General features: G+C 60.4%; 834 protein-coding genes, 8 tRNA genes, 1 other RNA gene, 16 pseudogenes and 1 riboswitch (2 of these 860 running past the window's edge). Of the genes and pseudogenes, 392 read left to right on the top strand and 467 right to left on the bottom strand.

All coding sequences use genetic code 11. The annotated features are described in order from the left end of the window. On the bottom strand, positions 1-1523 hold the 5' portion of the coding sequence (mqo, locus tag AB4N92_RS20030; RefSeq protein ID WP_010212011.1) for a malate dehydrogenase (quinone). The gene continues 124 nt to the left of window position 1, outside the view; 1523 of the gene's 1647 nt are visible here — the first part of the coding sequence; the start codon lies at positions 1521-1523; its stop codon lies off the left edge, out of view. Positions 1524-2006: 483 nt separating this feature from the next. On the opposite strand from mqo (AB4N92_RS20030), the gene AB4N92_RS20025 reads away from it, so the two are divergent. After that, the gene (locus AB4N92_RS20025) at positions 2007-3194 is read left to right on the top strand and encodes an MFS transporter (protein ID WP_021490974.1); all 1188 of its coding nucleotides are present in this window, start codon (positions 2007-2009) and stop codon (positions 3192-3194) included. Positions 3195-3298: 104 nt separating this feature from the next. Here the strand turns inward: AB4N92_RS20025 and AB4N92_RS20020 are convergent, their stop codons facing one another. After that, positions 3299-3520, bottom strand: coding sequence for a hypothetical protein (locus AB4N92_RS20020; protein WP_047541536.1), 222 nt, complete (start codon positions 3518-3520; stop codon positions 3299-3301). A gap of 112 nt (positions 3521-3632) precedes the next feature. Between AB4N92_RS20020 and AB4N92_RS20015 the strand changes: the two genes are divergently transcribed. The 8 genes from AB4N92_RS20015 to AB4N92_RS19980 all read left to right on the top strand — a co-directional run bounded on the left by AB4N92_RS20015 (position 3633) and on the right by AB4N92_RS19980 (position 10490). Next, positions 3633-3845 carry a hypothetical protein gene (locus tag AB4N92_RS20015; protein WP_021490976.1) on the top strand — a complete coding sequence of 71 codons (213 nt, stop codon included), beginning with the start codon at positions 3633-3635 and terminating at the stop codon, positions 3843-3845. Between the two features lie 418 nt (positions 3846-4263). Beyond that, positions 4264-5223, top strand: coding sequence for a DUF2971 domain-containing protein (locus AB4N92_RS20010; protein ID WP_460128020.1), 960 nt, complete (start codon positions 4264-4266; stop codon positions 5221-5223). Between the two features lie 23 nt (positions 5224-5246). Then, positions 5247-5870: a hypothetical protein gene (locus AB4N92_RS20005; RefSeq protein WP_460128017.1), complete on the top strand. Its 624-nt coding sequence runs from the start codon at positions 5247-5249 to the stop codon at positions 5868-5870. A gap of 26 nt (positions 5871-5896) precedes the next feature. Further along, positions 5897-6961 carry a hypothetical protein gene (locus AB4N92_RS20000; protein ID WP_460128014.1) on the top strand — a complete coding sequence of 355 codons (1065 nt, stop codon included), beginning with the start codon at positions 5897-5899 and terminating at the stop codon, positions 6959-6961. A 956-nt stretch (positions 6962-7917) separates the two neighbouring features. Continuing rightward, positions 7918-8760, top strand: coding sequence for a phage antirepressor N-terminal domain-containing protein (locus AB4N92_RS19995; protein ID WP_460128011.1), 843 nt, complete (start codon positions 7918-7920; stop codon positions 8758-8760). Positions 8761-9065: 305 nt separating this feature from the next. Beyond that, positions 9066-9344, top strand: coding sequence for a hypothetical protein (locus AB4N92_RS19990; protein ID WP_460128008.1), 279 nt, complete (start codon positions 9066-9068; stop codon positions 9342-9344). Continuing rightward, the gene (locus AB4N92_RS19985) at positions 9341-9829 is read left to right on the top strand and encodes a PIN domain-containing protein (protein WP_460128005.1); all 489 of its coding nucleotides are present in this window, start codon (positions 9341-9343) and stop codon (positions 9827-9829) included. The genes AB4N92_RS19990 and AB4N92_RS19985 overlap by 4 nt, the downstream gene beginning before the upstream one ends. 88 nt (positions 9830-9917) lie before the next feature. Then, complete coding sequence (locus AB4N92_RS19980; protein WP_460128003.1) at positions 9918-10490, top strand: hypothetical protein; 573 nt, start codon at positions 9918-9920, stop codon at positions 10488-10490. Positions 10491-10502: 12 nt separating this feature from the next. On the opposite strand, the gene AB4N92_RS19975 is transcribed toward AB4N92_RS19980, so the two are convergent. After that, complete coding sequence (locus tag AB4N92_RS19975; protein WP_460128000.1) at positions 10503-11552, bottom strand: phage portal protein; 1050 nt, start codon at positions 11550-11552, stop codon at positions 10503-10505. Next, positions 11552-13309, bottom strand: coding sequence for a terminase ATPase subunit family protein (locus tag AB4N92_RS19970; protein ID WP_460127997.1), 1758 nt, complete (start codon positions 13307-13309; stop codon positions 11552-11554). The genes AB4N92_RS19975 and AB4N92_RS19970 overlap by 1 nt, the downstream gene beginning before the upstream one ends. Before the next feature lie 195 nt (positions 13310-13504). Between AB4N92_RS19970 and AB4N92_RS19965 the strand changes: the two genes are divergently transcribed. Both AB4N92_RS19965 and AB4N92_RS19960 read left to right on the top strand, forming a co-directional pair. Beyond that, on the top strand, positions 13505-13951 hold the full coding sequence (locus AB4N92_RS19965; protein ID WP_460127995.1) for a DNA cytosine methyltransferase: 447 nt from the start codon (positions 13505-13507) through the stop codon (positions 13949-13951). Continuing rightward, positions 13948-14217: a pyocin activator PrtN family protein gene (locus AB4N92_RS19960; RefSeq protein WP_460127993.1), complete on the top strand. Its 270-nt coding sequence runs from the start codon at positions 13948-13950 to the stop codon at positions 14215-14217. Before AB4N92_RS19965 ends, AB4N92_RS19960 begins: the two co-directional genes overlap by 4 nt. A gap of 29 nt (positions 14218-14246) precedes the next feature. Here AB4N92_RS19960 and AB4N92_RS19955 read toward each other — a convergent pair whose 3' ends face one another. Both AB4N92_RS19955 and AB4N92_RS19950 read right to left on the bottom strand, forming a co-directional pair. Then, positions 14247-15641, bottom strand: a complete 1395-nt coding sequence (locus AB4N92_RS19955; RefSeq protein ID WP_460127990.1) for a hypothetical protein — start codon at positions 15639-15641, stop codon at positions 14247-14249. Then, a complete protein-coding gene (locus AB4N92_RS19950) occupies positions 15620-16708 on the bottom strand; it encodes a site-specific integrase (RefSeq protein ID WP_460127987.1) in 1089 nt (362 codons plus the stop codon). The genes AB4N92_RS19955 and AB4N92_RS19950 overlap by 22 nt, the downstream gene beginning before the upstream one ends. Positions 16709-16810: 102 nt before the next feature. Between AB4N92_RS19950 and dusA the strand changes: the two genes are divergently transcribed. Both dusA and tal read left to right on the top strand, forming a co-directional pair. Next, positions 16811-17830 (top strand): tRNA dihydrouridine(20/20a) synthase DusA, encoded by a 1020-nt coding sequence (dusA, locus tag AB4N92_RS19945; RefSeq protein WP_460127985.1) that lies wholly within the window; start codon positions 16811-16813, stop codon positions 17828-17830. A gap of 332 nt (positions 17831-18162) precedes the next feature. After that, entirely contained in the window at positions 18163-19089 is a 927-nt protein-coding gene (gene tal / locus AB4N92_RS19940) for a transaldolase (RefSeq protein WP_010212023.1), read from the top strand. A 212-nt stretch (positions 19090-19301) separates the two neighbouring features. On the opposite strand, the gene rssC is transcribed toward tal, so the two are convergent. Then, positions 19302-19784: an anti-sigma factor antagonist RssC gene (rssC, locus tag AB4N92_RS19935; RefSeq protein WP_010212025.1), complete on the bottom strand. Its 483-nt coding sequence runs from the start codon at positions 19782-19784 to the stop codon at positions 19302-19304. Further along, positions 19784-20965 (bottom strand): two-component system response regulator RssB, encoded by a 1182-nt coding sequence (gene rssB / locus AB4N92_RS19930; protein ID WP_010212027.1) that lies wholly within the window; start codon positions 20963-20965, stop codon positions 19784-19786. The genes rssC and rssB overlap by 1 nt, the downstream gene beginning before the upstream one ends. A 276-nt stretch (positions 20966-21241) precedes the next feature. On the opposite strand from rssB, the gene AB4N92_RS19925 reads away from it, so the two are divergent. After that, positions 21242-21538, top strand: coding sequence for a PilZ domain-containing protein (locus AB4N92_RS19925; protein WP_010212028.1), 297 nt, complete (start codon positions 21242-21244; stop codon positions 21536-21538). Between the two features lie 60 nt (positions 21539-21598). Here the strand turns inward: AB4N92_RS19925 and AB4N92_RS19920 are convergent, their stop codons facing one another. Continuing rightward, positions 21599-22288 (bottom strand): MlaA family lipoprotein, encoded by a 690-nt coding sequence (locus AB4N92_RS19920; RefSeq protein ID WP_010212030.1) that lies wholly within the window; start codon positions 22286-22288, stop codon positions 21599-21601. A 195-nt stretch (positions 22289-22483) separates the two neighbouring features. Between AB4N92_RS19920 and AB4N92_RS19915 the strand changes: the two are divergent. Together AB4N92_RS19915 and AB4N92_RS19910 are read left to right on the top strand one after the other, a co-directional pair. After that, positions 22484-23091 (top strand): annotated as a pseudogene (locus AB4N92_RS19915) (HAD family phosphatase). A gap of 110 nt (positions 23092-23201) precedes the next feature. Beyond that, on the top strand, positions 23202-23468 hold the full coding sequence (locus AB4N92_RS19910) for a DUF4404 family protein (protein WP_010212034.1): 267 nt from the start codon (positions 23202-23204) through the stop codon (positions 23466-23468). A gap of 136 nt (positions 23469-23604) precedes the next feature. Here AB4N92_RS19910 and queF read toward each other — a convergent pair whose 3' ends face one another. Together queF and copI are read right to left on the bottom strand one after the other, a co-directional pair. Continuing rightward, complete coding sequence (gene queF, locus AB4N92_RS19905; RefSeq protein WP_021490981.1) at positions 23605-24435, bottom strand: NADPH-dependent 7-cyano-7-deazaguanine reductase QueF; 831 nt, start codon at positions 24433-24435, stop codon at positions 23605-23607. A gap of 69 nt (positions 24436-24504) precedes the next feature. Then, entirely contained in the window at positions 24505-25017 is a 513-nt protein-coding gene (copI, locus tag AB4N92_RS19900; protein WP_042570743.1) for a copper-resistant cuproprotein CopI, read from the bottom strand. A 155-nt stretch (positions 25018-25172) separates the two neighbouring features. Here copI and AB4N92_RS19895 point away from each other — a divergent pair, with 155 nt between their 5' ends. Next, complete coding sequence (locus AB4N92_RS19895) at positions 25173-25853, top strand: heavy metal response regulator transcription factor (RefSeq protein WP_010212042.1); 681 nt, start codon at positions 25173-25175, stop codon at positions 25851-25853. Continuing rightward, on the top strand, positions 25850-27196 hold the full coding sequence (locus tag AB4N92_RS19890) for a heavy metal sensor histidine kinase (RefSeq protein WP_021490983.1): 1347 nt from the start codon (positions 25850-25852) through the stop codon (positions 27194-27196). The genes AB4N92_RS19895 and AB4N92_RS19890 overlap by 4 nt, the downstream gene beginning before the upstream one ends. Before the next feature lie 106 nt (positions 27197-27302). Here AB4N92_RS19890 and AB4N92_RS19885 read toward each other — a convergent pair whose 3' ends face one another. The 3 genes from AB4N92_RS19885 to AB4N92_RS19875 form a co-directional block, all read right to left on the bottom strand. Further along, the gene (locus AB4N92_RS19885; RefSeq protein ID WP_010212046.1) at positions 27303-28547 is read right to left on the bottom strand and encodes a lipoprotein-releasing ABC transporter permease subunit; all 1245 of its coding nucleotides are present in this window, start codon (positions 28545-28547) and stop codon (positions 27303-27305) included. 61 nt (positions 28548-28608) lie between these two features. After that, on the bottom strand, positions 28609-29292 hold the full coding sequence (gene lolD / locus AB4N92_RS19880) for a lipoprotein-releasing ABC transporter ATP-binding protein LolD (RefSeq protein WP_017477213.1): 684 nt from the start codon (positions 29290-29292) through the stop codon (positions 28609-28611). 7 nt (positions 29293-29299) lie between these two features. Continuing rightward, complete coding sequence (locus AB4N92_RS19875) at positions 29300-30550, bottom strand: lipoprotein-releasing ABC transporter permease subunit (RefSeq protein WP_010212047.1); 1251 nt, start codon at positions 30548-30550, stop codon at positions 29300-29302. 94 nt (positions 30551-30644) lie between these two features. Here AB4N92_RS19875 and AB4N92_RS19870 point away from each other — a divergent pair. Then, positions 30645-31228: pseudogene (locus tag AB4N92_RS19870) on the top strand (PilZ domain-containing protein). 46 nt (positions 31229-31274) lie between these two features. Next, positions 31275-31997, top strand: coding sequence for a glycerophosphodiester phosphodiesterase (locus tag AB4N92_RS19865; RefSeq protein ID WP_010212050.1), 723 nt, complete (start codon positions 31275-31277; stop codon positions 31995-31997). A 42-nt stretch (positions 31998-32039) separates the two neighbouring features. Here AB4N92_RS19865 and sthA read toward each other — a convergent pair whose 3' ends face one another. Next, complete coding sequence (gene sthA, locus AB4N92_RS19860; protein WP_010212052.1) at positions 32040-33434, bottom strand: Si-specific NAD(P)(+) transhydrogenase; 1395 nt, start codon at positions 33432-33434, stop codon at positions 32040-32042. Positions 33435-33668: 234 nt separating this feature from the next. Between sthA and AB4N92_RS19855 the strand changes: the two genes are divergently transcribed. Then, positions 33669-34202 (top strand): chalcone isomerase family protein, encoded by a 534-nt coding sequence (locus AB4N92_RS19855; RefSeq protein ID WP_045791185.1) that lies wholly within the window; start codon positions 33669-33671, stop codon positions 34200-34202. Positions 34203-34363: 161 nt separating this feature from the next. Here the strand turns inward: AB4N92_RS19855 and AB4N92_RS19850 are convergent, their stop codons facing one another. Further along, positions 34364-35827 carry a glyceraldehyde-3-phosphate dehydrogenase gene (locus AB4N92_RS19850; protein WP_021490985.1) on the bottom strand — a complete coding sequence of 488 codons (1464 nt, stop codon included), beginning with the start codon at positions 35825-35827 and terminating at the stop codon, positions 34364-34366. Positions 35828-36167: 340 nt separating this feature from the next. On the opposite strand from AB4N92_RS19850, the gene mfd reads away from it, so the two are divergent. The 3 genes from mfd to AB4N92_RS19835 are packed head-to-tail and all read left to right on the top strand — an operon-like array spanning position 36168 to position 42898. Next, positions 36168-39617 carry a transcription-repair coupling factor gene (gene mfd / locus AB4N92_RS19845; protein WP_021490986.1) on the top strand — a complete coding sequence of 1150 codons (3450 nt, stop codon included), beginning with the start codon at positions 36168-36170 and terminating at the stop codon, positions 39615-39617. Between the two features lie 11 nt (positions 39618-39628). Then, positions 39629-40195 (top strand): CsiV family protein, encoded by a 567-nt coding sequence (locus tag AB4N92_RS19840; RefSeq protein WP_010212058.1) that lies wholly within the window; start codon positions 39629-39631, stop codon positions 40193-40195. A 9-nt stretch (positions 40196-40204) separates the two neighbouring features. Next, positions 40205-42898, top strand: coding sequence for a DEAD/DEAH box helicase (locus AB4N92_RS19835; protein WP_137206446.1), 2694 nt, complete (start codon positions 40205-40207; stop codon positions 42896-42898). A 49-nt stretch (positions 42899-42947) separates the two neighbouring features. Here the strand turns inward: AB4N92_RS19835 and nagZ are convergent, their stop codons facing one another. Beyond that, positions 42948-43958: a beta-N-acetylhexosaminidase gene (gene nagZ, locus AB4N92_RS19830; protein ID WP_021490988.1), complete on the bottom strand. Its 1011-nt coding sequence runs from the start codon at positions 43956-43958 to the stop codon at positions 42948-42950. A 136-nt stretch (positions 43959-44094) separates the two neighbouring features. Then, on the bottom strand, positions 44095-44802 hold the full coding sequence (locus AB4N92_RS19825; protein ID WP_010212061.1) for a TetR/AcrR family transcriptional regulator: 708 nt from the start codon (positions 44800-44802) through the stop codon (positions 44095-44097). A 263-nt stretch (positions 44803-45065) separates the two neighbouring features. Between AB4N92_RS19825 and lexA the strand changes: the two genes are divergently transcribed. Both lexA and sulA read left to right on the top strand, forming a co-directional pair. Further along, positions 45066-45674, top strand: a complete 609-nt coding sequence (lexA, locus tag AB4N92_RS19820; protein WP_003172575.1) for a transcriptional repressor LexA — start codon at positions 45066-45068, stop codon at positions 45672-45674. 10 nt (positions 45675-45684) lie between these two features. After that, entirely contained in the window at positions 45685-46158 is a 474-nt protein-coding gene (sulA, locus tag AB4N92_RS19815; RefSeq protein ID WP_010212066.1) for an SOS-induced cell division inhibitor SulA, read from the top strand. Between the two features lie 119 nt (positions 46159-46277). On the opposite strand, the gene AB4N92_RS19810 is transcribed toward sulA, so the two are convergent. The 7 genes from AB4N92_RS19810 to AB4N92_RS19780 form a co-directional block, all read right to left on the bottom strand. Next, positions 46278-46511, bottom strand: coding sequence for a hypothetical protein (locus AB4N92_RS19810; RefSeq protein WP_010212068.1), 234 nt, complete (start codon positions 46509-46511; stop codon positions 46278-46280). 167 nt (positions 46512-46678) lie between these two features. Continuing rightward, positions 46679-47200 carry a DUF6586 family protein gene (locus tag AB4N92_RS19805; RefSeq protein WP_010212070.1) on the bottom strand — a complete coding sequence of 174 codons (522 nt, stop codon included), beginning with the start codon at positions 47198-47200 and terminating at the stop codon, positions 46679-46681. 249 nt (positions 47201-47449) lie between these two features. After that, entirely contained in the window at positions 47450-50071 is a 2622-nt protein-coding gene (topA, locus tag AB4N92_RS19800) for a type I DNA topoisomerase (RefSeq protein WP_010212072.1), read from the bottom strand. A 114-nt stretch (positions 50072-50185) separates the two neighbouring features. Further along, a complete protein-coding gene (locus AB4N92_RS19795; RefSeq protein ID WP_010212074.1) occupies positions 50186-50422 on the bottom strand; it encodes a DUF1653 domain-containing protein in 237 nt (78 codons plus the stop codon). 96 nt (positions 50423-50518) lie between these two features. Next, positions 50519-51694, bottom strand: coding sequence for an acetyl-CoA C-acyltransferase FadA (gene fadA, locus AB4N92_RS19790; RefSeq protein WP_460127967.1), 1176 nt, complete (start codon positions 51692-51694; stop codon positions 50519-50521). A 29-nt stretch (positions 51695-51723) separates the two neighbouring features. Further along, entirely contained in the window at positions 51724-53871 is a 2148-nt protein-coding gene (fadB, locus tag AB4N92_RS19785) for a fatty acid oxidation complex subunit alpha FadB (RefSeq protein ID WP_005786151.1), read from the bottom strand. 481 nt (positions 53872-54352) lie between these two features. Further along, complete coding sequence (locus AB4N92_RS19780; RefSeq protein ID WP_010212076.1) at positions 54353-54790, bottom strand: hypothetical protein; 438 nt, start codon at positions 54788-54790, stop codon at positions 54353-54355. A 105-nt stretch (positions 54791-54895) separates the two neighbouring features. Between AB4N92_RS19780 and AB4N92_RS19775 the strand changes: the two genes are divergently transcribed. After that, a complete protein-coding gene (locus AB4N92_RS19775; RefSeq protein WP_010212077.1) occupies positions 54896-55336 on the top strand; it encodes a universal stress protein in 441 nt (146 codons plus the stop codon). Positions 55337-55417: 81 nt separating this feature from the next. Here the strand turns inward: AB4N92_RS19775 and AB4N92_RS19770 are convergent, their stop codons facing one another. Beyond that, a complete protein-coding gene (locus AB4N92_RS19770) occupies positions 55418-57337 on the bottom strand; it encodes an ATP-binding cassette domain-containing protein (RefSeq protein WP_010212078.1) in 1920 nt (639 codons plus the stop codon). Between the two features lie 213 nt (positions 57338-57550). Between AB4N92_RS19770 and AB4N92_RS19765 the strand changes: the two genes are divergently transcribed. Beyond that, positions 57551-59479, top strand: a complete 1929-nt coding sequence (locus AB4N92_RS19765; RefSeq protein ID WP_236267007.1) for a transglycosylase SLT domain-containing protein — start codon at positions 57551-57553, stop codon at positions 59477-59479. Between the two features lie 91 nt (positions 59480-59570). Here the strand turns inward: AB4N92_RS19765 and AB4N92_RS19760 are convergent, their stop codons facing one another. Then, positions 59571-61355, bottom strand: a complete 1785-nt coding sequence (locus tag AB4N92_RS19760; RefSeq protein ID WP_183701395.1) for an ABC transporter transmembrane domain-containing protein — start codon at positions 61353-61355, stop codon at positions 59571-59573. A 258-nt stretch (positions 61356-61613) separates the two neighbouring features. Here AB4N92_RS19760 and AB4N92_RS19755 point away from each other — a divergent pair, with 258 nt between their 5' ends. After that, positions 61614-61787, top strand: coding sequence for a PA1571 family protein (locus AB4N92_RS19755; protein ID WP_010212086.1), 174 nt, complete (start codon positions 61614-61616; stop codon positions 61785-61787). A 53-nt stretch (positions 61788-61840) separates the two neighbouring features. On the opposite strand, the gene pdxB is transcribed toward AB4N92_RS19755, so the two are convergent. Further along, positions 61841-62983, bottom strand: a complete 1143-nt coding sequence (pdxB, locus tag AB4N92_RS19750) for a 4-phosphoerythronate dehydrogenase PdxB (protein ID WP_021490995.1) — start codon at positions 62981-62983, stop codon at positions 61841-61843. Between the two features lie 140 nt (positions 62984-63123). Between pdxB and AB4N92_RS19745 the strand changes: the two genes are divergently transcribed. Continuing rightward, entirely contained in the window at positions 63124-64518 is a 1395-nt protein-coding gene (locus AB4N92_RS19745) for an MATE family efflux transporter (RefSeq protein WP_021490996.1), read from the top strand. 13 nt (positions 64519-64531) lie between these two features. On the opposite strand, the gene tusA is transcribed toward AB4N92_RS19745, so the two are convergent. Continuing rightward, entirely contained in the window at positions 64532-64783 is a 252-nt protein-coding gene (tusA, locus tag AB4N92_RS19740; protein WP_010212093.1) for a sulfurtransferase TusA, read from the bottom strand. A 134-nt stretch (positions 64784-64917) separates the two neighbouring features. Beyond that, a complete protein-coding gene (rlmM, locus tag AB4N92_RS19735; RefSeq protein ID WP_021490997.1) occupies positions 64918-65994 on the bottom strand; it encodes a 23S rRNA (cytidine(2498)-2'-O)-methyltransferase RlmM in 1077 nt (358 codons plus the stop codon). A gap of 191 nt (positions 65995-66185) precedes the next feature. Here rlmM and acnA point away from each other — a divergent pair, with 191 nt between their 5' ends. After that, entirely contained in the window at positions 66186-68927 is a 2742-nt protein-coding gene (gene acnA / locus AB4N92_RS19730) for an aconitate hydratase AcnA (RefSeq protein ID WP_010212095.1), read from the top strand. Positions 68928-69051: 124 nt separating this feature from the next. Here acnA and AB4N92_RS19725 read toward each other — a convergent pair whose 3' ends face one another. After that, positions 69052-69987, bottom strand: coding sequence for an aspartyl/asparaginyl beta-hydroxylase domain-containing protein (locus AB4N92_RS19725; protein ID WP_021490998.1), 936 nt, complete (start codon positions 69985-69987; stop codon positions 69052-69054). A 109-nt stretch (positions 69988-70096) separates the two neighbouring features. Beyond that, on the bottom strand, positions 70097-71071 hold the full coding sequence (gene cysK / locus AB4N92_RS19720; protein ID WP_010212098.1) for a cysteine synthase A: 975 nt from the start codon (positions 71069-71071) through the stop codon (positions 70097-70099). Positions 71072-71197: 126 nt separating this feature from the next. Here cysK and AB4N92_RS19715 point away from each other — a divergent pair, with 126 nt between their 5' ends. The 3 genes from AB4N92_RS19715 (at position 71198) to AB4N92_RS19705 (ending at position 74397) form a co-directional block, all read left to right on the top strand. Then, positions 71198-72274, top strand: a complete 1077-nt coding sequence (locus AB4N92_RS19715; protein ID WP_010212099.1) for a DUF748 domain-containing protein — start codon at positions 71198-71200, stop codon at positions 72272-72274. 99 nt (positions 72275-72373) lie between these two features. Continuing rightward, positions 72374-73219, top strand: coding sequence for an AAA family ATPase (locus AB4N92_RS19710; RefSeq protein WP_003210690.1), 846 nt, complete (start codon positions 72374-72376; stop codon positions 73217-73219). Next, positions 73219-74397: a vWA domain-containing protein gene (locus AB4N92_RS19705; protein ID WP_010212101.1), complete on the top strand. Its 1179-nt coding sequence runs from the start codon at positions 73219-73221 to the stop codon at positions 74395-74397. The genes AB4N92_RS19710 and AB4N92_RS19705 overlap by 1 nt, the downstream gene beginning before the upstream one ends. A 41-nt stretch (positions 74398-74438) precedes the next feature. Here the strand turns inward: AB4N92_RS19705 and AB4N92_RS19700 are convergent, their stop codons facing one another. From AB4N92_RS19700 to AB4N92_RS19685, 4 genes are all read right to left on the bottom strand, one after another. Then, positions 74439-74978: a hypothetical protein gene (locus AB4N92_RS19700; RefSeq protein ID WP_236267006.1), complete on the bottom strand. Its 540-nt coding sequence runs from the start codon at positions 74976-74978 to the stop codon at positions 74439-74441. A gap of 117 nt (positions 74979-75095) precedes the next feature. Then, a complete protein-coding gene (locus AB4N92_RS19695; protein WP_010212104.1) occupies positions 75096-76004 on the bottom strand; it encodes a 5-oxoprolinase subunit C family protein in 909 nt (302 codons plus the stop codon). After that, the gene (pxpB, locus tag AB4N92_RS19690) at positions 76001-76705 is read right to left on the bottom strand and encodes a 5-oxoprolinase subunit PxpB (protein WP_010212105.1); all 705 of its coding nucleotides are present in this window, start codon (positions 76703-76705) and stop codon (positions 76001-76003) included. The genes AB4N92_RS19695 and pxpB overlap by 4 nt, the downstream gene beginning before the upstream one ends. Next, positions 76702-77442 (bottom strand): 5-oxoprolinase subunit PxpA, encoded by a 741-nt coding sequence (locus tag AB4N92_RS19685; RefSeq protein ID WP_010212107.1) that lies wholly within the window; start codon positions 77440-77442, stop codon positions 76702-76704. Before AB4N92_RS19685 ends, pxpB begins: the two co-directional genes overlap by 4 nt. A 176-nt stretch (positions 77443-77618) precedes the next feature. Here AB4N92_RS19685 and AB4N92_RS19680 point away from each other — a divergent pair, with 176 nt between their 5' ends. Then, positions 77619-78557, top strand: a complete 939-nt coding sequence (locus tag AB4N92_RS19680) for a LysR family transcriptional regulator (RefSeq protein ID WP_010212109.1) — start codon at positions 77619-77621, stop codon at positions 78555-78557. A gap of 110 nt (positions 78558-78667) precedes the next feature. Here the strand turns inward: AB4N92_RS19680 and AB4N92_RS19675 are convergent, their stop codons facing one another. The 3 genes from AB4N92_RS19675 to AB4N92_RS19665 are packed head-to-tail and all read right to left on the bottom strand — an operon-like array spanning position 78668 to position 80565. After that, on the bottom strand, positions 78668-79210 hold the full coding sequence (locus AB4N92_RS19675) for a DUF2937 family protein (RefSeq protein ID WP_010212110.1): 543 nt from the start codon (positions 79208-79210) through the stop codon (positions 78668-78670). An 11-nt stretch (positions 79211-79221) separates the two neighbouring features. Next, entirely contained in the window at positions 79222-79998 is a 777-nt protein-coding gene (locus tag AB4N92_RS19670; RefSeq protein ID WP_010212112.1) for a class II glutamine amidotransferase, read from the bottom strand. Positions 79999-80028: 30 nt separating this feature from the next. Next, complete coding sequence (locus tag AB4N92_RS19665) at positions 80029-80565, bottom strand: hypothetical protein (protein ID WP_010212114.1); 537 nt, start codon at positions 80563-80565, stop codon at positions 80029-80031. A gap of 25 nt (positions 80566-80590) precedes the next feature. Here AB4N92_RS19665 and AB4N92_RS19660 point away from each other — a divergent pair, with 25 nt between their 5' ends. Beyond that, positions 80591-82633, top strand: a complete 2043-nt coding sequence (locus tag AB4N92_RS19660) for a S9 family peptidase (protein ID WP_021491002.1) — start codon at positions 80591-80593, stop codon at positions 82631-82633. A 68-nt stretch (positions 82634-82701) separates the two neighbouring features. Further along, positions 82702-83187, top strand: coding sequence for a cyclic nucleotide-binding domain-containing protein (locus AB4N92_RS19655; RefSeq protein ID WP_021491003.1), 486 nt, complete (start codon positions 82702-82704; stop codon positions 83185-83187). On the opposite strand, the gene AB4N92_RS19650 is transcribed toward AB4N92_RS19655, so the two are convergent. After that, positions 83184-83459, bottom strand: a complete 276-nt coding sequence (locus AB4N92_RS19650) for a hypothetical protein (RefSeq protein WP_010212119.1) — start codon at positions 83457-83459, stop codon at positions 83184-83186. The two genes, AB4N92_RS19655 and AB4N92_RS19650, sit on opposite strands and share 4 nt — an antisense overlap. 78 nt (positions 83460-83537) lie before the next feature. Here AB4N92_RS19650 and AB4N92_RS19645 point away from each other — a divergent pair, with 78 nt between their 5' ends. Next, on the top strand, positions 83538-84224 hold the full coding sequence (locus AB4N92_RS19645; protein WP_010212120.1) for a spermine/spermidine synthase domain-containing protein: 687 nt from the start codon (positions 83538-83540) through the stop codon (positions 84222-84224). A gap of 119 nt (positions 84225-84343) precedes the next feature. On the opposite strand, the gene AB4N92_RS19640 is transcribed toward AB4N92_RS19645, so the two are convergent. Beyond that, positions 84344-85264 carry a ParB/Srx family N-terminal domain-containing protein gene (locus tag AB4N92_RS19640; RefSeq protein ID WP_042570732.1) on the bottom strand — a complete coding sequence of 307 codons (921 nt, stop codon included), beginning with the start codon at positions 85262-85264 and terminating at the stop codon, positions 84344-84346. Positions 85265-85362: 98 nt separating this feature from the next. On the opposite strand from AB4N92_RS19640, the gene AB4N92_RS19635 reads away from it, so the two are divergent. The 3 genes from AB4N92_RS19635 to AB4N92_RS19625 all read left to right on the top strand — a co-directional run bounded on the left by AB4N92_RS19635 (position 85363) and on the right by AB4N92_RS19625 (position 86793). After that, positions 85363-85737: a YajD family HNH nuclease gene (locus tag AB4N92_RS19635; protein WP_010212122.1), complete on the top strand. Its 375-nt coding sequence runs from the start codon at positions 85363-85365 to the stop codon at positions 85735-85737. Positions 85738-85906: 169 nt separating this feature from the next. Further along, a complete protein-coding gene (locus tag AB4N92_RS19630; RefSeq protein ID WP_010212123.1) occupies positions 85907-86374 on the top strand; it encodes an RNA methyltransferase in 468 nt (155 codons plus the stop codon). Between the two features lie 68 nt (positions 86375-86442). Then, positions 86443-86793 carry a YgaP family membrane protein gene (locus AB4N92_RS19625; protein ID WP_021491006.1) on the top strand — a complete coding sequence of 117 codons (351 nt, stop codon included), beginning with the start codon at positions 86443-86445 and terminating at the stop codon, positions 86791-86793. A gap of 43 nt (positions 86794-86836) precedes the next feature. On the opposite strand, the gene AB4N92_RS19620 is transcribed toward AB4N92_RS19625, so the two are convergent. Together AB4N92_RS19620 and AB4N92_RS19615 are read right to left on the bottom strand one after the other, a co-directional pair. Continuing rightward, positions 86837-88057 (bottom strand): hypothetical protein, encoded by a 1221-nt coding sequence (locus tag AB4N92_RS19620; RefSeq protein WP_236267004.1) that lies wholly within the window; start codon positions 88055-88057, stop codon positions 86837-86839. A gap of 12 nt (positions 88058-88069) precedes the next feature. Next, complete coding sequence (locus AB4N92_RS19615; protein WP_003172524.1) at positions 88070-88519, bottom strand: YcgN family cysteine cluster protein; 450 nt, start codon at positions 88517-88519, stop codon at positions 88070-88072. A 154-nt stretch (positions 88520-88673) separates the two neighbouring features. On the opposite strand from AB4N92_RS19615, the gene AB4N92_RS19610 reads away from it, so the two are divergent. Then, positions 88674-89258: a nitroreductase family protein gene (locus AB4N92_RS19610; protein ID WP_010212129.1), complete on the top strand. Its 585-nt coding sequence runs from the start codon at positions 88674-88676 to the stop codon at positions 89256-89258. Positions 89259-89326: 68 nt separating this feature from the next. Here the strand turns inward: AB4N92_RS19610 and AB4N92_RS19605 are convergent, their stop codons facing one another. The 6 genes from AB4N92_RS19605 to AB4N92_RS19580 form a co-directional block, all read right to left on the bottom strand. Then, on the bottom strand, positions 89327-92836 hold the full coding sequence (locus AB4N92_RS19605; RefSeq protein ID WP_236267003.1) for an OspG family effector kinase: 3510 nt from the start codon (positions 92834-92836) through the stop codon (positions 89327-89329). Positions 92837-93000: 164 nt separating this feature from the next. Next, positions 93001-93933, bottom strand: a complete 933-nt coding sequence (locus AB4N92_RS19600) for a D-2-hydroxyacid dehydrogenase (RefSeq protein ID WP_010212132.1) — start codon at positions 93931-93933, stop codon at positions 93001-93003. A gap of 107 nt (positions 93934-94040) precedes the next feature. Beyond that, a complete protein-coding gene (locus AB4N92_RS19595; RefSeq protein WP_010212133.1) occupies positions 94041-94334 on the bottom strand; it encodes a YcgL domain-containing protein in 294 nt (97 codons plus the stop codon). Next, the gene (gene rnd / locus AB4N92_RS19590) at positions 94331-95464 is read right to left on the bottom strand and encodes a ribonuclease D (RefSeq protein ID WP_010212135.1); all 1134 of its coding nucleotides are present in this window, start codon (positions 95462-95464) and stop codon (positions 94331-94333) included. The genes AB4N92_RS19595 and rnd overlap by 4 nt, the downstream gene beginning before the upstream one ends. Before the next feature lie 122 nt (positions 95465-95586). Then, the gene (locus AB4N92_RS19585) at positions 95587-96186 is read right to left on the bottom strand and encodes a class I SAM-dependent methyltransferase (protein WP_010212136.1); all 600 of its coding nucleotides are present in this window, start codon (positions 96184-96186) and stop codon (positions 95587-95589) included. A 100-nt stretch (positions 96187-96286) separates the two neighbouring features. Next, positions 96287-97657, bottom strand: coding sequence for a glutamine synthetase family protein (locus tag AB4N92_RS19580; protein WP_236267002.1), 1371 nt, complete (start codon positions 97655-97657; stop codon positions 96287-96289). 343 nt (positions 97658-98000) lie between these two features. Between AB4N92_RS19580 and AB4N92_RS19575 the strand changes: the two genes are divergently transcribed. Beyond that, positions 98001-98774 carry a transporter substrate-binding domain-containing protein gene (locus AB4N92_RS19575; protein WP_010212140.1) on the top strand — a complete coding sequence of 258 codons (774 nt, stop codon included), beginning with the start codon at positions 98001-98003 and terminating at the stop codon, positions 98772-98774. Here the strand turns inward: AB4N92_RS19575 and cynR are convergent. After that, positions 98749-99615 carry a transcriptional regulator CynR gene (cynR, locus tag AB4N92_RS19570; protein WP_044286824.1) on the bottom strand — a complete coding sequence of 289 codons (867 nt, stop codon included), beginning with the start codon at positions 99613-99615 and terminating at the stop codon, positions 98749-98751. The two genes, AB4N92_RS19575 and cynR, sit on opposite strands and share 26 nt — an antisense overlap. A 112-nt stretch (positions 99616-99727) precedes the next feature. On the opposite strand from cynR, the gene AB4N92_RS19565 reads away from it, so the two are divergent. The 3 genes from AB4N92_RS19565 to AB4N92_RS19555 are packed head-to-tail and all read left to right on the top strand — an operon-like array spanning position 99728 to position 101755. Further along, positions 99728-100360, top strand: coding sequence for a carbonic anhydrase (locus AB4N92_RS19565; RefSeq protein ID WP_010212144.1), 633 nt, complete (start codon positions 99728-99730; stop codon positions 100358-100360). A 30-nt stretch (positions 100361-100390) separates the two neighbouring features. Continuing rightward, entirely contained in the window at positions 100391-100861 is a 471-nt protein-coding gene (gene cynS / locus AB4N92_RS19560; RefSeq protein WP_010212145.1) for a cyanase, read from the top strand. 54 nt (positions 100862-100915) lie between these two features. Further along, on the top strand, positions 100916-101755 hold the full coding sequence (locus AB4N92_RS19555) for a cache domain-containing protein (RefSeq protein WP_042570724.1): 840 nt from the start codon (positions 100916-100918) through the stop codon (positions 101753-101755). 133 nt (positions 101756-101888) lie between these two features. On the opposite strand, the gene AB4N92_RS19550 is transcribed toward AB4N92_RS19555, so the two are convergent. Together AB4N92_RS19550 and pobA are read right to left on the bottom strand one after the other, a co-directional pair. Further along, on the bottom strand, positions 101889-103406 hold the full coding sequence (locus AB4N92_RS19550) for an MDR family MFS transporter (protein WP_031290457.1): 1518 nt from the start codon (positions 103404-103406) through the stop codon (positions 101889-101891). A gap of 66 nt (positions 103407-103472) precedes the next feature. Continuing rightward, the gene (pobA, locus tag AB4N92_RS19545) at positions 103473-104657 is read right to left on the bottom strand and encodes a 4-hydroxybenzoate 3-monooxygenase (RefSeq protein ID WP_175439680.1); all 1185 of its coding nucleotides are present in this window, start codon (positions 104655-104657) and stop codon (positions 103473-103475) included. A gap of 189 nt (positions 104658-104846) precedes the next feature. Between pobA and AB4N92_RS19540 the strand changes: the two genes are divergently transcribed. Continuing rightward, positions 104847-105725, top strand: coding sequence for a helix-turn-helix domain-containing protein (locus tag AB4N92_RS19540; RefSeq protein ID WP_010212151.1), 879 nt, complete (start codon positions 104847-104849; stop codon positions 105723-105725). A gap of 43 nt (positions 105726-105768) precedes the next feature. On the opposite strand, the gene AB4N92_RS19535 is transcribed toward AB4N92_RS19540, so the two are convergent. Next, positions 105769-105945, bottom strand: coding sequence for a hypothetical protein (locus tag AB4N92_RS19535; protein WP_021491014.1), 177 nt, complete (start codon positions 105943-105945; stop codon positions 105769-105771). Positions 105946-106043: 98 nt separating this feature from the next. Beyond that, positions 106044-106949, bottom strand: a complete 906-nt coding sequence (locus AB4N92_RS19530) for a LysR family transcriptional regulator (RefSeq protein WP_236267001.1) — start codon at positions 106947-106949, stop codon at positions 106044-106046. 104 nt (positions 106950-107053) lie between these two features. Between AB4N92_RS19530 and AB4N92_RS19525 the strand changes: the two genes are divergently transcribed. Continuing rightward, positions 107054-107920 carry an MBL fold metallo-hydrolase gene (locus AB4N92_RS19525; protein ID WP_198730058.1) on the top strand — a complete coding sequence of 289 codons (867 nt, stop codon included), beginning with the start codon at positions 107054-107056 and terminating at the stop codon, positions 107918-107920. 34 nt (positions 107921-107954) lie between these two features. Next, positions 107955-108569 carry an NAD(P)-dependent oxidoreductase gene (locus AB4N92_RS19520; RefSeq protein ID WP_198832138.1) on the top strand — a complete coding sequence of 205 codons (615 nt, stop codon included), beginning with the start codon at positions 107955-107957 and terminating at the stop codon, positions 108567-108569. Between the two features lie 55 nt (positions 108570-108624). Here AB4N92_RS19520 and AB4N92_RS19515 read toward each other — a convergent pair whose 3' ends face one another. Next, a complete protein-coding gene (locus AB4N92_RS19515) occupies positions 108625-109503 on the bottom strand; it encodes a LysR substrate-binding domain-containing protein (protein WP_021491017.1) in 879 nt (292 codons plus the stop codon). A 111-nt stretch (positions 109504-109614) separates the two neighbouring features. On the opposite strand from AB4N92_RS19515, the gene AB4N92_RS19510 reads away from it, so the two are divergent. The 4 genes from AB4N92_RS19510 to AB4N92_RS19495 all read left to right on the top strand — a co-directional run bounded on the left by AB4N92_RS19510 (position 109615) and on the right by AB4N92_RS19495 (position 115153). Next, positions 109615-111240 (top strand): 5-guanidino-2-oxopentanoate decarboxylase, encoded by a 1626-nt coding sequence (locus AB4N92_RS19510; RefSeq protein ID WP_021491018.1) that lies wholly within the window; start codon positions 109615-109617, stop codon positions 111238-111240. Beyond that, positions 111237-112679, top strand: coding sequence for an aldehyde dehydrogenase family protein (locus AB4N92_RS19505; RefSeq protein ID WP_045791205.1), 1443 nt, complete (start codon positions 111237-111239; stop codon positions 112677-112679). Before AB4N92_RS19510 ends, AB4N92_RS19505 begins: the two co-directional genes overlap by 4 nt. Positions 112680-112892: 213 nt before the next feature. Continuing rightward, entirely contained in the window at positions 112893-114080 is a 1188-nt protein-coding gene (locus tag AB4N92_RS19500; protein ID WP_044286821.1) for a cyanate transporter, read from the top strand. A 137-nt stretch (positions 114081-114217) separates the two neighbouring features. Then, positions 114218-115153: a LysR family transcriptional regulator gene (locus AB4N92_RS19495; protein ID WP_021491021.1), complete on the top strand. Its 936-nt coding sequence runs from the start codon at positions 114218-114220 to the stop codon at positions 115151-115153. A 13-nt stretch (positions 115154-115166) separates the two neighbouring features. Here AB4N92_RS19495 and AB4N92_RS19490 read toward each other — a convergent pair whose 3' ends face one another. The 9 genes from AB4N92_RS19490 to AB4N92_RS19450 all read right to left on the bottom strand — a co-directional run bounded on the left by AB4N92_RS19490 (position 115167) and on the right by AB4N92_RS19450 (position 123131). Continuing rightward, positions 115167-115529 carry a 5-carboxymethyl-2-hydroxymuconate Delta-isomerase gene (locus tag AB4N92_RS19490; RefSeq protein ID WP_010212167.1) on the bottom strand — a complete coding sequence of 121 codons (363 nt, stop codon included), beginning with the start codon at positions 115527-115529 and terminating at the stop codon, positions 115167-115169. A 48-nt stretch (positions 115530-115577) separates the two neighbouring features. Further along, on the bottom strand, positions 115578-116501 hold the full coding sequence (locus AB4N92_RS19485; protein WP_010212169.1) for a LysR substrate-binding domain-containing protein: 924 nt from the start codon (positions 116499-116501) through the stop codon (positions 115578-115580). 57 nt (positions 116502-116558) lie between these two features. Next, a complete protein-coding gene (locus tag AB4N92_RS19480) occupies positions 116559-117875 on the bottom strand; it encodes an MFS transporter (RefSeq protein ID WP_010212170.1) in 1317 nt (438 codons plus the stop codon). A 55-nt stretch (positions 117876-117930) separates the two neighbouring features. Further along, positions 117931-119253 carry an MFS transporter gene (locus tag AB4N92_RS19475; RefSeq protein WP_021491022.1) on the bottom strand — a complete coding sequence of 441 codons (1323 nt, stop codon included), beginning with the start codon at positions 119251-119253 and terminating at the stop codon, positions 117931-117933. Between the two features lie 73 nt (positions 119254-119326). After that, a complete protein-coding gene (locus AB4N92_RS19470; RefSeq protein WP_042570717.1) occupies positions 119327-120205 on the bottom strand; it encodes an SMP-30/gluconolactonase/LRE family protein in 879 nt (292 codons plus the stop codon). 65 nt (positions 120206-120270) lie between these two features. Then, positions 120271-121203 carry a beta-keto acid cleavage family enzyme gene (locus AB4N92_RS19465; RefSeq protein ID WP_010212174.1) on the bottom strand — a complete coding sequence of 311 codons (933 nt, stop codon included), beginning with the start codon at positions 121201-121203 and terminating at the stop codon, positions 120271-120273. A gap of 67 nt (positions 121204-121270) precedes the next feature. Further along, positions 121271-122059, bottom strand: a complete 789-nt coding sequence (locus AB4N92_RS19460) for an SDR family oxidoreductase (RefSeq protein ID WP_010212176.1) — start codon at positions 122057-122059, stop codon at positions 121271-121273. Further along, the gene (locus AB4N92_RS19455; protein WP_010212177.1) at positions 122056-122778 is read right to left on the bottom strand and encodes a GntR family transcriptional regulator; all 723 of its coding nucleotides are present in this window, start codon (positions 122776-122778) and stop codon (positions 122056-122058) included. The genes AB4N92_RS19460 and AB4N92_RS19455 overlap by 4 nt, the downstream gene beginning before the upstream one ends. 209 nt (positions 122779-122987) lie before the next feature. Beyond that, a complete protein-coding gene (locus AB4N92_RS19450) occupies positions 122988-123131 on the bottom strand; it encodes a hypothetical protein (protein ID WP_010212178.1) in 144 nt (47 codons plus the stop codon). 197 nt (positions 123132-123328) lie between these two features. On the opposite strand from AB4N92_RS19450, the gene tcuC reads away from it, so the two are divergent. Both tcuC and AB4N92_RS19440 read left to right on the top strand, forming a co-directional pair. Continuing rightward, the gene (tcuC, locus tag AB4N92_RS19445) at positions 123329-124636 is read left to right on the top strand and encodes an MFS transporter (protein WP_038452843.1); all 1308 of its coding nucleotides are present in this window, start codon (positions 123329-123331) and stop codon (positions 124634-124636) included. Then, complete coding sequence (locus AB4N92_RS19440; protein WP_042570716.1) at positions 124633-125391, top strand: substrate-binding domain-containing protein; 759 nt, start codon at positions 124633-124635, stop codon at positions 125389-125391. The genes tcuC and AB4N92_RS19440 overlap by 4 nt, the downstream gene beginning before the upstream one ends. Here the strand turns inward: AB4N92_RS19440 and AB4N92_RS19435 are convergent. The 4 genes from AB4N92_RS19435 to AB4N92_RS19420 all read right to left on the bottom strand — a co-directional run bounded on the left by AB4N92_RS19435 (position 125383) and on the right by AB4N92_RS19420 (position 130043). After that, positions 125383-126285: a LysR family transcriptional regulator gene (locus AB4N92_RS19435; RefSeq protein ID WP_010212183.1), complete on the bottom strand. Its 903-nt coding sequence runs from the start codon at positions 126283-126285 to the stop codon at positions 125383-125385. The genes AB4N92_RS19440 and AB4N92_RS19435 overlap by 9 nt on opposite strands. A gap of 155 nt (positions 126286-126440) precedes the next feature. Next, positions 126441-127469 (bottom strand): histone deacetylase family protein, encoded by a 1029-nt coding sequence (locus AB4N92_RS19430; RefSeq protein WP_042570715.1) that lies wholly within the window; start codon positions 127467-127469, stop codon positions 126441-126443. Positions 127470-127480: 11 nt separating this feature from the next. Further along, entirely contained in the window at positions 127481-128710 is a 1230-nt protein-coding gene (locus AB4N92_RS19425; RefSeq protein ID WP_137206435.1) for a Zn-dependent hydrolase, read from the bottom strand. A 13-nt stretch (positions 128711-128723) separates the two neighbouring features. Further along, entirely contained in the window at positions 128724-130043 is a 1320-nt protein-coding gene (locus AB4N92_RS19420; protein WP_010212187.1) for an MFS transporter, read from the bottom strand. A 158-nt stretch (positions 130044-130201) separates the two neighbouring features. On the opposite strand from AB4N92_RS19420, the gene AB4N92_RS19415 reads away from it, so the two are divergent. After that, a complete protein-coding gene (locus AB4N92_RS19415) occupies positions 130202-131167 on the top strand; it encodes a LysR family transcriptional regulator (protein ID WP_010212188.1) in 966 nt (321 codons plus the stop codon). Between the two features lie 50 nt (positions 131168-131217). Here AB4N92_RS19415 and AB4N92_RS19410 read toward each other — a convergent pair whose 3' ends face one another. Further along, a complete protein-coding gene (locus AB4N92_RS19410) occupies positions 131218-131472 on the bottom strand; it encodes a hypothetical protein (protein ID WP_021491030.1) in 255 nt (84 codons plus the stop codon). 282 nt (positions 131473-131754) lie between these two features. On the opposite strand from AB4N92_RS19410, the gene AB4N92_RS19405 reads away from it, so the two are divergent. Further along, the gene (locus AB4N92_RS19405) at positions 131755-132981 is read left to right on the top strand and encodes an MFS transporter (protein WP_045791208.1); all 1227 of its coding nucleotides are present in this window, start codon (positions 131755-131757) and stop codon (positions 132979-132981) included. A gap of 352 nt (positions 132982-133333) precedes the next feature. On the opposite strand, the gene AB4N92_RS19400 is transcribed toward AB4N92_RS19405, so the two are convergent. The 5 genes from AB4N92_RS19400 to dapA form a co-directional block, all read right to left on the bottom strand. Further along, a tRNA-Ser gene (locus AB4N92_RS19400) sits at positions 133334-133423 on the bottom strand. 83 nt (positions 133424-133506) lie between these two features. Next, positions 133507-134220 (bottom strand): phosphoribosylaminoimidazolesuccinocarboxamide synthase, encoded by a 714-nt coding sequence (purC, locus tag AB4N92_RS19395; RefSeq protein WP_236298291.1) that lies wholly within the window; start codon positions 134218-134220, stop codon positions 133507-133509. A gap of 27 nt (positions 134221-134247) precedes the next feature. Continuing rightward, the gene (locus AB4N92_RS19390; protein ID WP_010212193.1) at positions 134248-135006 is read right to left on the bottom strand and encodes an MBL fold metallo-hydrolase; all 759 of its coding nucleotides are present in this window, start codon (positions 135004-135006) and stop codon (positions 134248-134250) included. A 4-nt stretch (positions 135007-135010) separates the two neighbouring features. After that, complete coding sequence (bamC, locus tag AB4N92_RS19385; RefSeq protein WP_010212194.1) at positions 135011-136126, bottom strand: outer membrane protein assembly factor BamC; 1116 nt, start codon at positions 136124-136126, stop codon at positions 135011-135013. Between the two features lie 17 nt (positions 136127-136143). Beyond that, the gene (dapA, locus tag AB4N92_RS19380) at positions 136144-137022 is read right to left on the bottom strand and encodes a 4-hydroxy-tetrahydrodipicolinate synthase (protein ID WP_010212195.1); all 879 of its coding nucleotides are present in this window, start codon (positions 137020-137022) and stop codon (positions 136144-136146) included. Positions 137023-137295: 273 nt separating this feature from the next. Between dapA and AB4N92_RS19375 the strand changes: the two genes are divergently transcribed. Both AB4N92_RS19375 and AB4N92_RS19370 read left to right on the top strand, forming a co-directional pair. Then, positions 137296-137856: a glycine cleavage system transcriptional repressor gene (locus AB4N92_RS19375; RefSeq protein ID WP_003172487.1), complete on the top strand. Its 561-nt coding sequence runs from the start codon at positions 137296-137298 to the stop codon at positions 137854-137856. 10 nt (positions 137857-137866) lie between these two features. After that, the gene (locus AB4N92_RS19370; protein WP_010212196.1) at positions 137867-138340 is read left to right on the top strand and encodes a peroxiredoxin; all 474 of its coding nucleotides are present in this window, start codon (positions 137867-137869) and stop codon (positions 138338-138340) included. Between the two features lie 51 nt (positions 138341-138391). On the opposite strand, the gene AB4N92_RS19365 is transcribed toward AB4N92_RS19370, so the two are convergent. After that, positions 138392-139462: an AI-2E family transporter gene (locus tag AB4N92_RS19365; protein WP_010212197.1), complete on the bottom strand. Its 1071-nt coding sequence runs from the start codon at positions 139460-139462 to the stop codon at positions 138392-138394. Between the two features lie 30 nt (positions 139463-139492). Then, positions 139493-139732 carry a sulfurtransferase TusA family protein gene (locus tag AB4N92_RS19360; RefSeq protein ID WP_042570712.1) on the bottom strand — a complete coding sequence of 80 codons (240 nt, stop codon included), beginning with the start codon at positions 139730-139732 and terminating at the stop codon, positions 139493-139495. 94 nt (positions 139733-139826) lie between these two features. Here AB4N92_RS19360 and AB4N92_RS19355 point away from each other — a divergent pair, with 94 nt between their 5' ends. Next, on the top strand, positions 139827-141260 hold the full coding sequence (locus AB4N92_RS19355; protein WP_010212199.1) for a M48 family metalloprotease: 1434 nt from the start codon (positions 139827-139829) through the stop codon (positions 141258-141260). Between the two features lie 65 nt (positions 141261-141325). Here the strand turns inward: AB4N92_RS19355 and AB4N92_RS19350 are convergent, their stop codons facing one another. The 4 genes from AB4N92_RS19350 to rpoE form a co-directional block, all read right to left on the bottom strand. After that, positions 141326-142765 (bottom strand): DegQ family serine endoprotease, encoded by a 1440-nt coding sequence (locus AB4N92_RS19350; RefSeq protein WP_010212202.1) that lies wholly within the window; start codon positions 142763-142765, stop codon positions 141326-141328. Between the two features lie 234 nt (positions 142766-142999). Next, positions 143000-143962, bottom strand: a complete 963-nt coding sequence (locus AB4N92_RS19345) for a MucB/RseB C-terminal domain-containing protein (protein ID WP_236267565.1) — start codon at positions 143960-143962, stop codon at positions 143000-143002. Positions 143963-143977: 15 nt separating this feature from the next. Continuing rightward, complete coding sequence (locus AB4N92_RS19340; RefSeq protein ID WP_003172479.1) at positions 143978-144565, bottom strand: sigma-E factor negative regulatory protein; 588 nt, start codon at positions 144563-144565, stop codon at positions 143978-143980. A gap of 32 nt (positions 144566-144597) precedes the next feature. Further along, a complete protein-coding gene (gene rpoE, locus AB4N92_RS19335; protein WP_003172477.1) occupies positions 144598-145179 on the bottom strand; it encodes an RNA polymerase sigma factor RpoE in 582 nt (193 codons plus the stop codon). A gap of 462 nt (positions 145180-145641) precedes the next feature. Here rpoE and nadB point away from each other — a divergent pair, with 462 nt between their 5' ends. Further along, entirely contained in the window at positions 145642-147258 is a 1617-nt protein-coding gene (gene nadB, locus AB4N92_RS19330; protein ID WP_010212213.1) for an L-aspartate oxidase, read from the top strand. On the opposite strand, the gene AB4N92_RS19325 is transcribed toward nadB, so the two are convergent. Together AB4N92_RS19325 and AB4N92_RS19320 are read right to left on the bottom strand one after the other, a co-directional pair. Then, positions 147227-147673: a protein YgfX gene (locus AB4N92_RS19325; RefSeq protein ID WP_010212214.1), complete on the bottom strand. Its 447-nt coding sequence runs from the start codon at positions 147671-147673 to the stop codon at positions 147227-147229. The two genes, nadB and AB4N92_RS19325, sit on opposite strands and share 32 nt — an antisense overlap. After that, complete coding sequence (locus tag AB4N92_RS19320) at positions 147657-147911, bottom strand: FAD assembly factor SdhE (RefSeq protein ID WP_010212215.1); 255 nt, start codon at positions 147909-147911, stop codon at positions 147657-147659. Before AB4N92_RS19320 ends, AB4N92_RS19325 begins: the two co-directional genes overlap by 17 nt. A 140-nt stretch (positions 147912-148051) precedes the next feature. On the opposite strand from AB4N92_RS19320, the gene ygfZ reads away from it, so the two are divergent. Both ygfZ and AB4N92_RS19310 read left to right on the top strand, forming a co-directional pair. Then, a complete protein-coding gene (ygfZ, locus tag AB4N92_RS19315; RefSeq protein WP_236267564.1) occupies positions 148052-148993 on the top strand; it encodes a CAF17-like 4Fe-4S cluster assembly/insertion protein YgfZ in 942 nt (313 codons plus the stop codon). A 36-nt stretch (positions 148994-149029) separates the two neighbouring features. After that, a complete protein-coding gene (locus tag AB4N92_RS19310) occupies positions 149030-149851 on the top strand; it encodes an HDOD domain-containing protein (protein ID WP_021491036.1) in 822 nt (273 codons plus the stop codon). Here the strand turns inward: AB4N92_RS19310 and AB4N92_RS19305 are convergent, their stop codons facing one another. After that, the gene (locus AB4N92_RS19305) at positions 149852-151237 is read right to left on the bottom strand and encodes a sensor histidine kinase (RefSeq protein WP_010212218.1); all 1386 of its coding nucleotides are present in this window, start codon (positions 151235-151237) and stop codon (positions 149852-149854) included. It lies immediately after the preceding gene. Beyond that, positions 151230-151901 carry a response regulator gene (locus AB4N92_RS19300; RefSeq protein ID WP_010212220.1) on the bottom strand — a complete coding sequence of 224 codons (672 nt, stop codon included), beginning with the start codon at positions 151899-151901 and terminating at the stop codon, positions 151230-151232. The genes AB4N92_RS19305 and AB4N92_RS19300 overlap by 8 nt, the downstream gene beginning before the upstream one ends. Before the next feature lie 234 nt (positions 151902-152135). On the opposite strand from AB4N92_RS19300, the gene AB4N92_RS19295 reads away from it, so the two are divergent. From AB4N92_RS19295 to AB4N92_RS19270, 6 genes are all read left to right on the top strand, one after another. Next, a complete protein-coding gene (locus AB4N92_RS19295; RefSeq protein ID WP_045791212.1) occupies positions 152136-153428 on the top strand; it encodes an OprD family porin in 1293 nt (430 codons plus the stop codon). Positions 153429-153461: 33 nt separating this feature from the next. Further along, positions 153462-154445 (top strand): Bug family tripartite tricarboxylate transporter substrate binding protein, encoded by a 984-nt coding sequence (locus AB4N92_RS19290; protein WP_010212225.1) that lies wholly within the window; start codon positions 153462-153464, stop codon positions 154443-154445. 164 nt (positions 154446-154609) lie between these two features. After that, positions 154610-155068, top strand: a complete 459-nt coding sequence (locus AB4N92_RS19285; RefSeq protein WP_010212226.1) for a tripartite tricarboxylate transporter TctB family protein — start codon at positions 154610-154612, stop codon at positions 155066-155068. Between the two features lies 1 nt (position 155069). Beyond that, positions 155070-156584 carry a tripartite tricarboxylate transporter permease gene (locus tag AB4N92_RS19280; protein ID WP_010212228.1) on the top strand — a complete coding sequence of 505 codons (1515 nt, stop codon included), beginning with the start codon at positions 155070-155072 and terminating at the stop codon, positions 156582-156584. Continuing rightward, a complete protein-coding gene (locus AB4N92_RS19275; protein ID WP_010212230.1) occupies positions 156577-157605 on the top strand; it encodes an AbrB family transcriptional regulator in 1029 nt (342 codons plus the stop codon). The genes AB4N92_RS19280 and AB4N92_RS19275 overlap by 8 nt, the downstream gene beginning before the upstream one ends. 169 nt (positions 157606-157774) lie before the next feature. Further along, positions 157775-160936: a hypothetical protein gene (locus AB4N92_RS19270; protein WP_236298292.1), complete on the top strand. Its 3162-nt coding sequence runs from the start codon at positions 157775-157777 to the stop codon at positions 160934-160936. Positions 160937-161461: 525 nt separating this feature from the next. Here AB4N92_RS19270 and AB4N92_RS19265 read toward each other — a convergent pair. The 4 genes from AB4N92_RS19265 to ung form a co-directional block, all read right to left on the bottom strand. After that, positions 161462-163753, bottom strand: a complete 2292-nt coding sequence (locus AB4N92_RS19265) for an autotransporter outer membrane beta-barrel domain-containing protein (RefSeq protein WP_031290462.1) — start codon at positions 163751-163753, stop codon at positions 161462-161464. Positions 163754-163951: 198 nt separating this feature from the next. Next, the gene (locus AB4N92_RS19260) at positions 163952-165913 is read right to left on the bottom strand and encodes a hypothetical protein (RefSeq protein ID WP_010212238.1); all 1962 of its coding nucleotides are present in this window, start codon (positions 165911-165913) and stop codon (positions 163952-163954) included. Positions 165914-166106: 193 nt separating this feature from the next. Beyond that, positions 166107-168128 (bottom strand): hypothetical protein, encoded by a 2022-nt coding sequence (locus AB4N92_RS19255; protein WP_021491040.1) that lies wholly within the window; start codon positions 168126-168128, stop codon positions 166107-166109. A 212-nt stretch (positions 168129-168340) separates the two neighbouring features. After that, positions 168341-169033 (bottom strand): uracil-DNA glycosylase, encoded by a 693-nt coding sequence (ung, locus tag AB4N92_RS19250; RefSeq protein ID WP_047541439.1) that lies wholly within the window; start codon positions 169031-169033, stop codon positions 168341-168343. Positions 169034-169169: 136 nt separating this feature from the next. Between ung and AB4N92_RS19245 the strand changes: the two genes are divergently transcribed. Next, positions 169170-170282, top strand: coding sequence for an enoyl-CoA hydratase/isomerase family protein (locus AB4N92_RS19245; protein WP_236267673.1), 1113 nt, complete (start codon positions 169170-169172; stop codon positions 170280-170282). A 52-nt stretch (positions 170283-170334) separates the two neighbouring features. Here the strand turns inward: AB4N92_RS19245 and AB4N92_RS19240 are convergent, their stop codons facing one another. Continuing rightward, entirely contained in the window at positions 170335-170700 is a 366-nt protein-coding gene (locus AB4N92_RS19240; RefSeq protein WP_010212242.1) for a hypothetical protein, read from the bottom strand. A 262-nt stretch (positions 170701-170962) separates the two neighbouring features. Here AB4N92_RS19240 and AB4N92_RS19235 point away from each other — a divergent pair, with 262 nt between their 5' ends. The 7 genes from AB4N92_RS19235 (at position 170963) to AB4N92_RS19205 (ending at position 176088) form a co-directional block, all read left to right on the top strand. Next, positions 170963-172585: a methyl-accepting chemotaxis protein gene (locus AB4N92_RS19235; RefSeq protein WP_010212243.1), complete on the top strand. Its 1623-nt coding sequence runs from the start codon at positions 170963-170965 to the stop codon at positions 172583-172585. An 84-nt stretch (positions 172586-172669) separates the two neighbouring features. Further along, positions 172670-172882, top strand: a complete 213-nt coding sequence (locus AB4N92_RS19230) for a cysteine-rich CWC family protein (RefSeq protein ID WP_010212244.1) — start codon at positions 172670-172672, stop codon at positions 172880-172882. Next, entirely contained in the window at positions 172882-173574 is a 693-nt protein-coding gene (locus AB4N92_RS19225; protein ID WP_010212245.1) for a pseudouridine synthase, read from the top strand. The genes AB4N92_RS19230 and AB4N92_RS19225 overlap by 1 nt, the downstream gene beginning before the upstream one ends. Before the next feature lie 304 nt (positions 173575-173878). Further along, a complete protein-coding gene (locus tag AB4N92_RS19220) occupies positions 173879-174763 on the top strand; it encodes an alpha/beta fold hydrolase (protein ID WP_021491042.1) in 885 nt (294 codons plus the stop codon). Between the two features lie 209 nt (positions 174764-174972). After that, positions 174973-175046, top strand: a tRNA-Gly gene (locus AB4N92_RS19215). Between the two features lie 188 nt (positions 175047-175234). Further along, a complete protein-coding gene (locus tag AB4N92_RS19210) occupies positions 175235-175759 on the top strand; it encodes a DUF3833 domain-containing protein (protein WP_042570705.1) in 525 nt (174 codons plus the stop codon). Positions 175760-175782: 23 nt separating this feature from the next. Beyond that, positions 175783-176088, top strand: coding sequence for a DUF6482 family protein (locus tag AB4N92_RS19205; RefSeq protein ID WP_010212252.1), 306 nt, complete (start codon positions 175783-175785; stop codon positions 176086-176088). An 85-nt stretch (positions 176089-176173) separates the two neighbouring features. Here the strand turns inward: AB4N92_RS19205 and AB4N92_RS19200 are convergent, their stop codons facing one another. Then, positions 176174-177349 (bottom strand): MFS transporter, encoded by a 1176-nt coding sequence (locus AB4N92_RS19200; RefSeq protein WP_460127902.1) that lies wholly within the window; start codon positions 177347-177349, stop codon positions 176174-176176. Then, positions 177346-178509: an MFS transporter gene (locus AB4N92_RS19195; RefSeq protein WP_236267570.1), complete on the bottom strand. Its 1164-nt coding sequence runs from the start codon at positions 178507-178509 to the stop codon at positions 177346-177348. Before AB4N92_RS19195 ends, AB4N92_RS19200 begins: the two co-directional genes overlap by 4 nt. A 95-nt stretch (positions 178510-178604) precedes the next feature. Between AB4N92_RS19195 and AB4N92_RS19190 the strand changes: the two genes are divergently transcribed. The 3 genes from AB4N92_RS19190 to AB4N92_RS19180 all read left to right on the top strand — a co-directional run bounded on the left by AB4N92_RS19190 (position 178605) and on the right by AB4N92_RS19180 (position 180716). Next, positions 178605-179498 (top strand): LysR family transcriptional regulator, encoded by an 894-nt coding sequence (locus AB4N92_RS19190; RefSeq protein WP_236267569.1) that lies wholly within the window; start codon positions 178605-178607, stop codon positions 179496-179498. A 207-nt stretch (positions 179499-179705) separates the two neighbouring features. Next, positions 179706-180206: a methylated-DNA--[protein]-cysteine S-methyltransferase gene (locus AB4N92_RS19185; RefSeq protein ID WP_183701316.1), complete on the top strand. Its 501-nt coding sequence runs from the start codon at positions 179706-179708 to the stop codon at positions 180204-180206. A gap of 84 nt (positions 180207-180290) precedes the next feature. Beyond that, positions 180291-180716, top strand: a complete 426-nt coding sequence (locus AB4N92_RS19180; protein WP_010212258.1) for a low affinity iron permease family protein — start codon at positions 180291-180293, stop codon at positions 180714-180716. Between the two features lie 56 nt (positions 180717-180772). Here AB4N92_RS19180 and AB4N92_RS19175 read toward each other — a convergent pair whose 3' ends face one another. Beyond that, positions 180773-181300: a DUF4142 domain-containing protein gene (locus AB4N92_RS19175; RefSeq protein WP_005785958.1), complete on the bottom strand. Its 528-nt coding sequence runs from the start codon at positions 181298-181300 to the stop codon at positions 180773-180775. Positions 181301-181504: 204 nt separating this feature from the next. Further along, a pseudogene (locus AB4N92_RS19170) lies at positions 181505-182420 on the bottom strand (LysR family transcriptional regulator). A gap of 77 nt (positions 182421-182497) precedes the next feature. On the opposite strand from AB4N92_RS19170, the gene AB4N92_RS19165 reads away from it, so the two are divergent. Further along, a complete protein-coding gene (locus AB4N92_RS19165; protein ID WP_010212261.1) occupies positions 182498-182986 on the top strand; it encodes a DMT family transporter in 489 nt (162 codons plus the stop codon). Here AB4N92_RS19165 and AB4N92_RS19160 read toward each other — a convergent pair whose 3' ends face one another. The 6 genes from AB4N92_RS19160 to yiaY all read right to left on the bottom strand — a co-directional run bounded on the left by AB4N92_RS19160 (position 182987) and on the right by yiaY (position 189421). Then, positions 182987-184318 carry an MFS transporter gene (locus AB4N92_RS19160; protein ID WP_236267568.1) on the bottom strand — a complete coding sequence of 444 codons (1332 nt, stop codon included), beginning with the start codon at positions 184316-184318 and terminating at the stop codon, positions 182987-182989. A gap of 59 nt (positions 184319-184377) precedes the next feature. After that, positions 184378-185319, bottom strand: coding sequence for a hydroxymethylglutaryl-CoA lyase (locus AB4N92_RS19155; protein WP_236267567.1), 942 nt, complete (start codon positions 185317-185319; stop codon positions 184378-184380). After that, positions 185316-186509: a CaiB/BaiF CoA transferase family protein gene (locus tag AB4N92_RS19150; RefSeq protein ID WP_047541425.1), complete on the bottom strand. Its 1194-nt coding sequence runs from the start codon at positions 186507-186509 to the stop codon at positions 185316-185318. The genes AB4N92_RS19155 and AB4N92_RS19150 overlap by 4 nt, the downstream gene beginning before the upstream one ends. Before the next feature lie 89 nt (positions 186510-186598). Further along, positions 186599-187507, bottom strand: a complete 909-nt coding sequence (locus AB4N92_RS19145; RefSeq protein WP_010212267.1) for a LysR family transcriptional regulator — start codon at positions 187505-187507, stop codon at positions 186599-186601. Beyond that, a complete protein-coding gene (locus tag AB4N92_RS19140) occupies positions 187507-188181 on the bottom strand; it encodes an NAD(P)H-binding protein (protein WP_047541424.1) in 675 nt (224 codons plus the stop codon). The genes AB4N92_RS19145 and AB4N92_RS19140 overlap by 1 nt, the downstream gene beginning before the upstream one ends. A gap of 91 nt (positions 188182-188272) precedes the next feature. Beyond that, positions 188273-189421 carry an L-threonine dehydrogenase gene (yiaY, locus tag AB4N92_RS19135; RefSeq protein WP_010212271.1) on the bottom strand — a complete coding sequence of 383 codons (1149 nt, stop codon included), beginning with the start codon at positions 189419-189421 and terminating at the stop codon, positions 188273-188275. Positions 189422-189544: 123 nt separating this feature from the next. Between yiaY and AB4N92_RS19130 the strand changes: the two genes are divergently transcribed. Then, positions 189545-190561 carry a DUF4917 family protein gene (locus tag AB4N92_RS19130; RefSeq protein ID WP_010212273.1) on the top strand — a complete coding sequence of 339 codons (1017 nt, stop codon included), beginning with the start codon at positions 189545-189547 and terminating at the stop codon, positions 190559-190561. A 139-nt stretch (positions 190562-190700) separates the two neighbouring features. Here AB4N92_RS19130 and AB4N92_RS19125 read toward each other — a convergent pair whose 3' ends face one another. Further along, the gene (locus AB4N92_RS19125; protein WP_010212274.1) at positions 190701-191228 is read right to left on the bottom strand and encodes a helix-turn-helix domain-containing protein; all 528 of its coding nucleotides are present in this window, start codon (positions 191226-191228) and stop codon (positions 190701-190703) included. A gap of 105 nt (positions 191229-191333) precedes the next feature. Here AB4N92_RS19125 and AB4N92_RS19120 point away from each other — a divergent pair, with 105 nt between their 5' ends. The 6 genes and pseudogenes from AB4N92_RS19120 to AB4N92_RS19095 all read left to right on the top strand — a co-directional run bounded on the left by AB4N92_RS19120 (position 191334) and on the right by AB4N92_RS19095 (position 198531). Further along, the gene (locus tag AB4N92_RS19120; RefSeq protein ID WP_010212275.1) at positions 191334-192116 is read left to right on the top strand and encodes an aldolase; all 783 of its coding nucleotides are present in this window, start codon (positions 191334-191336) and stop codon (positions 192114-192116) included. 28 nt (positions 192117-192144) lie between these two features. Then, positions 192145-193016 (top strand): annotated as a pseudogene (locus tag AB4N92_RS19115) (dihydrodipicolinate synthase family protein). A 200-nt stretch (positions 193017-193216) separates the two neighbouring features. After that, the gene (locus AB4N92_RS19110) at positions 193217-193756 is read left to right on the top strand and encodes an RNA polymerase sigma factor (protein WP_021492365.1); all 540 of its coding nucleotides are present in this window, start codon (positions 193217-193219) and stop codon (positions 193754-193756) included. After that, complete coding sequence (locus AB4N92_RS19105; protein WP_042570698.1) at positions 193753-194724, top strand: FecR family protein; 972 nt, start codon at positions 193753-193755, stop codon at positions 194722-194724. The genes AB4N92_RS19110 and AB4N92_RS19105 overlap by 4 nt, the downstream gene beginning before the upstream one ends. Positions 194725-194852: 128 nt before the next feature. Beyond that, entirely contained in the window at positions 194853-197411 is a 2559-nt protein-coding gene (locus AB4N92_RS19100) for a TonB-dependent receptor (protein ID WP_460127893.1), read from the top strand. Positions 197412-197631: 220 nt separating this feature from the next. Continuing rightward, positions 197632-198531 (top strand): DMT family transporter, encoded by a 900-nt coding sequence (locus AB4N92_RS19095; protein ID WP_042570696.1) that lies wholly within the window; start codon positions 197632-197634, stop codon positions 198529-198531. A gap of 13 nt (positions 198532-198544) precedes the next feature. On the opposite strand, the gene AB4N92_RS19090 is transcribed toward AB4N92_RS19095, so the two are convergent. The 4 genes from AB4N92_RS19090 to AB4N92_RS19075 all read right to left on the bottom strand — a co-directional run bounded on the left by AB4N92_RS19090 (position 198545) and on the right by AB4N92_RS19075 (position 201897). Further along, the gene (locus AB4N92_RS19090) at positions 198545-199762 is read right to left on the bottom strand and encodes a class I SAM-dependent methyltransferase (RefSeq protein ID WP_010212281.1); all 1218 of its coding nucleotides are present in this window, start codon (positions 199760-199762) and stop codon (positions 198545-198547) included. Between the two features lie 130 nt (positions 199763-199892). Further along, complete coding sequence (locus AB4N92_RS19085) at positions 199893-200510, bottom strand: TPM domain-containing protein (protein ID WP_010212282.1); 618 nt, start codon at positions 200508-200510, stop codon at positions 199893-199895. A 28-nt stretch (positions 200511-200538) separates the two neighbouring features. Further along, on the bottom strand, positions 200539-201267 hold the full coding sequence (locus AB4N92_RS19080; protein ID WP_010212285.1) for a TPM domain-containing protein: 729 nt from the start codon (positions 201265-201267) through the stop codon (positions 200539-200541). A gap of 18 nt (positions 201268-201285) precedes the next feature. Next, entirely contained in the window at positions 201286-201897 is a 612-nt protein-coding gene (locus AB4N92_RS19075) for a LemA family protein (protein WP_010212287.1), read from the bottom strand. 238 nt (positions 201898-202135) lie between these two features. Between AB4N92_RS19075 and bglX the strand changes: the two genes are divergently transcribed. Further along, the gene (gene bglX, locus AB4N92_RS19070) at positions 202136-204427 is read left to right on the top strand and encodes a beta-glucosidase BglX (protein WP_010212288.1); all 2292 of its coding nucleotides are present in this window, start codon (positions 202136-202138) and stop codon (positions 204425-204427) included. 130 nt (positions 204428-204557) lie between these two features. Here bglX and AB4N92_RS19065 read toward each other — a convergent pair whose 3' ends face one another. Together AB4N92_RS19065 and AB4N92_RS19060 are read right to left on the bottom strand one after the other, a co-directional pair. Continuing rightward, positions 204558-205715, bottom strand: a complete 1158-nt coding sequence (locus tag AB4N92_RS19065) for a phospholipase D-like domain-containing protein (RefSeq protein WP_021492369.1) — start codon at positions 205713-205715, stop codon at positions 204558-204560. A 1-nt stretch (position 205716) separates the two neighbouring features. Then, positions 205717-206307 (bottom strand): YceI family protein, encoded by a 591-nt coding sequence (locus tag AB4N92_RS19060; RefSeq protein ID WP_010212292.1) that lies wholly within the window; start codon positions 206305-206307, stop codon positions 205717-205719. 290 nt (positions 206308-206597) lie between these two features. On the opposite strand from AB4N92_RS19060, the gene AB4N92_RS19055 reads away from it, so the two are divergent. Beyond that, positions 206598-206888 carry a DUF3077 domain-containing protein gene (locus AB4N92_RS19055; RefSeq protein WP_010212293.1) on the top strand — a complete coding sequence of 97 codons (291 nt, stop codon included), beginning with the start codon at positions 206598-206600 and terminating at the stop codon, positions 206886-206888. Between the two features lie 183 nt (positions 206889-207071). Here the strand turns inward: AB4N92_RS19055 and AB4N92_RS19050 are convergent, their stop codons facing one another. After that, positions 207072-207386 (bottom strand): hypothetical protein, encoded by a 315-nt coding sequence (locus tag AB4N92_RS19050; RefSeq protein ID WP_010212295.1) that lies wholly within the window; start codon positions 207384-207386, stop codon positions 207072-207074. Continuing rightward, positions 207383-208456 (bottom strand): serine hydrolase domain-containing protein, encoded by a 1074-nt coding sequence (locus AB4N92_RS19045; protein ID WP_047541419.1) that lies wholly within the window; start codon positions 208454-208456, stop codon positions 207383-207385. Before AB4N92_RS19045 ends, AB4N92_RS19050 begins: the two co-directional genes overlap by 4 nt. A 186-nt stretch (positions 208457-208642) precedes the next feature. Between AB4N92_RS19045 and olsB the strand changes: the two genes are divergently transcribed. Both olsB and AB4N92_RS19035 read left to right on the top strand, forming a co-directional pair. After that, the gene (gene olsB / locus AB4N92_RS19040) at positions 208643-209398 is read left to right on the top strand and encodes an L-ornithine N(alpha)-acyltransferase (protein WP_003172415.1); all 756 of its coding nucleotides are present in this window, start codon (positions 208643-208645) and stop codon (positions 209396-209398) included. Further along, on the top strand, positions 209398-210189 hold the full coding sequence (locus AB4N92_RS19035) for a lysophospholipid acyltransferase family protein (protein ID WP_010212301.1): 792 nt from the start codon (positions 209398-209400) through the stop codon (positions 210187-210189). Before olsB ends, AB4N92_RS19035 begins: the two co-directional genes overlap by 1 nt. A 106-nt stretch (positions 210190-210295) precedes the next feature. Here the strand turns inward: AB4N92_RS19035 and AB4N92_RS19030 are convergent, their stop codons facing one another. Then, positions 210296-210880: an acyl carrier protein phosphodiesterase gene (locus AB4N92_RS19030; protein WP_044286747.1), complete on the bottom strand. Its 585-nt coding sequence runs from the start codon at positions 210878-210880 to the stop codon at positions 210296-210298. A gap of 154 nt (positions 210881-211034) precedes the next feature. On the opposite strand from AB4N92_RS19030, the gene AB4N92_RS19025 reads away from it, so the two are divergent. From AB4N92_RS19025 to AB4N92_RS19015, 3 genes are read left to right on the top strand one after another with little or no spacing between them, the layout of a single operon-like run. Further along, on the top strand, positions 211035-211361 hold the full coding sequence (locus AB4N92_RS19025; protein ID WP_010212305.1) for an ArsR/SmtB family transcription factor: 327 nt from the start codon (positions 211035-211037) through the stop codon (positions 211359-211361). A gap of 13 nt (positions 211362-211374) precedes the next feature. Beyond that, entirely contained in the window at positions 211375-212541 is a 1167-nt protein-coding gene (locus AB4N92_RS19020) for an MFS transporter (RefSeq protein ID WP_010212307.1), read from the top strand. A gap of 29 nt (positions 212542-212570) precedes the next feature. Further along, positions 212571-213626 carry an alkene reductase gene (locus tag AB4N92_RS19015; protein ID WP_010212309.1) on the top strand — a complete coding sequence of 352 codons (1056 nt, stop codon included), beginning with the start codon at positions 212571-212573 and terminating at the stop codon, positions 213624-213626. 257 nt (positions 213627-213883) lie between these two features. Here AB4N92_RS19015 and AB4N92_RS19010 read toward each other — a convergent pair whose 3' ends face one another. Further along, entirely contained in the window at positions 213884-214516 is a 633-nt protein-coding gene (locus tag AB4N92_RS19010; RefSeq protein ID WP_010212311.1) for a TetR family transcriptional regulator, read from the bottom strand. 286 nt (positions 214517-214802) lie between these two features. Between AB4N92_RS19010 and AB4N92_RS19005 the strand changes: the two genes are divergently transcribed. From AB4N92_RS19005 to AB4N92_RS18980, 6 genes and pseudogenes are all read left to right on the top strand, one after another. Then, positions 214803-215957: an efflux RND transporter periplasmic adaptor subunit gene (locus AB4N92_RS19005; protein WP_010212312.1), complete on the top strand. Its 1155-nt coding sequence runs from the start codon at positions 214803-214805 to the stop codon at positions 215955-215957. A gap of 3 nt (positions 215958-215960) precedes the next feature. After that, on the top strand, positions 215961-219122 hold the full coding sequence (locus tag AB4N92_RS19000) for an efflux RND transporter permease subunit (protein ID WP_010212313.1): 3162 nt from the start codon (positions 215961-215963) through the stop codon (positions 219120-219122). After that, complete coding sequence (gene adeC / locus AB4N92_RS18995) at positions 219119-220576, top strand: AdeC/AdeK/OprM family multidrug efflux complex outer membrane factor (protein ID WP_010212314.1); 1458 nt, start codon at positions 219119-219121, stop codon at positions 220574-220576. The genes AB4N92_RS19000 and adeC overlap by 4 nt, the downstream gene beginning before the upstream one ends. Before the next feature lie 199 nt (positions 220577-220775). Further along, a pseudogene (locus AB4N92_RS18990) lies at positions 220776-222025 on the top strand (OprD family porin). 90 nt (positions 222026-222115) lie between these two features. Further along, positions 222116-223618: a M91 family zinc metallopeptidase gene (locus tag AB4N92_RS18985; protein ID WP_236267432.1), complete on the top strand. Its 1503-nt coding sequence runs from the start codon at positions 222116-222118 to the stop codon at positions 223616-223618. A 118-nt stretch (positions 223619-223736) separates the two neighbouring features. Then, a complete protein-coding gene (locus AB4N92_RS18980) occupies positions 223737-224636 on the top strand; it encodes a polysaccharide deacetylase family protein (protein ID WP_021492377.1) in 900 nt (299 codons plus the stop codon). Between the two features lie 133 nt (positions 224637-224769). Here AB4N92_RS18980 and pcaC read toward each other — a convergent pair whose 3' ends face one another. The 11 genes from pcaC to pcaR all read right to left on the bottom strand — a co-directional run bounded on the left by pcaC (position 224770) and on the right by pcaR (position 235464). Further along, a complete protein-coding gene (gene pcaC, locus AB4N92_RS18975; RefSeq protein ID WP_010212318.1) occupies positions 224770-225168 on the bottom strand; it encodes a 4-carboxymuconolactone decarboxylase in 399 nt (132 codons plus the stop codon). A gap of 10 nt (positions 225169-225178) precedes the next feature. After that, positions 225179-225970 carry a 3-oxoadipate enol-lactonase gene (gene pcaD, locus AB4N92_RS18970; protein ID WP_021492378.1) on the bottom strand — a complete coding sequence of 264 codons (792 nt, stop codon included), beginning with the start codon at positions 225968-225970 and terminating at the stop codon, positions 225179-225181. Positions 225971-225980: 10 nt separating this feature from the next. Next, complete coding sequence (locus AB4N92_RS18965) at positions 225981-227336, bottom strand: 3-carboxy-cis,cis-muconate cycloisomerase (protein ID WP_236267431.1); 1356 nt, start codon at positions 227334-227336, stop codon at positions 225981-225983. A gap of 10 nt (positions 227337-227346) precedes the next feature. Beyond that, complete coding sequence (locus tag AB4N92_RS18960) at positions 227347-228642, bottom strand: MFS family transporter (protein ID WP_010212323.1); 1296 nt, start codon at positions 228640-228642, stop codon at positions 227347-227349. 137 nt (positions 228643-228779) lie between these two features. Beyond that, entirely contained in the window at positions 228780-229346 is a 567-nt protein-coding gene (gene pcaG, locus AB4N92_RS18955) for a protocatechuate 3,4-dioxygenase subunit alpha (protein WP_021492379.1), read from the bottom strand. A gap of 1 nt (position 229347) precedes the next feature. Continuing rightward, positions 229348-230052, bottom strand: a complete 705-nt coding sequence (gene pcaH / locus AB4N92_RS18950; RefSeq protein ID WP_010212326.1) for a protocatechuate 3,4-dioxygenase subunit beta — start codon at positions 230050-230052, stop codon at positions 229348-229350. Between the two features lie 17 nt (positions 230053-230069). Then, positions 230070-231275 carry a 3-oxoadipyl-CoA thiolase gene (pcaF, locus tag AB4N92_RS18945; protein ID WP_175439626.1) on the bottom strand — a complete coding sequence of 402 codons (1206 nt, stop codon included), beginning with the start codon at positions 231273-231275 and terminating at the stop codon, positions 230070-230072. Further along, the gene (locus tag AB4N92_RS18940) at positions 231272-232051 is read right to left on the bottom strand and encodes a CoA-transferase subunit beta (protein WP_010212329.1); all 780 of its coding nucleotides are present in this window, start codon (positions 232049-232051) and stop codon (positions 231272-231274) included. Before AB4N92_RS18940 ends, pcaF begins: the two co-directional genes overlap by 4 nt. After that, on the bottom strand, positions 232051-232908 hold the full coding sequence (locus AB4N92_RS18935) for a CoA transferase subunit A (RefSeq protein ID WP_010212331.1): 858 nt from the start codon (positions 232906-232908) through the stop codon (positions 232051-232053). Before AB4N92_RS18935 ends, AB4N92_RS18940 begins: the two co-directional genes overlap by 1 nt. Before the next feature lie 227 nt (positions 232909-233135). Then, the gene (locus AB4N92_RS18930) at positions 233136-234476 is read right to left on the bottom strand and encodes a 4-hydroxybenzoate transporter PcaK (RefSeq protein WP_010212334.1); all 1341 of its coding nucleotides are present in this window, start codon (positions 234474-234476) and stop codon (positions 233136-233138) included. A 145-nt stretch (positions 234477-234621) separates the two neighbouring features. After that, a complete protein-coding gene (gene pcaR / locus AB4N92_RS18925) occupies positions 234622-235464 on the bottom strand; it encodes a pca regulon transcriptional regulator PcaR (protein ID WP_010212335.1) in 843 nt (280 codons plus the stop codon). A 547-nt stretch (positions 235465-236011) separates the two neighbouring features. Between pcaR and AB4N92_RS18920 the strand changes: the two genes are divergently transcribed. Together AB4N92_RS18920 and AB4N92_RS18915 are read left to right on the top strand one after the other, a co-directional pair. Beyond that, a complete protein-coding gene (locus AB4N92_RS18920) occupies positions 236012-236212 on the top strand; it encodes a hypothetical protein (protein ID WP_003189295.1) in 201 nt (66 codons plus the stop codon). Positions 236213-236525: 313 nt separating this feature from the next. Further along, positions 236526-238001: an inorganic phosphate transporter gene (locus AB4N92_RS18915; RefSeq protein ID WP_010212339.1), complete on the top strand. Its 1476-nt coding sequence runs from the start codon at positions 236526-236528 to the stop codon at positions 237999-238001. Between the two features lie 169 nt (positions 238002-238170). On the opposite strand, the gene ccoM is transcribed toward AB4N92_RS18915, so the two are convergent. Then, complete coding sequence (gene ccoM / locus AB4N92_RS18910) at positions 238171-238287, bottom strand: cytochrome c oxidase subunit CcoM (RefSeq protein WP_010212341.1); 117 nt, start codon at positions 238285-238287, stop codon at positions 238171-238173. 143 nt (positions 238288-238430) lie between these two features. Continuing rightward, positions 238431-238592, bottom strand: a complete 162-nt coding sequence (locus AB4N92_RS18905; RefSeq protein WP_010212343.1) for a hypothetical protein — start codon at positions 238590-238592, stop codon at positions 238431-238433. Between the two features lie 131 nt (positions 238593-238723). Here AB4N92_RS18905 and AB4N92_RS18900 point away from each other — a divergent pair, with 131 nt between their 5' ends. The 3 genes from AB4N92_RS18900 to AB4N92_RS18890 all read left to right on the top strand — a co-directional run bounded on the left by AB4N92_RS18900 (position 238724) and on the right by AB4N92_RS18890 (position 241329). After that, positions 238724-239590 carry a LysR substrate-binding domain-containing protein gene (locus tag AB4N92_RS18900; RefSeq protein ID WP_236267628.1) on the top strand — a complete coding sequence of 289 codons (867 nt, stop codon included), beginning with the start codon at positions 238724-238726 and terminating at the stop codon, positions 239588-239590. A gap of 90 nt (positions 239591-239680) precedes the next feature. Beyond that, on the top strand, positions 239681-240151 hold the full coding sequence (locus tag AB4N92_RS18895) for a RidA family protein (protein WP_010212347.1): 471 nt from the start codon (positions 239681-239683) through the stop codon (positions 240149-240151). After that, positions 240148-241329, top strand: coding sequence for an aminotransferase class V-fold PLP-dependent enzyme (locus AB4N92_RS18890; RefSeq protein ID WP_236267627.1), 1182 nt, complete (start codon positions 240148-240150; stop codon positions 241327-241329). The genes AB4N92_RS18895 and AB4N92_RS18890 overlap by 4 nt, the downstream gene beginning before the upstream one ends. Here the strand turns inward: AB4N92_RS18890 and AB4N92_RS18885 are convergent. Beyond that, positions 241326-241667: an aspartate-semialdehyde dehydrogenase gene (locus AB4N92_RS18885; RefSeq protein WP_236267626.1), complete on the bottom strand. Its 342-nt coding sequence runs from the start codon at positions 241665-241667 to the stop codon at positions 241326-241328. The genes AB4N92_RS18890 and AB4N92_RS18885 overlap by 4 nt on opposite strands. Before the next feature lie 219 nt (positions 241668-241886). On the opposite strand from AB4N92_RS18885, the gene rapA reads away from it, so the two are divergent. After that, positions 241887-244733 (top strand): RNA polymerase-associated protein RapA, encoded by a 2847-nt coding sequence (rapA, locus tag AB4N92_RS18880; protein WP_010212351.1) that lies wholly within the window; start codon positions 241887-241889, stop codon positions 244731-244733. Positions 244734-244912: 179 nt separating this feature from the next. Here the strand turns inward: rapA and AB4N92_RS18875 are convergent, their stop codons facing one another. Further along, positions 244913-246259 carry a spinster family MFS transporter gene (locus AB4N92_RS18875; RefSeq protein ID WP_010212352.1) on the bottom strand — a complete coding sequence of 449 codons (1347 nt, stop codon included), beginning with the start codon at positions 246257-246259 and terminating at the stop codon, positions 244913-244915. A 251-nt stretch (positions 246260-246510) separates the two neighbouring features. On the opposite strand from AB4N92_RS18875, the gene AB4N92_RS18870 reads away from it, so the two are divergent. The 3 genes from AB4N92_RS18870 to AB4N92_RS18860 all read left to right on the top strand — a co-directional run bounded on the left by AB4N92_RS18870 (position 246511) and on the right by AB4N92_RS18860 (position 251663). Further along, positions 246511-246876, top strand: a complete 366-nt coding sequence (locus AB4N92_RS18870; protein ID WP_460127869.1) for a YkgJ family cysteine cluster protein — start codon at positions 246511-246513, stop codon at positions 246874-246876. Positions 246877-247016: 140 nt separating this feature from the next. After that, positions 247017-249281 carry a putative bifunctional diguanylate cyclase/phosphodiesterase gene (locus tag AB4N92_RS18865; protein ID WP_069672330.1) on the top strand — a complete coding sequence of 755 codons (2265 nt, stop codon included), beginning with the start codon at positions 247017-247019 and terminating at the stop codon, positions 249279-249281. Between the two features lie 204 nt (positions 249282-249485). After that, on the top strand, positions 249486-251663 hold the full coding sequence (locus tag AB4N92_RS18860) for a hypothetical protein (RefSeq protein ID WP_021492386.1): 2178 nt from the start codon (positions 249486-249488) through the stop codon (positions 251661-251663). Between the two features lie 309 nt (positions 251664-251972). Here the strand turns inward: AB4N92_RS18860 and AB4N92_RS18855 are convergent, their stop codons facing one another. Beyond that, a complete protein-coding gene (locus AB4N92_RS18855) occupies positions 251973-252275 on the bottom strand; it encodes a DUF2288 domain-containing protein (RefSeq protein WP_010212359.1) in 303 nt (100 codons plus the stop codon). A gap of 341 nt (positions 252276-252616) precedes the next feature. Between AB4N92_RS18855 and AB4N92_RS18850 the strand changes: the two genes are divergently transcribed. From AB4N92_RS18850 to AB4N92_RS18810, 9 genes are all read left to right on the top strand, one after another. After that, a complete protein-coding gene (locus AB4N92_RS18850; RefSeq protein ID WP_010212361.1) occupies positions 252617-253744 on the top strand; it encodes a branched-chain amino acid ABC transporter substrate-binding protein in 1128 nt (375 codons plus the stop codon). Positions 253745-253973: 229 nt separating this feature from the next. Further along, positions 253974-254897, top strand: a complete 924-nt coding sequence (gene livH / locus AB4N92_RS18845; protein ID WP_003172375.1) for a high-affinity branched-chain amino acid ABC transporter permease LivH — start codon at positions 253974-253976, stop codon at positions 254895-254897. Further along, positions 254894-256147 carry a high-affinity branched-chain amino acid ABC transporter permease LivM gene (locus tag AB4N92_RS18840; RefSeq protein ID WP_010212364.1) on the top strand — a complete coding sequence of 418 codons (1254 nt, stop codon included), beginning with the start codon at positions 254894-254896 and terminating at the stop codon, positions 256145-256147. Before livH ends, AB4N92_RS18840 begins: the two co-directional genes overlap by 4 nt. Beyond that, positions 256144-256911 carry a high-affinity branched-chain amino acid ABC transporter ATP-binding protein LivG gene (gene livG / locus AB4N92_RS18835; RefSeq protein WP_010212365.1) on the top strand — a complete coding sequence of 256 codons (768 nt, stop codon included), beginning with the start codon at positions 256144-256146 and terminating at the stop codon, positions 256909-256911. The genes AB4N92_RS18840 and livG overlap by 4 nt, the downstream gene beginning before the upstream one ends. Position 256912: 1 nt before the next feature. Continuing rightward, on the top strand, positions 256913-257614 hold the full coding sequence (locus tag AB4N92_RS18830; RefSeq protein WP_010212366.1) for an ABC transporter ATP-binding protein: 702 nt from the start codon (positions 256913-256915) through the stop codon (positions 257612-257614). Between the two features lie 260 nt (positions 257615-257874). Next, positions 257875-258171, top strand: a complete 297-nt coding sequence (locus tag AB4N92_RS18825) for a BufA1 family periplasmic bufferin-type metallophore (RefSeq protein WP_236266967.1) — start codon at positions 257875-257877, stop codon at positions 258169-258171. 23 nt (positions 258172-258194) lie between these two features. Further along, positions 258195-259073 carry an MNIO family bufferin maturase gene (bufB, locus tag AB4N92_RS18820; protein ID WP_021492388.1) on the top strand — a complete coding sequence of 293 codons (879 nt, stop codon included), beginning with the start codon at positions 258195-258197 and terminating at the stop codon, positions 259071-259073. Beyond that, positions 259070-259846: an HvfC/BufC N-terminal domain-containing protein gene (locus AB4N92_RS18815; RefSeq protein WP_042570683.1), complete on the top strand. Its 777-nt coding sequence runs from the start codon at positions 259070-259072 to the stop codon at positions 259844-259846. The genes bufB and AB4N92_RS18815 overlap by 4 nt, the downstream gene beginning before the upstream one ends. Continuing rightward, the gene (locus AB4N92_RS18810; protein ID WP_010212370.1) at positions 259843-260328 is read left to right on the top strand and encodes a DoxX family protein; all 486 of its coding nucleotides are present in this window, start codon (positions 259843-259845) and stop codon (positions 260326-260328) included. The genes AB4N92_RS18815 and AB4N92_RS18810 overlap by 4 nt, the downstream gene beginning before the upstream one ends. Here the strand turns inward: AB4N92_RS18810 and AB4N92_RS18805 are convergent. Further along, a complete protein-coding gene (locus AB4N92_RS18805; protein ID WP_021492390.1) occupies positions 260325-261233 on the bottom strand; it encodes a LysR family transcriptional regulator in 909 nt (302 codons plus the stop codon). The two genes, AB4N92_RS18810 and AB4N92_RS18805, sit on opposite strands and share 4 nt — an antisense overlap. A gap of 105 nt (positions 261234-261338) precedes the next feature. Here AB4N92_RS18805 and AB4N92_RS18800 point away from each other — a divergent pair, with 105 nt between their 5' ends. The 3 genes from AB4N92_RS18800 (at position 261339) to AB4N92_RS18790 (ending at position 264426) form a co-directional block, all read left to right on the top strand. Continuing rightward, entirely contained in the window at positions 261339-261938 is a 600-nt protein-coding gene (locus AB4N92_RS18800; protein WP_010212372.1) for a short chain dehydrogenase, read from the top strand. A 96-nt stretch (positions 261939-262034) separates the two neighbouring features. Next, positions 262035-262706: a COG3650 family protein gene (locus AB4N92_RS18795; RefSeq protein WP_021492391.1), complete on the top strand. Its 672-nt coding sequence runs from the start codon at positions 262035-262037 to the stop codon at positions 262704-262706. A 106-nt stretch (positions 262707-262812) separates the two neighbouring features. After that, entirely contained in the window at positions 262813-264426 is a 1614-nt protein-coding gene (locus AB4N92_RS18790) for an NAD(P)/FAD-dependent oxidoreductase (protein WP_010212374.1), read from the top strand. A gap of 43 nt (positions 264427-264469) precedes the next feature. Here AB4N92_RS18790 and AB4N92_RS18785 read toward each other — a convergent pair whose 3' ends face one another. Continuing rightward, complete coding sequence (locus AB4N92_RS18785; RefSeq protein ID WP_010212375.1) at positions 264470-265564, bottom strand: PLP-dependent cysteine synthase family protein; 1095 nt, start codon at positions 265562-265564, stop codon at positions 264470-264472. A gap of 217 nt (positions 265565-265781) precedes the next feature. Between AB4N92_RS18785 and nhaA the strand changes: the two genes are divergently transcribed. Continuing rightward, positions 265782-266975 (top strand): Na+/H+ antiporter NhaA, encoded by a 1194-nt coding sequence (gene nhaA / locus AB4N92_RS18780; protein ID WP_010212376.1) that lies wholly within the window; start codon positions 265782-265784, stop codon positions 266973-266975. Between the two features lie 726 nt (positions 266976-267701). Here nhaA and AB4N92_RS18775 read toward each other — a convergent pair. The 6 genes from AB4N92_RS18775 to dinG all read right to left on the bottom strand — a co-directional run bounded on the left by AB4N92_RS18775 (position 267702) and on the right by dinG (position 276166). Then, positions 267702-268166, bottom strand: a complete 465-nt coding sequence (locus AB4N92_RS18775; protein WP_003189251.1) for an outer membrane lipoprotein — start codon at positions 268164-268166, stop codon at positions 267702-267704. Between the two features lie 269 nt (positions 268167-268435). Beyond that, a complete protein-coding gene (pdxH, locus tag AB4N92_RS18770) occupies positions 268436-269083 on the bottom strand; it encodes a pyridoxamine 5'-phosphate oxidase (RefSeq protein WP_045791231.1) in 648 nt (215 codons plus the stop codon). Positions 269084-269110: 27 nt separating this feature from the next. Further along, the gene (locus AB4N92_RS18765; RefSeq protein WP_460127852.1) at positions 269111-270265 is read right to left on the bottom strand and encodes an OmpA family protein; all 1155 of its coding nucleotides are present in this window, start codon (positions 270263-270265) and stop codon (positions 269111-269113) included. A 143-nt stretch (positions 270266-270408) separates the two neighbouring features. Then, complete coding sequence (locus tag AB4N92_RS18760) at positions 270409-271554, bottom strand: EstA family serine hydrolase (protein WP_010212380.1); 1146 nt, start codon at positions 271552-271554, stop codon at positions 270409-270411. An 80-nt stretch (positions 271555-271634) separates the two neighbouring features. Further along, positions 271635-273932 (bottom strand): beta-galactosidase, encoded by a 2298-nt coding sequence (locus AB4N92_RS18755; protein WP_236266966.1) that lies wholly within the window; start codon positions 273930-273932, stop codon positions 271635-271637. An 89-nt stretch (positions 273933-274021) separates the two neighbouring features. Continuing rightward, a complete protein-coding gene (gene dinG, locus AB4N92_RS18750) occupies positions 274022-276166 on the bottom strand; it encodes an ATP-dependent DNA helicase DinG (protein WP_236266965.1) in 2145 nt (714 codons plus the stop codon). A 99-nt stretch (positions 276167-276265) separates the two neighbouring features. On the opposite strand from dinG, the gene AB4N92_RS18745 reads away from it, so the two are divergent. Next, entirely contained in the window at positions 276266-276730 is a 465-nt protein-coding gene (locus AB4N92_RS18745; RefSeq protein WP_042570682.1) for a CopD family protein, read from the top strand. A 119-nt stretch (positions 276731-276849) separates the two neighbouring features. Here the strand turns inward: AB4N92_RS18745 and AB4N92_RS18740 are convergent, their stop codons facing one another. Both AB4N92_RS18740 and AB4N92_RS18735 read right to left on the bottom strand, forming a co-directional pair. Next, positions 276850-277608: a hypothetical protein gene (locus AB4N92_RS18740; RefSeq protein WP_010212385.1), complete on the bottom strand. Its 759-nt coding sequence runs from the start codon at positions 277606-277608 to the stop codon at positions 276850-276852. A gap of 160 nt (positions 277609-277768) precedes the next feature. Then, positions 277769-278464, bottom strand: a complete 696-nt coding sequence (locus tag AB4N92_RS18735) for an OmpA family protein (RefSeq protein ID WP_010212386.1) — start codon at positions 278462-278464, stop codon at positions 277769-277771. 190 nt (positions 278465-278654) lie between these two features. On the opposite strand from AB4N92_RS18735, the gene AB4N92_RS18730 reads away from it, so the two are divergent. The 4 genes and pseudogenes from AB4N92_RS18730 to AB4N92_RS18715 all read left to right on the top strand — a co-directional run bounded on the left by AB4N92_RS18730 (position 278655) and on the right by AB4N92_RS18715 (position 280326). Next, complete coding sequence (locus AB4N92_RS18730) at positions 278655-279152, top strand: DUF6231 family protein (protein ID WP_010212387.1); 498 nt, start codon at positions 278655-278657, stop codon at positions 279150-279152. A 4-nt stretch (positions 279153-279156) separates the two neighbouring features. Further along, on the top strand, positions 279157-279627 hold the full coding sequence (locus AB4N92_RS18725) for a YchJ family protein (RefSeq protein WP_010212389.1): 471 nt from the start codon (positions 279157-279159) through the stop codon (positions 279625-279627). Positions 279628-279647: 20 nt separating this feature from the next. Further along, positions 279648-280129: pseudogene (locus AB4N92_RS18720) on the top strand (LEA/WHy family protein). Continuing rightward, positions 280126-280326, top strand: coding sequence for an SEC-C metal-binding domain-containing protein (locus AB4N92_RS18715; RefSeq protein ID WP_003189235.1), 201 nt, complete (start codon positions 280126-280128; stop codon positions 280324-280326). Before AB4N92_RS18720 ends, AB4N92_RS18715 begins: the two are co-directional and overlap by 4 nt. Before the next feature lie 131 nt (positions 280327-280457). Here the strand turns inward: AB4N92_RS18715 and AB4N92_RS18710 are convergent, their stop codons facing one another. Both AB4N92_RS18710 and AB4N92_RS18705 read right to left on the bottom strand, forming a co-directional pair. Next, positions 280458-281843, bottom strand: coding sequence for an ATP-binding protein (locus AB4N92_RS18710; RefSeq protein WP_042570679.1), 1386 nt, complete (start codon positions 281841-281843; stop codon positions 280458-280460). Next, on the bottom strand, positions 281840-282550 hold the full coding sequence (locus AB4N92_RS18705) for a response regulator (RefSeq protein ID WP_010212395.1): 711 nt from the start codon (positions 282548-282550) through the stop codon (positions 281840-281842). Before AB4N92_RS18705 ends, AB4N92_RS18710 begins: the two co-directional genes overlap by 4 nt. 198 nt (positions 282551-282748) lie before the next feature. Here AB4N92_RS18705 and AB4N92_RS18700 point away from each other — a divergent pair, with 198 nt between their 5' ends. The 16 genes from AB4N92_RS18700 (at position 282749) to pdeM (ending at position 302569) form a co-directional block, all read left to right on the top strand. Next, positions 282749-285130: a TonB-dependent receptor gene (locus AB4N92_RS18700; protein ID WP_010212396.1), complete on the top strand. Its 2382-nt coding sequence runs from the start codon at positions 282749-282751 to the stop codon at positions 285128-285130. 3 nt (positions 285131-285133) lie between these two features. Next, entirely contained in the window at positions 285134-285814 is a 681-nt protein-coding gene (locus AB4N92_RS18695) for a Fe2+-dependent dioxygenase (protein WP_010212398.1), read from the top strand. Positions 285815-285842: 28 nt separating this feature from the next. After that, complete coding sequence (locus tag AB4N92_RS18690) at positions 285843-286958, top strand: ABC transporter substrate-binding protein (protein WP_010212399.1); 1116 nt, start codon at positions 285843-285845, stop codon at positions 286956-286958. 94 nt (positions 286959-287052) lie between these two features. Then, positions 287053-288111: a FecCD family ABC transporter permease gene (locus AB4N92_RS18685; RefSeq protein ID WP_021492412.1), complete on the top strand. Its 1059-nt coding sequence runs from the start codon at positions 287053-287055 to the stop codon at positions 288109-288111. Then, positions 288108-288893, top strand: coding sequence for an ABC transporter ATP-binding protein (locus AB4N92_RS18680; RefSeq protein ID WP_198581459.1), 786 nt, complete (start codon positions 288108-288110; stop codon positions 288891-288893). The genes AB4N92_RS18685 and AB4N92_RS18680 overlap by 4 nt, the downstream gene beginning before the upstream one ends. Before the next feature lie 105 nt (positions 288894-288998). Continuing rightward, positions 288999-289643 carry a glutathione binding-like protein gene (locus tag AB4N92_RS18675; protein ID WP_010212403.1) on the top strand — a complete coding sequence of 215 codons (645 nt, stop codon included), beginning with the start codon at positions 288999-289001 and terminating at the stop codon, positions 289641-289643. A gap of 102 nt (positions 289644-289745) precedes the next feature. Continuing rightward, a complete protein-coding gene (locus tag AB4N92_RS18670) occupies positions 289746-292187 on the top strand; it encodes a penicillin acylase family protein (protein ID WP_198581458.1) in 2442 nt (813 codons plus the stop codon). A 122-nt stretch (positions 292188-292309) separates the two neighbouring features. After that, complete coding sequence (locus tag AB4N92_RS18665; protein ID WP_010212407.1) at positions 292310-293314, top strand: ligase-associated DNA damage response exonuclease; 1005 nt, start codon at positions 292310-292312, stop codon at positions 293312-293314. After that, entirely contained in the window at positions 293311-294945 is a 1635-nt protein-coding gene (locus tag AB4N92_RS18660) for an ATP-dependent DNA ligase (protein WP_154973217.1), read from the top strand. Before AB4N92_RS18665 ends, AB4N92_RS18660 begins: the two co-directional genes overlap by 4 nt. Before the next feature lie 240 nt (positions 294946-295185). Continuing rightward, the gene (locus AB4N92_RS18655) at positions 295186-295965 is read left to right on the top strand and encodes a transporter substrate-binding domain-containing protein (RefSeq protein WP_154973219.1); all 780 of its coding nucleotides are present in this window, start codon (positions 295186-295188) and stop codon (positions 295963-295965) included. A gap of 57 nt (positions 295966-296022) precedes the next feature. Beyond that, positions 296023-296751: an ABC transporter permease gene (locus AB4N92_RS18650; RefSeq protein ID WP_010212412.1), complete on the top strand. Its 729-nt coding sequence runs from the start codon at positions 296023-296025 to the stop codon at positions 296749-296751. Further along, positions 296748-297458: an ABC transporter permease gene (locus AB4N92_RS18645; RefSeq protein WP_010212413.1), complete on the top strand. Its 711-nt coding sequence runs from the start codon at positions 296748-296750 to the stop codon at positions 297456-297458. The genes AB4N92_RS18650 and AB4N92_RS18645 overlap by 4 nt, the downstream gene beginning before the upstream one ends. 26 nt (positions 297459-297484) lie before the next feature. Continuing rightward, positions 297485-298603, top strand: coding sequence for a succinylglutamate desuccinylase/aspartoacylase family protein (locus tag AB4N92_RS18640; RefSeq protein ID WP_021492417.1), 1119 nt, complete (start codon positions 297485-297487; stop codon positions 298601-298603). Between the two features lie 13 nt (positions 298604-298616). After that, on the top strand, positions 298617-299381 hold the full coding sequence (locus tag AB4N92_RS18635) for an ABC transporter ATP-binding protein (RefSeq protein WP_010212416.1): 765 nt from the start codon (positions 298617-298619) through the stop codon (positions 299379-299381). Positions 299382-299438: 57 nt separating this feature from the next. Beyond that, the gene (locus AB4N92_RS18630; RefSeq protein WP_236266964.1) at positions 299439-301919 is read left to right on the top strand and encodes a ligase-associated DNA damage response DEXH box helicase; all 2481 of its coding nucleotides are present in this window, start codon (positions 299439-299441) and stop codon (positions 301917-301919) included. Beyond that, the gene (gene pdeM / locus AB4N92_RS18625; protein WP_042570671.1) at positions 301919-302569 is read left to right on the top strand and encodes a ligase-associated DNA damage response endonuclease PdeM; all 651 of its coding nucleotides are present in this window, start codon (positions 301919-301921) and stop codon (positions 302567-302569) included. The genes AB4N92_RS18630 and pdeM overlap by 1 nt, the downstream gene beginning before the upstream one ends. A 3-nt stretch (positions 302570-302572) precedes the next feature. On the opposite strand, the gene AB4N92_RS18620 is transcribed toward pdeM, so the two are convergent. Together AB4N92_RS18620 and dcd are read right to left on the bottom strand one after the other, a co-directional pair. Then, positions 302573-302770 carry a hypothetical protein gene (locus AB4N92_RS18620; protein ID WP_010212420.1) on the bottom strand — a complete coding sequence of 66 codons (198 nt, stop codon included), beginning with the start codon at positions 302768-302770 and terminating at the stop codon, positions 302573-302575. Positions 302771-302878: 108 nt separating this feature from the next. Then, positions 302879-303445: a dCTP deaminase gene (gene dcd / locus AB4N92_RS18615; protein WP_010212421.1), complete on the bottom strand. Its 567-nt coding sequence runs from the start codon at positions 303443-303445 to the stop codon at positions 302879-302881. A gap of 388 nt (positions 303446-303833) precedes the next feature. Between dcd and AB4N92_RS18610 the strand changes: the two genes are divergently transcribed. Beyond that, positions 303834-304043, top strand: coding sequence for a cold-shock protein (locus AB4N92_RS18610; protein WP_002554837.1), 210 nt, complete (start codon positions 303834-303836; stop codon positions 304041-304043). A gap of 206 nt (positions 304044-304249) precedes the next feature. On the opposite strand, the gene rpoS is transcribed toward AB4N92_RS18610, so the two are convergent. The 8 genes from rpoS to AB4N92_RS18570 all read right to left on the bottom strand — a co-directional run bounded on the left by rpoS (position 304250) and on the right by AB4N92_RS18570 (position 311370). Further along, positions 304250-305254 carry an RNA polymerase sigma factor RpoS gene (gene rpoS, locus AB4N92_RS18605; RefSeq protein ID WP_042570670.1) on the bottom strand — a complete coding sequence of 335 codons (1005 nt, stop codon included), beginning with the start codon at positions 305252-305254 and terminating at the stop codon, positions 304250-304252. A 106-nt stretch (positions 305255-305360) separates the two neighbouring features. Then, the gene (locus AB4N92_RS18600; RefSeq protein ID WP_021492420.1) at positions 305361-306197 is read right to left on the bottom strand and encodes a peptidoglycan DD-metalloendopeptidase family protein; all 837 of its coding nucleotides are present in this window, start codon (positions 306195-306197) and stop codon (positions 305361-305363) included. A gap of 209 nt (positions 306198-306406) precedes the next feature. Then, positions 306407-307042 carry a protein-L-isoaspartate(D-aspartate) O-methyltransferase gene (locus tag AB4N92_RS18595; protein WP_010212427.1) on the bottom strand — a complete coding sequence of 212 codons (636 nt, stop codon included), beginning with the start codon at positions 307040-307042 and terminating at the stop codon, positions 306407-306409. A 41-nt stretch (positions 307043-307083) separates the two neighbouring features. Beyond that, positions 307084-307833: a 5'/3'-nucleotidase SurE gene (gene surE, locus AB4N92_RS18590; RefSeq protein WP_010212428.1), complete on the bottom strand. Its 750-nt coding sequence runs from the start codon at positions 307831-307833 to the stop codon at positions 307084-307086. Continuing rightward, a complete protein-coding gene (truD, locus tag AB4N92_RS18585) occupies positions 307821-308879 on the bottom strand; it encodes a tRNA pseudouridine(13) synthase TruD (RefSeq protein ID WP_021492422.1) in 1059 nt (352 codons plus the stop codon). Before truD ends, surE begins: the two co-directional genes overlap by 13 nt. Beyond that, positions 308876-309349, bottom strand: coding sequence for a 2-C-methyl-D-erythritol 2,4-cyclodiphosphate synthase (gene ispF, locus AB4N92_RS18580; RefSeq protein WP_010212431.1), 474 nt, complete (start codon positions 309347-309349; stop codon positions 308876-308878). The genes truD and ispF overlap by 4 nt, the downstream gene beginning before the upstream one ends. Positions 309350-309403: 54 nt before the next feature. Further along, entirely contained in the window at positions 309404-310249 is an 846-nt protein-coding gene (fghA, locus tag AB4N92_RS18575) for an S-formylglutathione hydrolase (protein ID WP_010212433.1), read from the bottom strand. Between the two features lie 8 nt (positions 310250-310257). Continuing rightward, on the bottom strand, positions 310258-311370 hold the full coding sequence (locus tag AB4N92_RS18570) for an S-(hydroxymethyl)glutathione dehydrogenase/class III alcohol dehydrogenase (RefSeq protein ID WP_010212435.1): 1113 nt from the start codon (positions 311368-311370) through the stop codon (positions 310258-310260). 109 nt (positions 311371-311479) lie between these two features. On the opposite strand from AB4N92_RS18570, the gene AB4N92_RS18565 reads away from it, so the two are divergent. Next, entirely contained in the window at positions 311480-312376 is an 897-nt protein-coding gene (locus AB4N92_RS18565) for a LysR substrate-binding domain-containing protein (protein ID WP_069672342.1), read from the top strand. 129 nt (positions 312377-312505) lie between these two features. Here AB4N92_RS18565 and ispD read toward each other — a convergent pair whose 3' ends face one another. The 23 genes and pseudogenes from ispD to rpsB all read right to left on the bottom strand — a co-directional run bounded on the left by ispD (position 312506) and on the right by rpsB (position 338701). Beyond that, a complete protein-coding gene (ispD, locus tag AB4N92_RS18560) occupies positions 312506-313213 on the bottom strand; it encodes a 2-C-methyl-D-erythritol 4-phosphate cytidylyltransferase (RefSeq protein WP_137206100.1) in 708 nt (235 codons plus the stop codon). After that, positions 313210-313488, bottom strand: a complete 279-nt coding sequence (ftsB, locus tag AB4N92_RS18555) for a cell division protein FtsB (RefSeq protein ID WP_003231201.1) — start codon at positions 313486-313488, stop codon at positions 313210-313212. Before ftsB ends, ispD begins: the two co-directional genes overlap by 4 nt. A 184-nt stretch (positions 313489-313672) precedes the next feature. Next, positions 313673-314962 carry a phosphopyruvate hydratase gene (eno, locus tag AB4N92_RS18550; RefSeq protein WP_003189193.1) on the bottom strand — a complete coding sequence of 430 codons (1290 nt, stop codon included), beginning with the start codon at positions 314960-314962 and terminating at the stop codon, positions 313673-313675. Between the two features lie 157 nt (positions 314963-315119). Further along, positions 315120-315965, bottom strand: coding sequence for a 3-deoxy-8-phosphooctulonate synthase (gene kdsA, locus AB4N92_RS18545; RefSeq protein WP_010212442.1), 846 nt, complete (start codon positions 315963-315965; stop codon positions 315120-315122). Between the two features lie 5 nt (positions 315966-315970). Beyond that, positions 315971-317602: a CTP synthase gene (locus tag AB4N92_RS18540; protein WP_010212443.1), complete on the bottom strand. Its 1632-nt coding sequence runs from the start codon at positions 317600-317602 to the stop codon at positions 315971-315973. Positions 317603-317875: 273 nt separating this feature from the next. Next, positions 317876-319195, bottom strand: a complete 1320-nt coding sequence (gene tilS, locus AB4N92_RS18535) for a tRNA lysidine(34) synthetase TilS (protein WP_236266963.1) — start codon at positions 319193-319195, stop codon at positions 317876-317878. Positions 319196-319369: 174 nt separating this feature from the next. Beyond that, positions 319370-320317 carry an acetyl-CoA carboxylase carboxyltransferase subunit alpha gene (locus tag AB4N92_RS18530; RefSeq protein ID WP_010212445.1) on the bottom strand — a complete coding sequence of 316 codons (948 nt, stop codon included), beginning with the start codon at positions 320315-320317 and terminating at the stop codon, positions 319370-319372. 137 nt (positions 320318-320454) lie between these two features. Continuing rightward, positions 320455-323975, bottom strand: a pseudogene (dnaE, locus tag AB4N92_RS18525) (DNA polymerase III subunit alpha). 73 nt (positions 323976-324048) lie between these two features. Next, positions 324049-324675 (bottom strand): ribonuclease HII, encoded by a 627-nt coding sequence (gene rnhB / locus AB4N92_RS18520; RefSeq protein WP_010212448.1) that lies wholly within the window; start codon positions 324673-324675, stop codon positions 324049-324051. Positions 324676-324677: 2 nt separating this feature from the next. Beyond that, entirely contained in the window at positions 324678-325817 is a 1140-nt protein-coding gene (gene lpxB, locus AB4N92_RS18515; protein ID WP_021492425.1) for a lipid-A-disaccharide synthase, read from the bottom strand. A 2-nt stretch (positions 325818-325819) separates the two neighbouring features. Beyond that, on the bottom strand, positions 325820-326596 hold the full coding sequence (lpxA, locus tag AB4N92_RS18510) for an acyl-ACP--UDP-N-acetylglucosamine O-acyltransferase (RefSeq protein WP_010212450.1): 777 nt from the start codon (positions 326594-326596) through the stop codon (positions 325820-325822). Then, on the bottom strand, positions 326593-327033 hold the full coding sequence (gene fabZ / locus AB4N92_RS18505) for a 3-hydroxyacyl-ACP dehydratase FabZ (RefSeq protein ID WP_003172281.1): 441 nt from the start codon (positions 327031-327033) through the stop codon (positions 326593-326595). Before fabZ ends, lpxA begins: the two co-directional genes overlap by 4 nt. Before the next feature lie 111 nt (positions 327034-327144). After that, entirely contained in the window at positions 327145-328200 is a 1056-nt protein-coding gene (gene lpxD, locus AB4N92_RS18500) for a UDP-3-O-(3-hydroxymyristoyl)glucosamine N-acyltransferase (RefSeq protein ID WP_010212451.1), read from the bottom strand. A gap of 3 nt (positions 328201-328203) precedes the next feature. After that, a complete protein-coding gene (locus AB4N92_RS18495) occupies positions 328204-328707 on the bottom strand; it encodes an OmpH/Skp family outer membrane protein (protein WP_003219314.1) in 504 nt (167 codons plus the stop codon). A 45-nt stretch (positions 328708-328752) separates the two neighbouring features. Continuing rightward, on the bottom strand, positions 328753-331140 hold the full coding sequence (gene bamA / locus AB4N92_RS18490) for an outer membrane protein assembly factor BamA (RefSeq protein ID WP_021492426.1): 2388 nt from the start codon (positions 331138-331140) through the stop codon (positions 328753-328755). A 74-nt stretch (positions 331141-331214) separates the two neighbouring features. Beyond that, a complete protein-coding gene (gene rseP, locus AB4N92_RS18485) occupies positions 331215-332567 on the bottom strand; it encodes a sigma E protease regulator RseP (protein WP_010212455.1) in 1353 nt (450 codons plus the stop codon). 53 nt (positions 332568-332620) lie between these two features. Next, the gene (gene ispC, locus AB4N92_RS18480; RefSeq protein WP_021492428.1) at positions 332621-333811 is read right to left on the bottom strand and encodes a 1-deoxy-D-xylulose-5-phosphate reductoisomerase; all 1191 of its coding nucleotides are present in this window, start codon (positions 333809-333811) and stop codon (positions 332621-332623) included. Further along, positions 333808-334614 (bottom strand): phosphatidate cytidylyltransferase, encoded by an 807-nt coding sequence (locus AB4N92_RS18475; protein ID WP_021492429.1) that lies wholly within the window; start codon positions 334612-334614, stop codon positions 333808-333810. Before AB4N92_RS18475 ends, ispC begins: the two co-directional genes overlap by 4 nt. Then, positions 334615-335370: a polyprenyl diphosphate synthase gene (gene uppS, locus AB4N92_RS18470; protein ID WP_010212460.1), complete on the bottom strand. Its 756-nt coding sequence runs from the start codon at positions 335368-335370 to the stop codon at positions 334615-334617. A gap of 17 nt (positions 335371-335387) precedes the next feature. After that, a complete protein-coding gene (frr, locus tag AB4N92_RS18465; protein ID WP_010212461.1) occupies positions 335388-335945 on the bottom strand; it encodes a ribosome recycling factor in 558 nt (185 codons plus the stop codon). Next, entirely contained in the window at positions 335942-336685 is a 744-nt protein-coding gene (gene pyrH / locus AB4N92_RS18460) for a UMP kinase (protein WP_003172271.1), read from the bottom strand. Before pyrH ends, frr begins: the two co-directional genes overlap by 4 nt. Before the next feature lie 211 nt (positions 336686-336896). Then, on the bottom strand, positions 336897-337760 hold the full coding sequence (tsf, locus tag AB4N92_RS18455) for a translation elongation factor Ts (protein WP_010212467.1): 864 nt from the start codon (positions 337758-337760) through the stop codon (positions 336897-336899). A gap of 203 nt (positions 337761-337963) precedes the next feature. Continuing rightward, positions 337964-338701: a 30S ribosomal protein S2 gene (rpsB, locus tag AB4N92_RS18450; RefSeq protein WP_003189158.1), complete on the bottom strand. Its 738-nt coding sequence runs from the start codon at positions 338699-338701 to the stop codon at positions 337964-337966. Positions 338702-339088: 387 nt separating this feature from the next. Here rpsB and map point away from each other — a divergent pair, with 387 nt between their 5' ends. The 3 genes from map to dapC all read left to right on the top strand — a co-directional run bounded on the left by map (position 339089) and on the right by dapC (position 344001). Next, a complete protein-coding gene (gene map / locus AB4N92_RS18445; RefSeq protein WP_010212469.1) occupies positions 339089-339877 on the top strand; it encodes a type I methionyl aminopeptidase in 789 nt (262 codons plus the stop codon). A gap of 73 nt (positions 339878-339950) precedes the next feature. After that, positions 339951-342653, top strand: coding sequence for a [protein-PII] uridylyltransferase (locus AB4N92_RS18440; RefSeq protein ID WP_021492430.1), 2703 nt, complete (start codon positions 339951-339953; stop codon positions 342651-342653). 148 nt (positions 342654-342801) lie between these two features. After that, complete coding sequence (gene dapC / locus AB4N92_RS18435) at positions 342802-344001, top strand: succinyldiaminopimelate transaminase (protein ID WP_010212472.1); 1200 nt, start codon at positions 342802-342804, stop codon at positions 343999-344001. A 13-nt stretch (positions 344002-344014) separates the two neighbouring features. On the opposite strand, the gene AB4N92_RS18430 is transcribed toward dapC, so the two are convergent. After that, positions 344015-345658 carry a Na+/H+ antiporter gene (locus tag AB4N92_RS18430; RefSeq protein WP_021492431.1) on the bottom strand — a complete coding sequence of 548 codons (1644 nt, stop codon included), beginning with the start codon at positions 345656-345658 and terminating at the stop codon, positions 344015-344017. Between the two features lie 267 nt (positions 345659-345925). On the opposite strand from AB4N92_RS18430, the gene AB4N92_RS18425 reads away from it, so the two are divergent. The 4 genes from AB4N92_RS18425 (at position 345926) to AB4N92_RS18410 (ending at position 348982) form a co-directional block, all read left to right on the top strand. After that, positions 345926-346234 (top strand): arsenate reductase, encoded by a 309-nt coding sequence (locus tag AB4N92_RS18425; RefSeq protein ID WP_231501198.1) that lies wholly within the window; start codon positions 345926-345928, stop codon positions 346232-346234. Between the two features lie 33 nt (positions 346235-346267). Next, positions 346268-347302 (top strand): 2,3,4,5-tetrahydropyridine-2,6-dicarboxylate N-succinyltransferase, encoded by a 1035-nt coding sequence (gene dapD, locus AB4N92_RS18420; protein WP_010212585.1) that lies wholly within the window; start codon positions 346268-346270, stop codon positions 347300-347302. A gap of 64 nt (positions 347303-347366) precedes the next feature. After that, positions 347367-348572: an aminotransferase class V-fold PLP-dependent enzyme gene (locus AB4N92_RS18415; protein ID WP_047541353.1), complete on the top strand. Its 1206-nt coding sequence runs from the start codon at positions 347367-347369 to the stop codon at positions 348570-348572. Further along, positions 348569-348982, top strand: a complete 414-nt coding sequence (locus AB4N92_RS18410) for a SufE family protein (RefSeq protein WP_047541351.1) — start codon at positions 348569-348571, stop codon at positions 348980-348982. The genes AB4N92_RS18415 and AB4N92_RS18410 overlap by 4 nt, the downstream gene beginning before the upstream one ends. Positions 348983-349094: 112 nt before the next feature. On the opposite strand, the gene tcdA is transcribed toward AB4N92_RS18410, so the two are convergent. After that, positions 349095-349904, bottom strand: a complete 810-nt coding sequence (gene tcdA / locus AB4N92_RS18405; protein ID WP_010212589.1) for a tRNA cyclic N6-threonylcarbamoyladenosine(37) synthase TcdA — start codon at positions 349902-349904, stop codon at positions 349095-349097. A gap of 217 nt (positions 349905-350121) precedes the next feature. Between tcdA and AB4N92_RS18400 the strand changes: the two genes are divergently transcribed. From AB4N92_RS18400 to AB4N92_RS18385, 4 genes are all read left to right on the top strand, one after another. Continuing rightward, positions 350122-352713, top strand: coding sequence for a glycosyltransferase (locus tag AB4N92_RS18400; protein ID WP_010212591.1), 2592 nt, complete (start codon positions 350122-350124; stop codon positions 352711-352713). A gap of 255 nt (positions 352714-352968) precedes the next feature. Further along, complete coding sequence (dapE, locus tag AB4N92_RS18395) at positions 352969-354120, top strand: succinyl-diaminopimelate desuccinylase (RefSeq protein ID WP_021492435.1); 1152 nt, start codon at positions 352969-352971, stop codon at positions 354118-354120. After that, positions 354120-354929, top strand: coding sequence for a putative RNA methyltransferase (locus tag AB4N92_RS18390; protein WP_010212595.1), 810 nt, complete (start codon positions 354120-354122; stop codon positions 354927-354929). The genes dapE and AB4N92_RS18390 overlap by 1 nt, the downstream gene beginning before the upstream one ends. A 54-nt stretch (positions 354930-354983) precedes the next feature. Next, a complete protein-coding gene (locus tag AB4N92_RS18385; RefSeq protein ID WP_010212596.1) occupies positions 354984-355361 on the top strand; it encodes a hypothetical protein in 378 nt (125 codons plus the stop codon). A gap of 140 nt (positions 355362-355501) precedes the next feature. Here AB4N92_RS18385 and AB4N92_RS18380 read toward each other — a convergent pair whose 3' ends face one another. Beyond that, a complete protein-coding gene (locus AB4N92_RS18380; RefSeq protein WP_003219353.1) occupies positions 355502-355711 on the bottom strand; it encodes a cold-shock protein in 210 nt (69 codons plus the stop codon). 182 nt (positions 355712-355893) lie between these two features. Here AB4N92_RS18380 and plsB point away from each other — a divergent pair, with 182 nt between their 5' ends. The 3 genes from plsB to AB4N92_RS18365 are packed head-to-tail and all read left to right on the top strand — an operon-like array spanning position 355894 to position 359596. Next, positions 355894-358413: a glycerol-3-phosphate 1-O-acyltransferase PlsB gene (plsB, locus tag AB4N92_RS18375; RefSeq protein ID WP_021492436.1), complete on the top strand. Its 2520-nt coding sequence runs from the start codon at positions 355894-355896 to the stop codon at positions 358411-358413. A gap of 51 nt (positions 358414-358464) precedes the next feature. Beyond that, a complete protein-coding gene (locus AB4N92_RS18370; RefSeq protein WP_010212599.1) occupies positions 358465-358866 on the top strand; it encodes a YbaY family lipoprotein in 402 nt (133 codons plus the stop codon). 40 nt (positions 358867-358906) lie between these two features. Beyond that, positions 358907-359596: a DUF4197 domain-containing protein gene (locus tag AB4N92_RS18365; RefSeq protein ID WP_021492437.1), complete on the top strand. Its 690-nt coding sequence runs from the start codon at positions 358907-358909 to the stop codon at positions 359594-359596. Between the two features lie 437 nt (positions 359597-360033). On the opposite strand, the gene AB4N92_RS18360 is transcribed toward AB4N92_RS18365, so the two are convergent. Both AB4N92_RS18360 and AB4N92_RS18355 read right to left on the bottom strand, forming a co-directional pair. Next, positions 360034-363099 (bottom strand): efflux RND transporter permease subunit, encoded by a 3066-nt coding sequence (locus tag AB4N92_RS18360; RefSeq protein ID WP_010212605.1) that lies wholly within the window; start codon positions 363097-363099, stop codon positions 360034-360036. Positions 363100-363105: 6 nt separating this feature from the next. Then, positions 363106-364206: an efflux RND transporter periplasmic adaptor subunit gene (locus tag AB4N92_RS18355; RefSeq protein WP_021492439.1), complete on the bottom strand. Its 1101-nt coding sequence runs from the start codon at positions 364204-364206 to the stop codon at positions 363106-363108. Positions 364207-364299: 93 nt separating this feature from the next. Between AB4N92_RS18355 and AB4N92_RS18350 the strand changes: the two genes are divergently transcribed. Next, entirely contained in the window at positions 364300-364935 is a 636-nt protein-coding gene (locus AB4N92_RS18350; protein WP_010212608.1) for a TetR/AcrR family transcriptional regulator, read from the top strand. A 190-nt stretch (positions 364936-365125) separates the two neighbouring features. On the opposite strand, the gene AB4N92_RS18345 is transcribed toward AB4N92_RS18350, so the two are convergent. Continuing rightward, a complete protein-coding gene (locus tag AB4N92_RS18345) occupies positions 365126-365908 on the bottom strand; it encodes a class I SAM-dependent methyltransferase (protein ID WP_021492440.1) in 783 nt (260 codons plus the stop codon). 96 nt (positions 365909-366004) lie between these two features. On the opposite strand from AB4N92_RS18345, the gene AB4N92_RS18340 reads away from it, so the two are divergent. Then, positions 366005-366625, top strand: coding sequence for a hypothetical protein (locus AB4N92_RS18340; RefSeq protein ID WP_010212611.1), 621 nt, complete (start codon positions 366005-366007; stop codon positions 366623-366625). 3 nt (positions 366626-366628) lie between these two features. On the opposite strand, the gene AB4N92_RS18335 is transcribed toward AB4N92_RS18340, so the two are convergent. The 7 genes and pseudogenes from AB4N92_RS18335 to ppc form a co-directional block, all read right to left on the bottom strand. Further along, a complete protein-coding gene (locus tag AB4N92_RS18335) occupies positions 366629-367327 on the bottom strand; it encodes an extensin-like domain-containing protein (RefSeq protein WP_042571742.1) in 699 nt (232 codons plus the stop codon). Positions 367328-367330: 3 nt separating this feature from the next. Further along, positions 367331-368158 carry an isocitrate lyase/PEP mutase family protein gene (locus tag AB4N92_RS18330; protein ID WP_236266962.1) on the bottom strand — a complete coding sequence of 276 codons (828 nt, stop codon included), beginning with the start codon at positions 368156-368158 and terminating at the stop codon, positions 367331-367333. 27 nt (positions 368159-368185) lie between these two features. After that, positions 368186-369045: pseudogene (locus AB4N92_RS18325) on the bottom strand (DUF72 domain-containing protein). Beyond that, positions 369045-369335: a hypothetical protein gene (locus AB4N92_RS18320; RefSeq protein WP_016979856.1), complete on the bottom strand. Its 291-nt coding sequence runs from the start codon at positions 369333-369335 to the stop codon at positions 369045-369047. Before AB4N92_RS18320 ends, AB4N92_RS18325 begins: the two are co-directional and overlap by 1 nt. Before the next feature lie 160 nt (positions 369336-369495). Beyond that, positions 369496-370182 (bottom strand): tRNA (adenosine(37)-N6)-threonylcarbamoyltransferase complex dimerization subunit type 1 TsaB, encoded by a 687-nt coding sequence (gene tsaB, locus AB4N92_RS18315; RefSeq protein WP_183701265.1) that lies wholly within the window; start codon positions 370180-370182, stop codon positions 369496-369498. Positions 370183-370272: 90 nt separating this feature from the next. Continuing rightward, positions 370273-370920, bottom strand: a complete 648-nt coding sequence (adk, locus tag AB4N92_RS18310; RefSeq protein ID WP_010212617.1) for an adenylate kinase — start codon at positions 370918-370920, stop codon at positions 370273-370275. 297 nt (positions 370921-371217) lie between these two features. Next, entirely contained in the window at positions 371218-373845 is a 2628-nt protein-coding gene (gene ppc / locus AB4N92_RS18305) for a phosphoenolpyruvate carboxylase (protein WP_021492445.1), read from the bottom strand. 185 nt (positions 373846-374030) lie between these two features. On the opposite strand from ppc, the gene AB4N92_RS18300 reads away from it, so the two are divergent. Continuing rightward, entirely contained in the window at positions 374031-374339 is a 309-nt protein-coding gene (locus AB4N92_RS18300; protein WP_329605862.1) for a hypothetical protein, read from the top strand. Positions 374340-374428: 89 nt separating this feature from the next. After that, positions 374429-374758: a hypothetical protein gene (locus tag AB4N92_RS18295; protein ID WP_177082023.1), complete on the top strand. Its 330-nt coding sequence runs from the start codon at positions 374429-374431 to the stop codon at positions 374756-374758. 3 nt (positions 374759-374761) lie between these two features. Here AB4N92_RS18295 and AB4N92_RS18290 read toward each other — a convergent pair whose 3' ends face one another. Genes AB4N92_RS18290 through AB4N92_RS18280 form a run of 3 tightly spaced genes read right to left on the bottom strand, consistent with a single transcriptional unit; the run spans position 374762 to position 379200 of the window. Then, complete coding sequence (locus AB4N92_RS18290) at positions 374762-376558, bottom strand: hypothetical protein (RefSeq protein WP_236298205.1); 1797 nt, start codon at positions 376556-376558, stop codon at positions 374762-374764. Continuing rightward, positions 376545-377552, bottom strand: coding sequence for a hypothetical protein (locus tag AB4N92_RS18285; RefSeq protein ID WP_236039967.1), 1008 nt, complete (start codon positions 377550-377552; stop codon positions 376545-376547). Before AB4N92_RS18285 ends, AB4N92_RS18290 begins: the two co-directional genes overlap by 14 nt. Next, positions 377545-379200 carry a hypothetical protein gene (locus AB4N92_RS18280; protein WP_236323570.1) on the bottom strand — a complete coding sequence of 552 codons (1656 nt, stop codon included), beginning with the start codon at positions 379198-379200 and terminating at the stop codon, positions 377545-377547. Before AB4N92_RS18280 ends, AB4N92_RS18285 begins: the two co-directional genes overlap by 8 nt. A 179-nt stretch (positions 379201-379379) precedes the next feature. Here AB4N92_RS18280 and AB4N92_RS18275 point away from each other — a divergent pair. From AB4N92_RS18275 to AB4N92_RS18265, 3 genes and pseudogenes are all read left to right on the top strand, one after another. Then, positions 379380-379478: pseudogene (locus AB4N92_RS18275) on the top strand (pilin assembly protein); the annotation flags it as partial. Between the two features lie 270 nt (positions 379479-379748). Beyond that, entirely contained in the window at positions 379749-380174 is a 426-nt protein-coding gene (locus AB4N92_RS18270; RefSeq protein WP_010212621.1) for a DUF4398 domain-containing protein, read from the top strand. A gap of 55 nt (positions 380175-380229) precedes the next feature. Continuing rightward, a complete protein-coding gene (locus AB4N92_RS18265) occupies positions 380230-381015 on the top strand; it encodes an OmpA family protein (RefSeq protein WP_236267190.1) in 786 nt (261 codons plus the stop codon). Positions 381016-381044: 29 nt separating this feature from the next. Here AB4N92_RS18265 and AB4N92_RS18260 read toward each other — a convergent pair whose 3' ends face one another. The 17 genes from AB4N92_RS18260 to AB4N92_RS18180 all read right to left on the bottom strand — a co-directional run bounded on the left by AB4N92_RS18260 (position 381045) and on the right by AB4N92_RS18180 (position 398327). Further along, the gene (locus AB4N92_RS18260; protein ID WP_021492447.1) at positions 381045-381239 is read right to left on the bottom strand and encodes a hypothetical protein; all 195 of its coding nucleotides are present in this window, start codon (positions 381237-381239) and stop codon (positions 381045-381047) included. A 185-nt stretch (positions 381240-381424) separates the two neighbouring features. Beyond that, positions 381425-381769 (bottom strand): hypothetical protein, encoded by a 345-nt coding sequence (locus AB4N92_RS18255; protein ID WP_010212624.1) that lies wholly within the window; start codon positions 381767-381769, stop codon positions 381425-381427. A gap of 168 nt (positions 381770-381937) precedes the next feature. Continuing rightward, entirely contained in the window at positions 381938-382264 is a 327-nt protein-coding gene (locus AB4N92_RS18250; protein WP_010212625.1) for a hypothetical protein, read from the bottom strand. Further along, the gene (locus AB4N92_RS18245; RefSeq protein WP_198581405.1) at positions 382261-383166 is read right to left on the bottom strand and encodes an alpha/beta hydrolase; all 906 of its coding nucleotides are present in this window, start codon (positions 383164-383166) and stop codon (positions 382261-382263) included. The genes AB4N92_RS18250 and AB4N92_RS18245 overlap by 4 nt, the downstream gene beginning before the upstream one ends. Before the next feature lie 156 nt (positions 383167-383322). Beyond that, positions 383323-384600 (bottom strand): flavohemoglobin expression-modulating QEGLA motif protein, encoded by a 1278-nt coding sequence (locus AB4N92_RS18240; RefSeq protein WP_010212629.1) that lies wholly within the window; start codon positions 384598-384600, stop codon positions 383323-383325. A gap of 21 nt (positions 384601-384621) precedes the next feature. Further along, a complete protein-coding gene (locus AB4N92_RS18235) occupies positions 384622-385170 on the bottom strand; it encodes a hypothetical protein (protein WP_021492448.1) in 549 nt (182 codons plus the stop codon). Positions 385171-385318: 148 nt separating this feature from the next. After that, positions 385319-386035, bottom strand: coding sequence for a TetR/AcrR family transcriptional regulator (locus AB4N92_RS18230; RefSeq protein WP_016979842.1), 717 nt, complete (start codon positions 386033-386035; stop codon positions 385319-385321). A 106-nt stretch (positions 386036-386141) separates the two neighbouring features. Beyond that, a complete protein-coding gene (lysS, locus tag AB4N92_RS18225; RefSeq protein WP_010212634.1) occupies positions 386142-387641 on the bottom strand; it encodes a lysine--tRNA ligase in 1500 nt (499 codons plus the stop codon). 83 nt (positions 387642-387724) lie between these two features. Continuing rightward, positions 387725-388820 (bottom strand): peptide chain release factor 2 gene (gene prfB, locus AB4N92_RS18220; RefSeq protein ID WP_100215725.1). Its coding sequence is split into 2 segments (ribosomal slippage): positions 387725-388747 and positions 388749-388820, totalling 1095 coding nucleotides; the frame shifts between segments, so codons are not numbered across the junction. A gap of 239 nt (positions 388821-389059) precedes the next feature. Next, a complete protein-coding gene (locus tag AB4N92_RS18215) occupies positions 389060-390061 on the bottom strand; it encodes a response regulator (RefSeq protein WP_010212639.1) in 1002 nt (333 codons plus the stop codon). Positions 390062-390112: 51 nt separating this feature from the next. Next, positions 390113-391123 (bottom strand): chemotaxis response regulator protein-glutamate methylesterase, encoded by a 1011-nt coding sequence (gene cheB, locus AB4N92_RS18210; RefSeq protein ID WP_010212641.1) that lies wholly within the window; start codon positions 391121-391123, stop codon positions 390113-390115. Further along, positions 391120-393384: a hybrid sensor histidine kinase/response regulator gene (locus AB4N92_RS18205; protein WP_010212643.1), complete on the bottom strand. Its 2265-nt coding sequence runs from the start codon at positions 393382-393384 to the stop codon at positions 391120-391122. Before AB4N92_RS18205 ends, cheB begins: the two co-directional genes overlap by 4 nt. Further along, the gene (locus tag AB4N92_RS18200) at positions 393381-394082 is read right to left on the bottom strand and encodes a chemotaxis protein CheW (RefSeq protein ID WP_010212644.1); all 702 of its coding nucleotides are present in this window, start codon (positions 394080-394082) and stop codon (positions 393381-393383) included. The genes AB4N92_RS18205 and AB4N92_RS18200 overlap by 4 nt, the downstream gene beginning before the upstream one ends. Further along, positions 394079-395338 (bottom strand): CheR family methyltransferase, encoded by a 1260-nt coding sequence (locus tag AB4N92_RS18195; RefSeq protein WP_021492449.1) that lies wholly within the window; start codon positions 395336-395338, stop codon positions 394079-394081. The genes AB4N92_RS18200 and AB4N92_RS18195 overlap by 4 nt, the downstream gene beginning before the upstream one ends. After that, the gene (locus tag AB4N92_RS18190; RefSeq protein ID WP_010212647.1) at positions 395335-395847 is read right to left on the bottom strand and encodes a chemotaxis protein CheW; all 513 of its coding nucleotides are present in this window, start codon (positions 395845-395847) and stop codon (positions 395335-395337) included. The genes AB4N92_RS18195 and AB4N92_RS18190 overlap by 4 nt, the downstream gene beginning before the upstream one ends. Then, entirely contained in the window at positions 395847-397469 is a 1623-nt protein-coding gene (locus tag AB4N92_RS18185) for a methyl-accepting chemotaxis protein (protein ID WP_010212648.1), read from the bottom strand. The genes AB4N92_RS18190 and AB4N92_RS18185 overlap by 1 nt, the downstream gene beginning before the upstream one ends. Positions 397470-397616: 147 nt before the next feature. After that, the gene (locus tag AB4N92_RS18180; RefSeq protein WP_010212650.1) at positions 397617-398327 is read right to left on the bottom strand and encodes a tellurite resistance TerB family protein; all 711 of its coding nucleotides are present in this window, start codon (positions 398325-398327) and stop codon (positions 397617-397619) included. A gap of 168 nt (positions 398328-398495) precedes the next feature. Between AB4N92_RS18180 and AB4N92_RS18175 the strand changes: the two genes are divergently transcribed. The 9 genes from AB4N92_RS18175 (at position 398496) to AB4N92_RS18135 (ending at position 410686) form a co-directional block, all read left to right on the top strand. Continuing rightward, positions 398496-399407 carry a LysR family transcriptional regulator gene (locus tag AB4N92_RS18175; protein ID WP_010212651.1) on the top strand — a complete coding sequence of 304 codons (912 nt, stop codon included), beginning with the start codon at positions 398496-398498 and terminating at the stop codon, positions 399405-399407. Positions 399408-399540: 133 nt separating this feature from the next. Further along, positions 399541-400998 carry a gamma-aminobutyraldehyde dehydrogenase gene (locus AB4N92_RS18170; RefSeq protein WP_010212652.1) on the top strand — a complete coding sequence of 486 codons (1458 nt, stop codon included), beginning with the start codon at positions 399541-399543 and terminating at the stop codon, positions 400996-400998. Between the two features lie 71 nt (positions 400999-401069). Next, positions 401070-402221: a putative ABC transporter substrate-binding protein YdcS gene (ydcS, locus tag AB4N92_RS18165; protein ID WP_047541333.1), complete on the top strand. Its 1152-nt coding sequence runs from the start codon at positions 401070-401072 to the stop codon at positions 402219-402221. A gap of 201 nt (positions 402222-402422) precedes the next feature. Further along, entirely contained in the window at positions 402423-403457 is a 1035-nt protein-coding gene (locus AB4N92_RS18160) for an ABC transporter ATP-binding protein (protein ID WP_021492450.1), read from the top strand. Position 403458: 1 nt separating this feature from the next. After that, positions 403459-404388: an ABC transporter permease gene (locus tag AB4N92_RS18155; RefSeq protein ID WP_010212656.1), complete on the top strand. Its 930-nt coding sequence runs from the start codon at positions 403459-403461 to the stop codon at positions 404386-404388. After that, the gene (locus AB4N92_RS18150) at positions 404378-405187 is read left to right on the top strand and encodes an ABC transporter permease (RefSeq protein WP_021492451.1); all 810 of its coding nucleotides are present in this window, start codon (positions 404378-404380) and stop codon (positions 405185-405187) included. The genes AB4N92_RS18155 and AB4N92_RS18150 overlap by 11 nt, the downstream gene beginning before the upstream one ends. Before the next feature lie 177 nt (positions 405188-405364). Beyond that, positions 405365-406789, top strand: a complete 1425-nt coding sequence (locus AB4N92_RS18145; RefSeq protein ID WP_236267188.1) for a gamma-aminobutyraldehyde dehydrogenase — start codon at positions 405365-405367, stop codon at positions 406787-406789. 63 nt (positions 406790-406852) lie between these two features. Next, positions 406853-408715 carry a flavin monoamine oxidase family protein gene (locus AB4N92_RS18140; RefSeq protein ID WP_236267187.1) on the top strand — a complete coding sequence of 621 codons (1863 nt, stop codon included), beginning with the start codon at positions 406853-406855 and terminating at the stop codon, positions 408713-408715. 345 nt (positions 408716-409060) lie between these two features. Next, the gene (locus AB4N92_RS18135) at positions 409061-410686 is read left to right on the top strand and encodes a glucan biosynthesis protein D (protein ID WP_010212664.1); all 1626 of its coding nucleotides are present in this window, start codon (positions 409061-409063) and stop codon (positions 410684-410686) included. Positions 410687-410786: 100 nt separating this feature from the next. On the opposite strand, the gene AB4N92_RS18130 is transcribed toward AB4N92_RS18135, so the two are convergent. Next, positions 410787-410972, bottom strand: coding sequence for a hypothetical protein (locus AB4N92_RS18130; protein ID WP_010212665.1), 186 nt, complete (start codon positions 410970-410972; stop codon positions 410787-410789). Between the two features lie 255 nt (positions 410973-411227). Between AB4N92_RS18130 and AB4N92_RS18125 the strand changes: the two genes are divergently transcribed. Then, positions 411228-411824 carry a TetR/AcrR family transcriptional regulator gene (locus AB4N92_RS18125; RefSeq protein ID WP_021492454.1) on the top strand — a complete coding sequence of 199 codons (597 nt, stop codon included), beginning with the start codon at positions 411228-411230 and terminating at the stop codon, positions 411822-411824. Between the two features lie 2 nt (positions 411825-411826). Beyond that, complete coding sequence (locus AB4N92_RS18120) at positions 411827-412996, top strand: DUF418 domain-containing protein (RefSeq protein WP_047541328.1); 1170 nt, start codon at positions 411827-411829, stop codon at positions 412994-412996. 47 nt (positions 412997-413043) lie between these two features. Here the strand turns inward: AB4N92_RS18120 and AB4N92_RS18115 are convergent, their stop codons facing one another. Both AB4N92_RS18115 and AB4N92_RS18110 read right to left on the bottom strand, forming a co-directional pair. After that, the gene (locus tag AB4N92_RS18115; RefSeq protein WP_236267186.1) at positions 413044-414150 is read right to left on the bottom strand and encodes an NADH:flavin oxidoreductase/NADH oxidase; all 1107 of its coding nucleotides are present in this window, start codon (positions 414148-414150) and stop codon (positions 413044-413046) included. A 127-nt stretch (positions 414151-414277) separates the two neighbouring features. Further along, the gene (locus AB4N92_RS18110) at positions 414278-416179 is read right to left on the bottom strand and encodes a potassium transporter Kup (RefSeq protein WP_010212670.1); all 1902 of its coding nucleotides are present in this window, start codon (positions 416177-416179) and stop codon (positions 414278-414280) included. A gap of 288 nt (positions 416180-416467) precedes the next feature. Between AB4N92_RS18110 and rimO the strand changes: the two genes are divergently transcribed. The 5 genes from rimO (at position 416468) to tsaA (ending at position 420438) form a co-directional block, all read left to right on the top strand. Then, complete coding sequence (gene rimO, locus AB4N92_RS18105) at positions 416468-417808, top strand: 30S ribosomal protein S12 methylthiotransferase RimO (protein ID WP_268934428.1); 1341 nt, start codon at positions 416468-416470, stop codon at positions 417806-417808. Between the two features lie 97 nt (positions 417809-417905). Then, complete coding sequence (locus tag AB4N92_RS18100) at positions 417906-418376, top strand: GNAT family N-acetyltransferase (RefSeq protein ID WP_236267185.1); 471 nt, start codon at positions 417906-417908, stop codon at positions 418374-418376. A 125-nt stretch (positions 418377-418501) separates the two neighbouring features. Continuing rightward, a complete protein-coding gene (locus AB4N92_RS18095) occupies positions 418502-419212 on the top strand; it encodes an rRNA pseudouridine synthase (RefSeq protein WP_042571732.1) in 711 nt (236 codons plus the stop codon). A 65-nt stretch (positions 419213-419277) separates the two neighbouring features. Then, on the top strand, positions 419278-419739 hold the full coding sequence (locus tag AB4N92_RS18090; protein ID WP_010212675.1) for a YehS family protein: 462 nt from the start codon (positions 419278-419280) through the stop codon (positions 419737-419739). A 3-nt stretch (positions 419740-419742) separates the two neighbouring features. Beyond that, positions 419743-420438, top strand: a complete 696-nt coding sequence (gene tsaA / locus AB4N92_RS18085; RefSeq protein WP_010212676.1) for a tRNA (N6-threonylcarbamoyladenosine(37)-N6)-methyltransferase TrmO — start codon at positions 419743-419745, stop codon at positions 420436-420438. Between the two features lie 64 nt (positions 420439-420502). Here the strand turns inward: tsaA and fpr are convergent, their stop codons facing one another. After that, a complete protein-coding gene (fpr, locus tag AB4N92_RS18080) occupies positions 420503-421282 on the bottom strand; it encodes a ferredoxin-NADP reductase (protein ID WP_003189055.1) in 780 nt (259 codons plus the stop codon). A 123-nt stretch (positions 421283-421405) separates the two neighbouring features. On the opposite strand from fpr, the gene AB4N92_RS18075 reads away from it, so the two are divergent. Beyond that, entirely contained in the window at positions 421406-422332 is a 927-nt protein-coding gene (locus tag AB4N92_RS18075; RefSeq protein ID WP_010212678.1) for a LysR family transcriptional regulator, read from the top strand. A gap of 3 nt (positions 422333-422335) precedes the next feature. Here AB4N92_RS18075 and AB4N92_RS18070 read toward each other — a convergent pair. The 3 genes and pseudogenes from AB4N92_RS18070 to AB4N92_RS18060 form a co-directional block, all read right to left on the bottom strand. Further along, positions 422336-422697, bottom strand: a pseudogene (locus tag AB4N92_RS18070) (diacylglycerol kinase). 75 nt (positions 422698-422772) lie between these two features. After that, a complete protein-coding gene (erdR, locus tag AB4N92_RS18065) occupies positions 422773-423423 on the bottom strand; it encodes a response regulator transcription factor ErdR (RefSeq protein ID WP_021492458.1) in 651 nt (216 codons plus the stop codon). Positions 423424-423561: 138 nt separating this feature from the next. Then, positions 423562-424281, bottom strand: a complete 720-nt coding sequence (locus AB4N92_RS18060; RefSeq protein ID WP_042571731.1) for a tRNA-uridine aminocarboxypropyltransferase — start codon at positions 424279-424281, stop codon at positions 423562-423564. A 179-nt stretch (positions 424282-424460) separates the two neighbouring features. On the opposite strand from AB4N92_RS18060, the gene AB4N92_RS18055 reads away from it, so the two are divergent. Together AB4N92_RS18055 and AB4N92_RS18050 are read left to right on the top strand one after the other, a co-directional pair. Beyond that, complete coding sequence (locus AB4N92_RS18055; protein ID WP_010212685.1) at positions 424461-424901, top strand: PA3611 family quorum-sensing-regulated virulence factor; 441 nt, start codon at positions 424461-424463, stop codon at positions 424899-424901. A gap of 276 nt (positions 424902-425177) precedes the next feature. Then, on the top strand, positions 425178-426290 hold the full coding sequence (locus AB4N92_RS18050) for an LOG family protein (protein WP_010212688.1): 1113 nt from the start codon (positions 425178-425180) through the stop codon (positions 426288-426290). Positions 426291-426352: 62 nt separating this feature from the next. Here the strand turns inward: AB4N92_RS18050 and recX are convergent, their stop codons facing one another. From recX to AB4N92_RS17925, 25 genes are all read right to left on the bottom strand, one after another. Further along, positions 426353-426820 (bottom strand): recombination regulator RecX, encoded by a 468-nt coding sequence (recX, locus tag AB4N92_RS18045; protein WP_021492459.1) that lies wholly within the window; start codon positions 426818-426820, stop codon positions 426353-426355. Between the two features lie 8 nt (positions 426821-426828). Continuing rightward, positions 426829-427887 (bottom strand): recombinase RecA, encoded by a 1059-nt coding sequence (gene recA / locus AB4N92_RS18040; RefSeq protein ID WP_003189042.1) that lies wholly within the window; start codon positions 427885-427887, stop codon positions 426829-426831. Positions 427888-427971: 84 nt separating this feature from the next. Beyond that, a complete protein-coding gene (locus AB4N92_RS18035; protein WP_010212691.1) occupies positions 427972-428472 on the bottom strand; it encodes a CinA family protein in 501 nt (166 codons plus the stop codon). An 81-nt stretch (positions 428473-428553) separates the two neighbouring features. Continuing rightward, positions 428554-429048, bottom strand: coding sequence for a lysis system i-spanin subunit Rz (locus AB4N92_RS18030; RefSeq protein ID WP_010212694.1), 495 nt, complete (start codon positions 429046-429048; stop codon positions 428554-428556). Beyond that, positions 429012-429569, bottom strand: a complete 558-nt coding sequence (locus tag AB4N92_RS18025; protein WP_010212696.1) for a glycoside hydrolase family 19 protein — start codon at positions 429567-429569, stop codon at positions 429012-429014. Before AB4N92_RS18025 ends, AB4N92_RS18030 begins: the two co-directional genes overlap by 37 nt. A 6-nt stretch (positions 429570-429575) precedes the next feature. Continuing rightward, positions 429576-430583 (bottom strand): contractile injection system protein, VgrG/Pvc8 family, encoded by a 1008-nt coding sequence (locus tag AB4N92_RS18020; RefSeq protein ID WP_010212698.1) that lies wholly within the window; start codon positions 430581-430583, stop codon positions 429576-429578. Between the two features lie 9 nt (positions 430584-430592). Further along, positions 430593-430805 (bottom strand): tail protein X, encoded by a 213-nt coding sequence (locus AB4N92_RS18015; RefSeq protein ID WP_021492460.1) that lies wholly within the window; start codon positions 430803-430805, stop codon positions 430593-430595. Beyond that, complete coding sequence (locus tag AB4N92_RS18010) at positions 430798-431181, bottom strand: phage tail protein (protein ID WP_010212701.1); 384 nt, start codon at positions 431179-431181, stop codon at positions 430798-430800. The genes AB4N92_RS18015 and AB4N92_RS18010 overlap by 8 nt, the downstream gene beginning before the upstream one ends. Beyond that, positions 431181-432641 (bottom strand): hypothetical protein, encoded by a 1461-nt coding sequence (locus tag AB4N92_RS18005; RefSeq protein WP_010212703.1) that lies wholly within the window; start codon positions 432639-432641, stop codon positions 431181-431183. The genes AB4N92_RS18010 and AB4N92_RS18005 overlap by 1 nt, the downstream gene beginning before the upstream one ends. Positions 432642-432646: 5 nt before the next feature. Further along, complete coding sequence (locus tag AB4N92_RS18000) at positions 432647-432772, bottom strand: hypothetical protein (RefSeq protein ID WP_010212704.1); 126 nt, start codon at positions 432770-432772, stop codon at positions 432647-432649. Then, positions 432769-433341, bottom strand: a complete 573-nt coding sequence (locus AB4N92_RS17995) for a phage tail assembly protein (RefSeq protein ID WP_010212706.1) — start codon at positions 433339-433341, stop codon at positions 432769-432771. Before AB4N92_RS17995 ends, AB4N92_RS18000 begins: the two co-directional genes overlap by 4 nt. 53 nt (positions 433342-433394) lie before the next feature. Then, entirely contained in the window at positions 433395-433901 is a 507-nt protein-coding gene (locus AB4N92_RS17990) for a phage major tail tube protein (protein WP_010212707.1), read from the bottom strand. Beyond that, entirely contained in the window at positions 433901-435067 is a 1167-nt protein-coding gene (locus AB4N92_RS17985; protein WP_042571729.1) for a phage tail sheath protein, read from the bottom strand. Before AB4N92_RS17985 ends, AB4N92_RS17990 begins: the two co-directional genes overlap by 1 nt. A gap of 2 nt (positions 435068-435069) precedes the next feature. Further along, positions 435070-435243, bottom strand: a complete 174-nt coding sequence (locus AB4N92_RS17980; protein ID WP_021492464.1) for a hypothetical protein — start codon at positions 435241-435243, stop codon at positions 435070-435072. An 88-nt stretch (positions 435244-435331) separates the two neighbouring features. Continuing rightward, a complete protein-coding gene (locus AB4N92_RS17975) occupies positions 435332-435634 on the bottom strand; it encodes a hypothetical protein (RefSeq protein ID WP_010212711.1) in 303 nt (100 codons plus the stop codon). Between the two features lies 1 nt (position 435635). Then, a complete protein-coding gene (locus AB4N92_RS17970; RefSeq protein WP_010212713.1) occupies positions 435636-436418 on the bottom strand; it encodes a hypothetical protein in 783 nt (260 codons plus the stop codon). A gap of 48 nt (positions 436419-436466) precedes the next feature. Beyond that, entirely contained in the window at positions 436467-436997 is a 531-nt protein-coding gene (locus tag AB4N92_RS17965; protein ID WP_106118926.1) for a hypothetical protein, read from the bottom strand. After that, the gene (locus AB4N92_RS17960; RefSeq protein ID WP_021492468.1) at positions 436994-437632 is read right to left on the bottom strand and encodes a phage tail protein I; all 639 of its coding nucleotides are present in this window, start codon (positions 437630-437632) and stop codon (positions 436994-436996) included. The genes AB4N92_RS17965 and AB4N92_RS17960 overlap by 4 nt, the downstream gene beginning before the upstream one ends. Continuing rightward, a complete protein-coding gene (locus tag AB4N92_RS17955) occupies positions 437629-438624 on the bottom strand; it encodes a baseplate J/gp47 family protein (protein ID WP_021492469.1) in 996 nt (331 codons plus the stop codon). Before AB4N92_RS17955 ends, AB4N92_RS17960 begins: the two co-directional genes overlap by 4 nt. After that, positions 438621-438953: a phage baseplate protein gene (locus tag AB4N92_RS17950; RefSeq protein ID WP_021492470.1), complete on the bottom strand. Its 333-nt coding sequence runs from the start codon at positions 438951-438953 to the stop codon at positions 438621-438623. Before AB4N92_RS17950 ends, AB4N92_RS17955 begins: the two co-directional genes overlap by 4 nt. Positions 438954-438962: 9 nt before the next feature. Further along, positions 438963-439574: a phage baseplate assembly protein V gene (locus AB4N92_RS17945; protein ID WP_010212718.1), complete on the bottom strand. Its 612-nt coding sequence runs from the start codon at positions 439572-439574 to the stop codon at positions 438963-438965. A 3-nt stretch (positions 439575-439577) separates the two neighbouring features. Next, positions 439578-440093 (bottom strand): hypothetical protein, encoded by a 516-nt coding sequence (locus AB4N92_RS17940; RefSeq protein WP_021492471.1) that lies wholly within the window; start codon positions 440091-440093, stop codon positions 439578-439580. A 21-nt stretch (positions 440094-440114) separates the two neighbouring features. Further along, a complete protein-coding gene (locus AB4N92_RS17935) occupies positions 440115-440459 on the bottom strand; it encodes a phage holin family protein (protein ID WP_021492472.1) in 345 nt (114 codons plus the stop codon). 250 nt (positions 440460-440709) lie between these two features. After that, entirely contained in the window at positions 440710-440907 is a 198-nt protein-coding gene (locus AB4N92_RS17930) for a hypothetical protein (protein ID WP_021492473.1), read from the bottom strand. Positions 440908-441056: 149 nt separating this feature from the next. Next, entirely contained in the window at positions 441057-441791 is a 735-nt protein-coding gene (locus tag AB4N92_RS17925; RefSeq protein WP_010212723.1) for a LexA family transcriptional regulator, read from the bottom strand. 267 nt (positions 441792-442058) lie between these two features. Here AB4N92_RS17925 and AB4N92_RS17920 point away from each other — a divergent pair, with 267 nt between their 5' ends. From AB4N92_RS17920 to fdxA, 4 genes are all read left to right on the top strand, one after another. Then, positions 442059-442547 (top strand): Panacea domain-containing protein, encoded by a 489-nt coding sequence (locus tag AB4N92_RS17920; protein ID WP_010212724.1) that lies wholly within the window; start codon positions 442059-442061, stop codon positions 442545-442547. Then, positions 442540-442911 carry a hypothetical protein gene (locus tag AB4N92_RS17915; protein ID WP_010212726.1) on the top strand — a complete coding sequence of 124 codons (372 nt, stop codon included), beginning with the start codon at positions 442540-442542 and terminating at the stop codon, positions 442909-442911. The genes AB4N92_RS17920 and AB4N92_RS17915 overlap by 8 nt, the downstream gene beginning before the upstream one ends. Positions 442912-443080: 169 nt before the next feature. Then, complete coding sequence (gene mutS / locus AB4N92_RS17910) at positions 443081-445672, top strand: DNA mismatch repair protein MutS (protein ID WP_042571726.1); 2592 nt, start codon at positions 443081-443083, stop codon at positions 445670-445672. Between the two features lie 142 nt (positions 445673-445814). Further along, positions 445815-446138, top strand: coding sequence for a ferredoxin FdxA (gene fdxA / locus AB4N92_RS17905; RefSeq protein ID WP_003208688.1), 324 nt, complete (start codon positions 445815-445817; stop codon positions 446136-446138). 490 nt (positions 446139-446628) lie between these two features. On the opposite strand, the gene apbC is transcribed toward fdxA, so the two are convergent. After that, positions 446629-447723: an iron-sulfur cluster carrier protein ApbC gene (gene apbC / locus AB4N92_RS17900; RefSeq protein WP_236267184.1), complete on the bottom strand. Its 1095-nt coding sequence runs from the start codon at positions 447721-447723 to the stop codon at positions 446629-446631. Between the two features lie 171 nt (positions 447724-447894). Between apbC and metG the strand changes: the two genes are divergently transcribed. From metG to AB4N92_RS17880, 4 genes are all read left to right on the top strand, one after another. After that, complete coding sequence (metG, locus tag AB4N92_RS17895; RefSeq protein WP_021492527.1) at positions 447895-449946, top strand: methionine--tRNA ligase; 2052 nt, start codon at positions 447895-447897, stop codon at positions 449944-449946. Positions 449947-450160: 214 nt separating this feature from the next. Beyond that, entirely contained in the window at positions 450161-451114 is a 954-nt protein-coding gene (gene rsxB / locus AB4N92_RS17890; RefSeq protein ID WP_045791262.1) for an electron transport complex subunit RsxB, read from the top strand. 65 nt (positions 451115-451179) lie between these two features. Continuing rightward, complete coding sequence (gene nth, locus AB4N92_RS17885; protein ID WP_010212734.1) at positions 451180-451818, top strand: endonuclease III; 639 nt, start codon at positions 451180-451182, stop codon at positions 451816-451818. Between the two features lie 107 nt (positions 451819-451925). Then, complete coding sequence (locus AB4N92_RS17880; protein ID WP_010212735.1) at positions 451926-452108, top strand: PA3496 family putative envelope integrity protein; 183 nt, start codon at positions 451926-451928, stop codon at positions 452106-452108. Between the two features lie 84 nt (positions 452109-452192). On the opposite strand, the gene AB4N92_RS17875 is transcribed toward AB4N92_RS17880, so the two are convergent. The 3 genes from AB4N92_RS17875 to AB4N92_RS17865 form a co-directional block, all read right to left on the bottom strand. Next, the gene (locus AB4N92_RS17875) at positions 452193-452825 is read right to left on the bottom strand and encodes a response regulator transcription factor (RefSeq protein WP_010212736.1); all 633 of its coding nucleotides are present in this window, start codon (positions 452823-452825) and stop codon (positions 452193-452195) included. A 623-nt stretch (positions 452826-453448) separates the two neighbouring features. Then, positions 453449-454666, bottom strand: coding sequence for an argininosuccinate synthase (locus tag AB4N92_RS17870; protein ID WP_010212738.1), 1218 nt, complete (start codon positions 454664-454666; stop codon positions 453449-453451). A gap of 129 nt (positions 454667-454795) precedes the next feature. Further along, the gene (locus AB4N92_RS17865) at positions 454796-455704 is read right to left on the bottom strand and encodes a flagellar protein MotY (RefSeq protein WP_044286705.1); all 909 of its coding nucleotides are present in this window, start codon (positions 455702-455704) and stop codon (positions 454796-454798) included. Positions 455705-455860: 156 nt separating this feature from the next. Here AB4N92_RS17865 and pyrC point away from each other — a divergent pair, with 156 nt between their 5' ends. Both pyrC and rnt read left to right on the top strand, forming a co-directional pair. Next, positions 455861-456907 carry a dihydroorotase gene (gene pyrC / locus AB4N92_RS17860; RefSeq protein ID WP_010212741.1) on the top strand — a complete coding sequence of 349 codons (1047 nt, stop codon included), beginning with the start codon at positions 455861-455863 and terminating at the stop codon, positions 456905-456907. Then, positions 456904-457575 (top strand): ribonuclease T, encoded by a 672-nt coding sequence (rnt, locus tag AB4N92_RS17855; protein ID WP_010212742.1) that lies wholly within the window; start codon positions 456904-456906, stop codon positions 457573-457575. Before pyrC ends, rnt begins: the two co-directional genes overlap by 4 nt. A gap of 106 nt (positions 457576-457681) precedes the next feature. On the opposite strand, the gene AB4N92_RS17850 is transcribed toward rnt, so the two are convergent. Next, entirely contained in the window at positions 457682-458284 is a 603-nt protein-coding gene (locus AB4N92_RS17850; protein ID WP_003172097.1) for a peroxiredoxin, read from the bottom strand. A 244-nt stretch (positions 458285-458528) separates the two neighbouring features. Here AB4N92_RS17850 and AB4N92_RS17845 point away from each other — a divergent pair, with 244 nt between their 5' ends. Beyond that, entirely contained in the window at positions 458529-458747 is a 219-nt protein-coding gene (locus AB4N92_RS17845; RefSeq protein ID WP_003208706.1) for a bacterioferritin-associated ferredoxin, read from the top strand. A gap of 201 nt (positions 458748-458948) precedes the next feature. After that, a complete protein-coding gene (gene bfr, locus AB4N92_RS17840) occupies positions 458949-459419 on the top strand; it encodes a bacterioferritin (protein WP_010212744.1) in 471 nt (156 codons plus the stop codon). A gap of 69 nt (positions 459420-459488) precedes the next feature. On the opposite strand, the gene grxD is transcribed toward bfr, so the two are convergent. Further along, on the bottom strand, positions 459489-459827 hold the full coding sequence (gene grxD / locus AB4N92_RS17835) for a Grx4 family monothiol glutaredoxin (protein WP_010212745.1): 339 nt from the start codon (positions 459825-459827) through the stop codon (positions 459489-459491). A gap of 77 nt (positions 459828-459904) precedes the next feature. Then, positions 459905-462013 carry a molybdopterin oxidoreductase family protein gene (locus tag AB4N92_RS17830; protein ID WP_042571725.1) on the bottom strand — a complete coding sequence of 703 codons (2109 nt, stop codon included), beginning with the start codon at positions 462011-462013 and terminating at the stop codon, positions 459905-459907. A 435-nt stretch (positions 462014-462448) separates the two neighbouring features. Between AB4N92_RS17830 and argF the strand changes: the two genes are divergently transcribed. Both argF and AB4N92_RS17820 read left to right on the top strand, forming a co-directional pair. Further along, positions 462449-463369, top strand: a complete 921-nt coding sequence (gene argF, locus AB4N92_RS17825) for an ornithine carbamoyltransferase (protein WP_010212747.1) — start codon at positions 462449-462451, stop codon at positions 463367-463369. Next, complete coding sequence (locus AB4N92_RS17820; protein WP_010212748.1) at positions 463366-464475, top strand: ABC transporter ATP-binding protein; 1110 nt, start codon at positions 463366-463368, stop codon at positions 464473-464475. Before argF ends, AB4N92_RS17820 begins: the two co-directional genes overlap by 4 nt. Before the next feature lie 142 nt (positions 464476-464617). On the opposite strand, the gene ybaK is transcribed toward AB4N92_RS17820, so the two are convergent. Next, positions 464618-465088: a Cys-tRNA(Pro) deacylase gene (ybaK, locus tag AB4N92_RS17815; RefSeq protein WP_010212749.1), complete on the bottom strand. Its 471-nt coding sequence runs from the start codon at positions 465086-465088 to the stop codon at positions 464618-464620. Positions 465089-465415: 327 nt separating this feature from the next. On the opposite strand from ybaK, the gene AB4N92_RS17810 reads away from it, so the two are divergent. From AB4N92_RS17810 to AB4N92_RS17760, 11 genes are all read left to right on the top strand, one after another. Further along, a complete protein-coding gene (locus AB4N92_RS17810) occupies positions 465416-466273 on the top strand; it encodes an MIP/aquaporin family protein (RefSeq protein WP_010212751.1) in 858 nt (285 codons plus the stop codon). 78 nt (positions 466274-466351) lie between these two features. Continuing rightward, positions 466352-467857 carry a glycerol kinase GlpK gene (gene glpK / locus AB4N92_RS17805; protein WP_010212752.1) on the top strand — a complete coding sequence of 502 codons (1506 nt, stop codon included), beginning with the start codon at positions 466352-466354 and terminating at the stop codon, positions 467855-467857. 83 nt (positions 467858-467940) lie between these two features. Next, positions 467941-468696, top strand: a complete 756-nt coding sequence (locus tag AB4N92_RS17800; RefSeq protein ID WP_010212755.1) for a DeoR/GlpR family transcriptional regulator — start codon at positions 467941-467943, stop codon at positions 468694-468696. A 300-nt stretch (positions 468697-468996) separates the two neighbouring features. Beyond that, positions 468997-470535: a glycerol-3-phosphate dehydrogenase gene (gene glpD / locus AB4N92_RS17795; RefSeq protein WP_010212758.1), complete on the top strand. Its 1539-nt coding sequence runs from the start codon at positions 468997-468999 to the stop codon at positions 470533-470535. 305 nt (positions 470536-470840) lie between these two features. Beyond that, positions 470841-471767 carry a glutamate/aspartate ABC transporter substrate-binding protein gene (locus AB4N92_RS17790; RefSeq protein ID WP_010212760.1) on the top strand — a complete coding sequence of 309 codons (927 nt, stop codon included), beginning with the start codon at positions 470841-470843 and terminating at the stop codon, positions 471765-471767. A 193-nt stretch (positions 471768-471960) separates the two neighbouring features. Beyond that, complete coding sequence (locus AB4N92_RS17785; RefSeq protein ID WP_010212762.1) at positions 471961-472707, top strand: amino acid ABC transporter permease; 747 nt, start codon at positions 471961-471963, stop codon at positions 472705-472707. Continuing rightward, positions 472707-473378 carry an amino acid ABC transporter permease gene (locus AB4N92_RS17780; protein ID WP_010212763.1) on the top strand — a complete coding sequence of 224 codons (672 nt, stop codon included), beginning with the start codon at positions 472707-472709 and terminating at the stop codon, positions 473376-473378. Before AB4N92_RS17785 ends, AB4N92_RS17780 begins: the two co-directional genes overlap by 1 nt. Beyond that, positions 473375-474109 carry an amino acid ABC transporter ATP-binding protein gene (locus tag AB4N92_RS17775; RefSeq protein ID WP_010212765.1) on the top strand — a complete coding sequence of 245 codons (735 nt, stop codon included), beginning with the start codon at positions 473375-473377 and terminating at the stop codon, positions 474107-474109. Before AB4N92_RS17780 ends, AB4N92_RS17775 begins: the two co-directional genes overlap by 4 nt. 158 nt (positions 474110-474267) lie before the next feature. Continuing rightward, complete coding sequence (gene aauS / locus AB4N92_RS17770) at positions 474268-476169, top strand: two-component sensor histidine kinase AauS (protein ID WP_044286703.1); 1902 nt, start codon at positions 474268-474270, stop codon at positions 476167-476169. Positions 476170-476234: 65 nt separating this feature from the next. Then, on the top strand, positions 476235-477515 hold the full coding sequence (gene aauR, locus AB4N92_RS17765; RefSeq protein WP_231501111.1) for a two-component response regulator AauR: 1281 nt from the start codon (positions 476235-476237) through the stop codon (positions 477513-477515). An 8-nt stretch (positions 477516-477523) separates the two neighbouring features. Continuing rightward, positions 477524-477853, top strand: coding sequence for a GlpM family protein (locus AB4N92_RS17760; RefSeq protein ID WP_198581720.1), 330 nt, complete (start codon positions 477524-477526; stop codon positions 477851-477853). A gap of 34 nt (positions 477854-477887) precedes the next feature. On the opposite strand, the gene AB4N92_RS17755 is transcribed toward AB4N92_RS17760, so the two are convergent. Genes AB4N92_RS17755 through AB4N92_RS17730 form a run of 6 tightly spaced genes read right to left on the bottom strand, consistent with a single transcriptional unit; the run spans position 477888 to position 485235 of the window. Beyond that, entirely contained in the window at positions 477888-479285 is a 1398-nt protein-coding gene (locus AB4N92_RS17755) for a sigma-54-dependent transcriptional regulator (RefSeq protein WP_010212772.1), read from the bottom strand. Further along, positions 479275-481044, bottom strand: coding sequence for a sensor histidine kinase (locus AB4N92_RS17750; protein ID WP_010212774.1), 1770 nt, complete (start codon positions 481042-481044; stop codon positions 479275-479277). Before AB4N92_RS17750 ends, AB4N92_RS17755 begins: the two co-directional genes overlap by 11 nt. Continuing rightward, on the bottom strand, positions 481044-482168 hold the full coding sequence (locus AB4N92_RS17745) for a GNAT family N-acetyltransferase (RefSeq protein ID WP_010212776.1): 1125 nt from the start codon (positions 482166-482168) through the stop codon (positions 481044-481046). Before AB4N92_RS17745 ends, AB4N92_RS17750 begins: the two co-directional genes overlap by 1 nt. Before the next feature lie 31 nt (positions 482169-482199). Further along, a complete protein-coding gene (locus tag AB4N92_RS17740; protein ID WP_236266912.1) occupies positions 482200-483150 on the bottom strand; it encodes an alpha/beta hydrolase in 951 nt (316 codons plus the stop codon). Continuing rightward, positions 483147-484541 (bottom strand): aspartate aminotransferase family protein, encoded by a 1395-nt coding sequence (locus tag AB4N92_RS17735; RefSeq protein WP_021492534.1) that lies wholly within the window; start codon positions 484539-484541, stop codon positions 483147-483149. Before AB4N92_RS17735 ends, AB4N92_RS17740 begins: the two co-directional genes overlap by 4 nt. After that, positions 484534-485235 carry an MtnX-like HAD-IB family phosphatase gene (locus AB4N92_RS17730; protein ID WP_010212783.1) on the bottom strand — a complete coding sequence of 234 codons (702 nt, stop codon included), beginning with the start codon at positions 485233-485235 and terminating at the stop codon, positions 484534-484536. The genes AB4N92_RS17735 and AB4N92_RS17730 overlap by 8 nt, the downstream gene beginning before the upstream one ends. Positions 485236-485463: 228 nt before the next feature. On the opposite strand from AB4N92_RS17730, the gene AB4N92_RS17725 reads away from it, so the two are divergent. Both AB4N92_RS17725 and AB4N92_RS17720 read left to right on the top strand, forming a co-directional pair. Then, a complete protein-coding gene (locus tag AB4N92_RS17725) occupies positions 485464-486234 on the top strand; it encodes a MipA/OmpV family protein (RefSeq protein WP_010212785.1) in 771 nt (256 codons plus the stop codon). A gap of 55 nt (positions 486235-486289) precedes the next feature. After that, positions 486290-487162, top strand: coding sequence for a fatty acid desaturase (locus tag AB4N92_RS17720; RefSeq protein WP_010212787.1), 873 nt, complete (start codon positions 486290-486292; stop codon positions 487160-487162). A gap of 80 nt (positions 487163-487242) precedes the next feature. Here the strand turns inward: AB4N92_RS17720 and AB4N92_RS17715 are convergent, their stop codons facing one another. The 5 genes from AB4N92_RS17715 to AB4N92_RS17695 all read right to left on the bottom strand — a co-directional run bounded on the left by AB4N92_RS17715 (position 487243) and on the right by AB4N92_RS17695 (position 490752). Then, a complete protein-coding gene (locus tag AB4N92_RS17715; RefSeq protein ID WP_198831895.1) occupies positions 487243-487647 on the bottom strand; it encodes a DMT family transporter in 405 nt (134 codons plus the stop codon). Continuing rightward, positions 487644-488024 carry a DMT family transporter gene (locus AB4N92_RS17710; protein ID WP_010212789.1) on the bottom strand — a complete coding sequence of 127 codons (381 nt, stop codon included), beginning with the start codon at positions 488022-488024 and terminating at the stop codon, positions 487644-487646. Before AB4N92_RS17710 ends, AB4N92_RS17715 begins: the two co-directional genes overlap by 4 nt. Then, positions 488021-488941 carry an arginase family protein gene (locus tag AB4N92_RS17705; protein WP_010212790.1) on the bottom strand — a complete coding sequence of 307 codons (921 nt, stop codon included), beginning with the start codon at positions 488939-488941 and terminating at the stop codon, positions 488021-488023. The genes AB4N92_RS17710 and AB4N92_RS17705 overlap by 4 nt, the downstream gene beginning before the upstream one ends. An 82-nt stretch (positions 488942-489023) precedes the next feature. Further along, positions 489024-489677, bottom strand: a complete 654-nt coding sequence (locus AB4N92_RS17700) for a DsbA family oxidoreductase (protein ID WP_010212791.1) — start codon at positions 489675-489677, stop codon at positions 489024-489026. A gap of 55 nt (positions 489678-489732) precedes the next feature. Next, positions 489733-490752 carry an alpha/beta fold hydrolase gene (locus AB4N92_RS17695; protein WP_010212792.1) on the bottom strand — a complete coding sequence of 340 codons (1020 nt, stop codon included), beginning with the start codon at positions 490750-490752 and terminating at the stop codon, positions 489733-489735. Between the two features lie 206 nt (positions 490753-490958). Here AB4N92_RS17695 and AB4N92_RS17690 point away from each other — a divergent pair, with 206 nt between their 5' ends. Beyond that, positions 490959-496610 carry a dermonecrotic toxin domain-containing protein gene (locus AB4N92_RS17690; RefSeq protein ID WP_236266911.1) on the top strand — a complete coding sequence of 1884 codons (5652 nt, stop codon included), beginning with the start codon at positions 490959-490961 and terminating at the stop codon, positions 496608-496610. A gap of 209 nt (positions 496611-496819) precedes the next feature. Further along, the gene (gene metR / locus AB4N92_RS17685; protein ID WP_021492540.1) at positions 496820-497737 is read left to right on the top strand and encodes a transcriptional regulator MetR; all 918 of its coding nucleotides are present in this window, start codon (positions 496820-496822) and stop codon (positions 497735-497737) included. Here the strand turns inward: metR and AB4N92_RS17680 are convergent. From AB4N92_RS17680 to AB4N92_RS17670, 3 genes are read right to left on the bottom strand one after another with little or no spacing between them, the layout of a single operon-like run. Next, positions 497734-498246: a GNAT family N-acetyltransferase gene (locus AB4N92_RS17680; RefSeq protein ID WP_236266910.1), complete on the bottom strand. Its 513-nt coding sequence runs from the start codon at positions 498244-498246 to the stop codon at positions 497734-497736. The genes metR and AB4N92_RS17680 overlap by 4 nt on opposite strands. Beyond that, entirely contained in the window at positions 498243-498650 is a 408-nt protein-coding gene (locus AB4N92_RS17675) for an NUDIX hydrolase (protein WP_010212801.1), read from the bottom strand. The genes AB4N92_RS17680 and AB4N92_RS17675 overlap by 4 nt, the downstream gene beginning before the upstream one ends. Positions 498651-498695: 45 nt before the next feature. Then, positions 498696-499997, bottom strand: coding sequence for a response regulator c-di-GMP phosphodiesterase, NosR family (locus tag AB4N92_RS17670; protein ID WP_010212802.1), 1302 nt, complete (start codon positions 499995-499997; stop codon positions 498696-498698). Positions 499998-500212: 215 nt separating this feature from the next. Here AB4N92_RS17670 and AB4N92_RS17665 point away from each other — a divergent pair, with 215 nt between their 5' ends. From AB4N92_RS17665 to AB4N92_RS17635, 7 genes and pseudogenes are all read left to right on the top strand, one after another. Beyond that, complete coding sequence (locus tag AB4N92_RS17665) at positions 500213-502087, top strand: putative bifunctional diguanylate cyclase/phosphodiesterase (RefSeq protein ID WP_042571717.1); 1875 nt, start codon at positions 500213-500215, stop codon at positions 502085-502087. Between the two features lie 58 nt (positions 502088-502145). Continuing rightward, positions 502146-503081: a cytochrome-c peroxidase gene (locus AB4N92_RS17660; protein ID WP_231621430.1), complete on the top strand. Its 936-nt coding sequence runs from the start codon at positions 502146-502148 to the stop codon at positions 503079-503081. Next, positions 503078-504895: a DAHL domain-containing protein gene (locus AB4N92_RS17655; protein ID WP_010212806.1), complete on the top strand. Its 1818-nt coding sequence runs from the start codon at positions 503078-503080 to the stop codon at positions 504893-504895. The genes AB4N92_RS17660 and AB4N92_RS17655 overlap by 4 nt, the downstream gene beginning before the upstream one ends. Continuing rightward, the gene (locus AB4N92_RS17650; RefSeq protein ID WP_010212808.1) at positions 504892-506292 is read left to right on the top strand and encodes an ATP-binding protein; all 1401 of its coding nucleotides are present in this window, start codon (positions 504892-504894) and stop codon (positions 506290-506292) included. Before AB4N92_RS17655 ends, AB4N92_RS17650 begins: the two co-directional genes overlap by 4 nt. A 104-nt stretch (positions 506293-506396) precedes the next feature. Further along, the gene (locus tag AB4N92_RS17645; RefSeq protein ID WP_010212809.1) at positions 506397-508016 is read left to right on the top strand and encodes an FMN-binding glutamate synthase family protein; all 1620 of its coding nucleotides are present in this window, start codon (positions 506397-506399) and stop codon (positions 508014-508016) included. Between the two features lie 93 nt (positions 508017-508109). Then, positions 508110-508208 (top strand): annotated as a pseudogene (locus tag AB4N92_RS17640) (cupin domain-containing protein); the annotation flags it as partial. A 132-nt stretch (positions 508209-508340) separates the two neighbouring features. Continuing rightward, the gene (locus tag AB4N92_RS17635; RefSeq protein ID WP_187517271.1) at positions 508341-509489 is read left to right on the top strand and encodes an OpgC family protein; all 1149 of its coding nucleotides are present in this window, start codon (positions 508341-508343) and stop codon (positions 509487-509489) included. A gap of 96 nt (positions 509490-509585) precedes the next feature. Here the strand turns inward: AB4N92_RS17635 and AB4N92_RS17630 are convergent, their stop codons facing one another. Together AB4N92_RS17630 and AB4N92_RS17625 are read right to left on the bottom strand one after the other, a co-directional pair. Then, a complete protein-coding gene (locus AB4N92_RS17630) occupies positions 509586-511004 on the bottom strand; it encodes an amino acid permease (protein WP_010212811.1) in 1419 nt (472 codons plus the stop codon). A 625-nt stretch (positions 511005-511629) separates the two neighbouring features. Then, positions 511630-511809 carry a hypothetical protein gene (locus AB4N92_RS17625; RefSeq protein WP_460127727.1) on the bottom strand — a complete coding sequence of 60 codons (180 nt, stop codon included), beginning with the start codon at positions 511807-511809 and terminating at the stop codon, positions 511630-511632. Between the two features lie 417 nt (positions 511810-512226). Here AB4N92_RS17625 and AB4N92_RS17620 point away from each other — a divergent pair, with 417 nt between their 5' ends. Then, positions 512227-515328 carry a transglycosylase domain-containing protein gene (locus AB4N92_RS17620; RefSeq protein ID WP_010212813.1) on the top strand — a complete coding sequence of 1034 codons (3102 nt, stop codon included), beginning with the start codon at positions 512227-512229 and terminating at the stop codon, positions 515326-515328. Positions 515329-515411: 83 nt separating this feature from the next. Further along, complete coding sequence (locus AB4N92_RS17615) at positions 515412-520508, top strand: dermonecrotic toxin domain-containing protein (protein ID WP_236266908.1); 5097 nt, start codon at positions 515412-515414, stop codon at positions 520506-520508. A gap of 42 nt (positions 520509-520550) precedes the next feature. Here AB4N92_RS17615 and AB4N92_RS17610 read toward each other — a convergent pair whose 3' ends face one another. Then, positions 520551-524636 (bottom strand): hypothetical protein, encoded by a 4086-nt coding sequence (locus tag AB4N92_RS17610; RefSeq protein ID WP_044286691.1) that lies wholly within the window; start codon positions 524634-524636, stop codon positions 520551-520553. Between the two features lie 431 nt (positions 524637-525067). Next, on the bottom strand, positions 525068-530770 hold the full coding sequence (locus AB4N92_RS17605) for a membrane-targeted effector domain-containing toxin (RefSeq protein WP_236266907.1): 5703 nt from the start codon (positions 530768-530770) through the stop codon (positions 525068-525070). A 158-nt stretch (positions 530771-530928) separates the two neighbouring features. On the opposite strand from AB4N92_RS17605, the gene AB4N92_RS17600 reads away from it, so the two are divergent. Both AB4N92_RS17600 and AB4N92_RS17595 read left to right on the top strand, forming a co-directional pair. Beyond that, a complete protein-coding gene (locus tag AB4N92_RS17600; RefSeq protein WP_047541295.1) occupies positions 530929-531498 on the top strand; it encodes a PadR family transcriptional regulator in 570 nt (189 codons plus the stop codon). Beyond that, entirely contained in the window at positions 531495-532262 is a 768-nt protein-coding gene (locus tag AB4N92_RS17595; protein ID WP_236266906.1) for a siderophore-interacting protein, read from the top strand. The genes AB4N92_RS17600 and AB4N92_RS17595 overlap by 4 nt, the downstream gene beginning before the upstream one ends. Positions 532263-532276: 14 nt before the next feature. Here the strand turns inward: AB4N92_RS17595 and AB4N92_RS17590 are convergent, their stop codons facing one another. From AB4N92_RS17590 to AB4N92_RS17535, 12 genes and pseudogenes are all read right to left on the bottom strand, one after another. Then, positions 532277-533248, bottom strand: a complete 972-nt coding sequence (locus tag AB4N92_RS17590) for a fimbrial protein (RefSeq protein WP_047541288.1) — start codon at positions 533246-533248, stop codon at positions 532277-532279. Positions 533249-533442: 194 nt separating this feature from the next. Then, positions 533443-534408 carry a fimbrial protein gene (locus AB4N92_RS17585; RefSeq protein WP_010212825.1) on the bottom strand — a complete coding sequence of 322 codons (966 nt, stop codon included), beginning with the start codon at positions 534406-534408 and terminating at the stop codon, positions 533443-533445. 98 nt (positions 534409-534506) lie between these two features. Then, positions 534507-535055: a fimbrial protein gene (locus AB4N92_RS17580; protein WP_042571708.1), complete on the bottom strand. Its 549-nt coding sequence runs from the start codon at positions 535053-535055 to the stop codon at positions 534507-534509. An 11-nt stretch (positions 535056-535066) separates the two neighbouring features. Further along, entirely contained in the window at positions 535067-535546 is a 480-nt protein-coding gene (locus tag AB4N92_RS17575) for a fimbrial protein (protein ID WP_010212829.1), read from the bottom strand. Positions 535547-535559: 13 nt separating this feature from the next. Beyond that, positions 535560-536055, bottom strand: a pseudogene (locus AB4N92_RS17570) (fimbrial protein). Positions 536056-536065: 10 nt separating this feature from the next. After that, complete coding sequence (locus AB4N92_RS17565; protein WP_010212831.1) at positions 536066-536638, bottom strand: fimbrial protein; 573 nt, start codon at positions 536636-536638, stop codon at positions 536066-536068. Between the two features lie 21 nt (positions 536639-536659). After that, positions 536660-537421, bottom strand: coding sequence for a fimbria/pilus periplasmic chaperone (locus AB4N92_RS17560; RefSeq protein ID WP_010212832.1), 762 nt, complete (start codon positions 537419-537421; stop codon positions 536660-536662). Next, positions 537418-540021, bottom strand: coding sequence for an outer membrane usher protein (locus AB4N92_RS17555; protein WP_021491809.1), 2604 nt, complete (start codon positions 540019-540021; stop codon positions 537418-537420). Before AB4N92_RS17555 ends, AB4N92_RS17560 begins: the two co-directional genes overlap by 4 nt. 19 nt (positions 540022-540040) lie before the next feature. Further along, positions 540041-540601: a fimbrial protein gene (locus tag AB4N92_RS17550; protein ID WP_010212835.1), complete on the bottom strand. Its 561-nt coding sequence runs from the start codon at positions 540599-540601 to the stop codon at positions 540041-540043. 49 nt (positions 540602-540650) lie between these two features. After that, positions 540651-541160, bottom strand: a complete 510-nt coding sequence (locus tag AB4N92_RS17545; RefSeq protein ID WP_032883091.1) for a fimbrial protein — start codon at positions 541158-541160, stop codon at positions 540651-540653. Positions 541161-541862: 702 nt separating this feature from the next. Then, positions 541863-542486, bottom strand: a complete 624-nt coding sequence (locus AB4N92_RS17540) for a Pr6Pr family membrane protein (protein ID WP_010212837.1) — start codon at positions 542484-542486, stop codon at positions 541863-541865. 4 nt (positions 542487-542490) lie between these two features. Then, complete coding sequence (locus AB4N92_RS17535) at positions 542491-542724, bottom strand: VF530 family protein (protein WP_010212838.1); 234 nt, start codon at positions 542722-542724, stop codon at positions 542491-542493. 140 nt (positions 542725-542864) lie between these two features. Here AB4N92_RS17535 and AB4N92_RS17530 point away from each other — a divergent pair, with 140 nt between their 5' ends. Then, entirely contained in the window at positions 542865-544883 is a 2019-nt protein-coding gene (locus AB4N92_RS17530) for a TonB-dependent receptor (RefSeq protein ID WP_045791276.1), read from the top strand. Positions 544884-545263: 380 nt separating this feature from the next. After that, positions 545264-547681, top strand: a complete 2418-nt coding sequence (locus AB4N92_RS17525) for a glucose/quinate/shikimate family membrane-bound PQQ-dependent dehydrogenase (protein ID WP_044286685.1) — start codon at positions 545264-545266, stop codon at positions 547679-547681. Positions 547682-547742: 61 nt separating this feature from the next. Here the strand turns inward: AB4N92_RS17525 and AB4N92_RS17520 are convergent, their stop codons facing one another. The 9 genes from AB4N92_RS17520 to AB4N92_RS17480 all read right to left on the bottom strand — a co-directional run bounded on the left by AB4N92_RS17520 (position 547743) and on the right by AB4N92_RS17480 (position 558802). Continuing rightward, positions 547743-550079: a putative bifunctional diguanylate cyclase/phosphodiesterase gene (locus AB4N92_RS17520; RefSeq protein WP_187517265.1), complete on the bottom strand. Its 2337-nt coding sequence runs from the start codon at positions 550077-550079 to the stop codon at positions 547743-547745. A 924-nt stretch (positions 550080-551003) separates the two neighbouring features. Then, a complete protein-coding gene (locus AB4N92_RS17515; protein WP_236266905.1) occupies positions 551004-552179 on the bottom strand; it encodes an ABC transporter substrate-binding protein in 1176 nt (391 codons plus the stop codon). Continuing rightward, positions 552176-553150 carry a CobW family GTP-binding protein gene (locus AB4N92_RS17510; protein WP_069672370.1) on the bottom strand — a complete coding sequence of 325 codons (975 nt, stop codon included), beginning with the start codon at positions 553148-553150 and terminating at the stop codon, positions 552176-552178. Before AB4N92_RS17510 ends, AB4N92_RS17515 begins: the two co-directional genes overlap by 4 nt. 87 nt (positions 553151-553237) lie before the next feature. Then, a complete protein-coding gene (locus AB4N92_RS17505; RefSeq protein ID WP_205517942.1) occupies positions 553238-553531 on the bottom strand; it encodes a hypothetical protein in 294 nt (97 codons plus the stop codon). A 13-nt stretch (positions 553532-553544) separates the two neighbouring features. Beyond that, positions 553545-554294, bottom strand: coding sequence for an SDR family NAD(P)-dependent oxidoreductase (locus AB4N92_RS17500; protein ID WP_010212852.1), 750 nt, complete (start codon positions 554292-554294; stop codon positions 553545-553547). A 42-nt stretch (positions 554295-554336) separates the two neighbouring features. Next, on the bottom strand, positions 554337-555098 hold the full coding sequence (locus tag AB4N92_RS17495) for an SDR family NAD(P)-dependent oxidoreductase (RefSeq protein WP_042571706.1): 762 nt from the start codon (positions 555096-555098) through the stop codon (positions 554337-554339). 10 nt (positions 555099-555108) lie between these two features. Continuing rightward, positions 555109-556449: an MFS transporter gene (locus tag AB4N92_RS17490; protein ID WP_010212856.1), complete on the bottom strand. Its 1341-nt coding sequence runs from the start codon at positions 556447-556449 to the stop codon at positions 555109-555111. 140 nt (positions 556450-556589) lie between these two features. Next, positions 556590-557468 carry a polysaccharide deacetylase family protein gene (locus tag AB4N92_RS17485; RefSeq protein ID WP_021491817.1) on the bottom strand — a complete coding sequence of 293 codons (879 nt, stop codon included), beginning with the start codon at positions 557466-557468 and terminating at the stop codon, positions 556590-556592. 11 nt (positions 557469-557479) lie between these two features. Then, on the bottom strand, positions 557480-558802 hold the full coding sequence (locus AB4N92_RS17480) for an amidase (RefSeq protein ID WP_044286684.1): 1323 nt from the start codon (positions 558800-558802) through the stop codon (positions 557480-557482). Between the two features lie 337 nt (positions 558803-559139). Here AB4N92_RS17480 and AB4N92_RS17475 point away from each other — a divergent pair, with 337 nt between their 5' ends. The 6 genes from AB4N92_RS17475 to cmoB all read left to right on the top strand — a co-directional run bounded on the left by AB4N92_RS17475 (position 559140) and on the right by cmoB (position 565615). Then, positions 559140-560129, top strand: coding sequence for a GntR family transcriptional regulator (locus tag AB4N92_RS17475; RefSeq protein WP_042571704.1), 990 nt, complete (start codon positions 559140-559142; stop codon positions 560127-560129). A 92-nt stretch (positions 560130-560221) separates the two neighbouring features. Further along, the gene (lon, locus tag AB4N92_RS17470; RefSeq protein WP_154847632.1) at positions 560222-562642 is read left to right on the top strand and encodes an endopeptidase La; all 2421 of its coding nucleotides are present in this window, start codon (positions 560222-560224) and stop codon (positions 562640-562642) included. 192 nt (positions 562643-562834) lie between these two features. Continuing rightward, a complete protein-coding gene (locus tag AB4N92_RS17465) occupies positions 562835-563224 on the top strand; it encodes a protease inhibitor I42 family protein (protein WP_010212864.1) in 390 nt (129 codons plus the stop codon). 1 nt (position 563225) lies between these two features. Further along, positions 563226-563882, top strand: a complete 657-nt coding sequence (locus tag AB4N92_RS17460; RefSeq protein ID WP_042571702.1) for a lysoplasmalogenase — start codon at positions 563226-563228, stop codon at positions 563880-563882. A 36-nt stretch (positions 563883-563918) separates the two neighbouring features. After that, the gene (cmoA, locus tag AB4N92_RS17455; RefSeq protein ID WP_460127708.1) at positions 563919-564662 is read left to right on the top strand and encodes a carboxy-S-adenosyl-L-methionine synthase CmoA; all 744 of its coding nucleotides are present in this window, start codon (positions 563919-563921) and stop codon (positions 564660-564662) included. Then, positions 564659-565615: a tRNA 5-methoxyuridine(34)/uridine 5-oxyacetic acid(34) synthase CmoB gene (cmoB, locus tag AB4N92_RS17450; protein WP_042571701.1), complete on the top strand. Its 957-nt coding sequence runs from the start codon at positions 564659-564661 to the stop codon at positions 565613-565615. Before cmoA ends, cmoB begins: the two co-directional genes overlap by 4 nt. Positions 565616-565694: 79 nt before the next feature. On the opposite strand, the gene tadA is transcribed toward cmoB, so the two are convergent. The 10 genes from tadA to lptF form a co-directional block, all read right to left on the bottom strand. Then, positions 565695-566192, bottom strand: a complete 498-nt coding sequence (gene tadA / locus AB4N92_RS17445) for a tRNA adenosine(34) deaminase TadA (RefSeq protein WP_010212871.1) — start codon at positions 566190-566192, stop codon at positions 565695-565697. Then, the gene (locus tag AB4N92_RS17440) at positions 566192-567568 is read right to left on the bottom strand and encodes a multicopper oxidase family protein (RefSeq protein WP_029529236.1); all 1377 of its coding nucleotides are present in this window, start codon (positions 567566-567568) and stop codon (positions 566192-566194) included. The genes tadA and AB4N92_RS17440 overlap by 1 nt, the downstream gene beginning before the upstream one ends. Positions 567569-567845: 277 nt before the next feature. Beyond that, the gene (gene pdxJ, locus AB4N92_RS17435; protein ID WP_021491822.1) at positions 567846-568589 is read right to left on the bottom strand and encodes a pyridoxine 5'-phosphate synthase; all 744 of its coding nucleotides are present in this window, start codon (positions 568587-568589) and stop codon (positions 567846-567848) included. Between the two features lie 51 nt (positions 568590-568640). Continuing rightward, complete coding sequence (gene recO / locus AB4N92_RS17430) at positions 568641-569330, bottom strand: DNA repair protein RecO (protein WP_106118904.1); 690 nt, start codon at positions 569328-569330, stop codon at positions 568641-568643. A 154-nt stretch (positions 569331-569484) separates the two neighbouring features. Continuing rightward, positions 569485-570387, bottom strand: a complete 903-nt coding sequence (era, locus tag AB4N92_RS17425) for a GTPase Era (RefSeq protein ID WP_010212878.1) — start codon at positions 570385-570387, stop codon at positions 569485-569487. Continuing rightward, the gene (rnc, locus tag AB4N92_RS17420) at positions 570380-571069 is read right to left on the bottom strand and encodes a ribonuclease III (protein ID WP_010212880.1); all 690 of its coding nucleotides are present in this window, start codon (positions 571067-571069) and stop codon (positions 570380-570382) included. Before rnc ends, era begins: the two co-directional genes overlap by 8 nt. 150 nt (positions 571070-571219) lie before the next feature. After that, complete coding sequence (lepB, locus tag AB4N92_RS17415) at positions 571220-572074, bottom strand: signal peptidase I (protein ID WP_010212881.1); 855 nt, start codon at positions 572072-572074, stop codon at positions 571220-571222. 5 nt (positions 572075-572079) lie between these two features. Next, entirely contained in the window at positions 572080-573879 is a 1800-nt protein-coding gene (lepA, locus tag AB4N92_RS17410; RefSeq protein WP_003188853.1) for a translation elongation factor 4, read from the bottom strand. 151 nt (positions 573880-574030) lie between these two features. After that, on the bottom strand, positions 574031-575110 hold the full coding sequence (lptG, locus tag AB4N92_RS17405) for an LPS export ABC transporter permease LptG (protein ID WP_010212884.1): 1080 nt from the start codon (positions 575108-575110) through the stop codon (positions 574031-574033). Then, positions 575103-576221 carry an LPS export ABC transporter permease LptF gene (gene lptF, locus AB4N92_RS17400; RefSeq protein WP_042571699.1) on the bottom strand — a complete coding sequence of 373 codons (1119 nt, stop codon included), beginning with the start codon at positions 576219-576221 and terminating at the stop codon, positions 575103-575105. Before lptF ends, lptG begins: the two co-directional genes overlap by 8 nt. A 283-nt stretch (positions 576222-576504) precedes the next feature. Between lptF and AB4N92_RS17395 the strand changes: the two genes are divergently transcribed. The 5 genes from AB4N92_RS17395 to rlmF all read left to right on the top strand — a co-directional run bounded on the left by AB4N92_RS17395 (position 576505) and on the right by rlmF (position 583196). Then, positions 576505-577995 (top strand): leucyl aminopeptidase, encoded by a 1491-nt coding sequence (locus tag AB4N92_RS17395; RefSeq protein WP_010212886.1) that lies wholly within the window; start codon positions 576505-576507, stop codon positions 577993-577995. A 67-nt stretch (positions 577996-578062) separates the two neighbouring features. Beyond that, entirely contained in the window at positions 578063-578491 is a 429-nt protein-coding gene (locus AB4N92_RS17390) for a DNA polymerase III subunit chi (protein WP_069672374.1), read from the top strand. A 7-nt stretch (positions 578492-578498) separates the two neighbouring features. Beyond that, positions 578499-578882 carry a hypothetical protein gene (locus AB4N92_RS17385; RefSeq protein WP_010212888.1) on the top strand — a complete coding sequence of 128 codons (384 nt, stop codon included), beginning with the start codon at positions 578499-578501 and terminating at the stop codon, positions 578880-578882. Between the two features lie 212 nt (positions 578883-579094). Next, complete coding sequence (locus tag AB4N92_RS17380) at positions 579095-581941, top strand: valine--tRNA ligase (RefSeq protein ID WP_010212889.1); 2847 nt, start codon at positions 579095-579097, stop codon at positions 581939-581941. 238 nt (positions 581942-582179) lie between these two features. Then, the gene (gene rlmF, locus AB4N92_RS17375) at positions 582180-583196 is read left to right on the top strand and encodes a 23S rRNA (adenine(1618)-N(6))-methyltransferase RlmF (protein WP_010212891.1); all 1017 of its coding nucleotides are present in this window, start codon (positions 582180-582182) and stop codon (positions 583194-583196) included. A gap of 66 nt (positions 583197-583262) precedes the next feature. Here the strand turns inward: rlmF and AB4N92_RS17370 are convergent, their stop codons facing one another. Continuing rightward, a complete protein-coding gene (locus AB4N92_RS17370) occupies positions 583263-583544 on the bottom strand; it encodes an HU family DNA-binding protein (protein ID WP_005785131.1) in 282 nt (93 codons plus the stop codon). Between the two features lie 396 nt (positions 583545-583940). Between AB4N92_RS17370 and yejK the strand changes: the two genes are divergently transcribed. Together yejK and AB4N92_RS17360 are read left to right on the top strand one after the other, a co-directional pair. After that, positions 583941-584945 (top strand): nucleoid-associated protein YejK, encoded by a 1005-nt coding sequence (gene yejK, locus AB4N92_RS17365; protein WP_010212893.1) that lies wholly within the window; start codon positions 583941-583943, stop codon positions 584943-584945. Continuing rightward, positions 584945-585295, top strand: a complete 351-nt coding sequence (locus AB4N92_RS17360; RefSeq protein WP_010212895.1) for a glutaredoxin family protein — start codon at positions 584945-584947, stop codon at positions 585293-585295. The genes yejK and AB4N92_RS17360 overlap by 1 nt, the downstream gene beginning before the upstream one ends. Here the strand turns inward: AB4N92_RS17360 and AB4N92_RS17355 are convergent, their stop codons facing one another. The 5 genes from AB4N92_RS17355 to AB4N92_RS17335 are packed head-to-tail and all read right to left on the bottom strand — an operon-like array spanning position 585296 to position 589057. Then, entirely contained in the window at positions 585296-586273 is a 978-nt protein-coding gene (locus AB4N92_RS17355) for a FecR family protein (RefSeq protein ID WP_044286681.1), read from the bottom strand. Beyond that, the gene (locus tag AB4N92_RS17350; RefSeq protein ID WP_010212898.1) at positions 586270-586848 is read right to left on the bottom strand and encodes an RNA polymerase sigma factor; all 579 of its coding nucleotides are present in this window, start codon (positions 586846-586848) and stop codon (positions 586270-586272) included. Before AB4N92_RS17350 ends, AB4N92_RS17355 begins: the two co-directional genes overlap by 4 nt. An 8-nt stretch (positions 586849-586856) precedes the next feature. Then, positions 586857-587183, bottom strand: coding sequence for a DUF3325 domain-containing protein (locus AB4N92_RS17345; protein ID WP_021491827.1), 327 nt, complete (start codon positions 587181-587183; stop codon positions 586857-586859). After that, the gene (locus AB4N92_RS17340) at positions 587184-588758 is read right to left on the bottom strand and encodes a PepSY-associated TM helix domain-containing protein (protein WP_044286680.1); all 1575 of its coding nucleotides are present in this window, start codon (positions 588756-588758) and stop codon (positions 587184-587186) included. Further along, entirely contained in the window at positions 588755-589057 is a 303-nt protein-coding gene (locus AB4N92_RS17335; RefSeq protein WP_010212901.1) for a DUF3649 domain-containing protein, read from the bottom strand. Before AB4N92_RS17335 ends, AB4N92_RS17340 begins: the two co-directional genes overlap by 4 nt. 170 nt (positions 589058-589227) lie before the next feature. Here AB4N92_RS17335 and AB4N92_RS17330 point away from each other — a divergent pair, with 170 nt between their 5' ends. The 3 genes from AB4N92_RS17330 (at position 589228) to fecA (ending at position 593082) form a co-directional block, all read left to right on the top strand. After that, positions 589228-589716 carry a sigma-70 family RNA polymerase sigma factor gene (locus AB4N92_RS17330; protein WP_010212902.1) on the top strand — a complete coding sequence of 163 codons (489 nt, stop codon included), beginning with the start codon at positions 589228-589230 and terminating at the stop codon, positions 589714-589716. Beyond that, the gene (locus AB4N92_RS17325) at positions 589713-590654 is read left to right on the top strand and encodes a FecR domain-containing protein (protein ID WP_042571695.1); all 942 of its coding nucleotides are present in this window, start codon (positions 589713-589715) and stop codon (positions 590652-590654) included. Before AB4N92_RS17330 ends, AB4N92_RS17325 begins: the two co-directional genes overlap by 4 nt. Positions 590655-590745: 91 nt before the next feature. After that, positions 590746-593082, top strand: coding sequence for a TonB-dependent Fe(3+) dicitrate receptor FecA (fecA, locus tag AB4N92_RS17320; RefSeq protein WP_029529237.1), 2337 nt, complete (start codon positions 590746-590748; stop codon positions 593080-593082). 64 nt (positions 593083-593146) lie between these two features. Here the strand turns inward: fecA and AB4N92_RS17315 are convergent, their stop codons facing one another. Beyond that, positions 593147-593557, bottom strand: coding sequence for an HPF/RaiA family ribosome-associated protein (locus AB4N92_RS17315; protein WP_010212906.1), 411 nt, complete (start codon positions 593555-593557; stop codon positions 593147-593149). A 212-nt stretch (positions 593558-593769) separates the two neighbouring features. Further along, positions 593770-594717, bottom strand: a complete 948-nt coding sequence (locus AB4N92_RS17310; RefSeq protein WP_010212907.1) for a LysR substrate-binding domain-containing protein — start codon at positions 594715-594717, stop codon at positions 593770-593772. Between the two features lie 137 nt (positions 594718-594854). On the opposite strand from AB4N92_RS17310, the gene AB4N92_RS17305 reads away from it, so the two are divergent. From AB4N92_RS17305 to AB4N92_RS17295, 3 genes are all read left to right on the top strand, one after another. Continuing rightward, entirely contained in the window at positions 594855-596231 is a 1377-nt protein-coding gene (locus AB4N92_RS17305) for an L-serine ammonia-lyase (protein ID WP_236266903.1), read from the top strand. 61 nt (positions 596232-596292) lie between these two features. Next, positions 596293-597579 carry a serine/threonine transporter gene (locus AB4N92_RS17300; protein WP_010212910.1) on the top strand — a complete coding sequence of 429 codons (1287 nt, stop codon included), beginning with the start codon at positions 596293-596295 and terminating at the stop codon, positions 597577-597579. A 277-nt stretch (positions 597580-597856) separates the two neighbouring features. After that, entirely contained in the window at positions 597857-598171 is a 315-nt protein-coding gene (locus AB4N92_RS17295; protein WP_010212911.1) for a DUF3509 domain-containing protein, read from the top strand. Here AB4N92_RS17295 and AB4N92_RS17290 read toward each other — a convergent pair. Then, complete coding sequence (locus AB4N92_RS17290; protein WP_010212913.1) at positions 598168-598656, bottom strand: phosphate-starvation-inducible protein PsiE; 489 nt, start codon at positions 598654-598656, stop codon at positions 598168-598170. The two genes, AB4N92_RS17295 and AB4N92_RS17290, sit on opposite strands and share 4 nt — an antisense overlap. A 274-nt stretch (positions 598657-598930) precedes the next feature. On the opposite strand from AB4N92_RS17290, the gene AB4N92_RS17285 reads away from it, so the two are divergent. After that, positions 598931-599191: a YebG family protein gene (locus AB4N92_RS17285; protein ID WP_010212914.1), complete on the top strand. Its 261-nt coding sequence runs from the start codon at positions 598931-598933 to the stop codon at positions 599189-599191. Positions 599192-599280: 89 nt separating this feature from the next. Here the strand turns inward: AB4N92_RS17285 and AB4N92_RS17280 are convergent, their stop codons facing one another. Next, the gene (locus tag AB4N92_RS17280) at positions 599281-599994 is read right to left on the bottom strand and encodes a dienelactone hydrolase family protein (RefSeq protein WP_236266902.1); all 714 of its coding nucleotides are present in this window, start codon (positions 599992-599994) and stop codon (positions 599281-599283) included. Positions 599995-600241: 247 nt separating this feature from the next. On the opposite strand from AB4N92_RS17280, the gene AB4N92_RS17275 reads away from it, so the two are divergent. Then, complete coding sequence (locus AB4N92_RS17275; protein ID WP_236266901.1) at positions 600242-601549, top strand: acetamidase/formamidase family protein; 1308 nt, start codon at positions 600242-600244, stop codon at positions 601547-601549. Between the two features lie 8 nt (positions 601550-601557). Here AB4N92_RS17275 and AB4N92_RS17270 read toward each other — a convergent pair whose 3' ends face one another. Next, a complete protein-coding gene (locus tag AB4N92_RS17270) occupies positions 601558-602577 on the bottom strand; it encodes a Leu/Phe/Val dehydrogenase (protein ID WP_045791286.1) in 1020 nt (339 codons plus the stop codon). A gap of 187 nt (positions 602578-602764) precedes the next feature. Here AB4N92_RS17270 and AB4N92_RS17265 point away from each other — a divergent pair, with 187 nt between their 5' ends. Further along, entirely contained in the window at positions 602765-603568 is an 804-nt protein-coding gene (locus AB4N92_RS17265) for a SirB1 family protein (protein WP_010212919.1), read from the top strand. On the opposite strand, the gene AB4N92_RS17260 is transcribed toward AB4N92_RS17265, so the two are convergent. The 4 genes from AB4N92_RS17260 to hmgA are packed head-to-tail and all read right to left on the bottom strand — an operon-like array spanning position 603565 to position 608199. Next, positions 603565-604932 (bottom strand): MFS transporter, encoded by a 1368-nt coding sequence (locus tag AB4N92_RS17260; protein WP_021491836.1) that lies wholly within the window; start codon positions 604930-604932, stop codon positions 603565-603567. The two genes, AB4N92_RS17265 and AB4N92_RS17260, sit on opposite strands and share 4 nt — an antisense overlap. A 39-nt stretch (positions 604933-604971) precedes the next feature. Next, positions 604972-605613, bottom strand: a complete 642-nt coding sequence (gene maiA, locus AB4N92_RS17255; RefSeq protein ID WP_010212921.1) for a maleylacetoacetate isomerase — start codon at positions 605611-605613, stop codon at positions 604972-604974. 12 nt (positions 605614-605625) lie between these two features. Continuing rightward, positions 605626-606912 carry a fumarylacetoacetase gene (gene fahA, locus AB4N92_RS17250; protein WP_236266900.1) on the bottom strand — a complete coding sequence of 429 codons (1287 nt, stop codon included), beginning with the start codon at positions 606910-606912 and terminating at the stop codon, positions 605626-605628. 3 nt (positions 606913-606915) lie between these two features. After that, positions 606916-608199, bottom strand: coding sequence for a homogentisate 1,2-dioxygenase (gene hmgA, locus AB4N92_RS17245; RefSeq protein WP_044286672.1), 1284 nt, complete (start codon positions 608197-608199; stop codon positions 606916-606918). Positions 608200-608319: 120 nt separating this feature from the next. Between hmgA and AB4N92_RS17240 the strand changes: the two genes are divergently transcribed. Beyond that, on the top strand, positions 608320-609099 hold the full coding sequence (locus tag AB4N92_RS17240; RefSeq protein ID WP_010212925.1) for an IclR family transcriptional regulator: 780 nt from the start codon (positions 608320-608322) through the stop codon (positions 609097-609099). Between the two features lies 1 nt (position 609100). Here the strand turns inward: AB4N92_RS17240 and dacB are convergent, their stop codons facing one another. From dacB to AB4N92_RS17205, 7 genes are all read right to left on the bottom strand, one after another. Beyond that, the gene (gene dacB / locus AB4N92_RS17235; RefSeq protein WP_154847643.1) at positions 609101-610546 is read right to left on the bottom strand and encodes a D-alanyl-D-alanine carboxypeptidase/D-alanyl-D-alanine endopeptidase; all 1446 of its coding nucleotides are present in this window, start codon (positions 610544-610546) and stop codon (positions 609101-609103) included. Positions 610547-610597: 51 nt separating this feature from the next. Then, entirely contained in the window at positions 610598-613024 is a 2427-nt protein-coding gene (locus AB4N92_RS17230; protein ID WP_236266899.1) for a TonB-dependent siderophore receptor, read from the bottom strand. Positions 613025-613132: 108 nt separating this feature from the next. After that, positions 613133-614068 carry a glutathione S-transferase family protein gene (locus AB4N92_RS17225; RefSeq protein WP_021491838.1) on the bottom strand — a complete coding sequence of 312 codons (936 nt, stop codon included), beginning with the start codon at positions 614066-614068 and terminating at the stop codon, positions 613133-613135. A 75-nt stretch (positions 614069-614143) separates the two neighbouring features. Continuing rightward, positions 614144-614419 (bottom strand): GIY-YIG nuclease family protein, encoded by a 276-nt coding sequence (locus AB4N92_RS17220; protein WP_010212929.1) that lies wholly within the window; start codon positions 614417-614419, stop codon positions 614144-614146. Between the two features lie 36 nt (positions 614420-614455). Then, positions 614456-614926, bottom strand: coding sequence for a nuclear transport factor 2 family protein (locus AB4N92_RS17215; protein ID WP_010212931.1), 471 nt, complete (start codon positions 614924-614926; stop codon positions 614456-614458). A 104-nt stretch (positions 614927-615030) separates the two neighbouring features. After that, entirely contained in the window at positions 615031-615666 is a 636-nt protein-coding gene (locus AB4N92_RS17210; RefSeq protein ID WP_236266898.1) for a response regulator, read from the bottom strand. A gap of 181 nt (positions 615667-615847) precedes the next feature. After that, positions 615848-616675 (bottom strand): response regulator, encoded by an 828-nt coding sequence (locus AB4N92_RS17205; protein ID WP_021491839.1) that lies wholly within the window; start codon positions 616673-616675, stop codon positions 615848-615850. Between the two features lie 417 nt (positions 616676-617092). On the opposite strand from AB4N92_RS17205, the gene AB4N92_RS17200 reads away from it, so the two are divergent. The 9 genes from AB4N92_RS17200 (at position 617093) to AB4N92_RS17160 (ending at position 625601) form a co-directional block, all read left to right on the top strand. Beyond that, on the top strand, positions 617093-617722 hold the full coding sequence (locus tag AB4N92_RS17200; RefSeq protein WP_010212935.1) for a DUF1120 domain-containing protein: 630 nt from the start codon (positions 617093-617095) through the stop codon (positions 617720-617722). A gap of 41 nt (positions 617723-617763) precedes the next feature. Beyond that, entirely contained in the window at positions 617764-618384 is a 621-nt protein-coding gene (locus tag AB4N92_RS17195; RefSeq protein WP_460127676.1) for a DUF1120 domain-containing protein, read from the top strand. A 46-nt stretch (positions 618385-618430) separates the two neighbouring features. Next, a complete protein-coding gene (locus AB4N92_RS17190; RefSeq protein ID WP_042571687.1) occupies positions 618431-619057 on the top strand; it encodes a DUF1120 domain-containing protein in 627 nt (208 codons plus the stop codon). Between the two features lie 82 nt (positions 619058-619139). Beyond that, complete coding sequence (locus AB4N92_RS17185) at positions 619140-619763, top strand: DUF1120 domain-containing protein (protein ID WP_010212938.1); 624 nt, start codon at positions 619140-619142, stop codon at positions 619761-619763. 52 nt (positions 619764-619815) lie between these two features. Further along, the gene (locus AB4N92_RS17180) at positions 619816-620442 is read left to right on the top strand and encodes a DUF1120 domain-containing protein (RefSeq protein ID WP_010212939.1); all 627 of its coding nucleotides are present in this window, start codon (positions 619816-619818) and stop codon (positions 620440-620442) included. A gap of 79 nt (positions 620443-620521) precedes the next feature. Further along, positions 620522-621244 carry a fimbria/pilus chaperone family protein gene (locus AB4N92_RS17175; RefSeq protein WP_021491841.1) on the top strand — a complete coding sequence of 241 codons (723 nt, stop codon included), beginning with the start codon at positions 620522-620524 and terminating at the stop codon, positions 621242-621244. Between the two features lie 124 nt (positions 621245-621368). Continuing rightward, positions 621369-623810: a fimbria/pilus outer membrane usher protein gene (locus tag AB4N92_RS17170; RefSeq protein WP_010212944.1), complete on the top strand. Its 2442-nt coding sequence runs from the start codon at positions 621369-621371 to the stop codon at positions 623808-623810. A gap of 10 nt (positions 623811-623820) precedes the next feature. After that, positions 623821-624945 (top strand): DUF1120 domain-containing protein, encoded by a 1125-nt coding sequence (locus tag AB4N92_RS17165; RefSeq protein WP_045791292.1) that lies wholly within the window; start codon positions 623821-623823, stop codon positions 624943-624945. Positions 624946-624962: 17 nt separating this feature from the next. After that, on the top strand, positions 624963-625601 hold the full coding sequence (locus tag AB4N92_RS17160) for a DUF1120 domain-containing protein (RefSeq protein ID WP_021491842.1): 639 nt from the start codon (positions 624963-624965) through the stop codon (positions 625599-625601). Here the strand turns inward: AB4N92_RS17160 and AB4N92_RS17155 are convergent. The 6 genes from AB4N92_RS17155 to AB4N92_RS17130 form a co-directional block, all read right to left on the bottom strand. Continuing rightward, positions 625598-626863 (bottom strand): CynX/NimT family MFS transporter, encoded by a 1266-nt coding sequence (locus AB4N92_RS17155; RefSeq protein ID WP_010212947.1) that lies wholly within the window; start codon positions 626861-626863, stop codon positions 625598-625600. The two genes, AB4N92_RS17160 and AB4N92_RS17155, sit on opposite strands and share 4 nt — an antisense overlap. Further along, the gene (locus tag AB4N92_RS17150) at positions 626853-627512 is read right to left on the bottom strand and encodes a FadR/GntR family transcriptional regulator (RefSeq protein WP_010212949.1); all 660 of its coding nucleotides are present in this window, start codon (positions 627510-627512) and stop codon (positions 626853-626855) included. The genes AB4N92_RS17155 and AB4N92_RS17150 overlap by 11 nt, the downstream gene beginning before the upstream one ends. Before the next feature lie 212 nt (positions 627513-627724). Continuing rightward, positions 627725-628489: an amino acid ABC transporter ATP-binding protein gene (locus AB4N92_RS17145; protein ID WP_003171943.1), complete on the bottom strand. Its 765-nt coding sequence runs from the start codon at positions 628487-628489 to the stop codon at positions 627725-627727. Between the two features lie 11 nt (positions 628490-628500). After that, the gene (locus AB4N92_RS17140; protein ID WP_010212952.1) at positions 628501-629598 is read right to left on the bottom strand and encodes an amino acid ABC transporter permease; all 1098 of its coding nucleotides are present in this window, start codon (positions 629596-629598) and stop codon (positions 628501-628503) included. A 10-nt stretch (positions 629599-629608) separates the two neighbouring features. After that, on the bottom strand, positions 629609-630790 hold the full coding sequence (locus tag AB4N92_RS17135) for an amino acid ABC transporter permease (RefSeq protein ID WP_010212953.1): 1182 nt from the start codon (positions 630788-630790) through the stop codon (positions 629609-629611). A gap of 72 nt (positions 630791-630862) precedes the next feature. Then, positions 630863-631894 (bottom strand): amino acid ABC transporter substrate-binding protein, encoded by a 1032-nt coding sequence (locus tag AB4N92_RS17130; RefSeq protein ID WP_010212954.1) that lies wholly within the window; start codon positions 631892-631894, stop codon positions 630863-630865. Between the two features lie 346 nt (positions 631895-632240). Here AB4N92_RS17130 and AB4N92_RS17125 point away from each other — a divergent pair, with 346 nt between their 5' ends. Both AB4N92_RS17125 and rhlB read left to right on the top strand, forming a co-directional pair. Further along, on the top strand, positions 632241-632897 hold the full coding sequence (locus AB4N92_RS17125; protein WP_010212955.1) for an alpha/beta hydrolase: 657 nt from the start codon (positions 632241-632243) through the stop codon (positions 632895-632897). Between the two features lie 102 nt (positions 632898-632999). Beyond that, positions 633000-634463, top strand: coding sequence for an ATP-dependent RNA helicase RhlB (rhlB, locus tag AB4N92_RS17120; protein ID WP_010212956.1), 1464 nt, complete (start codon positions 633000-633002; stop codon positions 634461-634463). 115 nt (positions 634464-634578) lie between these two features. Here rhlB and AB4N92_RS17115 read toward each other — a convergent pair whose 3' ends face one another. The 8 genes from AB4N92_RS17115 to AB4N92_RS17080 form a co-directional block, all read right to left on the bottom strand. Then, positions 634579-638403, bottom strand: a complete 3825-nt coding sequence (locus AB4N92_RS17115) for an RHS repeat domain-containing protein (protein ID WP_460127664.1) — start codon at positions 638401-638403, stop codon at positions 634579-634581. Then, positions 638394-639347, bottom strand: coding sequence for a hypothetical protein (locus tag AB4N92_RS17110; protein WP_240351995.1), 954 nt, complete (start codon positions 639345-639347; stop codon positions 638394-638396). Before AB4N92_RS17110 ends, AB4N92_RS17115 begins: the two co-directional genes overlap by 10 nt. A 53-nt stretch (positions 639348-639400) precedes the next feature. Next, complete coding sequence (locus tag AB4N92_RS17105; RefSeq protein WP_236298243.1) at positions 639401-640372, bottom strand: hypothetical protein; 972 nt, start codon at positions 640370-640372, stop codon at positions 639401-639403. A 246-nt stretch (positions 640373-640618) separates the two neighbouring features. After that, positions 640619-641068 carry a molybdopterin synthase catalytic subunit MoaE gene (gene moaE, locus AB4N92_RS17100; RefSeq protein WP_069672387.1) on the bottom strand — a complete coding sequence of 150 codons (450 nt, stop codon included), beginning with the start codon at positions 641066-641068 and terminating at the stop codon, positions 640619-640621. A gap of 13 nt (positions 641069-641081) precedes the next feature. Further along, positions 641082-641312, bottom strand: coding sequence for a MoaD/ThiS family protein (locus AB4N92_RS17095; RefSeq protein ID WP_198581370.1), 231 nt, complete (start codon positions 641310-641312; stop codon positions 641082-641084). Next, positions 641309-641782 (bottom strand): cyclic pyranopterin monophosphate synthase MoaC, encoded by a 474-nt coding sequence (gene moaC / locus AB4N92_RS17090; protein ID WP_021491848.1) that lies wholly within the window; start codon positions 641780-641782, stop codon positions 641309-641311. The genes AB4N92_RS17095 and moaC overlap by 4 nt, the downstream gene beginning before the upstream one ends. A 105-nt stretch (positions 641783-641887) precedes the next feature. After that, positions 641888-643282 (bottom strand): PhoH family protein, encoded by a 1395-nt coding sequence (locus tag AB4N92_RS17085; RefSeq protein WP_005785025.1) that lies wholly within the window; start codon positions 643280-643282, stop codon positions 641888-641890. A 339-nt stretch (positions 643283-643621) separates the two neighbouring features. Continuing rightward, positions 643622-644746 carry a polysaccharide deacetylase family protein gene (locus AB4N92_RS17080; RefSeq protein ID WP_044286665.1) on the bottom strand — a complete coding sequence of 375 codons (1125 nt, stop codon included), beginning with the start codon at positions 644744-644746 and terminating at the stop codon, positions 643622-643624. Positions 644747-644915: 169 nt separating this feature from the next. Here AB4N92_RS17080 and yaaA point away from each other — a divergent pair, with 169 nt between their 5' ends. The 13 genes and pseudogenes from yaaA (at position 644916) to AB4N92_RS17015 (ending at position 663027) form a co-directional block, all read left to right on the top strand. Next, the gene (yaaA, locus tag AB4N92_RS17075) at positions 644916-645695 is read left to right on the top strand and encodes a peroxide stress protein YaaA (RefSeq protein ID WP_010212966.1); all 780 of its coding nucleotides are present in this window, start codon (positions 644916-644918) and stop codon (positions 645693-645695) included. An 835-nt stretch (positions 645696-646530) separates the two neighbouring features. Then, complete coding sequence (locus AB4N92_RS17070) at positions 646531-647847, top strand: nucleotide sugar dehydrogenase (RefSeq protein ID WP_010212967.1); 1317 nt, start codon at positions 646531-646533, stop codon at positions 647845-647847. Between the two features lie 83 nt (positions 647848-647930). Then, complete coding sequence (gene alg8 / locus AB4N92_RS17065; RefSeq protein ID WP_032882964.1) at positions 647931-649412, top strand: mannuronan synthase; 1482 nt, start codon at positions 647931-647933, stop codon at positions 649410-649412. Between the two features lie 38 nt (positions 649413-649450). After that, on the top strand, positions 649451-650617 hold the full coding sequence (locus tag AB4N92_RS17060) for an alginate biosynthesis protein Alg44 (protein ID WP_010212971.1): 1167 nt from the start codon (positions 649451-649453) through the stop codon (positions 650615-650617). An 89-nt stretch (positions 650618-650706) separates the two neighbouring features. Further along, positions 650707-652131 (top strand): alginate biosynthesis TPR repeat lipoprotein AlgK, encoded by a 1425-nt coding sequence (gene algK, locus AB4N92_RS17055; protein WP_460127656.1) that lies wholly within the window; start codon positions 650707-650709, stop codon positions 652129-652131. Further along, entirely contained in the window at positions 652128-653615 is a 1488-nt protein-coding gene (locus tag AB4N92_RS17050) for an alginate export family protein (protein ID WP_010212974.1), read from the top strand. The genes algK and AB4N92_RS17050 overlap by 4 nt, the downstream gene beginning before the upstream one ends. Then, positions 653615-655203 (top strand): annotated as a pseudogene (gene algG, locus AB4N92_RS17045) (mannuronan 5-epimerase AlgG). The gene AB4N92_RS17050 and the pseudogene algG overlap by 1 nt, the downstream one beginning before the upstream one ends. A gap of 11 nt (positions 655204-655214) precedes the next feature. After that, positions 655215-656663 (top strand): alginate O-acetyltransferase, encoded by a 1449-nt coding sequence (locus AB4N92_RS17040; RefSeq protein ID WP_010212978.1) that lies wholly within the window; start codon positions 655215-655217, stop codon positions 656661-656663. Between the two features lie 8 nt (positions 656664-656671). Continuing rightward, positions 656672-657781: a mannuronate-specific alginate lyase gene (locus AB4N92_RS17035; RefSeq protein ID WP_010212979.1), complete on the top strand. Its 1110-nt coding sequence runs from the start codon at positions 656672-656674 to the stop codon at positions 657779-657781. Positions 657782-658000: 219 nt separating this feature from the next. Beyond that, entirely contained in the window at positions 658001-659533 is a 1533-nt protein-coding gene (locus AB4N92_RS17030; protein WP_010212981.1) for an MBOAT family O-acyltransferase, read from the top strand. Positions 659534-659544: 11 nt separating this feature from the next. After that, the gene (locus AB4N92_RS17025; protein WP_236266861.1) at positions 659545-660729 is read left to right on the top strand and encodes an alginate O-acetyltransferase; all 1185 of its coding nucleotides are present in this window, start codon (positions 659545-659547) and stop codon (positions 660727-660729) included. 16 nt (positions 660730-660745) lie between these two features. Continuing rightward, the gene (locus AB4N92_RS17020) at positions 660746-661402 is read left to right on the top strand and encodes an alginate O-acetyltransferase AlgF (RefSeq protein ID WP_021491856.1); all 657 of its coding nucleotides are present in this window, start codon (positions 660746-660748) and stop codon (positions 661400-661402) included. Positions 661403-661575: 173 nt separating this feature from the next. Continuing rightward, positions 661576-663027, top strand: a complete 1452-nt coding sequence (locus AB4N92_RS17015; protein ID WP_010212986.1) for a mannose-1-phosphate guanylyltransferase/mannose-6-phosphate isomerase — start codon at positions 661576-661578, stop codon at positions 663025-663027. 90 nt (positions 663028-663117) lie between these two features. Here the strand turns inward: AB4N92_RS17015 and AB4N92_RS17010 are convergent, their stop codons facing one another. Continuing rightward, positions 663118-663447 carry a hypothetical protein gene (locus AB4N92_RS17010; RefSeq protein WP_010212989.1) on the bottom strand — a complete coding sequence of 110 codons (330 nt, stop codon included), beginning with the start codon at positions 663445-663447 and terminating at the stop codon, positions 663118-663120. 329 nt (positions 663448-663776) lie between these two features. On the opposite strand from AB4N92_RS17010, the gene AB4N92_RS17005 reads away from it, so the two are divergent. Then, positions 663777-664241: a hypothetical protein gene (locus AB4N92_RS17005; RefSeq protein ID WP_010212990.1), complete on the top strand. Its 465-nt coding sequence runs from the start codon at positions 663777-663779 to the stop codon at positions 664239-664241. A 14-nt stretch (positions 664242-664255) separates the two neighbouring features. Further along, a complete protein-coding gene (locus AB4N92_RS17000; RefSeq protein WP_010212993.1) occupies positions 664256-665068 on the top strand; it encodes an SDR family oxidoreductase in 813 nt (270 codons plus the stop codon). On the opposite strand, the gene AB4N92_RS16995 is transcribed toward AB4N92_RS17000, so the two are convergent. After that, on the bottom strand, positions 665065-665922 hold the full coding sequence (locus AB4N92_RS16995) for a LysR family transcriptional regulator (RefSeq protein WP_010212994.1): 858 nt from the start codon (positions 665920-665922) through the stop codon (positions 665065-665067). The two genes, AB4N92_RS17000 and AB4N92_RS16995, sit on opposite strands and share 4 nt — an antisense overlap. 111 nt (positions 665923-666033) lie before the next feature. Between AB4N92_RS16995 and AB4N92_RS16990 the strand changes: the two genes are divergently transcribed. Both AB4N92_RS16990 and AB4N92_RS16985 read left to right on the top strand, forming a co-directional pair. Next, complete coding sequence (locus AB4N92_RS16990) at positions 666034-667218, top strand: MFS transporter (RefSeq protein ID WP_021491859.1); 1185 nt, start codon at positions 666034-666036, stop codon at positions 667216-667218. Continuing rightward, positions 667215-667616: a hypothetical protein gene (locus AB4N92_RS16985; protein ID WP_010212999.1), complete on the top strand. Its 402-nt coding sequence runs from the start codon at positions 667215-667217 to the stop codon at positions 667614-667616. Before AB4N92_RS16990 ends, AB4N92_RS16985 begins: the two co-directional genes overlap by 4 nt. A gap of 7 nt (positions 667617-667623) precedes the next feature. Here AB4N92_RS16985 and AB4N92_RS16980 read toward each other — a convergent pair whose 3' ends face one another. From AB4N92_RS16980 to AB4N92_RS16965, 4 genes are read right to left on the bottom strand one after another with little or no spacing between them, the layout of a single operon-like run. Then, positions 667624-668484 (bottom strand): efflux RND transporter periplasmic adaptor subunit, encoded by an 861-nt coding sequence (locus AB4N92_RS16980; RefSeq protein ID WP_021491861.1) that lies wholly within the window; start codon positions 668482-668484, stop codon positions 667624-667626. Positions 668485-668494: 10 nt separating this feature from the next. Beyond that, a complete protein-coding gene (locus AB4N92_RS16975) occupies positions 668495-668695 on the bottom strand; it encodes a DUF1656 domain-containing protein (RefSeq protein WP_010213002.1) in 201 nt (66 codons plus the stop codon). Then, positions 668685-670871 carry an FUSC family protein gene (locus tag AB4N92_RS16970; RefSeq protein WP_106118891.1) on the bottom strand — a complete coding sequence of 729 codons (2187 nt, stop codon included), beginning with the start codon at positions 670869-670871 and terminating at the stop codon, positions 668685-668687. The genes AB4N92_RS16975 and AB4N92_RS16970 overlap by 11 nt, the downstream gene beginning before the upstream one ends. Positions 670872-670881: 10 nt before the next feature. Beyond that, positions 670882-672393, bottom strand: coding sequence for an efflux transporter outer membrane subunit (locus AB4N92_RS16965; RefSeq protein ID WP_010213007.1), 1512 nt, complete (start codon positions 672391-672393; stop codon positions 670882-670884). Between the two features lie 180 nt (positions 672394-672573). Here AB4N92_RS16965 and AB4N92_RS16960 point away from each other — a divergent pair, with 180 nt between their 5' ends. The 5 genes from AB4N92_RS16960 (at position 672574) to AB4N92_RS16940 (ending at position 676997) form a co-directional block, all read left to right on the top strand. Next, entirely contained in the window at positions 672574-673542 is a 969-nt protein-coding gene (locus AB4N92_RS16960) for a LysR family transcriptional regulator (protein ID WP_010213008.1), read from the top strand. 124 nt (positions 673543-673666) lie between these two features. Then, positions 673667-674641, top strand: a complete 975-nt coding sequence (locus AB4N92_RS16955; RefSeq protein ID WP_236266862.1) for a 2-hydroxyacid dehydrogenase — start codon at positions 673667-673669, stop codon at positions 674639-674641. A gap of 123 nt (positions 674642-674764) precedes the next feature. Continuing rightward, the gene (locus AB4N92_RS16950; RefSeq protein WP_016974976.1) at positions 674765-675667 is read left to right on the top strand and encodes a chemotaxis protein CheV; all 903 of its coding nucleotides are present in this window, start codon (positions 674765-674767) and stop codon (positions 675665-675667) included. Then, the gene (locus AB4N92_RS16945) at positions 675664-676146 is read left to right on the top strand and encodes a GNAT family N-acetyltransferase (RefSeq protein ID WP_010213013.1); all 483 of its coding nucleotides are present in this window, start codon (positions 675664-675666) and stop codon (positions 676144-676146) included. Before AB4N92_RS16950 ends, AB4N92_RS16945 begins: the two co-directional genes overlap by 4 nt. A 107-nt stretch (positions 676147-676253) precedes the next feature. Continuing rightward, positions 676254-676997: a YkgJ family cysteine cluster protein gene (locus AB4N92_RS16940; RefSeq protein WP_021491864.1), complete on the top strand. Its 744-nt coding sequence runs from the start codon at positions 676254-676256 to the stop codon at positions 676995-676997. Positions 676998-677040: 43 nt separating this feature from the next. On the opposite strand, the gene AB4N92_RS16935 is transcribed toward AB4N92_RS16940, so the two are convergent. Together AB4N92_RS16935 and AB4N92_RS16930 are read right to left on the bottom strand one after the other, a co-directional pair. After that, positions 677041-677811 carry a transporter substrate-binding domain-containing protein gene (locus tag AB4N92_RS16935; protein WP_042571675.1) on the bottom strand — a complete coding sequence of 257 codons (771 nt, stop codon included), beginning with the start codon at positions 677809-677811 and terminating at the stop codon, positions 677041-677043. Positions 677812-677974: 163 nt separating this feature from the next. After that, entirely contained in the window at positions 677975-678208 is a 234-nt protein-coding gene (locus tag AB4N92_RS16930; protein WP_010213018.1) for a hypothetical protein, read from the bottom strand. Positions 678209-678422: 214 nt separating this feature from the next. Between AB4N92_RS16930 and AB4N92_RS16925 the strand changes: the two genes are divergently transcribed. The 6 genes from AB4N92_RS16925 to AB4N92_RS16900 all read left to right on the top strand — a co-directional run bounded on the left by AB4N92_RS16925 (position 678423) and on the right by AB4N92_RS16900 (position 687909). Next, positions 678423-679589, top strand: a complete 1167-nt coding sequence (locus tag AB4N92_RS16925) for an efflux RND transporter periplasmic adaptor subunit (protein ID WP_106118888.1) — start codon at positions 678423-678425, stop codon at positions 679587-679589. Then, complete coding sequence (locus AB4N92_RS16920) at positions 679586-682675, top strand: multidrug efflux RND transporter permease subunit (RefSeq protein WP_010213022.1); 3090 nt, start codon at positions 679586-679588, stop codon at positions 682673-682675. Before AB4N92_RS16925 ends, AB4N92_RS16920 begins: the two co-directional genes overlap by 4 nt. 31 nt (positions 682676-682706) lie before the next feature. After that, positions 682707-683384, top strand: a complete 678-nt coding sequence (locus AB4N92_RS16915; RefSeq protein WP_010213025.1) for a heavy metal response regulator transcription factor — start codon at positions 682707-682709, stop codon at positions 683382-683384. Then, positions 683374-684738, top strand: coding sequence for a heavy metal sensor histidine kinase (locus tag AB4N92_RS16910; RefSeq protein ID WP_236266863.1), 1365 nt, complete (start codon positions 683374-683376; stop codon positions 684736-684738). Before AB4N92_RS16915 ends, AB4N92_RS16910 begins: the two co-directional genes overlap by 11 nt. 263 nt (positions 684739-685001) lie before the next feature. Next, complete coding sequence (locus tag AB4N92_RS16905; protein ID WP_010213027.1) at positions 685002-686324, top strand: OprD family porin; 1323 nt, start codon at positions 685002-685004, stop codon at positions 686322-686324. A gap of 85 nt (positions 686325-686409) precedes the next feature. Further along, complete coding sequence (locus tag AB4N92_RS16900; RefSeq protein ID WP_010213028.1) at positions 686410-687909, top strand: sensor domain-containing diguanylate cyclase; 1500 nt, start codon at positions 686410-686412, stop codon at positions 687907-687909. Between the two features lie 77 nt (positions 687910-687986). Here the strand turns inward: AB4N92_RS16900 and lpxC are convergent, their stop codons facing one another. The 18 genes from lpxC to rsmI form a co-directional block, all read right to left on the bottom strand. Further along, positions 687987-688898 (bottom strand): UDP-3-O-acyl-N-acetylglucosamine deacetylase, encoded by a 912-nt coding sequence (gene lpxC / locus AB4N92_RS16895; protein WP_003171886.1) that lies wholly within the window; start codon positions 688896-688898, stop codon positions 687987-687989. 112 nt (positions 688899-689010) lie between these two features. After that, positions 689011-690207: a cell division protein FtsZ gene (ftsZ, locus tag AB4N92_RS16890; protein WP_010213029.1), complete on the bottom strand. Its 1197-nt coding sequence runs from the start codon at positions 690205-690207 to the stop codon at positions 689011-689013. Between the two features lie 74 nt (positions 690208-690281). Continuing rightward, positions 690282-691544 carry a cell division protein FtsA gene (gene ftsA / locus AB4N92_RS16885; RefSeq protein WP_010213031.1) on the bottom strand — a complete coding sequence of 421 codons (1263 nt, stop codon included), beginning with the start codon at positions 691542-691544 and terminating at the stop codon, positions 690282-690284. 15 nt (positions 691545-691559) lie between these two features. Further along, positions 691560-692429 (bottom strand): cell division protein FtsQ/DivIB, encoded by an 870-nt coding sequence (locus AB4N92_RS16880; RefSeq protein ID WP_010213032.1) that lies wholly within the window; start codon positions 692427-692429, stop codon positions 691560-691562. Positions 692430-692433: 4 nt separating this feature from the next. Further along, positions 692434-693390: a D-alanine--D-alanine ligase gene (locus AB4N92_RS16875; protein ID WP_236266864.1), complete on the bottom strand. Its 957-nt coding sequence runs from the start codon at positions 693388-693390 to the stop codon at positions 692434-692436. Next, entirely contained in the window at positions 693387-694832 is a 1446-nt protein-coding gene (gene murC, locus AB4N92_RS16870) for a UDP-N-acetylmuramate--L-alanine ligase (protein ID WP_010213034.1), read from the bottom strand. Before murC ends, AB4N92_RS16875 begins: the two co-directional genes overlap by 4 nt. Then, positions 694825-695895, bottom strand: coding sequence for an undecaprenyldiphospho-muramoylpentapeptide beta-N-acetylglucosaminyltransferase (gene murG, locus AB4N92_RS16865; RefSeq protein WP_010213036.1), 1071 nt, complete (start codon positions 695893-695895; stop codon positions 694825-694827). The genes murC and murG overlap by 8 nt, the downstream gene beginning before the upstream one ends. Next, positions 695885-697108 (bottom strand): putative lipid II flippase FtsW, encoded by a 1224-nt coding sequence (gene ftsW, locus AB4N92_RS16860; protein WP_010213037.1) that lies wholly within the window; start codon positions 697106-697108, stop codon positions 695885-695887. Before ftsW ends, murG begins: the two co-directional genes overlap by 11 nt. Beyond that, a complete protein-coding gene (gene murD, locus AB4N92_RS16855) occupies positions 697105-698451 on the bottom strand; it encodes a UDP-N-acetylmuramoyl-L-alanine--D-glutamate ligase (RefSeq protein WP_010213038.1) in 1347 nt (448 codons plus the stop codon). Before murD ends, ftsW begins: the two co-directional genes overlap by 4 nt. Before the next feature lie 6 nt (positions 698452-698457). After that, a complete protein-coding gene (gene mraY / locus AB4N92_RS16850) occupies positions 698458-699540 on the bottom strand; it encodes a phospho-N-acetylmuramoyl-pentapeptide-transferase (protein ID WP_010213039.1) in 1083 nt (360 codons plus the stop codon). After that, positions 699540-700910 (bottom strand): UDP-N-acetylmuramoyl-tripeptide--D-alanyl-D-alanine ligase, encoded by a 1371-nt coding sequence (locus tag AB4N92_RS16845; protein ID WP_038452722.1) that lies wholly within the window; start codon positions 700908-700910, stop codon positions 699540-699542. Before AB4N92_RS16845 ends, mraY begins: the two co-directional genes overlap by 1 nt. Further along, positions 700903-702366 carry a UDP-N-acetylmuramoyl-L-alanyl-D-glutamate--2,6-diaminopimelate ligase gene (locus AB4N92_RS16840; protein WP_010213043.1) on the bottom strand — a complete coding sequence of 488 codons (1464 nt, stop codon included), beginning with the start codon at positions 702364-702366 and terminating at the stop codon, positions 700903-700905. Before AB4N92_RS16840 ends, AB4N92_RS16845 begins: the two co-directional genes overlap by 8 nt. Further along, positions 702366-704108 carry a peptidoglycan D,D-transpeptidase FtsI family protein gene (locus AB4N92_RS16835; RefSeq protein WP_165447909.1) on the bottom strand — a complete coding sequence of 581 codons (1743 nt, stop codon included), beginning with the start codon at positions 704106-704108 and terminating at the stop codon, positions 702366-702368. The genes AB4N92_RS16840 and AB4N92_RS16835 overlap by 1 nt, the downstream gene beginning before the upstream one ends. After that, a complete protein-coding gene (gene ftsL / locus AB4N92_RS16830; RefSeq protein WP_010213047.1) occupies positions 704108-704401 on the bottom strand; it encodes a cell division protein FtsL in 294 nt (97 codons plus the stop codon). The genes AB4N92_RS16835 and ftsL overlap by 1 nt, the downstream gene beginning before the upstream one ends. Next, positions 704398-705345, bottom strand: coding sequence for a 16S rRNA (cytosine(1402)-N(4))-methyltransferase RsmH (gene rsmH / locus AB4N92_RS16825; RefSeq protein ID WP_010213048.1), 948 nt, complete (start codon positions 705343-705345; stop codon positions 704398-704400). Before rsmH ends, ftsL begins: the two co-directional genes overlap by 4 nt. After that, positions 705342-705797 carry a division/cell wall cluster transcriptional repressor MraZ gene (gene mraZ / locus AB4N92_RS16820; RefSeq protein WP_003171868.1) on the bottom strand — a complete coding sequence of 152 codons (456 nt, stop codon included), beginning with the start codon at positions 705795-705797 and terminating at the stop codon, positions 705342-705344. Before mraZ ends, rsmH begins: the two co-directional genes overlap by 4 nt. 354 nt (positions 705798-706151) lie before the next feature. Beyond that, an RNA gene (gene rnpB / locus AB4N92_RS16815) (RNase P RNA component class A) lies at positions 706152-706503 on the bottom strand. Positions 706504-706599: 96 nt separating this feature from the next. Next, entirely contained in the window at positions 706600-707505 is a 906-nt protein-coding gene (gene rsmI, locus AB4N92_RS16810; protein ID WP_181195555.1) for a 16S rRNA (cytidine(1402)-2'-O)-methyltransferase, read from the bottom strand. Positions 707506-707681: 176 nt separating this feature from the next. Here rsmI and AB4N92_RS16805 point away from each other — a divergent pair, with 176 nt between their 5' ends. From AB4N92_RS16805 to AB4N92_RS16790, 4 genes are all read left to right on the top strand, one after another. Beyond that, positions 707682-709493 (top strand): penicillin-binding protein activator, encoded by a 1812-nt coding sequence (locus tag AB4N92_RS16805; RefSeq protein ID WP_010213053.1) that lies wholly within the window; start codon positions 707682-707684, stop codon positions 709491-709493. Further along, positions 709493-709864 (top strand): YraN family protein, encoded by a 372-nt coding sequence (locus AB4N92_RS16800; RefSeq protein ID WP_010213054.1) that lies wholly within the window; start codon positions 709493-709495, stop codon positions 709862-709864. Before AB4N92_RS16805 ends, AB4N92_RS16800 begins: the two co-directional genes overlap by 1 nt. 92 nt (positions 709865-709956) lie before the next feature. Continuing rightward, on the top strand, positions 709957-710550 hold the full coding sequence (locus AB4N92_RS16795) for a phosphoheptose isomerase (protein WP_021491872.1): 594 nt from the start codon (positions 709957-709959) through the stop codon (positions 710548-710550). Further along, the gene (locus tag AB4N92_RS16790) at positions 710547-711128 is read left to right on the top strand and encodes a BON domain-containing protein (RefSeq protein ID WP_010213057.1); all 582 of its coding nucleotides are present in this window, start codon (positions 710547-710549) and stop codon (positions 711126-711128) included. The genes AB4N92_RS16795 and AB4N92_RS16790 overlap by 4 nt, the downstream gene beginning before the upstream one ends. Positions 711129-711189: 61 nt before the next feature. On the opposite strand, the gene AB4N92_RS16785 is transcribed toward AB4N92_RS16790, so the two are convergent. The 7 genes from AB4N92_RS16785 to AB4N92_RS16755 all read right to left on the bottom strand — a co-directional run bounded on the left by AB4N92_RS16785 (position 711190) and on the right by AB4N92_RS16755 (position 722001). Then, complete coding sequence (locus AB4N92_RS16785) at positions 711190-711963, bottom strand: OmpA family protein (RefSeq protein ID WP_236266865.1); 774 nt, start codon at positions 711961-711963, stop codon at positions 711190-711192. Between the two features lie 192 nt (positions 711964-712155). Then, the gene (locus AB4N92_RS16780) at positions 712156-712800 is read right to left on the bottom strand and encodes an MBL fold metallo-hydrolase (RefSeq protein ID WP_010213059.1); all 645 of its coding nucleotides are present in this window, start codon (positions 712798-712800) and stop codon (positions 712156-712158) included. 85 nt (positions 712801-712885) lie between these two features. Beyond that, positions 712886-715615, bottom strand: a complete 2730-nt coding sequence (locus AB4N92_RS16775) for a LuxR C-terminal-related transcriptional regulator (protein WP_042571671.1) — start codon at positions 715613-715615, stop codon at positions 712886-712888. A 225-nt stretch (positions 715616-715840) separates the two neighbouring features. Next, entirely contained in the window at positions 715841-717205 is a 1365-nt protein-coding gene (locus tag AB4N92_RS16770) for a DUF1329 domain-containing protein (RefSeq protein WP_010213061.1), read from the bottom strand. A 27-nt stretch (positions 717206-717232) separates the two neighbouring features. Then, on the bottom strand, positions 717233-719095 hold the full coding sequence (locus tag AB4N92_RS16765) for a DUF1302 domain-containing protein (protein WP_010213063.1): 1863 nt from the start codon (positions 719093-719095) through the stop codon (positions 717233-717235). Positions 719096-719427: 332 nt separating this feature from the next. Beyond that, entirely contained in the window at positions 719428-721110 is a 1683-nt protein-coding gene (locus tag AB4N92_RS16760) for a fatty acid--CoA ligase (protein ID WP_236266866.1), read from the bottom strand. A 258-nt stretch (positions 721111-721368) separates the two neighbouring features. Beyond that, positions 721369-722001 (bottom strand): LysE family translocator, encoded by a 633-nt coding sequence (locus tag AB4N92_RS16755; RefSeq protein ID WP_010213066.1) that lies wholly within the window; start codon positions 721999-722001, stop codon positions 721369-721371. Between the two features lie 85 nt (positions 722002-722086). On the opposite strand from AB4N92_RS16755, the gene AB4N92_RS16750 reads away from it, so the two are divergent. The 3 genes from AB4N92_RS16750 (at position 722087) to AB4N92_RS16740 (ending at position 724926) form a co-directional block, all read left to right on the top strand. Further along, complete coding sequence (locus AB4N92_RS16750; RefSeq protein ID WP_021491875.1) at positions 722087-723052, top strand: 2-hydroxyacid dehydrogenase; 966 nt, start codon at positions 722087-722089, stop codon at positions 723050-723052. Positions 723053-723082: 30 nt separating this feature from the next. After that, positions 723083-724081, top strand: a complete 999-nt coding sequence (locus AB4N92_RS16745) for a class I SAM-dependent methyltransferase (RefSeq protein WP_106118884.1) — start codon at positions 723083-723085, stop codon at positions 724079-724081. Positions 724082-724131: 50 nt separating this feature from the next. Beyond that, positions 724132-724253, top strand: a riboswitch (yybP-ykoY riboswitch). Positions 724254-724341: 88 nt separating this feature from the next. Further along, positions 724342-724926, top strand: a complete 585-nt coding sequence (locus AB4N92_RS16740) for a TMEM165/GDT1 family protein (protein ID WP_004372026.1) — start codon at positions 724342-724344, stop codon at positions 724924-724926. A 134-nt stretch (positions 724927-725060) separates the two neighbouring features. Here the strand turns inward: AB4N92_RS16740 and AB4N92_RS16735 are convergent, their stop codons facing one another. Continuing rightward, positions 725061-725879 carry a M48 family metallopeptidase gene (locus tag AB4N92_RS16735; RefSeq protein WP_010213075.1) on the bottom strand — a complete coding sequence of 273 codons (819 nt, stop codon included), beginning with the start codon at positions 725877-725879 and terminating at the stop codon, positions 725061-725063. Positions 725880-726058: 179 nt separating this feature from the next. Here AB4N92_RS16735 and AB4N92_RS16730 point away from each other — a divergent pair. Beyond that, positions 726059-727354 (top strand): annotated as a pseudogene (locus AB4N92_RS16730) (cache domain-containing protein); the annotation flags it as partial. A gap of 63 nt (positions 727355-727417) precedes the next feature. Further along, positions 727418-728260 (top strand): methyl-accepting chemotaxis protein, encoded by an 843-nt coding sequence (locus tag AB4N92_RS16725; RefSeq protein WP_392397717.1) that lies wholly within the window; start codon positions 727418-727420, stop codon positions 728258-728260. A 131-nt stretch (positions 728261-728391) separates the two neighbouring features. Here AB4N92_RS16725 and AB4N92_RS16720 read toward each other — a convergent pair whose 3' ends face one another. The 3 genes from AB4N92_RS16720 to AB4N92_RS16710 are packed head-to-tail and all read right to left on the bottom strand — an operon-like array spanning position 728392 to position 729503. Beyond that, positions 728392-729012 carry an SOS response-associated peptidase gene (locus AB4N92_RS16720; protein ID WP_010213077.1) on the bottom strand — a complete coding sequence of 207 codons (621 nt, stop codon included), beginning with the start codon at positions 729010-729012 and terminating at the stop codon, positions 728392-728394. A 36-nt stretch (positions 729013-729048) separates the two neighbouring features. Then, positions 729049-729309 carry a putative signal transducing protein gene (locus AB4N92_RS16715; protein ID WP_010213078.1) on the bottom strand — a complete coding sequence of 87 codons (261 nt, stop codon included), beginning with the start codon at positions 729307-729309 and terminating at the stop codon, positions 729049-729051. A gap of 11 nt (positions 729310-729320) precedes the next feature. Beyond that, the gene (locus AB4N92_RS16710) at positions 729321-729503 is read right to left on the bottom strand and encodes a CPXCG motif-containing cysteine-rich protein (RefSeq protein ID WP_010213079.1); all 183 of its coding nucleotides are present in this window, start codon (positions 729501-729503) and stop codon (positions 729321-729323) included. A 133-nt stretch (positions 729504-729636) separates the two neighbouring features. Between AB4N92_RS16710 and AB4N92_RS16705 the strand changes: the two genes are divergently transcribed. Next, positions 729637-730800 (top strand): 1-acyl-sn-glycerol-3-phosphate acyltransferase, encoded by a 1164-nt coding sequence (locus AB4N92_RS16705; protein WP_236266867.1) that lies wholly within the window; start codon positions 729637-729639, stop codon positions 730798-730800. Positions 730801-730950: 150 nt separating this feature from the next. Here the strand turns inward: AB4N92_RS16705 and AB4N92_RS16700 are convergent, their stop codons facing one another. Beyond that, positions 730951-731208 (bottom strand): hypothetical protein, encoded by a 258-nt coding sequence (locus tag AB4N92_RS16700; RefSeq protein ID WP_010213081.1) that lies wholly within the window; start codon positions 731206-731208, stop codon positions 730951-730953. Positions 731209-731390: 182 nt separating this feature from the next. Between AB4N92_RS16700 and AB4N92_RS16695 the strand changes: the two genes are divergently transcribed. Beyond that, positions 731391-731600 (top strand): hypothetical protein, encoded by a 210-nt coding sequence (locus tag AB4N92_RS16695; protein ID WP_021491876.1) that lies wholly within the window; start codon positions 731391-731393, stop codon positions 731598-731600. 57 nt (positions 731601-731657) lie between these two features. Here AB4N92_RS16695 and AB4N92_RS16690 read toward each other — a convergent pair whose 3' ends face one another. Continuing rightward, complete coding sequence (locus AB4N92_RS16690; protein WP_010213084.1) at positions 731658-732245, bottom strand: YajG family lipoprotein; 588 nt, start codon at positions 732243-732245, stop codon at positions 731658-731660. Positions 732246-732439: 194 nt separating this feature from the next. On the opposite strand from AB4N92_RS16690, the gene AB4N92_RS16685 reads away from it, so the two are divergent. Both AB4N92_RS16685 and mqo (AB4N92_RS16680) read left to right on the top strand, forming a co-directional pair. Further along, positions 732440-732673: a hypothetical protein gene (locus AB4N92_RS16685; protein WP_010213085.1), complete on the top strand. Its 234-nt coding sequence runs from the start codon at positions 732440-732442 to the stop codon at positions 732671-732673. Positions 732674-733391: 718 nt separating this feature from the next. Then, positions 733392-734900 (top strand): malate dehydrogenase (quinone), encoded by a 1509-nt coding sequence (gene mqo / locus AB4N92_RS16680; protein WP_236266868.1) that lies wholly within the window; start codon positions 733392-733394, stop codon positions 734898-734900. 69 nt (positions 734901-734969) lie between these two features. Here the strand turns inward: mqo (AB4N92_RS16680) and AB4N92_RS16675 are convergent, their stop codons facing one another. The 4 genes from AB4N92_RS16675 to AB4N92_RS16660 form a co-directional block, all read right to left on the bottom strand. Next, positions 734970-735257, bottom strand: a complete 288-nt coding sequence (locus tag AB4N92_RS16675; RefSeq protein WP_003188614.1) for a PA4642 family protein — start codon at positions 735255-735257, stop codon at positions 734970-734972. A 191-nt stretch (positions 735258-735448) separates the two neighbouring features. Beyond that, positions 735449-735934 carry a hypothetical protein gene (locus tag AB4N92_RS16670; RefSeq protein ID WP_010213090.1) on the bottom strand — a complete coding sequence of 162 codons (486 nt, stop codon included), beginning with the start codon at positions 735932-735934 and terminating at the stop codon, positions 735449-735451. 35 nt (positions 735935-735969) lie between these two features. Then, complete coding sequence (locus tag AB4N92_RS16665; protein ID WP_021491878.1) at positions 735970-736437, bottom strand: WbuC family cupin fold metalloprotein; 468 nt, start codon at positions 736435-736437, stop codon at positions 735970-735972. A 3-nt stretch (positions 736438-736440) separates the two neighbouring features. Further along, the gene (locus AB4N92_RS16660) at positions 736441-736998 is read right to left on the bottom strand and encodes a hypoxanthine-guanine phosphoribosyltransferase (RefSeq protein WP_028618868.1); all 558 of its coding nucleotides are present in this window, start codon (positions 736996-736998) and stop codon (positions 736441-736443) included. A 164-nt stretch (positions 736999-737162) separates the two neighbouring features. On the opposite strand from AB4N92_RS16660, the gene upp reads away from it, so the two are divergent. After that, positions 737163-737801, top strand: coding sequence for a uracil phosphoribosyltransferase (gene upp / locus AB4N92_RS16655; protein ID WP_010213094.1), 639 nt, complete (start codon positions 737163-737165; stop codon positions 737799-737801). Positions 737802-737803: 2 nt separating this feature from the next. Next, positions 737804-739078: a uracil-xanthine permease family protein gene (locus tag AB4N92_RS16650; RefSeq protein WP_010213095.1), complete on the top strand. Its 1275-nt coding sequence runs from the start codon at positions 737804-737806 to the stop codon at positions 739076-739078. A 124-nt stretch (positions 739079-739202) separates the two neighbouring features. On the opposite strand, the gene hisC is transcribed toward AB4N92_RS16650, so the two are convergent. The 10 genes from hisC to AB4N92_RS16600 all read right to left on the bottom strand — a co-directional run bounded on the left by hisC (position 739203) and on the right by AB4N92_RS16600 (position 747239). Next, positions 739203-740255: a histidinol-phosphate transaminase gene (hisC, locus tag AB4N92_RS16645; protein WP_010213097.1), complete on the bottom strand. Its 1053-nt coding sequence runs from the start codon at positions 740253-740255 to the stop codon at positions 739203-739205. A 3-nt stretch (positions 740256-740258) separates the two neighbouring features. Then, a complete protein-coding gene (gene hisD / locus AB4N92_RS16640) occupies positions 740259-741581 on the bottom strand; it encodes a histidinol dehydrogenase (protein ID WP_010213100.1) in 1323 nt (440 codons plus the stop codon). A 128-nt stretch (positions 741582-741709) separates the two neighbouring features. Continuing rightward, positions 741710-742345 carry an ATP phosphoribosyltransferase gene (gene hisG / locus AB4N92_RS16635; RefSeq protein ID WP_010213102.1) on the bottom strand — a complete coding sequence of 212 codons (636 nt, stop codon included), beginning with the start codon at positions 742343-742345 and terminating at the stop codon, positions 741710-741712. A gap of 213 nt (positions 742346-742558) precedes the next feature. Beyond that, entirely contained in the window at positions 742559-743824 is a 1266-nt protein-coding gene (gene murA / locus AB4N92_RS16630) for a UDP-N-acetylglucosamine 1-carboxyvinyltransferase (protein ID WP_010213103.1), read from the bottom strand. Between the two features lie 23 nt (positions 743825-743847). After that, positions 743848-744087 (bottom strand): BolA family protein, encoded by a 240-nt coding sequence (locus AB4N92_RS16625; protein WP_003188597.1) that lies wholly within the window; start codon positions 744085-744087, stop codon positions 743848-743850. Positions 744088-744201: 114 nt separating this feature from the next. Next, the gene (locus AB4N92_RS16620; protein ID WP_010213104.1) at positions 744202-744507 is read right to left on the bottom strand and encodes an STAS domain-containing protein; all 306 of its coding nucleotides are present in this window, start codon (positions 744505-744507) and stop codon (positions 744202-744204) included. Continuing rightward, positions 744504-745154 carry an MlaC/ttg2D family ABC transporter substrate-binding protein gene (locus tag AB4N92_RS16615; RefSeq protein WP_010213105.1) on the bottom strand — a complete coding sequence of 217 codons (651 nt, stop codon included), beginning with the start codon at positions 745152-745154 and terminating at the stop codon, positions 744504-744506. Before AB4N92_RS16615 ends, AB4N92_RS16620 begins: the two co-directional genes overlap by 4 nt. Before the next feature lie 11 nt (positions 745155-745165). Beyond that, the gene (mlaD, locus tag AB4N92_RS16610; protein WP_010213106.1) at positions 745166-745633 is read right to left on the bottom strand and encodes an outer membrane lipid asymmetry maintenance protein MlaD; all 468 of its coding nucleotides are present in this window, start codon (positions 745631-745633) and stop codon (positions 745166-745168) included. Further along, on the bottom strand, positions 745633-746430 hold the full coding sequence (mlaE, locus tag AB4N92_RS16605; RefSeq protein WP_460127604.1) for a lipid asymmetry maintenance ABC transporter permease subunit MlaE: 798 nt from the start codon (positions 746428-746430) through the stop codon (positions 745633-745635). The genes mlaD and mlaE overlap by 1 nt, the downstream gene beginning before the upstream one ends. Beyond that, the gene (locus AB4N92_RS16600; RefSeq protein ID WP_003171811.1) at positions 746430-747239 is read right to left on the bottom strand and encodes an ATP-binding cassette domain-containing protein; all 810 of its coding nucleotides are present in this window, start codon (positions 747237-747239) and stop codon (positions 746430-746432) included. The genes mlaE and AB4N92_RS16600 overlap by 1 nt, the downstream gene beginning before the upstream one ends. Before the next feature lie 298 nt (positions 747240-747537). Between AB4N92_RS16600 and AB4N92_RS16595 the strand changes: the two genes are divergently transcribed. From AB4N92_RS16595 to AB4N92_RS16550, 10 genes are all read left to right on the top strand, one after another. Further along, entirely contained in the window at positions 747538-748512 is a 975-nt protein-coding gene (locus AB4N92_RS16595; protein WP_010213108.1) for a KpsF/GutQ family sugar-phosphate isomerase, read from the top strand. Continuing rightward, positions 748513-749037, top strand: a complete 525-nt coding sequence (locus AB4N92_RS16590; protein WP_010213109.1) for a KdsC family phosphatase — start codon at positions 748513-748515, stop codon at positions 749035-749037. Positions 749038-749045: 8 nt separating this feature from the next. Then, positions 749046-749618, top strand: a complete 573-nt coding sequence (gene lptC / locus AB4N92_RS16585) for an LPS export ABC transporter periplasmic protein LptC (protein WP_010213110.1) — start codon at positions 749046-749048, stop codon at positions 749616-749618. Continuing rightward, positions 749605-750138, top strand: a complete 534-nt coding sequence (gene lptA, locus AB4N92_RS16580; RefSeq protein WP_021491882.1) for a lipopolysaccharide transport periplasmic protein LptA — start codon at positions 749605-749607, stop codon at positions 750136-750138. The genes lptC and lptA overlap by 14 nt, the downstream gene beginning before the upstream one ends. Continuing rightward, positions 750138-750863 (top strand): LPS export ABC transporter ATP-binding protein, encoded by a 726-nt coding sequence (lptB, locus tag AB4N92_RS16575; RefSeq protein ID WP_010213114.1) that lies wholly within the window; start codon positions 750138-750140, stop codon positions 750861-750863. The genes lptA and lptB overlap by 1 nt, the downstream gene beginning before the upstream one ends. A 185-nt stretch (positions 750864-751048) precedes the next feature. Beyond that, positions 751049-752542, top strand: coding sequence for an RNA polymerase factor sigma-54 (locus AB4N92_RS16570; RefSeq protein ID WP_045791312.1), 1494 nt, complete (start codon positions 751049-751051; stop codon positions 752540-752542). A 75-nt stretch (positions 752543-752617) separates the two neighbouring features. Continuing rightward, positions 752618-752923: a ribosome hibernation-promoting factor, HPF/YfiA family gene (gene hpf / locus AB4N92_RS16565; RefSeq protein ID WP_010213116.1), complete on the top strand. Its 306-nt coding sequence runs from the start codon at positions 752618-752620 to the stop codon at positions 752921-752923. 10 nt (positions 752924-752933) lie between these two features. Further along, on the top strand, positions 752934-753398 hold the full coding sequence (gene ptsN / locus AB4N92_RS16560) for a PTS IIA-like nitrogen regulatory protein PtsN (protein WP_010213118.1): 465 nt from the start codon (positions 752934-752936) through the stop codon (positions 753396-753398). A gap of 2 nt (positions 753399-753400) precedes the next feature. Next, the gene (gene rapZ, locus AB4N92_RS16555; protein ID WP_010213119.1) at positions 753401-754258 is read left to right on the top strand and encodes an RNase adapter RapZ; all 858 of its coding nucleotides are present in this window, start codon (positions 753401-753403) and stop codon (positions 754256-754258) included. Positions 754259-754274: 16 nt separating this feature from the next. Beyond that, entirely contained in the window at positions 754275-754547 is a 273-nt protein-coding gene (locus AB4N92_RS16550; protein WP_010213120.1) for an HPr family phosphocarrier protein, read from the top strand. 88 nt (positions 754548-754635) lie between these two features. On the opposite strand, the gene AB4N92_RS16545 is transcribed toward AB4N92_RS16550, so the two are convergent. From AB4N92_RS16545 to pmbA, 6 genes are all read right to left on the bottom strand, one after another. Continuing rightward, positions 754636-755529 carry a ZIP family metal transporter gene (locus AB4N92_RS16545; RefSeq protein WP_010213121.1) on the bottom strand — a complete coding sequence of 298 codons (894 nt, stop codon included), beginning with the start codon at positions 755527-755529 and terminating at the stop codon, positions 754636-754638. A 33-nt stretch (positions 755530-755562) separates the two neighbouring features. Continuing rightward, positions 755563-756174, bottom strand: coding sequence for a superoxide dismutase (locus AB4N92_RS16540; protein ID WP_010213122.1), 612 nt, complete (start codon positions 756172-756174; stop codon positions 755563-755565). Between the two features lies 1 nt (position 756175). Then, entirely contained in the window at positions 756176-756604 is a 429-nt protein-coding gene (locus tag AB4N92_RS16535; RefSeq protein ID WP_021491884.1) for a hypothetical protein, read from the bottom strand. A gap of 27 nt (positions 756605-756631) precedes the next feature. Continuing rightward, positions 756632-758008 (bottom strand): class II fumarate hydratase, encoded by a 1377-nt coding sequence (locus tag AB4N92_RS16530; protein WP_010213124.1) that lies wholly within the window; start codon positions 758006-758008, stop codon positions 756632-756634. Further along, a complete protein-coding gene (locus AB4N92_RS16525) occupies positions 758001-758396 on the bottom strand; it encodes a hypothetical protein (protein ID WP_021491886.1) in 396 nt (131 codons plus the stop codon). The genes AB4N92_RS16530 and AB4N92_RS16525 overlap by 8 nt, the downstream gene beginning before the upstream one ends. A gap of 150 nt (positions 758397-758546) precedes the next feature. Beyond that, entirely contained in the window at positions 758547-759893 is a 1347-nt protein-coding gene (gene pmbA, locus AB4N92_RS16520; protein ID WP_010213126.1) for a metalloprotease PmbA, read from the bottom strand. A 108-nt stretch (positions 759894-760001) separates the two neighbouring features. Here pmbA and yjgA point away from each other — a divergent pair, with 108 nt between their 5' ends. Beyond that, positions 760002-760523, top strand: a complete 522-nt coding sequence (yjgA, locus tag AB4N92_RS16515) for a ribosome biogenesis factor YjgA (RefSeq protein ID WP_010213128.1) — start codon at positions 760002-760004, stop codon at positions 760521-760523. A gap of 45 nt (positions 760524-760568) precedes the next feature. Here yjgA and tldD read toward each other — a convergent pair whose 3' ends face one another. The 8 genes from tldD to mreB form a co-directional block, all read right to left on the bottom strand. Next, positions 760569-762011 carry a metalloprotease TldD gene (gene tldD, locus AB4N92_RS16510; RefSeq protein WP_010213129.1) on the bottom strand — a complete coding sequence of 481 codons (1443 nt, stop codon included), beginning with the start codon at positions 762009-762011 and terminating at the stop codon, positions 760569-760571. Between the two features lie 16 nt (positions 762012-762027). Beyond that, positions 762028-762876, bottom strand: a complete 849-nt coding sequence (locus AB4N92_RS16505) for a carbon-nitrogen hydrolase family protein (protein ID WP_010213131.1) — start codon at positions 762874-762876, stop codon at positions 762028-762030. 48 nt (positions 762877-762924) lie between these two features. After that, a complete protein-coding gene (locus AB4N92_RS16500; protein WP_198831953.1) occupies positions 762925-766740 on the bottom strand; it encodes a YhdP family protein in 3816 nt (1271 codons plus the stop codon). A gap of 76 nt (positions 766741-766816) precedes the next feature. After that, positions 766817-768274, bottom strand: a complete 1458-nt coding sequence (gene rng, locus AB4N92_RS16495; RefSeq protein ID WP_010213134.1) for a ribonuclease G — start codon at positions 768272-768274, stop codon at positions 766817-766819. A 70-nt stretch (positions 768275-768344) separates the two neighbouring features. Then, entirely contained in the window at positions 768345-768941 is a 597-nt protein-coding gene (locus tag AB4N92_RS16490) for a Maf family protein (RefSeq protein ID WP_010213136.1), read from the bottom strand. 51 nt (positions 768942-768992) lie between these two features. Beyond that, complete coding sequence (mreD, locus tag AB4N92_RS16485) at positions 768993-769481, bottom strand: rod shape-determining protein MreD (RefSeq protein ID WP_010213138.1); 489 nt, start codon at positions 769479-769481, stop codon at positions 768993-768995. After that, positions 769481-770533 (bottom strand): rod shape-determining protein MreC, encoded by a 1053-nt coding sequence (gene mreC / locus AB4N92_RS16480; protein ID WP_370737436.1) that lies wholly within the window; start codon positions 770531-770533, stop codon positions 769481-769483. Before mreC ends, mreD begins: the two co-directional genes overlap by 1 nt. Positions 770534-770721: 188 nt before the next feature. Continuing rightward, positions 770722-771759: a rod shape-determining protein MreB gene (gene mreB / locus AB4N92_RS16475; protein WP_002555108.1), complete on the bottom strand. Its 1038-nt coding sequence runs from the start codon at positions 771757-771759 to the stop codon at positions 770722-770724. Between the two features lie 210 nt (positions 771760-771969). Here mreB and gatC point away from each other — a divergent pair, with 210 nt between their 5' ends. The 6 genes from gatC (at position 771970) to AB4N92_RS16445 (ending at position 777192) form a co-directional block, all read left to right on the top strand. Further along, positions 771970-772257, top strand: coding sequence for an Asp-tRNA(Asn)/Glu-tRNA(Gln) amidotransferase subunit GatC (gene gatC, locus AB4N92_RS16470; protein ID WP_010213142.1), 288 nt, complete (start codon positions 771970-771972; stop codon positions 772255-772257). A 16-nt stretch (positions 772258-772273) separates the two neighbouring features. Beyond that, on the top strand, positions 772274-773725 hold the full coding sequence (gatA, locus tag AB4N92_RS16465) for an Asp-tRNA(Asn)/Glu-tRNA(Gln) amidotransferase subunit GatA (RefSeq protein ID WP_042571663.1): 1452 nt from the start codon (positions 772274-772276) through the stop codon (positions 773723-773725). 10 nt (positions 773726-773735) lie between these two features. Continuing rightward, positions 773736-775181, top strand: a complete 1446-nt coding sequence (gene gatB / locus AB4N92_RS16460) for an Asp-tRNA(Asn)/Glu-tRNA(Gln) amidotransferase subunit GatB (RefSeq protein ID WP_010213144.1) — start codon at positions 773736-773738, stop codon at positions 775179-775181. A gap of 157 nt (positions 775182-775338) precedes the next feature. Further along, positions 775339-775710 carry a septal ring lytic transglycosylase RlpA family protein gene (locus AB4N92_RS16455; protein ID WP_010213146.1) on the top strand — a complete coding sequence of 124 codons (372 nt, stop codon included), beginning with the start codon at positions 775339-775341 and terminating at the stop codon, positions 775708-775710. 58 nt (positions 775711-775768) lie between these two features. Next, positions 775769-776815 (top strand): calcium/sodium antiporter, encoded by a 1047-nt coding sequence (locus AB4N92_RS16450; protein ID WP_021491889.1) that lies wholly within the window; start codon positions 775769-775771, stop codon positions 776813-776815. Continuing rightward, positions 776812-777192 carry a carboxymuconolactone decarboxylase family protein gene (locus AB4N92_RS16445; protein WP_010213149.1) on the top strand — a complete coding sequence of 127 codons (381 nt, stop codon included), beginning with the start codon at positions 776812-776814 and terminating at the stop codon, positions 777190-777192. The genes AB4N92_RS16450 and AB4N92_RS16445 overlap by 4 nt, the downstream gene beginning before the upstream one ends. On the opposite strand, the gene AB4N92_RS16440 is transcribed toward AB4N92_RS16445, so the two are convergent. The 5 genes from AB4N92_RS16440 to kdgD all read right to left on the bottom strand — a co-directional run bounded on the left by AB4N92_RS16440 (position 777189) and on the right by kdgD (position 783760). Then, complete coding sequence (locus tag AB4N92_RS16440) at positions 777189-778130, bottom strand: AEC family transporter (protein WP_021491890.1); 942 nt, start codon at positions 778128-778130, stop codon at positions 777189-777191. The two genes, AB4N92_RS16445 and AB4N92_RS16440, sit on opposite strands and share 4 nt — an antisense overlap. Positions 778131-778319: 189 nt before the next feature. Then, positions 778320-779873, bottom strand: a complete 1554-nt coding sequence (gene garD, locus AB4N92_RS16435) for a galactarate dehydratase (RefSeq protein ID WP_010213151.1) — start codon at positions 779871-779873, stop codon at positions 778320-778322. A gap of 11 nt (positions 779874-779884) precedes the next feature. After that, positions 779885-781249: an MFS transporter gene (locus tag AB4N92_RS16430; protein ID WP_010213152.1), complete on the bottom strand. Its 1365-nt coding sequence runs from the start codon at positions 781247-781249 to the stop codon at positions 779885-779887. 99 nt (positions 781250-781348) lie between these two features. Next, positions 781349-782794: an aldehyde dehydrogenase family protein gene (locus tag AB4N92_RS16425; RefSeq protein ID WP_010213153.1), complete on the bottom strand. Its 1446-nt coding sequence runs from the start codon at positions 782792-782794 to the stop codon at positions 781349-781351. Positions 782795-782848: 54 nt separating this feature from the next. Further along, a complete protein-coding gene (gene kdgD / locus AB4N92_RS16420; protein ID WP_010213155.1) occupies positions 782849-783760 on the bottom strand; it encodes a 5-dehydro-4-deoxyglucarate dehydratase in 912 nt (303 codons plus the stop codon). A 234-nt stretch (positions 783761-783994) separates the two neighbouring features. Between kdgD and AB4N92_RS16415 the strand changes: the two genes are divergently transcribed. Together AB4N92_RS16415 and AB4N92_RS16410 are read left to right on the top strand one after the other, a co-directional pair. Then, a complete protein-coding gene (locus AB4N92_RS16415; protein WP_010213157.1) occupies positions 783995-785152 on the top strand; it encodes a phosphatidylcholine-hydrolyzing phospholipase C in 1158 nt (385 codons plus the stop codon). 152 nt (positions 785153-785304) lie between these two features. Then, on the top strand, positions 785305-785490 hold the full coding sequence (locus AB4N92_RS16410; RefSeq protein WP_010213158.1) for a hypothetical protein: 186 nt from the start codon (positions 785305-785307) through the stop codon (positions 785488-785490). Between the two features lie 10 nt (positions 785491-785500). Here AB4N92_RS16410 and AB4N92_RS16405 read toward each other — a convergent pair whose 3' ends face one another. The 8 genes from AB4N92_RS16405 to rplM all read right to left on the bottom strand — a co-directional run bounded on the left by AB4N92_RS16405 (position 785501) and on the right by rplM (position 791294). Next, positions 785501-786250 (bottom strand): FadR/GntR family transcriptional regulator, encoded by a 750-nt coding sequence (locus AB4N92_RS16405; protein WP_010213160.1) that lies wholly within the window; start codon positions 786248-786250, stop codon positions 785501-785503. Between the two features lie 158 nt (positions 786251-786408). Further along, positions 786409-786828, bottom strand: a complete 420-nt coding sequence (locus AB4N92_RS16400; protein WP_021491891.1) for a ClpXP protease specificity-enhancing factor — start codon at positions 786826-786828, stop codon at positions 786409-786411. Positions 786829-786845: 17 nt separating this feature from the next. Continuing rightward, positions 786846-787463: a glutathione S-transferase N-terminal domain-containing protein gene (locus AB4N92_RS16395; RefSeq protein ID WP_010213164.1), complete on the bottom strand. Its 618-nt coding sequence runs from the start codon at positions 787461-787463 to the stop codon at positions 786846-786848. A 145-nt stretch (positions 787464-787608) separates the two neighbouring features. Beyond that, on the bottom strand, positions 787609-788388 hold the full coding sequence (locus AB4N92_RS16390) for a cytochrome c1 (protein WP_010213166.1): 780 nt from the start codon (positions 788386-788388) through the stop codon (positions 787609-787611). Further along, positions 788388-789599 (bottom strand): cytochrome b, encoded by a 1212-nt coding sequence (locus AB4N92_RS16385; RefSeq protein ID WP_003171746.1) that lies wholly within the window; start codon positions 789597-789599, stop codon positions 788388-788390. The genes AB4N92_RS16390 and AB4N92_RS16385 overlap by 1 nt, the downstream gene beginning before the upstream one ends. Then, a complete protein-coding gene (gene petA / locus AB4N92_RS16380; protein WP_010213167.1) occupies positions 789599-790192 on the bottom strand; it encodes a ubiquinol-cytochrome c reductase iron-sulfur subunit in 594 nt (197 codons plus the stop codon). The genes AB4N92_RS16385 and petA overlap by 1 nt, the downstream gene beginning before the upstream one ends. A gap of 266 nt (positions 790193-790458) precedes the next feature. Further along, a complete protein-coding gene (gene rpsI, locus AB4N92_RS16375; protein ID WP_002555064.1) occupies positions 790459-790851 on the bottom strand; it encodes a 30S ribosomal protein S9 in 393 nt (130 codons plus the stop codon). A gap of 14 nt (positions 790852-790865) precedes the next feature. Then, positions 790866-791294 carry a 50S ribosomal protein L13 gene (rplM, locus tag AB4N92_RS16370; RefSeq protein ID WP_003188508.1) on the bottom strand — a complete coding sequence of 143 codons (429 nt, stop codon included), beginning with the start codon at positions 791292-791294 and terminating at the stop codon, positions 790866-790868. Positions 791295-791542: 248 nt separating this feature from the next. Between rplM and AB4N92_RS16365 the strand changes: the two genes are divergently transcribed. Further along, positions 791543-792583: an NADP(H)-dependent aldo-keto reductase gene (locus tag AB4N92_RS16365; protein WP_021491892.1), complete on the top strand. Its 1041-nt coding sequence runs from the start codon at positions 791543-791545 to the stop codon at positions 792581-792583. A 112-nt stretch (positions 792584-792695) separates the two neighbouring features. Here the strand turns inward: AB4N92_RS16365 and AB4N92_RS16360 are convergent, their stop codons facing one another. Further along, on the bottom strand, positions 792696-793832 hold the full coding sequence (locus tag AB4N92_RS16360) for an acyl-CoA dehydrogenase family protein (RefSeq protein ID WP_236266869.1): 1137 nt from the start codon (positions 793830-793832) through the stop codon (positions 792696-792698). 220 nt (positions 793833-794052) lie between these two features. Here AB4N92_RS16360 and AB4N92_RS16355 point away from each other — a divergent pair, with 220 nt between their 5' ends. Continuing rightward, complete coding sequence (locus AB4N92_RS16355) at positions 794053-794973, top strand: GlxA family transcriptional regulator (RefSeq protein WP_175439681.1); 921 nt, start codon at positions 794053-794055, stop codon at positions 794971-794973. Positions 794974-795121: 148 nt separating this feature from the next. Here AB4N92_RS16355 and zapE read toward each other — a convergent pair whose 3' ends face one another. From zapE to AB4N92_RS16340, 3 genes are all read right to left on the bottom strand, one after another. Further along, a complete protein-coding gene (zapE, locus tag AB4N92_RS16350; RefSeq protein WP_010213172.1) occupies positions 795122-796216 on the bottom strand; it encodes a cell division protein ZapE in 1095 nt (364 codons plus the stop codon). A gap of 79 nt (positions 796217-796295) precedes the next feature. Next, positions 796296-797651: a tryptophan--tRNA ligase gene (locus AB4N92_RS16345; protein ID WP_010213173.1), complete on the bottom strand. Its 1356-nt coding sequence runs from the start codon at positions 797649-797651 to the stop codon at positions 796296-796298. A gap of 24 nt (positions 797652-797675) precedes the next feature. Then, a complete protein-coding gene (locus tag AB4N92_RS16340) occupies positions 797676-798305 on the bottom strand; it encodes an alpha/beta hydrolase (protein WP_021491894.1) in 630 nt (209 codons plus the stop codon). 147 nt (positions 798306-798452) lie between these two features. Here AB4N92_RS16340 and AB4N92_RS16335 point away from each other — a divergent pair, with 147 nt between their 5' ends. Next, complete coding sequence (locus AB4N92_RS16335) at positions 798453-798890, top strand: Z-ring associated ZapG family protein (RefSeq protein ID WP_003171734.1); 438 nt, start codon at positions 798453-798455, stop codon at positions 798888-798890. Positions 798891-799078: 188 nt separating this feature from the next. Here the strand turns inward: AB4N92_RS16335 and AB4N92_RS16330 are convergent, their stop codons facing one another. From AB4N92_RS16330 to AB4N92_RS16320, 3 genes are all read right to left on the bottom strand, one after another. Next, positions 799079-800803 (bottom strand): ABC transporter ATP-binding protein/permease, encoded by a 1725-nt coding sequence (locus AB4N92_RS16330; RefSeq protein ID WP_021491895.1) that lies wholly within the window; start codon positions 800801-800803, stop codon positions 799079-799081. Positions 800804-800914: 111 nt separating this feature from the next. Beyond that, complete coding sequence (locus tag AB4N92_RS16325) at positions 800915-801475, bottom strand: response regulator transcription factor (protein ID WP_010213178.1); 561 nt, start codon at positions 801473-801475, stop codon at positions 800915-800917. Beyond that, positions 801468-802730 carry an ATP-binding protein gene (locus AB4N92_RS16320; protein WP_021491896.1) on the bottom strand — a complete coding sequence of 421 codons (1263 nt, stop codon included), beginning with the start codon at positions 802728-802730 and terminating at the stop codon, positions 801468-801470. Before AB4N92_RS16320 ends, AB4N92_RS16325 begins: the two co-directional genes overlap by 8 nt. A 205-nt stretch (positions 802731-802935) precedes the next feature. On the opposite strand from AB4N92_RS16320, the gene AB4N92_RS16315 reads away from it, so the two are divergent. The 10 genes from AB4N92_RS16315 to AB4N92_RS16270 all read left to right on the top strand — a co-directional run bounded on the left by AB4N92_RS16315 (position 802936) and on the right by AB4N92_RS16270 (position 816361). Then, positions 802936-803649, top strand: coding sequence for an SIMPL domain-containing protein (locus AB4N92_RS16315; protein WP_010213182.1), 714 nt, complete (start codon positions 802936-802938; stop codon positions 803647-803649). Positions 803650-803739: 90 nt separating this feature from the next. Continuing rightward, entirely contained in the window at positions 803740-805341 is a 1602-nt protein-coding gene (locus AB4N92_RS16310; protein WP_010213185.1) for an ABC transporter substrate-binding protein, read from the top strand. A 258-nt stretch (positions 805342-805599) separates the two neighbouring features. Further along, positions 805600-807228 (top strand): ABC transporter substrate-binding protein, encoded by a 1629-nt coding sequence (locus tag AB4N92_RS16305; protein WP_010213186.1) that lies wholly within the window; start codon positions 805600-805602, stop codon positions 807226-807228. 331 nt (positions 807229-807559) lie between these two features. After that, positions 807560-809137, top strand: a complete 1578-nt coding sequence (locus AB4N92_RS16300; RefSeq protein WP_370737437.1) for an ABC transporter substrate-binding protein — start codon at positions 807560-807562, stop codon at positions 809135-809137. A gap of 170 nt (positions 809138-809307) precedes the next feature. Continuing rightward, positions 809308-810723 (top strand): OprD family outer membrane porin, encoded by a 1416-nt coding sequence (locus tag AB4N92_RS16295; protein WP_010213189.1) that lies wholly within the window; start codon positions 809308-809310, stop codon positions 810721-810723. Positions 810724-810803: 80 nt separating this feature from the next. Further along, positions 810804-812402: an ABC transporter substrate-binding protein gene (locus AB4N92_RS16290; RefSeq protein ID WP_236266870.1), complete on the top strand. Its 1599-nt coding sequence runs from the start codon at positions 810804-810806 to the stop codon at positions 812400-812402. 76 nt (positions 812403-812478) lie between these two features. Continuing rightward, on the top strand, positions 812479-813489 hold the full coding sequence (locus tag AB4N92_RS16285; protein WP_003171721.1) for an ABC transporter permease subunit: 1011 nt from the start codon (positions 812479-812481) through the stop codon (positions 813487-813489). A 10-nt stretch (positions 813490-813499) separates the two neighbouring features. After that, positions 813500-814411 carry an ABC transporter permease subunit gene (locus tag AB4N92_RS16280; RefSeq protein WP_010213191.1) on the top strand — a complete coding sequence of 304 codons (912 nt, stop codon included), beginning with the start codon at positions 813500-813502 and terminating at the stop codon, positions 814409-814411. A gap of 10 nt (positions 814412-814421) precedes the next feature. After that, a complete protein-coding gene (locus AB4N92_RS16275) occupies positions 814422-815390 on the top strand; it encodes an ABC transporter ATP-binding protein (protein ID WP_010213192.1) in 969 nt (322 codons plus the stop codon). Continuing rightward, the gene (locus tag AB4N92_RS16270; RefSeq protein ID WP_010213193.1) at positions 815390-816361 is read left to right on the top strand and encodes a peptide ABC transporter ATP-binding protein; all 972 of its coding nucleotides are present in this window, start codon (positions 815390-815392) and stop codon (positions 816359-816361) included. Before AB4N92_RS16275 ends, AB4N92_RS16270 begins: the two co-directional genes overlap by 1 nt. Before the next feature lie 113 nt (positions 816362-816474). Here AB4N92_RS16270 and AB4N92_RS16265 read toward each other — a convergent pair whose 3' ends face one another. The 3 genes from AB4N92_RS16265 to AB4N92_RS16255 form a co-directional block, all read right to left on the bottom strand. Beyond that, the gene (locus tag AB4N92_RS16265; protein WP_106118868.1) at positions 816475-816729 is read right to left on the bottom strand and encodes a hypothetical protein; all 255 of its coding nucleotides are present in this window, start codon (positions 816727-816729) and stop codon (positions 816475-816477) included. A gap of 96 nt (positions 816730-816825) precedes the next feature. Continuing rightward, positions 816826-817155, bottom strand: coding sequence for a hypothetical protein (locus tag AB4N92_RS16260; RefSeq protein WP_021491899.1), 330 nt, complete (start codon positions 817153-817155; stop codon positions 816826-816828). Between the two features lie 83 nt (positions 817156-817238). Next, positions 817239-818822 carry a peptide chain release factor 3 gene (locus tag AB4N92_RS16255; RefSeq protein ID WP_010213196.1) on the bottom strand — a complete coding sequence of 528 codons (1584 nt, stop codon included), beginning with the start codon at positions 818820-818822 and terminating at the stop codon, positions 817239-817241. Positions 818823-819152: 330 nt separating this feature from the next. On the opposite strand from AB4N92_RS16255, the gene AB4N92_RS16250 reads away from it, so the two are divergent. From AB4N92_RS16250 to AB4N92_RS16230, 5 genes are all read left to right on the top strand, one after another. Further along, the gene (locus AB4N92_RS16250; protein ID WP_003215977.1) at positions 819153-819869 is read left to right on the top strand and encodes an ABC transporter permease; all 717 of its coding nucleotides are present in this window, start codon (positions 819153-819155) and stop codon (positions 819867-819869) included. A gap of 20 nt (positions 819870-819889) precedes the next feature. Further along, the gene (locus AB4N92_RS16245) at positions 819890-820786 is read left to right on the top strand and encodes a glycine betaine ABC transporter substrate-binding protein (RefSeq protein WP_010213199.1); all 897 of its coding nucleotides are present in this window, start codon (positions 819890-819892) and stop codon (positions 820784-820786) included. An 11-nt stretch (positions 820787-820797) separates the two neighbouring features. Beyond that, positions 820798-821451: an ABC transporter permease gene (locus AB4N92_RS16240; RefSeq protein WP_010213201.1), complete on the top strand. Its 654-nt coding sequence runs from the start codon at positions 820798-820800 to the stop codon at positions 821449-821451. Next, positions 821448-822605 (top strand): osmoprotectant ABC transporter ATP-binding protein OsmV, encoded by a 1158-nt coding sequence (locus AB4N92_RS16235; protein ID WP_010213202.1) that lies wholly within the window; start codon positions 821448-821450, stop codon positions 822603-822605. The genes AB4N92_RS16240 and AB4N92_RS16235 overlap by 4 nt, the downstream gene beginning before the upstream one ends. A 479-nt stretch (positions 822606-823084) precedes the next feature. Continuing rightward, a complete protein-coding gene (locus AB4N92_RS16230) occupies positions 823085-824248 on the top strand; it encodes a type III PLP-dependent enzyme (RefSeq protein WP_010213203.1) in 1164 nt (387 codons plus the stop codon). Positions 824249-824297: 49 nt separating this feature from the next. Here AB4N92_RS16230 and AB4N92_RS16225 read toward each other — a convergent pair whose 3' ends face one another. Next, on the bottom strand, positions 824298-825050 hold the full coding sequence (locus tag AB4N92_RS16225) for a tetratricopeptide repeat protein (RefSeq protein ID WP_236266871.1): 753 nt from the start codon (positions 825048-825050) through the stop codon (positions 824298-824300). Positions 825051-825052: 2 nt separating this feature from the next. Then, positions 825053-825733 (bottom strand): Fe2+-dependent dioxygenase, encoded by a 681-nt coding sequence (locus AB4N92_RS16220; protein WP_010213205.1) that lies wholly within the window; start codon positions 825731-825733, stop codon positions 825053-825055. Positions 825734-825937: 204 nt separating this feature from the next. Here AB4N92_RS16220 and AB4N92_RS16215 point away from each other — a divergent pair, with 204 nt between their 5' ends. Next, entirely contained in the window at positions 825938-828223 is a 2286-nt protein-coding gene (locus AB4N92_RS16215) for a TonB-dependent receptor (protein WP_038452691.1), read from the top strand. A gap of 136 nt (positions 828224-828359) precedes the next feature. Then, complete coding sequence (locus AB4N92_RS16210; RefSeq protein ID WP_021491902.1) at positions 828360-830885, top strand: PepSY domain-containing protein; 2526 nt, start codon at positions 828360-828362, stop codon at positions 830883-830885. Positions 830886-830984: 99 nt separating this feature from the next. Here the strand turns inward: AB4N92_RS16210 and AB4N92_RS16205 are convergent, their stop codons facing one another. From AB4N92_RS16205 to ptsP, 4 genes are read right to left on the bottom strand one after another with little or no spacing between them, the layout of a single operon-like run. Beyond that, positions 830985-832526, bottom strand: coding sequence for an alkaline phosphatase D family protein (locus AB4N92_RS16205; protein WP_236266872.1), 1542 nt, complete (start codon positions 832524-832526; stop codon positions 830985-830987). A 44-nt stretch (positions 832527-832570) separates the two neighbouring features. After that, entirely contained in the window at positions 832571-834280 is a 1710-nt protein-coding gene (locus AB4N92_RS16200) for a PTS fructose-like transporter subunit IIB (RefSeq protein WP_010213212.1), read from the bottom strand. A gap of 11 nt (positions 834281-834291) precedes the next feature. Further along, positions 834292-835212 carry a 1-phosphofructokinase gene (gene pfkB / locus AB4N92_RS16195; RefSeq protein WP_010213213.1) on the bottom strand — a complete coding sequence of 307 codons (921 nt, stop codon included), beginning with the start codon at positions 835210-835212 and terminating at the stop codon, positions 834292-834294. Then, positions 835213-838071 (bottom strand): phosphoenolpyruvate--protein phosphotransferase, encoded by a 2859-nt coding sequence (ptsP, locus tag AB4N92_RS16190; RefSeq protein ID WP_021491905.1) that lies wholly within the window; start codon positions 838069-838071, stop codon positions 835213-835215. Positions 838072-838364: 293 nt separating this feature from the next. Between ptsP and cra the strand changes: the two genes are divergently transcribed. Continuing rightward, a complete protein-coding gene (gene cra, locus AB4N92_RS16185; RefSeq protein ID WP_021491906.1) occupies positions 838365-839360 on the top strand; it encodes a catabolite repressor/activator in 996 nt (331 codons plus the stop codon). Positions 839361-839362: 2 nt separating this feature from the next. Continuing rightward, positions 839363-840139 carry a TatD family hydrolase gene (locus AB4N92_RS16180; RefSeq protein WP_236266873.1) on the top strand — a complete coding sequence of 259 codons (777 nt, stop codon included), beginning with the start codon at positions 839363-839365 and terminating at the stop codon, positions 840137-840139. Here the strand turns inward: AB4N92_RS16180 and AB4N92_RS16175 are convergent. The 5 genes from AB4N92_RS16175 to AB4N92_RS16155 all read right to left on the bottom strand — a co-directional run bounded on the left by AB4N92_RS16175 (position 840086) and on the right by AB4N92_RS16155 (position 846369). After that, positions 840086-840517, bottom strand: coding sequence for a hypothetical protein (locus AB4N92_RS16175; protein WP_021491908.1), 432 nt, complete (start codon positions 840515-840517; stop codon positions 840086-840088). The two genes, AB4N92_RS16180 and AB4N92_RS16175, sit on opposite strands and share 54 nt — an antisense overlap. A 126-nt stretch (positions 840518-840643) precedes the next feature. After that, positions 840644-841348 (bottom strand): methyl-accepting chemotaxis protein, encoded by a 705-nt coding sequence (locus tag AB4N92_RS16170; RefSeq protein WP_392397730.1) that lies wholly within the window; start codon positions 841346-841348, stop codon positions 840644-840646. 1439 nt (positions 841349-842787) lie between these two features. Further along, positions 842788-843624 (bottom strand): regulatory signaling modulator protein AmpE, encoded by an 837-nt coding sequence (ampE, locus tag AB4N92_RS16165; protein ID WP_236266875.1) that lies wholly within the window; start codon positions 843622-843624, stop codon positions 842788-842790. Continuing rightward, complete coding sequence (gene ampD, locus AB4N92_RS16160) at positions 843621-844184, bottom strand: 1,6-anhydro-N-acetylmuramyl-L-alanine amidase AmpD (protein WP_010213226.1); 564 nt, start codon at positions 844182-844184, stop codon at positions 843621-843623. Before ampD ends, ampE begins: the two co-directional genes overlap by 4 nt. Before the next feature lie 61 nt (positions 844185-844245). Then, on the bottom strand, positions 844246-846369 hold the full coding sequence (locus AB4N92_RS16155) for a DUF1631 domain-containing protein (RefSeq protein WP_010213227.1): 2124 nt from the start codon (positions 846367-846369) through the stop codon (positions 844246-844248). A gap of 191 nt (positions 846370-846560) precedes the next feature. Between AB4N92_RS16155 and nadC the strand changes: the two genes are divergently transcribed. Continuing rightward, entirely contained in the window at positions 846561-847409 is an 849-nt protein-coding gene (gene nadC, locus AB4N92_RS16150) for a carboxylating nicotinate-nucleotide diphosphorylase (protein WP_010213228.1), read from the top strand. Positions 847410-847456: 47 nt separating this feature from the next. On the opposite strand, the gene AB4N92_RS16145 is transcribed toward nadC, so the two are convergent. The 4 genes and pseudogenes from AB4N92_RS16145 to AB4N92_RS16130 all read right to left on the bottom strand — a co-directional run bounded on the left by AB4N92_RS16145 (position 847457) and on the right by AB4N92_RS16130 (position 849888). Further along, positions 847457-847762 carry a DUF6388 family protein gene (locus tag AB4N92_RS16145; protein WP_010213230.1) on the bottom strand — a complete coding sequence of 102 codons (306 nt, stop codon included), beginning with the start codon at positions 847760-847762 and terminating at the stop codon, positions 847457-847459. 145 nt (positions 847763-847907) lie between these two features. Then, positions 847908-847980 (bottom strand) — tRNA-Thr (locus AB4N92_RS16140). Between the two features lie 48 nt (positions 847981-848028). Continuing rightward, a pseudogene (locus tag AB4N92_RS16135) lies at positions 848029-849430 on the bottom strand (O-antigen ligase family protein). Between the two features lie 35 nt (positions 849431-849465). Beyond that, on the bottom strand, positions 849466-849888 hold the full coding sequence (locus AB4N92_RS16130) for a pilin (RefSeq protein ID WP_021491914.1): 423 nt from the start codon (positions 849886-849888) through the stop codon (positions 849466-849468). 193 nt (positions 849889-850081) lie between these two features. Here AB4N92_RS16130 and AB4N92_RS16125 point away from each other — a divergent pair, with 193 nt between their 5' ends. From AB4N92_RS16125 to yacG, 4 genes are read left to right on the top strand one after another with little or no spacing between them, the layout of a single operon-like run. Further along, positions 850082-851290, top strand: a complete 1209-nt coding sequence (locus tag AB4N92_RS16125; protein WP_236266878.1) for a type II secretion system F family protein — start codon at positions 850082-850084, stop codon at positions 851288-851290. Continuing rightward, positions 851287-852153, top strand: a complete 867-nt coding sequence (locus tag AB4N92_RS16120) for a prepilin peptidase (RefSeq protein ID WP_236266879.1) — start codon at positions 851287-851289, stop codon at positions 852151-852153. The genes AB4N92_RS16125 and AB4N92_RS16120 overlap by 4 nt, the downstream gene beginning before the upstream one ends. Beyond that, on the top strand, positions 852150-852773 hold the full coding sequence (gene coaE / locus AB4N92_RS16115) for a dephospho-CoA kinase (protein WP_010213235.1): 624 nt from the start codon (positions 852150-852152) through the stop codon (positions 852771-852773). Before AB4N92_RS16120 ends, coaE begins: the two co-directional genes overlap by 4 nt. Next, positions 852770-852970, top strand: coding sequence for a DNA gyrase inhibitor YacG (gene yacG, locus AB4N92_RS16110; RefSeq protein ID WP_003188437.1), 201 nt, complete (start codon positions 852770-852772; stop codon positions 852968-852970). Before coaE ends, yacG begins: the two co-directional genes overlap by 4 nt. Here the strand turns inward: yacG and AB4N92_RS16105 are convergent. The 3 genes from AB4N92_RS16105 to AB4N92_RS16095 all read right to left on the bottom strand — a co-directional run bounded on the left by AB4N92_RS16105 (position 852967) and on the right by AB4N92_RS16095 (position 854411). Next, the gene (locus tag AB4N92_RS16105; RefSeq protein ID WP_003171680.1) at positions 852967-853182 is read right to left on the bottom strand and encodes a hypothetical protein; all 216 of its coding nucleotides are present in this window, start codon (positions 853180-853182) and stop codon (positions 852967-852969) included. The genes yacG and AB4N92_RS16105 overlap by 4 nt on opposite strands. A gap of 75 nt (positions 853183-853257) precedes the next feature. Next, on the bottom strand, positions 853258-853947 hold the full coding sequence (locus AB4N92_RS16100; RefSeq protein ID WP_236266880.1) for an energy-coupling factor ABC transporter permease: 690 nt from the start codon (positions 853945-853947) through the stop codon (positions 853258-853260). Continuing rightward, positions 853944-854411 carry a hypothetical protein gene (locus tag AB4N92_RS16095; RefSeq protein WP_010213240.1) on the bottom strand — a complete coding sequence of 156 codons (468 nt, stop codon included), beginning with the start codon at positions 854409-854411 and terminating at the stop codon, positions 853944-853946. Before AB4N92_RS16095 ends, AB4N92_RS16100 begins: the two co-directional genes overlap by 4 nt. A 103-nt stretch (positions 854412-854514) precedes the next feature. On the opposite strand from AB4N92_RS16095, the gene AB4N92_RS16090 reads away from it, so the two are divergent. From AB4N92_RS16090 to AB4N92_RS16080, 3 genes are read left to right on the top strand one after another with little or no spacing between them, the layout of a single operon-like run. Further along, positions 854515-855144, top strand: a complete 630-nt coding sequence (locus AB4N92_RS16090) for a DUF1780 domain-containing protein (RefSeq protein WP_010213242.1) — start codon at positions 854515-854517, stop codon at positions 855142-855144. Positions 855145-855198: 54 nt separating this feature from the next. Continuing rightward, entirely contained in the window at positions 855199-855372 is a 174-nt protein-coding gene (locus AB4N92_RS16085; RefSeq protein ID WP_010213243.1) for a DUF3094 family protein, read from the top strand. A gap of 60 nt (positions 855373-855432) precedes the next feature. Beyond that, positions 855433-856731 (top strand): NAD(P)/FAD-dependent oxidoreductase, encoded by a 1299-nt coding sequence (locus tag AB4N92_RS16080; protein ID WP_042571057.1) that lies wholly within the window; start codon positions 855433-855435, stop codon positions 856729-856731. 192 nt (positions 856732-856923) lie between these two features. Here the strand turns inward: AB4N92_RS16080 and AB4N92_RS16075 are convergent. The 7 genes from AB4N92_RS16075 to rluD form a co-directional block, all read right to left on the bottom strand. Continuing rightward, positions 856924-857000 (bottom strand) — tRNA-Pro (locus AB4N92_RS16075). A 94-nt stretch (positions 857001-857094) separates the two neighbouring features. After that, positions 857095-857170, bottom strand: a tRNA-Lys gene (locus tag AB4N92_RS16070). 5 nt (positions 857171-857175) lie between these two features. Next, positions 857176-857252: transfer RNA gene (locus AB4N92_RS16065), tRNA-Pro, on the bottom strand. 10 nt (positions 857253-857262) lie between these two features. Continuing rightward, a tRNA-Asn gene (locus tag AB4N92_RS16060) sits at positions 857263-857338 on the bottom strand. 300 nt (positions 857339-857638) lie between these two features. After that, a complete protein-coding gene (gene clpB / locus AB4N92_RS16055) occupies positions 857639-860203 on the bottom strand; it encodes an ATP-dependent chaperone ClpB (protein WP_010213245.1) in 2565 nt (854 codons plus the stop codon). A 130-nt stretch (positions 860204-860333) separates the two neighbouring features. Next, positions 860334-861059: a peptidoglycan editing factor PgeF gene (pgeF, locus tag AB4N92_RS16050; protein ID WP_021491919.1), complete on the bottom strand. Its 726-nt coding sequence runs from the start codon at positions 861057-861059 to the stop codon at positions 860334-860336. Then, complete coding sequence (gene rluD / locus AB4N92_RS16045) at positions 861056-862018, bottom strand: 23S rRNA pseudouridine(1911/1915/1917) synthase RluD (protein WP_010213248.1); 963 nt, start codon at positions 862016-862018, stop codon at positions 861056-861058. The genes pgeF and rluD overlap by 4 nt, the downstream gene beginning before the upstream one ends. Positions 862019-862167: 149 nt before the next feature. Here rluD and AB4N92_RS16040 point away from each other — a divergent pair, with 149 nt between their 5' ends. Both AB4N92_RS16040 and AB4N92_RS16035 read left to right on the top strand, forming a co-directional pair. Further along, positions 862168-863193: an outer membrane protein assembly factor BamD gene (locus AB4N92_RS16040; protein WP_010213249.1), complete on the top strand. Its 1026-nt coding sequence runs from the start codon at positions 862168-862170 to the stop codon at positions 863191-863193. Positions 863194-863317: 124 nt separating this feature from the next. Beyond that, complete coding sequence (locus AB4N92_RS16035) at positions 863318-863551, top strand: PP0621 family protein (protein ID WP_010213250.1); 234 nt, start codon at positions 863318-863320, stop codon at positions 863549-863551. On the opposite strand, the gene thiO is transcribed toward AB4N92_RS16035, so the two are convergent. From thiO to pilV, 5 genes are all read right to left on the bottom strand, one after another. Beyond that, entirely contained in the window at positions 863538-864647 is a 1110-nt protein-coding gene (gene thiO / locus AB4N92_RS16030) for a glycine oxidase ThiO (protein ID WP_010213251.1), read from the bottom strand. The two genes, AB4N92_RS16035 and thiO, sit on opposite strands and share 14 nt — an antisense overlap. Positions 864648-864709: 62 nt before the next feature. Then, complete coding sequence (locus AB4N92_RS16025) at positions 864710-865111, bottom strand: type IV pilin protein (RefSeq protein WP_010213253.1); 402 nt, start codon at positions 865109-865111, stop codon at positions 864710-864712. A gap of 11 nt (positions 865112-865122) precedes the next feature. Next, positions 865123-865653 carry a pilus assembly PilX family protein gene (locus tag AB4N92_RS16020; RefSeq protein ID WP_010213254.1) on the bottom strand — a complete coding sequence of 177 codons (531 nt, stop codon included), beginning with the start codon at positions 865651-865653 and terminating at the stop codon, positions 865123-865125. A 7-nt stretch (positions 865654-865660) separates the two neighbouring features. Continuing rightward, positions 865661-866368 (bottom strand): PilW family protein, encoded by a 708-nt coding sequence (locus AB4N92_RS16015; RefSeq protein ID WP_045791323.1) that lies wholly within the window; start codon positions 866366-866368, stop codon positions 865661-865663. Then, entirely contained in the window at positions 866365-866850 is a 486-nt protein-coding gene (gene pilV, locus AB4N92_RS16010) for a type IV pilus modification protein PilV (protein WP_010213257.1), read from the bottom strand. The genes AB4N92_RS16015 and pilV overlap by 4 nt, the downstream gene beginning before the upstream one ends. Before the next feature lie 192 nt (positions 866851-867042). Here pilV and AB4N92_RS16005 point away from each other — a divergent pair, with 192 nt between their 5' ends. Continuing rightward, entirely contained in the window at positions 867043-867624 is a 582-nt protein-coding gene (locus tag AB4N92_RS16005; protein ID WP_236267276.1) for a GspH/FimT family pseudopilin, read from the top strand. Here AB4N92_RS16005 and ispH read toward each other — a convergent pair. From ispH to murJ, 6 genes are all read right to left on the bottom strand, one after another. Beyond that, positions 867578-868525 (bottom strand): 4-hydroxy-3-methylbut-2-enyl diphosphate reductase, encoded by a 948-nt coding sequence (ispH, locus tag AB4N92_RS16000; RefSeq protein WP_010213261.1) that lies wholly within the window; start codon positions 868523-868525, stop codon positions 867578-867580. The genes AB4N92_RS16005 and ispH overlap by 47 nt on opposite strands. 168 nt (positions 868526-868693) lie before the next feature. Further along, on the bottom strand, positions 868694-869131 hold the full coding sequence (gene fkpB, locus AB4N92_RS15995) for an FKBP-type peptidyl-prolyl cis-trans isomerase (RefSeq protein WP_010213263.1): 438 nt from the start codon (positions 869129-869131) through the stop codon (positions 868694-868696). A 7-nt stretch (positions 869132-869138) separates the two neighbouring features. After that, positions 869139-869651: a signal peptidase II gene (gene lspA / locus AB4N92_RS15990; RefSeq protein ID WP_010213265.1), complete on the bottom strand. Its 513-nt coding sequence runs from the start codon at positions 869649-869651 to the stop codon at positions 869139-869141. Next, positions 869644-872475, bottom strand: coding sequence for an isoleucine--tRNA ligase (gene ileS, locus AB4N92_RS15985; protein WP_010213267.1), 2832 nt, complete (start codon positions 872473-872475; stop codon positions 869644-869646). The genes lspA and ileS overlap by 8 nt, the downstream gene beginning before the upstream one ends. Before the next feature lie 14 nt (positions 872476-872489). Next, positions 872490-873428, bottom strand: coding sequence for a bifunctional riboflavin kinase/FAD synthetase (ribF, locus tag AB4N92_RS15980; protein WP_010213269.1), 939 nt, complete (start codon positions 873426-873428; stop codon positions 872490-872492). Between the two features lie 119 nt (positions 873429-873547). Next, entirely contained in the window at positions 873548-875086 is a 1539-nt protein-coding gene (gene murJ / locus AB4N92_RS15975) for a murein biosynthesis integral membrane protein MurJ (protein WP_042571053.1), read from the bottom strand. Positions 875087-875339: 253 nt separating this feature from the next. Between murJ and rpsT the strand changes: the two genes are divergently transcribed. After that, positions 875340-875618: a 30S ribosomal protein S20 gene (gene rpsT / locus AB4N92_RS15970; protein ID WP_003188401.1), complete on the top strand. Its 279-nt coding sequence runs from the start codon at positions 875340-875342 to the stop codon at positions 875616-875618. A gap of 260 nt (positions 875619-875878) precedes the next feature. Here rpsT and AB4N92_RS15965 read toward each other — a convergent pair whose 3' ends face one another. Beyond that, positions 875879-876364 (bottom strand): FKBP-type peptidyl-prolyl cis-trans isomerase, encoded by a 486-nt coding sequence (locus AB4N92_RS15965; RefSeq protein ID WP_010213275.1) that lies wholly within the window; start codon positions 876362-876364, stop codon positions 875879-875881. Between AB4N92_RS15965 and AB4N92_RS15960 the strand changes: the two genes are divergently transcribed. From AB4N92_RS15960 to AB4N92_RS15950, 3 genes are all read left to right on the top strand, one after another. After that, entirely contained in the window at positions 876363-876653 is a 291-nt protein-coding gene (locus tag AB4N92_RS15960) for a DUF3565 domain-containing protein (protein WP_137205951.1), read from the top strand. The two genes, AB4N92_RS15965 and AB4N92_RS15960, sit on opposite strands and share 2 nt — an antisense overlap. A 79-nt stretch (positions 876654-876732) precedes the next feature. Then, positions 876733-878832 carry a phosphate acetyltransferase gene (gene pta, locus AB4N92_RS15955; protein ID WP_025856577.1) on the top strand — a complete coding sequence of 700 codons (2100 nt, stop codon included), beginning with the start codon at positions 876733-876735 and terminating at the stop codon, positions 878830-878832. Beyond that, positions 878833-879732, top strand: a complete 900-nt coding sequence (locus AB4N92_RS15950) for an acyltransferase (RefSeq protein ID WP_010213280.1) — start codon at positions 878833-878835, stop codon at positions 879730-879732. Between the two features lie 177 nt (positions 879733-879909). Here AB4N92_RS15950 and cysN read toward each other — a convergent pair whose 3' ends face one another. From cysN to AB4N92_RS15935, 3 genes are all read right to left on the bottom strand, one after another. Beyond that, a complete protein-coding gene (gene cysN / locus AB4N92_RS15945; protein ID WP_010213281.1) occupies positions 879910-881808 on the bottom strand; it encodes a sulfate adenylyltransferase subunit CysN in 1899 nt (632 codons plus the stop codon). A gap of 9 nt (positions 881809-881817) precedes the next feature. After that, positions 881818-882735, bottom strand: coding sequence for a sulfate adenylyltransferase subunit CysD (gene cysD / locus AB4N92_RS15940; protein WP_010213282.1), 918 nt, complete (start codon positions 882733-882735; stop codon positions 881818-881820). A gap of 150 nt (positions 882736-882885) precedes the next feature. Continuing rightward, the gene (locus AB4N92_RS15935) at positions 882886-883644 is read right to left on the bottom strand and encodes a Nif3-like dinuclear metal center hexameric protein (protein WP_042571051.1); all 759 of its coding nucleotides are present in this window, start codon (positions 883642-883644) and stop codon (positions 882886-882888) included. A gap of 101 nt (positions 883645-883745) precedes the next feature. On the opposite strand from AB4N92_RS15935, the gene algW reads away from it, so the two are divergent. Both algW and AB4N92_RS15925 read left to right on the top strand, forming a co-directional pair. After that, positions 883746-884900 carry a Do family serine endopeptidase AlgW gene (algW, locus tag AB4N92_RS15930; RefSeq protein ID WP_010213284.1) on the top strand — a complete coding sequence of 385 codons (1155 nt, stop codon included), beginning with the start codon at positions 883746-883748 and terminating at the stop codon, positions 884898-884900. Positions 884901-885010: 110 nt separating this feature from the next. Further along, on the top strand, positions 885011-887107 hold the full coding sequence (locus tag AB4N92_RS15925; RefSeq protein WP_044286620.1) for a TonB-dependent siderophore receptor: 2097 nt from the start codon (positions 885011-885013) through the stop codon (positions 887105-887107). A gap of 125 nt (positions 887108-887232) precedes the next feature. Here the strand turns inward: AB4N92_RS15925 and hemH are convergent, their stop codons facing one another. Beyond that, a complete protein-coding gene (gene hemH / locus AB4N92_RS15920) occupies positions 887233-888258 on the bottom strand; it encodes a ferrochelatase (RefSeq protein WP_021491928.1) in 1026 nt (341 codons plus the stop codon). A 14-nt stretch (positions 888259-888272) separates the two neighbouring features. Then, positions 888273-889172, bottom strand: a complete 900-nt coding sequence (locus AB4N92_RS15915; RefSeq protein ID WP_010213288.1) for a TIGR01777 family oxidoreductase — start codon at positions 889170-889172, stop codon at positions 888273-888275. A 209-nt stretch (positions 889173-889381) separates the two neighbouring features. On the opposite strand from AB4N92_RS15915, the gene AB4N92_RS15910 reads away from it, so the two are divergent. The 12 genes and pseudogenes from AB4N92_RS15910 to AB4N92_RS15855 all read left to right on the top strand — a co-directional run bounded on the left by AB4N92_RS15910 (position 889382) and on the right by AB4N92_RS15855 (position 899363). Continuing rightward, positions 889382-890368 carry an NAD(P)/FAD-dependent oxidoreductase gene (locus AB4N92_RS15910; RefSeq protein ID WP_010213289.1) on the top strand — a complete coding sequence of 329 codons (987 nt, stop codon included), beginning with the start codon at positions 889382-889384 and terminating at the stop codon, positions 890366-890368. Then, positions 890365-890580: pseudogene (locus AB4N92_RS15905) on the top strand (TIGR02450 family Trp-rich protein). The gene AB4N92_RS15910 and the pseudogene AB4N92_RS15905 overlap by 4 nt, the downstream one beginning before the upstream one ends. A gap of 111 nt (positions 890581-890691) precedes the next feature. Next, the gene (locus AB4N92_RS15900) at positions 890692-891651 is read left to right on the top strand and encodes a YbgA family protein (RefSeq protein WP_010213292.1); all 960 of its coding nucleotides are present in this window, start codon (positions 890692-890694) and stop codon (positions 891649-891651) included. Positions 891652-891654: 3 nt separating this feature from the next. Next, a complete protein-coding gene (locus AB4N92_RS15895; RefSeq protein WP_044286616.1) occupies positions 891655-892584 on the top strand; it encodes a MerR family transcriptional regulator in 930 nt (309 codons plus the stop codon). After that, positions 892585-894030 carry a deoxyribodipyrimidine photo-lyase gene (gene phrB / locus AB4N92_RS15890; protein WP_021491930.1) on the top strand — a complete coding sequence of 482 codons (1446 nt, stop codon included), beginning with the start codon at positions 892585-892587 and terminating at the stop codon, positions 894028-894030. Beyond that, the gene (locus AB4N92_RS15885) at positions 894023-894445 is read left to right on the top strand and encodes a nuclear transport factor 2 family protein (protein WP_010213297.1); all 423 of its coding nucleotides are present in this window, start codon (positions 894023-894025) and stop codon (positions 894443-894445) included. Before phrB ends, AB4N92_RS15885 begins: the two co-directional genes overlap by 8 nt. After that, on the top strand, positions 894442-895224 hold the full coding sequence (locus AB4N92_RS15880; RefSeq protein WP_010213299.1) for an SDR family NAD(P)-dependent oxidoreductase: 783 nt from the start codon (positions 894442-894444) through the stop codon (positions 895222-895224). The genes AB4N92_RS15885 and AB4N92_RS15880 overlap by 4 nt, the downstream gene beginning before the upstream one ends. Continuing rightward, the gene (locus AB4N92_RS15875) at positions 895221-896468 is read left to right on the top strand and encodes an NAD(P)/FAD-dependent oxidoreductase (RefSeq protein WP_042571047.1); all 1248 of its coding nucleotides are present in this window, start codon (positions 895221-895223) and stop codon (positions 896466-896468) included. Before AB4N92_RS15880 ends, AB4N92_RS15875 begins: the two co-directional genes overlap by 4 nt. Continuing rightward, complete coding sequence (locus tag AB4N92_RS15870; protein ID WP_010213302.1) at positions 896465-897274, top strand: DUF1365 domain-containing protein; 810 nt, start codon at positions 896465-896467, stop codon at positions 897272-897274. The genes AB4N92_RS15875 and AB4N92_RS15870 overlap by 4 nt, the downstream gene beginning before the upstream one ends. Beyond that, positions 897261-898532: an SAM-dependent methyltransferase gene (locus AB4N92_RS15865; RefSeq protein WP_010213303.1), complete on the top strand. Its 1272-nt coding sequence runs from the start codon at positions 897261-897263 to the stop codon at positions 898530-898532. The genes AB4N92_RS15870 and AB4N92_RS15865 overlap by 14 nt, the downstream gene beginning before the upstream one ends. Further along, positions 898525-899004, top strand: a complete 480-nt coding sequence (locus tag AB4N92_RS15860) for a DUF2878 domain-containing protein (RefSeq protein ID WP_042571046.1) — start codon at positions 898525-898527, stop codon at positions 899002-899004. The genes AB4N92_RS15865 and AB4N92_RS15860 overlap by 8 nt, the downstream gene beginning before the upstream one ends. Positions 899005-899057: 53 nt before the next feature. After that, positions 899058-899363: a YkgJ family cysteine cluster protein gene (locus tag AB4N92_RS15855; protein WP_016977069.1), complete on the top strand. Its 306-nt coding sequence runs from the start codon at positions 899058-899060 to the stop codon at positions 899361-899363. Positions 899364-899499: 136 nt separating this feature from the next. Here the strand turns inward: AB4N92_RS15855 and AB4N92_RS15850 are convergent, their stop codons facing one another. The 6 genes from AB4N92_RS15850 to hemA all read right to left on the bottom strand — a co-directional run bounded on the left by AB4N92_RS15850 (position 899500) and on the right by hemA (position 904866). Next, complete coding sequence (locus tag AB4N92_RS15850; RefSeq protein WP_010213306.1) at positions 899500-900018, bottom strand: acyloxyacyl hydrolase; 519 nt, start codon at positions 900016-900018, stop codon at positions 899500-899502. Between the two features lie 112 nt (positions 900019-900130). Further along, entirely contained in the window at positions 900131-900925 is a 795-nt protein-coding gene (murI, locus tag AB4N92_RS15845) for a glutamate racemase (protein ID WP_010213307.1), read from the bottom strand. Then, positions 900918-901673: a molybdopterin-synthase adenylyltransferase MoeB gene (locus AB4N92_RS15840; RefSeq protein ID WP_010213308.1), complete on the bottom strand. Its 756-nt coding sequence runs from the start codon at positions 901671-901673 to the stop codon at positions 900918-900920. The genes murI and AB4N92_RS15840 overlap by 8 nt, the downstream gene beginning before the upstream one ends. Beyond that, positions 901667-902497, bottom strand: coding sequence for a peptide chain release factor N(5)-glutamine methyltransferase (gene prmC / locus AB4N92_RS15835; RefSeq protein WP_010213309.1), 831 nt, complete (start codon positions 902495-902497; stop codon positions 901667-901669). The genes AB4N92_RS15840 and prmC overlap by 7 nt, the downstream gene beginning before the upstream one ends. Next, entirely contained in the window at positions 902498-903580 is a 1083-nt protein-coding gene (gene prfA, locus AB4N92_RS15830) for a peptide chain release factor 1 (protein WP_010213310.1), read from the bottom strand. Beyond that, positions 903577-904866, bottom strand: coding sequence for a glutamyl-tRNA reductase (gene hemA / locus AB4N92_RS15825; RefSeq protein ID WP_010213311.1), 1290 nt, complete (start codon positions 904864-904866; stop codon positions 903577-903579). Before hemA ends, prfA begins: the two co-directional genes overlap by 4 nt. Before the next feature lie 183 nt (positions 904867-905049). Between hemA and AB4N92_RS15820 the strand changes: the two genes are divergently transcribed. From AB4N92_RS15820 to sctC, 17 genes are all read left to right on the top strand, one after another. Then, the gene (locus AB4N92_RS15820) at positions 905050-906774 is read left to right on the top strand and encodes a tetratricopeptide repeat protein (protein WP_010213313.1); all 1725 of its coding nucleotides are present in this window, start codon (positions 905050-905052) and stop codon (positions 906772-906774) included. Between the two features lie 4 nt (positions 906775-906778). Beyond that, the gene (lolB, locus tag AB4N92_RS15815) at positions 906779-907396 is read left to right on the top strand and encodes a lipoprotein insertase outer membrane protein LolB (RefSeq protein ID WP_236267278.1); all 618 of its coding nucleotides are present in this window, start codon (positions 906779-906781) and stop codon (positions 907394-907396) included. Between the two features lie 49 nt (positions 907397-907445). Continuing rightward, on the top strand, positions 907446-908249 hold the full coding sequence (gene ispE, locus AB4N92_RS15810) for a 4-(cytidine 5'-diphospho)-2-C-methyl-D-erythritol kinase (RefSeq protein ID WP_197999077.1): 804 nt from the start codon (positions 907446-907448) through the stop codon (positions 908247-908249). Between the two features lie 36 nt (positions 908250-908285). Next, a tRNA-Gln gene (locus tag AB4N92_RS15805) sits at positions 908286-908360 on the top strand. 44 nt (positions 908361-908404) lie between these two features. Next, positions 908405-909346, top strand: coding sequence for a ribose-phosphate pyrophosphokinase (locus tag AB4N92_RS15800; RefSeq protein WP_003171603.1), 942 nt, complete (start codon positions 908405-908407; stop codon positions 909344-909346). A 137-nt stretch (positions 909347-909483) separates the two neighbouring features. Then, positions 909484-910080, top strand: a complete 597-nt coding sequence (locus tag AB4N92_RS15795; RefSeq protein ID WP_010213317.1) for a 50S ribosomal protein L25/general stress protein Ctc — start codon at positions 909484-909486, stop codon at positions 910078-910080. A 167-nt stretch (positions 910081-910247) separates the two neighbouring features. Beyond that, positions 910248-910832 (top strand): aminoacyl-tRNA hydrolase, encoded by a 585-nt coding sequence (pth, locus tag AB4N92_RS15790; RefSeq protein WP_010213318.1) that lies wholly within the window; start codon positions 910248-910250, stop codon positions 910830-910832. Positions 910833-910853: 21 nt separating this feature from the next. Next, positions 910854-911954 carry a redox-regulated ATPase YchF gene (gene ychF / locus AB4N92_RS15785; protein WP_010213320.1) on the top strand — a complete coding sequence of 367 codons (1101 nt, stop codon included), beginning with the start codon at positions 910854-910856 and terminating at the stop codon, positions 911952-911954. Between the two features lie 392 nt (positions 911955-912346). Then, positions 912347-913273: a sigma 54-interacting transcriptional regulator gene (locus tag AB4N92_RS15780; RefSeq protein ID WP_137205935.1), complete on the top strand. Its 927-nt coding sequence runs from the start codon at positions 912347-912349 to the stop codon at positions 913271-913273. A gap of 164 nt (positions 913274-913437) precedes the next feature. Then, positions 913438-913638, top strand: a complete 201-nt coding sequence (locus AB4N92_RS15775; protein ID WP_137205936.1) for a hypothetical protein — start codon at positions 913438-913440, stop codon at positions 913636-913638. Positions 913639-913746: 108 nt separating this feature from the next. Further along, entirely contained in the window at positions 913747-914109 is a 363-nt protein-coding gene (locus AB4N92_RS15770; protein WP_021491935.1) for a hypothetical protein, read from the top strand. A 6-nt stretch (positions 914110-914115) separates the two neighbouring features. After that, on the top strand, positions 914116-914937 hold the full coding sequence (gene sctJ, locus AB4N92_RS15765; RefSeq protein WP_010213325.1) for a type III secretion system inner membrane ring lipoprotein SctJ: 822 nt from the start codon (positions 914116-914118) through the stop codon (positions 914935-914937). Continuing rightward, positions 914930-915487, top strand: coding sequence for a hypothetical protein (locus AB4N92_RS15760; RefSeq protein WP_047543658.1), 558 nt, complete (start codon positions 914930-914932; stop codon positions 915485-915487). The genes sctJ and AB4N92_RS15760 overlap by 8 nt, the downstream gene beginning before the upstream one ends. A gap of 2 nt (positions 915488-915489) precedes the next feature. Continuing rightward, positions 915490-916080 carry a type III secretion system stator protein SctL gene (sctL, locus tag AB4N92_RS15755; RefSeq protein ID WP_236267221.1) on the top strand — a complete coding sequence of 197 codons (591 nt, stop codon included), beginning with the start codon at positions 915490-915492 and terminating at the stop codon, positions 916078-916080. 96 nt (positions 916081-916176) lie between these two features. Further along, positions 916177-916395, top strand: coding sequence for a hypothetical protein (locus tag AB4N92_RS15750; protein WP_236267222.1), 219 nt, complete (start codon positions 916177-916179; stop codon positions 916393-916395). A gap of 1 nt (position 916396) precedes the next feature. Next, on the top strand, positions 916397-916789 hold the full coding sequence (locus tag AB4N92_RS15745) for a type III secretion system chaperone family protein (RefSeq protein ID WP_031290788.1): 393 nt from the start codon (positions 916397-916399) through the stop codon (positions 916787-916789). 14 nt (positions 916790-916803) lie between these two features. Further along, positions 916804-917285 carry the start of a type III secretion system outer membrane ring subunit SctC gene (gene sctC / locus AB4N92_RS15740; protein WP_010213330.1) on the top strand. It continues 1660 nt past the right edge of the window, so the window shows 482 of its 2142 coding nt (coding positions 1-482); its start codon is at positions 916804-916806; its stop codon lies off the right edge, out of view.

Genomic DNA, 917285 nt, shown 5'->3' with positions numbered 1-917285 from the left:
TAGGCCCATTCCTTGGCAACCGCTTCAGGGCTGTCGTTCAGCTTGGTGCCGTAGCTCGGTACGATCTGGTGCAGCTTGGTCTGCCACTCAGGGGTCGCCACCTTGTCCTTGAACACTTTCTGCAGCACGGTCAGCATGATCGGAGCCGCGGTGGACGCGCCTGGCGATGCGCCCAACAGGCCGGCAATGGTGTTGTCGGCGGAGCTGACAACTTCGGTGCCGAGTTTCAGCACGCCGCCCTGCTCTTCGTCACGCTTGATGATCTGCACGCGCTGACCGGCTTGCCACAGGCGCCAGTCGGATTGCTTGGCGTTCGGGAAGTACTCTTGCAGCGCCTTGAAGCGGTCGTCGTCCGACAGCATCAGTTGGCCGGCGAGGTACTCGACCAGTGGGTATTCGCGAATACCGACTTTGGTCATTGGCCAGATGTTGTGGGTGGTGGTGCTGGTCAGCAGGTCCAGGTACGAGCCTTCTTTCAGGAACTTGGTCGAGAAGGTGGCGAATGGGCCAAACAGGATCACGCGCTTGCCGTCCAGGACACGGGTGTCCAGGTGCGGAACCGACATCGGCGGTGCGCCAACCGAAGCTTTACCGTAGGCCTTGGCCAGGTGCTGCTCGGCCACGGTTGGGTTATCGGTCACCAGGAACGAGCCGCCTACCGGGAAGCCAGCGTATTCCTTGGCTTCAGGAATGCCCGACTTTTGCAGCAAGTGCAGTGCACCGCCGCCCGCGCCGATGAACACAAACTTGGCGTCGGTCTCGGTCTTGGTGCCATCTTTCAGGTTTTTGTAGCTCACACGCCACGAACCGTCGGCGTTCTTGGTGATGTCCTGCACTTCGCTCGACAGTTTCAGGTCGAACTTAGGGGTGGTTTGCAGGTGAGCGACGAACTGGCGGGTGATCTCGCCGAAGTTCATGTCGGTACCCAGCGGGCTCCAGGTGGCCGCGATTTTCTGGTTCGGGTCACGCCCTTCCATCATCAGCGGAACCCACTTGGCGATCTGCGCCGGGTCTTCGGAGTACTGCATGCCGGCGAACAGCGGGCTGGCTTTCAGGGCTTCGTAGCGTTTTTTCAGGAACTTGATGTTGTCATCGCCCCACACAAAACTCATGTGCGGTGTGGTGTTGATGAACGAACGCGGGTCCTTCAGCACGCCCTGACGGACCTGCCAGGCCCAGAACTGACGGGAGATCTGGAACGCTTCGTTGATCTCGACCGCTTTCGGGATCTCAACGTTGCCGTTCTTGTCTTCAGGGGTGTAGTTCAGCTCAGCCAGGGCCGAGTGACCGGTACCGGCGTTGTTCCAGCCGTTGGAGCTTTCTTCGGCGACGCCGTCGAGGCGCTCGACCATTTCCATCGACCAACCCGGCTCCAGCTCATTGAGCCATACACCCAGGGTCGCACTCATAATGCCGCCGCCGATCAGCAGCACATCGACTTTCTTTGCCTCTTCCGCGTGAACGGAGCTGATCCCCAGCGACAAAGCCAGCCCCAGCAGGGCAGTGTTTACTTTTTTAAACATCAGTAGCACCTATGATAAAACGCCATCCGCCCTACCGCCCCTGATCATGGGCAACCCTCTATCACGCTGCGCCAGGCAACGCACCGCGGGGTTTGCACATTCACGAGAGAGCCGCAGGGTGGGCACACAAGGCCGACGTATCGACCTCACTGTTTATGTCCCTTCTGCGCTGACTTCTTATCATTATTGGCTTCAGCTACCTGGGCGAGAGCCAATCGCTGGGACGTATACGGATGTACGCACCAGAGAAAGACTAGACCAAGACGGCGCGCAGAATATCACGGCAAAAGGCCGTTATGCGCTGTTTGGCCAATTGACAGCTCTAAATCGCGGGTTTTAACCCGTCGATGTCAAGCGTGGCAGGCGCGACCTGAGGTCACAGGCCCGGAACTCTCACGCAAAAGGCTGTTCTAGACACCTTTGCCGCTGCTTGCGTAGCATCGGCGGCTCTCCTTCGTGCAATCCATCCCAATAGAGTTACCCATGACTATCCAGCAAACACCCGGGCACGTGCTGCCCGCGCGCAGCGCCGCCAAAATGGAAGCGGCCATGGCCGTGGGCGCCTTCGCGATCGGTACTGGCGAATTTGCCATCATGGGGTTGATGCCCGACATCGCCCAAAACCTGGGTTTGAGCGAACCCCAGGTCGGCCACGCCATCAGCGCCTACGCCCTGGGCGTCATGGTTGGTGCCCCGCTGCTAGCGATCCTCGGCGCCAAGCTGCTGCGTAAACACATGCTGCTGTTGCTGATGGGCCTGTACGCCCTCGGCAACCTGGCCACTGCGTTCACCCCGACCTTCGGTTCGCTGGTGGCCTTTCGCTTCATCAGCGGCCTGCCCCACGGCGCCTACTTCGGCATCGCTGCCGTCGTCGCGTCCAGCATGGTACCCAACGACAAACGCGCCGGCGCCGTGGCCCGCGTGATGATGGGCTTGACCCTGGCCATGCTGCTCGGCAACCCCATCGCCACCTTCCTTGGCCAGCACCTTGGCTGGCGCTCGGCATTTGCGCTGGTCAGCGTGATTGCCCTGTGCACCATCGCGCTCGTCTGGCAGTACGTGCCCCATCGCCACGACGAACAACGCAGCGACCCGCGCAAGGAGATGCGCGCTTTCACCAAGCCTCAAGTGTGGATGGCCTTGTCGATTGGTGCGATTGGGTTTGCCGGGATGTTCTGCGTGTTCAGCTACCTGGCGCCGACGATGCTGGAAGTGACCAAAGTGTCGCCGCAGTGGATTCCCTTCGGCCTGGCGGCGTTTGGCGTGGGCGGCATCATCGGCAACATTGCCGGTGGCAAACTGTTCGATCGCATGCAGTTCCGTGCAGTGGGCTTGATCCTGGTGTGGTCGATGGCCGTGCTGCTGTTCTTCCCCTTCGCGGCATCGTCGCTGTGGGGCGTGCTGCTGAGCATGGGTCTGGTCGGCACCATGGTGGCCCTGGCCGCACCGCTGCAAATCCGCCTGATGGATATTGCCCACGAAGCCCCGAGCCTGGCGGCAGCGTCCAACCACGCGGCGTTCAACCTGGCGAACGCGCTGGGGCCATGGTTCGGCGGCATGGCGATTACGGCCGGATACGGCTGGACCAGCACCGGCTACATCGGCGCCGCGACAGCGCTGGTTGGCCTGGGCATCTACCTGATAGCCCGTCGCATGAAAGGCGGGCAGTGACACTTCCCAGACCACCACAGCCCTAATGTGGGCACTCTGATGTGGAAGCGGGCTTGCCCGCGATAGCGGTGGGCCAGTCAATAAATAATGACTGCCCGCCCCCATCAATCATCATGCAACAACCCCGCCCCATACTCCCCATAACTACTCCCCAGCCCGCTGCCGCCAAAATTCATCTTGGCGGCCTTGCTGGGGCTGTGGTCCCCAAACGCCTGGCATCCGCCTGAAAAGCACGGATCGCTGTTCAAGCCTGATGAGCCCGACGAACAAGCGGCCAACAGCAACGTGCCAGCAATCATCGCGACTTTGACGAGGTTGGAAATCATGTTTTCAGTTCCCTGTGGACGGGAGGCGCGGAGGTCCTCTCTTAAGCAGGAGCGTAGTCCTCAACGACGCAGGGAATTATGAAACTTTGCAGGGGGACGGCGTGGGTTCAGGTTGCCGCCTTGGGGTCTTGCCGACCTGGTCAAAACCAACGGCCAGACTCTGAGTGACCTGGCGATGGAGGTTCTGCACGACGACATCGAGCACGAAAAAACGCCGACAGCTCAGATCGAGTTGGCAGTGAAAGAAGCCGAGCTAGGCAAATTCGCCACCGATGACCATATGGCAACTAGGCGCGTTCAGAGCTGGCGTCGGCATGCGAGTTGAGTGGCTTGAAAGCGCACTCAAGCATCTGGAAGACGAAGCAAACTATATCGGACTCGAAAATCCACAGGCGGCTACCGTTCCCGTTCGAAGTGTTGAATGCGCGAAACAGTGCTCTCGGACAGCCAAGATGCATCCCTGATAAACTGCGCGATATTCGCCTCGTTGACTCAGACCCCAAATGCCCCTACAAACCGCCACCCTCTCCCGCCGCTTCTCCGTAGCTCCCATGATGGATTGGACATAGTTTCCCTACAGCCCTCTATATTCAACGGCTACACGATATTAAAAAATACCGCGTACCATTTTTATACCACCCAAACCTCATAAGCATCCGATTCCCCCTTCCAGTCAGGCGCTAAAAGATGGCATTCTGCCCATCAACAAAACACGTCACTTGCCTTAGCCGAGATTAAAGATCATGGAAGTCAATAAAAATCTATACAAGTACATGGGCCCTGACATAGCTGATAAATTTTTATTACCCGATGAAAGTTGTAGTCTAAAACTTTCTTACCTGAAAGATTACAACGACCCGTTCGAGTTCTTCTTAACCATTAGCTACGACCAAACCCCAGAAATACTTGCATATTACAACGAAATGATTTCAATGGTAATTCAATACCCTGTCACCTGTTTCTCTAAGTCTCCAGTAATCACTCCAATGTGGGCCCATTACGCATCAAACTCGCAAGGTTTTGTCGCCGAGCTAGATGAGGCAGCATTAAGCAACTGGCTACAATCTAAAAAATTAGATCCTAGCTTTGGTGATATCAATTACCGAGATACTCCGCACGAGGGTATGCAGGGTACGCTCGATCGGGCATACGTCGTATCTAAACCGAGACATATAGGTTGGCTCCAACAAGCAATCTATAGTACAGCCTATTTTACCAAACAAACTTGCTGGAATTACGAACAGGAAAGACGACTAATTGTAGAAGAAAGCGGCATCATAAAAATCAACGATGCATTGCTCCTTCTTTATTTCCCTGCAAACCTCGTAAAATCCTTAATAGTAGGCGCCAAAGCCTCACAGCCCCTGAAAGATAAAATAAAAAAGATTTCACAAGCAATAGGATGTAACTATTACGAAAAGCACATCGGCAAAAGCTCCACAAACCCATTCTTTCTAGACGATAAAAACAACACATATGTTTTCAACTCCAGTGAACTTATTTTACGCAGTGAGAGATGCGACACCTGCAAGGAGCCAATGATCAATCCCGATTCAAGACAGTGCTCATGGTGCATGATTACCGAGGGCCATGTAGAAAATGCAGCACAAAGAAACTCATTTAGAATGCTAGATCACTATGGAATACTTGAAAAATATGTAGCTGCGTTTAACGAGATCGGAAAAAATAGACACACATCGTGAACGGACTATGAAGGCAGCATACTATGTTAGGTGAAACTTGTTTTGCAGCGGTATGCTTTATTCCCCTAGACCCTAACGGATCTAAGCTCTTCGGTTTTTCGGAGTTTTTAGCTGGCCTCGCCCTCATGGTCCTTGCTTGGACAATCGGCGACGTACGTTATCGCTTCAGAGTACAAACTGCCCCAATCCCCCTACAGGGCTTAACCTTCTTCGTCGTTGCCAGTGTAGGCGTACTCACCCTGCTGACCGACTTGTGGCGTGCCCAAGGATGGCTCGTCCCCAAAGGCCATGTACTTACGCCAGCTTCATGGCAGACGATCCTCGCAGGTTTGTTTCTCGCTACCTTCCTTACCTGGGCATGGTTCGCATTCATCCGGCGACCGACTTTCGGAAAGAGAAATGCCAAGAGGTACGCGCGAACACTATATCGACTAATTCTGAAAGGTGATCCGACAGAGTTGGCCGTGGTCGCTGATGAGCTTGCTTACTCTGCCAGAGCGTTAGTACATTATGCACCTGACCGCAACGAACCAAAATCTCACCTTCAAGAGAAAAATAAAAAAATTCGCAGATTGCTACATCTAAAGTTGTACGTTACGCAAATGACTTACTTCTCCTTGTTGCGGATAAGCGCTTCTGCCGCGTGATAGTTGAATCGTCGCCGGGTACCGCCTTGGCAATTTTTCAAGAGATGGGCGAGACAAAAAAGTATGGTATTTCGGTCCAGATTTTTGCCAGAAACATCATCAGAGAAGCTCTCCGTAACACTAACTCGTTTCTGTATCACGAAACAGAGGGGTATGAATCCGGACTAATGGGGTACCACAAGCCATTAAGTCAGGCAATGTTCGGAAATTTGATGATGGTTGATACGGTAGGAACACTGCTCGACCCTGATTTAGTGGGCAATTCCAAATGGGGTCCAGCACAGTGGGAGGCCTACTGCCGTTTAGTACTGATCACCCTAAACGACTCTACGAATATTTGGCGGTGGGATCACTCTATCGCTCTCCAAAATGCCAAAAGCTATATTGAAAGTGCCGCATCAGGTTTATACAAATTGAATACAGTAACCAACTCATGGGACCGCGACGAAGTCCAGAGCCTTCAGATAGTAATGAGATTCATCGGCGACACAATTAAAATACTCAATGACCGAGGTTTACCTAAATATCTTAGGCTTCGTGTGCGAGAGCAACATGGTCACCCGCACGAATCGTTCTACGACCATATTGCCAGTCTGATTTTCGAAGTTATTTTTCACGCATCTGCTGTTCATTCACCGCAGTGGGAATGCTGGACAATACAGCACAACTCCATTTGGAGCCCGATGCGTCATCATCTAAATGGACCCGCTGGAAAAGTGATCCACTTCAAATTACGCCGGCTTCTCTACAACGAGATCATAGCTATGAACGACTTTCCGAACTTTAAAGGAGCAAGAATTCTAAGCTTTTGCCTGAACGTGATGGGATTGAAAATTTGTAATAATAACTTTGACAAAAAGAATCGGCCGTTGCACAAAGCAATTCTCGCGTGGACGAAAAAACGTTACTGCTGGTTGCAAAACAGCTCCCCGGCCGCGGCGGAAGCCTGTCTTGTCGACGGCATAACCTTCGACGCTGAAGGTCTCCAGCTTGTATCAACCTCGGCTGCGAATGGGCTTAGGCGCGAGCCGCATTACGTCCGCCTTGTGCTCGATCCCGCACCTGCTGACGCCCCCGGCCAGCGAGAGTAGAGAGCTATTTCTTCTTCCCCTCCAAGATAATCCCCCCGACAGCAGCTTCCCAAGGTGATAACGAGGGTTCGATTCCCTTGACCCGCTCCACCATTTTCAAGGCGTCCAGCGGTACCTATATGACGTTGTGCGGTGCTGGTGACAGTTACTGATCCTGGAAGTGTTTGTGCAGCAGCGTGTGTGCACAACCTTTGATGGACCTTGGCCAGCACCCTCCCCTTTAGCACTGTCGGCTTTTCATGTTGACCCACGGGAAATAGGTTAGGAAGGTTAGTTTTTTGCTGACCTCGCTGAAAGCCTTGTCTGATACGTGTTTGCAGGAAGCTGGCAAGGTTAGTTCTGTGGTTATGTTTGGTTAACTCTTAACCTTTATTGATGTTAAATACTAAATTAATTATATTCTTTAAAAACAGATACTTACAAAATACTAACCTTCGACCTAACCCCAACTAACCCCTCAAAGTAAGCGCTCAAGCCCAGCAAACACGGGCCTTCCAGTTCAGCGCATCGCCTTCAAAAAAAACCTAACCCTTTTCCCGAGCCGACTCCCAAATCTGCCTGCCTATTCGTTCGCATGGACCTCATTGAAAAGCACACACCTTCGCAGGGTTCCGCAGGTATTTCCGAATTCGGAAATCGGAATCCGGCACCCAGCTTGCGTAGTTCTGACCAGGATGCAGAAGTGCAGAAAAAACGACCCATTTAGCCCGCAGGCGAGGTGGGGGGACGACGGCGCGCGCCAAGGCTGAACTAACCTGGCCGAGGCCGAATAGCACCAAAATAGTGCAATTCTGGAACCAAGAGCTAATCAGCGTGGATCGTGGGCATCCCTGGCGATGACAGCCGTAGCTATAGCTGGGCAGGGAGATACGAGTTGGTGGGCAGAGAGAAGTTGTGAGTCGCCAATGGACGCCGCTACTATCGGGTATCCTCGATATTTGCAGGGAGCCTCCACCATGCAAACAGCACAGCAACTGATACCTGTCCCGTTCTACGAGGACACCGTTGTCCTGGTCGGCAAAGACAATGAGCCGCTCGTGGCGATGAAGCCAATCGTCATCAACATCGGACTGGACTGGAAAAGCCAGCACTCCAAAGTTACGGAAAGGTTTAGTTCAGTTATGGTGGAAATCACCACAACTGGAGGTGATGGCAAACAATACGCGATGACCTGCCTACCCCTTCGTAAGCTCCCGGCTTGGCTGTACTCAATTAGCCCAAATAAGGTGAGGCCTGAGCTGCGAGACAAGATCATCCGCTACCAAGAGGAATGCGACGATGCCTTGTGGGACTACTGGAGCAAGACGAGTAACACTCATCACACTGCATCGCCCAACACTAATCAGCAGATAGCCCTCTCCCGGCATCGCATCGCGCTCCTCAAAGAACTCCAGCGCACCCGCAATCGCGTGATACGCGCCACCGTTCAGGAAGAGATCACCCTGCTTTCAGCAAAACTTGGCCTCAGCGTCCCAAACTTGAACAGCATAGGCATCGCGGAGCCATTGGAGGCAGATCTTCTTGCGGACTTCTGGGCCGCACTGAGGGATTTGGATGGCAAGGGAGTGCGGTACAACCACGCAATAAAATCAACATTGCTAGCGTTTCGCCTTGAAGAGCTTGCGAAGCATTTCGAAACACATGGCATCAACGTCAACCTGGATGCTGCCCTGACCAAGGCGATGAAGAGCAGTTCAGCTCCGCGTTATATTAACCATAATCACGCCGTCCACAGCGCCATCGAGCGCAACACAGTAAAATGCTGGGTGTTTGAAGCTCTTCCCGATATCGAAAGCTAATTCGAGCAGTCTGGGCATGGACCAAATTCAGGGACTGAGCTTCGTTGAGTCTCTTGCAGGAATGCAGACAAAACGACCTATTTAGACCACAGGCGAGGTGGGGGGACGACGGCGCGCGCGGGGTGAGACAGTAGCTCACTGGTATACATGCAGCATGTCATTTCTCCGAAATTGTGATCTCCTAATTCGGATTCGGTGTCCCGTTTCACCTGTATTGACCAGCGACAGGGGCATGACGACGCACCAACGCGAGATGCTATACTTCGGAAGGTGTAAGCCAGATCAAACTATGCTCAGGAGTCGAAATGATAGAAGTAAAAGAAGCTGTTCAAGTTGCTAAATCAGCGGCGAATGATTTTCTCGGGCAAGAGACGGCCTTAAAAGATTTAATGCTGGAGGAAGTCGAGCTAGACACAAACAATAGAACATGGGTAATAACACTAGGCTTTAATGTCCCAGCCCCTAATAAATTCGAACGCATAGGCGCAGCTCTCGCTGGGCAAACGTATGCCAGAAAATATAAAACATTCATCATTGACTCGGAGACCGGCGAATTCCGCTCCATGAAGATCCGCGAAATATGATAGACACCTATATTAAGCAGTACCAAAAAAAGGGAATACTTGTCGACACCAACTTGTTGCTATTGGTAGTTACAGGAGGCACACCTAGTATAGCTAATTTCAAAAGAACAAGTAGCTACACCACTGAAGACTATGAGCTTTTGCTTATAGTAATTGATCAGTTTGAAAAGCTAATTTCAACTCCACATATTCTCGCGGAGGTTAGCAATCTTACAAATGGGCTTTACGGAAAAAAATTACACGACTTCTATGCAACATTAAAGAACACACTATCCACAATAGTCGAAATCCACAGCCCTGCTTTGGATATAAGTCACGAATATGAACTGGCACCCTACGGCCTTACTGACGTTGGCATTATCGCCGCAGCAAAAAACAATTTCCTGGTTTTAACTGATGATCTGAGAGTGGCTGGTTTTGCTCATCAACACTGTGTAGATGTTGTAAACTTCAATCACATTCGCGAAGCGAGCTGGGAGATATAAAATGCTACACTTTTTGGGCAAGCAGCGTTAGCACTGCATATCTATAAATACCTCATCGCTATACATTTAAACCAACAAGGATGTCAGGATGAACGATAGCAAACTTGCGACAGAGTTAAAACAAATAATTGAGAAGATTCAAAATAATGGAAAAACCCACATTGAATGCTCAAAGCTCATAGAATACTTACAACAGGCTACTGAAACCTCGTCTCAAGACTTACCTCCTGACCACATCGAAAGACTAAAAGCGCAATTGCAAATATTGGTAGAAGCCCACAAAGGCGATCACGCTTCAAGTCTCGAAATGTTCAAGTCCGTCATTCAATCAGGTCAGAACGCAGTTAAAACAGCATTCCTCATGAATGGTGGGGCATCTGTCGCCATATTAGCCTTTATTGGAAAGCTGACCGAATCTAATAAGCAAAGCATTCCCGAGTTTGCGTGGACACTTACTTTGTTTGTTACAGGCGTATTTCTGATAAGCGTTACAGCAGGATTAACATACCTCAGTCAGTGGTTGTACGCGGATGAGTCAGCTCGCAAGCAAAAAGCCGGTTTTGTATTGAATATAGGCGCAATTATAATTGGATTAGGCTCTTATGGGATGTTCATCTGGGGAATGAAGGCGGCGTACCGCGCGTTCATTTCACTGGCATGACGAGCTTAAATTTCACAGTCCGCCTCCAAGTTCATAGGGTTTGAACCGCACGACCTCCTCCCCGAGCCAGTCATTCACCTGCGCCATACGCGCCTGAATCGGCTCCAGTTCATTGGCCGCATAGATCTGCGCCGCCTCCCTGATCGACCCAAACCCGCCCGCGTTCTGCGGCACGATGCCCATCAGTTGCGGCGGAATGCGCAAGCTGGCCAGCACGTCGTCGCGGGTCTGGTTTTTGATCGAGTTGAATTCGTCCTTGGCCGTCACTTCGCTGACCGGGATGATCTGCAACCCGTCCTTTTTGCCGTTCGGCGAGTACACGAACAGGTTGCGGAAGTTGCCAGGCCCCTTGGAATCCTTCAGCGCCTTGCGCAGTGAATCGACGTCCGCTTCGTTCTGCGCAGCGTCGGTCATGTAGAGAATGAAACCGGCATGACTCCCGTTCTCGTAGTACTTGCGGCGGAACAGCGTGGCCGACTCATTCAGCAACGCCGACTGCAAGGCGCTGATCCACTCGGGCAGTCCGTACACTTCCTGGTGCAGATCCGCCTCCCGCAAATGGAAAACGGTACCGGGTTCAAACTCGTGCTCCTCCTTCCAGCCCTGGACCATGAACTGCCGACCATCCTTGCCCGAGCGCATGTACTTCGCCAGCGGCGGCACCAGCTCGCGCACTGGGCCGAGCATCGAGCGCCGCCCTTCCAGATAGCCGTTGCCCAGGCACAAAAAGTCCAGAGCGAACTGTTCAAACGCCGCGCGCGACAAAAGTCGGTGCGGGATGAACGTCTTGCTCAACAGGTTGCGTTTGAACATCAGCCCCGAATGCAGATGCACGCTGGAACCCACCGAGCGTGCCAGGCCATCCAGGGACAACGGCGGTTCGTACCAGCGCCCGTTAAACCAGCACTCCAGATAATCGAACACCTCCCGGCCGCTAAGTACCGGTGACGGATCGCCAAAACTGAACGCCTCCATCTTGGTGTCATTGCGCGGGATAAATTCCTGCGTTGCCACGACGGGCGTCTGGGCCAACTGCTTGGTATTTCTGCGGCGGTTCGACATCAAAAAATCTCCATCCGCCCGGTATTGGCAGTGGTCTGCCCCTCCAGCGGTTCGTTGTGCAATGCGTGAAAGAGCGCCCACGCCAGGTCGGCGTGGCCGGTGTTGTCGTTGCGGCCGGCGGTGTAGGTGAATTGGCGACCGCCTGCGGTGATGGTCTTGCGGATCGCCATCAACGACTGCGCCATGTCGGTCCAGCCGGCGTCGAACTCCAGCCGGCCTCGGTGAATCACGTCATAGGCCTTCAGCACCAGGCGGGTCTTGACCTCGGGTGAATAGCTGAACGTGGTGACATTGGGGAAAAATTGGCGCACCAGCTGCGCCACGCCACTGCCCAGACCGGTGACATCAATCCCGATGTACGTCACCCAGTAGCGGTCGCAGACGGCCTTGATCACGCTGGCCTGGGCCGCGAAATCCATGCCACGGAACTGGTGACGCTCCAGTACCCGGAACTTGCCCCCTGGTACCAGAGGCGGCGCGACCACCACCAGGCCCGAGCAATCGCCGGTTTCCGCCGGGTCATACCCCACCCACACCTGGCGGTCGCCGAACGGCCGCATGGCAAACGGTTTGTAGTCCTCGGCCCACTCGACCCAACTGTCGACCATGCAGGGCTGCAACACCGTCAGAGGAAAGATGCTCGCGCCGTCGTCGACGAACTCACACATCAGCAGGTTGGCGAACGCATCGGGGCTGTACTCGCGGCGCAGTTCTTCAATGTCGAACAGGTCGCAACCGCCCTGCTCCGCGTCGAGGATGGTGACGATCTGGCGCCACAACCGGTCCTCGCAGAACCTCCCTTGCTGGAGCGCTCCATGGGAAACGTCGACCTTGGTGTGTTGCGCCGCCGGTTTACCCTTGTTGAAGCGCTCACCCGTCCAAAATGTGTAGGCTTCGTGAGCCATGGTCGAGGGCGTGGAGAAGTAGGTTTTTCGCCACTTCTTGTGCATCGCCATGCCCGACGCAACCTTGTTCAGTTCCTCAAACTTGAACGTCCAGAAGAATTCGTCGAAGTAGAAATTGCCGTGGTAGCCCTGGGCCGTGCGCGCGTTGGTACCGAGAAAAAACAGTTCGGCGCCGTTCGGCAGCACGATGGGATCACCGGTCAGCTCGACGCCGATGACCTCGCGGGCAAACGCTTGGATGTACCCACGGAACAGGTAGGCCTGATTCTTCGACGCCGACAAGAAAATCTGATTGCGCCCGGTTTCCAGCGCATCAATAAACGCCTCACGGGCGAAGTAGTAAGTGGCGCCGATCTGCCTGCTTTTGAGGATGACGCGGGTGCGCTGATTGCCCGCCCGGTACCAGTCTTTCTGGTAGTCGAAACACCCATCGATAAACGCTTCGCGCAGCAGCTCGATCTGGTCTTCGCTAATGTCGTTTTTCGGGGTCTTTTTCTTCGGGCCTTCGTTGCGTTTTGCGAGGTTGGGGTTGAGTTCGGTTTCAGTACCGCCACCCTGGAAGCGCTGGATGCGAGCCTGTCGCTCCAACTGCCGGTGCAGCAGGTCGATCTCTTTGAAGTCCCCGCCGCTCTTGCCTTCCTTGAGGATCAGCTGCACCAGCCGCGCTTCCAGCGCCCCGCCGATGCGCTCGACGTTATCCGCCCGGTCCCACTCGTCGCGGGCCTTCCAGCTGTGTAGCGTTTTTTCCTTTTCGCCCGTAGCCTCGGCAATCTCACAGATACGCCAACCCATCCAATACAAAAACTTGGATTGGCGCCGGGGATCGATTGGGAGCAGTTCAGTCGTAGTCATGGCCGCGATGCTGCCGCTCTGGCCTGTGAGTCAGTAGCTCCGCCCCTTGTAGCCTCGCCCTATACAACCCCGCCCCGTTGCCGCAACTCGCGCGCGTCACGACCATGCCCCTCAGCCATCACAACCACAGGGAGTCAGCAGCAGGTCTTTACCGCGCACCTATCAACACTTCGCAGAAACTGTGTTGGCCGGGCCATGGACGAACTGGTACCGACCATCACGGCCGGCGCCGAACATCACGCGCTGGTTGAGTACAAGCTCGCTCCCGAGGTCGAGGCTGGCGCTATGCGTGTTGCTGCCTTCCTGATGGGCTATTACGGCAGCGATAACACCTACGACCTGCACAACCCGGCCGCGACCATCACCACGCGGGATCGCCTGGCGCTTGTGACGGTGACGATCAAGGGCACGTCGTATGTGATCGTGGACATCGGCATGCGCATGCTCACCCCGCGTGAGCTGTACCGTGCGCAGGGATTCCCCGACAACTACGTGATCGACCGTGGGCACGACGGTCGGAAGTTCAGCAACAAGACCCAGGTGCTGATGGTGGGTAACTCAGTGTCACCGTGGCCGATGATGGCACTTATCAGCGCCAATAGAAACACAGAACACAGCGAGCTTATGGGAGAAGCAGCATGAATACTCTGTTTCTATTAATGGCTCAATATGAAGGCCGCGCAGTGATCCCTCTCGATATAGTCTGCGCTGACTATATGAACTTGACCGTCGAAAAATTCAAACGAAAATGTTTAGACGGAGAAATTGATATCCCTATCGTTCGCCTCGGGGCTGAGAGCCAGAAAGCCGCATTAGGGATACACCTGAGAGACCTTGCGAATTACATTGATAGGCAGCGTGAAAAGGCCACAATCGAGCAAAAGAAACTGATGGGGAAAGTAGCTTAGTCGAGACGGTCCGACCCTTCTGGTCGGACTCAACTAACTTCACTAAAATAGGTCTCATCATTATAAACACTCATAGACCTTGAGTACCCTCCGGAGGTGCTGTGAATATATAAATCTTTACTGAAGCGTACACCGCGCCCTTCCACAACGAGATCATTATCAAGCGCATTCAACAACGGGAAAATCAAACTGTCAGGAACACCGCCAAATATCACCCTAAGCAAACTCTCAGCAACCTCTTTAAAGTAGTCTTCACCAACAACAGCCTCCTCCACGGAATTTACATTCAGCACAACCTTGAGGTGCCTCACCACACCATCCTCACCCCTGATGTAATAAGCGACATTAGTAGAATGATACTCCGCATTTGCTTTTACGTACTTTGAACTTCCTGACCAAATCTCGTACCCATATGCAGGATTATAGGATTCAACCGTCAATCCAAAACCATATAAAAACCTTCGCGCATCCTGGGGCGGCCATCCGTTAACACTCGCTACGGGCAAAGGATTTTTTTCTCTATATCTTCGACATTTCATGGAAATTATTGAGGCTTTTATTTCTGCAGGGTTTGATGCAGACCAAACATACACCTCCCGAACCCATTGTTGCATTAATTCGACGTCGGTTCTAAAAAGTCTAAATGCTGTCCACTTTGAATATGATGCAATTTTTTTATTTTCAAACCGCAATCCAACCTGAGCAAAAGCGCGATTATATGCCCCATACAACCCGAAGATATAGAGAAACGGAAAAAACATAAACGTCAAAACTATCGGACTAATAAAGTCCTTAAAATTTGTAGCACTGGCAAACCCCTTGAAATTACTGAACACCTCATACATTGCGTTCATAAAATACATGACACCTATTAAACCAACCAAATACTCCAGCATCTTGGTAAGGAGCGCGTTTTTTTCTTCACGTGCGGAAACCACACCAAGCAAGCTTAGAAACACAACCAATGGAATTAGAATCAACTCAACCCATAAAGAAAACGAATATAGATTAGTGATAAATATAACAATAGCTGTCAGCTTAACGGCCCCACTGACCAAGCCTTCAAAAAAATTCTTTTCAGACCTGATTTTCTCTAACCCAAACATGGAACTGAAAGCGAACGTCACGCCCCATACGATGGTGGTTTTGAGGTTTGTATACTCCCAAAGTTCGACTCGAAATAGTCCGTAAACACAGACAGCCATCCATAAGAACGCAAATAAAAAAAAGACCATGAAATGGCGATTAAAAAAGGCTTTTACTAGCTCAAAAACACTGTTCCTAATACCTGCTTTAACGCACATCGCGAGAAGGGCAATAGCAGCCCAAATCAATATCGAGACCTCACGATTATTTAACTCCATGCTACCCCCAGCACACTCTAATCCAGCACCTAAAATTACTACTTCAGCATTGCCAGCCAATGCCAGTTCTCATAATTATTACCACGTCCTTTCAAATGCGTATAACGCCTTAGTGAATTCCAGTCCCGGTGGCCTGAAACACTCGACACTCTCGGAATATCCCAGTCCATCTCAAACAACCTACTGACCCCTTCATGGCGTAAATCATGAAAGTGGAGGTCTTCAATCCCCAGCATCGGACATGCCCGCGTGAATGAAGCTGATACCGATTTGGCATTGTAGGGAAAGATCTCTCGCTCAACCTTTGGCATGGTGCAAAGGATCGCCCAAGCCTCATCAGGCAGATGACACCACACATCGTTACCAATCTTCTGCCCTGGGTTTTTCATGTCCCGCACCAACACAGCCTGCCGAGCGCAGTCGAGATCCTCCCATCGAATCCGAGTGATCTCCTCCTGCCGACGCGTCGAGAAAAGCGCAAAGGCAATCATCTTGGGCATGTGAATAGAGTCTGGCCGGCGATTCTGCATTTCGAAAAAATGCTCCATGAGCTTGTCCAGCTCATCGAGTGTGGGCCGGCGATTACGCTCCTTGCTCTTGCTGACCATGCCAAGCTTACGCAAGACCTTTCGAGCGTCAGGCATTGCATGAGGATCGACCTCATAGCCCCATGCCGGCCGTGCCACAGACAACACAGCGCCCAGGTGCGACAGATCATTACCAACCGTCTGCGCCTGCACCCCGCCGCCTTCTTCGCTCATCCGCCACTGCGCGTACTCCACCAGTTTCTGGCTGTTCAGCGCCGCATCATCCAACTCACCCAACCAGGTTTCCTTGATCGCGCTCAACGTCGCGCTCTTGGTCTTCCCCAGCGGCCGTATCTTCTCGTACTCATCCAGGTACTGCTCGATCATCTTCTTGATCGTCACCCCTTTCCGATTCGCCCGCTCAATAGCACCTGGCTGGGCCAGCTCGGTCTCCCGTCGCTTGATCCAGGCCTGGGCGACCTGCTTACGGTCGAACGTTTGGCTTTCCTGATAAACTGTCTTGCAATCCCGATTGATCCGTATCTGCGCCGTGTAGGCTGTCGAGTTGTCCTTGCGCTTACGTGCTGTGATCGTGCCCATTTCCAGTTGCTACATTGCCGAATTCGATCGCTACAATGTAGCAACCGACTCTAGAAAACAAGGGAAAACGGGTAAAAACCGCTGTATAAAAGATCAGTATTAATGAATTCCGAAAAAGCCGTATCTCCAATAAACACTGGCCCTTCCCGCTCAGAGCCGTCACGCCGGTTCAGCGTGGCCCCGATGATGGACTGGACCGACCGCCACTGCCGGTTCTTCCTGCGCCTGCTCTCCAAGCACGCCCTGCTCTACACCGAGATGGTCACTACCGGCGCGATCCTCCATGGCGACCATGACCGTTTCCTGCGCCACAACGAAGCCGAGCACCCGCTTGCACTGCAACTGGGCGGCAGTGTCCCCGCCGATTTGGCCGCTTGCGCGCGCATGGCCGAGGCCGCTGGCTACGATGAAGTGAACCTGAACGTCGGCTGTCCCAGCGATCGGGTGCAGAACAACATGATCGGCGCGATCCTGATGGCGCATCCGGCGTTGGTGGCGGAGTGTGTGAAGGCGATGCGCGATGCGGTGTCGATTCCGGTGACGGTGAAACATCGCATCGGGATCAATGGGCGGGACAGTTATGCGCAGTTGTGTGATTTCGTCGGGACGGTGAAGGACGCAGGCTGCACCAGTTTCACCGTGCATGCGCGGATTGCGATTCTGGAGGGGTTGTCGCCGAAGGAGAACCGCGACATTCCGCCGTTGCGGTATGACGTGGCGGCTCAGTTGAAGCGGGACTTTCCAGAGCTGGAGATTGTGCTCAACGGTGGGATCAAGACATTGGAGCAGTGTCACGAGCATTTGCAAATGTTTGATGGGGTAATGCTGGGGCGGGAGGCTTATCACAATCCCTATTTGCTGGCAGAAGTGGATCAGCAGTTGTTTGGCAGTGAGGCGCCGGTGATCAGTCGCGCAGAGGCGTTGGTGCAGTTGCGGCCTTATATTGCGGAGCATTTGGCTTCGGGTGGGTCGATGCACCATATCACTCGGCATATCCTGGGGCTGGGCACCGGTTTCCCGGGGGCGCGCAAGTTCAGGCAGTTATTGTCGGTGGATATTCATAAGGCAAGTGATCCGTTGGCGTTGCTGGATCAGGCCGGGGCGTTGTTGGAGGGGCGGTGATGGCCTGGGTGTCAGTTGGCTTAATGGGGGGCTGACAGGCCGCATTCGCGAGCAAGCCCGCTCCCACATGTGGACGGGTGTCCATCAGGAAGACCGGGGTGGCTGTGGGCCGTTATCGCAGGCAAGCCTGCTTCCACAGGTCGACCGAGTGGATCGGGTGGAAGTTAGGTTGAACCCGATGGTGATTTTGGCCTCCTATCTAGCACCACGGCCGGTGATTCAAACGGCTGTTTTCAGGTTGTTGCCCTCGCAAACGATCGAACGCATTTGCGCCCTTGAGCGCCTGCCGGCGCTCGGGTAATGTCATCAGACCCACAGGACAGAGCACGCCCATGACTTCCAAGCTGGAACAACTCAAGCAATTCACCACCGTCGTAGCCGATACCGGCGATTTTTCTACCCTCGCCAAGCTCAAGCCGCAAGATGCCACCACTAACCCTTCCCTGCTGCTCAAGGCCGCTTCGATCCCAGGCTATGCCAAGCTGCTGGATGAGTGCGTAAAGGACTGCAACGGTGATGTGGGCCTGGCCAGCGACCGCTTTGCGGTGGCGGTAGGTCAAGAGATCCTCAAAGTGGTGCCGGGCCGTATTTCCACTGAAGTGGATGCCCGCCTGTCGTTCGACACTGACGCCGTACTCAAGCGCGCGCACCGTCTGATCGACCTGTACGACAAAGCCGGCGTTGGCCGCGACCGCGTACTGATCAAGATCGCCTCCACCTGGGAAGGCATCCGCGCCGCCGAGCAGCTGGAAAAAGAAGGCATCCAGACCAACCTGACGCTGTTGTTCTCCTTCGCCCAGGCCGTGGCCTGTGCAGAGGCTGGCGTGTTCCTGATCTCGCCGTTCGTGGGTCGAATCTACGATTGGTACAAAAAGGCCAACGGCAACGACTACACCGGTGCTGAAGACCCGGGCGTGCAGTCGGTGACGCGCATCTACAACTACTACAAGGCCAACGGCTACAAGACCGTGGTCATGGGCGCGAGCTTCCGCAACCTGAGCCAGATCGAAGAGCTGGCTGGGTGTGATCGCCTGACCATCAGCCCGGACTTGCTGGAGAAGCTGGCGGCGGATGAAGGCAAGCTGGAGCGCAAGTTGTCGCCAGGCCATGCCGGTGAAGCCCGCGTGCATCTGACTGAAGCGCAGTTCCGTTGGGAGTCCAACGAGGACGCGATGGCGACTGAGAAGCTGGCGGAAGGTATTCGTCAGTTTGCTCGGGACCAGGAGAAGCTGGAGGCGCTGCTGTCGGCCAAGCTGTAAGGGCAGATAGCAGCAAAAAGGGCGGCACCTTGGCGGGTGTCGCCCTTTTTTGTGCTGCCAATTTCAAGCCAGTCACAAATCCAATGTGGGAGGGGCGGTGCGACGATTCGACTTGCTCCCGATGGCGGTGGGTCAGTCAGCATATTTATGACTGACATACCGCAATCGGGGGCAAGCCCCCTCCCCCATTTTGATCACATTTCAATTGAGGATCAGTGGCGCTCGAGGGCGTTGACGAGGTCGTGGAAGGCTTCGCGGTTGGACTCGTTGAGGCCCATGAGGATCTTGTGCGCTTCCAGCACCTTGACCCGTACGATCTCTTCGGACTGGTCTTGCGACGGCAGGTCGGTGAGGCATTCCGGGCAGGGAATTGGGCGGTCAACGATGTTGAACACCTGGTCAAAGCCCATCGACTGCAATAGACGGGTGATGTCTTCGTGGGTGGTGACCACAGTCGGCAACAGGCCGACCTTCTGCCGAGACAGAATGGACAACTTGGCCAGCAGGCCAAGAGTGGTGCTATCGATGCTGCGGGTTTCGGTCAGATCGATCACGATCGCCGAGAAGTTCAGCGCTGTGAAGATCCGCTCAATCGTCGCATCCAGCGCCGAACACAAGGTCAGGCGCACTTCGCCGACAAACTTCAGGACAAACGTCCCGTCTTGCTCGGCGAATTGGATTCTTCCGGTACTCATCAAAGATTCCTGCTCAACACCAATAGGGCGATATCATCCGGCATCTCCCCTAGCGTGGCCAATCCAAAAACCTGCCGCAGGCCATCCAGGCTGCCGCCCGCCGACTTGACCTTTTGGGGCAAGGCGGCTTCTTTCTCTTTGAGTGTAGGCTCTGGAAGAAGGTCCAGGATGCCGTCTGACATCAGCGTGAGGCTGAACGTCGGCGGCAATTCCAGGATGTGGTCTTCGTAGGTGGCTTCGTTGAACAAGCCTACCGGCAGACCACGCCCTTCCAGGTAACGCACACTGTCTGGAGTGTATAAAACCGGCATCGGCAGGTGACCGCCAATGCTGTAGGTCAAAAGACCGGTTTCTTCATCAATCACGCCGCCGACCATCGTCACGTGCTTGCCCAGCTTGCAGCTGATCAGGCCCCGGTTGATGTGGCCCAGTACCTCGGAGGGCGTGAACTCCGGCAAGGTGCCATTGCGCTTGGATTCGAACAACAACCGCGTGGTCATGAACTTCAACAACACGGTGACAAAAGCAGAGGAAGCGCCATGGCCGGAGACATCGGCCAGGTAGAACGCCACACGTCGCTCATCCACACGGAAGTAATCGACAAAATCACCCGACAAGTACAGTGACGGGATGATCTGGTGGGCAAACTGGAAGTCGTCGATGGTCCAGGGGCTGACCGGCAGCATGTTCATTTGCACCTGGCGACCGGCATTCTGGTCTTCCTGGAGCAGGTTGAGGCTGGCTTCGAGTTCGCGGTTGGCGGTTTCGAGCTTTTCGCGGTAGCGCTGGTTTTCCACCAACAGGCGCGCACGATCCAGGGCACGGCGCACCGAGTGCTCCAGCACCGCCAGGTCTTCCAGGGGTTTGATCAGATAATCGGCGGCACCCAGGCGCAAGGCTTCGACAGCATCGTTCATCACCCCGGCGCCCGACACGACAATCACCGGCGTCTGCGGGGCGAGCTCAGTCACCTGGCGAATCAGCTCCAGGCCGCCCATCTGGGGCATGCGCAGGTCGCAGATCACAAGGTCGGGCTGGTCGCGCTCGAATACCTGGAGACCCTGTTGGCCATTACCGGCCTGCAGGACGCTGAAGCCACTGTCTTCCAAATAGGCCGCGAGGCTCGCACGCACTACTTCGTCGTCATCGATTATCAGCAGCGTGGCACTGGTTTTTTGCATGTGGGCAAACGGCGCCAGAATTAGGTTGGCGTAGGTGGCGCGACAAGGGTCGGGCGCACGTACTGGATTCGCTTTCTAGCCTCTCTGTCCTACAAAGCATTGGGATTTTCCCCATGCACAACGGTAAAGCAGAGGTGCCCTTCTAAGGCGCAGACGGTACTCCCATCCGTCAGGGGTTTCAAGCTCATGCCGATGGTCGCCGAGCGTCTTTACACCGCAAATCACCGGGAGTTATAAGAACAGGCACGACCACAACACAAAGTAAGGATGAAGCCCATGAGCGAACACGAGCGCGACTACGCCGAAAAACGCGATTTCATCCGCATGCGCGTGGATGCCGATGTGTCGCTGATCCACGCAGGACAAGAGATCGCCGGGGTGTGCGTGGACCTGTCCAGCTCCGGCATGCAGGTGCAGGCGCCACGCCAGTTCAATGTAGGCGACCTGTTGACCGTGCGCATCGATTCGGAGCACGCGGCACTGAAAGGCCTGGAGGCCGATACCCAGGTGGTGTGGACCAGGGCCACAGGCGAAGACCAGCACCTGGGCCTCAAGATCCTGAAAATGCGCTGAAACCGCGCACAAAAAAGGCGACCCAAGTGGGTCGCCTTTTTCATTTCAAAACGTCACAGCTTAAAAGTCGTCAACGACCTTGCCGTCCTTGACCTTGAACTCACGGTTCTGCAGGTAAGCGTTACGAATGAAGGTGTACTTGTCACCAGTGATCAGCTTCTCGCTGTCGAGCAGGCTGGCACGGGTGTCGACGATGTTCAGGCCAAAGGTGCTGTTGCGCCAGCCGATATCGTTCATGTAGCGGTACGGTTGGGTGTAGCTGTCCACGTACTTGGACGGCGCGTCACGCAAGGTGCTTGGGCCCAACAGTGGCAGCATCACGTACGGACCGCTGCCGACACCCCAGTAGCCGAGGGTCTGGCCGAAGTCTTCGTCGCTGCGTTGCAGCCCCATTTTGGTGCCGACATCGATGAAGCCCAGCACGCCGAAGGTGGTGTTGACCAGCAAACGGGCGGTGTCGACACCGGCATTATGCGGCTTGAGTTGCAGCACGTTGTTGGCCAGGTTGCCCACATCGCCAATGTTGCGGAAGAAGTTGTGAATGCCATCCTGCACGAACTGCGGAGTCACGAACTGATAGCCCTGGGCCAATGGCTTGAGCGCATAGGTATCAACGGTGTCGTTAAAGGTAAAGATCGGGCGGTTGACGCTTTCCCATGGATCGTCTTCCGATGCAGCCTGTGCGGCGAAAGGCGCCAGTAAGACAGTGGCACACACCGACAACTGAGCGAAATAGTGGCTCCAGCGCATAGCTTTTGCTCCTTGAATGGTCTGTCATGGGCGCTATGCCCTGAATAAGGCCGTCAGTATATGACGGAAGTCGCCAATTAGGCAGCAACTAGGAATCGTCAGACCTAAAATGGACAAAATTCCTACAATTAACAATCCTGTCATCGACTTGTCATCCCGGCTCGATAGCGTTGGCGCTATTTCAGGGATGTCGACATGCCTCACGCCGAGATAGCCATCGCCAGCGCTCCCACTTTGACTGCCGTCCTGTTTGGCCTGAGTGGCTGCCTGGTGGACTTCGGTTCCCGGGCGCGCACCGACTCGCCCTCCCCGGACCCCCAAGCCACACCGGGCGCGCTGAAAATCCTGCGAGCCCTCAAGGAGCAAGGCGTACCCTGCGCCTGGCTGGATGAACTCCCCCCTCCATCACTACCCCACTCGCCGCCGGACTGCCCGACTGGCTCAAGGCGACGTCGCCCTCCTCCATTCGCTGGCCCGCGCCCCACGCCTGCTGGCAAGCCTTGATGGAACTGAACATCGAACGCCTGGAAGGCTGCGTATTGGTCAGTGGCGAACCGCGCCTGTTGCAATCAGGGCTCAATGCCGGGCTGTGGACCATCGGCCTGGCCTCCTGCGGCTCATTGTGCGGCATGGCGCCCGAACAATGGCAGGCGCTGAGCGAACAGGAACGCGAACATAAGCGCGGCAAGGCCACCGTTGCCCTTTACGGGCTGGGCGTGCACTCGGTAATCGATCACTTGGGCGAACTCGGCACATGCCTCGCCGATATCAGCCTGCGCCAGCTCAAAGGCGAAAAGCCCTGACACGGATCATGCACAGTCGACGCCAGTGGATTAATCTAAAGGTCAGCCCGTAGACCTTTCTCGGCGTGCCGCGGTCTATGCCAGTGCCTATCGATAAAAGGAAACACGTCATGCCTGATCGCAAAAAACTGGAAGAACAGGTCGAGATCCTGCGCGGGCAGTTGGAACAGGAACCGCCGCTGTCGGAAGAGAAACGTGATGCATTGGAAGCCTTGATTGCCAAGTTCGAATTACAACTCGAATTGGAACCGGCTACGCAAACCCCCAGTATTTCCGACGATGTGAATCAAGCGGCCATCGAGTTCGATGCTGAGCACCCGGTGATTTCCGGGACCTTGCGCAATATCATGATCACCTTGGGCAATATCGGGATCTAAACCAATCCCCAAGGCAATCACAGAAACCAATGTGGGAGCTGGCATGCCCGCGATAGCGATCATTCAGTCATCCATCAGGTGACTGATACACCGCCCTCGCAGGCAAGCCCGCTCCCACATTTGATTTGCGTGATAGCTACTGACGAGCCAGGCGCACGTTCTGGAACGCCACATCCTCAGTGCTGCGATACGGGTTGATATCCAGCCCGCCGCGCCGCACATAGCGCGCATACACCGTCAACTTCTCCGGCTTCAGCAAACGCTGCAAGTCCAAAAAGATGCGTTCCACACACTGTTCGTGGAAGTCCGAGTGCTGGCGAAAGCTCACGATGTATTCCAGCAGGCTGGCGTGATCCAGCGCCGAACCGCGATATTCCACCACGACACTGCCCCAGTCCGGTTGGCTGGTCACGGGGCAGTTGGATTTAAGCAGGTGGCTGTGCACGCTCTCCTCGACAACACGTGAGTCATCGCAACGCAGCAGTTCCGGGCGCGGATGCTCATAGTTGCTGACACTGATATCCAACTCATCGATGCACACACCTGGCAAGGCCATCACACCTTCGGCCTCGATCTCGGCCAGGCTGCGGATACGCACGCTCACCGGCTTGCCGGCGGCAGCACTGAGGTCAGTGCGCAAAGCGGCTTCCAGGCTGGTCGTATCGGCAAACGCAGTCTGGTTCAACGAGTTGAGGTACAACTTGAACGACTTGGACTCGATGATGTTCGGCGAGTCGGCCGGGATGCTGAACTCACCGATGGCCACCACCGGCTTGCCCGACGGGAGCAGCCAGGACAGTTCGAAGCAGTTCCAGAAATCCACACCCTTGTAAGGCAGGGTCTCGGCGCTCAGGCCAAGCTCGGCCCATTTGGCGGCACGCGGGATCGGGAACAGCAACGAAGGGGTGTAGGTGGAGATGTATTCACTGGACTTGCCCAGCGGCGAATGTTCGGCTGCGGGATGCATGGCGGAAACCTGGCTAAATTAACCGCGCCAGTCTACCAGCCTTTGCCCCCGCGCCTAAGCGCCAGCGGATCAATTGACGTTGAGCTTGCCGACCATGCCTGCCTGGTAGTGCCCCGGAAGGTTGCAGGCAAACTCCAGGCCCGTGGCCTGGGTGAACGTCCAGGTCAGCTCGGCAGTTTTACCGGGCTCGACCAATACGCTATTGGGATCATCGTGTTTCATCGCACCATGCCCCATTGCTGCATGGTCCATCTTGCCCATGCCCGTGTCGGTCAGCATGCCGCTGGCCTGCATCTGCAGCATTTCCTTCTGGTGTTCGGCATGCATGGCCGCGTCGCCCAGGTTGAATTCGTGAAGCAACTGGCCCTTGTTGACCAGCACGAAGCGCACCGTCTCACCGGCTTTCACGTCCAGGGACTTGGGCGAAAAGGAAATGTCCTGCAACGTCACTTCTACCGTACGCGTGGCTTTGCTCGCCGGCGCCGCTTCACCGAAAGCATAGGTGTGGGCGGCATCGGCCATTGCTTCAACACTCAACGCCAGCAGGCAACTTGCCAATAACAGGGGTGTGCGCAACGCCATCTGTCTTCTCCTGAAATATATGAACAGCTTGGGCAGCACTCTAAGATTGCGCCGCTGCCAGCCAGCTGACTGCTAGATTACAACTTTGTCAGGTTGGTCCCCTGCCCTGGCACTCAAGGTATAAAGCCGTCGTCCACCGTTGCCAAGAGCCGCCCATGAAACTGCTGATCGTCGAAGACCAACCCAAAACCGGCCATTACCTGCGCCAGGGCCTGGCCGAGGCGGGTTTTACCACCGAACTGGTGGCCGACGGCACCAGCGGCCAGCACCTGGCGCTGACCGGTGACTACGATCTGTTGATCCTCGACGTGATGCTGCCGGGCCGTGACGGCTGGCAGATTCTCCAGGCTGTGCGCAGCGCCGGGCTGGATATCCCAGTGCTATTCCTCACCGCCCGCGACGCCGTGGAAGACCGCGTGCATGGCCTGGAGCTGGGCGCCGACGATTACCTGGTCAAGCCCTTCGCCTTTTCCGAACTGCTGGCGCGGGTGCGCAGCCTGTTGCGCCGAGGCAGCAGCACGCCCCAGGAAACCGCGCTGCAACTGGCCGACCTGCGCCTGGACCTGATCCGCCGCCGCGTTGAACGGGACGGCCAGCGCATCGACCTGACAGCCAAGGAATTTTCCCTGCTGGAACTGCTGCTTCGGCGCCAGGGCGAGGTGCTACCCAAATCGCTGATCGCCTCCCAGGTGTGGGACATGAACTTCGACAGCGACACCAATATCATCGAAGTGGCGATCCGCCGCTTGCGCCTGAAAGTCGACGATAACTTCCCCAATAAACTGATCCACACCGTACGTGGCATGGGTTATGTGCTGGAGGAGCGGTTCAATTGATCAAGCGTCTGTCCCTCGCCAGCCGCCTGGCGCTGCTGTTTGCTGCCTGCACCGCGGTGGTGTCGCTGATCGCCGGGGTGCTGTTCAACCACGCCAGCGAGGCGCACTTCATTGAGTTGGACCAGCAACAACTCGACAGCCAACTGGTGGCGCTGCGCGGTACGTTGCAGGGTGTCGACTCGCCGGGCACCTTCGCCAGACGTGAAGCGCAACTGCGCGCCGAACTCAATCACCAGCCCGAGCTGCGGGTGCGTATCACCGCCGCCGGCCAGCGTTGGCTGGACGATGCGCCAGGCGTGAACTTGCCCGACGCGCCCGGCCTGCACAGCCTGCAAAATGCCGGCACCGACTATCGGGTGTACAACGCGCCACTCACGCCAGGCCAACCCGACTCCCCCCTGCTGACGCTGATGCTCGACATCACCCACCACCAGCATTTCCTGCAGCGCATGCAGCACCTGATCTGGCTCACCGTCGGCCTGTCAGCCCTGGCGACCGCCCTGCTCGGCGCCTGGGCCGCGCGCAGTGGGTTGCAGCCGTTGCGACGCATGGGTGAAGTGGCCGCCAGTGTGTCGGCTCACTCCCTGACCCAGCGTTTGCCCCAGCAACACATGCCCGTAGAACTGGCCGAACTGGCCCAAGCCTTCAACGCCATGCTGGGTCGACTGGACGATGGGTTCCAGCGCCTCTCGGCGTTCTCCGCCGACATCGCCCATGAACTGCGCACGCCGCTGTCGAACCTGCTCACCCAGACCCAAGTCATCCTGACCCAGCCGCGCCCGCTGGAGGATTACCGCGAGGCGCTGCACAGCAACCTGGAAGAGCTGCAATGGATGGCGCAATTGGTCAATGACATGCTGTACCTGGCCAAGGCAGACCATGGCTTGCTCATGCCTAAACGCGTGCCTTTGGCGCTGGCAGATGAGGTGGACGCTTTGCTTGAGTTTTTCGCGTTACTGGCGGAAGACGCTCAAGTCAGCCTGATTCGCGAAGGTACTGCCCATACCCTGGGTGATCGCGGCATGCTGCGCCGGGCCCTGTCGAACTTGCTGGATAACGCGCTGCGGTTCACGCCAGCGGGCGGCGAAGTGCGGGTGCGGATGACGGAAGGTGTGACGTTGACGGTTGAGAACACGGGGGAAGGCATTCCACCGGAGCTGTTACCGAAGTTGTTTGACCGCTTTTATCGGGCGGATCCGGCACGGCGTGAAGGTAGCAGCGAGCATGCGGGACTGGGGTTGGCGATTACCCAGTCGATTGTGCGGGCGCACGGGGGGAGGATTTTTTGTGAGTCTGAGGTGGGGTTGACGCGGTTTGTGATCGAGTTGCCCAAGGGGGATTGATGCAAGCTGGGCCGGCCCTTTCGCAGGCAAGCCAGCTCCCACATTTTGAATGTATTCACAAATCAAAGTGTGGGAGCTGGCTTGCCTGCGATAGCGATCTAAAGCTTCAGGAATACCTCAGCGCATGCGCCGGCTCTATCTTCGCCGCCCGATACGCCGGATACAGCGTCGCCAGGAAGCTCAACACAAACCCCGCCGTGCAAATCAGCACCACATCCCCACCTTGCAGTTCAGAAGGCAGGTTGCTGACAAAATACACATCCGAACTGAAAATATGCTGCCCGGTGACCCGCTCGACCCAGCCCACCAGCTCGCTCACGTTCAGCGCCGCAATCACGCCCAGTACGCCGCCAATCAAGGTACCGACGATACCGATCACTGTGCCCTGCACCATGAAGATCGCCATGATCTGCCGTGGCGTGGCGCCGATGGTGCGCAAAATCGCAATGTCCGCGCCCTTGTCGTTCACCACCATGATCAAGGTAGCAATGATGTTGAACGCCGCCACGGCGACGATCATCAGCAACAGCAGGCCGATCATGGTCTTTTCCATCTTCATCGCGCTGAACAGGCTGCCCTGGGTGTGGGTCCAGTCGTCAGGTTTGTAGGCGGCGCCCAGGCTGGCGGCGATGTCCGACGAGACCTTGGGGGCTGCGTAAAGGTCTTTCACCGCCAGGCGCACGCTTTGTACCTGGTTCGGTTGCCAATGCTGGATCTCTGCGGCGTCGGCCATGTGGATCATGGCCATGGACCCATCCAGCTCGGCGCCCACCTTGAAAATGCCCACGACATTCAAACGCTGCATACGTGGCGTGATGCCACCCGGTGCGGTGCTGATTTCCGGCACGATCAAGGTGAGCTTGTCGCCCACATTCAGGCGGAAACGCCGGGCAGTGATTTCGCCGACCACCACGCCAAACTCGCCAGGTTTCAGGTCATCCAGTTTGCCCCGCACGATGTGCTGGGCCACGATCGACACCTTGCCCTCCTGCGCCGGGTCAATGCCGCTGATCTCGATCGGTTGCATCGCGCCCTTGTAGGAGAACATGCCGTCCATCTGCGTGAAGGGGACTGCGGCAGTCACTTGCGGATTCTTCATCGCGGCGGCGGCCACGGGCTGCCAATCGTCGATCGGGTTCACGCCGACGATGGTCGCATGGGGCACCATGCCGAGGATGCGCGAGCTCATTTCGCGCTGGAAGCCGTTCATCACCGACAACACCACGATCATCGCCAAGACGCCCAGGGCGAGGCCGATCATCGAGGTCATCGAGATAAACGAGACAAAACGGTTGCGGCGCTTGGCGCGGGTATAGCGCGTGCCGATAAAAATCGATAACGGTCTGAACATTCGCGGTCACCGTTGAAAAAATGAAAAAGCCCGACGCTTGAAGCGCCGGGCTTGAAACGGGTCAGATGGCGACCAGATGACCTTCCTGCAGGTGCAACACGCGGTCCATCTGGCGGGCCATGCTCATGTCATGGGTCACCACCAGGAACGCGGTGCGCATCTGGGTGCTCAGTTCCAGCATCAAGTCCTTAATGCCCTGGGCGGTATGGGAGTCGAGGTTGCCGGTCGGCTCATCGAGCATCACCAGCCCTGGGTTGTTCACCAAGGCGCGGGCGATGGCCACACGCTGGCGCTCGCCGCCGGACAATTCAGCCGGTTTGTGCTCAAGGCGATGACCGAGGCCGACGCGCTCCAGCAGGGCCTTGGCGCGCTGGCGGGCTTCCGGGATTGCGGTCTTGCCGATCAACAATGGCATACACACGTTTTCCAGCGCGGTGAATTCCGGCAACAGGTGGTGGAACTGGTACACAAAGCCCAGCGAACGGTTGCGCAACTGGCCGCGGGCCTTTTCACCCAGGGCCGACAGCTCTTCGCCGGCCAGCCATACACTGCCCTGGGACGGCGTATCAAGGCCGCCCAGCAGGTTCAGCAAGGTACTTTTGCCGGAACCGGAACTGCCGACGATCGCCACGCGTTCGCCCGGATGCAGTTCGAGTTGCAGGTTGGACAGCACCACCACCGATTCCGGGCCTTCCTCGTAGGATTTGCCCAGGTTGCGGCAGCTCAGGATTGCTTTTTCACTCATGCCCGATTCACTCATAACGTAAGGCCTGTGCTGGCTGGGTACGTGCCGCGCGCCAGGCTGGATACAGGGTGGCAAGGAAACTCAGGACCAACGCGGCGCCGCCCACCATCAACACGTCCTGGGCCTGAACCTGGGACGGCAAGTAGTCGATGAAGTAAACGTCGGCGTTGAGAAACTTGTGGCCGATCAGGGTTTCGAGGCCAGCGATGGCCGCACTGACGTTCAGCGCGGCCAGAATGCCGACGGCCGTGCCGATCAAGGTGCCGACCACGCCGATCACGGTGCCCTGCACCATGAAGATCGCCATGATCTGCCCCGGCGTGGCGCCGAGGGTACGCAGGATGGCGATATCGCCCTTCTTGTCGTTCACCACCATCACCAGCGTGGAGATGATGTTGAAGGCCGCCACGGCGACAATCAGCAGCAACAACAGGCCGATCATGGCTTTTTCCATGCGAATGGCCTGGTACAGGTTGCCGTGGGTACGGGTCCAGTCGCGGGCGTAGTACTGGGACTCGCCCAGGTGCTGGGCAATTTCCCAGGCGCCGCGCGGCGCATCGAACAGGTCGGCGAACTTCAGGCGCAGGCCCTGCACCTGGTCCGGCTGCCAGCGATGCAGGCGCGCCAGGTCCGTGAGGTTGGTCAGGCCGAGGTAGCCGTCGATCTCGCCGGCGCCGACGTGGAAGGTGCCGACAACGGTGAAGCGCTTCATGCGCGGGAACATGCCGGCCGGGGTCACAGTGACTTCCGGCGCGACGAAGGTCAGCTTGTCGCCAAGACCCACGCCGAGCTTGGCCGCGGCCTTGTCGCCGATGACAATGCCGAAGCTGCCGGGCGCCAGGTCATCGAGTTTGCCCGACAACATGAACTTGTCGATGATCGAGACGTTGCGTTCCTGGGCCGGGTCGATGCCATTGAGCAGGATCTTCTGCACCTTGCCATCGTTGGTCAGCAACCCCTGCATCTGGGTGAACGGCGCTACGGCCAGCACCTTGGGGTTCTGCTTGACCTTGTCGGCCAGGCTCTGCCAGTCGCTGATGGGCGCATCGCCCTCGATGGTCGCGTGGGGCACCATGCCCAGCACGCGGGTACGCATCTCATGATCGAAGCCATTCATCACCGACAGCACCACGATCATCACGACCACGCCCAAGGCGAGCCCGATCATCGACGTCAGGGAAATGAACGACACAAAATGATTGCGACGCTTTGCACGGGTATAACGCGTGCCGATAAATACGAAGAGAGGTCTGAACATGTCGGGGCTTGTTCGGAGGAAAAGAAGACGTCCCGGTGGCGGGGTCTGGTAAGCAGCTTTACACTCTGACCATTACCGCTAGCTGGGGTTCGCCATGTCGACATTAGATGAAGAAGAACGCCGCGAATACTACCGTATCGACGACATGATCGCACTTCAAATCAAAAGCCTGTCTGCCCCCGAGGCGGCGAGCAAGGAAGTGTTGCTGGATGATTCTCCACTGTTCAATTTACTCAGTGAATTGCACCTGAGTGAATTCGAAGCCCAGCACCTGCTGCGCCAGCTCAGCGAGAAGGATCGCACCCTCGCGGCCTTCCTCCGCGTGCAGAACAAACGCCTGGATCTGCTCAGCCAGATCATGGCGCGCGGCCTGCTGGATGAGGTCGGCGCACCGCAACCGGTGATCATTTCCGAAGGTGGCATCGATTTCCAGCACCCCACCCCCTGCCGGCCGGCGCACACCTGGCGGTCAAGCTGGTGCTAATGCCCCAGGCGCTCGGCCTGCTGCTGCGCGCGCGAGTCACGCATTGCGAACCCAAAGGCGCAGGCTTCGACGTCGGCACGGAATTCGAAGCCATGACCGACGCCCAACGCCAACTGCTGGCGCGCTACATCCTGCAGAAACAGGCCCAGGAACGGCGCCTGGCGCGGGAACAGAGCGACGCCCAAGACATTTGAATTCTCGCACTCACCCCGCCAGACGATCTGGCGTAAAGGAGCAACTGTGACCCTGATCTACGGCCACCGCGGTGCCAAAGGCGAAGCACCGGAAAACACCCTGACCAGCTTCCAGGAGTGCCTCAAGCACGGTGTACGCCGCTGCGAACTGGATTTGCACCTGTCCATGGACGGCGAGCTGATGGTCATCCACGACCCGACCCTCAAGCGCACCGCCGACCGGCGCGGCAAAGTCGTCGAGTACTCGGCGGCGGACCTGGTGAAAATGGACGCGCGCAAGGGTGGACCGGGCTGGGTCAACCCTTGCCCGATCCCGCGCCTGGAAGAGCTGTTCGAAAAGTGCGATTTCGATCACTGGCAACTGGAGGTCAAAAGCGCTTCACGCACCCGCGCCGCCACCACCGTGCTGGCGATTCGCGAAATGGCCGTGCGCTTTGGCTTGATGGACAAAGTCACCGTCACCTCAAGTTCGCGGGAAGTGTTGAAAGCAGCCGTTGAACTCACCCCCGACCTATCACGCGGCCTGGTCGCAGAATACGCCTGGCTCGACCCGCTAAAGGTCGCGCAGAACTACGGCTGTGAGATTCTGGCGCTGAACTGGACGTTGTGCACCCCTGAACGTCTGGAAAAAGCCCAGCGCCAGGGCTTGCACGTGTCCGTGTGGACAGTCAACGAACCTGCGCTGATGCGCAGGCTCGCCGACTTCGGCGTAGATAGCCTGATTACAGACTTTCCCGGTTTGGCCACTGCCACCCTCGGGAATTACTGAAATCGGTCTCCCCGGCCGGCTCAGGCCACCGGCCGGAGCCGCTCAAAAAAGCCGGTTGAGGCCGTCGTAGGCCGCTACCCGATAGGCTTCCGCCATGGTCGGGTAATTGAACGTGGTGTTGACGAAGTACTTGAGGGTATTGAGTTCGCCCGGCTGGTTCATGATCGCCTGGCCGATATGCACGATCTCCGAGGCCTGGTAGCCGAAGCAATGCACGCCGAGGACTTCCAGGGTTTCACGGTGGAACAGGATCTTCAGCATGCCTTGCGGCTCACCGGCGATCTGCGCACGCGCCATGCTCTTGAAGAACGCCTTGCCCACTTCGTAAGGCACCTTGGCCTTGGTCAGTTCGTGCTCGTTCTTACCGATCGAGCTGATCTCCGGAATGGTGTAGATCCCGGTCGGTACGTCGTTCACATAGCGCCAGCTGCCATTGTCGACAATGCTGCCAGCGGCTGAACGGCCCTGGTCATGGGCGGCACTGGCCAGGCTCGGCCAGCCAATCACATCACCGGCGCCGTAAATGTTGGTCACGCAGGTGCGGTAGTTCTCATCGACTTCGATCTGGCCACGGCTGTTGACCTTGACTCCGATGTTTTCCATGCCCAGCTTGTCGGTGTTACCAGTGCGGCCGTTGCACCACAGCAAGGCGTCGGCCTTGATCTTCTTGCCGGACTTGAGGTGCAGGATCACGCCGTTATCCAGGCCTTCGACCCGCTCGTACTCTTCGTTGTGGCGCACAGTGATGTTGTTGTTGCTGAAGTGGTAGCTCAACGCCTGGGAAATTTCCGAGTCGAGGAAGCTCAGCAACTGGTCGCGGTTGTCCACCAGTTCGACCAGTACACCCAGGCCGCTGAAGATCGAGGCGTATTCACAGCCGATCACCCCGGCGCCGTAGATGATCAGTTTGCGCGGGGTGTGGCCCAGGCTCAGGATGGTGTCGCTATCGTAGATACGCGGGTGGTGGAAATCGATGTCTGCCGGACGATACGGACGCGAACCCGTGGCGATGATGATGTGTTTGGCCACCAGCTTCTCGACCACGCCGTTGGGGCAGACCACTTCGATGGTTTGCTCGTCGGCGAAGCTGCCAGTGCCAAAGAACAAGTCGACGCGGTTACGGGCGTAGTAGCCGGTACGCGAGGCGACTTGCTTGGAGATGACTTTCTCGGCGCTTTTGAGCACGTCCGGGAACGAGAACCAGCGCGGCTCACCAATGGCCCGGAACATCGGGTTGGTATTGAACTGCATGATCTGGCGCACCGAGTGACGCAAGGCCTTGGACGGGATGGTGCCCAGGTGGGTGCAGTTACCGCCGACCTGGCGACGGCTATCGACCATCGCCACCTTGCGCCCCGCTTTGGCGGCGTTCATCGCCGCACCTTCTCCAGCCGGGCCGGAACCCAGTACCACCACGTCGTAGTTGTAGACAGCCATGCGTACTCCTCAGAACAGGCCAGGCGTACGGTTGGACGCCGGGCTAAATCATGCCGCGGCCAGCGGTCATGAAGGACAATTTGGCTCAAGTGTGTGAACCGGGGCACAGTCTATATAAGGCTCAACGCCGCGAACATTAACCCTTGGTCGCGTCGTAGGCCAGTCTTGCCTTTACTACAACATCAGGAATTTGCAATTACACTGCCGACAAGCACCCTTACAGGACGGGCAATTATGCGACACGTCGTTTTCTGTTTATTACTGATGCTGTCCATCACGGTGCAGGCCAATGAGGCGGATCGTCTGAAGCAGGCCGATTTTCCGGCGCAGTCCCAGCAACTGACGTTGAAAAACCAGGCGGTGCTCACCTACCTCTGGGCGGATGTTTACGCGGCTGCGCTGTATGCCCCGTCCGACCTGAGCGCCAAGCAGGCTTGGGCGCAACAAAAAGCGCTGCGCCTGACGCTGTATTACTTTCGCGACATCGACCGCAATGACGTGATCAAGGCGGCCAATACAACGCTGGAACGCCAGCAAGCCAACGCGAGCTTGAAGCCGGAACTGGAAAAACTGCATGCTCGCTTTCGTAATATTCAAGCCGGTGATCGATACGCCCTGGATTATCGACCAGGGCGTGGCTTGCACCTGGAGATCAATGGGCAAGTGGTGTTCAGCAGCCGCGATGACGCGCTGGCGCGGGCCTACCTCGGGATTTGGTTGGCGCCCGAGGGGTTGTCCGCCAGCCTGCGCAACAAGCTTTTGGACTGAAGGCCCCATCGCAGGCAAGCCAGCTCCCACATTTGAATGTATGCACCTATCAGAATGTGGGAGCTGGCTTGCCTGCGAAGAGGCCCCACCAAACAACACAAAACCCCCAGCCATAAAAAAAGCCCCGAACCAGTCGGGGCTTTTTCATTCAACGCTAATGCTTAGCGCGGGAACGCAGGCGGGTTGACCCCGGCCATGTCTTCCATCACGCGAACCACCTGGCAGCTGTAGCCGAACTCGTTGTCGTACCACACGTACAGTACAACGCGGTTGTCCTGGGTAATGGTCGCTTCGGCGTCCACCACACCGGCGTGGCGCGAGCCCACGAAGTCGGTGGAGACCACTTCCTGCGAGTTGACGAAGTCGATTTGCTTATGCAGATCGGAGTGCAGCGCCATGTAGCGCAGGTACTCGTTCATCTCTTCACGGGTAGCGGCTTTCTCAAGGTTCAGGTTGAGAATGGCCATCGACACGTTTGGCGTCGGAACGCGGATCGCATTACCGGTCAGTTTGCCGGCCAGCTCAGGCAAGGCCTTGGCAGCAGCGGTGGCAGCACCGGTCTCGGTGATCACCATGTTCAACGCAGCGCTGCGGCCACGGCGATCGCCTTTGTGGAAGTTGTCGATCAGGTTCTGGTCGTTGGTGTACGAGTGAACGGTTTCAACGTGGCCGTTGACGATGCCGAACTTGTCATTCACAGCCTTCAGCACCGGCACGATGGCGTTGGTGGTGCAGGAAGCGGCGGAAACGATCTTGTCGTCAGCGGTGATTTCAGCGTGGTTGATGCCGTGAACGATGTTCTTCAGCTTGCCTTTGCCAGGCGCGGTCAGGACAACGCGGTCAACACCCGGGCAGGCCAAGTGCTGGCCCAGACCTTCGGCGTCACGCCATACACCGGTGTTGTCCACCAGCAGGGCGTCCTTGATGCCGTACTGGGTGTAATCCACCTCGGACGGGTTCTTCGCGTAGATCACCTGGATCAGGTTACCGTTGGCGGTGATGGTGTTGTTTTCTTCGTCGATGACGATGGTGCCGTTGAACGGGCCGTGTACCGAATCGCGGCGCAGCAGGCTGGCACGCTTGGTCAGGTCGTTCTCGGCGCCTTTACGCACCACGATGGCACGCAGGCGCAGGCCGTCGCCGCCACCGGTTTTTTCGATCAGGATGCGTGCCAGCAGGCGGCCGATACGACCGAAGCCGTACAGCACAACGTCGGTGCCTTTGCGGGCAGCGGCGTTTTGCTGGCCAACCACATCGGCCATTTCTTCACGCACGAACTGCTCGGCGGTACGGCCGGCGCCTTCCTTGCGGAATTTGTAGGCCAGCTTGCCCAGGTCTACCGATGCCGCGCCGAGCTTGAGCTCGCTCATGGCCTTAAGCAGTGGGAATGTTTCGTGGACGGAGAGTTCGCTGTCGTCGGCGGAACGGTGACGCGCAAAGCGGTGGGCTTTGAGAATCGCGATGACGGACTGGTTGATCAGGCTGCGGCCATAGATCGAGCTCACCACATTGTTATTGCGGTACAGCTGACCGATAAGCGGGATCATCGCTTCTGCGAGTGCTTCACGGTCGATCCATTCACCAAGACACTGGTCGGGCTTCTGAGTCACGGGAACCTTCCACATGTAGGGGCTGAAAAAAGGGGCTACATTATGCCGCCCGACCGCCCCCGGAGCAATGCGCCTTCAGCAACAAAAAGCCCTTGCGGAAAATTGACACCCCGCTACAGCCCAGTAAATACGCGGGTTCCAGAAGGCCACTAATGGCACGCGCAAGACAACTTGTCCGTAACCCTCCGAAAAACGCGTACATTTTGGCACTACATACTGAGTCAAAACCCGCCATTGTTTGTCTTAGCCACTACATTTCCCATAAACCGTAATAGGCTCAGTCAGAAACTGACAGGCGGCACCTTGGGCCGTTACAATTACCGACTTTGTCGCAACGCTTGGAGCTCAACCTTCCGTGCCCGTTCTGCGTCTACCGCTTCTCCCTGCCGCGGCAGGTAAACAGCACTGGGGCAACCTGCCCGGTGCCGCCCTGAGCCTGGCCATCGCCGAGGCTGCCAGCGCAGCCAAGCGCTTTACCCTGCTGCTCACCGCCGACAGCCAAAGCGCCGAACGGTTGGAGCAGGAGCTGAGCTTCTTCGCCCCCGATTTGCCGGTGCTGCACTTCCCCGACTGGGAAACCCTGCCCTACGACCTGTTCTCGCCGCACCAGGACATCATCTCCCAGCGTATCGCCAGCCTGTACCGCCTGCCGGAACTGGCCCATGGCGTGCTGGTGGTGCCTATTACCACGGCGCTGCATCGTCTGGCGCCGACCAAGTTCCTGCTGGGCAGCAGCCTGGTGCTGGATATCGGTCAGAAGCTCGACGTGGAACAGATGCGCACGCGCCTGGAAGCCAGCGGCTACCGCTGCGTGGACACGGTGTACGAGCACGGCGAATTCGCCGTGCGCGGGGCGCTGATCGACCTGTTCCCGATGGGCAGCAAGTTGCCGTACCGCATCGACCTGTTCGATGACGAAATCGAGACCCTGCGTACCTTCGATCCGGAAAACCAGCGCTCCATTGATAAAGTCGACTCGGTCAAGCTGCTCCCCGCGCGGGAATTCCCGCTGCAAAAAGACGCGGTCACCCGCTTCAAGGCGCGCTTCCGTGAACGCTTCGACGTGGACTTCCGCCGCTGCCCGATCTTCCAGGACCTCAGCAGCGGGATTACCCCGGCCGGTATCGAGTACTACCTGCCGTTGTTCTTTGACGAAACCTCCACCCTTTTCGATTACCTGCCCCAGGACACCCAGGTGTTCTCGCTGCCGGGTATCGAACAGGCCGCAGAAAACTTCTGGAACGACGTGCGTAACCGCTATGAAGAGCGCCGCGTCGATCCGTCCCGTCCTTTATTGCCGCCTGCAGAACTGTTCCTGCCAGTGGAAGACTGCTTCGCGCGCCTGAAAAGCTGGCCGCGTGTGGTCGCCAGCCAGCAGGATGTGGAAACCGGCGCTGGCCGTGAACGCTTCCCGGCGGCAACACTGCCGGACCTGGCGATCCAGGCCAAAGCCACGCAACCGCTGGAAGCGCTGTCCAACTTCCTCGGCGACTTCCCTGGCCGCGTGCTGTTTACCGCCGAGTCCGCAGGCCGTCGCGAAGTGCTGCTGGAACTGCTCGAACGCCTGAAGCTGCGACCGAAAACCGTCGACAGCTGGCCCGATTTTGTCAAAAGCAAAGAGCGCCTGGCGATCACCATCGCGCCGCTGGACGAAGGCCTGTTGCTGGATGATCCGGCTCTAGCGCTGATTGCCGAAAGCCCGCTATTCGGCCAGCGCGTGATGCAGCGCCGCCGCCGTGAAAAACGCGCCGATGCCAACAACGATGCCGTGATCAAGAACCTCACCGAGCTGCGCGAAGGCGCGCCGGTGGTGCATATCGACCACGGGGTCGGCCGCTACCTGGGCTTGCAGACCCTGGAGATCGACAACCAGGCCGCCGAATTCCTCACCATGGAATACGCCGAGGGCGCCAAGCTCTATGTACCGGTGGCCAACCTGCATCTGATCGCCCGCTACACCGGCAGCGACGACGCCCTGGCGCCGCTGCACCGCCTGGGTTCGGAGACCTGGCAGAAAGCCAAGCGCAAGGCCGCCGAACAAGTGCGCGACGTCGCCGCCGAACTGCTCGACATCTATGCACGCCGCGCGGCGCGCGAAGGCTACGCGTTTGCCGACCCGAAAGCCGACTACGCCACCTTCAGCGCCGGCTTCGCTTTCGAGGAAACCCCGGACCAGCAAACCACCATCGAAGCCGTGCGCGCCGACATGCTCGCGCCCAAGCCCATGGACCGCCTGGTCTGCGGCGACGTGGGCTTCGGCAAGACCGAAGTGGCCATGCGCGCCGCTTTTATTGCCGTGCATGGCGGCAAGCAAGTAGCGATTCTGGTCCCCACCACCTTGCTCGCCCAGCAGCACTACAACAGCTTCCGCGACCGCTTTGCCGACTGGCCAGTGACCGTGGAAGTCATGAGCCGCTTCAAATCGGCCAAGGAAGTGAATGCGGCCATCGCCGATTTGGCCGAAGGCAAGATCGACATCGTGATCGGCACGCACAAGCTGCTGTCGGACGATGTGAAGATCAAGAACCTGGGCCTGGTGATCATCGACGAAGAACACCGCTTTGGTGTGCGTCAGAAAGAACAGCTCAAGGCCCTGCGCAGCGAAGTCGACATCCTCACCCTCACCGCCACACCGATTCCGCGCACGCTGAACATGGCGGTGTCGGGCATGCGCGATCTGTCGATCATCGCCACGCCGCCGGCACGTCGCCTGTCGGTGCGCACCTTCGTGATGGAGCAGAACAAGAGCACGGTCAAGGAAGCGCTGTTGCGCGAACTGCTGCGCGGCGGGCAGGTTTACTACCTGCACAACGACGTAAAAACCATCGAGAAATGCGCCGCCGACCTCGCCGAGCTGGTGCCGGAGGCGCGTATCGCCATCGGCCACGGCCAAATGCGCGAGCGCGAACTCGAACAGGTGATGAGCGACTTCTACCACAAGCGCTTCAACGTGCTGATCGCCTCGACCATCATCGAGACCGGTATCGACGTGCCAAGCGCGAACACCATCATCATCGAACGGGCGGACAAGTTCGGCCTGGCCCAACTGCACCAACTGCGCGGCCGGGTGGGGCGTAGTCACCACCAGGCGTATGCCTACCTGCTGACGCCGCCGCGCCAACAGATCACCTCCGACGCCGAAAAGCGCCTGGAAGCCATCGCCAACACCCAGGACCTGGGCGCCGGTTTTGTACTGGCCACCAACGACCTGGAAATCCGTGGTGCCGGTGAACTGCTGGGCGACGGCCAGAGCGGGCAGATCCAGGCGGTCGGTTTCACCCTGTATATGGAGATGCTTGAGCGCGCGGTGAAAGCCATCCGCAAAGGCGAGCAACCGAACCTCGATCAACCGCTGGGCGGCGGTCCGGAGATCAACCTGCGCTTGCCGGCGTTGATTCCCGAAGACTACCTGCCGGATGTGCATGCGCGGCTGATCCTGTACAAACGCATCGCCTCGGCCACCGACGAAGAAGGTCTCAAGGACCTGCAAGTGGAGATGATCGACCGCTTCGGCCTGTTGCCGGAACCGACCAAGAACCTGGTGCGCCTGACCCTGCTGAAATTGCAGGCCGAGCAGCTTGGCATCAAGAAAGTCGACGCCGGGCCGCAGGGTGGGCGCATCGAGTTCGAGGCGCAGACACCGGTGGATCCACTGGTGCTGATCAAGCTGATCCAGGGCCAGCCCAACCGCTACAAGTTCGAAGGGGCTACGCTGTTCAAGTTCATGGTGCCGATGGAACGTGCCGAAGAACGCTTTAATACATTGGAGGCGTTGTTCGAGCGCCTCATCCCGAAATCTGCTTGAAGGACGCCCCGATGCGCCTGTTCCGCATTTTGAGCCTGTTGTTGGTGGTAGCGGCACCTGCGGCGTTCGCCGACAGCCCCTACCAGGTGGAAATGATCCTGGTGCGCCAGAACGCGGAGCCGGTGATCAACAGCCGCGCCGCGCCGGAAAACTGGGATGCCGGCGCCGTGCGCCTGGGTGATAAGTTGAGCCCGCCGCGCCTGAGTAATATCGTCGACAAGCTGCGTGCCGACTCAAGCTACACGGTGCTGGCGCACAAGGCCTGGGAGCAGAACCTCGGCGATCAGCCGGTCAAAGTCGCCATCACCGACGGCCAGGAGCAGTTCGGCCAGTTTCCCATCGAGGGCGTGTTGAGCCTGCAATTGGGGCGTTTTACCGATATCGATGCGAACTTCTGGATCAACCAGTTCGACGCCAACGGCAGCGTGATCGCCAGCGAACACTTGAGCCAGACCGATGTGCGCACCAAGAACAACCAGCTCAACTACCTGGACGGCGGCCACCTGGCGTTGCTGATCAAGATCACCTCGCTGACCGCCAAGCCCCCCAGCGCGCCACCGCCCGACATCCAGGACTGATCCAGCGCCATGCCCCTGACAGCGTCGCTGACCAAACCCCTGGCCCCTTCGTGGGCCAATCGCTTTAAAGAGCAAAGCCTGGAGCGCGGGCGACGTTATGCCCTGGAGAACCGGGTGCGCATTGTCGAGTGCGGTGACAGCACCATTGTCGCCAGTTGCGAAGGCTCGGGCGGCAACGTCTACCGGCAGACCATTTCGCTGCGCGAATCGGCCAAAGGCACGCTGATCCTGGTGGACAGCCGCTGCACTTGCCCGGTGCACACCAACTGCAAACATATCGCGGCGGTGCTGCTCAAGGTCCAGGAAACCCTGGCCTACCCGGCCGCTGCACAAGATGCCGAGCTGCTGGAAAAACTCCAGGCCGTGCTGGAAAACCGGGTGGCGTTGCCGCAGGTGGTGATGGAGGATGTCGTGCCCGTGCCGCGCTTGTGGCTCGCCAGTGTCGAGTTCAGTGCCTTTGAACCGCGCAACGGCAAGATGCAGCGCTATATCCAGCATCGCGCGGCGCTGTCGTTCAACTACTTGGGCAACTATGTCAGCGGGCAGAAAAACGCCGACATCATCGTGCGCCAGGAAACCCAAAGCCTGCGCATCAAGCGGCATCCGGAGCTTGAGCAGCCGTACCGTGAACAACTGCGCCTACTGGGTTTCAAGATCGCCACGCGCCAGAGCAAGGCGCTGCCGGAAAGCGCCGGCGAGTTGTTCGAGATGGTCAATGACAGCGCCTGGCTGAACTTCACCCTCAATGCATCACCGACCTTGCGCGCCGAGGGTTGGGAGTTGCAGATCGATGAGGATTTCGGCTTCGACCTGAGCGCCGTCGATGACTGGTACGCCACCGTCGATGAAGGCCCGGAGCGCGATTGGTTCGACCTGGAGCTGGGAATTATCGTCAACGGTGAGCGGCTGAGCCTGCTGCCGATCCTGCTGAACCTGATGCGCTCCCACACCGAGATCCTCAACCCGGAAAAACTCGCACGCCGCCGCGATGATGAACTGATCCTGGTGAACATCCCCGGCCTGCCCAATGGCGGGCATGGTCCGCTGCAAGTCGCCCTGCCCTACGGCCGTCTGAAACCGGTGCTCGCTACCCTCGGCGAGTTCTACCTGCAGGACACCGGTACCACCACACTGCGCCTGGCGAAGGCCGACGCGATTCGGTTGAACCCGCTGGAAGATCTACCGCTGCAATGGGAAGGTGGCGAGAAGATCCGCAACTTTGCCCAGCGCCTCCGAGACATCAAGGACTTCACCTGCGTGGCCCCAGAAGGGCTGAACGCGACCTTGCGTCCGTACCAGCTGGAAGGCTTGAGCTGGATGCAGTCACTGCGCCAGCTGGAGGTTGGCGGGATACTGGCGGATGACATGGGACTGGGCAAAACCCTGCAGACCCTGGCGCATATTCTCACGGAGAAAATCGCCGGGCGCCTGGATCGACCGTGCATGGTGGTAATGCCCACCAGCCTGATTCCCAACTGGCTGGATGAGGCAGCGCACTTCACACCGCAACTCAACGTGTTGGCACTGTATGGCGCCGCACGTAAGAAACATTTCGCGACCCTGCAGGACTATGACCTGCTGCTGACCACCTACGCCCTACTGCCCAAGGACATCGAACAGCTCGCAGCCCTGCCCCTGCATGTGCTGATCCTCGATGAGGCCCAGTACATCAAGAACCCGTCCAGCAAGGCGGCCCAGGCCGCACGTGAGTTGAATGCACGACAGCGCCTGTGCCTGAGCGGCACGCCGCTGGAAAACCATTTGGGCGAGCTCTGGTCGTTGTTCCACTTCCTGCTCCCAGGCTGGCTGGGCGACGTAAAAAGCTTCAACCGCGACTACCGCACGCCCATCGAAAAGCGCGCCAGCGATGTGCGATTGCAACACCTGAACGGTCGGATAAAACCCTTCCTGCTGCGCCGCACCAAGGAGCAGGTGGCAACAGAGCTGCCACCCAAGACCGAGATCATCCACTGGGTCGACCTCAATGAGGCCCAGCGCGACGTGTACGAAACCATGCGCCTGGCCATGGACAAAAAGGTGCGCGACGAGATCACTCGCAAGGGCGTGGCACGCAGCCAGATCATCATTCTTGAGGCACTGCTGAAGCTGCGCCAGGTGTGCTGCGACCTGCGCCTGGTCAACGATGCAACCCTGCCCGCCCGTGGCAGCAGCTCGGGCAAGCTTGATAGCTTGATGGAAATGCTTGCGGAGCTGTTTGAGGAAGGCCGGCGGATCCTGCTGTTTTCCCAGTTCACATCGATGTTGAGCCTGATCGAAGTCGAGCTGAAAAAACGTGGCGTGGCCTACGCACTGCTCACCGGCCAGACAAGGGATCGACGCACACCGGTGAAGGATTTCCAGAGCGGCAAGCTACAGATTTTTCTGATCAGCTTGAAGGCCGGGGGCGTCGGCCTGAACTTGACCGAAGCCGATACGGTGATCCACTACGATCCTTGGTGGAACCCGGCCACGGAAAACCAGGCCACCGACCGCGCCTATCGCATCGGTCAGGAGAAGCCGGTGTTCGTCTACAAGATGATTGCCCGAGGCACGGTGGAGGAGAAAATCCAGCACCTGCAGAAGGAAAAATCCGACCTGGCAGCGGGCGTGCTGGACGGGCGCACCACCGGGGACTGGCAACTGGGCAATGAGGACATTGAAGCGTTGTTTGCGCCGTTGCCGCACAAGCAAGAGAAGCGTTGACGGTTAGACCGCTATCGCAGGCAAGCCTGCGATAGCCGCGACGCGGTGTTCAGCCGATCAACTGAGCATCCCGCAACGCGGTAAGCGCCGCCAACCAGCGCGGGTCCTGCTTGTAGTCCGTCGACGCAATCGCCTGGCCGCGCATGCGTGCGATTCGAGCTGATGGCTTGACCTTCATGCGCTGGGCGGCGGTCAGCGCCAGCTCAGCAGCCGCGCGATCATTGCATACCAACCCCATGTCGCAACCTGCCGTCAGCGCCGCTTCGATGCGACTGGCGGCATCGCCCACCACATGGGCACCGGCCATGGACAGGTCATCGCTGAAAATCACCCCATCGAACTGCAACTCGCCGCGCAGGATGTCCTGCAACCAGCGGCGTGAGAACCCGGCTGGCTGGGCATCGACTTGCGGGTAGATGACGTGGGCCGGCATCACCGCCGCCAATTGCTTGCTCAAGCGCGCGAAAGGCACCAGATCATGCGCACGAATCTGCTCAAGACTGCGTTCATCATTGGGAATGGCAACGTGGGAATCGGCCTCGGCCCAACCGTGACCAGGAAAATGCTTGCCGGTGGCCGCCATGCCGGCGCTGTTCATGCCACGGATAAAGGCACCGGCCAGCACGGCGGCGCGCACGGGATCGCCTTCGAACGAGCGGGTGCCAACCACCGCGCTGCGTTGGTAGTCCAGGTCCAGCACCGGGGCGAAGCTCAGGTCCAAGCCAACGGCCAACACTTCAGTCGCCATAATCCAGCCGCATTGTTCGGCCAGGTATTCGGCGTTGGGGTTATCCGCCAAGGCACGCATGGCCGGCAAGCGCACAAACCCCTGACGCAGACGCTGTACGCGGCCACCTTCCTGATCGACGGCCAACAGCAGGTCCGGACGCACGGCACGAATCGCCGCACTCAACGCCCGCACCTGACGCGGATGCTCGATGTTGCGCGCAAAGATAATCAGGCCACCCACTTCAGGCTGGCGCAGCAGGTGGCGGTCCTCGGCCGTGAGCCAGGTGCCGGCAACGTCGACCATCAAAGAACCTTGCAGGGCAGCAGTCATAAACCTTCCTTAAATAACGCACACAACCCGTTGCCCTCACCAGGCACGGTGAGCACAACGGGTTGCGAGTAAATAGCTGAATTCGGCATGGGCCGCTAGCTTAGCGGATGCAAGCGGCCGCGCCCACCCGGCGCGGTCAAACCTTGGCGGGCGTTGGCACGGACTTGCTGCGTGGACGCAATTGGGCGGCGGCCATGGCGGCGTCGGTCACACCGGTTTCGGCGCGCATGCCGGCGGCCAGGAACGGCACCATCAGGCGCATGACCTGTTCAATGGAGGTGTTGACGCCGAAATCAGTCTCGGCAATCGCCCGCAACGCCTTGATCCCGGACATGCTGAACGCGGCGGCACCGAGCATGAAGTGCACGCGCCAGAACAGTTCAATCGGTGGAATACGCGGAGCGGCTTCGTTGACCAGCAACATGTAGCGACGAAATACCTTGCCGTACATGTCTTCCAGATAACGCCGCAGGTGCCCCTGGCTCTGGCTGAACGCCAGGCCCAGCAGGCGCATGAAGATCGACAAATCGTTGCCGCTCCTGGGCTGAACCACCAGGGCCTGCTCAACGAGGATTTCCAGCAATTCTTCCAGGGTCGGCTTGTGGTCAGCCTTGGCCTGGCGACGCTCAAGCTCACGGTCAAGGCTGGTGCAGAACGGCCCCAGGAAGCGCGAAAACACCGCCTGGATCAGGGCCTTTTTCGAACCGAAATGGTAGTTCACAGCAGCGAGGTTAACCCCAGCCTTGCTGGTGATCAGCCGCAACGACGTTTCAGCAAATCCTTTTTCCGCAAACAATTGCTCGGCAGCATCGAGAATGCGTTCAACGGTTTCCGACTGGGCCATGGCTACTCCGCCTGACAAACACTTGTTTGAAACATACGTTTCAGGTTGTGTCTTGTCAAGCCTGCGGGTTCGCTTTCCGGCCGGGCAGTCATGTATTTCATCGCTATTTAATCACATCCTTACGCCTCTGTAGGCAGCGCTATCTCTGGCGTGTGGGAAGCCTGCACGATGACCGTCCAGCGGCGCGCGCGAAAAGGAGGATTGCCAAGCGCAGTCCACTGTATATAATCCCAGTCACTGTATAAAAAGACAGAGCGATCAACATGCTAAAACTGACGCCACGCCAAGCTGAGATTCTGGCTTTTATCAAGCGCTGCCTCGATGACAACGGCTACCCGCCGACGCGAGCGGAAATTGCGCTGGAACTGGGGTTCAAGTCCCCCAATGCCGCCGAAGAACACCTCAAGGCCCTCGCTCGCAAAGGCGCGATCGAGATGACCCCCGGTGCCTCGCGCGGTATCCGCATCCCTGGCTTCGAAGCCAAGGCCGACGAATCGACCCTGCCGATCATCGGTCGCGTCGCTGCCGGTGCGCCGATCCTGGCGCAGCAGCACGTCGAGGAATCCTGCAACATCAACCCGACCTTCTTCCATCCGCGCGCCGACTACCTCTTGCGGGTCCATGGCATGAGCATGAAGGACGTGGGCATCTTCGATGGCGACCTGCTGGCCGTCCACACCACCCGCGAAGCCCGTAATGGCCAGATCGTCGTCGCCCGTATCGGCGATGAAGTCACCGTCAAACGCTTCAAGCGCGAAGGCAGCAAGGTCTGGCTCCTGGCCGAGAACCCTGAGTTCGCCCCGATTGAAGTGAACCTGAAAGATCAGGACCTGGTGATCGAAGGCTTGAGCGTCGGCGTCATTCGCCGCTAAAGGAGGCATCATGCAGCTCGTCCACACCCCACAACACACACAACTGTCGCTGTTCGAGGCCTTCATGGCCCAACCCCTTGCGCCCATTCTCAAGGAAACGGTCGAAGCGCCCTGGAGCGCCGAGCCTGAGGCGTTCAGTGAATTGTCGTTGCGCGGTGCAGCGGGGAGCTGCCTGAGCCTGCTGGCGCCGATCCTACGCGAATTGAGCGAAGAGCAGGACGCGCGCTGGCTGACGCTGATCGCCCCACCCGCCAGCCTGACCCAAGCCTGGCTAAGGGACGCCGGCCTCAACCGCGAGCGCATCCTGCTGCTGCAACCGCGCGGCGCGCAAAGTGCGCAGCAATTGACCTGCGAAGCCCTGCGCCTGGGCCGTAGCCATACGGTGGTGAGCTGGTTGAATCCACTGAGTGTCAGTGCCAAGCAACAACTGATCAGTGCCGCGCGCACGGGCGATGCTCAGAGCTTGAATATTCGATTGGGATAAGTACTGAGCGGCCAAAGCCCCGTGGGCAGTCCCGCACTCCACGAACGTCCGTGGTGAGCGGGATTCTGCAGTGAGCCAGCTTGCCCGCTCACCACAGCACCTCCTCTTCTCACTGGAACTCAGTGAAGAACGCGCGGCCCGTCTTCTTTCTCCGGCTCGCCTTCTGCCAGGCGACCTGCCATCTGCACGCCCACGCTCAACATGGCTTTAGCCACTTCCACGTGCTGGCCCTGCAAGAACACTTTGGCGTCCTCGGAAAAATCCAGAATGACCAGAGAACCCTCGTCCTCAGCCCGACGCAGCTCGATTCGGCCGTCAGGCAACTCAACAATTTCCAGAAAGGACGTCGGCATAAAAGTCTGTTCTCCACGAAAGGCCGGGATTATATCAGTCATCCGCTGCGTTTCGCTGAGGATCTGGCCAGGTTTCGTTGCGGCTTGATGAATGGTGCCAGGATGACCCGGTTCACATGTGGGAGCGAGCTCCCACAGATTGATCGGTGTAAATCAGTGACGCCGCCTCAGCACTCGTTGAGGCCTTCGCGAAAGCGCAGCGCCATCTTTTTCAGTGCCTGGCGCCAGCTTTCCAGCTCTTCCCGGCTCAACGGCTTGGGCTCATCCTCTTCAACCGCAACCGCCACGATCAACGGTTGAGTCACATCGCCCTTGGGCACATGGGGAATACGCGGCGGTTGGAACATATCGGCATGCGCCTTGAGCAGGCGTGCGACCCAGCTGTCGGGGCTTTGGGCCATTTCAACCAGCTCAGCCAGCTCAGGAATCGCCATCGAGTCCAGCACTTCGCGGTTCATGATCATCTCTGCACGAGGCGAACCCGCCTGGGGCAAACGGTAGAACCCGGCGATTTCATGGCACAGGCCCAGCAAGGCACCGTACAGGTGGAACAATGCCGCTTCACGCCCCGCCTGGACCAGCGCGATGGCATTCATCTCTTTCCCCTCCTCGGCGCGACCAAGGGCTTCCAGGGATAAACCCGCGAAGTAAATTTTCTGGTTGGTACGGGTATAGAGTTCGTTGGCCATAACGGCAATCTCCACAACGAATAAGCGTGATGCTGGCTGAACAGTGTCACGGATCAGCCGAGCCTACTGCAAGTGCAATAAACCGCTGCTTATGGGGGTCAAAACTCGACGTTCAGATCCAGACTGATCCGAATGTGGGAGGGGGCTTGCCCCCCCGATTGCGGAGCATCAGTCATACACATGTCGACTGATATACCGCTATCGGGGGCAAGCCCCCTCCCACATTGGATCTTCAGCGCATCCGACGGGTCAAGCGCCCTGGCGCTTGTCCTCGACCTTCCACTTGCCGCCGTCGTAGAACGCTTTCCAGCCGGTAGGCTTGCCGTCCACTTCGGTCTGCACGTACTGCTCCTTGGTCTTGCGGCTGTAACGGATCACGGCTGGGCGACCATCCGGATCCTTCTTCGGCGCTTCACACAGGAAGTGGTACTTCGGATCGATCTCGTCCTTGTGCGGCACGATCTCCAGCACCAGCGGTGCACGGGTCTCGCGGTTTTTCGGGAACTGGCTGGCAGCCAGGAACAGCCCCGAAGCGCCGTCACGCAGGATGTAGGTGTCGTTGACCTTCTCACACTTGAGTTCAGGCATCTTCACCGGGTCCATCTTCGGCGGCGCCGCGTCACCGCTTTTCAGCAGTTTGCGGGTGTTCTTGCACGTCGGGTTGGTGCAGCCGAAGAACTTGCCGAAACGGCCAGTCTTGAGCTGCATCTCGCTGCCACACTTGTCGCATTCCAGGCTCGGACCTTCGTAGCCTTTGATGCGATAGGTGCCCTCTTCAATCTCGTAGCCGTTGCAATCCGGGTTGTTACCGCAGATGTGCAGCTTGTGCTTTTCATCCAGCAGGTAGGCGTCCATCGCCGTGCTGCAGATTGGGCAACGGTGCTTGCCACGCAGTACCAGCGACTCGGATTCCCCCTCGTCATCGGCAGCGATTTCGTCACCCGGCACCAGGTTGACGGTGGCCTTGCAGCGCTCTTTCGGCGGCAGGCTGTAGCCCGAGCAACCGAGGAACACGCCGGTGGACGCCGTACGAATCTGCATCGGGCGGCCGCAGGTCTGGCACGGGATGTCAGTCATCACCGGCTGATTGGCGCGCATACCGCTTTCAGGGCTTTCAGCTACTTCGAGTTTTTTCTTGAAGTCGCCGTAGAACTCGTCCAGCACGTTTTTCCAGTCGCGTTCGCCCTGGGCCACGTCATCGAGGTTCTCTTCCATGCCGGCGGTGAAGCCGTAGTCCATCAGGTTGGAGAAGCTTTCCGACAGGCGTTCGGTGACGATGTCGCCCATCTTTTCCGAATAGAAACGACGGTTGTGCAGCGCAACGTAGCCACGGTCTTGAATGGTGGAGATGATCGCCGCGTAGGTCGAAGGACGACCGATACCGCGTTTTTCCATCTCTTTCACCAGGCTGGCTTCCGAATAACGCGCCGGCGGCTTGGTGAAGTGCTGGGACGGGTCGAGCGTGATCAGCTTCAGCGTATCGCCCTGGGCCATGTCCGGCAGCACATCGTCATCGCCAGGCTTGGCGATTTGCGGCATCACACGGGTATAGCCGTCGAACTTGAGGATACGGCCCTTGGCACGCAGCTCGAAGTCAGAAGCCGCCACCGTGACGGTGGTGGACAGGTATTGCGCCGGCAGCATCTGGCAGGCCAGGAACTGGCGCCAGATCAGCTCGTAGAGGCGCTCAGCGTCGCGCTCCATGCCGCTCAGCTTGGCAGGCGTGGTATTGGCGTCGGAAGGACGGATCGCTTCGTGAGCCTCTTGTGCGCCTTCCTTGCTGCTGTAGACGTTCGGTTTCTCGGGCAGGTACTTCTTGCCGAACTCTTCTTCAATATAAGTACGCGCCATCGCGACCGCGTCCACCGACAGGTTGGTGGAGTCGGTACGCATGTAAGTGATGTAGCCGGCTTCGTACAAGCGCTGGGCCATCATCATGGTTTTCTTCACCCCAAAGCCCAGGCGGTTGCTCGCGGCCTGTTGCAGGGTGGAGGTGATGAACGGTGCCGATGGCTTGCTGCTGGTCGGCTTGTCCTCACGCTTGACGATGCTGTAACTGGAAGACTTGAGCTTTTCCAGCGCCGCCATGGCCTGGGCTTCGTTCAGCGGCTTGAAGGCCTCGCCTTTCTCGCGGGCCACTTCAAAGCGCACGTTGGCGCCCTTGGCAGTGCCCAGATCGGCGTGGACTTCCCAGTACTCTTCGGGGATGAACGCACGGATTTCGCGCTCACGCTCCACCACCAGCTTCACCGCAACCGATTGCACACGGCCGGCGGACAGCCCACGGGCGATCTTGGCCCACAGCAGTGGCGAGACCATGTAACCCACGACGCGGTCGAGGAAACGACGGGCCTGTTGGGCGTTGACGCGGTCGATGTCCAGTTCGCCGGGTTTGGAGAAGGCCTCTTGGATGGCCTTCTTGGTGATTTCGTTGAACACCACACGCTTGTAGCGGCTGTCGTCGCCGCCGATGGCTTCCCGCAGGTGCCAGGCAATGGCTTCCCCTTCGCGGTCCAAGTCCGTTGCGAGATAGATGGTGTCGGCATCCTTGGCGAGCCGGCGCAGCTCTTCGATGACCTTTTCCTTGCCTGGAAGGATTTCGTACTTGGCCTTCCAGCCATGATCCGGGTCCACACCCATGCGCGAGACCAGCTGCTTGCGCGCTTTCTCTTTAGGGGTGAGCACCGGACCTTCGCCCGCAGCCGCCTTGCCGCGCTTGGCGGCTGGCTCCTTACTGGCGCTAGCCGAACCGCTGGTGGGCAGGTCTCGGATATGGCCGATACTCGACTTCACCACGTACTCGTTGCCCAAGTACTTGTTGATGGTCTTGGCCTTAGCCGGGGATTCCACAATGACCAGCGATTTGCCCATGGATCGGAAAATTCCTGAATTCGAGAAGTGAAAGGCAGTTGGCGCCTGTCGCGGCAACGCTATATATAGTGGCAACAAGGTGAGGTCAAGCGCAGCATTCTGCGCGACCCGCCGTTATTGCCCTGAAAAAAGACTGGGTTCGGCCTGGACCAAAGCAAAGCGCGGGACCTGCTCGCCGTCAACTTCGACGGTCTCCAGGAACATGCTCAAAGGACGCACCCAAAAGCCGTAATCGCCATACAGTGCTTGGTAGAACACCACTTCTTCTTCGGTCTCGGAGTGGCGCGCCACACTGAAAACACGGTACTGCGGACCTTTATAATGCTGGTAGAGCCCTGGTTCGACTTTCATGCTCTGGCCCTCTTACAAAATTTGTTAAAAAAAAATACAAAACCACCCAAAAACAAAAACCGGGGCACTGGGCCCCGGCTTCCGTCAACCCAACGCTTAGACGCGTTCGAAGACGGTGGAAATGCCTTGGCCGAGACCAATGCACATGGTGGCTACCCCGAGGTTGCCGCCATTTTGCTTCATCACGTTAAGCAAAGTGCCGGAGATACGTGCACCGGAGCAACCAAATGGGTGGCCCAGGGCAATCGCGCCGCCGTGCAGGTTAACCTTCTCATTCATCTTGTCGAGTACTTTCAAATCTTTCAGCACCGGCAGGGCCTGTGCGGCGAAAGCTTCGTTGAGCTCGAAGAAGTCGATGTCGTTGATGGTCAGGCCCGCGCGCTTCAAGGCTTTTTGTGTGGCCGGTACTGGACCATAGCCCATGATTGCCGGGTCCACACCCGCCACGGCCATCGAACGGATCACGGCCAGCGGTTGGATACCCAAGTCCTGGGCACGCTGCGCCGACATCAAGATCATGCACGAAGCACCGTCGGTGATTTGCGACGAAGTACCGGCTGTCACGGTGCCGCCCTTTGGATTGAACGCTGGCTTGAGAGCCGCCAGGCTTTCCAGGGTGGTATCCGGACGAATGGTTTCGTCGTAGTCGAACAGTTTCAGGAAACCGTTCTCGTCATAACCGTTCATCGGGATGATTTCATCCTTGAACTTGCCTTCCAGGGTCGCCTTGTGGGCGAGCTGGTGGGAACGCAAGCCGAACGCGTCCTGGGCTTCGCGGGTAATGCCGTGCATTTTGCCAAGCATTTCTGCGGTCAGGCCCATCATGCCCGAGGCTTTCGCCGCGTACAGCGACATGTGCGGGTTAGGATCGACGCCGTGCATCATGCTGACATGGCCCATGTGCTCCACACCACCGACCACGAACACATCACCGTTGCCGGTCATGATCGCCTGGGCGGCGGTGTGCAGCGCGCTCATCGACGAACCGCACAGACGGCTCACGGTCTGGCCCGCGGCAGTGTGCGGGATCTGGGTCATCAGCGACGCCATGCGCGCGATGTTCCAGCCCTGCTCCAGGGTCTGGTTGACGCAGCCCCAGATCACGTCCTCGACTTCGTTCGGGTCGACCTTGGTGTTGCGCTCCAGCACTTTGCTGATCAAGTGTGCCGACATGTCTTCGGCACGGGTGTTGCGGTGCATGCCGCCCTTGGAGCGGCCCATCGGTGTGCGACCGAAGTCGACAATCACCACGTCTCTTGGATTCAAGCTCATAAATATTCTCGCTCTAGTCGTCTGGGCGCTTAACCGAAGAAGCTCTGGCCGTTCTTGGCCATTTCACGCAGCTTCGCGGTCGGGTGGTACAGCGGGCCCAAATCAGCGTATTTGTCAGCCAGGGCAACGAACTCAGCCACACCGATCGAGTCGATGTAACGCAGTGCACCACCACGGAATGGAGGGAAACCAATACCGTACACCAGGCCCATATCGGCTTCGGCGGCGGTCTCGACGATGCCGTCTTCCAGGCAACGCACGGTTTCCAGGCACAGGGCGATCATCATCCAGTTGATGATGTCCTCGTCGGACACCTCACGCTGTTCGTAGATGACCGGAGCGAGCACTTCGTGCACCGACGGATCGGCCACTTTCTTCTGCTTGCCCTTCTTGTCAGCCTCGTAGGCGTAGAAGCCCTTGCCGTTCTTCTGGCCCAGGCGCTTGGCCTCGTACAGCGCGTCGATCGCCGAGCGGCGGTCGTCTTTCATGCGATCCGGGAAGCCTTCAGCCATGACGTCGCGACCGTGGTGGCCGGTGTCGATGCCGACCACGTCCATCAGGTATGCCGGGCCCATTGGCCAGCCGAATTTTTCCATGACTTTGTCGATGCGCACGAAGTCCACACCAGCGCTGACCAGCTTGGCGAAACCGCCGAAGTACGGGAACAGCACGCGATTGACCAGGAAGCCCGGGCAGTCATTGACCACGATCGGGTTCTTGCCCATTTTCTTGGCGTAGGCAACGGTGGTGGCAACGGCCAGCTCGCTGGACTTCTCGCCACGGATCACTTCTACCAGCGGCATCATGTGCACCGGGTTGAAGAAGTGCATGCCGACGAAGTTTTCCGGACGCTTGAGGGCCTTGGCCAGCAGCGAGATGGAAATGGTCGAGGTGTTGGAGGCCAGGATGGTGTCGTCTTTGACCTGGGCTTCCACTTCAGCCAGTACGGCTTGCTTGACCTTAGGGTTCTCGACAACCGCTTCGACCACCAGGTCGACATGACCGAAATCGCCGTAGGACAGCGTAGGACGAATGCCGTTGAGCACTTCAGCCATTTTCGCGGCGGTCATGCGACCTTTGTCCACGCGACCGACCAGCAGCTTGGCGGCTTCCGCCAGGCCTTGCTCGATCCCGTGTTCGTTGATGTCTTTCATCAGGATCGGCGTGCCTTTGGACGCCGACTGGTAAGCGATACCGCCGCCCATGATACCGGCGCCGAGTACGGCAGCCTGTTTCACGTCCTTGGCGATTTCGTCGTAGGCCTTGGCCTTTTTCTTCAGTTCCTGATCGTTCAGGAACAGGCCGATCAGGCTCTGGGCTGCGGAGGTTTTCGCCAGTTTGACGAAGCCAGCCGCTTCCACTTCCAGGGCTTTGTCGCGACCGAAGTTCGCGGCTTTCTGGATGGTCTTGATCGCTTCAACCGGCGCCGGGTAGTTCGGGCCGGCCTGTCCAGCCACGAAACCTTTGGCGGTTTCGAACGACATCATTTGTTCGATGGCGTTGAGCTTGAGTTTTTCCAGCTTCGGCTGACGCTTGGCCTTGTAGTCAAATTCGCCGCTGATGGCGCCCTTGATCAGGTTCAGTGCGGCTTCGGCCAGTTTATCCGGGGCAACTACAGCGTCGACAGCACCGACTTTCAGGGCGTCTTCAGCCTTGTTTTCCTTACCGGCGGCGATCCATTCGATAGCGTTGTCGGCACCGATCAGACGCGGCAGGCGTACGGTGCCGCCGAAACCTGGGTAGATGCCCAGTTTGACTTCAGGCAGGCCGATCTTGGCAGTGGCCGACATGACGCGGAAGTCCGCCGCCAGGCACATTTCCAGGCCACCGCCCAACGCGATGCCGTTGATCGCGGCGACGGTCGGTACGTTGAGGTCTTCAAAATCGCTGAAGATCTTGTTGGCTTCGAGGTTGCCAGCCACCAGCTCGGCATCGGGCAGCTTGAAGTTGTCGACGAATTCGGTGATGTCAGCGCCGACGATGAACACGTCCTTGCCGCTGGAGACGATCACGCCCTTGACCGAAGCATCAGCTTTGATGGTGTCTACGGCCTGACGCAATTCATTCAGGGTTAGACGGTTGAACTTGTTGACGGACTCACCCTTGAGGTCGAATTTCAGTTCGACGATGCCACTTTCAAGAGCCTTAACCGTGATGGCTTTACCTTCGTAAATCATCAACTGATCTCCACGATATGGAAGCTGAACAGTACACATTGGACGCTGGCCTCTGGCTGGACATTGATGAATTCGCCAATGTTCACGCCAATCCGCCAGGCACACCCGCCAATGCGATAGTCGGGATTCTGTATGAGTCGTCTGACAGACAAACGCTCAATTCATACGCCCGTTTGATTTGGGTACGCCACCTTCATCCAATTCCGGGCAATTGTCAATCGCTCGAAAGGCTAGGAAAAACGCGACTTTCCAGTCATTTCAGAACCCCGACCATAAGCCCGTGATTCGTCAATATTCAACTATTCACGAAATCAATAATAGAAAAGATCTGGGAAAAGGCTGTACAGAACGGGATATACCGCTAGGCTAGCGACAACCCTGACGCGCCTGGATGAACATCCGACGCGGGAAACACAGATTTACCGGCCTGCCTGGCCAACTCCAGCCCGATGATGATGTCGGGCTTTTTATTGCCTGGCTTTTAGGCAAGCGCCTTGAGCAACACATCGATATCTTTCAACACACTCGCCTCGCCCTTCTCGCCCCAATACAACGCAATCATCTGCTTGTCGGCCTCGACCTTGTAGACGTTGGTCGGCAGCTTTGCAAAATGCGGCAACAACTTCTCATCGACACACACTTCACGCCACTGATTGACCCACACACCCGGCTCCAACTGCCAGTAACTCCAGATGGCCGGCGTGCTCCCGCGCCGTGGCCGGCAGTACTGCGCACAGGGGCTCGGCGGCTCCTGCTTGAGCCAATGGGGCCACTCCTGGGGCGCCAACTGCATGGCCAGGCCGATACGGCGTGCTTCCATGCGCAGGGCCATGCGCCCGCTCTGATGGCGCGACGGCCGCAGCCATGCCAGAGGGCTCAGAACCACCACAAGGATTGACACCACTATCCAGACCGTCATATGTGTACTCCCGAATTTCTAGATGAGCGGATTTGATCTGACGCAACCCCATCCGCTTGAAAGCAGCCATACTGAACTTATTGCAGTCCCCTGGAGGAACGCCCCATGTCCTACGAACATATTCTGGTCGCTGTCGACCTGACCGAAGAGTGCGATCCAGTCATCAAGCGCGCCCGCGCCTTCGCGATCGCCAGCGGTGCCAAACTGTCGCTGGTGCATATCGTCGAACCAATGGCCATGGCCTTTGGGGGTGACGTGCCCATGGACCTTTCCCAGTTGCAGCAACAACAGTTCGATCAGGCCAAAGAGCGCCTGGACCGGTTGATTCTCAAATACCCCGAAGTGACCAAGGAAAACTCCCACCTCACTTACGGCCAACCGCGCCAGGAAATCCACCATCTGGCCAAGGAACAAAACTGCGACCTGATCGTGGTGGGCAGCCATGGCCGGCATGGTCTGGCGTTGTTGCTGGGCTCCACTGCCAATGATGTATTGCATGGCGCGCCGTGTGATGTGCTGGCCGTGAAGCTGGTGAAATCCTCTTAAGCACATTTTCAACTGTATTTCATATAAAAAACCCGGTGCTCATGAAAATGAACACCGGGTTTTTTATTACGTGCAGATCACTCAGGCATCCAGCTCGGCCCAACGCTCAACCAGCACTTCCAACTCCTGATTCAGTTTCTCCAGGGAAGCAATCACCTTGGCAGTTTCCGCCGCCGGACGCAGGTAGAAACCCGCGTCAGCCATCTCCGCTTCTACCGCGGCAATCTGCTGTTCCTTGGCGTCGATATCACCCGGCAAGGCTTCCAGCTCACGCTGCAGCTTGTAGCTGAGCTTCTTCTTGCCAACCGGCGCCGACTCCACAACCGGCGTAGCAGCCGCCACCGGCGCCACCACCGCCGAATTCAGGTCAGCTTTGCCGGACTTGCTCTCGGTCACGCCCAGCAGACGCGGCGAGCCGCCCTGACGCAGCCAGTCCTGGTAACCACCGACGTATTCACGCACCTTGCCTTCGCCTTCGAAGACCAGGGTGCTGGTGACCACGTTGTCGAGGAATGCCCGGTCGTGGCTGACCATCAGCACAGTGCCGTTGAAGGTCAGCAGCACTTCTTCCAACAGCTCGAGGGTTTCCACGTCGAGGTCGTTGGTCGGTTCGTCGAGGACCAGCAGGTTGGCCGGCTTACTGAACAGCTTGGCCAGCAGCAGGCGCGCACGCTCTCCCCCGGACAAGGCTTTCACCGGTGTACGGGCACGCTGCGGGCTGAACAGGAAGTCACCCAAGTAGCTTAGGACGTGGCGGCTCTGGCCGTCGATATCGATAAAGTCGCGACCTTCGGCGACGTTATCGATCACGGTTTTTTCCAGGTCCAACTGGTGGCGCAACTGGTCGAAGTAAGCCACGTCGATGCGCGTACCCTCTTCCACGGTGCCGCTGGTCGGCTGCAGACCGCTGAGCATCAGCTTGAGCAACGTGGTCTTGCCGGTGCCGTTGGCGCCCAGCAGGCCGATACGGTCGCCGCGCTGCAGGACCATGGAGAAGTCCTTGATCAGGAACGGGCCGTCCGGGTGATGGAAGCTGACGTTCTCCAGCACCATCACCTGCTTACCCGACTTGTCGGCGGTGTCCAGCTGGATATTGGCCTTGCCGGTGCGCTCGCGACGCTCGCTGCGCTCGACCCGCAGGGCTTTCAGGGCACGTACGCGACCTTCGTTACGGGTGCGGCGGGCCTTGATGCCTTGACGGATCCAGACTTCTTCCTGGGCCAGCTTCTTGTCGAACAGCGCGTTGGCGGTTTCTTCGGCGGCCAGCGCGGCTTCCTTGTGTACCAGGAAGCTGGCGTAGTCGCCGTTCCAGTCGATCAGACCACCACGGTCCAACTCAAGGATGCGGGTCGCCAGGTTCTGCAGGAAGGAACGGTCGTGCGTGATGAACAGCACAGCGCCCTGGAACTCCTTGAGGGCTTCCTCCAGCCAGGCAATCGCGCCGATGTCCAGGTGGTTGGTCGGTTCATCGAGCAGCAACAGGTCCGGCTCGGACACCAGGGCCTGGGCCAGCAGCACACGACGACGCCAGCCACCGGACAACTCGGCGAGGGTCTTGTCGGCCGGCAGTTGCAGGCGGCTCAAGGTGCTGTCGACCAGTTGCTGCAAGCGCCAGCCATCACGGGCTTCGAGGTCCTGCTGGACGTGCATCAGCTTGTTCAGGTCGTCTTCGGTGACACAGTTCTGTGCCAGGTGATGGTATTCGGCGAGCAGCGCGCCGACGCCGTCGAGGCCTTCGGCAACCACGTCGAACACTGTCCGTCCGTCGGCCACCGGCAATTCTTGCGGCAATTCGCCGATCTTGAGGCCCGGCGCGCGCCATACGGAGCCGTCATCGGGCTTCTGGTCGCCTTTGACCAGCTTCATCATGCTGGATTTGCCGGTGCCGTTGCGGCCGATGATGCACACCCGCTCACCACGGGCGATCTGCCAGGACACCTTGTCCAACAACGGCATAGCGCCGAAAGCAAGGGACACATCGCTGAATTTGAGCAGGGTCATACGCTTCTCCAAAAACTGGGCGCGCATTCTACCTGAGTTAGGGGTGGGATGCGGCTGGCATTTTCGCTACCGACACGTTCTGTAGGACATTTCCAACGAACTTGAACGAACCGCCCGGCAAAGCTTTCGTCTGCGTTGGGCAAAAGGCTAAGCTAGGGGCAATCAGTGTCGGCGGTGCCGATGCTAGTCGTGATTTCTCTGCACGGACGTCTCATGCGCAGCCGCCTTTTCAACTTTTTATCTTGTCTGCTTCTTTCCGCCACCGCCGTTCAATCCGCACAGGCCGTGGACCTCACCACCCAACGTCAATATTACGATGAAGCCAAACACGCCTTGGCCAAGGGCGATACCGGGCCTTACATGCAATACAGCCAAGCCCTGGCCGACTACCCGCTGACACCGTACCTGGCCTATGACGAACTGACGGCACGCCTGAAAACCGCGAGCAACCAGGAAATCGAGCAGTTCCTCGCCAAAAACGGCGACCTGCCCCAGGCCAATTGGATGAAGCTGCGCTGGTTGCGCTGGTTGGCCGAGCGTGGCGACTGGCAGACCTTTGAAAAGTACTACGACGCCAAGCTCAATTTCGTCGAACTCGACTGCCTGCATGGCCAGTTCCAGCTCACCCACAACCTGAAAGCGGAAGGCTACAAGACCGCCGAAAAACTGTGGATGACCGGCAAGTCCCAACCGGCGGCCTGCGATGTCACCTTCGGGCAGTGGGCGGCTGACGGCCAACTCACTGAACAGAAGATCTGGGATCGCGCCAAACTCGCCGCCGAAGCGCGCAACTACGCGCTGGCCAACAGCCTGGTGAAAACCCTGCCCACCCTCGGCGCCCAAGGCCGCTTGATGGTGGACGTGGCGCAGAAGCCCGACATGCTCAGCGACCCTTCACGCTTCCTGCCGGCCACTGAGGCCATGTCTGACGCCGTGGGCCTGGGCCTGCGCCGCCTGGCACGCCAGGATCCCGACAAGGCCATGGCCCTGCTCGACGGCTACGCCAGCAGCATGCACTTCTCCCGTGACGAAAAAGTGTCGATCGCCCGCGAAATCGGTCTCACCCTGGCCAAGCGCTATGACCCGCGCGCCCTTGAGGTGATGACCAAGTACGATCCCGAACTGCGCGACAACACCGTCTCCGAGTGGCGCCTGCGCCTGCTGCTGCGCCTGGCGCGCTGGGAAGACGCCTACCAGTTGACCCGCAAGCTTCCCCAGGACCTGGCCACCACCAACCGCTGGCGCTACTGGCAGGCCCGCAGTCTGGAATTGGCCGAGCCGAAGAACCCGCAAGCGCTGGTCCTGTACAAACACTTGGCGCAAGAACGCGATTTCTACGGGTTCCTGGCGGCGGATCGCTCCAAGGCTCCGTACCAGCTGAAGAACAAACCGCTGCTAATGAGCCAGGCACTGGTCAGCAAGGTGCGTAACACCCCGGGCGTACGTCGTGCCCTGGAGTTCTACGCACGTGGCCAGGTGGTGGATGGCCGCCGTGAGTGGTACCACGTGAGCCGTCACTTCAACCGCGACGAGATGGTTGCCCAGGCCAAGCTGGCCTACGACATGAAATGGTACTTCCCGGCGATCCGCACCATCAGCCAGGCGCAGTACTGGGATGACCTGGACATCCGCTTCCCGATGGCGCACCGCGACACTCTGGTGCGCGAAGCCAAGGTGCGCGGCCTGCACTCCAGCTGGGTGTTCGCGATTACCCGTCAGGAAAGCGCCTTCATGGATGACGCCCGCTCTGGCGTCGGCGCCAGCGGCCTGATGCAACTGATGCCCGGTACCGCCAAGGAAACCGCACGCAAGTTCAGCATCCCCCTGGCCTCCCCCGCCCAAGTGCTGGACCCGGACAAAAACATCCAGCTCGGCGCCGCCTACCTGAGCCAGGTGCACAGCCAGTTCAACGGTAACCGTGTGCTCGCCTCCGCCGCCTACAACGCCGGCCCCGGCCGCGTGCGCCAATGGCTGCGCGGCGCGGATCACCTGAGTTTTGACGTGTGGGTGGAAAGCATCCCGTTCGACGAAACCCGCCAGTATGTGCAGAACGTGCTGTCTTATTCGGTGATCTACGGCCAGAAGCTCAACTCACCACAGCCGCTGGTGGATTGGCATGAGCGGTATTTTGACGATCAGTAATAAAGGCAGCTTTAAACAGCAAGTTTGAAGCTGCACGCCATATAAAAATGCCCGCATTTCTCAATGCGGGCATTTTTTTTGGGGGTGAGATTTAGTGCGAGGCGCTTTCCTCCACCCCATCACTGAACTGCAACGCTGCCAACCGCGCATACAGCGGATTGCTCGCAATCAACTGCTGATGCGTGCCTACCGCCACCAGCTTGCCCTGGTCCATCACCGCAATGCGGTCGGCGTTCTTCACCGTGGCCAGTCGATGGGCGATCACCAGCGTGGTACGCCCTTGCATCAATTGCGGCAAGGCCTGCTGGATCAGGTGTTCGCTCTGGGCATCGAGGGCGCTGGTGGCCTCGTCCAGCAGCAGAATCGGCGCGTCCACCAGCAGCGCCCGAGCGATGGCCAAGCGTTGGCGTTGGCCGCCGGAGAGGCCCATGCCGCCATCGCCCAGGTGGGTCTGGTAGCCGTCGGGCATTTGCAGGATGAAGTCATGGGCGTGGGCAATGCGCGCGGCGGCCTCGACCTGCTCGGCGGTGGCCGTCGGGTTGCCGTAGCGGATGTTCTCTTCGACGCTGCCGAAAAACAACGCCGGGCTCTGGGACACCAGGGCGAAATGACGGCGCAGGTCCATGGGGTCGAGTTCGGTCAGCGGGTGGCCCTCCAGCAGGATGCGGCCTTGCTGGGGGTCGTAGAAGCGCAGCAACAGATCAAAAATCGTCGATTTGCCCGCGCCGGACGGGCCGACCAAGGCCAGGGTTTCACCGGGGTTGATGGTCAGGTTCAGGCCATCGATGGCATAGCTGTCGGGACGTGAGGGATAGGAAAACCGCAGGTCTTGCAACGCCATGCGCCCGCTGACCCGCTCCGGCAATTGGACGGTGCCGGTGGCGGGCGCCTGGATTTCGTTGCTCGACTGCAACAACTCGCCAATGCGCTCGGCGGCACCAGCGGCGCGCTGCAACTCGCCGAGCACTTCGCTCAGGGTGCCGACCGCGCTGCCGACGATCAGGCTATAGAACACAAACGCCGCCAGCTCACCGCCGGAAATGCGCCCGTTGATCACATCCATGCCACCGACCCACAGCATCACCCCGACGGCGCCGAGCACCAGCATGATCACCAGGGTAATCAACCAGGCGCGCTGGGCGATGCGTTTGCGCGCGGTGGTGAAGGCCTCTTCCACGGTCACGGCGAAACGCTGTTCGTCCTGCACCTGGTGGTTGTAGGCCTGCACGGTTTTGATCTGGCCGAGGGTCTCGGACACATAGCTGCCCACGTCGGCGATGCGGTCCTGGCTTTGGCGCGACAGGCTGCGTACACGTCGGCCGAAGATCAGGATCGGCGCCAGCACCAGTGGCAGTGCCACCACCACGATGCTGGTGAGCTTGGGGTTGGTGACAAACAGCAACACGATGCCACCGATGACCATCAAGGCATTACGCAGGAACAACGATAAAGACGAGCCGATTACCGATTGCAGCAACGTGGTGTCAGTGGTCAGCCGCGACTGGATCTCCGAACTGCGATTGTTCTCGTAAAAGCCCGGATGCAGATAAATCAGGTGGTTGAACACTTGCCGACGGATGTCCGCCACCACCCGCTCGCCGATCCACGAGACCAGGTAAAACCGCGCAAACGTACCCACTGCCAACCCCAGCACCAGCATCATGAACAGGCCGATGGACTGGTTGAGCAGGTGCGGCGACTGGGTCATGAAACCCTGGTCCACGAGCAATCGGATGCCCTGCCCCATCGACAAGGTAATACCGGCGGTGACGATAAGCGCCAACAGCGCGCCGAGCGCGTGCCAGCGGTAGGGCGCAATGAAGCGGCTGGCCAGGCGAATCGCACGGCGTTGACGGACTGAGAACATGGAGGGCATCACCTGCGCAGGGGAGATAAGTGTCTACCTCACAACATTGGGGGAACTTGGGTAAATAACAATGAGTCAGGTTAATTATGCCCGCCGATGCTGATCCCTAGAGGCTATCGGTCTAACCCCCAGCTGGAAATTTGTAGCGGTTTCTGGTGGACTGGGTGTTCGAACCGCTGACCCGACAGGGAGTTGTAACAGCCTGGTCACGCGGGCGGCTTAGAGTAATAAGCAGAGTAGGTACACAACCTGATGAGGAGACAGGCTATGACCTTGCAAAATAGCAGCGATGCCAAGATTGAAGTGATCCGCCAGCCGCAGCAATTGCCTTGCTCGTATATCGACGCCCAAGGCCGCGAAGTGCAGATTACCGAAGAGATGATCCAGCAAGCGTGCAGCGAACTGGAACAGCGACTGGTTAAGCCTGCCCGGCAAGGCTGAAGCGCCGACGCTCTTTCAAACCCGGCCCAGGTGGCCGGGTTTTTTATCGGGGTCTAAACGCCCGCGGCGCCCAATGCGCTGACGATGTTCGACAACGCGGCCGACTCACCGTTGATGCTCACCCTCAAGCCATCAATCTCACGGCGCTCAGGGTAGTTTTTGCGCAGCAGGTCAAACGCCTTGCGCTGTTCTTCCACCGTTCCTACCAGGCTACGCCGGAAATCCGCATCATCGCGACGCGGGTCGTACACGCTGCGGCACAGGGTCGCCAGCGCCCAGGCCGGGTCAGTGGACGCATTCAACTGCACCTCGGCCAACCAAGGCTGCGGCAGCAAATCACTCAACTGGATGCCGGGCTCCTGACCCAGGTGCGTGCAGAACGCTTGATAAATCTGCGCAGTGCCGCGTTGCTTGCCGTCCAGGCTGTAGCCAGCGATGTGCGGCGTGGCCAGCACGCAGAGGTCCGCCAGGTCCACGTCCACTTCAGGCTCGCCCTCCCACACATCCAGCACCGCTTGCAGGTCTTCGCGCGCCAGCAACACCTCGCGCAGGGCGGCGTTGTCCACCACCGGGCCACGGCTGGCATTGATCAGCCAAGTGCCGGGCTTGAGCTGGTTGAGCCGCTGACGATCGAACAAATGCCAAGTGGAACCGTTGCCGGATTTGGTCAGCGGGGTGTGCAGGCTGATCACATCGCATTGCTCGATGATCTGGTCCAGGCTGACGTAATCGCCGTCCTCGGCGATCTGCCGTGGCGGGTCGCAGACCAGCACGTTCCAACCCAGCCCTTTGAGCACCTTGACCAGCCGTCCGCCGACTTCACCGGCGCCAACCACGCCATAGGTGCGGTGATTGAGGTCGGCGCCTTCGATTTCAGCCAGGGTCATCAGGCTGCCCAGCACATAGTCCACCACGCCACGGGCGTTGCAGCCGGGGGCACTGGACCACTGGATGCCAGCCTGCTTGAAGTAATCGAGGTCCAAGTGGTCGGTGCCGATGGTGCAGGTGCCGACGAAGCGCACCTTCGTCCCCTCCAGCAGGGCGCGGTTGACGTTGGTCACCGAGCGCACCAGCAGCACGTCGGCCTGCTCGACCGTGGCGCGGTCGATGGAACGGCCGGGGACGCGGCGAATCTCGCCAAATCCCTGGAAGAATGCATCGAGCAGCGGAATATTTTCGTCGGCAACAATCAGCATGGCAGGCTCCTTTGGCGGACCCGCAGTGTACAGGGATCGCAGCCCTCGCTTACAAATCGCTAACACAGGTTTTTTCCTGACCGATGCGTCAATGCGTAGAATCCGCCGTCCTTGCGCTTCCTTCTATTGGACACCTGTACGTGAACACTGCTACCGCCACCCTCACCCGTCCCGCCCGCATCAGCCGGGAAGTGCGCGGCCTGTTGACGCTCGCCTTGCCGATCATGATCGGCCAACTGGCGACGACCGCGATGAGCTTTGTCGATGCGGTGATGGCCGGGCGCGTCAGCCCTCAGGACCTGGCGGCCGTGGGCCTGGGCAACTCGATCTGGATCCCGGTGTACCTGCTGATGACCGGCACGCTACTGGCCACCACGCCCAAAGTCGCGCAGCGCTACGGGGCCGGCCAGTTCAGTGAGATCGGGCCGCTGGTGCGTCAATCCTTGTGGCTGGCAGTGGTGGTCGGCATCACTGCATCGCTGTTGCTGCTGTGCGCCGAACCGATCCTGCATGTGATGAACGTGGAGCCGGACCTGATCGAGCCCTCAATGGGCTACTTGCACGGCATCGCCGCTGGCATGCCGGCCATTGCGCTGTATTACGTGCTGCGCTGTTTCAGTGACGGCCTGGGCCGCACGCGGCCGAGCATGGTGATGGGCCTGTGTGGCCTGGCATTGAATATCCCGCTGAACTACATCTTCATCTACGGCCACCTGGGTGTGCCGGCCATGGGCGGCGTCGGTTGCGGCTGGGCCACGGCCATTGCGATGTGGGTGATGATGCTCGGCCTGGCCGTCTGGACCCGCTGGGGCCCGGCTTACCAGAGCAGCGAACTGTTCAAGCGTTTCGACTGGCCGCAATGGGCGGTGATCAAGCGTGTATTGAGCATCGGCCTGCCCATCGGCATCGCGATCTTTGCCGAATCGAGCATCTTCGCGGTGATTGCCCTGCTGATTGGCAGCCTGGGCGCCACCGTGGTCTCAGGCCATCAGATCGCGCTGAACGTCAGCTCGCTGGTGTTCATGATCCCCTACTCCCTGAGCATGGCCGTCACCGTGCGGGTCGGCCAGGCCCTCGGGCGTGGCGAACCGCGTGAAGCGCGCTTCGCGGCTGGCGTCGGCATGGGCACGGCGCTGGCCTACGCCTGCCTCTCTTGCAGCCTGATGCTGCTGTTTCGCGAGCAGATTGCGGCGATCTACACACCAGACCCGGTCGTCATTCACTTGGCTTCGATGCTGATCGTGTTCTCGGCACTGTTCCAGTTCAGCGACTCGATCCAAGTCACGGCGGCCGGTGCACTGCGCGGCTACCAGGACACACGCGTGACCATGGTACTGACCTTGTTCGCCTATTGGGGCGTAGGCCTGCCGGTGGGTTATGCCCTGGGGCTGACAAACTGGCTGGGCGAGCCAAGCGGCCCAAGCGGCTTATGGCAAGGGCTGATCGTGGGCCTGAGCTGTGCGGCAGGAATGTTGCTGGTGCGCCTGGCGCGCAGCGCACGCCGGCGCATTCGCGCCGATAAAGCACGGGGCTGAATCGATCGTGTGATCAGTCGGCTTTTTTGCGGATCCAGTACAGGTATGTACCGGCCTGCTCCTGTTGATCCACCAGCTCGTGGTCAAGGAACACGCAGAACTTGGGGATATCGCGGCGCGTGGACGGGTCGGTCGCGATCACCTTGAGCAAACCGCCTGGTGGCAGGTCGCGGATGTGCTGGTGCAGCATCATCACCGGCTCCGGGCAGTTGAGGCCGGTGGCGTCCAAGGTGCCGTCGACGGGCAGTTCTTCTGCATGACTCATACTTCACTCCTGAAACTAACCCGATCTCGTGTGGGAGCGCGAAGACGCGGGCACATTCACCATAAATTTCGACAGTTATACCGCTTTCGCGAGCAAGCTCGCTCCCCCATGGACCCTGTGATCACCTCAAGGGCTCAGCGGGCCTTGGTTTTCTTCACATCCACCAACCGACGCAAATGGCAGGTCACTTCCTCACGGTCGTGGTACAGCTGCTTGCAGCCGATCTCCACGCGGATGCCGCGTGCCTTGAAGCCGTCTTCGATACGCTCCAGCAGGCGCTTCACCTCGGCGTAGCGCTGCTTCATCGGCAGCTTCAGGTTCACCACCGCCTCGCGGCAATACCCCTCGCCGATCCAGGTTTCGAGCAACGCCGCGTTACGCGCCGGCTTTTCGACGATATCGCAGACCATCCAGTCCACCGGCTGCTTGGGGACGAAGGTAAAACCGTCGGCCATCAAATGCTGCACCAGACCAGTGTCCATCAGGCTTTCAGCCATCGGCCCGTTGTCGATGGCCGTCACCAGCATGCCGCGGTTGACCAGTTGCCAGGTCCAGCCGCCGGGCGCTGCGCCGAGGTCGACACCGGTCATGTCGCCGTGCAGACGCTCGTCCCACTGGTCGCGGGGGATGAAGTGGTGCCAGGCCTCTTCCAGCTTGAGGGTGGAACGGCTCGGCGCTTCACGGGGGAACTTGAGGCGCGGGATGCCCATCGGCCACATCGCCGAGTTGTTCGATTCGGCCAGGCCCATGAACACTTCGCGGCCGCTCTTGAAGGTCAGCAGCAGGCGCGGTTTGCTCGGGTCGTCCACCAGTTTGCCGGCGTTCAACAGGGCTTTGCGCAGGTGCACTTCGAATTTTTTGCAGAAGTTCGACAGTTCCTTGCCGTCGTTGGTGTCGACCATCTCCAGCCACAGGCTGCCACACACCGGGAATTCGCGCAGGTGGGCGAGGATCACGCTGATCCGGTCGGTTTCCGGCAGGTCGATAAACACTCCGCGCGCCCACTGCCGTGGAAAGATCAGCTCGGCAAAACGCTGGCCGTGCATCAGGCGCTGGGCGCCGTCTTCTTCGGTGCAGACAAATTCGGCGCAGGCGCTGCCGGTCTTGGCCTTGGCGTAGCCGGAAACGTTCAGGCGCGCGGCGTGCTCCGCGATCTCGGAACAGACTTCGCCTTCAAAACCCGGGCGGCAGTGCATAAAAAGGGTGTTCATTGAATCTCCTGGCAACTGGACTTGCTGTAGCGCAAGTCCTGTCATGAAAACGCGCGCATGATAGCCGAGTTCGGAACCTTGGACTTAACGATAGAGTCCAGTTATTAGCCTGCTAATGAAAACAGGGCTAAGTTGATAGCTCTGTTCGTCCCGTCAGGTCCGTAGCCGTGCGGACCATAAGGAGTCGTGTCATGTCATCGCTTGATAGCCTGAGAACCCTTAAGACCCTTGAAATAGACAGTAAAACCTACCACTACTTCAGCCTGCCCGAAGCCGCCAAGAGCCTGGGTGACCTGGACAAGCTGCCGATGTCACTCAAGGTGCTGCTGGAAAACCTGCTGCGCTGGGAAGACAACAAGACTGTCACCGGCGCCGACCTCAAGGCCATTGCCGCCTGGCTCAAGGAACGCCAGTCCGACCGTGAGATCCAGTACCGCCCCGCCCGCGTATTGATGCAAGACTTTACCGGCGTACCCGCCGTGGTCGACCTGGCCGCCATGCGCGCCGCCGTGGCCAAGGCCGGGGGCGACCCGCAGCGCATCAACCCGCTGTCCCCCGTAGACCTGGTGATTGACCACTCGGTGATGGTCGACAAGTTTGGCACCACCGGCGCTTTCGAGCAGAACGTCGACATCGAAATGCAGCGCAACGGCGAACGCTACGCCTTCCTGCGCTGGGGCCAGAGCGCCTTTGACAACTTCAGCGTGGTGCCACCGGGCACGGGCATTTGCCACCAGGTCAACCTCGAATACCTCGGCCGCACGGTCTGGACCAAAGACGAGGACGGTCGCACCTACGCCTTCCCAGACACCCTGGTCGGCACCGATTCCCACACCACCATGATCAACGGCCTCGGCGTACTCGGCTGGGGCGTGGGCGGGATCGAGGCAGAAGCGGCGATGCTTGGCCAACCGGTGTCGATGCTGATCCCGGAAGTGATCGGCTTCAAGCTCACGGGCAAATTGAAGGAAGGCATCACCGCCACTGACTTGGTGCTGACCGTGACCCAGATGCTGCGCAAAAAAGGCGTCGTGGGTAAATTCGTCGAATTCTATGGCGACGGCCTGGCCGACCTGCCCTTGGCCGACCGCGCCACCATCGCCAACATGGCCCCGGAATATGGCGCCACCTGCGGCTTTTTCCCGGTGGACGAGGTGACGCTGGACTACTTGCGCCTTTCCGGCCGTCCAACCGAAACCGTCAAGCTGGTCGAGGCTTACACCAAGGCCCAAGGCCTGTGGCGCAACGCCGGCCAGGAGCCGGTGTTCACCGACAGCCTGGCCCTGGACATGGGCAGCGTCGAAGCCAGCCTGGCCGGACCAAAACGCCCACAGGACCGTGTCGCCCTGCCGAATGTCGGGCAGGCCTTCAGCGACTTCCTCGACCTGCAATTCAAACCCACCAACAAGGAAGAGGGCCGCCTGGAAAGCGAAGGCGGCGGCGGGGTTGCCGTGGGCAATGCCGACCTGGTGGGCGAAACCGACTATGAATACGACGGCCAGACCTATCGCCTGAAAAACGGCGCGGTGGTGATCGCTGCAATCACCTCCTGCACCAACACCTCCAACCCCAGCGTGATGATGGCGGCCGGGCTGCTGGCGAAAAAGGCCGTGGAAAAGGGCCTGACGCGCAAACCTTGGGTTAAAACCTCCCTGGCCCCAGGCTCCAAAGTGGTCACCGACTACTACAAGGCAGCGGGCCTTACCCAGTACCTGGACAAGCTGGGCTTCGACCTGGTGGGTTACGGCTGCACCACCTGCATCGGTAACTCGGGTCCGCTGCCCGAGCCGATCGAGAAAGCCATCCAGAAGGCCGATCTTGCCGTGGCTTCGGTGCTGTCGGGTAACCGCAACTTTGAAGGCCGCGTGCACCCGCTGGTGAAAACCAACTGGCTGGCGTCGCCGCCGCTGGTGGTGGCCTACGCCTTGGCGGGCACCGTGCGCATCGATATCAGCAGCGAACCGTTGGGCAACGATCAGCACGGTCATCCGGTGTACCTCAAGGACATCTGGCCCACCAGCCAGGAAATCGCCGACGCCGTTGCTCAAGTCACGACAGGCATGTTCCACAAGGAATACGCTGAAGTGTTTGCCGGTGACGAGCAGTGGCAAGCGATTGAAGTGCCACAAGCTGCGACCTACGTGTGGCAGAAAGACTCCACCTACATCCAGCACCCGCCGTTCTTCGACGACATTGCCGGGCCTCTGCCGGTGATCAAGGACGTCAAGGGCGCGAATGTGCTGGCGTTGCTGGGAGACTCGGTCACCACCGACCACATCTCCCCGGCCGGCAACATCAAGACCGACAGCCCCGCCGGCCGCTACCTGCGCGAACAAGGCGTGGAACCGCGCGACTTCAACTCCTACGGTTCACGCCGCGGCAACCATGAAGTGATGATGCGCGGCACTTTTGCCAACATCCGTATCCGCAATGAGATGCTCGGCGGTGAGGAAGGCGGCAATACGCTGTACATCCCCACCGGCGAGAAAATGCCAATCTACGACGCCTCGATGAAATACCAGGCCTCAGGCACGCCGCTGGTGGTGGTGGCCGGCCAGGAATATGGCACCGGCTCAAGCCGTGACTGGGCGGCCAAGGGTACCAACCTGCTGGGCGTCAAGGCGGTGATCGCCGAGAGTTTCGAGCGGATTCACCGCTCCAACCTAGTGGGCATGGGGGTGCTGCCGTTGCAGTTCAAGCTGGATCAGAACCGCAAGTCGCTCAAGCTGACGGGTAAGGAGAAGATCGACATTCTTGGGCTGACCGACGTGGAGATCGTGCCACGGATGAACCTGACGCTGGTAATTACGCGGGAGGATGGCAGTAGCGAGAAGGTCGAAGTGCTGTGCCGGATCGATACGCTCAATGAAGTGGAGTACTTCAAGTCAGGGGGCATCCTGCACTACGTGCTGCGCCAACTGATCGCGTCCTGAGCAACACTGCAAACCAATGTGGGAGCGGGCTTGCTCGCGAATGCGGTATGTCAGTCAAAGATGTTTCGACTGATCCACCGCATTCGCGAGCAAGCCCGCTCCCACATGTTTGACTGCGCTCCGATCAGAACAGCCACTTCCACAGCAGCACCAGCACCACTACGGCCAGCACTGGCCGCGCAATGCGGTAAGCCTTCGGATGCTTGCGCTTCCACTGCTTGACCACACCGCTGAACTTGTCGCTGAACGTCTTGCTCCAGGCATACGCCTGGTTGATCCCGCCCACACGCTCGTCATCCAGGTTCTGCGGCGCAGTCGCGCGCCCCAACTGCTTGCTGACCCAACGGTTGATACGGGTCATCACGCGGTTGCTCAGCGGACGCTCGATGTCACAGAACAGAATCACACGGGTCTGCTCGGTCTCGTTCTTGACCCAGTGCACGTAGGTTTCGTCGAACATCACGTCGTCACCGTCGCGCCAGGCGTACTCCTCGCCATCGACAAAGATACGACAGGCGTCGGAGTTCGGCGTGGACAGGCCCAAGTGATAACGCAGGGAACCGGCAAACGGGTCGCGGTGCGGGTTGAGGTGGCTGCCGCCCGGCAACAGCGCGAACATCGCGCCTTTCACGTTAGGAATGCTGCTCACCAACGCCACGGTTTTCGGACACAGCGCCTGCGCCGATGGCAGGGGTTTGTCGTACCACTTGAGGTAGAAACGCTTCCAGCCCTTCTTGAAGAACGAGCCGAAACCGGCGTCGTTGTTCTTTTCGGCCGCGCGGATGTAACCCTCGTCGAACAGGTGCATGGCCTCTTCGCGGATCACTTCCCAGTTGTCCTTGAGCACATCCAGTTCCGGGAATTTGCTGCGGTCCAGGTACGGCTTGGACGGCACCGCCGAAAACAGGTACATCAGGGCGTTATAGGGGGCGAACAGCGCCGAATGGTTAACGAACTGGCGCAACATCGGCAAACGCGCCTTGCCGCGCAGGTGCACATACAACGTGCTGCCGATAAACAACGCCAGCACCGACAGCTTGGCGGCCAAAGAAAAGGTCATGCAGCAACTCCTGGAAATAAGCGCCTGGCCAACAGCAGACGTAGCAGCCGGCCATGATAAACAGTTGGGCCATTATGCAGAAGGCCCGGGTGTTCGGCGCTGACTCAAATCAAGCCTGGTTTTCTTGCTCGGTAAACAAATCGCTGAACAGCATGCTCGACAGGTAGCGCTCACCGGAGTCGGGCAGAATCACCACGATGGTCTTGCCCTGCATCTCCGGTTTCTCGGCCAGGCGCACTGCCACAGCCATCGCGGCGCCACAGGAGATACCGCACAGAATCCCTTCTTCCTGCATCAGGCGCAGAGCCATGGCCTTGGATTCGTCGTCGGTCACCAGCTCCACGCGGTCGACCATCGACAGATCGAGGTTCTTCGGTACGAAACCGGCGCCAATACCCTGGATCTTGTGCGGGCTGGGCTTGATCTCTTCACCGGCCAGCGCCTGGGTGATCACTGGCGATACGATCGGCTCGACGGCCACCGACAGGATCGGCTTGCCCGCGATGTTCTTGATATAGCGTGAAACACCGGTGATGGTGCCGCCAGTGCCCACGCCCGCTACCAGCACATCCACGGCGCCGTCGGTGTCGTTCCAGATTTCCGGACCAGTGGTTTTCTCATGGATGGCCGGGTTGGCCGGGTTTTCGAACTGAGCCGGCATGAAGTAAGTGGCCGGGTCGCTGGCGACGATTTCGCCGGCTTTTTCGATCGCGCCCTTCATGCCCTTGGCCGGCTCGGTCAGCACCAATTCGGCGCCGAGGGCCTTGAGCACCTTGCGCCGCTCGATGCTCATGGAGGCCGGCATGGTCAGCAGCAACTTATAGCCACGGGCCGCAGCGACAAACGCCAGGCCAATACCGGTGTTGCCGGAGGTGGGTTCGACAATGGTCATGCCCGGTTTGAGTTTGCCGGTGCTTTCAGCGTCCCAGATCATGTTTGCGCCAATGCGGCATTTCACCGAGTAGCCTGGGTTACGCCCTTCGATCTTGGCCAGGATGGTCACGCCACGCGGTGCGATCCGGTTGATCTGAACCAGGGGCGTGTTACCGATGGAGTGCGCGTTGTCTGCAAAGATGCGGCTCATGACGGGTCCTATTGGGCAGTCTTCAGGAAGGCAACAAGGGTATGCCTCGTGCCGCGAAGCGTCCAGTCGGAGGAACGTTGCGCCCCTCGCAACAGTCCACCTCCTATACGGACAGAGGACCTCCCCATGAAACGTCGCTACAGCTGGCCACTATGGACCGTTGCCGGAATACTGGTGCTACTGGTCGCCTTGAGCATCGCCCTGCCCTATCTGGTGCGTAACTACTTGAATGACAAGCTCGCCAACATGGGCGACTACCGTGGCCAGGTGACCGACGTGGACCTGGCCCTGTGGCGCGGTGCCTACCGGATCAACGGCCTGGAGATCATCAAGGTCGACGGTAAAGTGCCCGTACCGTTCGTCAAGGCGCCGTTGGTCGACCTGGCGGTGAGCTGGCATTCACTGTGGTACGACCATGCGGTGGTGGCCAAGGTGCTGTTTATCCAGCCTGAAGTGAACTTCGTCGACGGCGGCGCCAACCAGCAGGCGTCCCAGACCGGTAAAGGCACCGACTGGCGCGAGCAGTTGAGCAAGCTGGCGCCCATCACACTCGACGAAGTGCGCATCGAAGACGGCAAGATCGCCTTTCACAACTTCAACTCCAAACCACCGGTCAACATCAACGCCACGGACGTCAACGCGAGCTTCTACAACCTGACCAACGTGGTCGACGTCAAAGGCAAGCGAGACGCCCGCTTTGAGGGCAAGGCGCTGCTTCAGGGCCAGGCACCGCTGGAAGCGACCGCCACGTTCGACCCGCTGAGTGATTTCGAGAATTTCGAATTCCGTTTCCGCGCCAAAGACTTGCAGCTCAAGCGCATGAATGACTTCGCGTCGGCCTACGGCAAATTCGACTTCAAGGCCGGCACCGGCGACGTGGTGATCGAAGCCCAGGCGGAAAAAGGTCAGTTGACCGGCTACATCAAACCGCTGATGCGCGATGTAGAAGTGTTCGATTGGCAACAGGATGTGGAAAACAAAGACAAAAACATCTTCCGCTCGATCTGGGAGGCCGTGGTCGGCGCCAGCGAAACCGTGTTGAAAAATCAGGCGAAAAACCAGTTTGCCACCCGCGTTGAACTCAGTGGCAGCGTGCACCAGCAAAATGTCAGCGCGTTTTCCGCATTTTTGGCGATTTTGCGCAACGGGTTCATCCAGGCGTTCAATGCCCGCTATGAACAACCCAAGCCCTCGGCGGACTGAAGGTGACTGGTCATTCAGAGACTGAATAAGCCGCCTGCGTTCACAGTCGCCGGGGCTGCGCGGTATAGTCCGGGCATTGATGAATGCGAGGAGACACCGATGAAGTTCGAAGGCACCCAGGCCTATGTGGCTACCGATGACCTGAAACTGGCCGTCAACGCCGCCATTACCCTGGAGCGGCCGTTGCTGGTCAAGGGCGAGCCTGGCACCGGCAAGACGATGCTCGCCGAGCAATTGGCAGAGTCCTTCGGCGCCAAGCTGATCACCTGGCACATCAAGTCCACCACCAAGGCCCACCAGGGCCTGTACGAGTACGACGCGGTCAGCCGCCTGCGCGACTCGCAGCTGGGCGTGGACAAGGTGCATGACGTGCGCAATTACCTGAAGAAGGGCAAGCTCTGGGAAGCGTTCGAATCCGAAGAGCGGGTGATCCTGTTGATCGATGAAATCGACAAGGCCGACATCGAGTTCCCCAACGACCTGCTGCAGGAACTCGACAAGATGGAGTTCTACGTCTACGAAATCGACGAGACCATCAAGGCCAAGAAACGCCCGATCATCATCATTACCTCCAATAACGAAAAAGAGCTGCCGGACGCGTTCCTGCGCCGCTGTTTCTTTCACTACATCGCCTTCCCCGACCGCACCACCCTGCAAAAAATCGTCGATGTGCATTACCCCGACATCAAGAAAGACCTCGTCAGCGAAGCGCTGGACGTGTTCTTCGACGTACGCAAAGTGCCGGGCCTGAAGAAAAAGCCCTCCACCTCGGAGTTGGTCGACTGGCTCAAGCTGCTGATGGCCGACAACATCGGCGAAGCCGTGCTGCGCGAACGCGACCCGACCAAAGCCATCCCGCCGCTGGCCGGTGCGCTGGTCAAGAACGAGCAGGACGTACAGTTGCTGGAGCGTCTGGCGTTCATGAGCCGTCGCGGTAATCGCTGATGTTGCTCAACCTGTTCAACGAGATGCGCGCCGCCAAGGTGCCGGTGTCGGTGCGCGAGCTGCTCGACCTGATCAACGCGCTGAAACAGCGCGTGACCTTCGCCGACATGGACGAGTTTTACTACTTGGCCCGGGCGATATTGGTCAAGGACGAGCGGCATTTCGACAAGTTCGACCGGGCGTTCGGTGCGTATTTCAACGGCCTGGAAAAACTCGACGACCACCTGCAGGCACTGATCCCCGAAGACTGGCTGCGCAAGGAGTTCGAACGCTCGCTGAGCGATGAAGAACGCGCGCAGATCCAGTCCCTTGGCGGCCTCGACAAGCTGATCGAAGCCTTCAAGAAACGCCTGGAAGAACAGAAAGAACGCCATGCCGGCGGCAACAAGTGGATCGGCACCGGCGGCACCAGCCCGTTCGGTTCCGGCGGCTACAACCCGGAAGGCATCCGTGTCGGTGATGCCGGCAAGCGTCAGGGCAAGGCCGTGAAGGTGTGGGACCAGCGCGAGTACAAGAACCTCGACGATCAGGTGGAACTGGGCACGCGCAACATCAAGGTCGCCCTGCGTCGCCTGCGCAAATTCGCACGCCAGGGTGCGGCCGAAGAGCTGGACATCGACGGCACCATCGACCACACCGCCCGCGATGCCGGGTTGCTGAATATTCAGATGCGCCCCGAGCGGCGCAACACCATCAAGCTGCTGTTGCTGTTCGACATCGGCGGCTCGATGGATGCCCACGTGAAGATCTGCGAAGAGCTATTCTCGGCGTGCAAGACCGAGTTCAAGCACCTGGAGTACTTCTACTTTCACAATTTCGTGTACGAATCAGTGTGGAAGAACAACCAGCGCCGCACTTCGGAACGCACCTCCACCCAGGACGTGCTGCACAAGTACGGTGCGGACTACAAAGTGATTTTTATCGGCGATGCGTCGATGGCGCCGTATGAAATCACCCAGGCCGGCGGCAGCGTCGAGCACTGGAATGAAGAGCCGGGGTATGTGTGGATGCAGCGCTTCATGGCCAAGTACAAGAAGCTGATCTGGATTAACCCGTATCCGAAGGACACTTGGGGGTATACAGCGTCGACCGGGATTGTGCGGGAGTTGGTGGAGGATCAGATGTATCCGCTGACCCTGCGCGGGTTGGAAGAAGGGATGCGTTTCTTGTCGAAGTAGCCTGCTCCCTGTAGCCGCACGCTGCGGCTACAGGTCTGCCATCAAGCGGTCCCGGCGTCGATCCAGCCGCACTTCAGGAACAGCGCGGAAAACTGTTTGACCAGCTCGGCGTCCTTTCTGTCGACCTTACGGTCATTGTTGACGTCCTGGTTGATCGAAACCCCGGCAAGGCCATTTCCATCAGCATAAATCGCCGCGGTGTAGGCAATACTCTCATCGGTCGGTGCGCCCTCGCCTTGATGAAAATGCAGCCGCACGGTGTCAGGCACGCCATTACCATCAAAATTTCGGGCAAATACTTTCAAATATTTATCGAAAGGTTCGTCGAGACTGAACCAATTGAACTCAAGAAACAGTTGGGCCAGCTCAATCGCTTGTGCACGGTCGACAGCATCGACGACGCCGTCCTGATTCACATCATCGGCGATCACCCAGTCCAACTGCCCGTCATCAGTGATATCGAACGTCGTGGCTTGATGAACAAGCGTCGGCGTGCAGGTGTCGTCGTGAAACTCAAGTGTGACCACATCGGGTACATCGTTATCGAGCACGTCGTGTGCGTAGATCTTCATGTAGCGCATGTTGAATCCTGATAGTGAATGCACCCTCAAGACTTCCATGCGCCACCTTGCAAACCAATACGGCAAAGGACTCAGGTAGTGTGGGATATCTCTGCGAGTGTCCCACTGCCTCAGCGGTCAAATGAACTGGCGTAGACATTCAAGTTGCTGACGATGCGCCGTCTCCTGCACCACTGGCGTCAAGCGTACTTTCTCTCCTGGCAGGCATTGCGCCAGCCGCGCCAGCGACAGAGGCGTCAGTGCCCCCAGACGCGGGTAGCCACCGATGGTCTGCCGATCATTGAGCAACACAATCGGCTGCCCATCCGGCGGCACTTGGATCGCTCCCAACGGAATGCCTTCGGAGATCAACGACGGCCCCTGATACTGCAACGGCGTGCCCAACAAACGCATGCCCATGCGATCGGCGCGGCTGTCGAGGGCCCACTCTGTGTTGAATGCGTCGAACAGGCTTTGCCCACTGAACTGGCCGATTTGTGCGCCGACAATCACGTCCAACGGTGCTTTGGTTGGCAGGGTTAAATCGCTGAGAACCTTCATTGCGCCGCCCGTGCCGGAATACGCCAAGCACCCGCCTTCGGCCAATGCCTTGCCAAAGCCGTCCACCCCGCCCAGTTCCTCGCGCACAACGGTGGCGCAACTGCCCAGCACATCCGGCGCATCAAAGCCGCCCGGTGCGGCCAGATAGGCCCGCGCCCCCTTGAATGGCTGGGTGAAACGCAGGCGCTGGCCCTTTTGCAGGATGAAACTGCGGCCGGGGCTGATGGGGCGTTCGTCGATGTACGCGCCCAAGTCCGCTCCGGCCAGGGCCAGCAGGCAATAATCGTCGGCTTGCACGGTAAAACCGCCCAGGGTGATTTCCACCACCGGCGCGTCCAGCGCATTGCCCAGCAGCCAGTTGGCCCAGGACATCGACACCCAGTCCAGCGCTCCGCCCTGGGTCACGCCAAGGTGACGCACGCCAAAACGGCCGCCGTCCTGCAACAGGCACAGCGGCGTGCTGGCCTCAATGATCAAGCGGCTCATGCCTGCGCCTCCAACGGCGTGTCATCGCCACCTAATGTGATGAATTGAGCGTGATCGACGGGCTCGAAGCGCACCGTGTCACCAGGCTGCATCAGGCTGTAGCCCTCGCGCTCGCGGTCAAAGAGTCGGGCCGGGGTGCGGCCTATCAGGTTCCAGCCGCCCGGCGAGACCACCGGGTAAGCGGCGGTTTGCCGTTCGGCGATGCCGACACTGCCGGCCGCCACGCGTTTGCGTGGGGTGTTCAGACGTGGCGCGGCGAGTCTTTCATCCACCAGGCCCATAAAGGCAAAGCCAGGGGCGAAGCCGAGGGCAAACACCTGGTATTCGTGGGCACTGTGGCGGCGGATCACTTCATCCACCGACAGGCCACTGCGCTGGCTAAGCAGGGTCAGTTCGGGGCCGACGCTCAGGTCGTACCACACCGGCAGCACATGGCACTGGCCACTGCCCTGGGCCTGTGGCTGCAGATCGGTGAGGGCCAGGTCGATCAACTCCCGCGCCTGGGCCGGGCTCAATGCCGTCAGGTCGTAATGCACCATCAACGTGGTGTAGGACGGCACCAGGTCCACCAAGGCCGCACCAAAATCGCTGCGCAAGCGCTGGGTGGCGGCAAGCATCCACGGCATATTGGCTTCGGCGATGGCATCAAATAGGCGCACCATCAGGCAGTCGATGGCCACCACTTCAATCCGAGGCTTCATGCTGGCTTCAATGCCTCGCAGATGCGTTGCACGGCGGCGACCGAGCTGGCGTTGTCGCCGTGTACGCACAAGGTATTGGCCTGCAGGACCAACGGGCTGCCGTCGCTGGCGGTGAGCGGTTCACCCCGGGAAATGGTCAGGGCTTGCTGCAGGATGGTGTCGGAATCGTGGTGCACCGCGCCGGGCAACTGGCGCGAGACCAGGTGGCCCTTGTTATCGTAGGCCCGGTCGGCGAAGGCTTCGAACCACAGGGTTACACCGTATTCGTCGCCCAAGGCCTGGGCCGCGCTGTTGTCGCGCGTGGCGAGCAGCATCAGTGGCAGGTCGCCGTAGGCGGCCACGGCCTGCATCACCGCACGCAACTGTGCGGGGTTGGCCATCATGTCGTTGTACATCGCTCCGTGAGGCTTCACGTAGCTGACACGCCCGCCTTGTGCCCGGCAGATGCCGTCGAGGGCACCGATCTGATAGTGCAACAGATCCTGGATTTCCTGAGGGGTGTAGGCCATCGAGCGACGGCCAAAGCCTTGCAGGTCCTGATACGCCGGGTGCGCACCGACTTGCACACCCTGTTTGAACGCCAGGCTGACCGTCTTGCGCATGATGCTCGGGTCGCCGGCATGGAAACCGCACGCCACGTTGGCGCAATCAATGAACGGCATGACCTCGGCGTCCAGACCCATGGTCCAGTTGCCAAAGCTTTCGCCAATATCGCAATTGAGTAAAAGACGGCTCACGGACTGTCGCTCCTGTAGGCTTTATTTTTTTGTAGTGTGGGATTATTTACGCAGAACTCGCAACTTGTCCTGACACCCCAACGGCGCTTATCGTGGAATGGCTCGATTTTTGGCGCTGGCCCGGTACGGCGTCCAACTAATAAAAACCGATCCATGCATAAGAAAAAGTTGATCCCATGAATTTGAAGTTCCTCGAAACCTTCGTCTGGGTAGCCAAGCTCAAGAGTTTCCGCCTGACCGCCGAGAAGTTGTTCACCACCCAGGCGTCGATCTCCAGCCGTATTGCGGTGCTGGAAAGCGAACTGGGGGTGAAGTTGTTTCTACGCGACTCACGCGGCGTGAGCCTGACCCCTGAGGGTTTGAAAGTGCTCGATTATGCCGAGCAGATGATGGTGACCATGCAGGGCCTGAAACAGTCCCTGGAGACCACCAGCAGCAAGGTCGGGCGCATTCGGATAGGCGCGATGGACACGGTTATCCACACCTGGCTCAGCCCGCTGGTGGCGGAACTGATGGACCACTTCCCCCTGGTAGAAATCGAATTGGTCGCCGATACCGCGCTGAACCTCAGCGATCAGCTGCAAAAAGGCTTCCTCGACCTGATCCTGCAAACCGACCTGGTGCGCCTCGAAACCGTACGCAGCCTGGAATTGGCCAGCCACCCCATGGCCTGGATCGTCGCCAGCCAGTCGATCTACAACCGTGACTACGCCTCCCTCGCAGAACTGGCCCAGGAACGCATCATCACCTACTCGAAAAACTCCCACCCGCACCAGGACGTCATCAGCCTGATGCAAGCCAACGGCGTGGCCGCGCCACGGATGAACTGCGTGAATTCAGTATCGGCCATCACCCGCTTGCTGCGCGATGGTTTCGGTATAGGCGCGCTGCCGCCGGTGCTGGTCAGCGAAGAACTGGCGCGTGGGGAATTGGTGATGTTGCCGATGGCGCAGAAACTGCCGAACTTGCAGGTGGTGGTGTCGTGGCGCGTAGGGGTGGAGTTGGTGGAGGAGATTGTGGGGTTGTGCCAGAAGGTGGTGGCGCGGTATGCCGAAGAAGTCGGTGAAGAGCGGATGGTACTGAGCACACCAACCTTACTGAGGAAACCGGATTAAACATGTGGGAGCGGGCTTGCTCGCGAATGCGGCGTGTCAGTCAAAGATGTTGTGACTGATCTACCGCATTCGCGAGCAAGCCCGCTCCAACAGTTGGATCTGCGTAGGGTTTACAAACCTTTCAGGTCGCGCTCTTCGATCGGCCGGCTTTGGCGCAGGCGCTTGCCGCCCAGCACGACCCAGTCGATCAGGCGGAACAGGCATTCGATGCCAAACGACAACAGCATCGCCCCGCCCAACCCCCAGCCCATGGCCTCAGGCGTGAGCAGGATCTGGTAGCTGTAGCCGTTCCAGGTTTCCTGGCGGATATCCGGGTCCGCCGCCACCGCCACTTGCAGGGCGCGGATGTACCACGGGCCTTGCATGGCCTGGAATTGCTTGTCCAACGCCACCTGGCGATCCAGCATGGCGCCCAGGCTGTTGGCGTCACTCTGGAACACCGGGTCATCGCTGGCGCGGTAGTGCGCGACCAACGCCTTCAAGTCACCGTTGAAGAACTGCCGGGCAGTGGTCTCAAACCCACTGAGACCGGTCTGGGCCTCGATCAAATGAGCTTCGACGCGCTTGGCGTAGTCGTTGATGAAGCCCGGCACTTGCACGCCGACCAACAGGCCAATCGCAAACAGCACCAACCGCAGATAACTGAGCAACATGGTCAATATCCTTACTCGGTGATGCCCTGGCTGACGCATTCACCGCGTCGCCACAGGCTCCATTGGCCCGGTTCGTAGCGGGTCCAGTTTTCGTTATCGGTCAAAGGTTCGGTGGCAATCACGGTCACCACGTCATTAGGCGTGGTTTCGGCCTGAAAATCGACGATCACGTCGACATCTTTCAAGCGTGCCGGACCAAACGGGGCGCGACGGGTGATCTGGGCCAATTTGGTCGAGCAATAGCAAAACAGCCAGTCGCCGTCGCTGAGCAGGCAGTTGAACACACCTTTGCTGCGGTATTCGGCACAGGCGGCGATCAGGTCCGGCAGGACGTCTTCAATGTCCACCGGCTCAGGGAAGGCTTCGCGCACACGGTTGAGCAAATCGCAGAAGGCCGCTTCGCTGTCGGTATCGCCCACCGGGCGGTAGAAAGTGGCGCGTGGGGTGAAGTCGGCCAGTTGGCCGTTGTGGGCAAAGCACCAGTTACGGCCCCACAGTTCGCGAACGAACGGGTGAGTGTTGGCCAAACTGACCTTGCCGACGTTGGCCTGGCGGATATGACCAATCACCACTTCACTTTTGATCGGGTAACGCTGCACCAGCAGCGCGACTTCCGATTCACTGCTGGCGGCCGGGTCCTGGAACAGGCGCAGGCCACGGCCTTCGTAGAAGGCGATGCCCCAACCGTCACGGTGCGGACCGGTGCGCCCACCGCGCTGCATCAGCCCGGTGAAGCTGAACACGATATCGGTGGGGACGTTGGCACTCATGCCCAATAATTCACACATGCCAGGGCTCTCGCAGCAGGGCGGACAACGTTAAAGGCGCGGTTCGACGCGCATACCGCTCACCGGCGCAGGACGCCGCATAGGCACGTCATCGTCATCTTGATCCGGCTCGGCGGCCAGGGCGGCATCAGCAGCGGCCTTGCGCTCACGGCGGGCGTTGGCGGCCCGTTCGATGGGCCAGCGGATCAGCGCAAACACCAGGTACACGCCAAAGGCGATCATGGTGTACATGAACAGATCGGAAATGGCCCGCCAGGCGTTGTTGCCGACCTTGAGCACCAGGTCCAGGGCCGTGATCGCCACGGCCGGCGCGAACTGGGTCTTGACCGGGTCGACAATGGTCGGGCTGAAGAGCAGCACCGCCATCAGCAATAGCAGCGGCTCGCGCAGCCAGCGCCAGATCCAGCGGGTCATGCGCCACCACACCAACAGGCAGCCCAAAGCGGCGAAGGCGTAAAGGCCCCAAGCGATCAGATAGTCGTTCTCGGTCATGGTGTCCATGGCAAGGTTGGCAAACAGGCGGCTATGATAACGGCTTTTGCGTGTCGCGGCTGCAATGCCTGCCACCGTCCGCCCGATAGAGAATAATCCCATGCCCGTATCGACCGCTCCGATTGCCCGCAAGGCCCAAGGCCCAGACCCGTACGCCTGGCTGCAAGTGCGCGACAGTGCTGAGGTGCTCGATTACCTCAAGGCTGAAAACGCCTGGCAGGAAGCCCAGCTCGCCGACCAGGCAGCGCTGCGCGAAACCCTGTTCGAGGAGATCAAGGGCCGCATTCTCGAAACCGATCTGTCGTTGCCTTCGCCGTGGGGCCCGTATTTGTATTACACCCGCACCACCGCCGGTGACGAATACGCCCGCCACTACCGCTGCCGTCGCCCGGCCGACGACAGCAACCAGGTGGATGACAGCAGCGAAGAATTGCTGCTGGACCCGAACGAGCTAGCCAATGGTGGCTTCTTCTCCCTTGGCGCGTTCAGCATCAGCCCCGACCACCAGCGCCTGGCCTACAGCCTCGATACCAGCGGTGAAGAGATCTACACCCTCTACGTGAAGGAATTGGCCACCGGTAAAGTCAGCGAACTGGAGTTTGAACACTGCGACGGCAGCATGACCTGGGCCAACGACAGCCTGACCCTGTTCTTCGGCGAGCTGGACGACACCCACCGCCCGCACAAACTGTATCGCTATCGCCTGGACGGCACGGCAGCGCAGGAAGTGTTCCATGAGCCGGACGGACGCTTCTTCCTGCATTGCTACCGTTCCAGCTCCGAGCGCCAGCTGCTGCTGTCACTGGGCAGCAAGACCACCAGCGAAGTCTGGGCCCTGGACGCCGATCAGCCGCAGCTGGACTTTACGTGCCTGGCGCCACGGGTCGAGGACCACGAATACGATGTCGATCACGGCCAGCTGAATGGCGCGTGGACCTGGTTTATCCGCAGCAACCGCGATGGCATCAACTACGCCCTGTTCGTGGCGACCGACATTGGCGATGTGCCGACCGAAGCTGAGTGGCAGAACCTGATCCCCCACAGCGACGAGGTGATGCTCGACGGCGTGAGCCTCAACACCCACGCCATGACCCTGAGCCTGCGCATCGGTGGCCTGCCGGTGATCGAAGTGCATCCACAGGGCTTGCCGGCCTATCGCGTGGAATTACCTGACGCCGCCTACAGCCTCTACGTACAGAACAGCCTGGAGTTTGTCAGCGACAAGATCCGCCTGCGCTATGAAGCCCTGAACCGCCCGGCCCAGGTTCGTCAGTTGGAACTGGCCAGCGGCGCGCAACAGGTGCTCAAGGAAACCCCGGTACTCGGCGTGTTCAACGCCGACGATTACGTGAGCCAACGGCTATGGGCCACCTCGGCAGATGGCACCCAGGTACCGATCAGCCTGGTGGTCAAGCGCGACCAGTTGGGTAAAGCCACGCCACTGTATCTGTACGGCTATGGCGCCTACGGTTCGAGCCTGGACCCGTGGTTCTCCCACGCACGCCTGAGCCTGCTGGAGCGTGGCGTGGCGTTTGCCATCGCCCACGTGCGTGGCGGCGGGGAGTTGGGCGAAGCCTGGTACCGCAATGGCAAGCAGGCGCACAAACAGAACACGTTCAGTGACTTTATCGCCTGTGCCGAACACCTGATCGCCGAGGGTCTGACCACCTCCAAGCAACTGGCCATCAGCGGCGGCAGTGCCGGTGGCCTGTTGATCGGCGCGGTGCTCAATCAGCGCCCTGAGCTGTTCCAGGCGGCGATTGCCGAAGTGCCCTTCGTCGACGTGCTCAACACCATGCTCGACCCGGAACTGCCGTTGACCATCACCGAGTACGACGAGTGGGGCAACCCTGAAGAACCGGACGTCTACGCACGCATCAAGGCCTATGCGCCCTACGAAAACGTTCGCGCCCAGGGCTACCCGCACCTGCTGGTGATCGCCGGCTACAACGACAGCCGCGTGCAATATTGGGAAGCCGCCAAGTGGGTGGCCAAGTTGCGCGACACCAAGACCGACGACAACCTTCTGTTGCTCAAGACCGAACTGGGCGCCGGCCACGGTGGCATGAGCGGTCGTTACCAGGGATTACGTGACGTAGCACTCGAATATGGCTTTGTGTTCAAGGCGCTGGGGCTGGTTTAAGGAACTTAGCGGGGCGGTTCTGTCTGAACACAGGACTGCCTACTGATTGATGGATCAAGATTGCTGCCATGGCATTACCGACACTCATGAGTTCTTCTTTACAAACCGAAATCCGCGACATGCTTATGGATTGCGGCCTGTTCGACCCACTGTTGCCGGAAGACTTTCATGTCGCCGCCGGCTATTTCAATATCAGCAGCATTGCCCGCGATGAAGTGATTTTCCTTGAGGGCGATGCCGGCACCTTCATGTGCATCCTCCACAGCGGCCAGGTGGCGGTGCAGAAAACCAACCACGAAGGTCAGCGCCTGACCATCGCGACCCTGCGCAGCGGCCGGGCCTTTGGCGAGATGGCCGTACTCGACGGCGAGCGGCGTTCCGCCAGTTGCGTAGCGGCCAGTGACTGCGTGCTGCTGAACCTGGGCAAGGACTCCCTGGAAAAGATGCTCAACGAGGCGCCCAGGGTCGCCGCCAAGATCATCCGCGCGATAGCTATCGCCCTGTCCAAGCGCCTGCGCATGGCCGACGGGCAATTACTCTCGCAACAGATCTAACCGCCAGGCGTCTTCGGCTTGCTGTCATTTTGCAGGCCCGGCACCGTCTGGTCCTTGGGTGGCGTTGGCAGCACGATAGGCACCAAGGGTGGCGAGCCATTGGTCTTGGGCACGGCGGGCGGGGTGACTTGCGGGTATAACGTCGGCGTCGGAGTGCCCGGCGCGCCTGGGGTTGGGGCGGGCGCGACCGGTACGGTTTGCAACTCCTGAGCCTGCGCCGCACCTGAGGCGAGCGCGCTCAACACAATGACCGTTAGAATGCTGCACTTCATCGATGGCTCCATGGCCTGACCGGAATATCGTAAGGCTACTCCCAACCGCGCAAGAATGCCCTTCCCAATGAGATTCCCATGAAACGTTTCGTTCTGCTGGACACCACCCCGATCCCCGATAACGGCGGTGCCTTATGCCTGTTCGAATACGGTGAAGATTTCGTCATCAAGATCCAGGGCGGCGACGGTGGCCAGTTGATGAACACGCGCATGCACGGCTCTGAAGATGCGCTGGCGGAAATCCCCTGCCGCAAAGTCGCTGGGCGCCCCGGCTCACGGGTATTGATTGGTGGCTTGGGCATGGGCTTTACCCTGGCGTCAGCCCTCAAGCACTTGGGCAAGAGCGCTGAAGTGGTCGTCGCAGAACTGGTGCCGGGCGTCGTGGAATGGAACCGGGGGCCGCTGGGCGAAAAATCCGGCCGACCGTTGCTGGACCCGCGCACGGTGATCCGCATGGAAGACGTGGCCAAGGTGCTGCAAGCCGAGCCCCAGGGCTTTGACGCAATCATGCTGGACGTGGACAACGGCCCCGAAGGCCTCACGCAAAAGGCCAACAGTTGGCTCTACTCGGCCGCTGGCCTGGCCGCCTGCGCCAAGGCCCTGCGCCCCAAAGGCGTGCTGGCCGTGTGGTCAGCCAGCGCCGACAAGCTGTTCAGCGACAAACTGCGCAAGGCCGGTTTCAAGGCCGAGGAAGTGCAGGTGTTTGCCCACGGCAACAAGGGCACACGGCACACCATCTGGATTGCGGAGAAGCTCAAGGGCTGATCACACTGCAGGTCTAATGTGGGAGCGGGCTTGCTCGCGAATGCGGTGTGTCATTCAGCACATCAGTGACTGAAACACCGCATTCGCCAGCAAGCCCGCTCCCACATTGTTGATCTGCGCTATTGTTGGGAATTACGGTAATCGATCACGTACGGCACTTTTTTGTCGAACGTTTTCTCCAATTCATCGCGGTCCAGCGTCGTCATGCCGCCCAGTTGATGGGCGGTGAAACCGCTGTCGCCGACCGGTGAGCCCGGGGCCAGGCTGACCATGCGCTTGGCGACGGCTTCTATCGCGTCCTTGTAGCCAGCCTTCTTGTTCAGGTTGTACTTGCCCAGATCAATTTGCGTGCGCAGCCAGTTGCCCCAATAGAACTCCAGGAACTCCGGCGCGATCTCGCCAGCATCAGGTTTGCCATACGCGGCCTTGCGGGTGAAATACACCAGGCTGCGGAAGGTGTCGTCCTGCAGGTTCTTGAAGCCCAGGTGCGCCGGCAACTGCTCGGGCGGCAGGGTCTGGCCCTGATTGTCCTTGAGCCAGACCTTGCGCGCGGCCTCCATGCGCTGCCAGAAGTTGGCCATGGTCGGGCTGTTGCTGAAGTCGTCGGTGACCCTGACCCACATGTTCAGGCGAGGTCCGCCGCCGGGCGCTTCCCACAAGGTGGTGAAGCTGTGGTGACCGTCGGTCAGGTACAACTGGCCGCCGGGGCCGACTACCACGGTTTTCATGTCGTCAGGATGAGTGCCCACCGGATCCTTGCAGGTGAAGCTCGCCGGCTTTTGCAGGTCCGCGCCCTTGGGCACGTTGTCGGCCTCGCCCTGGCCGTTGGTTTCGCAGTATTCATCGAAGACCTTGTTGGGTTTATCGACGAACAGGCCAAGGCTGTAGTAGATCTGATCGAAACCCACCACGGCCTGGGTCGGGTGCAATTGCTCCAGGGTCACCTCGATCACCTGACCGGGCTGAGGGGTAGAGAACGCTTGGGCTTGGGCCGTGAGCCCACACAGCAACAGTGCAACAGTCCATGAATGCAGACGCATGAGTTTCAGATCCTTATCGATAAAGTGAAGCGGTTATTTGCAACGCGAGCGGCTAGAATCAACCCTATCCGTGAACCATCAAATAGCCAGGAGCCATGATGAGCTCGACCAACCCGCCCTCCCACACCGCCAAGCTGGATCGCATCCTTGCCGATGCCCAGCGCGACCGGGAAATGGGCTACCGCGACAAAGCCTTGAAGATGTACCCCCACGTGTGCGGCCGCTGCGCCCGTGAGTTCTCCGGCAAACGCCTGAGTGAGCTGACCGTACACCACCGCAACCACAATCATGATGACAATCCCCAGGACGGTTCCAACTGGGAGTTGCTGTGCCTGTATTGCCACGACAACGAACACTCGCGCTATACCGACCAGCAATACTTCGGCGACGGCTCCACCAGCAGCCCGACGATTGCCAAGGCCACGCATAATCCGTTTGCGGCGTTGGCCGGTCTGATGAAGAAGGACGACTGAAGGCCTTCGTCGGCTGTAACGGCCTCATCGCAGGCAAGCCAGCTCCCACACTTCTGATCTGTGAACACATTCAAATGTGAGAGCGGGCTTGCTCGCGAAGGCGATCGGCCAACCACGGCATCACTCCAAGGCCGTATAATCGCCGTTTTCCTCCAAGGCACCCTTCCCCGTGGGCAATAAACGCTACAGCTGCATCGGTCTGTATAACCCCAAATCCCCCGAAAACGTCGGTTCGGTCATGCGTGCCGCCGGCTGCTACGGCGTGGCCTCGGTGTTTTACACTGGCGTGCGTTACGAGCGCGCGCGGGACTTCATCACCGACACCAAGAAGGTCCACCACGACATTCCGCTGATCGGCATCGATGACCTGAAAAAGATCCTGCCCCTGGGCTGCATCCCCGTCGCCGTGGAGCTGGTGGAAGGCGCTCGCCCCCTGCCCGAATACACCCACCCTGACCGCGCGCTGTACATCTTCGGCCCGGAAGACGGCTCCCTCGACAAAGAGATCCGCGACTGGTGCGAAGACGTGATCTACATCCCGACCACCGGCTGCATGAACCTCGCCGCCACCGTCAACGTGGTGCTCTATGACCGCCTGGCCAAGGGCAACAACACCCGTTCGGGCCCCAAATACTGATATTTTCGGAACATCCGGCACCTGCGGGCAGTCAGCTATTTATCACTAGCCCTCGTTGGAGACAGATCATGAGCGACAGCAAAACCTTGCGACCTATCATCGAGCACACCCCGTTTGAAACGCAGCCGCAGCAAAACGTGCACGGCTGGGAGCGCATCGGCTCGGTGGCCGGTGGCGTGATGATGGTGGGCAAAGGCCTGCGCCGTGGCGGGATTTTCGGCTTGATTCAGGTGGCGATCGGCGGTGTGGCGCTGGTGCGGGGTGTTACCGGGCACAGTTCGCTCAAGGACAAGCTGGCACAAGGTCGTCAGGAGATGAACACCGTGCGGACGAAGATCGAACGTGCCGGGGCAGAGTTACAGAACTTGAAGACCAAGGCAGAAGTGGCGGCTGAGAAGGCGGTTAAAACCTCAGTCTGATCTTCCATGTGATGGAGATCAAACTGTGGGAGCGGGCTTAGGATCAGCGCAGCAGTTTGGAATCCAGCACCACTGAGGGCTCGCCGATAATGCTCTCGGCCAGCTGCACGAACTCCGCGGTGGTGATGCGGTTGGCCCGCATCACCGCTTGCGCGAGGTCATCCAGCGACCGTTTGTTGTGAGTCTTCACTCGGATCTCGCGGTCCAGTTCCTGCAACACCACCACCGCCCGTGACACCGTCGCGCCACTGACGTGCTCACCGCGCAGGCTGGTCACGCCCTTACCTTCCTTTGCCAATCGCGCCCGTATTGCCTGATAGCGCTCGTCGGTGATGCCACCGGCCCGACGCACCAGTTCAATGGCGTAATACTCGGCCAGTCCTTCGCTGATCCAGTCACTGGTGTCGTGGTCATTGAAGCGCCCGATCGCCTGTACCACTTCGCGTAACAACGGGCTGCTGCCGTTTTCGCTGACCAGCGGCGTGCGGCTGTTGAGGTAGATCGAGTCCCGCGCCGAGAACGCGCCACGGCGCATCGGGTCGCTGGCGCCCACCACCAGCAGCTTGGCCGGATGGCGCGGGAAGGCCGCTTCCACTTGGGGCCAAACGAATGTCAGCAACGTCAACACATCCATCCGGCGCATGGCCTGGCCCTTGGGCGAAGCCACGGTCACTTCCGTCTCGCCCAAACGCACACGGCGGCTACCGAGGTTGCCGGCGAGCATCCAGCCGGTGGGCCGGTCGAACAGGCGGGAGACGTTGTCGATACGGAATGTGTTCTTGCCGATGCGCGGCCAGGCGGTTTCGATGCTTTTCCAGCCGGCCGGCAGTTCGAAGACCAGGCGTGAGACCAATTCAACGCCGTCCTGCTGATCGAGGCGCGCGGTCGGCACCAGGTCTTCACCGCGAAACAGCGCCCAGCTCGGCGTCATCCGCGCTTCATAGATACCGGCCTTGCGCGCATGGGTGAGGCGTACGCGGTAGGTCAGGCTGGCTTTGTCGGCGCTGGGTTGCCATAGGCCGCGATGTTCGGTGATGCTCCACTGGCCGTCAGCCTTGAAATCGCTGTAGTCACCGTCGGAGCCAAGGTCGAAGTTCAAACTGCGCACCGCCGAACCCTTGGACAGGCTCACCCGCACTTCGGCCTGATCACTCAGGGGTAAGAGTTTGACGTGATAATCCAGGTCGACTTTCTTTGCGCACCATGCAGACGTGCTCAGCGTCAGCAACACCATAGATGCTGCCAACTTGATTGCCCCCCTCATACACACTCCTTCTCAGCCCGCGCGGAAAATCAGGTAGTCCTCCCAGTCATCCTCCGGCACGCTGCCTTCGCTGAGCATGCGCCCGGACTGGGAAATGCGTTCGTGGTGCACGGCATCGCGGTCGCCGCAGACCAGGTGGTGCCACAGTGGCAGGTCCTTGCGTTCGCTGACCAGGCGATAACCACAGGTGGGCGGCAACCATTTGAACTGGTCGGCCTGACCCGGCGTGAGCTGGATGCAGTCAGGCACCGATGCACGACGGTTGGGGTAGTCGGTGCATTGGCAGGTTTTCAGGTCGAGCAGTTTGCAGGCGATCCGCGTGTAATAGACGCTGTTGTCGTCTTCGTCCTCGAGCTTTTGCAGGCAGCACAGGCCACAGCCGTCGCACAACGATTCCCACTCCTCCTGGTCGAGGTGCTCAAGGGTTTTGCGTATCCAGAAAGGTTCGACTTTGGCGGCCATGGCTCTGCATCGGTATCGGTGGGTGAAAAGGCCGCCAGTCTAGTGCCCAAGGCCTCTGGGGCCAAGCGCTTACGACTGGCGGTGTCACGACACTTGTCAGTCTAGTGGCCGCGCAGTAGCTTTGAGCGCCGAATTGACGATCAGGAACTGCTCCATGACACGTGTTGCCGACTATCCGATCCACACCCAATTCACCGACCGCTGGTCGCCCCGTGCCTTCACCGGCGAGAGCATCTCCCAGGAAACCCTGCTGAGTTTCTTCGAAGCCGCGCGCTGGGCGCCGTCCGCCTACAACTCGCAGCCATGGCGCTTTCTCTACGCCCGCCGCGACACGCCGGATTGGGAGCGTTTCCTGGGTTTGCTGAATGAATTCAACCGTGGCTGGGCGCAACACGCGTCGGCCCTGGTGATCATCGCCTCGAAAACCGACTTCACTGCCCCCGGCGCCAGCGAAGAAACCCCGGCCCTGTGGCACACCTTCGACACGGGCTCGGCCTGGGGCCACCTGGCGCTGCAGGCCAGTCTCAGCGGCTGGCACACCCACGGCATGGCCGGTTTCGATCAGGAACTGACCCGCAAAGAGCTGAAAATCCCGCAAGGTTATGCGCTGCATGCCGCCGTGGCCGTGGGCAAGCTGGGCGATAAGTCGACCCTGCCTGAATACCTGCAAGGTCGCGAAACACCCAGCCCGCGCAAGCCGTTGAGCGAGCTGGTTTGCGAGGGCGATTTCAGCCTCTGAGGCAGATGGAGCTGACAGTGAGTTGCCAGGCGATGGCAACTCACTGAGGGGTTATTGGATCCAATGGCTCACGGCGCTTTAGCGACAAGTGCCGCATATTGCTTGAGTAACCTCTGCTTCTTCCTTTCATAGTCCTGCATCAAGAACGAGACCATGAACTCAGAGGACAACGCGTCCATATCCACCGGGTAAATTTTATTGTCGTTCGCGCTGTACATGAAGTTTTTCAACTGTAAATCGTTGTGGTAAATATCCTTCGCCTCCATCTCTGCGAACGTATCCGCCAGCAGTGAGCGGGCCTCCGGCGGTAAACTGTTCTTGTTGATGTGCGCAAGGTCCACCCCTTCGATCCTGCCCATGACCAGATACCTGCGACCGTCCTCGACGATTGTGCGTGCAAACCCATCGCCATAGTATTTATTCAAATATTGAACGTCGGATAATTCGATGTTATCCGAGGGCGTGTATCGCGTCGGTCCTAAATCCTTATAGGCGCGCTTCCCATCAAGACTGGCGTAGACGACGCCCTCGCCCCCTCTGCCAATCACCGGCCCGCAGTCTGCCTTGATCGACGTTGGAGCACCGCCCTGGAGTCCCAGGCGTCGCCATTGATCACCCTGGACATGCTCGACCAGCAACCCGGTTTGTCGGTTGTTGTGATAGACCCGGGCCTGTACTTTTCCGTCGGCTGTACGCGCCACTTGCCGTACTTCGTAAAGGGCGGTTCGGCCACTGCCGTCGGTATGGCGGATATGCGACAGGTGGCCGTCAGCAGCGACATATACGCCCTGACTGTTGCGTGAGAGCCCGGTAATTCTTGACCGAGGCACGCTGAATTGACGAAACATCCCATTGCTCAGTTCGCCCTCGGGTACGGTCGGCAAGTGGGTAATCTTGCCATCCACCGCGCGGACCCCGGGAGCGAAGTCGTGAATAGGTCGGTCGTAGGGGCGCATGGTTTGCGTATCCAGGGCGTACCATTTGCGCCTGTGCTGCACGGCAACGCCCTCAACATTTTCGCCCGCCACCTTGAAGACCCCGATGGCCGCGTCCCCATGCTGCTTGCTAGCGGCCTTGAGCAGGTCATAACCGCCGGCCGTGCCCCTGAGCACATTGAACTGGCGGACCAGATAACGGCCACCGCCAACCGCCAACCTGCCGCCCCCCACCAGCAGCTCGCCGATGCCACTCAAGGGGTTGAATGCCTCAACGACCTTTGCGCCGATAAACCTCGCAGCCTTGGCCGCCTGACTCGCCGTTGAAAGCCCTTTGCCCAGCACCTTGCCTGCCTGCGCAGCCTTGCCCGCGCCTAAGGTGACCAAGCCCACGACGTCTAGGGCCAGGTCGAAGAGGCCCTGGCCGACATTGCCATGTTTAAAGTTGACGATGGCCGAACGCAATGGGATCAGGCTGCGAAAAAACTCAGCAATCGCCTCATTCCGGGCACTGTCCTGGTCAAACGAGGTCATGCCCCTGGCCTCGTTCAACAGGTCATCGTTCTTCAGGTCGAGGGACTTCACGAATACGTCGGCGATAGCATGACTGCGCTCGGAGTTGAAGCTGTCAGGCGGCTGCGTACCTTCAGGCTGGGCCAGGAACCGCCGGGCGGGCTTATCATTGCCAGGTTCAAACAGCGCGGTACGAGAGAGGATGTTAGCGTCGCGCTCTTCCATTTTGTCGGCGGTATAGGGTTCAGTGCGGCGACGTTTCAGGAAGTTCTGTTTTTCAATAGAGCCTTGGCGCGTATCGATCAGATAAATATCCACCTGACCATTAGTTTGCGTCGCTTTCACCTCCAGCGTATGCCCTCGGACGTGCAGAGCAGGCGGGGTCAATAAATCACCGGCAATTTTGTATTGGTGGGTGTGGAAGAACTCCAGCTTGCCGAACTCCAGGTTCTTGCGGTCTTCCAAGGGCAATGTCGAAATCAGGTGCCTGACCAGGCCTTGCTGGCCCTCGCCTTGCGCTTGTATAGCGCTGTCGTAGGCTGTCTTGAACGGGGTGGCAACCCCTAGTTTGCCGGCCCGATACAGATTACAGAACTTATCGACGGGGAGGCGTTTGTCATTGGATACCCAATGATCTTCAGGCCCCAGCGCTCCCCCTTCCATGACGATATCCAGCATCGAACGCATGCCGGGATAAACGCCGGGCCGCCCTTCCTTTAACCTTGCCTTCTGAATATTCTTCACTTCGAACAAGCGGGGGTCCAGCTCGGGGAATGCCGCTTGAAGTTGCGCAATGCCCATCGCTGAACGACTGGGGATTGCGGTTTGCAGCGCGTCGCTGGTGGTCTTCAGTGAACTCAGGTGACTGTTGAATGCAGTCCTCACACGCTCCATGGCACTCGCCGAGGGTGCCTCTTCGGTATCGATGAGCAGTCCATTGACGGTGCCCCAGTCCTTGAGTGCCTGATAGTCGATCTGTTGGCAGAGCTCTTCGTCGACAGGGAGCGTCTCGGCGCCCAGCAAAATCTCGGCGTACCCCATGCCCAGTGTTCGGCCCGGGGTTTGCGCTTCGATCCTGGCCACTGCCATCGCCAGTTGAGCCCAGAGCACGCTGCCATAGGTCACACTCGCCGGAATGTCTTTGACCAGATACTCAGGTGCCGTCCTGGCCAACAACAGATAGGCCGCCAGAGGGGCGGTTTGTGCGTTGGCCCGGCCTTTTTCAACCAGGTGTTTACCCAACCCCTCAATGACCACCGTGGCCGGCTGCCCCCAATGCTGGCTGCGCGCCAGATCATACCCGGCGACGCTGTTGCGAGCCGGATCAGCCTGACTTTCGGGGTCAAGACCCAGATGGATGGCGGTCAACACATAGTCGTTGTTGGCCACACCCGTCGGGATACCCTCCAGCCTCGACTGGATCGCCTGCCCCAGGGCCTGGGCCTTGGGTGAACCGAGCAGTTTTTCCATCGCGACGATAGGCGTTTTCAAGTCGGCCTCGGACACCGCGCTGCCGCTCATCAAATACCCCAGGGCGCCCTTCTCACGCTCCGCCAACGGCAGACCGGGCAAACCGCTGGCGTTGCTTTGAAGCAGGGCGAGCACAGCCTCCTGGTCGTTGCTGGCCATGGGCTGCGGCCAGGACAGCGCGCCACTGAGGTTGCCCAGGGGATGGACCTGCGCCTGCAGGACGCTCGAATCTTTCAGCGTTACCAGCGCTTCGAGGGTTTTCGGTACCTGCAGGCCGCAGCCAAGCAGGTAGTCCTCAAGGCTGACCATGCGGTTCTCAGGCAGAGTCGGGCCTGGCCACGAGGAGTCTTCGCACACAAACAGTGTTGTACTTTTAAGATGCGACGCCAGCGCCGTTTCCATCCGCTTCCGGGCCTTGGATGCCGACTCATCGGGAACGAGCTGCTGAGTGAGGTCTTGAATCAGACGCTGGAGTGATTGCGCCAGGGCAAGCTGGTTACAGCGGTCTCCCAACGCTTTCTGCAATGCCGATGAAGGCTTGGGTACAGGGGCGTCGGTTGCCGCTGTCCCCCCTTGGCGCTGCAAGGCAACGGGCGGGGCGGCGCTATTGGGAAGCACCAATGGCTGGGTATAAACAACGGGCGAATTCAGAGTGGTCATGTTGTTAGCTGTCCTTAGTCAAGAAGATGTCCTACAAAGTGCGCGCGTCAGCGTTCTTTGCCATCTCTGCGTGGAGCCCCTTGAAAAAAGGTTCCATCTTGACTGTCAGACGGTATGTACATGACCCAAGGTAAACGAGTGCGCCCGGCGGGCGGGCGCTGCCGTCAGTAACCGCGCTCGAAATCCACTTCCCCGCGCAGCGCTTGCTTGGCCTGATACGCCCGCAGGTTTTGCACAAACAGCTCGACCATCAACTCCGGCGACGTCGGCGCCGAGCTGTGGCCGGTCAGCAACAGGCCCCAGGCGGTCCAGAACGGATGGCGCTGCGGCAACGGCTCCTGACGGCAGACGTCGATCACCGCGCCCGCCAAATGGCCCTCTTTCAACGCCTCGACCAGGTCGGCATCCACCACCGCCACCCCGCGCCCGACGTTGATGAACAAGCCGGTCGGCTTGAATTGCTTGAACAGCGCCGCGTCGTACAGATCATGGGTACTTGGCGTGTTGGGCAGCAGGTTGATCACGTAGTCCACCTCCCCCACCATCCGGCCCAACTGGTCGAGCCCGGCCACTTCGATAAACGGCGCCTGCTCGCGTGCGGTGCTGGCGATGCCGTACAGCTTCACGCCGAACGGCACCAGGAACTCGGCCACACGTTGGCCGATATCGCCGGTACCGACGATCAGCGCCTTGCGCCCCGCCAGGCTCTGGCCCATGCGGTTGTCCCATTTGCGCTCGACCTGGCTGACCAGCCGCGCCAAGACCTCGCGCTCATGGCCGAGCATGTAGGTGAGGACAAACTCGGCCATGACCTGGCCAAAGATGCCGACTGCACGGGTCAGGCGATAGTCACGGGGCAAGCCTTCAGCCAGCAACGGCGTGATGCCGGCCCAGGTCGATTGCAGCCATTGCGGGCGATGGCCTTGGCGCAGCAGCGTCGCCAACAGGTCCGGCTGGCCCAGCCAGACCGGGCAATCGGCGGCCAGGCGCGACAGTTCGGCCGAGTCGCCGCTGGTCAGCACTTCAAGGTCCGGTGCCGCTTCGCCGAGCAATTGGGCGTAGAGCGGGTGATCCTGTTCAGCAATCAGAACACGCATGCATAAAACCTTTCAAAAACAGTACGGACGGCCGCCCGCATCCTTACGGCCACCGCCCACTTATACGATTCCATTGAAGCAAGTGCCCCGGACGGAGCACCGGTCGATCACATCGGGTCGTTGCGGCGCAGCAGCTCTTCGGGCAAGTGTTCGATGTACTCGTCCTCGGGGGGCGGCATTTGCAGGTGGTAACCCTGCTTGTCGAGGTTTTCCAGCACCTGCACGATGTCTTCCTGTTGCAGCTTGCGCTCAGGCGTAAGCACCAGGTTGAACGCGTGTACCGGCTTGCCGAATACGCTGAGCAGGCCTTCAGGCACACGCTCAAGGGCGTCGCTTTTCAGGACATAAAGGTACATGCCGGCGCGTTTAGGGCTGCGGTAGATGGAGCAGATACGTTTCAAGGCTGTTCTCCGGCGGAGGCCAGGCTGTCGAGCAGCGCCTGGCCCATCAACTCGCGGCGCCAGCCACGCAACGAGTCTGGCAATTGATAAGGACCATCGGGGTAGCCACTTTTGACCAGGGCTTCGAGGGTTTTCTTGCGTAGCATCAGTTCCGGCGCCATCTCCAGGCGTTCGGCTTCAGCCTGGCCAATCGCGCGCAGTTGCTTGATCAGTGCAGCGGCATCCACCGGCAACGGTTCGGCAACGGCGGGCGGCCATTGGTCCATCGGTACGCTGCCGGCACGCTTGATCAGGTCGAGCAGGAACTGGCCGTCCTGACGCACGGTACGCGGGTGCATGTCTTCGATCTTGCCCAGGGCGGCGAGGTTATCCGGCTGGGATTTGGCCAGGGGCCATAACGAGTGCTCACGAATAATGCGGTTGCGCGGCAGGTCACGGGCGCGGGCCTGCTGCTCGCGCCAGGCGCACAGTTCACGCAGCACGGCAAGCTGGGCGCGCGACAGTTTCCACGCCAGCTTGGCGTCGCGGTACACCTCGTACGGGTCGACTTCGCGGCGCAGGTTGGCGACCAACTCCGCACCGTCTTCCAACACCCAGGCGTACTTGTCGTCCGACAGCTGCGGGCGCAAACGCGTGTAGACCTCGGCCAAGTGCACCGCGTCTTCGGCGGCATAGCTGACTTGCGTCTCCGACAATGGCCGCTGCAGCCAGTCCGAACGGGTCTCGCCCTTGGGCAGCTCGATATCCAGCACGGCTTGCACCAGGCGCGAGTAGCCCATGGAGAAACCGAGGTTCAGATAGGCGGCGGCCAATTGAGTGTCGAACAACGGCACTGGCAGGCTGCCGGTCAAGCGCAGCAACACTTCCAGGTCTTCACTGCAGGCATGCACCACCTTGATCACCGCCGGGTTCTCCAGCAAGGCGGCCAAGGGTTGCCAGTTGTCGATGGTCAGGGGATCGATCAGGTAAGCGCTTACGCCATCACCAATCTGGATCAGCCCGGCAATGGGATAAAAGGTATCGACCCGCATGAATTCGGTGTCGAGGGCGACGAATGGCAACTGCTGCCATTCGGCGCAATGCTGGCCGAGGCTATCGTTGTCGCAGATCCAGTGAATATCGATGGCCACACGGCTCTCCCTTGAAGAATGGCGCGCAGTATATATCGCGAAAGGGGCTAGCGAGCATCCGCAGTGCACAGGCGACCATGAAAACTCAGACAAGAGATGAAGAATAGTCCGACAGGCGGGAGTTATCCTCTCTTACGCAACACGTAAACCCGCCACAGGCTTGAGCCCGGCATGAATTCCTGGTGATGCAGGACCTTGAAACCCGCCTGGCGGAACTCGTCCTCTACGGCGGTACGGGAATTGACCGAGACAATCACCGTGTCACGGCTGACCCGGTGGAACTCGCGCAGCAGGGCCAATCGCCCTTCGCTGCTGGGCACATGGCGAAACAATTCCAGGCAGAAAATGCAATCCACCGCATTTGCCGACAACCCGATGGTAAACGCCGAGCCGTGGAAGGTCTTGACCCGCTTGAGCAGGGACGCCGGGTGGTGGGTGCGGGCGTGGTCGAGCATGCTCTGGGAGTTGTCGGACGCCAGGATCACCCGGTTGATGTGTTCGGCCAGCACCGGCCAGAAGCGTCCCGAGCCACAGGCCAGGTCCAGCACCAACCCAGGCTCACCGGCGACTTTCAGCGCGTGGCGCACCAGCCACTCGTCGCGCCACGATGCCAGTCGCTGCCGCAGCCTTGGCGGGCGTGTATCGCCGCAGACCCTGGCGTGCTCGCGGTCACAGCGTTCGGCGTATTCAATCTCGATGGAGGATGGTGGTTGTGGCGACATCGCAGGCTCATGTGGCTGAAACGGTAGTGAACGACCTTGATTCGCAGCTTAACCACTGCGATGTCAAAAAAAGGTCGAAGCGTTCACCACCGCAGCCCGATCACGCCTGATGCAGATACCAACGCCAGTCCTGCTCTCCCACCTCGCCCATGAACAGGCGGTATTCAGCGCGCTTGACCGCCAGATACACGTCCAGGAATTCAGTGCCAAATGCTTCTCGCGCCCAGCTCGAACCTTCCATGGCGCGTAACGTGGTGAGCCAGTCGGTAGGCAGCAACGCTGTGGCCTGGGCGTAGCCGTTGCCTTCTACTGGAGCGCCGGGATCGCGCTGTTCGCGGATGCCGCGATGGATACCGGCCAGAATCGCAGCGGCGGCCAGATAGGGGTTGGCGTCGGCGCCGCAGATACGGTGTTCGATATGCCGGGAGTTCGCCGGCCCGCCCGGCACGCGCAGGCTGACGGTGCGGTTGTCGACGCCCCAGGTGGCGGCCAGCGGCGCATAGCTGTTGGTCTGGAAGCGGCGGTAGGAGTTGGCGTTGGGGCAAAACATCAGCAGTGAATCGAGCAAGGTGCTGAGCATGCCGCCCACCGCCTGGCGCAACAGCGGCGTGCCATCGGTGGCTTCGCTGGCGAACAGGTTATTGCCCTGGGCATCCGCCAGGCTCACGTGCATGTGCATACCGGTGCCGGCCAGGTCGTCGAACGGCTTGGCCATGAAGCAGGCGGTCATCCCGTGTTGATGCGCCACGCCTTTGACCAGGCGCTTGTAGCGCACTGCTTCGTCCATGGCTTGCAGCGCGTCGGAGCGGTGCTCAAGGGTAATTTCCACCTGGCCCGGCGCGTACTCGGAAATCGCCGTGCGCGCCGGGATGCCCTGCAGTTTGCAGGCGCTGTAGAGGTCGGCGAGGAAGGGTTCGATCTGCTCCAATTCGCGCAGGCCGTAAACCTGGGTCGAACGTGGGCGGCCGCCGTCCACATCCCGCGCCGGTTGCGGGCGGCCATTGCTGTCGGGCTTCTGGTCGAGCAGATAGAACTCCAGCTCCGCCGCCATCACCGGGTAATAACCGTCGGCCTTGAGCGCGTCGATCACCTTGGCCAGCAAATGCCGGGGATCGGCGACGGTGGCGGGCAGGCCTTCAGTCGGGTGCATGCTGACTTGCACGGCCGCCGTCGGAATCAGGCGCCACGGCATGCGCTGCAAACTGCCGCTGATCGGGTAGGCGCGGCAGTCGATATCGCCCACCTCCCACACCAGACCGGAGTTTTCCACGTCGTCGCCATTGATGGTCAGGCCAAGGATGGTGCTGGGCAAAGGCCGGCCACTTTCGTACACCGCCAGCAACTCATCGCGGTGCAGCAACTTGCCGCGCGGCACGCCATTGTTGTCGAGGATAAACAGCTCGAACATCTCGATGTCCGGGTTTTGTTCAAGGAAGGATTGGGCTTCGTGCAGGCAGGCAAAAACACTCATGGGCATTCTCATACGTAGGGGGCCGGCAGGCGCGCAGGTGCGCGCCATCGAGGGGATGGATCAACGTAGGAATGCGGTATCTGGTGGGCGTGCGTGTCGGCAGTGGAACAAGGCCCAGAACGCGAGATCGGACGGCAGTGTCGCGGTGTGTGTGTCGGAGGAGCCGTCCATGCGGGAATCACAGTGCTAGAGATAACCGCCAGCGTCACACGCCTGCACAGGTGATTAAATTCAGGGTTGACGGAGTTTGGTTGCAACTTGGCTAAACATTCGCCACACCTTGCCACGTCGCCCAACGCTGGAAATAATGAGCCCCCCGCCCAAGCCCCAAGGACTCGACCGCATGAAAGCGCCTTTCGCCCTCTGTGTACTGGCAAGTTTGGCAACCAGCGCCCTGGCGGACACCACGCCTTCGCACCTTGACCAGGTGTTGCAGCGCGGCACGCTGACCGTGTGTACCACCGGCGACTACAAGCCCTACACCTCGCTGCGCGCCGATGGCAGCTATGAAGGCATCGACATCACCATGGCCGAGTCCCTGGCCAAGAGCCTCAACGCAAAAATCCAATGGGTGCCCACCACCTGGAAAACCCTGATGCCGGACTTTCTGGCCCAGCGCTGTGACATTGCCGTGGGCGGGATTTCGGTGTCGCTGGAGCGCCAGAAAAAAGCCTTCTTCAGCCAATCCCTGGGCGTCGACGGCAAGATCCCGTTGGTCCGCTGTGCCGACGTGCAGCGTTACCAGACCGTCGACCAGATCAACCAGCCCCAGGTACGCGTGATCGAACCGGCCGGCGGCACCAATGAAGTGTTCGCCCGCGCCCACTTGGGCCAGGCGCAGATCCGCCTGCATGACAACGTGACCATCTTCGACGAACTGCTGGCGGGCAAGGCCGATGTGATGATCACCGACGCCAGCGAGGCGCGTTACCAGCAAAAGCTCAAGCCAGGGCTGTGTGCGGTCAACCCCGAGCGGCAGATGCAGTACAGCGAAAAAGCCTTCTTGTTGCCGCGTGATGATGTGGCCTGGAAAAACTACGTCGACCAATGGCTGCACCTGAGCCAGGCCACGGGAGCCTATGACGCTATCGTCAGCCAGTGGCTGGCCACGCCTTGATCAATGCCACAAACGCACGGCACGCGGCACTGCGATAGGCGCCCTTGCGGCTCAGCAGTGCCACGGTGCGTTGGGGCAACGCCGGGCTGATTGCCACCGCGTTTAACCCTGGCTGGGCCTGGGCGATTGCGCTGGGCAGGAGGGTCGCCAGCGCCGTGCTGCGCACGATTTCGATGATCGCGCTGATGGAGTTGGCCTCCATTGCAATCACAGGGTTTATCCCTTGGGTACGACAGTAGTCATCGATGTAGCGCCGGGTCGCAAAGCCCTGGTTCAACAACACCAGTGGTTGCGTCAGCCACTGCCGGCTGTCCAACCCCGGATGGTTTGCGCCGACCACCCCACTCAGCGTTTCCACAAACAGCCCTTCGCACTCGATGTCCGGCAGATGCTCGCCGGTAAAACCAATGCCGATATCCAGCGCGTCTTCCGCCAGGGCGGTTTCCATGCGGTCCTGGGTCAACTCCTCGATGCTGACCGTAATCCCCGGATGCCGCTGGTTGAACTGGGCCAGCAACGGCCCGACCAGGTAGGCGGTAAACGTCGGCGTCATTGCCAGGCGCAGGTTGCCCCGGCTCAAGTCCTGCACGTCATGCATGGCACGGGTGCCGGCCTGCAGGTCCTGCAAGGCCAGTCGCGCAAAACGGACATAGGCCTCGCCGGCATCGGTCAGGCGGACACTGCGCCCGGAGCGGTCCAGCAGCGGTGCACCCAGGGTGTCTTCCAACTGCTTGATCTGCTGCGACAAGGTCGGCTGTGACACATGCAGCGCCTCGGCGGCGCGGGTGAAGTTGCGGTGTTCGGCCACCGCCAGCAGGTAACGGATATGGCGCAGCAGCATCGAAGCCCCCAACTATAGGCATGACCAATAGCAACCATCATAAACCGGTCTTGGACGCTATAACTTAAAACTTCCATCCTTGCCCCCATCAGCGACGCAAGGAGAACCTCCCATGCAACATCTCATCGACGGCTTCCGTAAATTCCAGGCCGAAGCCTTTGGCCAACGCAGCGACTTGTTCAAGCACCTGGCCACCACCCAAACCCCCGGCACGCTGTTTGTGTCCTGCTCTGACAGCCGCGTCGTCCCCGAGCTGCTGACCCAGCAGGAACCGGGCGACCTGTTCGTGATCCGCAATGCGGGCAATATCGTGCCGTCCTACGGCCCGGAGCCAGGCGGCGTATCGGCCACCGTCGAATACGCGGTGGCGGTACTGGGGGTCAGTGACATTGTGATCTGCGGCCATTCCGACTGCGGCGCGATGACTGCCATCTCCACCTGCAAATGCCTGGACCACCTGCCCGCCGTGGCCAATTGGCTGCGCCATGCTGAGTCGGCCAAGGTGATCAACGCCGCCCGCCAGCACGCATCGGACGCCGCCCGCCTGGATTCACTGGTGCGTGAAAACGTGATCGCCCAATTGGCCAATCTCAAAACCCACCCTTGCGTCGCCCTGGGCCTGGAACAAGGCCGGCTGAGGTTGCACGGCTGGGTGTACGACATCGAAACCGGCGCCATCGACGCCCTGGACAGCCGCAGCGGGCACTTCGTTTCGCTGCTCGGCCAGCCCACTCACGCTGCCTGATCCCCCTTTTCCAACCCAGAGGACCTCACCATGTTGCAATCCAACTTCTCACAAACCCCACGCCTGGCCCTGGCCGATACCGTTATCGACCTCAAGGCACGCAAGAACCTGTCCTGGCAGGACCTCACCGACGGCACCGGGCTGAGCCTGGCGTTCGTCACCGCCGCCCTGCTCGGCCAGCACCCGCTGCCCAAGGAGGCTGCAGACGTGGTCTGCGACAAGCTCGGCCTGGACCAGGATGCCAGCCGACTGCTGCAAAGCGTGCCCCTGCGCGGCAGCTTTCCCGGCGGCGTGCCAACGGACCCGACGATGTACCGCTTCTACGAAATGCTCCAGGTCTACGGCTCCACCCTCAAGGCACTGGTGCATGAGCAATTTGGCGACGGCATCATCAGTGCAATCAACTTCAAGCTGGACATCAAGAAGGTCGAGGACCCGGACGGCGGCTCCCGCGCGGTAATCACCCTGGACGGCAAGTACCTGCCGACCAAACCCTTCTGAGTCGCCCGCGACCGTCTACGCTCTTGTCACATCAACAAGAACGAGGGACGGGTAATGAAGGTATTGTTCCGACTCACCTGGCTGCTGCTGTTGTGTTTCAGCCAGGTGCACGCCACAACGACTCAGGATGAAGACGCCAAGGCGGCCAAGGCGCTGCTGGAAAAAGCCTTGGCCTACTACCACAGCAATGGCGACAAAGCGTTTGCCGCCTTCAGCCGACAGGGCGAATTCATCGACCACGACCGCTATGTGTTCGTGGTCGACACCCAAGGCGTGCTGCTGGCCAGCGGTGGCCCCTCCTCCGCCTTGATCGGCCGTGATGTGTCCGAAGTGCTGGGGCCGGATTTGCGCCACTCCTTCAAGGATGCGCTCAAGGTGTCGGAAGATCAGGGCATCCAGCAGGCCGACTATCGCTGGCAGAATTGGAACGATGGCAAGGTTGAACACAAGCATGTGTTCTATCAGCGCGTGGGCGAACGCATCCTCGCGGTAGGTTATTACCTGCCAAGGGCCACGCCGGAACAGGCCCGGGCCCTGCGCGACAAGGCCGCGACGGCCTTGCTCAAGGATGAAACCGGCACGCTCAAGGCGATCAACTCACTGCAGGGCGGTTTCCTGCAGGATGACCTCTATGTGTTCGTGGTGGACCTCGATACCCAGCGCTATGTGGCCCATGGCACCAACCTGCGCCTGGTCAACACCGACTTCAGCAAGATCAAGGACCCGGACGGCAAGCCGGTGGGCGAGCCGATCCTCAAGTTGATGGCCGAGCAGCACCAGGGCGAATACACATACCGCTGGAAAAATCCGGTCACCGACAAGGTCGAGAACAAGCATGCGTATATGCGCAAGGCCGGGCATTTCATGGTGGCGGTCGGGTATTACAGTCCGTAATAAGGATTAGCAATGCTATCCATTGTGGGAGCTGGCTTGCCTGCGATGGCGGTTCATCAGTTACAGAGGTACTAACTGCCCCACCACCATCGCAGGCAAACCGGCGCCCGCCTTTGAATCTTCAGGGTGTCCGTTATTTTGCCTTGTCGTCACGGCCACGCAGCACCCGATTCGGCATCGCAATCGCCGCCGCCAACCCCAACAGGGATACCGCCGCACTCACCATCAACAAATGCCGGAACGTCACCGCCAACTCCCCGCGCAAGGCATCCTGCGCCGGGCCAGGGGCGGCATTGAGGCCGTCGAGCAGCACGTTGCCGGAACTGCCCTCGGCCACCCGCGCGCCGCTGGCCAGGTGAGCAAAACTGGAATCCTGCAACAGCGCCAGCAACAGTGCCGACATGCACGCCACCCCGACTGCCCCGCCCAGGGAACGGAACAAGTTGGTGGTGCTGGTGGCGACGCCGATGTCGCGCTGTTCCACCGAGTTTTGCGTGCCGACCAGCGAAGTCGGAAACTGCATGCCGGCCGCGATCCCACACAGCAGCATGAACACGGCCGTCAGCCCCACCGCCTGGGGCGCGCTCAGGGCCATGCCGAGGATCGCAAACGGGCTCAGCAATGCACCGCTGAGGATCATCGGTTTATAGCGCCCGGTCACCGAGGTCATGCGCCCGGCAAAATAGGCACCCATTGGCAGGCCCATGGCCAATGGCAGCAAGTGCAGGGCCGCGCTGTCCGCGCCGGAGCCGGTCACCGTCTGATAACGCAGCGGCATCAACACCGTCAGGGAAATCGCCTGGAAGCTGGTGAAAAAGATCGTACACCAGCACAACACCGCACTGCGGTTGGCGAACAAATGCATCGGCAACAACGGCTCCCGCGCCCGGCGCTCGTGCCAGACAAACACCGTCAACGCCACCAGAGCACTTATCAACAGCCCCAGCACTTCGTCGTCACGCCAATGATGACCCTGACCGATTTCGGTGATACCCAACAGCAAGGCGGTCAAGCCGATGATCATCAGAACAGTGCCGAGGTAATCGATGATCGGCTTGCGCTGCGGCACCGGCAGCCCCACCAGCGTGCGATGGGCCACGTACCAGGCGCCGGCGCCCAAGGGCAGGTTGATCAGGAACACCCAGCGCCACGACAGGTACTCGGTCATGTAGCCGCCGAGCACCGGCCCGGCCACGCTGGCGACCGCGTACATGCTGCTGAAATAGCCCTGGTAGCGGCCACGCTCACGGGGCGCGATGATGTCGCCGATGATCGCCTGGCTCACCGAGATCATGCCGCCGGCGCCGATGCCCTGGAGGATCCGCGCCAGCACCAGTTGCTCCATGCTTTGCGCCATGCCGCAGAACAGCGAGGCCAGGGTGAACAGGCCCATGCCGATCAGCATCATCGGCCGCCGCCCGTACAGGTCGCCGAGCTTGCCGTAGATCGGCACCGCCACGGTCATCGCCACCATGTAGCCCGAGATGACCCAGGCCAGCAGGTTGACGTCGTGGAACTGCGCGGAAATAGCAGGCATGGACACGGCGACAATGGTCTGGTCCAAAGCCCCCAGGAAGATCGCCATCATCAGTGAGGCGAGGATGCTGCGCACAGCGGGCAGTGGCGGAGCAGGCTGATTGAGGTGCGTCACGGCAAGACCTTCGAGCAGGGCCCGCGGGAAAAGGCGGCCCACGGGAATGCTCGATACGATAGCAGGCTATTCGATAGCTTCGTAAGGAAGTCCGACGTAATTTTCTGCGATGGTTTTGCGACCTGCCTCGGAGTGGATGAAGTACTCAAGCTCACTCTCGGCGATGCGCTGGGTGAAACCGTCGGCCTCGGGAAACTGATGCAACATCGAGGTCATCCACCAGGAAAACCGTTCGGCCTTCCACACCCGCCGCAGGCAGATGGCGGAATAACGCTCCAGCAGATCCACGCGCCCTTCGCCGTAGACCTTGAGCAGAATCCGGTACAGCGTACTCACATCACTGGCCGCCAGGTTCAAACCCTTGGCCCCGGTGGGCGGCACGATATGCGCCGCGTCGCCGAGCAGGAACAGGCGTCCGTACTGCATCGGCTCCACAACAAAACTGCGCAGCGGCGCGATGCTTTTTTCGATCGACGGGCCCGTCACCAACTGTTCGGCGAGATGGCTGGGCAGGCGGGTTTTCAGTTCGTCCCAGAAGCGGGCGTCGGACCATTCGTCAATCGGTTCCTCCACCGGCACTTGCAGGTAATAGCGACTGCGCGTCGGCGAACGCATGCTGCACAGCGCAAAACCGCGCGAGTGCTTGGCGTACACCAATTCAGCGTGTACCGGTGGGGTGTCGGCGAGGATGCCCAGCCAACCGAAGGGATAGACCCGTTCGAAGACCTTGAGCGATTCAGCCGGGATCGACTGGCGCGCAACGCCGTGGTAACCGTCGCAACCGGCGATGTAGTCACACTCCAGGCGAAAGGCTTCGCCCTGATGTTCGAAGGTCAGCCAGGGTCGATCACTTTTGAGGCCGTGGGGCTGCACGTTGCGCGCTTCATACAGGGTGGTGGCGCCTGCGGCGGTACGGGCGGCCATCAGGTCGCGGGTGACTTCGGTCTGGCCGTAGATCATCACCGACTGGCCGCCGGTCAAGCCCTTGAGGTCGATGTGCGTCAGTTGGTCGTTCAGTGCCAACTCAAAACCGTCATGCACCAGGCCTTCGCTGTCCATGCGCCGGCTGACGCCCGCCTGCCGCAGCAGGTCGACCATGCCTTGTTCCAGCACCCCGGCACGGATGCGGCCTTGCACGTAATCGGCGCTCTGGCGCTCTAGGATAAGGGTTTCGATCCCCGCTTCATGGAGCAGTTGACCGAGCAGCAATCCGGAAGGACCGGCGCCGATAATGGCGACTTGGGTTTTCAGCGTTTTCATTATTTTTATGGCCCGCAATTTCCACCCGAACGGATCGGGTGAAAGAGTTGTCATTGGTCTTGTTGCTGACATTTTTCACTTGAGTGAGCGGCATAAGAAGGTGAAAACTGAGCCAAAGCCTGCGCTTTTTGCCAATCGGGGCGATTACCGCACCACTCTGCCGAGTATCGGGTTGAAACCATGACCAAAACCGCAATTCCGGTCTTCAAGCTTTACGGGGAACACCAGCAATGGCCCACCCCCGATTTGTTGCACTGCGAAACCATTTCCCGGCGCAGTCGGGAATACCAGTGGGAAATCCAACCCCACCGGCACGCGGATCTTTGCCAATTGCTGTACGTGCACAAAGGCCAGGCACAGTTGGAAATCGAAGGTCAGCGCACCACGCTGAATGAGGCGACCTTGCAGGTATTGCCGCCACTGTGTGTACACGGCTTCCGCTTTCCCGAAGACGTTGAAGGCTACGTAGTGACACTGTCGGCGCCGTTGGTCAGCCACCTGCAAGCACAGCTGGGCACAACGGTGGATGGTTTGCAGACACTCGGCAGCTACCCGGCAGGCAAAGACAGTGATTACCTCAATAGCCTGTTCGCCCGCTTGCAGGACGAATACGCCGATGAACAACCGGCACGGGACATGATGATGCACGCGTTGGTCAGCGTGTTGCTGGTGTGGATCAGCCGCCAGGCCATCCAGCGTCGTCACCCGCGGGCGCCGAGGGGGCGTGAATACTTCCGGCGTTTTACCCAGTTGGTCGAGCAGCATTACCGCGAACACCCGAAGATCGAAGACCTGGCCCACAAACTGGGGATCTCGGTCTCACACTTGAACGGGACGTGCCGGGAGTTGGGTGGGCAACCTGCGCTGCAGATCATGCATGACCGCCAATTGCTGGAAGCCAAGCGCCTGCTGACTTACACCAGCATGACCATCAATGAAATGTCAGAGGTGCTGGGCTTTTCCGATCCGACCAACTTCTCTCGGCTGTTTCGCCGACGGGTCGGGTTCTCGCCCAAGGCGTTTCGCGAACAGCTGAAGGCCGAAGCGCCACACAGCTAAGGTTGGAAACCGATATCTGTGGAAACTCTACATAGCCTCACTGCTAGCGCAAGGCACTGAAACTGCCGGTACGCGGAACGCATTGATCCTGATGGCAGCTGATCGCAAAGGTCGGCTGCATACGGGTCTGCTCCACGCGGTAGGCGGCGGCTCCGTAGAGTGCGCTGGCAAGGGCGCACAGGCTGAAAATCATCAGGTACTTCCTGGTTTTAATGCTCATGGCACAGACCTCTGCGGATCTACAGGGTGCTGTCTAAAGCATAGGTCAACCCCGCCGAGTTGCCATTATCGGGCGACATTCAACAGGGTTATGTCGAGCTAAAGAGCCACATCCCACGCCGGTTCCTCCGGGAACCGCAGCACCAGGAAATCCAACAGGCTGCGCAACGCCGAGGGCATGTGCTTGCGCGAGGCGTACACCGCGTAGATGTTCATCTGCCGCGGCTCGGCCTCGGGCAACAAGCGCACCAGTTCGCCACGACGGATGTAATCGCCCGCCTGGTAAGTGGGCAACATCGATACCCCAGCCCCGGCCAACGTCACACGCAACAGCGTGCTGGCCTCGTTGGAGGTGATATTGCCGTTGATCGGCACCGAGACATGCTCGCCCCGCTCTTCGAAATGCCACAGGCTTTTGCCGAAATAGGAATGGGTGAGGCAATTGTGCGCGGCCAGGTCTTCGACTTTCTGCGGGGCCGGATGCGAAAGCAGGTAGGCCGGCGAAGCACACACCACTGAGCGGCACACCGTCAGGCACCGGGCAATCAAGTTGGGATCCAGGTCATTGCTGGTACGGATGGCCAGGTCGATGCGCTCATCCACCAGGTTCACCGTACGATCGAGCATCTGCAGGTCGACTGTCACCAGCGGGTAGCGCTTGACGTACTCGGCAATGGCCTCAGCCAATTGCGCCTGGCCGAAAGACGTACTCACACTCAGACGCAGCAGCCCACGGGGGGCGTCGTCGGGCTCGCTGACGGCGGCCTGCATATCGCCGCACAGTTCCAGCAATTGCCGACAGCGTGGCAGGGTTTCACTGCCGGCCGCCGTGAGGCTGAGCTTGCGCGTGGTACGGTGCAGCAAACGTGCACCGACCCAGTCTTCCAACTCGGCCAGGTAACGCGACACTACCGGCCGCGACAGGTCCAGATGATCGGCTGCAGCGGACTGGCTGCCCAGGTCCACCACAGTGACAAACACACGCATTGCTTGAAGACGATCCATGATCTGCCCGATTTCAGAAACAAACTATGTCCCAGCATCGCATTTTTAGTCTGGTTTTGTGCAACTAAGCTCTGTGCATCCTTTAACGATGCTGGAGCTGCCCGATGTTCTCAACCTTCAAGCGCTTGACCCTGGCCACCGCCGCCCTGGCCTTCGCCGCCCATGCGGCAGCGGCCGACCTGAGCCTGGACGTGTACAACCCAGGCGAAGCCGCGATCTTCCCGGTCAGCTCGGTGCTGGTCAGCGGTGCCAAAGACGCGATCCTGGTGGACGCCCAATTCGGCAAAGGCCAGGCCGAGCAATTGGTGCAGAAGATCCGCGCCAGCGGCAAACACCTGACCACTATCTACATCAGCCATGGCGACCCGGACTACTACTTCGGCCTCGACACACTCACCGCTGCCTTCCCTGACGCCAAGGTGCTGGCCCCGCAACCGGTGATCGACCACATCAAAGCCACCGTGGCCGGCAAGCTTGAGTTCTGGGGCCCGAAAATGGGCGCCGACAAGCCCGCCAAAACCATCGTGCCGCAGGCACTCGAAGGCTCCAGCCTGAGCCTGGAAGGCCAACAGCTTGAGGTGATCGGCCTGGAGGGCCCGCAGCCAGACCGCAGCTTTGTCTGGATCCCGTCGATCAAGGCCGTGGTCGGTGGTGTGGTTGTCGCCGAAAACATTCACCTGTGGATGGCCGACACCCAGAGCGCGCAGTCCCACAAAGATTGGCTCACCACCCTGCAACGCATCGAACAGCTGAAGCCGCGCACGGTGGTGCCAGGCCACTATCTGGGCACGCCGACACTCGCCTCCGTGGCCTTTACCGCCGACTACATCAAAGCCTTCGACACCGAGACCGCCAAGGCCAAGGATTCTGCCGCCCTGATCGCGGCCATGAAAAAGCGTTACCCCACCCTCGCCGACGAAAGCTCGCTGGAACTGAGCGCCAAAGTCGCCAAGGGCGAAATGAAGTGGTGAAGGGTGTTTAAACCCTAACGTACTGGAGAACGTCATGAGCAAGATTGCAATCATTGGTGCCACCGGCCGTGCCGGTAGCCAACTGCTGGAAGAAGCCTTGCGCCGCGGGCATAGCGTTGTGGCGATCGCACGTCACACCGACACGCTGGCGGCGCGCCCTGGCGTGATCGCCCAGCAAGTGGATGCGCTGGATGCACACGCCCTGCAGCAGGCCGTGAGCGGCAGCGATGTGGTGATCAGTGCAGCGCACTTCGCCACCCTGCCCGCCAGCGCCGTGATCGGGCCGGTGAAGAAAGCCGGGGTGAAACGCCTGCTGGTGGTGGGCGGTGCCGGTTCACTGCTGCTGCCGGGTGGCGGTCGGGTGATCGACAGCGAAGGTTTCCCGGCTGAGTACAAAGCCGAAGCCAGTGCGGGGGCTGCGTTTCTCGATGCGCTGCGTCAGGAGAAGGAACTGGATTGGACCTTCCTGTCGCCGTCGGCGGAGTTCGTTGAGACCGAACGCACCGGCACATTCCGTCTGGGCCAGGATGAACTGTTGGTGAGCAGTGAAGGCCGCAGTTGGATCAGCTTTGCCGACTATGCCATCGCCTTGATCGACGAAGTGGAATCGCCAAAGCACTCCCGCCAGCGTTTCACCGTGGGCTACTGACCCAACGCGGTTTAAAACGGTGGGAGCTGGTTTGCCTGCTCCCACCGTTTGATCTTCAGTGTTGCGAGAGTTGCGCTTGGCTGACCAACCAATCCATCAGGGCTTCAAGCCCGGCGGAAGGCTTCGTCCCCGGCGGATACACCAGGTAATACCCCATCCCCGTCGGCACCCGCAGTTCAAACGGCATCACCAACCGCCCCGCCTTCACATCCTCGCCAATCAACGCACTGTCGCCAATCGCCACACCGGAACCCTGGGACGCCACCGTCATCGCCAGGTCCAGCGTTTCAAAATGATGCCCCTGGCTCAGATTGCCCAGCCGTGTATTCGCCGCCTTCAGCCACAACGCCCAGTCGCGTTCATCCCGCGTGGGGTGCAGCAAGACCTGTTGCTGCAAATCTGCCGGTGTGCACACGCCATTGAGCAGTGCCGGGGCGCACACCGGCGTGAGCTGTTCATCGAACAGATGCCGCGCCTCGGCCGATTGCTCGGCGATGGGCGCATAGATCACCGCCGCATCGAATTGCTCGCGGCGAAAGTCCACCGTGTAGGCCACGGTAGTGGTGAGTTCCACCGGCACGTCCGGGCGTTCCTTTTGCCATTGCATAAGGCGTGGCAGTAGCCAGCGCATCACACACGTGGAAGCCTTGAGTTGCAGGGTCTGGCGGCGACTGCCGATCTGCTCCACCGCCTCGCCGAGCAGGCCAAACACCTGCTGTGCGCGCAGTGACCACTCGCGCCCCTCTTCGGTCAGCCTCAAGCCCCGCGCCTGGCGTTGGAACAGTGCGTAGCCCAGATGGCCTTCCAGCCCCGCGATCTGCCGGCTCACTGCGCCTTGGGTGATGTGCAGCTGCTCGGCGGCGCGGGTGAAGTTGCAGCACTGGGCCGTGACCCAGAAGGTGTGCAGCGCGGGCAGTGGCGGGAGGCGTTTCATAGGAACGGAGCCATGACGTGAGGACATGGCTAGTATGACTTTTTATCGATTGTTGCCGCTACGGCCCAGCCGGTCCAATAACGCCTTACCTCAACAATAAGAGCGACATGTATGGCGACCTGCGGCGAAGTATTGGTCAAGCTCCTGGAAGGCTACGGCGTGGACCAGGTGTTTGGCATCCCCGGCGTGCACACCGTGGAGCTGTACCGCGGCCTGGCCCGCTCCAGCATCCGTCACGTCACCCCGCGCCACGAACAGGGCGCCGGCTTCATGGCCGACGGTTATGCACGCACCCGCGGCAAACCCGGCGTGTGCTTCATCATCACCGGCCCCGGCATGACCAATATCACCACCGCCATGGGCCAGGCCTACGCCGACTCGATCCCAATGCTGGTGATTTCCAGCGTGCAGTCGCGCAGCCAATTGGGTGGCGGACGCGGCAAGTTGCATGAGTTGCCGAACCAGAGCGCGATGATGGCCGGCGTGGCGGCGTTCTCCCATACCCTGATGTCAGCGGCGCAATTGCCGGGCGTGTTGGCGCGGGCGTTTGCGTTGTTCCAGGCCGGACGGCCGCGCCCGGTGCACATCGAAATCCCGCTGGATGTGCTGGTAGAAAATGCCGACGCACTGCTGGGCAGTGAACCGGTCAGCGTGGCCCGAGCCGGTGCGGCGCCTTCAGCGGTCAAGCACATGAGCCAGCTGCTCGCGGCGGCCAAGAAACCCTTGATCCTGGCCGGTGGTGGCGCCATCGACGCCGCCCCGGAACTGACCCGACTGGCCGAGGTACTCGGCGCGCCGGTGGCCCTGACCATCAACGCCAAAGGCCTGCTGCCCTCCAGCCATCCGCTGCTGATCGGCTCGACCCAGACCCTGGTGGCCACCCGCGCGTTGGTGGCCGAAGCGGACGTGGTATTGGCCATCGGTACCGAGCTGGCGGAAACCGACTACGACGTGACCTTCGCCGGTGGTTTCGAGATCCCCGGCGCCCTGTTGCGCGTCGACATCGACCCCGACCAGACCGTGCGCAACTACCCGCCGCAAGTAGCACTGGTGGCCGATGCGCAAATCGCCGCGCAAGCGCTGTTGACCGAGTTGGGCAGCGAACCCTTGCCTGCGCGTAACAGCGCGTGGGGCGCTCAACGTGTCGCCCACTTGTGGGCTGAACTGACACCCACCTGGGACACCGCCACCCGCGCGCAAACCCTGTTCCTCAACACCGTCCTGGAAACGCTGCCCAATGCCGTACTGGTCGGCGACTCCACCCAGCCGGTGTACAGCGGCAACCTGACCCTGAACCTCGATCACCCGCGCCGGTGGTTCAACGCGTCCACCGGCTACGGCACCTTGGGCTACGCCCTGCCCGCCGCCATCGGCGCCTGGCTGGGGCGTGGCGATGGGCAGCCAGTGGTGTGCCTGATCGGCGACGGCGGCCTGCAATTCACCCTGCCGGAACTGGCCAGTGCCGTGGAGGCGCGCACGCCGGTGATCGTGTTGCTGTGGAATAACCACGGCTATGAAGAGATCAAGAAATACATGGTCAACCGCGCCATCGAGCCGGTCGGCGTGGACATCTACACGCCGGACTTTATCGGTGCGGCCAAGGCACTGGGTTGCGCCGCCGAAAGCATTCAAGGTGTTGAGTCGCTACGCGTGGCATTACGCGCCGCAGCTGATCGCCAAGGGCCGACGTTGATTGAAATCAACCAGGGGCTGTGGATGAAGGCGGTGACGGTATGAACGCGGTATTGAACGGTGTGTATATCAATGGGGCATGGCGTGCCGGGCATGCCTCGCTTGAGGTGATCAACCCCGCGACTGAGGCCGTCCTGGCCCATGTCAGTATTGGCGACGCGAACGCGGTGTCTGAGGCGGTCGAGGCCGCCAGCGCCGCCTTCAGCGCCTGGTCGAAAAGCACCGGCCGCGATCGCGCCGCGCTGTTACGCACGATCGCCCAAGGCGTGGGCGAGCAGCGCGAACACCTGATGCACCTGCAGTCGAGCAATAACGGCAAACCGCTGTTTGAAGCCGCGATTGATGTGGACGATGTGATCGCCACCTTCGACTACTACGCCAGCGTGGCCGAGGCGATGGATGCCAGCCAGGATCGCCCGGTGGAGCTGCCCAGCACTGACTTCAGCGCCCGCCTGCGCCGTGAGCCATGCGGCGTGGTGGGGCTGATCGTGCCGTGGAATTTCCCGATGGTGACCACTGCCTGGAAACTCGCCCCGGCGCTGGCGGCCGGCTGCTGCGTGGTGCTCAAGCCTTCGGAAGTCACGCCGTTGGCGGAGTTGCAACTGGCGCGGATCATTGCCGAGGCCGGCTTGCCGACCGGGGTATTCAACCTGGTGTGCGGCACGGGCCTGGACGTCGGCGCGCCGCTGGCGGCGGATCGCCGCGTGGCGAAGATTTCCTTCACGGGCAGCAACGCCGTCGGCGTGCAGGTGATGCAGCGCGCCGCCGAAACCATCAAGGGTGTGAGCCTGGAACTGGGCGGCAAATCCTCCCTGCTGGTGTTGGCCGATGCCGACCTCGACCTGGCGGTGGAGCTGGCCTGCGGCGGTGGCTTCTTCAACGCAGGGCAGATGTGTTCGGCCACCAGTCGTGTGTTGGTAGCCGACAGCCTGGCGGATGAGTTCCTTCGACGTCTGCAGGCGCGGGCCGAAGGCATTCGCGTGGCTGACCCCTTTGCCGATGACGTGGAAATGGGCGCGCTGATCAATCGCGTGCACTATCAGCGTGTGCGGGGGCATATCCAGCGCGGCGTTGAAGCTGGCGCACGCCTGCTGTGCGGCGGCGACCGCCCGGTGGATCTGCCGAAAGGTTTTTTCATTCGCCCGACCGTGTTCACCGACGTACCGCTGGACAGCGCGTTGTGGAACGAAGAGATCTTTGGCCCGGTGCTCTGCGTACGACGTTTTACCTGCGAAGCCGAGGCCATCGCCTTGGCCAACGACAGCGATTTCGGCCTGGTGGCGAGTGTGGTCAGCGCCAGCACGGAAACCGCCGAGCGTGTGGCGAATGCCTTGCAGGCCGGGCTGGTGTGGATCAATGCGCCGCAAGTCATCTTCCCGCACACCGCGTGGGGCGGCTACAAGCAGAGCAGCATTGGTCGCGAGTTGGGGCCGTGGGGCCTGGCAGCGTTTCAAGAGATCAAGCACGTGATCAGGTCCAACTAGCACCGAAGATCCCCTGTGGGAGCGGGCTTGTTCGCGAAGCGGTGCGTCAGTCGATGAATGCATTGGCTGAATCACCGCTTTCGAGAGCAAGCCCGCTTTTTGATCAGCGGTGAATCAGTCACCTGCAATTTTTCAATAGCCTCTGCGACTTTCTCATTTGCCCCCTCCTCCCACCCATGGCCTGATTCCCCCTTGTTCTTTCAAGGCCGTCCCATGGAAACCGTTCAAACAAAACCCATTACCGCCGCCTGGCTGATGATCAGCGTCGTACTGGTCGCCCTTAACCTACGCCCGTCGATGGCCGCTGTCGGCCCCCTGTTGTCCTCGATTCGCGGCGACGTGCCATTAAGTTTCAGCAGCGCAGCCCTACTCACCATGTTGCCGGTGATGGCCATGGGCTTGGCGATGTTCTTTGGCATGGGCCTGGCCAAGCGCTTTGGCGAGCACCGCAGCATCGGGGTGTCGCTGGTGGTAATTGGCGTGGCGACGTTGTCGCGGCTGTTCCTGGATTCGGCGCTGGAGTTGATTGTCAGCGCCGTCGCCGCCGGCGTGGGGATCGCGATGATCCAGGCGCTGATGCCGGCGCTGATCAAGTCGCGGTTCAGTGACAACGTCTCGCTGTTCATGGGCCTTTACGTCACCGCAATCATGGGGGGCGCAGCGCTGGCGGCATCGTTTGCACCGTTCGTGCAGGTGCAGACCGGCAGCTGGCGCATCGGCCTGGCGATTTGGGCCGTGCTGGCACTGTTGGCCTTGGTGTTTTGGTACGCCCAGCGCTCAGCGTTGCCGCCACTGCCCCAAGCCGGCGCCGGACCTCAAGCATCATTTTTTGGTAACGGGCGCGCGTGGTTGCTGGCGGTGTTTTTCGGCCTCGGCACCGCGTCCTACACCTGCGTTCTCGCCTGGCTGGCGCCCTACTACGTGGAGCAAGGGTGGAGCGAGCAAAACGCCGGCTTGCTGCTGGGTTTCCTGACGGCCATGGAAGTCGTGTCCGGTCTGGTCACCCCCGCCATCGCCAACCGTCGCCAGGATAAACGCGGCGTGGTGGCGGTGCTGCTGGTGCTGATCATCCTCGGTTTCTGCGGCCTGATTCTGAGCCCGCAACACCTGAGCCTGCTGTGGCCTTGCCTGCTCGGCCTGGGCATCGGCGGCTTGTTCCCGATGAGCCTGATCCTGTCCCTCGACCATCTGGACAACCCGCGCCGCGCCGGTGGCCTCACCGCGTTTGTGCAGGGCATCGGCTACTTGATTGCCGGGGTGTCGCCACTGATCGCCGGGATCATCCGTGACCAACTGGGCAGCTTCGAATGGGCCTGGTGGTCGCTGACGGCGGTAATCGGGCTGATGCTGTTGATCGTCACGCGTTTCAACCCAAGGCATTACGCGCGACATATCCGTTGAGGTCGTGTTGCAAACAATATTTGTCTCACCCCAAACATAGAAACGTCCTACAGAGCATTCTATTGGCACGCTCGTTCCGTTAAGCTTTTATGCTGTCTTGTACTGAGTTCGGTACAACGGGTTTACGGACGAAACCGATGCTAAACAGTAACTTGCTCAGAAAGCTCGATATGCAGGACTTGATGGTGTTTATCGCCGTCTATGACCAGAGCAGCGTTACCGAGGTGTCTGAAACGCTGTTTGTCAGCCAGTCCACCGTGAGCTACAGCCTGAAGAAGCTGCGCACCAGTTTTGAAGACGAGCTGTTTATCAACACGCGGGCCGGCATGCGGCCGACGTACAAGGCCACCACCATGTACGGCCATGTGCAGAAAATCCTCGAAAGCATCAACCTGTGCCACGCCGGTGGCCAGGCCTTCGATCCGACGCAGAAGGCCGTGACCTTTAACGTGTGCGCACCGGAATATTTCGAGCAATTGATCCTGCCGCGCCTGCTGAAGAACTTCGATCACGCCGACCTGCCGGTGATCGTCAATGTGCAGAAGCTGGAAACCGACATCCCCGCCGACGCCTTGCGTGAAGGTCGCCTCGACCTGGTGATCTGCTTCGGCCCCAACTTCCACCGTGCCCACAAAGACTTCCGCACCCAGATGCTGCTGGAAGACGACCTGGTGTGCGTATTCGACAAACGCTCGGCACCGCGGGAGCCGGCCTTCAGCCTGCATTCCTTCGTTGAACGACGCCACGTGTTTCCCACGCCGTGGACCTCCGATACCAACATGATCGACGGCTGGCTCGCGCGTCAGGCCCACAAGCGCCAAGTGATCGCCCGCGCCAACAGCTACAGCGCGGCGCTGAAAATGATCACGGGCACCGACTTCATCGTCACACTGCCCCGTCGCGTGCAAAAACTGTTGGCACCGGCCACAGTGTTCGGCCATTGCGAAGCGCCGAACGGCTTGCCGGGGTTCACGCTGGAAATGCAGTGGAACGAAACCAGTGAACAGGACAGTGCCAATACCTGGTTCAGGGAACAGGTGGTCAAAGTCTGCGCGGATCAGGGTTTACTTTGAAGCGTGCGGTGGGTCAGCCGATGGCGACTTTACTGTAGGAATCGCGATCCATGTCTACCAACTGGACACTCAGTTGAACCTGCACACCTTCCGGCCAATCGCCCAGATCCTGCAGTGCCGCCAGCAGGCTTTGCGACAGCTGCTGCTTGACCTGCGGCGACCGCCCGCTGAGCAGCGATAGCTTCACCGCGATAAAACCGCGTGGGTCGAGGGACGTGCCCACTTGGAACGTCTCGACCTTGACTGCACGGCTTTTGATATCGAACTCGGAACCGAACTGGCCGGACCCCATCAGCACATTGTTGAGCCGCAACAGGGTTTTCTCGACGGCAAGGCCGGTCAGGTTGGCGGTGTATTCCAGGTGCAGGTGTGGCATGGAGGGCTCCGAGTTTTTTGTAGGAAGATACCTAGATATACCACGGAGTCAGGCCTTGGTCGCCAAACCTCGATCACTCATGAACGCTTCCAGTCGCGAGCGTACCCAACGCTCGGCAGGGTCGGTGTCCACATGGCTGAGCCAGACCATGGACAAATCCAGGGTCGGCGTCTCGAACGGGAACGGCTCACAGAACAGGTGGCCCGACACGGCCATGGCCTCGGCGGTGTAGTCAGGCAAGCTGGCGATCAGGTCGGTACCGGCGAGCAAAGCCGGCAATGCGCTGTATTGCGGCACCGACAACACCACCTGACGCTTGCGGCCGATTTCCGCCAGCCACTCATCGGCGAACCCCGCCACGTTGGCGGTGTGGGACACCAGCACATGGGGGCGTGAGCAATATTCATCGAGGGTCAGCGGTGTTTCCGAGGCATCGGCACGCAAGATGCGCGGGCGGATATGGCGCAGCAGCTTGCGCTTGGCGTTCGCCGGAAGGCCACGGGTCTGGGTGATGCCCACGGTGATATCACCGGAGGCCAGCAGGTCGGGAATGCGCCAGTAGTCCACATGTTGCACCACGAACACGACTTGCGGCGCTTCCTGGCGCAGCGAGCGCAGCAGCGGCGGTAACAGGCCGAACTCGACGTCATCGGACAGGCCGATGCGAAAGGTCATGGTGCTGATGGACGGGTCGAAGTCGTGGGTCAGGCTCAGGGCCGAGGACAACGAATCCAGCGCCGGCGACAGATGCTGGATGATTTCCTCGGCCCGCGCCGTGGGCTCCATGCGGTGGCCGACGCGAATGAACAGCGGGTCGTTGAACAACGTGCGCAAACGATTGAGGGCCGAACTGATGGTCGGCTGGCCGAGAAACAGCTTCTCCGCCACACGCGTCACGTTGCGCTCCAGCATCAGCGCTTCGAACACCACCATCAGGTTGATGTCGGCCTTGCGTAATTCATTGCGATTCATCGGCGCCTGCCCATTTCCCAAGACAAGCCGCAGTGTAGAAAGCCCCGTAGCCGGCGTCTACGTGTAGGACGCTTCGCTGGCCTGTGCGCCACGCTCAGGCTCATGTCCCATGCGCAAACGCAATGCCGCCAGCGCTGCGACCACCAACACCAGCGCAATCACTTTCAAGCCATTCATCGCATTGCCGGTGCTTTGCTCGATCACCCCCATCACCGAGGGCCCGACAAACCCACCGAGCAGTCCGCACGCGTTGACGAAACCCAGTCCGCCCGCCAGCGCAACGCCTTTGAGGCGTGAAGCCGGGTACAGAAAAATGATCGACTGCACCACGAAGAACATCACCGCCGACAGGCAAAACCCGAGCAGGCTGAACACCGGCCCCGACACCGACGCAATGCCCAGGCCCAACGCCATGGTCAATAACCCCGTGACCAACAACCGCCGGCAACGTCCGGGCGTGGTGGCAAAACGCGGAATCAGCAAGGCACCGAGTGCCGCCGCGATCCACGGCAACGAGGTCAGCAGGCCGACGCTCATGGTGCTCAGTTCGCCGTATTTGCTGATAATGCTCGGCAGGAAAAAGATCACGGTATAGATAGTGATCTGGTGACAGAAGTACACAAAGATCGCCAGCAGGATTTGCGGGGTCAGCCAGTTTTTCAACGAGTGACCGCCCTCGCCCGCGCCCTCCTCGGTTTCCTGGGCGATGCGCTGTTCGATCCCGCGTGCTTCCTCGGCCGACAGCCACGGCGCCTTGCTCGGGCGGTCCGGCAGTTTGCGCCAGACCACCCAGGCAAACGCCACCGCCGGCAAGCCTTCCAGCATGAACATCCACTGCCAGCCGTGCCAGCCAAGCATCCCGTCCATGCGCATCAAGGCCGCGCCCACCGGGCCGCCGATGATGTTGGCGAAGCACACGCCGAGCAGGAAATAACCGGTGGCGCGCGCCCGTTGTTCACGGTTGAACCAGTAGGTCAGGTAGAGCATGACACCCGGAAACAAGCCGGCCTCGGCAATGCCCAGCAACAGGCGCAGCACGTAGAACGAGGTCTCGCCTTGTACAAAGGCCATGGCCGCTGAAATCAGGCCCCAGGTCACCATGATCCGCGCGATCCAGAACCGTGCGCCCACCTTGTGCATGATCAGGTTGCTGGGGATTTCCGACAGCGCATAGGTCAGGAAAAACAGCCCCGCGCCCAAGCCATACGCTGCGGCGGAAATGCCCAGGTCGACGTCCAGGTGATGCTTGGCCAGGGCGATGTTGGTGCGGTCCAGAAAGCTGAGGATGTAAGCGATGATCAGCAAGGGCATCAGCTTGACGAACATCAGTTTGTTCAACGCCTGCGGTGTACGGGCGGAGGGGGTGGTAGTCATCGGCAATTCCTCTTGGCGCCCCGCCAGCCGGGCTGGGGGACGCATCGATGTTGTTCTAGGAGTCGAGTTGCACAACCAAGGCCTGGGGGCGATGGGAAAACAGTTGCAGCAGCGCGCCGCCCAGGGCGCAGCCGGCCATCACAAAGAAACACACGGTGTAGCCGTGCAGCGTGGTCCAGCCGCCGCCCATGGCGATCAGGCTGCCCATCAGCACGGGCGCCAGGCCGCCCCCGATGAACATTGCGGTGGTGATGATGCCGTTGGCGGTCGACGTTGCCGACGGTTCGGCGGAGTCACAGGCCACTGCGTAGTAGATCGGCCACACCGCATTGGCCACCAGGCCGAACAGCAGTTGCACGACCACGATCAATGTCAGGGTGTTGGCGAAATAGAACGCGCCCACACTCGCCGCCATCCATAGCCCGCAGATGATCAGGGTGGTGCGTCGGCCGATGATGTCCGACAGCGACGGCCACACCAGTTGCCCGAGAATGCCGGTGAGGGTGAACACCACACTCATCCCCGCCGACTCGGCCAGGGACAGCCCGGCGATGTTGTACAGGTAGGCCGGCAGCACGATGTTGACGCCCATGTACACCACTTGGGTAAGCATCGTATTACCGGCCGTGAGGGCGATATTGCGGTTGCGCAAGGTGGCGACGAAGGTCCGCCAGGCTTCACCCTTTACCGAACTGGCCGGGGCGTTGTCCGGTGGGGTCATGCCTTTGGCGGCGATGTCGACGTACAACGCGGTGATGCGTTCAGCGGTGGAATAACGCGCCCAGAAGATCATCAGCGGCAACGCCACCACGAAGGCGAAGAAGAACACATAGCGCCAGTTCTCCTCACCAAACACGGTGATGACGAAACTCGCAACAATCCCGCTGAGCATCGCGCCGATCGGATAACCGGTGTGGTGCGCACCCAAGGCAAACCCGCGACGCTCCACCGGCCACCATTCGGCGGTATTGCTCACCCCTACCGGTTCGCCCCAGCCGGCGCCGAGGTTGACGCCGACGCGCAGGGCAATGAAGGTGGCGAGGTTGCCGCTCAAGGCCTTGAAGCCGGACAAAAACGAAATGGCGGTGTAGCCCAGCACCAACGGCACCTGAAAGCGCGCACGTTTCCAGCCGCCACCGTATCGGTCGCTCCACATCGAACCGGGGATATCCAGCAGCGCCAGGGCCAGCATGACCACCGTGGCCACGGTACCCCACTGATCGGCGGATAAATCGAAATGCTTGGAGATGGTCGGCCCCAGGCGCAACACGATCTCACGGTCGTAGGCGTTAAGGATCCAGATCATCCAGCAGACCAGCAGCGATACCCAGGAATGCCGGTGAATGCTGCGCAGCGACGCTTTTTTTATAGTTGCCATGGGCCTCTCCAGGCGCGCGAGGGCGCGCACTGACACAAGGTTGCGAAGGAATATGCCTTGTCACACACACGCGCTAGCTGGCGAACCGTCGCTCGGCTATTCCTTGCACGCCCAACCCGGTAATGGCGAACAGCGCTCCGCGCTGCTGGCCGTCTGCCGGAAAACGCGGCAACGGCGGCTTGGCCATGGAGGTCACAAACAGGGTGTCCAGGTTCGGCCCGCCAAAAGTCAGGCTGGTGACCTTTTTCACCGGCATCTGGATGATGCGGTCGACAAAACCTTCTGGGGTATAGCGCACCAGCTTCCCGGCATAGACCAACGCCTGCCATAGGCAGCCTTCGGCATCCACGGTGCAACCATCGGCGGCGCCCCCGCCGCGGGTATCGACCTTGGCGAAGGTGCGGCGGTTGCTCACGTTGCCGGTGGCGAGGTCGTAGTCATAGGCCCAGATCTCGCCGGACCAGGTGTCGCAGAAGTAGAAGGTGTCACCCGACGGGCTCCAGCACGGGCCGTTGGACACGATGATGCCTTCGTCCAGGGTGTGCAGGCTCAGGTCGGCGTCCAGGCGGTAAAGCTTGGCGCTGGCGTTGTCTTCCTGGGTGTCCATGGAGCCGAAGATAAAGCGGCCCTGGCGGTCGACCTTGCCGTCGTTGAGGCGGTTGTCTGGCAGATGCGGTTCCGGATCAGCGATCAGGTTGAGTTCACCGCTCTTGAGGTCGAGTGTGTGCACGCCGTTTTGCAGGGCGACAATGGCCGACTCACCGTCCTGGCGCAGGGCCATGGAGCCGATTTTCTGGCCCACCTCCCAGGCGCGCAGTTCGCGGCCGTCGTCGGTGCAGCGCAGGATGCGGCCGTCGGCGCTGTCGATCCAATACAAGCGTTGTTGCTCGACGTCCCACACCGGGCCTTCGCCCAGGGTGGTCTTGACGTCGACAAGCACTTCGATACGCATGGTGTGATCCCCTTATTGTTGTTGTGCGGGATGCAGGCCGCGCCTTGACGCGGCGGTTAGTCGGGTTAGAAATTGACCTGGTCGCGCCCTTTGAGCCCGAGGATTTCCCGCGCTTCATCCGGCGTGGCGACGCGGTGCCCCAGCGCTTCGATCACCGTACGAATGCGCCGGACCTGATCGGCATTCGACGCCGCCAGTTTGCCCGGGCCATCCCACAGCGAATCCTCAAGCCCCACTCGCGCGTTGCTGCCCATGGACAGGCCCATGGTCGCCAGCGGAATCTGCCCACGCCCGGCGCCGAGGATCGACCACACGTAGTCGCTGCCAAACAGACGGTCGGCGGTACGGCGCATGTGCGCCAGGTCTTCCGGGTGCCCGCCGATACCGCCGCGCAGGCCGAACACCGACTGGATGAACAGCGGTGGCTTGAGCAGGCCGCGCTCCAGAAAATGCGCGGCGGTGTAGAGGTGGCCGATGTCGTAGCACTCAATCTCAAAACGGGTGCGGTTTTCGGCGCAGGCATTGAGGATGTGGGTGATGTCGCGGAAGGTGTTGCGGAAGATTCGGTCGTCACTCTCTTCCAGGTACGGCCGCTCCCAATCGTGCTTGAAGTCGGTGAAGCGGTTGAGCATTTCGTACAGGCCGAAGTTCATCGAGCCCATGTTCAGCGAGGCCAATTCCGGCTTGAACTGCATCACCGGCTGCAGGCGCTCTTCCACCCCCATGGTCGGCGCACCGCCGGTGGTGATGTTGATTACCACGTCGCTGGCGGCCTTGATCTGCGGCAGGAATTCGGCGAACAGTGCCGGGTCCTGGCTGGGGCGACCGTCGTTGGGATCACGGGCATGCAGGTGCACAATCGCGGCGCCGGCTTCAGCGGCACCGATGGCGGCGTCGGCAATTTCCTGGGCGGTGATCGGCAGATGCGGCGACATCGACGGCGTATGAATCGCACCGGTAACGGCGCAGGTAATGATGACAGGACGATTTTTGGACATGACGAATCTCCGACTTTTATTCTTATGAAAAAAATCCTGGGTATTGCGCGATGTGGTCTTGCGTGGCTTACAGGTACTCGACGTTACCGTCGACGCTGATCGCCTGGCCGGTCACGTTGCGTGCGGCGGGCGAACAGAGGAACAAGGCCATGGCTGCCACGTCTTCGGCGGTGACCATGCGCTTGAGGGAAATCTTGTTGAGGTATTCCTGGCGCATCTCGGCTTCGGGCACGCCGACCTGTTCGGCACGCGCACGGATCACGCCGTCCATACGCGGGCCTTCGACGATGCCGGGCAGCAAGGCGTTGACGCGGATATCGCTCTCGCCCAGCTCCGAAGCCAGGGATTTCATCAAGCCGACGATCGCCCATTTGGTTGCCGCATAGGGCGTGCGCCACGCGTAACCCAAGCGCCCCGCCACCGAGGCGATATGCAGCAGATGGCCGTGGGACGATTCCTTGAGCATCGGCACTGCGTGGTGGGCAAACCGGTATTGCGCGGTGAGATTGATGTTGATAGTGGCTTGCCACTCGGCGTCGCTGATCGCATCGATCCCGCCGGTGGGCCCGGCGATCCCGGCGTTGTTGACCAACACATCGAGGCCACCGAAATGCTCGCGCTGCACCTTGAACACCGCCTCGATCTGCGCGGCGTCGCTGACATCGGCGCGGGTGGCGACGGTGCCTGGGTATTTGTCGCGAAACACCGCCAGGGCCGACTCGCTCACATCACACACATGCACCTGGGCACCGGCTTCCAGATACGCCGCCGCCAGCACTTCACCAATGCCGGCAGCCCCGCCGGAAATCAACACACGTAACCCAGGATAGGGCTGCAGCCGTTGTAGGACACTCATGCACGTTTACCTCCTGAAACAGACGACCGCGAACGGTCGTTCTTGACGAGCAGGCGCGCGAGGGAGTCGGCGGCCTGCATGATGTCATCGGTCACCGCTGCGCGCGCGCCCCCGCCATCGCGGGCAGCCAGGGCTTCGACGATGCGCGTGTGCGCCTCCATCGAGCGTTGCAGGTGAGCTTTATCCGGGGCGACCAGCGCAAAGCACGGGCCCATGTGCAGCCAGAAGTTTTCCACGGCGGCCATGGTCAACTCGGCCTGGGCCACCGCGTAGATGCGCCGGTGAAAGGCAAAGTTGGTCCACAGGTAGCGGGACACGTCGACTTCGTCGGCGGCGTGCTGCATTTGCTGGCACAGGTCAGTGATTTCATCGAGGTCGGCCTTTTGCAGGAGCAGCACGGCTTTTTCCGCCAGCAGCCCTTCGAGGGCGACCCGGGCATCGCGAATTTCCCGCAGGCGTTCGACCGTCATCAAGCGGACGCGCAGACGGGAGGTCTCGGTGACTTCAAAAGCGTTTTCGGCGCTGAGGCGCTGCAGGGCTTCACGCACCGGCATGGGACTGGAACCGAGGGCTTCGGCAAGGCCGCGGATGGTGAGCTTCTGGCCGGGTTGGAAACGGCCACTCATCAAGGCTTCGCGGATCTGGCGGTAGACCTGGTCTTGCAAGGTATCGCGGGACACCTGGCGCAGGGTGGGCAGGAGAAGCGGACCATCTGTCATGAGGCAAAACCTGTGTTGTCGTTCTTATGGCCTCAATATGTGATCACAAATCAAATATGTCAAATATTTTCCCACCCCGATAGCGCACATCACAACTGTGGGAGCGGGCTTGCTCGCGAAAGCGGTGGGCCCGCCAACACATTGGTTGACTGACGCACAGCGTTCGCCAGCAAGCCCGCTCCCACAGTTTGACCCTATCTAACCTGGGACTACGGCTTGAGTGGACGCTCCTGATCCCGCTCGGAAAGCTCTGTCCCATCATCGGGATGTTTCCAGGTCTGCGGTTTTTCTTCCTCCCGCTGCCGGGTCTGCTCACGCTCCCGCTCATCCCGTTGCTTCTGTTGGTCAGTCATCGCCACCTCCCGTCCGTAAGACTTGGTCAAACCTTCAGCATAGAACAGCGAATGCTGTTGTTGATTTATTACCGATTGATAGCAATGGCACATCAATGCATCCAAATTTGTCACTTATCATTTCTAAATGTGTCAGCCACTATTCTCGGTCTTAGGCGAAACAAGCACTTTAAAAAGAACGCTGGAGACACAAAACCATGACTAGCCCTACCCGACCCGACTCTGCCCGCTCGAAAGTGGGTGCGGTATTCCGCGTTACTTCGGGCAACTTCCTCGAACAATTCGACTTCTTCCTGTTCGGTTTTTACGCCACCTACATCGCTGCCGCATTCTTCCCTGCCGCTAATGAGTTTGCGTCATTAATGATGACCTTCGCCGTGTTCGGTGCAGGCTTCCTGATGCGTCCTTTGGGCGCGATCATCCTGGGGGCCTACATCGATGACGTCGGTCGCCGCAAAGGGTTGATCGTGACGCTGTCGATCATGGCCAGCGGCACGCTGCTGATCGTGCTGGTCCCCAGCTATCACACCATCGGCCTGTGGGCGCCGTTGCTGGTGCTGCTCGGTCGCCTGTTGCAAGGCTTCTCGGCCGGCGCTGAACTGGGCGGTGTGTCGGTGTACCTGTCCGAAATGGCCACGCCCGGCCGCAAAGGCTTCTACACCAGCTGGCAATCGGGCAGCCAACAGATCTCCATCGTGGTCGCCGCCGCGCTGGGTTATGGCCTGAACGTGTGGATGGAACCCGCCGTGGTAGCGGATTGGGGCTGGCGCATTCCGTTCGCCATCGGCTGCGTGATCATTCCGTTCATCTTCATCCTGCGTCGCAGCCTGCAGGAAACCGAAGAGTTCGCCAACCGCAAGCATCGCCCGACCATGCGCGAAGTGCTGGCGACCCTGGTGAAGAACTGGACCGTGGTGATTGGCGGCATGCTGATGGTGGCCATGACCACTACCGCGTTCTACCTGATCACTGTGTATGCGCCGACCTTCGGCAAGACCGTGCTGCAATTGAGCACGTCCGACGCTCTGTTAGTGACCCTGCTGGTGGCAGTGTCGAACTTTATCTGGCTGCCGATCGGTGGCACCCTCAGCGACCGTTTCGGCCGCAAGCCGGTGCTGATCGCCATGACCGTGCTGACGGTTCTGACCGCTTATCCAGCGCTGTCCTACGTGGTAAATGCACCGAGCTTTGCCCATATGCTGGAAACCCTGCTGTGGTTCTCCTTCCTCTACGGCCTGTACAACGGCGCAATGATCCCGGCGCTTACCGAAATCATGCCGGTGGAAGTGCGCGTGGCGGGTTTCTCCCTGGCCTACAGCCTGGCCACCGCGATTTTCGGTGGTTTTACCCCGGCGATCTCTACCTGGTTCATCCACATCACCGAAGACAAAGCCTCGCCGGCCTACTGGATGATGTTCGCCGCAGCGTGTGCGCTGTGCTCGACGCTGGCGCTGTATCGTCGCGCCAATGCTCGCGGACAAGTCATGCAGGGGGCGGCGCAATGAAGACGTTGTATAAAACCCTATCGGCGCTGGCCCTTGGCGTCCTGTCGCTGTCGGTCCAGGCCGAACAGCTCAAGGTGATGACCTCCGGTGGCTTCACCGCCGCGTATAAAGTGCTCGGCCCGCAGTACGCCAAGCAAAGCGGCGACAGCCTCGAAACCATTTTGGGTCCGTCCATGGGCAAGGCGCCGGAAGCGATTCCCAACCGCCTGGCCCGTGGCGAACACGCCGACGTGGTGATCATGGTCGGTTACGCCCTGGATGAGCTGATCAAACAAGGCAAGGTCGACCCGGCCTCCCGTGTGGAACTGGCGGACTCGCGTATCGGCCTGGTGGTGAAGGCCGGCGCGGTCAAACCTGCGATCGGTACTGACGCCGAGCTGAAAGCCGTGCTGAGCAAGGCCAAATCCGTGGCTTACTCGGACAGCGCCAGCGGTGTGTATGTCGAGAAGGAGCTGTTCAAGAAGCTCGGCATGCCGGCCAAAGGCACCATGATCGAACGCCTGCCGGTGGCCGAGCAGGTGGCCAAGGGCGACTACGAGGTGGGCTTGCAGCAGGTCGCGGAACTGTTGCCGGTGCCGGGTGTGACCTACGTCGGCAAGATTCCGGAAGACGTGCAATCGGTGACGCGCTTCGCGGCGGGCATTCCGCTCAACGCCGAACACCCGGAGCAGGCCAAGGCGTTGTTGCAGTATCTGGCGTCGCCCCAGGCGCAACCGGTGGTACAAGCCACCGGCCTGGACTCGGTGTCACCCTGACCGAAACGGCATCTCCCGCACCAACCGCTCCAACTCCAGCGCCGCTGGCGGCAAGGTCCGCCCGCGGCGTTTGATCAACCCCACATTGCGCATCACCTGAGGCTCCACCAGCGGCACACTCACCAGAATCGGGTGCTCGACCGCCGGCATCGCAATCGACGGCACCATCGCCACCCCCAGCCCCGCCTCCACCAGCCCGATCATGGTGGTCACGTGGTGCGTCTCGCAGATACTCGGCTTTTTCACCCGTACGCCGCGCAAGGCCTGATCGAGCAGGAAGCGGTTGCCGGAGGTCTTGTCCACGGTGATGTAGTCGTGTTCATAGGCCTCGGACCAGGGCACGCTGTCGCGCTGTGCCAGTGGGTGATCGCGGCGACAGGCCAGCACGTAGCGCTCCTGCAGCAGCAGTTCGAACTCCACGTCATCGGCCAGGCTGCCGCTGAAACTCACGCCGAAATCTGCCTCGCCACTTTCCACGGCATTGCACACTTCACCGGCACTGGCATCCAGCACCCGCAGGCGAATCTTTGGATACAGCTTGTGGAATTCGGAGATCACGTGGGGCATGAAGTAGTACGCCGTCGACGGCACGCAGGCGATGGTGACATTGCCCATGCGTGTGGACGCGACATTGCTGATGCCCATGAGCGCGAGATCGAGATCGTCGAGCATGCGCTCGACCTTAGGCAGGAACGCACGGCCGACCATGGTCAGGCTGACGCGCCGCGTGGTGCGTTCGAACAGCTTCACATCCAGGGCGGTCTCAAGCTTTTCGATACGCCGGCTGAGGGCCGGCTGCGAAATCCGGATGGCTTCGGCGGCACCGCGAAAACTGCCCTTGTCTACCACGGCGCGAAAGGCTTGGAGGTCGTTGAGGTCAAAGTTGATGATCACGTGAGGGCCAATGTGGTCGAGGTAGTGGGCATTATCGTACGGGAGCCGATGGGGCGCCATGCATGCCGGGATCAGCTTGTCGTAATACCCCTGCTACCCGCCTCCCCGTGAACCCTTACCGTAAATCACCCCGGCGTCGAGTCGGTGCAAACAGGTTAAAGCCGCTGCCAAACCTGCGGCCCATTAAAAAACGCCTGCGCATTGCTATCCAGCGTCTCCAGGTGATACCCACCCTCCTGCACGATCACACAGGGCAATCCCAACCCGCGAATGCACTCACCCAACCGCGCGAACCCCTCGCGCGTTACTGCGACTTTGCTCTGCGGGTCCAGCTCGTAGATATCGAAACCCAGTGACAGCACCAGCACCTCTGCCGAGAAGTTCTTCACCGCCGCCAAAGCCAGTTCCAGTTTTTCGAAGAACACGGCCTCACTGGCACCGTGGGGCATCGGCAGGTTGAGGTTGAAGCCTTGGCCTGCTGCGTTACCGCGCTCTTCGACGAAGCCGGCAACGCCAGGGTAGAAATTGGTGGGGTCACCGTGAATCGAGACGTAAAGCACGTCGTCACGGTCGTAGAAAATCTCTTGGATGCCTTGGCCGTGGTGCATGTCGGTGTCGAGCACGGCGACGCGCTGGAAACCTTGGCGCAATGCCTGCGCTGCTACCGCTGCGTTGTTGATGTAACAGAATCCCCCCGCTGCATCGTAACGAGCATGATGTCCCGGTGGACGACAGAGCGCGTAGGCCGCCGGGGCGCCCTCAAGAATGTCCTTGGCGGCAGCAACGGCGCTCTGGGCCGACCAGTAGGCCGAGCGCCACGTCAGTTCGCCGATCGGGCAACTGCCATCCGCCAGGTAGCGCGCAGCCTGGGCAAGGATGCCGCGCAGGGCGTTGGGCTCGCGCACGAAGATATTGGACATGACTTCGTCGCCCCAGTCTTCGGGGATTTCCTGCCAACGTTGGTGGGCCTCCTGCAGAAATGCCAGGTAAGGCGCACCGTGTACCGCCAGCAGTGGATCGAGGCCGTAGTCCTGCGGCTGCTGGATATCAAAACCCAAGGTGTGTGCCGCCAACAGCAGATGACGGGCACGCTCGGGGACCTCCTGCGGCGTACGCATCTGGCCACGGGAGTAGTAGCTGCGCGGATGATGCAGAAGTTGTTCGGGATGAAAAAACGTACGCATGAAAAATCTCCTTACTGAACCTGGCCGGCGCGCTTCAACACGGCATTGAGCAATACGTCGGTGCCCTGGCGCACGTCCTCGGGCAACACGTCTTCGGCTTCGTTGTGACTGAGGCCGCCGACGCAAGGGATGAAGATCATCGCCGTCGGGCAATAGCGCGCCAGGTGGATGGCGTCGTGACCGGCACCGCTGACGATGCGTTGCTGGCTGTAACCCAGGCCATCCACGGCGGCTTGTACGCAGGTGACGCAGTCGGCGTCGAAGGGCGTGGCCGGGCTGATCCAGTGTGGGCTGACGGTCACGGACAGTCCGCGTTGCTCGGCGATGGCCTGCAACTGTCGGCGCACCTGTTGTTCCATGGCGTCGATATCGTCGTCGCGGTGATGACGCAAATCGACGGTGAAATTCAGCAGACCAGGGATGGTGTTGCGCGACGATTTGGCGATGCTTAATTCACCTACAGTGGTCAGGCCTTCCGGGGCAAAATCCGCCGCCAGTTTCTCCAGCGCCTGGATCATTTGTGCGGCGCCATACAACGCGTCTTTACGCAGCGGCATCGGCGTAGTGCCGGCGTGGGCAGCCATACCCTCGACGCGCACATCCAGCCAGCGAATTGCCTGTCCACCGGTGACCACACCGATGCTCTTGGCATTGTCTTCAAGGATCGGGCCTTGTTCGATATGCGCTTCGAAATACGCATCCACCGCGCCACCCAGTGGGCGTGAACCGTTGTAGCCAGTTGCACGCAAGGCCTCGGCCACGCTGATGCCATCGACGTCGGCAGTGGCCAGGGCCTTGTCCAGCGCCAGGGTGCCGGTGAATACCGCCGAACCGAGCATGGCGGGTGTAAAACGGGCGCCCTCCTCGTTGGTCCATACCGCAATTTCCAGTGGTTTGCGTGTCTGGATCCCGTGATCGTCCAGGCTGCGAATCACCTCCAGACCCGCCAATACACCGTAGACACCGTCGAAGCGGCCGCCCTCGGGTTGTGTGTCGAGGTGACTGCCCATCATCACCGGTGCCGCGTCCTTGTCCGTACCGGCACGGCGGGCGAACAGATTGCCGATGGCATCCACGCTCAGGCTCAACCCGGCGGCCGTGCACCAGTGGCTGAACAGTTCGCGACCGGCTTGGTCTTCGCCGCTCAAGGCCAGGCGGCAACTGCCACCGCGCGCCGTGGCGCCAATCTCGGCCATGGCCATCAGGCTGGCCCACAGGCGCTCGCCGTTGATCTTCAACATTACAATCACTCCCTCAAACGCTATGGGCCATTTCAAGACGGTGCGCGGAGGCATGGCGGCGCGACAACGCCAGCACACACACCAGCGAGACCGCCGCGATCAAGCTGTAAAACACTGCCATTGGCCACCATTGGCCTTGGTATTCGTGGGCCAGCCAGGTTCCGATCAATGGCGTAAGGCCACCCGCCAGGGCGCCGCACACCTGGTACGCCAGGGAAATCGCGGTGTAACGCACGCGGGTTTCAAACAGGCCGCTGACGAAGCCGGCGATCACGGCATAAAACGACGCCATGCACACCACTGCCAGGGCGATGCCGAGGATGATCAAAGGCGCCTGGCCGCTGCTGACCAGGACGAACATGGGGTAAGGCGAAGCCATGGCCAATACGGTCATCGCGCACAGGAAACGCGTGGCACCGACCTTCTCCGCCACCCAGGCAGCCAGCGGCTGGACGCAGAACTGGATGATGGCGACAAAGAACAGGCACTCCAGAATCAACGAGCGCGGCAGGCCCAGTTGCTGAGTGCTGTAGGCAATCATGAAGGTGTTGGTGAAATACACGCCAGCGATGCCCAGGGTGTTGGCACCGATGCACAGCAGCAGCGGACGCCAGGCGGTTCGCAGCACTTCAATGACGGGCGCCTGGTCTTTCTTGATCGCCCGCGCTTTTTCCGCCAGCGCTTTGTCTTCAAGAAACTCCGGCGACTCGTTCACGCCCAGGCGAATCGCCAAGCCGACCACCAACAGCAACGCACTGGCCAGGAACGGTACGCGCCAGCCCCAGCTTAATAACTCGTCTTCCGGCAGGCGGGTTACCGCACTGAACGCCAACAGTGACAGGATCAACCCAGCCGGGCTGCCCAATTGCGCGAAGGAAGCAAAGAAGTTGCGCCGGCCTTTGGGCGCATGCTCGCCCGCCATCAGCACCGCGCCGCCCCACTCACCGCCGACGGCAATACCCTGCACCACGCGGAGCAGGACCAGCAGTACTGGCGCAGCGGCACCGATCTGTGCGTAGGTCGGCAGCAGACCGATACACACGGTGACCACGCCCATCATCACCAGGGTAATCACCAGGGATTTTTTGCGGCCAATCCGGTCACCGATGTGCCCGAACACAATGCCGCCCAATGGCCGCGCAAAGAAACCCACGGCAAAGGTGCCGAACGCAGCCATGGTGCTAAAGAGCTTGTCGTCAGAAGGGAAAAACAGTTGGCCAAACACCAGCGCCGCGGCGGTGGCGTAGATGTAAAAGTCGTACCACTCGATCATGGTGCCGATAAAAGCGGCGGCCGCAGCACGGCGAGGCTGGGGCGAAGCGGAAGGCTTCATGGGGCTGGCTCCTTTGGTTATTTTTTTGGCAGGAGAAAGGTCGAACGCATGCGCTCTGATGGCGCTTGTTGAGGGTGATTTATCGTCTTGGGGCTATGATTAGTCAATTTTCTATTTATTATTCCAATTATAAATCCTGCTTATTATCGAGCTTCACCATGCCCGACGCCCGCCGCGACATTCACCCTTTGCTCAACGACCGCCTGGACTGGAACCTGCTGCGCACGTTCCGCGTGATCGGCCAGGAGCTGAGCATCAGCCGCGCCGCCGCCCGTCTGCACTTGACCCAACCGGCGATCAGCCAGGCACTCAAGCGGCTGGAAGAACAACTCGATTGCCAACTCATCGTTCGCCGGGGTCCACGCTTTGTGCTGACGGAGGCCGGTGAGCAGATCTTCGCCATCGCCGGCGAGATGTATGGCCAGGTGTCGCAGATGAGTAACGCCCTGCAAAAACCCGGTGATGAAGTGATCGGCAAAGTGCGATTGCTGATGATCAGCCGGATCAACTCGGACACCTTCGATGAATACCTGGCGGACTTTCATCGTGAACACCCTCGGGTAGACCTGGAAGTCGAGGTGATGCGCAGTTCGGACATCGTCGCCGCGCTCCTGGAAAAAACCGCGACGCTGGGCCTGAGCCTTAACCGTCGGCCACAGCCACGTCTGGAACAACACCTGTTCCTGCGCCAGCGTTATGCGTTTTTTTGTGGGCGACACCATCCGCTGTTCGGGCGCATCGGTTTGGCGGAGGGGGACCTGCAATCGGAGAACTTCGTCAGTTTTACCAGCGACCAGATTGGCGGGATGCTCTCACCGTTGACGATTTTCCGCGACCAGCAAGGGTTCAGTGGGCGGATTGTGGCGTCGTCTTCAAGCCTGGAAGAAGTGCGGCGATTGGTGATCGCCGGCTTCGGCCTGGGCTGCCTGCCGATCCATGTGGTCGCGGATGATGTGAAAAACGGGCTGCTCTGGCGGTTACCGCCGGATGAGGGAATAACGGACGTGGACATTCACCTACTGTGGAATCGAGAGCAGAAGATGAGCCGCGCGGAAACCGTGTTTATTCAGAGCCTGACAGCGCGCCTGGCTGACCACGGCGCGCACGCTTCTAAAAGTGGATGAACGCCTCTCTGAAGGGAGTGGTCAAGCCAGAACAACAGGGAACCTTTTACTCAGCGTCCCCGTTCTTTATTGGCTTGGGAGAGAACCGAGGCCGCAAGGGATTTTGCAGCCTCACTGTACTGGTCGCTTTGAAGCACTTTCCCCGCCTTCTCCTCCAGCACAGCGCTTGTCTGCTTCTCGGTACTGCGCTGAGCCAACGCTGAAGCGGCAAGGCTTTTGGCAATGACCGAAGCGTCTGGATTATTGAGGGTGTCGGCCGCCAGGGTAGCTATCTTGCCGGAGGTTTTTTTCGTGTTCTTGCTCATGATGCAATTCCTTTGCAGTGGTTAGCGCCTGATCGAGTGCGCTATCACAACGTAATAAACTGCAGGAGCCACTGCAATGCGCTGCCTGTAGGCAACGTTTTGCAAGTCCGTGCGAAAGGTGCATCGGTCATGCAGTGCGTGCTAGAGCGTCGCATCGATAGCACTGATGATTACTATCGAAACGAGCGCCTGCTCGATTTTCAGCACTGATTCCTATAATCGCTTCCTAATTCCCTCCCCCTCGCCTGGCTTCGGGCGACGTTCACCCTGGAACCCAACACTATGCCAAGTGCCAGCCAGGCCCCTCGCGGCCTTCCCGAACATAATCAACAGAGCGTCAAACAGCAGTGGCTGGCGATTCTCTCAGTCGCCGTGGGCGCCTTTGCCTTGGTGACCAGCGAGTTTCTGCCAGTGGGCGTACTCAACGATGTCGCTGCGGACCTGGGCATCAGTGCCGGTCACGCCGGCCTGATGGTCACCCTGCCCGGCATCATGGCCGCGCTCGCCGCGCCCCTGCTGTCGGTGATCATTGGCGCCATGGACCGCCGTTATCTGCTGATCGGCCTGACGCTGATCATGATCATCGCCAACATGGTGGTGGCCTTCGCCAGTGATTTCAGCCTTCTGCTATTCGGTCGCGTATTGCTGGGTATCAGCATCGGCGGTTTCTGGGCCACAGCCATCGCCCTCAGCGGCCGCCTGGCGCCCAAAGGCGTGGATGTCGCGAAGGCCACCTCGATCATCATGATGGGCGTGACACTGGCCACCGTACTCGGCGTGCCCGTGGGCACATGGCTAAGTGGCTTGATGGGCTGGCGCATGACTTTCCTGGTCACCGCGTTGCTGGGCTTACCGGTGCTGTTGGCACAGGTCCTCCTGCTCCCCATCCTCAAGCCGGAAAAACCCATTCTTGTCAGCGACCTGCCGGCGTTGTTCATCAACCCACGGGCTCGGGTCGGTTTGATCGCGGTATTGCTGATCGGTCTTGCACACTTTGCCGCGTACACCTACGTCGCGCCTTTCTTCAAGAACAGCTCCGGCTTCGATGGTCCGACCATCGGCTCGCTGCTGCTGATGTTTGGCGTGGCCGGTGTAGCAGGTAACATCTTTGCCGGTTTCGCTGCCAACCGCAGCGTGCGCTACACCCTGCTGCTAGTCGCGCTGATGATCGGCACCAGCACCGCCCTGTTCCCCTACTTCGCCACCGGCCTGACCGGCGCCGCCATGCTGATCGCACTCTGGGGCTTCGCCTTCGGCGCCTTTCCGGCCTGCGCCAGTATCTGGATGTTTGTCGTAGCGCCCAAGGATGTGGAGCGTGGCATGCCGCTGTTCGTTGCGTTGTTCCAGGTGATTATTGCGCTGGGCTCGTTCTTCGGCGGACGGATCGTCGACCAGATGGGCAGCGCCGTGCTGTTGAGCCTCGCGACCGCATTGGTAGGCGTGGGTTTTGTGACGGTGCTGGTGCTGGGGCGGAATGTGAGCAATAGCTTGGCAGCGCAGCCTGCCTGACCGGGAACGTAGTGACTGAAAAGCCTGCTGGGTGTTGAGCTCAGCGGGCTTTTTCGTTTGATGGGGGTAAGCGATGACCGCTATTCCCGGAGATCAGCACCGGGGATCTGCATCAAGGCGTTCGGTGCCATTAACCGACGGCAAGGGAAGCGTCGATAACTCAATCCCTGACAGCCGGAAACCTTCTCGCCTCTATCCTTTGCGACGGATTTGGGCTCTCCAGGCGTCACCGCGTTTCTCGTAATTGGCGATTTACGGATATTGGCGGGTGCTTGGGGGGCGCGAAAGAGAAGGCATTCCCCCAAACACAAAAAAGCCCCGAGGCGGTTAAGCGCTCGGGGCTTTTTAAATATGGCGGAGAGATAGGGATTCGAACCCTAGGTACCGGTGAAGGTACAACGGATTTCGAATCCGTCCCATTCGGCCACTCTGGCATCTCTCCAACGGCGCGCATCATAACAGCGTGGATCAGGAAAGCAAAGCGCCGAAGCGATTTTTTTCCGTGCTATCAGATGCTTGCGTCGATTAAAGCGGTACGCCCAGACGGTTGGCGACTTCTTCGTAGGCTTCGATGACGTCACCGAGGCCCTGGCGGAAGCGGTCCTTGTCCATCTTCTTCTTGGTGTCTTTGTCCCACAGGCGGCAGCCATCAGGACTGAATTCGTCGCCCAGGACGATGGAGCCGTCGTGGAAGACCCCGAATTCGAGCTTGAAGTCCACCAGCAGCAGGCCAGCGTCGTCGAACAGCTTGCTCAGCACGTCGTTGACCTTGAGGGACAACTCCTTCATGCGCGCCAGTTGCTCAGCGTTGCCCCAGCCGAATGCCACGACGTGGGATTCGTTGATGAACGGGTCGCCCTTGGCGTCGTCCTTCAGGAACAGTTCAAAGGTGTAAGGGTTGAGCTTGAGGCCCTCTTCCACGCCCAAACGCTTGACCAGGCTGCCGGCCGCGTAGTTACGCACGACGCATTCAACCGGGATCATGTCGAGCTTCTTGACGAGGCACTCGTTGTCGCCCAGCAGTTTGTCGAATTGGGTCGGAATGCCGGCCGCTTCGAGCTTCTGCATGATGAAGGCGTTGAACTTGTTGTTCACCATGCCTTTGCGATCAAGTTGTTCGATGCGCTTGCCGTCGAACGCCGAGGTGTCGTTGCGAAACAGCAGGATCAGGCGGTTGGCGTCGTCGGTCTTGTACACCGACTTGGCTTTGCCGCGGTAGAGTTCTTCACGTTTTTCCATGATGGGCTCCGCTTGCTAAATGGTGGGCTAGGCGATGTGTCGCCAATCGAGCCCTGAATCTTGATCGGCCAGTTGCAGCCAGTCCGGGTCGCACCCGAGGGTGTCGACAAAACATTGCCGGGCCAGCTGCGGCAGGTTGTTCTTGCTGCTCAGGTGGGCCAGGACCAGGTGTTGCAAGTCTTGCCAGCCCAACTCATACACCAGGTACGCCGCCTGGTGGTTGTTCAAATGCCCCAGCTCGCCGCCCACCCGTTGCTTGAGAAAGTACGGGTAATGACCACGCGCCAGCAGGTCTCGGCAGTGGTTGGACTCGATCATCAATGCATCCAGGTCACGGTAACCGTCCAGCACCTTTGAGCAGTAGGACCCCAGGTCGGTGAGCACGCCGAAACGCCGCTCACCGTCACTGAATACGTACTGCGTCGGCTCCTGGGCGTCGTGCGCTACGGCAATCACATTGATGCTCAACGCACCAATCTGCAGTGTCTCGCCACCAGCCAGGAAACCTGCAGGTTCGATGGGTTTGCGCATCCCGCGCAAGGTACCGCGACTGAGGTACACCGGGAGATTGTAGCGCCGAGACAGCAAACCCACGCCATGCACGTGGTCGGCATGTTCGTGGGTCACCAGAATCGCGCTCAGCTGCGCGGGGTGAACCCCCTGTCGCAGCAGGCGCCGCTCGGTTTCCCGTAACGAGAAACCACAATCCACCAGCACGTACGTGTCGTCGTGGGCGACCAGCGTACCGTTCCCTTGGCTACCGCTGCCGAGAACGGCAAAACGCACCGGATCAGCCCAGGTTGTCTTGAATCACGCCCAACACTTTGCGCGCTGTTTCAGCGGGCGCAACGGTGTTGATGTTCTTCTCGACGGTGACCTGCACGCTTTCGCCTACCTTGCTCAAACGAACCTGATAACGCTCGGCGCGGGTCTCGATCTCTTCCTTGGTCGGTTTGCTGCCGAACAGCTTGCCGAAGAAACCTGGCTCGTCGTCTTTGCGCTCGGCTTTTTCAGCCACGTTGATGTAGTACAGGCCCAGACTGCGGTTGATGTCTTCTACACGCCAAGGGCCCTGTTCCAATGCACGGCCAACGCTGGCCCAGGCACGGTCGAGGTCTTCACCCAGGTTCAACACCACGTTGCCGCTGCCATCTTCGGTGAGGCTGACGCGGCTTGGGGTGTCGTAATCACGTGCGGCGAGCAGGGAAACCGAACCGCCCTTCTCGGAGATACGGCTCATGCTGGCCAGCATCTCGTCGACCAGTGCCGAGTCGACACCGGTGTTGACCGAACGGTTGGTGAAATCAACGTTGGCGGTGCTGCCGGCCGGACGCTCGGCGCTGACCACATAGACTTCACTGGTATTACGCTGCACGCCTGGCTCGATGCGCACGCGCACACGGGCCTCGCTGTCGGCGGCTACACCACCGGCCTGCAGGCGCTTGGCCATGGTGGCGGACAGTTCGCTGCCCTGCTGCCATGCGGTGGTGAATTCACCGGTCTGCGGGCGCTGCTCGTCGATGCGGAAGCCGTTGTCCTGGAAGAACTGCACGGCCACGGGCCAGACTTCGGCAGGTGGGCGCTGAGCCACGATCCAGCGGGAGTCACCGCTCTTCTGCAGGCTGTAGTCGCTGGCATCCGCCACGGCCGAGATCGGCTGTGGACGCGGCACCACGTACTCACCCTTGGCGGTGTCGTCGGCGACATTGCGCGGAATCGGCAGCAACGGGTCAAGTCGCTTGGCGACGTTGACGCCCGGCGGCAGCTCCATAGGTTTGGTAGGTTGTGCTTCCAGGTAATCGCTACCGCGGTCACGGAAGTAGCCTTCCGGGCCCCAGATCCAACCGCAGCCACTGGTGCTGGAGATAATCAAGGCAAGTGCGGAAAGTCCGGCCAATCGCTTCATGCGTAGTGCTTCCTCAATTAAACCAGGACGCCGGACTGGCGCAGGGCCTGTCGCAGCGGTTCGTGACAGGCTTCGCTGAGACGGGTGAGCGGCAGACGGATACCGTCCGGCATCATGCCCATTTCAGTCAGCGCCCATTTCACGGGAATAGGGTTGGATTCGATAAACAGTGTCTTGTTGAGCGGCATCAGCTTCTCGTGGATCGCACGGGCGGTCACGGCGTCGCCGGCAATGGCGGCGGCGCACATTTCGCTCATGGCCCGCGGGGCCACGTTGGCGGTCACGGAGATGTTGCCCTTGCCGCCCAGCAGGATCAGCTCGACAGCGGTGGCGTCGTCACCGGAATACACCAGGAAATCGCTGCTCACGCCGGCCAGGATGTCCTTGGCGCGTTGCAGGTCGCCAGTGGCTTCCTTGATACCGATGATGTTCGGCACGGTGGACAGGCGGATCACGGTCGCGGCCTGCATGTCGCACGCGGTGCGACCCGGCACGTTATAGAGGATCTGCGGAATATCGACCGCTTCGGCAATCGCGCGAAAGTGCTGGTACAAGCCTTCCTGGGTCGGCTTGTTGTAGTACGGGGTCACCAGCAGGCAGGCATCGGCGCCGGCTTTCTTGGCGTTTTTGGTCAGCTCGATCGCTTCACGCGTCGAGTTGGCGCCCGTACCGGCGATCACGGCGATACGGCCCGCGACACGCTTGACCACGAATTCGATCACCTGGATGTGTTCTTCCACATCGAGGGTGGCCGATTCACCGGTGGTGCCGACCGCCACGATGGCGTTGGTGCCTTCTTGCAGGTGGAAGTCCACCAGTTTGCCCAGGCTGTCCCAGTCGAGATGACCTTGTGCATCCATGGGTGTGACCAGTGCCACCATACTGCCCGCAATCATGCAACCGCTCCTGCCGGAAAAAGAGAGCCGTAATGGTACTGGCGCCAAGATGCTTGCACAAGCGAAGTACCGCCTGAGGATGCGTTCTGGCGCAACTAAACGACGGGCAATGCCATCATTGGGCCAAAGCCTGCCCAGAAGCACGATGAAATCGAGCCGATCACGCAATGAAAACGCCACCTCCTATCCCTTGGCGACGGTTTTCGCTACCCTTCATCCTTTGATCGATACAGCCCGCACAGTATCGACCGCTCATCGTTTTAGGAAGGCTGCATGTCCACCCCCACAGTTCGCGAACAATTCCTTGTTATCAGTGCCCTCGGCGCCAACCCCATGGAGCTGACCAACGTCCTGTGCCGCGCCAGCCATGAAAACCGCTGCGCCGTCGTGACCTCCCGCCTCACCCGCCATGGCGAGTGCAGCGCGTTGGTCCTGCAGATCTCCGGCACCTGGGATGCCCTGGCGCGCCTGGAGACCGGCCTGCCGGGCCTGGCTAAAAAGCACGACTTCACCGTCAATGTGGTGCGCAGCGCCGCCCTGGAGAATCGTCCCCAAGCCCTGCCTTATGTAGCGTATGTCAGTTCCGCCTACCGTTCGGACATCGTCAACGAACTGTGCCAGTTCTTCATCGACCACAACGTCGAGCTGGAGAACCTGACCTGCGACACCTACCAGGCCCCGCAAACCGGCGGCACCATGCTGAACGCAACGTTCACCGTGACGTTGCCGGCTGGCGTGCAGATCAGCTGGCTGCGCGACCAGTTCCTGGATTTCGCCGATGCCCTGAACCTCGACGCCTTGATCGAGCCATGGCGCCCACAGAACCCAATGTAAGGAAGTTTTCATGGCGGTAGTCATCGACAAACCCGTAGCCGATTTCGAAGCCCAGGCCACCAGCGGCCAGACCTTCAGCCTCGCTGCCCTCAAGGGCAAGCAAGTGGTGATCTACTTCTACCCGAAGGACAGCACGCCAGGCTGCACCACCGAAGGCCAGGGCTTTCGCGACCAATACGCAGCATTCAAAGCGGCTAACACCGAAGTGTTTGGCGTGTCGCGGGACAGCGTGAAGTCTCACGAGAACTTCAAGGGCAAGCAGGCATTCCCCTTCGAGCTGATCAGCGACAAGGACGAGGCGGTCTGCCAACTGTTCGACGTGATCAAGTTGAAGAAGCTGTACGGCAAGGAATACCTGGGCGTGGATCGCAGCACCTTCCTGATCGACAAGGAGGGTGTGTTGCGTCAGGAATGGCGTGGCGTAAAGGTGCCGGGGCATGTGGATGCCGTCCTGGCGGCAGCGCAGGCGCTGAGCAAAGGCTGAACACAGCGAGCTCTTGTGGTGAGCGGGTTTGCCCCGCTCAACCACAAAAAATCACAGCAACGGCGCCACCACTGGCTCCTGCCGTGGCCACGCATCCAGCACCGCCTTGAACAGCGTCGCCAGCGGGATCGCAAAAAACACCCCCCAGAACCCCCACAGCCCACCGAACAACAACACCGCGCAGATAATCGCCACCGGGTGCAGGTTGACGGCCTCCGAGAACAGCAGCGGCACCAGCACGTTGCCATCCAGCGTCTGGATGATCCCGTACACCGCCATCAAATAGATGAACTGGTCACTCCAGCCCCACTGGAACAGCGCAATCAGCGCCACCGGCACAGTCACCACCACCGCGCCGACATACGGCACCACCACCGAAATACCTACCAGCAACGCCAGCAAGGCCGCGTAGTTCAGGTCCAGGGCAATAAAGGCGATGTAGGTCACGCCGCCGCAGATAATGATCTCGATGACCTTGCCGCGAATGTAGTTGGCGATCTGCCGATTCATTTCCTCGGCCACCCGGGTAATCAGTGCACGCTCGCGTGGCAGATAGCCACGTACCCAGCGGCCGATCATGACGCGGTCCTTGAGGAAGAAGAACACCAGGATCGGCACCAGCACCAGGTAGATCATGATATTGACCAGCAGCGGCAGGCTGGACAGGGAAAAGGTCAGCGCCCATTGCCCAAATTTTCCGATCTCGCCGCGCGCCGCTTCGATGGCCTGCAACACCTGTTCGTCCGACACCAGGTGCGGGTAGCGCTCCGGCAACAGCAGCAACAGCGATTGCCACTTGGCGAGCATGCCCGGCAGCTCGTTGAACAGCGTGATCAACTGATGCCACAACAGCGGTAATACCACCACGATAAACAGCACCAGCAGCCCCATGAACAAGGCGAATACCAGCCCCACGGCGGCTCCACCCGGCAGGCGCAAACGCTCCAGCGTGGTGACCAAACCTTGCATCAGATACGCCAGTACCATCCCAGCCAATACCGGCGCCAGCATGCCGCCCAAGGTGAGCACGGCCGTGAAGGCCAGAAACAGCAGGACCGCCAGTACCACGGCCTCCTCGTCGGAGAAGTAGCGCTGGATCCAGTCTCGTAACACTTTGAACATCAATCAACCTCGGGTGGTGGAGCGAACGGTTCAGGCCTTGCGCAACCAGTAACGGTACACACCGGCGGCGTCTTCTTCATGCAACAGCGTGTGGCCGGCCAGCTTGGCAAAGGTGCGGAAGTCACGCTGGGAGCCCGCGTCCGTGGCGATCACCTTGAGCACTGCGCCACTGGCCAGACGATTGAGTTCCAGCTTGGCCTTGAGCAAGGGTAACGGGCAATTGAGGCCGGTGGCATCGAGTTCGGCATCAAAGGCGACAGCGTCGGTCATGGTTTACTCCGGGCAAGCATTGGGGATGCTTAGAATATCTGGTCCGAAGCTCAGTGTCCGGCTACAGTAAGCTCTTTGTCGAAAGGCTCTGTGCATGACTTTTTTGCGCCCCACCCTGCTGACGCTGGCTTGCCTGCTGGCCTCCCCAGGCTTCGCTGACGACCTGCCGTCACTCGGCGACGCCAGTTCTGCCATTGTCTCGCCACAACAGGAATACCAGTTGGGTCGCGCCTGGCTGGCGTACCTGCGGGGCCAGGTCTCGCAACTCAACGACCCGCAGCTCAAGGATTACGTCGAAACCAGCGTCTACAAGTTGGTGGAGACCAGCCAGGTCAACGACCGGCGCCTGGAGTTCATCCTGATCAACAGCCCGCAACTGAACGCTTTCGCCGCGCCCGGCGGGATTGTCGGGGTCAACGGCGGCCTGTTCCTCAATGCCCAGACCGAAGGGGAATATGCCTCGGTACTGGCGCACGAATTGGCGCACTTGTCCCAACGCCACTTCGCCCGTGGCGTGGAAGCCCAACAGCGCATGCAACTCCCGATGATGGCCGCGCTGCTGGGCGGCATCATTGCCGCAGCAGCTGGCGCGGGTGACGCTGGTATTGCCGCTATTGCCGGCACCCAGGCGGCTGCGATCCAGGAACAGCGCCGGTTCTCGCGTCAGAACGAGCAAGAGGCTGACCGCATCGGCATCCTCAACCTCGAAAAAGCCGGTTACGATCCGCGCTCCATGCCGACCATGTTCGAACGCCTGATGCGTCAATACCGCTTCGACGCCAAGCCGCCGGAATTCCTGCTGACGCACCCGGTGACCGAATCGCGAATCGCCGACACCCGCAACCGCGCCGAGCAAGCCAAAACCGGCGGCAAGGAAGACAGCCTGCGCTATCAACTGATCCGCGCACGGGTGCAGCTGCAGTACGAAGACACCTCCGGCCTCGCCGCCAAACGCTTCCAGGCGCAGTTGGACGAAAACCCGAAGAACGATGTGGCGCGCTATGGCCTGGCCATTGCCCAGATCAAGGGCTCCCAGTTCAAACAGGCACGGGAAAACCTGGCGCCCCTGCTTGCGAAGACACCCAACGACATCACTTACAACCTGGCGCAGATCCAGCTGGACATTGACAACGGCCGCTTGCCTGACGCCCAGCAACGTACGGACAAGATGCTGACTCAGTATCCGGGCAACTACCCGCTGAATCAGATACGCGTGGATCTTCTGCTCAAGCAGAACCGTACCGCCGATGCGGAAAAGGCGTTGGACAGCTTGCTCAAATCTCGTCCGGACGACCCTGACGTGTGGTACCAGGTCGCAGAGACACGCGGCTTGTCCGGCAACATTATCGGCCTGCACCAAGCCCGCGCCGAGTACTTTGCGCTGGTGGGGGATTTCCAGCAGGCCATCCAGCAGTTGGATTTCGCCAAGCGTCGCGCCGGCAACAACTTCCCATTGTCTTCGCGTATCGACGCCCGTCAACGCGAGCTGATCGAACAGGAACGCCTGGTCAAAGGGATGATGAGCTAACTCCATCGCCCACAAAAAAGCCCCGCCTTCATTCAACGAAGGCGGGGCTTTTTGTTTCTACCGACTTACTCGGCGAGCTTGAACGTAATGAAGCTTGCACGCCCCTGACGCAGCACTCGCATCGACACCGAACGATTCTTCGGCAACGCCTTGGCGATGTCGGTGAATTGCTTGGTGCTGTCGATGGCCTGGTTATTCAGGTGGGTAATCACGTCACCCGGCTGCAGGCCGATCAGAGAGGCAGGGCCGTCCTGCACTTCCTTGATCACCACGCCACTCTTGAGGTCGAAGGTCTTCTTCTGCTCAGCGGTCAACTCAGCCACGGCAATGCCCAGGCGGTTGCTGCTACGCTCGGCACCTGGCTTGGTGTTGCCCAGGGCATCCAGGGTTGCGCCCTCCTCAGGGATGGCACCGACCGTCAGTTCAACGGTCTGGCGCTTGCCTTCACGGATCACTTCCAGCTTGGCCTTGCTGCCGGCCTTGAGTGCGCCCACCAGGTGTGGCAGGTCGGCCGACATGACGATCGGCTGGCCGTTCATGCTCAGGATCACGTCGCCGACATGCAGGCCGCCCTTGGCAGCAGGGCCGTCGTCCTGGATCTGCGCGACCAGGGCACCGGCCGGCTTGTCGAGACCGAAGGATTCCGCCAGGTCTTTGTTCACTTCCTGGATCACCACACCCAACCAGCCACGGCTAACCTTGCCGCCGCTTTTCAGCTGGTTGGAAACGTCCATCGCCACGTCGATCGGGATAGCGAACGACACGCCCATGAATCCGCCGGAACGGGTGTAGATCTGCGAGTTGATCCCCACCACTTCACCCGCCAGGTTGAACAGCGGACCACCCGAGTTACCCGGGTTGATCGGCACGTCGGTCTGGATGAACGGCACGTAGTTCTCGTTCGGCAGACTGCGGCCGATGGCGCTGACGATACCTTGGGTCACAGTGTGGTCAAAACCAAACGGCGAACCGATGGCAACGACCCACTGCCCAGCCTTCAGGTCCTGGGATTTACCCAGCTTCAGCACCGGCAGGTCTTTGCCTTCGATTTTCAGCAGCGCCACGTCGGAACGTGGATCGGTGCCCACCAGCTTGGCTTTCAACTCACTACGGTCAGCCAGGCGCACGAGAATTTCGTCGGCGTCTGCAATCACGTGGTTGTTGGTAAGGATGTAGCCATCCGACGAGATGATGAAGCCCGAGCCCAGGGACTGAGCCTCACGCTGGCCACCGCCACCGCCACGGGGGGCGCGCGGTTGCGGCATGCCGCGCTCGAAGAACTCGCGCAGCATCGGCGGCAGGCCTTCCAGGTCCGGCATCTGCTGGTTGGAGACTTTGCGCTCCGGCAGTTTTTGCGTGGTACTGATGTTCACCACGGCCGGCGAGGCTTGCTCAACCAATTGGGTGAAGTCAGGCAGCTCGACCGCTTGCGCGGGCAAGGCCTGACCTAGCACCAATACCGTGGCGACTATGGATAGGTAAGACTTCAAACGTGGTATCGACATACAGCTCCCGTTACGACGAGCAGGGTTGAGCGACAGGGTTCAAGAAACGCCGAAAACTGCGACCGACATCTTTGTTCCGCGAACAAAACAAGGCCAGAGCCGACAAGCCCTGACCTATAAAAAACAAAAGAGATTTTTGCAAGTGAAAATGCTGATCCAGACATTTCATGCTCTCGGCAGCCAACCTGGCATGCAAATACAGTGAAACGTCAGGATGAACATAGGATTAACGACTCACGGCTGCACGGCTGGCTTTTTTTCACCACGCACCGACAACGCGATACGTTCTGCAGTGCCGATCGGGATTTCGCCCACCACCGTCACCATCATCTCGCCATCCACTGTATTGAGGCGACGGGATACAGCGACCGTAGGGCCCAGTTGCGTGCGCGTTTCGGTGACACTCGCATCGCTGATTGGCTCAAGGAACACTGAGAAACGCGCCAGCCCATCCTCATACATCAGGCTGTCGACTGTCGACTTGGTCTGGGTATCTTTACGCGAGCTGGTGTTGGTCAGCTGAAAGCCCGGCGGCAACCATTCCAGATGCCACGCCTCAGTAGGCTGCAGGACGGGGGCTTTTTCATTGGCAACGGAGAGAGGTGCGCACTCGCTGCTGGGCTGCAGATCGCGATCATCCGGCACGACCGAAGTGTTCAATCGCGTGAACTGGAAGCGCTCAAGCAACTGCCCCTGATCATTCAGCAAAAGGGATTTGAGCGGCAGCGCGGTTTCGCGATCCAGGTGCAGTTCAAAACCGTAGCGATACTGGTCACGCGGCGTGATCGACACGATCACCGCATTACGCCCGGCCACGCGGGATTTGCCAATGACGGCCAGTTCGTAGAATTGCTTGAGTTTTTGCGGATCCAGCGCACGGGATGGCGCATCGCGCGAGTTGCCCAGGCCTGCGACGAGAGTGCCGCTGACACATTGGGTCCGGCCATCCAGCCGCACGACTTCCTGGGCAGAACCATCGAGCTGCAAGAGCCGCTCACGGACCTGACCCTCCTGGACACGATGCCAGATGTCATGGGTAGAAAAACTGCCGTTACGTTCATAGACGAACGTACCTTGAAAGCTTTGCTGCTGCTCTGCACGCCCAAGTCGAGTCAGCCAGTCTTGGGCTTCGTCGGCGTGGGCGGGGAGTGCAAAACAACCACTGAGCAAAAGCGTAAGGAGCGGTATGGCTCGCATAGAGCTCCTTACGGATTAGCGGTTTTCCAAACTGGCTGCACGCGCATAAGGCAGAGCGCTTTCAGTGCCCTTCAGAGCCGATTCCTGTGCATGTTGGCGCAGGTAGCCTGGAAGACGCTGGTCCTGCCAGCCGGATTGCCCTTGCAATACACCGTTGGCCATCGGGCCTGTGGTGTCAGAGCTTTCCTTGTAGCCGGCCAGTACCGCTGGGCCTTTGACCTGAGGGCCTGCCATCACCGGCTGTTGAGTCTGCTGGGCCAGTTCGGCACCGGCGATCTCGTCCTGGTTGTACAGGCGAACACCGGCCAACACCGCAACAGTCACCGAAGCAGCAACTGCCAGGCGACCCAGGCTACGCCATGGTCCACGAGCAGCTTTTGCCGGAACGGCTTCATCAGCCAGCGCGGCAGAAACGGCCGCAGCAATATCCAGACGAGGGATTAGAAGATCCTTGTGCATCACCGCCCGAGCGACTTGGTAACGAGACCAGGTATCACGGGTTTCGGCGTCATCAAATGCGTTGAGCACTCGACGAAGTTCCAGTTCATCCGCTTCGTTATCCATCACTGCGGACAGCGATTCCTGCAGGGCATCACGACTCATGGCGGTTCCTCTCTTGGCTGTCGCCGCTGTCTTTAGTTCTCTTGCAACAACGGTTGCAAGGCTTTATCGATGGCTTCCCGGGCCCGGAAAATCCGTGACCTTACAGTCCCCACCGGACACTGCATGACGCTCGCAATGTCTTCGTAACTCAGACCATCGAATTCACGTAAAGTTAACGCCGTACGCAAATCTTCTGGCAGTTGCTGAATTGTGCGATGAACGGTGCCTTCGATCTCGTCGCGCAGCAATGCACGCTCCGGCGACTCGAGATCCTTGAGGCCGTGATCACCATCGTAAAATTCTGCATCTTCTGAACTTACATCGCTATCCGGTGGGCGGCGTCCGCGAGACACCAGATAGTTCTTCGCCGTGTTGATGGCGATCCGGTATAGCCACGTGTAAAACGCGCTATCACCGCGAAAGTTACCAAGTGCACGGTAAGCCTTGATAAAGGCTTCCTGTGCAACGTCCTGCGCTTCATGGGTGTCGTGCACAAACCGCACGATCAACCCGAGAATTTTGTGCTGGTATTTCAGCACTAGCAGATCAAAAGCTCGCTTGTCGCCGCGTTGGACGCGCTCGACCAGCTGCTGATCCTCTTCCTGGGTTAGCATGAACACTCCTCGTTGTACTTTAAGGAGGCTTGCATAACTAAACGATCAGGCTTGCAAACATAGACTCGGTCTTTTCGCAAAAGTTCTCCCCCTTCAAGCAAGTTTCCGGCACGCACTGATTTGGCACACACGAAAAACGCAGTACGGGCATAGCCGACTGCGCGAATAATCTTGTCGCCGGTTTTCTGACGCGTCCAATGCTCCCGACGGGCCAATAAACTCAACGTTTTCCCAGCTTTCGGGCAACCTGCTATTGAGTCGGGGCTCATGCAAAAAGTTCCCGTTTCAATAACCTGCCGATTTTACCCAAGCCGCGCACCGTAATCTCACATTGCCACGAATGCCCGGCTATTGTGCCGCTCCACCCCTCTATATACTAGTAGCCCGTGTGACCCTTTGATTCGCCGACCCAGGCGTCCTGTTTGCGCCACCTCTTCGGATCGCTTTTGCGGAATCCCTCAAATGAGCCAACAGTTTCAACACGATGTCCTGGTGATCGGCAGCGGCGCGGCCGGCCTGAGCCTTGCGCTGACCCTTCCCAGCCACCTGCGCATTGCGGTACTGAGCAAGGGCGACCTGGCCAACGGCTCGACATTCTGGGCCCAGGGCGGTGTCGCCGCGGTGCTGGACGACACCGACACCGTGCAATCCCACGTCGAAGACACCCTCAATGCCGGGGGTGGCCTATGCAATGAAGAGGCCGTGCGTTTCACCGTCGAGCACAGCCGCGAGGCCATCCAATGGCTGATCGATCAAGGCGTCCCTTTTACCCGTGATGAACACGCGGGGAGCGACGACGGCGGCTTCGAGTTCCACCTGACCCGCGAGGGTGGCCACAGCCACCGCCGCATCATCCATGCTGCCGACGCCACCGGCGCCGCCATCTTCAAGACGCTTCTCGAACAAGCCCGCCAACGCCCCAACATCGAATTGCTGGAACAACGCGTCGCCGTCGACCTGATCACCGAAAAACGCCTAGGCCTGGACGGCGAGCGCTGCCTCGGCGCCTATGTGCTCAACCGCGCCAGCGGCGAAGTCGACACCTACGGCGCGCGCTTCACCCTCCTCGCTTCGGGGGGTGCAGCCAAGGTCTACCTCTATACCAGCAACCCCGACGGAGCCTGTGGCGATGGCATTGCCATGGCCTGGCGCTCGGGCTGCCGGGTGGCCAACCTGGAATTCAACCAGTTCCACCCTACTTGCCTGTATCACCCTCAGGCGAAGAGTTTCCTGATCACCGAAGCCCTGCGCGGCGAAGGTGCCCATTTGAAACTGCCCAACGGCGAACGCTTCATGCAGCGCTTCGACCCACGCGCCGAACTGGCCCCGCGCGACATCGTCGCCCGCGCCATCGACCATGAAATGAAGCGCTTGGGCATCGACTGCGTCTACCTGGACATCAGCCACAAACCCGAAGCTTTTATCAAGGCGCACTTCCCTACCGTGTACGAGCGCTGCCTGACGTTCAACATCGACATCACCAAAGGCCCGATCCCCGTGGTGCCCGCCGCGCACTACACCTGCGGCGGCGTGATGGTCGACCAGCACGGGCGCACCGACGTACCGGGCTTGTATGCCATTGGCGAAACCAGCTTCACCGGCCTGCATGGCGCCAACCGCATGGCCAGCAACTCGCTGCTCGAATGTTTCGTCTATGCGCGCTCAGCGGCGGCGGACATTCTCAAACAACTGCCACGCGTTCCGGTGCCGGCAGCCCTGCCCCGCTGGGACGCCAGCCAGGTTACCGATTCGGACGAAGACGTGATCATCGCCCATAACTGGGACGAGCTGCGCCGCTTCATGTGGGACTACGTGGGGATCGTACGCACCAACAAGCGCCTGCAGCGCGCGCAGCACCGAGTGCGATTGCTGTTGGATGAAATCGACGAGTTCTACAGTAACTACAAGGTCAGCCGCGACTTGATCGAACTGCGCAACCTGGCCCAGGTGGCGGAGCTGATGATCCGCTCGGCCATGGAACGCAAGGAAAGCCGCGGCCTGCATTACACCCTCGACTACCCGCAGATGCTGCCCGAGGCCCGCGACACTATCCTGGTGCCAACCACCTACGGCGGCTGAACTTCAGGCGTACCCGCAGGCGCCGATGCACATCGGCGTCCTGCGAATCCCTGGGTACACACACCGAACGGACCCGCCATTCGCCCTGCACCCGGTAACGCAGAACGACGATCAATGGCAAGGCGAGGCTGTCCGGACGCAACTGCACGCTGTGCCAGCCCCGCTCCGCACTGAGCAACTGCCAGCCATCAGCGTCACGGCGCAGGCCACGAATCGACGAACGGTGGGTCAGCAGAATAAAGCGCGGCAAAACCCAAGCGGCGTGCAACAGACACACCAGCAGGCCAAGGCTTGAATAGGACAGATCAAGAAACAAAAACGCACCCAGCGCGAACAGCTGGGCGAGGAGATACGCCGCCAGCAACAGCCGTGAGGCCTGCCAGCGGCATTCAAAGGTATTACTTGGGCTGGACACGGTCCAGGATCATCCTGACCATGCGCTGCAACTCTGGGTCTTCGGATTCGGCGCGCTCCATGAACCAGCCGAACATGTCCTGGTCTTCACAAGTCAGCAGCCTGACGTAGAGGTCGCGATCCACCTTATTGAGCGTTGCGTAGACCTCTTTGGTGAAAGGCACCAGCAACACATCAAGCTCAAGCATGCCACGACGGCTGTGCCAGTAGAGACGATTGATTTCTACATCTTCGACCATGGAGCGCTCCTCAAATAGGCGGCAAGTATACAGGGCCGACGGCACCGGAACAGTCGGCTTTGGTCGCCCCATACGGAAACTATCCATTTGCCGGGCGCCCCTCTATGATGCACCCATGACTTTTTGACCTGCGATGACCCATGGCCGACTCTGCTTTCTTCTGCCCCCTGTCCCACGAAGGCGTTCTCGCCGTCCGCGGTGCCGACGCCGCCAAATTCCTTCAGGGCCAACTGACCTGCAACCTCAATTACTTGAGCGATACCCAGGCCAGCCTCGGCGCGCGCTGCACGCAAAAAGGGCGCATGCAGTCGAGCTTCCGCATCCTGCTGCAAGGTGACGGCGTGGTGCTGGCCATGGCCACCGAGCTGCTGGAACCCCAGCTGGCCGACCTGAAGAAGTACGCCGTGTTCTCCAAATCCAAACTGACCGACGAAAGCGCCGCCTGGGTGCGCTTCGGCCTGATGCATGCGGAGCCGGCCCTGGCCAGCGTTGGCCTTGAACTGCCCGCCGAGACCGACAGCGTCGTTCGCAACGATACCTTGATCGCCATCCGCGTCTCCCCTGACCGCGCTGAACTTTGGGTGCCTGCCGAGCAAGGCGACGCCGTACGCAATCAATTGGCTGCAACCCTTGAACAAACCGATCTGAATGAATGGCTGCTGGGGCAGATCCGCGCCGGCATCGGCCAGGTCATGCCGCAAACCCGCGAACTGTTCATCCCGCAGATGCTCAACCTGCAGGCCGTGGGCGGCGTGAGTTTCAAGAAAGGCTGCTACACCGGCCAGGAAATCGTCGCGCGCATGCAGTACCTGGGCAAACTCAAACGTCGCCTGTACCGCTTGAGCTTCAATGCTCCTGAAATGCCCGAGCCAGGCACTCCGCTGTTTTCGCCCAGCCACACCAGCGCGATCGGCGAAGTGGTCATTGCGGCAAAAACTGACCAAACCGTTGAACTTCTGGCCGTGTTGCAAGCCGAAGCTGCCGATAGTGGCGATGTGCATGTAGGTACGCCGGAAGGCCCCCGTTTGCACCTGCTCGACCTGCCTTACACGCTCGACCGTGATCGAGAGATCCAGCGCTGATCGCCGTACCTTTTTGCAACACCCTAGAGAGCATGAATGAACACGCTGGCGGAAAAAGTCCAACAGGCTTTAGTGAGGGCCATCGACAACGATGAGCTGGTTCTGCCGACATTGCCGGAAGTGGCCCTGAATATTCGCCAGGCCGCCGAGGACCCGGAGATCAGCATCAGCCACTTGAGCAAAGTGATCGGTCGCGACACCGCGCTGTCGGCGCGCCTGATCAAAGTGGTCAACAGCCCGTTGTTGCGCGCCACCCAGGAAGTCACCGACCTGCACACCGCCATCACCCGGCTGGGCACCAACTACAGCAGCAACCTGGCAATCGGCCTGGTGATGGAGCAAATTTTCCACGCCCGCTCCGACGTGGTCGAACAAAAGATGCGTGATGTATGGCGCCGCAGCCTGGAAGTGGCGGGCGTCAGTTACGCCCTGTGCCGCAGCCACAGCCAGCTCAAGCCAGACCAGGCGGCACTCGGCGGCCTGGTGCATCAGATCGGCGTATTGCCGATCCTGACGTACGCCGAGGACCACTACGAGTTGCTCGCAGACCCGGTCAGCCTCAACCATGTCATCGAGAGCATCCACCCGTTACTGGGCGACAAACTGTTGGGAGTCTGGGACTTCCCGGAAATGCTGGCGAAACTGCCCGGCCAATACCTGGACCTGGAACGCGACTCGCCCAAGCTCGACTACATCGACCTGGTGCAGATCGCCGTGTTGTATTGCCATCGCGGCACCGATCATCCCTTGGCCAGCGTACCGGTCTCGACCTTGCCGGCGCTCAAGAAACTGCGGGTCGACCCCTACAGCGATGCGTTGCGCGCCGAGCTGGATGAAGCCCGCTCGATGTTCTACTGATCAACCCGCGATAAAACTCACCCGCACCTTCAAGCCGGCCTGCTCGCCATCGTGCAGGCTGATCTGGGCCAAGTGCGCCCGACAAATCTCACCGACAATCGCCAACCCCAGGCCAGACCCCATCCCCTGCTGGCTGCGACGGTAGAAGCGCTCGAAAACGCGGTCCCGCTCATCCAGCGGGATCCCAGGGCCATCGTCCTCCACTTCCAACACGGCGGGCGCCGTCACCCGCAGGATCACATTGCCCCCCGGAGACGTGTGAGCCAGTGCGTTATCCACCAGGTTGCTCAGCAACTCATTCAATAAGGTTGGCTCACCGCGCAGCCACACGGGCTCGTCGGCCTCCAACGCCAGCGCCACGCCGCGCGCGTGGGCCAACGGGGCCATGGCCATACCCAGCTCCCGCGCCAACTGGCTGAGGTCCAGCAATTGCGCGCCGCCTTCGGCAATCGCGCGGGCACCGTTTTCAATGCGTGCCAGCGACAACAACTGATTGGCCAGATGCGTCAGGCGGTCAGTGCCCTGGGCTGCGGTTTCCAGGGTGCTGCGCCAAGTAGCGGGATCCTCGGCGCGCAACCCCAGCTCCAGCCGGGCCTTGAGGGCCGCCAGCGGGGTACGCAGTTCATGGGCTGCATCGGCGATGAACTGCGCTTGACGTTCGAATTGGCCGCGCAGGCGCTCGGTGAAATGGTTGAGGGAGCGCACCAGCGGCCCAAACTCATGCTGCACTTCCACCAAGGGCAATGGCCGCAAGTCGTCTGGCTGACGTTCTTCTACCGCCGTGCGCAGGCGCTCCAGCGGGCGCAACGCGGCACTGACGGCAAACCACACCAACAACAATGCGCCGACCGCAAGCATCCCCAGGCGCAGCAACGTGTCCGCCATCAGACTGCGGGCCATGCTCACCCGCGCTTCATCGGTTTCAGCGACACGGATCTCCGCCATGCCGTTCATATTCGGTTCGGAGACCGCCTTGAGCAGGCTCACCACCCGCACCTGCTGGCCCTGGTACATGGCGTCATAGAAGCGTGCCAGCGCCGGATAGTCATCGGTACGCGGCGTGCCAGGCGGCGGGCCGGGGAGGTTTTCGTAGCCGGAGATCAGCTTCTGATGGATGTCATTGACCTGGTAATAAATGCGCCCGGCGCTGTCGTAGGCGAACGTATCCAGGGCCACATACGGAACGTTCGCACTCAAGGTGCCATCCACCTGGGTCAAGCCGGCGGCAATGGTGCGCGCCGAGGCCAGCAGCGTGCGGTCGTACGCGGTGTCGGCGGCCTCGCGGCCGTTCCAGTAGGCGCTCATGCCGCTGGCGAGCATCAACAGCACCAGCAACAGCGCCAGGTTCCACAGCAGGCGCCAACGCAGGCTGCTGGGCTTATGCATCGCGGGCTTCCAGCAAGTAGCCGAGGCCGCGGAAGGTCACGATGGCGATGGGCTGGCCATCGAGTTTCTTGCGCAGGCGGTGCACGTAGATTTCGATGGCATCGGGGCTGGCTTCTTCGTCCAGGCCGAACACTTGGGAAGCCAGCTGCTCCTTGCTCATCACCCGGCCCGGTCGTGCAATCAGCGCCTCAAGCACTGCTTGCTCACGGGAGGTCAGCGTCATCAGCTCGCCGCCCACGGTGAAACGCCGGGTGTCGAGGTCATAGACCAACACGCCGCAGGCCTGCTGGCGCTCGCCGCCCAACACACTGCGCCGCAACAGTGCCTTGACCCGCGCCTCCAACTCCGTGAGTTCGAAAGGTTTGGCGAGGTAATCGTCGGCGCCAAGATTGAGGCCGTGCACACGGTCCTTCACATCACTGCGCGCGGTCAGCATCAACACCGGAAGATTTTTTCCACGGGCGCGCAAACGTGCGAGCACCTCGAAACCGTCCATGCGTGGCAACCCCACATCGAGGATCGCCGCCGCGTACTCCTCGCTGCTCAGGGCCAGGTCCGCCGCCACTCCATCGTGCAGCACGTCAACGGTCAAACCCGTGCTCTTGAGCGCTTGCGCGACGCTTTCGGCAAGTTGCAGATGGTCTTCAACCAGCAAGACACGCATGGATTTCTACCTCGTTCAGGGGTGGTCGGCGCCACGCTTTGGCGGGCAGTTTACAGGCGCCGCCTGCCCTGTGAAGCCCGAAAACATTGAAAGGCCGTTGAAAGGTTAGTGAAAGCTTCGCCCTTTAGCATCCAGCTACGGTGGTCTATGCCCGCCGAGCGACCTCAACGTCGCGCCCGAAAAACGCCTCGAAGCGTTTTCGCCAAAATAAGAACAATAACGGAGTACACAACGATGCTGTCGACACAGCCCCAGGCCTCCTCGCCTGTTCGTTTTTCTCGTCTGACCCAGACCGCCCTCGCCAGTGCTGCTACGCTTGCCGGCTTTTCGCCGCTTAGCCAGGCTGCCTTCTTCGAAGACAGTAGCGCGACCCTGGAAACCCGCAACATGTATTTCAACCGCGATTTCCGCGACGGCACCAGTGCGCAGCAATCCAAGCGCGACGAATGGGCCCAGGGCTTCATGCTCAATCTGCAATCGGGCTACACCGACGGCACCGTCGGCTTTGGTGTGGACGCGCTGGGCATGCTCGGGGTCAAGCTCGACTCCAGCCCCGACCGCACCGGCACCGGCCTATTGCCCACCCATGACGACGGCCGTGCCGCCGACGAGTACTCCAAGCTGGGCCTGACCGGCAAAGTGAAGATCTCGGCCACCGAGCTGAAAATCGGCTCGCTGATTCCCGAATTGCCGATCCTCAAGCCCAACGACGGGCGCATCCTGCCGCAGACCTTCAACGGCGGCCTGATCACCTCGAAAGAATTCAAGAACCTGGTATTCACCGGTGGCCGTCTGGACAAAGCCAAGGACCGTGACGACACCAATTACGAAGACATCGCCCTCAACAACAAGAACAGCCGCTTCGTCAGCGGCGCCACCGGCAAGCACTTCAACTTCGGCGGCGCGGACTACAAGTTCGCTGACAAGATCACCGGCAGCTACCACTTCGCCCAGCTGGATGACGTGTACCGCCAGCACTTCCTCGGCCTGGTGGCCTCGCGCCCGATGGGGCCTGGCACCTTCGGCACCGACCTGCGCCTGGCCATCAGCGATGATACCGGCGCAGCACGCGGCGGCAAGATCGACAACACCTCCCTCAACGGTCTGTTCAGCTATGCCCTCAATGGCCATAAGCTCAGTGCCGGTTACCAGCACATGTCCGGCGACAGCGCCTTCCCGTATGTGGATGGCAGCGACCCGTACCTGGTCAACTTCGTACAGATCAACGACTTTGCCGGCGCCGAAGAGCGTTCCTGGCAGGCGCGCTACGACTTCGACTTCGCCAAGCTGGGCATCCCCGGCCTGAGCTTCATGAGCCGTTACCTCTCGGGTGACAACATCAAGCTCAAGAACGGCGAGACTGGCAAGGAGTGGGAACGCAACAGCGAGATCAAGTACGTGGTGCAAACCGGCACGTTCAAGGATGTGGCGGTGCGCCTGCGCAACGCCACCTACCGTTCCAACTACTCCGCCCGTGATGCGGATGAAATGCGCTTGCTGGTCAGCTATAGCGTTGCGCTCTGGTAGTAACCCCTCATAACAACAAAGACGGAGATAACCATGACCCCTTCACTGCGTAAATTAGCCCTCGCCGCCGGCTGCATGCTGTTCGCCGGCCAACTGTTGGCCGCCGATGAACCCAAGCGCCCGGAATGCATCGCCCCCGCCTCGCCTGGCGGTGGTTTTGACCTGACCTGCAAACTGGCGCAAAGCGCGCTGGTCAACGAGAAACTGCTGAGCAAGCCAATGCGCGTGACCTACATGCCAGGTGGCGTGGGCGCAGTGGCCTACAACGCCGTAGTCGCCCAGCGCCCTGCCGATGCCGGTACGCTGGTGGCCTGGTCCAGCGGTTCGCTGTTGAACCTGGCCCAGGGCAAGTTCGGTCGCTTCGATGAAAGTGCCGTGCGCTGGTTGGCGGCGGTGGGCACCAGCTACGGGGCTATCGCCGTGAAAGCCGACTCGCCCTACAAGACCCTCGACGATCTGGTCAAAGCCTTGAAGAAAGATCCGGGCAGCGTCGTAATCGGTTCCGGCGGCACCGTCGGCAGCCAGGACTGGATGCAAACCGCGCTGATCGCCAAGGCGGCCGGGATCAACCCGCGTGAACTGCGTTACGTGGCACTCGAAGGCGGCGGCGAAATTGCCACGGCCCTGCTCGGTGGCCATATCCAGGTGGGCAGTACCGACATCTCCGACTCCATGCCGCACATCCTGAGCGGCGACATGCGCCTGCTGGCGGTGTTCTCCGAACAGCGCCTGGACGAGCCGGAAATGAAAGACATTCCGACTGCCAAGGAACAAGGCTACGACATCGTCTGGCCAGTGGTGCGCGGTTTCTACCTCGGGCCAAAAGTCAGCGATGCCGACTACGCCTGGTGGAAAGACGCGTTCGACAAGCTGCTGGCCTCCGACGAGTTCGCCAAGCTGCGTGACCAGCGCGAGCTGTTCCCGTTCGCCATGACCGGCCCGGAGCTGGACACCTACGTGAAGAAACAGGTGGCTGACTACAAAGTGCTGGCCAAAGAGTTCGGCCTGATCCAGTAATTGCCCCTCTGTAGGAGCGAGCTTGCTCGCGAAAAACGCAACGACACCGCGCTTATCCAGGCAGCACGCAGCCTCGTTGACGTTCTTCGTAAGCAAGCTCGCTCCTATAGCGTCGCCATATTCCGTAGCCGCGCCCCGTTCGGGGCGCGATCCAGGAGTTCCCTATGCTCTTACAACGCATTTTCGCCGCCGTGTTGCTGCTGGCTTGTGCCGGCCTCGCGCTGATGGCCTGGCCGTATCAAGCGTCGTTTTCCTACGAGCCGGTAGGACCTCGCGCCTACCCGCTGCTGATGCTCGGGCTGATGAGCCTGGCACTGATCTACATGCTGTTCCGCCCCCAGCCGACCAAGCACACGGAAGAAGAACCCGCGCTGGACCGCGAAACCCTGATCAAGATCGGCGTGTGCGTCGCGCTGTTGATCGTGTTTGCCGGCACCTTCGAACCCCTGGGTTTCATCCTCAGCAGCATGCTGATCGGCATCCCGATGGCGCGCCTGTATGGCGGCCGCTGGTTGCCCAGTGCAGTGATCGTCGGCCTGATGGCGATTGGTCTTTACCTGCTGTTCGATAAAGCCATGGATGTGCCGCTGCCCCTCGGCCTGCTCGACGTTCTGGAGAATTGATATGGATACTTTCGGCTACTTGGGCCAGGGCTTCGGCGTTGCACTGTCCCCTTACAACCTGGTGACCGCGCTGTGCGGCACCCTGATCGGCACCGTGGTCGGCCTATTGCCAGGCCTGGGCCCGATCAACGGCGTGGCGCTGTTGATCCCCATCGCCTTCGCCCTGGGCCTGCCACCCGAATCGGCGCTGATCCTACTGGCAGCCGTGTACCTGGGCTGTGAATACGGCGGCCGTATCAGCTCGATCCTGCTGAACATCCCGGGCGAAGCGTCCACCGTGATGACCACCCTTGACGGCTACCCAATGGCCCGCAAAGGCTTGGCTGGCGTGGCGCTGTCGTTGTCGGCGTGGAGTTCGTTCATCGGCGCGTTTATCGCCACCTGCGGCATGGTGCTGTTTGCGCCGTTGCTGGCCCAATGGGCGATTGCCTTCGGTCCGGCGGAATATTTCGTACTGATGGTGTTTGCGATTGTCTGTCTCGGCGGCATGGCCGGTGACAAACCCTTGAAGACGTTCGTGGCGGCGCTGATCGGCCTGTTCCTGTCGGCGGTCGGCATCGACGCCAACAGCGGCGTGTATCGCTTTACCGGGGATAACATCCACCTGACTGACGGCATCCAATTTGTGGTGCTGGTGCTGGGCCTGTTCTCCATCAGCGAGATCCTGTTGCTGCTGGAAAAAACCCACCGTGGCCAGGAAGCGGTCAAAGCCACCGGGCGCATGATGTTTAACTTGAAGGAAGCTGGCGCGGTGTTCGTCGTCAACATCCGCTGTGGGTTGCTTGGTTTCATCATGGGCGTATTGCCAGGTGCCGGTGCGACGCTGGCGTCAGCCGTTGCCTACATGACCGAAAAACGCCTGGCCGGTGCCAGCGGTAAATTCGGTCAGGGCGACATGCGCGGCCTCGCCGCTCCGGAAACCGCCATCGGCGCGTCCGCCTGCGGTGCCCTGGTGCCAATGCTGACCCTCGGCGTACCAGGTTCGGGCACCACGGCCGTGATGATCGGCGCACTGTCGCTGTACAACATCACCCCTGGCCCGCTGCTGTTCCAACAGCAACCGGACATCGTCTGGGGCCTGATCGCCTCGTTGTTCGTCGCCAACATCATGCTGGTGATCCTCAACATCCCGATGATCCGCATCTTCACCCGCATCCTTGCCGTGCCGAACTGGGCGCTGGTACCGGTGATCGCCATCATCACGGCGATTGGCGTGTACGCGGTTCACGCCACCACCTTCGACCTGTTCCTGATGGTCGGTATCGGCATCTTCGGCTACATCCTGCGCAAGCTCGATTTCCCGCTGTCGCCGGTGCTGCTGGGCTTTATCCTCGGTGGCTTGATGGAGCAGAACCTGCGTCGTGCGCTGTCGATTTCCAACGGTGACCTGCAGATCCTCTGGTCGAGCCCGATCACCTTTGGTGTATGGGTACTGACCGCGCTGATGCTGGCCTTCCCGCTGATCCGCATCTACCGCAAACGTGCCTTGCAGCGTCGTGCCGTGGCTGATGTCTGAGGTCACCTTTAAACATTGGTGGGGAACACCGCTGGTCGGCCTGGCCGGCGGTTACCTGGCCAGCCTCGTCGGCTGGCCTTTGCCGTACATGGTCGGCTCATTGCTGGCGATCATCCTGGTGCGCTGCCTTACGCCGTGGCAGTTGGCGGAGATTCCCGGCGGGCGCAAATGCGGCCAATGGGTGGTGGGCATCGGCATCGGCCTGCACTTCACGCCGGTGGTGATCGAACAGGTGATGAGCCACTTCGGGCTGATCTTTTTCGGCGCACTGGTCACCAGTATGTCGAGCGTGGTTGGCGTGTGGTTGATGCGCCGCAGCGGTGAAGACCGCGCCACGGCGTTTTTCTCCAGCATGCCGGGCGGTTCCGGTGAGATGGTCAACCTCGGCGCACGCAATGGCGCCGTGCTCAGCCGTGTCGCGGCGGGGCAGAGTCTGCGCGTATTGGTGGTGGTGCTGTGTGTACCGGCGATCTTCAAGTATCTGCTGGAAGGCGGTACACCGCAGTTTCATCCGGCGCCCGTGAGCTGGCCGTGGCTGTTAGCGCTGTTTCCGATGGGCGCACTGGTCGCCTGGGGTTGGCAGCGTTTGCGTCAGCCGAACCCGTGGTTGTTCGGCCCCTTGCTGGTGAGCGCCACTGCCAGTGTGATCTGGGACCTGCATATCGGCCTGCCCGACGGCGGCAGCCAAATCGGCCAATGGTTGATCGGCAGCGGTCTGGGTTGCCACTTCAACCGGCAGTTCTTCCGTCGGGCACCGTCATTCATGGGTCGCACCCTGATCGGCACAGCCCTGACCATGGCGCTGGCGACATTGGCAGCGGTGGGCTTGAGTGCCTTGACCCACCTGGACCTGCGCTCGCTGACGTTGGGCATGATGCCGGGGGGGATTGCCGAGATGAGCCTGACCGCCGAGACGCTGCAGTTGTCCGTTCCCCTGGTGACGGCCATGCAGGTGATGCGTTTGTTGTTCGTCCTGTTCCTCGCCGAACCTCTGTTCCGGCACTGGAACCGTCAACCCTGACCCTCGGTAACGTGAGCGGCTCGCGTGCGGGCCGCTGCCGTTTGTCGGCACTGTCAATTCTCACAGCTGGTTGCTCCCCAGCTTCCGCGTTACACCTCTTCGCAACTACTCCCACTCAGTAAATGGGCCGTAGACATTGAGTTCCTCAATAACTGCAGAGGCTTCCACCATGGGTAACGACGAAGAGCTTTCCAAAAATCCAGACCAGCGTTTGATCAAGCTCTCAGAGGGGCGCTCACTGCTTACGCCTTACTCAAGCACGCGCCCCCTCAAAAAGACGCCATCGGTACAGCGTACGTTCATCGACCGTCGTTACTTGGTGCCGCCCCCGTCCGACCTGTCGCTCAACTCGACGCAAGCCTTCAAAAAGGTTCACCTCGAAGATTTGGTACTGTACATCCCTGCAAGTACCCGGCCGGTGCAAGGCTACGATGCAGGTATCAACCTCGTCGCAATCACCACGCATGAGGAGGGACTACTGATCGGCTTGCTGCCATTTCTGGAGGCGGCAGCCCTGGATTTCGTGGAGCTGTTCTGGGGCTCTCTGACCGACCCCGTCGCCTCCACCACCATCCAACAGCATGAAGTGGATAACGCTGAGGTGATTCCCCTGTTCGTACCGTCAAGTTCGATCACCGACGGTAATACCTATCCAGTGTTCTTCAGGGTGACACGCCTCGGCCAGGCGGTAGGAGAAACAAGAAAATTCGCACTGAAGGTCGATAAGGTGAAACCCGGCGGGGACAATCCGGACGGGGACAGATTTGTAAACACGAACCTGCTCAAGCCGATCATTCCCCAAGAATTTCTCGACTTTGGCGTTACAGAAGACGACGCCCAAAACTGCATAGAGATTCGCGTCCCCTACTACCCTGCCGATACCTCACTGTCACCCCGCACCTACCGGGCGGTGCGGGATGTTGTTCGCCTGAAAATCGGCGATGCATTATTCGAACACTCAGTGTCGCAGGAGGAACAGGGTAACCATGACGACATTGTTTTCAAGCTGTGCGTTGAACATTGGCGCCAGATCGGCAGCGGCCATCACGTCGCTGAGTGGAACGTGATTGATGAATGCGGAAACTATTCCGACGGCTGGTCGGTCGCCGAATTCCTCCTGGTCTACCTGAACGATGGTTCAGAGCCATTGTTGCCCCATTGTTTCTTCAGTGAGGCTCCGGAAGACATCCTCGATCTCGACCACGTCGTTGGCGATTTCGTGAACATCGTCGTTCTAATCGCGAATAACGGCTACCAATTGGGCGACGTGATCAAGGTGACCCTCATCGGCAAGACGTTGCGTGGGCAAACGGTGAGGAAAACCTACAGCTCTGATCCACTGACATCCACCACGACGCGCCAGCTCAAAATTCCATGCCCGGTAAGCGACCTGATACCGTTGATCAAAGGTGAGGCTCGACTTAGCTATGAGCGAATTCGCTTTGGCGCGCAGAATAGAGGCTCACACCTCACGCCGGTCACTATTATCGGCACCGCCATTCCCGGCGGACTTCGCGCCCCGATTTTTCGCGAGGCTGTCGATGGAATACTGCCTGCCGATACCACCATCATCAACATCGACATCCTTAAATATGACGACCAGGACTACTTTGACCGCATCACGCTGAAGCTGTTGGGTCGCTACCCTAACGGCAAGTTTTACTACCACGAAGAATCCAAAAATGCAGGCGTAGGCAATGTGGTGTTCTCGATTATCAATGGCCCCGAGGGTGACATTGCCAAATTGGCAGGTGGCAGCCTGACTGCCTCTTATACCCGTCAGAATAGCGAGGGACCACTACCATCCCCGGACACAACAGTTAGTATCAGTGCCTCTACGGCTGTACTGCCAGAACCGCGAGTGCATGAGGCGCCACCGCCTGATTACGTGTTTGATTCGAACCAGTCCACCGGTGATGCCACCATTGAGGTCGACCCCCACAGCGATATCATCGAGGGGGATACGGTCATCCTGCATGCTGAAGGCTATGTGCCAGGTGGCAGCGCGCCGCCCCAACCCTTCTTTGTCTCAGACACTTGGAAAGACCGGCCACTGCCTTTCACGCTTAAGCGCCAGTACATCCTGCTCAATCAAAATATGAATATTTTCTACGAGCGCTCGCGTCCAGGCGTTGCACCACGCATCTCGAACACCGTGCACATGAGAGTCCTCGCTGCGCGCCATTTGCCCGCGCCTTTCGTTTATAACAGCACACCCGTGGACGACGAAAACGCGACTATCAACCCGGTCATTGCTGATAACACTGCGCAGGTGACGGTTCGCGTGCAATTTGCACCGATGTCTTCGAACGATCTCATCAAACTCGAACTGCAGGGCAACCCCGGTGCGACGCTACCGTCCATAGCACCTCAATACGGCAACCCAACTGCGGGTTTTGTCGATTTCAAATTCTCTAACAGCGTGATCGGCGACCACATTGGGAGCGTCCTGCGTCTTCAGTATCACGTCACAACCAATGGCATCACCGATGACTCAAGGGTACTGAACCTGCGCGTACTGGACTTCGATGAAGTACCCGGCGGCAATCCACTGCCGCAGCCAAGGCTCAATGGCCTGCCACCCGGCTCAAAAATAGACTTGAATGCGTTCAACACCGATTGCTGGGTGAGCCTGGCGCCCTGGACGTTAAGCCGCAAGGACCAACGGATCTGGCTCAAGCTCCATAGTGTTGGCGCAACCCCCTTGACACTGTTGAACGGCCATCTGATCGACCAGACCCAAGCCGACAACGGGATAGTGAATGAAAAGGCAATGCGCAGCTGGTTTACCGCACTGACGGATGAAAGCAAGGTGACGGTAAGTGCAGCCGTCACTTTCAATGGCGATACTAATGAACTGAACGCCAAACCCTTTCCGTCGAGCAACTACTTCATCCAAGCGCTTCGGTTCTATGATTTGACGGACTTTGAGTTATTAAGCTGGAATCAGTGGGTCAACATCGTCAGCAGTCTGGGCCTGATCAGAAACGTCAACAACAACAATTTCTGGTTTGTAAAACTCAACAATGGCAGCCCTATCACTCCCGGCGTCATTAAATCCTTTTTTATCAAAAGCGGTAAAACCTACGACTTGAGTTTCAAAATGAAGGTGGATTTGAACCCCTATCAACCCTTTGTTTACATGGAGTTCGGCACTCAGTCAGAACATTTCCTGCATAACAATCCCGGAGTATGGACCTCACACTCCCGGACCTTTGCATTGCCTGCCGGGGTTCCGTCTCAGTTCTTGCCTATACGCATCTATTTCAAGAGTGGTTTCTCAGGGGCCGAGTTTTCACTGGATGATATTTTGGTTGTGGAGCGGCCATAGACTCATTGTTCAAGACCGGTGCCGGGTGGTGACATTGCTACCCGACACCACCACTTTTGATGCAATAAAAAAGCCTCTCTACCGTCAGGAAGAGAGGCTCGCTGATTTGTTATTTTCTGGGTACACACTTTTTCAGAGTGTCATCAAAATCTTGTCCAGCCGGGCACTGCATCGGGTATTTTATCCATCGATTGATATTGACGTGGTATATACACCGATAATACCAACCGGGCGATACGCTTTTGAAATAGCCGGCGCTAGTGCAAGCTGGATCACCCCCCGGGTACTCACTCGAAATCGTCTCGGTAGGGCCGCTGGAACAAGCGGCGAGCAGTACAGCAACACCTGCCGCCAGTAATACCTTGGGGACGGTACGCATAACTTTTTTACTTGTAAGACGCTGCATGGGAATCTCCTGATAAGGAATGCCCATCCAGTTAGCCCCCAAAAAAACAAACCGCCTACTGTCAGATTTGACAGGTTGGCGGTTTGCCCGACGAACGGAGAGTCCTGCACCGGCAACGTTTAGAACGCGTAGCGCAGCCCCACATTCACCCCCAGGGGTTGCTTGATGTTCTTGCCCACGCTCCGCTCCAGGTCCGCATGCATGCTCAGGTTCTGCGACACCGACATCGCTACACCCGCTCCCAGCTTCAAGCGTGAGCCCGACAGGTCGTTGTTGAACGAGTTATCGTTGACGAACACTTTGTTGCTCTGGTCGAACTCATGGGCGACCGCAGCTTTCAAGTAGGGCTGCAGCACGCCGCCGCTGTCGAGTTGGATGTTATTGCCGGCAGTGACGCCCAACTCACCGATCACCGAACTCGAACGGTCCCCCTTGGCTTCCAGGCCGTTATCCAGTGTGTAACTCTGGGCCTGGGTGATCACCGCCGCCAATTGGCCGTAGGGCTCGACGAAATAGCCATCATCCAGCGTGATGTGACGACCGAATTCGGCCGAAGCGCCCATGGCATTTTGCGTGTAGTTGCCCTTGCTCTTCTTGCCGTCGCTCATGGCCACGTTGGACTCATTGTGGAGGCGGTTGAACTTGAGCACGCCGTCGAAGTAAAAGCCGCTTTCGCTGTCCAGCCACGTTGCATAGCCGCCCACATAGTAACTGTTGATGGTGGCCTTGCTGCCCAGGTTCAGGTCCAGGTCCGATTGGCTGTGGCCGGCCATTGCACCGATCAGCCACTGCCCATCGCCGGCCTCCAGCGGTGCATCCGCTCCCAGGGTGAAACCGCGCTGACTCTGGTTGTAACCCAGACCAGTCTTGTCGTTGGACACTTCATACTTGTTGCCATAGGCACGAGTCCACAAACCCGCGGTCTGGCCGCCGTTGAAACGCAGTTCGCCCATGCGCGTCCGCAGGTTGGTCATTTCCCCCAACAGCACACTCGGCGCCGCATTGAACAACGCCAACACTGAGTTGGTGCTCGGGCTGATGACCTTGCTATCCGGGTCCAGGTACCAATCGTGATTCTGGTTATCCGCCGTCAGGTCGTAAGAATAGGTACCGCGGTCGACCCGACCACCCACCAGGCTGAAATTCGCCACACCGTCGGCGGTGTGCACCATGTGCAGGCGCTCGTTCAACGGGTCGGCCCCCGTGGCCGCGAGCAGCAACTGATGGTGACCGGCAGACGTGCCCGTTACATTCAGGAAGTCGCCGGTCAGCGAGCCGAAATCCGCCTTCATGATGAACGTACCGCCGGTGCCGGACAGGTTGGCCACGTCCAGCTTATAGAAGGCTCCGGACTCGCCGAACTTGACGTTACCGCCATTCATCGACAATGCGTTGAGGGCCTGTTGGCCATCCACCATCACCCAGGTGGCGTCGCTGTTGACCGACAGTTTGTCGACATTGTCCAGGCGCCCGGTCAGTACCGAGCCATTGTTCAGACCCACGTTGGCGCTGCCGCCGCTGTTGACGATGTCGCCGTTCATGAAGGCGACATCCAGGTTCAGGTCCAGAGCGCTGTCTTTGCCCACCTGGATATTGCCGTCGAGCGCACTGTTATTCACGCGCATGTTGGCCGAGCCACCACCGCTCAGTTCCAGCATATTGCCGTTCTTGCCGCTCAAGGATGAACCATTGGTTACATCAATTTCGGCCATGATCGGGCTCAACACTGAGATTGCCGGGCCGCCAAGCCCCTCGACGCGTGAACCGTCCAGGGTCAAGTGAGGAGACTCAATGGCCGTCGAACTCTCACGTGCCATGACGACACCGGTTGTCGCCCCCGTGATTTCACTGTTCCTGGCAATGGCTGCGCCCCCCAACAGCCTCAGACCCTGCTGGCTGCTGCCGGTCACCTTGGAGTCATTCAACTCCAACAGACTATGGGAAGTAACGTTGGCGCCGTAAGTCGCACCGGTAATTTCACTCCTGCTGACTTGAGCGTGAGAGCCGATGGTGGTGCCTGGTTGGTGAGCAACGTTCAAGCCGCCACTGGTGTAGCTGGTCACACTCGCGTCGGTGATCGTGGCGTTCGATTCACTCAGTGCGACAGCTGCCTGGAATCTGTGAGTCGAGGTCACCGTAGCCGACTTAATGGTCAGTGTAGAGCCGTTGGTCGCCTGTATTTCTTGAACGATGGCATTGTCGTGGATGTTGAGGGCCGCATTATTCTGCGCGATATAGGCCAGCGCACCTGACCCGGGATAGACGTCAAGTTGGCCGGTGCCAACATTGCCGTCCACGGTGACAGCCGATAGCGCATGTTCACTCAAAAGATACAGTGGCCCGACAGCCATGAGTTTTATAGTTGTGAATAAACGCGAATAACGAAAATGATGGGGATTAATAGATTTCATGCTTTGTAGCCTCAGAAGTAAATACCAGTTCGAACCCGGAACCCGTATCGAATAGGTCTCCGTTTTCCACGGCGCTGAGACTAAAGAGCTGAATCCCCCGAACACGTAGGACTTTTCTTAATATCCCCTGCTTAACGGCTATAGGTTGTTGCAGTAAAAGGCCCCACCGCCTCACAAAGGCGAGTGGGGCCAAGGCAATCAGAGTGTCCCGCTACGGCGTGTTGCGCCTGGCACACAGGTAGGAGGTGTGCCAGAAGCAACCAGGTCCCAAAGCGCCCTGACCTCCATGGAATTCCCACGATCCCCTGTGGACGGCCGGAAGAGTGTCCAACGCACACCGACATAGCCCCGACCTGAGGTACCCGTATAGTCCCTGAACCAGGCGCTCAAATCCAAAGGCACGATCAAGCCCAGGTTTACATGGCTACTGTCGATATCGAAATCAGCACTTATCACCGGGGACCCGATAGGTGCGCCGAGAGGCGTTCCAGCGGGGACATAGGCGTATCGGTAGGCCTCGATCTTGACCTTATCCCCCACTTGGAGTATCGCCGGGTCCAGGACTTTGATTGGAACACCCAGCCATGGACTCCGTGAACAATTGATGAAGTAACCGGCATGTGGGTGAGATGGCAAGACTGCTGCGTTGTTGAAACTAGGATCGGCCAACCCCGCCAGATTGAAAATTTCAACCACCACATTTTGAGTCGGGGTGTGTTTGTAGTTGATCGCATCGCGGATCTTGCAATAAATCGGGAGGGCAGAGCTATTGCCAAACGATTCGATGAGCGTCCAGTCAACGGTAAAAGGCACCTGAAAACCCGCTGGCTCCGAGCCTGTGGCGGCATAGGTGGACGCGACATCTCCGTTGGGGCCATAGATCAGGTCGATGAAGTCGCCCGTTGTCAATCCCGCAGGCAACGCTAGAGTAGCCGTTGCATCAAAGCCACGATCCTTTTCAGAGATACGGTTGTCTGGACGCGGCAGAGGCCCGCCGCCCAACAGTACGGGCATGGCGAGCGTCGGATCCACAGGACCTGGGCCGGGGTTTTGGCTGTCACCTGGCTCACGCAGGTCGACATCCACTTGAACGACGACTGACGGGAAGGTGGGGCTGTCAGCGCGATCCACAAAAAGCTGAATATCAGCAGTGTAAAAACTACCACCCGTCGCAATGGCAGCATAACGGGCGGGAATATCAATCGGCCCACTGATCGAGCCGATGGATTGGTTGTAGATCTCTACCGTTCCCCACGTCACTCTCAGGAAATCCGTGGGCAAGTGGCCTGTAATGCTTTCCAGCCGTACTGTTGCACCATTGCGGGCTTCTTCTTTGTCGACCAGCGGCGCCTCCAAAACTCTGATAGCGCCGAACACCGGCGGATTGTTGAGCCTTACGCGCACATAGGCCGGATCAGAGAGGTTCGTCTGGTTTCCTGAACGATCAATTAGCCGGTAGGTATTCTCGATTGTACCGGCTCTTTCCAGGATCACTGCAGTGGGGATGATCGCCGTAATGGCGCCAGTCAAGGGGACGTCACCTTCAATGTGCGTCGTGGAGGTGCCCACATGAATACTGTACTTGTCCCCGCCCCGCCGCTCTGCAGGCTCGGGAATGGTGCATTCCAGACCCAGCTTACCCTCTAGGTATGTGGGGGTGAGTTCCGCGCCATAGTTTTCAAATTCAAGCGGGGCAGGCTGTTTATTACCATTAGGATCCCGTGCATCCACATACACTCGCCTGACGTTGTAGTTGATGACGTTTTCGCTTGCGTTAACCACAACGACTCTGATGTCCTTGAGCCCATTTTCTTTAAGCGCATCTCGAGGCCCCAAGTTGATAACCACAGGATCAGGTAGATTGACGCTGGTTTCAAAGCTCGTGATGAATTCAGGCCGGTCATTAACCAATACGGTGAGCGGCTCGAACGCATTGAAAAGCCCGCGCTCCCAAGGCCGTATTTGCAGCACCAAACCCGTCTGTTGCAGCGCCCGCGGCACTACATCACGGTGCGTATCACCCACGATAGCCTGTAACAGACCCTCGATAATTGGCGGCGGCGAAAAAGAAGGGTTCTCGATGGGGTCCTCCCAGTCCTCCAAAGGCCCTAGCTCTTGAACGCTGCTTTTGTTGATGGGTTTCTGTGTATTACTGGACATAACTCTAACTCCTGATAAGGATAGGTATCTGTCCGGGTATACAAGGCATGCTTGACCACACACCCGGCTGTCATTACTCAAGGAAACAACTGACGTTCAACTGGTATGGCTTCACAAACCTGATGATGTCTCGTTCATTGAATAGACTTTGAGAAGGTTGCATAACTGTCAAATCTGACAGTTATGCAACGTTTTAATCATCCGAAAGACAAGGCGGCTGGCCAGCCAGGCGAGTCAACTTGATGTACACCAACTTGCGACCGGAATAGCCCATGCCTGCGCCAAAGGGCCTGATGACCTGGTAGCGTGCGACAGCCGAGCCATGGCGAGGCTCAGTCTGGCCCGGCGCAGGCTCTACCAGACCGGGTGCCTTGATGTACGGAACGAACGGCACCTGAAAGGTATATCCGTCACGGTGTTCATTCCCGGTCAGCGTATGCTTAAAGGTCTGGATGGTTTCAGGGATGACCGCACCGGAAAAGCCGGCGGGATGCGCATAACTGGCCCAGTGTAATTTCAGCTCATCGCCTGGGGCCAACCGGCTCTCATCCCCAGGAATCTTGACGCCCACGCCGTTAACCCACGGCCGCAAAGAGCAACTGATAAACCCGGAATCCGGGCCTGTGTCGTAGGTCACCCCGACATACTCGAGGTCTTTCAACCCCACAATCGGGATGATGTTGATTAATACCGGCGTATCCCGTGCTCGCTGCCTGTTAACGCCGTTGAAGGTCCAATAAAAGAACGGAACCAGCCCGCCCGCCAGAATCTCGATGAAGGCCCAGTCGACAAACCATTCGACTTCCTTCCCGGCCGTGTCCCCCAGTTTCACTTCATACGTCGCAATCGGTCCTGGATGGGTGCCCGCCATCAACTCCAGCAATTCACCTGGTTTCGGATTGTTGTATAGAGGGGCCACCACACGTACGCGCAGCCCTTCATCATTCACGCTCAACTGGTTGTCACCATCTTTACCTTTGACGGTCACCACCGGCAGCAAGTGGTTGGTCGGTTTCGGATTGTCAGGGCTCACATCCCCTGCCACGGTCAGGTTAACCGGAACAAACCGGGTGGCCGAAGGCCTCGCGGGCGCAGTCCCCCGCTGCCAGTTGTATTCTGCTCGGATCACCCCTGGTGTGTACTCATAACCGCCACTGGCCAACACTGAATACGGAATGCGGACGGTGATAGGCCACGCCTGAATCTCGGTAATCTGGATAGAAGCCAGGGGTATACGGTCCCAGAAAGGATGCAAAAAATCCCCCGGCGCGGCGCCGTATACTTCGAGGATTTGCATGTACACGCCATCCGGTTTTTGGCGGGCGTCATCGAGGTTTATCAGGCCGTCCGCCAATTGAGGTATCTGAACAGGACGCAGCTCGACGGGCGTCGGCGTCAAACTGATCAATAGAGGGGAAGTAAGGGAAGGGCCAGACTCGCGGCCCGAGCGGTCGCGCAGATAATAGAGGCCGTTGTACTCGGCATTTTTCAACCCGCGCAGATAGTCGCCGGGAAAATGTAATTCAACAGGTCGAGTCCCGTTTTTGTGCTCTTGTGTGATCTCTGTCGTGGCAACAATGTCCAGACGGCGGCTACGTTTGCGCGCAGGTTTGTGGAAGGGCAATAGGGTCAGATAACCCTCGACAACGTCACCTAAACGGGCGTCCAACCACAGAGGAGCGATAGTGCCGACCACCTGATTTCCATTGGCTGGATCATCCAGGTATGCGTCGGTGACGCCTTCGGCATCGATCTGCGCAGAAAACCGCAACCGCGGTCCGCGCTGCCCCTGATTCGGGCCGACCCTGTCGCTGTCCAACAGGGTTATGAATGAGGCAACGCCAGGGTTGCCGCTGCTTTCTCTCAAGACCACTTCGTATTTCAGACGATGCAGCCCGCCGACATCCATAAGATACGAAGGCACCACGGCATCGACATCAGGCAGGTCGGATTCGTCATAGGGCGCCTCCAGCTTTTTGGTCTCAAACAGAGCGTCATCCCAATACCACTTGAATACCGTTATATCGCCCGGATCGAGACTATCACTGCCGGGCGGAAGTTCAGGCACCTCAACGCGCAGTCCCGTGCTTTGAAACGACACAGGTATTTTCCGGCCGTCATCGTCAGGCATCAAATCCAGTGAGTCAGGCGCCAACGGTGCGTGCAACTCCAGAATGCCGGCGTTTGTCACTCCAATGGGTTCAGGTTTTGGCATGTCTACTCTCCTCGGCAAGCCTCAGTGAGGGTTATTGGCCATCGGTTACAGAGACCAGAGAGAGGAGTTAATGCGATTGAAGCCGAAACGGATACTGTCAGAACTAACAGGTACGGCCGGGCCGAAAGTGCTTGGTTTGCGTGAAACGCACGACCAAAGCACCGTCAAACAATGACTTGCGGGAGCGGGGGAAACTTGCCCCCGCACAACCATCAGACAGGCGGCAACCGCCACTCGATCGGCGTCTCGCCATTCTGCTCAAGAAACTTGTTGGTGCGACTGAAATGCCCGCAACCCAAAAACCCGCGATACGCCGACAGTGGCGACGGGTGCACCGAGGTCAGCACCAGGTGCTTGGTGGCATCGATCAGCTTCTGCTTGCCTTGGGCATGAGCGCCCCAGAGCAAAAACACCAGATGCGGCTGATGTTCGCTGACCACCTCGATAATCCGATCGGTAAAGAACTGCCAGCCCTTGCCCGCATGGGCGTTGGCGTTGGCGCGCTCGACGGTCATGGTGGTGTTGAGCATCAGCACGCCCTGGTCGGCCCAGCTTTGCAGGTAGCCGTGATTGGGGATGTCGATGTTCAGGTCGCGCTTGAGCTCTTTATAGATATTGACCAGTGACGGCGGCGCCGGCACACCCGGTTGCACCGAGAAGCACAGGCCGTGGGCCTGGCCGGGGCCGTGGTACGGGTCCTGGCCGAGGATCACGACTTTGACCTTATGCAACGGCGTGGAATTGAGCGCGTTGAAAATCAGCGGGCCGGGCGGGTAGATCTCTTTGCCGGCGGCATGTTCCTGGCGCAGGAACTCGCGCAGCTGGGCCATGTACGGCTGCTCGAACTGATCCCGCAGGGCGTGTTTCCAGCTGGGTTCGAGTTTGATACGGTCGTCTTCGGTCATGGTTGAATGGTCTTGTCAAAAAGAATGAGGCGAACCCTAGGAAAGCCGACCCCGCTTGTCAATTGATCTGACACACCACCGACACTTTCCTACGAAGCGATCATACTCATCCTTCAACGTATCGATTGAGGTCACGATGAACCTGCACTTCGAAGAACTGACCGGCAGCGACGGTGCCCGCATCGGTATCGCCAGCCTCGATGCTGAAACGTCCCTCAATGCGCTCTCCTTGCCGATGATCCTCGCCCTGGGCGAACGCCTGGACACTTGGGCCAAGGATCCGAACATTGTCTGCGTGCTGCTGCGCGGCAACGGCCCCAAGGCATTTTGCGCCGGTGGTGAAGTGCGCAGCCTGGTTCAGGCTTGGAGGGAACAGCCAGGCGCTGTCCCGCCCCTGGCTGCGCAGTTCTTTGCGGCGGAATACCGCCTTGATTATCGCCTGCACACCTACCCGAAACCGCTGATTTGCTGGGGCCACGGCTACGTACTGGGGGGTGGGATGGGCCTGCTGCAAAGTGCGGCGGTGCGCATCGTCACGCCGAGCAGTCGGTTGGCCATGCCAGAGATCAGCATCGGGCTGTACCCGGACGTCGGCGCCAGTTGGTTCCTGTCGCGGCTGCCAGGCAAGCTCGGGTTGTTCCTGGGCCTCACGGGCGCCCATATCAACGGCCGCGACGCTTTGGACCTGGGACTGGCCGACCGCTTCTTGCGCGACGACCAGCAAGACGAACTGCTCGACGGCCTGCTACAACTGAACTGGCAGGAGCAAACCTCAATGCAGCTCAACAGCCTCCTCAAGGCGTTGGCCCAGGAAGCTGTCGAGCAACAACCGCAGGCACAATGGCTGCCACGCCGGGCACAGATCGACGAATGGCTGGACGTAGGCGATGTGCGCTGTGCCTGGCGGGCCTTGAGCCAACTGCGCGAACACGCTGACCCGCTGTTCAGCCGGGCCGGCAAGACGCTCAGCGAAGGCTGCCCGTTGACCGCGCACCTGGTGTGGGAACAGATCCAGCGCGGCCGGCATTTGTCCCTGGCCCAAGTGTTCCAGATGGAATACACCATAAGCCTCAATTGCTGCCGTCACCCGGAATTCAGCGAAGGCGTGCGTGCGCGGTTGATCGACAAGGACCAGACGCCCCATTGGCACTGGCCGGATATCAACGCGATTCCGGATGCGGTGGTGCAGGCGCATTTCAATAAGGCCTGGGAAGGTCGCCACCCCCTGGCCGACCTGTCCGATTACTAGCAGTTGCCCATAAAAAAGCGGCGCTTCGTGCGCCGCTTGCAATGCAGACGTGTCAACGGTGACCGCCGCGACCACCTCCATGGTCGGAACCGCGGCCGTGCCCGCCATTCCCCCAACGGTTACCGCCGCCCCAGCCTTGGTTCGGGTAAGGCCGGTAACCGGCGCGCGGTCCGTAATAACGCGGGGCCGGCTGGTAATAACGCGGCGCTGAGTAGTAGCGCGGTTGTGGCGCGTAATAGCGCGGTGCAGGGTAGTAGTCACGCCGATACGGGTACGCCGTACCACCACCGTAGTAATACACCGGCGCCGGTGATGTGTAGACCTCGGACCGATAGTAGCTCTGGCCTCCATCGTAATAAGGCACACAAGCGGAAAGGGTCAGACCGAGTAAAGCGCTGAGCAGCAGTCGTCGATACATGGCGGCCTCCTGGACCGCGGAAGAGCGCCTCCAGCGACGCGGGAGGGCGGCATTCAGCTTTCACTGAATGACGAGACATCTGACATCAAAAACGGAATCTGGTGCGTTTTCGCAACAGCTTGATACATCTGCGCCAGCTTTATCGGTTCAGTAAATTTGTCTGGCTCGCAACTTTCTCAATTGCGATGATGTCACTATGACATCGCACAAAGCCAGGGAGGCTCTAGCGTGCGCCCTTCGCTACCCTGTTCGGACCTGACCCATGAAGATTTCAACCAAACTGCTGCTCTCGTTTCTACTGTGTGCGCTGGTCACCCTAGCGGTAGGCCTGCTGGGAATCAAAGGGGTGGTTCGCCTCTCCACGGCATTGGAACTGACGTTTTCCAACAACCTGGTTTCGGTGAGCAACACGGCCGCCACCCTCAACGGCCTGGTGGCCCACAACCGCGGCCTGTACCGCTTGATGGATGCCAGCAAGGGTGACGTCTCCCCGCAGGATCGCGACCGCGTGCGCCAGGATATAGCCCAGGAACTCAAGCGCAGTCAGGCGTCCTACGCCACCTACCGCGCAACCCCGCTGGAAGATGACGAACGGGCGGCGGGCGACAAACTCGACCAGATCTGGCCCACCTACATCAGCAGTTCCGAACGCATCATGGCACTGCTCGATGGCGGCCAAGTCGACCAGGCCCGTGCCCAGCTCAACACCAGCAACAATGAACTGTTCCGCCAGGCGCGTGAGCTGATCCGCGTGATGATCGAGTCCAATAACCGCCAGATCAAGGAAGGCGCGGTCGCCGCCGATGAGCTGCGCAACAGCGCGTTGACGTGGATGATCAGCGGCATTGTGCTGGCCTTCCTCATTGCGATCATCATCGGTGTGTTGATCACCCGCCTGATCACCCGTCCCATCGCTCAAGCCGTGCAGAGCGCACAACGCATTGCCCAGGGCGACCTGACCCAGGCCATCATCACCGAGCGCACCGACGAAGCCGGGCAACTGCTGATGGCGCTGTCGGACATGCAAGGCGGCCTGAAAAGCACCCTCGTGGAAATCGCCAACGCGTCCGACCAACTTGCATCGGCGGCTGAGGAACTGAGTGCGGTCACTGATGAAAGCAGCCGCGGCCTGACCCGCCAGAACGATGAAATCCAACAAGCAGCCACCGCCGTCAACCAGATGACCGCCGCCGTGGACGAAGTGGCCAGCAACGCCGTCTCCACCTCCGAAGCCTCGCGCCAGGCCACCACCGAGGCCGAAGATGGCCGCCAGCAAGTGGAGCAGGCAGTGTCCGGCATGAGTTCGATGGTGGTCGAGATCAACGACTCCACACAATCGGTTGCAGACCTCGCCGGCCAAGTGCGAGAAATCGGCAAGGTCATCGATGTGATCCGCGGCATCGCCGACCAGACCAACCTGCTGGCCCTCAACGCGGCCATTGAAGCCGCCCGCGCGGGTGAGCAAGGACGTGGTTTCGCGGTGGTCGCCGATGAAGTGCGGGCGCTGGCCCACCGCACCCAGATATCCACGGTCGATATCGAAAAGATGATTGGTGATGTGCAGACCGGCGCCGACGATGCAGTCGCGGCAATGAACAAGAGCCTGACGTGGGCCAACAACACCCAGACCCTCGCGCAGAACGCCGGCGAAGCGCTGCAACGAATCACCGCCAGTGTGGCGAAGATCAATGAGCGTAACCTGGTGATCGCCTCGGCCTCGGAGGAGCAGGCCCAGGTGGCCCGCGAAGTGGACCGCAACTTGCTGAACATCCAGGACTTGTCCACTCAGACCGCGGCCGGTGCCCATCAGACCAACGCGTCCAGCCAGGACCTGTCGCGCCTGGCCACTTCGTTCAACGTACTGGTCAGCAAGTTCCAGCTCTAAGTAGCCTGGGCAGGGGCGGCCCTGTATCGTACAAGGCATACCGGGATTCTCCGGAACCTTGCCCGATCCAACCTGAACCTGCCCATGACCACGCCAACCCTTTGCCCCGCCTGCGGCGCCCGCAACGACTGCTCCCTGGCTGACCCACGTACGGTCGACCAGGCGTGCTGGTGCTACAGCGTCACCATCGACCCGGCAGTCCTCCAGGCCTTGCCCGACGAATTGCGCAACAAGGCTTGCCTGTGCCCGCGTTGCGCCCAGGTCGATGAACAACTGCGTGGCGTTGAGCCGACGTAATGCGGGTCGATCGTTTCCTCAGTAACCTGCCGCGTTTCAATCGCAAGCAAGTGCGCCTGTTGCTGGTTGAGCAGCGGGTGTCGGTCGATGGCGTGGCGGTCAGCGATCCCCATCATGAGGTGCGCGCATTCAGCCGCGTATGCGTTGACGATGAGGTGCTGCAGGCGGGCAAACCGGCACGCTATTTCATGCTGCACAAGCCCCAGGGTTGCGTGAGCGCCACGGCGGATCCGCAACACCCGACGGTGCTGGATTTACTCGATGAGCCGGACAAAGATGAATTGCACATTGCCGGTCGCCTGGACTTCAACACCACCGGTCTGATGCTGATCACCAACGACGGCCAATGGTCGCGTCGCCTGACGCAGCCGCAGACCAAACTGCCCAAGGTCTACCTTGTGGAGACCGAGCAGGACATCGGGTCGGACTACGCCGCAACGTTTGCCCGCGGCCTGTATTTCGCCTTCGAAGATTTGACTACCCAACCCGCCGAACTGGTGTTGCTGGGACCGAGAACTGCGCGGCTGAGCATCATCGAAGGGCGCTATCACCAGGTGAAGCGCATGTTCGGGCACTTTGATAACAAGGTCGTCGGCCTGCATCGCGAGCGCATGGGGCCCTTGGTGCTGGATGCCGCCCTTGCACCGGGTGAGTATCGAGCACTTACCGACGACGAAATCCGAATGGTCTGATGACCGTTCAGCCGGTGATGGCAAAAAACCGCTTCACCGCCTTGCGAGGTGCCCGCTCTGCTGCTTGAATCAGGATCACCAGTTCAAATATGACTGGCGAGTCGCCTATAACCTCCAAGAAACACCTTGCCCCGCCCGCGCTTGATCCACGGGCCTTCCCGGCAAACAGCCCGCCCTAACAACACCCGTCGGCCAGCCGTCATTGGATCGACATGGGCCTCCTTTTCCAGGCGTATGCCTACCTGTCACAAAGCTCGTGCAGAGTGATCTGCGCGCCCTACCCGCTTGCCAGGAGTCTTACGACATGAGGCCAGAAATCGCTGTGTTGGATATACAGGGTCAGTATCGGGTTTACACGGAGTTCTATCGCGCGGACGCTGCTGAAAAGACCATCATCCTGGTCAACGGCTCCATGGCCACCACGGCATCCTTCGCCCAAACCGTGAAAAGCCTGTACCCGCAATTCAATGTGGTTTTGTACGACCAGCCCTATGCTGGCCGCTCCAAAATCCACAACCGTCATGAGCAGATGCTGACCAAGGAAATCGAAGGCCAGATCTTGCTTGAGCTCATCGACCACTTCGCCGCCGAACACGTACTGTCCTTTTCCTGGGGCGGTGCCGCTGCCCTGGTCGCCCTTGCCCACCGCCCTCGTCGCGTGGAAAAGGCGGTGATCAGCTCATTCTCGCCGGTGATCAACGCACCGATGCGCGACTACCTGGAACGCGGCGTCGACTACCTCGGCAACCTCGACCGCGACCGCGTCGGCCATTTGGTCAACAGCACCATCGGCAAACACCTGCCGTCATTGTTCAAGCGTTTCAACTACCGGCACGTGAGCAGTCTGGCCGAACATGAATATGGGCAGATGCACTTTCACATCAGCCATGTGCTGAACAGTGATCGCCTGTGCTACCTCAAGGCGGCCAGGCAGATCGACATTCCGGTGTTGTTTCTGAATGGTGAATGGGACGAATACACCAGCGCCCAGGACGCCAAGCTGTTTGGCCAGCACGTGGCGAACAGCAGCTTCAGCACCATTCAGGCGACGGGGCATTTCCTGGATATGGAGCACAAGGCGGCGTGCCGAGATAGTCGGGACGCAGTCGTGGGCTTCTTGAAACCGGAGCGGCAGGTCAGCCGGTTGCGCTATCAACAGGGCCAGACACAGCATGCCTTCGCACTCTGAAATACGCTCCCTTGCAGGAGCAAACTTGCTCGCGAAGAACGTCAAGGATAACGCTCGCTTCCTGGAGGAACGCGGCGCGCTTGAGTCTTTCGCGAGCAAGCTCGCTCCTACACTGGGTCAGTCCGCCTGTGTGACACCTGTAACCCACACATTTTTGAAGAAAAACTTCAAATCCCGGCGAACATCTGGTACAAAGTCAGCCGCTCTGAGCGGGTATAGTTTAATGGTAGAACAGTAGCTTCCCAAGCTTCCGACGAGGGTTCGATTCCCTCTACCCGCTCCACTCAAATTCGCGTTCCACGTCAGGTTGTTTTTGACGGGGGATGCCTAAAGAAACCGGTCCTTTGAGACCGGTTTTTTTGTGGCTGCGATTTACGGTAGCAGTCATGCCTGTCGGACATACCTGTACAAATTAATATTTTTGTACAACTATCACTGCAACGCGCCGAGGCACGATCAAGGAGCCAAGCAATGACACGTCTATTGGTTTCATTGTTGCTGATGTTGAGCTTGAGCAGTTGCGCCAACGTAGGCGTCGAGCACTACGCTGACCAGCAACCGCAATTGGACCTGGAGCGGTTCTTCAGCAAACCCGTCAAGGCCTGGGGGATTTTCCAGAAGCGCTCGGGCGAGGTGGCCAAGCGTTTTGAAGTAGATATAGCCAGCCGGCGCGAAGGTAACGCCTTGATTCTCGACGAACGCTTCCTGTACAGCGACGGCACGCGTCAGCGGCGGGTGTGGACGCTGACACCCGACGGTCCGGGGCGTTGGCGCGGTCGGGCGGGTGATGTGGTCGGCGAGGCCATCGGCGAGGTCGCGGGGAACGCGCTGCGTTGGCGCTACCGACTCAACCTGCCGGTAGACGGTTCTGTCTACGAGGTGAGCTTTGATGACTGGATGTACCTGATGGACGAAGACACCCTGATCAATCGCTCCAGCATGACCAAGTTCGGCGTCGAATGGGGCCAGGTCACGTTGTTCTTTCGTCGCCAGTGAATGACCTGCAACGGAGGTGAATCATGCATCTGCAGAAACTGACTGAATGGGCGGTAAACGGAGAAGTTCGCGAGCTGCAGTTGCAGTCGCTGGAGGGTGGCTTCTATATCGCGCGTGTCAGGCTGGATGATGTCGAAATGACGTTGCTGGGCGATGATAACCAGCCGCTGCGCATCCGCTCCACCACGCACTTGCGCGACTTGTTGCAACGGGTTCCGCCGTTTCCCTGTGTGCTGGTGCAACAGTGCGTGCACGATGAAATGTGCGGAGTTCGGGAAGGCCCCATTGGCGCATTGCGGATTCCGTTTACGCTGGATGCGTCCTTTTAAGGCGGTGCAGGTATTGAGGTCGTTCCTATCCTCCAGGTTCGAATGGATCGATTTCGCACTGTGTAATCGCGAGCGTCAATCCGGCTCAGCCATCCCCCGCTGCCCCCCCCCACGCCAACGGCAACGTCACCAACAACACCCCCGCCAGCACCATCACCGCCACCGGCACGCCCAACGCATCGCCCACGCCACCAAACACCACGGGCGCCAACGCTCCGCCACCAATCGTGCCGGTGTAGAACACGGCAAATGCCTGCTCGCGCTTCTCGGCTCCCGCCAGGTCCGGCACAGCCCCGTAAAGCACTGAAGACGTGCCATTGAGCACCAGCCCCAACAGCGGCAACATCACCATCAGCCCAGTCAGCGGCAAATACACCGCAGCGACGATCAGCAAGGCCGTGCTGCTCTCCGTCAGCCATACGGTCCTCATCATGCCGATGCGCGCCCCCAGGTAGCCGCAGAATAATTTGCCGAACGCGCCGCCGATAAACAGCAGGGTCAAGGCCAGGCCAATACCAGCAGTGCCGGCGCCCTTGGCGGCCAGCAGAAACGGCAGGAAGGTGAGAAAACCCATGCGCACGGCGCTGTCGAGGGTGCCGGTGAGGATCAGCGCGCGCAGGCCCCTGGTGGAGCCGGTTCCGATGGGCGACTTGGTTTTTTGGGGCGCGACCGAGGTGCGCGACTGGCTGGGAATCAACCACCACAACAGGCCCGCCGCAGCCAACCCCAGCAATCCCAGGAACGTGGCACTGGCGCGCCAACTGATGACCGTGAGCAACAGACCGACCAGCCCGGGAACCAGGGTTTTGCCGATATCGCCGGAAAAGTTGTACTGGGACAGTGCCTGCTTGATTCCACCGCCGTCCTCGTAGGCATCGCTGATCATCGAAGAAGCCAACGGGTGTTGAGTGCTGGCGCCCAAGCCACCTAACATCAGTGCCATTAACAACATCGTCAGCCCGGTCGCTTGGCCTGCCAACACGTACGCCGCACCGGCGAGCGCGGTGCCGCCCACCAGCATCGGCACACGTCCCCAGCGTTTCGCAGCACGGCTGGCCATGAGCTGGAACACCGCCATCATCCCGGAATAGGCACCGCGTAAAAGCCCGATCTGAGCGTAGGACAGCGCAAACTGCGCCTGCCAGATCGGCAGTAGCACGTAGATGACATCGGTAAGACCATCATGCACGGCATGGGCGCTGCACCCGGCGATCAGCGTGCGGCGGCGTGTGGAAACAGGCATGGCGACGGCGTGATTCATGGTGTCGGGATCAGTTCAGGTTTAACGGGCTTCCAGCCGGTCAGGGCGATCAGCAAGGTCAGTATCTGGAAGGTGATAATCAGCGTCACGCACCCGGCCCAGCCCCAACGCTCCCAGATCAACGCCGGGACAATCGCACCACAACTGCCGCCCAGGTAGTAACACGTGAGGTACATGCCCACGGCGCCGGCTTTGTTGTCGCCGGCGGTAGCGGCGGTGAAGGCGTTGGCCGCCGCCTGGGCGAGAAACACCCCGGTAGAACTGAGGGCCAGGCCCACCACGATGCACCACAACGAGGGCACCAGCGTCAGCGCTGAACCGCTGATGCCCAGCCCGGCAGCGACGCTGAGCAGTTCAGCGTGAGGCCGGGACTTGCTGAGGCGGCCGGCGATGGGGATCACGATCAGTGCCAGCAGAAACACCGTATACAGCGTCCCCAACGCTGCAGGCCCCAGGCCGAAGGGCGGTAATCCGAGGTACAAACCTGCGTAGGTAAACGCCGCCACTTGGGAAAACAACACGCAAAAACCTACTGCGTAGGCCGCCAACATCGGCTTACGAAAAACCGTCGAGAAAGCGGCTTCCCCCCTCAACGATCGCCCACGGCTGGCAGGCAACAGGAACTGGATAAACCCGCCCACCATCAGACTCAGCACCGCCAGCAATTCAAACGCTTCGCGCCAGCCTGCGTATTCGGTCATCACCCCCGTGACAAAGCGTCCGGCAAACCCACCCAACACGGTGCCCGCCACGTACAGGCTGGTGACTTCGGTGACCGTGCCACCTCTCCAGCGGTCGCCGATATACGCCACGCTGGTGGCAAACACCACCGGGATCAGCATCCCTTCGACAAACCGCCACACCAGCACCTCGGCAAAGCTGTCGGCATAGGCTGTCATCAGCGCCGGCACCGCCAGCAGCAAGGCCGCCACGCTGATCACCGTGCGCTGCTCGAAGCGTCCGGTCAGCCGGCTGACAAACGGCGCGGTGATCGCCACGGCCAGCGTCGTCACGGTGATGCTCCACCCCGCCATCTTGGCGCTGATGTGAAACTGCGTGGCAAAGGTCTGCAGAATGCTCTGGGTGGCATACAGGTTGAGAAACGCCGCGCAGCCACACAGGAACAGGGCTAGGCGGGCACAATGCAGGCGCGGTTTCATGAAACCTCTCGTTTTATTTTGTGAGGTCTTTATAGAATGGCCGGCAGGTCTGAAACCAATACCGATTTCGGACCGATCAATACCCAAGGATCAGGATGCTCGACCTACGCAAGCTGCGTTACTTTCTGACGGTCGCCGAAGAGTTGCACTTCGGCCGCGCCGCCATTCGCCTGCACCTGGCGCAGCCGCCGCTGACACGGCAGATATCGGCGCTGGAGACCGAGTTGGGCTTCAAGCTATTCGATCGCACCAGCCGCACGGTCAGCCTTACCGCGCAAGGCCGGTCGTTCCTGCCCTACGCCCGCGGCGTGCTGGAGCAGGTGGAATTGGCGCAAGTGATCGCGGGCAAACTGGCGGCGGGCACCGCAGGGCAGCTAACGTTGGGTTATGTGAGTTCGATTGCCCTGTCGGACCTGTTCAGCCAGGCGATCCAGGCGTTTGCCCAGCGCTTTCCCGATGTGCAGTTGACGCTGGTGGAATGCGCCTCCGGCAGCCTGGGCGCGCAAGTGGCGGATGGGCGGCTGGATCTCGGTTTGAGTCGCTTGTTGCCGCAAGACGACGCGGTGCAAGCGCTGTCGCTGGGCGAAGAACGGCTGGTGGCCGCCGTGTCCAGTGAAAGCCCGTTGGCGCTCCAGCCAAGCGTCAACCTGGCGCAGCTCAGTGCCTACCCGTTGATTCTGTTTCCTGCAGATTATGGATCGGGGCTCAACCAGTCCATCGAACAGCTTTATCGGCATCACGGCCAGCCTTTACGCCTTGGACCGACCGGGCGGCAGATCACGTCGATCATTGCGCTGGTGGCTGCCGGACAAGGTGTGGCGTTGGTGCCGGAATGTACCCAGAGCCTGATGAATAAGGGCGTGACGTACAGGCCGTTGGTGGAAGTGGACGCCTGTGCCCAGTTGTTGGTGTTGACCCGGACTGCAACAAAAAGTGTGCTGGTTGATGCGTTCCTCGCCGTCATTGCGCAGCCCCTGCACATGCGGTAACTCGATCGCAACACCTCTCCCGGACGCCATTCCTATGCGCTCACACATGCCAACTACCGCCGCCCCAAAAAGACCGGTCATCGACCCTTATCCAGCGTTCTCGGAATGGCTCGACTGGCGGCGCTGAATTTGACCGCAAGAAACGTAGTTTGCCCATAGGGCCGCCGGTCTAGACTCCCCCTACACCCACCTTCAGGAGCCCTGATCATGGCCTACGAATACAAGCTCATGCCCTCCCCTGTCGGCCAGCTCACCCTGGTGGCGCGCAACGATAAACTCGGCGCCATCCTGTGGGCTACCGAGCGCGCCAACCGTGTGCGTCTGGGCGACTTGTACGAAGCGCCTGAAAGCCCGGTGCTGTTGGAAACCGAATGCCAGTTGCAGGAATACTTCGCGGGTACCCGCACACATTTCGAGCTGGAACTGGACTTCGCCGGCACCGACTTCCAGAAACAGGTCTGGCAGGCGTTGCTGACCATTCCCTTCGGCGAAACCCGCAGCTACAGCCAGATCGCCCAGCAGATCGGCAACCCCAAAGCCGTACGCGCTGTGGGGGCGGCCAATGGGCGTAACCCCATCTCGATCATTGCGCCGTGCCATCGGGTCATTGGCGCATCGGGCGGGTTGACCGGCTTTGCGGGCGGGTTGGAAGCCAAGCAGTATTTATTGGCGCTGGAAGGGACAGGCCAGGCCGAACTGGTGTTCTAAAAACGCGGATCAAATGTAAAAAGAAATTTCAAAGCCACCGTGCGGTCCATTATTTCATCACCCCCTTACAAAGGAAAAACGGTCATGAAATTCTCCGCAGTCTCTCAATCCCTGTCCCGTTGGGCCGGCAGCCCGCGCACGTTTTACGCGGCAGTGGCGTTGATCCTGGCATGGAGTCTGAGCGGGCCGTATTTCCACTACAACGACACGTGGCAACTGATCATCAATACCTCAACCACCATCATCACGTTCCTGATGGTGTTCCTGATCCAGAACACGCAGAACCGCGACAACGACATCCTGCATATCAAGATCGATGAACTGCTACGTGTGTCCAAGGATGCGCAGAACGCCGTACTCAGCCTGGATGGACTGGATCGCAAGGAACTGGAAAAACTGCGCCAGGAATACCGCAGCATCGGCAACGCGGGCACGGTGAGTCTGAACAGCAGTTGCGGTCATGCTGCCGACGATGCGGCACCGATCAAAACCGATTTGAACCAGGCATGAAAAAACGGCGGTTGGAACAGGTCCAACCGCCGTTTTTTTTACTTCAGGTCATGGCTTCAACCGTCGCCTTGATGACCTTTACCGTAAGTCGATGCCAAGGCGCGAGCCTTTTGCAGACGCTCTTCCAACTTGGGCAGCGTCTCATCCACCAGGGCTTTTATTTCCGGTACATCCGACGCTGCACCTTCCTTCTTGAACAGGGCGATGGCGTCTTCGTTTTCCTTGACCTGTTGCGCGGTATAGGCCGCATCAAAGGAGTCGCCGTCCTTGAGTTCGGGCATCAGGGTTTCGGCTTTGTCGACGATCTTTTCCCGAGGCGCCACCGGCAGGTCAAGCTTCTTCGCGATAGCCGCCAGGTGCTGGTTGGCCAGGGTGCGTTCGTTGATCACCTCGATGGTGTAATCCTTGATCTCCTGGGACGAGGTCTTGGCGTGAGCCATGCGACTGGTTTCGATATCGGCCATCCCTTTGGCCGAAGCCTGCTCGATGAATTCAGCAGGCGACTGGGCGAAGGCATTGCTGGCGCCGAGGCCCAGCAGCATCGCGAAACTGGCGGTGCGTAACCGGATAGCCATGCGGCTCATGATGGGTTCCTCCAGGCTAAAAATAAGGGCGGGGGAACACACCCCGCCCTCAATTCGAATTTTCAGGGCGGCAAAGGTTTAGAAAAAACTCGCCAGTGCGACGAACGGTCATCGTCAAATCCAGCGGGCTTGTTGCCAAAAGAGCCCCGGCAGTGGGAGGTAGGCGAGGTGGGTGAAGCCGCAGCGCAGGGTGTTGTTGTCCTGTCAGCAGTGGCCTTCGGACAATACACCCTGCACCTGCCCAATCAACCACTGCAACCCCGAATCCCCACCCCGCCGTGCATGCCACGCCAGCTCAAATGCAAACGAAGGGATATGAAACGGCGCGGGCACCGCCAGCAAGTGCTGGTGATCAATATTCAGCAGGCCACGGGACGATACGGTAAGGATCAGGTCGGTGCCTTGAATCAGTTGCGGCGCTACACCCCAGTGCGGCAGGCTGATCGCCACATGCCGACGTTCCCGAATCGTTGTCAGTGCCCGCTCGATTTCCGGGGTGCCACTGCCGCGCATTTCCAGCAATACATGGGGGCGTGACAGGTAGGTCGGCAGATCCAGTGTGCCGCTTGCCGGCAGGCTATCGCGGTCCACAAGGCACGTAGTGCTCTTCAAACAACGGCGTAGTCCGCAGTTCGGCAGGCATATCGGGAAAAACACCCGCCGCCAAGTCGAGGTCGCCATTGAGCACCCCGTCCACCATGCCCTCACGACTGGCCTGGATGATTTGCAGATCGATACCCGGCGCTTCGCGGCGCAGCGTTCGCACCAGGTCGGGTAGGAAAATCGCCGCACTGTAATCGGACATCGCCACCCGAAACCTGCGCTTGGCCGACGCCGGGTCAAAGCGGTTCGGCGCCAGCAACGCCTGTACCTGGCCGAGCGCTTCTGTCAGCGGCGGGGCCAACTCCAGCGCGCGAGCAGTCGGCACCAGACTGCCACCTTGGCGTACCAGCAGCGGGTCACCCAGCAGGTCACGCAAGCGTGCCAACGCGTGACTGACCGCCGGTTGGCTCAGGTGCAAGCGCTCAGCCGCACGGGTGACGTGTTGCTCGCTGAGCAAGGCGTCGAGGATCACCAGCAGGTTGAGGTCAATGCGGCGCAGATCATTCATCAGCTGCATGCTCTGCATAAGAAATTGGAATTTAAATTTGCGCGACGAATAGCCTAGAGTCCAGCAAAACCTCTGGGAGATTCGACATGACAACGTTGCATTGGGTGGGTTTATTCGCGCTGGCGGTCATCGCGGGGGCGGTGGTGCCGTTTCAGAGTGCGATAAACGCCAACCTCGGGCGCGGGCTTGGTCACCCGCTGTGGGCCACGCTGGCGTCGTTGCTGGTGAGCATCATCGTGTTGCTGCCGGTGATTCTGGCGCTGCGCCTCCCGCTGCCGAGCCTGGCGTTTATCAGCAAGGCACCGCTGTGGATGTGGGCCGGTGGCGCGTTTGGCGTGTGTTTTATTTCCCTGGCGTTGATGCTGTTGCCCAAGCTTGGCGCCTCGGGGTTTATCGCACTGGCCATGGCCGGGCAGATTCTGGCGTCGCTGGTGCTGGATCACTTCGGTCTGTTCGGCCTGGTGGAACGCCAACTGACAACGCCCCGCGTACTGGGGGCGTTGTTGTTGATCGGCGGCGTGGTGTTGATTCAGTTCAGTGCCACACCTGCCCGGGCGTTGGCAACCGCAGGCTGATCAACCCTTATCGAGGGTGCGCAGTTTCTGCGGCAGGCCCCACAGCAGCAATGCTGCCGCCAACAGCGCACACACGCCAATCACGTACAGAGCGGGTGTGGTACTGCCGGTGAGGTCCTTGATGCGCCCCACCATCACCGGGCTGACAATGCCACCGAATTGCCCGAGGGTGTTGATCACCGCAATACCGCCCGCCGCGCCTGCACCGGCACCGGCCAGCAACTTGGGCGGCAGCGTCCAGAAGGTCGGGATCGAGGCGATGATGCCCGCGCCCAGCATGCCCAGGGCAATGATCAGGAAGGTGGTGTGGTCGGCAAAAATGCCAGCACTGAAGAAGCCCACTGCCCCGAGCACCACCAGGCCGCAGACGAACTTGCGGCGCTCACCCGTAGCATCCGACAGCCGCCCGATCACTACCATGCTGATGGCGCCACACACATAAGGAATCGCCGTGAGCAGGCCGATCATCACCGGGCTCTGGGTGCCCGCGCTGCGGATCAACTGCGGCGCCCAGAAGTTGAGGCCGTAGGATGCCACCTGGATCAGGAAGTAGATGAAGCCGAGCATCAGGAACCCTGGAATACGGATTGCCGACAACAGCGAGCCACCGTGCTGGTTCGGCTCATGCTTGGCGATGCGGCTCGACAGCAGGGTCTTCTCCGCCGCCGTCAACCAGTGGGCGTCTTCGATGCGATCCTTGAGCAGCGTCAGCACCAGAAACCCCAGGCCGATGCATGGCAAGCCGCCGAGCAGGAACAACCAGTGCCAGCCGCGCATCTGCAACACACCGTCGAGGTGTTCCAGCACCAGGCCGGAGAACGGTGCGCCCACCAGGCCCGCAAACGCCGACGCCAGGAACAGCATCGAGGTGATGCGTCCTCGGAAATGCTGCGGGAACCACAGGGTCAGGTAATACAGCACACCCGGCGCGAACCCCGCCTCCATCGCGCCGATCAGAAAGCGCAGCGCATAGAACTGCCACTCAGCCGTGACAAACACCATGGCCGCCGTCGCCAGGCCCCACGACATCATGATCCGTGCAATCCAGCGCCGGGCGCCGACCTTGTACAGCATCATGTTGCTCGGCACTTCAAAGATCACATACCCCACCACGAACAGCCCGGCCCCCAGGCCATAGGCGGTGTCGCTCAGGCTCAGGTCCGCCTGCAGTTGGAACTTGGCAAAGCTGATGTTGATCCGGTCAAAAAACGCGAACAGGTAGCACACCATGATCAGCGGCATCAGGCGCCAGGCGACCTTGCTGACCAGGGCTTTTTCGGCATCGATTTCAGCGGCCGGGCGCGCGCCGACCTCCAACGTATTAGTGCTCATGGTTTCTCTCCAGCGGGCTGCTCACAGGCGCCCGATTGTTTTTGTTGTCTGGTGCGGCGTTACAGCGTGGCGATGTACGCCGGGGGTGGATGCAGGTCGCAATTGCGTCCGGCCTTGGCTAACTGGCCGGGCAACTCGTGTCCAAGCAAAGCGGGTAGACGGCGGGACATATTCAGCAGGTGCGGCAGGTCGATACCGGTGTGAATCCCGACTTCATCACACAGGTTCACCAGGTCTTCGGTGCAGATATTGCCCGACGCCCCCGGCGCAAACGGGCAGCCACCCAAGCCACCCAGCGCCGCGTCAAAACGACGGGCGCCGGCCTCATAGGCGGCCAGCACATTGCACAGGCCCAGGCCGCGGGTGTTGTGGAAATGCAGGGTCAGATCACTGGCGGACACGCGCTCCAGCACGCGTTTGACCAAGCGTTCCACTTGGCGCGGGTTGGCCATGCCAGTCGTGTCCGCGAGGCTGATGCCCCGGATACCCAGTGCTTGATACGCCTCGACAATCTGCAACACGCGGTCTTCATCGATCTTGCCTTCGAACGGGCAACCGAAGGTGGTAGCGATGCTGGCGTTGAGCCTCACCGGGAAGTCGCCGGCAAAACTGACGATGTCACCAAACGCCGCCAACGACGCCTCGCAGCGCATGCGCATATTGGCCAGGTTGTGGGTCTGGCTGGCGGACATCACCAGGTTCAGTTCATCGGCGCAAGACTCAATGGCACGCTGCGCGCCCTTGAGGTTGGGGATCAGCGCCACGTAGATCACACCGGCCTTGCGCTCAATGCCCTGAAACACTTGCTCACCATCGCGCAACGCCGGAATGGCCTTGGGCGAGACGAACGAACCCGCCTCGATCCGCGAAAAACCGGCGAGGGATAGCTGGTCGATGAGGGCGATCTTGTCGGCCGTCTCGACCCAGGTCGGCTCGATCTGCAGGCCGTCGCGCGGCGACACTTCCTGCACGATCAGCGCGTCGCAGTAGTCGGAAATCATTGCACCACTCCCGCGGTTTTCAGGCGTTGGATATCGGCGCCGGTGAGGCCCAGGCTACCGAGAATATCGTCGGTGTGCTGGCCCAACGTCGGGCCCTGCCAATTCACGCCGCCAGGGGTTTCCGAGAGCTTGGGGACGATGCCGGGCATCTTCACCGACACACCGCCGGGCAGTTCGGCATTGAGCAACATGTCACGCGCCTGGTAGTGCGGGTCGCTGACGATATCGGCTACGGAGTAGATACGCCCGGCCGGTACTTCAGCGGCCTCCAGAGCGCTGAGCACTTGCTCGATGGGCAGGCTGCTGGTCCAGTGCGTGATCGCGGCGTCGAGTAACCCACTCTTGGCGGCCCGACCATCGTTGTGGGCGAATTCAGGCGCTTCGGCCAGATCGGCACGGCCAATGGTGGTCATCAACCGCTTGTAGATCGGATCACTGTTGCCGGCGATCACCACGTAGGCACCGTCGGCCGTCAGGTAGGTGTTGGACGGTGCAATGCCCGGCAAGGCGCCGCCGCTGCGTTCGCGCACATGGCCGAGCATGTCGTATTCCGGCACCAGGCTTTCCATCAGGTTGAACACACTTTCGGCCAGCGACACATCGACAATCTGCCCGTCGCCCTGCCCCGTCTTGACCCGCAGCAACGACATCAGTGCGCCAATCACACCGTGCAACGAAGCCAGCGAATCCCCCAGGCTCACGCCCACTCGCGCTGGCGGCGAATCCGGATTGCCGGTGGTGTAGCGAATCCCGCCCATGGCCTCGCCAATCGCACCAAAGCCCGGACGGTCACGATAAGGGCCGGTCTGGCCGTAGCCGGAGATGCGCACCAGGGTCAACTTGGGGTTGAGGGCATGCAACACGTCCCAGCCGAGGCCGAGTTTCTCCAGGCCGCCGGGGCGCAGGTTTTCGATGAGGACGTCGGCGTCGCCGAGCAATTGCTTGATCAGGTCCAAGCCTTCCGGCGACTTGAGGTCCAGCGCCAGCGACTTCTTGTTGCGCGATTGCAGGTACCACCACAGCGAGGTGCCTTCGTGCAGCTTTCGCCATTTGCGAAGCGGATCGCCTTGGCCCATGGCTTCGATCTTGATCACCTCGGCACCAAACTCGGCCATCATCCGGGCGGCGAACGGCGCGGCAATCAAGGTGCCGATCTCGACCACCTTGATACCGCTCAGGGGAGCCGTCATGGGGTGTACCTCTTATTCTTGGAATGTGACGCCAAGACTAGAGGCCAGAGGCCGGAGAAATCCAACCGTCAGTTGGCAAGGAGCGTTCGCTAAACGCGAACACTCAGATAATCGAACAGCAGCCGGCTGACCGGCGACAACTGCGCCTCATCGCGCACTACCAGGATCAGGCTGCGATCCGACCAGTCGTCCGTCAGCGGCACGGCATGCAAACCCAAGGCACGCCCAAACAGTTCGTACGCTTTCTGCGGCAGGATGCCGATGCCCATATTCGCCTGGACCATCCGGCACATCGCATCGAACCCCGGCACATGTATGCGCAGGCGCAGCATCTTGCCCGCCTCGCGTGCGGCGGCGTGGGTGCGCATATTGATCGAGCTGGCAGCGTGCAGGCCCACGTAATCACTGTCCAGGGTGTCGGCAAATGCCAGGTTTTTGCGCGCCGCCAATGGGTGATCCGCCGGCATCAGCACCACCAGTTTGTCGTGGCGATAGGTCACGCTGGGCAGGCCTTTGGTATCGGTGTCACTGGAGCAGATGCCCAGGTCCGCCACGCCATCCAGCACGCCTTGCACCACGCCATTGCTGGGGCGTTCCTCCAGGTCGGTTTTCACTTCGGGATGCCGTTCGGAAAAATCCCGCAGGTCTTCCGGAAGAAACTGAATGATTGCCGACAGGTTGGCCAGCATCCGCACATAACCGCGCACGCCATGGCTGTGCTCGCCCAGCTCCAGGCCCATCTTCTCGACGTTGAACAGCATCTGCCGCGCATGGTGCAACAGCGTTTCGCCGGCCGCCGTCAGGTCCATGCCCTTGGCCCGTCGCACGAACAGACTGACGCCCAGCACCTGCTCAAGCTCCATCAGCCGCTTGCTGGCGGCCGACACGGCAATGGCTTCACGGTTGGCGGCGCGGGTCAGCGTACCTTCCTCAAACACCGCAACGAACAGCTGCAGCGTGATCAAGTCCAGCCGACGCACCAGGCTCTTGTGCAACATCAGCGACGCTCGCTGGCCAGCCGATTGATCTCGGCCTGCTCCACCACCGGCTGCGGCGCACCTTGGCTTGCCACCTGCAACATCGCCCGGCCCACCGTCTCGGTGCTCACGACCCAACCCGGCTTCAGCCGCCGCACCAACGACAACAACGGCCCAAGCACTGAGTAGAAGGTCTGGTACAACGGCGTCTTCGAACGCACGCCATGCAACGGCTGGATCACTCCCGGCCGAAACAGATACACGGCCTTGAACGGCAGGCGCAGCAACGCGTTCTCGGTCTTGCCCTTGATCCGCGCCCACATCGACTTGCCCGCCTCGGAGCTATCCGTACCGGCGCCGGACACATAGATAAATGTCATCTGCGGATTGAGCCGCGCCAGCGTACTGGCGGCGACCAGGGTGAGGTCATAGGTGAGTTGGGTGTACTGGGTTTCATTCATCCCCGCCGACGAAACGCCGAGGCAGAAGAAACACGCATCAAAGCCTTGCAGCAGATTTTCCAGGGGCTGGAAATCCAGCATGTCGCTGTGCAACACCTGATGCAGCTTACCGTGCTCCTGGGTCAAGGGCGTGCGGACGACGGCGACGACTTCCTGCACGTCGGCGGCCAACAGGCACTCGCGTAGCACGCCCTGGCCGACCATGCCGGTGGCACCGAATAACAGAACTCTCATAAAGGGACCTCAGCGGCAAGCCGCAAGCATCAAGCTCAAGTTGAATGCATTCGGCTTGTAGCTTAACGCCTGCAGCTTAAGGCTGCCCCTATCAAAACGCGCTGCGGAAGATCTCCTCAATCTGACGTTGATCCGCCCGCCGAGGGTTGGTCAGCCCGCAGGCATCCTTCAGTGCGTTGGTCGCCAGCAATGGAATGTCCTGCAACTTGGCACCCAGCTCGCGCAATCCGGCGGGAATCTCAACGTCATGGGCCAGGCTACGAATCGCGGCGATGGCGGCCTGGGCGCCCTCTTCGTCGCTGAAACCCTTGACGTCGGCGCCCAAAGCCCGGCCTACGTCGCTCAGGCGTTTGGCGCTGACGCTGGCGTTGAAGCTTTGCACGTGGGGCAGCAACACCGCGTTGCACACGCCGTGCGGCAGGTCGTAGAAACCGCCCAACTGGTGCGCCATGGCGTGCACAAAACCCAGGGACGCGTTGTTGAAGGCCATGCCGGCGAGGAATTGCGCATAGGCCATATTTTCCCGCGCGGCTTTGTCGCTGCCATCGCGTACCGCCAGGCGCAGGTTGGCGCTGATCAGTTCGATGGCCTTGATCGCGCAAGCGTCGGTGATCGGATTGGCGGCGGTGGACACGTAGGCTTCGATGGCATGAGTCAGCGCGTCCATGCCGGTGGCGGCGGTGAGGCCCTTGGGCATGCCGACCATCAGGCTCGGGTCGTTGACCGACAGCAGCGGCGTGACGTTGCGGTCGACGATGGCCATTTTCACATGGCGGGTTTCGTCGGTAATGATGCAGAAACGGGTCATCTCGCTGGCGGTGCCGGCGGTGGTGTTGATGGCCACCAGGGGCAGTTGCGGTTTGCTGGACTGGTCGACGCCTTCGTAGTCGCCGATATGCCCGCCGTTGGTCGCGCACAGGGCGATACCCTTGGCACAGTCATGGGGTGAGCCGCCGCCCAGGGACACCACGAAATCACAGGCGCTTTCCTGCAACAGGGTCAGGCCTTTTTCGACGTTTTCAACGTTGGGGTTGGGCTTGGCGCCATCGTAGATCACCGAGTCGATGTCCTGCATCGCCAGTTTCTCGGCGATCATGCTCGCAACGCCCGCCTTGGCCAGGCCGGCGTCAGTGACGATCAGCGCCTTGCGAAAACCATAGTTGCGGATGGCGATCATGGCTTCGTCGAGGCAGTCGGTGCCCATGATGTTGACGGCGGGGATGAAGAAGGTGCTGCTCATGGCGAATCCTCAGAGGCTTTATACCTACAGCATCAACCTGCGCCCTCTGCGGCATCTTGATCAGGATCAACGTCGACCCGTGATAAAGTCACCGCTCAGCCGATTTCGAGTAGACCCGCCGCAATGAAGGATTTCCAGGATATTGACGCCCACCTTGAAGACTGGAGCGCAGTGCGCAGCAGCACCGACTTCAGCGGGATTCTGATCGGCAATGGCGCGAGCCGTACGATTTGGGAAGACTTTGCCTACGACTCGCTGTTCGAAAACGCCCGTACAGTCGAAGAAAAACCCCTCAGCCAATCCGAACTCAGCGTGTTCGACGCCCTGCAAACCCGCAGCTTCGAGCAAGCCCTGGGCGCGTTGAAGACCACCAGCCGGGTCAACAAAGCCCTGGCCGTCAGCTCAGCGGCGCCGCGCAATCGTTATTACGCGATCAAGGAAGCCTTGATCAATACCATCCACGCGGTGCATATCCCGTGGCGCCTGGTGCAGCCGTCGACGCTGGCGACGATCAACGATGAACTGAAGCATTACGCCACCGTGTTCACCAGCAACTACGACTTGCTCAACTATTGGGCGATCCTGCACACACCAGGCATCGACGACCTGTTCCGCAGCGCCGACGCCAGCTTCGACCTGCGCAATACCCGCACCGATACCACGCGTATCCTCTACCTGCACGGCGGCCTGCACCTGGTGCGCAACCTCGATGGCACCGCACGCAAATTGCCGACCACCGACAGCACCTTGCTCAGCAGTTTTGCGATCAACAACACGATCAAGACCCTTGATGATGTGCCGCTGTTCGTCAGTGAGGGCAAGGTGGAAGAGAAGCTCAAGACCATCCGCAGTTCGGATTATTTGTCGTTCTGCTATGAGCAGTTGCTGAGCCACGAAGGGGCGCTGTGCATCTTCGGGCATGAGTTGGGCCCACAGGATAAACACCTGGTGGATGCGATTCGCCAGGCCAACGTGACGACGCTGGCGATCTCGGTGTCGGGGCGCAGTGATGGGTTCATCCGCCAGCAGAAGCGGCGGTATTCGGAATTGTTCGATGGGACTGGCGTGGCACTGAAGTTCTTTGCGGCGCGGACGCATCCATTGGGTCATCCTGCGCTGTCAGTGCCTGTCGAACGCTGATTTTTTGTGCGACTTCGATCCATTGTGGGAGCTGGCTTGCCTGCGATACAGGCACCTCCGTCTGTCAGCTGAATCGAGGTGATGCTATCGCAGGCAAGCCCACTCCCACATTGACCGCGTTCACAAGGCCAGCGCGACGTCAGTCTTCCGCGCTGTGCACCACCACCAGCAATTGCGCCTGCACATCCCCCACCGAACGCAGCCGATGGGGCTTCTGCGCATTGAAGTGCAGCGCATCGCCACGCTCCAGGATCACCCGTTCGTTCATGAAATCCACCTCCACCTGGCCTTCGTGCACAAACAGAAACTCTTCCCCCAGATGCTCCTTGAAGGTCTTGTCGGTGAACTCCGCCGGCGGATAGATGATGAACGGCAGCAGGCTGCGTTCACTGACCTGATGGGCCAGCACCGCATAACCGGGTGACGTGTCAGGCCGTTCATGGCTGCGCACCAGGCTGTAGCTGTCGAGGCTGACGCTGTCTTCGCTGAACAGCTCTTCGACCTTCACGTTCAGCGCCTTGGCCAGCTTCAGCGCGGCGGCAATCGAAGGCGTGTTGAGCCCGCGCTCCACCTTGGACAGGTAACTCTTGGTCATCCCGGACTTTTCAGCCAGGGCTTCCAAAGTAACACCAAGTTTTTTTCTCAATAATTTCAAACGGATAGACATGCGCTGCGATTTATCCATGCAGTAAGCGATGAGCTGTGCTTGCTAATGACACAAAGTGTCATATAGCATCATTAGTGTCATTAGCAGCCACCCAGGACACCCGATATGGCCAAGACATTAGCACTCCCAAAAGACCAACTGGTCAAGCAAGCACTCGTCCAGATGCAAAACACCCTGGCAGATAATACGTGGACTGACCGGCAAAAGCTGGCGCTCACTTGCCGCATCCTGTTCGAGAACGGCCACGACTCTGGCCTCGCCGGGCAGATCACCGCGCGCGGGCCGGAACAGGGCACCTATTACACTCAGCAATTGGGCCTGGGTTTTGATGAGATCACCGCCAGCAACCTGTTGCTGGTAAACGAGGATCTTGAAGTACTGGAAGGCCACGGCATCCCCAACCCCGCCAACCGTTTTCACAGCTGGGTCTACCGTGGGCGGCCGGACGTAAACTGCATCATCCACACCCACCCCACCCATATCGCCGCGCTGTCGATGCTGGAAGTGCCGCTGCAGGTGTCCCATATGGACCTTTGCCCGCTGTACGAAGACTGCGCCTTCCTGGAGGCTTGGCCGGGCGTACCGGTGGGCAATGAAGAAGGCGAAATCATTACCACGGCACTGGGTGACAAACGCGCGATCCTGCTTTCGCACCACGGTCAGTTGTCCACCGGGGCGAGCATCGAGGAGGCCTGCGTGATCGCGCAGTTGATCGAGCGCGCGGCCAAATTGCAGTTGCTGGCGATGTCGGCCGGCACCATCAAGCCGATCCTGCCGGAGCTGGGACGCGAGGCCCACGACTGGATCTCCCGACCCAAGCGCCATGGCGCCGCGTTCAACTACTACGCCCGGCAGAACCTGCGTCAACACGCCGATTGCCTGAACTGAATTGCCCTTTTCCGACCGGAGATTTTCCATGTCCAGCCCTAACATTCACGGCATCATCGGCTACACCATCACCCCGTTCAGCACCGACGGCCAACGCATTGACCTCAACACACTGGGTCGCTCCATCGACCGCCTGATCGAGGGGGTGTGCACGCCATTGCGCCACTGGGCAGCACCGGTGAAGGTGCGTACTTGAGCGACGCCGAGTGGGACGAAGTCAGCGCCTACAGCCTGGCAAAAATCGCCCGTCGCGTGCCGACCATCGTCAGCGTATCCGACCTCACCACCGCCAAAGCCGTACGCCGCGCCCGCTACGCCGAAGCCAATGGCGCCGATGTGGTGATGGTGCTGCCGACGTCTTACTGGAAACTCAGCGAAGCGGAAATCCTCGCCCACTACGCCGCGATCGGCGACAGCATCGGCGTACCGATCATGCTCTACAACAACCCGGCCACCAGTGGCACGGACATGTCGGTGGACCTGATCCTGCGCATCATCAAGCAGGTCCCCAACGTGACCATGGTCAAGGAGAGCACCGGGGATATCCAGCGCATGCACCACCTGCATCGCCAGAGCGACGTGCCGTTCTACAACGGCTGCAACCCCTTGGCGCTGGAAGCCTTCGCGGCGGGCGCCAAGGGTTGGTGCACGGCGGCGCCGAACCTGATCCCAGAGCTCAATCTGGCGTTATATGAGGCGGTATTGGCGAATGACCTGACCCAGGCGCGGGAAGTGTTTTACCGCCAGTTGCCGTTGCTGGACTTCATCCTCAAAGGTGGATTGCCAGCCACAATCAAAGCCGGGCTGCGGTTGACCGGATTGGAAGCCGGTGATCCTCGGTTGCCGGTGTTCCCGCTGGGTGAAGTGGGGATCGAACAACTGAAAACATTACTGCGCTAACCACGACTCCCTGTGGGAGCGGGCTTGCTCGCGAATGCAGTGCGCCAGTCAATGGATAAATCGACTGACACACCGCTTTCGCGAGCAAGCCCGCTCCCACATTTTTTACTGGGTACATCCGTAAAATAGAGACAAATGACAATGGTTCTCGATACCATTCGCGACTTTCTCCAAGTCGTGCTTCGTCAAGAAGGATATCCATGTCTCGTCCCAAGCCCGACCCGCTGTCGGCCGATGCCTTTCGCGGGTTCTATACAGATATTCTGTATTTCCTGCGCAAGCGCACAGACAACGCCAGCGACGCCGCGGACATGACCCAGGATGTCTTCACTCAGTGGCTGGACTACCGCGACCGCGCCAAGGTCGAGCAGCCACGGGCGTTTCTGTTCCAGATGGCGCGCAACCTGCTGCGTGATCACTGGCGCAAACAGAAGGTACGGCACACCGTCCACTCTGATCAGGCCGACATGGACGCCGAGCCTGCCACCGACGAGCAAAACGATCCCATGGCCGCCGTGCAACGCCTGCAACGCCTGGAACAGTTGAAAGAAGTCCTCGCCGAACTCTCGCCCCGCCGGCGAGAAGCCCTTATGCTGCACCGCTTCGAAGGCTTGAGCCAGGCGCAGATCGCCGAGCGCATGGGCATATCGACCAGCATGGTGGAAAAGCACATCGCTTTTGCCCTGCTGCATTGCAAGCGACGCCTTCAACACGAACCCGGCACGGAGCAGCCAGAATGAACCGCCTGAGCGACACCGACTTGCTGGACATCAAGGACAGTGACTCCATCGATGCCCAAGCCGCCAGCTGGTTTGCCCGCAACCGCAATAATGACGTGGGGCGTGCCGACCGCAAGGCCTTTGCCGCCTGGCAAGCCGAGCCCGCCCATGCCCGCGCCTATGCCGAATTCGAGCAACTGTGGTCAGACCTGGCCCAGCTGCAGCAACTGAACAAGCCCACGGCACTGCCCAAACGCAAACCGTCGGTGTGGCGCCCAGCCCTGGCCGTGGCGGCCGCGTTGTTGTGCGCGGTAATGGCCCCCCACCTCGGCGCGCCCCGTGAGCTGTATCACACCCAGGTCGCAGCCCACGCCAAAGGCATGCGCACGCTCAACCTGCCCGATGGCAGCAGCGTGTATGTAAATGCCAACACCCGCGTGCGCGTGGATTTCACCGCGCACCAGCGCATCGTGCACCTGGACAAGGGCCAGCTGTACCTCGAAGTGGCCGCCGACAAAGAACGGCCGCTGTTCGTGCAAGCGGGCGAGGCCAATATCCGCGTGGTCGGCACCGGCTTCGATGTGCGGCGCAGCCAACAGCAACTGGTGGTCAGCGTCGCCCATGGCCAGGTCGCGTTCGAGCCTGATGCAAAAATCCCGGTCACCCTGCTGGGCGCCCAGCAACGCGCGATCTTCAGTTACGCCAAGGGCACGGTACAGCAGCAAACGCTCACCGCCGGAGAGGTTGCCGACTGGCGCAGCGGTCACCTGTCGTTTCGCAACCGCGACCTCGCCAGCCTGATCGATGAGCTGAGCCTGTACCGCCCCCAGGCAACGTTGCAGGTCAGCAACGCCGTGGCGCACCTGAAGGTCTCGGGCAATCTGGATGTGAATGATCCCGACGCCCTGCTCAACGCCCTGCCTGCGCTGTTGCCGGTCAAAACCGTGACGTCGGCAGATGGCATCGTACGCATCGAACCGAGCAAATAACCCGACAGAATTCTTATTTGAGAATATTTTGCATTCGCGGGTGTGGATTTTTCCGCCAGCCCCGTCTTCCTCCGGTCTGAGTTCGATACGTACACCTTTTCGGCCATTTGGCCACACCGGGGGATTTCATGTTTCGCGCGCCTTGCCACGCTTCGCACCTGTTCTTTCGACCGACGCTCATCGCTAGCTGCCTGGTATTCAGCCTCAATGCACAGGCCGAGTCGCTCACGCTGCAACTGCCGGCGCAGCCGCTGGCGACATCCTTGAGCCAGGTGGCGCAGCAGGCGAAAATCCAGCTGTTGTTCGATGAAGAACTGCTCAAGAACGTGCAGGCGCCGGCACTCAACGGCAACTTCACGCCGGAAGTGGCAATTCGCACCCTGCTGAAAAACGGTGAGCTCACCTTCATCAAGGTCGGCAGCACCTACGTCGTGCGCCCCGATGAAGGCACCACCCCCCACAGCGGCGTGATCCAACTGGACGCTCTGAGCGTGATCGGCACAGGTACCGAGGTCAATTCCAGCACCGTCGGCCGCTCCACCCTGAGCCAGGAAGACATCGACCGTTACCAGTCCAATAACATCCCCAGCCTGCTGCAGACCCTGCCGGGCGTTAGCCAGGGCGGCTCGCTGAAACCTGGCGGCCAGACCATCAATATCCGCGGGTTCGGTGATGCCGAAGACGTACCGCTGACCGTCGATGGGGCCACCAAGAGCGGCTTTGAGCGCTATCAGCAAGGCACAGTCTTCATCGAGCCCGAGCTGATCAAAAGCATTGAGGTGGAGAAAGGCCCCAACTCCCCCTTCACCGGCAACGGCGGGTTTGGCGGTACGGTCAACATGACCACCAAGGATGCCCCCGACCTGCTCAAGGACGGTCGCAACAGTGGCGCGATGCTCAAATACGGTTACTCCAGCAACGACCATGAGCAGGTCTACAGCAGCGCCGTGTTCGGACGTACCGACGATGGTCGTTTCGACGCACTGGCCTACCTGACCCAACGCGACGGCGACGACATGAAGGTCGCCGCCAAACTGCCCAACGAAAACAATCAGTACCCAATCAACCCTCAGCGCCTGCCGAACTCCGCCCAGAATGTCGACGGCAAGCTGTTCAAGGTCAACGCCCACTTCACCGAAGAGCACGCCGTTGGCTTGTCCTACTCGCGGTCACACAGCAACCGCTGGACGCCGTTCTCAGCGGCCAGCTACCCGACGCCGCCCACCCAGGCCAACATTGACCGCTATGGCTACGAAGCAGCGCTGAAGCGTTTTCTGGCCCATCGCGACACGGTCGACACCACTTGGTCGGGCAAATACGAATACACACCCGTGGATAACCCGCTGGTGGACCTGACCGTCAAATACTCCCAGTCCAACACCGACCAGACCGACGAACGCGACGCCACGGCATTTTTTCAACTGGCCACCGGCGGGCGCAAAATGGACACCGCCTACACCGACAAAAACCTCGACGTGCGCAACGTCAGCTTGTTTGACACTGGCCCGTTGCAACATGCCGTCACCGTGGGCGGGCAGATCCGCAAGCACATCCGCGAGACCGAGATGTGGATGCCGGGTACCACCTACAACACCCCGCGCTACAACTACGGGCATTTCCAGCCGGGCTTCATGCCCCACGGCAAAGTCGATACCAACAGTTTCTTCGTGCAGGATGCGGTGACCCTGGGCGACGTCACCATCACGCCATCGATGCGCTACGACCACGTCCGCAACCGCGGCGAAGCCAACGATGCGCCGTACTACAGCAACCCCGATCCGTCCATTGGCCACGACTACAGCGACCGCACCTACACCGGCTGGTCGCCGCGCCTGGCAGTGTTCTGGACCGTCAACCCGAACCTCGGGCTGTTCGCCAACTGGAGCAAGACCTGGCGCGCGCCAGTGATCGACGAACAGTACGAAGTCCAAGGCCTGGGCAGCCGCACCGCCACCAGTGTCGACCTCGACCCGGAACGCATCACCTCGATCAGCGTGGGCAGCGTCAGCAGCTTCGACAACCTGATCGCCCACGACGACAACCTGCAACTGCGCACCACCTTCTTCCACAACAAAGTCGAAGACGAAATCTTCAAGGCTACAGGCGTCGGCTGCCAGAACCAGGCCATTAACGGCGGCAGCATCTCCACGGCTTGCCCGCCGGGCGCCCTGTCCAACTATCGCAACATCGGTGGCCTGACCATCAAGGGCTTCGAGCTCGAATCTTTCTACAATTCCACCTACCTGTTCGGCTCGGTGTCGTTCGCCTATGCCAAGGGTGATCATGAAGGCGCCTACACCAACCCCTGGGGTCCGGATGTGGCGGCACGGGATATCCCGCCGACCAAATGGGTGCTGGTGCTTGGCACCCATATTCCCGCCTGGGATGCCCAGGTCGGCTGGACCGGCCAGTTCATCGGCGCGACCTCCCGTTTGCCCAGCGACAACTATTCCGGCGGCCCGGGCAGCGGCGTGGGCGACCTGTTCTACGACCAGTACGGCAACAAGCGCTACAACACTCAGGGCCTGTTCGCCAAATGGAAACCACAACAGGCCTACCTGAAAGGCACTGAGGTGAACTTCACCGTGGACAACGTGTTCAACAACAACTTCCGCCCGGCCCTGAGTGGCGACCGCGCCTACACCAAAGGCCGCGACGCGAAGATCAGCGTCACGCGCTTCTTCTAAAACGGGCACGGCCGTTGTGGGAGCCGGGCGTGCCCGCGAGGGAGGCGACGCGTTTTTTGCGTAAAACTGCGGTGCGCCCATCGCAGCCTCGCGAACGCTCGACAGCTCCCACCCGACAGCAACTGTACGGATAAATCCGCACGCAGCTGTAGACCCTTGATCGGTGAGGGATGTGGCTAGATGGGCTTCCCTTGAAGCCCTCTAGATTCGGTTCTTCTCCATGAGCTCGCGCGAAAACACCGGCATGGCCCTCGGCCTGCTGGGCGTCATCATCTTCAGCCTGACCCTGCCCTTCACCCGCATCGTGGTGCAGGAAATCCATCCGTTACTCAACGGCCTGGGCCGTGCGTTGTTCGCGGCGATCCCGGCGGCGGCGCTGTTGCTGTGGCGTCGCGAACGCTGGCCGACCTGGCGTCAGGTGCGTGGGCTGTGCCTGGTGATCGCGGGCGTGATCCTGGGTTTCCCGGTGCTGTCAGCCTGGGCCATGCAGACCTTGCCGGCATCCCATGGCGCACTGGTCAACGGCCTGCAACCGCTGTGCGTGGCGCTGTACGCGGCGTGGCTGTCCCATGAACGACCGTCGAAAGCCTTTTGGGCCTGTGCGGCACTGGGCAGTGGGTTGGTATTGAGTTATGCGTTGATCACCGGCGCCGGCAGTATCCAGGCGGGTGATTTGCTGATGCTGGGCGCGATTGCCGTGGGTGGCCTGGGTTACGCAGAAGGCGGCCGACTGGCCAAGGAAATGGGCGGCTGGCAGGTGATCTGCTGGGCGCTGGTGCTGTCGACGCCCGTGCTGATCGGGCCGGTGTGGTACCTGGCGGCGCAGCATCAAGGCGCGATTTCCATGCGCGCCTGGTGGGCATTCGGCTACGTGTCGCTGTTTTCGCAATTCCTCGGGTTCTTCGCCTGGTACGCCGGGTTGGCCATGGGCGGGATTGCGCGAGTCAGCCAGATCCAGCTGTTGCAGATCTTCTTCACCATCGCGTTTTCGGCGCTGTTCTTTGGTGAACACATCGAGCCGATTACCTGGCTGTTTGCGTGTGGGGTGATCGTGACGGTGATGCTGGGGCGCAAGACGGCGGTGCAGCCTGCGCCAGCCCCCAAGGCTGCCACTCTTTAAATCGCATCGTGCTTCAGGCCAGGTAGCCATCCGCGCGCAGCAGGGTTTCCAGGCAGTGTTCGGTGATGTGGTAGAAGGCCTTCAGCTCCTGGATCTTCTCCAGCAACTGCGCGTTGTCCACAGGCTCGGCGCGTTTGACCGCAAGAATCATCTTGTTCTTGTTGGTGTGCTCCAGTGAGATGAACTCGAACACCTTGGTCTCATAACCACAGGCTTCGAGGAACAACGCACGCAAGCTGTCGGTGACCATTTCCGCCTGCTGGCCCAGATGCAGGCCGTATTGCAGCATCGGCTTGAGCAGCGCCGGGCTCTGGATCTGCAGGCGGATCTGCTTGTGGCAGCACGGCGAGCACATGATGATCGACGCGCCGGAACGGATGCCGGTGTGGATCGCGTAGTCCGTGGCAATGTCGCAGGCATGCAGGGCGATCATCACGTCCAGCTCGCTGGGCGCCACGCTGCGCACATCACCGCATTTGAACACCAGCCCCGGATGCTCCAGGCGGGCGGCGGCGGTGTTGCAGAGGGTCACCATGTCTTCGCGCAGCTCGACGCCGGTCACTTCGCCTTCGGCCTTGAGGGTGTTGCGCAGGTAGTCGTGAATGGCAAAGGTCAGGTAGCCCTTGCCCGAGCCGAAGTCGGCGACGCGCACCGGCTGGTCCAGCTTCAAGGGTGACGAGGTGAGCGCATGGCTGAACACTTCGATGAACTTGTTGATCTGCTTCCACTTGCGCGACATCGACGGGATCAGCGCCTGCTTGGCGTCGGTCACGCCCAGGTCGGCGAGAAAGGGTCGGCTCAGATCGAGGAATCGATTCTTCTCACGGTTATGTTCAGCCGACGGCGCTTCACGCAGTTGCTGCGGCTTGCTTTTGAACAGTGAGCTTTTGTTCTTTTTGCTGTATTCCAACTGGGCTTCGTCAGTCAGCGACAGCAGGTGCGCATTCTTGAACGAGGTTGGCAGCAACTCGGCAATCGCCGCCACACCTTCCGCCAGCAGGAAGTTCTTGGTGATGTCGCGGGTCTTGTAGCGGTAGACGAAGGACAGGCACGCCTGTTCCTTGACCGTGACCGGCTTGATGATCAGCCGCTGCAACTCGGCTTCCTCACCGACGTACTTGGCCAGCACCAGCTTGATAAAGGCGTTCTGCGCGAGGCTTGCGCTGAGCAGTTCGACGAACTGGGCATGATGATCCGGCGCAGGACGGGCAGGTTGAGCGGTGACAGACATGAACTAAAACGCCTCGGGCAGGGAATGCCGGGCATTTTAGGGGGGATAGCGGTTCAGGGCACGGGGTTATTTGACTAACGGTCAGTGTATTGCCGACACAAAACCCACATTTAGAACTGCACTGTCTGGATTACTCGAGTACGACCAATCGATTCGGCAGTTCGTTACGCGTCTGCGTCACCGGCACATGCACCTTCAACAACTCGCCACAGGCCTCGATGCAACTGATAAACCCAGCCAGTGTCTGCCCCTGTTTCACCTGCTGGGTAAACGCCTTGACGATCACATCCCAGCTGCTGTCATCCAGGCGTTTGGAAATGCCGTCATCCACCAGGATCTCCACGTACCGCTCTGCCTCGCTGACAAAGATCAGCACGCCGGTGCTGCCCAGCGTGTGGTGCAGGTTCTGCTCCAGGAACTGCCGCCGCGCCAGGTTGGACGCACGCCAGTGGCGCACCGAACGGGGGATCAACCGCGTGGTGACCTTGGGCAGGCGGAACACCAGGCACAACACGATGAATGTCGCCCATTGCGCCAGCAACAAGGTGTACATGGTCAGGTAACCCGACAGGTAATGCACCACACCGGGCACCACCAACGCGATCAGGCTGGCCCACAACAGTGGGATGTAGGCGTAGTCGTCGGCGCGGGCGGCCAACACGGTCACCAGTTCCGCGTCGGTGGTTTTCTCGACGCGGGCGATCGCTTCCGCGACTTGGCGCTGCTCGTGTTCAGTCAGTAATGCCATGGTTGTCGTTGCTCTCTCATTATTATCATCACCAGCCGCCTGAAGCCCCGCCGCCGCCAAAGCCGCCACCGCCGCCCCGGAAACCACCACCGCCGCCCCCGCCACCACCGCCACGGCCGCTGCTGCTGAGAATCGCCAGCAAGATAGCGCCCACCGGCAGCCCCATGCGATTGCACAGCCACAAAACGCCGATCAGCAGGATAAACAGGCCAATGGAAAACCCGGGATTATCCTTGGCAAAGTTGGCATCCGCCACATGCGCCGGCACGGCCAGCGGCTCGCCGCCCACCACCTGCACCATCGCCGAAACGCCGTCGCTGATGCCCTGGCTGTAATTACCGGCCTTGAACTTAGGCGCGATCACTTGGTTGATGATCACCCAGGACTGCGCATCGGTCAGCGTGCCTTCGAGGCCATAGCCGACTTCGATGCGCAATTTGCGCTCATCCCGGGCGACGATCAACAGCGCGCCGTTGTCCTTGCCCTTCTGGCCGATGCCCCATTGGCGGCCGAGTTGATAACCGTAATCCTCAATGGGTACGCCCTGCAGGTCTGGCACCGTGACCACCACGATCTGGTCGCCACGGGTTTGCTCCAGTGCCTGCAACTGCTGGGTAATCTGCTCGCGCACCGCCGGGTCGATCATCTGGGCGGTGTCCACCACCCGCCCGCTCAACGCCGGGAAGCTCAGCGCCGCCTGGGCCACGCCCACGCAGGCCAACAACCACAGCGCCAGGCCTATCCGTAATAAACGCATCGACACCTCAGTGCAGCCTTATTTGAACTTCACTTGCGGCGCTTTATCGGCATCGGCGCTGGTGGCTTCAAACGTGGCGCGGATCGGCAAGTCGCTGTACATCACGCTGTGCCACAGGCGGCCCGGGAAGGTGCGGATCTCGGTGTTGTAGGCCTGCACTGCCTGGATAAAGTCGCGGCGGGCCACGGCGATACGGTTTTCAGTGCCTTCAAGCTGGGATTGCAGGGCCAGGAAGTTCTGGTTGGCCTTCAGGTCCGGGTACCGCTCGGACACCACCATCAAGCGGCTGAGTGCACCGCTCAAGCCGTCCTGGGCCTGTTGGAACTGCTTGAGTTTTTCCGGATTGTCGAGGGTGCTCGCATCCACTTGGATCGAGGTGGCCTTGGCCCGTGCTTCAATCACGGCGGTGAGGGTGTCCTGCTCATGGGCAGCGTAGCCCTTGACCACTTCCACCAGGTTGGGGATCAGGTCGGCGCGGCGTTGGTATTGGTTTTGCACCTGACCCCAGGCGGCTTTGGCCTGTTCGTCCAGGGTCGGGATGTTATTGATGCCACAACCGCTCAGCACTGTGCTGATCAATAGCAGCGCCGCGGCTTTCAAGCCCCAGCGGTAACCTTGTGCTGCTTGCATGGTGTTTCTCCTGCCCAATCTTGATGGAATGTTACGACTAACCCTATACACCGCGCGCTTGGGGCATAATCCGCCACCACTGGAATGCATCGAACCAATCAGCTACAAAGATGCCCAGCGCGAAAAAGAGTTCAGAGTGTGCTGCATTTATCTGAACAACACCCGAACAACAATAGACGCTCCCCACATTTTGGCCGATCAGCGTAATTGCTGTGCAGTGAGCCGAAAAAGGATATTCATGAAGAAGCTGTGTTTGCTCGGCCTTGTTGCCACTCTGGCCACCCATCCCGTCTGGGCAGAAACAAAGCCTGCTGCGCTTAAGGACAAGGACGCCTTCGTCAGCGACCTGCTCAAGCAGATGACCCTGGATGAAAAGATCGGCCAATTGCGCCTGATCAGCATCGGCCCCGAGATGCCCCGTGAGCTGATCCGCAAGGAAATCGCCGCCGGTCGCATCGGCGGCACGTTCAACTCCATCACCCGCCCGGAAAACCGTCCGATGCAGGACGCGGCCATGCGCAGCCGCTTGAAGATCCCGATGTTCTTCGCCTACGACGTGATCCACGGCCACCGCACGATTTTCCCGATCAGCCTGGCGCTTGCCTCCAGCTGGGACATGGACGCCATCGGCCGCTCCGGGCGCATCGCCGCCCAGGAAGCCGCCGCCGACAGCCTCGACATCACCTTCGCGCCGATGGTCGACATCTCCCGCGACCCACGCTGGGGTCGTACGTCCGAGGGCTTCGGTGAAGACACCTACCTGGTCTCGCGCATTGCCGAAGTGATGGTCAAGGCGTTCCAGGGCGTGAGCCCCGCGAATGCCGACAGCATCATGGCCAGCGTCAAGCACTTCGCCCTGTACGGCGCGGTGGAAGGCGGCCGCGATTACAACGTGGTCGACATGAGCCCGGTCAAGATGTACCAGGACTACCTGCCGCCGTACCACGCGGCGATCAAGGCCGGTTCCGGCGGCGTGATGGTGGCGCTGAACTCGATCAACGGCGTACCCGCCACCGCCAACACCTGGCTGATGAACGACCTGCTGCGCAAGGACTGGGGCTTCAAGGGCCTGGCCGTGAGCGACCATGGCGCGATCTTCGAACTGATCAAGCACGGCGTGGCCAAGGATGGGCGCGAAGCCGCCAAGCTGGCAATCAAGGCCGGCATCGACATGAGCATGAACGACTCGCTGTACGGCAAGGAATTGCCGGGGCTGCTCAAGTCCGGCGAGATCGAACAGAGCGACATTGATAACGCCGTTCGCGAAGTGCTCGGCGCCAAGTACGACATGGGCCTGTTCAAGGACCCCTACCTGCGTATCGGCAAAGCCGAGGACGACCCGGCCGACACCTACGCCGAAAGCCGCCTGCACCGCGCAGAAGCCCGCGACATCGCGCGCCGCAGCCTGGTGCTGCTGAAAAACCAGAACAACACCCTGCCACTGAAAAAATCCGCGACCATCGCCCTGGTCGGCCCGCTGGCCAAGGCGCCGATCGACATGATGGGCAGTTGGGCCGCTGCCGGCAAACCGGAACAATCGGTCACCCTGCTCGACGGCCTCAACGCGGTGATTGGCGAAAAAGGCAAGATCATCTATGCCCGTGGCGCCAACATCACCCAGGATAAGGCCGTGGTCGACTACCTGAACTTCCTCAACTTCGATGCCCCTGAAGTGGTGGATGACACCCGCCCTGCCCAGGTGATGATCGACGAAGCGGTCAAGGCCGCCAAGGAGGCCGATGTGGTGGTCGCCGCCGTGGGTGAGTCCCGTGGCATGTCCCACGAATCCTCGAGCCGCACCGACCTGAACATCCCGCAGAGCCAGCGCGACCTGATCAAGGCCCTGAAGGCTACCGGCAAGCCGCTGGTGTTGGTGCTGATGAACGGCCGTCCACTGTCGATCCTCGAAGAGAACCAACAGGCCGACGCGATCCTGGAAACCTGGTTCGCCGGCACCGAAGGCGGCAACGCGATTGCCGACGTGCTGTTTGGTGACTACAACCCGTCAGGCAAGCTGCCGATCACCTTCCCACGCTCGGTGGGGCAGATTCCCACCTACTACAACCACCTGACCATCGGCCGGCCGTTCACCCCAGGCAAGCCGGGCAACTACACCTCGCAGTACTTCGATGACACCACCGGGCCGCTGTTCCCATTCGGATATGGCTTGAGCTACACCACGTTCAGCCTGTCGGACATGGCGCTGTCGTCCACCACGCTGAACAAGACCGGCAAGCTCGATGCCAGTGTCACCGTGAAAAACACCGGCAAGGTGGATGGGGAAACCGTCGTCCAGCTGTACATCCAAGACGTGGCCGGCTCGATGATCCGCCCGATCAAGGAGCTGAAGAACTTCCAGAAGGTCATGCTCAAGGCGGGTGAAGAGCGCACGCTGCACTTCACCATCACCGAGGAGGACTTGAAGTTCTACAATACCCAGCTCAAGTTCGCGGCAGAGCCGGGTGAGTTCAATGTGCAGATCGGGTTGGATTCCCAGGATGTGCAGCAGCAGACCTTCGAACTGCTCTAACGCCTGATGCGGTCAGAACATGTGGGAGCGGGCGTGCTCGCGAATGCGGTGGATCAGTCACTGTTTTTAGTAACTGACACGCAGCCTTCGCGAGCACGCCTGCTCCCACATTTCGATCGAGGTGACCTGATTAGCCGCGTCGGTCAAGCAAGTTGACCACCAACCGATCAATCCAGCCCCACACCCGCTGCTTCACCCGTCGCCACAACGGCCGCGACTTCCACGCCTCCAGGCTGACCGCCTGGCTCTGGGTAAAATCCCGTTCGAAACTGCCCGCCACGGCCTCGGTCAATGCCGGGTCCAGCGCTTCCAGGTTGGCTTCCAGGTTGAAGCGCAAATTCCAGTGATCAAAATTGCACGAGCCGATGCTTACCCAATCGTCCACCAGCACCATTTTCAAGTGCAGGAAGCACGGCTGGTATTCAAAGATCTGCACGCCCGAACGCAGCAAGCGCGGGTAATAACGGTGGCCCGCGTAACGCACGGACGGGTGATCGGTGCGCGGGCCGGTGAGCAACAAACGCACGTCGACGCCGCGCCCGGCGGCACGGCGCAAGGCACGGCGCACGCTCCAGGTCGGCAGGAAGTACGGTGTGGCCAGCCAGATACGCTGCTGGCTGCTGTTCAAGGCGCGGATCAGCGATTGCAGGATATCGCGGTGCTGGCGGGCATCGGCATAGGCCACCCGACCCAGGCCGGGGCCCGTCGCCGGCACCTTGGGCAACCGCGGCAAACCGAAATGGGTGGCGGGTTTCCACTCCCGACGAGCTGCATTGGCATGCCATTGGCGATCGAACAGCGCCTGCCAGTCCAAAACCAGCGGCCCGCTGATCTGCACCATGACTTCATGCCAGTCGGCGCTGTCGTTGCCTGGCGTCCAGAATTCATCGGTCACCCCGGTGCCGCCGACAAAGGCCATGTCCTGGTCGATCAACAGCAGTTTGCGATGATCGCGGTACAGGTTGCGCATCCAGCGGCGCCAATTCAGGCGGTTGTAGAAACGCAGCTCCACACCCGCGTCCGTCAAGCGTTTGCGCAACCCGAGGGTAAACGCCAGGCTGCCGTAATCATCGAACAGGCAGCGCACCCGCACGCCGCGTTCAGCGGCGAGGACCAGTGCCTGCACCATCGCTTCGGCGCAGGCACCGGCTTCCACCAGGTACAACTCCAGCTCGACCTGCCGCTCGGCGCGGGCAATGCCCACCAGCATCTGCGGAAAAAAATTCGGCCCATCGATCAGCAATTCGAAACGGTTGGCGCTGCGCCATGGGAACACCGCGCCGCTCATGTCAGCGCGCCGTGAAAATCAGCACCGCACCCACCGGCACCGACAGACTGATCGACTTGAGCCCCGCCGCCTTGCGCAACGCTGCCACGCCCGGCGCCAGGTCGAAGTCCTCGGCATGCACCACCAGCGGTTCCAGGGTCACCACCTGGAAACGCCGGTCATCCAGGCGCGTCGCCAGCAGCTCGGCGCTGTAGGTCTGGGTCTTGCCGTGCAGGGTCACGGACAACGGCAGGCGCAATTCCAATTGCGCACCAGGGGCCAAATCGTTGATCGGTTGCAGGTTGATCTGCGCGTTGATCAGCGCGTCTGGAAACGTCTTGATCTCGAACAACTGATTGCGCATGCGCTCGTCGCGCAGCGGAACGCCGCTGTTGACCGACTCCAGTTCCACCTCCAGTTGCGCGGCGCCCTTGCTGTCGACTTTGCCGTGCAACACCAGGAAGCGCTGCACTTCGGCGATTTCGGTGTTCTTGGTGGTGACGAACGACAGGCGCGAGGACTCGTTATCCAGATACCAGTCGGCATGGGCAGGCACAGCGGCGGCGGCCAAGAGGGCGAAGGCCAGGGGTTTGATCACAGAAGCGTTGAACATTGAAAACTCGCGGGGCGAAAAACCTGAACGAACCTTAACCGTCCATTGGAGCGGAAGCAAAGTCTGTGATGAGCGGGCGTGGAATCCCGGGAAAGAACACGCTACAGCGCCGTCAAACAATTAGTCGGCGCTTTTTTGTGCCTGCTGTTTGTGCTTTATGGCGACTGTACGTGGGAGGCCTTGTGCCTGCCGAGTTGCTTCTTCTCGGATTCCAACCTGCGTACAGCTGCCCCCCCCACGCTTGGAATCGTGACTGGCAGCTCTTTTTGGTTGTACCAAAGGAGCAAGCTATGCCGTACGAAATACCCTCAGCCGAAACTATCGGCGCCGCGACCTTTGCAGATTGCGGAGAAAACAAAAGCCATTTGAAAGTGTTCCGTGTCAACGCAGGGGTTCCGCTGCTGGAAGCCCTTGAACACGCCTCGCACGTGCTTTATTACGCAAAAATGCTCTCGCTTGAGGCCGCCATGGACCCCAAGGCGGAGAAGTTCGCTTTCGCCTCGCACTATTTGGGTGAAATGGGCAAAGCGATCATTGATGATCTGCTGTTGGCTATGCAACCTGGCAGCCCAGCCACGTAGTAAGTCGTTCGCGCCCGATGCAGTGCATCGGGCGCCTACCAGTGCTTCTCTCATTTCCAATGATTAGTGCAAATCCCCTGTGGGAGCTGGCTTGCCTGCGATAGCGGCAGGTCAGTCAACATCACTATCGCCTGTGCCGCCATCATCGCAGGCAAGCCAGCTCCCACATGGGGTCGCGGTGTGTCAGGGGTTCAAGCGGCAGCCCTGCCGATCCCCCAACCACCGTGCACTGTGCGTACGCCCCAAACCGCTGGCCGTGACTTCACTGCGCTCGGGGTTATCGGTAAAGGCACTGGTGGGCACGTACTGCTTCACATACCCCCGGCAATACTCCGCCGGGTTGTTCGCCACATACCGACACGAGCAATACTCCTTGGCCGTATACGCCGCGATGATGTCGGGGAAAGCTTGCAGGTTGACGCGCTCGTGCCAGATCCACCCCAGCAGGGCGAGCAACAGCAGCAGAAACAGGCTGGTAAACGGACGACGACGGATCATGGCTGCACCGCCGCAAGCACGCGTTTAAGCAGTTCGTTGTGGCGATAGCTGCCGTCGCGGTCATCGCCGTAGCGTACGATCACTAGATGTTCTTCAGGCATCACAAACAGCGCCTGACCCCAATGGCCGAGGGCCGCAAAGGTGTCGGCGGGCGCGTCTGGCCAGGGCCGTGGCGCACCTTGGTTAAGCCACCAGTGACCGCCGGGAACGGCTTCGTCCTGGCCGGCTTTGTAGTTATCGAACGGCTGACGGTTGAAGGCAACCCAGTCTCTGGGCAGCAACTGGTGTTCCCCCCAACGGCCGTCCCGTGCCATCAACAGGCCGACACGCGCCAGGTCGCGAGCCGTGAGGTAGGCGTAAGAGGAAGCGACGAAGGTTTCATCGGCGTCGGTTTCCCAGGTGGCATTGCGGATCCCCAATGGCTTGAACAACGCATCCCACGGGTAACTCATATACGCCTTATGCCCGAGCATGCCTTTGAGGGTGGCGGACAGGATGTTGGTGTCACCGCTGGAGTACCGGAACACCTGGCCCGGTGCAGTGGCGGCCTCGGTATCGGCGGCAAAGTCAGCCATGTCGCCGCGGCCACGGGTGTAAAGCATCGCCACCACCGAAGATTTCAGTGGCGCGTATTCATAGTCTTCCTGCCAGTCGAGGCCCGAGGCCCAGTGCAGCAAGTCGGCCATGGTCACAGTCGGGTGCTGCTTCATCGACGGGTAAAAACGCGCGGCGGGGTCGGTCAATTTGAAGCGGTTTTCGCCGTAGGCCACGCCCAGCACGGTCGCCATCAGGCTTTTGCTGACGGACCAGGTGAGGTGCGGAGTGCTGGCGGTGGTGGGCGTGGCGTAGCGTTCGTAGATGACCTGGCCGTCGCGGATCACCAACAATGCGTCAGTGCGGATGCCTTGGCGGGTGGCGTCGTCTCGCGCCGGAAAAGCGTAAGCATCCAGAGCATCAACTGCGGGACCCGAGAGCGGTGTACCCTTGGCCCATTCCTTATCGGGCCAGGTTTCGGCGTAAGCGGCAACGGTGACGAACAACAGGGCAACGCACAACAGGCCTCTGACCATGGACGCAAACTCAAGGGGGCATTCAAGCCCGCGAGCCTAGCCGAGGGTGATGACAGATTTGCGACATGGAGGGCTGTCATCCAAGCGTCACCATAACTTCATGGAGATGACACCGGGCCTCCATAGCCTGACTTTGGACAACAAAGTCGACCGGCCGAAATCGTGGCCGGCACTCGGAGACTCGCCATGACTCAGATCGCCCGCATCAGCGACACCGGCAATGAACGCCGCCTGCAAGCCGAACGCCTGGTTGGCGCGCAGGCGTTGCAGGAAGCCCAGGCCCTGCGGTTCAACGTGTTCAGCGGCGAATTCAACGCCAAGCTGAAAGGCGCGGAACTGGGCCTGGACATGGATGACTATGATGTTCACTGCAGCCACATCGGCGTGCGGGACTTGAACAGCGGTCGACTGGTGGCCACCACTCGCTTGCTGGACCACCAGGCTGCCAGCACCTTGGGTCGGTTCTACAGCGAAGAAGAATTCAGCCTGCATGGCTTGCTCCACCTGCAAGGCCCGATCCTGGAAATCGGCCGCACTTGCGTCGATCCGGCCTACCGCAACGGTGGCACCATTGCCGTGTTGTGGGGCGAGTTGGCCGAAGTGCTCAACCAGGGTGGCTACAGCTACTTGATGGGCTGCGCGAGCATCCCGATGCACGACGGCGGCATCCAGGCTCACGCGATCATGCAGCGCCTGCGCGAACGCTACCTGTGCAATGAACACCTGCGCGCCGAACCGAAAAAACCCCTGCCGGCGCTGGACCTGCCGTCCAACGTGATCGCCGAAATGCCGCCACTGCTCAAGGCTTACATGCGCCTGGGGGCGAAGATCTGCGGCGAGCCGTGCTGGGATGAAGATTTCCAGGTGGCCGACGTGTTTATCCTGCTCAAGCGCGATGAGCTATGCCCGCGCTATGCACGCCACTTCAAGGCGGCCATGTGATGAGCCGCCTGCGCGTGTACGGGCGCATTGCCCGCGTACTGCTAGTGGTGGCACTGGGCTTGAGCATGGCCAGTGTATTCGGCGTGTTCGAACGGTTGGGCGTGGCCAACTCGATGGTGCGCCGCCAGCGCTGGTCGCGGTTCTTCATGGCGCGGCTGACCAACGCCCTGCCCTTTCGCGTGACGGTGCACGGTGAGTTGCCGCAAACGCCGATGCTGTGGGTGAGCAATCACGTGTCCTGGACCGACATTCCCCTGCTGGGCATGGTGACGCCGATGTCGTTCCTGTCCAAGGCCGAAGTGCGTACCTGGCCGGTGGCAGGCTGGCTGGCGGCCAAAGCCGGCAGCTTGTTTATCCGCCGGGGTTCGGGCGATAGCCAGTTGATCCGCAAGCAGATGACCCGTCACCTGGAGCAACAACACCCGCTGCTGATGTTCCCCGAAGGCACCACCACCGACGGGCGCAGCCTGCGCACTTTCCACGGGCGTTTGCTGGCCAGTGCGATCGATGCGGATGTATGCCTGCAACCGGTGGCGATCCGTTATCTGCGTGAGGGGCAAGTGGACCCGCTGGCGCCTTTTATTGGCGATGATGATTTGTTGTCGCACCTGATGCGCTTATTTGCCAACGACCAGGGCGATGTGGAAATCCATGTGCTCAAGCCAATTGCCTGTGCCGGGCAGGAACGCGCGGCGCTGGCGTATCAGGCGCAGCAGGCGGTGCAAAAGGCGTTGTTTGGGCCCTTGCCCGAGGCAGAACAGATCGCGGCTCGACCGGCATTCGCGGCATAAAGCGGGCATGGTCAACGTGTGGGAGCTGACTTGCCTGCGATAGCGGTGGGTCAGCAACACATGTATCAACTGGCAGACTGCAATCGCAGGCAAGCCAGCTCCCACCTTAAATCGATGGCGTCAGTCGGGAGTGTGCAAAGGCCTGCAGCTCGGGATAGAGCAACCGGAAGTCTTCACTCAGCGGCTCATACAACTCGCGCAATTCCTGCATGGCATGCCCCAGTTCCTCGGGCTGTGTCAGGCGCCGGGCGATCCCGCGCAACACCTGCTCCATCACCGCAAACTCGCGGTAGGAGCCCAGCCAGTCATCCGCCGCCATATACGGTGCAATCTGCGCCAGCCGCCCCGGCAACTGCGGCTCGGCCGCCAGCACGCGGTAAACCTGCGACGTGAAATGCTCAAGGGGCTGGTCGGCATACAAGGTCCAGTCCCGCGCCAGGCAGTGATCGAAAAACACATCGAGGACGATCCCGGCATAGCGCCTACGGGTAAGGCTGAAGCGCGACAGCGCCTCCCCCACCAGCGGGTGGCTGTCGGTGAAGCGGTCGATGGAACGATGCAGCTGGATCGCCGATTCAATTTGCGGGCTGAACTGGCCCTGCAGGCGGCCTTTGACGAAGTCGCCATACAGGCTGCCCAGCAGTTGCGCAGGAAGTTGGCCGCCCAGGTGCAGATGTGCGAGATAATTCATGGCGCGCAGTCTATCACTGCCCTCAACGTATCGTTATAACCCGATATACCGATTAAGCCTAGGCTCAGACCAAAATCATATTGGTCTATCGGGATAGACCGATATAAAGTTCGCCTCATCGCGATATAACGCTGTACAAAACCGAGCATCTGCCATGTCCATCGACCTCGACGAAATAATAAAAGCCCTGGCACACCCAGTACGACGAGACATCCTCACCTGGCTGAAAGACCCCAAAGTGCAGTTCCCCGAACAATTGCACAACCACGAATACGGCATCTGCGCCGGGCAGATCGACCAACGCTGCGGCTTGTCCCAGTCGACCGTGTCAGCCCACCTGGCCACCCTCCAACGCGCCGGGTTGATCAGCAGCCAGAAGGCCGGCCAGTGGCACTTTTTCAAACGCAACGAGGACACCATCCAGGCGTTCCTCGCGGCGCTCACCACCGAACTCAGCGCGGACGACAACGCCGCGTTGTAACAAGGAAACGATAATGCCCCTCTCGCTACTCATACTGGCCCTCAGTGCCTTCGCCATCGGCACCACCGAGTTCGTCATCATGGGCTTGCTGCCCGATGTGGCAGCGGACCTGGGTGTGTCAATTCCCGGCGCCGGCTGGCTGGTGACCGGCTACGCCCTGGGCGTGGCCATCGGCGCGCCCTTCATGGCGCTGGCCACCGCCAAGCTGCCTCGCAAGGCGGCCCTGGTAGCGTTGATGGGTATCTTCATTATCGGCAACCTGCTCTGCGCCCTGGCCAGTGACTACAACGTGCTGATGTTTGCCCGTGTCGTCACCGCGCTGTGCCACGGTGCGTTCTTTGGTATTGGTTCGGTGGTCGCCGCCAACCTGGTGCCCGCCAACAAGCGAGCTTCGGCCGTGGCCCTGATGTTCACCGGCCTGACCCTGGCCAACGTGCTCGGCGTACCGCTGGGTACCGCACTCGGCCAGGAAGCCGGCTGGCGCTCGACCTTCTGGGCAGTGACGGTGATTGGTGTGGTGGCGTTGATCGGCCTGATCCGCTTCCTGCCCGCCAAGCGTGATGAAGAGAAACTCGACATGCGCGCCGAACTGGCCGCCCTCAAGGGCGCCGGCATCTGGCTGTCGCTGAGCATGACCGCGCTGTTTGCCGCGTCCATGTTCACCCTCTTCACCTACGTAGCGCCGCTGCTCGGCGATGTCACCGGCGTGTCGCCCAAGGGCGTGACCTGGACCCTGCTGCTGATCGGCCTGGGTCTCACCGTGGGCAACATCATCGGCGGCAAATTGGCGGACAAACGCCTGGCGGCCACCTTGATCGGCGTGTTCATCAGCATGGCGGTGGTCTCCACGGCTCTGACCTGGACCAGCGTCGCCGTGATCCCGACCGAAATCACCCTGTTCCTGTGGGCCACCGCGTCGTTCGCCGCCGTGCCGGCGTTGCAGATCAACGTGGTGACCTTCGGCAAGGCCGCACCGAACCTGGTGTCCACCTTGAACATCGGCGCTTTCAACATCGGCAATGCCCTCGGCGCCTGGGTGGGCGGCAGTGTGATTGCCCACGGTTTCGGCCTGACCCGCGTGCCCTTGGCCGCAGCGGTCCTGGCGATCCTCGCGCTGTTGGTGACCCTGATTACTTTCCGCCAGACCGGCGATGCCGACCTGGCCCCTGCGACCCACTGATCCACTTCAAAGACAAAGGTGCTTTCCCCATGACGACTATTTTCGATCCGATCAAACTGGGCGACCTGGAACTGTCGAACCGCATCATCATGGCGCCGCTGACCCGCTGCCGTGCCGACGCCGGTCGTGTGCCCAACGCGCTGATGGCCGAGTACTACGTGCAACGCGCCTCCGCCGGGCTGATCCTCAGCGAAGCCACGTCCGTGACGCCGTTGGGCGTAGGCTACCCGGACACACCGGGCATCTGGTCCAACGATCAGGTGCGCGGCTGGGCCAACGTCACCAAGGCGGTTCATGGCGCGGGCGGCAAGATCTTCCTGCAACTGTGGCACGTGGGCCGTATTTCCCATGAGTCGTACCTGAACGGCGAAACCCCGGTGGCCCCGAGCGCAATCCAGCCTAAAGGCCACGTCAGCCTGGTGCGCCCATTGGCCGACTACCCGACCCCCCGCGCCTTGGAAACCGCTGAAATCGCCGACATCGTCGACGCCTACCGCACCGGTGCCGAGAACGCCAAGGCCGCCGGTTTCGACGGCGTGGAAATCCACGGCGCCAACGGATACCTGCTCGACCAGTTCCTGCAGAGCAGCACCAATAAGCGCACTGACCAGTACGGCGGCTCCCTGGAAAACCGCGCTCGCCTGTTGCTGGAAGTCACCGATGCAGCCATCGAAGTCTGGGGCGCTGGCCGTGTGGGTGTGCACCTGGCACCGCGGGCCGACGCCCACGACATGGGCGACGACAACCTGGCGGAAACCTTCACCTACGTCGCCAGCGAACTGGGCAAGCGTGGCATTGCGTTCATCTGCTCCCGTGAGAAAGAAGCCGGCGACAGCCTCGGCCCACAACTCAAGAAAGCCTTCGGCGGCGTGTACATCGCCAACGAACGCTTCACCAAGGACAGCGCCAACACCTGGCTGGCTTCGGGCAAAGCGGATGCGGTGGCCTTCGGTGTGCCGTTTATTGCCAACCCGGACTTGCCAGCACGCTTGAAGGCAGATGCGCCGCTGAACGAAGCGCATCCGGAAACCTTCTATGGCAAAGGCCCAGTCGGCTACATCGACTACCCGACCCTGGCGCTGTGAGGTAAAAAGCTGAAATGAAAAAAGCCCCGGTTCGCAGGAACCGGGGCTTTTTTACGCCTATCTTGTCGAGTACGCGGGACCTGAGAGCAATACTCCTTCACAACCGTGCAACAAAATCGCTACAAAATACTTAGGCGGCTACCTATCAACCGCTGGACAGCCCGTATATAAAGTCACCCCACTAATCAGGCGGAAGGACGATTGACTGTCCTTGGGCTTTACTGTTGACACAACCTGATGCAATTACGCATTTTGTCTTAATTGCGCAGACTGGGGCTCCAACGCAGCATGTCCAGCCCCGCATCCACCCAGCGTTCGGCTTCCTGATGTAACTGGAAGCTGTCGGGAACCAGCAGCCACTGGCCGATCAGCCCGTTGATGTAGGCATGGATGCACACCGCGCCACGGGTGGTATCAAGATTTTCCGGAAGTTGCCCGCGGTGGACCGCGTTACGCAAGGTCAGGCCGATGCGCAGGTTGCATTCGAGGCTATGGGTCTGACGTTGGCGACGCATGTCGCACATTTCATCGGTGAATTCGCACTTATGAAACAAGATCTCGTTGATGCGCCGGGTTTTCGGGTCCAGGGCCACTTGATGAAACAAATGAATCAACAGTTTGCGCATGCAGCCCAGCGGGTCGAGTTCGTCCTCGCTTTCACTGGCCCTGGCCAACTCGTCCAGCGGCTCATGCAGCGTGTCGAGCAGCGCCTGCAGCAAATCGGATTTATTACTGAAATGCCAGTAGATGGCACCCCGCGTCACGCCGGCCAGCGCGGCGATGTCCGCCAGCGTGGTCCGCGCGACGCCGCGTTCATAGAACGCTTGCTCGGCGGCTTGAAGAATCTGGCTGCGCGTTTCCTGAGCTTCCTCTTTGGTGCGACGAACCATGGCAGTACAACCTCAATCAGGACACTTGGGACTATCGTTAACGCAGAATTAACCGCCAGTACCGATAATCCGAATATTTGTGGGACGACACCGTCATGGGTGCCGAACGTAATGGAATCGAGGCTTTGGGCGTTGCTTTGTCAACACTCCGCGCAGCCTGTCAAGAGTTTACAAACAACCATGAACGTAAGTATATTGCGTAGCAAGCTACTTATCTACTCAGTGTTTGTTTTTTACCCTTCCACCCTTCTTGTGCGCATCCTGCGCGCCTGACCCGAGGATCTTCATGCAACTTAAGCCAGCTGTTACCGCTCTGGTCACTGCCGTCGCCCTGGCATCGCTGCTCAGCGGATGTAAAAAGGAAGAAGCGGCTCCGCCCGCTCAAATCCCTCAGGTCGGCGTGGTCACTATCCAACCGCAAGCCTTTACGCTCACCTCCGAATTGCCGGGTCGCACCACCGCGTACCGCATTGCGGAAGTGCGACCGCAGGTCAACGGCATCATTCTCAAGCGCCTGTTCAAGGAAGGCGGCGACGTGAAGGAAGGGCAACAGCTCTACCAGATCGACCCTTCGGTGTATGAAGCCACCCTGAAAAGCGCACAAGCGAGCCTGACCCAGAGCAAGTCGATCAGCGACCGCTACAAGCAGTTGGTCGATGAACAAGCCGTCAGCCGTCAGGAGTACGACACTGCCGTCGCCAACCGCATGACGTCGGAAGCCAACGTGCAAACCGCCCAGATCAACGTGCGTTACACCAAAGTGTTCGCGCCGATCTCCGGGCGTATTGGTCGTTCTTCGGTGACCGAAGGCGCACTGGTCAGCAACGGCCAGGCCGATGCCATGGCCGTGATCCAGCAACTGGACCCGATCTACGTCGACGTCACACAGTCTTCGGCAGAAATGCTGAAACTGCGCCGCGACCTGGCCAGCGGCCAACTGGAAAAAGCCGGCGACAACGCCGCCAAAGTCAAGCTGACCCTGGAAGACGGCAGCGCCTATGGCGTGGATGGCAAGCTGGAGTTCTCCGAAGTGTCGGTCGACCAGACCACCGGTTCCGTGACCCTGCGCGCCGTGTTCCCGAACCCTGACCACACCTTGCTGCCGGGCATGTTCGTTCACGCCCAGTTGCAAGCCGGTGTGAACAGCAAGGCAATCCTGGCCCCGCAGCAAGGCGTAACCCGTGACCTCAAGGGCACTCCAACAGCGCTGGTCGTCAACGCCGACAACAAGGTCGAGCAGCGCGAACTGGTGGCCAACCGTACTTACGGCGCCTACTGGCTGGTGGAAAAGGGCTTGAACGCCGGCGACCGTGTGATCACAGAAGGCTTGCAGTACGTCAAGCCGGGCGCCGAGGTCAAGGTCAAGGCGGCCGACAACGCCAAACCTGCTGACGCCGGCAGTGCTGCTGCTCCTGCTGCCGCTGCTGGCAAAGGGGAGTAATCCATGTCGAAATTTTTTATCGACCGCCCCATTTTCGCCTGGGTTATTGCCCTGGTGATCATGCTGGTCGGGGCACTGTCGATCCTGAAGTTGCCCATCAACCAATACCCGGCCATCGCGCCGACCGCCATCGACATCCAGGTGACCTACCCAGGCGCGTCCGCACAAACCGTGCAGGACACCGTGGTGCAGGTCATCGAGCAACAGCTCAACGGTATCGACAACCTGCGTTATGTTTCCTCGGACAGTAACTCCGACGGCAGCATGACCATCACCGTAACGTTCAACCAGGGTACCAACCCGGACATCGCCCAGGTTCAGGTGCAGAACAAACTGAACCTGGCGACTCCACTGCTGCCGCAAGAAGTGCAGCAGCAGGGTATCCGCGTGACCAAGTCGGTGAAGAACTTCCTGATGGTGATCGGTCTGGTGTCGGAAGACGGCAGCATGACCAAGGACGACCTGTCCAACTACATCGTGTCGAACATCCAGGACCCGATTTCCCGGACCGCAGGTGTCGGTGACTTCCAGGTGTTTGGTTCGCAGTACGCCATGCGCATCTGGCTTGACCCAAGCAAGCTGAACAATTACCAGCTCACGCCAGTGGATGTCAGCACCGCGATCTCCGCACAGAACGTGCAGGTGGCTACCGGCCAACTGGGTGGCCTGCCTGCCCTGCCCGGCACTCAGTTGAACGCGACCATCATTGGCAAGACGCGCCTGCAGACGGCGGAGCAGTTCGGCAACATCCTGATGAAAGTCAATACAGACGGCTCCCAGGTACGCCTGAAGGATGTCGCGCGTATTGAGCTGGGTGGCCAGAACTACAGCATCGCTGCACAGTTCAACGGCAAGCCGGCTTCCGGTATGGCGATCAAGCTGGCTTCGGGCGCCAACGCCCTGGACACCGGCAAAGCAATCCGTGCCACCGTAGCGCAGCTCGAACCCTTCTTCCCGCCAGGCATGAAGGCGGTGGTGCCGTATGACACCACCCCGGTCGTGACCGAATCGATCTCCGGTGTAGTCCATACCCTGGTTGAAGCGATCGTGTTGGTGTTCCTGGTGATGTTCCTGTTCCTGCAGAACTTCCGTGCCACCATCATCACCACCATGACCGTACCGGTGGTGCTGTTGGGTACCTTCGGGATCCTGGCGGCGTTCGGTTTCACCATCAACACCTTGACCATGTTCGGCATGATCCTGGCCATCGGCTTGCTGGTGGATGACGCCATCGTCGTGGTGGAAAACGTCGAGCGGGTGATGGCCGAGGAACACCTGTCGCCCAAAGAAGCGACGGTCAAGTCCATGGGCCAGATCCAGGGTGCCCTGGTGGGTATTGCCCTGGTACTGTCGGCGGTACTGTTGCCGATGGCATTCTTCGGTGGTTCCACCGGTGTGATCTACAAACAGTTCTCCATCACCATCGTTTCGGCCATGGCGTTGTCGGTACTGGTTGCGCTGATCTTCACCCCGGCCTTGTGCGCCACCATGCTCAAGCCGATTGACCCGGAAAAACACGGCCAACCCAAGCGTGGTTTCTTCGGCTGGTTCAACCGCACCTTCGACCGTGGCGTACTGAGCTACGAGCGCGGCGTGGGTAACATGATCAAGCACAAGATCCCGGCGTTCCTGGTGTACGCACTGGTTATCGCCGGCATGATCTGGCTGTTCATGCGCATCCCTGCGGCGTTCCTGCCCGATGAAGACCAGGGCGTGATCTTTGCCCAGGTACAGACGCCGGTCGGTTCTACGGCTGAACGGACGCAAAAAGTCATCGACGATATGCGCATCTTCCTGCTCAACGACAAGGAAGGCGAGCCGGGCGAAGGCAAAGGCGTGAAATCGGTATTTACCGTAAACGGCTTCAACTTCGCCGGTCGTGGCCAAAGCTCGGGCCTGGCCTTTGTGATGCTCAAGCCGTGGGACGAACGTGACGCCTCCACCTCGGTGTTCGAGATCGCCAAGCGCGCCCAGGGCTACTTCATGCAGACCTTCAAGGACGCCATGGTATTTGCCATCGTGCCGCCGTCTGTACTGGAACTGGGTAACGCCACGGGCTTCGACGTGTTCCTGCAAGACCAGGGCGGGGTCGGCCACGATAAATTGATGGCGGCGCGTAACCAGTTCCTCGGTATGGCAGCACAAAGCAAGATTCTGGCAGGTGTGCGCCCCAACGGCGTGAACGATGAGCCGCAGTACGAGCTCACCGTCGACGACGAGAAGGCCAGTGCCCAAGGCATCACCCTGTCGAGCATCAACCAGACCCTGGCGATTGCCCTGGGTGGCAGCTACGTCAACGACTTCATCGACCGCGGTCGGGTGAAGAAGGTGTACGTGCAAGGTGAAGCCGCCAGCCGCATGTCGCCTGAAGACCTGAACAAATGGTACGTGCGCAGCGACTCCGGGAAGATGGTGCCGTTGTCCGCCATCGCGTCGGGCAAGTGGATCTTCGGTTCGCCGAAACTCTCGCGCTACAACGGTGTAGCGGCGATGGAAATCCTCGGTACTCCGGCACCGGGTTACAGTACCGGTGACGCCATGGCCGAAGTCGAGCGTATTGCCAAGCAACTGCCGGCAGGTATTGGCTATGCGTGGACCGGTCTGTCGTACGAAGAACGTCTGTCCGGCTCCCAGGCACCTGCGCTGTACGCCCTGTCGCTGCTGGTAGTGTTCCTCTGCCTCGCGGCACTGTACGAAAGCTGGTCGATCCCGATCGCGGTGATCCTGGTAGTGCCCCTGGGGGTTGTGGGTGCGTTGATAGCGACCAGCATGCGCGGGTTGTCCAACGACGTGTTCTTCCAGGTGGGCCTGTTGGTGACGGTGGGCTTGGCGGCGAAAAACGCCATCCTGATCGTGGAGTTTGCCAAAGAGCTCCACGAACAAGGCAAAGGCATCGTCGAGGCGGCCATCGAGGCGTCACGCATGCGTCTGCGGCCGATCATCATGACCTCCATGGCGTTCATCCTCGGCGTATTGCCGCTGGCGATCTCCTCGGGCGCAGGTTCGGGTAGCCAGCACGCCATCGGTACCGGTGTCATCGGCGGTATGATCACGGCCACTGTATTGGCGATCTTCTGGGTGCCGTTGTTCTTCGCAACCGTATCCGCTGCTGGCGAGCGTAAAAAGACTGACACAACTGAAACCCCTAAAGAGGCTGGCCAATGAGCAAGTCGCTACTTTCCCTAGCCGTCACGGCATTCGTGCTCAGTGGCTGCTCGCTGATACCTGACTATCAGCGCCCCGAAGCGCCGGTGGCCGCACAGTTCCCGCAGGGGCCGGCGTATTCGTCGGCCCAGGCGCCGAGCCAGGCCGCTGCCGAGCAGGGCTGGAAGCAGTTTTTCCATGACCCTGCCCTGCAACAGCTGATCCAGACCGCGCTGGTGAACAACCGTGACCTGCGTGTCGCGGCCCTGAACATCGACGCGTATGCCGCGCAATACCAGATCCAGCGCGCTGACCTGTTCCCGGCCGTTTCGGCCACGGGCAGCGGCAGCCGTTCGCGCACTCCGGCCCGCCTGTCGCAGACTGGCGAGTCGACCATCAGCAGCCAATACTCGGCCGGTCTCGGGATCAGTTCTTATGAGCTGGACCTGTTCGGTCGCGTGCGCAGCCTGAGTGAAGAAGCCCTGCAAAAGTACTTCGCCACTGAAGAGGCACGGCGCAGCACCCAGATCAGCCTGGTGGCCAGCGTGGCCAATGCCTACCTGACCTGGCAGGCCGACAAGGAACTGCTCAAGCTCACCCAGGACACCCTGGATGCCTACGAGCAGAGCTTCAAGCTCACCTCGCGCAGCAACGAAGTCGGCGTGGCCTCGGCCCTCGACCTGAGCCAGTCGCGGACCTCGGTGGAAAACGCCCGGGTTGCCCTGGCACGCTATACCCGCCAGGTGGCCCAGGACGAAAACAGCCTGACCCTGCTGCTGGGCACCGGCCTGCCGGCGAATATCACCAGCAAGCCGCTGTCGGATGACCTGCTCAGCGAAGTGCCGGCTGGCTTGCCATCGGACCTGCTGCAACGTCGTCCCGACATTGTGCAAGCCGAGTACAACCTCAAGGCGGCCAATGCCAACATCGGCGCGGCGCGTGCCGCGTTCTTCCCGAGCATCACCCTGACCGCCAGCGCCGGCACCGCAAGCCCGAACCTGGGCGGTTTGTTCAAGGGTGGTTCGGGCACCTGGTCGTTCGCCCCGCAGATCAACATCCCGATCTTCAACGCCGGCAGCCTGCGCGCCAGCCTGGACTATTCGAAGATCCAGAAAGAGATCAATGTGGCGAACTACGAGAAGGCGATCCAGACCGGCTTCCAGGAAGTGTCCGACGGCCTCGCCGCACGTGAAACCTACAAGCAGCAACTGGATGCCCAACGCGGCTTCGTCGCAGCCAACCAGGATTACTACCGCCTGGCCGAGCGTCGCTACCGCATTGGTGTCGACAGCAACCTGACGTTCCTCGATGCCCAACGCCAACTGTTCAGTGCCCAGCAATCGCTGATCACCGACCGCCTGGCGCAGCTGACCAGCGAGGTCAACCTGTACAAGGCCCTCGGCGGCGGCTGGAACGAGCAGACCGCGAAGAACGAGCCGTTGAAAGAAGAAGCACCGGCGCTGAAGTTGTTCTGATGGTGTTGTAAAAAGTCGCACCGCTGCAAAAAAAACCGCTTCCCTCACCGGAAGCGGTTTTTTTATGCCTCACTTTTGCCCTGATAACTTGCGTTCGATCATCGCCCACAACCCGCCCTTCCCCACTTTCCTCGCCCCCGCACCGCCCCGCACCATGGCCGCCACCTGCATAAACCCAATAACAACAGGTCCTTTCGCCATGAGCACTTTCCACCCGCGCCGGCTGCTGCTGGCAACCGCTGTCGCCAGTCTCGCCCTGCCCGTCGTCGCCGAAGAACACGGTTTTCTCGAAGACGCCAGCGCCAACCTCAACCTGCGCAATTTCTTCTTCAACCGCAATTACACCAACCCCACCAAGGCCCAGGGGGTGCGCAGGAGTGGACCCAGAGCTTCATCCTCGACGCCAAGTCCGGCTTTACCCAGGGCACTGTAGGTTTCGGCGTGGATGTGCTGGGGTTGTATTCGTTGAAGCTCGATGGCGGACGCGGCACCGGGGGCACCCAACTGCTGCCGTTGGATCATGATGGCCGCCCTGCGGATGAATTCGGGCGCCTGGGCGTGGCGTTCAAGGCGCGCATTTCCAAGACGGAAGTGAAGGTCGGCGAGTGGATGCCGGTGCTGCCGATCCTGCGCTCAGACGACGGCCGCTCCCTGCCGCAAACCCTGCGCGGCGGCCAGATCACCTCCAAAGAAATCGATGGCCTGACCCTCTACGGCGGCCAGTTTCGTGCCAACAGCCCGCGGGACGACAGCAGCATGAACGACCTGTCGATGTTCGGTAAAACCGCGTTCACCTCCGACCGCTTCAACTTCCAGGGCGCCGAGTACGCGTTCAACGACAAGCGCACCCAGATCGGCCTGTGGAATGCCCAACTCAAAGACATCTACAGCCAGCAGTTCATCAACCTGATCCACAGCCAACCGCTGGGCAACTGGACCCTGGGCGCCAACCTCGGTTTTTTCTACGGCAAGGACGACGGCAGCGCCCGCGCCGGCGAGCTGGACAACAAGACCTGGTCGGGCCTGTTCTCCGCCAAGTACGGCGGCAACACCTTCTACCTCGGCCTGCAGAAACTCACCGGCAACAGCGCCTGGATGCGCGTTAACGGAACCAGCGGCGGCACCCTGGCCAACGACAGCTACAACGCCAGCTACGACAACGCCCAGGAGAAATCCTGGCAAGTACGCCACGACTACAACTTCGCCGCCCTCGGTGTGCCGGGCCTGACCCTGATGAACCGCTACATCAGCGGCAGCAACGTGCACACCGGCACCGTCACCGACGGCAAGGAATGGGGCCGCGAAAGCGAACTGGGCTACACCGTGCAAAGTGGCAGCCTGAAAAACCTGACGGTGCGCCTGCGTAATTCCAGCATGCGCCGTGACTACAGCAACAATGAGTTCGATGAAAACCGGTTGATCGTCAGTTACCCGATCAGCCTGCTGTAAGACCGAATTACATTTCTGGAGGAACCATCTGAAGCGTCAGGACAATTCCAGGAGACAGGGTCAATACCAGGCCCCCTATAGGGATTACACATGGACGTTTCAAACCGTATTGCACACGTTCAACCCAACCTGCCTGCCGGGGCGCACAGTTCGACGACTGCGCGCCCTACAGCCTTCAACAATAGCCACTATGGCCTTGTATTACGCCCCCGCCCGGTACTCACGCCCGACAACCCGGTCCAAGCTCACCGACACCCCTTTCTGGATGACGGCAATTTAAAAGCCAGCGGCCAGTCGGTGTGGGAGCAAGACAACTCCTTCAGCCTGAACAACAGTCTGATCCTTGAAACCGGCGACAAGGCCGACCAGGTCCATATCAGCCAGACGTACTCCGGCCAACTGGATGTTCGGGTCAACGGCCAGTTATATCGTTTTGACAGTCAGGATAAAGACGGTAAAGCACTCACCTTTCATCTCAAGACCCACGGCGGTAACGACAACATCCGCATCGACGCCAACGTGACGCAGCCCGTCATCGTGGAGGCTGGCGACGGCAATGACCGTGTGCAGGCCGGCGCGGGCTACACCCGCCTGTTCGGTGGTAAAGGCGACGATGTGCTGCGCCTGGGTAGCGGCCTTGGCTATGCCGAAGGTAACGACGGTGACGACACACTCATCGGCGGTACGGGCGACAACGTGATGTACGGCAACAACGGCAATGACCGCCTCTACGCCGGTGCGGGTGCAAAAAGCAAAACCAGCTACCTGGATGGCGGTAACGGTAAGGATTTACTGTACGCGGGCAACGGTCATACCGTGTTGCATGGAGGGCCCGGTGACGATCGCTTGATCGGCCACGATCGCAGCACGTTCTACACCGGCAGTGGCTGCGACAAGGTGATTGCCAATCGCCCTGGCGACCGGATCTACGCTCAAGCGGGCGATACGATCAAGCGCCTCAACGGCTCGGTGTTGACCACCGTCACAACCGACCAGTCGTCGCTTGTAGGTTTTCGCATCAAGGGCTCTGCCGATTTTATTCAAAGGGTCGAAGACGATCTGGCCTTGCTGCGCAGCTCCCCCCAGGGCAAACAGATGCTGGCCGAGATGAATGCGATCGCCCTACGTAATGGCGCACCGGTGATGCTTGTGGAGGATCGGGTCGACGTGGGTAGCGGCTACGTTTATGGCAGTCAGGAACTTAAGGCATTGCTGCAATACGAACGCCCCCCCGTGGTGGGGGACGACCCCAAGTGGGGGTTTATGGTCGACGGTGTGCCGGGGTCTCGGGCTGACCGGGCTGAAATCATCTACAACCGTTCCGCCCTGAACGTACTGGGTGCCAGCACGTACTCACCGATCACGACGCTCTATCACGAAATGGTTCATGCCTATAACGCTGGTAACGGCACGGCTTTATCGGGCTCGACCACTGAAACATTCGAGGGCGAGCAACACGATGTCCCCAACAGCGAACGTCAGGCCGTAGGGCTGCCCACCACGCCCGCGACCACCCCCAACCCCAAACCCTTCACTGAAAACGCCTTGCTTGAAGAGATGGGCAAGCCACTGCGCACACAATACGTGGGCTGACCCCTAGCGATGCTCGTTTGTCAGCCTGTAACCTCCCACCGCCCATCTTGCTGTATGGTGCGCGCCTGCCGCTGCTGATCCACCCCGCAGCGGCCTTCCATTCGAGCCCGCGCACACCATGAAATCCTTCGCCATCGCATCCGCCATGCTGACCCTGGCCTTGAGCCTCAGCGGTTGCATTGGCTCGCCCATCGCCCTGACGCCAGAGACCGAACAGCGCCTGCAAACCCAGGCGCCGATCCGCTTCCTGCTGACCTTCGATGACGGCCCGAGTGCGTCGGGCTACAACAACCCGAGCCGGTCGGTGATAGCCGACCTGGCGCAGAACCCGGTGCTGCCGCAGATCAAGGCGGTGTTCTTCCTGCAGACCGAAGCGGCTCGCTCCGGCGGCAGCTCACGGGGTCGCAAGACCATGGAGCGCGAGTATGCGGCCGGTCACATCCTGGCCTTCCACACCGCCACGGGGTTTCACACCAACCACCGCTGGCTGAACGACGCGGAACTGGAAAGCACCCTCACCCGAGGCGCGGCCGATATCGCCGCGATCACCGGCAGCCTGCCGGTGCTGGTGCGCCCGCCGTTCTGGAATTACGACCGCCGCACCTTCGCCGCCTATCAGCGCCATGGCATGCACGTGCTGCTCACGGATTTAAGTGCCAATGACGGCAAGATCTGGGGCTTCAACGGCAGCCCGCGCAGGCGCGCCAATCTGTATCGACAGTTGTCGGTAGTGCGCGAGCGCATTGCGTTGGGTGAGTTGCCGACGGTGGACGGTGTGATACCGGTGGTGGTGACCTTCCACGACATCAACCGCTACACCGCGCGGCATATGCAGGAGTACCTGCAGATCCTGCTGGACAGCGCCCGGATCAACGGCCTGAAGACGTCCGCGGAGCCCTTCTACACCGACACGGCCCAGCTTCAGCGCGCGGCGCTGGCGCGTACGGTCAAGGATGTGAGTGAAGAGGTGCATCTGCCTGGCGTGTGGAATTGGGTGTGGGACGCCGACTCCCACTGATGTTTAAAACCCGGTAAAGACTAGCGGTGGGAGCAGGCTTGCTCGCGAATGCGATGTGTCAGTCAGCACAGGTATTAACTGAACCACCGCTTTCGCGAGCAAGCCCGCTCCCACGTTTTGACCGTATTTCAACTCAGTCAGCCTGGCGCGACTCGACGCCCAGCTCATCCCACACCGATTCCGCCAGGTGAAACGTCGCGTTCGCTGCCGGGATCCCGCAGTAGATCGCGCTCTGCATCAGCACTTCCTTGATCTCGGCGCGGGTGACGCCATTGCTCGCGGCGGCGCGCAGGTGCAGCTTGAGTTCTTCACTGCGGTTCATGCCGATCAGCATCGCGATGGTGATCAGGCTACGGGTGTGCCGGGGCAGACCGGGACGGGTCCAGATGTCACCCCAGGCATGGCGGGTGATCATTTCCTGGAACTCGCTGTTGAATTCGGTCAGGGCATTGAGGCTGCGGTCGACATGGGCGTCGCCCAGCACTTCGCGGCGCACCTGCAGGCCCTCGGCATAACGTTGTTTCTCGTCCACGAAAAGCTCCTCAGTAGCCCAACAAGAATTCAATGACGCAGTCGCTGAACGCCGCACCGGCCTGCACATTGGACAAGTGCGCCGCATAGAACTCGGCGTACTCGGCGCCCTGTACATGGTTCTGGATAAAGTGGCTGCCCGCAGGCGGTGTGACGGCATCTTCAGTGCCGGCAATGACCAGGGTCGGTACTGTGATCGAAGCCAGTTGCTCGCGGAAATCCGCGTCACGTACCGCTGCACAATTGGCGGCATAACCTTCGGGCGATGTGGCCGCCAGCATGTCGGTAATCTGCTTGGCCTGGTACGGGTTGGCGGCCGCAAAGTCCGCGGTGAACCAGCGTGCAATGGATGCATCGCGCAGCGCTACCATCGCCGCTGCGCCATCACGCAGCACCATTTCAATGCGCGGGTTCCACACCTCGGGCGTGCCGATCTTGGCGGCGGTGTTGCATACCACCAGGCGCTGCAAACGCTGCCCGGCATTGATACCAAGCCATTGGCCAATCAGGCCGCCCATGGACAGCCCGCAAAAATGCGCGCGTTGGATATCCAGTGCATCCAGCAGCGCGATCACATCCTGACCGAGTTGCTCAATGCTGTAGGGGCCTGGGGTAACCAGGGATTTGCCATGGCCACGGGTATCGAAACGCAGCACGCGAAAATGCTGGGTGAAGGCCGGGATCTGGAGGTCCCACATGTGCAGGTCGGTGCCCAGCGAGTTGGAGAGCACCAGTACTGGCGCACCCTCAGGCCCGTCCAATTGGTAATGCAGTTCGCCCTCGGCGAGTTGTACAAATGCCACGGTGGTCTCCTTAAGCAAAGTGTTCGGCTACGGCGCGGGTAACCCAGGTGTGGGCCTGGCCCAGGTAGTGGGCAGGATCAAGCAAACGGTCCAGCTCAATCGCGGACAGTTCGGCGGTGACTTGCGGCTCATCCGCCAGGACCGCACGCAGGTGCCGCCCCTCTGCGACGGCACGCTTGCAGCACTGCTCCAGCAGATGGTGGGCGGTTTCGCGACCGAGGCGCTGGGCAAGCACGATGCTGACGGCCTCGGCCAGTACCAGGCCGTGGGTCAGGTCGAGGTTTTGCGCCATGCGCTGCGGATCGACTTCCAGGCCTTCGCTCACCAGCAACGCCTGATGTAAAGCGCCGGACACCAAACGGCAGATCTCCGGCAGGGTTTCCCATTCCGCATGCCACAGGCCCAGGCTGCGTTCGTGCTCTTGGGGCATGGCGCTGAACATCGTCGAGACCAGGCCCGGCACTCGGGTAGCGGCGCTGATCAGCACGGCCGCACCCACCGGGTTGCACTTGTGCGGCATGGTGGACGAGCCGCCCTTGCCCGGAGCCGACGGCTCGAACACCTCGGCAGCTTCGGTCTGCATCAACAAACTGATATCACGGCCCAATTTGCCCAGGCTGCCGGCGATCAGGCCGAGCACGCTGGCGAACTCTACCAAGCGATCCCGTTGGGTGTGCCAGGGTTGCTCGGGCAAGCTCAGTTGCAACTCAGCCGCCAGCGCTTCGGCCACCGGCATGGCCTGCTCACCAAGCGCTGCCAGGGTTCCGGATGCGCCGCCGAATTGCAGCACCAGCAAGCGCGGTTTCAGCGCCGTCAGGCGCTGGCGGTTGCGGGTAACCGCGCCCAGCCAACCGGCGATTTTCATCCCCAGGGTGACCGGCGTTGCATGCTGCAACCAGGTACGCCCGGCCAAAGGCACGTCGGCATATCGCTGGGCCTGGGCGGCAAGCCTATCCCCCAGGCGCACCAAATCCGCCTCGATCAACTCCACCGCCCGCCGCAGTTGCAGCACCAGGCCGGTGTCCATCACATCCTGGCTGGTCGCCCCCAGATGCACGTAGCGCTCAGCCCCGGCATCTTCACTGGCAATCAACTTACCCAGCGCCTTCACCAGCGGAATCGCCGAATTACCCGCCGTGGCAATCGCCGCGCCGAGGGCATCCACGTCATACAACGAGGCCAGGCACGCCTGGGCGATCGGTGCGACGGCGGCCTGGGGAATCACCCCGACCTGGGCCTGGGCCCGGGCCAAGCCCGCTTCAACATCCAGCATGCCCTGCAAGCGTCCCTGGTCGCAGAACACCTCGGCCATGCTGCCCGCCGTGAAGTAAGCGTCGAACAATTGATTGCTCGTGCGCAAAGTCATAACGCGTCCCTTATAGATCGTGGTGCAAGTACTCCGCCTGTTTCGGCAGACGCAAGCTGAACAGGAAGGCCACCGCCATCATGCCGGTGACGTACCAGTAGAAGGTGTTTTCCATGCCCATGGATTTGAGGCCCAGGGCCACGTATTCCGCCGAACCACCGAAGATCGCGTTGGCCACCGCGTAGGCCAGGCCTACCCCCAGGGCACGCACGTGAGGCGGGAACATTTCCGCTTTCACCAAGCCGCTGATGGAGGTGTAGAAACTCACAATGGCCAGGGCCAGGGAGATCAACACAAAGGCCAGGAATGGGTTGGTGACGGTTTTCAAGGTCAGCAGAATCGGCACCGTGCACAGGGTGCCGAGGGCGCCGAACCAGAGCATCGAGTTACGACGGCCGATCTTGTCCGAGAGCATGCCGAACAGCGGCTGCATGCACATGTACACAAAGAGCGCGCCGGTCATGATGTAGCTGGCGGTCTTGGCGTGCATGCCGGCCGTGTTCACCAGGTATTTCTGCATGTACGTGGTAAAGGTGTAGAAAATCAGCGAGCCGCCGGCGGTGTAGCCGAGCACGGTGATAAACGCCGCCTTGTGGTTGCGGAACAACGCAGCCACGCTGCCGGCGTCCTTGTCCTGGCGGGTTTCCTTGCTGGTGGTTTCCTTGAGGGTGCGACGCAGCAGCAGGGAGATCACCGCCGCAATGGCGCCGATCACGAACGGAATCCGCCAGCCCCAGGCGCGCAATTCTTCTTCGGTAAGGATCTGTTGCAAGATCACCACCACCAAAACCGCCAGCAGTTGCCCGCCGATCAGGGTCACGTACTGGAACGAGGCGAAGAAGCCGCGCTGGCCCTTGAGTGCGACTTCACTCATGTAGGTCGCGGTGGTGCCGTATTCGCCACCCACCGACAAGCCCTGGAACAGCCGCGCCACCAACAGCAACGCCGGGGCCCAGGCGCCGATGTCTTTGTAGGTGGGCAGGAAGGCGATCACCAGGGAACCGGCGCACATCATCAGCACCGAGATCATCATCGAGTTCTTGCGCCCGTGCTTGTCGGCCACCCGGCCAAACAGCCAGCCGCCGATCGGGCGCATCAGGAAGCCGGCGGCGAACACGCCGGCGGTGTTGAGCAGTTGGACCGTGGGGTCGTCCGACGGGAAGAACGCCGGCGCAAAATAAATGGCGCAGAAGGCATAGACGTAGAAGTCGAACCATTCGACGAGGTTGCCGGAGGATGCCCCTACGATCGCAAAAATCCGTTTGCTGCGTTCTTCTCCGGTGTAGTGGCTCGTTGTTGTTGTCATGTTTTTTCACTCAGTGGGAACGGTTATAGCCTAGACATACTTTGCAACAACCATGTCATGCAAGCGGACTTTTGGATATGTGTTGCCTGGTAGAGCCCTATCGGTGGGCTTTCCTCCGATAGGGCCCTAAGGTCAACTCAATAATCGAAGAACACCGTTTCCTTCTCTGTCCCCTGCAAAATCACATTCCACTGATACACCCCCGCCGCATCCTGCTGGGCAATCAAGGTACTGCGACGCTCGGCTGGCACACATGCCAGCAACGGGTCATCACCGTTCAGCGCCTCGCCCTCGAAATAAATCCGCGTCAGCAGGTGTTTCACCAAACCCCGGGCAAACACCAGCACTACTAGGTGCGGCGCCTGGGTAGTGCCCTTCAAGCCCGGCACGGCACCCGGCTTGATGGTGGTAAAGCGAAACCGCCCTTCGGCGTCCACCGGCACCCGGCCGAAACCTTCGAAGTTCGGATCGACGGCTTTGTCCTGCTCGTCTTCCGGATGGTCATATTTGCCGGCGGCATTGGCCTGCCAGACTTCGAGCATGGCGTCATTGACGACATCGCCGTTGCCATCCACCACTTGCCCGCTGATCGCCACGCGTTCGCCGAGGGTGGCGCTCACGGTCAGGTCTTCGCGGTTCAGCCAGGTCAGGCCGATGTGGTAATACGGCCCGACGGTGTGGGACGTGGTCGCGTTGAGTGTCATCTCATTTCTCCATCGGCGTGGCGTCGCGGCCGCGCAGGACGATGTCCCAGCGGTAGCCGAGGGCATAGGAAGGAATGGTTTTTTCCAGGTCGAAACGGGCGATCAAGCGTTCCTTGGCCGAGGTGTCCGGAACGCAGTTGTAGATCGGGTCGTATTCCAGCAGCGGGTCGCCGGGGAAGTACATCTGTGTGACCAGTCGCGTCAGCACACTCGGGCCGAACAGCGAAAAGTGGATATGCGCCGGGCGCCACGCGTTGTGGTGGTTTCCCCACGGGTAGGCGCCGGGCTTGATGGTCTGGAACTGGTACCAGCCATCGGCGTCGGTGACGGTGCGACCGGTGCCGGTGAAGTTCGGGTCCAGCGGCGCGTCGTGCAGGTCGCGCTTGTGGTTGTAGCGGCCGGCAGCGTTTGCCTGCCAGATTTCCACCAGAATGCCCGGCACCGGCAAACCGTTTTCGTCCAGTACGCGGCCATGAATGATGATGCGTTCGCCTTGAGGCTCGCCGTCATGCTGGGCAGTGAGGTCGTTGTCCTTGGCGTTGACACGCTCGGCGCCGATGGTAGGGCCGGTGATTTCCGACAAGGAATGGGGCAGGAACACCAACGGCTGGGACGGCGAACGCAGGTTCGTCGACTGGTAGGCCGGGTGCAGGTAATCAGGTTGAGTGCCCGCTTGCGGGCGCCGGTATCCAGGCTTGTCACTCATGGTGCAGTCCTCTCTTATTAGATGCGTTCAATCGCCAGGGCCAAGCCTTGGCCGACGCCCACGCACATGGTCGCCAGGCCTTTGCTGCCGCCGGTTTTTTCGAGTTGGTGCAGGGCTGTCAGCACCAGACGCGCGCCGCTCATGCCCAGCGGGTGGCCGAGGGCGATGGCGCCGCCGTTCGGGTTGACCTGGGGTGCGTCGTCAGCGATGCCCAGTTCACGCAGCACGGCCAGGCCTTGGCTGGCGAAGGCTTCGTTGAGTTCGATGACGTCAAAATCGGTGACCGCCAGGCCGAGGCGCTCGACCAGCTTGCGCACGGCCGGCACCGGGCCGATGCCCATCACTCGCGGTGCGACACCGGCGCTGGCCATGCCCAATACACGGGCGCGGGCGGTCAGGCCGTGTTTCTTGACGGCTTCGGCGGAGGCCAGGATCAGCGCCGCCGCACCGTCGTTCACGCCCGAGGCATTGCCGGCGGTGACGGTCTTGTCGGGGCCATTGACCGGTTTGAGCTTGGTCAGGGCTTCCAGGGTGGTGTCCGCGCGCGGGTGTTCATCCTGTTCGACGACGGTTTCGCCTTTTTTATGGGCGACCCGTACCGGCACAATTTCTTCGGCGAAAAAGCCAGCGGCCTGGGCCGCTGCGGTGCGTTGCTGGCTGCGCAGGGCAAAGGCGTCCTGGTCGGCGCGGGACACGTGGTAATCGTCGGCGACATTATCGGCGGTCTGCGGCATGGCATCCACGCCGTACTGCGCCTTCATCAACGGGTTGATAAAACGCCAGCCGATGGTGGTGTCCTCCAGCTTCATAGTGCGCGAAAACGCTGCGTCGGCCTTGCCCATCACGAACGGCGCGCGGGACATCGACTCGACGCCACCGGCAATCGCCAGCTCCATTTCGCCGCTGGCGATGGCGCGGAAGGCGGTACCGATCGCGTCCATGCCCGAGGCGCACAAGCGGTTGAGGGTCACGCCGGGAATGCTTTCCGGCAGGCCCGCCAGCAACAGCGCCATGCGCGCCACGTTGCGGTTGTCTTCACCGGCCTGGTTGGCGCAGCCGAGGAAAACCTCGTCGACTGCCGTCCAATCCACCGAAGGATTGCGCTCAATCAGCGCCTTGATCGGCAACGCTGCCAGGTCATCGGCACGCACGGTGGACAGGCCACCGCCGAAACGACCGATGGGAGTGCGGATGGCATCACAGATAAATACATCGCGCATCAGGCTTCTCCCGGCGCTTGGCCATGGGCGGCCGCGGTGCGTGCTTCAAGGTCACGCAGGGCGGTCAGCTCTACGTCTGTCGGTTCAGCGGTGGTGTCGACCTGGTCGGCAAAACGAATCGCCCAACCGGTGGCGGCCACCACTTGCTCACGGGTCACGCCAGGGTGCAACGCGGTGACCACAAATTCATGGGTGCCCGCTTCCGGCTCCATGATGCACAGGTCGGTAATGATCCCTACAGGCCCCGCCCCCGGCAGACCCAGGCGTTTGCGCGAATCGCCGCCTTCGCCATGGCCGACCGAGGTGATGAAGTCGAGCTTGTCGACAAACGAACGCGCCGACTGCTTGAGGATGATCAGCACGCTCTTGGCCGAACCGGCGATTTCCGGCGCGCCACCGGCACCCGGCAGGCGTACTTTAGGCTGATGATAGTCACCGACCACGGTAGTGTTGATGTTGCCGAAACGATCGACCTGGGCCGCGCCGAGAAAGCCCACGTCGATGCGCCCGCCTTGCAGCCAATAGCGAAAGATCTCACCGGTCGGTACGACGGTGTCGGCGGTTTCCGCCAGCTCGCCATCACCGATGGACAGTGGCAGTACCGACGGCTTGGCGCCAATCGGGCCAGACTCGTAGATCAACACCACGTCTGGCGACGAGGTCAGGCGCGCCAAGTTGGCCGCCTTGGACGGCAGGCCGATGCCGACAAAGCACACGGAACCGTTCTTGAGGCGGCGCGCAGCAGCGACGGTCATCATTTCATTGGTCGAGTAAGCCATTACTTGGCCTCCTGCGCGGTGGCCAGCTTGGCCTGGAATTCAGTGAAGTCGGCAGTGCCATGGATGTATTCGTTGATCCAGGCGGTGAAAGTCCCACGGTCGCGGGCGATCGGGTCCCACGCCTGGTAGAAGCGGTTATCACGCTCGTTGTAGCCATGGGCGTAGGACGGATGCGCGCCACCCGGCACATGGCACACCGCGGTCAGCGCCCAGGTCGGCAGCACGCAGCTGTTCATCGGCGCATTCAGGTCATCGACAATTTCTTCAACGGTGACGATGCAGCGCTTGGCGGCCAGGGCCGCTTCTTTCTGCACACCGAGAATGCCCCACAGCAACACATTGCCCTTGCGGTCGGCCTTTTGTGCGTGGATTACGGTGACATCCGGACGCACCGACGGCACCGCCGCCAGCACTTCGCCCGTGAACGGGCAGGTCACGGTCTTGATCAGCGGGTTGACCTTGGGCAAGTCGGAACCGGCGTAGGCGCGCAGTACCGCGAACGGCAGGCCCGAGGCACCGGCGACGTAGGCATTGGCCAGGTCGGCATGGCTGTGTTCTTCGATTTCCAGCGGTTGCGGCCATTGCTTCTCGACCGCGTCCCGCAGGCGATGCAGGGAGCCCACGCCAGGGTTTCCGCCCCAGGAGAAAATCAGCTTGCGGGCGCAGCCGGCACCGATCAACTGGTCGTAGATCAGGTCAGGCGTCATACGCACCAGCGTCAGGTCTTTCTTGCCCTGACGAATGATTTCATGACCCGCTGCCGTAGGGATCAGATGGGTGAAGCCTTCCAGTGCGACGGTGTCGCCGTCGTTCACAAATTGCTTCACCGCGTCACGCAGCGCGAGGATTTCAGCCATGGGGTTCGGGCTCCCGGTATGGATCGAAAAAGGCGCTGAGGTGGCGCCGAAGTGCTTGAAGATTAAGCCGGGGAAATGGGCCAAACAATCCGATAATCGACTCAGCGTTCGATTATCGAACGGATTGTTGCCTGGCTAATCATCTGGAGGAACGCGGTAAATGTGGGAGCTAGCTTGCCTGCAACAGCATCGCCGGCCAGCCAGCTCCCACAGGGGCAGCGGTATCCTCAGGTAGCGTCGGCGTGGCTGACCATGCCTTTGATGACGACAGCGGCGGTTGCCAACGCAGCGGGGATCACCAACGCCGTTAGCACTTGTTCGAAGTTCCAGCCCAGGCCCAGTAAGGTCGCCCCCATCCAGGCGCCGAGAATCGCGCCGAAGCGACCGATGCCAAGCATCCACGACACGCCCGTGGCGCGGCCCTGGGTCGGATAGAAACGTGCAGCCAATGAAGGCATTGCCGACTGGGCACCGTTGACGCACATCCCGGCAATCAGCACCAGGGTTGCCAGTAGGGTGATATTGCCCAGGCTCTGGCCTACCGCGTAGGCAAACACCCCGGCCAGCAGGTAGAAGCTGCCGATGACCTTGTGCGGATTGAACCTGTCCATCGCCCAGCCCACGCCCACCGCACTCAGCACGCCACCAAACTGGAACAAGGCGCCGATGAATGCGGCCTGTTCCAGGCTGGCCCCGCTGTCACGCATCAGGGTCGGCAACCAACTGGTGAGCAGATAGACGATCACCAAGCCCATGAAGTAGGTGAGCCACAGCAGCAACGTACCGGCGCTGTAGGTGCCGGAGAAGATCACCGCAAACACGTTGCGTGCCTTGACGGTTTTTTGCTCGGGTACGCTGAAGCTGGTGGCTTGGCCGACGATAACGGGATCAATGGGAGACAGGGTTTTGCGCACCTTGTCGGTGCCGCGATTGCGCACCACCAGGTAGCGTGCCGACTCCGGTAGCCACAGCATCAGCACCACCACCAGGATCAATGGCAGGATGCCGCCGATCAGCAACAAGGCATGCCAGCCAAACGCCGGGATCAACTTGGCCGAGATAAACCCGCCACCGGCCATGCCCAGGTTGAAGCCGCAGAACATACTGGTCACCAACAGCGACTTGTGGCGTTCCGGCGTGTATTCGGACAGCAGCGTCGTGGCATTCGGCATGCCGGCGCCCAGCCCCAGTCCAGTGAGAAAACGCAGCACCAACAACTGATCGACGTTGCTGCTGTAGGCGGACGCCAAGCTGAACGCGCCAAACACCAGTACCGCGCCCACCAGCACCACTTTACGGCCGAAGCGGTCGGCCAATGGTCCGGAACCCAGGGCACCAAACACCATGCCGATCAACGCGGCACTCATCACCGGGCCGAGGCTGGCGCGGTCGATGCCCCAGTCCTGAGACAGCGCCGGCGCGATAAAGCCCATGGCGGCGGTGTCGAGGCCATCGAGGAACACAATCAGGAAACACAGGATCACCACGCGCCACTGATAACGTGACAGTGGCTGAGCGTTGATGAAGGACTGAACGTCCAACGGGGTACCGACAGAAGGCTGATTCATTGTTTTTATTTCCACACCGATGGCGGGCTGACGACCTGGGGTCGTCATTATTATTGGTGCGCTTGAACAGCGCTGCCGCACATTAATAAGCCGGGGGAAACACCGTCAATTGAGCAAACCGGGATCTGTGCGGTGACCGAACAGCTTAGGCGAACAGTTGCGCGCTCAACTCACGGCTGGCGCTGAGCATGTTCGGCAGGAAGCGCTGTTCCAGCTCACTGCGGCTGACGCGTCCGGCATGGGTGCTGACGTTCAGCGCGGCCAGCACCTGACCCGATGCGTCATACACCGGCACCGCGATGGATCGCAGGCCTTGCTCCAACTCCTGGTCGACGATGCACCAGCCCTGCTGACGCACTTGTTGCAGGCATTCGAACAGCGCCGCGGGTGTGGTCAGGGTGCGGCTGGTCTTGGTTTGCAGGTCGGCATGGTCGAGGTAATCCTGCAGCGAGGCGTCGTCCAGCGCGGCAAGCAGGATGCGTCCCATGGACGTGCAATAGGCCGGCAGGCGCCCACCCACCGACAGGTCTACGGAAATCAGGCGCTGGGTAGTGGCCGAACGGGCAATGTACAGAATGTCGTCGCCTTCGAGGGTGGCCATGTTGCAGGCTTCGTGGAGCTGCTCGCTCATGCGGTCCAGATAGGGCTGGGCCGACACGGCCAACGGCGTGGAAGACAAATAGGCATGGCCGAGGGTCAGGACTTTGGGCAGCAGCGAATAGGTCCGCCCGTCGGTAGTGGCGTAGCCGAGCTTGATCAGGGTATGCAGGCAACGTCGCACGGCGGCGCGGGGGATTTCCGTGCGGTGGCTGATCTGGGCGATGGTGAGGTGGCGCTTGCGTTCCTGGAATGCCTGCACCACGGCCAGGCCGCGGGCCAGGGACGTCATGAAGTCCGGATCACCGGTAAATGCCTGGATACGCTTGGCCGGAGAGGCAACGATCGGCGGCGCTACTGACGCGAAAGAGTTGCGCAATTGATCGTTCATGTCGGGATCCTTTCTCTTATTGTCGACCGCAAGGGAGGTTCGGCTGCTATTACAAGCCGCGTCAGCCGGGATGCACAAGGCAGCGCTGACAACATTGTGCGATTATCGGACGATCATTCGATTATCGCAATTTTCCGGTTCGCGCCGTAGGCCAGCCCGCAGGATTGGGTAAAAGCAAACGGTGCATATTAACCTGTTAAGTTGGGTAGAATTTATGACGCCAGAATTCACGCAATTACCCGCGCGACGGTGTAACAAAACGCTCACACAAAGTTGACGGTTTTTAACTTTAAGCTGATAGTGTTATTCGAACGCGCCGCTATAATGTGCGCTATGCGCAGGTTCACCTGGTTTGTTTATCAGGTCGGGGCCACGCCAGATGATGCACCCGCTGTGCATGGTCGAAACTACATGCCTTGAATGCCCCCACTAAACAAGTGGCCGCGTGTGCTTATTCCAAACTTGAACGTTTCAACTTGGAACACGCGAGGACGCATTCCGGCATAAAGCTGCAACGTATTAACACTCAACTCAATTAGGTAGCAATGTGACGAAAGATGAACTGCGCGCGGAACTTGAGCGCCAGGAGCAACGTTACAAGGACGTTTACGGCGGGGAAGTCACCACCTACGCCGCCCAGCCTGAGCCTGAACGCAAACCCTGGCGCAAGCGAGCCAGCCTGCTCGACCAGGCATTTGCCCAGGAAATCCAAAAGATTGAACAAGAGCTGAAAACCGAAGAGCCATAAGCGATCCGGTCTGAGCCACAAGGTTCTGCCTCGGCTGCCGGCACATAGCCAGCAGCCGGCAACCTTGAATCCCACCACCACCGGTAAAATTTCATACAAATGTTTCAGGCGTGACGTTTTTGTGACAAAACCCCGCCCTGAGGCCTCTGCGCTTTATAAATCAAAGACTTGCCAAAGCCCCGAAAACCCTGGGATGCACGCCTTTCACGGTGTTTTTTTCGGTGAAGATTGTTACCGATGAGCAGCTAGTGCATCGATTACTGAGGTTTTCTGGCATAATCGCGCCCCCTTACGACCGGGTCAGAAAACCTTCATGATCGATTTATTCAGCGGACTGGATGCTTGGGTTCTCGTGAGCCTGTTGCTCGCCCTGGCCTTTGTCCTCGCCTTCGAGTTCATCAATGGCTTTCATGACACCGCTAACGCGGTGGCCACAGTCATCTATACCAAAGCCATGCCGCCGCACTTGGCCGTGTTCTTCTCCGGGGTGTTCAACTTCCTCGGCGTGTTGCTCGGTGGTGTCGGCGTCGCCTACGCCATCGTGCACTTGCTGCCGGTGGAGTTGCTGATCAATGTGAACACCGGCCATGGCTTGGCGATGGTCTTCTCTTTATTGGCGGCGGCGATCACCTGGAACCTGGGCACCTGGTACTTCGGTATCCCGGCTTCCAGCTCCCACACCCTGATCGGTTCGATCCTCGGTGTCGGCCTGGCCAATGCCCTGATCAACGATATTCCCCTGGCTGACGGTGTGAACTGGCAGAAAGCCGTGGATATTGGCGCCTCGCTGGTGTTCTCGCCAATGGCCGGCTTCCTGGTCGCAGCCCTGGTGCTGATCGGCCTGAAGTGGTGGCGTCCGCTGTCGAAGATGCACAAGACCCCGGACCAGCGCCGCAAGCTCGACGACAAGAAACACCCGCCGTTCTGGAACCGCTTGGTACTGGTGATTTCCGCCATGGCCGTGAGTTTCGTACACGGTTCCAACGACGGCCAGAAAGGCATCGGCCTGATCATGCTGGTGCTGATCGGTATCGTACCGGCGCAGTTCGTCCTCGACCTGGGCAGCACCACATACCAGATCGAACGTACCCGCGATGCGACCGTGCATCTGAGCCAGTTCTACCAGCGCAATAACGCCACGCTCGGTGAGTTCCTGGCCCTGGGCAAAAGCGTGAAAAATGATCTGCCGGGCAAGTTCCAGTGCAACCCGCAACAGACCGAGCCCACCATCAACGCGCTGGTCGACACCTTGAAAGGCGTGTCCGACTATCATTCGCTGACCTCTGACCAGCGTATTGAAGTGCGTCGCTATTTGCTCTGCCTGGATGACACCGCGAAAAAAGTCGGCAAGCTGCCAGGCTTGGATGCACGTGAAAAGTCCGACCTCGACAAGCTGCGCAAAGACTTGACCGCCACCACCGAGTACGCCCCGTTCTGGGTCATCCTCGCCGTTGCACTGGCCCTGGGCCTGGGCACCATGGTGGGCTGGAAGCGCGTCGTACTGACCATCGGTGAGAAGATCGGCAAGCAAGGCATGACCTATGCCCAGGGCATGTCGGCGCAGATCACCACCGCGACCATGATTGGCTTCGCCAACATCTTTGCGCTGCCGGTCTCCACCACCCACGTGCTGTCTTCCGGCGTGGCCGGCACCATGGTCGCGAATAAAAGCGGTCTGCAAGGTGGCACGGTGAAGACCATCCTGATGGCCTGGGTCCTGACCCTTCCGGCCACCGTGGCCTTGTCGGCCGGGTTGTTCTGGTTGGCATCCAAAGCGCTGGGTAGTTGATAACCTGCCTGTCATAAAAAAGGTGCGATCCGCGAGGATCGCACCTTTTTTTATGTTCGTATTTCTGTAGAAGCCGGTTCCTACAGGAAATGGCGTTAATTCGAACGCAAAAAAAAGGGCGACCGAAGTCGCCCAAAATGCCTTGCGTGCTCATGTAATCTGGAAAGACCTATGGTTTTTTACGCTTGTTCGCGTCTTTCCAGATAAAAATTCCAAATCCTACAAAAAACATCACCATGAGGCTTACGGTCAGCACTCCGGCAAACACCACATTATCGATAAACATGACCGGCCTCCTGTGCTTGCCCTGTTGCGATAGGGCTAAGTTAATGGAGAACGCGGATTGGAAAATTGACGGGGATCAATGTTGCCCGCGACGGGGCATAAAGAAGGGCAATAACTGACCTGCATCAGCAGATGCAGGCTGTTTCAACGCTTTTTTGGTTTGTTCTTCGGTTTTTTCTTCACTTTGCTGAGCGGCATTGCCTGTTCGAATGCCTGGCGCACTTCATTCAGGCGCTTGTCATTGAGGTCATGCACGCGCTTGGCACGTTCGGCATTCAGGTCGATCAGCTTGTCGTCTTCACTCATGGCTTGGCTTACGTCGTGGAGGGAATGGCCCAATAATGCGGGCTCAAGCGGCCAACGGCAAATCAGCGGGCGACAAAAGGCAAGGCATCGCACAAAATCGAGGCCTTTCCCAAACCCGGAGACGCCCTCAGGTGGCACTGCACAAGGACCTTCCGCCGTTGCTGGCACTGCGTGCCTTTGAAGCCGTGGCGCGGCATCTGAGTTTTATCAAGGCCGCCAGCGAGTTGTCGGTGACCCAGAGCGCCCTCAGCCACCAGGTGCAAAAACTTGAGCAGCACCTGGGCAAACCACTGTTTATCCGACGCACCCGCGCGATCGATCTGACCGCCGACGGCCAACAGTACTACGACGAAATCCGCCCTGCCCTCGATTCCATCGCTGCCGCCACTCGCACCCAACGGGTTGCCCCCCGCGCCACTGTCTTGCGCATCGGCTTGTTGGCCTCCTTTGCCACGCTGTGGCTGGCGCCGCGTCTGGCCGGGTTTCTAACCCGTTACCCGCATATCCAGGTTGAGTTGTTGCCGTCTATTCAACTGGCCAACGTCGCTGCGGCCGAGGTCGACCTCGCCATCCGATACGGCAAGGGAGATTGGCCTGATGTCCAGGCCACGCGACTGATGCAGGAAGTCATCTCCCCGGTGTGCAGCCCTACATTCAAAGCCATGCAGGACAGCCCACTATTAATGGCCACTTCGCACCGGCCGTTCGAGTGGACCGACTGGTCCGCGCACTACCAGGTCGACCTCGCCCACCACCCCCGCGTGATGCTGCACGACTACAACATCGTGGTCGAAGCCGCCGTGGCTGGCCAAGGTATCGCGATGGGCCGGCATCGCCTGATCGAACGCCGGCTGCAGGACGGCAGCCTGGTGGAGGCCTTCGACTGGCCGCCCTATCACAGCGACATCGGCTATTGGCTCATCGCTCCCCAGGGCAGCACCAACGAAGCCGCCGCGTGCTTCAGCCGGTGGCTGAAGGAAGTCTGCGCCGACGGGTGAGTTATTTCGATACGTTGCGTGAGATCTATCCGTTTGTCGCTCACCCAGGCAACGCACATGCTGAAACCTCCTGAACAGAGAGGATTGATCATGAGCGACTCCATCCGCCAACGCGTGCAAGCCTTGGGCCTCACGCTGCCCACCCCCAGCCAGCCGATTGCCAACTACGTCAATCATGTCATCAGCCAGAACCAGCTGTTCGTCTCCGGGCAGATTCCGCTGGTAGATGGCAAACCAGCCTACGTCGGCCGCTTGGGCGAGTCCGTCAGCGATGAAGAAGGCGCACACGCGGCGGAACTGGCAGCCCTGGGCCTGCTGGGCCAATTGAGCGATGCCTTGGGTGATGACTTGTCACGCCTGGTACGCACCGTGCGCCTGGGTGTGTTTATCGCCAGCAGCGCTGATTTCAAACAACAAAGCGTGGTCGCCAACGGCGCGTCCAATCTACTGGTCAACGCACTGGGCGAAAAAGGCCGACATGTGCGCACCGCCGTGGGTGTTTCAAGCCTGCCGGCCGGCGTGGCGGTGGAGGTTGATGCCATTTTCGAGCTGCGTCCGTGAGCCCGCTCGAAGTCCAGCGCCTGCGAGATGACACGCCGGGTTGCCAATCCGGCATCGTGCACTTTAACCCTGCCGGCGCCTCCCTGCCCAGCCAGGCAACCCTCGATGCGATCATCGAACACCTGCAACGCGAAGCCCGGGACGGCCCAATGGAAGCCGGTGAACATGGCGCCGTGCTGGTGGAAAAAGCCCGTCGCGCCGCCGCGCAATTGCTCAACGCCCCCGCTTCATCAATCGCGTTTGCCAGCAGTGGCTCGACCGCCTGGAGCCTGGCGTTTCAGGCCTTGGGGCCTTGGCAGGCGGGCGATCGTATTCTGGTGGGCCGCCATGAATGGGGTGGCAATCTGGCCAGCATGGAGCTGGCTGTACAAGCCGGTGCCCGAGTGGAAACCATCCCCTGCGATGACAGCGGCGCGGTCTGCCCGCTGGCGCTGGAATCGATGATCGATACACACGTCAAGCTGATCGACCTCACTTGGCTCCCGGCCAATGGCGGCCTGATCAACCCCGCCCAGGCCATCGGTGAAGTGGCGAGACGTCATGCCATCCCCTACTTCATCGACGCCGGCCAAGCCGTCGGCCAGGTGCCCGTGGATGTGCAGGCGTTGCAGTGCGACGTGCTCAAGTCCGCCGGACGCAAACACCTGCGCGGCCCACGGGGCACCGCACTGCTGTATGTGCGGCCGGATTTTCTTGAACAGTTGAACCCGGCCCAGCGTGACGTATTTTCAGCGCCATGGACGGCCCGGGGTTTTGACCTGCGCAATGACGCCCGTCGCTTCGAAACCAGCGAGACCTCCTTCGCCTTACTGGCTGGCCTGGGCAACGCATTGCAAGAGATGAATCGTCTGGGCATCGAGCGCGTCTGGGAAAGGGTGTCGCAAACCGCCGAGCAAATCCGCGACGCATTGCGTGGGATTGCGGGTATTACCCTGCATGACCTGGGCACCCATCAATCAGGCTTGATTGCCTTCAACCTGGCGGGCTGGGATGCCCTCGAACTGAAACGGCGAATGGGCTTGAAGCGCATCAATATCGGTGCCAACGGCATGGCCTACACGCCACTGGATATGCAGGCGCGGGGCCTGGAAAGCGTGGCGCGGATCTCGGTCAGCCCGCTCAACACCGAGCACGATATCGAGTTGTTGATCGCGGCCCTGCGCGAGTTGTGCGACTAAACCTCGACGTCCACCCACAAGCCCTGGCGCGGGGCATCTTCGATCAGCGGCACCACCGGCACGGTGTTGTCGGCATTGAGCACATCCCCCGGAATGGCCAGGTGCTGCACCGGGTCTTCATCGGCCTCACGCCGGCGTTTCTGTTGTTCCTGCTGGCGGCGTTGTTCTTCGCGCAGCAAAAAGGTCGACGTCTCGGCGTCGCCTTTTTTCAGGTCGATGGTGCTCTCGTTGGAGCCGGGTTGAACTGGCACCACGGGCGGGATATCCGGCTTCTGTCGCACCGGATCGAGTTGTGACGTGACCGGCACAACGCTGACGGGCAGCATGGGTGGCAGCATAGTGATTATTCTCCTGATCAACAGGCTGTCGGCGGGTTGCCGGGCGACTTGAGCGCAGGCTCGCCAACCTGTGACCCAGTCGACACTGTCAAGTGCCCGCCACCCGTCGATTCGACTTCCGATACGCCGCGCCAACGGAGTAGTTTTTCTCAGAGTCCTTGGGCGTGGGGGCTTGTTCCGTTAAGATAGTCGGCTTTTTCACGGCGGGAGTCAGGCAGCATGGCGCAGCAGTATCAACCGGGGCAACGCTGGATTAGTGACAGCGAAGCAGAGCTGGGGTTAGGCACCGTTCTGGCACAGGACGGCCGCTTATTGACCGTGCTCTATCCGGCCACTGGCGACACTCGCCAGTATGCGCTACGGAATGCGCCCCTCACTCGCGTGAGGTTTTCGCCGGGTGACAGCATCACCCACTTCGAAGGCTGGAAAATGACCGTTCAGGAAGTCGACGATGTCGACGGCTTGCTGGTGTACCACGGCCTCAATGGGCAGAACGAGCAGGTCACCCTGCCGGAAACCCAACTCTCGAACTTCATCCAGTTCCGCCTGGCCAGCGACCGCCTGTTCGCCGGGCAGATCGACCCGCTGGCCTGGTTCTCGCTGCGCTACCACACCCTGGAACACACCAGCCGCCAATTGCAGTCCTCGTTGTGGGGCTTGGGTGGCGTGCGTGCACAACCGATCGCGCACCAGTTGCACATCGCCCGTGAGGTCGCTGACCGTATCGCGCCACGGGTATTGCTGGCTGACGAAGTGGGCTTGGGCAAGACCATCGAAGCCGGCCTGGTAATCCATCGCCAACTGCTGTCGGGCCGCGCCAACCGCGTGCTGATCCTGGTCCCGGAAAACCTGCAGCACCAATGGCTGGTGGAAATGCGCCGCCGCTTCAACCTGCAGGTTGCGCTGTTCGACGAAGAACGCTTTATCGAAAGCGATGCCACCAACCCGTTCGAAGACACCCAACTGGCTCTGGTTGCGCTGGAATGGCTGGTGGACGACGAAAAGGCCCAGGACGCGCTGTTCGCCGCCGGTTGGGACCTGTTGGTGGTCGATGAAGCTCACCACCTGGTGTGGCATGAAGACAAAGTCAGCCCGGAATACGCGCTGGTCGAGCAACTGGCCGAAGTGATCCCTGGCGTATTGCTGCTCACCGCCACCCCGGAGCAATTGGGCCAGGACAGCCACTTCGCGCGTCTGCGCCTGCTCGACCCGAACCGCTTCCACGACCTGCAAGCCTTCCGCGCAGAGAGCGAGAACTATCGCCCGGTCGCCGAAGCCGTGCAGGAGCTGCTGGACAAAGGTCGTCTCTCCCCTGCCGCGCACAAGACCATCCAGGGTTTCCTCGGCAACGAAGGTGAAGCGCTGCTGACCGCCGTCAACGATGGCGACACCGAAGCCAGCGCACGCCTGGTACGCGAGCTGCTCGACCGCCACGGCACGGGCCGCGTGCTGTTTCGCAACACCCGTGCCGCTGTGCAAGGTTTCCCAGAGCGCAAACTGCACGCCTACCCGCTGCCGAACCCGGACGAATACCTCGAGTTGCCGCTGGGCGAACACGCCGAACTGTACCCGGAAGTCAGCTTCCAGTCGCAGCCGGACATCGAAGAAGAAAACCGCTGGTGGCGCTTCGACCCGCGCGTCGAATGGCTGATCGACCAGCTGAAAATGCTCAAGCGCACCAAGGTCCTGGTGATCTGCGCCCACGCCGAAACCGCCATGGACCTGGAAGACGCCCTGCGCGTGCGCTCCGGCATTCCGGCCACGGTGTTCCACGAGGGCATGAACATCCTCGAGCGTGACCGCGCCGCCGCTTACTTCGCCGATGAAGAGTTTGGCGCCCAAGTGCTGATCTGTTCGGAAATCGGCAGTGAAGGCCGTAACTTCCAGTTCTCCCACCACCTGGTGCTGTTCGACCTGCCGTCCCACCCCGATTTGCTGGAACAGCGCATCGGCCGACTGGACCGGATCGGCCAGAAACACGTGATCGAACTGCACGTGCCGTACCTGGAAACCAGCCCGCAAGAGCGCCTGTTCCAGTGGTACCACGAAGCGCTCAACGCCTTCCTCAACACCTGTCCGACCGGCAACGCCTTGCAGCATCAGTTCGGCCCACGCCTGCTGCCGCTGCTGGAAAACGCCGATGACGGCGAGTGGCAAGCCTTGATCGACGAGGCCCGCGCCGAGCGTGAGCGCCTGGAAGAAGAACTGCACACCGGTCGCGACCGCCTGCTGGAACTCAACTCCGGCGGCGCGGGTGAAGGCGATGCACTGGTGGAAGACATCCTTGAGCAAGACGACCAGTTCGCCCTGCCGATCTACATGGAAACCCTGTTCGACGCCTTCGGCATCGACAGCGAAGACCATTCGGAAAACGCGCTGATCCTCAAGCCCAGCGAAAAGATGCTCGACGCCAGTTTCCCCCTGGGTGACGACGAAGGTGTGACCATCACCTACGACCGTAACCAGGCGCTGTCCCGCGAAGACATGCAGTTCATCACCTGGGAACACCCGATGGTGCAGGGCGGCATGGACCTGGTGTTGTCCGGTTCCATGGGCAACACCGCCGTGGCGCTGATCAAGAACAAGGCGCTGAAGCCAGGCACCGTGTTGCTGGAACTGCTCTACGTCAGCGAAGTGGTTGCCCCGCGCTCGCTGCAACTGGGCCGTTACCTGCCGCCGGCAGCCCTGCGCTGCCTGCTGGATGCCAATGGCAACGACCTGTCGAGCCGTGTGTCTTTCGTGACCCTCAACGACCAATTGGAAAGCGTGCCACGGGCCAGCGCCAACAAGTTCATCCAGGCCCAGCGCGACCAGCTGACGCCACGGATCAACGCGGGCGAAGAGAAGATCACCCCGCAACATGCCGAGCGCGTGGCCGAGGCCAAGCGTCGCCTGGCGGCGGACACCGACGAAGAACTGGCACGCCTGACCGCCTTGCAAGCGGTCAACCCGACTGTGCGCGACAGCGAGCTGGTGGCCCTGCGCACCCAACGCGAGCAAGGCCTGGCCATGCTGGATAAGGCGGCGCTGCGACTGGAAGCGATTCGGGTTCTGGTAGCAGGTTAATCGTGGTTTGAAGCACAAAAAAGGCCCGCGCAATGCGGGCCTTTTTCGTTTGTCGCGGCCCCGGTGTTGTGGGTGCCGGCCTCTTCGCAAGCAAGCCAGCTCCCACATTTGACCGAGTTGCCATGTCGATAACCGTTCAATGTGGGAGCTGGCTCGCCTGCGAAGGGGTCAACCCGATCTCAGGCGGGAACCCCGGCAGCCGGCACCTGCACGTCCCCCAATCCTTCCTTCATCTTCTTGGCATCGCGCACAAAGCTGCGCGACGCCTGGAACAGAAACAGCATGGTCAAGAACAGCGCCACCGGGATCAGGTACATGGCGTCATGCAACCCCACCGCTTTATACGCTTCGGTCATCTGCTCCGCCCCCGCTGCGTACATCGCCGAATGGGCAAAATGATCGGAGAGCCCGCCCACCACGATCGGCCCCATTCCACCCCCCAACAAGTACAACCCGGCAAAAAACAGCGCCATCGCCGTGGCGCGCAGGCGCGGTTCGACCACGTCCTGAATCGCCGTGTACACGCAGGTGTAGAAGTTATAGGCAAACAACCAGCCCACGCTGAACAGCGCCACGAACACACCAATCTCAATGCGCCCGGCGTGCAACGCCCAGGCGGTGGTCACGGTGGAGATAATCAGGCTGAACGCGGCGAACAACAGCCGACCATTGGCAACCCGCTGATGGATCTTGTCGGCGACCCAGCCCCCCAACGTCAGGCCCACCAGGCCGGTCAAACCGACGATCACGCCAGTGGCGACGGCGGCTTCCTGCAACGGCATCAGGAAATAACGCTGCAGCATCGGCACCAGGAACGAGTTGCAGGCATAGGTCGCAAAGTTGAAGCACAACCCGGCCAGCACCAGCCACAGAAAGGTCGGCACCGCCAACACACGGCGGATCGGGCGGTCGACGCGTTCTTGGGACACCTGCACGGTTTCGGCGGCGCCGCGCTTGGGCTCCTTGATATAGAACATGAACACCGCCAGGATCATGCCCGGTACCGCCGCAATAAAGAACGGTGCGCGCCAGCTGTCGAACGCCTTGACCATCCAGCCGATGGTAAAGAATGCCAGCAACAGCCCCAACGGCAGGCCCAGCATGAAAATGCCCATGGCCCGCGCGCGACGGTGCGCCGGAAACAGGTCGCCAATCAGCGAGTTGGCCGCCGGTGCATAGCTGGCTTCGCCAATGCCGATGCCCATGCGCACCAACAGAAACGTCCAGAAACTGCCGACCATGCCATTGACCGCCGTCAGCCCGCTCCAGGCGAACAAGCCCCAGCCCATCAGTTTGCTGCGCGAGCCGGTATCGGCCAGGCGCCCGAGGGGCAAGCCGGCAATGGCGTAGACGATGGTGAAGGCGGTGCCGATGATGCCGAGCTGGAAGTCGCTCAGGTGCCATTCCATGCGGATTGGCTCGATGATGATCGCCGGAATCGTGCGATCGAAGAAATTGAACAGGTTGGCGAGGAACAGCAGGAGCAGAATGCGCCAGGCATTCGCCGCTTGGGTCGAGTTCTGCATGGGTCCGTCTCTTTTATTGTTATGAGAGCTGCGATGCCCGATGCATCCTGCCCGGTACCTGCAACATAGTCAGACAGCACCCGGTTGTCTGTAATGATTCGTAAAGCTGATAGGGCATGATTTCGCCCGGCAGCACGGGACTTCGCCCACAAAAATATAAGTGCCTGCCCCCCTTCCCAACGGCCATGGCCCGGATAGAATGGCGAGCCTTCCGTAACACCCCAACCCTACTTTTCTTATCGATGACGCCCATGTCCGAAGCCAGTCCGTGTCTGAATTGCGGTGCCTGCTGTTCACACTTTCGTGTGTCTTTCTTTTGGGGAGAGTGCGCCTCGTCGGGGGGCACGGTGCCCGATGACCTGGTGGTGCAGATCAACCCCACCCGCGTGGCGATGATCGGCACCGACCAGAAGCCGGCGCGCTGTTGCAGCCTTGAAGGAGAAGTGGGCCAAGGCACCCGCTGCACGATTTACGAACAACGCTCCAGTGTGTGCCGCGAATTCGAGGCCTCCTGGTATGGGGGCGAACACAACCCCGATTGCGATGCAGCCCGCGCCGCGTTTGGCCTGGCGCCTCTGGAAGCACCGTTCGAACTGGACCTGCCCATCAGCGCTTAGCATCAAACGCTATGGGTGGCATGCCAAAATCGTAGAGAATCAAAGTGCCATTACTCCTTGGCGAATTCTCCTAGCCGTCTACACTCGTCCTCATTGGTCATCGCCGTAGGCAGTGACGTGACGCTATGACGGGACATGCTATGGAATGGCTGGGTCTGCATTTTTTTACCGAACTTCCAGCGAGCGGGCACTTATTACTCAATTGCAGTCATAACCCCTTCCTGGTGTTGCTCGCCTACCTGGTTGCGTGTGCGGCGGGCTTTGGCACACTGGACATGGCCGAACGCGTCGGCCATGTCGAAGACCCTACCGCGCGGCGCCATTGGCGCTGGCTCGGTGCCGGTTGCCTGGCAGGCGGGATATGGTCCACCCATTTCATCAGCATGCTGGCCTTCCAGGCCCCGATTGTGATCCATTACGAACTGTTCATGACGTTCGCATCCTTGCTGATCGCACTGATCGCGTCGTTGATCGCCATGCAAACCCTCAGTCACTCCAACCTGCGCTTTCACCAGTATTTGCTGGCGTCCATCTGGATGGGCATCGGCATCGCCTTGATGCATTACGTTGGCATGTCGGCCATGCGCTCCCAGGCCCAGATGTATTTCGATTCGGGACTGTTCCTGGCCTCGGTTGGCATTGCCATGGGTGCCAGCCTCGCGGCGTTGTTGCTGTCGAGTTACCTGCGCACGGGCACGGGCGTGTTCCATCAACTGCTCAAGTACGCCGCCAGCCTGGTCTTGGGCGCGGGGATCCTGAGCATGCATTTTACGGGCATGGCCGCTCTGCAATTAATCGTCCCCACCGGCGCTGACCTCTCACTGGCAGTGGATAACAACCCCATTCAACTGGGCCTGTCGGTGGCCGTCATCACCCTGCTGGTGATCGGCAGCAGCATCAGCGCCGCTCTGGCCGACAAGAAACTGCAGCACAAGGAACGTGACCTGCGCCGGGTCAATGCACTGCTCAGCGAACTGGACCAGGCTCGCGCCTCGCTGCAACAAGTAGCCCATTACGACGCCCTGACCAGCCTGCTCAATCGCCGAGGGTTCAACCAGATTTTTGCGGAGAAGCTCGCCGAAAAAACCGCCTCCAACGGCATGATGGCCGTGATATTCCTCGATATTGATCACTTCAAGCGCATCAATGACAGCCTCGGGCATGACGCCGGCGACCAGTTACTCAGCGTGCTGGCCGGGCATATCAAGGGCTCGGTGCGCAGCCACGCGGATGTGGTCGCACGGTTTGGCGGCGATGAGTTTTGCATCCTGATCAGCATTCACCACCGCGACGAAGCCCGGCACCTGGCCCAGCGCATCATGCAACAGATGAAAGAGCCCATCGAATTGGCCGGCCGACGCATGGTGATGACCACTAGCATTGGTATCAGCCTGTTCCCCGACGACGGCCTGACTTGCGAAGAACTGCTGAAAACCGCCGATCTGGCGCTGTACCAGTCCAAGGATGCCGGGCGCAACAATCTCAACTTTTTCAGTTCCAACCTGAAAACTCGCGCCTTCCTCGAACTGCAACTGGAAGAGGAATTACGCGGAGCGCTGCGCACCCATAACCAACTGGTGTTGTTCTATCAACCGATCTTCGACATGAAATTGGGCAAGGTCACGCGGCTCGAAGCCCTAGTGCGCTGGCAACATCCACAGCACGGCTTGCTGGCCCCGGACCGCTTTATCGGCATCGCCGAAAGCAACGGCCTGATTGCCGAACTGGACCACTGGGTGTTGCGCCAAGCCTGTCATGACCTGAGCCTGCTGGCTGACCGCGGCTACACCGACTTGACCATGTCAGTGAACTGCTCGGCCCTTAACCTGGCGCGCGATGAGCTGGCGGATGAAATCGAAGACGCGTTGCGCTTCAGCGGGATCGGCGCCAACCGCCTGGAGCTGGAAGTCACCGAAAACGCACTGATGGGCAACATCAGCAGCACCTTGGCGTTGCTGCGGCAGATCCGCGCGCTGGGGGTGTCGCTGGCCATCGACGACTTCGGCACGGGCTACTCGTCCCTCGCTTATCTCAAACGCTTGCCACTCAACACCCTGAAGATAGACCGCTCGTTTATCCAGGACATTCCCAAGTCCACCGCCGATATCGAGATCGTCCAGGCGGTGATCGGCATGGCTCACACCCTGCACTTGCAGGTGGTGACCGAAGGCGTGGAAACCCAGGCCCAATTCGAGGTGCTACTCAAGCATGGCTGCGATTTCGTGCAGGGTTACCTGCTAAGTCCGGCGGTGCCGGCCGGTGAGATCATCGGCGTGATGCAGGGCATCAACCAGCGCAACCCTCTCCCTGCGCACAGAGGGGTGGGCAGCAAGGACAGCAGTTCGACGAAAGACCCCTCCCCAAACCGTGGCAGCTCCACGTCGATCGTCAGGCCAATTCGTTGACGTCGAATCCTTGGCATTTAGCCATCATTTGCCTAAAGAACCCCGACAAACGGCCGATTCATCAGAGTCCGGCCAGGTTTTCCCTGAAAACACTCGGGTTTAGCCCACTCGCCCAGGACAAGGACGCGCAGTAAAGTCGCGAACTCCCACTCCGTGATGGCTACTTGATACTCTTTAGCCGTCCGCCCAGGCACATGGCGCACAATGACCTCTAAAAATAACTCTGCCACCCTGGTATCCGACGTGTTGCCCCCAGCGCCTGCGGACAAACCCTCAGGTTCAACGTCATTGAGCACCACCCGCCCGTCGGCCACCCAGCAATACCTGTACTTCACCGAAACCAATACCGACCGCATTCTCGACAACCTCGACGGCCTGCGCGACATGGTGTTCCCGCGCCCGCCCCACTTGGAAGGCGACACCGACCCGCGCAACGAGCAGGAATTTCCCTCGGTATGCCTGATCGGCCTGGGCCGCTGCGGTTCGAACATCGCACTGGACGTGGCGGAGTTGGTGTACAACGCGCGCAAGTTCTACCTGAACGAATTCAGTAACGAAGACAAATCGCAGGACAAGGGCTACAGCCCGGCCCAGTGGATCCGCAACAATCTGCGCCTGGGCGGCGGCAAGGCCAGCAAACCCGTGTTCCTGGTGGAGCCGCTGGTCATGCTCGGCGACCTGGACAAGGACATCGCCGGGCGCATCCGTTTCTCGCGCAAGGGCGAAAAAAGCGGCTTCCTGCGCGACTACAGCAAAATGAAGATCATGGACTTGTCGGAGGTCCATGCCGGTGGTGCCGGTAACGCGCCGATCCTCGGCCAGTACCTGGCCAAGATCATCCTCAACAAAGACACCCAGCGCTTTTCCAGCCCCGATTGGAAGATGATCCACTCGTACCTGATCGACTCTTGCGGCATCAAAGCCAACCAGTCGCGCCTGTACTTCTCGATCTTCAGCGCCGGCGGCGGCACCGGTTCGGGCATGGCCTCCGAATTCGGCCTGGCCCAGCAGCACTCGTACATGAACAAAACGTTCGACACCAAGCCCGCCGACGAGCACGACAGCAAAAGCGGCCATGCCTTTGTGTTCGAGCCGATCTTCACCAGCGGCATCTGCGTGCTGCCGAATATTTCCGACCACCGCAGTGAAATGTCCGAGGCGCTGCACATCAACGCCGGGCGACTGCTGTGCAAATACCTGTCGGAAGAATGGGATTTCTCGTACAACTTTGCCAACGAAGACAGCAGCGAAGCCAGCGTGAAGGGGCGTATCCGGCCGTGGAACGCGATGATGCTGATCTCCAACGACATCATGCGTTATGCCGAAGAAAGCGATGACGGCAATATCCAGAACATTGACGTCAATGCGATGGAAAAACACGCCAACCAGTACATTTCCCAGCAGATCTTCAACATCCTCACGGCCCAGGCCGTGACCACCGACTACGACCAGAACTACTTCCGTCGTGCCGGTATCGACATCGGCGAAACCATTCGCCTGGATGCCAACGACCTGTTCATGAGCCTGGCCGGCCCGGTGGCGATTGCCTATGCCGAATCCGTCGTCCCGGAAACCCCGGCGCCGTCGAGCGACAAGTTCAAGGTATTCGACAAAGAGCCGCAGCGCCTGAACATCGACGACCTGTTCTTCCGCTCCATCGACCTGCCGCACTTCAACAAGGTCACCCAAGCCATCGAAGGCATCAGCCTGCTGCCGATCGAGTCCAAGCGCTACAAGGCGTCGCTGGAGCAGTACAAGAATTCGGGCTACGACGCGGCCGCGTTGCACGACCTGCACTTCTTCAAAAACTGTTCGTCGGTGGTGTCGATCGTTTCATTGCCCAAGGACTACAAGCTGTCCTACATGGACCTGAACCGGCTCAAGACCCACCTCAACAGCCTGTTCCCCAATACCACCCTCAAGCGCTATGCCCTGGTGATCGGCGCTTCGGCCAACTTGTCGCTGACCACCCTGATCGCCAAGAGCCCGTGCCTGTCGGACGACTTTCTTACGCTGATCGTGGCATTCATCAAACGTTGCTTTGCGCGCAACCCGTACCGCTTCGATGACACGCTGGACAATTCGATCCTGGACTTCATCATCCACGAGGACTTCGACGAAGACCGTATCGACGAGCTGCTCAACGAGTTCGAAAACCCGGCGAAGATCCTCGATACCAACTGGTACGCGATCAAACCGATGTATGAGAAGAAGTACCGCGAGTTGATCAACGACAAAGAGAAGTTTGTGTCGATCAATGACATCCGCCTGTCACGGGATTGCGTGAAGAAGGCGATCAAGTACCTGCGCGAGATTTACCGTCACCGGATTGGGAAGACCAAGGTTATTTCGTTGAATAACCATACCGGGAAAACCGCCTAGGCCGCGTTGCCCTCTTCGCGAGCAAGCCCGCTCCCACAGTTGACCGTGTGCATCCTGCACAAATGCGGTCGCATGTGGGAGCGGGCTTGCTCGCGAATGCGGCAGTCCAGACAACAGATACCTTCAGTCCTGGCACACCTGGAAACAATTGCGCAGCGATTCGGCCAGCGCCCTAACTGTTCCCATGACGTGCACGTCACCCTCACCTGTGACCTTTCTCTACGGCAACGTGCCATCACGGCGTCAGCAGTTACTCCGCTACACACTTAAGACAGCAAAAACCACGCACCTTTTTCGGGCAATCTTTTCTTACACTGCCCTTTCCTGGATCAGAATCCACGGCGATACCACCACCGCCCACAGGCTCGGATCACGCTCAACCAGGTCCAATGCCCGCGTCGCAGACACTTCGCCAAGGCTCCCGGCGGCCAGCCAGGCAGCGACTTTGTCGCGATTATCTTCGGCCATGCCTTCGGCGGCCTCGATCAAATCCAGGCCGGCGTCGACCCACAATAGGGCACCCTTGGCAAAGAACGGCTCAAGCTCCTTCCAGGATATTTCGGCGGTTTCACCGAGCAGCTTGGCATAGAGGGTGCTAGGTTCTTGCGTCATGGGAGTTCACCTTGGGAAAAAATCGGCGCAATCATAGCGTCACACCTCAAGCAGAAAAACCCAGTTGCAAATGAGTCACCGATAGAAAGTGTCAGGAAAGCCAAGGATTGCCTGAAACTCCGGCATAACCCCGCCGCAATTCTGTCTTTTTCTTTCATTTAAGCGACATACCCGGGTTTTGCCCCCAGCAGCCAGCTTTTCAAGCGATCAACCGGCGCTCTACACTGTACCGGTACAGTTGCCAGGGCACTGCCGGGGGGATATCCGAGATATCTGATCCGGTTCTGCAGCTCACAAGGCCGCTAGAACTATAAAAAATACAACAGTAAGAGTGGAGCACTATGAATAAGGCTACTAAGCAGATTTCCAAACTGTTTGCCGCTATGGTCCTGGCTGGGGTTGCCGGCCATTCGTTCGCAGCCGACACCATCAAGATCGGTATCGCAGGTCCTAAGACCGGTCCAGTGACGCAATACGGCGACATGCAATTCATGGGTGCCAAGCAAGCCATCGCCGACATCAACGCCAAAGGCGGCGTCGACGGAAAAATGCTTGAAGCCAAGGAATACGACGACGCTTGCGATCCTAAACAAGCCGTTGCCGTCGCCAACAAAGTGGTCAACGACGGCGTCAAGTTCGTGGTCGGTCACCTCTGCTCCAGCTCCACTCAACCTGCCTCCGACATCTATGAAGATGAAGGCGTGATCATGATTACCCCGGCTGCCACCAGCCCGGAAATCACCGCGCGTGGCTACAAGCTGATCTTCCGCACCATCGGCCTGGACAGCGCTCAAGGCCCAGCCGCCGGCAACTACATCGCCGACCACGTGAAGCCGAAGATCGTGGCCGTACTGCACGACAAGCAGCAATACGGTGAAGGCATCGCCACCGCCGTCAAACAGACCCTCGAGAAGAAAGGCACCAAGGTTGCCGTCTTCGAAGGCCTGAACGCCGGCGACAAAGACTTCTCCTCGATCATCCAGAAACTCAAGCAAGCCAACGTCGACTTCGTCTACTACGGCGGCTACCACCCAGAGCTGGGCCTGATCCTGCGCCAAGCCAAGGAAAAAGGCCTGAACGCCAAGTTCATGGGGCCAGAAGGCGTCGGCAACGACTCCATCTCGCAAATCGCCCAGGGCGCTTCCGAAGGCCTGCTGGTGACCCTGCCTAAATCCTTCGACACCGACCCGGCCAACAAAGCCATCGTTGAAGAGTTCGCCAAGAACAAGCAGGACCCAACCGGTCCATTCGTGTTCCCAGCCTACTCGGCCATTGAAGTGATCGCCGGCGGTATCAAGGCTGCGAAGAGCGAAGACACCGCCAAGGTGGCCGAAGCCATCCACGCGGGCACCTTCAAGACCCCTACCGGCGACCTGAGCTTCGACGCCAAGGGCGACCTGAAGGACTTCAAGTTCGTGGTCTACGAATGGCACTTCGGTAAACCAAAAACCGAAGTTTCCCCTCAGTAAGCCAGGCATTACTGGTCCAACAAGCCCACTGTGAGAGCAGTGGGCTTTGTTTTACGAGGTTTATGGGCCTGACACCCGCGATCCGGGCGCTGGCTCACCTGAAAATCTTAAAACCGTCACCAGCGGTTCGCTGGCAAACGCTTTGTGCAAATGTGCTCACAGAACACAGCACGGGGCCGGAACATGACTCCACCAGTGAAATGCGTATCGGGTTTTTAGGAGCGCTGTAATGCCTGAGATCTATCATTTTTTCCAACAGCTGGTTAATGGCCTGACCATTGGCAGCACCTATGCCTTGATAGCCATTGGCTACACAATGGTTTACGGCATCATTGGAATGATTAACTTCGCCCATGGCGAGGTCTACATGATTGGTTCCTACGTGGCCTTTATCGCCCTTGCCGGGTTGGCCATGATGGGTATCCACTCCCTGCCGCTGTTGATGACCGCTGCGTTCCTTGCGTCGATCGTCGTAACCAGTGCCTATGGCTACAGTATCGAGCGCGTTGCCTATCGCCCCTTGCGTGGCAGCAACCGTTTGATCCCGCTGATTTCCGCCATTGGCATGTCGATTTTCCTACAGAACACCGTATTGCTGTCCCAGGATTCCAAGGACAAGTCCATTCCCAACCTGATCCCGGGGAGCTTCTCCTTCGGTCCGGGTGGTGCGGAAGAAGTCCTGATTTCCTACATGCAGATCCTGGTTTTCGTCGTCACTCTGGTGGCGATGCTGGGCCTGACCCTGTTCATCTCCCGCTCCCGTCTGGGGCGCGCCTGTCGGGCCTGCGCCGAAGACATCAAGATGGCCAACCTGCTGGGCATCAACACCAACAACATCATCGCCCTGACCTTCGTGATCGGCGCCGCGCTGGCCGCCGTTGCGGCGGTGCTGCTGAGCATGCAGTACGGCGTGATCAACCCCAACGCCGGTTTCCTGGTAGGCCTCAAGGCCTTTACCGCGGCGGTATTGGGCGGCATCGGCAGTATTCCGGGCGCGATGCTCGGTGGCCTGGTGCTGGGTGTGGCCGAAGCCTTTGGCGCCGATATCTTCGGCGACCAGTACAAGGACGTCGTGGCGTTCGGCCTGTTGGTTCTGGTGCTGTTGTTCCGTCCGACCGGCATCCTGGGCCGTCCGGAGGTTGAGAAAGTATGAGCAGATATCTTAAATCGGCGTTCTTCAGCGCCTTGCTGGTATGGGCCGTGGCCTTTCCGGTACTCGGTCTCAAGCTGAGCATTGTCGGCATCAATCTGGAAGTGCATGGCACCGGTCCCGTGACCCTGACCATCATTGCCCTCTGCTCGGTGCTGATGTTCCTGCGCGTGCTGTTCACCCAGCAGGTCGGTGCCCTGTTCAAGAGCAACCGTGGTCCGTTGGTGTCGCCCAAGGTCAGCCAATTCCTGACCCTGCCACGCACGCAGCGCTACATCATCATTGCCCTGATCATCGCCGCACTCATTTGGCCGTTCTTCGGCTCGCGCGGCGCGGTCGATATCGCCACCCTGATCCTGATCTACGTGTTGCTGGGCCTTGGCCTGAACATCGTGGTCGGCCTGGCCGGCCTGCTCGATCTGGGTTACGTGGGCTTCTATGCCGTGGGTGCCTACACCTACGCACTGCTCTCGCATTACCTAGGCTGGAGTTTCTGGATCTGCCTGCCATTGGCGGGCATGGCGGCGGCCACGTTCGGCTTCCTGCTGGGCTTCCCGGTACTGCGCCTGCGCGGTGACTACCTGGCGATCGTGACCCTGGGCTTCGGTGAAATCATCCGTCTGTTCCTGCGTAACCTCACCGACATCACCGGCGGCCCCAACGGTATCAGCAGCATCCCCAAGCCGACGTTCTTCGGGCTGTCGTTCGACCGTACCGCCGCTGAAGGCATGCAGACCTTCCACGAATACTTCGGGATCGACTACAACCCCGTGAGCAAAGTGGTGTTCCTGTACCTGGTGGCGCTGTTACTGGCATTGGCCGCCTTGTTCGTGATCAACCGCCTGCTGCGCATGCCGATCGGCCGCGCGTGGGAAGCGTTGCGCGAAGATGAGATCGCCTGCCGCGCACTGGGCCTGAACCCGACCATCATCAAACTCTCCGCGTTCACCCTGGGGGCTGCGTTCGCCGGTTTCGCCGGCAGCTTCTTCGCCGCTCGCCAAGGCCTGGTGACCCCGGAGTCGTTCACCTTCATCGAGTCGGCGATCATCCTCGCCATCGTGGTATTGGGTGGCATGGGCTCGCAACTGGGCGTGATCCTGGCGGCGATCGTGATGATCCTGCTGCCGGAAATGATGCGTGAGTTCAGCGAATACCGCATGTTGATGTTCGGCGCCATGATGGTGCTGATGATGATCTGGCGTCCTCAAGGCCTGCTGCCCATGCAACGTCCACACATGGAGCTGCGCAAATGAGCCGCGAGATCCTGAAAGTCGAAAATCTGAGCATGCGCTTCGGCGGTTTGCTAGCGGTCAACGGCGTAGCCCTGACCGTCAAAGAAAAACAAGTCGTCGCGCTGATCGGCCCCAACGGCGCCGGCAAGACCACGGTGTTCAACTGCCTCACCGGTTTCTACAAGCCGAGCGGTGGCAGCATCCTGCTGGACGGCCAACCGATCCAGGGCCTGGCCGGTCACGAGATCGCCCGCAAAGGCGTAGTGCGGACCTTCCAGAACGTGCGGTTGTTCAAGGACATGACGGCGGTCGAAAACCTGCTGATCGCCCAGCACCGCCACCTGAACACCAATTTCTTCGCAGGCTTGTTCAAGACCCCGGCGTTCCGCAAGAGCGAGCGCGAGGCCATGGAATATGCGGAGTACTGGCTGGACAAGGTCAACCTCACCGAGTTCGCCAACCGCCCCGCCGGCACCCTGGCCTATGGGCAGCAACGTCGCCTGGAAATCGCCCGTTGCATGATGACCCGTCCGCGGATCCTCATGCTCGACGAACCCGCGGCCGGCCTGAACCCCAAGGAAACCGAAGACCTCAAGGCCCTGATCAGCGTGTTGCGTGAGGAAAACAACGCCACCGTGCTGTTGATCGAACACGACATGAAACTGGTCATGAGCATTTCCGACCACATCGTGGTGATCAACCAGGGCACACCTTTGGCCAACGGCACGCCGGAGCAGATCCGCGACAATCCTGAAGTGATCAAAGCCTATTTGGGGGAAGCGTAAAATGCTGCAATTCGAAAACGTTTCCACTTTCTACGGCAAGATCCAGGCCCTGCACAGCGTCAACGTGGAAGTGCGCCAAGGCGAGATCGTCACGCTGATCGGCGCCAACGGTGCCGGCAAATCGACCTTGCTGATGACCCTGTGCGGTTCGCCGCAAGCCCACAGCGGCAGCATCCGCTACATGGGCGAAGAACTGGTGGGCCAGCAGTCGTCGCAGATCATGCGAAAGAGCATTGCGGTGGTGCCGGAAGGCCGTCGCGTGTTCTCGCGCCTGACCGTGGAAGAGAACCTGGCCATGGGCGGGTTCTTCACCGACAAGGGCGACTACCAGGAGCAGATGGACAAGGTGTTGCACCTGTTCCCGAGGCTCAAGGAACGCTTCAGTCAACGCGGCGGCACCATGTCCGGCGGTGAGCAGCAAATGCTCGCCATCGGCCGTGCGCTGATGAGCAAGCCCAAGCTGTTGCTGCTGGACGAACCTTCACTGGGCCTGGCGCCGATCATCATCCAGCAGATCTTCGACATCATCGAACAACTGCGCAAGGACGGTGTGACGGTGTTCCTGGTGGAACAGAATGCCAACCAGGCCTTGAAGATCGCTGACCGCGCCTATGTGCTGGAAAACGGCCGGGTGGTGATGCAAGGGACTGGCGAGCAGTTGCTGACCGATCCCAAGGTGCGCGAGGCGTACCTGGGCGGTTAAGAGACGGTTGCTGTAGGAACCCGATCAAAAATGTGGGAGCGGGCTTGCTCGCGAATAAAGTGGATCAGTCAGCACATTCAGTGACTGAAACACCGCATTCGCGAGCAAGCCCGCTCCCACATTTTGCTTTGTGTGATCCCTGAAACTTTCATTGTTTGAAATTATTTTCAAGCGATGTGTAACGAATCTCACCTTCCCGCCTCTAGTGGTGCAAGCAGGCACTCAAGCCCGCCAATTCAACCCACTGCTGGAGATTCACCATGACTACCAAACTGTCCGCCGCCGCCCTCGTCCTGGCCCTCGGTTCCGCCCTGAGCCTGTCCACCCTGGCCACCACCGCCCACGCCGCCGACGACATGCAGAAATGCTTTGGCGTCGCCGAAGCCGGCAAGAACGATTGCGCCGCGGGTGCTGGCACTTCCTGCGCCGGCACCTCGAAAACCAAAGACCAGGCCAACGCCTGGAAACTGGTCCCGGCCGGCACCTGCCTCAAGACCCCAAGCTCCACCTCGCCGACCGGTTTCGGCCAGGAAGCGGCCTTCACTGCCAAGTCCTGATCCCTCGCAAAACCTGAGTACTGATGATGACTCTTTCATCCCTGCACGCCATCTCCCAGGCTCAGGCGCCCGGCCTCCCCCGCCGGGCCGGGCTGGGGCTCAAGCATGAGCATTTCCTTGAAGTGCTGGAGACCTCACCCGACATCGGTTTTTTTGAAGTGCACGCCGAAAACTACATGGTGGCCGGCGGCCCGTTTCATCATTACCTGGGGTTGATCCGCGAACAGTACCCGTTGTCCTTGCACGGTGTGGGCCTGTCCATTGGCGGCGAACACCCGCTGGACCGTGAGCACCTGGCACGGTTGGCCACGCTGATCGATCGCTATCAACCCCAGTCTTTTTCCGAACACCTGGCCTGGTCGAGCCATGGCCCGGTGTTCCTCAATGACCTGCTGCCCCTGGCCTACGACAGCGCGACCCTGCAACGGGTGTGCGAACACATTGACCAGGTACAGAGCACCTTGAAGCGCCCAATGCTGCTGGAAAACCCGTCGACTTATCTGCAATTCCAGCGCTCGACCCTGGACGAGACCGACTTCATCAGCGAAATCATCCGCCGCACCGGCTGTGGTTTGCTGCTGGACGTCAACAACGTCTATGTGTCGTGCATCAACCATCAGCGCGATCCACTCGCCTACATCGATGCCCTGCCGCTGCAGGCCGTCGGCGAAATTCATCTGGCCGGTTTTGCCGAAGACACTGACAGCCTCGGTGATCGCTTGCTGATCGATGATCACGGCGCGCCAATCGATAACGCCGTGTGGCAGCTGTACGAAAAAGTACTGGCACACGTTGGCTCGGTTGCGACCCTGATCGAGCGGGATAACCAGGTGCCAGCATTCGGCGCACTGCTGGCCGAGGCTCAACAGGCCGAATGGCATCTGTCGCAGGTGACCCCATGAGCCTGCATGACGAGTTCGCCGAGGCCTTGTTGGCGCCGGATCTGGCCTGCCCCGATGGCCTGTTCAGCAGCAATGGCGCCGACCCTGCCAGCCGCTTTGTGGTGTATCGCAACAACGTGCACAGCGCGTTGATCAACGCACTGGCAACGGCTTACCCGGTGACATTACAACTGGTGGGCGAGGAATTTTTCCGCGCAATGGCCGGCCTGTTTGTGCAGGCTTGCCCACCCACCAGCCCGTTGATCAGCGAGTACGGCAGTGCGTTCGCGGCGTTTATCCAGGACTTCGAGCCTGCCGCCAGCGTGCCCTACCTGGCCGATGTCGCACGCCTGGAACGCTTGCGCGTGCGTGCCTACCACGCAGCAGATACCCAGCCGCTGGAACAGCAGGCGGTTCTCCAAGCACTGCAAGGCCAGTCAGCCCTGGGGAAATTGCGCCTGCAACTGCACCCCTCCCTTGCCACATTGAATTCAACTTATGCGGTGGTAGCCATCTGGGCCGCACACCAGCTCGAAGGTGGCCTGGCCACCCTGAATCCCTGGCACGCCCAGGGTGCGCTGGTCATGCGTCAGGGCCTGAAGGTCCAGGTCTTTGCTATCGACCACGGTTCAGCCACGTTTATCGACAGCCTGGCCCATGGCACGCCCTTGGAAATAGCCGTGGAGCAGGCGCTTGAAGTGTCAGTCGAGTTCGACCTGCACCAATGCCTGACGCTGCTGATCAGCCACAACGCCATCACTCATTTGTATCCAGAACAAAAGGTATCGCCATGAATACTCGTCCGTCGTACCTGATCAATCGGGTCATCGCGCTTTTCGAGCAGATCCCCTACAGCCTGATCGCCTTTCTCGCACGTTTTTCCATTGCCGCGGTGTTCTGGAAATCCGGGCAAACCAAAGTCGAAGGCTTCGCGATTGATTTGATCAGCGGCACCTTCCAACTGGGTGAACCCAAACTGGCAGCCTCAACGTTGCCGTTGTTTCGCAGCGAATACCACGTGCCCCTGTTATCGCCCGAAGTCGCAGCGCCTATGGCCGCATTTGCCGAGCACTTTTTCCCGGTATTGATCCTGGTGGGCTTTGCCACACGCTTCTCGGCCTTGGCCCTGATCGGCATGACCCTGGTGATTCAGCTGTTCGTCTACCCGGACGCCTACCCGACCCACGGGACCTGGATCGCGCTGCTATTGTTGCTGGTGGCCAAAGGGCCGGGACGTCTGTCCATCGATCACCTGATCGCCCGTCGCTATGCTTAAAGCCGATCCAGGGCCTCGCCGCTGCGCTTGAACCAACCCACCAGATAATCGGCTAACACCTGGGTGCGGCGCGGCAAACCGCCCTGATAGGGATGCACCAGGTACATCGGCATGCTCCGCGTCTGATAATCGCGCAGGAGCCAGCGCAAACGGCCGTCCGCTAATTCCGCGGGGAGAACGTAGGACGGCAGCCGCGCAATACCGGCGCCCACCAATGCGGCCTTTTTCAACAGGTTGTAGTGGTTGGAGGCGAATGTGCCGCTGACCCGCACCCGCAGCAATTCGTGCTGCTGGTGATACAGCCACTCTTCACGCCCGCTGTAATGGCTGTTGAGCAGGCAGGTGTGCGCGGCCAGGTCGGACGGGGTCTGCGGCTCGCCATGCTCCTCAAGGTAGGCTGGGCTGGCGCAGGTCATCTCATGCCAGGCCAACAACGGCTTGGCCACCAGGCGCTCATTCTCGATCGCGCCTAAGCGTACCCCCAGGTCAAAGCCATCCCGCGCCAGGTCGCGGTAGCTGTTGTTGAGCTCCAGCTCGATCTGTACCTGCGGGTACTGCTTGGAAAACTCCAGCAACAATCCGTCGAAGAAGGTCTCGCCCAGCGACACCGGCACCGTCATGCGTACCGGCCCAGCCAGATCATCCTTGAGCCGGGCCAACGCCTGTCGGGCACGATCCACCTGCACCACCAATGCCTGGGCCTGGGGCAGCAACGCTGCGCCGGCCGCGGTCAGGCTAAGCTTGCGGGTGGTGCGGTGCAGCAATACCACGGAAAACCGCGCTTCCAACTGGCTGATCCGCTTGGACAACTGCCCTTTGCTGCAGCCCAATTGCTCGGCGGCCACGGTAAAACTACCGGCTTCGATCAGTACCGCAAACGCGGCCAGGTCATCCATGTCACTCACGGATTGTTTCCATTTGAAAACCAAAGGTTGCCTATTAGCACGTTTATTCGCAAAAAAAGCCACTCTAGACTGAACCCTCACTTAACTCCCTGGAGGAACAGCACCATGAAAATCCTATTGATTGGCGCCAGCGGCACTGTCGGTTCAGCGATCAAGGCGGAACTGGCCCAGCGTCACGACGTGATCAGCATCGGCCGCAACAGCGGTGACTTCCAGGTGGATATCAGCGACAGCGCGTCGATCCGCAAACTGTTCGAACAGACCGGCAAGTTCGATGCCCTGGTCTGTGCGGCAGGCAGCGTGAAGTTCGTGGCGCTAGGCGAGATGAGCGAAGGCGATTTCGAACTGGGCCTGCGTGACAAACTGATGGGCCAGGTCAACCTGCTGCTGATCGGCCGCGAATACGCCAACGATGGCGCCTCATTCACCTTCACCAGTGGCATTCTGAACCGCGACCCGATTCGCACCGGGGCTTCAGCTGCGCTGGTCAATGGTGCGCTGGATGCTTTCGTCAAAGCAGCGGCAATCGAGCTGCCACGTGGCCTGCGTGTCAACTCGGTGAGCCCGACGGTGTTACTGGAAGCCATGGACAGCTACGCACCGTACTTCCGTGGCTACAAACCGGCGCCGGGCGCCGACGTGGCATTGGCCTACGCAAAAAGTGTGGAAGGCTTGCAGACCGGCCAGACGTTTATCGTGGGGTGATCAGGCTGCCTGTCAGAATTACCTGAAGCTAACGGGCGGGGTTGTGATGCAGCGCAGGCCTGCGTAACGTGGCGGCACTTGTCTGGAGACCCGATAATGCGTGCCGCCCATACCCTTGCCCTACTTGCCTTGTTTCCCCTGTTTGGCGCCTGCCAGATGTTCGATAACGATCCGGCCAAGCCTTCTACGGCCGGGCTGACCCGAATGCAGGGCGAACTCACCGCAGTCGGCGGCAAACTGCTGTTCCAGCCGTGCAATGACAAACGCAACTACGTGGTCAACGACACCGGCGGCACCAGCATCCTGCAGGAAGCGGCCTCCCTCGCCGGCGAGCAAGGCGCGTTGTTTGCCGACCTGCGTGGCAAGTTCTCCGGGGTCGCCAGCGGCACCCAGGGCAGCGTCGACCTGCAACAACTCTACCGCGTCGAGCGCTCGACGTCGGCCTGCGACGACCCGGACTTCAAACGCATGATCCTGCGCGCCAACGGCCACAAACCGACCTGGGTGATGAACGTCACCGCCAAGGGCCTGGTGCTGGAGCGCGAAGGCCAGCCGCCACTGGCGGTGCCCTATGTGGAAGAACAAATCGGTGACGGCCGCTTCAACCTGATGACCGAAGCCAACAACCAGCACGTGGAATTGTGGGTAGCCCCGCAGCGTTGCGTCGACCCGGTCAGCGGCAGCCTGCAACACATGACCGCCGAGTTGCGCGTCAACGGCCAGGTGCAGCGCGGTTGCGCGTCGTTCGGCGGCTCGCGCGACGACTGACGCGACCCCACGCTGTTTTAACATGACGGGAAACCGCCATTGAGGCTTATAATCGCCGGTTTGCAAAACAGCCGGCCTCCGAGCCCGCCGCCTACCGGATCCTGTCATGTTACGAATCACCGAACTCAAGCTGCCCATCGACCATCCCGAAGAAGACCTGCGGCCCGCCATCGTGCAGCGCCTGGGCATCGCCAGTGATGACCTGCTCGATTTCACCCTGTTCAAGCGTAGCTACGACGCCCGCAAGAAATCGTCGGAGCTGTGCTTCATCTACACCGTCGACTTGAATGTTAAGGGCGAAGCCGCCCTGCTGCTCAAGTTCGCCGATGATCGCAACGTCAACCCCGCGCCAGATGTCAGCTACAAAGTCGTGGGCCAGGCGCCGGAAGGCCTGGTTGAACGGCCGATCGTAGTGGGTTTCGGCCCATGCGGGATCTTTGCCGGGCTGTTGTTGGCACAAATGGGCTTCAAGCCGATCATCCTTGAGCGCGGCAAGGAAGTACGCCAGCGCACCAAGGACACTTGGGGCCTGTGGCGCAAAAGCGTGCTCAACCCAGAGTCCAACGTGCAGTTCGGGGAAGGTGGCGCCGGGACCTTTTCCGACGGCAAGCTGTACAGCCAGATCAAAGACCCGAAATTCCACGGCCGCAAAGTCCTGCACGAGTTCGTCAAGGCCGGTGCACCGGAAGAAATCCTCTACGTCAGCAAACCGCATATCGGTACGTTCCGCCTGACCGGTGTGGTAGAGAACATGCGCGAGCAGATCATCGCCCTCGGCGGTGAAGTGCGTTTCGAGCAGCGGGTTACCGACGTGCTGATCGAGGACGGCCAGTTGAACGGCGTGGTCGTCGATGGTGGCGAGCAAATCCTGTCCAAGCACGTGATCCTGGCCCTGGGTCACAGCGCCCGCGACACCTTCCGCATGCTCCACGGCCGTGGTGTGTACATGGAAGCCAAGCCGTTTTCGGTGGGTTTCCGCATCGAGCACCCGCAATCACTGATCGACGCCGCGCGCCTGGGCAAATACGCCGGGCATCCGAAACTTGGCGCCGCCGACTACAAGCTGGTGCACCACGCCAAGAACGGCCGCTCGGTCTACAGCTTTTGCATGTGCCCAGGCGGCACCGTGGTCGCGGCGACTTCCGAGCCGAACCGCGTGGTCACCAACGGCATGAGCCAATATTCGCGCAACGAGCGCAATGCCAACTCCGGCATCGTGGTCGGCATCACTCCGGAGGTGGATTACCCGGGCGGTCCGCTGGCAGGTATCGAGCTGCAGGAGCGCCTGGAGTCCCACGCTTATGTCCTCGGTGGCAGCAACTACGAGGCGCCGGCGCAGTTGGTGGGTGACTTCATCGCCGGCAAGCCGTCCACAGCGATCGGCAGCGTGGAACCGTCCTACAAACCAGGTGTTTCCCTGGGAGACTTGGCGCTGGCCTTGCCGGACTTCGCCATCGAAGCGATCCGCGAAGCCCTGCCGGCGTTCGAGAAGCAGATCAAAGGCTACTCGCTGCACGATGCCGTGTTGACCGGCATTGAAACGCGCACTTCGTCGCCGCTGCGGATTACCCGTAACGAATCGATGCAGAGCTTGAACGTGAAAGGTCTGTTCCCGGCGGGGGAAGGCGCCGGTTATGCCGGAGGGATTCTGTCGGCAGGTGTGGATGGGATTCGCATTGCCGAGGCGTTGGCGCGGGACATGTTGGGCCTGCAAGCCTGACACATTCCCTTGTAGAAGCCCGGCTCGCCGGGCTTCTACAACGTTAAATGTTGGCGCGCAGAATACTGTCCGGCAACGGCTCGCCGCGCTCGACACTGGCCGCAACCGCCGCAATCAACCCGTCCAGCGCATACCCCTGCCCCGCCAGCCAGGCCTGATCGTAGTAAGTTGTGGCGTAGCGCTCACCGCCATCACACAAGATCGCCACAATCGAGCCCGACTCTCCCGCCGCTCTCATCTGCTGCGCCGCCACCAAAGCGCCAACCAGGTTAGTCCCGCTCGAACCGCCGACCCGCCGCCCCAACCGCTCGGCCAGGTAGTGCATGGCCGCCAGCGACAGTGCATCCGGCACCTTGACCATCGCATCGATCACCTTGGGCAAAAACGATGCCTCGACCCGTGGCCGACCAATGCCCTCAATCCGCGAACCGCAGTCCAGGCGCAAACTGGCATCACCACTCTGGTAGAAATCAAAGAACACCGAGCGTTCGGCATCGGCACACAACACGCGGGTGCAATGCTGGCGATAACGTACATAACGACCGAGGGTCGCGGTGGTGCCGCCCGTACCGGGGCTGGAGATCAACCAGCTCGGTTCTGGATGTTGCTCGAAACGCATCTGCTGGAAGATCGACTCAGCGATGTTGTTGTTTGCCCGCCAGTCGGTGGCGCGCTCAGCGTAGGTGAACTGGTCCATGAAGTGACCGCCACTTTCCCGCGCCAGACGTTCGGATTCGGCATAGATCTGCGTGGGATCCTGTACCAGGTGGCTCTTGCCGCCGTAGAAGGCAATCTGCGCGATTTTCTCCTGGGACGTGGTGGCCGGCATCACCGCAATAAACGGCAGACCGAGCAGGCGCGCGAAGTAGGCTTCAGAAATCGCCGTCGAACCGCTGGATGCTTCGATCACCGGCGCGCCCGGCTTGAGCCAGCCATTGCACAGCGCGTAGAGAAACAGCGAACGCGCCAGCCGATGCTTCAGGCTACCGGTGGGGTGGCTGGACTCGTCCTTGAAGTAAAGCTCGATGCCCGGCAACCCCGGCAGCGGCAAAGGGATCAAGTGCGTGTCCGCGCTGCGCTGGAAGTCAGCTTCAATGATGCGAATGGCTTCGCGAGCCCAGGGACGATGGTCACTCATGGAGAGTTTCTCTAAAGGGTGTAAGCCCTGATTTTAGGGGGTTTCCTACGTGTCACACAGATACAGTACCGATTCAATCGGGCGCACAATTGCTAGGTTCAATCGCAACGTCATTCCAAACCGTCGCTTATAACAAATAAGAATATAACTTTTGTTTTAACAACTAACGGTACGGGTTAGGGTACCCACCTATTGAATCTGGATTGGAGAGCATCCCTTGCCTCTGCGTAGCACTTTTACCCGTTTCTTCCAGCTGGAAGCCGCCAGCGGTCTGTTATTGATCGCGGCTGCGGCACTGGCGTTGATCATCAACAACTCCCCTTTGTCGCACCTGTACGCTGCGTTTCTTGATGTACCGGTGGTGGCGCAGATCGGCGCGTTGAAAATCGCCAAACCGGCCTTGCTGTGGATCAACGATGGCCTGATGGCCCTGTTCTTCCTGTTGATAGGTCTGGAGGTCAAACGTGAGTTGCTCGACGGCCACCTGTCAAAGCCCTCGCAAGTGGTACTGCCCGGCGCAGCGGCTATCGGCGGCATGGTCGTGCCGGCGTTGATCTACTGGGCGATCAACAAGGATTACCCCGCCGCACTCTCCGGCTGGGCGATTCCCATGGCGACCGACATCGCCTTCGCCCTCGGCGTGCTGGCCTTGCTGGGCAAGCGCGTGCCGGTGTCGCTGAAGCTGTTCCTGATGACCTTGGCGATCATTGACGACCTTGGCGCGATCATCGTGATTGCCGTGTTCTATTCCGCCGACCTGTCCGGCGCCGCCCTGGCGGGCGCAGCTGCCTGTCTGGTTGCCTTGATTGCGATGAACCGCCTGGGCGTCATCAAGCTCGGACCATACCTGATCATTGGGCTGATCCTGTGGGTGTGCGTACTCAAGAGCGGTGTTCACGCGACGCTTGCGGGTGTGACATTGGCATTCTGCATCCCGATGCGCACCAAGAACGCCGAGCCCTCACCGCTGCTCACGCTGGAACACGCGCTTCACCCGTGGGTGGCCTACGGTATTTTGCCGCTGTTTGCCTTCGCCAACGCCGGCGTATCCCTGACCGGCGTCAGCCTGGAAAGCTTCACTCACCATGTGCCGATGGGCATTGCCGCCGGTTTGTTGATCGGCAAGACCGTGGGTGTGTTTGGCCTCACCTGGCTGGCCATCAAGACCGGCCTCGCTGCCTTGCCCAACGGCGCCAACTGGGGCCAGGTGTTTGGTGTGGCGATCCTCTGCGGCATCGGCTTTACCATGAGCCTGTTTGTCGGTTCGCTGGCGTTTGTGCCGGGTGCCAGTGAGTTTGCTGGGGAGGACCGGATGGGGATTCTGACGGGGTCGATATTGGCCGCGTGTATTGGTTATGCGGTGACGGCGATGGCGAGTCGCAAGAAGGCCGAAACTTCAGGTTTGAACTGACAGCGCCGAAAACCAAAAAGCCGCCTCGGCTTAAACCGAGGCGGCTCCACTTTTCAGACCTTACCGGTCATCGAAGCTGTCCCGCAGAAATACCCACACGTGGTAGACACGCAGGCTATTCACTACGAGGTTCCACGTACGTCGTGCAAACTTCGACATACTCGGCCCTCCTAACGTTAGGCCTTACCTCCAGCGCACTTACCGGAACACGTGAGCCTTTGGATGCAGGTCAATGCATCTTTGAGGCGGCCGGGTTGATGGGCTTCCCGCATGAATCCGGCACGGCTTACTAGCCCGTGGCGATCAGTCCAAAAATTCGCGCGCGTACCCGGCTCGCCTATTAGCGAAAAACGTAGAACAAGGGGGGAGCCTAACGAATCTCCCGAATGAAGGTGTGACGAAAAGTGGTTAAATATCCAGTACTGCTTATGAGATCTATTGCAATTTTTTGCAGTAAAAATTGAAAACAGAAAAGCGTCAAGAATGGCCTTCGTCGACTTCTCTCAACCTTGCATGACGGTGTGACCGGAGGTAATATCCCGGCCGCAGGTCAATGCATCTTTGAAGTCGCAGCCCCGTCAACAATGGGGTTCGCAATAAAAAACCGCCCTACTAAGGCGGTTTTTTAATGCCTGCATTTTTTGCAGTTCAACCCGGCCACACCCCATAAAACCAAAAACCCCAACCGGTCACCCGGCTGGGGTTTTGTAGTTCTACAACCAGCGCTTAACGCGTAACGCGGCTAGTACCATCAACAGTCATGATGCGCACACGGTCACCAATGCGGAAGATTTCATTCTCCTGCACAGCCTGCACGTAGGCACGCATGCTGCCGTCGTCTTCGCGAACGGTGATTTCTACACCTTGAGTGCGAGTCAGGCCTTCTTCGGTGGCCGAACCCAGCAGGCCGCCAGCGACGGCGCCGATCACTGCGGTCACGATGCTGCCACGGCCGCCGCCGATGGCGCTGCCGCCAACGCCGCCGATGACTGCGCCGGCTGCACCGCCGATTGGGGTCTTGGTACCTTCGATTTTTACCGGACGCAGGGATTCGATGGTCCCCATGCGCACGGTCTGTACACGACGCGCTTCGTCACGGGAATACGAGTCGCCGGTCAGACTCGAGGCGCAGCCACCCAGCAGCAACGACAGGGTGGTAAAGCAGGCAACCAGTAAAACTGACTTACGCATAGCATCAACTCCAAAGGACAGGTGGTCATTAAACGCTGCAGCTTGACGCCTGTCACGGCAAGCACCGCAAAAAATTGCTTTCATTCAGCCTTAGTACAGACTGCCCACACCAGAAAACTCGACGAACGGTAGTTCTACCTTCAAGGTTTACATTGATTGTAGTCGCAACTGTCGCCGAGAACTCGGCGCGGCAGTACACGTCCGACGTCTCTGGAATAGAGACGTCGGAGTGACGGGATGCATTCAACGGAAATGACGAAAGGTGCAGCTCAGGGCGCCAGGCGTTCGCGGGTCCAGTCGGCCCCTTGCAGGCGATAGTTCAGACGGTCATGCAAACGGCTGGCACGACCCTGCCAGAACTCGATGCGCTCCGGCAGCAAGCGATAGCCACCCCAATGCTCAGGGCAGTCGGGCTGGGTTTCGCTGAAACGCTGTTCGGTGGCCTTCAGCAGGTCCTGCAGTTCCTCTCGATCACGAATGACCTGGCTCTGCGGCGACGCCCAGGCGCCCAGTCGACTCCCCAGCGGGCGGACCTGATAATAAGCGTCCGACTCTTCAGCCGTGACTTTCACCACCCGCCCCTCGATCCGCACTTGGCGCTCCAGGGTCGGCCAGAAGAAGGTCATGGCCGCAAAGGGCCGCGCCGCGAGCTGCTGGCCCTTGGCACTCTGATAGTTCGTAAAGAAGGTAAAACCCTGCGCGTCCAGGCCCTTGAGCAGCAGGATGCGGCAGTGCGGGCGACCGTCCTGGTCAACCGTGGCCAGGGTCATGGCATTGGCCTCCACCGGTGGCTGCTCGGTTTTCACCGCGTCAGCAAACCACTGATGGAACAAGGCAAATGGCTCGCTCGGGGCCTGGGCCTCGCTCAAACCATCCCGTGTGTAGTCACGGCGCATATCGGCCAGTGCCTGGGTCATGCGGCTTTATCCTTCTGGTTCAGCGGATCAGTTTTTGGCCTGGTCGTTAGCCGGTGCCGCAGCCTTGGCTTTGGCCGGCGCAGGCTTTTTGGCAGCAGGCTTGGCCGGGGCTTTCTTGGCGGCTGGCTTGGCGGCGGCTTTCTTGGCTGGCGCCTTTTTAGCCGTAGCTTTGGCAGCTGGAGCCGGAGTCGGAGCGGGAACATTCTGCACGGCAACCATCTCGGCGACAGGCGGGGTCTTGCCCGACTGGTACTTGCTCAGCAGCGCCAGCATGGTGGTGCGCTGGGTCAACATGATTTCCATGCGACGGTTCAGGGCACGGCCCTGATTGCTGTCGTTGGCGGCACGGGGCATCAGGTCGCCCATGCCACGCAACATCAGGCGATCCTGCTTCAGGCCGCTGAGGCTGAAGATCGAAGCGATGGATTGTGCACGCTCTTTGGTCAGCGCTTGGCTGGCCGGGGCGGTGCCGGTGGCATCCACATGGCCGAGTACCAGCACGGCGGTCTTGGGATCGGCTTCAACAGCCTTGGCAACGCGCGTGAACGGACCGAGGGTGACCGGCAGCAGCATGGTCGGGCGTTTCGGGTTGTAGGAACCGTCTACCGGCGCAATCACGACGAGCACGTTGTCGCGCCGCTCCAGTTGCAGGTTGCTGTCCTTGATGGCGGCGCGCAGGCGCGGCTCATAGTCGTCCAACCAGGCCTGGGTGATTTTCGGGTCAGGCATTGGCACGTTGGTCACGTCGACCTTGGCCAATGGCTTGGGTTTGCTTTCGAACGGCCACCACCAGCGGGTTTCGCTGTCTGTCTTGGCGACGGCCGGAGCAGTTGCAGGCTCGGCGGCCTTGAGATCGGCTTTCAGGTCAGCCTTGGCATCGGCGGCCTTTTCGTCGGCGCTCTTGGAAGAGAACGGCCACCAGCTGGAGCCGGTGTCAGCCTTGGCGGCTGGCGCCGGCGCGGCGGTGGCGGCTACCGGCGCTACAGGCTTGGCACCCGCAGCCGGCTTGGCGTCTGGCTTGGCGTCTGGCTTGGCGTCGGTTTGGGTCACTGCGTCCTTGGTCGCGGCCTTGTCAGATCCAAATGACCACCAATGCCCGCCCTCGGCATCATTTTGTGGAGTTTGTGCGCAGCCGGTAATAGTGAGGCATAGCGCCAGTGCCAAGGACTTGTTCGATAACATGAGATATCCACAAAATGAGAAAAGAAACGGGGGTCTGGATGACCCGTTAAACAGACGCTTACAGAACATCAAAGTTAGATCATTTCGTTCAGCGTCTTCTTATACTTGCCTTTGTAACAAAAAATCGTGAAACAGCAAGAGGTTTACAGACAACCGGCCAATATTCCGACCAACTTCTGCGCCCGGGGGTCCATAAGTACATAAGGTCCCAATGTATTAGTCACGAAACCAAACGCTACATCATGCTCTGGGTCGGCAAAGCCTACCGAGCCGCCTGCGCCGGGATGCCCGAATGCACGCGGGCCAAGGCCGAAGGTGGCATTGGGCAGCTGCGGTTGGTCCAACATGCAGCCCAGGCCAAAACGGGTTTGTGTCAATAATGTTTTATCCGGCCCGATACTGTGTTCGCGGGTCAATTGTTCAAGCATATCGGCTTCAAGCAAACTACCGTCCAATAAACCGCTATAAAAGCCTGCCAGGCTGCGTGCATTACCGTGACCATTTGCCGCCGGCTGCTGCATGCGGCGCCATTCAGGTTTATTAGTACTGGTCAGAATAGACGGCGGATTGGCAAATGCACGTGTGGTCATGGCCGAAGGTTCACGCATCATTACTTGCAGTAAACGTTGTGCGGCTTCATCGCCCATATTGCCTTTGCTGCGCGCTATATGTGCCACGCGATAAAACTCTGCATCCGCCAGGCCCACATGGAAATCCAGCCCAAGTGGCCGTGCAACCCGCGCCACGATTGACTCTCCCGGCCCGCGCCCATCGGCGCGACGCAGCAATTCACCCACCAGCCAGCCGTAGGTGATCGCCTCGTAGCCGTGGCCTTGGCCGGGCGTCCACCACGGGGCTTCTGCCGCCAGGGTGTCGACCATCAGTTGCCAGTCGTACAGGGCCTCGGTGGGGAGCATTTCGCGGATCGCCGGTAAACCAGCCTGGTGGCAGAGCAAGTGGCGCAGGGTAATGGTTTCTTTCCCGGCCGCAGCAAATTCCGGCCAATAGTTGGCCACGGGTGCATCCAGTTGCAACTTGCCTTCGGCCACCAGCTGCAGGGCCGTCACGGCTGTGAAGGTCTTGGTGCAGGAGAACAGGTTGACGATAGTGTCGCTGTGCCAGGCTTCGGCACCGTCCTTGTCGGCGGTACCGGCCCACAGGTCGACAACGGTTTCACCGCCGATCTGGATGCAGAGCCCGGCACCACGCTCCTGAGGGTCATCGAACAAGGCGGCGAAGGCTTCACGTACCGCTTCGAACTGGAGTTCGTAATGACCCTGAATCTGCACCTGAGCGCCCTCGAAAACATCAAAAAAGTGGCCGACATTGTTCCAGCCCTTGTGGGTTTTGTGAACCCGTCAGCACTCAATCAATGACCATTTCCAGAGTGCCCGCCCGCATGTCCGGCGCCCTGCCCCGGGCCTTTGCCCTCGTGTCCGGCCCTGCCGCCTTCGCTTTCACGCACAGCCCCCGCTGCCTTGGCCTTTTCCGCTTCCTTGCCCAGTTGATCGACGGCCGCCAGGTTGCTTTTGCGTACGCTGTCGACAAAGCCCTGGAACGGCACGTCGGTGATGCCTACCAGGCCAAAATGGCCGTTTTCACCGTCCAGCAAACGCCCGGTGGCCGGCTGATCCAGGTACTGGAACCAATGCACGCCAACGATCGACGGCTCGGCCATGGCCTGCTTCAAGAAGTTGCCATAGGCCGCGCCACGGTCTTCCTCACGGGCCAGCTGCGTCACGCCCCCCCAGAAAGGCCCACGGTCGGCCGAGCCGAAGTTGAATTCGGTGATCAACACCGGCTTGTCCAGCGCACGCAGGGCGGCGAAGTCGTAACCGTCCTGCGGCTTGAGGGTGTACATGTTGAAGCTCAGCACATCGCAATACTGTGCACAGGACGCCACGGCTTCCGGTGTGCTGACCGCAAAACGACCGCCTAATAGCAGTTGATTCGGCGCATGCCACTTCAGCGAATCGGAAATGGTCTTGAAATAGGCATCGGCGAAGGTCTTCTGGAAGTACTTGAAGTCCGCTTCGATTTCCGGGTGCTCAGGGTTGGGCACCGGCGGTTCGAAGCCCGGGTCTTCCATCAGTTCCCACCCCTTCAATTCGATGCCCCAGGCTTTCGACAGGCCTTCCTCATTACGGTATTTGTCGCGCAGTTGCTTGAGAAACGCACGCTTGGCCGGGACGTCGGTGGTCATGCGCAAGGTGCCATAGGCCAAGGCATAGCGGGACTTCGGATCATCACCTGGGCCGGCCCAAGCCAACTCGTTGTCGGCAAAGAAACCGATCAGCCACGGATCATCGCGATGATCGCGAGCAGCGATGGCCACGGCGCGCTCAGTGGCCATGGCAAAGCGCGGGTCGAACGGGTCGGGCATGCCGCCCCACCAGTCAGTGCCAGTACTGATGCTGGTGTAGTCGCCGACGATCGACAGCGGCAAGGTATAGGGTACGCGGTCGGCGCTGGCCAGGTCGCCATCGCTCCAGTTGCCCACGGTATTGAAACCCCAGGCTTGCAGGCGGTCGAGGGTGTGAGTGGTCCAGCGTTTCTGGTCAAAACCTTCACCGCCATAGGTGCGCTGCAGGTTGGCGCCGTAGAAATCGTACCAGCGCCCGGCGCCAAAGCTGCGGCCCTCACCTGCGCCATTGCCCGTGCGGTTGTCACCACTGCCGTAATACTTGTCGAACGGTTCGCCGGCCTTGGGCAGCGCCGCAAACATCCATTCACGACCGGACACGTAGGTCTGGTTGTTGTCCGGGGCCACGGTATTGACGCCCAGGGAGTAGAACGGATGCCCCTCCGGCGTCACCAGGTACCAGCGCCCGTCGCGCTTCTCGGTGCGGAAAAAACCGCTGGCGTCGAACGCGGGGCCCTTGTTCCAGCCGCCGTACTGATCCAGGGCGGACTTATCCCGCGTGGCCAGCCAGCCCTGGAGCTGCTGTTGCTCCTTGGCGGAGGCAGCCTTGAGCTGCTCGTCGCTGCTGACTTTTTCCGGCCAGCGCGCACGGGTGGATTGACCATAGGCATCCACCAATTCGCTGTAGGCAGCCTTCAATACGGGCTCGCTGTTCTGCACGCCAAAGCGCTCCAGCAAGATACTCTGGGCGGCGTTGGGCTTGATCATCGACAAAGTCACCGAAACCACCTGGCTGCGGTCGATTTCACCCGCGCTGCTGGCCAGCAATACCCGCTGGCCGTCCACAGTGATCGGCATCGGCGGACCGGCCTTCATGCCCTGGCTCAATGGTGAATTGGCTTGCAATGGGACCAGCAGGGTCTGCGCCGGACCCGCCGGCAGGTCGATGCGGCTGACCAGGGTACGGCCGTCGTTGCTCTGCACCTTGACGTAGAGCGTCAATGCCCAATCCATCGCACTCTGGATGCGCAGGCTCATGGCCCCCGACTGGGACCAGTCCCAGGCGCCGGTCTGTGGGCTTAGGACCAGGCTCGGTTCGGCAGCCGGGTTGAACGTGATACGGCGCAGCACTTCGCCTTCAGGCGTCTGTTCGGCGTTGTATTGCGGCAGGCTGGCGTCCTGGGTCGCCACCTTGACCACATCGGCAGGCCGGACGAAATTGAACAGGGTCTGTTGCCCTGCAGGCGCGGCCATCAAGGGCGCGGCGAACAGCAGGGCAAAAAGGGCGGGCAGCGTGCGAATCATACGAGCAAGGTTCTCCCAGGCGGCCGATGAATGGCCTGATGAATGACAGTCAGATAGACCACGAAGTGGGCGAATCCGCCCACTGTGGCTTAAGAAATTTCGCGCCTGAACGGCGGCAAGGCATTAAGGATAGCCTTGCCATAGCGCTGGGTGACCAAACGGCGGTCAAGCAAGGTGATGGTGCCTCGGTCTTCCTCGGTACGCAGCAAGCGACCGCAGGCCTGGACCAGCTTCAGGGAAGCATCCGGCACAGAGATTTCCATGAACGGGTTGCCGCCCCGTGCTTCGATCCATTCGGCCAAGGCCGCCTCGACCGGATCGTCCGGCACCGAGAACGGAATCTTGGCGATCACCACGTGCTCGCAGTAGGCACCCGGCAAGTCCACACCTTCAGCAAAACTCGCCAGGCCGAACAGTACGCTGGAGTCCCCGCCATCAACGCGCGCCTTGTGCTTGTTCAGGGTTTCCTGCTTGGACAGGTTGCCTTGGATAAACACCTGCTTGCGCCAGTCACGGTCGAGGCCGTCGAACACGTCCTGCATCTGTTTGCGCGACGAGAACAGCACCAGCGTACCGCGTGAACCCTCTACCAGCTCTGGCAGGTCACGGATGATCGCAGCGGTGTGGGCCGCCGCATCCCGTGGATCAGCCTTGAGGTCCGGCACCCGTAACACACCGGCGTCGGCGTGATGGAACGGGCTGGGCACCACCGCGGTGACGGCCTTTTTCGGCAGGCCGGCGCGCATGCGGAAGCGGTCGAAAGTGCCCAGGGCCGTCAGCGTGGCCGAGGTGACCAGGCAGCCGTAGGCCACGTTCCACAGGTTGCGGCGCAACATCTCGGCGGCCAGGATCGGGCTCGCGTTGACCTCGATGTCGAACAGCGCACCGCTTTCCGACAGGGTCAACCAACGCGCCATGGGCGGGTTGTCTTCCGGGTCTTCAACAGTAAAGGCCGTCCACAACTCCCAGTTGCCCTGGGAACGGGACAACAGGCTGCCGAACAACGGATACCATTCCTCGGCCTGGTTGCTGGCGATGCCGATATTGACCTCGCCGTCCATGCCCTCTTTGAGCAGGTCGGTGAGACGGGTGAACAGGTCGGTCAGGCGTGAAAAACCCTTCTTCAGCTCGATGCCCATTTCGCGCATGTGCTCGGGAATCAACCCGCCGACAAAACGGTGACGCGGCCGCTCACGGCCCTCGACGTCTTCGCCGGGTTTGAAATCAGCCACCTGCTCGCAGGCGCTGAACATGAATTGCTGCTGGGTCTTGATCTCCCGCGCCAGCTCCGGCACCTGTTCGATCAGCTTGCCCAGGTCACCGGGCAGCGGGTGCTGGGCCAGCAACTTGGTGAGATTCTTCGCGGTGGTTTCCAGCCAGTCGGCAGTGGAGCGCAGGCGCGTGTAGTGGGCGAAGTGGCCGATGGCCTTGTCGGGCAGGTGGTGCCCTTCGTCGAAGACATAGAGGGTGTCACGCGGGTCCGGCAATACTGCGCCGCCGCCCAGGGCCAGGTCAGCCAGGACCATGTCGTGGTTGGTGACGATCACATCGACCTTGCCCATGCCTTCGCGGGCCTTGTAGAAGGCGCACTGACCGAAGTTGGGGCAATGGCGGTTGGTGCATTGGCTGTGGTCGGTGGTCAAGCGTGCCCAGTCGGCGTCTTCCAGGGCGGTGGGCCAACTGTCGCGGTCGCCGTCCCATTTATTGCCGGCCAGTTTCTCGATCATGCTGGTGAACAGCTTCTGGCTGACCTCATCGACTTCGATCTTGAAGCCTTCTTCTTCGAACAGCTGGGCAGTGGCGGTCTGCGCATGGCCTTCCTGCAACAGTACGTCGAGCTTGGACAGGCACATGTAGCGGCCACGGCCCTTGGCCAGGGCGAAGGTGAAGTTCAGGCCGCTGTTGCGCATCAGGTCGGGCAGGTCTTTGTAGACAATCTGCTCTTGCAGGGCGACGGTGGCGGTGGCGATCACTAGGCGCTTGCCGGCGGCCTTGGCGGTGGGGATCGCGGCCAGGCTGTAGGCCACGGTCTTGCCGGTGCCGGTGCCAGCCTCGACCGCCACGACCGCGGGCTCACCCTCGCGGCGACCTTCGTCGTCGGTGTCGATATCCCCGAGGACCTTGGCCACTTCGGCGATCATCAGGCGTTGGCCGTAGCGCGGTTTCAAGCTCTTGGCTTCGAGAAAACGCGAGTAGGCGCCCTGGATCGTGGTTTTGAGTTCAGTGCTGATCATGGATAGTCGGGCGCAAAAAACGCTGGATAAATTTTCAGTGGTTCGGATCGGCGGCTATCATACCCCGCTAATGAATCCCGCGCAGAACGGAGTACCACAATGACCGCGTTTAGCCTCGTTTACACCCTGCATGTATTGGCCGCCCTGGTATGGGTCGGCGGTATGTTTTTCGCCTGGATGATCCTGCGCCCCGCCGCTGTCGCGGCACTTGAGGGCCCGGCCCGCCTCAGGTTATGGGCGAATGTGTTTCAACGTTTTTTCGTATGGGTGTGGGTCGCGGTGGCGATTTTGCCGATCAGCGGCATTGGCTTGCTGCAATTGCGCTTCAACGGGTTTGAGACGGCACCGCGGTATGTGCAGGTGATGATGGGGTTGTATCTGGTGATGACGGCGTTGTTTATCCGTATCCAGGCGTTGAAATTCCCGGAATTGCGCACGGCGGTGGCGGCTGAGGATTGGCCGGCAGGGGCTGCGGTGCTGGGCCAGATCCGCCGGTTGGTGGGGATCAATTTGATCGTGGGGTTGGTGGTGGTGGCGATTGCTTCGGCTCGGCCGATGTTATAAGGGTGTTCTTCAGGGCCTCTTCGCGGGCAAGCCCGCTCCCACAGTTGACCGAGTTCCAACATGAGAATGCGGTCGAATGTGGGAGCGGGCTTGCTCGCGAAGACGTCAGCCCAAACGACTCACAGCCGCTGAATTGTCACAGTGCCTGCAGGCCCAGCCGGCCCTGGCTGCCCTTCCAACCCTGGGCGGCCTTTCTCGCCGCCATCAGCGCGGTACACCAGGCAGCCTTTGGACTGGCCACCCTTGCCGGGCTTGCCCGCTGTGCCAGCCAAACCTCCGGCACCGCCATCCACCCACACCTTGATCTGCTGCGCCGGGAAGTCCTGCGGCAGTTCGACCCGCACCTGCGCACCCGCCGCGCCTGGCAAACCGTCACCGCCGTTATCGCCATTGGCGCCACGACCGGCCGAGCCCCAGGTGCAGCCCGGGTCTTCGCCATTGGCGCCATCCAGCCCGGCATAACCTTGGGCACCGGCGCCGCCACGGGCGTCCACCGACAGTTCTTCGGCTACCAGAGAATTGATGCGCAACGTCAGGTCACGCCCGGCCTTGGCCGGCTTTTCGTGGGTGCCGGGAGCGCCGCGTGAGGTGATCTGGCTGCCGTGATCCAACTGCGCATGGCGCACTTGCAATTGCAGCGCAGTGTTACCGGGCACGATGGCGATACGGGCGTCGCGGCCCAGGTGCAGTTCATCCACGGTGACTTGGCTGATGGTGGCCGGAATCAACAACGTGCCGTAGTCCGCCACGTCCAAGCGCTCCAGTTGCAACACACTGGTGCTGCTGGGCAGGCGCATCAACGAGTTGGTTTCAACACTGACGCTCTGGGCCAGGGCAACGGGGCTGACCAACAGGGCCAGCAATAGAACCTTACGCATCGTGGAGCTCCCCTGAAAATTTTCAAAAAATATTTCTAGTTTTTCTTTGGACGCACAGTAACGACTTCCACAGGCGCTTTGCCAGTGAAGGATCAAAAAAGATGATAAAGGGGGAGGATTGGCAGCAATGCCCCTGTGGATCCCACAGGGGCAAGGGCCGTCAGCGGTTGATCTGGATTTCGGTGCGGCGGTTCAAGGCGCGGCCTTCAGCGGTTTTGTTATCCGCTACAGGATGGCTTTCACCTGCGCCGGTCACCGATACGAAATTGCTGCGCGGCACACCGGCACCGATCAGGTAGTCCGTCACCGAATGGGCGCGTTTGTCCGAAAGCTTCTGGTTGTAGGCGTCGTTGCCGACGCTGTCGGTGTGCCCACTGACCCGCAACTGGGCGGTCGGGGCTTCCTGTTTCAAGCGCGTGGCGATGGTGTCGAGATTGGTTTTGTCCGCCGCCGTCAGCTTGGCCGAGTCGAACTGGAAGTGCACATCGCGGATCACGATGGTTTCTTCCTTGACCACCAGCACTTCCTCAACCACGGCCGGTGGCGGTGTCGGTGGGCAACCATTGGCATCCACCTGCACACCTTTTGGCGTGCCTGGGCACTTGTCGCGGCTATCCGGCACACCATCACCGTCTTCATCACCATCGCCGTGCACCCAGCAATAGGCACCGGCCATGCCGCCGATCAGCAGCGCACCAGCGCCCGCATAGGCCGAGCTTTCAGTGGCACCGATCGCCGCACCGGTCACACCGCCAATGGCGGCGCAGGTGGGCCAATCGGTTTTTTGCAAACCTGCGCAACCTGTCAATACTCCGGTTAGCAGAACCAAGGGTAGAGCTGTCCGCATGATGCTCATCTGATTTCTCCTGAGGGGATCGGCGGGGGCCGATGGGTGGAGTAAAGACGGCTCTTTTCATCTGCGCCACTACGCCGCGCCCCTGTATTCATTGAGGATCGCCGCATTCGTAGGACTTTTCGCCGCCACCCGCTCTAGGCCCGCACGCTCAGCCGCGCTAGTCTCTATGGTCCCGATGTGAGGATCTCTGATGACCGCTGGTATTTCTGCCCGTACACCTCAGCAAGCCTTGGCCGCCTTGCTCGATCTGCACCAGCCCAAACGCCTGCTGCTGTTGGGCGCCAGCCAGTTCCCGGCGCTGGAGGCTTTTCAAAAAGCCCACCCGGATACCCAGGTGTCCGTCGCGGCACCGGGCGCGTTGCCCACAGAGCTTGCCGCACAGCGGTTTGACCTGGCGCTGGTGGTGGACTGCCTGGAGCACCTGTCAAAACCGCAAGGCCTGACGCTGCTCGGCGGCATCCGTAACCTGAATGCCAGCCGCATTGCGGTGCTGGTGGACCTGGGCGCCTGCGACTGGAAGGACACGGACTTTTTCTCCCTGGCCCTGCAGGCCGGTGAGCGATTCCAGCGCGACGAGCAGGTTCTCACGCTGTTTACCTATGATCTGCTTGACTATAAACAGGTGCCGGACTGGCTCAACGCCCGCTTCTGGGCCAACCCGGAAAACTTCGGAAAGTATTGGTGGTAACCTGATGAGTACATCCATTTGCCCCTGCGGCAGTGGCAACCTGCTGGATGCCTGCTGCGGCCATTATCACGCCGGCCACCCGGCACCCTGCGCCACCGCGTTGATGCGTTCGCGTTATAGCGCCTACGTCTTGGGCCTGGTGGATTACCTGATCGCCACCACCCTGCCCGCGCAACAAGCCGGGCTGGACCGAAATGCCATCGCCGCCTGGAGTGCCCAGAGCACCTGGCTCGGCCTTGAGGTGGAAAGCTCCGAGGTGTTCGGCGGCCAGCCGGAACACGCGTTCGTGACCTTCACCGCGCGCTGGCACGACAGCAACGGCGAACATAGCCACCGCGAGCAGTCTTCTTTCGTACAGAATGACGGGCGCTGGTACTTCATCGACCCGACCGTGGAAGTGAAGGCCGGACGCAACGATGCCTGCCTGTGCGGCAGTGGGCAGAAATTCAAGAAGTGCTGTTCCAGCTACCTCTAAAAACGCTAAGGATTAACGCCATGCTTCGGATGTACAGCTTGATGCTGGCGTTAGCCCTCGGTTTGAGCGGTTGCGCGTCGTGGTTTGAAGACGACTCCCCCCGCCCCACGTGTCGCTGGTGAAAGTCGAAGTGGTGCGCGCCAAGTTGCTGGAGCAGAAATTCAAGCTGTACTTTCGCGTGGATAACCGCGACGACGCCGACCTGACTGTGCGCGGTTTGATTTACAAGGTCACCCTGGGCGACTTCGTGCTGACTGAGGGCGAGTCCAATGAATGGCTCACCGTGCCGCCGCGCAGTCATAAGTTTTTCCGGGTGTCGGTGCGCACCAACCTCTGGCCGCAGATCCGTGATGTGGTGCAGATGCTGAAAAATCCCGACCGGCCTGTGCCGTATCGCTTGGATGGCGAGCTGAAAACCGGATTATTCATCGGTTATGACGTGCAGGTGAACCACAATGGCGAGATAATCCCCGGCGATTTTATTCCGGAGCGACATCGATGACTCAGCAACCCCATGTCCATGGTCCTGACTGCAACCACGATCACGATCACCATGATCACGACCACGGCCATGTCCACGGCCCGAACTGCGGCCATGCTCACCAGGAGCCCGTGCGCAACGCCTTGAAGGACGTGGGTCGCAATGATCCTTGCCCGTGCGGCAGCGAGAAGAAATTCAAGAAGTGCCACGGGGCGTAAGGCCCAAATGTGAGCGGGCTTGTGTGGGAGCGGGCTTGCTCGCGAATTCGGTGTGTCAGTCACCTGATGCATCGACTGAAAGTCCGCTTTCGCGAGCAAGCCCGCTCCCACATTTAGATTGCACTTCACATTCAGGATTTGCTTTGGAATCGCAGCTCCGCCTCAAGGCCCCCACCTTCCCGATTACGCAAGCTCAACCGCCCGTCATGCGCCTTGGCGATGGTGTGAGCGATGCTCAAACCCAGCCCATACCCGCCGGTCTCGGCATTGCGTGAGCCTTCTACCCGATAAAACGGCTCCATCACCTGCTCCAGCTGTGCCTGGGGAATCCCCGGCCCTCGGTCGCTGATAATGATCGTCAAGCTATCCGCCTGGTCCTCGACCCGCACCGTCACATCGCGGCCATAACGCACCGCGTTCTCCAGCAGGTTCTGCACACACCGCTTGAGGCTGCGGGCGTACCCCGGCAGTGGGTGTTTTGCGCGGCCTTCGATCACCACGTTCTCGCCCACATCCTGCAGATCCGCCTGCAAGCTTTGCAGCAAGGCATTGATGTCGATGTTCTGCCGTGCCTCGTTGATTTCACCGCTGCTGACAAAATCCAGCGTACTGGCCACCATCTGTTCCATTTCCTCCAAGTCACTGCGAAAACGTTCCTTGGTGCGGTTGTCCTCAAGCATCTCGGTGCGCAGGCGCAGGCGTGTGATCGGTGAACGCAGGTCGTGGGAAATAGCCGCAAGAAACCGCGTGCGCTCGGCGATGTTGGCGATCAGCCGCTGCTGCATGGCATTGAAGGCCTGGGCGGCACGGCGCACTTCGGTAGGGCCATCCACCGACAACGGCGGACGCTGGATATCCCTGCCCAGGGCTTCGGCCGCCTTGGCCAACGCGTTGAGCGGGCGGATCGCCAGGCGCACCGCCACCAGAGCGATCAGCACCAATACCAGTACCCGCAGCAAATAAATGCGCATAACGTAATCGAACAACAGGTCCAGCGGTGAGGTGCTGGTCCAGCCCTGTTCTTCGCTGGCATCCACCTGCAACCAGCGGCCGTCGGGCAGGCGCAGGTCGATCAGAAACTGCCCCACCACCGGTTTTGAACCCAGCAGGGTCGACAGCCCGGCGGTTTGCCCTTCGGCATCCACCAGCGACAGGCGCAACAGGATCAGCGTCTGGGCGTAACCGGTTTTTTCCGACAATACCTTCTTGATCAACCGTTCGGTGGGCCGGTCGCTGTCGTGAAGCGTGCTAGGCGTATTACTGGCCTGGTCGCTGAGGGTCAGGCGGAAGGTCGGCGTGTCGAGCATCTTGATCAGCAGGTCCGCCTGTTGCGGGTCGCCGTGCACCAGCCGCACCACGTCCGCCAGGCGCGTGGCGATCAAGCGCGCCGGGATTTCCAGCACCTGCCCGTGGCGCCGGTCGTACCAGATGCTGCTGGTCAGCGCCTGTGCCGCGAGCATGCCGCTGACCAAAATCAGCACCAACCGCCCGAACAGCGAACGCGGCAGCAGTCTCACGATTCCAGCACAACGTCGTCGGCGGTGAGCATGTAGCCTTCGTTGCGCACAGTCTTGATCACATTGGCCGGCAGTTGCGAGCGCAGACGGCTGACGCACACATCGATGGAACGGTCGAACGGCGTGCTGTCCTTGTCGAACACGTGATTGAGCAGGAAGTCGCGGCTCAACGGGCGATTGGGGTGCTGCAACAGCAGGCGCAACACGCGGTAATCGGAGTTGCCCAGGCTGACCACCACCCCCTCCGGCGACAGTAACTGCCGCGCCCGCGTGTCGAGCTGCCAGCCTGCGAAACGGATGCTCGGCGCTTCATCCAGGCGCGCACGGTCGGGAAAGCTCTGCACCCGGCGCAACACCACCTTGATCCGCACCAGCAGTTCGCGCGGGTCGAACGGTTTGGGCAGGTAATCGTCGGCGCCGATTTCCAGGCCGACGATGCGGTCGATCAACGAGCCTTTTGCCGTGAGCATCACCACCGGCGTGTTTGAGTTCACCCGCAGTTCGCGGCACAGGCTCAGGCCGTCTTCACCGGGCAGCATCAGGTCGAGAACGATCAGGTCGATGACATTCAGCGCCAGGCGGCGGCGCATTTCCTTGCCGTCGGCCGCAGTGGAGACCTGGAAGCCGGCGTCGCTCAGGTAGTCGCAGAGCAACTGGCGGATTTGCGGATCGTCATCAACGATCAGCAGGTGGTCTTGCTTGGCCATGGGCAGTCAATCCAAAAAACAATGAAACGCAGCAAATAGCCGAAAGTTCAGCCAGCCGTGCAGGCAAATGTAATGGAATGTTGTAGGAAACCATAATCACGCATCAGCGATACAAACCCGGGGCATGGCAGGGGAAAACGCTCTTTAGACTACCGAACCTAAATGAGAGTAATTGTAATTTAGACTCGGAAGTTGCCCATGTCATCGCCCACCTCTCGCAGCCACACGCTGCACACCACCCTGGCACCGATGTTCGGCCTACTGGCTGCCGGCGGCGTCGTCCCGATCGCCTTGGCTGGCGCGCCAGCGGCCAAGTCCAACGATTCGGTGCTGAGCCTGCCGGAAATCAAGGTCGATGGTGAAGCCACTTCCACTTTCAAAGTAGACCGGGTGACCTCGGCAAAAATCAGCCAACCGCTGCTGGACGCCCCGCAAAGCGTGACCATCGTGCCGCAGCAGGTGCTCAAGGAGCAGAATGCGCAGACCTTGCAGGAAGTGTTGCGCAACGTGCCGGGGATTACCTTCATGTCCGGCGAAGGCAACCTGGGGTGGGGCGACCTGTTTTCGATTCGCGGGTTTTCTTCCGAACAAAGCCTGACCGTCGATGGCGTGCGCGATGCGGGCATGTCCACGCGCACCGACACCTTCAACCTGCAACAGGCGGAAGTGTTCAAGGGCACTGGCTCCATCGAATCCGGCGTGTCCGCCGTGGGGGGCAGCGTCAACCTGGTGAGTAAAGAAGCGCACCTGGGCGATGCCAACCGCGTCTCGGCCGGTATCGGCACCGATGCCTACCGCCGCCTCACCGCTGACCTGAATAAACAGATCAACGACACCACTGCCCTACGTATCAACCTGATGAAGCACTACAACCAAGTGGCCGAACGTGACGACGTGGACTACGACCGCTGGGGCATTGCCACCTCGTTCGGCTTCGGCCTGGGCACCGACACGCGCTTTTTCGTCGACACCTTCTACCAGAAAGACACCAATACGCCGGACGGCGGCGTGCCGATCCAGCGTGGGACGAATGGCGATCGCATGCCCGGCGTGAAGCGCTCCAACGGGTACGGCGACTCGAGCCTCTACACCCAAGAGAACAAAACCACTTCGCTCACGGCGCGCTTCGAGCATGACTTCGACTGGAATGACGCCAACCTGCGCAACCAGACGCGTTGGGAACGCAGCGACAATTTTGCCGTGCTCTCCCCGGCGCGCTTCTTCGCCGCCAACGCCAACGGCCAGAAGACCTGCACCGGCACCCGTTGTGCGACCTTGGGCTACACCGGTGTAGGACCGATCAGCCAAGTGCCGGGCAGCACGGTGAACGCCTACTCCGACTACTTGAACAACAGCAATACCGCCTACGGCATCCTGCGCGGCAGCGATTTCGGCTTGTCCAAGCGCTACACCATCCTCGACAACCAGACCGACTTCAATTTCAACCTCACCACCGGCAGCCTGCAACACGCCGTGGTCAGCGGCTTGGAGTTCTATCACGAGACTTACGGCGGCCTGAAACGCAGCGCCAAAGTGCCGGCCGGCGACATGTTGTTCGACATGAACGCCCCCAACCACAGCTTCGCCAGCACCTACGTGACCAAAGGCGAAGGCGACCCGCGCTCAGTGATCGACAACGCCGGGATCTACCTGGGCGACACCATCACCCTCAACGATCAGTGGCAAGTGCTCGGGTCGCTGCGCTACGACAACTGGCGTGCCCAGACCAGCCAACGCGGTCAAGCCAGCATCAGCAGCACCGACGGTGCCGTCAGCGGTCGGGTTGGCGCGGTGTTCAAGCCGTTGCCCAACGGCAGCCTCTATGTGTCCTACAGCGAAGCGGCGCAGCCGTCCGCGTTGGGTGCGTCGACCAATAACCAGATCTACGGCACGGCGAGCACCAGCAACTACAGCCCGGCCAAGTCCAAGACCTATGAAATGGGCACCAAGTGGGACATTACCCACGATATGCTCAACGTCACAGCAGCGATCTTCCGCACCGAACTGGACAACGCCTGGGAATACCAGGACGGCGAATCCGCCCCGGTACGCGCCCTGCCCGCCAAACGGGTCGACGGCATCGAACTGGGCCTGCAAGGCAATATCACTCCGCGCTGGACCGCCTACAGTGGTTTCTCGGCCCTCAAAAGCACGCAGACCAAAGGCATCAACAAGGGCGCCGAAGCCAAGAACGTGCCCGACCTGACCGCCAATCTGTGGACCACCTACGCCGTCACCGATGCCCTGAGCCTCAGCTACGGCGAGCAATACGTGGGCCGCCGCCGTTACACCGACAACAAATACGTCGGCGGCTTGAACAACAACAGCAGTTACGCCAACGGCCCGTCCGGCGTGTACGCGATCTACACCCGCGACCACGAAAAAGCCCCCGGCTACTGGCTGAGCAACCTGGCCGCGCAATACAAAGTGAACAAGGACACCACGGTCAACCTCAACCTCAACAACGTGTTCAACAAGTTCTACTACAGCCAGGTCGGCGCCTCCCTCGACGGCTTCCAGCTCTACGGCATCCCAGGTGCCGGGCGCACCCTCACCGCCAGCGTCGACTATGAGTTCTGAACCGTGCTGATCGAAATCCCGGCGCTGTTCAGTGCCAGCGAAGTCGACGCCACCGTGGCCACCTTGCTCGATCAGCCCTGGGTTGACGGCAAGGTGACCGCCGGACCGCGCTCGGCCATGGCGAAAAATAACCGGCAGTTGTCGGAGGATTCGCCAGTGGCCCATCGCATCGGTGAGCAGATTCTGGCGCGGCTGTCGGACAACGCGCTGTTTATGTCCGCCGCCTTGCCCAAGCGCATCTACCCGCCGCTGTTCAACCGCTACAGCGGTGGTGAAGGGTTCGACTGGCATATCGACAACGCCATTCGCGGCATCAAGGGCGTGCGCGAGCGGGTGCGCACCGACATCTCCGCCACGCTGTTCCTGGCCGACCCGGCCAGCTACGACGGCGGTGAATTGGTGATCCGCGACACCTTCGGCGAACACGCTGTGAAGCTGCCCGCCGGCCATTTGCTGATCTACCCCGGCAGCAGCCTGCACAAGATCAACCCAGTGACGCGCGGTGAGCGCATCGCCAGTTTTTTCTGGATCGAAAGCCTGGTGCGCGAAGACAGCCAGCGCCAGTTGCTATTGGACATGGACGTGGCGATCCAGACCCTCACCGCCCAAGACGCCGATCACCACGCGCTGCTGCAACTGAGCGGCGCTTACCACAACCTGTTGCGGCGCTGGAGCGATGGCTGATGCGCCGCCTTCACCTGGAGTCCCTGCCATGTTGAAACCCCGTAATGTGCTCACGCTCGGCGTGCTGTTTGCCGCGCTGGTCCTGGGCCATGCTGAAACCGCTGCCGCCCATGAAGTCACCGATGTGCTGGGCCGCAAGGTCGAAGTGGCTGACACCGTAAAGCGCGTTGTCCTGGGTGAAGGCCGGCTGATTTCGGCGTTTGCGTTGCTGGACAAGGACGCGCCCTTCCAGCGCATCGTCGGCTGGCAGAACGATTTGCGCTTGCTCGACCAACACACCTACAACGCCTACGTGGCGAAATTTCCGGCAGTGAAAGACATCCCGCTGATCGGGCAAGCGTCGGAACAAAGTGTCAGCGCCGAGGAAATCCTCTCGCTGAAACCTGACCTGGCAGTGTTCAGCATTTCCGGTCACGGCCCCACCGAACACAGTCCGGTCGCCGATGTGCTGGCCCAGGCGGGCATTCCGGTGGTGTTCGTCGACTTCCGCATCAACCCGGTGCAGGGTACTCACACCAGCATGACCGCGCTGGGCCAGGCATTGGGGCGTGAAGCCCAGGCCAAGGCGTTCCTGGGTTTCTATGACCAGCACATCAAGGTGATCACCGATGCGGTCGCCACCTTGCCGGCGGGGCCGCGCCCGAGTGTGTTCCTCGAACTGCTGGCCGGCGTTTGGCAAGCGCCGGGGCATACCACCGGCAAGAGTGGCATGGGCGAACTGATCGCACTGGTTGGCGGGCGCAATATCGCCGCTGGCGTGGTGCCGGGTGCGCTGGGCGATATCAGCGTCGAGTACGCGCTCAAGGCCGACCCGGATGTGTATATAGCCACCGGCAACCGCAAGCCCGGCTTGATCTTGGGCGCGGGTGTCGGCGCAGATGAAGCCCACGAGGCGCTGGACCGGGTATTGGCGCGTCCCGAATTCGCCAATCTTCGTGCAATCCGTGAGGGCAATGCCCACGGCCTGTGGCATGACTTCTACAACTCGCCGTACAACCTGCTGGCGATTGAATCGTTGGCCAAATGGGTGCACCCGGAGCTGTTCGCCCAGCTGGATCCGCAGACGACCATGGACCAGATCAACGCGCAATTCCTGGGGATGCCGTTGCAGGGTGCCTATTGGATCGACAGCAAGCCCAAGTAACGTTGATCGCCCTATTGGAATGCAGTCAGTGTGGGAGCAGGCTTGCCAGCTCCCACATTTGGATCCTCTTCGCTTTCAAGATTGTGTGAGTTCAATGACCACTCAAACCCTCGACCTCGCCAGCGCCACCCATGGCTATCGCCGTCTGCTGGCGCGGCGCGCCTGGCTGCTTGGCCTGCTCGGTACGGCGCTGGTGTGCGCCATCCTCGTGGACCTTGCCAGCGGCCCCTCGGGCATGGGCCTGCTGGCCTTGCTGGACGGAATCCTGCACCCGTCCCACCTCAGCGCCACCGACCAGGTGATCATCTGGAACGTGCGCCTGCCCTATGCACTCATGGCAGTGCTGGTGGGCTGCGCGCTGTCGCTGGCCGGGGCCGAAATGCAGGCGATCCTGAACAACCCGCTGGCCAGCCCGTTCACCTTGGGCGTGTCGTCGGCGGCGGCCTTGGGCGCGTCCCTGGTGATTGTGTTTCCGGTGACGACACTGTGGGTCTCGGCCAATACGGCGATTTCCATCTCGGCATTTATCTTCGCGGCGGCGTCGGTATTTTTGCTGCAAGCCATGTCGCGTTTGCGCGGCGCGGGGGTGGAAAGCCTGGTGCTGTTCGGCATCGCCCTGGTGTTTAGTTGCAACGCAGTGGTGGCGCTGCTGCAACTGGTGGCCACCGAAGATGTGTTGCAACAGCTGGTGTTCTGGACATTGGGCAGTGTGACCCGGGCCAACTGGGACAAGCTCGGCATCCTGGCGCTGGTGGTCGCGGTAGTGCTGCCGTTTTCCTTTGCCGCCGCACCGCGCCTGACCCTGTTGCGCATGGGCGAGGACCGTGCGCAAAGCTTTGGCGTGGACGTGAAGCGCCTGCGGTTTTTCTCACTGCTGCGCATCAGTCTGCTGTCGGCCACCGCCGTGGCCTTTGTGGGCACCATCGGTTTTATCGGCCTGGTGGGTCCGCATATCGCGCGGATTCTGGTGGGCGAAGATCAACGCTTCCTGCTGCCGGCCAGCGCCTTGACCGGCGCGTTGCTGCTGGCGCTGTCGTCGATTGCCAGCAAGCTGATCATGCCCGGCGTGATCGTGCCGGTGGGCATCGTCACCGCGTTGGTGGGCGTGCCGATTTTCGTGGTGTTGGTGTTCAAGCGGGGGAGGCAGTTATGAGCGAAGGGTTGAGCGTACACAATGCCCAGGTAAGTTACGGGCGCCGCCAGATCGTGCACGACCTGAGCCTGCCCACCCTGCCCCACGGCAGCCTCACCGCTCTGATCGGCCCCAACGGCGCGGGTAAATCCACCCTGCTACGTGCGGTGGCCGGGCTGGAAAAGATGCAAGGCGTTGTGCGATTGGGTGACCTCGACCTGTCGGCCATGTCCGTCGCCGAGCGCGCGCGGCGTGTGACCTACATGCCGCAAAACTTGCCACCGGGACTGAGCCTCAGCGTGATGGAAAGTGTGATCGCCGCCCTGCGCGTGGCGAATGTCGAGGGCATCCCGTTGTCCAGCGACGCCTGCCTGCGTGAAGCCTTCGACGCCTTGCAGCGCATTGGCATCGCGCATTTGGCCGATCAGTTGCTGAGCACCCTATCCGGCGGCCAACGCCAACTGGTCAGCCTCGCCCAACTCATCGCCCGTCGCCCTCAGGTGATGCTGCTGGACGAACCCACCAGCGCCCTCGACCTCAATTACCAACTGAAAGTCATGGATTGCGTGCGCGATTTGGTGCGCGAACACAACCTGATTGCCGTGGTGGTGCTGCACGACATCAACCTCGCCGCGCGCTTCGCCGACCATATTGCCGTGCTGCGCCAGGGACGTTTGTATGCCAGCGGTGCAGCGGACGACGTGCTCAACCCACTGCTGTTTGCCGAGGTGTATCGCGTGCGGGCACGCATCGAGCGCTGTTCGCAGCAGACGGTGCAGGTGTTGGTGGACGGCGCCTTTTAATTTGCTTCTATGGGTATGCGCAAATGTTTCATTGAAACTTCGCACACCCAACATTACCTATACCTACAGGCATTCGCTCAAGCATCACCACTTTTGGAGAGCTTCATGATCGACCTGTATTACTGGACTACCCCTAACGGTCACAAAGTATCGCTGTTCCTGGAAGAAGCCGGCCTGCCCTACAAGGTGCACCCGATCAACATCGGCCAGGGCGACCAGTTCAAGCCTGACTTCCTCAAGATCGCCCCCAACAACCGCATTCCGGCCATCGTCGATCAGAACCCGACCGACGGTGGCGCGCCGATTTCACTGTTTGAATCCGGCGCGATCCTGCTGTACCTCGCGGAAAAAACCGGCCAGTTCATTCCAAAAGACCTACGCGGTCGCCAGGAAACACTGCAGTGGTTGTTCTGGCAAATGGGCGGCCTGGGGCCGATGGCCGGTCAGAATCATCACTTCAGCCAGTTCGCACCGGAAAAAATTCCGTATGCGATCAAGCGTTATGTGGACGAGACCGCTCGCCTTTACGGTGTGCTGGATCGGCGTCTGGCAGACCGCGCGTTCGTGGCGGGTGAGGCCTACAGCATTGCTGACATGGCGATCTACCCGTGGATTGTTTCCCACAAGTGGCAGAGCCAACGCCTGGAAGATTTCCCACACCTGCACCGCTGGTTCAACAGGATCAAGGAGCGGCCGGCGACGGTCCGCGCGTATGAGCTGGTGCAGAAAGTGAACCCGCCCAAGTCTTGATACGCATTTCCTGAAAATAAGGCATAGCTCCTGCTTGCGTCGTTTCGCCGCGCTCACTAACGTAGCGCCTTTACTGACGCTACCCCCCGCAGGAGCTTTGCCATGGCCTCGCCAGCCCTCTCACATTTTCTTCCCCGGTTCGGCGTTGCCGCGGCAGTGGCCAGTGCGTTAAGCCTGGCCGGTTGCCAGCTCCAGAGCACCCAGGACACCCTGCCCCCGGTCGCCGGCGTGCAGCCGCTCAAAGGCCTGGCACAGAATGTTTCCGTGCGCCGCAATGCTCAAGGCATGCCGCTGATCGAAAGCAACACGTTCCATGACGCACTGTTCAGCCTCGGTTATGTGCACGCCAGTGATCGCATCACACAGATGGTCACCCTGCGCCTGTTGGCTCAGGGCCGCCTGGCGGAAATGTCCGGGCCCGAGGTGCTGGATGTCGATCGATTCATGCGCGCGGTCAACCTGAAGAAAAGCGCGGGCGAGCTGTATAACGCATCGAGCCCGCGCCTCAAGCGCTTCTTCGAAGTGTATGCCCGTGGCGTCAATGCCTACCTGTTCCGCTACCGCGACAAGCTACCGCCAGACCTGGCCCAGACCGGGTACAAGCCCGAGTACTGGAAGCCGGAAGATTCGGCGCTGCTGTTCTGCCTGCTGAATTTCAGCGAATCGGTCAACCTGCAGGAGGAAATCGCATCCTTGGTGCTGGCACAGAAGGTCGGCGTCGACAAACTCGCCTGGCTCACCCCAAGTGCGCCGGATGAAGCGATCCCGTTGGCCGAGGCCGAGAAACTCAAGGGCGTGAATTTCAGCCAGATTACCGGCCTCGCCGGCCTGGACGCGGTCGGCCAGCAACTGAGCAGCCTCAACTCGCTGGCAGTGACCACATCGAGCAACTGGGCCATTGGCCCGCAACGCAGCCGCAGCGGTAAAAGCCTGTTGGCAGGCGACCTCGCCGCCCAGCCGCAAGCACCGTCTCCGTGGAGCTACGTGCAGATCCGCGCGCCGAAGTACCAGGCCGTGGGCGCCTCGATTGCCGGCCTGCCGACACTGCTGTCCGGCTTCAACGGCAAAGTCGCGTGGAGCATGAGCACGGTCAAGGGCGACACTCAGGACCTGTTCCTGGAAAAGGTCAAACGCCAGGGCAGCGCGTTGTATTACGAGAACAACGGAAAATGGCTACCCGCTGGTGTGCGTAACGAAACCTTCTTCGTCAAAGGCCAACGCTCGATTCGTGAAGTGGTGTACGAAACCCGCCACGGCGCCCTGCTCAACAGCAGCCAGGCGCTGACCACCGGTTTGGGTCTGGCGCTGCAAACCGCCGAACTCAAGGATGACAAGAGCCTGGACGCGTTCTTCGACCTGTCCCGTGCACAAAACGCCGGCAAGGCCTCGGACGCGACGCGCGAGATTCGCGCCATTGCCCTGAACATGATCTTCGCCGACGCCAGCAACATTGGTTGGCAAGTCACCGGGCGCTTCCCCAACCGTCGCGAAGGCGAAGGCCTGCTGCCGTCGCCCGGCTGGGACACGCGGTTTGACTGGGATGGCTACGCCGACGCGATGCTGCACCCCTATGACCAGGACCCGGCCCAAGGCTGGATCGGCACCGCCAACCAACGCACCGCACCGCGCGGTTATGGTATGCAGTTGTCCAACTCCTGGGATGCACCGGAGCGCAGTGAGCGCCTGGCGCAACTGGCCAATGCCGGCAAGCATGACAGCCGCAGCATGATCACCATGCAGTACGACCAGACCACCACCTTCGCCGCCAAGCTCAAGACAATGTTCCAGGCGCCAGGCATGGCCCAGCCGCTGAAACAGGCGATCGACGCGCTGCCGGCGCCCGAACAGACCAAGGCAAGGGAAGCGCTGGGGCGTCTGATGGCCTTTGACGGTCGCCTGGCGTCCACCTCCGCCGACGCGGCGATTTATGAACTGTTCCTGCAAGAAAGCGCCAAGCAGATCTTCCTTGACGAACTCGGCCCGGAAAACAGCGCCAGCTGGAAGGCGTTTGTCAGCAATGCCAGCCTGTCCTACGCCGCCCAGGCCGACCACTTGCTGGGCCGCGAAGACAGCCCGTTCTGGGATGACGTGCGTACGCCGCAAAAAGAAGACAAACCGGCGATCCTCGCCCGCAGCCTGGCCGCCGCGATCAGCGCGGGGGATAGCCAGTTGGGCGCCGATCACAAGGCCTGGCAGTGGGGCAAACTGCACACCACCACCTGGAAAAACACCAACGGCCAGGCGATCCGCGGCCCGCTGGCCTCCGGTGGCGACCACAACACCCTGAACCCTGCGCCTTACAGCTGGGGCCAGGACTTCACCACCACCCAAGTGTCGGCCCTGCGCATGATCGTCGACTTCGGCCAAGTGGAACCGATGATGGGCCAGGGTGGCATCGGCCAGTCCGGCAACCCGGCCAGCCCGAACTATGCCAATGGCATCGACCCGTCGCTCAAGGCCCAATACCTGAGCTTCCCGATGCAGCCGCAGAACTTCGAGAAGGTGTATGGGAAAGCCAGGTTGACCCTGACGCCCGGTAAATAACCGGATCTACATGTGGGAGTGGCTTGCTGTGGTGAGCAAGCCCGATCACTGCAAATAGTTAATCGAACTTCTCCTCTGCCAACCGCCTCCTACCTGATAAGCCCATCGCCCCCGGCACGCCCATGGACCTTGTCATCGCCCGCCCCGAAGGCCTCTACTGCCCCGCCGGAGATTTCTACATTGACCCCTGGCGCCCGGTGGAACGCTCGGTCATCACCCACGCCCATGGCGACCATGCCCGCACCGGGAACCAGCACTACCTGGCCGCCGCCCCTGGCGAAGGCATCCTGCGTTCGCGGCTCGGACAGGACATCAACCTGCAGACCCTGGCCTACGGCGAACAATTGCTCCACCACGGCGTCACCCTGAGTTTTCACCCCGCCGGGCATGTATTGGGTTCGGCCCAGGTGCGCCTGGAATACAGGGGTGAAGTCTGGGTCGCGTCCGGCGACTACAAGGTCGAACCCGACGGCACCTGCGCGCCCTTCGAGCCGGTGCGCTGCCACACCTTTATCACCGAATCCACCTTTGGCCTGCCGATCTATCGCTGGCAGCCCCAGGCGCAGATTTTTGCCGGGATCAACGCCTGGTGGCAGGCGAATATCGCAGCCGGCAAAGCCAGCGTGTTGTTCTGTTACTCCTTCGGCAAGGCTCAGCGCATCCTGCATGGCATCGACGCCAGCATCGGCCCGATCCTCAGCCATGGCGCGGTCGAACCATTGAATCGGGTGTACCGCGAGGCCGGCATCTATATCCCTGAAACCCTATACGCCGGTGACTTCAAGAAAACCGACCCGCTGCTGCGCCAGGCCTTGATCATCGCGCCGCCTTCCGCCGGCGGCAGCAGTTGGATCAAGCGCTTCGGCGACTACAGCGACGCTTTCGCCAGCGGCTGGATGCGCCTGCGCGGCACCCGACGCAGGCGCGGCGTGGACCGGGGGTTTGTGCTATCGGACCACGCCGACTGGCCTGGCCTGCTGTGGGCCATCGAGCAAACCGGCGCCGAGCGGGTGATGGTCACTCACGGGTCTGTCGGCGTTCTGGTGCGCCATCTGCGGGAAAAAGGCCTGGATGCCCAGGGCTTCACGACTGAATACGGTGATGACGAAGAAGAGGCCAGCGCATGAAGGCCTTTGCCGAGTTGTACGCCAACCTAGACGCCACGACCTCCAGCAACGCCAAGCTTGCCGCGCTGCAAGCCTACTTCCAGGATGCCGCACCGGAGGATGCCGCCTGGGCGGTGTATTTCCTGTCCGGCGGGCGACCTCGGCAACTGGTGCCGACGCGCCTGTTGCGCGATATGGCCACCGAAGCGTCCGGCATCGAGCCGTGGTTGTTCGAAGAAAGCTACCAGTCGGTGGGCGACCTGGCGGAGACCATTTCCCTGCTGCTGCCGGAATCTACCTACACCTCGGAGGACGGCTTGGCAGTGTGGCTGGAGGAAAAACTCCTGCCCCTGCGTGGTCTGCCGCCATTGGAATTGGCCGAACGTCTACCGGCGTTATGGTCACAACTGGATCAGCCCAGCCTGATGGTGTGCATCAAGTTGATCACCGGCAGCTTTCGCGTTGGCGTGTCCAAACTGCTGGTCACCCGCGCACTCGCCGCGATGGCCGATCTGGACAGTAAGCGCGTGGCGCAACGGTTGGTGGGCTACACCGACTTATCCAACCGTCCTACGGCCCAAGGCTACCTCAAGTTGATCGCCGCCGAATCGCCCGACGAACATGCACAACGGGGCGGACAGCCTTATCCGTTTTTTCTCGCCCATGGTTTGTCACAACCGGTGGAGCAATTCCACGATTTGCTGGGCTCCCCCGCCGATTGGCAAGTGGAATGGAAGTGGGATGGCATCCGCGCGCAGCTGGTGAAACGCGAGGGCCGCCTGTGGATCTGGTCCCGTGGCGAAGAATTGGTAACCGAGCGTTTCCCAGAACTGCACAGCTTGGTGAGCGGCTTGCCCGATGGCACGGTGATCGACGGTGAAATCGTGGTATGGAAAGACACGGTGCAACCCTTCGCGCTGCTGCAACAGCGAATTGGCCGCAAGACCCTGAGCAAAAAAGTGCTGGAAGATGCTCCGGTTGCGGTACTGGCCTACGACCTGCTGGAACACCAGGGCGACGATTGGCGCAACCACACCCAGGCTGAGCGTCGCACGCAGCTTGAGCGGGTGATTGCCCAGTGCAATCAGCCCGTACTAGTGGCGTCTGCGCTGTTGACCGGCGCGACCTGGGAAGCGCTGGCCAAACAACGCGAAGCCTCCCGCAGCCTCGGCGTGGAAGGCATGATGCTCAAGGCGCGGGATGGCCTCTACGGCGTCGGCCGCACCAAGGACATGGGCGTGTGGTGGAAGTGGAAGGTCGACCCGTTCAGCGTCGACGCGGTGTTGATCTATGCCCAGCGCGGTCATGGTCGGCGCGCCAGCCTCTACAGCGACTACACCTTCGCCGTGTGGGACGGACCGCCCGGCAGCCAACGCACCCTGGTGCCGTTTGCCAAGGCCTACTCCGGCCTGACCGACGAAGAAATGCGCAAGGTCGACGCCATTGTGCGCAAGACCACGGTGGAAAAATTCGGCCCGGTCAGCAGCGTGACCCCGAGCATGGTGTTTGAACTGGGGTTCGAGGGCATTGCCCTGTCCAAGCGACACAAAAGTGGGATTGCGGTGCGGTTTCCGCGGATGTTGCGCTGGCGGCAGGACAAATCCGTGGAAGAGGCTGACAACCTTGCCACCCTGCAAGACCTTCTGACCTGATTGTTTGGCAACAAATACCAGCTCCCACATTCTTGAGGTGTGCCAGACCCAACTTGGTGCAGTGTTTTTTGTGCGCCCATTTTCGGGCATCTCCTACACTCACTTCTTCCTTGTCTCACCTTTTAAAACGCTCATTCGGAACTATGGTGCAGAAATTGCTACTTGTGATCCGTCTGACACCGTTTAGTAACAGTCCTAAACGCGCCACAAGCGCTTATCTTGGTTTCCAGGGATTACATAATGAAAAAAGCATTGCTGACCCTTTCTGCACTGGCCCTGTGCATGGCCGCCGGTTCCGCGCTGGCCAAGGAATACAAGGAATTGCGTTTTGGTGTCGATCCGTCCTACGCACCGTTCGAGTCCAAGGCCGCCGACGGCAGCCTGGTAGGCTTCGATATCGACCTGGGCAATGCGATCTGCGCCGAGCTGAAAGTGAAGTGCAAGTGGGTAGAAAGTGACTTCGACGGCATGATTCCAGGCCTGAAAGCCAACAAATTCGATGGCGTGATTTCGTCCATGACCGTGACCCCAGTGCGCGAGAAGGCCATCGACTTCTCCAGCGAACTGTTCTCCGGCCCTACTTCGTTGGTGTTCAAGAAAGGCGCAGGCTACTCGACGCCTGAGTCCCTCAAGGGCAAGTCTGTGGGCTACGAGCAAGGCACCATCCAGGAAGCCTATGCCAAGGCCGTACTGGATAAAGCCGGCGTGACCACCAAGGCCTACGCCAACCAGGACCAGGTGTATGCCGACCTGACCTCCGGCCGTCTCGACGCTTCTGTGCAGGACATGCTGCAAGCCGAGCTGGGCTTCCTGAAGTCGCCGGCCGGTGCCGGTTATGAAGTCAGCGCGGCGATTGACGACCCGCTGCTGCCGTCGAAAACCGCGATCGGTATCAAAAAAGGTAACACTGAACTGAAGACGCTTTTGGATAAAGGTATCAAAGCGTTACACGATGATGGCACCTACGCCACCATTCAGAAGAAACACTTTGGCGATCTGAACCTGTACAGCGGCAAGTAATGCCTGGAGCGCCCCTCCCCCGGAGGGGCGCTTTTTTATCGCCATAGGTCCCGATTTATGTTCGAAGAACTGTTGCAAACCCTCGGCCTGAGCGCGCTCAGCCTGAAGGGTTTCGGCCCGCTGTTGCTGCAAGGCACCTGGATGACTATCAAGTTGTCGGTGCTGTCCCTGGCGGTCAGCGTGTTGCTGGGCCTGCTCGGCGCCAGCGCCAAACTGTCCAGCCTGCCCTTCCTGCGCATTCCCGCCCAGCTCTACACCACGCTGATCCGCGGTGTGCCCGACCTGGTGCTGATGCTGCTGATTTTCTACAGCCTGCAAACTTGGCTGACCGGCCTCACCGACTTCATGGAATGGGAATACATCGAGATCGACCCCTTCAGCGCCGGGGTGATCACGCTCGGGTTTATCTACGGTGCGTACTTCACCGAGACTTTTCGCGGCGCGATCCTCGCGGTGCCGCGTGGTCAGCTGGAAGCCGCCACGGCCTATGGGCTCAAGCGCGGCCAGCGGTTTCGCTACGTGACCTTCCCGCAGATGATGCGCTTTGCCCTGCCGGGTATCGGCAATAACTGGATGGTGATGCTCAAGGCCACGGCCCTGGTGTCGATCATCGGCCTGGCCGACCTGGTCAAGGCCGCCCAGGATGCCGGCAAGAGCACCTATCAGCTGTTTTACTTTTTGGTACTCGCGGCATTGATCTACCTGTTGATCACCAGCGCGTCCAACTTCGTCTTGCGCCGCCTTGAACGTCGCTACTCCGCTGGCGCCCGGGAGGCCGTGCGATGATCGAACTCTTGCAGGAATACTGGCGCCCCTTCCTTTATAGCGACGGCCAGCACATCACCGGCCTCGCCATGACCATGTGGTTGCTCACCACCGCCTTGGTCATTGGCTTCCTGGTGTCGATCCCGTTGTCCATCGCCCGCGTGTCGCGCAAGCGCCTGGTACGTTGGCCAGTGCAGTTCTACACCTACCTGTTCCGGGGCACGCCGCTCTACATCCAGCTGCTGATCTGCTACACCGGCATCTACAGCCTCGCCGCCGTGCGCGAACAGCCGTTGCTGGATGCGTTCTTCCGCGACGCGATGAACTGCACCATCCTGGCCTTCGCCCTCAACACCTGCGCCTACACCACGGAGATTTTCGCCGGGGCGATCCGCAGCATGGCCCATGGCGAGGTCGAAGCGGCCAAGGCCTACGGCTTGAGCGGGTGGAAGCTCTACGCCTACGTGATCATGCCGTCGGCGTTGCGTCGCTCGCTGCCGTACTACAGTAATGAAGTGATCCTGATGCTGCACTCGACCACGGTGGCCTTCACCGCGACGATTCCAGACATCCTCAAAGTGGCGCGGGATGCCAACTCGGCCACCTTTATGACCTTTCAATCCTTCGGTATCGCTGCGCTGATCTACCTGACCGTGACCTTTGCCCTGGTCGGTCTGTTCCGGTTGGCGGAGCGTCGCTGGCTGGCCTTCCTCGGGCCGAGCCATTAAGCCGTTTTTTATGTTCAGGAGCTTTCATGCGACATCAAGTCCATGAACTGATCGCGCCGGTGCCAGGAACGGCGCGGCAGATTCACAGTTTTCACTTCGGCCCGGATCAGGCCGCGGGCAAAATCTACATTCAGTCGTCACTGCATGCCGACGAGCTGCCGGGCATGCTGGTGGCTTGGCACCTCAAGGTGCGACTGGCTGAACTGGCGGCGGCTGGTCGCCTGCGCAGCGAGATTGTGCTGGTGCCCATTGCCAACCCCGCGGGCCTGGAACAGGTGCTGATGGATATTCCCCTGGGCCGCTACGAGCTGGAAAGCGGGCAGAACTTCAATCGTCTGTTTGTCGACCTCAGTGAAGCGGTGGGTAATCAAGTCGAGGACCTGCTTGGGGACGATCCCCAGCACAACGTCGAGTTGATCCGCGCGGCACTGTCTACCGCCCTCGCCGCGCAAAGCGCTGAGACCCAATTGCACTCCCAGCGCCTGGTCTTGCAACGCCTGGCGTGCAATGCCGATATGGTGCTGGACCTGCATTGCGACTTCGAAGCCGTGGCGCACTTGTACACCACGCCCGAGGCCTGGCCGCAGGTGGAGCCGTTGGCGCGTTACATCGGTTCGCAGGCCAATCTACTGGCGACCGACTCCGGCGGGCAGTCCTTCGATGAGTGTTTCACCCTGGTGTGGTGGCAGTTGCAGCAACGCTTCGGTGAGCGCTTCCCGATCCCCATGGGCAGTTTTTCGGTCACCGTCGAACTGCGTGGCCAAGGTGACGTCAACCACGGCCTGGCCGCCCTCGACTGCCAGGCGATCATCGATTACCTGATCCACTTCGGCGCCATCGCCGGTGACGTTGCACCGCTGCCCGACCTGCCTTACCCGGCCACACCGCTGGCGGGTGTTGAACCCGTGGCAACGCCTGTGGGCGGCCTGCTGGTATTTTGCGCCCTGCCGGGTGAATACCTGGAAGCCGGACAACTGATCGCTGAAATCATCGACCCCCTTTCCGACCGCGTAACGCCCGTGCATTGTCGCAATGCCGGCCTGCTCTACGCCCGTTCGCTGCGCCGCATGGCCACTGCCGGGATGGTCATCGCCCATGTCGCAGGCACCGAGGCCTACCGCAGCGGCTATCTACTTTCGCCTTGAGGATGCACGCCCCATGTACAAATTGACCGTTGAAGGCCTGCATAAAAGCTATGGCGACAATGAGGTGCTCAAAGGTGTTTCGCTTAAGGCCAAGACCGGTGACGTGATCAGCCTGATCGGCGCCAGCGGCTCGGGCAAGAGCACCTTTTTGCGCTGCATCAACTTCCTGGAAACCCCCAACGACGGCGCCATGACCCTCGACGGCCAGCCGATCCGCATGGTCAGCGACAGACACGGCATGCGCGTGGCTGATGACGCCGAATTACAGCGCCTGCGTACGCGCCTGGCCATGGTCTTCCAGCACTTCAACCTGTGGAGCCATATGAGCGTGCTGGAGAACATCACCATGGCCCCGCGCCGGGTGCTGGGGTGCAGCAAGAAGGACGCCGAAGACCGCGCCCGTCGTTACTTGGACAAGGTGGGCCTGCCCGCACGCGTGGCCGATCAATACCCGGCGTTCCTCTCCGGCGGCCAGCAACAGCGCGTCGCCATCGCCCGCGCCTTGGCCATGGAACCGGAAGTGATGCTGTTCGACGAGCCCACCTCTGCCCTCGACCCGGAGCTGGTGGGCGAAGTGTTGAAGGTGATCCAGGGGTTGGCCGAGGAAGGCCGCACCATGATCATGGTCACCCACGAAATGAGCTTTGCACGCAAAGTGTCCAGCCAGGTGTTGTTCCTGCACCAGGGGCTGGTGGAAGAGCAAGGTCCGCCGGAAGAGGTGCTGGGCAATCCGAAGAGCGAGCGCTTGCAGCAGTTCTTGAGTGGCAATTTGAAGTAAACCTTTGGTCGCTCTGGAGGGTCTGTGGAATAGGCCTTCCAGAGTGTCAGCCGCCCCATGGCAAAAGCCACCGATTTCGCCAAACGCTGGTTTGCCGCCAAAGGCTGGAAGCCGTTTGCCTTTCAGAAAGAGGTATGGGCGGCGGTCAAGAGCGGTCAATCGGGGTTGCTGCACGCCAGCACCGGTGCGGGTAAAACCTATGCGCTGTGGTTCGCCGCCCTCAATCGCTTCGCCATCGCTCGCCCGCCTGTTACCGCTAAACGCAAACCGCCCGCTGAGCCGCTGACGGTGTTGTGGATCACGCCCATGCGTGCGCTGGCCGCCGACACCGCCCGCGCCCTTGAAGCCCCGCTTGAGACGTTACAGATTCCCTGGAGTGTCGGCCTGCGCACTGGCGACACCAGCAGCAGCGAGCGCGCACGCCAGACCCGGCGCCAGCCCACCGTACTGGTCACCACCCCGGAAAGCCTCACGCTGATGCTCGCCCGCGCCGACAGCGAAGTGAGTCTTGCGCACCTGCGCATGGTGGTGGTGGATGAATGGCATGAGCTGATTGGCAATAAACGCGGTGTGCAACTGCAATTGGCACTGGCGCGACTGCGGCGCTGGCACCCTGATTTGATGGTATGGGGGATTTCGGCGACCTTGGGTAATCAAGCTCACGCGCTGGAAGTCTTGGTCCCACAAGGTGACGGGATCAATGTGCAGGGGCAAACGGCTAAACAGTTGATCATCGATACGTTGTTGCCACCTGTGACTGAACGCTTTCCGTGGGCCGGGCATATCGGTTTGAAGATGTTGCCCCAGGTAGTGGCTGAAGTGGACGCCAGCAGCAGTTGCCTGGTGTTTACCAATACACGGGCGCAGTCGGAGATCTGGTTTCAGGCGTTGCTGGACGCACGCCCCGATTGGGCCGGGGTGATTGCGCTGCACCATGGCTCGCTGTCCCGAGAGACCCGTGACTGGGTGGAGCGGGCCTTGAAAGACGGCCAGCTCAAGGCAGTGGTGTGCACCTCGAGCCTGGACCTGGGGGTGGACTTCCTGCCGGTGGAACGCGTGCTGCAGATCGGCTCGGCCAAAGGCGTGGCGCGTTTGATGCAACGCGCCGGTCGCTCGGGGCATGCACCAGGACGGCCGTCGCGGGTGACGCTGGTGCCGACCCACAGCCTGGAGCTGGTGGAAGCTGCCGCCGCTCAAGATGCGATTGCGCAACGGCGTATCGAAGCACGGGAATCGCCTTACAAGCCTTTGGATGTGCTCGTACAGCACTTGGTCAGCATGGCATTGGGCGGCGGCTACAAGCCCGACGACTTACTGGTGGAAGTGCGGGGTGCCTGGGCCTACCACGACCTGACGGATGAAGACTGGGCGTGGGCCCTGGGTTTTGTGCGTCATGGTGGGCTGTCGTTGACCGCCTATCCGGATTACCGCCGCGTGGAACCGGACGAGCACGGCATCTGGCGTGTCCCGGATGCCCGGCTGGCACGGCGTCACCGAATGAGCGTAGGCACGATCGTCAGTGATGCGAGCATCCATCTGAAATTCTGGAGCAAAGGCGGAGGTGGCGAGAACCTGGGCAGTGTTGAGGAAGGGTTTATTGCGCGGCTGAAGCCGGGAGATGGCTTCCTGTTCGCCGGCCGCCTGCTTGAGCTGGTGAGGGTAGAAAACATGACGGCCTATGTGCGCCGCAGCAACGCTAAAAAAGCTGCCGTGCCACGCTGGAATGGCGGGCGCATGCCGCTTTCCAACGAGCTGGCGCAAGCGGTTGTAGAGCGCTTTGATGCAGCGGCTCAGGGGCACTTCGAGGGGCCGGAGATGCAGGCGGTACGCCCTTTGTTGCAGACGCAGGTGCGCTGGTCCGGCTTGCCGACGCGCGAACACCTGCTGGCGGAAGCGCTGAAATCACGGGAAGGCTGGCACCTGTTTCTCTATCCCTTTGCCGGACGCCAGGTGCATTTGGGGCTGGCGAGCCTGTTGGCGTGGCGTGTGAGCCAGGGGCAGGCCGTCACCTTCTCGATTGCAGTCAATGATTATGGACTGGAGCTGTTGAGTGCCACTGAAGTGAATTGGCCGGCATTGCTGAATGAAGCACTACTGAGCCCTGAACATTTGCTGGAAGACGTGGTAGCCAGCCTGAATGCCGGGGAACTGGCCCTGCGTCGTTTTCGCGAGATCGCACGGATCGCCGGGCTGGTGTTTGCCGGGTATCCGGGCGCCCCCAAAAGTACCCGGCAGGTGCAGGCGTCCAGTGGGTTGTTCTTTGAGGTGTTCAAGCAATATGACCCGCAGAACCTGTTGCTGACCCAGGCCGGCGAAGAAGTCCTGCGCGATGAGCTGGACATTCGTCGACTGGAGCAAACCTTACGTCATCTTTGCGCGCTGAAACTGGAGTTGCATCGGATCCAGCGGCCCACGCCCCTGGCCTTCCCATTGCTGGTTGAACGGATGCGCGAAAGCATGAGTTCGGAAAAACTCTCGGAGCGCATCGCACGGATGGTCAAGGACCTGGAAAAAGTCGCGGACAACGGGAAACGCTGATGCTGTGCACGGTGGAGCTAGAGGGTGAGGAGCTGTGGCTGCTGGCGGACAAGGCTGTCTACTGGCCAGCGCGCCAATGCCTGATGATCGCCGATGCACATTTCGGTAAGGCCTCGGCGTATCGCAGCCTGGGACAACCGGTGCCGCAAGGGACCACCACGGAAAACCTGCAGCGCCTGGATCGGTTGCTCTCGGCGCTGCCCTGCACGCAGGTGATCTTTCTTGGCGACTTCCTGCACGGCCCGGGCTCGCACGCCAGCGGCACGCTGGGCGCATTGAGAAGCTGGCGAGCCCTCAATCCTGACCTGCCCATGACCTTGATTCGCGGCAATCACGATAAACGCGCAGGCGACCCGCCCGAGGACCTGAACATAAACGTGGTCACAGAGCCGCTGCTGATGGGCCCTTTTGCCCTGCAGCACGAACCTGACGCCCATCCCAGCCACCACGTGCTGGCGGGGCATGTGCATCCGGTGTATCGATTACGCGGCAAGGGTCGGCAGAGCTTACGTTTGCCGTGTTTTGTGATCGGCGTCCGAGTCAGCCTGCTGCCGGCGTTCGGCGCATTTACCGGCGGGCATGGGGTGGAACAGGACAATGACCGCCAAATCTATGTGATTGGCGATCATGACGTCTGGCCAGTGGGCTAGGGATCAGGCAACCGGTGCGGGTGGTGGCTCGTCCGGCAATGTCGGCTCACCAGGTTCGGTAGGTTGTGGGTAATCCGGCTCGGGTTGGCCGGGGATGCCGCCCGCATAAGCAGGATCGGCCATCAGGGACCAGGCCAGAACGCCAATCTGATTGGGTTCAAGCCGGGCAAGTTCTGCGCTGATTCGCGGGTCGATCTTCATAAGGTACTCCTCAAGCGTGGCTCGGCGCGTTTTACACGTGCCGAGGCAGTACACCTAGATAGAGTCACTTTATGCAGACTAATTCCCTTTGCGCGTAGGAGCTTTCGATCAAGCGCGTGGGAGGGTGACGCCGCGCTGGCCCTGATACTTGCCCGCACGGTCTTTGTAGGACACTTCACAGGCTTCATCGGACTGCAGGAACAGCATCTGTGCCACGCCTTCGTTGGCGTAGATTTTCGCCGGCAGCGTGGTGGTGTTGGAGAATTCCAGGGTCACGTGGCCCTCCCACTCGGGTTCAAGCGGAGTCACGTTGACGATGATGCCGCAACGCGCATAAGTGCTTTTACCCAGGCAGATGGTCAGCACGTCGCGGGGAATACGGAAGAATTCCACGGTGCGCGCCAGGGCGAAGGAGTTCGGCGGAATGATGCACACGTCGCTCTTGACGTCCACGAAGCTCTTTTCGTCGAAGTTCTTTGGATCGACGATCGCTGAATTGATGTTGGTGAACACCTTGAACTCATCGGCGCAGCGCACATCGTAGCCGTAGCTGGAAACGCCGTAGGAAATCACCGGTGCATCGCCTTGGCCGCGGATCTGGCGCTCGACGAACGGTTCGATCATGCCGTGTTCCTGCGCCATGCGGCGAATCCACTTGTCCGATTTGATGCTCATGGCGTGTGTCCTGAATAGCGAGGTGGAAAAATTCTGTGGGGCATCTTACCGGGGCCGGCGTTGGGGTTCAAAGGCCGCGGGCCTTTTCTTGACGAATGCGCCGCCTGCCATAAGCCGCAGCTAGCGGGGCCGGGATATGTATGGGCATGCCAGTGAGCAGAAATACCACCGCCAGTCACGAATTTGGAGAAACCTTCGGAAATATCATTGGCACGTCCCGGAAAAAGGGTTAAGGTGGCGCCACTGTGCTGCTTGTGTCACTGAGAATCTCTACACGATATGTTGAATTTCGATCCAACCATCTCCAAGAATTTTTCCTGCTCTTTGCACTCAGTCTCGGCCAGGGCTTTTCCTGAGTCGCAGTTAACTTTGTCCAAGGAGATACACCATGTCTAATCGCCAAACTGGTACCGTTAAGTGGTTCAACGATGAAAAAGGCTTCGGCTTCATCACTCCACAATCCGGTGACGACCTGTTCGTTCACTTCAAAGCTATCCAATCCGACGGCTTCAAAAGCCTGAAAGAAGGCCAACAGGTTTCTTTCATCGCTACCCGCGGTCAGAAAGGCATGCAAGCTGAAGAAGTTCAAGTTATCTAACTTGTACTGACTTAGTCGAAAAGACCCCGCCCTTAAAAGCGGGGTTTTTTTATGCCTGTCATTCGGTGCTGCTTGCGATGTAATGGCCGAGCACAAAAAAATGTGGGAGCGGGCTTGCTCGCGAAGGCGGTGCGTCAGTTACAGATGTACTGACTGATCCATCGCCTTCGCGAGCAAGCCCGCTCCCACATTGGGTCCTGCGTCGTCTATTGAAACAACGACTCACTCGACAAGCCATTCTTCTCGAGGATCTCACGCAGACGCTTGAGCCCCTCCACCTGGATCTGCCGCACCCGCTCACGGGTCAGGCCGATCTCCAGGCCTACGTCTTCCAGGGTGCTGCTCTCATGGCCGCGCAGGCCGAAGCGGCGAATCACCACCTCACGCTGCTTGTCCGTGAGTTCCGACAGCCACTGGTCAATGCTTTGGGAAAGATCATCGTCCTGCAACAGCTCGCAAGGATCGGTAGGACGATCATCCGTCAGGGTGTCCAGCAGGGTTTTATCCGAATCCGGACCCAGCGAGACATCGACCGAAGACACCCGCTCATTGAGACCCAGCATGCGCTTGACCTCCCCTACCGGTTTTTCCAGCAGGTTGGCGATTTCTTCGGGCGAAGGTTCATGATCGAGTTTTTGGGTAAGCTCACGTGCCGCCCGCAGGTAGACGTTGAGCTCCTTGACCACATGGATCGGCAACCGGATCGTGCGGGTCTGATTCATGATCGCCCGTTCGATGGTCTGGCGAATCCACCAGGTGGCATAGGTTGAAAAGCGGAAGCCCCGCTCAGGGTCGAACTTCTCCACCGCCCGGATCAAGCCCAGGTTGCCTTCCTCGATCAAGTCCAACAGGGACAGCCCACGATTGACATAGCGTCGGGCGATTTTCACCACCAGGCGCAGGTTGCTTTCAATCATGCGCTTGCGCCCAGCCGGATCGCCCTTTTGCGACAAGCGCGCAAAATGGACTTCTTCTTCGGGGGTAAGCAGAGGGGAAAAACCGATTTCATTGAGGTACAGCTGGGTCGCATCGAGCGCCCGCGTGTAGTCAATGTACTTGTGTTGCTTTAATGCGGTGGCGTTCTTGGATTTGGTGCGAACTGAAGGTACAGCTGGTCCCTCATTCGACATCGATTCCGTATCGATACCGGCCTCCATAAGGAGAACCTCATCGTCGATGTCAAACTCCGGCGCTTCTTTACTGAGAGCCATTGTTATAGTCCTTTGGTGAGTTCGACCTCAAGCTCAAGCGGCGCCTTTATCCTTGGCAACGCTGGAGCCTGTTCCTTCTACGTGAGGGAACAGGCTGTGCAACACATCAACGACGGGGTAGGAATTGCAGAGGATCTACAGGCTTCCCTTGGCGGCGAATCTCAAAGTGCAGTTTCACCCGGTCTGTACCAGTTGACCCCATTTCAGCAATTGTCTGTCCGACCTTGACCTGCTGCCCCTCCCGAACCAACAGCCTACGGTTGTGGCCGTAAGCACTGACGTAGGTATCACTGTGTTTGATGATGACCAGCTCGCCGTAGCCCCGTAAACCACTCCCGGCGTACACCACTGTCCCATCAGACGCAGCTAAAACAGGCTGTCCCAAATCCCCGGCGATATCAATGCCTTTATTCAAACTACCGTTTGAAGAGAATTTTCCAATCAACACGCCGTTCGAGGGCCATCCCCAACCGGTCGGCGCAGGCCCGGCAGGCGGCAACGGCGCGGGTGCCGGCTTGGCCGCAGACGCCGGTTTGGCGGTACCTGCAGGCCTAGTGATAATGGTGGTTTTGCTCGAAGACGACGGCGAAGATCCGGTGTTTGTCACAACTGTCGTAGGGGTCGAACCGGTGCGGCCGTCGAAACGAATCGTCTGACCCGGATGTATCGTGTAGGGCACGGGAATATTGTTACGAGCTGCAAGCGCCTTGTAATCCCAGCCATAACGGAAGGCGATCGAGAACATCGTATCGCCCTTGCGCACCACGTATTGCCCGGTGGTCACCGTCGGCTTTTGCGGTACCGCATTGTTACGGTCAACCACCCGTGCGCCGCTGCTTGGCGAGCTGGAGCACCCGACCAACACGGAACTGAAGACGAGGCCAAGCACCAGTCGATGAAAGCTTGTTTTACTCATACGCTGCGCAAGACCTGTGAGACTCACCCGCCGCTCCCTTTGTGGTGGCTGAATATGAACGCCTGTATCAGGCTTGAAATATGACGCAAGTATAACTGGGCATTGGCTTTTTACCGGCATACGACTGAAACGAAACATTCATCGTGTTTAATGCCGGCGCCCGATCATGTTGACTCGATAGACCCCGCCGTAAGACACATCCGCGCCAACAGAATTCACTGCCTGCGAACAAATGATCAGGCCAGCGGGCCATTGAGCAGCGGCACGAAGCGCACGGCGCCCAGTACGTGCCGGGAAAAGCCTTCTTCCTCACGGATAATGAGCATCAATTGTTGCACTTCACCGGAGCCCACCGGGATGACCAGACGCCCACCCGGAGCGAGTTGATCGAGCAACGCCTGGGGCACATCGGTGGCCACGGCGGTCACGATGATGCCGTTGTACGGCGCCAGCGCCGGCCAGCCTTCCCAGCCATCACCCCAGCGGAACACCACGTTGCGCAGGTTCAACTCCACCAGACGCTCCTTGGCACGGTCTTGCAGCACCTTGATGCGCTCGACCGAGAACACCCGCTCCACCAGTTGTGCCAGCACGGCGGTCTGATAGCCGGAGCCGGTGCCGATTTCCAGCACCTTGTCCAATGGACCCGCCGCCAGCAATAGCTCGCTCATGCGCGCCACCATGTAAGGCTGGGAGATGGTCTGGTTGTGGCCGATGGGCAGCGCCGTGTCTTCGTAGGCACGATGAGCCAGGGCTTCATCGACAAACAGGTGCCGAGGCGTGCGCCGGATCACTTCCAGCACCTGGGCGTTGGACAAGCCCTCTTCGTAAAGGCGCTGGATCAAGCGTTCGCGGGTACGCTGGGAGGTCATCCCGATACCCCGACGCAGCAAGTCGTCTTGTTCACGGCCCATCAGCGCAGCCCCTCCAGCCAGCCATCGAGACCACTGAAGGCATCGCTGAAGGTGCGATCGAACTGCAACGGAGTAATCGACACATAGCCTTGCATCACGGCATGAAAGTCCGTGCCTTCCCCGCCATCTTCGGCATCTCCCGCTGCAGCAATCCAATAACCTTCCTTGCCACGCGGGTCGACCACCTTCAACGGCGCCGCCGCACGGGCACGATGGCCCAGGCGTGTCAGCTGGATGCCGCGGATATGGTCGAGGGGCAAGTTGGGGATATTGACGTTGAGCACGGTGCGCGGAGGCAGGTTCAAGGAGCCATGGGCTTGCACCAGCTTGCGCGCAAAATACGCAGCAGTCGGCAAGTTATCCAGTTGGCGCGAAGCAAACGAAAAGGCGAACGCCGTACGCCCCAGGAAACGGCCTTCGAGAGCCGCCGCCACGGTGCCGGAATACAGCACGTCATCGCCCAGGTTGGCACCGAGGTTGATACCCGACACCACCAAGTCCGGCTCATGATCCAGCAGGCTGTTGATCGCCAGGTGGACGCAGTCGGTGGGGGTGCCGTTCACGCTGATAAAGCCATTGGCCAGGACGTGCGGGTGCAACGGACGGTCGAGCGTCAGCGAACTGCTGGCGCCGCTCTTGTCCTGGTCGGGGGCAACCACCACGCACTCGGCGTAATCTTCCAGCGCAGCATAGAGCGCGGCAAGACCGGGTGCGGTGGCACCGTCATCGTTTGATATCAGAATACGCATGGGTTGTCCGTCTGCCCCACCGGCACCAGATCCACAAGCTCGCGCACCAAGACAGTGGCGAAGCATCCGGCCGGCAGGACGAATTCCAATTGCAGAATGTCCAGCGAGGGATAATGCCACGTCAAACCGCCAATGGGCAGTCGCAGAATGCGACGTTCCTGGCTCATACCGGCATTCACCAGCCAATCGCGCAGGTCGGCTTCACCGGCGGCAACGGCCTGTTCAAGCTCAAAGGTTGCACCACTGGCCGGCGAATCGCCCTCACCCCACTGTGGCCCGGTCGGGTGCAGGTCCAGGATCGCCAGGCGTGGGTCGCTGCATTCGGCCTCCCCCGCCGGGAAAAAACTGCGGCTGTCGGTAAAGGCGAGCAAATCGCCGACCTGGGCACGCTGCCAAGATCCATCGGCCACACGCGACGCCAACACTTTGTTGAACAGGAAGCTGCGCGCCGTGGAGAGCAAACGCGAACGCACGTTGCGCTGCTCCGGCAACGCCCTGCGCGCGGCCCACTCACGGGCGTCCACCACGTTGCCGCCGTTGTGGCCAAAACGCTGGGCGCCGAAATAGTTGGGAATGCCGTGCTGTGCAATCAGTTGCAACCGCGCGTCGATGGCTGCGGTATCACCGGCCAACTGGGTCAGGCGCAAGGTGAAACCATTGGCTGAGTGTGCACCGCGCTGCAGCTTGCGCTTGTGGCGGGCGGTCTTGAGGATCTTGAGCGTGTCATTCTCCGCCGCGCTCATGTCCGGATCGGCCTTGCCGGGCAGCTGCACGCTGAACCATTGGCGGGTCAACGCCTGGCGGTCCTTGAGCCCGGCATAGCTGACGGTGCGCAACGGCACGCCAGCCGCTTTGGCAATCCGCCGCGCAGCTTCCTCGGTGTTGAGCCCGCGCTTCTCCACCCACAACCACAGGTGTTCACCCTCGCCGGTCAGCGGGATATCCAGCACCTCGTCGACCTGGAAGTCTTCGGCCGTTGCCTTCAGCACCGCACGGCCCAAGGCCTCGCCATAGGCCCGTGGACCCAATAGTTGCAAGTCATTCATGCGCGCAGCAACAAGGCGACAGAGTGCACGGCAATGCCCTCTTCACGACCGGTGAAGCCGAGCTTTTCGGTAGTGGTGGCTTTCACGTTCACTTGGTCCAGTTCAATGTGCAGGTCGGCGGCAATCAGCGCGCGCATCGACTCGATATGGGGGGCCATCTTCGGCGCCTGGGCCACGATGGTGTTGTCGACGTTGCCGACCTTCCAGCCTTTGGCGTGGATCAGGCCGACCACATGACGCAGCAGTACGCGGCTATCCGCGCCCTTGAAGGTCGGGTCGGTGTCCGGAAAGTGCTTGCCGATATCGCCCAACGCCGCGGCACCGAGCAAGGCATCGCTCAAGGCGTGCAACACAACGTCGCCGTCGGAATGAGCCAGCAAACCCTGGTGATGTGCAATGCGCACACCGCCCAGGGTGATGAAATCGCCTTCAGCGAAACGGTGCACATCGTAGCCGTGGCCAATACGCATAAAAAAACGCCCCGATTTAATTCAGGGCGTGATTCTACCTACTTTTGCCTCACATTAACCGAGCAAAGCGCGGCCATGGTGTCGCAAATGGTCTTCGATGAAGCTGGCGATAAAGAAGTAGCTGTGGTCATAGCCAGGTTGCAGGCGCAGCTCCAGCGGATGGTTGGCCGCCTTGGCCGCTTGCTGCAGGGCTTCAGGCTTGAGTTGCACGGCGAGAAAATCGTCGCGATCGCCCTGGTCCACCAGCAGCGGCAGCTTTTCCGAGGCTTCGCTGATCAGCACGCAGGCGTCCCACTCACGCCACTTCGAACGCTCTTCGCCCAAATAACGCGAGAAGGCTTTCTGACCCCACGGGCAATCCATCGGGTTGTTGATCGGCGAAAAGGCCGACACCGACAGGTAACGTCCTGGGTTGCGCAATGCGCACACCAGCGCCCCGTGGCCGCCCATGGAGTGGCCACTGATGCCGCGTTTGTCCGAAGCCGGAAAATGCGCTTCAACCAATGCAGGCAATTCCTGCACCACGTAGTCATGCATCCGATAGTGCTTGGCCCACGGCTCCTGTGTGGCATTCAGATAGAAGCCGGCACCGAGGCCGAAATCCCAAGCATTATCCGGATCGCCCGGCACACCCGGCCCACGCGGGCTGGTGTCCGGCGCAACGATGATCAACCCCAGTTCGGCAGCCATGCGCTGGGCGCCGGCCTTCTGCATGAAGTTCTCATCGGTGCAGGTGAGACCGGACAGCCAGTACAGCACCGGCAACTTGCTGCCCTGCTCCGCTTGCGGCGGCAGGTAGACGGCGAACGTCATGTCGCAACCGAGCACATCGGAATGATGCTTGTAGCGTTTGTGCCAGCCGCCGAAGCTTTTCTGGCACGACAGGTTTTCCAGACTCATGGCCGACCTCAGAAGTGGATGACGGTACGAATGCTCTTGCCTTCATGCATCAGGTCAAACGCTTTGTTGATGTCTTCCAGGCCCATGGTGTGGGTGATGAAGGTGTCCAGCGGGATCTCGCCGGTCTGGGCCATTTCCACGTAGCTCGGCAGTTCGCTGCGGCCGCGCACGCCGCCGAATGCCGAACCGCGCCAGACGCGACCGGTCACCAGCTGGAAGGGACGGGTGGCGATTTCCTGGCCTGCACCGGCCACGCCAATGATCACCGACTCGCCCCAGCCTTTATGGCAGCACTCAAGGGCGGCGCGCATCAGTTGCACGTTGCCGATGCATTCGAAGGAGAAGTCCACGCCGCCGTCGGTGAGGTCGACGATCACGTCCTGGATTGGGCGATCGTAGTCTTTCGGGTTGATGCAGTCGGTGGCGCCCAGTTGCTTGGCGATTTCGAACTTGGCTGGGTTGATGTCGATAGCAATGATGCGGCCAGCCTTGGCCTTGACCGCGCCGATCACCGCCGACAGGCCGATGCCGCCAAGGCCGAAGATCGCCACGGTGTCGCCCGGCTTGACCTTGGCGGTGTTGATCACCGCGCCGATACCGGTGGTGACGCCGCAGCCGAGCAGGCAGACTTTTTCCAGCGGCGCTTCTTTAGGAATCTTGGCCACGGAAATTTCCGGCAGCACGGTGTACTCGGAGAAGGTCGAGGTGCCCATGTAGTGGAAAATTGGCTGGCCTTTGTAGGAAAAACGCGTGGTGCCGTCCGGCATCAGGCCTTTGCCCTGCGTGGAGCGAATGGCCTGGCACAGGTTGGTCTTGCCCGACAGGCAGAATTTGCACTTGCCACATTCCGGGGTGTACAGCGGGATCACGTGATCGCCCACGGCCACCGACGTTACGCCCTCGCCAATCGCTTCAACCACCGCACCGCCTTCATGGCCGAGGATCGATGGGAAGATGCCTTCCGGGTCGGCGCCCGACAGGGTATACGCGTCGGTATGGCACACGCCGGAAGCGACCACGCGCAACAGCACTTCGCCAGCCTTGGGCATGGCGACATCCACTTCGACGATCTCAAGGGGCTTTTTGGCTTCGAAAGCTACGGCGGCGCGGGACTTGATCATCCGGGTTTCTCCAGGGAGTTGAAAACTGAGAAGGTGAGTGTAAAACATGGCTGACTGATGAATAATCCAGACAAAAGCAAAACTTTATTGCTGTACAGGGACAATCGACGTGCTTGAGAACCGCTGGGAAGGTATCGATGAGTTTGTCGCCGTGGCCGAATGCAGCCAATTCACGGCCGCGGCAGAGCGACTGGGAGTGTCGTCGTCTCACATCAGCCGGCAGGTGGCGCGCCTGGAAGAACGCCTGCAAACACGTTTGCTGTACCGCAGTACGCGCAAGGTGACCCTGACTGAAGCGGGCCAGACCTTCCTGCAACATTGCCAGCGCCTGCAGGACGGTCGCGAAGAAGCCTTGCGCGCGGTCGGCGACCTCACCAGCGAACCCAAGGGCATGTTGCGCATGACCTGCGCCGTGGCTTACGGCGAGCGCTTTATCGTGCCGCTGGTCACGCGGTTCATGGGGCTCTATCCGCAGTTGCGGGTGGATATCGAGCTGAGCAACCGCCAGCTGGACCTGGTACACGAGGGCCTCGACCTGGCGATCCGCCTGGGGCGTCTACAGGATTCGCGCATGGTCGCCAGCCGCCTCGCACCTCGGCGCATGTACTTGTGTGCATCACCGTCCTACCTCGCTCGGTACGGTCGGCCGCATAGCTTGTCGGAATTGAGCCGGCATAACTGCCTGATCGGCAGCTCGGATATCTGGCAACTGGCCCAGGACGGGCGGGAATTTTCCCAGCGCGTGCAGGGAAACTGGCGCTGCAACAGTGGGCAGGCTGTGTTGGATGCGGCGTTGCAGGGCGTGGGATTGTGCCAACTGCCGGACTATTACGTGCTGGAGCATCTGCACAGTGGCGCGTTGGTGTCGTTGCTGGAGGCGCATCAGCCGCCGAATACGGCGGTATGGGCGTTGTATCCGCAGCAGCGGCATTTGTCGCCGAAAGTTCGCAAGCTGGTGGATTTTTTGAAGGTAGGGTTGGCTGAAAAGCCGGAGTACAGCAGTTGATTACTCAGTGTTTGCACTGGCCTCTTCGCGAGCAAGCCCGCTCCCACACTTGGCCGCGTTTCCCCAGTGGTAACACGGTCAGAGGTGGGAGCGGGCTTGCTCGCGAAGGGGTCGACTCGATGTCACTGACTACCGCCGGTTCGCCCACCGCAACCGTAACCACTCCAAATCCTCCGGCCGGGTCACCTTGATATTGTCCGAGCGCCCTTCAATCAGGCGCGGAGCCTGGCCGGACCATTCCATGGCCGAAGCTTCATCGGTAATCACGGCATCGGCCACTAGGCTGTCAGCCAAAGCACGATGCAAAGCACCCAGGCGGAACATCTGCGGTGTATAAGCCTGCCAGATCAGGCTGCGATCGACGGTCTCGACCACACGACCGTGCTTGTCGACGCGCTTGAGCGTGTCGCGGGCCGGCACGGCCAGCAAGCCGCCCACCGGGTCATCCGCCAGATCAAACAGAAGTTTGTCGAGGTCTTCACGACTCAAATTGGGGCGCGCAGCATCGTGCACCAACACCCAATCGTCATCGCTGGCACCTAGGGCATTGAGCTGCAGCAACGCATTGAGCACCGACCCCGAACGCTCGTCGCCTCCGTCCGCACGCACAATGCGTGGGTCGTTGGCGCAAGGCAGGTTTGGCCAATAAGGATCATCTACAGCAAGACTGACCACCAACCCTTTAAGGTCTGGATGATCAAGAAAACAGCCAAGGCTGTGTTCGAGAATAGTGCGCCCGCCCAACTGCAAATATTGCTTGGGACGGTCCGCGGCCATACGGGCACCGACGCCCGCGGCAGGAATCACGGCCCAGAAGGCCGGCAAACTGTGATTCATTGGGCCAACTGGTAGAGGGTTTCGCCCTCCTTGACCATGCCCAGTTCATGACGGGCCCGCTCTTCAACGGTCTCCGTACCTTTTTTCAGCTCAAGCACTTCGGCATCGAGGACGCGGTTGCGCTCCAGCAAGATCTCGTTTTCGGCGTGCTGTGCAGCAATTTGCTCGGTCAGGTCTTTTACCTGCGCAAAGCTGCCATTACCCACCCATAGGCGGTACTGCAGGCCAGCCAGCAACAAGAGCAAGACGAGGAACAACCAATTGGGACTGCGCATCGAATATCGGGTATCCAGTGAAAAAAGACAGCCATTCAAAACTTTTGAAACAACTGATAGCACGAAGCCTGGAAGAACCAGGCTTGTGCTTGATAGCCATCAGATTAGCGTCGAAATACACACTGTCGTGAGTTTTCCGACGCAATCCGCCGACTTTTTAGCATGTTTTACCATCAAGTAGCGATCAGCCGCGAAACTCGCCGCGACCGTTGTACTTGGCCTTGCCTGCCAGTTGCTCTTCGATACGCAGCAATTGGTTGTACTTGGAAACACGGTCGGAACGGCACAGGGAACCGGTCTTGATCTGGCCCGCCGAGGTGCCCACGGCCAGGTCGGCAATGGTCGAATCTTCGGTTTCGCCGGAGCGGTGGGAGATCACGGCGGTGTAGCCCGCAGCCTTGGCCATCTGGATCGCTTCCAGGGTTTCGGTCAGGGTGCCGATCTGGTTGAACTTGATCAGGATCGAGTTGGCGATCTTTTTATCGATGCCTTCTTTCAGGATCTTGGTGTTGGTCACGAACAGGTCGTCGCCCACCAGTTGGATTTTCTCGCCGATCTTGTCGGTGAGGATTTTCCAGCCGTCCCAGTCGGACTCGTCCAGGCCGTCCTCGATCGAGATGATCGGGTAGCGCTGGGTCAGGCCCTTCAGGTATTCCGCAAAACCTTCGGAGTTGAACACCTGGCCTTCGCCGGACAGGTTGTATTTACCGTCCTCGTAGAATTCGCTGGCCGCGCAGTCCAGGGCCAGGGTCACGTCGGTGCCCAGCTTGTAGCCAGCGTTGGCCACGGCTTCGGAGATCACTTTCAGTGCATCTTCGTTGGACGCCAGGTTCGGTGCGAAACCACCTTCGTCACCCACGGCAGTGCTCAGGCCACGGGCCTTCAGTACGGCTTTGAGGTGATGGAAAATCTCGGTGCCCATGCGCAGGCCTTCGGAGAAGGACTTGGCACCCACCGGCTGCACCATGAATTCCTGGATGTCGACGTTGTTATCGGCGTGCTCGCCACCGTTGATGATGTTCATCATCGGCACCGGCATCGAGTACACACCCGGAGTACCGTTCAGGTTGGCAATGTGCGCGTACAGCGGCAGGTCCTGGTCCTGGGCAGCGGCCTTGGCAGCGGCCAGGGACACAGCGAGGATAGCGTTGGCGCCCAGGCTGCCTTTGTTTTCGGTGCCGTCGAGCTTGATCATCGCGTGGTCCAGGGCTTTCTGGTCCAGCGGGTCCTTGCCCAGCAGCAGGTCACGGATCGGGCCATTGATGTTGGCTACCGCCTTGAGTACACCCTTGCCCAGGTAACGGCTCTTGTCGCCATCACGCAGTTCCAGCGCTTCGCGCGAACCGGTAGAAGCACCGGACGGCGCGCAGGCGCTGCCGATGATGCCGTTATCGAGAAGCACGTCGGCTTCGACGGTGGGGTTGCCACGGGAGTCGAGAACTTCACGACCTTTGATGTCGACGATTTTTGCCATTGTTGTAAACACTCCAAAGTTGACGAAAACGACGCAGCTGAAGGGAATCTTTTGACCGACCGCAAGGGTGGAACAACGGGGCAGGCTTGCAGGCGACAAGGCTCAGGCCCGCAGGCCTGAGCGTAAAGCGTGGGAAAGTCTACCGGAGAAACGACGCTTACGCGGTCTCTACCGTCGGAAAACTCTTGACCAGTTCGTCCAACTGCTTGAGCTGGGCCAGGAATGGCTCCAGCTTGTCCAGGCGCAGGGCGCATGGGCCGTCGCATTTGGCGTTGTCCGGATCCGGGTGGGCTTCCAGGAACAGGCCTGCCAGAGACTGGCTGATGCCCGCCTTGGCCAGGTCCAGTACCTGGGCGCGACGCCCGCCAGCGGAGTCGGCGCGACCACCGGGCATCTGCAATGCGTGGGTCACGTCGAAGAACACCGGGTATTCGAACTGTTTCATGATGCCGAAACCGAGCATGTCCACCACGAGGTTGTTGTAGCCGAAGCTCGAACCCCGCTCGCAGAGGATCAACTGGTCGTTACCCGCTTCCACGCACTTGTTCAGGATGTGTTTCATCTCCTGGGGCGCGAGGAACTGGGCTTTCTTGATATTGATCACAGCGCCGGTCTTGGCCATCGCAACGACCAGATCGGTCTGGCGCGACAGGAAGGCCGGCAACTGGATGATGTCGCACACCTCGGCGACCACGGCAGCCTGTTCAGGCTCGTGGACGTCGGTGATGATTGGCACGCCGAAGGCTTGCTTGATGTCCTGGAAGATCCGCATGCCTTCTTCAAGGCCCGGGCCGCGATAGGAGGTCACGGACGAACGGTTGGCCTTATCGAAGCTGGCCTTGAATACGTAAGGGATACCGAGTTTCTCGGTGACCTTTACGTACTCTTCACAGACCTGCATCGCCATGTCGCGGCTTTCCAGCACGTTCATGCCGCCAAACAGCACCATGGGCTTGTCGTTGGCAATCTCGATGTCGCCTACGCGAATGATCTTCTGGGCCATCAGGGTTACGCCTTCTTCTGATGTTGCGTCAGTGCTGCTTTGACGAAACCGCTGAACAACGGGTGACCGTCGCGCGGCGTCGAGGTGAACTCAGGGTGGAACTGGCACGCCACGAACCACGGATGATCCGGCGCCTCAACCACTTCAACCAACGCGCCATCACCGGAGCGACCGGAGATTTTCAGGCCAGCCTCTTTGATCTGCGGCAACAGGTTGTTGTTCACTTCGTAGCGGTGACGGTGACGCTCGACGATCACGTCCTTGCCGTAGCAGTCGTGAACCAGCGAGCCCGGCTCCAGCAGGCAGTCTTGCGCGCCGAGGCGCATGGTGCCGCCCAGGTCGGAGGCTTCGGTACGGGTTTCGACCGCGCCGGTGGCATCTTCCCACTCGGTGATCAGGCCCACGACCGGGTGGCCGCTCTTGCTGTCGAACTCGGTGGAGTTGGCGTCTTTCCAACCCAGCACGTTTCGGGCGAACTCGATGACGGCCACTTGCATGCCCAGGCAGATACCCAGGTACGGCACCTTGTTCTCGCGAGCATATTGAACAGCCGTGATCTTGCCTTCCACGCCACGCAGGCCGAAACCGCCTGGCACGAGGATAGCGTCCACACCTTCGAGCAGCGCAGTGCCCTGGTTCTCGATGTCTTCAGAGTCGATATAGCGCAGGTTGACCTTGGTACGGTTGCTGATACCGGCGTGGCTCATCGCTTCGATCAGCGACTTGTAAGCGTCCAGCAGCTCCATGTACTTGCCGACCATGGCGATGGTGACTTCATGCTCAGGGTTGAGCTTGGCGTCGACCACGGCTTCCCACTCGGACAGGTCCGCGCCATTGCATTGCAGGCCGAAACGCTCGACCACAAAATCGTCCAGGCCTTGGGAGTGCAGGATGCCCGGGATTTTGTAGATGGTGTCGGCGTCTTCCAGCGCGATCACCGCACGTTCTTCAACGTTGGTGAATTGCGCGATCTTGCGACGCGAGGAAATGTCGATCGGGTGATCGGAGCGGCATACCAGCACGTCCGGCTGCAGGCCGATGGAACGCAGTTCCTTGACCGAGTGCTGGGTAGGCTTGGTTTTGGTTTCGCCGGCCGTGGCGATGTACGGCACCAACGTCAGGTGCATCAGCATCGCGCGCTTGGCGCCGACTTCGAAACGCAGCTGGCGGATGGCTTCGAGGAACGGTTGGGATTCGATGTCACCCACGGTGCCACCGATCTCGACCATCGCCACGTCGGCATCGCCTGCACCCTTGATGATGCGGCGCTTGATTTCGTCGGTAATGTGCGGGATCACCTGGATGGTTGCACCCAGGTAGTCACCACGGCGCTCCTTGCGCAGCACGTGCTCGTAGACACGGCCGGTGGTGAAGTTGTTGTTCTGGGTCATGGTCGTGCGGATGAACCGCTCGTAGTGGCCCAGGTCCAGGTCGGTCTCGGCGCCGTCGTGGGTGACGAACACTTCACCGTGCTGGAACGGGCTCATGGTGCCCGGGTCAACGTTGATGTACGGGTCCAGCTTGAGCATGGTGACCTTAAGTCCCCGCGCCTCCAGGATGGCCGCCAATGAAGCGGAGGCAATGCCTTTCCCCAATGAAGAAACAACACCGCCCGTGACGAATATGTAGCGCGTCATGAAAAACCCTAGAAGTCTGCGTTAAAGCGGTCCGAGCCGCCGGGGAAAGCGAAGGAAGGCCGAAGCCCCCGATCACCTGCATTAATCACAGTGCACCTTTCAAAAAAACCGCCGCGTTGTGACAGACCAGCAATGGAACACCGGTACGTTGATCGCTACACATTTTTTGGAATCGCCCAGCAAAGACTGCTTGGTAATCGGCAACTGCTGCGATTCAGTTGAATCCACAGAAGTTGTATCAAGAAGGGAGCGTAGTCTACCGGAAAGGCTCTATCAGCTCAAACCTTGATCGCAGGTCTGTGGCATCCAATGTAATTGCCGGTCATCCGTTGAGCTGGCCCATGCCCCCGCGACGGTTGGGACAGCCAGCAATTGCTCGCCCCGATAGACCAGCGGCAATCTGCCACGGACGAAGCCCGGCAAACCACTTTCATTCAGCAGGCGCTTCAGGTCGCGCCGGCCTCGACCTGGCACTTCGACGATTTCGCCCCCCTGGCGATAGCGGATCACCAATGGGCATTCGGGGACGTTGCCGATAAATCTCAGCTGACCGTTGCCCGGTAACTCTAGTGGGTTTTGCGGATCGGGCCAGCGCACCGATGCGTCAGAAAACGCCGACCACGCTGAAGGTAACCACCAGATGCGCTCACCACAACGATGCAGTTGTCCGTCGGCCAGGTGCCACACGGGTTGTGCATCGCCTTTGGCATCACGCAGGGCATACCAACTGGCCCAGTGGTCGGTGTCAGGCATTCGAGTCAGCGGAGCCAACCAATGCCGCAAGGCATTGCACTGGCGGGCATCGGAAAGTTCTCGTAATGGCGCAAGCGCCAATGAAGGCAAAGGCAACCAGGCAAACGCTGAAGGCTGATCGGCAGCCCGCAGATCCATCTGCGCCAACTCGTCAAGCAGACCCTGTGCCTCGGCCAAGTGTTCGGCCGTGCGCGCCAGGCTGGAGACTGCCTGGGGCCAGCGTTGCGTCAGGGTCGGGAATACATGATGGCGCAGGTAATTGCGGGAAAAACGTGGATCGGCGTTGGAGGGATCTTCGATCCACTTCAATTGATGCTGGTGGGCGTAGGCCTCCAATTCACCACGGGAGGCATTCAACAATGGCCGTACCACATGCCCGCCCGACAATGGGCGATACCCAGGCATGGCCGCCAACCCTCGCACCCCTGCCCCGCGCAAGAGACGAAAGATCAGGGTTTCGGCCTGATCGTCGCGATGCTGGCCAGTCAACAATACGTGCCCTGCCCCGGTCACCTCGGCAAACGCCTGATAGCGTGCATCGCGGGCTGCCTGCTCAAGACTGGCGCCGGGTTGCACCTTCACGCGCATGACCCGCAAGGGCACGCCCAGGCTGTCGCAGACCGATTGGCAATGCGCGGGCCACGCATCGGCAGCAGCTTGCAGGCCATGGTGGATATGGACGGCACTGAGAACAGGCAGATTTTCAAGTTTGGCCAGCGAGGCCAGAAGGTGCAACAGGACGGTGGAGTCGAGACCGCCGGAGAATGCGATATGCCAGGCCGGCGCGTTACGCCAGGGGGCCAGGGTACGCAGGAGTGTGGCCGGCAGGGTTGGTTTCATCACACGTCACCGCTGCAAAGCTGGAATACGTTCGTCAGCATACACAAAACAAATGTGGGAGCCGGGCTTGCCCGCGATGCAGGCACCTCGGTCTATCAGTGATACCAAGGTGATGCTATCGCAGGCAAGCCAGCTCCCACACAAGCCGACTCCCACATTGGGTACAGCGTCGGCTTAGAGACCGTAGCTCATCAGACGCTCGTAACGACGAGCCAGCAGCGCTTCGTTATCCAGCTTCTTGAGCATCGCCAACTGCGAACCCAGTTCAGCGCGGATAGTCGCGGCAGCCGCAGCCGGGTCACGATGGGCACCGCCCAAAGGCTCGGCGATCACTTTGTCCACGATACCCAGGCCTTTGAGGCGATCGGCGGTGATGCCCATGGCTTCGGCAGCGTCCGGCGCTTTTTCGGCGGTTTTCCACAGGATCGAGGCGCAACCTTCCGGCGAAATCACCGCGTAGGTCGAGTATTGCAGCATGTTCAGCTGGTCGCAGACGCCGATGGCCAGAGCGCCGCCGGATCCCCCTTCACCAATCACGGTGGCGATGATCGGGGTTTTCAGGCGAGCCATGACGCGCAGGTTCCAGGCGATAGCCTCGCTCTGGTTGCGCTCTTCAGCGTCAATACCTGGGTAGGCACCCGGGGTGTCGATGAAGGTCAGGATCGGCATCTTGAAGCGCTCGGCCATTTCCATCAGGCGGCACGCCTTGCGGTAGCCTTCAGGACGCGGCATGCCGAAGTTGCGGCGGACCTTCTCGCGCACTTCACGGCCTTTCTGGTGACCGATCACCATCACCGGCTGATCGTCCAGGCGAGCGATACCGCCCACGATGGCCGCGTCGTCGGAGAAGTGGCGGTCGCCGTGCAACTCGTCGAACTCGGTGAATATGTGCTGAATATAGTCCAGCGTGTACGGACGGCGCGGGTGGCGGGCCAGGCGCGCGATCTGCCAACTGGTCAGCTTGCCGAAGATGTCTTCGGTGAGCGAGCTGCTCTTGTCTTGCAGGCGAGCGATCTCATCGCCGATATTCAGCGAATTGTCATTGCCGACCAGGCGCAGCTCTTCGATCTTGGCTTGCAGGTCAGCGATCGGCTGTTCGAAATCAAGAAAATTCGGGTTCATAAGCGTCCGTCTTGGGTCGACGGCCAGGGAGTGCCTGGCCAGCCGGTTGTCTGTTCGCGCCCTACCTTAAGGGAGAGGCGCGTCCAGGTCGAGATTAAATGTTTCGTCGAGAACAGGCGAATTGCGGTGCCTGGCCGTCAACGGTATTGGAGGAAGACGTTGTCACGGCCGAACTGGTCACGCAATGCTTGAATCAAGCCATCAGCCGGATCGATTCGCCAGGTCTCCCCAAACTGCAACATGGCCTTGGCGTCACTGCCGGTGTACTCCATGGTCACCGGGCACGCGCCACGGTGGCGTTTGAGCAACTCACCCAACCAGCGTAGCTGATCGCCCTTGAGCGCCTCGGTTTTCACCTTCAAGCGCAGGCTTTCGGCCAGATTGGTGCGCGCGTCTTCCATGCTCATCACCCGCTTGATCCGCAGGCGCAGGCCGCCGGAGAAGTCATCGTTGCTGACCTCCCCTTCCACTACCACCATGGCGTCGGTCTGCAACAGCGACTGCGCGGAGTGGAAGGCGTCGGCGAACAGCGAGGCTTCGATGCGCCCCGAACGGTCGTCGAGGGTGATGAACCCCATCTTGTCGCCCTTTTTATTCTTCATCACCCGCAGGGCGATGATCATGCCGGCGACGGTCTGGGTATCCCGCGCAGGTTTCAGGTCGATGATTCGCTGACGGGCGAAACGGCGGATTTCACCTTCGTATTCGTCAATCGGGTGGCCGGTGAGGTACAGGCCCAGGGTGTCTTTCTCACCCTTGAGGCGCTCCTTGAGCGTCAGCTCCTTGGCCTTGCGATGGTTGCCATATACATCGGCATCCTCTTCGACGAACAAACCGCCAAACAGATCGGCGTGGCCGCTGTCGTGGGTACGGGCGGTTTGTTCGGCGGCCTTGATCGCTTCTTCCATGGCGGTGAGCAATACCGCACGGTTCCGGTCGATATTCGCCTGGTAAGCCTTGGGCTCGTCGTAAAAATACGGGCCGAGACGGTCGAGCGCACCGCTACGGATCAGACCATCGAGGGTCCGTTTGTTGATGCGCTTGAGGTCAACCCGCGCGCAGAAGTCGAACAGATCCTTGAAGGGTCCGTCCTGGCGCGCTTCGGTGATGGCTTCCACCGGGCCTTCACCCACCCCTTGATCGCGCCCAACCCATAAATAATGCGGCCTTCGTCGTTTACCGTGAACTTGAACTCCGAGGCGTTCACGTCCGGTGCGTCGAGACGCAGCTTCATGGTGCGCACTTCCTCGATCAAGGTCACGACCTTGTCGGTGTTGTGCATATCCGCCGAGAGTACCGCCGCCATGAACGGCGCCGGGTAGTGCGCTTTCAGCCAGGCTGTCTGGTACGACACCAGGCCGTACGCGGCGGAGTGGGATTTGTTGAAGCCATAACCGGCGAATTTTTCCACCAGGTCGAAAATGTTACCGGCCAGGTCCGCGTCGATATTGTTGGTCGCGCAACCCTCGATGAAACCGCCGCGCTGCTTGGCCATCTCTTCGGGTTTTTTCTTACCCATGGCTCGACGCAGCATGTCCGCGCCGCCGAGGGTATAGCCGGCCATCACCTGGGCGATCTGCATCACCTGTTCCTGATACAGGATGATGCCGTAGGTCGGCGCCAGTACTGGCTTGAGGCCTTCGTACTGGTAGTCGGAGTGCGGATACGCCAGCTCGGCGCGACCGTGCTTACGGTTGATGAAGTCGTCCACCATGCCGGATTGCAGCGGACCCGGACGGAACAGGGCCACCAGTGCGATCAAGTCTTCCAGGCAGTCGGGCTTGAGCTTTTTGATCAGCTCTTTCATGCCCCGCGACTCAAGCTGGAACACCGCCGTGGTTTCGGCTTTTTGCAGCAAGGTGTAAGTCGGTTTGTCGTCCAGCGGGATAAACGCGATATCCAGCGGCTCTTCATTGACCTTGGCGCGGTCGCGGTTGATGGTCTTGAGCGCCCAGTCGATGATCGTCAGGGTTCGCAGGCCAAGGAAGTCGAACTTCACCAGGCCGGCCGCCTCCACGTCGTCCTTGTCGAACTGGGTGACCAGGCCGCCGCCTTCTTCATCGCAATAAATCGGCGAAAAGTCGGTGAGTTTTGTAGGCGCGATCACCACACCGCCGGCGTGTTTACCGACGTTACGTACCACGCCTTCAAGCTTGCGGGCCATGTCCCAGATTTCGGCGGCCTCTTCATCGATCTTGATGAAGTCGCGCAGGATTTCTTCCTGCTCGTAGGCTTTTTCCAGGGTCATGCCGACTTCGAACGGGATCATCTTCGACAGACGATCCGCCAGGCCGTAGGACTTGCCCTGAACGCGCGCCACGTCGCGAATTACAGCCTTCGCCGCCATGGAACCGAAGGTGATGATCTGGCTTACCGCGTTGCGGCCGTATTTCTCGGCCACGTATTCGATCACGCGGTCACGGCCGTCCATGCAGAAGTCGACGTCGAAGTCGGGCATGGAAACCCGTTCCGGGTTCAGGAACCGCTCGAACAGCAGGTCATATTCCAGCGGATCCAGGTCGGTAATCTTCTGCACGTAGGCCACCAGCGAGCCGGCACCCGACCCCCGGCCCGGCCCTACCGGTACGCCGTTGTTTTTGGCCCACTGGATAAAGTCCATTACGATCAGGAAGTAACCGGGGAAGCCCATCTGGATGATGATATCCAGCTCGAAATTCAGCCGATCGACATAAACCTGGCGCTTGGCCTCGTAATCTTCGGTGGTGTCCTTGGGCAGCAGGACGGAAAGACGCTCCTCCAGACCATCAAACGACACCTTGCGGAAGTACTCATCGATGGTCATGCCATCGGGAATCGGGAAGTTGGGCAAAAAGTGTTTGCCCAGCTTCACTTCGATATTGCAGCGTTTGGCGATTTCGACGGAGTTTTCCAGGGCCTCGGGCAGGTCGCTGAACAGCTCGGCCATCTCCTCCGCGCTCTTGAGGTACTGCTCTTCGCTGTAGTTCTTGGAGCGGCGCGGGTCATCCAGGGCCCGGCCTTCACCGATGCACACGCGGGTTTCGTGGGCCTCGAAATCTTCCTTCTTGATAAAGCGCACGTCGTTGGTGGCGACCAGTGGCGCCCCCAGCTTGTCGGCCAGGGCCACGGCGGCGTGCAGGTGCTCTTCATCGTTGGGGCGATTGGTGCGCTGGACTTCCAGGTAAAAGCGATCGGGGAAGACCTGCATCCACTCTTTGGCCAGTACTTCAGCTTCCTGGGGGTTGCCACCCAACAGCGCGATGCCGATCTCGCCCTCTTTGGCGGCCGATAGCATGATCAGGCCTTCGCTGGCCTCGGCAACCCATTCGCGCTCGATGATGATCGAACCATTGCGCTGGCCATCGATGAAACCGCGGGAAATCAGTTCGGTAAGGTTGCGATAACCCACGCCGTTCATCGCCAACAGGCTGATACGGCTCAGGGGGTTATCCGGGTCTTTGTTGGACAGCCACAGGTCAGCGCCGCAGATCGGCTTGATACCGGCGCCCATGGCGTTCTTGTAGAACTTGACCAGGGAACACATGTTGTTCTGATCGGTCACCGCGACCGCAGGCATGTTCATACCCACCAGGGTTTTGACCAGCGGTTTGATCCGTACCAGGCCGTCGACCAGGGAGTATTCAGTGTGCAGGCGTAGGTGAACGAATGAAGCCGGCATAGTGATCTCTTATACGTGGAAAACAACAAGGCCCGGATTGTACCGGGCCTTGAGCAAAACATCAGCCTTGCGACTACACCTCGTTGAGGCTCTCGCGCAACTCGTAGGCCTGGCGAACCGGGGCGAACGAGCGGCGGTGAATCGGCGTCGGACCCAGGCGAGCCAGGGCTTCCAGATGAACGGGCGTCGGATAGCCTTTATGGCCGCCAATGCCGTAGCCTGGATAGATCAGTTCGAACGCGGCCATTTCACGATCACGGCTGACTTTGGCCAGGATCGAGGCGGCCGCGATAGCAGGCACTTTGCCATCCCCCTTCACCACCGCCTCAGAAGGCATGGCCAGCTTGGGGCAACGGTTACCATCGATCATCGCCATTTTTGGCGTGATATGCAGGCCTTCAACCGCACGCTGCATCGCGAGCATGGTGGCGTGGAGAATGTTCAGTTCGTCGATTTCTTCGACTTCAGCCCGGGCGATATGCCAGCTCAGGGCTTTCTCAATGATCTCGTCGTAAAGCTTTTCACGGCGCGCTTCGGTGAGTTTCTTCGAGTCGTTGAGGCCGAGGATCGGGCGGTTCGGATCGAGGATCACCGCCGCCGTGACCACCGCGCCGCACAAAGGCCCACGCCCGACTTCGTCAACGCCGGCCACCAGCTCATGGGCTTGTGCGACCAGGCTGAAATCCAGGCCCATTTGCATCGTCATAGGCTTTCCTGTTTATGGCCGATCAGGGTCAGCACGGCGTCGGCCGCCTGGTTCGAGGCATCACGGCGCAGTATGCGGTGAATGTCGTCGAAACCACGGGTCTGTTCTTCGCCACCGTCGATCAAGGGTAATAGCGTTTGTGCGAGCGCCTCGGGCGTTGCATCGTCCTGCAACAACTCCGGCACCAACAGGCGCTGGGCCAGCAGATTGGGCAGGGAGATGTAAGGACTTTTGACCATGCGCTTGAGAATCCAGAACGTCAGCGGCGCCAGGCGGTAGGCCACTACCATTGGGCGCTTGTACAGCAAGGCCTCCAGGGTAGCGGTGCCCGAAGCGATCAGCACCGCATCACAGGCCGCCAGGGCCAGGTGTGACTGGCCGTCGAGCAAGGTCAACGGCAGGTTGCGGCCTTCCAGCAGTGTTTCGATCTGCGCACGCCGTTGCGGGCTAGCGCAAGGCAGCACGAAACGTACACCCGGCTTCAAGGCCAGCAGGCGTTCGGCAGCGTCAAAAAACACCGAGGCCAGACGGCCGACTTCGCCACCACGGCTGCCAGGCATCAGCGCGACCAGCGGGCCATCGGGCAAGCCCAACTCGGCACGCGCAGCGGCGCGATCAGCCTGCAGCGGAATCGCGTCGGCCAGGGTATGCCCCACAAACCGTACCGGCACACCCTTCTCTTCATAGAACCGGGCCTCGAACGGCAGCAGAGTCAGCATCAGATCACAGCCTTCGCGGATCTTCAGCACGCGTTTCTGCCGCCACGCCCACACGGACGGGCTGACGTAGTGCACGGTCTTGATCCCGGCCTGACGTAACTTGAGTTCGATATTGAGGGTGAAGTCCGGCGCGTCGATGCCGATGAACACGTCGGGTTTTTCTTCGATCAGCGTCTGGATCAGCAGCTTGCGACGGGCCAGCAGCTCGCGCAGGCGACCCAGCACCTCGACCAGCCCCATGACCGACAAACGTTCCATGGGAAAGTAGGACGTAAGCCCTTCAGCCTGCATCAGCGGACCACCGACGCCAATGAACTCCACCGCCGGGTGCTGGGCCTTGAGGGCCCGCATGAGACCTGCGCCCAGAATGTCGCCGGAAGCTTCCCCGGCCACCAGTGCGATACGCAGATTGGCCATGATTAGCGGGTGATGCCGCGAGTCGACGCCTGGATTGAGTCACGGAACACCGCGACTTCCGGGAACAGCGCTGCCGGCTCGGCCAGTTGGGTCAATGCCTGCTCAACGGTGAGCCCTTGGCGGTAAACCACCTTGTAGGCACGTCGCAGGGCATGGATGGCGTCTTCACTGAACCCGCGACGGCGCATGCCTTCGAAGTTCATGCTGCGTGCTTCCGCCGGGTTACCGAATACCGTGACGAATGCCGGAACATCTTTGCCAATGGCCGTGCCCATGCCGGAAAAGCTATGAGCGCCGATATGGCAGTACTGATGCACCAGGGTGAACCCGGACAGGATCGCCCAATCGTCAACGTGCACATGCCCGGCCAACGCGGTGTTGTTGACCAGGATGCAGTGGTTGCCGATGACGCTGTCGTGACCGATGTGCGCGTAAGCCATGACCAGGTTGTGATCACCCAGGGTGGTTTCGGCCCGATCCTGAACGGTGCCACGGTGAATGGTCACGCCTTCACGGATGATGTTGTGATCACCGATGACCAGGCGAGTCTCTTCGCCCTTGTACTTCATGTCCGGGGTGTCTTCGCCTACCGAGGAGAACTGGTAGATGCGATTGTGTTTGCCAATGCGGGTCGGACCTTTGAGGATCACGTGCGGCCCGATGACAGTCCCCTCGCCGATTTCCACACCTGCGCCGATGATCGACCAGGGGCCGACCTCAACGTCGGCGGCCAGAACGGCCGACGGATCGATGATTGCGCGAGGGTCAATCAAACTCATAGTTTGCGTTCCGCACAGATGATCTCAGCGGAGCACACCGGCTTGCCGTCCACCGAGGCCTGGCATTCGAACTTCCAGATCTGGCGCTTGCAGCTGATGAACTTGGCTTCCAGGATCAACTGGTCGCCAGGGGTCACCGGATTGCGGAAACGCAACTTGTCGGAGCCCACGAAATAGTAAAGCGTGCCGTCGGCAGGCTTGAGGTCGAGCATTTTGAAACCAAGGATACCGGCAGCCTGGGCCATCGCTTCGATGATCAACACACCCGGCATGATGGGATGCGCGGGAAAGTGACCGTTGAAGAACGGTTCGTTGATGCTGACATTCTTGTAGGCACGAATGCGCTTTTCCTCGACGTTGAGGTCCACTACGCGATCCACCAGCAGGAACGGGTAACGGTGAGGCAGGTATTCGCGAATCTCGTTGATGTCCATCATTTCGGGGGGAAGCCTGTAATAAAGATTGGGGGCGGGCGAACTAAAAGCACGCCCCGCTAGCAAATCAAGGAGGCAGTCTAGCGGCTGTGCACACTTGATATGGAAATGGTATCAGCCTTCTGATGAAGCATTACCGCCAGGGGTCACGTCCCCAACACGCTTTTCCAGCTGTTTGAGACGTCGAGCCATGTCGTCAAGCTGCCTCAACCGAGCTGCACTCTTGCGCCATTCAGCCGCGGGCTGCATGGCGGTACCGGAAGAGTAGGCCCCAGGCTCGGTAATCGAGTGAGTGACCATGGTCATGCCGGTGATGAAGACGTTGTCGCAAATATCGATATGCCCGACCAACCCGACGCCACCGGCGAGCATGCAATGCTTGCCGATCTTGGTACTGCCGGAGATACCCACGCAGGCCGCCATGGCGGTGTGATCGCCAATCTGCACGTTGTGGGCGATCTGGATCTGGTTGTCGAGCTTCACGCCGTTGCCGATCACGGTATCGGCCAGGGCCCCGCGATCGACAGCCGTGTTCACGCCAATCTCCACGTCGTCGCCGATCAATACGCCACCGACCTGGGCGATCTTGTTCCAGATACCCTTGGCGTTGGCAAAGCCGAAGCCTTCACCGCCAATTACGGCACCCGACTGAATGACCACGCGCTCACCGATACGCACATCGTGGTACAGGGTCACGCGGGGAGCCAGCCAACCGCCGGCGCCGATTTCGCAGCGCGCACCGATAAAGCAATGGGCACCGACCGTGACACCGGCCGCGATGCGTGCACCGCTCTCAATCACCGCAAAGGCACCGATGCTGGCCGCAGGATCAACCTGGGCATCGTCGGCAACCACCGCAGACGGATGAATACCGGCGGCAGCCTTGGGTTTGGGATCGAACAGATGCGAAACCCGCGCATACGCGAGGTACGGATCGGGCACCACCAGTGCATCCCCGGCAAACCCTTCGGCGTCAGCGGCTTTCAGCAACACGGCTGCAGCTTGGCTGTCGACCAGGTATTTACGGTATTGGGGGTTTGCGAGGAAGCTCAACTGAGCTGGGCCAGCCTCCTGCAAGGTGGCTAGCCCAGTGATTTCCTTCTCCGGGGAGCCACGCAAGGTGGCCCCCAGGAACTCGGCCAACTCGCCGAGCTTGATAGTCGCGGTCATGGCTTACTTCAGCTGGTTCATGCGCTCGATCACCTGACGGGTGATGTCGTATTGAGGCTTGACGTCGATCACAGCGCCACGCTCGAACACCAGGTCAAAGGCACCTTTCTTGATGACTTCTTCCACAGCGCTATCGAGCTTCGGCTTCAGTTGTTTCAGCATTTCACGGTCAGCAACAGCCTTGGCTTCGTTCAGTTCCTTGGATTGGAACTGGTAGTCACGGGCCTTTTGCTTGAACTCAAGCTCCAGACGCTCGCGTTCGCCTTGCTGCATCTTGTCGCCACCGGCCACCAGACGATCCTGGATGCCCTTGGCGCTGCTTTCCAGGGTCTTGAGCTTGGTCAGTTGCGGGCCGAATTTCTTCTCGGCATCCACGGCGTATTTCTTGGCCGCATCGGATTCCAAGAGGGCCATCTGATAGTTCAGGACGGCGATTTTCATTTCGGCGAAGGCCGGGGTCGCTACCAACACAGTTGCCAGCAGCACCAATTGAGTCAACTTACGCACGATGTACTCCTACAGAATCCGTTGTCGTTATCTTGGGTCAGACGCTTAGAACGTCTGGCCGAGGGAGAATTGGAAAATCTGGGTTTCAGCGTTATCCGGTTTCTTGATCGGCATGGCCAGAGCAAAGCTCAATGGGCCAAGCGCAGTCACCCAGGTCACACCCACACCCACGGAGCTTGCCAGGTTGCTCAGGCTCACATCGTTGCACTGGGTGTTGGACTTCACACCACTCGGGTTTTTGATCTGCTCGCACTTGGAATCGAACACGTTACCCACATCCCAGAAGACCGAAGTCCGTAGGGAACGCTGATCCTTCACGAACGGCAGCGGGAACAGGATTTCCGCACCGCCCTGGATCAAGACGTTACCACCGAATGGCAGCGGGTCATTGTCCGAGTCAGCCACAGTGCCCTGGTTACCGGTTACGCCAACACCACGACTTGGAGTACCACGTGGGCCCAAGGTGCTGTCTTTGAAACCACGTACGGAGTTGAAGCCACCCGCATAGTAGTTCTCGTAGAACGGTAGACCATTGGTGGAGCCATAACCATCGCCATAACCCAGCTCAGTGTGCAGGCGCATGGTGTAGTTGTCGCTCAACGGCGTGAACAACTGGCCACGGTAGTCGAGCTTGAAGAACGACAGGTCGCTGCCCGGCGTGGTGGTTTCCAGGGTCAGGCTCTGGGAATGGCCACGGGTCGCCAGTACGCCCTTGTTCAGGGTCGACTCGGACCAGCCGGCAGACGCCTTGAAGTTCAGGAACTTGTCACCTTCACGACGGGTGAAGTCAAAGATTTCGTCCACGGTGTACACACCGGTCTTGATCTCATCCTGCTGTGCAGTGAGGCCGAAGGTCAGGCGCGACGTTTCGCTGATCGGGTAACCCACGTTGACACCGGCACCGAGGCTGTCGATCGCATAGCTTGCAACGTCAACGTCGAGGTCTTTGTAGTCGGTGGTGCGGTAGAAGGCGTTGTAGCCCAGGCTCACACCATCAGCAGTCCAGTAGGGGTCGGTATAGCCGAAGTTGTATCGGCTCTGGTATTCGCTTCGGGTCAGGCCGATGGAGACGCGGTTACCGGTACCCAGGAAGTTGTTCTGGGTGATCGAACCACCGAGGATCAGACCGGCGCTCTGTGCGAAGCCGACGCTGGCGGTGATCGAACCCGATGCCTGCTCTTCCACGGCGTAGTTCACGTCAACCTGGTCATCCACACCCGGTACGGCCGGGGTTTCGACGTTGACTTCCTTGAAGAAGCCCAGGCGCTCAAGACGGGTCTTGGACTGGTCGATCAAGTAAGTCGACGCCCAGCCGCCCTCCATCTGACGCATTTCACGACGCAGCACTTCGTCCGCAGACTTGGTGTTGCCGCGGAAGTTGATACGGTTCACATAAGCACGCTTGCCGGGGTCGACCACGAAAGTGATGTCCACGGTGTGGTCATCATCATGAGGTGTCGGCACGCCATTGACGTTGGCGAAGGTGTAGCCTTCGTTGCCCAGGCGGCGGGTAATCAGTTCAGAGGTGGTCGTCATCAGCTTGCGCGAGAACACCTGGTCCTTCTGCACCAGCAGCAGCGCCTTGACCTGGTCTTCAGGTACTTTAAGGTCACCGCTCAGTTTTACGTCACGAACCTTGTACTTCTCGCCTTCGTTGACGTTGACCGTGATGTAGACGTGCTTCTTGTCCGGGGTGATGGACACCTGGGTCGAAGCGATATCCATGTTGATATAGCCACGGTCCAGGTAGTAGGAACGCAGGCGCTCCAGGTCACCGGACAGCTTTTCACGGGCGTACTTGTCATCGTTCTTGAAGAACGACAACCAGTTGGTGGTCTTGAGCTCGAACAGGTCGATCAGGTCTTCATCAGCGAACTTGGTGTTACCCACCACGTTGATGTGCTGAATCGCCGCCACGGTGCCTTCGTTGATGTTGACCTTGAGGCCGACACGGTTACGCGGTTGCGGGACCACTTCCGTTTCCACGGTTGCGGAGTAGCGACCCTGGGCAACGTACTGGCGTTGCAGTTCGTTACGCACACCTTCGAGGGTGGCGCGCTGGAAGATCTCGCCTTCGGCCAGGCCAGACTGTTTCAGGCCTTTCATCAGGTCTTCAGTAGAGATCGCCTTGTTACCTTCGATCTCGATACTGGCGACGGAAGGTCGCTCGACCACGGTGATGACCAGGACGTTGCCTTCGCGACCCAGTTGGATGTCTTGAAAGAAACCGGTTTTGAACAGCGCACGAGTGGATTCCACCAGGCGACGGTCATCAGCCTGTTCACCGACGTTCAACGGTAATGCACCAAAGACGCTACCCGCGGAAACCCGCTGGAGGCCATTGACGCGAATATCGGAGATGGTGAAGGACTCGGCGTGAACTTCGGCGATCATCAATACGGTGAGAACCGCAGTTAGCAGCAGACGTTTCATGAAGTCCTTTCTTATTCCAACTGGCAATAAACAAACTGCCGCAAAATGCGGCAGATTCGCAATTCAGCGAAGCGTTACAGTCGACCCAGATCGTTGACCAAGGCTAATAACATCACCCCGACCACCAAACTGATACCGATCTGTATCCCCCAACCCTGCACCCGATCCGACAAGGGGCGACCACGCACCCACTCGACCAGATAAAACAACAGATGCCCCCCATCCAGTACAGGAATGGGCAACAAATTCAGAACACCCAGGCTAATACTCAGATAAGCCAAGAAATTCAGGAAATCCGCGACACCCGACTGGGCAGAAGCGCCCGCCACTTTAGCAATGGTTATCGGTCCACTCAAGTTTTTTACCGAGAGCTCGCCGAACAACATTTTCTTGAGGGATTCGAGGGTCAGCACACTCATGGTCCAAGTGCGTTTTGCACCTTCGCCAATTGCAGCCAACGGCCCGTAACTCACCTCACGCACCATCGATGGCGGCCAATCGACACCTTTGACCCCGGCACCCAGGTAACCCCCGGCCGCCTTGGCCTCCCCACGAACCGACAAGGTCACGGGGACGTCGATTTGAGCACCGTCGCGCTCAACTTTCAGCATAATTTTAGTATCAGGACGTACACGGACCAGGTCGACCACCTGCTGCCAGTCGCCCAGCGGCTGACCATCGAGGGCCAACAGGCGATCACCGGTTTTCAGGCCGGCAGCCTGGGCCGGACCTTTCGGGTCCAGCTCCGCGAGGACCGGTGGCAAGGCCGGACGCCATGGACGTATGCCCAGAGACTTGATCGGATCAGGCTCATCAGCGCCCTTGAGCCAATGGTCGAGGGCCAGCTCACGCGGGGTTTCGCGGGTGGAATCCTGCTCGCGCACCACCACCTTGACGATGCCGCTTTCACCCAGGCGACGCACCAACTGCAAATTGACCGCACCCCAGCCCGTGGTGGGTTCGCCATCAATAGATACAATTTCCTGCCCGGCAACCAACCCTGCCTTGGCGGCAATACTGTCCGACTCGACCGCACCGATGACCGGACGCACCTGCTGGCTGCCCAGCATGGCCAAGACCCAGAAAAACACCATCGCCAACAGAAAGTTGGCGATCGGGCCGGCGGCGACGATGGCAATGCGCTGACGAACGGTCTTGCGATTGAACGATTGGTCTAACTGATCTGCCGGCACTTCGCCTTCGCGCTCGTCGAGCATCTTGACGTAGCCGCCCAAAGGAATGGCCGCAATCACGAACTCGGTGCCGTGACGGTCGTGCCAGCGCACCAGCGGCATGCCGAAACCGACGGAAAAGCGCAGTACCTTGACGCCGCAACGACGCGCCACCCAGAAGTGGCCGAATTCGTGGAAGGTAACCAGCACACCCAGAGCAACCAGGGTGCCGACAATCATGTAAAGCGCACTCATCTAATTTCTCCGCATTCCAATCCAGTGCCTGAAGGCTCAAACCTGCCCACAGACTAACGCGCGTTGCGGTTCAACCATTGTTCTGCCAAGGCTCGGGCCTTGGTGTCAGCCTCGAATACCGCCGCCAGTTCATTGACCGCCACAACAGGCTCAAGCGCCAGGACGTCTTCGATGATACTCGCGATCTGCGGAAAGCGGATGCGCCGTTCGAGAAACGCTGCCACAGCCACTTCATTGGCCGCGTTCAACATCGCCGGTGCGCTGTTACCCGCTTCAGCCGCTTGCCGCGCCAGGCGCAGGCAAGGAAAGCGCTGTTCATCCGGGGCCTCAAAGTCCAGCCGGGCCACCGCAAACAGATCCAATGGCGCTACGCCCGAGTCGATCCGCTCCGGCCAGGCCAGGGCATTGGCAATCGGCGTGCGCATATCGGGGTTACCCAACTGCGCCAGGACCGACCCGTCCACGTAGTCGACCAGGGAATGAATCACACTTTGCGGGTGAATCACCACCTCGACCTGATCCGGGCGCGCATCGAACAACCAGCACGCCTCGATCAGCTCCAGCCCCTTGTTCATCATGCTTGCCGAATCCACGGAGATTTTACGCCCCATGGACCAGTTCGGATGAGCGCACGCCTGGTCGGGCGATACATGCTCCAGCTCGGCCAGTGGAGTCTGCCGGAATGGGCCACCGGAGGCGGTCAGCAGGATCCGACGCACCCCCACCTGGCTCAGGCCACGCGCAAAATCGCCGGGCATGCATTGGAAAATTGCATTGTGCTCGCTGTCCAGTGGCAGCAGCACCGCACCGCTCTTGCGCACCGCCTGCATGAAGAGCGCACCGGACATGACCAGCGCTTCTTTATTGGCCAACAGGATCTTCTTGCCAGCATCCACGGCAGCCAAGGTTGGGCGCAGGCCCGCAGCGCCGACAATAGCGGCGACCACGGTATCCACCTCGGCGTCGGCCGAGACCTGGCACAACCCCTGCTCCCCTACCAGCACTTGAGTGGCAAGCCCGGCAGCCCGCAGATCATCCTGCAGGCCACGGGCCGCTGCGCCCTCAGGCACCACGGCGAAGCGCGGCGCGTGACGCACACATAAGGCCAGCAACTCACTCAGACGGGTAAACCCGGTCAGGGCGAAGACTTGATAGCGATCAGGGTGACGAGCAATCACGTCCAGGGTGCTCAACCCCACCGAGCCGGTTGCACCCAGCACGGTGACTTGCTGCAGGCGGCTCACGAAGCGGTCATCCACAACAGTACGGCGAAGATCGGAATGGCAGCGGTCAGGCTGTCGATACGGTCCAGCACGCCGCCGTGACCCGGCAGCAGGTTGCTGCTGTCCTTGATCCCGGCCTGACGCTTGAACATGCTCTCGGTGAGGTCACCCACCACCGAAATAAATACCACAATGGCAGTGGCCAGCAGCGCCAGGAAGATGTCCTTCACCGACCAGCCACGCCCCACACCGACCACCAGCGCGATCACCAGCGTCAACGCCAACCCGCCATAGACGCCTTCCCAGCTCTTGCCCGGACTGACCGCCGGCGCCAGCTTGCGCTTGCCGAAGGCCCGGCCGGAGAAGTAGGCACCGATATCAGCACCCCATACCAGCACCATGACCGCCAGGATCAACCAGTTACCCATTGGATAACGCTTGATCTCCACCAACCCTTGCCACGCCGGCAACAAGATCAGCAAACCAATCACCAGCTTGCAGGCCACACTGGACCACTTCCCACTGGTGCCTGGATAGGTCAACACCAGGAATGTCGCCAGCGCCCACCACAGCACCGCCGCCCCCAACACCCACGGCGCAATGTCCGGCAGGATGTACAGGAGGAATGCCAAGGCAGCCACCACAGCGGCATACACAACGCGCGGCAATTGCGTGTTGAAACCCGCCAGGCGCGCCCACTCCCAGGCCCCCAGGGTGACCACCAGGCCGATAAACAGCGCAAAGGCAGAACCGTCGAGCAGAAAAAACCCACACAAGGCGATCGGCAACAGGATCAGTGCTGTGATGATTCGTTGTTTAAGCATTTAAACCCGGGCTCCAGCTTCGATCTGCTCGCTCGTTTTACCAAAGCGACGCTGACGGGAAGCGAAATCGGCCAGTGCTTTACGCATGGCATCGTGTTTGAAGTCCGGCCAGAACAGGTCGGAGAAGTACAATTCGGTATAGGCTAGCTGCCACAACAGGAAATTGCTGATGCGGTGCTCACCCCCGGTACGGATGCACAAGTCAGGCAGCGGCAGGTCGCCAGTCACCAGGCAGGTTTGCAACAGTTCGGGCGTAATGTCGTCCGGCCGTAGATGACCGGCCTGCACTTCGCGCGCCAGACGCTGTGCAGCCTGGGCGATATCCCACTGGCCACCGTAGTTGGCGGCGATCTGCAGCACGAATCGGTTGGCACCCGCTGTAATCGCCTCGGCTTCGCGCATGGCGGTTTGCAGTTCGGGGTGGAAGCGGGAGCGATCGCCGATGATGCGCAGGCTGATGTTATTGTCGTTGAGCCGCTTGGCTTCACGACGCAAGGCCTTGAAGAACAGGTCCATCAAGGCACTGACTTCTTCGGCGGGCCGCTGCCAGTTCTCACTGGAGAAGGCGAACAAGGTCAACACTTCGACCTTGGCCTCGGCGCATACCTCGATCACAGCCCGAACCGCATCGACACCCGCTTTATGCCCGGCAACACCCGGCATAAAGCGTTTCTTCGCCCAGCGATTATTCCCATCCATGATGATCGCGACGTGGCGCGGCACCACAGAGGGCACAGTCTGCTTGGTCTTTTCCATGAAGGCGTCCTGACCCCTTATACGGCCATCAGGTCCTTTTCTTTTTCTTCCGTGGCCTTGGTGATCTGGGCCTCGGCATCTTTGGTCAGCTTGTCGATATCAGCGACGGCACGACGCTCTTCGTCTTCGCTGATTTCCTTGTCCTTGACCAGCTTCTTCAGGTCACCCAGGGCATCGCGACGGATGTTGCGCACGGCAACACGCGCGTCCTCGGCTGCGCTGCGCGCCTGCTTGGTGAAGCCCTTACGGGTTTCTTCGGTCAGGGCCGGCATGGAGATCAGTAGCAGCTCACCCAGGTTGGTCGGGTTGAGGTTCAAACCGGCGCTCTGGATGGCCTTGTCGACAGCACCCAGCATGTTGCGCTCGAACGCTACGACTTGCAGGGTGCGCGAGTCTTTAACGGTAATGTTGGCAACGCTGCTGATAGGGGTATCGGAACCGTAGTAAGGCACCATCACGCTGCCCAGGATGCTTGGGTGCGCCTTGCCGGTACGGATCTGGCCGAATGCATGGCTCAGGGATTCCAGGGATTTGTGCATACGCGCCTGGGCGTCTTTCTTGATTTCGTTGATCATTGTTGGCCTTCCTCGATCAGAGTCCCTTCTGCGCCGCCGTGTACGATGTTCAGCAGGGCGCCGGGCTTGTTCATGTTAAATACGCGCAGCGGCATCTTGTGGTCGCGGCACAGGCAAATAGCCGTCAGGTCCATCACGCCCAGCTTGCGATCCAGTACTTCATCGTAGGTCAGATGATCGAACTTCTCGGCATGCGGATCTTTGAATGGGTCTGCGGTGTACACGCCATCGACCTTGGTCGCCTTGAGCACCACGTCAGCATCGATCTCAATGGCGCGCAGGCACGCTGCCGAGTCGGTGGTGAAGAACGGGTTACCCGTGCCAGCGGCGAAGATCACCACTTCCTTGGCGTTCAGGTGGCGCATGGCTTTGCGGCGGTCATAGTGATCGGTCACGCCGACCATGGAAATAGCCGACATCACGATAGCCGAGATATTGGCGCGTTCCAGGGCGTCGCGCATGGCCAGGGCGTTCATCACAGTGGCCAGCATGCCCATGTGGTCGCCAGTGACCCGATCCATGCCAGCAGCGCTCAGTGCCGCACCACGGAACAGGTTGCCGCCGCCGATCACCAGGCCGACCTGTACGCCGATACCGACCAGTTGGCCGACTTCCAGCGCCATGCGGTCGAGGACTTTGGGATCGATCCCGAACTCTTCCGAGCCCATCAGGGCCTCGCCGCTAAGCTTGAGTAGAATGCGTTTATAGCGAGCCTGATAACCACTGCCCTGCTGAGCCATTGCGAATCTCTCCTGCGGCGTATTTTTCAAAAATTCTTGGCGAGCCGTTTACGGCTTGCGTTCACTCTAGCTGGACGCTGCTACAGCGCCATCGGAACACGGCTTTGTAAGCCAGTTCCGAAGGGAAGCCAATTAAAATCGGCCTTCCCATTTGAAAAGAGGCTGCGCGCGTGAGCGGGCAGCCTCTCTTGGGCGACAGTTTAAAACTGTCTTATTGCTTGGCGGCAGCCAGCTGGGCAGCAACTTCTTCAGCAAAGTTGTCGACCGGCTTCTCGATGCCTTCGCCTACTTTGTAGTAAGTGAAGGAAACGATTTCAGCACCGGCTTTCTTGGCCAGTTCGCCAACCTTGACTTCAGGGTTCTTGACGAACGCCTGCTCAACCAGGCTCGCTTCAGCCAGGAACTTGCTGATACGGCCTTTGATCATGTTTTCAACGATGTTTTCTGGCTTGCCGGCGATCTTGTCGGCGTTCAGGCTCAGGAACACAGCTTTTTCGCGCTCGATTGCTTCCTCGGAAACTTCCGAAGGCAGCAGGAACTCAGGGTTGCTTGCAGCAACGTGCATAGCGATGTCTTTGGCCAGCTCAACGTTGCCGCCTTTCAGAACAACAGCTACACCGATCTTGTTGCCGTGCAGGTAACCGCCAACAACATCACCTTCAACGCGAGTCAGGCGACGGATATTGACGTTTTCGCCAACCTTGCCGACCAGTACCAGGCGATCAGCTTCTTGAGCTTCGATCAGAGGCTCGACAGTGGTCAGCTTCTCGTCGAATGCTTTCTTGACGCTGGAAGCAACGAATGCCTTGAAGTCGTCTTGCAGGGCAAGGAAGTCGGTCTGCGAGTTCACTTCCAGCAGAACGGCGGCTTTACCGTCTTCTACCAGGGCGATAGCGCCTTCAGCAGCGACGTTGCCGGCTTTCTTGGCGGCCTTGATGGCGCCCGAGGCACGCATGTCGTCGATGGCTTTTTCGATGTCGCCGCCGGCCTTGGTCAAGGCCTTTTTGCAATCCATCATGCCTTCGCCGGTACGCTCACGCAGTTCTTTAACCAACGCTGCAGTAATCTCTGCCATTTCAAAATCCTCTTGGATAGGTTTTCAACCATTCCACCCGATCAAACGGGCGATCAATTCTTCCCGAATCTCCGTTGTAGGCTGCTGCACGTTACAGTCGCTAGGTTGCGCCATCATACGTGAGCGCCGACAAACGGTTTTCGAGGTGGCAAAAAGGGGGCCAAGCCCCCTTTTTGCTTACTGAGTCAACGCCAGGGCGTCAATTACTCAGCGGCAGCTACCGGAGCTTCTTCAACGAACTGCTCGGTACCACCAGCAACGTGGTTACGACCACGGATTACAGCGTCAGCCATCGAACCCATGTACAGCTGGATAGCGCGGATTGCGTCATCGTTGCCTGGGATGATGTAGTCAACGCCTTCCGGGCTGCTGTTGGTATCGACTACGCCGATAACAGGGATGCCCAGCTTGTTGGCTTCGGTGATCGCGATGCGCTCGTGATCAACGTCGATAACGAACAGTGCGTCAGGCAGACCGCCCATGTCCTTGATACCACCCAGGGAACGATCGAGCTTTTCCAGGTCACGGGAGCGCATCAGCGCTTCTTTCTTGGTCAGCTTGGCGAAAGTACCGTCTTCGGCTTGTACTTCAAGGTCACGCAGACGCTTGATGGAAGCACGGATGGTTTTGAAGTTGGTCAGCATGCCGCCCAACCAGCGGTGATCGACGTACGGCGAACCGCAACGTGCTGCTTCTTCAGCAACGATCTTGCCAGCGGAACGCTTGGTGCCGACGAACAGAATCTTGTTTTTGCCCTGGGCCAGGCGCTCTACGAAAGTCAGAGCTTCGTTGAACATTGGCAGGGTTTTTTCAAGGTTGATAATGTGGATCTTGTTACGCGCGCCGAAAATGTATTTACCCATTTTCGGGTTCCAGTAACGGGTCTGGTGACCGAAGTGCACACCGGCCTTCAGCATATCGCGCATGTTGACTTGGGACATGATAGTTCCTTAATAAGTCGGGTTTGGCCTCCACGTATCCCAATGACCAACCAGCGGCTTCAAAGCCTCCGGCACCCAGGTCATCGTGTCGACACGTGTGTGGATTTAAGCCTTTCGGGGTATCCCCGGAAAGCGGCGCATTTTATACCACAGCATCGGCAAAAACGGAACACGCAATCACATTTGCCGCCGTCCGCGGTCGTGTAACCCCTTGAATAGAGCCAACATAGCCCTACCTTATAGAGAGAAGCGATCATCAGAGGCTCATGATTTGACGCCATCGTCTGTTAGAATCGCGTTTTCTGTGGCTTGTGCGAACTCTGCAACCTTTTGTCGCACGCCCGTAAACCGTATTGATTTCAGCGCGTCGCGCTAGAGAGAGCCTGTATGACCGTTAGTTTGAAAACCGCCGAAGACATCGCTGGCATGCGCATCGCCGGCAAACTGGCTGCCGACGTGCTGGAGATGATCGCCGAACACGTCAAGCCCGGCGTGACCACCGAAACCCTGAACCAGATCTGCCACGACTATATAGTCAACGTACAGGGCGCCATCCCTGCGCCGCTGAACTACAAGGGCTTTCCCAAGTCGATCTGCACCTCGGTCAACCACGTGGTCTGCCACGGGATTCCAGGTGACAAGCCATTGAAGGACGGCGACACGCTGAACATCGACGTCACCGTGATCAAGGACCGCTACTTCGGCGACACCAGCCGCATGTTCCACGTCGGCAACGTGCCGGTCTGGGCCGAGCGCCTGTCCCAGGTGACCCAGGAATGCATGTACAAGGCCATCGAGATCGTGAAACCCGGCTGCCGCCTGGGCGACATCGGTGAAGTGATCCAGAAGCATGCTGAAAAGAATGGTTTCTCGGTGGTGCGCGAATTCTGCGGCCACGGTATCGGCACCGTGTTCCACGAAGAGCCGCAGATCCTGCACTACGGCCGCGCCGGCACCGGCATGGAGCTGAAAGCAGGCATGACCTTTACCATCGAGCCGATGATCAACCAGGGCAAGGCCGACACCAAGGTACTGGGCGACGGCTGGACCGCCATCACCAAGGACCGCAAGCTCTCGGCCCAGTGGGAACACACCCTGCTGGTCACCGAAACCGGTTACGAAATCTTCACCCTGCGCGCCGACGATACGATCCCACGCGTCTCGGGTGCCGCTTAGGTGTAGGCAACGTTGCTTTGGTTTTCCCACGCCGTGTTGTGACTGACTGATAGATAGAAAGGAAAGCCGATCAATGCCCCAGGTGGATCCCGAACTCTTCGACCGTGGCCAGTTCCAGGCCGAACTGGCCCTGAAGGCGAGCCCTATCGCCGCGTTCAAGAAGGCCATCCGCCAGGCCCGCGAGGTGCTTGATCAGCGTTTTCGCAGTGGCCGGGATATCCGCCGACTGATCGAGGACCGCGCCTGGTTCGTCGATAACATTCTGCAAAAGGCCTGGGAACAGTTCAGTTGGAGCGAAGACGCCGACATCGCCCTGGTGGCGGTCGGCGGCTACGGGCGTGGCGAGCTGCACCCCTATTCCGACATCGACCTGTTGATCCTGCTGGACAGCGCCGACCATGAGATCTTTCGCGATTCCATAGAGCGTTTTCTGACACTGTTGTGGGACATTGGCCTGGAAGTCGGCCAAAGCGTGCGCTCGGTCGACGAGTGCGCCGAAGAGGCCCGTGCCGACCTCACCGTCATCACCAACCTCATGGAAAGCCGCACCATCGCCGGCCCCGAGCGCCTGCGCCAGCGCATGCTCGAAGTCACCAGCACCGCGCACATGTGGCCGAGCAAGGACTTCTTCCTGGCCAAGCGTGCCGAGCAGAAAGCCCGGCACCACAAGTACAACGACACCGAATACAACCTGGAACCCAACGTCAAAGGCTCGCCCGGCGGCCTGCGGGATATTCAGACGATTTTGTGGGTGGCCCGTCGCCAATACGGCACCCTTAACCTGCGCGCTCTGGCTGGCGAAGGTTTTCTGGTAGAGAGCGAAAACGCCCTGCTGGCCTCGTCCCAGGAATTCCTGTGGAAGGTGCGCTACGCCTTGCACATGCTCGCCGGGCGTTCCGAAGACCGGCTGCTGTTCGACCACCAGCGCTCCATCGCCACCCTGCTGGGCTTTGAAGGCGAGGACGCGAAGACCAGCATCGAAAGCTTCATGCAGCAGTATTACCGGGTGGTCATGAGCATTGCCCAGCTCAGCGACCTGATCATCCAGCACTTCGAAGAGGTGATCCTGGCCCCCGAAGACGAAGCGCCGCCGCAGCCGATCAACGCACGCTTCCAACTGCATGACGGCTATATCGAGGCACGCAACGACAACGTGTTCCGCCGCACGCCGTTCGCCATGCTGGAAATCTTCGTACTGATGGCCCAGCAGCCGGAAATCAAAGGCGTGCGCGCCGACACCATTCGCCTGCTGCGGGAGAACCGTCACCTGATCGACGACGATTTCCGCAACGATATCCGCAACACCAGCCTGTTTATCGAGCTGTTCAAATGCAAGATCGGTATCCACCGCAACCTGCGGCGCATGAACCGTTACGGCATCCTCGGGCGCTACCTCCCAGAGTTCGGCTTTATCGTCGGGCAGATGCAGCACGACCTGTTCCATATCTATACCGTGGACGCCCACACCCTGAACCTGATCAAGCACCTGCGTAAGCTGCAGTACACCCAGGTGTCAGAGAAATTCCCGCTGGCCAGCAAACTCATGGCCAAACTGCCCAAGCCCGAGCTGATCTACCTGGCCGGCCTCTACCACGATATCGGCAAGGGCCGGCATGGCGACCACTCAGAGGTGGGTGCAGTTGACGCCGAGGCTTTCTGCCAACGCCACCAGTTGCCCGTGTGGGACAGCCGCCTGATCGTCTGGCTGGTGCAGAACCACCTGGTCATGTCGACCACAGCCCAGCGCAAGGACTTGTCCGATCCGCAGGTGATCCACGACTTTGCGCAGACCGTCGGCGATGAAACCCGTCTCGACTACCTGTACGTGCTGACCGTCTCGGATATCAATGCCACCAATCCCACGCTGTGGAACTCCTGGCGCGCCAGCCTGTTGCGCCAGCTGTACACCGAGACCAAGCGTGCCCTGCGCCGAGGCCTGGAAAACCCGGTGGACCGCGAAGAGCAGATCCGCCGCACCCAGAGCGCGGCCCTGGACATATTGGTACGCGGCGGCAACGATCCGGACGACGTCGAGCAGTTGTGGTCGCAGTTGGGGGATGACTACTTCCTGCGCCACACCGCGGGCGATGTCGCCTGGCACACTGACGCAATCCTGCAACAGCCCGCCGATGGCGGCCCGCTGGTACTGATCAAGGAAACCACCCAACGCGAATTCGAAGGCGGTACGCAGATCTTCATCTATGCGCCCGACCAGCACGACTTCTTCGCCGTGACCGTGGCAGCCATGGACCAGCTCAACCTGAACATCCATGACGCCCGTGTCATCACCTCCAGCAGCCAGTTCACCCTCGACACCTATATCGTGCTCGACACCGATGGCGACTCGATTGGTGACAATCCGGCACGGGTGAAAAAGATCCGCGAAGGCCTGACCGAGGCCCTGCGCAACCCTGACGAATACCCGACCATCATCCAGCGTCGGGTGCCGCGCCAACTCAAGCACTTTGCGTTTGCGCCCCAGGTGACCATTTCCAACGACGCCCAACGACCGGTGACGGTGCTGGAGCTCAGCGCCCCGGATCGCCCAGGCCTGCTGGCCCGCATCGGCGGGATTTTCCTGGAGTTCGACCTGTCGTTGCAGAACGCCAAGATCGCGACCCTCGGCGAGCGTGTGGAAGACGTGTTCTTCATCACCGATGCCGACAACCAGCCGTTGTCCGACCCGGAACTGTGCCTGCGCTTGCAGGAAGCCATCGTCCAGCAGCTGAGCGTTACCCAGGAACCCGGCGTCGAGCTGACCAGACTGACCATTTGAATTAATTTAACGTCCCAGTGGGCACGGTCCCTGTGGGAGCTGGCTTGCCTGCGATGGCATCGACTCGGTATGGCTGATACTCCGAGTGTACGCATCGCAGGCAAGCCAGCTCCCACAAAAAGCCGTCCTCCTCCTGATCGAGGCCCTCATGAACAACGCCCTGAACCAGCTACAGCCCTACCCGTTCGAGAAACTGCGCGCCCTGCTGGGCAGCGTCACGCCCAACCCGGACAAGCGCCCTATCGCGCTCTCCATCGGCGAACCGAAACATAAATCGCCAACCTTCGTGGCCGAAGCGCTGAGCAACAACCTCGACCAGATGGCCGTGTACCCGACCACCCTGGGCATCCCGGCCCTGCGAGAAGCCATCGGTGCCTGGTGTGAGCGTCGCTTCAACGTGCCCAAGGGCTGGCTCGACCCGGCGCGCAATATCCTGCCGGTCAATGGCACCCGTGAAGCACTGTTCGCCTTCACCCAGACCGTGGTCAACCGTGGCGACGACGCGTTGGTGGTGAGCCCGAACCCGTTCTACCAGATCTACGAAGGCGCCGCGTTCCTGGCCGGGGCCAAACCGCACTACCTGCCGTGCCTGGACGCCAACGGCTTCAACCCGGACTTCGAGGCCGTAACACCGGACATCTGGAAACGCTGCCAGATTCTGTTCCTGTGCTCGCCCGGCAACCCGACCGGCGCGCTGATCCCGGTCGACACCCTGAAAAAACTCATCGCCCTGGCCGACGAATACGACTTCGTCATCGCCGCCGACGAGTGCTACAGCGAGTTGTACTTCGACGAACAAAGCCCGCCGCCGGGCCTGTTGAGTGCCTGCGTCGAACTGGGCCGCCAGGACTTCAAACGCTGCGTGGTGTTTCACAGCCTGTCCAAGCGCTCCAACCTGCCGGGCCTGCGCTCCGGTTTCGTGGCCGGCGACGCAGACATCCTCAAGGCTTTCCTGCTGTACCGCACCTACCACGGCTGTGCGATGCCAGTGCAAACGCAACTGGCCAGTATTGCTGCCTGGCAGGACGAAGCCCACGTGCTCGCCAATCGTGACCTGTACCGCGAGAAGTTCGATGCGGTGCTGGCGATTCTCAAACCGGTGCTGGACGTCGAGAGCCCGGATGGCGGCTTCTACTTGTGGCCGAATGTGAATGGCGACGACGCCGGGTTCTGCCGTGACCTGTTTGTGGAAGAACACGTGACCGTAGTGCCGGGTTCGTACCTGTCGCGGGAAGTGGACGGCTTCAACCCTGGCGCCGGCCGTGTGCGCCTGGCGCTGGTCGCGCCGTTGGCGGAGTGTGTGGAAGCGGCGGAGCGGATTCGGGATTTCATCCAGCGTCGCCGCTAAGACCTGACCGGGTTCACTTCACCTGGCCCAGATTCGCCTCACTCATATCCAGCTCCGCCAACACCTCCCTCAGCACGTCATCACCAATCTGGTGATGACGGCTCAGGCTGTACAACTCCAACCGCTGCGCCCGCAGGGCCTTGAGGCGCAGCTTTCGCTCCAGCAAGTCCATCTGCTGCGCCAGCGCCTGGGCTTCGGCGGAGTCGTTGAACACTTCTAACTGATGGCGATATTCCGACATCAGCCGTGCCTTGAGCTCAGTGGCGAGCGCGGCCTGGGCGGCGTCCTGGGTTTCGACTTCTGCGGGTTCCTCCGCTTCAAGCGCGTGAATTGCCGCGACGGCAGTTTTCTTCCAGGCTTCACGCACCTCCTTGTGGCGCTTCTCGTCCGGGCTCTTTTCAATGCCCCGCAGCAACAATGGCAAGGTGATACAGGCGGCGATCAGCGATAACAGAATCACCCCGGCGGCGATAAAGATCAGCAAGTCACGCTCCGGAAAATCCTGTCCAGGCGCCAGCAACAATGGCACCGACATCACACCCGCCAACGTCACCGCACCGCGTACCCCACCGACCGTCAACAACCAGCAGGAACGGGCCGTCGGCACCAGCGTCAATTCACTTTTCCCACGCAGCCTGCGCAGCAAGCCCGACAGCCGCCAGATGCTCTGCACCCAGATAAAGCGCAACACCACCAGCACCAGGAAGATCGCGACCACATCCAGGCAGCGATAAAACAAGGTCGGCCACAGCGTCGGCTCATGGCTGACAACCGCCTTGATGATGTCCGGCAGTTGCAGGCCCAGCAGCAGGAAAATCAAACCATTGAAAGCAAACTCCAGCAGTGACCACACGCTGCGATTGAGCAAGCGCGTACTGGTCTGGCGTGGCAGCAGGTCAAGCCAGCTTTGCATCATGCCCGCCGCCACCGCCGACAAAATGCCCGATGCCCCCAGGCGCTCGGCCAGCACATAGGCCGCAAACGGCAACAACAACATGAACACCACGTGGGTCGCCGGGTCGTCCCAGCCGCGGGCGATCATCCATGCGCGCAGGCGGCCGACCAGCCAGCTCAGGGCCACGCCTACCGCCAGGCCACCCACCGCCACCAAGACAAACGTGAGGCTGGCATCCGCCAGGGAAAACACACCTGTCAGCGCTGCCGCCAGGGCGAACTTGAAGGTCACCAGGCCCGATGCATCATTCATCAAGGCCTCGCCCTGGAGCATGTGCATCAGCGGCGTGGGCAAACGATTCTGGGAAATGGCCGACACTGCCACGGCATCCGTCGGCGACAACACGGCCGCCAGGGCGAAGGCCACCGGCAGCGGGATCGTAGGCAAGAGCCAATGGATGAAGTAACCGGCGCCGACCACCGTAAACAGCACCAGGCCCACCGCCAACGTCAGGATCGGCCCGCGCAGCCGCCACAATTCCCGCTTGGGCATGCGCCAGCCATCGGAGAACAGCAACGGCGGCAGAAACAGAAACAGGAACAACTCGGGGTCCAGCGCTACGTGCAGGCCAAGCGTAGGCCAGGCGAGCAAGGCACCGGCGGCAATCTGGACCAGAGGCAACGGCAGAGGAATGACACGCCCGACAAGACGCGAAACGCTGACCAGCATCAGCAGGATAAGAACGGTGTAGGCGGTTTGCATAAAGCGGGTTTCCCGGACAATCGACTTGCAACGACACACATCAGGCAACAACTCGCCTTTGAAGTGCCATATTACCCAGCTATGTTACCGCCCATGCTGCCGGCCGGCATTTGCACATACGTCGCACACCAGCATGACGAGGGGCACCAGCCCGCTGGTCATGGCATAATCCGTGACCTTTCGTTTCCACTTGGTCCAAAGGGGGGCAATTCCTTGACCGCTTCAAGCAAAACGTTGCACCTTTTCGGCATCAAAGCCTGCGACACCATGAAAAAAGCGCGCACCTGGCTCGATGAGCACGGCGTCAACTATGAGTTCCACGATTACAAAACGGCCGGTATCGACCGCGAACACTTGACCCAATGGTGCAACGAGCACGGTTGGCAGGTGGTTTTGAACCGTGCGGGCACCACCTTTCGCAAACTCGAAGACGAACGCAAAGCCGATCTCGATCAGTCGAAAGCCATTGAATTGATGCTCGCACAACCCTCGATGATCAAGCGCCCGGTGCTTGATCTCGGTGACAGAACCCTGATTGGCTTCAAGCCAGATAGTTATTCGGCGGCCCTCAAGTAGGCCAGCCCTTACCATTTTTGTAGAGGTAACAGCATGTCCCATTCCCTGTTCAGCCTGGGCTTCGGCGTTGGCACTCAGAACCGCCAAGGTGCTTGGCTGGAAGTGTTTTACGCACAACCGCTGCTCAACCCGTCGGCAGAAATCGTCGCCGCCGTTGCGCCGATCCTCGGCTACACCGAAGGCAACCAGGCCATCACTTTCACCATCAGCCAAGCGCTGCAACTGGCTGATGCACTGAAGAATGTCGACGCTACCCAAGCCGCGTTGCTCAATCGCCTGGCCGAAAGCCACACGCCGCTGGTCGCCACCCTGCTGGCCGAAGACGCCGCACTGACCTCCACGCCTGAGGCTTACCTCAAGCTGCACCTGCTGTCCCACCGCCTGGTCAAGCCCCATGGCCTGAGCCTGGCCGGTGTATTCCCGCAGTTGCCGAACGTAGCCTGGACCAGCCAGGGCGCGATCGACATCGCCGAACTGGCCGAACGCCAGCTGGAAGCGCGCCTGCGTGGCGAACTGCTGGAAGTGTTCTCGGTGGACAAGTTCCCGAAAATGACCGACTACGTGGTGCCGAGCGGTGTGCGTATCGCTGATGCCGCGCGTATCCGCCTGGGTGCCTACGTGGGCGAAGGCACTACCGTGATGCACGAAGGCTTCGTCAACTTCAACGCCGGCACCGAAGGCCCGGGCATGATCGAAGGCCGTGTATCGGCAGGCGTGTTCGTCGGCAAGGGTTCGGACCTGGGTGGCGGTTGCTCCACCATGGGCACGCTGTCGGGCGGCGGCAATATCGTGATCAAGGTCGGTGAAGGCTGCCTGATCGGCGCCAACGCCGGTATCGGTATCCCGTTGGGCGACCGTAACACCGTGGAGTCGGGCCTTTACGTCACCGCCGGCACCAAGGTTGCGCTGCTGGACGAGCAGAACCAACTGGTCAAAGTGGTCAAGGCTCGCGAGCTGGCCGGCCAGTCGGACCTGCTGTTCCGTCGCAACTCCGAGACCGGTGCCGTGGAGTGCAAAACCCACAAATCGGCCATCGAACTGAACGAAGCGCTGCACGCTCACAACTAAGCAGCCACTCGATGCCACTAGCGGGCCCCGACCCTGGGGCTCGCTTATACGAGTCTTGAACACCATGCTAGTGCCCTCCCCCTGGCGCGCCGACTTCCCGGCCATCGCCACCCTGCAGCGGCAAGACCAGACTTACCTGGACAACGCCGCCACCACGCAAAAGCCCCAGGCCTTGTTGGATGCCATCAGCCATTACTACGCCAACGGCGCAGCCAATGTGCACCGTGCCCAGCATTTGCCAGGTGCCCATGCGACCCAGGCGTTCGAAGACAGCCGCAGCAAGGTCGCGCAGTGGTTGAATGCAGGCGACAGCGGGCAGATTGTGTTTACCCACGGCGCGACGTCTGCGCTGAACCTCTTGGCCTATGGCCTTGAGCACTTATTCAATGCGGGCGATGAAATTGTCATCAGCGCCCTGGAACACCACGCCAACCTGTTGCCCTGGCAGCAACTGGCCAAGCGACGCGCACTGACGCTGTTGGTGTTGCCACTGGGTGATGACGGCGTCATCGACCTGCACGCCGCCGCCGAGTTGATCGGCCCGCGCACGCGCCTGCTGGCAGTGAGCCAGCTGTCCAACGTGCTCGGCGCCTGGCAGCCGCTGGAAGCCCTGCTGGCATTGGCCCAGCCACACGGTGCCCTGACCGTGATCGACGGCGCCCAAGGCATCGTTCATGGCCGCCATGACGTACACGCCCTGGGTTGCGACTTCTATGTGTTTTCCAGCCACAAGCTGTATGGCCCGGACGGCGTCGGCGTGCTGTTTGGGCGCAATGAAGCCCTGCACCACCTGCGCCACTGGCAGTTCGGCGGCGAGATGGTGCAGCAGGCCGATTACCACAGCGCCAGCTTCCGCCCCGCGCCGCTGGGTTTTGAGGCCGGCACACCGCCGATTGCCAGCGTGATTGGCCTGGGCGCCAGCCTGGATTACCTGAGTTCGCTGGATCAGCAGGCAGTGATCGCCCATGAAGCGGCGTTGCATGACTACCTGTTGCGCGGGCTGAAAGCCCGCAATGGCGTACACGTGCTGGGTTCGCCCCAAGTGGCGTTGGTCAGTTTTGTCGTCGAAGGTGTGCATAACGCCGACCTCGCGCACCTGCTCACCGAGCAAGGCATTGCCGTGCGCGCCGGTCATCACTGCGCCATGCCGCTGCTCAAAGCGATGCACTTGTCGGGGGCGATCCGTGTGTCCCTGGCGCTGTATAACGATTCCGACGATCTGGAGCGTTTCTTTGAGGCGCTGGACCAAGCCTTGGATATGTTGCGATGAGCCTGCCGGTTGATGCAGTGGCTGCACTGGAAGCTTTTCAGGCCGTCGGCAGTTGGGAGCAACGCGCGCGGATGCTGATGCAATGGGGCGAGCGTCTGCCTGCCATGGCCGATGAGGATAAAGTCGAGGCTAATCTCGTGCAGGGCTGCGAGAGCCTGGTGTGGCTGGTCGGCCGCTTGCACGATGGCCACTGGCAGTTCGCCGCCAGCAGCGACGCACGCATGATCCGCGGGTTGGTGGCGTTGCTGTTGGCGCGGGTCAATGGGTTGTCCGCCACAGAATTGCAGGCGGTGGATCTGCCTGACTGGTTCAACCAGTTGGGCCTGTCCCGCCAACTCTCACCGTCGCGCAGCAATGGCCTGAATGCCGTGCTGCAGCGCATGCGAGCACTAAGCCATACACCAAACTAAGTGGGAGCTGGCTTGCCTGCGATGCAGGCAACTCGGTCTGTCAGTCAGACCGCAGTGATGCTATCGCAGGCAAGCCAGCCCCCACATTTCAAGCGGTGCACGGCATTAAGATTTAAGTGGGCTTGACCCGCTCGGATGGCCTGCGCACACCGGCCACGATCTTATCGACCGCCTTGGTGGCCGCGACCATGCCGAAGGTCGCCGTCACCATCATCACCGCACCAAACCCACCCGCGCAGTCCAGTTTCACGCCGTCCCCGACAAAACTCTTCTGCAAACAAATGCTGCCGTCCGGCTTGGGATAACGCAGCTGTTCGGTTGAAAACACGCACGGCACGCTGTAGTGGCGGGTCACGGTACGTGAGAACCCATAGTCGCGACGCAAGGTGGAACGCACTTTCGAGGCCAGCGGATCATTGAACGTACGGTTCAAGTCGCAGACCTGGATCAGTGTCGGGTCGATCTGCCCGCCGGCGCCGCCGGTGGTGATGATCTGGATCTTGCGGCGCTTGCACCAGGCGATCAACGCAGCCTTGGCGTTGACCGCGTCGATGCAGTCGATCACGCAATCAATAGTGGGCGTGATGTATTCAGCCATGGTGTCGCGGGTCACGAAGTCCGCCACCGCATGCACCGTGCAATCCGGATTGATGCCGCGCAGGCGTTCTGCCATCACCTCGACCTTGGGCTTGCCCACGGTACTGTCCAGCGCGTGCAACTGGCGGTTGCTGTTGCTGACGCAGACATCATCCAAATCAAACAGCGAGATCTCACCCACCCCACAACGGGCGATGGCTTCCGCCGCCCACGAGCCCACGCCGCCGACGCCGACGATCGCCACATGAGCTGCTTTCAAGCGCTCCAGGCCTTCAATGCCATACAAGCGGGCGACGCCTGCAAACCGTGGATCTTCTGTACTCATGACCATTACCCCAAAAACCGGCGCGCATTATGGACTACAGAGCGACAAGTTCGAAGCGACAAGCTACAAGTAAAGAACTTAGATGGCCTTTCGCTGACTAATGTCCGGTTTTTCTCTGCTTGCTGTACGGTCAGGGAGGGGCCGGTGTAGGATGCGCGCCGTTCGGCGCAGGCCGACACCTCTTTTCGTTCCACACCCTTTGGAACCCGAAATAGCCATGGCATCGCGTAAATTTGGACTCAACCTGGTGATCGTGCTGGCAATTGCCGCGCTGTTCACCGGTTTCTGGGCGCTGATCAACCGCCCCGTCACCACCCCCAACTGGCCTGAACAGATCTCCGGTTTTTCCTACTCGCCGTTCCAGCAAGGCCAGTACCCCCAGAAAAATCAATTCCCGACCGACGATCAGATGCGTCGTGACCTTGAGATCATGAGCAAGCTGACGGACAACATCCGTACTTATTCGGTCGACGGCACCCTGGGGGATATCCCCAAGTTGGCGGAAGAATTCGGCCTGCGCGTGACCCTCGGGATCTGGATCAGCCCGGACCTTGAGCGCAACGAGCGGGAAATCCAGCGAGCCATCGAAATCGCCAACACCTCGCGCAGCGTAGTGCGGGTGGTGGTCGGTAACGAGGCGGTGTTCCGTAAGGACATCACGCCAGAAGCGCTGATCGTGCTGCTGGATCGAGTGCGCGCCGCTGTAAAAGTGCCGGTGACAACCTCCGAGCAATGGGACATCTGGGAGAAGAACCCACAACTGGCCAAGCACGTCGACCTGATCGCCGCGCACATCCTGCCGTTCTGGGAATACATCCCGATGGACAAGGCCGGCCAGTACGTACTCGACCGCGCCCGGGACCTGAAGAAACTGTTCCCGAAAAAGCCGCTGCTGCTCTCGGAAGTAGGCTGGCCGAGCAACGGCCGCATGCGCGGAGGCAATGAAACCTCCCCGGCCGACCAGGCGATCTACCTGCGTACGCTGGTGAACAAACTGAACCGCCAGGGCTTCAACTACTTCGTGATCGAGGCCTTCGATCAGCCGTGGAAAGTCAGCGACGAAGGCTCGGCGGGTGCTTACTGGGGCGTGTACAACGCTGCACGCCAGCAGAAATTCAACTTTGAAGGGCCCGTGGTCGCGATTCCGCAATGGCGTGTGCTGGCCATCGGTTCGGTGGTACTCGCGCTGCTGTCCCTGACCCTGTTGATGATCGACGGCTCGGCCTTGCGCCAGCGTGGTCGCACCTTCCTGACCTTTATCGCGTTCCTCTGCGGTTCGGTGCTGGTGTGGATCGGCTACGACTACAGCCAGCAATACAGCACCTGGTTCAGTGTCACCGTGGGCATCCTTCTCGCGCTCGGCGCCCTGGGTGTGTTTATCGTGTTGCTGACCGAAGCCCACGAACTGGCGGAAGCGGTGTGGACCCACAAGCGTCGGCGTGAATTCCTGCCGGTTGAAGGGGATTCGGACTACCGCCCGAAAGTGTCGATCCATGTGCCGTGCTACAACGAGCCGCCGGAAATGGTCAAACAGACCCTCGACGCCCTGGCCGCCCTCGATTACCCGGACTACGAAGTTCTGATCATCGACAACAACACCAAGGACCCGGCGGTATGGGAACCGGTGCGCGACTACTGCGAAACCCTGGGCCCGCGCTTCAAGTTCTTCCACGTCGCGCCTTTGGCTGGCTTCAAGGGTGGCGCGCTGAACTACCTGATCCCGCACACCGCCAAGGATGCCGAAGTGATCGCAGTGATCGACTCCGACTACTGCGTGTCGCCAAACTGGCTCAAGCACATGGTGCCGCACTTCGCCGATCCGAAAATCGCCGTGGTGCAATCGCCGCAGGACTACCGCGACCAGAACGAAAGCACCTTCAAGAAGCTCTGCTACGCGGAATACAAGGGCTTCTTCCATATCGGCATGGTCACCCGCAACGACCGTGACGCGATCATCCAGCACGGCACCATGACCATGACCCGTCGCTCGGTGCTTGAGGAATTGGGATGGGCTGACTGGTGCATCTGCGAAGATGCCGAACTGGGCCTACGCGTATTCGAGAAGGGTCTGTCGGCGGCGTATTACCACGACAGCTACGGCAAAGGCTTGATGCCGGATACCTTTATCGACTTCAAAAAACAGCGTTTCCGCTGGGCCTACGGCGCGATCCAGATCATCAAGCGCCACACCGCCAGCCTGCTGCGCGGCAAGGACACCGAGCTGACCCGTGGCCAGCGCTACCACTTCCTCGCGGGCTGGTTGCCGTGGGTGGCGGATGGCATGAATATCTTCTTCACCGTTGGCGCGTTGTTATGGTCGGCGGCAATGATCATTGTGCCGACGCGGGTTGATCCGCCGCTGCTGATTTTCGCAATCCCGCCGTTGGCGTTGTTTGTGTTCAAGGTGGGCAAGATCATCTTCCTCTACCGTCGAGCGGTAGGCGTGAACTTGAAGGATGCGTTCTGTGCGGCCCTGGCCGGTCTGGCGTTGTCGCACACCATCGCCAAAGCGGTGCTGTACGGTTTCTTCACCACCAGCATTCCGTTCTTCCGCACACCGAAAAACGCGGATAACCACGGCTTCTGGGTAGCCATCTCCGAAGCCCGCGAAGAGATGTTCATCATGCTGCTGTTGTGGGGCGCGGCACTGGGGATCTACCTGGTGCAGGGCCTGCCAAGCAATGACATCCGCTTCTGGGTGGTGATGCTGCTGGTGCAGTCGCTGCCGTACGTGGCGGCGCTGATCATGGCGTTCCTGTCGTCGCTGCCGAAACCTTCGGCGAAGGCTGAGCCCGTCACAGCCGCGTAAAAACTTGCGCAATGCACTAAACGGCGGCCTCTGGCCGCCGTTTTGCTATAAGATAACGGCCGTTTTGCAAGACTTGGCCTGGACCACTGCTTTCACGTGGGAGCGGGCTTGCCCGCGATAGCATCACCGCGTTCTGACTGATAGACCGAGGTGTCTGCATCGCAGGCAAGCCAGCTCCCACCTGGCTCTGCGCCACTTCACAGGTTGTATTCCACATTCGTCCTGCGCCCATTACACGCTTTCCGGAGTTTCCCCATGACGGCCCATGCCGACCTTTCGCCGACCCTTCAACTTGCCATCGACCTGATCCGTCGCCCCTCCGTGACGCCGATCGACGCCGATTGCCAGAAGCTGATGATGCAGCGCCTGGGCGACGCCGGTTTTGCGCTGGAACCGATGCGCATCGAGGACGTGGACAACTTCTGGGCCACCCATGGCAAACACGATGGCCCGGTGCTGTGTTTTGCCGGCCACACCGACGTGGTACCGACCGGCCCGGTGCAGGCGTGGCAGAACGATCCGTTCGACGCGCTGATCGATGAAAACGGCATGCTCTGCGGGCGTGGCGCGGCGGACATGAAAGGCAGCCTGGCGGCCATGTTGGTGGCGGCTGAACGTTTCGTCACCGATTACCCGGACCACAAGGGCTCGGTGGCTTTCCTGATCACCAGCGATGAAGAAGGTCCGGCGCACCACGGCACCAAGGCCGTGATCGAACGCCTGGCCGCACGCAAGGAGCGCCTGGACTGGTGCATCGTTGGCGAACCGTCGAGCACCACGCTGGTGGGCGATGTGGTCAAGAACGGTCGTCGCGGTTCCCTCGGTGCCACGCTGACGGTACGCGGTGTCCAAGGCCACGTGGCCTACCCGCACCTGGCGAAGAACCCGATCCACTTGGCGGCGCCGGCCCTGGCCGAATTGGCCGCCGAGCACTGGGATGACGGCAACGCCTTCTTCCCACCCACCAGCTTCCAGATCTCCAACCTCAATTCCGGCACCGGCGCGACCAACGTGATCCCCGGTGACCTGAAGGCGGTGTTCAACTTCCGCTTCTCCACCGAATCCACCGTCGAAGGCCTGCAGCAGCGGGTTGCCGAGATTCTCGACAAACACGGCCTGGACTGGCACGTGGAGTGGGCGCTGTCGGGTCTGCCGTTCCTCACCGAACCGGGTGCGCTACTGGATGCCGTGTCGGCCAGCATCAAGGCGATCACCGGTCGCGAAACCCAGGCGTCCACCAGCGGCGGTACCTCCGATGGGCGATTCATCGCCACATTGGGCACCCAAGTGGTCGAGCTGGGCCCGGTCAACGCGACGATCCACCAGGTCAATGAACGCATCCTCGCCAGCGACCTCGATGTGCTGACCGAAATCTACTACCAGACCCTGATCAAGTTGCTCGCCTGATGCTGGCCTGCCCCATTTGCAGCGCACCGCTGAACGCGGTGGACAATGGTGTGGCGTGCCCGGCAGGGCATCGTTTCGACCGCGCACGCCAGGGTTACCTGAACCTGTTGCCGGTGCAGCACAAGAACAGCCGCGACCCCGGCGATAACCTGGCGATGGTGGAAGCGCGCCGCGACTTCCTCAACGCCGGGCACTACGCGCCAGTGGCCCAGCGCCTGGCCGAGCTGGCCGCTGAACGTGCGCCGGCGCGCTGGGTCGACATCGGCTGTGGCGAGGGTTACTACACCGCGCAGATCGCCGACGCCTTGCCCCACGCCGACGGCTATGCACTGGATATCTCCAAGGAAGCGGTCAAGCGTGCCTGCAAGCGCAACCCGGCGCTGACCTGGTTGATCGCCAGCATGGCCCGTGTGCCGTTGGCGTCAGGCAGTTGCCAGTTCCTCGCCAGCGTGTTCAGCCCACTGGACTGGGAAGAGGCCAAGCGCCTGCTCAGCCCCGGCGGCGGCTTGATGAAAGTCGGCCCGACCAGCGGCCACCTGATGGAGCTGCGCGAGCGTCTGTACGACGAAGTGCGTGAGTACACCGACGACAAACACTTGGCCCTGGTGCCGGACGGTATGAGCCTGGCGCACAGCGAGACGTTGGCGTTCACCCTGAGCCTGGCCGAGCCCCAGGACCGCGCCAACCTGCTGGCCATGACCCCGCACGGCTGGCGTGCCAGCGCCGAGCGCCGCGCACAGGTGATCGAGGCGGCCGAGCCGTTGGTGGTCACTGTGTCGATGCGCTACGACTATTTCGTGCTTCAATAAATAACTTTCCAGCATCCGCGAATGGATTTTCGAATCCCGCAACGAGGAACATCCATGCGCCAACCCGATATCGAGATTTACCTGAAGGACGCCGACGTCGACCACAAGGCCATCGCCGCCTGGCTGGGCGCCGCCCTGGGTCCGTGCTCCGACTGGGTCCAGAAAGGCCAGACGTACAAATGCAAGGCCGGCAACGTGCCTGTCACCTGGCTGCCGAAAGCCGTCGGCAAATGGAACAGCCTGTACCTGGAAAGCGACCAGACCCCATGGGACGACGACATCGCCTGCGCCCGCGCTGCATTTGTTGCGCTGAACGTGGAAGTGCGTTGTGCACCGGGGACCTGGGTTGAGGAAGAAGGTGAGGAAAGCGCTGACACCTGGATTCGGATCAGCGAAGACGGTGAAGAACAGATCACCTGGAAAACTGCCTGATCCTGAATGGTGAACCCAATCAAACTGTGGGAGCTGGCTTGCCTGCGATGGCATCACTACGGTCTTACTGAATAGACCGAGGTGTCTGCATCGCAGGCAAGCCAGCTCCCACAGTTGGTTGGGTTACCCAGCCAGGGGCTTTATAGACCGACCACATCCTCCGCCTGCAACCCCTTCTCGCCGGTCACCACGGCGTATTCCACCTGCTGGCCCTCGGCCAGGGAGCGGTGGCCTTCGCCGCGAATGGCGCGATAGTGCACAAACACGTCCTTACCGTCTTCGCGCTGGATAAACCCATAGCCCTTTGCATCGTTGAACCACTTCACATTGCCGGTTTCACGCGTTGCCATCTGTCTTACTCCCACATGCATTTTTATTGTTGAGTCGCTCGCATTGAACTGCCGAGTATAAGACAGGCTCAAAAACGATCAACTCAAGTTTACATCGCTGCTTTTTTGCCGATTTTCGGCGAATACGGCACACTACTCTCCCGAGCGCCTGCTCGGTTTTTTCCACTTGAAGCAGCACGCCTATGACCCGTTCCCCGTTTCGCCGTCTAGTGTTCGGCACCTTGCGCCGACTGTTGTACCTCTGGGTCCGCTCGGAGACGATCAACCAGTCGTCCCTGACCCTTAACCTGGACCGCAGCCGGCCGGTGTTCTATGTCCTGCAATCGCCCTCCCTCACCGAATTGGCCGTGGTCGATGCCGAGTGCACCAAGGCCGGCCTGCCGCGCCCGGTGCTGCCGGTCTCGGTCGGCCCGTTGATGGAACCCGCGGCGTTCTTCTACCTGACGCCGGAGCCGGACTGGCTCGGCCGCCAGGACAAGCGCGGCGCGCCGCCCACACTGACCCGTTTGGTCGGCACCCTCACCGAGCACGCCGAAGAGAATGCACAAATCATTCCGGTCAGCGTGTTCTGGGGCCAATCCCCCGAGAGCGAGTCCAGCCCGTGGAAGCTGTTGTTTGCCGACAGCTGGGCGGTCACCGGGCGTCTACGCCGCTTGTTGAGCATCCTGATCCTGGGTCGCAAGACTCGGGTGCAATTCTCCGCGCCTATCAACCTGCGTGAATTGATCGAGCACAATAAAGGCCACGAACGTACCGTGCGCATGGCCCAACGCATCCTGCGCGTGCACTTTCGTAACCTGAAGACGGCGGTGATCGGTCCCGATTTGTCACACCGCCGCAACCTGGTGAAGGGCTTGGTCAACATGCCGCTGGTGCGCCAGGCCATTGCCGATGAGGCCGAACGGGAGAAGATCAGCCCGGAAAAAGCCAAGGCCCAGGCCCTGCGCTACGGCAACGAAATCGCCTCGGACTACACCTACACCGCGATCCGCTTCCTCGAAGTGGTGCTGAGCTGGTTCTGGAACAAGATCTACGACGGCATCAAGGTCAACAACATCGAGGGTGTGCAAAAGGTTGCCCAGGGTTATGAGGTGATCTACGTACCGTGCCACCGCAGCCACATCGACTACCTGTTGCTGTCCTACCTGCTGTTCAAGAATGGCCTGACCCCACCGCACATCGCCGCCGGCATCAACCTGAACATGCCGGTGATCGGCAGCCTGCTGCGCCGTGGCGGTGCGTTTTTCATGCGCCGCACCTTCAAGGGCAACCCGCTGTACACCTCAGTGTTCAACGAATACCTGCACACCTTGTTCACCAAGGGCTTCCCGGTGGAGTACTTCGTCGAAGGCGGCCGTTCGCGCACCGGGCGCATGCTGCAACCAAAGACCGGAATGCTGGCGATCACCCTGCGCAGCTTCTTGCGTTCTTCGCGCATGCCCATCGTATTTGTGCCGGTTTACATCGGTTATGAGCGCGTACTGGAAGGCCGCACCTACCTGGGCGAGCTACGCGGTGCGAGCAAGAAGAAAGAGTCGATCTTCGACATCTTCAAGGTAGTAGGCGCGCTCAAGCAGCGTTTTGGTCAGGTTGCGGTCAACTTCGGCGAACCGATCAAGCTGGCCGAATTCCTCGACAGCGAACAACCGGGCTGGCGCGCCCAGGACCTGGCCCCGAACTACAAACCGGCCTGGCTAAACGAAACCACCAACCGCCTCGGCGAACAAGTGGCACGCCACTTGAACGAAGCCGCGGCGGTAAACCCGGTCAACCTGGTGGCCCTGGCATTGCTGTCCACCACCCGCCTGGCCCTGGACGAACAAGCCATGGCGCGCCAACTGGACCTGTACCTGGCGCTGCTGCGCCGCGTGCCCTACTCGCCCCACACCACCCTGCCCGACGGCGATGGCCTGGCGCTGATCAAGCACGTCAAGGACATGGACCTGCTGTCGGAACAGAGCGACGCCCTGGGCAAGATTCTGTACCTGGACGAGCAGAATGCCGTCCTGATGACCTATTACCGCAACAACGTGCTGCACATCTTTGCCCTGCCGGCGCTGCTGGCGAGCTTCTTCCAGAGCAGCTCGCGGATGAGCCGCGAGCAGATCCTGCGTTACACCCACGCGCTGTACCCGTACCTGCAATCGGAACTGTTCATTCGCTGGTCGCTGGAAGAGCTGGACACGGTGATCGACCAATGGCTGGAGGCCTTTGTCGAGCAAGGGCTGCTGCGCTTCGAGAACAACGTGTACCTGCGCCCGGCGCCGAGTTCGCGGCATTTTGTACTGTTGACCCTGCTGTCCAAAACCATCGCGCAAACCCTGCAACGCTTCTACATGGCGATTTCGCTGCTGCTCAACAGCGGCCAGAACAGCATCAGCGCCGAAGAACTGGAAGACCTGTGCACGATCATGGCCCAGCGCCTGTCGATCCTGCATGGCCTCAACGCCCCGGAATTCTTCGACAAGAGCCTTTTCCGACATTTCATCCAGACCTTGCTGGAGCAAGATGTGCTGCGCCGCGACGAGGCCGGCAAACTGAGTTATCACGACCTGCTCGGCGAACTGGCCGAAGGCGCGGCCAAACGCGTGCTGCCGGCGGAGATTCGCCTGTCGATCCGCCAAGTGGCATTGCATCGCGTGGACGGCGCCGCCGAGGCCCCCGTCGACCCCGAAGCCACTGCACCTGAAGAAACCCGCTAGATTTAAACAGGCGCCGGATGGATTCCGGCGCCGTTGAAAAGGAGCAACACCATGAAAAAAATCATCCTCCTGGGCCTGACTGCCCTGCTCGGAGCCTGCCAATCCATGAACCCCGCCCCCAAAGCCAGCCTCGACGGCGAAGTGTTCTATCTGCAACGCATCGCCCTGCCGCCCACCGCGACCTTGAGCGTCAGCCTGCAGGACGTGTCGCTGATGGATGCGCCGGCCGTGACCCTGGCTGAGCAGAAAGGCCCGGTCAAAGGCCAGGTGCCGCTGCCGTTTCACCTGAGCTATGACCCGGCGCAAGTCAAACCTGGCCACACTTATTCGGTGAGCGCTCGCATCGAAGTGGATGGCAAGCTACTGTTTATCACCACCGAACGGCACGCTGTGCAGCTCAATGGCCAAGACGCGCAACCCCTGCGCCTGCGGGTTGATGCTGTCGCCCACTGATAGTCTCCAGAACTTAAGCCAGATTAAAAAGGAAGCGCCCATGCTCCGTAACTCCCTTCGTTTCACTACCCTGTGTGCCGGCCTGCTGCTCGGTGCCAACGCCATGGCCCTGGACTTGAGCAGCCTGTCCCAGGGCGACGCCAGTGGCGGCCTCAAGGACGCCCTGACCCAAGGCGCGCAGATCGCCGTGAAGCAACTGGGCGTACCGGGTGGTTTCAGCAACAACCCGGAAGTGAAGATCGGTCTGCCTGGCAAGCTGGGCAAAGTCGCCGACAAACTGAAAATGTTCGGCATGGGTGACCAGGTGACCCAGTTGGAAACCAGCATGAACAAGGCCGCCGAAACCGCCGTGACCCAGGCCCAGCCGATCCTGGTCAACGCCGTGAAGAACATGAGCGTGACTGACGCCAAGGGCATCCTCAGTGGTGGCCAGGACTCGGCCACCCAGTACCTGAACAAAAGCAGCCGCGAACAGATCCGCGCCAAGTTCTTGCCGATCGTCAAGGCCGCGACCGACAAGGTCGGCGTCGCCCAGCAATACAATGCCCTGGCCGGCAAAGCCGCTGCCTTTGGCGCAGTGGACGCCAAGAGCGCCAACGTCGAAAACTACGTGACCGAACAGGCGCTGGATGGGTTGTTCAAGATGATTGCAAAGCAGGAAGAAACCATTCGCGAGAACCCTGCGGCCGCCGCGACCAGCCTGGCGAAGAAAGTCTTCGGCGCACTGTAAAACCGGGAATGAATCCAGGCAGGTGTGGGGGGCTCACCTGCCCGGTTCCAAGCAGTTCTTCTACGATCAGAAGAACTTTCCTAAACCAAAACCACCGAATGCGATCATGCCTAGGGGCATCACACCGAAGCCTATGGTCATACTCTTGTTGGGCTTGCAAGCGTCCTTGCAAGGATCCTTGCAAGGGTTGGTAGGCTTGGCAGGTTCAGGCTTGCTAGGCCCGCAAGGATTACAACCCCAGCTCGACTTAGACGCGCTGATATTGATATTAAGCATTCCCATAAGCACTCCTTGAATCATTGAATTGAAGCGTCCACCAACAGGCGTGAACCCTGATTGGCGAAAGACCTGACAATCAGGTAATCAATGAGTGGCCCCACACCTTGGAAGCGTTCCCGCCTCCGCATCCCCTTTGTGAAAAACCCTACGACAACTCTTTACCCAGCCTGTGGTTTGACCCGGAACCATGCTGCGTACAAGGCCGGCAAAAACAACAGCGTCAGCGCCGTCGCCACAATCAGACCGCCCATGATGGCCACGGCCATTGGCCCGAAGAACACACTGCGTGACAGTGGGATCATGGCCAGCACTGCTGCGAGGGCTGTCAGCACAATCGGGCGGAAGCGTCGGACCGTGGCTTCGATAATCGCCTGCCAGGGCGCCAGGCCCGCCTTGATGTCCTGTTCAATCTGGTCGACCAGAATCACCGAGTTGCGCATGATCATCCCGGACAGCGCGATGGTGCCCAGCATGGCCACGAAGCCGAACGGCTGGCGGAATACCAGCAGGAACAGCGTCACGCCAATCAGGCCCAGCGGCGCTGTCAGGAACACCATCGCAGTGCGTGAGAAACTGCGCAGTTGCAGCATCAACAGGGTCAGCACCACCACGATAAACAATGGCACGCCGGCTTTGACCGAGTTCTGGCCACGGGCGGAATCTTCCACCGTACCGCCGACATCCAGCAGGTAACCATCCGGCAGTTCAGCACGCACGCCTTCAAGGGTCGGCAGGATCTGCTGGACCAGCGTCGCCGGCTGCTCCTTGCCATAGATGTCCGCGCGAATGGTCACCGTGGGCAGACGGTTGCGGTGCCAGATGATGCCTTCTTCAAAACCGTATTCGAGGGTGGCGATCTGCGACAGTGCTACGCTTTTGCCATTGTCGGTCGGCACCGCCAGGCTGGGCAGCAGCGACAGTTCGGTGCGTTCATGCACGGTGCCGCGCAGGAGGATTTCGATCAACTCGTTGTCCTCGCGGTACTGGCTGACGCTGGAACCGGTCAACGAGCTCTGCAGGAATTTCGACAGGTTGGCCGTGCTCACGCCGAGGGCGCGGGCGCGGTCCTGATCGATATTGAGGTAGACGATCTTGCTCGGCTCTTCCCAGTCGAGGTGCACGTTGGCCACGTGGGGATTTTCGCGAACCTTCACCGCGACTTTCCGAGCCAGGGCGCGGACTTCCTCGATATGTTCGCCAGTCACGCGGAACTGCACCGGATAGCCCACAGGCGGGCCGTTCTCCAGGCGTGTGACCCGTGAGCGCAGGTCAGGGAACTGTTCGTTCAGGGTTTGGATCAGCCAGGTGCGCAGGCTTTCGCGCTCCTCGATGGTTTTGGCCAGCACGACAAACTGGGCAAAGCTGGCGGCCGGCAGTTGTTGGTCCAGCGGCAAGTAGAAACGCGGCGAACCGGTGCCGACGTAGGCCACGTAGTTGTCGATGCCCGCGTGTTCCTTGAGCAAGGCTTCCAGGCGCTTGACCTGGTCGGCGGTGTTGCTCAGGGAGGCGCCTTCCGCCAGCTTCAGATCCACCATCAGCTCCAGACGGCCAGATGCCGGGAAGAACTGCTGCGGCACAAAACGGAACAGCGCCACCGAGCCGATAAACAGCAGCAGGGTGAGGACGATCACGGTTTTGCGCCGGCGCACGCACCACTCCACCATGCGTCTTACGCGCTGATAGAAGGGTGTGCCGTAGGGATCCGGCCCATCGGTGCCGTGCTTGGCCGCATGAATCTTCGCCAGGTCCGGCAGGAGCTTTTCCCCCAGGTAGGGCACGAACACCACCGCAGCCACCCAGGAGGCGAGCAACGCAATGGTCACTACCTGAAAGATCGAACGGGTGTATTCGCCAGTGCTCGATTGCGCGGTGGCAATCGGCAGGAAGCCCGCTGCGGTGATCAGCGTACCGGTGAGCATCGGGAACGCGGTGCTGGTCCAGGCGAAACTCGCGGCCTTGAGCCGGTCGTAACCTTGCTCCATTTTGATCGCCATCATTTCCACGGCGATGATCGCGTCGTCCACCAACAAACCCAACGCCAGCACCAGAGCGCCGAGGGAAATCTTGTGCAAGCCGATGCCGAGGTAGTACATGGTGGCAAACGTCATCGCCAGCACCAGCGGAATCGCCAGGGCCACTACCATGCCGGTACGCACACCGAGGGAGAAGAAGCTCACCAGCAACACGATGGCCAGTGCTTCGGCCAGCACTTGCACGAATTCGCCGACGCTGGTTTTCACCGCTGCCGGTTGGTCTGACACCTTGCGCAGCTCCATGCCGGCCGGAAGGTTCTTCTGCAGGCGTGCGAATTCACCTTCCAGGGCTTTACCCAACACCAGAATGTCGCCGCCATCACGCATGGCCACGGCCAGACCGATCGCGTCTGCCCCCATGTAGCGCATGCGCGGTGCCGGTGGGTCGTTGAAGCCGCGGTGGATGTCGGCTACGTCGCCGATGCGGAAGGTACGGTCGCCCACGCGAATCGGGAAGTTGCGGATTTCTTCCACCGTCTTGAAGTTACCCGACACGCGCAGTTGCACACGTTCGCTCGGGGTTTCAAAGAAACCGGCCGTGGAAACAGCATTCTGCTCCTGCAACGCCTGCTGGACTGCCGCCAGCGGTAAACCGAGGGTCGCCAGCTTGAGGTTGGACAGTTCGATCCAGATTTTTTCGTCCTGTAGGCCTAGCAGCTCGACCTTGCCCACATCCGCCACGCGCTGCAGCTGAATCTGGATACGGTCGGCGTAGTCCTTGAGTACGGCGTAGTCAAAGCCGTCGCCGGTCAGGGCATAGATATTGCCGAAGGTGGTGCCGAACTCATCATTGAAAAACGGCCCCTGGATATCCGGCGGCAAGGTCTGGCGGATATCGCTGATCTTCTTGCGCACCTGGTACCACAGCTCAGGAATCTGCGCTGAATGCATGGAGTCACGGGCGATAAAGGTGACCTGGGATTCGCCGGGGCGCGAGAACGAGACGATGCGCTCGTACTCACCGGTTTCCATGAGTTTTTTCTCGATGCGCTCGGTGACTTGCCGCGACACTTCCTGGGCCGTGGCGCCAGGCCAATTGGTCTTGATCACCATGGCCTTGAAGGTGAACGGCGGGTCTTCGCTTTGTCCCAGCTTGGAGTAGGACAAGGTGCCAACCACTGCCAGCAGGATCATCAGGAAAAGAACGATCTGGCGATTACGCAACGCCCATTCGGAAAGATTGAAACCCATCGGGGACTACTCCTTGGCCGCCAGATTCACCACACGGTTGGAGCGATCCACCGGGCGCACCTGCTGGCCCTCGTGGAGCACATGCACACCCGCAGCAATGACCCAATCCGTAGGGCTTAACCCTTCCAGTACCGGTACGGTTTTTTCACCGAAAGCACCGATGCGTACCGGTGTGCGCTTAAGGGTATTGTCGGGCTGCACACGCCAGACGTAGGACGCACCGTTCTCCGCACTGAGAGCCGACAGTGGGACCGAGAGAGGAATATCGCCGTCGACCTGTATGAATACACGTGCGCTCTGGCCCAGTTCCGCCGGGACTTTGCCGCCGGTGAATGCCACGCGGGCAGCAAACGTACGCGACTTTGGATCGGCGGCCGGTGACAGTTCACGAATGCGGCCGGTGAAGCGCTGGTCAGGCTGGCTCCACAGCTCGACCGACACCGGCTGGCCGATCTTGAAACGGCCAAAACCCTGCTCCGGCAGGCTGATCAGCACTTCGCGCTCGCCATCGGTCGCCAAGGTAAACACGGTCTGGCCGGCGGACACCACCTGGCCAACTTCTACCGCACGCTTGGCCACCACCCCATCCTGTGGCGCACGCAGCACCGCATAGCCGGCCTGGTTGCTGGCCACGTCGAACTCGGCCTTGATCTGCTTGAGACGAGCAACACCGGCTCGGTAGAGATTTTCGGAATTGTCGTACTGGGAGCGGCTGACCATCTGACGGTCCATCAGGGTCTTGTAGCGGTCACGCTCGGCGCGCACCAGGCTCAGGTTGGCCTCGGCGGCGGCGACTTGGGCACGGGTGGCTTCCAGTTGCAGGCGCACATCTTGCGGGTCGAGTTCGGCCAGCGCCTGGTTGGCCTTGACCCGCTCGCCCTCTTCCACTAACCGCTTGCTGACTTTGCCACCGATGCGAAAGGCCAGGTCCGGTTCATAACGGGCGCGCACTTCACCGGGGTAGCTGTCCATCGACTGTGAAGAAGGTTGTGGCTGCACCACCATGGCCGGACGGATGGTGGTCTGGGCCGCTTCTTCATGGCCGCATCCGGCCAACAGGAAGACCAGACTGACAGGCAACGCAAAGGGCAGGAAAGTACTGCGCATGCTGTAGGACCTTTCGCAAATGGAGCTAAGAATAATTATACTGGCGGGTATGTTATTAATACCAAACTCACCAGTCCAGTATTAAAGGTGAAAATGTCCGACAATCCTGTGAACACCAATAGCCCCGGGCGTCCCAAGGACATGGCAAAACGCCAGGCAATCCTCGAAGCGGCGAAAATCCTGTTTTTGAGCAATGGCTACGCCAGTACCAGCATGGATGCCGTGGCCCTTGAGGCCGGCGTGTCGAAACTGACCGTGTACAGCCACTTCAACGATAAAGAGACCTTGTTCACCGCCGCGGTGGTGGCCAAGTGCGAAGAACAACTGCCGGTGATGTACTTCGAGCTGCCTGCGGGCATGCCCGTGGAGACTGTGTTGCTGAATATCGCGCGGGGGTTCCACCGCCTGATCAACAGCGAGGAGTCGGTCAACCTGCATCGCCTGATGATGACTACTGGCAATCAGGACGTGAAACTCTCGCAGATCTTCTTCGAGGCGGGCCCGATGCGCATGTTGCAAGGCATGGAGCGCCTGCTTGGCAAAATCGACCAGAGCGGCGCCCTGAGCATCGACAAACCGTTCACGGCAGCCGAGCACTTCTTCTGCCTGCTCAAGGGCACGGCGAACTTTTGCTTGCTGTATGGCTGCGGCGGGCAACTGAGCGAAGAAGCTGCCGAAGCCCATGTGCAGGACGTGGTGGGGTTGTTTATGCGGGCTTATCGGCCCTGAATCTTCATTGACCTTAAGGGCCTCATCGCAGGCAAGCCAGCCCCCACATTTTCGACCGATTTACACCTGACAGGGCTCGGGCGACTATCAGGCCGTCATGGGAGCAAGCTCCCTCGCCACGGGCCCAGCGCCACACCGACAAGTGTGTAGACATCTATGCGGCGATGAGGGCCTCAAACCTAAAGCAGCTTCAGGGTTTGAGGGCTTTCTTGGGGTAGATGTCATACCGGCTGGACTTGCCATCCAGCGCATGGCTCGGCTTGGGCCCGTCAATGCACGGTGCCTTGCGCGGGCGCTTCACCACCACGCGGTGGCTGGCCAGGGCCAGGGCCGCAGCCAACAGCGCCGGCGCGTCCGGATCATCGCCCACCAGCGGTCGGAACAGGCGCATTTCCTTCTTCACCAGGGCGGTTTTCTCACGGTGCGGGAACATCGGGTCGAGGTAGATCACCTGGGGCGGCTCGCCTTCCCAGTTGAGCATCACGTCGATGGAGTTGCCCTTGAGCAACTTCATGCGCGCCACAATCGGTGCCACCTCAAAATCATCCGCGCCACGTGCCAAACCATCTTCGAGCAAGGCGCCGATCAACGGTTGGCGCTCGATCAGGCTCATCTCGCAGCCCAAGCTGGCCAGCACAAAAGCGTCCTTGCCCAGGCCGGCTGTGGCGTCCAGCACCCTGGGGCGCACGCCTTGGGCGATGCCCACGGCCTTGGCGATCATCTGCCCGCTGCCACCACCGTACAGGCGCCGGTGCGCTGCCCCGCCTTCGACAAAGTCCACCCGCACCGGTCCAGGCGCGTCGGGCCCGAGCTGTTGCAGCTGTAGGCCGTGTTCCCCCACTTGCAAGGAAAAGTCCGCATCCGCCACGTGCATCGGCAAACCCAGCAGTGACGCCCACTGTTCGGCACGGCCCTGGAAACCTTCGCCCAAGGCCTCGACCTGGATGCGGCTAGCCGCTGGTTGTTCGCTCATCAATCACTACGCTCAAAAATATTAAGGATCGGCAAACAGCGGCCGATAAAAACAACAGTCAGGTATTTTGCCAGAGCTGAGCGTCGACCGAGAAAAATGTCAGACATTCTTCCCCTAACCATCGGTGTACTGCCGACCCATAACCACTACGGCCTGCGCAATACTCAAGCGCTGGCCGGGGTGAGTCATGTGTGGCAGGACTTCTTCGCCCGTGCATTGGCCGAGCAGCTCGGCGATACGCCGGACGCGCTGGCTGTGCAGGCGCCGGTACCGGCGGATCCAGCGGTAGAGCCCAGCGAAGGCGCCGATCTGTTGGCGCAGATCCTCACCCAGCGCGAATGCGATGTGAGAGACACCGAGATTGCCCCACCGGAACCGCTGTTCCTGCCAATCGCCGAGCTCGAGACCGACTTGCTGCCACCCGCCGCCCCGCCGTTCCCTGAAGAAGAAATCGTCGCCCAGCAGCGCCAGCAGAACTTCGAAAGCGGTTGGGTGCGCCCGATCGTGCTGACCGCCGGCCAACCATTACCGGAGCCTGGCCCGGCGCCGGAGCCACGCCCACTGCACCTGCCTATCGCCGAGTTCGAACTCGACCTGCTGCCGCCCGCTGCCACGCCGTACCCGACCGAAGAACTGGTTGCGCAACAAAAGGCGCTGGACTTCGACTACTACTGGGCTCGCCCGCTGGTCACCCAAAACCTGCGTCTGGCCGCCTGACACTCAGCGACACACCCACCAACGCCCCATATCCAGATGAAAATGGTTGCGGTGCGCGGCGTTGTAGTCCGGGCTCAGTACCACGTTGAAATCATCGCAGGCGCTATCGCGGACCTCTCGCAAGAACCGCGCCTTCTCCCCCTCCCCCGGCCAATCCCTGAGCACGCTGACAGTGCGACCGTCCGCCAGGCGGAAACCGGCAATGTCCAGGGCATTGGCCGACGCATGCTGGCTGAGTCGCCCTTCGGCGCGGTTATACATATTGCGGCAGGCAAAGCTGCCTAGATGATCGACCCGCGTCACCGCCTGGCCGAACACCGCCTGGGCCGCCGGTTGCAGGCTGTGGCGCTCGAACAGCGCGAATGCCACCGCCAGCGGGCAACTGGCGAGAAAACTGCTGCTGAGTCCAACTGCCGCCCCCTGAACGCGCAAAGTATTGCGCAGCGGACACGCGGCATCGGCGGGCGTATCGGCTTGATGGCTGACGCGCAGGCCCGAGGTTACCAGCACCTGGTCGCACAACGCCGGGTCATCCTGCAGACGCCCCAGCTTGTAGCGCGTCAACAGATTCGGGCTAGCGCGCACATCCAACGGTGCCCACGGGTTCCAATCGGCCGGCAGCGGCACCCAGCCACGCCAAACGCCAACGGCACAGGCGCCGGCCAGGATCAGCAACACGCCTGTCACTTTGAAAAAACTCACCCCTTAGCCCTTGAAGAAATGATTGGCCTGCCTGAACGGCATCTTGCGCTCGGTAAAGGTGAACGTGCCCAGTTCGTACACTTCCTGGGCTGCGCGATAGAACTCACCATAGGCAGCCAACGCCAGGGCCGAGCCGACGCTGATGCGCCGCACACCCATCGCGCTGAGCTGCGCGACGCTGAGGTTCAAGCCGCCGGACATCAATACGTTCACCGGTTTGGGCGCCACCGCCTTGACCACCGCCAGCACTTCCTCGGCACTGCGCAGGGCCGGCGCATACAGCACGTCGGCACCGGCTTCGGCGTAGGCTTGCAGGCGGCGGATGGTGTCGGGTAAATCCAGGCGACCATGCAGGAGATTTTCCGCGCGGGCGGTCAGGGTAAAGGGAAATGGCAAGCTACGCGCGGCGGCCACCGCAGCTTCGACGCGCTCCACGGACAGGTCGAAAGGATAGATCGGGTCAGCGGCAATGCCCGTCGCGTCTTCGATGGAACCGCCGACGATACCGGTGGCAGCGGCACGCAGGATGGTCTGGGCGCAGCCTTTCGGGGTGTCGCTGAAGCCGTTCTCCAGATCCGCCGATACCGGCAACGCCGTGGCCTTGGCAATCATGCTGGCATTGATCAGGGTGTCTTCCAGGGACAACGCCCCTTCCGCATCCGGGCGCGCCAGGCTGAACGCGTAGCCCGCACTGGTGGTGGCGAGGGCTTCGAACCCCAGGCTGGCCAGCATCACGGCAGAGCCTGCATCCCACGGGTTGGGCATCACGAACGCACGGTCACGCTCATGCAGGGCCTTGAAGGTTTCGGCGCGAAGGGTTTGGGCATCCATGTCTGGCTCCTGGCGGGGAAAGGAGCCCTAGAGTAACCCCAGTTGCTCCACGGCGGGGGCACGATCCAGCACAGGTAAGGCTGGCAGACCGGGCAGACGCGCCATCAACTGGTCATGAAAACGCAGGGCCAGTTGGGCGGCGAGGCGGTTATCCGAGGTGTGCAGGAATACGTAGGGGGTGCGGCCTTCTTCGATCCAACCTGCGACTTTTTCCACCCAAGGCACCAGAAACGGATCGTTGGCTTCCAGTTCGGGATGACCGATAAAACGCACCTGAGGAAACTGCGTCAGTGCCGCCGGCCGGGGGGCACCTTGGGTTTTTTCGACTGGGCGTGCAGTACGGCAGCCGATGTAGAGGTGCAACTGAACAACGCGCGCGGGTCCAGGCAGATACGCTCCACGCCCCGATCCCGTAACAAGCGGTTAAGCATGCGCTCCGCGTCGCCTTTGGCGAAGAACGCCTGATGGCGTACTTCCACCGCCAGGGGCCGCTCCAAACCATCAATGAAACCTGCCAACTCCCCCAGACGCTGCGGTGTGAACGTCGCGGGCAGCTGCAACCACAGCGGCGATACGCGCTCACCCAATGGGCTCATCAAGCCGACAAAGCTTTCCGCAGCCGGTAGCTGTTCAATCAGGTTGCCGCTGTGGCTGATATCACCGGGAAACTTGGCCGTGAAACGGAAATCGTCGGGCATGATCTCAGCCCAGCGTTGCACCGTGGCGGTCGATGGACGGGCATAGAACGTGGTGTTGCCTTCAACGGCGTTGAAGACCTGGGCGTAAAGCGCAAGGTAGTCGCTGGAACGGGCATCGGCGGGGTACAGGTACTCGCGCCAGGCGTTTTCACTCCAGGACGGGCAACCGAGGTAGTAAGGCAGACGCATCAGATGTGGATGTCGAGGCCCAGCACTTCCATATCCCATTCGACAAAACCGGCGGTGGTCAGGTAGCTGGCCAGGGCGGTGGCGACGCTTTTGCTCATGGAGCGCGGGAAGACCATGTCTTGCTGACGGGCGGGAAGACCACTGATGCGTGCTTGAGCGTTGGCCTGCGCGTCGGACTGGACCTCGATGAAGTCCGGCGAATCCTCGACGGACTCGTCTACCGTGACGTTTGCCTTACGCGGCTTGCGCTTGATCGGGTAGGACTGTGAGGAAAAGCCATCAATACGCATGGGCGCGAACTCGCTATCAGTAATGGCATTTTGGCAGCATCATCCATGGTGCGCAAATGCTCTGGTGATAACTAGAACACATAATTTGAAAAAGGTTTTAAATCGGGGGCAAATTCTGACGATTGGTGAAGTTAGCCCCAAACTGCCATCATTTTTGGCGTCAAGTAATCCCGCGTTCGGCCTTGGTCTGCGCCACTTTATCGCGCAGGTACACAGGTGCAGCCTGGTCTGCAGGAATCGCCTCGCCGCGTTCGAACGCGAAGCGCGCGAGGGTCAACAAGTCTTCAGCGTGGGGCAACATCGCCGCATCCTGGCCCACCAACGGCACAGCGATGCGCTCGCCATAACCCCAGCCGGTGCCAGCACCGAACCAGTCGCCGCTGGCATCGACAGGCAATACCGATGACTCCGGTGCCTGCACGGCTTCCACACCGACCAGGCGCATTTCACCCGCTGTTTCGCGGTAGCAGCCCCAATAGACTTCATCCATACGCGCATCGATGGCCGCTGCCACCTGCTGGGCGCCGTGTTCACGCAAGGCGCGCTGTGCCAGCATGGCAAGGTTGGACACCGGCAGCACCGGGCGCTCCAGGGCGAACGCCAGGCCCTGCACCACGCCGATGGCGATACGCACACCGGTAAACGCACCCGGGCCACGGCCGAAGGCGATGGCATCTACCGCTGCCAGCGTAGTGCCGGCGTCTTCCAGCAGTTGCTTGATCATCGGCAACAGCTTCTGCGCATGCAGGCGCGGGATCACCTCGTAGTGGCTCGTTACCTTGCCATCGTGCAGCAAGGCAACGGAGCAAGCTTCAGTCGCGGTGTCCAGGGCCAGCAGGGTGCTCATCGGTGTAGGTGTCCAAGTCGAAAAAAAGTGCGCCAGTATAAACAACAACGGCCCGCAAGCGGGCCGTTATCCATGTAGCCGGCAGAGCGATCAGCTGAGTGCTTGCAGCACTTTGGCGGTGATCGCTTCAACCGAGCCGACGCCAGGAATGTGGCTGTACTTCGGCTTGCCCTGGGCGGCGGACAGCTTCTGGTAGAAATCCACCAGCGGCTTGGTCTGGGAATGGTAGACCGACAGGCGATGACGCACGGTTTCTTCGGTGTCGTCCTTGCGCTGCACCAGGTCTTCGCCGGTCACATCGTCCTTGCCTTCCACCTTTGGCGGGTTGTAGACGGTGTGATACACGCGGCCAGAGGCTTCGTGAACGCGACGACCGGCAATACGCTGGACGATCTCTTCATCTTCCACCGCGATTTCAACCACGGCATCCAGCTCAACGCCGGCCTTCACCAGGGCTTCAGCCTGGGGAATGGTGCGTGGGAAGCCGTCGAACAGGAAACCGTTCTTGCAGTCTTCCTGGCTGATGCGTTCCTTGACCAGGTTGATGATCAAGTCATCGGAAACCAGGCCACCGCTGTCCATCACGCTCTTGGCGATCAGGCCCAGCTCGGTACCAGCCTTGACGGCCGCACGCAGCATGTCGCCGGTGGAGATTTGTGGAATGCCGAATTTTTCAGTGATGAACTTTGCCTGAGTACCTTTACCGGCCCCGGGAGCTCCCAGCAGAATGACGCGCATCGATGTGCTCCTCAATTTTTTATATAGAGATGACGCTCGGATTCGCCGCGTGGGGGCAAATCTCGTAGAAGTGTGGCTCGTAAAAATAGAATTCGGGCCGCCCAAACGGCCAAAGGCTGATCAAGATACACAGCAGGCCTTAACCACACAAGCCGCCAAAAGTCGCAGGAACCCGCGCAGCGCTTACGTCATAGGTAGGGTGTGCCTGGGTGCAACCCGGCCCCATAAACGCCGGCCGCCCGTTTCAGGGCGGCCGCCGTGGTTTATCTGCAAGCTATTGAGAACACGCAAAAAACCCTAGCCAGTGTTACGCAAACCAGCGGCGATACCGGCCACGGAGACCAGCAGCGCCTGTTCCAGAGGGCTGTCCTGTGCCGCTTCCTGCTGGCGTGAGCGCGCCAGCAACTCGGCCTGCAGCAAGTGCAAGGGGTCAAGGTAGGTGTTGCGCAATCGGATGAACTCCAGGGTGTCCGGGCTATGGGCCAACAGTTGCGACTGGCCGGTCAGGCCAAGCACCACGCTGCACGCCTGCGACAATAGGTCGCGCAGATGTGCACCCAATGGCAGCAGGTCCGGCTGCACCAGGCGCTCGTCATACAGGCGGGCGATATCGGCATCGGCTTTGGCCAGCACCATTTCCAACATGTCGATGCGGGTACGGAAGAACGGCCACTGCTCGCGCATCTGCCCCAGCAGCTCGCCTTCTCCGCGTTCCAGCGCCTTGCTCAGCGCCGCCTCCCACCCGAGCCAGGCCGGCAGCATCAGGCGAGTCTGGGTCCAGCCGAAGATCCAGGGAATCGCACGCAAGCTTTCAATTCCACCCGCACGGCGTTTGGCCGGGCGACTGCCCAGAGGCAAACGACCCAGCTCCTGTTCCGGCGTGGATTGGCGGAAATACTCGACGAACTGCGGATTTTCCCGCACCACGGCGCGGTAAGCGCTGACACCGTCTGCCGCCAATTCATCCATCAAATGGCGCCAGGCCGGCTCTGGCGGCGGTGGTGGCAGCAGGGTCGCTTCCAATACCGCAGCCAGATAGAGATTGAGGTTCTGCTCGGCGATATCCGGCAGGCCGAACTTGAAGCGGATCATCTCGCCCTGTTCGGTGGTGCGGAACCGCCCCGCCACCGAACCCGGTGGCTGCGACAGGATCGCAGCGTGGGCCGGGCCGCCGCCACGGCCAACGGTGCCGCCCCGACCGTGGAACAACAGCAGCTCCACCTGCTGCTCACGGCAGATATCCACCAGCCGTTCCTGCGCGCGGTACTGTGCCCAGGCTGCCGCGGTAGTGCCGGCGTCCTTGGCCGAGTCCGAGTAGCCGATCATCACTTCCTGCGGCCCTTGCAAACGCGTGCGATAGCCCGGCAACAGCAACAGTTGCTCGATCACCGGGCCGGCGTTATCCAGGTCGGCCAGGGTTTCGAACAGCGGCACCACACGCATCGGCCGTTGCACGCCCGACTCTTTAAGCAACAGTTGCACCGCAAGCACGTCCGAGGCAGCGCCGGCCATGGAGATGACATAAGAGCCCAACGATGCAGCCGGTGCGGCGGCGATTTCCTTACAGGTGTTGAGCACCTCGGCAGTGTCCGCCGACGGCTTGAAATAGCCCGGCAGCAGGGGTCTACGGTTAGCCAGTTCCTTCATCAGGAAACTGATACGGGCCTCTTCGTCCCAGTCCTCGTACCGACCCAGGCCGAGGTAATCGGTGATTTCCGTCATGGCAGCCGAATGGCGACTGGAATCCTGACGCACATCCAGACGCACCAGGAACAGCCCGAACGTCACCGCCCGACGCAGGCAGTCGAGCAACGGGCCGTCGGCAATCACCCCCATGCCGCACGCGTGTAGCGAGTGATAGCACAGCTCCAGCGGCTCCAGCAGGTCACGGTTGTTCTGCAATACGTCGGCCGGCGCCGGGGTACTGCTGCTCAACGCGGTATGCGCCCATTGGCGCGTCGCCCGCAGGCGCTCGCGCAGTTGCTTGAGCAAGGCGCGATAAGGTTCGACGCTATCACCGACCTTGGCCTGCAACGCCGGGCTGGCTTGCTGCATCGACAGCTCGGAGGCCAAGTGGTCGATATCGCGCAGGTAGAGGTCGGCAGCCATCCAACGCGCCAACAGTAAGACTTCACGGGTGACCGGCGCCGTGACATTCGGGTTGCCGTCACGGTCGCCGCCCATCCACGAGGCAAAGCGGATCGGCGCGGCTTCCAGGGGCAAGCGCAAACCGGTGGCGGCATGCAGCGCCTGATCGGCCTTGCGCAGATAATTGGGAATCGCGTGCCACAGCGAATGCTCGATCACCGCAAAGCCCCACTTGGCTTCGTCCACCGGCGTAGGCCGGGTGCGGCGGATTTCTTCGGTGTGCCAGGCCTCGGCGATCAAGCGTTGCAGGCGCTGGCGGATCTGCTCGCGCTCTGCGGTGGTGAGGTCGCGGTGATCCTGCGCCGCCAGTTGGGCGGCGATGGCATCGTATTTCTGGATCAGGGTGCGACGCGCCACTTCGGTAGGGTGGGCGGTGAGCACCAGTTCGATCTCCAGGCGCCCCAACTGGCGGGCCAGGGATTCGTTGCTGTGGCCTTCGCTTTGCAGGCGCGCCAGCAACTCGGGCAATACGCGGGACTCGAACGGTGCCGGCTGGGACTCATCACGCCGGTGGATCAGTTGGTACTGCTCGGCGATGTTGGCCAGGTTGAGAAACTGGTTGAACGCCCGTGCTACCGGCAACAGTTCATTTTCCTGCAACTGGTTGAGGCGGGTGCTCAGCTCATCCCCGGCCCCCCGACGGTCCGCCTTGGCACCTTTGCGGATCTGCTCGATCTTGTCGAGGAAATCGTCGCCGTACTGCTCTCGAATGGTGTTGCCCAACAGCTCACCCAGCAGGTGAACATCCTCACGCAAGCGTGCATCGATATCACTCATCAGCCAATCTCCAGCCAGAAATCCGGGACGCGCAGGTTTGCCAGAGTGCCGCCAGCATCAATTTATGACAAGACTTTAAACCTTGTGAGTTGCGGCTAGTCTCAAGGTTAAGTCGTCGCGTTTATCCACGCAGGCGACTGGACACTCATCACCGCCTGCTAAACGCGGGCTTCATTGAGGTTGCCATGAAAATTCGAGAACTGGCCCAGCACTGGGAAGAGAACGCCAAGGGTCGCCTGACCAAGACCGAATACGCCATCCATCTGGATATGGAGTCCGCCGCGCGGCTGGCGGCCATTACCGAGATGTACCCCAAACGCCACCCTGAAGAATTGCTCGGTGAGTTGATCGGTGCCGCCCTTGAAGAGCTGGAAGCCAGCTTCCCTTACATCAAGGGCCAGCAGGTGATTGCCACCGATGAAGAAGGCGATCCGCTGTACGAAGAAAGCGAGCACGCAATAGGAAAAACTCAAGATCTCTTGAAAGCCGCGTAGAACGTGGGTTAGCGATCATTTCAGCGAACCTTGAGTGGTAAAGATAGTCACAGATTTACGAACACATCTAGCCAAGCCGGAGATACCCCATGGACACCTTCAAGACCATGCTCAGCAACTGGGAAAACAAGGCTCACGAAACCTCGAAGCTTGTTGAAATCACACTGACCATTCGCCAACAAGACCTAGTGAAAATCAAGGCGTTTGCGGAAGCCTATGGCCTAGATCAAAGCATCATCACGGAAGGTCTGATTCACTCTGCTATAAAAGAAGCGGAAACAGCCATGCCCTACGTCAAAGGGTCTGAGGTGATCCGAGTTGAGGAAGGTGAAGAGGTTTATGCAGATGTCGGCAAGACACCTGCATTTGTCGAAGCGGAGATTAAGATTTTCAAATCTATGAACACTCAGCAGGAATAGCTATCAATCTGGATTTTGGGCGGCTTCGGCTTCGGCTTCGGCAGCTTCCTTCTTTTCCTTCTGAATTTTTTTCAATTCTCTTAGATACAATGGTTCATAAGACATGAATTTACTCATTCGTAGCTTATTCAGGGCAGTCGTTTCCGAAAGCTCTTTCAAAGCCTCAAATGTTTTAATGAAAATATCTCTGTATATCAAAGCATCATCTTGATTAGAGAAAGAAGTATTACCGAGTTTGAGTAACAATCGAGCATGAAAACTAAAAGCGTGATCATTCAAGGATGAAAAATAATTATAGAAGTCATTACCATCTTTGCTAGCAAGCCCCTTGATAATCTCATAGCTATTATTAGGGTTTTCAAATGCAGCCTGCATAAACTCAGAAAAGCTACCTTTGAACACCAAGCCATCAAAGAAATCTTCTAAAGACTGTCTGACATAGGAATTAGAAGGCCATTGAATGATATCGTCTATATCAGTAACACCATGCCTTGGATAAACCTCAGAAAAGAATTTATCAATCACTGGCTGTATTTCAGCATCCCGACCAAGGCCATAATATAGAAAAGCAACCGAATCAAGGTCTTCTAAGGAGAACTTGTCAAGACCTACCTTAATGGCGTTTTCAAATGCTATGAGAACCTCAGACTCGTTATCCTGAAATGATGAATTATAAATCTTCCAAGCATCACGAAGCAGAGCCACGTCCTTATTGTGTCGAATTTCCTGCTCAATTTCCTCTACAACCTTCTTTATCAAATCTTCGTCAGCGTAGCCTTTTTTCACAAGATTTATGATAGCCAAATCAAATTCACTGCATCTTATGAAACCATACTCTTGAAGAAACGTAGTTTTTTCGGCTTCTATTCTTATAGCCTCATCATCTTCATTTGTAGAATCAGAATCGGGTAAAGAAGTACGCCGGAACTGACCATGAGCAATGATAAAGTCTAGATCGACCTTTGAAGCGTCACCACCATATTTAGCTAAAATAGCCAATGGCAGAACAAGCAATGCCTTCTCAATTATGTGCTCGTTGCACCCCTGCAATGTTTTCTCAATCAACCCTACGAAAAAGTCAATTTTTTTCAGCAACCTTATATTGTTGATTTCGAGCTTCGTAACATTTTCAGCCAGAGTGCTGTGAAAGAAACTTCCAGAACCAAAAACAAGTTTAACCGACTCATCTATTGAAGGATTGAAGGTCACTTCATAGTCAAATACTTTCTCATGATAAGAGAAGAAATCATCACCGGATTTTAAGGTGCCGTCATTGAGCAGCATCACGACGCGGCAGTTTTTGCTTTCCACCAGAAGCGAGATTAAACCAAGCACCTCCCTATCATGCAGCCCTGACCCTTTCCGCTCAAAATCGTCTAGACAGATAAGCGTGTCAGTCACACGAATAAATTGAAGGCTTTCAACCATAGGCCCAATACCTTTAACGCCCAATGCTGATACATCATTGAACAACGATGAGCCTTTACGCATCCATCCTGCAAATCGACCTGAAATATCTTTAAGGTTTTCTTCAAACGAGCTTTCATCAGAAGCGATATGGGCACGTTCCCGGTAAACTTTGTTTTCGTAGATTGATTTCTTCAAGTCCTTCAGGCTGTTCAGACCAAAAAGAGAAACGTAAGAATAATTACGTTTATGAAACGAGTCACGGCTTTGAAGCACAACCTGTTTCCAGAGATGTGTCTTGCCGGTCCCCCAATCTCCTTTGAGAACGATAGCTCTATCTTTTTCGCCTTTAACGAAATCGACCAGAGCCGCCTTAACTTTACTTACTGACATCAGTTACCCCGGTCTTGTCATCATCCTTAATGAATAAAGGATATTTTTGTGGCTGTTGAATAATAATGTATTTAACAAGTTTCTGACTAAGAGCTTCGTCCAACGCATTTTGAAAATTAGAAATGGAATGAAGGGGCGATTCATCAACGAGCAAAGATCGCCAATGTATATTATTTTCGGCATCAGACTTTTTTAGCTTCAACAAAGTTTCTATTGCTCTATGTGCGACATTCCCAACCTCGGAACGCACAGTAAAACTTTGCATAATAGTTTCATCGTCAACCTCAGTATTCTCATCTAGCTCACAGGTATTTAATATTGAAAGAGTCCTAGGTGAGAACGTGTAATTTTTGTCACCATTGTAGTCCTGCAAATAAATATCTTCTATCCTAGTTTTCCAAGTTTCTGTATCGCCATCGCTTTCATGAATTTCATCTTTCCTGAATTTCAGGTGCAGCCCCACACCGTCACCTAGTTGGTAATGCATGTCACCCGCTAGCAAACTCATCAAGCTATTCGACAAAGCTGAAAAGAAGTTGACTCGATAGTTTTTATTAAATCTCTCAAATAGAGAAATATCGAAAAGCGTCCAAATGCTGTGATGCTTCCACGCAAACAATATTGGTATATCCAGTAACTCACCGTACTTTATTAGTTTTTCCCTATCTCTCGCTCTGAGAGTTAGGTTTTTGTCCTGCTTAGTTTTTACTTCAATCAAAACTTTGTATTGATTATTATCCGTGTTGAAAACGGCCAGCAAATCGGGAACCTGATAGGTTTCTCGGGAAGATTTTGGAATTTGCTGTTGATCCAATTTATGGACAAGCGAACACTTCCCAAGCCAGCTACAGATAACGGCGAATTCATCCTCAGCCGGTAGCCCTAGGTCGAGACGCTTCACACGCTGAATGACTTCTTCGGGATTCTCCCACCCGCTCTGTTCAAGTGCTTCATGAAGAACCCGACTCCGATCCATCAGCATAAGCTCATCCATGTATAACGTCCTCATCACTGCAAAGCAGCGGAATTTCATCGGGAGCAATGGAAATTACCGAATCACTAGAATGATTTGCTCTTCCAATACACCACAGAGATTGGCGGTCGTCTTCTCTAATACTTGAGAAGAAAACCAAATCGAAACTTGATACTTTTTTCGACATCCTAGGCAATCTAATGGTATTTCCAAAGAAATCTATTATAGGAGATTTAGCAATCGTAACTTCAGTCTGTTCTTCCGAACAGAAAATTTTGATTGCCCTGCTTTCTGTATCATCAATACGGGCTGTGAATATACTCTCCCCGTAGTCGAGCTTGCGAATTACATCACCTTTGAAAAGCTGGGCGTAGAGTTCGATATATCGTTCATCCTGCAGCGTCAAGTCTAAGTTTTTCAATCTGAGCTGTTCAGGGATTTTCGAGGCAATAATTCTAGAGCACTCAGCAACCTCTACTATTTTTTTCAATCGAGCAAAAATCTCAGTGTAGTCACCATACGTCCCATCCCAAAGACGCATTGGTTCACCGTCAAGGACTATTTCAACTGAAATCCTAGACTTTGGATATTTTACAACGAAGTCATAGGCTCGTTTGATACGGTGATAATGCCTTAAACTATTGAACGGCTGCCCTAACCAACCAGCAACGTCGAACGTATAGGTTGCGTCTACCTTGTAGCGGTCATGAATGAAATACCGATAAGTCAAGAATCCGTCTAAAGCAGCACCTTCAATATCAAATTGTTTTGAACCCTTCCCCATGAATGATTCAGTAGCAGCAAGCTCGAATTCCGCATCATCACTGACAAAATAGATACACGTTTCTAGTCGTCGTTTACTGGGAGTGAGCGTCAGCGTTCCCCCAACAATCACTTCATTAAGGTGTTCAAATAGTTTAGATCCTACGAATTTGAAATCCTTTGTAGGTATGTGAATAGGCTCCCCCACTTCAGTCATGACTTGCCATGCCTGATCAGCAGAAGCATTGGCCTCATCATCATTAAAAACTATCTGAATTGCTGGTGCAGGGTCAGCGACCGGAACCAACTGATGCACGACAGAACCGCTTGTGGCAGTGACGACAACCTTAAAGTTTGGATCGATACTATTTATTGATTCTTCATAGCCTTCTACGACTGCCGAGACATCGAAATTTGCTGGACTACCTGCCTTCGTAATCAGGAAGTGGGTTGCTTCAAGAATCCCCGCACGAATTTCAGCTTTGGCTTCAAATGGTGCCATAGGCACTACACCGACCAGCCTAGACACGTAGACCTGATGACGGGCCTTCATTTCTTTCAAATGAGCGACTGTGTGAAACGTCTCTTCGTTGTCGATGAGCTTGGAGCACGAGTAGCACATCCAGATACCATTATCGAAATGTCTTCTCTGAGCTTTCGTTTGGTTTGGGTCATATCGCTTGGCACCCGGCCCACTCGCAGCCGCACAAATGTGTGCAGCGACACCAATGCTATTTTTCCTGTCACCAGCATCTGTGGAGCCAATCGTGAAGACATGGCAACGCGAACAGAGGTTCGCCGCTCTCACAAGCAGCTCAATCTTAGTCACATCAGAAAAGTCGTCGCGGGTGCTTACGCTGATTCCTTCTTCAACAACCTTTGGTGCTCTGTTCTTCCGTGGTGCCATCGTTCATAACTCGCTATCGTATGAGCGGAATCCTGTACAGGCGTTTTAACATCGAACGCTCAAGCACACCAAGTAATGGTGCTGGGATTGCCGCCCGGATACGACCACCACCCTCGACCGATTTGGACTGAGCTGGATTGTGAGGGACAACCTCGGCCACGAAATTTTCCTTTGTATAACCTATATCCGAGGACGTCGGCCCTACCCCACGCTTTCTGACGCTGTCTCGCCGCTATCTGCATGATTTGTCGGCGAGCACTGACGAACAGAAACACTGACACCCTTACCAACCCCCTGTATTCCGGGCTCCTGACGGGCCCGGCGTACCACTGCGCAACGCAGAAGTTCCAATTTTTTATGCTGACCAATCAGTCAGATATTTTTTTAGGCAAATCGCCATCTTCTCTGAACTTTTGAAAAAAGCCTCCGGTCACAGCCAGTAAGCCATCACTTGGAACGGTCGTTTTAAAGGGCAATTTGTGCACCAGTGCCAGCCCCGCCGCCGCAGACCAGTGACATGGATTTTAATGTTTTTCAGGAGTTATCCAATGGAGTTGAAGACGATGAAGACCAGCACTGCCAAATCCTCGTTTAACCACCTGCGCGGGCTTAAATTGGCCGCGCTGGCAATCGGCACCAGCTTCGTCCTGGCGGGCTGCGCCGGCAACCCTCCGACCGAGCAGTACGCGGTCACCCAGTCCGCCGTGAACAGCGCCGTCAGCGCTGGCGGCACTGAGTACGCGGCTGTGGAAATGAAGTCGGCCCAGGACAAGCTCAAAGAAGCCGAAATTGCCATGCACGACAAGAACTACGACAAAGCTCGCCAGTTGGCTGAACAAGCCGAGTGGGACGCTCGCGTCGCAGAACGCAAGGCTCAAGCCGCCAAGGCTGAACAGGCTGTGAAGGATTCCCAGAAGGCTGTTGATGAGTTGCGTAAGGAAGGCATGCGTCCGGCTGCTATCCAGCAGAAGTAAGACGCTTCCTGTGACCAAATCGCACCTGATATCGAATTGAAAGGACGACACGACTATGCGTAAACAATTGATGATCCCTGCCCTGCTGGCGATGAGCGTTGCACTGGCGGCCTGCTCCACCCCGCCAAACGCGAACCTGGAAAATGCACGGACCAACTTCTCGTCCCTGCAGACCAACCCGCAAGCCACTAAGCTCGCGGCCCTGGAAACCAAGGACGCCAGCGAATGGCTGGACAAGGCTGACAAGGCCTACCGCGACAAGGAAGACGAGAAGAAAGTCGACCAACTGGCTTACCTGACCAACCAGCGCGTTGAAGTGGCCAAAAACACCATCGTGCTGCGTGAATCCGAAGCCAAGCTGAAAAACGCTGGCGACGAGCGTGCCCGCGCCTTGCTGGATGCCCGCGATGCGCAGATCAAGCAACTGCAGGACAGCCTGAACGCCAAGCAGACCGATCGCGGTACGCTGGTGACCTTCGGTGACGTGCTGTTCGCCACCAACAAATCTGACCTGAAATCCAGCGGCCTGGTGAACATCACCAAACTGGCTCAGTTCCTGCGCGACAACCCGGATCGCAAAGTGATCGTCGAAGGCTACACCGACAGCACCGGTTCCGATTCGTACAACCAGAGCCTGTCCGAGCGTCGTGCGGCTTCGGTACAACGCGCACTGGCTCAACAAGGCGTGGATATCTCGCGCATCGTGACCCAGGGCTACGGCAAGGAATACCCGGTTGCCGACAACGGCAGCGTGTCGGGCCGAGCCATGAACCGTCGCGTTGAAGTGACTATCTCCAACGACAACCAGCCGGTCAAGCCACGGTCTTCCGTTGCTAACTGATTGATTGGCATTGGTTAAAAAAACCCACCTCACGGTGGGTTTTTTTTTGGCTCATCAAACTGAATAGTGCGATTCGTGTCCTCGGCTGGCATTTCAATCTTCGCGCCCGCCTGCTCATCCACCCGTTGATCGCGCTTGTACTTGCGAGCGGCTTCCTGTTCCAGCGCTACATGCTGCCTTGCCATGGCCAACATGTTTTCCAACACAGGAATGTGTATTTTCATCCTCGACCCAATCTAGGTAGGTTTCAGCATTTTATGTGGCATTTAAGTCGAAGCGGTTCCAGACATTTCCATTTCAGTTGCATGACATGCGGCAGCCTGCATTACGCCCCCCACGTCGCTACAGGCTGAATAGCTGATCAGCACGAAAAAACCGCCCCGAAAGGGCGGTTTTTGAGAGGTGCCGTTCAACCACCGACCTTACCGGTGCCCTGGGTCTCCGGCATTTGGATCTGGCCCTGTCCCTGGCCGCTACCTTGACCATCTTGGGCGCCTTGATCACCTTGCGCGCCCTGTGCGCCTTGATCATTTTTTTGCTTAAGCAGCTTTTCCAGTAGTTTCATCAGTTCGTCGAGCTCACCTCCGCCCTGGCTACCCTGACCACCTTTAGCACCTTGTGACTGCATATCTTTGATTTTACTTTGGACGTCCTGGATCTGCTGATCGAGGCCTTGGCCTGATGAGGCACCCCCGCCGACATTCCCACCATTGCCCATGTTTCCTACACCCGATACTCCGTTTATACCCGCCATATAGGCTCACTCCAGACTAATGAAAAAATGGACCGATCAGCAAAGCCAATCAGTCCATGATCTGTGGTGAGCGCACCCGGCCGGTTCCGGTCGGCCGAGCGCCTGGCATGCGTTAAATCATTAATCGGTACTCAAAACGGAGCTTTCCCACAGCGGGAAAAACAGCGTTCACTCCTGTAATTGCGGGGTTTCCTGCCCCATGCAACGCACGGCCTGCTTCTTGTTGTTCACCAGCACACCGCTGAGGCCTTTCTGCTCGGTGTCGAACATCACCAGCACGCCATCCACGCACTGCGCCACTTGCGCGGCCGGGGTCAGGGAGATCTTATAGTCCTCGCCTGGCACCGTTTTGAGCATGGTGAAATCGCTGAGCAGCAGGGCGTCTTCCGGCTTGGCGAAGTGCAGGTAACCGTAGAACCACAGGCAACCGACGGTGCCGATGATGGTGCCGATGCCGGTGAGGATCAGCGGGATCATGTTGCGTTCTTCGCTCATTGCGGGCTCTCTGATGAATCAACTTTAGGAATGGGGTAGTTCGGAATTTCGCCCAGGCGGCGCAGGCCGTTGAAGTGTTGCGGGTCATCCAGGTAGCGCAGCATCACGGTTTGCCAGGTCTTGTCGGCGAAGGTCTGCACATGCCCGCCCCGAGTCAACTGCAACACCCGTGGCGGCGGTGCGGCCTGGTACAGGCGGATGCCATTTGCCACCGGCACGATCGGGTCATCCAGGCTATGAAACAACAGCTTGGGCACGCCGGTGAGCCGGGGCATGGTATGGATTGCACTGTCGGCATCCGGCACCAGCCAGGACAGGGGCACCTGCAATGGCCATGTTAACCAGGACGTGCTCAGGGCGAATTGTCCTACGTCACGATAACTGGCAGGCACGCCGTCCAGCACCAGGGCTTTGAGCTGGGATTGGCGCTCCGGGTGAGCGGCCAAGTAGTGCACCGCCAGCGCCCCGCCCAGGCTTTGACCGAGGACGATCAGCGGCTGGCCCTGGGTTTCAGGCGCCTTGTCGATCCAGCTGAAGGCCGCATCCACATCCTGGTAGATCGCTGGCAGCGAGGGTTTGCCTTCCGACAAGCCGTAGCCTCGATAGTCCAGTAGCAGCACTTGGTAACCCTGCTCTGGCAGCCACCAACTGCCGCCCAGATGCCAGGCCAGGTTGCCGCCGTTACCATGCAAATGCAGCACCGTGCCCTTGAGCGGCACACCGGGCTTGGCCGGCAACCACCAGGCGTGGAGCTTCACGCCGTCGGCGCTGGTCAAGGTGACATCACGGTACTGCAGGTGTGCTTTTTCCGGCGTGAACGGCAGGCCGGGTTCGGGGTAGAACAGCAATGAGCTGCAGCCGTTCAATGTGAGTAGCAGGCACAAAATGCCGAGGATTCTCATCCGTTGAAGCCTCGCTATTATTCGAAATTTTAAATCTTTCAGCGATTCAAAGGTGGGAGCGGGCTTGCTCGCGAAAGCCGTGTGTCAGTCAACTTATGTATATCTGATGTTCCGCTTTCGCGAGCAAGCCCGCTCCCACCAGTCGATCCGGTTTCGTCAAAGGATATTCGAGTAATCCGCCTCGATCCGATCCAGGCTCAAATGGTTGAGGAAGTTGGAGAAGCACATCCACGCCGCCAGTGCGTTCATGTCGCGGAACTGCTCTGGCAGGTACTTGGGCGGCACCACCAGGCCTTCGTCCACCAGTTGGCGCAGGGTACGCATGTCTTCCAGGGTGGTCTTGCCGCAGAACAGCAGCGGCACTTGTTCCAGCTTGCCTTTGCGCACGGCGAGCTGGATGTAGTTGTAGACCATGATGAAGCCCTTGAGGTAGGACAGGTCCTTGGTAAACGGCAGACCAGTCGGCACTGAACCTCGGAAAACCCGACTGGCGTTGCCGTAACTTTCGGCCATCTCAAAGCCTTGCTCGCGGAAGAACTCGAACACCTGCAGGAAGTCGGCCCCCTCTTCCACCATGTGGATAGCGCGGGTGCGGTTGGTCAGCTTGCGCAGACGGCTCGGGTAGGAGGCGAAGGTGATGATTTCCATCAGGATCGCCAGGCCCTCCTGGGTCACGGTAGACGACGGCGGGCCTTTGGACAGGAACGTGCAGATCGGCTGGTTCTGGCCATTCAACGTGGTGCCCACGTGCACCAGGCCTTCATGCACTTCCAGGGCGCGTACGTCGCGGTCGTTGAACATCGCATCGGCGCGGATCTTGATGTAGTCCGCACCCGCCGCCGCGTCGGCGACGATACCGTCGGACTCAAACACGCGAATAGTCTCTTCGGCCTCGCCGAACACCTTGTTCAGGCGGGTTTGCAGCAGGGCCACGGCGTCCTTGGCGGTGAGGGTCTTGGCCTCATCCTTCAAGTCCCCACGGCCATCGATGTTGTTCAGATAGTCCGAAAGCATCAGGCCCAGATCGGCCAGGGTCGGGTCACCCGCGTGGAACGCATCGGAAGCAGCGCCATAAAGCTCTTGTGAAATCAGGCCGAAATCCTCGGTGCCGCGTGCTTCGAGCATGCGCACCACCATGCGGTATTCCTTGCACATGCGGCGCATGATCTGCCCCACCGGACTGAACTGGCCGAGACGACGGGTGATGTCGCGCTCGATGTTCTGGAACTCCAGCTTCACCGCGCTGGAATCGAACGACAGCGGCCGGTTGAGGTAGTAGTCGCGGCTGACCGCCGGCATTTCCTTGCCCTTGGCCTTGAGGAACCCCTGGCGAATGTTCTCGTCCCACTTCACGGCGTCGAGGACGCGAATCGGTGTTTGCGCCAGCACAATGCGATCAGACAAGGTGCGTATCGTCTGCTGGTAATCGTCCACCCGGTGCTTCCTCTTTAAACGTTATTTGCCCGCACGCTGGTAGCGCACGGCTTCCACGAATACATCGGCGTTGGCCGGGTCATCCAGGTAGGCAAACACCTGGTCCAGCGGGCCGTCGACCAGCACCCCGGGCCCTTCGACGGTTTCCACCGTGCTGCCCTGTAACGCCTTTTGGCCTATGGCTTGATGGATCTGCTCCAGGTCGAGGTTGTAGACCACCAATTCATGCTTTTCGTTGATTTCGAAGCCCGCAAGGATGAAATGCCCGCCGAGCTTGGCCGGCAGCGGCGCCGACAAGTACCAGCGGTTGCCATGCCGGGACACAGTAAACAAGTACTCATCACGCTGGTTCGGCTTGGCTGTAGGGTAGCTCACGGCTTTATAACGGTGTTCACCGACGCGCGTGATTCGCAGGTTGAGCGGCTCGCCCCAGGCGTTTTTGCTCGACCATTTCCCCAGCAAGCCCGCGGGTGCGGCTTCACGGGCCGGCATCGGGTCCTTGAAGGTCACCAGGCAGCCGCTGAGCAGCAGGAATGACAAGGCAATTACCGCGATTCGCCAGGCTTTCATCGAGTACTCCACGGGGGTATGGGGGAACCGTTTTGTGTGGGAGCGGGCTTGCTCGCGAAAAAAGCGGTGGCTCAGCCAAATGTGTATCGACTGACACTGCGCATTCGCGAGCAAACCCGCTCCCACATAAAGCACGTCCCGTAAATGACTACACCGAGGCCAAGACCAAATGCATGTAACGCTTGAGGATCTCGAGCATTTCTTCACCGGTCAGAGGCTCTGCGCCGCCCAGCAGGCCCTGATATTCCATCCGACTGATTATCGCCGTCAACACTTTGGCATCCTGTTGTGGCTCGCGGGAGCCCAACACCTGGAAAAACTGCCCGGTGCCTTGCAACAGAATCTGCTGGTGGGAACGCACCAACTCGGCCAGGCGCGGGTTGAGCAAGGCTTCCTGACGGAACGCCTGCTCGGCCATCAGGTGTTCACGACGGTTGGTCAGTTGCCGCAAGACGTAATCGGCGGTCAGCCGCGCAATGTCATCGGCCAGTTGCGAGCGTGACTGCGGGCTGCCATCGCCATAGGCGACCATCTCGCGCAAAAGGCCTTCGTTACGCACCCACAGTTTGCCCATGAACGCTGCACTGCGCTCGACGTATTGGGCGAAGGTGTCGGTGAGCAGATCGTCGATGTCCTTGAAATAGTAGGTGGTGGCCGACAAGGGCACCCCCGCCTCCGCCGCCACCGCGCGATGGCGCACGGCGCGCACGCCATCGCGCACTACGATGCGCATGGCTGCATCGAGAATGTCTTGCCTGCGTTGCTCGCTACCCCGACGGCTGGCCTTGCGGCCCTGGTACTGGACGCTTTCAGCCACGGCAGCGGCAATGCCGGCGGCGCCTTCTTGAGCGGTTACGCGGTTCACGACTCACATCCTTGAATAGATCAAAACCTGGCGCTGTTTGCTTGACGCTTATTGACGCCACATAAAAAAGCCGCCTTATAAAAGGCGGCTTCGGATTTCGCTTCGGTTACGCTTGCGGCCGCATGTGCGGGAACAAAATCACGTCGCGGATCGACGGCGAGTTGGTCAACAGCATCACCAGACGGTCGATGCCGATACCTTCACCGGCCGTTGGCGGCATGCCGTATTCCAGGGCGCGGACGAAGTCAGCGTCGTAGTGCATGGCTTCGTCGTCGCCGGCGTCCTTGTCGGCCACCTGGGCCATGAAACGCTCGGCCTGGTCTTCCGCGTCGTTAAGCTCGGAGTAGGCGTTGGCGATCTCGCGACCACCGATGAACAGTTCGAAACGATCGGTGACGTTCGGGTTGTCGTCGTTGCGACGGGCCAGCGGCGACACTTCGAACGGGTACTGGGTAATGAAGTGCGGCTGCTCCAGCTTGTGCTCCACCAGCTCTTCGAAAATCATCACCTGCAGTTTGCCCAGGCCCTCGAAGCCCAGCACCTTGGCACCGGCTTTCTTGGCGATCGCACGGGCCTTGTCGATGTCGTTCAGGTCGTCGGCGGTCAGCTCAGGGTTGTACTTGAGGATCGAGTCGAATACCGACAGGCGCACGAACGGCTCGCCAAAATGGAACACCTTGTCGCCATACGGTACGTCGGTGCTGCCCAGGACCAGTTGCGCCAGCTCGCGGAACAGTTCTTCGGTCAGGTCCATGTTGTCTTCGTAGTCGGCGTAGGCCTGGTAGAACTCCAACATGGTGAATTCTGGGTTGTGACGCGTCGAAACGCCTTCGTTACGGAAGTTGCGGTTGATCTCGAACACTTTTTCGAAGCCGCCAACAACGAGGCGCTTGAGGTACAGCTCCGGCGCGATACGCAGGAACATTTCCATGTCCAGTGCGTTGTGGTGAGTTTCGAACGGCTTGGCTGCGGCACCACCGGGGATGGTTTGCAGCATCGGGGTTTCCACTTCCAGGAAGTCGCGCTGCATCAGGAAGGTACGGATGTGCGCGATCACTTGCGAACGCACACGGAACGTGTGGCGCACTTCTTCGTTGACGATCAGGTCAACGTAGCGCTGGCGGTAGCGCTGCTCGGTGTCGGTCAGGCCGTGATGCTTGTCCGGCAGCGGGCGCAGCGACTTGGTCAGCAGGCGCACGTGGGTCATCTCGACGTACAGGTCGCCCTTGCCGGAACGGGCCAGGGTGCCTTCGGCGGCGATGATGTCGCCCATGTCCCAGGTTTTCACCGAGGCCAGGGTTTCTTCAGGCAAGGTCTTGCGGTTGACGTAGACCTGGATGCGACCGGTCATGTCCTGGATCACCATGAACGAGCCACGGTTGAGCATGATGCGACCTGCCACCTTGACCGGGATCGCAGCCTCTGCCAGCTCTTCCTTGGTCTTGTCCGCGTACTGTTTCTGCAAGGCATCGCAGTAGTTTTCGCGACGGAAGTCGTTGGGGAAGGCATTGCCCTTGGCGCGCTCGGCAGCAAGCTTTTCCTTGCGCAGGGCGATCAGGGAGTTTTCTTCCTGTTGCAGGGCCTGGTCGAGTTGTTGGTCGCTCATGTCTTTAAATTTTCCATCACAGGTTCGTTGCCCCCAGGCCTGCGGCCTGGGGATCGCGGGCAAGCCCGCTCCCACATAGGGTGTTACAGGCCGGATTTCAGGCTGGCTTCCAGGTATTCGTCGATATCACCGTCGAGCACCTTGTCACAGTCACTGCGTTCGATGTTAGTGCGCAGATCCTTGATCCGCGACGCATCGAGCACATAAGAGCGGATCTGGTGACCCCAGCCGATATCCGACTTGGTGTCTTCGAGCGCTTGGGACGCGGCATTGCGTTTCTGCATTTCCTGCTCGTACAACTTGGCCCGCAGCATTTTCATGGCGGTGTCCTTGTTGGCATGCTGGGAACGTTCGTTCTGGCAGCTGACCACGGTGTTGGTCGGTACGTGGGTAATACGTACGGCCGAGTCGGTGGTGTTTACGTGCTGACCACCGGCACCGGAGGAACGGTAGGTGTCGATGCGCAGGTCGGCCGGGTTGATTTCGATCTCGACCTTGTCGTCGATCTCTGGGGAGACGAACACCGCAGAGAACGAAGTGTGACGACGGTTGCCGGAGTCGAACGGACTCTTGCGCACCAGGCGGTGCACGCCAATCTCGGTGCGCAACCAGCCAAAGGCGTATTCACCCTTGATGTGCACGGTCGCGCCCTTGATACCGGCGACTTCACCGGCGGACAGTTCCATGATGGTCGCTTCGAAACCGCGTTTGTCCGCCCAGCGCAGGTACATGCGCAACAGGATGTTGGCCCAGTCCTGGGCCTCGGTGCCGCCGGAACCGGCCTGGATGTCGAGGTAGGCGTTGTTCGGGTCCATCTCGTGGCTGAACATGCGGCGGAATTCGAGTTTGGCGAGGTTTTCCTCGAGACGGGCCAGCTCGGCGACGACATCGCCCACTGCGCCTTCGTCGTTTTCTTCGACGGCCATGTCCAGCAGGTCACGGCAATCGGCCAGGCCGGTGTTCAGTTCGTCGAGGGTGTCGACGATCTGCGCCAGCGCAGCGCGCTCGCGACCCAGTTCCTGGGCGTATTCAGGTTTGTTCCAGACAGCAGGATCTTCAAGCTCGCGATTGACTTCGGTCAGACGCTCATGCTTTTGATCGTAGTCAAAGATACCCCCGAATAGTTTCGGAGCGCTCGGACAGGTCCTTGATGGTGTTAAGGATCGGGTTGATTTCCATGGCGGGCAGCACTCGTTGGCGAACTTTTGAAAGCCGGCGAGTATAACGGCAAATGGGGGGGAACGGCAGTCCGCTTGGCGAAAAGGCGTGGGGTTTGTACACGATCCGTAGAACGATACGGATCAAATGTGGGAGCCGGCTTGCTTGCGAATGCGGCGGGTCAGTCACGGATATATCAACCGACCCAGCGCATTCGCGAGCAAGCCCGCTCCCACATTTAGATGTCCAGTGCCTTCAGGTCACTCGATCCCCACCTGATTGCGCCCATTATGCTTGGCCGTATACAACCCCTTATCCGCCGCCATGATCAATTGACGACAGTCCGTGCCCTGCACCGGCGTCAGGGTCGAGAGCCCAATGCTGATGGTCAGACTTGAGCCCTCGGTCGGTGCGTTATGCGGGATTTTCAGCGCGGCAACCGCCATGCGCAGCTTTTCGGCTACCAACCGAGCACCGCCCGGCGAGGTATTCGGCAGCACCAGAGCAAACTCTTCACCGCCGTAGCGCGCCGGCAGATCCGAGGGGCGGCTGCTGGCTTCGCGGATGGCGGCGGCAACCTTGCGCAAAGCCTCGTCACCTTCGACATGCCCAAAGCTGTCGTTGTAGGTCTTGAAGAAGTCCACGTCGATCATCAGCAGCGACAGTTGAGTCTGGTCACGCATGGCACGGCGCCATTCCAGTTCCAGGTATTCATCGAAATGACGCCGGTTGGACAGCCCGGTAAGACCATCGGAGTTCATCAACCGCTGCAGCACCAGGTTAGTGTCCAGCAACTGTTGCTGGCTGACCCGCAGCGCGCGATAGGCTGCATCCCGTTGCAACAAGGTCATGTACGAGCGCGAGTGATAGCGGATCCGCGCCACCAGTTCGATATTGTCCGGCAGCTTGACCAGGTAGTCGTTGGCACCCGCCGAGAACGCCGCGCTCTTGATCAGCGGGTCCTCCTTGGTGGAAAGCACGATGATCGGGATGTTCTGCGTGGCCGGGTGATTGCGGTATTCACGCACCAGGGTCAGGCCGTCGAGGCCGGGCATCACCAGATCCTGCAGGATAACGGTCGGTTTGATGCGGATCGCCTGGGCAATCGCCTGGTGCGGGTCGGCGCAGAAGTGAAAGTCGATGTTTTCTTCATGAGCCAGGCCACGCCGCACGGCTTCGCCGATCATGGCCTGGTCGTCGACCAGCAACACCATGGCAGCATTTTCGTCGGTCTTGATGTCGTCGATCTGTAAATCATTCATGTGCAGTCACCTGAATTACTGCCGGCAAGCCGGTGCTGCGGGAGGTCGTGTTCATTTGGCGAATACCTCCAGCAGTCGGGGCGCAATTCTATCCAGTGGGCGAATTTCAACAGCAGCATCAATCGCCGCCGCCGCTTTGGGCATGCCATACACCGCCGAGCTTTGCTGATCCTGGGCGATGGTCAAATAACCTTGTTCACGCAGTAACTTGAGGCCCTGGGCCCCGTCGCGCCCCATGCCGGTCAACAGTACGCCGACGGCATCGCCATTCCAGTGGCTGGCCACGCTTTCGAAAAACACGTCGATCGAAGGCCGGTAAATCTCGTTCACCGGCTCTGCGGTATAGGCTAGCGTGCCGTTCTTCAATAAACGAATGTGGTGGTTGGTGCCGGCCAGCAGCACCACGCCGCTTTGCGGTGGCTCACCTTCGCGGGCCAGGCGCACTGGCAAGCCGGAGGCGCTGCTCAGCCACTCGGCCATGCCGGCAGCGAACACCTGGTCGACATGCTGCACCAGCACGATGGCCGCGGGAAAGTCACGGGGCAAGCCCTTGAGCAGGATTTCCAGGGCGGCCGGGCCGCCCGCAGAGGACCCGATGGCCACCAGGCTCTGGCGTTTGCCGGTGATGCGCGGGGCCAGAGCTTCCGCACGCACGCGGCTGCCGCGCTGACCGATCAGCCAGCCGATGTTGAGGATCTTGCGCAACAGCGGCGCCGCCGCATCCTTGGGGTTGCCCACGCCCAAGGTCGGGGTGTCCACTACGTCGAGGGCGCCGTGGCCCATGGCTTCGAACACTCGGCTCACGTTGGCCTGGCGGTCGACGGTGACGATAAGGATGGCGCACGGGGTCTGGGCCATGATCTGGCGGGTGGCTTCCACGCCGTCCATCACCGGCATGATCAGGTCCATCAGGATCAGGTCCGGCGTCAGTTCAGCGCAGCGCTGCACCGCTTCCAGGCCATTGGCGGCCACCCAGACAACTTGATGCGCGGGCTCGAAGCTCAAGGCGCGGCGCAAGGCCTCCACCGCCAGGGGCATGTCATTGACGATCGCAATCCTCATGCCCGCGCGCCTCCGATCAGTTCCATCACGGCGTCCAACAGGGCGTCATCATGAAAACTGGCTTTGGCTAAATAATAGTCGGCGCCGGCGTCCAGTCCACGGCGTCGGTCTTCTTCGCGATCCTTGTAGGACACCACCATCACCGGCAACGATTGCAGGCGACTGTCACGGCGCAAGAGTGTGACCAATTCAATACCGTCCATACGAGGCATATCAATATCAGTGATCAACAGGTCAAAGTCTTCGGAGCGCAAGGCGTTCCAGCCGTCCATGCCATCGACCGCCACGGCCACTTCATAACCACGATTAAGTAACAATTTGCGTTGCAGCTCGCGCACGGTCAGTGAGTCATCCACCACCAACACCCGTTTACGCGGAGCCTCGGTGCTTTGTTGGCTGCGCCGGGCAATCCGTTCCAATCGGCCGGTGTTCAGCAGCTTATCCACCGAACGCAGCATGTCTTCAACGTCGACGATCAACACCACCGAGCCGTCATCCAGCAACGCGCCGGCGGAAATATCCTGGACCTTGCCCAGGCGATCATCCAGCGGCAAGACCACCAGGGTACGCTCGCCGATAAAGCGCTCCACGGCAATCCCATACACAGCATCGCGCTCGCGGATCACCACGACTTTCAAAGTGTCCGACGGGTTCTGCCCCGTCGGGCGCTGCAACAACTGGCTGGCGGCAACCAGGCCAACATGCCGGCCCTCGTGCCAGAAATGCTGGCGACCTTCCAGTTGCACGATGTCGTCCGGCGCCAGGTCGCACATGCGCTCGATGTGAGCCAGTGGGAACGCGTAGGCTTCTTCGCCGACTTCCACCACCAGACTGCGCACCACCGACAGGGTCAAGGGTACTTCCAGGTGGAAACGACTGCCCTGCCCTGCCGTCTGCTCCAACACCACCGCACCGCGCAGCTGGCGGACCATATGCTGCACCGCATCCAGGCCGACGCCGCGCCCGGACACCTCGGTGACCTTGTCGCGCAGGCTGAACCCCGGCAAGAACAGGAACGTCAGCAACTCTTCTTCGCTCAGGCGCTGGGCCGTTTCCAGCGGCGACAGATGCCGGTCGACGATGGTGCCGCGCAGGCGTTCCAGGTCGACGCCATTACCGTCATCGCTCAATTCCAGCACCAGCAGACCGGCCTGATGGGACGCGCGCAGGCGGATCAGGCCTTCAGCCGGCTTGCCTGCGAGCAGGCGTTGTTCGGGCATTTCGATGCCGTGGTCGACGGCATTGCGCAATAAATGCGTGAGCGGCGCTTCAAGTTTTTCCAGCACGTCACGGTCGACCTGGGTCTTGTCACCCTCGATCTCCAGGCGTACCTGCTTGCCGAGGCTGCGGCCCAGGTCACGCACCATGCGCACCTGACCGGCCAGCACATCGGCAAACGGACGCATGCGGCAGGCCAGCGCGGTGTCATACAACACCTGGGCGCGCTGCCCGGCCTGCCAGCCGAATTCATCCAGTTCGGCGGTCTTTTCCGCCAACAAGGCCTGGGCTTCGCTGAGCAGGCGACGCGTATCGGCCAGGGCCTCTTGAGCTTCGAGGTTCAAATTCTCAGTCTTGAGTTGCCCGTCCAGCGTGTCCAGGGCCCTTACGCTCTGGCTTTGAATGCGTTTGAGGCGCTGCAGGCTAGCCAGGTACGGTTTGAGCCGCTGGGTTTCCACCAGGGATTTGCTCGACAGATCCAGCAGACTGTTCAAGCGCTCGGCCGTCACACGCAGCACGCGCTCGCCGCCTTCGGTCATGCGTTTGTTGTGACGCGGCGGCTCGGCGACCACCGGCGGCGCGGGCTCAGGCTCCGGCGGCAGTGCTTCAACGACAGGCACAGGCTCCGGCGGCGGCGCCTTGACCGGCGCCTGGGACGGGTCCAACAGGCGCTCCATCAACGCCACATAGGCTTCGATATCGGCCGGCCCCACATTATTGCCGGGCGTGGCGATGCGCATCAGCAGGTCGGTGCCTTGCAACAACGCGTCAATATGTTCAGGTTGCAGGTACAGGCGGCTTTCCTGGGCACTGACCAGGCAATCTTCCATGACATGGGAGACGCTGACCCCGGCGTCTACCCCGACGATACGCGCCGCGCCCTTGAGCGAGTGGGCGGCGCGCATGCAGGCTTCGAGCTGGTCGGCCTGGGTGGGGTTGCGCTCCAGGGCCAGCAGGCCCGCGCTCAGTACCTGGGTCTGCGCGTCGGCTTCCAGGCTGAACAGTTCCAGCAGCGAGGCATCGCGCATCTGGTCGGGGGTCATGTGAGGCTCCGGGTCACGGCGGACAACAATTGCGCCTCGTCCAGCCAACGCAGGCTGCGGCCTTTCCACTGCAACACGCCTTGGGTGTAGCGTGCGCTGGCCTGAGGGCCGGAGGCCGAAGCCGCCTTCAAGGTGCGCTCATCGATGGCGTGGATACCGTCGACTTCATCCACTGGCACCACCACCGGGCCATCCTCTGCCGCAATGATCAACATGCGCGGCATGATGCGCCCACCGCTGGCGCCGTTGCTGGTCACGTCCAGGCCCAACAGTTCCACCAACGACAGGCACGCCACCAGCGCGCCGCGCACGTTGGCCACGCCAAGCAAGGCGCGCGAGCGTTGGTGCGGCAGGGAATGGATCGGTTGCAGCGGCGCCACTTCCACCAGGCAACGCGTGGCGATGCCCAGCCATTCTTCGCCGAGACGGAATATCAGCAACGAACGGGTGACCACGTCTTCACCCAACTCGACAGCGGCATGCGGGCGATGCGCGTCCTGCTGCAAGGCGTAGCGATCCAGCAAACGCGTGGCCGCCGCCGAGTACACCGAGCAGTTGCGGCAATGGATATGGTCCGCCAGCAGCGGGCAGGATTTGTCGCCATGGATGCCGATGCGGTTCCAGCAGTCATCGATGGCTTGGGTGTCGGCCAGGGTCAGGTCCAGGCCCCCGGTGTCGAGCGCGTCGGTGTTACTCATCGTTTGGACTCACTGTCAGCTCGCTCGCTACGGGCGGCCCGCGCCTGCAAGCGGCGCGCTCCCGCACTGTCGCCCTGGGATTCGAGCAATGCCGCCAAGTGCATCAAGGCCTGCGGGTGCTGGGGTTCCAGGTACAAGGCTTTTCGATAATAGCCCTGGGCTTCCAGGGCGCTGCCGGCCACGTCGCTGAGCAACCCGAGCCAGTAGAACACCTGGGCGGCCGGCGGGTGATTGCTCAAATACTGTTCGCACGCGGCACGGGCTTCGGCACTCTTGCCTTCATTGGCCAGGGTGGCGATGCGACCGAGCAGGTCGCCCGCGTCGGTGTGCGGCGCCTTGATCGGCACCACCTGGGCCCTGGCCGTGCTGAACGGCCGAGGCTTGGTCGGAATCGGAGCCGCACTGCGTGGCGGGATGGGCGCGGCGATCGGCACAAACACGGGTTCCGGCTTGACCGGCTCGGCATGCCGACTGAACGCAAAGGACTGCGGCACCCCAATCGAACGCATGCCATGACGCCCCAGCAGGCTGCCCTCGGCCGGGCCGATGAACAGCACGCCGTCCACGTGCGTCAGGCCCTTGAGCACATCGAACACTTGCTTCTGGGTCGGTTGGTCGAAGTAGATCAGCAGGTTGCGACAGAACACGAAGTCATAGCTCGCCTCATTCGCCAGCAGGCCAGGATCGAGCAGATTGCCCACTTGCAGGCGCACCTGCTCGCGCACGCGCTCGGCAATGTGGTAACCGTCGTCATACTCGGTGAAATGGCGGTCGCGAAAGGCAATATCGCCACCACGGAAAGAATTTCTGCCATACACCCCGCGCCGCGCGCGCTCTACCGACAGCGGGCTGACATCCAGGCCCAGCACCTTGAACTGGTGCGGCGCCAGGCCAGCATCCAGCAAGGCCATGGCAATCGAATACGGTTCTTCACCGGTAGAGCATGGCAGGCTGAGGATGCGCAGGGCGCGCATCTGCTTGATCTCGGCAAGTCGCGCCTTGGCCAGACGGGCCAGGGTCGCGAACGATTCGGGATAACGGAAAAACCAGGTTTCCGGAACGATCACCGCTTCGATCAGCGCCTGTTGCTCATCCTCGGAGCTTTGCAGGTGCTGCCAGTACTCACCGGTCGTTTGCGCATTAACGGCCTGGCTGCGTTGGCGCACCGCACGCTGGATGATGGCTTCGCCGACCGACGCGACATCCAGGCCGATGCGCTCTTTGAGGAAGGCAAAGAAACGCGGATCGCTGCTCATAGGCTCAGCTCGGCAGAAAACAGCAAGGCGCGCACGTCATCAGTGAGCAGTTCGTTGACGCCAATCCATTGCATCAAGCCCAAGGCATCTTCACGCACCAGCCCCAGGTACGGCGCCTCGCGGTTGTCCAGGCCGTAGGGCTTGAACTCCCCCAGGTCGCAACGCAGGGTGTCGGTGGCTTGCTCCAGGATCAGTCCCAACCTGCGGGGTTCAACCCAAGGCTGCGGCTGGTAATTGACCAGCACCAGGCGCGTACTGGTGCGGGCCTGGGCCGGCTTGCCGAACGTCAGGGCGCTGAGGTCAATGACCGGTACCAGCGTGCCGCGGTGGGCAAAGATGCCCGCCACCCATACCGGTGCATGGGCAATGGGTTTGAGCGGCAGGCGCGGCAGCACCTCGGCCACTTCCGTGGCCTTGAGGGCGTAACGTTCGTCGCCGATGTGGAACACCAGAAACAACGCTTTCTTCGCTGCCGGGACGGCGCCGCTTTTAGCCGCGAGGTCGCTCATCAGACTTTGAAACGCGACACGCCGCTGCGCAGACCGACCGCGACCTGGCTCAGCTCATCAATGGCAAAGCTGGCTTGACGCAGGGACTCGACAGTCTGGCTGCTGGCATCGCCCAGTTGCACCAGGGCGTGGTTGATCTGCTCGGCGCCCGTAGCCTGGGCCTGCATACCTTCATTGACCATCAACACCCGCGGCGCCAGGGCCTGCACCTGATGGATGATCTGCGACAACTGCTCGCCCACTTGCTGCACTTCGAACATGCCGCGACGCACTTCCTCGGAGAACTTGTCCATGCCCATCACGCCAGCGGACACCGCCGACTGGATCTCGCGCACCATTTGTTCGATGTCGTAGGTGGCGACAGCCGTCTGGTCGGCCAAGCGACGCACTTCGGTGGCCACCACGGCGAAGCCACGCCCATATTCACCGGCTTTCTCGGCCTCGATCGCGGCATTGAGCGACAGCAGGTTGGTCTGGTCGGCGACCTTGACGATAGTCACCACCACCTGGTTGATGTTGCCGGCCTTCTCATTGAGGATCGCCAGCTTGGCGTTGACCAGGTCGGCGGCGCCCATGACCGAGTGCATGGTTTCTTCCATGCGCGCCAGGCCTTGCTGGCCGGAACCGGCGGCAACCGACGCCTGGTCGGCGGCAGTGGACACTTCGGTCATGGTGCGTACCAGGTCCTTGGACGTGGCCGCGATCTCGCGGGAGGTGGCGCCGATTTCGGTGGTGGTGGCCGCGGTTTCAGTGGCGGTGGCCTGTTGCTGCTTGGAGGTGGCGGCAATCTCGGTCACCGAGGTGGTGACCTGCACCGACGAACGCTGAGCCTGGGAGACCAGGGCGGTCAGCTCGGTCATCATGTCATTGAAGCCGGTTTCCACTGCGCCAAACTCGTCTTTGCGCTCCAGGCTCAAGCGTTTGCTCAGGTCGCCGTCGCGCATGGTTTCGAGGATGTCGACGATGCGCTGCATCGGCGCCATGATCGCGCGCATCAGCAGCAGGCCGCACAGGCCGGCGGCGAGGACGGCGATGACCAACGACACGGCCATGCTGACCTTGGCCGACAGCACCGACTCGTCGATTGCCGCGGTGGCGCGGTCGGAGACGTTCTTGTTTTCGGTAATGATGTCGTTGAGCTTCATGCGCCCTTCGACCCAGATCGGCGTCAATTGCTCTTCCAGCAACGTACGCGCACCCGGCAGGTCACCGGCATCGACACGCTCCAGCAGTTGCGCGAGCACTTTGTTGTAGGTGATATGCGCTGCCTTGAAGTTATCGAACTCCATTCGGTCGGCCTGACCATGAATGGTTTTTTCATAGGTGGCCATCTGCTGCGCAATACGCGCCTCGAAGGACTTGTAGTCCGACTTATCCGAATTGGTAAGGTCTTTTTCGTCGCGCAGGCCGATGATATCGATGGTCTCCAAATAGCTGTCGACCCAGGCGCTGCGGATCATCGAACTGAGGTAGACCCCCGGCACCGCATCGTCCCGGACTGCTTCCTGGCTGGCTTCGATCTTCAGCAACCGCGAGTAGGACACCACGACCATCAGCAGCATGATCGCGATAATGACCGCAAAGCTCGCCAAGATCCGTTGGCGCAAGGTCCAGTTCTTCACAGTAATTCCTCGAAGGGCCATTCAAATGGGGGAGTATAGCTGAGCGCAAGCCCTCATTTATCAACGGGTTTTGATGTAGCGCTCACAGAATGCAAAAACACCCCGGGCCATGCTGGCAACCGGGGTGTTGGTGGTCAGGCGGCAGCCTCAGAGGGTGGCTTGGCGTACCTGTTTTTCCAGCTCCAGCTTCAAGCCTGGCTCCAGTTTCAGTTGGCGTGCCAGCTCGTCGAGGTAGGCCTTCTCCATGAAGTTTTCCTCGTCCACCAGCATCACGCTGGCGATGTACATCTCGGCCGCCATTTCCGGCGTGCCGGCGGCCCGCGCCACGTCGGCGGGGTCCAGGGGCTTGTTCAGTTCGGCATGCAGCCAGCTGTGCAACTCGCGGTCGTTATCCAGCTTGGTGAATTCGCCCTCGATCAGTTCGCGCTCGCGCTCATCCACATGGCCGTCGGCCTTGGCGGCGGCGACCAGCGCCTTGAGGATGCCCTGGCTGTGTTGCTCGACCTGCGCCGGTGGCAAGCGGTCGATGGTCTGCGGTTCGCCTTGGGGCGCATTGGCCTGGCTGGCCTGCCAGTTGCCGTAGGCTTTGTAGGCGATAACGCCCAATGCCGCCAAGCCGCCGTAGGTCAGGGCCTTGCCGCCGAACTTGCGGGCTTTCTTGTTGCCCAGCAGCAGACCCATCGCGCCGGCCGCCAGGGCGCCGCCGCCCGCACCACCGAGCAGGCTGCCCAGGCCACCACCGCCAAGCAAACCGCCCAACGCACCTTTGTCGTCCTGTTTACGCTGGCCGCCAGCCTTGTTTTGCAACATGTCCTGGCCGGACTTGAGCAACTGATCGAGCAATCCACGGGTATTCATTCGTAGCCTCCAGACACTAGGGTTCATAAGACCAATAGGCTCCCAGCGTAAAACTAAGTGCCAAAAAGCCCCGATCTAGAGTGCTTCCAGATGTAACGCAGCCGCCCTTCGCTTAAATCGATATACACTCGAACACATCTATAAAAATAGCTCACTGGTAATTCCAGCATGATGACCTTGCGTCAAATCCGGCACTTTATTGCAGTGGCCGAGACCGGCTCGATCTCTGCCGCCGCGCAGACCGCGTTTATTTCCCAGTCCACCCTGACCCTGGCGATCCAGCAATTGGAGCAGGAAATCGGCGTCAACCTGTTCAACCGTCACGCCAAGGGCATGACCCTGACCCACCAGGGCCATCAATTCCTGCGCCAGGCACACCTCATTCTGGCCACCGTCGACAACGCCAAGCGCAGCCTGCAACAGAGCACCGATCAAGTCGCCGGACAGTTGACCATCGGCGTGACCAGCCTGGTGGCGGGCTATTACCTCGCGGACCTGCTGACCCGCTTCCAGCGCGCCTATCCTAATGTGGAAATCCGCGTGATGGAGGATGAACGCCCGTATATCGAGCATTTGCTGGTCAGCGGCGAAATCGACGTGGGCGTGCTGATTCTCTCCAACCTGGAAGACCGCCACGCCCTGCAGACCGAAGTCCTTACCCATTCGCCCCACCGTTTGTGGCTACCGGCGCAACATCCATTGCTGGAACACGACAGTATCAACCTGGCCGATGTGGCGCGTGAGCCGCTGATTCAGCTGAACGTCGACGAAATGGGCCACAACGCCCAGCGCATGTGGACGAGTGCGGGCCTGCAACCCCGCGTGACCTTGCGCACCGCCTCTACCGAGGCCGTTCGCAGCCTGGTGGCCGCCGGACTGGGCGTATCGATCCAGCCGGACATGACCTACCGGCCCTGGTCGCTTGAGGGCGACATTATTGAAGCGCGGCCGATTGCCGACCTCAGCCAGACCCTTGATGTCGGCCTGGCGTGGCGCCGTGGCACCGCGCGTCCGACGCTGGTGGACCCGTTCCTGACCGTCGCCCGCGAACAGCCGCACCCACGCAAGCCATCTATTTAATCGAATGCTGCATTCAGTATTTAGTATTTGTTGACCTCGCGCCTGACCTCTAGTCTCTGTTCATCCCATAAGAGAAGGTCAGGCGCCTTGTAAGAGAACGCCCATGGCCACACAAGAAAAGAGATCGCGAAAAATGCCCGGCGCGCCCACCCCGCTACTCACTGCGTTGCTGATCGACGGCGAACTGGTTCATGGCCAGGGTTTTGCCGAGCCGATTCTCAACCCGGCCACCGGTGAAGTGCTTACCCAAATCGCCGAAGCCAGCGCCGAGCAGGTGGAAACCGCGATCCTCGCCGCCCACCGCGCCTTTGCCGGTTGGTCGCGTACCACGCCGCAGCAACGCTCGAACATCCTGCTCGGCATTGCCGACGCCATCGAAAAACAAGCCGACTACCTGGCCCGCCTGGAGTCCCTGAACTGCGGCAAGCCGTTGCACCTGGCCCGCCAGGATGACTTGAGCGCCACCGTCGACGTGTTCCGTTTCTTCGCCGGCGCCGTGCGCTGCCAGACCGGACAACTGAGCGGTGAATACCTGCCGGGCTACACCAGCATGGTGCGTCGCGACCCGATTGGCGTGGTGGCATCCATTGCGCCGTGGAACTACCCGCTGATGATGGCTGCGTGGAAAATCGCCCCAGCCTTGGCCGCCGGTAATACGTTGGTGTTCAAACCATCGGAACACACGCCGCTGTCGATCCTGGCCCTGGCTCCGGTCCTGAAAGAACTGTTGCCACGCGGCGTGATCAACATTCTGTGTGGCGGCGGCGAAGGCGTCGGCAGTCACTTGGTCAGCCATCCCAAAGTGCGCATGGTTTCGTTGACCGGCGATATCGTCACCGGGCAGAAGATTCTGCAAGCCGCCTCAAAAACCCTAAAACGCACGCACCTGGAACTGGGCGGCAAGGCCCCGGTGATCGTATGCAACGACGCCGACCTGCACGCCGTGGTCGACGGGGTACGCGCCTACGGCTATTACAACGCCGGTCAGGACTGCACTGCCGCGTGCCGCATCTACGCCCAGGCCGGTATCCACGACAAACTGGTAGCCGAGCTGGGCGCAGCGGTCAGCAGCCTGCGTTTTGCCGGTAAACGTGATGCCGACAATGAACTCGGCCCGCTGATCAGCACGCGCCAGCGCGACCGGGTCGCCAGTTTTGTCGAGCGTGCCCTCGGCCAACCGCATATCGAACGCATCACCGGTGCCGCCGTGCATTCCGGCGCGGGCTTCTATTACCAGCCCACCCTGCTCGCCGGCTGTAAACAGAACGACGAAATCGTGCAGCGCGAAGTGTTCGGCCCGGTGGTCACGGTGACGCGCTTCGATGAGCTGGAACAGGCGGTGGACTGGGCCAACGATTCCGAATACGGCCTGGCGTCCTCGGTATGGACCCAGAACCTTGATAAGGCCATGCAGGTGGCGGCGCGCCTGCAATACGGCTGCACCTGGATCAACAGCCATTTCATGCTGGTCAGCGAAATGCCCCACGGCGGCTTGAAGCGCTCGGGGTATGGGAAAGATCTGTCCAGCGATTCGCTGCAGGACTACAGCGTGGTGCGCCACATCATGGCGCGCCACGGCCAGCATCTTTAAAACAACAATTAAGCTTTGCGTTACCGGCTTCAAACACTGCCCCGACCATAATTAAAGAAGAGGGAACCCCCATGTCTGCGCACAAGACTGCACTGCTCAGTGCCCTGACCACCGCGCTGCTGGCCAGCGCCAGCCTCCAGGCCGCCGAACCGCTCAAAGCGGTGGGCGCCGGTGAAGGCCAGCTGGATATCGTCGCCTGGCCCGGCTATATCGAACGTGGCGAAAGTGACAAGGCCTACGACTGGGTCACCGGTTTCGAGAAGGAAACCGGCTGCAAGGTCAATGTGAAAACCGCCGCCACCTCTGACGAAATGGTCAGCCTGATGGCCAAGGGCGGGTATGACCTGGTGACCGCGTCGGGCGATGCGTCACTGCGGTTGATCGTCGGCAAGCGCGTGCAGCCGATCAACACCGCGCTGATTCCCAATTGGAAGAACATCGACCCACGCCTGAAAGATGCGCCGTGGTACGTGGTCGGCCAACAAACCTATGGCACCCCGTACCAGTGGGGCCCGAACGTGTTGATGTACAACACCAACGTGTTCAAGACCGCGCCCACCAGCTGGAATGTCATTTTCGACGCGCAGAACCTGCCGGACGGCAAGCCGAACAAAGGCCGCGTGCAAGCGTATGACGGCCCGATCTACATCGCCGATGCGGCGCTGTACCTCAAGTCGACCAAGCCGGAACTGGGCATCCAGAACCCCTACGAACTGACCGAAACCCAGTACAAGGCCGTGCTCGAACTGCTGCGCGCCCAGCAACCGCTGATCCACCGCTACTGGCACGACACCACCGTGCAAATGAGTGACTTCAAGAACGAAGGTGTGGTGGCCTCCAGCGCCTGGCCGTATCAGGTCAACGGCCTGCAGAACGAGAAGCAGCCGATTGCCTCGACCATTCCTAAGGAAGGCGCCACTGGCTGGGCCGACACCACCATGTTGCACACCGAGGCCAAGCACCCGAACTGCGCCTACAAGTGGATGGACTGGTCGCTGCAGCCAAAAGTCCAGGGCGACGTTGCCGCCTGGTTCGGTTCGCTGCCGGCGGTGCCCGCGGCGTGCAAGGAAAGCGAGTTGCTCGGCGCCGAGGGTTGCAAGACCAACGGTTTCGACCAGTTCGAAAAGATCGCCTTCTGGAAAACCCCGCAGGCTGAAGGCGGCAAGTTCGTGCCGTACAGCCGCTGGACCCAGGATTACATCGCGATCATGGGTGGCCGCTAAGCCTTCCTGACAACGCAGGACAAAAGGTGGGAGCGGGCTTGCTCGCGAAAGCGGTGGGTCAGTTACAGATGTGTTGGCTGAAACACCACATTCGCGAGCAAGCCCGCTCCCACATTTTGACCGCGTACACCGCTATCCCGTTTTTTCAGAAGTCCAGGCCGGGCCGCTGCGACGACCCGCGCCTTTTTGGAGCACCGCACCATGACGCTTGCAGTCCAATTCACTCACGTTTCCCGTCAGTTCGGCGAAGTGAAAGCCGTTGACCGGGTTTCCATCGATATCCAGGACGGCGAGTTCTTTTCCATGCTCGGCCCTTCCGGCTCGGGCAAGACCACCTGCCTGCGCCTGATAGCCGGGTTCGAGCAGCCGAGCGCGGGCTCGATCCGCATCCATGGCGAGGAAGCCGCGGGGTTGCCGCCGTATCAGCGTGACGTCAACACTGTATTCCAGGATTACGCGCTGTTCCCCCATATGAATGTGCGCGACAACGTGGCCTACGGCCTCAAGGTCAAGGGCGTGGGCAAGACCGAGCGTATGAACCGTGCCGAAGAAGCCCTGGGAATGGTCGCCCTCGGCGGCTATGGCGACCGCAAGCCGGTACAGCTCTCCGGCGGCCAACGCCAACGTGTCGCCCTGGCTCGCGCTCTGGTCAACCGCCCACGGGTGTTGCTGCTCGATGAACCCCTGGGTGCCCTCGACCTCAAGCTGCGCGAGCAGATGCAAAGTGAGTTGAAGAAGCTGCAACGCCAACTGGGCATCACCTTTATCTTCGTGACCCACGACCAGACCGAAGCGTTGTCGATGTCCGACCGCGTAGCGGTGTTCAACAAAGGCCGCATCGAACAGGTCGACACGCCGCGCAACCTCTATATGAAACCGGCCACGTCGTTCGTCGCCGAGTTCGTCGGCACCTCCAACGTGATTCGTGGCGAGCTGGCCCAGCGCCTCGGCGGCACCGCGCAACCCTTCTCGATCCGCCCGGAACATGTGCGGTTTGCCGAAGGCCCGCTGGGCGCCGGCGAAGTGGAAATCAGCGGTTTGCTCCACGATATCCAGTACCAGGGCAGCGCCACCCGCTATGAATTGAAGCTGGAAAACGGCCAGGCCCTGAATATCAGCCGCGCCAACAACCAGTGGCTGGACACCACTGCCGGCCACCAGGTCGGCCAGACCCTCACCGCGCGCTGGGCCCGTGAAGCCATGGTGCCGCTGACCGATATCGCAGGCGAGGTGTGACATGAGCCTGGCCCTTTCCCAACCGCCGATGCGCAGGTTTTCCAACCTGCTGTACCGCAAGCCCAACCTCTACCTGGCGATGCTGCTGGTGCCGCCGCTGATCTGGTTCGGCGCGATCTACCTGGGTTCGCTGCTGACCCTGCTGTGGCAAGGCTTCTATACGTTTGACGACTTCACCATGGCGGTCACGCCGGACCTGACCCTGGCCAACTTCGCCGCGCTGTTCCAGCCGTCGAACTTCGACATCATTGTGCGCACCCTGAGCATGGCGATCGCGGTGTCGATCGCCAGCGCCATCGTTGCTTTCCCGATTGCCTACTACATGGCGCGCTACACCACGGGCAAGACCAAGGCGTTTTTCTACATCGCGGTGATGATGCCGATGTGGGCCAGCTACATCGTCAAGGCCTATGCCTGGACCTTGCTGCTGGCCAAGGGCGGCGTGGCGCAGTGGTTCGTGCAGCACCTGGGCCTGGAGCCGGTGTTGCAGTTCGTGCTGGGCATTCCCGGCGTGGGCGGCAGCACCTTGAGCACCTCGCACCTGGGGCGCTTCATGGTGTTCGTTTACATCTGGCTGCCGTTCATGATCCTGCCGATCCAGGCGTCCCTGGAACGACTGCCGCCGTCGTTGCTGCAAGCCTCGGCGGATCTTGGCGCCAAGCCGCGTCAGACCTTCATGCAGGTGATCCTGCCACTGTCGATTCCGGGGATTGCCGCCGGCTCCATCTTTACCTTCTCGCTGACGCTGGGCGACTTCATCGTGCCGCAACTGGTGGGCCCGCCCGGCTACTTCGTCGGCGGCATGGTCTACGCCCAGCAAGGCGCCATCGGCAACATGCCCATGGCGGCGGCGTTCACTCTGGTACCGATCGTGCTGATCGCGGTTTACCTGTCCATCGTCAAACGCCTGGGGGCCTTCGATGCACTCTGAAAAATCAAGTATGAGTCTGAAGATTGCAGCCTGGGGCGGGTTGGTGTTTCTGCACTTCCCGATCCTGATCATCTTTCTCTACGCCTTCAACACCGAAGAAGCCGCGTTCAGCTTTCCGCCCCAGGGCTTCACCCTGAAGTGGTTCAGCGTGGCGTTCGCCCGGCCGGACGTGCTGGAAGCCATCAAGCTGTCGTTGCAGATTGCGGCCATCGCTACCCTGATTGCCATGGTGCTCGGCACCCTGGCCTCGGCTGCGCTGTATCGCCGCGAGTTCTTCGGCAAGCAAGGTGTGTCGCTGATGTTGATCCTGCCGATTGCGCTGCCGGGGATCATCACCGGTATCGCGTTGCTGGCGACTTTCAAGACGCTGGGCATCGAGCCGGGGATGTTCACCATCATCGTCGGCCACGCGACCTTCTGCGTAGTGATCGTCTACAACAACGTCATCGCACGCTTGCGCCGCACCTCCCACAGCCTGATCGAAGCGTCGATGGACCTGGGTGCCGACGGCTGGCAGACCTTCCGCTACATCATCATGCCCAACCTGGGCTCGGCACTGCTGGCCGGCGGCATGCTCGCCTTTGCGCTGTCGTTCGACGAAATCATCGTCACCACCTTCACCGCCGGCCACGAACGCACCTTGCCCTTGTGGCTGCTCAACCAGCTCAGCCGCCCACGGGATGTGCCGGTGACCAACGTGGTCGCCATGCTGGTGATGCTGGTGACGATGTTCCCGATTCTCGGTGCCTATTACCTGACCCGCGGCGGTGAAAGCGTGGCGGGGAGTGGCGGTAAATAACTGACAAGACCCTGCCACTGAAGAAACACGGTTCAGTGTGGGAGCTGGCTTGCCTGCGATCGCAGGCTGTCAGTTGATGAATCGGCTGGCTGATCCACCGCTATCGCGGGCAAGCCAGCGCCCACATTTGAACCGCATTTGCTCAGGGGTAAACACTCGTTTTAGGAGAGCTGAACCATGCAAACCAAACTGCTGATCAACGGCCAACTGGTAGAAGGCGAAGGCCCGGCCCAGGCTGTATTCAACCCGGCGCTCGGCCGCGTGCTGGTGGAAATCAACGAAGCCAGCGAAGCCCAGGTCGACGCCGCCGTGCGCGCAGCCGATGCGGCGTTCGAAAGCTGGTCGCAAACCGCACCCAAAGACCGCTCGCTGTTGCTGCTGAAACTGGCGGACGTGATCGAAGCCCACGGCGAAGAGCTGGCCCAGCTGGAATCGGACAACTGCGGCAAGCCCTACAGCGCCGCCTTGAATGATGAGATCCCGGCGATTGCCGATGTATTCCGTTTCTTTGCCGGCGCCAGCCGTTGCATGAGCGGTTCGGCAGGCGGTGAATACCTGCCCGGCCACACCTCGATGATCCGCCGCGACCCGGTGGGCGTGATTGCGTCCATCGCACCGTGGAACTACCCACTGATGATGGTTGCCTGGAAAATCGCCCCGGCCCTCGCCGCCGGCAATACCGTGGTGCTCAAGCCGTCGGAACAAACCCCGCTGACGGCCCTGCGCATGGTCGAACTGGCCGCTGACCTCTTCCCGGCCGGTGTGCTCAACCTGGTGTTCGGCCGCGGGCCAACCGTCGGCAGCCCGCTGGTGAACCACCCGAAAGTGCGCATGGTGTCGCTGACCGGCTCCATCGCCACCGGCGCAAACATCATCTCCAGCACCGCCGACAGCGTGAAGCGCATGCACATGGAGCTGGGTGGCAAGGCGCCAGTGATCATCTTCAGCGACGCGGACATCGACGCCGCCGTGGAAGGCATCCGCACCTTCGGCTTCTATAACGCCGGTCAGGATTGCACCGCAGCCTGTCGGATTTACGCGCAAGCGGAGATCTACGAGCAGTTTGTCGAGAAACTCGGCGCGGCGGTCGCCAGCATCAAGTACGGCTTGCAGGATGACCCGGCCACCGAGCTGGGCCCATTGATTACCGCGCAGCATCGCGACCGTGTCGCAGGTTTCGTCGAACGCGCCGTGGCGCAGTCGCACATTCGCCTGATCACCGGCGGCAAGGCGGTGGAAGGCAATGGCTTCTTCTTTGAGCCGACCGTACTGGCCGACGCGCAGCAGGACGATGAGATCGTGCGCCGCGAAGTGTTCGGGCCGGTGGTATCGGTGACCCGGTTCACTGATGAAGCGCAGGTGCTCGGTTGGGCCAACGATTCGGACTACGGCCTGGCGTCGTCCGTGTGGACCGCCGATGTAGGACGCGCCCACCGCTTGGCCGCACGCCTGCAGTACGGCTGCACGTGGGTGAATACCCACTTCATGCTCGTCAGCGAAATGCCCCACGGCGGTCAGAAACTGTCCGGGTATGGCAAGGACATGTCCATGTATGGGTTGGAGGACTACACCAGCGTGCGCCATGTGATGTTCAAGCACTGACGATTTAACCCGGCATCCGTTCTGGATGCCGGGAACCTATAACAATAATTTTCAGGATCTCCCATGGATATCACCCGCCGCGACTTCCTCAACGGCGTCGCCATCACGATTGCCGCTGGCATGACCCCGCTGCAAATCCTGCAAGCCGCCCCCGATGGCCGTTACTACCCACCTGCCCTCACCGGCCTGCGCGGCAGCCATGCCGGCTCGTTCGAAGTGGCGCACCAGATGGGCTGGGAAAAGAAGGTGTTCGACACCGACAAACTGCCGATCACCGAGGATTACGACCTGGTGGTGGTCGGTAGTGGCTTGAGTGGTTTGTCGGCGGCGTGGTTCTACCGCGAAAAACACCCCAAGGCGAAGATCCTGATCCTGGAAAACCACGACGACTTCGGCGGCCACGCCAAGCGCAACGAATTCCAGGCCGGTGGCCGCATGATCATCGGCTACGGCGGGAGCGAGGCTTTCCAGTCGCCCAACCACCTGTACAGCAAGGAAGTGAACGGGCTGTTGAAAACGCTCGGGGTGAATATAAAGCGCTTTGAAACCGCCTTCGATCGCCAGTTCTACCCAGGCCTGGGGCTCTCGCGCGGGGTGTTCTTCGACAAGGAAAACTTCGGCGAAGACAAACTGGTGACCGGCGACCCGACCCCGATGGTGGCTGACGATGTTGCACCAGGCCAGCTGAATGCCCGCGCCATCCGCGATTTCATCAATGACTTCCCATTGCCAGCGGCAGACCGCCAGGCCCTGATCGAGCTGCACATGGCGCCCAAGGATTACCTGCCGGGCAAGACTGCCGAAGAAAAGGCCGACTACTTGGCAGCAACCAGCTACCGCGATTTTCTGCTCAAGAACGTAGGATTATCGGAAGGCGCGGTGAAGTATTTCCAGAGCCGCACCAATGACTTCATGGCGTTGAGCATTGATGCCGTCGCTTCGGCTGACGCCTACAGCGTGGGTTTCCCAGGCTTTGCCGGGATGAACCTGGCGCCCATCAGCGAAGAAGCGGCAGCGGAAATGGAAGAGCCCTACATCTACCACTTCCCCGATGGAAATGCCTCGGTGGCGCGCTTGCTGGTGCGCAGCCTGATCCCGGGCGTGGCGCCAGGGCATACCATGGACGATATCGTGCTGGCGACGTTCGACTACGCCAAGCTCGACCAGCCCAAGGCAGCCGTGCGATTGCGCTTGAACAGCACGGCGGTCAGCGTGCGTAACGTCGACAACGGCGTGCATATCGGCTACAGCCGTGGCGGACAACTCGCACAGGTGCGCGGCAAACGCTGCATCCTGGCCTGCTACAACATGATGATCCCGTACCTGTTGAAGGATCTGCCGGCGCCGCAGGCCCATGCCCTGAGCCAGAACGTAAAATACCCGCTGGTGTACACCAAGGTGGTGATCCGTAATTGGCAGTCGTTCCAGACACTGGGCGTGCATGAGATCTACGCGGCGACCCAGCCTTACAGCCGCATCAAGTTGGACTACCCGGTGAGCATGGGAGGCTACGACCACCCGCGCGACCCGACACAGCCGATCGGCTTGCACATGGTCTACGTGCCCACCAGCCCCAACAGCGGCATGAACGCCCGCGACCAGGCCCGTGCCGGGCGGGGCAAACTGTATGGGCAGACGTTCGAGCAGTTGGAAGCGCAGTTGCGTGATCAGTTGCAACGTATGCTCGGGCCGGGTGGGTTCAACCATGAGACCGACATCCTGGCGATCACTGTCAACCGCTGGTCACACGGTTATGCGACCTTCTCCAACAGCTTGTTCGATGATGCCGATGAAAGCGAAGCGTTGATGAAGCTGGCGAAAAAGCCGGTGGGGCATGTGAGTATCGCTAACTCGGATGCGGCGTGGAGTGCGTATGCCCATGCGGCGATTGATGAGGCGTACAGGGCAGCGGGCGAAGTGGCCTGAACGTGACCTGACGCCTGAACCTAATGGGGGAGCGGGCTTGCCTGCGATGCGGTCGACTCGGCCTCCAGTCTGACCGAGCTGATGCCATCGCAGGCAAGCCCGCTCCTACATGGGGTCGTCTTCTTTCCTGAGGAGTGTGTTCGCTCGCCCCCCCTGCAACACCTTGTTTCACTTGCAACGCCATCACCCCGCCATCAATCAATTTTCCTACGTCATCGAACCGCTTAAGCTATCCAGCGTCTGTTTAATGTCCGTTGCGTTTGGTCGAAGGCATGTCCGAACCGTAATTTCTGATCCAGCACGTGCCAGGAACGGCGCGGGATTTGCTCACGACAGGTTGTCTCTATGCACCGCAGGAATTTGCTCAAAGCGTCCATGGCCATTGCGGCTTACACCGGTTTGTCGGCCAGCGGCCTGCTCGCCGCCCAAGCCTGGGCGGGGAACCGTGCTGCCGATGGCAAGGCCGTGGCGTTCGACTTCGAATCGCTCAAGGCCCAGGCCAAACAACTCGCCGGGACCGCTTACAAGGACACCAAACAGGTACTGCCGCCGACACTGGCGACCATGACGCCCCAGAATTTCAACGCCATCGGCTACGACGGTAACCATTCGCTGTGGAAGGAATTGAACGGCCAATTGGACGTGCAGTTCTTCCACGTCGGCATGGGCTTCAAGACCCCGGTGCGCATGCACAGTGTTGACCCCAAGACCCGCGAAGCGCGAGAGGTACATTTCCGGCCGTCGCTGTTCAACTATGAAAAGACCACCGTCGACACCCAGCAACTGACTGGCGACCTGGGCTTTTCCGGCTTCAAGCTGTTCAAGGCGCCGGAGCTGGACCGTCATGACGTGCTGTCGTTTCTCGGCGCCAGCTACTTCCGCGCGGTGGACAGTACCGGGCAGTACGGCCTTTCGGCCCGTGGCCTGGCCATCGACACCTACGCAAAAAAACGCGAGGAGTTTCCCGACTTCACGCAGTTCTGGTTTGAAACCCCGGACAAGAACGCCACACGCTTCGTGGTCTATGCCCTGCTCGATTCGCCGAGCGCTACCGGCGCCTACCGCTTCGATATCGACTGCCAGGCCAACCAGGTGGTGATGGCGATCGACGCGCACATCAATGCGCGTACCACCATTGAACAACTGGGTATCGCACCAATGACCAGCATGTTCAGCTGCGGCACTCACGAACGCCGTATGTGCGACACCATCCACCCGCAGATCCACGATTCGGACCGCCTGGCGATGTGGCGCGGCAACGGCGAGTGGATCTGCCGCCCGCTGAACAACCCGGCCAAGTTGCAATTCAACGCGTTCGCCGACAAAGACCCGAAAGGCTTCGGCCTGGTGCAGACCGACCATGAGTTCGCCAGCTACCAGGACACTGTGGACTGGTACAGCAAGCGCCCAAGCCTGTGGGTCGAACCGACCACTGCCTGGGGCGAAGGCTCCATCGACCTGTTGGAAATTCCTACAACCGGCGAAACCCTCGACAACATCGTGGCCTTCTGGACCCCGAAAAAACCCGTGGCGGCCGGCGACTCGCTCAACTACGGCTACAAGCTGTACTGGAGCGCGCTGCCACCGGTAAGTACACCGTTGGCGCAAGTCGACGCTACTCGTTCGGGGATGGGAGGCTTTACCGAAGGTTGGGCACCAGGTGAACACTACCCACCGGTGTGGGCGCGCCGTTTTGCCGTGGACTTCAAGGGCGGCGGCCTGGATCGCCTGCCACCGGGCACCGGGATCGAGCCGGTGGTGACGTGCTCCCACGGTCAGGTCAAGGATTTCAGCGTGCTGGTGCTGGATAACATCAAGGGCTACCGCATTCTGTTTGACTGGTACCCGACCAGCGACAGCGTGGAGCCGGTGGAACTGCGCTTGTTTATCCGCACCCAGGACCGCACCTTGAGTGAAACCTGGTTGTATCAGTACTTCCCGCCGGCACCGGACCAGCGTAAGTACACCTGATCGTCCCTTGTAGACGTTGGCTTGCCGGCGCTGGCATCACTGCGGTGCGACTGACGCATCGCGGTGCCTGCATCGCTGGCAAGCCAGCGCCTACAGGTGCTCAAAACCGCGACACACTCTTCATCGCCCCCATCAAATAGCGCATCGCCACCTGATCGCTCTCGGTCAGGGCGCGATACTGCGTCAGCAGTTCCACCTCATCCGAACTCAGCCTTCGGCCCCGTAAAGACACACTGCGGGCCAGAAACGACGCCACCACCCCCGCTACACCATAGGACTTGGCCATGGACTGCTTCTCCTGATATCCATCAAATACTCCCTTTGCCCATAACCGCCGCCCATGAAGCGCAATGCCTCAATGAACAAACCGACTGACTTCCTGGGCCAGAAATCAGACTTACTCTAAGCGTAGAAACGATCTTGCCAAGCGTGGGATTTTTTAGAGTAAAAACTTAAATAATGGGTTTTGAGCAAAAAGCTTGCAGTATTTTCCTACGCACCATTTAATTGAGTGACCACTCAATTAATTAATGAACCCACTATGCGCACCGTCGATCCGCAACAACGCGAAACCAAGCGCATGGCGCTGCTTGATGCCGCATCCCGGTGTTTCGCCGAAGCCGGGTTTGTCGCTACCCGCACAGCCGACATCTGCACCGCCGCCGGAATGAGCGCCGGTAACCTGTTCCATTACTTCGCCAGCAAGCATGAAGTGCTGCTGGCGTTGGTGGCGCGCGAAGGTGAGCAGATTCGGCAGGGCATGGCACCTCTGGCCGACGCCGAAGACCCGATGGCGACTTTGCTGGCGTTTGTCGACCACACCTGCCATTTGGCCTGCGACCGCCACTACGCCGGCCTGGCCTTGGAGATTTCCGCTTTGGGCCACCGCGATGAAGCGGTGGCACACCTGATGAAGGCCAACGACCGCTATTTGCGCGAAGGCCTGGAAGCGCTGATCAAAGCCGCCGACCGCGCCGGGCAACTTCACACATCACTCTCTGCGCCTGAAGCCGCCAGTTGGCTGGCCACCCTGATCGATGGCATGTTCGCCCGCGTCGCAGCCGATGCGGACTTCCACCCGGACCAACAGACGCAAGTGCTGCGCGGCCTGGTGGTGCACCTGCTGCAAGGGCGCTGAAGATGACCCCGACACGCTTGGTGCACGTCGATGCGTTACGCGGCTTTGCCCTGTTTGGCATTCTGGCCGTGAATATCTGCGCGTTCGCCGACCCTTATTACGCATCAACCCTCACCAACCCCGACTATGCCGGCACCGTCGACCACGTGGTCCGGTTTGTCATTTCGCTGCTGTTCGAAACCAAGTTCTACCTGCTGTTTTCCTTTCTGTTCGGCTACAGCTTTACCTTACAGATGGCCGCCGCCGAACGTGCCAATGCTGCTTTCGCACCGCGAATGGTGCGCCGGCAATTGGCCCTGCTGGCCCTGGGGCTGGCCCACGGCGCTGCACTGTATTACGGGGAGATTCTTTCCACCTATGCCTTGCTCGGCCTGGTGCTATTGGCGGCTCGCAACCTGTCTCCGGCCAAGGCGTACCGTTGGGGCATTTGCCTGGTGGTGACCGCCTGTTCGGCGTGGATGCTGCTGGGTGTGCTGCAAGCATTGGAAGGCAACCTGACCGGGGTCTCAAGCCCCGACGCCGCAGACAAACTCGTGGCGTTTACTGGCAGTGCAGTGGATACCCTGCGTTTTCACAGTGGCCATCTGTGGAGCACCGTGCAGGCGTTATGGTTGTTGCAAGGGCCTAGCGCCCTGGCGATGTTCTTCTTCGGTTATGCCGCCGGACGACGCCAGCTGTTGGTAGCCCCGTACGCCTGGCAGCCGCGCCTGAGCCGCTTGCTGCTCATCACACTGCCCGCAGGCCTGTTGGGCGCAATGATCTATGCCTTGAGCGCCGCCTATGCCCCCGGTGGCGGCCTGGAAACCTTTGCCTTTGGCGTGGGGCAACTCACGGCACCGTTATTGAGCGCCGCCTATGCCCTGCTGATGCTCGCACTGTTCAGCTCTGCCGCCGGGCCTTGGCTGTGCCACTGGCTGGCCCCGGTGGGCAAGATGGCCCTGAGCAACTACCTGCTGCAATCGGTACTGCTGGGGTTGCTGTTCAGCGGCTATGGCGCAGGCCTGATCAACACGCTCGCCCCGCTGCTGATGTTGCCCGTGGCACTTGGGATCTTTGCCCTGCAACTGTGGCTGAGTGCACGCTGGCTGCGTACCCACCCTTATGGGCCGATGGAGTGGCTGCTACGCGCGGCGACGCTGTGGGCCTGGCCGAACTGGCGGCGCACGGCCTAGAAAAAACCCACCGTGGTCAGCGGTGGGTTATGGCAGAGCCCAGAAGGTCAATCGCGCAGGTCCGACTCATGAGTCGGCTGATCCCGGTGCGTCGCTCGCTGATATTGCGCCGGCCAGATGGCCTTGCGCCCGCCCAGGTCATCATCGGCATGCAACGGCCAGTACGGGTCACGCAACAGCTCGCGGGCCAGGAAGATGATATCCGCCTGACAGGTGCGCAGGATGTGCTCGGCCTGGGCTGGCTCGGTGATCATGCCAACGGTGCCGGTGGCCATGCCCGACTCTTTGCGCACGCGCTCGGCGAAGCGGGTCTGGTAGCCGGGGCCGGTGGGAATCTCGGCATTGGCGGCGGTGCCACCGGACGAGACGTCGATCAGGTCCACCCCCAAGTCCTTCAGGCGACGCGCCAGCTCCACGGTTTCATCGGGGTTCCAGCCGTCTTCCACCCAGTCGGTCGCCGAGACCCGCACAAACAGCGGCAGCTCCTGGGGCCAGACATCACGCACAGCCTGGGTCACTTGCAGCACCAGGCGGATGCGGTTTTCGAACGAGCCGCCGTACTGGTCCTGGCGCTGGTTGCTGATGGGTGAGAGAAATTGATGCAGCAGATAACCATGGGCCGCGTGGATTTCCACCACTTCGAAGCCGGCGGTCAACGCGCGCTTGGCGGCGGCGACGAAGTCGGCGATCACTTGCTGGATCTGGCCTTCGTCCAACTGCTTGGGTGGGGTGTGCTGGGGGTCGAAGGCAATGGGTGATGGCCCCACCGGTGTCCAGCCGCCCTCTTCCACTTTGACGCTGCCATGCTTGCCGATCCAAGGCCGATGAGTGCTGGCCTTGCGCCCGGCGTGGGCCAGTTGAATACCGGCCACCGCGCCTTGGGCAGCGATGAAACGCGTGATGCGTTGCAGCGGTTCGATCTGTGCGTCATTCCACAACCCAAGGTCCTGGGCGGTAATGCGGCCATCGGCAGTTACGGCGGTGGCTTCGGTGAAAATCAGCCCGGCACCACCGACGGCACGGCTGCCAAGGTGCACCAGGTGCCAATCATTGGCCAGGCCATCTTGCGCCGAGTATTGGCACATCGGCGAGACCGCGATGCGGTTTAGCAGGGTCAATTGACGGAGCGTGTAGGGTTCGAGCAGCTGACTCATGGCGCACCTCTTCTGGGTTCTGTGGGCACTATTCAAACGGTGCTTAGAGCCTAGTCGACAACGCTGGATTGCACAGGGTTCAGAAAGGAAAGCGGGAGCCGATTGCCGGCCCCCGTGCAGCAACAGCTTACATTTCGACCTGGGTACCCAGTTCGATCACCCGGTTTACCGGGAGTTTGAAGAAGCGCAGGTTGCCGTTGGCGTTCTTCAACATGAAGGCGAACAACCCCTCACGCCAGCGGGCCATGCCCTTGATCCGCGAGGCGATCACCGTTTCGCGGCTGAGGAAGTAGGTGGTGCGCATCGGGCTGAAGTCCAGGTCATCGAGGTGACACAACTTCAGCGCTTCGGGCACGTCCGGCTCGTCGGTAAAACCAAAGTGCAGGATCACGCGGAAAAAGCCTTCGCCGTAGGCGTCCACCTCGAACCGCCGTGCGGCCGGCACGCGGGGAATATCCTCGTAGACCACCGTCAGCAGCACCACTTGCTCATGCAGCACCTGATTGTGCAGCAGGTTGTGCAACAGCGCGTGGGGCACGGCGTCCGGGCGCGCGGTGAGGAACACGGCGGTGCCCTGCACGCGATGGGGCGGCTGCACGCGGATACTGCCGATAAAGATCGGCAACGGCAGGCCGCCCTCGTCGAGGCGGTCCACCAGCAATTGCTTGCCGCGTTTCCAGGTTGTCATCAGCACAAACAGCACGATCCCCGCCAGCACCGGAAAGGCGCCGCCCTGGATGATCTTCGGCACGTTGGCAGCGAAGTACAGGCCGTCCACCAACAGGCAGCAGACCAGGACCGGCACGGCCAGAATCGGAGGCCACTTCCACAGCAGCAGCATCACTGCCGACACCAGAATGGTGGTCATCAGCATGGTGCCGGTCACCGCCACGCCGTAGGCCGATGCCAATGCGTTGGACGATTCGAAGCCCAGTACCAGCAGGATCACACCGACCATCAGCGACCAGTTCACCGCGCCGATGTAGATCTGGCCCTGTTCGGCGCTGGAAGTGTGCTGGATATGCATGCGCGGGATGTAGCCCAGCTGGATCGCCTGGCGCGTCAACGAGAACGCACCGGAAATCACCGCCTGGGACGCAATCACCGTGGCCAGGGTGGACAACACCACCAGCGGGATCAGCGCCCAGCTAGGCGCCAGCAAGTAGAACGGGTTGCGCGCGGCTTCCGGATCACCGAGCAGCATGGCGCCCTGGCCGAAATAATTGAGCACCAACGCCGGCAACACCAGCATGAACCAGGCGCGAGCGATGGGTTTGCGGCCAAAGTGGCCCATGTCGGCGTAGAGGGCTTCGGCGCCGGTCAGTGCCAGCACCACCGCGCCGAGGATGGCCACGCCAATCCCAGGATGAGCCTCGAAGAAGCGCACCGCCCAGATCGGGTTCATGGCACTGAGCACTTCAGGGTGCAGGGTGATGCCATACACACCCAAACCACCCAGCACCAGGAACCAGGTCACCATCACCGGACCGAACAGCTTGCCGATATGGTCGGTGCCATGTTTCTGGATCAGGAACAGCGCGACCAGAACCACCAGAGCGATCGGCACTACCCATTTTTCCAGGCCGTCGAAGGCCAGCTCCAAGCCCTCAACAGCGGACAAGACGGAAATCGCCGGGGTGATCATGCTGTCGCCGTAGAACAGCGCCGCGCCGCACAGGCCACACACCACCAGGAAACTGCGCAACTTCTTGCGCTCCCCCGCCGCCCGTCGTGCCAGTGCGGTGAGCGCCATGATGCCGCCCTCGCCCTGGTTATCGGCGCGCAGCACGAACAGCATGTATTTGATCGACACCACCCAGATCAGCGACCAGAAGATCAGCGCCAGGATCCCCAGCACGCCGTCATGATTGACCTGAACCCCATAACCGCCGTTGAACACCTCTTTAAGGGTGTAGAGCGGGCTGGTCCCGATATCGCCATAAACCACCCCAACCGCTGCCACCAGCATACCAATCGGCTTGGCGTTTGAATGCTCGGCACCTGCTGCCTGATTACTCGCGTGACCCATCAACAACTCCTGCCCTTTGACCTGCGGTCTTTTATTACAACGCGTCTAAGCTGACCCTAGCATGCGCTGTTTTACTTCTCGTAACAGACGTTTTGTTGACCTTAGGACTTTACCTACGCGCAACGGCGCGAAGCATAGCGCAGCACTCGTCGCATTTCCCTGCATAAAGCTGGTCAAGTGCGTTGCCCGTCGCTAGAATTGCGCACTTTTTGATCAGAGGCGCACCAAGCGCCCGTCCGCAGCCCTGTCGTGCCCGACTGGCGGCGTCATTCAATACCGAGGTTAGACATGTCCACCACCATCGCAAAGGCCAACCCCAAGGTTGGCTTTGTTTCCCTGGGTTGCCCGAAGGCTCTGGTCGACTCCGAGCGCATCCTCACGCAACTGCGTATGGAAGGCTATGACGTTGTGTCCACTTACCAGGACGCCGACGTGGTGGTGGTCAACACCTGCGGCTTTATCGATTCGGCCAAGGCGGAATCCCTGGAAGTGATCGGCGAAGCGATCAAGGAAAACGGCAAGGTCATCGTGACCGGCTGCATGGGCGTGGAAGAAGGCAATATCCGCAACGTGCACCCGAGCGTGCTGGCGGTGACCGGCCCGCAGCAGTACGAGCAGGTAGTCAACGCGGTGCACGACGTGGTGCCACCGCGCCAGGACCACAACCCGCTGATCGACCTGGTGCCGCCGCAGGGCATCAAGCTGACACCACGCCATTACGCATACCTGAAGATTTCCGAAGGCTGCAACCACAGCTGCAGCTTCTGCATCATTCCATCGATGCGCGGCAAGCTGGTCAGCCGCCCGGTCGGCGACGTACTGGACGAGGCCCAGCGCCTAGTCAAATCCGGCGTCAAAGAGCTGTTGGTGATCTCCCAGGACACCAGCGCCTACGGCGTCGACGTGAAATACCGCACCGGTTTCTGGAACGGCGCGCCGGTAAAAACCCGCATGACCGAACTGTGCGAAGCCCTCAGCAGCCTGGGTGTGTGGGTGCGCCTGCACTATGTCTACCCGTACCCGCATGTGGACGAGCTGATCCCGCTGATGGCCGCCGGCAAGATCCTGCCATACCTGGACATCCCGTTCCAGCACGCCAGCCCGAAAGTGCTCAAGGCCATGAAACGCCCGGCTTTCGAAGACAAGACCCTGGCGCGCATCAAGAACTGGCGCGAGATCTGCCCGGAACTGGTCATCCGCTCGACGTTCATCGTCGGCTTCCCCGGCGAAACCGAGGAAGACTTCCAGTACCTGCTGGACTGGCTGACCGAGGCCCAACTGGACCGCGTCGGCTGCTTCCAGTATTCGCCGGTTGAAGGTGCCCCGGCCAACCTGCTGGACCTGGCCGTGGTGCCGGACGACGTCAAGCAGGACCGTTGGGAGCGTTTCATGGCGCACCAGCAGGCCATCAGCTCGGCGCGCCTGCAACTGCGCATCGGCAAGGAAATCGAAGTCCTGATCGACGAAGTCGATGAACAAGGCGCGGTTGGTCGTTGCTTCTTCGATGCACCGGAAATCGACGGTAACGTGTTTATCGACGACGCCAGCGGCCTGAAGCCGGGAGACAAGGTCTGGTGCACCGTGACCGACGCCGACGAATACGACCTGTGGGCTGAAAAGCGCGACTGATCGGTAACACTGTAAAAAGCCCTGCATCTGATCAAGATGTGGGGCTTTTTTAGGTCTATCGTTTGCCCATCGCCAATCATCGGCAGGGGCAGCGAGCATGCGTCGGCATTCGGTTATCCACACACCTAAATCCAGCGATTATCAAAAACTGACTGAAATCTGGGAGTCCTCGGTGCGGGCTACCCATGATTTCCTGCCGGACAGCTACATCGAGCTACTGAGGAACCTCGTGCTGACTCACTACCTGGACACGGTGATGCTGATTTGCACCAAAGACTCGCACCAACGCATCACCGGGTTTGCCGGTGTCGCCGCAGGCAAGGTCGAGATGCTGTTTATCGACCCGCAGCACCGTGGCCAGGGCCTTGGCCGGCAATTGCTGCGCTATGCGATCGAGCATATGAATGCCGACGAGCTGGAAGTGAACGAGCAGAATCCCCAGGCCTTGGGCTTCTACCTCAAACAGGGGTTCGAGGTGATCGGGCGCACGGAGCATGACGGCCTGGGCCAGCCCTATCCGTTGCTGCATATACGTTTGCGCCAGCAGCAACACCTGCGCAGTGGCTGACGAACCGAGGCGATGCCATCGCAGGCAAGCCAGCGCCCACAAAAAGCGACGGCACTGAAATGGGGCCGGGATTAACCGGCGCCAGGCAGGTACAATAGCTGCCCCCTTTTGCTACGGCCCATGTCATGACTGACCCCATACGCCTCTCCAAACGCCTTATCGAACTGGTCGGTTGCTCCCGTCGGGAGGCTGAGCTGTTCATCGAAGGCGGCTGGGTCTCGGTGGACGGTGAAGTGATCGACGAACCACAGTTCAAGGTCACCACCCAGAAGGTCGCACTCGACCCGGACGCCAAGGCCACCGTGCCCGAGCCGGTGACCATCTTGCTGCACGCCCCGGCCGGCATAGATGCCGAGACGGCCATGGCATCGATCAGCGCCGAGACGCTCTCGGAGGAACACCGCTTCGGCAAGCGCCCGCTCAAGGGCCACTTCCTGCGTCTCACCGCCAGTGCCGACCTGCAAGCCAAGGCCAGCGGCCTGCTGGTGTTTACCCAGGACTGGAAGATTCTGCGCAAGTTGACCGCCGATGCCGCCAAGATCGAGCAGGAGTATGTGGTGGAAGTCGAAGGCGACATGGTTGCCCACGGCCTCAATCGCCTGAACCACGGCCTGACCTACAAAGGCAAGGAACTGCCGGCGGTCAAAGCCAGCTGGCAGAACGAAAACCGCCTGCGCTTCGCGATGAAAAACCCGCAGCCAGGCGTGATCGCGCTGTTCTGTGAAGCGGTTGGCCTCAAAGTCATCGCCATTCGTCGTATCCGCATCGGCGGCGTGTCCATCGGCAAGGTGCCGGTCGGCCAATGGCGTTACCTGTCCGGCAAAGAGAAGTTCTAAGCCGCCCTTTTTCCCGGCGCCGCCTGATGGGCGGCGCCCTCAGTTGAATACCAGGATTGCCCACCATGATTCACAACGACGTACTGCGCAGCGTGCGCTACATGCTCGACATCAGCGACAACAAGATGGTCGAGATCATCAAGCTCGGCGGCATGGACGTGACCAAGGACGACCTGCTGACCTACCTCAAGAAAGATGAGGAGGAAGGCTTCGTGTTCTGCCCGGATGAAGTCATGGCGCACTTCCTCGATGGCCTGGTGATCTTCAAGCGCGGCAAGGACGAAAGCCGTCCGCCACAGCCGATCGAAACCCCGGTGACCAATAACATCATCCTCAAGAAGCTGCGCGTGGCCTTCGAGCTGAAGGAAGACGACATGCACGCCATCCTCAAAGCCGCCGAGTTCCCGGTGTCCAAGCCTGAGCTGAGCGCGCTGTTCCGCAAGTTCGGCCACACCAACTATCGCCCATGCGGCGACCAGTTGCTGCGCAACTTCCTCAAGGGCCTGACCCTGCGGGTTCGCGCGTAAGCCATGAGTTACAACGTCTCGCCCGTCGGCTTCGTGCGCTCCTGCTTCAAGGAGAAGTTCGCCATCCCACGCCAACCGCAACTGGCACCGGCCGCCCGTGGCGTGCTGGAGCTGGTGGCGCCGTTCGACGGTGGCGAGGCAGTACAGGGCCTGGAGCAGGTCAGCCATGTGTGGTTGCTGTTCCTGTTCCACCAAGCCCTGGAAGACAAGCCCCGCCTGAAAGTGCGCCCGCCTCGCCTGGGTGGCAATACGTCCATGGGCGTGTTCGCCACCCGCGCCACGCACCGCCCGAATGGCATCGGCCAGTCAGTGGTGAAGCTGGACAAGGTGGAGCCGGGGCGGCTGTGGATCTCCGGGATTGATCTGCTCGATGGCACACCGGTGCTGGATATCAAGCCGTATGTGCCGTATGCCGACATCGTCGACACGGCCACCAACGACATCGCCAGCGGCGCGCCGCAGCTGATCCCCGTGCAGTGGCTGAAGACTGCCCTGCAACAGGCACAAGGCCATGCCCAGCGCCTTGGCGAGCCACTGGTGGAACTGATCGATCAGTGCCTGGCACAGGATCCACGGCCGGCGTACCAGACGCCAGGGCCAGAACGGGAATATGGCGCACAGTTCTGGGACGTGGATGTGCGTTGGCACTATCCCGAGGCTGGGGTGATTTGTGTGCTGGAAGTGCTTCCAGCGGGATAAACCCCGAAAACCAGTGTGGGAGCTGCTCCCACACAAGCTGGCTCCCACATTTTTGGATCAGTGTTTATTTCTCGACGAACGCCCGCTCGATCAAGTAATCACCCGGCTCACGCATCCGTGGCGAAACTTTCAGGCCGAAGCTGTTCAACACTTCGCTGGTTTCGTCCAGCATGCTTGGGCTGCCGCACAGCATCGCGCGGTCGTCCTCGGGGTTGATCGGCGGCAGCCCGATGTCGCTGAACAGCTTGCCGCTGCGCATCAGGTCGGTCAGGCGCCCTTCGTTTTCGAACGGCTCGCGGGTCACGGTCGGGTAATAGATCAACTTGTCGCGCAGGGCTTCGCCGAAGAACTCGTTTTGCGGCAGGTGCTCTGTGATGAATTCGCGATACGCGACTTCGTTGACGTAACGCACGCCGTGGCACAGGATCACTTTTTCAAAGCGCTCGTAGGTTTCCGGGTCCTGGATCACGCTCATGAAGGGAGCCAGGCCAGTGCCCGTGCTGAGCAGGTACAGGTGTTTGCCCGGCTTCAAATCGTCAAGCACCAGGGTGCCTGTCGGTTTTTTGCTGATGATGATCTCGTCGCCTTCCTTCAAGTGCTGCAATTGGGAAGTCAGCGGGCCATCCGGCACCTTGATGCTGAAGAACTCCAGATGCTCTTCCCAGTTCGGGCTGGCAATGGAGTAAGCGCGCATGAGCGGGCGGCCGTTGGGTTGTTGCAGGCCGATCATCACGAACTGACCGTTCTCGAAGCGCAGGCCCGGATCGCGGGTGCACTTGAAGCTGAACAGAGTGTCGTTCCAGTGATGAACACTGAGGACACGCTCGTGGTTCATGTTGCTCATGTACGGGGGACTCCTGGAAATGGGTCTGCGCCAAATGTAGTTGCGCAATTGCACAGCATTCTAATGGCGGCGACAATATCTGTTAACTGGATTATTAAGATAAGGGTTATCGGTTATATCGATATGCGATTTACTCTCCGTCAACTGCAAGTCTTCGTCGCCGTCGCCCAGCAGGAAAGCGTCTCGCGCGCTGCTGGCCTTCTGGCCTTATCTCAATCCGCCGCCAGCACCTCGATCACTGAGCTGGAGCGCCAATCCAGCTGCCAATTATTCGACCGCGCGGGTAAGCGCCTGAGCCTCAACGCGCTCGGTCATCAGCTTTTGCCCCAGGCGGTGGCGCTGCTGGACCAGGCCAAGGAGATCGAGGACTTGCTCAACGGCAAATCCGGCTTCGGTTCCTTGGCGGTCGGCGCCACCCTCACCATCGGCAATTACCTGGCGACCCTGTTGATTGGCAGCTTCATGCAGCAACATCCCGAGAGCCAGGTGAAGCTGCATGTGCAGAACACTGCCCATATCGTGCACCAGGTAGCGCACTACGAAATTGACCTGGGTCTAATAGAAGGCGACTGCAGCCACCCGGACATCGAGGTGCAAACCTGGGTGGAAGATGAACTGGTGGTGTTTTGCGCGCCGCAGCATCACCTGGCCAAGCGTGGCGTGGCGAGCATGGACGAGTTGACCCATGAGGCGTGGATCCTGCGGGAACAAGGCTCAGGCACACGCCTGACCTTTGACCAAGCCATGCGCCATCACCGTAGCGCGCTGAATATCCGTCTGGAGCTGGAGCATACCGAGGCGATCAAACGAGCGGTGGAGTCAGGGCTGGGGATTGGCTGCATTTCACGGCTGGCGCTGCGTGACGCGTTTCGCCGTGGCAGCCTGGTGCCGGTGGAAACCCCGGATCTCGACCTGGCCCGGCAGTTCTACTTCATTTGGCACAAACAGAAGTACCAGACCTCGGCGATGCGAGAATTCCTGGAGCTGTGCCGCGCCTTCACCGCTGGGGTGCAGCGCAGCGACGAGATCGTGCTGCCGAGCATTGCCTGAGGGTTAGATCAGGATCACGCCCCAGACCAGGGTGATCATGGTCAGCGCGACGAATTGGGCGGCGCTGCCCATGTCCTTGGCGTTTTTCGACAGCGGGTGTCGATCCAGGGAGATGCGGTCGATCGCCGCCTCCACCGCCGAATTGAGCAACTCGACGATCAACGCCAGCAGGCACACCGCGATGAGCAAGGCACGCTCGACCCGGCTGACATTCAGGAAAAAACTCAGCGGGATCAGGATGACGTTGAGCAACACCAACTGGCGGAACGCCGCCTCGCCAGTGAATGCTGCGCGCAGGCCATCGAGGGAATACCCCCTGCATTGAAGATACGTTTGATACCGGTTTGACCCTTGAAAGGCGACATAGACGTAGGCAACTGAACCAAAGGAGTGGGGAAACTAGATCACGCAAAGTCAAAAAAGCGTGAATCGGGAGCAGCTTAGTGCTGCGAAATTGACTCAAGTTGTTGCAAGAGCAGCGCCGCCTGGGTACGCGTTCGCACGCCCAACTTGCGGAAAATCGCCGTGACATGGGCCTTGATCGTCGCTTCCGACACGCTCAGCTCATAGGCAATCTGCTTGTTCAACAAGCCTTCGCAGACCATGGTCAGCACGCGGAACTGCTGCGGTGTCAGGCTGGCAAGACCATCACGGGCAGCCTTGGCTTCGTCGGACACGTTGATTTCTTCAAACGCCCGCGGCGGCCAGGACACATCGCCATCGAGCACGGTGCGCACGGCTTTCTGGATATCTTCCATCGCACTGGACTTGGGAATGAAACCACTGGCGCCAAACTCCTTGGAACGCACCACCACGTCGGCCTCTTCCTGGGCCGAGACCATCACCACGGGGATCTGAGGATATTGACCGCGTAACAGCACCAATCCCGAGAAACCGTAGGCGCCGGGCATGTTCAGGTCGAGCAGCACCAGGTCCCAGTCGGATTTTTCGGTGAGGCGGGCTTCCAGCTCGGCAATGCTGGCCACTTCGACCAGGCGTACGTCCGAACCAAGGCCCAAGGTCACGGCCTGGTGCAGTGCACTGCGAAACAGCGGGTGGTCATCGGCTATCAGGATTTCGTATGTGGCCATTGATTAAATGATCCTGTTTTCAGGGGTGCCCTGATCGGCGCCCAGCATGCCCAGCGTAGCCTGGAGGGTCAAGCGCTACGCCCGTGGGGATTTTAGCGGGTTGCGGGTTCGTGGTGCCATCATGCAAACGTCGACTGGTTATACCGTCGGAATATAGGGAGCAAGGCGCGCATGAACAGAGTCCGCCGGATCCAGCGGCATCTGGAACTTGGCGGCCAGGTAATGGGTGCTGAATACATCCAGGTAGGCGTCCAGGACTTCACTGGCTACCCGATCATCCGCCAATTCAAGACACAGAGCGGCGACTTCGGCGGTGCAGAAGTGGTCGTCGCGCTTGGAACGCCGCAACTTGTAGCGCGACAGCTGTTCCGGCGCCAGGCTGAGCACCGGCAAATGCTCCAGGTAGGGGCTTTTGCGGAACATTTTGCGCGCCTCACTCCAGGTGCCGTCCAGCAGGATGAACAGCGGGCGCTTGCTCTGTCCCACCTTCACTTCACTGACCACACGCTCCGGCGCGACGAATTCGCCGGGGAATACGATATAGGGCTGCCACTGCGGGTCAGCCAGCAAGGTCAGCAGGTCAGGATCGACCTCGGTGCGCGACCAGGCGAACGCCGTGGTGTCGTCGATCACATCGGCGATCAGCCAACCGGTATTGCTGGGTTTCATGGGTTCCACGTCATGCATCAGCAGGCACATCGCTGAGGTTGCGGCGATTTTGGGTCGCCAGGCACACAGGCAATACTCAGGAATGACCCGGCAGCCGGGGCAGCGCTCGGCACGCGAACCACGATTGAGGAACGGACGGACGGCACGGGCCAGGCGCTGGGTGCGCAGTCGGGAAACGGCGTGGCTCATTGGATGCGCCGGTGGAACGGGTAAATCGACACGGAGAAAACTCGTGGACGGCTGAAGTGGCGGCAGTTTACCAGCGATACGCCTGGCTGTAGTGGCCAGGGCTCACCTATAATTGCGCGCCACTGAACGCACAGCGCAGTGGCTGGTCTATGCACCAGTAACCGAATCAGGAGAGTTTCATGCTGCGTTCCATGCTGCGTCTTGTCGCCCCATCCGTCGCCCTCGCGCTGGTATTGCCCGTGTGCGCCCAGGCGGCCTCGCTGCTGGAGGCCCAAATGAACCGGAAGCTGCAAAGCGTTGCGGCTGAGAGCAACAAAGACCTGCCCCGGGAAATCGACGAAAAAACCCTGGAAGTGGCCTACACCGTTGAAGGCATGCAACTGATCGATCACCTGAGCGTCTTGCCTGATCGCGCCGAACAGATGCGCGCCAACCCCAAGGCTGTGTATTTCCAGCTCGGCCAGAGCGTATGCCTGAACAAGGGCTACCGCGAGCTGATGGCCAAGGGTGCGGTGATGCGTTACGAAATCACTGAGAACAAGACCAACCGTCCTGTGGCTTCAGTAAAGTTCGTGGAAGCGGATTGCCCGGCACCGGCTGCGGCAAAAAAGAAAAAGTAACGGCTTGACCTTCGCGCGCTACCGTCCGGTGGCGCGCACTCCCCCCGCTTCAAGTCCTACCAGGCAGCTAGACTCCCTACTGGGCGGCCAATAAGTGGTTGCCAGCCAAGGGTTTTCCGGCCCATGATCAAGTCATCCCGACCTTTCATTCACAGCGCTTTTCATGCTGTTCTGTAACATTTTCAGGGCAAAAGAAGGTTGCCTCCCTGCGGCAAACAGCGACACAAGCAGTGTCGTAGCCTCCGGCGAAGGTGCCCTGCAAGAAGGAGAAGTTGAATGCCTTACGAACCGAATGACCGCCTGCTCCGACATTTTGAACAACACGGTACCGACCTCACGCAGCAGGTCGACGCACAACTCCAGCTGATCGCCCCCAACAGCCCGAACATCCCCTTGTATCGCGACATGATCCTCACCGTGCTGCGCATGGCCCAGGACGACCGCAATCGCTGGAACGCCAAGATCACCTTGCAAGCCATCCGCGAACTGGACAATGCCTTCCGCGTACTCGAACAGTTCAAGGGTCGCCGCAAGGTGACGGTATTCGGCTCGGCTCGCACCCCGGTGGAAAGCCCGTTGTATGCACTGGCCCGGGAAGTCGGCGCGGCACTGGCGCGCTCGGACCTGATGGTGATCACCGGCGGTGGGGGCGGCATCATGGCCGCCGCCCACGAAGGCGCGGGCCTGGAACACAGCCTGGGATTCAACATTACCCTGCCGTTTGAACAACATGCCAACCCAACGATTGATGGCACTGAGAACCTGCTGTCCTTCCACTTCTTCTTTACCCGCAAGCTGTTCTTCGTCAAGGAAGCCGATGCCCTGGTGCTGTGCCCAGGCGGCTTCGGCACCCTGGATGAAGCACTGGAAGTGCTGACCCTGATTCAAACCGGCAAGAGCCCTCTGGTCCCGGTGGTGCTGCTGGACGCACCCGGTGGCGGGTTCTGGCAAGGCGCCCTGGACTTTATCCGCAGCCAGCTGGAAGCCAATCGCTACATCCTTCCCACTGACCTCAAGCTGATACGCCTGGTGTACAGCGCCGAAGAGGCGGTGGACGAGATCAACCAGTTTTATGCCAACTTCCACTCCACCCGCTGGCTGAAACGCGAGTTTGTGGTGCGCATGAACCACCCACTCAGTGAACGAGCATTGGCCCATTTACAGAGCGAGTTTGCCAGCCTGCGGCTGAGTGGAGAGTTCCAACAGCTGGCGTATACCGGCGAGGAACATGATGAACCGAGGTTCAGCCATTTGACGCGGCTGGTGTTCAACTTCAACGGGCGCGATCAGGGCCGGCTACGGGAGCTGGTGGACTACATCAACCTGCCGGAGAACTGGGCTCAGGCTCAGGGCAAGGCACAGCAACGGGTGGCGCCGGAGCCGGCGTGATTTTCTGAGGCAAAAAAAAAGACCCACTATTTTCATAGTGGGTCTTTTGCTTGTTCAAGAGATCAGTCGTCCAAATCCCTGCCGCTCAATAATCGGCTGATCATCTCCATCGAAAACCCCCGATAGCTCAGGAATCGCCCCTGCTTCGCCCGTTCCTTGGCATCAATCGGTAGATGGCCAGAGAACTTGCGCCGCCAGGTGTCTTCCAACTGCGCCTGCCAGCTGATCCCGCACTCTCGCAGGGCAAGGTCGATATCGGCGCGTTGCAGGCCACGCTGGCTCAGCTCCTCGCGAATCCGCGCCGGGCCGTAGCCGGAGCGGGCTCGGTAGGAGACAAAGCTTTCGAGGTATCTGGATTCGGAAAGCAGTCCCTCTTCCGTCAGGCGGTCGAGGGCGGTTTCAATCATTTCGGGCTCCGCGCCGCGCTGACGCAGTTTACGCGTCAGCTCGACTCGACCATGCTCGCGGCGAGCGAGCAGGTCCATCGCAGTGCGCCGAACGGCGACGAGTGTATCCAGTACAACTGTCATCGCGTGCTTCAGATGTCAGTATCAGCTTCTTCCACTTCTTCAACCGGCTCGCGGTTGGCGGCAGCTTTCACGTCTGGAGCGGCGGTCAGCAGCTTGTCGCGAATCTGCTTTTCAAGTGTGGCAGCAATGTCCGGGTTGTCCGCCAGGAACTTGGCCGAGTTGGCCTTGCCTTGGCCGATCTTGCTGCCGTTGTAGGCATACCAGGCACCCGATTTCTCGACGAAACCGTGCAACACGCCCAGGTCGATCATCTCGCCGTTCAGGTAGATACCCTTGCCGTAGAGAATCTGGAACTCGGCCTGACGGAAAGGCGGAGCCACTTTGTTCTTCACGACTTTGACGCGGGTTTCACTACCCACAACCTCGTCACCTTCTTTCACCGCGCCAGTACGGCGGATATCCAGACGGACCGAAGCGTAGAACTTCAGCGCGTTACCACCGGTGGTGGTTTCCGGGCTGCCGAACATCACGCCGATCTTCATACGGATTTGGTTGATGAAGATCACCAGGCAGTTGGCGTTCTTGATGTTACCGGTGATTTTACGCAGCGCCTGGGACATCAGACGGGCTTGCAGGCCCACGTGCATATCACCCATTTCGCCTTCGATTTCAGCCTTGGGCACCAGGGCAGCCACGGAGTCGACCACGATCACGTCGATGGCGTTGGAGCGCACCAGCATGTCGGTGATTTCCAGGGCTTGCTCACCGGTGTCTGGCTGGGAAACCAGCAGGTCGTCAACGTTGACGCCCAGTTTGCCGGCGTATTCAGGGTCCAGGGCGTGCTCGGCGTCGACGAACGCACAGGTGGCGCCCATTTTCTGCGCCTGGGCAATGACCGACAGGGTCAGGGTGGTTTTACCGGAAGATTCAGGACCGTAGATTTCAACGATACGGCCTTTTGGCAGGCCGCCAATGCCGAGCGCGATGTCCAGACCCAGAGAGCCAGTGGAAATAGCCGGGATCGCCTGACGGTCGTGATCGCCCATACGCATTACGGCACCCTTGCCGAATTGACGTTCGATCTGACCCAGGGCCGCAGCCAAGGCTTTCTTCTTGTTGTCGTCCATTAAAGTCCTCACGTAATCAATAAGGCCGGGGCGGCCAACACCTGTATAAGTAGACAGTATTGTTCCATAAAGATCGGAGATCGCCTACCCCTGATTTTCTATTTCTGCTGCAGCTCGTCGCAACAAGCCCTCTAGCGCGGCCTTTACCGTTTGTCGGCGGACCTCGTCGCGGTTGCCGGTGAAGTGTTCAACTTCGGCCGTGACGTCCTCGCCCACGCCGAAAGCCAGCCATACAGTGCCCACCGGTTTGTCCGGCGAACCGCCATCCGGCCCCGCCACACCGCTGACGGCGACAGCAAAACGCGCCAGGCTTTTTTCCTGTGCGCCGCGGACCATCGCTTCCACCACTTCCCGGCTGACAGCGCCGACTTTTGAAAACAGCATTTCCGGCACATTCAGCTGCCGGGTCTTCTGACGGTTGGAATAGGTGACATACCCCGCCTCGAACCAGGCCGAACTCCCCGGAATCCGCGTGATGGCTTCCGCGATTCCACCGCCGGTGCAGGACTCGGCAGTGGTGACATGGGCATTGAGCACCTGCAAGCGGCGCCCCAATTCAGCAGCCAGTTGAGTGATTTCCTTCACGGTCGTCTCCAGACGTGGGCGGGGGTTCGCCTACCCTACAGGAGCCGCTCGCACGCGCAAGTGACGGACTGTCTCAAGACGCTAACGGGCGACGGCACGCACGTAAGCCTGGCACGCGCGCAAGGCGATCAAGGCGCTGTCACCGTCGTCGGTGATGCCGATAATTCGCTGAGCATGCGCCGGGTCAAGTCGGGCTCGCGGGGCTGCATGAACCACGCTGCCGGGGGCGGTGGAGGCTGGCACCGGACAGCCACTGGAAGCGTCGAGAAGGACTGACAACCGCACATCAGCAGTGGCCAGGCGGTCGCGCAAAATAGCTTGGTTACGTTGGGCATCGCTCAACTCCCGGGCATGTCGTTGATCATCGGCACTGAGCTGTTGCTCAAGGGCCAGCCGCTTATCCTGCTCGACCTGCTTCTGGTACAGGGCTGCCTGCGTCTGCGCTGCCGACAAATGTGCGATCTGCGCCGCGTACCGCCAGGCCTGTACCTGCCACACAACCGCCATCAGCAGGCATACACCGATCAAGCGGCACGCGCCTAAGAAACGCACAACACCGCCTTCGCCCGCGCCCATAACCGCAAGCGATCCTCCAGCCCATTGAGCCCGCCATTGATACGTCGCGTGATCGCAGTGAATTGATCCTTGTCGGCCAGTTCGTTCAGGCCGTTGCGTTGCCAGAACCAAGCCGCCGACTCGGCCGCCCATTGCGGCTGCTCCAGCAATGTCGGTTCCCGCAACAAACGATCATCGCCGAACAGTGCCTGGCTGCAAGACAGGTAATTGCGGCGTCCGGTAATCTGGATCAGCCCCCTGCCCCGGTATTTCTGGCCGTCGCCGTCGGCTTCGGGTGTGTTGCCCAGGCGTGCGGCCAATGCGCCAGTATCGTACTTGCTCAAATATTCATCACTGCCCAGTTCACGCACGTAACGCAATTCGCCGGACTCATGACCGACCTGGGCGAGAAACGCAGCAATGCGCTTGGGTTGACCGATCTCAAACCTGGACATTGCCATGTTCAGTGCGGGCAAAAAAGAGCCCGCTCCAAGGCGGGCTCCCGGCAGGATTTGAAGCAGTTGGGGCAGTGTTATCAGCATGGTTCCTCACTCGGCCGGGGACAAACCACTGGCCTTGATCGCACATCGGTAGCTCTCTTTGCGCTTGCCGCTGGCAGTCACACTGTCGATCGACCAACGACCCCGCATAAAGCCAGGCCAGGACTCGTCCAACAGCAACAGCCCTTCGGCGCCAAATGAGGGGTTTCCAGGGCAGATCACACTGACCTGCAAGCCCTCACGGCCCACTCGACGCATCTCGCCCTCAGCGGCAGTTCTGGCTTCAGCCTCGCTCTGGTAACGCTGCGTCATGACCTTGAACGGCGCGCCCCCCACCTCCACCACGTGTTGTTTACCGGCGGCTGCATCCCACCAGCGCGCTTGGGCGCCGGAGTAGGTCGCGCGGCTGGTTTCAGTAAAGCTGGCGGAAACAAACGCACGATCTCCCGGACGGTTATCACGGGTGATCGACAACTGCACATCCGGCAAAACCTTGCCAGACAGCGACTTGATCTGCCCTTTGCGGCCCAGCACATACAGCTCGTCGACGGGTTTGGCCACCGCATCGAACCGCTTGGCCAACCGCGTCAAAAACGCCATGTCGCTTTCATTGGTCTGGTCGATATGCTGGATCTGTTCGCCTTCCAAGTCATGTGCCACACGCGGTGAGAAGCCATGGCGAGTGGTCAACTGGCGAAACAGCGCCCCCAGGCTGATCGGCCCGTGACTGGCGGTTCGTCGCTTCTTGAACTCGGGTTCATCAAAAGGCGCTGCCGTCGCCACCAGCACCACGCGCAGCGGAAACAGCGACGGCGTACGCTGAGTGATCTTGAAACGCCCTTTATCCACCAGGCCGGATTCCCGGTAGCCAACGCGCAGGCCGATATGCCCGCCCAAGCCAGGCAACCCTTCAAGGCCTTCGATGTCGAGAGTCAACTTCAACTGATCGGACACGAAACCCGCCAAATCAGTGTGTTCCCACTCCAGTAGCCGCTCATTGAGCAGCGCGGCGTTGTCGCCGTAAATTTCCACCACCGGTGTAAATCCAAGTGTCATGGTGACTCCTTAATCCCAGGCCGAAACCGGCTGATTGGCGGTCGGTTGTGTCTCCAGTTCAGGCACAATCACGTTGACGCCCGCAGGCAATACCGCGCCCTGTTCGGCCAATTCAGGATTCAAGCGCCACAACACTTCCTCAGCCGCATCATCACAGCGCCTTAGCTCGCGGTAGAGCAGCAGGTTCACCGAATCACCCGCAATACTTCGTACCCTACGCATTGACGAACTCCTCCAGTACCACCGACCAATTGATCACCATCGCCGTACCGTCATCGATGACGCTGGACTGTTTTTCGTCCACCGACTTGATGGTCCACAGCCCCCAGCTGAGGCCTACGCCGTCGACCAAAGGCAACGGCACACGAAGGGCTTGCAGCGCACGCAACTCATCCAGCCGCGCCATACCCTGTGCCCGTGCAGCCTTGCCACCAAAGGCGAGCGTTTCGAGCGCCTGGCCGACCTGGCTGGACTTGGGTTTACCGGCCACGATCTCCAGGCTGACCCAACCACCACTGCTTGCACGGTCCAGGGTGTCGTAGGCAAACCCACGGGACAGCCCAAAAATAAAGGTGCCCAATGCCATCTGTTGTCGCATCACGCTACTCCTGTATCAGTCAGGGCCGAGTCACGTCGCGTCGCCAGCAAGCTGTCCATCGGCAACGGCGTGAATTGAGCCTCAATCTGTTGCACCACCAGCGCAGCCAGTTGCTGATAGCTGGCCTGTTCAGGTGCGTTGATCGTGATGTGCGGGGAGAAGGTGAGTTGGCGGTTGTCAGCCTGGGCGTTGCTCAGGTGCTTGCCGACATCTGCAGGCGCCGGCAGACGGTCCCTAGGCCCGAACAGCTTGTCACCGAGCCAAGCGCCCGCCTCACTGCCGAGCAAGCCTCCGATTGCTCCGCCGACAGCAGTCCCCACACCGGGGAAAACCAGCGTGCCGATGGCTGCACCCGCAGAGGCTCCAGCCCAGGCGCCACCGGCCGTGCTGAGGCCGGCGCCGATGGCCTTGACGTCGCCATTGCGTACGCCTTGGGCCACATCCATGGCCGTGTCGACATACCTCAACGGGCCAAGACGGCGGACGGCGGATGACTCCAACTTCGCCAGGGTGCCCGACAACCCGGCCGCCAGGCCTTTGCCCGCACCGCGCATCAGGGGACGGGATGTCGGAAGTGCTGCGGAGGAGGCAAACGACCGACCGGGAAGACCGGTCGCGGCCTGACTCGCACGCGTGCCCTCGAATGGAAGCTGCCGCTGGACCACGACATTGAGTGGAGGCGACACCTTGGCCGCAGACACAGCACGTGGCGACTTGAGATCCATGGCCCTTCTGACCACGCTGGTCTTGACCTCGCGCGAGCTGGATTGACGGGTCTTGCTACGCGGGCCACGCGGTTTTTTCCGTGTGTCTTTAGGGCGCGCTTTTTCTTGCGCCCTGGCGGTCTTGCCCACACCCTCAGGCACCTGTGACTGCACCGGTTCCAATGACCCGCGAATATCCGGAGGAAGGGCTCCCGTGCAGCAGCACTCCTTACCTTTGTTACCGTCCTTGTCCTCTTTGAGCCACTTGGCGGCCGTGGGATACCTGTCCGCCACGGCATCAAGCGCTTTGCCTGAAAGCCTGTCTTTGGCCTTATCCCACAAACCGCTGACCACCTCCTTGCCGACGAACTTAACGGCATCGGTTCCCATCTCGAGACCCTGCTCGCGCCAGGAACGGGTAGCAGGCTCGGGCTTTTTTGGCTCACTTGCGCCAGGTGCAGCAGTGACATCAGCTGTCTTGGTTGCCAGCGTTTGTTCGCGGGCGGACAGCGTGCTGTTGAGGGTCTCCAGCGTCTCGCGCAACCGGACTTGCTCTTGCGTCAAGGCATTGAGGCCGGTACTGACAGTCATCAGCGCCGAAGTGAGCGGTGGCTGCGGCTGCGGCGCAGCCTCCAGGCTCACCGGTGCGGCAAGGCCTGCGGTAAACGGTGTGAGCACACTGCCGAGGTCCGCATCGCCGATCATCCAGCGTAAATCCTCCTGGACGAGCCGGACCCCATATTTAGTCTCTTGCATCCCGCTTACTCCTGTTTAACGCCAAGGCGAGTGATCGCGATGTCGTAGCGGCGCAATGCTTTTGCGGCATCCCAATCCAGGATCTCCGCCTCATTGACCGAGTAAACCAGCGGCACCACATCGAGGATCACGTCGATGTCGCGTTGCGAAAGAAAGCCGCCGGTTGATTTAAAAAATCGTCGATGCGCTCCTGCAATTCGGTCCAGTCGGGCACAGTCAGGTTGGCGAGATCGGGGATCATCAGGCCGCTGCAATGAGCGGTGATGAACTCGGCGCGTTCTTTGTTGGTGGCGAGTTTTTTCATTACCTTGGTGGCGCGCAGGGCGGGCATTTCCAGGGACAGCTCGGTGAAGGTACGGCCAGCAGCATCGAGGGGCTGCAACAGTTGGATGGGCTGGTCGTGGGTCGATTCCGCCTGCCCGTCGAGGAAGAACGATGCAGGACGTGTCGACATCTCATGTACGTATTGGGCGATGGTCACGTAGTCCGGGCGCTTGAGTTGGTCGAGCTCTTTTTCCGACAGGCCGGTGGCGAGTTTCGCCAGTTCGAAGAACTGGTCGTCCTCGTCATCACCGGCCCGGGCCAGCGCCTCTTTTTGCGCGGCGTAGTACAGCGGCTTGAGTTGCACCTGCTCGATCGTCGCGCCGGTGTCGGCGGTGATCGGCGAGAGCAGGGGGTGCAGCGGTGGCATCCAGGCCATGGGGTAGCTCCTTGGTGAAGTATGGGGGGCGAGCGAACCCGCCCCCGGAGGCATTACGGCATCAGCACGGCGCGGCGCGCATCGCCGAGGATGTCGACGCCGTTGAGCACGAATTTCTGGGTGCGTACGTCGATGTCGATCACCGGAATGCCGTTTTCCAGACGGTTGTAGGTGCGGCAGGAGAGTTCCAGGGTGGTGGTGGCCTTCTCACCCATTTTCAGCTTCGCTTCCTCGAGGGATTTGAGCTTGCCGCCCACGGTGTGATAGGTGAAGTAGGTCTTGCCATCCTGGTCCTGACCGGCCTCGCGAACGTTCAGCAGGATGTCATCACCCAGGCGCACGCCCAACGCCAGCATGATTTCCGGGCCCGCACCTTGGAGGATCAACTTGGCGCCCAGCACCTTGCCGCTCTTGGCCATTTCCTCGGCAATGAAGCGCCCGCCGGACATGGGCTCCATGTCGAACTCAATCTTCGGAGGGGTAAATTCTTCCACCGTCGCGGACAACGGCAGGCCTTGAAGGGTGGCCGCAATGGCCTGTCTGACTCGGTTGGTAAACATTAGAGAACGTCCTCCAGGAACTGCTCGATGATTTCATCGCGGGCATTGAGTTGATAAATCATGTGTTCGTTCGGCGCGTACCGCCCGTAGTCGATGACGATGAACCAGGTGCCGTTCTTGTATTTCTCGACACTGTTCAATTCCGGGTGCAAGTACACGCTGCCGCCGGGGATGGTTTCGTCGGCGACCAGGGTTTGTAGCCAATCGTTGATGCGCTTGACCTCCTGGTCCATGAAGGACTTGGTGAGGTTCTTGGCCATGGCTTTCTGGCCGGCCTTGACCAGCTTGCGGCTGATCGCGTCCTCCAGGCCGACGTAGCTGATGAACTTGCCGGTGATGGAACGGTTACCCAGCAGCGAGAAGCCGCCAAGGATCGTGCGAGCGTAATAGCTCACGCCGTAGCGATTGAGCAGGTCGCCTTCGGTGGACGTGTCGAGGATGTTGTACTCGACGACGCGGGAAACATCCTCTGCGAACGTCACCTGATTGCCTGGGCTTTCCCACTGCTTGACCTTGGCCAGCGCAGCGATCGCCAGGGACGACGGCGCAAGGAACACGTTTTTCTTCGCCGCCTTGGAGTACACCGACGGCATGTTGTGCACCAGCAGGCAACGGTCGAAACCTAGGTCGGCACCGCCCAGCTCGCCGCTGTAGGTCACTTGGTCGGCGACGCTTGCGTCTTTGCCGTCCAACACCACACGCGCTTTGATGCGCTTGCCGAAGGAGGCAAACTCACCGGCTACAGCTTTAGTGCCGGTGAAGCCTGGGGCACCGATGATGGTCAGGTCTTCCGGCACGCTGGCCAGCGCGGCCAGGCCGAGCTTGCGACCGGTGACCGGCTCATCGCCGCCGATCACATTGTTGATCGTGTCAGCCGGGGTGGCGCCCTCCTCCACGATCACGACGTAGACCGGCACCTTCACGACCTTGAGGATCTGATACACGGCATGAAACAACGTGCCCGACTCAGTACCCGTGGGGTCCAGCAGCGCCTGGGTGGTGAAACTGTTGATGCGGAACGGCGCGTTTTTAGGGATCGACGCGTGCGCCTTCGGCGCAGTGCCGACCAGGCCGATGACATTATCGCCGAGGCCACCCATGGCCTCGGGGGATTCGGTGGCATTCACGGTGATGCCGTTGTGCTCGAAGTTAAGAACCTCAGCCATGGTTAGTCAGCCTTCTTGGGGGTGGAGTTGAGGACGCTGGTCAGTTCCAGACGGCCGGCGGTGCGCAGGGCGGATGCTTCGACGTCCAGCAGTTGCAGTTCCTCGCCGGCGGTGGACCAATGGCCGTTACCGATGGGGAATGGGATGAGGACGGTGTAGGTTTTGCGGTCAGACATGAGTGGAATTCTCCGTGTGTAAAACACCAAAGCCCCTGCGAGGAGGGGCTTTGGGGAGGCGAAAAAAAACCGCTTTCGCGGCGAGGCTTCAGGTACGGTCAGGCAGTGGGTAGAGCGCCTTGATTTCGGCAACTTTGTCACGCCAGGCTTTTTCTTTTTCGGGGGTTTCGTCGTATTGCCACTCGAGAAACAAAGGATCGGCTGCAGTCATATAGAGCGTGCGACGCGCAGAGATAACACGTTCCAGCTCGGCGCTATCTTCAGCTTCATTGACGAGTTGATCTACAAGGACTTCGTCAAACCCAAGCGCTTTCAAAATGAGACGGTCCGCAGGAACATTGATGAGCGTCTCACCCGATGCCAACAGTAATTTTTTGATAGACCCAACCATATCAAACTCCTTTCACTGCATAGCGCAGATCGTTATCCAATGTGTAAGCCAATCTGCTTTCCGGGTAGGTCTCTCCAAGTTCGGGGGCGGTCATCGCAAACGGCTTCACCTTCCAAGAGATTTCATATTCAGGTGTCACGGCTTGACTCAGCTCAACCTCGGCATCGGAGCGGCTGAACTTCACAGGTTCTTCAAAACTCTTGGTGACGATATATGTAAGTCCGCCACGCAAGTAGCAACCCGATTCCTGTGGGGACGAGACCAAAGTGCCGGGGGTCTGGTTAAGCCAGATGGGTTTAAGGCCGGTGACCGGACGGACATAAGACAACATACCAAATTGTGCGCGCCGGACGGTCTCTCGATACGTTTGGGAGATTCGTTTAATGGTCAGAAAGTTTGCGTCCCCATTCCACGGGATCCCACAGCCCTCCATTTGCAGGTTCAGACCCGCAACATGCGCTTCAAAATTGTTATTGAACGGATTGAGGCCTGCGTCCAATGCGTAGTTCCTGGAAATAACAATCTCCGACATACCTTTTTCGTTACCCGGCATCCGCCACCAGACGGGGTAGAAAATGTTGGTAGATAGTCCCGTAAGATCGATCGTCTGTGTGTAGGAAGCACGACCGTTGATATCCTTAGCTTGTACGCTGTTACGCCACGCAGTGAACTGGGCCGACGCCGTCTCCACGCGAGCATCTATTTTTCCAATTTGGTTGGTTACTGTTTCGGTAAGCTTATTACATGCATCTACAACTTTTGTGATAGTCGCTTCAATTCCCATCATCAACTCCCTGTCGATTCTGTATTCTCATTACACGTGTGACATCTACTACTGTGCTTCCAGATGCATAACTCTAAACATCAAGTCTATGTGGCGAGACATATTTGCCACCGAAGCCGCCGCCATAACTGCGATTTCTTCAGCCAGCAACAAATTGAGATTTTCACTCCCCACCACAATCGTCACGCTGTCCGCCGGCAACGGCGAAACATCCAGCGTGAACTTTTGCAGCACCCGAGCCGCTGCCGCTTTATACGTCAGCAACTTCCCTGCCACGGAGTACACCGCCAGCAAAGTCCCGCTGGCGAGATAAAACCCGAACTCGCCAATTTCATACTCACCCTCGCCATCAAACAGCGCGGCCATCCTGAGTTGTCGGTCGCCCAGGTCCTCGTAATCCACGATGGCGACCCGTTGGCGCTCATCACGCAGCGCCACTTCCGTGCCGTCCGGGTTGTAGCGACCGGTGCCGGCGCCGATGTGGGTGATTTCGCCTTTCAGGCCCTGGTTCTTTGCCTGCAGCACTTCATCCAAACCTTTGGAGGTGAAGCGCACCAGGCGCGTAATGTCATCTGTCATGGCTGCGCCCTGAGGTCGTAGTCGTTAATGGTGTAGTGCTGGGCAGCCCCAGCACTGTTCAGTCGGGCAACCAACGCCAACTCCGGCAACGCGCCGTGCAGGCACAGCTCGCCATCGCTCAAAAGGGCGTGGAGGACCTGAGTGAGCGCAATTCGACCTTCGGTTTCATGCACGATGGTGATCGTCGCCTGGTCCCGCTCGCTCTTGGCTGCGTTGATACGACGGATCAGTCGATTGTGATCGCCACGGGACCAACTGCGCCCGATGATGGCCTGCACGTCGAAGGTGTAAGGCTTCTCCATCGGACGCTGCTGATACCACGCGCTGATGTTGGGCGTGAACCCCAGCGATTCCACCGCATAACTCAACGCTTTCGGCGTGCCGGCTTGGCGCTGGATCTGCCAGGACAAGGCCACAGTGATGCGCTTTTCGGTGGCGCTGGCATCCGCATCCCACTCACTCACCCCTCGATCGGCGGCAAGGTAAGGAAGAAACTCGGCAGGCGTTTGCAGTGGATCCATCAACGCCGGAAACGGCGGCATTACGCGGTCGAGCAGCTTGCCAAACCCCAGGTCCAACGCCTTTTCCAACGGAGAGCTATTGGCCGGCAACAAGCTCGCTTTAGGCTCACTCATAGCGTACGCACCTCCACTTCGACACCCGTGCAATACGGCGCCTGGAACGCGCTGCCAATAACCGGCACCAGAGGCTCAAGAATCTGCAGCTGCGCAGCCCCTGCACTGTGAATCGCATAGTCAATCCAACTCGGATCCACCCGCCCTTCCAGCCGATGACAAGACTCTGCGTAGTCCTGCAGCAGTTTCTGCGCAGCGACTTGAGTGAGTCCCGAATCCGGGCCGGCGTTGATCTTGGCGACCACACGGATTTTGTACGGCAGGATTTGCGCACTTTGCACGCTGACCAAGTCAGTCTCCGGTCGCACATCCGGCCGTGCGAAATGGCGACGAACGCCGTCAAGCAAATCGGCAGATGGCGTACCGTCGCCCTCACGAGAAAGCACGGTGACCATGACTTCGCCGGGCGCTGTTCGACACCCATTGCCATCTTTGACCTGGGCCGCATAACCGTCCGGATCAAAGGTGTAGCTGACCGTCACCACGCCCGGCGTTGCGCTTTGCACTTTTACCGACGGCCGCTCGCCGAGGGTGAACACCTCGCGCCGATACTGCATCCGCGAGCCCGCCGCCGGAGCATGGGGCGCCAGGTAGTAACGCAGGCGAGCGTCGTCATCGCTTTCCAACGTCGGCGGCACAGGCGGGAAAGCGGCCGGGTCGCCGGGGTCGAGCACTTGGCGTTCCAGGCCCATGTCGGCCAGTCGAGCATCCAGGTTACTGCCAGTGGCCCACCACGCCAGCATCTGCTTGATGCGGGCGTTGTACTTGCGTTCGTGGGTTTGCAGGCGCACGCAAAACGCTTCCAGGGCCAGGGTCAGCAGTTCGCTTTCATTGTCGAGGCTGACCTTGAGTTTGGCCGCGCTTTGCGGCGCACGGGTGGCGACGTAGTCGACGACGAAGGCCTTGAACTCGGCCAACAACGGTTCGAACTCATCCACGGCGATGATGGCCGGTTCCGCCAGTTGGTTCTGGCCAGGGATCAACATGCTCATGTCGCGACCTCGAAGGTTTGTTGGCGGTTTTTCCAGGTACCGGCAAAACGCAGCAACAGTCCGGCGCCCTGACGGGTGGCGACGATGATCTGGGGTTGAAAGTCGCCGATGCCGTTCTGGGTGTTGTAGAACGCCTGCGCGGCGTGGCTTTGGGCGAGGATCAGCAGGTCATCCCCCAGGTTCTGGCCAAGCAGTTGCGGGATCAGCGAGCCGTACAGCGGGCGTTTCTGGCGAGTGCCCACGGGGGTGGTCAGCGCTCGGGTGGCGCGCTGTACGAATTGCAGCCAGTCGTCGACGACTGCCCCGGTGTTCCTATCGATTCCGATCATGGCAACTCCTTATGCGCGACTGATCACGCGGCCCTGGTGATCCACCACCGGACCGCTCAAATGCACACCGGCGGCATCCAGCAACACGCCGGTGACGCCGAGTTGCAGGGTGATGCTCTGGGCATTCAGGGTCAGGCTGGCGGCGCCAACCTTGACGTCGACCTGCTCGCGAGAGCCACTGAACGTAGTCGGGCCGTTGACCCAGTTGAAAATGTGACTGGCGTCGTCGTAGTCACTTTGGGTGCCGTCCTGATGGCGACGCCGCGTCAGCGAGGCAACGTCGGACACGGGTGGAAAGAGACTACTGTTGAGGCCGAACAAGGCGACGGACTGCGCGCCTCCTTCCCCGCCGCCGTAATTGAGCAGCAGGCATTGTTCGCCCACAGAGGGGATGCGGGTTTCGGTTTGCGCCCCCGCACTCGGGTTGAAAAACTGGATCGCCGGGCTGAGCAAATCACCGTGGCTGACCTTGCAGGTATTAGTCGCGGCGTCGACCTCCTGGCACACGCCAATCCGGCAGAAGCTATCTGCACGTCGATACAGGTCTTCCAACTGGGCTTCCATTTCTGCCAGGCGCTCGACAATCGGCCCGAGTTGCATGCGTAGCAATGCATCAAACATGGATTACTCCTGCAGTGGGCGATATTGATCCGGATCGTTGATGTCAGAGACTTCCCAGGTGCGGGCAAATAACGGCTTGCCTGTAGGATCCTCGAGCAGCAACGGACCGAGATAGAGGTTTTGGGTAAAGGAAACCGTCCAGGTGTCATAGTCCGTTTCCGCACCGGAGCGCGCGGAAGGGGCAGCGACAATTGCGGTAGGCAGGTCGCACTGATCAGGCGGCAGGCCCCAGCGGTTATCCAGGGCCAGGTCCATCAGTTGGCTGGCCAGATCGCAAGCATCAAAAGGTGCCGACCCACCGGCAACCATGACCCTGAGTGAAACCGACAAGGCGTGCGCCTTGCGCCCTGCAAGCGAGCGAATGCCAGGGCCGTTGCGCTCCACGCTGATCAAAATGCCAGTTTTATCGCCCGTTCCAGGAAAGTCATGGTGATTGCCTACGCGCAGTTGTGGGAAAGCGCTCTTCAGCGCATCCCCAATCGCCACGGGCAGTTGGGAAGGTTTTTCGAGAAGTGTCATCTGCTTGCATCCTTGCAGCGGTTACTGCTGATCCGGGCGAGAAGTTGGGGTCTCGTCGACCCCGATGCGCTTGGCGGCCCAGCGTTCATAAAGGCCGATGGCCACGTCGGCGCCGGCCATAGCGGTCAGGCAGCCAATGGCGCCGGCGGTCCAGATCGACATGCCGGCGGCGTAGCACAGCATCAACGCTGAAACGCCGCAGACCATGCATGCTCCGGACCGCAAGGCCAGGCGCCGTACCAGTGACCAACCGCGGGCTCCCTCCTTGTCGGCGCGCCACATTTCGCCGGATACACCACCGATCAGGGCCAGTACGATCACCAGCCAGATAGGCATTTCCGCTAACGCTTGCTGCTCGTTTGTCATGTCACGCCTCCTGGCTGAGCACTCCCGGCACAGGGCCGGCTCTTGGGTAAATCCATTTATAGGTAGGCATTCCAAAAAGCCCGGTCGCCCGGGCTTTTCAGTAATGCGGTCCATATTCGAACGTTCGGCGCTACTGGCGCGGTACGGTTCTTTCCTGAGATGTTTTTCCGACCACGATCCTTGTCTGCCGGATAACTGCTTCTGGTGCTTTACGCTGCACACCCGGGTCAGTTGCCAACCCTCTGAACCGTTAAGGCCGGTTCATCGCTGCCTGTTCTTTTAAAGCGGTGAAACTAAAGAGCGTCGGCATCCTTGCCGGTGTTGCTGGCTTCCTTGCCATCGCTCGGATGGCGTCCTTGCCGGTGTTGCGTGCCTTCCTTGTCTTCCTTGGCAGCATCCTTGCCGCCTCCACCACCTTGTTGGCTGGCTTGAGACGAAGAATATGCATGTATGCATATACAGTCAATGCACAAATGCATTTATTTTTACCGCACAAATGCACGAATGCATTTTCGACCTTATGGGCAGCGGGTTTGGTGGTTTTTCACAGACGAAAAAAAGCCCGCTCGTTGGCGGGCTTCGTCTTACAGAAGAAGGTTAACGCGCGTACATGCCCCACCAGAACACATGGCCGAGGATGCTGATCTGCTCATCCTGGATATCCTGGAAGCTATAGTCCTCATCCGGGTGCTCATCGCGATTGAAACTGCGCAGGCGAATCCCGGAAGGCAGGCGATAGAGCTGTTTCACCCGTAACTGGCCGTTGTGGTTGATGGCATACAAGTCGCCATCAACGATATCGCCAATGCCACTCTTGCCCGCATTCACCCCGACCGTCGCGCCATCACGCAGCACCGGCAACATGCTGTTGCCACGCACCGTCACACACTTGGCCTGGTCGAACTGCACGCCGTTATGACGCAGGCTGCGCTTGCCGAACCGCAAGCTGGCCTTCTCGCTTTCCTCGATGACGAATCTTCCTGATCCAGCAGCCAATTCAACCTCGCGCAGAAAGGGGATCGATACCTCGTCGTCATTAACGGGCGTGTCGTCATCCCACAGGCTTATGTCCTTGAGTTCCGAATGCATCGGGTCGCGACCGTCCTCCCGCGAAACGCCAACTGCCGCGCGCCCGCGCAGCTGGTCAGTGCTGACGCGGAAGTACTCTGCGATGCGGGAAATATGCTTGTCCGACGGATCAACGATCTTGCCGCTGAGGATCCGGGACAGCGTGGATTGAGGCACGCCGGTACGCCGGTGAAGCTCCGTGGGGGAGATCCGGTCGCGGTCCAGCAGTTCGCGTAAGACGATAGAAACGTTGCGTTTTTGCATAACGTGGATAGTGCCGGGGGTTTTTAGCATTGGCAAATGCTAATTTGCATAATTTATGCATTCATCCCTATTGCGCTGGAATTTGACACAAAATACTGGCTATGCAAACAGTGGTCTACTCACTACTATCCACCACACTGGATACAGCTTTTCAAACCAGGCCGGGAAACAACACGACATCAGTCAGCCGACGTCATTGCATGTCGACAAGCCCGAGCCTATATATGAAACTCTGTAACAACGTAGCCAGCCATTCCGGAGGTGCTCATGGCCTATTCAGCTCTAGCTGTTGCTAACGCCTTCATTGAACGCGCCAAAGAAGGCAAGCTTGCAGGCTTGACTCCAATGAAGCTTCAAAAGCTGCTGTTTTACACCCAGTCCTGGCATCTGCGTGAAAGGGAGCTCCCCCTTATGGATGACCACTTTGCCCGCTGGCAATACGGCCCGGTCATTCCATCGCTCTATCATGAGCTGAAATCCTACGGCAGCCGCCCGGTGACGTCGCTGCTCAGCAACCTTAAGCCCGACGTCGAAGACATCGTCTTCGTAACCCCGAGAATTCCTGAAAGCGACACCTACGCCCATCGTTTGATTGACCGCATTATCAATAAATACGGCAAGTGGTCGGGCACCCAACTGTCCAACCTCTCCCACGAGGAAGGTACCGCCTGGGCACTCAGGGGCGCGGACGGTTCCGCCATTGACTGGAAGGAAATGGCGCAGCTCATTCACCCAAAGAGCCGCAACCGTGAATGAGGAACTCGACACCCTGGAACTGACCCTGCCCCCCGCATCAGGGCCCGACCAGGACTCCCAACCCGGAGGCGAGCAGGCAGTAGGCGCTGACGACGAAAGAAACCAAAACCTGAAAGATCAGAAGGCTGAACGGCTGCTGCGCAAGAAATATGCGGGGCGTGCTTTCTGGTTTGCTGCGTGCGGCGTGATCTTTTGGGCGGTGTTACTTGTGTGGAATGGTTGGTCAACGTACTACTCCGGCAAAGCCCCCTTTTCCGATAACGTGTTGATTGCTATTACTACCGCAACCTCAATCAACTTGTTTGCCGCTTTTCTCGGCGTTATCCGAGGCTTGTTCCCCGCCAGTGGCCGCAGGGCAAAATAACGGCTCTTACAGCCTGCTCTCCGCCCCTGACTTTCGTCCTGCACTTTACTAACCGTACGCGACCTGCGAAGCCCCGACCTCGCGTGTTAACCTTGCGCCCATCGCAAAATCGCAGGGCGGAATGCCCCACATTTGCCCCACTCCTTTCAACGAATTTGCCTACGACCCAATGAGTAAAACCACTTCAGACCTGTCCTCCCACACCCCCATGATGCAGCAGTACTGGCGCCTCAAGAACCAGCACCCTGATCAGCTGATGTTCTACCGCATGGGCGACTTCTACGAGATCTTCTACGAAGACGCGAAGAAGGCCGCCAAGTTGCTGGATATCACCCTGACAGCGCGCGGGCAGTCGGCAGGGCAGTCGATTCCGATGTGTGGGATTCCCTACCATTCGTTGGAAGGCTATCTGGTCAAACTGGTGAAATTGGGCGAGTCCGTGGTGATCTGTGAGCAGATCGGCGATCCGGCCACCAGCAAGGGGCCGGTGGAACGTCAGGTGGTGCGCATTATTACGCCGGGGACGGTGAGTGATGAGGCGCTGCTGGATGAGCGCCGCGACAACCTGATTGCAGCGGTGTTGGGCGACGAGCGCCTGTTCGGCCTGTCGGTGCTGGACATCACCAGTGGCAACTTCAGCGTGCTGGAGATCAAAGGCTGGGAGAACCTGCTGGCGGAGCTGGAGCGTATCAACCCCGTGGAGTTGTTGATCCCGGATGATTGGCCGAAGGATCTGCCGGCGGAAAAACGCCGTGGGGCCAAGCGCCGTGCGCCGTGGGACTTCGAACGTGATTCGGCGCTGAAAAGTCTGTGCCAGCAGTTCTCGGTGCAGGACCTTAAAGGCTTCGGTTGTGAAACCTTGACCCTGGCCATCGGTGCAGCAGGTTGCTTGCTGGGCTATGCCAAGGAAACCCAGCGCACGGCCCTGCCGCATTTGCGCAGCCTGCGTCATGAGCGTCTGGACGATACCGTGGTGCTCGATGGCGCAAGCCGTCGCAACCTGGAGCTGGACACCAACCTGGCCGGCGGGCGTGACAACACCCTGCAATCGGTGGTCGACCGTTGCCAGACGGCCATGGGTAGCCGCTTGCTGACCCGCTGGCTGAACCGTCCGCTGCGCGACTTGAGCGTGCTGCAGGCGCGTCAGACGTCTATTACTTGCCTGCTGGACGGCTATCGCTTTGAAAAGCTGCAGCCACAGCTGAAGGAAATCGGCGATATCGAGCGCATCCTGGCGCGTATCGGTCTGCGTAATGCGCGCCCGCGCGACTTGGCGCGCCTGCGTGATGCCCTCGCAGCCTTGCCACAGTTGCAAGCGGCGATGACCGAACTGGATACGCCGCACCTGCAACAGCTCGCAGTCACGGCCGGTACTTACCCGGAACTGGCGGCGTTGCTGGGAAAAGCCATCATCGACAACCCGCCGGCAATCATCCGCGACGGCGGCGTATTGAAGACCGGTTACGACAGCGAGCTGGACGAGCTCCAAGCCCTGAGCGAGAACGCCGGGCAATTCTTGATTGACCTGGAAGCCCGCGAGAAAGCCCGTACCGGCCTGGCCAACCTGAAAGTCGGCTACAACCGCGTGCACGGTTATTTCATCGAGTTACCGAGCAAGCAGGCCGAGTCGGCGCCGATCGACTATCAACGTCGCCAGACACTGAAAGGTGCCGAACGGTTTATCACTCCCGAACTGAAAGAATTCGAAGACAAGGCGCTGTCGGCGAAGAGCCGCGCCCTGGCTCGGGAGAAGATGCTCTATGAAAACCTGCTTGAAGACCTGATCAGCCAGTTGGCGCCGCTGCAGGACACCGCCAGCGCCCTGGCCGAACTGGATGTTCTGAGCAACCTGGCCGAACGTGCACTGAACCTTGACCTGAACTGCCCGCGTTTTGTCAGCGAGCCGTGCATGCGCATCGTGCAAGGTCGCCACCCGGTCGTAGAGCAGGTGCTGACCACGCCGTTCGTCGCCAACGATCTGTCGCTGGACGACGATACCCGCATGCTGGTGATCACCGGTCCGAACATGGGCGGTAAATCCACCTACATGCGCCAGACCGCTTTGATCGTGCTCCTGGCGCATATCGGCAGCTTTGTGCCGGCGGCCAGTTGCGAGCTGTCCCTGGTGGATCGCATTTTCACCCGGATCGGTTCCAGCGACGACCTGGCCGGTGGCCGTTCGACGTTTATGGTGGAAATGAGCGAGACCGCCAACATCTTGCACAACGCCACCGAACGCAGCCTGGTGTTGATGGACGAAGTGGGCCGCGGCACCAGCACCTTCGACGGCCTGTCCCTGGCCTGGGCGGCGGCCGAGCGCCTGGCGCACTTGCGTGCCTACACCCTGTTTGCCACCCACTACTTCGAGCTGACTGTTTTGCCGGAGAGCGAACCGCTAGTGGCCAACGTGCATCTGAACGCCACCGAGCACAACGAGCGTATCGTGTTCCTGCATCACGTGCTGCCGGGGCCGGCCAGCCAGAGTTACGGCCTGGCCGTGGCCCAACTGGCGGGTGTGCCGAATGACGTGATCACCCGCGCCCGCGAACACCTCAGCCGCCTGGAAACCACGGCCCTGCCCCATGAAACGGCGGTAGCCAGCCCCGCCAAAGCCTCCAGCAAACCGGCCGCACCGCATCAAAGCGACATGTTCGCCAGCCTGCCCCATCCGGTGCTGGATGAGCTGGCAAAGCTTGACCTGGATGACTTGACGCCGCGAAAAGCGCTCGAAATGTTATATGCACTGAAGACTCGGATATAACGCTAAGGCTTGCAAGCTGGTAGACTCTCGCGCGGTTTGGGATGCTGCGGGCTTTTAGCCTGGCCTGCAGACTATCGCTCCCGAACCTCGCGAGCCCTGCCACAAAGGGTTTCGCTGCCGCCGCCTGAGGAGAAAATTAGAAATGACCTTCGTCGTTACCGACAACTGCATCAAGTGCAAGTACACCGACTGCGTCGAAGTGTGTCCGGTGGACTGCTTCTACGAAGGCCCGAATTTCCTGGTTATCCACCCGGATGAGTGCATCGACTGCGCCCTGTGTGAGCCTGAATGCCCGGCCGTCGCTATTTTCTCCGAGGATGAAGTCCCGGCAGAGATGCAGGAATTCATTCAGTTGAACGTCGAGCTGGCGGAAATCTGGCCGAATATCACTGAACGCAAAGACCCGATGCCGGATGCAGCGGAGTGGGATGGCAAAAAAGGTAAGATTGCAGACCTCGAACGCTGATAGCGTCGCCTCCCAAAAGGCCCCTTGCGGGCCTTTTTGCGTTTCTGGAAGGTGGGTTTCACTTTCCTGCAGGCAAAAAAAAGGGGCGGTATGACCCGCCCACATTTTTTCCCTAGTCCCTGTATTCCTTTTCATCATCCTGATGAATCGCATCCTGCGACGTTCCTTCAACCATCGGTCCTTGATGGCTGTGCCAATCCGTGGACACAGGACTGATGTTAGAGAGTTCCAAAGGAAGTTCAACGGGTTCCATTCCTATGGCAGGCAGACTTTCGCGCTCAACACCCGTTAATTAATTGTTATCTTTCAATAAGATAGAAAAACCTTTCGACTAAATGGGACGTACTTGGCGGGTAAAAAAACCAAACGCTTACGAAAAAGTAAGCAAATGCTTACACGACCAATTGCGTAAATGAGAAATCTCTCCCTTTGCTGCCGTCCAGACATGAAAAAGCCCCGACGCTGTCGAGGCTCTTTCCCTTCCAGATTCTCAGTCGTCGCTGACCGTGATCGTCGGCATCGCAGGCGCTGCGGCTTCCTGCAGCACAATACGTGCGCCCACATGACGGGCAAGCTCTTGATACACCATAGCGATCTGGCCATCAGGCTCCGCCGCAACAGTCGGCTTGCCGCCGTCAGCCTGCTCACGAATCCCCCTCGACAATGGCAGTGAAGCCAGCAACTCCACGCCGTACTGGGTGGCCAGCCTCTCGCCACCACCTTCGCCGAACAAGTGCTCGGCGTGGCCGCAGTTGGAGCAGATGTGCACCGCCATGTTCTCCACCACGCCCAGCACCGGGATATTGACCTTGCGGAACATCTCCACGCCTTTCCTTGCGTCGAGCAACGCCAGGTCCTGGGGCGTGGTGACGATCACCGAACCGGCGACCGGGACTTTCTGTGCCAGGGTCAGCTGGATATCACCCGTGCCTGGCGGCATGTCGATCACCAGGTAATCAAGGTCGCCCCAGGCGGTCTGGGTGACCAATTGCAGCAAGGCGCCGGAGACCATCGGTCCACGCCAGACCATCGGCGTGTTGTCATCGGTGAGGAAGGCCATGGACATCACTTCCACGCCCAGGGACTCGATCGGCACGAACCACTTCTGGTCCTTGACCTTCGGTCGGGTGCCCTCGGCGATGCCGAACATCACGCCTTGGCTCGGGCCGTAGATATCCGCGTCGAGAATGCCCACGCGTGCGCCTTCACGGGCCAGGGCCAGGGCCAGGTTGGCGGCCGTGGTGGATTTGCCCACGCCGCCCTTGCCGGAGGCCACAGCCACCACGTTCTTGACGTTGGCCAGGCCCGGGATCTGCGCCTGGGCCTTGTGCGCGGCGATTACGCATTGGATATCGACCTTGGCCGAACGCACGCCGTCCAAGCCTTCGATGGCCATCTGCAACATCTGCGCCCAGCCGCTCTTGAACAGGCCGGCGGCGTAGCCCAGTTCCAGCTGGACCGACACCTGGTCGCCCTGGACGTCGATGGAACGCACACAGCCGGCACTGACCGGGTCCTGGTTCAAATAGGGGTCGGTGTATTGGCGAAGCACGGCTTCCACCGCTGCGCGATTGACGGCGCTCATGGGCTACTCCCGAAAAAGACTGACTGAAACAGGCGGCTATCCTAACCGTTCCAGCGGCGTAACGGCATGCTTTCGCAGGTCAGGAAGATTCTGAAACAGCGTCACGGGGTGAAATATATTTCCCGGCGCTTTATAGTGGCCGACCTCCGTTTCATCAAGTAGCCGAGCCCCATGTCCGAGCCACGCAAGATCCTCGTCACCAGCGCCCTGCCCTATGCCAATGGTTCCATCCATCTTGGCCATATGCTTGAGTACATCCAGACCGATATGTGGGTGCGCTTCCAGAAGCATCGCGGCAATCAATGCATTTACGTCTGCGCGGACGACGCCCACGGTTCGGCCATCATGTTGCGCGCCGAAAAGGAAGGCATCACCCCGGAACAACTGATCGCCAACGTGCAGGCTGAACACAGCGCCGACTTTGCCGAGTTCCTGGTGGATTTCGACAACTTCCATTCGACCCACTCCGAAGAAAACCGCGAGCTGTCGAGCCAGATCTACCTGCGCTTGAAAGAAGCCGGGCATATCGACCAGCGTTCGGTGACCCAGTATTTCGACCCGGAAAAGAAAATGTTCCTGGCCGACCGCTTCATCAAGGGCACCTGCCCGAAATGCGGCACTGAAGACCAGTACGGCGACAACTGCGAGAAGTGTGGTGCGACGTACGCGCCCACCGAACTGAAGAACCCCAAGTCGGCGATCTCTGGCGCCACCCCGGTGCTCAAGGACTCCCAGCACTTCTTCTTCAAGCTTCCGGATTTCCAGCAGATGCTGCAAACCTGGACCCGCAGCGGCACCTTGCAGGACGCCGTCGCCAACAAGATCGCCGAATGGCTGGACGCCGGGCTGCAGCAGTGGGACATCTCCCGCGATGCGCCGTACTTCGGCTTCGAGATCCCGGGCGAGCCGGGCAAGTACTTCTACGTGTGGCTGGACGCGCCGATCGGCTACATGGCCAGTTTCAAGAACCTCTGCGACCGCACGCCGGAGCTGGACTTCGACGCGTTCTGGAACAAGGACTCCACGGCCGAGCTGTACCACTTCATCGGCAAGGACATCGTCAACTTCCACGCACTGTTCTGGCCGGCGATGCTTGAAGGTTCGGGCTACCGCAAACCGACGGGCATTGCGGTGCACGGCTACCTGACGGTCAACGGCCAGAAGATGTCCAAGTCTCGTGGCACCTTCATCAAGGCGCGCACCTACCTGGACCACTTGTCGCCGGAATACCTGCGCTATTACTACGCTTCCAAGCTGGGCCGTGGCGTCGATGACCTCGACCTGAACCTGGAAGACTTCGTGCAGAAGGTCAACTCGGACCTGGTCGGCAAGGTCGTCAACATTGCCAGCCGTTGTGCCGGATTTATCCACAAGGGCAACGCAGGCCTGCTGGTGGCCGAGAACGCTGCGCCGGAACTGACCGACGCTTTCCTGGCCGCCGCACCCAGCATTGCCGATGCTTATGAAGCCCGCGACTTTGCCCGCGCCATGCGCGAGATCATGGGCCTGGCCGACCGCGCCAACGCCTGGATCGCCGACAAGGCGCCGTGGTCGCTGAACAAGCAGGAAGGCAAGCAGGCGGAAGTCCAGGCGATCTGCGCCACGGGTGTCAACCTGTTCCGCCAACTGGTGATCTTCCTCAAGCCGGTGCTGCCGCTGCTGGCTGCCGACGCCGAGGCGTTCCTCAATGTGGCGCCACTGACCTGGAACGATCACGCTACCTTGCTCAGCAACCATCAGTTGAACGAGTTCAAGCCACTGATGACCCGCATCGACCCGGTCAAAGTCCAGGCCATGACCGACGCTTCGAAAGAAGATCTGGTCGCCAGCCAGACCGATACCGGTTCGGCTGCACCCGTTGGCAATGGCGAGTTGGCCAAAGACCCGATCTCTGCGGAAATCGACTTTGACGCTTTCGCCGCGGTGGACTTGCGTGTCGCGCTGATCGTGAAAGCTGAAGCCGTGGAAGGTGCCGACAAGCTGCTGCGCCTGACCCTGGACCTCGGTGGCGAGCAACGCAACGTGTTCTCCGGGATCAAGAGCGCTTATCCGGACCCGTCCAAGCTCGATGGTCGCCTGACCATGATGATCGCCAACCTCAAGCCTCGAAAAATGAAATTCGGCGTGTCCGAAGGCATGGTGATGGCGGCCGGCCCTGGTGGGGAAGAGATCTACCTGCTCAGCCCTGACAGCGGCGCCAAGCCGGGTCAGCGCATCAAGTAATCCTGCAAGGTCTGTAGGTGTGGTTGTGGTGAGCGGGCTTGCCCGCGCTGGGTCGCGAAGCGGCCCTACACCACGCACCCGGTTCTATCTGTAAAACCGCGCTGGCAATGATAGGCTGCTCTGCAGCCCATCGCGGGGCAAGCCCGCTCGCCACAAGAACGCTCAACCACGCACTAGGCCCAGTTTGCTTAACCGGCATGCCCATGATCACAGCATGAACCTCATTCAACGTATCGACGCGCTGCTGCCTCAGACCCAATGCGGAAAATGCGGGCACCCAGGCTGCAAGCCTTACGCCGAGGGTATTGCTCAAGGCGAAGCGATCAACAAGTGCCCGCCTGGTGGCCAGGAGACCCTCGCAGGCCTTGCGCAATTGCTGCGCGTGCCGGTGCTGGAACTCGATACCAGTCGAGGAGAAGCCCCGGCACAGATCGCCTATATCCGCGAAGCCGAGTGCATCGGCTGCACCAAGTGCATTCAGGCCTGCCCGGTGGACGCCATTGTCGGCGCCGCCAAGTTGATGCACACGGTCATCGTCGATGAGTGCACCGGTTGCGACCTGTGCGTCGCGCCCTGCCCCGTTGACTGCATTGAAATGCGCCCGACAACCACCGTACTGATCGTGGGAGACCTGACCATCACAGATCAGCAACGCCATGAGCGCAGCCTCAAACGCGACCGGGCAAGGCGGCGTTATGAGCAACGTAATGCGCGGCTGCAACGGGAAGAAGCGCAAAAGCTTGCTGAACGCGTGGCTCGGGCCAAACGCTCAGTGCCGGTTTTACCTGTGCAGGCGGCTACAGCACAGGATGCTGCGATCAAAAAAGCCAAAATTGCGGTCGCTATGAGTCGCGCCCAACTGCATAAATCCTTGAAGGCCTTCGGTCACCCTCCCACCTTTGAACAGCAGTCACAGTTGATCGTCTTGCAGCAGCAGTTCGAAGCAGCAGAACACGCGCTGACGGCGCTGGAGCTGGGCACCACAACGAAGGCAGCGGGTACAGCGGTGAGTACTGGCGACCTGAAACGCGCCAAAATCCAACTGGCGATGCGCCGCGCGGAATTGAAGAAGGCCAAGGACTTGAATGCCAGCCCGCAGCAACTGGCCGAGGCGCAACACCACTTAGACGAGGCGCAGCGCCAAGTGGATGCCCACGGCAACACCTGACCTGCATAACCTGCTGTGTGTCTTGTTACAATCCCGCCGATAGACTGCCAGGAAAACCCCACCCCATGAACGCCGCAAAACGCCTGGAAATTTTCCGCAGGCTCCACGAAGACAATCCAGAACCCAAAACCGAACTGGCCTACACCACGCCGTTCGAGTTGCTGATTGCGGTGATACTGTCGGCTCAATCCACGGACGTCGGCGTGAACAAGGCCACGGCAAAGCTCTATCCCGTGGCGAATACCCCCGAAGCGATCTATGCCTTGGGGGTGGACGGGCTGTCGGAGTACATCAAGACCATCGGCCTGTACAACAGCAAAGCCAAGAACGTCATCGAAACCTGCCGCTTGTTGGTGGAGCTGCACGGCAGCGAAGTACCGCAAACCCGTGAAGCCTTGGAAGCCCTGCCTGGCGTCGGCCGCAAAACCGCCAATGTGGTACTCAACACCGCGTTCCGGCAACTGACCATGGCCGTGGACACCCATATTTTCCGGGTCAGCAACCGCACCGGCATCGCCCGTGGCAAGAACGTGGTGGAGGTGGAAAAGCAGCTGATGAAGTTCGTGCCCAAGCCGTATCTGCTGGACTCCCACCACTGGCTGATCCTTCACGGACGCTATGTTTGCCAGGCGCGCAAGCCACGCTGCGGCAGCTGTCGCATCGAAGACCTGTGCGAATACAAGGACAAGACGTCCGACGATTGACGGATCATTGGTTTTCCCAATCAGTCGATTGAAAAAATCTTTTTTACCGGATCATGGATTATCGTTATAAGGAGCGCCAACGGCAGTCTTAGCCCGGAGTGAACCTTATGAGCACTGGCAAAGAGCAACTGGAAGTGGAAGACGACCTCGTTGAGTCGGACGACGATGTAGCAGAGGCACCTGAGGCAGAGGTCGCTAAGACCAATTTGAGCAAACGCCGTACTATCGATAATCTACTGGAAGAACGACGCTTGCAAAAACAGCTGGCCGATTACGACTTCGATTTCTGATCGAGCGATCGACAGCCGGAAGCCTCCTTCACGGAGGCTTTTTTCTGCCGGTTACCCGGGCAATGCGCTGTACGATGTCCTCCTCTATACCAAGCCGTTACGCTGGGCCAGTTCGATCAGGTCCACCAGCGAACGCGCATTGAGCTTGAGCAGCAAACGCGTCTTGTAGGTGCTCACGGTCTTATTGCTGAGGAACATGCCGTCGGCAATCTCCTTGTTGGTCCTGCCCCGCGCCAACTGCTGCAATACCATCATTTCCCGCCCGGAAAGGCGCTCGACCATATCGGCCTCGCTGGCATTGCCCATGGTGGAGCGTACCGAGTTGAGCGCCTGGTTCGGGAAGTAGCTGTAGCCCGACAAGACCGCCTTGATGGCACTCAGCAACTCGGTGAGGTCCTGTTGCTTGCACACGTAGCCCGCAGCCCCCGCCTGCATGCAGCGCATGGAAAAATGTCCAGGTGCCTGGGACGTCAACACCAGCACCTTGAACGGTGCAGGCTGCTTGGTAGAAGACAGTCGACAAATAACTTCCAGCCCATCAAGTTTTGGAATCCCGATATCCAGTATCACAATATCCGGCATATGCTCCCGTGCAAGTTGCAACGCATCGACACCGTTATCGGTCTCGGCAACGACCTCATAACCATGACGCTCCATTAGCATACGCACAGCAAGACGAATGACGGGATGATCATCCACGATCAGCACTTTATTCATGAGAAAGTCCAATTTCGCTGTTCGAATTATTTAGAGCAAGCACAATAGCCTAGTCGTTTCCTAGTTGGCATAGCGTTCCCCCCCAAGCAACAGCAAGCAGAGACCCACCCCACAGCGATAAAAGAATTGCCCTACAAAAAAACGCCATCTCGGAGGCATCCGGTTTTATGGAGCCTTTCAGACCTTTCCGGGGACTTACATACTTTGAGTGAAATATCCTTGGCTTATAGGGGGTTGGGTAAACGTGCCGCACATGACTCTCAGGAAATGCCCCTTGCCTCTCGCTTGCAGCGGGGAAAAACGGCCAGAACGATCCGTCTGCTTTAGTTCCATTCAACATATTTTCTTACATCCTTGATTCCTACAGACTATTCAGTGTTTTGCATCTTCGCCGCACTTGTATGAGTGAATTATCTGTAAGACCAGTTCCTACAAAGATGTAAAAAATTCATTCCCCCTACAAACTTTCAACAACAATTCATTCAAACCCACCGTTGATAAAGATTTCGAGAAAAAATATCCACACCTGTTTAAACGTCATAAACATCAAAAGACGATACAAAACCACAGGCAAAAAAAATGGCCCCTTGAACAAGGGGCCATTTTTCATAACACGCTGAGACTTAGAACAGCGAGCGACCTTTGTTGGCTGCAATGCGCATGCGCAATGCGTTCAACTTGATGAAGCCTGCTGCGTCTGCCTGGTTGTAAGCACCGCCGTCTTCTTCGAAGGTGGCGATGTTGGCGTCGAACAGCGACTCGTCAGACTTGCGACCGGTCACGATCACGTTGCCCTTGTACAGCTTCAGGCGCACGACGCCGTTCACGTGGACCTGGGAGGCGTCGATCATCTGCTGCAGCATCAGACGCTCAGGGCTCCACCAGTAGCCGGTGTAGATCAGGCTGGCGTACTTGGGCATCAGCTCATCTTTGAGGTGAGCCACTTCGCGGTCCAGGGTGATGGACTCGATGGCGCGGTGGGCGCGCAGCATGATGGTGCCGCCTGGGGTTTCGTAGCAGCCGCGGGACTTCATGCCCACATAACGGTTCTCGACGATGTCGAGACGGCCGATACCGTGTTCACCACCAATACGGTTCAGGGTCGCCAGCACGGTGGCCGGGGTCATCTCGACGCCGTCCAGCGCGACGATGTCGCCGTTGCGGTAGGTCAGCTCCAGGTATTGCGGCTTGTCGGGCGCGTTCTCCGGGGAGACGGTCCACTTCCACATGTCTTCTTCGTGCTCGGTCCAGGTGTCTTCCAGCACGCCGCCTTCATAGGAGATGTGCAGCAGGTTGGCGTCCATCGAGTACGGGGACTTCTTCTTGCCGTGACGTTCGATCGGGATTGCATGCTTTTCAGCGTAATCCATCAGCTTTTCACGGGACAGCAGGTCCCATTCACGCCAAGGGGCAATCACTTTCACGCCTGGCTTGAGTGCATAGGCACCCAGTTCGAAACGTACCTGGTCGTTGCCCTTGCCGGTAGCGCCATGGGAAATGGCGTCGGCGCCGGTTTCGTTGGCAATTTCGATCAGACGCTTGGCGATCAGCGGACGTGCGATGGAGGTACCCAGCAGGTACTCGCCTTCGTAGACGGTGTTGGCGCGAAACATCGGGAAAACGAAATCGCGGACGAACTCTTCGCGCAGGTCGTCAATGTAGATCTCTTTCACGCCCATGGCTTGCGCCTTGGCACGTGCAGGTTCGACCTCTTCGCCCTGACCCAGGTCAGCGGTGAAGGTCACCACTTCACAGTTATAAGTATCCTGCAGCCACTTGAGGATCACCGAAGTGTCCAGGCCGCCGGAATACGCGAGAACGACCTTGTTTACGTCGGCCATGCCATCACTCCACGGGGTTGTACGGAAAGGCGTCGATTCTACCGACCAAAACCGTGGATTTACAGGGGCGCGACAGCAAATGAAGATAAAGCGACAGATTATGTCGAGCGGGCGACCGATGGTCGCACCTTATGACGTGTGCGCGGCGTTACTGGGACCGGTGGCCTGAGGCGCCGGTTTCTCGGGGGCTGCCACGCGTTCAAGCTGGATATTCACGCGCCGGTTGCGTGCCCGGTTGGCCGCATTGGTGTTGGGCGCCAGTGGGTAGCTTTCGCCGTGGAACCGCAGAGTGATCTGCGATTCCTGGATTCCATTGGCCTTGAAGTAGTCCATGACCGCCAGGCCGCGACGGCGCGAGACGTCGCGATTGGTGAGGCGGTTGCCACTGTTGTCCGAATGGCCGTTCAACTCGATATGGTTGACGGTCGGGTCGGCTTTCATGAACGCGAGGATCACGTCGAGTTTCTTCTTGGCGGCCGCGTCCAGCTCGATCCCGCCACCGGGGAAGCCGACTTCGGTCTGTTTCACCTGGTCATAATTCATCGGCAACAGCTTGGCGGTACACAGTTGGTAATCGTTGTAGGCCTTGTTGAACTTGACCGGCAGCAGGCGGATTTCCGAATAGCCACCTTCACGCCCATAGTGCCGCACGGTCGGGCTGCGCCCTTCCAGCAAGCCGTTGAAAAGACGCCCGGCCTGGGCCTGGGAACTGTTGAACAATACGTCGCCACTGCCGGCACGTACGGCGCCGAGGTTGATATCACCCCGCCCCGGCTGCCACGGCGCAGCGGCCGCCAGCAACGTGGCCGAACCGGCACCCAGCGAGCCGTTGTAGGCTTTCAGACGAAACGTCGCCTGCTCGCCGGCCCGGCGCACGAACTCACCCGAACCGAAATCGGTGATCGGCTGGGTCAGTCGGCACTCAAACTGATCGCCTTCCACCTTCCACTCAATATTCTCCAGACGCGTCTGGAACGTGAGGGCCATTGCAGGGAGGCTGGCGAACACACTGAGCAGGGCTAGATATTGCTGGCGCACGGGAGGCTCCATTGGTTTCTACAACACTTCAAAGCGTCATACATCGATAAGGCATACCCCAGGCTATCGGTTGCATCCTGCAAAACTTGATAGCGAGTGCCTGATAGAGTCTTTTCCGGTAGCATTCCCACCAGATTGACCCGCCTGGAATCCCCAATGTCCGACCGCCTGACCCTGCTGCGTCCCGACGACTGGCATATTCATCTTCGCGATGGTGCTGCGTTACCCCACACCGTGGCCGATGTAGCGCGCACGTTTGGCCGCGCCATCATCATGCCTAACCTGGTACCTCCGGTGCGTAATGCCGAGCAAGCCGATGCCTATCGCCAGCGTATCCTCGCTGCACGACCGGCCGGCAGCCGCTTCGAACCGTTGATGGTGCTCTACCTCACCGACCGCACCCAGCCCGAAGAGATTCGTGAGGCCAAGGCCAGCGGTTTCGTGCACGCCGCCAAACTCTACCCGGCCGGCGCGACCACCAACTCCGACTCCGGCGTGACCAGTATCGACAAGATCCTGCCGGCGATCGAAGCCATGGCCGAAGTCGGCATGCCGCTGCTGATCCACGGTGAAGTCACCCGTGGCGACGTGGACGTGTTCGACCGCGAGAAGATCTTCATCGACGAGCATATGCGCCGCGTGGTCGAGTTGTTCCCGACCCTCAAGGTGGTGTTCGAGCACATCACCACTGCCGATGCCGTGCAGTTCGTCAGCGAGGCCTCGGCCAACGTCGGCGCGACCATCACCGCGCATCACCTGCTGTACAACCGCAACCACATGCTGGTGGGCGGGATTCGGCCGCACTTCTATTGCTTGCCGATCCTCAAGCGCAACACCCACCAGGTGGCCTTGCTGGATGCGGCGACGAGCGGCAATCCGAAGTTCTTCCTCGGCACCGACTCCGCCCCTCACGCCGTGCACGCCAAAGAAGCGGCGTGTGGTTGTGCCGGCTGCTACACCGCCTATGCAGCGATAGAGTTGTACGCCGAAGCGTTCGAACAACGTAACGCCCTGGACAAGCTTGAAGGCTTCGCCAGCCTCAACGGCCCGCGTTTCTACGGTCTGCCGGCGAACACCGACCGCATCACCCTGGTCCGTGAAGACTGGACCGCCCCTGCCAGCCTGCCGTTTGGCGAGCTGACTGTCATCCCGCTGCGCGCCGGTGAAACACTGCGCTGGCGCCTGCTGGAGGAAAGCAAGTGAGTGAAGACCATTACGACGACGAACACGAGCACAGCGGTGGCGGTTCCCGTCACCCGATGGCCGAGCGGTTTCGTGGCTATCTGCCGGTTGTCATCGACGTAGAAACCGGTGGTTTCAACTGCGCTACCGACGCACTGCTGGAAATCGCCGCGACCACCATCGGCATGGATGAACAGGGTTTCGTGTTCCCGGAACACACCCACTTCTTCCGCGTCGAGCCGTTCGAAGGCGCGAATATCGAAGCCGCCGCTTTGGAATTTACGGGCATCAAGCTCGATCACCCACTGCGCATGGCAGTGAGTGAAGAAGCGGCACTGACCGACATCTTCCGTGGCGTGCGCAAGGCGTTGAAAGCCAATGGCTGCAAACGCGCGATCCTGGTCGGCCACAACAGCAGCTTCGATCTGGGCTTCCTGAACGCCGCCGTGGCGCGGCTGGACATGAAGCGCAACCCGTTCCACCCCTTCTCCAGCTTCGACACGGCCACCCTCGCCGGCCTGGCGTATGGCCAGACCGTGCTGGCGAAAGCCTGTCAGGCAGCCGGTATCGACTTTGACGGCCGTGAGGCCCACTCGGCTCGCTACGACACCGAGAAGACCGCCGAGCTGTTCTGCGGCATCGTCAACCGCTGGAAAGACATGGGCGGCTGGGAAGACTTCAACGACTGAGCAAAGCTCGTGTGGTGAGCGAGCTTGCCCCGCTCACCACGGGTCATACCCCGCACATAAAAAAACCGGCCTTCTCAGGCCGGTTTTTTTGTACCTCGAACCAGGCTTACAGCTTGCCAGCGTTCTCGGTCAGGTAAGCGGCAACGCCTTCTGGCGAAGCGTTCATGCCTTTGTCGCCTTTTTTCCAGTTGGCTGGGCAGACTTCGCCGTGCTCTTCGTGGAATTGCAGGGCGTCAACCAGGCGGATCAGCTCTTCCATGTTACGGCCCAGTGGCAGGTCGTTGATGATCTGGGAGCGGACAACGCCCTTGTCGTCGATCAGGAACGCGCCACGGAAAGCTACGCCGCCTTCGGACTCAACGTCGTAAGCCTTGGCGATGTCGTGCTTCATGTCGGCAGCCATGGTGTATTTGACTTTGCCGATGCCACCATCATTGATGGCGGTGTTGCGCCAGGCGTTGTGGGTGAAATGGGAGTCGATGGAAACCGCTACCACTTCAACGTTGCGTGCCTTGAAATCGTCCATGCGGTGGTCCAGAGCGATCAGCTCCGAAGGGCAGACGAAGGTGAAGTCCAGCGGGTAGAAGAACACCAGGCCGTATTTGCCTTTGATGGCTTCAGACAGTTTGAAGCTGTCTACGATTTCGCCATTGCCGAGGACGGCTGGGACGTCGAAATCCGGGGCTTGTTTGCCGACGAGTACGCTCATTGGATATCTCCTGATGTAGGGGTGACGATTGAAGTAAAAGGACCGGCCCCGAGTCTGCCGTGAATAAGCGACAGCCCTGTGACGCAGTCATGCTTCGTGAAGATCGACCATCATACACTGAAAAAACCGTTCGTCAGTGAGGGCGCGATGCCAGCAAATACCCTGCGAATCAACTTTGACAATCATTCTCGTTAACATTAAGATCCATCGCACTTAAGCCTTAAACCCGCGACGGTTCTCCCTTATGTATGTGTGCCTCTGTACTGGCGTCACCGACGGACAAATCCGCGAAGCAATCTATGAAGGTTGCTGCAGCTACAAGGAAGTGCGTGAAACCACCGGCGTTGCCAGCCAGTGCGGCAAATGTGCCTGCCTCGCCAAGCAAGTGGTACGGGAAACCCTGACGCAGCTGCAGACAGCCCAGGCCGCGATCCCCTATTCAGCAGAATTTACACACGCCTGATTTGGCGTGTTTTAAAGAACCGGACTTAGTGTCCGGTTTTTTTATGCCCGCAATTCAATTAGTTAGCGTCAAGACGCGGAACACAAACATTCTTATTCCGATTAATTTTCATTTATTATTCAATAACTTAGGTTTGACACTAGGGGTTTCGCCACTCAAACTCCGCCCTATACACAGCTATTACAGGGCAGGACCCCAGTCATGAAAGGCGACATCTCAGTCATCCAGCAACTCAACAAAATCCTTGCCAATGAACTGGTCGCGATCAATCAGTACTTTCTGCATGCGCGCATGTATGACGATTGGGGCCTGGAAAAGCTGGGCAAGCGTGAATACAAAGAATCCATTAAGGCCATGAAAGACGCGGACGCGCTGATCAAGCGCATCCTGTTTCTGGAAGGCCTGCCGAACGTGCAGGACCTGGGCAAGCTGAACATTGGCGAGCACACCCAGGAAATGCTCGGCAGTGACCTGGGTTTCGAGCGCAAGAGCCACAGCGACCTCAAGGCCGCCATCGCTCACTGCGAGACTAAGGGCGACTTCGGTAGCCGTGAGCTGCTGGAAGACATCCTGGAAGACCAGGAAGAACACATCGACTGGCTGGAAACCCAACTGGGCCTGATCGACAAAGTCAGCCTGGAAAACTACCTGCAATCGCAGATGGGTGAATAACCCCGTCGCTCACAGGTACAAAAAAGCCCCGCTCTCTCACGAGAAGCGGGGCTTTTTATTGCCGGCGAATCAAGCGTCGGTCTTGGCTGCCGCGTTTGCCGCTGCATCTTTGATCAACGCCTGCAACGAACCATCAGCGGCCATTTCAGTGATGATATCGCTACCGCCGACCAGCTCACCGGCTACCCACAGTTGTGGGAAAGTAGGCCAATTGGCGTACTTCGGCAGGTTGGCGCGGATTTCCGGGTTTTGCAGGATATCCACGTAAGCGAATTTTTCGCCACACGCCATGATGGCCTGGGACGCCTTCGCGGAGAAACCGCACTGAGGAGCGTTTGGTGCGCCCTTCATGTAAAGCAGAATGGTGTTGTTGGCAATCTGCTCTTTGATCGTTTCGATGATATCCATGGAACACCTCGGCTGGAACTTTGCGACTCACAGGTCGGCACGGTGGCGCATTGTAACGCAAAATTCCAGCGTGGTGCTCAGGCGGCTGCTACCTGCACGGGCACGCCATTCAAGGCGGCATTGCCCGACAGCTCGTCCAACTGCCGTTCGTCGGTCAAATCGTTGGCACTCGCCCCCGGCTGCCCGCTGGCGATCGTCATTTGCACGCCTGGGCGCCCATGACCCCAACCGTGGGGCAGGCTGACCACACCGGGCATCATGTCCAGGCTGGCCACCACTTCCACTTCGATCATGCCGATGCGCGAACTGACACGTACCCGCTGGCCATCGCTCAACTGCCGACTGGCCAGGTCATCCGGATGCATCAGCAATTGATGGCGCGGCTTGCCCTTCACCAGCCGGTGATAGTTATGCATCCAGGAATTATTACTGCGCACATGCCGGCGGCCGATCAGCAGCAGTTCGTCGACCACAGGCACCGGTTGCGCGGCAAAGCGCGCCAGGTCGGCGAGGATCACCGCGGGTGCCGCTTGCACCTTGCCGTCAGCGGTTTTCAAACGCGCGGAAAGGTTGGGTTGCAGCGGCCCAAGGTCCACGCCGTGCGGGTGATCCGCCAGCATGGCCACGGACAACTTGTGGCTGGATGCATCACCGTACACCCCGGCGCGCAGGCCGAAATCGATCATGTGCGAAGGCGGCATCGTTGGCTTGAGCGTCGCGCCAGTCTGCGCGGCAAACGCCTGGGCAAGGCCGACAAAGATCTCCCAGTCATGCAGCGCGCCCACCGGTTTGGGCAGAATCGCCCGGTTGAAACGGGTGACATTACGCACCGCAAACATATTGAAGGTGGTGTCGTAATGGTCGTTTTCCAGCGCCGACGTGGAGGGCAGGATCAGGTCGGCGTAGCGCGTGGTCTCGTTGATATAGAGGTCGATGCTGACCATGAACTCCAGACCATCAAGGGCCTGTTCCAGTTGCCGGCCATTTGGCGTCGACAACACCGGATTACCCGCCACCGTCACCAATGCACGGATTTGTCCATCACCTTCGGTAAGCATTTCTTCAGCCAAAGCCGACACAGGTAACTCGCCACCGTACTCCGGACGCCCGGAAACCCGGCTTTGCCAGCGATTGAAATGACCGCCACCGGTCGATGCCACCAGGTCCACCGCCGGCGTGGTGCACAGTGCGCCGCCGACACGGTCAAGGTTACCCGTCACCAGATTGATCAATTGCACCAGCCAATGACACAGCGTGCCGAATACCTGGGTCGACACGCCCATGCGCCCGTAGCACACAGCCTTGTCCGCTGCAGCAAAGTCCCGTGCCAACTGGCGGATCTGTTCGGCAGGCACCGCACATTGGCGGCTCATGGCCTCGGCGGTAAACCCGGCGATGGCAAGACGCACCTCCTCAAGGCCTTCAATGGCTAGATGGCTGTCGCGGGTCAGGTGCTCGCTAAACAAGGTGTTAAGCACCCCAAACAACAAGGCCGCATCCCCCCCAGGACGCACGAACAGATGCTGGTCGGCCATCGCCGCCGTCTCACTGCGCCGTGGGTCGACCACCACCACTTTGCCGCCCCGTGCCTGGATCGCCTTGAGGCGTTTCTCCACGTCGGGCACGGTCATAATGCTGCCGTTTGACGCGAGCGGATTGCCTCCCAAAATCAGCATGAAGTCGGTGTGATCGATGTCCGGGATCGGCAGCAACAGGCCGTGGCCGTACATGAGGTAGCTGGTGAGGTGATGGGGCAACTGGTCCACCGACGTCGCAGAAAACCGATTGCGCGTCTTCAACTGGCCCAGGAAGTAGTTGCTGTGGGTCATCAGCCCATAGTTGTGCACGCTGGGGTTGCCCTGGTACACCGCCACCGCATTCTGTCCGTGCCGCGCCTGAATGCCTGACAGCCGCTCGGCTACAAGCGCAAAGGCGTCTTCCCACGCAATCGGCTGCCATTCGCTGCCGACTCGCAACAGGGGTTGGTGCAGCCGATCGGGATCGTTCTGGATATCCTGCAACGCGACGGCCTTGGGGCAGATGTGCCCACGACTGAAGCTGTCCTGGGCGTCACCCTTGATCGAGGTAATCGCCAAACTGCCATCATCCGCTTGGGTGGTTTCCAGGGTCAGGCCACAAATGGCTTCACACAGATGGCAGGCACGGTGGTGGAGAGTCTTGGTCATGGCCAGTCTCTTTATAGGGGCTTTGATCCCACTATGGGTCGAGACCGACGTGGGCGCCACCAACGTTCGTCCCGTGAATCGACCAGCATCAGGCCTGACCATGGCCAAGCGTGAGCAAATGTTTCAAAACCCGGCATACCGCCCTCTGAAACCGACGCTGCCTGGCTTGCGCCCGCCCCTGCACGTTGCAAAAGGTCTCGGCGCCAGTGTACAAATGGCTCGCTGCTGTCTGGAAATTGTCTTCAAAAGCGCTCTGGCGCCCTTCTTGAACACCCTTAAAAACCGTAGCCCTATTGGTAAGACGCGACATTTAATTATAAGATCGCGCCTTCCCCTATTTCGTCGCCCCGTGCGGCTTTCGCCGCAGGTCTCGCCCGTTGTCACAATAAACAAGGCTTTGAGTATCTGCGGTCTGTTGCAAAAAGGTAGTTAATGATGAGCGCAAGGCACTTTCTCTCCCTGATGGATTGCACGCCCGAAGAGCTGGTCAGCGTGATCCGTCGAGGCATTGAGCTTAAAGACCTGCGTAACCGCGGCGTACTGTTCGAGCCTTTGAAAAACCGCGTGCTCGGCATGATCTTCGAGAAGTCGTCGACCCGCACCCGCGTGTCGTTCGAAGCCGGCATGATCCAACTGGGTGGCCAAGCCATCTTCTTGTCTTCGCGCGACACCCAACTGGGTCGTGGCGAGCCGATCGCCGACAGCGCAAAGGTGATGTCGAGCATGCTCGACGCCGTGATGATCCGCACCTTTGCCCATAGCACTGTGACCGAGTTTTCCGCCAACTCCCGCGTACCGGTGATCAACGGTCTGTCCGACGACCTGCACCCGTGCCAATTGCTGGCTGACATGCAGACCTTCCTTGAGCACCGAGGCTCGATCCAGGGCAAGACCGTGGCCTGGATCGGCGACGGCAACAACATGTGCAATAGCTATATAGAAGCGGCGATCCAGTTCGATTTCCAACTGCGCGTTGCCTGCCCGGAAGGCTACGAGCCTGACGCGCGCTTCCTGGCACAGGCCGGCGACCGCGTGACCTTGGTCCGCGACCCGCGTGACGCCGTGATCGGCGCGCACCTGGTGAGCACCGACGTCTGGACCTCCATGGGCCAGGAAGACGAAACCGCCAAGCGCCTGGCCCTGTTCGCCCCGTACCAGGTGACCCGCGCCCTGCTCGACCTGGCCGCGCCAGACGTGCTGTTCATGCACTGCCTGCCGGCCCACCGTGGCGAAGAGATCAGCACCGACCTGCTCGACGACCCACGCTCGGTCGCTTGGGACCAGGCTGAAAACCGCCTGCATGCGCAAAAAGCGCTGCTCGAATTCCTCGTTCCGCCGTCGTACCACCACGCATGAGCCATTCATTACTGCTGAACCTGCGCAATCTGGCATGCGGCTATCAAGATCAACGGGTGGTGCAGAATCTCAACCTGCACCTCAATGCCGGTGACATTGGCTGCCTGTTGGGCTCTTCGGGTTGCGGCAAGACCACCACATTACGCGCGATTGCCGGGTTTGAGCCGGTACACGATGGCGAGATCAGCCTCGCGGGCGAAGTGATTTCCAGTGCCGGTTTCACCCTGGCACCGGAAAAACGCCGTATTGGCATGGTGTTCCAGGACTACGCGCTGTTTCCTCACCTGAGCGTGGCCGACAACATCGCCTTTGGTATTCGCAAACACCCGCAGAAAGACCGCGTGGTGGCCGAGTTGCTGGAGCTGGTCAACCTGAAGAACCTGGGCAAGCGTTTCCCCCATGAGCTTTCCGGCGGCCAGCAACAACGCGTCGCCCTCGCCCGCGCCCTGGCGCCGGAACCGGCCCTGTTGCTGCTGGATGAGCCGTTTTCCAACCTGGACGGCGAACTGCGCCGCAAGCTCAGTCATGAGGTGCGCGACATCCTCAAGGCACGCGGCACCAGTGCGATCCTGGTGACCCACGACCAGGAGGAGGCCTTTGCCGTCAGCGACCAGGTCGGGGTTTTCAAGGAGGGCCGTCTTGAGCAGTGGGACACGCCCTACAACCTCTATCACGAACCGCAGACGCCTTACGTTGCCAGCTTTATCGGCCAGGGTTACTTCATCCGTGGCCAATTGAGTTCGCCGGAATCGGTCAGCACCGAACTGGGCGAGTTGCGCGGCAACCGCGCCTACACCTGGCCTATCGGCGGCGCAGTGGATGTGCTGCTGCGCCCGGACGATATCGTCTACGCGCCTGACAGCGCGTTGAAAGCGCGGATCATCGGCAAGACCTTTCTTGGCGCGTCGACCTTGTACCGCCTGCAACTGCCGACCGGCGCGCTATTGGAGTCGATTTTCCCCAGCCATGCCGATCATCAGGTCGGCGCGGATGTGGGGATCCGTGTGGCGGCCGAACACTTGGTGCTGTTCCAGGCCTCAGGCAGCACCGCCGCGCAGATTCCTCAGAGCGAGTCCGGCGTGCGGCGCCACAGCCCCGCCCACTGAATAGCTGACGAAACCGGCTTAACCATGTGGGAGCGGGCTTGCTCGCGAATGCGGAGATTCAGTCAGCACATCTTTGACTGATACACCGCATTCGCGAGCAAGCCCGCTCCCACATTTTGATTTCATGCGTTTCAAACGAGATTCAGGCCCGGCCAATCGGCGCGAATTTGGCCTGGGTATGTTCAGCCAACACCGCCGCCGGCAACTCCACTTCCAACCCTCGCCTCCCCGCACTGACAAAAATCGTCGCAAACGGCTCAGCCGTCACATCGATAAACGTGCGCAATCGCTTCTTCTGCCCCAACGGACTGATGCCGCCCAACAGGTAACCGGTTGAACGCTGCGCCGCCGCCGGGTCGGCCATTTCGACTTTCTTGACGCCCGCAGCGTGAGCCAGGGCCTTCAGATCCAGACTTCCGACGACCGGCACCACCGCCACCAACAATTCACCCTTCTCGCTGCTCGCCAACAAGGTCTTGAACACCTGCGCCGGGTCGAGCCCCAACTTTTCCGCGGCCTCCAGCCCATAGGAAGCCGCCTTCGGGTCGTGTTCATAACTGTGGATACGATGTTCGGCGCGAACTTTTTTCAACAGGTCCAATGCGGGGGTCATGACGTCTCCGGGCGTGGCAAACAGATGGCCAATTCTAGGCCAAGCCCACGCAAAACGCTCTAGTCCGCCCACTCTTAAGGTACAGGCACCTTGTGGCAAGCGTGATCATTCACCAGACCAATAGTTTGAAAGTGACTGGCAGTTCACTTTCGACCTTTGACAGCCGTCATTCTTGTCTATATTTTTTCGTTTCCGAATACTGTAGGAATACACCTGCAGCACCGAAGCAGTAAGCCGTGACCGGGATGGGGATCCTTGCCACGGTGAAAATCGCGCAACAATCCGTTGAGGTTGTGCGCCAGACAAGAACAACAACTGAGGTTTTCCATGACAACTGCTCTTCAACAACCTTCACTTTCGAGCCAATGCATGGCCGAATTTCTGGGGACTGCGCTTCTGATCTTCTTCGGTACAGGATGTGTCGCTGCGCTCAAGGTCGCGGGTGCCAGCTTTGGCTTGTGGGAGATCAGTATCATCTGGGGGGTCGGCGTCAGCATGGCGATCTACCTGAGCGCCGGGATTTCCGGGGCCCACCTTAACCCCGCCGTCAGTATTGCCCTGTGTATTTTCGCTGACTTCGACAAGCGCAAACTGCCCTTCTATATCCTTGCCCAGATTGCCGGCGCCTTCTGCTCGGCGGCCTTGGTGTACACGCTCTACAGCAACCTGTTTTTCGATTACGAACAAACCCACCACATGGTCCGCGGCTCCCAGGCCAGCCTAGAGTTGGCGTCGGTGTTCTCTACTTACCCCCATGCACTGCTGAGCACCGCCCAGGCGTTCCTGGTGGAAATGGTCATCACTGCCATCCTGATGGGCGTGATCATGGCCCTGACCGACGACAACAACGGCCTGCCCCGCGGCCCGCTGGCCCCGCTGCTGATCGGCCTGCTGATCGCGGTGATCGGCAGCGCCATGGGCCCGTTGACAGGCTTTGCGATGAACCCCGCGCGGGATTTCGGGCCCAAGCTGATGACCTTTTTCGCGGGCTGGGGTGAAATGGCCTTTACCGGTGGCCGCGATATTCCTTACTTCCTGGTGCCGATTTTCGCGCCGATCGTTGGCGCATGCCTCGGTGCTGCAGCCTATCGCGGGCTGATTGCCCGTCATCTGCCGAGCGCCGCACCTGCTATAGATGAAGAAACACCTGACACGGCTGTCAACGGCAAGACCCGTATTTCCTGATAGCGCCAGCCTGGACGCACCTGCCCTTTTTGCGGCCCAGGCTGATTACCGATTTTCTTATTTTCCAAGGCATTCGACATGACCGATATTCAGAATAAGAACTACATCATCGCCCTTGACCAAGGCACCACCAGTTCCCGGGCGATCATCTTTGATCGTGACGCCAACGTGGTCTGCACTGCCCAGCGTGAATTCGCCCAGCATTACCCACAAGCAGGCTGGGTCGAACATGACCCGATGGAAATCTTCGCCACCCAGAGCGCCGTGATGGTCGAAGCCCTGGCCCAGGCCGGCCTGCACCATGATCAGGTCGCGGCCATCGGCATCACCAACCAGCGTGAAACCACCGTGGTGTGGGATAAGGTCACCGGTCGCCCGATCTACAACGCGATCGTCTGGCAGTGCCGCCGCAGCACCGAGATCTGCCAGCAGCTCAAGCGCGATGGCCACGAGCAGTACATCAGCGACACCACCGGTCTGGTTACCGACCCTTACTTCTCCGGCACCAAGCTCAAGTGGATCCTCGACAACGTCGAAGGCAGCCGCGAGCGTGCGCGCAACGGCGAACTGCTGTTCGGCACCGTCGACAGCTGGCTGATCTGGAAATTTACCGGCGGCAAGACCCACGTCACCGACTACACCAACGCCTCGCGCACCATGCTCTTCAACATCCACACCCTGGAGTGGGATGCGAAGATGCTGGAAATCCTCGACATCCCGCGCGAGATGTTGCCGGAAGTGAAGTCTTCCTCCGAAATCTACGGCCGCACCAAAAGCGGCATTGCCATCGGCGGTATCGCCGGTGACCAGCAGGCCGCGCTGTTCGGCCAGATGTGCGTCGAAGCCGGCCAAGCCAAGAACACCTACGGCACCGGCTGCTTCCTGTTGATGAACACCGGCGACAAAGCGGTTAAATCCAAGCACGGCATGCTCACTACCATTGCTTGCGGCCCGCGTGGCGAAGTGGCCTACGCTCTGGAAGGCGCCGTGTTCAATGGTGGTTCCACCGTGCAGTGGCTGCGTGATGAGTTGAAAATCATCAACGACGCCCACGACACCGAATATTTCGCGGGCAAGGTCAAGGACAGCAACGGCGTGTACCTGGTGCCCGCCTTCACCGGCCTGGGCGCCCCGTACTGGGACCCCTACGCCCGTGGCGCACTGTTCGGTCTGACCCGCGGCGTACGCGTGGACCACATTATTCGTGCAGCCCTGGAGTCGATTGCCTACCAGACCCGCGATGTACTCGACGCCATGCAACAGGACTCGGGCGAACGCCTCAAAGCCCTGCGCGTGGACGGCGGCGCAGTGGCCAACAACTTCCTGATGCAATTCCAGGCCGACATCCTCGGCACCCAGGTCGAGCGCCCGCAAATGCGCGAGACCACCGCACTGGGCGCGGCCTACCTGGCAGGCCTGGCGTGCGGCTTCTGGGGCAGCCTGGAAGAGTTGCGCGGCAAGGCCGTTATCGAGCGCGAATTCGAACCGCAGTTGGACGAAGCGGCCAAAGAAAAGCTCTATGCCGGCTGGCAAAAAGCAGTCAGCCGCACCCGTGACTGGGAGCCCCACGAAGGGGCTGAATAAGCCAACATCCGGTTGTAACTGGCAGGGAGCGGATTCCTGCGTCATCATGGGCCACTTTTGTATGGCAGCCCAAAGGACGCCCCATGAATCTGCCTCCCCGCCAACAACAAATCCTCGAGTTGGTCCGCGAACGCGGCTACGTCAGCATCGAGGAAATGGCGCAGCTGTTCGTTGTCACCCCGCAAACCATCCGCCGCGATATCAACCAGCTGGCGGATGCCAATCTGCTGCGCCGCTACCACGGTGGCGCGGCCTATGACTCCAGTGTCGAGAACACTGCGTACGCCATGCGTGCTGACCAGATGCGCGACGAGAAACAGCGTATTGGCGAAGCGATTGCCGCGCAGATCCCCGATCACGCCTCGCTGTTCATCAATATCGGTACCACCACCGAATCCATCGCCCGTGCGTTGCTCAACCACAATCACCTGAAAATCATCACCAACAACCTCAACGTCGCCACCATGCTCAGCGCCAAGGACGACTTCGACGTGCTGCTGACCGGCGGTAACGTGCGCCGTGACGGCGGCGTGGTGGGCCAGGCGAGTGTCGACTTCATCAACCAGTTCAAGGTCGACTTTGCTCTGGTGGGCATCAGTGGTATCGATGAAGACGGCAGCCTGCTGGATTTCGACTACCAGGAAGTGCGGGTTTCCCAGGCGATCATCGCCAATGCGCGTCAGGTGATCCTGGCGGCAGACTCCAGCAAATTCGGGCGCAATGCCATGATTCGACTGGGCCCAATCAGCCTGGTGGATTGCCTGGTGACCGATCAACAGCCGGTGCCGGCGTTGGTGCAGTTATTGAATCAGCACAAGGTTCGGTTGGAAGTGGTTTAAACACTGGATATCTCTGGCGCCTGTACCGCCGCCTTCGCGAGCAAGCCCGCTCCCACATTTGACCGGATTCTCATGCTGGAACCCGGTCAATGTGGGAGCGGGCTTGCTCGCGAAGGCTATCTATCCCCCCATTTCCTCAAGCCTGCCCCCCGGCTCATGTTCACAAATTTTCCTTTTTCCGCCCTTCGATGAGTTTTTTCAATCGAAGTCGGCTGGCTGCGCGCGCGTTTATCAGCTACCATTTTCGCAAATGAACATTAATGTTCGAATTCCAAGACGAAAAAATCGCGAGGCCAGCCGATGAACCCTTCCACCTTGCCTGCTCCACCGCTTGCCGAAGTCTATGACGTTGCCGTTATCGGCGGCGGGATCAATGGCGTCGGCATTGCAGCGGACGCAGCCGGTCGCGGTTTGTCGGTATTCCTTTGCGAAAAGGACGACCTGGCCAGCCACACCTCATCCGCCAGCAGCAAGCTGATCCACGGCGGCCTGCGCTACCTCGAACATTATGAATTCCGCCTGGTGCGCGAAGCGCTGGCCGAACGTGAAGTGCTGCTGGCCAAGGCCCCGCACATCGTCAAGCAGATGCGCTTCGTGTTGCCGCATCGCCCACACCTGCGTCCGGCATGGATGATCCGCGCCGGCCTGTTCCTCTACGACAACCTCGGCAAGCGCGAAAAACTTGAGGGTTCCAAAAGCCTGAAGTTCGGCCCCGACAGCCCGCTGAAAAGCGAAATCACCAAGGGCTTCGAATACTCCGACTGCTGGGTCGATGACGCCCGCCTCGTCGTGCTGAACGCCATGGCCGCCCGTGAAAAAGGGGCGCACATCCACACCCAGACCCGCTGCATCAGCGCACACCGCAGCAACGGCATGTGGGAAATGAACATGGAACGCGCCGATGGCAGCCTGTTCTCAATCCGTGCCCGCGCACTGGTGAACGCCGCCGGCCCATGGGTCGCCAAGTTCATCAAGGACGATCTGAAGCTGGATTCGCCTTACGGCATCCGCCTGATCCAGGGCAGCCACCTGATCGTACCGAAACTGTACGAAGGCGCCCACGCGCACATCCTGCAGAACGAAGACCAACGCATCGTCTTCACCATTCCGTACCTGAACCACTTGACCATCATCGGCACCACCGACCGCGAATACACCGGTGACCCAGCAAAAGTGGCGATCACCGAAGGTGAAACGGACTATATGCTCAAGGTGGTCAACGCGCACTTCAAGAAACAACTGAGCCGCGACGACATTGTCCACACTTACTCCGGCGTGCGCCCCCTGTGCAACGACGAATCGGACAACCCGTCGGCCATTACCCGCGACTACACCCTGGCACTGTCCGGCGGCACAGGCGAAGCGCCGATCCTGTCGGTGTTTGGCGGCAAGTTGACCACGTATCGCAAGCTTGCCGAATCGGCGATGGCGCAGTTGGCACCGTATTTCACTCAGATGCGCCCAAGCTGGACCGCCAAGGCCAGCCTGCCTGGCGGCGAAGACATGACCACGCCAGAGGCCCTGGCCGAGGCCATTCGCAGCAAATTCGACTGGGTGCCAAGTGAGATCGCGCGCCGCTGGTCCACCACCTACGGCAGCCGCACCTGGCGCTTGCTGGAAGGCGTGCAGTCGTTGGCGGACCTGGGCGAACACCTGGGCGGTGGCCTCTATACCCGTGAGGTTGATTACCTGTGCGCTGAGGAATGGGCGACCCAGCCTCAGGACGTGCTGTGGCGCCGCACCAAGCTGGGTCTGTTCACCACGCCGGCAGAACAGGCCAACGTGCAGCGCTACTTGTCGACCGTTGAGCAGAATCGCAGCAAGATCGAAGCCGCCTGACGGATCGCTACTATAAAAAGCCCCTGCGCTGAAAGGCTCAGGGGCTTTTTTTCGCATTCGGTTTTCCGAACGTCACAGTGCCATCTATTCGGTTTGCCGGACCTCAGTCCTGAAAAAACATCGTCACACAAACTTAATCACCCTATAAATCATAGAGTTAACCTTTTATCTCGGGCCTGGCACGACTCATGCTCTACACTCTTGGACGATTGCCTGGAACGCTTCAGGAGCCGTCACGGGCATTCGCTGTACAAGAGAGCCGTTTAGCCGGCTTCATAAAAAAAACAAATGTCGAGGAAGTATTGATGCGCATCGTTCCCCATATTCTGGGCGCAGCTATCGCTGCTGCTCTGATCAGCACTCCAGTTTTCGCCGCCGAACTCACCGGCACGCTGAAAAAGATCAACGACTCCGGCACCATCACTCTCGCTCACCGCGACAGCTCCATTCCGTTTTCCTACATCGCGGATGGTTCGGGCAAACCCGTGGGCTACTCCCACGACATTCAGTTGGCCGTCGTCGAGCAACTGAAAAAAGACCTGAACAAACCCGACTTGAAAGCCAAGTACAACCTGGTCACTTCGCAAACCCGTATTCCGCTGATCCAGAACGGCACCGCGGACCTCGAGTGCGGCTCCACCACCAACAACGCCGAACGCGCCCAGCAAGTTGATTTCACCGTCAACATCTTCGAAATCGGCACCCGTCTGCTGGTCAAGAAAGACAAGGATGGCAAGCCGTCCTACGCTGACTTTGCCGACCTGAAAGGCAAGAACGTCGTGACCACCGCCGGCACCACGTCCGAGCGCATCATCAAAGCGATGAACGCCGACAAGCAAATGGGCATGAACGTCATCTCCGCCAAAGACCATGGCGAATCCTTCCAGATGCTGGAAAGCGGCCGCGCCGTTGCCTTCATGATGGACGACGCCCTGCTGGCCGGTGAAGAAGCCAAGGCCAAGAAGCCGGACGACTGGGTCATCACCGGTACTCCGCAGTCCTTCGAAGCCTACGCATGCATGGTGCGTAAAGACGACCCGGCCTTCAAGAAAGCGGTCGATGACGCCATCGTTGCCCTGTACAAATCCGGCGAAATCAACAAGATCTACAGCAAGTGGTTCGAGAGCCCGATCCCACCAAAAGGCCTGAACCTGAACTTCCCGATGAGCGACAAGGTGAAGGAGCTGATCGCCAACCCAAGCGACAAGCCAGCGCCTGACGTAAAAATCTGATACCTGACTAAGCTTATCTCCTGAGGGAGCCAACCCTCCCTCAGGCGTCTGTTACTACCTGCTGGCTTTAATTGGAACACTCGACCTGGCGGTTTTCGAGCCGATCGTGTGTGCCTGGCGTTCACCGTCAGGCGGGAAAGGATCTTCCCCAAGCGGGTGCTTGTACATCGATCGATTTCGAGGGGAGACCCTAATGAATTACAACTGGGACTGGGGCGTGTTCTTCAAGTCCACTGGCGTGGGCAGCGAGACTTATCTCGACTGGTACATCGCCGGCTTGGGCTGGACCATCGCCATCGCTGTCGTGGCATGGATTATCGCCTTGCTGCTGGGGTCCATTCTGGGCGTCATGCGCACCGTGCCAAACCGCATCGTATCGGGCATCGCGACCTGCTACGTGGAACTGTTTCGTAACGTGCCGTTGCTGGTGCAGCTGTTCATCTGGTACTTCCTGGTACCCGACATGCTGCCGCAGAACCTGCAGGACTGGTACAAACAAGACCTCAACCCGACCACCTCGGCCTACCTGAGCGTTGTCGTGTGCCTGGGCCTGTTCACCGCCGCCCGTGTGTGTGAGCAGGTGCGTACCGGTATCCAGGCGCTGCCACGCGGCCAGGAATCCGCCGCGCGCGCCATGGGCTTCAAGCTGCCGCAGATCTATTGGAACGTGCTGCTGCCGCAGGCCTACCGAATCATCATTCCACCGCTCACCTCGGAATTCCTCAACGTCTTCAAGAACTCCTCCGTGGCGTCCTTGATCGGCCTGATGGAACTGCTGGCGCAAACCAAACAGACCGCCGAGTTCTCGGCCAACCTGTTTGAAGCCTTCACCCTGGCCACGCTGATCTATTTCACCCTGAACATGAGCCTGATGCTGCTCATGCGCCTGGTCGAGAAGAAAGTCGCAGTGCCCGGCCTGATCTCCGTGGGGGGTAAATAATGGACTTCGATTTCAGCGGCATCATCCCCGCTATCCCAGGCCTGTGGAACGGCATGGTCATGACCTTGCAGTTGATGGTCATGGGCGTAGTCGGCGGCATTGCGCTGGGTACGGTCCTGGCGCTGATGCGCCTGTCGTCCAGCAAACTGCTGTCCCGCGTGGCCGGCGCTTATGTGAACTACTTCCGCTCGATCCCGCTGCTGCTGGTGATCACCTGGTTTTACCTGGCGGTGCCGTTCGTATTGCGCTGGATCACCGGCGAAGACACCCCGATCGGTGCGTTCACCTCCTGCGTCGTGGCCTTCATGATGTTCGAAGCCGCGTACTTCTGCGAGATCGTACGGGCCGGCGTGCAGTCGATCCCCAAAGGCCAGATGGCAGCAGCACAGGCCATGGGCATGACCTACGGCCAGACCATGCGCCTGATCATCCTGCCCCAGGCGTTCCGCAAGATGACCCCGTTGCTGCTGCAACAGTCGATCATCCTGTTCCAGGACACCTCGCTGGTCTACACCGTGGGCCTGGTGGACTTCCTCAACTCCGCCCGCTCCAACGGCGACATCATCGGCCGCTCCAATGAGTTCTTGATCTTCGCCGGTGTCGTCTACTTCATCATCAGCTTTTCCGCCTCGCTGCTGGTCAAGCGTCTGCAAAAAAGGTTTGCCGTATGATCTCTATCAAGAATATCAACAAGTGGTATGGCGACTTCCAGGTGCTGACCGATTGCAGCACCGATGTCAAAAAAGGCGAAGTGATCGTGGTGTGCGGGCCGTCGGGCTCGGGTAAGTCCACCCTGATCAAGTGCGTCAACGCGCTTGAACCGTTCCAGAAGGGCGACATCGTGGTCGACGGCACCTCCATCGCCGACCCGAAGACCAACCTGCCGCAGCTGCGTTCGCGCGTGGGCATGGTGTTCCAGCACTTCGAGCTGTTCCCGCACCTGACCATCACCGAGAACCTGACCATCGCGCAGATCAAGGTACTCGGTCGCAGCAAGGAAGAAGCGACCAAGAAAGGCCTGCAACTGCTTGAGCGTGTGGGCCTGTCGGCACACGCCCACAAGCACCCGGGCCAGCTTTCCGGCGGCCAGCAACAACGTGTGGCAATTGCCCGCGCCCTGGCCATGGACCCGATCGTCATGCTGTTCGACGAACCGACCTCGGCCCTCGATCCGGAAATGGTCAACGAAGTACTCGACGTAATGGTGCAGCTGGCCCAAGAAGGCATGACCATGATGTGCGTGACCCACGAAATGGGCTTCGCCCGCAAAGTGGCCGACCGCGTGATCTTCATGGACGCCGGCAAGATCATCGAAGACTGCCCGAAAGAAGAGTTTTTCGGCGACATCAGCGCCCGCTCCGAACGCGCGCAGCACTTCCTTGAGAAAATCCTGCAGCACTAAAAAAGCCACAGCTTGCTCCTCCTGTAGGAGCGAGCTTGCTCGCGAAAAAGGCAACGATGACGCGCACATCCTGGATGAACGCGATGCCCTTGGTTTTTTCGCGAGCAAGCTCGCTCCTACAGGAAGGGGTGAGCGGTAGCTGACCCAAGGCATCTGTGATGAAATGCGACCCCAACCAATTTCGCGCCGCACCGCCATCACTTGCCGTGAAACCACGCCTGATCCGCCAACTGTTCCTGCCGCCGTTGATCATCGCCCTGATGATCGGCCTGGGTTATATCGGCTTCTGGGTCAGCGAGTACTACGGCATCCGCACCCTCAGCGACACTGGCGAACGCCAGCTGGAGCTGCATGCCCGCACCGTCGAAAGCGAACTGAGCAAATACACCTACTTGCCCAGCCTGTTGGAACTGGAGTCCAGCGTCTCCGCGCTGCTGGCCGACCCCAATCAGGAAACCCGCAAGACCGTCAACGATTACCTCGAAGGCCTGAACCGACGCAGTCGCAGCCGGGCCATCTACGTGATGGACACCACCGGCCGCGTGCTGGCCACCAGTAACTGGCGCGATGCCGACAGTTACCAGGGTGAAGACCTGTCCTTCCGCGCCTATTTCCAGAACGCCGTGCGTGGCCAGCCTGGCCGTTTCTACGGCATCGGCAGCACCAACGGCGAACCCGGCTACTACTTGGCCCACGGTCTGGAAGAGCATGGCAAGATCATCGGCGTCGCCGTGGTCAAGGTGCGCCTCGAAGCCCTGGAGGAACGCTGGCAACGCGCGCGCCTCGAAGCCTTTGTGAGCGACGAGAACGGCATCATCATCCTCTCCAGCGACCCGGCCCGCCGCCTCAAGGCTGTGCGTCCGCTGAGCGATGACGTCAAGGAACGCCTGGCCCACAGCCTGCAATACTACTGGGCGACGTTGAACGAGCTGGAACCCCTGGCCCGCGAGCGCCTCAACGAAGGTACCGAGAAACTGACCTTCCCGGCCAACAGCGAAGTGGTGAACGACGAGCACGAAGTCAGCTACCTGGCGCAAACCCGCCCGCTGAATGACACACCGTGGAGTTTCACCCTGCTCACCCCGCTCAACGACCTGCGCCGTGCGGCGATCAACCAAGGCATTTTGGTGGCCGTCGCGTTTGGCCTGGTGGCGTTTTTGCTGATTGCCTGGAACGAGCGACGCAAAGTCATCGCCACCCGCCTCGCCGCGCGGGAAGCCCTGCAGGAAGCCAACAGCCAGCTGGAACGACGGATTGCCGAACGCACCGCCGACCTGCGCGCCAGCAACGAACGGCTCAAGGGCCAGATCCGCGAACGGCGCCAGGCCGAGGAGACGCTGCGCCGCGCCCAGGATGAACTGGTGCAGGCCGGCAAGCTGGCGGCCATCGGCCAGATGTCGACCAGCATCGCCCACGAATTGAACCAGCCCCTGGCAGCCCTGCGCACCCTGTCCGGCAACACCGTACGCTTCCTGGAGCGCGGCGCCCTGGACACCGCCAGTGCCAACCTCAAAACCATCAACGAACTGATCGACCGCATGGGTCGCATCACCGCCAGCCTGCGCTCCTTCGCCCGGCGCGGCGATGACCAGGGCGAAGCCAGCCTGGCCAAAGCGGTAGACGCGGCTTTCCAAGTACTCGGCGCACGCATGGACAGCCTACCGCTGACCCTGCACCGCGACTTTTCCCACGCGCAATTGCAAATCGACCAGACGCGCCTGGAGCAGATCCTGGTCAACCTGATCGGCAATGCCCTCGACGCTATGCAGGCTCAGCCGGCTCCCGAGCTGTGGCTGGAAGGCAGCAGCGCCGACGGTAAATACCGCCTGCACGTGCGCGACAATGGCCACGGTATCGACCCGGAGGCGCGCAAGCATTTGTTTGAACCGTTCTTCACCACCAAGCCCGGCGAGCAAGGCCTGGGCCTGGGCCTGACCCTCTCCGCCAGCCTGGCGGCGGCCACCGGCGGCAACCTTGCCGTGGAACACCCGGCCAGTGGTGGAACGGCCTTTGTCTTGTGCCTGCCGTTGGCGGGCGCTCAAAAAGCTGAGTCGACATGAATACAGACGCTAAAGCCATTAAAGACGAGCTCACGGTGCTGATCGTCGAAGACGACCCCCATGTACTGCTCGGCTGCCAGCAGGCCCTGGCCCTGGAAGACATTCCCAGTGTCGGCGTAGGCAGCGCTGAAGAGGCGTTGAAGCGCATCGGCGAGAACTTCGCCGGCATTGTGATCAGCGACATCCGCTTGCCCGGCATTGACGGCCTGGAGCTGCTCACCCGTCTCAAGGCTTTGGATAAAAGCTTGCCGGTGGTGCTGATCACCGGGCACGGCGACATCTCCATGGCCGTCGGCGCCATGCGCAACGGCGCCTATGACTTCATGGAAAAACCCTTCTCCCCCGAACGCTTGGTGGACGTGGCCCGCCGCGCCCTTGAACAGCGCGGACTGGCGAGGGAAGTCTGGTCGCTGCGCCGCCAATTGGCCGAGCGCGATTCGCTGGAAGGCCGCATCATCGGCCGCTCACCGGCCATGCAGAACCTGCGCGAGCTGATCGCCAACGTGGCCGACACCTCGGCCAACGTGCTGATCGAAGGCGAGACTGGCACCGGCAAGGAACTGGTTGCGCGCTGCCTGCATGATTTCAGCCGGCGTCATGCTCACCAGTTCGTCGCGCTGAACTGCGGCGGCCTACCGGAGAACCTGTTCGAAAGCGAGATTTTCGGTCACGAAGCCAATGCCTTCACCGGCGCCGGCAAACGTCGTATCGGTAAGATCGAACACGCCCACGAAGGCACGCTGTTCCTCGATGAAGTGGAAAGCATGCCGATCAACCTGCAGATCAAGCTACTGCGAGTTTTGCAGGAGCGTACCCTGGAACGCCTGGGGTCGAACCAGAGCGTGGCGGTGGATTGCCGGGTGATCGCCGCCACCAAGTCTGACCTCGATGAACTGAGCCGTGCCAATCAGTTCCGCAGCGACCTGTACTATCGCCTCAACGTGGTGACCCTGGAGCTGCCGCCGTTGCGCGAGCGCCGCGAAGACATCCTGCAGCTGTTCGAACATTTCCTTCAGCAGTCGTCGCTGCGTTTTGACCGCAGTGTGCCGGAGCTGGACAACCAGACCCTGTCGAGCCTGATGAGCCACGACTGGCCGGGCAACGTGCGTGAACTGCGCAACGTCGCCGAACGCTTCGCCCTCGGCCTGCCGGCCTTCAAGAAAAGCGGCACCAGCAGCGGCAGCCAAGGCCTGGCTTTCACCGAGGCAGTGGAAGCGTTCGAACGCAACCTGCTCAACGACGCCTTGCAACGCAGCGGCGGCAACCTGACCCAGGCCAGTCAGGAACTGGGGATGGCCAAGACCACGCTGTTCGATAAAGTCAAAAAATACGGGTTGAGCCACTGATGGATCTGGTGTTGAAGGCCGCTCTTGGCGCAGCGGTGGTGTTGATTCTGGCCGCGCTGGCCAAGACCAAAAACTACTACATCGCTGGTTTGGTGCCGCTGTTTCCGACCTTTGCGTTGATCGCCCATTACATCGTCGGCAAGGGCCGCTCGGTGGCGGATTTGAAGACCACGATCCTGTTCGGGATGTGGTCGATCATTCCGTATTTTGTGTATTTGGCGACGTTGTATGTGGTGGTGGATCGGATGCGGTTGGAGGCGTCGCTGGCCGTGGCGGCTGTCGCCTGGTTGATGGCGGCAACCGTGTTAGTGAGCATCTGGGTACGCGTCCATACCTGACACACCACATTTGAATTGAGGTGTGCCGGAAAGATCAGCGGACTATTTTGTCGACCTGAATGCCCAGCTTCTTGAGGCGGTACCAGAAGCTGCGCTCCGAAATCCCGATCTTCGCCGCCGCCGCCGCTTGCACGCCATTGCTCTCCTGCAACGCCGCAAGTATGTAGGCCTTTTCCACTTCCGCCAGTGCCGCATCCAGGTCTTGGGGAATGCCCGGCCCGTCGCTGAGGATCGCCGTCACGTCGCCCTGGTTCGGTTTGGACGCAAACAGGTAGCCCGGCAAGTCGATGTCTTCGATCACCGGCGACGCCGCCACAATGGTCGCGCGCTCTACGCAGTTCTGCAGTTCACGGATATTGCCTGGCCAGTGGTAGGCCGCCATGGCCTGCAACGCTTCAGCACTGAAACCGGTGATGCGTTTACCGGCAGTGGCGCTGAGGGTCTGGGCGAAGTGACGGGCCAGGGGCGCGATGTCTTCCACCCGTTCGCGCAATGACGGCAAGGGAATCGGGAACACGTTGAGGCGGTAGTACAGGTCTTCGCGAAATTCCTTGTTGGCCACCGCGTCCAGCAGGTTCTTGTTGGTCGCGGCGATCACTCGCACATCCACCTTGCGCTCGCGGGGATCGCCCACCGGTTCGATCACCCGCTCCTGCAACGCGCGCAGGATCTTGGCCTGCAACGCCAGGGGCATGTCGCCCACTTCATCGAGAAACAGCGTGCCTTTGTCGGCCTGTTGGAAGCGCCCTACCCGGTCAGCCACGGCACCGGTGAACGCGCCTTTGCGGTGGCCGAACATTTCGCTTTCCAGCAGCCCTTCCGGGATGGCCGCGCAATTGACCGCCACGAAGGGTTTGTCGGCACGGCTGCCATGTTTGTGAATGGCGCGGGCGACCATTTCCTTGCCGGTGCCGCTTTCGCCGGTCAGCAGGATGGTGGCGCTGCTGTCGCGCACCGAGTCCACGGCTTGCAGCACTTTGCGAAACGCCGGGCTGTCGCCTACCAGGCTGTCGAATTGCGCGTGCTCGTCCAGCTCGGCACGCAGGCGTGCGTTGTCGCGCATGATGTCGCGAAACTGCAGGGCCTTGGCCACGGTGATGTCCAGCTCGTCGATGTCGAACGGCTTGGCGATGTAGTCGTAGGCGCCGTTGCGCATCGACTGCACAGCGTTCTTCACCGTGCTGTAGGCGGTCATCACGATCACCGGCACATGGGGGTAGCGCACCTTGATCTCGGCCAGCAGCGCCGGACCGTCCATGCCCGGCATGCGCCAGTCGCTGATCACCAGGTCGATGTCTTCCTGTTCCAGCACCTTGAGCGCATGCAGGCCGTTGCCGGCGATGAACACCTGCACATCGTTCTGCCCCAGGGCCGATGCCAGCAAGTCGCAGAGCTTGGGTTCGTCGTCGACTACCAGAATGTTATGCGTCATGACTGTCCTCGTCGTCTTCGCCACTCGCCGGAATGTACAGGCTGAAGGTGGCGCCGGCATCTTTTTCACTAGCACATTCGATGCTGCCGTCGTGACTTTCCATGATCGAATAGACTTTAGCCAGGCCCAGGCCGGTGCCGGAGGCCTTGGTGGTAACGAAAGGCGTGAAGATGCGCTCGATCATGTCCGCCGGAATACCCTGGCCGGTGTCGGCGATGCTGATCACCGTGTTCTCGCCGTCCGCGCGAATCCCCAGGGTCAGGCGCCCGCCTTCGGGCATCGCGTCGATGGCGTTGAGAATCAGGTTGAGGCACGCCTGCTTGAGCTGTTTGGCATCCGCGTAGATCGTCGCTCCCGGCGCCTGGTCGTCGATCTGCGCATCGATAGTATGCGTGGCCAGCTCCGGGGCGCAGAAGCCGAGGATTTCCTCCACCAACGGGCGCGCCGGCAGCAATACGCGCAACGGCGGGTTGGGCTTGGCAAAGTCGAGGAATTCGGTGATCAGGTCGTTGATACGGCTGACTTCACTGATCACGTATTCCAGGTGGCGCTTGTCGGTGTCCGCCAGATCGGCGCGGCGGTGCAGCAACTGCGTTGCCGTCTTGATGATGCCCAGCGGGTTGCGGATCTCGTGGGCCAGGCCCATGGCGACTTCACCCAGGGCATGCAGGCGATCACGTCGACGCAGCTGCGCTTCAAGGTGATGCAACTCACCCAGGCGCTCGGTCATATGGTTGAAGGTACTGCTCAACTGCGCCAGTTCATCACCACCGCTGACCACCACGCGGTGCGCATAGTCGCCGGAAATCACCGCACTCACGCCCTGGGACAGGTCCCGCAGCGGCTTGGTCAAACGTCGCGACACCAATACCCCGGCAGCCAGCGACAAGGCCGAGCTGAGCAGGAAGATCAACACAAACAGATTGCTCTGGTTTACCAGCCCCACCAGGCTGGTGTGGCGCAGCAAGCCACTGAAGATCACACCTTGCAGGTCACCGGCATCGTTGAAGATCGGCCAGTACAACCCGCTGTAGTTGTTGGTGAACTGCTCGCTGGGCTGCCTGGTGGCGCGCATCGCGGTTTCGACGCTCTTGGGGATGCGCGAAGGGTGATCCTCAAAACGTTGGGTCGAGAAAATCTCAGAGAAACCTTCCGGGTTCGCCAGGTACAGGCGCAGGTCGAGGGAATGCACGTCGGCCACGCTGGTGAGGAAACTGCTGTCCAGGTAAGTCCCGACCAGCAGCTCGTAATCGACGCCGTCCTGGGAGGTCTCGAAAGTCGAGACCACGATGCCGGTGGACGCGCCCCCTACCTGCACAGTCTGCAACACCGTATTTTTGGCCAGGCTGATCTGCTTGACGATGTCGGATGCCGCGGTGCTGAACACGATTTTTTGGTCACTGGTGCGAATCAACGCCACCACATCAATATCGGTGGCATCGGCAATGTCGGCGGTCAGCCGGTCGTGTTTGGCCGCTTGCTTGCTCGCAGGCGGGCTGGTGTAGCGCAAAAACAATTTAGCCATGCGTGCGTTGTCATGAAGGATATCGCCGATCTCGTCCTTGACGATCTTGGTCGACTCCTGCAGCCAGATGCGCACGTTGCTGTCGAAGATCTGCGACAGCGTGGTGGCCGCCAGTTCGGCGGCGATCATGGTGGGAATCACACTGACCAACCAGAACGCCAGCACCAGCTTGCGCTGGACGCTCCAACGCGAAATGGCAAAGGGGCGGGCTTTCTGGCGGGTCTTGGTGATCATCAGGTTTCGCTTATCGCAGCAGCCATGGCAGGGTCGGAACGATCCGGTCGAATAAACAGTTTTACAAGCTTGAGCAGGCCGTTGACCAGCCGGTTGCGGTGGCGGAAAAACACGCTGTTGCCTTGGAACTCGCAGCCCAGGCGTAGCTTACTGGCATACCCGGCCTGGCCGCACTCATACACCGCAATATTGTGTTGAATACAGTAGTCGACATTGGTCAGCCAGCTACGGAAGTACAGGTTGTAGTCGCGAGTGAACTCAACGTCATGCCCGAAAAACTTGTCCACCAGTCGATGTTCGTCCACCAGGATCAGGTTGAACGCCACCAGTTGCTCGTCCACCCAGTAAAGAACACAGACCGCGCGCTCATCAAGGCGTTCGAGCACACCGGTGAAGTAGCCGGCGGGCAGCCGCTCGAACTGCAATTCGGCACGCGTCAGCGTAGCCTCGTACAGGCGCATGACCTGCGGCAGCACGTCGTCGATATTGCGCCGCCATTCCACCCGTGGCCCCGGTGCGCGCAGTTTGCGGCGCAGGTCCTTGCGCGTGGATTTTCCCAAGGAGCCCAAGTAAGCGTCCACCGAGCCGTACGGCAGCGGCAATACCCCCGTGGGCAAGCTCGGCATGCTCTGGAAGCCAGCAGCCCGGCAACTTTCGACCCAATCCGGGTCTTTGCTCGGCGCATCCTTGACCGCCACCAGGCCGATACCAAAGTCATCGGCATCCTGGCGCGCGGCTGCCAGCAGGTGTTTGAGCAACAGCGGTCGGCGCCCATCCGCCACGCCACTGGCAAAACCGACGTCGCAACGCTCAGCCACCGGGGAACCGAGGGCATACAGCCCCAATTGCAATAGCCCCGGCCACAAGCGCTCGACACGCTCGGTCACGCGCTTGCCGGCGCCCGACACCGTCGTGTCGAGGCGATAATGGGTGATGAACGCCGCCGCCACAGCCGCCAGCGTTCCATCTTCGTAAACCGCCAGGTAACGCCACTGGAAATCTTCGATGGCGGCGTTCTCCACGGCGACGTAATAGTCCCAATCCTCCAGGGCACCCGCAAAACAGTCGTTCCAGGCACTGCGCTGGATGGCCCGAATAGTCGGGAAGGCTTGGGTGGTGATCACAGGTTTCCCTTATTTCTGGGGTGAGCGCCGATCAAACGTGGGAGCTGTCGAGCCCCGGCGAGGCTGCGATGGCATCACCTCGGTGCATTTGAAAGACCGAGGCGCCTGCATCGCTGCCTCGCTGAAGTCCCACCTCGACCTGCATGGGTTTGAGGCCCGTGTGCTGCTCGACGAAGTCGGCACTCAACTCGATCACGCGGCGGTATTGCAGGTCGACGGTGATCATGTGGTAGCAGTTGTCCAACAGGATCTTGGTCACGGGCCCGCCCAGATGGCGCTCCACATAGTCCGCGTTCCAACGGCTGGTGATGTCGTCCTCGATGGAGTGCAACACCAGCGCCGGCACGTTGATCTGCGGCATGCGCTTCTTGACCACAGCGTTCATCCGGTGCAATTCGCGCACGGTGATGCCCTCCATGGTCAACAACCCCGCCTCGCTACTCTCGCCTTCCTTCATCTGCCGCTCGACGATGCCGCGCAGGCGTTCGTTCTTGATGCCGTACGGCGGCTTCTCTTCGAAGCGGCAGAGATGCACGCCGAAGGGGATTTTCATCAACAACGGCGTAAGGAATGCCAGCTTGTTGATGCTCCAACCGTCGTACTTCAAGGTGGTGGAATACATCAGCAGCCCGGCGACTTGCCCAGGGTGCTCGGCGGCCACATACATCGACATCACCGCGCCCATGGACAAGCCACCGACAAACACCTGTTCATGGCGCTGCTTCACGCCCGCGAAGGTCTTGCGCACGCCTTCGTACCAGTCTCGCCAGCCGGTGGCTTGCAGGTCGCTGTTGTCACCGCAATGCCCGGCCAGGGTGGGCACGTACACCGTGCAGTTGCCCACCTTGACCAGGCCCTTGGCGACCTGGCGCAACTCCGTCGGGGTGCCGGTCAGGCCGTGGATCAACAGGATCCCGACCGGACCATCACCGAGAACGAAACCGGCATCACCCTCACCGAGGTCGATCTCTACTGTGTTCACCGGTTGGTCGCCCGCACCAGCAGTTGCTCAAGCAGCTTCAGGCCCAGTTCGATTTCCGGGTAGCTGATTTCCAGGGACGGTGCCAGGGTGATCACGTTTTTGTAGTAACCGCCCACGTCGAGGATCAGACCCAGCTTCTGACCGTCCACCACCATGTCGCCCTTCATGCCTTCCTCGACCATGTAGTCCAGGGTCGCCTTGTCCGGTGTGAAGCCATCCGGGCCGCAGATTTCGCAGCGCAGGGCCAGGCCCAGGCCGTCGACGTCGCCGATGATCGGGAAGCGTTTCTGCAGGTCTTGCAGGCCTTCGAGGAAGAACTTGCCCTTGGCCATGACCATCGCGCCGTAGTCGACTTCGTTGGTCATCTTGAACATTTCCAAGCCTACCGCCGTGCCCAACGGGTTGGAGGCGAAGGTGGAGTGGGTCGAACCTGGCGGGAAGATCTTCGGGTTGATCAACTCTTCACGGGCCCAGATGCCGCCCAGTGGGTTGAGGCCGTTGGTCAGCGCCTTACCGAACACGATCACGTCCGGTTGCACGTCGAAGTGCTCGATCGACCACAGTTTGCCGGTGCGGTAGAAGCCCATCTGGATTTCGTCGGAGACCATCAGGATGCCGTGCTGATCCAGCACGTGCTTCAACTCACGGTAGAAGTTCATCGGCGGGATCACATAACCACCGGTGCCCTGGATCGGCTCGACGTAGAACGCAGCGTACTCACTCTGGCCGACTTTCGGGTCCCACACGCCGTTGTATTCGGTCTCGAACAGACGGGCGAATTGCTGCACGCAGTGGCTGCCGTATTCTTCCTTGGTCATGCCTTTAGGGCCACGGAAGTGGTACGGGAATGGGATGAACTGCGCGCGCTCGCCGAAGTGGCCATAGCGACGACGGTAGCGGTAACTGGACGTAATCGACGACGCGCCGAGGGTACGCCCGTGGTAGCCGCCCTCGAAGGCGAACATCAGGCTCTTGCCGTTGGTGGCGTTACGCACCACCTTCAGGGAGTCTTCGATGGACTGCGAACCGCCGACGTTGAAGTGCACGCGACCGTCGAGGCCGAACTTCTTCTTGGCGTCGACCGCGATCATTTCCGACAGCTCGATCTTGCCCTTGTGCAAGTACTGGCTGGCGATCTGCGGCAGGGTGTCGATCTGCTGCTTCAGCGCATTGTTCAGGCGTGGGTTGGCGTAGCCGAAGTTAACCGCCGAGTACCACATTTGCAGGTCGAGGTAGGCCTGGTCTTCGGTGTCCCACACGTAGGAGCCTTCGCAACGGCTGAAAATACGCGGCGGTTCGATGTAGTGGACGGTGTCGCCGTAGGAGCAATATTTGGCTTCTTTATCCAGAAGGATCTGGTCTTCGGCGGTAGCGATACGGATATCAGACATGGTGGAAGAGTTCCTGATTGTCAGCAGCAGTAAAGGTGGTGGCGTTGGCGGCGAGGCTTTGTGGCAGTTGAGCCAGCAGCGCCGTCACTTCGGCAAAGGTGTCGAAGCGCGCATGAGGAATGTGGTTGGCGGCGCAGTAGTCGGCGAGGCTGCCCTTGGCGAACACGAAGTCGGCAGTGGAGGCCACGCACATGTCGGACTTGCCGTCGCCGATCACCAGCACGCGCTTGTGGCGCGGGGTGGACTTGCACTTGCAGTTGCCGGAGGCGGCACGGCAGGCATCGCTGGAATACGGGAAGTCGATGCGCCAGCTGTTCTGATCGACCTGGCGCAGGCGGTTGGCGAGGATCGGCAGCAAGGTCACGTAGTTGCGCGACAGGATTCGCGCGATGCCCTGCTCGATGCCATCACTGACCACTTCGATGGACGCGCCCAGGCCGATCACGTGGTCGACGAAGTCCGGGAAGTCCGGGTCGATCTCGACGCTGTCGAAATACGCCAGCAGTTCGGAGGGGGTCGCCTTGATCAGCGCCAGTTGGCGGCTCAGGCATTCGCGTGAACCGATATGCCCATCCAGCCATTCCTGTTCGATGGTTTCCCACTCGGGGCCGGCGAAGCGTTGGAGGACGTTGTCGATGACATCGGTGGGGGTGATGGTCCCGTCGAAGTCACACACGATATGCCATTGGATCATCGTTGTTTACCTTGGAAGAGCGCGCTGTGTGCGCTTGCAACAAGGGGTAGAGCAGGGAGTGTGCCAACTGGCGCAGGCCCAGCGGGGCTGGGGCTTTGCTCGGCATGGAGGGCGATTTGTGTCGTGGAAGCTACAATTTTTGTAGCTTGCTACAAACAAGATGAGTGCTTGCGCGAGGTCGACGCTTTGCGCGTTCATGCGCACGTAATCAATCAAGGAACAGTGACCATGTTGAGGATCACTTGCGCTGCACTGGCCGGTTTATTGGGCCTCTGGAGCGTTTCGAACGCGGCTCAGGCCGAGGGTATCACCGGCGAAGTCGGCGCAGGCGTCAGCTACCAGCCCCATGACCCTACCGGCAGCCGCTACGAAACGCGCCCCGTTCCCTATTTCGACTTGGACTGGGGCGATGTCAGCCTGAGTACCGACGACGGCTTGACCTGGAGCGCGTTGAACAGCAATGGCTTTACCGCCGGCCCGTATATCAACTATCTGCAGGGGCGCACTTCGAACGGCTCGCTGCAGGGGTTGCGTAATGTGTCGGACATGGCCGAGGTGGGCGGTTTTGTCCAATACGCACCGGCTGATTTCTGGCGGGTGTATGCACAGCTGGGCCAGGCCGTCGGCGGCGGCCACGCGCAGAGCGGCACGCTGGGCAAGGTCGGCGGCGAACTGGGCTACCCGCTGGGCAACGGGATCATCGGCAGCAGCGGGCTGGTGGCGCACTTCGCCGATGCCCGCCAAACCCAGACCTTTTTCGGCGTGGATGACAACGAGGCAGCCGCGTCGGGCTTTCGGCCGTACAACGCCAGCGGCGGCTTCCAGAACGTGACGCTGACCCAGAGTTTCGAGTTTCCCCTGGCTGCCAAATGGTCGTTACTGACCAGCGCGAGCTGGGTGCATCTGGTGGGTTCGGCGGCGGACAGCAGCATCGTCCGGCAGACTGGCGACGTTAACCAGGGCCAGGTGCAGACGGCCATCAGCTATAAGTTCGATTAGGTTGGTCTGGGGTTTGCAATGAGGTCCTGGAATCCATTTTTCCAGGACACTCTTCATGGCTCGCCCTGCTTACCGTTTGCTGCATCACTCGCTCTGGGACCTGGTGCCCATCGCCCTGGGCCTGGGGCATTTTGCCTTTGTCGTCTGGCTGGTTGCCGCCTTCCATAGCCTGAGCTGGTGGGCCCTGGTGCCCCTGGCACTGGTCTACGCGATCAGCATGTCGTGGAGCATCAACAGCATCTCCCACAACCAGATCCACAATGCCTACTTCAGCCATCGCGCAATGAACCGCGCCTTCGACCTGCTGCTGTCGGTGACCATCGGTTTTTCCCAGACGCTCTACCGCGATATCCACAACCGCCATCACCGTGGCAACGCCGACCTGCCGGGCCCAGATGGCAAAACCATCGACCCGCTGTCGATCTACCAGCGCGGGAAGCAGGGTCAGCCGGAAAACCCGTGGGCCTATACCTTCCTGAGTTTTTTTCGCGACGATCCCAAGCCGTTCTATGACGAGATGAAGCGCAAGCGCCCGGCGGATGCGCGCTGGGTCAAGGTTGAGATCGCAGTGACTGTGGCGTTCTATATCGCCCTGGCGCTCTACAACTGGCAGGCGGTGCTGTGGCTGTTGCCGTTCTGGTACCTGGGCCAGTGCCTGTCATCACTCAATGGCTACTACGAGCACTTCGGCGGCAACCCGGACCTGCCGATCGCCTGGGGCGTGAGTTCCTATAGCGTGCTGTACAACCTGATCTGGATGAACAACGGCTACCACGCCGAGCACCACTACCGGCCGAAGATGCACTGGACCAAGGTGAAGGCGTTTCATCGGGAGATTGCCGAGCAGCAGCGTGAGGCGGGGGTGAAGCAGATTTCGGTATCACACGGTCTGGGCTTCCTGGTGGCGCACCGCAAACGCCAGGGCTGAACCCCAGCTCTTGCGGTGAGCGGGCTTGCCCCGCGCGAGATAAGCTCGCTCACCACAACGATCAGCCCAGGCCAGCGTGATCAGTTTTCTTCGCCTTCGGCCAACAGGGCAATACCCCCGATAATCACCGCGACGCCCACCCAGTGCAGCGGGCTGATATGTTCCCCCAGCCCCAGCCACGAACCCAGCAGCACCACCACAAACACCAGCGAACTCAGCGGAAACGCCAGGGACAGACTGCTGCGCCGCAGGATCAGCATCCACACGAAAAACGCGCCGATGTAGCTAGCAATAGCCGCCACGATCCCGGGGTTGTGCGCCACGTCAGCCAGCCATTGCCAGCTTAGATCCATTTGCCCCAGTTGGTCCCCGGCCACTTTGGTAAACAACTGGCCGGCGCTCTCGGTGCAAATCAGCAAGGCCCACAGCACCACCGTGCCGAAACGCCCGTGTAGCCACCCGTTGTTCATCGTCTGCGTACTCATGCCTGACTCCCTGCAATCGCTACCAACATCACACCCAGGGTGATCACCAGCGTGCCCAACCAACGACGGCGACTGACGGTTTCCCCCAGCACCACCTTGCCCGCCAACACCACCCCGCAATAGGCCAGCGCCGCCGCCGGGAACAACAGGCTCAACGGCGCACGGGACAAGGCTTCAAGCCACACGAAGAACTCGATGGCATACGCGCCGATCCCGGCCCACAGCAGCGGCGCATTGAACACCTGGCCCCAGAAGGCATTCAGGCGGAAACCGCCGTCCAACTCGGGCAAACGGTCCAGGCCGATCTTGAAACACAGCTGGCCGATCACATCGAGCACGATGGAAAACGCCACCAGCAACACCACGGTCAACGTCACGGGAACAACTCCTCAAACAGGTCGATCAGGGCTTCATTGGTGGCGGCGTTGCGCTGCAGATCTTCGGCGCTCCAACGCTCGGGCGGCGGCTGGTCGGACTTGGCTTCCCAGCGCTTGAACGCATTGCTGAAGGCGGGCGTGGCGAACTCACCACATACGTCAATGCCGATGATGCGTTTGCGCGCCGCCAACGCCCGCAAAGCTTGCAGCAAGTGGGTCAGGCGCATGCCGCCCTGGTCCCAGTTGGTGGCCGCGTCTTCACTGGCGAGTACGTCTTTGTCGATGGTGATCCAGATGGCTTCGGTGGGCAGGCTGGTGATCATCTGATCGAGGAACGCCGCCCAATCCAGCTCGGCCAGGTTGCGCCAATACAGGTGATTTTCCTGCTGCTGGTGACCGGCACCGTCCCCTACCCTGCCCCAGACTTTCGACGGCGGATGCTGCCAGGGAAACAGCTGCAAGTGCCCGCGCTTGAGGGCTGCAAGGTTGCCACCGCGCAGTTGCGGGTTATGCAGGTCGTCGCTGCACGGGCCGAGGGTGACGATGCGCTTGATCGCCGGCATCTTCAGCGCGCGGTTGACCCACGATCCGCAATGACGCTTGGGCGCAAAGCGCACCCAGTCGGGGTGATTGTCGAAGTGGATCAGGCTGATGGGCTCTTTCAAATCGGCGAGGAACGCCGGCGTGAGGTGGTGATAGTCGCCAGAGCCGACAAACAGGATTTCCGGTCGCGCATCGGTGGGCCGAGGCCGTTGGGCCAGGCGTTCGGCGAAGCGTCTCCAGGTTTTCTCGGTGGACCATAGGCGCAGCTTCGGGCCCAGGTCCAGCAGGTCGATACGGGTGGCACGGCCACTGGCCAGACGCCGGGCAATCGGTGCCTGGCCGGTGAGGCTGTGGTCAAGGTCAAGAATATTCAAGGTAATGTTTCACCCCTAATGGCAGCGCCCATCCGGATACCGGACGGGCTTTAGGGGGTCAATGCAAGGGACGGGCCAGCGCTTAGCCTTTGGCCTCTTGGATGATCTGGCGGATCGCTCCCACAAAAGCTTCCGCCGGCTGCCCACCGCTGACGGCGTACTGGTCGTTGAACACGATGGTCGGCACCGAGCTCACGCCACGGGAGATCCACAGCTGCTCTTGTTCACGGACTTCAGCGGCGTATTCATCGGAGGCGAGAATCTCGGCCGCACGCTGGATATCCAAGCCGACGCTTTCGGCGATGATCGCCAGGGTGGCGTGGTCGGACGGGTTCTGGCCGTCAGTGAAGTACGCCTTGAACAGCGCTTCCTTGAGGTTGTACTGCAAGCCTTCCAACCCGGCCCAATGCAACAGGCGATGTGCATCAAAGGTGTTGTAGATACGGCTTTGGCCATCGGTACGAAAGGCAAAACCCAACCCGGCGCCCATGTCGCGGATACGTTCGCGGTTGGCCTGGGATTGCTCGGCGGTGGAGCCGTATTTTTCGGTGATGTGCTCGACGATGTTCTGCCCCTCGGCGGGCATGTTCGGGTTCAGTTCGAACGGCTGGAAATGAATCTCGGCCTGCACCTCGGCGCCAAGCTGGTCGAGGGCTTCGGTCAGGCCGCGCAGGCCGATGATGCACCAGGGGCAGGACACGTCGCTGACGAAATCGATTTTCAGGGGGGTACTCATGACAGGCAACCTCGCTGGCTTGAATGGGCCACAAAGGTTGCACGATACACCAATGTCACAACACCTTCGAAGGCTCGCCCCGGTCAATCTGCGCCCAGTGCGCCGCGTCCTCGCGATGGGCTTGCAGGTAAGGCAGCACCGCCGTCAGCAGCGGCGCCTTGAACGCCTCCTGGAAACGATGGGCCATGCCGGGAATCAATTTCAACTGGCTGCCCTGGATATGCGCCGCCAGGTGCACGCCGTGCATCACCGGCAACAGCGGGTCGGCGGTGCCGTGCACCACCAGGGTCGGCACACGCAGCTGATTGAGCAACGGCACGCGGCTCGGTTCGGCGAGGATTGCCATGATCTGGCGCTTCACGCCGTCCGGGTTGAAGGCACGGTCGTAGGACAGCGCCGCCTGGTGCAACAGCGCCTGGCGATCATCCGTCACGTTCGGGCTGCCCAGCGCCGCCAGCAGATCGGCCTGCTGCTCCAGAGCCACTTCACGATTCGGTGCGCTGCGCCGCGACAGCAGTTGCACCAACGCCGCATTCGGCGCAGGCAAGCCTTCGGCGCCGGAGCTGGTCATGATCAGCGTGAGGCTCTCGACCCGTTGCGGTGCCATGGCCGCCAGGTGCTGGGCGATCATGCCGCCCATGCTTGCGCCCAGTACGTGGAATTGCTGGATCTGCAAGGCATCCATCAAGCCGATGGCGTCATCGGCCATGTCAGTCAGCGTGTAAGGCGCCGCCACCGGCAGGCCGAGCTTGTAGCGCAGCACTTCAAAGGTCAGGTTGGCATTGGCCGGCGCCTGGCGCCAAGTGGACAGGCCTACATCACGGTTGTCGTAGCGGATCACTCGGAACCCCTGTTCGCACAGCGCGACCACCACTTCATCCGGCCAGTGGATTAGCTGCCCGCCCAAGCCCATCACCAGCAGCAAGGCAGGGTCGGACGCACGGCCGATACTCTGGTAGGCGATGCTCACCTGAGCCAGGTCGACCGTTTGGGTCGGGACATTGACGTCACATCGAGAAGCCGCAAAGGACGGCAGGCCGAACAACAGAGCGGCCAGTAAATACAACACGCGCATGAAAAACACCGAAACGCAGAACCCCAGTAGAGCGCGAGTCTGATGAAGTTTGTTCAAGCGCGCTGCCACAGTTGCGTGACAGTTTGATGAATGTCGCTCAACGGTCGGCCCACTAACTATCTATCCCTGCGCGCCGCGTTCCCCACCTTTAAATAGGGCACCGACCGGTAAAGCACCGTCCTGCCCCTTTTTTTGAGTGCCGTCACATGACCGATACACCCAACCCGCTCTCCCCCCTGGCCGTGCGCGATTTCCTGCCGCTCTCCCCCGCGCCGTTTCGCCCGTTGAATGAAAGCCTGCTGCTGGAAGCCACGGCCCGCTGGCACGCCAGCCGGGAACACATGCTCACGCTCACCGCCGCCGCCCCCAGCATTCGCGCCGCCCTCACGGCGTTCATCCAAGAGCAACTGGGCCTGGACGGCGACAGCGTGCAGCTGCATTTCGCGGCAACTGTCGACCAGCCACAGCGTCACGTCACGCTGACCCAGGCCTGCGCCTTTGTTCATCAAATCCCGGTCCCCAGCTCGCTCGCGCAACGTTGTCGGGTCATCGGCCTGCCGGTGGGCAAAACCCAGTACGCGGCGCAACCGTTCGAGCTGCTAAAACCCTTTACCCAGCTCAATGTGCAACAGGCCCTGCGAACCGCCTGGGTGCGCTACTGGTGGTTCACGCGCGCGCCCGGCACGTCGGTTTCACGCCGTGATCACGCGGTCGCGCAGTACAGCAGCCACCTCCAGGCGGCCGCTCAGTTGGCCTGTGCCTGCGGGGTGATCACCGCCGATCAATTGAAACCGTTGCTGACGGTCCTCGACCCGCCGAGCGGCGCGCTGCAGCTTGACGGTCAGAAGATCTACACCGAGCAACTGCTGCTCAAGCGCACGGGCTTGGCCGATGCCGAGATACCCGGTGCGCTGGTCATCACCCTGGATGCCGAGATCGTCCTCCAGCTGTTGTACCTGCCCTCTGAGGAACCGGCGCTGAACCTGTTCAACAGCCGCGTCAGCATGGAGCAATGGTTGCTCGATCACCCCACGCTGTTCCCCGGTGTGACGGCAATCACCCGAGACAACCAGATCGACTACCGCGAGGTCAACGACCCCTTGCAAGCCGGCGTGACGCATCTGCTGGAACATCGCCTCAGAGAAAAACAGGCGAGCTTGGCCTACCCCCACGGCAGAGACCTCGCCGAGCATGGTCACAGAGCGCTGGATGCGGCCGATCAGGTTGACCGGCACCAGCACAGCCAGGGTTTTTTCGCCTTGCCGCGCGCTGCCGAACTGACTGCCGTTGAGAGCGATGTCGCCCGCGACACTCCCCCCATGCTCTTCGCCGGACTGACCGCCGACCTGCCCCTGGCCCAGCGCCGCCACGCACTGTCACGGCAACAGCAGCCGCTCTTCGGTGCCGAGCACGCGTCCGCCCTGCTGCCGCCGCCGAACGATGAGCAACTGGCCACATTACGCAGCCAACTCAACCGCTTGCACGAGGCGCAACAGCAGGCCCATGAAGCCGCCACCGCGCTGTGGGGTCAATCCCAGCACCAACTGCTGGAGCTGTCCCAGCAAGCGAACCCCGATTACCACACCTTGCTCCAGGCACGCCTGAACGGGCTGCTTGCCGAGGCCGGCCTGCAGCGTCAACTCAACCAGATCAGCCAGGCCGGGCACGACATGCTTCTGGCCGCGCTTGACCCGCTCAACGCGCCAGACCCCGAACTCAAGGTGTCGGTGGCAACCTTGACCCTGTCGATCAGCGAGCGCAGCAACGGCGCGGTCAACATCCAGCGCAAAGAGCTGGACGGCGTGCTGCTGATCACCCTGGAAGCGGCGCTGCTCGATGCTTCAACACCTCAGGACCTGTTGCTGTACTGGCCGGGCAGCCAGGGCGGGCTGCAGCATTTCGCCTCGCTGCAGGCGCTTGAACAGTGGCTTGGCGTAACGCCGTCGGACGCTGCGTCGCTGGAACTGGCCCTGCTCAATCAGACCCCGCTCGAATACAGCCTCACCGTGCAACTCGATGGGTGGGTCACCCAGATCGAAGCGATGCTTCAGCGTGCCCCGGACGACACCGAGCGCCAAGCCCGGGAACTGGAACCCCTGCGCGTGCAAGCGATCGAGGAACTGGGCGTATCGACCCACAGCGTGCGCGAACTGGCCTATGCGCAGCTTCTGGAACAGAACCAGAGCGGCGCCCTGGCCGCACAACTGCCGGCCTGGCTCGGCCAGGTGTCGGCTGCCGACAGGGTCGAACTCAAGGCCCTGCTGGAACGCTACATCCTCGCGTTCGAGCGCGCCGACGAGGCCTTGAACCTGAAGCTGCCGCTGATCAGTAGCTTTTGCAAAAAACGCCTGCACGCACGGCTGTCCCGGGACTTCTCGCTCAAACAACCGTTCCACGTTCAACTCGACGTCCCGGAATCGGTCACGTATTCACAGCATTTCGTCGAAGCCCCCGGCGCGCCCGGCACCCCGACCAAGACCGTACCGGTGCCCAGCGCCACGCGGGTCAAAATGAGCCTGGATGAGCTGGCGCTGAGCAACATCGATACGCCGACCTCCGAACGCTTGACGTTCATGAAGGTCGAGGTCAGCACCCAGGACGCCACCGAAGGCCAGGCCCTCACCGCCGGGCTCAGCGCCAACTACCTGCGCCGGCTGGTGCCGGAACTGGACCTGGCCCAAGCGTATGAAGACCTGATCGTCGAGGCTTACCAAGGCTCGGATCGCGAAGCGGACTTCAGCCGTGAGTATCGCCTCGAATGCCTGCTCGAACCTCATCGCCTGCTGCTCACCCTTCAGGGGCGCCTGGCGTTCCTGCAAAAGCACATCACCGCCACCGAACTGAACACCTTCAACATCGCCGTGAATGCCAGCACCGCTCAAGCCTGGCGCGCCGATGGCAATGACATTGAGCTGCTTCCCGCTCACCTCAGCGTCGGCGGCCCAGACACCCAGGACGGCTCAAGCACCTTGTCCGGGGTCACCTTCATCCGTCAGAAAAATTCCGGGAGCACCCTGCTCTATCTGCCCGAGAGCCCGGACGGCCAGGCCCTGCGCAGTTACAACAGCCTTGAGGCGGCGCGACTGGCGCTGTTCCGCCTGTGCCTGAACACCGCGATGGTCAACTACCTGGCTGGCCGCGCCTTGCTCGGTAACATGGCCAACCACGTCAGCCGGATCAATCAAGCGGTACTCCGGCATTTCGACGCGCTGATCGGCGTCGGCACCGCCTGGCCCGTCACCACGTCGCTGGCCAGCCATCTGCTCAACGCGCAAATGGGCCGCGTCAAGGAGGCCCACCGCGCCAGTGCCCGTTCCAACAGCGATCTGTACCTGGAACGCTATGCCATCAAAGGCGTGCAGGCCTTCAGCTATATCAAGATGGCACTCGGCGTGGTCCCCGTGGTGGGCAGCGTGATCGGCCTTTACGATGGCTGGGTCAGCGCCAATGACGCGGTGGCTGCGTTTCGCCGCGGTGATCATGTGCAAGGCATGCACGCCATCACCCAAGTCCTGCAATCATTGATCGACGCCGGCATCGATGTGGCCGGCGGGGTGCTGATCACACCCAATGCAGCGCGCACGCGCACGTTTGGGCGCCAGTTGCGCAATGCCTTCAAGGGTGGCCGTTACCTGCAACCGCCCATGAGCCGCAAGGCGCGCCGCATCGCCGAGCGCTTCAGCGGGTATGAATATGGCAAGGAGATCGCCCTGGCCCATCTGACCCCGGCGAGCCACGGTGTTTATCGCAACGTCTACCGCCATACCGACGGCGACTTCATTGTGCGGCAGGGCAGCGTCTATCAGGTCGAACTGCAGAGCGGGCATTGGCGCTTGAGTGGCAACACGCTGAAGACCTACAAACAGCCGATTGCCCTGGATGAAGCCGGCCAATGGGACACCCACTTCGGCGTCTACGGCACCGCGCAACCGGTCGGCCTGGCGGGCGGCGGCGGCGTGCTCGGGCACCTGGCGGACACCCTCGAACCGCTCTGGCCGATGGCGATTCGACAACGGCTGCCGATCTGGTGGACCGATCATGTGCTGCGCCGCCAACTGGCGCTCAACGATGCGATCAATACGCTGAGCAGTCGGCTCGATGCTCAACTGGCCGCGACCAGCAACCTGCAACACCTGTCCAACCAAAGCGACATCGCCACCCGCAAAACCTTGCAACCGACCCTGGATGAGGCCTACGCCAAAGACATCGAGCTGGCGATTGAGCAGGCCAACGCCGTTCAGGACGTGATCGCCTTCACCCCCAACAGAGAGCACCTGGCCCTCAAAGGCATGCAGAGCCGCGCCGCCCTGATTGTCACCAGCAGAGCCGTGGAGCGCTTGAAAGTCGCCGCGGCCGCGCTGCAGGGGTTGACCGGGCAATTCGGCGACCTCCAAGTGCCGCCGACGCGCCCGGCCGCCATTTTGCAGTTTCTGCAAACCCGCAAAGGTCTCAGCCAGAACATCGTGCAGGCACTCGACCGGATCGACCGCCTCTTCCTGGTCATGAACGAATGGAGCGCCAATATCAACCTAATGGCGCAGGAAGCCGATATACGCCTGCACGGCAGAAGTACGCGCAGGACCGCGCAACAGATCGACGCGGATCTTCACAACACGCGCACGATGGTGGGCGAGGCTCGCGACGACGCGGCGCGCTGGAACGAACTGTACGATGAAGGCTTTCGCACGCACCTGCGCACCGTCCACAGCATCGACACGTTCAACCGCTACGATCACGTCACCGATCCTTCCTGGTTGTACTTGCAAAGTGAGGTCAATCGCGTCTATCTCGACGCCCACCTGGCCCTGAACACGCATTTTGCACTGACAAATACGCCCACCACGGTCAGCCAGCGCACGCGAATACTCAATGAATGTATCGATGCCTACGCGCGCTTCAGCCTCAGCGTTAAAACCTTGAGCGCAGGCTACCCGCAACATTTTGACCTGGATAACCTGAGCGCCTTGCTGAACAACCTCGAGCGCATGACTCAACTGGCCCGTCAGCGCATCGGCACGCCCGCTCGCCTGCATCGCCCGCGGCCCGACGAACCACGAGGAACAGTGTTTGAAACCGATGACAACCGGATGCTGATCGGCATAAAAAGCACCGACCCACGCACCAACACCACGCGCTACACCATCGACAACCTCAGCGGCCACACCGAGACCTGGGAGCAACGCCCAAACGGTCGGGCTCAACGCCAATCGGCACCACCGGTGGCGCTCCCACCCGAGGCGAACGTGAAGTCGGTGATGGTGAACGAAGCCCAGAGCCGCCTGCGCGCCGTGCCGGTGTACCAGGCTAAAGTCGAAGCCTACGCCCGCCAAGGCATGTTGCCGGTGGACCTTGAACACATGCTGGTCAGCGAAGCCGCCGAACTCACCCTGCGCTCGAACCGCATCGCACGCCTTGACCCCGAGGAGCCGAGCATCCAGCCATTGCGCACGACCGCCACCGAGCTGACCGCCGCGGGCCGCACCCTGCGCACCCGCCAATCATTGGCCAGCCGCCAACCCACCGACGGCATGCTTGATGATCTGGCCAGGCATCACGTGGTCGAGGTGCGTCGAACCGCGTCGATGACCGAGCTGGCGAGGCGTGCGAACGGGCACCGCGACTTCATGCAGGAATATGAAGTCTGGGACCTGACCGCCACCCCACCGCGTCCCTTGTGGTACGCGCACTTTCATTACAACCGCCGCACGGCTACCTTCGATGAGTTCGAAAAGGCCCACTTGAAACTGCCGGAGCATCGCTACTTGACCCATGCCGACGACCCGTCACTGCCATTCTCGGACATCGGCAAGCAGTCCGCCGCGTTGTCGCATATCCGGCCGCTGTGGGTTGCCCTCTAGCCGCGCAGGCCCGCGGCTGTCTCGGCCACCAGGACTTTCGGGGTCTTGGTGCGCTGCGGCGGGATCTTCAGTTCGCTGCCGTGTAGAGATTGCGCGGCGAACCTTTGGCCGGGTACATCCCGCCCAGGCCTGCATGTCGACAACGCACACAACATGAGACAAACTCACTCCATTCGTATTAATCATCAATATTTCTCATGGAGGCCACGGTGCTGGAAATCCGTCACCTGAAAACCCTGCACGCCCTGCGCGAGGCCGACAGCCTGGTCGAAGCCGCCGAACGCCTGCATTTGACGCAGTCCGCCCTGTCCCACCAGTTCAAAGAGCTGGAAGAGCGCCTGGGGGTGCCGCTGTTCGTGCGCAAGACCAAGCCGCTGCGTTTCACCAGCGCCGGCCTGCGCCTGCTGCAACTGGCCGACGCAACGCTGCCGCTGCTGCGCGGCGCAGAGCGTGATATTGCGCGCCTGGTCGGTGGGACCGCCGGGCGTTTGCACATGGCCATCGAATGCCACAGTTGCTTCCAGTGGCTGATGCCGACCATCGATCAGTTCCGCGACGCCTGGCCGGAAGTCGAACTGGACCTGGCCTCCGGCTTCGCTTTTGCCCCGCTGCCAGCTCTGGCCCGAGGCGACCTGGACCTGGTGGTGACCTCCGACCCGCTGGAGTTGCCGGGCATCACCTATGTGCCGCTGTTCACCTACGAAGCCATGCTCGCGGTCGCCAACCAGCATGCGCTGGCGAATAAGGCGTACATCGTGCCGGAAGACTTGTTGACCGAAACACTGATCACCTACCCGGTGGAACGCGACCGCCTGGACATCTTCACCCGCTTCCTCGAGCCTGCCGATGTGGAACCGGCCCAGGTGCGTACATCGGAGCTGTCGGTGATGATGATGCAACTGGTGGCCAGCGGCCGTGGTGTGTGCGGCATGCCCCATTGGGCGCTGCATGAGTACAGCGCGCGCGGCTATGTGAAGGCCAAGCGGTTGGGCGAGAAAGGGTTGTTTGCGACGCTATATGCGGGGATTCGTGCAGACATGCTGGATGCACCGTACATGCGCGATTTCTTGCTGACGGCCAAGGACACGTCGTTTTCCACCCTGGATGGGGTCAGCGCGGTGCGCTAATTGCAGGAGCCCGGCAATTCGCGCCACATGTGGATCTTGTCGAAATAATCGACCCCGACCCGCACTGCCAGCGGCTCCAGGCCGTATTGGACGAAGCCGCAGCGTTGATACAGGGCAAAGGCCGCGTCATTGCCGGCGGTGACCGTAAGCTGGATCACTTTGAGGCGCGGCTGTTTGCGTGCTTCGTCCAGTGCGGCCTCGACCAACTGACGACCCAGGCCCTGTTGCTGATGGGCCTCGTTCACGTACATGCCGAACAGCGTCACCTTGTGCCGCGCTTTCTCTCGCGGCTCATACGCCAGGCCGACAATGCCGGCCAGTTCGTCACCGACAAAAACGCCGAGCAAGCAATCCAAGGGGCTACTCAAGCGTTTTTCCCACCAGCTCAGCGGCATCGCCGCACGCTCCGCCACGCTGGAGGTGAATGCCTGGGGATAGGCGCCATAGGCCTCAAGCATCAACGCCCGATAAGCCTCGGCGTCGCTGGCCCCCAGCGTGCGAATGATCATGCCGTCAGCGAGGCGCGGTAAAACGGCAGGATCAGATCGCGCGTCAGCGGGGCCAATTGCAGGCCACCGTCACCGGCCGGGTCGATCCAGCGCACTTCCTCGATCTCGGCGGCGGGGGTCACCGCCACGTCGATAGTGACCTGGAACAATTCGGCCTCCACCGTAAAGCCGGGCTCGTTGGCCGCCGGGGCCGAGAAGTGGCCCAGGTAAGCGGCATCGCTGGGGTTGATGCGCAGGTTCAGTTCCTCGAACAACTCTCGGGCCAATGCCTCGGCGGGTTGCTCGCCTGCGTCGATTTTGCCGCCGGGCTGCATGAAGGCCTGGGTGCCGCGCTTGCGCACCAGCAGGGTGTGGCCGTCGCCACCGATCAGGAGGGCGGCGGCGATGCGGATAGTCGTGGACATGCAGTAAAAGCCTTGAATTGAGTCAGTGAAAATAACCGGCAAGGCTTACGCCTCGTCCGGCGCCTTGATAAATACGTTGTACTTCGCCCCTTCCATCGCCTCAAACGCAATCAGCTTGTCCACCAGCGGCAGGTTCAGCACCTTGCCGGCATTGAGCAGTAACATGCCGTTGTCGGCGTTGAGGTTGCGAGCCAGCACCATGCCGTCGGCCAGTTCGCGCGTGGTCAGGACCTTGACGGTGGGATCGCCCAGCGTCACATCACTGAGGAATGTGGCGCAGGCCAGAACGAAATCCTCGACCAGCTCGGGATCATAGAGGCGCCCGGCATATTTGCGGATATAGAGCAGCGCTTCGTCACTGTTCATCTGCCGCTCAAGAATCAGCCCCTTCTGCAACTCGATGAAGTCCACCGCCAGTTTCAAAAGGCGCGAACCGAACGGAATCGCATCGCCCTTGAGGTGGTCGGGAAAACCGCTGCCATCCCAGCGCTCCTGATGGTGACGAATGATGCGCGCCGCATCTTTCATCGGCTCCAAGGTCATCAACAACGATTCGCTCTGGGTCGGATAGCTGCGGTAGCGCTCGCGATCCGTGCTGTGCAGCTTATCGGCCGGTTCGATCAGCATGCTGTCGCTCCAGCTCAGTTTGCCAATGTTGTACAACGCAGCGGCCATCGTCAGGTCACGCGAACTGGCGTCGTCGATAGACTGGGCGGCGCAATAGACCCGCACCAATTCGATCAGCGAGCGGTTGGTCTGCTTGTTCTTGGGCAAGCGCAGGTTGGCCAACAGCGAAAACACTTCGGTACCGGTCACGTAGCTGTGCTTGAGTTCGTCGTAGGCCAGGTCGAGCATGTCGGCGGTCTGCTGCAGCTCACTGGTACGCGCCGCTACGCGTTTTTCCAGGGTGGCGTTCAGTTGCTTGAGCTGATCGTTCTGCACCTGGGTCAGGCGCTCCAGGCGCTGGTGCTCCAGGGTCTGGCGCAAGACCAGCTGCAGCTCCTCGTCATTCCAGGGCTTGCTGATGTAGCGGTGGATCTGCCCTTCGTTGATGGCCTTGACGATCGTCGGCAGGTCGGCGTAACCGGTGAGCAGAATGCGACTGGTGGCCGGATACAGCCGATGCACCTCGGCCAGCAGCTGCGCACCGTCCATACCGGGCATACGAGCGTCGCTCATCACCAGGTCGATGGGTTGGGCGGCCATGATCTCCAGGGCCTGGGCACCGCTGCCGGCCAGGACTACATCGAAGGGCTGCCCGCGCAATAAGCGGCGCAGGCTGTTGAGGATCGATTCTTCATCGTCGACCAGTAATATCGTGGGTTTCGTCGCAAGTTGTTCGTCCATGCCTGCTGCGCCTTCACATTGAACTGAATGGAACCACATTTGACCATCGTGCCAAGCCATCTTCCCTCGACCGCGGCGCGGGGTCGATTTGACGCCAACTGGCCTTCGATTTCAAGGCACTCGACTATGCTGTCACAGTAGACAATTTCGCTCAGCCGCAGAATCAGGGAAGGAATCATTATGCCGTCGAGCCTTTTGCAATCGCGGAGTGCGTCATGACCCCGGACTCAGCGCGGGCCAACCGGCGTATTCTGATCGTCGATGACAGCGCGTCGATCCATGATGACTTTCGCAAGATCCTGTGTGCCAACGCCCAGGGCGAGAAATCCCTGGACAGTCTTGAGGAAACCCTGTTCGGCACCACCGCCACCCCGCGCCACGCATTCGTGCTGGATTCGGCCTACCAGGGCCAGGAAGCGCTGGAACTGGTGGCCCGGTCCCTGGCCGCCAACGCTCCGTATGCCATGGTGTTCATCGATATGCGCATGCCGCCCGGCTGGGACGGCCTGCAAACCATCGAACAGCTGTGGAACGTCGACCCCAATCTGCAGATCGCCCTGTGCACCGCGTATTCCGACTATTCGTTCGAAGCGATCGAGGCGCGATTGAAATACAACGATCAGTTGCTGATTCTGAAGAAACCCTTCGACCATCTGGAGATCCGCCAGATGGCCAGTGCCCTGACGTGGAAATGGCAGCTGGCCCAGGATGTCGCCCTGAAAGTGGTGGCACTGGAGCGCACCATCGAAGAACGTGTGCAGGAACTGCTGAAGGTCTCGCATCTGTTGCAATACGATGCGCTGACAGAACTGCCCAACAGCACGCTGCTCGGCGACCGCCTTAGCCAGGCCATAGCCCTTGGTCGGCGGCATGACACGCAACTGGCGGTGATATTTATCGGGCTCGATCGTTTCAAACGCATCAACAATGCCCTGGGTTACCCGGTGGGCGACGAGGTGCTCCAACATGTCAGCCACAGCCTGGTAGCAACAGTGCGCAGCTCCGACTCGGTGTTTCGCTACGGCTCCGATGAGTTCGTGATCCTGCTCCACGACGTGCAGCACCCGCAGCAGACCCAGCACATCGCGCACAAAGTGCTCAAGGCCATCAGTGCCACACGCCATGTGGCCGGGCATGACTTGAGCATCACGGCGAGCCTGGGCATCAGCATCTACCCCAATGACAGCTACAACACGGTGGAGTTGATCAAGCACGCCGAAACCGCCATGCATACCAGCAAGGAACGCGGCCCCAACGATTTCAGTTTCTACACCGAAGACATGAACCTGCGCGCCCGGCGCCAGCAAAATCTGGAGAGCGCGATCCGCCTGGCCTTGGAGCTGGATGAATTCGTACTGCACTACCAACCCAAGCTGGACCTCAACTCCGGGCGAATCGTCGGCGCGGAGGCGCTGATACGCTGGTTTCAGCCGCGCTCGGGGTGGGTCAGCCCGAGCGATTTCATTCCGGTGGCCGAAGACAGCGGGCTGATCGTGCCCTTGACGCAGTGGGTGCTGCACCAGGCCTGCGAACAGGCGCAGGCCTGGCGCGGCATGGGCCTGCCACCGCTGTACATGGCGGTGAATGTATCGGCCATCGACTTTCGCCAGCATGACTTCGTCGACAACCTGGCCGCGATCCTCAAGCAGACCGGCCTGCCGCCCGCCTGGCTGGAGCTGGAAATCACCGAAAACGTACTGATGCAGAATGTCGACGACACGGTGCAGATCCTGCAAACAATCAAGGCCATGGGCGTGCGCCTGGCGCTGGATGACTTCGGCACGGGCTACTCGAGCCTGAGTTACCTGCGACGCTTTCCCATCGATGTGTTGAAAATCGACCAGTCGTTCGTGCGTGGGCTGAACGAGAATAACCAGGATGCCCAGCTGATAAGCGCTATCATCGGCATGGGCAAGAGCCTGGAGTTGAACATCATCGCCGAGGGGGTGGAGACCGTCGAACAGCTGAATTTCCTGAAAAGCCAGCAGTGTGAAGAGGGTCAGGGCTTTTTGTTCAGCAAGGCGGTGCCGCCGAAGGATTTCGCCCGGTTGCTGCAAGTGGGCAGCGCCACACTGATGCCTGCCCAATAGCCGCGTGCCTGCAAGGAGTGCTCGCTTGAGCAAAGTCTCACGTTACCGTTTCGGCGTTCTGCTGGTGGTGTGGTCGGGGCTGGCCCAGCCGTTGCTGGCCGCGCCGTTGAACGAAGCGCTCAAACCACTGCCACCGGTGCCCGTATTGGACCCGGCCAGAGTCGAGTTGGGTCGCCAGCTGTTCAATGAGCCGCGCCTGTCGGTCAATAACACACTGTCCTGTGCCAGCTGCCATCGGCTGGAGTCCGGAGGTGCAGACAACCAGCCGTTTTCCCTGGGTTTCAACGGCAAGCCGGTGCCAATCAACACCCCTTCCGTGTTCAACGCCAGCCTGAACTTCAAGCAGTTCTGGAATGGCCGGTCGGACACCCTGCAAGCACAGGTCGAACAGGTAGTGATCAGCCCCCTGGAAATGGGCAGCGATTGGAATACGGTAGTGCAGAACCTGTCCGCCCTGCCCACCTACCAGACCGCCTTCAAACAGGCCTACCCCGATGGCATCACCGCCGCCAACGTGCAGGACGCCTTGGCCACCTATGAGCAAACACTGCTGAGCCCCAACTCGCGGTTCGACCAGTACCTGCTAGGTAACACCGAGATCCTGACAATCCAGGAAAAATATGGCTACCAGCGCTTCAAGGACTACGGCTGTATCGCCTGCCATCAGGGCATCAATATCGGCGGTAATATGTTCCAGAAATTCGGTGTGATGGGCGACTACTTCAAGGCCCGAGGCAACCCGGTCGAAGCCGACCTGGGCCGCTATCTGGTGACCCAGGACGAAGAGGACCGCCATGTGTTCAAGGTGCCCAGCCTGCGCAACGTGGCGGTGACCGCGCCGTACTTTCACGATGCGTCGGCCAAGACCCTCGAAGAAGCCGTCGATGTGATGTTCAAGTACCAGTTGGGGCGCAATCCGAATAAGGAAGACAGGGACTTGATCGTGCAGTTTCTCAAAACCCTGACCGGCGAATGGGCAGGCAAGCCGCTATGACCTCTCACTCCCGTCGCCGCTTTACCCAGGTTGTACTTGGCCTGGTGACCCTGCTGCTGGCCTCGACCCTGGTGTTTTTGTACCTCAAGGCTTCCCGCGATCAGACCGCCAGCTACACCCAGTCGCGGGATCTGATCCGCCAACTGCAGCAGCTCAATGCGCAGTGGGACAGCGAGGTCCTCAAGGCCCGGATCGCGATCACCCACAACTACGACCCGCTGGTCACGCCACTCACGCAGATGACCCGAATATGGGCCGAACTGAACAGCCGCGACACCTACCACAACCCGTCCAACCTGAGCGGCTGGCAGGCCACGCAAACGGCTTACCAGACGGCGATCCAGGAAAAAGCCCGCCTGGTCGACCAATTCAAATCCCACAACGCGCTGCTGCGTAATTCACTGGCGTTCCTGCCGACCGCCGAAGACGACATCCAGGCGCAGTTCAATCGCCTTGACGCGGAAGGCCGCCTGCAATTGCAAGACGTGGCCACCGACACCTATGACCTGTTGCTCAGCAGCCTGGAGTTCGCCCAAGTCACCAGCGACGATCGCGCCGCCGATATCCTGGTGGGGCTGGGCAAACTGGCGATCAATAAGGAGCAACTGCCCAGCGAGTTCCAAGGGCCGGTGGACATACTCAGCAATCACATTTCGCTGATCCTGCGCGAACAGCCCGTGGTCAACGACCTGCTCGAGCGCATTGCCACGGTGCCCGTCGCCGAACACCTGGACGCACTGACCACCCACCTCGACCAGGACCAGCAAGCGGCAGACCTGATCGACCACCAATACCATCGCTACCTGCTGATCTTCTCGACCTTGCTGGTGGGATTGCTGCTCTATCTGGCGGTGCGCCTGTTGCGCAGCTTTGCCGAAATCAACCGGGTCAATCGCGCGTTGCACGCCGCCAACGAAACCCTGGAGCAGCGCGTGGAGCGACGCACCCGCCAGCTCAAGGATGCGCAGAGCGAATTACTCGACAGCGCACGCCAGGCCGGCATGGCCGAAATCGCGACCAATGTGCTGCACAACGTGGGCAACGTACTCAACAGCGTGAACATCTCCGCCGAACTGGTCACGCGCAAGCTGCGCAGCAGCAAGGCCCTGGGGTTGGGCAAAGCCATGCAGTTGATCAATGAGCACAAGGCCGACCTGGGCACCTTCCTTACCGAAGATGAGAAAGGCAAGCTGCTGCCCGGCTATCTCAACCAACTGGTGGACGCCATCGCCGTTGAGCAGCAGGGCATGACCGACGAGTTGGCGCAGTTGAGTAAAAGCGTGGACCACATCAAGGACATCGTCTCCACCCAGCAATCCTATGCCGGCGCCGCCACACTGCTGGAGCCGGTGCACATCAGCGGCCTGATGGAAGATGCATTGCGCATGAACGCCGGAGCCCTGAGTCGTCACCACGTCACGGTGGTCAAGGAATATGCGCAGGTGCCGGAAATCCTCGCCGACAAACACCGCTTGCTATTGATCATGGTCAACCTGATCAGCAACGCCAAGTACGCCATGTCCAACCTCAGTGACCGACCCCGGCAGATGACCCTGAAGGTCCAGCCCCTGGAGGACAATACCTTGCAGATCAGCGTCAAGGACGATGGCGAGGGCATTCCCGCGGAAAACATGACGCGGATCTTCACCCACGGTTTTACCACTCGCAAGGAAGGCCACGGCTTCGGCCTGCACAGCTGCGCGCTGGCCGCCGTAGAAATGAATGGTCAGCTCAGTGCCCACAGCGACGGGCCTGGCCTGGGCGCGGTGTTTACCTTGACGATCCCTATGACCCCTGCCGGAAGTCCCGCATGAATCAGCCTCCCAATCGGCGCATCCTGTTGATCGACGACACGCCGTCGATTCACGACGATTTTCGCAAAATCCTGATGCCGACCGTCGAGACCAACCAGGCCCTCGACGATATGGAGTCAGCGCTGTTCGGCGACACCAGCAAGCCCGAGGTGCGTACCTTCGAGCTGCATTCGGCGTATGGCGGCGAAGAAGGCCTGCAATTGCTCACCACCGCCATGGCGGAAAAACGCCCCTACGCCCTGGCATTCGTCGACATGCGCATGCCGCAAGGTTGGGACGGCGCAAAGACCATCGAAGAGCTATGGACCGTCGACCCCGGCCTGCAAGTGGTGGTGTGCACCGCGTATACGGATTACTCCTGGGATGAATTGCTGTATCGCCTCAACGGCCATGACCGGTTGCTGATCCTGAAAAAGCCCTTCGATAACATCGAGGTGCAACAGATGGCCAACATGCTTGCCAACAAATGGGACATGGCCCGCCGCGCCTCGCTGCAAACCATACACCTGGAGCAACTGGTGGCGCAGCGCACCCAGGCGCTGACCCAGGCCAGCGAGGCGTTGCAACTGGAAATCGACGAGCGCAAGCAACTGGAAAGCCAACTGGTGCAATCGGAAAAACTCGCGTCGCTGGGGCAACTGGCAGCTGGCGTCGCTCATGAGATCAACAACCCCGTAGGCTTCATCTCCTCCAACCTGAGTACCCTCGACAGCTACTTCAACCAACTGCAGCGGATGCTGGACGCCTACCGGCAGCTCGAAGAAAGCCCCGCCGCGGCCGAGCAGTGCGCCGCGCTCAAGGCCTTGCGTGCTGAACTGGAGCTGGATTTCCTCAGGGAAGACATCCCCATCCTGATCAGGGAATCCAAGGAAGGCATCGGCCGGGTGGTGCAGATAGTCAAGGACCTGAAGAACTTCTCGCGGGTCGACAACGACCAGACCTGGCAATTCGCCAACCTGCAACAGGGCATCGACTCAACGCTGAACATCGTCGCCAGCGAACTCAAGTACAAGGCCGACGTCGTGAAAAATTACACACCGCTGCCAGAAATCGAATGCCTGGCCTCACAGCTCAACCAGGTGGTGATGAACCTGGTTATCAACGCCGCCCAGGCCATGGGCCCGGAGCGCGGCACCATCACCATCAGCAATGGCGTGCAAGGCGATAACATCTGGCTGGAAGTCGCGGACAACGGCTGTGGCATTCCCCCGGAGACCGTGCAGAAAATCTTCGACCCGTTCTTCACCACCAAGCCGGTGGGTGAAGGCACGGGGCTGGGATTGTCGTTGTCCTACGGCATTATCAAGAAGCACCACGGCGATATTTGCGTGAGCAGCGAACCGGGCAAAGGCACGACCTTTCGCGTGGTGTTGCCGATTCGGCAGACGGCCGCCTAGGGCGCAGGAGCGGACCGTATCCGCCCGGCAAAGGTTGTCTGGGGTTTGCCGACAGGCGCAGAATGCGGCACCGACCTGTAAGAGTCCGATTTCAAGGAAACCGTATGAGCCTGTCTTTGCTAAGCCGTTACGCCTTCTTTGCCGTGTGCGTCATCTTCACCCTCGCCAGCCTCCCCTTTATCGAACACGAATGGCTGTGGCCGATCACCCTGGTCACGGGCGTGTTGAGCCTGATCGGTATGTTCGACCTGCTGCAAAGCCCCCACGCCGTACGCCGCAACTATCCAATCCTGGGCAATATCCGTTACCTGGTCGAAGCCATCCGCCCGGAAATCCGCCAGTACCTGCTGGAATCCGACAGCGACGCCCTGCCCTTCTCCCGGGCCCAGCGTTCACTGGTCTATTCCCGCGCCAAAAATGAAACTGCCGACAAACCCTTCGGCACCCTGATCGACGTGTACCAATCGGGCTTCGAATTTATCGGCCACTCCATGCGCCCGGCGCCGCTCAGCGACCCCAGCGCGTTTCGTGTGATGGTCGGCGGCCCGCAATGCACGCAGCCGTATTCGGCATCGGTATTCAATATCTCGGCGATGAGCTTTGGCTCGTTAAGCGCCAACGCCATTCGTGCGTTGAACCAAGGCGCCAAACTGGGCAATTTTGCCCATGACACCGGCGAAGGCAGCATCAGCCCCTACCACCGCGAGAACGGCGGCGACCTGACCTGGGAATTGGGCAGCGGCTACTTCGGCTGTCGCACCAGCGACGGCCGCTTCGACCCGGAACGCTTCGCCGTGCAGGCGCAGAACCCGCAAGTGCGCATGATCGAAATCAAGATGAGCCAGGGCGCCAAACCCGGCCATGGTGGGATCCTGCCCAAGCACAAGGTCACCCAGGAAATCGCCGACACCCGCGGCATCCTGATGGGTGAAGACTGTATCTCGCCGTCGCGCCACAGCGCATTTTCCACCCCGATCGAACTGATGCACTTCATCGCCCAACTGCGTGAGCTGTCTGGTGGCAAACCCGTGGGTTTCAAGTTCTGCCTCGGCCACCCCTGGGAATTCATGGGCATCGCCAAGGCCATGCTGGAGACCGGCATCCTCCCCGACTTTATCGTGGTGGACGGCAAGGAAGGCGGCACCGGCGCCGCGCCAGTGGAGTTCACCGACCATATCGGTGTGCCGCTGCGTGAAGGCCTGCTGTTTGTGCACAACACCCTGGTGGGCTTGAACCTGCGCGACAAGATCAAGCTCGGTGCCAGCGGCAAGATCGTCAGCGCATTCGATATCGCCAGCGTCCTGGCCATCGGCGCCGACTGGGCCAACTCGGCGCGTGGCTTCATGTTTGCCATTGGCTGCATTCAGTCCCAAAGCTGCCACACCAACAAATGCCCGACCGGCGTCGCGACCCAAGATCCGCTGCGCCAACGCGCCCTGGTGGTGCCGGACAAAGCCCAGCGCGTGTTCAACTTCCACCGCAATACCCTCAAGGCCTTGGCCGAAATGCTCGCCGCCGCCGGCCTGGATCATCCATCGCAACTGTCGGCCAAGCATCTGGTGCGGCGCATGTCGGCGACCGAGATCAAGCTGTTTTCGCAATTGCATGTGTTCCTCAAACCTGGCGAGTTGCTCACCGGTGAGGTGAATGGCGAGTTCTATTCGCGCATGTGGCAGATGGCACGGGCCGACAGCTTTGAACCCCATGAAGCGGCTGCCGCCTGATCAATAAACACTCCCTGTTTGCTGAACCGGACCACCGACGGCATCGTTGAAACGAGGTGATTCACGCGCCAGGGCCAGGTTGGTCCGGCGCGGATCAGGGTCGGCGCGGGTCAGATGTATCTGGTGGAAGCTGGCACCGCCCATGCCGTGCATGCAGGCAGCCAAGGCACTCTGGTTACCCTGGATGTCTAGAGACATCCAGTAATACCCAACCTTTGCAATTACTTACGAATAACGCCAACCTGCCCCCGCCCGACGTGCGGCGTACGACTTCACCCGCGTTCGCCTGTCATTACTAAACCTTTCGTACAAGAGCCCGCTGCCATGCTGAACGGACGCGACCCACGCATCGATTTTTTTCGGGGCCTGGCGTTGATCTTCATTTTCTGGGATCACGTCCCCCACAACCCCCTCGGCCAGATCACTTTGCGCAACATCGGTTTCAGCGATGCCGCGGAGGTGTTTGTGTTCCTCGCCGGCTACGCCGCCGTACTGGCCTACGGCAAGATCCTGCAGCGCGACGGCTACTGGATTGCCTCGCTGAAGATCCTGCGGCGCGCCTGGGTGCTGTACGTGGTGCATATCTTCCTGCTGGCGATGCTGATGGGCATCGTGTTCTTCGCCAACAGTCATGTGGAAACCCGCGACCTTGTCGAGGAGATGGGACTGACGCACTTCGTCACCCACCCGCAACAGGCGCTCACCGATGAGTTGCTGCTGCGCTTCAAGCCCAACCTGATGGACCCGCTGCCGCTGTACATCGTGCTGTTGAGCGGTTTGCCGTTGGTGCTGCCGCTGCTGCTGCGCAAGACCTGGGCGGTGGTGGGCGTTTCGTTGACGGTGTACCTGCTGGCACCGTGGATGGGCTGGAACCTGCGGGCTATTGCCGATGGCGTGTGGTATTTCAATCCCGTCACCTGGCAATTGCTGTTCGTGCTCGGCGGCGCGGCGGCGATTCATGCGCGCCAGCCACGTCCTGTCGAGACGCGTGGGCTGCTGCGCCAGCCGTTGTTCGTCGCAGCGGCGGCCTACTCGGTCATGGCCGGGATCATCACGATTTCCTGGCGCTGGCCCGAGGTGCATGACGCGTGGATGCCATCGCCGCTCAGCGACCTGTTGTATCCCATCAGCAAGACGGACCTGTCACCCGTGCGCCTGTTGCACTTCCTGGCCCTGGCCTATGTCACCGCCAAGCTTTTGCCTGGCATGGGCTGGACCCGCCACTGGCTGGCGCAACAAAGTTGCCGCATGGGCCGCTATTCCCTGGAGGTATTCTGCCTCGGTGTGCTGCTGGCGCCGTTGGCGGACATGCTCAATGCCCTGGCGGGCGATGCGCTGGCCATGCAGTTGTTCAGTGCAACAGTGGGCGTGGTGCTGATGGGGCTGCTGGCAGCCTGGCTGGAGTTCAACAAGCGGCTGGATAAGTCACTGCAAGACCGCCGCGTCTTAGCCATGCCGTCATCCACTGGTTAACCCAGGCAGCCGCGTTGGTGGTGCGGCGCTTTCCCGAATCGGGCACTTGCAAAAGGAGGCGAGGGAGCTTGCCCCCTCGCCACACAGTGTTTGCCATTAGACCGGGCGGGCTTCGCCCTGAGCAACCTGGGTCGGTTGCAACTTGAACACGTAGAACAGCACCGTCAGCAGCACCAGGAATACCGGGCCGACATACAGCGCGATGCGGGTGTCCGGGAAGTACGCCATCAGGCCCACGACCAGCAACAGGAACGCCAGCGCCAGGTAGGAACTGACCGGGTACAGCCACATGCGGTACTTGAGTCCCGCCTGTTCCGCCGGGCTCAGGCTCTTACGGAACTTGAGCTGCGCCAGCAGGATCATCAGCCAGGTCCAGATCGCGCCGAAGGTGGCGATGGACGTCACCCAGACGAAGACTTTCTCCGGCACCAGGTAGTTGAGCAACACCCCCAGCAACAACGCGAAGATCGACAACAGCAGCGCTTTGCGCGGCACGCCATTACTGGAGGTCTTGGCGAACGTCGCCGGTGCCTGGCCGTTCTGCGCCAGGCTGTAAAGCATGCGTCCGGTGCTGAAAATGCCGCCGTTGCAAGACGACAGCGCGGCGGTGATCACGACAAAGTTGATGATGCCGGCGGCGGTCTTGATGCCGAGCCGTTCGAACGTCATCACAAACGGGCTGCCCTGGGTGCCGATTTCATTCCACGGGTAGATCGACAGGATCACGAACAACGCCCCCACGTAGAACAGCAGGATGCGCCAGAACACCGAGCCGATGGCACTCGGAATAGTCTTCTGCGGGTTCTTCGCTTCACCGGCGGTAAGGCCGATCATCTCCACACCCAGGTAGGCGAACATCACCATTTGCAGGGACATCAACACGCCTTGCACGCCGTTGGGCATAAAGCCGCCGTGGGCCCACAGGTTGGAGATACCCAGCGCCACGCCGTCATTGCCGAAGCCGAACGCGATGATGCCGACGCCGCCGATCACCATCGCAATGATGGTGACGATCTTGATCAAGGCAAACCAGAACTCGAACTCACCAAAGGCCTTGACCGCGATCAGGTTGATGCTGCCCATGCTGATCAAGGCCGCCAGGGCCCAGATCCAGCGCGGCGTGTCGGGAAACCAGACGCCCATGTACACGGCCACGGCGGTGATTTCTGCCACGCAGGTCACCAGCCACAGGAACCAGTAGTTCCAGCCGGTGAGAAAGCCCGCCAACGGGCCGAGATAGTCTTGGGCGTAACGGCTGAAGGAGCCGGCGACGGGGTTGTGCACCGCCATCTCGCCGAGGGCGCGCATGATCACCAGGATCGCCAGGCCGCCAATGATGTAGGACAGCATGATCGCCGGGCCGGCCATTTCAATGGCCTTGGCCGAGCCCAGGAACAGGCCGACACCGATGCAGGCGCCGAGGGCCATCAGGCGAATATGCCGCTCACCCAGTTCACGTTTCAGCGGGCCGCCCTGAGCGGTCTCGCCATGGGGCAGGTGGTTGCCAACTGGCATAGGGGTACAACCTCGTCTTGTTATTGGATTGATCACCGAGTGCTCGGCGCCACGGCGGGTCTGCCACGACGCCCTTACACCGTGCCGGCCTCATGGGCCAACACGTCTGGCAGGGCCAGATCAGCGGGGGTGCAGTATAAAAAGCCCACCCCAGGGTTTTTCACTTAATAAACGCCAAGATTCAGCGAGAAGTCGCGGTAAAAGCCGCTTTTATGGAGGGGCATTACCTGGATAGCGGAGGGTTTTTCTCCGTTTGACGCGCGCCGAGTATTGCACAGCTTTGGTGCAGCGTCATGCCCCTACCTAGGCCGTATATACCCAGCGGAAGGCTCTGCTTCAATGCTTTCAGACCAACAGGCAGACAATGCGGAAGCCGGCCACGGTCGGACGAGAAGCATCGCCCTATCAGCGGCCGGGACGTCCATTCACCATGGGACGCTCCGACTGCCAGGACGGCAATCCCAGCGAAAGGATCTCCCCATGCCAACCCCCCTTCGACGTACTCCAGCAAGGTCGAACGCAACGCCTGGCCGCCGATGGCCAATTGATCAGCGACACTTGCAGGCCTGGACCATGCGCCAGCTGGTGGAGCTGGCGGGCTTGGGCGTGCCACTCGGGCGCTCGATCAATGGTCAAGGCCACCGGCATCGGCCCGTCCAACGTCGCGGGGGTGGGGGTCGACGAGTTGGAACGGCTGTCCATCGCCGAATCGCAGGTGATGTGGCGGTGCAGCCGGGCCGGGCAGCCCAGCTACACCGAAGTGATCCTCAAGACCGGCGCGGGCAATTGCGACCAGATGGCCCATGTGGCGAACGAATTGATCCGTTTCAACGGCGGTGCCTCGCGTGTTTGGGGCACCAGCCCACCGGCTCACGCGTTTGTGGTGGTGGGTATAACGCCCCCGACATTGGGTTCGACGTTGGACTTCAGCGAAGCGGGCTGGAGGGGCCTGTGGATATGTGACCCTGGGCGGCCATCGTCTGCCCGGCAAGCGAATACCTTCGCGAGCTCAACATCAAACTATTCGCCTGGCACCTGGCGGACATTTCGGTGTTATTCAACGACCACGGCACCTAGCGTTGGGGCCGCGCCAACGACCGCAACTGGCTGACCCTGCTACGCAGCGCAGTGAAACGCCCACCGCCGTGAACCGACACATTTCGCAACTAACGACTAAGCTTCACCCAAGTCCGATCAATCTACGTCAATGGATCAATCGACTATGGGCGCTTTATGGCAAACCGATTCGAAGCAGGCTGCGCTGCCACCTGACAGCCCGGATCAACCGCCATTGCCACACAGCGCCCGCACGCGAACAGCGTGGTGGCGACTGGTGTGGTTGGTGCTGTTGCTCGCCCTATGCGCGCTGGGCTGGGCCGCCAGCGTGGAAATGCGCACCTCGCGCCTGCAGGCCCGCTACCTGAGCCCGTTGGCCGCATCGCTCAGTTATCGCCTGGAACCCGGCGCCAGCGATGCCATCGTGTATCCCGGCGACGGCCCGTTCGACCGGCGCCTGGGCTACAGCGCGCTGAACGAATTCCTGCCGCGCCTGCTCAAGCGCAATTACTTGATCCAGGCACAAACGCGCTTCTCACCGGCGTTGATGGACTATGCCGAGCGCGGGCTGTTCGTGCCCTACGCAGAAAAAGTCCAGGCGGGCCTGAGCATCACCGATTGCCGCGCCGCGCCGCTGTACACCTTCACCTACCCGCAACAGCTCTACACCCGCTTTGCCGCAATCCCGCCGCTGGTGGTGCAAAGCCTGTTGTTCATTGAAGACCGCGACCTGCTCGACCCCACGCAACCGCTGGCCAACCCGTCGGTGGACTGGCCGCGCTTTGCCAAGGCCGCCTGGTCGCAAGTGGCCAAGCTCGTGCAATTGCCGGGGCAGACCGCCGGCGGCAGCACCCTGGCCACGCAGCTGGAAAAATATCGCCATTCGCCCGACGGCTTGACCGTGTCCGGCGGCGAGAAAATCCGCCAGATGCTGTCCGCCAGCGTCCGGGCCTACCAGGCCGGGCCGGACACCCTGGTCAGTCGGCAGAATATCGTGCGCGACTATCTCAACAGCGTGCCGTTGTCCGCCGTGCCGGGCCACGGCGAAGTGCATGGCTTGGCCGAAGGCCTGCGGGTCTGGTACGGCGCCGACTTCAACCAGGTCAATCAGGCCTTGAGCGACAGCGCGCAAGACCCGGCGAGCCTGGCCAGACGTGGCCTGGCCCTGCGCCAGGTGCTGTCGCTGATGATTGCCCAACGCCGGCCCTCGCACTACCTGACCAAAGGCCGCGAAGAACTGGCGCAATTGACCGACAGCCATCTGCGCCTGCTCGCGCAGAACCAGGTGATCCCCGCCACGTTGTCCGCCGCCGCCCTCGCCAGCTCGGTGACCTACCGCGACTGGCAGCAGCAGCCGACCGTCCAGCCAGTGGAAACCAACAAGGCCATCAACGTCGCCCGCAGCCGTCTCGCCAGCCTGCTCGACCGCTCGCTGTATGACCTCGACCGCCTCGACCTGTCGGCCACCAGCACCTTGCACTACGCGCTGCAAACCCAGGCCACCGACTACCTCAAGCACCTGGCCGACCCGACGTTCGCCGCGCAAATGGGCCTGCTCGGCCCGCGCCTGCTGACGCCACAAAGCACGCCGCAGGTGCGCTACAGCTTCACCCTCTACGAACTGACACCCGATGGCGCACGCGTGCGGGTGCAGACCGACAACACCGACCAGCCGTTCGACATCAACGAAGGCAGCAAGCTGGAACTGGGCTCCACCGCCAAACTGCGGGTGCTGACCACCTACCTGCAAATCATCACCGAGCTGCATGAACGCTATCAGGCACGCACGCCCGCCGAGCTGAAAAACGTCGAACTGCCCGAGCAGGATGTGCTCTCGCGCTGGGCGCTGAATTACCTGACCCAGCACAGCGACCGCGACCTGGCGAAGATGCTCGACGCCGCCCTCGACCGCACCTACTCGGCCAACCCCGGCGAGGCGTTTTTCACCGGCGGCGGCCTGCATCGCTTCCATAACTTTCGAAACGAAGACAACGGCCGCAACCCGACCTTGCGCGATGCCCTGCGCGAGTCGATCAACCTGCCGTTCATTCGCCTGATGCGCGACCTGGTGCGCTACACCACTTACTCTGGCGAAAACAACAGTGCGCGCCTGCTCAAGGACGACAACGACCCGCGCCGCCAGGAATACCTGGCCAAATTCGCCGACCATGAAGGCACCGCGTTCCTGCTCAAGTTCTGGAAAAAATACCGCCACAAAGACACCCAGGCCCGGCTCGACACTTTCATGGACAGCCTGCACCCCACCGCGATCCGCCTGGCCGCCGTCCACCGCTACCTGCTGCCCCAGGCCAGCCAGGAAAGTTTCAACGGCTTCGTGCGCTCGCACCTGAAAAACCTGAAAACCACCGATAAGCTCACCGACGAGCGCCTCGAACGGCTCTACCAGAGCTACGGCCCCGGCGCCTACGACCTGCCGGACCAGGGCTATATCGCCAAGGTGCATCCGCTGGACCTGTGGTTGCTGGGCTACCTGCTCAACCACCCCGAAGCGACCTTCGACGAGATCGTCAAAGCCAGTGAATTCGAGCGCCAAGAGGTCTACAGCTGGTTGTTCAAGAGCCGTCACCAGAGTGCGCGCGACAGCCGGATCCGCACCATGCTGGAGATCGAAGCGTTCCTCGATATCCACCAGCGCTGGCAGGCCGTGGGCTACCCGTTCGACCACCTGGTGCCGTCGCTGGCCACCGCCATCGGTAGCTCCGGCGACCGCCCCGCCGCTCTCGCGGAACTGATGGGGATCATCCTCAACGACGGCGTGCGCCTGCCCGTGTTGCGTATCGACAGCCTGCAATTCGCCCGCGGCACGCCCTACGAAACCCACGTCGCCAACGACCCGAACCGTGGCAAACGGGTGCTGCGCAGTGAAGTTGCCACGGCGTTGCGCGGCGCGCTGTCGCAAGTGGTCGACGCCGGCACCGCCAAGCGCGTGGCCGGCAGCTTCAAACTGGCCGACGGCACTGCGCTGGCGATGGGCGGCAAAACCGGTACCGGCGATAACCGCATCGAAGCCATGGGGGCCGGCGGGCGCATGCTCAGTTCCAAATCGATCAACCGCACCGCGACCTTCGTGTTCTACATCGGCGCCCATCACTTCGGCACCCTCACCGCGTTTGTGCCGGGGGCGTCGGCGCAGCACTTCACCTTCACCTCGGCCTTGCCGGTGCAGGTGCTCAAGGGCATGGCGCCGCTGCTCAACCCGCTGCTGCAACCGGGCGACCCGGCGTTGTGCCTGGCGGGCAAACACTGACGCGCGGCTGCACTACCTATCTGCCACCCCAGCGCGGCAGCGTTGAACACACTCCTGGATCACCCTTTGACAGGACCTGATCCGTGCCCGAATTACCCCAACCCAACAGCGCCTTCCACGGCGCCCACTACACACACATCCGCGACGCCCTGCCAGACTGGCTCACCCAGGCCACGCCGGGACGCCTCGGCGCACTGAAAGCCGCAGGCGTCAAACACCTGACCGCGCCAGCCCCGCTCAAGGCCGCCATTGCCGAGCATTGGCAACAACAAAACCGCCTGGACCAACGCCTCGCCGGCTTGAACGACGTGTACGCCTTCGCCGAACCCTTGCTCAAACACGCCCTGCGCGACTACGGCAACCTGGATGTACGCAACACCTACCTGCGCCTCTACGTCGACGCCAAGACAAGTGGGTGGAAGCTCAATGTGACCGGCGCCCAGGTGAGCAAGACCTTTTCGTTGCTCGATGCGGCGCTGTACAACTTCGCCGCCGACCAGACCTTTCTCGACTTCGCCTTCCTCGGTCCGACCGATGCGCGCGGGCAACGCGACGTGCTCTCGATCACCCACCGCCGCAGCGGCACGCGGCTCACCGCGCAACAGTTCAAAGACATTTGCCGCCAGCTGGATATCGGCGCGCAGTATCAACTCAAGCTCAGCCAGGCCCTCGGTTTCAAGAACCCGGCACTCGCCCGCACCCTGCACGGCGAAGTCACGGCACTCCACAAGGCCGCGCTGAAAAGCGCCGCGCACCTGGCCCTGGCCAAGGCCGACCTGAAGCCCGATGCCCATGCCGCGATGCTCAATCTGGTGGACGACCAGCCGACCCCGCGGCTCGACGGCGCCGCGCTCCAGGCCTACACCCTCAGCGTGATGAACATCGCCCTGGTGGGCATCGTGCTGTTTATCGCCGCGCCCAGCCCGCGGGTGATCGCCTACGTCGCCGAAGACCCCGCGCACCCGCTCAAGGAATACCCGTCGCCCCAGGCGTTCATGCAGGAACTGACCCGCCAATTGCGGGATAAGGCGCGCTACCAAGTGTTCTTCAGCCAGTTCGTGCCCCATGCCAAACGCGCGGCCTTTTTCGCCGGGATCAATGCGCGCCTGAGCCACATCCAATGGCATCAGAAACAGCCCACCGACAGCGGGCCGAGCTGGCAAGACACGCCGATCAGCGATCCCAACCTGCACTTCAGCCTGCACGCCTGGCAGGACGACTATCGCCAACGCCCGCCTTCGCCGGCCGCCGATACGCTGTGGGACTACCTGTTTCGCACCCAACTGAACAAAATCGTCAACGACGCACGCAACATCGCGCTGTCCACCGTCGACGTCGACCGCCGTGCCCGCTGGGCCTGGTGGGACAACCTGGAGCAGATGCTCGCCGACATCCTCAACGCGGCGTTGCTGGTGGTCACGCCCTTCGTGCCGGTACTCGGCGAATTGATGCTGGTCTACAGCGCGTACCAGGTCATGGACGAGGTGTTCGAAGGCATCGTCGATTGGAGCGAAGGCCTGCGCACCGAAGCCTGGGAACATGTGGTGGGGGTGGCCGACAGCGTGATCCAGTTCGCCCTGTTCGCGGCGGGCGCCAGCATCGGTCAGTTGGCGCGGCTCAAGCTCTCGCCGTTTGTCGAGGGCCTGGTGCCGGTGCAACGGGCCGACGGCTCACGGCGCTTGTGGAACCCGGATATCAGCGCGTTCGCCCAGCAAGACCTGATCCCCGAAGGCTCGACTCCCGCGCCCTCGGGCTTGCACACACACCAAGGCAAAACCCTGCTGGCGCTGGACGGCCATCACCTGGAGGTGCATTACGACCCGCTCAGCGACGTGCACCGCGTGGTCCACCCCGAACGCGCGGACGCCTACCGGCCGCGCCTGCAATTGAATGGCGACGGCGCCGTGACCCACGAGGGCGAACGCCCGCGCACCTGGGAGCGCCCGCGGCTGCTGCGGCGTCTCGGGCATCGGGTGCAACCGTTCAGTGACACGCAACTGGAACAGCTCAGGGTCGCCAGCGCCACCGAAGACGGCGCGTTGCGTCGTGTGTACGAGCACAACGAAGCGCTGCCGCCGCTCCTCGATGCCGGCCTCAAACGCCTCGAAGCGGCCGAATCGATCCAGGTCGCCAGTGACAGAATCCGTGCGGGGCAAGCCTTGAGCGCCGACCCCAGCTCGGATTGGTTCGAGCAAATGGTCACCGAACTCGATGGCTGGCCCCAGGACAAAGCGCTGCAAGTGTTCCTCAAGCCCGACCTGAGCGGCAGCTCGCACCGCTACGGCGCCGCGCAAGCCGGCCCCGCCGACACCTTGCGCATCAGCCTCGGCGACGTGCTGTCCGGGCACTTGCCGGAGCGGGTGCTGGGCTTTCTCGATGAAGCGGCGATCACCCTCCTGCTCGGCGCCGAAGTGCCGGAATCGCAGCGGGTACAAGCATTGCGCGATCTGCTGGCCAACTACGTACTGAGCCAGAGCCGCGATATCGCCCCGGCGGTCTACCGCGCCCGCGAACAGAGCGACGCCCCCGGCATCATCGGCCTGCGCCGGGACCATCCCGACCTCGACCTGAGCCTGGCCCGCCGCCTGCTGGAGCGCGCCCGTCCCCACGAACGCGAGGCCTTGGCGAACGACCGGCATGCGCCCCTGCGCCTGCGCAATCAAGCCAGCGAATTGCAGCTGGCGGCTGACTCGGTGCATGCCTACGAAGGCTTTTATCCACCGGCCATGCCCAACCCGGCGACTGAACACCTGCTGCTCAAGAGCCTGCTGTTCAATACCGATGCGCTCACCGATCTGCACCTTGAAATCCGCGAAGCCACGGTCACGGGCTCCCTGCGCAGCCAGGCCGGTTCGGACACGGCTGCCACACGCCGGGTGCTGGTTCACACCCGCCTGGGCTATTCGGTCTACGACAATGCCGGCCAACCGTTACACCGCCCGGCCAGCCTGTATGAAGCCGTGTTGCTCGCACTGCCCAGCGAGCCACGCACCGCCCTGGGCTACCAACCCGGCGAGGGCGAAGACTTCAAGCACTGGCTGATGACCCACCTTGAACCCCTGGCCGAGCGACGCAAGGTGCTCGCCGGGCCCGACACCCACCGCGTCATGGAGCGGGAAACCGCGCAATTGCTCGGCGGCCCGCTGCTCAGCCGCTGCCGTCCCGCCCCGGCCGAGAACCACACGGCGTTTGCCAGGGACGTCCTGCAACGCTTGTTTCCGAGCCTCAGCGAACAACGCCTGAACCGCTTTATCGAGGACATCCCCGCCGACCAATTGAGCAGCACCCTGAACGAACTGACCTTGCAGAAACACACCCTGAACACCCAGCTGCACACCTGGAAGCAATCGCCCACCCATCACCCCAAAGGGAGCGCCCAGGAACGGCAACAACTGGCCGCCCGCAGACGCCTGGCCCTCCAGCTGGAACAGTGCTGGGGCGAACGCTACGCCGATTACACCGACGATTGGGGCAGGACCCAATCCGGCGCGCGGGTCGATCTGGACGGCATGCCGTTACCCGAGTCGCTGCCCGCGCTGACCGTCAATTTTGAACATGTGACGTTCCTGAATCTGAGCCAGAGCAGCGTCGGGCAATCCCATTGCGGTTTGCTCAAACACTTCCCGGCGCTGCGCTCCCTGGACCTGAGCCACAACCACCTGACGAGCTTGCCGGTCGAACTGACGGCGCTGCGGCAGTTGCGCAACCTGAACCTGTCGAACAACCGCATGGTGCTGTTCCCAGAAGACGTGACGCGCCTGCGCAATCTGCGGCGCCTGCACATTGCGATTCTGGACCACAACCCCCTCACCGCCGCACCGGATATCACGCGCATGCCCAACCTGCGCCGCCTCGACTTGAACCACACGCAAATCCACCAATGGCCCATCGGCCTGTTCGCGCACGCCAGGAACGAGCTGTTCGACCTGAACCTGAGCGGCAACCCGATCACCACCCTGCCCGCACTGACCGCCGAGCCGACGGCCGCGCGCACCGTGGCGCGCACGCGGCTGGACCGCCACACGCTGAACGACGATCAGCGCGCCCTGTACGAACGCTACCGCACCGAGGCCGGGCTGGACCCGTATCGCACCTATGAACCGCAGGGCAACAGCGACCCGTGGCTGGTAGACGCCGATGCGGGCACCCGCGTGGTGCGCGAGCACCTGTGGGACGCCGTCGAAGACGAGCACGGCTCCCAAGGCTTTTTTGAGGTTATCAAGTACCTGGAGCCCCCCGAGTTCTTTGAAAACCCCCAAGACCGGCAGCGCCACGCCGCCAACCAGGCCGGGTTGACCCAGCGGGTCTGGCGCTTGATCAACGCCGCCCACGCCGACAGCGCCCTGCGCGAGCGCCTGTTCAAGCTGTCGAGCTTCCCCGGCTTGTGTGGCGATGGCGGCGCGCAAATTTTCAATGAAATGGGGATCGAGGTCATGGCCAGCGAAGCGCGGCGTTTTTCAACGACCTTGCCTGAACTCGAAGGCCGCCTGGTGACCCTGGCCAAGGGCGCGGCGCGGCTCAAGCAGCTCAATCAGGTGGCCCAGGAAGAAGTCGCCCGGCGTCTGCGACCCAAAGCGGCCGGCGGCGAAGGCCAGCGCCTGCGCTCAGAAGTGCTGAACGGCGAAGCGGGCGAGGTGGACGAAGTGGACATCCATTTGGCCTACCAGACCTCGTTGGCCAACGAGCTGGACCTGCCCTGGCTGTCGGACCATATGCTCTACCGCGACACCGCCGACGTCAGCGCGAGCCGTATCCAACAGGCGCGCATCAGCGTCATGGAGTTGGGCCGGGGCGATGGCCTGGTCAACCAGATGTTACTGGAGCCGTACTGGGAGACCTTCCTGCAGGAAACCTACGACAGCCTTTATCAACAGAATCTCACCGAATACACCGAGAAGTTCTACCGCCTGGACGACCTTCAAACCCTGCAGTCGCAATGGCATGCCGAACAGGAGCCGCAGCAGAAAGCCCGGCTCAGGGAACAGCTCAAGGCCCTGGCCGACGAACTGCACACGCAGGAAAGCGTGGTGTTCGCCGACACGCCGATCAGCGACGCGCTGTACAACCGCCTGCTCAATGACCTGGGCTACAACGAGAAGGAATGGATGCGCGGCCTGACACGCGAGGCGCTGAAAAAGGCGCACCTGCGCCGTAACCGCGAGCCTCTGCCCACACAGTGAGGCCAGTGCAGGCGCGAGCATGTTCGCGCCTGCCCTCGTTGCTCAGCGGGTATCGGCATCGGCCATCCAGCGACAGGTCTGGGACCGGCTGACCTGACGCCGATGGTCGGCCAGTATTGTCGCCGCCGTCGGGGTCATCCAGCGCGAAAATGACAGCGGCAGCTCGGTTTGCCGGGTCGCGTGGTGCTGCTCGGGGGTCTTCAGATACGCAGCGGTAAACAAGTCGTCCCGACCGACAGCCTGCTGATAGTACAGGTGGATATACCCCTCTGGCTGTCGGGTATGAACGTCCACGACCTGGCAGAACTGCACATAATCATCCGCAGCGTCGTCCACCCGATACCGCCCCGGCCGGTTGACCAACTGCACCTCATGGCCCGCCAGGAGCGCGTCGACCCCGGCCTGGACCGGTGCGCGTGCCTTGATCACCGCGATCCTGGCATGCACCCCCTGTTCATACAAACGGGCCGCCGCCGCGCGCCAATCCGCTTCAATGCGTTGCGCCGTGCTGCGGTGCTTCACCGGCCAGCGGGCAGCGCTCGCTTGCGCCAACTTGCGACGCATCGCTTCGGCGCACTCAAGCAAGAAAAACGCCGGCACCGCGAGCACGTCTTGCAGCGAATGAGCCCTTTTGGCCGTGGGGACCATCCTCAACACCTGGGCGATCATGCGCTCGACACCGGCCACCGTTTGCTTGCCGTGCTCGATCATCTCAACCAAGGTGCCGGCCCTTGCACAGCCGAGCGTGGCGGGTGCTCGCTCCAGCGGGTCCCACAAACCATCGGCCGCCTGTTTGAAGGAGGCAATCAACTCATCCGCGCGGTCATGCACTTGAGCGATGCGCGCGGGCTGTGCGTGAGTCGGCTCAACGATACGCCCCCGATAAACGTCGCCGCCGCGGGTACGAATCAGGCTGTTGCGCGGCGCGCCGACAGCTGCAGCCGGGGCGTTGTCCATCAGCGCCTCCAGCAGATTTTTTTCGGCGGTGGCGTGCAGCTCGTCGATCAAGGTTTGAAGCTCATGCAGGTAGTCCAGATCAAACGCTTGCGGCGTAATGGCCCTGCAAAACGCCAACCGGTCGGCGGTATCGCCATACACCTGCAGCACGCTGTCGAACAACTCGATCCGCTCGGCTTGCGTCAGCGCCATGAATCCTGCATGGGACTGACTCGCGCACGCGACGCGCTGAAGGGTCTGTGCCAGCATCCCGGCAAACATCGCGTCGCTTCCCGAATCCTCGGCGCGCCAGGCCGCCTGCCACAAACGCCGGACCTGCTGCGCCTGCAGTGCCAGCACCGAGGCTGGCGCAACGGCCAGCGTGAGGGCCTGGCCCTTATCGGCGCCACAGCCGATGACCGCCGTCAACTCATCGAGGTGACGGTTTTCCAGTTCACGCCAGTGAATCGCCCCATTGTAGGCGGCCAAGCGGTTGCGCCGGTTCTCGCTCACTTGCTCTTGCGACATCGACGCCAGCGAGGTGTCGAGTGACGCGATGTAGCGTGCTTCCAGACTACCGAGGGTGCGTGCCGTGCCCACCAGAGACTCAAGCAGCGCACAGACTTGCACCTCATAGCCCAGGCGCGGTGCCAGGGCGCGCAGCTGCCGGAGCGCGTGTAATTGCTGGGACAGCGCCTTCAACTTGACCTGCAAAATCTGGTGATATTGCTCACGCACCTGGTCGGCCGCAGCATCTGCAAGGTTGTCGACAATGCTGTCCACCAGACTCGACAGCACGCTCACTCGGCTCTCAGCCTCAGCACGTGTGCTGTCGGCGCCATCGTAGAGCGCTTGCCACTCTTCAAGACGCAGATCCGTCTGTAGCCGAGCCTGCTGAATGAGCGCCTTCACACGGAGAACGGAGCCCCATTTATCCGGCTGCTTGAACTGCTTGGGCGCTGGGATACGGGTCAACTCCAACGGATTTTGCACCCTCTGCGGCGTCGCAAACATCAGCGCTGACAGGTCCAGTTGCAACTGCACGTTGGCCGGCGAAACCCGCTGCGCGAGCACCCACGCCAGGTTGCCCAGCACGTCGACACCCCTGGTAGCCCCGACATCCTGGCGCACAGTGTCCATCAACTGCCCCAGCCACCCGGTCAGCGTGTCCACGCCCTGCACCAGTGGCATCAGCCCATCGGTCAGCGACCAGCCTGCCTCTTTGAAGCAGGCCCAATGCCGTGCATCACCACCCGATACGGGCCATTCACTCAAGGTTTCCAGCGCGAGATAGAACGCCTCGCGCAGGGAATGCACCGACTCGAGGTCCTCGCTCACCTCCACCGCCAGCGCCGCGTTGTCATCGACCGGCAGGGCGCTGAGCAGCGGCTCGAACACCGCTCGGTGACTCGTCGGCAGCCATGCCAGGACACTGTCGCGCAAGGCACCAGGCGCCTTGATCGCTGCGTGCAGATCCTCCAGCGAGGCAAATTCCTGTACGACCGGATTCAACAGCGGTCGATACAACAGGCACGCGCCCGGTGGCGCCTGCCGGGGCATCAACAGGTGCATGTGCTGCACAACGGCCGTCTGCCCTTGAGGCATGGCCTTGAGCGTCAGCGGCAACAGACGGGAGGATGCCCGCAGCCCCGCGGCACGCTCGCTAATGAGGCGATAGCCCTGCTGGGTCAGCCCGTGCAGCCCCTGGATTTTGTATGCCATTGCCAGCATCTTCAGCTGTGACAGCACCTGATCGCCGGCCAGGTCCCGGTCCCAGTCTTTGGCGGCGTTGCCCTTGGCCAACCGTTGCCTCAGAACCGCGCCGTAAGTCTTGGCGATATCGGCTTTGACCAGCCAGTCTCTGAGCAAGGGCTCGGTCAGCCAGGCGGGTGCGGGGGCGCCTTTGAGCGTGACAGTGGTGGGGCTCGGCGTGAACCCGCCCAGGGTTTCCAGCGCCCATTCGGTCAGGGTCAACTCAAGGGGCGCAGCGCTCGGCGGGCCGAACACCCCATGGATATCCAGGACCTTGAGCTCGACCGCGCGTGGCTCGTTGTCCAGACAGTCTTGCAACGCTGTTTCGGCAAACGCCACCAGAGACGGGACTTCGGGGAAAAACCGCTTGCCCGCGCCCTGGTTCAAGTGGCGCACCTGCTCGACCAGCAGACGCCCATATTGAAGTCGATCAGTTTGCGCGGCGTTGAACAGCCACGCCGGGATGGCCTCGTGAACGCCTTGTCCGAACGCTGTCAGGGGGGACACAAACCAGCGACGCGTGTCGGTGATGGCATTGAGCAGCGCCTGATACTGTTGCGCGGTTCTACGCACCGTGGGGTCGATGGCGGCAATTTCACTCAACTGGCGTGCCAAGTAACCGCTTGCCAGCGATTCAGGGGCCAGGCCTGCGTGCTCGACGACAAACCACTCACCTGCCGGTTCATCCAACAACGGGCTCAGGTGATCGGCCAGCAACGGCCCGATATCGTCCAACTGGTCGATCAACTGCACGCCCATCGCCGGGCTGTAGAGTGCCATGTCCGTGGAATGCGTTGCCTGGAGCAACCACAGGGGCAGGATTTCGCCCGAATCGTCGTCTCCCGCATCCTCGCGGCGCAGGTGAACCGTAGAGACGCGCAACGGACCGGCCGGAGCGGCCAGCTCCCCGCCGGGGTTAGTGAAAGACAGCGAAAAGAACGTATCAAGATGGCGCTGGCTCATGCCAGGCTGCCTGGGCGTATCGCTGACGACGCCCATCAACGCCTCGACCAGCGGCCACCAGCGCGTTTTCCACCAGGCCTGCAACTGCTCCCGGTAAGACGCCAACAACAGCGCGCCGCGCTCATTGACCAGCACTTCACACTCGAAGAGGTCCAGTGTGCTCGGCTCATAGTCATCCCCCACCCGCTGGACACTCTCATGGTGGCCCGGCACGTAGAGCACCGGTTCACCATTGACCAGCCGCGCCACCAGTGCGTCCGCCAACGCGGTGTAGTCATACGTCGCGGTCTGGCTCGCCAGCGGCGTGCGCAGGTAAAGCTGCTCGACGGCCAGTGTACGCGCCGCGAAGTGCTCGTCCAGATGGGCCTGGGCACTGGCCTGGGCCACCGCCCGCAGGGACGGTGGATCGGCGAACAGGGCGTGGATCGTATCGATGTGAGTCTGACGCAGCAGCGCCGTGGGATTGGCTTGTGTCACAAAACTAGCTCCTTGCCTGGTGAGTCGACGACTCACCCAAGCCTGGGAAACTAGTTCCGCAGCCATGGGCAACGGCGGTAGACAGTTAGTCCCGGATCACCGTGACGTGTGGTTTATGCGCACCGGCTTCACTCGTCCTCGATACGGCGCGCCGCTCATGGGTACCACGCGCAAGGCGTCAAGCCCCAGTTTCGGTGGGTTGCAGGTGACTTTGAGCGCAATGTTGTCGCGGCCGTTGAACAACACCGGCGGCGAGGTAAGCGTCCACCGCGCTCAGGGTTTCAGTCACCGGGTTTGAACGCATGGTTTGCTCGCGCCGGCAACACAGGCCTTGCAGCCAATCCGGGATAAACGGTGTGGGCAAGATTCGCTCTGAGCCGAACGGCAATTCGCGCTTTCCCCCTGCCGCATGCCGACAGGGGGCGCCAGGCCTACTGGACGTGCGTGAGCTTGAGCACCTGATCAAGGGCGCTGAGCAGTCGTTCGAACACGGTAAAGCGCTCGTCCTTCAGTTCTGCCCAGCGCTCGATGAAGAAGCGGCCTTGATCGTCGATCTGGATCGGCGTGGAGAGGATCTCGCCACTGCGCGAGTGATGCACCAGGTTCACTTCGTGGGGTGAACGCTGCTCGACCATGAACTGCCCCGGTCGCGTCAAGCGTGAACGATCGGCGGGCACATAGGCGGGAGGAGGACGCTTGCCAGGAATGCCGACACTCAAGGTGAAGTCGCTGCGGATCGCCGTCAGCCGGTTGGGGTACAACGACGAGCCGTAGGCCACTGTCCACTCCAGCCCTGAACGCAACTCGGTGGTCGTGCCCGTCGGTACATCGAATGTCCGCAGGCTGATCGCGCCTTGCGTTTGGGCCACCCCGGCAATCCCTTCGACCGGAAACACATGGCCGTTCCCCATGTGCGCCACCCACTTGTGCGCGCCCTGGGCGACCTGGTCTTGACGGATGACCTCGCTGGCGAAGAAGTTGAACATCGACGTCCGCGACGTGCTCGGTTCGCTCATGCCCTTGGTGTAGTAGCTCGATACGCAATCCAATGCGCGGATGCGCAGGCCGTGTTTGCCCGCCACTTCCACCACGCTGGTGTAGGTGTGCGGCCCCTGGTACTCGATCATGTGGCCACGGTCTAAGGTCCACAGGTGGTCTTTGAGCGGTTTGGCCAACACCCCGGTTTGATGGAAGGCATCCAGGTGCGCCTGGTGCAGGTCGGTGAACAGGTGCTCCATGTACAGGGTTTTGACCCCCTGCGCCTTGAGTACGCTCATCTGATCGATCAGCAGGGCTTTGCTCGATTGCTCGGCGTGGCTCTCGCAGATGATCAGCCCTGGGGCGTGTTGGTAACTGCGCTCGATAAAGTCGGCGGGCGTGGTGCTCGCCGGCAGGTCCGGCAAGGTGGGCCGGGGTGGCAGTTCATGGGTTTTGAAGAACTCCTGCGCGCGCTTATTCAGACGGTCGCGGGTTTTCCGAAAGGCGTTTTCGGCGGCGGCGATTTTCGGGTTGAGCGAGCCGTAACGGGTGTCGAACGGATGTGGGTCCTTGCCCATTTGGTGCAGTTCGTGGGTGAACCGTGGGTCGATATCGAAGTCGCTGAAGGTGTTAGCCGCGCGGGGTGCGCTGATGAACGCAGGGGGCGCGCTGTAGGAGGTTTGCAGAGTCAGCTTGAAATCGGCTTTGGCCAACGGGTCGTCGGCGATAGAGCCGGGCACGTCGTTCCAGATGCCTACCGGCTGGCCGGCAGCGACGTCTTCGACGCGCACACTCAGGGTCTTTTGCAGGTCCGCCAACCCTGGGGTCTGTGTGTGCGTGTTGAGGCGGCGACTGTCGACCAGCGCGACCCAACCTTCGCTGATTTTTTCGGCGAGGTCGGTCTCGATCAGTTTGTGGGAATAGAAATTGCGCTGGGCGTTGGGTCGCGGGCTGACCATCGCCCCGTTTCTCAGGTTGAAGGCTTTGTCCACCTCGTAGCCGGTGGACGCATCCAGCGCACAGACGGCGATTTTTTCGCGGCGTGCCGCCAGGATCAGGGCGCGATAGGAGTGCGGCGAGTCCTTGGCAATCCCCAGGGCTGTCTCGATTTTTTTCAGATAGTCGCCGATGTGCCTGTAGCTGCCGCCGGCGTTGAACTTGTCCAGTTTGGCCCGGAACAAGTCGCCCGGCAGGTATTCGATATACAGGCGTCGCACGCCCTGCTCGTAGAGGGTGGGCATGTTGTCGATCAGCAGCTGTTTGGCGGCGAGCGAGCCAGGCACCGCGCCCAGCACCAAGCCTTGGTTTTCCTTGAAGGCGCTTTCCAGGATATGCCGATGGCTCGCGTTCACTTCCAAGGCCAGCACATCGGCCCTCGGGACGATGGGTTTGAGCTGGGCGAAGAAGGTGTCGGCGTCGCTGCGCAACTGCAGGTATGCCTTTAAATACGGAGCCCGTAGCGGGCTCATTTCATAGGTCAGCAGGCTGTCACGGGTGCCCTCGCCTAACAACTGATCGACACTGGAGTGTTGCCCAAACTCCAATGTCATCAGGGTTTCGTAGTCCTTGGCCTGTTCGATCGGCACTTCATAGCGCTGCAACGCATGGGGTGTAGGCAGCGCACGTTTCGGCGCGCCGCCGGTGAGGCCCGAGCGCACCCAGCGCCCCTCGACCGTCTGGTTGACCAGGCGCGCAGTCGACAACAGTTTGCCGCTTACCGGGTCTTGGCGAAACAGCAGATAGCGGCCCAAGGCATCGGGTTGCTTGGGCGCCCATAACGGCCGGCCTTCGAATAGTACGGCCTGCATAGCGGCGGGCGCGGGGGGCGGTGGCTGCAGTTGTTTGATCAGCGCCATGGCCTCGCGCGGCGCGGCTGGGCGCATGAGGTGGCGCATCGGCCGCACCAGCGGGCCGATGGACTTGAGTGCCGGGCGCAGGTCGGTGAACACCGCGCCAAGGCTGTTGCTCAGGTAGCCGACGAAGTGTTGCAGCGCGGCGTCGGTGTCGCCCTGGTTGTAGGCGTGCAGGGCGAGCATGCCGTCCTTGAGCGCCAGCAGCAGGCCCAGGCTCAGGCTCAACACCGGGAACGGCGCGGTCGCAATCGCGATCAGCGGTTCGAGGCAACGCCAGACCAGGCCCATGATCATGTCGGTGCGATTGACCGTGGTGGCGGCGACGTCGTCGATCTTGCGTTGCAGCTTCATGTCGTGCAGCAGGTGACGCAGGTCGAGCACGGGCGGCACGCGCTCGATCGTGTCGTAGCGCGCCAGGCTCAGGTCGGTGCTGTTGAGGTCCGCGGGCAGGCCGGCCTGGGCGGTTTGCAGAAAGTGCCGCACGCGCACCTGAGACTGCACCGCGACGCGGGTGCAGAAGTAGTCGAGCATGCCGTCGACTTTTTTCAGCAGGTAGTTGAACTGCCTGGCTTCACGGAAGAACACGCCGTCCGGGGCCTGCGGTGTATAGAGCAACACCGGGTTCGCGGCGTGGCTGAACAGCAGGGTGTCGATCACCCAGTCGCCATCGATCATCAGGCGATGCACGCGGTAGGTGCTGCGCGTCTCGACCGAGGTGTCGTCCAGGCTCTGGACGGCGCGCTCGAACCAATCCAGATCGGCCTGGACGATATGGCCTTTGAGGCGCGACTCCAGCGCCGCGTTGCGCAACTGCAACTGGTTGATGGCCAGCGTTGCATCGCGGCGCAGGGCGTAACCGGGGCTGGTGGGGTTTTGCAGTTTGGCCTGGACTTCATTGGCGTAGCGCTGGCCGATCCACACGCCGCGCACTGACAGCCCGACATTGCGCGGCGTGAGCTTGCTCAGGTCGACCCCGGCCGGGCCCATGAAGGTGGCGACGGTTTCGAACTTCGCGTCGAGAAACCCCAGCGACTCCTCATAACCATCGCGATACAGCCGGGTATAAGTCACGGACGCGGGGCGCGTTAACGCCGGGAAGTTTTTGGGGTAATGCATCCACACCGTATCGGGGTCGACATCGTTTTGCCGCTGGCGGCCAAGCAGAGTATTGAGCTGTACCTTGGCCTGGGCATGCAGGAACCGCTCGAAGGTGATGAAGCTGGCGTCGGACAACGGGTGCTGCGCGTAGGTGTTGGCGGCGCCTTCGGCCTGCTCGGCCAACAGCGTCAATTGTCGGCGCTGGGCCTCGCTGGCCGCGCGGTACCATGTTGGGGTGCCCCAGTGGTAATCGTCGGTCTGCACCGCCAGCAGCTGGCCGCGCAAGGTCTTGAGGCAGTCGGCGTGGCTGCTCGCCTCGCTGAAGGTGACGTGACGGTATTCCTGGTGTGCCGGGATAAAGCCCAGGCCGGTCATGAAGGTGTTCAGGCCCGCACGGGACTTGAGGGGGACTTGCTCCAGCAGATACGCGCGCATGGCGTCGTCTGCACACCACGCGAGGAGGTGGGCCTGGCACAGCACTTCTGAGTCGAAACCATGAAACTGCTGGGCCTGGGGCGCTTCGGGGGTACACAGCAGCAAGCGCGTGAGGCCGCCCTGCTCGTCGCTTTCGCGCAGCAGCCAGAGGTCTTTGAGCACGTAGCCATTGAGCGCAACGCTGCTCGCGCGCAGTTGCGCGTCGGTGCCGCGACGCAGGCGGGTGAAGCGTTGATAGTCGGCCGCGGTGATGTGGCGTTGCAGCTTAGCGGTGTAGGCCAGGGCGTTGAGGCGGCGGTCGAGCAACTGTTCGATGGCGGCATGGATCTCGGGTTTGGCGTAGTACTCGCGGCGCACGGTTTCAAACGCCACACGCGGCTTGAGGGTGTCGAGCAGGCCGACCAGATAGTCGGCGGTCAAGTCTTGATAAGCCTCGGGCAGCGGCGCGTCGGCATAGGTGAAGGAGGTATTGAGCAAAAACGTCGACCCGGCCAGTTCGTCGCCGCTGTGCAGGCCGCGCAGCGCCAGCTCGGTCAGGCTGTGTTTTTGTTCGTAGGTGCCGACCCTGGCCACGCTGCGACGCGTGCGCACGTGCAGGCGGTCGGGGTCAAGGTCGTTGATTTCCAGGTCAGTGGCCAGTTGTTCGAGCAACTGATAGCGCGCCAGGGTCTGCGGCGAGGCGGCATGGCCGAACAGGTTCAGCAGGGTTTGCCGGGCCTCGTCGTACTCGGCCAGGTGCCGCGCCAGAGCCTCGCGTTGGTGGCTGGGGGCGTTGCGGTACCAGGCCGGGGCGCTGTGTTCCAGGCAGCGGTCCAGCAGGCGTTGGGCGCGCAATTCCAGGCGCTGACTGAAGTCGGGCAACGCGGTGCGTATTGCAGCGTCCAGCTCGGCAAGCAGGTGTTGGGCGCTGGGGCCGGGGTTGCTCAGGGCCCAGTCGATATCCAGCGCGCGCTTGGCCAGCCGGGCGTCGTAGGTGTGTTCGCACAGCGGTTCGCCATCGATGGACGCCAACAGCAGAGGCCAGACGCCCATGGCGGACAGCCCCTGGTATTGGCGCGGCAGCAGGCTCATGAACTCCTGGCGCCAACTGCCGACCGCCATTGCTTCGCGCAGTTGGCTGTTCATCTCGGCCAGCGAGCCGAACGACTCAAAGCCACGGGCCGGGGTAAACAGCACCACGTAGCCGACGTCATCCGCAGCGGTCAACTGCGTGACCACGGGGGTGTTTTTTTCGGTCAGCACAAAGGCCCCGGCGAATTCGATCGTCTGCGTTTGGTAGGTGAAGGTCAGCGCATAGATGCCCGGTCGAAAACTCGGCCCCAGTCCCAGGTTCTGCACCAGCCGGGCTTCTTCACGATGCAGCAGATAGTCCTGAATGTTGAGCTTGGCTTCCAGTTCCAACGCAACCAGGCCCGCGTCGTTGGCCATGAACGTGCGCAGGCTTTTGCTGCCCAGCACACCGACTTCGTCCAGCTTCTGCAACTGCGGCGTGAGGTCGCGTTTGAGCGTCGCCAGCCGTCGCTTGCCCTCGTCACTCTGCAGGTCGACCTGGGCCACATCGGCGTACAGCGCACGATTTTCTTCAACATGCGCTTGCGTGTATGCCTTGAGCGTCTGGTTGAGTTTTTCCAACTGCTGCAACTCGATGGGGAGCGGCCGTTTGGACAGCAAAGGGGTGTCGGTTTCGAGCAACTGGTGACCGATCTGATGCAGATAGCCCCGTATTTCCAAGGAGGTCGGCGAGTAAGGGGGAGAAATCAATGTGCTCATCGCACTGGCTCCATGCACATGGGAAGGGCTATCAGCATGCTGGGCGCATCACGCGAGGCGGTGGTAGTTAAGTAGGGCCGCGACCATTGGTCGACTGATCTTGAACAGCCTTAAGATATATCTTAAGTTATATCTTAACCAGAACGGAGAGGCCCAAAATGAGAGAGCATCATCCCCACCACCACGGCGACGGCCGCGACGGCTTCGAAAAACGCCCCGGCCGCGAACGCGGCGGCCGCGGCCCACGCGTGTTCGCCCCCGGCGACCTGAAGTTGCTGTTGCTGGCGTTGATCGCCGAACAGGCGTGCCACGGCTACGACTTAATTCGCCAGATCGAAGGCCTGTTCGACGGTGCCTACAGTCCCAGCCCCGGCGTGATCTACCCCACCCTGACCTTTCTTGAAGAAAGCGAATTGATCAGCGGCGACGCCGAAGGTGGAAAAAAACGCTACACCCTCACCGACGCCGGTCGTCTTTCTTTAGGTGAGCAGGCGATTGCACTGGAAGGCGTGCGCATGCGCATCGATGTCAGCAAACGCTCGCTGCGCGGCCATGATCGCCCGCCGGAAATCCACGAGGCGGTGCATAACCTGCGCCATGCCCTGCAACTGCACCATGGGCGCTGGAGCGCCGAAGAAATCACGCGCGTCGCCGCGTTGCTCAACAGCACCGCCCGGGCCATCGTCGACGGCCCGGCCGTTCAACCTGTCCAGGGGGAAACCCAATGAATACGCCCGTCATCCATCGCGTCACCCACGAAATCAAACGCCGTCGCCTCAACGTGCTACGGGTGGTCGATATCACCCCGCGCATGCGCCGCATCACCCTCGGCGGGCCTGAGCTGGCGGGGTTTGTCAGCCTGGGCAGTGACGATCACATCAAGCTGATGTTCCCGCAAAACGCCGCCGAGCAGGCCGCTCTGCAAAGCCCGACGTTCAGCATCAAGGGCGATGGCCCGCAGCCGGCGATGCGCGACTACACGCCACGGCGTTTCGACCTCAGCCTTGGCGAATTGGATATCGACTTCGTGCTGCACGGCGATGGCCCCGCCTCCACCTGGGCCGAACAGGCCCAAGTCGGCCAGCACCTGTACATCGGCGGCCCACGGGGCTCGATGATCGTGCCGGATATCTTCGACAGTTACCTGCTGATCGGCGACGAAACCGCCCTGCCCGCCATCGCCCGCCGCCTCGAAGAACTGCCGGCCGGGCGCAAGGTGCTGGCGGTGATTGAAATCGCCGATGCGGCCGAGCAACAGGCGCTGCAAAGCGCGGCCGAGGTGGAAGTGATCTGGGTGCTACGCGGCCAGGTTGACCTGCTCGACACCGTGCGCACACTGACGTTGCCGAGCGGCGCGCTGTACACCTTCGTCGCGATGGAAACCAAGCTGTCGCGTCAGGTGCGTCGGGTGTTGCTGGACACGCACAAGGTCGATGAAGCGTTCCTCAAGGCCGTCGGTTATTGGCGTGCCGAGGGCAGTGAGGAAGAATGAGCCTGGTGCGGGTGTTACGGCACCCCCATCACCAATACCCCGCTGCCGCTGGTGGCGCCAGCGGCAGGTAGCGACCCCGCGCGCCGAACCAGAGAAAACGTCACATCGTCGCCCCCCACGCTGTTGGTAATGTGGGTCAGGAACGAACCGTTGACTGGAACCGCAGATCCCGCACGAATAAGGGCCGTGCCCACGTCCGGGTTGGACATCATCAGCAGGCGTGTGTCGAACGACGACGGGCTGCCTTTGTAGGAAATAGTTATCGGCGTGGTAATCCCGCCGTCCGGGCATGAGTAGGTAAGCCTGCGGTCGCTACGGATCGTCGTGGTCAACGGATCGGCGCCGATGGCCCGCTGGTGAACGTTGCCGAAATTGATCTCGATCGGGTTGTTATTGTTGATCGTGCAGGTTGATGGGGAGATGGAGAAGTTGTTGGCAGCGATATACGTCAGGGCAAGTGCTGAACTGCCGGAATTATAGTTATTGGTCTGGTCGAGGTTTAACCTTCCGAGGACATCGCCTACTCGAACATCGATTGGGTTAGTCGGATTGTTGCGTATCAAAATATACGGCGTTACATCGACCGGAACCCCTACGCCGTTATTGGGCATGGTCGTCATTCGAATCCCATTCGGAACAGGGGTGTTGTAGTAGCTTCCATTTATGCGAAGACCGGTACCTTCGCGGGTGAATTTGGGACCGGGCACCCAGGCGGGACCGACTCTTGCCGACGTTGCCCAGTAGTCCGTATACCAAGGCTGGCTACCACCAAAACCGGAGAATCGGCACTCCAACCTCACCCCTTCGAGCATGATCCGGGTTCTGTCCGCCCCCAGCTGGACGGTGACAGGGACTTGCAGGTTGAGCGTCCCGCCGGCGCCTACAAAATTCCACGGCCCGCCATTTACACGACAATCCGTTGCTCTCGCGATCGTACTGAAACCCATCAGGACGAGCAGCGCCATCGCACTATAGAGTTGTTTCATTTTGATCCTTCTTGCACCTCTACCCAGGCATTGCCCAGCGAACATTCAGCCGGCGCTTTAAAGCCGCCTGGGGTAAGGTGAGGTTTATCTAAAGCGGTTTCCGGACTACGAGTGGCGGGTCACCGCGACGGTTATTCCAGCGTAAAAGTAGGCCGCTGGTCGTCTCGACTAAAACGAGTAAACGAGTGGGAATGTCACGGTACCCCCATCACGAGTACCCCGCTCCCGCTGGTGGCGCCAGCGGCAGGTAGCGACCCCGCGCGCCGAACCAGAGAAAACGTCACATCGTCGCCCCCCACGCTGTTGGTAATGCGGGTCAGGAACGAACCGTTGACTGGAACCGCAGATCCCGCGCGAATAAGGGCCGTGCCCACGTCCGGGTTGGACATCATCAGCAGGCGTGTGTCGAACGATGACGGGCTGCCTTTGTAGGTAATAGTTATCGGCGTGGTAATCCCGCCGTCCGGGCATGAGTAGGTAAGCCTGCGGTCGCTACGGATCGTCGTGGTCAACGGATCGGCGCCGATGGCCCGCTGGTGAACGTTGCCGAAATTGATCTCGATCGGGTTGTTATTGTTGATCGTGCAGGTTGACGGTGTGATGGTGAAGTTGTTGGCGGCGGTGTAGGTAACCGAGATCCTTGCCGTATTGGCGTTGTAGTTGTTCGTGGCGGTGAGACGCAGGATTCCCAGCGTATCTCCTACTCGAATATCGATCGGATTGGACGGATTGTTGCGCAGCAGAATATAGGGCGTGACATCGATCGGATAACCTCTCAGGTCGTCAGGCAGTGTGGCGAACCTTATTCCGTTCGGGATAGGGTTATTTCGGTACGTTCCATTGATTCGTAAACCAGCCCCTTCCTGGCTGAATTTGATACCCGGTACCCAGGGGGTCCCCGCCGAGCTACCCGTTGCCCAGTAGTCCCGCCGGGAAGACGGGCTCTGCGAGCCTCTGGAGAACCCACATTCAAGCCGTGCGCCTTCCATCATTATCCGTGTACGATCTGCGGCCAAGGTCACCGTAACAGGGACCCGTAGGGGGAGTTCCCCGACTATCTCTGTCCACTGTCCGCCATTCACACGGCATGTAGCGGCGCTTGCGATCGTACTGAAACCCATCAGGACGAACAGCGCCATCGCACTATAGAGTTGTTTCATTTTGATCTCTCTTGCTGCTCTACCCATGCATTGCCCCGCGAACATTCAGCCCACGCTTTAACGCCGCCCAGGGGAGAGTTGAGGCTTGTCTGAGGCGGTTACGGGTAGTCCAGCGTAAACGTCGAGGTCACTGTGAACAGGCCATGCCCGATGGTTTGATCCCTGATCGCATCCGGCTCACCCTGCACATAGGCCTTGAGTTCAATGACATTGTTGCCATTACTCAGCACCTGTTCATCGCTGACGGTATTGAGCGGCAATGGCTTGTTGCTCGGCGTCTCTAAACCGACGCCAATACCTGATGCACCGCTTCCACCGTCCAGCGCGAACAATCCAGGGAGCGCCATGTTTTCCCTACCGCCGAACGTGATGGTGACCGTGTTGCCAATCGTGGTGTCGCAATCCTCCAGGTGCAGTTTGAAACCCTTCCCCTGTGAGCGCGTGTTGATATAGAGGTGCTTGCTGGTAACGTCCCAGAGTTCCAAGGTGATGGCCTCGTCGCCAGGGCGGATCGTACAAGCCTCTTCAACCAGATTGCCCTTGAAACTCAGGTTGTCCGCCGCCTGCCCCGCCGGGATCAGGCCGAAGATCAACAGGCATGCCAGCCCGGCACATGCCCAGCCTTTATGACGCATTTCATGTCGCATGGGCTCAACTCCTACTCGTATTCGGCCAATAGCGTGGCCACCGCCGTAAACCTTGCCGGGGCCAGAATGGCGCCCAGTGGTTTGACCGGTACGACTTCCAACACCGGCGGCGACGACAGGGTTATCTCCAGTGGCGTATTGAGTGGAAACGGCAGGTTATTCTGAAAAATCCGAATGCCCAGTTCAGGCACATTGGTCTGCACCGCCGAGCCGTCGAACACCGTGGGCGTGCCGTTCACACTCAACTTCAGCTCCCACGGGAGCGTGGCAGGGCTGCAACTGATGGTGTAACCGAGCCCCCTGCGATATTTCACGCCATCGACTCGCTTGACGCCGACGTCCCCAAAGTCGACTTCGATGGTGTTGCCGCCATCGATCGTGCAAGGAGGAGGCTCGTTCAGCGTTCCGCTAAAGGTCAGGTTGGCCGAAGCACCACTGCAAAGGCCGATGGACCACCAGACGAGCAACGCTCGCGGTTGCCAAAATGTCATTGATCGTTCCTCTTCATTGGTAATCGACCACAAGGGTGGCGGTCGCATCAAATGCGCCTCCCGTCAGCGTGCTGCCCGCCCGTTTGACCGGCACCGCCTGCACCACCGGAAAGTTCGGATAGGTAAAATTCACCGCCGTATTCAGCGGCCAGTCAGCCCCGTTCACGAACAGCTTGACCCCAAGATCCGGTTTGCGGGTCACCAGCACACGATTGTCGAACGCAGCCCCCGAGCCCTTGAGTTCGAGGGTCAACGCGTTGCTGAAGGGGGGAGTCGCACCTGACGGTGTAAGGCACGTCTCGACGATAATTGACCCCGTCCACCCGCGACGTCAGCAGGTCGTTCCCAAACGGCACATCGAGCGTACTGCCGTTGTTAATGACACAGGGCGGCGGCGCGATGATGACCGCGCGGATGGTCAGGCTGGTTTCAGCCTGCACGCCTTGGCCGACAGCCCACAGCAGGCTGCCAGCGATAAGAATGGCCCACGGGCCGGTTGAGGTTGCCATCACTCTGCCCCTACTCATAATTGAGCCTGAAATCCACCACGGCCCGAAACGCCCCACTGGTCAACGCCGCGGAAGTGCGCGTGGGTTGAACGTTCCAGGTCTGGACATTGCCGCCCAGGGGTAAAAACAACGGTTCGCCCCTGGCGCCCAACTGCACATCCCGCCCCAGTGCATCGGTCAATTGCAGGCCCATCCCGGTGACGCCTTGCACTTTGACCAACCGCGGATCATCAGCATCGGCGGGTGCGGAAAACGCCACCGACAGCACGGGTTGAAAGGCACTCCAGGTCAGGTTCCCGGTACGTTCACTGCGGATGCTGCCTGCGGTGCGGTGGCAATCGGTAAACCGCAGCTGAAACGCCACCGGTTTTGCCTGATCGCCGGGACGCTGCAACTGGCTGGTCGACACGGCGCCCAGGTCAACCGTTTGATGGAGTGAGGCCATCTCCAGGCTGCAGGGGGTTTCATGCATGGCCCCGGAAATGTTCAGCAGCCCATTCATGCCCTCGACATCCTCGGCCTGTGCGCCCCCCGCAAAGACCAGCAACAGGCCGCCCAAGACCTTCACATTGCGCGACTTCATGACGTTCTCCAGCAGCAGGCACTATTCATTAGGCGTCGATACTTGCGAGTTGACCTTGCAAGTATTGCCACCGCAGGTGAATGCCAGTACCGGACGCCCGCCGTAATCATTCACATAGGCCAAATAAGGCGTTGTGCCGAGTACGGTGGCCGTTGGCCCCAAGGTCAGCGTGCCTTTGGGCGGAACCATCAGGGGTTCGAAGCCCGGCACGGTTTTACCGTCCTTGGTGCTGCGTGCATCCACCAGGGTCACGTAGTAAGGCGTAGGGTTATTCACCTGGTAACGCTCGCCTTCGCGGGTAAGGGTCAGTTTTTCCTGCCACGGGTTGGATAAGTCTTGCTGGCTTGGCGCAATGGCTTGCGGCCGATAGAACAATTTAATCCGAGTCTGCAGCGCAATTTGCAGGGTGTTGGCCTTATCGCTGCGCGGCGGAATTTCCCGCAGGTTGAAGTAGTAGACCGTCTCTCGATCCTGCGGTAACGATTTGGCCGCCGGCAACGCCTGAACTTTCACCTGGCTTTGCTTCCCTGGCTCCAGGCGTTGAACCGGCGGGAGTACGATCAACGGCGAGGTGATTTTTTTGCCCGCCTCGTCCTCGATCCAGCCCTGAGCCAAATAGGGCAACTGGGTGTTGTTGTTGGTGATGTTCACGCTGGTGGCCTCTTTGCCACCATCAAAAATCACTCGGGTACGATCCAGGCCAACCGCCGCGTTGGCGCTCTGGCTCAAGCCCAGGGCCAGCAGCGTAAAGGCTTGGAGTGTGAGGCGCGTTTTGAGCATCATGAGGATGTGTTCTCCATATCGGTAGGCTTCCCGGTCAGCTTGGCTGGCTCGGGCAAGGATTGATCAGTGGCTACCCTGCGGCAGCCCAGTTGCAGGGCATGGGTCAAGCCATCGGCCGGCAAAACACCTGGCAGCGTGAGGACACATCGCTCGGCCCCACCCCAACTGACGATCATCTCTTCGCCGGGCTGAATACCGCTGAGGTAGACATTGCCGCCGTCATTCACAATCCCGGTGTCCTGCTGTTTGACGTTCTTCACCGTCGCGCCGAAGGGCGGGGAACTGCCATCCGGCAGGCGCAGAACGGCCATGGCCTTCTGGCCGGAAATCACGTCCAGGAATCGATATCCGATCGCCCCTTCGGTGAGCGTCAGTTGCGTGACGGATTGAGTGGCTTCGACATTGCTCGGCAAACTCTCCAGATCGACACTGGCCGCCGTGCGCTGATAGCTGCCGATATCGGAAATGACCGCTTTGCCGAAGGCGTTGCTGCGCGTCGGCGCGCCATAACCCCGCACAGGCACATCGGGCACACCGGCGGTATCGACCATCAGGCGCGTACCGCCCGTGCTGTTGGTACGATGCAATGCCGCACCGTGAGCGGTGAGTGTGCCGCCGCCACGCGCCGAGACACTGAGGCTGGTGTAATCGCCTTGTTGCTTACTGGCAGCGAGATCGATGTCTGCCTGGTCACCGATATGACTCAGATAACCACTGGCAGCGTTATCGCTGGCACTGAGCTGGTAGCTATTACGCTCATCGAGGCGATCACTGTAGCGCGTCGAAAAACTGTTCTTGCCTGCTGCCCTATTGGCATCCAGCGACAGCGTGCCGCTGCGCCCCAACGGCAGACTGACCGTCAGCGCCATGCCGTTATCCTTATAGTTGTACTCCTGAGTGCGATACATGTTCAGCGAAACGCTCAAGTTCTTGACGCTACCCACATTGAAGTAGCGTGACATCGACACGTTCCAACGCTGAGTGGCCGGGCGCTCCCAATATGTTTGTTTGTTGTAACTCAGGTAAACCGTGGCCCCCAGATCCCGAAACTGCTTATTCAGCGTGGCCGTATAAAGTGCCTTGCTGCCCCCAATCGGTTTCCAACTGCCGCTGTACTCACTTTCTTTGTCGAGCCCGGCGAGTTCGCCGTTTCTCCCGTAATGTCGAGCATCGAGGTATTCACTCATGCTCAAGTAGTTCTTCTCGGAAAAGCGATAACCGGCAAAGGTGACTTGGCTGTCGTATTCTTCAAACTTCTTGGAGTATTGAAGGCGGTAGGATTTCCCCGAGAGCGTCTCATTCCACACACTCGCGTGCGACTGAGTTGCATCCAGTGACACAGCACCGAACGCCAACAGGTCACGACCGGCACCGACCGACAGCGCACGGTAGTTGTTATCGGTTATACCGCCGCCATACAACGACCAGCCGTTACTGATGCCCCACGAAAACTCGCCACTGCCGAAGAAGTCACCATCACCGCCGTACTGAAGATTCGACGGTCGCCCGCTCGCCAGTTTGTAACGCACTTGTCCAGGCCGCGTCAGGTAGGGCACGCCTGCCGTATCGATCTGGAACGTGTGGACCGAACCATCCTGCTCTTCGACCCGCACATCGAGCCTGCCGCTCACGGCGTCATTCAGGTCCTGAATACGAAAAGGTCCGGCCGCGACCAGCGTTTCATACAGCACACGCCCCTGCTGGCTGATGATGACCCTTGCATTGGTCTTGGCGACCCCGACCACTTCAGGTGCGTAACCGCGCAAGTTGGGTGGCAGCTGACTTTCATCCGAGTTGAGTGCAGCACCGGTAAAACGGAAGCTGTCGAACAGCTCCGAATACAGGTAGTCCTCACCCAGTACCAGGCGCGCTTTGAGCGCAGGAATGGCGCGATAGGCATAGTAGCGGCTCCACTCCAGTGTCGGATGCCTGGCCGCCTGATCGCGGTCTCTGTCGACACGCCCCTGCCAGTCCGCCCGCAGGCGCCAGGCCCCGGCATTGGCGCCCACGGTGCCGTTGCCACTGAAGTTATGGCGGACACTGTCATTCTTTTGGTGACTGGCTTGCGCCGTCACGTTGTAGTCAACCAGCAACCCCGGCACCCCCTCGTCCCAGCGGGAGGGTGGGTCCCAGTTGATGGCGCTGTATTCAAGGTAGGCCTGGGGGAGGTTGATGCTCAGGGTGGAGGTGGCCAGATCGCCAGCGACTTCCATACCCGGCAAGCCTTGAATATCCAGACACTCCCCGCCTTTCCACCAAGTAAGCCCGGCAGCGCCGGAGGCCTTGAGGCCCAACTCCTCCACAAGCGCGCGCGACACACAGGCCTGACTGCCTTTGGGATCATCATCGGGGGGATAGAACGCCACCGATTGCTCAGAAATAGGCTGGCTATTGATCTGCACAACCATCGAGTAAGTGCCCGGCAGAATAAACCCACTGCGAGCAAACTGAGACAAGTCAATATTGGTGCGGTCAACGAGATCAAGAACATCGGTATTAAACTCGATATCCCCTGCACCCAATGCCGTTCCCACCGCTGACATCAACCCGCCAAACAGGCTTGGGCGGAGCGTTTTTTTGATCTTCGACGCATTCAACATGAAAACAACCCATCACTGTTCAAAAGTATTCCAACTTGAACCGCACCGCAGCAAGGTGAGCGCCAGGCACCAGCGGCAGTCCGTTTCCAATCAGGCGAAGCGTGTAGTGAAGTGTCATGTCACCTTCAGCCAACGGCAGCAGAGGCATCGGCTCACCCGGAACACTCTCTTGACCAGCCGCATCCCAGATATGAAGGGCAATCCCCTCTGAATCGCCGAAGGCAGCAAAGGAGCGACCGTTTCTATCGCGAGCCCCGTCAAAGGTCACTTGCAGATGCTGCCAATCCGGCAAACTGACGCCTGGCCGCGACGGGTCGGGGCGACTCAATGAGCAATTGACCAGACGCAATTGGAAGGGGTGTGGTTCGCCCATCGTATTTCGCAAGAGCCGACCTATGGGTTCGGGCGCCATCTCGATGGATTGATCGGCACTGACCAATTCCAGCCCGCAAGCTGAATCAATGATCTCCCCCCCCAACGTGACGACCCCGGCGCCTTGCGCAGGCTCCTGCGCGAACACGCTAGGGTTGATGAAAATCGTCAATGAAGAGGTGATAGCAAGGCGTATGAATGTATTCACCGTTTTCTCCCGCCAGCGTCCCCCGCCACCTTAAGTGGCGGGGGAAAACTCACTGATAAGCCAAGGTGAAATTGGTTACCGCGCTGAAACTGCCAGGGACGATCGGGTCCGCAGCGGCGCCTTGTACATAGGCACCGAACTCCAGGGTGTTATCACCGACGACAATGGCCTGCGGAGCCGTAGGGACACCCAGCTCAACGAGTTTGTTGCCATGCGTCATCATGATGCCGATACCACCCGCACCGCCGACCGTGCCGATCGCGCCAGGCACAGCGCCCGAGGGTGCCCCGGTGAAGGTGGTCGTCACGGTGTTATCAGTGAGGCCAGTCAAATCGCAGCCTTCAAGTTCAATAAGCACACGTCGGGCCTCAGACTTGCCTCCGCTCTGCAACTGATGCTTTGCGATCGCCCCCAGGTGAACAGTCTGATCGACGGAGTCAGGCTTAATAGAGCAAGCACCCGAGTGGACCGACCCGATAAACGTAACCGTTCCATCCGCCGCATGAACCATGGACGCCGAACCCAGCAACAGCCCGACAGACAACAGTGCAGTTTTCATTTTGCTTTTCATTTTCCAGTACTCACACATTAATAATTTTCATTAAGACCCCCTGCAACAACAGTGCTACAGGACTTACTAAGCGAGCGACGAACAGGGTGTAGCGCCTGATTTATCTCGGTAAAAGTTTGGATCACGCGATTGTGCGTAAAACGGCTTTTCCAACTATTTGCATTGCTTAATCAGGATGTTGTTCGAAGCAGCGCAAGTTTCCCCCGTCGCCATTAAGAAGTAAGCCGTCCGATTCGCAAACGTGCGTAGCTTTGTTACACGCAGACACATAGGAAAATAATGGCAACTTGCCAAAACTTTAAAACCATCCGTAAGAAACAGACTACATGCAAGTTAATGAGCATCCATAAACTACAAACGGGTATGTAAGAACGGGATTACAAGCGTAGAAAAATAACAGCCTCTACCGGGTCAAACCGACTAACTAATTAAGACACGAGCGTGTAGAGGCAGCCGATTGTGCCTCGGCGAGTTAGTTATCGGTTTCGTGCGACCAGACGCTGATTCAGCGTCCATCCGTTGCCGCGCGGTGCGCTGTATACCTTCGTCACGATGGAAACCAAGCCAGGGGCGAGCGACGCGCATAGAGCTGTCAGCGGCGGCGCATACGGCGGGTGGAGACTTAGGGGTGCAGAGGTTTGAGAGGGAAGGTGTTCGGGCAGGCGTGATCGCGGGCAAGCCCGCGCTTTTTTACTGTGCCCGCGTGAGCCATTTGTCCAAGCCCACCACCGCCAACGCGATCAGCACAAACCCCGTCAAAATCCCCCCGGCATTCACAAACACCTGTGGATAACCAAGGGTACCGACGTCGATGAACGGGTACTGGTACTGCCCGAGCAAATCCCCGCGCAGCAACACATAGGCGAAGTACGCCAGCGGGTACAACACCCACAGGCCAATGTGCTTGAACCGCAAGGCGCCCTTGGGCACGCAGCGCCACCAGTAGACGACAAACAGCAGCGGCATCACGTCGTGAAGCAATTCGTCGGCGATGAACTGGAACCCCTCGGGCTGCCACAAATGCCGTAGCAACACGTTATAGGCCAGGCTCACCAGCACAATGTTGACGGCAATCGCGCTGCTGACCCCGGGCGCCAGAAAATACCGCTTCACCGCTGAATCACGATGAACCACGGCATAACTCAGCACCACCGCCACCAGGGTGTTGGTCAGCACCGTAAAGAAGCTGAAGAAGTTGACCAGCCCGCCCAACAGACTGGCGCCTGTCGACCAGCGCGAATGGAAAATCAGGTACTGCTGAATCGCCAGCCCCACCCAACCGGCCAAGGCGGCCGCCGCTACACAGCGCTTCATAGGTTCAGTCCAGCGGACGTTTGGTGCGCATCAGTTTTACGTAGAGGCCTTCGACTTTCTCCCGCGCCCAAGGGGTCTTGCGCAGGAACGTGAGGCTCGACTTGATGCTGGGGTCGCTCTTGAAACAGCGCACATCAATGCGTTCGGCCAGACCGCTCCATTCGTAATGTTCCACCAGGGTGGTGAGGACGTGTTGCAGGGTCACGCCGTGGAGTGGGTCGTTGCTTGTCGCGGTCATGCCGGGCCTTTTGCAGTAAGTAGAAATACAGCCGGTCACTTTAGCACGAACAAAAAAGTTCCCGTTCTCAGCTAAAAAGGAATGTTATATTGTAACCATGAATTTCAGATCTTTAGTCGTTTTGCCAAGGAATGTGTTTGATGCCCTTCTCTTCTGTATGGCGCTTGACCCCACTTGCCGCCGCCCTGTTGATCTGCTCCGAAACCCACGCGCTGGAGCTGCAACCCCAAGTCATCACTGGCAACCCATTGGGTAGCGAACAACTCGCCTCGCCGACCACGGTACTGGAGGGCGATGACCTGACCCTGCAACAAAAAGGCAGCCTTGGTGAAACCCTGAATAAGCAGCCGGGTGTTTCATCGTCGTACTTTGGCCCCGGTGCCAGCCGTCCCATCATCCGCGGCCAGGATGGCGACCGCATTCGCATCCTGCGCAACGGCGTGGGCGCGCTGGATGCCTCGTCGCTGTCCTACGATCACGCAGTGCCGCTGGACCCGGTCAACGTCGACCGTATCGAAATCGTGCGTGGCCCGGCCGCACTGTTGTATGGCGGCAGCGCCATCGGCGGCGTGGTCAATACCTTCGACAACCGCATCCCTACCGAGGCCATCGAAGGCATCCACGGTGCCGGTGAACTGCGCTACGGCGGCGCCGACACCACCCGCAGCAGCGCGGGCAAATTGGAAGCCGGCAACGGTACGTTCGCCTTGCACCTGGATGCCAATGCACGGGCCTTCAACGACCTGAAAATCCCCGGCCAGGCACGCAGTCGTCACGCCCCGGAAACCGAAGACGCCCCCGGCAAAAACGGTCGCCTGGGCAACAGCGACGGACGCCAGGATGGCGGTGCCGTGGGCGGTTCCTACACCTGGGACGACGGCTATGCTGGTTTGTCCTACAGCAATTACGACGCGAACTATGGCTCCCCGGCCGAGCAGGACGTACGCATCCGCATGAAGCAGGATCATTACGCCTTCGCGTCGGAAATCCGCAACCTGCAAGGCCCATTTACCTCGGTAAAACTCGACGCCGGCTACACCGACTACGAACACCGCGAAATCGAAGGCGGCGAAACCGGTACGATATTCAAGAACAAAGGCTATGAAGCACGCGTCGAAGCACGCCACCAACCCATTGGTCCGTTCGACGGTGTGGTAGGCGCGCAAGTGACCCGCAACGAGTTCTCGGCCCTGGGTGAAGAAGCCTTTGTTCCGCAGACCAACACCAATGCCGGCGCGCTGTTCATCCTTGAAGAAATGCAGGCCACTGAACGCCTGAAACTCAGCCTCGGCGGACGCCTGGAACACACCAACGTCGACCCGGATGCCAAGGGCAACGCACGTTTTGCCGGTGCCGATAAATCCAACGATTTCACCGCCGGCAGCCTGTCTTCCGGTGCGGTCTACACCCTCACGCCGGTTTGGTCCCTGGCCGCAACCCTGGGCTACACCGAACGCGCACCGACGTTCTACGAGCTGTATGCCAATGGCGCCCACGTCGCCACCGGCACCTACGAGTTGGGCGATGCCAACCTCAAGAAAGAAAAAGCCGTGTCCAGCGACCTGGCGCTGCGCTTTGACAATGGCACTCACAAGGGCAGCTTCGGCATGTTCTACAGCCGCTTCTCCAACTACATCGGCCTGCTGGGCAGCGGTCGCACGCTGAACGATGAAGGCGAAGAAGACGCTGGCGGCATCCCCGAGTACACATACTCCGGCGTGCGCGCCCGTTTCGCTGGCTTCGAAGCCCAGGATCACTGGAAACTTGGCGAAAGCGCCTACGGCAAGTTCGCACTGGAACTGTCGGGCGACTACACCCGCGCCACCAACCTGGACACCGGCGAAGCCCTGCCGCGTATTGCACCGCTGCGCTTGAACAGCGGTTTGCTGTGGGAACTGGACCGCTGGCAGGCGCGCATCGACGTGGAACATGCCGCAGGCCAGGGCCGTGTGCCGGATAACGAGAGCGGCACCGATGGCTACACCACGTTGGGGGCAAGCGCGGGTTATCGCTTCAATGTCGGTGGCAGCCAGTGGCTGGCGTTTGTGAACGGTGAAAACTTGACCAATCAAACTGTGCGCTATGCCAGTTCGATCCTGCGCGATATTGCGCCGGCACCGGGTCGAAGCGTGCAGTTCGGCATTCGCACCACGTTCTAACTCACACCCTATGCCCCCTGTGGGAGCGGGCGTGCTCGCTCCCACATTGGTTTTGCAGCGACACTTGGTCACTGTTACCAATTCAGAAATGATGCATATCGCGATTCGTCCTTTCTCTCCAAGAAAACTCCCTTTATCCTTGCCCGCAATAATCTGAAACGTTTCACCTCCCGGTCGACCCCATCTTGCTGCTTCAAACCGCCTATCAAGACAGCGCTGTCTTACCCAGACCTGCGCCTGAGGATAAATCGCCCGCCTGTGGATAACCCTAATTATCCCCAGAAAATCCGAATTAACGCTGAACCAAGCCCGTGTCGAATCGTCATCTACAGTGAAGAAACACGGGGATACATAATTCCAACGTCACGGAGAAACACACTATGAGCACTGATGGTGCTTCAAGCCCAAGCCGCCTGCTGCCCAGGTTGCTAGGCGTCTTGCTGCTGATCATGGGCCTGGCCTTGCTGGCCGGGGGTATCAAGCTGACGATGCTTGGCGGGTCGCTGTACTACCTGCTGGCGGGTATCGGCATCACCCTGACCGGCGTCCTGCTGCTGGCCACCCGCCGCGCTGCACTGGGCCTGTATGCACTGGTGCTGTTCGCCAGCACCGTATGGGCCTTGTGGGAAGTCGGCCTGGATTGGTGGCAGTTGGTGCCGCGCCTGGCGCTGCTGTTCGCCCTGGGCATCGTCATGCTGCTTCCGTGGTTTCGCCGTCCGTTGCTGCGTGGCCAACCTGCCCCGCTGGGCACTGGCGCACTGAGTGTGGCCGTGGTGCTGGCGGGTGCTACCGCCCTGGCCAGCCAATTCACCAACCCAGGTGAAATGGTCAAGACCGGCCAACTGGACCGCGACGCAGTACCTGGCATGGCCAGTGCTGCGCCGTCCCAGGCTGAGGGTGACTGGAACTCCTACGGCCGTTCGGCCTACGGCGATCGCTACTCGCCACTGGCGCAGATCACCCCGGAAAACGCCCACAAGCTGGTGCCGGCGTGGACGTATCGCACCGGTGACATCCCTGGCCCGAACGATCCAGGCGAAACCACCGCGGAAAACACCCCGCTGAAAGTCAACGGCATGCTCTACGTGTGCACGCCACACAGCCAAGTGATTGCCCTGGACCCGGACACCGGCAAGGAAATCTGGCGCTTCGATCCGAAGATCAGCAGCATGGGTGCCGAGAACTTCAAGGGTTGGGCGCACATGACTTGCCGTGGCGTGTCGTACCACGATGACGCCGCCTACGCTTCCGAGCAGAGCCCAACCGGTAGCGCCAGCCCGGCTGCCGCACCGAATGCCTGCCCGAAACGCATCTTTGTACCGACTGCCGACACCCGCTTGATCGCCCTCAACGCCGACACCGGCAAGATGTGCGAAGACTTCGGTGACAAAGGCCAAGTCGACCTGCGCGCGAACATCGGGGGCTTCGCCCCAGGCGGTTACTACTCCACCTCGCCACCGGCCGTGACCAAGAACCTGGTCGTGATCGGCGGTCACGTGACCGATAACGTCTCCACCGACGAGCCGAGCGGCGTGATCCGTGCGTTCGACGTGCACACCGGCAAATTGGTGTGGAACTGGGACAGCGGCAACCCGGACGACACCACCCCGTTGGCCGAAGGCAAGACCTACACCCGCAACTCGCCGAACATGTGGTCCATGTTCGCCGTGGATGAAAAACTCGGCATGCTCTACCTGCCGATGGGCAACCAGATGCCCGACCAATACGGCGGCGACCGTACCGACGATTCCGAGAAATACGCTGCCGGCCTCACCGCCCTGGACATCGACACTGGCCACGTGAAGTGGACCTTCCAGTTCACTCACCACGACCTGTGGGACATGGACGTGGGCGGCCAGCCTTCGCTGATCGACATCAAGACCGAAGCCGGCGTGAAGCAGGCAGTGATGGCGTCGACCAAACAAGGCAGCATCTACGTGCTGGACCGCGCCACCGGCCAACCGGTCGTGCCGATCCACGAAGTGGCGGTACCGCAAGGCGCAGTGGCGGGCGACCGCACCTCCCCGACCCAACCGAAGTCCGACCTGAACTTCATGCCACCGCCGCTCAAAGAGCGTGACATGTGGGGCGTGACACCGTTCGACCAACTGCTGTGCCGGATTGATTTCAAATCCATGCGTTACGACGGTGCTTTCACGCCGCCCTCGCTGCAAGGTTCGATCGTTTACCCAGGCAACTTCGGCGTGTTCGACTGGGGTGGCATTTCCGTCGACCCGGTGCGCCAGATCGCCTTCGTGAACCCAAGCTACATGGCGTTCAAATCCAAGCTGATCCCGGCCGCCGACATCGCCAAGCAAGGCCCACGCGTCAGCGAAACCGAAGGCGTGCAGCCAAACAAAGGCGCGCCATACGGTGTGATCCTCGAAGCCATGTTGTCGCCAATGGGCCTGCCGTGCCAGGCGCCGGCATGGGGTTATGTAGCGGCGGTCGACCTGACCACCCACAAGACCATCTGGATGCACAAGAACGGCACCGTGCGTGACAGCGCGCCGGTTCCAATTCCGTTGACCATGGGCGTACCTAGCCTGGGCGGCACCTTCACCACCGCCGGTGGTGTTGCGTTCCTCAGCGGTACCCTCGACCAGTACCTGCGTGCCTATGACGTGAAAAACGGCAAGCAACTGTGGGAAGGCCGCCTGCCAGCAGGCGCGCAAACCACGCCGATGACCTACACCGGTAAAGACGGCAAGCAGTACGTGCTGGTCATGGCCGGCGGTCACGGCTCCCTGGGCACCAAACAGGGTGACTACGTGATGGCGTTCAAACTGCCGGAATAAGCGTCACCGGCGGTAAAACAAAGGCGGCTACCTGTGAAGGTAGCCGCCTTTTTTATGCCGGTTAAAGCGGCACCCGCTCCCGGCGCATCCACATCTCGAACGCCATCGCATTCAACGGCCGACTGATCAGATAACCCTGGGCGGTGTCGCAATTCCATTGTTTGAGCAGTTTCAGGCTGGGGGCGAATTCCACGCCTTCGGCCACCACCTTGAGCCCAAGGTTATGGCTCATCTCGATGGTGGAGCGCACGATCACCCCGTCACCACTGGTGCTGTCGAGGTTGCGCACGAAGGACTGGTCGATCTTCAACTCCTGCACCGGCAGGCGCTGCAATTGCGCCAGGGACGAATAGCCGGTGCCAAAGTCATCCACCGAGAGGCTGATACCGCAGCCGCGCAGTTGCTCCAGGACGCTGAGCGCCTGTTGCGGGTTGTGCATGATCGCGCTCTCGGTGATCTCGAAAATCAGTTGCTCGGCCTCCACCTGGTACGTCATCAAGAGCGCGGTGACACGAATCGCCAGGTCATCATCAGCCAGATCGTCCACTGAAATATTCACCGACAGCTGGATCAGCATGCCGCGCTGCGCCCACTCGGCGATCTGGCGGATGGCTTCTTCGATCACCCACAGCGTCAGGCTGCGCATGCTGCCGGTACGTTCGGCCAGGGGGATGAATTCGACGGGAGAGACTTGGCCCAGGGTCGGATGCTGCCAGCGCAACAAGGCTTCGGCCTGGCATACATGGCCATGCTTGAGGTCGAGCTTGGGCTGGTAACACAGGAACAATTCGCCCTCGATGGCGGCACGCCGCAGGTCGCGGATCAAGGTGATCTGGCGTTGATGGGCCAGGTCGCGGTCCTGCTGGTAGATCTGCAAATGCCCCGGCAGGCTGGCCGCGTCATGCCGGGCGATGGCGGCGCGGCTGATCAACTCTTCCACTTGCTGGCCGTCTGCCGGGTAGGCGGCAATCCCCATGCTCACCTCGTGGCGCAGTTCGTCATTGCCGATGCGCTGGGGCTCGGTGAGCAGCGCGTAGAGGCGGTCGGCACGGGCCACAGCGCGGTCAACCTCGGTGTTTTCCAACAACAGCAGGAATTCGCTGCCGGCGATACGCGCCGCCGTATCACTGGCCAACAGGCTGATGGACAGGCAACGGCTGGCTTCGCGCAGCATCTCTTCCACGCCCTGGGGGCCGAAACCTTCGTTGATCACTCGGTAGTTCTCGATCCCCAGGTACAGCAACACCACCGGCCGGCGTGCACTGATCGCGCTGCCCAGGCGCTCCATGGCCAGGGCCCGATTGGGCAGGCCGGTGAGCGGGTCGTGCAGCGCGTTGTGCGCCAATTGCCGCTCGCGCACGGCGATACCGCTTTGCATGGCGTTGAAAGCGCGGGCCAACAGACCGAATTCATCGTGGCTGCGCACGCGCACCGGCGTGCGGTAATCACCGGCGCCGATACGTTCGGCCGCCTGCACCAGGGCGTTGAGCGGGCGCGACACCCGTCGCGCCAGAAACAACGCGGCGGCCAACGACACCAGCAGCACGGCCAGGGCAATCCCGAGGAACTGCCGGTCCAGCGGTGCAAAGGATTCCAGGGCATGGTCCAGCGGGCTTTGCAGCAGCACACGCACTTCATCGCCATTGCCGGTATTGGCCAGCGGCAATACCCGGCTGAGCACACGCTGACCGTAGAACATATGGATTTTCGGTTCGGGGTCGACATGCCCTTCGCGCAACAGGCTAAGCGTACCGGCCTGGTAAGCCTGCGGCTGGGTACTGAACAGCGGGCCGGGCGTGTCATTTTGCACGCTGAGGAACGACACCTCCAGGTTGCTCATGGAGCGCAGCTCACTGGCGAACAGCTTATCCATGGGAAAGCCCATGACGACGCGCGCAATGGGTAGATCGTCGATCACTTCGCGCTGCACCAACAGATAGGGCCGCCCATCCAGGGCCACGATCAGCATCTGCAGGCCCGTACGCCGGGCGTGGCGCAAGGCGTCGTCATAGGGAAAAGACTGACCGCGCACGAAGATTGGCAAGGTGCTGACCATGACCTTGCCATCCAGGCCCAGTACAAACACTTCGCTGGAACGGATGCCCGTGCCGTGGCGACGCAATGCAGCGAGAACCGGCCCGGTCTTGCCTTCGGCCACGGCATGTTTGAATGGGAGATCGGCGGTCAGCCAGTCCAGGCCGTACTGCAGGCGACGCCCGCGCAGGTCGAGCAGGCGCTCGAACACCTGGCTGCCGGTTTGCAGTTGGACTCGCGCCTGGTTTTCCACGGCGCGGGTGGTGGCGGTCTTGACGGCGAAATATGTGGCGGCGACGACCACCAGCAGCAACAGAGCCAGCACCCCGGCAATGCGGGTTTGGAACGTATGGCGCCACCTCATTGCAGTGCCCTCTGGCAGCGTTCGCCTCTCTCTGCCACTACGTCCCTTTGTCATGTGCATTCCCTGCGACCGCTGACCTGGCGTCAAAAAAACATCTATTTTGAGTGGATATTAGGTTTTAGGAGATTAGCTGGGAGTAGGGTTAAGTGCACCCAATAAAAACGGGGAGTTTTGTGGCGGTTTTTTGGCGACAATGGGTTAACTGAAGGGCTCGGCGGCTCGGGGGGGGGACGCGGGGTTGAGTACATATCCTTTATTTAGGTTATGGCGACTATGGGTTCCGCTCTTACAGCGGGTCACTTTGGAAAAGCCCCAAAGTAACCAAAAGGCTCTTGCCCCAACACTCGGCACCTCGCTCACGCTCGGTGTGCCCGTAATCCGACAGTGATTTGGGGGGCCGCCGCCACGCGCCATCCATGGCGCGGGGCGGCTAAGCCGGCATCCCTGCCGGTTTACCCCCCAAATCCCTGCCGAATTCCGGCCAGCGTGTTTGACGGGGCGCCTGAGATCAAAAGCAAAGCAAAAGCAAAAACAAAAGCACGGCGCCCTGACAGCCAGCCCGAGTGGTTGGATCAAAGGCTGTTACCTGTAGGAGCTGGCTTGCCGGCGATGCGAACGACTCGGTACCGCAGGCACACCCCGGTGATGCCATCGCAGGCAAGCCAGCTCCCACATTTGACCGCGTACGCCTCCCCAAACCGGTCGGCTCTAAGGCCGCCGCGCTTTTGCTTTTGATCTGGGGCGCCCCGTCAAACAAGCCGGAGTGAGGGCATGCCGAGCCTAGGTGAGGCACCGAGTGTTGGGGCGAAGCGTTTTTGGTTACTTTTTGCGCTCTTCAAAAAGTGACCCGCTGTAAGAGCGGAACCCATAGTCGCCGTTACCAAAGAAACGGATATGTACTCAATCAATCAATCAATCAATCAATCAAAGACAGCGAGCCCGCATAAAATCCCCCCACCGCCGCACCAAATAATTATGCTCATCCATCACCGAATTCCACACCGCAATATGCCCCATACGCTGCTCATAAGACCCCCCATCCCGCACTTCCCCGACATCAATCAACGGCAACCCGTCACTCCCCAGCAACTCCTCCCGCGCCGGCTCCCCCGCGTACCAATAATCCCACTCCGCACTGCTCAAGTGATCCCGCGTACGCGCCGGGTTCCCAATGTAGTAACCCTGGCGCGCCATCACCGCCCCAGGCCACCCCGACAACCACCAATTCAAATACGCATACGCCGCATCCAACACCGCGCCCTTGGCATGCCGCGACAACGACAACCCACCAAACCACGCGCGATACCCTTCACGCGGCACCGCCAAGCGGTATTTCACCCCCGCGCGATGCAGCCGCATCAAGGTCGGCGACCACAGGCTCTGGATATCGATACTCGGGCTGAGCATCAATTGCGCGGCCTCTTCATCATCGGACCAGAACGCCGCAAAGTGCCCCTCCTTCTGCTTGCGCACCAGGATGTCAGCAAGCACGTCGATCTCTTCAATGCTCATGTTGCCGATGTCCCTGAAGCTCGCCAGCCCCGCGCCCTGCACCGCCAACGCCGCATCCAACGCACCGATGGCGGCGTCACTCTGCAAGGCCGTGCGCGCACGCCAAGCGGGGTCCAAAAGCCAGCCCCAGCTTTCGTTACCGTGGCAAAAGCCTTCGGGCAACCGTTCGGGGCGGTAGGCGAAACTGTCGGCGTTGTGGGTCAGGGGCAACATGCTGATGCGGTCGGTGACCGTGCTGCCGAGGCTGCCATCGTGCTGCACGAACAACCGTTCACTGGGCACACTGCCGCTGCCGAGGCGGTCATCGGGTGACAGGCGACCGCGCTTGGGCAGATCATTGATTTCGTGCCACAGCGCGATGCGTCGGGTGTCGATGGGCTGGATCGCCCGGGCCGGCCACACGAAGTCAACGTTGTGGAACCACTGGTCGTACAGGTCGTAGCTGTCGGGTTGCATCACCGCGATACGCTGGGCCTGTTCGACGTCGTGCACCTGATAGACCAGGCGAATGCCCAGCTCCTGCTCAGCGCGCACGCGCAAGCATTCAAGCAGGGTGACCGAAGTACCGAGGACTCTTAACGTGATCATGCCGCAAACCGTCGTGAAAACACGTTGAAGGAACGTCGCAACAGTTCGGGGTCGAGGCCGCGCAGGATAAACACCAGGCGCGATTGCCGATCACTGCCCGGCCACGCAGGCAGGTGCACCGGCGCATGCAGGCAATGCTGCACACCATGAATGACGATGGGGGCGTTACTGGCGTTCACGTTGAGCAGCCCTTTGACACGGAGGATCCGTTCGCCGTGGCATCTTAACAGCATCGACAACCACACCCCGAACCCCACCCAGTCCAGGGGCTGGTCGAAGGTCAGGCTGCACACTTGTGCGGCGCCGTGGGTGGCGGTGGCGGTGCGATGCAGTTGCCAGCGACTGACCTCCACGGCGGGTTCGAGGCTGCGCAGGCCTTCGCCGAGCAGCAGTTGATCGCCGCTGTGGATTTCGTGGGTATCGAGAATCGGCGTGCCGGCATTCAGCGCCTGCAAATGGGCGCGCAACGCCGTGCAATCGCCGGCCAGATCGGTCTTGCTCAGCAGCAGGCGATCCGCCGCCGCCACTTGCGCCAGCCATTCCGGGTGCAGGCGTTCTTGCACAGAGGCGTGGCTGGCATCGACGAGGGTAATCACCAGGCCAACATGGAAACGCCCGCGCAGTTGCACGTCGTTGTTCAAGGTGGCAAGAATCGGTGCCGGGTCGGCCAGGCCGGTGGTCTCCAGGATCACCCGCTTGAAGGCCGGAATTTCACCCCGTTCGCGACGCTGCAGCAGGCCGAGCAGTGCGTCTTTCAACTCGCCACGGATCGAACAGCACACGCATCCGCTGGGCAACAATACGGTGTCCGGTGCCACCTCTTCCACCAATAGGTGGTCAATGCCGACATCGCCGAATTCGTTGATCAGCAGCGCGGTGTCGCCCAGGCTTTCGCCTTGCAGCAGGCGCTTGAGCAAGGTGGTCTTGCCGCTGCCAAGGAAGCCGGTGATCACATTCAGAGCCATGCTCATTGTTTAATACCTCAATGATGCCCCTGTAGGAGCCCGGCTTGCCGGCGATGGCGTCCTTCAGAATGCCATCGCCGGCAAGCCGGGCGCCTACAAGTCCAGGTGATCCAGCAAGTGGGGGTCGAGGGGGTCCAGCGGGCGGCCGAGCATGCTCTCGGCCGCCTGCCAGAGTTGATCCAGGCCGCTGGCCAGCGCCTGTTTGCCGGTGGCGCCCAACAGCAAATACGACGCGCCCTGGAAATCTTCGACCTTGAGCCGGAACACTGCCAGCACCTGGTTTATCGCAGTAATCCGGCGCAGGCGTTCGCGGCGCCGGGGCAGTTCATCGCCCAGGGGATCGCTCCAGTGCAGGTCTTCGCCAAGCAGTCCGCAGAGTCCGCACATGGCTACACCCCACTCATGGCATGACATCGCCGGAGTTCGGGCCCAGGGTCTGGCCGACGAACAGGTTGCCACCGGGCTCGCTGGCGAGCAGCACCGCCGTTGGCGCAACTTCATCAGCCAGACCGAAGCGACCCAGGGGCAGTTCCTTGGCCTTGGCGCGCTTCCAGTCGTCGCTGATACCGCCTACCAGCGGCGTCTCGATCGGGCCTGGCGCGATGGCGTTGACCAGCACATTGTCCTTGGCCACTTCCAGGGCCAGGGACTTGGTGAAACCGATCACCCCGGCCTTGGCTGCGGCGTAATGGGTCAGCTCGGCGCCGCCCTTGATACCTAGTTGCGACGCGACGTTGATGATCCGCCCCCAACGTTGCGCGAGCATGTGCGGCAAGGCGCGCTGGCTGGCGACGAACACACTGGTGAGGTCGACACGCAGCATGTCGTTCCACATCTCAATGGACAGGTCGACGCAGCGTGCCTGGGTGAGCATGCCCGCGTTGTTGACCAGGATATCGATTCCGCCGAAGTGTTCGATGCAGCAATCGACACTGGCCTGGGCGCCTTCGACGGTGCCGACGTCAGCCAGGCACTCGAACACCTCGGCACCGAGGTTGCGGCAGGTGATCGCCGTTTCCGCGAGGCTGGCGGCGTTGCGGTCGGCCAGTACCAGGCGCGCGCCTTCAGTGGCGTAGGCATGGGCGATGGCGGCACCGATGCCGCTGCCGGCGCCGGTGATGACGGCGCGGCGGTGGATGAGTTGGGGCATGTAAATTCTCCCGAGACAAACACAGTTCTGATGTGGGTACAGTCAATCGGGCCAGCGTACGGTCAGGCCACCGTCGATGACGATGCTTTGCCCGGTCAGATAGCTCGATGCGTCACTGGTCAAAAACTGCACCAGAGACGCCACTTCATCCGCCCGCCCTACCCGGCCCAACGGAATCGCGCGCGCCGCTTTCGCCAAGCCTTCCGGCCCCAACGAGTTCTTCGCATCCAGCGATTGCGGCGTCTCGATCAACCCTGGGATCACCGCATTGCAACGGATGCCCTTGGCCGCCAACTCCACCGCCAGCGACCGGCACAACCCCGGCACGCCGGCCTTGGCCGCCGCGTAATGGCTGTGTTCCTGCCAGCCATACACACCGCCGGCAATCGACGAAATCGCCACCAGCGCACCGCCTTCCTGCATGTGCCGGGTCGCCGCGCGGAAGGTGCGCATCACCCCCGTCAGGTCGACGTTGAGCATTTCGTCCCACAGCGCGTCGGTCATCTCCAGCAACGGTGCGCGACGCAGCAGGCCGGCGTTGGCCACGGCGTAATCCAGTCGACCGAAATGCTGGATGGCTTGCGCGGCCAGGGCATCGACTGAAGCGGTGTCACCCACGTCCAACGGCAGCATCAGGCACTCGCCACCGGCCTCTTCTACCAGGCTGACGGTGGTCTGCGGGTCATGGGGATCGGCCGGGTAATACCCGCCGACCACCGCCACGCCGTTACGGGCATAGGCCACGGCGAGGGCTTGGCCGATGCCGCTGGCGGCACCGGTAATCAAGGCGACTTTACGGCTCATCACACACTCCTTACTGAACGGTTTCCGGGCGCACATGGCGTGCGGCAAACATCAAGGCGCCGGACAGGAAACACGGCAGCGCACCGAACCACAGCGCGGCGGTCTGCCAGTCGCTGCCGGCAGACAACACCTGGGTTGCGCCAAAGCCTGCAACCACCGCACCGATCGGCCCCATGGCGTGGATGATTGCGCCTCCAGTGGCGCGGATGCTGGTGGGGAAACTCTCGCTGATAAAGAACAACGCCGCCGAATATGGACCGATCAGGAAGAACAGGCCCAGGCTGTACAGCCCGACTACCATCGGCATATTGCTCGGGCCAAACAGCATCCCGGCGAACGACAGGCCGCCGAGCATCCAGCCCAGGCCAATCACGTTGCGACGGCCGATCTTGTCACCCATCCAGCCGTGGCTGAGGTAACCGCAGTAACCCACCAGGTTCGACAGCACCAGGATGATCAACGAATTCTCGAACGAGATATGGTGCACGCTGACGATCACCGACGTACCGAGCACGCTGAACACCTGGATCGCCGCCCAGTTGAGCAACAGTGCCGCGCCGATCACTAACGTGGCGCGCCGCGCCGGGCCCCGGAACGCGGCCTTGAGGCCGGCCTTGCTGTGTTCGTCATAGTCCACGCCGTAGGTCACGGCAACGTTTTGCGCTTCCTTCACTGCGCCGCTTTTACGCAGTTCGCTGATGCGCTGGTGGATCTGGAACTGCGGGCTCTCCTTGAGCTTGCGCGCCATGATCGCGATGACAATCGCCGGGATCGCGGCGAAGATGAAGCAGCCCTGCCAGCCAATGATCGGCAGCAACAGCGCGGTCAACCCGGCGGCAATCAAAGCCCCCACCGGCCAGCCGCCTTGCACCAGGCTATAGATAAAACCACGGCGTTTGGTCAGTCGCGGATCTTCCGAGGCGCCATACAACTCACTCAAGTACGTCGCGTTGACGGTTTCTTCGGCATACCCCAAGCCACCCAACGAACGGATCAGAATCAGCGGCGACTTGCCCCACGCACCGCCGATCGCGGTGAGTGCCGAGCACAGCGCGGAGCCGGCCACCGTGAAGATAATGCCGGTGCGCCGCCCCAATTTGTCCACGACCGGGCCGATGGCAAACGCAACCACCGCCGTGCCGACCGCCACCCACGTCGCGATTTCAGCTTGCTCCACTTCACCCCAGCCAAAATGCCGGCCGATCTCCGGCAGCAAGGTGCCGAACAGGATGAAGTCATACACCGCAAACACCCAGGCGAAAAACGCGATCCAGGTGGCGAATCGCACCTCCTTGGACGTCAGTTGCCGGGGCTTCCAGCCAGTCAGGTCAAGCTTGTTGTAGATGGACATGGGTCGCGCCTCAAGGGTTAGTGGCCCACCGTAGGAGCGAACGTGCTCGCGAAGAACGCCTCGACACCGCGTTCATCCAGGATGCCCGCGTCATCGTTGACGGTTTCCGCGGGCAAGCCCGCTGCTACAGGTGGGGTGTGTCAGGTACGGGGTTGGCGGCGGATGAAGTCGTCGGCGATTTCGTCGAAGGTCACGAAGCGCACACCGGCATGGCTCTGAATGTGTTCGATCAGGCGCTCAAGCATCAGCAGCACTTGCGGACGGCCGGAGACGTCGGGGTGGATGGTCATGGTGAACACGGCGTGTTCGTGTTCGCGATACACCCAGTCGAACTGGTCGCGCCACATTTCTTCGAGGTGACGCGGGTTGACGAAGCCGTGGCTGTTGGGGGCTTTCTTGATGAACATCATTGGCGGCAGGTCGTCCAGGTACCAGTTGGCCGGGATCTCCACCAGGTCGGTTTCTTCGCCGCGCACCAGGGGTTTCATCCAGGTGTCGGGGTGCTGGCTGTAGTCGATCTTGGTCCAGCTGTCGCCCTTGCGCACGTAGTAGGGATGGAAGTCGTTGTGCATCAGGCTGTGGTCGTACTTGATGCCTTTTTTCAGCAGCAGTTCGTTGGTGACCTTGCTGAATTCCCACCACGGCGCCACGTAACCCGTCGGGCGCTTGCCGGTGACTTGGGTGATCAGCTCGATGGATTTATCCAGGACAATTTCTTCCTGCTCGGCCGTCATGGCGATGGGGTTTTCGTGGCTGTAGCCGTGCACACCGATTTCGTGACCGGCGTCGGCCACGGCCTTCATCTGCTCGGGGAAGGTTTCCATCGAGTGGCCAGGGATGAACCAGGTGGTACGCAGGCCATAGCGTTCGAACAGCCTGAGCAGGCGCGGCGCGCCGACTTCGCCGGCGAACAGGCCACGGGAGATGTCGTCCGGCGAGTCTTCGCCGCCGTAGGAACCGAGCCAACCGGCGACGGCGTCAACGTCGACGCCGAATGCACAGAGAATGTCTTTAGCCATGATGTGTCTCCTTAAACGTTGAGTACGGATTCGACGGATAGCGCCGCGCGCAACAGGCGAGCGTCTTCCCCCGTCGGGGCGCTGAGCAGCAGCCCGGTGGGCAGGCCCTGGGCATCACGGCCACTGGGCAGGGTCACGCCCGGCATGTCGAGCAAACTGCCGGGCATGGTCAGGCGCAGGGTGGCGAGGTTGGTTTTGACGAACAGCTCGTCATCGGCTTCCAGCGGTGCCAACGCCGGAGCGACATGGGCGATGGTGGGGGTGATCAGGAGGGCGCCGTCGAGGTCGGCCATCAATTGCTGTTGCAGGCGGCGACGGGCGTCGAACAAGTGGAGCAGTTGGCTGGCCGGCAGCGCGCGCGCGGCTTCGAGGCGGCGGCGTACACGGGGGTCGAGTTGTTCGGCGTCGGGGCTGTCGAGCAAGGCTTCGTGCAAGGCGAAGGCTTCGAAGGAACCCAGCCAGCCATGGTGCTTGATCAGGTCCAAGGTGGCCTGGAAGGTCGGGCACTCGCGTTCTTCGATCAACGCGCCGTGGGCCTTGAGTTGCTCCACTGCGCGCAGCAGGTTGTTGCGTACAGCGGGTTCGACATCTTGCTGCGCCAACACAAAACGCTGGCCCTTGAGGCTGCGGGCGATGTGCGTTTGGCGACGGCCATGCAGCAGATCGTCGATGGCCAGGGCATCACGCACGCTGCGCGTCAGCGGACCCAGGCTGTCGAGGGTGTGGGCCAGGGGGAACACGCCGTCGCGGCTATAGCGTCGGCTGCTGCTGCGGTAACCCACCAGGCCGTTGAACGCCGAGGGGATGCGGATGGAACCGGCGGTGTCGGTCCCCATGGCGATGGGCACAATTGCGGCAGCGACGGCCACGGCTGAACCGGACGACGAGCCGCCGGGAATGCGTGGCTGGTCAGTGCCATGGGGATTGTGTGGCGTGCCGAAATGCGGGTTCAGGCCCAGGCCGGAATACGCCAATTCGCTGAGGTTGGTCTTGCCCACGCTGACCATCCCGGCGCGGCACAGCAAGCCGACCGTCGGTGCGTCGAGCAATGCGGCAGGCGCGTTGCGGCGGTAGGCGGCGCCAGCAGTGGTAATGCTGCCGGCCACGTCGAACAGATCCTTCCAGGCCAAGGGTACGCCGTCGAATACACTCAAAGGCTGGCCGGCGCGCCAACGGGCGGCAGCGGCTTCAGCTTCCCGGCGCGCGCGCTCGGCAGTCAGGCTGATGAACACAGCCGGGACCTGGCTCGCCTTCTCGAGTGCCTGTTCAAGGACTTGCACCGGGTCGCTGCGACCGCTGGCGAAATCCTCGGCCATTGAAGTGGCGTCTGACATCAGGTTGCCCCTTATAAAACGTACATATTAATAAAATATACATTTTACAAAGGCAGCTTTCGTGCCAGTCTCTGTTTGACGGGCTCTACGCAAACCGTAGATTTTGCCCAGAGCTACGGGATAGAAGGTTTTAAACAGCGCAAAAAAAGGACGGGAGCACGCCGGAAAGCGTGCCGAATGAAATAATGTATCTTTTATTAATAAGTACATTTTGGTGCAGAAAAGTAACATCACCACATTTCAAGCCCCAAAAAAGTGCCGCCGCTGTGGCGCAGGGTGACAGGCGCAACTTATGAGAGAATCCCCGGCCACCGTCCTACAAGCCCCAGAGAAAGCGATGAAAGCAGTGTCCGCCTCGGCCTCCCGTTACGCGATGATTCACCAGGTATTGCGTGATGCGATCGTCAACGGCACCGCACGCCACGGCCTGGTCTTGCTGGAAGCGCCGCTGGCCGAATTGTTCGGCACCAGTCGCGTGCCGGTTCGCCGAGCCCTCGACCTGCTGCATGAGGAAGGGCTGATCTGTCGCTTCAACGGCCGGGGTTACCTGATCAACCCCGAAGGCCTGGCGCTGGAACCGCTGCGCCTACCCTTGAGCCATGCGCACTTGGGCCTCAACGGGGAAGATGAGTTGGTGGACACGCGGCCCCTGGGCGAGCGCATCGTCGAGGAAATCGGCGCTGCGCTGTCCACCTGCATTGCCTTCGGTCACTACCGCCTGGACGAGCAAGCCGCCGCCGACCACTACGGCGTCAGCCGCGCAGTGGTGCGCGAAGCGCTGATGCGCCTGCGCGACCGAGGCCTGGTGGAAAAAGAGCCCTACTCTCAATGGCTGGCAGGACCGCTGACCGCCCGCGAAGTCACCGAAGACTACGAGCTGCGCGCCTGCCTGGAACCCGAAGCCCTGCGCCAGAGCGCGCCCCACCTCGACCGCGAATTGCTGGAGGCCATGTTGCAACGCGTGCTCGATGCCCAGGACAGCCCCCACTGCAGCCTGGAGGCCATCGAACAGATCGAGGAGGACCTGCACCAGCGCTGCCTCGCCGGCCTGCAGAATCGCAAGATCGCGGCACTGATCCGCCAAGGACAGAGCCCGATGATCATCAGCCGGATTTTCTACCGTTTGCTGGGGATCGGCGCCGATCCAGCCATGCTGGCCGAACATCGGCTGATTCTAGAGTTGTTGTTGCACGGCGCATTTGACGCGGCGGCGCTGAACCTGCGCGAGCATTTGCAACGCGCACGGCAGCGTATGTTGCAGCGGTTGAAAGTGTTGTCAGTGCTGCCGGAGCAGCCATTGCCGAGCTACCTGCACAAAATCAGCTGAATTCATGCAATTTGTTGCTAACTTCACCCGACCATTGAAACCACCGCTACCCCGCCCCATCTAACTTGCATACTTCCTTATGCAGGTGCCCCATGAGCGACCAGCAAGAATTCCCTGATTACGACCTCAACGACTACGCCGACCCCGAAAACGCTGAATCCACCTCGTCCAATACCGGCTTGGCCCTGCCTGGGCAAAACCTGCCGGACAAGGTCTACATCATTCCGATCCACAACCGGCCCTTCTTCCCTGCGCAAGTGCTGCCGGTGATCGTCAACGAAGAGCCGTGGGCCGAGACCCTGGAGTTGGTGAGCAAATCCGACCACCACTCCCTGGCCCTGTTCTTCATGGACACGCCGCCGGAAGACCCACGCCACTTCGACACCTCAGCCCTGCCGCTGTACGGCACCCTGGTGAAGGTGCACCACGCCAGCCGCGAGAACGGCAAGCTGCAATTCGTGGCCCAGGGCCTGACCCGTGTGCGCATCAAAACCTGGCTCAAGCACCACCGCCCGCCCTATCTGGTGGAAGTCGAATACCCGCACCAGCCGAGCGAGCCGACCGACGAGGTCAAGGCCTACGGCATGGCGCTGATCAATGCGATTAAGGAACTGCTGCCACTCAATCCGCTGTACAGCGAAGAGTTGAAGAACTACCTCAACCGCTTCAGCCCCAACGACCCATCGCCACTGACAGACTTCGCCGCTGCGCTGACCTCGGCCACCGGTAATGAGTTGCAGGAAGTGCTGGACTGCGTGCCCATGCTCAAGCGCATGGAAAAAGTGCTGCCGATGCTGCGCAAAGAAGTCGAAGTCGCGCGCCTGCAAAAAGAACTGTCCGCCGAGGTGAACCGCAAGATCGGTGAACACCAGCGCGAGTTCTTCCTCAAGGAACAGCTCAAGGTCATCCAGCAAGAACTGGGGCTGACCAAGGACGATCGCAGTGCGGACGTCGAACAGTTCGAGCAACGCCTGGAAGGCAAAGCACTGCCGGCCCAGGCGAAAAAACGCATCGATGAAGAACTGAACAAATTGTCGATCCTCGAAACCGGCTCGCCGGAATACGCGGTGACACGCAACTACCTGGACTGGGCCACGTCGGTGCCATGGGGCGTGTATGGCGAGGATAAGCTCGACCTGAAACATGCGCGAAAAGTGTTGGATAAACACCACGCGGGCCTGGATGACATCAAGAGCCGCATCCTCGAATTCCTGGCGGTGGGTGCCTACAAGGGCGAAGTCGCCGGCTCCATCGTGCTGCTGGTCGGCCCGCCGGGCGTGGGCAAGACCAGCGTGGGTAAATCCATCGCCGAGTCCCTGGGGCGGCCGTTCTATCGCTTCAGCGTCGGCGGTATGCGCGACGAGGCCGAGATCAAGGGCCATCGCCGCACCTACATCGGCGCCATGCCCGGCAAGCTGGTGCAGGCGCTTAAAGATGTGGAAGTGATGAACCCGGTGATCATGCTCGACGAGATCGACAAGATGGGCCAGAGCTTCCAGGGCGACCCGGCGTCGGCGCTGCTGGAAACCCTCGACCCGGAACAGAACGTCGAATTCCTCGACCACTACCTGGACCTGCGCCTGGACCTGTCCAAAGTGCTGTTCGTGTGCACCGCCAACACCCTGGATTCCATCCCCGGCCCGTTGCTGGACCGTATGGAAGTGATCCGCCTGTCGGGCTATATCACCGAAGAGAAAGTCGCCATCGCCAAGCGCCACCTGTGGCCGAAACAGCTGGAAAAAGCCGGCGTGTCAAAAAACACCCTGACCATCAGCGATGGCGCGCTGCGTGCGTTGATCGACGGCTATGCGCGAGAGGCCGGCGTGCGTCAGCTGGAGAAACAGCTGGGCAAACTGGTGCGCAAGGCGGTGGTCAAGTTGCTGGATGAGCCGGACTCGGTGATCAAGATCGGCAACAAGGACCTGGAAAGCTCCCTGGGCGTGCCGGTGTTCCGCAATGAGCAAGTGCTGTCCGGCACCGGCGTCATCACCGGCCTGGCCTGGACCAGCATGGGCGGCGCGACCCTGCCGATCGAGGCGACGCGTATCCATACCCTCAATCGCGGCTTCAAGCTCACCGGGCAATTGGGTGAGGTGATGAAGGAGTCTGCGGAGATTGCCTACAGCTACATCAGCTCGAACCTGAAGTCGTTTGGCGGTGATCCGAAGTTCTTCGACGAAGCCTTCGTGCACTTGCACGTGCCGGAAGGCGCCACGCCGAAAGACGGCCCAAGCGCCGGGGTAACCATGGCCAGTGCGCTGCTGTCCCTGGCACGCAACCAGCCGCCGAAAAAAGGCGTGGCGATGACCGGCGAGCTGACACTGACCGGGCATGTGCTGCCGATTGGCGGGGTGCGCGAGAAGGTGATTGCGGCGCGGCGCCAGAAGATCCATGAGCTGATCTTGCCGGAGCCGAATCGCGGGAGTTTTGAAGAGTTGCCGGAGTACCTGAAAGAAGGCATGACGGTGCACTTTGCCAAGCGGTTTGCGGATGTGGCCAAAGTGCTGTTCTGATCGTTATGTAGCGCCTGGAGCGGCCTCTTCGCGAGCAAGCCCGCTCCTCCATGTTGACCGCGTACGCGGTCGACAGGTGGGAGCGGGCTTGCTCGCGAAAGGGCCGGCCCGGTCACCACAAGTTCCCATCCAGTCACACCTTGTCTCATCTTCGGTTATGCTCGCCCTTCGTCGTGAATCAACGGAGCCCCCATGACCGCTGCCCGCCTGCTTCTCCCCTTGAGCCTTGCCCTGCTGGCCGCGTGCGCCAGTGCACCGAAGCAAAACGTCACCGTGGACAATCAGAGCGCCTGCCCGCTGCAGCTTAAAAGCGGACAAAACCTGATCCTGACCCTGCCGAGCAACCCCACCACTGGCTACCGCTGGGCGATCCAGGACTCCGCCGGCGGCGTGTTGCGTGCGTTGAGCCCGGAGGTCTACAGCAGCTCGGAATCCGGCGTGATCGGTGGCGGCGGCCAGTCGACCTGGCGCTTCCAGGCGTTCGCCACCGGGCAGGGCCGTTTGCGCCTGACCTCCCAACAACCCTGGGAGCCGGAAGCCGAACCCGTCGAGACCTTTGACTGCGCTATCACGGTGAACTGATATGCCATGGCTGATTCTTGCGTTGATGGGCGCCGGCACCTTTATCTACGGCCTGACCACCCATGCCACGTTGCTGTGCCTGCTGGTCAAGCCGCTGCCAGTACTGGCGCTGCTGGGCTGGCTGCATGATGCGCCACCCACCGACTATCGACGCTGGATCAGCCTGGGGCTGATTTTTTCCCTGGTGGGCGATGTGCTGCTTGCCTGGCCGGGTGACCTGTTCATCTTTGGCTTGGGTGCATTTCTGTTGGCGCACCTGGCCTACCTCAAAGCCTATTTCAGTGACTGTCGCCGCTTGGCGCTGCTGCCGCTGGTATTGGCGCTGGCCGTGGGCGCGATCCTGCTGAGCATCCTGATTTCCCATGGGCTGGGCGACCTGCTGATTCCAGTGGTGGTGTATGCCCTGGTAATCAGCGCCATGCTCTGGCGCGCATTGGCCCGGCTAGGCAGCGATGTGCCAAAGCGTTCGGCAGGGTTGGCGGCTGCGGGCGCGGCGTCGTTCGTGTTTTCCGACACGCTGATCGGCATCAACCGGTTTGTGGTGGCGTTCGATGCAGCGCCGTATTTGCTGATCACGACGTATTGGCTCGGCCAATGGGGCATCACGGCCTCGGCTTTCCATCAGACAACCCGCGCACATGAGGGCCAAGTTGGCTAAAATGCCGGCCTTTCCCCCTTCGTCGCCGGAACAACCGTGAGCAAAGAACCCGATCGCCTATTCGCCCAGCCCCTGCCCCAGGTGCCGGACTTCGCCTTTAACGAGAACGTGGTGCGGGTGTTCCCGGACATGATCAAGCGCTCGGTACCGGGTTACCCGACCATCGTCGAGAACCTTGGCGTACTCGCCGCGCAGTTCGCCCAACCCAACAGCGTGCTGTATGACCTGGGGTCATCCCTCGGCGCAGTGACCCAGGCCTTGCGCCGTCATGTGCGCACCGACGGTTGCCGAGTGATCGCGGTGGATAACTCGGCGGCGATGGTCGAGCGTTGCCGTGAATACCTCAATGGCCAGGACTCGATGTTCCAGGAGCTGCTGCCGGTCGAGGTCATCGAAGGCGATATCCTCGCGCTGCAATTTCAGCCGGCGTCAGTGGTCGCGCTGAATTTCACCCTGCAATTCATCGCACCCGATGAGCGCCTGGCGCTGCTCTCGCGCATCCGCCAATCGCTGTTGCCGGGCGGTGCGCTGATCCTTTCGGAGAAGCTGCGTTTCAACGATGCGCAAGAACATGCGCTGCTCACCGACCTGCATATCGCGTTCAAACGCGCCAATGGCTACAGCGAACTGGAAATCGCCCAGAAGCGCAGCGCCATCGAAAACGTCATGAAGCCCGACAGCCTCGAAGAACATCGCGAACGCCTGTTGGCGGCCGGGTTCTCGACAGTCGTGCCATGGTTCCAGTGTCTTAACTTTGCCTCGTTGATTGCCTTGCCATGATTGATCTGTCTCCCCTCGCCCGCCACCTGGTCGGCACTCCCCTGGCCGTGTGGGCCCAGGGCCTGCAAGCGCAACTCGATAGCAAGATGGAAAAGGGTCATGGCGACCTGGAGCGCTGGCAGAGTGCGCTGGATGCGTTGCCAAAGATCCAACCCAGCGAAGTGGATTTGCTCAACGGCCTGACACTCGATACCCACTGCGACGATGACACCCGCGCGCTGATGCATACCGCGCTGATGGGCCTGAGCCCTTGGCGCAAAGGACCATTCAACCTATTCGGCGTGCATGTGGATACTGAGTGGCGCTCGGACTGGAAGTGGTCCCGCGTTGCACCGCACTTGAACCTGAAGGGCAAGCGCATCCTCGACGTGGGCTGCGGCAACGGTTACTACATGTGGCGCATGCTCGGCGCCGGCGCCGATAGCGTGATTGGCGTTGATCCCAACTGGCTGTTCTTCTGCCAGTTCCAGGCGGTGCAGCGTTACCTGTCCGAGCCCAAGGCCTGGCACCTGCCGTTTCCGTTCGAAGACCTGCCGTCGAACCTGGAAGGCTTTGATACGGTGTTTTCCATGGGCGTGTTCTACCACCGTCGTTCGCCCATCGAGCATCTGCTTGCACTGAAAGATACACTGGTCAAAGGCGGCGAACTGGTCCTGGAAACCCTGGTGGTGGAAGGCGATCAGCAACAGGTGCTGGTGCCGGAAGATCGCTACGCGCAGATGCGTAACGTATGGTTCCTGCCCTCGGTGCCGGCCTTGATGCTGTGGCTGCGGCGTGCAGGTTTCAGCGACGTACGGTGCGTGGATGTGAGTGTGACCACGGTTGAGGAACAGCGTGGGACGCAGTGGATGAAGTACCAGTCCCTCAGCGATTTCCTGGACCCGGAAGATCACAGCAAGACCATCGAAGGGCTGCCGGCGCCAATGCGGGCGGTGATCATCGCCAAGAAATAGTCCCGATCGCCCTGAAGAAACACAGGGCCAAATGTGGCAGGGGGTAAGCCCCCTCCCACATTTTTGTCCTCAGTGTTCTTTAGCGTGGTGGTTTGGCCCGGCGAGCCTTGAAGAACTCACTCAACACCGTGCCGCACTCCTCGGCCAGCACCCCGCCTTCAAACAGCACCTTATGATTGAGAAAGCCCTGGGTAAAAAACTGCCCCTGGCTTTGCACGATCCCCGCCTTGGGCTCCAGCGCGCCGTACACCACCCGCGCAATCCGTGAGTGCACGATCAAGCCCGCGCACATGCTGCAGGGTTCCAGGGTCACATACAGCGTGCTGCCCACCAGGCGGTAGTTGCTGATGGCTTGCGCGGCGGCGCGGATGGCGACCATTTCGGCGTGGGCACTGGGGTCGTTGCCGCTGATGGGGCAGTTGAAGCCACGGCCGATGATTTCACCGTCCTGCACCAGCACTGCACCGACGGGCACTTCACCCAATGCAGCACCTTGGGCAGCAAGGGCCAGGGCTTCGCGCATGAAGTCCTGGTCGCGGCTGCGGTCGATGATCGCGGGGGGGCGAAACTGGCGCATCACGCCACCTCGATGGCGGCCATCAGGCCGGTTTCCATATGGTCGATCACGTGGCAATGGAACATCCACACCCCTGGGTTATCCGCCACCAACGCCACGCGGGCGCGTTCGTTCTTGCCCAACAGGTAGGTGTCGGTGAAGTACGGGATCACCTTGTGGCGGTTCGACGCGATCACCTTGAAGCTCATGCCGTGCAGGTGGATCGGGTGCTGGTACTGGGTCATGTTCTTCAATTCGAAAATATAGCTCTTGCCCTTCTCAAGCTTGGCAATCGGGCGGTCGGCGCAGGTCTTGTCAGTGATGTCCCAGGCCTTGCCGTTGATCTGCCACAGGCTGGGTGGCTTGCCGTCATCGACTGAAACGGTGCCAACCCATTCGAAATTGAAGTTGAGTTTCTCCGCATTGGCCAGGTCCGGTTCGCTGATCGGATTGGCGGGCAATGCAGGCGGCCACGCAGTCGGTGCATCGGAGTTGGCCACCGAACGAAACGTACCGAGGCGCACCGGGCCGTTGCGAATCGACAGTTCCTCACCGGCAGGCGGTGCCTTGATCGCCAGGCAGATGCGCATGCCGGGGCCCAGCCAGTATTCCTTGCCCAGCGGGCGCGGCTCGATGGGGTTGCCGTCCAGCGCGTAGATCTGCGCTTCGACATCCGGGATGTTGATGCGATAGGTCAGGGTGTTGTCGAGGTTGAGCAGGCGCACGCGGGTGATCTGCCCGGCGGGCAGATCGATGACGGCCTGGGACACGCCATTGATCGTCGACAACCGCCCGGCGGTGCCGCCACGCGCCGCTTCACGGGGAATGCTGAAGGCCACGAAAGCGCCCTCTTCGTCCACGTGCCAGCTTTTTAGGCTCAGGGTGCGTTCATATTTGAAACCGGTGGGCTCGCGCTCTTCGATGATCAGCGGACCAACCAGGCCGCGGCCGAGTTCTTCGCTGCTGTTCACATGGGGGTGATACCAGTAGCTGCCCGCGTCGGGCACGCGAAACTTGTAGTCGAAGTATTCGCCGGGCAGCACCGGCAATTGCGAGACGTAAGGCACGCCGTCCATTTCCAGCGGGAGGCGGATGCCATGCCAGTGGATGGTGGTGGCGACCGGCAAGTGGTTGATGAAGCGCACTCGCAGCCATTCGCCCTGGCGCACGCGCAGCTCGGTGCCAGGCGCAGACGGGCCGAATGCCCAGGCTTCGGTCTTGTGACCCGGCACCAGTTCCACGTCCAGCGGCGCGGCAATCAATTGGTAATCGCTTCCTGCGTTGGCATCGGCAACCTTGCCCAGCCAGTAGCGGTAGGCGCCACCGGCACCCACACCGACTACTGCCAGGCCGGCAAGGCCACCGAGAATCTGTCGACGGGAAAACGATTGGGACACAACAACCTCACGTATCTGCAGCAGGCACAGGGCCTGCAAAGGGCAGATACGATACACCCGCGGGCGCTAAACAGTAAGGGTTCGCATTGCCGCACAGCTGAATTCAAAGGGTTTAGCTGGGTGGTCAGGACTCTGGATACACTGAAGATCCAATGTGGGAGCGGGCTTGCTCGCGAAGGCGACAGGTCAGTGAATACATCTCTGACTGATCCACTGCATTCGCGAGCAAGCCCGCTCCCACATTGTTGATCTTCAGCGTTCTTTAGACTGTGTTCGCTTAAGTTCTGGCGGCTGCCAGGATCAGGGCCTTCATCTCGGCAACCGCACCTTTGAAACCGACGAACAGCGCATGCGCCACCAGCGCATGGCCGATGTTCAGCTCGTTGATGCCCTTGATCGCCGCCACCGCCTCGACGTTGTGGTAATGCAGGCCATGGCCGGCGTTGACGATCAGGCCTTCCTTGAGACCGCAGCTCACACCGTCGATGATGCGTTGCAGCTCATCAGCCACTTCGGTCGGCGTGGTGGCATCGGCGTAACGGCCAGTGTGCAGTTCGATGGCCGGTGCGCCGACACGACGCGAGGCTTCGATCTGGCGCTCGTCGGCGTCGATGAACAGCGACACTTCGCTGCCGATCTTCGACAGGCGCTCCACGGCGGCCTTGATCCGCGCTTCCTGGCCGGCCACGTCGAGGCCGCCTTCGGTGGTGAGTTCCTGACGGGTTTCCGGCACCAGGCAGATGTGCGCGGGGCGGATGCGCTCGGCGAACTGCATCATTTCTTCGGTGACGCCCATTTCGAAGTTCATGCGGGTTTGCAGCACGTCCTTGAGCACCAGCACATCGCGCTCCTGGATATGACGGCGGTCTTCGCGCAGGTGCACGGTGATGCCGTCGGCGCCCGCTTCTTCGGCGTCCAGCGCGGCCTTGACCGGGTCCGGGTAACGGGTGCCCCGGGCCTGGCGCAGGGTAGCGACGTGGTCGATGTTGACGCCAAGAAGAATGCGATTGCTGGTGGTCACGGAAGCGCTCCTGAATAGGGAAAGAAACGCTGCACAGCATACACGGGGTTGTCAGGGCTTTCGAAACAACTCGCGACTGACCAGCGGCCGTCCGCCCAAGTGCACGGCCAGGGCCTGGCGCATCAGGCGCTTGGCGGCAGAAAGCGCACCGGGTGCGGTCCAGTCCGCCTCGCTCATGGCCAACAGTTCGGTGCCCTGGAACAGGCCCGGCTGCAACAAGTACACGCGCTCCAGGCCGGCGTCGACTTGCAGGCGATACATGCCATCGGCGGCGACAGGATCGCCGTGCAGGTCGTTGGCCAGTTCGAAGCCGTAACCCAGGTCGTCGAGCAGACGCCATTCGAAGGCGCGCAGCAGCGGTTCCAGGGGACGCCCTTCGGCCAGGGCGAGCAAGGTGGCGGCGTAATGATCGAAGACCGCCGGGTGTGGGTCTTCGGCGGGCAGCAGGCGGATCAGCAATTCGTTGAGGTAGAGGCCGCTGAACAGCGCCTCACCATTAAGCCAGGCAGAAGTGCCGACACTTTCCATGCGCCCGACGTTTTTCAGCTCGCCTTTGCCGCGAAACTCCACGTCCAAGGCCACAAAGGGTCGCGCCAACGTGCCCGCCTTGCCCCGCGCACTGCGCAATACTGCGCGCAGGCGGCCCTGGGGCGTGAGGAAGTCCACCAGGGCGCTGGTCTCGCGGTAGGCGCGGCTGTGCAGGACGTACGCGGGCTGGCTGGGGGGCGTGGTTGAGGACATGGGTTCTCGTTGCTGGAATGCACTAGTGAAAACGACACAAACCTAATGTGGGAGGGGGCTTGCCCCCGATGGCAGTGTGTCAGTCACTTATTTGCTAACTGACCCACCGCTATCGGGGGCAAGCCCCCTCCCACATTTTTTTCCTGCGGCGTCCTTACAGGTCGCCGTAGCCCAGAGAGCGCAATGCACGCTCATCATCGGACCAGCCACCCTTCACCTTCACCCACAGGTTGAGCATGATCTTGGAGTCGAACAGCAACTCCATGTCCTTGCGCGCCTCGGTGCCGATACGCTTGATGCGCTCGCCCTTGTCGCCAATGATGATTTTCTTCTGGCCGTCACGTTCGACGAGGATCAGCGCATGGATGTGCAGGGTCTTGCCTTGCTGCTTGAACTCTTCGATCTCGACGGTGATCTGGTACGGCAGCTCGGCGCCCATCTGGCGCATGATTTTCTCGCGCACCAGTTCGGCGGCGAGGAAGCGGCTGCTGCGATCGGTGATCTGGTCTTCCGGGAAGAAGTGCTCGTTCTCCGGCAGGTGCTCGGCGATCACACGTTCCAGGGCGTCCAGGTTGTGGCCGTGCTGGGCGGAGATCGGGATGATCTGGGCGTTCGGCAGCTGTTCCTGCAACCAGCTCAGGTGCGGCATCAGCTCGGCTTTGTCTTCGATGCGATCAGTCTTGTTCAGCGCGACGATCAGCGGGCCGGTGACGTACTGCACACGCTCCAGGACCATCTGGTCTTCGTCGGTCCACTTGGTGCGGTCGACCACGAAGATCACCACGTCGACGTCTTTCAACGCCGCCGAAGCGGTCTTGTTCATGTAGCGGTTCAGGGCTTTTTCGCCACCTTTGTGCATGCCCGGGGTATCGACGTAGACCGCTTGCACGTTGCCTTCGGTCTTGATGCCCAGCATGTTATGGCGGGTGGTCTGCGGCTTGCGCGAGGTGATCGCGAGCTTCTGGCCAAGGATGTGGTTCAGCAGCGTGGACTTGCCCACGTTCGGGCGGCCGACGATGGCAACATAGCCACAGCGTGTTGCGTTTGAATCAGTCATGGCCATTCTCCACGCCCAGGGCAATCAGTGCTGCAGCGGCCGCTACCTGTTCGGCAATACGACGGCTCACACCCTGACCTCGGCTTTTTTCGTTCAGTAAGGTGATTTCACATTCCACGAAGAACACGCGGCAATGCGGCTCACCCTGGATATCCACCACTTCATAGCGTGGCAGGTCGCAACCGCGCGATTGCAGGAATTCCTGCAAGCGGGTCTTGGGGTCTTTGTTGGTGTCGACCAGCGTGAGGCTTTCGATCTCGGAGGTCAGCCACGCGGTGACACGTTCCTTGGCTGCTTCCATACCTGCATCGAGGTAGATGGCACCGATCAGCGCTTCGAGGGCGTCGGCCAGGATCGATTCACGGCGGAAACCGCCGCTCTTCAGCTCACCGGAACCCAGGCGCAGGTACTCGCCCAGGCCGAAGCCACGGGCCAGCACGGCCAGGGTCTCGCCCTTCACCAGGCGTGCGCGCAAGCGCGACAGCTGGCCTTCACGGGCTTGGGGGAAGCGCTCGAAAAGAGCTTCACCGGCGACGAAATTGAGGATGGCATCACCGAGAAATTCCAGGCGCTCGTTATTGCGCCCTGCAAAGCTGCGGTGTGTAAGGGCAAGGACCATCAATTCCTGGTCCTTGAAGGTGTAGCCGAGCTGGCGCTCGAGACGACTTAGAGAAACGCTCACGGTTTACCCATATCTGTTTGGTGGCACCGGCGGCCATCGACGATTGACGCAGTGTTCAAATTCAAATCCTGGTTGGTGCAGCATGAGGCAGGACCGATTTGTCCCCACCCCAGAAAAGCATTCGGCGCTGTGTTCACAGCGCCGCCTGTATTACTTGATCAGCCCGACCCGCGAGAAGTTCGGCAGGTGGCTGAGTTTGGGTTCCGGCCAGCTCATCCAGACCGCGAAGGCCTTGCCGACGATATTCTGGTCGGGAACCATGCCCAGCAGGTCCTTGGGAATGTTGGGGTCATCCCAGTACCGGCTGTCATTGGAGTTGTCGCGGTTGTCGCCCATCATGAAGTAGTGCCCGGCCGGCACTTTCCACTGGCCGTCTGGCTGGGCACGGTAGCGGCTCATTTCCTTACGGATTTCATGCTCCACCGCACCGAGTTTTTCCTGGTACAGCTCGGCGCTGCCCAGGCTGTTCGGCTCGGAGCCGACCAGTTTCTCGGCCACCGACTCACCGTTGATGAACAGACGCTTGTCGCTGGTGTAACGGATCACGTCGCCCGGCAGGCCAACCACACGCTTGATGTAGTTGACGTTCGGGTCGCTCGGGTAGCGGAACACCATCACATCGCCACGCTGTGGGTCACCGATTTCGATGACCTTCTTGTCGATCACCGGCAGGCGGATCCCGTAGGAAAACTTGTTCACCAGGATGAAGTCGCCCACGTCCAGGGTGGGTTTCATCGACCCCGAAGGAATCTGAAACGGTTCCACCAGGAACGAACGCAGCACCAGCACGATGAACAACACCGGGAAGAACGACTTGCCGTATTCAACCAGCAAGGGCTCTTTGTTCAGCTTCTCGATCACCACGCCATCGGGTTGGCTGACGCTGCCCTGATAGGACGCGATAGCCGCCCGCCGACGCGGGGCGAAGAACACCAGATCGAGCAACGCCAGGAGGCCGCAAACGGCAACGGCGATGACCAGCAACAGCGGGAAATTTAGCGACATAGGACCTAACTATCCAACCTGAGCACCGCAAGGAAGGCTTCTTGTGGAACTTCCACGTTACCTACTTGCTTCATGCGTTTTTTACCGGCCTTTTGCTTCTCAAGCAGCTTGCGCTTACGGCTTACGTCACCGCCGTAGCATTTGGCCAGTACGTTCTTTCTGAGTGCCTTGACGGAGGTCCGCGCAATGATCTGCCCGCCAATGGCGGCCTGGATCGCGACGTCGAACATCTGGCGCGGAATCAGCTCTTTCATCTTCTCGGTCAACTGGCGACCTTTGTAGTGCGCGTTGTCCTTGTGCACGATCAGTGCCAGGGCATCGACCTTGTCGCCGTTGATCAATACATCCAGTTTCACCAGATTAGCCGATTGGTAACGGTCAAAATGGTAATCCAGCGAAGCATAGCCGCGACTGGTGGATTTGAGGCGGTCGAAGAAGTCCAATACCACTTCGTTCATCGGCATGTCGTAGGTCACTTGGACCTGGGTGCCGAGGAACAGCATGTCGCGCTGGACGCCACGCTTTTCGATACACAGCGTAATGACGTTGCCCAGGTGCTCCTGCGGCACCAGGATATTGGCCCGCACGATAGGCTCGCGCATGTCTTCGATCGCCGAGAGATCCGGGAGCTTGGACGGGTTGTCGACGTAAATCGTTTCACCGGTTTTCAGCAACAACTCGAAAATAACGGTCGGCGCGGTGGTGATCAGGTCCAGGTCGTATTCGCGCTCAAGGCGCTCCTGGATGATTTCCATGTGCAGCATGCCCAGGAAGCCGCAGCGGAAGCCGAAGCCCAGTGCGTCGGAGCTTTCCGGGGTGTACTGCAACGACGAGTCGTTGAGGGTCAACTTCTGCAGGGCTTCGCGGAAATCTTCGAAGTCATCGGAGCTGACCGGGAACAGACCGGCGTAGACCTGCGGCTGGATGCGCTTGAAGCCTGGCAGCACGTCGACGTCCGGCGTGGAGCTCAGGGTCAGGGTGTCACCCACCGGTGCACCGTGAATGTCCTTGATGCCGGCGATGATGAAGCCTACTTCACCGGCTTTCAGATCAACGGTCGCGGTGTGCTTGGGGTTGAATACACCGACGCTGTCCACCAGGTGGATCTTGCCGGTGGACTTGACCAGGATCTTGTCGCCCTTCTTCACGCGGCCGTGACGAACGCGAACCAGGGACACAACGCCCAGGTAGTTGTCGAACCAGGAGTCGATGATCAACGCTTGCAGCGGATCTTCGTAGTTGCCGGTCGGGGCTGGAATGGTGTGCACCAGGCGTTCGAGCACTTCGTCGACACCCAGGCCGGTCTTGGCGCTGCAGGTAACGGCGTCGGTGGCGTCGATGCCGATGATCTTCTCGATCTCTTCCTTGACGCGCTCAGGCTCGGCCTGGGGCAGGTCGATCTTGTTCAGCACGGGCATGACTTCCAGGCCCTGCTCGATCGCGGTGTAGCAGTTGGCAACCGACTGCGCTTCAACGCCCTGGCCGGCGTCGACCACCAGCAAGGCACCTTCACAGGCCGCCAGGGAACGGCTGACTTCGTAGGTGAAGTCAACGTGGCCCGGGGTGTCAATGAAGTTCAGCTGGTAGGTGATGCCGTCTTTGGCTTTGTAATACAGCGTAACGCTGTGGGCCTTGATGGTGATCCCGCGCTCGCGCTCGAGGTCCATGGAGTCCAGGACCTGGGCTTCCATTTCACGCTCGGCAAGGCCGCCGCACATCTGGATGAATCGATCGGCCAGCGTCGACTTGCCATGGTCAATGTGGGCGATGATGGAGAAATTGCGGATATGACTCAAATCACTCACGGATCAACACTCAAAAAGGCTGCAGGCAGATTGCCCGCTGAAAAATAGCCGGGAATTGTACCTGATGCTCAGGCCAGACGTCATCTTTGCTGACCAGAACAAAAATGCCCCGATCTACCGACCGGGGCATTTTTTGTTCATAAGCGCGGAATCAACCGGCCCGGCGCAGTAGCCAGAAGCCGGCCAGGGCGCAAATCGCCGTGGGCACCAGCACCGCAAACAGCGGCGAGAAGCCGAACACCAGGCTCGATGGGCCCAGCAGGTCCTGGGCGATGCGGAACGTGAAGCCCACCAGTACACCCGTGAATACGCGCTGCCCCAGCGTTACGGAACGCAGCGGACCAAAGATGAAGGAAATCGCCATCAGCACCAACGCGGCAGTCACCACGGGTTGCAACACCTTGACCCAAAATGCCAGCCAATAACGGCCGTTGTTCAAGCCTTGGTCCTTCAGGTAGTGGATATAACCCCACAGCCCGGAGATCGGCAGACTTTCAGGGATCATCACCACGGTATTCAACAATTCCGGCTTGAGGGCAATGTCCCACTCCTGGCTCGGCACATTGATCACTTCGGTGCTGGCCTTGGTGCCTTGGCCGACATTACGGAAGTAGGTGGTGGTAACGTCGCTGAGTTGCCATTTTTCGCCGCTGTACTGCGCACGTTTGGCGAAGCTGGACTCCAGCAAATGACGTTCTTTGTCGAACGTGTAGCGGGTCACACCAATCAACAGGCCGCCCGGCTGCACGGCGTTGATATGGATGAATTCATCACCCTGGCGGTGCCACAGGCCGTGCTTGGCGCTTTGCGCATCGCCCGAACCCTGGGCCAGGGCGCGATTGGCCTGGGCCGTGGTTTCCGCCGGTGGGGCCACGTATTCGCCGATCAGTACGCTGCACGCCATCAGCAGCAGCATGGGCTTCATGACCGCCCATACGATACGACCGATGGAAACGCCGGCGGCGCGCATGATGGTCAGTTCGCTGTTGCTGGCCAGGCTGCCCAGGCCGATCAGGCAGCCGATCAGCGCGGCCATCGGCATCATGTCGTACAGACGGCGCGGCGCGGTGAGGCCCACATAGCTCAGCACGTCCCACACGGTGTAGGTGTCGGTGACGTTGCCGACTTCATCGATGAAGGCGAACAACGATGCCAGCCCGAGGATGATGCCCAGTACCGCCAGGATGGCGATCAGTACGCTGCTACCAATGTAGCGATCGAGCTTAGCCACGAGCCAACTCCTTCTGGCCACGACGGCTCTTCATTTTCAAACGGATCGGTTCCCAATACAGCAGGCCCAGGCCAATCACCAGGAAGATCCCGTGCACCCACCACAGCCCCAGGGTCGGCGACAGCTTGCCTTTCTCCAGGGAGCCACGGGCGGAAATCAGAATGGTGAGGTACGCCATGTACAGCAGGATCGCCGGTAACAGCTTGAGGAAGCGACCCTGACGTGGGTTGACGCGGGACAGCGGCACCGCCATCAAGGTCACGATGAACACCAGCAACGGCAAGGAAATCCGCCATTGCAACTCGGCGATCGAGCGCAGTTCCTTGCTACCGAACAGCTCGGTGGTCGGGATGGCGTCGCGGTCGGTGACTTCGTCGCTGATATCCGGACGAGCCAGCATCACCCCATAGGTGTCGTACTTGATCGCACGGTAATCAGCCATGCCCGGACTGCCATCGTAGCGATAGCCATTTTCCAGGATCAGGTAGCGACTGCCGTCAGGACGCACTTCCTGGCGACCTGAATCGGCCACCAGCACGGAAATACCACGATCTTTCTTGTCCTGACCCAGACGCTTCTCGGAGATGAACACACCGCCCAGGTTGGCGCGGTCGTCGGTCATGGTTTCGGTGTAGGTCACACGCGAACCGTCATTGAGCGCCTGGAAGCGGCCCGGTTCGAGGGTGTCGAACTCGGTCATCGCGTCCTGTTTGTTCAGGACCAGCTGGAACTGCATGGCGCCCTGGGGGGCCAGGCTCAGGCTCAGCCAGGCCACGATCAGCGCGACGCCGGCGGCCGGGATCATGGTCATGCCCAGCAGGCGCTGCTGGCTCATGCCGGTGGCCGAAAGCACGGTCATTTCGCTTTCGAGGTACAGGCGGCCGTAAGCCAGCAGGATCCCGAGGAACAGGCCGAGCGGCAGGATCAGCTGCAGGAAGCCCGGCAGGCGAAAGCCCATGATCAGGAACAGCGAGCCCGGATCCAGGGCGCCCGAGGCGGCTTGAGCCAGGTATTTGACGAAACGACCACTCATGATGATGACCAGCAACACCGCACTCACGGCACTCAGGGTCAACAGGACTTCGCGGGACAGATAACGGAAGACGATCAAACCAGACACTCCAGGGTTGTCAGGCTAAGGCGGCCAAACAAGCAAGCATACCGAGCCAGCCCATTTGCAGGGGCCGACTAAAAAGATGGCGCATTATCCTGTGATTGACCGCGCCTGTCACTGCGCAACCTCATGCGCATGCACAAAGCGGGTGACAAGGGTTGTCAGGCTCCGCCGGCGAGGTTCAAACTGCGGCCTTTGTTGCCGGCGGCTTACACAGCTGCCTGGTATTAAAGCCGGAGTACAGACTCCTGGCTAACCGACCTGTATAAGGGACCCGAAAATGGAATTGGTTGTAAAAAGCGTTAGCCCCGAAACGTTGAAAACCGCCACCCTCGTGGTCGCCATCGGCGAAGGCCGCAAGCTCGGCGTTGCCGCCAAGCAACTCGACGAACTCAGCGGCGGCGCCATCAGCGCAGTGCTCAAGCGCGGCGACCTGGCCGGCAAAGTCGGCCAGAGCCTGCTGCTGCAGAGCCTGCCTAACCTCAAGGCCGACCGCGTATTGCTGGTGGGCGTGGGCAAGGACGCTGAACTGGGCGACCGTCCATTCCGCAAAATCATCAGCGGCATCCTCACCACCCTCAAGGGCCTGGGCGGCACTGACGCCGCGCTGGCGCTCGACGAAGTCGTGGTCAAAGGCCGTGACAGCTATGGCAAGACTCGCCTGCTGGCCGAGAGCCTGGTGGATGGCGGTTATGTCTTCGACCAGTTCAAGAGCACCAAAGCCGAACCCCGCGCGCTGAAAAAAATCACCCTGCTGACCATCAAGGCCGCCCAGGCTGAAGTCGAGCGCGCCGTGACCCACGCACAAGCGATCGCCAACGGCATGTCGTTCACCCGCGACCTGGGCAACTTGCCGCCGAACATTTGCCACCCGACCTTCCTCGGCGAACAAGCCAAGGCGCTGGGCAAAGAGTTCAAGGGCCTGAAAGTCGAAGTGCTGGACGAGAAGAAGATCAAGGAACTGGGCATGGGCTCGTTCTATGCCGTGGGCCAGGGCAGCGACCAGCCGCCACGCCTGATCGTCATGCAATACAACGGCGGCAAGAAGTCCGAGAAGCCTTACGCACTGGTCGGTAAAGGCATCACCTTCGACACCGGCGGCATCAGCCTCAAGCCGGGCCTGGGCATGGACGAGATGAAGTACGACATGGGCGGCGCCGCCAGCGTGTTCGGCACCCTGCGTGCTGTGCTGGAACTCAAGCTGCCGATCAACCTGGTGTGCATCCTGGCCTGCGCCGAGAACATGCCGAGCGGCGGCGCGACCCGTCCGGGCGACATCGTCACCACCCTGAGCGGCCAGACCGTCGAAATCCTCAACACCGACGCCGAAGGCCGCCTGGTGCTGTGCGACGCGCTGACCTACGCCGAGCGCTTCAAGCCACAGGCCGTGATCGACATCGCGACCCTGACCGGTGCCTGCATCGTCGCCCTGGGTTCCCACACTTCGGGCCTGTTGGGCAACAGCGACGAACTGATCGAGCAACTGCTCAGCGCCGGTAAAGCCGCTGACGACCGTGCCTGGCAATTGCCGCTGTTCGATGAGTACCAGGAACAACTGGACAGCCCGTTCGCCGACATCGCCAACATCGGCGGCCCGAAAGCCGGCACCATCACTGCTGCTTGCTTCCTGTCGCGCTTTGCCAAGAACTTCAACTGGGCCCACCTGGACATCGCGGGCACGGCCTGGACCAGCGGCGGCAAGGACAAGGGCGCCACCGGCCGTCCGGTTCCCCTGCTGACCCAGTACCTGCTGGACCGCGCCAAGGCCTAAACGCAATCCCCCTGCAGGAGCCGGCTTGCCCGGTCCTGCGGGGGGATGCGCAAGCCCAGGAAATGCAATGACCCAAGTCGACTTCTATATATTGCCCAGCGCCGACCCGCTCGCGCGCCTGGACTTTGCCTGCAAACTCACCGAAAAAGCCTGGCGCATGGGCCACCGCATCTACCTGCATTGCAGCGATGCCGCCCAACGCGATGAGCTGGATGCCCGCCTCTGGCGTTTCAAGGGCGAAAGCTTCGTGCCCCACGGCCCCGCCGAATCTGAACCTGAAGGCCTGGTTGTCCTGGGTTTGGGAGACAGTTGCGGCGACCACCTGGACCTGCTGGTCAACCTGGACCTGAAAGTACCGCCGTTCGCCAAGGCATTCGCCCGTGTGGCGGAAGTGGTGGTTGAGGATCCGGCTATTCGTCAGGCCGCGCGGGAGAGTTTCCGTTTCTACCGCGAACAGGGCTATCCTCTGCAGGATCACCGGCTACAACGACTTTGAGCACACGATGGACACTCCAAACCCTCTAAAAAAAGATGACCACCTGCTGGACGACCTCGAGTCGATCCGTCAGTTGCTGGGTGATGATGACTTGCAACCGCCGCTGTTGACCGAACCGGTCGAGGGCGAGGTACAGATTCCGCTGTTGTTCGACATGGTCGGCGGCAAACCCGTCGCGCCGGAGCCCGTCGCCGTGGCCCCCGCCGTCGAACCTGCGCCTGCTGAAAAAGGCCCAGATGCCCTGCTGCTGCACCTGGACAACGAACTGCGCGCTGCCGCGCAACTGATCATGCAAGACGTGATCGACGACTTTGCCCCGCATATCGAAACCGAGATCAAGCGCCGGCTGGATGCGCGCATGGAGCGGTTGCTCAGCCAATACCAGTCTTAAGCCATACACGTCACCCTGCGGGAGCGGGCTTGCTGGCGAAAGCGCTGGATCAGTCAACGCCTGAGCTGACTGCCACACCGCTTTCGCCAGCAAGCCCGCTGCCACATTTGCTCAGCGTACATCTCAAGCCTGTCTTCACCTCGCCCTGCGCCCTATCCCCCGTTATACTTGTCGGCTTTCCTGAATTAATGCCAACTAGGGTCCCGCCGCGCATGGATAAGACCTACCAGCCGCACGCTATTGAAACTTCCTGGTACCAGACCTGGGAGTCCGAGAATTATTTCGCCCCGCAAGGCGCGGGCGATTCCTACACCATCATGATTCCGCCACCGAACGTCACTGGCAGCCTGCACATGGGCCATGGCTTCAACAATGCGATCATGGATGCGTTGATCCGTTTCCGCCGTATGCAGGGCCGCAACACCCTGTGGCAACCGGGCACCGACCACGCCGGTATCGCCACCCAGATGCTGGTGGAACGCCAACTCGAAGCCACCGGCCAGAGTCGCCACGACTTGGGGCGCGAGAAATTCCTGGAAAAGATCTGGGAGTGGAAGGACCAATCCGGCGGCAATATCAGCCGTCAGATTCGTCGCCTGGGCTCGTCCGTGGACTGGAGCCGCGAGCGTTTCACCATGGACGACGGCCTGTCGGAAGCCGTGAAAGAAGCCTTCGTGCGTCTGCATGAAGACGGACTGATCTACCGCGGCAAGCGCCTGGTCAACTGGGACACCAAGCTGCACACAGCGATTTCCGACCTCGAAGTGGAAAACCACGATGAGAAAGGCTTCCTGTGGAACCTCAAGTACCCGCTGGCCGACGGCGCCAAGACCGCTGAAGGCAACGACTACCTGATCGTCGCCACCACCCGTCCGGAAACCATGCTCGGCGATGCCGCCGTTGCAGTTAACCCGACTGACGAGCGCTACCAGGCGCTGATCGGCAAGTTCGTCGAGCTGCCATTGGTCGGCCGGCGCATCCCGATCATCGCAGACGACTACTGCGACCCTGAATTCGGCACCGGCTGCGTGAAAATCACCCCGGCCCACGATTTCAACGACTACGAAGTCGGCAAGCGCCACAACCTGCCGCTGCTGAATATCTTCGACAAAAACGCCGCCGTACTGCCGGCTTGCCAGGTGTTCAACCTGGACGGCACGCTGAACGAAAGCATCGACGGTAAGATTCCGGCCGAATATGCAGGCCTCGACCGTTTCGAAGCACGCAAGCAGATCGTCGCCGCCTTCGACGCTGCCGGTTTGCTGGTCAGCGTTGACGACCACGCCCTGAAAGTGCCGAAGGGCGACCGCTCCGGCACCGTGATCGAGCCGTGGCTGACCGACCAGTGGTACGTCTCCACCAAGCCGTTGGCAGAACCTGCCATCGCCGCCGTGGAAGATGGCCGCATCCAGTTCGTGCCGAAACAGTACGAGAACATGTACTTCTCGTGGATGCGTGACATCCAGGATTGGTGCATCAGCCGTCAACTGTGGTGGGGCCACCGCATTCCGGCCTGGTACGACGAGTCGGGCAAGGTCTACGTAGGCCGTGACGAAGCTGAAGTGCGCGCCAAGCACAACCTCGGTGCCGACATTGCGCTGCAACAGGACAACGACGTACTGGACACATGGTTCAGCTCGGGCCTGTGGACCTTCTCCACCCTGGGCTGGCCGCAGCAGACCGAATTCCTCAAGAAATTCCACTCCACCGACGTGCTGGTCACCGGTTTCGACATCATTTTCTTCTGGGTTGCCCGGATGATCATGCTGACCATGCACCTGGTGAAAAACGAGGATGGCACGCCGCAAGTGCCGTTCAAGACCGTGTACGTGCACGGCCTGGTGCGTGATGGCCAGGGCCAGAAGATGTCCAAGTCCAAGGGCAATGTGCTGGACCCGCTGGACATCATCGACGGTATCGACCTGGAAACCCTGGTGCAGAAACGCACCTCGGGCCTGATGCAGCCGAAACTGGCGAAGAAGATCGAGAAGCAAACCCGCGACGAATTTGCCGACGGCATCGCCAGCTACGGCACCGACGCCCTGCGCTTCACGTTCTGCTCACTGGCGTCCACCGGTCGCGACATCAAGTTCGACATGGGCCGCGTCGAAGGCTATCGCAACTTCTGCAACAAGATCTGGAACGCGGCGCGCTACGTATTGGACAAAGGCGAAGACTGCGGCCAGAACGGCGAAGCCTATGAGTTGAGCCTGGCCGACCGCTGGATCATCTCGCAGCTGCAGCGCACCGAAGCCGAAGTGACCCGCCAACTCGACCAGTTCCGTTTCGACCTGGCCGCACAGGCCTTGTACGAGTTCATCTGGAACCAGTATTGCGACTGGTACCTGGAACTGTCCAAGCCGGTACTGTGGGACGAAAACGCGCCGGTCGAGCGCCAGCGCGGCACCCGTCGCACCCTGGTGCGCGTGCTGGAAGTGGCGCTGCGCCTGGCCCACCCGTTCATGCCATTCATCACCGAAGAAATCTGGCAGCGCCTGGCGCCGCTGGCCGGTATCGAAGGCAAGACCATCATGCTGCAACCTTGGCCAGTGGCCAACGAAGCACGCATCGATGAAGCGGCCGAAAGCGATATCGAATGGCTCAAGACCCTGATGATGGGCACGCGTAACATCCGCGCCGAAATGAACATCGGGCCGGGCAAGCCATTGGCCGTGTTTGTGAAGAACGCCAGTGCGGAAGATCAGCGTCGCCTCACCGAAAATGATCCACTGCTCAAGAAGCTGGCGAAGCTGGAATCGATCACCGTCTTGGCGGCCGACGCCGAAGCACCGCTGTCCGCCACCGCGCTGGTTGGCGAGATGGAAGTGTTGGTGCCGATGGCGGGCCTGATCGACAAGGGCGCCGAACTGGCACGTCTCGACAAGGAAATCGGCCGTCTGCAAGGCGAAGTGCAACGAGTGGGCGGCAAGCTGTCCAACGCGGCCTTCGTCGACAAGGCCCCGGCTGAAGTGATCGAGAAAGAACGCGCCAAGCTGGCCGAGGCTGAACAGGCCCTGGGCAAGCTGGCGGAGCAACATGCGCGGATCTCCAGCCTGTAAGGTGTGAGCCGTGTGAAAAAAGAGACCTTCGGGTCTCTTTTTTTTGCCTGGACATTTCCGATCTCCTGCTGGCAACGCGGTCAATGTGGGAGCGGGCTTGCTCGCGAAAGCGCTGGGTCAGTCACTGAATGTGTATCCGATATACCGCCTTCGCGAGCAAGCCCGCGCCCACATTTGACCGAGTTGCGCTCAAGATGTGTGACAATGCCCACCACTTTGAGCCAACACCAGAATCATCATGACCGCCCCCAGCACGCCAAAACCTCCGCGCAAGAAGCCTAAAACCGCAGCCACGACCAAGCCCGTTGTGCCGCGCAAGGAGGCCACCCTGCATCCGCGCAACCGCCACACAGGCCGTTACGACTTCCCGGCGCTGATCAAGACCACGCCGGAACTGGCGCAATTCGTGATCATCAACCCATACGGCAAGGAAAGTATCGACTTTGCCAGCCCGGATGCAGTGCGTGTGTTCAACCGAGCGCTGCTGAAAGCGTTCTATGGCATCCAGCACTGGGACATCCCGGCCGACTACCTGTGCCCGCCGGTACCGGGGCGTGCAGACTACGTGCACTTCCTCGCCGACCTGCTGGCCAGTACCAACGACGGCAAGATCCCGCGCGGCTCTATCGTCAAGGTGCTGGACATCGGCATGGGCGCCAACTGCGTCTACCCGCTGATTGGCTACATGGAATACCGTTGGAATTTCCTCGGTTCGGAAGTCGACCCTATCGCCGTCGCCGCAGCCAGGGCCATCGTGCAGTCCAACGACCTGAGCAAGGTCATTCAATTGCGCCAGCAAACCAATCCCAAACAGATCCTGCTGGGCTTGCTGGAGCCGGGCGAGCGCTTTGACCTGACCATGTGCAACCCGCCCTTCCACGCGTCGATGGATGAAGCGACCAAGGGCAGCGAACGCAAGTGGCGCGCCTTGGGCAAGGCGGATCCCAAGCGCAAGTTGCCGGTGCTGAACTTTGGTGGCCAATCGGCCGAGCTGTGGTGTGAAGGCGGTGAAGCGCGCTTTGTGACCCAACTCATTGCCGAGAGCGCACACTTTGCTCATAAAGTGCTGTGGTTCAGCACCCTTGTGTCAAAAGCGTCGAACTTGCCCGCGATCGAGACAGCCCTGAAAAAAGCCGGTGTTCTGGAAAGCCAGGTAGTGGAAATGTCCCAGGGCCAGAAGCAGAGCCGTTTCGTGGCATGGACCTTCCAGACCAAGAACGAACAGCAGATCTGGCGTCAGCGCTGGGTGCGTTAAGCACAAATCGCAGGCAACAAAAAACCGTGCCCGGATCACTCCGGTGCACGGTTTTTTTACCGCATCTTACTTGTTAACAGCGTCGGTCAGGCCTTTGGCCACAACCAGCTTGATAACTTTCTTGGCAGCGATTTCGATGGCAGCGCCAGTCGAAGGGTTACGGCCAGTACGGGCAGGACGCTCGGTCACTTTCAGCTTGCCGATACCTGGCAGAGTGATTTCGCCGCCGTTTTCCAGCTGATCGGCAACGATCTGGCCCAGTTGGTCCAGAGCTGCGCGCGCGGTGGTTTTCGGCGCGTCGATAGCTTCAGCGATATCAGCGATCAGTTGGTCTTTAGTCAAAGCCATTGTGGTGTTCCTTCCCTATCAAATTCATATGGATTGCAGAGTGCAGTGTCAGCCGTCGAGCCTGACCGTCATGGCCTGGCACCCCCGGCTATAACCACGGAGATCGGGGTTATAGATGCTTGAAACGGGGATTGGTTCGACCTGACAGATGCTGAATGCACGCTTATCGCCGAGACTTGGCGTAAGACGGGGCAAAACTAGCACAGAGACGGGGAAATATCCGCTTCTACCTACCCATTTGGTCAGCTTTATCGCTCTAAACCGTGAAAAAAAGGCATATAGACCGTCGGAGGGTGCCCAAAACCGCCTTCGAAGCGTGTCTTGGCCAATGGGTGCGGTACACTGGGCGACTTTTCGGGGAGGCCAACCGCTCCCCTTCAACCAGCCGAGAAGCCTATGCCGATCCGTCATTGCATCGTCCACCTGATCGACAAAAAACCCGACGGCACACCCGCAGTTCTCCACGCCCGCGACTCCGAGCTTGCCGAGTCGGCCGCCATCGAGAACATGCTTGCCGACCTCAACGAGAGCTACAACGCCAAACAAGGCAAGGCCTGGGGTTTCTTCCACGCCGAGTCCGGCGCGCACCCGTTCAGCGGCTGGTTGAAGGAGTATTTCGACGGTGGCCAGGATTTCACCACCTTCAGTCGCACGGCGGTCGAGCACCTGCAAAAACTGATGGAAGAGTCCAACCTCTCCACTGGCGGCCATGTGTTGTTTGCCCACTACCAGCAAGGCATGACCGACTACCTGGCCATCGCCCTGCTGCACCACAGCGAAGGCGTGGCGGTGACCGACGAGCTGGACGTGACCCCGTCGCGCCACCTGGACCTCGGCCAGCTGCACCTGGCGGCACGCATCAACGTGTCCGAGTGGCAGAACAACAAGCAGTCCAAGCAGTACATTTCCTTTATCAAGGGCAAGAACGGCAAGAAGGTCTCGGAGTATTTCCGCGACTTCATCGGCTGCCAGGAAGGCGTCGACGGTCCGGGCGAGACCCGTACCCTGCTCAAGGCGTTCAGCGACTTCGTCGAAAGCGAAGATTTGCCGGACGAGTCCGCTCGCGAGAAAACCAAGACCTTGGTGGACTACGCCAGCAGCCAGGCCAAGCTCGGCGAGCCGATGGGCCTGGAGGAACTGTCGGGGTTGATCGATGAAGATCGGCCTAAGGCGTTCTATGACCATATCCGCAACAAGGACTACGGCCTGTCGCCGGAGATCCCGGCGGATAAGCGCACGCTCAACCAGTTCCGCCGTTTCACCGGCCGCGCCGAGGGTTTGTCCATCAGCTTTGAAGCCCATCTGCTGGGCGACAAGATCGAATACGACGAAGCCGCCGGCACCTTGATCATCAAGGGCCTGCCGACTCAACTGACTGATCAGCTCAAGCGCCGTAACTGATGCTTGGCGGGGTTTTCAAGAAAGTCCTGCTGGTGTTGCTGGTGGTGGTAGTGATCCAGAACTGGGGCAAGATCGAGCGGGTGTTCAACCCGTCGCAGGTGGCGCCGGAGCACGTGCGCACTTCGGCGCGTGTGGTGCTCTATTCCACCGAGTGGTGCGGGTACTGCAAGCAGATCCGCCGCTTTCTGGACCAGAAGGGCATTCCCTACCAGGCGTTCGATATCGAGAAAGATGCCCAGGCGCGCAAGGCGTATGAGGCGTTGGGCGGGGGCGGAATTCCGTTCGTGGACGTGAACGGCACGCTGATTCGCGATTACGCACCGGAAAAAATCATGGCGGCGCTGAAATAATCAGCGCACCACGATCATCCGTCCCAATAATGTGTGCTGTTCGAAGCCAAGCACGGCTTGCAACGCATTCAACACGGCCTGCGGGTCCTTGCTCGGGAAACTGCCGCTGACGCGCTTGGCACCCATCTCTTTGTTGAGCAACAGAATGCGACCTGGGTAATAACGCTCCAGGTCCTTGACCACGTCCGCCAACGGCGCTTTGTAATAGTTGAGCCAACCGTCGCGCCAGGCCAGGCGTGATTCGCTGTCGACCGCGTGCAGGGCGTCGGCGACGCCCTCGGCGTAGGCCACCTGCTGCCCTGCCGTAAGAATTTGCTGTTGACCCTGCTTGGACGGCGTCACGCCAACCCGCCCGGACAACACCGTCACCTCAGCGCCTGCCGGCTGCAGGCGCACTTCAAATTGTGTACCCAGCACCCGCGCTTCACCACTGCCCGCCTCCACCACAAAAGATTGCCCGGTGTGGGTCACGCTGAAAAAGCCGGCCCCGCGGCGCAACTGGATATGCCGTTCGCCCTGGGTGAAGTCCACGGCGATGGCGCTGTCGGCATCAAGGGTCACTTGGGATTGGTCGGCCAGCGTGACGGTTTTGACTTCGCCCGGCGCCGTCACGTAGTCGGCGCCGAAATCATCAACCCAGCGTGACGGCTGCCATCCGACGCCCATGGACACCATCAACAGCAGACAGGCGGCCATCGCCAACGCGCCAGACCAACGCGCCACCCGCGAGCGCTTCGAAGGGTTCATCGCGTTGAGATAACCCTGCAACACCAACGCCTCTTCGTCCGCGAGCTTGCGCGCTGGCACTTCGCTCAACTCCCACAGCACCTGGGCCTGGGCATAGGCCTCGACGTGCGCCGGGTCAGCCCGCAGCCACTGGCTGAACGTGGCCTGGTCACCACCGCTGGGCTGGTCATGCAGCAGACTCAGCCAGGCCAGTGCTGCTTGTTCCTGGGCGGGCGTAGGGGTGACGTTCACGGTGCTTTCCCTGGCGTGCGTGGGGATGAGGGTTCGCGAAGGCTGGCTTTGCAGGCTTCGAGGGCACGCATCATATGTTTTTCCACGGCGCTTTGGGACAGGCCCATCGCCTTGGCGATTTGCGCGTACTTGCGGCCATGGATGCGGTTGAGCAGGAAAATCTGCCGCGTGCGCTCGGGCAGGCTGCGCAAGGCCGCTTCGACGTGACGCAGATCATTGCCGGCTTCCAGTGCCGCCTGGGGTTCTGAACCTTGGTTGTCTTGCTGTTCGGGCAACCAGCCTTCACTGCTGCGCGCCCGCGCGCCTTCGCTGCGCAGGTGATCGATGGCGATGTTGCCGGCGCAGCGCAGCAGGTAAGTGCTGAGTTCCTCGACCTGTACCAAAGGCCGGCGCCAGAAACGCAGGAACAGATCCTGCACCAGGTCGGCCGCCGTGGCGCGGCAGCCGACGCGGCGACTCACCAAGGCCTCCATCTGCGAACGCTGGGACAAAAACACCTGCAGAAAATGCGCACGCCCGCCTGCCGCGTCAGCGTGCTGGCTGTCCTGGGATTCGGGTGGCGTGCTGATCATCATGGGCGGGCTCAGAGGGTGGCGAAGGCTGCAACAGGGCTGGCGAGCAGGCCGACGCCCGCCAGGATCAAGGCCAGCCGTGGCCGATACGGCAACAACAGCACCAGCAGCAATGCGCTGAGCATCAGCACGGCGCACCACTCCACCAGGCCCTGGCCCCATCCGGCGACGTCCACCGCCGGCCAGATCGACACCACCAGCAGCATCCAACCGATCACACGCAAGCCCAGGCGTCGACGGGGCGAGGGTTTGCGGCGCAGTAACTCGCCGTGGTGACGGTCGGTGGACAGGCAGAGTGCGGTGAATCCGGCATAGCACATCAGCAGTGCGAGGAGCATTCAGTTGGCCTCCTGCTTCAGCGTCAATGGGCGTGCGCGCGCAGCCTTGGTCGCAGGCGCGGTGCGATGCTGCATCTTCCAGGCGGCCCACGCGAGGAACACACCGCTGGCCAGACACGTCAGGTCGAAACCCGCCATGGCCCAGTCGCCGGTTCTCAACGAAACACCGAGGTGGTGCGACGTCGTCAAGGCGTTGAGCAATGGAATGGCGCTAAACAGCAGCGCGCCAACGCTCAGTTGCTCGACCCAGCCCGGACGGCCTCGGCGCAGGACCGCATGCAACAGGCTCAGGCCCCAGGCGATGAAGAAGGTCTGCACTTCCCAGTCGGAACGCTCGGCGAAACTGACCGGCAACAACCGGTTAGCCCAGAAAAACGCCGCGATGGCGATCATCAACCCGGACATGCTGGCGATGTTCAGGACTTCCACCAAGCGTAATTCAAAAGGCATTGCCGCCGCTTTGGCATGTTTGAGCTGGCGCTTGCCGAGCCAGATCACCAGACCGGTGCCGATCATCGCCGTGCCCGCCAGGCCGCAGATAAAGTACAACCAGCGCAGCACCGGCCCGGCGAAATGCCCCATGTGCAGGCCATAGAACGTGCCGCCGATGGCAGCAGGAAGCGACTGCCCGCCACTGACCCGCAACAGCTCGCCGGTGGTGCCGTTGAAGGAGACGGTGCTGCCGAAGTCATGCACCACGCTGTCGGAACCCGCGCGGAACACATTGACCGAGGCGTTCACATCACTGGGGTTGTTCACAGCGACGCGCCCCACGTGGCCACCGTCCCATTGCGCCCGTGCTTGCTCGTACATCGGCGTCAGCGGCAGCAATGTGCCTGGCTGGCCCAGGGCTGGCGCGTTGTTGGTATTCGGAAACACTTCGCTGAAAAAGGCCCGGCTGTCATTGCCATAGGAAGCAATGATCGGGGCCGGCATCACCATGCTCATGAAGATCACCAGACTGCTGTAGGTAATCATCAGGTGGAAGGGCAATACCAGCACCCCCACCGCGTTATGCCCGTCGAGCCAGGAACGCTGGCCCTTGCGGGGGCGGAAGGTGAAGAAGTCCTTGAAGATTTTCTTGTGCGTGATGATGCCGGTGATCAAGGCGACGAACATCACCATCGCGGCGATGGTCGAGAGCCAGCGGCCCCAGGGATGGGGCATTTGCAGCTGGAAGTGGAACCGATAGAAGAATTCGCCGCCCATGCTTTCACGGGCTTCCACGGCCTGGCCCGTGACAGGGTCGAGGGTTTTCTGGATGAAGTTGCCGCGTTTGCCAGGGTCGACCTTGTCTTGCCACATCACCGACAGACCGGGGTCGCGGCTGTCCGGCAGGGTGATGAACCAACGCGCAGCGGTCGGCGCGACCTGCTGCAAATAGGTCTGGGCGGCCGTCAGACTGCGTGCATCGTCCAGGGCACGGGCCTGCACTTCAGGCTGCATCCAATGGCTGATCTCATCCTTGAAATACGCCAAGGTGCCTGTCAGGAAAATCGCAAACAGCAGCCAGCCAAAGATCAGGCCCGCCCAAGTGTGCAACCAGGCCATGGCCTGGCGGAAACCCTCTTTCATGTGCGCGCCATCCAGAAGCCCACACCCGCCAGGGTGGCAAATGCCGCGCTCGGTAACATCACGCCAAACCAGGCGCGCGCGGCGCTGCGGCAGGCGAAACACCAGAGCACGGCGAGCAGGTAGAACACGAACGAACTCATCATCCCGGTGATCACGGCATCAGCGCGGGAAGTGGGTATCCACAGCGCCAGGCAGATACTGGCCAGGGAGGCCATCAGATAACCGCCCACCACGGCAGCCAGCACGCGCGAGGTGACGGCGAGACGATAGGAGACGGGCAGCGAGGTTTTGCTTTTCATGCGGGAGGCGCCAGGTTCATCAGGTCGCAATATTAATGATAAATATTCTCACAAGCAAAACAGAACGGATGAAAGACCTGTCCCGACGGATTGCCGAAGCCAGTCTCCGCCCCTACAATGCGAACAATTCTTGTTCTCTAAAGCATGGCGATGCTTGTGGAGTGTCCGCGTTGAGCCCGCCCAATACCGTCGAAGTGTTGTACAACGACCATCACCACTGGCTCACCGGCTGGTTGCGACGCAAGCTCGGCTGCCCGGAAAGCGCCGCCGACCTGGCCCAGGACACCTTCATGCGCGTGCTCACTGCGCGGGAAGCACCCACGCTGATCGAGCCCCGTGCGTTCCTCACCACGGTCGCCAAGCGCGTACTGTTCAACTTCTACCGCCGCCAGGACCTTGAGCGCGCCTACCTCGACGCCTTGGCGCAGATGCCCGAGCACGTGGCACCGTCGGAAGAAGAACGCGCAATCATCCTGCAAACCCTGGTCGAACTGGACCAACTGCTCGATGGCCTGCCCGTCCAGGTCAAGCGTGCGTTCCTGCTGGCCCAATGCGATGGCCTGACCTACGCGCAAATCGGCGCTGAACTGGGTATTTCCATTGCCACCGTCAAACGCCACCTGAGCAAAGCGGCCATGCGCTGCTACTTCGCCCTATGAACTTCTCCACTCAAGTCGCCGAACAAGCCGTGCATTGGCTGGTGGAAATGCAGCACGGCGCGCTGAACCCACGCCAGCAAGCCGCCTGGCAGCAATGGTTGAACGCCCACAGCGAACACCAGCGCGCCTGGGACCACATGCAACGCGTCAACCAGCGCCTGCGCGGCATGCCCTCGCCACTGGCCCATGCGGCGTTGAATGCACCAACCTCCACCAGCCGTCGCCAGGCGTTGAAACTGCTGTTGATACTCGGCGCCGGTTCCGCTGCCGCCTGGAGCCTTCGCCAGCAACATATCCTGCCGCCACTGACCGCCGACTACCGCAGCCCCGTTGGCCAGCGACGCAAGGTGCAATTGGCCGACGGCAGCCAGTTGCAGCTCAATACCGGCAGCGCGGTGGATGTGCATTTCGATGGCCGACAACGGCTGATCCGCCTGCTTGAAGGCGAGATACTGCTCACCGGCCACGCAGCCGGTACGCCGCTGCAGGTGCTGACCGGCCAGGGGTTGCTCACCAGCCAGGCGGCACACATGAACGTGCGCCAGTTCAACGACCATACCCAACTGGCGGTCTTGGACGGTCGCGTCGAGGTGATGCCCACTACGTACAGCGGCCTGCCGCTGGCGGTCGACGCCACGCGCCAAGTCAATTTTACGCGCAAAGGCTGGGACACTCCGCGCCCCACCGACGCCAACAGCGGCGCCTGGGCGGACGGCATGCTGGTCGCCGCGCACATGCGCCTGGAAGATTTCCTTGGCGAACTGGGCCGTTATCGTCGTGGCCAGGTCAATTGCGATCCGCAGGTGGCCAACTTGTTGATCTCCGGCAGCTACCCTCTGGACGACAGCGAACGCATTCTCGACCTGCTGGAAGTCAGCCTGCCCGTGAAAGTGCGGCGCTTTACGCGGTATTGGGTGACGGTGCAGGCACGCGCCTGAAATTTATTTCAAAAACACTGAGCCGTTTTCCACCCCTCGCGTGACAGAGAAGGAAAGCCACCTTGATCCTTCCTTCTCAGGACCGCTCTTCATGCCCCAGCAACCGACGCTTCTTGCCCGCACTCTGCGCCAACTCCTACTCGGCGCCAGCTTGAGTCTTACGGCACTTCCCCCTGTGATGGCGGCCGATGCCAAGCCGTATCACATCGCCCCGACGTCGCTGGAAGCTGCGCTGAACCAGTTTGGGCGCGAAGCGGGCGTGCTGATTTCGTTCGGTTCAGAAGTCACGGCGGGCATGCAGAGCCGCGGTTTGTCCGGTAATTACGGCGCCGCGGACGGCCTGCAAAAGCTGCTGGAAGGCACCGGCCTGCAAGCCCGCGCCGAAGGCGACAATGCCTACAGCCTGCAACCGGCCACGGCACCGGCCAGTATCGAATTGGGCACGTCCAGCGTCGTCGGCGACTGGCTGGGTGACGCGGCGCAAACCCATGTGTTCGAACACCCCGGCGCCCGCGATGTGATCCGCCGTGAAGAGTTTGAACGCCAGGGCGCGACCCAAGCCAAGGACGTGCTCAACCGCATTCCCGGCGTAAATGCCCCGGACAACAACGGCACCGGCAGCCACGACATGGCATTGAACTTCGGCATTCGTGGCCTCAACCCGCGCCTGGCATCGCGCTCCACGGTGCTGATGGATGGCATTCCGGTGCCGTTCGCGCCCTACGGCCAGCCGCAGCTTTCCTTTGCGCCGATCAGCATGGGCAATATGGACGCGGTCGACGTGGTGCGCGGCGGCGGTGCGGTGCGCTACGGCCCGCAGAACGTCGGTGGTGTGGTCAACTTCGTGACCCGTGCGATCCCGGATGCCCCCACGGTCAAAGGCGGCTTGCAGACCGAAACCAGCCCGTCCTCCAGCCACGACGGCTTCAAGACCACCGGCAACCTGCTGGCCGGCGGCACCGCCGACAATGGCTTGGGTGGCGCGATTCTGTACTCCGGAACCCGTGGTGGTGACTGGCGCGAGAACAGCAACACGCGCATCGACGACCTGATCCTCAAGGGCAAATACCAACTGGATGACGCCAACAGCTTTAACGCCATGGCGCAGTACTACGAAGGCCAGGCCGATATGCCGGGTGGCTTGAACGTCGCGGACTACAAGGCGGATCCCTACCAGTCCACCCGCCCCTACGACAAATTCTGGGGCCGCCGTACGATGTTCAACGTCGGCTATCGTTATGAGCAGGACCGCCGCGAATTCACTGTGAACAGTTTCTTCACCAAGACCTTGCGCAGCGGTTACCTGGACCAGGGCACATTCCTTTCGCTGTCCCCGCGTGAATACTGGGTGCGTGGCATCGAGACCCGCTTCGCCCAAGGCTTTGACCTGGGCCCGACCAGCCACGAAGTGGGCGTCGGCTACCGATACATCAACGAGGCCGGCCACGAGCTGCGTTACCGCACGCCGATTGCCGCCAACCAGCAGATCCCCACTACCAACAGCCGCAACGACCGCGACACCCGTGGCGGCACCGAGGCCAATGCCTTCTTCGTCGATGACCGGATCGATATCGGCAAGTGGACCATCACCCCGGGCATTCGCTACGAGATTATCGAGTCGCAGCAGACGAACAACCTGACCAACGTCAAATACAAGGGCGACTACAACACCGCGCTGCCGGCGCTGAATGTGCTCTACCACCTCACCGACAACTGGAACCTCTACGCCAACACCGAAGGTTCGTTCGGCAGCGTGCAGTACAGCCAGATGCCGAACCGCGTGACCAGCGGCGAAGTGAAACCGGAAAAAGCCCGTACCTGGGAATTGGGTACCCGCTACGACGACGGCACCTTGCGTGCGGAAATCGGCGCGTTCCTGATCAACTTCGACAACCAATACGAAAGCAACCAGACCAATGACTCGGTAATTGCCCGTGGCGAAACCCGTCACCAGGGGATCGAGACCAGCATCAATTACGCGCTTGATGGTTTGAGCCCGGCGCTGGCGGGGTTCGATGTGTATGCCACCTACGCCTACGTCGACGCCACCATTCGCGAAGACGGCCCGAACAAAGGCAACCGCGTGCCCTTCTCCTCCAAGCACAAAGGCACCCTCGGCGTGGGCTACACCGAAGGCCGCTGGAAGCTCAACCTGGACAGCAGCTACCAGAGCAGCCAGTTCGCCGACAACGCCAACACCGAGAAGGAAACCGCCAACGGCGCCAACGGACGCATCCCTGGCTACATGCTGTTCAGCAGCCGTGCGGCCTATGACTTCGGCCCGCAGCTGTCGGACCTGAATGTGGCAGTGGGTGTGAAAAACATCTTCAACACCCAGTACTTCACCCGCTCGTTCGACGATAACAACAAGGGCAAATACGTAGGCGAACCACGCACGGTCTACGTGCAGACCTCTATCGCGTTCTAACGCCGCCCAAACGAAAACGGGCCTGCATATGCAGGCCCGTTTTTAGTGGAGCGTGATAAATCTATCAGCCGTTGAACACAGCGCGTTCTTTTTCGAGAAACTCCTGCTCAAGCTCGTCTTCATTGACTTTGGTGGTCGGCTGGTTTTTCCCGGCAGCGCGTGGCTTGCCTTGCAGTTTACCAAACAGATGTTCCAACGCATGTTCCAGCTTGGTGGCCGCACCGTCGATCGCCTGTTCCAGGGTATCGGCTTTGTGCAGCACGGACAGCGGTTGATGGCCTTTTGGCCGCGCTTCCAGGCGGCAACTTAAATCGTGGGGACCGGGCTTATCGCCGTTCTCATCCCGCAGGTAGACCTCCACTCGGGTCAGGTCTTCTTCGTAACGTTCGAGCGTGCTCTCAATGGTAGTACGTACCCACTCCTCCAGTCGGATGCTGCTTTCAATATGGTTATCGCTATTGACTTGGATTTGCATAGTTCTTCCCTTATTTCAGCTAGCTCGCGAGAGGTCACAACTGCAACACCGGGTCGGTGAAACCATGACCTCTTAACTACACAATTGAGCAGTCAGCAGAACAATTCAACCCCTTTGCAAAGATAAATCCCACATTACAAATTAAGTCTGACTACGAGCAAAAACACTGTTAGGGTGGGGAGTTAGTTACATCTTCTTACGCCCTGCGAACCTCATAATTGCCCCTCTCCCAACGGGTGCAATCCCCGGAAAATCCCCGCTTCTTCAACCAGCCAATCATGCACCGCGCGTACGCCCGGATGGCTCAGTGCGCCTGGCGCATACAGCAACACGTAACGCTTGTAGTTAGGCACGGCAAGCCCGAAGGGTACGATCAAGGTGCCACGCTCCAGCTCATCGTTGAGCAAGGTGCGTCGCGCAATGGCCACGCCCATACCGGCGATGGCGGCTTCGATGGTCAGGTGGTTGCGGTTGAAGGTGTGACCGCGTCGCACGTCGGCGTGGTGATAGCCGATAGCATTCAGGTAAAACTCCCATTCGGCGTACTCATAACTCCCACGCCAGGCGGTGATGTCGTGCAGCAACGGAAAATGCACCAGGTCGGCGGGACCATGCAGCGGCGGTCTGCCGCGCAGCAGGCTCGGGGCACAGACGGGGAAAATCTGCTCGTCCAACAGGGCTGTGGATAACAAGCCAGGGTAGCTGCCGTCGTTCAAGTCGATGGCCAGGTCGAAGTCGCCCTCATGCAGGGCGATGCTGCTGTCTTCAGCGACCATGCGCAGCTGGATATCCGGAAAGCGCTGCTGCAAACGCGGCAGGCGCGGGGTCAGCCACTTACCGAGAAACGACGGGATCGAGCGCAGGCGCAAGGTGCCGCTGATCATCCCTGCATCCAGGCGCTGCAACTCCGCGTCGATGCTGCCGTAGGCCTCGCCCACCGTGGCCGCCAACCGCTGCCCCTCGGCACTCAGCTCCACCCCACGCGCGCGCCGATGAAACAAGCGGAAACCCAATCGCTCCTCCAACTGGCGAATCTGCTGGCTCACCGCACCCGGTGTGATGTGCAGTTCCTCGGCACAGCGGGTGAACGACAAATGCCGCGCAGCACAGGAAAAAACGTGCAACCAGACATAAGTCTGGCCATGGAGGGGCCGGGTCATAGCGTTTAGTCCTGCTAAAGAGTGTCTTAGGATAATTCGTTGGTCAGTGCCGTTCCAGAGGCTCAGTATCACGCCAATTCCGCTCGCTCTACAAAACATGGCAGCGATTCCTACTCCATTGCTTGTAAGGCTTTAGCATGGCTATCAGTGTTTTCGATCTATTCAAAGTGGGCATCGGCCCTTCCAGCTCCCACACTGTCGGCCCGATGCGGGCGGCGGCAACCTTTGCCCAGGCCCTGATCGATCAACAATTACTGAGCCAGACTCGTCGTGTGGAAGTGCGCCTGTATGGCTCACTGTCCGCTACCGGTGTCGGCCATGCCACCGACCGTGCCTGCGTGATGGGCCTGATGGGCGAATGGCCGGACCGGGTCGACCCCACCTCGATCAATGCACGCATCCAGCAATTGCGCGAATCCGGCCGACTCTTACTCGCTGGCCTGCAGGACATTGCCTTCAACTGGCAACAGGATCTCCGACTACTGGACGAAAGCCTGCCCTACCACCCCAACGCCATGTCCCTGCACGCCTACGGCGAAAACGGCCTGCTGAGCGAGCAAACCTATTACTCGGTGGGCGGCGGTTTCATCATCGAAGCGGCGGAAGCGGCCTCGGGCATTGCGCCGACCAGCGATGTGCAATTGCCCTACGACTTTTCCAGCGCCGTGGAACTGCTGGCGTTGTGCAACAAGCACAGCTTGCGGGTTTCCGAGCTGATGATGGCCAACGAACGCGCCTGGCGCAGCGACGCCGACATTCGCAGTGGCTTGCTGCATATCTGGTCGGTAATGCGTGAATGCGTGGAACAGGGCCTGCGCGATGAAGGCATCTTGCCGGGAGGCCTGGACGTGCCCCGTCGCGCGGCGAAACTGCACCGCAGCCTGCTGGAAATCGGCAAGCCGAATGTCATCACCTCGACCTTGTCGGCCATGGAGTGGGTCAACCTGTTCGCCCTCGCCGTCAACGAAGAAAACGCCGCCGGTGGGCGCATGGTCACCGCACCGACCAATGGTGCTGCGGGCATCATCCCCGCTGTGCTGCATTACTACATGAAGTTCAACGCCGAGGCGTCCGACGACGACGTGGTGAATTTCTTCCTGGCTGCCGCTGCTGTCGGCATCCTCTGCAAGAAAAACGCCTCGATCTCCGGCGCCGAAGTCGGCTGCCAGGGCGAGGTGGGCTCTGCCTGCGCCATGGCCGCGGCCGGCTTGGCCGATGTCCTCGGCGCCACCCCCGAGCAACTGGAAAACGCCGCCGAAATCGGCCTGGAGCACAACCTCGGCCTCACCTGCGACCCGGTCGGCGGCCTGGTGCAAGTGCCCTGCATCGAGCGCAATGCCATCGCGGCGGTCAAGGCAATCAACGCCACGCAAATGGCCCTGCGCGGTGACGGCAAACACTTCATTTCTCTCGACCGGGTGATCCGCACCATGCGTGATACCGGCGCCGATATGCATGACAAATACAAAGAAACTTCACGGGGCGGCCTGGCGGTCAGCTGGGTGGAGTGCTGATCGGAGCACCTCTACCCGCCCCAACGTGAGCCCGCGCAAAAATAATAACGAGGCAATACCGATGACCGATGTACGTACACCTGCTGCTGAAAATCCCGCTGCCACAACAACCGTGACCACCGGCTGGACCCAATACGACACCACCTGGATGCTGGGCCTCTACGGCACCGCCATCGGTGCCGGTACCCTGTTCCTGCCGATCAACGCCGGCGTCGGCGGCTTCTGGCCGCTGATCGTGCTGGCACTGCTGGCCTTCCCGATGACCTTCTTCGCCCACCGTGGGCTGACGCGCTTTGTGTTGTCGGGCAAATCCGGCGACATCACCGAAGTGGTCGAAGAGCACTTTGGCGTCGGTGCGGGCAAGCTGATCACCCTGCTGTATTTCTTCGCCATTTTCCCGATCCTGCTGGTGTACAGCGTGGCGCTGACCAACACCCTGGGCAGCTTCATGGAACACCAACTGCACATGACCCCACCGCCTCGGGCGATTCTGTCGCTGGTGCTGATTCTTGGCCTGATGGCCATCGTGCGCTGCGGCCAGGGCGTGATCGTCAAGGCCATGAGCGTGTTGGTGTACCCGTTCGTCGCGTCCCTGCTGTTGCTTGCGTTCAGCCTGATTCCCAACTGGAACGGCGCATTCTTCGCCTCCGCCGGTGATGGCATGCCCATGCCGCTGTTCTTCAAGACCCTGTGGCTGGCAATTCCGGTGATGGTATTTTCCTTCAACCACTCGCCGATCATCTCCGCGTTCGCCGTCGACCAGAAACGCGTGTACGGCGCGCAGGCCGAGCGCAAAAGCAGCGGCATCCTGGCCACGGCCCACGGCATGATGGTGCTGACCGTGATGTTCTTCTGCTTCAGCTGCGTACTGGCACTGTCGCCGGCCGACCTGGCAGCCGCCAAGGCCCAGAACATCTCGATCCTGTCTTACCTCGCCAACCACTTCCAGACGCCAGTGATCGCCTACGCCGCACCGCTGATCGCGCTGGTGGCCATTACTAAATCCTTTCTCGGCCACTACATAGGCGCCAGCGAAGGTTTCCAGGGCTTGATCGTCAAATCCCTACGGGGGCGCAATCGCTCGATGTCGGCCAAATGGCTGGAGCGTTGCACCGCGCTGTTCATGGTGCTGACCTGCTGGGCCGTCGCCACCTTCAACCCGAGCATCCTGCGCATGATTGAAACCATGGGCGGGCCGATCATCGCGTGCCTGTTGTTCCTGATGCCGATGTACGCGATTCGCCGCGTGCCATCTCTGCGCAAGTACTCGGGCCAGGTCTCCAACGTATTTGTGGTGGTGATTGGATTGATTGCGCTGTCTGCGATCGTTTTTTCCGTCCTGCCCTGAAACAGATCACTGACCGAAACGACAATACCGAACAAATGTGGGAGCGGGCTTGCTCGCGAACGCGGTGTATCAGCTAATGAATACTCGGCTGAAGGACCGCATTCGCGAGCAAGCCCGCTCCCACATTGGCCCCTTACCGCCTGAAAGATCTCTATACGGCACGGCCCTTGCTGTACAGCTTATGAGGGAAACGGAATTTGGCCGATGGTCAGGAGACGCGAACTAATCCCGACACCGGTCGTCAATGACTGCATGTTCTTATTAGGCGGTACGCACCATGGACAATCCTTTTCAGATCATCACCGACACATTCACTCCCGAATATCGCGTCAACCTGAGCATCCAACGCTTGGACGGCAGCATCATGCTGACCCTCTCCAACGAACAAGGCGTGGTGGCCAAGCGCATGATCAGCGCCGAACAGCGCAATGACCCAAAGCGGCTAAAACGCCTGGTGCAAAGCATCCAGTTCGGCATCGCCATCGAACAGGGCCACAGCGCCATGGAGATCCTGGCGATGATGACGGATGGCGATCACAAGGTCCTACAGCGACCGCCGACCCGCGCCCTGCCGTTCAGCGTCGGGCTTTAAAGCTCGCCCTTCTCGGTCTCCTGGCTCGCCTCGCCCTTGCGACGCGGGCCTTCGACCTTCACCGATGGGAAGGCTGACGACGCGTAACGCACGACCAGAATCGCAAACGCCAACAGCAGAATCCCACCGCACAAATAGATGATTCCCACATCAGGTGGGTTGTGGTGCGACACGTTGGAGATCAGCAGACGCGTCAGCGCGGTGATCGCCACGTAGATCAGGAAGCGCACCGGCATATGGTTGGTCTTGAAATAAATCCCGACCATAGCGCCCAGTTCCAGGTAGATGAACAGCAACAAGATGTCATCGATCTTGATGTGCCCGTTCTCCAGCATCCCCAAAAATTCCATCACCGCCGCCCAGGCCGTCACCGCACCAATGGCGAACAGCGCCAGGTAGTGAAACGACTCGACAAACAGATTGCCCAGTGACTCGGCCAGCCCGTGTACTTGCTGGCGCAGCCTTTCGGCCCAATTGATCTTCACGATGATGCTTCCTTAGGTCGACTCGACCGGATAATGCGGGTTAGACGTGACGGTTGTTCTGCATGCAGAAAAAAGGCCAGGGGCAGGTATAAGATGATGGCGGGGTGACATGAGGCACTCCAAACCTGTATTTACGGGCTACATTAAAAAACTGCTACCCAAACCCGAGGGTTTGGCTTACTCTTTTTACTGTATATAAATACAGCACTCTAGCGACACCCGAACACAAGGGCTACTCCCCTTCACTACTGCACCCTGATGACGAGGCCAAAAAATGGCTGTTGAAACCCTGTATCGCAGTACCCGCGACTTGGAGACTACATTCGTGGACCGCAAACTTGCCGACGCACACGACCAGATGCTCGAACTGGCAGAGTCCCTGATGGAAGTCCTGTTGAAAAACGTGGAAGGCTTGACTGAAAAGCAGGCAGAAGACGCCGGTATTTTCATGGCCAAGAACCGCGCCGCCTTTGCAGCAGCGTTCAAGAACAACGCCAGCGCCCTGGCCGAGATCGGGCAGCCAGAGGCAGAGTAAGGAGGCCGGCCCGCCTCCGTTGATTCAGGGTGAACCAACAGGTTCAGGCAGACCGGCAACTCATCGTTTTACCGAAGGCTATTTGCGCCTTACGCCTGCCACAGGGTTTTACCGAAGAAGGTCAACGTGCGGTCCCACGCCAGTTGCGACCATGCGGCGTCGTATTGCGTGTCGGGGATACGGCCGTTGCCGATCGCTGTTTCGTTGGCAAAGGCATGGCGCGCCAGGTAACGGTAGAAGGTCGCGTCCACACCTGCCGCGTGCAGCGTTGACTCCAGCTCCGCGACGGTTTCGATGTTGAAAAAAGCATCCTGTGTGCCCCAATGGCCAATCAGCGGTGCTTTGATTTTTGCCGCATCCAGATATTCAAGCGGTGGGAAGCCATACCAGACCACACCCGCAGCCAGCTCCGGAATTGCATTGAGCGCCAACAGCGTCAACGCCCCGCCCATGCAGTAGCCGGTCACGCCCACTTTTTGCGAGTCGGCCTGCAGGTAGCGCACCGCACCCTTGATGTCCTGGGATACCGCATCGCCAAAATCCAGGCTGTCCATCAGGTGATGGGCTTCTTCCTCTTCCACGGTCGAGGCGCCGCGATAAAGGTCCGGCACCAGCACCCGGTAACCGCACTCGGCCAGGCGGATGGCCACGCCCTTGATCTGCTCGTTCAGCCCCCACCACTCTTGAATCAATACGATGGCCGGCGCCCCTTCCAGCACAGCCGGGCTGGCCAGATAGCCATTGACCCCGGCGCCGTCCGGACGCTTGAACGTTACGGAATGGGCTGTTGCTTGATTGGACATGAATATTCTCCGCAGCAAGTAGGAAAACGATAGCTGAGCAAGCACCTCAAAGCGCCAGCCCACAGAACCCTATCAGGATTTTTGCAGTTACAAACCCTCCTCTCCCATCGTTATGTACCACTGTGTATTAGCGCACCCGCGCGACATATTCGGGATACAAAACACCGGTCTACTGGGCCTGCCTGAACCTTCCCTGATCAATAAGCCGTGACCGAAGGTTCAATCACATAGGACCCGGAGAATAAAAATGCACCACTCAGCACCGGTTGATCGCCTGATCGTCAACACCTACACCAATGGCCTCATCGGCCCCAGCCAGAAGATGCTCGGCCCGCTCGCCGATGGCGGCACGCTTATCACCGGTACTCCGCCGGGGTGTTGGGGCCCAATGATCACGCCCGCATTTGAGGGTGGTCATGAGGTGACTCAACCCGTATTCATCGCCGGCGCAGAGGTTGGTGACGCCGTGGCCCTGAAGATCAAACGCATGCGCGTGACGTCTCTGGCCACTTCGTCAGGTGTCATGCGTTTTGTTGAGGGGCGTTATCATGGCGATCCCTTTGTCGCCAAGTTCTGTTCCAACTGTGGGCAGGAGCATCCCGCCAGCCATGTCGACGGCATCGGCGCCGACGCCATTCGTTGCAACACCTGCGGGGCGGAGGTCAGCGCATTTCGTTTCAGCCATGGCTACGTCATCGTGTTCGATGCCGAGCATCAGCTGAGCCTGACAGTGAACCAGTTGGTAGCCGACCGCCTCGCCGGCCAGGCACCGGATATGGCGGCGTTGCCGGAGATGTCCGCCCAGCATTCGATTCTGTCCCTGGCCCGCGCCGATATCCCCGGCCTTGCCGCGCACATGCGGCCGTTCCTGGGCAATATTGGCACCACGCCTTCACGGGATCTGCCGGATTCCCACAACTGTGCCGACTTCGGCCAGTACCTGGTCGGCGCGCCCCATCGCTACGGCATGACCCATGACCAACTGCATGCCGCGAAAACCGACGGGCACATGGACACCAACTCGGTACGTGAAGGTTGCGTGCTGATTTGCCCGGTGAGAGTCCCCGGCGCCGGGGTTTACATGGGCGATATGCACGCCCAGCAAGGCAACGGCGAAATTGCCGGGCATGCCACCGATGTATCGGGTGAAACCGAACTGACCGCCCATGTGATCAAGGGGTTGGCACTCGACGGCCCGATCCTGCTGCAGAACCTTGATGACCTGCCGCCCATGGCTCGTCCGATGACTGCCGAGCAACGGTTGCATGTCAAGGCATTGGGCGAGCGCTGGGGGCAGTTCGAGATAGAAGACAACGGACCCATTACGTTTATCGGCAGTGGCGCCGACCTCAACTTAGCGACGGAAAACGGCCTGGAGCGCGCAGCGGCCGTCACGGGCCTGTCGATGGATGAGGTGCGCAACCGCGCAACGCTTAACGGCTCGATTGAAATCAGTCGGCTACCGGGGACCGTCCGCGTCACGCTCCTGTGTCCGATGCACATTCTGGATCGCATGGGGGTCGGCTCACTGGTGCGTGAGAAGTATCAACTCTGACCGGTGTATCAGCGGTACAGCAAACGCTCGGCCAGCTCATCTGCCACCCGTGCGGGTGAGCGTTTTTCCGCCTGGGCGTGAGCGAAGATCTCGGTGAGGCGCGTGCCGATATTGGACAGGTGCGCGGTAATCGTTGGCAGTTCCGCTCCGCTGTGCTTGAGCGCGACGTAGATCAGGCCGCCGGAGTTGATCACGTAGTCGGGGGCGTAGAGGATGCCGCGGCCTTCCAGTTGGTCGGCCACTTGCAGGTTGGTCAGTTGCGCACTGGCGGAACCGGCCACGGCGGCGCAGCGCAACTGGCCAACGCTCTGACGGTTGAGCACGGCGCCCAGGCCGCAGGGCGCGAGGATATCGCACGGCGTGCTCAGCAACGCGTCGTTGGCGATGGGGTGCGCGCCCAACTGCTCCATGGCCAGTTGCACCTTGCCATGATCGATGTCGCTCACCAGCAGTTCCGCGCCGGCGGCGTGCAGCTGTTCAGCCAGGGCGTAACCGACATTGCCCAGCCCCTGAACCGCCACGCGCAGGCCTTCGAGGTTGTCGCTGCCAAGGCGCGCCATGGCGGTGGTGCGGATGCCGGCGAACACGCCCATTGCCGCATAGGGCGAAGGATCGCCTGCTGCAGTGGTGCTGGTGACGTAGCGGGTTTGTTGGGCGATGCAATCCATGTCGGCCACCGAGGTGCCGCTGTCGGTGGCGGTGATGTAGCGGCCGTCGAGTTGCTCGATGCAACGGCCGAAGGCTTCAAACAGGGCCGCGCGATTTTCCACGTGGCCAGGGCGCAGGATCACGGCGGTGCCACCGCCTACCGGCAAACCGGCCAGGGCCGCCTTGTAGCTCATGCCTTGGGCCAGGCGCGCGGCATCGGCCACGGCACTTTCGTCGTCGGGGTAGGAAAGATAGCGACAGCCACCCAGGGCCGGGCCCAGGCGACTGCTATGGATGGCGATGACCGCCTTCAGCCCGGTGACCGGGTCGACGCTCAAGTGCAGCGATTCAAGGCGGGTGCTGTGCATGAGAGCAAACATCGTCAAGCTCCCGAATCACTTCTGGTAGTGGGCCAAGTATAGGCTTGCGGCAGAAAACTGCCGGACCACGCTGGAATAAGACGCCCGTTTTCGCAGGACTTGCGACATAAGCGAGCAGGATATTCTTTAAGCCACTGGACGAAAATTCCCAGCAAGGCTAAAACGGGGGCATACGCCGGAGAATGCAATGAATCCCCGCAAAGCCTTTTTCGCCTGCCTGGAACGCTCCCCACCTGCGCTGTTTGAAGCGGCGTTGTGGATTGCTGCCGAGCATGACCCGACCGTACAACCCTCGCAGACCCTGCAGGAACTGACCTTGCTGCAACAACAGGTGAGCCAGGGCATGCCCCTGTTGCCGGCGGATGAACTCGGCCAGCCGCTGTTGCGACGCCTGAATGACCTGGGATTTGCCCAGGATGAATTCACCCCTTTGCGCCCCGCCGCCGCCCTGCTGGACAAGGTCTTGCAGCGCAAACGCGGGCAACCCCTGGCTATGGGCCTGATCGCCCTTGAGCTGGCGCGCCGCCTGGAAATCCCCATGGTCGGCGTGAATTTCCCCGGCCATTTCCTGCTGCGGGTACCCGGCGCCGATCACCTGCTGGATCCCTGCGGCGGTCGGCGGTTGTACCCCAACGATTGCCGCGACCTGTTGCAGCGCCAATACGGCCCCAACCTCAAGCTGCAGGCCGATCACCTGCACACCGCCGATCCACGTTCGATCCTGCAACGGTTGTCACGCAACCTGCGACAACTGCACCTTTCCAACGACATTCCACTCCAGGCCCTGATCGACGCCGAACGCGTGCTGGAACTGGGCAATGCCAGCGCCGCCGATTACCTGGCACGGGCGAGCCTGTATCAGCGCCTCGACTGCCCCAACGCCGAACGCTTCGACCTGGAACATGCGCTGATGCTCAGCGAAGACCCGATCCAGCGCCTGCGCCTGACCGAGCGCCTGGGGCACCTGCCGCCCAATTCAGTGGTGCATTAGGCCTGTGGCGCCTTGAGGGTATCCCCAGCCAACGGGCTCTTCGAACCTTCAGCTTCGGGCGAACGCACCTGAATGATCAACAGAGCCGCGATCACCGCCGGGATCGCGCAGAAAAAGAAAATCTGCTGCACCGGGATATGCATTGCCAGCAACAGGCTGCCAAACAACGGCCCCAGGATTGAACCAAAACGCCCCACTCCCAGCGCCCACCCCGTACCGGTGGCACGTACATGAGCGGGGTAGAAGTTACTGGCGAAGGCATTGAGGGTCAGTTGACCACCGATGATGCAAAAACCGGCCGCAACGACACAGGCCACCAAGTAGCGCGGGTTGTCATGGTTCAGGCCGAGCAGAAGCGTGCACACCGCTGCGGCGGCCAGTACGCCGGACAACAGCCGCACTTTGCGTTTCAAGCGGTCGGCGAACCAGGCCATGGCGATGGCACCCAAAGTACCGGCGAACAGGAACATCGAGGTCACCAGGTTGGCCTCTTTCAACGCCAACCCACTCTCCAGCAGTAACGACGGAAGCCAACTGATCATGAAATACAGCAGGATCAGGCTGACAAAAAACGTCGACCAGATCAGCAGCGTCGGACGTGCGTAGCCATTGCGGAACAGTTCCACCACCGTCAGTTTGCTGCCCTGCTCCTGTTGGTTTTCGGCCTCGGTCGCCAGCGGCGGTTGCCAGCCCGGCAGCATGCGTGACGTCACGTTCTGCAACCGTGCATAGGGTGGTGCATCACGCAGCAAACGCGGCAATGATTCCGGCAGCAGCCATACCAGAAACGGGAACAACAGCAATGGCGTCACGCCACCCGCCAGAAACACCGCCTGCCACCCAAAGCCTTCGATAAACCCCGCCGCCACAAACCCGCCCGCCGCACCGCCGAACGAGAAGCCACACGCCGCCAGGGTCACCATCAAGGTACGCAGGCGCGGCGGCGAGTATTCCGACATCAACGCCATCGCACTCGGCATCGCGCCCCCCATACCGATGCCGCAGATAAACCGGGCGGCCATCAGTGTGGTCAGCGAGTTGGCGAACACCATCAACACGGTGAGGCTGGCGTAGATCAGCACACAGCCGAGCAGGATGCGCCGCACGCCGAACCGATCCGCCAGCGGCGTCACCAGCAACGACCCCAAGGTAAGCCCCAGCAGGTTGGCGCTGAAGACCGGGCCAAATGCAGCCTTTTCCAGCCCCCAGTCCTGGGCCAGCGCCGGCACCACGTAACCCAGCACTTGGGCGTCATAGCCGTCGGTCACCAGCAGCAGCGCCAGCAACAGGAGAATCAACCACTGATAGCGCGACACCGGACGGGCGTCGAGTGCCGCGCGAAAGCTGGCAAGCTGATTGTGCATCGCAAGTACCTGTTTTTTATTTTTATGGAACAGCAGGAATCAGGCAGCGGGTGTATCCGGCTGATTGGCGGGGTGTGCCCGCACAAATGCCGGGTGCTGGGCCGCCAACGCCGCCACCCGTCCAATGCGCGGGTAACTGGCCAACGGCACCTTGAAGCGCTCGGCCGCATACAGTTGCGGGATCAGGAACGTATCGGCCAACCCCGGCTGCTCGCCGAAGCAAAACCCTTGGTCGCCGATCAACTGTTCCACCGCGCCCAAGCCCTGGCTGATCCAATGCCCGATCCACTCCAACAGTTGCGCCTCGTCATGCCCCCATTGGCGCAGCAGATTCTGGGTGCTGGAGTTATGCAGCGGATGGATATCGCAGCCGATGATCGAGGCCACCGCACGCTCATGAGCGCGGGTCGCCAGGTCCCTGGAGAGCAGCGGCGCCTGTGGATAACGTTCGTCGAGGTACTCGATGATCGCCGGCGACTGAATCAACAGTTCGCCCTCCTCGGTACGCAAGGCCGGGACACGACCTTGCGGGTTGATCGCCAGGTACTCGGGCTGGCGATGGGCACCGCCCGCCGGCACCAGCAGGTTGACCGGCACGGCGGTGAAGTCCAGGCCCTTGAGCGCCAGGGCGATGCGCACCCGATACGACGAGGTGGAACGGTAGTAGGTGTAGAGTTCCATCGCCCTGCCCTCCTAGCGTGCCGCGATCACGGTGCCGCGGCATTCGCCGAAGCCGATGGAGGCGAAGCCTTCACGGTTGCAGCGCGCACGCAGGATGATTTCATCACCGTCTTCGAGGAACTTGCGCACCTCACCGGACGGTAATTCGACCGGCTTTTTACCGCCTTCGGTCATTTCCAGCAGGCTGCCGAACTGGCCGGCTTGCGGGCCGGACAAGGTGCCCGAACCAAACAGATCGCCCGCCTGCAATTGGCAACCGTTGACGCTGTGGTGCGCCACCAATTGCGCGACAGTCCAGTACATGTGCAGGCTGTTGCTCAGGGCCAGGCGATGGGCCGGCAGGTTCTGCTCGCGCATGGCGGCGGTGGTGAGCAGTACTTCCAGCTCGATATCCAGCGCACCTGCGGCCTGGTCACGTTTATCCAGCAGATACGACAGCGGCTGCGGGTCGCCTTCAGGGCGCGCCGGCTGCGCTTTGCGGAACGGTTCCAGGGCTTCGGCCGTCACCACCCAAGGCGAGATAGTGGTGATAAAGCTTTTCGACAGGAACGGCCCCAACGGCTGGTATTCCCAGGCCTGGATATCCCGTGCCGACCAGTCATTGAGCAAACAGAAACCGGCGATGTGATCGGCCGCATCGCCAATGGCAATCGAATCACCCATCTCATTGCCCTGGCCGATCCAGATGCCCAGCTCCAATTCGTAATCAAGGCGTGCGCACGGGCCGAAGGTCGGCTCGCTCTGGCCGGCCGGCAGGGTTTGGCCTTTGGGGCGGCGTACATCGGTGCCCGAGGTGCGAATAGTCGAAGCACGGCCGTGGTATCCAATCGGCACGTACTTGTAGTTGGGCAGCAGAGGATTGTCGGGGCGGAAGAGTTTGCCGACGTTTTGCGCGTGCTCGATGCCGACGTAGAAGTCGGTGTAGTCATTGATCCGCGCCGGAACGTGCATCTGGCAATCGGCAGCGCGATGCAGCACCTGCGCTTCACGGGTGTGCAACGTGCTGCCTTCGGCCAGCAACTCCAACAGACGCTCGCGCAAGGCCACGCGCGGGCCGCGGCCCAGTGCAAAAAACGCGTTCAGTTGGCCACCCGCGGTCGCTTCGACCGCACGGCGGGCTTCACCGTCAAACTCATCGATGGCGGCTTGCAGATCCAGGATCGAGTCGCCGATCGCCACGCCAGCACGCGGGGTCGAACCGTTGACGCTGAACACGCCCAACGGCAGGTTTTGCAGGGAAAAATCGGTGTGACCATTGGCGGAGGCCACCCAGCTGCGGGTAAGTGTAGGCTGAGTCATGGGTTATCTCCGGTTCGGGTTGAAGGTGGCGGGCAGCGAGGCCCAGCACGCGTCGTAAGTGTTTTGCAGTTGCGGGCAGTCCAGGGCGAACTGGGTGGGACGCAGCACTTGGCTGGTCTCAAACATGAAGGCCATGGTGTTATCGATCTTGTGCGGCGCCAGGTCCACGTTGATGGCCTTGGTGCAGGTCTCGCCGTCCGGGCCGTGGGCGCTCATACAGCTGTGCAGCGACGCGCCACCGGGCAGGAAGCCTTCGGCCTTGGCGTCGTAGGCCCCCTGGATCAGGCCCATGTATTCGTTCATCAGGTTGCGGTGGAACCACGGCGGACGGAAGGTGTTCTCAGCCACCATCCAACGTGGCGGGAAGATCACGAAGTCGAGGTTGGCCAGGCCGTGGGTGCTGGTAGGTGAGGTCAACACAGTGAAGATGGACGGATCCGGGTGGTCAAAGCTCACGGTGCCAAGGGTGTTGAAGCGGCGCAGATCGTATTTGTACGGCACGTTGTTGCCGTGCCAGGCGACCACGTTGAGTGGCGAATGGTCCAGCTCACAGGCCCAGAGTTCGCCGAGGAATTTCTGCACCAGCGTTGTTGGTTTTTTCACATCTTCGTAGTGGGCAACCGGCGTCAGGAAGTCGCGTGGATTGGCCAGGCCATTGCTGCCGATAGGGCCCAGGTCCGGCAGACGCAGCGGCGCACCATGGTTCTCGGCGACGTAACCGCGCGCTTGCGTATCCAGCAACTCGACGCGGAATTTCAGGCCACGAGGCAACACGACGATTTCCAGCGGCTCCACCTCCAGCACGCCAAGCTCGGTAGCAATACGCAGGCGACCCAGCTCCGGCACAATCAACAACTCGCCATCAGCGTTGAAGAACACACGCTCCATGGAACGGTTGGCGCGGTAGGTGTAGATGCTGATGCCTGAGGGCTTTTCTGCCCCTGAATTGGCGACCATTCCTACAAGCCCATCGATGAAGTCCGTCGGTTCGCTCGGCATATCCAACGGGTTCCAGCGCAAGCGATTAGGCGTTACCGCCCCCAACGGCCCCCCGGCCAGTTGCCGCTCAAGTTTGATGAATGCCGGGTGATTGGCCGACGGCTGAATGCGGTACAGCCAGGTCCGCCGGGCTTCACTGCGCACCATGGTGAACGCAGTGCCAGAGAACAGTTCGGTGTACAGCCCGTAGGGCGCTTTTTGCGGGGAGTTCTGGCCGATCGGCAGCGCGCCGGGCAAGGCTTCGCTGGCGAATTCATTGCCGAAGCCCGACAGGTATTCGAGGTTCATGGATCGTCCTCTACACGGAAGTTGTTTTTATCGTAATCCAGTTACGCATAACGTAATTTGATCACCATCGACCGTCAAGCTATAAAGACGCCCATTCATCTCTCGGATTCTCGCCCTTCCATGGAAAAGCCCCGCGACACCGGTAAACAGAAAGTCCGCTCGGCCGAAGTCGGCACCGATATCCTCAAGGCTCTGGCCGAACTGTCGCCGGCCACTTCGCTGTCACGCCTGGCCGAGCACGTGCAGATGCCGGCGAGCAAGGTGCACCGCTATTTACAGGCGCTGATCGCCTCGGGTTTTGCCGAACAGAACACCGCCACCAACCACTACGGCCTGGGCCGTGAAGCGTTGCGCGTGGGCTTGGCGGCGCTGGGCAGCATGGATGTGTTGAAAGTCGGCGCGATGCCCCTGGCGGAGCTGCGCGATGAACTGAATGAAACCTGCTTTTTAGCCGTGTGGGGCAACCAGGGCGCCACCGTCGTGCAGATTGAGCCGGCGGTGCGCGCGGTAACAGTGGTCACGCAATTGGGCTCGGTGCTGCCGCTGCTCAGCTCGTCCACCGGGCTGGTGTTCAGCGCTTACCTGCCGTCGCGGGAAACCGTGGAGCTGCGTGAGCGGGAAATCCAGGCCGGCATCGCTCATGCCCTGGCGGATGACCAGGCCTACGCCACCACCTGCGAGCAGATCCGCAGCCGTGGTCTGCACTTCGTGCACGGGTTGTTGATGCCCGGCGTCGATGCCCTGTCGGCGCCGGTCTTCAATGCCATCGGCCAAGTGGCGGCGGTGATGACCGTCGTTGGCCCCACCTCGTTGTTCCATGCCGACGAAGATGGCCCGGCGGCGCAGCACTTGCTGGCGGCGACCCGGGCCGTGAGTTGGCGCATGGGCTATCAGCCCTGAACTAGTCGTGCCACTGGACCAGGGCCAGCGCCACGCGGTTTTCCAGGGCGCGGATCGGTGCGGCGGTACTCAGGTAGTTGTTGCTGATAATAGAAAACACCAGGCGCCGGCCCTGGGCGTCGGTGATGTAGCCGCTCAACGATGACACGCCGGCCATGGAGCCGGTCTTGGCATGCAGGTTATTTTCGGCCGGCGTCCCGCGCAGTCGATAACGCAGGCTGCCGCCGCTTATGCGATCGGTGTTACCGGCGATCGGCAAGGCGTTGTACCAGGCCTCGAACCAGGGTTGTTTGGCCGTCGCCAGCAGCAGATCGGTGAGGTTTTGCGACGACACCAGATTGCGCCGCGACAAGCCCGAACCATCGACCTGGCTCAGCGTCATCGGGTCCAAACCTTGGCGTCGGATAAAGTCTGCCACTGCCGCGACACCGGCCTGCGCCGTCCCTGCATTGGACGCCTTGCGGCCCATGGCCTTGAGGAAGGCTTCGGACATGTTGTTATTCGACAGTTTGAGCAGCGGTGTGAGCAGTGCCTGCAGCGGCGCCGATTGATGCTCGGCCAGCACCCTGGCCGTGACCGGACTTGCGCCACCGATCACACGCCGCCCCAGCACCTGAATGCCCTGCTGCGCCAACGCCTGCTCAAACAGATTGGCCACCAGTTGCGTCGGCTCCCACACACTCACCCACTGTCGACTTTGCTTGCCCGGCGCCAGCGTGCCGGTGAGCTGCAACAGATTGGTGCCATGCTGGCGGGTGATGCCGTAGTTGTTGCCGGGGCCGCTGACAGCACGGTTGCTCAGTTGCACGTAGTCGGTAGACGGGCTCACCACCACGCTGACCGGTTGGCCAACCCCGCTAGGGGCCTTCGCCGTGACCAGCAACGTCCCCGCATCAAAATCCGTGTTCGGCGATACGGTCAACGCTGAAATCTGCGCACCGTAATAGGTACTTTCATCGTCGTGAGCCCAGTCCACACCCAGGCGCTCGGCGTCGAAAAAGGTATCGTCGAAAACCAGGTCGCCCTGGACCTGACGCACGCCTTGGGCTGCAAGCTGTGCCGCCAATGCCTGGTAATCAGCGAACTGCGTGGTCGGATCACCCAGGCCCTTGAGGTACAGGTTACCGGTGAGGCGCTCGCCTTGCAGCGTGCCATTACTCAGCAATTGGGTAGAAAAACGGTACTGCGGCCCCAGCACATCCATCGCCGCTGCGGTGGTGAGCAATTTGAGATTGGACGCGGGGATCAACCGTGTACGCGAGTTGTGTTGATAGAGCGTGCTACCGCTACGGGCATCACGCACCATCAGGGAAACAGTGGCGCCGTTGAGGGCCGGGTCAGCCAGGAGTTGCTCCAGGGTTGCCGGGGTGGAAGTCGGTGAAACACTCGCGCAACCACCCAGCAAAAAACTCAAGCACAGCAGATGTAGCCATCGTCCAAAATGCATCAGTATCGTTTCCGCCAAGACATCAATGGCGGCAACGCTACCACAACCCCCTTAGAACTCCAGGGTGCTGGACACCGACACCTGCCGTGCATCGCCCATGGACACAAACAAGCGGCTCGCCGCCGAGGTGTAGTAGACGCGGTCGAACATGTTCTTCACGTTGAGCTGGAACTTGACCTTCTGCCCATCGATCTTGGTGTCGTAGGTGGCGAACGCATCCGCCACGGTATACCCCGGCAAGGTGAAATCGTTGGCCGCATCGCCTGCGCGTTCACCGACGTAACGTGCACCGGTCCCCACCCGCAACTGGTCGCCACCAAAGATGTTGCCGAAGTCATAGGCGACAGCCAACGAGCCGGTGTGCTTGGCGACGTTTTGCAGACGGTTGCCTTCCAGGGTCGGGTCCTTGTCCTTGACGTCCAGCGCATCGGTGTAAGCGTAGCTGCCGATCAGGCTCACCTTGTCGGTCAACTGCCCGGTAGCGTCGAGTTCCAGGCCACGGGAACGCACCTGGCCGGCAATGCTGTAGACGGTGTTGGCGCCTGAGCCAACAGAGACGAGCACGTTGCGCTTGTCGATATTGAACAACGCCGCGCTGGCGGTGATGCGTCCCGGAATGTCGAGCTTGGCCCCCAGTTCCCAGGACTTGGACTCCTCGGGCGTGAGGTCGCCGGTCAAGGTGCTGCCATCGGCCAAGGCGGCGATGGTGGAATTGGGTTTGAACGACTCGGTGTAGCTGCCGTAGAACGACAACTCATCGGTGTAGCGATACACCAGGCCCGCGCGCGGCACCCAGGCCTGGCCGTTGCCGTTGGTGTTGGCCTTGAACGGTACGCCTTTGCCGGCGTATTGGTCATACATCTGGTAGCGCGCGCCGGCGACAAAAATCCACTGTTCGTTCAGGTGGATGGCGTCCTGGAAGAACAACGAATCGCTGCGCAGCAGGTCGGTCTGGGCACTGTCGGCGGGGCTGACGGTCGTGCCCGCCACTTCGTTGCCGTACACCGGATTGTTGTAGTTGAAGCTGGTGGCGCGCGAACTCTGGCGGATCAGGTCGGCGCGGTAGATCTTGCGGTACTCGTCATCCAGGCCGAACACCACATCGTTTTGCAGGCCGAACACATTGACTTTGCCTTCCAGACTCGCCGTGGCGAAGCGGTCCGTGGTGATCGCGCCCTGGGTGCCGTCCATCTTGCGGGTCAGCGTGCCGTTGGCGTTCACCGCACTCACACGCACTTGACTGGCGTCGTAGGTCTCGCGGTTCCAGCTGTAGCCGAAATGGGCTTTCCAATCATCGTTCAGGTCATGATCGGCTTCGAAGCGGTACAGGTCGGAACGGCCTTCCATGTTGTTGAAAGGTTCATCCAGACGGCGTGTGGCTGGGATGTCCAGCGGGTGATTGGTCTTGGGATCGATGGCGGTGCCACGGTCGAACGGCGTGAGAAATTCGCGGTGTTCGTAGGCAAACAGCAATTGGGTGCTGTCACCGTACCAGGCCAGGGACGGCGCGATCAGGCTCTCACGGTGAGTGCCGAAGTTGCGCCAGTAATCTTCGTCTTCATGGTCGACGATCAGCCGGTAGGCCAAGCCGCTGTCGCCAATCGGGCCGGTGGTGTCGAGGCTGCCGCCGCTGCCGTTCTTGCCGTCACCAAAGGTGGAGCCGCGCACGGTCAGAGCAGTGGAGCGCATCAGCTCCGGCTTTTTGCTGACGATGTTCACCACGCCGCCCGGGTCCTGAATGCCGTACAGCAGCGACGACGGGCCCTTGAGCACTTCGACGCGCTCGGCCGTAGCATTCAGCGCGCGCCCCTGCACGATGGGCATGCCGTCGCGCATGATCGAACCGTTACGGTTGTCGCCGAAGCCCCGCAGCATCACGGCGTCCTGGGTGCTGGCCAAGGTATTGGCCTGGGTGATGCCGCTGATGTTGGCGAGGGCGTCATCCAGATTACGCGGGGTCTGGTCACGCAGTACTTGGGCAGGCACCACATTGACGGTTTGCGGGGTTTCCAGCAGCAGCGCGTGGGAGCGCATCACCGAACTGGTGGGCGGCGGCTGGTAGCTGGTGCTGTCCTCGGCTTGCTGGCCGACACCGCTGATGGTGGTGGCGCCGAGGTTGACCGCGCCCTCCGTCGGCACCGGCTCAAGCGCCAGGGTGCGGGCATCGATCTGACGGAAGGTGAAGCCGGTGTTGCTCAGCAGGCGTTGCAGGGCCTGGGTCGCGCTCATTTGCCCGCTGACCGCCGGGGCACTGAGGCCGTAGGGCGCTTCATCGGTGTAGATCACGCTGATGCCGGTGACGCGGCTGAAATCGCTCAAGGCCTGGGGCAGCGGCTTGGCCGTCAGGGCGAAGTTGAACCGGGCGCTTTGCTGCTCCTGCGCCTGCGCCACACTCAAGGGCAGCAGCGCCAGCCCCGATACCGCCAATACCGAGGCTCCCAGCCACTGTTTAACCCAACCGCCCGCCGTCGACTTCATGCTGTGAGAACCCGTGTAGAAAACGCTGTTAATGCGAATAGATCGCAGTTTCAAGCACTACACGGATGGGCCGTGGATTTACCTCACTTTTATTTGCAACTTTTTTGTTTATTGCGCCTGGATGCAAAACCCCATGCGCGGGAAATGCACATGCACGGTGCCGCCACGTTCGTCGGTACGGCGCAGGATCAGCTCTTCGCGCCCGGCGAACAGCAGTTCCCCAGCGACCGGGTCGGTGCCGTAGTCGGTGGCGGAAATGGTCACCTGCTGGCCGGCCTTGAAGCCGTTCAAGTCCTCGAACACTTCTTCAGGCAAAACAGCCGGTGCAGCGTTACGCGATACCTCCAAGGCTTGCTCGGCGCTCATCTGGATAGAGGTGCCATGGCCGAACCCCAGCACACGGTCCAGCCAGGCAGCGACGGTCGGATAGGCGTCCACCAACGGCGACGTCACTGAAGAGCCTTTGAGGAACCACAGTGGGTGGGCCAGGGCAAAGTCGGCAATCGACGGCTCGCCGAACAGGAAATCCCCCGCCGGGTGCTGCAACTGCTGATGGATGCGATGAATGATCGTCGGCCACTGGTGCTTGGCCTGGTCCAATTGCACACGGGTTGCGGTGCCGCCGCTGAACAGCTTGCTGCGATCCGCCACCAACACCTGGATCATTTCCGGCGGCACCTTGGCAAATTTCACCGCCAGGGATTCCGGCTGGAACACCAGCGCCACAGCATGGGAAAACACCACCGAGTCCGCCCAGGCCGCGAAGCCTTGAGTGACCAGTTCCAGGCCGTGGGGGAACAGTGCCGGCGCAGACTTTTCCTGCTCCAGGCGACGGGCAATCAAGGCGGTGTCACAGTAGATATCTGCGCCGACCTGCAACACCGGGGTCTTGCGATAACCGCCGGTGAGGGCTGTCAGGTCAGGCTTGGGCATGACGGGCGAGATATGCACCGAGTGCCAGGACAATCCCTTGAAACCCAGAAGCAGGCGGGCTTTTTCAGCAAAGGGGGACTGCGGGTAATGGTGGAGGATTAACTCAGACATGCCAGGCTCCGCGCTAGAAATGAACCGCTAGCTTAGCCTGCAACCACAGGAAACGGGGCGATGGGAACCCATCAGTCAAATCAATGAGCCACTGGCCGCCAGGCACTCCTTGGCGCTCTTCTTCAACTTCTTGATCAGGCGTTCCTGGCGCAGCGCTTCGCCCTTGGACGCGCATTGCTCGGTGTACACCAACGCCACGGCAGGGCTCGACAAAAAGAACCGGGCGCCCTTGCCGCTCTGGTGCGAGGCAAAGCGGCGCACCGGGTCATTGCTGATGCCGCAATACAGGGAACCATTGGCGGCGCGCACCAGGTAGACGAACCAGGGTTTGGGTGCGGAAGGATCAGTCACGGGCGATGTCTGCAAACCAGAGGAACGCTAATCTTATCAACGACCGGCCTGGAATGCCTTCAACCCTTTGAGCGCCTGGGCGCGCACGGCGTTTTTCAGCGCAGGCGACCAGCCCAGCAGCAGGCCTTTCAAGCCCAGGGCCTGGCGCGACCAACGCCACAGATCGAAGTGGTCGTGGTGCTCGCAGATTTTGCCATCGCGAAACACGAACCGCGCACCGATGTCGTTGACCACCGTATTGCCGGTGGCGCTGAACAGGTACGTCGCGACCCAATGCGCACTGCCGGTGCTGTCATCGCTGCGCACATGGTCGAAGGTCAGGGAGAAGTCCTTGGCGCGGGTGGTGAGCATGCGCCACATATCCCCGGCATCGCGGCCACGCAGCTCGCCAAAGGCCGGGTCGCTGAACACCACGTCGTCGGTGTAGCAGGCGGCCATGGCTTCAGCGTCCAGGCGCTGGAAGGCGCTGTAGAACTCGGTGATCAGGGCGTTATGGGCATCACTCATGGGCAGGGTCCGCTGGCGTCGAAAAGATAGCCGCACGATAAGCCGCCGGCAGCGCCAAGGCTAGCAACATTCGCCGCGCAAATGGGCGGCTTGCCGCGCCGGGCTCAGGGCACCATGCCGCTGCTGCGGGCGTAGGCGAACAGATCCACATCGGTAGAAATGCACAGCCGGTTCATCGCCGTGCTTTTCTGCTTGCTGATGGTCGAAATGCTGCGGTTGACCCGCGCCGCGATCTGGCTGACGGTCATGCCGCTGGCGAGCATGCGCACCACTTCGCGCTCCTTGCAGGACAACTGCGGCACGGCTTGCTGATTGCCCGTCCCGGCCTCCGCCAGTTGCGCACGCAAACATTCGCTGACGAAGGTGCGCCCTTCACTGACGGCGGCAATCGCCAGCGGCAGTTCACGGGCCGACGCGCTTTTGGCCAGGACCGCCCGGGCCCCCTGGGCAAACGATTCGCGCAAGGTGGCGACACTGGCAAACATGGTCACCAGAATCACCGGCAAGTCCGGATGCCGGCGCCGCATCAGGCCCAGCAAGCTATAACCGTCAGCTTGCTGGTTACCCGGCATGGCAAAATCCGTGACCAGGATGTCGCACGGCGTGCTGTCCACCAGCGCCAGCAACTGATCCGGACCGTCGGCCTCGGCAACGACTTTGCATCGGCCATTGGCTTCTATCACCACTTTCTGCCCGATACGCACAATGGGATGATCGTCAGCAATAATTACGCGAAGCATGAGCACCACCATGATGGCAACTTGAATCCGCGCAAAATACTCCCGGATCGGATCAGCAACAACCGCCCCTGAAAGCAGTAATGGCAGATAGCCCAGCAATCCCTGGAAACAGGATTTTGCCCTACAGAAAAAAAGGAAATACCCCACTCCGAAGACCTACAACACGCATCAGCATGAGCTGTCATCCATTTCCTAACGCCGACAAATAGTTCAAATACCCGATCAAGTCACTGCGCAATGCGAGCAAGCGCGGAAGGTGCATGGCCACGCCGTCGCGGTTGATCGCTTCGATCAACAGTTGACCACGCCTTTCCAGCGGTGTGGCACCGAAGAATGCCACGCTACCGATCAAGCGGTGCAAGTGCTCGACCGTTGCCTGCGCGTGCAGGCCGTCGGCGGCCTGGGCCAGCGCATGCAGATCGATCTCGGCTTCGTACACCAGGCTCGCCAGGATGCCGGGCAACGCCTCCGGGCATCCGAACAGTTGACCCAGCCGTGCGCGACTCGGCCAGCGCCCTTCGACCGCCACCATCGGCTGCACCGCCTCGCTGATACGTGGGCCGGGCAGCCAGTCGCCGAGCACCTGGCGCAGTTGTTGGAAAGTCACCGGTTTGTCCAACCAGGCATCCATGCCGGCGGCCTGGCACTGCTGGATTTCATGCGCGCCCAGCTTGCCGGTGAACGCGATGACCGGCACGCCCTGCGTTCCGGCGCGCTGTTCGCGGCGGCGCAGTTCGCGCGTCATGGCAAAGCCGTCCATCACCGGCATTTGGCAGTCGCTGAAAATCAGGTCGACACAGGTAACGTCCAGAAACGCCAGCGCGGCCTGGCCATGTGCGCACACTTCAAAAGCCAGCCCCAGCCGCTCGAACATGGCGCCCATCAGCAGGCAGTATGCGGGGTGATCGTCCACCAACAACACTTTGAGCTCACGCCAATGCACGGTCGACGGGGGCTGCGCGACCCGGTCATCCCCTGCTTGGTCGCCTGGGATAGGGTCTGAAGACATGACTACCTCAACTTCAAAAAGCGCGCGGCGCCGGAATCGGCAACCTCAACGGCTGGCACACCATCCACCGACGGAGGGGCCGCGGTTCAAGCGCTGACGCTCAGACCTGTTCGAATGTGCTGTGGAAAAACTATCGGCCGGAACGCTAGTTGAATGAGCGCGCTGAAGCGATACAACAACTACGAAATCCTTAAATTTCCTACACACACTAAAACGAGTTCCGACAAGTCGATTGGGCGTGTGCGACACCCGTTCATTGTCGTATTTGTTGTATTTGCCAGACGCCTTCCCCCCGATAAATTGCCCGGCATCCCCTAAGCGGGACGCGACCGGCCACTCCAGGCGTTCGCCACCTCGTTGCCGACGCGTCCTCCCTTGACCCCTCGGCAATCAGCTTTGCACTGGAAGCTCGATCACATGAAAAAGCCCTTAGCCGCCCTCACCGCCGCCGTCGCCCTTGTCTGCAGCGGCATGACGTTTGCCGCCAGCACCGTGGAACTGGCGGTCGTTGGCGTGATTACCCCGAGTGCCTGCACACCGACGTTGTCCGGCAATGGCCTGGTGGATCACGGCAAGCTCTCGGCCAAAGACCTGAACCTCACCACGGCGACCAACCTGCCCACCGCCCGGCTGCAATTCAACGTCGACTGCGAAGCCCAGACCCTGTTTGCGCTGCGCACCACCGACAACCGCGCCGGGTCGTCGACCAGCAGCTACGGTTACGGCCTGGGCTTGATCAACAACCTGCAAAAAATCGGCACGTTCTGGATTTCCCTCAGGAGCCCGGTGGCCGACAACGTCGCCGCCGAGCCCATCGAGTCATTGGACGGCGTGAGCTGGCGCCCCATTGACGATGTGATGTGGCAGAGCCAGTACCTGGCGGCGTTCGGCGACGGTTCGACGGGGCAAAACCGTAAGCCGATCCCGCTCAAAAACGTGATCGTCGACCTGTTGGTCGACACCCAGATCGCCGCCGCCAACAGCCTGGACCTGAGCAATGAAGTGCTGATCGACGGCTCCACCACGATCGAAGTCAAGTACCTGTGACCCATCCACTCAGGACATTACCCAGAGAGGTTGTTCGTTCCATGGATAAATATGTCCCAGCGCTGCTGGCGAGCCTGTTACTGGCCACTGTGCCCAGCGCCTTGGCTGGCAGCCAAACCGACCTGCGCGTGACCGGCGCGATCACGCCCAAAGCCTGTATCACGGGCTTGTCGAACGACGGCGTGATCGACCACGGCAAAGTCACCGTGCGCGACCTCAACCCGGACCGACACACGCTGTTGCCCCCCAATTCCCTGCACCTGAGCGTGCAATGCGAGGGCTCGACGCTCTTTGCCTTGACCACCATCGACAACCGTCAAGGCACCGCGGTGATTCCCAACCATCACGGCCTGAGCACGACGTCCCAAGGCGAGAACCTGGGCAGCGTGTCCCTGGCTTTGAGCAACCCGGTGGCGGATGAGGCGGCCGCGCGCACCATCGTGTCACTGGATGGCGGCACCAGTTGGGCCGCCGGAACCCAGCTGAGCCACCTCAACCTGCTCGCGGCTGCTTCGGCCGACAACACCACCCGGCCCATGGCGGTGACGCGTTTCGACGCGGACGTTGCGCTCTACACCCGGATCGCCCGCGCCGACGGCCTGACCCTGACCGATGAAGCCCCCCTCGACGGGCACGTGACCGTCGAGGTGCGTTACCTGTAACCCCTGCACCCCCTGTATGCCTATCCTTCCCTGGAGCTTTACCCGCATGAAAAAGTTACTCCACACCAGCGTTGCCGGTCTGTTGATCGCCAGCGCATTACCGGCACTCGCCGCGTCCACCGTGGACCTGACCGTCAAGGGCCTGATTGTGCCCTCGGCGTGTACGCCAAGCCTGTCGGCCAACACCGTCGACATGGGCCGGGTGTCGGTCAAGGACCTTAATCAGGAAAGCCGCACCCTGCTGAACCCGAGCACCTTGTCGCTGAGCGTCGACTGCGAGGCCGCGACGCTGTTCGCCATGAAGGCCACCGACAACCGCACTGATTCCAGTGCCAACGCCGGCGAGTTTGGTATCGGCAAGACCGCCGCCGGCGAACCGATCGGCGGCTACGGTCTGTTTCTCGACAACGCCGTGGCCGACGCGGTCGCCGTCCAAACCATTGTTTCTTACAACGGCGGCACCACCTGGTTCACTCATTATGAAGACGACCTTTGGCAATCCACGAGTCTGATCTCAATCAAGGCAATCGGTACGGCGTCAACACCCATCCCGGCCAAGAACACGCTGATGGCGCTTTCCGTCAACCCGTTCATCCACCCGGCAAAGAACGTGACCATCAGCGAAGACACCGCGATCGATGGTTTGGCCACCATCGAAGTCAAGTACCTGTAACGCCACTGCCCTTCCCGAAGCCCGTATCGCCGTTCACCTGTATGGGCTGGGCATGCCCCCTTTCCCTGGAGCTTTACCCGTGATGAAAAAACTACTCAGCACCAGCGTTGCCGGCCTGTTGATCGCCAGCGCATTCCCGACATTCGCCGCATCCACCGTCGACCTGAGCGTCAAGGGCCTGATCGTACCCTCGGCGTGTACGCCAAGCCTGTCGGCCACCACCGTCGACGTCGGCCGGATTTCGGTCAAAGACCTGAACCCGGAGGCGTCAACCTGGCTGACCCCGACCACCCTGCAATTGGGCATCGACTGCGAGGCACCGACACTGTTTGCCATGCAGACCACTGACAACCGGGCAGACTCCGGTGACATCGGCCGATATGGCATCGGCAAGACGCTCGCGGGTGAGCGTATCGGTGGTTACATCATGCTCCTCGACAAAGGGGTCGCCGACGGGGCTGCCGTCACACATATCTTCTCGATGGACAACGGCGCCAGTTGGGGCACCCATGATCCGGACACTAACTGGTCAAAAAACCTCATTATTTCAATCCGCGACCCCAACGCAGGGCGCATCCCTGTCGCGGCCAAGAACACCGCGATGGAGCTCGCGGTAAGGCCGTTCATCCTGGCGGCAAAGAACCTGACGCTCACAGACGATACCCCGATTGATGGCTCGGTCACGATCCAAGTCAAGTACCTGTAACGCCGCCTGAGCCGATGCCCGTACCACCGTTCAACACCAGGTAACTCACGCCATGACCCTGCTTATTCGCTTGCCGGCCCTCGCCTCGCTGTTGCTGACGACGCCCTTGGCCTTCGCCCTCTCGACTGTGGAGTTGGACGTCAACGGGCGAATAACCCCCAGCGCCTGCACCGTATCGTTGTCGGACAACGGCCTTGTCGACCACGGCAGGATCCTCGCGACGACACTGCACCCCAGTGAGTACACCGTGCTGCCGAATCAGCAAATGGGCTTGAGTATCAGTTGCGAAGGACCGGTGTTGTTCGCTCTGGTGGGCATCGACAACAAGCGCGAGTCATCGCTGGCGCCGGACTACTTCTATGGGCTGGGCATGAACCCTCACGCCCCCGACGAACGCCTCGGCTCGGTCAGCCTGTCATTGCGCGGGCCGGTTGGCGATTCGCAGTTGATGCAGACCCTGACCTCATCCGACCAGGGCGCCACCTGGAAACCCGAGCCTTACGTGTACCCCGGCCTGTTCATGGGCTTCGCCCACGCTGGCGATGCGTTGCCCGCGCCGATCCGGCTGCTGGTGGCCTCTCTGCGGGTCGACACCTCGATCAGCCCGGCCAACACCTTGACGCTCCACGAAGAGGTGCCCCTCGATGGCTCGATCACGCTGAACCTGCGTTACCTCTGACCCTGCGTCGTCAGCGCCCCGGTCACGTGCCGAGCACATGGCGGCCCCCTTGAAGCACCTTGTATTGAAGAGCCCTGTTATGAACCTGTTTCTTTCCGTTTGGCGTGCGATGCCGCGCCTCTGCTGCGTGGCACTGGCCGTCTTCGGCGCAACCGTCGCGCGTGCCGACGGCATGGTCCCGGACACCTCGGTGGTGATCGTCAACGAGGCCGACGGCGAGGCTACGGTCTCGGTCACCAACACCGACAACAAAATGGCCCTGCTGCACGTCACCCTCGAAAACATTCCCGAGGACAGCGACACCTTGCTGTTCGTGACCCCACCCCTGACCCGCGTCGAAGCGTCCAAGAGCCAGCTGGTGCGCTTCATCCTGCAAACCCAGGCGCCGCTGCAAACCCAGCGCCTCAAGCGCGCGATATTCGAAGGCATGCCCGCCCAACGCGACCCGGCCCAGGCCGGGCGCGCGCAAGTGGGCGTGACCGTACGCCAGAACCTGCCGGTGATCATTCATCCCAAGGGGCTGGCACCGAATCGCACACCGTGGCTGGGCCTGAGCTGGACCTTGAAGGCCGACCAACTCAGCGTCCACAACCCTACCCCGTATGTAGTGCGCCTGGCCCAGGAGCTGCAACTGCTGCCCGGCAATGCCTCGGCGATGCTGCCGCGCACCTACGTGCTGCCCGGCGAAACACTGACCATGACCGCCAGCGGCACCGGCACCGGCACCACCCGCGTGCGCCTGCAACCGGCCACCGTGTATGGCTTTGCCGTCGAGCCCCACGACGCGCCCATAACCCTGTGATGCAACGGCGCCCAGGGATGCAACGGCGCCACGATAACGAAGTGGCCACCCACTGAAGGCCACCGGGAAGACCTGACGCGATAGGGAATCACGCCGGGTACTTCCATCATCCGAGTGCATTTGTGTGAACACAGTCATTCATTACCGTGACGGCAAAGCCGTGCCCGGCGTTTCACCGCACCTCGCCTTGCTTGTGCTGACACTCAGCCTGGGGTTGCCGACAAACCTGGCCTGGGCACAGACGCCGTCGTCGAGCGATTCCTTTGACCCACAGACCCTGCTCCAGCGCGGCATCGACCCTGAACTCGCGAGCCTGCTGATGCAGGCCCCGCGGTTTACCCAAGGCCGCCACGCGCTCAACCTGACGGTCAACGGCCAGCGGCGCGGGCGCGTCGATGTGAGCATCGATCAGCACGGCGCAACCTGCTTCGACCCGCCGCTGCTGAACGCCGCGCAGTTGGTGACGCCGTCTTCGGGCCCGGCCGAGGAAAGCCGTTGCTACGACTTTCTCCAGCAATACCCGCAAACCGTGATTGAGCATGACCCGGCCAACCTGAACCTGAACCTGGTGGTACCGACCCAGGCGCTGCGCCCGGTCACCCAGGACATTTCCGGCTATCAGACCGGCGGGTTTGCCGCGCTGCTCAACTACGACGTGACCGGCCTGTACAACCACTACGGCGACGACGCCAGCCGCTTCGGCTCGGCCAATACCGAGGTCGGCTTCAATGCCGGCGACTGGATCGTGCGCAGCCGCCAGGTGCAGACCTGGCAAGACAGCACCTCAAGCACCACCCACCTGGACGCCTACGCCCAGCGCACCTTCGCCAGCCACCAGGCGGTGTTGCAGGCCGGGCAGATCAACCTCTACAACCCGGTGCTCGCCGGGGCACAAATCACCGGCGTGCAAGTGCTCACCGAACAGGCCCTGCAAGATCAGAACCAGGGCGCGACCATCGATGGCATCGCCAATGGCCCGGCCCAGGTGGAAGTGCGCCAGAACGGCACGTTGATTCACTCCACGGTGGTGCCCGCCGGTCCGTTCAGCCTGAGCAGTGTGCCGCGCCTGAATGGGCGCTCCGACGTCGAAGTCACGGTCAAGGAAAGCACCGGCGAGGAACGCCGGTTCACCGTGCCCGCCGCCATGCTCGGCCTGGGCCTGCCCGCGCCTGGTTACTCGGTGGCGGCCGGGCGGGTGCGCAATATCGGCGACGGCCCAGGCGCTGAACCCTGGGTGGTGAGTGCGGGCTGGAGCGCCTCGCCGCATCCGCAGGTCAGCTTCGGCAGCGGGCTGTTGGCGGCCGAGGCCTATCGCTCGGCGGGCCTGAGCCTGGGGCTGTTGCCTTGGCAGGATAGCCAGGTGCAAGTCGCCGTGGTCGCCTCCGAAGCCTCGCGGCGCACCCAGGAGCGCGGTGTGCAGACCGACCTGTCGTGGTCGCAGAAACTGAGCGAGCGCTGGGCCTTCACGGCGGCCAATTCCTGGCGCACCTTGGGCTACCGCGACCTCAGCGAGTCGACCTACGTCGTCGACACCCGCGAGCAGCAACGCACGCGCTACCGCGACCAGCAGAGCGCCACCACCTCGTGGTCGCATCCGTGGCTGGGCGCCTTCAGCGCGGGGTTTTCGCGTTCGTCCTCGTTCCAGGGCGACAGCAGCAGCCGTGCCCTGGCGTCCTGGGGCACGCAAATCGCCGGCATGTCGGTGTCCGCCACCGCCGAATGGCACATGGGCGGGCGTCGCTATAACGACGACAGCCTGTACCTGACGGTCAGTCTGCCCCTGGGCGAAAGCCGCCGAGGCCGCGCGTGGGTGCGCAATTCCGGTGGCGAGCACCGCACCGGGCTTGGGCTCAACGAACAGATCAACGACCATTTGGCGTATCGGGTCGGCGTCGAACATGACACCCGCGACCGCGAGGTCGAGTCGTCCCTGGGCGTTTCGGCCCTGCCGTTCTACAGCCAGCTGGACTTCAACTACACCCGCTCCGACGCCGAACGCTCCAGCTACCAGGGCGGCGCACGCGGCGCGGTGGTACTGCACAGCGACGGGTTGACGTTCTCGCCCTACCCGGTGCGCGACACCTTTGCCGTGCTGTCGGTGGGCGACATGGCCGGGATCAAGGTCAATACCCCCAGCGGCCCGGTGTGGACCGACTGGCAGGGTCAGGCCGTCGCGCCCCAGCTCAGCGCCTATGGGCGCAGCCCGCTGGAAGTGCAAACCCGCTCGCTGCCGCGCAATGCGGACATCCACAACGGGCTCGCGGTGGTCTCGGCAGGGCGCGGCGCGGTGGACCGCATCGAGTTCGGCGTGTCGCTCACCCGCCGCGCGCTGCTGACCCTGGACACCCCGATGCCACGCGGCTCGACCGTGACCACCGAGGACGGCGAGTTCATCACGCTGGTCCAGGAAGGCAACCAAGTGTTCTTGTCCGACGTGCTCGACACCCGTTCGCTTTGGATCAAGGCCGCCGATCAGCCGCGCTGCCACTTGCGCTTTGAACTGCCGGCCAAGGCCGACCCCCACGTGTATTTCGAAACCGCCCCGGCCCGCTGCCAGCGGCCTTGAGGAACGCCCCATGAAACGTCACCACTGCCTGGCAGCCCTGCTGCTGTGTACCGGCACCGCCCTGGCCCAGGACGACTGCCGCCTGGACCTGAGCGAATCGCGCCTGGATTTTGGCCTGATGAACCGCGCCATTGCGTCAACGCCGACCGCCGAGCGACTGCTCGGTGAACGACGCCTGTCCTTGACCCTCAACTGCCCGGAAACCGCCGACATGAGCCTGTTCTACCGCGCCCTGGCCGCCGGCACCGAGCGTTTGCGCTTCACCGACGGTGGCAGTTACCGCGTGCAAGTGCATGACGCCGTGCTCGATGGCCGCGCGGTGCAACTGGGCCTGCTCGCCGGCCCCGGCCAGGCGCCCGCCCAGGTGGCGGCGAGCCTGACTTGGCGCGCCGACCATGGCATCGTCCCGCTGCACGACGGCCAGCCCGTCGCCGGGCGCAGTTTTTCTGCACAACTGCAGGTCAATGCCTGGGCCCGGGAAGAGGCGTTTCGGGTGCGCGATGCCGAGACCTGGGACGCCTCGGCGCTGGTCGATGCCCCCGCGTCCGGACGCTCGCGCGAGCTGCATCTGCAAGCGCGCTTCGCGCCAGCGGCCTGCACGCCCACCCTGGCCAACAACGGCACGGTGGACTTTGGCAAGTTGTCGGTCAGCGATTTGCGTCGCGACAAAGACACCGCCCTGCCCGCCCGCGCGTTGGGTCTCACGGTCAGCTGTGACGGCCCGACCCCGTTTGCCCTGGTCATGCACGACAACCGCGCCGGCTCAGCCACCGGCGGCATCGATGAAACCGCCTACGGCCTGGGCCTGGATGCACGCGGGCAGAAAATCGGCCGCTATTACCTGTTGGTCGACCCCGCCCAGGCCAGCGCCGACAACCTGCCACAGCTGTATCGCACCGACTCCACCACCGGCGGCGCCGCCTGGAGCAACGCCAGCGCCAGCACAATTCCCCTGGGCGCACGCAGCCTCCTGGGGTTTACCGCCACAACCGGCAGCACAGAAGGCCCGACGGCCCTGCAAAACCTCAGCGCGCTACTCAGCCTGAAAGCCTTTGTCGCGCCGCTCGACAGCCTGGACCTGAGCAGTGAAGTGCGGCTCGACGGTTCGGCGACCCTGGAAATCACCTACTTCTAAGCACCTCGGAGGCTCCCATGATTACTCGCTACCTGATCCTCGTACCCCTGCTGTTCAGCCAACCGGCGCAGGCCGCCGCTGTCGACCTGAACGTCAACGCCACAATCACCCCGGCGTCCTGTGTGCCGAGCCTGTCGGACAACGGGCAGGTGGACTTCGGCAAGATCGCCCAGCAAGACCTCAACCTCACGACGGGCACGCGGCTGCCGCTCAAGTCCCTGGGCCTGACGGTGACCTGCAACGGCCCGGTGCGTTACGCATTGCGCATGCGCGACAACCGCGACGGCACCGCCTACGTCAACAGCGAGATTTATTACGGATTGGGCCTGGACAACAGCGCGAACAAGATCGGCGTGTACTCAGTGACGTTCGATCCAACGCTGACCGTGGTGGACGCCGTGGCCGAGGTCTACGGCACCGAATCCACCACCGGCGGCCTGGCCTGGCGCACGGCCAACCGCAACCCGATCGACGTGGGCGCCAAAAGCCTGCTGGGCTTCACCGATACTGCGGGCAGCACCGCCGGCCCCATGGCGATCCAGAACCTGACCAGCACGCTGACCCTGGAGACGGTGATCAACGCCAAACAGAATCTGGACCTGAGTACCGACATCCTCATGGACGGTTCGGCGACCCTGGAGGTGGTGTACCTCTAGACTTTTTCGCTGCACACGCCGACGTACTTCGCCCGCCCCGCACCGAGACCGGCGACGATGGCGCCCAGGCCGATCACCGCGAAAACCCAGCCGGTGGCGGCCCAGCCACCGGTCCAATCGTGAATCAGGCCCACCGCGAGCGGGCCAAGGGACGCCAGGGTGTAACCGATACCTTGGGCCATGCCCGACAGGTTGGCGGCGACGTGGGCATCCCGCGAGCGCAGCACGATCAAGGTCAGCGCAAGGCTGAACGTGCCGCCCTGCCCCAGGCCCAGCAGGATCGCCCAGCCCCACAGCCCGTCGAGCGGCGCATACAGGCAGCCCATCAGCCCGCCGAGGGTCAGCAGCATCACCACCACGATGGCCAGGCGCTGGTCCTTGCCGCGCGTGGCCAGCCACGGCGCGGTGAGGGCGCTGAGCAGTTGCACGATGATCGAACCGGACAGCGCCAGCCCGGCGTCGGTGGCGCTCAGGCCGCGGTCGATGAGGATCGACGGCACCCAGCCGAACACGATGTAGGCCAGGGACGATTGCAGGCCCATGTACAAGGTCACTTGCCAGGCCAGCGGATCACGCAGCAAGCCCTTCACCCGGTAGGCAACGCGATGCGCGCCGTGCTTGTGCCCGATTTGCGGCAACCAGCACAGCGCGGCCAGCAACGCCGGCAGCATCCAGAAGCCCAACCCGATGCTCCAACGGTGGCCGAAGTAGTCGCTCAAGGGCACCGAGGCCCCCGCCGCCAACGCCGCGCCCAGGCACAGCGCCATGGTGTAGACCCCGGTCATGGTGCCCGCCTGTTTGGCGAAGTCGCGCTTGACGATACCGGGCAACAACACGCCGATGATGCCGATGCTGGCGCCGGCGATCAGGCTGCCAACAAACAAGCCGACTTCTCCGAACGCACTGCGCAGCACAATACCGCCGGCCAGCATCAGCAAAATCCCCAGCACCACCCGCTCGGCGCCGAAACGCCGGGCGAGGATCGGCGCCAGCGGCGCGAACAGGCCCAGGCACAGCACCGGCAAGGTGGTCAGCAAACCGGCCCTGGCCGCCGACAACCCCAGGCTGCTGGAAACCTCACTGAGCAGCGGCGACAGGCTCGACAGCGCCGGGCGCAGGTTCAGCGCCACCAGCACCAGGCCCAGCAGCAATAGCCACGGCCGGCTCACTGGCGGGGGGCTGTGCTGGACCTCATCGTCATCGGCCTCGGCGTCAATCAGCAGTTGTTCCAACTCAGGCGTGCGTGGGGCATCAAGGTTCATTGATCAACTGCCGGCAAAGGGATTTGGCGCGCTCCGCATCTTGCTGTGCGACGGCATCAAGCAGGGCGGTGTGCAGGTCGAACACCGCTTGGCGGCGCGGCGAGAGGTTCAGGGTCTGGCGCAGTTGCGCGCCGATGATGCTGGAAAAGTATTGGTACAACTCGCTCAACGCCGGGTTGTGCGCCGCGTCCACCAACTGTTGGTGGAATACCAGATCGGCGCTGATGTAGGCCTCCAGTTCCCCGTGGTACAGCGCGGCGCTGGTGTCGAGCGCCGCGCGCAACCGATGCAGGTCTTGCTCGGTACGACGCAGGGCGGCCAGGCCGATGGCCTCCACTTCCAGGATCTGCCGCGTCTCCTGCGCCTGCTCCAGAGTGCAATGGGACAACGCGCGCATGGCGCCCAGCGGGTCGGTCATCGAGCGCAGGTAACTGCCGTCGCCCTGACGGATCTCGATCAAGCCGGAAAACGCCAATACGCGCATGGCTTCGCGCACGGTATTGCGGCTGATGCCCAACTCTGCGGAAAGCTCGGGCTCGGTGGGCAGGCGCTCGCCGATGGCCCATATGCCCTGGCTGATGCGCTGGCGCAGTTGCTCCAGGGCCTGGTCGACCAGAGAGCGTTTGATCAGGGGGGCGATGTCTGTCATAGGATTTTGCTCTTTCGTCCCATCATAGGATGAATTTTCCTACAGCCTATTCGGACTGACCTACAAAGGCAACGCACTAGGGGTTCTTAGGTAGGAAAAAGGAGCGGTATTTTCGATTGACGTACAACAACTCGCCCTACAAGCCTCCTGAAAATTTTCAGCAGGCAAAAATAAACCCGGCACTTGGCCGGGTTTATTTTTTCAGACATCGATCAATGCAAAATCTGGCTCAAGAACAACTTGGTCCGGTCATTCTGCGGGTTGTCGAAGAAGTCATTTGGCGCCGCCTGTTCCACGATCTCGCCCTTGTCCATGAAGATCACACGGTTGGCCACGGTGCGCGCAAAGCCCATTTCGTGGGTCACGCACAACATGGTCATGCCGTCTTCAGCCAGGCCGATCATGGTGTCCAGAACTTCCTTCACCATTTCCGGATCGAGTGCCGAAGTCGGCTCATCGAACAGCATGATTTTCGGCTTCATGCACAGTGCACGGGCAATCGCCACACGCTGTTGCTGGCCGCCAGAGAGCTGGCCCGGAAACTTGTGCGCCTGCTCCGGGATGCGCACGCGCTCCAGGTAGTGCATGGCGATTTCCTCGGCCTTGCGCTTAGGCATCTTGCGCACCCACATCGGCGCCAGCGTGCAGTTCTGCAGGATGGTCAGGTGTGGGAACAGGTTGAAGTGCTGGAACACCATACCCACTTCACGGCGGATCGCTTCGATCTGCTTGAGGTCGTTGGTCAGCTCCACGCCATCGACCACGATGCGGCCCTGCTGGTGCTCTTCCAGACGGTTGAGGCAGCGGATGGTGGTGGACTTGCCCGAACCCGACGGGCCGCACAGCACGATACGCTCGCCTTGCTTGACGTTGAGGTTGATGTCTTTCAACACGTGGAACTGGCCGTACCACTTGTTGACGCCCTGCATCTGGATAATGCCTTCAGGGCTCACAGGCTGTTTGATCGCTTCGCTCATAACATCAACTCCTAACGCTTGTGGCCAGTGTCGAGCTTGTGTTCCAAATGAATGGAATAGCGCGACATACCAAAACAGAAAATCCAGAACACCAGGGCCGCGAACACGTAGCCTTCAGTGGCCATGCCCAACCATTTCGGGTCGGCGGCGGCTTGCTTGACGCTGTTGAGCAGGTCGAACAGGCCGATGATGATCACCAGGCTGGTGTCCTTGAACAACGCGATAAAGGTGTTAACGATGCCGGGGATCACCATCTTCAGGGCTTGCGGCAGAATCACCAGGCCCATCGAACGCCAGTAGCCGAGGCCCATCGCAGCGGCCGCTTCGTACTGACCTTTGGGAATCGCCTGCAAGCCACCGCGCACCACTTCAGCCACGTAGGCCGACTGGAACAGGATCACGCCGATCAGCGCCCGCAGCAGTTTGTCGATGCCCATGCCTTCCGGCAGGAACAACGGCAGCATCACCGAGGACATGAACAGCACGGTGATCAACGGCACACCGCGCCAGAACTCGATGAAGGTCACGCAGACCACTCGAATCGCCGGCATGTTCGAGCGCCGCCCCAACGCGAGCATGATGCCCAGCGGCAAGGCGCCGGCGATGCCGACAGTGGCGATTACCAGGGTCAGCATCAGGCCGCCCCATTGGCTGGTCGCCACATTGGTCAGGCCGAAAATCCCGCCGTGCAGCAGGAAGAACGCGATGATCGGGTACAGCACCAGGAAACCCAGGCCGTAGACCGCCTTGCGCTGGAAACGCGAGATAAACAACGGCGCCACACCGACGATGGCCAGCCACACGGTCAGGTCCACGCGCCAGCGCAGGTCGCCGGGGTAGTAGCCGTACATGAACTGCCCGAAGCGCTGTTGGATAAACACCCAGCAGGCGCCCTCTTTGGTGCAATCGGCACGCGTGGTGCCAACCCAGTTGGCGTCGATGATCGCCCAGCTCAGGATTGGCGGCACCACCAGGTAGATCAGGTAGAACGCCAGCAGCGTCAGCAGGGTGTTGAGCCAGCTGGAAAACAGGTTGGCGCGCATCCATGCCATCGGCCCGAACACTTTGTTCGGCGGCGGCATATCCGGTTTGAAAGTATGTGAACTCATGGGCGTTTCCTCACCGCTCGATCAGCGCAATGCGCTTGTTGTACCAGTTCATCAGCAGGGAAATGCTGATGCTGATCGCCAGGTACACGCTCATGGTGATGGCAATGACTTCGATGGCCTGGCCGGTCTGGTTGAGCACCGTGCCGGCAAACAACGAAACCATTTCCGGGTAACCGATACCGGCTGCCAGCGACGAGTTTTTCGCCAGGTTCAGGTATTGGCTGGTCAGCGGGGGAATGATCACCCGCAGGGCCTGCGGAATGATGACCTTGCGCAGCGTCGGCCCAGGGCGCAGGCCCAGTGAGCGCGCGGCTTCGGTCTGGCCGTGGCTGACGGACTTGATACCCGAACGCACGATCTCGGCGATAAACGCTGCCGTGTACACGGTAAGCGCCAGGGTCAATGCCAGCAGTTCAGGGATCAGTACCCAGCCGCCGACAAAGTTGAAACCTTGCAGCTTGGGCATTTCCCAGTGCAGCGGTGCACCGAAGATCAAGGCGCACAACGCCGGGATCACGATGAACAACGCCAGGCCCGCCCAGAACTTATGGAACGGTACGCCGGTGGCTTCAAAGCGCTTGTTGGCCCAACGCGCCATCAGCACGATTGCCACGATGGCAACCACGATGCTGACCACAAATGGCCAGAAACCGTCAGCGGCAATCGCTGCCGGCATGTTCAGGCCACGGCTGCTGACAAAGAAGGTGTCGCCGAAGTTATGGCTGTTGCGTGGCCCCGGCATGGTCAGGAACACCGCGAAGTACCAGAACAGGATTTGCAGCAGCGGCGGGATGTTGCGGAACACTTCCACATACACGGTCGCCAGCTTGTTGATCATCCAGTTCGGCGACAACCGCGCTACGCCGATGACGAACCCGAGCAGCGTCGCCAGGATCACGCCGATAAAAGTCACCAGCAAGGTGTTGAGCAAACCGATCACAAACACCCGGGCATAACTGTCCGATTCGGTGTAGTCGATCAAATGCTGCGCGATGCCGAAGCCGGCACTGCGTTCAAGAAAGTCGAAACCCGAGGTAATGCCTCGGTGCTGAAGGTTGGTCTGGGTGTTGTTGAAGAGGTACCAGCCCAGCGAGACCACCGCCACAATCGTGATGATCTGGAAGAGCCACGCACGCAATTTGGGATCGCTGAAGCTGAGCTTCTGCTTGGGTGCGCCGATTTGTTTTTGCATGAAATGCCCCGAAAATAATGGAACAGAACATCACCCGGCGGTTGGCCCACCGGGTGACAGAACCATCAGCGATCAGCGCACAGGGGGTGCGTATTGAATGCCGCCGTTGTTCCACAGCGCGTTCAGGCCACGGTCGATTTCCAGCGGGGTGCTCTTGCCCAGGTTGCGCTCAAACACTTCACCGTAGTTACCGACTTGCTTGACGATCTGTACGACCCAGTCTTTCTTCACTTTCAGGTCTTTGCCGTATTCGCCGTCAGCACCGAGCAGACGTGCAACGTCCGGGTTCTTGGTGGACTTGGCTTCAGCTTCAACGTTTTTCGAAGTGATGCCGGCTTCTTCAGCGTTGAGCATGGCGTAGCCAACCCAGCGCACGATGGCCAGCCACTCGTCGTCGCCGTTACGCACGACGGGGCCCAATGGCTCTTTGGAAATGGTTTCCGGCAGTACCACGTAGTCTTTCGGTGCGGCCAGCTTGCTGCGCTGGGCGAACAGTTGGGACTTGTCGGAGGTCAGCACGTCGCAACGCCCGGACTCCAGCGACTTGGCGCTTTCGTCGGAGGTATCGAAGGTGATCGGGGTGTATTTCAGGTTGTTGCCGCGGAAGTAGTCGGAAACGTTCAGCTCAGTGGTGGTACCGGCCTGGATGCAGATGGTTGCACCGTCCAGCTCTTTGGCACTTTTCACGCCCAGCTTGTTGTTTACCAGGAAGCCGATGCCATCGTAATAAGTGATGAAGCCTGGGAATTTCAAGCCCATGCCGGCGTCGCGGGAGCTGGTCATGGTCGTGTTACGGGACAGAATGTCGACTTCGCCGGACTGAAGCGCGGTGAAACGCTCCTTGGCATTCAACTGGCTGAATTTGACCTTGGTAGCGTCGCCGAAAACGGCAGCGGCCACGGCGCGGCACACATCAGCGTCGATCCCGAGGATCTTGCCGCTGGCATCCGGCACCGAGAAACCCGGCAGGCCGTCACTCACGCCACATTGCACAAAGCCTTTCTTCTGCACGGCATCCAGAGTGGCGCCGGCTTGGGCGAAACCGCTGACACCCAGAACGGCCGCCGCGGAAACGATGGCCAGGGTGGATTTCAATACCTTCATTCAAACCTCCAGTTTGCTCTTGTTGTGTCGGAGCTCGAACCTCAGCGCACCCTTATGAGGCGATATCGACCCGTGTTGGCTTTTTTTAGGGTCAAGCGGCATGAAGTTGTCGCAGTAATTCCAGCTTGTTTCCTACAAGCGGCATGCACTGATAGTGTTACCGCTTGAGGAAAGTTCTGACATCGACCTACACGTAGCAAGGCGCGTACCAGAGTGCTGGCTGAGCCGTTTCAGCCCATGATCAAGTGCAAAAGATTCAACCTTGCGACATTCTCTTAACAGATCGACAAGCCACGCACCGTTCCGTCGCACTTAATCGGAGCGCACGCACATTAATGGAGCAGACATGACCGACCCCTTGATTCTTCAGCCCGCCAAGCCCGCAGATGCCTGCGTAATCTGGTTGCATGGCCTGGGTGCCGATCGCTACGACTTCCTGCCGGTGGCCGAGGCGCTACAAGAAAGCTTGCTGACCACTCGCTTCGTTTTGCCTCAGGCACCGACCCGTCCGGTGACGATCAACGGGGGCTATGAAATGCCCAGTTGGTACGACATCAAGGCCATGAGCCCGGCCCGTTCGATCAGCCTGGAAGAACTGGAAGCATCATCAAAAATGGTCACGGACCTGATCGAAGCGCAGAAGAGAACCGGAATAGACGCTTCGCGAATTTTCCTCGCCGGTTTTTCCCAGGGCGGCGCCGTGGTTTTCCACACCGCATTCCTGAACTGGGAAGGTCCCTTGGGTGGCGTGATCGCCCTCTCCACCTATGCCCCTACGTTCAGCGACGAGCTGGAATTATCAGCCAGCCAACAGCGCATTCCCGCCCTGTGCCTGCACGGCCAGTACGACGATGTGGTACAGAACGCCATGGGCCGCAGCGCTTACGAGCATTTGAAAACCCGTGGTGTCACCGTGACATGGCAGGAATACCCAATGGGCCACGAAGTGTTACCCGAGGAGATACGCGATATCGGTGCCTGGTTGACCGTTCGCCTGGGCTGAAAACCACAGTTTATGTAGCTGTATGACAGACGCACTACGCCGCGCCCGATTCTTGCATTACACTGGCCGGCGTACATTCCTTAACCAATTAATGAGATCACCGTGCTCAAAGCACTCAAGAAGATGTTCGGCAAAAGCGAGGCTGAGCCGCTCGCGCCTGATTCCAGTGCTCCTGCTCCGACAGCCGGTAGCCGCAATGACGGCAAACAGCCCGCACGGCACGCACCGGCTGCCCAGCCAAAGAAGCCAACGGTGACACCGCCTGAACAGGCAAAGCCGGTTGAACCCGCTGCCGCGCCAGTGGCACCGAAGCCACGTCGCGAACGTGCGCCAACGCCGCCGGTGATCCCATGGAAACTCGAAGACTTCGTCGTCGAGCCGCAGGAAGGCAAGACGCGCTTCCACGATTTCAAATTGGCGCCTGAACTGATGCACGCCATCCAGGACCTGGGATTCCCGTACTGCACACCGATCCAAGCGCAGGTGCTGGGCTTCACCCTGGCCGGCAAAGACGCCATCGGTCGCGCACAGACCGGCACCGGCAAGACCGCCGCGTTCCTGATCTCGATCATTACCCAGTTGCTGCAGACGCCGCCGCCGAAAGAACGCTACATGGGTGAGCCGCGCGCGCTGATCATCGCCCCGACCCGGGAGCTGGTGGTACAGATTGCCAAGGACGCCGCAGACCTGACCAAGTACACCGGCCTTAACGTAATGACGTTCGTCGGCGGCATGGACTTCGATAAACAGCTCAAGCACCTCGAAGCCCGTCACTGCGACATTCTGGTAGCCACGCCGGGCCGACTGCTGGACTTCAACCAGCGCGGCGACGTGCACCTGGACATGGTAGAAGTGATGGTACTGGACGAAGCCGACCGCATGCTCGACATGGGTTTCATCCCACAAGTGCGTCAGATCATTCGCCAGACCCCGCCGAAATCCGAGCGTCAGACCCTGCTGTTCTCCGCGACCTTCACCGAGGACGTGATGAACCTCGCCAAGCAGTGGACCACCGACCCGTCCATCGTCGAGATCGAAGCGGAAAACGTCGCCAGCGAGAACGTCGAGCAACACATCTATGCCGTGGCCGGTGCCGACAAGTACAAGCTGCTCTACAACCTGGTCAACGACAACGGTTGGGAGCGCGTGATGGTGTTTGCCAACCGCAAGGACGAAGTGCGCCGCATCGAAGAACGCCTGGTGCGTGACGGCGTCAACGCTGCGCAACTGTCGGGCGATGTGCCACAGCACAAGCGCATCAAGACCCTCGAAGGCTTCCGCGAAGGCAAGATCCGCGTGCTGGTGGCCACCGACGTGGCCGGTCGCGGGATTCACATCGATGGCATCAGCCATGTGATCAACTTCACCCTGCCGGAAGTGCCGGACGATTACGTACACCGTATCGGCCGTACCGGTCGTGCCGGGGCGGCGGGTGTATCGATCAGCTTTGCCGGGGAAGATGACTCGTATCAGTTGCCGTCGATCGAGACGCTGCTGGGGCGCAAGATCAGCTGTGAAACGCCGCCGACGCACCTGTTGCGCCCTGTCGAGCGCAAACGCCCGTAAGCCTGAACCAAGGACGAAGAAGCAGGGCTTTATGTACCTGCTTTTTTGTCCACTATTTCCTGCGGAGCGACATCGCCGCAACGCTTTCCACGTTGCTGATGTGTTTGAATCACCCTTACCGTTGTGGTGCCGCCTGGTAAAGCTCACTCAGGATCGGCTGACGAATACGTAAAGCCTCCTCCCTGAACGCCTGATAAAACCGGTTTGCGGTGTCTGGCATGTCGGCGATGTGCGCCAGCTCCGAACGTGATTGCGACTGCGCCTCACGTCTTTCCCCCTTAGTCGCGTCGTCCACTTCGGAAGGGGAGTCGAGAGCGTCGTAACGCGCCACCAACGAGCGCATCAAATTAGCCGTTCTGACAAATGCTCGTGTGGAACCGAACGCCTTACTGCTAGTGGTCACCGCTTTACCGAATTTAAAGGTTCGACCCAAGATTAATTTGCTCCCACTCCTCAGCGCCTCACGCAGTGGGACGTCGACAACAAAACCAGCTGTGTTCTTCCCTACATCCACCCCCGTCTTCGCCGCGCCATACGCTTTACTCGCAGCCCCCCAGGCGTTGTATCCACTGGCTGACCAACTGGCGATGGAAAAGGAGAAAGACGCCCACCCCAGATTTTTAATGTGATGGGAGCGATCCCATCCGTTTGCGTTATCAACCGCTTCTATACTCAGTGCGGTCACCCCTAAGATGTTGCCAATGACACCCATCGTCGCTCCGACGACGGCTACTATCTGGGCCGAGGTAACGGCGGCTAAACCAGCAGCAGCAATGCCTGCCAAACCTGCCCCCAGTGTCACAACGCCAAACGCCAACGCAGCCCCCGTGAAAGCCCACTTCAACCAGGTCGGCCACAACCCGCTGGGGTCCATCATGTTGGTCGGATTACACGCAGCGTACCCATAACCATTGACCCCACCTTCATCGAAAGGGCTCAGCGGATCAGCCTGCAGAAATATCATCAGGCGCGGGTCATAGGCGCGCACGCCGCTGCCGAGGACGTAGAGGTTGGTCGCTACGTCCAGTCGCTGGCCATTGATTCCAGGTAGTTGCAGGTCGGCCATGCTGCGGGCCTTACCATCGTCCAGCGATATCGTCGTATCGCCATAGGGCGTGTAGTGTCGCCGCACATGAGCCTCGCTTGGGGCGGTTATGCCGCGCACGCTGCCAGAGGCATCGTTGGCATACAACTGCACCCCATCCACCCCACCGCTGAGTGCCATCACTTGATCATCGCCGTTGGCGTAACGGATGGTTTTGTTCCCCTCAACCAGTAGTTCAAGGCGTTCGCCGCTATAGGCCAACCTCACTGGCGGCTCATCGCCCCGGGATGCAACGACCTGTCGGGAGTCGGCATCGTACTGGTAGCTGTACTGGTCGGAACCGGCGTGCACACCTGTCAGTTGCTCAAAGGCATTGTACGTATAGACCTGCCCAGACGGTCCTGCCTGCAGGTTGCCCGCCGCATCGTACGTCAGGGTCACATCTTGTGGTGGTGCCGTATGGGTCAGGCGAGTCAATTGTGTCGGATCGGCGCCGGTGAAGAATCGCTCGCAGATGTCCTGCGTGCCATCGACAAAGGTGGTCACTACGCCGGTGATATTGTTGAGGCCATCTAAGCTGAAGTCCTGCCCGACAATGCCTCTCCCCAAATGATCCTGAGGCTGTTCGAGGCCTTCGCAACGGTAGGTTTTCAACCGTAAGAAAGCGTCGTAGGTGAACGTTTCACCAATCACCACCCGCGAACTCGCGTCTCGAAGAAAGCGGGTCGCCAACAGACTGTTGGCGTGATACGTATTGGTCATCACCTGCAGCAGTACACCGTTCTCCTCGAAGCGGCGTTCGGCTTCCCGTCCCCATGCATCATAAGACACCTTGGTCACCAGCGTCATGTCCTCATAGACCGTGGTCAGGTCCTGAGGCCGGCCAAGGGTATCGTAGCCTTGCTCGATCACCAGGGGCCCGGTGGTGATCCGGGAAAAACGCCCGTAAATATCGTACTCAAGCGTGCTGAGCTGACCATCGGCAGCCGTTTGATGCAACAGGCGCCCACCAGGAGAATGGCTATACAGCGCAGTGAGTGACGCACCGTTGGCGGTTTGAATATCCTTTTCTGGATGGCCATTCGCGTCCTGAAAATACTCGTGAATCAGGCCATCGGTTTCCGAGCGGGTCAACATGCTGGTAGTTGCATCATGTCGGTAGGCGCTCACCGGAAGCCCTGTCATCTCTCTACGGATCGGTACACCCAACTCTTTATCGTAAGTCAGCGTCTGACGATGACCCCGTGGGGAAGTTATGGCGACAGGCTCAGTCCATCCAGGCTCATACTCCCAGGTTGTGGCCTGCCCCGTCCCGCGCGTCTGACTGGTCAAGCGGCCCAAGCTGTCATAAGTACGGGCCCCCAGACACTTGCCATCGACCGCCAACGCACTGATCATTGCGTCGCTGGTGCCGGGGGCATACTCCGTTTTTTGCAGCCTTTGCGGCGTGCCATCAAGCGGTATTTCAAGGGTCGTCATTAACCGGTCGAAGGCATCATAGGTAAACTCGGTGCGCTTGTTGCCCATATTATCCAGTACCGACAGGCAGCGCCCCAAGCCATCGTAGGTGCGCGACTCCACTTCGACAGTCGCGCCGCCTGCGTCGAGACGTTCCACTTTTACCGGCTGATTGTGCTCATTGAAGTAACGCCTCAAGCGCTCGCCGCCTTCAACTCCTTCGACCCTGAGGTTGAGCAGTGGATCGTACTCATCGATCTGCACACTGCCATCGGCGCGGGTCACACGACTGGAGTTGCCCCAATGGTTATAGGAGTAGGTGCTTTTCAATGAGCGCTGCCCATCGGTCAGGTAATCGTGCTTGACCACTTCCGATAGTTGCTCCAACGCGTCGTAACGCCAGGTTCTGGTGACACGCTCCTGGTCACGGTTGGCACCGATCAATTGAGCTTCGGACACTTGGCGCCCGACACCATCAAAGTAGGTAATGACCTGGTTATTTTGCGCATCAGTGGTGATCAAATGAGCACGTTTTTCCGGCGTCGCAAAATGATAGGCGTAACGCCGCCCGGCTTGCTGGGGTTTGCCGAGAGAAACTGTTTCCGCTGTCAAACGGCCACTGACATCGAACGCCAGATCCAGTGAGCAACCACCGTCTCGAGTCATCGACAGCAACCGCCGATTGACCAGCGAGAGCGTGCGTGCCGACTCAAGCCATTGCCCCTCACGCCCCATCATGCGCCGGGTCTCAACAAGGTTGCCCGCCGCAACGGTGTAGGTGAAGTGACTGGTCAACGCAAGCTTGTCGATTGTATTGGACGTGCTTTTCAATCGACCAACCAACAAGACGGGTGTGTCGTAGTAGGTATGCCGCGTGCTGAACAGGTCAGGTTGAGTCACCGACTCCTGCACCACAAAGTAGCTGTTACCCGTCTGTGGCACACGGGTATGTGTGTACTCGGTGAGTCGTGCGGCTGGCGTATCGCCTGCGGCAACAAGGCGCTCTTGCTTCACGAAGCGCTGGAACAAACCATGGGGGTCGGCCGGACACTTTCCCGCCTCGCCCGCGACCGGGTAATAGCTGCGTTCGACACAAACGCCAGAGGCTTCGGTACGACTTAGCTCGTTGCCATAGTCATCGGTCTCCATGGTTTGCACTTCTTCACGAGCGTTGCCGCCAGCAACCAATTCGAAGCGTCTGACCACCTGCCGAGGCAATTGCAGGTTGGGCGGCTGATCAGGGAACAATTTTCCAGGGAGGATGTTATAGGCAAGACTTGTGGTGGTTCGGGTCCCTTCGCGGGTCACGCGCTCCTCGGTCAACAGGTGGAACTTGTTATAGGTCATGCGGGTGGCATACAACGGGGCATCATTGTTGCTCACATCAATGACCGTCTCTTCGCCCCAATAGGCATAGTCACCGGCAATCAGGTACATGTTTTCTTCACCCGGAGTGAAGCCACCCGAGTAGGGATAACCTGTGAAGTTAGTCCCCGCACTGTAACTGTACTTACGACCGATCGGTGGCTGATTACCCCCGGGGTTTGCCGCCACCCCACCACGCGCGGGATGTACTGATTGTTTGCGTATTGATGGCCATTCTCTTCGTAGCTGATGAGTGTGTTACCCCCCATCGGTGAGTTGACTTCGCTGATCGCGATGAGGCCGTTGCGAAACGGTCTGTGGTAGACAAATGTATAGGCCGCAGTTTCCGGAGCCTGTGTACGATCGTAAGGGACAGTGACGCGCACTAGTTGGTTGTTAACATTCCCATAGGCAATTCGAGTACGGGCATACCGGCCACCGTCAATCAAAACGTCGGCCTCCACAAGTAAGGCGCCCATGTAGGTCAACACCAACAAGTCTTGCCCTTGATCGTTCTGAATGCGCTCCAACGGCCCCCCCTGGAGATAAGAAAAGCGCAAGCGCTCACCGTTTTCAAACTGAATGGCTGTGATCTTGTAAGGCCCAGAGCTACTCGGGCGCCCTAGGATTTCAAGGGTGCCGTCCTTATAAATCACATGAAGCGTGGACTCGCCGACACGCTGGACCACCAGGTCCTTGAGCTTTCGGTCCTTGATCACCAATGTGCGCCCCACAGACGGCAGCCCATGGGTTTGGTATTGCTCACCTGTCAACAACGTCAGCTTTGAAGTCGCCAGATCAAACTCCGTGTTGTCAAGGCGCCACCCGGCGCCATAGTTACCTGAGACATCTGAGTTCAACAGGGAGAAGGAGAGTGCAATTTCACGACTTATTTCCAACGGCCCCTGCGGGTAGAGTGTGGCCAGTGCAATACGGCAAACGTACTGACCAGTGCGCGTGTCGACAACGCCATTGAGGCGGCTATTGAAGTTAAAAGCATTGGAGTAAACGTTCATAAAAGTGAAAGCCCCTATTCAAAATAGATGCGCGTCACAACCCCAATCAACAACTAAGTTCTTAACACCAGCACATTTCCTTTGTCGGTGAAGCCAATATAAAAAACGTGCTCACACCCATAGTTATCCCACAGACGCCATCCACTTTGCCGGTTGTCATCGGGAGTATTGATCCACCCTCTATATCGCGCAGCACGCATAATGGTAGACATCTTATTATAAAGAACCTCCCCCGAACCATTGTCCTTCTGAATTTTATCCACTGTTAACCTACCGCTCTCAACCATTACAACACCACCTTTAAACCGGATCCCATCGTTCGTATGCTGAACATACGAGGTATGAAAATGTGACCCTTCTCCCTCGACAACCACGGGCGAATCCAAACCCCGATTTTCAACAAAACGAATACCTTTAACGGTTGGCGTCATATAATAGATATCTATATCGACTTTATTGTGGTTGTGGGAGTACGCATCAAGGTCGACATAGGTACTCAGCTCGTTAATCTCTAACCGGTAGGGTCTAGTGAGTTGGATATCCACGTAACTCTGAAAGGGTACCCCCCCCACCGATCCATTGGTGGTATACGTTTTTCCCCCTACGTAAATTTTTGCCATTAACCTTTCGGTCCCTATGGACGCGCTCGTACCGGCTCTCATATACAACTTTATCAATTCAAAACTGCTGTCAACAGGGTCGAATTCTGCCCTAGGCTCTTCCGCGGAGTCTTCCGTGCCTAGCGGCCGCAGGCCTACGTCGAATTGGTTTTTAGTTTTATCGCACGACCACCCCCGAGGAAGTACGGATTCAGGGAAACCATAAGCCGTAACTGTTGCGCTATTGCGCTCAGTTGTAGTTAACGGAGTTTCAATATAGCTGCCATTGGCATCTTCGACTTCTTTCTTTATCAATATATTTAACTGGCATTGATGCCGACCGTTGGCATAAAGCTCATTAGTCCAGTTCTGCCCGTTAGGCAGCTTCACCTCAAAGGCTCTTATAACAATGTCGCCCGCGGCCATAACGCTCTCCTTCACGCATGCCTCATGCTGTCGCACTGGCGGCGTGACCATCAAAGTAAATTTAACTACCTAGACTTATTTAATATTCAGCGCGGCACCGCGCCTACTGTCAGAACTGACAGGCAAGCGGTGTTTTTCAGATTAGTTTTGAATTAAAAGACTGTCGCTCAGAGCGTTTCAACTGAGCCATGCGCTCAAACCTCGTTATCACCTTGAGCATGTATTAACGAGGTTTTTAACCTTGCATTACTTCCAGCGCAGCGCCGCATCATGGTCGCTACTGCGACCTTCTACCCAGCGGGGGCCCTGAGGCGTATTTTCCTTCTTCCAGAACGGCGCCCGCGTCTTCAAGTAATCCATCACAAACGCACAGGCATCAAACGCTGCCTGACGATGGGCACTGGCTGCCGCGACAAACACAATCGGCTCGCCCGGCTCCAGCGCGCCGATGCGGTGAAGCACTTCCAGCTTGAGCAACGGCCAGCGCTGCTCGGCTTCGACGGTGATCTTGGCCAGGGCTTTTTCGGTCATGCCGGGGTAGTGTTCAAGGAACATTCCCGCCACATCCAGGCCGTCGTTGAAGTCGCGCACATAGCCGACAAAGCTCACCACCGCCCCCACGCCGACATTGGCCGCGTGCATGGCATTCACCTCGACGCCCGGATCAAACGCCTGGGCTTGCACACGAACGGCCATGGTCAGCCTCCCGTCACGGGGGGAAGAACGCCACGTCGTCACCTGCCTGCACCGGTTCCTCGAGGTCGCACAACTCTTCGTTGCGCGCGCACATCAGGCTGGTCTCGTTGAGTACCGCGAACGCAGGGTCGCTGGCCAACGCGAGGCGCACAGCATCGACGGTGGCGAAATCGCCCTCCATCTCCAGCGAATCAAAGCCCACAGCCTCTGCGTAACGCGCAAAAAACAATACGTTGATGCTCATGCCTGATCCGCCTTGAAATGCCCGCTTTTACCGCCGAGCTTTTCCAGCAGGCGGATGTTTTCGATGGTCATGCCGCGGTCCACGGCCTTGCACATGTCGTAGAGGGTCAATGCGGCGACACTGGCGGCCGTCAGCGCTTCCATCTCCACGCCGGTCTGCCCCGTGAGTTTGCAGCGCGCCACAATGTGTACGGAGTCTGCGCCCTCGGCGCTCAATTCGACCTTGACGCCGGTCAGCATCAGCGGATGGCACAGCGGGATAAGGTCACTGGTTTTTTTCGCGGCCTGGATCCCGGCAATGCGGGCCACGGCAAACACGTCGCCCTTGGGATGGGCGCCGTCGACAATCATTTGCAGGGTCTCGGGCAACATGCGCACGCGCGCTTCGGCCACCGCCTCGCGGAACGTCACGGACTTGTCGGTGACGTCGACCATATGGGCGCGACCTTGGGAATCGAGATGAGTCAGCACGGGGATACTCCTGATCAGGAGCGTCGATTGTAAACCTAACACCGATCAAAATGTGGCAGCAGCCTTATGTGGGAGCGGACTTGCCCGCTCCCACAGTGATTGCGTTTACAAATGCGATTCGGCGTATTCAGCCAGAATCGAACGAGGTACCCCTTGCAGCGCAATATGCACGCCGTTCGGGAAGTCCTTGAAGCGTTCCGTCAGGTAGGTCAGCCCGGAGCTGGTCGCGGACAGGTAAGGGGTGTCGATCTGTGCCAGGTTACCCAGGCACACCACTTTGGAACCGGCGCCGGCACGGGTAATGATGGTTTTCATCTGGTGCGGGGTGAGGTTCTGGCATTCATCGATCAAAATCAGGCTCTGCTGGAAGCTGCGACCTCGGATGTAGTTGAGGGATTTGAACTGCAACGGCACTTTGCTGAGGATGTAGTCGACGCTGCCATGGGTGTTTTCGTCATCCATGTGCAAGGCTTCGAGGTTGTCGGTAATCGCCCCCAGCCACGGTTCCATTTTTTCCGCTTCGGTGCCGGGCAGGAAGCCGATTTCCTGGTCCAGGCCCTGCACACTGCGGGTGGCGATGATGCGGCGATAGCGCTTGGTCACCATGGTCTGCTCGATGGCGGCAGCCAGGGCAAGAATGGTTTTACCGGAACCGGCAGCACCGGTCAGGTTGACCAGGTGGATGTCCGGGTCGAGCAGCGCATACAGCGCCAGGCTCTGGTAGATGTCACGCGGTTTCAGGCCCCAGGCTTCCTGGTGCAACAGGGGTTCCTGATGCAGGTCGAGGATCAGCAGCTTGTCGACCTGGATCTCTTTGATCCAGCCCACGAAGCCTTGTTCGTCGACGATGAATTCATTGATGTGCACGGCCGGCAGGTTGTCGATCAACTGCACCTGGTGCCAAGTGCGGCCATGGTCCTGGCGGGTTTCGACCTTGCTGACGCGGTCCCAGAATGAGCCAGTCATCATGTGATAACCACGGGACAGCATCGACACGTCGTCGACCAGTTGGTCGGTACTGTAGTCCTCGGCCGCGATCCCACACGCTCGGGCCTTGAGACGCATATTGATGTCTTTGGTCACCAGCACCACGCGCAGGTCCTTGTCGCGGGCGTGCAGGTCGATCAATTGGTTGATGATTTTGTTGTCGTTCAGATTCTCCGGCAGCAGGCTGTTGGGCTCGCTGCGCTTGCTCATCAGAATCGACAGCAAGCCCTTGGGCCCGCTTTTGCCGCGCTGGATCGGTACGCCGACTTCGACGTCCTCCGGCGACGCTTCGCCCAATGTCTTGTCGATCAGGCGGATGGCCTGGCGGCATTCGGCGGCAACGCTGTGGTGCCCACTTTTGAGTTTGTCGAGCTCCTCAAGCACGATCATCGGGATGGCGACGTGGTGTTCTTCGAAGTTGAGCAGTGCGTTTGGATCGTGAATCAGTACGTTGGTATCAAGCACATAAAGGATTGGCTGGTCGGAAGAAGGGTTACGTCCATGATCATCCATACTCGGTCACCTTTGTGGGAGCCAGTCGACGCAATACCTGGGCGGTGCTGCGCCTCGATTCGACCACCGACTGCACCTGAGTTACGTCAAGCGCAGTGCCCACCTGAGGAGTCTTGGAAGACGCCACCTGTGCTGCAGGTTTCGGCGATCTGACTTCGTAATACCGCAAAACGTGTGACAGAAAAAAGCACTTTGACGTTTTTTTGAAGTTTATTTTTCAGGATGACGAATAGCACTAGCCGCGTGCCACGTACCCCGCTAAAGTCGGAAGTCCGCCTGCATCGAAATCTCGCACAAAATCACCCCGAAATCGCCTCACACTCAACAGGGCCGGGCACTTCAGCGAAATGCCTCCCGGCAGTCCTGCCAACCCAGACCACTCTGCGCCGTCGCCTGCAACAGCATGGGTAATGCTACCCGCGCCTTGTCCTGGGTGTCGTGAAACACAATCACGCCTTTGCGCCACAGCAGCATCAACGTCAGCACCCGCTGCGCCGACTCATCGGCCTTGAGCTTGCCCGGCTCGTCCTGGGAATCGATGTCCCACAATGCCACTTGCAAGCCTTGGGCTTGAAAGAAACCCTGGCTGTCTGCGCGACGTTGACCATAGGGAGGACGGAACAGCGGCACGTAGTTTTCCGGCATCAGGTTTTGCGCCAGTGTCGCGCTGCGGGTGATGGAACTCTGCCAGTCCACCCAATGGCTGTGGGAGCGGTACTGCCAACCCTGGGTGCCCACGCACTGACCCTGGTACAGCGCCTGCACATCGGCAACCGAACTGCGTTCGACACGGGTTTGCAGGCTGCTGCCGAGGGCGAAGAACGTGGCGTTCATCTTCTGCTTGCGCAGGTAGTCGGTGAGCCAGTCGGTATTGCCGCCGACCGGGGCCGGGCCGCCGTCAAAGGTGAGCAGGAACAGGCGATCGTTGAATTCATCGCCATTGCGCTCATGGTCGCCAAAGCGCGCGACTTCACTGCTGATCTGCGGAAACAGCGCGGCCTTGCGCAGCAGCTCGTCCAGATAGCGCTCATGAAAGTGCCGGCTGGGGTCGGCCCAGCCTATATAGAAGGAATCTGCACTGACCTCGAACTTGCCCGCCTGCTCGCGCAGGTCGTCCATGCTCTCTACCAGGTAGCAGAATGAGGCATCTACCTCGCAGCTCTGCTGGGCAAAAGTGTAGTTCTCCAACAATCGCTGCCAGAGCTGGCGACGCAGGTCGTCAATGGCGGAGAGGTTAATGATCTTCAGGCCCAGGCGCTGCTTGAGCGCGGCTTCGTCCTGATTCTCGCTGGCCAGCAGGCTGTGGGCGAACATCAGGATTTCGGCGCGTGAGGCCACGTCGAACAACGCCGGGCTGCCGAGTTTTTCGGGCCAGGTGCCACGGTCCAGGCTGGCCACATCCACGGGCGCCGCCCGGGCATTCAGGCACAACATACAAGCCAACAACAAAAGCGCTATTCGCACACGGGGTCTCCCTCTCCAGAGTCACCGGCCATCATAGCGGACTAACTGCCGATTATCGTCGGCGCGCGCTTGCTCGCGCCTACAGAAATCGGGGTATCTATGGGCTTCATAGGTGGAGTCAAAACGCCCCAGCCCCTAGAATCCCTTCACGATTACAGGAGACGACTTCATGCTGATGGTGATTTCACCCGCCAAGACCCTCGATTTCGAGACCGCGCCTGCGACCCAGCGCTTTACACAGCCGCAGTACCTGGACCACTCTCAGGAGCTCATCGAGCAACTGCGCGAGTTCAGCCCGGCGCAAATCAGCGAATTGATGCACGTATCCGACAAGATCGGCGGCCTCAACGCCGCCCGTTTCGGCAGCTGGACCCCGGCGTTCACCCCCGCCAATGCCAAGCAAGCGCTGCTGGCGTTCAAAGGCGACGTATACACCGGGCTGAATGCCGACACTTTCAGCGATGCCGACTTCTCCTACGCCCAGGACCACCTGCGCATGCTCTCGGGCCTGTACGGTCTGCTGCGCCCCCTGGACTTGATGATGCCGTACCGCCTGGAGATGGGCACCAAGCTGCCCAATGCCCGTGGCAAGGACCTGTACGCGTTCTGGGGCACACGTATCAGCGAATGGCTGAACGAAGCGTTGGCTGAACAAGGCGATGACGTTCTGTTGAACCTGGCCTCCAACGAGTACTTCTCGGCGGTCAAGCGTACAGCCCTGAACGCGCGGATCATCAACACCGAGTTCAAGGACCTGAAGAACGGCCAGTACAAGATCATCAGCTTCTATGCCAAGAAAGCACGGGGCATGATGAGCCGCTTTGTGATCGAAGAACGCATCAATGACCCGGCCAAGCTCAAGGCGTTTGATGTGCAGGGCTATCGCTTCAATGCCGAGCAGTCGAAGCCGGACAACCTGGTGTTTTTGCGCGATCACGCACCGGAATAAGGCGGCTCCGCCCGTCACCGCACGGAATATCAACTGTGGGAGCAGGTAAGCCAGCTCCCACTTTTTTATTCAGCTCACTCAGAAAATAGTCATTATTTTGACGTCAAAAAATATTCCGAAACCTCTCTAACAATTCTTTCACTCGACATTCGTCGTTTTTTTTCGTAGTGGCACCACTTTTTTTAAAGTGTAGTGGCACAAAACTATCTCCCTGTACCAACTCCCCACAACTACTGGCCCAAGTAGCAAGTGCTATCAATATAGTACCAGTGCCATCTTTCCTAATATTTCAAGAAATTTCCGGAAACAGGATGAGCGGCCTGGAACTTCGTCTAAACGCACGGCTCATACCACCGGTAACGAAATTCTCTGTTTCTGTAGGAGATGACTTACACCATGACCCAAGGAAGTAGCAAAGTTGCCCCATCAACTTTGACTCATGGGTCATAACATCAACTGATATGAGTTGAGGGCGGCGATAAGGATGAATTGCTATCCCCTATAGGCCAAGGGAGCGCTTACCCAAATGTGTCAGTGATGACACCCAAGGTGTTGATAGTTAAAGGCTTAAAGCTTCTATCTGCACCCTGAGGCACTGGCGTCGGCACCTTCCACCAGGAAGGCCGGCTGCATTTCAGGGCAAGCCCCAATAACAAGGCCAAGTTGCGCACAACTTGAGTGCAATAGTTAGTCACTCACTAATTAACATGCCTGTACGCGGTAAGTCGGCGTCTATTCGCCCAACTTCCGTGGCATCAGTGACGCTTGCAAACATGAACTCCGGCCATTAATTGGCATGATTAATACAGTCTTCAATGACAAAGAGGTAAATGCGATGCGCATCAGCATATTTGGTCTCGGTTACGTTGGCGCAGTCTGTGCCGGTTGCCTGTCTGCCCGTGGCCACGAAGTGGTTGGCGTAGACATCTCCAAGGACAAGATTGACCTGATCAATGCCGGCAAATCGCCAATCGTTGAACCGGGTCTGGGCGAGTTGTTGAGCCAGGGTATCGAAACCGGCCGACTACGCGGCACGACCAACTTCGCCGAAGCCATCCGTGATACCGACCTGTCGATGATTTGCGTCGGTACGCCGAGCAAGAAAAACGGCGATCTGGAACTGGACTACATCGAAGCGGTATGCCGCGAAATCGGCCTGGTCCTGCGTGACAAAGCCACCCGCCACACCGTGGTCGTGCGCAGCACCGTACTGCCGGGCACCGTGGCCAACGTGGTAATCCCGATTCTCGAAGACTGCTCCGGCAAAAAAGCCGGCGTCGACTTCGGTGTCGCGGTCAACCCGGAATTCCTGCGTGAATCCACCGCCATCGCCGACTACGACCTGCCACCGATGACGGTCATTGGCGAATTCGACAAAGCCTCCGGCGATGTCCTGCAGTCGCTGTACGAAGAACTCGACGCACCGATCATCCGCAAGGACATCGCCGTTGCCGAAATGATCAAGTACACCTGCAACGTGTGGCACGCCACCAAAGTGACCTTCGCCAACGAGATCGGCAACATTGCCAAGGCCGTCGGCGTCGACGGTCGCGAAGTGATGGAAGTGGTTTGCCAGGACAAGACCCTCAACCTGTCCCAGTACTACATGCGCCCTGGCTTCGCCTTCGGTGGTTCGTGCCTGCCTAAAGACGTGCGTGCCCTCACCTACCGCGCCAGTTCCCTGGATGTGGAAGCACCGCTGCTCAACTCGCTGATGCGCAGCAACGAATCTCAGGTACAGAACGCCTTCGACATCGTTTCCAGCCACGATAAACGCAAAGTCGCGCTGCTGGGCCTGAGCTTCAAGGCCGGCACCGATGACCTGCGCGAAAGCCCATTGGTGGAGCTGGCCGAAATGCTGATCGGCAAAGGCTTCGATCTGAGCATCTACGACAGCAACGTCGAGTACGCCCGTGTCCACGGCGCGAACAAAGACTACATCGAAGGCAAGATCCCGCACGTGTCGTCCCTGCTCAACTCGGACTTCGACGACGTGATCAACAACTCCGACGTGATCATCCTGGGCAACCGCGATGAGAAGTTCCGTGCCCTGGCGCATAACGCACCGCACGGCAAGCAAGTGATCGACCTGGTGGGCTTCATGGCCAATGCCACCAGCGCCGGTAGCCGCACCGAAGGTATTTGCTGGTAAGAGCAACGGCAAGTTCCGGGCTGCAAGCGTACCCATCCCCAGCGCTTGCAGCCTGGAGCCTTCTTCACCTTCGGATGACGCTTATGTCCAAGTTAAAACACGTACTGCTCCAATCCGCCGGCTGGCTGTTCTTTCTGAGCCTGCTGATGGGACTCGCCCTGCTTTTGCCGGCGAGTACGTTCGACTCCGAGTCGAAGAATTTTATTTTCCTGATTGGCGCCGTCGGCATCTGGCGCTACTCGATGGGTGCTACGCATTTCTTTCGCGGCATGCTGTTTCTCTACGTGGTCTACCCACACCTGCGCCGTAAAGTGCGCAAGCTGGGCAAAGCTGCCGACCCATCCCATGTGTTCCTGATGGTCACCAGTTTCCGTATCGATGCGCTGACCACCGCGCAGGTCTACAGCTCGGTGATCCGTGAAGCCATCGAATGTGGCTTTCCCACCACCGTGGTCTGCTCGCTGGTGGAAATGTCCGATGAGCTGCTGGTGAAAAGCCTGTGGGAACGCATGAACCCGCCGGAACACGTGAAGCTCGATTTTGTGCGTATCGCCGGTACCGGCAAGCGCGACGGCCTGGCCTTCGGTTTCCGCGCCATCTCCCGCCACCTGCCGGATGACCGCGCAGTGGTTGCGGTGATCGATGGCGACACCGTGCTCGCCGAAGGCGTGGTACGCAAAACCGTGCCGTGGTTCCAGCTGTTCGACAATGTCGGCGGCCTGACCACCAACGAGTTCTGCGAAGTGCGCGGCGGCTACATCATGAGCGAGTGGCACAAGCTGCGCTTCGCCCAGCGCCACATCAACATGTGCTCCATGGCCCTGTCCAAGCGCGTACTGACCATGACCGGTCGTATGTCAGTGTTCCGCGCCAGTGTAGTGACCGACCCGGGCTTTATCGCCGACGTGGAAAGCGACTCGCTGCAACACTGGCGCCTGGGCCGCTTCAAGTTCCTGACCGGTGATGACAAGTCCAGCTGGTTCAGCCTGATGCGCCTGGGCTACGACACGTTCTACGTGCCGGACGCGGCGATCCACACCGTGGAACACCCGCCGGAAAAGAGCTTCATCAAGGCCAGCCGCAAACTGATGTTCCGCTGGTACGGCAACAACCTGCGCCAGAACTCCCGTGCCCTGGGCCTGGGTATGCGTCGGTTGGGCCTGTTCACCAGCATCGTGTTGTTCGACCAGCGCGTCTCGATGTGGACCTCCCTGCTCGGCCTGACCGTGGCAATTATCGCCACCTTCAAGTACGGCGGCGCGTTCATCCTCGCGTACCTGCTGTGGATCGGCATCACCCGTCTGATTCTGACCCTGCTGCTGTCGTGCTCCGGCCACAAGATCGGCCCGGCGTACCCGGTGATTCTCTATTACAACCAGATCATGGGCGCGCTGGTGAAGATCTACGTGTTCTTCCGCCTTGATCAACAGTCCTGGACCCGCCAGGACACCAAACTGACCCGCGATTTGGCCAGCTTTCAACGTTGGTTCAACACCTGGTCGTCTCGGACCATGACCTTCTCCGCCGGCAGCATTTTCGTCGCCGTGTTGCTGATGATGGTCTGACCCTGCCAAGCCTGAATTAACCAAGGAATTACACCGTCATGAACAGCCAAGTAAACGCCAACGTTGTCCACGAATCCGAAGCCCAGCGCCAACATGCCCGGGTAAAAATCCCGGCCAAGCTGCGCTTCTTCAACACCGACCGCACCCAGACCGAAGCACGGGTCATCGACCTGTCGGCTGGCGGCCTGGCGTTCACCGCCACGCAGCCGCTGACCGTGGGGGAAGTGCACAAGGGTCGTCTGCAATTCGTCATCGACAACCTCGGCCTGGCCATGGATGTGGAGTTGCAGATCCGCTCCTACGATCGCCAGAGCGGCCGTACCGGTTGCCAGTTCCAGAACCTCGACGCTCAGGACATTTCCACCCTGCGCCACCTGATCACCTCGCACCTGTCCGGTGACATCGTGACCATGGGCGACGTGCTGGCGACCCTGCAACGCGACAACTTCACCAAGGCGCGCAAGGTCAAGGACGGCGGCAGCAACATGAGCGCCTTCGGCCGCCTGCGCGCCGTGACGTTCAGCCTGGCGATCTTCCTGGTCGGCCTCGCCGCGTTCGGTTTTGTCTTCAAGTCGATCTACGGCATGTACTTCGTCAGCCACGCCCAGGCAGGCCTGGTCAACGTACCCGGCATGAACGTGACCATGCCGCGCGACGGCACTGTGCAAAGCCTGCTCAAGGGTGACGGGATCGCTGCCAAAGGCGCGCCACTGGCGACCTTCAGCACCAGCATGCTGGACGTGCTCAAGGGTCACCTGGACGAAGACCAACTGCAACCGGCCAAGGTTGAAGAGCTGTTCGGCAAGCAAATGACCGGCACCCTGACGTCGCCCTGCGATTGCGTGGTGGCCCAGCAAATGGTCGCGGACGGTCAGTACGCCAACAAAGGTGATGTGATCTTCCAACTGGTGCCGCGCGGCAGCCTCGCCAATGTTGAAGCGCGCTTCACCTATCGCCAGTTCGCCGACGTTCGCCCAGGTACACCGGTGAGCTTCCAGGTGGCCGACGAAGAACAGATCCGTACCGGCACCATCGTCAGCAGCACCAGCCTGAACAGCGCCGACCTGTCCTCCGACATTCGCGTGCAGATCAAGCCTGACGCACCGCTGGACAGCACCTACGCCGGTCGCCCGGTGGAAGTGACCAGCGACCGTGGCCCGTCCCTGAACTGGCTGATCGATAAAGCCATGGCCCACGGTCTGTAAGCGAGGACATGCCTGTGACGACTTTCTCAAAAACACCGCAATCCCTGTGGGAGCGGGCTTGCTCGCGAAAGCAGTGTGTCAGCCAGCACATGCATCAACTGACAGGGCCCCTTCGCGAACAAGCCCGCTCCCACATGGGTACTGCGGCGTTGCTAGCTGTTGCAGTCAGCCTCGCCGGTTGCGCCGGCCTGCCCGACCAACGCCTGGCTAACGAAGCGTTGAAACGTGGCGACACCGTCACCGCCCAGCAGAATTACCAGCAACTGGCAGATCTGGGTTACAGCGAGGCCCAGGTGGGCCTGGCTGACATCCAGGTCGGCACCCGCGATCCGGCGCAAATCAAACAGGCTGAAGCCACCTACCGCGCCGCGGCGGACACTTCGCCCCGCGCCCAGGCCCGTCTCGGTCGCCTGCTGGTGGCCAAGCCTGGCAGCACCGAAGCCGAACACCATGAAGCCGAAGGCCTGCTGAAAAAAGCCTTTGCCAATGGCGAAGGCAACACCCTGATTCCACTGGCGATGCTGTACCTGCAATACCCGCACAGCTTCCCGAATGTGAATGCCCAGCAGCAGATCAGCCAATGGCAGGCCGCCGGTTACCCGGAAGCCGGCCTCGCCCAAGTGCTGCTGTATCGCACTCAGGACACTTACGACCAGCATCTGGATGACGTGGAGCGCATCTGCAAGGCCGCGCTGATTACCACCGATATCTGCTACGTCGAGTTGGCCACGGTTTACCAGAAAAAAGCCGAGCCGGAAAAGCAGGCCGAGCTGCTCAAGCAGATGGAAGCCGGCTACAGCCGTGGCACCGTCACTGCACAACGCGTCGACAGCGTAGCCCGTGTATTGGGTGATGCATCGCTTGGCAAGACCGACGAAAAAACCGCCCAGGCGCTGCTGGAAAAAATCGCCCCCGGCTACCCGGCTTCGTGGGTCAGCCTGGCACAACTGCTCTACGACTTCCCCGAACTGGGCGATGTCGACCAGATGATGAAGTACCTGGACAACGGCCGCGCCGCCGACCAACCGCGCGCCGAGCTGTTGCTGGGCAAGCTCTACTACGAAGGCAAGTGGGTGCCCGCCGACGCCAAGGCCGCCGAAGCACACTTCGAAAAAGCCGTGGGCAAGGAAGTGGCCGCCGATTACTACCTCGGCCAGATCTATCGCCGTGGCTACCTGGGCAAGGTTTACCCGCAAAAAGCCCTGGACCACTTGCTGACCGCTGCGCGCAATGGCCAGAACAGCGCCGATTTCGCGATTGCCCAATTGTTTTCCCAAGGCAAGGGCACCAAGCCCGACCCATTGAATGCCTATGTCTTCAGCCAGTTGGCTAAAGCCCAAGACACGCCAGAGGCCAATGACTTGGCCACGCAGCTGGAAACCCCACTGACTCCGGAGCAACGTGCCCAAGGCCAACGCCTGGTGCAACAGGAACTGGCCGCGCGCGGCACCCTGGCTCAGGGCACGCTGCAACTGCACGCCCTGGAAGAAGAAGACGGCGAGGAATCCCTATGAAGCTCAACCCATTCGTCAAGGCCGGCATCGGCCTGACCTTCGCCCTGCTGTGGTCGTGCCCTACCCTGGCCGCGCTGACCGAAGCCAAAAACTTCGGCCTGGAAGTCAAAGCCACCGCCCAGTCCGAAGATGACCGCGACCTCGGCACGCAGAAAGGCGGCGACGTCAACGGTATCGGCCTCGACCTGCGCCCGTGGATCTACGGTGAAAGCGGCGCGTGGAGCGCCTACGCCATGGGCCAGGCGGTAGTATCGAGCGACATCATCGAGACCGACACGCTGCAGCAGTCGGCGGATGACGAAAACCAGCAGACCACCAACAACGACCGCAAAACCAAGAAAAACTACTTGGCCATGCGTGAGTTCTGGGTCGGCTACAGCGGCTTCACGCCTTACCCTGGCGAGATCCTCAAGTTGGGCCGCCAACGCCTGCGCAATGACGACGGCCAATGGCGCGACACCAACATCGAAGCGCTGAACTGGACCTTCGACACCACCTTGCTCAAGGCCAACGTCGGCGTCGCTGAACGCTTCAGCGAATACCGCACCGACCTCAAGGAACTGTCGCCCAAGGATAAGGACCGTCAGCACCTCTACGCCGACGCCGCCTACCAGTGGACGCCAGGCCAGTGGATCGGCCTGCGCGCTCACCACACCCATGACGACGGCAAGCTGGACTACCCGGAACCGGGCGTCGCCACTGACTCGCTGGACAAGCGCGAGAACGGCGACCTGACCTGGCTCGGCATCGAAGCCAACAGCGACGCCTACAACTGGCGCAACACCAACACCGTCAACTATTGGGCGAGCATCACCGGTATGCAGGGCGACCGCGACACGGTCAACGCCTTGAACGCCGACGGCACCCGTCCGACCACGGCCAAGCGCAGCGATGACGTGAATGGCTGGGCCACCGACCTGGGTATCCGCCTGCGCCTGGACCCACAGTGGCAAGTCGGTGCGGCCTACTCCCGCGCCAGCGCCGAATACGAGCAGAACGGCCTGCAAAGCAACCGTTCGAACTGGACCGGCACCCAGTCCCGCGTGCACCGCTTCGGCGAAGCCTTCCGTGGCGAGATGAACAACATGCAGTCCATGAGCCTGTTCGGCTCCTGGCAGCTGCGCGAGGACTACGACGCCAGCCTGGTGTACCACAAGTTCTGGCGCGTCGACGGTAACAAGCCGGTGGGCAGCAACGGCATCGATGCCGTACAGAACAACACCGATGACGTGACCGGCGCGATCCTGTCCAGCACTTCCCTGCCGCTTGAAGACGGCAAGAAAGACCTGGGCCAAGAGATGGACCTGGTGGTCACCAAGTACTTCAAGACCGGCCTGTTGCCGGCTGCGCTCAGCCAGTCGATCGACGAGCCATCGGCCCTGGTGCGTTTCCGTGCAGGTGTGTTCAAGCCGGGCGACGCCTATGGCAGCCAGGTTGACTCGTACATGCATCGCGCCTTTGTCGACGTGATCTGGAAGTTCTGATGGGAGCCTGCGCAATGAACCCTCAAGCCCTCAAAGGCTCGGCCATGTTGGCGGCAGCGATGCTGCTGGCCAGCGCTGCTGCCATGGCCGATGTCGCGCCGCAGGCTAAAGCGCCGACCATCGCCAAAGAGCTGCAACAGGCCAAGACCTACACCATCTCCAGCCCGCCGACCGCGCCGCTGGAAATGGCCAAGCCGGCCCTGCCGGACCTGTCGGGCTATACCGACGCGGCGATGGAAAAAAGATCGTGCGCGCCAAGCCAGGCAAGATCAGCATCCGCCGCATGATGCAGGAAGATGCCCTCAAGGACTTCATCGGCGGTGACAACAAGATGGCCGAATGGGTGGTGCGCCAGCACGGCATTCCCCAGGCGATCTTTGTCGACGACGGCTACATGAACCTCAAGGACTTGCTGGGCAAGGTGCCCAAACAGTACCTGAGCGAGACATCGCCGGGTGTATTCCTGGCCAAGTTGCCAATCGTGGTCGGTCGCAAGGGCATCCTGGAAATCGATAAAAAAACCCAGGAGTTGCGCCTGTCCCAGGAAAGCGGTTCGTTCCTGATCAACGACGGCCAGCTGTTTGTGCGTGACACCAAAGTCACCGGCTGGAGCGAAAAAGCCAACGGCCCGGCGCTGTTCAAGTCGCCGAAGGAATTCCGTCCGTTTCTACTGGCGTGGGGCGGCACCGAGACTTACATCTCCAACACCAAGATGGCCAGCTTCGGCTACGCCAACAGTAAGTCGTACGGGGTGAGTATTTCCCAGTACACGCCGAACATGGCCAAGGTGCTCAAGCGTCCAGAGCCGACCGGCTGGATCATCAACTCCGAGTTCTCGGACATGTGGTACGGCTTCTACTGCTACGAGACCACGAACTTCGTGATCAAGGGCAATACCTACAAAGACAACATCGTCTACGGCATTGACCCCCACGACCGTTCCCACGGTCTGATCATCGCGGACAACACCGTCTACGGCACCAAGAAGAAGCACGGCATCATCATTTCCCGGGAAGTGAACGACAGCTTCATCTTCAACAACCGCAGCTACGACAACAAGCTCTCGGGCCTGGTACTCGACCGTAACAGCGTCAACAACATCGTGGCCGACAACGAGTTCTACCGTAACCACACCGACGGCATCACCCTCTATGAGAGCGGCGACAACCTGCTGTGGGGCAACAAAGTGATTGCCAACCGTCGCCACGGTATTCGCGTGCGTAACAGCGTGAACATCAAGCTGTACGAAAACACCTCGATGGCCAACGGCCTGACCGGGCTTTACGGCCACATCAAGGACTTGACCGACACCGACCGCGACATCGCCCTCGACCCGTTCGACGCCAAGGTCTCGCTGATCGTGGTCGGTGGTGAACTGGCGGGTAACGGCAGCGGGCCGCTGTCCATCGACTCGCCGTTGAGCGTGGAGCTGTACCGCGTGTCGATGCTGGCGCCGACCAAATCCAGCGGCATCAGCTTCAACGGCGTGCTGGGCGATCGCCAGGAAGAGATTCTCGACCTGCTGGTACGCCAGCAGAAAGCCGTGCTGATCGACCCTGTCGAACGCCAGACCGAATTGCAGGACTGAGGATGACCCTTATGCACCCACACATGATCAAACTGTTGAGCCTCTCGGGTCTGACCCTCGGCCTGCTCGCGGCCAGCCAGGGCGTGCGCGCCGACGAAGTCAAGGCACCGACCTTCACCGCCGAGCCGTGCTGCAGCCTGTGTCCGGCCGCCCACGATGCGCGCAACTACACCACGCGCTACCAGCAGAACTTCACCACCCTGGTGCAAGCCCAGGGCGACTGGTTGTTCCGGACCCAGGAAGACCTGCGCACCGAATTCGATACCACCCCGTCCGGCTACAAGCGCATGCAACAGCTGCACGATGCGTTCAAGGCCAAGGGCGTGGAACTGGTGGTGGTCTACCAGCCGACCCGTGGCCTGGTGAACCGCAACAAGCTCAACCCGGAAGAAAAAGCCAAGTTCGATTTCGACAAGGCACTGGCCAACTACAAGACCATGCTCGGCCGTTTCGCCAAGATGGGCTACGTGGTGCCGGACCTGTCGCCGTTGACCAACGAGCAACTGCCGGATGAGCTGCCAGCCCACGATTTCTACTTCCGTGGCGACCAGCACTGGACCCCGTATGGTGCCCAGCGCACGGCGAAAATCGTCGGCGCCAAAGTGCGTGCAATGCCTGAATTTGCCGATATTCCCAAGCGTGAATTCGAGACCAAAGTGTCCGGACGCATGGGCAAGACCGGCACCCTGCACAACATGGCCGGGCAACTGTGTGGCACCAGCTACGCGATCCAGTACATGGATCAGTTCTCCACCGAGCCCAAGGGCGAAGCGGGCGACGGCGACCTGTTCAGCGATTCGGGCAACCCGCAGATCACGCTGGTGGGCACCAGTCACAGTGGCAAGAACTACAACTTCGCCGGCTTCCTGGAACAGGAAATCGGTGCTGACATCCTCAACGTCGCCTTCCCCGGCGGTGGCCTGGAAGGCTCGATGATCCAATACCTGGGCAGCGAAGAATTCCAGAAGACCCCGCCAAAGATTCTGATCTGGGAATTCTCGCCGCTGTATCGCCTGGACCAGGAGACCATCTACCGCCAGATGATGGCGCTGCTGGACAACGGCTGCGAAGGCAAGACCGCGCAGATGACCGCCAGCACGACATTGAAGCCCGGCAAGAACGAATTGCTGGTTAACAGTTCGAACAAAGACCTGCGCAACGCCAACCACCAGGTTGATATCCGCTTCGCCGACCCGTCGGTGAAAACCCTGCAAGCCACCCTCTGGTACATGAACGGGCGCCACGAGGACATCAAGATCGAAAAACCCGAAACATCCGATACAGACGGGCGTTTCGCCTTTGAACTGCGCACCGATGAAGACTGGGCCTCGCAGAACTTGCTGGCCGTGGAAGTGCAGGGTCCCGAAGCGGGCGCTGCCGCGCAGAAAGTCGAAGCGAAAATTTGCACACGCAACGTATTCCCAGCCGGTGGTCAACAGACCGCCTCAACTGGGCAATGAGGTTACTTATGCAGAAGTTATTGATTCCCACGTTACTCGGCCTGGCGATGTTCGCCGGCTCAGTCAACGCCGCCGCCCCACTGCGTCCACCCCAGGGTTATTTCGCACCGATTGAAGCGTTCAAGACCGGCGACTTCAAGAATGACTGCGACGCCATGCCCGCGCCGTACACCGGCTCGCTGCAATTTCGCAGCAAGTACGAAGGCTCGGACAAGGCCCGTTCCACGCTGAATGTGCAATCCGAAAAAGCCTTTCGTGACAGCACCGCCGACATCACCAAGCTGGAAAAAGACACCAGCAAGCGGGTGATGCAGTTCATGCGCGATGGCCGGCCCGAACAACTGGAATGCACGCTCAACTGGCTGGCTACATGGGCTCGGGCAGATGCGTTGATGTCCAAAGACTTCAACCACACCGGCAAGTCCATGCGCAAATGGGCACTGGGCAGCATGGCGTCGGCCTATGTGCGCTTGAAGTTCTCCGAGTCGCACCCGCTGGCCAACCACCAGCAGGAATCGCAGCTGATCGAAGCCTGGTTCAACAAACTGGCCGACCAGGTGGTGAGCGACTGGGACAACCTGCCGCTGGAAAAAACCAACAACCACTCTTACTGGGCCGCCTGGTCGGTGATGGCAACGTCCGTCGCCACCAACCGTCGCGACCTGTTCGACTGGGCCGTGAAGGAATACAAGGTCGGCGCGAATCAGGTCGACGACCAAGGCTTCCTGCCGAACGAATTGAAGCGCCAGCAACGCGCCCTGTCGTACCACAACTACGCCCTGCCGCCGCTGTCGATGATCGCCAGCTTTGCCTTGGTCAACGGTGTGGACCTGCGCCAGGAAAACAACAGCGCGCTCAAGCGCCTGGGCGAAAAAGTGCTGGCCGGGGTCAAGGATCCGGAGATCTTCGAACAGAAGAACGGCAAAGAGCAGGATATGAAAGACCTCAAGGAAGACATGAAATATGCCTGGCTTGAGCCGTTCTGCACCCTCTACACCTGTGCGCCGGATGTGATCGAGCGCAAGCACGGGATGCAGCCTTTCAAGACGTTCCGCCTCGGGGGTGACCTGACCAAGGTCTACGACCCGGCGCATGAAAAAGGCAACAAAGGTTCCTGAGCGAACTCGGTAAAAAATGTGGGAGGGGGCTTGCCCCCGATAGCAGGGTGTCATTCAACACAGATGGCGACTGTTACACCGCCATCGGGGGCAAGCCCCCTCCCACATTTTTGAGCCGGTTTCGACAGTGAGAATGCAATACAGCCCTCCCCCGAAATCGTGGGGGGGGTTTGGGGGGGCTCTGGCCCTTGACTGTTGGTTAAACATGGAGAGATCGGGATGGTTTTCTCGTCCAATGTGTTCCTGTTTCTGTTCTTGCCGATCTTTCTCGGCTTGTACTACTTGAGCGGGCAACGCTATCGCAACCTGCTGCTGCTACTGGCCAGCTACGTGTTCTACGCCTGGTGGCGAGTGGACTTCCTGGCGCTGTTCGCCGCCGTGACGCTGTGGAATTACTGGATCGGCCTCAAGGTCGGTGCGGCAGGCGTGCGCACCAAGCCGGCCCAGCGCTGGCTGCTGCTGGGCGTGGTGGTCGACCTGTGCATCCTCGGCTACTTCAAGTACGCCAACTTTGGCGTCGACAGCATCAACGTGATGATGAAGTCGGCCGGCCTGGAGCCGTTCATTCTCACCCACGTGCTGCTGCCGATCGGGATCTCGTTCTACATCTTCGAGTCCATCAGCTACATCATCGACGTGTATCGCGGTGATACCCCTGCAACCCGCAACCTGATCGACTTTGCGGCGTTCGTGGCGATCTTCCCGCACCTGATTGCCGGCCCGGTGTTGCGTTTCCGCGACCTGGCCGATCAGTTCAACAACCGCACCCACACCCTCGACAAGTTCTCCGAGGGCTGCACGCGGTTCATGCAGGGTTTCATCAAGAAGGTCTTCATCGCCGACACCCTGGCGGTGGTGGCCGACCATTGCTTCGCCCTGCAAAACCCGACGACGGGCGATGCCTGGCTCGGCGCGCTGGCCTATACCGCGCAGTTGTACTTCGACTTCTCCGGCTACAGCGACATGGCCATCGGCCTGGGCTTGATGATGGGCTTCCGTTTCATGGAGAACTTCAAGCAGCCGTACATCAGCCAGTCGATCACCGAGTTCTGGCGGCGCTGGCACATCAGCTTGTCCACCTGGCTGCGTGACTACCTGTACATCACCCTGGGCGGCAACCGTAAAGGCACGCTGACCACCTACCGCAACCTGTTCCTGACCATGCTGCTCGGCGGCCTGTGGCACGGTGCGAACATCACCTACATCGTGTGGGGTGCGTGGCACGGCATGTGGCTGGCGATTGAAAAAGCCATCGGCCTCAACACGTCGCCGCGCAGCTTCAACCCGGTGCGTTGGGCCTTCACCTTCCTGCTGGTGGTGATGGGTTGGGTGATCTTCCGCGCCGAGAACCTGCACGTCGCCGGCCGTATGTACGGTGCGATGTTCAGCTTTGGCGAGTGGTCGCTGTCGGAACTCAACCGCGCCAACCTCACCGGCCTGCAAGTGGCAACCCTGGTGGTGGCGTATGCAACCCTGGCGTTCTTCGGCCTGCGCGACTTCTACACCAATCGTCCTGCCGAGAAGACCAAACCGGCCGACCCTAGCCTGATCAAGGCTGTGCCGGGCGACAACCCAGGCAGCATCCACGAACCCGGTTTCACCGTGGGCAAAGATGCCGCCGTGCAACCGGCCTACTGGACCGCTGACTGGCCACGCTACGCGATGCGCGCTGCGGTGCTGCTGCTGTTCGTGGCGTCGATTCTCAAACTGTCGGCGCAGAGTTTCTCGCCGTTCCTTTACTTCCAATTTTGAGGGAGCCGACCATGACCCGTTCATTACGCGTCCTCTATATCGGCCTGTTCCTGGTGCTGCTGCTGGCCCTGGGCGCCTGGTCGCTGCGCAGTTTCTTCGGCTTCAGCACCAATGCCGACGCCACCGTGCTCAACGGTCGCTGGACCAAAGCCGTCGAGACCCACTACGACGACGAGTTCCCGATCAAGCGCATGGGCACCAACCTGTGGGCGGCGCTGGACTACAAGCTGTTCAATGAAGGCCGTCCCGGTGTGGTGCTGGGCCGCGATCACTGGCTGTACAGCGACGAGGAATTCAACCCCGCCGTCAACGAAGACCAGAACCTTGAAGGCAACTACGCGCTGGTCGAAGGCGTGCGCCAGAAACTCAAGGCCCAGGGCATTCAACTGGTGATGGCGATCGTGCCAGCCAAGGTGCGCCTTTACCCGGAACATTTGGGTGAAGTGAAACCGGCCAGCATCCACGCCAACCTGTACCAGGACTTCCACGCCCGTGTCGCGGCCGACAAGATCATCGCCCCGGACCTGCTCGGCCCATTGCAACAGGCCAAGCTCGGCGGCAAGCAAGTGTTCCTGCGCACCGACACCCACTGGACACCGGACGGTGCCGAAATCGCTGCCAAGCAGTTGGCCAAGACCATCGCCGACAAGACCCCGCTCCACGGCGAGCCGCAGCGTTTTATCACCGAAGCCGAGAAGACCGAGCCGCATAAAGGCGACCTGCGTCTGTTCCTGCCCCTGGACCCGCTGTTCGAAAACCTGATGCCGCCGAAAGAACCGCTGGAAAAACGCGTCACGCACCTGGCCGAAACCCAAGGTGACGATGCCCTGTTCAGCGACAGCGAAACCCCGGTGGCATTGGTGGGCACCAGCTACAGCGCCAACCCCAACTGGAACTTCGTCGGCGCCCTCAAGCAAGCCCTGGGCAGCGACGTGGTCAGCTACGCCGAAGACGGCCACGGCCCGATCCTGCCGATGCTCAGCTACCTCAAAAGCGATGACTTCAAGAACAGCCCGCCCCAGGTGCTGATCTGGGAGTTTCCTGAACGTTATCTGCCCGTGAACAACGAAATCGGTGATGCCGACCCGTCCTGGGTTGCGCAGCTTAAACAAGCCGGTTCGCGCCAACAGAACATGGCACTGAACACCCCAGTTAAAAACCAAAAATCCGAGACGCCCGACCGGGCGCAAAACTGAAAGAGAGGTAACTCACATGACTTTCACTACAACTCCTCGTCGTCTCGCTAAAACCCTGGCTATCGCAGCCGGCCTGAGCTTCGTATCGATGTCCGCCTTCGCCGGTGGCGACGCCGCCCTCTACGGCCCTACCGCGCCAAAAGGTTCGAGCTTCGTGCGGATCTACAACGCCAGCAATCAGGAAGTCAGCGCCACTGTCGGCGCCACCAACCTGAGCGATGTCGCACCACTGGCCAGCAGTGATTTCAGCTTCATGCCCGGCGGTGACTACAGCGCCAAGGTCGGCAGCCAGACCGTGCCAGTCAAACTCGCCGCCGACCACTATTACACCCTGGTCAACAGCGGCAGCGGCCAGCCACAGCTGATCGAGGAGCCACCGTTCAAGAACAAGCAGAAGTCCCTGGTGCGCGTGCAGAACCTCAGCGACAAGGCCCTGACCTTGAAGACCGCTGACGGCAAGACCGACGTGGTCAAGGCAGTCGCTGCCAAAGGCCGTGGCGAGCGCGAAATCAACCCGGTGAAGGTCAGCCTGGCGCTGTATGACGGCGACAAAAAAGTCGGCGACGTGAAGCCGGTGGCCCTGGAACGCGGTGAAGCGGCGGTGCTGTACGTCACCGGTTCCGGTTCGAGCCTGTCGCCAGTGTGGGTGAAACGCCCGGTGTCGACCCGCTAATTATTTCCCTGAGGGAGCCGGGCTTGCCCGCGATGCAGACGACTCGGTTTGTCAGATGCACCGAGCTGATGCCTTCGCGAGCAAGCCCGCTCCCACAGAGACCGAGACAAAAACAAGAGTGAAACGACAAACCTTCGTAGCTCTGACCCAAATCGATTCAAGGAGAAACACCCATGATTCCAGTCATCCTTTCCGGTGGTAGCGGCTCACGTCTTTGGCCGCTTTCGCGTAAACAGTTCCCTAAACAATTCCTGGCCCTGACCGGCGAGCACACGCTGTTCCAGCAAACCCTGGAGCGCCTGGTGTTTGAAGGCATGGACTCCCCAATCGTGGTCTGCAACAAGGACCACCGCTTCATCGTCAACGAGCAACTGGCCGCGCGTAAGCTCGAAAGCCAGCGCATCCTGATGGAACCGTTCGGCCGCAACACCGCGCCGGCCGTGGCCCTCACCGCGATGATGCTGGTCAATGAAGGCCGCGACGAGCTGATGCTGGTGTTGCCCGCCGACCACGTGATCGACGACCAGAAAGCCCTGCAGCGTGCGCTGGCCCTGGCCACCGTGGCCGCCGAGCGTGGCGAGATGGTGCTGTTCGGCGTGCCGGCCACCCGTCCGGAAACCGGTTATGGCTACATCAAGTCCACCAACGATTCGCTGCTGCCCGAAGGCGTGAGCCGCGTCGAGCAGTTCGTGGAAAAACCCAATGAAAAACGCGCCATGGAGTTCGTCAAGAGCGGCGGTTACTTCTGGAACAGCGGTATGTTCCTGTTCCGCGCCAGCCGCTTCCTCGAAGAGCTGAAAAAGCACGACCCGGACATCTACGACACCTGCCTGCTGACCCTTGAACGCAGCGAACAGACCGCCGACACGGTGTCCTTCGACGAAGCCACCTTCGCCTGCTGCCCGGACAACTCCATCGACTACGCCGTGATGGAAAAAACCCAGCGCGCCTGCGTGGTGCCGCTGAGCGCCGGTTGGAGCGACGTGGGTTGCTGGGCCTCGCTGTGGGCCGTCAACGACAAAGACGTCCACGGCAACGTCAGCAAAGGCGACGTGGTGATCCAGGACAGCCGCAACTGCATGATCCACGGCAACGGCAAACTGGTGTCGGTGATCGGCCTGGACAACATCGTGGTGGTGGAAACCAAGGACGCGATGATGATTGCCCACAAGGACAAGGTCCAGGGCGTCAAACAGATGGTCTCGACCCTCAACGACCAGGGCCGCAGCGAAACCCAGAACCACTGCGAAGTCTATCGCCCGTGGGGCTCCTACGACTCGGTGGACATGGGTGGGCGTTTCCAGGTCAAGCACATCTCGGTCAAGCCGGGCGCGTGCCTGTCGCTGCAGATGCACCACCACCGCGCCGAACACTGGATCGTGGTCAGCGGCACCGCTGAAGTCACCTGTGACGAGAACGTTTTCCTGCTCACCGAGAACCAGTCCACCTACATCCCGATCGCCTCGGTGCATCGCCTGCGCAACCCGGGCAAGATCCCGTTGGAGATCATCGAAGTGCAATCGGGCAGCTATTTGGGCGAAGACGACATCGAGCGCTTTGAAGATATCTACGGTCGCTCGACGCCGGTTGAACGTGGCGTGTCGGTGAAAACTATCGCGCAGTAAAACAGTCGTAAAAGAAGCCCCCGTCCAGTCGACTGCGTCCCCTATCCGCAGCCGGTTGGGCGGGGGCTTTTTTATTGCACCGCCAGCCCGTTACGACGCCGGCCTGCTCCCCCAATTCGACGGGGAGTAGGCGTTGTAGTTACCCGTGTTGTTCGTGGTGCTGTCCGCGCTGTCGTATCGGCTCTTGCCAAATTCCTGAGCAGCCCTGCCGCCATATACCAAACCGGCGCCAACGGCTTTGCTCAACAGACCACCACTCATGCCAAACCTTTTCCCAAGACCTTCTGCGGCAGCCCCACCCACCATCAGTCCAGCGCCCTTCGCCTTTTCTTCGGGGCCGCCACGTAACGCTGTGGGGAAAAGCGTCGCAGCCCCTTGCAGCAGCGTTTGCCCCAGGTTGGTCAATTGTTGACTTTGCATGCGGGGCTGCGCTTGAGTGTCATGCTTTACGTTCGCTTGATTCGATGTTGCAGCGCTGCTCGGCGCTGGCGCAGATTGAGGCGTGAGAAGAGAGGAAGCCACTGACGACAGTGCGGACGTGGCAGCAGGTATAAGCACGGCTGAAGCAATCATAGTTCGTCTCACTTGATCAGACTGGGGTTGATACCCTCCTGGGCAATCTGCATGTCCCTATGCTGGATTTGTGGAGAAAAGGCATTGTGCGGTTCCCTCATGAAAACAGAGACTCGCCATAGGCATCCAGGCCATCGCGCAGGTAGGATGGTTCATCCGCATACGAGACTGTCCTCATGTTCTTCGGCGTCCTACTGATCATCACCTGGTTGATCCTGCTGCTGCGCTACCCGGCCAAAGCCTTGCCGGTATCGTTGGCCGCCGCCGTTGGCCTGGGTTTCGTGGCCATCTGGGTCGTCTGGCTGGATAACCGCGAAGCCTCCCAACTGGCACGCCTGGAACTGCGCATCAGCTATGCTCCCCAGGAATGCCCTGCGGACCGTCCGCTGAAACTGACCCTCAACAATGGCAACGATGTGCCCCTCACTGAGCTGCGTTGGCGCGTCGCCGCCTATGCACCGGGCGACTCGGTCAACCTGGCCGACAACGTCTATGCCGCCCCACGCTATCGCGGCCCTGGCGAACTGCAAGCCGGCGGCACCTGGGACGATTGCTTGCCAACCCCACCTTTACGCCCCGGCTACCGCCCGCAAACCCTGGAGTTCCGTGCCGAGCACCTGCAAGGCAGTTTCTCGGACTGATGAAGGATCGATCCATGCCCAACGTACTGATCACCGGTTGCTCCAGCGGCATCGGCCGTGCCCTGGCTGACGCTTTCAAGGCCACAGGCTACCGCGTGTGGGCCAGCGCCCGCCGTGCAGAAGACGTCGCCGGTTTGTCGGCCGCAGGCTTTAACGCGGTGCAATTGGACGTCAACGACAGCGCCGCCCTGCAACGGCTGGCCGAACAACTGGGCGAACTGGATGTGCTGGTCAACAACGCTGGATACGGCGCCATGGGCCCATTGCTCGACGGCGGCACCGAGGCGATGCAACGCCAATTCGAGACCAATGTGTTTTCCATCGTCGGCGTCACCCAGGCGCTGTTTCCGGCCCTGCGGCGCAGCAAGGGAGTGGTGGTGAACATCGGCAGTGTTTCCGGTGTGCTGGTGACCCCGTTTGCCGGCGCCTACTGCGCGTCCAAAGCGGCCGTGCATGCCTTGAGCGACGCACTGCGCATGGAACTGGCACCGTTTGGCGTGCGGGTCATGGAAGTGCAACCCGGCGCGATCAACACGAGCTTTGCGAAAAACGCCGGCGCCCAGGCCGAACTGTTGATCAATGAACAGTCGCCGTGGTGGCCGCTGCGCGATGGCATCCGGGCGCGCAGCCAGGCGTCCCAGGACAAGCCGACGCCGGCCAACGTGTTCGCGGCGGATGTATTGAAAGCCGTGCAACAACCACAACCGCCCCGCCTGCTGCGTTCGGGCAATGGCAGTCGCGCGTTACCGTTGATGGCAGCGTTGTTGCCCAAGGGGTTGCTGGAGAAGGTGTTGAAGAAGCGCTTCGGGCTGGCCGGTTCGCTCTAACCCTTCATGAAATCAATAAACGCCCGCACCTTCAGGGGCAAATGCCGAGTGTCCGGATACATCGCGTAGACCCCTTGCGGGGCAAAACGATGGTCCGGCAACAAGCGCACCAGCCTCCCGGCCTCCAGATCGTCCTTCACCAGCCATTGCGGCAACACTGCCACGCCATGTCCGCGCACGGCGAAGGCCTGGAGCACGGCTGCGCTGTCGGCGACCAGTGACGCGTGGCCGGGGCGATAGAGATGTTCGCCGCCTTGGGGATCGGTCACGCGCAACTCCGTCAATCGGCCATGTCCCAGCTTGGGCAACTGTTCCAATTCATCCAGTGTACTCACCCCGCCCAACGATGGCGCCGCCACGGCAAACACGTCGAACGACGACAACTGCACCGCACGGTGATTGGAATCCAGCAGGCGTCCCAGCCGAATCGCCACGTCAAAACGCTCGGAGATCAGGTCTGCATGGGTCGAGGAGGTGGATAAGTGGATGTTCAGGTCTGGATGCAGGCGGCGGAAGGCTTCGACAGCCGGGGCAACCACGGCCAATGCGTATTCCACAGTGGTGGTAATGCGCAGCGTGCCTTTGAGTTGGGCATGCTCCGAACGCGCCTCTTCCACCGCCAACCGTGCTTCTTCGAGCATGCGTGTGCAGCGCACGTAGAAACGCTCGCCGGCATCGGTGAGCGCCAGTTGCCGGGTGTTACGGGTCAGCAGGGTGACGCCCAGCTCCGCTTCCAGGCGCTTGAGGTTGAAGCTGACCACGGCGCGGGTCTGGCCCAACAAGTCGGCGGCAGCGGTAAGCGAGCCGGCCTCGACCACGGCCTTGAAAGTGTCGAATCGGTCCAGGCTGACCATCGGCGGCGCCCTCCTTTGTCAAAATATTTTTGACAAACTAACAGGCAAACCGACGTTTCCCAAACAGCATGCGCGGCCTACCCTGCCCGCTTCATTCGCAGGATCGCGCTCATGACCTACCGCTCGAAAGTCGCCTGGATCTTTTTGCTGGGCTTTGCCCTGGACCTGGTGAACATGTTTGTCGCCACAGTCGCCTACCCGGATATTGCCCGCGAACTGCAGGCTTCGGTCACTCAACTGGCATGGATCAGCAACGCCTACCTGCTCGGCCTGACGGTGATCATTCCACTGAGTGTGTGGCTGGCGGCGCTGATGGGCGAAAGAGCCTTGATCGCCGCCAGCCTGCTGTTGTTCGCCGGCGCTTCGGTGATGGTGGGCCAGGCGAGTTCGATTGAAACGCTGATCGGCTGGCGCGCCCTGCAGGGGCTGGGCGGCGGCTTGCTGATTCCGGTGGGACAGGCCATGGCTTACCGGCATTTCCCTGCGGCTGAGCGCAGCCAATTGACGGCGCGCGTGATGTCGGTAGCACTGCTGGTGCCGGCGCTGTCCCCGGCGTTGGGCGGGTTGATTGTCGACAGCCTGTCGTGGCGCTGGATCTTCTACGCCAACTTGCCCCTGGCGTTGATTACCTTGCTGCTAACCCTGCTGTGGATAACGCCCGATGTGACGGCCAAGCTTCGTCCGAAGCTGGACGTGGGCAGTATTTTCCAACAAGTGCGCAGCCCGATGTTGCGCACCGCCATGCTGATCTACCTGTGCATCCCCGGCGTATTCATCGGCACCAGCCTTATCGCCATCCTCTACTTGCGCGGACTCGGCTATGACGCGACACAAACCGGTGCGCTGATGTTGCCCTGGGCCCTGGCGTCGGCGCTGGCGATTTTCCTCAGCAAACAACTGTTCAACCGCTGTGGCCCTAAGCCGTTGTTGCTGGCGGGCATGGCGCTGCAATGCGTCGGCATATTGTTGCTCAACGCGCCAGCCCTGATCATCCCTGCCTACCTCTTGATGGGGTTGGGTGGCAGCCTGTGCAGCAGCACCGCGCAGACCCTGGCCTTTGTGGATATCCCCGCCGAACGCATGGGCCACGCCAGCGCCCTGTGGAACATCAATCGCCAAGTGAGCTTCTGCCTGGGCGCGGCAGCGCTGAGTGCATTGTTGTCGGCCTTGGATTCTTTCGCCATAACCTTCACGATGGCGGCAGCCTTGACCCTGCTGCCTCTTTTTGCAGTGCTGCGCCTGGATGCATCCAGAGTACGCTCACTGCTTCACCCTGCCAGCGAGCCTCACCGATGATTGATTACAGCGACTTTTTCGAAGAAGTGATCCAGACCCACGTGGAGATCGAGCAATGGTTTGCCGGGGTTGCGCCTGAGGGCACCTTGCAGACCTTGCTCGCTCGCTTCTCACCGGAATTCAGCATGGTTGCCCCGGCGACCGGCACACGGGTCAATGCCGCCGGGGTCAACGCCCTGTTCACGCGTTTGGGCGGCATGCGTCCAGGGTTGAAGATCACCTTGAGCGAAATGACCGGCATCGATCGGCATGCACGTGGCGCCACGGTGACCTATCGCGAACATCAGCTCGACGACAGCGGCACCCGCACGGATCGCCGCGCCACGGTAGTGTTCGAAAAGCAGGCCAGTGGTGCGCTGCTGTGGCGCCATTTGCATGAAACGTTTATTAAGGCTTAGCGCCGGTTCAGTTTTGTGTCTGGTCCACAATCACGGTACAGGTGATCCCCGCCGCCAACAACACCCCTTCCGGCACCTCATCGATGTGAATCCGCACCGGCACCCGCTGGGCCAGCCGCACCCAGTTGAAGGTCGGGTTCACGTCGGCGATCAGCTCGCGGCTTTCGGGGTTGTCGCGGTCGTAGATACCACGTGAGATGCTTTCCACGTGGCCCTTCAGGGTCTCGCCGCTCATCAACTGCATGTCGGCTTTGTCACCGACCTTGACGTGGGGCAGCTTGGTTTCTTCAAAGAAGCCGTAGACCCAGAACGAGTTCATATCCACCACGGCCATCTTGGCTTCGCCGATACGCGCATAGTCACCGCGATGCACATTCAGGTTGGTGACATAACCATCAACAGCCGCCACCACTTGCGTGCGCTTCAAATTGAGTTCGGCCGCTTCCAGTTGCGCCAGCGCGTGTTGGTAATCGGCCAGCGCTGAGTCGGCGATGTTGCTGGCGTCGTCGCGGTTTTCCTTGGAGATCACCAGGGCGTCCAAATCGGCGCGCCGATGAGCGTTGACCTTGCGCATTTCCCAAGTGGCTTTGCGCGAAGCCACCAGCGATTGCGCCTGCTTGACGGCAATGCGGTAGTGCTCGGGATCGATCTGCATCAGCAAGTCGCCCTTCTTCACCAACTGGTTGTCACGCACCGGCACGTCGACCACCTCACCGGTGACGTCGGCCGCGACGTTGATGATATCGGCGCGCACACGGCCGTCTCGGGTCCATGGGGTTTCCATGTAGTGCACCCACAGCGTACGGCCAATCCAGATCGCCAAAGCCAATACCAGCAAGGTCGCGAGCAGGCTGAAAAACTTTTTCATCGGGGGATTCTCAACGGTAGACGGTCAGCGCCAGGGCGCCGAACAGGCAAACAAACAGGCTCAGGCGCAGCAACGCCGGGTGCCAGAAAAAACGGTACAGGTCAAACCCGGCCAAACAGCGATCAAGCGCCCAGGCCAGCACAGCTGCGATCAGGAACATCAGGGTCATGGTCGGCATATACACGCCGTGGAAGGCGATTTCACGAGGCATGCGTGGCTCCTTGCGTGGCACCTTTAAGAGCGGCCAACGGCGATTGCGGGTCCAAAAGCGAGGTGCGGATAAAATGCAGGTAGCTTTTCACCCGGCGCAGGGCCGAGGTGTCGAAGTGCGGGGCGAAGGGTTCGTCGGTGGCCTGCACACGACTGATCGCATGGTCGACGGCGATCAGGCCACGCTCCAGGTTGCTCGCGCTGGGTTGCAGGAACAGCCGCACCAGCGAGCGGCCCATCACGCGGATGGCTTGGCGCCACGGCTGGGATTCGGCGTACGCCGGGTGCACCGGCAGCATCGCCTGTTCCTTGCGCAGTTCGATAATCGCGTGGCCAACCTCCAGCACCACGAACATCCAGCGCAGCAGGTCGCGCTGCACTTGCGGCTGGCCAACAGCAAGACCATAGGCCTGGTGCAGCAAATCACGGGTGCGGCTTTCAAAGCTCGACGCCAGCCCCTTGAGTTTGCCGCTGATCGCGTACACCACCTGCTCGCGCAGGTCCTGTTCGAGGCGGCGCCACAACCAGCGGCTGTTGGGCGGCAGAATGATCGCGCCCGCCGCCGCGCACACCAGCATGCCGAGGATCATGGCGATGTAGTCGTTGATAAAGGTGTAAGGGTTGTAGACCGTCAGGTTGTCCGGCACCGAGCCGGTGCTGAAAAAGATCAGCAGCCCTACGCCAACACCCGCGTATTGCGGGCGCGAAGCGAGGAACGCGCCAAAGATGATCACCGGGGCAAGCATCACGCACAGCAGCGGGAAGCCGTCGATCCAGGGGAACACGAAAAACATTTCGACAAAGCCCACCAGGGCCCCTATCAACGTTCCGCAAGCCATCTGGAACGCCATGCGTTTCGGGTTCGGCGTGGCGGCGGACAAGCCCACGGTGGCGGCGGCGATCAGGGTCATGGTCGCGCCGCTGGGCCAGGCGGTGGCCACCCAATAACTGCCCAGTACCATCAGGATGAATGACGCGCGAATCCCCGAGGCAGCGCAGGCCAGCCAGTTGGTCTTGGGGATAAAGGTTTCGTCCCATTGCTCGCGCTCATGGCTATGTTCCGCCAGGGAAGCGTGGGTTTGCGCGTAGTTGTGCAGGTCATCGACAAACCGGTAAAGCAGCTCGTAGGCGGTGTGGAAATCCAGCTGCTCGGCTTCACTTGGGTGCTCTTCCTGAAAAGCCGCGCGCAGGCTGCGGACCTTGGCGGGCAGGCCGTCCTTATAGGCGCTGAGTTGGTTGACCAGGCGCGCTGCATCGGGGCTGGTCAGCGCACGTCCGGAGAAACCATCGAGCAGTTCGGCAAGGTCTTGCACGCCGGGTCTGGCGGCGACAACAGGGGCCGCTTCATCCGCGCGCAACCGCTCCAGCAACTGATGCAAAGCATTGAAGCGCGTGGTGATGCTCATGAATTCGCTGTTGAGGCGACTGAGCCGGCCGTTGCGCCGACGCATGTGCGGGTCTTCAAACACCGTGACGCTGCGCAGTCCTTCAAGGCCCACCGCTTCAGCGATAAAACGCACGTTGCTGGCCTCGAAACCTTCACGTCGGCTGCGTCCGCGCAGGCCATCGGTGACGAACAGCGCGAATACGCCGAAGCGCTGGTACAAGGCGTTGCGCATGGCGGCGCTGCTGGTTTGCGGCAGAATCGCGGCGCTGACCAGCGTGGAGCACAGAATCCCCAGGGAAATTTCCAGCACCCGCCACACCGCCGCCATGAACGCGCCGTCCGGATGGGCCAGGGCCGGCAGGCCAACCATCGCCGCCGTATAACCGGCAAGCACAAACCCATAGGCGCGGAAGTTACGGTTGCGCGTCGCGCCGGCGGTGCAAATGCCCACCCAAATCGCCAGCGCGCCGAGGAATAACTCGGTGTTCTGCGCAAACAGGGCAATCAACAACACCATCACCGCCGACCCCGCCAGGGTGCCGAGGAAGCGATAAAAGCTCTTGGCGAACACCTGGCCGCTTTGGGGTTGCATCACGATAAACACGGTGATCATCGCCGTGCGCGGTTGCGGCAGTTCCAGGCGCATGGCCAGCCACAGCGTCAGGAACGCGGCGAGCAACACCTTGAAGATATACACCCAGGTCACGCCATCGCTGCGTGCCCAGTCGAAAAAGCCACGGCGCCATTCAAGGGAATGCAGCCAGCGCAGCGGTGCAGGCAAGGGAGTCATCGAATCCTACTCAGTGATCAAACACGGCCAGCGCCGCCGGGGTCTTGCTCGGGAGGGTCTTGGCATCTTGCGGTGCGTCGTCGCCGGCGCCGAGGCCGCCGCCCAGGGCCGTCACCAGTTCGGCGTGGGCGCTCAGGCGAGCGGCCTGCACCTGTTGCTCGATCTGTTGCTGATGAAACAGCAAGGTCTGCGCATTCAGCACATTCAGGTAATCGGTGAGGCCACGTTGATAGGCGATCATCGCGATGTCGTAGGTCTTCTGCGCCGAGGCCACCGACTGCGCGGCGAAGGCGGCTTGCTTATCCATGGATTCGCGGCGGATCAATTGGTCGCTGATACCCTTGAGGGCATTGACCAGGGTCTGGTTGTACTGGGCGACAGCGATGTCATAGCCCGCGCTGGCTTCGCCCAGTTCCGCACGCAGGCGGCCGCCGTCGAAGATCGGCAAGGTGATCGCAGGTCCCACGTTGTAGTTGAATTTCTTGCCCGCCAGGAATTCCAGCATGCCGCCACCGGTGGCCATGTATCCGAGGCTGCCGACCAGGTCGACATTGGGGTAGAAACCGGCATGGGCCACATCGATGCCACGGGCCTGGGCCGCAACTTGCCAGCGGCGGGCAACCACGTCCGGGCGCTGGCCGAGCAATTGCGCGGGCAGGCTCGACGGCAATTTCAACGGCGCGGCCAGGGACAGGCTCGGGCGCTGCAACTGCGCGCCCTCCCCGGGTCCTTTGCCCGCCAGGGCTGCCAACTGGTTACGGCTCAGGGCGATCTCTTCGTCCAACGCATCCAGTTGGCGATGGGTTTCCGGCAACGGGGTTTCGGCCTGGCTGACATCGAAGTGGGTGCCGATCCCGGCGTTCAGGCGTGTGTTGGCCAGGTCGAGAATCTGTTGCTGTTGTGCCAGGGTCGCCGCGACGATATCGCGGTTGGCGTAATGCAACGACAACTGGATATAGGCGCGCACCACGTTGTTCTGCAATTCGAGCTGGGCCTGGCGCGCTTCGGCAGCGCTCATGTGCGCCAGGTCGACGGCACGCTCGGTGGCATTGCTTTCGCGGCCCCACAGGTCGAGGGCGTAACTCAGGCCCAGGCTGGCATTGTTGTCCCAGGTGTTGGCACCGCTCAGCTCGCCGGGACCATAGAACTGATCCTTGGGCCAATTGTGGCGCTTGAGGGTGGTGTCGCTATTGATCTGCAGCGATTCGGCCGACTCGGCGACCCCGGCCATGGCCCGCGCCTCGCGCACTCGCGCGGCAGCCATGGCCATGCTTGGGCTGTGCTGAGTGGCCAGGTCGACCCAACGGTTCAATTGCGGGTCGCCGTAGGCCTGCCACCATTGCCCGGTGGGCCAGTGGGCGTCTTGTGCAGCGTTTTGGATGGCGTCGTCGGTGGCCAGGGTATTGGCGTTGAGGGACTGGCCTTGTGGGGCAATTCCTCCGGTTCCGATGCAGCCGCTGATTGCTAACGATAAGGCCCAAACACTGAGAGTCTTCAGCTCTCTGCTGATGCGACGCGGCACGGCAAGCGACTTCCTGAGGTGATGCGGGGGTAGGTGGCGCAATTCTAGGGGGCGATAGGGAGGACGATAAGCTGGCATTCCTGTGAATCTTTGTTACCGTTCAGGCGATAATCCGTTGGTAGGGATCACTGGACGGCGCAACTTTCTGTCACAATTTGTTATCTCCCCTGAGAACACTCCATGGACACTTTGCAAAATATGCGCGCCTTCAGTTGCGTGGCCGAAGCCGGCAGCTTCACCGCCGCCGCCGTGCAACTGGATACCACCACCGCCAACGTGTCGCGCGCGGTCTCCAACCTTGAGGCCCATCTGCAAACCCGCTTGCTCAACCGTACCACCCGACGCATCGCGCTGACCGAGGCCGGTAAACGCTATCTGCTGCGCTGCGAGCAGATCCTGGCCTACGTCGAGGAAGCCGAGGCCGAAGCCAGCGACGCCCACGCGCGCCCGGCCGGGCAGCTGAAAGTGCACACCATGACCGGTATCGGCCAGCATTTCGTCATCGATGCAATTGCCCGTTACCGCCGCACCCACCCGGACGTCACCTTCGACCTGACCCTGGCCAACCGCGTGCCGGACTTGCTCGATGAGGGCTACGACGTGTCCATCGTGCTGGCCAGCGAGCTGCCGGACTCGGGCTTCGTGTCCCAGCGTCTGGGCATCACCTACAGCATCGCGTGCGCCTCGCCGGATTACGTCAAGGCCAAAGGTTGCGCGCAGCGCCCACAGGACTTGCTCAACCACGCCTGCCTGCGCCTGGTCAGCCCGGTGATCCAACTGGACAAGTGGACTTTCAACGGCCCCGAAGGCCAGGAAAGCGTGGCGATCAATACGTCGCCGTTCCTGGTGAACTCGGCCGACGCGATGAAAACCGCGATCACCAGCGGCATGGGCGTCGGCCTGTTGCCGGTGTACGCGGCCATCGAAGGCCTGCGCAACGGCACCCTGGTGCGGGTAATGCCCAACTACCGTTCCCAGGAGTTGAACCTGTACGCCATCTACCCATCGCGCCAATACCTGGATGCGAAGATCAAAACCTGGGTGGAATACCTGCGTGGCTCGCTGCCGGAGATTCTGGCGGCGCATCAGGCGGAGTTGGTGGCGTATGAATTGAGCGGCAGCCTCAGCGGCGCTCGGTTGGCGAACTGAGGGCTATCAAACAACAGCTCCCGCGTTTTGGACTGTGCCCACTTTGGTTCAGGGTGCCCTGACAATTGTCGGCAGGAATGTTAGCGTGCTTGGCATTCTTCCGTAGTCGATGAGCCCGCCTGCAATGAAAAAGACTGTCCTCGCCTTCAGCCGCGTCACCCCGGAAATGATCGAACGCCTGCAACAGGATTTCGAAGTGATCGCGCCCAACCCCAAGCTGGGCGACATCAGCGCTCAATTCAATGAAGCCCTGCCCCACGCACACGGCCTGATCGGCGTAGGCCGCAAGCTGGGGCGCGAGCAGTTACAGGGCGCGAGCAAGCTGGAAGTGGTGTCCAGTGTGTCGGTGGGCTACGACAACTACGATGTGGCGTACTTCAACGAACGCGGGATCATGCTCACCAACACCCCCGATGTGCTCACCGAAAGCACCGCCGACCTGGCCTTTGCCCTGCTCATGAGCAGCGCCCGCCGGGTGGCCGAACTGGACGCCTGGACCAAGGCCGGCCAGTGGAAAGCCAGCGTCGGCGCGCCGTTGTTCGGTTGCGACGTGCATGGCAAGACCCTGGGCATCGTCGGCATGGGCAACATCGGCGCAGCCGTGGCCCGGCGTGGGCGCCTGGGGTTCAACATGCCGATCCTGTACAGCGGCAACAGCCGCAAGCCGGCACTGGAGCAGGAACTGGGCGCGCAGTTTCGCAGCCTGGATGAGCTGCTGGCCGAAGCGGATTTCGTGTGCCTGGTGGTGCCGTTGAGCGACAAGACCCGTCATCTGATCAGCACCCGCGAACTGGGTTTGATGAAATCCAGCGCGATCCTGATCAACATCTCCCGCGGCCAGGTGGTAGACGAGCCGGCGCTGATCGAAGCCCTGCAAAACCAGACCATCCGCGGTGCCGGGCTGGATGTGTACGAGCAGGAGCCGCTGGCCGAGTCGCCGCTGTTCCAACTGAGCAATGCCGTGACTCTGCCGCACATCGGCTCGGCCACCCACGAAACCCGTGAAGCCATGGCCAACCGTGCTCTGGACAACCTGCGCAGTGCTCTGCTGGGCCAACGCCCGCAGGACCTGGTCAATCCGCAAGTGTGGAAGGGCTGAAATAGGCCGTGTGTGGGAGCCCGCTCCCACACACCCGTCCCGATACAAAATCCGGTTAAAGCCTGGCCTCCCCAAGTCGATAACCCTCTATAGATCGTCATCCCTGATCCACAGAAGGTTTTTATGTCTACCACCAAAGCCCGCGCAGACTCACTTTCGCTTCTGCTCTTTACCTTGCGCAGCGGCAAGCTGATGGCGATCAACCTGCTGAAAGTCAGTGAAATCATTCCTTGCCCGCCGCTGACCAAGCTGCCGGAGTCCCACCCTCACGTCAAAGGCATCGCCACCCTGCGTGGCAACTCGCTGGCGGTGATCGACCTGAGCCGCGCTCTGGGCGAAATGCCCTTGGCAGACCCGGACGGCGGCTGCCTGATCGTCACCGACGTGAGCCGCTCCAAGCAGGGCCTGCATGTACAGGCGGTGAGCAAGATCGTGCATTGCCTGACCACCGACATCCGCCCGCCGCCCTATGGCTCCGGCGGTAACCGTGCGTTCATTACCGGGGTGACTCAAGTGGAAGGCGGTCTGGTGCAGGTACTGGATATCGAGAAAGTCATCCACGGTATCGCGCCGGCACCGATCGAAGCAGCGCCAACCGACCTGACCATGGAAGAAGCTGAAGTACTGGGCAACGCACGCATCCTGGTGGTGGACGACAGTCAGGTCGCCCTGCAGCAATCGGTGCACACCCTGCGCAACCTTGGCCTCACCTGCCACACCGCACGCAGCGCCAAGGAAGCCATCGATGTGCTGCTGGAGCTGCAAGGCACGGTCGAGCAGATCAATGTGGTGGTGTCGGATATCGAGATGTCGGAAATGGACGGCTACGCCTTGACTCGCACCCTGCGCGAAACCCCGGACTTCCAGCACCTCTACGTGCTGCTGCACACGTCCCTGGACAGCGCGATGAACAGCGAAAAAGCCCGGCTGGCCGGCGCCGACGCGGTGCTCACCAAATTCTCCTCGCCGGAACTGACCAAGTGCCTGGTAGTGGCCGCTCAAACGGTGGCACAAAAAGGCCTGTGAGCGACTATTTCCAACTGCTGCGTCGTGACCTCACCGGCAGCCTGCCCGCCCCTCAGTGGCCGCCGGGTACGCGACTGGATCACTACCGCAACGACTTGGCTCCAGCGATTCATGCCGTGCTGTGCCTGACCCAGGATCAGGGCGGCGGTCGCGTTCCCAACCTGGACACCTGGCGGCATCAGTTCACCACTGACGCCGAGTTCGATCCCACCCTGTGCCTGGTGGTCAGCAACGATGAAGGCATTCTCGGCGTGGCCCAGTGCTGGACCAGCGCCTTTATCAAGAACCTCTCTATTCACCCCTGCGCCCAAGGCCAAGGGCTGGGGCGAGCCTTGTTGCTGCACAGCTTCCAGACGTTCAAGCAACGCGGCGAACCCTACGTGGACCTCAAGGTGCTGGAGAGCAATGTGCGTGCCCGCCAGCTGTATGAAAGCGCGGGCATGAAATTTGTCCTACGCGACGTAGTACCTCAGGACTAACACACACTGGCGTGTAACTTGCTTCCAGAGAGCGAATTGGTGAACAGAGGTAAAAACCCGTCACCGTTCTTGCGTGCCCTCTGACCTAACCTGGTGACAGATCCGCCATGAATACTCAATTTTCCTGCGTCGGCTGCGGCAAATGCTGCTCCGACCATCACGTGCCCCTGACCCTGGAAGAGGCCCGGATGTGGGCGGCGGACGGCGGTAACGTCATTGTTCTGGTGGAAGGTTTCCTGGGCAATGGACTGGGCCTGCCCCAGCTGCAACGCGAACATGCCGAGCGCCGTTCGGTGGTGGTGCCCAGCGGCAACACCGAGGCGTTTGTGGCAATCACCTTTGCGGCCTACAACGCGGGGCGCTGCCGGAATCTTGACGAAGACAACCTGTGCCGCATCTATGCGCGCCGCCCGTTGGTGTGTCGCATCTATCCGATGGAAATCAACCCGCATATCCCGCTGAACCCCGCTGCCAAGGAATGTCCGCCGGAATCCTGGGAACAGGGGCCGGCGCTGATCGTCGGCGGTGAGCTGATGGACCAGGCGCTGGCTGAACTGATCCGTCGTTCGCGCCAGGCCGACCGCGACGATGTGCAGACCAAAGAGGCGGTGTGCGCATTACTGGGCATTCGCACCACGGCGCTCAAGGGCGATGGATTTACCGCTTACCTGCCGGACATGGGGGCATTTGCCCAGGCGATCGAGTTGGCGATAAGTCAGCCGTCGGTGGCCAATGAGTGGGTGTTCCATGTGTCCGGACTGGACATCGCCGAGCAGGTGCTGGATGCCGGGGCGCAGATTGCGACCGAGGTGCCGGCCAACTACGCGTTTATCCCGTTACGCGCGGCTTAGTGCAAAACGCTCTCGCCCACTGACGCTACAACTGACTAAGCCATCACGGTGCGTCCAGGCGATAAGGTGCAAGGATTCGCTGATATTCGCCGTTGTGCATAAGCTGTTCGAGGGCACGGTTAAGCTCAGTGCGCAGCCCCGTATCGGTGCTACGCAGCGCGATCGCCACACCGTCGCCCAGCAGTTCAGTAGACACGGCGGGGCCCAGAAAGTCGTAGTCCTGGCCGGCGGCAGTGTCGAGCAGCGCGTTGCGAATTTCCACGGTGCCCTGCAGGGTCGCGTCTATTTCACCCGCCAGCAGGCTGCGAACCAGTTCGTCGTTGAGCCAGAAGCTCCTGATGATCACGCCTTTTGGCCCCCATTGGGACCGGGCAAACGCTTCGCGGTTACTCCCCAGCAATACCCCGACCCGCTTGCCCTTGAGCGACGTTGGCGTTGGCAAAAGGCCTGAGGTTCGCAGCGCCACCAACCGTGTGGTGAAGGGGTAGAGGTTGTCGGTGAAACTCACCCGGCGCCGGCGCTGGGGGGTGGAGGCAATACCCATGATTGCATCGAATTGCCGGGCTTCAAGGCCTTCGAAGTTTTCGACCAGCACCTGGTCGACCCAGGTACAGCGCACATTCAATTGCTGGCAGAGCGCGTTACCCAACTCGATATTCAGACCGATCAACTGTCCTTGCGGGTTGCGACTCTGGAAAGGGGAAAACTGTGCGACGACAGCAAAGCGGATTTCGCGCCGTGGTTGATCAATGCCTGCAACGGCATCCACCGCGAGCGACAGGGCAAGCATTACACACAGGTGTATCAGGGCCACAGGAAACGTCCTTTTCCGGAAAGAGCACGCTGCGCTCCACCCCACTAAAAACCCAGGGAAGCGCAAAGGCTGTGCAGCTTTCAAGAAACAGTCGCCGGCCTACAATCAGAAACATCAGCGGAGGCTGTAGGCAACATCCGCCAAACATTACAACCGATTAATCTTAACGTTTACCCATGGAGCGGCGCGTACCCGGCGGGGCCATGCCCGGGGTCTTGGTGTGGCCGTTCTTGGCGCCGTTCTTGTACCAGGGCTGGGCGGCATTCTTGGCCCCCGCCAGTTCACCCGGTTTGAAGGGAAACTTGAACGCCGGGATCTCGGCTTTTTCAACGCCTTCGGCGCTGGCCGGATCGACGAGGTCGGCCGCTTCAACAGGGGGTTGTGTCGGGGAAGTCATGGAGGCTCCGGAGCGTGCAAAAAATGACGCGGGGCCAGCTTGCGGGCCACGCTGGCGCGCAGTATACCTGCCCGCCTCGGATCTTTAACCACCACCTGTACGAATGGTCGGTCTTTACTGACAGCGCTGTCAGTTAGCAGTCACCTTGCTGACCGGATTGGCGGGCTATAAAGGCCTCATCCACTTCCAATCCTTCGCCTTGGCACCTCACCCCATGCAAATTCAACGAAAAACCGCCCTGATCGCAGGTGTCCTCGTGGTGTTAGCCGTTGCGGCCTGGGCACTGACCCGCCCGGCCAAGTCCAAACTGGCGGCGCCCACTGCGATTCCGGTGAGGGTGGTGAGCGTGGCGCAGCAGGATATTCCACGCTTTGTCAGCGGGATCGGCTCAGTGCTGTCGTTGCACAGTGTGGTGATTCGCCCGCAAGTGGATGGCATCCTGACTAAATTGCTGGTCAAGGAAGGGCAACTGGTCAAGGCCGGTGACCTGCTGGCGACCATCGATGACCGCTCGATCCGCGCCAGCCTTGACCAGGCCAAGGCACAACTGGGCGAAAGCCAGGCACAGTTGCAGGTGGCGCTGGTCAACCTCAAGCGCTACAAGGCATTGAGCGTCGACGACGGCGTGTCCAAACAGACCTATGACCAGCAACAAGCGCTGGTCAACCAGCTAAAGGCCACGGCCCAAGGCAACCAGGCCGCGATCGATTCAGCCCAGGTACAACTTTCCTACACCCAAATTCGCTCACCGGTCAGTGGCCGCGTGGGTATTCGCACCGTGGATGAAGGCAACTTCCTGCGCACCAGCGATACCCAGGGCCTGTTTTCCGTGACCCAGATCGACCCGATTGCCGTCGAGTTCTCCCTGCCACAGCAGATGTTGCCCACCTTGCAGGGCTTGATCGCAGCACCTACCCAGGCCAGCGTCGATGCCTACCTCGGCGCCGACACCGATGGCCAGACTGGCGACCTGCTCGGCGAAGGCCACTTGAGTCTGATCGACAACCAGATCAGCTCCACCACCGGCACTCTGCGCGCCAAGGCCGAGTTCAACAACGCCTCGCAACGCTTGTGGCCAGGACAACTGGTGACCATCAAGATCCAGACCGCCCTCGACAAAAACGCCTTGGTGGTGCCACCGACCGTGGTGCAGCGTGGCCTGGATTCGCACTTCGTATACCGGGTCAACGGTGACAAGGTCGACGTGGTACCGGTGCAAGTCACCTACCAGGACAGCGACGTGAACATCATCAAGGGCGTACAAGCCGGGGATGTGCTGGTCAGTGACGGCCAATCGCGACTCAAGGCAGGCGCCCAGGTGGAAGTCCTCAAGGAGCCGCCGCAGGTGATCCAGACCGTTGATGCCAAGGTGCAGCCATGAGCCGTTCGCCCTCAGCCTGGTGCGTCGACCACCCGGTTGCCACCCTTCTGCTGACCTTCGCCCTGGTGCTGCTCGGGCTGATTGCCTTCCCGCGCCTGGCCATCGCCCCACTGCCGGAAGCAGAATTTCCGACGATCCAGGTCACCGCCACCCTGCCCGGCGCCAGCCCGGACACCATGGCGTCATCCGTGGCAACGCCGCTGGAGGTGCAATTCAGCGCCATCCCCGGCATGACCCAAATGACGTCCAGCAGCGCACTGGGCTCCAGCCTGCTGACCCTGCAATTTACATTGACCAAGAGCATCGACACCGCTGCGCAAGAAGTGCAGGCGGCGATCAACACCGCGTCCGGCAAGCTGCCCAGCGATATGCCGAGCCTGCCGACCTGGAAGAAGGTCAACCCGGCGGACAGCCCGGTGCTGATCCTCAGCGTCAGCTCCAACAGCATGCCCAGCACCGAGCTGAGTGACTACGTGGAAACCCTGCTGGCCAGGCAGATCAGCCAGATCGACGGCGTTGGCCAGATCAACATCACCGGCCAGCAGCGCCCGGCGATTCGGGTGCAGGCATCCCCGGACAAACTCGCCGCCATCGGCCTGACCCTGGCCGATATTCGTTTGGCCATCCAGCAATCGAGCCTCAACCTGGCCAAGGGCGCGATCTACGGTGAGAACAGCGTGTCGACCCTGTCGACCAACGACCAGTTGTTCCACCCGGAGGACTACGCGCAGTTGATCGTGTCTTATAAGGACGGGGCACCGGTTCAGTTGCGGGATATCGCCAAAGTCATCAATGGTTCGGAAAACGCCTACGTACAGGCGTGGGCCGGCGACACGCCCGGGGTCAACCTGGTGATCTCGCGCCAGCCCGGGGCGAATATCGTCGAGACCGTGGACCGCATTCAAGCCGAATTGCCGCGCCTGCAAGCCATGCTCCCGGCGTCGGTGCAGGTCAGCGTATTGACCGACCGCACCAAGACCATCCGCGCGTCCCTGCATGAAGTGGAAGTGACGCTGCTGATCGCCATTCTGCTGGTGGTGGCGGTGATGGCGTTGTTCCTACGCCAGTTGTCGGCAACGATGATCGTGTCCAGCGTGCTGGGGGTGTCGTTGGTTGCCAGCTTTGCGCTGATGTACCTGATGGGTTTCAGTTTGAACAACCTCACGCTGGTGGCGATCGTGATTGCCGTGGGGTTTGTCGTGGACGATGCCATCGTGGTGGTAGAGAACATTCACCGCCACTTGGAAGCCGGGCTCGACAAACGCGAAGCGGCGATCAAGGGCGCCGGTGAAATCGGCTTTACCGTGGTGTCCATCAGCTTCTCGCTGGTGGCCGCGTTTATTCCGCTGCTGTTCATGGGCGGCGTGGTCGGGCGGCTGTTCAAGGAGTTCGCCCTGACGGCCACCTCGACCATCCTGATTTCGGTGGTGGTCTCGCTGACGTTGGCGCCGACACTGGCCGCGCTGTTCATGCGCGCCCCCACCCATCATGCCCACGACAAACCCGGTTTCAGCGAGCGACTGCTGGCCGGCTATGCACGCAACCTGCGCCGTGCCCTGGCCCATCAACGCACCATGGCGGCAATCTTTGTAGTGACCCTGGCCTTGGCCGTGGTCGGCTATGTGTTTATCCCCAAGGGTTTCTTCCCCGTGCAGGACACCGGTTTTGTTCTGGGCACCAGCGAGGCGGCGGCCGATGTGTCCTACCCGGACATGGTCGCCAAACACAAAGCCCTCGCCGAGATCGTCAAGGCCGACCCAGCGGTGGCAGCATTTTCGCACTCGGTCGGCGTGACGGGCAGCAACCAGACCATCGCCAACGGCCGTTTCTGGATCGCCTTGAAAGACCGTGGCGACCGCGATGTGTCAGCCAGCCAGTTCATCGACCGTATCCGCCCTAAACTGGCGAAGGTGCCAGGCATTGTGCTGTACCTGCGCGCCGGTCAGGACATCAACTTGAGTTCCGGCCCCAGCCGCGCCCAGTATCAGTATGTGCTCAAGAGCAACGACGGGCCGACGCTCAACACCTGGACCCAGCGCCTCACCGAAAAACTGCGGGCCAACCCGGCGTTTCGCGACCTGTCCAATGACCTGCAACTGGGCGGCAGCATCACCCACATCAGCATCGACCGTCAGGCCGCCGCGCGCTTCGGCCTCACCGCCACCGATGTCGACCAGGCGCTGTACGACGCGTTCGGCCAACGCCAGATCAATGAGTTCCAGACCGAGATCAACCAGTACCAAGTGGTGCTGGAACTGGACACCCAGCAACGCGGCAAGGCCGAGAGCCTCAACTACTTTTATCTGCGCTCGCCGCTGACCAACGAGATGGTGCCGCTGTCGGCACTGGCCAAAGTCGATCCGCCCACCGTGGGCCCACTGTCGATCAGTCATGACGGCATGTTCCCGGCCGCCAACCTGTCATTCAACCTGGCGCCTGGGGTGGCACTGGGCGACGCGGTGATCATGCTCAACCAGGCCAAGAATGAAATCGGCATGCCGACCACCCTCATCGGCAACTTCCAGGGCGCGGCACAGGCCTTTCAGAGTTCGCTGGCCAGCCAGCCATGGCTGATCCTGGCGGCACTGGTGGCGGTCTACATTATCCTCGGCGTGCTGTACGAGAGTTTCGTGCACCCGTTGACGATCATCTCCACCTTGCCTTCGGCGGGGTTGGGTGCGCTGATCATGCTGTCGCTGATGGGCCAGGACTTTTCGATCATGGCGCTGATCGGCCTGGTGCTGTTGATCGGCATCGTGAAGAAGAACGGCATCCTGATGATCGACTTTGCCCTGGAGGCTCAGCGCGTCAGGGGCCTGTCGCCGGAGGATGCGATCTACGAAGCCTGCGTCACGCGGTTCCGACCGATCATCATGACCACCCTCGCCGCCCTGCTCGGCGCGGTGCCGCTGATGCTCGGTACCGGCCCCGGTGCGGAAATGCGCCAACCGCTGGGTATCGCAGTGGTCGGCGGGCTGCTGGTGAGCCAGGCACTGACGCTGTTCACCACGCCGGTCATATACTTGTACCTTGAGAAGTTTTTCCACAAGCCCAAACCAACGCCTGCATTGGCGACCACACATTGAGGCTGAGGCCCCGCCCTGGAGCAAAAGGCTGATGCGCGTCCTGATTATTGAAGATGAAGAAAAAACCGCGGATTACCTGCACCGCGGTCTGACGGAGCAAGGCTACACCGTCGATGTGGCGCGCGAAGGCGTCGAGGGGTTGCACCTGGCACTGGAAAACGACTACGCCGTGATCGTACTCGACGTGATGCTGCCCGGCCTCGACGGCTTTGGCGTGCTGCGCGCCTTGCGTGCGCGCAAGCAGACGCCGGTAATCATGCTCACCGCCCGCGAACGCGTGGAAGACCGCATCCGTGGCCTGCGCGAAGGCGCCGACGATTACCTGGGCAAGCCTTTCTCCTTCCTGGAACTGGTGGCCCGCCTGCAAGCCCTGACCCGCCGCAGCGGCGGCCACGAACCGGTGCAGGTGACAGTTGCCGACCTGTGGATCGACCTGATCAGCCGCAAGGCCAGCCGCAACGGCGTGCGCCTGGATCTGACCGCCAAGGAATTCTCACTGCTCAGCGTATTGGCGCGGCGCCAGGGCGAGATCCTGTCCAAGACCGCGATTGCGGAAATGGTCTGGGACATCAATTTCGACAGCGACGCCAACGTGGTGGAAGTCGCGATCAAGCGCCTGCGCGCCAAACTCGACGGGCCGTTCGACACCAAGCTGCTGCACACCATCCGTGGCATGGGCTATGTGCTGGAGAGCCGAAGTGTCAGCTAACTCCATTGCCCTGCGCCTGAGCAGCATGTTCACCCTGGTGGCGCTGCTGATCTTCCTATTGATCGGCGGCGCGTTGTACCAGCAGGTGGACCGCAGCCTCGGCTTGTTGCCGGGCGCCGAGCTGGATGCGCGCTACAGCGTGCTGGAGTCCTCAGTGAACCGCTTCGGTACACCGGACCATTGGGTGAAGATTCAGGCCAAGCTCAAGTTGTTGGGTGAGGAAGACAAGCGCATCCGCTTCTGGGTCGTGAGCAGTGATCCGAACTATGAGTACGGCAACCCCGATGCGCAGATCCGTGCCTTCGCCGAAGGCCCCACGGGCAAGCGCGACCTGCGCCTGCCGGGGCGCGAATACCCGCTCAAGGTGCTGGTGAGCCAGTTCCCGGCCAAGGATCAGCGTCCGCCCTTGCGTTTCATGATCGCCATCGACACCGAGAATTTCCGTGCCACCCAGCACCACTTGCTGGTCGCGCTGGTCGCCCTCTCGTTGGTGGGCGTGGTGCTGGCGTCGTTGCTGGGCTTCTGGGTCGCGCGCATCGGCCTCAAACCCCTGGGGAAACTCTCGGATGAGGCACAGAAACTCGCCCCACCCAAGCTCTCCGGACGCCTGCAACTGTCACCGTTGCCGCCGGAGTTGAGCCAGTTCGTCAACTCGTTCAATTCCACCCTCGACCGCGTGGAGCAGGCTTACTCACGCCTTGAGTCGTTCAATGCCGACGTGGCCCACGAACTGCGCTCGCCACTGACCAACCTGATCGGCCAGACCCAGGTTGCGCTGACTCGCGGGCGCTCTGCCGAGCATTATTTCGAGGTGCTTCAATCCAACCTCGAAGAGCTGGAGCGCCTGCGCTCGATCATCAACGACATGCTGTTCCTGGCCAGCGCCGACCAAGGCAGCAAGGCCACCAAGCTGACCGAAAGCTCCCTGGCCGATGAAGTGGCAACCACCCTCGACTACCTGGACTTCATCCTCGAAGACGCCCAGGTCAAGGTGCAGGTACGCGGCGATGCCAGGGTGCAGATCGAAAAAGCCCACCTGCGCCGCGCACTGATCAATCTGCTGAGCAACGCGGTGCAACACACAGCACCCGATCAGGTGATCGTGGTGAGCATCGAGCGACAGGACCATCAGGTAGCAATCGGCGTGACCAACCCCGGTGACGCGATTGCCAGCGAACACTTGCCGCGCCTGTTCGAACGCTTCTATCGAGTGGATGCATCGCGCAGCAACAGTGGGGCCAATCACGGCCTGGGCCTGGCCATCGTCAAGGCGATTGCCCTGATGCACAGCGGCGATGTGTTCGTACGCAGCGACGGCGGTGGGAATACGTTTGGCATTACCCTGCCGGTCTAACGCCTGACTGTTGCGATTTGGGCAACAGTCATTATCTTGTTACACTCTGTATCGCACCGCTCGCCTGCGTTAATTTGACGCATCGATGAGCGCGACGGCAAAGGCAGTCTCCGCTTACCCGAATTTCCCTCGACTTTTTTCCAGGGCTCTACACTGGGAATCTGTCTTAAAGCCGCTGACTTCAGCGGCTTTTTTTTGCCGTAAAAAAGGCCAGGCACCCCAACGACACTGGCCGTTTTCGATTGACCAAAGGAGCTCCACCGGTGAAGAACTCGCTGACGTTCACCCCGTTATTCCTCGCGATTGCAGCAACGATTGTCCCCCTTGCCCACGCGGCAGACTCCACCCCCGCCGACGGTTTCGTCGAAGGTGCCCACCTCAATATCAACACCCGCAACTACTACATGAACCGCGACCGTCGCGATATTCACACCGATGACAGCAAGGAATGGGGCCAGGGGTTTCTCGGCATCTTCGAGTCCGGCTACACCCAGGGCACGGTCGGTTTCGGCCTGGACGCCCACGCCATGCTCGGCCTCAAACTGGACGGCGGTGGCGGCACCGATGGCTCCAGCATCCTTCCGTACGGCAGCGGCAACGGCAAGGCGCCCGGCTCGTTCTCGACGGCCGGTGGCACCTTGAAAATGCGCGCATTCGATACCGAGCTGAAAGCCGGCGACCTGTTCCTCAATAACCCGGTGATTGCCGGCGGCGCGACCCGCATGTTGCCGCAGACTTTCCGTGGCGTGAGCCTGACCAACCACAGCCTCGACGGTTGGATGTTCGAAGGTGGCCAGGCCAGCTTCACCAAGCTCTATAACCAGAGCGGCCACCGTCGCATCGGCACCAGCTACGGCGCGCTGCCCGAGCACACGGACAGCCAGCACATGAACTGGGCCGGCGTGTCGTTCAGCGGTATCGACGGGCTGACCAGCAACCTCTACGCCGCCGAACTCAAGGACGTGTGGAATCAGTACTACTACGACCTGGACTACACCTATGTGGTGAACGAGATGATCAGTCTCAACCCCGGTCTGCATTACTACCACACCCAGGACACCGGGCAGTCGCTGCTGGGGGATATCGACAACAACACCTACAGCCTGCACTTCACCGTGGACGTCGGCCATCACAGCGTCACTGCCGCGTACCAGAGGGTCAACGGCAACACGCCGTTCGACTACATCGCCCAGGGCGACAGCGTGTACCTGGACAACTCACAGCAATACTCCGACTTCAACGGCCCCAACGAGCGTTCCTGGAAACTCAAGTACGCCTATAACTTCGGTGGACTGGGCCTGCCCGGCTTGACCTCGGCGGTGTCCTACATCAGCGGCAAGACCGACCTGACCAAGGTCGACCCGCAAAGCCGGGGCTATAGCGCCTGGTACAGCGCTGACGGCAAAGACGCCAAACACTGGGAACGGGATATCGACCTCAAGTACGTGGTACAGGGTGGCAAAGCCAAAGACCTGGCCGTGCGCCTGCAGTGGGCGACCAATCGCGGCAGCAACGGCTACTCGGCGGTGGATCGAGACGTGGATGAATACCGAGTGATCGTCGATTACCCGATCAACGTGTTCTGACACCCAGATCTTTCTTTTTTATCGGGTATTTAATTTTCATCGGGTAGATCTAAACTGCCAGTATTGTCCCGCTGAAGTCTGCCCGATGAGTCCTCCCCGCGTTCGAAGCTTACCGGCACGCCCAGAGCTATTTCTGATTCTGGGCAGTGGCCTTACTGTCGTCCTGATCGTGGTCATCGTCGCGGTGTTGCTGATCCGCGAACACGCGAGCACCCTGCAGGCCGCGACGCGCTCAACCACCAATATTGCGCAGTTGATCAATGCCGACGTGCTGCGTAACGTCGAACTCTACGACCTGGCCCTCAAAGGGTTGATTGCTGCCAGGCAACGTGAGGACCTGGCCCAGGTTTCCGCAAATATCCAACACTTGGTGCAGTTTGACCTGTCCACCGCTGCGCCTTTCAAAGGTGAAGTGCTGTTGTTGGATGCCAATGGCACAGTGATCGCCGATTCTTCCACCCTGCAGCCCACCCCACGCAATTTTGCCAACCGCGATTACTTCCAGGTGCATACCAAGGACGCCCAGGCCGGCTTGTATATCAGCCGGCCGTTCAAGATTCATTGCGACTGCGACCAGGTCTGGCGCATGGCATTCAGCCGTCGAGTGTCGGGGCCCAACGGTGAGTTTGCTGGCGTTGCGGTCGCGACCATGCGCCTGGCGTATTTCGACCAGCTCTTCAACACCGTGACCATCGGCAACGGCAGCAGCGTCAACCTGCTTAATAACCAAGGTTTTTTATTGGCCCAGCAGCCGCTGCTCGAAAGCGACATGATCGACAAGGACCTGAGCGAGCGACCGAATTTCAAGCGAATACTGCGTGAAGGCAGTGGCACCTTCCAGGCGATCTCTGCCATCAGCGGCACGGAACGCCTGTACACCTTCACCAATGTGGGTGAGCTACCGCTGATCGTTGTGGTTGCACTGTCCAGCCAAGATGTATTCGCCCGCTGGCAACGCGCCGCGCTGTTGACCAGTGGCGCCACTGGCATCCTGTGTATCGGTTTGTTATGGCTGACCTGGATGCTGCGCCGCGAACTGCGACGCCGTTATCGCGCAGAGCGCGTGCTGTCAGAACTGGCAGCCGTCGACGCCCTGACCGGCTTGGCCAACCGTCGCATTCTGGACGAACGCCTGCGCCTTGAATGGGACCGCGCGCAACGCTCGCTCGAACCACTGACCGTGCTGATGATCGACGTCGACCACTTCAAAGCCTTTAACGACCGCCATGGCCATCACGGTGGAGACGCGGCATTGCGCACCGTGGCGCAAGTGATAGGCGCCAATATCCGCCGCCCGGCTGATCTCGCGGCGCGTTATGGCGGTGAGGAATTCGCGGTGGTGCTGCCCCACACGGACGCGAAGGGTGCCTGGGTCATCGCCGAGCATATCCGCAGCAGCATCGAGCATTTGCCAAGGGTGGCGGGGGATGCGCAACCGATTACGGCGAGCATCGGCATGAGCACCTGGGACAAGCGTAGCCGGCTGTCGCTGGAAGCGTTGTTACTGAGTGCGGATCAGGCGTTGTATGAAGCCAAGCACAGCGGCCGAAACCGCATTGTCGAGGCTCAAACCCCCTCACTCTAGGATCAACGTCGTAGCCGACACATAAAAAAAGGCCACCCGAAGGCGGCCTTTCAAAACGAAAGAAAGAGAGTTGTTACTTACACCGCCGCAACGGGACGCATGTAAGAGATCGGTGCGGTGCTGGCATCTTCGAAGGTCACAACTTCCCAAGCGTCTGTCTGCTCAATCAACTTGCGCAGCAGCTGGTTGTTAAGGGCGTGGCCCGACTTGAAGCCTTTGAACTCGCCTATCAGGCTATTGCCCAGCAGGTAGAGGTCACCGATTGCATCGAGGATCTTGTGCTTCACGAATTCGTCTTCGTAGCGAAGGCCGTCTTCGTTCAGTACACCATCCGCGTCGACCACAATGGCGTTTTCAACGCTGCCGCCGAGTGCGAGGTTGTGCTTGCGCAGGTACTCGATGTCACTCATGAAACCAAAGGTACGGGCGCGGCTGACTTCTTTTACGAACGAAGTGCTGGAAAAATCCACGCTTGCACTTTGGGTGCGGTCACGGAATACCGGGTGATCGAAATCGATCTCAAAGCTCACTTTGAAGCCTTCGAACGGGACGAAGGTGGCGCGCTTGTCGCCGTCTTCTACTGTCACTTCCCGCAGAATGCGAATGAACTTCTTGGCTGCGTCCTGTTCTTCCAGGCCGGCAGATTGAATCAAGAATACGAAGGGTCCAGCGCTGCCATCCATGATCGGGACTTCGGACGCGGAGAGCTCGACGTAGGCGTTATCGATGCCCAGGCCAGCCATGGCCGAGAGCAAGTGCTCCACCGTGTCCACTTTGACGTCACCGTTGACCAATGTGGTCGACATGGTGGTTTCGCCAACGTTTTCCGCGCGAGCAGGAATCTGCACCACAGGGTCCAGGTCGGCACGCACAAACACGATGCCGGTGTCGACAGGTGCAGGCTTGAGGGTCAGGTATACCTTCTCCCCGGAGTGCAGACCTACACCTGTGGCACGAATAATATTCTTCAGGGTGCGTTGTTTAATCATGGCTTGGACCGCTTCAGCGCAAATTGCGAACTGGTATCAACAAAGGCTGGCGATAATAGCAGACCAGACCTTTGCTGAACACCAATCACCTTCATAGCCCTGATACATTCCATTAATCGGCCTGACGACGCAGGAATGCCGGGATGTCCAGGTAGTCCAGATCATCTTGCGGATTCGGGCTACGGGACGCTGCAGCACCGGCCTGGGCCTGGTTGCGCATCACGGTCGGACGGTCCAGGTCACGGTAGTTCACAGACGGCAGTTCCTGGCGCGCAGGCGCTGGAGCGGCAGCTTGCTGGCTGGCATGGTTGGTATGGACGGTATTGTCGATGACCTTCACAGGCTTCTCGATTTTTGCGCCCAGGCCGGTCGCAACCACGGTTACATGCAGCTCGTCGCGCATGTCCGGATCGATCACGGTACCGACTTTGACCATGGCGTGCTCGGAAGCGAAGGCTTCGATGATGCTACCCACGTCGGAGTACTCACCCAGGGACAGGTCAGGACCGGCGGTGATATTCACCAGGATACCGCGTGCACCTTGCAGGTTCACGTCTTCCAGCAACGGGTTGCGGATGGCCGCTTCAGTGGCTTCACGCGCACGATTCGGACCGCTGGCGCAGCCAGTGCCCATCATCGCCATGCCCATTTCGCTCATCACGGTACGGACGTCGGCAAAGTCGACGTTGATCATGCCTGGGCGCTTGATGATGTCGGAGATACCGCGAACGGCACCGGCCAGTACATCGTCAGCCTTGGCGAAGGCGGACAGCAAGCTTGCGTCCTTGCCCAGGATGGTCAGCAACTTCTCGTTGGGGATGGTGATCAACGAGTCGACGCTTTCAGACAGCAGACGGATGCCTTCGTCGGCGATCTGCATGCGCTTGCGACCTTCGAACGGGAACGGACGGGTTACGACAGCCACCGTCAGAATGCCCATTTCCTTGGCCACTTCGGCAATGATCGGCGCAGCACCGGTACCGGTACCGCCGCCCATGCCGGTGGTGATGAACACCATGTTGGTGCCTTGCAGCACTTCGGCAATACGCTCGCGGTCTTCCAGCGCGGCTTGACGGCCGACTTCCGGGTTGGCGCCAGCGCCGAGGCCTTTGGTCACGGCTGTGCCCAATTGCAGGATGGTCCGCGCGCCGATACTTTTCAGCGCCTGGGCATCAGTGTTGGCGCAGATGAACTCAACGCCTTCAATGTTGCTCTTGACCATGTGGTTGACAGCGTTGCCGCCGCCACCGCCGACACCGATCACTTTGATGACCGGGCTTGCGGGGATGTTGTCTACGAGTTCGAACATGTTCCCTCTCCTTTCGTTTTCTCTAGTTTTTTCGCCTACTGCTTATTGCGGTGCTGCGGTGTCGCGGTAAATCTTTAGAAGTTGCCCTTGACCCATGCCTGCAACCGCTCGAACAACGGCGCTTTGGCCTCGTCGTCGCTGCGGTAGCTGTCACGGTTGCTTGGGCCCGACAGGGAAATGCCGTCGGTCTGCTTTTGCAGCCCGTACAACAGCAAGCCCACACCGGTGGAATAAATCGGGTTGCGTACCACATCGCCCAGGCCTTTGACGCCATGGGGCACGCCCAGGCGAACCGGCATGTGGAAGATTTCCTCGGCCAACTCGACCGCGCCTTCCATCTTCGAGGTACCACCGGTCAGCACGATGCCTGCCGGGATCAGGTCTTCGTAGCCGCTGCGGCGCAGTTCAGCCTGGATCAGGGTGAACAGTTCGTCGTAGCGCGGCTCGACCACTTCGGCCAGGGCCTGGCGCGACAGTTCGCGCGGTGGACGGTCACCCACGCTCGGCACCTTGATGGTCTCGCCGGCACCGGCCAACTTGGCCAGGGCGCAGGCGTAGCGGATCTTGATTTCTTCGGCGTACTGGGTCGGTGTACGCAGCGCCATGGCGATGTCGTTGGTCACCTGGTCACCGGCAATCGGGATCACGGCGGTGTGACGGATCGCACCCTCGGTGAAGATCGCGATGTCGGTGGTGCCACCGCCGATGTCGACCAGGCAGACGCCCAGTTCTTTTTCGTCGTCGGTCAGTACCGAGTAGGCCGAGGCCAACTGCTCGAGAATGATGTCGTCGATTTCCAGACCGCAGCGGCGCACGCATTTTTCAATGTTCTGTGCGGCGTTGACGGCGCAAGTCACGACGTGAACCTTGGCCTCCAGACGTACCCCCGACATGCCCAGAGGCTCGCGAACGCCTTCCTGGTTGTCGATCACGTAGTCCTGCGGCAGGGTGTGCAGCACGCGCTGGTCCGCCGGGATCGCCACGGCCTGGGCGGCGTCGAGGACGCGCTCAAGGTCGGCGGAGCTGACTTCGCGGTCGCGGATCGCCACGATGCCGTGGGAGTTCAGGCTGCGGATATGGTTGCCCGCCACGCCGACGAACGCCGAGTGGATCCGGCAACCGGCCATCAGCTGCGCTTCTTCGATGGCGCGCTGGATCGATTGCACGGTGGACTCGATGTTCACCACCACGCCCTTCTTCAGGCCCCGGGACGGATGCGTGCCAATACCGACGATTTCGATGACGCCGTCTTCCCCGACCTCGCCCACCAGCGCCACCACTTTGGAGGTGCCGATATCGAGACCGACGATCATTTTTCCGCTTTGCACGTTTGCCATGGGTCCTGCCTCTTCTTAATTCTTCGCGACAGCGGGTTGCGCTGCCGTGGGCGCAGCCGGTTCACGCCAGCCGACGGCAAGGCCGTTGGCGTAACGCAGGTCGACGCTCGCAATGTTCGTAATCTGTTCTTTCAAGGTCTTGTCATAGATGGCAATGAAGCGGCGCATCTTTTCCACCAAGCGGTCGCGTCCCAGCAACAACTGGATGCCCGGGCCGGAACTGCCTGCCCCGGTCGTCAAAAACCAACTGCCCCGTTCACGCAATTCCAGGCGTGCGATGGAGAAGCCCATTGGCCGCAGCATCTGGCTCAAGGCCTGGTACTGCTGCATCACTTGTTGCTGTGCCCGCTGCGGCCCGAACAGCTGCGGCAGGTGTTCATAGTTCGCCAGTTCACGCGGGGTGAACGCCTGGCCCTGGTTGTTCAACAGCGCTTCGTCACCCCAACGGGCCACCGGCAGCTGTTCTTCCAGGCGGATCGTCACCTGGTCCGGCCATACGCGGCGGACTTCGGCGTGGGCGATCCACGGCATCTGTTCCAGCTCCGAGCGCATGCCGGCCAGGTCGATGGTAAAGAAGCTCGCCGCCAGGTACGGGCCGATGCGCTGCTGTACCGCTTGCTGGCTGATGTAGCTCAAGTCGCCCTGCACGCTGATCTTGGTGATCGGCCGGTCGGCATACGGCAACAGACGTTGCGCGCCTTCATAGGTTCCGAAGCCCAGCACCACCAGCAAAACCGGCCAGTACAGCGCCTTTAGGAAACCGAAGTTGGCTTTCGGCAGGCGCGCCGACATCGGCTCTTTAGCCACCATTCGACTGGCACCCCGCGGCACCGGCTTGCGGCTCGGTGCTTGTGGGGGCTGATGACGAAGCGATGCGCCTTTCATGTCCTTAGCCTCTTGGCTCAATGCTGTCGGCCAGGATCGCCAGCACTAACTGCTGGAAGTCCAAACCGGCCGCACGGGCTGCCATAGGTACCAAGCTGTGATCCGTCATGCCCGGTGCGGTGTTGACTTCCAGGAACCAGAAATTCCCTTGGTCATCCTGCATCACGTCTGCTCGCGCCCAACCGGCGATACCCAGCGCCTCACAGGCTTTCGCCGTGAGGTCCATCAATTCCTGTTCTTTGCTTGCGTCAAGGCCGCAGGGGACCCGGTACTGGGTATCGGAAGCCAGGTACTTGGCGTCGTAGTCGTAAAAGGTGTGGGGCGTGCCCAATGCGATAGGCGGCAATACCTGGCCACGCAGGGTGGCGATGGTGTACTCGGGACCCTGGATCCACTGTTCCACCAACACTTGCGAATCGTAGGTACTTGCCGCTTTCCATGCGTCGATCAATTCGGCGGCCGAGTTCACTTTGGCCATGCCGATACTGGAGCCTTCATGGGCTGGTTTGACGATCAAAGGCAGGCCCAGTTCCTTGGCGGCAGAAATACAATCGTCTTCGCTGCACAGAACACTGTGACGCGGGGTCGGAATACCCAGGCTGTGCCACACCTGTTTGGTGCGCAACTTGTCCATCGCCAGCGCGGAAGCCAGGATGCCACTGCCGGTGTAGGGGATGCCGGCGCACTCCAGCAGGCCTTGCATGCTGCCGTCTTCACCGCCACGGCCGTGGAGGATGATGAAGGCGCGGTCGATCTTCTCGGCCTGCAGGCGGGCGATGAAGTCATCGCCCACGTCGATGCCGAAGGCGTTCACGCCTGCGGTTTGCAGGGCGTCGAGCACGGCGTTGCCGGACTTGAGCGAGACTTCGCGTTCAGCGCTTTTGCCACCGAACAACACCGCTACGCGACCGAAGTCGGCAGGTGCGATTGTCGAGAGCAGGGAGCCGTAGTCGTTGATCATTTCGACTTCCCCTTGGCCGCCGCAAACAGCGGGCTCGCCAGCAACTTAGGCGCAAGACCACCGATATCACCGGCCCCCTGGCACAGCAAAATGTCACCGGCCCGCAGCAGCGGCTTGACGATGGGCGCCAGGTCCACACCACGTTCGATGTAGATCGGGTCCAACTGGCCACGCTGACGGATGCTGTTGCACAGCTTGCGGCTGTCGGCGCCCGGAATCGGTTCTTCACCAGCCGGATAGACTTCCATCAGCAGCAGCACGTTGGCATCGGCCAGTACATTGACGAAGTCGTCATACAGGTCGCGGGTACGGCTGTAGCGGTGCGGCTGGTAGACCATCACCAGGCGGCGCTCCGGCCAGCCACCGCGTACGGCCTTGATCACGGCAGCCACTTCAGTCGGGTGGTGACCGTAGTCGTCCACCAGCATCACGTCACCACCGTCTACCGGCAACTGGCCGTATACCTGGAAACGGCGGCCCACGCCGGCGAAGCGCGACAGGCCTTCGACGATGGCTTCATCGCTGACGCCCTCGTCGGTGGCGATGCAGATGGTCGCCAGGGAATTGAGTACGTTGTGGTTGCCCGGCATGTTCACCGATACATCCAGCGGCTCGCGGTCGGGACGCAACACGGTAAAGAAGGTTTGCATGCCTTCCTGGCGCACATTGATCGCACGCACGTCAGCGTCTTCGCTGAAGCCGTAGGTCACGGTCGGACGCTTGACCAGTGGCAGGATTTCGCGCACCACCGGATCGTCCAGGCACACCACGGCCAGACCGTAGAACGGCAGGTTGTGCAGAAACTCGACGAAGGTTTTCTTCAACTTGTTGAAGTCCCCGTCGTAGGTCGCCATGTGGTCTTCGTCGATATTGGTGACCACGGCGACCAGCGGTTGCAGGTGCAGGAAGCTCGCGTCACTTTCGTCGGCTTCGGCGATCAGGTAACGGCTGGTGCCCAGTTGTGCATTGGTACCGGCTGCATTCAGACGGCCACCGATGACGAACGTCGGGTCCAGGCCACCGGCCGCGAACACGGAGGCGATCAGGCTGGTGGTGGTGGTTTTGCCGTGGGTACCGGCGACGGCAATGCCGTGGCGATAGCGCATCAGCTCGGCCAGCATCTCGGCGCGTGGCACCACGGGAATGCGACGCTCAAGGGCAGTGGCCACTTCCGGGTTGGAGGTGTTCACGGCGCTGGACACCACCAGCACATCGGCCTCGGCGGCGTTCTCGGCGCGGTGGCCGATGAAGATCTGTGCACCAAAGGTTTTCAGGCGTTCAGTGACCGGCGACTCTTTCAAGTCAGAGCCGGACACCTGGTAGCCCAGGTTCAGCAACACTTCGGCAATGCCACACATGCCCACGCCGCCAATGCCGACGAAGTGGATACGACGGATGCGGCGCATTTCCGGTTGCGGCATGGCTTTCTGATTCTCAACCATGGGCCACCTCCAGGCAGATATCCACCACAGTGCGGGTTGCGTCAGGTTTGGCCAGGCGGCTTGCGGTGCTCGCCATGCTATTGAGTCGTTCCGGTTGCATCAAAACCTCGGTCAGGCGTGCGGCCAAATCGGCGGCGCCAGTCGTTCTTTGCGGCAGCAGGAAGGCAGCGCCCTCCCCGGCCAAATATTCGGCGTTGCGGGTCTGGTGATCGTCGATCGCGTGGGGCAAAGGCACCAGCAAGGACGGCAGACCGGCGGCGGCCAGTTCACTGACGGTCAGCGCACCGGAGCGGCAGACCACCAGGTCGGCCCAGCCATAGGCATGGGCCATGTCTTTGATGAAGGGCTGTACGTTCGCCTCGACACCGGCTTCGCGATAACGCGTGGCGGTGACTTCACCGTGGTGCTTGCCGGCCTGATGGAAGACCTCCGGGCGCAATTCCACAGGGAGTTGCGCCAGTGCTTCCGGCAGCAGTTTGTTCAACGGCTCGGAGCCCAGGCTGCCGCCCATGACTAGCAGGTGCACCTTGCGCCCCGCCAGTGCTTCACGGGCGATGCCCATAAACAGTTCAGTGCGCACCGGGTTGCCGGTGGTACGCAGTTTGTCCGAGGCGCCAAAGGTCTTCGGAAACGCCTCGCACACCCGTGCAGCCAGCGGCACCAGCAGGCGGTTGGCGGTACCGGCGACGGCGTTCTGCTCGTGCACGATCACCGGTACACCGGCGAGCTTGGCGGCGACACCACCAGGACCGGTCACATACCCACCAAAACCGAGTACACACACCGGCTTCAGTTCACGAATCACTTTGCGCGCCTGCCACACCGCCTTGAGCAATACGAACGGCGCCTTGAGCAGGGACAACTTGCTCTTGCCACGCAAGCCGGTGACGTTGATCAGGTGCAGCGGCAAGCCGGCATTCGGCACCAGTTCGTTCTCGATGCCACGCGGCGTGCCCAGCCAGTGCACGGAGTAGCCACGGTCCTGGAATTCCCGCGCACAGGCCAACGCAGGGAACACATGGCCCCCGGTGCCGCCCGCCATGATCAGCACGTTAGCGCCCATGGGGTGGCTCCTCGGCAAAATCGCTTTCGCTGAATTCCATCTCTTCGCTGCCCAGGTGGGTTCGACTCTCCCACTCGATGCGCAGCAACAAGCCCAGGCACGCACAGCAAATCACCAACGAACTGCCGCCGTAACTGAGAAACGGCAAAGTCAGGCCCTTGGTCGGCAGCAGGCCGACGTTCACACCGATGTTGATCAGGAACTGGCCGATCCACAGGAACGACAAGCCGTAGGCCACATAGGCGGCGAAATACTGTTTGGCCTTCTCGGCCCACAAGCCGATGTACATACCGCGTACACACACGAACACGAACAACGCAACGGTGCACAGCGAACCCACCACGCCCAGCTCTTCGGCGAGTACCGAGAACACGAAGTCGGTGTGCGCTTCCGGCAGGTAGAACTGCTTCTGCACGCTGTTGCCCAGGCCCACGCCCAGCCATTCGCCGCGACCGAAGGCGATCAGCGCCTGGGTCAACTGGTAGCCGGAACCGAACTGGTCGGCCCACGGGTCGGTAAAGGTAATCAGACGGGCCATCCGGTAAGGTTGCGCCTGCACCAGCACCGTCACAGCGGCCACGGCCAGCACCACCATCAAGGTGAAACGGAACAGACCGACGCCCCCCAGGAATAGCATCGCTGCGGCCGCGCCCATCATCACCACGGTGGCCCCGAAGTCGGGCTCCATCAGCAACAGGCCGGCCATGGGCAGCAGTACGATGAACGGCTTGAAGAAGCCCATCCAGCTTTCGCGTACTTCTTTCTGGCGACGTACGAGGTAACCGGCGAGGTAGATCACCACAAACACCTTGGCGATTTCCGACGGTTGCACGTTGAACGCACCGAAGCCGATCCAGCGCATCGAACCGTTCACCTCGCGTCCGATGCCGGGCAGGATCACCATGATCAGCAAGCCGAACGCACCGATCAGCATCATCCAACCCAGGCGCTGCCAGGTGGCGATAGGGATCATCATAGTGACGATGCACGCGCCGAGACCGATCACCAGGTACACCAGGTGACGGATCATCATGTACAGGGTGTTGCCCGACTGCACGGCGGCCACTTCGGAAGACGCCGAAGTGATCATCACCAGGCCCAGGCCCAACAGCGCCAGGCAACCGGCGAGCATTGGGAAATCGAGGTCGATACCGCGCCCCGTGATGATCGGCGACGGGTAGGGCTTGATGATGTTCCGAAAGTCGATACTCATGCCAAGGCCTCCACGGCGCGGGCGAACAGCTGGCCGCGCTCTTCGTAGTTCTTGAACATGTCGAAGCTGGCGCACGCCGGCGACAGCAGCACCGCATCACCTGGCTGGGCCAGGGCCTTGCACTGAGCGATGGCGTCGTCCAGGGACGTGGCGCGCACTTGCGGCACCGCGTCGCCGAGGGCGGCGGCGATCAAATCGGAGTCGCGCCCCATCAGCACCACGGCACGGCAATGTTCGGCAACCGGGCCTTTAAGGTCCTTGAAGTCGGCACCCTTGCCGTCGCCACCGGCGATCAGCACCAGCTTGCCTTCGATGTCGGCGCCGAGGCCTTCGATGGCCGCCAGGGCCGCACCGACATTGGTGGCCTTGGAGTCGTTGTAATAGCTGACGCCGTCAAGATCGCGCACCCATTGGCAACGATGTTCCAGGCCACCGAAGGTACGCAGGGCCGACAACATGGCGTCAAACGGCAGCCCAACGGCATGACCCAGTGCCAAGGCCGCCAGGGCGTTGGACTGGTTATGGGCGCCACGGATTTTCAGCTCGCGCACCGGCATCAGGTTCTGGAATTCGAAGGCCAGGTATTTCTCGCCGTTCTCTTCGCGAATACCGAAGGCCTTGAAATCAGGTTTGCCCAGGCCGAAGGTCCAGCACGGCAGGCCCTCGCCCATCAACGGACGGCTCAACGCATCTTGACGGTTGACCACCACCTGCTTGGCGCCACGGAAGATCCGGTGCTTGGCCAAGTGATAGGCCGGCAGGCCGCTGTAGCGGTCCATGTGGTCTTCACTCACGTTCAACACGGTGGCCACTTCGGCGCCGAGGTCGTGGGTGGTTTCCAGCTGGAAGCTCGACAGCTCCATCACGTACAGCTCGACGTCGTCGCTGAGCAGGTCGAGTGCCGGTGTGCCCAAGTTGCCGCCTACGGCCACACGTTTACCGGCCGCAGCCGCCATCTCGCCGACCAGGGTGGTCACGGTGCTTTTCGCGTTGGAACCGCTGATAGCCACGATCGGCGCCTGCGCGTTACGTGCGAACAGATCGATGTCGCCGGACAGTTTCACACCACGGGCGGCGGCGGCTTGCAGGGCCGGGGTCGCGATGGCGAGGCCGGGGCTCACGTAGAGCTCATCGGCACGGCACAGAAACTCGACATCCAGCTCGCCACAACGCACTTCCACGTGCGGGTAGTCACGGCGCAGCGTGACCAGCTCCGGTGGATTTTCCCGCGTGTCGGCCACGGCAAACGGCTTGCCCCGGCTCGCCAGGAAGCGAACCAGGGACATGCCGCTCTTGCCGAGGCCGACAACGATGCGGAAGTGGTCTGAAGCGATCAGGGACACTCGTTTCTACCTCAGTTTCAGGGTGGCAAGGCCGATCAACACCAAGATCACGGTGATGATCCAAAAACGGACAATCACACGTGGCTCAGGCCAGCCCTTGAGTTCAAAGTGGTGGTGAATCGGCGCCATGCGGAACACGCGGCGTCCGGTCAATTTGAAGGAAGCCACCTGGATGACCACCGACAGGGTTTCCATCACGAACACACCGCCCATGATGAACAGCACGATTTCCTGGCGAACGATCACCGCGATGGTGCCCAGGGCCGCGCCCAGCGCCAGTGCGCCGACGTCGCCCATGAAGACTTGTGCGGGATAGGTGTTGAACCACAGGAAGCCGAGGCCGGCACCGATCAGCGCGCCACAGAACACGATCAGCTCGCCTGCACCCGGTACATAAGGGATCAGCAGGTACTCGGCGAATTTCACGTTACCCGACAGGTAGCAGAAGATGCCGAGCGCGCCGCCCACCATCACCGTCGGCATGATCGCCAGGCCGTCGAGGCCGTCAGTCAGGTTGACCGCGTTGCTGGAGCCGACGATCACGAAGTAGGTCAGCACCACGAAGCCAATGCCCAGTGGAATGCTGGCGTCCTTGAGCATCGGGATGATCAGGGTGGTTTCCACCGCGCTTGGCGCGGTCATGAACAGGAACACCGCTGCGCCCAGGCCGAACACCGATTGCCAGAAATACTTCCAGCGGCTTGGCAGCCCCTTCGAATTCTTCTCGATCACCTTGCGGTAGTCATCTACCCAGCCGATGGCGCCGAACAGCAGCGTGACCAGCAACACGGTCCACACGTAGCGGTTGTGCAAGTCGGCCCACAGCAAGGTGCTGATGCCGATGGACGACAGGATCAACGCACCGCCCATGGTCGGGGTGCCGGATTTGGACAGGTGCGACTGCGGGCCGTCATTACGAACCGATTGACCAATTTGCAGGTTCTGCAGGGTGCGGATCATCCACGGCCCCAGGAACAGCGACAAACACAACGCAGTCAGCACACCCAGGATCCCGCGCAGGGTCAGGTACTGAAAGACCGCGAAGCCTTTGTGGAACTGTTGCAGATACTCAGCCAGCAGCAGCAGCATTAATGTTTCTCCGTACTTGAGCCACACAAGGCCGCGACGACGTTTTCCATCACCGCGCTGCGCGATCCCTTGATCAAAATGGTTGTATGTTTGTCATGTTCAGCCGCGGTCAGCGCCTGAATCAGCTCGGCCTGGGTCACAAAATGTCGGGCACCAGGGCCGAATACGCTGACGGCGTGGGCCATGTTCGGGCCGACGGCATAAAGCGCGTCGACTTTGCCGGCGGCGTAAGCGCCGACCTCGCGATGGGACTGTTCGGCCCAGTCGCCCAGTTCGGCGATGTCGCCCAGCACCAGCACCTTGCGGCCTTCGAAGCTTTTGAGCAGGTCAATGGCAGCGCAGATAGAGGACTGGTTGGCGTTGTAGGTGTCATCGATCACGCGCATGCCGTTGGTGGCCAACTGCGCTACGGTGCGCCCCTTGACCGGCTGCACCGCACCCAGGCCCGTGGCGATCCCGAACAGCGACACGCCGAGGGCGTAGGCGGCTGCAGCGGCGGCCAATGCATTGGCGACGTTGTGGTTGCCCAGCAGGTTCAGTTGCACATGTTCGTTGCCTTGCGGGGTGTGCAAGGTAAAGGACGGGCAGCCACGCGCATCAACGGTGATGTTGGACGCATGGAAATCCGCCGCGGCGTTGAGCACGGCAAACGTCAGGACCTTGCGACCGGCGGCGCGTACACGCCAGGTTTCGAAGGCCTTGTCGTCGAGATTCAGCACAGCGATGCCCGAGGCATCGAGGCCTTCGAGGATTTCACCCTTGGCCTCGACGATTTTTTCCGGGCCGCCGAACTCGCCGACATGGGCGGTACCGGCGTTGTTGATGACCACCACGTGAGGCTTGGTCAGCGCCACGGTGTAGGCAATTTCGCCGACGCGCGACGCGCCCAACTCGATCACCGCCGCCGTGTGTTCCGGGGCCAGTTCAAGCAGGGTCAACGGGGCACCGAAATCATTGTTCAGGTTGCCACGGGTGGCGTGCACCGGGCCGCGCGTGCGCAACACGCCGGCAAGCAGCTCCTTGACCGTGGTCTTGCCGCTGGAGCCGGTAATGGCCGCAACGGGATTGGTAAATGCGGCACGGTTCAACGCACCCAGCTGGCCGAGGGCCAAACGGGTGTCGGCGACCAACAGTTGCGGCAGTGTGGAGTCCGCCACTGCGCGCTGCACCAAGGCGCCGACGGCACCTTTGGCGGCGACTTCATTCAGGTAGTCGTGACCATCGAAGCGCGGGCCCGTCAGTGCGACAAACAGTTGCCCCGGCTTGATGTTGCGGCTGTCGATACTGACGCCGTCGAAGCTGCAATCGCTCGACAGCACGCGGGCCGACAGGGCTTGGGTCAGTTCGCTGAATTTCATCGCTTTAAGCATGGGCGATCTCCCAGGCGTTCAAGGCGTGATCGGCCTCGACCAGATCGGAGAAGGCGTGCCGCTCGCCGTTGATTTCCTGATAGTCCTCATGACCTTTACCGGCCAGCACCACCACGTCGTCAGCACCGGCGCTGGCGATCAATTGGGCGATGGCTACACCGCGCCCGGCGACAAACGTGGCCTTGGACACGTCTTTGAAGCCGACACGGATGTCGTCGAAAATCTGGCTCGGGTCTTCGCTGCGAGGGTTGTCGTCGGTGACAAGCACGCCATCGGCCAGACGCTCGACGATCTCGGCCATCAACGGACGTTTGCCGCGATCGCGATCGCCACCGCAACCGAACAGGCACAGCAGCTTGCCCTTGGCGTGTGGACGCAGCGCCACCAGGACTTTTTCCAGGGCATCGGGCGTGTGGGCGTAATCGACCACGACCAACGGCTGTTTGCCGCCACCCAGGCGCTGCATGCGACCGACCGGGCCTTCCAGCTTCGGCAGTACACGCAGGATTTCGTCGAGGGCGTACTCCAGGCCGAGCAACGCGCCGACGGCCGCCAAAGTGTTACTCAGGTTGAAGCGACCGAGCAGGCTGCTGCGCAAATGATGCTCGCCCTGAGGCGTCACCAGCGTGGCGCGCACACCTTCATCATTGAATTGGGCTTCGCGGCAATACAGGTACGCGCTGGCGTCTTCCAGGCTGTAGCTGATCAAGCGCGATTCACGGTCTTCGGCAGCCAGCTGGCGGCCGAATGCGTCATCCAGGTTTACCACGCGGCACTTGAGGTCGTTCCAGGCAAACAGCTTGGCCTTCTCGGCAGCGTAGGCTTCCATGGTGCCGTGGTAATCGAGGTGATCGCGGGACAGGTTGGTCATCACCGCCACATCAAACGCCAGCGCAGCAACGCGGCCCTGGTGCAAACCGTGCGACGACACTTCCATGGCAACCGCCTTGGCGCCGGCCTTTTTCAGGTCGGCCAGGGTCGCTTGCACAGCGATCGGATTCGGCGTGGTGTGCAGGCCGCTTTGCAGCGCGCCATAGAAACCGGTGCCCAAGGTGCCGACGATGCCGCAATGCTGGCCCAGCAGGTCAAGCGCCTGCGCAATCAATTGGGTCACGCTGGTCTTGCCGTTGGTGCCGGTGACGCCGATCAGGTTGACCTGGCGGCTCGGGTCGCCATAAAAGCGTCCGGCAATGTCAGACAGCTGCGCAGCCAGGCCTTTGACCGGAATCAATGGCACGTCAGTGATCGGCAGCACGGTGGCGCCTTCCACTTCATAAGCCACGGCAGCCGCACCGCGTTGCAAGGCATCCGCGATGTGCGCACGGCCATCGAACTTACCACCCGGCACGGCCAGGAACAGGTCACCGGCGCGTACATTACGACTGTCCAGGCTCAGCTCGCGGATCAACAGATCGCGTCCGGCATGGGCAAAAATCTTGTTCAGGCTAAGAGACATCAGCCGCGCCCTCCATTGGCTTTTACAGCAGCGGCCGGTGGACCGGCATTCGCTTGTTGGGTCGGCGGCAGGTTGTCCGGCGTGATGTTCATCAGGCGCAGGGTGCCGGACATCACTTTGCTGAACACCGGCGCCGATACCAGGCCACCGAAGTAACCGGCTTTGCTCGGCTCATCGATCACCACGACGATGGCGTAGCGTGGATCGCTCATCGGGCCGAAGCCGGCGAACAGCGAACGGTAAGAGTTTTCGGCGTAGCCTTTTGTGCCCACCGACGTTTTACGAGCGGTACCCGACTTGCCCGCCACGTGATACGCCGGCACCTGGGCACGGAATACGCCGCGCGGTGCCTCGATCACTTGTTGCAGCATGCCTTGCATGGTCTTGGCGACGTTTTCCGGAATCACCTGGGTGGCTTTCGGCGCTTCGTCGACATGGATCAGGCTCAGCGGAACCATCCGGCCATTATTCGCCAATACAGAGAAAGCGTGAGCCAGTTGGATCGCGGTCACGGACAGGCCGTAGCCGTAGGAAAGCGTGGCGGTCTCGGCCTTTTTCCAGTCGCGATAGTTGGGCAGGTTGCCCACGCGCTCGCCTGGGAAATCGAGGCCGGTGGGTTGGCCCAAACCGATTTTCTGCGCCAAGTGATAGATGGTCTCGCCGCCGATATCGAAGGCGACCTTACTCATGCCCACGTTACTGGAGTTGATCAGGATACCTGTCAAATCCAACACCGGGCCTTCGGTACGGGACACGTCACGAATGGTGTATTTGCCCAGTTGCAAGGTACCTGGGTACACCTCGACCTTGTCGCTCGGTTTCCAGCGCCCGGTTTCGAGGGCAGCACTCATGGAGATCGCTTTCATGGTCGAGCCCGGCTCGAACACGTCGATCATGGCGCGGTTGCGCATCATCGCCGGCTGCAGGTTGCGACGGTTATTAGGGTTGTAGGTCGGCTGGTTGACCATGGCGAGGATCTCGCCGGTCTTCACGTCCATGATCACCAGGCTGCCGGCCTTGGCGCCATTCTCGATGATCGCGTTACGCAGCTCGCGGTTGGCCAGGTATTGCAGGCGCAGGTCAATCGACAACGCCAAGGGCTTACCGGCCTTGGCGTTCTTGGTGACTTGGACGTCCTTGATCAGTCTGCCGCGCCGATCCTTGATGACTTGGCGTTTGCCAGGAACACCGGCAAGCCATTCATCGTAGGCGAGTTCGACGCCTTCACGGCCGTGGTCATCGATGTCGGTAAAGCCCACCATGTGCGCGGTGGTTTCACCGGCCGGGTAAAAACGACGGAATTCCTCGATGCCGTAGACACCGGGGACTTTAAGGTCGAGCACCTGCTGACCTTGTTCAGGCGTCAAGCCACGAACAAGGTAGATGAATTCTTTATTGGCCTGGGCTTCGAGGCGCTCGGCCAAGGCTTTCGGGTCCTGGCCCAAGGCAGCAGCAAGCGCCGGCCAACGGTCCTTGGCCACCTGCAGTTCCTTGGCGTTGGCCCACAGGGTGGTCACCGGCGTACTGACGGCCAGAGGCTCGCCGTTACGGTCGGTGATCAGGCCGCGGTGTGCAGGAATCGGGATGTGTCGCAGGCTACGGGCGTCGCCCTGGCCGATCAGGAAGTCCCGGTCGACCACTTGCAGGTCAATGATCCGCCAGGCAATCGCACCCACCATCAATGCCAGCAAGCCGAGCATCAGGCGGAAGCGCCATGGGTAGAGTGCGCCCTCGAGTTTCATCATGGCGCCACCATGCGGACTTCAGCCGCGCCAGGAATATGCATTTTCAGCTGTTCGGTGGCCAGCACTTCGATACGGCTATGGGCCGTCCAGGTGCTTTGTTCGAGGATCAACCGGCCCCACTCCGCTTGCGCCTTGTCACGCACACTCAATTCCCCATACAGGGTATTCAGCAACTGACGGTTGTAGTGGGCGCTGTACGACACCGCAATCGCGGAAATCAGCACGCCGACAAACAGCAGCAACATGAAGAAGCTGCCGCCCGGGAGGGGCTTGGCGAAAAGCTTGCTCACCGCAACTTCTCCGCGACGCGCATAACGGCGCTGCGGGAGCGTGGGTTGGCCTTGAGTTCGGCTTCGGAAGCGAACTGCGCTTTGCCATGGATTTTGATTTTCGGCACAAAGGCCTCGAAACGTACCGGAAGGTTGCGCGGCAGGTTGTCGGACTCACCCTTGACCAGGCGACGCATGAACAGTTTGACGATACGGTCTTCCAGGGAGTGGAAGCTGATCACCACCAGGCGACCGCCCACTTCCAACGCCTCGAGCGCAGCCTCGAGGCCGGCCTCCAGGTCGCCCAATTCGTTGTTGACGTGAATACGCAGGCCCTGGAAGGCTCGGGTTGCCGGGTTCTTGCCCTTTTCCCAGGCAGGGTTGGCGACTTTCAGTACTTCGGCCAGGTCGGCTGTGCGTTCGAACGGCTGGATTTCACGGCGCTCAACCACGGCACGGGCCATGCGGCCAGCGAAACGTTCTTCACCGTATTCCTTGAACACACGGGCGATTTCTTCCACTGGCGCGGTCGCGATGAACTGCGCGGCGCTGACGCCACGGGTCGGGTCCATGCGCATGTCGAGCGGGCCATCGTTCATGAAGCTGAAGCCGCGTTCGGGGTCGTCGAGCTGTGGCGAGGACACACCCAGGTCGAGCAAAACCCCGGCCACCTTGCCCGCCATGCCGCGCTCCGCCACTTCGGCGCCCAGCTCGGCAAAGCTGCGCTGCACAACGACAAAGCGGCCGTCTTCGGCCGCTAGCGCTTGCCCGGTGGCAATCGCTTGAGGGTCTTTGTCGAACCCGAGGAGTTTGCCGTCAGGCCCGAGCTGGCTGAGTATCAACCGGCTATGCCCGCCTCTGCCGAATGTGCCATCCAGATAGCAGCCATCCGCGCGTACGGCGAGAGCCTCAACGGCTTCGTCAAGCAGTACGGTGATGTGGTTAAAGCCGCTATCAATAGTCACAGGATCAAATCACGCAGTTCATCAGGCATGGCGCCCGGTTGTTGAATAGCAGCCAGGTCAGCTGCAGAAACAGCATCCCAGGCATCTTCGTCCCACAATTGGAACTTGTTCAGTTGGCCGACCAGCATTGCGCGCTTATCCAGCTTGGCGTACTCGCGCAGACGCGGAGGCACCAGGAAACGACCGCTGCCATCCAACTCGAGGTCGACGGCATTACCAATCAGCAAACGCTGCAGGCGGCGGTTTTCTTCACGCAATGAAGGCAGGGCGCGCAATTTGGTTTCAATCAACTCCCACTCATCGAGGGGGTAAACACATAAACAAGGGTCAACGGCATCGATAGTGATGATCAACTGTCCGGAACTTCGCGAAATGAGCTCGTCACGATACCGGCTCGGCATGGCGAGACGGCCTTTTGCATCGAGACTGATAGCGTTAGCTCCGCGAAACACAGATGCGTTTCTCCAAATTTTAGCGTTTTACGTTCAAAAAACCCACTTTGTGCCACTTTCCGCCACTTGCGCACACTATAGGAATGCGCCCACCACACCGTCAAGGCGCGGATTCAAGGAAAAGCCTTACAGAACGGAGATTTAGGAGCGTAAACGGAGGAGAAAACCGAGTTCGACGATGTTTTTGGCCCAACAAGCACAGATAGCTCAAAGAGCTATAGCTCGAAGTTAAAGTAATTTATTAAGAGTAAGATTTTTTTGGTATTACGAAGATGCATCTGCCAATCATTCGGCAGGGAGGGATTCTTGCGTTACTACCGGTTTTCTGCCCGAGATTCGGACAAAAGGAAAAAGGTGGAGAGTCGATCTGTAAGCCGGGTTCTGTCTTGAACAGTCATTCGTCTACGATGGCCATCACTGGACATCTTTAGCAACCTACCCGGTCCCAGCGCGGGCCACGCCTTGGGACCCTATTTGGTCTTGCTCCAAGTGGGGTTTACCTAGCCACGAACTGTTGCCAGACGTGCGGTGCGCTCTTACCGCACCTTTTCACCCTTACCGGCACCGAAGTGCTTAGGCGGTTATTTTCTGTGGCACTTTCCGTAGGCTCACGCCTCCCAGGCATTACCTGGCACTTCGCCCTATGGAGCCCGGACTTTCCTCCCCCCTAATTTTCATAGAGGGCAGCGACTGTCCAATCGACTCTCCGCCGCGAAGGTTAACGGCACGGCGGACTTAGGACAAGTAATAAAAGTTCAGAATTGCCATCACGTTCAGACGGAATACAGGTTTGACACCGGAACTATTCGGCCTTCTGCTTATCCAGTGCCGTTTGATACAAGAGGTTCTTGCGCACGCCGGTAATCTCCGCCGCCAGGGCTGCTGCACGCTTGAGTGGCATCTCCTTGAGCAGTAGATCCAGAATACGCATCGCCTCGCTGCCCACGGCGTCCTCGTCCTCTGGCGCCGTCCAGCCCGCCACCAGCACCACACACTCGCCGCGCTGCTGATTACTGTCGCCCTCGACGAACGCACGCAGCGCTTCCAAAGGCAGGCCCTTGAGGGTTTCAAAGGTCTTGGTCAGCTCACGCGCCAGCAGCGCCAGGCGTTCGCCGCCAAACACCAGCTCCATATCCTGCAGGCATTCAAGGATTCGGTGGGGGGCTTCATAAAAGATCAACGTGCGCGGTTCTTCCTTCAGTGCTTGAAGGCGCGCACGACGCCCTACAGCTTTGGCTGGCAGAAAACCTTCAAAGATGAAACGGTCCGACGGCAGGCCCGCCGCCGATAACGCAGCGATCAGCGCGCACGCGCCCGGAACAGGCACTACATTGATACCAGCGGCCCGCGCCTGGCGCACCAGATGGTAGCCAGGGTCGGAGATCAGCGGCGTGCCTGCGTCAGAGATCAGCGCCACATCGTCGCCGGCCAGCAGGCGTACGATAAAGCGACTGCCCTCCTCGCGCTCGTTGTGCTCATGGCACGCCGCTAATGGCGTGCTGATACCAAAATGCTGCATCAAGCGCTGGGAGTGACGAGTGTCTTCAGCCGCGATCAATTTAACCTCGCGCAACACTTTCAGTGCCCGAGCACTGATGTCGTCCAGGTTGCCAATGGGCGTCGCCACGACAAAAAGCGAGCCTGCAGTGGAATTCAAAGGACCTGGAGCAGTCAAAACGCACACCTCGATGGTTGGCAAAAGTGACATTGTAGCGCGTAGGCGCCTTGAAAATATGCCATCACGGCCGATGCCTTTTCAGCCGTTTGACGCCCGTTGCAACATTTGCACGACCTAAATCGACGGTTTCACGCCAGTAACATCGCGCCTGGGCCAGTGCTTGGGTACAATTCCACGCTAATTTGATCGGTATCAGGAACACTTACATGATCGCTTGCCTGCGGCTGCTCTCCGCCCTCTGCCTCGCTGCCTTGCTGGCCGCCTGCGCCAGCTCGCCCTCGTCCAGCCTTGGCGACCTTCCACGGACCCCGGACGCCAGTATCGAGCAACTGCTCGAACAGGCCACCACCGCCAAGACGCCAGAAAAGGCCGCATTACTGCGCCTGAGTGCGGCAGACATGGCCTACAAGCAGAACAACCCTGGCCGCTCGTCGCAGATTCTTGCGCAGGTGTCCCTGGATGTCCTCAAGCCAGCCGCGCAAGTTTTTGCCAGCACCCTGGCCGCTGAACTTGCCATGGCGCGCAACCAGCCCAAGGCCGCGTTGACCGCCCTGAACCACCCAAGCCTGCAAAGCCTGAAGGACCTGCCGCCCGAGCAGCAGATCCGCACCGCCAGCGTACACGCCCGTGCTTATGAAGCCGATGGCCAGACCCTGGCCGCCGCCCGTGAACGTGTCGCCATGGCCCCACTGCTCACGGGCGATGCCGCCAAAAGCAACCACGAAGCTATCTGGGTATTGATTGCCGCCCTACCGGCGGAACAGTTGCAGGCCAGCGGCAACCCGACGCTCGACGGCTGGATTACCCTGGCCCAGGCAGTCAAGGGCGCCGGTACGCTGGAGCAGCAACAGGCTGCCATCGACACCTGGCGTGCGCAGAACCCGGGCCACCCGGCTGCCGTGCAACTGCCAACGCCACTGACCAAGCTCAAGGAACTGGCCAGCCAGCCCCTGACCAAGATCGCCCTGCTGCTGCCACAGGATGGCCCGCTGGCCTCCGTCGGCAAGGCACTGCGTGAAGGCTTCATGGCTGCGCACTACCAGGCTGAACAAGCCGGGCAGAAGCCGCCAGTGATCGAGTTCTATGACAGCTCGCGCCTCACCTCCCTCGACGACTTTTACGCCAAGGCCCAGGCTGCAGGCGTACAACTGGTAGTCGGCCCGCTGGAGAAACCGCTGGTCAAACAGCTCAGCGCGCGCCCACAACTGCCGATCACCACCCTGGCACTGAATTACAGCGAGAGCGATCGCAGCCCGGCGCAACTGTTCCAGTTCGGCCTGGCCGCAGAAGACGAAGCTCGCGAAGTATCGCGTCGTGCGCGTGCCGATGGCCTGCACCGCGCTGCAGCAATGGTGCCCCGTGGCGAGTGGGGCGAGCGTGTCTACAAAGCCTTCCGCCAGGACTGGGAAGCCAATGGCGGCCAGGTCATGGGGGTTGAGTACGTCGACCAGCCGGTCGCCCTCGCCCAGCAAATTGCCGATCTGTTCCAACTGCGTAAAAGCGAAGGTCGCGCCAAGAGCCTGCAAAGCACCGTTGGCACCGACGTCGCGGCGCAACCATCGCGTCGCCAGGACATCGAGTTCATCTTCCTGGCCGTGACCCCGCAACTGGCCCAGCAGATCAAGCCGACCCTGAACTTCCAATACGCCGGCGATGTGCCGGTGTACGCCACGTCCCACGTGTTCAGCGCCAGCGGCGACAAGAACCAGTACCTGGACATGACCAATGTGATGTTCTGCGAAACCCCTTGGCTGCTCAACACCACCGACCCGCTGCGCAATCAGGTTGCCGCTCAATGGCCGCAAGCCAATGGCAGCCTGGGTCGCCTGTACGCCATGGGCGTCGATGCCTACCGCCTGGCGCCACGCCTGGGGCAACTCAAGGCATTGCCGGACACCCGAGTTGACGGCTTGTCGGGCAGCCTGGGCATCAGCACCACCCAGCGCGTTGATCGCCAGATGCCATGGGCCAAGTTCGTCGGCGGTGAGATCCAGCGTCTGCCGGACACCCCGCGCTGATGCCCGAGCGGTCCAGCGCACAAAGTGGCAAGGATGCCGAACTACAAGCTCTGAAGCACTTGCAACAACAGGGTCTGCGCCTGCTGGCGCAGAACTGGTTATGTAAACGTGGCGAGCTTGATCTGGTCATGCTTGACGGCGATACAGTAGTATTCGTCGAAGTCCGCTACAGAAAACACGCACAATGGGGTGGCGCACTCGCCAGTATCGACGGGCGCAAGCGTCAAAAGCTGATACTGGCCGCGCAGTTTTTCCTGCAGAAAGAGCATCGCTGGGCCGACGCCCCCTGCCGTTTCGATGTGGTTGCCATAGAAAGCACACCGTCTGGTCAAGCTGATCTGAACTGGCTCAAAGATGCCTTCGACAGCTGATTCGCCGGACATCTTCACCACACACTTTTGCTCTTTGCTTTGCGGGCTGCACATTCCTGTGCCAAACAGCCGCGCTACTTAAGGTCACACAGATGGACATGCAATCCAGAATTCGCCAGCTTTTCCAGGCCAGTATCGACACCAAGCAACAGGCGATGGACGTACTTGCACCGCACATCGAGCAAGCCAGTCAGGTCATGGTCAACGCCTTGCTCAATGAGGGCAAAATGCTTTCGTGCGGCAACGGCGGTTCGGCCGGCGATGCCCAGCATTTCTCGTCCGAGCTGCTCAACCGCTTCGAGCGTGAGCGTCCGAGCCTGCCGGCTATTGCCTTGACCACCGACTCGTCGACGATCACCTCGATCGCTAACGACTACAGCTACAACGAAATCTTCTCCAAGCAGATCCGCGCCCTGGGCCAACCGGGCGACGTGTTGCTGGCGATTTCCACCAGCGGCAACTCGGCGAATATTATTCAAGCGATCCAGGCCGCACATGATCGCGAAATGATTGTCGTAGCATTGACCGGACGCGATGGCGGCGGCATGGCCTCACTGCTGCTGCCTGAAGACGTGGAGATTCGCGTCCCGGCCACAGTCACCGCACGTATCCAGGAAGTCCACCTGCTGACGATCCACTGCCTGTGCGATCTGATCGACAGCCAACTGTTTGGGAGTGAAGAATGACCGTTAACCGCCTCAGCCTTTTAGCCATCACCCTGTGCCTCGCTATCAGCGGCTGCAGCACGGCCATCACTGCAACACGCGACACCCCTATTCAGGATGACAAGGGCACCCGCACTTTCGGCAGCAAGATCGATGACTCGCTGATCGAAACCAAGGTTGAAGTCAACGTTGCCAAGGCCGCACCGGACCTGGGCAATGGTGCTTCGCGCATCGTCGTGACCAGCTTTAACGGCGTCGTGCTGCTCGCTGGCCAGACGCCACGCGCCGACCTCAAGGCCCAGGCCGAGCAAGCCGCCGCCGCCGTACAGCGCGTGAAGAAGGTACACAACGAGCTGCAAGTGATGAACCCGATCACCCTGCTGGCCATCAGCAACGACGCGCTGCTGACCACCAAGATCAAAGCGCAGATGCTCACCGATAACGCGATCCCTGGCTCGCGCATCAAGGTCGTCACCGACAACGGCATCGTCTACCTGATGGGCCTGCTCACCCAGGCCGAAGCCACTCGCGCAGCCAACCTGGTGCAGGGTGTTTCCGGTGTGCAGAAAATCGTCAAGGTCTTCGAGTACATCGATTGATGTAACCGACAGCCACAAAAAAGGGCGCCTTACTCAGGCGCCCTTTTTTATTCACGAATGTTTACTGGTACTGCGAGTACGGATTGCCCTGGAACTGGTTGTTCTGTTGTGGCGCCTGTTGCTGGGCACCTGGCTGTCCGTACTGTTGGCCAGGAATCGGGCCGAGGTTCACTTCCACACGACGGTTCTGGGCACGGCCGTTGACGTCGGCGTTGCTGGCAATCGGGTTATCCGGGCCGGCACCGCGGGCGCTCAGGTTGGCGCCGTTGACGCCTTGGGAAGTCAGGTAGTTGGCTACGCTCTGAGCACGGCGCAGGGACAGGTCCATGTTCAACTGGCGGCTACCGGTGCTGTCGGTATAACCGACGATCTGGATAGTGTTCTGATTGAACTGCTTGAGCGAGTTGGCCAGGTTGTTCAGCGGCTGGTAGAAGCTGCTGGAAATCGCGTCCGAGTTGGTCGCGAAGGTGATGTTGCCTGGCATGATCAGCTTGATCTGGTCACCCTGGCGCTGAACTTCAACACCGGTGTTGGCCATGCTTTCACGCAGTTTCTTTTCCTGCTGATCGGCATAGTAGCCGTAACCCGCGGCACCGGCACCCGCAACGACGGCGCCGATCAGCGCGCCCTTGCCACGGTTGTTGTGATCGATGGCCGCACCGGCCAATGCGCCGGCCAGGGCACCCAGGCCACCGTACTTGGCAGTCTTGCTCATACCGCCGGATTCATTACTCGCCTGTCCCTGGCTGCTGCCGTCATAAGGGTTAGGGGATGCGCAGCCGGACAACAAAGCTACGCAGGTAGCGACAACAAGCAGACGACGCGAAGTGAACATGGGGGGAGCTCCTACTTTTGCATTCTATGGTGCAAAGGACATTGGCAATGGACCTGTGCCGAGTTTGGAACGCGACAAACGGCAAAAATTCCGTGACTACAGAAACCGTAGCAGACGCTCACTGAACACGACCTGAGTTTTTGCTACAAGGTTTGCTTGTTATAGAACGCGCTCTGCCCGGCAATGAACCCTTCACGCCCGCACAAATGGGTTCTCACGCATTTCATCGCCCAGCCGGGTATCCGGCCCGTGGCCGGTCACTACCGTCGCGCCCTCGTCCAAGGTATACAGGCGCTGCTTGATCGAGCGCACGATGGTCGCCTGGTCGCCGCCCCACAAATCGGTGCGCCCGATACCGCGACGGAACAGTGTGTCGCCGGCAATCAGCAGCTTGGCGTCGGCAAACCAGAAGCTCATCGACCCAGGCGTATGGCCGGGTGTGTGCAACGCCACGCCACAGCCACAGGCCAACTCTTCATCATGTTCCAGCCAACGATCCGGCGAAGGTACAGGGGTATAGGGCACGCGAAACATCTGGCATTGCATTTCCAGATTGTCCCAAAGGAATTGATCTTCTTTGTGCAGGTGCAAGGTGGCACCGGTCTTCTCCTTCAACTGGCCGGACGCCAGGAAGTGATCCAGATGGGCATGGGTGTGGATGATGCTCACCACTTTCAGTCCCAGGGCATCGAGCCGCGCCAGGATCAGCTCATGGTTGCCGCCTGGGTCGACCACGATGGCCTTTTTGCTGACGGGGTCGCCGATGATGGTGCAGTTGCACTGCAGGGGGCCGACGGGGAAGGTTTCGCGGATGAGGGTCGGCTTGGCGGTTTCCATTCTGGGTCCTGTCGTGCAAATGAAATATCGTTTCCGGGCGAACATCGCCGGAATAAGTGCACTATTAAAACAGACTGGAGTATCCCTAGCCGATCAACCTCAGCTCTTGGGCCCTCGCCACTGCTTGCGTACGACGCTCTACACCCAGCTTGCTGTTGATGTGGCTCGCGTGAGTCTTGACCGTGTGCAGGGAGATAAACAGTCGATTGCTGATTTCCTGATTGGAGCAACCTTGAGCGATCAATTGCAGCACCGCCAGCTCCCGCGCGCTCAAGGTCTCATGGGTAGAAGCCGCTTCCACCACGACTACCGCCGGTAACAGCGCCAGCAGACTCTGGCTCAGCAGGCCGTGAGGATCTTTGGCCAGCTGCTCACGCATCCAGTCCGGGTGGGTTTCCAGCAATCGCTGGAAGGGCTGCAAAGCCCCGCCTATGCCGGCCTCAAGGGCCTGGGTAAACACTGAACGCGCCTTTGTCTCCTGCCCCTCCTCCAGCAACAGTTGCACCCGTTGGGTCAGGGCCATTAACGCGATCATCTGACGCCCGCTGTTATGCGCCTGCAGCGCCAGCTCTTCGAGACGCTGCAACGCCGCCGCAGGTTGGTGGCGAGTGGCGTCCAACGCAGCCTGTTGCAGCCCGATATGCTGCGGCAGGTGCGGGTGAAACTCCGGCGCGGCAGCGGCGTGTTCGCCATGGTAAGTTTGCCCCAGGCGCGTCAGCCAGGCGTCGGCCAAGTCGGTGCGGCCCTGGGCCAGCCACAGCTCGCACTTGATCAGGGTGATCATCGCCAGGTAGTAGATCGGCGGCACATCCCAGATATGCATCAGGCGCTCAGCCTCGGCGAGTTCGGCAAAGGCTTTGGGGAAGTCACCACGACGCCCTTCGAAATTGGCGATCACACAATGGCCGATCAACACGCTGATATCGCGACAAGCTCGGGCTTCGGCGAGGCCGGCACGCAAACGGGCGAGGCCGGCGTCGGGCTGGAGCCGCACCAGCAGCAGAAAACCTTCGTAGAGCGACAACCGCGCACGCACTGCATACAAGCGCTGCGGCGCCAAGCCGTGCAGGCGTTGCAAGCCCTGGCGGACTTCATCCAGGGAACGCAGGATCTCACCGCGCGCTTGCAACACTCGCGCGCGGTCGTAGTGGGCCAGGGCTTCGAACAATGGGTTGCCGACGCGCTGCGCCAGCTCCAGGGATTCACGGTTCAAGCCACGTGCACGCCAGAGGTCGGCATCGACAATGGCCAGGTTGGACAGGGTCGACAAGCACATCAACCGCTGGCCGTAACGCCGTTGTGGCAAGCTCTCCAGGGCCTCGCTGCAATAGCGCTGGGTCAGCTCGCGATCGCCCCGGCCGCGGGCGATGATCCCGCTCAGGGCCAGCCACTGGGCCAACATCGATTTCTGCGCGGTAGCCGACGGCGCCGGCAGGAAGCGGCTGAGGTAGCTGGACAGTTCTTCCGCCGCATCCAACTGGCAGGCCAGGCCCAAGGCCCAGCTGTAGAGCACGATCAAGCGCGGCGTGCTGATCAACAGGCTGTCGGGCAAGTCCATTTTCCAGCGCAGTAGCATGCCGACATTCTGCTCAGCCAGCAGTTGTTCTTCAGACAGGTTCTGTACCAGGTTGGCCGCCACGTCCAGATGGCCGGCGCGCAGCGCCTGCTCCACCGCTTCATCGATCAAGCCTTGGGCATTGAACCAGCGACACGCACGCAGGTGCAGGCTGGCCGCCGGCAGAACGTGACTGCTGGCGCGCCGTGTGCGCAGCAAATCAGAAAAAAGATGGTGATAACGGTACCAATGCCCTTGGTCGTCCAGTGGCACCAGAAACACTTGGTGCGCCTGCAGGTAACGCAGGATTTCGGCACTGTCGTGGGCTTCACGCACCGCGTCGCAGAGTTCGCTGCAAAATCGATCCTGAGGGGCGGTGTCGTACAAAAACGCCTGCACGTCGGCCGGCAGGCAGTCGATGACTTCTTCCAGCAGGTAATCGCGGATGAGCCCTTCGCCGCCGTGCAGGCTCTGCGGCAAGGCGCCGTCGCTACCGGCTTCAGAGGCGGCCAACAGCCAGAAACGCAGGCCGGCGACCCAGCCTTCGCTGCGGCGGATCAGGTTATCGAGGGCTTCACCTTGTAGGGAATTGCTGTGGCGATCCAGCACTGCCAGTGATTCGTCGTGAGTCAGGCGCAAGTCCTGTTCATGCAGCTCCAGCAGATGACGCGACAACCGTAGCCGCGCCAGATGCCAGTCCGGACGCTGGCGGCTGGTAACCAACACCACCAAGCCGTCAGGCAAATGATTGAGGAAAAACTGCAGGCAGCGGTCGAGCACCGGCCCTTGGGCCAGATGGTAATCATCCAGCACCAGCAACAGCGGCGCACGGGTGGACAGGTGGACAGCCAGTTCGTCGAGCAGGCCATCCAGCCACTCTTCAAAGGCAAAGGGTTGGTGACGCTGACGCATTTTCAGCAGGCCCAGGGATTGGGCGCCGAGTTGCGGAAAGAATTGCTGCAAGCCGTCGAGCAGGCGTTCGAGGAAACGCCCGGGGTCGTTGTCCCGTGGGCTCAGGCCCAGCCACAGGCTTTGCCAATGGGCCGGCAGGCTCTGGCAAAACTCCACCGCCAACGAACTCTTGCCAAACCCAGCCGGTGCGCTGACCAGCAGCAAGCGCCCTTCCAGACCAGCGCTCAGGCGTTCGCACAGGCGAGGGCGCAGCACGTAGCCGTCAGGCAGAGGTGGCCTGTAGAAGCGACCTTCCAGGGTCGGAATGACCGTGCTGGCAGGCCCTTGGATTCGGGACAGATCAGTCATCGCCGGGCTCTTGTAGAAGGCTGTTGTCGGCATTGCAGATGTCCGCAGACTAGCGGTAAAAGCGGCGGGTTTGTAGATCTTTGCAACATTTGCCTGAAAAAGAACTGCGACAAAAAATGTGGGAGGGGGCTTGCCCCCGATGGCGGCGGATCAGTCAATGCGCTTTTTGACTGTCCCACCGCCATCGGGGGCAAGCCCCCTCCCACATTTGCAAGCTAACGCAGGTTAGCGAACACCATCCTGGCGCAGGGCCGCCGGGGTGAAGTCGCTGGTGGTGGCGGTGAAGCCAAAGTCATACGCCTGCTTCTCTTCGTTCTTCATGCCCAGCGCCAGGTAGCGGCCGGACTGCAGGTCGTAGAGGGTTTCCAGGGCGTACCACGGCACTTGCTTGTCGTAGTAGTTCTCGGCATGGGCTTCCGCCACGCGCCACAGCTGGCCACGACCGTCGTAGTGGTCGATGACCGCTGCTTGCCAGGTGTCTTCGTCAATGAAGAAGTCACGCTTGGCGTAGATGTGACGCTGGCCTTCCTTCAAGGTCGCGACCACGTGCCAGACGCGGCGTAGCTCGTAGCGGGCCAGGTCCTGGTTGATGTGGCCGGCCTTGATGATGTCGGCGTATTTGAGCTTCGGATCGTCGATCTTGTAGCTGTTGGAGGCGATGTAGATTTCTTTCTTGCCCTCCAGCTTCCAGTCGTAGCGATCCGGTGCGCCGTTATACATGTCGAGGTTGTCGGAGGTACGCAGGCCGTCGGCTGCGGTACCTGGCCCGTCATAGGACACTTGCGGCGCCCGGCGCACACGGCGCTGGCCGGCGTTGTAGACCCAGGCCGAACGCGGTTCCTTCACCTGGTCCAGGGTTTCGTGCACCAGCAGCACACCACCGGCCAGACGTGCCGGCGCGGTCACTTGCTGCTTGAAGTAAAACAGCACGTTGCCTGGGTTTTTCGGGTCGTAGTCCTTCATCTTGTCGCGGAATACAAACTGGTCACGGAAGTACACCAGGCTGTAGGATCCGTTGGTTTGCGGCGTGGCCTGGGTCACCAGACGGGTCACGCTGCCACCGCGATAACGGGTGATGTGGTTCCAGATCACCTCTACGCCGCTTTTCGGAATCGGGAACGGTACGGCGGTTTCGAAGTTTTCCAGGCCGTTACCGCCAGAAACCAGGTTGGTCGTGGTGGCGTTCTTCTTGATGGAGGCAAACACATCAGCCGGCACTGTGGCACCGCGATGGGTCGGATAGACCGGCATCTTGAAGGTTTCCGGATAGCGCTTGAACATCGCGTACTGCCCCGGCGCCAGCTTGTCCTTGTATTGCTCCACGTTCGCTGCGGTGATGGTGAATTGCGGTTGTTCATTGGCGTAAGGGTTGGCCAGGAACCCACGGGCGTCGACGGCACCCGCGTTGGTCGGCAGCGGCGACCACTTAGGAATGGTGCCCGCCGCGTTACCGGCCATTTCGGCGCCCATCGGCGTCAGGGTCGTGCCCAGCTTGGCAGCTTCATCCGCCGACACCGCCGCCATGACGTTGCTCGCCAGGATCGACAGCCCAAGCACACCCACGTGCAACAGACTTTTGGTTATTTTCATGTTCTGGTCTTCCTGAAATGCGTGTGCTTAGAAGTTGGCGCCGAAGCTCAAAGCGACGAAGTCGCGGTCATCCACCGTGCTGAACTTGCCACCAAAGAAGTTGGTGTAGGCCAGGCTGGCGGTGTAGGTGTTCTGATACTCGGCATCCAGGCCCAGGCTGACTGCCTTGCGACCTTCTTCGAAGTTACCGCCAGGGCCTGGCGAATAACCTTTGACGTCATGGGACCACGCCACGTTTGGCTTGAGGTTGACGCCGGCGAACACGTCCGGGTATTCCCAGATGGCGCGAGCGCGGTAGCCCCAGGAGGTGGCGGTGGTGTAACCGTCGTTGTTGCAGTTGGTATTCAGGCTGGCGGCATTAGGCAAACCACCGCCTTGTGCTGTGGAGTTGTTGAGCGCGTTGCAGAACCCCCCTGGTAGCGAACCCGGACCAAAGACTGGGTCACGGCCATAACGTGCCTCGGATTTGCTTTCCAGCCCACCGACATGGGTCACGCCGATTTCACCGACAGTGGTCAAGCGGCTGGCGCCCATGACTTGATCGAAGAAGTGCGTGAAGGTGGTTTGGAACTGGGTGACTTCCTTGCGGTTATAACCATGCAGGTCCTGACCCGGCGTCCCTTTCAACACAGACGCATTGTTGAAGGGCGGAAGTGGCGTTACGCCGGCGAAAAGAATGTCTGTGGTGCTCAGTTGTACCGGTGCATTTGGGCGATAGCTCAACTCGCCGCTCCATGCAGTCCCCGTAGGCAGGGTAGTGGAGAAACTCAAGCCATACAGACGAATATCTTCCGGGTATTCAACGAAATAATTGGAGTTACCCGCGACCACCAACGGACGCAGCTGGGCTGGCACACCAGGCGTTGCACCGGTGTATTTCGATTGCGGTGCGCCCTGGGCACTGAAGATCGGCGCACGACTGTGGTAGTTCATGAAGTAAGCGCCGAACTCTGTATCCAGCGGCTCGAAGTTGTAATGGAACGCGACACCGAACTGACCACTGTCGCGCGCATCACGATCTGGACCACGACGCACCAATACGCCTTCGTTATTGACGTCGACGCCATTGGCGGCAAGCCCTGGCAGTACTGCGGCAGGCAGGAAGCGACGACTGTTCAACACGCGCAAATTGTCACTGCAGCCGTCGGAAATAACATCAGGCTGAGAGAAGAAAGTGCCGCAGTTATCGGTAACGGTCTGGTCCCATTCCAACTGATAGAACGCTTCCGCCGACAGGTTATCGGTCAGTGTCTGCGACACATAGAACATATTGACCGGAATCAAGCCTTCCTTGATCTCAGCCCCCGGACGACGGAACGCGGACACGTCGATCGGGTTGATCGAGTTGATGCCGCCGCCAATGAAGGTACTTTCACCCCAGCTCACCACCTGCTTGCCAAAACGTACCGACCCCGGCAAATCGGCAATGTTGTAGTTGTGGTAGATGAACGCATCGAGAATCTGCCCGCCAGAGGACTTGGCGCCCTCTTTACGGTTGTTGTCGCTGATGTCCTTGAACGGACGGCTTTCGTCCTTGAGCTCAAAGTCATACCAGTACTTGCCACGCACAAACACACCGGTATCGCCGTACTTCAGTTCCAGGTCATGAATACCCTTGAAGATCTTCGAGAACGTTTCACCGCGCTTAAAGTTGAGGTGACCGTCGTCGGAAGTTTGGGATAAGCCACGACCACCGTTGTTGACGCCAATCAGATCCTTGTTGGGCTTGGCTGTCGACCAGCTCGCCCCCACGGAAAGCGACGAGTCAAAACTCCCTTCGATTTCACCGATATTGAAACTGACGCCGAATGCGGGCCCGGCGAGCGTAGAAGCGAGACTGACGGCCAGGGGCAGTCTTGCCCGGCGCCAGAACTGGTTTACTGAGGTCATCGACGCTACTCCATGTGCATTATTGTTATGGCAGTGAGTTCTTTCTGTTGATGCGTGTAACAGCCGGAATACAACGATTCCAATGCCGCTCGGCAGCCGAGCCCTCATGGCCCGAAGCGGAACATCCTTGAAAAACTCTGAGTGGGACTATAGCCAGCAGGGGGTACTGCTTGATCCCTCTAAAGTGTGATTTGCATCACCAACCCGTCTGCCACAGTCCTTTCGCCATGTCGGCGAGGGCCGACGCGGCAAGGATGGCTGAAAATCGGCAAATCACAAGTAAAGGTGCCAGATAGAGCATTGCCGTGCCCGAGCGGGCACGGCGAGGAGGGTCAGAGGGTGGACAGGAAGGTGCTGTTGTTCGCCTGCCATTCAATGATGTCGATACGGATACGTTTTTTGTCGAGTTTTCCTACACTCGTCTTGGGAATTTCCGTAACAACGGCGATTTGGCTAGGAATCGCCCATTTGCTCAAATGGCCCAATTCCACGAACGGCTTGAGGTGTTCCTTGAGCTCGCGGGCGCCTATCACATGGCCATCACGCACCACCAGCAAGGCAAACGGACGCTCGCCCCACTGCGGATCGGCGATGCCCACCACCGCTACTTCGCGTACCGCCGGGTGACGGCTGACCAGGTCTTCGAGGGCCAGGGAGGAGATCCACTCGCCGCCGGTCTTGATCACATCCTTGATGCGGTCGCGAATATCGATCACGCCAAATGCATCGAGGGTGGCCACGTCGCCCGTGTGCATCCAGCCGCCCGCCCACAGCTCGGCGCCCTTCTGCGGCTCGTTGTAATAACCCTCGGTCAGCCACGGCGCGCGCAGGACCAACTCGCCCAGGGACTCGCCGTCGGCGGGCAGGAAGTTACCCTCAGCGTCCATGATCGCCGCTTCCACCAATGGCCCAGGCACACCGGCCTTGATGCGGTAGGTGATGCGCTCGTCCTCGGTGCCGGCCATCAGTTCTTCGTTGAGGTGGGCGCAGGACACCAGCGGGCCGGTCTCGGACATGCCGTACGCGGCGGTCAGTTGAATCCCACGGGCCTTTGCCGCCTCATACAGCGTACGGTTGAGGGCACTGCCGCCGATGACGATTTTCCAACCGCCAAAATCCACGCCTTGGGCGGCCTTGGCGTTGAGCACCATCTGCAGGATGGTCGGTACGCAGTGGGAGAAAGTGACCTTTTCCTTACGCCATAGCTCCACCAGGTATTCCGGGTCGTAGCGACCGGGGTAGACCTGCTTCAGGCCGAGCATGGTCGCCACATACGGCAAGCCCCAGGCGTGCACGTGGAACATCGGCGTGATCGGCATGTACACGTCGTTGGTGCCGAGCAATCGCACGCTGTCGACGCTGCCCATGATGGTCGCCACACCTATGGTGTGCAGCACCAACTGGCGGTGGGTGAAATACACACCCTTGGGGTTACCGGTGGTGCCGGTGGTGTAGAAGGTGGTGGCGACGGAGTTTTCGTCGAAATCCTGGAAGTCATACTTCGGGCTGGCGGCGGCGAGCAGGCTTTCGTACTCGCCCACCAGGTTGGGCAGCTCGGCAGTCTTGGAATCGCCGTCGGTGAGCAGCAGGGTCTTGTCGACCGTCGTCAGGTGCCCGGCAATCGCCTGGTAAAGCCCCACGAACTCACTGTTGACCAGCACGAAGCGGTCCTCGGCATGGTTCATGGTGTACAGGATCTGTTCCGGCGACAGGCGCACGTTGATGGTGTGGATCACCGCGCCGATCATCGGGATGGCGAACATGCATTCCAGGTAGCGATGGCTGTCCCAGTCCATCACCGCGACGGTATCACCGGCCTTGACGCCGGCCTCGGTCAGCACATTAGCCAGGCGGGCAACGCGTTCGATCAGGGTCGGGTAGGTGTAGCGCAGCTTGTCGCGGTAGACGATTTCCCGGGTCTTCTCGTAACGGGCGCCGGACATCAACAGGCGTTTGATCAACAGCGGATATTGGTACGCACCTTCGGCGGGCGGGATAACACGGGTCTGCAACATACGAATCCCTTTTATGACTGCACGGTCTTGGCTTCAAGATCTGCACTGTAGAGACCTTATGTTTCAACCAAATCAGCCAAAGGAATGATTTGCAGCCCCCAATGAATGCTAGCTTTGCGCCAGCATTGAAGCCTTACCGAGCTCCAATGTGGGAGCGGGCTTGCTCGCGAATGCGGTGGATCAGTCACGCATGTGTTGACTGTCACAGCGCATTCGCGAGCAAGCCCGCTCCCACATTTGTGCGGTGCTCACTCGAGTTTACTTCATGCTGGTGAAGGCCAGTTTTACGCCAATCGCAATCAGCACAGCGCCCATGGTGCGGTCGAACCAGTGGCCCATCCGCGCAAACCCAGCGCGCACGCGCTGCTGGCTGAACAGCATCGCCACCAGACAGAACCACAGCGCCGTCGCCACTGCCAGGTACACGCCGTAACCAGCCTGGATCGCCAGCGGTGTGTGCGGGTTGATCACCACGGTGAACAACGACAGGAAGAACAGCGTGGCCTTGGGGTTCAAGCCGTTGGTCACGAAACCGGCAGTGAAGGCACCTCGCGGGGTGCGTTCGCCCGCTTCGCGGTGCAACTCGCCCTCGGCGGCAGGCTTGGCCGGCTGCGCGCGCAGGGCCTTGAAGCCGATGTACAGCAGGTAGGCGGCCGCGGCCCATTTCAGGGCGTTGAACAACACGATGGACTGGGACACGATCAAGCCGATACCGAGCAACGAATAACCCACGTGCAGGAAAATCGCCGAACCGACGCCCAGTGCAGTCCAGGTCCCGGCGCGACGGCCGTGGGTCACACTTTCACGCACCACCACCGCGAAATCCGGGCCGGGGCTGGCCACCGCCAGTAAGTGAATCAGGGCTACGGTCAAAAACTCGGCGGCGTACATGCTCACTCCCATTAAGTAACTGATTATTTCATCTGATAGGCTCGGGAGATTACGCCTTCGAACCCTGTCGCAAAAGGTACAGTTGATGACGAACAATCGCCGCGCCGTCTTTCTTGATCACCCTTCCCTGGACCTGGGGGACCTCGACCTCAGCGAGCTGCGAGACAGCTTCAGCGAGTTGCAATTGTTTGCAGACACCACGCCGCAGAACGTGATCGAACGCGTGCAAGGCGCCCACGTGGTGATCAGCAACAAAATCGCCCTCAACACAGCAACCTTGGCGGCCTGCCCGGAGCTCAAGCTGATCCTGGTGTCAGCCACCGGCACCAATAACGTCGACCTCGAAGCCGCCCGCGCCCATGGCATCACCGTGAGCAACTGCCAGGGCTATGGCACGCCTTCGGTGGCGCAGCACACGATCATGCTGTTGCTCAACCTGGCGACGCGCTTGAAGGATTATCAACGGGATGTCAGCGCCGGCAAGTGGCAGGAGGCCAAACAGTTCTGCCTGTTGGACCACCCGATTGTCGAGCTGGAAGGCAAGACCCTCGGCCTGCTCGGCCACGGTGAATTGGGCGGCGCAGTCGCGCGACTGGCTGAAGCCTTCGGCATGCGTGTCCTGCTCGGCGCTATTCCGGGACGCCCGGCCCGCGCTGACCGCGTGCCGCTGGATGAACTGCTGGCGCAGGTGGACGCGCTGACCCTGCACTGCCCACTCAACGAACACACCCGCGACTTTATCGGCGCCCGTGAACTGGCGCTGCTCAAGCCCGGCGCGTTTGTGGTCAACACCGCACGCGGTGGTTTGATCAACGAACAGGCCCTGGCCGATGCATTGCGCAGCGGTCACCTGGGTGGCGCGGCGACCGATGTACTGAGCGTAGAACCGCCGGTGTATGGCAACCCACTGCTGGCCGGCGATATCCCGCGGCTGATCGTCACCCCGCACAACGCCTGGGGCAGCCGCGAAGCGCGCCAACGCATCGTCGGCCAACTGGCGGAAAACGCCCGTGGCTTTTTCAACGGGGCCCCGCTGCGCGTCGTCAGTTGATAAACTGCGCCCCTTTTCAAGGAGCAGACCATGGATCCGCGCAGTGAAGTACTGCTTCGTCAGGCCGAACTTTTTCAAGGCAACCTGCTGTTGGTGGGCTTGCCTGCCGACGACCTGCTCGGCCGACTGCCCAACGCCCACGGCTGGAGCTGGCATGCCGGCGACCAGGCGGCGCTAGATGCACGCTTCGCCGAGCGCAGCCACTTTGGTGTGAACGTGCCGGAGCGCGCATTTGATGCGGCGGTGATCTTCCTGCCCAAGTCCAAGGACCTCACCGACTACCTGCTCAACGCCGTGGCTGCACGCTTGCCCGGCGCCGAATTGTTTCTGGTCGGCGAGAAAAAAGCCGGCATCGAAAGCGCCGCCAAGCAGATGATCCCTTTCGGCAAACCGCGCAAGCTCGACAACGCGCGGCATTGCCAGCTGTGGCAGGTCACCGTGGCCAACGCGCCCCAAGCCGTCGAGCTGGAAAGCCTGGCACAGGTCTTCGAGGTGCCGCTGGCTGAAGGCCCGCTGAAGGTGTTGAGCCTGCCGGGCGTGTTCAGCCACGGTCGACTGGATCGCGGCACCGAGTTGTTGCTGGAGCACCTGGACAAGCTGCCAAGCGGCCATCTGTTGGATTTCGGTTGCGGCGCTGGCGTGCTGGGGGCGGCGGTCAAACGTCGCTACCCGCACAACACAGTGACGATGCTGGATGTGGACGCCTTTGCCGCTGCCAGCAGCCGCCTGACCCTGGCCGCTAACGGCTTGGAAGCCGAGGTGCTGACCGGTGATGGCATCGATGCGGCCCCGATGGGGTTGAACGCGATTTTAAGCAACCCGCCGTTCCATGTCGGGGTGCACACCGACTATTTCGCCACCGAAAACTTGCTGCGAAAAGCGGCGAAACACCTGGCAAAAGGCGGCGAACTGCGCTTGGTCGCTAACAGTTTCCTGAAGTACCAACCGCTGATCGAAGAGCACTTGGGCGTGTGCGCGATCAAGGCCGAGGGCAACGGTTTCCGCATCTACCGTGCAAAGCGCGGCTGACGGGCGTTTGAAAAAGAAGGCTTGCCGAATGGATTTTGCCTAGGCAGAATCCGCTCCGTCCTAGGGGAGTAGTCTCCCACGAGCGCCACGCTCGTCCGGCATACGTCAACATACTTGGTCAGCAGACCATGGCGTATGCGACCCAGGAGTCCGCACAGACGGACCGGGGTTTGACAAGACCTATGACACGCACACCTTACCCGGGGCGGGAAGGCTGTACGTGTCATAGCCGTGTCGACCCGCCCCTGGAAACCTACCTGATGCTGGATTCATTGCTCGTTCCTACCGCAATCGTTGCCTTGGCCGAAATCGGCGACAAGACGCAACTGCTCGCGCTCATCCTTGCCGCACGCTTTCGCAAACCCTGGCCGATCATCGCCGGCATCGTTGCCGCGACCCTGGCCAACCACGCGGCCGCCGGTGCCGTGGGGGCCTGGTTTGGGAGTTTCTTCTCGGATGCGGTGTTGCACTGGATCCTCGCGGCGAGCTTCTGCGCCACGGCGCTGTGGACCCTGGTGCCGGACAAACTCGACGATGACGAAGCCAGCACCACGCGCAAATTCGGCCCGTTCCTGACCACGCTGATCGCGTTCTTCCTTGCGGAAATCGGTGACAAGACGCAGATCGCCACGGTGATGCTGGCGGCGCAGTATCCGGAGTTGTGGCTGGTGATTATCGGCACCACCCTGGGCATGCTGATTGCCAACGTGCCGGTGGTCTTGGCGGGGAATTTTGCGGCGGAAAAACTACCGTTGACCTTGATTCGTCGACTGGCGGCAACAGCGTTCTTCATCCTGGCGATCGTGGCGGTGTACAAGGCCATGCAGAGCAGTGGCTGGATCTAAATCTGTAAACCCAATCAAATGCGGGAGCGGGCTTGCTCGCGAATACGGAGTGTCAGTCACTGATTATTTGACTGATCCAACGCCTTCGCGAGCAAGCCCGCTCCCCCATTTAGACCTTCACCAGATCTTTAGGCTCAGGATTTCTTGGCCTGTTGGTACAGCGGCATCACCTTCGGAATCGCCGCCTGCAACGAGGCGATTCGGCTGTCGGAGGCCGGGTGAGTACTCATGAACTCCGGCGGTGCACCTTCCGAGGCTTTAGCCATCTTGTTCCACAACGTAATGGCGGCGTTCGGGTTATAGCCGGCGCGGGCCGACAGTTCCAGGCCGATCAGGTCTGCCTCGTTTTCGTTGCTGCGGCTGTTGGGCAAGGTCATGCCGTAGTTTGCCACGGTATCGGCCAGTGCCAGACTGTCCTGGCCGAGGCCGAACAATGCACCGGCGCCCTGCTTCGCCATCTCGATCCCGTAGGCCTTGGACATGGCTTCACGGCCGTGTTCACGCAAGGCGTGGGCGATTTCATGGCCCATCACGGCAGCCAGTTCGTCATCGGTGAGCTTGAGGTTGTCGATCAACGCGCTGTACACGAAGATCTTGCCGCCAGGCCCGCAGTTGGCGTTCATCTCGTCGCTCTTGATCAGGTTCACTTCCCACTTCCACTGTGCGGCATCCGCACGAAAGGTCGGCGCCTGGGCAATCAAGCGGTTGGCGATGGCCTGCACGCGCTTGGCGTTGGCGCTGGTCTTATCCAATTGGCCCTTGCTACTGGCTTCGCCCAACGTCTGTTGGTAGGACTGGGCATACATCTGGTCGACTTCCTGGCTCGACAGCATGCTGAACATGTACTGCTTGCGCTCTACCCCAACGGCGCCGCCGCTGGTGGTGTTGACCGACTGACACCCAGCCAGCAGCATCGCTGCCACCAACCCACTTACCACCAATGATTTCTTCATCAACACTCTCCCTGAAAGACGCCCTTAAAACATGGCGCGTATCGTAGGCGCACATTTGTATCCGCGCCAGATACACCAGACGTGTAACCGAAGAATTTCGGATACACCCTACCTGCCCCAACAACGGCGGCGGGCATTCCATTTGCGACACCCCGAAGATTTTTGCAGGACACCCCCTAATGCCCTGCACGCCCGTGGCCGATACAAAAAGGCGGACTATCTCCCCTGCGCCCGGAGCCTTCATGAAATTCAAGTCGATCCAATTTTCTGTCGCGGCATTGGCCGGGGCCATTGTCCTGAGCGTGGTCGCGGTGCTGGTGCTGTACGCATTGTTTGCGGGAGCGCGGACCCAAGAGATGGTGCAGGATCGCACCCAGGTGCAATTCGAACAGATTATCGAACAGCGCCTGACCGCCCTGGCGCAGACCCAGGCCACCTTGATCCAGCGCGAACTGGAAGCACCACTGGTGACCGCCAAGAGCCTGGCCACCGCCAACGCCCTGCTCGGCATGAAAGACACCAAGGGCGAGCCGGCCCTGCAAGTCAGCCGCGAGCAACTGATCAACCTGCTGCATGAAACCGTGGTGCGCAACCCGAAGATCCTCGGCGCCTACATCGGCTGGGAGCCCAACGCGATCGACCACAACGACGCGGCCTACGTGAACAGCCCCATTGTCGGCATGGCCGCCGACGGACGCTTCCTACCTTGGTGGTACCGCAACGCTGATGGCAGCCTGGGCCTGGACAAGCTCGCCGACGTCAACGACCAGAACATCCTCTCCACCGGCGTGCGCGCCAGCGAGTACTACCTGTGCTCGAAGGAAAACAAAAAAGCCTGCGCCATCGATCCCGCCCCTTACAAGGTGGGCAATGCAATGGTGATGCTGGCTTCGTTCATTGAGCCGATCATGATCGACGGCGCGTTCCAGGGCATCGTCGGCGCCGACCTGTCGGTGAACTTCATCCAGGACATGCTCACCAGCGCCGATCAAAAGCTCTACAACGGTGCCGGTGAAATGGCGCTGATCTCCAGCAATGGCCGCCTGGTGGCCTATACCAAGGACGCCAGCAAACTCGGCGAAAAAGCCAGTGACCTGCTCGACAGCAACGAATTGACCAACCTCAACCAGTTGAAAGCCGGTGAAGTACGTTACGACATCGACAAGGAACACGGGCATATCGAACTGTTCCTGCCGTTCACTATTGGCCAGGCCGACGCACGCTGGACGCTGATGCTGCAACTGCCGCTCAGCGCAGTGATGGCCGATTCCCAGAAGCTGCAAAGCGACCTGGAGGCCCAGCGCAAGACCGACATTTTCGGCATGACCATCGCCGGTCTGCTGATCGCCGGTATCGGCTTGCTGGTGATCTGGCTGGTCGGCCACGGCATCGCCCGCCCGCTCAAGCAAATGGTCGCGATGCTCAATGACATCGCCCAAGGCGAAGGCGACCTGACGCGGCGCCTGACCAGTGACCGCGCCGATGAACTGGGCGCGATCGCCAACGGCTTCAACACCTTCTTGATCAAGCTGCAAGGCATGATCACCCAGGTGGTGAGTTCGGTGCAGAAGGTCAGCGACTCATCGGAACACACCGCCGACATTGCGATCCGCACCAACCAGGGCGTGCATAAGCAGATGGTTGAAATCGATCAGGTGGCCACCGCCGTGCATGAGATGACCGCCACTGCGCAAGACGTTGCACGCAACGCCACCCAGGCCGCCCAAGCCGCCAGCCATGCCGACCAAGCCGCGAGCCAAGGCATGCGCATTGTGCGCGACACCTCCACGTCCATCGGCGCACTGGCTGAAGAAATCGGCAAAGCGGTGAGCGTGGTGCAAACCCTGGCCAAGGACAGCGAGAACATCAACGCCATCCTCACCGCGATTCGCGGGATTGCCGAACAGACCAACCTGCTGGCGCTCAACGCCGCCATCGAGGCGGCGCGGGCCGGCGAGCAAGGCCGTGGGTTTGCCGTGGTCGCCGACGAAGTGCGCAACCTGGCGCAGAAGACCCAGAAGGCCACCGAAGAAATCCAGACCATGATCCAGCAGTTGCAGCAAGGCACCCGGGACGTGGTGCGGGTGATGGAGGACAGCCAGAGCCGCACCGATGAAAGCGTGCAACACGCGGCCAAGGCGGCTGAAGCGCTGGAAACGATCACCCAGGCAGTGTCGGTGATCAACGACATGAACACCCAGATCGCCAGTGCCGCCGAGGAACAGAGCGCGGTGGCCGAGGACATCAATCGCAATGTGATCAATATCGGCCAGGTGGCCAATGAAGTGGCAGGCGGCGCGGATGAATCCAGCGCGGCCAGTGCGGATTTGACCAAGCTGGCGGAGCAGCAGCGGCGGTTGATCAATCAGTTCAAGGTTTAGGGATTTGCGGCGGTATTGAGGCCGCCTTCGCGAGCATGCCCGCTCCCACATTTAACTGTATTCACTATTCCAAATGTGGGAGCGGGCTTGCTCGCGAAGAGGCCAGTGAAGACCACAGACAGCCAATAGGCTCAAGCCGGGGTCAGGCACTCCGGCCCATTGAGCTTGGGATCATTGACCATGTTGGCCAGGACCCGCTCGCGCAACGCGGTGGGTTCACTGGCCAATAGACCTTGCAACACATGCAACGGTGTCTCGGGGTTGAGCCAGGCCTCCTGCCCGGCCTCATCCAGAATCAGCGGGCGACGCTGAGCCTGGGCAGCCTGGGTCACCACCGCCGTACTCAGCCACACTTGCTCCTGCACCGGATACGCTTCCCAGATCGCGGCGAAAAACAATGTGGAACCCTCCCCCGGCGTCAGCCAGTACGGGCGTTTGCGCTGCGTACCGCGCCACTCGTAGAACCCATTCGCGGGCAGCAGGCAGCGGCGCTGGCGGAACGCTTCGCGAAACATAGGCTGTTCGGCCAGGGTTTCGGCGCGGGCATGGGCGGGTGTGCGCGAAAGATCGGTCAACCACGGCGGCGTAAGGCCCCAGCGGGCGCGGGCCAGGGTGCGCTGGCCGGCGGTGGCGCGCTGGATCAGCACCGAATCATTCGGGGAGATGTTCCACTGCGCCTGCTGATCGGCCGGGAAGCCCGGTAAGGCAGCAAAGGCGGGATTCCAGCGAAACAGGGCATAACGTCCACACATGGGGCAACACGACTCTTGGATAAACCGACCGACAGCCTAACAGACCAGCACGTCGGGGAAGCTGTCGGGTTCGTCACCCGGCACCGGCTGAGCACCGATATAGGCGGTAATCAGCTCGCGGGCCTCCATGGCCCGGTCATTGTCCACCTCCAGACCCAACAGGCCGAAAATGGGCAATTCGCCAGTGCCGCCGAGCAAATGACGGCCCACCAGATGCGACTCGATACCCTCACTGGCGAGCATCTGTTGCAGCAGCTCGCCTTCCATCAGGTTTTCCGGTTCGTAGATTCGCTGCATGGATGTATCCGTTATTCGTTTTCGCTTCGGGTTTCGAGCATCCACTCTTCCCCATGCACCTGCAGATCGAAAATGATCGGCCGGCAACACACCTGGCAGTCTTCTATATAGGTCTGGTCACCACCGGACAAGTCCACCGTTGTCTCAACCACTTCACCACAATAAGGACAATCGTACGTCGCGTTTTCCAGCATCGCAGCCTCCAAGGTGACTTGTGCGTATAATCGCCGGTCTATTTACAGGGTTATATTTCGGCTGAGCCCATTACTCAGGCCGCACCCTGGTATTTCCTTTACTTACCCTAGCCGTTTCTAACAAGAGAGCATGATGGGCGAATTCGATACCATCCGACCTTACAACGACAGCGAAGTCCCGGCAGTGCTGGCGCGCCTGTTCAGTGACAAGGCCTTTCTGGACATCCTGACCCACTTCCGCTTCCCGCGCTTTGCCGGCGCGCTGGGCTGGCTGCTCAAGCCAATGATCGCCCGCAAACTACGCCGTGAGTTCGCCGGCGTCACCACCGTGGCTACGCTGCAGGACAAAGTCGAGTACTACGTCGACCACACCATCGACCGGGCGACCGACGGCGTGACCTACACCGGCGTCGAGCAGCTCAAGTCCGGCACGGCCTACCTGTTCCTGGCCAACCATCGCGATATCGTGATGGACCCGGCCTTCGTCAATTACGCCGTGTACCACGCCGGCCTGCCGACGCCACGCATCGCCATCGGTGACAACCTGCTGCAAAAGCCGTTCGTCAGCGACCTGATGCGCCTGAACAAGAGCTTCATCGTGCACCGCTCGATCACCGGGCGAAAGGAGAAGATGGCGGCGTATCAGCTGCTGTCGGCGTATATCAACCATTCGATCCGCAACGACGGTGCGTCGATCTGGATTGCCCAGGCCGAAGGGCGCGCCAAGGATGGGGATGATCGCACCGAGTCGGCGATCCTCAAGATGTTCCATGTCAGCCGCAAGGATGAGCCGTTTGCCGAGGTGATCCAGTCGTTGAACCTGACGCCGGTGTCCATCAGCTACGAATACGACCCGTGCGACTCAGCCAAGGCCCGCGAGCTGTACATCCGCGCCACCACCGGCACCTACAGCAAGGCGCCGGGCGAGGATGACGTGAGCATTGCCCTTGGCATTACAGGCTACAAGGGCCGGGTCCACATCAACTTCGCGCCGCCGATCACTGAGCGTTTCGAAGATACCAAGGTGTTGGCCGCAGAAATGGACCGGCAGATTCTCGGTGGTTATCGGTTATTCCCGGTGCATTACCTGGCTTATGCTCAATGGGGCGAGGCGGACCCGCAATTGCAGGTGCCGACAGCGGCCGAGGTGTTCCCGGCCGATGAGCTGGCCAAGGCGAAGACGGAATGGGAGCGGCGCTTGAACGAATGCCCGGCCGAACACCGACCGTTCCTGGTGGTGCAATATGCGACGCCGGTGCGCAACCAGTATCGCGTAAAAGCTGGAATCCCTCTTTAAACGCCGATCAAACATGTGGGATCTGGCTTGTGTGGGGAGCCGGGCTTGCCCGCGATGCAGGCACCTCGGTATATTAATCGCACCGAGGTGATGCTATCGCAGGCAAGCCAGCTCCCACACTAGCCCGCACACATTCGTTTCGCGATGTTTTCAGAGGTGGGTGCTGAGCCAGGAAGTGACCAACGCCAACCCCAGGCAGGCAAACCCAATGCGGTAAGCCAGACGATGCGCCCGTTCGGTGCGTACATCCAGAAACAACATCGGCTGGTCGATCGCGCGATCTTCGCCTTGCGCGGTCAGGTCGGCCATCGCGCGCTGTTCGCGCAGGCGGGTAATGAACAGCAGCGCCGCACCCGTGCAGGCCACTAGTAAAGCCAGAACATTGATCAGTAGTGCGGGCAGCGCCATCGCAAACCTCAGTAAGACAGTGTCTTGGTATCGGTTCAGATACAAACCTGAACGATAGTGGCCTCCCGCGCCGTAAATGCTCCCTCCCCCGTTAACGGCTAATGTATCCAGTAATTTACGCCGTCACCTGAACGTCACCTTAACAAGCCACTCTGTTGCCCTTCGACGCTTAGGAGCTTGTCATGCTGCACGCACAAAACCAGGATCGGCTGTACCTGATCACCCAAAGTGATGAGCAAGAAGCACTGGTTGGCAGCCTGGCCTTCAACGTCCAGGATCGCCACTGGCTGGTGTATTGCGCCCTCGGCGGACACCAGCATGCGGACCTGCCGGAGACCGATCTGCTGACGGGGGTGAGCTTGCTGGATTTCTGTATCGACACCGCCGCGTGAAACTGGAGGCGAAAAAAAGCCGGGCTCATCACTGGGCCCGGCTTTTTGCTGAATCGGTTATTGCGAGCTGAGCAACGAACCGATGCTTGGGTCCTTGAACAGGCGGGTCAAGGCGTCGCTGAGGACGTCGCTGACCAGCTTGGTGTTGGTTTCCTGGTTAGGTGACATGCCGAAGCGCTGGTTCAGGGACGCACCGTAGCGACCGCTGTAGCGACGGGTGCCGGCGTTGACATCGGACTTGAAGGTCGCGCCGATGGACGCTTCGGTCACGTACAGGCCATCTTTAGGCGACTGATACTTCAGTTCGGCCAGGGTGATGGTCAACTGCGGCGCACCCGGTGCGTTGGCGCTTGGGGTGAACCCCAGCAGACGCACGGCGGCTTCAGCCTGGGCCTGCAGCTTGGGCAGTACGTCCTGGGCATTCACCGAGACCAGGGCGGTTTCCGGGTACAGGCCACCGCGAGAGCCGAGGGTCGGCGACGGACGACCATCCACCACACGCACCGACACCGGCTGGCCGTGGCCCACAGGCGCCAGCTGCGTGGTGATTTTCGGTTCCGGGGTCAGTTGTTGCGGGCTGTTGGCGCAGCCAACCAGGGTCAAACTGGTCACAGTGATCAAACCGAACAACAGGCGTTGCAACATGCTCTTCTCTCCAGAAATCAGGTACCGACAGGCGGGCAGTATAGCGGTGCGCCTGTGCCAGGAACTAGCGCCAGTTACAACCTGAGACCTGCGCGGCCTGTCGCGGTTCGGTGTCACTGATATGTCATGGCCGATACACAAGCTCGTCATGCCCGACCGACATGCTAGGCCCCAATCTCAGGAGGTCAGACACCATGCATTTTCTCTGGTCATTGTTTACGCGCAAGCCCGCCCTTCGTCAGTTCGCCCTGCTCGATGCGCAAGGTCGTTGCCAGGCCTTCAAAGAATGCAGCCAGCCGCCGGTAGGGGACGGATGGGTGGAAATCGATGAAATCCGCCTGAGCTGGATGCACCACCCGCTACCGGCCCGCGCACGCGTCAGCCCGCGTCCTGCGCGGTCGCCCCGGCACCAGCCGTTGGCCGCCTGACCGAACGCCTAATAAAAGTCATAAAACACGCCCATTTCCCTGGCGTTCTTCGCTACAATCTCCCCCCGATTATAAGGACGTCTCCTGATCGGGCCTCGCAGCATCGTTATTGCCACGGCACTAACCCCCAAATCGCCCACAGAGAGCCGCCCACACAGATCGAGTGAAGCTGGCGTGCTTGCTGTTTTCCCTGCAAACCCTCCGCCTTTACCGAATCTGCCAGAGCTGCCATTGCGCTCGGCCACTTGAGTTGTTTGCCCGTTTTGCCGCGTGTCGGCTAGGGGCCAGGTGCCAGGCTGGGGCAGCCCTTTTTTGAGGTTCACGTCTTCAAAAGAGCGTGAAAAAACGGGTTTTCACAACTTCACAAGAGTGTGGCGAGCAAATGAATAGTTTGGCGTTTGTACAAGCACCATCAGCGTCTGGAACAGCCCAACCACACAGGACCGAGCACGTTTTAAAAACCGGAGCTTGAGCCTGTCCGCTACGGATTGGTTGCATGAATCGCACGCTTTGACCATAAGTCGAATTGCCACAGGCGCCCATGAATGCGTTCATAGGCAGATTAGCCCGGCAGGAAGCGCGCGCTGAACATGCAAAGAATTGCGAATCGGACATGGCGATCCTGGCCATGGGTAATCTGGGGCAACACGTGAATCGCCCCGTCACTCCTGGCAGCCATGCCGTCAATTTGGTGCTGCAGATTTTGGAGACGCGTTAAATGGCGCATAACGAAGCAGTCGACGTAGTACTGGTAGGGGCCGGCATCATGAGTGCCACCCTGGCCGTACTGCTCAAAGAGCTCGACCCCGGCCTCAAGCTGGAAGTCGTTGAGCTGATGGATTCGGGTGCCGCGGAAAGTTCCAACCCGTGGAACAACGCCGGGACCGGCCACGCCGGGCTGTGTGAGCTGAACTACACGCCCCAGGCCGCCGATGGCTCCATCGACATCAAGAAAGCCGTGCACATCAACACCCAGTTCGAGGTGTCGAAGCAGTTCTGGGCGTACCTGACCAAAAAGGGCACCTTTGGCTCGTCCAAGTCCTTCATCAGCCCGGTGCCGCACCTGAGCTTCGTGCAGGGCGAAAAAGGCGTGGACTTCCTCAAGAAGCGCTTTGAAACCCTCAGCCAGCACCACGCGTTTTCGGACATGCACTACACCGAAGACCGTAGCGAAATGGCCGAGTGGATGCCGCTGATGATGCCGGGCCGCTCGCTCGACGAAAAAATCGCAGCCACCCGCGTCATGAACGGTACCGACGTCAACTTCGGCGCACTGACCAACCAACTGCTCAGCCACCTGACCAGTTCGCCAGACGCCCAGGTCAAGTACAGCAAGCGTGTGACCGGCCTCAAGCGCAACGGCGCAGGCTGGACCGTGAGCATCAAGGATGTGAACAGCGGCAACAGCCGTGACGTGGACGCCAAGTTCGTGTTCCTCGGCGCCGGTGGCGCGGCCCTGCCGCTGCTGCAAGCCTCGGGCATCGAAGAAAGCAAAGGCTTTGGCGGCTTCCCGGTCAGCGGCCAATGGCTGCGTTGCGACAACCCGGAAGTGGTCAAGCACCACCAGGCCAAGGTCTACAGCCAGGCTGCCGTAGGTTCGCCGCCGATGTCCGTGCCGCACCTGGACACCCGTGTGGTGGATGGCAAGAAATCCCTGCTGTTCGGGCCATACGCCGGCTTCACCACCAAGTTCCTCAAGCACGGCTCGTTCCTCGACCTGCCGATGTCGATTCGCGCCGGCAACATCGGCCCGATGCTGGCTGTGGCCCGCGACAACATGGACCTGACCAAGTACCTGGTCAGCGAAGTGCGCCAATCCATGGAGCAGCGCCTGGAGTCCCTGCGTCGCTTCTATCCGGAGGCGAAAGCCGAGGACTGGCGCCTGGAAGTGGCCGGTCAACGGGTGCAGATCATCAAGAAAGACCCGAAGAAAGGCGGCGTGCTGCAATTCGGTACCGAACTGGTCGCGGCCAAAGACGGCTCGCTGGCCGCCCTGCTGGGCGCGTCTCCGGGTGCTTCGGTGACCGTTTCGATCATGCTGGAGCTGATCGAGAAGTGCTTCCCAAGCAAAGCCGCAGGTGAATGGGCCGCCAAGTTGCAGGAAATTTTCCCGGCGCGGGAAAAGGTTCTGGAAACGGACGCCGAGCTGTATCGCAAGATCAACACGCAGAACAACATCAGCCTGGAACTGGTTGCATCTGCCGCCGAGACTGAAAGCTACGCTTGAAGTCGTGACGCCATAAAAAACGCCCCGCTCTCGTGATGAGAACGGGGCGTTTTTGTGTGCCTCGAATAATCAGCCGCGGGCGTTATCGATCAGCTCGATATACTCGGCGGCATTACGCTGGTCCTTGATCAGGTCCACGAAGGTCTGCCCATGCTCATCCTTGCCGTCGAGGTCCAGGCCAGCTTCCTTGAAAAAGCCCAGGAACCGTTCGAAGTCGTCGATACGCAGGCCACGGTAGGCCTTGATCAGTTTGTGCAGGGACGGTGAAGTCGCATCGACCGGTTCGAAGTCCAGGAACAACTTGATCTGATCGTCGCCGATCTCGTCGCCAATCACCTGTTTCTTATCTTTACGCATTACCGACTCCAGCCTGCAGACATTACACGGGAAAAGCAGTTTACCTGCGGCACGCCAGCTTCGGAAGCGACGCAGAACCAATGTGGGAGCGGGCTTGCCCGCGAATGCGGTGGGTCAGTCAACTTACCTTTAACTGATACTCCGCTTTCACGAGCAAGCCCGCTCCCGCATGTGGTAATGCTGGGTTCTCACTACCGTGCGCGAACAGCACCGGTGTGTAAGTCGGCCCAGATATGCCCATTGGCATAACTGAGGAACTGTACATACACCGTGTCATTGCGCAGCAAGTCGACGATCACTCTGTACTGAGCCACCGGGTAGGACAAGGTGAGGGTCTTGCTCTTATCGTCGTACACCGGCTTTTTCAGGCTTTTGCTTTCGGCATCGAAGTTGAGCACCACCTGGCTGATGGTCGCGCCTTTGTTCAGGGATTTGCCCTTGAGGCGGATCATCAGCGGCGAGGTCACCGGAATCGGTTGCTGGCTGGATTGGCGTTGATTACCCACCACCACAGCGTACTCATTAACTTGCAGCAGTTGCTGCTGGTCCGGGGTTTCCGCGCGCAGGGTCAGGTCGTCCGAGGGCAGGAACTGGCTGTGCATCGGTGCAGGCGCCGCGGCCAGCGGCAGGCTGAGGGTCAGCGCCAGGACGGCGCAGGTGCGTATCAACAGGCTCATGGGCCGCTCCGGCAAGATGGGCCCAGCACTGTAGCTCAATCGAACTGGGCAAGCATCCAGCGTTGATACTCGGCCACGCCGGCATCGCCTTCGCGGGGCGCCCAATCGGCCAGCTCGCCTTCGCCCACCGGACGATACGGGCCGGCCTTGCACTCGAACATCACCGTGTTGGGCTCCAGCACCACCAAACCGTGGAACACGCCGGGAGGAAGATCGACGCCAGCGCATTCGCCACCCGCCTGCATCACGCGTCTGGCGAGCACTTCGCCGGTTTCGCTGAACACTAGCACACCCAGGCGGCCCTGCAGCACGAGCAAGGTTTCCGCCTTGTCCGCGCTCAGGTGCCGATGAGGCGGCACATAAGTGTCAGGCTGCAAGCCCACAGCGAGACGGTGACACGGCTCTTCCATTTGATGGAAATTATGGTGGTGCCGGCCACGAGGGCTGGCGCCCGCTTTCTCGGCCAGTTCGGCAAACAGCGTCTGATCAAGAAAACGGGCCATGGCTTACATCCCTTTGACGGCGTAAATGCCATTGGCATTGCGCCAGTAGCCTTTGTAATCCATACCGTAACCGAAGATGTAGCGGTCGATGCACGGCAGGCCGACGTAATCGGCCTTCAGATCTGGGCGGGCCTTGCGATCATGTTCTTTGTCGATCAGCACAGCGGTGTGCACTTTGCGCGCGCCGGCGTGTTTGCAGAAGTCGATGATCGCGCCCAGGGTGTGACCTTCATCAAGGATGTCGTCGATGATCAGCACGTCGCGATCGATGAACGAGACTTCCGGCTTGGCTTTCCAGAACAGATCGCCGCCGCTGGTTTCGTTGCGATAGCGGGTGGCGTGCAGGTAGGACGCTTCCAGCGGGAATTGCAGATGAGTCAGCAATTTTCCGGCGAAGATCAGGCCACCGTTCATCACGCAGAAGACCACCGGGTTGGTGTCGGCCATTTCGCGGGTGATGTGCGCGCCAACCTTGGCGATCGCCTCTTCGACTTGCGCTTCGGTGTACAGGCAGTCAGCCTCGCGCATGATTTGACGGATATGCTCGAGATCAGCGGACATGGCGCTCTCCAAGGGGGTGCTGTGGCAAGAAAAGCGGGCGAAGGTACGCTTCTCGTGCGCTCCGAGCAAGCCTTAATGGACTAACGTACTAGATGTCTATAGGACAACACCCTCGGATAGATTAATCTAGGCCGGTTTTTTTGCCCGCCGCCGGAGCCTTTCCCATGCCCACTCGCGAGATCCGCCATCCGCTGATCCGACACAAGCTCGGCCTTATGCGCCGCGCCGACATTAGCACGAAGAACTTCCGTGAGCTTGCTCAGGAAGTCGGAGCGTTGCTCACTTACGAAGCCACCAAGGATTTGCCCCTGGAAACCTACGAGATCCCCGGTTGGGCCGGTCCCGTCCAGGTGGAGAAAATCGCTGGTAAGAAAATCACTGTGGTCCCGATCCTGCGCGCCGGTATCGGCATGCTCGAAGGCGTACTCAGCCTGATCCCGGGCGCCAAGGTCAGCGCCGTGGGCGTAGCCCGCAACGAAGAGACACTGGAAGCCCACACCTACCTGGAAAAACTCGTTCCGGAAATCAACGAACGCCTGGCGATGATCATCGACCCGATGCTGGCCACCGGCAGTTCCATGGTTGCCACCATCGACCTGCTGAAAAAGGCCGGTTGCCGGGACATCCGCGCCATGGTCCTCGTCGCTGCCCCCGAAGGCATAGCGGCCGTCGAGAAGGCCCATCCGGACGTGCAGATCTACACCGCGTCCATCGATGAGCGCCTGAACGAACACGGCTACATCATCCCAGGCCTGGGCGATGCCGGTGACAAGATCTTCGGCACCAAGCAGAAGGACGCGTGAGCATGCAGGATGAATTCAACGACCCGCTTTGGCGCCAGATCCTGTCTGGCGCACAGATGCTCTTCGTAGCATTTGGCGCGCTGGTGTTGATGCCGCTGATCACAGGTCTTGATCCAAACGTTGCCCTGTTCACCGCAGGCCTGGGCACGCTGTTGTTCCAGCTGGTGACAGGGCGGCAGGTGCCGGTTTTCCTGGCGTCGAGCTTTGCCTTTATCACCCCGATCATTCTCGCCAAGGGCCAGTTCGGCCTCGCGGCGACCATGGGCGGGGTGATGGCGGCCGGGTTCGTGTATACCTTCCTCGGTCTGGCGGTGAAGATCAAAGGCACCGGGTTCATTGATCGGCTGTTACCGCCGGTGGTTATCGGGCCGGTGATTATTTCCATTGGCCTGGCCATGGCGCCGATCGCCGCCAATATGGCGATGGGCAAGTCAGGCGATGGCGCCGAGCTGATCCATTACCAGACGGCGATGATGATCTCGATGCCGGCGCTGCTGACCACGCTGATCGTGGCGGTGTTCGGCAAAGGCATTTTCCGCCTGGTGCCGATCATCTCCGGCGTGCTGGTGGGGTTTGCCATGTCGTTCTACTTTGGCGTGGTCGACACAGCGAAGATCGCCGCCGCGCCATGGTTCGCCCTGCCCCACTTCACCGCGCCGGAATTCAACTGGCAGGCGATTCTGTTCATCGTGCCGGTGGCCCTGGCCCCGGCGATCGAGCATATCGGCGGAGTGATTGCGGTGGGTAGCGTGACCGGTCGCGACTACTTGAAGAAGCCCGGCCTGCACCGCACCCTGCTGGGCGACGGCATTGCCACCACGGCAGCCGGCCTGTTTGGCGGCCCGCCCAACACCACCTACGCCGAGGTGACTGGCGCGGTGATGCTGACCAAGAACTACAACCCGAAAATCATGACCTGGGCGGCGGTGTTCGCCATCAGCCTGGCGTTTATCGGTAAGTTCGGCGCGCTGCTGCAAAGCATCCCGGTGCCAGTGATGGGCGGGATTCTGTGTCTGCTGTTCGGCTCTATCGCCGCCGTGGGCATGAACACGCTGATCCGCCACAGGATCGACCTGGGCGAAGCGCGCAACCTGGTGATCGTCTCGGTGACGTTGGTGTTCGGGATTGGCGGTGTGCTGGTGGGTACCGGCACCGGCCCGGATGATTTCGGCCTCAAGGGCATCGCCCTGTGTGCGGTGGTAGCGATTGGTTTGAACCTGCTGCTGCCGGGCAATGATGGCTGGAAGAACAAGAAGCCGGATGAGCCGCTGCTTTAATTAACACCGCAAAACTGAATGTGGGAGCGGGCTTGCTCGCGAAAGCGGAGTATCAGTCGCATACCTTTCGACTGATACTCCGCTTTCGCGAGCAAGCCCGCTCCCACCTGTGTTTCAGCGGCTGTTAGAGCTCGCCAAGGCCATCAATCAGCGCCTGGTTCTGCTCAGGCGTACCGATGCTGATCCGCAGGAACTGGGCAATCCGCTCCTGCTTGAAGTGCCGCACGATCACCCCTTGCTCACGCAACTTGGCCGCCAGGCCAGCAGCGTCATACTCAGGATGGCGAGCAAAGATGAAGTTGGCCGCCGACGGCAACACCTCAAAACCCTTCTCCTCCAATTGAGCGACGAGCGTGTTACGGCTATCGATGACCCATTGGCAGGTCTTCTCGAAGTACTCACGGTCCTCGAACGCCGCCGCCGCGCCGACAATCGCCAGGCGATCCAGCGGATAGGAGTTGAAGCTGTTCTTGACCCGCTCCAGCGCCTCGATCAGGTCCGGATGGCCCACGGCCAGGCCTACACGCAAACCGGCCAGTGAGCGCGATTTGGACAGGGTCTGGGTCACCAGCAGGTTCGGGTAACGGTCCACCAGGCTGATAGCGGTTTCACCACCGAAGTCGATATAGGCTTCGTCGACCACCACCACCGAATCCGGACTGGCCTTGAGGATCTGCTCCACCGCGTCCAGCGCCAGTACTGTGCCAGTCGGCGCGTTCGGGTTGGGGAAGATGATCCCACCGTTGGGCTTGGCGTAATCCGCCACACGAATCTGGAACTGTTCATCCAGCGGCACCGGATCCGACTGGATGCCATAAAGGCCGCAGTACACCGGGTAGAAGCTGTAGCTGATATCCGGGAACAGCAGCGGCAGGTCGTGCTGGAACAGCCCGTGAAAGATGTGCGCCAGGACTTCGTCGGAACCGTTGCCGAGGAACACTTTGCCGGCGTCGATCCCGTAATACTTGGCGACCGCCTGCTTGAGCAGGTCGCTGTTCGGATCCGGGTACAGGCGCAGGTTATCGTTCAACTCCGCCTGCATCGCTGCCAACGCCTTGGGCGATGGGCCGTAGGGGTTTTCATTGGTGTTGAGCTTGACCAGCTTGGTCAGCTTGGGTTGTTCGCCGGGCACGTAAGGCACCAGGTCCTTGACGAAAGGGCTCCAGAATTTACTCATGTCTCAGTTCCCCTTCTCATCAAGGATGCGGTATTCGGCGCTACGGGCGTGGGCGCTCAGGGATTCACCACGGGCCAGCACCGAGGCAGTCTTGCCCAGCTCGGAGGCGCCCTGCGGCGAACAGAAGATGATCGATGAACGCTTCTGGAAGTCATACACCCCCAGCGGCGACGAGAAACGCGCGGTGCCGGACGTCGGCAGCACGTGGTTCGGGCCTGCGCAGTAGTCGCCCAGGGCTTCACTGGTGTGGCGGCCCATGAAGATCGCGCCGGCGTGGCGAATCGACGGCAGCCAGGCTTGTGGATCGGCAACGGACAGTTCCAAGTGCTCTGGCGCGATGCGGTTGGCCACTTCGATGGCCTGCTCCATGTCGCGCACCAGGATCAACGCGCCCCGACCATTGATCGACTTCTCGATGATTTCGGCGCGGTCCATGGTCGGCAGCAACTTATTGATGCTGGCCGCAACCTTGTCGAGGAACTCGGCGTCCGGGCTGACCAGAATCGCCTGGGCGTCTTCGTCGTGTTCGGCCTGGGAAAACAGGTCCATGGCGATCCAGTCCGGATCGGTCTGACCATCGCACACCACGAGAATTTCCGAAGGGCCGGCGATCATGTCGATACCGACCTGCCCAAACACATGACGCTTGGCGGTGGCGACGTAGATGTTGCCGGGCCCCACCACCTTGTCGACCTTCGGCACGCTTTCGGTGCCATACGCCAGGGCCGCGACGGCTTGGGCGCCGCCGATGGTGAACACACGGTCGACGCCGGCGATGCAGGCGGCCGCCAGCACCAGCTCGTTGATTTCACCGCGCGGGGTCGGCACCACCATGACCACTTCGGTCACGCCTGCCACTTTGGCCGGGATCGCGTTCATCAGCACCGACGACGGGTAAGACGCCTTGCCACCCGGCACGTACAGGCCGGCACGGTCCAGCGGCGTGACCTTCTGGCCCAGCACGGTGCCGTCGGCCTCGGTGTAGCTCCAGGAATCCTGCTTCTGCTTTTCGTGGTAGCTGCGCACCCGCGCCGCCGCGACTTCCAGAGCTTCGCGCTGAGGTGCAGTGATGCGCGTCAGGGCCAGCTCCAGGCGTTCGCGCGGCAGGATCAGGTCGGACATCGACGCGACGTCCAGGCCATCGAACTGGCGGGTAAAGTCCACCAACGCGGCATCACCGCGCTCGCGCACGGCCTTGATGATGTCGAGTACTCGCCCGTTGACCGAATCGTCGGACACGCTTTCCCAGCTCAGCAGATGATCCAGATGATGGGCGAAATCCGGGTCGGCAGCGTTGAGTCGGGCAATTGCAGTGGACGTGGTCATAGCGAGGGCCTCAATAGAATTGGCAAAAACTCAGGCGCCCTAAATTAGCAGTCGTTTCCGCTTGGGCACCTGAGAATTCTGGCTATGAGGCGGATAGACGGGCGCAGCCTTCCGGCTACGCGGGTAAGTCAACCGCGGTGTCGCGACTCCACTGCCTTGCGCAGGGTGTCGATCAACGCCTGGATACGGGCGTGCTGCATCTTCATTGATGCTTTGTTGACGATCAGGCGGGAGCTGATGTCGGCAATGAACTCTTGCGGCTCAAGACCGTTGGCACGCAGGGTGTTGCCGGTGTCGACCACGTCGATGATCTTGTCGGCCAGGCCGATCAACGGTGCCAGCTCCATCGAACCGTAGAGCTTGATGATATCGACCTGACGGCCTTGTTCGGCGTAGTAGCGCTTGGCAACGTTGACGAATTTGGTCGCCACGCGCAAACGGCCCTTAGGCTCGACGTCGCCGACGCGGCCGGCGGTCATCAGCTTGCACAGGGCGATACGCAGGTCCAATGGCTCGTACAGGCCCTGGCCGCCGTATTCCATCAGCACGTCCTTACCGGCGACACCGAGGTCAGCCGCGCCATGCTCAACGTAGGTCGGCACGTCGGTGGCCCGCACGATCAACAGGCGAACGTCGTCCTGGGTCGTGGGGATGATCAGCTTGCGGCTCTTGTCCGGATTCTCGGTCGGCACGATGCCCGCTTCAGCCAGAAGCGGCAACGTGTCGTCAAGGATGCGGCCCTTTGACAGTGCGATGGTCAACATGGGAAACGTCAGTCCTTCATCAGGCTATTGCTGTCCGATCGCAAACGGCGCCGGACACAGATCGAGGCCATTACAGCCTCGATTTGAAACAAATCAGTGTTTGTAGCAGCGAGCTTGCTCGCGAAGAACTCATGGACACCGCGTTGATTCTGGATAAACACGTTATCGTTGAGGTCTTTCGCGAGCAAGCTTGCTCCTACAGTGCAGCAGGGACTAGCCCGGTACGCGGCGGATTTTCGCGCCGAGCATCTGCAGTTTCTCTTCGATGCACTCGTAGCCACGGTCTATGTGGTAGATGCGGTCGATCAACGTGTCACCTTCGGCGATCAGCGCCGAGATCACCAGGCTGGCCGAAGCCCGCAGGTCAGTAGCCATCACTGGCGCACCCTTGAGTTTCTCGGTGCCAGTCACGATGGCGGTATTGCCTTCGACCTGGATCTTCGCGCCCATGCGGTGCAGTTCATACACGTGCATGAAGCGGTTTTCGAAGATGGTCTCAATCACGGCGCCGGTGCCTTCGGCAATGGCGTTCAAGGAGATGAACTGCGCCTGCATGTCGGTCGGAAACGCCGGGTACGGCGCGGTACGCACGTTGACGGCTTTAGGACGCTTGCCGTGCATGTTCAGCTCGATCCAGTCTTCACCGGTGGTGATTTCGGCACCGGCTTCGCGCAGTTTTTCCAGGACCGCTTCCAGGATGGTCGGATCGGTGTCCTTGACCTTGACGCGGCCACCGGTCACGGCAGCAGCAACCAGGTAGGTGCCGGTCTCGATACGGTCGGGCATGACCTTGTAGGTTGCAGTGTGCAGGCGCTCTACACCATCGATGGTGATGGTGTCGGTGCCGGCACCGGAAACCTTGGCACCCATGGCGTTCAGGAAATTGGCCAGATCGACCACTTCCGGCTCGCGCGCGGCGTTCTGCAGCACGCTGCGGCCTTTGGCCAGGGCAGCAGCCATCATGATGTTCTCGGTACCGGTCACGCTGACGGTATCAAAGAAGAAGTTCGCGCCACGCAGGCCGCCTTCCGGCGCCTTGGCCTTGATGTAGCCGCCTTCAACGTCGATGACTGCGCCCATGGCTTCGAGGCCACGGATGTGCAGGTCCACCGGACGCGAACCGATGGCGCAACCGCCAGGCAGGGCGACTTCGGCCTCACCAAAACGGGCAACCATCGGGCCCAGCACCAGGATCGACGCACGCATGGTTTTCACCAATTCGTACGGGGCGATCAAGGTCTTGATGGTGCGCGGATCGATTTCGACGGCCAGTTTCTCGTCGATCACCGGCTCGATACCCATACGACCGAACAACTCGATCATGGTGGTGATGTCGTGCAGGTGCGGCAGGTTGGCCACGGTAACCGGGCCATCGCACAGCAGGGTCGCTGCCAGGATCGGCAAGGCGGAGTTTTTTGCACCGGAGATGCGAATTTCGCCATCAAGGCGGGCACCGCCGGTAATAATCAATTTATCCATAAGAATCTCGACGCCTTGGGGGCTCAGGTGCGCTCGGCCCAGGCCGCGCGGCTGAAAAATTTCATAGTGACCGCATGGATGCTGCCATCGGTGATCCACGGGTTCAAATGGGCATAGATCTGCTGCTGACGCTTGACCGGGCTGAGTGCCGCCAGTTCATCGCTAATCACGTTCAGCTGGAAGTTGCAGCCTTCGCCTTCAACTTCTACGGTCGTTTCCGGCAGCTTTCCTTCAAGAAAGCTCTTAACTTCTAGGGCCTGCATGCTCAACCTCTATCGGCGCCCAGTGCGCGCGGGTCGCACATCATACAAAAAAGCCCCGCGCCTGCGAACCCCGCATAGCAGGACTCTGACGGGGGGCCTCTTTAATAATGTGTATTAAGGATGGGCCAGCAGTTCGGTCAGACCGGAAACTTCGGCAATTTCACGCATGTCTTCGGGCATTGCGCGGATGCTGACGGGCTTTTTCGCCGCTTGGGCATCACGCATGAAGCACAGCAACAACGATAAACCGACGCTGCTGGACTTGGTCACCGCCGAACAATCCAGCACCAACGCGGGCGCGGAACTGGTCTTGATCAGTGCCTGGCCCTGCTTGCGCAGGTCAGGCCCGGTGAGGTAATCCAGCACGCCGCTGATGAACAGCTCGCCGGCATCGCCTAGACGAACAGCCGCTTCAGTCATTGCGCAGGCTTCCCGGAAGCTTGTTTATCGGTTTCTTCCTTGGCCTTGGCGACTTCGCCGGCCCAACCATTGATGGTCTTGTCCAGGTCATTGCCATTGCGTTGCATGGCGTCGGCGAACTGGTCACGGAACAGCTTGCCGATGTTGATCCCGTTGATGATCACATTACGCAGCTTCCACTCGCCGTTGATCTTTTCCAGGGTGTACTGCACCGGGTAGACGGCGCCGTTATTGCCCTTGACGCTCATGTTGACGCTGGTGCGATCACCGGACTCGTCACCGGCTGGAGCGACGGTAATCCCCTGATTGTTGTACTCAAGCAAAGCGTTGCCGTAGAACTGGAACAGGCCTTTCTTGAAGTTTTCCTGGAAAGTCTGCATCTGCGCGGGAGTTGCCTTGCGCGAATACTTGACCGTCATGATGCTGCGGGAAATGCCTTCGGCATCGACCACCGGGCCGACAATGGTGTTGAGCGCGTCGTAGAACTTACTCGGGTCTTGCTTGTACTGCTCTTTATTGGCAGTCAGGTCAGCCAGCATCTTGCTGGTCGTGTCCTGCACCAGCTCGTGCGCAGAACCTGCAGCGTTAGCCATCAGCGGCAGCGCTGCCAACAACACCAGCAGGCCACGTCGCAAGGTAGAGATCATGAACAGATTCCTCATTTGGCGTCTTTATTGACCGTATTAAGCAGGAATTTACCGATCAGGTCTTCAAGCACCAGCGACGACTGTGTGTCGTGGATTGTCGAGCCATCCTTGAGCAGGGCTGTTTCCCCACCCACGCTGATACCGATGTATTTTTCGCCCAGCAGACCCGCAGTGAGGATAGATGCAGTGGAGTCGGTCGGCAGATTATCTACCTTCTTGTCCAGTTGCAGGGTCACTCGCCCGGTGAAGCTGTCGCGGTCCAGATCGATTGCCGTGACCTTGCCGATGGTCACACCGGCCATGGTCACTTTAGCTCTGACAGTCAAACCGGCGAGATTATCGAAGTACGCGTAAAGTTTATATGTATCGGCGGTGGGGCTGGCCGACAGGCCACTGACTCGCAGGGCCAACAAGAGTAAAGCCAGGATGCCAGCCAGCAAGAAAAGGCCGACACCGATTTCCACAGTGCGGTTTTGCATCAGAAATCTCCAAACATCAAGGCGGTCAAAATGAAGTCAAGGCCCAGTACCGCCAGCGAGGCGTACACAACGGTCTTGGTGGTGGCGCGACTGATCCCTTCTGAAGTGGGCTCACAGTCGTAGCCTTGGAATACGGCGATCCAGGTGACGACAAAGGCGAAGACAATGCTCTTTATGATGCCGTTGAGCACGTCACCGCTGAAGGTCACGCTGTTTTGCATGTTGGCCCAGTAGGAGCCGTCGTAGACGCCCAGCCAGTCCACCGCCACCCACGAACCGCCCCAGATACCGACCACGCTGAAGATCATCGCCAGCAGTGGCAGGGAAATGAAGCCGGCCCACAGGCGCGGGGCAACAATGTACTTGAGCGGATCCACGCCGATCATTTCGAGGCTGGACAGCTGTTCGGTGGACTTCATGTTGCCGATTTCGGCGGTTAGCGCGGAACCCGCACGCCCGGCGAACAACAAGGCAGTCACCACCGGCCCCAGTTCACGCAACAGCGTCAGGGCGACCATCTGCCCCACCGCCTGCTCCGAACCGTAGCTGGAAAGAATATTGAAGCCCTGCAACGCCAGCACCATGCCGATGAATACCCCAGAGACCACGATGATCACCAGGGACATCACGCCTACCGAATGCAGCTGCTTGATCAGCAGGCCGAAGCCGCCGCCAATGCCGCCGCGACCGAGCAGGGCGTGCAACAGGAAAATCGTCGAACGACCGAGCACTTCGACAATGTCGATACCCGAACGACCGAAAAGGCGAACCTTCTCGATGAGAGATGTCTTGCGCATCAGCGCTTCCCCAGAAGATCTGAGCGGTAATCCGCTGCCGGAAAGTGAAAAGGCACCGGGCCATCAGGATCGCCGGTCATGAATTGGCGAATGCGCGGGTTGTCGGCGTTCATCAGTTCTTCGGGCGTGCCCTGCCCCAGCACCTGGCCATCGCCGACGACATAGAGGTAATCGGCAATGCTCGCGGTTTCTGCCAGATCGTGGGAGACCACAATGCTGGTGATGCCCAACGCATCGTTGAGCAAGCGGATCAAACGCACCAGCACGCCCATGGCGATGGGGTCCTGACCGACAAAAGGCTCGTCATACATGAGGATCTGCGGGTCGAGGGCAATGGCACGCGCCAGGGCCACACGGCGCTTCATGCCGCCGGACAGCTCGTCAGGCATCAGGTCGATGGCACCGCGAAGGCCTACGGCCTGCAGTTTCAGCAACACAATGTCACGAATCATTTCATCGGACAGCTGGGTATGCACCCGCAGCGGAAAGGCCACGTTCTCGAAAACATCGAGGTCGGTGAACAGCGCACCGCTCTGGAACAGCACACCCATATGCTTGCGCGCATCGAACAGATCACTGCGCGACAGCGTCGGCAGGTTCTGGCCATTGACCCACACTTCGCCGGCACTGGGCCGCAATTGCATGCCCATCAGGCGCAACAGGGTGGTCTTGCCGCAACCGGAAGGCCCCATGATGCCCGTGACCTTGCCGCGCGGAATGCGGATATCGACGTTATTGAAGATGCTGCGCGTCCCGCGCTTGAAGGTCAGTCCCTTCAGCTCGACCGCGTAGGCGTTATCGGCACTCATCTAAACTCCTTGGGATGCAGCCTCTCACTCAGACACCACGCTTGCGACAAACGTTTGCAACCGTTGTGCAATAGTTGGCCACGTGGGCTGGGCGGACCGAACTGGCGGCGAACTATATCACTGCTGGTACAGGGCGCCCAAGGCCGGAACAGCGCTTGTTCAGATTGGGGACAGGGAAAAATCGTTGCTTGGGATGAATCTCAAGCGCATTGCGAACAAACCCTGACGAACTAGCGTGAGGGAATTGATCATTACCGCTATAATCGCCGACTTTTCGTCAGGCTATACGATTTCAGACATGAGCCAATCCAGCGACCTTATTCAATCCGCACAACGCACCATTCGCCTCGAGCTTGAAGCCGTAGAAGGCTTGCTGGCGCATATCGACGCAGATTTCGTACGCGCGTGCGAGATGATTCTGGCCAGCAAGGGCCGGGTTGTCGTGGTCGGCATGGGCAAGTCGGGTCACGTCGGCAACAAGATCGCCGCCACCCTGGCCAGCACCGGGACCACTGCGTTTTTCGTGCACCCGGCCGAGGCCAGCCACGGCGATATGGGCATGATCACCAAGGATGACATCATCCTGGCGCTGTCCAACTCCGGCACCACCAACGAAATCGTGACCCTGCTGCCACTGATCAAGCGCCTGGGCATACAGATGATCAGCCTCACCGGCAACCCGGAATCGACCCTGGCCAAGGCCGCCGACGTAAACCTGAATGTTCACGTGGCCCACGAGGCCTGCCCGCTGAACCTCGCGCCCACCTCCTCCACCACCGCGGCGCTGGTCATGGGTGACGCCCTGGCTGTGGCGCTGCTGGAAGCCCGTGGGTTTACCGCTGAAGACTTCGCTTTTTCCCATCCCGGTGGCGCCCTGGGCCGCCGCCTGCTGTTGAAAGTGGAAAACGTCATGCATTCCGGTGATGAACTGCCCCACGTCCAGCGCGGCACCTTGTTGAAGGACGCGCTGATGGAAATGACCCGCAAAGGCCTGGGCATGACCGTGATCCTGGAAGACAACGGCCGCCTGGCCGGGGTCTTCACCGACGGCGACCTGCGCCGCACCCTGGACCGCACCATTGATATCCACACCGCCACCATCGATGCGGTGATGACCCCCCATGGCAAGACCGCCCGCCCTGAAATGCTGGCCGCCGAAGCCTTGAAGATCATGGAAGACCACAAGATCGGTGCGCTGGTGGTGGTCGATGCCAATGACCACCCGATCGGCGCCCTGAACATGCACGACTTGCTGCGTGCGGGAGTGATGTAAATGACCAGCGACCTGTTGCAACGCGGTAAAAACATCAAGTTGGCGATTTTCGACGTTGATGGCGTGCTGACCGATGGCCGCCTGTACTTCCTCGAAGACGGCAGTGAATTCAAGACGTTCAACACCCTCGACGGCCAGGGCATCAAGATGCTGATGGCGTCAGGCGTGCAAACGGCAATTATCAGTGGCCGGAAAACTCCGGTTGTGGAACGTCGCGCACAAAATCTGGGGATTCCTCACCTGTATCAGGGCCGCGAGGATAAACTGGTGGTTCTGGACGAGCTTCTTGGCCAACTCAACCTAAGCTATGAGCAGGTCGCCTACTTGGGCGATGACCTGCCAGACCTGCCAGTGATCCGCCGGGTGGGCTTGGGCATGGCGGTCGCCAATGCGGCGGCATTTGTTCGCGAGCATGCCCACGGCATCACCACCGCCCGTGGCGGCGAAGGTGCCGCCCGCGAGTTCTGCGAGCTGATCCTGCGTGCCCAGGGCAGCCTTGAAGCGGCCCACGCCGCCTACTTATAGAGCGTTTTATGCTGAGCAAAAAGATTCGCAACTTCCTGTTATTCGGGGTCATCGCCGCGCTGCTCCTGGCGGTGGGCTACTGGAATATCAGCCCGGAGCGCTTTCTCGACCAGCCTGTTGCGCAGGCTGACCAAGGCGCTATCGACTATTACGCCACCAATGCCTACAGCGTACAGTTCCTACCTGACGGCAAAGTGCAGTACGAAATGACATCGGACAAAGTCGAACACTTGAAGGCATCCGAAGTCACCCTGCTGACCAACCCCGACCTGAATCTGTACCGCGGCACCGAATTCCCCTGGCACGTCACCAGCAAGCGTGGCGAGGTCAACCCGGACGGTACCGAAGTTGAATTGATCGACTCGGTACGCGTCGCCCGCACTGACGCGCAGAACCGCGATACCGTGATTACCAGCAGTCGCATGACCGTATTCCCGCAGAAGCAATATGCGCAGACCGAGCAAGACGTTAGAATCGACGGCGCTGGCGGTGTATCGACTGGCAAGGGAATGAAAGCGTATTTGAAAGAAAGCAGGATACACCTGCTATCGAACGTAAGAGGACAGTATGAGGCTCGTTAAAACTCTCCCTATTTTGCTCGGTCTGGGCGCAGCACTGGGAAGCGTGAGCGCCTGGGCTCTGCCGAACGATAGCCAGCAGCCGATCCACATCTCGGCTGACGATGCGCAGCTGGATGACAAGCAAGGTGTCGCCACCTACACCGGTGGCGTGATCATTACCCAGGGTTCGATGAAGATCACCGGTAATACGGTGACCCTGACTCGCACCGCTGCCGGCGACATCGACGTGGTGACTTCCGTGGGCAACCTGGCTTACTTCGAACAGAAGCAGTCGCCTACCGACACCGGCCCGATGAAAGGCTACGGCAAGACCATCCAGTACCACGCCCAGCAGAACCGCATCGTGCTGATCGATCAGGCCAAGGTGCTCAGCCCCGATGGCAACTCCACGGAAGGCGAGAAAATCACCTACGACACCGTGAAACAGATCGCTAACGCCGGTCGTGCCAATGGCAGCAAGGTCACTGCACCACGCCCACGCATCGACATGGTTATCCAGCCGAAGAAGAAGGCCGAGTAATGGCAACCCTGAAAGCCCAGCATCTGGCCAAGGCCTATAAAAGCCGTCAGGTCGTGCGCGACGTCAGCCTGTCGATCGACAGCGGCCAGATCGTCGGCTTGCTCGGCCCCAACGGTGCCGGCAAGACCACCTGCTTCTACATGATCGTCGGCCTGGTCCAGGCGGACCAGGGTCGCGTGCTGATCGACGACCTGGACGTGAGCCACCAGCCGATGCACGGCCGTGCACGCGCCGGTATCGGCTATCTCCCGCAGGAAGCGTCGATCTTCCGCAAACTGTCGGTCGCCGATAACATCATGGCGATCCTCGAGACCCGCAAGGAACTCGACCGTGACGGCCGCCGCAAGGAACTGGAAAGCCTGCTGCAGGAATTCCACATCAACCACATTCGCGACAACCTCGGCATGAGCCTGTCCGGTGGTGAGCGTCGTCGTGTGGAAATCGCCCGCGCCCTGGCCACTGCCCCCAAGTTCATTCTGCTGGACGAACCGTTTGCCGGCGTCGACCCGATCTCGGTCGGCGACATCAAGCAGATCATCCATCACCTCAAGGCCAAGGGCATTGGCGTGCTGATCACTGACCACAACGTCCGTGAGACCCTCGATATCTGCGAAACCGCGTATATCGTCAACGATGGCCAACTGATCGCCGAAGGTGACTCGGCCACCATCCTGGCCAACGATCTGGTCAAGGAAGTGTACCTGGGTCACGAGTTCCGCCTGTAAACACCGTGGTGTCACGGCCGTTTGCCGAGGTGCGCGGGAGTCAATGAAAACCTCCGGATTTTTATTGTTACCGCGCTCTAGGCAAAGCCCCCGACATCAGGCATATAATTTGCTTATGTTTGGCGCTCACGCGCCCTGTCGTGGATGGCGCATTGCGCCGGCGAATAAGGTGTTAAGCCCCTGCCATGAAACCATCGCTAGTCCTGAGAATGGGCCAGCAGCTGACGATGACACCGCAGCTGCAACAGGCCATCCGCCTGCTCCAATTGTCGACCCTGGACCTGCAACAGGAAATCCAGGAGGCCTTGGAGTCCAACCCGATGCTCGAACGCCAGGAAGAAGGCGACGACTTCGATAATGCAGACCCGCTGGCCGATAACATCGAGCAAAAACCCAATTCCGACGTGCAGGAACCCTCCTATCAGGAAACCGCCCCTACGGTGGATAACCTTGAGGAAGGCGATTGGAACGAACGCATCCCCAACGAGCTTCCCGTCGACACGGCCTGGGAAGACGTCTACCAGACCAGCGCCAGCAGCCTGCCCAGCAATGACGATGACGAGTGGGACTTCACCACCCGCACCTCCGTTGGCGAGAGCCTGCAGAGCCATCTGCTCTGGCAACTGAACCTGGCGCCGATGTCGGACACCGATCGCTTGATCGCCGTGACCCTGATCGACTGCATCAACAACCAGGGTTATCTGGACGAGACGCTTGAAGAAATTCTTGAAGCCTTCGACCCGGAACTGGATATCGAGCTGGACGAGATTGAAGCCGTCCTGCACCGCATCCAGCAGTTCGAGCCCGCCGGCATCGGCGCACGCAGCCTCAGCGAATGCCTGTTGCTGCAATTGCGCCAACTGCCGGCCAAGACCGCCTGGCTCGCCGAGGCCCAGCGCCTGGTCACCGACTACATCGACTTGCTCGGCAGCCGCGACTACAGCCAGTTGATGCGCCGCATGAAGCTCAAGGAAGACGACCTGCGCCAGGTCATCGAGCTGGTACAGAGCCTCAACCCGCGCCCAGGCTCGCAAATCGAGTCGAGCGAAGCCGAATACGTAGTCCCCGACGTCATCGTGCGCAAGGACAACGAGCGCTGGCTGGTGGAGCTGAACCAGGAGTCGGTGCCGCGCCTGCGCGTCAACCCGCAATACGCCGGTTTCGTACGTCGCGCCGATACCAGCGCCGACAACACCTTCATGCGCAACCAGTTGCAGGAAGCGCGCTGGTTCATCAAGAGCCTGCAAAGCCGCAACGAAACCCTGATGAAAGTGGCCACTCAGATCGTCGAGCACCAGCGCGGCTTCCTGGAATACGGCGACGAGGCGATGAAACCGCTGGTACTGCATGACATCGCCGAAGCGGTTGGCATGCATGAATCGACGATTTCCCGGGTGACCACCCAGAAATTCATGCATACCCCACGGGGTATTTATGAACTGAAATACTTTTTCTCCAGCCATGTCAGCACCTCCGAAGGCGGTGAATGCTCGTCCACGGCGATTCGCGCGATCATCAAAAAACTGGTTGCTGCGGAAAATCAGAAAAAGCCATTGAGTGACAGTAAGATCGCTGGTTTACTGGAGGCACAAGGCATTCAGGTCGCCCGTCGAACCGTCGCCAAGTACCGCGAATCCCTTGGGATCGCGCCTTCCAGCGAGCGTAAGCGTTTGATGTGACGGGCGGGCCACAGCGTTCCAGTGGCAGGTAGTCCTACCTGCCGCTTTATGCACTGGCAACGAAGGAGAAGCTGTATGCAAGTCAACATCAGTGGACACCATGTAGAAGTCACCCCTCCATTGCGCGAATACGTCGAGCAGAAGCTGAAACGGCTTGAGGGTCATTTCGACAAGATCACCAATGTGCAAGTCATCATGAAGGTCGACAAGCTTCAGCAGAAAATTGAGGCGACTCTCCAGATACCCGGTGGCGAAGTAGTCGCCAATGCCGAGCATGAAGACATGTATGCATCAATCGACTTGCTCACAGACAAGCTTGACCGCCAACTTAAAAAGCATAAGGAAAAGAATCTGAGCCTGCTTCAGGGCACAGGTCGTTAACTCTCCCCCCATGATCCGACTTGAAACCATCCTGACCCCCGGCCGTTCCCTTGTGAACGCGCCGGGCGGCAGCAAGAAGAAAGCCCTTGAGCAAATTGCCAACCTGATCAGCCGCGAAGTGCCTGAACTGGAAATGCAAGATGTCTACGAGGCTCTGATTGCCCGTGAGAAACTCGGTTCCACCGGTTTTGGCAACGGCATCGCCATTCCCCACTGCCGCCTCAAAGGCTGCGAGACCCCAGTCAGCGCCCTGCTTCACCTGGACGCTCCCATCGATTTCGACGCTATCGACGGTGCCCCGGTCGACCTGCTGTTTGTACTGCTGGTCCCGCAGGCTGCCACCGATGCGCACCTGGAACTGCTTCGGCAGATCGCCAGCATGCTCGACCGCAAGGACGTACGCGACAAACTGCGCAGCGCCAAAAGCAACGAGGCGCTTTACCAGGTTGTCCTGGATGAACAGAACGGGCAGTAATCATGCGCTTGATCATCGTCAGCGGCCGCTCCGGCTCGGGTAAAAGCACCGCCCTCAACGTTCTTGAGGACAGCGGTTTCTATTGCATCGACAACCTGCCCGCCGGCCTGCTGCCGGAATTGGCGGAACGCGCGTTGATCCACACCGAACTGGCTCAGCCTCTGGTTGCCGTTTCGATTGATGCACGCAACCTGCCCAGCCACCTTGAGCGATTCCCGCAATTGCTCGAGGAAGTGCGGGCCAAGCATATCCATTGCGATGTGCTCTACCTGGATGCCGACGAAGAGACTCTGCTCAAGCGTTTCTCCGAAACCCGTCGGCGCCACCCCCTCAGCAGCCCTCACCGTTCCCTGGCGGAAGCCATTGAAGACGAAACCAAGCTGCTGGGGCCGATCATTGACCTCGCCGACCTCAAGATCAACACCACCAGCCTCAACCTGTACCAGTTGCGCGACGCCATCAAGCTGCGCCTGCTGAACCAGCCGGAGCCAGGCACCGCCTTTCTGGTCGAGTCGTTTGGGTTCAAGCGTGGCATGCCGGTGGACGCCGACCTGGTGTTCGACGTGCGCTGCCTGCCCAACCCCTACTGGAAGCCGGAGCTGCGTGAGCAATCCGGGCTGGACCAGGCCGTGGCCGATTACCTGGCCGCGCAACCGGATGTGGAGGAAATGTTCCAGGACATTTCCAGTTACCTGCTCAAATGGCTGCCGCGTTTTGCCGCCAGCAATCGCGCCTATGTCACCATTGCCATCGGCTGCACCGGCGGGCACCACCGCTCCGTCTACCTGACCGAGCGCCTGGGCCAGGTGTTGCAACAAACCCTCAAGAATGTCCAGGTCCGCCACCGCGACCTTAGCTGAAAGGAACACCTTCGCGATGCCCGCTCTGGAAATTGAAATCATCAACAAACTGGGCCTGCACGCCCGTGCCTCGGCCAAATTTGTCGGTGTCGCCGGGCAGTTTCCCTGCCAGATCCGCGCCGGTCGTACGCCGGAATCCATGGTCGATGGCAAAAGCATCATGGCCATGATGATGCTGGCTGCCGGCAAGGGCACCAAGATTCACTTGAAGACAGAGGGCGAGCAGGAAGACGAAGCGATGGCCGCACTGGTGGCACTGATCAATAACTACTTCGACGAAGGCGAATAACCCTCCTGTAGAAGTCTGGCTGACCGGCGATAGCATCCACGACTCGCGACTGATCGCCGGCGAGCCGGCGCCTACAAGGGAGCGGGTATTATCCCAAAGCCGTGTCCATCACCATCATCAAGCAAAATCCGATGCACAACCCAAGGCTGGCGAGCTTTTCATGACCATTGCGTCGCGACTCGGGGATGACCTCGTGAGTCACCACCAGCAGCATCGCGCCAGCGGCAAGCGCCAAACCCAGTGGCAACACTACTTCGGCAAGGCTGACCAACCAGGCACAAAGCACCGCAAACACCGGCTCCACCAGACCTGACGCCGCACCGATCAAGAACGCCTTGCCCCGCGACATCCCCGCCCCGGCCAACACCAACGCAATCACCAGCCCTTCCGGCACGTCCTGCAAGGCGATGCCCATGGCCAGGCTGTCAGCATCCGGCATGCCGCCGCCCGCCGAGACACCCACAGCCATGCCTTCCGGGATATTGTGGGCAATGATGGCAAACACAAACAGCCAGATACGCGGCGGGATCACCGGTTTGTCCGGCGTGCCCACCAGCATTTCCGGGCTGGCGCCGGAGACTTTGCGGTCAACCAGATACAGCCCGAAGGCGCCCAACATAATGCCAAAACTGATCAATCCACTGGCCCCCCAGGGCGAGAGCCCCAGGCCTTCAGCCGCAGCGATGCCCGGCACGATCAGCGAAAACGCGGTCGCCGCCAACATCACCCCAGCCCCAAAGCCCAGCAGCGTATCGCTCAATGCCACCGGCATGCGCCGGATAACCAGCACCGGCACCGCGCCGAGCGCCGTCCCGAGCGCACAGATGGATCCGCCCTGCAGGGCGCGCAGAATGCGCGGCTCCAGGTTCAGCCACGCCAGCCCGTGGGCCACCAGCAATGCAGTACCTGCCAATAGCAGCAGCGAGCCAAACGCATAACGAAACATTCGCCCGCTGCTGATCGCCAGTGTTTCAGTGCCCATAGTCGGCCTTAGATCTTGTTATGAAGGTGAATGTCAGGCCACGGCGGCCTGATAGCGTGCGGCGACTTCTGGCCAGTTGATAACACTGTAGAAGGCATTGATGTATTCCGGGCGGCGGTTCTGGTACAGCAAATAGTAGGCGTGTTCCCAGACGTCTAGACCTAGGATCGGCGTGTTGCCGCTCATCAGCGGACTGTCTTGGTTACCGCTGCTTTCCACCACCAGGGTCTTTTGTGGATTGACGCTCAGCCAGGCCCAGCCGCTGCCAAAACGGGTCAGCGCAGCCTTGGTGAAAGCCTCCTTGAAGCTGTCGAAACCGCCCAACTGCTCCTCGATGGCTTTTCCCAATGCGCCGTCGGGTTTACCGCCACCTTTGGGCGACATCACTGCCCAGAACAGCGAGTGGTTGGCATGGCCGCCGCCCTGATTGATCACGGCTGCGCGCAGCTTTTCCGGCAGTTGCTGCACGCTGGAGACCAGCTTCTCCACCGGCCAGCCGGCGAACTCGGTGCCGTCGACGGCAGCGTTGAGGTTGTTGATGTAGGTCTGATGGTGCTTGGTGTAGTGGATCTCCATGGTTTGCGCATCGATATGCGGTTCCAGGGCGTCGTAGGCGTAAGGCAATGCAGGCAAGGTATAAGTCATATCAATGTGCTCCGTATTGAGGAGGGGTGGGTTGCGCCGCTGCGCCACCCAACAGGCGATGAGTGCGAGGGTACTCGCCGTGATCGCTGATGAAATTCAAGAGCTCGACGTAGGTCTTGCTGCTCTGGCGCAGCGCCGCTTCCCGCAATTGCGGGTTCAGCCGCGGATCCTGCAGGGTCTGCAGCAGGCGCTGGTGGATGGCGCAAAGGTATTCCGCGCTTTCCTCCGGCTGATTCAGGCGCAGGTGCAGGTCCGCCAGGTTGTGATGGGAAATGACGCAAGCCGCCACTGCTTCGTCGGCGTCCGCCCAGCGTTCGAACAACACTTGGGCCAAGGCGAGGGCTTGCAAATAGGCCTCGCGAGCGTCCACCAACTCGCCTGCCATAAAGCAGCGATTGGCCCGTTCGATCGTGCGTTTCCAGTGCTCCATGGTGAGCCTCCAAAGCAGGGTCGGTGATTACACGCCGCCGGCCGTGAGTTTTTCCGGATCCAGCAGAACTTCCAGTTGGCTGCGCGGTAAGTCGGTGTGTTCAAGGGCGACGTCAATCACCGGACGGCCTTGCTGATAGGCCTTCTTGGCAATTTCAGCGGCCTTTTGGTAACCGATGATCGGGTTGAGCGCGGTCACCAGGATCGGGTTGCGCGACAGCGCTTCCTTGAGCTTGGCTTCGTTGACCTTGAAACTGGCGATGGCTTTATCGGCCAGCAAACGGCTGGCATTGGCCAGCAATTCGAGGCTGCTGAGCAGGTTCTGCGCGATGATCGGCAGCATCACGTTCAACTCGAAGTTGCCGGACTGGCCTGCGACGGTGATCACCGCGTCATTACCGATAACCTGGGCGGCAACCATCGCCGTCGCTTCCGGGATCACCGGATTGACCTTGCCAGGCATGATCGACGAGCCAGGCTGCAGGCCTTCCAGTTCGATTTCACCCAGGCCCGCGAGCGGACCGGAGTTCATCCAGCGCAGGTCGTTAGCGATTTTCATCAGCGACACGGCAATGGCTTTTAACTGGCCGGAGACCGCGACGGCGGTGTCCTGGGAGCCAATCAGCGCGAACAGGTTCTTGCCGGGCGTGAATTTCACGCCGGTCAGGCTGCTCAGTTGCTGACTGAAACGCACAGCGAATTCCGGGTGTGCGTTGATCCCAGTGCCAACCGCCGTACCGCCCTGGGCCAGCGCTTGCAGGCTCGGCAATAGATCCTGCAAGTGGCCGATATTGGCCTTGAGCTGCTGCGACCAACCGTTGAGCACCTGGCTCATGCGCACAGGCATGGCGTCCATCAGGTGCGTTCGGCCGGTTTTGATGAACGGGTGAACCTCCTCGGCTTTCTGTTCAATGACTTGCACCAAATGCAGCAGGGCCGGCAGCGTTTGCTCATGCAGGACCAGTGCGGCACTGACATGGATGGTGGTCGGAATGATGTCGTTGCTGCTTTGGCCGCAGTTCACGTGGTCGTTGGGGTTGACCGATTCGCCAAGCAACCGGGTAGCGAGGGTGGCAATCACTTCATTGGCGTTCATGTTGGAGCTAGTGCCGGAGCCCGTCTGGAAGATATCCACCGGGAAGTGACGCATGAAGTCGCCTTCCAGCAAGCCTTGGGCGGCGTCGACGATGGCCTTGCCCTGGCCTTCGCTGATTTGCTTGAGGTCGACGTTGACCTTGGCGGCGGCGGTCTTGGCCAGGATCAGGGCGCGGATGAATTGCGCCGGCATGCGTTGATGACTGATCGGGAAGTTGTTCACCGCGCGCTGGGTTTGCGCACCATACAAGGCCTCGGCCGGCACTTGCAGTTCGCCCATGCTGTCGCGTTCGATACGGGTGTTACTCATCGGAAGATCCTTGCACCAGGTCAGAAACAGAAATCGAGGGCAGCAACTCGCAGGTCGCCAATCGCCACGCAAAGGACTGCCACCGCTTGAGGCGGCATGCGCAGTGGGAGAGTTTTTCCAGGTCGCGCAGGGGGCGCCAGGCTTGATCCAGGCACAGAGAGCGCCAATGCCAGGGCAGTGCGATGTCGCTGGCGGTATCGAGCAGCAGGTGGAATGAAGTTTCTGCGATCGTCCACGGATGGGTCGCCGTGCAGCACGCCAGGTATCGCCCCTCATTGAGGTAATGTTCGATCAGGCGCGGTTCGTTGGGGTCGAGGCCGCAGCGAATCTGGCGACTCATCCAGCGCCAGCTCTCCAGGTAAGGATCCTCATGCAGGACAGAACTCATGATCCACACTCATTCGGTAATGATATTTATTATTAAATGATATTGAGAATCAAAACAAGCGCAACAAACTAACCACCTGCAATGCACGCACAAAAAAAGGCGCGCCGTCTTGAGGAGGGCGCGCCTTTATTGGGTGAAGCGTCGGAAGGGTCAGCTGCCAGCGACAGTCATCCGCTCGATCAACACAGAGCCTGTGCGAATGTTGCTGCGCAGTTCCAGATCATTACCCACAGCAACGATCTGCTTGAACATGTCGCGCATATTGCCGGCGATGGTCACCTCCTGGACGGCGAACTGAATTTCGCCATTTTCCACCCAGAAACCCGCCGCCCCCCGGGAGTAATCACCGGTGACCATGTTCAGGCCATGGCCCATTAACTCAGTCACTAGCAGGCCACGCCCCATTCGCCGCAGCAGCGCCGCCTGGTCTTCATCGCCGTGGGTGACGAACAGGTTATGCACGCCGCCGGAGTTGGCGGTGCTGGGCAGGCCCAGCTTGCGACCGGCGTATGTGCCCAGCACGTAAGACACCAACTCGCCCTTCTCGACGAACGGCTTGGCATAAGTCGCCAGGCCATCACCGTCGAACGACGTACTGCCCATGGCGCGCATCAAGTGCGGACGTTCATCGATGGTCAGCCACTCCGGGAACAGTTTCTGGCCGATCGAGCCTTCCAGGAACGAGGATTTGCGGTACAAGTTGCCACCGGAAATCGCCCCCAGGAAGCTGCCAAACAACCCACCGGCCAGTTCCGCTGAAAACAGCACCGGCACTTCACAGGTCGGCACCGGGCGCGCACCCAGACGGCTCGCCGCACGCTGCGCGGCGCGCTGACCAATGCTGACCGCGTCCGCCAGCAACTCGCCCTGACGGTTCACGTCATACCAGTAATCACGCTGCATCTGGCCATCGGCTTCGGCGATCATCACGCAGCTCAAGCTATGACGGGTGGATGCATAACCACCGATAAAGCCATGGCTGTTGCCATACACGCGGCACCCCTGGTGCGTGCTCAACGTGGTGCCATCCGCGTTCTTGATGCGGGGATCGGCGTCGAACGCGGCCGCTTCGCAGATCAGCGCCTTTTCAATGGCCTGTTCGGGTGTGATATCCCAGGCGTGAAACAGATCGAAATCCTGCAGGTCCTTGGCCATCAGCGCTTTATCGGCCAGGCCAGAGCTTTCATCCTCGGAGGTGTGCTTGGCGATTGCCAACGCTGCGGCCACCGTCTCGCGGATCGCGTCCGGACCGCTGGCCGAGGTGCTGGCCGAACCTTTGCGCTGCCCCATGTACAGCGTGATGCCGAAACCCTGGTCGCGGTTGAACTCAACAGTCTCCACTTCCCGCTGACGGACCGACGTCGACAGCCCCTGCTCCAGCGACACCGCCACTTCACAGGCACTGGCCCCCTGGCGCTTGGCCTCGGCAAGGATCTGCTCGACTTGTTCCTGCAGTGCCGGTAACGCTTGCGGACCGACGCTTTGGGCTGCACTCATGGTTATCTCCACTCAAATTCTGCTTTCGGTTAAGGCCATCGAGCGACCGGGCCGGACAAGCGGCCCCCGACTGGTTATCATGGCGGCGTTTCTTTGCGGACTGCCACCATGGTTGATTCTTACGACGACTCCCTCGATGGGGAGAAAAGCAAAACCCAGGTCAAACGTGAGCTGCATGCTCTGGTCGACCTCGGCGAGCGCCTTACTACGCTCAAAAAAGACTTGATTGCAAAACTGCCACTGACCGACGAAATGCGTCGTGCCCTGGCCGATGCGCCCAAGCACACCGCGAATATCGCGCGTAAACGGCACATCTCGTTTATCGGCAAGCTCATGCGCGATCAGGACATCGACGCCATTTTGACTTTGCTCGATCAAACCGATGCCTCGACTCGCCAGTACAACGAACGCTTCCATAACCTGGAACGCTGGCGTGACCGCCTGATCTCGGGCGATGACGCGGTGCTGGAGAAATTCGTGATGGACTACCCGGATGCGGACCGCCAGCAACTGCGCTCCCTGATCCGTCAGGCCCAGCACGAACTGGCGCATAACAAGGCGCCCGCCACCAGCCGTAAAATCTTCAAGTACATCCGTGAGCTGGACGAGACTCAACGCGGCCTGCGTTGATCCTCTTCCCCGGGTGGCGTTCTGCGCCACCCGAAGCTCCACCCCTTACGACCCCGTGCCACCCACGGTGATCGCATCAATCTTCAGCGTTGGCTGGCCGACACCCACCGGCACCGACTGCCCATCCTTCCCGCAGGTACCCACGCCGCTGTCCAGCGACAGGTCGTTACCGACCATCGACACCTTGCTCATCGCTTCAGGACCGTTACCAATCAACGTTGCGCCTTTGACCGGCGCGGTGATCTTGCCGTCTTCGATCAGGTACGCCTCGCTGGTGGAGAACACGAACTTGCCGCTGGTGATGTCCACCTGACCGCCGCCGAGGTTGGCGCAGTAGATGCCGCGTTTCACCGAAGCAATGATTTCCGCCGGATCGCTTTCGCCACCGAGCATGTAGGTGTTGGTCATCCGCGGCATCGGCAGGTGCGCGTAGGATTCACGCCGACCGTTACCGGTGCGCGCCACGCCCATCAGGCGGGCGTTAAGCTTGTCTTGCATGTAGCCCTTGAGCACGCCGTTTTCGATCAGGGTGGTGCATTCGGTTGGCGTGCCTTCGTCGTCGACGCTCAGCGAGCCACGGCGCCCGGCCAGGGTGCCATCATCGACGATGGTGCAGAGCTTGGACGCAACCATCTCGCCCATGCGCCCGCTATAGGCCGAACTGCCCTTGCGGTTGAAGTCACCTTCCAGGCCATGGCCGACCGCTTCGTGCAGCAGCACGCCGGACCAGCCCGAACCCAACACCACCGGCAATGTACCGGCCGGCGCCGGGATGGCTTCCAGATTGACCAGCGCCTGGCGCAACGCTTCACGGGCATACCCCATGGCACGGTCGTCGGTGAGGAAATAACGGTAGTCGGTACGCCCGCCGCCGCCATGGCCACCGCGTTCGCGGCGACCGTTCTGTTCGACGATCACACTGACGTTGAAGCGCACCAGCGGCCGCACATCCGCCGCCAGGCCGCCGTCGGTGGACGCCACCAGAATGCGCTCCCACACACCGGCCATGCTCACGGTGACTTGCTGGATACGCGGGTCGAGGGCGCGGGTTGCAGCGTCGATACGCTTGAGCAGCTCGACCTTTTCCGCACGACTGATCACTTCCAGGGGGTTATCCGGCGCGTACAACTGCGCCACGTCCTGGGTGCTGAACGCCTGCACCGTGCCATTTTGGCCCGCACGGGAGATCGAGCGCGCGGCACGCGCGGCCAGGCCCAAGGCTTCCAGGGTGATCGCGTTGCTGTAGGCAAAACCGGTTTTCTCACCGGACTGCGCACGCACACCCACACCCTGATCGAGGTTGAAACTGCCTTCCTTGACGATGCCGTCTTCCAGAGCCCAGGACTCGGAAATCTGCCCCTGGAAATACAGGTCGGCCGCGTCGATGCCCGGCCCGGCCAGATCGCCAAGCACGGTTTGCAAGCTTTCGATGGTCACGCCACCGGGGGCCAGGAGGTGATCACTGACTGAGGACAACAACTCGCTCATAGGTATGGCCTTAAATTCATCGTTCCGAAGCAGGTCGCTGTGCGCCCTGCGAGAAAAAGCGCCGATGGTTGACCACCGGCATGCGCGCCCGTATCGACGCCTGTTCACTGCTATCGCGTTCGGCCAGCAACACCGCTTCGCCTTTATCCTGTTGTGCCAGCACACGGCCCCAAGGGTCGACAATCGCCGCGTGGCCATAGGTTTCCCGTGGCCCCGGATGCACCCCGCCTTGAGCCGCCGCCAGCAGGTAACACTGGGTCTCGATGGCACGTGCACGGATCAGCACATCCCAGTGCGCGGCGCCGGTCACCGCCGTAAACGCTGAAGGCGCGGTGATCAATTCAGCCCCCGCCGCGCGCAGCTCACTGTACAGCTCGGGGAAGCGCAGGTCATAACACACCGTCAGGCCCAACCGGCCGACGGGCGTGTCCGCCACCACCACATGATCTCCGAAAGCATAGTCGTCGGATTCGCGATAGCGACCGCGAGCATCGGCGACATCCACATCGAACAGGTGCAGCTTGTCGTAACGGGCAACGATTTCGCCCTGATCATCGACCAGTAGCGAGCAGGCATTGGACTTGGCGTTCGGCCGATCCTTGGGCGGCAGCGGCAAAGTACCGGCCACTATCCATAAGGTGAGGTCGCGGGCGGTCTGTTTCAACCACGGCAGGATCGGGCCTTCGCCCAGCGCTTCGGCGCGACCGATGTCGGCCACGTCGCGGCGGCCCATGGCGGCGAAGTTTTCCGGTAATACCGCCAGCTTCGCGCCACCCGCCGCGGCGTGTTCCAGCAGACGCCGGGCCTGGGCCAGGTTGGCCAGCACATCGCTCTGGCTGACCATTTGAATTACCGCAAAGGACATGGACCGACCCTCCGTAATGGATAGGCCGCCATGCTACTCCACAGGCTCTCAGTTTGGCTTTTCAAATGGCTTATCGAAGGTGATTTTCGGGTCCTTCCACGGGCCTTCGACCTTGTATTGCACGCTGGCAAAGCGCGCAACACGGTCACCGATCAGTTTGTCGATCAGGAACAGCGCGCCACCAATGGCGGGCGCGCCCACGATCAGCGCGGCGATCGGCAGGTTATTGGTCACTGGCAGGGTGACCAGCAGCTTGGCGTCGACACGGTCTGTGACCAGGTCCAGGGTGCCGTTGAGCTCCAGGTTAGTGGAAGGCCCGGTCATGGTGATCGGCTCCCGGGTCACGAACACGCCATTACTGGCCGCCAACAAGCCTTTGACCCGGTCATAGCTCAAACCCTTGCCGAGCAAGTCCGAGAAGTCCAGCCGCAGACGGCGTCCAATGGAGTTGAAGTTCAGCAGGCCAAACACCCGCAGCGCCTGGGCGCCGCCTTCCACTTCTACGAACTGGCCGTTGCGGAACGATGCGTCCAGACTACCGGAGAAACGCTTGGGCCCGACGTAGGCTGGCGAGCCGGGCCAGCGACCGTCCACATCCAGATGGAAATCCTGACTGGTGACAGTGGGCGCATAACCCCAACCCTTGAGCACATCACCGATATTCTTGCCATCCAGACGGCCTTTGTACCAACTGCTGCTGTCGCCCGCCGTCCCTTCCCAACCACCGGCGCCCTTGAGCTGCATGCCCTTGAGGCCAAGGTCCAGGTTATTGAAGGCCATGCCTTTGGCCGTCGGGCGGATTTTCAGCGACCAGGTGCCTATCAGGTCCGGGCCCTGGAACAGCTGGTCGATGGCGATATCCAGTGCAGGGATATTTTTTGGATCGACATCGGCCAAGGGGTCTGGCGCGTTTTCGTCAGCCTGCACCGTCGGGTCCACTGCCGGCAGCTTCACATACTGCAGGTTGATCGCAATCGGCGCGCCTTTGGCGTCCGGCAGGTTGACCGTGCCCTTGGCTTGCTGACTGTCGAGCTGCAGGCCCCAGGCCGCAGGCTTGCGGTCCAGTTGCAGATTGACCTGATCAAACTGAGTGCCAAAGCCGGTCAGCTTGCCTACCTTGAAGTCGGCACCACTGAGCAACTGCTTCGCGCTACCGCCCGGATCATTGCCCGCGTAGCGGTCTACCAGTTTCTTCCACGGGTCGATATCGAGTTCAGACAGCACGCCGCGAATACGCAAACCCTTGGCCCCTGGCAACACTGCATCGCCATCGCCGAGGAAAAGTTCGCCACGCCCGTCGTTGAATTTGTCCGGCGGCGCGGCAAACGTGAAGTTGGCCAGTTCGCCGTAGTCAAACCAATAACGACGCTCGGCGCCCTGCAAGGTCATGCGGAACACACTGTCACGTCCTTGGCTGGCGGGCATGCCGAACGGTGCCGGCAGGTCCACGGCAACGCCCTTCAGATTGGAGCTGACCATCAATTGGCTATCGGCGCCATCCAGGGTCAGTTGCAGTTGGTAAGGCACATCGCCGGACACTGGCAACGGTTGGCTGATATTCAACCAGTCCGTCAGCCGCTTGACCGTCACTTGGCCCTTGGCAGTCACACGCGTGCTGATATTCCCCGGCTTGCCATCGGCAACAATCTGCGCAGTGATCGGCCGGTCGAACGCCTGGGCCGTGATGTTCTGGCCACTGAGGCCCTTGGCGCTGTCGAAACGGAAATCGCCCTTGAGCTGGGTCAAGTCCAGGGTCGGCTCTGCCAATTGCAGGCGCGATTTATCCGTCTTGAAGTCCACCACGATCTTCGGCTCGGTGCCTTTCGCCAGTGGTATATCCAGGTCAAGGCTGCCTTGCAGGTCACCGTCACCTTTCCAGCCGGCAAAGGTCGAAGCGGTGCCGATCGGCGCTTCCTGGAGGATTTTCAAACCGTCGCCCAAGCCACCGGCAAACCCACCCGTCAACAACAGATGACTGTCCTTGCCCTCCGGGGCGTGGGGAATATTGACGTAGACGTCCTTGACCTTGGTGTCGAGCAACTGGCCCTTGCTGGCGAGGATGCGTACGCCGCTCTCCTCGACAAACACTTCGCCGCTGACCTTGCTCACATGAGGCCAGCCCGGCTGAAACGCCAATTCGGCGTCATGCACCTTGAAGAACAGGCTGATATTACGCGACGCCGGTAGCGCGTCGTGGTTCAGCGACCCCTGATACTGGAAGAAGCCCTGGTCCACTGCGCCCTTGAGAATCGCGGTGCGCAGCCACTCATCCAGCGCCGGGCTCAACACCGCAGGCAGGTACTTGGGGGTGAATCGCCCATCACCATCGACCATGCCGACCCGCAGGTCCATGTAGTCTTCCTGGCTGTGGTCGAAATGCAGGCGAATCAGGAAATCGGCAGCGACGTTGCCCTCCTCACCCAGCACCTTGATGTATGGGGCAATCAGGGTGAAGCCTTCCTTGTCGAGCTTCCACGTCAGGCGTGCATTGGCCTGGATGTACTGCCACGGCTTGGCAAAGATCGGATCGAGGTGCAGGGAAAAGTCCTTGCTGTCCATGCGTAACTCGCCATGGCCCAGATCGCCGCTGATGCTGCCGGATACGTTACGCGCGGCGGGCGCACCCATGTAGGCATCAAACCCGATGCGTTCGAGGTTGGCGGCGAAGCTGACTTTTTGATCGGTCGTATCTTCAGGACGAAAGTCCACCAGCACATTACGCAGCAGGCCTGTGGCCTTAAGGTGCTGGATAGTCTTGGCAAAACCTTCCGGCAGCGGCGCCAGGGCATTGAGCAGCGGCGTGATCGGGGTCAGGTCCAGGCGGTCGGCCTGGAGCTTCCAGACTTCCAGATCCTTGTCGGTGGCCAGGCGCTGTTGCAGTTGCAGGCGCGATTCCCAGCGGGTGTCCCCCAGGTTCATCGCCAGTGAGTCGAACAGGACCTTGAGACCGGTTTCGCTGCGTTGCAGGTAAGCGGTGAGCGCCAGATTCTCGATATGCACAGGTTTGCGGTCGGCGTAGCTGCCCTTCACCTGCGGCGAATTGAGGCGCACCACCGCGCTCTGCACGGTGCCTTGGGCCCAGGTCAGCCAGAATTCACCACCGGCCTTGAATTGGGTGAGCTTCCACTGCTGGGTCAGTTTGGCCGGAATCCACTTGGCCCAGTCGCTTTGCGGCAGGCTCAGGTAGGCCTGGACTTCACCGTCCTTCCATTGACTGGCGCGAATACGCGTGCGCAGGCTCACCGCCAATGGCTGGCCGTCGGGCAAGGTCAGGCGTGCATCCAGGCGTTGGCGGGTGACGCCAGTGTGCAGGCTCAGGCCGACATACGTCAGGGTCACCGGCGCCTGGTCAAATGGCTGCAAGGTCACCTGGCTGTCGAGCAACGACACGCGCTCGACCTTTTGCATGTTCTTGAGCAGCTGCTCAGGGTCCACGGGCTGATCGTCCTGCACCGGCAGACCTTGCAGCGCCCACTTGCCATCCTTGTCTTCCTTGGCACTGAGCTGCAGACCGCCGACCTGCAGGTGGGCAATGCGCACCTCGCGGGCCATCAGGCTGGCCCACATATCCGGCACCACTTCGACCTGATCCAGACGCAAGGCACTGCTGCCCTCGCCCAGCATCACATCGTGGGCCCGCAATACCGGTGCGAACCCGCTCCAGCGGCCTTCAACGCTGCCAATGTGCAGCGGCATGTCCACCGCGGCCTGGGCCTTGGCTTCGATCTCCGCACGGTACTCGGCCACCAGCGGCGTCAATTCACGCCCCAGGCTCACATACACCGCCGCCAATACCAGCAACAAGGCACAGAGGCCCAGGCTCCAACGGGTCAAAGCGGCAAAAAAGCGTATCAGACGCTCCATGTCAGGCGACCCTCAAGGCAGTAGTCGGACGGCAGATCAAGGCCTGCCTGTCTCATAAAAGGTAAGCGAATGGGGATCAGAGCAGCACCACGTCGTATTGTTCCTGGGAATACATGGTTTCGACCTGGAAGCGTATCGTGCGCCCGATAAACCCTTCCAGCTCAGCAACGTTACCGGACTCTTCATCCAGCAACCGGTCGACCACTTTCTGGTTGGCGAGCACTCTGTAACCTTCGGCCTGGTAGGCTCGCGCTTCTCGCAGGATTTCGCGGAAAATCTCGTAGCAAACGGTTTCCGGCGTCTTCAATTTACCGCGCCCCTGGCAACTGCTGCACGGCTCGCACAATACCTGCTCCAGGCTTTCGCGGGTGCGCTTGCGCGTCATCTGCACCAGGCCCAGCTCGGTGATGCCGATAATGTTGGTCTTGGCGTGATCGCGCTCCAGCTGTTTCTCCAGGGTACGCAGTACTTGGCGCTGGTGCTCTTCATCTTCCATGTCGATGAAGTCGATGATGATGATGCCGCCGAGGTTGCGCAGGCGCAGTTGGCGCGCGATCGCGGTGGCGGCTTCGAGGTTGGTCTTGAAGATGGTTTCTTCGAGGTTGCGATGGCCCACGAACGCGCCGGTGTTGACGTCGATAGTGGTCATGGCTTCCGCCGGGTCCACCACCAGGTAGCCTCCGGACTTGAGTGGCACCTTGCGTTCCAGGGCTTTCTGGATTTCGTCTTCGACGCCATACAGGTCGAAGATCGGTCGCTCGCCGGGGTAGTGTTCCAGGCGGTCGGCAATTTCCGGCATCAGCTCGGCCACAAATTGCGTGGTGCGCTGGAATGTTTCCCGCGAGTCGATGCGAATTTTCTCAATCTTCGGGCTGACCAGGTCGCGCAACGTACGCAGGGCCAGGCCGAGGTCTTCGTAGATCACACTGGGTGCGCCGATGGTCTTGATCTGTGCGCCGATCTGGTCCCATAGCCGCCGTAGATAACGGATATCCATGAGGATCTCATCGGCACCCGCACCTTCAGCGGCAGTGCGCAGGATGAAGCCGCCCGCTTCCTTGATGCCTTCGGCAGCCACGCAGTCGCTGACCACCTTTTTGAGACGCTCGCGCTCGGCTTCGTCTTCGATCTTCAGGGAAATACCGACATGCGCGGTGCGCGGCATGTACACCAGGTAACGCGACGGAATCGACAGCTGAGTGGTCAGGCGCGCGCCTTTGGAACCGATGGGGTCCTTGGTGACTTGCACCACCAGGCTCTGCCCTTCGTGCACCAAGGCGCTGATGCTTTCTACCGCCGGCCCTTCGCGCAGGGAAATTTCCGAAGCATGGATAAACGCGGCTCGGTCCAGGCCGATGTCGACGAACGCCGCCTGCATTCCCGGCAATACCCGCACGACTTTGCCTTTGTAGATATTGCCGACGATCCCGCGTTTCTGGGTGCGCTCAACGTGCACTTCTTGCAGAACACCGTTCTCTACCACCGCCACGCGCGATTCCATCGGCGTGATATTGATCAGAATCTCTTCACTCATGGCTGGGTCTCGTTCAGGCGTTTTCACAATAGTGACCGGTCGCTTAAGGCTGGGCGCTGGAATACGGCGTTCAGCGCGCGGTAAGGTTTTGCCAACAGGGTATGCCGAATTGGGCGAGCAGTTGTGCGGTTTCGCACACCGGCAGGCCTACCACAGCGGAATAACTGCCATTGAGTCCGGCGACAAATACTGAGCCCAACCCTTGAATAGCATAGCCGCCCGCCTTGTCCTGGGGTTCGCCACTCTGCCAGTAGGTGGTCGCTTCCTCGACGGAAATCCCGCGAAACCGTACACGACTGCTTACACAAACAGTCTCGCAACGCTGGCCATCGGTGAGGGCAATAGCGGTCAGCACGTCATGTTCACGCCCCGCCAGCGCCATCAGCATTGCCAGGGCATCGGCCTGATCCACGGGCTTACCGAGTATCTGGCCATCGACGATCACGGCGGTATCGGCACCCAGCACACACACGTCGTCAGTGCTTTCGAGCACAGCAAAACCCGCCGCCGCCTTGCCGCGCGCAAGGCGCTCGACGTAGGAAACGGCGGATTCGTTTGTAAGAGGAGTTTCATCGATAGCGGCGCTGACCACGGTGAAAGGCACACCGATCTGGACCAGCAGTTCACGCCGCCTCGGGGAGCCCGAGGCCAGGTAAAGCGAATTCATTGCAGACTCTCCCTGTAGGGTTCGATAACCAGGCAGAGCCTCGCAATCCATTCAATTGATTTTATAGCGACGACGCAACCCACGCAGACCGAAGCTGATCCATGGCCAGAGCAAGGCACTGACCAGCGCCGGCAATACCAGCGCCAGGGTTGGCTGGCGGTTGCCGGTCAAGGCGCTCAGCCACAGCTGAACCAACTGCGCCAGGCCGAAGATCACCAGGATCACCAGGCACTGCTGCCACATCGGGAACATGCGCAGGCGTTGCTGCAACGACAACACCAGGAAGGTGATCAGGGTCAGGATCAACGCGTTCTGACCCAGCAAGGTGCCATAGAGCACATCTTCCGCCAAGCCCAGGAACATCGCCGTGACCATGCCGACTTTATGCGGCAGGTTCAGCGACCAGAAGGCCAGCAGCAGTGCCAGCCAGAGCGGGCGCAGGATTTCCATGAATTGCGGCAATGGCGAAACGCTAAGCAGCATACCGATAGCAAAGGTCAGCCAGACGATCCAGCCGTTGCGCGAATGAGTATTGGCCATTATTCCTCCCTCTGCCGCGTGGTTGCCGGGGCAGTTGCCGGAGGCTTGGCAGCCGGTGTCGCGGCTGCGGGTTTAGTCACTGCCGGCTTGGCTGGAGGCGTGCTATGGGCTGCCGGCTTGACCGGGGTGGCGACGGGCGCTGCCGGAGCCGCCGTCGGTGCGGGTGGCCCCACGAATGCCGGCTTGGGCACCGTCGCCGGAACGATCGCAGCTGTACCGTTTTGCTTGTCTTCCGCTTCCTGCGCCTGCGCAGCGTCGTTGGCGCGCTCTTCCGGCGTACGGTTATCACTGAACACCAGCAGCAGGTAACGGCTGCGGTTCAGGGCGGCAGTCGGCACGGCACGCACAATGGCGAACGGCTGACCGGAATCGTGGATTACTTCCTTGACCGTCGCCACCGGGTAACCCGCCGGGAAACGCTGGCCCAGGCCGGAGCTGACCAGCAGATCGCCTTCCTTGATGTCAGCGGTGTCAGCCACATGGCGCAATTCCAGACGCTCCGGATTACCGGTGCCGCTGGCAATCGCGCGCAGGCCATTGCGGTTGACCTGCACCGGAATGCTGTGGGTCGTGTCCGTCAGCAGCAATACCCGCGAGGTGTAGGGCATCAGCTCAACCACCTGGCCCATCAGGCCACGGGCGTCGAGCACGGGCTGGCCGAGGACCACACCGTCGCGCTCACCCTTGTTGATGATGATGCGATGGGTGAAGGGGTTGGGGTCCATGCCGATCAACTCAGCCACTTCGACCTTTTCGTTGACCAGTGCGGAGGAATTGAGCAACTCGCGCAGCCGAACGTTCTGCTCGGTGAGGGCCGCGAGCTTCTGCATGCGCCCCTGCAACAGCAGGTTTTCGGTCTTGAGTTTTTCGTTCTCGGCGACCAGCTCGGTGCGGCTGCCGAATTGGCTGGCCACGCCCTGGTACAGACGTTGCGGCAGGTCGGTGATCCAGTAAGTCTGCATCAACACCAGCGACATCTGGCTGCGCACGGGTTTGAGCAGTGCAAAGCGGGCATCGACCACCATCAGCGCGACCGAAAGCACGACCAGCACCAACAGGCGCACGCCCAATGAGGGGCCTTTGGCGAAAAGCGGTTTAATAAGCCGCTCCTCCCAGGCAAATGTTCTCTTTATTCATACGGCATCTAACCGGCCTGGATGCAGATTGAAGAAGATAAACGCCAACAGGCAGCACTGCAAAGTGCTGCCTGCGGGCGAAACATGGGCTGACCAGCAATGACTTATTCGCTGGAGAGCAGGTCCATGGTGTGTTTATCCATCATTTCCAGTGCACGACCACCGCCACGGGCAACGCAAGTCAGCGGGTCTTCGGCGACGATCACCGGCAGCCCAGTCTCTTGGGCCAGCAGCTTGTCGAGGTCGCGCAGCAAGGCGCCACCACCGGTCAGTACCAGGCCACGCTCGGCGATGTCGGAAGCCAGTTCCGGCGGCGATTGCTCCAGGGCGCTTTTCACCGCCTGAACGATAGTGGCCAGGGACTCTTGCAGAGCTTCCAGCACTTCATTGGAGTTCAGGGTGAAGGCACGTGGAACGCCTTCGGCCAGGTTGCGACCGCGCACATCGACTTCGCGCACTTCGCCGCCTGGGTAGGCGGTGCCGATTTCCTGCTTGATGCGCTCAGCGGTGGATTCACCGATCAGGCTGCCGTAGTTACGACGTACATAAGTGATGATCGCTTCGTCGAAGCGGTCGCCGCCTACGCGTACGGATTCGGCATACACCACACCATTCAGGGAGATCAGGGCGATTTCAGTGGTACCACCACCGATATCCACCACCATCGAACCGCGGGCTTCTTCAACCGGCAGGCCGGCACCGATCGCAGCAGCCATTGGCTCTTCGATCAGGAACACTTCACGGGCACCGGCGCCAAGGGCCGATTCACGGATGGCACGACGCTCAACCTGGGTGGACTTGCATGGAACGCAGATCAGCACACGAGGGCTGGGCTGCAGGAAACTGTTTTCGTGAACCTTGTTGATGAAGTACTGCAGCATCTTCTCGCAGACACTGAAGTCGGCGATCACGCCGTCTTTCATCGGACGAATGGCAGCAATATTGCCTGGTGTACGGCCGAGCATGCGCTTGGCCTCGGTGCCGACGGCAACGACACTTTTCTGATTACCATGGGTCCGAATGGCCACAACCGATGGCTCATTCAGGACGATACCGCGCTCGCGCACGTAAATAAGGGTGTTGGCAGTGCCCAGGTCAATGGAAAGATCGCTGGAAAACATGCCACGCAGTTTCTTGAACATGGGAAAGGGACCCTAGGCAACGCGTGGGTAAAAAAGTGCGGCAAACTCTAACAACGACAGGGATTTTGGGCAAGGCGCCAATGTGCTAAATTGGCCGACTTTCTGTGCACCTAACCCCACAATCGCGGCCGTAAGACCGTAGAAATGCGGTAGTGTTCCGACAATCTAACACACGGACAGCCTCCGTTCTGTTTTCCACTGGAGATTCCCATGACGCTTGAACGCTCCGACGTGGAAAAAATCGCGCACCTGGCCTCGCTTGGCCTCAATGATGCCGATCTTCCACAGACCACCGCAGCCCTGAACAGCATTCTCGGGCTGGTCGACCAAATGCAGGCCGTAAATACCGACGGTATCGAGCCCCTGGCTCACCCGCTGGAAGCCAGCCAGCGCCTGCGCGCAGACGTCGTGACCGAGAGTAATAATCGCGAGGCCTACCAGTCCATCGCGCCAGCGGTCGAAAACGGCCTGTATCTGGTTCCGAAAGTCATCGACTAAAGGGAAAGAGCCTGCAATGCATCATATGACTCTGGCCGAGATCGCCCGCGGTCTCGCCGACAAAACGTTTTCTTCCGAAGAGCTGACCAAGACCCTGCTGGCGCGCATCGCCGAGCACGATCCCAAGGTCAACAGCTTCATCAGCCTCACCGAAGAGCTGGCCTTGAGCCAGGCCAAGGCCGCCGACGCACGTCGCGCCAACGGTGAAAATGGCGCACTGCTGGGCGCACCGATCGCCCACAAGGACCTGTTCTGCACCCAGGGCATCCGCACCAGCTGCGGCTCGAAGATGCTCGACAACTTCAAGGCTCCCTACGACGCCACTGTGGTGTCCAAGCTGGCTGCCGCCGGGGCCGTGACCCTGGGCAAGACCAACATGGACGAATTCGCCATGGGTTCGGCCAACGAGTCGAGCTACTACGGCGCGGTGAAAAACCCGTGGAACCTGGACCACGTGCCTGGCGGTTCGTCGGGTGGTTCGGCGGCCGCAGTTGCTGCGCGCTTCCTGCCCGCCGCCACGGCCACCGATACCGGCGGTTCGATCCGCCAGCCAGCGGCCTTTACCAACCTCACCGGCCTGAAGCCGACCTACGGTCGCGTTTCCCGTTGGGGCATGATCGCCTACGCCTCCAGCCTCGATCAGGGTGGCCCTCTGGCGCGCACCGCTGAAGACTGCGCAATTTTGTTACAAGGCATGGCAGGCTTCGATAAACAGGACTCCACCAGCATCGACGAGCGCGTGCCGGACTACAGCGCCAGCCTGAACACGTCGCTCAAGGGCCTGCGTATCGGTGTGCCGAAGGAATACTTCAGCGCCGGTCTCGACCCGCGCATTGCTGAGCTGGTGCACAACAGCGTGAAGACGCTGGAAAGCCTGGGTGCCGTCATCAAGGAAATCAGCCTGCCGAACAACCAGCACGCAATTCCTGCGTACTACGTGATCGCGCCGGCAGAAGCCTCTTCCAACCTGTCGCGCTTCGACGGCGTGCGTTTCGGCTATCGCTGCGAAAACCCGAAAGACCTCACCGACCTTTATAAGCGCTCCCGTGGCGAAGGTTTCGGTGCCGAAGTGCAACGCCGGATTATGGTCGGTGCCTACGCCCTGTCGGCCGGTTACTACGACGCGTACTACCTCAAGGCGCAGAAAATCCGTCGCCTGATCAAGAACGACTTCATGGCAGCCTTTGAAGAAGTCGACGTGATCCTCGGCCCAACCACGCCAAACCCGGCCTGGAAGATCGGCGCCAAGACCGGCGACCCGATCGCCGAGTACCTGGAAGACCTGTACACCATCACCGCCAACCTCGCGGGCCTGCCGGGCTTGTCCATGCCTGCCGGTTTCGTCGATGGCCTGCCGGTCGGCGTGCAATTGCTCGCCCCGTATTTCCAGGAAGGCCGCCTGCTCAATGTGGCGCACCAGTACCAGTTGAACACCGACTGGCACACTCGCACCCCTACCGGCTTCTGAGGAGAACACTATGCAATGGGAAGTTGTGATCGGGCTGGAGATTCATACCCAGCTCGCCACCCAATCGAAGATTTTCTCCGGTAGCGCCACCACGTTCGGCTCCGAGCCCAACACCCAGGCCAGCCTGGTCGACCTGGGCATGCCCGGCGTACTGCCGGTGCTGAACCAGGAAGCGGTACGCATGGCGGTGATGTTCGGCCTGGCAATTGACGCCGAGATCGGCCAGCACAACGTGTTCGCGCGTAAGAACTACTTCTACCCGGACCTGCCCAAAGGCTACCAGATCAGCCAGATGGAACTGCCGATCGTCGGCAAGGGCCACCTGGACATTCCTCTGGAAGACGGCACCATCAAGCGCGTCGGCGTAACCCGCGCGCACTTGGAAGAAGACGCCGGTAAAAGCCTGCACGAAGAATTCCCGGGCGCCACCGGTATCGACCTGAACCGTGCCGGCACGCCGCTGCTGGAAATCGTGTCCGAGCCGGACATGCGCAGTGCCAAGGAAGCCGTAGCCTACGTCAAGACCATCCACGCGCTGGTGCGCTACCTGGGCATCTGCGACGGCAACATGGCTGAAGGTTCGCTGCGTTGCGACTGCAACGTGTCGATCCGTCCAAAGGGCCAGGTCGAGTTCGGCACTCGCTGCGAGATCAAGAACGTCAACTCGTTCCGCTTCATCGAGAAAGCGATCAACAGCGAAGTGCGTCGCCAGATCGAGCTGATCGAAGACGGTGGCAAGGTCATCCAGCAAACCCGCCTGTACGACCCGAACAAAGATGAAACCCGCGCCATGCGCAGCAAAGAGGAAGCCAACGACTACCGTTACTTCCCCGATCCGGACCTGTTGCCGGTGGTGCTTGAGGACTCGTTCCTCAACGACATCCGGGCCACCCTGCCGGAATTGCCGCAGCAGAAACGCGAGCGCTTCCAGGCGCAGTTCGGCCTGTCGGTCTACGACGCCAGCGTGCTGGCTTCCAGCCGTGAGCAAGCCAACTACTTTGAAAAAGTCGTGAGCATTGCCGGTGACGCCAAGCTGGCGGCCAACTGGGTGATGGTTGAACTGGGCAGCCTGTTGAACAAGCAGGGCCTGGAAATCGACGAAGCCCCAGTCTCCGCCGAGCAATTGGGCGGCATGCTGCTGCGCATCAAGGACAACACCATCTCCGGCAAAATCGCCAAGACCGTGTTTGAAGCGATGGCCAGCGGTGAAGGCAGCGCCGATGAAATCATCGAGAAACGCGGTCTCAAGCAAGTCACCGACAGCGGCGCGATCTCGGCCGTGCTGGATGAAATGCTCGCAGCCAACGCCGAGCAGGTCGAACAGTACCGTGCGGCGGACGAAGCCAAGCGCGGCAAGATGTTCGGCTTCTTTGTCGGCCAGGCGATGAAAGCCTCCAAAGGCAAGGCCAACCCGCAACAGGTGAACGAACTGCTGAAAAGCAAGCTCGAAGGCTGATAGCGATGGACAGTCCGGGCGGAAATTTCACTTCCCACCCGGATACCCTGTGGGAGCGGGCTTGCCTGCGATTGCATCCCCTCGATGTTCTTGAGACACCGAGTTATCTGCATCGCAGGCAAGCCAGCTCCCACATTTGTTATGGGGCATCTTGAACATGAAGCGTCTACTCGGCCTCCTGGCCTTGTTCTCCCTACTGGCCGGTTGCGCCAGCGGCATCATCAACCCCAACGGCTACGACGAAACCGGCACCGCCTCCTATTACGGCGCCAAGCACCATGGCAATAAGACAGCCAGCGGTGAACCCTTCAATCAGAACGCCCTGACCGCCGCCCACCGGCGATTGCCGTTCGGCACCCAGGTCAAGGTCACCAATCTCGACAACGACAAATCCGTGGTTGTCCGCATCAATGATCGCGGCCCGCATACCCGTGGGCGCTTGATTGATCTTTCGCGCAAGGCTGCCCAGCAACTGGGTATGATCAGCAGCGGCACCGCGCGTGTGCGCGTGCAAGCCCTGAGCAACTGAAGACGGAGCCCTGACCATTTTCGGATTAACCGCCCTCTCGCCCTGGAGCCTGCTGGAATTGGTCAGCGGCCTGGTCCTGCTGATCATCGGCGCCGAAATCCTGGTGCGCGCCGCCGTGCGCCTGGCCGCGAGCCTCAAGGTGCGGCCGCTGATCATCGGCCTGACGATCGTGGCCTTCGGCAGCAGCGCACCGCAGATGACCGTCAGCCTGCAAGCCACGCTGGCCGGCAACACCGATATCGCGGTGGGCAGCGTGATCGGCAGCAGTATCTTCAACATTCTGGTCACCCTGGGCCTGTCGGCGCTGATCATTCCGCTGCGGGTCTCGCGCCAGCTGGTGCGCCTGGATATTCCGGTAATGATCCTGGCCGGGCTGCTGGTGTTCACCCTCGCCGCCAATGAAGCACTCACGCCACTCGACGGCCTGGTGCTGCTCGTTGCCCTGGTCGCCTACCTCGGTGTGCTGCACTACCAGACCCGTCATTCCCGCCGCCCGCGCACGCTGGACACCGTGGCCCGCGCGCCCTGGCTGAGCAGCGTGCTGCTGATGCTTGGCGGGCTGCTGATTCTGGTGCTGGCCGGCCATTTGCTGTTGGGCGCAGCCGTCGATGTGGCGGGCGACTTGGGCTTGTCGGAACGTGTGATCGGCCTGACCTTGATCGGCGTCGGCACCTCGCTGCCATGCCTGGCGACCTCGCTGATTGCCGCCCTGCGTGGCGAACGGGAAATCGCCGTGGGCAACGTGATTGGCAGCAACCTGTTCAACCTGCTGGGCGTATTGGGCCTGACCGCCCTGCTCGCGCCCTCGCCGCTGTCGGTATCGCCCAATGCCCTGGATTTCGACCTGCCGGTGATGCTCGGCGTGGTGGTGCTGTGCCTGCCGGTGTTTTACACCGGCTACCGCGTGACCCGCGCCGAAGGCCTGGTGCTGCTGGGCCTGTACCTGGCGTACGGCCTGCATGTGATGGCCTTTACCACCGGCATGCCCCTGGCCAGCAAGCTTGAACAACTGATGCTGTATTACGTCCTGCCAGTGCTGGTGGCTTTTCTGTTGTTCAGCACGCTGCGAGCCTGGCGCCGCCAAAACAAGAGGGAGCCGCAATGACCGATCAGAAAAAGCCCGGGGTTGAGATGCGTCGCCAGGTCATGGGCGATGTGTTCGTCGACCGCGCCTTGGGCAACGCCACCGAGTTCACCCAGCCGCTGCAGGACTTCGTCAATGAACATGCCTGGGGCAGCGTGTGGAACCGCGAAGGTCTACCGCTGAAGACCCGCAGCCTGATCACCCTCGCAGCCCTCACCGCGCTCAAGTGCCCGCAGGAACTCAAGGGCCATGTGCGCGGTGCGCTGAACAATGGCTGTACCGTGGAAGAGATCCGCGAGGCACTGCTGCATTGCGCGGTGTATGCCGGTGTGCCGGCGGCGATTGATGCGTTTCGTGCGGCGCAGGAAGTGATCGAAACCTATCAGAAAGAGGGCTAGATCCAGCCGCCCGCCTGCAACACAAAGATTCCGATATTGGTGGTCACCGCCGCCATCAAGGTGGTGATCACGATAATCGCTGCCGCCAGCTCATGATTACCCTCGGCTGCCCTGGCCATCACAAAACTGGCGGCTGCGGTCGGCGCACCGAAGTACAGGAACAGAATCCCCAGCTCCGGCCCCCGGAAGCCCAACAGCCAGGCGCCCAGCGTCGCGACAACCGGCAAACCGATCATCTTCACCAGGCTGGCGCTCAGGGCCATGCTCCCGCTTTTGCGCAGGGCCGCCAGCGACAGGGTGCCACCGATACAGATCAGCGCCAGCGGCAAGGTCATGTCCGCAAGGTACTGGCCCGAAGACTCCAGCCAACCCGGCAAGCCAATCTGGAACACCGCGAACGGCGTGGCTGCGATCACACTGATGATCAGCGGGTTGGCCACCACGCTCTTGCAGATGCTCCACGGATCGGACTTGATCACCGGGCTGTACACCGCCAGCACGATGGTCGACAGGGTGTTGTAGAACAGGATCACCAGTGCCGCGAGAATCGCGCCCAGGGAGATGCCGTAGTCGCCGTACATGCTGGCAGCCAGCGCCAGACCGATCACGCCGTTATTGCCGCGAAACGCACCCTGGGTATAGATGCCGCGGTCTTCACGCGGGCACCGAAAGATCGCCCAACCCCAGGCCAGCGCGAAGCTGAGCAAGGTGGCGACGGCAAAATAGATCAGCAAGCCCGGCTTGAGCGCCGAGTGCAGGTCGGCATGCAGGATGCCGAGGAACAGCAGCGCCGGCATGGTGACGTTGAACACCAGGGACGAGGCCGTGTGGATAAAGTTGTCGTTGATCCAATTGACGCGCTTGAGCAGCACACCGAGGAACAGCATGGCAAACACCGGCGCGGTGATGGTGAGGGTGGTGAGGAAAATTGCCAGCATGCCGGGAGAGCCTTGGTGAGCGTCGGTAGGTGGCTAATGATAAGCCATGCAGCCCTGCGGCGTCTGGTAGGACGCCTTCGCGAGCAAGTCGAATCGTCGCACCACCGCTCCCACACTTGACCGAGTTCCAGCATGAGAATGCGGTCAAGTGTGGGAGCGGGTTTACTCGCGAAGGCAGGCGACCCGGTCTCAGGTAATGGGCGCAGGGTTGAACAAGGTGATGTCGTTATGCAGTTTGTGATGCTCCGCCCACGTCTGCTTCCTGCCGCTGGCCACATCCAGGTAGAAATGGAACAACTCCCAACCCAGCTCCTCGATGGTCGCGCGCCCGGTGGCAATGCGCCCGGCGTCGATATCGATCAGGTCCGGCCACCGCTGCGCCAACTCCGTACGGGTCGAGACCTTGACCACCGGCGCCATTGCCAATCCGTAAGGTGTGCCACGCCCGGTGGTGAACACGTGCAAGTTCATCCCCGCCGCCAATTGCAAGGTGCCGCACACAAAGTCACTGGCCGGCGTTGCGCAAAAGATCAGGCCCTTGCCCTTGAAACGCTCGCCTGGGCCCAGCACGCCGTTGATCGCGCTGCTGCCGGATTTGACGATGGAGCCCAGGGACTTCTCGACGATGTTCGACAACCCGCCCTTCTTGTTGCCCGGCGTGGTGTTGGCGCTGCGGTCCGCCTCGCCCTTGGCCAGGTAACGGTCGTACCAATCCATTTCCCGGACGAGTTCCTGGGCGACTTGCGTGTTTTCGGCGCGAGACGTCAGCAGGTAAATGGCATCGCGCACTTCGGTGACTTCGGAAAACATCACCGTCGCCCCGGCCCGTAGCAGCAAGTCCGAGGCATAGCCCAGCGCCGGGTTGGCGGTGATGCCGGAAAACGCATCACTGCCGCCACACTGCATGCCCAGAATCAACTCGGACGCCGGCACGGTTTCGCGGCGGCGCTGGTCGAGTTTCTTCAAGCGCGTCTCGGCCAGTGCCATGATCTGCTCGATCATTTCGGTAAAACCGTGGCTGGAATCCTGCAGCCGGTACAGCCAGGGCTCGCTCAGGTCGACCGAGCTGTCGTTGTCGTGCATCACCTGCCCGGCCTGCAATTTCTCGCAGCCCAGACTGATGACCAGGGCTTCACCGCCCAGGTTCGGGTTGCGCGCCAGGTTGCGCACGGTACGGATCGGAATGTAGGCATCCGTTGCAGTGATCGCCACGCCGCAGCCGTAGCTGTGGGTCAGCGCCACCACGTCGTCGACGTGCGGGTACTTGGGCAGCAATTCGTCCTTGATACGCTTGACCGCATGGTCCAGCACACCGGTGACGCACTGCACCGTGGTGGTGATGCCGAGGATATTGCGCGTGCCCACAGTGCCATCCGCGTTGCGGTAGCCCTCGAAGGTAAACCCTTCCAGCGGTGCCTGGGCCTCAGGCACCTCGGTGGACAGCGGCAAGCTGTCCAACGGCGGCGCGGTAGGCATGCGCAGTTGATCCTCCTGCACCCAACTGCCCCGCGGAATCGGCGCCAGGGCGTAACCGATGGTCTGGCCGTAGCGAATAATCTGACCGCCCTCGGGGATATCTTCCAGGGTCACCTTGTGGCTCTGGGGGATGAAGTCCACGGTCACCAGGCCATCCGGGAACTCGGTCCCGGCCGGTACGCCCTGGTCATTGACCACAATCACCACGTTGTCGCGTTCGTGCAAACGAATCGAGCGCGGCGAGTCGGCATGTTCAATCAACTGCATCACACGGCCCCTCAGGAATGCGCTTCGGTTAGGCGGGTCAACTCAGGCCCCTGGGTAGGCGGCTCTTTGAGTACTACACGCTTGATCGGGCCAACGATGACCAGGTAGCTGAACACCGCCACCAGCGCGTTGGCGCCGACGAACACCAAGGCCCATTTGAACGAACCGGTGGTGCTGATGATGTAGCCGATCACAATCGGCGTGGTAATCGACGCAAGGTTACCGAAGGTGTTGAACAAACCACCACTGAGACCGGCGATTTGTTTCGGCGAGGTGTCGGATACCACCGCCCAACCCAGTGCGCCAACGCCTTTGCCGAAGAAGGCCAAGGCCATGAAGCCCACCACCATCCATTCGATATCCACATAGTTGCAGGCCACGATGCTGCTGGAGATCAGCAGGCCACCAATGATCGGCGCCTTGCGGGCGAAGGTCAGGGAGTGGCCTTTGCGCAGCAGGTAGTCGGAAATCACCCCGCCGAGCACGCCGCCGATAAACCCGCAGATCGCCGGCAACGAGGCGATGAAACCGGCCTTGAGGATCGTCATGCCACGGTCCTGCACCAGGTACACCGGGAACCACGTAAGGAAGAAGTAGGTGATGCCGTTGATGCAGTACTGGCCCAGGTACACGCCGAGCATCATGCGGTTGGTCAACAGTTGGCGGATGTAGTCCCACTTCGGACCGTCGGTTTTCTTACCCTTGCCTTTGTCCTGATCCATATCGACCATCGCACCATTGGCGGCGATATGGTTGAACTCGGCTTCGTTGATCATCGGATGCTGGCGCGGGCTGTGGATAACTTTCAACCAGATCAGCGAGAAAATGATGCCGATCACGCCCATCACGATAAACACGTGCTGCCAGCCGAAGCTGTAGACGATCCACCCCATCAGCGGCGCAAACAGCACCGTGGCGAAGTATTGCGCAGAGTTAAAGATCGCTGAAGCCGTACCGCGTTCTGCCGTAGGAAACCACGCCGCCACAATACGGGCATTTCCGGGAAACGACGGCGCTTCGGCCAAGCCCACCATGAAGCGCAGCATGAACAGCGCAACCACGGCGGTGGACACACCAAACTCACCGACATAGCCTTGCAGCACGGTGAACAGAGACCAGGTGAAGATGCTCAGGGCATAGACTTTTTTCGAGCCGAACCGGTCCAGCAGCCAGCCACCGGGAATTTGCCCGGCCACGTAGGCCCAACCGAATGCGGAGAAGATGTAACCGAGCGTGACCGCGTCGATGCCGAGGTCTTTTTGCAGGCTGGAGCCTGCGATGGCGATAGTGGCCCGGTCGGCGTAGTTGATCGTGGTCACCAGGAACAGCATGAGCAGGATCAAATAGCGGACATGGGTCGGCTTGGTCGCTTGCATGAAGAAGTACTCCCACTAATTATTTTTTTTGCGGGTAATGGTTTTCTGTTTTTGCCGTGGGGAGCCGACAGGCATCCGGCCCCCACTGGGTGTTGCGTATTACGAACCGATGTAGCTGGTTTTCACCACGGTGTAGAACTCTTGCGCATAGCGACCTTGCTCCCGCGAGCCATAGGACGAGCCTTTACGGCCGCCGAAGGGAACGTGGTAATCCACACCTGCCGTCGGCAGATTGACCATCACCATCCCGGCCTGGGAATGACGCTTGAAGTGGTTGGCGTACTTGAGCGATGTGGTGGCAATGCCCGCCGACAGCCCGAACTCGGTGTCATTGGCCATGGCCAGCGCTGCTTCGTAGTCCGCTACGCGCACGACGTTGGCGACCGGGCCGAAGATCTCTTCACGGCTGATACGCATGGCGGCTTCGCTGTCGGCAAACAGCGTCGGTGCCAGGTAGTAACCTTCGGTATCGCAGGTCACCAGGCCACCACCGCTGACCAGCCGCGCACCTTCGCTTTGGCCGATGTCGATGTATTTGAGGTCCTGGTCCAACTGGGCCTGGGAAACCACCGGGCCAATGTCGGTGCCGCTTTTCAGCGCGTGGCCGACCTTGATCGACTTCATGCGCTCAGCCATGGCCGCGACGAACTGGTCGTGGATACCGGCGGTGACGATCAGGCGACTGGACGCTGTGCAGCGCTGGCCGGTGGAGTAGAACGCGCTCTGTACGGACAGCTCGACGGCCTGCTTGAGGTCGGCGTCGTCGAGGATGATCTGCGGGTTCTTGCCGCCCATTTCCAACTGCACTTTGGCCTGGCGCGACACACAACTGACGGCGATCTGACGACCAACACCGACAGAACCGGTGAAGCTGATGCCATCGACTTTCGGGCTATTGACCAGCACGTCGCCGACCACGCGACCGCTGCCCATCACCAGATTGAACACACCGGCGGGGAAACCGGCGCGGGAAATGATCTCTGCCAGGGCCCAGGCGCAACCCGGTACCAGCTCGGCGGGCTTGATCACCACGCAGTTGCCGTAGGCCAGGGCCGGGGCAATTTTCCAGGCGGGGATGGCGATCGGGAAGTTCCACGGCGTGATCAGGCCGACCACCCCCAAGGCTTCGCGAGTGACTTCTACATTGACGCCCGGGCGAACCGACGGCACGTAGTCGCCGGACAGCCGCAGGCATTCACCGGCGAAGAACTTGAAAATATTGCCGGCGCGGGTCACTTCGCCGATGGCTTCGGGCAGGGTCTTGCCCTCTTCACGGGCCAACAGGGTGCCGAGCTCTTCGCGGCGCGCGAGGATTTCACTGCCGACTTTATCCAGAGCGTCATGGCGCGCCTGGATCCCGGAAGTGGACCAGGCCGGGAATGCCGCGCGGGCCGCATCGATGGCGGCGTTGACCTGGGTAACATCCGCCTTGGCGTATTCACCAATGACATCGGACAACTCCGACGGGTTGAGGTTGACGCAATAGTCAGCGCCGGCCACCCACTGGCCATTGATGTAGTTGTCAAAACGTTGGGCTTGGGACACGAATCTTCTCCTGACGCAAAAGGCCGCTGATTGCTCAGCGGCCTTGTAGATGAGTTATTGCGCGCCTTGCTTGTCGATCAGCGCGGCCAGGGCTTCATATTCTTCCGGCAACAGGTCGGTCAGCGGCGTGCGTACCGGACCTGCGTCGTAGCCGACGATTTTTGCACCCGCCTTGACGATGCTGACGGCATACCCGGCCTTGCGGTTACGGATGTCCAGGTATGGCAGGAAGAAGTCGTCGATGATCTTGGAAACGGTGGCGTGATCGTCCTTGGCAATCGCGTGGTAGAAGTCCATCGCGGTTTTCGGGATGAAGTTGAACACCGCCGAGGAGTACACCGGAACTCCCAGGGCCTTGTAGGCAGCGGCGTAAACCTCCGCAGTCGGCAGGCCGCCGAGGTAGCTGAAACGATCACCGAGGCGGCGACGAATCGACACCATCAACTCGATATCACCCAGGCCATCCTTGTAGCCGATCAGGTTCGGGCAGCGCTCGGCCAGGCGTTCCAGCAGCGGAGCGGTCAGGCGGCAGACGTTACGGTTGTAGACCACCACACCGATCTTGACCGACTTGCACACGGCCTCAACGTGGGCCGCAACGCCATCCTGGCTGGCTTCGGTGAGGTAGTGCGGCAGCAGCAGCAGACCTTTGGCGCCGAGGCGTTCGGCTTCCTGAGCGTACTCGATGGCCTGGCGTGTCGAACCGCCCACACCGGCGAGGATCGGCACACTGGTCGCGCAGGTATCCACTGCGGTTTTCACCACCTGGGAATATTCGCTGGCCGCGAGGGAAAAGAACTCACCGGTACCGCCAGCAGCGAACAAAGCCGTGGCGCCGTAAGGGGCCAGCCATTCAAGGCGCTTGATGTAGCCCGCCTGGTGGAAATCACCCTGGGCGTTGAAATCGGTCACCGGGAAAGACAGCAGACCGTGGGAAAGGATGGACTTCAGTTCTTGTGGATTCATTATTCGAACACCCTGGGCGAAGACTTTCTATCGAAAGGTTGTTGTTGGTTTTGGTGATGTCGTACGTCATCGTACAACTATAAAACAATTCGTCAACTGCAATTCATCAGACTTCGTTCTGAGAGCGTTGAATGCGCGCCTTCTTGACGTAGGAATTTTTTACTCTATGCTCGATTTAGCTGTATATACATACAGCTATCACGGAAGATTCCTACGACATAGCAAGGAGCTAACATGTCAGGTCTTGAACTCGCCGCACCCGAAAAGAACCCACCCACATTGCGCTTCGAAGGCGGTGAACACACTGCCATCGGCGATGACACCCTGTTGCGCTTCGTCAAGGATGCCCCGGCGATTCCCGCACGCCAGGTCGAGCTGCACCTGCCCAATGGGCTGGCGCTGACCTATGGCCAAGTGATCGCCCTCGGGGGCGACTTCTATGGCGTCCCCGGCCAACCGATCAGCGATGGCGCCTCCCCCGCCGAGCGCGTACAACGCTTTACCGCAGCCTTCAATACGCTCGCCGTGCTGCCCGCCTCGCGGGAAGAAGCGCACAAGATCCTTGCGGTGATGCAAAAGGAGATCAATGCGGTCAAGCAGGCGATCAAGGACGGCAAACAAGCCCATGAAGCCTACGACGCGCTGGGTGATACGTTGTCCGAGGAATGGAACCGCATCACGGGCGGCGGCAGCGCAGTTTCGGCGCTGATTCCGTTGGGACGTTACCTGAAACTGGCGGCGGACAATGCCGACCACTTCGGCGAATGGGCGCTGTCGGCCTATCTGGCGGGGCACACGGCGGCGCTGCAACAAGCCGTCGTGGCGCACCAGACCGGCACCGACCCAGCGCTGGAACTGGCGTATGCCATGAACAGTTTTGCTGATCACTTTTTGACCGACCTGTTCTCCGCTGGCCATCTGCGAGTACCACGCAAACAACTCGCCGCCGTGGTCACTCCCGGTGAACTGGGTTCGCTGATCAGCCGCTTCATGCACGACGAAGACAGCAAATTCGGACTCAAGGTGCGTAACGCCATGGGCGATCAGTGGCACGCGTATGGAGACAAACGCTACTTCGACGCCATCGATGCGGACAATCGGGTGCAGGTCAAACGTGCGGTGCAGGCTTCGGCGGATGAAATTTTCGAAACCTTCATCAGCGGTATTGCGCCCTCTCCAGCCAACTTCAAGGCGCCGCTGTATGTGCCAGACCTGAATGCGGCGCAAAACCCGGCGAACAACTTCTCGCCGCTGTTCAAGATGGAGGGGGACAAGGTGCTGCGTCGTAAGGAGGTGAATGACTTGAACGACAAGCACTGGACGAATGATTGGTGGGGGTGGAGTACGTATTTGTTGTTGAAGGACTACAAGCCAAATACGCCGCGGCCTTGAGCCGGGGTCCGCTCCAGGCGTGCCTGATACCGCTCGTCAGAACTGTGAATTCTGACAGTATCAGCACATTTCCACCCCTCCTAACGTGATGAGGCCCGCACATGATGTGCGGGCCTTCACCTAACTTTCTTCCTGCTCAATGAGGCTTAATCATGGCTAACAACATTCAGGTTAAATTCAAAGGCAAAAAAAACAGCACTTCGAACGTCAAAATTGAGGAACTGCCCAATAAAGGCGATTACCTCAATATGGACGGTCAGGTATTGGAGGTTACCAAGAAGACGTTCCATTACGACGCCAATGGCAGCGTGACCGAAATCGAGTTCGACCTGGCCTGAGAACGCCAGCTTAACCCCGCTGCGCCTCCGCCTCTTCATGGGCATGGCGCAGCCGCTCCCGGCTATTGGTCAAATGCAACCGCATCGCCGCCCGCGCCGCGTCCGAATCCTGACGCGCGATCGCTTCATAAATCTCTTCATGCTCACGACTCAAACGCCCCATGTAGTGCTGCTGGTCATCATGGGCCAGGCGCGCCGAATTCAGGCGCGTACGCGGAATGATGCTGGTGCCCAGGTGGGTCATGATGTCGGTGAAGTAGCGGTTGCCGGTGGACAGTGCAATTTCCAGGTGGAATGCAAAATCGGACGCCACCGCATCGCCGGCGTGAGCCGCGCTTTCATTCAAGGCATCAAGCGCCGCGCGCATGGCGGCCAGTTGTTCGTCGCTGCGACGTAACGCGGCCAAGCCTGCGGATTCCACCTCCAGGCTGATCCGCAGCTCCAAGATCGCCAGCACATCCCGCAAGGTCACCACCGTGGCCGGGTCGATGCGGAAACCGCTCGGGCTGGGCGTATCCAGTACAAAGGTGCCGATACCATGACGGGTTTCGACCTGCCCCGCCGCCTGCAAGCGCGAGATGGCTTCACGCACCACCGTGCGGCTGACCCCATGGGCGTCCATGATCGCCGACTCGGTGGGCAATTTGTCGCCCCGCTTGAGCTGACCGTCGCGGATCTGCTCGGACAACACCGTGACCAGTTCCTGGGCAAGGCTGCGGCGCTTGCGGGGAAGACGAGGGGCGATGTTGGCGTTTTCCATGATGAATCATCTTTCTCGGTGAGCTTGAGCACGCATCATAGCCCATGGTGGTTGTACGATCACCGTCCAGGCGCGACTTTCATCCCTATCCTTCGCGCAAAAAAATGCCCCGACACACGTCGAGGCATTTTCTCAGTGCTCCCCTGAGGGAACGCCCGTTATTTCACCACTTTCAAGCTCGGCCGGCCACTAGGGCGCGGTGGCTCGGAATCCGGTGGCGGCAAGTCATCGCCGCCTTCGTTTTCGATCGCTTCGTCATCCTCGAAAGGCGACTCCAGATCGAACACCATGCCTTGGCCGTTCTCCCGGGCATAGATGCCGAGGATGGCGCCAATCGGCACGAACAGCGTATGCGGCACGCCGCCGAAACGCCCTTCGAAGCTCACGGCTTCATTGTCCATGTGCAGGTGGCGCACGGCACTCGGCGATACGTTCAGCACAATCTGCCCATCACTGGCAAAACCCTCCGGTACCTGAACCGCAGGAAATTCGGAATTGACCAGCATGTGCGGGGTGCAATCGTTGTCCACAATCCACTCATAGAGCGCGCGGACCAGGTAGGGTCGACTGGAGTTCATCAGCGGCTCCTTAAGCCTTAGCGCATATCGCGTTCGACACCAGACAGACTCGCCTGGAAAGCCTCACGCGCAAACTGGCGCTCCATGTAATCAAGCAGCGGCTTGGCAGGCCGCGGCAGTTCAATACCAAGAATCGGCAAACGCCAGAGTATCGGTAATAGGCAGCAATCCACCAAGCTTTGTTCCTCACTGAGGAAAAAAGGTTTATCGGCGAACAGCGGCGAAACGCCGGTCAGGCTTTCGCGCAATTCCTTACGCGCCTGTACACGTGCCGCCTCTTTGCTGCGGGTATCCAGAATCACATCCACCAGACCACACCAGTCACGCTGGATCCGATGGATCAGCAGCCGGCTGTTGGCACGCGCCACCGGGTACACCGGCAGCAAAGGCGGATGCGGGTAACGCTCATCCAGGTATTCCATCACGACGGTCGACTCCCACAACGCCAGGTCACGATCGACCAGGGTGGGCAAGCTGCCGTAAGGGTTCACTTCGATCAGTTTTGGCGGCTGACGGCCCGCCTCCACACTGATGATCTCGGCGCTGACACCCTTCTCTGCGAGCACGATGCGCACTCGGTGGGAATAGTGGTCGGCGGGGTCGGAGTAACAGGCCAACCGATTGGTCACGCCCATGGCGGTCCTCCTCGCTTGTTGAAATTATCGAAAGCTCAAAAACGAGCGCGCCCAGAGAGCATCTCTGTAACGTCCGGTTCAACCGATCGCTACGTCAGAGATGCCGCTGGGCGCGCAAGATTAACAGCAATTGCTTACAGTTGGATCAATGCACATCCTTCCAGTATTCGCGTTTGAGCAGATAGGCGAATACGAAGAAGAAGGCCAGGTACAGCAACACATACGTACCGATGCGCTGATGCTCAAGTTTGACCGGATTGGCCGAGTAGGCCAGGAAGGTCACGAGGTTCTTGACCTTCTCGTCGAACTGCTCGTCTGTCAACGAACCTGGGGTTTCTATCTTCAGTTGATCGCACGCTTCATGAGTCAAAGGTGTGCCGGTCAACGGATCGTATTGCTTCTTGCCGTCTTCAACGACCTGGATCTGCTTGCATCCTACCACTTGCTTGCCTTGCAGGCCGACCAGAACGTTAGGCATGCCGACGTTCGGGAACACACGGTTGTTCACGCCATACGGACGTGCCGGGTCTTCGTAGAAGGATTTCAGGTAGCCGTAGAGCCAGTCGGTACCCCGCACACGGGCTACCAGGGTCAAGTCAGGCGGCGCTGCGCCGAACCAGGTCTTGGCGTCTGCAGGCTTCATGCCGATGGTCATGTGGTCGCCGATCTTGGCGCCCGTGAACACCAGCTTTTCCAGCATCATTTCATGGGGGATGCCAAGGTCATCGGCAACACGCTCGTAACGCTGGAACTTGGCGCTGTGGCAGCCCATGCAATAGTTGGCGAACGTGCGCGCGCCATCCTGCATGGCAGCCTTGTCAGACACGTCGATATCGACTTTTTCCAGCTCCGGTCCGCCATGCTCGGCAGCGAAGGACAGTAGCGGCAGTGCCGCAAGCATCAATGCAACGAATAACTTTTTCATCAGCCAGTCACCCTTTCCGGAACCGGTTTGGTCTTCTCGAGCCGGGTATAGAACGGCATCAGAATGAAGTAGGCGAAGTACAGGAAGGTGCAGACCTGCGACAGCAGCGTACGCTCTGGAGTCGGCGCCAAGACACCGAGTACACCCAGGATCACGAATGCAATGCAGAACACCCACAGCCAGATCTTGCTTAGCCAGCCCTTGTAGCGCATGGATTTGACCGGGCTGCGGTCAAGCCAAGGCAACACGAACAGCACCGCAATGGCCGCGCCCATGGCAATCACGCCCATGAGCTTGTCGGGGATCGCCCGCAAGATCGCGTAGAACGGTGTGAAGTACCAGACGGGGGCAATGTGCTCAGGTGTCTTGAAGGCGTTGGCCTGTTCGAAGTTAGGTTTCTCCAGGAAATAACCGCCCATCTCCGGGAAAAAGAACACGATCGAGCAGAACACGAACAGGAACACCACCACGCCGACAATGTCTTTCACGGTGTAGTAAGGGTGGAACGGAATGCCATCCAGCGGGATGCCGTTTTCGTCCTTGTGCTTCTTGATGTCCACGCCATCCGGGTTGTTGGAACCCACTTCGTGCAGCGCCAGGATGTGCAGTACCACCAGGCCCAGGATCACGATCGGCAAGGCCACTACGTGCAGGGCAAAGAAGCGGTTCAGGGTGATGCCCGAGATCAGGTAGTCACCCCGGATCCACTGGGTCAGGTCGTTGCCGATCACCGGGATCGCACCGAACAGCGAGATGATCACCTGGGCGCCCCAGTACGACATCTGGCCCCAGGGCAGCAGGTAGCCCATGAAGGCTTCGGCCATCAGCGCCAGGTAGATCAGCATGCCGAACACCCACACCAGCTCGCGGGGCTTCTGGTACGAGCCATAGAGCAGGCCGCGGAACATGTGCAGGTAGACGACGATAAAGAACGCCGACGCGCCCGTGGAGTGCAGCAGGCGCAGGATCGAGCCGTACTCGACGTCACGCATGATGTACTCGACCGAAGCAAACGCCTCTTCCGCCGACGGGGTGTAGCTCATCGTCAGCCAGACGCCGGTGACGATCTGGTTGACCAGCACCAGCAGTGCCAGGGAGCCGAAGAAGTAAAAGAAGTTGAAGTTTTTTGGCGCGTAATATTTGCTGAGATGGTCTTCCCACATTTTAGTGGCGGGGAAGCGCGCATCCACCCAATCCATGAACTTGCTCATCACGCGTTCTCCTTATCGAGGCCAATGACAATGAGGTCGTCAGTTTCGTAGGTGTGCGGAGGAACCGGCAGGTTCAAGGGAGCAGGCTGGGATTTGTAGACGCGGCCAGCGAGGTCGTAGTGGGAGCCGTGGCAGGGGCAGAAATAACCGCCGACCCAATCCTTGCCCAGGTCGACAGGGGCCACTTCCGGGCGGAAGGTAGGCGAGCAACCCAGGTGGGTACAGAGACCGACCAGTAGCAGGATCTCCGGCTTGATCGAACGCACTTCATTCTTGGCGTAGGCGGGTTGGTCGGACTTCTCGGATTGAGGGTCAGACAACTGGCCTTCGATCTTTTTGAGATTCCCCAGGATTTCCTCGGTACGACGAACAATGAAGACCGGCTGGCCGCGCCATTCAGCAATCATCTGCTGCCCTGGCTCGATCTTGCTGATATTCACCTTCACCGGTGCACCTGCGGCTTTCGCCTTGGCACTGGGAAACCATGACCCCACGAACGGGACCGCAGCCCCCACCGCTCCTGCAGCACCCACCACGGATGTGGCTGCTACCAAGAAGCGACGCCGGCCTGCATTCACGCCGTCATTGCTCATTCAGTCCTCTCCCATCAGCTTTTTGGCCTGTTAAATCAGGCGTCTACTAAGTGTTGAATCTTTACTTATAAAAATTTTGACGGATGGTAATGAAAAGCCCCACGTATGACAAGGGAATTGCCGGGAGCTCAGCCTCCAGGCCTTGTAGTATAGGGGGTCTACGGATGTGGCAAGTTGTCACGCACAAATTTATGCATAAATCGCAGGCAATAAAAAACGCCCAGCTCCGCGAGGGGGCTGGGCGTTTCTGTGGAACGTAAAGCGAATTAACGCTTCGAGTACTGCGGACGCTTACGCGCTTTACGCAGACCGACTTTCTTACGTTCAACTTCACGGGCATCGCGAGTCACGAAGCCAGCTTTGCGCAGAGCGCCACGCAGGGTTTCGTCGTACTGCATCAGAGCGCGAGTGATACCGTGGCGGATTGCGCCAGCTTGACCACTTACACCGCCACCGATAACGGTGACGTAGATGTCGAACTTTTCAACGGTCTCGGTCAATTCCAGCGGCTGACGAACTACCATGCGGGCAGTTTCGCGGCCGAAGAAGTTGTCCAGGGAGCGGTTGTTGATCGAGATGTTACCAGTACCCGGACGCAGGAAAACGCGAGCGGTTGCGGTTTTGCGACGGCCAGTGCCGTAATTTTGAGTCGCCGACATAATGAACTATTCCGTTAAAACTTCAGTTCTTGGGGCTGCTGAGCAGCATGAGGGTGTACAGCGCCCGCATAGACTTTCAGCTTGCGAAACATATCGCGACCCAGTGGGCCCTTAGGCAGCATGCCTTTGACCGCGATTTCGATCGGGGCTTCAGGCTTCTTGGCAATCAGGCCTTCGAAGTTGGAAGACTTGATACCGCCTGGGAAACCGGAGTGACGGTAGTACATTTTGTCGCTTGCTTTGTTGCCGGTTACACGAACCTGCTCAGCGTTGATGATCACGATGTAGTCACCGGTGTCAACGTGAGGGGTGTACTCAGGCTTGTGCTTGCCACGCAGACGGCTGGCGACTTCAGTGGCCAGACGACCCAGGGTCTGACCAGCGGCGTCGACGACAAACCAGTCGCGCTGAACTGTTTCCGGTTTTGCAGTAAAAGTTGTCATTCTTTAATAGCCTCAGGGGCCGCCCTGTAAATTAGACGGCGGATCTTACTGAATAGTGCGTACTTTGACAAGTCAAAGGCAGCCGGATACAGACGCTATCGGGGGCTCGGGTCGGCGCGTCCGTTCAACGGCAAGATTCTTCGGCAGGCGGCGCATCACTTCCACTGCAGAAAGAGGTGGGCAATTATGCAGATTGCGAAAAAAAATTCAACCTGCTTTTATGATTGTTTTCCCTGAAGGAGTACCCGATGGATTATCGACAGCTGGGCCGTACGGATCTGAACGTGAGCGCGATAGCCTTGGGCACCATGACCTGGGGCGAGCAGAACAGCGAGGCAGAGGCCTTCGCACAGATCGAGCGGGCCAAGGCCGCGGGGATCAACTTCCTCGACACGGCGGAAATGTACCCGGTGCCGCCCAAGGCCGACACCTATGCCACCACCGAGCGTTACATCGGCAATTACTTCAAAAGTCGTGGCGACCGCGCCGACTGGGTCCTGGCGAGCAAGATCGCCGGCCCCGGCAACACCATCGACTATATCCGCGATGGCCACCTGCGCCACAACCGCAAGCACATCGTCGACGCCCTGGATGCCAGCCTCAAACGCTTGCAGACCGACTGGATCGACCTCTACCAGTTGCACTGGCCGGAACGCAGCACCAATTTCTTCGGCCAACTGAGCTACAAGCACAAGGACGAAGACGATCTCACCCCGCTGGAGGAAACCCTCGAAGCGCTGGACGAGCAAGTTAAGGCGGGCAAGATTCGCCACATCGGCCTGTCCAACGAAACCCCATGGGGCACCATGAAATTCCTGGCCCTGGCCGAAGCCCGTGGCTGGAGCCGTGCGGTGTCGATCCAGAATCCCTACAACCTGCTCAACCGTAGCTTTGAGGTAGGTTTGGCGGAAGTCGCGATTCGTGAACAGTGCGGCCTGCTGGCGTATTCGCCGCTGGCGTTTGGCATGCTCAGTGGCAAATACGAAGGTGGCGCACGCCCGGCCAAGGCCCGGTTGACCGAGTACAGCCGCTTCAGCCGTTACTTCAACCCGCAGTCGGAAGCGGCGTGCAGCCGTTATGTGGCGTTGGCACGGGAACACGGCCTGGACCCGGCGCAGATGGCGCTCGCGTTCGTGACCCAGCAGCCGTTCGTGACCAGCAACATCATTGGCGCCACCAGCCTGGAGCAACTGGACAGCAACATTGCCAGTGCCGACCTGAAACTCTCGAAAGAGGTTTTGGAAGGGATTGAGGCGATTCAGAAGGATCATCCGAACCCAGCGCCTTGATGGCCCCTTAAGCCGCCTTCGCGGGCAAGCCCGCTCCCACATTTGAATGTATTCACAAATCAAAGTGTGGGAGCGGGCTTGCCCGCGAAGAGGCCTTCAACAAGACTAAAGGTCAAAGCGCCCGCGCAATGATCTCCTTCATGATCTCGTTGGTCCCCGCGTAGATCCGCTGCACCCGCGCATCCGCCCACGCCCGTGCAATCGGGTATTCCCACATAAAGCCGTAGCCGCCGTGCAACTGCACGCACTCATCGAGCACCTTGCATTGCAAGTCCGTGGCCCAATACTTGGCCATCGCCGCCGCGGGCACATCCAGCTTGCCTTCCAGGTGCAGCGCCATGCATTTGTCGACGAACACACGGCCAATCTGAATCTCGGTGGCCATTTCCGCCAACTTGAAGCGAGTGTTCTGGAAATCCGCAATCGCCTTGCCGAATGCCTTCCGCTCGCGGGTGTATTCCAGGGTCCACTCCAGCGCTGCCTCGGCGGATGACAACGCGCCAATCGCTACCGTCAGTCGCTCCTGGGGCAACTCCTGCATCAAATACGCGAAGCCCATGCCGGCCTGGCCCAGCAGGTTTTCCTTGGGCACCCGCACATCCTGGAAGAACAGCTCCGACGTGTCCTGGGCTTTCATGCCGACTTTCTCCAGGCGCTTGCCTTTGTCGAAGCCCGGCGTGTCGGCCTCCACCAGAAACAGGCTGGTGCCCTTCGCGCCAGCCTTGGGATCGGTCTTGGCCACCACAATCACCAACTCCGCGAGGTAGCCATTGGTAATGAAGGTCTTGGAGCCATTGATCACGTATTCGTCACCGTCCAGCACCGCCGTGGTCTTCACGCCTTGCAGGTCGGAACCGGCGCCCGGCTCGGTCATGGCAATGGCCGTGACCATCTCGCCGGAGATCAGCTTGGGCAAATATTCGTGCTTCAGCGCCTCACTGCCGTAATGCAGGATGTACGGCGCAACAATGTCCGAATGCAGGGAAAAACCGATACCGGTCAGGCCCAGCCGGCTGATCTCTTCAATCACCACCGCGCTGTAGAGAAAGTCCGCACCCAGCCCGCCATATTCCTCCGGCAGATGGGAACACAGCATGCCCGCCTCCCCGGCCTTGTTCCATAAGCGGCGGTCGATATAGCCCTGCTTCTCCCAGTGTCCATGAAACGGCGCGGCATCTTTTTCGAGGAAGGTGCGCACGCTCTCGCGGAAGAGTTCGTGTTCCGGGCTGAACAAGGTTCTGGGAATCATGGGTCACCTGCGTGGATTGTCGGACAAGGACGAGCCCACAGAGACTATGCCGCGAAGGCATCACGGGACACTGGACACATGCGACAAAAAATAAGACGATCCAGCCGTCTGGTGACCACTTTCCCCTATAAGAATAAATGAAATTATGTCTAACCAAATCTCCACGCCGTTGCGGCGCGTCAGCATTTTGGCCATTGATCGGGTATTCGCTTCAACCCTCATGCAAGCCAAGGATTTCTTCCACCTCGCTAGCCTGCGGTACGGCAAACAGCAAGGCCTGGGCCTGACCCCCGCGTTTGAAACGCGCCTGGTCAGCCCCGACGGGCAATCGGTGCGCAGCTTCAGCGATGTGATCATGCCGGTGGACGGCGGCCTGGAAGACGCCGACATCATCGTGCTACCGGCTTTCTGGGATGACTTCGACGCCCTCTGCACCCGCTACCCCCAGGTGCTGCCATGGTTGCGTGCGCAACACGCACGCGGCGCCGTGTTGTGCGGCGAAGCCACCGGGGTGTTCTGGCTGGCCGAAGCCGGCCTGCTCGATGGCAAGGAAGCGACCACCTATTGGCGCTTCTTCAACGCGTTCACCGAACGCTTCCCCCAGGTACAGCTCAACCAGGACAAGCACCTCACCGACGCCGACAACCTGTATTGCGCCGGCGGCACCACCTCGGCGTGCGACCTCTATATCTACCTGATCGAACGCTTCTGCGGCGCCAACATCGCCCAGGCGGTGGCCCGCGACATTCTCTACGAAGTGCAGCGCAGCTATTCGCCTGGACGCATTGGGTTTGGCGGGCAGAAGTTACACCAGGACGTGATCATCCTGCAGATCCAGCATTGGCTCGAAGAGCACTTCGCCGACAAATTCCGCTTCGAAGACGTGGCCCGGGAACACGGCATGAGCATCCGCAATTTCATGCGTCGCTTCCAGACCGCTACCGGCGACAAGCCGCTGCATTACCTGCAACGTCTGCGCATCGAGACGGCCAAGGGACTGCTCTCGGGCAGCCGCAAGAGCATCAAGACCATCAGTTATGAAGTGGGTTATGACGATGCGAGTTTCTTTGCCAGGCTGTTCCGACAGCACACTGAACTGTCGCCAAACCAGTACCGCCAGCAATTCCAGCAGGCCGCGTAACTCCAGCAAGCCGCGTAACCAAGGGTGCACAGAAACCAAAATGTGGGAGGGGGCTTGCCCCCGATGGCAGCGTGTCAGTCACTGTAGATATTGACTGAACCACCGCTATCGGGCGCAAGCCCCCTCCCACATTTGTGTTGGGTTGCTGCTAAGGTTTGTGCCCGCGCGACAGGAACTCGTGGGACTGCATTTCCAGCAAGCGACTCAGCGTGCGCTGGAACTCGAAGTTCAAGCGCCCGCCGGTGTACAGATCCTTCAGCTCGACTTCCGCCGAAATGATCAGCTTGACGTTACGGTCGTAGAACTCGTCGACCATGTTGATAAAACGTCGTGCGATGTCGTCGGTGGTCACGCTCATCTGCTCCACGCCGCTCAAGATCACCGCATGGAAGATCTTGCCCAGTTCGATGTAGTCGTTCTGGCTACGCGGGCCGTCGCACAGCTGGCGGAATTCGAACCAAGCCACGTCATCGCAAGTACGCAGCGCAATGATCTCGCGGTTCTCGATCATCAGCTTGTCGTTTTCCACCGCCTGGGTGCATTCCGGCGTGAGGGCGCGGAAGCTCTTCTTCAGGCTTTCGTGGGCCGCTTCGTTCAGCGGGAAGTGGAACAGCTCCGCTTGCTCCAGGTGACGCAAGCGGTAGTCGACGCCGCTGTCGACGTTGACGATTTCGGTGTTCTGCTTGATCAGCGCAATGGCCGGCAGGAAGCGCGCGCGCTGCAGGCCGTCCTTGTACAAGCCGTCGGGCACGATATTCGAGGTGGCGACCAGGGTCACGCCGTTCTTGAACAGCTCTTCCATCAGGGTGCCGAGGATCATGGCATCGGTGATGTCGGAGACGAAGAACTCATCGAAGCAGATTACCCGGGCTTCTTCGGAGAAGCGCTTGGCGATGATGGTCAGCGGGTTTTTCTCGCCCGGCAGGGTCTTCATCTCTTCGTGCACGCGCTTCATGAAGCGGTGGAAGTGCGTCCGCACTTTTTCCTTGAACGGCAACGCTTCGAAGAACGTGTCGACCAGGTAAGTCTTGCCCCGCCCCACGCCGCCCCAGAAATACAGGCCCTTGACCGGCGTATGGTCTTTCTTGCCAAACAGCTTGCTGAGCATCCCCGGCTTGCTTTGCGAGGCCGCAACCAGGTCGTCGTACAGGCGCTGCAAATGACGCACCGCCGTTTCCTGGGCCGCGTCATGGAAGAATTCAGGGCGTTTCAGATCAGCTTGATATCGTTCTAGGGGCGTCATAATTTCGTTAGCAAGGCAACAAAAACGGGCCGTCACTGTAACGACGGCCCCGGATAATGGCAATCAACCCTTGGTCGGGTTAATCCTCGAGGGGGGTCAACGCAACGCGCAGAGCGGCGATGGCAGCATCACGGGACGCTTCGTCGGCGAACTCGGCGCTGTCGGCCACTGCGGCGCCGTCCAACCATACACTGAAGCTCAGGGCCTCGGTGCGTACGTCCAGCCCATCGCCGCTTTGCAGTTGCTTGGTCACCGCGCCCGCCGCTTTACCGTCAGCAAAGTTTCGCGACAGCAGCAGTTGCTCACCCTCGGCCGCCAGCAGGCGGAAGCGGAAGCTGCCGTCGTCTTCACGGAAGCTCACGAAGCGCGCGGCTTTTGCAGCTTTCTTCTTGGTCGCGACCGGCGCTGCGATCGGGTTGACGAACGAACGCAGGCCTACCGCCTCGCGCAGCTCGGCCAGGAAAGGTGCCGCCACGGCACGGGCCTTGTTGGCGCCGACCAGCAGCAGGTCTTCCATGTCCGACGGGCGCGACATCAATTGATGGTAACGCTCGCGGGCTTCGCCAAGCTGGCCGTCCAGCAGTTGGAACAGACGATTCTTCGCCTCGCCCCAGCCCAGCCCTTGCAGCAGTTCGGCACGGAACTCTTCTTCCTGGGCCTTGCTGGCAAACGCCTGGTACAGGGTGAACAGGTGCGAATTGTCCGGGTCCTTGGCTTCGCCCGGCGCGCGGGAGTCGGTGACGATGCGCGAGATCGCGTCCTTCATGTCCTTGGCACTGGTGAACAACGGAATGGTGTTGTCATAGCTCTTGGACATCTTGCGACCATCCAGGCCCGGCAAGGTGGCGACGCTTTCTTCGATCAACGCCTCGGGCATGGTGAAGAATTCTTTACCGTTACCGAACAGATGGTTGAAGCGCTGGCCGATGTCGCGGGCCATTTCCACGTGCTGGATCTGGTCGCGACCCACCGGCACCTTGTGCGCGTTGAACATCAGGATGTCCGCCGCCATCAGCACCGGGTAGCTGTAGAGGCCCATGCTGATGCCCGCATCCGGGTCTTCGCCGGCTTCCACGTTCTTGTCTACCGAGGCCTTGTACGCATGGGCGCGGTTGAGCAGGCCCTTGGCGGCAACGCAAGTGAGCAGCCAGGTCAGCTCGGGGATTTCCGGGATGTCGGACTGGCGGTAGAAGGTCACCCGGTTCACGTCCAGGCCACCGGCCAGCCAGGTCGCGGCGATTTCCATGCGCGAACGCTGGATGCGCTGCGGGTCATCGCATTTGATCAGGGCGTGGTAGTCGGCCAGGAAGTAAAAGGAGTCGGCATTGGCGTCCTGGCTGGCGAGGATCGCCGGGCGGATCGCACCGGCGTAGTTGCCCAGGTGCGGCGTGCCGGTGGTGGTGATGCCGGTGAGGATACGGGTACGAGTCGTCATGGGTAATCGCTTATCAGACTGCTATCAATTCGAAAGTCGCGGCAGCACCAGATCCTTCAGATCGGTGAGCTTGCCGTGAAAAAAGTGTCCGCATTCTGCCACTTTCAGCAGCTCATGGGGGCGATTCAAGGCGGCGGACCAAGCGTAGACGGTCTGCGGGTCGACCACTTCGTCGGTTTCCGGCTGGATCAGCGTCAATGGGCAGCCCTGGGGAAGCGCATCGGTATCGCGAAGACGCATCACCGCCGCCGCAACCATGAACAAATGTGACAGTTTTTCACCCTTGGCTTCCAGGCGCCCGCCGAGGCTGGCAGCGACGTAGCCACCGAAGGAAAAACCGAGCAAGGTGATCGGCAGGTCCGGGTGTTTTTCCCGCAGCCAGGTGGCGGCCGCTTCGGCGTCATCCACTTCGCCGGTGCTCATATCGTGGGTGCCGGCGCTCGCGCCAACGCCACGGTAATTGAAACGCAAGGTAATCAAACCGGCATCGCGAGCGGTGCGTTGCAGGGTCGATACAACTTTATTGAGCATGGTCCCGCCTTGCACCGGGTTGGGGTGGCAGATCAGCGCCAGGCCACGTGGCTCGGGGTGATCCAGGTACAAGGCTTCCAATTGGCCTACCGGGCCATCGATCAAAACGGGGGTTTCACGCATGAGCAAGAGATGAACTCCGTGACCTCACAAAGGGTCGACTCGTCTAGCTAAAAGTCTGTGCATGGCATCATTGCGAGCTTAATCGCGGTATACAGCGCAGGTTTGAGCCGTTAACGTAAAGCAAAGCCGTTTATAGAGGAAGGACTCGTGGAACACTCGCTCTTAGTTTGGTTGTTGCCGACTCTTGCCCTGGTTGCCGGTGTCGCCATTGGTTTCCTGGTTGCTCGCTTGCTGCCGAATGCCGCGCCTAACCGCACGCAGCGTCAGTTGGATGACATTCAGGAACGTTTTGACAGTTATCAGAACGAGGTTGTTACCCACTTCAACAGCACCGCGACCCTGGTCAAGAAGCTCACCCAGAGCTACCAGGAAGTACAGGATCACCTCGCCGATGGCGCCAACCGCCTGGCCCTCGACGACATCACCCGTCAGCGCCTGCTGGCCGCGCTGCATTCCGATGCACCGCAAACCCCACGGGAACGCCTGACCCCGCCACGGGAAAACCAGGAGCCACCACGGGACTACGCGCCAAAAACGCCGAACGCTCCAGGCATGCTGGATGAGCATTACGGTTTGAAGAAGTAACCTGATTCTCAAACACTAAAAAGCCCGGCTGATCGATGATCAGCCGGGCTTTTTTGTGAGTCTCACAAACAACATCAATCAAATGGGGGAGCGGGCTTGCTTGCGAAAGCGGTGGGTCAGTCAGCACATCGGTAACTGATAGACCCTATTCGCGAGCAAGCCCGCCCCCGCATTGACCGAGTTTGACCTTACGCCAATTGCTGTTCTTGCAAGCGCCCACCCTCGATGCGCACATGCCGCCCATGGAAGCGCTTGAGGCTGCTGCGATGGCCGACGCTGACGATGCTCAGCCCCGGCAACTCATCGATCAACGCCTGATACAGCGTCGCTTCATCCTCTTCATCCATCGCCGACGTGGCTTCGTCCATGTACAGCCATTGCGGCGCGAACAACAAGGCACGGGCAAAAGCCAGGCGTTGCTGCTCGCCCGGCGAGAGCATGCGCTGCCAGTGGTTGGCTTCCTCCAGCCGGCCGACCAGATGAGGCAGGCGGCAGGTTTCCAGGACCTGTGCATAACGTTCTGCCGGGTAGACGCTGTCGTCCTGTGGATAACTCAATACGGCCTTCAGCGTGCCGATCGGCAAGTAGGGCTTTTGTGGCAGGAACAGGTAACGCTTGGCCGGTAGACGAATGCTGCCGTGGCCGGCGGGCCAGAGATGCCCCATCGCGCGCAACAAGGTACTTTTGCCGCTGCCGGAACGGCCACTGAGCATCACACGCTGCCCCGGCTCAACGATCATATGGGCGTCGGTCAGCAGGTGGCGGCCATCGACCAGATCCATGCCCAGCCCCTGCACCACCAGGCGTTCGCCCTCGACGCATACATCGATGGCCGCTGGACGTTGCTCGTTGTCACGCATGGCCTGCTGAAAGCTCAGCAGACGGTCACTGGTCGCGCGCCAGCCGGCCAGGTCCGAGTACGCGCTGATAAACCAGCTGAAGTTGCCTTGCACGTTGCCGAACGCCGAGTTGATTTGCATCAGCTCACCCAACTCGATCTTGCCGGAGAAATAGCGCGGTGCTGCCACGATAAACGCAAACACGGTGGCAATCTGTTCGTAACCGGCAGTGAAAAACGTCAGGCGCTTGGACACCTTCATGATGTCCCAGTAGTTATGCCAGACCTTCCCGAAGCGAGCACTCAAGCGTTGATTCTCGTTGGGCTCGCCGTTGTACAGGGCGATACTTTCGGCGTTCTCCCGCACCCGCACCATCGAAAAACGCAGGTCTGCTTCGAAACGTTGTTGTTGGTTGCTCAAGCCGATCAAACGGCGACCGATCAGATGGGTCAACCAGCTGCCGACTGCCGCGTAAACCAAGGCACACCAGAACATGTAGCCTGGAATAGTGATACCGAAGACGTCGATGCTGCCCGACACGCCCCACAGGATGATCGAGAACGACACCAGGCTCACCACATTGCGCAGCAGGCCTAGGCCAAGGCTCAAGGTGTTCGAGGTAAAGCTATTGAGGTCTTCGGAAATCCGCTGGTCAGGGTTATCGGTGTAGCCGCCCTGCTCCAGCTGGTAGTAATTCTTGTGGCCCAGCCACCGTGCAAAATACTTTTCGGTCAACCACGCCCGCCAGCGAATGGTCAGCATCTGTGTCAAATAGAGACGGTACACCGCGCCAAGAATCGCCACGGTGGCGATGCCGCAGAAATAGCCGATCTGTTGCCAGAAGGCGGCGGTGTCCTTGTTCTCCAGGGCGTTGTAAAAATCCTTGTACCAGTGGTTGAGCCACACGGAGATCGCCACGCTGAACAGCGACAAACCGATCACCACCGCCAGCAACAACCAGGCCTTGCCCTTCTCTTCACTGCGCCAATAGGGCGTAATCATCGCCCAGGTGCGGCGGAAGAATTGCCCACGCACCGCGTCGTTGACCGCGGAGTACTCAGCGTTCGGATTCATCGTTCAGGCTCGGTAGGAAAAAGATGACACGCGTTCGAACCGATCATAGTGGATCGGTTCGGGACTCCGTGCGGCCTGAAGCAGCTTGTTCAGCTGTTGTTCAGATCAGGCTCAGCGGCGGACCGGGCGCTTCTGCAGCTTGCGCTGCAAGGTACGGCGGTGCATGCCCAGGGCGCGGGCAGTGGCGGAGATGTTGCCTTCGTGCTCGGTCAGCACGCGCTGGATGTGTTCCCACTGCAGGCGGTCCACCGACATCGGGTTTTCCGGCACCAGGGTGTCCAGGTCGGCGTGCTCGGAGAGCAAGGCAGCCAGTACGTCGTCGGCGTCCGCCGGTTTGCACAGGTAGTTGCAGGCGCCGCGCTTGATCGCCTCGACGGCCGTGGCAATGCTGGAGTAACCGGTGAGGATCACCACGCGCATTTCCGGGTCGAGCTCCAGCAGCTTGGGCAGCAGCACCAGGCCGGAGTCGCCGTCCATTTTCAGGTCGAGCGCCGCGTAGTCCGGCAGGTCGGCCTGGGCGATGGTGAAACCCTCCTCGGCAGACCCTGCAGTGCTGACACGGAAACCGCGACGGCTCATGGCGCGCGCCATCACGCGGGTAAAGGTGGCGTCGTCATCTACCAGCAACAGGTGCGGCAGTTCTTCGCCTTCGACTTGGATCTCGTCACTCATCGATATCTCCTCGTGCGACACGGGGCAGGCGCAGCTCGGTGAGCGTGCCACCTTCCTCATGACTATAGAGCTTCACTGAGCCGCCCGCGCGGGTCACGCTGGCCTTGCTCAAAAACAGGCCGAGGCCGAAGCCTTTGCCCTTGGTGGTAAAGAAGGGTTTGCCGATCTGCTCGGCAATGGCCAGCGGCACACCCGCGCCGTGGTCGCGAATGCTGATGGTCACGTCTTCGGCGTCCCAGTCCAATTGCACGCCCAGGCCGTCGGGGCAGGCGTCGGCCGCATTGTTCAGCAGGTTGAGCAGCGCCTGGGTCAGATCCGGTGGCGGCGCCATGCGCGGCACGCTGCCCTGGCCCAGCAGGTGGAAACGGTAACTGGCTTCGGGACGCATCAGGTGCCAGCGGTTCAGGGCTTCGTCGAGCCACAGGGTCACGTCCTGCATCTCCACTGCCAGGCGGCGATTGGCTTCGGCGGCGCGTACCAGTTGCTGCAACGTCTGCTTGCATTGCTTGACCTGTTCGCGCAGCACGCCGAGATCTTCCTGCAGCGCCGGGTCGTGATGGTCCTGGGTCATTTCGTTGAGCAGCACGCTCATGGTGGCCAAAGGTGTGCCCAGTTCATGGGCGGCGCCGGCAGCCTGGGTGGCAACGGCCAGCAACTGCTGGTCGCGCAGGCCTTCTTCACGGCGAATGGCGCGCAATTCTTCCTGGCGGCGCAGTTCTTCGGCCATGCGCGCGGCGAAGAACGTGATCACTGCGGCGGACAGGGCAAAACTCAGCCACATGCCGTAGATCTGCAGGTTTTCCCGGGCAATCGGAAAGGTTTGCAGCGGGTAGAACCGTGCCAGCAGCAAGGTGTAAAGCGTCAAGGCGATGCCCGACAGCACCACCGAGTAGCGCCACGGCAACGTCACCGCGGCGATGGTCAGGGGCACCAGGTAATACGAAACAAACGGATTGGTGGAACCGCCGGAGAAATACAGCAACACACTGTGGATAAACAGGTCGCAGGCCAGTTGCAGGGCGTATTCCAGCTCGGTCACCGGCCAGGTGGTGCGCAACCGGATCGCGGTAAACGCACAGAGCACGGTGGAGAAACCCAGGGTCACACCCAGTTGCAGCCACGGCAGCGGCAGCAAGTCGAACCAATAGGCGAGCCCAACGGAGCCGGCCTGTGCGGCCAGTACCAAGGTACGGATGAACGTCAGGCGCCAGAGGTTCTGGCGAGTGGCGGAAGTCAGTTTTACGGCGGCGAGCATGTGCTCTCCCGGTGAGCGCTGCAGGCGGATCGGCAGGAGTATAAACGAAGCAGGCAAGCTGGCACGGCGCGTGTGGCTCTTTGCCGCAGGCCAGGCAAATGACCGTTCGTCGGCATCCCCACAACTTGTAGCGAATGTGTAAACCCGAAGAACCCGATGTCACCGTCTACAGTCATACCGAACACGACTATCTCAAGGAGCTTCCATGTCTCGTTTCACTCGCAGTGCAGCCGCCCTCACCCTCAGCGTCGGCACTCTGGTCAGCCTGCCAGCACTGGCCGCTGACGCACTGAACTACAACCAGATTTCCCTGCGCGCCGAGGTCAGCCAGGAGGTGGCCCGCGACAAGATGATCGTGACCCTGTACACCGAATCCCAGAACAGCGACCCGGCCAAGCTCGCCGCCGAAATCACCACCACCATGAACAAGGCCCTGGGCCAGGCCCGTGAAGTCAAAGGCGTGACCCTGCGCCAGGGCAGCCGCAACAGCTACCCGATCTACGACAGCAAGAACCAGAAAATCACCGGCTGGCGTGAACGCGCCGAACTGCGCCTGGAAAGCGCAGACTTCCCGGCGCTGTCCAAGCTCACCGGCGAACTGCAGAGCACCCTGAAAATGGACAACATGGAGTTCTCCATCGCCGACGCTACGCGTAAGTCCAGCGAAGATGCGCTGCTCAAAGATGCGGTCGCCGCGTTCAAAGCACGCGCACAATTGGCCACCGATGCGTTGGGTGGCAAGGGTTACAAGATCGTCAACCTGAACTTCAACACCAACGGCTACCCGATGCCCTATGCCCGTGGCGGCATGATGATGAAAGCCGCCATGGCCGATTCGGCACCTACGCCAGAAGTGGAAGCCGGCACCAGCCAAGTCAACATGAGCGCCGATGGCGTGATTGAAGTGCAGATGCCGTGACCCCTACCTGATAAACCTGAACGGCGTTACCCTCGGTAGCGCCGTTTTCGTTTGGGCAGCTTACATATGCCTGCCACTTCAGGGGTCTCCATGGAAAGAATCGCCTTAAAACCGCTCCTCCTCGCTGCCGGCCTGCTGGCCTGCATGCCGCTGGCCCAGGCGGCCAGTACCCTGGTCTACTGTTCCGAAGCCAGCCCCGCCGGTTTCGACCCCAGCCAGTACACCAGCGGCACCGATTTCGATGCGTCCGCCGAAACCGTGTTCAACCGCCTGACCCAGTTCAAGCGCGGCGGCACCGAAGTCGAACCTGGCCTGGCGACAAGCTGGGATATCTCCCAAGACGGCCTGACCTACACCTTCCACCTGCGCGATGGCGTCAAGTTCCACACCACCGATTTCTTCAGCCCTACCCGCGATTTCAACGCGGATGATGTGCTGTTTACCTTCAATCGCCTGCTCGATGCGCAAAGCCCATTTCGCCAGGCCTACCCCTCCGAGTCGCCGTACTTCACCGACATGGGGTTGAACACCACGATCAAGAGCGTCGACAAACTCGATGACCACACCGTGCGGTTCAACCTGAACAACGTCGATGCGTCGTTCGTCCAGAACCTGGCCATGAGCTTCGCCTCGGTGCAGTCCGCCGAGTACGCCGCGCAACTGCTCAAGCAAGGCAAGGCCGAAGAGATCAACCAGAAACCGGTGGGCACCGGGCCGTTCGTGTTCAAGCGCTACCAGAAGGATTCGCAGATCCGTTACGTGGCCAATAAACAGTATTGGAAACCCGAGGACGTGAAGCTCGACAACCTGGTGTTTGCCATCACCCCGGATGCGGCGTCGCGCCTGCAGAAGCTCAAGGCCGGCGAATGCCAGGTCAGCGGTTACCCGCGCCCTGCAGATATCGAGGTGATGAAGCAGGACCCGAACCTGCATGTGCTGCAACAAGCCGGTTTCAACCTGGGTTTCCTGGCCTATAACGTGACCCACCCACCACTTGATCAGCTCAAGGTGCGTCAGGCCCTGGACATGGCCATCGACAAGCCGGCGATCATCAAGGCCGTGTACCAGAGCGCCGGACAATTGGCGCAGAATGCCCTCCCTCCAGCGCAGTGGTCTTATGACCCCACCATCAAGGATGCACCCTATGACCCGACCAAGGCCAAGGCGCTACTAAAAGAAGCAGGGGTTGCACCCGGTACCACCGTCAACCTGTGGGCAATGACCGTACAACGCGCGTCCAACCCGAACGCGCGCATGTCGGCACAAATGATCCAGCAGGATTGGGAAAAGGTCGGCATCAAGGCCAATATCGTCAGTTATGAGTGGGGCGAATACATCAAACGCGCCAAAAATGGCGAGCATGACGCGATGATTTATGGCTGGACCGGCGACAACGGTGACCCGGATAACTGGCTCGGCGTGCTCTACAGTTGTGCTGCGGTCAAGGGCAGCAACTACGCCAAATGGTGTAACCCGGCCTACGACAAACTCGTGCAGCAGGCCAAGGTCAGCAACGACCGCGAACAGCGCATCAAGTGGTATCAACAGGCACAGAAAATCCTTAAGGAACAAGTACCTATAACGCCTATTGCGAACTCGACGGTTTTCCAGCCGCTGCGCAAGGAAGTCAAAGACTTCAAGATCAGCCCCTTTGGGCTGACGCCGTTCTATGGCGTGAGTCTAGATAAGTAACAGCAACGCCCCAACCGAGTGCGCTAGACGCCTCGGTTGGTCATTTTTGGTGCACCTCCTGCACCGAAAAAACCCTCAAAATATGCGCAAATATGTACAAACTTTCATAATTGCGACATTCCTGTACGTTCGTACCACTGTTTCAGCCTCGCGACGGTTCAGCATCTTGCAATGGGTATGGCGCCTGCATAAGTATCCGCAGGCCGACTCACGAGGTCGCCCTCACCACCAAAAATGACAACAAATCATGAGGCCAACATGCTTAAACACGCAGTCATTCCGTTAATTGTTAGCGCTGGCCTTATGGCCGCAGCTCCTTTCGCCCAAGCGGCGACTAACCTGGTGTTCTGCTCCGAAGGGAGCCCGGCCGGTTTCGACCCAGGCCAGTACACCACCGGAACAGACTTCGATGCCTCGGCCGAAACCATGTTCAACCGCCTGACCCAGTTCGAACGCGGCGGTACCGCTGTGATTCCTGGGCTCGCCACCAGCTGGGACGTTTCCCCGGATGGCTTGACCTACACCTTTCACCTGCGTGATGGCGTCAAGTTCCACACCACTTCGTACTTCAAGCCGACCCGTACCTTCAATGCCGATGACGTACTGTTCACGTTCAATCGCATGATCAACAAGGACGATCCGTTCCGCAAAGCCTACCCCACCGAGTTCCCGTACTTCACGGACATGGGGATGGACACCAACATCAAGAACATCGAGAAAGTCGACGAGCACACTGTCAAGTTCACCCTTGGCACCGTGGACGCCGCTTTCATCCAGAACCTGGCAATGAGCTTCGCCTCGATCCAGTCGGCTGAATACGCCGCTCAACTGCTCAAGGAAGGCAAGCCTGCGGACATCAACCAGAAGCCGATCGGCACTGGCCCGTTCGTGTTCAAGAGCTACCAGAAAGACTCGAACATCCGTTACACCGGCAACAAGGACTACTGGAAACCTGAAGACGTGAAGATCGACAACCTGATCTTCGCTATCACCACCGACCCGTCGGTGCGTATCCAGAAACTCAAGAAAAACGAATGCCAGATCACCCTGTTCCCACGTCCGGCCGACCTCAAGGCGCTGGGCGATGACAAGGACCTGAAACTGCCGCACCAGGCCGGTTTCAACCTGGGCTACATCGCTTACAACGTCATGGACAAGGTCAAGGGCAGCGACCAGCCAAACCCACTGGCCGACCTGCGCGTACGCCAGGCGCTGGACATGTCGGTGAACAAGCAGCAGATCATCGACTCCGTCTACCAGGGCGCCGGCCAGCTGGCTGTCAACGCCATGCCACCGACCCAATGGTCGTACGACACCACCATCAAGGATGCCAAGTACGACCCTGAGAAAGCCAAGTCGCTGCTCAAGGAAGCGGGCATCAAGGAAGGTACCGAAATCGTTCTGTGGGCCATGCCGGTTCAGCGTCCGTACAACCCGAACGCCAAGCTGATGGCTGAAATGCTGCAGAACGACTGGAAGAAGATCGGTCTCAACGTGAAGATCACCAGCTACGAGTGGGGCGAGTACATCAAGCGCTCCAAAGGTGGCGAGAACCAGGCCATGATCATTGGTTGGAGCGGTGACAATGGTGACCCGGACAACTGGCTGAACGTGCTGTTCGGCTGCGACTCGCTGTCCGGTAACAACTTCTCCAAATGGTGCGACAAGAAATTCGACGGCATCGTGAAAGAAGCCAAGGCTACGTCGGACGTCGCCAAACGCACCGAGCTGTATAAGCAGGCGCAACATATCCTCAAAGATGCTGTCCCGATGACACCTATCGCGCACTCGACGGTGTATCAACCCATGCGTTCCACCGTGCAGGACTTCAAGATCAGCCCGTTTGGCTTGAACTCCTTCTACGGCGTGAGCGTCAGCGGCAAGTAAGGATCATTGACGGCGACGTTTCTTAACGTCGCCGTTATTGCATCCGCCTGGACCGTAGGAAACAGACCACGCTCGCAATCGTTGCGTCCTACAGCAACGAATTGCGATGCGTGACGCCGTTGCCTACAAGGTCAATCCGATTTGGTGCATTTACTGCCAGCTCCGCGACCCATAACGTCGTAGGACAGCAGAGTCTCCAAATGCGGAAAGGCACTTGCTGCGTATGGGATCAGCGATGTCACCTTGGCCGAACGCCCGGGTGGTTGCTCGCTGATGACAACTACAAACAAGGATCGGGATCGTCATGCGCCATACCACCGTTCTATCCGCAATGTTTGCCACCAGCCTGCTGGCTGTGGCCACGATGGGCCACGCCGCCGACAAGCGGAGCCTGGTGTTCTGCTCGGAAGGCAGCCCGGCAGGCTTTGATACTGCGCAATACACCACCGCCACCGACAACGACGCGGCCGAGCCGCTGTACAACCGCCTGGTTGAGTTTGAAAAGGGCGAGACCGGTGTCGTACCTGCGTTGGCAACCAAGTGGGATATTTCGCCAGATGGCATGACCTATACTTTTCACCTGCGTGAAGGGGTGAAATTCCACAGCAACAAGGAATTCAAGCCGACGCGGGACTTCAACGCCGACGACGTGCTGTTTACCTTCAACCGCATGCTTGACCCCGACCATCCGTTTCGCAAGGCCTACCCCACCGAGTTCCCCTACTTCAACGGGATGAGCCTGAACAAGAACATTGCCAAGGTCGAAAAAACCGACCCGCACACCGTGGTGATGACCCTGAATACGGTCGACGCCGCGTTCATCCAAAACATCGCCATGAGTTTCGCCGCGATCCTGTCGGCTGAATATGCCGAGCAATTGCTCAAGGCCGGCAAGCCCAGCGACATCAACCAGAAGCCGATCGGCACTGGCCCCTTTGTGTTCCAGCGGTATCAGAAAGACTCGCAGATCCGCTATGTGGCCAACAAACAGTACTGGGACCCGAGCCGGGTCAAGCTGGACCAACTGATCTTCGCCATCAACACCGACGCTTCGGTGCGGGTGCAGAAACTCAAGGCCGGCGAATGCCAGGTCACCCTGCATCCGCGCCCAGCTGATGTCGACGCCCTCAAGGCCGACCCGAACCTGAAACTGCTGACCAAGCCCGGCTTCAACCTCGGCTACATTGCCTACAACGTGCGCCACAAGCCGTTCGACCAGCTCGAAGTGCGCCAGGCGCTGGACATGGCGGTGAACAAGCAGAGCATCCTCAACGCCGTGTACCAGGGCGCGGGGCAATTGGCGGTCAACGCCATGCCACCGACGCAGTGGTCCTACGACGACAGCATCAAGGACGCCGCCTACAACCCGGAAAAAGCCAAGGAACTGCTCAAGGCTGCCGGGGTGAAGGAAGGTACCGAGATCACCCTGTGGGCGATGCCGGTGCAACGTCCGTACAACCCCAACGCCAAGCTGATGGCCGAGATGCTGCAAAGCGACTGGGCCAAGATCGGCCTCAAGGTCAAGATTGTCAGCTACGAATGGGGCGAGTACATCAAGCGCACCAAGAACGGTGAGCACGATGTCAGCCTGATCGGCTGGACCGGTGACAACGGTGACCCGGACAACTGGCTGGGCACTCTCTACAGCTGCGACGCCATCGGCGGGAACAACTACTCCATGTGGTGCGACCCGGCGTACGACAAGCTGATCAAGCAAGCCAAGGTCGTGACCGACCGCGAACAAAGGACTGTTCTGTACAAACAGGCGCAGCAACTGCTCAAGCAGCAGGTGCCCATCACGCCAGTCGCCCACTCGACGGTCAACCAGCCGTTAAGCGCCAAAGTCGAAGGTTTCAAAGTGAGCCCCTTCGGCCGCAACGTGTTCTCGGGCGTCAGTATCACCCCATAAGAAAATAACCGGATTGCGCAGGGCGGGCCCCGCCTTGCTGCAAACGCGCGGCCTTTTGTTGGGATTTTTCCTACGCCAAACGTTTGCACGAGCTTGAACGAGTTACACACCCAATAGCCGGATCACCAAAAAAGACCGGCATTAAAAAGAGAACCAAAGGAGCTTCATTCATGAAACTGAGCAGCAAAGCGCTTCTGGCCCTGGCCATCAGCAGCATCACGGCTACCGCCTACGCTGAAACCACCAGCCAGGACTTCGTTCCGACCACTTTGGCCGGCACCAGCGCCCAAAGTGAGGCCAAAGGCTTTATCGACGGTCAAAGCCTGGGCGGTACCACGCGTAACTGGTACTCCAACGAAATGAAATTTCGTGGTCAGAAATTCGGTTACTACAAAAATGCCGCCGATAAAGCCGCAGATGTAAAAACCAACGTTTCCCGCCGTTACAACTGGGCCCAAGGCACCATCCTCAACTACTCCTCGGGCTTCACCCAGGGCACCGTTGGCGTGGCCACCGAAGTGGCGGCCTATAACTACATCGCGTTGATCGATGATCAAAAAGATATCGCTGGCGGCTCCAACCGCACCCTGGCCCACACTTACGGTGACGCCGTAGGCCAATGGAGCAAACTGGGCCTGGCCAACGTCAAGTTCCGTGTTTCGAACACGACCTTGACCGCCGGTCGCCAGAACTTCAGCAGCGGCATCATGGACACCATCGGCAACCGTGCGCTGCCTTCGAGCTTTGAAGGTGTGAGCTTCAACAGCGAAGAATTCAGCAACCTGTCGTTCCAAGGTGGCGTGTTTGACCGCGTTTCGCCACGTACCGAACAAAGCCTGTCGAAATTCCGCAGTGAGTACAGCAGCAGCGGCGTTGAGACCGACAAGGTCTACACCCTGGGCTTCAACTACCAGCCGCTGAAAAGCCTGAAAACCAGCGTCTTCGCCGCTAACGTCAAAGACTTCTGGAACCAGTACTACTTCGGCGCTACCCATGAACTGGGTGACAGCCAGGTACTGAGCCTGACCACAGGCCTGAACTACTACAAGACCGTCGACGAAGGCAAAAAGTTGATGGGCGAAATCGACAACGATACCTACTCGCTGTCGCTCGGCCTGACTCACCAAGCTCATAGCCTGACCTTCTCGTACCAGGAAGTGAACGGTAACGAGTACTTCGACTACCTGCACGAAACCAACGGCATCTACCTGGCCAACTCCCTGACCTCTGACTTCAACGGTCCAAACGAGAAGTCCTTCCAGGTTGCCTACGCCATCAACATGGCCGAATACGGCGTTCCAGGCCTGAAGTTCAACATCTACTCGGCACGCGGCTGGGGCATTGACGGGACTCACTACCGTGGCGACAACGGCGTGAAAGACTTCGCCTACAACGGCATCCAGGCCCAGAACGGCGAACACCACCAGGAATACGGCATTGGTTCTTCCTATGCGATCCAGAGCGGTCCTCTGAAAGCGACTACTGTTCGCGCCACCTACGTGACGCACCGCGCCAGCGAAAACCAGTCTGACGGCAACCTGCGCGAATTCCGCCTGGTTACTACCATCCCATTCAACATTCTTTAATTAGCGCCAGGTAGACGGCGGGCTCAGGACGAGCCCGCCGTCTACGCTTGTCTGGTCCCATCGATTGCAGAGGGCTCTGAATGAAAATGCTCCCGCTACAAGCCGCTATGGCTGCCGCGCTGTTGAGCGTGGCGATCGGCGTTTCGGCCAAACCACTGGTGGTCTGCACCGAAGCCAGCCCGGAAGGTTTTGACCCGGTCTTGTACACCACGGCCGTGACCGCTGACGCCGCGGCTGAAACCATGTTCAACCGCCTGGTGGACTTCAAGCCCGGCACTACCGAAGTGGTTCCCGCGCTGGCCAAAGACTTGCCCGAGATCAGCGCCGATGGCCTGACCTACACTTTTCACCTGCGTGACGATATCAAGTTCCACACCACCGATTACTTCAAACCCACGCGCAACATGAACGCCGACGACGTGCTTTGGAGTTTCCAGCGTCAGCTGGACCCGAATCACCCGTGGCATAAAAAGTCCCTCGTGGGTTACCCGTACTTCGAAAGCATGGGCTTCAAGGAACTGCTCAAGAGCGTAGAAAAGACTGACGATCACACCGTCGTCTTTACCCTGACCCGTCCTGAAGCACCGTTCCTGGCCGACCTGGGCATGGCATTCTCTTCAATCCATTCGAAGGAATACGCCGACCAGTTGCTCAAATCCGGCAAGACCGAAGACCTCAACGCCAAGCCCATCGGCACGGGCCCGTTCGTCTTCACCCGCTACCAGAAAGACGCCCAGGCGCGGTTCAAGGCCAACCCCGACTACTTCCGTGGCAAACCGGCAGTCGACCCGTTGATCCTGGCGATCAGCACCGATAACAACGTGCGCCTGCAGAAGCTCAAGGCCAACGAATGTCAGATCGCGTTGTTTCCCAAGCCCGATGACATTCCAAGCATCAAGAAAGACCCGAACCTGAAAGTCGACGAACTGGCGGCGATGACCACCAGCTACACCGCGTTGAACACCACGCACAAATACATGAGCGATGCGCGGGTCCGTCACGCGATCAACATTGCGTTCGACAAGGCCGGCTATACCGAAGCCCTGTTCGGCAAAGGCAATGCGGTGGTGGGCACCGGCCCTTATCCGCCGACCTTGCTGGGTTTCAACGAAAAACTGAAGAACCCGCCCCGCGATCTGGACAAAGCCCGCGCGCTGCTCAAGGAAGCCGGCGTACCGGAAGGCACCGAGTTCACCCTGTTCACCCGCAACGGCGGCGGCCCGACCAACCCTAACCCTATGCTCGGCGCACAGCGCATGCAGGCGGACCTGGCGCAGATCGGCCTGAAGGTGAATATCAAAGTCATGGAATGGGGCGAAATGCTCAAGCGTGCTAAAAACGGCGAGCACGACATGGTTTCGGCTGGTTGGGTGGGTGATAACGGCGACCCGGACAATTTCCTGACCCCGAACCTGAGTTGCGATGCAGCGAAAAACGGCGAAAACTACGCCCGCTGGTGTAACAAAGAGTTTCAAGACTTGATCGACAAAGCTCGCGCCATCGCTGAACCCGCCCAGCGCGCTGCACTCTATGAACAAGCACAGGAAGTTTTCGATAAGGACCAACCATGGCTTCCCATGGCTTACCCGAAACTGTTCACCGCCATGCGCAAGAACGTAGAAGGCTTCACCCAAAGCCCTCTGGGTACAAATAACTTCGCCACCACCCAGGTGAAGTAAATAAGAAAAACGCTCGGCGCCGTCGCTATTGACGGCGCCGGACCTGCCTAACCGGCTGATTGAGGTACACGACAAGATGTTTAGTTTTATTGCCCGCCGACTGGGGTTATTGATCCCCACGTTTTTCGGCATAACGTTGCTCACGTTTGCGTTGATTCGCATGATCCCTGGCGACCCCGTCGAAGTCATGATGGGCGAGCGGCGCGTCGACCCCGAGATGCACGCACAGGCAATGGAACGCCTTGGTCTTAACAAGCCGCTGTATGCGCAATACCTGGATTACGTCGGCAAACTGGCCCAGGGTGACCTTGGCGAATCGCTGCGTACCCGCACCAGCGTGTGGACTGAATTCACCGCCCTCTTCCCGGCGACCCTGGAACTGTCCATGGCCGCCCTGTTGTTCGCCGGTATCCTGGGCCTGTTGGCCGGGGTGATCGCGGCGCTTAAACGAGGATCCCTGTTCGACCATGGGGTGATGGGCATCTCCCTCGCGGGATACTCGATGCCGATCTTCTGGTGGGGCCTGATCCTGATCATGTTCTTCTCGGTCAGCCTGGGCTGGACCCCGGTGTCCGGGCGTATCGACCTGCTTTACGACATCGAGCCGCGCACCGGCTTCATGCTGATCGACACCCTGCTGGCTGACGAGCCGGACGCGTTCTGGGATGCCCTGCACCACCTGATCCTGCCGGCCATCGTGCTCGGTACCATTCCGCTGGCGGTGATCGCACGGATGACCCGTTCGTCGATGCTCGAAGTGCTGCGCGAAGACTACATCCGCACCGCCAAGGCCAAAGGCCTGTCGCCGGCGCGCGTGGTGTTCGTGCACGGCCTGCGTAACGCACTGATCCCGGTATTGACCGTGGTCGGCCTGCAAGTCGGCACGCTGTTAGCCGGTGCGGTATTGACCGAAACCATCTTCTCCTGGCCCGGCATCGGCAAATGGCTGATCGAAGCCATTGGCGCGCGGGACTACCCGGTGGTGCAGAACGGCATCCTGTTGATCGCCTGCCTGGTGATCCTGGTGAACTTCGTGGTGGATATCCTCTACGGCTTCGCCAACCCACGCATCCGTCACCAGCGCTGAGATCATGACCATGACCACACCTACTCCAGTGTCAGCAGTCGATCAAAGCCTGCTGTACCCGTCTCCGTACAAAGAATTCTGGCAAGCCTTTTCCAAGAACAAAGGCGCGGTTGCCGGCCTGCTGTTCATGTTGCTGATCGTGTTCTGCGCGATCTTTGCCCCGTGGGTTGCACCACATAACCCGAGCGAGCAATACCGCGACTTCCTGCTGACCCCGCCAGCCTGGCTGGAAGGTGGGCAGATGCAATTCCTGCTGGGCACCGACGAACTGGGCCGTGATTTGCTCTCGCGCCTGATCCAGGGCTCGCGCCTGTCCTTGCTGATCGGTTTGTCGTCGGTGGTGATGTCGCTGATCCCGGGGATCCTGCTGGGTCTGTTCGCCGGGTTCTTCCCGCGCTTGCTCGGCCCGACCATCATGCGCCTGATGGACATCATGCTGGCCCTGCCGTCGCTGCTGCTGGCTGTAGCCATTGTCGCGATCCTCGGCCCTGGCCTGATCAACACCGTGATCGCCATCGCGATCGTGTCGTTGCCGTCCTATGTTCGCCTGACCCGCGCTGCGGTAATGGGCGAGCTGAACCGTGACTACGTGACCGCCGCCCGCCTCGCCGGCGCCGGCCTGCCACGTCTGATGTTCATCACCGTGCTGCCCAACTGCATGGCGCCGCTGATCGTTCAGGCCACCTTGAGCTTTTCCTCGGCGATCCTCGATGCCGCGGCTCTGGGCTTCCTTGGCCTTGGTGTACAACCGCCAACCCCGGAGTGGGGCACCATGCTGGCTTCGGCCCGTGACTACATCGAACGCGCCTGGTGGGTGGTGAGCCTGCCTGGTTTGACCATTTTGCTCAGCGTGCTGGCAATCAACTTGATGGGCGACGGCCTGCGCGATGCGCTGGACCCGAAACTCAAGAACGCCGCCTGAGGAGATTCCCATGTCACTGTTAGAAATCAAGAATCTCAACGTCCGCTTCGGCGACAAGACCGCCGTGCCGGTGGTCGATGGCCTCGACATCTCCGTCGACAAAGGTGAAGTACTGGCGATCGTTGGTGAGTCGGGTTCGGGTAAATCCGTGACCATGATGGCGCTGATGGGCCTGATCGAACACCCCGGCATCGTCACCGCCGACGCGCTGAACTTCGACGGCAAGGACATGCTCAAGCTGAGCAACCGCCAGCGCCGTCAGATCGTCGGCAAAGACCTGGCGATGGTATTCCAGGACCCGATGACTGCACTGAACCCCAGCTACACCGTGGGTTTCCAGATTGAAGAAGTGCTGCGCCTGCACCTGAAAATGTCCGGCAAACAAGCGCGCAAGCGTGCCATCGAGTTGTTGGAAAAAGTCGAAATTCCAGGCGCTGCCAGCCGTATGGATGCCTACCCGCATCAACTGTCCGGCGGTATGAGCCAGCGTGTCGCAATCGCCATGGCGATTGCCGGCGAGCCGAAACTGCTGATTGCGGATGAGCCGACGACTGCACTGGACGTGACCATCCAGGCGCAGATCATGGAACTGCTGCTGGCCCTGCAGAAAGAACAGAACATGGGCCTGGTGCTGATCACCCACGACCTCGCGGTCGTGGCGGAAACCGCCCAGCGCGTGTGCGTGATGTACGCCGGCCAAGCCGTGGAAGTCGGCCAGGTACCGCAACTGTTCGACATTCCAGCGCACCCTTACAGCGAAGCGCTGCTCAAGGCGATCCCGGAGCACAGCCTCGGCGCCACGCGCCTGGCCACGCTGCCCGGTATCGTACCCGGCCGCTATGACCGTCCGCAGGGCTGCCTGCTGTCGCCGCGTTGCCCTTACGTGCAGGAAAACTGCCGTACCCAGCGTCCCGACCTTGACCCGAAAACCAACAGCCTCGCGCGCTGCTTCTACCCCTTGAACCAGGAGGTGGCGTAATGGCCGTCGTTCTTACCGCCCGCGACCTTACCCGTCACTACGAAGTGTCCCGTGGCCTGTTCAAGGGCCACGCCACGGTGCGTGCCCTCAATGGCGTGTCCTTCGAGCTCGAAGCCGGCAAGACCCTTGCGGTTGTAGGCGAGTCGGGTTGCGGCAAATCCACCCTGGCCCGCGCGCTCACATTGATTGAAGAGCCGTCTTCCGGGTCCCTGAAAATCGCCGGACAAGAAGTCGCGGGCGCCGACAAGGCCCAGCGCAAGCAACTGCGCAAAGACGTGCAGATGGTGTTCCAGAGCCCGTACGCCTCGCTGAACCCACGGCAGAAAGTCGGTGATCAACTGGCCGAGCCGCTGCTGATCAACACCAACCTGTCTGCCGCCGAACGCCGCGAGAAGGTACAGGCAATGATGAAGCAAGTGGGCCTGCGCCCTGAGCATTATCAGCGCTACCCGCACATGTTCTCCGGCGGCCAGCGCCAACGGATCGCCCTGGCCCGCGCCATGATGCTGCAACCGAAAGTGCTGGTGGCGGATGAACCGACTTCCGCGCTGGACGTGTCGATCCAGGCCCAGGTGCTCAACCTGTTCATGGACCTGCAGCAGGAATTCAACACCGCCTACGTGTTCATTTCCCACAACCTGGCAGTGGTGCAACACGTTGCCGACGACGTGATGGTGATGTACCTCGGTCGCCCAGTGGAGGTCGGTCCCAAGGAAGACATCTACGCACGCCCGCTGCACCCGTATACGCAGGCGCTGCTGTCGGCGACCCCGACCATCCATCCAGACCCGAACAAGCCGAAGATCAAAATCGTCGGCGAGCTGCCCAACCCGCTGAACCCGCCGCCCGGCTGCGCCTTCCACAAGCGCTGCCCGTATGCGACCGCGCGATGCAGCACCGAGGAGCCGCAACTGCGGCCGTTGGATAACCGTCAGGTGGCTTGCCACTACGCGGAGCAGTTCGTCGCGTGACATCGCAACAAAAATGCCCTGGGTGATCAGCCCAAGGCATTGCAAGTGTTCTACAGCCCTTCCCATCAGGTTGCGCATCAGCCGGGTGGGAGGGGCTTTCTTTTGGGCGATGCCTACGTCTGGCTGTCGCCCTCATCGTCCGGATCATCACTGTCCGGTTCGTCGGTGGTGGGATCATCATCGCCCTCACTGCCACCCTGGTCCTTGTCGCCAGGCTCCGCCTCAGACTTCGCCAATTGCAGATCCTGGCGATGCCCAGAAGACCCAACACTGCTCTGCAGCGGGTTATGCGCCCAGGCCGACGACATCCCCAACGACAACAGCACCAGCACCTTTATCAACAGCACGACTCGTTGAAAAATACTCATGGTTGATTCCGTCCAGTCAGTAGGTAGATCCCACGCGACAGCCGTTTACCGCCGCCATCGTTGACGCTAGTCGCGATGCCGGGATTGCGCCAGGTATCAGGTTTCGCCGTCGTCGTAGGTTTCACTGTCCTCGCCATCGTTGTAGGGATTTTCCTGATCTTCCTTCGGGGCGGGCTGGGCTTGCGGTTTCCAGCTGCCGGAGTTGACCTCTTGCTGCTTTTTCTTGGTGACAGGGCCGGTGTCTTTCCATTGGGGCGTTCCAGCGCCCGCCAGCGCCCAATTGCCGGCCAGCCCCAGAGCCGCCAGCAACATCAGCTGAACGGCACGTTGAGTTATACGCAAGGTCGCCTCCTGATCCGTCGGTGAGTGGGTGAAGTAGTTGAATACGCTAGACCCGATGCGGGCTTCTTGCCAATCGATCGCCATGCGCAGATCAAAATGTGGTGTTCAGCGCCCACAAAAAAGGGCGAAGCCATGACAGCCTCGCCCTTTTATAAACCGCTCAGAACTTAATGGTGCTCACGGGTTGCGCGGAATTTCACATCTGGCCAGCGCTCTTCCATCAGCGCCAGGTTGACTCGGGTCGGGGCCAGGTAGGTCAGGTGACCACCGCCATCCACCGCCAGGTTTTCCACGGCCTTGTTGGAGAACTCTTCCAACTTCTTCTTATCGCTGCAATCGATCCAGCGCGCGGAGTACACAGTGATCGGCTCATACGAGCACTCAACCTTGTATTCCTCTTTCAGGCGGCTGGCGACCACATCGAACTGCAGCACGCCGACGGCGCCGAGGATGATGTCGTTGCTGCGCTCGGGGAAGAACACCTGGGTGGCGCCCTCTTCCGCCAATTGCTGCAAGCCTTGGCGCAGTTGCTTGGATTTCAGCGGGTCACGCAGGCGGACGCGGCGGAACAGTTCCGGGGCGAAGTGCGGGATACCGGTGAACCCCAGCGCTTCGCCTTCGGTGAAGGTGTCGCCGATCTGGATGGTGCCGTGGTTGTGCAGGCCGATAATGTCGCCCGCGTAGGCTTCCTCGAGCTGTTCACGCTCGGAGGAGAAGAACGTCAGGGCGTCGCCGATGCGTACGTCCTTGCCGGTGCGCACGTGGCGCATCTTCATGCCTTTTTCGTATTTACCGGAGCAGATGCGCATGAAGGCAATACGGTCGCGGTGTTTAGGGTCCATGTTCGCCTGGATCTTGAACACGAATCCGGTGAACTTCTCTTCGACCGGCTCTACGGTGCGTTCGTTGGCGACACGTGCCAACGGGCGCGGGGCCCAATCCACTACAGCGTCGAGCACATGGTCGACACCGAAGTTGCCTAGGGCGGTACCGAAGAACACCGGGGTCAACTGGCCGTCGAGGAATTCCTGCTGGTTGAACTCATGGCAGGCGCCCTGCACCAGTTCCAGCTGGTCGACAAAGCGGTCGTACTCGTCACCCAGGTGGGCGCGGGCTTCGTCGGAGTCGAGTTTCTCGATGATCTTGGTTTCGGTGCGCTCGTGACCATGGCCGGCGGTGTAGACAATGATGTAGTCGTCGGCCAGGTGGTAAACGCCCTTGAAGTCGCGGTAGCAACCGATCGGCCAGGTGATCGGTGCGGCCTTGATCTTCAGGACGGCTTCGATTTCATCGAGCAGCTCGATCGGGTCGCGGATGTCGCGGTCGAGTTTGTTGATGAAGCTGACGATCGGCGTGTCACGCAGACGGCACACGTCCATCAGCGCGATGGTGCGCGGCTCGACGCCCTTACCGCCGTCGAGGACCATCAGTGCCGAGTCCACCGCAGTCAGGGTGCGGTAGGTGTCTTCGGAGAAGTCTTCGTGGCCCGGGGTGTCGAGCAGGTTGACCATGTGGTCGCGATACGGGAACTGCATGACCGACGTGGTAATGGAAATACCCCGTTGTTTTTCCATTTCCATCCAGTCAGAGGTGGCATGGCGGTCGGATTTGCGGGATTTCACCGTGCCGGCCACCGCGATTGCCTTGCCCATCAGCAACAGCTTCTCGGTGATGGTGGTTTTACCGGCATCGGGGTGGGAAATAATGGCGAAAGTGCGGCGTTTCGCGACTTCGGCGGCCTGGTGGGTCATGGGAAATCGCCTGGCAGGTGAGTCAAAAAAGGGCGGCGAGTATAGCGCAAACCCAGGCAGCCAGACCACCGTTCAGCCCATTGGGGGTGGCTAAATGCTGCCAAGTGTGGAACCTTTTAAAAGGTAGAGACGTCCACTCCCCTGCTACCGCACTCGGAACAGGGGCTGATAAATCAGCAAGTTAGCCTGACGAGGCTGCGCTCATGGCTCGATCGCATACCGCGTTGCCGGTATCGGCGAGCTGCATTTCGCGACCACATTCAGAGGCAGCCAGGCATGGCATGCCACGAAGGAATGTGTTCGCCGACAGAAGAAAAAAGGAGTCCGCCTGTGGCTATTCGCTATGGCAAAGGGCTGATAGGAGGAGCGGTTGTCGTCGCCCTCTTGGCCCTGCTGGTCCACTGGATCGGCATCAACACGATCGAACTGTACCGCGACGATTTGTTGTTTTACCTGCAAGCTCATCTGATCCTGGTTCTTGTCTCCATGCTGGCCGCCCTGATTGTGGGGATCCCCGCCGGTATCCTGCTCAGTCGACCGAACATGGTCGGGCGTGCAGAACGTTTCATGCAGATCTTCAACATCGGCAACACCGTCCCTCCCCTGGCCGTACTGGCCATCGCCCTCGGCGTCCTCGGCATCGGCAGCGGCCCTGCGATCTTCGCCCTGTTCCTCGCCTCCTTGCTGCCCATTGTGCGCAATACCTACGAAGGCCTGAAAAACGTGCAGGGTTCCTTGAAGGAAGCTGCCGTCGGCATCGGTATGACACCGCGCCAAGTGCTGTTTCGCGTCGAATTGCCCAACGCCGTGCCGATCATCATCGGTGGCGTGCGCGTGGCGCTGGCGATCAACGTCGGTACCGCACCGCTGGCCTTCCTGATCGGCGCCAACAGCCTGGGCAGCCTGATCTTCCCCGGCATCGCCCTGAACAACCAGCCGCAATTGCTACTCGGCGCCGCGTGCACCGCGCTGCTGGCGTTGTTGCTTGACGGTCTGGTGACCATGGCCAGCCGCCTCTGGTTGGAACGCGGGTTGCGTCCGTCTTAAGGCTTGGCAAAGGAAATCACATGAAAAGACTGACCCTGATATTGAGCTGCGTCCTGCTGTTTGCAGGCATTGCGCAAGCCGCCGAAAAACCGGTGATCCGCATCGGCGCCCGGGTGTTCACCGAACAGACCCTGCTCGCCGAAATCACTTCCCAGTACCTGCGCACCAAGGGCTACGACGCCCGTGTGACTGGCGGCCTGGGCAGCAACCTGGCGCGCAGTGCCCAGGAAAGCGGGCAACTGGACCTGATCTGGGAGTACACCGGCGTGTCGCTGGTGGCCTACAACCATGTCGACGAGAAACTCGACAGCGAACAGTCCTACGCTCGAGTCAAAGAACTCGACGCTAAAAAAGGCCTGATCTGGCTCTCGCCGTCGCGCTTCAGCAATACCTACGCCCTGGCCCTGCCCGAGAACGTGGCCAAGGAGTTCCCGCAGATCAACAGCATCAGCGACCTGACCCACGCCCTGGCGGAAAAAACCAAAGGCACGCGCCTGGTGGCGCTGGACACCGAGTTCGCCAACCGGTCCGACGGCATGGGCGGCATGGTCAAGCTGTATGACATGAACCTCACGCGTAAAAACACCCGGCAGATGGACGCCGGCCTGGTCTACACCGCCCTGCGTAACGGTCAAGTGTTTGCCGGTTTGGTCTACACCACCGATGGTCGCCTGAACGCCTTCAAACTGAAGCTGCTGGAAGACGACAAGCATTACTTCCCGGACTACACCGCCGCACCGGTGATCCGTCAGGCGTATCTCGACCAGCATCCAACCCTCGCGGCTGAACTCAAGCCGCTGGCCGATCTGTTCGACGACGAAACCATGCGCCAGTTGAACGCGCGGGTCGACGTCGACCATGAAAGCCCATCCGCTGTTGCCGCCGACTTCCTGCGCCAACATCCCATCAATCAATAAGAGGAGAAGACATGGAATTCCTGAACGCCTTTTCCCATCTTGATTGGGCCCAAGTCCTACAACTGACCGGACAGCACATCACCCTGGTCGGCATCGCCGTGATCCTCGCGATCCTGATCGGCGTGCCCCTGGGCATTCTGATGACACGCTTTCCGACCCTGGCCGGTCCGCTGCAAGCCAGCGCCACCGTGTTGCTGACTGTACCGTCCATCGCGCTGTTCGGTCTGCTGCTGCCGTTCTATTCCAAGTTCGGCCAGGGCCTGGGGCCGATGCCGGCGATCACCGCCGTGTTCCTCTACTCCCTCCTGCCGATCATGCGTAACACCTACCTGGCCCTCACCGGGGTGGAACCGGGCATTCGCGAAGCCGCACGCGGCATCGGCATGACCTTCGGCCAGCGCCTGCGCATGGTCGAGCTGCCCATCGCCGTGCCGGTGATCCTCGCCGGTGTGCGCACCGCCGTGGTGATGAACATTGGTGTCATGACCATCGCCGCCACCATCGGCGCCGGTGGCCTGGGTGTACTTATTCTGGCTTCCATCAGCCGCAGCGACATGTCGATGCTGATCGTTGGCGCCGTGCTGGTCAGTCTCCTGGCCATCTTCGCCGACCTGCTTCTGCAATGGCTGCAACGCTCGCTGACTCCAAAAGGATTGCTCAAATGATCGAACTTCAAAACCTGTCCAAGACCTTCCAAAGCAACGGCAAGACTGTGACGGCCGTGAACGATGTAAGCCTGACCGTCAATGAAGGCGAGATTTGCGTCTTTCTCGGCCCGTCGGGCTGCGGCAAGAGCACCACGCTGAAAATGATCAACCGCCTGATCAAGCCCACCTCGGGCAAGATCCTGATCAATGGCGAAGACACCACCGACCTCGACGAAGTGACCCTGCGTCGCAACATCGGTTATGTGATCCAGCAGATCGGTCTGTTCCCCAACATGACCATCGAGGAAAACATCGTGGTCGTGCCTAAATTGCTCGGCTGGGACAAGCAGAAATGCCATGACCGCGCCCGCGAGTTGATGAGCATGATCAAGCTGGAGCCCAAGCAATACCTGCACCGCTACCCGCGTGAGCTGTCGGGTGGCCAGCAACAGCGCATCGGCGTGATCCGTGCCCTGGCGGCCGATGCGCCACTGCTGCTGATGGACGAACCGTTCGGCGCGGTCGACCCGATCAACCGCGAGATGATCCAGAACGAGTTCTTCGAGATGCAGCGCGCGCTGAACAAGACCGTGATCATGGTCAGCCACGACATCGACGAAGCCATCAAGCTGGGCGACAAGATCGCCATCTTCCGCGCCGGCAAGCTGTTGCAGATCGATCATCCGGACACCCTGCTCGCCCACCCGGCCGACGAATTCGTCAGTAACTTCGTGGGCCAGGACAGCACCCTCAAGCGCCTGTTGCTGGTGAAGGCCGAAGATGCGGCGGACAACGCACCGTCGGTGAGCCCCGAGACGCCGGTGGCCGATGCATTGGAATTGATGGATGAGCATGACCGCCGCTACATGGTGGTCACCTGTGCCGAGAACAAAGCACTGGGGTATGTACGACGTCGCGACCTGCACCGTCAGACCGGGACTTGCGGCCAGTACCTGCGCGAGTTCAACGCCACGGCGGCGTATGACGAGCATCTGCGCATCCTGTTGTCACGCATGTATGAGTTCAACCGGTCGTGGCTGCCGGTGATGGATGCGGAGCGGGTATTCCTCGGCGAAGTGACCCAGGAGTCGATTGCCGAGTACCTGAGTTCCGGTAAGTCCCGTGGGGGCAAGACCAGTATTGTGTCGCCTGCCGAGACTGCCCTGGCCTGATCTGACTCGACTCGGTTAAAACATGTGGGAGCGGGCTTGCTCGCGAATACGGAGTGTCAGTCACTGAATAGAGTGACTGATGCAGCGCTTTCGCGAGCAAGCCCGCTCCCACATTTGGTCTAAGGTGTGCCAGGGAAATCCCAGCGAATTGCCCCTTCCGGGGAACATCATTCCGTCATACCTGTCGGTTACATAAGTAGCTGCACCGGTTCCCGCGACGAACGCGTGCAAAAACGCGACATTTTTAGTTGATCTATGGCCTCTCACGTCCTAAAGTTCGCGCCGAACGTCCATGCTGGAAACGATCCATCCGGCTCAAGTACTGACGACGAGACAGCAAGGCCAAGGGAAGCGGTTAGTCCCATGGCCTTTTTGCTTTCGGCGACATGCCTTGGGAAGTAGGCGAACCAAAGTGGGGATACGGAGGACGTTCAGTTGCACCCATTGATTACTACAGTTTGCCCTTAGGAGTTCCCAGCATGTCGATCAACGTCGAAGACTATTTCGCGCGCGCCACTTTTGACAAAATGAAGGCGTTCGCCGACAAGCAAGAAACCCCATTCGTGGTGATCGACACCGCGATGATCAGCCAGGCCTACGATGACCTGCGCGCCGGTTTCGAATTCGCCAAGGTCTATTACGCGGTCAAGGCCAACCCAGCCGTCGAGATCATCGACCTGCTCAAAGAGAAGGGTTCGAGCTTCGACATCGCCTCGATCTACGAGCTGGATAAAGTGATGGATCGCGGCGTCAGCGCCGACCGTATCAGCTACGGCAACACCATCAAGAAATCCAAGGACATCCGCTACTTCTACGAGAAGGGCGTGCGTCTGTTCTCCACCGACTCCGAAGCCGACCTGCGCAACATCGCCAAGGCCGCACCGGGCTCGAAAGTGTATGTGCGTATCCTCACCGAAGGCTCGACCACGGCTGACTGGCCTTTGTCGCGCAAATTCGGCTGCCAGACCGACATGGCCATGGACCTGCTGATCCTCGCCCGTGACCTGGGCCTGGTCCCTTACGGCATCTCGTTCCACGTCGGCTCGCAACAGCGCGACATCAGCGTGTGGGACGCGGCGATCGCCAAGGTCAAAGTGATCTTCGAACGCCTGAAGGAAGAAGACGGCATTCACCTCAAGCTGATCAACATGGGTGGCGGCTTCCCGGCCAACTACATCACCCGCACCAACAGCCTGGAAACCTACGCCGAAGAAATCATCCGCTTCCTCAAGGAAGATTTCGGCGACGACCTGCCGGAAATCATCCTGGAGCCAGGCCGTTCGTTGATCGCCAACGCCGGTATCCTGGTCAGCGAAGTGGTGCTGGTGGCGCGTAAATCCCGTACCGCCGTCGAGCGTTGGGTGTACACGGATGTGGGCAAGTTCTCCGGCCTGATCGAAACCATGGACGAAGCCATCAAGTTCCCGATCTGGACCGAGAAGAAAGGCGAGATGGAAGAAGTGGTCATCGCCGGCCCGACCTGTGACAGCGCCGACATCATGTACGAGAACTACAAGTACGGCCTGCCGCTGAACCTGGCGATTGGTGATCGTCTGTACTGGTTGTCGACCGGTGCGTACACCACCAGCTACAGCGCGGTTGAGTTCAATGGATTTCCGCCGTTGAAATCGTTCTACGTCTGATCGTCCCTCCCGGGAACGATCAACCGCTGTAGGAGCCGGCTGCCGGCTCCTACAGGTTCAGGTGTGTGGCGCGCTCTTTGTAAGCCTCCGCCATCGCCCGAATCTGCGGATCATTCGCTGCTGCCAGTGCCTTGTGCGCCGTGCGCAGGAACTTCAGATTCCCGCCCGCCAATGCCTTGCGCAGCCACGCCAGCGCCGCCTCGATTTGACCGCTGTCAGCCAACACCGCCGCATAGCTGAACTGCCCGCGAAAATCCCCGGCTTCGGCTGCGCGTCGATACCAATCCACGGCAGCGTCCAGGTCCCGTGGGCAGAACTGGCCCTCTTCCAGATAACGCCCCACCAAGTTCATCGACTTGGCATGCCCCTGCTCCGCCGCCTGACGGTAGAAGGCCAGTGCCTGTTGTTGGTCTTCAGCGACGCCGCGTCCGGTCGCCAGCAGATTGGCATAGTTGTATTGACCCCAATCCAGGCCGGCCTTTGCTGCCATCCGGTATTCCCGCGCAGCGGCCACCTCATCGACGGCACACCCCCAGCCATGCTCCTGGCAACGGCCTGCCATATTGCGTGCCATCAAGTGCCCGCTTTGGGCTGCAATCCGGAACCAGCGCAAGGCCAGCGCTTCATCGCGCGCAATGCCACGCCCTTCCAGCAGGATCTGCCCGAGCAGCGCCTGGGCATCCACCGCGCCCTCCTTCGCCGCGATCAGGATCGCCTGGGCGGCACGGACGGGGGAATCGTCAAGCATGCTCTGCAGCTGCTCAACGTTGAGCACTTCTTCGCGGCGCAATAAAAAGCCCATGCTCAGACCTCGACCCAGCGGCGCAGCAAGTTGTGATAGGTGCCGGTGAGTTGGATCAACGCAGGGTGGTCGGGCACATCGGCGCTCAGTTGCTGGATCGCGCCGTCCATCTCGAACAGCAGGGTGCGCTGGCTGTCTTCGCGCACCAGGCTTTGGGTCCAGAAGAACGAGGCATAGCGCGCACCGCGGGTCACGGCGTTGACTTTATGCAGGCTGGAACCGGGATACAGCACCATGTCGCCGGCCGGCAGCTTCACACGCTGCAGGCCGAAGGTGTCCTGGATCTCCAGCTCGCCGCCGTCGTATTCATCGGGGTCGCTGAAAAACAAGGTGGACGACAAATCGGTGCGCACGCGTTCGTGGCTGCCTTTGGGCTGGCGCACGGCGTTGTCGATGTGAAAATCAAAACTGCCGCCTGCGGTGTAGCAGTTGAGCAACGGCGGGAAGACCTTGTGCGGTAACGCTGCCGACATAAACAACGGGTTCTGCCACAAGCGCTCCAGCATCGCCGCACCGATTTCCTTGGCCAGAGGGTGGCCTTCAGGCAATTGCAGGTTGTGCTTGGCTTTGGCGGACTGGTGCCCGGCGGTGATTTTACCGTCGGCCCAATCGGCGTTTTCCAAGGCTTGGCGAATGCGCTGCACTTCCTCACGAGAGAACAGGCCGGGGATGTGCAGCAGCATGGGCAATACCTGAATTCGGAAAGGCGCCAATGGTATTGATTCTTATCCGCCCTGTAAAACGCCGGGACGAACGAGTCCGTAAAAACCGTAAGTCAAAAGTGTAAAGAATGTAAATTTAGTGCAATTAGCAATGTATCGCAATTGATAGAAAGTCGTGTTCACCCTATATTCCGCCGCCTCACATCCTTGGGGAAGGGACACGTCATGTCGCGCACCATTACAAAAATACCTGCCAGTTCACCTCGCATGTTGGCCTCGGCCATCGGCGTTGCCCTCAGCGCCAGCGCTATCGCCCATCAGGCGCAGGCGGCTGAAGACACTGAACAAAAAGGCCAGCGCAACAGCATCTCCCTCGGCGCCACCAGCATCACCGGGGAAGAACAGGACAACACCTCCTACCAAGTGGAAAAAGCCTCGTCGCAGAAATACACCGCGCCCTTGGTGGACACACCGCGCTCGGTCACCGTGGTGCCGCAACAAGTGCTCAAGGACACCGCCGCCACGTCGTTACAGGATGCCTTGCGCACCGTACCGGGCATCACGTTCGGTGCCGGTGAAGGCGGCAACCCTCAGGGCGACCGCCCATTCATCCGTGGTTTTGACGCCCAGGGCGACACATACCTGGACGGCGTGCGCGATACCGGCGGCCAGAGCCGTGAGATTTTCGACATCGAATCGATCGAAGTCAGCAAAGGCCCGAACTCTTCGTTCGGCGGTCGTGGCTCGGCCGGTGGCAGCCTCAACCTGGTGAGCAAAACCCCACAAGCGCGGGACTTCACCAACGGCGGCTTCACCTATGGTTCCGACCAGACCCGCCGCTACGTGCTCGACGTGAACCGTCAGTTCCTCGACGACAGCGCCGCGTTCCGCCTGAACCTGATGAGCCACGAACAGAACGTCGCCGGCCGCGACGCAGTGAATTACGACCGTTGGGGCGTAGCGCCGTCGCTGACGTTCGGCCTGGGCACCCCTACCCGCGTCAACCTCAGCTACTACCACATGGAAAGCGACGACCTGCCGGATTCGGGGATTCCTTATGGCTACGGCTCATCGACCGCCACTGCCCACGTGCATGACAAACCCAACGACGGCGGCGACAGCAACAATTTCTACGGCCTCAAGGATCGCGACTTCCGCAAGACCCGCGCCGATATCAGCACGTTCTCCATCGAGCACGACCTGAACGACAACATGACGCTGAAAAACACCCTGCGCCATGGCAGCACTGGCCAGGATTACATCCTGACGCAGCCGGACGACAGCAAATTCAACGTCAACCGGTTCGGCACCGTGTGGCGCCGCGCCAACAGCCGGGTCTCGACCACAACCACCACCACCAACCAGACGGACTTGTTTGGCAGCTTCCAGGCTTTGGGCTTCAAGCACAGCTACTCCACCGGCCTGGAGTTCACCGGCGAAGAAACCCGCGTGAGCAACTACACCATCAGCCCCAACACCAACCCGGTCTGCACCGTGGCCAAAGGCAGCCTGGGCGGCCAGTGCACCTCCCTGAGCAACCCGAACCCGGATGACGCCTGGACCGGCAGCATCGCGCGCAACTATTACGGCACCGCCACCAAGGCCACCAGCCGTGGCGCCTATGTGTTCGACACCATCGAGCTGGACCCGAAATGGTTGCTGAACGTCGGCCTGCGCTACGACACCTTCGACACCGTTGCCAACACCGACTCCGCGACCGGCCGCAGCAAAATCAAAGAAGACAGCCAATTCTTCAACTGGCAAGCCGGCCTGGTCTGGAAACCGGTGGAAAACGCCAGCATCTATGCCTCCTACGCCACGTCGGCGACGCCTGCCGGTGGCCTGGTCGGTGAAGGTTCGGACGGCAACCCGCTGTCTGCCGGTGCCGCCAGCAGCGACCTGCAGCCGGAAGAGACCGTCAACTACGAGTTGGGCACCAAGTGGGACCTGTTCCACGATCGCCTGTCTCTGACCGCTGCAGTGTTCCGTACCGAGAAGAAAAACACGCGCATCCTGGTCGACGCCCTGACCTATCAGAACGCAGGTGAGTCCCAAGTCGACGGCGTGGAATTGTCCGCCAGCGGCAAGATCACCGACCAATGGCAGGTGTTCGCCGGCTACAGCTACCTCGACAGCGAGCTGGTCAAATCCGGCCTGAACGGCCGCAACGGTGTGGTCAGCTCGGGGTCGAACAAAGGCAATCAAATGCCCAATACGCCGAAGAACACCTTCAGCCTGTGGACCACCTACGACGTCACCTCCAAGCTCACCATCGGCGGTGGCGCGTTCTACGTCGACCAGGTTTATGGCGATGCAGGCAACACCGTTTACGTACCGTCCTACACCCGCTACGACGCCATGGCCAGCTACAAACTGACCAAGAACGTCGACCTGCAATTGAACGTGCAAAACCTGACGGACAAGCTGTATTACGACAAAGCCTTCTCGACGCACTTCGCCAATCAGGCGGCCGGTCGTACGGCGCTGTTGACCACCAGTTTCCACTTCTAAACAGCACTACCACGCAGCAAAAAGCCCCACGCATCGGATGCGTGGGGCTTTTGCGTGTTAAACAGAATGTTTCTCGACATGGCACGGCATAATGCGCGCCGTGCCCTACATATCCGGATAGACGAGGCGGTCAGACGTGTTGAAGAAAACCCTGTTCCAGTTGCACTGGTTCTTCGGCATTACCGCCGGGCTGGTGCTGGCCTTGATGGGGATCACCGGGGCTGCGGTCTCGTTTCAGGATGAAATACTGCGGGCGCTCAACCCCAGCGTACTGACCGTGCAAACACGCGAAGCCGGCGTACTGCCGCCCGCCGAGCTGGTGCGCAAACTGGAAGCGACCGAAGGCAAGACCGTGGCCATGCTGTTCGTGGAGAGCGAAAGCGGCAACGCCGCCCGCGTGTTCTTCACCCCGCCGCCCGGTGAACGCCGTGGCCAGTTGCGCTATTTCGATCCCTACACCGGCAACTACCTGGGCGATGTGGTCGGCCAGGAGGTCTTCGGGTTCCTGCTGCAGTTCCACCGCTTCCTGGTGATGGGCGATATCGGGCGCAACATCACCGGCGCGTGCACGCTGATCCTGGTGTTCTTCTGCCTCTCCGGTGTGTACCTGCGCTGGCCGCGCCAGGTGGCGAGCTGGCGTGCCTGGCTGACCTTGGATTGGCGCAAAAAGGGCCGTGCCTTTAATTGGGACCTGCACTCGGTATTCGGCACCTGGTGCCTGTTGGCCTACCTGCTGTCGGCGCTGACCGGGTTGTATTGGTCCTACGACTGGTACAGCCAGGGCCTGACCAAACTGCTGTCCGATGCCCCACAGAATGAACGCGTGCGCAAACGCGGACCGGCCCCCGAAGGCCCGGCGCCCGTGGCCAATTACGATGCGATCTGGAGCAGTATCTACAGCAACGCCGGCCCAGGCTTGAGTGCCTACAATATCCGCATGCCGGCCGTCGCCGGGCAACCTGCCATCGTTTACTACCTGCTGGACAACTCGCCCCATGACCGTGCGCTGAACCAGATCAACCTGGACCCGGCAACTGGCGAGGTCAAATCCCACGACCGCTACGCCAGCAAAACCCTCGGTTCCCAACTGCTGACCAGCGTCTACGCGCTGCACACCGGAAGCTACTTCGGCCTGGTGGGGCGGATCATTCTCACGCTCAGTTCAGTGCTGATGCCGTTGTTCTTCATTACCGGCTGGCTGTTGTACCTGGATCGGCGTCGCAAGAAACGCCAGGTGCGTGACGCGCGTAAAGGCCTCACGGCCAACACCAGCGATGCTCCGCCATGGTTGATCGGCTTTGCCAGCCAGAGCGGTTTTGCCGAGCAACTGGCCTGGCAGACAGCCGGCCAATTGCAGGCGGCCGGCTTGCCGGTGAAGGTGCAGTCCCTGGGCAGTGTCAGCCAGGATGACCTGCGCCAGTCGGCAAATGCGCTGTTCGTGGTCAGTACCTTCGGCGACGGCGAAGCGCCCGACAGCGCCCGCGGTTTCGAGCGCAGTGTGCTCGGTCAGGACCTGTCCCTAAAGGGCTTGAACTACTCGGTACTGGCCCTGGGTGATCGTCAATACGAACACTTCTGCGGCTTCGCGCGGCGCCTGCATTTCTGGCTGACCAACCAGGGCGGCAACGCGCTGTTTGCCCCGGTGGAAGTCGACAGCGGCGACACCACTGCCCTGCTGCACTGGCAACAACAACTCGGCCAGCTCACCGGTCACGCCCCGGCGGCCGCTTGGCCGACCGCCCAATACGAAAACTGGACGCTGTGTCAGCGCACCCTGCTCAACCGCGACAGCGCAGGTTCCGGTGTCTATTTACTGGGCCTCACCTCGCCTTCGCCACACAGCTGGCAAGCCGGTGACCTGGTGGAAGTGCTGCCGCGCAACTGCCCCTGGGCCATCGAGCACTTCCTCGAAGGCCTGGGTCTGGCCGGCAGCAACGGCGTGTTGATCGACGGCATGGCGCACACCCTCGACCAGGCTTTGGCCACTCGCCAATTGCCGACGCATCGCGCTCACCTGGTCGGCCTGCACGCCCAGGCGCTGGTGGACGCGCTGGTGCCCCTGGGAATGCGCGAATATTCCATCGCCTCGATTCCCAGCGATGGCGTACTCGAATTGATCGTCCGCCAGGAACGCCACCCCGATGGCAGCCTGGGCCTGGGGTCAGGCTGGCTCACCGAACATGCCGCCCTCGGCTCAAGCATCAGCCTGCGCCTGCGCCGCAACAGTGGTTTTCATCTACCAGACATCCCCGTGCCACTGATCCTGCTGGGCAACGGCACCGGCCTGGCCGGCCTGCGCAGCTTGCTCAAGGCGCGTGTTGCCGATGGCCAGCAGCGCAACTGGCTGCTGTTTGGCGAGCGCAATATCGCCCATGATTTCCTGTGCCAGGACGAGTTGCAGGGCTGGTTGGCCAGCGGTGACCTGGCGTTGCTCGATCTGGCGTTTTCTCGCGATCAGGAAGAGAAAATCTACGTGCAGGATCGCCTGCGGGAGTCAGCCGACGTGTTGCGTAAGTGGCTGAGCGACGGCGCGGCGATTTATGTGTGCGGGAGTCTGCAAGGCATGGCGGCCGGGGTGGATCAGGCGTTGGTGGACATACTCGGCAGTGAGGCCGTGGAGCGGCTGATCGAACAAGGCCGTTATCGTCGCGACGTCTACTGATTGGCAACGGTGGGAGCTGGCTTGCCTGCGACAGCGAGGGTGAATTCACTAGCGCTATCGCAGGCAAGCCAACTCCCGCCGTTTTCATTGCATTCCAAATCAGGCGGGTTGCAGCGTTTGCTCGAACACTGAGACCCCATCCAAATCCCGCAGGATGACGGTCAACTCCGCCGTCTGCCCATCTATCTGCACCTCGCCAAAAAACTGAAACCCGGCAAATGGTGACGTGTTTTGCGCCGGTGGTGCCTTCTCGAACACCACTTCAGGCCCAAAGGTCTTATCCAATGGATTAGGCCCGAAGCTCCCCGCGTTCAACGGCCCGGCCACAAACTCCCAGAACGGCTCAAAATCCTGGAACGCCGCACGATCCGGGTGATAGTGATGTGCCGCGCAGTAATGCACATCCGCCGTCAGCCATACGTGGTTGCGCACCTTCTGCGCCCTTAAAAACCCCAGCAGCTCGGCAATTTCCAACTCACGCCCTTGCGGTGCGCCAGGGTCGTTGTTGGCAATCGCTTCCCAGCGCGGTACGCCGGGGCTTACTTCGCCGTCGGGTACACCCAGCCCAATAGGCATGTCCGCCGCGATGACTTTCCACTGCGCCTGCGACCCCTTGAGTTCACGCTTGAGCCAGTCCAATTGCTCCCGGCCCAGGAAGGTTTTTTCAGCGCCCAGGTTGTCATCGTTCGGCCCGCGATAGCTGCGCATATCCAGCACGAACACCTCCAGCAACGGCCCATAGCTGAGCTTGCGATAAATCCGCCCGCCGCCATCGGCGCTCTGCCGGCGCATCGGTGAATATTCCAGCCACGCCTGGCGTGCACGACCGACCAAGGTGTTGATGTCCTTGACCTGGTAACGCTCATCCAACTGCTTGCTCGGCGACCAGTTGTTCACCACTTCATGGTCGTCCCACTGCCAGATCTGCGGCACTTCGGCGTTGAAGCGACGGACATTTTCGTCCATCAGGTTGTAGCGGTAATTACCGCGATATTCATCCAGGGTTTCGGCGACTTTGCTCTTGGCTTCGGTGGTGATATTGCGCCAGATACGCCCGTTTTCGGTCGTCAGTTGCGCCGGCACCGGGCCGTCGGCGTAGATGGTGTCGCCACTGTGGATAAAAAAGTCCGGCAAACGCAGGCGCATGGCTTCATAGATGCGCATGCCGCCAATGTCCGGGTTGATGCCGAAGCCTTGGCCGACGGTGTCGCCGCTCCACACGAAACGAATATCGCGGCGCTGTTGCGGCACACTGCGCAGGTGGCCGAACCACGGCTCGCTGGCGACGCCGGTTTGGGCATCTTCGAAATGCACGCGGTAGAAAATCGCCTGATCGGCGGGCAGACCGGTGAGTTCGACGCGGGCCGTGAAGTCGGTCCGGTTATCGGCCAGGGCCGAAATGAATTTGCGCGGGTTGCTGAATACGCTGCGGGTGTCCCACTCCACCACCATGCGCGCCGGGCGATCGCTGCGGCTCCAGATCATGGCGCGATCACCGAGCAGATCGCCGGACTGCACGCCGTCGGTGAGTTGCGGCCGGTCCTTCACAGAGGCGATCACCGCCGGGGCCAGGCCCGGCAGCAACAGGCCGGCGCCGACGGCTTGCATCACGCGGCGGCGGCCGAGATCGAAGTGGCTCATGCAGGTGCCCTCTTGAGTATCAAAAGGGCCACTACAGCATGGGGTTATGACACGGGTGCGACAGTCAGCTCTTGCGCTTCCGGACGTTTGATCAAGGCGTACACCAGACCGGTCAGCAAGCTGCCCGCGACAATCGCCAGCAGGTACAGCAGCGCATGGTTCATCGCATTCGGGATGACCAGCACCGCCAGGCCGCCGTGGGGCGCCGCGAGCTTGCAACCAAAGTACATCGACAGCGCGCCGGCCAACGCGCCACCGGCGATGCTGGCCGGGATCACGCGCAGCGGGTCTTTGGCCGCAAAGGGAATCGCGCCTTCGGAGATAAACACCATCCCCAGAATGATCGCCGCCTTGCCGGCCTCACGCTCTGTTTGGGCAAACTTGCGGCGTGCCAGGAACGTAGCGATGCCCATGCCGATCGGCGGCACCATGCCGGCCGCCATGGTGGCGGCAATCGGCGCGCCACTGTGCGCCGCCAGCATGCCGACGGAAAACGCATATGCGGCCTTGTTGATCGGCCCACCGAGGTCGACGCACATCATGCCGCCCAACAGAATGCCCAGCAGCACGGCGTTAGTGGTGCCCATGGTGTTGAGGAATTCCGTCAGGCCCACAAGCATGCGCGCCACCGGTGGCCCGACCAGGTAGATCATCGCCAGGCCGGTGAACAGGCTCGCCAGCAACGGGATGATCAGGATCGGCTTGAGCGCATCCAGGCTTTGCGGCAACTGCACCGCGCGGGTGATCAGCTTGACGCAATAACCGGCGAGGAAACCGGCAAATATCCCGCCGATAAAACCAGCACCCAAGGTGGTCGCCAGCAACCCGCCGATCATGCCGGGGGCCAACGCAGGACGGTCGGCAATGGAATAAGCGATGTAGCCCGCCAGCAGCGGCACCATCAACATGAAGGCCTGATCGCCGACGGTTTTCAAGGCAGCAGCCAGTGTGCCTTTCTCTTCAAAAGCAGTGATGCCGAACATGAAGGACAACGCAATCAACAACCCGCCCGCCACCACCATCGGCAACATGAACGACACACCGGTCAGCAGGTGTTTGTAAACGCCGGTTTTTTCTTTCTTGGCCACGGCACCGCTGGCCGCACTTTCCACTGCGCCTTCAGCAAGGGCCTTGTTGAGGGTGGCTTCGGATTGCTTGAGGGCAATGCCGGTGCCGCAGCGGTAAATTTTCTTGCCGGCGAAGCGCTCGGTAGCGACTTCGATATCCGCCGCCAACAGCACCACATCGGCCTCAGCGATAGCCTGCGGGCTCAAGGGCGTGCGTGCGCCGACCGAGCCCTGGGTCTCGACCTGCAAGTCGTAGCCCAGCCGCTTGGCGGTCTGCTGCAAGGCTTCGGCGGCCATGAAGGTGTGCGCCACGCCCGTCGGACAAGCCGTGATTGCCACAATACGTGGTGCATTTTCAGCCGCCTGCTGCGTGGCGACATACACCTGGGCTTCTTCAGCGCCGCGACGCAATACCGCGTCGACATCCGCCAGCGCCTGGGCCGGCGTGCTCTGGAACACGCGCTTACCGACAAACCGCTGCATATCCACCGGGGTACTGCTGACCAACAACACCCATTCGGCATCGTCGATCGTGGCCTGGGAGAGCTGGCGTTCCGGGCGCTGCACATCCACCACTTCAACGCTGGTGCTCCAGCCCTGACGCTGTGCGGCGGCGTCCAACAAGCGGGCGCACAGCACACTGGTGACCATGCCGTTCGGGCAGGCGGTAACAATGGCTAACTTCATCACAAACCCTCTTATTGTTCTGTCAGCGAGCGCACTTGAACGCCGCTTTCGAGACGCGCCAACTGCGCGTGATCGCTGATGCCAAAACCGATCTGCGTCACCGCCATCGCGGCAATCGCCGTGGCGCGGCGCAAGGTCTGTTCCGGCGTATCCCCGGTGAGCAGACCATGGAGCATACCGGCCAGCAGCGAATCGCCGGCGCCTACGGTGCTGGCGACCGTGACCTTGGGCGGTGTGGCCTGCAGCGCCGCATTTGGGCTGTACCAGCTCACGCCGGCGGCACCGTCGGAGACCACCACATGTTCGACACCTTGCCGGTGCAGTTGGCTGACCGCATCGGTGGCGTTATCCAGGGCTTCGGCCAGCTCTTCAGTATTGGGTTTGACCAGCCATGGGCCGGCCAGCAAACCCGCGCGCAGTGCTTCGCCGCTGGTGTCCAAAGCGACTTTCAAACCATAGCGTTTCAACTGCTCCAACAGCCCCTTGAACCACTGCGGGCTGACGCCGCGTGGCAAGCTGCCGGCCACCACCACCGCATCAAAGCCGGGAGCAATCTGCGCCAGTTTGTCCAGCAAGGCGTTCTGCGCCTGTTCTGTCACCTGCGGCCCCGGTGCATTGATGTCGGTGACCCGGCCATCCTGCTCGGCAATCTTGATATTGCTGCGGGTTTCACCGGGCACGCGGATAAACGCGTCGGTAAACCCACGCTGTGCAATGAGCGCTTCAAAGGCCTGGGGGTTGCCTTCACCGAGAAAGCCGCTCACGGTCAATTCATGGCCCAGGTCGGCCAGCACCTGCGCCACGTTCACACCCTTGCCGGCGGCATGGGTCAGCAGGGTTTCGCTGCGGTTGACTTCACCCGGTTCCAGGCGCGCCAGGCGTACCGTCAGATCCAACGCCGGGTTCAGCGTCAGGGTCAGAATCCTTGCCATCTATACGGCCTCCACTAGGGCTCGCACTTCGGCAGGTGAGCCCACCGCCAGTGCTTTTTGCGCCAGGCCCTGGGCCTCGCTCAGACTGAATTCGCGCACGCGCGCCTTCACTTCGGGAATGCTGCGGGCGGACACGCTCAACTCATCCACCCCCAGGCCGACCAATACCGGCACTGCCAACGGGTCCGCCGCCAGCTCGCCGCACACGCCAACCCATTTGCCATGGGCATGGGCTGCACGCACGGTGATGTCGATCAGTTGCAACACTGCCGGGTGCAGGCCATCGGCCTGAGCGGACAGGGTCGGGTGGCCACGGTCGATGGCCAGGGTGTACTGGGTCAGATCGTTGGTGCCGACACTGAAGAAGTCCACTTCCTTGGCCAATACCGGCGCGAGCAACGCGGCCGACGGCACTTCGATCATGATGCCCAGTTGCAGGTCCGCCACCGGGATTTCCAGACGCAGGCGCTCGGTCATGTCACGGGCGGCGCGCCACTCATCGACGCTGCCGACCATGGGGAACATGATGCGCAGCGGACGGTTGTCCGCCGAGCGCAGCAGCGCCCTCAGTTGGGCTTCCATGATCTGCGGGCGTTGCAAGGTGAGACGAATGCCGCGCACGCCGAGGAAGGGGTTTTCCTCTTCGGCGATCGGCCAATAAGGCAGCGGTTTGTCGCCGCCCACATCGAGGGTGCGCACGACCAGCGGACGACCGGCGAGACCATCGAGGACGCGGCGGTATTCGGCTTCCTGGGTAGCCTCGTCCGGCGCTTGCGGATGGGCCATGAAGATCAGTTCGGTGCGCAGCAAGCCGATGCCTTCGGCGCCCTGCTCCACCGCGCTGGCGACGCCAGCGCTTTCGCCGATGTTGGCGAACACTTCCACGGCATGACCGTCACGGGTCAACGCGGGTTCGTGGCGTTGTGCCGAGGCCGCTTGCAGGCGTTGTTCGCGGGTGTCGCGCTCGACCGTGGCGCGTTGCAGGGTAGCGGCGTCGGCATCCACATGCAGGCGCCCGCGCTGGCCATCCAGCAACAACGGCGTACCGGCGGCCAACAGCAACACCGCCGGACCGGCGCCCACCAGCGCGGGAATACCGAGGGCGCGGGCGACAATGGCACTGTGGGCCGTCGCGCCGCCGCGGGCGGTGAGGATGCCAGCGACGCGCGCCGGATCAAGCCGGGCCACATCAGACGGACCGACTTCGTCCATCACCAGAATGTAAGGCTCACTCGGTTCCTGGGCGGTTTCGACGCCACACAGTTGCGCCAGCACACGACGGCCAATGTCACGCAGGTCGGCGGCACGCTCGGCGAGCAAGGCATCCTGCAACGACTCCTGCTGTTTGGCCGCCGCTTCGATCACACTCATCCATGCCGCCTCAGCGCTTTCGCCTTGCTTGAGGCGCGTGTCGACTTCGTCGGTGAGTTCAGGGTCGTCGAGCATTTCCTGGTGGGTGACGAAAATCTCGCGGATCGCCTTGGACTGGCTGCGTTCGATCAGCCCCTGGATATCACGGCGCACATCGGCCAGGGCGCTGTGCAGGCGCTCGCGCTCGATGGCGCAAGATTCGCCGCGCAGTGGGTAATCGAAGACTTGCAGAACCTGAATGTGCGCAGGGCCGATAGCGATGCCCGGCGCAGCGGCGATGGCCTGAACCTGGCTACCGGCCAAGGGTGCGCTGAGCTCCGGCTCGATATCGAGGACTTCAGGCTGGACGCTCACGGTCGGCAGCGGCTCGACGTCTTCACCCAGGCCTTCTTCCACCGCTGCCAGCAGTGCGGGCAGCGCGTCGCCAGCAATGCTCGGTTCGGCGATAAATTCCAGCACCTGGCCGCGACGCGCGCCGAGGCTCAGCAATTTACTCAGGCTTTTCACCGACACGGCGCCCACCGGGCCATCGACGATGCGCACACGGAGATCGCCGTCAAAACTTTTCGCCAACTGCGCAAGGATCTTCGCCGGGCGCGCGTGCAGGCCGTGGGCGTTGGCCAGGGTAATGCGCGCAGCAGGCCAGTCTGGTGGCAATTCTCCACCGAGCACTTCAAGCACGGCGCGGCTGCTGGTGGCGCGGCCGAGTTCCTGGCCGCGACCTTCTATCAGCAAGGCGCATAAGCGTTCGAGCAGCGTCTGGTGGGCTTCCCCCAGGCTGGCCAGGCAGAACAGGCCATTGAGCGGCTGGCCGAGGTAGCGCATAGGTTTGTCCGGGGTGACAAACGCCAGGCCCGGGCGCTTGACGGTCTGCTCGCTGTGCAACCACCACAGGCCATCGCCCAGGGGCAGCGCATCGACCTGCTGCAACACGGCAGCGAAACCATTGCTCACACAATCGGCCTGACGCAACAGCCGTGCACCGCGCCATACCAGCTCTTCGAAGTCGTCAGCGGACACGCCCAGGCCGATCATCTGCGCATCCAGCGCCAGTTCCTGCGGCGCACCCTGCAGCAGTTTCAACAGCGCTTCGGCGCTACCGGCACGGCGCAGAGCCTGGCCCAGGTCGGTTTCACCGAGGGCGCGGGTGAGCAGTTGCAACAGGCGCAGGTGTTCGTCGGATTTGGCGGCAATGCCGATGGCCAGGTACACGATCTGGCCGTCCCCCCAGTCCACCCCTTCGGGAAACTGCAGCAGGCGCACACCGGTGGAGAACACCTGATCGCGCGTTTCGGGAGTGCCGTGGGGAATGGCAATGCCTTGACCGAGGAAGGTCGAGCCTTGGGCTTCACGGGCTTGCAAACCGCTGAGGTATCCCTCGGCGACCAGGCCGTCGGCCACCAGTTTTTCAGCGAGCAGGTGCAAGGCAGCAGATTTGTCCACGGCCACCTGGCCCATGGAAATCTGCTCTACAGTGAGCTCAAGCATGCCGTTCTCCTAGTTAGTGCGGTGGCGCACTAGGTATTGTTTTAAACAAACAGTGTAAAGGGTGTTCATGATTAACTGACTAAGTAGTCAATTGGCAGTAGCCACTCAGTCGCGAACGTCGTAAAAATACGCTGGCTGAAACGTTTAATCTAGATCTTATGGAAGACTACGCGTTAATTGCGCATCCTTGAAGAACCACTCGGCGCTTGAGCCAGGACATTGGTCGTGTACAGGAATCGGTTACGATTGGAGAAAATGTCGGGGCCCGCTCCAGAAAACAAGGAAATCCCGGTTTGAAACTCAGTGATATCGCCCGTCTTGCCGGTGTGTCCGTAACCACCGCCAGCTACGTCATCAACGGCAAGGCCGAACAGCAACGCATCAGCAACGCCACCGTCGAACGGGTGCGTGCTGTGGTCGAAGCCCATGGTTTTACCCCCAACCCTCAGGCCGCCGGGCTGCGCAGTCGGCACACGCGCACCTTGGGCTTTATCCTGCCCGACCTGGAAAACCCCAGTTACGCACGCATCGCCAAGCTTTTGGAGCAAGGTGCCCGGGCGCGCGGCTATCAACTGCTGATCGCCAGTTCCGACGACGATGCCGACAGCGAGCGTCAATTGCTGCAACTGTTCCGCGCCCGGCGGTGTGACGCGCTGTTTGTCGCCAGTTGCCTGCCGGCCAGCGATGACAGTTACCGCGAGCTGCAGGCCAAGGGTTTGCCGGTGATTGCCATCGACCGGGTGATGGGCGCAGATCAATTCTGCTCGGTGGTCAGCGACGACCGCCAGGCGTGCCAGCAATTGACCAGCAGCCTGTTGCAACCCCTGCCCAAGCAGATTGTGCTGATCGGCGCGCGGCCCGAGCTGAGCATCAGCCAGGAGCGTGCCGCCGGTTTCCGTGAAGCGCTGGAAGGGTTCACCGGCGAGGTGATCGTCGAACACGGCGAAGCCTTCAGCCGCGACTGTGGCCGACAGTTGATGGAGCAACTTCTGCAGCAACTGGGGCACTTGCCTGACGCACTGGTGACCACGTCCTACGTGCTGCTGCAGGGCGTGTTCGACGCGCTGCATGACTTCCCACTCAAATCGCGGCCGCTGCGCCTCGGCACCTTTGGTGATACACAGTTGCTGGATTTCCTGCCGCTGCCGGTCAACGCCATGGCCCAGCAACATCAACTGATCGCCGAGACCGCGCTGCGCCTGGCCCTGGTCGCGGTCGAAGACGAGCAGTACCAACCCGGCGTGCATGCCATCGGCCGGACGTTCAAGCAGCGTATTCGCGAGGCTTGAGCGTGGAGCTGATCGACACCCACACCCATTTGGACTTCCCGGATTTCGACAGCGATCGCCGGGAAGTCCTCGCTCACAGCCGAGCGCTGGGCGTGCGACGCATGGTGGTGCTGGGGGTGTATCAGCAGAATTGGCAGCGGCTGTGGGATCTGGTGCAAACGGACGAAGGCTTGTTCGCTGCGTTTGGCCTGCACCCGGTCTACCTCAATGACCATCGCCCCGCCGACCTGACGGAGCTCGGCGACTGGCTGACTCGCCTGCACGGTCACCGGCAACTGTGTGCGGTAGGCGAAATCGGGCTGGATTACTTCCTCGAACAGTTGGACCGCGAACGCCAGCAAAGCCTGTTTGAGGCCCAACTGAAACTGGCCGTGGACTTCCAGCTGCCGGCGCTGCTGCATGTCCGTCGCAGCCACGCGGACGTCATCGCTACCCTCAAGCGCATTCGCCTGCCCCGTGGCGGCATCATCCATGCGTTTGCCGGTAGCCGCGAAGAAGCCCGCGAATACATCAAGCTCGGCTTCAAACTCGGGCTGGGGGGCGCCGCCACTTGGCCTCAGGCCCTGCGCATGCACAAGGTGCTGGCCCACCTGCCGTTGGACGCCGTGGTACTGGAAACCGACTCACCGGATATGGCGCCCGCCATGTATCCCGGCCAGCGCAACAGCCCCGAACACCTGCCGGCTATCTGCACTGAGCTTGCCGAGCGCATGGGCATCAGCCCTCTATTGCTGGCTGAGGCGAGCACACGCAATGCGTGCGAGCTGTTCAACTGGTAGCGCGGGCGTTACCCGTTGCAGATTCAAGATCAGGCGCTGGCGGTGACGGGCGTATCGCAACACCAGCAAATGCACCAGTAAGACCACCAACGAGATGTTGAATTGGCCGATCACACTGATCAGCCCCACCCACTCCGCCACCAACGCCACGATCAGCACCATGCAGGTCAACACCACCATGCTCGGGCGCACCAGCGCCCACTGGTCCAGGGACCTGAACTGGCGCAACTGTCGAGGGCAGTTCAGTTGCAAGATCCATTGGCAGTAAGGGCAATCGAACGGTTCTTCGATGGCGATGGCGTTGAGTTGCCAAGGCTTGAGATTAAAGGTGATATCACAATGGGCGCAGTGCCCTTTGATGCCGATCGCAGCGGTCATCGCTGTGCCTCCCCCGGACTTGAAATCGAGTGAAACAAGTTTCACCCATTCACGGCTCCAGAAAAGAGACGCAGCAAAATCAGGACAAGCGCCACACCATGAAACGATAAATCCTACATTCAATTCTCATACCCGAAACGCGCCGATCAATTGTTTCAACTCAATCACCTGCAGCGACAGCTGTCGACTCGCCGCTTCGGTCTGATACGCGCCCTCGGCGGCATGCTCACCAGCCCGATTGATTTCAACGATGTTCTGGTCAATATCGTGGGCGACGGCGGTTTGTTGCTCCACAGCGGCGGCGATCTGCTGGTTTTGATCGACGATCATCCCGACGGCGCCGAGGATATTTTCCAGGGCTTGCTGAACCCTTTCCGACTGCCCCACGGTGCCACTGGCCATATCATGACTGCTGCCCATGGCTTTCACGGCCGCCGCCACGCCGCTTTGCAAGCGGCTGATCATCTGCTCGATCTCCTCGGTGGAGTGCTGGGTACGGCGCGCCAGGGTCCGCACCTCATCGGCCACCACCGCAAACCCACGCCCTTGCTCGCCGGCGCGTGCGGCTTCGATGGCCGCGTTGAGCGCCAGCAAGTTGGTTTGTTCGGCGATGCTTTTGATCACTTCCAACACGCTGCTGATGGACTGGCTGTCGGTGGCCAGTTGGTTGATTACCTGCACCGACTGATCGATCTCCGTCGCCAGTCGCGCAATGCTGCCCTGCTGGGATTGCACCAGGCTGCGGCCGCTGACGGTTTCGTCGTTGACGCTGTGGGCACTGCTGACCGCCGCCGCCGCACTGCGCGCGACTTCCTGGGCAGTGGACGACATCTGGTTCATGGCCGTCGCCACCTGTTCGATCTGCATACGCTGCCCGGAAACGGCCTGGTTGCTCTGGGCCGAGACCGTCTCCACCTGCCCGGCCTGCAGCTCGACCTGACTGACGGTGTGCCCGACGCGCTCGATCAAGTCATGGATCTTCGCCACGGTGCCATTGAACACCTGGCCGAGGTCACCCAGCTCATCGCGGCTCTGCGCGACAAAGGTGACGGTCATGTCGCCGGCCGCGACCTTATCCATCATCGCGCCCAAGCGCCGCAAGGTGGTGCGCGTGGAGGCGTAGAAGCCTGCATACAAGTAGAAAATCAGCAGGAACACCGCGCTTAGGGCCGAGACCAGCACCACCATATGCGTACGGTTCTGTGCCAGGCGTTGCTCCAATTGCTGCCCGAGGAACGTCAGAGTGGCGTCATCCAACTGGTACGTCTGGGCCATCAATCGGCTGACGCCGTCGTAGAAATCCTGCCAGGGCGCGTCGAGGGTTTCGGCCATCACCACCTGTTCGTCAAACAACTCGCTGCCTTGCTTGAGGCTGGCGCTGCTGGACTTGGCCAGGCCGTCGAGAGCCGCATGGGCGGCTTTGCTGGAGCCCAAGGCATCTTGCAACTTCAGGCCATATTCGGCCTGGATTTTTTCCAATTGCTGCAACAACTCGTCAAACCGTGTGCTGGACGACGAGTTGAGAAAACCCTGCCCCAGGGAATACGCGCCCATTGCTCGACCTTCCCCCAGGGTCTGTGTGACGAGTGGGGTCACGCTGGTGATCAGCTCACTGAGTTGGCGCAGGTCGCTCTGGGGGTCGCGGCTCAAACCGGCTTGGCTGGCAATGATCTGGCTGAGCATCTGCGCCTTGTTGAGCAACTTGCCAATCAAAGCACTTTTGCTCAGCAACGACGTTTCCTGTTGCTGGGCCTTGAAGGCTGCGATCAACTCGTCGCGCTTGGCGTCAAAAGCGGCAATTTGCTCGGGCTCAGTCGCCATGGCGTTGAGGCTTTGCAGGCGGCTCAGCACGCTTTGTTCCAGGGCGCTGATCTTGCCCTCAAGATCGCCCGCCTTGCCGGACTGGCCCAGCGTGGCGTTGATCTGCACCTGGTTGTTGAGGGTTTCCAGGTCGCGGCGCAGGGCCAGGCTGCTACCGAGCAAATCAAGGCTCTGCAGCTCCACCCGCGTGCCCTGGTATTCGCGCCACGAATCACGCACCAGGTAATAGTTGGTCGCCAGCATCGGCAGCAGGAACAACACGCTGATCAAGCTGAACTTCATGCCGAAGCTCAGGCGGTTCATCAGCGCGACGGCGGGATAGAGCAAGCTCTTCACAGGTTAACTCCCTTTCTTTTATTTTTATCGAGGCGCAGGGCGGCAGTTAGCCAGCATCTGTATAGCTCAATTTGAAAGGGAGTTTTGTAACTTAAGGTTAATGAGATAGGGCGTTAAGGCAACACCGTCCAGATCGCAAACCCGGCATACCACAGCACCGCCGCACGCAAAAGCAGTTCCCAGAGCCGGTCCAGGCTGTTGATGCCATCGGGGCCGACCGCCGGTGGCGGGATTTCAGCGGCGACCAGGCCGACTTTTTCCACCAGTTCGGCGGCGCTGATGTCCCAGCTCAACAGTTCGTGCAGCATCACGCGGCCCACGGCGACGAAGTTGCCCACCAGGGCAAAACTGGCTGCCAGCAGGCGCACCGGCAGCCAGTCAAATGCGTGGCGCAGTTGCCCGGCCCGCTCGGCCACCAGAGGGTTCTTGCTGTATTCACTGGCCAGTGCGAGCAAGCGATAAGCCAGCGCGGCAACCGGGCCCAACAGGAAGTACCAGAAAATCACCGCGAAAAAGCTCTGGTAGGCCTGCCACAACAGATGGCCCTGGACGCGTTCGAGCAACTGTTCACCACTGTCGGCGCTCAGAGTCAGGTCACGCTCGGCGACATGCTCGGCGGCTTGCAGGTCGCCCCGTCGCCAGGCGTCGCGAAAGGGACCCAGCCCGGCGAGCAGATCACCACGGCCCAGGCTGTAGATCACCACCAGCAGGTGCACCGGCAGCGCCAACAGTCCGTAGGCCACCGGTTCCAGCACCAGCAGCAACAACGCCAGCAAGGCCACCGGTAATAACACCAGCAATGCCAGGATCAACCAGGGCTGCTTGCCCATGCGTGGGCTCGATTCCAGCTTGGCCAGTTCACGCAGCCAACCACCATCACGCTGTAACCGCTGGCGCAGAGCCGAGAACTTCTCGATCCATACGGCCAGCACCAACACCAGGAAACTCATCGTGCGTGTCCTCCATCCTGCAGGGCGCTGCGAAAGCGCGTCCAATCAAAAGCCGGGCCGGGATCGGTCTTGCGACCCGGAGCGATATCGCTGTGACCACAAATGCGCTGAGGCGTGATGTCGGGGTAAGCCGCCAGCAACTGGCGGGTCAGGTTGGTCAACGACGCATATTGGGCGTCAGTGAACGGCTGGTCATCCGTGCCTTCGAGCTCAACCCCCAGGGAAAAGTCATTGCAGGTATCCCGACCCTCGAACTGTGAGATCCCGGCATGCCAGGCCCGGTCGAGACAGGACACAAACTGCGTCACCGCACCATCACGCTCAATCAGAAAATGCGCAGACACCCGTAGGTCGGCGATCCCTTCAAAGTAGGGATGTTCCGTGACATCCAGACGGTTCTGGAAGAATTCCTGCACTTTGCCGGTGGCGAACTGCGCCGGCGGCAGGCTGATGTTATGCACCACCAGCAGTGAGATTTCGCCGGCGGGGCGCTCGTTGTAGTTGGGCGAAGGGCAATGACGGATGCCTTTGCACCAACCGCTGGTGGGGTCCAACTGCATACAGGTTCCTTGAACGAGACAACATGTGACCAGTATGCCGCGTTCGCCCCTTCGGTTGCGATCACTTGCCGCGATTGAGTTGACGCAGTTTGCCCACGACGGCAGTCAAGGCACGCTCGAACAAGGGGCCAGCGTCCAGGGTGTGCAGCGCGCCCCGCTTGAACGCCACTGCCAGTTGGCCCGCGCTTTTCTCTAACACCTTGAGCCCCGTGCGGCTGGTGAAGACATAGGTGTCGGCCGGCGCCATGATCGCCGTCAGCCGGCAGCGCAGCGTAGTCGCTTCGTCTCCCTCGAACACCACCCAATCACCCACCTTGAGCTGTCGGGCTTTCAGCAGGTCGGGGTCGTTGTCCGGCAGATCGCGGACCGGATCGGGTAACGCAGAGGTCAGTACAAACGGCTCACGCACTTCGATCCATTCGTCGCCCCCGCCAGGGGCCTGGACATGCAAGGCCTGCAAACGCACGAAAAACTCGCGGGTGCTGAAGGGGTCGAACGCGGCGCTGGTCAATCCGTCGCGCAGGGCCTTGAGCAAGCCCGGCAGTTGCCCCAGCAAATGACGCCCGGCTTCAGTGTCTTGCTGCAGGCCGACGCTCCAGATCAGTTCGTCCATGGTGCGCAGCCCCGCCTGCCATTGCACCGACTGCTCGCCATGCTTGAGGCTGGCCAGCAACAGCACCTGGCTCCAGGCCTGCTGCAGGAATTGCACGACCGGACGCGGCAGCGTCTTGCCAAGCAGGCGTTTGTTCAGCACATCGGCCACGCGCTGACGCGCAGCTTCGGTGCGCACACGCCCGGCTTCGGCATCACGGGTGTGCTGTTCAAGCAAGTCGCTGCGCCGTCGCTCATCAGCGGTGAAGGCGCTGAACTCGGCGAGCAATTGGGAAAAGATCACCGGGTCTTCGACAAATTCATTGAGCAAGCGCTGCACCACCTGCTCGATGCGCAGGTACAGAGGGTCGCGCTGGCTGGCGCCCATGGCAGCGGTGGCGATTTCATTGAGCAGGCGTCGCGCCGGGTGGCTGGCTCGACTGAAAAGGCTCTTGTCCAGCACCGCCACTTTCAACATCGGGATCTGCAGGCGACCGATCAAGGCCTTGTAGGCATCGGGCACGGCCCGGTCGTTGAGGATGAATTCGAACAGCAACGCGACCAGGTTGATCACATCTTCGTCCGCCTCCTCCACCACCCGCGACTTACCGCTCTTGACGCTGACGCGGGTGAGCAACTGTTCAAGCTGGTTGCGCAGGTCGAAATCATCCTCGACCTCAGGCTCGGGTACATATTGCTGCAAGTGGGACAGCAGGCGCAGCAGGTCACGGGGGGAGATGGGCAAGGGTTCGGCGCTGGCTTCAAGGGTCGGCGCCACGCTACCGCGTACCGCGGTGAGCAACGGCTGCAGCGCAGCGAAGGCTTCCTGGCCATTTTCGTCGACAGGCGGCAAGGTTTCTTCGCGCGCAAGCTCACGGGCCTCACGCGCCTCACGCCGGCGGGACGGTACGGCCTTGAGTTCAGGCAACACACCGGTCGCGACCAGCAACTGATTGGCTTCGCCGTACAGTTGGTCGGCGTCACTGAGTACGTATTTTTCAAACAGCTTGAGCATGATCAGTTTGACGCGGATCTCCACGCCCAGGCTGCGTCCCGCCCGCAGGAAGCACTCACACAGCAGTGCTGGCCCCAATGGGTTCTCGCGATCATCCAGGTGGTTGCCGAGCAACGCGCTCAAGCGCGCCGTGAGTTGCCCCAGGGCTAGGCCATCACGATGCCGCACCCGATCCAGCATTGCTTCAAGCGTAACGGCTTTTTCCAGGTCATCCCTGGATGAGCCCGGTGCCGCGTCGTAGGAAACCACTGGCACCAACTGCAATTCCCCACGCCCTGCCTGACCCAGGCTGGCGAAGGCTTCAAACAGGCGCTCCATGAACACGCGCTCGAAGTTCTTGCGCTTGAGGCGCAGGTCGCGCATGGCCTCGAAGAAAATATGATGGTCGAGGTTGTTGCGCGCCTTGTCGGCCATTTCGAACAAGGTGTCGTCGGCGTTATCGAACAGGTCCTGCAGCCCTTGCTGCAGCTGTTGCGCCGCCTTGTCGCGGACCTGCAGCAACACTACCGGCAGTCTGGCGAGCGGCGATGGCGTGGCGGACGCCTTATTGAAAGGCACCACCTTTGCGTCATTGTGCATCCTGGCCTCCTGAAACGGCGGTATCTTTCTGAACGTCAAAGCTATGACGCCAATTGCAAGGCGCTAGATTATCTGGCAAATGAGGGCAGGTGCGCCAGCAAACTCTGCCTTTGCACGGTAAATGAGTAGTGAGCCTGGGTTCGAACGCGCACTGCCCCTATAATCGGGGCACTTTGTCTGTGGAGCCTGTTATGCCGAATCTCCGTCTTGCCGACCTCACCGCCGAAATCGAAGCCAACGTGCGCCGCGCACTGCTGGAAGACATCGGCAGCGGCGACATCACTGCGCAGTTGATCCCGGCCGAACGGCTGGCCACGGCCACCATCATTACCCGCGACACCGCTGTCATCGCCGGAACGGCCTGGGTGGATGCGGTGTTCCGCCAACTGGACCCTCGGGTTGCCGTGCATTGGCAAGTGGCTGACGGTGAGCGCGTCAGCCCCAATCAGGTGCTGTTCCGCCTTGAAGGCCCGGCACGCTCGCTGCTCAGCGGCGAACGCTGTGCGCTGAATTTCCTGCAGTTGCTGTCCGGGGTCGCCACCCGCGCGCAATTTCTCGCGGACTTTGTCGCCAGCACCCAGGTCAAGCTGCTGGACACCCGCAAAACCCTGCCGGGGCTGCGCCTGGCGCAGAAATACGCAGTGACTTGCGGTGGCTGCCACAACCACCGTATCGGCTTGTATGACGCGTTCCTGATCAAGGAAAACCATATCGCGGCCTGTGGCGGCATTGCCCAGGCAATCACGGCCGCCCACAAGATCGCCCCCGGCAAGCCGGTGGAAATCGAAGTTGAAAGCCTGGATGAGCTGCGCGAAGCCCTGGCGGCGGGCGCGGATATCATCATGCTCGATGAGTTGAGCCTGGACGATATGCGTGAAGCCGTGCGCCTGAACGGCGGTAAGGCGAAGCTGGAGGCCAGCGGTGGGATCAATGAAAGCACCCTGCTACCCATCGCCGAGACCGGGGTGGATTACATCTCGATTGGCGCGATGACCAAGGATGTGAAGGCGGTGGATTTGTCGATGCGCCTTAGCATCTGAGGCGCCTTGACTGCAGGAGCGAGCTTGCCCGCTCCTGCAGACTGCTTCTAAACCACCAGGTCATTCATCTCGCAATATTCTTCCCATTCGACACCCAGCACTTCGGCCGCCTCTTTATGCAAGGCCAGTCGCGCCGCTTCGAACGCTTCCGGTGTCGAGGTGTACTTGAGGGTCAGCTCCCAGGGCTGATAGCCCTGGCTCTCGGCCTCATCCTCAAATGCCCACTGGATCTGGTCACGCTGATCATCGGCGCTCAGGTCCTTGATCTCTTCTTTCAGCTGCGGCGTGTCCTCAAGGTACTTCTTGAGTGCTTCTTCGTGCCGAACTTCCTGGGTCATTTCAGTCGTGGTCATGTTGTTCTCTTAGATCGAGGAATGGGGATGCATCTGGGTCATCAAGGTTGCGCAGATACAAAAGAGCGGGCGCAAATACCAGCTCGTCTGGCCTTCAGAACCATTCTGGGATCAACTGAAAACAGTACTGCCTTTGTTGCCTTTTTGCCCGAGACAGGAATCGAACCTGCGACCTTCGCGTTACGAGTGCGCTGCTCTACCGGCTGAGCTACACGGGCGGTGGGCTAAAGCTAGCACCGCATCGAGAGTCCGGCAACTTGCCGCCGTCAGCGGGCAATCACACCTTGGGCCCAGAAGCGTGGTTGCAGGTAATCGCCATGGGCGTCCAAGTACTGCTGCTGGGCCTGTTTGAAGTGCGGCACATCGCGCAACGCAATAAAAATCAGCAGACCAACGGCCAACACGCTCAGTGCTTTCCACGCCGCCCAGGCCCATGATCGTTCGACCGCTGCCGGAGCTCGCCATACGTGCAACGCCATCAGCCAACCCACCACCAGCGCCAGCCAGACCTGGGAGTTGGGCATCACAATCACACCATCGACCATGGACTGCACTAACGCACCCACCAGCGCCGCAAACAGGCAGAGCCGCAACAGGTCTGCACGCTCGGCGCTCAGCGCACGCTTACGCAGTACACCGAACGTTGCCCAGCCCCCTCGCCAAGCCAACACCGCAACGCACAAAGCCGATGGCCCCCCCCCACTCACTGGTCCATTGCAGGATGGCCTGGTGGGGATGAGCGGCAATACTGTTGGGGATATCAGCGAAATGCATCGGCCCGAATCCCAGCCAAGGCCGCTCGACGAGCATATGCCAGGCCTGCCACCAGATCGGACCACGCCCCGACAAGGAGGTGGTGAGGCGATCGCTGGCGGCATTCGCGATCTCGATTCCCAAATGATCCGCCAACACCTTAAACACCAGCCAGTACAGCAACAATCCACCCAGCAGTGCGGCCAACTGCCAACCCAACCAGCGCCGCCCCCATGGTCCCAGCACCGCCAACACCACAGCCGCGACGCCCATGCCCAGCCAGGTGCCGCGCGTGCCGCCCCCCACTGCGATCAGCCACCACACGCACAGCAGCGTAAAAGTCGCGGCCTTGAGTGAGCGAGACAGTGTGGGGATCAACAAAGGAAGCGCCAGCAGCGGCAAGGTGAATGTCTGGAACTGGCCGTAGAAACGCTTGTTGGAAAAGCCGGACAGCAACGCGTCAGGGTCCAGCACCCGCTCGGCGCTGATGAACGCCAGGGCACCCGCATAGGTGTATTGAATCGACTTGATCAGGCACAACAGCACCACAAACAGGATCAAGGCACGGTCCAAAGGCTCGCCGCCCTGGCGTCGCAGCAGGGCAAATGCCACGGCAATCGCGCCGCACCCAACAAACACCGCCACTTCAGCAAATGCCCACAGCGGCTGGTGAGCCCGCATCGACGACATCAGGCCCAGCCCGATGATCAGCGCCAGACCCAAGGCTGTGGGCCGGTCAACCAGCCGTTCAACGCGGGCGACCGACAGCCCATACAGCACAGCGCAAGCCCCGATGCCGATCTGCATCACCCGTTGCAGATCATGCCCACTGAAGGGAGCACAAATTCCGAAAAGCAGCAGGCACATCACTGCGACCAGAAAAACACTGCCACGCTGCTCTACGAATAACCCCATCGGTCACCTCAACTTCCCTGTGGAGGGTTTAACAGTTAAGCGCCGTCGGCGCCGCAGCCCTTGGCGACATATTTTGCGTCAGCGGTGGTGGTGCATGTCCAACCCGTGGCGGCATTGCGTGTCAGGCTGATGGTCTTGCCGAGCACCGGTGCCGGGGCATCCAGTATTTCGCAACTGATGGAACCCGCGCCCGTGGCAACGTCCCCTGTCACGTCAATCTTGCAGTTGGCTGTCGGGCTGGTGCCGCCGATCAATGCCAACGTGGGGACCGTGCCCTGGTTGAGGGTGTCTTCATAACCAGGCTTCAACGCGGTAATTTCAGCCAGGCCGGCGGTGAACTTGGCCTTGGCCTGGTGGGTGGTGTACATGGGCAGGCCGATGGTGGCCAAAATGCCGATGATTGCCACGACGATCAACAGCTCGATCAGGGTAAAACCTTTTTGACGTCTCACATTCACTCTCCAGGATAGAACTCATGACAAGGCGCGTCCTGCGCCCCGTGTTGTACAGCGGCGCCAGTGTACTCATCCGCAGGCGCTCAATCGCGCACAAGACGCACATTCTGACATTTTATCCGCCACTGCCAGCCTGTCAGAATCCGTCACCTGACTACGCTATAAAGCTTCGACGACCTCTGTGCGGAACCGTGACATGGACAACGCTTCAACGCTCTACGCCTGGGAAGGCATCAACCGCAAAGGACGCAGGGTGTCCGGGCAAACCACCGGACACAACCCTGCCCTGGTGAAGGCACAGTTGCGAAAACAGGGCATCTGCCCAGGGCATGTGCGCAAAAAATCCCCAGTGCTGTCGAGCCTGGCAGCCTCGATCACATCAACCGACATCACCCTGTTCACTCGCCAACTGGCCACCCTGCTGAAGGCCGGTATTCCGCTGCTGCAGGCCTTCGACATCATCGCTGAGGGCTTCGACAACCGCGCCTTGCGTGAGCGTGTGCAAGGGTTGAAACAGGCCATCGAAGCCGGCACCAGCCTTGCCGAGGCGCTGCGCAAGCAGCCGCGTTGTTTCGACGAGCTGTACTGCAACCTGGTGGCCGCCGGCGAACAGGCCGGAGCACTTGAAACCTTGCTGGAGCGCGTGGCGATCCACCGGGAAAAGAGCGAGCAGCTAAAGACGAGGATCAAAAAAGCCATGACCTATCCGATCACCGTGCTGGTGGTCGCCAGCCTCGTCACCGGCGTGCTGCTGGTCCACGTCGTGCCACAGTTCCAGAACCTGTTTGCCGGGGTCGACGGCAAGCTGCCGGGTTTCACCCTGCAGGTCATCGGCCTTTCCGAGTTCATGCAGAAAGCCTGGTGGGCCGTGGCGCTGGGCGGTCTTGCGGGAGGCCTGGGGCTGCGCGAAGCGTATCGGCGCTTGGCGGATTTCCGTCTATGGCTGGACAGCTGTTTGTTGAAAGCGCCCGTGGCAGGCAAACTGCTGAGCAAATCCGCCGTGGCCCGCTTCGCCCGCACACTGTCCACCACGTTTGCCGCCGGCGTTCCGTTACTGCAGGCACTGGATTCGGTGGCCGGTGCCGCCGGTTCCGGGCCATTCAGACGGGCAATCGAACAGATGCGACGCGATGTAGCGACTGGCATGCCATTGAACCAATCCATGCTCACCAGCGGCCTGTTCCCCGGCATGGCGATCCAGATGACAGCCATCGGCGAAGAGTCGGGCACACTGGACCGCATGCTGGAAAAGGTCGCCAACCATTTCGAGGCCGATGTGGACAACCTGGTCGATCACCTCACCCACCTCATGGAGCCCCTGATCATGGTGGTCCTGGGAGGCATTGTCGGCGCATTGGTGATCGCCATGTACCTGCCAGTCTTCCAGTTGGGGAGCGCATTTTGAGCCTGCTGTTGGCCGGACACCCCTGGGCTTTTGTTGCGCTGGCGGCGCTGCTGGGCCTGATCGTCGGCAGCTTTCTCAACGTGCTGGTGTGGCGCCTTCCAACGATGCTCGAACGGGAATGGCGGGCCCAGGCGCATGAAGTGCTCGGCTTGCCCGCTGAGCCTGCCGGCCCGACCTACAACCTGATGCACCCCAGTTCCTGCTGCCCACACTGCAATCATCCGATACGTCCGTGGGAAAATATCCCACTGCTCAGCTACCTGTTTCTGCGAGGCCGCTGCGCCCATTGCCAAAGTGCGATCAGCGCCCGTTATCCGCTCACTGAACTGGCGTGTGCGTTGATCTCAGCCTGGGTGGCCTGGCGTTTCGGCTTTGGCTGGCAGGCGGGCGCAGTGCTGGTGCTGAGCTGGGGATTGTTGGCGATGAGCCTGATCGATGCAGACCATCAGCTGTTGCCGGATGTGCTAGTGATGCCGCTGCTGTGGCTGGGGCTGATCGTCAACGGGTTCGGCCTGCTGACGACACTGCCCGATGCCTTGTGGGGTGCGGTCATCGGGTACATGAGCCTGTGGAGCGTGTTCTGGCTGTTCAAGCTGGTCACCGGCAAGGACGGCATGGGCCATGGCGACTTCAAGCTGCTGGCCTTGCTCGGCGCCTGGGGGGGCTGGCAGATCCTGCCCATGACCCTCTTGATGTCGTCGCTGGTGGGTGTGGTCGTGGGCTTGATCCTGATGCGCCTGCGCAAGTCCCACGCGTCGGTACCGATGCCATTTGGTCCGTATCTGGCGATTGCCGGCTGGATTGCATTGCTCTGGGGTGGTCAAATAACCAACTTCTATTTGCAGTCTGTCGGTTTCAGATGACCACTCCTGTTACAACACCCTGGATTCTCGGCCTCACTGGTGGCATCGGCAGCGGTAAAAGCGCCGCGGCCCAGCACTTTATCGACCTTGGCATCGACCTGGTGGACGCCGATCACGCCGCCCGCTGGGTGGTCGAGCCTGGACGGCCGGCACTGGCGCGCATCGCCGAGCACTTCGGTGCTGGCGTGCTGCATCCCGACGGCCAGTTGAACCGCGCCGCCCTGCGCAAGCTGATCTTTGAAGAACCCGAAGAGCGCCGCTGGCTCGAAGCCTTGCTGCACCCGTTGATTGGCGAGGAGATTCGCAGCCACCTGGCGCGCGCGAAGTCGCCTTACGCGATATTGGTGTCGCCGCTGCTGATCGAGTCCGGCCAGTACAGCATGACCCAGCGCATCCTGGTGATCGATGTGCCGCAGTCGCTGCAGATTCAGCGTACCCTGCAGCGCGACGGCATCAACGAGCAACAGGTGCAGGCGATCCTCAAGGCTCAATCCAGCCGCGAAGACCGCCTGAACCATGCCGATGATGTACTGGTCAATGACCGGGACCTTGCCTGGCTGCACAGCGAGGTCGAGCGACTGCACCACTTTTACCTTACTTTGCGTGGAGGCCGATCATGAGCCAACCCTTGACCGTCGACTGCCCAACCTGCGGCGCACCCGTGGAATGGAAAGCGACCAACCTCAACCGGCCGTTCTGCTCGGACCGCTGCAAGCTCATCGACCTGGGCGCCTGGGCTGCTGAAGAACACAAGATCCCCGTGGCCCCGGACGCTGAAGACGAGCTGTTTTCCGAAGACCTGCCACCGCGCCACTAAGGGCGCATAAAGGCGTATTCCTGCTGGTCGTCGAGGTTCTCTGCAAGGTATTGCAGCTCGTCGGCCAGGTCTTCGAAACTGCGCACACCTTTGCTCTGCTGCACCACCGCGCTGAGCATGGCACGCAAGGTCAGGCCCGGGTCAAAACCGATTTCCTGTGCCGCGTCCTGGCTTCTGCGCAATTCCTGCCGTGCCCACTCGTACACACTCATGATTCGTGCTCCCGCCTTGCCTGGAAAAATTTCGCTGAGCATGGCCCTGCTTGGGTGGGTGGGATTTGATCTGGGTCAACGCTGTGAATCGTCGTCCTTCCAGGGGGCGGACAGGTAGCGCGTGCGGTTGAAGGTCTCCAGCCATTCCGGGCAAAACACCACCAGCGCGCTGATAACCATGCCGTTGATGAAGGCTTCGGGAAAGATGATCAGCCACAGGTAGCCGACAAAATCCTCCAGCCATTCCGGCAGGGCAAAACGGCCGTCGAACCACAACATTCCCAGTCCGAGCACCAGGCAGAGCAAAGCCGATAACGCGGCGGCGAAAAAACCGGAGCAGAAAATATACACGAAGGGATTGCGCGGTTGCGCCCGCTCGACCAGCAACGCGCAGGCTTCCGTGACCAGCACCGGCAGCCCAATAAGCAGCAGGCCGTTGACGCCCAGGGCTGCGAGGTCCTGGCGTCCCAGCGCCATCAAACCCAGCTGGGCGGCAAAACCGCCCACGATCGCCAGGGGCCAATCGAGCAACAGGGTCACGGCGGTCATGCCGATAAAGTGGTAGGACACGCCGGTATCGAAATCCCGCCGTACCAGCCACAGCATGAACAAGGCGAACACAGTGCCAAACAGCAAATGCTGGCGCCGCCGGTCGGCAAACAGTTCGACCCAAGGTGAACGCAAGATGGCCCAGACTACCAGGGGCACATACAACAGCCAGCCGGCCCCGAGTGTTGCCGGCGCCAACACCGCGGCGCTGATCACGGCTTCACCTGCTCCAGGGCCTGACGCAGTTCGGCGGCAGAACTGTAGGCGTGCTCGGCGACCAGCTTGCCGTTATCCAGTTGCAGCCACAGCACTTTATCCACAGGCCCCGGATAACGCGGCGCAATGCGTGCGTCACGGTCCAGCATGACCCGGTAGTTGTAGGACTGCATGGCCGGTACCGCGAACAGCTTGGCGATCAGGCGCGGCATGCGCTGGATATCGGCAACAAACACGGCATGTCGTGCCTCAAGGTAGCCTTTGGGTTGGCCCTGCAGCGCTGCATCCACCTGCTTGGCGGCGTCCATGCCACGCGCAACGAGCAGGACCTGCGCCTGGTTATCCAGGGTGTAAGCCTGATCGAATTGATCCAGCAGGGTCCAAGGGGCCAGGCGCTCGCCCACTTCAACCGCCTGGGCCCCCACAGGCAACAGAGCCAACAAAAACACCGCTAGAATCTTCACTGCACACTCCTCTTACCCGGTGGAACGCTCGAGTGCCCAGTCTACACCGAGCTTTTGCAGCGGGACTTCCTGCGGTCATCATTTGGGCGCTAAGCTGCTAGCTATGGATGACTCAGATTACTTGCGCCTGCTGACCGTAGCGGCCGAACAAGCCAACGCATTCTTGTCCAATGCCCGCAAATGGGAGCGTGAGCGTTGGGTCTGCCAGCGCCTGCTGCAAGGCCTGAACGTGCCCTACCGTGCCGAAGAATTCCACGCCGCCGGGCAAGAGCCGCCGGACGTGCTGTTTCGCGACGCCAGCTTCGAGGTGTTTTTTGTACTGGATGAGGGCCGCCGCCTGAACGACGAATGGCGCGACGAATTGCTGCGCCGACGCAGCGCGTTCTCCCTGAGCCAACTGGTGCGGCGCGAGGCCAAGCCCCGACGCATCCCGGCCCATGAGTTCTTGTTGCGCCTGGCGCCCACGCTGCGCAAGAAGGCCCATAACTACAAAGAGCGCGGGATGGACCTGGGGGAGCTGGATATCGTCGCCTTCACCAGCCTCAAGCGTGAAGTGCTCGACCTCAACAGTCATTTTCCGCCGCCGACGGAATACCTGCGCCAGGGCTGGCGCTCGCTGTCGCTGGTGGGGCCGACCTTTGCACGGGTGTTGTTCGCCCACCCGGATGCACCGGATTTCTTGCGCAACAACCTGGGCCGCAGCATAGTGTTCGATGTGGGCATCAGCCTCTGAGCCCCCGGACTGTAACGTGGCGCCCTTTTGCAACGTCTACCTGACGAGGCCTTTATGACCAGCCGCCTGAACCCCGATGACCAACAGCATGTCGAAGAGTACCTCCAACTCTCCCAACACCGAGTCGAGCGCAAGCCTTTCCGGCCGTGGCTGCTCCTGGGTGTGGTGCTGATAGTGGTGATCGGCCTTGGCTTGCTGAGCCGACTTTTGAGTTACCTGACGCTATGAGCTGCCTGGCGCTCGCGGGGGTAACTGCTCCGATTTCTTTTAGCCTTGCGAGATATCCCCATGACCCATCGTATTATTATCGTCGGCGGCGGCGCCGGCGGCCTGGAGTTAGCTACCCGCCTGGGTAAGACTCTGGGTAAGCGCGGCACCGCCAGCATCACGCTGGTGGACACCAACCTGACCCATATCTGGAAGCCCTTGCTGCACGAAGTGGCAGCCGGTTCGCTGAACTCTTCGGAAGACGAACTCAATTATGTCGCCCAGGCCAAATGGAACCACTTCGAGTTCCAACTGGGGCGCATGAGCGGGCTCGACCGTGAACAGAAGAAGATCCAGCTGGCCGCCACCCTCGACGAAGAAGGCCGTGAGCTGGTGCCTGCGCGCGTGCTGGGCTATGACAGCCTGGTGATCGCGGTCGGCAGCACCACCAATGACTTCGGTACCGAGGGCGCCGCGCAGCACTGCCTGTTCCTCGACACCCGCAAGCAGGCCGAGCGCTTCCACCAGCAGTTGCTCAACCACTACCTGCGCGCCCATGCCGGGCAGACCGACGTGGTGGAAAAAATCAGCGTCGCCATCGTCGGCGCAGGTGCCACCGGGGTCGAACTGGCCGCCGAACTGCATAACGCCGCCCATGAGCTGGCCGCCTATGGCCTGGACCGCATCAAGCCGGAAAACATGCACATCACCCTGATCGAAGCCGGCCCACGAGTGCTGCCTGCCCTGCCGGAGCGTATCGGCGCGCCGGTGCACAAAACCCTGGAGAAGCTCGGGGTGACCGTGCTGACCAATTCGGCGGTCAGTGAAGTGACGGCCGATGCACTGATCACCACCAGTGGCCAGGTGATCCCGGCCAGCCTAAAGGTATGGGCGGCCGGTATTCGCGCACCCGGTTTCCTCAAGGATATCGATGGCCTGGAAACCAACCGCATCAATCAACTGCAGGTGTTGCCGACACTGCAAACCACTCGCGACGAGAACATCTTCGCGTTTGGCGACTGCGCCGCCTGCCCGCAACCGGGCACCGACCGCAACGTACCACCACGGGCCCAGGCAGCTCACCAGCAGGCCTCGTTACTGGCCAAGTCGCTGAAGCTGCGCATCGAGGGCAAGGACCTGCCGAGCTACAAGTACACCGACTATGGCTCGCTGATCTCGCTGTCGCGCTTCTCGGCGGTGGGTAACTTGATGGGCAACCTCACCGGCAGCGTGATGCTGGAAGGTTGGCTGGCGCGGATGTTCTATGTGTCGCTGTACCGCATGCACCAGATGGCGCTGTATGGCTTCTTTCGCACGGCGATGCTGATGCTGGGGAGCAAGATCGGGCGAGGCACCGAGCCACGCCTCAAGCTCCACTGACAACACGGTCCCGAGTGGGACCTGGTAAATGTGGGAGCGGGCTTGCTCGCGAATGCGGTGGCTCAGCGCCAGACGTGCTGACTGATACACCGCATTCGCGAGCAAGCCCGCTCCCACATTTGTTTTGCGGAGAGTCAAGATTTTCGCGCACAAAAAAAATCCCCGTATCTTTCGATACGAGGATTTTTAATATGGTCGGGGTAAGGGGATTCGAACTCCTGACATCCTGCTCCCAAAGCAGGCGCGCTACCGGACTGCGCTATACCCCGGTAATAAAAAGGCGACCTTTCAGTCGCCTTCTTCGATCAGCGCTTTTGGCCTCTGATCTTAAGATTCGATTCCAGCGTTAACTGGTCTCAAAAATGGTGGGTCGTGTGGGATTCGAACCTACGACCAATTGGTTAAAAGCCAACTGCTCTACCAACTGAGCTAACGACCCAAATATGGTCGGGGTAGGGGGATTCGAACTCCCGACATCCTGCTCCCAAAGCAGGCGCGCTACCGGACTGCGCTATACCCCGATATTGAAATTGGCTCCGTGACCAGGACTCGAACCTGGGACCCAATGATTAACAGTCATTTGCTCTACCGACTGAGCTATCACGGAACTACATATTTCAAAGTACTACGTTACTGCTTACTACCTTCTCTTCGACTTGTCCGTATCGCTACGTTCATGTGTCTGAGGCGCGCTATTCTACAATCTTAAAAACCCCTGTCAACCCTTTAAATTGCTTTTAAGACAATGATTTGCGCTTGTTTCTGATTTCTTCTTGGGGAGAAGAAACCCGTGGGCTGACGTTGCTGCGGGGCGCACTTTACAAGCCTTTGCCTTACAGTTCAACGCCCTATCGAAAAAAAAGGCCCCGCAATGCGGGGCCTTCTCTTATTACCCAACAGACGGGGCTTAGTGGAAGACGATTTCGTCGTTTTCCACGGTCGCCTCGACACTGGTGCCCGGCATGAAGCTGCCCGACAGGATCAACTGCGCCAGCGGGTTTTCGATCCAGCGCTGGATCGCACGTTTCAGCGGCCGTGCGCCATACACGGGGTCGTAACCTACCGCGATCAGCTTGTCCAACGCCTCGCTGCTCAATACCAGGTCCAGCTCGCGCTCGGCCAGGCGGCCACGCAGGCGGCCCAACTGGATCTCGGTGATGCCCGCGATCTGATCACGTGCCAGCGGCTCAAAGATCACCACTTCGTCGACCCGGTTGATGAATTCCGGGCGGAAGTGGCTGGTCAGCGCATCCATCACGGCAGCGCGCTGGCCCTCACGATCACCCACCAACTCCTGGATCTGCGCCGACCCCAGGTTGGACGTCATCACGATCACCGTGTTGCGGAAGTCCACGGTACGCCCGTGGCTGTCCGTCAGGCGGCCGTCTTCCAGCACTTGCAACAGGATGTTGAACACATCCGGGTGCGCTTTCTCGACCTCATCCAGCAGGATCACCGAGTAAGGCTTACGCCGCACAGCCTCGGTCAGGTAACCGCCCTCCTCGTAGCCCACATAGCCTGGTGGAGCGCCGATCAAGCGAGCCACCGAATGTTTCTCCATGAATTCGGACATATCGATCCGCACCATGGCCTCTTCAGTATCAAAGAGGAATTCGGCCAAGGCCTTGCACAGCTCGGTCTTACCCACGCCGGTCGGGCCGAGGAACATGAACGAACCGCTCGGACGGTTCGGGTCGGACAACCCGGCCCGCGAACGCCGTACCGCGTTGGACACCGCCACCACGGCCTCTTCCTGGCCGATCACGCGTTGGTGCAACAGGCTTTCCATCTTCAGCAACTTGTCGCGCTCGCCTTCGAGCATTTTCGACACGGGAATGCCGGTCCATTTGGAAACGACTTCGGCAATTTCTTCCTCGGTTACCTTGCTGCGCAGCAACTGGTTCTCAGGCTTGCCGTGCTGGTCGACCATTTGCAGGCTGCGTTCCAGGTCGGGGATCACCCCGTACTGCAACTCGGCCATACGGTTCAGGTCGCCTTTACGGCGTGCGGCTTCCAGCTCCTGGCGGGACTGCTCGATCTTTTGCTGGATCTGGGCCGAACCCTGCACTTCGGCTTTTTCCGAGGTCCAGATTTCTTCCAGGTCCGAATACTCGCGTTCCAGACGGACGATTTCTTCCTGGAGTTTTTCCAGGCGTTTCTTCGCCGCGTCGTCTTCTTCTTTCTTCAGGGCCTGGGACTCGACTTTCAGTTGAATCAAGCGCCGATCCAGACGGTCGAGTACTTCCGGCTTGGAGTCGATCTCCATGCGGATGCGGCTGGCTGCCTCGTCGATCAGGTCGATGGCCTTGTCAGGCAACTGACGGTCAGTGATGTAGCGATGGCTCAATTTGGCCGCCGCAATGATCGCGCCGTCGGTGATGGCCACCTTGTGGTGGACCTCATAACGCTCTTTCAGGCCACGCAGGATCGCGATGGTGTCTTCTTCGCTCGGCTCTTCCACCAGCACTTTCTGGAAGCGACGCTCAAGGGCCGCGTCCTTTTCAATGTACTGGCGATATTCGTTGAGCGTGGTAGCACCGACGCAGTGCAGCTCACCCCGCGCCAAGGCTGGCTTGAGCATGTTGCCGGCGTCCATGGAGCCCTCGCCTTTACCGGCGCCGACCATGGTGTGCAGCTCGTCGATAAACAGAATGATCTGCCCTTCCTGCTTCGACAATTCATTGAGCAGGGATTTCAGGCGCTCTTCGAACTCGCCTCGGAACTTGGCACCGGCAATCAGCGACCCCATGTCCAGGGACAGCAGGCGCTTGCCTTTGAGGCCATCCGGCACTTCACCATTGATGATGCGCTGGGCCAGGCCTTCGGCAATCGCAGTTTTACCCACGCCCGGCTCACCGATCAGCACCGGGTTGTTCTTGGTACGACGCTGCAACACCTGGATGGTGCGACGGATTTCATCGTCACGGCCGATCACCGGGTCAAGCTTGCCCTCTTCGGCGCGCTTGGTCAGGTCGACGGTGTATTTATCCAGGGCTTGGCGCGACTCCTCATGGTTGGGGTCGTTCACCGCGTCGCCGCCCCGCAGGTTGTTGATGGCATTTTCCAGGGCTTTCTTGCTCACGCCCTGGCCCAGCAACAACTTGCCGAGTTTGCTGTTCTCGTCCATGGCAGCGAGCAGCACCAGTTCGCTGGAGATGAACTGGTCGCCCTTCTGCTGGGCCAGACGGTCTGCCTGGTTGAGCAGGCGCGCCAGGTCCTGGGACATATTCACGTCGCCGGTCGGGTTTTGGATTTTCGGCAGTTGGTCGAGTTCTTTGCTCAACTCCTTGCGCAGGCTGTTGACGTCGAAGCCCACCTGCATCAGCAAGGGTTTGATAGAACCACCTTGCTGCTCCAGGAGCGCCTGCATCAAGTGCGCAGGCTCGATGGCCGGGTGGTCGAGGCCCACGGCCAGGGATTGAGAGTCAGACAGTGCCAACTGTAATTTGCTGGTTAAACGATCAATACGCATTAGTCACCTTCCTTTTGAGCAGGCCGGAGCTATAAAACATCCTGAATGAAGAAACCTGCCAGATACCCTTATAGATGGGGTGGATTCTGGGAGTTTCAAGCGACAGGGAGTTGACGCAGATCAGATGAGTCTAGCGTTCCAGCCAGATAAGGGAGGCAAACCGACCGGTGCGAGGGCTGCGCCGGTAGGAAAAGAAGCGTGGGTCGGTCACGGTGCACAACCCTCCACCATAAACAGCCGTGACGCCGCGTGCAGCCAGGCGCAGACGGGCCAGCTTATAGATGTCGGCCATGAACTTGCCGGGGTTACGACTGGGCACAAAGGCTTCGGCGGTGATCGGCAGCTGCAGCATGAAGGCTTCACGCACTTCCGGACCGACCTCAAAGGCTTGGGGACCGATTGCCGGGCCCAGCCATACCAATACTTGGTCTGGTTCGGTGTCGAGGCTCTCGAACGCGGCTTCCAGCACACCCGCCGCCAGGCCACGCCAACCGGCATGGGCCGCCGCCACGCGAGTGCCGGCGCGGTTGCAGAACAACACGGGCAGGCAATCGGCGGTCATGGCGGTGCAGGCGATGCCTGGGGTGCTGGTCCAACTGCCATCGGCTTCGGCGATGCGCGCAGGATCAGCCTCGACCACGTTCACGCCATGAACCTGGCGCAACCAGGCCGGCTGAATAGAAAAGGCCTCAGTCAGACGACGGCGATTCTCAAGGACGGCCTCCAGGCTGTCCTCGACATGATCGCCCAGGTTGAGGCTGTCAAACGGCGCCAGACTGACGCCGCCCGCACGGGTGGTGACGCAGGCTTTCACCTGAGCCGGCGCAGGCCAGTCAGGAATCAGCCAGTCACTCATCCGATAAACGCCTCGCGATCCTGCTTGAGCAGCGACAACAACCAGACGAGGTCGTCCGGGAGAGGCGATTCCCAGCTCATCCGCTTACCGCTCGTCGGATGATCCAGTTCCAGGAAGCGCGCATGCAGTGCCTGGCGTGGGAAGTTTTTCAGCGAATCAACCATGGTTGCACTGGCCGCCGGCGGAATACGGAAGCGACCACCGTAGGCAGGATCACCGACCAACGGGAAGTTGATGTGCGCCATGTGCACGCGAATCTGGTGAGTACGGCCGGTTTCCAGCTTGACCCGCACATGGGTGTGGGAACGGAAACGCTCCAACACTCGGTAGTGGCTGACGGCCTGCTTGCCGCCCTCCATTACCGCCATACGCTGGCGCTGCTGGCCATGGCGACCGATCGGGGCGTTGATCTTGCCGCCCGCCACCACCACGCCGATCACGATGCACTCGTAGATCCGGCTGACGCTGCGGCTCTGCAATTGTGTGACCAACTGCGTCTGCGCCTGAATGGTCTTGGCCACCACCATCAAGCCGGTGGTGTCCTTGTCCAGACGGTGCACGATGCCGCAGCGCGGGACGTTGATGATGTCCGGCACGTGGTGCAACAAGGCATTGAGCAAAGTGCCATCAGCGTGCCCAGCGGCCGGGTGAACCACCAGGCCCGCGGGTTTGTTGATGACCAGGATGTCGTCGTCTTCATAGACGATATCTAGCTCGATGTCCTGGGCGACCCATTCTCCCTGGGCTTCCTGCTCGGCAGTCAGCTCAAGAATCGCACCGCCATGGACTATGTCTCGCGGGCGGATAACCGCTCCATCCACAGTCAGGCGGCCGTCTTTGATCCAGGCGGAAAGGCGCGAGCGCGAGTGCTCAGCGAATAATTGTGCGGCGACTTGATCGAGGCGTTGGCCGCCCAATTCGGACGGCACCTCTGCGCGAAGTTCAATTTTATCGGACATGCTCAGACTAGGCGTGGCACAGCCTTTGGTTTCGGCTGCGCGCTTGTGGTTAAATACGGCGTCTTTTGCCCCGAGGCTTTCAACGGGGCGCTCATCATAACAGGACGGCCCCGCCCAAGACAGCGGCCGTCATAGGGACGCAAGCCGCCATGCAAGTGAAACACCTGCTGCTGATCGCCATCCTCGCCATGACTGCTGCTTGCTCGTCAACAAAGGAAGTCGTCGACGAAAACCTGAGCGAAGTCGAGTTGTACCAACTGGCTCAGAAAGACCTGGACAATAATAGCTTCACCAGCGCCACAGCCAAGCTGAAGGCACTGGAGTCGCGCTATCCGTTCGGGCGCTACGCCGACCAGGCACAGCTCGAGCTGATCTACGCCAACTACAAGAACGCCGAGCCGGAAGCTGCCAAGTCCGCCGCCGAGCGTTTCATTCGCCTGCATCCGCAGCACCCGAACGTCGACTACGCCTACTATATGAAGGGCCTGACTTCGTTCGACCAGGACGTCGGCCTGCTGGCGCGCTTCCTGCCGCTGGACATGACCAAGCGTGACCCGGGCGCTGCCCGCGACTCCTACAACGAGTTTGCCCAGCTGACCAGCCGCTACCCGAACAGCCGCTACGCGCCCGACGCCAAGCAGCGCATGATCTACCTGCGCAACCTGCTGGCTTCCTATGAGATCCACGTGGCTCACTACTACCTGACCCGTCAGGCCTACGTAGCTGCCGCCAACCGTGGTCGCTATGTGGTAGAGAACTTCCAGGAAACCCCCTCCGTGGGTGACGGCCTGGCCGTGATGACCGAGGCTTACCAGCGTCTGCACCTGGACGAACTGGCCAGCACCAGCCTGGAAACCTTGAAGCTCAACTACCCGGATCACCCAAGCCTGAAGGACGGCCAGTTCGTGCCTCAGGTTGCCGAAGCCGACAACCGTTCGTGGCTGAGCAAGTACACCCTGGGCCTGATCGAATCCCGTCCACCGCTGCCGCCGGGCGAAACCCGCGCCAACCAGGACGTGATCAAGCAGTACCAGGACGCCAAGGACGCCATTCCTTCGGACCTCAAGCCCCACGACGAGAACGGCGACGTGATCGAAGAGGAAGAACCGCAGGCCCTGGGCAACAACCAGGACCGTTCGTGGTTCAGCTACATGACCTTCGGTGTGTTCGACTGATTGCACCTGCCGTCATCAAAAAGGAGCCTTTCGAGGCTCCTTTTTTGTGGGCGGTATTATTGCGCTGTGCGCCTGGCACGTCCTTGGCTAAACTGGCGCATTCCTTGTCGAGAAACTGCCCATCATGCTTCGTCTACTGTTCTGGATTGCCGTCATTGCCGCCGCAGTATGGTTCTGGCGCAAATTCAAAAGCCCGGCCGCCAAGCAGCAACGCGCCAGCGAGCCTGACGCTGCCCTGATGGTGCGCTGCGCCCACTGCGGCGTGCACCTGCCGCAGGATCGCGCCTTGAGCTCGCGCCAGGAGTGGTATTGCACCCAGGCGCATTTGGAGCAAGGGCCGAAGTCTATCCAGCGTTGATCCGACCTTCGGGCGCATAAGGCGCGGGGTCGATGATCGGCGCACGCTCCAGCAGCAGATCGGTAAACAACTGGCACGACGCCGGCGCAAGCACCAGGCCATTGCGGTAATGGCCGCAGTTGAGCCACAAGCCCTTGAAGCCCGGCACTTGGCCGATGTAAGGAATACCTTCCGGCGAACCTGGGCGCAATCCGGCCCAATGCCCAACCACCTCGGCGTCCGCCAGCGCGGGAATCAACTCCACCGCCGAGGCCTTGAGGCTTTCCAGCGCCGTTTCAGTGGGGGTCTTATCGAAGCCTTCATGCTCCAGCGTGCTGCCGATCAGGATGTGCCCATCACGTCGGGGGATCGCGTAACGCCCCTTGGCCAGGACCATGCTCGACAGGAAATCCGAAGCGCATTTGTACAGGATCATCTGGCCCTTGACCGGTTCGACCGGCAGCGACAGGCCCAACGTACCAAGCAGCTCACCGCTCCAGGCGCCGGCCGCCAGTACGACCTGATCGCCGAAGATCGCCCCATCAGCAGTGCTCACCCCCACTACATTGCCCGCATCCAGCAAAAAACCCGTCACTTCACATTGTTCGTGAATGGTCACGCCGGGCAATGTCAGCAGTGCCGCCTTGAGGGATTTGACCAGACGCGGGTTGCGCACATTGGCGACGTTAGCCATGTAGATCGCATTGGCGTACCCGCCACCCAACACCGGAACGGCGTCATGGGCGGCCGACACGTCCACTTTGCTCAATGGACGGCCTTCGCGCGCAGCCCAGGCCAGGGCCTCGGCTTCATCGTCCAGGTCCAGCCAGTACAGGCCCGTGGTATGAACCTCTGGGTCAACACCGGTCTGCGCAAACAGGCGCTGCGCCAACTGTGGATAAAAGTCCTGGGACCAATGGGCCAGCGCAGTGACAGCGGGGCTGTAGCGCCACGGATACAGCGGCGAGACAATACCGCCGCCCGCCCAGGAGGACTCCTGCCCCAACCCCGCGCGCTCCAGCAACACCACTGCTTGCCCTTGGGTCGCCAGGTTGAACGCCGTCAACAAGCCGATGACCCCGCCACCGACAATCACTACCTGCTGTTGCTCTGCCATCATTTGATCCAGCCGATAAAAAGGAACAAGCGCACCTGGCGCCCAGTCATCCCGCACCCTCATCATTGCCCCCAGCACTGCCTGCGCGAGATGTCAGGTGCAGCGCCCGGATTGGTCCTCGCGCCGGTGCTGGTCAGGCTAAACGCGCCGCAAAGGTCGCCGGTCATGACCGAGTCGACGCCAGGCGTAGCCACCAGCTGGAAATCCTGAGGGTTCAATGCTGCGGTGATTCTATAGCGATCGTTGCCCGCACTGACGCCGCTTGCATCAATAAAAGTGCCGCTCCTCGTATAAAAACGTTCCAGATGCTGAGCCTGGTCGGTCAATAACGCGACGATTTCAGCGCGATAGACCTTTTTCATATGGCCGGTGTAGCCGGGGTAAGCAATCCCGGCCAGCACCGCGATGATGGCCACGGCGATCAGTAACTCGATCAGTGTAAAACCCCGGCTGTCCATGCCCATTTCAACGCTCCTTATTGAAGTTGCCGCCAGGCCACCCGCCGGAAACGCGAGCCGCCCTCTTCTTCTACATGCGCATAGACGCTCTCCAGCACCGTGCGCAATTGGCCGCTCAACCCGACAGCCGTCACTCGATACACGTCGGCCACGGTTTGTGGTGGTAAATGCGCCAGCCCCACCGCGCCCCCCAGGGCTTGAACGCCGAATAGACCGCCGTCCAGTGCAGTCCAAGTAATGCCCGACACAGGGTCCACCCCAGCCCCAACCACCGAATAGGCGGCGGCCGGCGGTGCACAGGTGACAATCGACCGGCACGGCGGCAGCGTCGCAAATAACCGCTGCACCACCGACTCCCCACGCCGCAAGCCACTCTCGGCGCTTTGCAGCGATTGATTACGGTGCCAGAGACTGGCGGTGACCTTTTGCTGGCTGACCGCCCCTTGCATGGATGACAGACCGATCAGCGACAACAGCAACAACACCACCAGGCTGATCAGCAGCACCATGCCGGCCTGCCGCAGACGAATAGGCTTTTGAAGCATCATGTCAGCCCTACCCCAGACGGTTACGCAGTGCCGCCACGACGCTGTAGGTTTGATCCTTCACGCGCTCGGTCGGGTCTCGCAGCGTCATCAGGATGCGCACGCTGCGTATCAAGGACAGGTCCGCCGGGCTTGCGTCGTAGCGCGCCACCTGCGTGGAAGACGGTTTGGCGGCCATGCCAAAGCTGATATCAAACCCTTGCACGTTATCCACCAACACCGCCTTGGCAGGCGCCGCAGGCGTGCTCACTCTCAATTGGCCCGCTTCGAAGGTGTAGGTGATCTGGCGCAGCGCAAACCTGATGTGTCCAGGGGCAGGCGCAGGCGCATTGCCGGCGTAAGACTGCGCGGTTCCAGTGCAATCGGACAACACCGTCCAGTCAGGCTTGCCACTCTGCTGACCAACATCCGCCGTCACCAGCGACAGCGACTTCACACCCGCCTCAGCCTTCCAACTGACAGGCTGATCAAAGGCTGCTGGAGCGTCGTCGATAAACGCCGTGGCCAGGCAGCCAAACATGCCCGCCTGGCGAATGTCCTGGACGATCTTGCCCAGCACGAACCGCGCATCGTCCTGCAGCAACATCGCCGCCTGCTGGCTGGCATGGGTGGCTCTGGAACTAATCACCACCTGGCTGACCCCAAGCACCACAACCAAGCCCACAGCCAACGCCAGCAGCACTTCCACCAGGCTGAAGCCCCGAACACGGTGCCTCATTGCGCCCCCCTCGATTCATCGCTGATGCGGCTGGTCAGGGTGAACGTTTCCCGAGCGCCCGGCCTGTTCGCGCCCCGGCTGTCGTCCCAACTGATGCTGACAGTCACCTCACCCGCACTGACCGACACCGAGCCTTTGGCGCTGGCCCCGGCAAAGCCGAGGATATTGGCCTCGAAATCATGCAGGTCCAGATCGCGCACGCTGGCGGATGCGCTGCTGGCCGGAGCACGCTCGGCCCGGCCCCAGGCGTAGTCGACCGCAGAATTGGCGCGGATCCGGTCAAGCATGTCATAGGCAATGAAACTGGCCTGGCTGGTCATTCGGGAACTGTCGGTGTACTTGAGCGCATTGAGCTGGATCACCGCCGTGCCCAACAGGCCAATGGCGAGGATCAATACGGCAACCAGCACCTCGATCAGCGTCATGCCAATTTGGTGCCGAGACAGATCCTGGGGGAAACCGGTGTTGGGGCAGGCAGGCATAACCGTCGTCATCCATGTCGAGGTCCGGAAAAAGCAGGAGAAACCTGCTGTGCGGCCCAAGACTAGCGTCGGTTTTTCGCTCGCGCTGCTCCTGGAACAAAGGGAAATACTTTGGACATGAAGGCCATCATTCGGCGCAATGCACTGGGCGCTATACCTAGGACTGCACCTGAACCCAAGGAGGGACGACACATGCACCAACAAGGTTTCACCCTGATCGAACTGCTGCTCGGGTTGATCGTGAGCGGCATCCTGGCTGGCCTGGCAACCCCCGGTTTCAAGGGGTTGCTGGACTCACAGCAGCGACACGGCGCGGCGCAATCCTTGACCGCAGGCCTGCGCTACGCACGCACCGAAGCCATCGCCCGTAACCAGGCGGTGGTCATTCATGCGCGTGAGAACAGCTGGAGCCAGGGCTGGCGGGTCATTGTGGATGCGAGCGGGCGCGGCCATTTGGATGACGACAACCCAGTGCTGCTGGAGCATCAGGACAATGGTGGAGTGACGGTCGTCGGCAATGGGCCGGTCAAAAACCAGGTGCGCTTCAGCGGATTGGGCGAACCGGTTTTTTCAGGCGGAGGTTTTCGCGCTGGCACCGTGCACGTATGCGCCACAGATCTGGCGCAGAGCCTGTATCAGGTGGTACTGGCACCCAGCGGGCGCATCAGCCTGCGCAGCGAGCGTGCCGAGCAGGCGTTGTGCCGGAGCGACTCCGGCACACAGGTACTCAGAGCAGCGAGCGAACCCGAAGCTCCTTGGGCATGGAGAAGGTGATGTTCTCTTCACGCCCAGCCAGTTCATCCGCACCGGTGGCACCCCAGGCATGCAACTGCTGGATAACGCCGCGCACCAGCACTTCCGGGGCGGAAGCGCCTGCCGTGATACCGATACGCTCGACGCCATCGAACCAGCTGCGCTGCATGTCTTCGGCGCCATCGATCAGGTACGCCGGGGTTGCCATGCGCTCGGCCAACTCACGCAGGCGGTTGGAGTTGGAGCTGTTAGGACTGCCAACAACCAGGACCACATCGCATTCATCGGCCAGTTGCTTGACCGCGTCCTGTCGGTTTTGGGTGGCGTAGCAGATGTCGTCCTTGCGTGGCCCACCGATGGCCGGGAAGCGCGCGCGCAGCGCGTCGATCACGCGGCTGGTGTCGTCCATGGACAAGGTGGTCTGGGTCACGAATGCCAGGCGCTCGGGGTTCTGTACCTGCAGGTTGGCGACGTCTTTTTCGTCTTCCACCAGGTAAATTGCCCCACCATTGCTGGCGTCGTACTGACCCATGGTGCCTTCGACTTCCGGGTGACCGGCATGGCCGATCAGGATGCACTCTCGTCCGTCACGGCTGTAGCGCGCCACTTCGATGTGCACCTTGGTCACCAGCGGGCAGGTGGCATCGAAGACTTTCAGGCCGCGGCCTGCCGCTTCGGTACGTACTGCCTGGGAAACGCCGTGGGCACTGAAGATGACGATCACGTCATCCGGCACCTGGTCCAGTTCCTCGACAAAGATGGCGCCACGCGCGCGCAGGTCTTCGACCACGAATTTGTTGTGGACGACTTCATGGCGCACGTAAATCGGCGGCCCGAAAACTTCCAGGGCGCGGTTGACGATTTCGATCGCCCGGTCCACGCCGGCGCAGAAGCCACGGGGGTTGGCGAGTTTGATTTGCATGCTGTGCCTCGTGTCTTGCAGCGCAAGAAATTGGATCAACTCAACTCTGTAAGAGTAAGCCTCTGTAGGAGCCGGGCTTGCCCGCGATGCAAACGACTCGGTATATCAAGTACGCCGAGGTGACGCTATCGCAGGCATGCCAGCTCCCACAGGAACCGGTTTAGTCAGTCAGAGCGCTTTAACGTCGATGATTTCAACGTCAAAGGTCAAGGTTTTACCGGCCAACGGGTGGTTGAAGTCGATGGTCACTTGCGCGTCATCGAAAGTCTTCACCACACCGGGCAGTTCGGTATTCGCCGCATCGTTGAAGATCACCAACAAGCCTTCCGACAGGTCCATGTCCTGGAACTGCGAACGCGGGATGATCTGCACGTTTTGCGGGTTGGGCTGGCCAAAGGCGTTTTCCGGCAGGATCTGCAGGGTACGCTTGTCGCCAGCCTTGAAGCCGAACAGGGCCGCTTCGAAGCCCGGCAGCAGGTTGCCATCACCGACCTTGAAGGTGGCCGGTGCTTTGTCGAATGTGCTGTCGACCGTGTCGCCATTCTCCAGGCGCAATGCGAAATGCAAAGTGACTTCCGTGTTCTGGCCGATGCGTTGCTCAGCCAATACCTGATCAGTCATTGACGGTCTCTCCGGTTTTCTTGCTTTTGAACATATCCAGCGCCAGCATGATCGCACCGACGGTGATGGCGCTGTCGGCAAAGTTGAACGCCGGGAAGTACCAGCGGTTCTGCCAATGCACCAGAATGAAGTCGATCACATGGCCCAGGGCAATGCGGTCGTACAGGTTGCCCAGCGCGCCGCCCAACACAAGGGCCAACGCAATAGCCAGCCAGGTGTCATCGCGGCCGAGACGCTTGAGCCACACCACCAGCACCGCACTGACCACCACGGCGATCAGGGCGAACAGCCAGCGCTGCCAGCCGCCGCCATCCGCCAGGAAGCTGAAAGCGGCGCCGGTGTTGTAGGCCAGGGTCCAGCTGAAGTAATCCGGGATCACCACGATCTGCTGGAACATCTCCAGGGAGCCCTCGAAATGAGCCTTGCTGGCCTGGTCGATGACCAGGACCAGCACACTCAATACGAGCCAGCCCAGACGTCCAAAACGACTGGCTGCATTAGGCATAGTGGCGAACCTCACCAGCACCCGAGATGTTGTCGACGCAGCGACCACAGATTTCCGGATGCTCAGGGTTCACGCCGACGTCTTCACGGCAGTGCCAGCAACGGGCGCATTTAGGGAAGGCCGACTTGACCACTTTGAGCTTGAGGCCAGGTACTTCGGTGGCGACCGCATCCGCCGGGGCCTGGGCGAATGGCGCCAGGCTTGCGGTGGAAGTAATCAGCACGAAGCGCAGTTCGTTGCTCAGCTTGGCCAGGTCCGCGGTCAGGCCGTCCTCGGCAAACAAGGTGACTTCGGCTTGCAGGTTGCCACCGACGGCCTTGGCCGCACGCTGCACTTCCAGTTCCTTGTTCACCGCGACCTTCACGGCCATCACACCTTCCCAGTACTCGCGGCCCAGTTCGAAGTCGGCCGGCAGTTCGGTCAGGCCTTCGTACCAGGTGTTGAGCATCACGGACTCGTTACGCTCGCCCGGCAGGTATTCCCACAGTTCGTCGGCGGTGAAGGCCAGGATCGGCGCGATCCAGCGCACCAGCGCTTCGGAGATGTGGTACAGCGCGGTCTGCGCCGAACGGCGGGCCTTGCTGTTGGCGCCGGTGGTGTACTGGCGGTCCTTGATGATGTCGAGGTAGAAGCCACCCAGCTCCTGCACGCAGAAGTTGTGGATCTTCGAGTAGACGTTCCAGAAACGGTATTCGCCGTAGTGCTCCTGCAACTCGCGTTGCAGCAACAGGGTACGGTCCACCGCCCAACGGTCCAGGGCGAGCATGTCCTCGGCTGGCAGGAGGTCGGTGGCCGGGTTGAAACCGGTCAGGTTCGACAGCAGGAAGCGTGCGGTGTTACGGATGCGGCGGTAGGCATCGGCGCTGCGCTGCAGAATCTGGTCCGACACGGCGATTTCGCCCGAATAGTCGGTCGACGCGACCCAAAGACGCATGATGTCGGCGCCCAGGGTGTCGTTGATCTTTTTCGGCTCGATCACGTTCTTCAGCGACTTGGACATCTTGCGGCCCGTCTCGTCGACGGTGAAGCCGTGGGTCAGCAGTTCGCGGTACGGCGCGTGGTTGTCGATGGCGCAACCGGTCAGCAGCGACGAGTGGAACCAGCCACGGTGTTGGTCCGAGCCTTCCAGGTACAGGTCGGCACGCGGGCCGGTTTCGTGACCCATGGGGTGCGAGCCGCGCAGCACGTGCCAGTGGGTGGTACCCGAGTCGAACCAGACGTCGAGGGTGTCGCTGATCTTGTCGTACTGCGGCGCTTCATCGCCCAGCAGCTCGGCGGCGTCCAGCTTGAACCAGGCTTCGATGCCTTCCTGTTCGACACGCTGGGCCACGACTTCCATCAGTTCGACGGTGCGTGGGTGCAGCTCGCCGCTTTCCTTGTTCAGGAAGAACGGGATCGGCACGCCCCAGTTACGCTGGCGGGAGATGCACCAGTCCGGGCGATTGGCGATCATCGAGTGCAGGCGTGCCTGGCCCCAGGCCGGGACGAACTGGGTGTCTTCGATGGCTTTGAGCGAGCGTACACGCAAGGTGTCGCCGGTGGTCGGCTCTTTGTCCATGCCGATGAACCACTGCGCGGTGGCGCGGTAGATCAGCGGGGTCTTGTGGCGCCAGCAGTGCATGTAGCTGTGCTGGATGGTGGCGGTTTGCATCAGCGCACCGACTTCACGCAGCTTGTCGATGATCGGCTGGTCGGCCTTGAAGATGAACTGGCCGCCGAAGAACTCCAGCGAAGGCACATAGACGCCGTTGCTTTGCACCGGGTTGATGATGTCGTCGTTGACCAGGCCGTATTTTTTGCAGATGACAAAGTCGTCCACGCCATAGGCCGGCGAGCAGTGAACAATGCCAGTACCCGAACCCAGTTCGACGTAGTCAGCCAGGTACACCGGCGACAGACGGTCATAGAACGGGTGGCGGAAATTGATCAGTTCCAGCGCAGAGCCGGTGGTGGTCGCGATCACCGAACCTTGCAGTTCGTAGCGGGCAAGGCATGCCTCGACCATTTCCTCGGCCAGCACCAGCAGGCGATCACCGACGTCCACCAGGGCGTAGGTGAATTCCGGGTGCACGTTCAACGCCTGGTTGGCCGGGATGGTCCACGGGGTGGTGGTCCAGATCACGATGGCCGCGGGCTTGCCCAGGCTTGCCAGGCCAAAGGCCTCGGCCAGCTTGGTGTCGTCGGCGATCGGGAAAGCCACGTCGATGGTCGAGGACTTCTTGTCTTCGTACTCGACTTCCGCTTCGGCCAGGGCCGAACCGCAGTCGAAGCACCAGTTCACGGGCTTGAGGCCCTTGAACACGAAACCGCCCTTGACGATCTCGGCCAAGGCACGGATTTCACCGGCCTCGTTCTTGAAGTTCATGGTCTTGTACGGGTTGTCCCATTCGCCGAGCACGCCCAGGCGGATGAATTCGGACTTCTGCCCTTCGATCTGCTCGGTGGCATAGGCGCGGCACAGTTCGCGGGTTTTATCCGCGCCCAGGTTCTTGCCGTAGGTCACTTCGACTTTGTGTTCGATTGGCAGGCCGTGGCAGTCCCAGCCCGGGACATACGGCGCGTCGAAACCCGACAAGGTCTTCGAGCGCAGGATCATGTCCTTGAGAATCTTGTTCAGCGCATGACCGATGTGAATCGTGCCGTTGGCATAAGGAGGGCCGTCGTGCAGGACGAATTTCGGACGATCCTTGCCAATTTCGCGCAACTTTCCGTACAGGCCAATACTGTCCCAGCGCTGCAGGATCTGCGGTTCGCGCTGTGGCAGGCCGGCCTTCATTGGGAAGGCGGTGTCCGGAAGGTTTAGCGTGGCTTTATAGTCGGTCATTTAAGGCTCTTCGGTTAGCGATGGGCGCTAGGTGCGGCTAGTGCACGGGCGGCGGCGACATCCGCATTGATCGCCGTTTTCAACGCCTCAAGGGAGGCGAAACGCTGCTCTTCACGCAGCTTTTGGTGGAAAACCACCGTCAAACGCCGGTCATACAGATCACCGGCAAAATCCAGCAGGTGTACTTCCAGGTGGGCCTTGCCATCACCTGCAACCGTGGGCCTGACACCTATATTGGCGACTCCCGGCCACGATTGGCCGTCGATGTCGACGCTCACCAGGTAAACCCCGGTCAGCGGCACACGACGGCGCTTGAGTTGCACGTTGGCGGTTGGCGTGCCCAATTGGCGCGCCAGCTTCTGGCCGTGCAGGACCCGTCCGGCAATGCGGAACGGGCGACCGAGCAAACGCTCGGCCAAGGCGAAGTCGGCAGCGGCCAGGGCGTTACGCACCTGGGTACTGCTCACGCGCAGGCCGTCCAGTTCGACGGTTTGCGCGGCTTCGACGGTAAAACCCTGGTTGACGCCCGCATGCTGCAGAAAATCGAAATCCCCGACGCGGTCGCAACCAAAGCGGAAGTCGTCACCCACCTCCAAATGCTGCACGCCCAGGCCATCGACCAGGATACGGTCGACAAACTCGGCGGCGCTCAGGCTTTGCAAACGCTGGTTGAAAGCCAGGCAGAGGACACGGTCCACGCCCTCTTCCGCCAGCAATTGCAGCTTGTCCCGCAGGCGGGCCAGCCGGGCTGGCGCAGTCTCGGGGGTGAAGTATTCCCGCGGCTGTGGCTCGAAAATCACCACGCAGCTGGGCACGCCCAACTCGACCGCACGCTCGCGCAGCCTAGCCAGGATAGCCTGGTGGCCACGGTGAACACCGTCAAAGTTGCCAATAGTGGCGACGCAGCCCCGATGCTCGGGGCGCAGGTTGTGGAGACCTCGAACCAGCTGCATAACGCGCTTCTTGCTCATAAAGTGGTCGATTATAACCACACCCGGCCCCGGACGACAGGCAACAGCACAGGCCAAATGGATCGAATCGATAAAACAACGGTTTTATCGCGGCAAACTCTCTAACCCAGGGACTTGCGATTGAAATCCCGCAGGCGGAAGCCCTGCACCAGCAACATCCCGAAGTACACCACCACGCCCGCAACGACCAGCACGCCAAGGCGCAGGAAGCGCTCCAGCATATGGCCTTCGTCCCAGGCCGGCATGAAGTGCATCAAACCCAGCAGCACGGCCGACATCACCCCCACCGCCACCAGCAGCTTGAGGGCAAACAGGCCCCAGCCTGGCTGTGGCTGGAACATTTGCTGTTTACGCAGTTGGTAAAACAACAATCCGGCATTGATGCATGCGCCGGCACTGATGGCCAGGGCCAGGCCAGCGTGCGCCAGCGGCCCGATGAACACCAGGTTGAGCAATTGCGTGACGATCAGCGTGAAAATCGCGATCTTGACCGGCGTACGGATGTTTTGCTGGGCATAGAAGCCGGGGGCCAGCACTTTGATCACGATAATGCCGAGCAGGCCGACGGAGTAGGCGATCAGCGCATGCTGCGTCATCAAGGCGTCATGGGCATCGAACTGGCCGTATTGGAACAGCGCCACGGTCAACGGCTCGGCCAGGATCCCCAGCGCCAGGGCACACGGCAGCACCAGCACAAAGCACAGGCGCAGGCCCCAATCGAGGATACGCGAGTATTCCTGGCGATCCTTGCTGGCATAGGTGCGCGCCAGGGTCGGCAGCAGGATCGTGCCCAGCGCCACGCCCAGCACGCCGGACGGCAACTCCATCAGGCGGTCGGCGTAGTACATCCACGACACCGAGCCGGACACCAGCAACGAGGCGAACGCCGTGTTGATGATCAGCGAAATCTGACTGACCGACACGCCCAGGATCGCCGGCAACATATTGCGCATCACGCGCCACACGCCGGTGTCCTTGAGGTTCAGGCGCGGCAACACGAGCATGCCGATCTTTTTCAGGTGCGGCAGCTGATAGAGCAGTTGCGCCAGGCCGCCCGCCAATACGGCCCAACCGAGGGCCATTACCGGCGGATCGAAATACGGGGTAAGAAACAGCGCGAAGATGATCATGCTGACGTTCAGCAGGGTCGGCACGAAGGCCGGCACCGAGAAACGGTTCCAGGTATTGAGGATCGCTCCGGCCAGGGATGACAGGGAGATCAGCAATATATAAGGAAAGGTCACCCGCAGCAGATCCGTGGTCAGCGCGAACTTTTCCGGGGTATTGGCAAAGCCGGGGGCCGTGGCCCAGATCACCCAGGGCGCGGCGAGCATGCCGAGGAGGGTCACCAGCATCAGTACCAGGGTCAACAGGCCCGAGACATAGGCAATGAACGTGCGGGTGGCTTCCTCGCCCTGCTGGGTCTTGTATTCGGCCAGGATCGGCACGAATGCCTGGGAAAACGCGCCTTCGGCGAAGATCCGTCGGAGCAGATTAGGCAATTTGAACGCAATAAAGAAGGCGTCCGTGGCCATGCTCGCGCCAAAAATGCGCGCCAGCAACGTGTCACGCACAAACCCCAGAACACGGGAGATCATCGTGATAGAGCTGACAGCGGCCAGCGATTTGAGCAGATTCATTGAAAGAGTTTGCGCCTTTAGATAAAGAGCAGGCGAACAAAGCGCCCACTTATGCGATACTGCGCGCCTGCAACAGCACAGAGCCAAAGCTCGCGAGTTTACAGGTCAAGCGCCGGAAATAAATCACCCGCCTCTTCAGATCGACCACTCAGCAGTTCGCATCAGCCGCTCTTGACAACCCATCAAGTCATCGGCATGATTCGCGGCCTATTTTGTTTGCTATTTCCTAAAAAGTCTTTCGAGGAGCTCGACGGTGGCCAACACACCTTCCGCCAAAAAACGTGCAAAACAGGCTGAGAAGCGTCGCAGCCACAACGCCAGCCTGCGTTCCATGGTTCGTACCTACATCAAGAATGTAGTTAAAGCCATCGACACCAAAGACGCTGAAAAAGCTCAAGCAGCTTACGTTCTGGCTGTGCCAGTTATCGACCGCATGGCCGATAAAGGCATCATCCACAAGAACAAGGCCGCTCGTCATAAGAGCCGCCTGAATGGCCACATCAAGGCTCTGAGCGTTCCTGCTGCAGCCTAAGTGGTAACAACTGCAACGCAACCCAGGTTGCGAAACAGTTAAGAAATGCCCCGTACCGAAAGGTCCGGGGCATTTTTGTTTGTGTGGGAGCGGGCTTGCTCGCGAATGCGGAGTGTCAGTTACCAGATGAGATGTATTGACTGATCCACTGCATTCGCGAGCAAGCCCGCTCCCACATTTCGACCGCAGTGTATTTTCAAGACAAAAAAAACGCCCCGAACCAGTCGGGGCGTTTTTGCTACCTATTGATCAAACCACGATCAATGGTGATGACCACCTTCACCATGAACGTGACCGTGCGCCACTTCTTCCTGGGAAGCATCGCGGATGGCAACGATCTTCACTTGGAAGTTCAGGCGCTGGCCAGCCAGCGGGTGGTTGCCGTCGACGGTCACATCGTCGCCGTCCAGATCACGGATGGTCACGATCTGCATTTGGCCGTCCGGCGCGGAAGCGTGGAACTGCATGCCCACTTCCAGCTCGTCAACGCCTTCGAACATGCTGCGGCTCAGGGTGCTGACCAGTTCGGCCGAGTACTCGCCGTAGGCATCTTCAGGTTCTACGGCAACGCTCAGCTCATCACCGACGCTCTTGCCTTCCAGTGCCTTTTCCAGGCCTGGGATGATGTTACCTGCGCCTTGCAGGTAGACCAGCGGCGCGCCGCCGGCGGAGCTGTCGATGACCTCACCAGCGTCGTTGGTCAGGGTATAGTCGATGGAGACAGCCTTGTTAGCGGCGATCGTCATGGGGCGAGACCTTTTGCATAAGAATGAAGAACGGACAAGTCTAAACAAGGATTTGCCCGAAAGCGAACAGAACCCGGACAGACGGGGCCGATCAACGGTTTCCTTCATCATCGGGTTCCATCAGGACGACGACCAGCACTGGGTCGCCGAGCTGTCCTGCGGCCACACCCAGCACCTGCGCCACCAGCCACCCTGGCAGTCCCGCGCCTGGGTGCTCGACCCCGCGCAACGCCTTGAAAAAATAGGCCAGCCCTTTGCCTGCGGCTGGTGTGCGCAAGCGCACGAATAACGATAACCTTGGCGCCTGATTCCCGGTAGACGTTCAATCATAGAACCTCACCGAAGCCATGCACCTTCAGAGAATTCGCATGCAGACTTTTTTTATCGCGCCCACCGATTTTGGTGTGGGTCTGACCTCCATCAGCCTCGGGCTGGTGCGTACCCTTGAGCGGGCCGGACTGAAAGTCGGCTTTTTCAAGCCGATCGCCCAACCGCACCCAGGCGATACGGGCCCCGAGCGTTCCACCGAACTGGTGGCGCGCACCCACGGCCTCAAGCCGCCACAGCCCCTGGGCCTGGCTCACGTGGAGCGCATGCTCGGCGACGGCCAGCTCGATGAACTGCTCGAAGAAATCATCACGCTGTACCAGCAAGCCGCCGTGGGCAAGGACGTGCTGATCGTCGAAGGCATGGTGCCGACCCGCAGCGCCAGCTATGCGGCGCGGGTCAACCTGCACCTGGCCAAGAGCCTGGATGCGGAAGTGATCCTGGTCTCAGCGCCGGAAAATGAAGTGCTCACCGAGCTCTCCGGCCGCGTGGAATTGCAGGCCCAACTGTTCGGCGGCCCGAAAGACCCGAAAGTACTCGGCGTGATCCTCAACAAGGTGCGCACCGACGAAAGCATGGAAGCCTTCTCGGCGCGCCTCAAGGAACACTCACCCCTGTTGCGCAGCGGCGATTTCCGCCTGCTCGGCTGCATTCCCTATCAGCCGGAACTCAACGCGCCCCGCACCCGCGACGTGGCCGACCTGATGGGCGCGCAGATCCTCAACGCTGGCGACTACGAAACTCGGCGCATGACCAAGATCATCATCTGCGCCCGCACCATGCGTAACACCGTGGAGCTACTCAAGCCCGGCGTGCTGGTGGTGACGCCCGGCGACCGCGACGACATCATTCTCGCCGTCAGCCTCGCGGCGATCAACGGCGTGCCGCTGGCCGGCCTGTTGCTCACCAGTGACACCTTGCCCGACCCGCGCATCATGGAGTTGTGCCGAGGTGCCTTCCAGGCGGGCCTGCCGGTGCTGTCAGTGAGCACCGGCTCCTACGACACCGCCAACCAGCTCAATAGCCTGAACAAAGAAATCCCCATCGATGACCGCGAGCGTGCGGAGATCATCACCGATTTCGTCGCCAGCCACCTGGATGCGCGCTGGTTGCACCAACGCTGCGGCACACCCCGGGAAATGCGCCTGTCACCGGCGGTGTTCCGCTACCAGTTGATCCAGCGCGCCCAGGCCGCCAACAAGCGCATCGTGCTGCCCGAAGGCAGCGAGCCGCTGACCGTGCAAGCGGCCGCCATCTGCCAAGCGCGGGGGATTGCCCGTTGCGTGCTGCTGGCCAAGCCGGCAGACGTGGAAGCGGTCGCCCGCGCCCAGGGTATCGAACTGCCCGAAGGCCTGGAGATTCTCGATCCGGACCTGATCCGCCAACGCTACGTCGAACCGATGGTGGCCCTGCGCAAGAGCAAGAGCCTCAATGCGCCGATGGCCGAGCAGCAACTGGAAGACACGGTGGTGATCGCCACCATGATGCTTGCGCTGGACGAAGTGGACGGCCTGGTCTCCGGGGTTATTCACTCCACCGCCAACACCATCCGCCCTGCCTTGCAGTTGATCAAGACGGCACCGGGCTGCACCCTGGTGTCGTCGGTGTTCTTCATGCTGTTCCCCGAGCAGGTGCTGGTGTACGGCGACTGCGTGATGAATCCGCACCCCAGCGCGGCCGAATTGGCGGAAATTGCCCTGCAAAGCGCCGATTCAGCGGCTGCATTCGGCATCACCCCGCGTGTGGCGATGATCAGCTACTCCAGTGGTGACTCGGCCAGCGGTGAAGAAGTGGAAAAAGTCCGCGAAGCCACCCTGCTCGCCCACGAACAGCAAAGCTCGCTGTTGATCGACGGCCCGCTGCAATACGACGCTGCCGCCAACGAAAACGTAGCCCGACAACTGGCCCCCAACAGCCAGGTCGCCGGCAAGGCCACCGTATTTGTGTTCCCCGACCTCAACACCGGCAACACCACGCACAAGGCCGTGCAGCGCAGCGCTGATTGCGTGAGCCTGGGGCCCATGCTCCAGGGCCTGCGCAAGCCGGTCAACGACCTTCCACGCGGCGCCCAGGTGGATGACATTGTGTACACCATCGCGCTCACTGCGATCCAAGCCGCCAACCGACCTATGGATATTTAAATGCTGGCTTTTCTACCTGCCGCCGTGCGCGGGGTGATTGCGTCGCTGTTGTTGGCGCTCAACACGATCCTGTTGTGTTCGTTCCTGTTTATCGTCGCGTTGTTCAAGGCGCTGCCGTTTGCCAAGCGCTTCAGCGAATGGCTGATGAACCACACCCATGAAGCCTGGGTCACCAACAACAAGGGCTGGATGAACCTGGTACGCCGCACGCGCTGGCACCTGACCGGGCTCGAAGGGCTGGACTATCAGCACTCGTATCTGGTGACCAGCAACCACCAGAGCTGGGTCGACATCATGGTGTTGCAATACGTGCTGAACCGGCGGATCCGTCCGCTGAAGTTCTTCCTCAAGCAGGAGCTGATCTGGGTGCCGGTGATTGGCCTGGCATGGTGGGCGCTGGGCTTTCCGTTCATGAAGCGCTACACCAAGGCCTACCTGGAAAAGCACCCGGAGAAGAAAGGCAAGGACCTGGAAACCACCCGCAAGACCTGTGCGAAGTTTCGCGACAACCCGGTGGGCATATTCAACTTTGCCGAAGGTACGCGGTTTACGCCGGGCAAGCATGCCCAGCAGAACTCGCCGTTTCGCTACCTGCTAAAGCCCAAAGCGGGTGGTATCGCGTTTGTGCTGGATGCGATGGGTGAGCAGTTGAAGTCGCTGGTCAACGTGACCATCCACTACCCTGCTGGCCGCCCAGGTTACTGGGATTTACTGTGCGGGAATGTGAAAGACGTGGTTGTGCAGTTTGAAGAGGTGCAGATTCCGGCCGAGTTCATTGGCAAGAATTATGAGCAGGATGGGGCGTATCGGTTGGCGTTTCAGGGCTGGATCAACCAGCTTTGGGAAGACAAGGACCTCCTGCTGGAAAAACTGCACAAAGATTTCCCAGGCAAACAGTAATCAACATGTGGGAGCGGGCTTGCTCGCGAAGGCGGTTTGTCAGTCGCCAGATGTATTGGCTGATCCACCGCATTCGCGAGCAAGCCCGCTCCCACATTTTTGACCGAGTCTGATCTTGAGAATGAAAAAAGCCCGCCACCGATCACTCGGTGGCGGGCTTTTTTATGGCCGCGAGGGTTAGATCGCGCCGCGCTGACGCAACAGCTCCAGCACTTGCTTGACGCTTTCTTCCAGCGACAGTGCCTGGGTGTCGATCACCAGGTCGGCGTTCAACGGCACGTCATACGGGAAGGACTCGCCCGGGATGTTATCCCCACCGGCGGCGTACAAGCCTTGCGGATCACGCTCGGCGCACACCAGCGGCGACGCTTGCACGTAGACCGTCAGCAGGCGATCGCTGCCGATCAGCGCCTTAGCCTGTTCGCGGCCTTCGGCATCCGGGGCCACAAACGCGGCCAGGGTCAGCAGGCCCGCTTCGTTGAACTGACGCGCCACATGCGCGGCACGACGCCAGTTCTCGGTACGGCCGGCACGGTCATGCGGCAAGCCCTTGTTCAGGTCGTGACGCAGGTTCTGGCCATCCAGTACGAACACCGCACGGCCCATGTCGAAGAGCTTGCGCTCAACCGCGTAGGCCAAGGTGCTCTTGCCGGCGCCCGACAGGCCGGTGAACAGCACGGTGGCCGGTTGCTGGCCGAAGCGCAGCGCGCGTTCCTCGGTGGCTACGTGAGCCAAATTGCCGTGCTGCGCCGAGCTGCCGTGGGTGATAGGCGGCGCGATGATCATGCCGGCTGCCACGGTGCCGTTGGTCAAACGGTCGATGACGATAAACGCACCGGTGGTGCGATTGCTGTCGTAGCCGTCCAGGGCGATGGCGGCATCAAGGCTGACCTTGACTCGGCCAATTTCGTTCAGTTGCAGCGAACTCGCCGGACCTTCGGCCAGGGTGTTCACATCCACGCGGTGCACGATGCTGGTGATGGAGCCCGGCACGTAGCTGGTGGCGCGCTTGATGTCGTATTTCTTGCCCGGCAGCATCGGTTCTTCAGCCATCCACACCAGCATGGCGTCGAAGGCGTCGGTCACTTGCGGCACGTTATCGGCGTGTACCAGCAAGTCGCCACGGGAGATGTCGATCTCGTCTTCCATGGTCAGGGTCACGGCCTGGCCTGGGCCTGCGTGTTCCAGCTCACCCTCAAAGGTGACAATGGACTTGACCCGGCTGCTCTTGCCCGACGGCAATACCACGACTTCGTCGCCCTTGTGCACGATGCCGCTGGCCAGGGTGCCGGCAAAACCGCGGAAGTTCAGGTTCGGGCGATTGACGTACTGCACCGGGAAACGTAGGTCGGTGTAGTTGCGGTCGTTGGCAATCTCGACGGTTTCGAGGATTTCCATCAGCGACTGGCCGGTGTACCAAGGCGAACGCTCACTCTTGTTCACCACGTTGTCGCCCTTGAGCGCCGACATCGGCACAAAGGCCAGGGTGCTTGGCTTGAAGGCGATACCGTCGGCGAACTTCAGGTAATCAGCCTTGATCTGCTCGAATACGCTTTGGTCAAAGCCATTGATGTCCATCTTGTTGACGGCCACCACGATGTGCTTGATGCCCAGCAACGAGGCGATAAAGCTGTGACGACGGGTCTGGGTCTGCACGCCGTAGCGGGCGTCGATCAGGATGATCGCCAGGTCACAGGTGGACGCACCGGTGGCCATGTTGCGGGTGTACTGCTCATGGCCGGGGGTGTCGGCGATGATGAATTTGCGCTTGGCGGTGGAGAAGTAGCGGTAAGCAACGTCGATGGTGATGCCTTGCTCACGCTCGGCCTGCAGGCCGTCGACGAGCAACGCCAGGTCGATATCGTCGCCAGTGGTACCGGACTTCTTCGAATCGCGGGTGATGGCTTCCAGGTGATCTTCGTAGATCATCTTGGAGTCGTGCAGCAGGCGCCCGATCAGGGTGCTCTTGCCGTCGTCGACGTTGCCACAGGTCAGGAAGCGCAACATTTCCTTGCGCTCGTGCTGGCCCAGGTAGGCGAGGATGTCCTCGCTGATCAAATCAGATTGATGCGACATGACAGCCCCTTAGAAATAGCCTTGACGTTTTTTATCTTCCATCGAGCCGGCACCATCGTGGTCGATGACACGGCCCTGGCGCTCGGAAGTTCGCGTCAGGAGCATTTCCTGAATGATGTCCGTCAGCGTCTCGGCTTCGGACTCCACCGCGCCCGTCAACGGGTAGCAGCCAAGGGTACGGAAACGTACTTTCTTTTTGACGATTCGGGCTTTGTCTTCGTCAGACAAGTGCTCAAGGATGCGGTCGTCGTCGATCATGATCAACGTGCCGTTCTTCTCGATCACTTCGCGTTCGGCGGCGAAGTACAGCGGCACGATCGGGATGCCTTCCAGGTAGATGTACTGCCAGATGTCCAGCTCGGTCCAGTTGGACAGCGGGAACACACGGATGGACTCACCCTTGTTGACGTTGCCGTTGTAGACGTTCCACAGCTCGGGACGCTGGTTTTTCGGGTCCCAGCGGTGCTTGCTGTCGCGGAACGAGTACACGCGCTCTTTGGCGCGGGATTTCTCTTCATCGCGACGGGCACCGCCGAAGGCTGCGTCGAAACCATGCTTGTCCAGGGCCTGCTTGAGGCCTTCGGTCTTCATGATGTCGGTGTGCTTGGCGCTGCCGTGGGTGAAGGGGTTGATGCCCTGCGCCACGCCGTCCGGGTTCACGTGGGTGATCAAGTCCAGGCCCAGTTCTTCGACCATCTTGTCGCGGAACCGGTACATCTCCTGGAATTTCCAGCGGGTGTCGACGTGCATCACAGGGAACGGCAGTTTGCCCGGGAAGAAGGCCTTGCGTGCCAGGTGCAGCATCACGGCGGAGTCTTTACCGATTGAGTAGAGCATCACCGGGTTGTCGAACTCGGCGGCGACCTCGCGGATGATGTGGATGCTTTCCGCCTCCAGCTGTTTCAGATGCGTCAGTTTGTCGACCATGGTTACTCACGGAAAAACGATCTTATGGACGGCCAGCGGGCCGTGTTCGAGCGAGGCATGCTAGCACAGCACCTGCTTCTATTCAGGGAGCGGACTAGATCGAAACGGTATATGAATATGCCCCCAAGTTTGGGCTTTCTGTGGTGAGGCTCAGATCGGATTGGGGCAATCGATGAAGAGATGTTCCAACGCGAAGCGCCGCGCCAGGTAATCACCCAGCGCCTGTACACCATAGCGCTCAGTGGCATGGTGGCCTGCGGCGATGAAGCTGACGTCGTTTTCGCGGGCGCTGTGAAAGGTCTGCTCGGAGGCTTCGCCGCTCAGGTACAGGTCGACGCCGGCGGCAATCGCCTGGTCGATGTAGCCCTGGCCACCGCCCGTGCACCAGCCGACGCGACGGATCATCTCGCCGCCTTCGATCAATAGCGGTTCGCGGCCCATGACTTCCTGCACGCGGCGGGCAAAATCACGGGGCGACAAGGGCTCGGCAAGGGAGCCGACCAGGCCGACGATCTTGGGGTTGCTCGGGTCAAGCGGGCCTTCCACCGTGATATCCAGCTGACGGGCGAGTTGCACGTTATTGCCGACCTCGGGGTGCAGGTCCAGCGGCAAGTGGTAGGCGAGCAGGCTGATGTCGTGCTTGAGCAGGGTCTTGAGGCGGCGCTGTTTCATGCCGGTGACGCAGGGGTTTTCGCCTTTCCAGAAGTAACCGTGGTGCACCAGGATCAGATCGGCCTGGGCCTCGACGGCCGCGTCCAGCAGGGCCTGGCTGGCGGTCACGCCACTGACGATGCGCATCACCTGCGGGCGGCCCTCGACCTGCAGGCCGTTGGGGCAATAATCGGCAATTTTTGCACTGCCGAGGTAGCGGTCCGCTTCCTCGACGAGGGTGGTAAGGGGGACGGCCATAAAAGACTCCTAAATATCCCGTTCGCAGGCGTCACAGCCTCGTATAATGCGCGACATTATGGGCGCTCTCTCGCCCCCTGCAACCTGTCAGGACTAACTTGATGCTCAAGGCGCTGCGTTTTTTTGGATGGCCATTGTTGGCTGGCGTGCTGATCGCGATGCTGATTATTCAGCGTTACCCCGAGCTGGTGGGCCTACCCAGCCTGGATGTGAACCTGCAACAGGCACCGCAGACCAGCGCGGTGGTACAAGGCCCGGTGACTTACGCCGATGCGGTCACCATCGCCGCCCCTGCGGTGGTCAACCTGTACACGACCAAGGTCATCAACAAGCCGGCGCACCCGCTGTTTGAAGACCCGCAGTTCCGCCGCTATTTCGGCGACAACGGACCCAAGCAGCGGCGCATGGAATCCAGCCTGGGTTCGGGCGTGATCATGAGCCCCGAAGGCTACATTCTCACCAACAACCACGTGACCACCGGCGCCGACCAGATCGTGGTGGCCCTGCGTGACGGCCGCGAAACCCTGGCCCGCGTGGTGGGCAGCGACCCGGAAACCGACCTCGCGGTACTGAAGATCGACCTGAAAAGCCTGCCAGCCATTACCCTCGGCCGTTCCGATGGCTTGCGCGTCGGTGATGTGGCGCTGGCCATCGGCAACCCGTTTGGCGTCGGGCAGACCGTGACCATGGGCATCATCAGCGCCACTGGGCGTAATCAGTTGGGCCTGAACAGCTACGAAGATTTCATCCAGACCGACGCGGCAATCAACCCCGGCAACTCCGGCGGTGCGCTGGTGGACGCCAATGGCAATCTGACCGGTATCAACACGGCGATTTTCTCCAAGTCCGGCGGCTCACAGGGCATCGGTTTTGCGATTCCGGTGAAGCTGGCGATGGAGGTGATGAAGTCGATCATCGAGCACGGTCAGGTGATTCGTGGCTGGCTGGGGATTGAAGTGCAACCGTTGACCAAGGAATTGGCCGAGTCGTTTGGCTTGACCGGACGCCCAGGCATCGTGGTCGCCGGAATCTTCCGCGATGGCCCGGCGCAAAAAGCCGGCCTGCAATTGGGCGATGTGATTCTCAGCATAAATGGCGAACCGGCAGGTGATGGCCGCAAGTCGATGAACCAGGTGGCGCGGATCAAGCCCACGGACAAGGTCGCAATACAGGTGATGCGCAACGGCAAAGAGATCAAGTTGCTGGCGGAAATCGGTTTGCGCCCACCGCCGGCGCCGGTCAAGGAAGAGGAATAATTCGCTGCCCAGGTGCCCATTCGAGGGCACCTGTAAGCTGATATTTCAGAGCGATCCATTCTCATCGGTCATGTTATATTGTTTCAATATCGCTATTGGAATGCTCTATCATGCCGTCTCGAAAAATCGCCCCCTTGGCTGGCCTGGCCTTGGGTTTGCTGCTCGACCCCGCCTACGCCGAAGAAAATACCCTGGAACTCGACACCATCAGCGTCACCACTGACGCCTACGAGTCCGCCTCCAGCCCAGTCAAAGGTTACCGCGCCACCCGTTCCGCCAGTGCGACAAAAACCGACACGGCGATTCGTGACATCCCACAATCCATCAGCGTGATTCCCGCCACGGTGCTCAAAGACCTGGGCAGCACCAACGTGGAACGCGCCCTGGAATTTGCCGGCGGCGTGTCCAAGCAGAACAACTTCGGCGGCCTGACCCTCTACGAATACAGCGTGCGCGGCTTCACCACGTCGGAGTTCTATCAGGACGGCTTCAGCGCCAACCGTGGCTACCCGAGCACACCGGACGCGGCCAACATTGAACGCATCGAAGTGCTCAAGGGCCCTGCCGCCAGCCTGTACGGGCGTGGCGATCCCGGCGGCACCGTGAACATCGTCACCAAGAAGCCTCAGCCTGAAGCCTTCACTACCTTGCAAACCAGCGCGGGCAGTTGGGACCGCTATCGCACCGCTGTGGACGTGAACACCCCGCTGGACAGCGAAGGCAAGGTGCTGACTCGTGTCAACCTGGCGGTGGAAGACAACCACAGCTTCCGTGACCACGTGCAGAGCAAGCGGGTATTCGTCGCGCCTTCGTTCAGCTGGCAGTTGGACCCGGATACCAGCCTGCTGGTGGAAAGCGAATTCGTCCGTCACAGCTCCACCTTCGACCGAGGCATCGTCGACGCCCCCGGCCTATCCCGTTCCACCTTCCTCGGTGAACCCAACGACGGCGATATCGACAACCACAACAACCGCCTCCAGGCCACCCTCGAACACCACCTCAACGACGCCTGGAAACTGCGCCTGGCCAGCCATTACAAGCAAGGCAGCCTGTGGGGCGACGCTTCGGAAAACCGTGCACTGAACCCCGACGGCCACACTATCAACCGCCGTTATCGCGAACGCTCGACGGGTTGGCACGACAGCATTACCCAGCTGGAGCTGCGTGGGCTGTTCGACATTGGCAGTTGGCAGCATGAACTGCTGGTCGGCACCGAGTACGAGGACTACCGCAAGAAAGAACGCGTGACAGCTATCGGCGGCCGTGACTACGCCATTGACATCTACAACCCGGTTTACGGCCAGCCCAAACCCAACGGCACGCGCTCCGGCACCGACTTCTTCGAACAGACCAAAAGCCACGCGCTGAACCTGCAAGACCAGATCATCTTCACAGATCGCTTGCGCGGCATGGTCGGTGTGCGCTTCGAGCATTTCGAGCAGAGCATCGACGACTTCACCCGCAACCACGCCAAGAGCAAGCAGACTCACGACGCCTTTACTCAACGCGCCGGCCTGCTCTATCAGCTCACGCCGCAGGTTGGGGTGTTCGCCAACGCCTCCACGTCGTTCAAGCCCAACAGTGGCCTGGACGCCAACAACAAATCCTTCAAGCCGGAAGAAGGCGTGGGCTATGAAGTGGGGATCAAGAGCGAGCTGTTCGACGACCGCCTCAGCGCAACCCTCGCCGCGTTCCATATCGAAAAGGAAAACGTATTGACGCTGGACCCGGCCACCAATCTCAACCGCGCCGTGGGCAAAGCGCGCAGCCAGGGCCTGGACCTGCAAGTGAGCGGGCAAGTAAGCGATGCCATAAGGGTGATCGGCGCGTTTGCCTACATCGACGCCGAAGTGACCAAGGGCGATAAAACCATTCCCGCCGGCAGCCGGATTCTCGGGGTCGCCAAGCGCAGCGGCAGTCTGTTGGGGGTGTATGAATTCCAGGACGGCGCGTTGCGCGGCTCCGACCTGGGTGCAGCGATCACCTACGTCGGTGATCGCTCCGGTGAGGCCGGCACGGGTTTCGAGCTGCCGGCGTACCACACGGTTGATCTGCTGGCCCATTACAAAGCCACGGAGAATGTCACCGTGGGTTTGAACTTGAACAACCTGTTTGATGAGAAGTACTACGAGCGGTCCTACAGCAATTACTGGATCAATCCGGGTGAGCCGCGCAATCTCACGGTCAGCCTGACGCTTAACCTGTAAACACGGTAAACCATGTGGGAGCGGGCTTGCTCGCGAGTGCGGTCTGTCAGTCACTGATTATTTGACTGATCCACCGCATTCGCGAGCAAGCCCGCTCCCACATTTCGATCTTCACTCGGCTTGAGTTATAACGGCGTTGGCGCTCTTTCGCACAAAGTATTCAGCGCCTTAGCCCATTGCGGATCATCATTGAGGCACGGCACCAGCACCAACTCCTCGCCCCCAGCTTCGCGGAACTGCTCAAGCCCACGATCGCCTATTTCCTCCAGCGTCTCGATGCAATCGGCCACGAACGCCGGGCACATCACCAGCAGCTTTTTCACGCCTTGCTGGGCCAACGCCTCCAGGCGCGCTTCGGTGTAGGGTTCGATCCACTTCGCGCGGCCCAGGCGCGATTGGAACGACACCGACCATTTATCTTCCGGCAGGCCCAGGCGCGCGGCAAAATCACGGGCGACGCTGAAGCACTGCGCGCGATAGCAGGTCTTAAGCACCTCGGCGGACGCGTTCTTGCAGCAGTCGGCATCCTTGAAGCAATGCTGGCCGGTAGGGTCGAGCTTGGTCAGGTGGCGCTCAGGCAAGCCGTGGAAACTCAGCAGCAAGTGGTCGTAATTCTGTTCCACGTATGGCCGCGCGCTTGCTACCAGGGCATCGAGGTATTCGGGCTGATCGTAGAACGGTTGCAGGATGGAGAATTGCACATCGAGCTTTTTGTCGCGCACCACGCGCTTGGCTTCCTCAATCACCGTGGTCACGGTGCTGTCCGCGAACTGCGGGTACAGCGGCGCCAGGGTGACTTTACGGATGCCCTGGGCGGCGAGGCGGGTCAGCACCGTTTCAATGGACGGCTCACCGTAGCGCATCGCCAATTCCACCGGGCCTTGAGTCCACTGTGCGGTCATCTGCTGTTGCAGGCGACGACTGAGCACCACCAGCGGCGAGCCCTCGTCCCACCAGATGGACGCGTAGGCGTGGGCCGACTGCTCGGGGCGCTTGATCAAGATCAGTGACACCAGCAAGCGCCGCACCGGCCACGGCAGGTCGATCACATAAGGGTCCATCAAGAACTGATTGAGGTAGCTGCGCACATCGGCCACCGAGGTGGACGCCGGTGAACCCAGATTGACCAGTAACAACGCGTGATCCGTCATGCAACATCCTATCTTTAGAGGCGGCTGGACACGTCATCCAGGGCCGCGTGCAACTCAGTAAACTGGAAGGTGAAACCGGCGGCCAACAAGCGCTCGGGCACTGCCTTCTGCCCACCCAGCAACAGGCCGGACAACTCACCCAGGCCGACCTTCAATGCAAAGGCCGGCATCGGCATGAACGCCGGACGGTGCAGCACCCGGCCCAGGGTTTTCGCAAACTCGCGATTGCGTACCGGGTGTGGCGCGCAGGCATTATAAGGACCACTGGCATCAGCCTTGTGCAGAAGAAAATCAATCAGGGCGATTTGATCCTTGATATGTACCCACGGCATCCACTGCCGACCAGTGCCGATAGGCCCGCCCAGCGCCAGTTTGAACGGCAGCAACAGCCGCGACAAAAAGCCGCCCTCGGCCGACAACACCAAACCGGTCCGTACCAACACGACGCGAATCCCCAAGGCTTCGGCGCGCTGGGCAGTTTCTTCCCAGGCAATGCACAGCTGGCTGGGGAAATCGTCCTGCACCGGGCCGCTGGCTTCGGTCAACTCACGCTCACCGCCGTCGCCGTACCAACCCACCGCTGAACCGGAAATCAACACCGCAGGTTTTTGCTCCAGCCCCTCAAGCCACGCCAGCAAGGTTTCAGTCAGACTGATGCGGCTGCTCCAAAGCAGCGCCTTGCGCTTGTGGGTCCAGGGACGATCAGCAATGGGCGCGCCGGCCAGGTTAATGACGGCATCCACCGGGCCGATAACCTGTTGCAGGTGTTCAACGCCTGCTACCTGTGCGCCGCACAGCTTGGCAACCTGTTCCGGATGACGACTCCACACCGTCAGTCGATGCCCTTGAGCAAGCCAGTGTTGGCAGAGTTGGCGGCCGATCAGGCCAGTACCGCCGGTCAGCAAAATGTGCATGGGATCTTCCTCATGTAACGTTCGCCGCCCCGCACTGGTCTATTTTATAAGCAGGGATCAATTTGAACGGGCGTAACGTTGGATTAAGCCTGTGCTTTAACCATAGGTCACGCCGTAAGAACAGGTAAGCCAAAACTTATACCAAAAAACAATATTGTACAGCTATTGGTGTCGGCGTAGTCTGTACCAACGGTAAAACGAGGCCTCCCATGACTGTTCCCATCGCGATCATCGGCACCGGCATCGCCGGTCTCTCCGCCGCCCGAGCGTTACGAGACGCGGGGCACGTCGTACAACTCTTCGATAAAAGCCGCGGCAGTGGTGGCCGCATGTCCAGCAAGCGCAGCGATGCCGGCTCTCTGGACATGGGGGCGCAATACTTCACCGCCCGTGACCGGCGCTTCGTCAACGAAGTGCAACGCTGGCAAAGCAATGGCTGGGCCGAGCAATGGAAGCCCCAGCTGTACAACTTCAAGTCCGGCCAGCTCACGCCCTCTCCCGATGAACAGATCCGCTGGGTCGGCACGCCGCGCATGAGCGCGATCACCCGTGCGCTGCTCGACGACCTGCCGGTGGAGTTCGGTTGCCGCATCACCGAGGTGTTCCAGGGCAAACAACACTGGAACCTGCTGGATGCCGACGGCGAAAACCACGGCCCGTTCAGTCACGTGATCATCGCCACTCCAGCGCCCCAGGCCACCGCCCTGCTGGCTGCCGCACCCAAGTTGGCGAGTGCCGCCGCAGGCGTGAAAATGGACCCTACCTGGGCCATCGCCCTGGCGTTCGACAAGCCCCTGGATACGCCGATGGAGGGCTGCTTCGTCCAGGACAGTCCCCTCGATTGGCTCGCGCGCAACCGCAGCAAACCTGGGCGCGACACCCACCTCGACACGTGGGTGTTGCATGCCACCAGCGCATGGAGCAGGGCCCATCTGGACCTGTCGAAGGAGGCGGTGATCGAGCACCTGCACGGCGCTTTCGCCGAACTGCTGCACAGCGCCATGCCCGCGCCGTCGTTCAGCCTGGCGCACCGCTGGCTCTATGCGCGACCGTCCAGCAGTCATGAATTCGGCGTACTGGCCGACGCCGATCTGGGCCTGTACGTGTGTGGCGACTGGTGCCTGTCGGGCCGGGTAGAAGGTGCATGGCTCAGTGGCCAGGAAGCCGCGCGACGCTTGATGGAACACCTGCAATGAACCGCATCAATCCCGCAAAACTGCTGCTGTCAAAATGGACAGCAGCGCGCCCCTGAAACAAGGAAAAACACTTCCTGGTCACCGAATTGTTTCGTGATGATGAAGGCACCGTGCTGGAAATCGAACTGCAGGCGGTCATGACCCACCGCAGCGAACGCCTGCCCTGGCAAACCCTGCAGGATATCGACGCCTGGAAAATCGGCTGGAAATAGCCAACGCGCAAAACTTGTACAAATAGTTTGACTTGTACAGCATCGAATCTATGATGGGATTTAGTTGTACAAGATTAAAACCTTGTACAGGAATCTGGCGAGGGTTCGTTTATGTCCAGCATCACCAAACCGAAGATCGCCATCAGCGCCTGCCTGCTGGGCGAAAACGTGCGCTTCAACGGTGGCCATAAACAATCCCTGCTGTGCAGCCAGACTCTCGCCGATTATTTCGACTTTGTGCCGCTGTGCCCCGAAGTCGCCATTGGCCTGGGCATTCCCCGCGAACCCATCCGCCTGGTGGGCGACCCTGCTCACCCGCAAGCCGTCGGCACGGTGAACCGCGAGCTGAACGTCACCCAGCCGCTGGACGACTATGGCCAGCAGATGGCGGCGGAACACACCGACCTGTGCGGCTACATTTTCATGCAGAAGTCGCCGTCCTGTGGCCTGGAGCGGGTCAAGGTGTACCGCGAAAATGGCACTCCGGTGGACGGCGGCGGGCGCGGTATCTACGCCCAGGCCTTTTGTGCCCGCCATCCCAATCTGCCGGTGGAAGAAGACGGTCGGCTGAATGACCCGGTGCTGCGTGAAAACTTCCTGACTCGCGTATTCGTGTACGCCAGTTGGCAGCAACTGCTGGCCGAAGGCCTGACCCGTCACCGCCTGCTGGCCTTTCATTCGCGCTACAAATACTTGTTGATGGCCCACAGTCCGGCGCATTACAAAAGCCTCGGCCACCTGCTGGGCAGCATGACCAAGGACGCCAACCTGGATGAATTGGCCAGCGGTTATTTCAGCGAGCTGATGACCGGCCTGACCAAGTGCGCCACCCGTGGCACCCACACCAATGTGCTGCAACACATCAGCGGTTACCTCAAGCAGGCCATCAGCGCCGACGACAAGCAGGAAATGCAAACCGTCATCGGCCAATACCGCCACGGCATCGTGCCTTTGGTGGTGCCGATGACCCTGCTCAAGCACCACTTTCGTCAACACCCGGACCGCTACATCGCGCAGCAGGCCTATCTGCAACCGCACCCGGAAAACCTCAGCCTGCGAAATGCGATCTAGACCATGAGAGCTGCCCTGCTAGACGAACCCGGCGAAGACTTCGCCCAAGCCCTCGAAGATGGCTGGCTGCCGATCCGCGAAGTGGCGCGCCAGACCGGCGTCAACGCCGTGACCCTGCGCGCCTGGGAACGCCGTTACGGCCTCATCGTGCCCCAGCGCACACCCAAGGGGCATCGGCTGTTCAGCGCCGAGCATGTACAACGTATCCACACCATCCTCACCTGGCTCAATCGCGGCGTACCGGTCAGCCAGGTCAAAGGCCTGATCGACTCCGCCCAGGCCATTCCCGATGCCGTCGAAAACGAATGGCACAGCCTGCGCCAGAACCTGGTGCAAGCCATCAGCGAATTGACCGAGCGCCGGGTGGATGACGCCTTCAACCAGGCCATGGCGCTCTACCCGCCCCGCACCCTGTGCGAGCAACTGCTGCTGCCGTTGCTGCAGGAGCTGGAACAACGCTGGCAAGGCCAGTTCGGCGCGCAGATGGAACGGGTGTTTTTCCTGTCCTGGCTGCGCAGCAAGTTTGGCGCGCGCATCTACCACAATAATCGTCAGCTGCATGGTGCGCCGCTGCTGTTGGTCAACCAATCCGACCTGCCCCTGGAGCCGCACCTGTGGCTCAGCGCCTGGCTCGCCAGCAGCGCCGACTGCCCGGTGGAAGTGTTCGACTGGCCGCTGCCCGCCGGTGAGCTGGCCCTGGCGGTGGAACACCTGCAACCGCGTGCGGTGCTGCTCTATTCGAGCAAGTCGCTCCATCTGTCGGCGTTCGCAAAACTTCTGAGTGGCGTCAGTTGCCCAAAGTTGATTGTCGGACCAACGGTATGCATCCACCAGGCCGAGTTGTCCGTATTAACCCATGACCTCCCCGAATTGTTCGTCGCCGAAGATCCGTTGTCGGCTCACCAACTGCTGATCCAGCGTGGACTTGTTTAAATGCATTTGATCTGGCTGCGCACCGACCTGCGCCTGCACGACAACACTGCTCTGGCCGCCGCGAGCCAGCGGGGCCCGATTGCGGCCGTGTACCTGATCACGCCGCAGCAATGGCAGTCCCACGATGATGCGCCGTGCAAAGTGGACTTCTGGCTGCGCAACCTGCAAGACCTGAGCAAAACGCTGGGCGCGCTGAATATTCCCCTGCTGATCCGCACCGCAGCCACTTGGGACCAAGCGCCCGACGTACTGAGCAAGCTGTGCCGCGAGCTGTCGGCGGAGTCGGTGCACGTCAACGAAGAATATGGCATTCACGAAAGTCGTCGTGATGCTGCCGTGTACAAGGCTTTGGAAGCCGATGGCGTGACCTTCCACCGTTACCTCGATCAACTGTTCTTCCAACCCGGCAGTGTGCTGACCAAGACCGGTACATATTTCCAGGTGTTCAGCCAGTTCCGTAAAGTCTGCTACACCCGCCTGCACAGCGCCCTGCCGCGCATGGTTGCAGCGCCAAAGCCCCAGGCGCCGCTCAAGCTGAAAAGCGATCCCGTCCCGAACACAGTCGAAGGTTTCGCCCCACCCAGCGACAGCCTGCGCGCCCTCTGGCCAGCCGGTGAAGACGAAGCCCGGCGGCGCCTCGATGCCTTCGCCGATCAGCAAATCAGCTACTACAAAGACGAACGCGACTTCCCCGCGAAACCCGGTACCAGCCAGTTGTCTGCCTACCTTGCAGCGGGCGTCGTTTCGCCGCGACAGTGCCTGCATGCCGCGCTGCAAACCAACGGCGGCGAGTTCGAAAGTGGCGACCTGGGCGCCATCACCTGGATCAATGAATTGCTGTGGCGCGAGTTCTACAAACACATCCTGGTCGGTTACCCACGGGTGTCGCGCCACCGCGCGTTCCGCCCGGAAACCGAAGCCGTGGCCTGGCGCAACGCGCCCAAGGACCTCGCCGCCTGGCAGGAAGCGCGCACCGGCTTGCCGATCATCGATGCGGCCATGCGCCAACTGCTGGAAACCGGCTGGATGCATAACCGCCTGCGCATGGTGGTGGCGATGTTCCTGACCAAGAACCTGCTGATTGACTGGCGCGAAGGCGAGCGTTTTTTCATGCGCCACCTGATCGACGGCGACCTGGCGGCGAACAACGGCGGCTGGCAGTGGAGTTCATCCACCGGCACCGACTCCGCGCCATACTTTCGGATTTTCAGCCCGTTGAGCCAATCGGAGAAATTCGACGCTGAAGGCGTGTTCATCAAGCACTGGCTGCCGGAACTGGCCGCGCTGAATAAAAAGGACGTGCACAACCCCGAAGCCGCCGGCGGCCTGTTCGGCGTGGCTGACTACCCGCGCTCGATCGTCGACCTGAAAAAATCCCGTGAACGTGCGCTGGCCGCTTTCCGCAACCTGCCCTCGCGCCAAGCCGCAGGGGGCGACTATGAGTGACTTCCTGCGCCGCTTCGCCCAGGCCTTCACCGCGCTGGACAAGCACAACTTGCACCTGCTCGACAGCCTGTACAGCCAGGACATTGCTTTCGCCGACCCGCTGCACGAAGTCCATGGCTTGCCAGCCCTGCACCGCTACTTCGCCGATCTGTACAGCAACGTCAGCCAGCTGCGCTTTGACTTCCACAGTTTCGACCAGGTCGCCGAAGGCGAAGGTTACTTGCGCTGGAAAATGAGTTTTTGCCACCCTCGCCTGGCCAACGGCAAAGTGATCCGGGTGGAAGGTTGCTCGCACTTGATGTGGCGCGACAAGGTGTACCGCCACCGGGACTATTTCGATGCCGGCGCCATGCTGTACGAACACTTGCCCGTGCTGGGCAGCGTCATCAGCTGGCTTAAAAGGAGAATGGGATGAGCCTGACACCGCCCCGCCGTTATTGGCTGACTGGCGCCAGCAGTGGTATCGGTGCCGCACTGGCCGTGGAGTTGCTCAACAGCGGCGCCCATGTGGCGCTCAGTTCCCGCACCAAAGGGCCTTTGGAAGCGCTCGCGCAACGCTACCCCGGCCAAGTGCTGGTGGTGGCGGGCGACCTGACCAACAGCCAGACCGTGCGCGAGATCGGCGAGCATATCGGCGTGGTCTGGGGTTCGCTGGACACGGTGATCCTCAATGCCGGCACCTGCGAGTACGTGGACGCACGTCAGTTCGACTCATCGATCATCGAGCACGTGGTTCGTACCAACCTGCTGGCGAGCAGTTATTGCATCGAAGCCGCCCTGCCGCTGTTGCGCGCCGGGCAGACGCCACACTTGGTGGGTGTCGCCAGCGCCGTGACCTACTTGCCAATGCCGCGCGCCGAAGCCTATGGCGCCTCCAAGGCTGGCTTGCGCTACCTGTTCGAGTCCCTGCGCATCAGCCTGTCGCCGGAAAATATCGACGTGACCGTGATCAGTCCGGGCTTTGTCGATACGCCACTGACCGAACGCAATGACTTCCCCATGCCGCTCAGTTGGTCGGCGGACAAAGCCGCGCGGCACATCTTCGCCAAGCTGGAAAAACGCCCGCTGGAAATTGCCTTTCCCGCCCTGTTTATCGCCACCCTGTGGCCGCTGTCGAAACTGCCAAACCGCGCACAACTGATCATCGGTAAACGCATGTTGCGCAGCCCGCCGCCGAAGAAGGACGACCTATGAAGATCGCCATCATCGGCAGCGGCATCGCGGGGCTGACCAGTGCCTACCTGCTCAGCCGTCGTCATGAAATCACGCTGTTCGAAGCGGGCAACCGCATCGGCGGGCATACCCACACGGTCAACGTCACCGTCGACGATAAAAGCTACGCGATAGACACCGGTTTTATCGTGTTCAACGACTGGACCTACCCGAACTTCATCCGCCTGTTAGGGCAGATCGGGGTGAAGTTCAAACCCACTGAAATGAGCTTTTCGGTGTGCGACGAAAACACCCGGTTCGAGTACAACGGCAACAACATCAACAGCCTGTTTGCCCAGCGCAGCAACATCCTGTCGCCCGGGTTCTGGGGCATGTTGCGCGACATCCTGCGTTTCAATCGCGAGGCACCGCTGGACCTGCAAGAGCAACGCATCAGCGCCGACATGACGCTGGGGGATTACCTCGAAGCGAAAGGCTATGGCCCGCGGTTCATCCTGCATTACATCGTGCCGATGGGTGCCGCGATCTGGTCGATGTCGCTGGTGGACATGCTGAAATTTCCGCTGCAGTTCTTTGTGCGCTTTTTCAAGAATCACGGGCTGCTCTCGGTGAACAACCGGCCACAGTGGTGTGTGATCGAGGGTGGCTCAAGCAGCTATATCGAACCCCTGACCCGCAACTTTCGCGAACATATCCGCCTCGATTGCCCGGTGCATCTGGTGGAGCGCAATGAAGAGGGCGTGGTGGTCCACAGTGCCGCCGGCACCGAAGCCTTCGACAAGGTGGTGTTTGCCTGCCACAGCGACCAAGCGCTGGCGTTGCTCGGCGACCCCAGCGAGTCCGAGCTGCAAATATTGGGCGCACTGCCCTATGCCGACAATGATGTCGTGCTGCACACCGACACGCGCCTGTTACCCGACCGCCAATTGGCCTGGGCCAGCTGGAACTACCGGCTCACCCCCAACCGTCAGACGCAGGCGGCGGTCACCTATGACATGAACATCCTGCAAGGCATCGACAGCGACACCACGTTTTGCGTCAGCCTCAACCAGACGCCGATGATCAACCCGCTGAAGATTCTTGCCCGCTACACCTACGCCCACCCGCAATACAGTCTGGCGGCAGTGGCGGCCCAGGGACGCCGGGAAGAAATATCCGGCGTGCGCAACACCTTCTACTGCGGTGCCTACTGGGCCAACGGTTTCCACGAAGACGGCGTGGTCAGCGCCCTGCACGTGGCCCAGGCGTTTGGAGAAGCCCTGTGAACAGCGCCCTGTACAGCGGCTGGATTGCCCATCGCCGGTTTGCGCCCAAGGCCCACGCCTTTCGGTATCGCATCGGCCTGCTGTACCTGGACCTGAGCGAGGAACACGAAGTGCTCGGGCTTACGCCCCTGGCCGGGCGCAGCCGCCTGGCGCCTTTCGGTTTTCGCCAGCAGGACTACCTGCGTGAATTGACGCGCACCGGCATGAGCTTGAGCGATGCCGTGCGCCAGGAAGTCGGCAAGGCACTGGGGCGTACACCCCAGGGCGTTATCTGCCTACTGACCCAGGCCCGCAGTTGGGGCCTGGCTTTTAATCCCGTGAGTTTCTTCTACTGCTTCGAGGCCGACGGACGTCTGGCCGCGATCCTGTGTGAAGTGACCAACACCCCGTGGCGCGAGCGTTATCACTACGTGCTGCCGGCCCAGGCACTGAACGCGAATGAGCACCAGCACTTCGCCGTCGCCAAGGCCTTCCATGTGTCACCATTCTTGCCGCGCGACCTGGAATACCGCATGAGCTTCAGCCCGCCCGCCGCCAAACTCGGCGTGCACATGGCCGATTGGCAGGGCGAATTGAAAGTCTTCGACGCCACCTTGAGCCTGCAGAAAGAGACGCTGAACCGCACCAGCCTGCACCGCTACTTGTGGCGCTTTCCCTGGATGACCGCCAAGACCTGCCTCGCGATCTATTGGCAGGCCCTGCGCCTGTTGCTCAAACGCACACCGATTTTTTCCCACCGGGCCGCCGATGGCGCCTCTCGCACCGCAGTCGGGTACACCAAGGATCGCCGCCATGAAATCCCCTAGCTTATCGGTCAAAACCCATCGCCTGAACGTCAACGGCATGACCGCCGCGCTGCTGCGCAAGGCCGTGCTGCGGCAACTCAGCCAGTTGCGCCATGGTCAGTTGGTGGTGATCGAGGACGGCGAGCGCCAGGTATTCGGTGCACGGGAAGCGCATCTGTTGGGGGAGATCCAGATCCTGGATTCGGCCGTGTGGGGCCTGGTGGCGGCCAACGGTTCCATCGGTGCCGGTGAAGCCTTTATCCACGGTTACTGGAGCAGCCCGGACCTCACGGCGGTGGTGCGCGTGATGGTCAGTAACCTCGACGTACTCGATGCAATGGAAGGTGGCCTGGCACGCCTGACACGTCCGTTCACCCAGGGCCTGCACTGGCTCAACCGCAATACGCGCAAGGGCTCGCAGAAAAACATTGCCGCCCACTATGACCTGGGCAATGACCTGTTCGAAGAGTTCCTCGACCCGACCATGATGTACTCGGCGGCGCAATTCCTGACCGCCGACGACACCCTGGAACAGGCGCAACTGAATAAATTGGAGCGCATCTGCCAGAAGCTCGCCCTCAAGCCCAGCGACCACCTGCTGGAAATCGGCACCGGCTGGGGCAGCATGGCGCTGTATGCGGCGCAGCAGTATGGCTGCAAGGTCACCACCACGACCTTGTCCAAAGAGCAGTTTGCCTACACTGAAAAACGCATCGTCGCCCTGGGGCTGCAGGATCAAGTCACGCTGCTGTTACAGGATTACCGCGACCTTACGGGCCAGTACGACAAGCTCGTGTCGATCGAGATGATCGAGGCGGTGGGTCATCGCTTCCTGCCGACCTACTTCAAACAGTGCGCGCACCTGCTCAAGAGCGACGGCCTGATGTTGCTGCAAGCCATCACCATTCGCGACCAACGCTACGAACAGGCCAAAACCAACGTCGACTTTATCCAGCGCTATATCTTCCCGGGCGGCGCCCTGCCCTGCGTGCAAAAAATGCTGCAGATCGTCAGCCGCGACACCGATATGAACCTGCTGCACATGGAAGATTTCGGCCTGCACTACGCGCGCACCTTGCGCCTGTGGCATGAGAATTTTCGCCGCGCGCACGGCCGCCTGGCAGAATTGGGCTACGACGAATACTTCCTGCGGTTGTGGGAGTTTTACCTGTGCTACTGCGAAGGTGGCTTTATGGAGCGCACCATCGGCACCGCGCAATTGCTGTTGGCCAAACCATCCGCGATCAACCCGCCGCTGCTCGGTCGTTTCAGTGCTTAAGACACTGGCCAATGCCGTGCTGTTTCAGTGCGGCTGGTTTGCTTGTGTGCTTGGCGGTGACAGCGTGTGGCTACTGGTCGGGCTGGCCGTACTTGCCATTCATCTGCTGTGGATAAGTTCGTGGGCCGCCGACGGCAAGCTGATCCTGAGCGTAACGGTCGTAGGCACGTTATTGGATACCACGTTGCGTGCGCTGGGCGTGTTCCAGTTCACGGAACCGGGGCCGCTGATTCCCTTCTGGTTGATCCTGTTGTGGGCGTTGCTCGCGACGACATTGCGCCATTGCCTGGCCTGGAGCGCCCGTCCCTGGTGGCGTGCGGCAATATTGGGCGCAGTGGGCGGCCCGCTTTCCTACTTTGCAGGCAGCCAATTGGCGGGGGTGAAATTTGGCTTCGCCCTCGCGCCGACGATGGTTGTCCTGGCGCTGCTGTGGGCGGTGGTGTTTGTAGGGTTGCACCGATTGGCACGCTGACGCCTGTCAGTCGTTTCACACCTGTATCACCCGCTTGCCTTACACTGCCCCCTATGACGAACATCCCCCACACCCAAATCACCGAACCCGCGGTCACCTGCTCGACCTGCGCGGCTTGCTGCTGTCAGTTGGAGGTCATGCTGATCACCGACACCGGCGTGCCGGAGCGCTATATCGACACCGATGACTGGGGCGGCGAAGTGATGCTGCGCCTGGACGACGGCTGGTGCGCGGCGCTGGATCGGGACACGATGATGTGTACGATCTACGAGCGACGGCCGCTGATCTGCCGGGAATTCGAGATGGGAGCGCCGGAGTGCCTGACCGAACGCGAAGGGATTGCGACGGCGTATCGCTGATCATGAAATGAGCGGGGATCTGAATGTGGGAGCGGGCTTGCTCGCGAAAGCGGTGTATCAGTCAGACATTTACCAACTGACACACCGCTTTCGCGAGCAAGCCCGCTCCCACAGGGGATCTTCAACGGCCTGAAGGTTACAGCGGCATGGTGTAATGCAGCGCGTAACTCTCTACACCATCGTTATTGCTGCTGATGCCAGCGTTGGAATAATGCGTGGCACGAATGCCCACTTCATGCCCACCCGCGAAGCGCAGGCCGAAACCCAGACGGTCTTCGAACTGGAAAGCCTGGCCGATGTTGTTGTCTTCCACTTTGGTGCGCGAGAACACCGCAACACCAATCCCGGCTTCGATATAAGGCTTGACCTTTTCCCCGGCAAACTCGTACACGAACACCGGCGAGAACGACAGGCTGCTGACGCTGGCGCGCTTGTCTCCGTCCCAATAGGTGTAGGCGCCGCTCCAGTAACCGGTCAATCGACCGGTATCGCTCTGCCACCAGCTTTTATCCCAGTCCGATGTCAGCCCCAGCCGATAGGTCATGGTCGAATCGCTGGTGCCCCCCACACCCAACTCCAGGCCAGCGGCCTGCGCTGAAACAGAGTGCCCCACTACTGCGGCCGCAATCGCAGCCAAACAGAACAAGCGCTTCATAAGAAACATCCTTTCCGAACGAAGTTATATGGTTTTGTACAGGCTATCTCGCTATAGAAGCTGGCGTGTAGTCAGAAGTTCCAGTGGATAACACCGGAATTTCACGAAATTTTCACGCACCAAAGCTTCGCACAACGCCCGGATATTTCCATAGTGTCGGTAGGATATTTCTTAGCTGATACACATCGCCACTGGTCCAGAACTGTGCAGGTTCAGGCTTGCCGTCGGCCAACAGGTCGCGCTCGCCCAGCAAACGCTTGAGCTGGCGGGCCACGGCAGCGCCGGTGTCGATGAGGATGATGCTGGGAGGCAACATCTGCGCCAGGAGTGGCTTGAGGAAGGGGTAGTGGGTGCAGCCAAGGATGATGGTGTCACAGCCGGCGCTGAGCAGCGGCTCGATGTATCCCTGCAACATCTTGCGCAGGGCGGGGCTGTTCAGGTCGCCGGTTTCAATCAGTTCCACCAGCCCTGGGCAGGGTTGGGTAATGACCCGCACATCCGTCGCGAAACGGTCGAGTAATGCCGCGAATTTGGCGCTTTGCAGGGTACCGGTGGTGGCAAGCACGCCGACCACGCCACTACGGGTCGCTGCGGCGGCCGGTTTGACGGCCGGCTCCATGCCCACCAGTGGCCAGTCGGGATAATCCTGGCGCAAGTCAGCAACCGCCGCGACCGTCGCGGTATTGCAAGCGATCACAAAGGCCTTGGCGCCCTTTTCGCGGAAAAACTCGGCAACCAACCGCGATCGCTCGCGAATGAACGCGGGCGTTTTCTCTCCATAGGGGATATGCCCGCAGTCGGCCACGTACAGCAACGACTCATGGGGCAACAATTGCTGGATTTCGTCCAATACCGACAAACCGCCGACACCGGAGTCGAACACACCAATAGGCGCGCCCTTAACCATGCTGAGTCCCGCAGACGCTACAACCGGGGTCACGCTTGACGCGCAATTCGCGAAAGCGCGTGGTCAAGGCATCGATGAGCAACAGGCGGCCCACCAACGGCTCACCGAACCCGGCCAGCAGTTTCAAGGCTTCCAGCGCTTGCAAGCTGCCGACCAGCCCCACCAGCGGGCCGACCACGCCGGCTTCGCTGCAAGTGAGTTCGGTATCGCTGCCGTGCCCGTATAAACAGTGGTAGCACGGGCTTTCGGCGCGACGCGGGTCGAATACCGACAGCTGCCCTTCAAGGCGAATGGCTGCACCGCTGATCAAGGGTTTAGCCGCCGCGACGCAAGCCGCGTTGACCGCTTCGCGGGTGGAGAAGTTATCGCTGCAATCGAGCACCACGTCCACCGCTTCGACCGCGGCTGCCAGTGAATCAACATCCAGGGCGGTGCGGTGGGCGATCAGCTTGATCTCGGGGTTGATAGCCGTCAGGCGGCGCAAGGCCGAATCGACCTTGGTCTGCCCGACGCTGTCGGTGTCATGGATGATCTGGCGTTGCAGGTTGGTCAGGTCGACGGTGTCGAAGTCCGCCAGGTGCAACTCGCCCACACCGGCTGCCGCCAGGTAAAGCGCAACGGGTGCGCCCAGGCCACCGAGGCCGATGATCAGCGCCCGGCTGTTTTTCAGGCGCAATTGGCCGTCAATGTCGACATGCTGCAACAGAATCTGTCGGCTATAGCGCAACAGCTCCTGATCGGTCAGCACGGACGGCGTCCCAGGGTAATGCGCTCGTGACCGCCGAGATCGATACGGCTGTGTACGTCTTCGAAACCTTCACTCAACAGCAGGTCGCGCACGGCGGGGGCCTGGTCGTAACCATGCTCCAGCAGCAATCGCCCACCGGCATTCAGGTGAGCGGGAGCGTGTTTGATGATCAGGCGCAGGTCGTCCAAACCATCATGGCCGGCCACCAGTGCACTGGCCGGTTCAAAGCGCACATCGCCCGCCACAAGGTGCGGATCATTGGCGGCGATGTAAGGCGGGTTGCTGATGATCAGGTCATAGGTATGACCTTGCAACGCGCTGAACCAATGGCTGTTCAGCACCGTGGCGTTAGTGAGGTGCAGCCGCTGGCGATTGCGCTCGGCCAAGGCCACGGCTTCCAGCACGCGGTCGACGGCGGTGACCTGCCAGGCCGGGCGTTCGCTGGCCAGGGCCAAAGCGATGGCGCCGCTGCCGGTGCCCAGGTCGAGGACCTTGGCGGGTGTGGCCGCTAACAACTCCAGGGCGGCTTCCACCAGCAATTCAGTGTCCGGGCGCGGGATCAGCGTGTGGGGCGCGACCTCCAGGTCCAACTTCCAGAAGCCTTGCTGGCCAAGGATATAGGCCACCGGCTCACCGCCACGACGGCGTTGCAGGAAACCGGCAAAGGTCAGCGCGTCTTCGCTGGTGACGATTTTTTCCGGCCAGGTGTGCAGGTAACTGCGCGACTTGCCCAACGCCGCCGCCAGCAACAATTCGGCATCCAGACGCGCAGTGGGCGAGTCCGGCAGGTCGGCGGCGCGCAGCAGGCTGGCGATGATGGTCATTTATTCACCTATCGCCGCGAGTTGATCTGCCTGGTATTCGGCGAGCAACGGCTCGATCACCGCGTCGACACCACCGGCAAGAATCTCGTCCAGGGAGTAAAGCGTGAGGTTGACCCGATGGTCGGTGACCCGGCCCTGGGCAAAGTTGTAGGTACGGATTCGTTCGGAGCGATCGCCCGAACCCACCAAGAGCTTACGTTCGCTGGCAATCGCGTTGGCGGCGGCGCTGGTCTGCTGGTCGTTGAGCTTGGCCGACAGCCACGACATCGCCCGCGCGCGGTTCTTGTGCTGGGAACGTTCTTCCTGGCACTCCACCACGATGCCCGAGGGCAAGTGGGTGATGCGGATGGCGGAGTCGGTCTTGTTGACGTGCTGACCACCCGCGCCCGACGAGCGGTAGGTATCGATGCGCAAGTCCGCCGGATTGATCTCGATGGCTTCCTGTTCGTCCGGCTCGGGCAGCACGGCGACAGTGCACGCGGAAGTGTGGATACGACCTTGGGACTCGGTCGCCGGCACGCGTTGTACGCGGTGCGCGCCAGACTCGAACTTGAGCTTGCCGTAAACGTTATCGCCTTCAACCCGCGCGATGACTTCTTTATAGCCGCCGTGTTCGCCCTCGTTCTCGGACAGGATTTCCACCCGCCAGCCGCGACGCTCGGCGTAACGCGAATACATGCGGAACAGGTCGCCGGAGAAGATCGCCGCCTCGTCGCCGCCAGTGCCGGCACGGATTTCGAGGAAGACGTTACGCCCGTCGTTCGGGTCCTTGGGCAGCAGCATGCGTTGCAGATCGCCTTCCAGCGCGGCGAGTTTTTCCTTGGCTTCGCGAACTTCTTCCACGGCCATCTCGCGCATGTCCGGGTCGCTGTCCTTAAGCAGTGCCTGGGCGCCTTCAAGGTCGGCCTGCACTTTGAGCAGGTTCTTGTAGGTAGCCACCACCGGCTCAACGTCGGCGTACTCCTTGGAATAGGCACGGAACTTGGTTTGATCGGAGATGACTTCGCCATCGCCGAGCAAAGCGGTCAGTTCTTCGAAACGGTCCTGGAGCACGTCCAGTTTATTGAGCAGTGACGCTTTCATTGCGATTTTTTATCCGAAGAGCTATCTGACGCGCCCTCACCGAGGGCAAAGAGTTCCTGGGCCATGGCCAGCGCATCGAGGCGGCCTTCGGCAGTAAGCTTTTTCAATTGTACGCTGGGTGCGTGGAGCAGCTTGTTGGTGAGACCGCGAGCCAGTTGCATCAGCACTTCTTCGGCGCTGCTGCCGTTGGCCAACAAACGCTGAGCCTTGATCAGCTCCTCGTCGCGCAAGCGCTCGCCCTGCTGACGATACGCCTTGAGCACATCCACCGCCGCCAATTCACGCAGGCGCACCATGAAATCTTCGGCGCCCGTGCTGACCATCTCTTCAGCGGCCTGGGCGGCGCCCTGGCGGCTCTTGAGGTTTTCGGCGACCACTTCGTGCAAATCGTCGACGCTATAGAGGTAAACGTCGTCCAACTCGCCGACTTCGGGTTCGATATCGCGGGGAACGGCGATATCCACCATAAAGATCGGCTTGTGCTTGCGCAGCTTCAACGCGCTCTCGACCGCGCCCTTGCCAAGAATCGGCAACTGGCTGGCGGTGGAGCTGATGACGATATCGCTGCGCACCAGTTCGGCCGGGATATCCGATAGCAACACAGCATGGGCGCCGAACTGCTCGGCGAGGATGCTTGCGCGCTCCAGGGTACGGTTGGCGACCACGATGCGCTTCACGCCCAGGTCATGCAGGTGACGGGCGACCAGGGTGATGGTCTCGCCGGCGCCGATCAGCAGCGCCTGGCTGCGTTGCAAGTCACTGAAAATCTGTTTGGCCAGGCTGACGGCAGCAAACGCCACGGACACCGGGTTTTCACCGATGGCTGTATCGGTGCGTACTTGCTTGGCGGAGTTGAACGTGGCCTGGAACAACCGGCCCAGCAGCGGGCCGACGGTGCCTGCCTCACGCGCCACGGCGTAGGCGGACTTCATCTGGCCGAGGATCTGCGGTTCGCCCAGCACCAGCGAATCGAGACCGGCTGCCACACGCATCATGTGACGAACTGCCGCATCTTCTTCGTGCACATAAGCACACGCACGCAGGTCATCGAGGCTCAAATGGTGAAAATCGGCCAGCCAGCGCAGTACGACATCCGCTGAAAGATGTTCCTGCTCTATATAGAGCTCGCTGCGATTGCAGGTCGAAAGGATCGCAGCTTCGCGACTGTCGGTGAGCCGGCAGAGCTGCTGCAGGGCCTCAACCAACTGCTCCGGCGTAAACGCCACGCGCTCGCGCACGTCTACGGAGGCAGTCTTGTGGTTAATACCGAGTGCGAGGAAGGCCATTCAATATCGCTGATGATGTCGGGAAGCCGACAATTGTCCTACTTCGATAGATTCAGAACAACCACCGTCGTCTATTGTCCCTATATGTTGTGCCTATGAAAGGCGTCCGCTGAGTCTCGGTTATGTTTGGCCGAAGGCTTGTGTCATGATGATCCGACCGCAGGTTAGTCGTCCTCTTCCTATATGAATAGATCTTCCGCGTTGCTCCTTGCTTTTGTCTTCCTCAGCGGCTGCCAGGCCATGGCACCCGTGTCGCCGGACGGTACGCCGCCGGTGGAAGACAGCACCCCCGCCCCTGAAAAGCCTAAGGTTTATTCCTCGTTCAGTGAAGAAACGGTGTTCAGCCTGCTGAGCGCGGAGCTGGCCGGCCAGCGCAATCGTTTCGATATTGCGCTGGATAACTACGTGACCCAGGCCATCAACACCCAGGATCCGGGGATTTCCGAGCGCGCGTTCCGCATCGCCGAGTACTTGGGTGCCGACCAGGCTGCGCTGGATACGTCGTTGATCTGGGCGAAAAACGCACCGGACGATCTGGAAGCCCAACGGGCGGCAGCCGTTCAACTGGCACGCGCCGGGCGCTATGACGACTCCATGATCTATATGGAGAAGGTGCTGCAGGGCAAGGGCGATACCCATTTCGACTTCCTCGCGCTGTCGGCGGCCGACACTGACCAGGACACGCGCGATGGCCTGATGAAGAGCTTCGACCGCCTGCTGCAAAAACACCCGAAGAACAGCCAGCTGATTTTCGGCAAGGCCTTGCTGCTGCAACAGGATGACGAAGCCGACGCGGCGCTGAAACTTCTGGAGCAGAATCCGCCGGAAGAAGGCGAAATCGCCCCGATCCTGTTGCGCGCGCGCCTGCTGCAGAACCTCAATCGCGGCAAGGAAGCGATTCCGCTGCTGGAAAAAAGCATCAAGAAGTATCCCGAAGACAAGCGCCTGCGCCTGACCTATGCGCGCATGCTGGTAGAGCAGGACCGCATGGAGGACGCCAAAGTGCAGTTCGCCAGCCTGGTCCAGCAATACCCGGACGATGACGAACTGCGCTACTCCCTGGCACTGGTGTGCCTGGAAGCCAAGGCCTGGGACGAGGCCAAGGGTTACCTTGAAGAGCTGATCCAGCGCGAAAGCCATGTGGACTCGGCGCACCTGAACCTCGGCCGTATCGCCGAGGAGCGCAACGACCCGCAGGCTGCCCTGCTCGAATACGCCCAAGTCGGCCCCGGCAATGACTACCTCCCGGCCCAGTTGCGCCAGGCCGACATCCTGATGAGCAACGGCCGCACCGACGAGGCGGAAAAGCGCCTGGCGGCTGCGCGCGATGCCGAGCCGGACTATGCGATCCAGCTGTACCTGATCCAGGCCGAGACCTTGTCGGCCAACAATCAGAGCGAGCGCGCCTGGAAACTGCTGCAACAAGCCTTGTTGCAATTCCCCGACGATTTGAACCTGCTGTATACCCGCGCCATGCAGGCGGAAAAACGCAATGACCTGGCACAGATGGAAAAAGACCTGCGCCTGATCATCAAACGCGACCCGGACAATGCCATGGCCCTCAACGCGCTGGGCTACACGCTGTCCGATCGCACCACGCGTTACGCCGAAGCCAAGGTGTTGATCGAACAGGCTCACAAGCTCAACCCGGAAGACCCGGCCGTGCTCGACAGCCTGGGCTGGGTGAATTACCGCCTGGGCAACCTGGACGAAGCCGAACGCCTGCTGCGCCAGGCGCTGGAGCGCTTCCCCGATCAGGAAGTCGCCGCTCACCTGGGCGAAGTGCTGTGGGCCAATGGCAAACAACGCGAAGCCCGCCAGATCTGGGAAAAATTCCTCAAGGAACAACCCGAAAGCCCCATCCTGCGCGGCACCATCAAACGCCTGACCGGATCCGAGACCCTTTAAGCTTATGTTCTTGCGCCACATTATTGTTTTCAGCTTTATCGCCCTGCTCGCCGGTTGCGCGGGTTTCGGCGCCCGTGAATCCGTTGAAGGCCAGGGCAACCCGGCGCAGTGGAAACAGCACAAGGACCAGCTCAGCAGCATCGATGGCTGGCAGATCGAAGGCAAAGTGGGGGTTCGCGCGCCGAAGGACTCCGGCAGCGGCACCTTGTTCTGGCTGCAACGCCAGGATTACTACGATATTCGCCTGTCCGGCCCGCTGGGACGTGGCGCGGCGCGCCTGACGGGTCGACCGGGGCAAGTCAGCCTCGAAGTGGCCAACCAGGGGCGTTATGAAGCGACCTCGCCGGAAGCGCTGCTGGAAGAACAGATTGGCTGGAAGCTGCCGGTGTCTCACCTGGTCTGGTGGGTACGCGGTCTGCCCGCGCCTGACAGCAAGAGTCGCCTGAGCCTCAATAGCGACAGCCGCCTGGCAACGCTGGAACAAGATGGCTGGCAGGTGGAGTATTTGAGCTATGTGGAACAAAGCGGCTATTGGCTGCCCGAGCGCATCAAGCTGCACGGCACCGACCTTGACGTCACGCTGGTGATCAAGGACTGGCAACCGCGCAAGCTGGGGCAATAACGTGACCGGACAAACATTGACCCTGCCCTCCCCGGCCAAGCTCAATCTGATGCTGCACATTCTCGGTCGCCGTGAAGACGGCTATCACGAGTTGCAAACACTGTTTCAATTTCTCGACTACGGCGATGAACTGACCTTCGCCGTGCGCGACGATGGCGTGATCAAGCTGCATACCGAATTCGAAGGCGTCCCTCACGACAGCAACTTGATCGTGAAGGCGGCGAAAAAACTTCAGGAGCAATCCGGTTGCCGGCTCGGCATCGATATCTGGATCGATAAAATTTTGCCCATGGGCGGTGGAATCGGTGGCGGCAGCTCGAATGCCGCCACCACATTGCTGGGTCTGAATCATTTATGGCAACTGGGCTGGGACGATGATCGCCTGGCAGCGCTGGGCCTGACGCTGGGCGCCGACGTCCCGGTTTTCGTGCGTGGGCACGCGGCTTTCGCCGAGGGCGTAGGGGAAAAACTCACCCCCGAATACCCCGAAGAGCCGTGGTATGTCGTGCTTGTTCCGCAAGTATCTGTAAGTACAGCAGAAATTTTTTCAGATCCACTGTTGACACGTAACTCTCCTCCCATTAAAGTGCGCCCCGTTCCCAAGGGAAACAGTCGAAATGACTGCTTACCGGTTGTAGCAAGGCGTTATCCAGAAGTACGTAACGCTTTGAATTTGTTAGGTAAATTTACCGAAGCAAAATTAACCGGAACTGGAAGTTGTGTGTTTGGGGGCTTCCCAAGCAAAGCTGAAGCTGATAAAGTCTCGGCCCTTCTTACAGAGACCCTTACAGGGTTTGTAGCAAAGGGAAGCAACGTTTCGATGTTGCATCGCAAGCTGCAAAGTCTGCTCTAAAGGAACCGAGTGTTAGGCACTCGTTGCAACAGATACAGGGGCGTCGCCAAGCGGTAAGGCAGCAGGTTTTGATCCTGCCATGCGTTGGTTCGAATCCAGCCGCCCCTGCCATTTCTATACTCATCCAGGTTACCCTCAGCCTCTAGGTACTGCGCGTGTCCAAGATGATGGTCTTTACGGGGAATGCTAACCCCGATCTGGCTCGACGTGTCGTACGTCAGCTGCATATCCCTCTCGGTGACATCTCTGTCGGTAAGTTTTCCGACGGCGAAATTACAGCCGAGATCAATGAAAACGTCCGCGGTAAAGACGTCTTCATTATTCAGCCGACTTGCGCTCCGACCAACGATAACCTGATGGAACTCGTCGTGATGGCTGATGCCTTCCGCCGCTCCTCAGCGACTCGAATCACAGCTGTAATCCCTTACTTTGGTTATGCCCGTCAGGATCGCCGTCCGCGTTCCGCACGTGTGGCTATCAGCGCGAAAGTCGTTGCTGACATGCTCACCGTGGTAGGTATCGACCGTGTGCTCACGGTTGACCTGCACGCTGACCAAATCCAGGGGTTCTTCGATATTCCGGTAGATAACATCTACGGCTCCCCAGTATTGGTGGATGACATCGAAGACCAGCGCTTTGAAAACCTGATGATCGTGTCCCCGGACATTGGTGGCGTCGTGCGTGCACGAGCTGTTGCCAAATCCCTGGGCGTGGACCTCGGGATCATCGACAAACGCCGCGAGAAAGCCAATCACTCTGAAGTGATGCATATCATCGGTGATGTCGAAGGGCGTACCTGTATTCTGGTTGATGACATGGTCGACACCGCCGGCACCCTGTGCCACGCGGCGAAAGCCTTGAAAGAGCACGGTGCGGCTAAAGTCTTCGCCTACTGCACACACCCTGTGCTGTCGGGCCGAGCGATCGAGAACATCGAGAACTCCGTGTTGGACGAACTGGTGGTGACTAACACCATCCCGTTGTCCGCCGCAGCTCAAGCCTGTGCGCGTATCCGTCAACTGGATATCGCACCGGTCGTTGCCGAGGCGGTCCGCCGCATCAGCAATGAAGAATCGATCAGCGCGATGTTCCGCTAAGGGTCAAACCTTCGGCACATCCCACTGACGAAAAGCGCCCCGCCCCGACATTCTGTTGGGGCGGGGCTTTTTTGCCCATGTCGAGTACGGCGCTGGTCGCAAACGCCCCTCGATGATGGCTATTTTGGAGATACAAAATGACTGACTTTACTCTGAACGCTCAAGCGCGTACTGACCTGGGGAAAGGTGCGAGCCGCCGCCTGCGTCACGCCGCCAACATCCCAGCCGTTGTATACGGTGGCAACAAGCCTGCTGAATCCGTGACCATCCTGGCCAAGGAAATCGCCAAGCTGTTCGAAAACGAAGCTGCCTACAGCCACGTTATCGAACTGAACGTCGACGGCGCCAAGCAGAACGTCATCGTTAAAGCGATGCAGCGTCACCCGTCCAAGCAGTTCATCATGCACGCTGACTTCGTTCGCGTTGTAGCTGGCCAGAAACTGACCGCTATCGTGCCTGTGCACTTTGTTGGCGAAGAAGCTCCGGTCAAGAAAGGCGGCGAGATCTCGCACGTCCTGAACGAAATCGAAGTGACCTGCCTGCCGAAAGACCTGCCTGAGTTCATCGAAGTCGACCTGTCGGCTCTGGAAGTCGGCGCAATCGTTCACCTGTCCGACCTCAAAGCCCCTAAAGGCGTTGAGTTTGTCGCACTGGCTCACGGTGATGACAAAGCTGTTGCCAACGTTCACGCTCCACGCGTTGCTCCAGAAGCTGAAGAAGGCGCTGCAGAGTAATTCACTCTGTATTGCCGGAGCTTGAGGAAACATCGCGGACCGAAACGTAGCGAGAAAGCGGGCGATAACGCGGCGTTTACTCTTGAGTAAATAGCTTCTGTCGTCCACTTTCGCCGCACACAGGTTGCGGCGATGTTATCCACAACTCCAAAGGAAGGGCCCCTGTCGTGACTGCCATTAAACTGATCGTTGGCCTGGGAAATCCAGGCGCCGAATACGAACAGACCCGGCATAACGCGGGGGCCCTTTTTGTTGAGCGCATCGCCCACGCCCAAGGTGTGAACCTGGTGGCCGATCGCAAATATTTTGGGCTGACCGGGCGCTTCTCGCACCAGGGTCAGGATGTTCGTCTGCTGATTCCCACCACCTACATGAACCGCAGCGGCCAGGCTGTCGCGGCGCTTGCGGGGTTCTTCCGGATCAAACCCGAGGAAATCCTGGTGGCCCATGACGAATTGGACCTGCCGCCCGGTGTCGCCAAGCTCAAGCTCGGCGGTGGGCACGGCGGGCACAACGGCCTGCGCGACATCATCGCGCAGCTGGGTAATCAGAATAATTTCTACCGCCTGCGGCTCGGCATTGGCCACCCAGGCGTTGCCAGTATGGTTTCAAATTTCGTCCTGGGTCGTGCGCCACGCGCCGAACAGGAAAAACTCGATGCCAGCATCGACTTTGCCCTCGGCGTGCTGCCGGATATCTTCGCCGGTGAATGGAACCGCGCGATGAAAAACCTGCACAGCCAGAAGGCCTGACTCTTACCGAGGGGAAACACCATGGGATTCAATTGTGGCATCGTCGGCCTGCCCAACGTCGGCAAATCCACCCTGTTCAACGCCCTGACCAAGTCCGGTATTGCAGCGGAGAACTTCCCCTTCTGCACCATCGAGCCCAACAGCGGTATCGTGCCGATGCCGGATCCACGCCTGGACGCCCTGGCGGCCATCGTCAATCCAAAGCGCATCCTGCCGACCACCATGGAATTCGTCGACATCGCCGGCCTGGTCGCAGGCGCGTCGAAAGGTGAAGGCCTGGGCAACAAGTTCCTGGCCAACATCCGTGAAACCGATGCCATCGCCCACGTGGTCCGCTGCTTTGAAGACGAGAACGTGATTCACGTCTCCAACAGCGTCGACCCGAAACGCGACATCGAGATCATCGACCTGGAACTGATCTTTGCCGACCTCGACAGCTGCGAGAAGCAACTGCAGAAAGTCGCGCGCAACGCCAAGGGTGGTGACAAGGACGCCGTAGTCCAGAAAGGCCTGCTGGAGCAGTTGATCGCGCACTTCACCCTGGGCAAGCCGGCACGCAGCCTGATGAAGACCATGGGCGCTGACGAGAAGGCCGTAATCAAAGGCTTCCACCTGCTGACCACCAAGCCAGTGATGTACATTGCCAACGTCGCCGAAGATGGCTTCGAGAACAACCCACTGCTTGATGTGGTCAAGGCCATTGCCGACGAAGAAGGCGCCATCGTTGTTCCGGTGTGCAACAAGATCGAAGCAGAAATAGCCGAACTCGACGACGGCGAAGAAAAAGACATGTTCCTTGAGGCCCTGGGCCTGGAAGAGCCTGGCCTGAACCGCGTAATCCGCGCCGGCTACGAGATGCTCAACCTGCAGACCTACTTCACCGCCGGTGTCGAAGAAGTTCGCGCCTGGACCGTCAAGGTCGGTGCTACCGCACCGCAGGCTGCCGGTGTGATCCATACCGACTTCGAAAAAGGTTTTATCCGTGCCGAGGTAATCGCCTACAACGACTTCATTCAGTTCAAGGGTGAAGCCGGTGCCAAGGAAGCGGGCAAGTGGCGCTTGGAAGGCAAGGAATACATCGTAAAAGATGGCGATGTGATGCACTTCCGCTTCAACGTGTAAGCGTTACCTGCGGTTTATACCGCGAATAAAAAGCCGATGCATTGCATCGGCTTTTTTGTGGGCGTTTGAATTTCGCTAACGAAAAAATTAAAAACGTCATGAGTGATACATTTGCTCATGAATTTTAAAAGCTCAATAGCAGACCCCCAATGAAAAGCCTCAATGCAAAAACACCTCTTTAGAATATTTCCTTGCAACGTTAAGACTTCCCCTACGTCTGAAATGGCGAAACTCACCCAGCAAGACTTGAAACTTTTTTATTGGCTGAAACGTATAACTTTCACGTCACCCAGCGCCCTGACCAGTTCATGACAACATAAAAAAATCCTGTTTAACTGCGCTCATATGGAGATAGCCCTCATCATGCGGCCACCGCACTGGAGCAAAATATTATGTCGACGCTCAATCAGAATAGTCTTATAGAAGATATAACTTTCTCTGATTGCCCGAGCATCGAAAGGACTATAAACAACACCGCCGCTCTGGATATAGATATTCTGCTATTGGGAGAAACAGGGACCGGTAAAGATACGTTGGCACAACATATTCATTACCTATCCCAGCGTAAGGGAAACTTCGTTGCCGTCAACTGCGCCGCCATTCCGGAAAGCCTTGCCGAGAGCCAGCTGTTCGGCGTAAACAGCGGCGCCTATACGGGGGCCATGCAATCCCGGGCTGGATTCGTTGAAGCAGCCCATCTGGGCACCTTATACCTCGATGAAATCGATAGCATGCCACTGACGCTACAAGCCAAGCTGTTACGCGTGCTGGAATCCCGTGGAGTCGAGCGTCTGGGCTCGACCCGGTTTATCCCTGTGGACATGCGCGTGATCGCATCTGCCCAACGCGTCTTGCACGAGATGGTCGAACAAGGCACTTTTAGACGTGATCTCTACTTCCGCTTGAATGTCGTCAGCATCCACCTTCCGGCCTTGCGGGATCGACGAGCGCGAATAATCCCTATGTTCCTCGACATGGTTAAGCAAGAAGCTGAACATTTCAAACTCGCCTACCCTCCCCCTCCCGATAGCCAATTGCTGCAGCAGTTGCTGTGCCACCCCTGGAAGGGCAATGTCCGCGAGCTTCGATCTACGGCGAAGCGCTTTGTATTGGGCCTGCCTCCGCTTTCAGCAACCGTGATCACCCGACAGGAAATAGAGATGGGCCTGAAGGCGCGCCTGCATCAGATGGAAAAATCGCTGATTGAAGAGTGCCTGCGCCAAAATAGCCATTGTGTGGACAGTGCGGCAACCGAACTGGGCGTTCCCAAAAGAACCCTGTATCACCGCATAAAGCACTTGGGAGTGTCGCTGGGTTGAGCGCACCGGAAACAAACCAATACATTTATTGAAACATAGCCTCCAGCGATGCGTGGAACGCATACATTTCTTGAACCACATAATTGAAGGAACGGCACTACGGATGGAGAGTTTTTTCTTAAGGCGTGCTGTTTCACTTACACATATTAATTACGGAGAACACTATGGCTATTCCTAGCGGATCATCCTACTCACCTTATTCGGGCGGCTACGGCGGTGGCCAAATGTCTGCTCAAGATGCTGACCAAGGCTTGGAAGCTGCAGAAGCAAAAAAACGCGCAGATGGTGTAAAAAACGCATTTAAGGGTGCAGAAAACCAAAATACCTCGGGTATCAAGGCAGCATCCGACAAACTCAACGTTTAATAGCTTCAACTTACAAAAGCCTTCCTACGGCCCCGGCGGGGAAGGCTTTTTAAGCAAACACGGAGATAAGCCCCCTCAACGTTAGTTTCGACGTTACAGGATCCTACTATGATAGGCATTATTAAGCAGACTGAACGCAACTCTCTATCCGAGTCCCTCACAGACCATAAATTAACGGACTTGAGTACGGATATTGACTTTTTTAACGCCGCCGTAACCGCTTCATCATTTTCGAAACACGCCACGGGTAGCACCGTTACGCAAAACTTACTTTCCGAGGCAGCAGGCAAGCTAAGTTCTGTGACGGACCGTATGACTAGAAGCCTGCGTGCCTTGAGCAGCCCGAACAAGCTGGATGAAGCTCGAAAATATCCGGGCCAACTTTCCGACGCGCTCCTACTTCAGCAGATGCTGTCAAAATCCGTCGGTAAAACCGCACAATGCATTGATAAAATCAGCAGTCTTCAGTAGGTTAAAATGAATCACCTGCTACCGTTTGTATTGGTTATATGTCTCTCTCTCCTGCTGCAGGCCTGTAGTGAACGGGTCGAGCTTCATCGTCAGCTAACTGAGCAAGAGGCTAACGAGGTAGTAGCGGAGCTGGCTGACAAACATATCCGCGCCACTAAAGTTCCGGCAAAAGATGGCGTTATCGTTGTTGTCAACGCCACCGAGATTGCGCGTGCAGTGCGAACGCTGGAGGCCGTAGGGCTCCCTCGGGCAGCACGCACTACGCTGGGTAACACCTTTCGTAAAGAAGGTGTGATCTCAACGCCACTGGAAGAAAGAGCGCGCTATATCTATGCATTGTCTCAAGAACTTGAAACAACGCTATCGAATATTGACGGCGTTATCGTCGCCCGGGTCCATGTGGTATTGCCTGAGCGCGTCGCGCCTGGAGAGCCTGTGCAACCTGCCTCTGCGTCAGTGTTCATCAAACATGATCCTAGGCTTGACCCAGACAGCATCAGGGCGCGTGTTCGCAGGATGGTTGCTAGCAGCTTACCGGGCATGGCCACAGCGGTCGACAACTCGCAGAAATTGACCGTCGTGTTCGTGCCGGCGACAGCTTATCTGGAGCAACAGCGTTTGGCTTACTTCGGGCCGTTCCTGGTTCCCGAAGATGACCTCGGTTTCTGGAGAATCTGTGTGACTGTTTCGCTACTCGCGGTGGTGTTCATGGTGTCGGGAGGTATGTTCTGGCAAAAGCGAAAGCAACGAGTTATGCCTACGCCTGACGTGCGCGCTCAAACACATGAAGTGTCTTCCAGCATGACCGCTCATTCCAGCAATGAGTAATCTCGCCTGGGCCCAATGGTGGGCCGCCCCCTGGTTATATGCGCATGAAGACTGGAAAAGCATCGATAACTACGCGGCACTTATACAACTCCATCGCAGCGGGCAGGTGGCTACAGGGACACATTTCGGTATTGCTCCATGCCTACCTCCGATGCCTGACCCTGCATTAATTCAACTGGCGACTGCTTCTGCGGAGCAACTTGATCTGGCGATTGCGTTGATTGAGGGCATTTGCCGCCCGGCCTATGCGACAGCATTGGATGAGCATCATCACCTGTGGTGTAACAGCCTATCCAAGGCTCTGCCACTTGATATCGTGCAGCCTGATAACGACGCATTGCAATTGCTACGCGCCTGGATTCCTCCGGCGACCTGGCAGCGGATCCGCCTGCGCTTTCCTCGCCAACGTGTACTTGATCTAGAGCAAATGCCATTGGCGCTCAAGGGTTCGCACAGCCGCCTTGATACGCTCTGGCATGCTGTCGTGTGGCGTATTGGCGCCATGGATGGCACCCGCAATCCTGTTGATTCATGGGAGCATGGAGAATAACGATGTTATGTCGCCGCATCATCAACTCGCCTGGCGGAACACGTGCGCTCCCGGGGAGCCTTCTCTCCTGCGAAACCCTGGCAAGTTACACCCAAGCCGACAATGTGGTTGAGCAGGCAAAAGCGGGAGCCAGACAGTTACTACAGGAGGCCAATGAACAACGTGAGCAGCTTCTGGAAAAAGCGAGTCTGGAAATATGGCAACGTGCCGATGCACAGCTCAAACGCTGGGAAGCCGAGCGCCAAACCTTGTGTGACAACCTCGAGCAATACGCAACCTCAATTGCCAACCAGGCTATCTCCCTTCTACTTGAAGAAACACCCGCCCCCCAACGTATTAAGGCTCTGATCAGGCAACTGCTGGCGTGCCATGTGCCTGCAATTAAGGCAACGCTTTTATGCAACCCACATGAGCTTGAGACAGTCAGGCAATGCCTAGACAGTGACAGCGGTAATTGCTGGACGTTGCGCGCGGAAAATACGATTGAACCTCAAAACCTCATATTGAATACCGAAGAGGGCGACTTTCGTATTGACTGGACAGCCTTGATCAGTGCTCTCGTCAGACAGGATCCCCCCCCTTTCGCACGATAGAAGCAGGCAGACGCTTTCCTAAAAATAATTGAATACAACTGGAACTATTTCGAAATAAAAACCAAGAAGAGGTACACCCCCTCATGGAATACCTCTATGAAATATTTAGACGGCTTCAAAGACAGGCTTCTAAACGACGCCAGACATACTAAAAGGGAATACAACTACGCAGCAGAAAACAACTCTGGTTCGGAGGAAGACATCGGGCTGTTTTTCAATCTTTTACAGCGACACCGCACCTCCGAATACGTCTACCAAGAGCAAAACCGAGTGAAGCACATGCTACTGAAGTCCTGCCTGGATAGCGTGCCGTAAATTGAAAGAACTGTTTTCTGAATACCTGAGGAACGGCACCGGGGAATTAACGCTGTTCGAGAACGATGAAGCGGTTGTACTGCGTCACTGTTCGGGAACCCTGCTGCTTAGCGTTCAACTGGCCCGACACTCCCGGAATGAATCAATGCTGGTGAGCTGGATGCGTCTGGGCGCCGTCAGCCTGGCCCACTTTCAAGGTGCGCTCGCTCTGTCACCAGACAGCGGTGACCTCTGGCTGATCCATTGCGTGCCTAACCCACACGACGAACAGCATCTGCTGCACTGCATCGAGAGCCTGCTCAACCAACGCGATACCTGGCGCGCCACCGTCGCGCGCCTGAACAAACCCATCCATCAAATCAAACCTACCTGGCTACGTTCGTTGTTGCACTAAACAGGGAAACACCTATGCATAACACGATCTGCAAGCGCAGCGACTTGCGCATTAACTCGCGTGAAACTTCATCCAGACGTTTCAACTGGTCAAGTCTGGTAGCGCTCGCCTGTTTGCTGTCCCCGGCGCACAACGCCCTTGCCGCGATACCCCCCGAATGGAAAAACACCGCCTACGCCTATGAGGCCGACCACAAACCGCTGCGGGAAGTACTCGAAGACTTCGCCCAGACATTCGGCACGCAACTGCAAATCGAAGGCCTGCTGGAGGGCGACGTCAACGGCAAGATTCGCGCGAATACCCCACAGTCACTGTTGGACAGACTCGGGGTTGAGCATCGTTTTCAGTGGTTTCTCTACAACAACACGCTGTTCATCAGCACGCTGGACCAGCAGGAGTCCGCGCGCCTGGAGGTCTCGTCAGAGACGATTTCCGACCTCAAGCAGGCGCTGACCGATATCGGACTGCTCGATAGCCGTTTCGGTTGGGGTGAGTT

It is taken from the genome of Pseudomonas sp. S3_A09 (assembly GCF_054668065.1).
Note: the sequence above shows the minus strand (reverse complement) of the source record. Positions and strands in the feature narration are given on the sequence as shown.

Coding starts and splice junctions, on each gene's coding strand:
- AB4N92_RS18800 (WP_010212372.1), top strand. CDS start 261,339: ATGAAAATCCTATTGATTGGCGCCAGCGGCACTGTCGGTTCAGCGATC.
- AB4N92_RS19520 (WP_198832138.1), top strand. CDS start 107,955: ATGAGCAAGATTGCAATCATTGGTGCCACCGGCCGTGCCGGTAGCCAA.
- AB4N92_RS17870 (WP_010212738.1), bottom strand. CDS start 454,666: ATGGCCGACGTAAACAAGGTCGTTCTCGCGTATTCCGGCGGCCTGGAC.
- AB4N92_RS19130 (WP_010212273.1), top strand. CDS start 189,545: ATGAAGGATTTCCAGGATATTGACGCCCACCTTGAAGACTGGAGCGCA.
- AB4N92_RS16975 (WP_010213002.1), bottom strand. CDS start 668,695: ATGCCTCGTGAAATCGCCTTCCACGGCGTGTATATGCCGACCATGACC.
- murC (WP_010213034.1), bottom strand. CDS start 694,832: ATGGTTGAGAATCAGAAAGCCATGCCGCAACCGGAAATGCGCCGCATC.
- AB4N92_RS19910 (WP_010212034.1), top strand. CDS start 23,202: ATGCCTGATCGCAAAAAACTGGAAGAACAGGTCGAGATCCTGCGCGGG.
- AB4N92_RS17680 (WP_236266910.1), bottom strand. CDS start 498,246: ATGATCATTCGCACGCTGGGGGCCAGCGACGCCGAGGCTTATCGGGCG.
- AB4N92_RS15865 (WP_010213303.1), top strand. CDS start 897,261: ATGAAATCCCCTAGCTTATCGGTCAAAACCCATCGCCTGAACGTCAAC.
- AB4N92_RS16090 (WP_010213242.1), top strand. CDS start 854,515: ATGGATGACTCAGATTACTTGCGCCTGCTGACCGTAGCGGCCGAACAA.
- AB4N92_RS17325 (WP_042571695.1), top strand. CDS start 589,713: ATGAACTTCTCCACTCAAGTCGCCGAACAAGCCGTGCATTGGCTGGTG.
- petA (WP_010213167.1), bottom strand. CDS start 790,192: ATGAGCAATGACGGCGTGAATGCAGGCCGGCGTCGCTTCTTGGTAGCA.
- upp (WP_010213094.1), top strand. CDS start 737,163: ATGCCCACTCGCGAGATCCGCCATCCGCTGATCCGACACAAGCTCGGC.
- AB4N92_RS16600 (WP_003171811.1), bottom strand. CDS start 747,239: ATGAGTGCCGATAACGCCTACGCGGTCGAGCTGAAGGGACTGACCTTC.
- tsaA (WP_010212676.1), top strand. CDS start 419,743: ATGAGTTACAACGTCTCGCCCGTCGGCTTCGTGCGCTCCTGCTTCAAG.
- AB4N92_RS18345 (WP_021492440.1), bottom strand. CDS start 365,908: ATGAGCGAACAACCAGCGGCTAGCCGCATCCAGGTCGAGGCCTTGGGC.
- AB4N92_RS17360 (WP_010212895.1), top strand. CDS start 584,945: ATGCTTGGCGGGGTTTTCAAGAAAGTCCTGCTGGTGTTGCTGGTGGTG.
- AB4N92_RS17485 (WP_021491817.1), bottom strand. CDS start 557,468: ATGGCTAAAGACATTCTCTGTGCATTCGGCGTCGACGTTGACGCCGTC.
- AB4N92_RS15895 (WP_044286616.1), top strand. CDS start 891,655: ATGAGAGCTGCCCTGCTAGACGAACCCGGCGAAGACTTCGCCCAAGCC.
- AB4N92_RS16395 (WP_010213164.1), bottom strand. CDS start 787,463: ATGGGCGTGACCAATCGGTTGGCCTGTTACTCCGACCCCGCCGACCAC.
- AB4N92_RS17490 (WP_010212856.1), bottom strand. CDS start 556,449: ATGTCCATCTACAACAAGCTTGACCTGACTGGCTGGAAGCCCCGGCAA.
- ampE (WP_236266875.1), bottom strand. CDS start 843,624: ATGAGTTTCCTGGTGTTGGTGCTGGCCGTATGGATCGAGAAGTTCTCG.
- AB4N92_RS18775 (WP_003189251.1), bottom strand. CDS start 268,166: ATGCGTAAGTCAGTTTTACTGGTTGCCTGCTTTACCACCCTGTCGTTG.
- AB4N92_RS19710 (WP_003210690.1), top strand. CDS start 72,374: ATGAAGTTCGAAGGCACCCAGGCCTATGTGGCTACCGATGACCTGAAA.
- AB4N92_RS19245 (WP_236267673.1), top strand. CDS start 169,170: ATGAACCTGCACTTCGAAGAACTGACCGGCAGCGACGGTGCCCGCATC.
- AB4N92_RS18595 (WP_010212427.1), bottom strand. CDS start 307,042: ATGACCTCCCAGCGTACCCGCGAACGCTTGATCCAGCGCCTTTACGAA.
- AB4N92_RS17115 (WP_460127664.1), bottom strand. CDS start 638,403: ATGTACCTGATTGCCGGTGACTATGCCTATTGGGGCGAAGAGACGGTC.
- AB4N92_RS17730 (WP_010212783.1), bottom strand. CDS start 485,235: ATGATCCAATGGCATATCGTGTGTGACTTCGACGGGACCATCACCCCC.
- hisG (WP_010213102.1), bottom strand. CDS start 742,345: ATGTTGACCATCGCACTGTCAAAGGGCCGCATCCTTGACGACACGTTG.
- dcd (WP_010212421.1), bottom strand. CDS start 303,445: ATGAGCATCAAATCGGACAAGTGGATTCGCCGCATGGCGCAGGAACAC.
- AB4N92_RS16710 (WP_010213079.1), bottom strand. CDS start 729,503: ATGCTGGAAAACGCGACGTACGATTGTCCTTATTGTGGTGAAGTGGTT.
- AB4N92_RS17930 (WP_021492473.1), bottom strand. CDS start 440,907: ATGCATATTCTTCGTCTCAAGCCAGCCAACAAGGTGGTGGAGGCGGCA.
- AB4N92_RS19280 (WP_010212228.1), top strand. CDS start 155,070: ATGGATACTTTCGGCTACTTGGGCCAGGGCTTCGGCGTTGCACTGTCC.
- AB4N92_RS19885 (WP_010212046.1), bottom strand. CDS start 28,547: ATGTTCAGACCGTTATCGATTTTTATCGGCACGCGCTATACCCGCGCC.
- AB4N92_RS17105 (WP_236298243.1), bottom strand. CDS start 640,372: ATGGCCGCGGGCGACATTGTTATAAGAGCCTTTGAGGTGAAGCTGCCT.
- purC (WP_236298291.1), bottom strand. CDS start 134,220: ATGGAAAAACGTGAAGAACTCTACCGCGGCAAAGCCAAGTCGGTGTAC.
- AB4N92_RS16550 (WP_010213120.1), top strand. CDS start 754,275: ATGCCCGCTCTGGAAATTGAAATCATCAACAAACTGGGCCTGCACGCC.
- AB4N92_RS18415 (WP_047541353.1), top strand. CDS start 347,367: ATGCTAGTGCCCTCCCCCTGGCGCGCCGACTTCCCGGCCATCGCCACC.
- AB4N92_RS19895 (WP_010212042.1), top strand. CDS start 25,173: ATGAAACTGCTGATCGTCGAAGACCAACCCAAAACCGGCCATTACCTG.
- pdxB (WP_021490995.1), bottom strand. CDS start 62,983: ATGCTGATTGTTGCCGACGAAAATATTCCGCTGCTCGATGCATTCTTC.
- AB4N92_RS17500 (WP_010212852.1), bottom strand. CDS start 554,294: ATGCCCCAACTCATCCACCGCCGCGCCGTCATCACCGGCGCCGGCAGC.
- AB4N92_RS16685 (WP_010213085.1), top strand. CDS start 732,440: ATGCATTTTCTCTGGTCATTGTTTACGCGCAAGCCCGCCCTTCGTCAG.
- AB4N92_RS16880 (WP_010213032.1), bottom strand. CDS start 692,429: ATGAAAGGCGCATCGCTTCGTCATCAGCCCCCACAAGCACCGAGCCGC.
- AB4N92_RS16245 (WP_010213199.1), top strand. CDS start 819,890: ATGAAAAGACTGACCCTGATATTGAGCTGCGTCCTGCTGTTTGCAGGC.
- AB4N92_RS16840 (WP_010213043.1), bottom strand. CDS start 702,366: ATGTCTCTTAGCCTGAACAAGATTTTTGCCCATGCCGGACGCGATCTG.
- AB4N92_RS19855 (WP_045791185.1), top strand. CDS start 33,669: ATGCGACACGTCGTTTTCTGTTTATTACTGATGCTGTCCATCACGGTG.
- AB4N92_RS20025 (WP_021490974.1), top strand. CDS start 2,007: ATGACTATCCAGCAAACACCCGGGCACGTGCTGCCCGCGCGCAGCGCC.
- AB4N92_RS16440 (WP_021491890.1), bottom strand. CDS start 778,130: ATGCTGGCAATTTTCCTCACCACCCTCACCATCACCGCGCCGGTGTTT.
- tldD (WP_010213129.1), bottom strand. CDS start 762,011: ATGAGCGAGTTGTTGTCCTCAGTCAGTGATCACCTCCTGGCCCCCGGT.
- AB4N92_RS16445 (WP_010213149.1), top strand. CDS start 776,812: ATGACCGATCAGAAAAAGCCCGGGGTTGAGATGCGTCGCCAGGTCATG.
- AB4N92_RS19825 (WP_010212061.1), bottom strand. CDS start 44,802: ATGGCCCAGTCGGAAACCGTTGAACGCATTCTCGATGCTGCCGAGCAA.
- AB4N92_RS19970 (WP_460127997.1), bottom strand. CDS start 13,309: ATGACTACGACTGAACTGCTCCCAATCGATCCCCGGCGCCAATCCAAG.
- AB4N92_RS19045 (WP_047541419.1), bottom strand. CDS start 208,456: ATGGTCAGAGGCCTGTTGTGCGTTGCCCTGTTGTTCGTCACCGTTGCC.
- AB4N92_RS19540 (WP_010212151.1), top strand. CDS start 104,847: ATGACCAAAACCGCAATTCCGGTCTTCAAGCTTTACGGGGAACACCAG.
- rpoS (WP_042570670.1), bottom strand. CDS start 305,254: ATGGCTCTCAGTAAAGAAGCGCCGGAGTTTGACATCGACGATGAGGTT.
- AB4N92_RS16260 (WP_021491899.1), bottom strand. CDS start 817,155: ATGGCGATCGATTGGCAAGAAGCCCGCATCGGGTCTAGCGTATTCAAC.
- AB4N92_RS18075 (WP_010212678.1), top strand. CDS start 421,406: ATGCGATTTACTCTCCGTCAACTGCAAGTCTTCGTCGCCGTCGCCCAG.
- AB4N92_RS16970 (WP_106118891.1), bottom strand. CDS start 670,871: ATGACTCCCTTGCCTGCACCGCTGCGCTGGCTGCATTCCCTTGAATGG.
- AB4N92_RS16415 (WP_010213157.1), top strand. CDS start 783,995: ATGTCAGGTCTTGAACTCGCCGCACCCGAAAAGAACCCACCCACATTG.
- AB4N92_RS19100 (WP_460127893.1), top strand. CDS start 194,853: ATGTTTCGCGCGCCTTGCCACGCTTCGCACCTGTTCTTTCGACCGACG.
- AB4N92_RS17335 (WP_010212901.1), bottom strand. CDS start 589,057: ATGAAAAGCAAAACCTCGCTGCCCGTCTCCTATCGTCTCGCCGTCACC.
- AB4N92_RS16105 (WP_003171680.1), bottom strand. CDS start 853,182: ATGAGTGTGTACGAGTGGGCACGGCAGGAATTGCGCAGAAGCCAGGAC.
- map (WP_010212469.1), top strand. CDS start 339,089: ATGACCGTTAGTTTGAAAACCGCCGAAGACATCGCTGGCATGCGCATC.
- AB4N92_RS18060 (WP_042571731.1), bottom strand. CDS start 424,281: ATGAGCCACGCCGTTTCCCGACTGCGCACCCAGCGCCTGGCCCGTGCC.
- AB4N92_RS17260 (WP_021491836.1), bottom strand. CDS start 604,932: ATGCACAATCAGCTTGCCAGCTTTCGCGCGGCACTCGACGCCCGTCCG.
- AB4N92_RS16155 (WP_010213227.1), bottom strand. CDS start 846,369: ATGCACAATGACGCAAAGGTGGTGCCTTTCAATAAGGCGTCCGCCACG.
- AB4N92_RS16410 (WP_010213158.1), top strand. CDS start 785,305: ATGGCTAACAACATTCAGGTTAAATTCAAAGGCAAAAAAAACAGCACT.
- cysN (WP_010213281.1), bottom strand. CDS start 881,808: ATGTCGCATCAATCTGATTTGATCAGCGAGGACATCCTCGCCTACCTG.
- ccoM (WP_010212341.1), bottom strand. CDS start 238,287: ATGTTTATCGATAATGTGGTGTTTGCCGGAGTGCTGACCGTAAGCCTC.
- frr (WP_010212461.1), bottom strand. CDS start 335,945: ATGATCAACGAAATCAAGAAAGACGCCCAGGCGCGTATGCACAAATCC.
- pdeM (WP_042570671.1), top strand. CDS start 301,919: ATGCTGTGCACGGTGGAGCTAGAGGGTGAGGAGCTGTGGCTGCTGGCG.
- AB4N92_RS16690 (WP_010213084.1), bottom strand. CDS start 732,245: ATGTTGCAACGCCTGTTGTTCGGTTTGATCACTGTGACCAGTTTGACC.
- AB4N92_RS16665 (WP_021491878.1), bottom strand. CDS start 736,437: ATGGCCCGTTTTCTTGATCAGACGCTGTTTGCCGAACTGGCCGAGAAA.
- AB4N92_RS17555 (WP_021491809.1), bottom strand. CDS start 540,021: ATGTTGAATGCGTCGAAGATCAAAAAAACGCTCCGCCCAAGCCTGTTT.
- rng (WP_010213134.1), bottom strand. CDS start 768,274: ATGAGTGAAGAGATTCTGATCAATATCACGCCGATGGAATCGCGCGTG.
- AB4N92_RS15925 (WP_044286620.1), top strand. CDS start 885,011: ATGCCGTCTCGAAAAATCGCCCCCTTGGCTGGCCTGGCCTTGGGTTTG.
- AB4N92_RS19020 (WP_010212307.1), top strand. CDS start 211,375: ATGCCCCTCTCGCTACTCATACTGGCCCTCAGTGCCTTCGCCATCGGC.
- AB4N92_RS18815 (WP_042570683.1), top strand. CDS start 259,070: ATGAGCCTGCATGACGAGTTCGCCGAGGCCTTGTTGGCGCCGGATCTG.
- AB4N92_RS18155 (WP_010212656.1), top strand. CDS start 403,459: ATGAGCCTGGCCCTTTCCCAACCGCCGATGCGCAGGTTTTCCAACCTG.
- AB4N92_RS17190 (WP_042571687.1), top strand. CDS start 618,431: ATGAAAAAGTTACTCCACACCAGCGTTGCCGGTCTGTTGATCGCCAGC.
- AB4N92_RS18930 (WP_010212334.1), bottom strand. CDS start 234,476: ATGAATCAGCCTTCTGTCGGTACCCCGTTGGACGTTCAGTCCTTCATC.
- AB4N92_RS17530 (WP_045791276.1), top strand. CDS start 542,865: ATGCCCTTCTCTTCTGTATGGCGCTTGACCCCACTTGCCGCCGCCCTG.
- AB4N92_RS15880 (WP_010213299.1), top strand. CDS start 894,442: ATGAGCCTGACACCGCCCCGCCGTTATTGGCTGACTGGCGCCAGCAGT.
- hemA (WP_010213311.1), bottom strand. CDS start 904,866: ATGGCCTTCCTCGCACTCGGTATTAACCACAAGACTGCCTCCGTAGAC.
- ftsA (WP_010213031.1), bottom strand. CDS start 691,544: ATGGCAAACGTGCAAAGCGGAAAAATGATCGTCGGTCTCGATATCGGC.
- AB4N92_RS18205 (WP_010212643.1), bottom strand. CDS start 393,384: ATGACCCCCGACCAGATGCGCGATGCCTCGCTGCTGGAACTGTTCAGC.
- AB4N92_RS19180 (WP_010212258.1), top strand. CDS start 180,291: ATGAAATTCTCCGCAGTCTCTCAATCCCTGTCCCGTTGGGCCGGCAGC.
- pta (WP_025856577.1), top strand. CDS start 876,733: ATGCAGACTTTTTTTATCGCGCCCACCGATTTTGGTGTGGGTCTGACC.
- glpD (WP_010212758.1), top strand. CDS start 468,997: ATGAACCCTTCCACCTTGCCTGCTCCACCGCTTGCCGAAGTCTATGAC.
- AB4N92_RS16625 (WP_003188597.1), bottom strand. CDS start 744,087: ATGCAGGCCCTAGAAGTTAAGAGCTTTCTTGAAGGAAAGCTGCCGGAA.
- AB4N92_RS16670 (WP_010213090.1), bottom strand. CDS start 735,934: ATGAGCCTGTTGATACGCACCTGCGCCGTCCTGGCGCTGACCCTCAGC.
- AB4N92_RS17920 (WP_010212724.1), top strand. CDS start 442,059: ATGGCCTATTCAGCTCTAGCTGTTGCTAACGCCTTCATTGAACGCGCC.
- AB4N92_RS16900 (WP_010213028.1), top strand. CDS start 686,410: ATGAGTCCTCCCCGCGTTCGAAGCTTACCGGCACGCCCAGAGCTATTT.
- AB4N92_RS17940 (WP_021492471.1), bottom strand. CDS start 440,093: ATGACACTTCTCGAAAAACCTTCCCAACTGCCCGTGGCGATTGGGGAT.
- AB4N92_RS19635 (WP_010212122.1), top strand. CDS start 85,363: ATGAGCTCGACCAACCCGCCCTCCCACACCGCCAAGCTGGATCGCATC.
- AB4N92_RS17675 (WP_010212801.1), bottom strand. CDS start 498,650: ATGTCCACGACTATCCGCATCGCCGCCGCCCTCCTGATCGGTGGCGAC.
- AB4N92_RS16930 (WP_010213018.1), bottom strand. CDS start 678,208: ATGACTTCCCCGACACAACCCCCTGTTGAAGCGGCCGACCTCGTCGAT.
- erdR (WP_021492458.1), bottom strand. CDS start 423,423: ATGGCCACATACGAAATCCTGATAGCCGATGACCACCCGCTGTTTCGC.
- AB4N92_RS18610 (WP_002554837.1), top strand. CDS start 303,834: ATGTCTAATCGCCAAACTGGTACCGTTAAGTGGTTCAACGATGAAAAA.
- AB4N92_RS19305 (WP_010212218.1), bottom strand. CDS start 151,237: ATGCATAAGCCCAGCAGCCTGCGTTGGCGCCTGCTGTGGAACCTGGCG.
- AB4N92_RS19120 (WP_010212275.1), top strand. CDS start 191,334: ATGGCCAAGACATTAGCACTCCCAAAAGACCAACTGGTCAAGCAAGCA.
- AB4N92_RS16240 (WP_010213201.1), top strand. CDS start 820,798: ATGGAATTCCTGAACGCCTTTTCCCATCTTGATTGGGCCCAAGTCCTA.
- lptA (WP_021491882.1), top strand. CDS start 749,605: ATGAGGCTCGTTAAAACTCTCCCTATTTTGCTCGGTCTGGGCGCAGCA.
- AB4N92_RS16275 (WP_010213192.1), top strand. CDS start 814,422: ATGTCACTGTTAGAAATCAAGAATCTCAACGTCCGCTTCGGCGACAAG.
- AB4N92_RS17070 (WP_010212967.1), top strand. CDS start 646,531: ATGCGCATCAGCATATTTGGTCTCGGTTACGTTGGCGCAGTCTGTGCC.
- AB4N92_RS17505 (WP_205517942.1), bottom strand. CDS start 553,531: ATGTGCGGACTCTGCGGACTGCTTGGCGAAGACCTGCACTGGAGCGAT.
- AB4N92_RS16950 (WP_016974976.1), top strand. CDS start 674,765: ATGTCTACCACCAAAGCCCGCGCAGACTCACTTTCGCTTCTGCTCTTT.
- AB4N92_RS17935 (WP_021492472.1), bottom strand. CDS start 440,459: ATGACAAACGAGCAGCAAGCGTTAGCGGAAATGCCTATCTGGCTGGTG.
- rseP (WP_010212455.1), bottom strand. CDS start 332,567: ATGAGTGCGCTTTACATGATTGTCGGCACCCTGGTTGCTCTGGGTGTG.
- AB4N92_RS17690 (WP_236266911.1), top strand. CDS start 490,959: ATGACCGATACACCCAACCCGCTCTCCCCCCTGGCCGTGCGCGATTTC.
- lpxA (WP_010212450.1), bottom strand. CDS start 326,596: ATGAGTTTGATTGACCCTCGCGCAATCATCGATCCGTCGGCCGTTCTG.
- AB4N92_RS17185 (WP_010212938.1), top strand. CDS start 619,140: ATGAAAAAACTACTCAGCACCAGCGTTGCCGGCCTGTTGATCGCCAGC.
- fpr (WP_003189055.1), bottom strand. CDS start 421,282: ATGAGCAACATGAACCACGAGCGTGTCCTCAGTGTTCATCACTGGAAC.
- AB4N92_RS18030 (WP_010212694.1), bottom strand. CDS start 429,048: ATGGGCGCGGGCGAAGGCGGTGTTGTGCGTTTCTTAGGCGCGTGCCGC.
- AB4N92_RS15850 (WP_010213306.1), bottom strand. CDS start 900,018: ATGAAGCGCTTGTTCTGTTTGGCTGCGATTGCGGCCGCAGTAGTGGGG.
- AB4N92_RS17015 (WP_010212986.1), top strand. CDS start 661,576: ATGATTCCAGTCATCCTTTCCGGTGGTAGCGGCTCACGTCTTTGGCCG.
- AB4N92_RS15820 (WP_010213313.1), top strand. CDS start 905,050: ATGAATAGATCTTCCGCGTTGCTCCTTGCTTTTGTCTTCCTCAGCGGC.
- AB4N92_RS17150 (WP_010212949.1), bottom strand. CDS start 627,512: ATGACAGACATCGCCCCCCTGATCAAACGCTCTCTGGTCGACCAGGCC.
- alg8 (WP_032882964.1), top strand. CDS start 647,931: ATGTCCAAGTTAAAACACGTACTGCTCCAATCCGCCGGCTGGCTGTTC.
- AB4N92_RS17620 (WP_010212813.1), top strand. CDS start 512,227: ATGGGCGCTTTATGGCAAACCGATTCGAAGCAGGCTGCGCTGCCACCT.
- AB4N92_RS17295 (WP_010212911.1), top strand. CDS start 597,857: ATGGACAATCCTTTTCAGATCATCACCGACACATTCACTCCCGAATAT.
- AB4N92_RS18050 (WP_010212688.1), top strand. CDS start 425,178: ATGCCTTACGAACCGAATGACCGCCTGCTCCGACATTTTGAACAACAC.
- AB4N92_RS19425 (WP_137206435.1), bottom strand. CDS start 128,710: ATGTTGAAGATCAACGGCGAGCGCCTGTGGGCCAGCCTGATGGCCATG.
- rpsI (WP_002555064.1), bottom strand. CDS start 790,851: ATGTCGGCGACTCAAAATTACGGCACTGGCCGTCGCAAAACCGCAACC.
- sthA (WP_010212052.1), bottom strand. CDS start 33,434: ATGGCTGTCTACAACTACGACGTGGTGGTACTGGGTTCCGGCCCGGCT.
- AB4N92_RS17645 (WP_010212809.1), top strand. CDS start 506,397: ATGAGCCTGTCTTTGCTAAGCCGTTACGCCTTCTTTGCCGTGTGCGTC.
- AB4N92_RS19625 (WP_021491006.1), top strand. CDS start 86,443: ATGAGCGACAGCAAAACCTTGCGACCTATCATCGAGCACACCCCGTTT.
- rnhB (WP_010212448.1), bottom strand. CDS start 324,675: ATGCAAATGGGCCTGGATTTCAGCCTGGTCGCACAAGCCCATGAGCTG.
- AB4N92_RS18120 (WP_047541328.1), top strand. CDS start 411,827: ATGACCCCGACACGCTTGGTGCACGTCGATGCGTTACGCGGCTTTGCC.
- AB4N92_RS18650 (WP_010212412.1), top strand. CDS start 296,023: ATGTTCGAAGAACTGTTGCAAACCCTCGGCCTGAGCGCGCTCAGCCTG.
- AB4N92_RS19220 (WP_021491042.1), top strand. CDS start 173,879: ATGAGGCCAGAAATCGCTGTGTTGGATATACAGGGTCAGTATCGGGTT.
- clpB (WP_010213245.1), bottom strand. CDS start 860,203: ATGCGTATTGATCGTTTAACCAGCAAATTACAGTTGGCACTGTCTGAC.
- AB4N92_RS19030 (WP_044286747.1), bottom strand. CDS start 210,880: ATGAATTATCTCGCACATCTGCACCTGGGCGGCCAACTTCCTGCGCAA.
- AB4N92_RS16005 (WP_236267276.1), top strand. CDS start 867,043: ATGCACCAACAAGGTTTCACCCTGATCGAACTGCTGCTCGGGTTGATC.
- lon (WP_154847632.1), top strand. CDS start 560,222: ATGAGCGACCAGCAAGAATTCCCTGATTACGACCTCAACGACTACGCC.
- adk (WP_010212617.1), bottom strand. CDS start 370,920: ATGCGCGTCATTCTGCTGGGAGCTCCCGGGGCCGGTAAAGGTACTCAG.
- AB4N92_RS17035 (WP_010212979.1), top strand. CDS start 656,672: ATGCAGAAGTTATTGATTCCCACGTTACTCGGCCTGGCGATGTTCGCC.
- AB4N92_RS17380 (WP_010212889.1), top strand. CDS start 579,095: ATGGATAAGACCTACCAGCCGCACGCTATTGAAACTTCCTGGTACCAG.
- AB4N92_RS18290 (WP_236298205.1), bottom strand. CDS start 376,558: ATGTCAGTAAGTAAAGTTAAGGCGGCTCTGGTCGATTTCGTTAAAGGC.
- AB4N92_RS16500 (WP_198831953.1), bottom strand. CDS start 766,740: ATGGAGCGTCTGATACGCTTTTTTGCCGCTTTGACCCGTTGGAGCCTG.
- tsaB (WP_183701265.1), bottom strand. CDS start 370,182: ATGAGCACCCTGCTGGCCCTGGACACCGCGACTGAAGCTTGCTCCGTT.
- ppc (WP_021492445.1), bottom strand. CDS start 373,845: ATGAGTGATATCGATGCACGCTTGCGTGAGGATGTTCACCTGCTGGGT.
- AB4N92_RS16715 (WP_010213078.1), bottom strand. CDS start 729,309: ATGCAGCGAATCTACGAACCGGAAAACCTGATGGAAGGCGAGCTGCTG.
- rlmF (WP_010212891.1), top strand. CDS start 582,180: ATGACCGCCCCCAGCACGCCAAAACCTCCGCGCAAGAAGCCTAAAACC.
- AB4N92_RS17390 (WP_069672374.1), top strand. CDS start 578,063: ATGACCCAAGTCGACTTCTATATATTGCCCAGCGCCGACCCGCTCGCG.
- AB4N92_RS17215 (WP_010212931.1), bottom strand. CDS start 614,926: ATGAGTGATGCCCATAACGCCCTGATCACCGAGTTCTACAGCGCCTTC.
- AB4N92_RS17270 (WP_045791286.1), bottom strand. CDS start 602,577: ATGTTTGCTCTCATGCACAGCACCCGCCTTGAATCGCTGCACTTGAGC.
- AB4N92_RS18150 (WP_021492451.1), top strand. CDS start 404,378: ATGCACTCTGAAAAATCAAGTATGAGTCTGAAGATTGCAGCCTGGGGC.
- AB4N92_RS16025 (WP_010213253.1), bottom strand. CDS start 865,111: ATGGGCATGGACAGCCGGGGTTTTACACTGATCGAGTTACTGATCGCC.
- AB4N92_RS17880 (WP_010212735.1), top strand. CDS start 451,926: ATGAGCACTGGCAAAGAGCAACTGGAAGTGGAAGACGACCTCGTTGAG.
- AB4N92_RS17785 (WP_010212762.1), top strand. CDS start 471,961: ATGAATTACAACTGGGACTGGGGCGTGTTCTTCAAGTCCACTGGCGTG.
- AB4N92_RS18915 (WP_010212339.1), top strand. CDS start 236,526: ATGATCGATTTATTCAGCGGACTGGATGCTTGGGTTCTCGTGAGCCTG.
- mqo (WP_236266868.1), top strand. CDS start 733,392: ATGGCGCATAACGAAGCAGTCGACGTAGTACTGGTAGGGGCCGGCATC.
- livG (WP_010212365.1), top strand. CDS start 256,144: ATGAGCCGCGAGATCCTGAAAGTCGAAAATCTGAGCATGCGCTTCGGC.
- AB4N92_RS17970 (WP_010212713.1), bottom strand. CDS start 436,418: ATGGGAATTGAAGCGACTATCACAAAAGTTGTAGATGCATGTAATAAG.
- tsf (WP_010212467.1), bottom strand. CDS start 337,760: ATGGCAGAGATTACTGCAGCGTTGGTTAAAGAACTGCGTGAGCGTACC.
- lptC (WP_010213110.1), top strand. CDS start 749,046: ATGCTGAGCAAAAAGATTCGCAACTTCCTGTTATTCGGGGTCATCGCC.
- AB4N92_RS16020 (WP_010213254.1), bottom strand. CDS start 865,653: ATGATGCTTCAAAAGCCTATTCGTCTGCGGCAGGCCGGCATGGTGCTG.
- ptsP (WP_021491905.1), bottom strand. CDS start 838,071: ATGCTTGAGCTCACTGTAGAGCAGATTTCCATGGGCCAGGTGGCCGTG.
- gatB (WP_010213144.1), top strand. CDS start 773,736: ATGCAATGGGAAGTTGTGATCGGGCTGGAGATTCATACCCAGCTCGCC.
- AB4N92_RS18870 (WP_460127869.1), top strand. CDS start 246,511: ATGTCCGAAGCCAGTCCGTGTCTGAATTGCGGTGCCTGCTGTTCACAC.
- AB4N92_RS16875 (WP_236266864.1), bottom strand. CDS start 693,390: ATGATCAACGACTACGGCTCCCTGCTCTCGACAATCGCACCTGCCGAC.
- AB4N92_RS18410 (WP_047541351.1), top strand. CDS start 348,569: ATGAGCCTGCCGGTTGATGCAGTGGCTGCACTGGAAGCTTTTCAGGCC.
- AB4N92_RS19075 (WP_010212287.1), bottom strand. CDS start 201,897: ATGCAAGCAGCACAAGGTTACCGCTGGGGCTTGAAAGCCGCGGCGCTG.
- ileS (WP_010213267.1), bottom strand. CDS start 872,475: ATGACCGACTATAAAGCCACGCTAAACCTTCCGGACACCGCCTTCCCA.
- AB4N92_RS18140 (WP_236267187.1), top strand. CDS start 406,853: ATGGATATCACCCGCCGCGACTTCCTCAACGGCGTCGCCATCACGATT.
- AB4N92_RS17980 (WP_021492464.1), bottom strand. CDS start 435,243: ATGTCTGACCGCAAAACCTACACCGTCCTCATCCCATTCCCCATCGGT.
- murJ (WP_042571053.1), bottom strand. CDS start 875,086: ATGAATCTGCTCAAATCGCTGGCCGCTGTCAGCTCTATCACGATGATC.
- AB4N92_RS18010 (WP_010212701.1), bottom strand. CDS start 431,181: ATGCGACAACAGATGGCATTGGGCACCTTTATTTTTGGGCTGTCCCGT.
- pdxH (WP_045791231.1), bottom strand. CDS start 269,083: ATGACCCAGGCACTGGCCGATATGCGCCGTGACTACACACGGGATGGT.
- AB4N92_RS16995 (WP_010212994.1), bottom strand. CDS start 665,922: ATGGTCAGCCTGGACCGATTCGACACTTTCAAGGCCGTGGTCGAGGCC.
- AB4N92_RS19985 (WP_460128005.1), top strand. CDS start 9,341: ATGATAGACACCTATATTAAGCAGTACCAAAAAAAGGGAATACTTGTC.
- AB4N92_RS18300 (WP_329605862.1), top strand. CDS start 374,031: ATGAAAATTCGAGAACTGGCCCAGCACTGGGAAGAGAACGCCAAGGGT.
- AB4N92_RS19510 (WP_021491018.1), top strand. CDS start 109,615: ATGGCGACCTGCGGCGAAGTATTGGTCAAGCTCCTGGAAGGCTACGGC.
- AB4N92_RS18170 (WP_010212652.1), top strand. CDS start 399,541: ATGCCCGGCGCGCCCACCCCGCTACTCACTGCGTTGCTGATCGACGGC.
- AB4N92_RS18370 (WP_010212599.1), top strand. CDS start 358,465: ATGAAAAAAATCATCCTCCTGGGCCTGACTGCCCTGCTCGGAGCCTGC.
- AB4N92_RS17715 (WP_198831895.1), bottom strand. CDS start 487,647: ATGAGTACGCAGACGATGAACAACGGGTGGCTACACGGGCGTTTCGGC.
- dapC (WP_010212472.1), top strand. CDS start 342,802: ATGAACAACGCCCTGAACCAGCTACAGCCCTACCCGTTCGAGAAACTG.
- AB4N92_RS19645 (WP_010212120.1), top strand. CDS start 83,538: ATGAAACGTTTCGTTCTGCTGGACACCACCCCGATCCCCGATAACGGC.
- AB4N92_RS17600 (WP_047541295.1), top strand. CDS start 530,929: ATGAGAGAGCATCATCCCCACCACCACGGCGACGGCCGCGACGGCTTC.
- AB4N92_RS18740 (WP_010212385.1), bottom strand. CDS start 277,608: ATGCGTAAGGTTCTATTGCTGGCCCTGTTGGTCAGCCCCGTTGCCCTG.
- pxpB (WP_010212105.1), bottom strand. CDS start 76,705: ATGAAGCCTCGGATTGAAGTGGTGGCCATCGACTGCCTGATGGTGCGC.
- AB4N92_RS15960 (WP_137205951.1), top strand. CDS start 876,363: ATGGGGCGAGACCTTTTGCATAAGAATGAAGAACGGACAAGTCTAAAC.
- AB4N92_RS19700 (WP_236267006.1), bottom strand. CDS start 74,978: ATGCGCTACATGAAGATCTACGCACACGACGTGCTCGATAACGATGTA.
- AB4N92_RS16770 (WP_010213061.1), bottom strand. CDS start 717,205: ATGAAAATAACCAAAAGTCTGTTGCACGTGGGTGTGCTTGGGCTGTCG.
- AB4N92_RS16525 (WP_021491886.1), bottom strand. CDS start 758,396: ATGAGTTCTGTCCTGCATGAGGATCCTTACCTGGAGAGCTGGCGCTGG.
- AB4N92_RS19050 (WP_010212295.1), bottom strand. CDS start 207,386: ATGATCCGTCGTCGTCCGTTTACCAGCCTGTTTCTGCTGCTGTTGCTC.
- AB4N92_RS16340 (WP_021491894.1), bottom strand. CDS start 798,305: ATGCGTGAAACCCCCGTTTTGATCGATGGCCCGGTAGGCCAATTGGAA.
- AB4N92_RS19670 (WP_010212112.1), bottom strand. CDS start 79,998: ATGTGTGAATTATTGGGCATGAGTGCCAACGTCCCCACCGATATCGTG.
- AB4N92_RS17790 (WP_010212760.1), top strand. CDS start 470,841: ATGCGCATCGTTCCCCATATTCTGGGCGCAGCTATCGCTGCTGCTCTG.
- AB4N92_RS19065 (WP_021492369.1), bottom strand. CDS start 205,715: ATGAGCGGCGCGGTGTTCCCATGGCGCAGCGCCAACCGTTTCGAATTG.
- recO (WP_106118904.1), bottom strand. CDS start 569,330: ATGTCCTCAACCACGCCCCCCAGCCAGCCCGCGTACGTCCTGCACAGC.
- AB4N92_RS18860 (WP_021492386.1), top strand. CDS start 249,486: ATGACCTCTAAAAATAACTCTGCCACCCTGGTATCCGACGTGTTGCCC.
- AB4N92_RS16990 (WP_021491859.1), top strand. CDS start 666,034: ATGACCTACCGCTCGAAAGTCGCCTGGATCTTTTTGCTGGGCTTTGCC.
- AB4N92_RS19285 (WP_010212226.1), top strand. CDS start 154,610: ATGCTCTTACAACGCATTTTCGCCGCCGTGTTGCTGCTGGCTTGTGCC.
- nth (WP_010212734.1), top strand. CDS start 451,180: ATGAACGCCGCAAAACGCCTGGAAATTTTCCGCAGGCTCCACGAAGAC.
- AB4N92_RS19795 (WP_010212074.1), bottom strand. CDS start 50,422: ATGAAAGTCGAACCAGGGCTCTACCAGCATTATAAAGGTCCGCAGTAC.
- AB4N92_RS19850 (WP_021490985.1), bottom strand. CDS start 35,827: ATGTGGAAGGTTCCCGTGACTCAGAAGCCCGACCAGTGTCTTGGTGAA.
- fghA (WP_010212433.1), bottom strand. CDS start 310,249: ATGAGTCTGGAAAACCTGTCGTGCCAGAAAAGCTTCGGCGGCTGGCAC.
- AB4N92_RS19255 (WP_021491040.1), bottom strand. CDS start 168,128: ATGCCAAAACCTGAACCCATTGGAGTGACAAACGCCGGCATTCTGGAG.
- AB4N92_RS18810 (WP_010212370.1), top strand. CDS start 259,843: ATGAATACTCGTCCGTCGTACCTGATCAATCGGGTCATCGCGCTTTTC.
- AB4N92_RS19760 (WP_183701395.1), bottom strand. CDS start 61,355: ATGCCCTCCATGTTCTCAGTCCGTCAACGCCGTGCGATTCGCCTGGCC.
- AB4N92_RS19060 (WP_010212292.1), bottom strand. CDS start 206,307: ATGTTCAACGCTTCTGTGATCAAACCCCTGGCCTTCGCCCTCTTGGCC.
- AB4N92_RS18905 (WP_010212343.1), bottom strand. CDS start 238,592: ATGAGTGAAGACGACAAGCTGATCGACCTGAATGCCGAACGTGCCAAG.
- phrB (WP_021491930.1), top strand. CDS start 892,585: ATGCATTTGATCTGGCTGCGCACCGACCTGCGCCTGCACGACAACACT.
- lolD (WP_017477213.1), bottom strand. CDS start 29,292: ATGAGTGAAAAAGCAATCCTGAGCTGCCGCAACCTGGGCAAATCCTAC.
- AB4N92_RS19770 (WP_010212078.1), bottom strand. CDS start 57,337: ATGACCCTGCTCAAATTCAGCGATGTGTCCCTTGCTTTCGGCGCTATG.
- AB4N92_RS18380 (WP_003219353.1), bottom strand. CDS start 355,711: ATGGCAACGCGTGAAACCGGCAATGTGAAGTGGTTCAACGATGCAAAG.
- AB4N92_RS19440 (WP_042570716.1), top strand. CDS start 124,633: ATGAAGACGTTGTATAAAACCCTATCGGCGCTGGCCCTTGGCGTCCTG.
- AB4N92_RS18790 (WP_010212374.1), top strand. CDS start 262,813: ATGTTACGAATCACCGAACTCAAGCTGCCCATCGACCATCCCGAAGAA.
- AB4N92_RS17525 (WP_044286685.1), top strand. CDS start 545,264: ATGAGCACTGATGGTGCTTCAAGCCCAAGCCGCCTGCTGCCCAGGTTG.
- era (WP_010212878.1), bottom strand. CDS start 570,387: ATGACTGATTCAAACGCAACACGCTGTGGCTATGTTGCCATCGTCGGC.
- AB4N92_RS17130 (WP_010212954.1), bottom strand. CDS start 631,894: ATGAAGGTATTGAAATCCACCCTGGCCATCGTTTCCGCGGCGGCCGTT.
- AB4N92_RS19530 (WP_236267001.1), bottom strand. CDS start 106,949: ATGGATCGTCTTCAAGCAATGCGTGTGTTTGTCACTGTGGTGGACCTG.
- AB4N92_RS19195 (WP_236267570.1), bottom strand. CDS start 178,509: ATGAAACCGCGCCTGCATTGTGCCCGCCTAGCCCTGTTCCTGTGTGGC.
- AB4N92_RS19005 (WP_010212312.1), top strand. CDS start 214,803: ATGCAACTTAAGCCAGCTGTTACCGCTCTGGTCACTGCCGTCGCCCTG.
- gatC (WP_010213142.1), top strand. CDS start 771,970: ATGACGCTTGAACGCTCCGACGTGGAAAAAATCGCGCACCTGGCCTCG.
- AB4N92_RS18090 (WP_010212675.1), top strand. CDS start 419,278: ATGATTCACAACGACGTACTGCGCAGCGTGCGCTACATGCTCGACATC.
- AB4N92_RS18965 (WP_236267431.1), bottom strand. CDS start 227,336: ATGACTTTGCGCACGAGCAATCAATTGTTCGACGCTTACTTCACGGCG.
- AB4N92_RS19640 (WP_042570732.1), bottom strand. CDS start 85,264: ATGCGTCTGCATTCATGGACTGTTGCACTGTTGCTGTGTGGGCTCACG.
- AB4N92_RS18475 (WP_021492429.1), bottom strand. CDS start 334,614: ATGCTTAAACAACGAATCATCACAGCACTGATCCTGTTGCCGATCGCC.
- AB4N92_RS19965 (WP_460127995.1), top strand. CDS start 13,505: ATGGACGAACTGGTACCGACCATCACGGCCGGCGCCGAACATCACGCG.
- AB4N92_RS17850 (WP_003172097.1), bottom strand. CDS start 458,284: ATGAGCGTACTCGTCGGCAAACAAGCCCCGGATTTCGACGTCCCAGCC.
- nadB (WP_010212213.1), top strand. CDS start 145,642: ATGAGCCAACAGTTTCAACACGATGTCCTGGTGATCGGCAGCGGCGCG.
- AB4N92_RS18855 (WP_010212359.1), bottom strand. CDS start 252,275: ATGACGCAAGAACCTAGCACCCTCTATGCCAAGCTGCTCGGTGAAACC.
- AB4N92_RS19615 (WP_003172524.1), bottom strand. CDS start 88,519: ATGGCCGCCAAAGTCGAACCTTTCTGGATACGCAAAACCCTTGAGCAC.
- AB4N92_RS18430 (WP_021492431.1), bottom strand. CDS start 345,658: ATGCAAACCGCCTACACCGTTCTTATCCTGCTGATGCTGGTCAGCGTT.
- pmbA (WP_010213126.1), bottom strand. CDS start 759,893: ATGAGTGCAGCCCAAAGCGTCGGTCCGCAAGCGTTACCGGCACTGCAG.
- rapZ (WP_010213119.1), top strand. CDS start 753,401: ATGCGCTTGATCATCGTCAGCGGCCGCTCCGGCTCGGGTAAAAGCACC.
- ispF (WP_010212431.1), bottom strand. CDS start 309,349: ATGCGTATTGGCCACGGCTACGATGTGCACCGTTTCGCTGAAGGCGAT.
- AB4N92_RS19145 (WP_010212267.1), bottom strand. CDS start 187,507: ATGTTGCACAAGAGCCTGGTGCGTCGGCTGGACTTGATCACGCTGCAG.
- yjgA (WP_010213128.1), top strand. CDS start 760,002: ATGGTTGATTCTTACGACGACTCCCTCGATGGGGAGAAAAGCAAAACC.
- AB4N92_RS18985 (WP_236267432.1), top strand. CDS start 222,116: ATGGACGTTTCAAACCGTATTGCACACGTTCAACCCAACCTGCCTGCC.
- AB4N92_RS19160 (WP_236267568.1), bottom strand. CDS start 184,318: ATGAGCACTAATACGTTGGAGGTCGGCGCGCGCCCGGCCGCTGAAATC.
- argF (WP_010212747.1), top strand. CDS start 462,449: ATGAGCGCAAGGCACTTTCTCTCCCTGATGGATTGCACGCCCGAAGAG.
- AB4N92_RS18295 (WP_177082023.1), top strand. CDS start 374,429: ATGGACACCTTCAAGACCATGCTCAGCAACTGGGAAAACAAGGCTCAC.
- AB4N92_RS18175 (WP_010212651.1), top strand. CDS start 398,496: ATGATGACCTTGCGTCAAATCCGGCACTTTATTGCAGTGGCCGAGACC.
- AB4N92_RS17750 (WP_010212774.1), bottom strand. CDS start 481,044: ATGATCACCAAGACCCGCCAGAAAGCCCGCCCCTTTGCCATTTCGCGT.
- AB4N92_RS17695 (WP_010212792.1), bottom strand. CDS start 490,752: ATGCGCGTGTTGTATTTACTGGCCGCTCTGTTGTTCGGCCTGCCGTCC.
- AB4N92_RS18055 (WP_010212685.1), top strand. CDS start 424,461: ATGCTGCGTTCCATGCTGCGTCTTGTCGCCCCATCCGTCGCCCTCGCG.
- AB4N92_RS18110 (WP_010212670.1), bottom strand. CDS start 416,179: ATGGGTCACGCGAGTAATCAGGCAGCAGGTGCCGAGCATTCAAACGCC.
- AB4N92_RS18940 (WP_010212329.1), bottom strand. CDS start 232,051: ATGGCTTACTCGACCAATGAAATGATGACCGTCGCTGCTGCGCGCCGC.
- bufB (WP_021492388.1), top strand. CDS start 258,195: ATGATGACTCTTTCATCCCTGCACGCCATCTCCCAGGCTCAGGCGCCC.
- AB4N92_RS18200 (WP_010212644.1), bottom strand. CDS start 394,082: ATGAGTAACACCGACGCGCTCGACACCGGGGGCCTGGACCTGACCCTG.
- AB4N92_RS17265 (WP_010212919.1), top strand. CDS start 602,765: ATGAATCCCCGCAAAGCCTTTTTCGCCTGCCTGGAACGCTCCCCACCT.
- AB4N92_RS19575 (WP_010212140.1), top strand. CDS start 98,001: ATGAAAGCGCCTTTCGCCCTCTGTGTACTGGCAAGTTTGGCAACCAGC.
- AB4N92_RS19150 (WP_047541425.1), bottom strand. CDS start 186,509: ATGACGGCTCCCCTGAGCGGTATCAAGGTGGTCGAGATCGGCACCTTG.
- AB4N92_RS19420 (WP_010212187.1), bottom strand. CDS start 130,043: ATGAAGCCTTCCGCTTCGCCCCAGCCTCGCCGTGCTGCGGCCGCCGCT.
- copI (WP_042570743.1), bottom strand. CDS start 25,017: ATGGCGTTGCGCACACCCCTGTTATTGGCAAGTTGCCTGCTGGCGTTG.
- dapA (WP_010212195.1), bottom strand. CDS start 137,022: ATGATTGCGGGCAGTATGGTGGCACTGGTCACACCCATGGATGCACAA.
- AB4N92_RS19715 (WP_010212099.1), top strand. CDS start 71,198: ATGAAACGTCGCTACAGCTGGCCACTATGGACCGTTGCCGGAATACTG.
- AB4N92_RS17545 (WP_032883091.1), bottom strand. CDS start 541,160: ATGAAAACTGCACTGTTGTCTGTCGGGCTGTTGCTGGGTTCGGCGTCC.
- AB4N92_RS17995 (WP_010212706.1), bottom strand. CDS start 433,341: ATGGCCTGGATGCCACCGCTGCACCCCCTGCTCTCGCCGATCACCGCC.
- AB4N92_RS16725 (WP_392397717.1), top strand. CDS start 727,418: ATGATCACCCAGGTGGTGAGTTCGGTGCAGAAGGTCAGCGACTCATCG.
- AB4N92_RS18160 (WP_021492450.1), top strand. CDS start 402,423: ATGACGCTTGCAGTCCAATTCACTCACGTTTCCCGTCAGTTCGGCGAA.
- AB4N92_RS16740 (WP_004372026.1), top strand. CDS start 724,342: ATGCTGGATTCATTGCTCGTTCCTACCGCAATCGTTGCCTTGGCCGAA.
- AB4N92_RS18730 (WP_010212387.1), top strand. CDS start 278,655: ATGACCGCTGGTATTTCTGCCCGTACACCTCAGCAAGCCTTGGCCGCC.
- AB4N92_RS17605 (WP_236266907.1), bottom strand. CDS start 530,770: ATGAGCACATTGATTTCTCCCCCTTACTCGCCGACCTCCTTGGAAATA.
- AB4N92_RS16170 (WP_392397730.1), bottom strand. CDS start 841,348: ATGTCGTCCACTGCCCAGGAAGTCGCGCGCAGTGCGGCGGCGGCGGTC.
- AB4N92_RS15750 (WP_236267222.1), top strand. CDS start 916,177: ATGAAATATTTAGACGGCTTCAAAGACAGGCTTCTAAACGACGCCAGA.
- AB4N92_RS18530 (WP_010212445.1), bottom strand. CDS start 320,317: ATGAACCCGAATTTTCTTGATTTCGAACAGCCGATCGCTGACCTGCAA.
- AB4N92_RS18100 (WP_236267185.1), top strand. CDS start 417,906: ATGCGTCGGCATTCGGTTATCCACACACCTAAATCCAGCGATTATCAA.
- AB4N92_RS17350 (WP_010212898.1), bottom strand. CDS start 586,848: ATGATGATCAGCACGCCACCCGAATCCCAGGACAGCCAGCACGCTGAC.
- AB4N92_RS19375 (WP_003172487.1), top strand. CDS start 137,296: ATGTCCACCCCCACAGTTCGCGAACAATTCCTTGTTATCAGTGCCCTC.
- AB4N92_RS15795 (WP_010213317.1), top strand. CDS start 909,484: ATGACTGACTTTACTCTGAACGCTCAAGCGCGTACTGACCTGGGGAAA.
- AB4N92_RS17960 (WP_021492468.1), bottom strand. CDS start 437,632: ATGAGTGAGCCTAAAGCGAGCTTGTTGCCGGCCAATAGCTCTCCGTTG.
- pcaR (WP_010212335.1), bottom strand. CDS start 235,464: ATGAACGATCAATTGCGCAACTCTTTCGCGTCAGTAGCGCCGCCGATC.
- AB4N92_RS18670 (WP_198581458.1), top strand. CDS start 289,746: ATGGCCTCGCCAGCCCTCTCACATTTTCTTCCCCGGTTCGGCGTTGCC.
- cynR (WP_044286824.1), bottom strand. CDS start 99,615: ATGCTGCTGCGCCATATCCGTTACCTGCTGGCGGTGGCCGAACACCGC.
- AB4N92_RS18785 (WP_010212375.1), bottom strand. CDS start 265,564: ATGAGTGACCATCGTCCCTGGGCTCGCGAAGCCATTCGCATCATTGAA.
- AB4N92_RS18360 (WP_010212605.1), bottom strand. CDS start 363,099: ATGGGTTTCAATCTTTCCGAATGGGCGTTGCGTAATCGCCAGATCGTT.
- AB4N92_RS18675 (WP_010212403.1), top strand. CDS start 288,999: ATGATCGACCTGTATTACTGGACTACCCCTAACGGTCACAAAGTATCG.
- AB4N92_RS16280 (WP_010213191.1), top strand. CDS start 813,500: ATGACCACACCTACTCCAGTGTCAGCAGTCGATCAAAGCCTGCTGTAC.
- AB4N92_RS16595 (WP_010213108.1), top strand. CDS start 747,538: ATGAGCCAATCCAGCGACCTTATTCAATCCGCACAACGCACCATTCGC.
- bfr (WP_010212744.1), top strand. CDS start 458,949: ATGAAAGGCGACATCTCAGTCATCCAGCAACTCAACAAAATCCTTGCC.
- AB4N92_RS17210 (WP_236266898.1), bottom strand. CDS start 615,666: ATGCTTCGCGTAATTATTGCTGACGATCATCCCATTGTGCGTATCGGG.
- pgeF (WP_021491919.1), bottom strand. CDS start 861,059: ATGAGTGACTGGCTGATTCCTGACTGGCCTGCGCCGGCTCAGGTGAAA.
- ftsW (WP_010213037.1), bottom strand. CDS start 697,108: ATGAGTATCGACTTTCGGAACATCATCAAGCCCTACCCGTCGCCGATC.
- bamA (WP_021492426.1), bottom strand. CDS start 331,140: ATGAAACGTCTGCTGCTAACTGCGGTTCTCACCGTATTGATGATCGCC.
- acnA (WP_010212095.1), top strand. CDS start 66,186: ATGTCATCGCTTGATAGCCTGAGAACCCTTAAGACCCTTGAAATAGAC.
- AB4N92_RS18865 (WP_069672330.1), top strand. CDS start 247,017: ATGGAATGGCTGGGTCTGCATTTTTTTACCGAACTTCCAGCGAGCGGG.
- AB4N92_RS17630 (WP_010212811.1), bottom strand. CDS start 511,004: ATGCCAGTTGGCAACCACCTGCCCCATGGCGAGACCGCTCAGGGCGGC.
- AB4N92_RS18285 (WP_236039967.1), bottom strand. CDS start 377,552: ATGGATGAGCTTATGCTGATGGATCGGAGTCGGGTTCTTCATGAAGCA.
- aauS (WP_044286703.1), top strand. CDS start 474,268: ATGAAATGCGACCCCAACCAATTTCGCGCCGCACCGCCATCACTTGCC.
- AB4N92_RS18385 (WP_010212596.1), top strand. CDS start 354,984: ATGCGCCAACCCGATATCGAGATTTACCTGAAGGACGCCGACGTCGAC.
- AB4N92_RS16205 (WP_236266872.1), bottom strand. CDS start 832,526: ATGAGCCACTTCGATCTCGGCCGCCGCCGCGTGATGCAAGCCGTCGGC.
- AB4N92_RS18745 (WP_042570682.1), top strand. CDS start 276,266: ATGACCGCGTTTAGCCTCGTTTACACCCTGCATGTATTGGCCGCCCTG.
- coaE (WP_010213235.1), top strand. CDS start 852,150: ATGACCACTCCTGTTACAACACCCTGGATTCTCGGCCTCACTGGTGGC.
- AB4N92_RS19290 (WP_010212225.1), top strand. CDS start 153,462: ATGACCCCTTCACTGCGTAAATTAGCCCTCGCCGCCGGCTGCATGCTG.
- AB4N92_RS19430 (WP_042570715.1), bottom strand. CDS start 127,469: ATGCGTACGTTTTTTCATCCCGAACAACTTCTGCATCATCCGCGCAGC.
- lpxD (WP_010212451.1), bottom strand. CDS start 328,200: ATGACCGCGACTATCAAGCTCGGCGAGTTGGCCGAGTTCCTGGGGGCC.
- AB4N92_RS19225 (WP_010212245.1), top strand. CDS start 172,882: ATGCGGGTCGATCGTTTCCTCAGTAACCTGCCGCGTTTCAATCGCAAG.
- livH (WP_003172375.1), top strand. CDS start 253,974: ATGCCTGAGATCTATCATTTTTTCCAACAGCTGGTTAATGGCCTGACC.
- AB4N92_RS18895 (WP_010212347.1), top strand. CDS start 239,681: ATGAGCGACTCCATCCGCCAACGCGTGCAAGCCTTGGGCCTCACGCTG.
- AB4N92_RS17300 (WP_010212910.1), top strand. CDS start 596,293: ATGACCGATGTACGTACACCTGCTGCTGAAAATCCCGCTGCCACAACA.
- AB4N92_RS16230 (WP_010213203.1), top strand. CDS start 823,085: ATGTCGATCAACGTCGAAGACTATTTCGCGCGCGCCACTTTTGACAAA.
- AB4N92_RS16235 (WP_010213202.1), top strand. CDS start 821,448: ATGATCGAACTTCAAAACCTGTCCAAGACCTTCCAAAGCAACGGCAAG.
- AB4N92_RS17010 (WP_010212989.1), bottom strand. CDS start 663,447: ATGCAAAGTCAACAATTGACCAACCTGGGGCAAACGCTGCTGCAAGGG.
- AB4N92_RS17280 (WP_236266902.1), bottom strand. CDS start 599,994: ATGTCCAATCAAGCAACAGCCCATTCCGTAACGTTCAAGCGTCCGGAC.
- AB4N92_RS19470 (WP_042570717.1), bottom strand. CDS start 120,205: ATGCGTATCGAAGTGCTTGTCGACGTCAAGACCACCCTGGGCGAAGGC.
- AB4N92_RS17465 (WP_010212864.1), top strand. CDS start 562,835: ATGACCGCTGCCCGCCTGCTTCTCCCCTTGAGCCTTGCCCTGCTGGCC.
- AB4N92_RS18440 (WP_021492430.1), top strand. CDS start 339,951: ATGCCCCAGGTGGATCCCGAACTCTTCGACCGTGGCCAGTTCCAGGCC.
- AB4N92_RS16325 (WP_010213178.1), bottom strand. CDS start 801,475: ATGAGTGACGAGATCCAAGTCGAAGGCGAAGAACTGCCGCACCTGTTG.
- AB4N92_RS18355 (WP_021492439.1), bottom strand. CDS start 364,206: ATGCGCAGTACTTTCCTGCCCTTTGCGTTGCCTGTCAGTCTGGTCTTC.
- AB4N92_RS18350 (WP_010212608.1), top strand. CDS start 364,300: ATGTCCGACAATCCTGTGAACACCAATAGCCCCGGGCGTCCCAAGGAC.
- mraY (WP_010213039.1), bottom strand. CDS start 699,540: ATGCTGCTGCTGCTGGCTGAGTATCTGCAACAGTTCCACAAAGGCTTC.
- maiA (WP_010212921.1), bottom strand. CDS start 605,613: ATGGAACTCTACACCTACTACCGTTCCACCTCGTCGTATCGGGTGCGC.
- AB4N92_RS17275 (WP_236266901.1), top strand. CDS start 600,242: ATGCACCACTCAGCACCGGTTGATCGCCTGATCGTCAACACCTACACC.
- rsxB (WP_045791262.1), top strand. CDS start 450,161: ATGAACCTCATTCAACGTATCGACGCGCTGCTGCCTCAGACCCAATGC.
- bglX (WP_010212288.1), top strand. CDS start 202,136: ATGAAGAAGCTGTGTTTGCTCGGCCTTGTTGCCACTCTGGCCACCCAT.
- AB4N92_RS19455 (WP_010212177.1), bottom strand. CDS start 122,778: ATGACAGATGGTCCGCTTCTCCTGCCCACCCTGCGCCAGGTGTCCCGC.
- hisD (WP_010213100.1), bottom strand. CDS start 741,581: ATGACCACGTCCACTGCAATTGCCCGACTCAACGCTGCCGACCCGGAT.
- ydcS (WP_047541333.1), top strand. CDS start 401,070: ATGTCTGCGCACAAGACTGCACTGCTCAGTGCCCTGACCACCGCGCTG.
- AB4N92_RS17200 (WP_010212935.1), top strand. CDS start 617,093: ATGAAAAAGCCCTTAGCCGCCCTCACCGCCGCCGTCGCCCTTGTCTGC.
- thiO (WP_010213251.1), bottom strand. CDS start 864,647: ATGGCAGAGCAACAGCAGGTAGTGATTGTCGGTGGCGGGGTCATCGGC.
- AB4N92_RS16290 (WP_236266870.1), top strand. CDS start 810,804: ATGAAAATGCTCCCGCTACAAGCCGCTATGGCTGCCGCGCTGTTGAGC.
- AB4N92_RS16720 (WP_010213077.1), bottom strand. CDS start 729,012: ATGTGTGGACGTTATGCCCTGTTTCGCTGGAATCCCGCCTTTGCTGCC.
- AB4N92_RS16015 (WP_045791323.1), bottom strand. CDS start 866,368: ATGAGGCACCGTGTTCGGGGCTTCAGCCTGGTGGAAGTGCTGCTGGCG.
- tusA (WP_010212093.1), bottom strand. CDS start 64,783: ATGAGTCATGCAGAAGAACTGCCCGTCGACGGCACCTTGGACGCCACC.
- tadA (WP_010212871.1), bottom strand. CDS start 566,192: ATGCGCCAGTTTCGCCCCCCCGCGATCATCGACCGCAGCCGCGACCAG.
- AB4N92_RS17030 (WP_010212981.1), top strand. CDS start 658,001: ATGGTTTTCTCGTCCAATGTGTTCCTGTTTCTGTTCTTGCCGATCTTT.
- AB4N92_RS16255 (WP_010213196.1), bottom strand. CDS start 818,822: ATGACCCACCAGGCCGCCGAAGTCGCGAAACGCCGCACTTTCGCCATT.
- AB4N92_RS19260 (WP_010212238.1), bottom strand. CDS start 165,913: ATGTCCAGTAATACACAGAAACCCATCAACAAAAGCAGCGTTCAAGAG.
- AB4N92_RS15910 (WP_010213289.1), top strand. CDS start 889,382: ATGACTGTTCCCATCGCGATCATCGGCACCGGCATCGCCGGTCTCTCC.
- AB4N92_RS19155 (WP_236267567.1), bottom strand. CDS start 185,319: ATGATTTCCGACTACTGCGACGCGCTGATCGTGCAGGAAGTGTCGCCG.
- AB4N92_RS19810 (WP_010212068.1), bottom strand. CDS start 46,511: ATGCCGACGTCCTTTCTGGAAATTGTTGAGTTGCCTGACGGCCGAATC.
- AB4N92_RS19780 (WP_010212076.1), bottom strand. CDS start 54,790: ATGACGGTCTGGATAGTGGTGTCAATCCTTGTGGTGGTTCTGAGCCCT.
- rssC (WP_010212025.1), bottom strand. CDS start 19,784: ATGAGTACCGGAAGAATCCAATTCGCCGAGCAAGACGGGACGTTTGTC.
- AB4N92_RS19655 (WP_021491003.1), top strand. CDS start 82,702: ATGGCATTACCGACACTCATGAGTTCTTCTTTACAAACCGAAATCCGC.
- mreB (WP_002555108.1), bottom strand. CDS start 771,759: ATGTTCAAGAAACTGCGTGGCATGTTTTCCAGCGATCTTTCCATTGAC.
- yaaA (WP_010212966.1), top strand. CDS start 644,916: ATGCTGATGGTGATTTCACCCGCCAAGACCCTCGATTTCGAGACCGCG.
- AB4N92_RS17665 (WP_042571717.1), top strand. CDS start 500,213: ATGACCCCGGACTCAGCGCGGGCCAACCGGCGTATTCTGATCGTCGAT.
- AB4N92_RS18885 (WP_236267626.1), bottom strand. CDS start 241,667: ATGCTGCCACCCATGCTGCCCGTCAGCGTTGTGCCGGTCACGTCACAA.
- AB4N92_RS17050 (WP_010212974.1), top strand. CDS start 652,128: ATGAAGCTCAACCCATTCGTCAAGGCCGGCATCGGCCTGACCTTCGCC.
- AB4N92_RS17985 (WP_042571729.1), bottom strand. CDS start 435,067: ATGGCTGAGGTTCTTAACTTCGAGCACAACGGCATCACCGTGAATGCC.
- AB4N92_RS17950 (WP_021492470.1), bottom strand. CDS start 438,953: ATGATCGGAATCGATAGGAACACCGGGGCAGTCGTCGACGACTGGCTG.
- AB4N92_RS16310 (WP_010213185.1), top strand. CDS start 803,740: ATGGAAAGAATCGCCTTAAAACCGCTCCTCCTCGCTGCCGGCCTGCTG.
- cheB (WP_010212641.1), bottom strand. CDS start 391,123: ATGAGGATTGCGATCGTCAATGACATGCCCCTGGCGGTGGAGGCCTTG.
- AB4N92_RS16775 (WP_042571671.1), bottom strand. CDS start 715,615: ATGACTGATCTGTCCCGAATCCAAGGGCCTGCCAGCACGGTCATTCCG.
- pcaH (WP_010212326.1), bottom strand. CDS start 230,052: ATGAGTGACAAGCCTGGATACCGGCGCCCGCAAGCGGGCACTCAACCT.
- AB4N92_RS18330 (WP_236266962.1), bottom strand. CDS start 368,158: ATGGATGCCCAAACCCTTCGCGCCGAAACCTTCAAGGCCCTGCATGAG.
- AB4N92_RS16800 (WP_010213054.1), top strand. CDS start 709,493: ATGCCCGAGCGGTCCAGCGCACAAAGTGGCAAGGATGCCGAACTACAA.
- AB4N92_RS19995 (WP_460128011.1), top strand. CDS start 7,918: ATGCAAACAGCACAGCAACTGATACCTGTCCCGTTCTACGAGGACACC.
- AB4N92_RS17975 (WP_010212711.1), bottom strand. CDS start 435,634: ATGGTTGGGTCTATCAAAAAATTACTGTTGGCATCGGGTGAGACGCTC.
- AB4N92_RS19205 (WP_010212252.1), top strand. CDS start 175,783: ATGCATCTGCAGAAACTGACTGAATGGGCGGTAAACGGAGAAGTTCGC.
- AB4N92_RS17925 (WP_010212723.1), bottom strand. CDS start 441,791: ATGCAAAAACGCAACGTTTCTATCGTCTTACGCGAACTGCTGGACCGC.
- AB4N92_RS16365 (WP_021491892.1), top strand. CDS start 791,543: ATGGATTATCGACAGCTGGGCCGTACGGATCTGAACGTGAGCGCGATA.
- grxD (WP_010212745.1), bottom strand. CDS start 459,827: ATGGATATCATCGAAACGATCAAAGAGCAGATTGCCAACAACACCATT.
- AB4N92_RS18270 (WP_010212621.1), top strand. CDS start 379,749: ATGGAGTTGAAGACGATGAAGACCAGCACTGCCAAATCCTCGTTTAAC.
- fecA (WP_029529237.1), top strand. CDS start 590,746: ATGCCCCAGCAACCGACGCTTCTTGCCCGCACTCTGCGCCAACTCCTA.
- AB4N92_RS18620 (WP_010212420.1), bottom strand. CDS start 302,770: ATGAAGATCGACCCGCGAATCAGCGCAGAACTTGCCCGGCTTGAACCC.
- AB4N92_RS17310 (WP_010212907.1), bottom strand. CDS start 594,717: ATGACCCGGCCCCTCCATGGCCAGACTTATGTCTGGTTGCACGTTTTT.
- AB4N92_RS18850 (WP_010212361.1), top strand. CDS start 252,617: ATGAATAAGGCTACTAAGCAGATTTCCAAACTGTTTGCCGCTATGGTC.
- AB4N92_RS16615 (WP_010213105.1), bottom strand. CDS start 745,154: ATGATCTCTACCTTGCGACGTGGCCTGCTGGTGTTGTTGGCAGCGCTG.
- AB4N92_RS19295 (WP_045791212.1), top strand. CDS start 152,136: ATGCTGTCGACACAGCCCCAGGCCTCCTCGCCTGTTCGTTTTTCTCGT.
- AB4N92_RS18640 (WP_021492417.1), top strand. CDS start 297,485: ATGCGACATCAAGTCCATGAACTGATCGCGCCGGTGCCAGGAACGGCG.
- AB4N92_RS19450 (WP_010212178.1), bottom strand. CDS start 123,131: ATGACTGACCAACAGAAGCAACGGGATGAGCGGGAGCGTGAGCAGACC.
- AB4N92_RS16805 (WP_010213053.1), top strand. CDS start 707,682: ATGATCGCTTGCCTGCGGCTGCTCTCCGCCCTCTGCCTCGCTGCCTTG.
- AB4N92_RS18825 (WP_236266967.1), top strand. CDS start 257,875: ATGACTACCAAACTGTCCGCCGCCGCCCTCGTCCTGGCCCTCGGTTCC.
- AB4N92_RS18655 (WP_154973219.1), top strand. CDS start 295,186: ATGAAAAAAGCATTGCTGACCCTTTCTGCACTGGCCCTGTGCATGGCC.
- olsB (WP_003172415.1), top strand. CDS start 208,643: ATGACTCAGATCGCCCGCATCAGCGACACCGGCAATGAACGCCGCCTG.
- dacB (WP_154847643.1), bottom strand. CDS start 610,546: ATGCATTTTGGACGATGGCTACATCTGCTGTGCTTGAGTTTTTTGCTG.
- ribF (WP_010213269.1), bottom strand. CDS start 873,428: ATGCAGCTGGTTCGAGGTCTCCACAACCTGCGCCCCGAGCATCGGGGC.
- AB4N92_RS19835 (WP_137206446.1), top strand. CDS start 40,205: ATGCCCCTGACAGCGTCGCTGACCAAACCCCTGGCCCCTTCGTGGGCC.
- AB4N92_RS18145 (WP_236267188.1), top strand. CDS start 405,365: ATGCAAACCAAACTGCTGATCAACGGCCAACTGGTAGAAGGCGAAGGC.
- AB4N92_RS19230 (WP_010212244.1), top strand. CDS start 172,670: ATGACCACGCCAACCCTTTGCCCCGCCTGCGGCGCCCGCAACGACTGC.
- AB4N92_RS17625 (WP_460127727.1), bottom strand. CDS start 511,809: ATGGGCCATCTGGTCGCAATTGCCCGCGCCGGTCTTGAGGATCACTTC.
- AB4N92_RS17635 (WP_187517271.1), top strand. CDS start 508,341: ATGCTGAACGGACGCGACCCACGCATCGATTTTTTTCGGGGCCTGGCG.
- AB4N92_RS17945 (WP_010212718.1), bottom strand. CDS start 439,574: ATGTTTGATGCATTGCTACGCATGCAACTCGGGCCGATTGTCGAGCGC.
- bamC (WP_010212194.1), bottom strand. CDS start 136,126: ATGAAGCGATTGGCCGGACTTTCCGCACTTGCCTTGATTATCTCCAGC.
- AB4N92_RS17510 (WP_069672370.1), bottom strand. CDS start 553,150: ATGAGCATGGCTCTGAATGTGATCACCGGCTTCCTTGGCAGCGGCAAG.
- AB4N92_RS19605 (WP_236267003.1), bottom strand. CDS start 92,836: ATGACCACTCTGAATTCGCCCGTTGTTTATACCCAGCCATTGGTGCTT.
- hemH (WP_021491928.1), bottom strand. CDS start 888,258: ATGACGGATCACGCGTTGTTACTGGTCAATCTGGGTTCACCGGCGTCC.
- AB4N92_RS19345 (WP_236267565.1), bottom strand. CDS start 143,962: ATGCGAGCCATACCGCTCCTTACGCTTTTGCTCAGTGGTTGTTTTGCA.
- uppS (WP_010212460.1), bottom strand. CDS start 335,370: ATGGAAAAGACCAAGCAGACTGTGCCCTCTGTGGTGCCGCGCCACGTC.
- AB4N92_RS15770 (WP_021491935.1), top strand. CDS start 913,747: ATGATAGGCATTATTAAGCAGACTGAACGCAACTCTCTATCCGAGTCC.
- AB4N92_RS16530 (WP_010213124.1), bottom strand. CDS start 758,008: ATGAGTAACACCCGTATCGAACGCGACAGCATGGGCGAACTGCAAGTG.
- AB4N92_RS17845 (WP_003208706.1), top strand. CDS start 458,529: ATGTATGTGTGCCTCTGTACTGGCGTCACCGACGGACAAATCCGCGAA.
- kdgD (WP_010213155.1), bottom strand. CDS start 783,760: ATGAATCCACAAGAACTGAAGTCCATCCTTTCCCACGGTCTGCTGTCT.
- AB4N92_RS17230 (WP_236266899.1), bottom strand. CDS start 613,024: ATGAAGTCGACGGCGGGCGGTTGGGTTAAACAGTGGCTGGGAGCCTCG.
- fahA (WP_236266900.1), bottom strand. CDS start 606,912: ATGACTCAGCCTACACTTACCCGCAGCTGGGTGGCCTCCGCCAATGGT.
- AB4N92_RS16745 (WP_106118884.1), top strand. CDS start 723,083: ATGGATCCGCGCAGTGAAGTACTGCTTCGTCAGGCCGAACTTTTTCAA.
- adeC (WP_010212314.1), top strand. CDS start 219,119: ATGAGCAAGTCGCTACTTTCCCTAGCCGTCACGGCATTCGTGCTCAGT.
- AB4N92_RS19265 (WP_031290462.1), bottom strand. CDS start 163,753: ATGAAATCTATTAATCCCCATCATTTTCGTTATTCGCGTTTATTCACA.
- AB4N92_RS17830 (WP_042571725.1), bottom strand. CDS start 462,013: ATGACCAAGACTCTCCACCACCGTGCCTGCCATCTGTGTGAAGCCATT.
- AB4N92_RS17140 (WP_010212952.1), bottom strand. CDS start 629,598: ATGAGTTCACATACTTTCAAACCGGATATGCCGCCGCCGAACAAAGTG.
- AB4N92_RS18195 (WP_021492449.1), bottom strand. CDS start 395,338: ATGAGCAGCGATCCGCGTTTCTTTGCCTTCCTCAAAGAGCGCATCGGC.
- lexA (WP_003172575.1), top strand. CDS start 45,066: ATGCTAAAACTGACGCCACGCCAAGCTGAGATTCTGGCTTTTATCAAG.
- AB4N92_RS16795 (WP_021491872.1), top strand. CDS start 709,957: ATGGACATGCAATCCAGAATTCGCCAGCTTTTCCAGGCCAGTATCGAC.
- AB4N92_RS19270 (WP_236298292.1), top strand. CDS start 157,775: ATGGGTAACGACGAAGAGCTTTCCAAAAATCCAGACCAGCGTTTGATC.
- AB4N92_RS19840 (WP_010212058.1), top strand. CDS start 39,629: ATGCGCCTGTTCCGCATTTTGAGCCTGTTGTTGGTGGTAGCGGCACCT.
- cmoB (WP_042571701.1), top strand. CDS start 564,659: ATGATTGATCTGTCTCCCCTCGCCCGCCACCTGGTCGGCACTCCCCTG.
- surE (WP_010212428.1), bottom strand. CDS start 307,833: ATGCGTATTCTGATATCAAACGATGACGGTGCCACCGCACCCGGTCTT.
- AB4N92_RS18425 (WP_231501198.1), top strand. CDS start 345,926: ATGAAAAAAGCGCGCACCTGGCTCGATGAGCACGGCGTCAACTATGAG.
- AB4N92_RS19300 (WP_010212220.1), bottom strand. CDS start 151,901: ATGCGTGTCTTGCTGGTTGAAGACCATCTGCAACTTGCCGAAAGCGTC.
- AB4N92_RS17240 (WP_010212925.1), top strand. CDS start 608,320: ATGGAAAAGCCCCGCGACACCGGTAAACAGAAAGTCCGCTCGGCCGAA.
- AB4N92_RS19485 (WP_010212169.1), bottom strand. CDS start 116,501: ATGAATCGCAATGAATTACGCAAGGCCGACATCAACCTGATGGTGGTG.
- AB4N92_RS19925 (WP_010212028.1), top strand. CDS start 21,242: ATGAGCGAACACGAGCGCGACTACGCCGAAAAACGCGATTTCATCCGC.
- AB4N92_RS17460 (WP_042571702.1), top strand. CDS start 563,226: ATGCCATGGCTGATTCTTGCGTTGATGGGCGCCGGCACCTTTATCTAC.
- AB4N92_RS18095 (WP_042571732.1), top strand. CDS start 418,502: ATGACTGACCCCATACGCCTCTCCAAACGCCTTATCGAACTGGTCGGT.
- AB4N92_RS18935 (WP_010212331.1), bottom strand. CDS start 232,908: ATGGCTGAAATCCTCGCGCTGCGTGACGCGGTGAAGCAATTTGTGAAC.
- AB4N92_RS15900 (WP_010213292.1), top strand. CDS start 890,692: ATGTCCAGCATCACCAAACCGAAGATCGCCATCAGCGCCTGCCTGCTG.
- AB4N92_RS19085 (WP_010212282.1), bottom strand. CDS start 200,510: ATGGCATTACTGACTGAACACGAGCAGCGCCAAGTCGCGGAAGCGATC.
- sulA (WP_010212066.1), top strand. CDS start 45,685: ATGCAGCTCGTCCACACCCCACAACACACACAACTGTCGCTGTTCGAG.
- AB4N92_RS18005 (WP_010212703.1), bottom strand. CDS start 432,641: ATGCAAGAGACTAAATATGGGGTCCGGCTCGTCCAGGAGGATTTACGC.
- AB4N92_RS17160 (WP_021491842.1), top strand. CDS start 624,963: ATGATTACTCGCTACCTGATCCTCGTACCCCTGCTGTTCAGCCAACCG.
- AB4N92_RS19010 (WP_010212311.1), bottom strand. CDS start 214,516: ATGGTTCGTCGCACCAAAGAGGAAGCTCAGGAAACGCGCAGCCAGATT.
- pyrH (WP_003172271.1), bottom strand. CDS start 336,685: ATGGCTCAGCAGGGCAGTGGTTATCAGGCTCGCTATAAACGCATTCTA.
- nadC (WP_010213228.1), top strand. CDS start 846,561: ATGCCGAATCTCCGTCTTGCCGACCTCACCGCCGAAATCGAAGCCAAC.
- AB4N92_RS15760 (WP_047543658.1), top strand. CDS start 914,930: ATGAGTAATCTCGCCTGGGCCCAATGGTGGGCCGCCCCCTGGTTATAT.
- AB4N92_RS16675 (WP_003188614.1), bottom strand. CDS start 735,257: ATGCGTAAAGATAAGAAACAGGTGATTGGCGACGAGATCGGCGACGAT.
- AB4N92_RS19275 (WP_010212230.1), top strand. CDS start 156,577: ATGTCTGAGGTCACCTTTAAACATTGGTGGGGAACACCGCTGGTCGGC.
- rlmM (WP_021490997.1), bottom strand. CDS start 65,994: ATGAACACCCTTTTTATGCACTGCCGCCCGGGTTTTGAAGGCGAAGTC.
- AB4N92_RS19610 (WP_010212129.1), top strand. CDS start 88,674: ATGACACGTGTTGCCGACTATCCGATCCACACCCAATTCACCGACCGC.
- AB4N92_RS15935 (WP_042571051.1), bottom strand. CDS start 883,644: ATGGCCGTCCCCCTTACCACCCTCGTCGAGGAAGCGGACCGCTACCTC.
- AB4N92_RS19110 (WP_021492365.1), top strand. CDS start 193,217: ATGTCTCGTCCCAAGCCCGACCCGCTGTCGGCCGATGCCTTTCGCGGG.
- dapE (WP_021492435.1), top strand. CDS start 352,969: ATGACGGCCCATGCCGACCTTTCGCCGACCCTTCAACTTGCCATCGAC.
- AB4N92_RS16765 (WP_010213063.1), bottom strand. CDS start 719,095: ATGACCTCAGTAAACCAGTTCTGGCGCCGGGCAAGACTGCCCCTGGCC.
- AB4N92_RS18765 (WP_460127852.1), bottom strand. CDS start 270,265: ATGTTATCGAACAAGTCCTTGGCACTGGCGCTATGCCTCACTATTACC.
- AB4N92_RS18235 (WP_021492448.1), bottom strand. CDS start 385,170: ATGAAAGCCTGGCGAATCGCGGTAATTGCCTTGTCATTCCTGCTGCTC.
- AB4N92_RS19660 (WP_021491002.1), top strand. CDS start 80,591: ATGCCCGTATCGACCGCTCCGATTGCCCGCAAGGCCCAAGGCCCAGAC.
- AB4N92_RS17370 (WP_005785131.1), bottom strand. CDS start 583,544: ATGGCTTTGACTAAAGACCAACTGATCGCTGATATCGCTGAAGCTATC.
- tal (WP_010212023.1), top strand. CDS start 18,163: ATGACTTCCAAGCTGGAACAACTCAAGCAATTCACCACCGTCGTAGCC.
- AB4N92_RS16650 (WP_010213095.1), top strand. CDS start 737,804: ATGCAGGATGAATTCAACGACCCGCTTTGGCGCCAGATCCTGTCTGGC.
- ampD (WP_010213226.1), bottom strand. CDS start 844,184: ATGCAGTTGGACCCCACCAGCGGTTGGTGCAAAGGCATCCGTCATTGC.
- AB4N92_RS17670 (WP_010212802.1), bottom strand. CDS start 499,997: ATGGACGAACAACTTGCGACGAAACCCACGATATTACTGGTCGACGAT.
- AB4N92_RS19350 (WP_010212202.1), bottom strand. CDS start 142,765: ATGTCGATACCACGTTTGAAGTCTTACCTATCCATAGTCGCCACGGTA.
- AB4N92_RS18365 (WP_021492437.1), top strand. CDS start 358,907: ATGCTCCGTAACTCCCTTCGTTTCACTACCCTGTGTGCCGGCCTGCTG.
- AB4N92_RS16215 (WP_038452691.1), top strand. CDS start 825,938: ATGTCGCGCACCATTACAAAAATACCTGCCAGTTCACCTCGCATGTTG.
- AB4N92_RS18390 (WP_010212595.1), top strand. CDS start 354,120: ATGCTGGCCTGCCCCATTTGCAGCGCACCGCTGAACGCGGTGGACAAT.
- AB4N92_RS16330 (WP_021491895.1), bottom strand. CDS start 800,803: ATGAATCCGAACGCTGAGTACTCCGCGGTCAACGACGCGGTGCGTGGG.
- AB4N92_RS19200 (WP_460127902.1), bottom strand. CDS start 177,349: ATGAATCACGCCGTCGCCATGCCTGTTTCCACACGCCGCCGCACGCTG.
- AB4N92_RS19585 (WP_010212136.1), bottom strand. CDS start 96,186: ATGTCGCCACAACCACCATCCTCCATCGAGATTGAATACGCCGAACGC.
- AB4N92_RS16545 (WP_010213121.1), bottom strand. CDS start 755,529: ATGGGCACTGAAACACTGGCGATCAGCAGCGGGCGAATGTTTCGTTAT.
- rimO (WP_268934428.1), top strand. CDS start 416,468: ATGTCCACCACCATCGCAAAGGCCAACCCCAAGGTTGGCTTTGTTTCC.
- AB4N92_RS18025 (WP_010212696.1), bottom strand. CDS start 429,569: ATGCTGATAACACTGCCCCAACTGCTTCAAATCCTGCCGGGAGCCCGC.
- fadB (WP_005786151.1), bottom strand. CDS start 53,871: ATGATTTACGAAGGTAAAGCCATCACGGTTAAGGCTCTTGAAAGTGGC.
- AB4N92_RS17725 (WP_010212785.1), top strand. CDS start 485,464: ATGTTGAGGATCACTTGCGCTGCACTGGCCGGTTTATTGGGCCTCTGG.
- AB4N92_RS16915 (WP_010213025.1), top strand. CDS start 682,707: ATGCGCGTCCTGATTATTGAAGATGAAGAAAAAACCGCGGATTACCTG.
- AB4N92_RS18700 (WP_010212396.1), top strand. CDS start 282,749: ATGTCATCGCCCACCTCTCGCAGCCACACGCTGCACACCACCCTGGCA.
- AB4N92_RS19950 (WP_460127987.1), bottom strand. CDS start 16,708: ATGGGCACGATCACAGCACGTAAGCGCAAGGACAACTCGACAGCCTAC.
- AB4N92_RS16535 (WP_021491884.1), bottom strand. CDS start 756,604: ATGGAGCACTGGAAACGCACGATCGAACGGGCCAATCGCTGCTTTATG.
- AB4N92_RS17540 (WP_010212837.1), bottom strand. CDS start 542,486: ATGAAGCGCTGTGTAGCGGCGGCCGCCTTGGCCGGTTGGGTGGGGCTG.
- AB4N92_RS16735 (WP_010213075.1), bottom strand. CDS start 725,879: ATGAAGAAATCATTGGTGGTAAGTGGGTTGGTGGCAGCGATGCTGCTG.
- AB4N92_RS18690 (WP_010212399.1), top strand. CDS start 285,843: ATGTTGAAACCCCGTAATGTGCTCACGCTCGGCGTGCTGTTTGCCGCG.
- AB4N92_RS15915 (WP_010213288.1), bottom strand. CDS start 889,172: ATGCACATTTTGCTGACCGGCGGTACTGGCCTGATCGGCCGCCAACTC.
- AB4N92_RS16620 (WP_010213104.1), bottom strand. CDS start 744,507: ATGACTGAAGCGGCTGTTCGTCTAGGCGATGCCGGCGAGCTGTTCATC.
- AB4N92_RS16590 (WP_010213109.1), top strand. CDS start 748,513: ATGACCAGCGACCTGTTGCAACGCGGTAAAAACATCAAGTTGGCGATT.
- AB4N92_RS17060 (WP_010212971.1), top strand. CDS start 649,451: ATGAACAGCCAAGTAAACGCCAACGTTGTCCACGAATCCGAAGCCCAG.
- AB4N92_RS19725 (WP_021490998.1), bottom strand. CDS start 69,987: ATGACCTTTTCTTTGGCCGCCAAGCTGTCGGTGCTGGCGTTGTTTATC.
- AB4N92_RS18180 (WP_010212650.1), bottom strand. CDS start 398,327: ATGAATACCCGTGGATTGCTCGATCAGTTGCTCAAGTCCGGCCAGGAC.
- AB4N92_RS16405 (WP_010213160.1), bottom strand. CDS start 786,250: ATGGAAAACGCCAACATCGCCCCTCGTCTTCCCCGCAAGCGCCGCAGC.
- AB4N92_RS16145 (WP_010213230.1), bottom strand. CDS start 847,762: ATGACCACGACTGAAATGACCCAGGAAGTTCGGCACGAAGAAGCACTC.
- AB4N92_RS19500 (WP_044286821.1), top strand. CDS start 112,893: ATGGAAACCGTTCAAACAAAACCCATTACCGCCGCCTGGCTGATGATC.
- AB4N92_RS15780 (WP_137205935.1), top strand. CDS start 912,347: ATGTCGACGCTCAATCAGAATAGTCTTATAGAAGATATAACTTTCTCT.
- AB4N92_RS16780 (WP_010213059.1), bottom strand. CDS start 712,800: ATGGAAACCGCCAAGCCGACCCTCATCCGCGAAACCTTCCCCGTCGGC.
- AB4N92_RS19515 (WP_021491017.1), bottom strand. CDS start 109,503: ATGAAACGCCTCCCGCCACTGCCCGCGCTGCACACCTTCTGGGTCACG.
- cysD (WP_010213282.1), bottom strand. CDS start 882,735: ATGGTCGACAAACTGACGCATCTGAAACAGCTGGAGGCGGAAAGCATC.
- AB4N92_RS16540 (WP_010213122.1), bottom strand. CDS start 756,174: ATGACTTATACCTTGCCTGCATTGCCTTACGCCTACGACGCCCTGGAA.
- rssB (WP_010212027.1), bottom strand. CDS start 20,965: ATGCAAAAAACCAGTGCCACGCTGCTGATAATCGATGACGACGAAGTA.
- AB4N92_RS16760 (WP_236266866.1), bottom strand. CDS start 721,110: ATGTTGCAGACCCGTGTTATCCCGCCCGCCGAAGGTGCGTACCAATAT.
- AB4N92_RS19105 (WP_042570698.1), top strand. CDS start 193,753: ATGAACCGCCTGAGCGACACCGACTTGCTGGACATCAAGGACAGTGAC.
- AB4N92_RS17965 (WP_106118926.1), bottom strand. CDS start 436,997: ATGACAGATGACATTACGCGCCTGGTGCGCTTCACCTCCAAAGGTTTG.
- AB4N92_RS17155 (WP_010212947.1), bottom strand. CDS start 626,863: ATGAACCTTGATGCCCCACGCACGCCTGAGTTGGAACAACTGCTGATT.
- rluD (WP_010213248.1), bottom strand. CDS start 862,018: ATGTCCGATAAAATTGAACTTCGCGCAGAGGTGCCGTCCGAATTGGGC.
- lysS (WP_010212634.1), bottom strand. CDS start 387,641: ATGAGCGACCAACAACTCGACCAGGCCCTGCAACAGGAAGAAAACTCC.
- AB4N92_RS19035 (WP_010212301.1), top strand. CDS start 209,398: ATGAGCCGCCTGCGCGTGTACGGGCGCATTGCCCGCGTACTGCTAGTG.
- AB4N92_RS19920 (WP_010212030.1), bottom strand. CDS start 22,288: ATGCGCTGGAGCCACTATTTCGCTCAGTTGTCGGTGTGTGCCACTGTC.
- AB4N92_RS17285 (WP_010212914.1), top strand. CDS start 598,931: ATGGCTGTTGAAACCCTGTATCGCAGTACCCGCGACTTGGAGACTACA.
- AB4N92_RS18340 (WP_010212611.1), top strand. CDS start 366,005: ATGTCAGACATTCTTCCCCTAACCATCGGTGTACTGCCGACCCATAAC.
- AB4N92_RS17955 (WP_021492469.1), bottom strand. CDS start 438,624: ATGAGCATGTTGATCCCTGGCCAGAACCAACTGGCGGAACCGGCCATC.
- AB4N92_RS18215 (WP_010212639.1), bottom strand. CDS start 390,061: ATGAATGATTTACAGATCGACGACATCAAGACCGACGAAAATGCTGCC.
- AB4N92_RS19960 (WP_460127993.1), top strand. CDS start 13,948: ATGAATACTCTGTTTCTATTAATGGCTCAATATGAAGGCCGCGCAGTG.
- AB4N92_RS18265 (WP_236267190.1), top strand. CDS start 380,230: ATGCGTAAACAATTGATGATCCCTGCCCTGCTGGCGATGAGCGTTGCA.
- AB4N92_RS18125 (WP_021492454.1), top strand. CDS start 411,228: ATGCGCACCGTCGATCCGCAACAACGCGAAACCAAGCGCATGGCGCTG.
- AB4N92_RS19490 (WP_010212167.1), bottom strand. CDS start 115,529: ATGCCACACCTGCACCTGGAATACACCGCCAACCTGACCGGCCTTGCC.
- ftsZ (WP_010213029.1), bottom strand. CDS start 690,207: ATGTTCGAACTCGTAGACAACATCCCCGCAAGCCCGGTCATCAAAGTG.
- mlaD (WP_010213106.1), bottom strand. CDS start 745,633: ATGCAAAACCGCACTGTGGAAATCGGTGTCGGCCTTTTCTTGCTGGCT.
- AB4N92_RS16960 (WP_010213008.1), top strand. CDS start 672,574: ATGGACACTTTGCAAAATATGCGCGCCTTCAGTTGCGTGGCCGAAGCC.
- AB4N92_RS18830 (WP_010212366.1), top strand. CDS start 256,913: ATGCTGCAATTCGAAAACGTTTCCACTTTCTACGGCAAGATCCAGGCC.
- AB4N92_RS19320 (WP_010212215.1), bottom strand. CDS start 147,911: ATGGTCGAAGATGTAGAAATCAATCGTCTCTACTGGCACAGCCGTCGT.
- AB4N92_RS16385 (WP_003171746.1), bottom strand. CDS start 789,599: ATGAGCAAGTTCATGGATTGGGTGGATGCGCGCTTCCCCGCCACTAAA.
- AB4N92_RS19580 (WP_236267002.1), bottom strand. CDS start 97,657: ATGAGTGTTTTTGCCTGCCTGCACGAAGCCCAATCCTTCCTTGAACAA.
- AB4N92_RS17225 (WP_021491838.1), bottom strand. CDS start 614,068: ATGTCTGAGTTAATCCTCCACCATTACCCGCAGTCCCCCTTTGCTGAA.
- AB4N92_RS19565 (WP_010212144.1), top strand. CDS start 99,728: ATGCAACATCTCATCGACGGCTTCCGTAAATTCCAGGCCGAAGCCTTT.
- AB4N92_RS16790 (WP_010213057.1), top strand. CDS start 710,547: ATGACCGTTAACCGCCTCAGCCTTTTAGCCATCACCCTGTGCCTCGCT.
- AB4N92_RS18840 (WP_010212364.1), top strand. CDS start 254,894: ATGAGCAGATATCTTAAATCGGCGTTCTTCAGCGCCTTGCTGGTATGG.
- AB4N92_RS19765 (WP_236267007.1), top strand. CDS start 57,551: ATGCGCAGCCGCCTTTTCAACTTTTTATCTTGTCTGCTTCTTTCCGCC.
- AB4N92_RS19460 (WP_010212176.1), bottom strand. CDS start 122,059: ATGAGTGTCCTACAACGGCTGCAGCCCTATCCTGGGTTACGTGTGTTG.
- hpf (WP_010213116.1), top strand. CDS start 752,618: ATGCAAGTCAACATCAGTGGACACCATGTAGAAGTCACCCCTCCATTG.
- AB4N92_RS19125 (WP_010212274.1), bottom strand. CDS start 191,228: ATGTCTATCCGTTTGAAATTATTGAGAAAAAAACTTGGTGTTACTTTG.
- AB4N92_RS16320 (WP_021491896.1), bottom strand. CDS start 802,730: ATGCTCGCCGCCGTAAAACTGACTTCCGCCACTCGCCAGAACCTCTGG.
- yacG (WP_003188437.1), top strand. CDS start 852,770: ATGAGCCAACCCTTGACCGTCGACTGCCCAACCTGCGGCGCACCCGTG.
- AB4N92_RS18020 (WP_010212698.1), bottom strand. CDS start 430,583: ATGACACTTGGATTTACACCGGTGGTGGAAATTTACGGCGACAACGCC.
- algW (WP_010213284.1), top strand. CDS start 883,746: ATGCTCAAGGCGCTGCGTTTTTTTGGATGGCCATTGTTGGCTGGCGTG.
- AB4N92_RS17340 (WP_044286680.1), bottom strand. CDS start 588,758: ATGAAAGAGGGTTTCCGCCAGGCCATGGCCTGGTTGCACACTTGGGCG.
- yiaY (WP_010212271.1), bottom strand. CDS start 189,421: ATGAGCAGCACCTTCTTCATCCCCGCCGTCAACATCATGGGCACCGAC.
- zapE (WP_010213172.1), bottom strand. CDS start 796,216: ATGACGCCCCTAGAACGATATCAAGCTGATCTGAAACGCCCTGAATTC.
- lepB (WP_010212881.1), bottom strand. CDS start 572,074: ATGTCGCTAAATTTCCCGCTGTTGCTGGTCATCGCCGTTGCCGTTTGC.
- AB4N92_RS17495 (WP_042571706.1), bottom strand. CDS start 555,098: ATGAGCCGTAAAGTCGCCTTGATTACCGGTGCCGCCAGCGGCATCGGC.
- AB4N92_RS17585 (WP_010212825.1), bottom strand. CDS start 534,408: ATGAAACAACTCTATAGTGCGATGGCGCTGTTCGTCCTGATGGGTTTC.
- AB4N92_RS16400 (WP_021491891.1), bottom strand. CDS start 786,828: ATGAACTCCAGTCGACCCTACCTGGTCCGCGCGCTCTATGAGTGGATT.
- AB4N92_RS16315 (WP_010213182.1), top strand. CDS start 802,936: ATGTCTCGTTTCACTCGCAGTGCAGCCGCCCTCACCCTCAGCGTCGGC.
- AB4N92_RS17700 (WP_010212791.1), bottom strand. CDS start 489,677: ATGAGTACCCCCCTGAAAATCGATTTCGTCAGCGACGTGTCCTGCCCC.
- AB4N92_RS16700 (WP_010213081.1), bottom strand. CDS start 731,208: ATGGCGCTGCCCGCACTACTGATCAATGTTCTGGCTTTACTAGTGGCC.
- AB4N92_RS16750 (WP_021491875.1), top strand. CDS start 722,087: ATGACGAACAATCGCCGCGCCGTCTTTCTTGATCACCCTTCCCTGGAC.
- AB4N92_RS17095 (WP_198581370.1), bottom strand. CDS start 641,312: ATGAGCATCAACGTATTGTTTTTTGCGCGTTACGCAGAGGCTGTGGGC.
- AB4N92_RS16265 (WP_106118868.1), bottom strand. CDS start 816,729: ATGAGTATTTTTCAACGAGTCGTGCTGTTGATAAAGGTGCTGGTGCTG.
- AB4N92_RS16360 (WP_236266869.1), bottom strand. CDS start 793,832: ATGATTCCCAGAACCTTGTTCAGCCCGGAACACGAACTCTTCCGCGAG.
- rapA (WP_010212351.1), top strand. CDS start 241,887: ATGGCGCAGCAGTATCAACCGGGGCAACGCTGGATTAGTGACAGCGAA.
- AB4N92_RS17005 (WP_010212990.1), top strand. CDS start 663,777: ATGTTCTTCGGCGTCCTACTGATCATCACCTGGTTGATCCTGCTGCTG.
- AB4N92_RS16200 (WP_010213212.1), bottom strand. CDS start 834,280: ATGAAGTTAGCCATTGTTACCGCCTGCCCGAACGGCATGGTCACCAGT.
- AB4N92_RS19990 (WP_460128008.1), top strand. CDS start 9,066: ATGATAGAAGTAAAAGAAGCTGTTCAAGTTGCTAAATCAGCGGCGAAT.
- AB4N92_RS16660 (WP_028618868.1), bottom strand. CDS start 736,998: ATGTCCGCTGATCTCGAGCATATCCGTCAAATCATGCGCGAGGCTGAC.
- AB4N92_RS17480 (WP_044286684.1), bottom strand. CDS start 558,802: ATGTCAGACGCCACTTCAATGGCCGAGGATTTCGCCAGCGGTCGCAGC.
- nagZ (WP_021490988.1), bottom strand. CDS start 43,958: ATGACTGCTGCCCTGCAAGGTTCTTTGATGGTCGACGTTGCCGGCACC.
- AB4N92_RS16785 (WP_236266865.1), bottom strand. CDS start 711,963: ATGTTCACTTCGCGTCGTCTGCTTGTTGTCGCTACCTGCGTAGCTTTG.
- sctJ (WP_010213325.1), top strand. CDS start 914,116: ATGAATCACCTGCTACCGTTTGTATTGGTTATATGTCTCTCTCTCCTG.
- AB4N92_RS17025 (WP_236266861.1), top strand. CDS start 659,545: ATGACCCGTTCATTACGCGTCCTCTATATCGGCCTGTTCCTGGTGCTG.
- mutS (WP_042571726.1), top strand. CDS start 443,081: ATGAGTAAAACCACTTCAGACCTGTCCTCCCACACCCCCATGATGCAG.
- sctL (WP_236267221.1), top strand. CDS start 915,490: ATGTTATGTCGCCGCATCATCAACTCGCCTGGCGGAACACGTGCGCTC.
- AB4N92_RS17800 (WP_010212755.1), top strand. CDS start 467,941: ATGAATCTGCCTCCCCGCCAACAACAAATCCTCGAGTTGGTCCGCGAA.
- AB4N92_RS19025 (WP_010212305.1), top strand. CDS start 211,035: ATGTCCATCGACCTCGACGAAATAATAAAAGCCCTGGCACACCCAGTA.
- AB4N92_RS16390 (WP_010213166.1), bottom strand. CDS start 788,388: ATGAAAAAGTTATTCGTTGCATTGATGCTTGCGGCACTGCCGCTACTG.
- AB4N92_RS16430 (WP_010213152.1), bottom strand. CDS start 781,249: ATGCAAGCGACCAAGCCGACCCATGTCCGCTATTTGATCCTGCTCATG.
- AB4N92_RS18680 (WP_198581459.1), top strand. CDS start 288,108: ATGAGCGAAGGGTTGAGCGTACACAATGCCCAGGTAAGTTACGGGCGC.
- eno (WP_003189193.1), bottom strand. CDS start 314,962: ATGGCAAAAATCGTCGACATCAAAGGTCGTGAAGTTCTCGACTCCCGT.
- plsB (WP_021492436.1), top strand. CDS start 355,894: ATGACCCGTTCCCCGTTTCGCCGTCTAGTGTTCGGCACCTTGCGCCGA.
- fdxA (WP_003208688.1), top strand. CDS start 445,815: ATGACCTTCGTCGTTACCGACAACTGCATCAAGTGCAAGTACACCGAC.
- AB4N92_RS16505 (WP_010213131.1), bottom strand. CDS start 762,876: ATGTCCTTTGCGGTAATTCAAATGGTCAGCCAGAGCGATGTGCTGGCC.
- AB4N92_RS16125 (WP_236266878.1), top strand. CDS start 850,082: ATGGACAACGCTTCAACGCTCTACGCCTGGGAAGGCATCAACCGCAAA.
- AB4N92_RS16355 (WP_175439681.1), top strand. CDS start 794,053: ATGCAAGCCAAGGATTTCTTCCACCTCGCTAGCCTGCGGTACGGCAAA.
- AB4N92_RS15875 (WP_042571047.1), top strand. CDS start 895,221: ATGAAGATCGCCATCATCGGCAGCGGCATCGCGGGGCTGACCAGTGCC.
- ygfZ (WP_236267564.1), top strand. CDS start 148,052: ATGGCCGACTCTGCTTTCTTCTGCCCCCTGTCCCACGAAGGCGTTCTC.
- AB4N92_RS18245 (WP_198581405.1), bottom strand. CDS start 383,166: ATGAGAATCCTCGGCATTTTGTGCCTGCTACTCACATTGAACGGCTGC.
- queF (WP_021490981.1), bottom strand. CDS start 24,435: ATGCATCCCGCAGCCGAACATTCGCCGCTGGGCAAGTCCAGTGAATAC.
- AB4N92_RS18795 (WP_021492391.1), top strand. CDS start 262,035: ATGCGTGCCGCCCATACCCTTGCCCTACTTGCCTTGTTTCCCCTGTTT.
- AB4N92_RS19185 (WP_183701316.1), top strand. CDS start 179,706: ATGGCCTACGAATACAAGCTCATGCCCTCCCCTGTCGGCCAGCTCACC.
- mreD (WP_010213138.1), bottom strand. CDS start 769,481: ATGGCCAATACTCATTCGCGCAACGGCTGGATCGTCTGGCTGACCTTT.
- AB4N92_RS16845 (WP_038452722.1), bottom strand. CDS start 700,910: ATGCTTAAAGCGATGAAATTCAGCGAACTGACCCAAGCCCTGTCGGCC.
- AB4N92_RS19140 (WP_047541424.1), bottom strand. CDS start 188,181: ATGAGAGTTCTGTTATTCGGTGCCACCGGCATGGTCGGCCAGGGCGTG.
- pfkB (WP_010213213.1), bottom strand. CDS start 835,212: ATGGCAAGGATTCTGACCCTGACGCTGAACCCGGCGTTGGATCTGACG.
- AB4N92_RS17345 (WP_021491827.1), bottom strand. CDS start 587,183: ATGCTCCTCGCACTGCTGATGTGCTATGCCGGATTCACCGCACTCTGC.
- AB4N92_RS16225 (WP_236266871.1), bottom strand. CDS start 825,050: ATGGGCTTTTTATTGCGCCGCGAAGAAGTGCTCAACGTTGAGCAGCTG.
- AB4N92_RS18190 (WP_010212647.1), bottom strand. CDS start 395,847: ATGAGCGACCTCGCGGCTAAAAGCGGCGCCGTCCCGGCAGCGAAGAAA.
- AB4N92_RS19475 (WP_021491022.1), bottom strand. CDS start 119,253: ATGGCAACTATAAAAAAAGCGTCGCTGCGCAGCATTCACCGGCATTCC.
- AB4N92_RS19650 (WP_010212119.1), bottom strand. CDS start 83,459: ATGAAGTGCAGCATTCTAACGGTCATTGTGTTGAGCGCGCTCGCCTCA.
- AB4N92_RS17145 (WP_003171943.1), bottom strand. CDS start 628,489: ATGAGCGAAGCGATCAAACAGCCTGTGAGCCCTGAAGGCATTATCCAG.
- AB4N92_RS15775 (WP_137205936.1), top strand. CDS start 913,438: ATGGCTATTCCTAGCGGATCATCCTACTCACCTTATTCGGGCGGCTAC.
- murI (WP_010213307.1), bottom strand. CDS start 900,925: ATGGTTAAGGGCGCGCCTATTGGTGTGTTCGACTCCGGTGTCGGCGGT.
- AB4N92_RS17580 (WP_042571708.1), bottom strand. CDS start 535,055: ATGCGACATGAAATGCGTCATAAAGGCTGGGCATGTGCCGGGCTGGCA.
- AB4N92_RS17595 (WP_236266906.1), top strand. CDS start 531,495: ATGAATACGCCCGTCATCCATCGCGTCACCCACGAAATCAAACGCCGT.
- AB4N92_RS17720 (WP_010212787.1), top strand. CDS start 486,290: ATGGCTCGCCCTGCTTACCGTTTGCTGCATCACTCGCTCTGGGACCTG.
- AB4N92_RS17875 (WP_010212736.1), bottom strand. CDS start 452,825: ATGAATAAAGTGCTGATCGTGGATGATCATCCCGTCATTCGTCTTGCT.
- dapD (WP_010212585.1), top strand. CDS start 346,268: ATGTCCCATTCCCTGTTCAGCCTGGGCTTCGGCGTTGGCACTCAGAAC.
- AB4N92_RS19015 (WP_010212309.1), top strand. CDS start 212,571: ATGACGACTATTTTCGATCCGATCAAACTGGGCGACCTGGAACTGTCG.
- AB4N92_RS16080 (WP_042571057.1), top strand. CDS start 855,433: ATGACCCATCGTATTATTATCGTCGGCGGCGGCGCCGGCGGCCTGGAG.
- AB4N92_RS15885 (WP_010213297.1), top strand. CDS start 894,023: ATGAGTGACTTCCTGCGCCGCTTCGCCCAGGCCTTCACCGCGCTGGAC.
- AB4N92_RS16085 (WP_010213243.1), top strand. CDS start 855,199: ATGACCAGCCGCCTGAACCCCGATGACCAACAGCATGTCGAAGAGTAC.
- AB4N92_RS19695 (WP_010212104.1), bottom strand. CDS start 76,004: ATGAGCCGCTTGATCATTGAGGCCAGCACGCCGCTGTGCCTGTTGCAG.
- AB4N92_RS18635 (WP_010212416.1), top strand. CDS start 298,617: ATGTACAAATTGACCGTTGAAGGCCTGCATAAAAGCTATGGCGACAAT.
- AB4N92_RS16455 (WP_010213146.1), top strand. CDS start 775,339: ATGAAGCGTCTACTCGGCCTCCTGGCCTTGTTCTCCCTACTGGCCGGT.
- AB4N92_RS19000 (WP_010212313.1), top strand. CDS start 215,961: ATGTCGAAATTTTTTATCGACCGCCCCATTTTCGCCTGGGTTATTGCC.
- AB4N92_RS18260 (WP_021492447.1), bottom strand. CDS start 381,239: ATGAAAATACACATTCCTGTGTTGGAAAACATGTTGGCCATGGCAAGG.
- AB4N92_RS17205 (WP_021491839.1), bottom strand. CDS start 616,675: ATGTCTTCAGACCCTATCCCAGGCGACCAAGCAGGGGATGACCGGGTC.
- AB4N92_RS16035 (WP_010213250.1), top strand. CDS start 863,318: ATGCTTCGTCTACTGTTCTGGATTGCCGTCATTGCCGCCGCAGTATGG.
- kdsA (WP_010212442.1), bottom strand. CDS start 315,965: ATGGCCCAGAAGATCATTCGCGTAGGCGACATCGAGATTGCCAACGAC.
- AB4N92_RS19775 (WP_010212077.1), top strand. CDS start 54,896: ATGTCCTACGAACATATTCTGGTCGCTGTCGACCTGACCGAAGAGTGC.
- ispH (WP_010213261.1), bottom strand. CDS start 868,525: ATGCAAATCAAACTCGCCAACCCCCGTGGCTTCTGCGCCGGCGTGGAC.
- AB4N92_RS16985 (WP_010212999.1), top strand. CDS start 667,215: ATGATTGATTACAGCGACTTTTTCGAAGAAGTGATCCAGACCCACGTG.
- tcdA (WP_010212589.1), bottom strand. CDS start 349,904: ATGAGTACAGAAGATCCACGGTTTGCAGGCGTCGCCCGCTTGTATGGC.
- AB4N92_RS16980 (WP_021491861.1), bottom strand. CDS start 668,484: ATGAAAAAGTTTTTCAGCCTGCTCGCGACCTTGCTGGTATTGGCTTTG.
- AB4N92_RS17590 (WP_047541288.1), bottom strand. CDS start 533,248: ATGAAACAACTCTATAGTGCGATGGCGCTGCTCGTCCTGATGGGTTTC.
- pcaG (WP_021492379.1), bottom strand. CDS start 229,346: ATGACACTCAACGCGACCACGTCCCACACCGTCGGGCCGTATTACCAC.
- AB4N92_RS17385 (WP_010212888.1), top strand. CDS start 578,499: ATGGACACTCCAAACCCTCTAAAAAAAGATGACCACCTGCTGGACGAC.
- AB4N92_RS17110 (WP_240351995.1), bottom strand. CDS start 639,347: ATGAACGTTTACTCCAATGCTTTTAACTTCAATAGCCGCCTCAATGGC.
- AB4N92_RS17085 (WP_005785025.1), bottom strand. CDS start 643,282: ATGGATGATCATGGACGTAACCCTTCTTCCGACCAGCCAATCCTTTAT.
- AB4N92_RS18115 (WP_236267186.1), bottom strand. CDS start 414,150: ATGAGTCAGCTGCTCGAACCCTACACGCTCCGTCAATTGACCCTGCTA.
- pyrC (WP_010212741.1), top strand. CDS start 455,861: ATGTCCGACCGCCTGACCCTGCTGCGTCCCGACGACTGGCATATTCAT.
- AB4N92_RS16925 (WP_106118888.1), top strand. CDS start 678,423: ATGCAAATTCAACGAAAAACCGCCCTGATCGCAGGTGTCCTCGTGGTG.
- AB4N92_RS19190 (WP_236267569.1), top strand. CDS start 178,605: ATGCTCGACCTACGCAAGCTGCGTTACTTTCTGACGGTCGCCGAAGAG.
- AB4N92_RS20005 (WP_460128017.1), top strand. CDS start 5,247: ATGTTAGGTGAAACTTGTTTTGCAGCGGTATGCTTTATTCCCCTAGAC.
- AB4N92_RS18630 (WP_236266964.1), top strand. CDS start 299,439: ATGGCAAAAGCCACCGATTTCGCCAAACGCTGGTTTGCCGCCAAAGGC.
- AB4N92_RS19555 (WP_042570724.1), top strand. CDS start 100,916: ATGAAGGTATTGTTCCGACTCACCTGGCTGCTGCTGTTGTGTTTCAGC.
- AB4N92_RS17650 (WP_010212808.1), top strand. CDS start 504,892: ATGAATCAGCCTCCCAATCGGCGCATCCTGTTGATCGACGACACGCCG.
- garD (WP_010213151.1), bottom strand. CDS start 779,873: ATGCAGTTGATTGAACATGCCGACTCGCCGCGCTCGATTCGTTTGCAC.
- AB4N92_RS19080 (WP_010212285.1), bottom strand. CDS start 201,267: ATGCGTTTATTACGGATAGGCCTGGCGCTGTGGTTGTTGGCCTGCGTG.
- AB4N92_RS19680 (WP_010212109.1), top strand. CDS start 77,619: ATGAATTTGAAGTTCCTCGAAACCTTCGTCTGGGTAGCCAAGCTCAAG.
- AB4N92_RS19360 (WP_042570712.1), bottom strand. CDS start 139,732: ATGACCGACGCTGTCGCCTTTGATGCCGAACTCGATGCCACCGGCCTC.
- AB4N92_RS16490 (WP_010213136.1), bottom strand. CDS start 768,941: ATGAATTCGCTTTACCTGGCCTCGGGCTCCCCGAGGCGGCGTGAACTG.
- AB4N92_RS16175 (WP_021491908.1), bottom strand. CDS start 840,517: ATGACCGCTGCGATCGGCATCAAAGGGCACTGCGCCCATTGTGATATC.
- metG (WP_021492527.1), top strand. CDS start 447,895: ATGTCCGAGCCACGCAAGATCCTCGTCACCAGCGCCCTGCCCTATGCC.
- AB4N92_RS16940 (WP_021491864.1), top strand. CDS start 676,254: ATGAATACTCAATTTTCCTGCGTCGGCTGCGGCAAATGCTGCTCCGAC.
- AB4N92_RS16920 (WP_010213022.1), top strand. CDS start 679,586: ATGAGCCGTTCGCCCTCAGCCTGGTGCGTCGACCACCCGGTTGCCACC.
- ychF (WP_010213320.1), top strand. CDS start 910,854: ATGGGATTCAATTGTGGCATCGTCGGCCTGCCCAACGTCGGCAAATCC.
- AB4N92_RS17315 (WP_010212906.1), bottom strand. CDS start 593,557: ATGCAAATCCAAGTCAATAGCGATAACCATATTGAAAGCAGCATCCGA.
- AB4N92_RS18130 (WP_010212665.1), bottom strand. CDS start 410,972: ATGGCCAAGTCCTATGGTGTAGCGGGGGTGGTGGCGTCGTTTCTGGCC.
- AB4N92_RS17180 (WP_010212939.1), top strand. CDS start 619,816: ATGACCCTGCTTATTCGCTTGCCGGCCCTCGCCTCGCTGTTGCTGACG.
- AB4N92_RS18280 (WP_236323570.1), bottom strand. CDS start 379,200: ATGGCACCACGGAAGAACAGAGCACCAAAGGTTGTTGAAGAAGGAATC.
- AB4N92_RS16270 (WP_010213193.1), top strand. CDS start 815,390: ATGGCCGTCGTTCTTACCGCCCGCGACCTTACCCGTCACTACGAAGTG.
- algK (WP_460127656.1), top strand. CDS start 650,707: ATGCATCAACTGACAGGGCCCCTTCGCGAACAAGCCCGCTCCCACATG.
- moaE (WP_069672387.1), bottom strand. CDS start 641,068: ATGGCCGTTCGTGTGCAAGCCCAGGCGTTTGATCCGGGCGTCGAGGTG.
- AB4N92_RS17565 (WP_010212831.1), bottom strand. CDS start 536,638: ATGAAGTCGCGCAATGTGAAGGTCTTGGGCGGCCTGTTGCTGGTCTTT.
- murG (WP_010213036.1), bottom strand. CDS start 695,895: ATGGGCGCTAACGTGCTGATCATGGCGGGCGGCACCGGGGGCCATGTG.
- truD (WP_021492422.1), bottom strand. CDS start 308,879: ATGAATGACTTGCAACTATTGGGTCCACGGGCCTATGGCGAGGCCTTG.
- AB4N92_RS17125 (WP_010212955.1), top strand. CDS start 632,241: ATGACCGACCCCTTGATTCTTCAGCCCGCCAAGCCCGCAGATGCCTGC.
- AB4N92_RS16040 (WP_010213249.1), top strand. CDS start 862,168: ATGCAAGTGAAACACCTGCTGCTGATCGCCATCCTCGCCATGACTGCT.
- AB4N92_RS17395 (WP_010212886.1), top strand. CDS start 576,505: ATGGAATTGGTTGTAAAAAGCGTTAGCCCCGAAACGTTGAAAACCGCC.
- AB4N92_RS19210 (WP_042570705.1), top strand. CDS start 175,235: ATGACACGTCTATTGGTTTCATTGTTGCTGATGTTGAGCTTGAGCAGT.
- lpxB (WP_021492425.1), bottom strand. CDS start 325,817: ATGGCCAATCTGCGTATCGCACTGGTGGCCGGGGAAGCTTCCGGCGAC.
- AB4N92_RS18135 (WP_010212664.1), top strand. CDS start 409,061: ATGCACCGCAGGAATTTGCTCAAAGCGTCCATGGCCATTGCGGCTTAC.
- AB4N92_RS16695 (WP_021491876.1), top strand. CDS start 731,391: ATGCTGCACGCACAAAACCAGGATCGGCTGTACCTGATCACCCAAAGT.
- AB4N92_RS19365 (WP_010212197.1), bottom strand. CDS start 139,462: ATGTTCAAAGTGTTACGAGACTGGATCCAGCGCTACTTCTCCGACGAG.
- AB4N92_RS19355 (WP_010212199.1), top strand. CDS start 139,827: ATGACTTTTTTGCGCCCCACCCTGCTGACGCTGGCTTGCCTGCTGGCC.
- tilS (WP_236266963.1), bottom strand. CDS start 319,195: ATGAAACCAACCCTGCCGGCCACACTCCTGCGTACCCTGGCCCCCTGG.
- AB4N92_RS17165 (WP_045791292.1), top strand. CDS start 623,821: ATGAAACGTCACCACTGCCTGGCAGCCCTGCTGCTGTGTACCGGCACC.
- AB4N92_RS19755 (WP_010212086.1), top strand. CDS start 61,614: ATGACCTTGCAAAATAGCAGCGATGCCAAGATTGAAGTGATCCGCCAG.
- AB4N92_RS19525 (WP_198730058.1), top strand. CDS start 107,054: ATGTTCTCAACCTTCAAGCGCTTGACCCTGGCCACCGCCGCCCTGGCC.
- AB4N92_RS19805 (WP_010212070.1), bottom strand. CDS start 47,200: ATGGCCAACGAACTCTATACCCGTACCAACCAGAAAATTTACTTCGCG.
- AB4N92_RS19980 (WP_460128003.1), top strand. CDS start 9,918: ATGAACGATAGCAAACTTGCGACAGAGTTAAAACAAATAATTGAGAAG.
- AB4N92_RS16570 (WP_045791312.1), top strand. CDS start 751,049: ATGAAACCATCGCTAGTCCTGAGAATGGGCCAGCAGCTGACGATGACA.
- AB4N92_RS15950 (WP_010213280.1), top strand. CDS start 878,833: ATGCTGGCTTTTCTACCTGCCGCCGTGCGCGGGGTGATTGCGTCGCTG.
- AB4N92_RS19235 (WP_010212243.1), top strand. CDS start 170,963: ATGAAGATTTCAACCAAACTGCTGCTCTCGTTTCTACTGTGTGCGCTG.
- AB4N92_RS18735 (WP_010212386.1), bottom strand. CDS start 278,464: ATGAGCATCATGCGGACAGCTCTACCCTTGGTTCTGCTAACCGGAGTA.
- cysK (WP_010212098.1), bottom strand. CDS start 71,071: ATGAGCCGCATCTTTGCAGACAACGCGCACTCCATCGGTAACACGCCC.
- AB4N92_RS18725 (WP_010212389.1), top strand. CDS start 279,157: ATGAGTACATCCATTTGCCCCTGCGGCAGTGGCAACCTGCTGGATGCC.
- dusA (WP_460127985.1), top strand. CDS start 16,811: ATGAATTCCGAAAAAGCCGTATCTCCAATAAACACTGGCCCTTCCCGC.
- tcuC (WP_038452843.1), top strand. CDS start 123,329: ATGACTAGCCCTACCCGACCCGACTCTGCCCGCTCGAAAGTGGGTGCG.
- AB4N92_RS19600 (WP_010212132.1), bottom strand. CDS start 93,933: ATGCGTGTTCTGATTGCTGAACAGGATCACCCGCTCTACGCCCAATTG.
- AB4N92_RS17755 (WP_010212772.1), bottom strand. CDS start 479,285: ATGACGCATAACATTCTGGTAGTCGACGACGAACCCAAGCTCTGCGAC.
- AB4N92_RS17175 (WP_021491841.1), top strand. CDS start 620,522: ATGAACCTGTTTCTTTCCGTTTGGCGTGCGATGCCGCGCCTCTGCTGC.
- AB4N92_RS17475 (WP_042571704.1), top strand. CDS start 559,140: ATGAAAGCAGTGTCCGCCTCGGCCTCCCGTTACGCGATGATTCACCAG.
- AB4N92_RS17515 (WP_236266905.1), bottom strand. CDS start 552,179: ATGATCACGTTAAGAGTCCTCGGTACTTCGGTCACCCTGCTTGAATGC.
- fadA (WP_460127967.1), bottom strand. CDS start 51,694: ATGAGCTTGAATCCAAGAGACGTGGTGATTGTCGACTTCGGTCGCACA.
- AB4N92_RS18755 (WP_236266966.1), bottom strand. CDS start 273,932: ATGATTCGCACGCTGCCCGCCCTTTTTGCCCTGCTGTTCGCCGCGCCC.
- dinG (WP_236266965.1), bottom strand. CDS start 276,166: ATGATCAGCACTGAACTCAAAACCACGATCCAGGGCGCCTACTCGCGT.
- prfA (WP_010213310.1), bottom strand. CDS start 903,580: ATGAAAGCGTCACTGCTCAATAAACTGGACGTGCTCCAGGACCGTTTC.
- AB4N92_RS18660 (WP_154973217.1), top strand. CDS start 293,311: ATGAAGGCCTTTGCCGAGTTGTACGCCAACCTAGACGCCACGACCTCC.
- AB4N92_RS15855 (WP_016977069.1), top strand. CDS start 899,058: ATGACGAACATCCCCCACACCCAAATCACCGAACCCGCGGTCACCTGC.
- AB4N92_RS17990 (WP_010212707.1), bottom strand. CDS start 433,901: ATGTTTACCAACCGAGTCAGACAGGCCATTGCGGCCACCCTTCAAGGC.
- AB4N92_RS17135 (WP_010212953.1), bottom strand. CDS start 630,790: ATGCAAAAACAAATCGGCGCACCCAAGCAGAAGCTCAGCTTCAGCGAT.
- lpxC (WP_003171886.1), bottom strand. CDS start 688,898: ATGATTAAACAACGCACCCTGAAGAATATTATTCGTGCCACAGGTGTA.
- murA (WP_010213103.1), bottom strand. CDS start 743,824: ATGGATAAATTGATTATTACCGGCGGTGCCCGCCTTGATGGCGAAATT.
- rplM (WP_003188508.1), bottom strand. CDS start 791,294: ATGACAACTTTTACTGCAAAACCGGAAACAGTTCAGCGCGACTGGTTT.
- apbC (WP_236267184.1), bottom strand. CDS start 447,723: ATGAGCGCCGTCAATCGCGCAGCGGTGGAAGCCGTGCTTCGCCAATAC.
- AB4N92_RS19095 (WP_042570696.1), top strand. CDS start 197,632: ATGAGCTCGCGCGAAAACACCGGCATGGCCCTCGGCCTGCTGGGCGTC.
- AB4N92_RS19340 (WP_003172479.1), bottom strand. CDS start 144,565: ATGAGTCGTGATGCCCTGCAGGAATCGCTGTCCGCAGTGATGGATAAC.
- AB4N92_RS16305 (WP_010213186.1), top strand. CDS start 805,600: ATGCTTAAACACGCAGTCATTCCGTTAATTGTTAGCGCTGGCCTTATG.
- AB4N92_RS19090 (WP_010212281.1), bottom strand. CDS start 199,762: ATGTCTGTCACCGCTCAACCTGCCCGTCCTGCGCCGGATCATCATGCC.
- ptsN (WP_010213118.1), top strand. CDS start 752,934: ATGATCCGACTTGAAACCATCCTGACCCCCGGCCGTTCCCTTGTGAAC.
- lspA (WP_010213265.1), bottom strand. CDS start 869,651: ATGCCTAATGCAGCCAGTCGTTTTGGACGTCTGGGCTGGCTCGTATTG.
- AB4N92_RS18960 (WP_010212323.1), bottom strand. CDS start 228,642: ATGACAACAACAACGAGCCACTACACCGGAGAAGAACGCAGCAAACGG.
- gatA (WP_042571663.1), top strand. CDS start 772,274: ATGCATCATATGACTCTGGCCGAGATCGCCCGCGGTCTCGCCGACAAA.
- hisC (WP_010213097.1), bottom strand. CDS start 740,255: ATGAGTAAATTCTGGAGCCCTTTCGTCAAGGACCTGGTGCCTTACGTG.
- ispD (WP_137206100.1), bottom strand. CDS start 313,213: ATGAATCACAGTTTGCCGGCCTTCTGGGCCGTGATTCCTGCCGCGGGC.
- ung (WP_047541439.1), bottom strand. CDS start 169,033: ATGACCGAAGACGACCGTATCAAACTCGAACCCAGCTGGAAACACGCC.
- glpK (WP_010212752.1), top strand. CDS start 466,352: ATGACCGATATTCAGAATAAGAACTACATCATCGCCCTTGACCAAGGC.
- AB4N92_RS19480 (WP_010212170.1), bottom strand. CDS start 117,875: ATGACTACCACCCCCTCCGCCCGTACACCGCAGGCGTTGAACAAACTG.
- AB4N92_RS18320 (WP_016979856.1), bottom strand. CDS start 369,335: ATGCGTATTGATGGCTTTTCCTCACAGTCCTACCCGATCAAGCGCAAG.
- AB4N92_RS17560 (WP_010212832.1), bottom strand. CDS start 537,421: ATGATGCTCAAAACGCGCCTCACACTCCAAGCCTTTACGCTGCTGGCC.
- AB4N92_RS19055 (WP_010212293.1), top strand. CDS start 206,598: ATGCCGTACGAAATACCCTCAGCCGAAACTATCGGCGCCGCGACCTTT.
- AB4N92_RS19175 (WP_005785958.1), bottom strand. CDS start 181,300: ATGAGCCGCATGGCTATCCGGTTACGCACCGCCAGTTTCGCGATGCTG.
- AB4N92_RS19975 (WP_460128000.1), bottom strand. CDS start 11,552: ATGTCGAACCGCCGCAGAAATACCAAGCAGTTGGCCCAGACGCCCGTC.
- yejK (WP_010212893.1), top strand. CDS start 583,941: ATGCCGATCCGTCATTGCATCGTCCACCTGATCGACAAAAAACCCGAC.
- AB4N92_RS18250 (WP_010212625.1), bottom strand. CDS start 382,264: ATGAGCGAAGAACGCAACATGATCCCGCTGATCCTCACCGGCATCGGC.
- ftsB (WP_003231201.1), bottom strand. CDS start 313,488: ATGCGCAGTCCCAATTGGTTGTTCCTCGTCTTGCTCTTGTTGCTGGCT.
- AB4N92_RS19675 (WP_010212110.1), bottom strand. CDS start 79,210: ATGTTGCTCAGTTATCTGCGGTTGGTGCTGTTTGCGATTGGCCTGTTG.
- AB4N92_RS19495 (WP_021491021.1), top strand. CDS start 114,218: ATGCTAAACAGTAACTTGCTCAGAAAGCTCGATATGCAGGACTTGATG.
- AB4N92_RS16285 (WP_003171721.1), top strand. CDS start 812,479: ATGTTTAGTTTTATTGCCCGCCGACTGGGGTTATTGATCCCCACGTTT.
- AB4N92_RS18715 (WP_003189235.1), top strand. CDS start 280,126: ATGACTCAGCAACCCCATGTCCATGGTCCTGACTGCAACCACGATCAC.
- AB4N92_RS19415 (WP_010212188.1), top strand. CDS start 130,202: ATGCCCGACGCCCGCCGCGACATTCACCCTTTGCTCAACGACCGCCTG.
- AB4N92_RS15965 (WP_010213275.1), bottom strand. CDS start 876,364: ATGACGATCGCCGCTAACAAGGCTGTCTCCATCGACTATACCCTGACC.
- AB4N92_RS17775 (WP_010212765.1), top strand. CDS start 473,375: ATGATCTCTATCAAGAATATCAACAAGTGGTATGGCGACTTCCAGGTG.
- AB4N92_RS19405 (WP_045791208.1), top strand. CDS start 131,755: ATGCCAAGTGCCAGCCAGGCCCCTCGCGGCCTTCCCGAACATAATCAA.
- AB4N92_RS18400 (WP_010212591.1), top strand. CDS start 350,122: ATGGCATCGCGTAAATTTGGACTCAACCTGGTGATCGTGCTGGCAATT.
- AB4N92_RS19620 (WP_236267004.1), bottom strand. CDS start 88,057: ATGAGGGGGGCAATCAAGTTGGCAGCATCTATGGTGTTGCTGACGCTG.
- AB4N92_RS17780 (WP_010212763.1), top strand. CDS start 472,707: ATGGACTTCGATTTCAGCGGCATCATCCCCGCTATCCCAGGCCTGTGG.
- lolB (WP_236267278.1), top strand. CDS start 906,779: ATGTTCTTGCGCCACATTATTGTTTTCAGCTTTATCGCCCTGCTCGCC.
- fabZ (WP_003172281.1), bottom strand. CDS start 327,033: ATGATGGACATCAACGAGATTCGCGAATACCTGCCTCACCGTTACCCG.
- AB4N92_RS17020 (WP_021491856.1), top strand. CDS start 660,746: ATGACTTTCACTACAACTCCTCGTCGTCTCGCTAAAACCCTGGCTATC.
- AB4N92_RS17820 (WP_010212748.1), top strand. CDS start 463,366: ATGAGCCATTCATTACTGCTGAACCTGCGCAATCTGGCATGCGGCTAT.
- AB4N92_RS17655 (WP_010212806.1), top strand. CDS start 503,078: ATGACCTCTCACTCCCGTCGCCGCTTTACCCAGGTTGTACTTGGCCTG.
- hmgA (WP_044286672.1), bottom strand. CDS start 608,199: ATGAACCTCGAATACCTGTCGGGCTTCGGCAATGAATTCGCCAGCGAA.
- AB4N92_RS19240 (WP_010212242.1), bottom strand. CDS start 170,700: ATGTATCGACGACTGCTGCTCAGCGCTTTACTCGGTCTGACCCTTTCC.
- AB4N92_RS17735 (WP_021492534.1), bottom strand. CDS start 484,541: ATGTCTGATATCCGTATCGCTACCGCCGAAGACCAGATCCTTCTGGAT.
- AB4N92_RS19505 (WP_045791205.1), top strand. CDS start 111,237: ATGAACGCGGTATTGAACGGTGTGTATATCAATGGGGCATGGCGTGCC.
- AB4N92_RS19310 (WP_021491036.1), top strand. CDS start 149,030: ATGAACACGCTGGCGGAAAAAGTCCAACAGGCTTTAGTGAGGGCCATC.
- AB4N92_RS18255 (WP_010212624.1), bottom strand. CDS start 381,769: ATGGCGGGTATAAACGGAGTATCGGGTGTAGGAAACATGGGCAATGGT.
- AB4N92_RS16755 (WP_010213066.1), bottom strand. CDS start 722,001: ATGTACGCCGCCGAGTTTTTGACCGTAGCCCTGATTCACTTACTGGCG.
- AB4N92_RS16300 (WP_370737437.1), top strand. CDS start 807,560: ATGTTTGCCACCAGCCTGCTGGCTGTGGCCACGATGGGCCACGCCGCC.
- AB4N92_RS19875 (WP_010212047.1), bottom strand. CDS start 30,550: ATGTTCAGACCTCTCTTCGTATTTATCGGCACGCGTTATACCCGTGCA.
- AB4N92_RS17535 (WP_010212838.1), bottom strand. CDS start 542,724: ATGACCGCGACAAGCAACGACCCACTCCACGGCGTGACCCTGCAACAC.
- topA (WP_010212072.1), bottom strand. CDS start 50,071: ATGGGCAAATCGCTGGTCATTGTGGAATCCCCGGCTAAGGCCAAGACC.
- rpoE (WP_003172477.1), bottom strand. CDS start 145,179: ATGCTAACCCAGGAAGAGGATCAGCAGCTGGTCGAGCGCGTCCAACGC.
- AB4N92_RS16345 (WP_010213173.1), bottom strand. CDS start 797,651: ATGACGACTCGTACCCGTATCCTCACCGGCATCACCACCACCGGCACG.
- ybaK (WP_010212749.1), bottom strand. CDS start 465,088: ATGACCCCCGCATTGGACCTGTTGAAAAAAGTTCGCGCCGAACATCGT.
- AB4N92_RS17305 (WP_236266903.1), top strand. CDS start 594,855: ATGGCTATCAGTGTTTTCGATCTATTCAAAGTGGGCATCGGCCCTTCC.
- recA (WP_003189042.1), bottom strand. CDS start 427,887: ATGGACGACAACAAGAAGAAAGCCTTGGCTGCGGCCCTGGGTCAGATC.
- recX (WP_021492459.1), bottom strand. CDS start 426,820: ATGACAGTTGTACTGGATACACTCGTCGCCGTTCGGCGCACTGCGATG.
- AB4N92_RS16705 (WP_236266867.1), top strand. CDS start 729,637: ATGGGCGAATTCGATACCATCCGACCTTACAACGACAGCGAAGTCCCG.
- pilV (WP_010213257.1), bottom strand. CDS start 866,850: ATGCCTGCCTGCCCCAACACCGGTTTCCCCCAGGATCTGTCTCGGCAC.
- AB4N92_RS20020 (WP_047541536.1), bottom strand. CDS start 3,520: ATGATTTCCAACCTCGTCAAAGTCGCGATGATTGCTGGCACGTTGCTG.
- prmC (WP_010213309.1), bottom strand. CDS start 902,497: ATGACCATCATCGCCAGCCTGCTGCGCGCCGCCGACCTGCCGGACTCG.
- AB4N92_RS18015 (WP_021492460.1), bottom strand. CDS start 430,805: ATGCGTAGGGTACGAAGTATTGCGGGTGATTCGGTGAACCTGCTGCTC.
- AB4N92_RS17520 (WP_187517265.1), bottom strand. CDS start 550,079: ATGAGGTGGCGCCATACGTTCCAAACCCGCATTGCCGGGGTGCTGGCT.
- AB4N92_RS18980 (WP_021492377.1), top strand. CDS start 223,737: ATGAAATCCTTCGCCATCGCATCCGCCATGCTGACCCTGGCCTTGAGC.
- AB4N92_RS18665 (WP_010212407.1), top strand. CDS start 292,310: ATGGACCTTGTCATCGCCCGCCCCGAAGGCCTCTACTGCCCCGCCGGA.
- lptB (WP_010213114.1), top strand. CDS start 750,138: ATGGCAACCCTGAAAGCCCAGCATCTGGCCAAGGCCTATAAAAGCCGT.
- AB4N92_RS16835 (WP_165447909.1), bottom strand. CDS start 704,108: ATGAAACTCGAGGGCGCACTCTACCCATGGCGCTTCCGCCTGATGCTC.
- AB4N92_RS16295 (WP_010213189.1), top strand. CDS start 809,308: ATGAAACTGAGCAGCAAAGCGCTTCTGGCCCTGGCCATCAGCAGCATC.
- AB4N92_RS18570 (WP_010212435.1), bottom strand. CDS start 311,370: ATGATCAAGTCCCGCGCCGCCGTAGCTTTCGAAGCCAAAAAGCCCCTT.
- AB4N92_RS16220 (WP_010213205.1), bottom strand. CDS start 825,733: ATGCTGCTGCACATCCCCGGCCTGTTCTCTCGTGAGGAAGTGCAGCGC.
- rpsB (WP_003189158.1), bottom strand. CDS start 338,701: ATGTCCCAAGTCAACATGCGCGATATGCTGAAGGCCGGTGTGCACTTC.
- rsmI (WP_181195555.1), bottom strand. CDS start 707,505: ATGTCACTTTTGCCAACCATCGAGGTGTGCGTTTTGACTGCTCCAGGT.
- AB4N92_RS19370 (WP_010212196.1), top strand. CDS start 137,867: ATGGCGGTAGTCATCGACAAACCCGTAGCCGATTTCGAAGCCCAGGCC.
- AB4N92_RS18685 (WP_021492412.1), top strand. CDS start 287,053: ATGACCACTCAAACCCTCGACCTCGCCAGCGCCACCCATGGCTATCGC.
- AB4N92_RS19705 (WP_010212101.1), top strand. CDS start 73,219: ATGTTGCTCAACCTGTTCAACGAGATGCGCGCCGCCAAGGTGCCGGTG.
- AB4N92_RS20010 (WP_460128020.1), top strand. CDS start 4,264: ATGGAAGTCAATAAAAATCTATACAAGTACATGGGCCCTGACATAGCT.
- ispE (WP_197999077.1), top strand. CDS start 907,446: ATGCTGCACATTCTCGGTCGCCGTGAAGACGGCTATCACGAGTTGCAA.
- AB4N92_RS18645 (WP_010212413.1), top strand. CDS start 296,748: ATGATCGAACTCTTGCAGGAATACTGGCGCCCCTTCCTTTATAGCGAC.
- cynS (WP_010212145.1), top strand. CDS start 100,391: ATGTTGCAATCCAACTTCTCACAAACCCCACGCCTGGCCCTGGCCGAT.
- AB4N92_RS17000 (WP_010212993.1), top strand. CDS start 664,256: ATGCCCAACGTACTGATCACCGGTTGCTCCAGCGGCATCGGCCGTGCC.
- AB4N92_RS17575 (WP_010212829.1), bottom strand. CDS start 535,546: ATGACATTTTGGCAACCGCGAGCGTTGCTCGTCTGGTGGTCCATCGGC.
- AB4N92_RS18540 (WP_010212443.1), bottom strand. CDS start 317,602: ATGACGCGCTACATATTCGTCACGGGCGGTGTTGTTTCTTCATTGGGG.
- AB4N92_RS17195 (WP_460127676.1), top strand. CDS start 617,764: ATGGATAAATATGTCCCAGCGCTGCTGGCGAGCCTGTTACTGGCCACT.
- AB4N92_RS17040 (WP_010212978.1), top strand. CDS start 655,215: ATGCACCCACACATGATCAAACTGTTGAGCCTCTCGGGTCTGACCCTC.
- AB4N92_RS19410 (WP_021491030.1), bottom strand. CDS start 131,472: ATGAGCAAGAACACGAAAAAAACCTCCGGCAAGATAGCTACCCTGGCG.
- AB4N92_RS19535 (WP_021491014.1), bottom strand. CDS start 105,945: ATGAGCATTAAAACCAGGAAGTACCTGATGATTTTCAGCCTGTGCGCC.
- mlaE (WP_460127604.1), bottom strand. CDS start 746,430: ATGCGCAAGACATCTCTCATCGAGAAGGTTCGCCTTTTCGGTCGTTCG.
- AB4N92_RS18705 (WP_010212395.1), bottom strand. CDS start 282,550: ATGGCCAAGCAAGACCACCTGCTGATCGTTGATGACGATCCGCAAATC.
- AB4N92_RS19465 (WP_010212174.1), bottom strand. CDS start 121,203: ATGTCCAAAAATCGTCCTGTCATCATTACCTGCGCCGTTACCGGTGCG.
- AB4N92_RS18875 (WP_010212352.1), bottom strand. CDS start 246,259: ATGCAGAACTCGACCCAAGCGGCGAATGCCTGGCGCATTCTGCTCCTG.
- AB4N92_RS17810 (WP_010212751.1), top strand. CDS start 465,416: ATGACAACTGCTCTTCAACAACCTTCACTTTCGAGCCAATGCATGGCC.
- AB4N92_RS19165 (WP_010212261.1), top strand. CDS start 182,498: ATGACAACGTTGCATTGGGTGGGTTTATTCGCGCTGGCGGTCATCGCG.
- AB4N92_RS16955 (WP_236266862.1), top strand. CDS start 673,667: ATGAAAAAGACTGTCCTCGCCTTCAGCCGCGTCACCCCGGAAATGATC.